This is a genomic window from Pseudomonas sp. KBN10P06128, from assembly GCF_037574945.1.
Lineage (GTDB): Bacteria > Pseudomonadota > Gammaproteobacteria > Pseudomonadales > Pseudomonadaceae > Pseudomonas > Pseudomonas aeruginosa.
This window is the reverse complement of record NZ_JBBELR010000001.1, coordinates 458,157-1,360,861: the sequence shown is the minus strand read 5'-3', so window position 1 is coordinate 1,360,861 and position 902,705 is coordinate 458,157. Positions and strand designations below refer to the sequence as shown.

At 67.0% G+C, this 902,705-nt stretch carries 849 protein-coding genes, 8 tRNA genes, 3 rRNA genes, 1 pseudogene and 2 riboswitches (2 of these 863 cut by a window edge); of the genes and pseudogenes, 403 read left to right on the top strand and 458 right to left on the bottom strand.

Annotated features, from left to right (window positions below; genetic code table 11):
* Window positions 1–253, top strand: partial view of a cation:proton antiporter gene (locus tag VQ065_RS06370; protein ID WP_003092631.1) — the 3' portion only. 1,583 nt of this gene lie to the left of the window's left edge; the window shows 253 of its 1,836 coding nt (coding positions 1,584–1,836); the start codon falls outside the window, past its left edge; its stop codon occupies window positions 251–253.
* 113 nt (window positions 254–366) lie between these two features.
* Complete coding sequence (locus VQ065_RS06365; RefSeq protein WP_003092633.1) at window positions 367–1,053, top strand: hypothetical protein; 687 nt, start codon at window positions 367–369, stop codon at window positions 1,051–1,053.
* A 69-nt stretch (window positions 1,054–1,122) separates the two neighbouring features.
* Here the strand turns inward: VQ065_RS06365 and VQ065_RS06360 are convergent, their stop codons facing one another.
* The 6 genes from VQ065_RS06360 to ffh all read right to left on the bottom strand — a co-directional run bounded on the left by VQ065_RS06360 (window position 1,123) and on the right by ffh (window position 5,234).
* Window positions 1,123–1,548, bottom strand: a complete 426-nt coding sequence (locus VQ065_RS06360; protein WP_003092635.1) for an acyl-CoA thioesterase — start codon at window positions 1,546–1,548, stop codon at window positions 1,123–1,125.
* Between the two features lie 151 nt (window positions 1,549–1,699).
* Window positions 1,700–2,050 carry a 50S ribosomal protein L19 gene (rplS, locus tag VQ065_RS06355; protein WP_003092637.1) on the bottom strand — a complete coding sequence of 117 codons (351 nt, stop codon included), beginning with the start codon at window positions 2,048–2,050 and terminating at the stop codon, window positions 1,700–1,702.
* 41 nt (window positions 2,051–2,091) lie between these two features.
* A complete protein-coding gene (trmD, locus tag VQ065_RS06350) occupies window positions 2,092–2,850 on the bottom strand; it encodes a tRNA (guanosine(37)-N1)-methyltransferase TrmD (protein WP_003092638.1) in 759 nt (252 codons plus the stop codon).
* Between the two features lie 6 nt (window positions 2,851–2,856).
* Window positions 2,857–3,384, bottom strand: coding sequence for a ribosome maturation factor RimM (gene rimM, locus VQ065_RS06345; RefSeq protein WP_003092640.1), 528 nt, complete (start codon window positions 3,382–3,384; stop codon window positions 2,857–2,859).
* Window positions 3,385–3,399: 15 nt separating this feature from the next.
* Window positions 3,400–3,651, bottom strand: coding sequence for a 30S ribosomal protein S16 (gene rpsP, locus VQ065_RS06340; RefSeq protein ID WP_003092643.1), 252 nt, complete (start codon window positions 3,649–3,651; stop codon window positions 3,400–3,402).
* A gap of 209 nt (window positions 3,652–3,860) precedes the next feature.
* Complete coding sequence (gene ffh / locus VQ065_RS06335; protein ID WP_003092645.1) at window positions 3,861–5,234, bottom strand: signal recognition particle protein; 1,374 nt, start codon at window positions 5,232–5,234, stop codon at window positions 3,861–3,863.
* Window positions 5,235–5,534: 300 nt separating this feature from the next.
* On the opposite strand from ffh, the gene VQ065_RS06330 reads away from it, so the two are divergent.
* From VQ065_RS06330 to VQ065_RS06320, 3 genes are all read left to right on the top strand, one after another.
* Complete coding sequence (locus VQ065_RS06330) at window positions 5,535–6,335, top strand: cytochrome C assembly family protein (protein WP_003092649.1); 801 nt, start codon at window positions 5,535–5,537, stop codon at window positions 6,333–6,335.
* A 12-nt stretch (window positions 6,336–6,347) separates the two neighbouring features.
* Complete coding sequence (locus tag VQ065_RS06325) at window positions 6,348–7,640, top strand: HlyC/CorC family transporter (protein WP_003092651.1); 1,293 nt, start codon at window positions 6,348–6,350, stop codon at window positions 7,638–7,640.
* Window positions 7,641–7,943: 303 nt separating this feature from the next.
* Window positions 7,944–9,257: an MFS transporter gene (locus VQ065_RS06320; protein WP_003092654.1), complete on the top strand. Its 1,314-nt coding sequence runs from the start codon at window positions 7,944–7,946 to the stop codon at window positions 9,255–9,257.
* Window positions 9,258–9,264: 7 nt separating this feature from the next.
* Here the strand turns inward: VQ065_RS06320 and VQ065_RS06315 are convergent, their stop codons facing one another.
* The 5 genes from VQ065_RS06315 to VQ065_RS06295 are packed head-to-tail and all read right to left on the bottom strand — an operon-like array spanning window position 9,265 to window position 12,599.
* Window positions 9,265–10,014 (bottom strand): SGNH/GDSL hydrolase family protein, encoded by a 750-nt coding sequence (locus VQ065_RS06315; protein ID WP_014603983.1) that lies wholly within the window; start codon window positions 10,012–10,014, stop codon window positions 9,265–9,267.
* Between the two features lies 1 nt (window position 10,015).
* Entirely contained in the window at window positions 10,016–11,197 is a 1,182-nt protein-coding gene (purT, locus tag VQ065_RS06310) for a formate-dependent phosphoribosylglycinamide formyltransferase (protein ID WP_003092658.1), read from the bottom strand.
* 37 nt (window positions 11,198–11,234) lie between these two features.
* The gene (locus VQ065_RS06305; RefSeq protein ID WP_003092660.1) at window positions 11,235–11,429 is read right to left on the bottom strand and encodes a DUF1289 domain-containing protein; all 195 of its coding nucleotides are present in this window, start codon (window positions 11,427–11,429) and stop codon (window positions 11,235–11,237) included.
* Complete coding sequence (locus VQ065_RS06300) at window positions 11,426–11,950, bottom strand: gamma carbonic anhydrase family protein (protein ID WP_003092662.1); 525 nt, start codon at window positions 11,948–11,950, stop codon at window positions 11,426–11,428. The genes VQ065_RS06305 and VQ065_RS06300 overlap by 4 nt, the downstream gene beginning before the upstream one ends.
* 37 nt (window positions 11,951–11,987) lie before the next feature.
* On the bottom strand, window positions 11,988–12,599 hold the full coding sequence (locus tag VQ065_RS06295) for a CoA pyrophosphatase (protein WP_003092664.1): 612 nt from the start codon (window positions 12,597–12,599) through the stop codon (window positions 11,988–11,990).
* 140 nt (window positions 12,600–12,739) lie between these two features.
* Between VQ065_RS06295 and VQ065_RS06290 the strand changes: the two genes are divergently transcribed.
* The 7 genes from VQ065_RS06290 to nagE all read left to right on the top strand — a co-directional run bounded on the left by VQ065_RS06290 (window position 12,740) and on the right by nagE (window position 21,252).
* Window positions 12,740–13,294: an NUDIX hydrolase gene (locus VQ065_RS06290; protein WP_003092665.1), complete on the top strand. Its 555-nt coding sequence runs from the start codon at window positions 12,740–12,742 to the stop codon at window positions 13,292–13,294.
* Between the two features lie 62 nt (window positions 13,295–13,356).
* Entirely contained in the window at window positions 13,357–13,857 is a 501-nt protein-coding gene (locus VQ065_RS06285; RefSeq protein WP_003092667.1) for a L,D-transpeptidase family protein, read from the top strand.
* A gap of 242 nt (window positions 13,858–14,099) precedes the next feature.
* Window positions 14,100–14,843: a GntR family transcriptional regulator gene (locus tag VQ065_RS06280; protein ID WP_003092669.1), complete on the top strand. Its 744-nt coding sequence runs from the start codon at window positions 14,100–14,102 to the stop codon at window positions 14,841–14,843.
* A gap of 16 nt (window positions 14,844–14,859) precedes the next feature.
* Complete coding sequence (gene nagA / locus VQ065_RS06275) at window positions 14,860–15,951, top strand: N-acetylglucosamine-6-phosphate deacetylase (protein ID WP_003092670.1); 1,092 nt, start codon at window positions 14,860–14,862, stop codon at window positions 15,949–15,951.
* A complete protein-coding gene (locus VQ065_RS06270; protein WP_003092673.1) occupies window positions 15,948–16,970 on the top strand; it encodes an SIS domain-containing protein in 1,023 nt (340 codons plus the stop codon). The genes nagA and VQ065_RS06270 overlap by 4 nt, the downstream gene beginning before the upstream one ends.
* A 16-nt stretch (window positions 16,971–16,986) precedes the next feature.
* The gene (ptsP, locus tag VQ065_RS06265; RefSeq protein WP_014604012.1) at window positions 16,987–19,515 is read left to right on the top strand and encodes a phosphoenolpyruvate--protein phosphotransferase; all 2,529 of its coding nucleotides are present in this window, start codon (window positions 16,987–16,989) and stop codon (window positions 19,513–19,515) included.
* 24 nt (window positions 19,516–19,539) lie between these two features.
* The gene (gene nagE, locus VQ065_RS06260; protein WP_003092676.1) at window positions 19,540–21,252 is read left to right on the top strand and encodes an N-acetylglucosamine-specific PTS transporter subunit IIBC; all 1,713 of its coding nucleotides are present in this window, start codon (window positions 19,540–19,542) and stop codon (window positions 21,250–21,252) included.
* Between the two features lie 201 nt (window positions 21,253–21,453).
* On the opposite strand, the gene VQ065_RS06255 is transcribed toward nagE, so the two are convergent.
* The 3 genes from VQ065_RS06255 to purL all read right to left on the bottom strand — a co-directional run bounded on the left by VQ065_RS06255 (window position 21,454) and on the right by purL (window position 26,132).
* Window positions 21,454–21,771 carry a Nif3-like dinuclear metal center hexameric protein gene (locus VQ065_RS06255; protein WP_003092679.1) on the bottom strand — a complete coding sequence of 106 codons (318 nt, stop codon included), beginning with the start codon at window positions 21,769–21,771 and terminating at the stop codon, window positions 21,454–21,456.
* A gap of 179 nt (window positions 21,772–21,950) precedes the next feature.
* Window positions 21,951–22,229 (bottom strand): CDGSH iron-sulfur domain-containing protein, encoded by a 279-nt coding sequence (locus tag VQ065_RS06250; protein ID WP_003092681.1) that lies wholly within the window; start codon window positions 22,227–22,229, stop codon window positions 21,951–21,953.
* Window positions 22,230–22,235: 6 nt separating this feature from the next.
* Window positions 22,236–26,132, bottom strand: a complete 3,897-nt coding sequence (gene purL, locus VQ065_RS06245; protein ID WP_340080372.1) for a phosphoribosylformylglycinamidine synthase — start codon at window positions 26,130–26,132, stop codon at window positions 22,236–22,238.
* A 286-nt stretch (window positions 26,133–26,418) separates the two neighbouring features.
* Here purL and mltF point away from each other — a divergent pair, with 286 nt between their 5' ends.
* Entirely contained in the window at window positions 26,419–27,891 is a 1,473-nt protein-coding gene (mltF, locus tag VQ065_RS06240) for a membrane-bound lytic murein transglycosylase MltF (RefSeq protein ID WP_003104806.1), read from the top strand.
* 13 nt (window positions 27,892–27,904) lie between these two features.
* Here mltF and VQ065_RS06235 read toward each other — a convergent pair whose 3' ends face one another.
* A complete protein-coding gene (locus tag VQ065_RS06235) occupies window positions 27,905–28,489 on the bottom strand; it encodes a DUF2239 family protein (protein WP_003092691.1) in 585 nt (194 codons plus the stop codon).
* Between the two features lie 125 nt (window positions 28,490–28,614).
* A complete protein-coding gene (locus VQ065_RS06230; RefSeq protein WP_003092694.1) occupies window positions 28,615–29,871 on the bottom strand; it encodes an aromatic amino acid transport family protein in 1,257 nt (418 codons plus the stop codon).
* A 62-nt stretch (window positions 29,872–29,933) separates the two neighbouring features.
* Between VQ065_RS06230 and VQ065_RS06225 the strand changes: the two genes are divergently transcribed.
* Entirely contained in the window at window positions 29,934–30,173 is a 240-nt protein-coding gene (locus tag VQ065_RS06225) for a hypothetical protein (protein ID WP_152959661.1), read from the top strand.
* 86 nt (window positions 30,174–30,259) lie between these two features.
* On the opposite strand, the gene tadA is transcribed toward VQ065_RS06225, so the two are convergent.
* The 4 genes from tadA to guaB all read right to left on the bottom strand — a co-directional run bounded on the left by tadA (window position 30,260) and on the right by guaB (window position 35,479).
* Entirely contained in the window at window positions 30,260–30,808 is a 549-nt protein-coding gene (gene tadA / locus VQ065_RS06220; RefSeq protein ID WP_003092697.1) for a tRNA adenosine(34) deaminase TadA, read from the bottom strand.
* Window positions 30,799–32,190, bottom strand: a complete 1,392-nt coding sequence (locus VQ065_RS06215; RefSeq protein WP_003092698.1) for a multicopper oxidase family protein — start codon at window positions 32,188–32,190, stop codon at window positions 30,799–30,801. Before VQ065_RS06215 ends, tadA begins: the two co-directional genes overlap by 10 nt.
* 162 nt (window positions 32,191–32,352) lie before the next feature.
* Complete coding sequence (gene guaA, locus VQ065_RS06210) at window positions 32,353–33,930, bottom strand: glutamine-hydrolyzing GMP synthase (RefSeq protein ID WP_003105901.1); 1,578 nt, start codon at window positions 33,928–33,930, stop codon at window positions 32,353–32,355.
* A gap of 79 nt (window positions 33,931–34,009) precedes the next feature.
* Entirely contained in the window at window positions 34,010–35,479 is a 1,470-nt protein-coding gene (gene guaB, locus VQ065_RS06205) for an IMP dehydrogenase (RefSeq protein ID WP_003092702.1), read from the bottom strand.
* 263 nt (window positions 35,480–35,742) lie between these two features.
* On the opposite strand from guaB, the gene VQ065_RS06200 reads away from it, so the two are divergent.
* The 4 genes from VQ065_RS06200 to VQ065_RS06185 all read left to right on the top strand — a co-directional run bounded on the left by VQ065_RS06200 (window position 35,743) and on the right by VQ065_RS06185 (window position 40,093).
* Window positions 35,743–36,720, top strand: a complete 978-nt coding sequence (locus tag VQ065_RS06200; RefSeq protein WP_014604013.1) for a helix-turn-helix transcriptional regulator — start codon at window positions 35,743–35,745, stop codon at window positions 36,718–36,720.
* Between the two features lie 134 nt (window positions 36,721–36,854).
* Window positions 36,855–37,751 carry a transporter gene (locus tag VQ065_RS06195; RefSeq protein WP_003092715.1) on the top strand — a complete coding sequence of 299 codons (897 nt, stop codon included), beginning with the start codon at window positions 36,855–36,857 and terminating at the stop codon, window positions 37,749–37,751.
* Window positions 37,752–37,763: 12 nt separating this feature from the next.
* The gene (locus VQ065_RS06190) at window positions 37,764–38,921 is read left to right on the top strand and encodes an MFS transporter (RefSeq protein WP_003092718.1); all 1,158 of its coding nucleotides are present in this window, start codon (window positions 37,764–37,766) and stop codon (window positions 38,919–38,921) included.
* A 29-nt stretch (window positions 38,922–38,950) separates the two neighbouring features.
* A complete protein-coding gene (locus VQ065_RS06185; RefSeq protein WP_003092720.1) occupies window positions 38,951–40,093 on the top strand; it encodes a class II histone deacetylase in 1,143 nt (380 codons plus the stop codon).
* Here the strand turns inward: VQ065_RS06185 and VQ065_RS06180 are convergent.
* Complete coding sequence (locus VQ065_RS06180) at window positions 40,078–40,860, bottom strand: sulfite exporter TauE/SafE family protein (protein ID WP_003092722.1); 783 nt, start codon at window positions 40,858–40,860, stop codon at window positions 40,078–40,080. The two genes, VQ065_RS06185 and VQ065_RS06180, sit on opposite strands and share 16 nt — an antisense overlap.
* 107 nt (window positions 40,861–40,967) lie before the next feature.
* On the opposite strand from VQ065_RS06180, the gene VQ065_RS06175 reads away from it, so the two are divergent.
* The 7 genes from VQ065_RS06175 to VQ065_RS06145 all read left to right on the top strand — a co-directional run bounded on the left by VQ065_RS06175 (window position 40,968) and on the right by VQ065_RS06145 (window position 48,036).
* Window positions 40,968–41,876 (top strand): LysR family transcriptional regulator, encoded by a 909-nt coding sequence (locus VQ065_RS06175; RefSeq protein ID WP_014604014.1) that lies wholly within the window; start codon window positions 40,968–40,970, stop codon window positions 41,874–41,876.
* A gap of 36 nt (window positions 41,877–41,912) precedes the next feature.
* Entirely contained in the window at window positions 41,913–43,292 is a 1,380-nt protein-coding gene (xseA, locus tag VQ065_RS06170; protein WP_003109797.1) for an exodeoxyribonuclease VII large subunit, read from the top strand.
* A 6-nt stretch (window positions 43,293–43,298) separates the two neighbouring features.
* Window positions 43,299–44,234, top strand: a complete 936-nt coding sequence (locus VQ065_RS06165) for a LysR family transcriptional regulator (RefSeq protein WP_003092728.1) — start codon at window positions 43,299–43,301, stop codon at window positions 44,232–44,234.
* Between the two features lie 151 nt (window positions 44,235–44,385).
* Window positions 44,386–45,426 carry a TRAP transporter substrate-binding protein gene (locus VQ065_RS06160; RefSeq protein ID WP_003092730.1) on the top strand — a complete coding sequence of 347 codons (1,041 nt, stop codon included), beginning with the start codon at window positions 44,386–44,388 and terminating at the stop codon, window positions 45,424–45,426.
* Window positions 45,427–45,498: 72 nt separating this feature from the next.
* On the top strand, window positions 45,499–45,993 hold the full coding sequence (locus VQ065_RS06155) for a TRAP transporter small permease (RefSeq protein WP_003092732.1): 495 nt from the start codon (window positions 45,499–45,501) through the stop codon (window positions 45,991–45,993).
* The gene (locus tag VQ065_RS06150) at window positions 45,990–47,270 is read left to right on the top strand and encodes a TRAP transporter large permease (protein WP_003092733.1); all 1,281 of its coding nucleotides are present in this window, start codon (window positions 45,990–45,992) and stop codon (window positions 47,268–47,270) included. Before VQ065_RS06155 ends, VQ065_RS06150 begins: the two co-directional genes overlap by 4 nt.
* Before the next feature lie 4 nt (window positions 47,271–47,274).
* Window positions 47,275–48,036, top strand: a complete 762-nt coding sequence (locus VQ065_RS06145; protein ID WP_003092734.1) for a M15 family metallopeptidase — start codon at window positions 47,275–47,277, stop codon at window positions 48,034–48,036.
* Here VQ065_RS06145 and VQ065_RS06140 read toward each other — a convergent pair.
* Window positions 48,033–48,986 (bottom strand): GlxA family transcriptional regulator, encoded by a 954-nt coding sequence (locus tag VQ065_RS06140; protein ID WP_003092735.1) that lies wholly within the window; start codon window positions 48,984–48,986, stop codon window positions 48,033–48,035. The genes VQ065_RS06145 and VQ065_RS06140 overlap by 4 nt on opposite strands.
* Window positions 48,987–49,106: 120 nt before the next feature.
* Between VQ065_RS06140 and VQ065_RS06135 the strand changes: the two genes are divergently transcribed.
* Window positions 49,107–49,736: a cysteine hydrolase family protein gene (locus VQ065_RS06135; protein WP_003092736.1), complete on the top strand. Its 630-nt coding sequence runs from the start codon at window positions 49,107–49,109 to the stop codon at window positions 49,734–49,736.
* 34 nt (window positions 49,737–49,770) lie between these two features.
* Here the strand turns inward: VQ065_RS06135 and VQ065_RS06130 are convergent, their stop codons facing one another.
* From VQ065_RS06130 to VQ065_RS06120, 3 genes are all read right to left on the bottom strand, one after another.
* Window positions 49,771–50,343, bottom strand: coding sequence for a putative natural product biosynthesis protein (locus VQ065_RS06130; protein WP_003092738.1), 573 nt, complete (start codon window positions 50,341–50,343; stop codon window positions 49,771–49,773).
* Window positions 50,344–50,399: 56 nt separating this feature from the next.
* Window positions 50,400–50,876 (bottom strand): copper chaperone PCu(A)C, encoded by a 477-nt coding sequence (locus VQ065_RS06125; RefSeq protein WP_003092740.1) that lies wholly within the window; start codon window positions 50,874–50,876, stop codon window positions 50,400–50,402.
* 129 nt (window positions 50,877–51,005) lie between these two features.
* Window positions 51,006–51,395: a DUF2946 family protein gene (locus VQ065_RS06120; protein WP_003119299.1), complete on the bottom strand. Its 390-nt coding sequence runs from the start codon at window positions 51,393–51,395 to the stop codon at window positions 51,006–51,008.
* Window positions 51,396–51,566: 171 nt separating this feature from the next.
* Between VQ065_RS06120 and VQ065_RS06115 the strand changes: the two genes are divergently transcribed.
* Both VQ065_RS06115 and VQ065_RS06110 read left to right on the top strand, forming a co-directional pair.
* Complete coding sequence (locus VQ065_RS06115) at window positions 51,567–52,415, top strand: M23 family metallopeptidase (protein ID WP_003092745.1); 849 nt, start codon at window positions 51,567–51,569, stop codon at window positions 52,413–52,415.
* A gap of 85 nt (window positions 52,416–52,500) precedes the next feature.
* Window positions 52,501–52,896, top strand: coding sequence for a DUF4345 domain-containing protein (locus tag VQ065_RS06110; RefSeq protein WP_003092748.1), 396 nt, complete (start codon window positions 52,501–52,503; stop codon window positions 52,894–52,896).
* Between the two features lie 17 nt (window positions 52,897–52,913).
* Here the strand turns inward: VQ065_RS06110 and VQ065_RS06105 are convergent, their stop codons facing one another.
* The 3 genes from VQ065_RS06105 to VQ065_RS06095 all read right to left on the bottom strand — a co-directional run bounded on the left by VQ065_RS06105 (window position 52,914) and on the right by VQ065_RS06095 (window position 57,147).
* Window positions 52,914–54,329, bottom strand: coding sequence for a PepSY-associated TM helix domain-containing protein (locus VQ065_RS06105; protein ID WP_003092750.1), 1,416 nt, complete (start codon window positions 54,327–54,329; stop codon window positions 52,914–52,916).
* A gap of 64 nt (window positions 54,330–54,393) precedes the next feature.
* On the bottom strand, window positions 54,394–56,565 hold the full coding sequence (locus VQ065_RS06100) for a TonB-dependent copper receptor (protein ID WP_022579758.1): 2,172 nt from the start codon (window positions 56,563–56,565) through the stop codon (window positions 54,394–54,396).
* A gap of 120 nt (window positions 56,566–56,685) precedes the next feature.
* On the bottom strand, window positions 56,686–57,147 hold the full coding sequence (locus VQ065_RS06095; protein ID WP_003092760.1) for a DUF2946 domain-containing protein: 462 nt from the start codon (window positions 57,145–57,147) through the stop codon (window positions 56,686–56,688).
* A gap of 479 nt (window positions 57,148–57,626) precedes the next feature.
* Here VQ065_RS06095 and leuA point away from each other — a divergent pair, with 479 nt between their 5' ends.
* Window positions 57,627–59,297 carry a 2-isopropylmalate synthase gene (gene leuA, locus VQ065_RS06090; protein ID WP_003092766.1) on the top strand — a complete coding sequence of 557 codons (1,671 nt, stop codon included), beginning with the start codon at window positions 57,627–57,629 and terminating at the stop codon, window positions 59,295–59,297.
* Between the two features lie 69 nt (window positions 59,298–59,366).
* On the opposite strand, the gene VQ065_RS06085 is transcribed toward leuA, so the two are convergent.
* Window positions 59,367–59,699 (bottom strand): DUF5629 family protein, encoded by a 333-nt coding sequence (locus VQ065_RS06085; RefSeq protein WP_003092770.1) that lies wholly within the window; start codon window positions 59,697–59,699, stop codon window positions 59,367–59,369.
* A gap of 53 nt (window positions 59,700–59,752) precedes the next feature.
* Entirely contained in the window at window positions 59,753–60,208 is a 456-nt protein-coding gene (locus tag VQ065_RS06080) for a hypothetical protein (RefSeq protein ID WP_003092773.1), read from the bottom strand.
* 180 nt (window positions 60,209–60,388) lie between these two features.
* On the opposite strand from VQ065_RS06080, the gene VQ065_RS06075 reads away from it, so the two are divergent.
* Complete coding sequence (locus tag VQ065_RS06075) at window positions 60,389–61,339, top strand: aldo/keto reductase (protein WP_003092775.1); 951 nt, start codon at window positions 60,389–60,391, stop codon at window positions 61,337–61,339.
* Window positions 61,340–61,426: 87 nt separating this feature from the next.
* Here the strand turns inward: VQ065_RS06075 and VQ065_RS06070 are convergent, their stop codons facing one another.
* From VQ065_RS06070 to trmJ, 22 genes are all read right to left on the bottom strand, one after another.
* On the bottom strand, window positions 61,427–62,014 hold the full coding sequence (locus VQ065_RS06070) for a YidB family protein (protein ID WP_003092779.1): 588 nt from the start codon (window positions 62,012–62,014) through the stop codon (window positions 61,427–61,429).
* A gap of 133 nt (window positions 62,015–62,147) precedes the next feature.
* Window positions 62,148–62,942, bottom strand: a complete 795-nt coding sequence (locus VQ065_RS06065) for an amidohydrolase (protein ID WP_003092781.1) — start codon at window positions 62,940–62,942, stop codon at window positions 62,148–62,150.
* Complete coding sequence (locus VQ065_RS06060) at window positions 62,930–64,078, bottom strand: pyridoxal phosphate-dependent aminotransferase (protein ID WP_003092784.1); 1,149 nt, start codon at window positions 64,076–64,078, stop codon at window positions 62,930–62,932. Before VQ065_RS06060 ends, VQ065_RS06065 begins: the two co-directional genes overlap by 13 nt.
* A gap of 296 nt (window positions 64,079–64,374) precedes the next feature.
* On the bottom strand, window positions 64,375–65,856 hold the full coding sequence (gene der, locus VQ065_RS06055; protein WP_003092786.1) for a ribosome biogenesis GTPase Der: 1,482 nt from the start codon (window positions 65,854–65,856) through the stop codon (window positions 64,375–64,377).
* Between the two features lie 77 nt (window positions 65,857–65,933).
* A complete protein-coding gene (gene bamB / locus VQ065_RS06050; protein ID WP_003092789.1) occupies window positions 65,934–67,076 on the bottom strand; it encodes an outer membrane protein assembly factor BamB in 1,143 nt (380 codons plus the stop codon).
* A gap of 1 nt (window position 67,077) precedes the next feature.
* Window positions 67,078–67,722, bottom strand: a complete 645-nt coding sequence (locus VQ065_RS06045) for a YfgM family protein (protein ID WP_003092793.1) — start codon at window positions 67,720–67,722, stop codon at window positions 67,078–67,080.
* Window positions 67,723–67,748: 26 nt separating this feature from the next.
* Entirely contained in the window at window positions 67,749–69,038 is a 1,290-nt protein-coding gene (gene hisS, locus VQ065_RS06040; RefSeq protein ID WP_003092797.1) for a histidine--tRNA ligase, read from the bottom strand.
* Between the two features lie 18 nt (window positions 69,039–69,056).
* Window positions 69,057–70,172, bottom strand: coding sequence for a flavodoxin-dependent (E)-4-hydroxy-3-methylbut-2-enyl-diphosphate synthase (ispG, locus tag VQ065_RS06035; RefSeq protein WP_003092800.1), 1,116 nt, complete (start codon window positions 70,170–70,172; stop codon window positions 69,057–69,059).
* Complete coding sequence (locus VQ065_RS06030; RefSeq protein ID WP_015502427.1) at window positions 70,169–71,212, bottom strand: RodZ domain-containing protein; 1,044 nt, start codon at window positions 71,210–71,212, stop codon at window positions 70,169–70,171. The genes ispG and VQ065_RS06030 overlap by 4 nt, the downstream gene beginning before the upstream one ends.
* Window positions 71,209–71,967: a type 4a pilus biogenesis protein PilF gene (gene pilF / locus VQ065_RS06025; protein WP_003092804.1), complete on the bottom strand. Its 759-nt coding sequence runs from the start codon at window positions 71,965–71,967 to the stop codon at window positions 71,209–71,211. Before pilF ends, VQ065_RS06030 begins: the two co-directional genes overlap by 4 nt.
* A 17-nt stretch (window positions 71,968–71,984) precedes the next feature.
* The gene (gene rlmN, locus VQ065_RS06020; RefSeq protein ID WP_003092809.1) at window positions 71,985–73,124 is read right to left on the bottom strand and encodes a 23S rRNA (adenine(2503)-C(2))-methyltransferase RlmN; all 1,140 of its coding nucleotides are present in this window, start codon (window positions 73,122–73,124) and stop codon (window positions 71,985–71,987) included.
* Between the two features lie 24 nt (window positions 73,125–73,148).
* Window positions 73,149–73,580: a nucleoside-diphosphate kinase gene (gene ndk, locus VQ065_RS06015; RefSeq protein ID WP_003092811.1), complete on the bottom strand. Its 432-nt coding sequence runs from the start codon at window positions 73,578–73,580 to the stop codon at window positions 73,149–73,151.
* A 243-nt stretch (window positions 73,581–73,823) separates the two neighbouring features.
* Window positions 73,824–74,024 (bottom strand): Fe-S cluster assembly protein IscX, encoded by a 201-nt coding sequence (gene iscX, locus VQ065_RS06010; RefSeq protein WP_003092814.1) that lies wholly within the window; start codon window positions 74,022–74,024, stop codon window positions 73,824–73,826.
* 25 nt (window positions 74,025–74,049) lie between these two features.
* Entirely contained in the window at window positions 74,050–74,388 is a 339-nt protein-coding gene (gene fdx, locus VQ065_RS06005) for an ISC system 2Fe-2S type ferredoxin (protein WP_003092818.1), read from the bottom strand.
* A 6-nt stretch (window positions 74,389–74,394) separates the two neighbouring features.
* The gene (gene hscA, locus VQ065_RS06000; protein WP_003092822.1) at window positions 74,395–76,254 is read right to left on the bottom strand and encodes a Fe-S protein assembly chaperone HscA; all 1,860 of its coding nucleotides are present in this window, start codon (window positions 76,252–76,254) and stop codon (window positions 74,395–74,397) included.
* A gap of 42 nt (window positions 76,255–76,296) precedes the next feature.
* The gene (hscB, locus tag VQ065_RS05995; RefSeq protein WP_003092824.1) at window positions 76,297–76,818 is read right to left on the bottom strand and encodes a co-chaperone HscB; all 522 of its coding nucleotides are present in this window, start codon (window positions 76,816–76,818) and stop codon (window positions 76,297–76,299) included.
* A 7-nt stretch (window positions 76,819–76,825) separates the two neighbouring features.
* Complete coding sequence (gene iscA / locus VQ065_RS05990) at window positions 76,826–77,149, bottom strand: iron-sulfur cluster assembly protein IscA (protein WP_003092826.1); 324 nt, start codon at window positions 77,147–77,149, stop codon at window positions 76,826–76,828.
* A 27-nt stretch (window positions 77,150–77,176) separates the two neighbouring features.
* On the bottom strand, window positions 77,177–77,563 hold the full coding sequence (gene iscU, locus VQ065_RS05985; protein WP_003092829.1) for a Fe-S cluster assembly scaffold IscU: 387 nt from the start codon (window positions 77,561–77,563) through the stop codon (window positions 77,177–77,179).
* 35 nt (window positions 77,564–77,598) lie between these two features.
* Window positions 77,599–78,813 (bottom strand): IscS subfamily cysteine desulfurase, encoded by a 1,215-nt coding sequence (locus VQ065_RS05980; protein ID WP_003092832.1) that lies wholly within the window; start codon window positions 78,811–78,813, stop codon window positions 77,599–77,601.
* 29 nt (window positions 78,814–78,842) lie between these two features.
* Window positions 78,843–79,334 carry a Fe-S cluster assembly transcriptional regulator IscR gene (gene iscR, locus VQ065_RS05975; protein WP_003092836.1) on the bottom strand — a complete coding sequence of 164 codons (492 nt, stop codon included), beginning with the start codon at window positions 79,332–79,334 and terminating at the stop codon, window positions 78,843–78,845.
* A gap of 144 nt (window positions 79,335–79,478) precedes the next feature.
* A complete protein-coding gene (gene cysE, locus VQ065_RS05970; protein ID WP_003092839.1) occupies window positions 79,479–80,255 on the bottom strand; it encodes a serine O-acetyltransferase in 777 nt (258 codons plus the stop codon).
* A complete protein-coding gene (gene trmJ / locus VQ065_RS05965) occupies window positions 80,255–81,028 on the bottom strand; it encodes a tRNA (cytosine(32)/uridine(32)-2'-O)-methyltransferase TrmJ (protein ID WP_003092842.1) in 774 nt (257 codons plus the stop codon). Before trmJ ends, cysE begins: the two co-directional genes overlap by 1 nt.
* 151 nt (window positions 81,029–81,179) lie before the next feature.
* Between trmJ and suhB the strand changes: the two genes are divergently transcribed.
* Window positions 81,180–81,995: a type III secretion system regulator SuhB gene (suhB, locus tag VQ065_RS05960; RefSeq protein WP_003092845.1), complete on the top strand. Its 816-nt coding sequence runs from the start codon at window positions 81,180–81,182 to the stop codon at window positions 81,993–81,995.
* A 106-nt stretch (window positions 81,996–82,101) separates the two neighbouring features.
* On the opposite strand, the gene VQ065_RS05955 is transcribed toward suhB, so the two are convergent.
* The 6 genes from VQ065_RS05955 to queA form a co-directional block, all read right to left on the bottom strand.
* Window positions 82,102–82,650: a glycine zipper 2TM domain-containing protein gene (locus tag VQ065_RS05955; RefSeq protein ID WP_340080371.1), complete on the bottom strand. Its 549-nt coding sequence runs from the start codon at window positions 82,648–82,650 to the stop codon at window positions 82,102–82,104.
* A gap of 183 nt (window positions 82,651–82,833) precedes the next feature.
* Entirely contained in the window at window positions 82,834–83,754 is a 921-nt protein-coding gene (gene secF, locus VQ065_RS05950) for a protein translocase subunit SecF (protein ID WP_003092852.1), read from the bottom strand.
* 10 nt (window positions 83,755–83,764) lie between these two features.
* On the bottom strand, window positions 83,765–85,627 hold the full coding sequence (gene secD / locus VQ065_RS05945) for a protein translocase subunit SecD (protein WP_003092854.1): 1,863 nt from the start codon (window positions 85,625–85,627) through the stop codon (window positions 83,765–83,767).
* 59 nt (window positions 85,628–85,686) lie between these two features.
* Window positions 85,687–86,025: a preprotein translocase subunit YajC gene (gene yajC, locus VQ065_RS05940; RefSeq protein WP_003092856.1), complete on the bottom strand. Its 339-nt coding sequence runs from the start codon at window positions 86,023–86,025 to the stop codon at window positions 85,687–85,689.
* Window positions 86,026–86,068: 43 nt separating this feature from the next.
* Complete coding sequence (gene tgt / locus VQ065_RS05935) at window positions 86,069–87,187, bottom strand: tRNA guanosine(34) transglycosylase Tgt (protein WP_003100607.1); 1,119 nt, start codon at window positions 87,185–87,187, stop codon at window positions 86,069–86,071.
* A gap of 12 nt (window positions 87,188–87,199) precedes the next feature.
* Window positions 87,200–88,243, bottom strand: coding sequence for a tRNA preQ1(34) S-adenosylmethionine ribosyltransferase-isomerase QueA (gene queA, locus VQ065_RS05930; RefSeq protein WP_003129773.1), 1,044 nt, complete (start codon window positions 88,241–88,243; stop codon window positions 87,200–87,202).
* A 102-nt stretch (window positions 88,244–88,345) separates the two neighbouring features.
* On the opposite strand from queA, the gene VQ065_RS05925 reads away from it, so the two are divergent.
* Window positions 88,346–88,432, top strand: a tRNA-Leu gene (locus VQ065_RS05925).
* A 325-nt stretch (window positions 88,433–88,757) separates the two neighbouring features.
* On the opposite strand, the gene VQ065_RS05920 is transcribed toward VQ065_RS05925, so the two are convergent.
* The gene (locus VQ065_RS05920; protein ID WP_003092861.1) at window positions 88,758–90,338 is read right to left on the bottom strand and encodes an EAL domain-containing protein; all 1,581 of its coding nucleotides are present in this window, start codon (window positions 90,336–90,338) and stop codon (window positions 88,758–88,760) included.
* A gap of 129 nt (window positions 90,339–90,467) precedes the next feature.
* Between VQ065_RS05920 and VQ065_RS05915 the strand changes: the two genes are divergently transcribed.
* Window positions 90,468–90,965 (top strand): RDD family protein, encoded by a 498-nt coding sequence (locus VQ065_RS05915; protein WP_003092862.1) that lies wholly within the window; start codon window positions 90,468–90,470, stop codon window positions 90,963–90,965.
* 131 nt (window positions 90,966–91,096) lie between these two features.
* Here VQ065_RS05915 and lptG read toward each other — a convergent pair whose 3' ends face one another.
* The 4 genes from lptG to VQ065_RS05895 form a co-directional block, all read right to left on the bottom strand.
* The gene (gene lptG, locus VQ065_RS05910) at window positions 91,097–92,164 is read right to left on the bottom strand and encodes an LPS export ABC transporter permease LptG (RefSeq protein WP_003092863.1); all 1,068 of its coding nucleotides are present in this window, start codon (window positions 92,162–92,164) and stop codon (window positions 91,097–91,099) included.
* On the bottom strand, window positions 92,157–93,275 hold the full coding sequence (gene lptF, locus VQ065_RS05905; protein WP_003092864.1) for an LPS export ABC transporter permease LptF: 1,119 nt from the start codon (window positions 93,273–93,275) through the stop codon (window positions 92,157–92,159). The genes lptG and lptF overlap by 8 nt, the downstream gene beginning before the upstream one ends.
* 191 nt (window positions 93,276–93,466) lie before the next feature.
* Window positions 93,467–94,390 carry an alpha/beta hydrolase gene (locus VQ065_RS05900; protein WP_003092865.1) on the bottom strand — a complete coding sequence of 308 codons (924 nt, stop codon included), beginning with the start codon at window positions 94,388–94,390 and terminating at the stop codon, window positions 93,467–93,469.
* 83 nt (window positions 94,391–94,473) lie between these two features.
* The gene (locus tag VQ065_RS05895; protein WP_016253042.1) at window positions 94,474–95,286 is read right to left on the bottom strand and encodes an AraC family transcriptional regulator; all 813 of its coding nucleotides are present in this window, start codon (window positions 95,284–95,286) and stop codon (window positions 94,474–94,476) included.
* Window positions 95,287–95,622: 336 nt separating this feature from the next.
* Here VQ065_RS05895 and VQ065_RS05890 point away from each other — a divergent pair, with 336 nt between their 5' ends.
* The 4 genes from VQ065_RS05890 (at window position 95,623) to VQ065_RS05875 (ending at window position 100,888) form a co-directional block, all read left to right on the top strand.
* Entirely contained in the window at window positions 95,623–97,110 is a 1,488-nt protein-coding gene (locus VQ065_RS05890) for a leucyl aminopeptidase (protein WP_003092867.1), read from the top strand.
* Entirely contained in the window at window positions 97,107–97,535 is a 429-nt protein-coding gene (gene holC, locus VQ065_RS05885; protein ID WP_003092868.1) for a DNA polymerase III subunit chi, read from the top strand. The genes VQ065_RS05890 and holC overlap by 4 nt, the downstream gene beginning before the upstream one ends.
* An 11-nt stretch (window positions 97,536–97,546) precedes the next feature.
* Window positions 97,547–97,915, top strand: coding sequence for a hypothetical protein (locus VQ065_RS05880; RefSeq protein WP_003112023.1), 369 nt, complete (start codon window positions 97,547–97,549; stop codon window positions 97,913–97,915).
* A 120-nt stretch (window positions 97,916–98,035) separates the two neighbouring features.
* Window positions 98,036–100,888 carry a valine--tRNA ligase gene (locus VQ065_RS05875; RefSeq protein WP_003092872.1) on the top strand — a complete coding sequence of 951 codons (2,853 nt, stop codon included), beginning with the start codon at window positions 98,036–98,038 and terminating at the stop codon, window positions 100,886–100,888.
* Window positions 100,889–100,925: 37 nt separating this feature from the next.
* Here the strand turns inward: VQ065_RS05875 and VQ065_RS05870 are convergent, their stop codons facing one another.
* Window positions 100,926–101,339 (bottom strand): putative signal transducing protein, encoded by a 414-nt coding sequence (locus VQ065_RS05870; RefSeq protein ID WP_003092874.1) that lies wholly within the window; start codon window positions 101,337–101,339, stop codon window positions 100,926–100,928.
* A 194-nt stretch (window positions 101,340–101,533) separates the two neighbouring features.
* Between VQ065_RS05870 and VQ065_RS05865 the strand changes: the two genes are divergently transcribed.
* The 6 genes from VQ065_RS05865 (at window position 101,534) to VQ065_RS05840 (ending at window position 107,874) form a co-directional block, all read left to right on the top strand.
* Window positions 101,534–102,511, top strand: a complete 978-nt coding sequence (locus tag VQ065_RS05865) for an ABC transporter substrate-binding protein (RefSeq protein ID WP_003092876.1) — start codon at window positions 101,534–101,536, stop codon at window positions 102,509–102,511.
* A gap of 83 nt (window positions 102,512–102,594) precedes the next feature.
* Complete coding sequence (locus VQ065_RS05860) at window positions 102,595–103,485, top strand: ABC transporter permease (RefSeq protein ID WP_003092881.1); 891 nt, start codon at window positions 102,595–102,597, stop codon at window positions 103,483–103,485.
* 2 nt (window positions 103,486–103,487) lie between these two features.
* Window positions 103,488–104,282 carry an ABC transporter ATP-binding protein gene (locus VQ065_RS05855; protein ID WP_003092883.1) on the top strand — a complete coding sequence of 265 codons (795 nt, stop codon included), beginning with the start codon at window positions 103,488–103,490 and terminating at the stop codon, window positions 104,280–104,282.
* A 119-nt stretch (window positions 104,283–104,401) separates the two neighbouring features.
* Window positions 104,402–106,234, top strand: a complete 1,833-nt coding sequence (locus tag VQ065_RS05850) for an SLC13 family permease (protein ID WP_003092885.1) — start codon at window positions 104,402–104,404, stop codon at window positions 106,232–106,234.
* A gap of 91 nt (window positions 106,235–106,325) precedes the next feature.
* Window positions 106,326–107,336, top strand: coding sequence for a 23S rRNA (adenine(1618)-N(6))-methyltransferase RlmF (gene rlmF, locus VQ065_RS05845; protein ID WP_003092887.1), 1,011 nt, complete (start codon window positions 106,326–106,328; stop codon window positions 107,334–107,336).
* Window positions 107,337–107,523: 187 nt separating this feature from the next.
* A complete protein-coding gene (locus VQ065_RS05840) occupies window positions 107,524–107,874 on the top strand; it encodes a CesT family type III secretion system chaperone (RefSeq protein WP_003092889.1) in 351 nt (116 codons plus the stop codon).
* A gap of 291 nt (window positions 107,875–108,165) precedes the next feature.
* Here the strand turns inward: VQ065_RS05840 and VQ065_RS05835 are convergent, their stop codons facing one another.
* Window positions 108,166–108,651 carry a DUF2165 family protein gene (locus VQ065_RS05835; protein ID WP_003092891.1) on the bottom strand — a complete coding sequence of 162 codons (486 nt, stop codon included), beginning with the start codon at window positions 108,649–108,651 and terminating at the stop codon, window positions 108,166–108,168.
* Window positions 108,652–108,852: 201 nt separating this feature from the next.
* Between VQ065_RS05835 and VQ065_RS05830 the strand changes: the two genes are divergently transcribed.
* Together VQ065_RS05830 and VQ065_RS05825 are read left to right on the top strand one after the other, a co-directional pair.
* A complete protein-coding gene (locus tag VQ065_RS05830) occupies window positions 108,853–109,155 on the top strand; it encodes an ArsR/SmtB family transcription factor (protein WP_003092893.1) in 303 nt (100 codons plus the stop codon).
* 65 nt (window positions 109,156–109,220) lie between these two features.
* On the top strand, window positions 109,221–110,213 hold the full coding sequence (locus VQ065_RS05825; protein ID WP_003092895.1) for a zinc-dependent alcohol dehydrogenase family protein: 993 nt from the start codon (window positions 109,221–109,223) through the stop codon (window positions 110,211–110,213).
* Window positions 110,214–110,369: 156 nt separating this feature from the next.
* Here VQ065_RS05825 and VQ065_RS05820 read toward each other — a convergent pair whose 3' ends face one another.
* A complete protein-coding gene (locus VQ065_RS05820) occupies window positions 110,370–110,981 on the bottom strand; it encodes a glutathione S-transferase (RefSeq protein WP_003092897.1) in 612 nt (203 codons plus the stop codon).
* Between the two features lie 123 nt (window positions 110,982–111,104).
* On the opposite strand from VQ065_RS05820, the gene VQ065_RS05815 reads away from it, so the two are divergent.
* Entirely contained in the window at window positions 111,105–112,001 is an 897-nt protein-coding gene (locus tag VQ065_RS05815; RefSeq protein ID WP_003100573.1) for a LysR substrate-binding domain-containing protein, read from the top strand.
* Here the strand turns inward: VQ065_RS05815 and VQ065_RS05810 are convergent.
* Window positions 111,991–112,533 carry a hydrolase gene (locus tag VQ065_RS05810; RefSeq protein WP_003092901.1) on the bottom strand — a complete coding sequence of 181 codons (543 nt, stop codon included), beginning with the start codon at window positions 112,531–112,533 and terminating at the stop codon, window positions 111,991–111,993. The genes VQ065_RS05815 and VQ065_RS05810 overlap by 11 nt on opposite strands.
* Window positions 112,534–112,636: 103 nt before the next feature.
* On the opposite strand from VQ065_RS05810, the gene VQ065_RS05805 reads away from it, so the two are divergent.
* The 3 genes from VQ065_RS05805 to yejK all read left to right on the top strand — a co-directional run bounded on the left by VQ065_RS05805 (window position 112,637) and on the right by yejK (window position 115,624).
* Window positions 112,637–113,107 carry a hypothetical protein gene (locus tag VQ065_RS05805; RefSeq protein WP_003092903.1) on the top strand — a complete coding sequence of 157 codons (471 nt, stop codon included), beginning with the start codon at window positions 112,637–112,639 and terminating at the stop codon, window positions 113,105–113,107.
* A 73-nt stretch (window positions 113,108–113,180) separates the two neighbouring features.
* A complete protein-coding gene (locus tag VQ065_RS05800) occupies window positions 113,181–114,527 on the top strand; it encodes a TAXI family TRAP transporter solute-binding subunit (RefSeq protein WP_003092905.1) in 1,347 nt (448 codons plus the stop codon).
* Between the two features lie 92 nt (window positions 114,528–114,619).
* Window positions 114,620–115,624: a nucleoid-associated protein YejK gene (gene yejK / locus VQ065_RS05795; protein WP_003092908.1), complete on the top strand. Its 1,005-nt coding sequence runs from the start codon at window positions 114,620–114,622 to the stop codon at window positions 115,622–115,624.
* 42 nt (window positions 115,625–115,666) lie between these two features.
* Here yejK and VQ065_RS05790 read toward each other — a convergent pair whose 3' ends face one another.
* From VQ065_RS05790 to VQ065_RS05750, 9 genes are all read right to left on the bottom strand, one after another.
* Window positions 115,667–116,578: a hypothetical protein gene (locus VQ065_RS05790; RefSeq protein ID WP_003092910.1), complete on the bottom strand. Its 912-nt coding sequence runs from the start codon at window positions 116,576–116,578 to the stop codon at window positions 115,667–115,669.
* Window positions 116,579–116,666: 88 nt separating this feature from the next.
* Window positions 116,667–117,419, bottom strand: a complete 753-nt coding sequence (locus tag VQ065_RS05785) for a VIT1/CCC1 transporter family protein (RefSeq protein WP_003092912.1) — start codon at window positions 117,417–117,419, stop codon at window positions 116,667–116,669.
* A 3-nt stretch (window positions 117,420–117,422) separates the two neighbouring features.
* Complete coding sequence (locus VQ065_RS05780; RefSeq protein ID WP_003092916.1) at window positions 117,423–118,358, bottom strand: glutathione S-transferase family protein; 936 nt, start codon at window positions 118,356–118,358, stop codon at window positions 117,423–117,425.
* 120 nt (window positions 118,359–118,478) lie between these two features.
* A complete protein-coding gene (locus VQ065_RS05775) occupies window positions 118,479–119,168 on the bottom strand; it encodes a CatB-related O-acetyltransferase (protein WP_003092917.1) in 690 nt (229 codons plus the stop codon).
* A 28-nt stretch (window positions 119,169–119,196) separates the two neighbouring features.
* Window positions 119,197–119,511: a GIY-YIG nuclease family protein gene (locus VQ065_RS05770; protein ID WP_003119275.1), complete on the bottom strand. Its 315-nt coding sequence runs from the start codon at window positions 119,509–119,511 to the stop codon at window positions 119,197–119,199.
* On the bottom strand, window positions 119,504–120,205 hold the full coding sequence (locus VQ065_RS05765) for a glutathione S-transferase C-terminal domain-containing protein (RefSeq protein WP_003092922.1): 702 nt from the start codon (window positions 120,203–120,205) through the stop codon (window positions 119,504–119,506). Before VQ065_RS05765 ends, VQ065_RS05770 begins: the two co-directional genes overlap by 8 nt.
* A 66-nt stretch (window positions 120,206–120,271) precedes the next feature.
* A complete protein-coding gene (locus tag VQ065_RS05760) occupies window positions 120,272–120,754 on the bottom strand; it encodes a nuclear transport factor 2 family protein (protein ID WP_003092923.1) in 483 nt (160 codons plus the stop codon).
* 70 nt (window positions 120,755–120,824) lie between these two features.
* Window positions 120,825–121,541 carry a phosphatidylcholine synthase gene (gene pcsA, locus VQ065_RS05755; protein ID WP_003129573.1) on the bottom strand — a complete coding sequence of 239 codons (717 nt, stop codon included), beginning with the start codon at window positions 121,539–121,541 and terminating at the stop codon, window positions 120,825–120,827.
* Between the two features lie 113 nt (window positions 121,542–121,654).
* Window positions 121,655–122,680, bottom strand: coding sequence for an amino acid ABC transporter substrate-binding protein (locus VQ065_RS05750; RefSeq protein WP_003092927.1), 1,026 nt, complete (start codon window positions 122,678–122,680; stop codon window positions 121,655–121,657).
* A 296-nt stretch (window positions 122,681–122,976) separates the two neighbouring features.
* Here VQ065_RS05750 and VQ065_RS05745 point away from each other — a divergent pair, with 296 nt between their 5' ends.
* Window positions 122,977–123,624, top strand: a complete 648-nt coding sequence (locus tag VQ065_RS05745) for an alpha/beta hydrolase (RefSeq protein WP_003092929.1) — start codon at window positions 122,977–122,979, stop codon at window positions 123,622–123,624.
* A 15-nt stretch (window positions 123,625–123,639) separates the two neighbouring features.
* Here the strand turns inward: VQ065_RS05745 and VQ065_RS05740 are convergent, their stop codons facing one another.
* Complete coding sequence (locus tag VQ065_RS05740) at window positions 123,640–125,538, bottom strand: acyl-CoA synthetase (RefSeq protein WP_003092931.1); 1,899 nt, start codon at window positions 125,536–125,538, stop codon at window positions 123,640–123,642.
* 283 nt (window positions 125,539–125,821) lie between these two features.
* Between VQ065_RS05740 and rhlB the strand changes: the two genes are divergently transcribed.
* The 4 genes from rhlB (at window position 125,822) to dauR (ending at window position 130,298) form a co-directional block, all read left to right on the top strand.
* The gene (gene rhlB, locus VQ065_RS05735) at window positions 125,822–127,345 is read left to right on the top strand and encodes an ATP-dependent RNA helicase RhlB (protein WP_011666560.1); all 1,524 of its coding nucleotides are present in this window, start codon (window positions 125,822–125,824) and stop codon (window positions 127,343–127,345) included.
* Between the two features lie 160 nt (window positions 127,346–127,505).
* Window positions 127,506–128,453: an NAD(P)H-dependent anabolic L-arginine dehydrogenase DauB gene (gene dauB, locus VQ065_RS05730; RefSeq protein ID WP_003092939.1), complete on the top strand. Its 948-nt coding sequence runs from the start codon at window positions 127,506–127,508 to the stop codon at window positions 128,451–128,453.
* Window positions 128,454–128,475: 22 nt separating this feature from the next.
* A complete protein-coding gene (gene dauA / locus VQ065_RS05725; RefSeq protein ID WP_003092942.1) occupies window positions 128,476–129,603 on the top strand; it encodes an FAD-dependent catabolic D-arginine dehydrogenase DauA in 1,128 nt (375 codons plus the stop codon).
* A gap of 62 nt (window positions 129,604–129,665) precedes the next feature.
* Entirely contained in the window at window positions 129,666–130,298 is a 633-nt protein-coding gene (gene dauR, locus VQ065_RS05720) for a transcriptional regulator DauR (RefSeq protein WP_003092943.1), read from the top strand.
* Window positions 130,299–130,321: 23 nt separating this feature from the next.
* Here the strand turns inward: dauR and VQ065_RS05715 are convergent, their stop codons facing one another.
* The gene (locus VQ065_RS05715; RefSeq protein WP_003092944.1) at window positions 130,322–131,113 is read right to left on the bottom strand and encodes an ABC transporter substrate-binding protein; all 792 of its coding nucleotides are present in this window, start codon (window positions 131,111–131,113) and stop codon (window positions 130,322–130,324) included.
* 445 nt (window positions 131,114–131,558) lie between these two features.
* Between VQ065_RS05715 and VQ065_RS05710 the strand changes: the two genes are divergently transcribed.
* A complete protein-coding gene (locus VQ065_RS05710) occupies window positions 131,559–133,562 on the top strand; it encodes a TonB-dependent receptor plug domain-containing protein (protein ID WP_031629581.1) in 2,004 nt (667 codons plus the stop codon).
* Window positions 133,559–134,083: a molybdopterin-dependent oxidoreductase gene (locus tag VQ065_RS05705; RefSeq protein WP_003092946.1), complete on the top strand. Its 525-nt coding sequence runs from the start codon at window positions 133,559–133,561 to the stop codon at window positions 134,081–134,083. The genes VQ065_RS05710 and VQ065_RS05705 overlap by 4 nt, the downstream gene beginning before the upstream one ends.
* A 6-nt stretch (window positions 134,084–134,089) precedes the next feature.
* Here the strand turns inward: VQ065_RS05705 and moaA are convergent, their stop codons facing one another.
* The 8 genes from moaA to VQ065_RS05665 form a co-directional block, all read right to left on the bottom strand.
* The gene (gene moaA, locus VQ065_RS05700; protein ID WP_003092949.1) at window positions 134,090–135,079 is read right to left on the bottom strand and encodes a GTP 3',8-cyclase MoaA; all 990 of its coding nucleotides are present in this window, start codon (window positions 135,077–135,079) and stop codon (window positions 134,090–134,092) included.
* A 56-nt stretch (window positions 135,080–135,135) separates the two neighbouring features.
* Window positions 135,136–135,954 carry a peptidylprolyl isomerase gene (locus tag VQ065_RS05695; RefSeq protein ID WP_003092951.1) on the bottom strand — a complete coding sequence of 273 codons (819 nt, stop codon included), beginning with the start codon at window positions 135,952–135,954 and terminating at the stop codon, window positions 135,136–135,138.
* 54 nt (window positions 135,955–136,008) lie between these two features.
* Complete coding sequence (gene narI / locus VQ065_RS05690) at window positions 136,009–136,692, bottom strand: respiratory nitrate reductase subunit gamma (RefSeq protein WP_003092953.1); 684 nt, start codon at window positions 136,690–136,692, stop codon at window positions 136,009–136,011.
* Window positions 136,693–136,694: 2 nt separating this feature from the next.
* Window positions 136,695–137,435 (bottom strand): nitrate reductase molybdenum cofactor assembly chaperone, encoded by a 741-nt coding sequence (gene narJ, locus VQ065_RS05685; RefSeq protein WP_003092956.1) that lies wholly within the window; start codon window positions 137,433–137,435, stop codon window positions 136,695–136,697.
* A gap of 5 nt (window positions 137,436–137,440) precedes the next feature.
* Window positions 137,441–138,982 carry a nitrate reductase subunit beta gene (narH, locus tag VQ065_RS05680; protein ID WP_003092958.1) on the bottom strand — a complete coding sequence of 514 codons (1,542 nt, stop codon included), beginning with the start codon at window positions 138,980–138,982 and terminating at the stop codon, window positions 137,441–137,443.
* Between the two features lie 11 nt (window positions 138,983–138,993).
* Entirely contained in the window at window positions 138,994–142,779 is a 3,786-nt protein-coding gene (locus VQ065_RS05675; RefSeq protein ID WP_003092960.1) for a nitrate reductase subunit alpha, read from the bottom strand.
* A 75-nt stretch (window positions 142,780–142,854) separates the two neighbouring features.
* Window positions 142,855–144,261 (bottom strand): nitrate/nitrite transporter NarK2, encoded by a 1,407-nt coding sequence (gene narK2 / locus VQ065_RS05670; protein ID WP_003092963.1) that lies wholly within the window; start codon window positions 144,259–144,261, stop codon window positions 142,855–142,857.
* Between the two features lie 12 nt (window positions 144,262–144,273).
* Window positions 144,274–145,569 (bottom strand): nitrate/nitrite transporter, encoded by a 1,296-nt coding sequence (locus VQ065_RS05665; RefSeq protein WP_014604018.1) that lies wholly within the window; start codon window positions 145,567–145,569, stop codon window positions 144,274–144,276.
* A gap of 174 nt (window positions 145,570–145,743) precedes the next feature.
* Here VQ065_RS05665 and narX point away from each other — a divergent pair, with 174 nt between their 5' ends.
* From narX to VQ065_RS05615, 10 genes are all read left to right on the top strand, one after another.
* On the top strand, window positions 145,744–147,612 hold the full coding sequence (gene narX, locus VQ065_RS05660; protein WP_003092966.1) for a two-component system sensor histidine kinase NarX: 1,869 nt from the start codon (window positions 145,744–145,746) through the stop codon (window positions 147,610–147,612).
* Window positions 147,609–148,268 carry a two-component system response regulator NarL gene (gene narL / locus VQ065_RS05655; RefSeq protein WP_340080370.1) on the top strand — a complete coding sequence of 220 codons (660 nt, stop codon included), beginning with the start codon at window positions 147,609–147,611 and terminating at the stop codon, window positions 148,266–148,268. The genes narX and narL overlap by 4 nt, the downstream gene beginning before the upstream one ends.
* Before the next feature lie 84 nt (window positions 148,269–148,352).
* Window positions 148,353–148,748: an anaerobic/virulence modulator AnvM gene (anvM, locus tag VQ065_RS05650; protein WP_003092971.1), complete on the top strand. Its 396-nt coding sequence runs from the start codon at window positions 148,353–148,355 to the stop codon at window positions 148,746–148,748.
* Window positions 148,749–148,913: 165 nt separating this feature from the next.
* Window positions 148,914–149,378 (top strand): hypothetical protein, encoded by a 465-nt coding sequence (locus VQ065_RS05645; RefSeq protein ID WP_003092973.1) that lies wholly within the window; start codon window positions 148,914–148,916, stop codon window positions 149,376–149,378.
* Window positions 149,379–149,393: 15 nt separating this feature from the next.
* Window positions 149,394–150,143 (top strand): class I SAM-dependent methyltransferase, encoded by a 750-nt coding sequence (locus tag VQ065_RS05640; protein ID WP_003092974.1) that lies wholly within the window; start codon window positions 149,394–149,396, stop codon window positions 150,141–150,143.
* Window positions 150,144–150,230: 87 nt separating this feature from the next.
* Window positions 150,231–151,061, top strand: a complete 831-nt coding sequence (locus tag VQ065_RS05635; protein ID WP_014604019.1) for an SDR family oxidoreductase — start codon at window positions 150,231–150,233, stop codon at window positions 151,059–151,061.
* A 20-nt stretch (window positions 151,062–151,081) separates the two neighbouring features.
* Complete coding sequence (locus VQ065_RS05630) at window positions 151,082–151,474, top strand: hypothetical protein (protein WP_003092975.1); 393 nt, start codon at window positions 151,082–151,084, stop codon at window positions 151,472–151,474.
* An 87-nt stretch (window positions 151,475–151,561) separates the two neighbouring features.
* Window positions 151,562–152,218 (top strand): tyrosine phosphatase TpbA, encoded by a 657-nt coding sequence (gene tpbA, locus VQ065_RS05625; RefSeq protein WP_003092976.1) that lies wholly within the window; start codon window positions 151,562–151,564, stop codon window positions 152,216–152,218.
* A 104-nt stretch (window positions 152,219–152,322) separates the two neighbouring features.
* The gene (locus tag VQ065_RS05620; RefSeq protein ID WP_003092977.1) at window positions 152,323–153,222 is read left to right on the top strand and encodes a TIGR01459 family HAD-type hydrolase; all 900 of its coding nucleotides are present in this window, start codon (window positions 152,323–152,325) and stop codon (window positions 153,220–153,222) included.
* A gap of 29 nt (window positions 153,223–153,251) precedes the next feature.
* Window positions 153,252–153,497: a YgjV family protein gene (locus VQ065_RS05615; RefSeq protein WP_003092978.1), complete on the top strand. Its 246-nt coding sequence runs from the start codon at window positions 153,252–153,254 to the stop codon at window positions 153,495–153,497.
* Between the two features lie 58 nt (window positions 153,498–153,555).
* On the opposite strand, the gene VQ065_RS05610 is transcribed toward VQ065_RS05615, so the two are convergent.
* Window positions 153,556–154,830, bottom strand: a complete 1,275-nt coding sequence (locus VQ065_RS05610) for a cation:proton antiporter (RefSeq protein ID WP_003092979.1) — start codon at window positions 154,828–154,830, stop codon at window positions 153,556–153,558.
* Between the two features lie 441 nt (window positions 154,831–155,271).
* On the opposite strand from VQ065_RS05610, the gene VQ065_RS05605 reads away from it, so the two are divergent.
* From VQ065_RS05605 to VQ065_RS05590, 4 genes are read left to right on the top strand one after another with little or no spacing between them, the layout of a single operon-like run.
* Window positions 155,272–155,994, top strand: coding sequence for an ABC transporter permease (locus VQ065_RS05605; protein ID WP_003092982.1), 723 nt, complete (start codon window positions 155,272–155,274; stop codon window positions 155,992–155,994).
* Entirely contained in the window at window positions 155,994–156,929 is a 936-nt protein-coding gene (locus tag VQ065_RS05600; RefSeq protein ID WP_003092983.1) for a glycine betaine ABC transporter substrate-binding protein, read from the top strand. The genes VQ065_RS05605 and VQ065_RS05600 overlap by 1 nt, the downstream gene beginning before the upstream one ends.
* Complete coding sequence (locus VQ065_RS05595; RefSeq protein WP_003092985.1) at window positions 156,929–157,591, top strand: ABC transporter permease; 663 nt, start codon at window positions 156,929–156,931, stop codon at window positions 157,589–157,591. The genes VQ065_RS05600 and VQ065_RS05595 overlap by 1 nt, the downstream gene beginning before the upstream one ends.
* Before the next feature lie 12 nt (window positions 157,592–157,603).
* Window positions 157,604–158,767: an ABC transporter ATP-binding protein gene (locus VQ065_RS05590; RefSeq protein ID WP_003092987.1), complete on the top strand. Its 1,164-nt coding sequence runs from the start codon at window positions 157,604–157,606 to the stop codon at window positions 158,765–158,767.
* Window positions 158,768–158,894: 127 nt separating this feature from the next.
* Here VQ065_RS05590 and VQ065_RS05585 read toward each other — a convergent pair whose 3' ends face one another.
* From VQ065_RS05585 to VQ065_RS05570, 4 genes are read right to left on the bottom strand one after another with little or no spacing between them, the layout of a single operon-like run.
* Window positions 158,895–159,803 (bottom strand): efflux RND transporter periplasmic adaptor subunit, encoded by a 909-nt coding sequence (locus VQ065_RS05585; RefSeq protein ID WP_003092989.1) that lies wholly within the window; start codon window positions 159,801–159,803, stop codon window positions 158,895–158,897.
* Between the two features lie 36 nt (window positions 159,804–159,839).
* Window positions 159,840–160,040, bottom strand: coding sequence for a DUF1656 domain-containing protein (locus VQ065_RS05580; protein ID WP_003082823.1), 201 nt, complete (start codon window positions 160,038–160,040; stop codon window positions 159,840–159,842).
* On the bottom strand, window positions 160,030–162,225 hold the full coding sequence (locus tag VQ065_RS05575; RefSeq protein ID WP_003092992.1) for an FUSC family protein: 2,196 nt from the start codon (window positions 162,223–162,225) through the stop codon (window positions 160,030–160,032). The genes VQ065_RS05580 and VQ065_RS05575 overlap by 11 nt, the downstream gene beginning before the upstream one ends.
* Entirely contained in the window at window positions 162,222–163,712 is a 1,491-nt protein-coding gene (locus VQ065_RS05570; protein WP_014604020.1) for an efflux transporter outer membrane subunit, read from the bottom strand. The genes VQ065_RS05575 and VQ065_RS05570 overlap by 4 nt, the downstream gene beginning before the upstream one ends.
* A gap of 245 nt (window positions 163,713–163,957) precedes the next feature.
* Here VQ065_RS05570 and VQ065_RS05565 point away from each other — a divergent pair, with 245 nt between their 5' ends.
* Both VQ065_RS05565 and VQ065_RS05560 read left to right on the top strand, forming a co-directional pair.
* On the top strand, window positions 163,958–164,911 hold the full coding sequence (locus VQ065_RS05565; RefSeq protein WP_003092994.1) for a LysR family transcriptional regulator: 954 nt from the start codon (window positions 163,958–163,960) through the stop codon (window positions 164,909–164,911).
* Window positions 164,912–165,005: 94 nt separating this feature from the next.
* On the top strand, window positions 165,006–165,983 hold the full coding sequence (locus VQ065_RS05560) for a 2-hydroxyacid dehydrogenase (protein WP_003092995.1): 978 nt from the start codon (window positions 165,006–165,008) through the stop codon (window positions 165,981–165,983).
* A 17-nt stretch (window positions 165,984–166,000) separates the two neighbouring features.
* Here the strand turns inward: VQ065_RS05560 and VQ065_RS05555 are convergent, their stop codons facing one another.
* The gene (locus VQ065_RS05555) at window positions 166,001–166,903 is read right to left on the bottom strand and encodes a DMT family transporter (protein ID WP_003092997.1); all 903 of its coding nucleotides are present in this window, start codon (window positions 166,901–166,903) and stop codon (window positions 166,001–166,003) included.
* Between the two features lie 125 nt (window positions 166,904–167,028).
* Here VQ065_RS05555 and mdrR1 point away from each other — a divergent pair, with 125 nt between their 5' ends.
* The 4 genes from mdrR1 to fecA all read left to right on the top strand — a co-directional run bounded on the left by mdrR1 (window position 167,029) and on the right by fecA (window position 171,919).
* Window positions 167,029–167,910, top strand: a complete 882-nt coding sequence (gene mdrR1 / locus VQ065_RS05550; protein ID WP_003132628.1) for a transcriptional regulator MdrR1 — start codon at window positions 167,029–167,031, stop codon at window positions 167,908–167,910.
* A gap of 100 nt (window positions 167,911–168,010) precedes the next feature.
* Window positions 168,011–168,520, top strand: a complete 510-nt coding sequence (locus VQ065_RS05545; RefSeq protein ID WP_003092999.1) for a sigma-70 family RNA polymerase sigma factor — start codon at window positions 168,011–168,013, stop codon at window positions 168,518–168,520.
* The gene (locus VQ065_RS05540) at window positions 168,517–169,470 is read left to right on the top strand and encodes a FecR domain-containing protein (protein ID WP_014604021.1); all 954 of its coding nucleotides are present in this window, start codon (window positions 168,517–168,519) and stop codon (window positions 169,468–169,470) included. The genes VQ065_RS05545 and VQ065_RS05540 overlap by 4 nt, the downstream gene beginning before the upstream one ends.
* Window positions 169,471–169,564: 94 nt before the next feature.
* Complete coding sequence (gene fecA / locus VQ065_RS05535) at window positions 169,565–171,919, top strand: TonB-dependent Fe(3+) dicitrate receptor FecA (protein ID WP_003093001.1); 2,355 nt, start codon at window positions 169,565–169,567, stop codon at window positions 171,917–171,919.
* A gap of 95 nt (window positions 171,920–172,014) precedes the next feature.
* Here the strand turns inward: fecA and ivy are convergent, their stop codons facing one another.
* Window positions 172,015–172,476 (bottom strand): lysozyme inhibitor Ivy, encoded by a 462-nt coding sequence (ivy, locus tag VQ065_RS05530; RefSeq protein WP_003093002.1) that lies wholly within the window; start codon window positions 172,474–172,476, stop codon window positions 172,015–172,017.
* A 220-nt stretch (window positions 172,477–172,696) separates the two neighbouring features.
* Here ivy and VQ065_RS05525 point away from each other — a divergent pair, with 220 nt between their 5' ends.
* From VQ065_RS05525 to tsiT, 6 genes are all read left to right on the top strand, one after another.
* Complete coding sequence (locus VQ065_RS05525) at window positions 172,697–174,280, top strand: peptide chain release factor 3 (protein WP_003093004.1); 1,584 nt, start codon at window positions 172,697–172,699, stop codon at window positions 174,278–174,280.
* A 384-nt stretch (window positions 174,281–174,664) separates the two neighbouring features.
* Entirely contained in the window at window positions 174,665–175,060 is a 396-nt protein-coding gene (locus VQ065_RS05520; protein ID WP_003093006.1) for a PAAR domain-containing protein, read from the top strand.
* Entirely contained in the window at window positions 175,057–175,584 is a 528-nt protein-coding gene (locus VQ065_RS05515) for a DUF4123 domain-containing protein (RefSeq protein WP_003093008.1), read from the top strand. The genes VQ065_RS05520 and VQ065_RS05515 overlap by 4 nt, the downstream gene beginning before the upstream one ends.
* On the top strand, window positions 175,577–175,960 hold the full coding sequence (locus VQ065_RS05510; protein WP_003093010.1) for a hypothetical protein: 384 nt from the start codon (window positions 175,577–175,579) through the stop codon (window positions 175,958–175,960). The genes VQ065_RS05515 and VQ065_RS05510 overlap by 8 nt, the downstream gene beginning before the upstream one ends.
* On the top strand, window positions 175,957–176,742 hold the full coding sequence (gene tseT, locus VQ065_RS05505) for a type VI secretion system effector protein TseT (RefSeq protein WP_023098454.1): 786 nt from the start codon (window positions 175,957–175,959) through the stop codon (window positions 176,740–176,742). Before VQ065_RS05510 ends, tseT begins: the two co-directional genes overlap by 4 nt.
* On the top strand, window positions 176,739–177,458 hold the full coding sequence (gene tsiT, locus VQ065_RS05500; protein WP_003093015.1) for a type VI secretion system immunity protein TsiT: 720 nt from the start codon (window positions 176,739–176,741) through the stop codon (window positions 177,456–177,458). Before tseT ends, tsiT begins: the two co-directional genes overlap by 4 nt.
* 95 nt (window positions 177,459–177,553) lie before the next feature.
* On the opposite strand, the gene VQ065_RS05495 is transcribed toward tsiT, so the two are convergent.
* The 10 genes from VQ065_RS05495 to moaC form a co-directional block, all read right to left on the bottom strand.
* Entirely contained in the window at window positions 177,554–179,896 is a 2,343-nt protein-coding gene (locus VQ065_RS05495) for an endonuclease/exonuclease/phosphatase family protein (protein WP_003093016.1), read from the bottom strand.
* A 36-nt stretch (window positions 179,897–179,932) separates the two neighbouring features.
* Complete coding sequence (locus tag VQ065_RS05490) at window positions 179,933–181,495, bottom strand: alkaline phosphatase D family protein (RefSeq protein ID WP_003104245.1); 1,563 nt, start codon at window positions 181,493–181,495, stop codon at window positions 179,933–179,935.
* Between the two features lie 251 nt (window positions 181,496–181,746).
* Window positions 181,747–182,262: a ubiquinone anaerobic biosynthesis accessory factor UbiT gene (gene ubiT, locus VQ065_RS05485; RefSeq protein WP_003093018.1), complete on the bottom strand. Its 516-nt coding sequence runs from the start codon at window positions 182,260–182,262 to the stop codon at window positions 181,747–181,749.
* Window positions 182,256–183,146: a U32 family peptidase gene (locus VQ065_RS05480; protein WP_003093019.1), complete on the bottom strand. Its 891-nt coding sequence runs from the start codon at window positions 183,144–183,146 to the stop codon at window positions 182,256–182,258. The genes ubiT and VQ065_RS05480 overlap by 7 nt, the downstream gene beginning before the upstream one ends.
* An 11-nt stretch (window positions 183,147–183,157) precedes the next feature.
* A complete protein-coding gene (gene ubiU, locus VQ065_RS05475) occupies window positions 183,158–184,153 on the bottom strand; it encodes a ubiquinone anaerobic biosynthesis protein UbiU (RefSeq protein ID WP_003093020.1) in 996 nt (331 codons plus the stop codon).
* Window positions 184,154–184,267: 114 nt separating this feature from the next.
* On the bottom strand, window positions 184,268–185,491 hold the full coding sequence (locus tag VQ065_RS05470; protein ID WP_014604022.1) for a molybdopterin molybdotransferase MoeA: 1,224 nt from the start codon (window positions 185,489–185,491) through the stop codon (window positions 184,268–184,270).
* A complete protein-coding gene (gene moaB / locus VQ065_RS05465; RefSeq protein WP_003093023.1) occupies window positions 185,488–186,045 on the bottom strand; it encodes a molybdenum cofactor biosynthesis protein B in 558 nt (185 codons plus the stop codon). The genes VQ065_RS05470 and moaB overlap by 4 nt, the downstream gene beginning before the upstream one ends.
* 101 nt (window positions 186,046–186,146) lie before the next feature.
* Entirely contained in the window at window positions 186,147–186,599 is a 453-nt protein-coding gene (gene moaE / locus VQ065_RS05460; RefSeq protein WP_003093025.1) for a molybdopterin synthase catalytic subunit MoaE, read from the bottom strand.
* Window positions 186,600–186,603: 4 nt separating this feature from the next.
* Entirely contained in the window at window positions 186,604–186,855 is a 252-nt protein-coding gene (gene moaD / locus VQ065_RS05455; RefSeq protein ID WP_003093027.1) for a molybdopterin converting factor subunit 1, read from the bottom strand.
* Entirely contained in the window at window positions 186,852–187,334 is a 483-nt protein-coding gene (gene moaC, locus VQ065_RS05450; RefSeq protein ID WP_003093030.1) for a cyclic pyranopterin monophosphate synthase MoaC, read from the bottom strand. Before moaC ends, moaD begins: the two co-directional genes overlap by 4 nt.
* Before the next feature lie 217 nt (window positions 187,335–187,551).
* Here moaC and VQ065_RS05445 point away from each other — a divergent pair, with 217 nt between their 5' ends.
* A complete protein-coding gene (locus VQ065_RS05445; protein WP_003093032.1) occupies window positions 187,552–187,980 on the top strand; it encodes an arsenate reductase ArsC in 429 nt (142 codons plus the stop codon).
* Between the two features lie 162 nt (window positions 187,981–188,142).
* A complete protein-coding gene (locus tag VQ065_RS05440) occupies window positions 188,143–188,325 on the top strand; it encodes a hypothetical protein (protein ID WP_014604023.1) in 183 nt (60 codons plus the stop codon).
* A gap of 9 nt (window positions 188,326–188,334) precedes the next feature.
* Here VQ065_RS05440 and VQ065_RS05435 read toward each other — a convergent pair whose 3' ends face one another.
* Together VQ065_RS05435 and VQ065_RS05430 are read right to left on the bottom strand one after the other, a co-directional pair.
* Entirely contained in the window at window positions 188,335–189,111 is a 777-nt protein-coding gene (locus tag VQ065_RS05435) for a CHAD domain-containing protein (protein ID WP_003093036.1), read from the bottom strand.
* 116 nt (window positions 189,112–189,227) lie between these two features.
* Window positions 189,228–190,619, bottom strand: coding sequence for a PhoH family protein (locus VQ065_RS05430; protein WP_003093038.1), 1,392 nt, complete (start codon window positions 190,617–190,619; stop codon window positions 189,228–189,230).
* Window positions 190,620–191,122: 503 nt separating this feature from the next.
* Between VQ065_RS05430 and copA1 the strand changes: the two genes are divergently transcribed.
* Complete coding sequence (copA1, locus tag VQ065_RS05425) at window positions 191,123–193,501, top strand: copper-translocating P-type ATPase CopA1 (protein ID WP_003093042.1); 2,379 nt, start codon at window positions 191,123–191,125, stop codon at window positions 193,499–193,501.
* A gap of 31 nt (window positions 193,502–193,532) precedes the next feature.
* Here the strand turns inward: copA1 and VQ065_RS05420 are convergent, their stop codons facing one another.
* The 4 genes from VQ065_RS05420 to VQ065_RS05405 all read right to left on the bottom strand — a co-directional run bounded on the left by VQ065_RS05420 (window position 193,533) and on the right by VQ065_RS05405 (window position 201,834).
* A complete protein-coding gene (locus VQ065_RS05420; RefSeq protein ID WP_003103006.1) occupies window positions 193,533–196,253 on the bottom strand; it encodes a LuxR C-terminal-related transcriptional regulator in 2,721 nt (906 codons plus the stop codon).
* Window positions 196,254–196,586: 333 nt separating this feature from the next.
* Window positions 196,587–197,954, bottom strand: coding sequence for a DUF1329 domain-containing protein (locus VQ065_RS05415; protein WP_014604024.1), 1,368 nt, complete (start codon window positions 197,952–197,954; stop codon window positions 196,587–196,589).
* 60 nt (window positions 197,955–198,014) lie between these two features.
* Window positions 198,015–199,940, bottom strand: coding sequence for a DUF1302 domain-containing protein (locus VQ065_RS05410; RefSeq protein ID WP_003093045.1), 1,926 nt, complete (start codon window positions 199,938–199,940; stop codon window positions 198,015–198,017).
* Between the two features lie 211 nt (window positions 199,941–200,151).
* Window positions 200,152–201,834: a fatty acid--CoA ligase gene (locus VQ065_RS05405; protein ID WP_003093047.1), complete on the bottom strand. Its 1,683-nt coding sequence runs from the start codon at window positions 201,832–201,834 to the stop codon at window positions 200,152–200,154.
* 181 nt (window positions 201,835–202,015) lie between these two features.
* Between VQ065_RS05405 and VQ065_RS05400 the strand changes: the two genes are divergently transcribed.
* A complete protein-coding gene (locus VQ065_RS05400) occupies window positions 202,016–203,191 on the top strand; it encodes an acetyl-CoA C-acyltransferase (RefSeq protein WP_003093048.1) in 1,176 nt (391 codons plus the stop codon).
* A 56-nt stretch (window positions 203,192–203,247) separates the two neighbouring features.
* Here the strand turns inward: VQ065_RS05400 and VQ065_RS05395 are convergent, their stop codons facing one another.
* Window positions 203,248–204,429 (bottom strand): MFS transporter, encoded by a 1,182-nt coding sequence (locus VQ065_RS05395; protein WP_003093049.1) that lies wholly within the window; start codon window positions 204,427–204,429, stop codon window positions 203,248–203,250.
* A 101-nt stretch (window positions 204,430–204,530) separates the two neighbouring features.
* Between VQ065_RS05395 and VQ065_RS05390 the strand changes: the two genes are divergently transcribed.
* Window positions 204,531–205,319: an AraC family transcriptional regulator gene (locus tag VQ065_RS05390; RefSeq protein ID WP_003132615.1), complete on the top strand. Its 789-nt coding sequence runs from the start codon at window positions 204,531–204,533 to the stop codon at window positions 205,317–205,319.
* A 274-nt stretch (window positions 205,320–205,593) separates the two neighbouring features.
* On the opposite strand, the gene VQ065_RS05385 is transcribed toward VQ065_RS05390, so the two are convergent.
* Genes VQ065_RS05385 through cioA form a run of 3 tightly spaced genes read right to left on the bottom strand, consistent with a single transcriptional unit; the run spans window position 205,594 to window position 208,255 of the window.
* Window positions 205,594–205,764 carry a DUF2474 domain-containing protein gene (locus tag VQ065_RS05385; RefSeq protein WP_003093052.1) on the bottom strand — a complete coding sequence of 57 codons (171 nt, stop codon included), beginning with the start codon at window positions 205,762–205,764 and terminating at the stop codon, window positions 205,594–205,596.
* A gap of 13 nt (window positions 205,765–205,777) precedes the next feature.
* Window positions 205,778–206,785, bottom strand: a complete 1,008-nt coding sequence (cioB, locus tag VQ065_RS05380; protein WP_003093053.1) for a cyanide-insensitive cytochrome bd quinol oxidase subunit II — start codon at window positions 206,783–206,785, stop codon at window positions 205,778–205,780.
* A gap of 3 nt (window positions 206,786–206,788) precedes the next feature.
* Window positions 206,789–208,255 carry a cyanide-insensitive cytochrome bd quinol oxidase subunit I gene (gene cioA, locus VQ065_RS05375; RefSeq protein WP_003093054.1) on the bottom strand — a complete coding sequence of 489 codons (1,467 nt, stop codon included), beginning with the start codon at window positions 208,253–208,255 and terminating at the stop codon, window positions 206,789–206,791.
* 437 nt (window positions 208,256–208,692) lie between these two features.
* On the opposite strand from cioA, the gene VQ065_RS05370 reads away from it, so the two are divergent.
* The 3 genes from VQ065_RS05370 to betT all read left to right on the top strand — a co-directional run bounded on the left by VQ065_RS05370 (window position 208,693) and on the right by betT (window position 212,773).
* Window positions 208,693–209,472: a MetQ/NlpA family ABC transporter substrate-binding protein gene (locus VQ065_RS05370; protein WP_003093057.1), complete on the top strand. Its 780-nt coding sequence runs from the start codon at window positions 208,693–208,695 to the stop codon at window positions 209,470–209,472.
* A gap of 175 nt (window positions 209,473–209,647) precedes the next feature.
* Window positions 209,648–210,622: a sigma 54-interacting transcriptional regulator gene (locus tag VQ065_RS05365; protein ID WP_003093063.1), complete on the top strand. Its 975-nt coding sequence runs from the start codon at window positions 209,648–209,650 to the stop codon at window positions 210,620–210,622.
* A 189-nt stretch (window positions 210,623–210,811) separates the two neighbouring features.
* Entirely contained in the window at window positions 210,812–212,773 is a 1,962-nt protein-coding gene (betT, locus tag VQ065_RS05360; RefSeq protein ID WP_340080523.1) for a choline BCCT transporter BetT, read from the top strand.
* A gap of 107 nt (window positions 212,774–212,880) precedes the next feature.
* Here the strand turns inward: betT and VQ065_RS05355 are convergent, their stop codons facing one another.
* From VQ065_RS05355 to VQ065_RS05330, 6 genes are all read right to left on the bottom strand, one after another.
* Window positions 212,881–214,917 carry an OPT family oligopeptide transporter gene (locus VQ065_RS05355; protein WP_003114310.1) on the bottom strand — a complete coding sequence of 679 codons (2,037 nt, stop codon included), beginning with the start codon at window positions 214,915–214,917 and terminating at the stop codon, window positions 212,881–212,883.
* A gap of 162 nt (window positions 214,918–215,079) precedes the next feature.
* Complete coding sequence (gene tauD, locus VQ065_RS05350) at window positions 215,080–215,913, bottom strand: taurine dioxygenase (protein WP_003093068.1); 834 nt, start codon at window positions 215,911–215,913, stop codon at window positions 215,080–215,082.
* Window positions 215,914–216,019: 106 nt separating this feature from the next.
* Window positions 216,020–216,838 carry an ABC transporter permease subunit gene (locus tag VQ065_RS05345; protein WP_003093070.1) on the bottom strand — a complete coding sequence of 273 codons (819 nt, stop codon included), beginning with the start codon at window positions 216,836–216,838 and terminating at the stop codon, window positions 216,020–216,022.
* Complete coding sequence (locus VQ065_RS05340; protein ID WP_003093072.1) at window positions 216,828–217,619, bottom strand: taurine ABC transporter ATP-binding protein; 792 nt, start codon at window positions 217,617–217,619, stop codon at window positions 216,828–216,830. Before VQ065_RS05340 ends, VQ065_RS05345 begins: the two co-directional genes overlap by 11 nt.
* 64 nt (window positions 217,620–217,683) lie before the next feature.
* Window positions 217,684–218,697, bottom strand: coding sequence for a taurine ABC transporter substrate-binding protein (gene tauA / locus VQ065_RS05335; RefSeq protein WP_003093074.1), 1,014 nt, complete (start codon window positions 218,695–218,697; stop codon window positions 217,684–217,686).
* Window positions 218,698–218,903: 206 nt separating this feature from the next.
* A complete protein-coding gene (locus VQ065_RS05330; protein WP_023098453.1) occupies window positions 218,904–219,824 on the bottom strand; it encodes an acyl-CoA dehydrogenase family protein in 921 nt (306 codons plus the stop codon).
* Between the two features lie 324 nt (window positions 219,825–220,148).
* Between VQ065_RS05330 and VQ065_RS05325 the strand changes: the two genes are divergently transcribed.
* The gene (locus tag VQ065_RS05325) at window positions 220,149–220,475 is read left to right on the top strand and encodes an HU family DNA-binding protein (RefSeq protein ID WP_223198316.1); all 327 of its coding nucleotides are present in this window, start codon (window positions 220,149–220,151) and stop codon (window positions 220,473–220,475) included.
* A 123-nt stretch (window positions 220,476–220,598) separates the two neighbouring features.
* Here the strand turns inward: VQ065_RS05325 and VQ065_RS05320 are convergent, their stop codons facing one another.
* From VQ065_RS05320 to rocR, 7 genes are all read right to left on the bottom strand, one after another.
* Window positions 220,599–221,195 (bottom strand): HAD family hydrolase, encoded by a 597-nt coding sequence (locus VQ065_RS05320; RefSeq protein ID WP_003107576.1) that lies wholly within the window; start codon window positions 221,193–221,195, stop codon window positions 220,599–220,601.
* On the bottom strand, window positions 221,192–222,061 hold the full coding sequence (gene tesB, locus VQ065_RS05315; protein ID WP_003093084.1) for an acyl-CoA thioesterase II: 870 nt from the start codon (window positions 222,059–222,061) through the stop codon (window positions 221,192–221,194). The genes VQ065_RS05320 and tesB overlap by 4 nt, the downstream gene beginning before the upstream one ends.
* 33 nt (window positions 222,062–222,094) lie before the next feature.
* Window positions 222,095–223,690 carry a SagB/ThcOx family dehydrogenase gene (locus VQ065_RS05310; RefSeq protein ID WP_003093086.1) on the bottom strand — a complete coding sequence of 532 codons (1,596 nt, stop codon included), beginning with the start codon at window positions 223,688–223,690 and terminating at the stop codon, window positions 222,095–222,097.
* 2 nt (window positions 223,691–223,692) lie between these two features.
* Window positions 223,693–224,271: a GNAT family N-acetyltransferase gene (locus tag VQ065_RS05305; RefSeq protein WP_003110395.1), complete on the bottom strand. Its 579-nt coding sequence runs from the start codon at window positions 224,269–224,271 to the stop codon at window positions 223,693–223,695.
* 26 nt (window positions 224,272–224,297) lie between these two features.
* Window positions 224,298–224,888 carry a GNAT family N-acetyltransferase gene (locus tag VQ065_RS05300; RefSeq protein WP_003110394.1) on the bottom strand — a complete coding sequence of 197 codons (591 nt, stop codon included), beginning with the start codon at window positions 224,886–224,888 and terminating at the stop codon, window positions 224,298–224,300.
* A gap of 214 nt (window positions 224,889–225,102) precedes the next feature.
* On the bottom strand, window positions 225,103–228,741 hold the full coding sequence (locus VQ065_RS05295; protein WP_003093089.1) for a transporter substrate-binding domain-containing protein: 3,639 nt from the start codon (window positions 228,739–228,741) through the stop codon (window positions 225,103–225,105).
* A gap of 101 nt (window positions 228,742–228,842) precedes the next feature.
* Window positions 228,843–230,021: a two-component system response regulator cyclic di-GMP-specific phosphodiesterase RocR gene (rocR, locus tag VQ065_RS05290; protein ID WP_003106013.1), complete on the bottom strand. Its 1,179-nt coding sequence runs from the start codon at window positions 230,019–230,021 to the stop codon at window positions 228,843–228,845.
* 281 nt (window positions 230,022–230,302) lie between these two features.
* On the opposite strand from rocR, the gene VQ065_RS05285 reads away from it, so the two are divergent.
* Both VQ065_RS05285 and VQ065_RS05280 read left to right on the top strand, forming a co-directional pair.
* Entirely contained in the window at window positions 230,303–230,932 is a 630-nt protein-coding gene (locus VQ065_RS05285) for a response regulator transcription factor (protein ID WP_003093094.1), read from the top strand.
* A 293-nt stretch (window positions 230,933–231,225) separates the two neighbouring features.
* Window positions 231,226–232,467, top strand: a complete 1,242-nt coding sequence (locus tag VQ065_RS05280; protein ID WP_003118270.1) for a TIGR03862 family flavoprotein — start codon at window positions 231,226–231,228, stop codon at window positions 232,465–232,467.
* A 22-nt stretch (window positions 232,468–232,489) separates the two neighbouring features.
* On the opposite strand, the gene VQ065_RS05275 is transcribed toward VQ065_RS05280, so the two are convergent.
* From VQ065_RS05275 to VQ065_RS05265, 3 genes are all read right to left on the bottom strand, one after another.
* Window positions 232,490–233,839, bottom strand: coding sequence for a DEAD/DEAH box helicase (locus VQ065_RS05275; protein WP_003093099.1), 1,350 nt, complete (start codon window positions 233,837–233,839; stop codon window positions 232,490–232,492).
* A 77-nt stretch (window positions 233,840–233,916) separates the two neighbouring features.
* A complete protein-coding gene (locus VQ065_RS05270; RefSeq protein ID WP_003093104.1) occupies window positions 233,917–234,420 on the bottom strand; it encodes a LabA-like NYN domain-containing protein in 504 nt (167 codons plus the stop codon).
* 65 nt (window positions 234,421–234,485) lie between these two features.
* The gene (locus VQ065_RS05265; RefSeq protein WP_003110390.1) at window positions 234,486–235,202 is read right to left on the bottom strand and encodes a DUF2076 domain-containing protein; all 717 of its coding nucleotides are present in this window, start codon (window positions 235,200–235,202) and stop codon (window positions 234,486–234,488) included.
* Window positions 235,203–235,301: 99 nt separating this feature from the next.
* Between VQ065_RS05265 and VQ065_RS05260 the strand changes: the two genes are divergently transcribed.
* The 4 genes from VQ065_RS05260 to VQ065_RS05245 all read left to right on the top strand — a co-directional run bounded on the left by VQ065_RS05260 (window position 235,302) and on the right by VQ065_RS05245 (window position 238,376).
* On the top strand, window positions 235,302–235,883 hold the full coding sequence (locus VQ065_RS05260; protein ID WP_003110389.1) for a cysteine hydrolase family protein: 582 nt from the start codon (window positions 235,302–235,304) through the stop codon (window positions 235,881–235,883).
* A gap of 157 nt (window positions 235,884–236,040) precedes the next feature.
* Complete coding sequence (gene sfnG, locus VQ065_RS05255) at window positions 236,041–237,135, top strand: dimethylsulfone monooxygenase SfnG (RefSeq protein ID WP_003093107.1); 1,095 nt, start codon at window positions 236,041–236,043, stop codon at window positions 237,133–237,135.
* Window positions 237,136–237,218: 83 nt separating this feature from the next.
* The gene (locus tag VQ065_RS05250; protein WP_003093108.1) at window positions 237,219–237,875 is read left to right on the top strand and encodes a hypothetical protein; all 657 of its coding nucleotides are present in this window, start codon (window positions 237,219–237,221) and stop codon (window positions 237,873–237,875) included.
* A gap of 66 nt (window positions 237,876–237,941) precedes the next feature.
* Complete coding sequence (locus tag VQ065_RS05245; protein ID WP_003093109.1) at window positions 237,942–238,376, top strand: VOC family protein; 435 nt, start codon at window positions 237,942–237,944, stop codon at window positions 238,374–238,376.
* Between the two features lie 6 nt (window positions 238,377–238,382).
* On the opposite strand, the gene VQ065_RS05240 is transcribed toward VQ065_RS05245, so the two are convergent.
* Window positions 238,383–239,219 carry an SDR family oxidoreductase gene (locus tag VQ065_RS05240; RefSeq protein WP_003093110.1) on the bottom strand — a complete coding sequence of 279 codons (837 nt, stop codon included), beginning with the start codon at window positions 239,217–239,219 and terminating at the stop codon, window positions 238,383–238,385.
* Between the two features lie 61 nt (window positions 239,220–239,280).
* Here VQ065_RS05240 and VQ065_RS05235 point away from each other — a divergent pair, with 61 nt between their 5' ends.
* The 3 genes from VQ065_RS05235 to VQ065_RS05225 all read left to right on the top strand — a co-directional run bounded on the left by VQ065_RS05235 (window position 239,281) and on the right by VQ065_RS05225 (window position 241,675).
* Window positions 239,281–240,420 (top strand): endonuclease/exonuclease/phosphatase family protein, encoded by a 1,140-nt coding sequence (locus VQ065_RS05235; protein WP_003093111.1) that lies wholly within the window; start codon window positions 239,281–239,283, stop codon window positions 240,418–240,420.
* Between the two features lie 89 nt (window positions 240,421–240,509).
* Window positions 240,510–241,244, top strand: coding sequence for a substrate-binding periplasmic protein (locus VQ065_RS05230; RefSeq protein WP_003093112.1), 735 nt, complete (start codon window positions 240,510–240,512; stop codon window positions 241,242–241,244).
* A gap of 23 nt (window positions 241,245–241,267) precedes the next feature.
* Window positions 241,268–241,675: a hypothetical protein gene (locus tag VQ065_RS05225; RefSeq protein ID WP_003093113.1), complete on the top strand. Its 408-nt coding sequence runs from the start codon at window positions 241,268–241,270 to the stop codon at window positions 241,673–241,675.
* A 10-nt stretch (window positions 241,676–241,685) separates the two neighbouring features.
* On the opposite strand, the gene hrpB is transcribed toward VQ065_RS05225, so the two are convergent.
* Window positions 241,686–244,202 (bottom strand): ATP-dependent helicase HrpB, encoded by a 2,517-nt coding sequence (gene hrpB, locus VQ065_RS05220; RefSeq protein ID WP_340080365.1) that lies wholly within the window; start codon window positions 244,200–244,202, stop codon window positions 241,686–241,688.
* Window positions 244,203–244,343: 141 nt separating this feature from the next.
* Between hrpB and VQ065_RS05215 the strand changes: the two genes are divergently transcribed.
* Together VQ065_RS05215 and fieF are read left to right on the top strand one after the other, a co-directional pair.
* Entirely contained in the window at window positions 244,344–244,760 is a 417-nt protein-coding gene (locus tag VQ065_RS05215; protein ID WP_003093116.1) for a hypothetical protein, read from the top strand.
* An 88-nt stretch (window positions 244,761–244,848) separates the two neighbouring features.
* Window positions 244,849–245,745, top strand: coding sequence for a CDF family cation-efflux transporter FieF (fieF, locus tag VQ065_RS05210; protein ID WP_003093118.1), 897 nt, complete (start codon window positions 244,849–244,851; stop codon window positions 245,743–245,745).
* On the opposite strand, the gene VQ065_RS05205 is transcribed toward fieF, so the two are convergent.
* A complete protein-coding gene (locus VQ065_RS05205; RefSeq protein WP_023443497.1) occupies window positions 245,738–246,421 on the bottom strand; it encodes a DUF6515 family protein in 684 nt (227 codons plus the stop codon). The genes fieF and VQ065_RS05205 overlap by 8 nt on opposite strands.
* Before the next feature lie 477 nt (window positions 246,422–246,898).
* On the opposite strand from VQ065_RS05205, the gene VQ065_RS05200 reads away from it, so the two are divergent.
* The 3 genes from VQ065_RS05200 (at window position 246,899) to VQ065_RS05190 (ending at window position 248,282) form a co-directional block, all read left to right on the top strand.
* The gene (locus tag VQ065_RS05200) at window positions 246,899–247,378 is read left to right on the top strand and encodes an Lrp/AsnC family transcriptional regulator (protein WP_003106063.1); all 480 of its coding nucleotides are present in this window, start codon (window positions 246,899–246,901) and stop codon (window positions 247,376–247,378) included.
* A 201-nt stretch (window positions 247,379–247,579) separates the two neighbouring features.
* Window positions 247,580–247,789: a DUF2788 domain-containing protein gene (locus VQ065_RS05195; RefSeq protein ID WP_003093125.1), complete on the top strand. Its 210-nt coding sequence runs from the start codon at window positions 247,580–247,582 to the stop codon at window positions 247,787–247,789.
* A gap of 100 nt (window positions 247,790–247,889) precedes the next feature.
* Window positions 247,890–248,282, top strand: coding sequence for a globin (locus tag VQ065_RS05190; protein WP_003093127.1), 393 nt, complete (start codon window positions 247,890–247,892; stop codon window positions 248,280–248,282).
* A gap of 33 nt (window positions 248,283–248,315) precedes the next feature.
* On the opposite strand, the gene VQ065_RS05185 is transcribed toward VQ065_RS05190, so the two are convergent.
* Window positions 248,316–248,885, bottom strand: coding sequence for a pseudouridine synthase (locus VQ065_RS05185; RefSeq protein WP_003093129.1), 570 nt, complete (start codon window positions 248,883–248,885; stop codon window positions 248,316–248,318).
* 138 nt (window positions 248,886–249,023) lie between these two features.
* On the opposite strand from VQ065_RS05185, the gene VQ065_RS05180 reads away from it, so the two are divergent.
* The gene (locus VQ065_RS05180; RefSeq protein WP_003093131.1) at window positions 249,024–250,109 is read left to right on the top strand and encodes an MBL fold metallo-hydrolase; all 1,086 of its coding nucleotides are present in this window, start codon (window positions 249,024–249,026) and stop codon (window positions 250,107–250,109) included.
* Here the strand turns inward: VQ065_RS05180 and VQ065_RS05175 are convergent.
* The 6 genes from VQ065_RS05175 to ladS all read right to left on the bottom strand — a co-directional run bounded on the left by VQ065_RS05175 (window position 250,067) and on the right by ladS (window position 257,567).
* On the bottom strand, window positions 250,067–250,633 hold the full coding sequence (locus tag VQ065_RS05175) for an SEC-C metal-binding domain-containing protein (RefSeq protein ID WP_003093133.1): 567 nt from the start codon (window positions 250,631–250,633) through the stop codon (window positions 250,067–250,069). The two genes, VQ065_RS05180 and VQ065_RS05175, sit on opposite strands and share 43 nt — an antisense overlap.
* Before the next feature lie 150 nt (window positions 250,634–250,783).
* On the bottom strand, window positions 250,784–252,283 hold the full coding sequence (gene amn, locus VQ065_RS05170; protein ID WP_003119204.1) for an AMP nucleosidase: 1,500 nt from the start codon (window positions 252,281–252,283) through the stop codon (window positions 250,784–250,786).
* A gap of 54 nt (window positions 252,284–252,337) precedes the next feature.
* Window positions 252,338–252,769 (bottom strand): PaaI family thioesterase, encoded by a 432-nt coding sequence (locus tag VQ065_RS05165; protein WP_003093139.1) that lies wholly within the window; start codon window positions 252,767–252,769, stop codon window positions 252,338–252,340.
* An 11-nt stretch (window positions 252,770–252,780) separates the two neighbouring features.
* Window positions 252,781–254,430 (bottom strand): acyl-CoA dehydrogenase family protein, encoded by a 1,650-nt coding sequence (locus VQ065_RS05160; RefSeq protein WP_003093142.1) that lies wholly within the window; start codon window positions 254,428–254,430, stop codon window positions 252,781–252,783.
* Window positions 254,427–255,074 carry a TetR/AcrR family transcriptional regulator gene (locus tag VQ065_RS05155; protein ID WP_003093144.1) on the bottom strand — a complete coding sequence of 216 codons (648 nt, stop codon included), beginning with the start codon at window positions 255,072–255,074 and terminating at the stop codon, window positions 254,427–254,429. The genes VQ065_RS05160 and VQ065_RS05155 overlap by 4 nt, the downstream gene beginning before the upstream one ends.
* Before the next feature lie 105 nt (window positions 255,075–255,179).
* Complete coding sequence (gene ladS, locus VQ065_RS05150) at window positions 255,180–257,567, bottom strand: hybrid sensor histidine kinase/response regulator LadS (RefSeq protein ID WP_003093145.1); 2,388 nt, start codon at window positions 257,565–257,567, stop codon at window positions 255,180–255,182.
* Between the two features lie 210 nt (window positions 257,568–257,777).
* Here ladS and VQ065_RS05145 point away from each other — a divergent pair, with 210 nt between their 5' ends.
* From VQ065_RS05145 to VQ065_RS05130, 4 genes are all read left to right on the top strand, one after another.
* Window positions 257,778–258,575, top strand: coding sequence for a hydroxymethylpyrimidine/phosphomethylpyrimidine kinase (locus tag VQ065_RS05145; RefSeq protein ID WP_003100335.1), 798 nt, complete (start codon window positions 257,778–257,780; stop codon window positions 258,573–258,575).
* Window positions 258,576–258,585: 10 nt separating this feature from the next.
* Entirely contained in the window at window positions 258,586–259,215 is a 630-nt protein-coding gene (gene thiE / locus VQ065_RS05140; RefSeq protein ID WP_003093148.1) for a thiamine phosphate synthase, read from the top strand.
* A gap of 37 nt (window positions 259,216–259,252) precedes the next feature.
* Window positions 259,253–260,536, top strand: coding sequence for a glutamate-1-semialdehyde 2,1-aminomutase (gene hemL / locus VQ065_RS05135; protein ID WP_003093150.1), 1,284 nt, complete (start codon window positions 259,253–259,255; stop codon window positions 260,534–260,536).
* 208 nt (window positions 260,537–260,744) lie between these two features.
* On the top strand, window positions 260,745–261,293 hold the full coding sequence (locus VQ065_RS05130; protein ID WP_003093155.1) for a tetratricopeptide repeat protein: 549 nt from the start codon (window positions 260,745–260,747) through the stop codon (window positions 261,291–261,293).
* Window positions 261,294–261,308: 15 nt separating this feature from the next.
* Here the strand turns inward: VQ065_RS05130 and VQ065_RS05125 are convergent, their stop codons facing one another.
* Entirely contained in the window at window positions 261,309–261,641 is a 333-nt protein-coding gene (locus VQ065_RS05125) for a DUF1820 family protein (RefSeq protein WP_003093157.1), read from the bottom strand.
* A 128-nt stretch (window positions 261,642–261,769) separates the two neighbouring features.
* On the opposite strand from VQ065_RS05125, the gene miaB reads away from it, so the two are divergent.
* The 5 genes from miaB to lnt all read left to right on the top strand — a co-directional run bounded on the left by miaB (window position 261,770) and on the right by lnt (window position 267,330).
* Window positions 261,770–263,110, top strand: coding sequence for a tRNA (N6-isopentenyl adenosine(37)-C2)-methylthiotransferase MiaB (miaB, locus tag VQ065_RS05120; RefSeq protein ID WP_003093158.1), 1,341 nt, complete (start codon window positions 261,770–261,772; stop codon window positions 263,108–263,110).
* Between the two features lie 168 nt (window positions 263,111–263,278).
* A complete protein-coding gene (locus tag VQ065_RS05115; RefSeq protein ID WP_003093159.1) occupies window positions 263,279–264,301 on the top strand; it encodes a PhoH family protein in 1,023 nt (340 codons plus the stop codon).
* Entirely contained in the window at window positions 264,291–264,773 is a 483-nt protein-coding gene (gene ybeY, locus VQ065_RS05110) for an rRNA maturation RNase YbeY (RefSeq protein ID WP_003093160.1), read from the top strand. The genes VQ065_RS05115 and ybeY overlap by 11 nt, the downstream gene beginning before the upstream one ends.
* Window positions 264,770–265,609 (top strand): HlyC/CorC family transporter, encoded by an 840-nt coding sequence (locus VQ065_RS05105; protein ID WP_003093161.1) that lies wholly within the window; start codon window positions 264,770–264,772, stop codon window positions 265,607–265,609. Before ybeY ends, VQ065_RS05105 begins: the two co-directional genes overlap by 4 nt.
* A 185-nt stretch (window positions 265,610–265,794) precedes the next feature.
* A complete protein-coding gene (gene lnt, locus VQ065_RS05100; RefSeq protein ID WP_003093162.1) occupies window positions 265,795–267,330 on the top strand; it encodes an apolipoprotein N-acyltransferase in 1,536 nt (511 codons plus the stop codon).
* Between the two features lie 49 nt (window positions 267,331–267,379).
* Here the strand turns inward: lnt and VQ065_RS05095 are convergent, their stop codons facing one another.
* Both VQ065_RS05095 and VQ065_RS05090 read right to left on the bottom strand, forming a co-directional pair.
* Window positions 267,380–268,141: a YdcF family protein gene (locus tag VQ065_RS05095; protein WP_003093163.1), complete on the bottom strand. Its 762-nt coding sequence runs from the start codon at window positions 268,139–268,141 to the stop codon at window positions 267,380–267,382.
* A 72-nt stretch (window positions 268,142–268,213) separates the two neighbouring features.
* Window positions 268,214–268,645, bottom strand: a complete 432-nt coding sequence (locus VQ065_RS05090; RefSeq protein ID WP_023094417.1) for a hypothetical protein — start codon at window positions 268,643–268,645, stop codon at window positions 268,214–268,216.
* Window positions 268,646–268,815: 170 nt separating this feature from the next.
* Between VQ065_RS05090 and leuS the strand changes: the two genes are divergently transcribed.
* The 4 genes from leuS to arfA all read left to right on the top strand — a co-directional run bounded on the left by leuS (window position 268,816) and on the right by arfA (window position 273,488).
* Window positions 268,816–271,479, top strand: a complete 2,664-nt coding sequence (gene leuS, locus VQ065_RS05085; RefSeq protein WP_003093166.1) for a leucine--tRNA ligase — start codon at window positions 268,816–268,818, stop codon at window positions 271,477–271,479.
* 66 nt (window positions 271,480–271,545) lie between these two features.
* Window positions 271,546–272,169 (top strand): LPS-assembly lipoprotein LptE, encoded by a 624-nt coding sequence (locus VQ065_RS05080; protein WP_003110380.1) that lies wholly within the window; start codon window positions 271,546–271,548, stop codon window positions 272,167–272,169.
* Between the two features lie 37 nt (window positions 272,170–272,206).
* Entirely contained in the window at window positions 272,207–273,244 is a 1,038-nt protein-coding gene (holA, locus tag VQ065_RS05075; RefSeq protein ID WP_003093168.1) for a DNA polymerase III subunit delta, read from the top strand.
* Between the two features lie 91 nt (window positions 273,245–273,335).
* On the top strand, window positions 273,336–273,488 hold the full coding sequence (gene arfA, locus VQ065_RS05070) for an alternative ribosome-rescue factor A (protein ID WP_003093169.1): 153 nt from the start codon (window positions 273,336–273,338) through the stop codon (window positions 273,486–273,488).
* A 115-nt stretch (window positions 273,489–273,603) separates the two neighbouring features.
* On the opposite strand, the gene VQ065_RS05065 is transcribed toward arfA, so the two are convergent.
* Window positions 273,604–273,822, bottom strand: coding sequence for a hypothetical protein (locus VQ065_RS05065; RefSeq protein ID WP_003093170.1), 219 nt, complete (start codon window positions 273,820–273,822; stop codon window positions 273,604–273,606).
* Window positions 273,823–274,050: 228 nt separating this feature from the next.
* Here VQ065_RS05065 and VQ065_RS05060 point away from each other — a divergent pair, with 228 nt between their 5' ends.
* Entirely contained in the window at window positions 274,051–275,397 is a 1,347-nt protein-coding gene (locus tag VQ065_RS05060; protein ID WP_003093171.1) for a lytic murein transglycosylase, read from the top strand.
* Between the two features lie 202 nt (window positions 275,398–275,599).
* On the opposite strand, the gene VQ065_RS05055 is transcribed toward VQ065_RS05060, so the two are convergent.
* Window positions 275,600–276,490, bottom strand: a complete 891-nt coding sequence (locus tag VQ065_RS05055; protein WP_340080364.1) for an alpha/beta fold hydrolase — start codon at window positions 276,488–276,490, stop codon at window positions 275,600–275,602.
* Between the two features lie 107 nt (window positions 276,491–276,597).
* On the opposite strand from VQ065_RS05055, the gene VQ065_RS05050 reads away from it, so the two are divergent.
* Window positions 276,598–277,491 (top strand): LysR family transcriptional regulator, encoded by an 894-nt coding sequence (locus VQ065_RS05050; RefSeq protein ID WP_023098448.1) that lies wholly within the window; start codon window positions 276,598–276,600, stop codon window positions 277,489–277,491.
* Window positions 277,492–277,635: 144 nt separating this feature from the next.
* On the opposite strand, the gene lipA is transcribed toward VQ065_RS05050, so the two are convergent.
* The 12 genes from lipA to VQ065_RS04990 all read right to left on the bottom strand — a co-directional run bounded on the left by lipA (window position 277,636) and on the right by VQ065_RS04990 (window position 288,751).
* Entirely contained in the window at window positions 277,636–278,619 is a 984-nt protein-coding gene (gene lipA / locus VQ065_RS05045) for a lipoyl synthase (protein ID WP_003119196.1), read from the bottom strand.
* Window positions 278,616–279,269 (bottom strand): lipoyl(octanoyl) transferase LipB, encoded by a 654-nt coding sequence (gene lipB, locus VQ065_RS05040; RefSeq protein ID WP_003093177.1) that lies wholly within the window; start codon window positions 279,267–279,269, stop codon window positions 278,616–278,618. The genes lipA and lipB overlap by 4 nt, the downstream gene beginning before the upstream one ends.
* On the bottom strand, window positions 279,269–279,550 hold the full coding sequence (locus tag VQ065_RS05035; RefSeq protein WP_003093179.1) for a DUF493 domain-containing protein: 282 nt from the start codon (window positions 279,548–279,550) through the stop codon (window positions 279,269–279,271). Before VQ065_RS05035 ends, lipB begins: the two co-directional genes overlap by 1 nt.
* 70 nt (window positions 279,551–279,620) lie before the next feature.
* Entirely contained in the window at window positions 279,621–280,781 is a 1,161-nt protein-coding gene (locus VQ065_RS05030; RefSeq protein ID WP_003093182.1) for a D-alanyl-D-alanine carboxypeptidase family protein, read from the bottom strand.
* 65 nt (window positions 280,782–280,846) lie between these two features.
* Complete coding sequence (gene rlpA, locus VQ065_RS05025) at window positions 280,847–281,872, bottom strand: septal ring lytic transglycosylase RlpA (RefSeq protein ID WP_003093184.1); 1,026 nt, start codon at window positions 281,870–281,872, stop codon at window positions 280,847–280,849.
* Window positions 281,869–282,891 carry a lytic murein transglycosylase B gene (gene mltB, locus VQ065_RS05020; RefSeq protein WP_003132500.1) on the bottom strand — a complete coding sequence of 341 codons (1,023 nt, stop codon included), beginning with the start codon at window positions 282,889–282,891 and terminating at the stop codon, window positions 281,869–281,871. Before mltB ends, rlpA begins: the two co-directional genes overlap by 4 nt.
* 8 nt (window positions 282,892–282,899) lie before the next feature.
* Window positions 282,900–284,003 (bottom strand): rod shape-determining protein RodA, encoded by a 1,104-nt coding sequence (rodA, locus tag VQ065_RS05015; RefSeq protein ID WP_023657032.1) that lies wholly within the window; start codon window positions 284,001–284,003, stop codon window positions 282,900–282,902.
* A 31-nt stretch (window positions 284,004–284,034) separates the two neighbouring features.
* Window positions 284,035–285,975 carry a penicillin-binding protein 2 gene (gene mrdA / locus VQ065_RS05010; protein ID WP_003093191.1) on the bottom strand — a complete coding sequence of 647 codons (1,941 nt, stop codon included), beginning with the start codon at window positions 285,973–285,975 and terminating at the stop codon, window positions 284,035–284,037.
* A gap of 12 nt (window positions 285,976–285,987) precedes the next feature.
* Entirely contained in the window at window positions 285,988–286,455 is a 468-nt protein-coding gene (gene rlmH, locus VQ065_RS05005; RefSeq protein WP_003093193.1) for a 23S rRNA (pseudouridine(1915)-N(3))-methyltransferase RlmH, read from the bottom strand.
* 7 nt (window positions 286,456–286,462) lie between these two features.
* Window positions 286,463–286,819 carry a ribosome silencing factor gene (gene rsfS, locus VQ065_RS05000; RefSeq protein ID WP_003100305.1) on the bottom strand — a complete coding sequence of 119 codons (357 nt, stop codon included), beginning with the start codon at window positions 286,817–286,819 and terminating at the stop codon, window positions 286,463–286,465.
* Between the two features lie 22 nt (window positions 286,820–286,841).
* A complete protein-coding gene (gene nadD, locus VQ065_RS04995; protein WP_003093199.1) occupies window positions 286,842–287,486 on the bottom strand; it encodes a nicotinate-nucleotide adenylyltransferase in 645 nt (214 codons plus the stop codon).
* Window positions 287,486–288,751, bottom strand: a complete 1,266-nt coding sequence (locus tag VQ065_RS04990) for a glutamate-5-semialdehyde dehydrogenase (protein ID WP_003119194.1) — start codon at window positions 288,749–288,751, stop codon at window positions 287,486–287,488. The genes nadD and VQ065_RS04990 overlap by 1 nt, the downstream gene beginning before the upstream one ends.
* Before the next feature lie 297 nt (window positions 288,752–289,048).
* Here VQ065_RS04990 and VQ065_RS04985 point away from each other — a divergent pair, with 297 nt between their 5' ends.
* Window positions 289,049–290,272 carry an alpha/beta fold hydrolase gene (locus tag VQ065_RS04985; RefSeq protein ID WP_003093203.1) on the top strand — a complete coding sequence of 408 codons (1,224 nt, stop codon included), beginning with the start codon at window positions 289,049–289,051 and terminating at the stop codon, window positions 290,270–290,272.
* 7 nt (window positions 290,273–290,279) lie between these two features.
* Here the strand turns inward: VQ065_RS04985 and VQ065_RS04980 are convergent, their stop codons facing one another.
* The gene (locus VQ065_RS04980) at window positions 290,280–291,137 is read right to left on the bottom strand and encodes a class I SAM-dependent methyltransferase (protein WP_003093206.1); all 858 of its coding nucleotides are present in this window, start codon (window positions 291,135–291,137) and stop codon (window positions 290,280–290,282) included.
* 63 nt (window positions 291,138–291,200) lie between these two features.
* Here VQ065_RS04980 and VQ065_RS04975 point away from each other — a divergent pair, with 63 nt between their 5' ends.
* Window positions 291,201–291,920, top strand: a complete 720-nt coding sequence (locus VQ065_RS04975; RefSeq protein ID WP_023097230.1) for a DNA-3-methyladenine glycosylase — start codon at window positions 291,201–291,203, stop codon at window positions 291,918–291,920.
* Window positions 291,917–293,230: a bifunctional DedA family/phosphatase PAP2 family protein gene (locus VQ065_RS04970; RefSeq protein ID WP_003093210.1), complete on the top strand. Its 1,314-nt coding sequence runs from the start codon at window positions 291,917–291,919 to the stop codon at window positions 293,228–293,230. Before VQ065_RS04975 ends, VQ065_RS04970 begins: the two co-directional genes overlap by 4 nt.
* Window positions 293,231–293,240: 10 nt before the next feature.
* Here the strand turns inward: VQ065_RS04970 and VQ065_RS04965 are convergent, their stop codons facing one another.
* Genes VQ065_RS04965 through VQ065_RS04955 form a run of 3 tightly spaced genes read right to left on the bottom strand, consistent with a single transcriptional unit; the run spans window position 293,241 to window position 294,926 of the window.
* Window positions 293,241–293,834, bottom strand: a complete 594-nt coding sequence (locus VQ065_RS04965) for an LON peptidase substrate-binding domain-containing protein (RefSeq protein ID WP_003093212.1) — start codon at window positions 293,832–293,834, stop codon at window positions 293,241–293,243.
* A gap of 19 nt (window positions 293,835–293,853) precedes the next feature.
* Window positions 293,854–294,564, bottom strand: a complete 711-nt coding sequence (locus tag VQ065_RS04960; RefSeq protein ID WP_003093214.1) for an LrgB family protein — start codon at window positions 294,562–294,564, stop codon at window positions 293,854–293,856.
* On the bottom strand, window positions 294,564–294,926 hold the full coding sequence (locus VQ065_RS04955; RefSeq protein ID WP_003093216.1) for a CidA/LrgA family protein: 363 nt from the start codon (window positions 294,924–294,926) through the stop codon (window positions 294,564–294,566). The genes VQ065_RS04960 and VQ065_RS04955 overlap by 1 nt, the downstream gene beginning before the upstream one ends.
* Window positions 294,927–295,119: 193 nt before the next feature.
* On the opposite strand from VQ065_RS04955, the gene VQ065_RS04950 reads away from it, so the two are divergent.
* The 3 genes from VQ065_RS04950 to VQ065_RS04940 all read left to right on the top strand — a co-directional run bounded on the left by VQ065_RS04950 (window position 295,120) and on the right by VQ065_RS04940 (window position 298,193).
* Window positions 295,120–295,575 (top strand): MaoC family dehydratase, encoded by a 456-nt coding sequence (locus tag VQ065_RS04950; protein ID WP_003093220.1) that lies wholly within the window; start codon window positions 295,120–295,122, stop codon window positions 295,573–295,575.
* Window positions 295,576–295,765: 190 nt separating this feature from the next.
* On the top strand, window positions 295,766–297,505 hold the full coding sequence (locus VQ065_RS04945) for a C13 family peptidase (RefSeq protein WP_003093221.1): 1,740 nt from the start codon (window positions 295,766–295,768) through the stop codon (window positions 297,503–297,505).
* Window positions 297,506–297,551: 46 nt separating this feature from the next.
* Entirely contained in the window at window positions 297,552–298,193 is a 642-nt protein-coding gene (locus VQ065_RS04940) for an oxidoreductase (RefSeq protein ID WP_003093223.1), read from the top strand.
* 19 nt (window positions 298,194–298,212) lie between these two features.
* On the opposite strand, the gene VQ065_RS04935 is transcribed toward VQ065_RS04940, so the two are convergent.
* The 4 genes from VQ065_RS04935 to eatR all read right to left on the bottom strand — a co-directional run bounded on the left by VQ065_RS04935 (window position 298,213) and on the right by eatR (window position 302,572).
* Window positions 298,213–298,506, bottom strand: coding sequence for a YceK/YidQ family lipoprotein (locus tag VQ065_RS04935; protein ID WP_023094415.1), 294 nt, complete (start codon window positions 298,504–298,506; stop codon window positions 298,213–298,215).
* On the bottom strand, window positions 298,490–299,119 hold the full coding sequence (gene ubiX, locus VQ065_RS04930; RefSeq protein WP_003093227.1) for a flavin prenyltransferase UbiX: 630 nt from the start codon (window positions 299,117–299,119) through the stop codon (window positions 298,490–298,492). Before ubiX ends, VQ065_RS04935 begins: the two co-directional genes overlap by 17 nt.
* An 8-nt stretch (window positions 299,120–299,127) precedes the next feature.
* On the bottom strand, window positions 299,128–300,483 hold the full coding sequence (mpl, locus tag VQ065_RS04925) for a UDP-N-acetylmuramate:L-alanyl-gamma-D-glutamyl-meso-diaminopimelate ligase (protein WP_003093229.1): 1,356 nt from the start codon (window positions 300,481–300,483) through the stop codon (window positions 299,128–299,130).
* A gap of 157 nt (window positions 300,484–300,640) precedes the next feature.
* Window positions 300,641–302,572, bottom strand: coding sequence for a sigma-54-dependent transcriptional regulator EatR (eatR, locus tag VQ065_RS04920; RefSeq protein ID WP_023098447.1), 1,932 nt, complete (start codon window positions 302,570–302,572; stop codon window positions 300,641–300,643).
* Between the two features lie 338 nt (window positions 302,573–302,910).
* Between eatR and exaC the strand changes: the two genes are divergently transcribed.
* The 6 genes from exaC to VQ065_RS04890 all read left to right on the top strand — a co-directional run bounded on the left by exaC (window position 302,911) and on the right by VQ065_RS04890 (window position 309,941).
* Entirely contained in the window at window positions 302,911–304,431 is a 1,521-nt protein-coding gene (gene exaC / locus VQ065_RS04915; RefSeq protein ID WP_014604028.1) for an acetaldehyde dehydrogenase ExaC, read from the top strand.
* A 209-nt stretch (window positions 304,432–304,640) separates the two neighbouring features.
* Window positions 304,641–306,089 carry an ethanolamine permease gene (eat, locus tag VQ065_RS04910; RefSeq protein ID WP_003093230.1) on the top strand — a complete coding sequence of 483 codons (1,449 nt, stop codon included), beginning with the start codon at window positions 304,641–304,643 and terminating at the stop codon, window positions 306,087–306,089.
* Window positions 306,090–306,147: 58 nt separating this feature from the next.
* A complete protein-coding gene (locus VQ065_RS04905) occupies window positions 306,148–307,542 on the top strand; it encodes an ethanolamine ammonia-lyase subunit EutB (RefSeq protein ID WP_003093232.1) in 1,395 nt (464 codons plus the stop codon).
* Between the two features lie 10 nt (window positions 307,543–307,552).
* Window positions 307,553–308,374 carry an ethanolamine ammonia-lyase subunit EutC gene (eutC, locus tag VQ065_RS04900; protein WP_003110520.1) on the top strand — a complete coding sequence of 274 codons (822 nt, stop codon included), beginning with the start codon at window positions 307,553–307,555 and terminating at the stop codon, window positions 308,372–308,374.
* Window positions 308,375–308,536: 162 nt separating this feature from the next.
* Window positions 308,537–308,998 (top strand): GNAT family N-acetyltransferase, encoded by a 462-nt coding sequence (locus tag VQ065_RS04895; RefSeq protein ID WP_003093235.1) that lies wholly within the window; start codon window positions 308,537–308,539, stop codon window positions 308,996–308,998.
* A gap of 49 nt (window positions 308,999–309,047) precedes the next feature.
* A complete protein-coding gene (locus tag VQ065_RS04890; protein ID WP_003093237.1) occupies window positions 309,048–309,941 on the top strand; it encodes a substrate-binding periplasmic protein in 894 nt (297 codons plus the stop codon).
* On the opposite strand, the gene VQ065_RS04885 is transcribed toward VQ065_RS04890, so the two are convergent.
* Window positions 309,834–311,417 carry a protein kinase gene (locus tag VQ065_RS04885; RefSeq protein WP_003093239.1) on the bottom strand — a complete coding sequence of 528 codons (1,584 nt, stop codon included), beginning with the start codon at window positions 311,415–311,417 and terminating at the stop codon, window positions 309,834–309,836. The two genes, VQ065_RS04890 and VQ065_RS04885, sit on opposite strands and share 108 nt — an antisense overlap.
* A gap of 193 nt (window positions 311,418–311,610) precedes the next feature.
* On the opposite strand from VQ065_RS04885, the gene VQ065_RS04880 reads away from it, so the two are divergent.
* The 3 genes from VQ065_RS04880 to ppa all read left to right on the top strand — a co-directional run bounded on the left by VQ065_RS04880 (window position 311,611) and on the right by ppa (window position 313,716).
* On the top strand, window positions 311,611–312,276 hold the full coding sequence (locus tag VQ065_RS04880) for a DedA family protein (RefSeq protein ID WP_003093241.1): 666 nt from the start codon (window positions 311,611–311,613) through the stop codon (window positions 312,274–312,276).
* Between the two features lie 2 nt (window positions 312,277–312,278).
* Window positions 312,279–313,109 (top strand): M90 family metallopeptidase, encoded by an 831-nt coding sequence (locus VQ065_RS04875; RefSeq protein WP_003093244.1) that lies wholly within the window; start codon window positions 312,279–312,281, stop codon window positions 313,107–313,109.
* 79 nt (window positions 313,110–313,188) lie between these two features.
* Complete coding sequence (gene ppa / locus VQ065_RS04870; protein ID WP_003093248.1) at window positions 313,189–313,716, top strand: inorganic diphosphatase; 528 nt, start codon at window positions 313,189–313,191, stop codon at window positions 313,714–313,716.
* Between the two features lie 91 nt (window positions 313,717–313,807).
* On the opposite strand, the gene VQ065_RS04865 is transcribed toward ppa, so the two are convergent.
* Window positions 313,808–314,524 carry a response regulator transcription factor gene (locus VQ065_RS04865; protein ID WP_003093250.1) on the bottom strand — a complete coding sequence of 239 codons (717 nt, stop codon included), beginning with the start codon at window positions 314,522–314,524 and terminating at the stop codon, window positions 313,808–313,810.
* 194 nt (window positions 314,525–314,718) lie between these two features.
* Here VQ065_RS04865 and mucE point away from each other — a divergent pair, with 194 nt between their 5' ends.
* The 8 genes from mucE (at window position 314,719) to VQ065_RS04825 (ending at window position 324,393) form a co-directional block, all read left to right on the top strand.
* On the top strand, window positions 314,719–314,988 hold the full coding sequence (gene mucE, locus VQ065_RS04860; RefSeq protein ID WP_003093256.1) for a mucoid induction factor MucE: 270 nt from the start codon (window positions 314,719–314,721) through the stop codon (window positions 314,986–314,988).
* A 346-nt stretch (window positions 314,989–315,334) separates the two neighbouring features.
* Window positions 315,335–316,024, top strand: a complete 690-nt coding sequence (gene aqpZ, locus VQ065_RS04855) for an aquaporin Z (RefSeq protein ID WP_003093258.1) — start codon at window positions 315,335–315,337, stop codon at window positions 316,022–316,024.
* Between the two features lie 165 nt (window positions 316,025–316,189).
* Complete coding sequence (locus tag VQ065_RS04850) at window positions 316,190–317,191, top strand: FecR family protein (RefSeq protein WP_003110517.1); 1,002 nt, start codon at window positions 316,190–316,192, stop codon at window positions 317,189–317,191.
* Between the two features lie 18 nt (window positions 317,192–317,209).
* Window positions 317,210–319,510 (top strand): CHASE2 domain-containing protein, encoded by a 2,301-nt coding sequence (locus VQ065_RS04845; RefSeq protein WP_003093262.1) that lies wholly within the window; start codon window positions 317,210–317,212, stop codon window positions 319,508–319,510.
* Window positions 319,511–319,914: 404 nt separating this feature from the next.
* The gene (locus VQ065_RS04840) at window positions 319,915–320,841 is read left to right on the top strand and encodes an ABC transporter ATP-binding protein (RefSeq protein WP_003093264.1); all 927 of its coding nucleotides are present in this window, start codon (window positions 319,915–319,917) and stop codon (window positions 320,839–320,841) included.
* Entirely contained in the window at window positions 320,838–321,572 is a 735-nt protein-coding gene (locus tag VQ065_RS04835) for an ABC transporter permease (RefSeq protein WP_003093267.1), read from the top strand. The genes VQ065_RS04840 and VQ065_RS04835 overlap by 4 nt, the downstream gene beginning before the upstream one ends.
* A gap of 9 nt (window positions 321,573–321,581) precedes the next feature.
* Window positions 321,582–323,384 carry a GldG family protein gene (locus tag VQ065_RS04830; protein ID WP_003093269.1) on the top strand — a complete coding sequence of 601 codons (1,803 nt, stop codon included), beginning with the start codon at window positions 321,582–321,584 and terminating at the stop codon, window positions 323,382–323,384.
* A 1-nt stretch (window position 323,385) separates the two neighbouring features.
* Window positions 323,386–324,393: a DUF4340 domain-containing protein gene (locus VQ065_RS04825; protein WP_003093271.1), complete on the top strand. Its 1,008-nt coding sequence runs from the start codon at window positions 323,386–323,388 to the stop codon at window positions 324,391–324,393.
* A gap of 231 nt (window positions 324,394–324,624) precedes the next feature.
* Here VQ065_RS04825 and VQ065_RS04820 read toward each other — a convergent pair whose 3' ends face one another.
* A complete protein-coding gene (locus VQ065_RS04820; protein ID WP_003093274.1) occupies window positions 324,625–325,794 on the bottom strand; it encodes a mandelate racemase/muconate lactonizing enzyme family protein in 1,170 nt (389 codons plus the stop codon).
* A gap of 157 nt (window positions 325,795–325,951) precedes the next feature.
* On the opposite strand from VQ065_RS04820, the gene VQ065_RS04815 reads away from it, so the two are divergent.
* From VQ065_RS04815 to dxs, 3 genes are all read left to right on the top strand, one after another.
* A complete protein-coding gene (locus VQ065_RS04815; protein WP_003093283.1) occupies window positions 325,952–326,194 on the top strand; it encodes an exodeoxyribonuclease VII small subunit in 243 nt (80 codons plus the stop codon).
* Complete coding sequence (locus VQ065_RS04810; protein ID WP_003093289.1) at window positions 326,191–327,078, top strand: polyprenyl synthetase family protein; 888 nt, start codon at window positions 326,191–326,193, stop codon at window positions 327,076–327,078. Before VQ065_RS04815 ends, VQ065_RS04810 begins: the two co-directional genes overlap by 4 nt.
* Before the next feature lie 108 nt (window positions 327,079–327,186).
* Window positions 327,187–329,070, top strand: coding sequence for a 1-deoxy-D-xylulose-5-phosphate synthase (dxs, locus tag VQ065_RS04805; protein WP_003102816.1), 1,884 nt, complete (start codon window positions 327,187–327,189; stop codon window positions 329,068–329,070).
* 123 nt (window positions 329,071–329,193) lie between these two features.
* On the opposite strand, the gene VQ065_RS04800 is transcribed toward dxs, so the two are convergent.
* The 13 genes from VQ065_RS04800 to nrdR all read right to left on the bottom strand — a co-directional run bounded on the left by VQ065_RS04800 (window position 329,194) and on the right by nrdR (window position 338,915).
* Complete coding sequence (locus VQ065_RS04800) at window positions 329,194–329,991, bottom strand: cobalamin-binding protein (protein ID WP_003102817.1); 798 nt, start codon at window positions 329,989–329,991, stop codon at window positions 329,194–329,196.
* A complete protein-coding gene (locus VQ065_RS04795; protein WP_003093296.1) occupies window positions 329,991–330,410 on the bottom strand; it encodes a hypothetical protein in 420 nt (139 codons plus the stop codon). The genes VQ065_RS04800 and VQ065_RS04795 overlap by 1 nt, the downstream gene beginning before the upstream one ends.
* A complete protein-coding gene (gene ribA, locus VQ065_RS04790) occupies window positions 330,407–331,024 on the bottom strand; it encodes a GTP cyclohydrolase II (protein ID WP_003093299.1) in 618 nt (205 codons plus the stop codon). Before ribA ends, VQ065_RS04795 begins: the two co-directional genes overlap by 4 nt.
* Window positions 331,025–331,154: 130 nt before the next feature.
* Complete coding sequence (locus tag VQ065_RS04785) at window positions 331,155–331,799, bottom strand: TIGR02281 family clan AA aspartic protease (RefSeq protein ID WP_003093301.1); 645 nt, start codon at window positions 331,797–331,799, stop codon at window positions 331,155–331,157.
* A gap of 2 nt (window positions 331,800–331,801) precedes the next feature.
* Entirely contained in the window at window positions 331,802–332,548 is a 747-nt protein-coding gene (locus VQ065_RS04780) for a substrate-binding periplasmic protein (protein WP_003093303.1), read from the bottom strand.
* A gap of 8 nt (window positions 332,549–332,556) precedes the next feature.
* Window positions 332,557–333,072 carry a phosphatidylglycerophosphatase A family protein gene (locus VQ065_RS04775; protein WP_003093304.1) on the bottom strand — a complete coding sequence of 172 codons (516 nt, stop codon included), beginning with the start codon at window positions 333,070–333,072 and terminating at the stop codon, window positions 332,557–332,559.
* Window positions 333,065–334,033 (bottom strand): thiamine-phosphate kinase, encoded by a 969-nt coding sequence (gene thiL, locus VQ065_RS04770; protein ID WP_003093306.1) that lies wholly within the window; start codon window positions 334,031–334,033, stop codon window positions 333,065–333,067. The genes VQ065_RS04775 and thiL overlap by 8 nt, the downstream gene beginning before the upstream one ends.
* Before the next feature lie 18 nt (window positions 334,034–334,051).
* Window positions 334,052–334,531, bottom strand: a complete 480-nt coding sequence (gene nusB, locus VQ065_RS04765; protein ID WP_003093308.1) for a transcription antitermination factor NusB — start codon at window positions 334,529–334,531, stop codon at window positions 334,052–334,054.
* Window positions 334,528–335,004, bottom strand: a complete 477-nt coding sequence (gene ribH, locus VQ065_RS04760; protein ID WP_003093311.1) for a 6,7-dimethyl-8-ribityllumazine synthase — start codon at window positions 335,002–335,004, stop codon at window positions 334,528–334,530. Before ribH ends, nusB begins: the two co-directional genes overlap by 4 nt.
* Before the next feature lie 117 nt (window positions 335,005–335,121).
* Complete coding sequence (ribBA, locus tag VQ065_RS04755) at window positions 335,122–336,219, bottom strand: bifunctional 3,4-dihydroxy-2-butanone-4-phosphate synthase/GTP cyclohydrolase II (RefSeq protein ID WP_003093313.1); 1,098 nt, start codon at window positions 336,217–336,219, stop codon at window positions 335,122–335,124.
* A gap of 26 nt (window positions 336,220–336,245) precedes the next feature.
* Entirely contained in the window at window positions 336,246–336,905 is a 660-nt protein-coding gene (locus tag VQ065_RS04750; protein ID WP_003093316.1) for a riboflavin synthase, read from the bottom strand.
* Between the two features lie 183 nt (window positions 336,906–337,088).
* Window positions 337,089–337,251: riboswitch (FMN riboswitch) on the bottom strand.
* Between the two features lie 81 nt (window positions 337,252–337,332).
* Window positions 337,333–338,454 carry a bifunctional diaminohydroxyphosphoribosylaminopyrimidine deaminase/5-amino-6-(5-phosphoribosylamino)uracil reductase RibD gene (ribD, locus tag VQ065_RS04745; protein ID WP_003093318.1) on the bottom strand — a complete coding sequence of 374 codons (1,122 nt, stop codon included), beginning with the start codon at window positions 338,452–338,454 and terminating at the stop codon, window positions 337,333–337,335.
* A complete protein-coding gene (gene nrdR, locus VQ065_RS04740) occupies window positions 338,451–338,915 on the bottom strand; it encodes a transcriptional regulator NrdR (protein ID WP_003107181.1) in 465 nt (154 codons plus the stop codon). Before nrdR ends, ribD begins: the two co-directional genes overlap by 4 nt.
* A 185-nt stretch (window positions 338,916–339,100) precedes the next feature.
* On the opposite strand from nrdR, the gene VQ065_RS04735 reads away from it, so the two are divergent.
* The 3 genes from VQ065_RS04735 to trxA all read left to right on the top strand — a co-directional run bounded on the left by VQ065_RS04735 (window position 339,101) and on the right by trxA (window position 341,171).
* A complete protein-coding gene (locus tag VQ065_RS04735) occupies window positions 339,101–339,571 on the top strand; it encodes a YbaY family lipoprotein (RefSeq protein ID WP_003132387.1) in 471 nt (156 codons plus the stop codon).
* Window positions 339,568–340,230, top strand: a complete 663-nt coding sequence (locus tag VQ065_RS04730; protein ID WP_003132385.1) for a class I SAM-dependent methyltransferase — start codon at window positions 339,568–339,570, stop codon at window positions 340,228–340,230. The genes VQ065_RS04735 and VQ065_RS04730 overlap by 4 nt, the downstream gene beginning before the upstream one ends.
* Window positions 340,231–340,301: 71 nt before the next feature.
* Complete coding sequence (gene trxA / locus VQ065_RS04725) at window positions 340,302–341,171, top strand: thioredoxin (protein WP_003105274.1); 870 nt, start codon at window positions 340,302–340,304, stop codon at window positions 341,169–341,171.
* A 24-nt stretch (window positions 341,172–341,195) separates the two neighbouring features.
* On the opposite strand, the gene VQ065_RS04720 is transcribed toward trxA, so the two are convergent.
* The gene (locus tag VQ065_RS04720) at window positions 341,196–341,552 is read right to left on the bottom strand and encodes a hypothetical protein (RefSeq protein ID WP_003105273.1); all 357 of its coding nucleotides are present in this window, start codon (window positions 341,550–341,552) and stop codon (window positions 341,196–341,198) included.
* Window positions 341,553–341,684: 132 nt separating this feature from the next.
* Between VQ065_RS04720 and VQ065_RS04715 the strand changes: the two genes are divergently transcribed.
* From VQ065_RS04715 to VQ065_RS04690, 6 genes are all read left to right on the top strand, one after another.
* Complete coding sequence (locus tag VQ065_RS04715) at window positions 341,685–342,257, top strand: DUF2796 domain-containing protein (RefSeq protein ID WP_003105271.1); 573 nt, start codon at window positions 341,685–341,687, stop codon at window positions 342,255–342,257.
* Between the two features lie 88 nt (window positions 342,258–342,345).
* The gene (locus VQ065_RS04710; RefSeq protein ID WP_003093325.1) at window positions 342,346–343,050 is read left to right on the top strand and encodes an ABC transporter ATP-binding protein; all 705 of its coding nucleotides are present in this window, start codon (window positions 342,346–342,348) and stop codon (window positions 343,048–343,050) included.
* Window positions 343,051–343,052: 2 nt separating this feature from the next.
* Window positions 343,053–344,318 carry an ABC transporter permease gene (locus VQ065_RS04705; protein WP_003093327.1) on the top strand — a complete coding sequence of 422 codons (1,266 nt, stop codon included), beginning with the start codon at window positions 343,053–343,055 and terminating at the stop codon, window positions 344,316–344,318.
* Between the two features lie 17 nt (window positions 344,319–344,335).
* Window positions 344,336–344,854, top strand: coding sequence for a DUF3299 domain-containing protein (locus tag VQ065_RS04700; protein ID WP_003093334.1), 519 nt, complete (start codon window positions 344,336–344,338; stop codon window positions 344,852–344,854).
* A 147-nt stretch (window positions 344,855–345,001) separates the two neighbouring features.
* A complete protein-coding gene (oprG, locus tag VQ065_RS04695) occupies window positions 345,002–345,700 on the top strand; it encodes an outer membrane protein OprG (protein ID WP_003093337.1) in 699 nt (232 codons plus the stop codon).
* 82 nt (window positions 345,701–345,782) lie between these two features.
* On the top strand, window positions 345,783–346,139 hold the full coding sequence (locus VQ065_RS04690; protein WP_003093338.1) for a SirB2 family protein: 357 nt from the start codon (window positions 345,783–345,785) through the stop codon (window positions 346,137–346,139).
* On the opposite strand, the gene VQ065_RS04685 is transcribed toward VQ065_RS04690, so the two are convergent.
* The 6 genes from VQ065_RS04685 to VQ065_RS04660 form a co-directional block, all read right to left on the bottom strand.
* Entirely contained in the window at window positions 346,140–347,069 is a 930-nt protein-coding gene (locus tag VQ065_RS04685) for an NAD-dependent epimerase/dehydratase family protein (RefSeq protein ID WP_003093339.1), read from the bottom strand.
* Window positions 347,062–347,946, bottom strand: a complete 885-nt coding sequence (locus VQ065_RS04680; RefSeq protein WP_003113045.1) for a dTDP-4-dehydrorhamnose reductase — start codon at window positions 347,944–347,946, stop codon at window positions 347,062–347,064. Before VQ065_RS04680 ends, VQ065_RS04685 begins: the two co-directional genes overlap by 8 nt.
* Before the next feature lie 268 nt (window positions 347,947–348,214).
* The gene (feaR, locus tag VQ065_RS04675; RefSeq protein ID WP_003093343.1) at window positions 348,215–349,165 is read right to left on the bottom strand and encodes a transcriptional regulator FeaR; all 951 of its coding nucleotides are present in this window, start codon (window positions 349,163–349,165) and stop codon (window positions 348,215–348,217) included.
* 160 nt (window positions 349,166–349,325) lie between these two features.
* A complete protein-coding gene (locus tag VQ065_RS04670; RefSeq protein ID WP_003093346.1) occupies window positions 349,326–349,904 on the bottom strand; it encodes a DUF3156 family protein in 579 nt (192 codons plus the stop codon).
* On the bottom strand, window positions 349,879–351,369 hold the full coding sequence (locus VQ065_RS04665) for an APC family permease (protein ID WP_003093348.1): 1,491 nt from the start codon (window positions 351,367–351,369) through the stop codon (window positions 349,879–349,881). The genes VQ065_RS04670 and VQ065_RS04665 overlap by 26 nt, the downstream gene beginning before the upstream one ends.
* A 190-nt stretch (window positions 351,370–351,559) precedes the next feature.
* On the bottom strand, window positions 351,560–353,047 hold the full coding sequence (locus VQ065_RS04660; RefSeq protein WP_014604034.1) for an aldehyde dehydrogenase family protein: 1,488 nt from the start codon (window positions 353,045–353,047) through the stop codon (window positions 351,560–351,562).
* A 228-nt stretch (window positions 353,048–353,275) separates the two neighbouring features.
* Here VQ065_RS04660 and VQ065_RS04655 point away from each other — a divergent pair, with 228 nt between their 5' ends.
* Entirely contained in the window at window positions 353,276–353,944 is a 669-nt protein-coding gene (locus VQ065_RS04655) for a helix-turn-helix transcriptional regulator (protein WP_003093352.1), read from the top strand.
* Here VQ065_RS04655 and VQ065_RS04650 read toward each other — a convergent pair.
* The gene (locus tag VQ065_RS04650) at window positions 353,941–354,777 is read right to left on the bottom strand and encodes a class I SAM-dependent methyltransferase (RefSeq protein ID WP_003093354.1); all 837 of its coding nucleotides are present in this window, start codon (window positions 354,775–354,777) and stop codon (window positions 353,941–353,943) included. The genes VQ065_RS04655 and VQ065_RS04650 overlap by 4 nt on opposite strands.
* A gap of 106 nt (window positions 354,778–354,883) precedes the next feature.
* On the opposite strand from VQ065_RS04650, the gene VQ065_RS04645 reads away from it, so the two are divergent.
* The 4 genes from VQ065_RS04645 (at window position 354,884) to VQ065_RS04630 (ending at window position 359,426) form a co-directional block, all read left to right on the top strand.
* A complete protein-coding gene (locus tag VQ065_RS04645; RefSeq protein ID WP_003093356.1) occupies window positions 354,884–355,258 on the top strand; it encodes a hypothetical protein in 375 nt (124 codons plus the stop codon).
* Complete coding sequence (locus VQ065_RS04640) at window positions 355,255–355,461, top strand: helix-turn-helix transcriptional regulator (RefSeq protein ID WP_003093358.1); 207 nt, start codon at window positions 355,255–355,257, stop codon at window positions 355,459–355,461. The genes VQ065_RS04645 and VQ065_RS04640 overlap by 4 nt, the downstream gene beginning before the upstream one ends.
* Window positions 355,462–355,671: 210 nt before the next feature.
* Entirely contained in the window at window positions 355,672–358,647 is a 2,976-nt protein-coding gene (locus tag VQ065_RS04635; RefSeq protein WP_003093360.1) for a non-ribosomal peptide synthetase, read from the top strand.
* An 89-nt stretch (window positions 358,648–358,736) separates the two neighbouring features.
* Entirely contained in the window at window positions 358,737–359,426 is a 690-nt protein-coding gene (locus VQ065_RS04630) for an SDR family oxidoreductase (protein ID WP_003093362.1), read from the top strand.
* Between the two features lie 14 nt (window positions 359,427–359,440).
* Here VQ065_RS04630 and VQ065_RS04625 read toward each other — a convergent pair whose 3' ends face one another.
* The 7 genes from VQ065_RS04625 to VQ065_RS04595 all read right to left on the bottom strand — a co-directional run bounded on the left by VQ065_RS04625 (window position 359,441) and on the right by VQ065_RS04595 (window position 370,058).
* Complete coding sequence (locus VQ065_RS04625) at window positions 359,441–360,085, bottom strand: response regulator transcription factor (RefSeq protein WP_003093364.1); 645 nt, start codon at window positions 360,083–360,085, stop codon at window positions 359,441–359,443.
* A 644-nt stretch (window positions 360,086–360,729) separates the two neighbouring features.
* Complete coding sequence (locus tag VQ065_RS04620) at window positions 360,730–361,875, bottom strand: fimbrial protein (protein WP_003093366.1); 1,146 nt, start codon at window positions 361,873–361,875, stop codon at window positions 360,730–360,732.
* 99 nt (window positions 361,876–361,974) lie between these two features.
* On the bottom strand, window positions 361,975–365,031 hold the full coding sequence (locus VQ065_RS04615; RefSeq protein ID WP_003093368.1) for a two-partner secretion domain-containing protein: 3,057 nt from the start codon (window positions 365,029–365,031) through the stop codon (window positions 361,975–361,977).
* A gap of 87 nt (window positions 365,032–365,118) precedes the next feature.
* On the bottom strand, window positions 365,119–365,859 hold the full coding sequence (locus VQ065_RS04610; protein WP_003093371.1) for a fimbrial biogenesis chaperone: 741 nt from the start codon (window positions 365,857–365,859) through the stop codon (window positions 365,119–365,121).
* Window positions 365,856–368,390: a fimbrial biogenesis outer membrane usher protein CupB3 gene (gene cupB3, locus VQ065_RS04605; RefSeq protein WP_003093373.1), complete on the bottom strand. Its 2,535-nt coding sequence runs from the start codon at window positions 368,388–368,390 to the stop codon at window positions 365,856–365,858. The genes VQ065_RS04610 and cupB3 overlap by 4 nt, the downstream gene beginning before the upstream one ends.
* Before the next feature lie 321 nt (window positions 368,391–368,711).
* Window positions 368,712–369,458, bottom strand: a complete 747-nt coding sequence (gene cupB2, locus VQ065_RS04600; protein ID WP_003093375.1) for a molecular chaperone CupB2 — start codon at window positions 369,456–369,458, stop codon at window positions 368,712–368,714.
* A gap of 30 nt (window positions 369,459–369,488) precedes the next feature.
* Window positions 369,489–370,058, bottom strand: coding sequence for a fimbrial protein (locus VQ065_RS04595; RefSeq protein WP_003111034.1), 570 nt, complete (start codon window positions 370,056–370,058; stop codon window positions 369,489–369,491).
* 470 nt (window positions 370,059–370,528) lie between these two features.
* Here VQ065_RS04595 and VQ065_RS04590 point away from each other — a divergent pair, with 470 nt between their 5' ends.
* From VQ065_RS04590 to hpaC, 6 genes are all read left to right on the top strand, one after another.
* The gene (locus tag VQ065_RS04590) at window positions 370,529–371,353 is read left to right on the top strand and encodes a molybdenum cofactor biosynthesis F family protein (protein WP_003093382.1); all 825 of its coding nucleotides are present in this window, start codon (window positions 370,529–370,531) and stop codon (window positions 371,351–371,353) included.
* Window positions 371,354–371,361: 8 nt separating this feature from the next.
* Entirely contained in the window at window positions 371,362–372,747 is a 1,386-nt protein-coding gene (locus VQ065_RS04585) for an aspartate aminotransferase family protein (protein ID WP_003093384.1), read from the top strand.
* Entirely contained in the window at window positions 372,744–373,493 is a 750-nt protein-coding gene (locus VQ065_RS04580) for an SDR family oxidoreductase (RefSeq protein WP_003093385.1), read from the top strand. Before VQ065_RS04585 ends, VQ065_RS04580 begins: the two co-directional genes overlap by 4 nt.
* Before the next feature lie 212 nt (window positions 373,494–373,705).
* On the top strand, window positions 373,706–373,996 hold the full coding sequence (locus tag VQ065_RS04575; RefSeq protein WP_003093387.1) for a DUF2218 domain-containing protein: 291 nt from the start codon (window positions 373,706–373,708) through the stop codon (window positions 373,994–373,996).
* A gap of 165 nt (window positions 373,997–374,161) precedes the next feature.
* Entirely contained in the window at window positions 374,162–375,724 is a 1,563-nt protein-coding gene (gene hpaB / locus VQ065_RS04570) for a 4-hydroxyphenylacetate 3-monooxygenase, oxygenase component (RefSeq protein ID WP_003104533.1), read from the top strand.
* Window positions 375,725–375,753: 29 nt separating this feature from the next.
* Complete coding sequence (hpaC, locus tag VQ065_RS04565; RefSeq protein ID WP_003093392.1) at window positions 375,754–376,266, top strand: 4-hydroxyphenylacetate 3-monooxygenase, reductase component; 513 nt, start codon at window positions 375,754–375,756, stop codon at window positions 376,264–376,266.
* Window positions 376,267–376,309: 43 nt separating this feature from the next.
* Here hpaC and VQ065_RS04560 read toward each other — a convergent pair whose 3' ends face one another.
* Complete coding sequence (locus tag VQ065_RS04560; protein WP_223218622.1) at window positions 376,310–377,101, bottom strand: helix-turn-helix transcriptional regulator; 792 nt, start codon at window positions 377,099–377,101, stop codon at window positions 376,310–376,312.
* A gap of 173 nt (window positions 377,102–377,274) precedes the next feature.
* Here VQ065_RS04560 and VQ065_RS04555 point away from each other — a divergent pair, with 173 nt between their 5' ends.
* Entirely contained in the window at window positions 377,275–378,240 is a 966-nt protein-coding gene (locus VQ065_RS04555; protein ID WP_003093396.1) for a PDR/VanB family oxidoreductase, read from the top strand.
* Between the two features lie 28 nt (window positions 378,241–378,268).
* Window positions 378,269–379,381: a Rieske 2Fe-2S domain-containing protein gene (locus VQ065_RS04550; RefSeq protein ID WP_003111028.1), complete on the top strand. Its 1,113-nt coding sequence runs from the start codon at window positions 378,269–378,271 to the stop codon at window positions 379,379–379,381.
* A 9-nt stretch (window positions 379,382–379,390) separates the two neighbouring features.
* Here VQ065_RS04550 and VQ065_RS04545 read toward each other — a convergent pair whose 3' ends face one another.
* Window positions 379,391–379,807, bottom strand: a complete 417-nt coding sequence (locus VQ065_RS04545) for a PaaI family thioesterase (RefSeq protein ID WP_003104529.1) — start codon at window positions 379,805–379,807, stop codon at window positions 379,391–379,393.
* A 47-nt stretch (window positions 379,808–379,854) separates the two neighbouring features.
* Window positions 379,855–380,814 carry a helix-turn-helix domain-containing protein gene (locus tag VQ065_RS04540; RefSeq protein WP_003093398.1) on the bottom strand — a complete coding sequence of 320 codons (960 nt, stop codon included), beginning with the start codon at window positions 380,812–380,814 and terminating at the stop codon, window positions 379,855–379,857.
* A 318-nt stretch (window positions 380,815–381,132) separates the two neighbouring features.
* On the opposite strand from VQ065_RS04540, the gene VQ065_RS04535 reads away from it, so the two are divergent.
* The 6 genes from VQ065_RS04535 to VQ065_RS04510 all read left to right on the top strand — a co-directional run bounded on the left by VQ065_RS04535 (window position 381,133) and on the right by VQ065_RS04510 (window position 388,014).
* Window positions 381,133–381,666 carry a 2,4'-dihydroxyacetophenone dioxygenase family protein gene (locus VQ065_RS04535; RefSeq protein ID WP_003093399.1) on the top strand — a complete coding sequence of 178 codons (534 nt, stop codon included), beginning with the start codon at window positions 381,133–381,135 and terminating at the stop codon, window positions 381,664–381,666.
* Window positions 381,667–381,736: 70 nt separating this feature from the next.
* Window positions 381,737–382,996, top strand: a complete 1,260-nt coding sequence (locus tag VQ065_RS04530) for an MFS transporter (RefSeq protein WP_340080360.1) — start codon at window positions 381,737–381,739, stop codon at window positions 382,994–382,996.
* The gene (locus tag VQ065_RS04525) at window positions 382,993–384,051 is read left to right on the top strand and encodes a 2,3-butanediol dehydrogenase (protein WP_023098443.1); all 1,059 of its coding nucleotides are present in this window, start codon (window positions 382,993–382,995) and stop codon (window positions 384,049–384,051) included. Before VQ065_RS04530 ends, VQ065_RS04525 begins: the two co-directional genes overlap by 4 nt.
* Window positions 384,052–384,065: 14 nt before the next feature.
* Window positions 384,066–384,791, top strand: coding sequence for an SDR family NAD(P)-dependent oxidoreductase (locus VQ065_RS04520; RefSeq protein ID WP_003093405.1), 726 nt, complete (start codon window positions 384,066–384,068; stop codon window positions 384,789–384,791).
* An 84-nt stretch (window positions 384,792–384,875) separates the two neighbouring features.
* Window positions 384,876–386,180, top strand: coding sequence for a carbohydrate porin (locus VQ065_RS04515; RefSeq protein ID WP_003093407.1), 1,305 nt, complete (start codon window positions 384,876–384,878; stop codon window positions 386,178–386,180).
* A 154-nt stretch (window positions 386,181–386,334) separates the two neighbouring features.
* Window positions 386,335–388,014, top strand: a complete 1,680-nt coding sequence (locus VQ065_RS04510; RefSeq protein ID WP_003110144.1) for a GMC family oxidoreductase — start codon at window positions 386,335–386,337, stop codon at window positions 388,012–388,014.
* Between the two features lie 16 nt (window positions 388,015–388,030).
* Here the strand turns inward: VQ065_RS04510 and VQ065_RS04505 are convergent, their stop codons facing one another.
* Window positions 388,031–388,783, bottom strand: a complete 753-nt coding sequence (locus VQ065_RS04505) for an SDR family NAD(P)-dependent oxidoreductase (RefSeq protein WP_003093411.1) — start codon at window positions 388,781–388,783, stop codon at window positions 388,031–388,033.
* Between the two features lie 158 nt (window positions 388,784–388,941).
* On the opposite strand from VQ065_RS04505, the gene VQ065_RS04500 reads away from it, so the two are divergent.
* The 3 genes from VQ065_RS04500 (at window position 388,942) to VQ065_RS04490 (ending at window position 391,886) form a co-directional block, all read left to right on the top strand.
* A complete protein-coding gene (locus VQ065_RS04500; protein ID WP_003093413.1) occupies window positions 388,942–389,817 on the top strand; it encodes a LysR family transcriptional regulator in 876 nt (291 codons plus the stop codon).
* Window positions 389,818–390,099: 282 nt separating this feature from the next.
* Window positions 390,100–391,344: a cyclic di-GMP phosphodiesterase gene (locus tag VQ065_RS04495; RefSeq protein WP_003093415.1), complete on the top strand. Its 1,245-nt coding sequence runs from the start codon at window positions 390,100–390,102 to the stop codon at window positions 391,342–391,344.
* Window positions 391,345–391,664: 320 nt separating this feature from the next.
* Window positions 391,665–391,886, top strand: coding sequence for a hypothetical protein (locus tag VQ065_RS04490; RefSeq protein WP_003093418.1), 222 nt, complete (start codon window positions 391,665–391,667; stop codon window positions 391,884–391,886).
* A 16-nt stretch (window positions 391,887–391,902) separates the two neighbouring features.
* Here VQ065_RS04490 and ampR read toward each other — a convergent pair whose 3' ends face one another.
* Window positions 391,903–392,793 (bottom strand): LysR family transcriptional regulator AmpR, encoded by an 891-nt coding sequence (gene ampR / locus VQ065_RS04485; RefSeq protein ID WP_003132323.1) that lies wholly within the window; start codon window positions 392,791–392,793, stop codon window positions 391,903–391,905.
* A gap of 148 nt (window positions 392,794–392,941) precedes the next feature.
* On the opposite strand from ampR, the gene VQ065_RS04480 reads away from it, so the two are divergent.
* Together VQ065_RS04480 and VQ065_RS04475 are read left to right on the top strand one after the other, a co-directional pair.
* Window positions 392,942–394,135, top strand: coding sequence for a class C beta-lactamase PDC-35 (locus tag VQ065_RS04480; RefSeq protein ID WP_003093423.1), 1,194 nt, complete (start codon window positions 392,942–392,944; stop codon window positions 394,133–394,135).
* Between the two features lie 64 nt (window positions 394,136–394,199).
* Window positions 394,200–394,598, top strand: coding sequence for a hypothetical protein (locus VQ065_RS04475; RefSeq protein WP_003093424.1), 399 nt, complete (start codon window positions 394,200–394,202; stop codon window positions 394,596–394,598).
* Window positions 394,599–394,761: 163 nt separating this feature from the next.
* Here the strand turns inward: VQ065_RS04475 and VQ065_RS04470 are convergent, their stop codons facing one another.
* From VQ065_RS04470 to VQ065_RS04460, 3 genes are all read right to left on the bottom strand, one after another.
* Window positions 394,762–399,015, bottom strand: coding sequence for a PAS domain-containing hybrid sensor histidine kinase/response regulator (locus VQ065_RS04470; protein ID WP_003093425.1), 4,254 nt, complete (start codon window positions 399,013–399,015; stop codon window positions 394,762–394,764).
* Between the two features lie 127 nt (window positions 399,016–399,142).
* Complete coding sequence (locus VQ065_RS04465; RefSeq protein WP_003093428.1) at window positions 399,143–400,333, bottom strand: sugar transporter; 1,191 nt, start codon at window positions 400,331–400,333, stop codon at window positions 399,143–399,145.
* A 153-nt stretch (window positions 400,334–400,486) separates the two neighbouring features.
* A complete protein-coding gene (locus VQ065_RS04460; protein WP_003093430.1) occupies window positions 400,487–400,996 on the bottom strand; it encodes a GNAT family N-acetyltransferase in 510 nt (169 codons plus the stop codon).
* Window positions 400,997–401,415: 419 nt separating this feature from the next.
* Here VQ065_RS04460 and ppnN point away from each other — a divergent pair, with 419 nt between their 5' ends.
* The 4 genes from ppnN (at window position 401,416) to VQ065_RS04440 (ending at window position 406,367) form a co-directional block, all read left to right on the top strand.
* Entirely contained in the window at window positions 401,416–402,801 is a 1,386-nt protein-coding gene (gene ppnN, locus VQ065_RS04455; RefSeq protein WP_003093432.1) for a nucleotide 5'-monophosphate nucleosidase PpnN, read from the top strand.
* Between the two features lie 117 nt (window positions 402,802–402,918).
* Window positions 402,919–403,506, top strand: coding sequence for a biliverdin-producing heme oxygenase (locus tag VQ065_RS04450; protein WP_003132314.1), 588 nt, complete (start codon window positions 402,919–402,921; stop codon window positions 403,504–403,506).
* A gap of 27 nt (window positions 403,507–403,533) precedes the next feature.
* Window positions 403,534–405,720: a bacteriophytochrome BphP gene (gene bphP / locus VQ065_RS04445; RefSeq protein ID WP_003093437.1), complete on the top strand. Its 2,187-nt coding sequence runs from the start codon at window positions 403,534–403,536 to the stop codon at window positions 405,718–405,720.
* 77 nt (window positions 405,721–405,797) lie between these two features.
* Window positions 405,798–406,367 carry a hypothetical protein gene (locus VQ065_RS04440; RefSeq protein WP_003093439.1) on the top strand — a complete coding sequence of 190 codons (570 nt, stop codon included), beginning with the start codon at window positions 405,798–405,800 and terminating at the stop codon, window positions 406,365–406,367.
* A gap of 123 nt (window positions 406,368–406,490) precedes the next feature.
* On the opposite strand, the gene VQ065_RS04435 is transcribed toward VQ065_RS04440, so the two are convergent.
* Together VQ065_RS04435 and hpaA are read right to left on the bottom strand one after the other, a co-directional pair.
* Window positions 406,491–407,297 (bottom strand): APH(3')-II family aminoglycoside O-phosphotransferase, encoded by an 807-nt coding sequence (locus VQ065_RS04435; protein WP_003093441.1) that lies wholly within the window; start codon window positions 407,295–407,297, stop codon window positions 406,491–406,493.
* Window positions 407,298–407,348: 51 nt separating this feature from the next.
* On the bottom strand, window positions 407,349–408,260 hold the full coding sequence (gene hpaA / locus VQ065_RS04430; protein ID WP_003093443.1) for a 4-hydroxyphenylacetate catabolism regulatory protein HpaA: 912 nt from the start codon (window positions 408,258–408,260) through the stop codon (window positions 407,349–407,351).
* 219 nt (window positions 408,261–408,479) lie between these two features.
* On the opposite strand from hpaA, the gene VQ065_RS04425 reads away from it, so the two are divergent.
* From VQ065_RS04425 to hpaI, 8 genes are all read left to right on the top strand, one after another.
* Window positions 408,480–409,139, top strand: a complete 660-nt coding sequence (locus VQ065_RS04425; RefSeq protein WP_003093446.1) for a fumarylacetoacetate hydrolase family protein — start codon at window positions 408,480–408,482, stop codon at window positions 409,137–409,139.
* 10 nt (window positions 409,140–409,149) lie between these two features.
* Window positions 409,150–409,929 (top strand): fumarylacetoacetate hydrolase family protein, encoded by a 780-nt coding sequence (locus VQ065_RS04420; protein ID WP_003093447.1) that lies wholly within the window; start codon window positions 409,150–409,152, stop codon window positions 409,927–409,929.
* The gene (gene hpaE / locus VQ065_RS04415; protein WP_003093448.1) at window positions 409,926–411,386 is read left to right on the top strand and encodes a 5-carboxymethyl-2-hydroxymuconate semialdehyde dehydrogenase; all 1,461 of its coding nucleotides are present in this window, start codon (window positions 409,926–409,928) and stop codon (window positions 411,384–411,386) included. Before VQ065_RS04420 ends, hpaE begins: the two co-directional genes overlap by 4 nt.
* Window positions 411,387–411,517: 131 nt before the next feature.
* Entirely contained in the window at window positions 411,518–412,441 is a 924-nt protein-coding gene (hpaD, locus tag VQ065_RS04410) for a 3,4-dihydroxyphenylacetate 2,3-dioxygenase (protein WP_003093449.1), read from the top strand.
* A gap of 10 nt (window positions 412,442–412,451) precedes the next feature.
* Entirely contained in the window at window positions 412,452–412,844 is a 393-nt protein-coding gene (locus VQ065_RS04405; RefSeq protein WP_003093450.1) for a 5-carboxymethyl-2-hydroxymuconate Delta-isomerase, read from the top strand.
* Window positions 412,845–412,936: 92 nt separating this feature from the next.
* Window positions 412,937–414,241, top strand: coding sequence for an MFS transporter (locus VQ065_RS04400; protein ID WP_003093451.1), 1,305 nt, complete (start codon window positions 412,937–412,939; stop codon window positions 414,239–414,241).
* Between the two features lie 17 nt (window positions 414,242–414,258).
* Window positions 414,259–415,062 carry a 2-oxo-hept-4-ene-1,7-dioate hydratase gene (hpaH, locus tag VQ065_RS04395; RefSeq protein ID WP_003093453.1) on the top strand — a complete coding sequence of 268 codons (804 nt, stop codon included), beginning with the start codon at window positions 414,259–414,261 and terminating at the stop codon, window positions 415,060–415,062.
* Window positions 415,063–415,074: 12 nt separating this feature from the next.
* Window positions 415,075–415,881, top strand: coding sequence for a 4-hydroxy-2-oxoheptanedioate aldolase (gene hpaI / locus VQ065_RS04390; RefSeq protein ID WP_003093455.1), 807 nt, complete (start codon window positions 415,075–415,077; stop codon window positions 415,879–415,881).
* A gap of 81 nt (window positions 415,882–415,962) precedes the next feature.
* On the opposite strand, the gene VQ065_RS04385 is transcribed toward hpaI, so the two are convergent.
* Together VQ065_RS04385 and VQ065_RS04380 are read right to left on the bottom strand one after the other, a co-directional pair.
* Complete coding sequence (locus VQ065_RS04385) at window positions 415,963–416,451, bottom strand: DUF934 domain-containing protein (protein ID WP_003093457.1); 489 nt, start codon at window positions 416,449–416,451, stop codon at window positions 415,963–415,965.
* On the bottom strand, window positions 416,448–418,121 hold the full coding sequence (locus tag VQ065_RS04380; RefSeq protein ID WP_003093459.1) for a nitrite/sulfite reductase: 1,674 nt from the start codon (window positions 418,119–418,121) through the stop codon (window positions 416,448–416,450). The genes VQ065_RS04385 and VQ065_RS04380 overlap by 4 nt, the downstream gene beginning before the upstream one ends.
* 105 nt (window positions 418,122–418,226) lie before the next feature.
* On the opposite strand from VQ065_RS04380, the gene ccoG reads away from it, so the two are divergent.
* The 4 genes from ccoG (at window position 418,227) to VQ065_RS04360 (ending at window position 423,478) form a co-directional block, all read left to right on the top strand.
* On the top strand, window positions 418,227–419,948 hold the full coding sequence (gene ccoG, locus VQ065_RS04375) for a cytochrome c oxidase accessory protein CcoG (protein WP_003132287.1): 1,722 nt from the start codon (window positions 418,227–418,229) through the stop codon (window positions 419,946–419,948).
* Between the two features lie 97 nt (window positions 419,949–420,045).
* A complete protein-coding gene (gene mapR, locus VQ065_RS04370; protein WP_003101248.1) occupies window positions 420,046–421,461 on the top strand; it encodes a GntR family transcriptional regulator MpaR in 1,416 nt (471 codons plus the stop codon).
* A gap of 263 nt (window positions 421,462–421,724) precedes the next feature.
* Window positions 421,725–423,152 carry a cytochrome-c oxidase, cbb3-type subunit I gene (ccoN, locus tag VQ065_RS04365; protein WP_003093467.1) on the top strand — a complete coding sequence of 476 codons (1,428 nt, stop codon included), beginning with the start codon at window positions 421,725–421,727 and terminating at the stop codon, window positions 423,150–423,152.
* 83 nt (window positions 423,153–423,235) lie between these two features.
* Window positions 423,236–423,478, top strand: a complete 243-nt coding sequence (locus VQ065_RS04360; RefSeq protein ID WP_003093468.1) for a hypothetical protein — start codon at window positions 423,236–423,238, stop codon at window positions 423,476–423,478.
* A gap of 15 nt (window positions 423,479–423,493) precedes the next feature.
* Here VQ065_RS04360 and hpaR read toward each other — a convergent pair whose 3' ends face one another.
* Together hpaR and VQ065_RS04350 are read right to left on the bottom strand one after the other, a co-directional pair.
* A complete protein-coding gene (gene hpaR, locus VQ065_RS04355) occupies window positions 423,494–423,916 on the bottom strand; it encodes a homoprotocatechuate degradation operon regulator HpaR (RefSeq protein WP_003093470.1) in 423 nt (140 codons plus the stop codon).
* Between the two features lie 85 nt (window positions 423,917–424,001).
* Complete coding sequence (locus VQ065_RS04350; RefSeq protein WP_003093473.1) at window positions 424,002–425,210, bottom strand: Bcr/CflA family multidrug efflux MFS transporter; 1,209 nt, start codon at window positions 425,208–425,210, stop codon at window positions 424,002–424,004.
* 364 nt (window positions 425,211–425,574) lie between these two features.
* On the opposite strand from VQ065_RS04350, the gene VQ065_RS04345 reads away from it, so the two are divergent.
* Window positions 425,575–426,831, top strand: a complete 1,257-nt coding sequence (locus VQ065_RS04345; RefSeq protein WP_003093475.1) for an OprD family porin — start codon at window positions 425,575–425,577, stop codon at window positions 426,829–426,831.
* 28 nt (window positions 426,832–426,859) lie between these two features.
* On the opposite strand, the gene tyrS (VQ065_RS04340) is transcribed toward VQ065_RS04345, so the two are convergent.
* Window positions 426,860–428,098, bottom strand: a complete 1,239-nt coding sequence (gene tyrS / locus VQ065_RS04340; protein WP_009877078.1) for a tyrosine--tRNA ligase — start codon at window positions 428,096–428,098, stop codon at window positions 426,860–426,862.
* 758 nt (window positions 428,099–428,856) lie between these two features.
* Between tyrS (VQ065_RS04340) and VQ065_RS04335 the strand changes: the two genes are divergently transcribed.
* The 7 genes from VQ065_RS04335 to VQ065_RS04305 all read left to right on the top strand — a co-directional run bounded on the left by VQ065_RS04335 (window position 428,857) and on the right by VQ065_RS04305 (window position 437,612).
* Window positions 428,857–429,156: a hypothetical protein gene (locus VQ065_RS04335; RefSeq protein ID WP_003093477.1), complete on the top strand. Its 300-nt coding sequence runs from the start codon at window positions 428,857–428,859 to the stop codon at window positions 429,154–429,156.
* A 131-nt stretch (window positions 429,157–429,287) separates the two neighbouring features.
* Window positions 429,288–431,081, top strand: coding sequence for a cholesterol oxidase substrate-binding domain-containing protein (locus VQ065_RS04330; RefSeq protein WP_003093482.1), 1,794 nt, complete (start codon window positions 429,288–429,290; stop codon window positions 431,079–431,081).
* A gap of 308 nt (window positions 431,082–431,389) precedes the next feature.
* Entirely contained in the window at window positions 431,390–431,689 is a 300-nt protein-coding gene (locus VQ065_RS04325) for a DUF5862 family protein (protein WP_003093484.1), read from the top strand.
* A gap of 96 nt (window positions 431,690–431,785) precedes the next feature.
* Window positions 431,786–433,042: an HlyD family secretion protein gene (locus VQ065_RS04320; protein WP_003093492.1), complete on the top strand. Its 1,257-nt coding sequence runs from the start codon at window positions 431,786–431,788 to the stop codon at window positions 433,040–433,042.
* A 9-nt stretch (window positions 433,043–433,051) separates the two neighbouring features.
* The gene (locus VQ065_RS04315) at window positions 433,052–435,211 is read left to right on the top strand and encodes a peptidase domain-containing ABC transporter (RefSeq protein WP_003093498.1); all 2,160 of its coding nucleotides are present in this window, start codon (window positions 433,052–433,054) and stop codon (window positions 435,209–435,211) included.
* A complete protein-coding gene (locus VQ065_RS04310) occupies window positions 435,211–436,626 on the top strand; it encodes a TolC family protein (protein ID WP_014604038.1) in 1,416 nt (471 codons plus the stop codon). Before VQ065_RS04315 ends, VQ065_RS04310 begins: the two co-directional genes overlap by 1 nt.
* A gap of 95 nt (window positions 436,627–436,721) precedes the next feature.
* The gene (locus tag VQ065_RS04305; RefSeq protein ID WP_003093500.1) at window positions 436,722–437,612 is read left to right on the top strand and encodes a LysR family transcriptional regulator; all 891 of its coding nucleotides are present in this window, start codon (window positions 436,722–436,724) and stop codon (window positions 437,610–437,612) included.
* Here VQ065_RS04305 and VQ065_RS04300 read toward each other — a convergent pair.
* Window positions 437,599–438,210 carry a LysE family translocator gene (locus tag VQ065_RS04300; RefSeq protein ID WP_003093501.1) on the bottom strand — a complete coding sequence of 204 codons (612 nt, stop codon included), beginning with the start codon at window positions 438,208–438,210 and terminating at the stop codon, window positions 437,599–437,601. The two genes, VQ065_RS04305 and VQ065_RS04300, sit on opposite strands and share 14 nt — an antisense overlap.
* 204 nt (window positions 438,211–438,414) lie before the next feature.
* Complete coding sequence (locus tag VQ065_RS04295) at window positions 438,415–440,292, bottom strand: sigma-54-dependent Fis family transcriptional regulator (protein ID WP_003104795.1); 1,878 nt, start codon at window positions 440,290–440,292, stop codon at window positions 438,415–438,417.
* Between the two features lie 331 nt (window positions 440,293–440,623).
* Here VQ065_RS04295 and VQ065_RS04290 point away from each other — a divergent pair, with 331 nt between their 5' ends.
* From VQ065_RS04290 to VQ065_RS04265, 6 genes are read left to right on the top strand one after another with little or no spacing between them, the layout of a single operon-like run.
* Complete coding sequence (locus tag VQ065_RS04290) at window positions 440,624–441,424, top strand: SDR family NAD(P)-dependent oxidoreductase (RefSeq protein ID WP_003104791.1); 801 nt, start codon at window positions 440,624–440,626, stop codon at window positions 441,422–441,424.
* Window positions 441,421–442,461, top strand: coding sequence for an ATP-NAD kinase family protein (locus VQ065_RS04285; RefSeq protein WP_003093505.1), 1,041 nt, complete (start codon window positions 441,421–441,423; stop codon window positions 442,459–442,461). Before VQ065_RS04290 ends, VQ065_RS04285 begins: the two co-directional genes overlap by 4 nt.
* A gap of 22 nt (window positions 442,462–442,483) precedes the next feature.
* Window positions 442,484–443,458: a thiamine pyrophosphate-dependent dehydrogenase E1 component subunit alpha gene (locus VQ065_RS04280; protein WP_003093507.1), complete on the top strand. Its 975-nt coding sequence runs from the start codon at window positions 442,484–442,486 to the stop codon at window positions 443,456–443,458.
* 32 nt (window positions 443,459–443,490) lie between these two features.
* On the top strand, window positions 443,491–444,510 hold the full coding sequence (locus tag VQ065_RS04275; RefSeq protein ID WP_003111356.1) for an alpha-ketoacid dehydrogenase subunit beta: 1,020 nt from the start codon (window positions 443,491–443,493) through the stop codon (window positions 444,508–444,510).
* Entirely contained in the window at window positions 444,507–445,619 is a 1,113-nt protein-coding gene (locus VQ065_RS04270) for an acetoin dehydrogenase dihydrolipoyllysine-residue acetyltransferase subunit (protein ID WP_003093511.1), read from the top strand. The genes VQ065_RS04275 and VQ065_RS04270 overlap by 4 nt, the downstream gene beginning before the upstream one ends.
* A 43-nt stretch (window positions 445,620–445,662) precedes the next feature.
* Window positions 445,663–446,724, top strand: a complete 1,062-nt coding sequence (locus VQ065_RS04265) for a 2,3-butanediol dehydrogenase (RefSeq protein ID WP_003111357.1) — start codon at window positions 445,663–445,665, stop codon at window positions 446,722–446,724.
* An 83-nt stretch (window positions 446,725–446,807) separates the two neighbouring features.
* On the opposite strand, the gene VQ065_RS04260 is transcribed toward VQ065_RS04265, so the two are convergent.
* From VQ065_RS04260 to VQ065_RS04250, 3 genes are all read right to left on the bottom strand, one after another.
* A complete protein-coding gene (locus VQ065_RS04260; RefSeq protein WP_003093522.1) occupies window positions 446,808–447,476 on the bottom strand; it encodes a TIGR04211 family SH3 domain-containing protein in 669 nt (222 codons plus the stop codon).
* 436 nt (window positions 447,477–447,912) lie between these two features.
* A complete protein-coding gene (locus VQ065_RS04255; protein ID WP_003093524.1) occupies window positions 447,913–449,220 on the bottom strand; it encodes an NtaA/DmoA family FMN-dependent monooxygenase in 1,308 nt (435 codons plus the stop codon).
* Between the two features lie 67 nt (window positions 449,221–449,287).
* On the bottom strand, window positions 449,288–451,372 hold the full coding sequence (locus tag VQ065_RS04250) for a TonB-dependent receptor (RefSeq protein WP_003093526.1): 2,085 nt from the start codon (window positions 451,370–451,372) through the stop codon (window positions 449,288–449,290).
* A gap of 255 nt (window positions 451,373–451,627) precedes the next feature.
* Between VQ065_RS04250 and VQ065_RS04245 the strand changes: the two genes are divergently transcribed.
* Window positions 451,628–452,416, top strand: coding sequence for an IclR family transcriptional regulator (locus tag VQ065_RS04245; protein ID WP_023657005.1), 789 nt, complete (start codon window positions 451,628–451,630; stop codon window positions 452,414–452,416).
* A 6-nt stretch (window positions 452,417–452,422) separates the two neighbouring features.
* On the opposite strand, the gene VQ065_RS04240 is transcribed toward VQ065_RS04245, so the two are convergent.
* A complete protein-coding gene (locus tag VQ065_RS04240; RefSeq protein WP_003093530.1) occupies window positions 452,423–453,220 on the bottom strand; it encodes an ABC transporter ATP-binding protein in 798 nt (265 codons plus the stop codon).
* Between the two features lie 126 nt (window positions 453,221–453,346).
* Here VQ065_RS04240 and fepB point away from each other — a divergent pair, with 126 nt between their 5' ends.
* The 5 genes from fepB (at window position 453,347) to VQ065_RS04215 (ending at window position 458,631) form a co-directional block, all read left to right on the top strand.
* Window positions 453,347–454,252 (top strand): Fe2+-enterobactin ABC transporter substrate-binding protein, encoded by a 906-nt coding sequence (fepB, locus tag VQ065_RS04235; RefSeq protein WP_003093531.1) that lies wholly within the window; start codon window positions 453,347–453,349, stop codon window positions 454,250–454,252.
* 30 nt (window positions 454,253–454,282) lie between these two features.
* A complete protein-coding gene (locus VQ065_RS04230) occupies window positions 454,283–455,305 on the top strand; it encodes a FecCD family ABC transporter permease (protein ID WP_023095181.1) in 1,023 nt (340 codons plus the stop codon).
* The gene (locus VQ065_RS04225; protein ID WP_014604040.1) at window positions 455,302–456,333 is read left to right on the top strand and encodes a FecCD family ABC transporter permease; all 1,032 of its coding nucleotides are present in this window, start codon (window positions 455,302–455,304) and stop codon (window positions 456,331–456,333) included. Before VQ065_RS04230 ends, VQ065_RS04225 begins: the two co-directional genes overlap by 4 nt.
* A gap of 200 nt (window positions 456,334–456,533) precedes the next feature.
* Window positions 456,534–458,243, top strand: a complete 1,710-nt coding sequence (locus tag VQ065_RS04220) for an amidase (protein ID WP_003093537.1) — start codon at window positions 456,534–456,536, stop codon at window positions 458,241–458,243.
* 61 nt (window positions 458,244–458,304) lie between these two features.
* Window positions 458,305–458,631, top strand: a complete 327-nt coding sequence (locus tag VQ065_RS04215) for a gamma-glutamylcyclotransferase family protein (protein ID WP_003093540.1) — start codon at window positions 458,305–458,307, stop codon at window positions 458,629–458,631.
* A gap of 15 nt (window positions 458,632–458,646) precedes the next feature.
* On the opposite strand, the gene pdxR is transcribed toward VQ065_RS04215, so the two are convergent.
* Window positions 458,647–460,137: a MocR-like pyridoxine biosynthesis transcription factor PdxR gene (pdxR, locus tag VQ065_RS04210; protein WP_014604041.1), complete on the bottom strand. Its 1,491-nt coding sequence runs from the start codon at window positions 460,135–460,137 to the stop codon at window positions 458,647–458,649.
* Between the two features lie 131 nt (window positions 460,138–460,268).
* On the opposite strand from pdxR, the gene VQ065_RS04205 reads away from it, so the two are divergent.
* A complete protein-coding gene (locus tag VQ065_RS04205; RefSeq protein ID WP_003093544.1) occupies window positions 460,269–460,727 on the top strand; it encodes a GNAT family N-acetyltransferase in 459 nt (152 codons plus the stop codon).
* Between the two features lie 49 nt (window positions 460,728–460,776).
* Here VQ065_RS04205 and dkgB read toward each other — a convergent pair whose 3' ends face one another.
* Window positions 460,777–461,595: a 2,5-didehydrogluconate reductase DkgB gene (dkgB, locus tag VQ065_RS04200; protein ID WP_003093545.1), complete on the bottom strand. Its 819-nt coding sequence runs from the start codon at window positions 461,593–461,595 to the stop codon at window positions 460,777–460,779.
* A gap of 342 nt (window positions 461,596–461,937) precedes the next feature.
* On the opposite strand from dkgB, the gene VQ065_RS04195 reads away from it, so the two are divergent.
* Complete coding sequence (locus VQ065_RS04195; RefSeq protein WP_003093547.1) at window positions 461,938–464,346, top strand: TonB-dependent siderophore receptor; 2,409 nt, start codon at window positions 461,938–461,940, stop codon at window positions 464,344–464,346.
* A gap of 64 nt (window positions 464,347–464,410) precedes the next feature.
* Here VQ065_RS04195 and VQ065_RS04190 read toward each other — a convergent pair whose 3' ends face one another.
* On the bottom strand, window positions 464,411–464,839 hold the full coding sequence (locus VQ065_RS04190; protein WP_003093549.1) for an Rrf2 family transcriptional regulator: 429 nt from the start codon (window positions 464,837–464,839) through the stop codon (window positions 464,411–464,413).
* 80 nt (window positions 464,840–464,919) lie between these two features.
* Here VQ065_RS04190 and VQ065_RS04185 point away from each other — a divergent pair, with 80 nt between their 5' ends.
* The 3 genes from VQ065_RS04185 (at window position 464,920) to xth (ending at window position 467,374) form a co-directional block, all read left to right on the top strand.
* Complete coding sequence (locus VQ065_RS04185) at window positions 464,920–465,852, top strand: NAD(P)/FAD-dependent oxidoreductase (RefSeq protein ID WP_003121894.1); 933 nt, start codon at window positions 464,920–464,922, stop codon at window positions 465,850–465,852.
* A 135-nt stretch (window positions 465,853–465,987) separates the two neighbouring features.
* Window positions 465,988–466,551, top strand: coding sequence for a DJ-1/PfpI/YhbO family deglycase/protease (locus VQ065_RS04180; RefSeq protein ID WP_003093554.1), 564 nt, complete (start codon window positions 465,988–465,990; stop codon window positions 466,549–466,551).
* A gap of 22 nt (window positions 466,552–466,573) precedes the next feature.
* Entirely contained in the window at window positions 466,574–467,374 is an 801-nt protein-coding gene (xth, locus tag VQ065_RS04175; RefSeq protein ID WP_003093556.1) for an exodeoxyribonuclease III, read from the top strand.
* A gap of 31 nt (window positions 467,375–467,405) precedes the next feature.
* On the opposite strand, the gene VQ065_RS04170 is transcribed toward xth, so the two are convergent.
* On the bottom strand, window positions 467,406–467,804 hold the full coding sequence (locus VQ065_RS04170) for a RidA family protein (RefSeq protein WP_003093558.1): 399 nt from the start codon (window positions 467,802–467,804) through the stop codon (window positions 467,406–467,408).
* A gap of 140 nt (window positions 467,805–467,944) precedes the next feature.
* Here VQ065_RS04170 and VQ065_RS04165 point away from each other — a divergent pair, with 140 nt between their 5' ends.
* A complete protein-coding gene (locus VQ065_RS04165) occupies window positions 467,945–468,868 on the top strand; it encodes a LysR family transcriptional regulator (RefSeq protein WP_003093559.1) in 924 nt (307 codons plus the stop codon).
* Between the two features lie 532 nt (window positions 468,869–469,400).
* The gene (gene piv, locus VQ065_RS04160) at window positions 469,401–470,789 is read left to right on the top strand and encodes a protease IV (protein WP_003110541.1); all 1,389 of its coding nucleotides are present in this window, start codon (window positions 469,401–469,403) and stop codon (window positions 470,787–470,789) included.
* A 319-nt stretch (window positions 470,790–471,108) separates the two neighbouring features.
* On the opposite strand, the gene VQ065_RS04155 is transcribed toward piv, so the two are convergent.
* Window positions 471,109–471,390, bottom strand: coding sequence for a peptidylprolyl isomerase (locus tag VQ065_RS04155; RefSeq protein ID WP_003093561.1), 282 nt, complete (start codon window positions 471,388–471,390; stop codon window positions 471,109–471,111).
* Between the two features lie 142 nt (window positions 471,391–471,532).
* On the opposite strand from VQ065_RS04155, the gene VQ065_RS04150 reads away from it, so the two are divergent.
* From VQ065_RS04150 to VQ065_RS04140, 3 genes are all read left to right on the top strand, one after another.
* On the top strand, window positions 471,533–471,934 hold the full coding sequence (locus VQ065_RS04150; RefSeq protein WP_003093563.1) for a GFA family protein: 402 nt from the start codon (window positions 471,533–471,535) through the stop codon (window positions 471,932–471,934).
* Window positions 471,935–472,033: 99 nt separating this feature from the next.
* Window positions 472,034–472,777 carry a class I SAM-dependent methyltransferase EftM gene (gene eftM / locus VQ065_RS04145; RefSeq protein ID WP_003093564.1) on the top strand — a complete coding sequence of 248 codons (744 nt, stop codon included), beginning with the start codon at window positions 472,034–472,036 and terminating at the stop codon, window positions 472,775–472,777.
* A gap of 237 nt (window positions 472,778–473,014) precedes the next feature.
* The gene (locus VQ065_RS04140; RefSeq protein ID WP_003093566.1) at window positions 473,015–474,310 is read left to right on the top strand and encodes an OprD family porin; all 1,296 of its coding nucleotides are present in this window, start codon (window positions 473,015–473,017) and stop codon (window positions 474,308–474,310) included.
* Window positions 474,311–474,352: 42 nt separating this feature from the next.
* On the opposite strand, the gene VQ065_RS04135 is transcribed toward VQ065_RS04140, so the two are convergent.
* Window positions 474,353–475,996 carry an acetolactate synthase large subunit gene (locus VQ065_RS04135; protein WP_003093568.1) on the bottom strand — a complete coding sequence of 548 codons (1,644 nt, stop codon included), beginning with the start codon at window positions 475,994–475,996 and terminating at the stop codon, window positions 474,353–474,355.
* Window positions 475,997–476,280: 284 nt separating this feature from the next.
* Between VQ065_RS04135 and VQ065_RS04130 the strand changes: the two genes are divergently transcribed.
* Complete coding sequence (locus tag VQ065_RS04130) at window positions 476,281–477,000, top strand: B3/B4 domain-containing protein (protein WP_003093570.1); 720 nt, start codon at window positions 476,281–476,283, stop codon at window positions 476,998–477,000.
* A gap of 27 nt (window positions 477,001–477,027) precedes the next feature.
* Complete coding sequence (locus VQ065_RS04125) at window positions 477,028–477,666, top strand: FMN-binding negative transcriptional regulator (protein WP_003093573.1); 639 nt, start codon at window positions 477,028–477,030, stop codon at window positions 477,664–477,666.
* 3 nt (window positions 477,667–477,669) lie between these two features.
* Here the strand turns inward: VQ065_RS04125 and VQ065_RS04120 are convergent, their stop codons facing one another.
* Complete coding sequence (locus VQ065_RS04120; RefSeq protein WP_003118992.1) at window positions 477,670–478,137, bottom strand: VOC family protein; 468 nt, start codon at window positions 478,135–478,137, stop codon at window positions 477,670–477,672.
* 25 nt (window positions 478,138–478,162) lie between these two features.
* Complete coding sequence (locus VQ065_RS04115; protein WP_003093577.1) at window positions 478,163–479,185, bottom strand: GlxA family transcriptional regulator; 1,023 nt, start codon at window positions 479,183–479,185, stop codon at window positions 478,163–478,165.
* Window positions 479,186–479,491: 306 nt separating this feature from the next.
* On the opposite strand from VQ065_RS04115, the gene VQ065_RS04110 reads away from it, so the two are divergent.
* The 6 genes from VQ065_RS04110 (at window position 479,492) to pqsL (ending at window position 486,930) form a co-directional block, all read left to right on the top strand.
* A complete protein-coding gene (locus VQ065_RS04110) occupies window positions 479,492–480,220 on the top strand; it encodes a GntR family transcriptional regulator (RefSeq protein WP_003093580.1) in 729 nt (242 codons plus the stop codon).
* Between the two features lie 93 nt (window positions 480,221–480,313).
* Window positions 480,314–481,633 (top strand): NAD(P)/FAD-dependent oxidoreductase, encoded by a 1,320-nt coding sequence (locus VQ065_RS04105; protein ID WP_003093583.1) that lies wholly within the window; start codon window positions 480,314–480,316, stop codon window positions 481,631–481,633.
* 136 nt (window positions 481,634–481,769) lie between these two features.
* Window positions 481,770–483,098, top strand: a complete 1,329-nt coding sequence (locus VQ065_RS04100; RefSeq protein WP_003093585.1) for an MFS transporter — start codon at window positions 481,770–481,772, stop codon at window positions 483,096–483,098.
* A 64-nt stretch (window positions 483,099–483,162) separates the two neighbouring features.
* Complete coding sequence (locus tag VQ065_RS04095) at window positions 483,163–484,074, top strand: dihydrodipicolinate synthase family protein (RefSeq protein WP_003093588.1); 912 nt, start codon at window positions 483,163–483,165, stop codon at window positions 484,072–484,074.
* Complete coding sequence (locus tag VQ065_RS04090; protein WP_014604043.1) at window positions 484,067–485,557, top strand: aldehyde dehydrogenase; 1,491 nt, start codon at window positions 484,067–484,069, stop codon at window positions 485,555–485,557. Before VQ065_RS04095 ends, VQ065_RS04090 begins: the two co-directional genes overlap by 8 nt.
* Before the next feature lie 167 nt (window positions 485,558–485,724).
* Window positions 485,725–486,930 carry an FAD-dependent monooxygenase PqsL gene (gene pqsL / locus VQ065_RS04085; RefSeq protein WP_003093592.1) on the top strand — a complete coding sequence of 402 codons (1,206 nt, stop codon included), beginning with the start codon at window positions 485,725–485,727 and terminating at the stop codon, window positions 486,928–486,930.
* 4 nt (window positions 486,931–486,934) lie between these two features.
* Here pqsL and bfiR read toward each other — a convergent pair whose 3' ends face one another.
* Entirely contained in the window at window positions 486,935–487,579 is a 645-nt protein-coding gene (gene bfiR / locus VQ065_RS04080; RefSeq protein WP_003129339.1) for a two-component system response regulator BfiR, read from the bottom strand.
* Window positions 487,580–487,581: 2 nt separating this feature from the next.
* On the bottom strand, window positions 487,582–489,858 hold the full coding sequence (gene bfiS, locus VQ065_RS04075) for a two-component system sensor histidine kinase BfiS (protein WP_014604044.1): 2,277 nt from the start codon (window positions 489,856–489,858) through the stop codon (window positions 487,582–487,584).
* 245 nt (window positions 489,859–490,103) lie between these two features.
* Between bfiS and VQ065_RS04070 the strand changes: the two genes are divergently transcribed.
* The 3 genes from VQ065_RS04070 to VQ065_RS04060 all read left to right on the top strand — a co-directional run bounded on the left by VQ065_RS04070 (window position 490,104) and on the right by VQ065_RS04060 (window position 494,699).
* Window positions 490,104–491,726 (top strand): acyl-CoA synthetase, encoded by a 1,623-nt coding sequence (locus VQ065_RS04070; protein ID WP_003093598.1) that lies wholly within the window; start codon window positions 490,104–490,106, stop codon window positions 491,724–491,726.
* A gap of 117 nt (window positions 491,727–491,843) precedes the next feature.
* Window positions 491,844–493,625 (top strand): acyl-CoA dehydrogenase C-terminal domain-containing protein, encoded by a 1,782-nt coding sequence (locus VQ065_RS04065; protein WP_003093599.1) that lies wholly within the window; start codon window positions 491,844–491,846, stop codon window positions 493,623–493,625.
* 207 nt (window positions 493,626–493,832) lie between these two features.
* Window positions 493,833–494,699: an MBL fold metallo-hydrolase gene (locus VQ065_RS04060; RefSeq protein ID WP_003093600.1), complete on the top strand. Its 867-nt coding sequence runs from the start codon at window positions 493,833–493,835 to the stop codon at window positions 494,697–494,699.
* Between the two features lie 39 nt (window positions 494,700–494,738).
* On the opposite strand, the gene VQ065_RS04055 is transcribed toward VQ065_RS04060, so the two are convergent.
* Both VQ065_RS04055 and nmoA read right to left on the bottom strand, forming a co-directional pair.
* Window positions 494,739–495,779: a D-alanine--D-alanine ligase gene (locus VQ065_RS04055; RefSeq protein ID WP_003093601.1), complete on the bottom strand. Its 1,041-nt coding sequence runs from the start codon at window positions 495,777–495,779 to the stop codon at window positions 494,739–494,741.
* Window positions 495,780–495,874: 95 nt separating this feature from the next.
* A complete protein-coding gene (gene nmoA, locus VQ065_RS04050; protein WP_003093602.1) occupies window positions 495,875–496,930 on the bottom strand; it encodes a nitronate monooxygenase in 1,056 nt (351 codons plus the stop codon).
* 107 nt (window positions 496,931–497,037) lie between these two features.
* Between nmoA and nmoR the strand changes: the two genes are divergently transcribed.
* The 6 genes from nmoR (at window position 497,038) to opmD (ending at window position 505,917) form a co-directional block, all read left to right on the top strand.
* Complete coding sequence (gene nmoR, locus VQ065_RS04045) at window positions 497,038–497,892, top strand: LysR family transcriptional regulator NmoR (RefSeq protein ID WP_003093603.1); 855 nt, start codon at window positions 497,038–497,040, stop codon at window positions 497,890–497,892.
* Between the two features lie 79 nt (window positions 497,893–497,971).
* Window positions 497,972–499,138, top strand: a complete 1,167-nt coding sequence (gene ppgL / locus VQ065_RS04040) for a gluconolactonase PpgL (protein WP_003093604.1) — start codon at window positions 497,972–497,974, stop codon at window positions 499,136–499,138.
* A gap of 650 nt (window positions 499,139–499,788) precedes the next feature.
* Window positions 499,789–500,235, top strand: coding sequence for a multidrug efflux RND transporter inhibitory subunit MexG (mexG, locus tag VQ065_RS04035; RefSeq protein ID WP_003093607.1), 447 nt, complete (start codon window positions 499,789–499,791; stop codon window positions 500,233–500,235).
* Window positions 500,236–500,242: 7 nt separating this feature from the next.
* Window positions 500,243–501,355 carry a multidrug efflux RND transporter periplasmic adaptor MexH gene (mexH, locus tag VQ065_RS04030; protein WP_003093609.1) on the top strand — a complete coding sequence of 371 codons (1,113 nt, stop codon included), beginning with the start codon at window positions 500,243–500,245 and terminating at the stop codon, window positions 501,353–501,355.
* 12 nt (window positions 501,356–501,367) lie between these two features.
* Window positions 501,368–504,457 carry a multidrug efflux RND transporter permease MexI gene (mexI, locus tag VQ065_RS04025; protein WP_003093610.1) on the top strand — a complete coding sequence of 1,030 codons (3,090 nt, stop codon included), beginning with the start codon at window positions 501,368–501,370 and terminating at the stop codon, window positions 504,455–504,457.
* Window positions 504,454–505,917, top strand: coding sequence for a multidrug efflux transporter outer membrane subunit OpmD (opmD, locus tag VQ065_RS04020; RefSeq protein ID WP_003093612.1), 1,464 nt, complete (start codon window positions 504,454–504,456; stop codon window positions 505,915–505,917). The genes mexI and opmD overlap by 4 nt, the downstream gene beginning before the upstream one ends.
* 10 nt (window positions 505,918–505,927) lie before the next feature.
* On the opposite strand, the gene phzM (VQ065_RS04015) is transcribed toward opmD, so the two are convergent.
* Window positions 505,928–506,932, bottom strand: coding sequence for a phenazine-1-carboxylate N-methyltransferase PhzM (gene phzM / locus VQ065_RS04015; protein ID WP_003093617.1), 1,005 nt, complete (start codon window positions 506,930–506,932; stop codon window positions 505,928–505,930).
* Between the two features lie 696 nt (window positions 506,933–507,628).
* Between phzM (VQ065_RS04015) and phzA the strand changes: the two genes are divergently transcribed.
* From phzA to phzM (VQ065_RS03975), 8 genes are all read left to right on the top strand, one after another.
* A complete protein-coding gene (phzA, locus tag VQ065_RS04010; protein WP_014604080.1) occupies window positions 507,629–508,117 on the top strand; it encodes a phenazine biosynthesis protein PhzA in 489 nt (162 codons plus the stop codon).
* Window positions 508,118–508,146: 29 nt separating this feature from the next.
* Window positions 508,147–508,635, top strand: coding sequence for a phenazine biosynthesis protein PhzB (gene phzB, locus VQ065_RS04005; RefSeq protein ID WP_003123955.1), 489 nt, complete (start codon window positions 508,147–508,149; stop codon window positions 508,633–508,635).
* A 35-nt stretch (window positions 508,636–508,670) separates the two neighbouring features.
* The gene (phzC, locus tag VQ065_RS04000) at window positions 508,671–509,888 is read left to right on the top strand and encodes a phenazine biosynthesis protein PhzC (RefSeq protein ID WP_003093621.1); all 1,218 of its coding nucleotides are present in this window, start codon (window positions 508,671–508,673) and stop codon (window positions 509,886–509,888) included.
* Window positions 509,885–510,508 carry a phenazine biosynthesis protein PhzD gene (phzD, locus tag VQ065_RS03995; protein ID WP_003093625.1) on the top strand — a complete coding sequence of 208 codons (624 nt, stop codon included), beginning with the start codon at window positions 509,885–509,887 and terminating at the stop codon, window positions 510,506–510,508. Before phzC ends, phzD begins: the two co-directional genes overlap by 4 nt.
* Window positions 510,505–512,388 (top strand): phenazine biosynthesis protein PhzE, encoded by a 1,884-nt coding sequence (phzE, locus tag VQ065_RS03990; RefSeq protein ID WP_014603725.1) that lies wholly within the window; start codon window positions 510,505–510,507, stop codon window positions 512,386–512,388. The genes phzD and phzE overlap by 4 nt, the downstream gene beginning before the upstream one ends.
* A 13-nt stretch (window positions 512,389–512,401) precedes the next feature.
* Window positions 512,402–513,238 (top strand): phenazine biosynthesis protein PhzF, encoded by an 837-nt coding sequence (gene phzF / locus VQ065_RS03985; protein WP_003093628.1) that lies wholly within the window; start codon window positions 512,402–512,404, stop codon window positions 513,236–513,238.
* A gap of 25 nt (window positions 513,239–513,263) precedes the next feature.
* A complete protein-coding gene (phzG, locus tag VQ065_RS03980) occupies window positions 513,264–513,908 on the top strand; it encodes a phenazine biosynthesis FMN-dependent oxidase PhzG (protein WP_033939565.1) in 645 nt (214 codons plus the stop codon).
* 179 nt (window positions 513,909–514,087) lie between these two features.
* On the top strand, window positions 514,088–515,296 hold the full coding sequence (gene phzM / locus VQ065_RS03975; protein ID WP_003093633.1) for a pyocyanin biosynthetic protein PhzM: 1,209 nt from the start codon (window positions 514,088–514,090) through the stop codon (window positions 515,294–515,296).
* A 104-nt stretch (window positions 515,297–515,400) separates the two neighbouring features.
* Here phzM (VQ065_RS03975) and VQ065_RS03970 read toward each other — a convergent pair whose 3' ends face one another.
* The 10 genes from VQ065_RS03970 to pchR form a co-directional block, all read right to left on the bottom strand.
* Window positions 515,401–516,645 (bottom strand): MFS transporter, encoded by a 1,245-nt coding sequence (locus tag VQ065_RS03970; protein ID WP_003093635.1) that lies wholly within the window; start codon window positions 516,643–516,645, stop codon window positions 515,401–515,403.
* Window positions 516,638–518,143, bottom strand: a complete 1,506-nt coding sequence (locus VQ065_RS03965) for a PepSY-associated TM helix domain-containing protein (RefSeq protein ID WP_023098439.1) — start codon at window positions 518,141–518,143, stop codon at window positions 516,638–516,640. Before VQ065_RS03965 ends, VQ065_RS03970 begins: the two co-directional genes overlap by 8 nt.
* Before the next feature lies 1 nt (window position 518,144).
* The gene (locus VQ065_RS03960; protein ID WP_003093637.1) at window positions 518,145–518,426 is read right to left on the bottom strand and encodes a hypothetical protein; all 282 of its coding nucleotides are present in this window, start codon (window positions 518,424–518,426) and stop codon (window positions 518,145–518,147) included.
* Window positions 518,426–520,588 carry a Fe(3+)-pyochelin receptor FptA gene (gene fptA / locus VQ065_RS03955; RefSeq protein ID WP_003111969.1) on the bottom strand — a complete coding sequence of 721 codons (2,163 nt, stop codon included), beginning with the start codon at window positions 520,586–520,588 and terminating at the stop codon, window positions 518,426–518,428. The genes VQ065_RS03960 and fptA overlap by 1 nt, the downstream gene beginning before the upstream one ends.
* Window positions 520,589–520,679: 91 nt before the next feature.
* Complete coding sequence (gene pchI, locus VQ065_RS03950) at window positions 520,680–522,404, bottom strand: ABC transporter ATP-binding protein PchI (RefSeq protein ID WP_014604082.1); 1,725 nt, start codon at window positions 522,402–522,404, stop codon at window positions 520,680–520,682.
* Window positions 522,401–524,113, bottom strand: a complete 1,713-nt coding sequence (gene pchH, locus VQ065_RS03945; RefSeq protein ID WP_023094503.1) for an ABC transporter ATP-binding protein PchH — start codon at window positions 524,111–524,113, stop codon at window positions 522,401–522,403. Before pchH ends, pchI begins: the two co-directional genes overlap by 4 nt.
* Complete coding sequence (pchG, locus tag VQ065_RS03940) at window positions 524,110–525,159, bottom strand: pyochelin biosynthesis thiazoline reductase PchG (RefSeq protein WP_003093643.1); 1,050 nt, start codon at window positions 525,157–525,159, stop codon at window positions 524,110–524,112. Before pchG ends, pchH begins: the two co-directional genes overlap by 4 nt.
* On the bottom strand, window positions 525,156–530,585 hold the full coding sequence (pchF, locus tag VQ065_RS03935) for a pyochelin non-ribosomal peptide synthetase PchF (RefSeq protein ID WP_014604084.1): 5,430 nt from the start codon (window positions 530,583–530,585) through the stop codon (window positions 525,156–525,158). Before pchF ends, pchG begins: the two co-directional genes overlap by 4 nt.
* Window positions 530,582–534,898, bottom strand: coding sequence for a pyochelin non-ribosomal peptide synthetase PchE (gene pchE / locus VQ065_RS03930; RefSeq protein WP_014604085.1), 4,317 nt, complete (start codon window positions 534,896–534,898; stop codon window positions 530,582–530,584). The genes pchF and pchE overlap by 4 nt, the downstream gene beginning before the upstream one ends.
* A gap of 193 nt (window positions 534,899–535,091) precedes the next feature.
* Window positions 535,092–535,982, bottom strand: a complete 891-nt coding sequence (gene pchR, locus VQ065_RS03925) for a pyochelin biosynthesis transcriptional regulator PchR (RefSeq protein ID WP_003093649.1) — start codon at window positions 535,980–535,982, stop codon at window positions 535,092–535,094.
* A 229-nt stretch (window positions 535,983–536,211) separates the two neighbouring features.
* On the opposite strand from pchR, the gene pchD reads away from it, so the two are divergent.
* The 4 genes from pchD to pchA are packed head-to-tail and all read left to right on the top strand — an operon-like array spanning window position 536,212 to window position 540,339.
* Entirely contained in the window at window positions 536,212–537,855 is a 1,644-nt protein-coding gene (gene pchD / locus VQ065_RS03920) for a pyochelin biosynthesis salicyl-AMP ligase PchD (RefSeq protein WP_003093650.1), read from the top strand.
* Window positions 537,852–538,607 carry a pyochelin biosynthesis editing thioesterase PchC gene (gene pchC / locus VQ065_RS03915; protein ID WP_003093651.1) on the top strand — a complete coding sequence of 252 codons (756 nt, stop codon included), beginning with the start codon at window positions 537,852–537,854 and terminating at the stop codon, window positions 538,605–538,607. Before pchD ends, pchC begins: the two co-directional genes overlap by 4 nt.
* On the top strand, window positions 538,607–538,912 hold the full coding sequence (gene pchB / locus VQ065_RS03910) for an isochorismate lyase PchB (protein ID WP_003106950.1): 306 nt from the start codon (window positions 538,607–538,609) through the stop codon (window positions 538,910–538,912). Before pchC ends, pchB begins: the two co-directional genes overlap by 1 nt.
* Entirely contained in the window at window positions 538,909–540,339 is a 1,431-nt protein-coding gene (pchA, locus tag VQ065_RS03905) for an isochorismate synthase PchA (protein WP_003093658.1), read from the top strand. The genes pchB and pchA overlap by 4 nt, the downstream gene beginning before the upstream one ends.
* Before the next feature lie 88 nt (window positions 540,340–540,427).
* On the opposite strand, the gene ssb is transcribed toward pchA, so the two are convergent.
* Entirely contained in the window at window positions 540,428–540,925 is a 498-nt protein-coding gene (ssb, locus tag VQ065_RS03900) for a single-stranded DNA-binding protein (protein WP_003114685.1), read from the bottom strand.
* A gap of 16 nt (window positions 540,926–540,941) precedes the next feature.
* The gene (locus VQ065_RS03895) at window positions 540,942–542,330 is read right to left on the bottom strand and encodes an MFS transporter (RefSeq protein ID WP_003103910.1); all 1,389 of its coding nucleotides are present in this window, start codon (window positions 542,328–542,330) and stop codon (window positions 540,942–540,944) included.
* 213 nt (window positions 542,331–542,543) lie between these two features.
* Here VQ065_RS03895 and uvrA point away from each other — a divergent pair, with 213 nt between their 5' ends.
* Window positions 542,544–545,381: an excinuclease ABC subunit UvrA gene (gene uvrA, locus VQ065_RS03890; RefSeq protein ID WP_003093663.1), complete on the top strand. Its 2,838-nt coding sequence runs from the start codon at window positions 542,544–542,546 to the stop codon at window positions 545,379–545,381.
* A gap of 71 nt (window positions 545,382–545,452) precedes the next feature.
* On the opposite strand, the gene bfr is transcribed toward uvrA, so the two are convergent.
* The 56 genes from bfr to tyrS (VQ065_RS03610) all read right to left on the bottom strand — a co-directional run bounded on the left by bfr (window position 545,453) and on the right by tyrS (VQ065_RS03610) (window position 589,256).
* Entirely contained in the window at window positions 545,453–545,917 is a 465-nt protein-coding gene (gene bfr, locus VQ065_RS03885; RefSeq protein WP_003093668.1) for a bacterioferritin, read from the bottom strand.
* 130 nt (window positions 545,918–546,047) lie between these two features.
* Entirely contained in the window at window positions 546,048–547,496 is a 1,449-nt protein-coding gene (gene katA, locus VQ065_RS03880; protein ID WP_003103909.1) for a catalase KatA, read from the bottom strand.
* 280 nt (window positions 547,497–547,776) lie between these two features.
* Window positions 547,777–548,166, bottom strand: a complete 390-nt coding sequence (gene rplQ / locus VQ065_RS03875) for a 50S ribosomal protein L17 (protein WP_003093672.1) — start codon at window positions 548,164–548,166, stop codon at window positions 547,777–547,779.
* Between the two features lie 43 nt (window positions 548,167–548,209).
* A complete protein-coding gene (locus tag VQ065_RS03870) occupies window positions 548,210–549,211 on the bottom strand; it encodes a DNA-directed RNA polymerase subunit alpha (RefSeq protein ID WP_003093675.1) in 1,002 nt (333 codons plus the stop codon).
* A gap of 22 nt (window positions 549,212–549,233) precedes the next feature.
* Complete coding sequence (gene rpsD, locus VQ065_RS03865) at window positions 549,234–549,854, bottom strand: 30S ribosomal protein S4 (RefSeq protein ID WP_003093678.1); 621 nt, start codon at window positions 549,852–549,854, stop codon at window positions 549,234–549,236.
* A gap of 16 nt (window positions 549,855–549,870) precedes the next feature.
* A complete protein-coding gene (rpsK, locus tag VQ065_RS03860; protein ID WP_003093689.1) occupies window positions 549,871–550,260 on the bottom strand; it encodes a 30S ribosomal protein S11 in 390 nt (129 codons plus the stop codon).
* An 18-nt stretch (window positions 550,261–550,278) separates the two neighbouring features.
* Window positions 550,279–550,635: a 30S ribosomal protein S13 gene (gene rpsM, locus VQ065_RS03855; protein ID WP_003093692.1), complete on the bottom strand. Its 357-nt coding sequence runs from the start codon at window positions 550,633–550,635 to the stop codon at window positions 550,279–550,281.
* A gap of 130 nt (window positions 550,636–550,765) precedes the next feature.
* Complete coding sequence (rpmJ, locus tag VQ065_RS03850) at window positions 550,766–550,882, bottom strand: 50S ribosomal protein L36 (protein ID WP_003093693.1); 117 nt, start codon at window positions 550,880–550,882, stop codon at window positions 550,766–550,768.
* Between the two features lie 28 nt (window positions 550,883–550,910).
* Window positions 550,911–552,239 (bottom strand): preprotein translocase subunit SecY, encoded by a 1,329-nt coding sequence (gene secY, locus VQ065_RS03845; RefSeq protein WP_003093694.1) that lies wholly within the window; start codon window positions 552,237–552,239, stop codon window positions 550,911–550,913.
* Window positions 552,240–552,674, bottom strand: coding sequence for a 50S ribosomal protein L15 (rplO, locus tag VQ065_RS03840; RefSeq protein ID WP_003093695.1), 435 nt, complete (start codon window positions 552,672–552,674; stop codon window positions 552,240–552,242). It abuts the gene before it with no gap.
* Window positions 552,675–552,677: 3 nt separating this feature from the next.
* Complete coding sequence (rpmD, locus tag VQ065_RS03835; protein WP_003093696.1) at window positions 552,678–552,854, bottom strand: 50S ribosomal protein L30; 177 nt, start codon at window positions 552,852–552,854, stop codon at window positions 552,678–552,680.
* A 2-nt stretch (window positions 552,855–552,856) separates the two neighbouring features.
* Complete coding sequence (gene rpsE, locus VQ065_RS03830; RefSeq protein WP_003093697.1) at window positions 552,857–553,357, bottom strand: 30S ribosomal protein S5; 501 nt, start codon at window positions 553,355–553,357, stop codon at window positions 552,857–552,859.
* Between the two features lie 3 nt (window positions 553,358–553,360).
* On the bottom strand, window positions 553,361–553,711 hold the full coding sequence (gene rplR / locus VQ065_RS03825) for a 50S ribosomal protein L18 (RefSeq protein ID WP_003093698.1): 351 nt from the start codon (window positions 553,709–553,711) through the stop codon (window positions 553,361–553,363).
* 10 nt (window positions 553,712–553,721) lie between these two features.
* Window positions 553,722–554,255, bottom strand: a complete 534-nt coding sequence (rplF, locus tag VQ065_RS03820; protein WP_003093699.1) for a 50S ribosomal protein L6 — start codon at window positions 554,253–554,255, stop codon at window positions 553,722–553,724.
* Window positions 554,256–554,266: 11 nt separating this feature from the next.
* On the bottom strand, window positions 554,267–554,659 hold the full coding sequence (gene rpsH, locus VQ065_RS03815) for a 30S ribosomal protein S8 (protein WP_003093700.1): 393 nt from the start codon (window positions 554,657–554,659) through the stop codon (window positions 554,267–554,269).
* 187 nt (window positions 554,660–554,846) lie between these two features.
* On the bottom strand, window positions 554,847–555,152 hold the full coding sequence (gene rpsN / locus VQ065_RS03810) for a 30S ribosomal protein S14 (protein ID WP_003093701.1): 306 nt from the start codon (window positions 555,150–555,152) through the stop codon (window positions 554,847–554,849).
* 13 nt (window positions 555,153–555,165) lie between these two features.
* Window positions 555,166–555,705 (bottom strand): 50S ribosomal protein L5, encoded by a 540-nt coding sequence (gene rplE / locus VQ065_RS03805; RefSeq protein WP_003093703.1) that lies wholly within the window; start codon window positions 555,703–555,705, stop codon window positions 555,166–555,168.
* Window positions 555,706–555,724: 19 nt separating this feature from the next.
* Entirely contained in the window at window positions 555,725–556,039 is a 315-nt protein-coding gene (gene rplX, locus VQ065_RS03800) for a 50S ribosomal protein L24 (RefSeq protein WP_003093711.1), read from the bottom strand.
* A gap of 12 nt (window positions 556,040–556,051) precedes the next feature.
* Complete coding sequence (gene rplN, locus VQ065_RS03795) at window positions 556,052–556,420, bottom strand: 50S ribosomal protein L14 (protein WP_003093714.1); 369 nt, start codon at window positions 556,418–556,420, stop codon at window positions 556,052–556,054.
* Window positions 556,421–556,443: 23 nt separating this feature from the next.
* Window positions 556,444–556,710, bottom strand: a complete 267-nt coding sequence (gene rpsQ, locus VQ065_RS03790) for a 30S ribosomal protein S17 (RefSeq protein WP_003093717.1) — start codon at window positions 556,708–556,710, stop codon at window positions 556,444–556,446.
* Window positions 556,711–556,712: 2 nt separating this feature from the next.
* A complete protein-coding gene (gene rpmC / locus VQ065_RS03785; RefSeq protein ID WP_003093720.1) occupies window positions 556,713–556,904 on the bottom strand; it encodes a 50S ribosomal protein L29 in 192 nt (63 codons plus the stop codon).
* On the bottom strand, window positions 556,904–557,317 hold the full coding sequence (rplP, locus tag VQ065_RS03780; RefSeq protein ID WP_003093723.1) for a 50S ribosomal protein L16: 414 nt from the start codon (window positions 557,315–557,317) through the stop codon (window positions 556,904–556,906). The genes rpmC and rplP overlap by 1 nt, the downstream gene beginning before the upstream one ends.
* Before the next feature lie 11 nt (window positions 557,318–557,328).
* On the bottom strand, window positions 557,329–558,015 hold the full coding sequence (gene rpsC, locus VQ065_RS03775; RefSeq protein ID WP_003093727.1) for a 30S ribosomal protein S3: 687 nt from the start codon (window positions 558,013–558,015) through the stop codon (window positions 557,329–557,331).
* Between the two features lie 12 nt (window positions 558,016–558,027).
* Window positions 558,028–558,360, bottom strand: coding sequence for a 50S ribosomal protein L22 (rplV, locus tag VQ065_RS03770; RefSeq protein WP_003103908.1), 333 nt, complete (start codon window positions 558,358–558,360; stop codon window positions 558,028–558,030).
* Between the two features lie 12 nt (window positions 558,361–558,372).
* Entirely contained in the window at window positions 558,373–558,648 is a 276-nt protein-coding gene (gene rpsS / locus VQ065_RS03765; RefSeq protein ID WP_003093734.1) for a 30S ribosomal protein S19, read from the bottom strand.
* Window positions 558,649–558,664: 16 nt separating this feature from the next.
* The gene (gene rplB, locus VQ065_RS03760; RefSeq protein WP_003103878.1) at window positions 558,665–559,486 is read right to left on the bottom strand and encodes a 50S ribosomal protein L2; all 822 of its coding nucleotides are present in this window, start codon (window positions 559,484–559,486) and stop codon (window positions 558,665–558,667) included.
* A gap of 11 nt (window positions 559,487–559,497) precedes the next feature.
* Window positions 559,498–559,797, bottom strand: coding sequence for a 50S ribosomal protein L23 (gene rplW / locus VQ065_RS03755; RefSeq protein ID WP_003093736.1), 300 nt, complete (start codon window positions 559,795–559,797; stop codon window positions 559,498–559,500).
* Entirely contained in the window at window positions 559,794–560,396 is a 603-nt protein-coding gene (gene rplD, locus VQ065_RS03750) for a 50S ribosomal protein L4 (protein WP_003093737.1), read from the bottom strand. Before rplD ends, rplW begins: the two co-directional genes overlap by 4 nt.
* Before the next feature lie 13 nt (window positions 560,397–560,409).
* Window positions 560,410–561,045, bottom strand: a complete 636-nt coding sequence (gene rplC / locus VQ065_RS03745; protein WP_003103877.1) for a 50S ribosomal protein L3 — start codon at window positions 561,043–561,045, stop codon at window positions 560,410–560,412.
* A gap of 82 nt (window positions 561,046–561,127) precedes the next feature.
* Window positions 561,128–561,439 (bottom strand): 30S ribosomal protein S10, encoded by a 312-nt coding sequence (gene rpsJ, locus VQ065_RS03740; RefSeq protein WP_003103876.1) that lies wholly within the window; start codon window positions 561,437–561,439, stop codon window positions 561,128–561,130.
* A 156-nt stretch (window positions 561,440–561,595) separates the two neighbouring features.
* Complete coding sequence (gene tuf / locus VQ065_RS03735) at window positions 561,596–562,789, bottom strand: elongation factor Tu (RefSeq protein ID WP_003115146.1); 1,194 nt, start codon at window positions 562,787–562,789, stop codon at window positions 561,596–561,598.
* Window positions 562,790–562,819: 30 nt separating this feature from the next.
* Window positions 562,820–564,940, bottom strand: a complete 2,121-nt coding sequence (gene fusA, locus VQ065_RS03730) for an elongation factor G (protein ID WP_003093741.1) — start codon at window positions 564,938–564,940, stop codon at window positions 562,820–562,822.
* Between the two features lie 30 nt (window positions 564,941–564,970).
* Window positions 564,971–565,441: a 30S ribosomal protein S7 gene (gene rpsG / locus VQ065_RS03725; protein WP_003093742.1), complete on the bottom strand. Its 471-nt coding sequence runs from the start codon at window positions 565,439–565,441 to the stop codon at window positions 564,971–564,973.
* Window positions 565,442–565,540: 99 nt separating this feature from the next.
* Window positions 565,541–565,912, bottom strand: coding sequence for a 30S ribosomal protein S12 (gene rpsL / locus VQ065_RS03720; protein ID WP_003093744.1), 372 nt, complete (start codon window positions 565,910–565,912; stop codon window positions 565,541–565,543).
* 151 nt (window positions 565,913–566,063) lie between these two features.
* Window positions 566,064–570,263, bottom strand: a complete 4,200-nt coding sequence (gene rpoC / locus VQ065_RS03715; protein WP_003093745.1) for a DNA-directed RNA polymerase subunit beta' — start codon at window positions 570,261–570,263, stop codon at window positions 566,064–566,066.
* A gap of 65 nt (window positions 570,264–570,328) precedes the next feature.
* Window positions 570,329–574,402, bottom strand: a complete 4,074-nt coding sequence (gene rpoB / locus VQ065_RS03710) for a DNA-directed RNA polymerase subunit beta (RefSeq protein WP_003093746.1) — start codon at window positions 574,400–574,402, stop codon at window positions 570,329–570,331.
* Between the two features lie 221 nt (window positions 574,403–574,623).
* The gene (rplL, locus tag VQ065_RS03705) at window positions 574,624–574,992 is read right to left on the bottom strand and encodes a 50S ribosomal protein L7/L12 (RefSeq protein WP_003093747.1); all 369 of its coding nucleotides are present in this window, start codon (window positions 574,990–574,992) and stop codon (window positions 574,624–574,626) included.
* A gap of 78 nt (window positions 574,993–575,070) precedes the next feature.
* On the bottom strand, window positions 575,071–575,571 hold the full coding sequence (rplJ, locus tag VQ065_RS03700) for a 50S ribosomal protein L10 (protein WP_003093748.1): 501 nt from the start codon (window positions 575,569–575,571) through the stop codon (window positions 575,071–575,073).
* Between the two features lie 198 nt (window positions 575,572–575,769).
* Window positions 575,770–576,465 (bottom strand): 50S ribosomal protein L1, encoded by a 696-nt coding sequence (rplA, locus tag VQ065_RS03695; RefSeq protein WP_003093749.1) that lies wholly within the window; start codon window positions 576,463–576,465, stop codon window positions 575,770–575,772.
* A complete protein-coding gene (gene rplK / locus VQ065_RS03690; RefSeq protein WP_003093751.1) occupies window positions 576,465–576,896 on the bottom strand; it encodes a 50S ribosomal protein L11 in 432 nt (143 codons plus the stop codon). The genes rplA and rplK overlap by 1 nt, the downstream gene beginning before the upstream one ends.
* Before the next feature lie 116 nt (window positions 576,897–577,012).
* The gene (nusG, locus tag VQ065_RS03685) at window positions 577,013–577,546 is read right to left on the bottom strand and encodes a transcription termination/antitermination protein NusG (RefSeq protein WP_003108028.1); all 534 of its coding nucleotides are present in this window, start codon (window positions 577,544–577,546) and stop codon (window positions 577,013–577,015) included.
* A 9-nt stretch (window positions 577,547–577,555) separates the two neighbouring features.
* Window positions 577,556–577,924, bottom strand: a complete 369-nt coding sequence (gene secE, locus VQ065_RS03680) for a preprotein translocase subunit SecE (protein ID WP_003108030.1) — start codon at window positions 577,922–577,924, stop codon at window positions 577,556–577,558.
* 45 nt (window positions 577,925–577,969) lie between these two features.
* Window positions 577,970–578,045 (bottom strand) — tRNA-Trp (locus VQ065_RS03675).
* Window positions 578,046–578,100: 55 nt separating this feature from the next.
* Window positions 578,101–579,294 carry an elongation factor Tu gene (gene tuf, locus VQ065_RS03670; RefSeq protein ID WP_003115146.1) on the bottom strand — a complete coding sequence of 398 codons (1,194 nt, stop codon included), beginning with the start codon at window positions 579,292–579,294 and terminating at the stop codon, window positions 578,101–578,103.
* A gap of 84 nt (window positions 579,295–579,378) precedes the next feature.
* A tRNA-Thr gene (locus tag VQ065_RS03665) sits at window positions 579,379–579,454 on the bottom strand.
* Window positions 579,455–579,473: 19 nt separating this feature from the next.
* Window positions 579,474–579,547: transfer RNA gene (locus VQ065_RS03660), tRNA-Gly, on the bottom strand.
* Between the two features lie 26 nt (window positions 579,548–579,573).
* Window positions 579,574–579,658: transfer RNA gene (locus VQ065_RS03655), tRNA-Tyr, on the bottom strand.
* Between the two features lie 147 nt (window positions 579,659–579,805).
* Window positions 579,806–580,510, bottom strand: coding sequence for an SPOR domain-containing protein (locus VQ065_RS03650; protein ID WP_003093767.1), 705 nt, complete (start codon window positions 580,508–580,510; stop codon window positions 579,806–579,808).
* 8 nt (window positions 580,511–580,518) lie between these two features.
* Window positions 580,519–581,265: a pantothenate kinase gene (locus VQ065_RS03645; RefSeq protein ID WP_003093768.1), complete on the bottom strand. Its 747-nt coding sequence runs from the start codon at window positions 581,263–581,265 to the stop codon at window positions 580,519–580,521.
* Window positions 581,262–582,200, bottom strand: a complete 939-nt coding sequence (birA, locus tag VQ065_RS03640; protein ID WP_003093769.1) for a bifunctional biotin--[acetyl-CoA-carboxylase] ligase/biotin operon repressor BirA — start codon at window positions 582,198–582,200, stop codon at window positions 581,262–581,264. The genes VQ065_RS03645 and birA overlap by 4 nt, the downstream gene beginning before the upstream one ends.
* A 160-nt stretch (window positions 582,201–582,360) precedes the next feature.
* A 5S ribosomal RNA gene (gene rrf, locus VQ065_RS03635) occupies window positions 582,361–582,476 on the bottom strand.
* Between the two features lie 143 nt (window positions 582,477–582,619).
* Window positions 582,620–585,510, bottom strand: a 23S ribosomal RNA gene (locus tag VQ065_RS03630).
* A gap of 225 nt (window positions 585,511–585,735) precedes the next feature.
* Window positions 585,736–585,811, bottom strand: a tRNA-Ala gene (locus VQ065_RS03625).
* 28 nt (window positions 585,812–585,839) lie between these two features.
* Window positions 585,840–585,916, bottom strand: a tRNA-Ile gene (locus VQ065_RS03620).
* A gap of 64 nt (window positions 585,917–585,980) precedes the next feature.
* Window positions 585,981–587,516: ribosomal RNA gene (locus VQ065_RS03615) — 16S ribosomal RNA — on the bottom strand.
* Together the 16S, 23S and 5S rRNA genes with 2 tRNA genes alongside form the textbook arrangement of a ribosomal RNA operon.
* Window positions 587,517–588,056: 540 nt before the next feature.
* Window positions 588,057–589,256: a tyrosine--tRNA ligase gene (gene tyrS / locus VQ065_RS03610; RefSeq protein ID WP_003085275.1), complete on the bottom strand. Its 1,200-nt coding sequence runs from the start codon at window positions 589,254–589,256 to the stop codon at window positions 588,057–588,059.
* 188 nt (window positions 589,257–589,444) lie between these two features.
* On the opposite strand from tyrS (VQ065_RS03610), the gene VQ065_RS03605 reads away from it, so the two are divergent.
* Window positions 589,445–590,884 (top strand): peptidoglycan DD-metalloendopeptidase family protein, encoded by a 1,440-nt coding sequence (locus VQ065_RS03605; protein WP_003085274.1) that lies wholly within the window; start codon window positions 589,445–589,447, stop codon window positions 590,882–590,884.
* A gap of 2 nt (window positions 590,885–590,886) precedes the next feature.
* Complete coding sequence (locus VQ065_RS03600; RefSeq protein ID WP_003085271.1) at window positions 590,887–591,978, top strand: anhydro-N-acetylmuramic acid kinase; 1,092 nt, start codon at window positions 590,887–590,889, stop codon at window positions 591,976–591,978.
* Window positions 591,979–592,031: 53 nt separating this feature from the next.
* Here the strand turns inward: VQ065_RS03600 and erpA are convergent, their stop codons facing one another.
* The 4 genes from erpA to argC form a co-directional block, all read right to left on the bottom strand.
* A complete protein-coding gene (gene erpA, locus VQ065_RS03595) occupies window positions 592,032–592,382 on the bottom strand; it encodes an iron-sulfur cluster insertion protein ErpA (RefSeq protein ID WP_003085254.1) in 351 nt (116 codons plus the stop codon).
* A gap of 77 nt (window positions 592,383–592,459) precedes the next feature.
* Window positions 592,460–592,882, bottom strand: a complete 423-nt coding sequence (locus VQ065_RS03590; protein ID WP_073660265.1) for a bactofilin family protein — start codon at window positions 592,880–592,882, stop codon at window positions 592,460–592,462.
* The gene (locus tag VQ065_RS03585) at window positions 592,883–593,602 is read right to left on the bottom strand and encodes a DUF6776 family protein (RefSeq protein WP_003085249.1); all 720 of its coding nucleotides are present in this window, start codon (window positions 593,600–593,602) and stop codon (window positions 592,883–592,885) included.
* Complete coding sequence (argC, locus tag VQ065_RS03580; protein WP_003085247.1) at window positions 593,602–594,636, bottom strand: N-acetyl-gamma-glutamyl-phosphate reductase; 1,035 nt, start codon at window positions 594,634–594,636, stop codon at window positions 593,602–593,604. The genes VQ065_RS03585 and argC overlap by 1 nt, the downstream gene beginning before the upstream one ends.
* Window positions 594,637–594,926: 290 nt before the next feature.
* Here argC and hemJ point away from each other — a divergent pair, with 290 nt between their 5' ends.
* The 4 genes from hemJ to VQ065_RS03560 all read left to right on the top strand — a co-directional run bounded on the left by hemJ (window position 594,927) and on the right by VQ065_RS03560 (window position 598,399).
* A complete protein-coding gene (gene hemJ / locus VQ065_RS03575; RefSeq protein ID WP_003085245.1) occupies window positions 594,927–595,349 on the top strand; it encodes a protoporphyrinogen oxidase HemJ in 423 nt (140 codons plus the stop codon).
* A gap of 16 nt (window positions 595,350–595,365) precedes the next feature.
* Window positions 595,366–596,334 carry an NAD(P)H-dependent flavin oxidoreductase gene (locus VQ065_RS03570; RefSeq protein WP_003085244.1) on the top strand — a complete coding sequence of 323 codons (969 nt, stop codon included), beginning with the start codon at window positions 595,366–595,368 and terminating at the stop codon, window positions 596,332–596,334.
* Window positions 596,335–596,455: 121 nt separating this feature from the next.
* Window positions 596,456–597,538 carry a DUF805 domain-containing protein gene (locus VQ065_RS03565; RefSeq protein WP_003085240.1) on the top strand — a complete coding sequence of 361 codons (1,083 nt, stop codon included), beginning with the start codon at window positions 596,456–596,458 and terminating at the stop codon, window positions 597,536–597,538.
* A gap of 60 nt (window positions 597,539–597,598) precedes the next feature.
* A complete protein-coding gene (locus VQ065_RS03560; protein ID WP_003085237.1) occupies window positions 597,599–598,399 on the top strand; it encodes an SDR family NAD(P)-dependent oxidoreductase in 801 nt (266 codons plus the stop codon).
* Between the two features lie 39 nt (window positions 598,400–598,438).
* Here VQ065_RS03560 and VQ065_RS03555 read toward each other — a convergent pair whose 3' ends face one another.
* Complete coding sequence (locus VQ065_RS03555; protein WP_003085227.1) at window positions 598,439–599,920, bottom strand: AAA family ATPase; 1,482 nt, start codon at window positions 599,918–599,920, stop codon at window positions 598,439–598,441.
* Between the two features lie 78 nt (window positions 599,921–599,998).
* Between VQ065_RS03555 and VQ065_RS03550 the strand changes: the two genes are divergently transcribed.
* Window positions 599,999–600,337 (top strand): histidine triad nucleotide-binding protein, encoded by a 339-nt coding sequence (locus VQ065_RS03550; RefSeq protein WP_003085225.1) that lies wholly within the window; start codon window positions 599,999–600,001, stop codon window positions 600,335–600,337.
* A gap of 99 nt (window positions 600,338–600,436) precedes the next feature.
* Window positions 600,437–601,084, top strand: coding sequence for a 2-polyprenyl-3-methyl-6-methoxy-1,4-benzoquinone monooxygenase (coq7, locus tag VQ065_RS03545; protein WP_003085224.1), 648 nt, complete (start codon window positions 600,437–600,439; stop codon window positions 601,082–601,084).
* Window positions 601,085–601,138: 54 nt separating this feature from the next.
* On the opposite strand, the gene speD is transcribed toward coq7, so the two are convergent.
* Both speD and VQ065_RS03535 read right to left on the bottom strand, forming a co-directional pair.
* A complete protein-coding gene (gene speD / locus VQ065_RS03540; protein WP_003085223.1) occupies window positions 601,139–601,933 on the bottom strand; it encodes an adenosylmethionine decarboxylase in 795 nt (264 codons plus the stop codon).
* 319 nt (window positions 601,934–602,252) lie between these two features.
* Entirely contained in the window at window positions 602,253–602,675 is a 423-nt protein-coding gene (locus tag VQ065_RS03535; RefSeq protein ID WP_003085219.1) for an OsmC family protein, read from the bottom strand.
* A 271-nt stretch (window positions 602,676–602,946) separates the two neighbouring features.
* Between VQ065_RS03535 and crp the strand changes: the two genes are divergently transcribed.
* Window positions 602,947–603,591, top strand: a complete 645-nt coding sequence (gene crp, locus VQ065_RS03530) for a cAMP-activated global transcriptional regulator CRP (protein WP_003085214.1) — start codon at window positions 602,947–602,949, stop codon at window positions 603,589–603,591.
* 61 nt (window positions 603,592–603,652) lie between these two features.
* Here the strand turns inward: crp and trpC are convergent, their stop codons facing one another.
* The 23 genes from trpC to VQ065_RS03415 all read right to left on the bottom strand — a co-directional run bounded on the left by trpC (window position 603,653) and on the right by VQ065_RS03415 (window position 621,318).
* On the bottom strand, window positions 603,653–604,489 hold the full coding sequence (trpC, locus tag VQ065_RS03525; RefSeq protein WP_003085205.1) for an indole-3-glycerol phosphate synthase TrpC: 837 nt from the start codon (window positions 604,487–604,489) through the stop codon (window positions 603,653–603,655).
* Complete coding sequence (gene trpD / locus VQ065_RS03520) at window positions 604,486–605,535, bottom strand: anthranilate phosphoribosyltransferase (RefSeq protein WP_003085203.1); 1,050 nt, start codon at window positions 605,533–605,535, stop codon at window positions 604,486–604,488. Before trpD ends, trpC begins: the two co-directional genes overlap by 4 nt.
* Before the next feature lies 1 nt (window position 605,536).
* Window positions 605,537–606,142, bottom strand: a complete 606-nt coding sequence (locus VQ065_RS03515; protein ID WP_003085194.1) for an aminodeoxychorismate/anthranilate synthase component II — start codon at window positions 606,140–606,142, stop codon at window positions 605,537–605,539.
* 347 nt (window positions 606,143–606,489) lie between these two features.
* The gene (locus tag VQ065_RS03510; protein ID WP_003118919.1) at window positions 606,490–606,747 is read right to left on the bottom strand and encodes a hypothetical protein; all 258 of its coding nucleotides are present in this window, start codon (window positions 606,745–606,747) and stop codon (window positions 606,490–606,492) included.
* The gene (locus VQ065_RS03505; protein WP_003085190.1) at window positions 606,744–607,106 is read right to left on the bottom strand and encodes a hypothetical protein; all 363 of its coding nucleotides are present in this window, start codon (window positions 607,104–607,106) and stop codon (window positions 606,744–606,746) included. The genes VQ065_RS03510 and VQ065_RS03505 overlap by 4 nt, the downstream gene beginning before the upstream one ends.
* On the bottom strand, window positions 607,103–607,732 hold the full coding sequence (locus VQ065_RS03500; protein ID WP_003085188.1) for a glycoside hydrolase family 19 protein: 630 nt from the start codon (window positions 607,730–607,732) through the stop codon (window positions 607,103–607,105). Before VQ065_RS03500 ends, VQ065_RS03505 begins: the two co-directional genes overlap by 4 nt.
* A 32-nt stretch (window positions 607,733–607,764) precedes the next feature.
* Window positions 607,765–608,754: a phage late control D family protein gene (locus VQ065_RS03495; protein WP_003085186.1), complete on the bottom strand. Its 990-nt coding sequence runs from the start codon at window positions 608,752–608,754 to the stop codon at window positions 607,765–607,767.
* A 57-nt stretch (window positions 608,755–608,811) separates the two neighbouring features.
* Complete coding sequence (locus VQ065_RS03490) at window positions 608,812–609,018, bottom strand: tail protein X (RefSeq protein WP_003101635.1); 207 nt, start codon at window positions 609,016–609,018, stop codon at window positions 608,812–608,814.
* A complete protein-coding gene (locus VQ065_RS03485) occupies window positions 608,993–609,865 on the bottom strand; it encodes a phage tail protein (RefSeq protein ID WP_003085182.1) in 873 nt (290 codons plus the stop codon). Before VQ065_RS03485 ends, VQ065_RS03490 begins: the two co-directional genes overlap by 26 nt.
* Window positions 609,866–609,874: 9 nt before the next feature.
* Window positions 609,875–612,112, bottom strand: coding sequence for a phage tail length determinator protein (locus VQ065_RS03480; protein ID WP_023098436.1), 2,238 nt, complete (start codon window positions 612,110–612,112; stop codon window positions 609,875–609,877).
* A gap of 169 nt (window positions 612,113–612,281) precedes the next feature.
* Entirely contained in the window at window positions 612,282–612,626 is a 345-nt protein-coding gene (locus VQ065_RS03475) for a phage tail assembly protein (protein ID WP_003085178.1), read from the bottom strand.
* Between the two features lie 14 nt (window positions 612,627–612,640).
* On the bottom strand, window positions 612,641–613,144 hold the full coding sequence (locus tag VQ065_RS03470; RefSeq protein ID WP_003085175.1) for a phage major tail tube protein: 504 nt from the start codon (window positions 613,142–613,144) through the stop codon (window positions 612,641–612,643).
* 12 nt (window positions 613,145–613,156) lie between these two features.
* Window positions 613,157–614,317: a phage tail sheath subtilisin-like domain-containing protein gene (locus VQ065_RS03465; RefSeq protein WP_003085173.1), complete on the bottom strand. Its 1,161-nt coding sequence runs from the start codon at window positions 614,315–614,317 to the stop codon at window positions 613,157–613,159.
* Window positions 614,318–614,359: 42 nt separating this feature from the next.
* Window positions 614,360–614,800, bottom strand: coding sequence for a tail fiber assembly protein (locus VQ065_RS03460; protein WP_003085172.1), 441 nt, complete (start codon window positions 614,798–614,800; stop codon window positions 614,360–614,362).
* A gap of 8 nt (window positions 614,801–614,808) precedes the next feature.
* Window positions 614,809–616,917 carry a phage tail-collar fiber domain-containing protein gene (locus VQ065_RS03455; RefSeq protein ID WP_003085168.1) on the bottom strand — a complete coding sequence of 703 codons (2,109 nt, stop codon included), beginning with the start codon at window positions 616,915–616,917 and terminating at the stop codon, window positions 614,809–614,811.
* Between the two features lies 1 nt (window position 616,918).
* A complete protein-coding gene (locus tag VQ065_RS03450; protein WP_003137385.1) occupies window positions 616,919–617,452 on the bottom strand; it encodes a phage tail protein I in 534 nt (177 codons plus the stop codon).
* Entirely contained in the window at window positions 617,445–618,332 is an 888-nt protein-coding gene (locus VQ065_RS03445; RefSeq protein ID WP_003085151.1) for a baseplate assembly protein, read from the bottom strand. The genes VQ065_RS03450 and VQ065_RS03445 overlap by 8 nt, the downstream gene beginning before the upstream one ends.
* Window positions 618,329–618,655, bottom strand: coding sequence for a GPW/gp25 family protein (locus VQ065_RS03440; protein ID WP_003085143.1), 327 nt, complete (start codon window positions 618,653–618,655; stop codon window positions 618,329–618,331). Before VQ065_RS03440 ends, VQ065_RS03445 begins: the two co-directional genes overlap by 4 nt.
* A 152-nt stretch (window positions 618,656–618,807) precedes the next feature.
* Window positions 618,808–619,365 carry a phage baseplate assembly protein V gene (locus VQ065_RS03435; protein WP_003085141.1) on the bottom strand — a complete coding sequence of 186 codons (558 nt, stop codon included), beginning with the start codon at window positions 619,363–619,365 and terminating at the stop codon, window positions 618,808–618,810.
* A complete protein-coding gene (locus VQ065_RS03430) occupies window positions 619,362–619,877 on the bottom strand; it encodes a hypothetical protein (RefSeq protein ID WP_003085139.1) in 516 nt (171 codons plus the stop codon). Before VQ065_RS03430 ends, VQ065_RS03435 begins: the two co-directional genes overlap by 4 nt.
* Before the next feature lie 21 nt (window positions 619,878–619,898).
* The gene (locus tag VQ065_RS03425) at window positions 619,899–620,252 is read right to left on the bottom strand and encodes a phage holin family protein (protein WP_003085137.1); all 354 of its coding nucleotides are present in this window, start codon (window positions 620,250–620,252) and stop codon (window positions 619,899–619,901) included.
* Window positions 620,253–620,710: 458 nt separating this feature from the next.
* Window positions 620,711–621,070, bottom strand: a complete 360-nt coding sequence (locus VQ065_RS03420; protein WP_003085135.1) for a PA0613 family protein — start codon at window positions 621,068–621,070, stop codon at window positions 620,711–620,713.
* Window positions 621,071–621,117: 47 nt separating this feature from the next.
* Entirely contained in the window at window positions 621,118–621,318 is a 201-nt protein-coding gene (locus VQ065_RS03415) for a TraR/DksA C4-type zinc finger protein (protein WP_003085132.1), read from the bottom strand.
* A gap of 457 nt (window positions 621,319–621,775) precedes the next feature.
* Between VQ065_RS03415 and prtR the strand changes: the two genes are divergently transcribed.
* On the top strand, window positions 621,776–622,546 hold the full coding sequence (gene prtR, locus VQ065_RS03410; protein ID WP_003085129.1) for a transcriptional regulator PrtR: 771 nt from the start codon (window positions 621,776–621,778) through the stop codon (window positions 622,544–622,546).
* A gap of 99 nt (window positions 622,547–622,645) precedes the next feature.
* Window positions 622,646–622,960, top strand: coding sequence for a pyocin genes transcriptional regulator PrtN (prtN, locus tag VQ065_RS03405; protein WP_003085128.1), 315 nt, complete (start codon window positions 622,646–622,648; stop codon window positions 622,958–622,960).
* A gap of 186 nt (window positions 622,961–623,146) precedes the next feature.
* Here prtN and trpE read toward each other — a convergent pair whose 3' ends face one another.
* The 10 genes from trpE to VQ065_RS03355 form a co-directional block, all read right to left on the bottom strand.
* Window positions 623,147–624,625, bottom strand: a complete 1,479-nt coding sequence (gene trpE, locus VQ065_RS03400; protein ID WP_003085126.1) for an anthranilate synthase component I — start codon at window positions 624,623–624,625, stop codon at window positions 623,147–623,149.
* A 72-nt stretch (window positions 624,626–624,697) separates the two neighbouring features.
* The gene (locus VQ065_RS03395) at window positions 624,698–625,516 is read right to left on the bottom strand and encodes a phosphoglycolate phosphatase (protein WP_003085124.1); all 819 of its coding nucleotides are present in this window, start codon (window positions 625,514–625,516) and stop codon (window positions 624,698–624,700) included.
* The gene (rpe, locus tag VQ065_RS03390) at window positions 625,516–626,190 is read right to left on the bottom strand and encodes a ribulose-phosphate 3-epimerase (protein ID WP_003085122.1); all 675 of its coding nucleotides are present in this window, start codon (window positions 626,188–626,190) and stop codon (window positions 625,516–625,518) included. The genes VQ065_RS03395 and rpe overlap by 1 nt, the downstream gene beginning before the upstream one ends.
* 123 nt (window positions 626,191–626,313) lie before the next feature.
* The gene (locus VQ065_RS03385; protein WP_003085119.1) at window positions 626,314–627,144 is read right to left on the bottom strand and encodes an ABC transporter permease; all 831 of its coding nucleotides are present in this window, start codon (window positions 627,142–627,144) and stop codon (window positions 626,314–626,316) included.
* A gap of 105 nt (window positions 627,145–627,249) precedes the next feature.
* Window positions 627,250–628,497, bottom strand: coding sequence for an ABC transporter permease (locus tag VQ065_RS03380; RefSeq protein WP_014604087.1), 1,248 nt, complete (start codon window positions 628,495–628,497; stop codon window positions 627,250–627,252).
* 114 nt (window positions 628,498–628,611) lie between these two features.
* Complete coding sequence (locus tag VQ065_RS03375) at window positions 628,612–629,658, bottom strand: ABC transporter substrate-binding protein (protein ID WP_003085111.1); 1,047 nt, start codon at window positions 629,656–629,658, stop codon at window positions 628,612–628,614.
* A gap of 55 nt (window positions 629,659–629,713) precedes the next feature.
* Complete coding sequence (locus tag VQ065_RS03370; protein WP_003085109.1) at window positions 629,714–630,823, bottom strand: ABC transporter ATP-binding protein; 1,110 nt, start codon at window positions 630,821–630,823, stop codon at window positions 629,714–629,716.
* A 233-nt stretch (window positions 630,824–631,056) separates the two neighbouring features.
* On the bottom strand, window positions 631,057–632,091 hold the full coding sequence (locus VQ065_RS03365) for a polyamine ABC transporter substrate-binding protein (protein ID WP_003085106.1): 1,035 nt from the start codon (window positions 632,089–632,091) through the stop codon (window positions 631,057–631,059).
* 128 nt (window positions 632,092–632,219) lie between these two features.
* Window positions 632,220–632,852 carry a response regulator gene (locus VQ065_RS03360; protein ID WP_003085103.1) on the bottom strand — a complete coding sequence of 211 codons (633 nt, stop codon included), beginning with the start codon at window positions 632,850–632,852 and terminating at the stop codon, window positions 632,220–632,222.
* Between the two features lie 45 nt (window positions 632,853–632,897).
* On the bottom strand, window positions 632,898–635,291 hold the full coding sequence (locus VQ065_RS03355) for a PAS domain-containing sensor histidine kinase (protein WP_023098434.1): 2,394 nt from the start codon (window positions 635,289–635,291) through the stop codon (window positions 632,898–632,900).
* A 151-nt stretch (window positions 635,292–635,442) separates the two neighbouring features.
* On the opposite strand from VQ065_RS03355, the gene VQ065_RS03350 reads away from it, so the two are divergent.
* Entirely contained in the window at window positions 635,443–636,504 is a 1,062-nt protein-coding gene (locus VQ065_RS03350) for an alpha/beta hydrolase family protein (RefSeq protein ID WP_003085099.1), read from the top strand.
* Here the strand turns inward: VQ065_RS03350 and VQ065_RS03345 are convergent, their stop codons facing one another.
* The 3 genes from VQ065_RS03345 to VQ065_RS03335 are packed head-to-tail and all read right to left on the bottom strand — an operon-like array spanning window position 636,505 to window position 638,952.
* Window positions 636,505–637,263: a DnaJ domain-containing protein gene (locus tag VQ065_RS03345; protein WP_003085097.1), complete on the bottom strand. Its 759-nt coding sequence runs from the start codon at window positions 637,261–637,263 to the stop codon at window positions 636,505–636,507.
* Between the two features lies 1 nt (window position 637,264).
* Window positions 637,265–637,939: an N-acetylmuramate alpha-1-phosphate uridylyltransferase MurU gene (gene murU / locus VQ065_RS03340; RefSeq protein WP_003085095.1), complete on the bottom strand. Its 675-nt coding sequence runs from the start codon at window positions 637,937–637,939 to the stop codon at window positions 637,265–637,267.
* Window positions 637,936–638,952 carry an aminoglycoside phosphotransferase family protein gene (locus VQ065_RS03335; RefSeq protein ID WP_003085094.1) on the bottom strand — a complete coding sequence of 339 codons (1,017 nt, stop codon included), beginning with the start codon at window positions 638,950–638,952 and terminating at the stop codon, window positions 637,936–637,938. The genes murU and VQ065_RS03335 overlap by 4 nt, the downstream gene beginning before the upstream one ends.
* 126 nt (window positions 638,953–639,078) lie before the next feature.
* Here VQ065_RS03335 and lptD point away from each other — a divergent pair, with 126 nt between their 5' ends.
* The 12 genes from lptD to VQ065_RS03275 all read left to right on the top strand — a co-directional run bounded on the left by lptD (window position 639,079) and on the right by VQ065_RS03275 (window position 653,702).
* A complete protein-coding gene (gene lptD / locus VQ065_RS03330; protein ID WP_003085092.1) occupies window positions 639,079–641,880 on the top strand; it encodes an LPS-assembly protein LptD in 2,802 nt (933 codons plus the stop codon).
* Window positions 641,861–643,153: a peptidylprolyl isomerase gene (locus tag VQ065_RS03325; RefSeq protein ID WP_003109024.1), complete on the top strand. Its 1,293-nt coding sequence runs from the start codon at window positions 641,861–641,863 to the stop codon at window positions 643,151–643,153. Before lptD ends, VQ065_RS03325 begins: the two co-directional genes overlap by 20 nt.
* Window positions 643,150–644,136: a 4-hydroxythreonine-4-phosphate dehydrogenase PdxA gene (gene pdxA, locus VQ065_RS03320; protein WP_003085089.1), complete on the top strand. Its 987-nt coding sequence runs from the start codon at window positions 643,150–643,152 to the stop codon at window positions 644,134–644,136. Before VQ065_RS03325 ends, pdxA begins: the two co-directional genes overlap by 4 nt.
* 115 nt (window positions 644,137–644,251) lie before the next feature.
* Window positions 644,252–645,058, top strand: a complete 807-nt coding sequence (gene rsmA, locus VQ065_RS03315) for a 16S rRNA (adenine(1518)-N(6)/adenine(1519)-N(6))-dimethyltransferase RsmA (RefSeq protein WP_003085087.1) — start codon at window positions 644,252–644,254, stop codon at window positions 645,056–645,058.
* A 36-nt stretch (window positions 645,059–645,094) separates the two neighbouring features.
* Window positions 645,095–645,475, top strand: coding sequence for a Co2+/Mg2+ efflux protein ApaG (apaG, locus tag VQ065_RS03310; RefSeq protein WP_003085085.1), 381 nt, complete (start codon window positions 645,095–645,097; stop codon window positions 645,473–645,475).
* The gene (locus VQ065_RS03305; protein ID WP_003085083.1) at window positions 645,475–646,326 is read left to right on the top strand and encodes a symmetrical bis(5'-nucleosyl)-tetraphosphatase; all 852 of its coding nucleotides are present in this window, start codon (window positions 645,475–645,477) and stop codon (window positions 646,324–646,326) included. Before apaG ends, VQ065_RS03305 begins: the two co-directional genes overlap by 1 nt.
* Before the next feature lie 43 nt (window positions 646,327–646,369).
* A complete protein-coding gene (gene glpE / locus VQ065_RS03300) occupies window positions 646,370–646,702 on the top strand; it encodes a thiosulfate sulfurtransferase GlpE (protein ID WP_003085081.1) in 333 nt (110 codons plus the stop codon).
* Window positions 646,703–646,980: 278 nt separating this feature from the next.
* A complete protein-coding gene (locus tag VQ065_RS03295) occupies window positions 646,981–648,903 on the top strand; it encodes a PrkA family serine protein kinase (RefSeq protein WP_003085078.1) in 1,923 nt (640 codons plus the stop codon).
* 100 nt (window positions 648,904–649,003) lie between these two features.
* Window positions 649,004–650,275 (top strand): YeaH/YhbH family protein, encoded by a 1,272-nt coding sequence (locus tag VQ065_RS03290; protein ID WP_003085075.1) that lies wholly within the window; start codon window positions 649,004–649,006, stop codon window positions 650,273–650,275.
* Window positions 650,272–651,825 carry a SpoVR family protein gene (locus VQ065_RS03285; protein ID WP_003085073.1) on the top strand — a complete coding sequence of 518 codons (1,554 nt, stop codon included), beginning with the start codon at window positions 650,272–650,274 and terminating at the stop codon, window positions 651,823–651,825. Before VQ065_RS03290 ends, VQ065_RS03285 begins: the two co-directional genes overlap by 4 nt.
* A gap of 94 nt (window positions 651,826–651,919) precedes the next feature.
* Window positions 651,920–652,426 (top strand): DUF4136 domain-containing protein, encoded by a 507-nt coding sequence (locus VQ065_RS03280; protein ID WP_003085071.1) that lies wholly within the window; start codon window positions 651,920–651,922, stop codon window positions 652,424–652,426.
* Between the two features lie 43 nt (window positions 652,427–652,469).
* The gene (locus tag VQ065_RS03275) at window positions 652,470–653,702 is read left to right on the top strand and encodes a multifunctional CCA addition/repair protein (RefSeq protein WP_003085069.1); all 1,233 of its coding nucleotides are present in this window, start codon (window positions 652,470–652,472) and stop codon (window positions 653,700–653,702) included.
* Here VQ065_RS03275 and folK read toward each other — a convergent pair.
* Entirely contained in the window at window positions 653,675–654,217 is a 543-nt protein-coding gene (gene folK, locus VQ065_RS03270) for a 2-amino-4-hydroxy-6-hydroxymethyldihydropteridine diphosphokinase (protein ID WP_003085067.1), read from the bottom strand. The two genes, VQ065_RS03275 and folK, sit on opposite strands and share 28 nt — an antisense overlap.
* Window positions 654,208–654,561 carry a dihydroneopterin aldolase gene (gene folB / locus VQ065_RS03265; RefSeq protein ID WP_003099587.1) on the bottom strand — a complete coding sequence of 118 codons (354 nt, stop codon included), beginning with the start codon at window positions 654,559–654,561 and terminating at the stop codon, window positions 654,208–654,210. Before folB ends, folK begins: the two co-directional genes overlap by 10 nt.
* An 83-nt stretch (window positions 654,562–654,644) precedes the next feature.
* Here folB and plsY point away from each other — a divergent pair, with 83 nt between their 5' ends.
* Window positions 654,645–655,214 carry a glycerol-3-phosphate 1-O-acyltransferase PlsY gene (plsY, locus tag VQ065_RS03260; protein WP_003085061.1) on the top strand — a complete coding sequence of 190 codons (570 nt, stop codon included), beginning with the start codon at window positions 654,645–654,647 and terminating at the stop codon, window positions 655,212–655,214.
* 78 nt (window positions 655,215–655,292) lie between these two features.
* On the opposite strand, the gene tsaD is transcribed toward plsY, so the two are convergent.
* Window positions 655,293–656,318 carry a tRNA (adenosine(37)-N6)-threonylcarbamoyltransferase complex transferase subunit TsaD gene (tsaD, locus tag VQ065_RS03255; protein ID WP_003085059.1) on the bottom strand — a complete coding sequence of 342 codons (1,026 nt, stop codon included), beginning with the start codon at window positions 656,316–656,318 and terminating at the stop codon, window positions 655,293–655,295.
* A gap of 200 nt (window positions 656,319–656,518) precedes the next feature.
* Here tsaD and rpsU point away from each other — a divergent pair, with 200 nt between their 5' ends.
* From rpsU to VQ065_RS03205, 10 genes are all read left to right on the top strand, one after another.
* Window positions 656,519–656,734: a 30S ribosomal protein S21 gene (gene rpsU, locus VQ065_RS03250; protein ID WP_003085057.1), complete on the top strand. Its 216-nt coding sequence runs from the start codon at window positions 656,519–656,521 to the stop codon at window positions 656,732–656,734.
* Between the two features lie 69 nt (window positions 656,735–656,803).
* Window positions 656,804–657,253, top strand: a complete 450-nt coding sequence (locus VQ065_RS03245; protein ID WP_003085042.1) for a GatB/YqeY domain-containing protein — start codon at window positions 656,804–656,806, stop codon at window positions 657,251–657,253.
* An 82-nt stretch (window positions 657,254–657,335) separates the two neighbouring features.
* Window positions 657,336–659,330, top strand: coding sequence for a DNA primase (gene dnaG, locus VQ065_RS03240; protein ID WP_003085039.1), 1,995 nt, complete (start codon window positions 657,336–657,338; stop codon window positions 659,328–659,330).
* A 79-nt stretch (window positions 659,331–659,409) separates the two neighbouring features.
* The gene (gene rpoD, locus VQ065_RS03235; RefSeq protein ID WP_003085035.1) at window positions 659,410–661,263 is read left to right on the top strand and encodes an RNA polymerase sigma factor RpoD; all 1,854 of its coding nucleotides are present in this window, start codon (window positions 659,410–659,412) and stop codon (window positions 661,261–661,263) included.
* Window positions 661,264–661,369: 106 nt separating this feature from the next.
* Window positions 661,370–665,107, top strand: coding sequence for a bifunctional diguanylate cyclase/phosphodiesterase (locus VQ065_RS03230; RefSeq protein ID WP_003085029.1), 3,738 nt, complete (start codon window positions 661,370–661,372; stop codon window positions 665,105–665,107).
* Between the two features lie 1,080 nt (window positions 665,108–666,187).
* On the top strand, window positions 666,188–667,873 hold the full coding sequence (ltrA, locus tag VQ065_RS03225) for a group II intron reverse transcriptase/maturase (protein ID WP_003099598.1): 1,686 nt from the start codon (window positions 666,188–666,190) through the stop codon (window positions 667,871–667,873).
* 97 nt (window positions 667,874–667,970) lie between these two features.
* Window positions 667,971–668,047: transfer RNA gene (locus VQ065_RS03220), tRNA-Ile, on the top strand.
* Window positions 668,048–668,218: 171 nt separating this feature from the next.
* On the top strand, window positions 668,219–668,338 hold the full coding sequence (locus VQ065_RS03215; RefSeq protein ID WP_003085007.1) for a hypothetical protein: 120 nt from the start codon (window positions 668,219–668,221) through the stop codon (window positions 668,336–668,338).
* Between the two features lie 258 nt (window positions 668,339–668,596).
* Window positions 668,597–669,718 (top strand): Fic family protein, encoded by a 1,122-nt coding sequence (locus VQ065_RS03210; protein WP_003085005.1) that lies wholly within the window; start codon window positions 668,597–668,599, stop codon window positions 669,716–669,718.
* A gap of 92 nt (window positions 669,719–669,810) precedes the next feature.
* Window positions 669,811–670,146 (top strand): nuclease-related domain-containing protein, encoded by a 336-nt coding sequence (locus VQ065_RS03205; protein WP_003085003.1) that lies wholly within the window; start codon window positions 669,811–669,813, stop codon window positions 670,144–670,146.
* Window positions 670,147–670,471: 325 nt separating this feature from the next.
* Here the strand turns inward: VQ065_RS03205 and VQ065_RS03200 are convergent, their stop codons facing one another.
* Window positions 670,472–670,615, bottom strand: a complete 144-nt coding sequence (locus tag VQ065_RS03200) for a hypothetical protein (protein ID WP_003085001.1) — start codon at window positions 670,613–670,615, stop codon at window positions 670,472–670,474.
* A gap of 99 nt (window positions 670,616–670,714) precedes the next feature.
* Here VQ065_RS03200 and impA point away from each other — a divergent pair, with 99 nt between their 5' ends.
* The 5 genes from impA to VQ065_RS03175 all read left to right on the top strand — a co-directional run bounded on the left by impA (window position 670,715) and on the right by VQ065_RS03175 (window position 675,586).
* On the top strand, window positions 670,715–673,486 hold the full coding sequence (gene impA, locus VQ065_RS03195; RefSeq protein WP_031629533.1) for an ImpA family metalloprotease: 2,772 nt from the start codon (window positions 670,715–670,717) through the stop codon (window positions 673,484–673,486).
* Window positions 673,487–673,676: 190 nt separating this feature from the next.
* Entirely contained in the window at window positions 673,677–674,291 is a 615-nt protein-coding gene (locus VQ065_RS03190; RefSeq protein WP_003084998.1) for a DMP19 family protein, read from the top strand.
* Window positions 674,281–674,628 carry an SMI1/KNR4 family protein gene (locus tag VQ065_RS03185; RefSeq protein ID WP_003084996.1) on the top strand — a complete coding sequence of 116 codons (348 nt, stop codon included), beginning with the start codon at window positions 674,281–674,283 and terminating at the stop codon, window positions 674,626–674,628. The genes VQ065_RS03190 and VQ065_RS03185 overlap by 11 nt, the downstream gene beginning before the upstream one ends.
* A 13-nt stretch (window positions 674,629–674,641) precedes the next feature.
* Window positions 674,642–675,112 (top strand): hypothetical protein, encoded by a 471-nt coding sequence (locus VQ065_RS03180; protein ID WP_003084993.1) that lies wholly within the window; start codon window positions 674,642–674,644, stop codon window positions 675,110–675,112.
* A gap of 15 nt (window positions 675,113–675,127) precedes the next feature.
* Window positions 675,128–675,586 carry a DUF6985 domain-containing protein gene (locus tag VQ065_RS03175; RefSeq protein WP_003084991.1) on the top strand — a complete coding sequence of 153 codons (459 nt, stop codon included), beginning with the start codon at window positions 675,128–675,130 and terminating at the stop codon, window positions 675,584–675,586.
* 9 nt (window positions 675,587–675,595) lie between these two features.
* Here VQ065_RS03175 and VQ065_RS03170 read toward each other — a convergent pair whose 3' ends face one another.
* A complete protein-coding gene (locus VQ065_RS03170) occupies window positions 675,596–675,754 on the bottom strand; it encodes a YqaE/Pmp3 family membrane protein (RefSeq protein WP_003084988.1) in 159 nt (52 codons plus the stop codon).
* A 187-nt stretch (window positions 675,755–675,941) separates the two neighbouring features.
* Here VQ065_RS03170 and VQ065_RS03165 point away from each other — a divergent pair, with 187 nt between their 5' ends.
* Window positions 675,942–676,457 carry a hypothetical protein gene (locus VQ065_RS03165; protein WP_014604091.1) on the top strand — a complete coding sequence of 172 codons (516 nt, stop codon included), beginning with the start codon at window positions 675,942–675,944 and terminating at the stop codon, window positions 676,455–676,457.
* On the opposite strand, the gene VQ065_RS03160 is transcribed toward VQ065_RS03165, so the two are convergent.
* Complete coding sequence (locus VQ065_RS03160; RefSeq protein ID WP_003084980.1) at window positions 676,447–676,785, bottom strand: carboxymuconolactone decarboxylase family protein; 339 nt, start codon at window positions 676,783–676,785, stop codon at window positions 676,447–676,449. The two genes, VQ065_RS03165 and VQ065_RS03160, sit on opposite strands and share 11 nt — an antisense overlap.
* 117 nt (window positions 676,786–676,902) lie before the next feature.
* Here VQ065_RS03160 and VQ065_RS03155 point away from each other — a divergent pair, with 117 nt between their 5' ends.
* The 3 genes from VQ065_RS03155 (at window position 676,903) to VQ065_RS03145 (ending at window position 679,169) form a co-directional block, all read left to right on the top strand.
* Window positions 676,903–677,814 (top strand): AraC family transcriptional regulator, encoded by a 912-nt coding sequence (locus tag VQ065_RS03155; protein WP_003084976.1) that lies wholly within the window; start codon window positions 676,903–676,905, stop codon window positions 677,812–677,814.
* Between the two features lie 177 nt (window positions 677,815–677,991).
* Window positions 677,992–678,345, top strand: a complete 354-nt coding sequence (locus VQ065_RS03150; protein WP_003084974.1) for a DUF805 domain-containing protein — start codon at window positions 677,992–677,994, stop codon at window positions 678,343–678,345.
* A gap of 128 nt (window positions 678,346–678,473) precedes the next feature.
* Window positions 678,474–679,169 carry an HAD family hydrolase gene (locus VQ065_RS03145; RefSeq protein ID WP_003084972.1) on the top strand — a complete coding sequence of 232 codons (696 nt, stop codon included), beginning with the start codon at window positions 678,474–678,476 and terminating at the stop codon, window positions 679,167–679,169.
* Window positions 679,170–679,176: 7 nt separating this feature from the next.
* On the opposite strand, the gene VQ065_RS03140 is transcribed toward VQ065_RS03145, so the two are convergent.
* The gene (locus VQ065_RS03140) at window positions 679,177–679,665 is read right to left on the bottom strand and encodes a M48 metallopeptidase family protein (RefSeq protein WP_003084971.1); all 489 of its coding nucleotides are present in this window, start codon (window positions 679,663–679,665) and stop codon (window positions 679,177–679,179) included.
* Window positions 679,666–679,777: 112 nt separating this feature from the next.
* Between VQ065_RS03140 and VQ065_RS03135 the strand changes: the two genes are divergently transcribed.
* Window positions 679,778–680,956 (top strand): NAD(P)/FAD-dependent oxidoreductase, encoded by a 1,179-nt coding sequence (locus VQ065_RS03135; RefSeq protein ID WP_003084970.1) that lies wholly within the window; start codon window positions 679,778–679,780, stop codon window positions 680,954–680,956.
* On the opposite strand, the gene VQ065_RS03130 is transcribed toward VQ065_RS03135, so the two are convergent.
* Complete coding sequence (locus VQ065_RS03130; RefSeq protein ID WP_003084969.1) at window positions 680,953–681,720, bottom strand: class I SAM-dependent methyltransferase; 768 nt, start codon at window positions 681,718–681,720, stop codon at window positions 680,953–680,955. The two genes, VQ065_RS03135 and VQ065_RS03130, sit on opposite strands and share 4 nt — an antisense overlap.
* A gap of 229 nt (window positions 681,721–681,949) precedes the next feature.
* On the opposite strand from VQ065_RS03130, the gene VQ065_RS03125 reads away from it, so the two are divergent.
* On the top strand, window positions 681,950–682,375 hold the full coding sequence (locus VQ065_RS03125) for a YybH family protein (RefSeq protein WP_003084968.1): 426 nt from the start codon (window positions 681,950–681,952) through the stop codon (window positions 682,373–682,375).
* Between the two features lies 1 nt (window position 682,376).
* Here the strand turns inward: VQ065_RS03125 and VQ065_RS03120 are convergent, their stop codons facing one another.
* The 6 genes from VQ065_RS03120 to epd form a co-directional block, all read right to left on the bottom strand.
* Window positions 682,377–682,859, bottom strand: coding sequence for a hypothetical protein (locus tag VQ065_RS03120; protein ID WP_003084966.1), 483 nt, complete (start codon window positions 682,857–682,859; stop codon window positions 682,377–682,379).
* A gap of 65 nt (window positions 682,860–682,924) precedes the next feature.
* Complete coding sequence (gene fba / locus VQ065_RS03115) at window positions 682,925–683,989, bottom strand: class II fructose-bisphosphate aldolase (protein WP_003084964.1); 1,065 nt, start codon at window positions 683,987–683,989, stop codon at window positions 682,925–682,927.
* Window positions 683,990–684,108: 119 nt separating this feature from the next.
* Entirely contained in the window at window positions 684,109–684,450 is a 342-nt protein-coding gene (locus VQ065_RS03110) for an MliC family protein (protein WP_003084963.1), read from the bottom strand.
* 159 nt (window positions 684,451–684,609) lie between these two features.
* Window positions 684,610–684,810: a hypothetical protein gene (locus tag VQ065_RS03105; protein ID WP_003084961.1), complete on the bottom strand. Its 201-nt coding sequence runs from the start codon at window positions 684,808–684,810 to the stop codon at window positions 684,610–684,612.
* A 72-nt stretch (window positions 684,811–684,882) separates the two neighbouring features.
* Window positions 684,883–686,046, bottom strand: coding sequence for a phosphoglycerate kinase (locus VQ065_RS03100; RefSeq protein ID WP_003084960.1), 1,164 nt, complete (start codon window positions 686,044–686,046; stop codon window positions 684,883–684,885).
* Window positions 686,047–686,051: 5 nt separating this feature from the next.
* A complete protein-coding gene (gene epd, locus VQ065_RS03095) occupies window positions 686,052–687,113 on the bottom strand; it encodes an erythrose-4-phosphate dehydrogenase (RefSeq protein WP_003084958.1) in 1,062 nt (353 codons plus the stop codon).
* A 214-nt stretch (window positions 687,114–687,327) separates the two neighbouring features.
* Between epd and otnI the strand changes: the two genes are divergently transcribed.
* Window positions 687,328–688,125 carry a 2-oxo-tetronate isomerase gene (gene otnI, locus VQ065_RS03090; protein ID WP_003084956.1) on the top strand — a complete coding sequence of 266 codons (798 nt, stop codon included), beginning with the start codon at window positions 687,328–687,330 and terminating at the stop codon, window positions 688,123–688,125.
* Here otnI and VQ065_RS03085 read toward each other — a convergent pair.
* The gene (locus tag VQ065_RS03085; protein ID WP_003084954.1) at window positions 688,106–689,170 is read right to left on the bottom strand and encodes a hypothetical protein; all 1,065 of its coding nucleotides are present in this window, start codon (window positions 689,168–689,170) and stop codon (window positions 688,106–688,108) included. The two genes, otnI and VQ065_RS03085, sit on opposite strands and share 20 nt — an antisense overlap.
* Window positions 689,170–691,167 (bottom strand): transketolase, encoded by a 1,998-nt coding sequence (tkt, locus tag VQ065_RS03080; RefSeq protein WP_003084952.1) that lies wholly within the window; start codon window positions 691,165–691,167, stop codon window positions 689,170–689,172. Before tkt ends, VQ065_RS03085 begins: the two co-directional genes overlap by 1 nt.
* 246 nt (window positions 691,168–691,413) lie before the next feature.
* Here tkt and VQ065_RS03075 point away from each other — a divergent pair, with 246 nt between their 5' ends.
* Window positions 691,414–692,415 carry an ArsR/SmtB family transcription factor gene (locus tag VQ065_RS03075; protein ID WP_003113231.1) on the top strand — a complete coding sequence of 334 codons (1,002 nt, stop codon included), beginning with the start codon at window positions 691,414–691,416 and terminating at the stop codon, window positions 692,413–692,415.
* 15 nt (window positions 692,416–692,430) lie between these two features.
* Window positions 692,431–693,621 carry a methionine adenosyltransferase gene (metK, locus tag VQ065_RS03070; RefSeq protein ID WP_003084948.1) on the top strand — a complete coding sequence of 397 codons (1,191 nt, stop codon included), beginning with the start codon at window positions 692,431–692,433 and terminating at the stop codon, window positions 693,619–693,621.
* Between the two features lie 57 nt (window positions 693,622–693,678).
* Here metK and VQ065_RS03065 read toward each other — a convergent pair whose 3' ends face one another.
* Window positions 693,679–694,983, bottom strand: coding sequence for a ferredoxin reductase family protein (locus VQ065_RS03065; RefSeq protein ID WP_003084944.1), 1,305 nt, complete (start codon window positions 694,981–694,983; stop codon window positions 693,679–693,681).
* A gap of 204 nt (window positions 694,984–695,187) precedes the next feature.
* Between VQ065_RS03065 and VQ065_RS03060 the strand changes: the two genes are divergently transcribed.
* Window positions 695,188–695,931 carry a metallophosphoesterase gene (locus VQ065_RS03060; protein ID WP_003110215.1) on the top strand — a complete coding sequence of 248 codons (744 nt, stop codon included), beginning with the start codon at window positions 695,188–695,190 and terminating at the stop codon, window positions 695,929–695,931.
* Window positions 695,932–695,934: 3 nt separating this feature from the next.
* Here VQ065_RS03060 and VQ065_RS03055 read toward each other — a convergent pair whose 3' ends face one another.
* The gene (locus tag VQ065_RS03055; protein ID WP_003084939.1) at window positions 695,935–696,903 is read right to left on the bottom strand and encodes an alpha/beta hydrolase family esterase; all 969 of its coding nucleotides are present in this window, start codon (window positions 696,901–696,903) and stop codon (window positions 695,935–695,937) included.
* A 249-nt stretch (window positions 696,904–697,152) separates the two neighbouring features.
* Here VQ065_RS03055 and VQ065_RS03050 point away from each other — a divergent pair, with 249 nt between their 5' ends.
* Window positions 697,153–697,572 (top strand): DUF1090 domain-containing protein, encoded by a 420-nt coding sequence (locus VQ065_RS03050; RefSeq protein WP_003084937.1) that lies wholly within the window; start codon window positions 697,153–697,155, stop codon window positions 697,570–697,572.
* A 191-nt stretch (window positions 697,573–697,763) separates the two neighbouring features.
* Here VQ065_RS03050 and VQ065_RS03045 read toward each other — a convergent pair whose 3' ends face one another.
* The 3 genes from VQ065_RS03045 to VQ065_RS03035 form a co-directional block, all read right to left on the bottom strand.
* The gene (locus VQ065_RS03045; protein ID WP_003110213.1) at window positions 697,764–698,222 is read right to left on the bottom strand and encodes a c-type cytochrome; all 459 of its coding nucleotides are present in this window, start codon (window positions 698,220–698,222) and stop codon (window positions 697,764–697,766) included.
* A gap of 113 nt (window positions 698,223–698,335) precedes the next feature.
* The gene (locus VQ065_RS03040; protein WP_003084931.1) at window positions 698,336–698,722 is read right to left on the bottom strand and encodes an MAPEG family protein; all 387 of its coding nucleotides are present in this window, start codon (window positions 698,720–698,722) and stop codon (window positions 698,336–698,338) included.
* Window positions 698,723–698,791: 69 nt separating this feature from the next.
* Entirely contained in the window at window positions 698,792–699,622 is an 831-nt protein-coding gene (locus VQ065_RS03035; RefSeq protein ID WP_003084928.1) for a DMT family transporter, read from the bottom strand.
* 227 nt (window positions 699,623–699,849) lie between these two features.
* Between VQ065_RS03035 and VQ065_RS03030 the strand changes: the two genes are divergently transcribed.
* The 3 genes from VQ065_RS03030 (at window position 699,850) to VQ065_RS03020 (ending at window position 702,084) form a co-directional block, all read left to right on the top strand.
* Window positions 699,850–700,359, top strand: coding sequence for a disulfide bond formation protein B (locus VQ065_RS03030; RefSeq protein ID WP_003084926.1), 510 nt, complete (start codon window positions 699,850–699,852; stop codon window positions 700,357–700,359).
* 87 nt (window positions 700,360–700,446) lie between these two features.
* A complete protein-coding gene (locus VQ065_RS03025) occupies window positions 700,447–701,055 on the top strand; it encodes a LemA family protein (RefSeq protein ID WP_003084923.1) in 609 nt (202 codons plus the stop codon).
* 3 nt (window positions 701,056–701,058) lie between these two features.
* Window positions 701,059–702,084, top strand: a complete 1,026-nt coding sequence (locus VQ065_RS03020) for a TPM domain-containing protein (RefSeq protein ID WP_003084914.1) — start codon at window positions 701,059–701,061, stop codon at window positions 702,082–702,084.
* A gap of 110 nt (window positions 702,085–702,194) precedes the next feature.
* Here VQ065_RS03020 and VQ065_RS03015 read toward each other — a convergent pair whose 3' ends face one another.
* The 3 genes from VQ065_RS03015 to VQ065_RS03005 all read right to left on the bottom strand — a co-directional run bounded on the left by VQ065_RS03015 (window position 702,195) and on the right by VQ065_RS03005 (window position 705,884).
* On the bottom strand, window positions 702,195–702,749 hold the full coding sequence (locus VQ065_RS03015; RefSeq protein ID WP_003084911.1) for a helix-turn-helix domain-containing protein: 555 nt from the start codon (window positions 702,747–702,749) through the stop codon (window positions 702,195–702,197).
* Window positions 702,750–702,766: 17 nt separating this feature from the next.
* On the bottom strand, window positions 702,767–704,056 hold the full coding sequence (locus VQ065_RS03010; RefSeq protein ID WP_003084910.1) for an NAD(P)/FAD-dependent oxidoreductase: 1,290 nt from the start codon (window positions 704,054–704,056) through the stop codon (window positions 702,767–702,769).
* A 337-nt stretch (window positions 704,057–704,393) separates the two neighbouring features.
* On the bottom strand, window positions 704,394–705,884 hold the full coding sequence (locus VQ065_RS03005) for a helix-turn-helix transcriptional regulator (RefSeq protein WP_003084906.1): 1,491 nt from the start codon (window positions 705,882–705,884) through the stop codon (window positions 704,394–704,396).
* A 285-nt stretch (window positions 705,885–706,169) separates the two neighbouring features.
* Between VQ065_RS03005 and VQ065_RS03000 the strand changes: the two genes are divergently transcribed.
* Window positions 706,170–706,433 carry a hypothetical protein gene (locus VQ065_RS03000; RefSeq protein WP_003084903.1) on the top strand — a complete coding sequence of 88 codons (264 nt, stop codon included), beginning with the start codon at window positions 706,170–706,172 and terminating at the stop codon, window positions 706,431–706,433.
* A gap of 74 nt (window positions 706,434–706,507) precedes the next feature.
* Here VQ065_RS03000 and VQ065_RS02995 read toward each other — a convergent pair whose 3' ends face one another.
* The 4 genes from VQ065_RS02995 to VQ065_RS02980 are packed head-to-tail and all read right to left on the bottom strand — an operon-like array spanning window position 706,508 to window position 709,332.
* Entirely contained in the window at window positions 706,508–707,224 is a 717-nt protein-coding gene (locus VQ065_RS02995; protein WP_003084901.1) for a type 1 glutamine amidotransferase, read from the bottom strand.
* Complete coding sequence (locus tag VQ065_RS02990; protein WP_003084899.1) at window positions 707,224–708,405, bottom strand: aspartate aminotransferase family protein; 1,182 nt, start codon at window positions 708,403–708,405, stop codon at window positions 707,224–707,226. Before VQ065_RS02990 ends, VQ065_RS02995 begins: the two co-directional genes overlap by 1 nt.
* Complete coding sequence (locus VQ065_RS02985) at window positions 708,398–708,634, bottom strand: hypothetical protein (RefSeq protein WP_003084897.1); 237 nt, start codon at window positions 708,632–708,634, stop codon at window positions 708,398–708,400. The genes VQ065_RS02990 and VQ065_RS02985 overlap by 8 nt, the downstream gene beginning before the upstream one ends.
* A complete protein-coding gene (locus VQ065_RS02980) occupies window positions 708,631–709,332 on the bottom strand; it encodes an MOSC domain-containing protein (RefSeq protein ID WP_003084895.1) in 702 nt (233 codons plus the stop codon). The genes VQ065_RS02985 and VQ065_RS02980 overlap by 4 nt, the downstream gene beginning before the upstream one ends.
* A 101-nt stretch (window positions 709,333–709,433) precedes the next feature.
* On the opposite strand from VQ065_RS02980, the gene VQ065_RS02975 reads away from it, so the two are divergent.
* The 3 genes from VQ065_RS02975 to VQ065_RS02965 all read left to right on the top strand — a co-directional run bounded on the left by VQ065_RS02975 (window position 709,434) and on the right by VQ065_RS02965 (window position 711,627).
* Window positions 709,434–710,312 carry a LysR family transcriptional regulator gene (locus VQ065_RS02975; RefSeq protein ID WP_003084893.1) on the top strand — a complete coding sequence of 293 codons (879 nt, stop codon included), beginning with the start codon at window positions 709,434–709,436 and terminating at the stop codon, window positions 710,310–710,312.
* Between the two features lie 353 nt (window positions 710,313–710,665).
* Window positions 710,666–711,349: a transcriptional regulator Dnr gene (dnr, locus tag VQ065_RS02970; protein ID WP_003084891.1), complete on the top strand. Its 684-nt coding sequence runs from the start codon at window positions 710,666–710,668 to the stop codon at window positions 711,347–711,349.
* Between the two features lie 83 nt (window positions 711,350–711,432).
* On the top strand, window positions 711,433–711,627 hold the full coding sequence (locus tag VQ065_RS02965; RefSeq protein ID WP_003084889.1) for a hypothetical protein: 195 nt from the start codon (window positions 711,433–711,435) through the stop codon (window positions 711,625–711,627).
* A gap of 6 nt (window positions 711,628–711,633) precedes the next feature.
* On the opposite strand, the gene VQ065_RS02960 is transcribed toward VQ065_RS02965, so the two are convergent.
* The 6 genes from VQ065_RS02960 to nirQ form a co-directional block, all read right to left on the bottom strand.
* Complete coding sequence (locus tag VQ065_RS02960) at window positions 711,634–713,472, bottom strand: nitric oxide reductase activation protein NorD (protein WP_003084887.1); 1,839 nt, start codon at window positions 713,470–713,472, stop codon at window positions 711,634–711,636.
* Window position 713,473: 1 nt separating this feature from the next.
* Entirely contained in the window at window positions 713,474–714,871 is a 1,398-nt protein-coding gene (gene norB, locus VQ065_RS02955; RefSeq protein ID WP_003084883.1) for a nitric-oxide reductase subunit NorB, read from the bottom strand.
* A complete protein-coding gene (norC, locus tag VQ065_RS02950; protein WP_003084881.1) occupies window positions 714,871–715,311 on the bottom strand; it encodes a nitric oxide reductase subunit NorC in 441 nt (146 codons plus the stop codon). Before norC ends, norB begins: the two co-directional genes overlap by 1 nt.
* Window positions 715,312–715,400: 89 nt before the next feature.
* Window positions 715,401–715,658 (bottom strand): cytochrome C oxidase subunit IV family protein, encoded by a 258-nt coding sequence (locus VQ065_RS02945; protein WP_003084879.1) that lies wholly within the window; start codon window positions 715,656–715,658, stop codon window positions 715,401–715,403.
* Window positions 715,659–715,665: 7 nt separating this feature from the next.
* Entirely contained in the window at window positions 715,666–716,193 is a 528-nt protein-coding gene (locus VQ065_RS02940; RefSeq protein ID WP_004352183.1) for a cytochrome c oxidase subunit 3, read from the bottom strand.
* Window positions 716,194–716,227: 34 nt separating this feature from the next.
* Complete coding sequence (gene nirQ, locus VQ065_RS02935) at window positions 716,228–717,010, bottom strand: transcriptional regulator NirQ (protein WP_003084875.1); 783 nt, start codon at window positions 717,008–717,010, stop codon at window positions 716,228–716,230.
* 215 nt (window positions 717,011–717,225) lie between these two features.
* Here nirQ and nirS point away from each other — a divergent pair, with 215 nt between their 5' ends.
* The 11 genes from nirS to nirN are packed head-to-tail and all read left to right on the top strand — an operon-like array spanning window position 717,226 to window position 726,215.
* Window positions 717,226–718,932: a nitrite reductase gene (gene nirS / locus VQ065_RS02930; protein WP_003084873.1), complete on the top strand. Its 1,707-nt coding sequence runs from the start codon at window positions 717,226–717,228 to the stop codon at window positions 718,930–718,932.
* Window positions 718,933–718,982: 50 nt separating this feature from the next.
* Window positions 718,983–719,297 carry a cytochrome C-551 gene (nirM, locus tag VQ065_RS02925; RefSeq protein ID WP_003084872.1) on the top strand — a complete coding sequence of 105 codons (315 nt, stop codon included), beginning with the start codon at window positions 718,983–718,985 and terminating at the stop codon, window positions 719,295–719,297.
* Window positions 719,294–719,653: a cytochrome c55X gene (gene nirC / locus VQ065_RS02920; RefSeq protein WP_003084870.1), complete on the top strand. Its 360-nt coding sequence runs from the start codon at window positions 719,294–719,296 to the stop codon at window positions 719,651–719,653. The genes nirM and nirC overlap by 4 nt, the downstream gene beginning before the upstream one ends.
* Window positions 719,650–720,828, top strand: coding sequence for a heme d1 biosynthesis protein NirF (nirF, locus tag VQ065_RS02915; RefSeq protein ID WP_003084866.1), 1,179 nt, complete (start codon window positions 719,650–719,652; stop codon window positions 720,826–720,828). Before nirC ends, nirF begins: the two co-directional genes overlap by 4 nt.
* 8 nt (window positions 720,829–720,836) lie before the next feature.
* Complete coding sequence (locus VQ065_RS02910; protein ID WP_003084864.1) at window positions 720,837–721,289, top strand: AsnC family transcriptional regulator; 453 nt, start codon at window positions 720,837–720,839, stop codon at window positions 721,287–721,289.
* Complete coding sequence (gene ahbB, locus VQ065_RS02905) at window positions 721,286–721,810, top strand: siroheme decarboxylase subunit beta (protein WP_003084862.1); 525 nt, start codon at window positions 721,286–721,288, stop codon at window positions 721,808–721,810. Before VQ065_RS02910 ends, ahbB (VQ065_RS02905) begins: the two co-directional genes overlap by 4 nt.
* The gene (locus VQ065_RS02900; RefSeq protein WP_003084860.1) at window positions 721,803–722,246 is read left to right on the top strand and encodes an Lrp/AsnC family transcriptional regulator; all 444 of its coding nucleotides are present in this window, start codon (window positions 721,803–721,805) and stop codon (window positions 722,244–722,246) included. Before ahbB (VQ065_RS02905) ends, VQ065_RS02900 begins: the two co-directional genes overlap by 8 nt.
* Window positions 722,221–722,736 (top strand): siroheme decarboxylase subunit beta, encoded by a 516-nt coding sequence (gene ahbB, locus VQ065_RS02895; RefSeq protein ID WP_003084858.1) that lies wholly within the window; start codon window positions 722,221–722,223, stop codon window positions 722,734–722,736. Before VQ065_RS02900 ends, ahbB (VQ065_RS02895) begins: the two co-directional genes overlap by 26 nt.
* Window positions 722,730–723,893: a heme d1 biosynthesis radical SAM protein NirJ gene (gene nirJ / locus VQ065_RS02890; RefSeq protein ID WP_003084852.1), complete on the top strand. Its 1,164-nt coding sequence runs from the start codon at window positions 722,730–722,732 to the stop codon at window positions 723,891–723,893. The genes ahbB (VQ065_RS02895) and nirJ overlap by 7 nt, the downstream gene beginning before the upstream one ends.
* A gap of 10 nt (window positions 723,894–723,903) precedes the next feature.
* Window positions 723,904–724,743 carry a uroporphyrinogen-III C-methyltransferase gene (gene cobA / locus VQ065_RS02885; RefSeq protein WP_003137316.1) on the top strand — a complete coding sequence of 280 codons (840 nt, stop codon included), beginning with the start codon at window positions 723,904–723,906 and terminating at the stop codon, window positions 724,741–724,743.
* Entirely contained in the window at window positions 724,734–726,215 is a 1,482-nt protein-coding gene (nirN, locus tag VQ065_RS02880) for a dihydro-heme d1 dehydrogenase (RefSeq protein ID WP_003084850.1), read from the top strand. The genes cobA and nirN overlap by 10 nt, the downstream gene beginning before the upstream one ends.
* A gap of 332 nt (window positions 726,216–726,547) precedes the next feature.
* Here the strand turns inward: nirN and VQ065_RS02875 are convergent, their stop codons facing one another.
* The 9 genes from VQ065_RS02875 to bioB form a co-directional block, all read right to left on the bottom strand.
* Window positions 726,548–728,326 (bottom strand): acyl-CoA dehydrogenase C-terminal domain-containing protein, encoded by a 1,779-nt coding sequence (locus VQ065_RS02875; protein WP_003084848.1) that lies wholly within the window; start codon window positions 728,324–728,326, stop codon window positions 726,548–726,550.
* A gap of 274 nt (window positions 728,327–728,600) precedes the next feature.
* Window positions 728,601–730,397 carry an acyl-CoA dehydrogenase C-terminal domain-containing protein gene (locus VQ065_RS02870; protein ID WP_003084844.1) on the bottom strand — a complete coding sequence of 599 codons (1,797 nt, stop codon included), beginning with the start codon at window positions 730,395–730,397 and terminating at the stop codon, window positions 728,601–728,603.
* A gap of 212 nt (window positions 730,398–730,609) precedes the next feature.
* A complete protein-coding gene (locus tag VQ065_RS02865) occupies window positions 730,610–732,415 on the bottom strand; it encodes a phenylacyl-CoA dehydrogenase (protein ID WP_003084842.1) in 1,806 nt (601 codons plus the stop codon).
* A gap of 340 nt (window positions 732,416–732,755) precedes the next feature.
* Window positions 732,756–732,986 carry a hypothetical protein gene (locus tag VQ065_RS02860; RefSeq protein ID WP_003084835.1) on the bottom strand — a complete coding sequence of 77 codons (231 nt, stop codon included), beginning with the start codon at window positions 732,984–732,986 and terminating at the stop codon, window positions 732,756–732,758.
* 108 nt (window positions 732,987–733,094) lie between these two features.
* Window positions 733,095–733,781, bottom strand: coding sequence for a dethiobiotin synthase (gene bioD, locus VQ065_RS02855; protein WP_014604093.1), 687 nt, complete (start codon window positions 733,779–733,781; stop codon window positions 733,095–733,097).
* A 3-nt stretch (window positions 733,782–733,784) separates the two neighbouring features.
* On the bottom strand, window positions 733,785–734,609 hold the full coding sequence (gene bioC / locus VQ065_RS02850) for a malonyl-ACP O-methyltransferase BioC (protein WP_003084830.1): 825 nt from the start codon (window positions 734,607–734,609) through the stop codon (window positions 733,785–733,787).
* On the bottom strand, window positions 734,602–735,324 hold the full coding sequence (locus tag VQ065_RS02845) for an alpha/beta fold hydrolase (RefSeq protein WP_003084828.1): 723 nt from the start codon (window positions 735,322–735,324) through the stop codon (window positions 734,602–734,604). Before VQ065_RS02845 ends, bioC begins: the two co-directional genes overlap by 8 nt.
* Entirely contained in the window at window positions 735,317–736,522 is a 1,206-nt protein-coding gene (bioF, locus tag VQ065_RS02840; RefSeq protein WP_003084826.1) for an 8-amino-7-oxononanoate synthase, read from the bottom strand. Before bioF ends, VQ065_RS02845 begins: the two co-directional genes overlap by 8 nt.
* A 105-nt stretch (window positions 736,523–736,627) precedes the next feature.
* Window positions 736,628–737,686: a biotin synthase BioB gene (bioB, locus tag VQ065_RS02835; RefSeq protein ID WP_003084824.1), complete on the bottom strand. Its 1,059-nt coding sequence runs from the start codon at window positions 737,684–737,686 to the stop codon at window positions 736,628–736,630.
* Window positions 737,687–738,000: 314 nt separating this feature from the next.
* On the opposite strand from bioB, the gene VQ065_RS02830 reads away from it, so the two are divergent.
* Window positions 738,001–738,243 (top strand): fimbrial protein, encoded by a 243-nt coding sequence (locus tag VQ065_RS02830; RefSeq protein WP_073650955.1) that lies wholly within the window; start codon window positions 738,001–738,003, stop codon window positions 738,241–738,243.
* A 43-nt stretch (window positions 738,244–738,286) separates the two neighbouring features.
* On the opposite strand, the gene VQ065_RS02825 is transcribed toward VQ065_RS02830, so the two are convergent.
* The 5 genes from VQ065_RS02825 to VQ065_RS02805 form a co-directional block, all read right to left on the bottom strand.
* Window positions 738,287–739,264, bottom strand: coding sequence for a 5-oxoprolinase subunit C family protein (locus VQ065_RS02825; protein WP_003084819.1), 978 nt, complete (start codon window positions 739,262–739,264; stop codon window positions 738,287–738,289).
* Window positions 739,254–740,132: a 5-oxoprolinase subunit B family protein gene (locus tag VQ065_RS02820; protein WP_003084817.1), complete on the bottom strand. Its 879-nt coding sequence runs from the start codon at window positions 740,130–740,132 to the stop codon at window positions 739,254–739,256. The genes VQ065_RS02825 and VQ065_RS02820 overlap by 11 nt, the downstream gene beginning before the upstream one ends.
* Window position 740,133: 1 nt before the next feature.
* Window positions 740,134–741,510 carry an acetyl-CoA carboxylase biotin carboxylase subunit gene (locus VQ065_RS02815; protein WP_003084815.1) on the bottom strand — a complete coding sequence of 459 codons (1,377 nt, stop codon included), beginning with the start codon at window positions 741,508–741,510 and terminating at the stop codon, window positions 740,134–740,136.
* A 10-nt stretch (window positions 741,511–741,520) separates the two neighbouring features.
* The gene (locus tag VQ065_RS02810) at window positions 741,521–741,769 is read right to left on the bottom strand and encodes an acetyl-CoA carboxylase (protein ID WP_003084813.1); all 249 of its coding nucleotides are present in this window, start codon (window positions 741,767–741,769) and stop codon (window positions 741,521–741,523) included.
* Window positions 741,770–741,845: 76 nt separating this feature from the next.
* Window positions 741,846–742,604 carry a 5-oxoprolinase subunit PxpA gene (locus tag VQ065_RS02805; protein ID WP_003084810.1) on the bottom strand — a complete coding sequence of 253 codons (759 nt, stop codon included), beginning with the start codon at window positions 742,602–742,604 and terminating at the stop codon, window positions 741,846–741,848.
* A gap of 117 nt (window positions 742,605–742,721) precedes the next feature.
* On the opposite strand from VQ065_RS02805, the gene VQ065_RS02800 reads away from it, so the two are divergent.
* The 7 genes from VQ065_RS02800 (at window position 742,722) to rarD (ending at window position 748,182) form a co-directional block, all read left to right on the top strand.
* Window positions 742,722–743,648, top strand: coding sequence for a LysR family transcriptional regulator (locus tag VQ065_RS02800; RefSeq protein WP_003129068.1), 927 nt, complete (start codon window positions 742,722–742,724; stop codon window positions 743,646–743,648).
* A 53-nt stretch (window positions 743,649–743,701) separates the two neighbouring features.
* Window positions 743,702–743,995, top strand: coding sequence for a hypothetical protein (locus VQ065_RS02795; RefSeq protein WP_003084806.1), 294 nt, complete (start codon window positions 743,702–743,704; stop codon window positions 743,993–743,995).
* A gap of 138 nt (window positions 743,996–744,133) precedes the next feature.
* A complete protein-coding gene (locus tag VQ065_RS02790) occupies window positions 744,134–744,859 on the top strand; it encodes a ComF family protein (RefSeq protein WP_014604095.1) in 726 nt (241 codons plus the stop codon).
* Between the two features lie 41 nt (window positions 744,860–744,900).
* Window positions 744,901–745,221: a YfiM family lipoprotein gene (locus tag VQ065_RS02785; protein ID WP_003084799.1), complete on the top strand. Its 321-nt coding sequence runs from the start codon at window positions 744,901–744,903 to the stop codon at window positions 745,219–745,221.
* Between the two features lie 67 nt (window positions 745,222–745,288).
* Window positions 745,289–746,047 carry a TOBE domain-containing protein gene (locus VQ065_RS02780; RefSeq protein WP_003084796.1) on the top strand — a complete coding sequence of 253 codons (759 nt, stop codon included), beginning with the start codon at window positions 745,289–745,291 and terminating at the stop codon, window positions 746,045–746,047.
* A gap of 61 nt (window positions 746,048–746,108) precedes the next feature.
* Window positions 746,109–747,083 (top strand): serine/threonine protein kinase, encoded by a 975-nt coding sequence (locus VQ065_RS02775; protein ID WP_003084794.1) that lies wholly within the window; start codon window positions 746,109–746,111, stop codon window positions 747,081–747,083.
* 202 nt (window positions 747,084–747,285) lie between these two features.
* On the top strand, window positions 747,286–748,182 hold the full coding sequence (gene rarD, locus VQ065_RS02770) for an EamA family transporter RarD (RefSeq protein ID WP_003084792.1): 897 nt from the start codon (window positions 747,286–747,288) through the stop codon (window positions 748,180–748,182).
* A gap of 689 nt (window positions 748,183–748,871) precedes the next feature.
* On the opposite strand, the gene VQ065_RS02765 is transcribed toward rarD, so the two are convergent.
* Both VQ065_RS02765 and VQ065_RS02760 read right to left on the bottom strand, forming a co-directional pair.
* A complete protein-coding gene (locus VQ065_RS02765) occupies window positions 748,872–749,387 on the bottom strand; it encodes a glycine cleavage system protein R (RefSeq protein ID WP_003084789.1) in 516 nt (171 codons plus the stop codon).
* A gap of 31 nt (window positions 749,388–749,418) precedes the next feature.
* The gene (locus tag VQ065_RS02760) at window positions 749,419–749,862 is read right to left on the bottom strand and encodes a GNAT family N-acetyltransferase (protein ID WP_003084786.1); all 444 of its coding nucleotides are present in this window, start codon (window positions 749,860–749,862) and stop codon (window positions 749,419–749,421) included.
* A 306-nt stretch (window positions 749,863–750,168) separates the two neighbouring features.
* Here VQ065_RS02760 and VQ065_RS02755 point away from each other — a divergent pair, with 306 nt between their 5' ends.
* Window positions 750,169–752,346, top strand: coding sequence for a malate synthase G (locus tag VQ065_RS02755; protein ID WP_003084784.1), 2,178 nt, complete (start codon window positions 750,169–750,171; stop codon window positions 752,344–752,346).
* A 47-nt stretch (window positions 752,347–752,393) separates the two neighbouring features.
* On the opposite strand, the gene VQ065_RS02750 is transcribed toward VQ065_RS02755, so the two are convergent.
* Both VQ065_RS02750 and pcaD read right to left on the bottom strand, forming a co-directional pair.
* Complete coding sequence (locus VQ065_RS02750; protein WP_003084782.1) at window positions 752,394–752,837, bottom strand: hypothetical protein; 444 nt, start codon at window positions 752,835–752,837, stop codon at window positions 752,394–752,396.
* A 42-nt stretch (window positions 752,838–752,879) separates the two neighbouring features.
* Entirely contained in the window at window positions 752,880–753,677 is a 798-nt protein-coding gene (gene pcaD / locus VQ065_RS02745) for a 3-oxoadipate enol-lactonase (protein ID WP_003084781.1), read from the bottom strand.
* 103 nt (window positions 753,678–753,780) lie between these two features.
* Here pcaD and VQ065_RS02740 point away from each other — a divergent pair, with 103 nt between their 5' ends.
* A complete protein-coding gene (locus VQ065_RS02740) occupies window positions 753,781–754,719 on the top strand; it encodes a LysR family transcriptional regulator (protein ID WP_003084779.1) in 939 nt (312 codons plus the stop codon).
* Between the two features lie 78 nt (window positions 754,720–754,797).
* On the opposite strand, the gene VQ065_RS02735 is transcribed toward VQ065_RS02740, so the two are convergent.
* Window positions 754,798–755,274 carry a GNAT family N-acetyltransferase gene (locus tag VQ065_RS02735; RefSeq protein ID WP_003084777.1) on the bottom strand — a complete coding sequence of 159 codons (477 nt, stop codon included), beginning with the start codon at window positions 755,272–755,274 and terminating at the stop codon, window positions 754,798–754,800.
* An 87-nt stretch (window positions 755,275–755,361) separates the two neighbouring features.
* Here VQ065_RS02735 and VQ065_RS02730 point away from each other — a divergent pair, with 87 nt between their 5' ends.
* Window positions 755,362–756,288 (top strand): LysR substrate-binding domain-containing protein, encoded by a 927-nt coding sequence (locus tag VQ065_RS02730; RefSeq protein ID WP_003129053.1) that lies wholly within the window; start codon window positions 755,362–755,364, stop codon window positions 756,286–756,288.
* 347 nt (window positions 756,289–756,635) lie between these two features.
* Window positions 756,636–758,363, top strand: a complete 1,728-nt coding sequence (locus tag VQ065_RS02725) for an NCS1 family nucleobase:cation symporter-1 (protein ID WP_003084774.1) — start codon at window positions 756,636–756,638, stop codon at window positions 758,361–758,363.
* 33 nt (window positions 758,364–758,396) lie between these two features.
* Here VQ065_RS02725 and VQ065_RS02720 read toward each other — a convergent pair whose 3' ends face one another.
* The 3 genes from VQ065_RS02720 to VQ065_RS02710 all read right to left on the bottom strand — a co-directional run bounded on the left by VQ065_RS02720 (window position 758,397) and on the right by VQ065_RS02710 (window position 760,309).
* Window positions 758,397–758,966, bottom strand: a complete 570-nt coding sequence (locus VQ065_RS02720) for a TetR/AcrR family transcriptional regulator (RefSeq protein WP_003084771.1) — start codon at window positions 758,964–758,966, stop codon at window positions 758,397–758,399.
* Window positions 758,967–759,015: 49 nt separating this feature from the next.
* Window positions 759,016–759,420: a PaaI family thioesterase gene (locus VQ065_RS02715; RefSeq protein ID WP_003084769.1), complete on the bottom strand. Its 405-nt coding sequence runs from the start codon at window positions 759,418–759,420 to the stop codon at window positions 759,016–759,018.
* Between the two features lie 139 nt (window positions 759,421–759,559).
* Window positions 759,560–760,309, bottom strand: a complete 750-nt coding sequence (locus tag VQ065_RS02710; RefSeq protein WP_003084765.1) for a glutathione S-transferase family protein — start codon at window positions 760,307–760,309, stop codon at window positions 759,560–759,562.
* 168 nt (window positions 760,310–760,477) lie between these two features.
* On the opposite strand from VQ065_RS02710, the gene VQ065_RS02705 reads away from it, so the two are divergent.
* The 3 genes from VQ065_RS02705 (at window position 760,478) to fiuA (ending at window position 764,461) form a co-directional block, all read left to right on the top strand.
* Entirely contained in the window at window positions 760,478–760,996 is a 519-nt protein-coding gene (locus VQ065_RS02705; RefSeq protein WP_003084762.1) for an RNA polymerase sigma factor, read from the top strand.
* Window positions 760,993–761,964: a FecR domain-containing protein gene (locus VQ065_RS02700; RefSeq protein ID WP_003084760.1), complete on the top strand. Its 972-nt coding sequence runs from the start codon at window positions 760,993–760,995 to the stop codon at window positions 761,962–761,964. Before VQ065_RS02705 ends, VQ065_RS02700 begins: the two co-directional genes overlap by 4 nt.
* 103 nt (window positions 761,965–762,067) lie before the next feature.
* A complete protein-coding gene (gene fiuA, locus VQ065_RS02695; RefSeq protein ID WP_003084757.1) occupies window positions 762,068–764,461 on the top strand; it encodes a TonB-dependent ferrichrome receptor FiuA in 2,394 nt (797 codons plus the stop codon).
* A 172-nt stretch (window positions 764,462–764,633) separates the two neighbouring features.
* Here fiuA and VQ065_RS02690 read toward each other — a convergent pair whose 3' ends face one another.
* The gene (locus VQ065_RS02690; RefSeq protein WP_003084748.1) at window positions 764,634–765,491 is read right to left on the bottom strand and encodes a PP2C family serine/threonine-protein phosphatase; all 858 of its coding nucleotides are present in this window, start codon (window positions 765,489–765,491) and stop codon (window positions 764,634–764,636) included.
* Window positions 765,492–765,576: 85 nt separating this feature from the next.
* Here VQ065_RS02690 and VQ065_RS02685 point away from each other — a divergent pair, with 85 nt between their 5' ends.
* Together VQ065_RS02685 and VQ065_RS02680 are read left to right on the top strand one after the other, a co-directional pair.
* Complete coding sequence (locus VQ065_RS02685; protein WP_003084745.1) at window positions 765,577–766,527, top strand: Vgb family protein; 951 nt, start codon at window positions 765,577–765,579, stop codon at window positions 766,525–766,527.
* A gap of 18 nt (window positions 766,528–766,545) precedes the next feature.
* The gene (locus VQ065_RS02680) at window positions 766,546–767,166 is read left to right on the top strand and encodes a glutathione S-transferase (RefSeq protein WP_003084740.1); all 621 of its coding nucleotides are present in this window, start codon (window positions 766,546–766,548) and stop codon (window positions 767,164–767,166) included.
* On the opposite strand, the gene VQ065_RS02675 is transcribed toward VQ065_RS02680, so the two are convergent.
* From VQ065_RS02675 to rloA2, 6 genes are all read right to left on the bottom strand, one after another.
* Window positions 767,129–767,314 carry a hypothetical protein gene (locus VQ065_RS02675; protein ID WP_003084739.1) on the bottom strand — a complete coding sequence of 62 codons (186 nt, stop codon included), beginning with the start codon at window positions 767,312–767,314 and terminating at the stop codon, window positions 767,129–767,131. The genes VQ065_RS02680 and VQ065_RS02675 overlap by 38 nt on opposite strands.
* Entirely contained in the window at window positions 767,311–767,613 is a 303-nt protein-coding gene (locus VQ065_RS02670) for a hypothetical protein (protein WP_003084737.1), read from the bottom strand. Before VQ065_RS02670 ends, VQ065_RS02675 begins: the two co-directional genes overlap by 4 nt.
* A gap of 49 nt (window positions 767,614–767,662) precedes the next feature.
* Entirely contained in the window at window positions 767,663–769,021 is a 1,359-nt protein-coding gene (gene creD / locus VQ065_RS02665) for a cell envelope integrity protein CreD (protein ID WP_003084736.1), read from the bottom strand.
* Window positions 769,022–769,122: 101 nt separating this feature from the next.
* Complete coding sequence (creC, locus tag VQ065_RS02660; RefSeq protein ID WP_003084735.1) at window positions 769,123–770,547, bottom strand: two-component system sensor histidine kinase CreC; 1,425 nt, start codon at window positions 770,545–770,547, stop codon at window positions 769,123–769,125.
* Window positions 770,547–771,236, bottom strand: coding sequence for a two-component system response regulator CreB (creB, locus tag VQ065_RS02655; RefSeq protein ID WP_003084734.1), 690 nt, complete (start codon window positions 771,234–771,236; stop codon window positions 770,547–770,549). The genes creC and creB overlap by 1 nt, the downstream gene beginning before the upstream one ends.
* Window positions 771,237–771,320: 84 nt before the next feature.
* Complete coding sequence (gene rloA2 / locus VQ065_RS02650) at window positions 771,321–771,830, bottom strand: retropepsin-like aspartic peptidase RloA2 (RefSeq protein WP_003084733.1); 510 nt, start codon at window positions 771,828–771,830, stop codon at window positions 771,321–771,323.
* A 142-nt stretch (window positions 771,831–771,972) separates the two neighbouring features.
* Here rloA2 and VQ065_RS02645 point away from each other — a divergent pair, with 142 nt between their 5' ends.
* The gene (locus tag VQ065_RS02645; protein WP_003084727.1) at window positions 771,973–772,860 is read left to right on the top strand and encodes an acyltransferase; all 888 of its coding nucleotides are present in this window, start codon (window positions 771,973–771,975) and stop codon (window positions 772,858–772,860) included.
* A gap of 318 nt (window positions 772,861–773,178) precedes the next feature.
* Here VQ065_RS02645 and VQ065_RS02640 read toward each other — a convergent pair whose 3' ends face one another.
* Both VQ065_RS02640 and clpG read right to left on the bottom strand, forming a co-directional pair.
* Complete coding sequence (locus tag VQ065_RS02640) at window positions 773,179–773,757, bottom strand: DUF2780 domain-containing protein (RefSeq protein WP_003084725.1); 579 nt, start codon at window positions 773,755–773,757, stop codon at window positions 773,179–773,181.
* A 101-nt stretch (window positions 773,758–773,858) separates the two neighbouring features.
* Window positions 773,859–776,657 (bottom strand): AAA family protein disaggregase ClpG, encoded by a 2,799-nt coding sequence (clpG, locus tag VQ065_RS02635; RefSeq protein ID WP_003084722.1) that lies wholly within the window; start codon window positions 776,655–776,657, stop codon window positions 773,859–773,861.
* A gap of 374 nt (window positions 776,658–777,031) precedes the next feature.
* Between clpG and mdtD the strand changes: the two genes are divergently transcribed.
* Window positions 777,032–778,465, top strand: a complete 1,434-nt coding sequence (gene mdtD / locus VQ065_RS02630) for a multidrug transporter subunit MdtD (RefSeq protein ID WP_003084717.1) — start codon at window positions 777,032–777,034, stop codon at window positions 778,463–778,465.
* A 102-nt stretch (window positions 778,466–778,567) separates the two neighbouring features.
* Here the strand turns inward: mdtD and rloA3 are convergent, their stop codons facing one another.
* The gene (rloA3, locus tag VQ065_RS02625) at window positions 778,568–779,092 is read right to left on the bottom strand and encodes a retropepsin-like aspartic peptidase RloA3 (protein ID WP_003084714.1); all 525 of its coding nucleotides are present in this window, start codon (window positions 779,090–779,092) and stop codon (window positions 778,568–778,570) included.
* 150 nt (window positions 779,093–779,242) lie between these two features.
* Window positions 779,243–779,452 (bottom strand): cold-shock protein, encoded by a 210-nt coding sequence (locus VQ065_RS02620; protein WP_003084710.1) that lies wholly within the window; start codon window positions 779,450–779,452, stop codon window positions 779,243–779,245.
* A gap of 347 nt (window positions 779,453–779,799) precedes the next feature.
* Here VQ065_RS02620 and dbpA point away from each other — a divergent pair, with 347 nt between their 5' ends.
* Together dbpA and yccS are read left to right on the top strand one after the other, a co-directional pair.
* Window positions 779,800–781,176 (top strand): ATP-dependent RNA helicase DbpA, encoded by a 1,377-nt coding sequence (gene dbpA, locus VQ065_RS02615; protein ID WP_003084703.1) that lies wholly within the window; start codon window positions 779,800–779,802, stop codon window positions 781,174–781,176.
* A 261-nt stretch (window positions 781,177–781,437) separates the two neighbouring features.
* Window positions 781,438–783,639, top strand: coding sequence for a YccS family putative transporter (yccS, locus tag VQ065_RS02610; protein ID WP_003084700.1), 2,202 nt, complete (start codon window positions 781,438–781,440; stop codon window positions 783,637–783,639).
* Here the strand turns inward: yccS and VQ065_RS02605 are convergent.
* The 3 genes from VQ065_RS02605 to VQ065_RS02595 all read right to left on the bottom strand — a co-directional run bounded on the left by VQ065_RS02605 (window position 783,636) and on the right by VQ065_RS02595 (window position 786,597).
* Window positions 783,636–784,367, bottom strand: coding sequence for a substrate-binding periplasmic protein (locus tag VQ065_RS02605; RefSeq protein WP_003084696.1), 732 nt, complete (start codon window positions 784,365–784,367; stop codon window positions 783,636–783,638). The genes yccS and VQ065_RS02605 overlap by 4 nt on opposite strands.
* Window positions 784,368–784,474: 107 nt before the next feature.
* Window positions 784,475–785,269, bottom strand: a complete 795-nt coding sequence (locus VQ065_RS02600) for a slipin family protein (protein ID WP_003084693.1) — start codon at window positions 785,267–785,269, stop codon at window positions 784,475–784,477.
* Complete coding sequence (locus VQ065_RS02595; RefSeq protein WP_003109734.1) at window positions 785,266–786,597, bottom strand: NfeD family protein; 1,332 nt, start codon at window positions 786,595–786,597, stop codon at window positions 785,266–785,268. Before VQ065_RS02595 ends, VQ065_RS02600 begins: the two co-directional genes overlap by 4 nt.
* 379 nt (window positions 786,598–786,976) lie before the next feature.
* Here VQ065_RS02595 and VQ065_RS02590 point away from each other — a divergent pair, with 379 nt between their 5' ends.
* On the top strand, window positions 786,977–788,599 hold the full coding sequence (locus VQ065_RS02590) for an inorganic phosphate transporter (protein WP_003084688.1): 1,623 nt from the start codon (window positions 786,977–786,979) through the stop codon (window positions 788,597–788,599).
* A gap of 42 nt (window positions 788,600–788,641) precedes the next feature.
* On the opposite strand, the gene VQ065_RS02585 is transcribed toward VQ065_RS02590, so the two are convergent.
* Window positions 788,642–789,046, bottom strand: coding sequence for an acyl-CoA thioesterase (locus VQ065_RS02585; protein WP_003084686.1), 405 nt, complete (start codon window positions 789,044–789,046; stop codon window positions 788,642–788,644).
* A gap of 151 nt (window positions 789,047–789,197) precedes the next feature.
* A complete protein-coding gene (gene gcvA / locus VQ065_RS02580) occupies window positions 789,198–790,106 on the bottom strand; it encodes a transcriptional regulator GcvA (protein ID WP_003084684.1) in 909 nt (302 codons plus the stop codon).
* A 220-nt stretch (window positions 790,107–790,326) separates the two neighbouring features.
* Here gcvA and VQ065_RS02575 point away from each other — a divergent pair, with 220 nt between their 5' ends.
* Complete coding sequence (locus tag VQ065_RS02575) at window positions 790,327–791,508, top strand: acyl-CoA dehydrogenase (RefSeq protein WP_003084682.1); 1,182 nt, start codon at window positions 790,327–790,329, stop codon at window positions 791,506–791,508.
* Between the two features lie 119 nt (window positions 791,509–791,627).
* Window positions 791,628–792,851, top strand: a complete 1,224-nt coding sequence (locus VQ065_RS02570; RefSeq protein WP_003084679.1) for a CaiB/BaiF CoA transferase family protein — start codon at window positions 791,628–791,630, stop codon at window positions 792,849–792,851.
* Window positions 792,852–793,047: 196 nt separating this feature from the next.
* Here VQ065_RS02570 and VQ065_RS02565 read toward each other — a convergent pair whose 3' ends face one another.
* Together VQ065_RS02565 and VQ065_RS02560 are read right to left on the bottom strand one after the other, a co-directional pair.
* A complete protein-coding gene (locus tag VQ065_RS02565) occupies window positions 793,048–794,331 on the bottom strand; it encodes a Zn-dependent hydrolase (protein ID WP_003084676.1) in 1,284 nt (427 codons plus the stop codon).
* A 58-nt stretch (window positions 794,332–794,389) separates the two neighbouring features.
* Complete coding sequence (locus VQ065_RS02560; protein WP_003084674.1) at window positions 794,390–795,880, bottom strand: NCS1 family nucleobase:cation symporter-1; 1,491 nt, start codon at window positions 795,878–795,880, stop codon at window positions 794,390–794,392.
* Window positions 795,881–796,494: 614 nt separating this feature from the next.
* On the opposite strand from VQ065_RS02560, the gene hydA reads away from it, so the two are divergent.
* The 5 genes from hydA to VQ065_RS02535 all read left to right on the top strand — a co-directional run bounded on the left by hydA (window position 796,495) and on the right by VQ065_RS02535 (window position 803,363).
* Window positions 796,495–797,934 (top strand): dihydropyrimidinase, encoded by a 1,440-nt coding sequence (gene hydA / locus VQ065_RS02555; RefSeq protein ID WP_003084669.1) that lies wholly within the window; start codon window positions 796,495–796,497, stop codon window positions 797,932–797,934.
* A 94-nt stretch (window positions 797,935–798,028) separates the two neighbouring features.
* Window positions 798,029–799,396 (top strand): NAD(P)-dependent oxidoreductase, encoded by a 1,368-nt coding sequence (locus VQ065_RS02550; RefSeq protein WP_003084667.1) that lies wholly within the window; start codon window positions 798,029–798,031, stop codon window positions 799,394–799,396.
* Window positions 799,393–800,670 carry an NAD-dependent dihydropyrimidine dehydrogenase subunit PreA gene (gene preA / locus VQ065_RS02545; protein ID WP_003118829.1) on the top strand — a complete coding sequence of 426 codons (1,278 nt, stop codon included), beginning with the start codon at window positions 799,393–799,395 and terminating at the stop codon, window positions 800,668–800,670. The genes VQ065_RS02550 and preA overlap by 4 nt, the downstream gene beginning before the upstream one ends.
* Window positions 800,671–800,851: 181 nt before the next feature.
* The gene (codB, locus tag VQ065_RS02540) at window positions 800,852–802,102 is read left to right on the top strand and encodes a cytosine permease (protein WP_003084659.1); all 1,251 of its coding nucleotides are present in this window, start codon (window positions 800,852–800,854) and stop codon (window positions 802,100–802,102) included.
* Window positions 802,092–803,363 carry a cytosine deaminase gene (locus VQ065_RS02535; protein WP_003084657.1) on the top strand — a complete coding sequence of 424 codons (1,272 nt, stop codon included), beginning with the start codon at window positions 802,092–802,094 and terminating at the stop codon, window positions 803,361–803,363. The genes codB and VQ065_RS02535 overlap by 11 nt, the downstream gene beginning before the upstream one ends.
* Window positions 803,364–803,399: 36 nt before the next feature.
* Here VQ065_RS02535 and VQ065_RS02530 read toward each other — a convergent pair whose 3' ends face one another.
* The 4 genes from VQ065_RS02530 to VQ065_RS02515 all read right to left on the bottom strand — a co-directional run bounded on the left by VQ065_RS02530 (window position 803,400) and on the right by VQ065_RS02515 (window position 808,328).
* Window positions 803,400–804,020, bottom strand: a complete 621-nt coding sequence (locus tag VQ065_RS02530; protein ID WP_003084655.1) for a TetR/AcrR family transcriptional regulator — start codon at window positions 804,018–804,020, stop codon at window positions 803,400–803,402.
* A gap of 84 nt (window positions 804,021–804,104) precedes the next feature.
* The gene (locus VQ065_RS02525) at window positions 804,105–805,583 is read right to left on the bottom strand and encodes a PepSY domain-containing protein (protein WP_003084651.1); all 1,479 of its coding nucleotides are present in this window, start codon (window positions 805,581–805,583) and stop codon (window positions 804,105–804,107) included.
* 10 nt (window positions 805,584–805,593) lie between these two features.
* Window positions 805,594–807,786 carry a TonB-dependent receptor gene (locus VQ065_RS02520; protein ID WP_003084649.1) on the bottom strand — a complete coding sequence of 731 codons (2,193 nt, stop codon included), beginning with the start codon at window positions 807,784–807,786 and terminating at the stop codon, window positions 805,594–805,596.
* Window positions 807,787–807,911: 125 nt separating this feature from the next.
* Window positions 807,912–808,328: a DUF2946 domain-containing protein gene (locus VQ065_RS02515; RefSeq protein ID WP_003084647.1), complete on the bottom strand. Its 417-nt coding sequence runs from the start codon at window positions 808,326–808,328 to the stop codon at window positions 807,912–807,914.
* A gap of 178 nt (window positions 808,329–808,506) precedes the next feature.
* Window positions 808,507–808,612, top strand: a riboswitch (S-adenosyl-L-homocysteine riboswitch).
* Window positions 808,613–808,634: 22 nt separating this feature from the next.
* Here VQ065_RS02515 and ahcY point away from each other — a divergent pair.
* From ahcY to VQ065_RS02490, 5 genes are all read left to right on the top strand, one after another.
* Window positions 808,635–810,044 (top strand): adenosylhomocysteinase, encoded by a 1,410-nt coding sequence (gene ahcY / locus VQ065_RS02510; protein ID WP_003084643.1) that lies wholly within the window; start codon window positions 808,635–808,637, stop codon window positions 810,042–810,044.
* A gap of 40 nt (window positions 810,045–810,084) precedes the next feature.
* The gene (locus VQ065_RS02505; RefSeq protein ID WP_003118822.1) at window positions 810,085–810,639 is read left to right on the top strand and encodes an HD domain-containing protein; all 555 of its coding nucleotides are present in this window, start codon (window positions 810,085–810,087) and stop codon (window positions 810,637–810,639) included.
* A gap of 66 nt (window positions 810,640–810,705) precedes the next feature.
* Window positions 810,706–811,554: a methylenetetrahydrofolate reductase [NAD(P)H] gene (gene metF, locus VQ065_RS02500; protein WP_003084639.1), complete on the top strand. Its 849-nt coding sequence runs from the start codon at window positions 810,706–810,708 to the stop codon at window positions 811,552–811,554.
* Window positions 811,555–811,623: 69 nt separating this feature from the next.
* Complete coding sequence (locus VQ065_RS02495; RefSeq protein WP_003084637.1) at window positions 811,624–812,694, top strand: hypothetical protein; 1,071 nt, start codon at window positions 811,624–811,626, stop codon at window positions 812,692–812,694.
* A gap of 250 nt (window positions 812,695–812,944) precedes the next feature.
* Window positions 812,945–814,864: a DEAD/DEAH box helicase gene (locus tag VQ065_RS02490; protein ID WP_003084635.1), complete on the top strand. Its 1,920-nt coding sequence runs from the start codon at window positions 812,945–812,947 to the stop codon at window positions 814,862–814,864.
* Between the two features lie 95 nt (window positions 814,865–814,959).
* On the opposite strand, the gene oprM is transcribed toward VQ065_RS02490, so the two are convergent.
* The 3 genes from oprM to mexA are packed head-to-tail and all read right to left on the bottom strand — an operon-like array spanning window position 814,960 to window position 820,726.
* Entirely contained in the window at window positions 814,960–816,417 is a 1,458-nt protein-coding gene (gene oprM / locus VQ065_RS02485) for a multidrug efflux RND transporter outer membrane channel subunit OprM (RefSeq protein ID WP_003084633.1), read from the bottom strand.
* 1 nt (window position 816,418) lies between these two features.
* On the bottom strand, window positions 816,419–819,559 hold the full coding sequence (gene mexB, locus VQ065_RS02480) for a multidrug efflux RND transporter permease subunit MexB (RefSeq protein ID WP_003084631.1): 3,141 nt from the start codon (window positions 819,557–819,559) through the stop codon (window positions 816,419–816,421).
* A 15-nt stretch (window positions 819,560–819,574) separates the two neighbouring features.
* Window positions 819,575–820,726, bottom strand: a complete 1,152-nt coding sequence (gene mexA / locus VQ065_RS02475) for a multidrug efflux RND transporter periplasmic adaptor subunit MexA (protein WP_003118819.1) — start codon at window positions 820,724–820,726, stop codon at window positions 819,575–819,577.
* A gap of 274 nt (window positions 820,727–821,000) precedes the next feature.
* Here mexA and mexR point away from each other — a divergent pair, with 274 nt between their 5' ends.
* Complete coding sequence (gene mexR / locus VQ065_RS02470; RefSeq protein ID WP_004365054.1) at window positions 821,001–821,444, top strand: MarR family transcriptional repressor MexR; 444 nt, start codon at window positions 821,001–821,003, stop codon at window positions 821,442–821,444.
* A 68-nt stretch (window positions 821,445–821,512) separates the two neighbouring features.
* Here the strand turns inward: mexR and VQ065_RS02465 are convergent, their stop codons facing one another.
* The 3 genes from VQ065_RS02465 to VQ065_RS02455 form a co-directional block, all read right to left on the bottom strand.
* Window positions 821,513–822,088, bottom strand: a complete 576-nt coding sequence (locus VQ065_RS02465; protein ID WP_003084626.1) for a YceI family protein — start codon at window positions 822,086–822,088, stop codon at window positions 821,513–821,515.
* A gap of 11 nt (window positions 822,089–822,099) precedes the next feature.
* Window positions 822,100–822,669: a cytochrome b gene (locus VQ065_RS02460; protein ID WP_003084623.1), complete on the bottom strand. Its 570-nt coding sequence runs from the start codon at window positions 822,667–822,669 to the stop codon at window positions 822,100–822,102.
* A 180-nt stretch (window positions 822,670–822,849) separates the two neighbouring features.
* Window positions 822,850–824,340: a flavin monoamine oxidase family protein gene (locus tag VQ065_RS02455; RefSeq protein WP_003084621.1), complete on the bottom strand. Its 1,491-nt coding sequence runs from the start codon at window positions 824,338–824,340 to the stop codon at window positions 822,850–822,852.
* Between the two features lie 173 nt (window positions 824,341–824,513).
* Between VQ065_RS02455 and VQ065_RS02450 the strand changes: the two genes are divergently transcribed.
* The 3 genes from VQ065_RS02450 (at window position 824,514) to VQ065_RS02440 (ending at window position 828,182) form a co-directional block, all read left to right on the top strand.
* Window positions 824,514–825,917: an adenosylmethionine--8-amino-7-oxononanoate transaminase gene (locus VQ065_RS02450; protein ID WP_003084617.1), complete on the top strand. Its 1,404-nt coding sequence runs from the start codon at window positions 824,514–824,516 to the stop codon at window positions 825,915–825,917.
* A gap of 92 nt (window positions 825,918–826,009) precedes the next feature.
* Window positions 826,010–826,732, top strand: coding sequence for a 16S rRNA (uracil(1498)-N(3))-methyltransferase (locus VQ065_RS02445; protein WP_003084615.1), 723 nt, complete (start codon window positions 826,010–826,012; stop codon window positions 826,730–826,732).
* A 34-nt stretch (window positions 826,733–826,766) separates the two neighbouring features.
* On the top strand, window positions 826,767–828,182 hold the full coding sequence (locus VQ065_RS02440; protein ID WP_031629528.1) for a hypothetical protein: 1,416 nt from the start codon (window positions 826,767–826,769) through the stop codon (window positions 828,180–828,182).
* A gap of 7 nt (window positions 828,183–828,189) precedes the next feature.
* Here the strand turns inward: VQ065_RS02440 and VQ065_RS02435 are convergent, their stop codons facing one another.
* The 10 genes and pseudogenes from VQ065_RS02435 to pilG form a co-directional block, all read right to left on the bottom strand.
* Window positions 828,190–828,801 (bottom strand): LysE family translocator, encoded by a 612-nt coding sequence (locus VQ065_RS02435; RefSeq protein WP_003084610.1) that lies wholly within the window; start codon window positions 828,799–828,801, stop codon window positions 828,190–828,192.
* A gap of 75 nt (window positions 828,802–828,876) precedes the next feature.
* Complete coding sequence (locus VQ065_RS02430; RefSeq protein ID WP_003084604.1) at window positions 828,877–829,671, bottom strand: AraC family transcriptional regulator; 795 nt, start codon at window positions 829,669–829,671, stop codon at window positions 828,877–828,879.
* A 7-nt stretch (window positions 829,672–829,678) separates the two neighbouring features.
* The gene (locus VQ065_RS02425; RefSeq protein ID WP_003084602.1) at window positions 829,679–830,185 is read right to left on the bottom strand and encodes a chemotaxis protein CheW; all 507 of its coding nucleotides are present in this window, start codon (window positions 830,183–830,185) and stop codon (window positions 829,679–829,681) included.
* Window positions 830,182–831,212, bottom strand: a pseudogene (locus tag VQ065_RS02420) (chemotaxis protein CheB). Before VQ065_RS02420 ends, VQ065_RS02425 begins: the two are co-directional and overlap by 4 nt.
* Window positions 831,205–838,635, bottom strand: a complete 7,431-nt coding sequence (gene chpA / locus VQ065_RS02415; RefSeq protein ID WP_003084596.1) for a chemotaxis signal transduction system protein ChpA — start codon at window positions 838,633–838,635, stop codon at window positions 831,205–831,207. Before chpA ends, VQ065_RS02420 begins: the two are co-directional and overlap by 8 nt.
* A gap of 11 nt (window positions 838,636–838,646) precedes the next feature.
* On the bottom strand, window positions 838,647–839,522 hold the full coding sequence (pilK, locus tag VQ065_RS02410; RefSeq protein WP_003084594.1) for a type 4 fimbrial methyltransferase PilK: 876 nt from the start codon (window positions 839,520–839,522) through the stop codon (window positions 838,647–838,649).
* 60 nt (window positions 839,523–839,582) lie between these two features.
* Window positions 839,583–841,631, bottom strand: a complete 2,049-nt coding sequence (pilJ, locus tag VQ065_RS02405; protein WP_003084592.1) for a chemotaxis chemoreceptor PilJ — start codon at window positions 841,629–841,631, stop codon at window positions 839,583–839,585.
* Window positions 841,632–841,715: 84 nt separating this feature from the next.
* The gene (locus VQ065_RS02400) at window positions 841,716–842,252 is read right to left on the bottom strand and encodes a chemotaxis protein CheW (RefSeq protein WP_003084590.1); all 537 of its coding nucleotides are present in this window, start codon (window positions 842,250–842,252) and stop codon (window positions 841,716–841,718) included.
* Between the two features lie 50 nt (window positions 842,253–842,302).
* Complete coding sequence (pilH, locus tag VQ065_RS02395) at window positions 842,303–842,668, bottom strand: twitching motility response regulator PilH (protein ID WP_003084587.1); 366 nt, start codon at window positions 842,666–842,668, stop codon at window positions 842,303–842,305.
* Window positions 842,669–842,714: 46 nt separating this feature from the next.
* Complete coding sequence (gene pilG / locus VQ065_RS02390) at window positions 842,715–843,122, bottom strand: twitching motility response regulator PilG (protein WP_003084583.1); 408 nt, start codon at window positions 843,120–843,122, stop codon at window positions 842,715–842,717.
* Between the two features lie 254 nt (window positions 843,123–843,376).
* Between pilG and gshB the strand changes: the two genes are divergently transcribed.
* The 7 genes from gshB (at window position 843,377) to VQ065_RS02355 (ending at window position 849,342) form a co-directional block, all read left to right on the top strand.
* A complete protein-coding gene (gene gshB, locus VQ065_RS02385) occupies window positions 843,377–844,330 on the top strand; it encodes a glutathione synthase (protein WP_003100943.1) in 954 nt (317 codons plus the stop codon).
* A 146-nt stretch (window positions 844,331–844,476) separates the two neighbouring features.
* On the top strand, window positions 844,477–845,370 hold the full coding sequence (locus tag VQ065_RS02380; protein WP_003084580.1) for a TonB family protein: 894 nt from the start codon (window positions 844,477–844,479) through the stop codon (window positions 845,368–845,370).
* Window positions 845,371–845,418: 48 nt separating this feature from the next.
* A complete protein-coding gene (locus tag VQ065_RS02375; RefSeq protein ID WP_003084577.1) occupies window positions 845,419–845,988 on the top strand; it encodes a YqgE/AlgH family protein in 570 nt (189 codons plus the stop codon).
* On the top strand, window positions 845,988–846,422 hold the full coding sequence (ruvX, locus tag VQ065_RS02370; protein ID WP_003084575.1) for a Holliday junction resolvase RuvX: 435 nt from the start codon (window positions 845,988–845,990) through the stop codon (window positions 846,420–846,422). Before VQ065_RS02375 ends, ruvX begins: the two co-directional genes overlap by 1 nt.
* A gap of 111 nt (window positions 846,423–846,533) precedes the next feature.
* The gene (gene pyrR / locus VQ065_RS02365) at window positions 846,534–847,046 is read left to right on the top strand and encodes a bifunctional pyr operon transcriptional regulator/uracil phosphoribosyltransferase PyrR (RefSeq protein ID WP_003084574.1); all 513 of its coding nucleotides are present in this window, start codon (window positions 846,534–846,536) and stop codon (window positions 847,044–847,046) included.
* Between the two features lie 23 nt (window positions 847,047–847,069).
* Entirely contained in the window at window positions 847,070–848,074 is a 1,005-nt protein-coding gene (locus VQ065_RS02360) for an aspartate carbamoyltransferase catalytic subunit (protein WP_003084569.1), read from the top strand.
* Window positions 848,071–849,342, top strand: coding sequence for a dihydroorotase (locus VQ065_RS02355; RefSeq protein WP_014604102.1), 1,272 nt, complete (start codon window positions 848,071–848,073; stop codon window positions 849,340–849,342). The genes VQ065_RS02360 and VQ065_RS02355 overlap by 4 nt, the downstream gene beginning before the upstream one ends.
* 227 nt (window positions 849,343–849,569) lie before the next feature.
* Here the strand turns inward: VQ065_RS02355 and VQ065_RS02350 are convergent, their stop codons facing one another.
* From VQ065_RS02350 to VQ065_RS02340, 3 genes are all read right to left on the bottom strand, one after another.
* Window positions 849,570–850,754, bottom strand: coding sequence for a cystathionine gamma-synthase (locus VQ065_RS02350; protein ID WP_003084564.1), 1,185 nt, complete (start codon window positions 850,752–850,754; stop codon window positions 849,570–849,572).
* Window positions 850,751–852,124 carry a pyridoxal-phosphate dependent enzyme gene (locus VQ065_RS02345; protein WP_003084562.1) on the bottom strand — a complete coding sequence of 458 codons (1,374 nt, stop codon included), beginning with the start codon at window positions 852,122–852,124 and terminating at the stop codon, window positions 850,751–850,753. The genes VQ065_RS02350 and VQ065_RS02345 overlap by 4 nt, the downstream gene beginning before the upstream one ends.
* Window positions 852,125–852,366: 242 nt before the next feature.
* Complete coding sequence (locus VQ065_RS02340) at window positions 852,367–852,771, bottom strand: NINE protein (protein WP_003084560.1); 405 nt, start codon at window positions 852,769–852,771, stop codon at window positions 852,367–852,369.
* A gap of 154 nt (window positions 852,772–852,925) precedes the next feature.
* Between VQ065_RS02340 and czcD the strand changes: the two genes are divergently transcribed.
* Window positions 852,926–853,825, top strand: a complete 900-nt coding sequence (czcD, locus tag VQ065_RS02335; RefSeq protein WP_003084557.1) for a CDF family zinc transporter CzcD — start codon at window positions 852,926–852,928, stop codon at window positions 853,823–853,825.
* A 7-nt stretch (window positions 853,826–853,832) separates the two neighbouring features.
* On the opposite strand, the gene pilU is transcribed toward czcD, so the two are convergent.
* Both pilU and pilT read right to left on the bottom strand, forming a co-directional pair.
* Window positions 853,833–854,981, bottom strand: a complete 1,149-nt coding sequence (gene pilU, locus VQ065_RS02330; RefSeq protein ID WP_003100959.1) for a type IV pilus ATPase PilU — start codon at window positions 854,979–854,981, stop codon at window positions 853,833–853,835.
* Window positions 854,982–855,158: 177 nt separating this feature from the next.
* Complete coding sequence (gene pilT / locus VQ065_RS02325) at window positions 855,159–856,193, bottom strand: type IV pilus twitching motility protein PilT (RefSeq protein ID WP_003084552.1); 1,035 nt, start codon at window positions 856,191–856,193, stop codon at window positions 855,159–855,161.
* Window positions 856,194–856,407: 214 nt separating this feature from the next.
* On the opposite strand from pilT, the gene VQ065_RS02320 reads away from it, so the two are divergent.
* The 12 genes from VQ065_RS02320 (at window position 856,408) to VQ065_RS02265 (ending at window position 865,901) form a co-directional block, all read left to right on the top strand.
* Window positions 856,408–857,100, top strand: a complete 693-nt coding sequence (locus VQ065_RS02320) for a YggS family pyridoxal phosphate-dependent enzyme (protein WP_003084549.1) — start codon at window positions 856,408–856,410, stop codon at window positions 857,098–857,100.
* A gap of 11 nt (window positions 857,101–857,111) precedes the next feature.
* Window positions 857,112–857,933 (top strand): pyrroline-5-carboxylate reductase, encoded by an 822-nt coding sequence (gene proC / locus VQ065_RS02315; RefSeq protein ID WP_003084546.1) that lies wholly within the window; start codon window positions 857,112–857,114, stop codon window positions 857,931–857,933.
* Window positions 857,934–857,943: 10 nt separating this feature from the next.
* Window positions 857,944–858,537 carry a YggT family protein gene (locus tag VQ065_RS02310; RefSeq protein WP_003084544.1) on the top strand — a complete coding sequence of 198 codons (594 nt, stop codon included), beginning with the start codon at window positions 857,944–857,946 and terminating at the stop codon, window positions 858,535–858,537.
* Window positions 858,534–858,830: a DUF167 domain-containing protein gene (locus VQ065_RS02305; protein ID WP_031628111.1), complete on the top strand. Its 297-nt coding sequence runs from the start codon at window positions 858,534–858,536 to the stop codon at window positions 858,828–858,830. The genes VQ065_RS02310 and VQ065_RS02305 overlap by 4 nt, the downstream gene beginning before the upstream one ends.
* A gap of 107 nt (window positions 858,831–858,937) precedes the next feature.
* Window positions 858,938–860,905 (top strand): dynamin-like GTPase family protein, encoded by a 1,968-nt coding sequence (locus tag VQ065_RS02300; RefSeq protein ID WP_003084539.1) that lies wholly within the window; start codon window positions 858,938–858,940, stop codon window positions 860,903–860,905.
* Between the two features lie 88 nt (window positions 860,906–860,993).
* On the top strand, window positions 860,994–862,133 hold the full coding sequence (metX, locus tag VQ065_RS02295) for a homoserine O-succinyltransferase MetX (protein ID WP_003084535.1): 1,140 nt from the start codon (window positions 860,994–860,996) through the stop codon (window positions 862,131–862,133).
* A gap of 7 nt (window positions 862,134–862,140) precedes the next feature.
* Window positions 862,141–862,761 carry a methionine biosynthesis protein MetW gene (gene metW, locus VQ065_RS02290; RefSeq protein WP_003084530.1) on the top strand — a complete coding sequence of 207 codons (621 nt, stop codon included), beginning with the start codon at window positions 862,141–862,143 and terminating at the stop codon, window positions 862,759–862,761.
* Window positions 862,762–862,892: 131 nt separating this feature from the next.
* A complete protein-coding gene (locus tag VQ065_RS02285; protein WP_003084528.1) occupies window positions 862,893–863,312 on the top strand; it encodes a DUF4426 domain-containing protein in 420 nt (139 codons plus the stop codon).
* A complete protein-coding gene (gene rdgB / locus VQ065_RS02280; RefSeq protein ID WP_003084527.1) occupies window positions 863,309–863,902 on the top strand; it encodes an RdgB/HAM1 family non-canonical purine NTP pyrophosphatase in 594 nt (197 codons plus the stop codon). The genes VQ065_RS02285 and rdgB overlap by 4 nt, the downstream gene beginning before the upstream one ends.
* A gap of 121 nt (window positions 863,903–864,023) precedes the next feature.
* On the top strand, window positions 864,024–865,178 hold the full coding sequence (gene hemW, locus VQ065_RS02275) for a radical SAM family heme chaperone HemW (protein WP_023083900.1): 1,155 nt from the start codon (window positions 864,024–864,026) through the stop codon (window positions 865,176–865,178).
* 80 nt (window positions 865,179–865,258) lie between these two features.
* Window positions 865,259–865,582, top strand: a complete 324-nt coding sequence (locus VQ065_RS02270; protein ID WP_003084525.1) for a DUF3392 domain-containing protein — start codon at window positions 865,259–865,261, stop codon at window positions 865,580–865,582.
* Between the two features lie 61 nt (window positions 865,583–865,643).
* On the top strand, window positions 865,644–865,901 hold the full coding sequence (locus tag VQ065_RS02265) for a hypothetical protein (RefSeq protein ID WP_003084524.1): 258 nt from the start codon (window positions 865,644–865,646) through the stop codon (window positions 865,899–865,901).
* Window positions 865,902–865,913: 12 nt separating this feature from the next.
* Here VQ065_RS02265 and VQ065_RS02260 read toward each other — a convergent pair whose 3' ends face one another.
* The 5 genes from VQ065_RS02260 to VQ065_RS02240 all read right to left on the bottom strand — a co-directional run bounded on the left by VQ065_RS02260 (window position 865,914) and on the right by VQ065_RS02240 (window position 869,784).
* Window positions 865,914–867,260, bottom strand: a complete 1,347-nt coding sequence (locus VQ065_RS02260; protein ID WP_003084522.1) for a DUF1329 domain-containing protein — start codon at window positions 867,258–867,260, stop codon at window positions 865,914–865,916.
* 162 nt (window positions 867,261–867,422) lie between these two features.
* The gene (gene trmB, locus VQ065_RS02255; protein WP_074198336.1) at window positions 867,423–868,094 is read right to left on the bottom strand and encodes a tRNA (guanosine(46)-N7)-methyltransferase TrmB; all 672 of its coding nucleotides are present in this window, start codon (window positions 868,092–868,094) and stop codon (window positions 867,423–867,425) included.
* Between the two features lie 153 nt (window positions 868,095–868,247).
* Window positions 868,248–869,045 carry a thiazole synthase gene (locus VQ065_RS02250; RefSeq protein WP_003084517.1) on the bottom strand — a complete coding sequence of 266 codons (798 nt, stop codon included), beginning with the start codon at window positions 869,043–869,045 and terminating at the stop codon, window positions 868,248–868,250.
* Window positions 869,046–869,103: 58 nt separating this feature from the next.
* Window positions 869,104–869,304, bottom strand: a complete 201-nt coding sequence (gene thiS, locus VQ065_RS02245; RefSeq protein ID WP_003084514.1) for a sulfur carrier protein ThiS — start codon at window positions 869,302–869,304, stop codon at window positions 869,104–869,106.
* A 102-nt stretch (window positions 869,305–869,406) separates the two neighbouring features.
* Window positions 869,407–869,784, bottom strand: coding sequence for a DUF423 domain-containing protein (locus VQ065_RS02240; protein WP_003084513.1), 378 nt, complete (start codon window positions 869,782–869,784; stop codon window positions 869,407–869,409).
* Window positions 869,785–869,820: 36 nt separating this feature from the next.
* On the opposite strand from VQ065_RS02240, the gene mtgA reads away from it, so the two are divergent.
* Window positions 869,821–870,552, top strand: coding sequence for a monofunctional biosynthetic peptidoglycan transglycosylase (mtgA, locus tag VQ065_RS02235; protein ID WP_003084512.1), 732 nt, complete (start codon window positions 869,821–869,823; stop codon window positions 870,550–870,552).
* Between the two features lie 4 nt (window positions 870,553–870,556).
* Here the strand turns inward: mtgA and VQ065_RS02230 are convergent, their stop codons facing one another.
* The 5 genes from VQ065_RS02230 to ftsY form a co-directional block, all read right to left on the bottom strand.
* Entirely contained in the window at window positions 870,557–871,162 is a 606-nt protein-coding gene (locus VQ065_RS02230; RefSeq protein WP_003084511.1) for a hypothetical protein, read from the bottom strand.
* 64 nt (window positions 871,163–871,226) lie between these two features.
* Complete coding sequence (rpoH, locus tag VQ065_RS02225; RefSeq protein WP_003084510.1) at window positions 871,227–872,081, bottom strand: RNA polymerase sigma factor RpoH; 855 nt, start codon at window positions 872,079–872,081, stop codon at window positions 871,227–871,229.
* 113 nt (window positions 872,082–872,194) lie between these two features.
* Window positions 872,195–873,202, bottom strand: a complete 1,008-nt coding sequence (gene ftsX / locus VQ065_RS02220; protein WP_003084508.1) for a permease-like cell division protein FtsX — start codon at window positions 873,200–873,202, stop codon at window positions 872,195–872,197.
* Window positions 873,202–873,873 carry a cell division ATP-binding protein FtsE gene (ftsE, locus tag VQ065_RS02215; RefSeq protein WP_003084505.1) on the bottom strand — a complete coding sequence of 224 codons (672 nt, stop codon included), beginning with the start codon at window positions 873,871–873,873 and terminating at the stop codon, window positions 873,202–873,204. Before ftsE ends, ftsX begins: the two co-directional genes overlap by 1 nt.
* Window positions 873,870–875,234 (bottom strand): signal recognition particle-docking protein FtsY, encoded by a 1,365-nt coding sequence (gene ftsY, locus VQ065_RS02210; protein WP_031691549.1) that lies wholly within the window; start codon window positions 875,232–875,234, stop codon window positions 873,870–873,872. Before ftsY ends, ftsE begins: the two co-directional genes overlap by 4 nt.
* Window positions 875,235–875,354: 120 nt before the next feature.
* Here ftsY and VQ065_RS02205 point away from each other — a divergent pair, with 120 nt between their 5' ends.
* From VQ065_RS02205 to VQ065_RS02180, 6 genes are all read left to right on the top strand, one after another.
* Complete coding sequence (locus tag VQ065_RS02205) at window positions 875,355–876,752, top strand: M16 family metallopeptidase (RefSeq protein WP_003084498.1); 1,398 nt, start codon at window positions 875,355–875,357, stop codon at window positions 876,750–876,752.
* The gene (locus tag VQ065_RS02200) at window positions 876,745–878,232 is read left to right on the top strand and encodes a M16 family metallopeptidase (protein WP_003084496.1); all 1,488 of its coding nucleotides are present in this window, start codon (window positions 876,745–876,747) and stop codon (window positions 878,230–878,232) included. Before VQ065_RS02205 ends, VQ065_RS02200 begins: the two co-directional genes overlap by 8 nt.
* On the top strand, window positions 878,232–878,828 hold the full coding sequence (gene rsmD, locus VQ065_RS02195) for a 16S rRNA (guanine(966)-N(2))-methyltransferase RsmD (protein ID WP_003084492.1): 597 nt from the start codon (window positions 878,232–878,234) through the stop codon (window positions 878,826–878,828). Before VQ065_RS02200 ends, rsmD begins: the two co-directional genes overlap by 1 nt.
* 2 nt (window positions 878,829–878,830) lie before the next feature.
* Window positions 878,831–879,397, top strand: a complete 567-nt coding sequence (locus VQ065_RS02190; RefSeq protein WP_003084491.1) for a hypothetical protein — start codon at window positions 878,831–878,833, stop codon at window positions 879,395–879,397.
* Between the two features lie 36 nt (window positions 879,398–879,433).
* Window positions 879,434–880,432, top strand: coding sequence for a hydrolase (locus VQ065_RS02185; protein ID WP_003084490.1), 999 nt, complete (start codon window positions 879,434–879,436; stop codon window positions 880,430–880,432).
* 62 nt (window positions 880,433–880,494) lie between these two features.
* A complete protein-coding gene (locus VQ065_RS02180) occupies window positions 880,495–880,905 on the top strand; it encodes a GNAT family N-acetyltransferase (protein WP_003084489.1) in 411 nt (136 codons plus the stop codon).
* Here VQ065_RS02180 and VQ065_RS02175 read toward each other — a convergent pair.
* Complete coding sequence (locus VQ065_RS02175) at window positions 880,890–881,537, bottom strand: TetR/AcrR family transcriptional regulator (RefSeq protein WP_003084488.1); 648 nt, start codon at window positions 881,535–881,537, stop codon at window positions 880,890–880,892. The two genes, VQ065_RS02180 and VQ065_RS02175, sit on opposite strands and share 16 nt — an antisense overlap.
* A 287-nt stretch (window positions 881,538–881,824) precedes the next feature.
* Here VQ065_RS02175 and VQ065_RS02170 point away from each other — a divergent pair, with 287 nt between their 5' ends.
* The 7 genes from VQ065_RS02170 to VQ065_RS02140 all read left to right on the top strand — a co-directional run bounded on the left by VQ065_RS02170 (window position 881,825) and on the right by VQ065_RS02140 (window position 888,954).
* Window positions 881,825–883,255, top strand: coding sequence for a coniferyl aldehyde dehydrogenase (locus VQ065_RS02170; protein WP_003084487.1), 1,431 nt, complete (start codon window positions 881,825–881,827; stop codon window positions 883,253–883,255).
* A 54-nt stretch (window positions 883,256–883,309) separates the two neighbouring features.
* Entirely contained in the window at window positions 883,310–883,858 is a 549-nt protein-coding gene (locus VQ065_RS02165; RefSeq protein WP_003084486.1) for a hypothetical protein, read from the top strand.
* Between the two features lie 56 nt (window positions 883,859–883,914).
* On the top strand, window positions 883,915–885,510 hold the full coding sequence (locus VQ065_RS02160; RefSeq protein WP_003128925.1) for a GMC family oxidoreductase: 1,596 nt from the start codon (window positions 883,915–883,917) through the stop codon (window positions 885,508–885,510).
* A 148-nt stretch (window positions 885,511–885,658) separates the two neighbouring features.
* Window positions 885,659–886,138, top strand: coding sequence for a pantetheine-phosphate adenylyltransferase (gene coaD, locus VQ065_RS02155; RefSeq protein WP_003084466.1), 480 nt, complete (start codon window positions 885,659–885,661; stop codon window positions 886,136–886,138).
* Between the two features lie 120 nt (window positions 886,139–886,258).
* The gene (locus VQ065_RS02150; RefSeq protein WP_003084462.1) at window positions 886,259–886,510 is read left to right on the top strand and encodes a YfhL family 4Fe-4S dicluster ferredoxin; all 252 of its coding nucleotides are present in this window, start codon (window positions 886,259–886,261) and stop codon (window positions 886,508–886,510) included.
* Window positions 886,511–886,637: 127 nt separating this feature from the next.
* Entirely contained in the window at window positions 886,638–888,371 is a 1,734-nt protein-coding gene (gene ggt / locus VQ065_RS02145) for a gamma-glutamyltransferase (protein ID WP_003084456.1), read from the top strand.
* A gap of 151 nt (window positions 888,372–888,522) precedes the next feature.
* Entirely contained in the window at window positions 888,523–888,954 is a 432-nt protein-coding gene (locus VQ065_RS02140; protein WP_003084454.1) for a hypothetical protein, read from the top strand.
* A 112-nt stretch (window positions 888,955–889,066) separates the two neighbouring features.
* On the opposite strand, the gene VQ065_RS02135 is transcribed toward VQ065_RS02140, so the two are convergent.
* The 5 genes from VQ065_RS02135 to VQ065_RS02115 all read right to left on the bottom strand — a co-directional run bounded on the left by VQ065_RS02135 (window position 889,067) and on the right by VQ065_RS02115 (window position 893,100).
* On the bottom strand, window positions 889,067–890,053 hold the full coding sequence (locus VQ065_RS02135) for a tetratricopeptide repeat protein (protein ID WP_003084453.1): 987 nt from the start codon (window positions 890,051–890,053) through the stop codon (window positions 889,067–889,069).
* A gap of 269 nt (window positions 890,054–890,322) precedes the next feature.
* Complete coding sequence (locus tag VQ065_RS02130) at window positions 890,323–890,667, bottom strand: hypothetical protein (RefSeq protein WP_003084452.1); 345 nt, start codon at window positions 890,665–890,667, stop codon at window positions 890,323–890,325.
* Between the two features lie 82 nt (window positions 890,668–890,749).
* Complete coding sequence (locus VQ065_RS02125; RefSeq protein WP_003084450.1) at window positions 890,750–891,328, bottom strand: lysophospholipid acyltransferase family protein; 579 nt, start codon at window positions 891,326–891,328, stop codon at window positions 890,750–890,752.
* 76 nt (window positions 891,329–891,404) lie between these two features.
* Window positions 891,405–892,217 (bottom strand): bifunctional DNA-formamidopyrimidine glycosylase/DNA-(apurinic or apyrimidinic site) lyase, encoded by an 813-nt coding sequence (gene mutM / locus VQ065_RS02120; protein ID WP_003084443.1) that lies wholly within the window; start codon window positions 892,215–892,217, stop codon window positions 891,405–891,407.
* A 58-nt stretch (window positions 892,218–892,275) separates the two neighbouring features.
* On the bottom strand, window positions 892,276–893,100 hold the full coding sequence (locus tag VQ065_RS02115) for an HDOD domain-containing protein (RefSeq protein ID WP_003128920.1): 825 nt from the start codon (window positions 893,098–893,100) through the stop codon (window positions 892,276–892,278).
* Window positions 893,101–893,316: 216 nt separating this feature from the next.
* On the opposite strand from VQ065_RS02115, the gene pfpI reads away from it, so the two are divergent.
* The 5 genes from pfpI (at window position 893,317) to VQ065_RS02090 (ending at window position 899,520) form a co-directional block, all read left to right on the top strand.
* Window positions 893,317–893,856 (top strand): protease PfpI, encoded by a 540-nt coding sequence (gene pfpI / locus VQ065_RS02110; protein WP_003084439.1) that lies wholly within the window; start codon window positions 893,317–893,319, stop codon window positions 893,854–893,856.
* Window positions 893,857–893,928: 72 nt separating this feature from the next.
* Window positions 893,929–895,125 carry a class I SAM-dependent rRNA methyltransferase gene (locus VQ065_RS02105; protein ID WP_003084438.1) on the top strand — a complete coding sequence of 399 codons (1,197 nt, stop codon included), beginning with the start codon at window positions 893,929–893,931 and terminating at the stop codon, window positions 895,123–895,125.
* 327 nt (window positions 895,126–895,452) lie between these two features.
* Window positions 895,453–897,291 (top strand): dihydroxy-acid dehydratase, encoded by a 1,839-nt coding sequence (ilvD, locus tag VQ065_RS02100; protein ID WP_003084436.1) that lies wholly within the window; start codon window positions 895,453–895,455, stop codon window positions 897,289–897,291.
* Between the two features lie 231 nt (window positions 897,292–897,522).
* Entirely contained in the window at window positions 897,523–898,908 is a 1,386-nt protein-coding gene (locus tag VQ065_RS02095; RefSeq protein ID WP_003084433.1) for a nucleobase:cation symporter-2 family protein, read from the top strand.
* Window positions 898,909–899,046: 138 nt separating this feature from the next.
* Window positions 899,047–899,520 (top strand): metallophosphoesterase family protein, encoded by a 474-nt coding sequence (locus VQ065_RS02090; RefSeq protein WP_003084431.1) that lies wholly within the window; start codon window positions 899,047–899,049, stop codon window positions 899,518–899,520.
* 15 nt (window positions 899,521–899,535) lie between these two features.
* Here VQ065_RS02090 and VQ065_RS02085 read toward each other — a convergent pair whose 3' ends face one another.
* The 3 genes from VQ065_RS02085 to VQ065_RS02075 all read right to left on the bottom strand — a co-directional run bounded on the left by VQ065_RS02085 (window position 899,536) and on the right by VQ065_RS02075 (window position 902,244).
* Window positions 899,536–900,042 (bottom strand): dihydrofolate reductase, encoded by a 507-nt coding sequence (locus VQ065_RS02085; protein WP_003084430.1) that lies wholly within the window; start codon window positions 900,040–900,042, stop codon window positions 899,536–899,538.
* Window positions 900,043–900,112: 70 nt separating this feature from the next.
* The gene (locus VQ065_RS02080; protein WP_012613491.1) at window positions 900,113–901,153 is read right to left on the bottom strand and encodes a hypothetical protein; all 1,041 of its coding nucleotides are present in this window, start codon (window positions 901,151–901,153) and stop codon (window positions 900,113–900,115) included.
* Window positions 901,150–902,244 carry a hypothetical protein gene (locus VQ065_RS02075; protein ID WP_023098427.1) on the bottom strand — a complete coding sequence of 365 codons (1,095 nt, stop codon included), beginning with the start codon at window positions 902,242–902,244 and terminating at the stop codon, window positions 901,150–901,152. The genes VQ065_RS02080 and VQ065_RS02075 overlap by 4 nt, the downstream gene beginning before the upstream one ends.
* 209 nt (window positions 902,245–902,453) lie before the next feature.
* Here VQ065_RS02075 and VQ065_RS02070 point away from each other — a divergent pair, with 209 nt between their 5' ends.
* A protein-coding gene (locus VQ065_RS02070) for a glycerophosphodiester phosphodiesterase (RefSeq protein ID WP_003084425.1) crosses the window boundary here: on the top strand, window positions 902,454–902,705 show its 5' end (the start). The gene runs 900 nt beyond the window's last position; the window shows 252 of its 1,152 coding nt (coding positions 1–252); its start codon is at window positions 902,454–902,456; its stop codon lies off the right edge, out of view.

Genomic DNA, 902,705 nt, shown 5'->3' with positions numbered 1-902,705 from the left:
GCAGTTCGCCAGCCTGCTGTCGCGCGGCGCCGAAATCCGCACCACCCTGCTCACCGACACCTTCGGCTGGAACGACTACCAGGCGCTGCACGGCGAGTCCGCGATCCTGCTGTTCGCCCGCGATCCGAACGGCAGAATGCACGTCGCCACGCCACAGTCCACGCTGGCGCCGGGCACCGGCTGGACGCTGCTGTCGCTGATCGAGGCGGAACCGTCAGTCAGCAAGTCGCAGGCCACGGAAATCGCCGACTAGACTTCAACGAACCGACGAAAGACCGTCGTCACCCTATCCAAGGTTGGGTGACAAACGAAGCCCACGAAGAGGATGATTGCATCTAGCCATCATCCTCTTTTTTTCATCAGGCCATGACCATGTCCAATCAACAACATTCCCGCCTGGGCCAGATCCTGATCAACAAGGGGCTGATTAGCGCCGCCCAACTGGACGCCGCGATCCAGGCGCAGTTGAGCAACCACAAGCGCCTGGGCGAAACCCTGATCGAGCAGGGCCTGCTGAGCGAACGGCAACTGAAGAAGGCGCTGAAGAAGCAGACCAACCTGCGCCTGGCCGCGACCCTGGTCGCCGCCCTGCTCAGTCCGTTCCAGATGGCCAGCGCCGACATCCAGCGTATGCAGCCGCCAGCGGCCATGAGCCGCCAGGAATTGCCGAAGAACCTGCGTCCGCTGACCGACGTCGAGATGAGCAACGTCAACGCCCAGGGCCTCAACGAAAGCCTCGAGGGCCTGTTCCTGAAGGCCGAGGGCGGCGACGGCCTGGCCGCGGTGAAGCAACTGGCGAAGCTGGTGATGCCGGTGCTCGACAGCCTGGAGGCGGAAACCTCGATGAGCGACGTTCGCTACGAAACCGGCAAGACGCAAAGCACGCTCAACCCCGACGGCTCGGTCAACCTGCGCCTGCCGAGCAGTATCGGCGAGGTGCGCTTCGACAATATCCGCATTGCCGGCGCGCCGCGCGAGCAGACGTTCGGCAGTGTCAGCCTGCAACAGATCGACCTGTCCCAGGCTTCCCTGAAGATCAGCCTGCGGCCCTGATCCCAACCCAGGGCCGGATCGTCCGGGGATATGGAAAAGGCACCCCTGGGTGCCTTCTTTCCGCCTGGCTCAAGCCGCCTGGCTGGCCGGGAACCCCGGCAGGACCGGAACCGGCCGCTTTTCGTCGTCGATGGCGACGAAGCTGAACAGGCCGTGTATGGCCTTCTCGCGACCGTCGGCGTACATGCTTTCCAGGTACACCTCGACCTCCACCTTGAGGCTGGTGTTGCCGACCTTGACCACCCGGCCGACCAGTTCGACGATCGAGCCCGCCGGGATCGGGTGGTTGAAGTCGATGCGATCGGTGGAGACGGTCACCAGCGGCAGGCGGCAGAAACGGGTCGCGGTGATGAACGAGACCTCGTCCATCCAGGCCAGCGCAGTCCCGCCGAACAGGGTGTTGTGGTGATTGGTGGTGGGCGGGAATACCGCCTTGGTCACACGGGTTTCGGAAAGCTCGGTGCGACGCAGGATTTCTTGCTCTCTGGGGGTCATGCCACGAATACCGGATGGAGTGGCTGCCTGGGTGCCGCGGATGTTGTACTGGTTATGCGCTGCCGTGGGCAGTAGGAAGCGCCGCCGGAAAGGCGAACGCCAAACATGAAAAAAGCAGCCCTCGGGCTGCTTTTCTCGGAGAAGAACCGGATTAGACCAGTTTTTCCTTGATGCGCGCGGCCTTGCCGGACAGGGCGCGGAGGTAGTACAGCTTGGCCTTGCGCACGTCGCCGCGACGCTTGACGCTCAGGCTGTCGACGATCGGGCTGTAGGTCTGGAAGGTACGTTCCACGCCCACGCCGTTGGAGATCTTGCGCACGGTGAAGGCGCTGTTCAGGCCACGGTTGCGCTTGGCGATGACGACGCCTTCGAAGGCCTGCAGACGCTGACGGTCGCCTTCCTTCACCTTGACCTGGACGATCACGGTGTCGCCGGGGGCGAACGCCGGGATCTCTTTGTTCATCTGTTCAGCTTCGATCTGCTGAATGATCTTGTTGGTCATGCTGTGCTCCTAAGACCGGCAATCGGCCAGCCATCGATACGTTAACTATCGTCCCGCTGACGGATGTATTCCGCCAGCAGCTTCTGCTCTTCTCCAGAAAGCGAGCGGCTATCCAGAAGATCGGCGCGTCGTTCCCAGGTCCGCCCAAGGGCCTGCTGCAAACGCCAACGCCGGATGTGTTCATGGTTGCCACTGAGCAACACTTCAGGAACACGTTTGTCCGCGTACACCTCGGGTCGGGTGTAGTGCGGGCAGTCGAGCAGGCCATCCGTGAAGGAGTCCTCCTCGGCGGAATCTGCATGACCCAATGCACCGGGCAGCAACCGCGTCACTGCATCGACCAGCACCATGGCCGGCAACTCACCGCCGGACAGGACATAATCGCCGATCGACCATTCTTCATCGACGTGCTCTTCGATGAAGCGCTCGTCGATGCCTTCGTAGCGCCCGGCGATGAGGATCAACGCTTCCTCTTCGGCCAGTTCGCGTACGCCCGCCTGCGTCAGCTGGCGGCCTTGCGGCGAAAGGTAGATCACCTTCGCCTTCCTGCCCCCGGCGGCTTGCCTAGCATCCGCCAGCGCGCCCTCCAGAGGCTTGATCTTCATCACCATGCCAGGGCCACCGCCGAAGGGCCGGTCGTCCACCGTCTGGTGGCGGTCCTCGGTGTAGTCCCGTGGATTCCAGCAGGTCAGCGTGAGCAGCCCCTGCTTTACCGCACGGCTGGTGATGCCATACTCACTGATCGCGCGGAACATCTCCGGAAAGATGCTGACGACGCCCACCCACAAACGCTTGTCCATGGATGATCAGAAGTCCGCGTCCCAGTCCACCCGCATCTCGCCAGCGGCCAGGTCGATCGACAGCACGCACTGCCCGGTGTAGGGCAACAGGCGCTCGCGGTCGTCCAGGCTGCCCGCGCAGGGCTTGACCACCATGACATCGTTGGCACCGGTTTCCAGCAGATGGTCGATCACGCCGAGCAACTGCCCGCCCTGGTCGATCACCTTCAGGCCTTCCAGCTGGTGCCAGTAGTACTCACCTTCCTCGAGAGAGGGCAACTCGCTACGCGGGATGCAGATCTCGTAACCGGTGAAGGTGCGGGCCTCTTCGCGATCGTCGAGCCCCTTGAGCTTGGCGGCCAGGACCTTGCCATGCAGGCGCCCCCTGACCAGCTCGGCCTGCCGAATCTCGCCGTCGCGCCGGAGCGTCCAGCGGCGATAGTCCAGCAGGTTGTCCAACGGGTCGGTAAAGGAATACACCTTCACCTCACCGCGGATGCCGTACACCGAAACGATCTTGCCGATCACGACCAAGTCGTCGGCGGGTGTCGGCATTTCACTCATGACGGCTTAGGCGTTTGCCTTGGCAGCGTCCTTGAGCAGCTGAGCAACGCGCTCAGACGGCTGTGCACCCTGGCCGAGCCAGTAGGTAGCACGCTCCTGGTCGACGGACAGACGCACTTCGCCACCAGTCGCAACCGGGTTGAAGAAACCGATGCGCTCGACGAAGCGACCATCGCGCGCATTGCGGCTGTTGGTCACGGTCAGGTGGTAGAAGGGGCGCTTTTTGGAGCCGCCACGAGCAAGACGGATGGTTACCATGTGAACTTCGTTCCTGTAGTCGGTGCTTGCAAAATGAATGCACGCTGGGCCCACGGCCCGAAAGGCCGCATATTCTAAGGATTATCGGGGAATTTGCAAATCTCTTTTTCGGCCACCCATCGGCCGGCGCGGAGAGCGCGGGAAGCACACGGTCCGCCCGCCGGCCGACGGAGCGAAACCGCCGGCGTGGCCAGCGGCCGCGCGTCCGATCAAAGCTTGGGCATGCCCCCCGGGAACATGCTGCCCATGCCTCGCATCATCTTGGCCATGCCGCCCTTGGCGGTGACCTTCTTCATCATCTTCTGCATCTGCTTGTGCTGCTTGATCAGCCGGCCGACGTCCTGCACCTGGGTACCGGAGCCAAGGGCGATGCGGCGCTTGCGCGAGCCGCTGATCATTTCCGGATCGCGCCGTTCGCCGGGCGTCATCGAGTTGATGATCGCCTCCATCTGCTTGAACTGTTTCTCCGCAGCGCCCTGGGCATTGCCCATCTGCGCCAGGTTGACCCCGCCGAGCATCGGCAGCTTGTCCATGAGCCCGCCGAGGCCGCCCATGTTCTTCATCTGTTGCAACTGGTCGCGGAAGTCTTCCAGGTCGAAGCCCTTGCCCTTCTTGATCTTCTTCGCCAGCTTCTCGGCCTTGTCGCGGTCGAGGTTCTGCTCGGCCTGTTCGATCAGGCTGAGCACGTCGCCCATGCCGAGGATGCGCGAGGCCACACGGTCGGGATGGAACGGATCGAGCGCTTCGCTCTTCTCGCCCATGCCGAGGAACTTGATCGGCTTGCCGGTGATCGCCCGCACCGACAGCGCGGCACCGCCTCGCGCGTCGCCGTCGACCTTGGTCAGGACCACGCCGGTCAGCGGCAAGGCGTCATTGAAGGCCTTGGCGGTGTTGGCGGCGTCCTGGCCGGTCATGGCATCGACCACGAACAGGGTTTCCGCCGGCTTGATCGCCGCGTGCACCTGCTTGATCTCGTCCATCATGTCGGCATCGATGTGCAGGCGGCCTGCGGTATCGACGATCACCACGTCGATGAACTTCAGCCTCGCCTCGCGGATCGCCGCCTCGGCGATGGCCACCGGCTTCTGGCTGACGTCGGAAGGGAAGAAGGTTACGCCGACCTCGCCCGCCAGGGTTTCCAGCTGCTTGATCGCGGCGGGACGGTAGACGTCGGCAGAAACCACCATCACCGACTTCTTCTTCCGTTCCTTAAGGAAGCGCGCCAGCTTGCCCGCGGTGGTGGTCTTTCCCGCGCCCTGCAGGCCAGCCATCAGGATCACCGCCGGCGGCGCGACGCTCAGCGCCAGGTCCTCGTTGGCCGCCCCCATCAGTTCCTCGAGTTCGGCGCGGACGATCTTCACGAACGCCTGTCCCGGGGTCAGGCTCTTCGAGACCTCGGTGCCGACGGCGCGCTCCTTGACCTTGTTGACGAAGTCCTTGACCACCGGCAGGGCCACGTCGGCCTCGAGCAGGGCCATGCGCACTTCGCGCAGAGTGTCCTTGATGTTGTCCTCGGTCAGCTTGGCCTTGCCGGTGACATGGCGAAGCGTCTGCGAGAGGCGGTCTGTAAGGTTTTCGAACATGCGCGATCCTTCCACGGGGGTTGCGGCAAGCGGCGGATTATAACCAAGAGCGCGTCGCGGGACACGCGATGAAAGACGGAGTGTGTGTCCGGCGACGACCGGAGGCCAGCCTCAAGTCCTTGATTTGCCGATGCGTTCCGTCTTTGCCGAAGCGATTGCCGGGCCAGGAGGTCGCGGCGCCCGCGGCAGGCGGTCCGCCAACCCGGCCACAGGTACGAGAGAACTGTTCGCAACGGCTTTCTCGCGACGCTCGATCTATGCCAAACTCCCTTCCTTTCGGGCCCGCGATTACAAGGACTTATGCATCCCCTGCTGCCCAGCCTCATCGCTGCTGTTCTCTATCTCGGCACCGCCGCCTACCAGGGTGCCTGTGTGTCCAAGCGCACCGCGCCGGGCAAACCCCTGCTGCTCCTGTTCGGACTCCTGGCACTGGTCGCCCACGCCTTCAGCCTCTACCAGCAATTGCTGACCCCGGCCGGCCTGGTGCTGGACTTCTTCAACGCCGCCAGCCTGATCGCCGCCGCGGTAATCCTCCTGACCCTGCTGGCGACCTTGCGGATACCGGTGGAGAACCTGCTCCTCCTTCTATTCCCGCTGGGCGCCCTCACCACCCTGCTGGCGGTACTCATCCCCCACGGCACCGTCGAGCCGATCAACGAACAACCAGGCATCCTGGCCCACATCCTGCTCTCGATCCTGGCCTACGGCCTGCTCACCATCGCGGTGTTCCAGGCGCTCTTGCTGCTGCTCCAGGATTACCGCCTCAAGCACAAGCATCCGTCCGGGCTGATCCGCAACTTCCCGCCCCTGCAAACCATGGAAAGCCTGCTGTTCGGCTTCCTCTGGGGTGGCTGGTCGCTGCTTTCGCTGTCGCTGCTGTCCGGATGGCTGTTCGTCGACAACCTGTTCGCCCAGCACCTGGCGCACAAGACCATCCTGTCCTGCTTCGCCTGGGTGGTCTTCGCCGTGCTCCTCTGGGGTCGCCACCAGCTCGGCTGGCGGGGCCACAAGGCGATCCGCTGGACCCTGGCCGGTTTCTGCCTGTTGATGTTGGCGTACTTCGGCAGCAAGCTGGTGCGGGAATTCATCCTGCACATCTGATGGGCCTCCTTCATGGATGAGCTGCACCCCGGGTACCTGGTCGGCCTGCTGGTTCTCCTGGTCGCCTGCTCGGCGTTCTTCTCCTGCGTCGAGGCCGCCCTGCTCAACCTCGACCGTTACCGCCTGCGCCTACAGGCCAAGCAAGGCCTGCGCGGGGCCCGGCGCAGCAGTTGGCTGCTGCTGCACGACGACCGCCTGCGCGGCACCCTGTTGTTCGGCCGCACCCTGGTCAACGTCAGCGCCGCCGCCCTGGCCAGTTGGGCCGCGCTGCGCCACTGGGGCGTCATCGGCCTGGCCGTCGCCATCCCCGGCATGACCCTGCTCCTGCTGCTGTTCGGCGCCCTGCTGCCGCGCCGCTACGGCGCCCTTCGCTCGGAACGCGTCGCCCTGCCGCTCAGCCTGCCGCTCCTGATCCTGCAGCGCCTGTGCTGGCCCCTGCTGTGGCTGCTGACCCTGCTGAGCAACGCGCTGCTGCGCCTGCTCGGCGTCGCCGCGGCGGAACAGGACGACAGCGGACGCAGCCGCGACGAAGAGGCCCTGCATCCGGCCGACAATCCCCAGGCCAGCGAGGTCAACCGGCATGACATGCTGCTCGGCCTGCTGGACCTGGAGAAGGTCACGGTCAACGACCTGATGATCCCGCGCAACGAAATCGAAGGCATCGACCTCGACGACGAACTCGAGGTCATCGTCGAGCAGTTGCGCACCACCAGCCACACCCGCCTGCCGGTCTACCGCGACGACGTCAACCAGATCGAAGGGGTCGTGCACATGCGCCAGATCGCGCGCCTGCTGACCCAGGGCCGCCTGACCAAGGAGAATCTCCGCCAGGCCTGCATGGAGCCGTATTTCGTGCCGGAAAGCACGCCGCTGTCGACCCAGCTGGTGAACTTCCAGAAGGAGAAGCGCCGTATCGGCGTGGTGGTCGACGAATATGGCGAGGTGATCGGCATCGTCACGCTGGAGGACATCCTCGAAGAGATCGTCGGCGACTTCAACGACCTCGACAGCCTCGACAACCCGGATATCCAGGCCCAGGAAGACGGCAGCTTCGTCATCGACGGCAGCGCCAACCTGCGCGAGCTGAACAAGTCGCTTGGCTGGCAATTGCCCTGCGACGGCCCGAAGACTCTCAACGGCCTGGTCACCGAAGCCCTGGAGCAGATCCCCGATTGCGCGGTGTGCCTGCGCATCGGCCCCTACTGCCTGGAAATCCAGCAGTCGGCGGAAAACCGTGTGAAAAGCGTGCGCGCCTGGCATCCCCGCGCGCTGACCCCGCTGGTCGAAAGCGACGCCAGCGTCTGATCCGGGATTGCCGAACCCGCCCTGCGGCGCTCTATAATCGACCCCAGCTTATCCAGCCCTGCCGCCGGTTCCGCCGCTACCCGCAGCCCGAGCCCCGGCCAGTCACCCGCCAGTCCCGCCTGCCCGCCCGGCCCCGATGCCGACGGTACCAGCCGGCGCACGGCGCGCAGCCCCATCCTCCCTGCGCGACCGATCTCGTCCGCCCCACCCGGGCGCCGCGCCGCCGCATCGGCGCACTGGCCATAACCATCCGGCCGCACGGAAGCACTCCGTCGTGCCCCGACTGCCAGGGACCTTCCCACCATGACCGCCGCCACCCTCGCCGCCGACGCCGCTCCGGAACCGGCCAACTCGACCACCCGGGTCGCAGTCGCCAGCTTCATCGGCACCGCCATCGAATTCTACGATTTCTACGTCTATGCCACTGCCGCCGCCCTGGTGATCGGTCCGGTATTCTTCCCGCAGACATCCGGCACCGCGCAGATGCTCAGCGCCTTCCTCACCTTCGGCATCGCCTTCCTCGCCCGTCCGCTGGGCTCGGCGCTGTTCGGCCACTTCGGCGACCGCATCGGGCGCAAGTCGACCCTGGTCGCCTCGCTGCTGCTGATGGGGGTATCCACTACCCTGATCGGCGTCCTCCCCGGCTACGACAGCATCGGCTACTGGGCGCCGTTGCTGCTCTGCGTGCTGCGCTTCGGCCAGGGCCTCGGCCTCGGCGGCGAGTGGGGCGGCGCCGCGCTGCTGGCCACGGAGAACGCGCCGGCCGGCAAGCGCGCCTGGTTCGGCATGTTTCCCCAGCTCGGCCCGTCGATCGGCTTCCTCGCCGCCAACGGCCTGTTCCTGGCCCTGGCGATGCTGCTCAGCGAGGAGCAGTTCCGTGACTGGGGCTGGCGGATCCCGTTCCTGCTCAGCGCGGCGCTGGTCGTGGTCGGCCTCTACGTACGCCTGAAGCTGGCGGAAACCCCGGTGTTCGCCAAGGCCATGGCCAAGCACGAGAGGGTCCGCCTGCCGATCGCCGAGCTGTTCGCCCAGCACTGGCGGCCGACCCTGCTCGGCGCCCTGGCGATGGTGGTGTGTTATGCGCTGTTCTATATCTCCACGGTGTTCTCGCTGAGCTACGGGGTGGCCAGCCTCGGCTTCAGCCGCGAGGAGTTCCTTGGTCTGCTGTGCCTCGCGGTGCTCTTCATGGCCGCCGCCACGCCGCTGTCGGCCTGGCTCAGCGACCGCTTCGGACGCAAGCCGGTACTGCTGCTCGGCAGCCTGGCGGCGATCGCCTCCGGCTTCGCCATGGAGCCGCTGCTCAGCCAGGGCTCGACGTTCAGCGTCGCCCTGTTCCTCTGCATCGAGCTGTTCCTGATGGGGGTCACCTTCGCCCCGATGGGCGCGCTGCTGCCGGAAATATTCCCCACCCACGTGCGCTACACCGGCGCGTCGGCGGCCTACAACCTGGGCGGCATTCTCGGCGCCTCGGTGGCGCCCTATATCGCCCAGAAGCTGGTCGGCATCGGCGGCCTGGGCTGGGTCGGCGGCTACGTCTCCGCAGCGGCGCTGCTCAGCCTGCTGGCGGTGCTGTGCCTGAAGGAAACCCGCGACAACGACCTCGGCGCAGTGTCCTGAGTCTCGCTCAGGCTACCGCGGCGCCGCCCTTCTCCCTCGCCGCCAACCAGTCGGCGAGGGCCCCGGCCCAGACCTGGTAGCCCAGCTGCGACGGATGAAAGCCGTCGATGGCCAGGTAGTCCGGAAGCAGGTCCAGCGAGATCGGACAGTAGCCGGCGCCGGTCGCGCCAGCGAGATCGCGCAGCGCCTCGTCGAGCAGCCGCCCGCGCCATCCCAGCAGGGCCCGCAGCAACCCGGGCAAGGCGGAAAAATGCCGCAGCGGCGGCACCGCGGTGCAAGTCACCTGCGCGCCGGCCGCCTGGAAGCCGTCGATCAGGGCCGCGCAGTCGGCACGCCAGCGTTCGAGGGAGCGCAGGCTGGTGGTGTCATTGACGCCGAAGACCAGGATCACCTGGTCGAAGAAACGTCCCGCCACCTGCGGTAGCAGGCGTTCGCGCGCCTCGCCGCTGGTGATGCCGTTCTCGCCCAGCGCCTGCCAGGCCACCGGGCGGCGCAGACGCTCGCCCAGCGCCGCGGCCAGGCGGCCGGCCAGGGCGTAGTCCAGGCAACTGGCGCCGACCCCGACCACTGTCGACTCACCGAACAACAGCAAGCGCAGCGGCTCTTCGGCACCGGACCCACCGACCAGCCCTTCGCGAGGTCCCGCCGCGGGCGCCAGGCGCAAGGCTCGGCGGCGGGTGCGGATAGCCAGCGGCACCGCCAGCGGCAGCAACGGCAGAGCCGCCGCCCACCAGGCCAGCGTTGCCAGCCGGCACATCTCAGAGTTCGACGCGAACCGCCTGGGCGGCCCGGGTCGCCTTGGCGCGAGCGGCGTCGATCGACTCGTCGCGCGCCAGGGCCACGCCCATCCGCCGCTGGCCATCCACTTCCGGCTTGCCGAACAGGCGTAGCGCCGTATCCGCCTCGCTCAGCGCGGCGCCGAGGTTGGCGAAAGCGACCTGCCGGGACTTGCCTTCCACCAGGATCACCGCCGAGGCCGACGGGCCGAGCTGGCGGATCACCGGGATCGGCAGGCCGAGGATCGCCCGCGCGTGCAGCGCGAACTCGGAAAGATCCTGGGAAATCAGGGTCACCAGGCCGGTATCGTGCGGACGCGGCGACACCTCGCTGAACCACACCTGGTCGCCCTTGACGAACAGTTCGACGCCGAACAGCCCGCGTCCGCCGAGGGCCTCGGTCACTGCCCGGGCGACCCGCTCGGACTCGGCCAGGGCCTGCGCGCTCATCGCCTGCGGCTGCCAGGACTCGTGGTAGTCGCCCTTGACCTGGCGGTGACCGATCGGCGCGCAGAAAGTGGTGCCGTCGACGTGGCGCACGGTGAGCAGGGTGATTTCGTAGTCGAAATCGATGAAGCCCTCGACGATCACCCGGCCCTTGCCGGCGCGCCCGCCTTCCTGGGCATAGTCCCAGGCCGCCTGCAGGTCGTCGGGGCCTTTCAGGACGCTCTGGCCCTTGCCAGACGAACTCATGATCGGCTTCACCACGCAGGGGTAGCCGACGCGCTCGACGCCACGGCGGTAGTCCTCGAAGGTATCGGCGAAGTGATAGGGCGAGGTCGGCAGGCCGAGTTCCTCGGCAGCCAGCCGGCGGATACCCTCGCGGTTCATGGTCAGTTGCGCGGCGCGGGCGGTGGGCACCACGGTGTAGCCTTCGGCCTCCAGCTCGACCAGGGTCGCGGTGGCGATGGCCTCGATCTCGGGCACGATGTAGTGCGGCTTCTCCTGCTCGATCACCGCGCGCAGGGCGGCGCCGTCGAGCATGCTGATCACGTGGCTGCGATGCGCCACCTGCATGGCCGGCGCGTTGCCATAGCGATCGACGGCGATCACTTCGCAACCCAGGCGTTGCAGCTCGATGGCGACTTCCTTGCCCAGCTCGCCGGAGCCACAGAGAAGGACGCGGGTCGCGCTCGGCGACAGGGGGGTACCGATACGGGTCATGGAAGAACCTCGGAAATGAAAGAAAACGGAATCCGCTTCAGGCGGAACCGCTGACCAGCCCTTGCGCCTTGGCGCGCTCGAAACAGCGACCGAGCACCTCGCGGCGCTCGTCGTTGCTCATCAGGCCCCAGCGGGTGATCTCGGCCGCCGTGCGCTGGCAGCCGATGCAGATGTCCTGCTCGTCCAGCGCGCAGACATGCACGCAGGGCGAAGCCACCGGTCGCTCGTTCACGCCGGGTCCTCGACGAGGTCGCGGGCGTAACGGCGGGCATTGTGCACATAGTGGGCGGCGCTGGCCTCGAGCATCTTCTTCTGCGGCTCGCTCAGCTCGCGCACTACCTTGCCCGGCGAGCCCATCACCAGCGAGCCGTCGGGAATCTCCTTGCCCTCGGGAATCAGCGCGTTGGCGCCGATGATGCAGTACTTGCCGATCTTCGCCCCATTGAGGATCACCGCGTTGATCCCCACCAGGCTGTAGTCGCCCACGCTGCAACCATGCAGCATGGCGTTGTGGCCGACGGTGACGCCCTTGCCGAGGGTCAGCGGATAGCCCATGTCGGTGTGCATCACCGAGCCGTCCTGGACGTTGCTGTGCTCGCCGATATGGATCAGCTCGTTGTCGCCGCGCAGCACCGCGCCAAACCAGACGCTGGCGCCGGCATCCAGGCGAACCTTGCCGATCACCGCTGCGCTGGGCGCGATCCAGCTGTCGGGATGGGTTTCGACGCGGGCATCGCCCAGGCGGTATTTCATCGCGATCTCCTCATGGCCGGGGTCTGCGCCCCGTCGGTCAACTCAGTTTGATGAACGAAGCCGGCGGCGTGTGCAGGTCGATGGGGTCGTCGTACAGCAGGTTGACCAGCTCCACCACCATGATGGCCGTCAGGCCCCAGATCTTGAACTCGCCGAAGCGATAGCTGGGCACGTACCAGCTGCGGCCGAAGTAGTCGATACGGTGGGTGACCTCGCGCGGGTCGTCGCGAAAGAAACTCAGCGGCACGTTGAACACCGCGGCGATCTCGCCGTCGTTGGGCTGGTACTCGACGAAGTCGGGAATGAAGGCGACATAGGGAGTGACCTCGATACCATGCCGCGAGACCAGGGTGCTCAGCGGCCCGACCACTTCCACCAGGCCCGGCGGCAAGGCGATCTCCTCCTCCGCCTCGCGCAGGGCGGTGCGCACCAGGTCGGCGTCTTCCGGGTCGCGCCGCCCGCCGGGGAAGGCGACCTCGCCGCCATGGGTGGACAAACCGGCGGCGCGCAGGGTCAGCACCAGCTCCGGATCGTCGCTGCGGGTGATGGGCACCAGCACGGCCGCTTGGGGGAAGCGCTGGTCGGTATCCAGTTGGCGGGGGCGGTGCGCCTCGATGCGTTGGCGCAGCTCGTCGAGCGTGCAGTTCATACTGCCGGGGTTTCCGAGGTCTTGTCGTTTCCCCGAGATCATGGCACGAAAGCCCCGGCCAGCCCACCCCTCCCGCACGGGGCCTTGTCGCCTCCCGGCCAGCCGAGCAAGATAGGCCTTTCCCCGAAGAAGAACCTGGCATGAAATTCTGCAGCCTGTGCGGCGCCACGGTGGTCCAGCGCATCCCGGACGGCGACAACCGCCTGCGCTACGTCTGCGACGCCTGCCACACCGTGCACTACCAGAACCCGCGTATCGTCGCCGGCAGCCTGCCGGTGTGGGACGGCCAGGTCCTGCTCTGCCGTCGCGCCATTGCGCCGCGCCTGGGCTACTGGACGCTGCCGGCCGGCTTCATGGAGAACGGCGAGACCCTCGCCCAGGCGGCGGCCCGCGAGACAGAGGAAGAAGCCAACGCGCGGATCGGCGACCTGCAGCTCTATACCCTTTTCGACCTGCCGCACATCAGCCAGGTCTACCTGTTCTTCCGCGCCGAGCTGCTCGACCTGGATTTCTCCGCCGGCGATGAAAGCCTGGAGGTGCGGCTTTTCGACGAAGCGGAGATTCCCTGGTCGGAGCTGGCTTTTCCGACCATCGGCCGTACCTTAGAATGCTACTTCAGCGACCGCCGCGAAGGCTGCTTCCCGGTGCGCAACGAAGCCATTGCACCTATGCTGGCTTCCTATAAGAAAGACTGAACGCCAAACACTCGAACACCGCCGCCGTTGCGGCTCAAGGGAACATCGGGGATTTCACTTCCATGCGCTGGTTGCTTGCTTTGCTGTGCTTGACCTTCGCCAGTCTGACCCAGGCCAATGCCGCGCCGAGCCTGGAAGGCAAGGTGGACAAGGTCCTGGTGCTCAAGTCCGAGCGAAAACTGCTGCTCCTCAACAAAGGCAACGTCCTGAAAAGCTACCGTGTCTCGCTGGGCAAGCGCCCGACCGGCCCGAAGCTGGCCGAAGGCGACAACCGCACCCCGGAAGGCTTCTACTGGATCGACTGGCGCAAGACCAGCAACAACTACAACCTCTCCATGCACATTTCCTACCCCAACGCCCGCGACGTGGCCAAGGCCCGGGAAAAGGGCCTGCCGGCCGGTGGCATGATCATGATCCACGGCACCCCGCTGGATGACGAATACCCGGAGTGGTACTTCTCCACCCTGGACTGGACCAATGGCTGTATCGCCATGAACAACACCGACATGCGCGAAGTCTGGAGCGTGGTGAAAGACGGCACGCTGATCGAGATCCGCCCCTGACAGAACCAGGCTGCTACCACTCGTCAGCCGTCAGCCACACCAGGAACGCCGCCGCGAGATTTTCCGGCGGCGTTTTCTTTTATCCGTCAAACCCTTGCATCCCTTACTCAGGCCAAGTCAATCGACGGGACGGCTGGCTGACGCGTGCGCGACGCACAACTGGCATTGACGTGGTATTCAAGTGGTATTAGTTTTCCCAGCATTACCGGGCGACAACAACACAATCCGCATCGGAACCTCTCATGAAGACAGCCCACGACCTGCTCCTGGCCCTGCGTCCCGACGAGGCGCAACCCACCCCCCTCTATCTGCAGCTGGCGCGCAATCTCGAGAGCGCGATCCATGCCGGCCAGTGGAAAGCGGAGGAAGCGCTGCCCTCCGAACGCAACCTCAGCGAAACCCTGAACATTTCCCGCGTCACCGCGCGCAAGGCCCTCGAAGTACTCTTCGAGCAGGGGCTGATCCGCCGCAACCAGGGCTCCGGCACCTTCATTACGCCGCGTCTCGAACAACCGCTGTCGCGTCTCTCCAGCTTCAGCGAGATGCTCCGCCTGAAAGGCTTCACCCCCGGCTCCACCTGGCTGGAGCGCGGCATCGCCCTGCCCACCCACGACGAACTGATCCGCCTCGGCCTCTCGCCGACCGAAAAGGTCGCGCGCATGAAGCGCCTGCGCAAGGCCGACGGCACGGTGATGGCGATCGAGAACAGCACCCTGCCGGCACGCCTGCTGCCGGACCCGACAGCGGTCGGCGATTCCCTCTACGAATACCTGGACGGCATCGGTCGCCCGGTGGTCCGCGCCCTCCAGCACGTGCGCGCGATCAACGCCTCCGCGTCCGATGCCGCGCTGGTCGGCATCGCGCCGGGCACCGCGATGCTGCTGATGACCCGGATCGGCTACCTCGAGGACAACACCCCGATCGAGCTGACCGACACCTACTGCCGCAACGACTACTACGACTTCGTCGCCGAACTGCGACGCTGACCGACACGGAGCCGCCATGCTCGAAGGCAACATCCTCACCCCGCAAGGCTGGATCCTCGGCCGCCTGCACATCCAGGACGGGCGTATCCAGCGGATCGAAGGCGAGCCCTGCGATCCGGCCGGCAACGCCGATCCATACCTGCTGCCAGGCTTCATCGACCTGCATGTGCACGGCGGCGGCGGCCGCGACATCATGGAAGGTGGCGACGCCTTCGCCACCATCGCCCGCACCCACCGGCGCTTCGGCACGACCTCGCTGCTGGCCACCACCATGACCGCACCGCGCGAGGAGATCGCCGACATCCTCAGCCAGCTCGGCGATTACTGCCGCCGCTCGCTGGAGGGCGGTTCACGGATACTCGGCGTGCACCTGGAAGGCCCCTACATCAACTCCGGCAAGCTCGGCGCGCAGCCCAACTTCGCCCATGCCGCGGTGCTCGAGGAAGTCGAGGACTACCTGCGCCGGGCGCCGATCCGGGTGATCACCATCGCCCCCGAGATCGCCGGACACCGGCCGCTGATCCGCGCCCTCGCCGAGCGCGGCGTACGCCTGCAGATCGGCCATACCCTGGGCAGCTACGAGGATGGCGTGGCCGCACTGGAAGCCGGCGCCAGCAGCTTCACCCACCTCTACAACGCGATGACCGGCCTGCACCACCGCGAACCGGGTATCGTCGGCGCGGCCCTGGCCCACGCACGCTACGCCGAGCTGATCCCCGACCTGCTGCATGTCCATCCCGGCGCCATCAGGGTGGCCCTGCGTTCGATCCCGTGCCTGTACTGCGTGACCGACTCCACCGCCGCCGCCGGCATGCCCGACGGCCAGTACAAGCTCGGCAGCCACACGGTGACCAAGTGCCTGGGCGGCGTGCGCCTGCCCGACGGCACCCTGGCCGGCAGCACCCTGACCATGGACCAGGCGCTGCGCAACCTGGTGAAGATCGGCCTGCCCCTGGCCGAAGCCTCGCAACGCCTTTCGCAATTCCCCGCCGATTACCTCGGCCTCGCCGAGCGCGGCCGCCTGGCGCCCGCAGCCTGGGCCGATGTGGTGCGCCTGGATCGCGCCCTGGAACTCGATGCCGTGATGGTGGAAGGAGAACTCGAATGACTTCGCTGATGCTCGAGGAAGCGCTCTCCGCCGCCGCGGTGGCGAGCCGTCAACTGGCCGTGCTCGACGCCTGCCTGCCGGCGCTTGGCCAGCGCCTGCGGGAGGTCGATCCGAACCTGGCGCTGACCGTCGCGCGCGGCAGCTCCGACCATGCCGCCAGCTACTTCGCCTACCTGGCCATGCAGCACGCCGGCTTGCCGGTGGCCTCGCTGCCCATGTCGGTGGTGACCCTGAACCGCTCGCCGCTGCGTGTCGCCGGGCAGGCCGTCTTCGCTTTCTCGCAGTCCGGGCAGAGCCCCGATCTCGTGGACAGCCTGCGCATCCTGCGCGAACGCGGCGCCCTGGGCATCGCCCTGGTGAATGCCGAGGATTCGCCGCTGGAAGCCGCCAGCGAATTCGTCGTGCCGCTCTGCGCCGGCAGCGAGCGCAGCGTCGCAGCGACCAAGAGCTTCATCGCCACGCTCAGCGCCAGCGCCCGCCTGCTCGCCCACTGGCAGCGCGACAATGCCCTGCTGGCCGCAGGCCAGGGCCTGGCGGCCGGGCTGGAGCAGGCCGCCAGGCTCGACTGGTCGCCGGCCATCGAGGCCCTGCGCGACTGCCAGCGGCTGATGGTGATCGGTCGCGGCGCCGGCTACGCCATCGCCCAGGAGGCCGCGCTGAAATTCAAGGAAACCTCGGCGATCCAGGCCGAGGCCTTCAGCAGCGCCGAGGTCCGCCATGGACCGATGGCGCTGGTCGAGGAGCGCTATCCGCTGCTGGTGTTCGCTCCCCGCGGCCCGGAGCAGGAAGGCCTGCTGGCGCTCGCCGAGGATATGCGCCAGCGCGGTGCGCAGGTATTGCTCGCCGCCCCGGACGACATCGCCGAACGCGACCTGCCGCTGCAGCGCGCCGCGCATCCGGCGCTCGATCCGATCCTGGCGATCCAGAGTTTCTACGTCATGGCCGCCGGCCTGGCCGAAGCTCGCGGCATGGACCCGGACCAGCCACGGCACCTGAGCAAAGTCACCCGAACCCACTGAGCCTGAGCGCGCGCCCATGAACAACAAGAATCTCGCCCTCAAAGCGCCCCTGAGCGGCCCCGTGATGCCGCTCAACCGAGTACCCGACCCGGTGTTTTCCAGCGGCACCCTGGGCGAAGGCATCGCCATCGACCCGCTCAACGACTGCCTGCACGCGCCCTGCGCCGGGCTGGTCAGCCACCTGGCGCGAACCCGCCACGCGCTCAGCCTGCGCGCCGACAACGGTGCCGAGCTGCTGCTGCACGTCGGCCTCGACACCGTACAGCTGCAAGGCGAAGGCTTCGAGGCGCTGGTCGAGGAAGGTGCGCGGGTGATCGAGGGCCAGCCGCTGCTGCGCTTCGACCTGGACCGCGTCGCCCGCGGCAGCCGCAGTCTGATCACGGTGATGATCCTGACCAACGGCGACGGCTTCCAGGTACGCCCGCTGACCACCAACCCGGTGGAGGTCGGCGCGCCGCTCCTGCAACTGAGTCCGGAGAAGGCCGAGCAACGTCCGGCCAATCCCGCGCCTGGCGAAGGCTCCGCGCAGCGCCAGGTTCGCGGGCGGGCGCGGGTCGCCCATCATGGCGGTCTGCACGCACGCCCGGCAGCGCTGCTACGCAAGACCGCGCAGGGCTTTTCCAGCCAGGCCGAACTGCACTTCGCCGGACAGGTGGCCAGCGTCGACAGCCTGGTCGGCATCATGGGCCTGGGGGTCGCCGAACAGGACGAGGTAGAGGTGATCTGTCGCGGCGAAGACAGCGAGGCGGCCCTCGGCGCCCTGCTCGCGGCCCTCGCCAGCGCCACCGCGGGGGCTCCGAAGGAGGCTCCGCGCGCCATCGCCCCGGGCGAGGCGGCGCGACCTGCGGCTGTCGCCGGTACCCTGACCGGCGTCTGCGCTTCGCCCGGCCTGGCCAGCGGTCCCCTGGCGCGGCTCGGCGCCATCAGCCTGCCGGCGGACGACGGCCGGCATCGTCCCGAGGAACAGCACCTCGCCCTGGACCAGGCCCTGCAACGGGTGCGCGACGACGTACAGGGGAGCCTGCAGCAGGCCAGGCTCGGCGGCGACGAGAACGAAGCGGCGATCTTTTCCGCGCATCTCGCGCTGCTGGAAGACCCGGGTCTGCTGGACGCCGCCGACATGCTGATCGACCAGGGCGTCGGCGCCGCCCACGCCTGGCACCGGGCGATCCAGGCCCAGTGCGAGATTCTCCAGGCGCTGGGCAACCTGCTGCTGGCCGAGCGCGCCAACGACCTGCGCGACCTGGAAAAACGCGTGCTGCGGGTACTGCTCGGCGACACCGCGCCGTTGCGGGTGCCTGCTGGCGCCATCGTCGCCGCCCGGGAGATCACCCCCTCCGACCTCGCGCCGCTGGTGGATGCCGGCGCGGCTGGCCTGTGCATGGCCGAAGGCGGCGCCACCTCCCACGTGGCCATCCTCGCCCGCAGCAAGGGCCTGCCGTGCCTGGTGGCGCTCGGCGCCGGGCTGCTGGAGCTGGAGGAAGGCCGGCAGGTGGTGCTGGACGCCGGCCAGGGGCGGCTGGAACTCAGCCCCGACGCTCGACGCCTGGAGCAGGTCGCCTTGCAAGTGGCGCAGCGCGAGGAACAACGCCGCCGCCAGCAGGCCGATGCGCAGCGCGAGGCGCTCACCCGCGACGGCCGGCGCATCGAGATCGGCGCCAACGTCGCCTCGCCGCGCGAGGCTGCCGAAGCCTTCGCCAACGGCGCCGACGGGGTCGGCCTGCTACGCACCGAGTTTCTCTTCCTCGAGCGCCGCGCCGCGCCCGACGAAGAGGAACAGCGCAACGCCTACCAGGAGGTCCTGGACGCCATGGGCCAGCGCAAGGTGATCATCCGCACCATCGATGTCGGCGGCGACAAGCACCTCGACTACCTGCCGCTGCCGGTGGAAGAAAACCCAGCGCTGGGCCTGCGCGGCATCCGCCTCGGCCAGGCGCGCCCGGAACTGCTCGACCAGCAGTTGCGCGCGCTGCTCAGGGTCGAACCGCTGGAACGCTGCCGGATACTGCTGCCGATGGTCAGCGAGGTCGACGAACTGCGCGCCATCCGTGGCCGCCTCGGCGAGCTGGCCACGCAGTTGGGGATCGAGCGCCTGCCCGAACTCGGGGTGATGATCGAGGTGCCCTCCGCCGCCCTGCTCGCCGATCAACTGGCCGAACACGCCGACTTCCTCTCCATCGGCACCAACGACCTGTCGCAGTACGCCCTGGCCATGGACCGTTGCCACGCCGGCCTGGCCGACCGCATCGACGCCCTGCACCCGGCGCTGCTGCGACTGATCGCCCAGACCTGCGCCGGAGCAGCCCGCCACGGCCGCTGGGTCGGCGTCTGCGGTGCGCTGGCCTCGGACCCGCTGGCGACACCGGTACTGGTCGGCCTCGGGGTCGAGGAATTGTCCGTCGGGCCGAACCTGGTCGGCGAGATCAAGACCCGGGTGCGCCAGCTCGACGCCGCCGAATGCCGCCGCCACGCCCAGGCGCTGCTGGACCTGGGCAGCGCCCGGGCGGTGCGCGACGCCTGCCTGCAACACTGGCCGCTGGCCTGACAAGAACAATCGGAGACCACCGCCATGCCCCCGTTCCTGATCGAAAGCCTGCAACGCCTGGGCCGAGCCCTGATGCTGCCGATCGCGATCCTGCCGATCGCCGGCCTGCTGCTGCGCCTGGGCGACGTCGACCTGCTCGACATTCCGCTGGTCCACGACGCCGGCAAGGCGATCTTCGCCAACCTGGCGCTGATCTTCGCCATCGGCATCGCCGTCGGTTTCGCTCGCGACAACAACGGCACCGCCGGCCTGGCCGGCGCCATCGGCTACCTGGTGATGATCTCGGTGCTCAAGGTGATCGATCCGGGCATCGACATGGGCGTGCTCTCCGGCATCATCAGCGGCCTGGTGGCTGGCGCCCTGTATAACCGCTTCAAGGACGTGAAGCTGCCGGAATACCTGGCGTTCTTCGGCGGCCGCCGCTTCGTGCCGATCGCCACCGGGATCAGCGCGGTCTGCCTGGGCCTGCTGTTCGGGGTGATCTGGCCACCGCTGCAACAGGGCATCAACGGCCTCGGCCAACTCATGCTGGAAAGCGGCAGCTTCGGCGCCTTCGCCTTCGGCGTGCTGAACCGCCTGCTGATCGTCACTGGGTTGCACCACATCCTCAACAACCTGGTGTGGTTCGTCTTCGGCAGCTTCACCGACCCGGAAACCGGGCGCGTCGTCACCGGCGACCTGGCGCGTTATTTCGCCGGCGACCCGAAGGGCGGCCAGTTCATGGCCGGGATGTTCCCGGTGATGATGTTCGGCCTGCCCGCCGCCTGCCTGGCGATGTACCGCAACGCCCGTCCGGAGCGGCGCAAGCTGATCGGCGGGCTGCTCCTGTCGATGGCCTTGACCGCCTTCCTCACCGGCGTCACCGAGCCGGTGGAGTTCGCCTTCATGTTCCTCGCGCCGCTGCTCTACCTGCTGCATGCGCTGCTCACCGGCCTGTCCATGGCCCTCACCGACCTGCTCGACATCCGCCTCGGCTTCACCTTCTCCGGTGGCGCCATCGACCTCGCCCTGGGCTGGGGCCGCTCCACCCACGGCTGGATGCTCTGGCCGCTGGGCCTGCTCTATGCCGGCATCTATTACCTGGTGTTCGACTTCTGCATCCGCCGCTTCAACCTGAAGACCCCGGGCCGCGAAGACGACGCGAGCAGCGAATCGGGCGACAACGCCGAAGCCGAGCGCGCCCCGGCATTCATCCGCGCCTTGGGTGGCGCAGCCAACCTCGAAGTGGTGGACGCCTGCACCACGCGCCTGCGTCTGCGCCTGGTCGACCGCGACAAGGCCTCGGACGCCCAGCTCAAGGCCCTCGGTGCGATGGCCGTGGTACGTCCGGGCAAGGCCGGCAGCCTGCAGGTGGTGGTCGGCCCACAGGCCGACAGCATCGCCGACGAGATCCGCCGCGCCCTGCCCTTCGATACGCAACCGGGCGAAGCCGTACCGCCGCTGGGCAGTCCGAACACAGCCGAAGAGGTGGAGTCGATGCAGGCCACCGTCGACGCCGCCGAAGCCCAGGCCTGGCTCGGCGCCCTCGGCGGCGCCGGCAACCTGCGCGAGGTACGGGACGTCGCACTGACCCGCCTGCGGGTCAGCGTGGCGGACGAACGCAAGCTGGCCACCGAGCAACTGCGTCGTCTCGGCGGACAGGGCGTCAGCTCCCTCGCCGGCGGCATCTGCCATATCCTGGTGGGCCCCCGCGCCGCGGCCTTGAGCCAGGCCCTGCAACCGCTGCTGCGGCGCTGACGGCAGGAGGGCTGGACCTCGGCCAATCGGCGGATAACCGCCAAGCGGTTATCCGCCCTACGCCACAGCTCCCACGCTCGGGTTCGATAATCGCGAGACGGTTGTTCGCGCCACGCCACAGCCCCGGGTCGGGCTCTCCCCGTGAGGCGGATAACGAAAAAGGCGGCCACTGGCCGCCCTTCTTGCTTGTCCGAGGAAAACTCAGAAGACCATGTCGGTCAGGCGCCAGACTTCGTAGGCCGGGGTCTCATAGGGATGCGCCGCCTTCAGCGCCTTAACGCTGGCGTGGATGAGCTCGTCGGCCACCACCAGCTCCACTTTCCACTCCGCCACGTGCTCGACCTGGCCGACCTGGCCCAGGTAGGGTTGGCTACCGTCCAGGGGCCGGAACTGGCCCTGTCCAAGGGACTGCCAGCAGCAACTGTCGTACGCCCCGATGCGCCCGCCACCCGCGGCGAACACCGCTTGCTTGACGACATCCAGATGGCTCTCAGGCACATAGAAACACAGCTTGTACATCGTTTTCTCCGCACGAATCGAATGCTGCACGAGGCGGTCGGTGGTTGTGCGACTGCCGACGCCAAATAATGGCACTTTGCCTTGACATGATGAATATTTGACGCTGCCTTTACGACAGATAAGCGCAACATTTGTTCGCTCGTCACAACACCTTCGTGCGGGCGTTCACAGATTTACGTTCAGCCGCGGAAACGCCGCCACCTGGCCTTCAGCCCGAAGGCGGAAGGCGCATGGCTGCCGTCGCAATACGGCAGGTCGGCGGAGCGCCCGCAGCGGCACAACAGCAACAGGCGCTCGCGGGTCGCGTGGAGCGTCAGGCCGTTGCGGCAGTCGGCGGGACAATCGGGAAGCGAAGCCGAAGCCCCGCAGGTACAGAGCCGCAAGGTGTCGCCGGGAGAGACCCGGCGAACCTCGGGAAGAAGGTCGGGCGACGAGCTGGAGTCCGCATCGCCCGCCATGCCTGATCAGTCCACCCAGACCCGGGCGTTGCGGAACATGCGCAGCCAGCCGCCGTCTTCCTGCCAGTCGTCCGGGCGCCAGGAATTCTGCACGGCGCGGAACACCCGCTCGGGGTGCGGCATCATGATGGTGACCCGACCGTCGCGGCTGCTCAGCCCGGTGATGCCGCGCGGCGACCCGTTGGGGTTGGCCGGGTAGGCTTCGGTGACCTTGCCGTGGTTGTCGACGAAACGCAGCGACACGCAGCCGGAAAGGTCGGCCTCGAGCAACGCTTCCTCCGACTCGAACTCCGCATGGCCTTCGCCATGGGCGATGGCGATCGGCAGGCGCGAACCGGCCATGCCCTGCAGGAAGATCGACGACGACTCCTGCACCTGGACCATCGCCACCCGCGCCTCGAACTGCTCGGAACGGTTGCGCACGAAGTGCGGCCAGAACTCGGTGCCGGGAATCAGCTCGTGCAGGTTGGACATCATCTGGCAGCCGTTGCAGACGCCGAGGGCGAAGCTGTCCTTGCGCGCGAAGAAGACCTGGAAGCCGTCGCGGGCGCGGGCGTTGAAGAGGATCGACTTGGCCCAGCCCTCGCCGGCGCCGAGCACGTCGCCGTAGGAGAAGCCACCGCAGGCCACCAGGCCCTTGAAGGCGTCCAGGTCGACCCGCCCGGCGAGGATGTCGCTCATGTGCACGTCGATCGCGGCGAAGCCGGCGCGGTCGAACGCCGCGGCCATCTCCACCTGGCCGTTGACGCCCTGCTCGCGGAGGATCGCCACTTTCGGCCGCACGCCCTTCTTGATGTAGGGCGCGGCGATGTCGTCGTTGACGTCGTAGCTGAGCTTGATCGACAGCCCGGGGTTGTCTTCGTCCAGCAACGCGTCGAACTCCTGCTCGGCGCAGTCGGCGTTGTCGCGCAGACGCTGGATCTGGTAGCTGGTCTCGCTCCAGATGCGTTGCAGGATGCGGCGCTGGGCGCTGTAGACGGTCTCGCCGTTGTAGTTCAGGTTGATCTCGTAGCCATTGACCGGCTGGCCGATCACCGCCACGCAGTCGTCGAGACCGGCGGCGCTGAACTGCGCGAGGACTTCCGGAGTGGCGCCCTCGCGAACCTGGATCACCGCGCCCAGTTCCTCGCTGAACAACACGGCCGCCAACTCTTCGCGGCTATCGGCCAGGGCATCGAGGTTCAGCTCGACGCCGCAGTGACCGGCGAAGGCCATCTCCAGCACGCTGGTGATCAGGCCGCCGTCGGAACGGTCGTGGTAGGCGAGGATATGGCCGTCGGCATTGAGCCCCTGGATCACCGCGAAGAAGGCTTTCAGGTCCTCGGCGTCGTCGACGTCCGGCACGGCGCGGCCGAGCTTGCCGTGGACCTGTGCCAGGATCGAGCCGCCGAGACGGTTCTTGCCGCGGCCGAGATCGATCAGGATCAGGTCGGTCTCGCCCTTGTCCAGGCGCAGTTGCGGGGTCAGGCTCTGGCGCACGTCGGCGACCGGAGCGAAGCCGGTGACGATCAGCGAGACCGGAGAAGTGACGCTCTTGTCCTCGCCATTGTCCTGCCAGCGGGTCTTCATGGACATCGAGTCCTTGCCCACCGGGATGGTGATGCCCAGTTCCGGGCACAGTTCCATGCCCACGGCCTTGACCGTGTCATACAGGCGCGCGTCCTCGCCGGGGTGGCCGGCGGCGGCCATCCAGTTGGCGGAAAGCTTGATGTCGGACAGCTTGCCGATACGCGCGGCAGCCAGGTTGGTGACCGTCTCGCCGATGGCCATGCGTCCGGAAGCCGGGGCGTCCAGCAGCGCCAGCGGGGGGCGCTCGCCCATCGCCATGGCCTCGCCGGTGTAGACGTCGAAGCTGGTGGCGGTGACGGCGCAGTCGGCCACCGGCACCTGCCAGGGCCCGACCATCTGGTCGCGGGCCACCAGCCCGGTGATGGTGCGGTCGCCGATGGTGATCAGGAAGCTCTTGCTGGCCACGGCGGGATGGCGCAGGACGCGCTCGACGCTTTCCTGCAGCTCCAGCCCGGCGGCGTCGAAATCGTCACCCAGCTCGGCCTCGCGGGTGACCGCGCGGTGCATGCGCGGCGCCTTGCCGAGCAGGACTTCCAGCGGCATGTCCACCGGCTTGTTGTCGAAATGGCTGTCGGCGACGGTCAGCTGGCGCTGCTCGATGGCCTCGCCGACCACCGCGAACGGGCAGCGCTCGCGCTCGCAGATGGCCTTGAAGGTCTCGAAGTCGGCGGCGTCCACCGACAGCACGTAGCGCTCCTGCGACTCGTTGCACCAGATTTCCAGCGGGCTCATGCCCGGCTCGTCGTTGGGCACCGCGCGCAGCTCGAAGCGACCGCCGCGGCCGCCGTCGTTGATCAGTTCCGGCAGGGCGTTGGACAGGCCGCCGGCACCGACGTCATGGATGAAGCTGATCGGGTTGCGCTCGCCGAGCTGCCAGCAGCGGTCGATCACTTCCTGGCAACGTCGCTCCATTTCCGGGTTGTCGCGCTGCACCGAGGCGAAGTCGAGGTCGGCGGAGCTGGCGCCGGTGGCCATCGAAGAGGCGGCGCCGCCGCCCAGGCCGATCAGCATGGCCGGGCCGCCAAGGACGATGAGCTTGGCGCCGACGCTGATCTCGCCCTTCTGCACGTGTTCGTCGCGAATGTTGCCCATGCCGCCGGCGAGCATGATCGGCTTGTGGTAGCCGCGCACTTCCTCGCCGTGAGGGGTAGCGATCTTCTGCTCGAAGGTACGGAAGTAGCCGGTCAGCGCCGGACGGCCGAACTCGTTGTTGAACGCGGCGCCGCCCAGCGGGCCCTCGACCATGATGTCCAGCGCGGTGACGATGCGCTCGGGCTTGCCGTAGGGCACTTCCCAGGGCTGTTCGAAACCGGGGATCTGCAGGTTGGACACGGTGAAGCCGGTCAGGCCGGCCTTCGGCTTGGCGCCGCGGCCGGTGGCGCCCTCGTCGCGGATCTCGCCGCCGGAACCGGTGGAGGCACCGGGGAACGGCGCGATGGCGGTCGGGTGGTTGTGGGTCTCCACCTTCATCAGGATCTGCACCGGCTCGCGGCTGGCGGCGTATTCGCGGGTCTGCGGATCGGGGAAGAAACGCCCGGCGACATGGCCGACGATGACCGCGGCGTTGTCCTTGTATGCGGACAGCACGCCTTCGCGGTTCATCTCGTAGGTGTTCTTGATCATGCCGAACAGGCTCTTGTCCTGGGCCTGCCCGTCGATGTCCCAACTGGCATTGAAGATCTTGTGCCGGCAATGCTCGGAGTTGGCCTGGGCGAACATCATCAGCTCGACGTCGTGCGGGTTGCGCCCCAGTTCGCCGAAGCTCTTCAGCAGGTAGTCGATCTCGTCCTCGGCCAGGGCCAGGCCCAGCTCGACGTTGGCCTTCTCCAGCGCGGCGCGACCGCCGCCAAGCACGTCGACGGCGGTGAGCGGGCGGGGCTGCGCATGGCTGAACAGCTCGGCGGCGCCTTCCAGGCGGTCCAGCACCAGTTGGGTCATGCGGTCATGCAGGCGGGCGGCGACCTGCTGGGCGTCGCTCTCGGACAGTTCGCCCTGCACATAGTAGGCAATGCCGCGCTCCAGCCGGTCGATCTTCGCCAGGCCGCAGTTGCGGGCGATGTCGGAGGCCTTGCTCGACCACGGCGAGATGGTGCCGAAGCGCGGCACCACCAGGAACAGCCGGCCGCTGGGCTCCTGCACCGGCACGCTCGGGCCGTATTTCAGCAGCCGCGCCAGCACCTGCTCCTCGTCGGCGGTGAGCGCGCCGGTGACGTCGGCGAAATGCGCGAACTCAGCGTACAGCCCGGTAACGGCAGGTACGTGCTGGGTCAGTTGCTCGAGCAGTTTGCCGTGGCGGAAAGCGGAAAGGGCGGGAGCGCCGCGCAGGATCAGCATTGTCGGAACAGCCTCTGGAGACGGGAAGGTGTGGGGGCCGGCCGGGCCGGCCCGCAGAGGCCGTGCATTCTACCGTAAAGCACCGTCCGGCGGCACCCGCGCCGATGGCTATCGCATAGCCCTCCATCGGATCCGCGGCGGCCCGCTTCGAAGCACTTCGAGAACGGCGCCGCAGCGCTCTGCGACGGGGCAAGCGAAACGGCGGACGAACGGTATCCCGGCGATAGCAGAGAAGGTCCCGGCTGTCGAGATATGGCGCCGTCTCGCCTTTGCGTATACTGCGCCGATGTTTGCCCTGACCGCGTACCGCTTACGTTGCGCCGCCTGGCTGTTGGCGACCGGCATCTTTCTGCTGCTTGCGGGCTGTAGCGAGGCGAAAGCCCCTACCGCCCTGGAGCGCGTGCAGAAGGAGGGCGTACTGCGCGTGATCACCCGCAACAGCCCGGCCACCTACTTCCAGGACCGCAACGGCGAAACCGGCTTCGAATACGAACTGGCCAAGCGCTTCGCCGAGCGTCTCGGCGTCGAGCTGAAGATCGAGACCGCCGACAACCTCGACGACCTCTATGCCCAGCTTTCCCGCGAGGGCGGCCCGGCTCTCGCCGCGGCCGGCCTGACCCCGGGACGCGAAGACGACGCCAGCGTGCGCTACTCGCACACCTACCTCGACGTCACCCCGCAGATCATCTACCGCAACGGCCAGCAGCGCCCGACCCGCCCGGAAGACCTGGTCGGCAAGCGCATCATGGTGCTCAAGGGCAGCAGCCACGCGGAGCAGCTCGCCGAGCTGAAGAAGCAGTATCCCGAACTGAAGTACGAAGAATCCGATGCTGTCGAAGTGGTCGACCTGTTGCGCATGGTCGACGTCGGCGACATCGACCTGACCCTGGTCGACTCCAACGAACTGGCGATGAACCAGGTGTACTTCCCCAACGTTCGCGTCGCCTTCGACTTCGGCGAAGCCCGCGGGCTGGCCTGGGCCTTGCCGGGCGGCGACGACGACAGCCTGATGAACGAGGTCAACGCATTCCTCGACCAGGCCAAGAAGGAAGGCCTGCTGCAACGCCTGAAGGACCGTTACTACGGGCATGTCGACGTACTCGGCTACGTCGGCGCCTACACCTTCGCCCAGCACCTGCAGCAACGCCTGCCGCGCTACGAAAGCCACTTCAAGCAGAGCGGCAAGCAGCTGGATACCGACTGGCGCCTGCTCGCCGCCATCGGCTACCAGGAATCGCTGTGGCAGCCCGGCGCTACCTCCAAGACCGGCGTGCGCGGCCTGATGATGCTGACCAACCGCACCGCCCAGGCGATGGGGGTGTCCAACCGGCTCGACCCGAAGCAGAGCATCCAGGGCGGCAGCAAGTATTTCGTGCAGATCCGCAGCGAACTGCCCGAGAGCATCAAGGAACCGGACCGCAGCTGGTTCGCCCTGGCCGCCTACAACATCGGCGGCGCGCACCTGGAAGACGCGCGCAAGATGGCCGAGAAGGAAGGCCTCAACCCGAACAAGTGGCTGGACGTGAAGAAGATGCTGCCGCGCCTGGCGCAGAAGCAGTGGTACGCCAAGACCCGCTACGGCTATGCGCGCGGCGGCGAGACCGTGCACTTCGTACAGAACGTGCGGCGCTACTACGACATCCTCACCTGGGTGACCCAGCCGCAGATGGAAGGCAGCCAGATCGCCGAGAGCGGGTTGCACCTGCCCGGCGTGAACAAGACGCGCCCGGAAGAAGACAGCGGCGACGAGAAACTCTAGCCGCCCCCTCCCCTCAGGATTCTCCGTCGCTTGCCAGCCAGGCGGCGTGCTCGCGCACATCGGTCGGCCAGCCGGCGATCCGCTCGGCGAAGCCCTCGCGATCCCCGGCGAACAGCGCCCGCGTCGCCTCCTCGAAGCCCGGCAGGTCGCCGGCCATCGCATTCATGAAATGGTAGGCGCGCTCCTGCGCCTGCCGCGCACGCCCGGACTGGCTGCGGCGCGCCTCCTCGACCAGCTTGCGCAGCGCCACCGAGGCGCCCCCGGGCTGCGCGGCGAGCCATTCCCAGTGGCGCGGCAACAAGGTCACCTCGCGCGCCACCACGCCCAGCTTCGGCCGCCCGCGCCCGCGCGGCGCGGCCTCCTCCGCCGGTTGCCGCTCGCCTGCGCCGACCAGGCGCGCCAGCAGGTCCTCGCTGGAACCGCGGATATCGAGATCGACGGAGCGCCCAGTGGCATTGTCGAACACCAGCAGCGGCCCGGCAGCACCGCCGGCGACCGCTTGCTTCAAGGCCAGCGCAACCTCCGGCAGCGCCGCCGTCAGCAGCCGGCGCGTGCCGTCGAAGCAGGTGAAGGACTGGATGTATGGATCATTGGCCATGACAGGCTCCCATGGATGGAACGCCCGAATAATACCCGGATATAAATAGAGCGACAATATTATCCGGATAAAATAAATCCCATGAAAAAGGCCGCCCTATGGCGGCCTCTTCCGGCAGCGATGACCTACCAGCCGGCCGGCAGCAGGTTCATGGCGCTGCAAATGGCGTAGGCGGCGCTGGCCAGGTAGATCGTCACGATCACCGCCTGGATCGCCGGATGGGCGATCCAGCCGCATTTCCAGGCCGGCTCGAAGTCGCCGTTCCTGCGCGCCGAGCGCAGCATCAGGATTGGCATGATCGAGAGAATCACTCCGCTGAAGGCCCCGGCGAAGTACAGCGCGTTGACGAAGCCGACCAGCCCGCTGTAAGCCAGGACGAACGGCGGCAGCGCGACGATCGCCAGCACCAGCAGGCGGGTCTTCGGCCGGTTCTCCGGACCGAGCTTGTGGAACTTGTCGAAGATGTTGGTCAGGAAGCTACCGCCCAGGCCCCAGTAGGACGTCAGCATGGCGCACAGGGCGAAGGTGTTGGCGGTGAAGAAGGCCCATTCGCCGAGCGCCTTGCCCCAGGCCAGGGTGGCGACTTCGGACTGGTTCTCCAGGCCGGTCAGGGCGATCACCGAGAGCGGCACGATGCTGAGCAGGACGAAGGTGGTCAGCATCCCGGTGATCACCGCCTTCGGCAGGCGCTCCGGGGCGTGGCTGAAACCACGGGCCATCTCCGGGACGATGTACTGGGCGGAGAAGCAGAACACCGCGATGTTGAATACCGGGACCATGTAGATCCAGTCGCCTTCGAGCAGGCGAGCGAACTCGGTATTGTCGTTGAGCAGGGTGGCCGCCACCAGGATCAGGATCATGCTGACCATGCCGATGCTGATGAACTTCTCTCCCTTGCCGATGGCGCTCAGTCCCAGGTACAGCACGCCGGCGGCCGGAATGAAGAACAGCACGCTGCCCAGGGCCGGGCTGATGCCGAAGAAGGCGCTGAGGATCTTGCCGCTGCCGCTCATATAGGCGATCAGTGCGCCGATGCTGTTGACCGCCACGGACAGGAAAATCGCCCAGGCGCCGAAGGAGCCGACATAGCGCTGGGCAAGGCCGCTCAACTGGTTGTGGGTGCGCGTGCGCAGGGCGGTTTCCGAGACGTAGAGCATGGAAATGGTGGTGAACAGGCCGGCCACCGCCAGCCAGAGCAGCAATGGCATGAAGCCGGCCTTGCGGCTGGCGTAGGCCATGGACAGCACGCCTGCGCCGATGTTGGTTCCGACGATCATCGCCACCGCCTCGAGGAACGTCAGGCGCTTGACCTCCAGTCCCGAGGAATCGACGGCTTCCGCCCCGGCGTGATCCTGATACTGCTGGACCCGGGTATCACTCATGACAACAACTCCCTGCATTTCGAATTGGCATTGTGCGGGAGGCGGCCAGGACCGCCGTACCGATGGCCTTCTTCGAGGACAATGCAGGGCCGGGAATCGCGGACGCCTCCGGACCGGCCGCGCTTTTCGGCTGCGCGGTCCGGCGGGGGTATCCGCAGGCGGGCTCGCTCTCACCTGAAGCCATTGCCTGCGGGCCGCTTGCTCAAGCGGCCGTGCAAAATATCACACAATTCGACGAAGGAAGCGCGCGGCGACTACGACTTTACGCCTATGCCGATCGTCCGAAATATCCGGATAAATAATTGATGCAGATGGCTTTTGAAGGAGAAGAAGGCGCCAGGGCGTGCTTTAACGTTTCAGCCGGAGCGTTCGAAAAGAGAAACATCCGTCAGTCTTCGCGAGGCTTCTTCGCCGCTTCGCGCCGCGCGCGGAAGAACGCCGAGAGCGCCTGGCTGCATTCTTCCGCCAGCACGCCGCCCTCGACCATGACCCTATGGTTGAGATGCTCCTGCTCGAAGAATCGCCCACGGCTTTCCACTGCGCCCGACTTGGGCTCGACCGTGCCGTACACCAGGCGCTGGATGCGTGCGTGCACCAGCAGTCCGGAACACATGCTGCAGGGTTCCAGGGTCACATACAGGGTGCTGCCTGGCAGCCGGTAGTTGCCCGCCTCCGCCGCTGCCATGCGGATCGCCAGCATTTCGGCGTGGGCACTGGGATCGTGGCTGCTGATCGGCCGGTTGAAGCCCCGCCCGATGATCTCGCCCTCGCGCACCAGGACCGCGCCCACCGGCACTTCGCCGAGGGCCGCGGCCTTTTCCGCCTCTGCCAGGGCCTCGCGCATGAAATGCGGGTCCCGGCTGCGATCGATGATCGGACGCACACCTTTTACCGTCGGGTAGCCCTTGCCGTTGCTGATCAGCTTAGTCACCCGCACCAGGCCTCGCCGACCGCGATGGTCCCCATCAGGCCGGTCTCCATATGGTCGATGACGTGGCAGTGGAACATCCACAGGCCCGGATTGTCCGCCACCAGCGCGACGCGGGCGGTCTCGTTCTTGCCCAGCAGGTAGGTGTCGGTGAAGTACGGGATGATCTCCCGGCGATCCGAATCCAGTACCTTGAAGGCCATCCCATGCAGGTGGATCGGGTGCTGGTACTGCGCCATGTTGCGCAGCTCGAAGATGTAGCTCTGGCCTTCCTTGAGCTTGGCCAGCGGCGGCGCGTTGTGCTTGTGCTCCTCGCCGCCTTCCCAGGCCTTGCCGTTGATCTGCCAGAACGACGGATAGGGATTCTTGCCGCTGGTATCGGACATCGCCCCGACCCACTCGAAACGGAAACCGATCTTCTCGGCATTGGCCAGGTCCGGTTCGCTCACCGGATTCGCCGGCAACGGCTTCGGCCAGTCGCCGGCAGGAGCCTCGGCGCTGGCCACACTGCGGATCGTCGCCAGGCGTACCGGCCCGTCGCGCAGGGACAGCTCGGTGCCCGCTTCCGGCACCTTCAGCGCCAGCTCCAGGCGCATCCCGGGACCGATCCAGTACTGCCCCTCGAAGCCGCGCGGCTCCACCGGATGGCCATCGATGGCATAGATCCTCGCCTCGCCGTTGGGCAGGTTGAGACGGTAGGTGACGGTGTTGTCGACGTTCAGCAGGCGCACCCGGACGATCTGCCCGGCCGGCAGGTCGATGGTCGGCACATGCTTGCCGTTGATCGTCGAATAGCGCCCGCGGGTGCCTTCGCGAGCTGCCTGGCGCGGCACGCTGAAGGGGGTGAAGGCGCCCTGCTCGTCCACGTGCCAGGTCTTCAGGCAGAGAACCTTCTCGTGGCGGAACCCGGTGGGTTCGCGCTCCTCGATGATCAGCGGGCCGACCAGCCCGCGGCCGAGCTGCTCGCTGCTCATCAGGTGCGGGTGGTACCAGTAGCTGCCGGCGTCCTGGGTCTTGAACTGGTAGATGAAGCTCTCGCCCGGCTGCACTGGCGGCTGGGAAATGTACGGTACGCCGTCCATCTCGATCGGCAGGCGGATGCCGTGCCAGTGGATGGTGGTCGGTTCGTCCAGCCTGTTGGTGAAGCGCACCCGCAGCCACTCGCCCTGCTTCGCCCGCAACTCCACGCCGGGGCACTGGCCGCCATAGGCCAGCGCCGGACTGCTGAAGCCCGGGACGATCTCCAGATCCAGCGGCGCGGCGATCAGTTCGTAGTCGTACTCCTGCGCCACCTGCGGACGCGCCAGCCAGAAGCGCGCGCCGCCGGCACCGAGGCCGACCACCGCTAGCCCGGCGAGGCCGCCGAGCACTTGTCTACGGGTAAATGTCATGGAGCCTTCACCTTCGCGGGTACTGCGGCTGGGAAATGATAGATTTTCTCATTTCCCAGCCGCGAAGGCGAGCCATCGCTCCGTGCAACTGCCTCTTTGCTGATCCGGAGCAAACGAAAAGGGCAGCCGAAGCTGCCCTTTCCTCTCATCGGCGCGAGCCGATCATTCCCACTCGATAGTCGCCGGTGGCTTGCTCGACACGTCGTAGGTGACCCGGGAGATACCGGCGATCTCGTTGATGATGCGGTTCGAGACCTTCTCCAGCAGTTCATAGGGCAGGTGAGCCCAGCGCGCGGTCATGAAGTCGATGGTCTCCACCGCGCGCAGGGCGACGACCCAGGCGTAGCGACGGCCGTCGCCGACCACGCCGACCGATTTCACTGGCTGGAACACCACGAACGCCTGGCTGGTCTTGTGGTACCAGTCGAAGGCGCGCAGTTCTTCGATGAAGATGTGGTCGGCCTGGCGCAGCAGGTCGGCGTACTCCTTCTTCACCTCGCCGAGGATGCGCACGCCCAGGCCCGGGCCGGGGAACGGGTGGCGGTAGACCATGTCGTAGGGCAGGCCCAGCTCCAGGCCGATCTTGCGCACTTCGTCCTTGAACAGTTCGCGCAGCGGCTCGACCAGTTCGAACTGCATGTCCTCCGGCAGGCCGCCGACGTTGTGGTGCGACTTGATCACGTGGGCCTTGCCGGTCTTGGCGCCGGCCGACTCGATCACGTCGGGGTAGATGGTGCCCTGGGCGAGGAACTTCACGTCCTGCAGCTTGGTGGCTTCTTCGTCGAAGACTTCGATGAAGGTGCGGCCGATGATCTTGCGCTTCTCTTCCGGATCGGCGACGCCGGCCAGGCGGCCGAGGAACTTGTCCTCGGCGTTGGCACGGATCACCTTCACGCCCATGTTCTCGGCGAACATGGCCATCACCTGGTCGCCTTCGTGCAGGCGCAGCAGGCCGTTGTCGACGAACACGCAGGTCAGTTGGTCGCCGATGGCCTTGTGCAGCAGCGCGGCGACCACCGAGGAGTCCACGCCGCCGGAGAGGCCGAGCAGGACCTTGGAGGAACCGACTTGGGCGCGCACGGTGGCGATGGCGTCGTCGACGATGTTCGACGGGGTCCACAGCGCGGCGCAACCACAGATGTCGAGGACGAAGCGCGAGAGAATGCGCAGGCCCTGCTTGGTGTGGGTGACTTCCGGGTGGAATTGCACGCCGTAGTAGGCGCGGGCATCGTCGGCCATGGCGGCGATCGGGCAGCTCGGGGTGCTGGCCAGGATGTGGAAGCCGGCCGGCATCTCGGTGACCTTGTCGCCGTGGCTCATCCACACGTCGAGGCCGAGCACGCCGTCGTCGTCCACGTGGTCCTCGATGCCGTCCAGCAGGCGCGCCTTGCCGACCACGTCGACGCGGGCGTAGCCGAACTCGCGCAGGTCGGAGCCCTGCACCTTGCCGCCCATCTGCTCGGCCATGGTCTGCATGCCGTAGCAGATGCCGAACAGCGGCACCTTCAGGTCGAACACCGCCTGCGGCGCGCGCGGGCTGTCGGCTTCGTGTACCGACTCGGGACCGCCGGCGAGGATGATGCCGCGCGGCGCGAAGGCGATGATCGCCTCGTTGCTCATGTCGAAGGGATGGATTTCGCAATACACGCCGATCTCGCGCACGCGGCGGGCGATCAGCTGGGTGTACTGGGAGCCGAAATCGAGGATCAGGATACGGTGGGCGTGAATGTCTTGGGACATGGCCATCTCTCGCTACGGAATTCGAAAACGACACGGGGCTGAATCGAACAGCCCCGTGCAGCACTCATTTCAATCAGCCTCAACCAACCCGGTAGTTGGGGGCTTCCTTGGTGATCTGGACGTCGTGGACATGGGACTCGGCCATGCCCGCGCCGGTGATCCGGACGAACTGCGGCTGCGTGCGCATCTGCTGGATGTCGGCGCTGCCGGTGTAGCCCATGGCGGCGCGCAGGCCGCCCATCAGTTGGTGGACGATGGCGGACAAGGCACCCTTGTACGGCACGCGACCCTCGATGCCTTCCGGCACCAGCTTCTCGGCGCCGGCGGAGGCGTCCTGGAAGTAGCGGTCGGACGAGCCCTGGGAGCCGGACATGGCGCCCAGCGAACCCATGCCGCGGTAGGACTTGTAGGAACGGCCCTGGAACAGCTCGATCTCGCCCGGCGCTTCCTCGGTACCGGCGAACATCGAGCCCATCATCACGCAGTAGGCGCCGGCGACCATGGCCTTGGCCAGGTCGCCGGAGAAGCGGATGCCGCCGTCGGCGATCAGCGGTACGCCGGTGCCTTCGAGGGCGGCGGCGACGTTGGCGATGGCGGAGATCTGCGGCACGCCGACACCGGCGACGATCCGGGTGGTGCAGATCGAGCCCGGGCCGATGCCGACCTTGACCGCGTCGGCGCCAGCCTCGGCGAGGGCCTTGGCGGCCTCGGCGGTGGCGATGTTGCCGCCAATCACCTGGACGTCCGGGAAGGTCTGCTTGACCCAGCGCACGCGCTCGATCACGCCCTTGGAGTGGCCGTGGGCGGTGTCCACCACCACCACATCGACCCCGGCGGCGACCAGCGCGGCGACGCGCTCGCCGGTATCGGCGCCGGTGCCGACGGCGGCACCGACGCGCAGGCGGCCCTGCTCGTCCTTGGACGCCAGCGGGTAGGTCTTGGCCTTCTCGATGTCACGGAAGGTCACCAGGCCACGCAGGTAGAAGTTCTCGTCGACTACCAGCATCTTCTCGATGCGGTTCTCGTAGAGCTTGGCCTTCATCTCTTCCAGCGGGGTGCCTTCGCGGGCGGTGACCAGCTTGTCCTTCGGGGTCATGATCGCGGCGACGGTATCGCCGGCGTTCGGCTTCACCCGCAGGTCGCGACCGGTGACGATACCGACCAGCTCGCCCTGCTCCACCACCGGGAAACCGGAGAAGCCGTACTCGCGGGCCATCTGCAGCAGTTCGATGATCTTGGTCGAGGGGGTCACGGTGACCGGGTCGCGGACGATGGCCGTTTCGTGCTTCTTGACCTTGCGGACTTCCGCGGCCTGCTGCTCGATGCCCATGTTCTTGTGGATGATGCCGATGCCGCCTTCCTGGGCCATGGCGATGGCCAGGCGGGCTTCGGTCACGGTATCCATCGCGGCGGATACCAGCGGGATGTTCAGTTCGATGCCGCGGGTCAGGCGAGTTTTCAAACTCACGTCCTTGGGCAGGACTTCGGAATAACCGGGGATCAGAAGGACGTCGTCGAAAGTCAGGGCTTCTTGACTGATTCGCAGCATGGCGGGCGCTCCCAGACGGGAAAAATGGAAGCGCGACATTATACCCAGCCACGCGCTTCCGCTCAACGCAGTTGATCGCCGAAAACGGCGAATGGGCAAATATCTTGCAAGGCGCCCGCCAGGTCCCGTTCCGCCTGTCCTATCCCGCATTTGCAGGATGGCAGCGCGGCGGCGGATGGCCGGATACTGCGTACGTCACCCAGCGACCGCCCAGGCGGCGGGACGCCGATTCCAAGAACTATAAAAGTGGGACGGGGGAGAGAATGAAAGGGAGCACTGACCCGCATTCGTCATCCGCAGCCTTGCTCGCGGCGTTCGGCGCCGCCGTGCTGGACATCAACCGGCTGGCGCGCGACAAGACCCTGGAGCGTTTCCATCGCACCGCGCTGGAACGTCTGCAGCAACTGGTGCCGTTCCAGCGTGCCTGGTGGGGCCGCGCGGCGCTGATCGACGGCGTGCCGGTGGAGCACAGCGCACATCTGTTCAACCTCGAAGAGCACTATGTCGAGGACTGGAAATCGATCAGCCACGACGACATCACCGTCGGCCTGGTACACGCCCACCCGGGCACCGCCGTGGCCGTCGACATGCAGGCCACCGCCGGGCTGCGCTGGCTTGGCGCGCGTCACGACATCGGTGAGTTGCTCTGCGTGATCCACGTCGACCCGATCACCCGCCTCAGCGACCATGTCGCCCTCTATCGCACGCCTGGCGGCCCGCCCTTCGCGGAACAGGAGAAGCTGCTCCTCGGGCAACTCTCGGCGCACCTGGCCGCGGCCGTCTCGGCCAACCAGATCCGTACCCTGGTGGCCCTGCGCGAATCCCTCGAACGCCAGGCTCTGGCCATGGCGGTATGCGACCGCTACGGCGTGCTGCATTGCGCCGAACGCGGCTTCGTCGACCTGCTGCTCGGCGCCTGGCCGGGCTGGACCGGTCCGCAGTTGCCGGAGGAAACCAGCCCGCAGGGCTATCGCGATGCGCGCCTGGTGATCGACTCGCGGCAGGTCGGCGACCTCTACCTGCTCACCGCGCGGCAACCGAGCGCGATCGAACAGTTGAGCAATCGCGAAGGCGACGTCGCCCTGCTGTTCAGCGAAGGCAAGACCTACAAGCAGATCGCCCGCGACCTCGGCCTGGCGCCGAACACCGTGCGCCATCACATACGCACCATCTATTCCAAGCTCGGCGTCAACGACAAGGCGAGCATCGCCCACCTGCTGCACCAGTTCCCGCCTGGCTGACAGCCCTCCACCCCTGCCATCACCGCTTCGACCGCCCCGCCATGGGCGGCATGGGCGCCCTTTCGCCTGCGAAAAGGCGCAACCACCACCGGCGCGACGAACGCCGGGCACACAACGACCGGGGAGACCGACACATGACCCACCGCACCGCCTCGATGGCCGCACCGACCGCCAGCGCCCTCGCGCTGCTCGGCATCCCGCTCCTGCTGGGCGCCGAGGCCGGCGCCGCCGACCTCAACGCCCGCGATTTCTTCGGCGCCCCGGCGGGCACCACGCTCGGCGTGCTCTACCTGCCGGCGACCCGCGCCCATGAGTTCCACGGACCGGCCGATCGCAACGGCAAGGCCGAACTGAAGACCAACGCGGTGGCCTACCGCCAGGTGTTCTTCAGCGACATCTGCGGCACTCTCTGCACGCCGCAGTTCATCATTCCCTTCGTCGACATCGATGCGCGCCTGCCCGGCAGCGCCGGGCATACCGGCGAGACCGGTTTCGGCGATCCCCAGGTCGGCGGCACCCTGTTTTTCGTCAACGACCCGGAACGGCGCCGCTACAGCGGCCTGCTGACCCTGATCACCCTGCCGCTGGGCGAGTACCACGCGAAGAACCCCGATGTCTCGCCCGGCGCCAACCGCTGGGGCGCCACCTTCGTCTACAACTACACCCAGGGCATCGGCCGCGACTGGGTGCTGGAAGCCAACCTGGAAGCGCAGTTCTACGCGAAGAACGACGACTACTTCGGCAGCGACCTGGAACAGAAACCGCTCTATCGCCTGCAAGCCTTCGCCTCCTACGACTTCAGCCAGAGCACCTACGGCGCCCTCAAGCTGGTGCACGCCGATGGCGGCGAACTGAAGCTGCAGGGCCATACCCTCGACGACACCCACCAGCGCTACACCCAACTCGGCTTCGAGCTAGGCCACTGGCTGGACCGGCGCAACAGCCTGATGTTCGGTCTCTCGCGCAACGTCGCCACCGACAATGCTTTCCATGGCAGCCAGGCCCTGTTGCGCCTGGTCCATGTGTTCTGAGGAGGCGCAGCCATGAGCGCTTCCGACAAGACTCTCGCCAGCGCCTCTCCGGCGTCCGGCAACCTCGCGCTGCTCGCGGCCATCGTGGTGTTCGCCGCGATCACCCCGACCATCCTGATGACCGCCCCCGCCGTCGCCGCGCAACTGGCGGCCCAGTGGCAACTGAGCCCGGCGCGGGTCGGCGACCTGTTTTCGGTGGAGCTAGGCGCCATGAGCCTGGCGACGCTGCCGGCCTTCCATTGGCTGAAACGCGTCGATTGGCGCCACGCGGCGCTGCTCGCCGGCCTGCTGTTCATCGCCGCCAACCTGGCCTCGGCGCTGGCCGGCAGCTACCCGCTGCTGCTCGCCCTGCGTTTCTGCAGCGCCCTCGCCGGCGGCTCGCTGATGATCCTCTGCCTGTCCAGCGCCGCCAGCACCGCCACCCCGAGCCGGGTCTACGGGCTCTGGGTGATGGGCCAACTGGTGGTCGGCGCCGTCGGCCTGGCACTGCTGCCGGCGCTGTTCGAACGCTTCGGCCTGGCCGCCTGCTACCTGTTGCTGGCCGGCCTGATGGGCCTCGCCCTACCGTTGTCGCGGGCCTTCCCCAGTGGCAGCCCGCCAGCGGAAGCCCGCGCCAGTACCGGCGCGGTTCACTCGCGACTGCGGGTCGGGCTGGGTATCCTCGCCGTGCTCACCTTCTATATCAGCCTCAGCGGCGTCTGGACCTTCATCGGCGCCATCGCCGAAGGCGCGGGGATCGGTGCCGGCGCCAGCGGCGAGGTACTCGCCGTCGCCACCCTGATGGGCATCGCCGGGGCGGCCTGCGCCTCCTTCATCGGCAACCGCCTGCCGCGCGACCTGATGCTGCTCGGCGGCTACCTGGCGATGGCCGCGGCGATCCTCCTGCTGATCGGCCAGCCACCGCTGGCGCGCTTCGCCCTGGCCGCGCTGCTGTTCAAGTTCACCTGGACCTTCGCCCTGCCGTTCATCCTCGCCTGCCTCGCCGACCTGGACCGCTCCGGCCGCCTGATGAACGCCTCCAACCTGGTCATCGGCGGCGGGCTGGCCATCGGCCCGGCGCTGGCCGGACGACTCATCGAAGGCAGCGGCGGTTTCCTCCCGCTACTGCCGATCGCCGCCGGCCTGGCCGGCCTCTCGCTGCTGCTGGCCCTGGCCTGCCGGCCACGCTGAAACCCTTTCCCGAACCACGGATACCCGCCATGACCCGACGTACCGCTTTCTTCTTCGACGAACTCTGCCTCTGGCACGCCGCCGGCCCGCACGCGCTGACCCTGCCGGTCGGCGGCTGGGTGCAACCGCCTGCCGCCGCCGGACACGCCGAATCACCGGAAACCAAGCGCCGGCTGAAAAGCCTGCTCGACGTGTCCGGCCTGACCGCCCGCCTGCAACTGCGCAGCGCACCGCCGGCGAGCGACGAGGACCTGCTGCGCGTGCATCCGGCGCACTATCTGGAACGCTTCAAGGCGTTGAGCGACGCCGGCGGCGGCAGCCTCGGCCAGGACGCGCCGATCGGCCCGGGCAGCTACGAGATCGCCCGGCTCTCCGCCGGCCTGGCCATCGCCGCGCTGGACGCGGTGCTCGCCGGCGAGGCGGACAACGCCTACTCGCTGTCGCGGCCGCCAGGTCACCACTGCCTGCCGGACCAGGCGATGGGCTTCTGTTTCTTCGCCAACATCGCCGTGGCCATCGAGGCGGCCAAGGCGCGCCACGGCGTCGAGCGGGTCGCGGTGCTGGACTGGGACGTGCACCACGGTAACGGCACCCAGGCGATCTACTACCGGCGCGACGACGTGTTGAGCATTTCCCTGCATCAGGACGGCTGCTTCCCGCCTGGCTACAGCGGCGCGGAAGACATCGGCGAGGATCGCGGTCGTGGCTTCAACCTCAACGTGCCGCTGCTTCCCGGCGGCGGTCACGACGCCTACATGCAGGCCATGCAACGCATCGTGTTGCCAGCGCTGGAGCGCTTCCGCCCGCAATTGATCGTGGTCGCCAGTGGCTTCGACGCCAACGCGGTGGACCCGCTGGCACGCATGCAACTGCACAGCGACAGCTTCCGGGCGATGACCGCGATGGTCCGCCACGCGGCCGAGCGGCATGCCGGCGGACGCCTGGTGGTGGTCCACGAAGGCGGCTACTCGGAAGCCTACGTGCCGTTCTGCGGCTTGGCTGTGATCGAAGAACTCAGCGGCGTGCGCAGCGCGGTGCGCGACCCGCTGCGCGACTTCATCGAGTTGCAGCAGCCCAACGCGGCGTTCCGCGACTTCCAGCGCCAGCGCCTCGAAGAGCTGGCCGCACAGTTCGGCCTGTGCCCGGCGCAGCCGCTTCAAGCGGCCAGGTAGCGCCCGACCAGCGCCAGGCCGCTGCACAGCACCAGCCAGGTGACCAGGCGGACGAAGGCTTCACGCGACAGACGCAGGGTCACCCGACGGCCGATCCACAGGCCCAGCGCCATGCCCGGCAGCAGGCAGGCGGCGAACAGCCAGGGCTCGCGCGCGGCATACAGCCCGGCGAGCAGGAACAGCCCCAGGCGGACGAAGGTGCTACAACCGATCAGCGCGCTCTGGGTGGCGCGCATCTGCTCCTTGCTCGCCAGGCGTCCGTTCAGGTACAGCGAATAAAGGAAGCCGCCGCTGCCGAACAACGCGCCGAACAGCCCGCCGAAGACACCGAAGGGCAACGCCCAGGTCGCCCGCCAGCGCGGCTGGCCGCGTGGCTGGAGGAACAGCGCGTAGAGCGCATAGAGACTGACGAACACGCCGAGGGCCAGCATCAGCAGCTCCGCGCGTAGCGCCAGAAGTCCGTACGCCCCGAGCGCACAGCCCAGCAGCATGCAGGGCAGCAGACGCTTGAGCTCAGTGACGGCGATCTGCCGCCGCGCCGGCAGCCAGTTGCCGAACGACGCGCTGAAATCCAGCAGGACCAGCAGCGGAATGATCTGCGACAGCGGCAGCACCCCGGCCAGCAACGGGCCGGCGACCAGCGCGGTGCCGAAGCCGGCGATGCCGAACACCACATAGGCGAGGACGATGGCCAGTTCGACCAGCAGCCATTGCCATAGGCTGAACGGCAGGGCGGCGAACAGGACTGACGGATCGAGCGAGGACATGGCGACTCCCGGAACGACGACCTGCGCACTCTAGCGAGCGCAACGGCGCGCCAGCCAATACAATCCGAGCCCTGTAGCCATCTCGAAAAGGCATGGGGAATCTTCCGATGATCTCTTTGCGGCAACTCCATTACTTCGTCGAAATCGTCGAGTCCGGCGGCTTCAGCCGTGCCGCCGAACGCCTGTTCGTCGCCCAGTCGGCGCTCAGCCGGCAGGTGCGCGAACTGGAGGACAGCATCGGCCCCCCACTGCTCCGCCGCGGTCCGCGCCAGGTCGAGCTGACGCCGGCCGGTCGCGCCTTCCTGCCACGCGCGCAGCGCCTGCTCGGCGACCTGGAGGCCGCCCGGCGCCTGGCTCGCGAGGTCGGCGAAGGCGGCCATGGCCTGCTGCGCCTGGGGCACTCCAGCTCGGTGCCGCTGGTGGGCGGCCTGCAAGCGGCGCTGCGCGGCTACCTCGCGGCGCAGAGCGGCGTCCGCCTGGAACTGACCCAGCAATCCTCCGAGCAGCAACTCGCCGATCTCGCCGAAGGACGCCTGGACCTTGGCCTGCTGCGCCTGCCGGTGCTGCGCCAGCATCCCCGGCTGCACCTGCGCGCCCTGTACCGCGAGCCGTTGCTCCTGGCTCTCGCCGCCGACCATCCGCTGGCCCGCCGTGAAGCCCCCGTGGCCCTGGCCGCCCTGGCCGGAGAAACCTTCGTCTCCATTCCCCACCTGCAACGCGGCGGCCTCAGCTATCGCGCCGCCGAACTCTGCCTCGGCGCCGGTTTCTACCCACGCCCGGCGCGCGCGCTGTCGCGCAAGACCAGCCAGTTACAACTGATCGAGGCCGGCTTCGGCGTCGCCCTGGTGCCCGCCTCGATGCGCGCCATCGCACCGCCCGCCGTGCGCTTCCTGCCTCTGGCCGAGGCCGAGGCGTACAGCGAGGTGGCGTTGGCCTGGCGACGCGACGATAGCCCCCTGGTGGAAGGCTTCGTCGAATATTTCCTGGAGAATCTGCCGAACGAAGCCAAGGATTGATCGCACATCCCGGTGCGCCGCCTTATCATGCCGCCCATGCGTAACGATCCCTTCCAACGGCTCGGCCTCGATCGCGAGGTGCTGACCGTCAGCCAACTGAACCAGCGCGCCCGCCTGCTGCTGGAAGACGTGTTCCCGCAGGTCTGGGTCGAGGGCGAGCTGTCCAACCTCGCCCGGCCGGCCTCCGGACATGTCTACTTCACCCTCAAGGACAGCAACGCGCAGATCCGCTGCGCGCTGTTCCGGCAGAACGCCCTGCGCGTACGCCAGGCCTTGCGCGACGGGCTGGCGGTAAAGGTGCGCGGAAAGATCTCGCTGTTCGAGGGACGCGGCGACTACCAGCTGATCGCCGATACCGTCGAGCCGGCCGGCGACGGCGCCCTGCGCCTGGCCTTCGAGGCATTGAAGGAAAAACTCGCCGGCGAAGGCCTGTTCGCCAGCGAACGCAAGCGTCCGCTGCCCGCCCATCCGCGCCGCATCGGTATCGTCAGTTCGCCCAGCGGGGCGGTGATCCGCGACATCATCAGCGTGTTTCGCCGCCGCGCACCGCAGGTCGAGCTGACCCTGGTGCCCACCGCAGTGCAGGGCCGCGAGGCCGTCGCGCAGATCGTCCGCGCGCTGCAACTGGCCGACCGGCAAGGCTTCGACGCGCTGATCCTGGCCCGGGGCGGCGGTTCCCTGGAAGACCTCTGGTGCTTCAACGAAGAAGCGGTGGCGCGCGCCGTGGCGGCCTGCACCACGCCGATCGTCAGCGCGGTCGGCCACGAGACCGACGTATCGATCAGCGACTTCGTCGCCGACGTGCGCGCCCCGACGCCTTCGGCCGCCGCCGAACTGCTGGCGCCCAACGCCGGCGACCTGCAGCAGCGTCTCGACGGCCTGCGCCGGCGCCTGGTGCTGCGCATGCGCGACCAGTTGCTGCGCGAACGCCTGCGCCTGGAAGGCGTCGCCCGCCGCCTGCGCCATCCCGGCGAACGCCTGCGCCAGCAGGCACAGCGCCTGGACGACCTGGATATGCGCCTGCGCCGTGCCTTCGAGCGCCAGCTGGCGGTCCGCCACGAACGCCTGGTCCGCCTGGAGACGCGTCTCGCCGCACAGCATCCGGGCCGCACCCTGGCGCTGCTCCGGCAGAAGCTCGACAGCCTCGCCGCGCGCCTGCCGCGCGCCGCCCGCGAGGCACTGAGGGATCGTCGTCAGCGCCTCGAAGGACTGGCGCAGACGCTCAACGTGGTCAGCCCGCTGGCGACCCTGGGCCGCGGCTACAGCATCCTCCTCGACGAGCGTGGCCGGGCGATCCGCGATGCCGGCCAGACCCAGCCGGGACAGCGCCTGAAGGCGCGCCTCGCGGAAGGCGAACTGGAGGTGCGGGTCGAGGACAACCACCGGACGCCGGTGACCCTGTCGCTGCTGGACTGAGCCGCGATGATCCGCCTCAGCCAGCGCGCCCTGGCCTACCTCAACGAGGTGATCCACCACGGTTCTCTTCGCCGCGCCGCCCAGCACCTGAACATCGACCCCTCGGCCATCAGCCGGCAGCTCGCCAGCCTGGAGGAACATCTCGGCGTGCGCCTCCTGCAACGCACCCCGCAGGGCGTGGCGCCTACCGAGGCCGGCGAGCTGCTGGTGGCGCACTACCGCCAGCAACGGGCCAACGAAGAGGGCGTGCTGTCGCGTCTGTCGGCCCTGCAGGGGCTGCGCCAGGGCAAGGTGCGCCTGGCGGTCGGAGAGGGCTTCATCGCCGACCTGATCTCCCAGCCATTGCAGAGTTTCATTCTGCGCTACCCCGGCATCGAGCTGGAGGTCCGCATGGCCGGGGCCAACGAAGGCGTGGCGCTGGTCAAGGAAGACGCCGTCGACCTGGCCCTGGTCTACGCCCCGGTCGAGGACGGCGAGTTGGACGTGCACGTCGACACCCGCCAGCCCCTCGATCTGATCATCCCCGCCAACCATGCCCTCGCCGGACACCGCGGCGCGGTGCCGATGCGCGCGCTGCGCAACGAGTCGCTGGCGTTGATCCACAACAGCACCGGCATGGGTCAACTGGCGGTGATCGCCGCCCAACTGGAGCGCATCGAGCTAAGGCCGAAGCTGCGCACCAACTCGGTGGCGGTGCTGACCAATTTCGTCAAGTCCGGCATCGGCGTGGCCTTCATGCCGGAGTTGACGGTCAGCCACGAGATCGAGGCCGGGCATATCCGTTGCCTGCCGCTGGCCCACCCGGCGCTGCGCGACGCCCGCGCGCGGATCGTCAGCCACAAGGGCCGCGAGCTGACCGTGGCGGCGATCGCCTGCCTGGAACACCTGCGCCGTGGCATGCGCTTCTTCAGTGGCGACGCGCCCGGGCTCTCGCAGCGCTGAGGCGTTGTCTTTTTCGCATCACGTCCGGACTTGAATAGTCAACGAGACAACGGCTAGCGTTGCTTCGCTTTCGTGCGAGCACCCGGCCCCGCGCCCCGACAAGAAGTGCCGCCGATCCCTCGACCGTTCGGACTGCCATAAGGAAAACAACATGCACACGAATCCGCGCCGCGGCCTCGCCCGCCGCTTCGCCGCCGGACTGCTGGCCGCCGCCCTGGGCCTGGGTGGCAGCCTCGCCCAGGCCGCCACCACCCTCAACCTGAGCTATAACGGCGCCGCCGACAGCGAGAAGAACCTGGTGCACCTGTTCGCCAGCAACCTCAAGCGCCTGGCCGAGGAAAAGAGCGGCGGCGAGCTGCAGTTCAAGCTCTACCCCAACAGCATGCTCGGCGAAGAGGAGCAGCGCATGGAACAGGTGATGACCGGCCCCGGCCTGAACATCGCCTCGTTCGCCGGGATCGCCCCGCTGTTCCCGGAGATCTACGTCAGCGCCACGCCCTTCATGTTCAAGGACGCCGCCGCGGCCCATGCCTTCTTCGATAGCGGCAGCTACTGGAAGGCCGCCCGCGAGGCCTTCCGCGAGCGCACCGGCACCGAGCTGCTGGCGGTGGTCGAGGAAGGCGGCTTCCTCAACTTCACCAACGGCAAGAAGCCGATCCACGGCCCGGCGGACTTCCAGGGCCTGCGCTTCCGCGCCATGGATCCCAGCCAGGTGGCGCTCTATGAAGCCTTCGGCGCCTCCGGCACGCCGATCCCCTGGACCGAGTTGTACATGGGCCTGCGCACCGGCGTCGCCGACGGCCAGATGAACCCGACCTCCTACATCATCCTCGGCAGCCTCTACCAGGTGCAGAAGTACCTGACCCTGGCCAACATCCAATACTCCGACCAGTTCCTGGTGGCCAACGGCGATCTGCTCGCCAGCCTCCCGGCGAAGGCGCGCCAGGCCCTGCTCGACGCCGCAGCCGAAGCCACCCGGCTGAACCGCGAGGCGGTCGCCGCCCAGCAGGAGCACGACCTGGCGTTCCTCAAGGAAAAGGGCATGCAGATCATCCAGCCGTCCGCCGATGACCTCGCCGCCTTCCGCGAGAAAGGCCAGCCGTCCTACCTGGCCTGGCTGAAGACCCAGGACATCGAGCCGCGCTGGACCGAGATGGCCTTCCGCGACGCCGGTCTCGCCACCGCCCCCTGACCTTCGCGCGTTGCCCCCCGACGGCCGCTGCCGTCGGTCGGGCGCGCCTGTCCGACTTCCGGAGTACCTCCCATGCCGTCATTGCTCAAGGGCATGCGCGCCGCGTTGCTGAACCTCGCCACGCTGCTGTTGCTGCTCGACCTGGTCCTGCTCATCTACGGCGTGTTCGCCCGCTACCTGCTCGGCAGCTCGCCGATCTGGATGGACGAACTGGCCCGCTACCTCATCATCGGCGCAGTAATGCTGGCGCTCGGCGCGGTATGGATGGAAGGCGGGCACATGCGCGTCAACCTGTTGGAACAACGCCTGCCGCCGCGCCTGGCGCAGGTCCTCAGGCTCTACCAGTGGCTGCTGGCGCTGGCCTTCTTCGCCTTCGCCGCCTGGGTCAGCACCCGCTACGCGCTGAACGCCGGGCGCTTCCGCAGCCTCGGCCTGGGCGTCAGCCGCACCTGGCCGTTGCTCAGCCTGCCGCTCGGCTTCGGCCTGCTGACCCTCATGCTGTTGCTCCAGGGGCCCTGGCCGCGGCAGCCGGCCAGCACCACCGTCGAGGGAGGGACGCAGGCATGATGGCCATCGCCATGATCGCGGCCTTCGTGGTCAACCTCCTGCTCGGCCTGCCGCTGTTCCTCTGCCTGCTGCTCACCGCGCTGGTGGGGTTCCTCTTCGTCGACCCGGCGCTGTTCGCCAACACCCTGCCGCAGCGCTTCTTCGGCGGCATGGACATCTTCTCGCTGATGGCGATCCCGCTGTTCGTGCTGGCCGGCAACCTGATGAACCATTCCGGCATGACCCCGCGCCTGATGCGCCTGGCCAACGCCCTGGTCGGCCACTTCCGCGGCGGCCTCGGCCACGTCAACGTGGTCGCCGGGGTGTTCTTCGCCGGGGTCAACGGGTCCGCCGCGGCCGACGCTTCGGCACTCAGCACCCTGCTGGTGCCGGCCATGGAAAAGGAAGGCTACTCGCGGCGCTTCGCCGCCGGGCTGACCGCGGGCAGCTCGCTGATCGGTCCGATCATCCCGCCGAGCATCTTCATGATCCTCTACTCCTCGCTGACCAACACCTCGGTGGGCGAGCTGTTCCTCGCCGGGGTGATTCCCGGCCTGCTGCTGGCCGCCGCCTTCATGCTGCTGAACGCGGTGTACGCCTACCGCAACGGGCTGCAGGCGCGCCATGCGGCACCGGCCTGGGGCGAGATCCTGGCGGCGCTGTCCGGCGCCCTGACCGCGCTGATCGCGCCGGTGATCATCGTCGCCGGAATCGTCCTGGGACTGGTCACGCCCACCGAGTCGGGCGCCCTGATCGCCCTCTACGTGGCGCTGGTCGGCCTGCTCCAGCGCCAACTGAGCCTGGTCGGGCTGTGGAACTCGCTGCGCGAGACGGTACGCCTGACCGCCAGCATCTACGTGATCATCGCCGCCGCCTCGGTGGTCAACTGGTTGCTCAACTACGCCCAGGTCGCCAGCGAGTTCGCCCAGTTGCTGGAACCATTCGGCCACTCGCCGACCCTGATGCTGTTCATCATCAGTGCGGTGATCTTCGTCTGCGGCATGCTCATGGAGGAAGTCTCGGTACTGATGCTGCTGACGCCGATAGTCGCTCCGGTGGCGCTGGCCGCCGGCGTGGATCCGGTGCACCTGGGGCTGATCTTCACCCTGAACATCACCATCGCCCTGATCACCCCGCCAATGGGCGCCTGCCTGTTCATCGTGGCGACCATCAGCCGCCTCGATATCCTGGAAATGTTCAAGGGTATCTGGCCGTTCATCCTGCTGGCCCTGGGGGTACTCTCGCTGCTGATCCTGTTCCCCTCCCTGACCCTGTGGCTGCCACGCCTGCTCAATTGACACCATGACCGACTTCACCCAAGCCATCCCCGTTCTCCCGGAGCCCGACTGGCACGCCGTGGCCGGCATCCCCATCGTCGATGCCGGCACGCCGCTGGAGGCGCTCGGGCTGAGCCGTGACTTCAGCGTCTGGCCGGCCTACCACAAGCTCGGCATTCCTCACGCGATCCCGGAGTGCCACGCTCGCGGCGAGGTCTTCGAGCGTCTCCTGCGGGTCGCCGCCGCCCTCCCCGGCGGCGTGCGCCTGGTGGTGCTGGACGCCTGGCGGCCGTTCGCCGTGCAGCAGTATCTCTACGACAGCCTGTCCAGCGCCCTGGCCGCGCACTACCCACGGGCCGGCGAAGCCGAGCTGGAACGGCTCACCCGCCAGTTCGTCTCGCCGCCGAGCAGCAGCCGCGAGGCGCCCAGCCCGCATCTCACCGGCGGCGCGGTGGACGTCACCCTGTGCGACGCCCAGGGCCGCTGGCTGGACATGGGCAGCGCCTTCGACGAAGCCGTGCCGGCCTCCTACACCGCCTACTTCGAACGCCTGGCGGAGCCCGACGCGCGCCAGCGACGCGTCCGCGATCATCGTCGCCTGCTCTATCACGCGATGCTCGACGCCGGTTTCAGCAACCTGCCCAGCGAATGGTGGCACTACGATTTCGGCGACCAGCTCTGGGCCTGGCACACCGGCGCGACGCAGGCGCTGTTCGGCCCGGTGCAGTTGCAGGCGATGGACGCGCTCTGGCGCCAGCAGTTGCAGAAGCGCCCTCTGGCGGACTAGGAGGCGAAGGCGCGCCGGTAGCCCAGCGGCGGCAGGCCGAACGCGGCGGAGAACTGCTGGCGCAACGACACCGCCGAACCGAAGCCGGCCAGCCCGGCGATCGCCTGCACCGAATGCTCGGTGGTTTCCAGCAGGCGCTGGGCCAGTGCCAGGCGTTCGGCCTGCAGCCACTGGTTGACGGTGGTGCCGGTGAGCTGGCGGAAATGCCGGGTGAAGGTCCGCCGGCTCATCAGCACCCGCTGTGCCAGGCTGTCCAGGCTGTGCGCCTGGTCGAGGTTCTGCCGCAGCCAAACCAGCAGCTCGCCGAGACGGCCGTCCTGGGCGCTGTCCGGCAGCGGCTGCTCGATGAACTGGGCCTGGCCGCCCTGCCGATGCGGCGCCACCACCAGGCGCCGGGCCAGGTGATTGGTAGTCTGCGCACCGAGCCGCTGGCGGACCAGGTGCAGGCAGCAGTCGATGCCGGCGACGGTGCCTGCCGAGGTCAGCAGGCCGTCGTCCTCGATGTACAGCACGTCGGGCTCCACCCGCACCGCAGGGAAGCGCCCAGCGAAATCCTCCGCCCACATCCAGTGGGTGGTGGCGCGGCGACCGTCGAGCAACCCGGCCTCGGCCAGCACGAAGGCCCCCAGGCACAAGCCCACCAGTTGCGCACCGCGTGCACGGGCCGCGATCAACGCATCCAGCAGCGCTTGTGGCGGACGCTCGTGTGGATCGCGCCAACTCGGCACGATCACGGTCTGCGCCTCGGCCAGCGCTTCCAGCCCGGCCTCGGCCTCGATGGTAAACCCCACCGTGGTTCGCAGCCGGCCCGGCTCGGCGGCGCAGACACGCAGGTCGAAGGCCTGCGCGCAGGGGTCGTAGCACTCCTGGCCGAACACCAGGCAGGGCACCGACAGGTGGAACGGACTGATGCGGTCGAAGGCCACCACGGCCACGGACTGGCGGGACATGCGCACCTCGGTGGGTATGAGCGGGTTGGCCCGATTCTAGCGAAAGTTGTCTCTCAGGCCACTCACTCGCTACGCCGCGCCGGGACCAGAATCCGCCTCACCCACTCAGGAGGAAACGCCATGTCCGCACGTCAACCCAAACGCGCCTTGCTGGTCATCGACGTACAGAACGAATACGTCAGCGGCAACCTGCGTATCGAATTTCCCGCCATCCAATCGTCGCTGGAACGTATCGGCGCCGCCATGGATGCCGCCTACGCGGCGGGCATCCCGATCGTCGTGGTGCAGCACCTGGCGCCGGCGGACTCGCCGTTGTTCGCGCGCGGCAGCCGGCAGGCCGAGCTGCACGAGGTGGTCGCCTCGCGGCCCTACCAGCACAAGGTGGAAAAGCAACTGGCCAGTTCCTTCGTCGGCACCGGGCTGGCCGACTGGCTGCGCGAACGCGACATCGACACCCTCGCCGTGGTCGGCTACATGACCCAGCACTGCGACGACTCGACCATCCGCCAGGCGATCCACGAAGGCTGGCAGGTGGAATACCTGCACGACGCCAGCGGCTCGGTGCCCTACCGCAACCGCGCCGGCCAGGCCAGCGCGGAAGAGATCCACCGGATCTTCGGCATCGTCCTGCAGTCCTCCTTCGCCGCCGTGCTCAGCACCGAGGAATGGCTGGAAAGCCTCGCCGGCCGGCACGTTCCGGAACGCGACAACATCTACGACTCCAACCAGCGGGCCCTGGCCAACCGCTGAAACGACGCCGCCCCGTACGCGGGGCGGCGAGCGCTCAACCGACCAGCGAGCCGCGCGCCGGCAACGGCTTCCAGCCCGGGAACTCGCGCAGCCGCGGGTCGGGCACCGCGCAATAGGCGAATGTCCAGTTCGGCGCCGGCAGGTCCAGGCGCTCCAGCGGCACGCGCGTGCCGGCGCCGGCCTGCGGCGCCTTCCAGTCCTGGGTGATGTGCGCACCGCCCTGGCTGGCCAGGAGGATGCCGCGGTTGGCGCTGGTATCGTCCACCGTCCAGCGCGCGGCGGAGGCGTCCATCAGCACCTCCAGGTGCTCGTCGGTCACCTTGGCGCCGAACGGCGACTGCAGCAGCCAGCAGTACAGGCGCAGGTGCATCGCCCAGTTCCAGGCGGCCTTCTGCTCGGCCGCCCATTGCAGGAAACCGCGGAGGATGGTCAGGCCATCCGGCGGATCGATCTTCAGCAGTTCCGGGCAAAGGTCGTAGAGATGGTGCCAGGCGCTGCTCAGGCGCTTGTTGAGCTGGTCCGGACGCAGGGTGGAGTTCTTCGGCGGCAGGCCGGGAGCCACCACCAGGCCGGTCTGCGCCGGCAAGGGATATCTATTGCTGTTCATGCTCTGAACCTCGCACGCAAAGGCGGGGCGCCGGGCGCCCCTGCTCGACACGGCGCTCAGTGGCCGTGCTGCTCGTGCCCGCCCTGTTCGGCCGGCGCCTTGGACTCGACGACGATTTCCACCGGCACGTCGCCGGCCTTGCGGAAATGCAGCGTCAGCGGGAAGCGCTCGCCGGCCACCAGTGGCTGCTTCAGGCCCATCAGCATCAGGTGGTAGCCGCCGGGAGCGAAGCGCAGGTCCTTGCCTGGTGCGACGTCGACGCTGTCGACTTTCTGCATGCTCATCATGCCGCTCTTGTGCACATGCTCGTGCACCTCGGCGGAAGCCGCGCGCGGCGTGTCGGCGCCAAGCAGGGTGTCGTTTTCCTTGCCGTGGTTCTGCACCACGAAGTAGGCCGCGCCGTTCGGCGAGGTCGGCGGCAGGGCCAGCGCCCAGGGATGCTCGATGTGCAGTTGGCCGGCGCTGTACTCGTGGGCCTGGGCGAAAGCGGAAACGGCCAGCAGGGCCGCGGCAGCGAAGAAGGATGTGCGCATGGTGACTCTCCAGTAGCGTATGACCGGTCTTTTTCCGTCGGACCGGCGATTCCATGGGGGAAGCTAGGGTATTGCGCCGCGACCTGCCCCGACCCGAAGGTCCAGGTTGACGAAGGCGCGGGGGAGGAGTCAGGCGACAGGAGAGGCGCGCGGATTGGCGAGGCGCCAATAGCGCAGGGGAGGCAGGTCGGTGGCGGAGAAGGCGTTACGGGCCGGGCTGGCCAGCGGCGCCAGCGGCAATGCCGGCCAGGAGGCGACCAGTCCGGGCGTGCCGGCGGCGCCGGCGCAGCAGCAGAGGTGCGGGGCCAGGCTCTCGTGGTCGTCGGGAAGATCGATGTCCTTGAACGCGGCGCTCAGCTTCAGGCGCAGCAGCGAATCGGACGAGGTGCTGCAGAAGCCGCCGAGCAGCAACGAGGCGCGCTCCTGCGTCGTCAGCGCCTGCGAAAGCGGCACCACGAACAGGTTCATCAGCACGGCCAGGCTGGCCAGCCAGGCCACGGGGCGCCGTGACAGGGGCATCGTCGGTTCTCCGGAGAATGGGCCCTTTATGCCTGAGCGCGGGGCAAAAGTAAAAACGCCGGGCGCGACAGAGTGCCGCAGGTGAAAACGTTTGCAACCCTTGCGGGCTTTCCCCCGCCGCGCTCTTCCGCCAGCATAGACGGCTTTGACGCCCGACGAGTCGAGAAGCCGATGCCCCGCACCCTAGCCTTCGTTTCCACGCTGTTGCTCGCCGCTTTCTGCGCCCTGCCCGCCCAGGCCGACAGCTTCATCATGCGCCTGCTGAACAAGCCGGTGCCCGGCGGGGTGGCGGTGGTCGACCTCGGCGAGGAAGGCCCGCCGCCGCGGGCCTTCTACCAGGGCAAGCCGGTGCTGGTGGTGCGCGAGGAAGGCCGCCGCTGGATCGCCGTGGTCGGCATCCCGCTGAGCACCAAGCCCGGCCCGCAGAAGCTGGAAGTGCGAGCGGCGACCGGCAACCACGAGGAGCGCTTCAGCGTCGGCAGCAAGCACTACCGCGAGCAGCGCATCACCCTGAAGAACAAGCGCCAGGTCAATCCGCTGCCGGAAGACCTCAAGCGCATCGAGCGCGAACTCGCCGAGCAGACCGCCGCCTACCGCCGCTTCAGTCCCGGCCTGCCCAGCAACCTGATGCTCGACAAGCCGGTCGACGGTCCGCTCTCCAGCCCCTTCGGCCTGCGCCGCTTCTTCAACGGCGAAGAGCGCAACCCGCATTCCGGTCTAGACTTCGCGGTACCGGCCGGTACGCCGATCAAGGCGCCGGCGGCCGGCAAGGTGATCCTCATCGGCGACTACTTCTTCAACGGCAAGACGGTGTTCGTCGACCATGGCCAGGGCTTCATCAGCATGTTCTGCCACCTGTCGAAGATCGACGTGAAGCTCGGCCAGCAGGTGCCGCGCGGCGGCGTACTCGGCAAGGTCGGCGCCACCGGCAGGGCCACCGGACCGCACATGCACTGGAACGTCAGCCTGAACGACGCGCGAGTCGACCCGGCGATCTTCATCGGTGCCTTCCAGCCCTGAGAAGTGAGCAACGCGGCGCCGGCTGAGGTCAGAAGGAACAGGGGGCGCGTCGATGCGCCCCTTTCATGACCAAGGGAGACACCGCATGACTCACCCGCTTCGCCTGCTCTGGCTGTGCTCGGCACTGTTCGTGGTCCTCGGCCTGGGCTTCGTCTTCTTCCCCGGCCCGCTCGCCTCCCTGCTCACCAGCGGCGAACCGCTCACCCCCGCCGCCCTCACCGACCTGCGCGCCAGCTACGGCGGCACCAGCTTCGGCATCGGCCTGCTGCTCGGCTATGCCGCCCTGCGCCCCCGCTACCTGGTGCTCGGCCTGCTCGCCGCCCTGGCGGTGATCGCCAGCGGCGGCGCGGCGCGTCTCTACGGTGTGCTGATCGACGCCTCGCCGGCGCTAACCACCTTCCTCTGGCTCGGCGCCGAGGCGCTGCTCTGCGTGCTGTTGCTGGCGGCACTCTGGAAGACCCGCCAGCTCGACCTCGACTGAGCGCCGGGCAGCAGGTCTCAAGCCAGGACCCGGCGAACCGCCGGCAGCCGCGACAGCACCAGCCAGTCCAGCGCCCAGACCAGCAGGAGCGAGGCCCCCACCAACGGGAAGGCCACGCCCAGCGCCAGCATGATGGCGATGCCGGTCTTCCAGCGCGGCAGCTCGTGGCGCAGCGGCGGCACGCCAAGGCGTCCGGCCGGCTTGCGCTTCCACCAGATCCACAGGCCGCTCGCCGAGCTGAGCAGGATCGCCAGGCAGACCGCGAGCATCAGCAACTGATTGCCCAGGCCGAAGAGCTTGCCTTCGTGCAGCACGACGCCCATCTGCACGCTCCTCGCCACCGCGTTGTAGTCCTGCCAACGCACGTCGGCGAGAACCTTGCCGCTGTACTGGTCGATGTGCAGGGTGGCGTCGTGGCGCGGATCGTCGGGGAACACGGAAATCGTGTAGACCCCCTCCATCCCGCTCGGCAGGGCGATCCCGTAGCCCGCCGCCACGCCGCGCTCGCGGGCGATATCCACCACCCTTTGCAGAGGGATGCCCGCCGGCATCGGCATGTCCATCGGCATCGCATGCCCGGCCTGGGCGGAATGCCCGCGATGCTCGGCATGGGCGTCGGCCGCCGGCGGCTGCGAGCGCGGCAGCGGAGTGTTCTCCAGCGGCCAGGGCACCTGCTGGCGCGACGCGCTGTTGAGGCTACCGGCCTGCATGTCGGAGGTCGGCACATCGTTCCACATCGCCGCCGGGAAGCGGTTCCAGACATCGGCGAACTGCTTGCCCCAGTAGCCGGTCCAGGTCATCCCGCTGAGCAGCATGAACAGCAACAGCAGGCTGCCCCAGAACCCGGCGACCACATGTAAATCGCGCCACAGCGGTCGTCCGCGCAGGTGCAGGCGCGGCCAGAACAGCGCGCTCGCCGCCCGCCCGCGCGGCCACCACAGGTAGAGACCGGAGACCACCAGGACGATGCCCCAGCCGGCGGCCAGCTCGATCAGCCGGTCGCCGACGGTCCCGACCATCAGCTCGCCATGCAGTGCCCGGGCCACCGCCTGGAGATTCAGCTGCGCATCCTGGCGGCCGAGTTCGCGTCCGCTGTAGGGATCGACGAAGAGGTTCCATTGCCTGCCCTCTTCGCCAATCACGAATTGCGCGCTGCGCCCCGCCTCGCTCGGCGGCAGGTACTGGCTGACGGCGGCCTGCGGGTGCGCCTGGCGCACCCCGGCGAGCAACTGGTCGGCGCTGCGCATCTGCGCACCGGCCTCGACCCGCAGCAGTTGCGGATAGAGCAGCGCATCCAGTTGCGGCTTGAACAGGTAGACGATTCCGGTCAGCGCCAGCAGGATCATGAAGGGCGCGACGAACAGGCCGGCGTAGAAATGCCAGCGCCAGGCCAGCGCGTAGAAGTCACGGCCGTTCTTTTCGTTCGATTGCATGGATCACCTCATCGGAGCGCACGTAGGCAAGGCGGGCCCCGCTGGACGGGGCCTCGTTGAAGGTTCAGAAGCTGAAGTCGACCTTGGTCCAGAAGGTCCGGCCCGGCTCTGGAACCGTTTCGTTGGCGGAGAAACCGAAGCCGGCGTCGCCGGCCTTGTTCAGGTGCTCGGTGTAATCCTTGTCGAACAGGTTATCGACACCGGCGCTCAGCTTGACGTTGCGAGTCACCCGGTAGGCGCCGTTGAGCGAGAAGACGCCGAAGCCGGTGCTCTTGTCGAAGTCCTTGCCGACCACGTTGCCCTGGTCCCTGGCGATGCGATTCTGCGGCGCGACCACCCGCCACAGGCTGCCGGCACTCCAGTCGCCTTCCTCGTAGGTCAGGCCGAAGCGCGCTTCCAGCGGCGGGATCTGCGGCAGCGCGCGGTCGTCCGAGCTGTTCTTGCCCCAGGCATAGGCCAGGCTGGCGTCGGTCTTCCAGTTGCCGGTGAGCTGGTAGGAAGCGCCCAGCTCGCCGCCCATGATCCGCGCGTCGACGTTGGTCGCCTGGGTCGAGGAGCCCATCATGCCCTCGCGATAGCTGAACAGGATGAAGTCCTGGACCACCCCGACGTAGCCGGAGGCCCAGGCCTGCAGCTTGTCGCCGTTGTACTGGAGGCCGAAGTCGAGCTGGGTGGTCTTTTCCGGCTTGATCTTGTCGAAGGCGTTGACCGACCCGTTCGGCCCGCGCTTGGGCGAGAACAGCTCCCAGTAGTCTGGGAAGCGCTCGGCATGGCCGAGGCCGGCGTAGAGGGTGGTCGGCGAGTCGGCGAGGTCGTGCTCGTAGCGCACGAAGCCGCTGGGCAAGGTATCGGCGCGGGTGTCGTTGGCCGTCGGGTTGGCCATGGCGTGGCCCATGTGCCCGGACTTCAGGGTCTGCCGGTAGTCCTTGACCGAGGCGCGGTCCAGGCGCAACCCGCCGATCAGCCGGTCGCGCTCGGCGGCGAACCAGGTCAGTTCGCCGAAGGCCCCGTAGTTGTGGAACACCGCGTCCTTGCTCCAGGGGAACTGGTCGGCGTCGGTGTAGTAGTCGGTCATCATGTCGTACTTGGAGCCGCGCGCGCGGTGCTCGTTGCGCATGGCGTCGACCCCGGTGACCAGCTTGAAGTCGTCCCAGCGCCAGGTGGCCGCCAGGCGACCGCCGAGGGTGCGTCGGTCCACCTGGGACGCCATCGGCATGGGCATCATGCTGGACGGGTCGGGAGTGCGCAGGCGGAAGTTGTCCATGATGTGGTCGGCGTAGTTGTAGTAGACCTGCGCCTCGACCTTCTCCAGCACATCGCTGACGTTCGATTTGACGAAGCGCAGGCCCAGGCTCTCGCGCTTGAACTGCGAGCCGTCCATGCCGCGCCCGGCGTAGCGTGCCTCGCCGTCGCCCTTGCCGGCGGTGAGTTCGATCAGGGTGTCCTCGTCGGGGGTCCAGCCGACCGCGACGTCGCCGTTCCACTTCTTCCAGCGCGACGGCACGGTATTCCCGGCGCCGTCCTCGTAATCGTCGGACTGCGCGTGGTTGCCGGTGAAGCGCAGGTAGCCGAGCCGGTTGCCGGCGGCGGCGTCCAGCACCTTGTCGAAGCGGCCGTTGGAGCCGGCCAGCAGGCTGGCGTTGACCCGCGAGCCGAGTTCGCCGAAGCGCTCCGGCTCACGCTCGAAGAGGATCGTCCCGGCCGACGCGCCCGGCCCCCAGAGCACCGTCTGCGGGCCCTTGATCACGGTGAGCTTGTCGTAGGTTTCCGGCGAGATGTAGGAGGTCGGCGCGTCCATCCGGTTCGGACAGGCACCGAGCATCATGCCGCCGTTGGTGAGGATGTTCAGGCGCGAACCGAACATCCCGCGCAGCACCGGGTCGCCGTTGCTGCCGCCGTTGCGGATCACCGCGAAGCCGGGAATGGTCTTCAGGTAGTCGGCCCCATCGCTGGCCGGTACCGGTTGGCGCGGCTCCTTGGGATTGGTGACGATGGTCAGCGGCGAACTCTGGGCGACTCCGGTGACCACGCTCGGCGCCAGCTCCACGGCGTGATCCTGGTGCTGGGAGTGCTCCTCGGCCAGGAGCGCCGACGGAGACAGGGCCAGGCCGCACAGTGCGGCGAAGGCTCCCGCCCAGCGGCGGCGTTGTGCGAGACGGGCAGGGTCGAAGCTGAAAGCGGCGGTCGGGCAGGCGTTGCCGGCCGCTCGTTGTTGAGTAGACATACGTTTTTCCATGATCTATGTGACTTCCGCCCCGCCCCCACGGCGAGCAGGCACCCGGCCAGGCTCGCGTCACCGGCGCGGCGAAGACGCGCCGGTGCCCCCAGGAAGCGGCGGCTATCGGATTGAAAGAGGTCAGGCGATCAGGAACGGCGGCGCACGGGTACGGGCGCCGGGAAACACCGGCGAGGCGACGAACGCCTCGTTCAGGAAAGCGACGGCGGGCGCCGTCGCGAAGGGAACGGAGAACAGCGCCAGGCAGGCGTCTTCGGTGAGCGGCGGGCTGTGGAACAACAGGCTGCAATAACCGCACTTCTCCCAGAGCACGTCGCTGGCCAGGCGATTGCCTTCCTCGCCGCCCATCCCCGGCATGCCGGCATGGACGACGGAGCGCTGGGCATCGGAACAGCCGGCATGGGCCATGTCGCCATGGTCCATGTTCTCGTGGGACATGCCTTCGTGGCCCATCCCCACGCCCATCGGCATCGGGTGGTCCATCGGCATCGACTGGGAGATCAACGGCCCGACGAAGATCATCAGCATGGCGAACAGAGCCAGCCATGCACCGATGCCTTGTCGTTTCAGAGTGGTCGCCACCTGCGACTCCCGCCGTCTTGAATGAAGACCACCGCGTAGCGGGCCGGATGGCCGCTCGCGCCGGGTCATGCCGAAAAGAAGAATGCGCCTGTCGTTATACGCCCCAGGCACGGGGAACGAAATGATCGCACAAGGGCGGCTGGCTCTTCTGCGGCATGGGGCCGCAGAATTTTCCGTTGCGGAGAGCGTGCCGGCGGCGCAATCGAGGACAAGCTTTCACCGCCGGGAAAGAATAAAAACCCACAAAAGCCGCACAAATAGGAAATTCTACTAATTTTCCTTTAATGCTTGCCATTCAAATGCAGTCTCACTAGTGTGGTACGCATGAAAACACCACACACCCTCATCCTGCTCCGCCAACACGCCTGCCTGTGCCTGGTCAGCCCGCGACTGCGTGGCTGAGCGACGCTTCTCTTCATCTCGTCACTGCGTTCGCCTGGCCCCGCCGGCCCAGGAACCGACTCCAAAGGATTAGCCCCATGAGCATGTTGAAAGACCCTTCGCAGAAATACCGCCCATTCCCGGCCATCAATCTGCCCGACCGCACCTGGCCGTCGAAGACCATCACCGAGGTGCCGATCTGGTGCAGTTCCGACCTGCGCGACGGCAACCAGTCGCTGATCGAACCGATGGACGCGGCGAAGAAGATGCGATTCTTCAAGACCTTGGTGCAGGTCGGCCTGAAGCAGATCGAAGTGGCCTTCCCGTCGGCTTCCGATACCGACTTCAACTTCGTCCGCGAGTTGATCGAAGGCAACCACATCCCGGACGACGTCACCATCCAGGTGCTGACCCAGGCCCGCGAAGACCTGATCACCCGCACCTTCGAATCCCTGCGCGGGGCGAAGAAGGCCATCGTCCACGTCTACAACGCCACCGCCCCGTCGTTCCGCCGCATCGTCTTCAACCAGGACAAGCAGGGCGTCGTGGACATCGCCACCAACGCCGCGAAACTGATCAAGAAGCTGGCCGCCGAGCAACCGGATACCCAGTGGTCGTTCCAGTACTCGCCGGAAATCTTCAGCTCTACCGAGCTGGAGTTCTCGGTGGAGGTCTGCAACGCGGTGATCGACGTCTGGCAACCGACCCCGGACAACAAGATCATCCTCAACCTGCCGGCCACCGTGGAGTGCGCCACGCCGAACGTCTACGCCGACCAGATCGAATGGTTCGGCCGCCACGTCGACAAGCGTGACAGCGTGATCATCAGCCTGCACACCCACAACGACCGTGGCACCGGCGTGGCCGCCACCGAGCTGGGCCTGATGGCCGGCGCCGACCGCGTCGAAGGTTGCCTGTTCGGCAACGGCGAGCGTACCGGCAACGTCGACCTGGTGACCCTGGCCTTGAACATGTACACCCAGGGCCTGCATCCGCAACTGGACTTCTCCGACATCGACGCGGTGCGCAAGGTGGTCGAAGAGTGCAACCAGTTGCCGGTCCACCCGCGCCATCCATATGTCGGCGACCTGGTCCATACCGCTTTCTCCGGCTCGCACCAGGATGCCATTCGCAAGGGCTTCGCCCAGCAGAAGGAAGACGCGATCTGGGAAGTGCCATACCTGCCGATCGATCCGGCCGACATCGGCCGCGACTACGAAGCGGTGATCCGGGTCAACAGCCAGTCCGGCAAGGGCGGCATCACCTTCCTGCTCGAACAGGAGTACGGCATCAGCCTGCCGCGGCGCATGCAGATCGAGTTCAGCCAGGTAGTGCAAGGCGAGACCGACCGTCTCGGCCTGGAAATGACCGCACAACAGATCTACTCGCTGCTGGAAAACGAATACCTCAAGGCGACCTCGCCCTACGTCCTCGCCAGCCATCGCCTGCAGGAAGAGAACGGCACCAGCGCCGTCGACCTGGAAGTCTCCTTCGACGGCGAGAAGCAGCACTGGCGCGGGATCGGCAAGGGACCGCTGGAAGCCTTGGTGGCCGCCCTGCCGGTCAAGGCGGAAATCATGGACTACCATGAGCACGCCATCGGTGCCGGCGCCAATGCCAAGGCCGCGGCCTATATCGAGATCCGCCTGGAGGGCCAGCGCCCGCTGCACGGCATCGGCATCGACGAGAACATCACCACCGCCAGCTTCCGCGCCCTGTTCAGCGCGCTGAACCGCGCGGTGACCCAGGCCGAGGCCAAGGCGGCCTGACCGGCACGGAAGGAAAAAAGGGAGCCAGGCGGCTCCCTTTTTTCATGGGCATCTTTCAGCTGAGTCGCTTCACTCATCCTCGCCGCTGGCGCTGACCGCTCCCAGGCAACGGAGCTGGTACGCCCCCTCCCCTGTGGTCAGGCGCCAGGACTCGCCATCGGCCTGGGGCTCGGCTTCCATCACCGCGTTGTAGGAAAAACGCCACTCGCGACGGGTGCGTCCATCCAGGCTTTCCACCGCCAGCACCCAGTCTTCGCTGGCGAACGGCTGGTCGGCTTCCGCCGCCAGGTCCGCCTGGTCCAGCAGGTTCTCGTTGAGTTCGAAGCGCCAGGCGTGCAGACCGTCGATCTCGAGCATGTCGGCGGTTTCCAGTTCATCGAGCAGGTAGCGTTGTGTAGTCATGGCCAGTCATCGCGGATAAAGAACTCATGATAAGGCAAAGCGCGGGCTGCCCCTCACACCACCAGCATCACCACCGGGATCGCTACCGACAGGACCACCAACATGAACAGCAGGCCGATCCCCGCCGCCCGCCAGTTGGAAATGAACGCTCCGCCCGCTGCCTTGTGGCTGTCCAGGGCCGGACCGAAGGCTGATTTGGCGTAGTAGACCATGCCGAATATCTGCGCCACCGTGAAGCCGATCGAGGGGATGTTCTCCGGCAGTATCGCGCCCAGGACCGGCAGCAGGACGAACAGACCGAGGCCGACCAGCCAGGTTTTCCCGACTTCCTGCGCCCGTCCCAGGCGACGGAGATTCACCGCCGCGAGGAAGGCGCCGGCCAGGGGCGTGCCGATGAAGGTACCCAGACCGATCGCGGAAAGCCTGTACAACGGCTCGACATGGGTGGCGTCAGGCTCGTCCAGGCGGGCCTCCGGCGGGCGGAACGGATTCTCGGTGTCGCTGTTCATGCGTGTGCTCCCTGCGGATCTTTACTGAAGCTTTACCAGGGCCGGCATTGGAAAATCCCGGCAACCGGCAGAGTCTATAGGACGCCGCGCGCCGGCTGAACATTCCGCGCCCGCCGGGAGTCACAGCAAGACGTGCGAACGAAAGCGCCCACACAGGACCGCACTCAGGAGGGATGACGCATGACCACACGCAAACTCGGCAACTCCGGCCTGGAGATACCGGCACTGGTATTCGGCGGCAACGTCTTCGGCTGGACTGCCGACGAAAGCACCTCCTTCAGGCTGCTGGACGCCCTGCTCGACGCCGGCCTGAACTGCATCGACACCGCCGACGTCTATTCGCGCTGGGTTCCCGGGCACCAGGGCGGCGAGTCGGAAACCCTCATCGGCAAGTGGCTGAAACGCACCGGCAAACGCGACCGCGTGGTGATCGCCAGCAAGGTCGGGATGGACATGGGCAATGGCCACAAAGGCCTCTCCGCCGCCTATATCGAGCAGGCCCTGGAGCGCTCGCTACGACGCCTGCAGACCGACTACCTGGACCTCTACCAGTCGCACACCGACGATCCCCACACCGACCTGGAGGAAACCCTTTCCACCTATGGCGAACTGATCAAGAAAGGCAAGGTACGGGTCATCGGCGCCTCCAACTACGACGCCCGGCGCCTCCTCGAAGCGCGCCAGGTCAGCGCCCGGCTTAACCTGCCGAGCTACCAGAGCCTGCAACCCGAATACAACCTGTACGATCGCGCCGACTACGAGACCAACCTGGAGCCGACGGTGGAAGAACTCGGTATCGGGGTGATCAGCTACTACTCGCTGGCCAGCGGCTTCCTCAGCGGCAAGTACCGCAACCAGGCCGACACCGCCGGGCGAGCCCGGGGAGAGAAGGTGAAGGGTTATCTCAACGAGCGCGGCGTGGCCATCCTCGCGGCGCTCGACGAAGTGGCCGAGCAGTACAACGCCAACCCGACCCAGGTCGCCCTGGCCTGGCTCATCGCTCGCCCGACGGTGACCGCGCCGATCGCCAGCGCCACCAGCCTGGAACAGCTCGACGACCTGATCGCCGCCACCCACCTGAAGCTCGACGAACAGGCGATCCACCGCCTGGACAGCGCCAGCGCCTATTGACCGACCTGCCGTCGAGGGCGGCCTCGCCCCGTTGAGTGGAGCGGATAACCGTATCGCGGCTATCCGCTCCGCATCGACGGGAAAACCTTAGCTGAAGCGCGCCAGCAGCGAACCGATGTCCAGGTCGCCCTGCGGCGCCTGGCCGTCCGGCGTCAGCTTGTTGACCAGTTCCGGCAGCAGGCTGCTCAGGTGTTCGGCCGCCTCGCCCTGGCTGACTCCGGCGGAGTCCGCCAGTTGCTGCAATTGACCGTCGCCGAAGACCCGGGAAATGTCCGCCGCCGACACCGACTGGTTCGGCCCACCGCCGATCCAGGAATTCAGGGCATCGCCCAGGCCTGCGTTCTGGAGCATCTGGAACAACCCGCCGAGTCCGCCCAGTGAGCCGGCCTCCACGCCCGGCGCCGCCTGCCCGGCACCGCCCGCGGCGCCACCGAGCAGATCGCCGAGGACACCACCCAGCCCGCCGCTCGCAGCCCCACCGCCGGCGCTACCAAGGATGCTGCCCAGCGAACCGAGCAGACCACCGCCATCGCCACCGCCCTGTGCCGCACCGCCCTGGCGCGACATCAGCATGGTCACCAGCCCGATCAACAGGGCCACTTTCGGATCGCGAGCACCTCCCTGTCCTTCAGAGCCACCCAGCGCCGAACCGAGAATCGAATCGAGCAGTCCCATTGGTCTTCCTCCTGATCTGATGCCCACGGCGCGGCGCCGCGGGATACGGGTAACTCCATTCCCGGCACTGCGCCATCATGCGCAGCGCCGGGTCATGGCCTCGGACATCGACCGGAAGCGGACGTTCCGGCACTCAAGGATGGATTTCGAAGCGATCCGCGTCCATGTAGGCCGGGAAACGCTGGCGATAGGCCGCCAGTGCCGCCGCGTCCAGCCGGACGCGGAACACGCCGTCGGCGTCCGCCGCGTTGAACAGGCTGTCGCCCTGGAAGTCCAGGACCTGGCTATCCCCAGCGTAGCGCAAGGCGTTGCCGTCTTCGCCGATACGGTTCACCGCCACCACGTAGCAAAGGTTCTCGATCGCCCGCGCCGGCAGCAGGCGGTTCCAGTGCTGTCGACGAGGCGCAGGCCAGTTGGCGGTGTAGAGCAACAGGTCGGTGTCGTGCGGGTCGCGGCTCCACACCGGGAAACGCAGGTCGTAGCAGATCAACGGGCGCACCCGCCAGCCCTTGAGTTCGAACAGTTCCTGGCGTTCGCCGGGACTGTAGTGCTCGTGTTCGCCGGCCATGCGGAACAGATGGCGCTTGTCGTAGTGCAGCATCTCGCCGTCCGGACGCGCCCAGAGCAGGCGGTTGCGATGGCTGCCGTCGGCGAGCTGGACGATCAGGCTGCCGGTGACCACCGCACCAAGGCGCCGGGCCTGCTCCAGCAGCCAGGCATGGGTCGGCCCCAGCTCGGGCTCGGCCTGCTCGGCCGAAGCCATGCTGAAACCCGTGGTGAACATCTCCGGGAGGACCACCAGGTCGGCGCCGGCGGCGCTCTCCAGCAGGGCGGCGAAATGCTCGCGGTTGGCCTGGGCGTCGTGCCAGGCCAGGGAGGATTGGACCAGGGCGATGTCCAGGTCCGGCAGAACCGTCAGATCGCGCATAGCTTTTCCGCTGCCTGACGCAGCGTCTCCTCGCGTTTGGCGTAACAGAACCGGACCAGCCGCATGGCGTCCGGCGCCTTTTCATAAAACACCGAAACCGGGATCGCCGCCACTCCGTGTTCGCGGGTCAGCCACTCGGCCATGGCCACGTCGTCCAGGTCCGGACGGACGGCCGAATAGTCCACGCACTGGAAGTAGGTGCCCGGCGCACGGGTGAAACGGAAGCGAGAGTCCAGCAGCAGGTCGCAGAACAGGTCGCGCTTGGCCTGGTAGAAACCGGGCAATTGCCGCAAATGTTCGGGATGGCCGGCCATGTAGTCCGCCAATGCCCATTGCAGCGGCGTGACGCCACAGAAGTTGACGTACTGGTGGACCTTGCGCAGCTCCGCGCTGAGCGCCGGCGGCGCGACCACGTAGCCGGTCTTCCAGCCGGTGACGTGGTAGGTCTTGCCGAACGAGCTGACCACGAAGGAGCGCGGATACAACTCGTCGTGGGACAGCACGCTGGTATGGGCGACACCGTCGAACACCAGGTGCTCGTAGACCTCGTCGCTGATCAGGTAGATATCCCGGTCGCGAATCAGCGCGGCCAGGCGGTCCAGTTCCTCGCGGTTGATCAGCGCGCCGCTGGGGTTGTGCGGGGTATTGATGATGACCAGCCGGGTACGCGGCCCGATGGCCTCGGCCATGCGCTGCCAGTCGATGGAGAAGTCCGGCAGCGCCAGCGGCACGTGCACGCAACGCCCGCCGGCGAGTTGCACGGAGGGTTCGTAGCTGTCGTAGGACGGGTCGAGTACCACCACTTCGTCGCCCGGATGGACCAGCGCCTGGATCGCGCTGAAGATCGCCTCGGTCGCCCCCGGCGTGATGGTCACCTCGCTGTCGGCGCTCACCCGGCGTCCATAGAACTGCTCGATCTTCTTCGCCACCTGCTCGCGCAGGGCCGGCAAGCCGGTCATCGGCGCGTACTGGTTGTGCCCGGCGGCGATATGCCGGCCTACCGCCTCGCGCAGCTCCGGCGGACCGTCGAAATCGGGAAAGCCCTGGGAGAGGTTGATCGCGCCACACTCGGCGGCCAGTTGCGACATGCGGGTGAAGATGGTGGTGCCGACATTCGGCAGCTTGCTCTGAATCATCGGGACTTCCTGCAGAGACTCGCCGGACGACAGCCCGGCCAGACGGGTGGCAGGGCAGGATAGCCGATCCGGGAGCGACGCTGCAGGGGCACGCCTTAGAAAAAACCGTGGCCGCTTCAGGTCAGAGGGGAATATGCGCCAGGCGATGGCGCAGGACGAACAACCGCCTCGCGATCATTCGTCGCTACGACAGGGAATCGGCGGTCAACGCCGGCGGCCTGGCTCTACAGCCGCGGCCAATGAAAAAGGCCCGACAGGGATACCCGCCGGGCCTTTCGACGAAGGAAACGCCACCCTCAGCGGCGCTTGTCCTTCTTCTTCTTCTCGGCTTTCTTGTGGTGCGACATCAGCCGGCGCTTCTTGTTGACCTGGCGCGCGGTCAGCGAGTTCTTCTTGCCCTCGTAGGGGTTCTCGCCGCCCTTGTACTCGATGCGGATCGGCGTACCGACCAACTTCAATACCCGCCGGTAGGTCTTCTCCAGGTAGCGGGTATAGGCCTTCGGCACCGCGTCCACCTGGTTGCCGTGGATCACGATCAGCGGCGGGTTGGCGCCGCCCAGGTGGGCGTAGCGCAGCTTGATCCGGCGACCGTTGACCATCGGCGGCTGGTGCACCTGCACGGCGTCCTCGAGGATGCTGGTCAGGCGGCTGGTCGGCCAGCGGGTCACCGCCGAACGGAAGGACTCCTGGACCGACTTGTAGAGATGGCCGACGCCGGTGCCATGCAGGGCCGAAATGAAATGGATGTCGGCGAAGTCGACGAACAGCAGGCGCCGCTCCAGTTCGGTCTTCACGTAGTCACGCTCGGCCGCCTCCATGCCATCCCACTTGTTCAGGGCGATGACCAGGGCACGGCCGGTCTCGAGGACGAAGCCGAGCAGGTTGAGGTCGTGCTCGACCACCCCTTCGCGGGCGTCCATGACGAAGATCACCACGTTGGCGTCCTGGATCGCCTGGAGGGTCTTCACCACCGAGAACTTTTCCACCGCCTCGAAGATCTTGCCGCGACGCCGCACGCCAGCGGTGTCGATCAGGGTGTACTTCTCCTCGTTGCGCTCGAACGGGATGTAGATGCTGTCGCGGGTGGTGCCGGCCTGGTCGTAGACGATCACCCGCTCTTCGCCGAGCATGCGGTTGACCAGGGTCGACTTGCCCACGTTGGGCCGGCCGATGATGGCGATCTTGATCCCGTCCTTCTCGCTGGGACCGGGAATCCGGGTCGGTTCCTCGCCTTCGGCGACCTCTTCGCTCGCCGGCTCGCCCTCGCCTTCTTCCTCCGCGTTGTCCTTGGGGAAGATCCCCAGGGCTTCCTGCAGCATATGGTTGATGCCGCGACCGTGGGCGGCGGCGATCGGCAGCGCATCGCCCAGGCCCAGCGGGCTGAACTCGGCACGAGCGAGATCGGGATCGATGGTGTCGACCTTGTTGGCGATCAGGAAGCTGCGCTTGTTCCGCTTGCGCAGGTGCTCGGCGATCATCTGGTCGGCGGCGGTCATGCCGGCGCGCGAATCGACCAGGAACAGGACGGCATCCGCCTCCTCGATGGCCTGCAACGATTGCTCGGCCATTTTCGCATCGATGCCTTCCTCATCGCCGGAGATGCCTCCGGTATCGATGACGATATAGGTGCGGCCCTGCCAGCGCGCCTCGCCGTACTGGCGATCGCGGGTCAGGCCTGCGTACTCCGCCACGATGGCGTCGCGCGACTTGGTCAGGCGGTTGAACAGAGTGGACTTGCCGACGTTCGGGCGACCCACCAGGGCAATAACGGGAACCATGCGGCTCTCCACGAGAATTCAGAAAACACAAAGGCCGCTGACGTCGGACGGCAGCGGCCGGACACTTGAAACCCAGTCTAGCGGATGGTGTAGGCGACGAGCTTGCCACCGTTGCCGAACACGTACATCCAGCTCCCGACCACCAGCGGACGAACCCGCACGCCATCGCTGTCGACCCGCTCGCGACCGACGAAGCGACCGTCCACCTGGCTCAGCAGGTGCACGTAGCCTTCCAGGTCGCCGACCACCACGTTGCTGGAGAACACCGCCGGAGCCGACAGTTGGCGACGCGCCAGGGCGTCGTTGTTCCACAGCGAAGAGGCGCCGCGCGAATCCAGGCCTTCCACCGAACCGCTGGCCTGGCTGACGTAGATATTGCCGAAGCCTTCGGCGACGCCGACGTAGCTCGACGCTTCGCGCTGCCAGAGCAGGCGGCCGCTGTTCACGTCCAGCGCCGCGGCACGGCCCTGGTAGCTGACCACGTAGAGGGTGTCGCCGGACAGCAGGAGGCCGCCGTCGATGTCCACCACGCGATCCAGTTCGGAACGCCCCTGGGGAATCGCTACCCGCTGCTCCCAGATCGGCAGGCCGCGCTGTACGTCGACCGCCACCACCTTGCCGCTGGCCAGGCCAGCCAGGGCCATGTTGCCGGCGATCAGCGGCGCGCCGGTGCCGCGCAGGGTCAGCACCGGCACGGTGCTTTCGTAGATCCAGCGCTGGTCGCCGCTGGCCGCATCGAGGCCGATCAGCTTGTCGTCCTGGGTCTGCACCACCACCACGTCGCCGTTGGTGGCCGGCGCCGACAGCACTTCGCTGTTGACTCGCTTGGTCCACTTCTTCTTGCCGGTGGCTTCGTCGAGGGCGATCACGTCACCGCGCAGGGTACCCACCAGCACCAGGCCGTAGCCGACGCCGACACCACCGGAAACCGGACGTTCCAGGTCCTTCTTCCAGAGCACGTCGCCGGTTTCGCGCTGGATCGCCATCACCCGCCCTTCGGCGGACGCGGCGTAGATGGTGGAACCATCGACGGCCGGTTCGAGCAGGTTGTACAGGTCGCCCTGGCCATCACCGACCGAGCGGCTCCACTGCTTGCTCAACACGACTTCCTCTTTGAAGTCGGTCAGCTCGGCGGGCGGGAGTTCCTTCTTGCTGTTGCTGCTGCAACCCACGACCGCCAGGGCCAGGGCGAGCAGCGCCGCGTGTTTCCATTGCACCATCTCAGGCCTCTCCCTTGGACAGGTCGTCGAGCTTGATCTGCAGGGCATCGCCGGCACCGTCTTCGGGCAGCGACTGCTTGGCTTTCTCGTAGGCCGCGCGGGCCTCGTCGGTGCGCTTGAGCTGCACCAGCAGGTCGCCCTTGAGCTCCTCGCGGGTAGAGAGGTAGGCCTTGTCGGCGTCGCCATCGAGCAGCTTCAGGCCTTCCTCGACCTTGCCCTGGGCCGCCAGGACCCGGGCCAGGCGCTGCCGCGCCAGTTCGCCGAGGGTGGCGTCGGCCGGCTTGTCCATGACCGCCTTCAGCTCGGCAACGGCGTCATCCAGCTTGCCGCTGTCGACCGCGACCTTGGCCACGAACAGGCTGCCGTACTGGGCATAATGGGTGCCGCCGAACTCGCTCTTCAGCTTGCCGGCCAGCTCCGCCACCTTCGCCGGATCCGGCTGGCCGGCCGGATTCAGCGCGGTTTCGATCAGTTGCTGGTAGACGATCGAGGCGCCCTGCGCCTGGTTGGTCTGGTACTTCTGCCAGGCCTGCCAGCCGAATACCACTGCCAGCGCGAGGATGCCGCCGGTGACCAGGGGCTTGCCGTTGCGCTGCCACCAGTCCTTGATCTGCGCCAGGTCTTCGTCTTCGGTACGCGATGTCACCCCAATCACTCCTATTCTTTATGTTCTCAAGCCTGTGCCAGACAGGCTGCCAGGTGCTCGGGCAGAGCATCCCAGGCAATGCTTTGTTGCTCGCCCTCGTCACGCAGGGGCTTGAAACCTACCACGCGATTGGCCACCTCGTCCTCCCCGAGGATCAGGGCAAAGCGCGCGCCGCTCTTGTCGGCCTTCTTGAACTGGCTCTTGAAGCTACCGGCGCCGGCGTTGACCAGCAGGCGTATGCCGGGAATGGCGCTGCGCAACTGTTCGGCCAGGGTCAGGGCGGCCAGCTCGGCCGGTTCGCCGAAGGCGCAGACGTAGAGGTCGGCCGGACGGTTCAGTTCGGCGGGGATCACCCCCAAGGTTTCCAGCAGCAGCACCAGGCGTTCCACGCCCATGGCGAAACCGACGCCCGGGGTCGGCTTGCCGCCGAACTGGCTGACCAGCCCGTCGTAGCGGCCACCGCCGCAAACGGTGCCCTGGGCGCCAAGCTTGTCGGTGACCCACTCGAAAGCCGTGCGGCAGTAATAGTCCAGGCCGCGCACCAGCTTCTGGTTGATTTCGTAGCGCAGTCCGACAGCATCCAGGCGGGCCTTGAGACCCTCGAAGTGGGCGATCGATTCTTCATCGAGATAGTCGTGCAGGGTCGGCGCGCCGACCAGCAACGCCTGGGTGCTCTCCACCTTGCTGTCGAGGATTCGCAGCGGATTGGTGGTCATGCGCCGCTGGCTGTCTTCGTCGAGTTGCTCGAAGCGCTCCTGCAGATAGGCCACCAGGGCCTCGCGATAGCGTGCGCGGGCCTCGCTGGAACCGAGGGTGTTGAGCTGCAGGGTCACCGCGTCGGCCATGCCGAGCTTCTGCCACAGGCGCCAGGTGAGGATGATCAACTCGGCGTCGATGTCCGGACCGGGCAGGTTGAAGACTTCCACGCCGATCTGGTGGAACTGCCGGTAGCGACCTTTCTGCGGTTTCTCGTAACGGAACATCGGCCCGGTGTACCAGAGCTTCTGCACCTGGCCACCGCCGCTCAGGCCGTGCTCCAGCACGGCGCGCACGCAACCGGCGGTACCTTCCGGACGCATGGTCAGGGATTCGCCGTTGCGGTCGAGGAAGGTGTACATCTCCTTGTCGACCACGTCGGTGCCTTCGCCGATGCCGCGGGCGAAGAGTTCGGTGAACTCGAGGATGGGCAGGCGGATCTCGCTGTAGCCGTAGCCGTCCAGCAGGCCGGCGAAGGTGCGTTCCAGATAGCGCCAGGCCGGAGTCTGCTCCGGCAGGATGTCGTTCATGCCACGAATGGCTTGCAGGGACTTGCTCACGTAGGGTCCTTAAACGGGTCAGCCGCGGGCGATCAGGCTCGCATCGGCTTCGGCCTTCTCGGCCGCCTTCTGGCGGATCAGCCGTTCCAGCTCGTCCACCAGGTTGTCGTTGGTCAGTTTCTGCGACGGCTTGCCGTCGATATACACCAGGTTCGGAGTGCCGCCGGTGAGGCCGACATGGGCCTCCTTGGCTTCGCCCGGACCGTTGACGACGCAACCGATCACGGCCACGTCCATCGGTACCAGCAGGTCCTCCAGGCGCCCTTCCAGCTCGTTCATGGTCTTCACCACGTCGAAGTTCTGCCGCGAACAGCTCGGGCAGGCGATGAAGTTGATGCCACGGGAGCGCAGGTGCAGGGACTTGAGGATGTCGAAACCGACCTTGATCTCCTCGACCGGATCGGCAGCCAGGGAAATCCGGATGGTGTCGCCGATTCCCTCGGCCAGGAGCATGCCCAGCCCCACCGCCGACTTCACCGTGCCGGAGCGCAGGCCGCCGGCCTCGGTGATGCCCAGGTGCAGGGGCTGCTCGATCTGCCTGGCCAGCAGGCGATAGGCGGCGACGGCCATGAAGACGTCGGAGGCCTTGACGCTGACCTTGAAGTTCTGGAAGTCCAGCTTGTCGAGATGATCGACGTGGCGCATGGCCGATTCGAGCAGGGCTTCCGGGGTCGGTTCGCCGTATTTCTTCTGCAGGTCCTTTTCCAGCGAACCGGCATTGACGCCGATACGGATCGGGATGTTGCGCTCGCGCGCGGCGTCGACCACGGCCTTGACCCGGTCCTCGCGACCGATGTTGCCCGGATTGATGCGCAGGCAGTCCACTCCCAGCTCGGCGACGCGCAGGGCGATGCGATAGTCGAAGTGGATGTCGGCGACCAGCGGCACGTTGACCTGCTGCTTGATCTTGCCGAACGCCTCGGCGGCGTCCATGTCGGGGACGGAAACCCGCACGATGTCCGCGCCGGCATCTTCCAGGCGGCGGATCTGCGCGACGGTGGCAGCGACGTCGCAGGTCTCGGTGTTGGTCATGCTCTGCACGGCGATCGGCGCATCGCCGCCCACCGGGACGTTGCCGACCCAGATTTTCCGAGACTTGCGGCGAATGATCGGAGAAGCGCTATGAATGCTCATTGTCCTACCTTCAGACGGGCCGTTTCGCCGCGGACGAAGGGGGTCACGTCCACCGGCTGGCCGTTGTAGCTGACCTGGGCGCCGCGAGCGAAACCGAGGCGCAGCTCCAGCGGGGCCTTGCCGGCCAGTTCCAGGCTGTCGCCCTTGCGCTTCAGCGCGCTGACCAGGACCTTGCCGTTGGCGTCGGTGACCTGGGTCCAGCAATCGGCGACGAACTGTACCTTGACCACCCCCTGGCCCTCGCCGGCCACCACGGGCGCGGCGGCAGGTTCGCTCGGCGCTGGCGGGGCAGCCGGACTGGCCGTCGCCGGAACGGCTGGAGCAGTACCGGGAGCGGGAGCCGTGCCGGCAGGCGCGGCGGTAACGGGCTGCTGGGGCGCGGCGGGGGTGCCCTGTGCCGGAGCGGCGGGAACCTGCGCGCCCTCGCTCGCCACCGGCGGCGAACCCTCGGCCTGGGCGGCGACTTCCGGAGAAACCTCGGCGGGCGCTTGCTCGCCTTCCTTCTGCGCTTCGATCACCGCCTGGTCTTCAGGCTCGTCCAGGGTATGGATCTCGGTGGTGCCGTCGGCGCTTTCCACTTCGACATGCTCGAGGCTCAGACCGGCGGTTTCCGGCGTGCGCGCGGAATGCTCCTGCCACCAGAAGTAGCCGAAGCCGATCAGCAGGGCGAGCAGTAACAGACTGACGATACGCAGCACGTTGCGCGACAGGCGCACCGGCTCGGCGACCCGTCCCAGGCTCTGTACGGTGCTGCCGCTGGCATTGGTGCCGGTGAAATGGTCGAAGCTGTTGACCAGCTCGGCCTGGTCGAGGCCCATGAGCTTGGCGTAGGCGCGGATGTAGCCGCGCGAGAAGGTGTGCCCCGGCAGCTTGTCGAACGCGCCGTTTTCCAGCTGACGCAGCGAATTCTCGGTCAGGTTCAGTTGCCCGGCCACCTGCGACAACGACAAACCCTTCTGCTCGCGCGCCTGGCGCAGGGTTTCCCCGGGGTTCTGACGGGAAGCGGTGGCTACGACTTCGGGCTGCGGAGCTTTCATCATTTTTCCGCCTGGAATTCCTGATATTCGGGAGAGCCTGGGTACAGGCGTTTCAACTGCAGGCCATAGCTGGCGGCCGTGTCGCGGTCCTCGAAGACCTTCGCGAGACGAATGCCCAGCAACAGGCTGCGGGCGTTCTGCCCGCCGCCCTGGGCAAAGAGATCATAGTACTGGCGAGCCGGCACGTACTCGCGCTCCTTGTAGAGCAGGTCGGCCATCTCCAGCGCGACGCTGGGCTGGTTACGGTTCAGACGCAGGGATTTCTCGAAGTACTCCTTGGCCTGGGCCGGTTTCTTCATTTGCAGCGAAACTAGGCCGAGGTTCTCGAAGACCCGCGAGCGCTCGGGATAGAGGGTGTCCTGGCTGGCCTCCAGGAGACGCTGGTAGGCCTCCTCGTAGCGCTTCTGCTCGTAGAGGAAACCGCCGTAGTTGTTCAGTACCCGGGCATTGCGGCTATCGCTGGCGAGCGCCTTGCGGTACTCCTCGTCGGCCAGCTTGGGCTCCATCTCGGTCTGGAACACCACCGCCAGCGCGGCATGCGCGTCGGCGCTGGAAGGGTCGATCTCGAGGGCCTTGCGCAGCGGCACCTTGGCCTGCTCGGTGTTCCCCCGCTGGAGATAGCCGAGGCCGAGTTGGATATAGGCATCGCGCGCCTCGTCACGGCCCTTGTCGGTTTTCAGGGGATTCTGATCTCCGCTCGTCACGCAGCCTGTCAGCCCAACTGCCAACAGGAACACCAGCGCGGCGCGTACAGTCATCGGAACCCTCCTCTCACTCAATTTCGATTCGCCGCCGACTCGGACTCGGCCAGTTGGCGCACGGCAATATAACGTTCGCTCCGGCGGGTACGATCCATGACCTGGCCGACCAGCTGGCCACAGGCTGCGTCGATGTCGTCGCCGCGGGTGGTACGCACGGTCACGTTGAAGCCGCCCTTGTGCAACATGTCCTGGAAACGCCGGATGGCATTGTTGCTCGGGCGCTCGTAGCCGGAGTGCGGGAATGGATTAAACGGAATCAGGTTGATCTTGCAAGGCGTGTCTTTCAGCAATGCGATCATCTGCTCAGCATGCTCGGGCTGATCGTTGACATCCTTGAGCAGGGTGTACTCGACGGTCAGCACGCGCTTCTCGCCGAGCCGGGAAATATACCGGCGGCAGGCATCCAGCAGCATGCCCAGCGGATACTTCTTGTTGATCGGCACCAGCTTGTTGCGCAACTCGTCGTTCGGTGCGTGCAGCGACAGGGCCAGGGACACGTCGATCACCTCGCCGAGCTTGTCGATCATCGGCACCACGCCGGAGGTGGACAGGGTCACCTTGCGCTTGGAAATACCGTAGCCGAGGTCGTCCATCATGATGTTCATGGCGGCGACCACGTTGTCGAAGTTCAGCAGCGGCTCGCCCATGCCCATCATCACGACATTGGTGATGGCGCGGTCGATCTTGGCCGGAACGGTACCGAACGACTTGTTGGCGATCCACACCTGGCCGATCACCTCGGCGGCGGTGAGGTCGCTGTTGAAACCCTGCTTGCCGGTGGAGCAGAAACTGCAATCCAGGGCGCAGCCCGCCTGGGAGGACACGCACAGGGTGCCGCGTCCGCCCTGGGGGATGTACACGGTCTCGACGCAACTGCCGGACGCCACCCGGACCACCCACTTGCGGGTGCCGTCGGCGGAGATGTCCTGGCTGACGATCTCGGGACCGCGTATCTCGGCTGAGGCCTTGAGCTTTTCGCGCAAGGCCTTGCCGACGTTGGTCATGGCGTCGAAATCGTCGACGCCAAAGTGGTGAATCCACTTCATGACCTGGCCGGCCCGGAAACGCTTCTCGCCGATGGACTCGAAGAACTGTTCCAGCTGCGGCTGGGTCAGGCCCAGCAGGTTCACCTTGCCGGCGGTGGTCGTTGTCATGGCTTCACCCTCACCCACGCTCGATCAGCGAATGCGCTCGCAGACTTCGGTAGCCGCGAAGAAGTAGGCGATCTCGCGAGCGGCGGAAGCTTCGGAATCGGAACCGTGGACGGCGTTCTCGTCGATGGAGACGGCGAAGTCGGCGCGGATGGTACCGGCGTCGGCTTTCTTCGGATCGGTGGCGCCCATCAGCTCGCGGTTCTTGGCGATGGCGTCCTCGCCTTCCAGGACCTGGACTACAACCGGACCGGAAGTCATGAAGGAAACCAGGTCCTTGAAGAACGGACGCTCTTTGTGCTCGGCATAGAAGCCGCCGGCTTCACGCTCGGACAGCTGAACCATTTTAGCGGCGACGACGCGCAGGCCGGCTTTCTCGAAGCGGGTCAGGATTTCGCCGATCACGTTCTTGGAAACGGCGTCCGGCTTGATGATGGACAGGGTGCGTTGCAGTGCCATTGGTAAAACTCCGAAACAAGGTTGTCTAGCATGGGCGGCCCCGCCAGCGGGGCGGGACGCCGTGATTCGTTCAGGACGCTGACGAAAACGGCCCGAAAGGGCCGGAATCAGCGTGGCTGCGCCTGGCATCGGGCCCGGCGCGCCTAGCCTGGAATGCGCCCGCGGGCGATTTCAGGCCTTACCTAAAATAAAACCCGCGAATTATACGCGGGTTCCCGGCAAATGCGTAGGGCGGGCCTATGGCTAGTCCCGTTCCTCGATCCAGGCGGCCTGGATGGCCTCCAGGACTTTCTCCCCGCTACGCTGAGGATCGTCGGAGAACTCTGGAAGTTCCACCACCCAGCGCCGCAGATCGACGAAGTTGACGTATCGCGGATCGACCTCCGGCTTGCTTTCGTCGAGCTGGATGGCGATTTCCAGCACATCGGTCCATTTCAGGCTCATTGCACGCTCCTCTCTACCGCCGGGCTCAGTGGCCTTCCGACACCTGGTTGATGGTGTACTTGGGAATCTCGACCACCAGGTCTTCGTCGGCCACCACTGCCTGGCAGGATAGCCGCGAATCGGGCTCCAGACCCCAGGCCTTGTCCAGCATGTCGTCTTCGAGTTCGTCGGACGGCTCCATGGAGTCGAGGCCTTCGCGGACGATTACGTGGCAGGTCGTGCAGGCGCAGGATTTCTCACAGGCATGCTCGATCTCGATGCCATTGCGCAACGCGGCATCCAGTATGGTTTCGCCGGGCTTCGCCTCGAATACCGCCCCCTCGGGGCAGTGGTCGGCATGGGGCAGAATCACGATCTGCGGCATCTTCGCTTATTCCTCGATTTCGTTGAGCCGGCGGCCGGAGAGCGCGGCCTTGACGGTCGCGTCCATCCGCCGTGCGGCGAAAGCGTCGGTCACCTGGGACAGGCGCTTGATCTGGTTCTCGATGGCCGCGGTGTCGCTACCACCGGCCAGTTCACGCAAGGTGTCCATCTGCGCCGCGATGGCCAGGCGCTCCTCTTCGTCCAGGAGCCGCTCGCCGTCGACGTCCAGCGCCGACTGCACGGCCTCCAGCAGCCGCTGCGCCTCGACCTGCTGTTCGCGCAGGGCGCGGGCAGCCTTGTCGTCGCCGGCGTAGTCGAAGGAGTCCTTGAGCATCCGCGCGATCTCGCCGTCGGTCAGCCCATAGGACGGCTTGACCTGGATGCTGGCCTCGACGCCGGAACTCAGTTCGCGTGCGGACACGCCGAGCAAGCCGTCGGCGTCGACCTGGAAGGTCACCCGGATTTTCGCCGCGCCCGCCACCATCGGCGGAATGCCGCGCAGCTCGAAGCGCGCCAGCGAACGACAATCCTTCACCAGCTCGCGCTCGCCCTGCAGCACGTGGATCATCATGGCCGTCTGGCCGTCCTTGTAGGTGGTGAACTCCTGGGCGCGCGCCACCGGGATGGTGGTATTGCGCGGAATCACCTTCTCCATCAGCCCGCCCATGGTTTCCAGGCCGAGCGACAGCGGAATGACGTCCAGCAGCAGCAATTCCTCGCCGCGCTTGTTGCCGGCCAGGGCATCGGCCTGGATGGCCGCGCCGATGGCGACCACTTGGTCCGGATCGATATCGGTCAGCGGCTCGCAGCCGAACAACTCGCCAACCGCCGTGCGCACACGGGGCACGCGGGTCGAGCCACCGACCATCACCACAGAGCGGATTTCTTCCAGATCGACACCGGAGTCGCGCACCGCTCGGCGACAGGACTTCAGGCTGCGAGCGACGAACGGCTCGATCAACTCGTCGAGCGTCGCCCGGCTCAGCTCGCCGCTCCAGTCGCCGTAGGCGACCCGGACCGACGCCTCGTCGGTAAGACGCTCCTTGGCCGCACAGGCGATTTGCAGCAACTGCCGCTGGCTGCCCGGGTCCAGATCGGCAGAAAGGCCAGCCTGCTCGATCACCCAGCCAGCGATGGCATGGTCGAAGTCGTCGCCGCCCAGGGCCGTATCGCCGCCGGTGGCCAGGACTTCGAAGACACCGCGGGTCAGGCGCAGGATGGAAATGTCGAAGGTTCCGCCACCCAGGTCGTAGATGGCCACCAGGCCTTCCGCGCCCTTGTCCAGGCCGTAGGCCACGGCGGCGGCGGTCGGCTCGTTGAGCAGGCGCAGGACGTTCAGTCCGGCCAGGCGCGCGGCATCCTTGGTAGCCTGGCGCTGGGCGTCGTCGAAATAGGCCGGCACAGTGATCACCGCACCCACCAGCTCGCCACCGAGGGTGGTTTCGGCGCGCTGGCGCAGCTCACGCAGGATGTCCGCCGAGACTTCCACAGGACTCTTCAACCCCTGTACGGTCTCGATGAAGGGCATGTGCGACTCGCCCTGGCGGAAGCGGTAGGGCAATTGCTCGCCCAGTTGCTTGACGTCCTCCAGGCCGCGCCCCATCAGACGCTTGACCGAAATGATGGTATTGAAGGGATCCTTCGCGGCGGCCGCGCGGGCGCTCTCACCCACTTCCGCCCGCTCGGCGTGATAACGCACCGCGGAAGGCAGGATCAGGCGCCCCTGCGCATCCGGCAAGGGCTCGGCGACGCCGCTACGCACCGCGGCGACCAGCGAATTGGTGGTACCCAGGTCGATCCCAACCGCCAGGCGACGCTCATGGGGCTTGGGACTCTGACCGGGCTCGGCGATCTGCAGTAGGGCCATGCTCTGTCTTAACTATGGGGTGCGACCCGGGGGCCGCAGGGATTAATCGTCGAGTCGCTCTTCCAGCTGGCGCACTTCCTGCGCGAGCTTGTCGAGGAACTGCATGCGACGGACCAGGCGTTCGGCCTCTTCGCGGCGCTGCGCATCGTCCCAGCACGCGGCGAACTCGCGCTCCAGCTCGGCCTGGGCGGCCTTGAGCCGACGCTTGAAGGTCGCCACGCCGGCCAGGTCGGCGCTGTCCTGCAACTCCTCCAGTTCCTCGCGCAGCTGCATCTGCTGCAGGAGAAACTCCGGATCCTGCACCGTAGCCTCCAAGGGCAACTCGTGACCACTCAGGGTCAACAGGTACAGGGCCCGGCGCGGAGCGCTCTTCAGGGTCTGGTAGGCCTCGTTCAGTTGCGCCGCGCGCTCCAGGGCGAGACGCTGCTCGCGCTCGGGAGCGTCGGCGAAACGGTCGGGATGGACGCTGCGCACCAACTCGCGATAGCGCTGGCCGAGCTCGTCGAGATCGACCAGGAAAGCCGGTTGCAGGTCGAACTGGGCGAAATGACAGGGTTTACCCACGCCGGCCTCAGACGTTGAAGCTTTCGCCGCAGCCGCATTCGCCACGAACGTTGGGATTGTTGAACTTGAAGCCTTCGTTGAGCCCTTCGCGAGTGAAGTCCAGCTCGGTGCCATCGAGATAGACCAGGCTTTTCGGGTCGATGATGACCTTCACGCCATGGTTCTCGAAGACCAGGTCCTCGGCCGCCAGTTCATCGACGAATTCGAGGACATAGGCAAGCCCGGAACAGCCAGTGGTGCGCACGCCAAGACGGATACCCTCGCCCTTGCCGCGCCCCTCGAGGGAGCGCTGCACGTGTTTGGCGGCGGCTTCGGTCATGCTGATGGCCATTGCAACTCCTTACTCGTCACGAGCGGCTTAGAGCAAACCCTTCTTCTGCTTGTAGTCGCGAACGGCGGCCTTGATGGCGTCTTCGGCGAGAACGGAGCAGTGGATCTTCACCGGCGGCAGGGCCAGCTCTTCGGCGATGGTGGTGTTCTTGATGGTTTCCGCCTCGTCCAGGGTCTTGCCCTTCATCCACTCGGTGGCGAGGGAGCTGGAGGCGATCGCGGAACCGCAACCGTAGGTCTTGAACTTGGCGTCTTCGATCACGCCCTGCTCGTTGACCTTGATCTGCAGGCGCATCACGTCGCCGCAGGCCGGCGCGCCGACCATGCCGGTGCCGACGTTGGGATCGGCAGCGTCGAGCTTGCCGACGTTGCGCGGGTTTTCGTAGTGGTCGATGACCTTTTCGCTATATGCCATGGCTAATCCTCACGTTTTTCCGGGGCACGAGGCGCTCAGTGCGCCTGCCATTCGACCTGGGACAGGTCGACGCCCTCTTTGTACATATCCCACAGCGGCGACAGTTCGCGCAGCTTGGAAACGGCCTCGACCACCTTCTTCGCGGCATAGTCGATCTCTTCCTCGGTGGTGAAGCGACCGAAGGTGAAGCGGATGGAGCTATGCGCCAGTTCGTCGTTGCGGCCCAGGGCGCGCAATACGTAGGACGGTTCCAGGGACGCCGAGGTACAGGCCGAACCGGAGGAGACCGCGAGGTCCTTGAGCGCCATGATCAGCGACTCGCCCTCGACGTAGTTGAAGCTGACGTTGAGGTTGTGCGGGACGCGGGAGGTCATGCTGCCGTTGATGTAGAGCTCTTCCAGGCCGTCGATCTGCGCGAAGAAGCGGTCGCGGAGCGCCAGCACGCGGGCGTTCTCCTGGGCCATTTCTTCCTTGGCGATGCGGAACGCCTCGCCCATGCCGACGATCTGGTGGGTGGCCAGGGTGCCGGAACGCATGCCGCGCTCATGGCCGCCGCCGTGCATCTGGCCCTCGATGCGGACGCGCGGCTTGCGCCGGACGTAGAGCGCGCCAATGCCTTTCGGGCCGTAGGTCTTGTGCGCGGAGAAGGACATCAGGTCGACCTTGAGCTTGTCCAGGTCGATCTCGACCTTGCCGGTCGACTGTGCGGCGTCGACGTGGAACAGCACGCCGCGGGAGCGGGTCAGCTCGCCGATGGCGGCGATGTCGTTGACGGTGCCGATCTCGTTGTTCACGTGCATGACCGAGACCAGGATGGTGTCGTCACGCAGCGCCGCCTCGACCAGTGCCGGAGTGATCAGGCCATCTTCGCCCGGCTCCAGGTAGGTCACTTCGAAACCTTCGCGCTCCAGCTGGCGGCAGGTGTCGAGGACCGCCTTGTGCTCGATCTTCGAGGTGATGATGTGCTTGCCCTTGCCCGAGTAGAAGTGCGCAACGCCCTTGATCGCCAGGTTGTCGGACTCGGTGGCGCCGGAGGTCCAGACGATCTCGCGGGGATCGGCGTTGACCAGTTCGGCCACCTGGCGACGGGCGTTCTCCACGGCCTCCTCGGCTTTCCAGCCGAACACGTGGGAACGCGAAGCCGGGTTGCCGAAGTTGCCGTCCATCAGCAGGCATTCGCTCATTTTCTGGGCGACGCGGGGATCGACGGGAGTGGTCGCGGAGTAATCGAGGTAGATCGGCAATTTCATCAGGTAACTCCTACAGGCTGGCGCCCTGCTCAGTCGATGGCGGACGCTTCAATCTTGTCGAGACGAGGCGTCTTGCCTGAGCAACGGCGTTCGTCCTGGCGCAGCGCGACCTCCTGGACCTCCTGGCGGCTGACCAGATCGGCCAGGCTGATGCCGCTGAGGAACTCATGGATCTGCAAACTGAGGTCGCACCACAGGTGGTGGGTCAGACAGGTATCGCCGGAGTGGCAATCGCCCTGCCCCTGGCAGCGGGTCGCGTCGACGGATTCGTTGACCGCGTCGATCACCTGCGCCACATGGATGCCCGACATATGGCGGGACAGCTGGTAGCCGCCGCCCGGGCCGCGCACGCTGGTCACCAGGTTGCCACGGCGCAACTTGGCGAACAGCTGTTCGAGATAGGACAGGGAAATGCCTTGGCGTTCGGAGATATCGGCCAGCGAGACCGGACCTTGCTGAGCATGCAGCGCCAGGTCGAGCATGGCGGTTACGGCGTAGCGGCCTTTGGTGGTCAGACGCATGGGCTTTTCCCATCGGGATCATTCGGGGTTGACGCGGATTATGCTATTATCCGAGTAATTAAGTCAACTATAAGACCGATCAAATTACTCAGGATTAGGCAAATTCAGGGCGCTACATGCTAGCAGAAAGCCGCCGGCCGCGCATTACGCGGCCGGATTGCCATCCTCGTCCTTGACCCCGGCGAAATCCTCCTCGCGCAATACCGGCAGATCCTTCGCGCAGTAGTCGCTCCCCAGGGCGGTGAGCGCCTGGCACATGCCCTCGAGCCGGCCGTCGACGGCCTGCAGGTGATCGAGCAACTGACCAATGGCACGCGCCACCGGGTCCGGCATGTCCTGGCTGACCCCGTAGGCATCGAAGCCGAGTTTCTCCGCCATCGCCTGGCGCTTGGCCTGCTGCTCGGTATCCTCGCGCATGATGATCCGCCCGGGAATGCCGACCACGGTGGCACCCGGCGGGACTTCCTTGGTCACCACGGCATTGGAGCCGACCTTGGCGCCCTCGCCGACGGTGAACGGGCCGAGCACCTTGGCACCGGCACCGACCACCACGTTGTTGCCGAGGGTGGGGTGGCGCTTGCCCTTGTTCCAGGTGGTACCGCCCAGGGTGACGCCCTGGTAGAGGGTGACGTCGTCGCCGATCTCGGCGGTTTCGCCGATGACGATGCCCATGCCGTGGTCGATGAAGAAGCGCCGGCCGATCCTGGCCCCCGGGTGGATCTCGATGCCGGTCATCCAGCGGCCGAAATTGGACACCAGGCGCGCCAGCCACTTCCAGCCGGACGTCCACAAGCCGTGGGCCAGCCGATGCAGCCAGACGGCGTGCAGGCCCGGATAACAGGTGAGGACCTCGAGTGCGTTGCGAGCCGCCGGATCACGGTGGAATACGCTTTGGATATCTTCACGCACACGTTCGAACATCAGTCGTCACTCCGCTTGTAGGACAGGCCTCGGGCCACCTTCTGGGTTTCGGTCAGGATCCCGCGCAGGATATTCATTTCCAGCTTGCTGATCGCGCTGCGCCCATACAGGCGCCGCAACCGCGACATCAGGTGGCGCGGCTTCTCCGGATCGAGGAAGCCGATATCGATCAGCGTCCTCTCCAGATGCGCGTAATAGAGTTCCAGCTCGTCGGCCGTCACCAGCTCGGTGTTGAGCATCGAGGTGGACTCGAACTTTTCCATCTTGGTCGGCTTGCCCTGGGCCGCCAGCCACGCCATGCGCACCTCGTAGGTGAGCACCTGGACCGCGGCCGCCAGGTTCAGCGAGCCGAACTCGGGATCGGAGGGGATATGCACATGGAACTGGCAGCGCTGCAATTCTTCGTTGGTCAAACCCGCATATTCGCGCCCGAATACCAAGGCCACCTCGCCATTCGCCTCCAGGTGCTCCAGGCAGGTCGTCGCGCACTCGCGCGGATCCAGCAGCGGCCAGGGAATCCGCCGGTCGCGGGCGCTGGTGCCGAGCACCACGCTGCAGCCGCTCAGGGCCTCTTCCAGGGTGTCCACCACCCTTGCGGCGTCGAGGATGTCGGTGGCGCCGGAAGCCCGCGCCACCGCGTCGCCGTGGGGAAAGCTTTCCGGCTGCACCAGCACCAGTTGCGACAGGCCCATGTTCTTCATGGCACGGGCCGCCCCGCCGATGTTGCCGGGATGACTGGTGTTGACCAACACCACACGAATACGGTCGAGCAACGCCGATGCTCTCCAACGCCAAGTTACTGAAGGGTGTGAAATCCTACAGCAGAGGTCAGCTTTATACCATGCGGCCGACAGGTCGCCCTTCAAACGCCATCGGTTTCTGCTAGAATGGCCGGCTTTCTTTAACGACCCAGGTGACCTCTCCATGCAGCCTATGCTGAATATCGCCCTGCGCGCCGCTCGCAGCGCCGGTGAACTGATTTTCCGCTCCATCGAACGCCTGGATGTCATCTCGGTCAACGAGAAGGATGCCAAGGACTACGTGACCGAAGTCGATCGCGCCGCCGAGCAGACCATCGTCGCCGCGCTGCGCAAGGCCTATCCGACTCACGCGATCATGGGCGAGGAAGGCGGCTTCATCGAAGGCAGCGGCGAGGGCGCCGATTACCTCTGGGTGATCGATCCGCTGGACGGCACCACCAACTTCATCCATGGCGTACCGCACTTCGCCGTGAGCATCGCCTGCAAGTACAAGGGCCGCCTGGAGCACGCCGTGGTCCTCGACCCGGTACGCCAGGAAGAATTCACCGCCAGCCGCGGTCGCGGCGCCGCCCTCAACGGTCGCCGCCTGCGCGTCAGCGGCCGCAAGAGCCTGGAAGGCGCCCTGCTCGGCACCGGGTTCCCGTTCCGCGACAACCAGATCGACAATCTCGACAACTACCTGAACATGTTCCGCAGCCTGGTCGGCCAGACCGCCGGCATCCGCCGCGCCGGCGCCGCCAGTCTAGACCTGGCCTACGTCGCCGCCGGACGCTACGACGCCTTCTGGGAATTCGGCCTGTCCGAATGGGACATGGCGGCAGGCGCCCTGCTGGTACAGGAAGCCGGCGGCCTGGTGAGCGACTTCACCGGCAGCCACGAATTCCTCGAGAAGGGTCACATCGTCGCCGGCAACACCAAATGCTTCAAGGCACTGCTGACCACCATCCAGCCGCACCTGCCGCCGTCGCTGAAGCGCTGATCCGCCGCTGACGAAGAACCCGGCCTGGCGCGCCGGGTTTTTCATCTCCATGAAAATGCACAAGGGCGCCCGCGGGCGCCCTTGTGCATCATTGCGACAGTCAGGCTCAGCGCAGCGTTTCGCCCTGGCTGAGGATCAGCCGGCCATTCTTGTCGACCGGGATCTGGCTGCCCGGATCGCGCTCCATGCGGATCTGCCCGGCCTTGCCGTCGAGCATGTACTTCACGTCATAGCCGACGACCTTCTCGCTGCTGTCGTGCACGGTGCTGCAGCGGGTTTCGGTGGTGGTGTAAGTGTCACGCTCCTGCATGCCTTCCTGCACCTTGTTGCCGGCGTAGCCGCCGCCGACGGCGCCGGCCACGGTGGCGATCTTCTTGCCGGTACCGCCGCCGATCTGGTTGCCCAGCAAGCCGCCGACCACCGCACCGATGGCGGTACCGGCGATCTGGTGCTGGTCCTTGACCGGACGCTGGCGGGTCACGGCCACGTCCTTGCAGACCTGGCGCGGCGTCTTGATGGTTTCCTTGAACGGCTGGACAGCGACGACCTCGGCGTAGTCGGGACCGCGATCCACCAGGCTATAGGTGGCTACCGCGCCACCTGCGGTCACGCCTACGGCACCCAGAACGGCCCCGACGAGCATCGACTTGTTCACATGTACCTCCTGGCTTTCATCCAATGCGGGCTATGTTCGCCCTTTGCCTTGCCTAGGACTGGGCAAAAACCACCAAGTTCCAGGCTCCCGACAAACGTTTCGTTGGCGCAGATACGAAAACTCCCGCCAAAAGCGGGAGTCCTCGAGTGACCGGCAGGCGCCGGAGTGCCGAACCAGAGCGCCTCAGGGGCGATCGTCGACGGTGTCCTTGGCCTGCGGCGGGATCAGGTCCTCGCTGGTCAGGTTCAGCCAGATCAAGACCACGTTGGCGATGTAGATCGACGAGTAGGTACCCGCCATTACACCGACGAACAGGGCGATGGAGAAACCGAACAGGTTGTCGCCGCCGAAGAACAGCAGCGCGGCGATGGCCAGCAGCGTGGAGACCGAGGTGGCGATGGTGCGCAACAGGGTCTGGCTGGTGGAGATGTTCAGGTTCTCGATCAGACTGGCCTTGCGCAGCACGCGGAAGTTCTCGCGCACCCGGTCGAAGATCACGATGGTGTCGTTCAGCGAGTAACCGACCACCGCCAGCACAGCGGCGAGGACGGTCAGGTCGAAGGTCACCTGGAAGAACGACAGCACGCCCATCACGATGATCGCATCGTGCACCAGCGAGAGGATCGCCCCGAGGGCGAACTTCCACTGGAAGCGGAAGCCGACGTACAGCAGGATGCCGCCCAGCGCCAGGAGCATGCCGAGGCCGCCCTGGTCGCGCAGTTCTTCACCCACCTGCGGGCCGACGTACTCGACCCGCTTCAGGTTCGCCGGGTTGCCGGTATCGGCCTGCTGCAAGGCGGTAGCGACCTTCTTGCCCAGTTCCGGGTCCTCGCTGGGCATCCGCACCAGCACGTCGCGGGCGTCGCCGAAGCTCTGCACCACGGCGTCCTCGTAGCCGGCGCCGACCAGTTGACCACGCACCTTGCCGAGATCGGCCGGTTGTTCGTAGGTCAGCTCGATCAGCGTACCGCCGGTGAAGTCGAGGCCGAAGTTGATGCCCTTGGTGAACCAGCTGCCCAGGGCGATGACGGTCAGGATCAGGGTGACGGCAAACGCGATGTTGCGGATGCCCATGAAGTTGATGGTACCGATCTTGATATTCATCTCAGTCCCCTTAGATCCACAGCTTCTTGAAGTCACGCCCGCCGAAGATCAGGTTGACCATTGCGCGGGTGACCATGATGGCCGTGAACATCGAGGTGATGATGCCGAGCGACATGGTCACGGCAAATCCTTTCACCGGGCCGGTGCCCATGGCGTAGAGGATGCCGCCGACCAGCAGCGAGGTCAGGTTGGCGTCGAGGATCGCGGTGAAGGCACGGTTGAAGCCTTCGTGGATCGCCCGCTGGACCGACATGCCATTGGCCAGCTCCTCGCGTATCCGCGAGAAGATCAGCACGTTGGCGTCCACCGCCATGCCCATGGTCAGCACGATACCGGCGATGCCCGGCAGGGTCAGGGTCGCGCCGAGGATCGACATCAGCGCTACCAGCATGACCATGTTGAAGGCCAGCGCAACGGTGGCGATCACGCCGAAGAAACGGTAGATGACGATGATGAACAGCGATACGAAGAGCATGCCCCAGAGCGACGCATCGACACCCTTGGCGATGTTGTCCGCCCCCAGGCTCGGGCCGATGGTGCGTTCTTCGGCGAAGTACATCGGTGCAGCCAGGCCGCCGGCACGCAGCAGCAGGGCCAGTTCGGAAGACTCGCCCGGGCCATCGAGGCCGGTGATGCGGAACTGGTTGCCCAGCGGCGACTGGATGGTCGCCAGACTGATGATCTGCTTCTCTTCCTTGAACGCCGGAACCGCGACCTCCTTCTCGACGCCATCGACCATCTGCTTGGTGTAGCGGGTCACCGGCTTCTGCTCGATGAACACCACCGCCATGCTGCGGCCGACGTTGTTGCGGGTGGCGCGGTTCATCAGCTCGCCGCCATGGCCATCCAGGCGGATGTTCACCTGCGGGCGGCCGTTCTCGTCGAAACTGGCGCTGGCGTCGGTGACCTGGTCGCCGGTGATGATCACCCCGCGCTCCAGCGGCACCGGCGGACGGCGCGGCTCGCGGAACTCGAAGGTCTCGGTGGCGGACTTCAGGGCGTCCGGCTCGGCGGCCAGGCGGAATTCGAGGTTGGCGGTCTTGCCGAGGATCCGCTTGGCTTCCGCGGTGTCCTGCACGCCCGGCAGCTCGACCACGATGCGATTGGCGCCCTGGCGCTGCACCAGCGGCTCGGATACGCCCAGCTCGTTGACCCGGTTGCGGACGGTGGTGAGGTTCTGCTTGATGGAGTACTCGCGGATTTCCGCCAGTTTGGCCTGGGTCAGGGCGACACGCAGGACCTGCAGGCCGTTGCGCTCTTCGGGCACGACCTCGAAATCGCGGAAGTCCTTGGCGATCAGGCTGCGCGCCTTGTCCAGGGATTCGCTGTCGGTGAAGCCGAGCTGGATCGCGCGATCCTGGATCGGCAGGCTGCGGTAGCGCACGCGCTCCTTGCGCAGCAGGCTCTTCACTTCGCTTTCATAGACCTTCAGGCGGGCATCGACCGCCTTGTCCATGTCCACTTCCAGCAGGAAGTGCACGCCGCCGGACAGGTCCAGGCCGAGCTTCATCGGGCTGCCGCCCAGCTTGCGCAGCCACTCGGGAGTGGTCTGGGCCAGGTTCAGCGCCACCACGTAGTCGTCGCCCAGGGTCCGGCGCACCACTTCCTTGGCGGGAAGCTGGTCGTCCTGCTTGACCAGGCGGATCAGGCCGCCCTTCTTCGACAGGCTGTCGGCCTTCACCGCGATACCGGCGTCGGTCAGCGCCTTGGCAGCGCGGTCGACATCGGCCTGGGTGACCTGCAGCGCCGTGCTGGCGCCGCTGATCTGCACCGCCGGGTCGTCCGGGTAGAGGTTGGGTGCGGAATAGATGAACCCGACGGCGAGGACCGCCAGGATCAGCAGATATTTCCACAGAGGATACTTGTTGAGCATGACACCGCCCGTTATGACGCGGGGCGCCTTGCGCGCCCCGTCATGTGTTTAGGTGAAAATCAGATCGCTTTCAGGGTGCCTTTCGGCAGGGTCGCGGCAATCGCGGCCTTCTGGAACTTCAGCTCGACGTTGTCGGAAACCTCGACCACGACGAAATCGTCGGCGACCTTGGTCACCTTGCCGGCGATACCGCCGGAAGTGACGACTTCGTCACCTTTCTGCAGGTTGCCCAGCAGGTTCTTGTGTTCCTTGGCGCGCTTGGCCTGGGGACGCCAGATCATCAGGTAGAAGATGACCAGGAAACCGACCAGGAAGACCCACTCGAAACCGGTGCCGGCCGGGCCAGCGGCTGCCGGAGCGGCTGCGTCGGCGTAGGCAGCGGGAATTAGAAAGCTCATGTAGCACTCCTGTCACAAAGCAATAGAGTTGGATAAAGGAAAGTCAGGCATCCAGCGGCGGCGTGGGAAGGCCGCGCTTGGCATAGAAGGCATCGACAAAGGCGGCCAATGTACCCTGTTGGATTGCCTCGCGCAAACCAGCCATAACCCGCTGATAATGCCGCAAGTTGTGGATGGTATTGAGCATGCTACCGAGCATTTCCCCGCACTTGTCCAAGTGGTGCAGATAGGCGCGGGAAAAATGTTTGCAGGTGTAACAGTCGCAGGTCGGGTCGAGCGTGGAGTCGTCGTGCTTGTGTACCGAGTTGCGGATCTTGATCACCCCGCTGTCGACGAACAGGTGGCCGTTGCGCGCATTGCGCGTCGGCATCACGCAGTCGAACATGTCCACGCCGCGGCGCACGCCTTCCACCAGGTCTTCCGGCTTGCCCACGCCCATCAGGTAGCGCGGCTTGTCGGCCGGCATCTGCGGCGGCAGGAAATCGAGCACGCGGATCATCTCTTCCTTCGGCTCGCCCACCGACAGGCCGCCGATGGCCAGGCCGTCGAAGCCGATCTCCTGCAGGCCATCCAGCGAGCGCAGGCGCAGGTCCTCGTGCATACCGCCCTGGACGATGCCGAACAGCGCCGACGGGCTATCGCCATGGGCGATCTTCGAGCGCTTGGCCCAGCGCAGCGACAGCTCCATGGAGCGCTTGGCGACGTCATGGTCGGCCGGGTACGGCGTGCACTCGTCGAAGATCATCACGATGTCCGAGCCCAGGGCGCGTTGCACCGCCATGGACTCCTCCGGCCCCATGAAGACCTTGGCGCCGTCCACCGGCGAGGCGAAGGTCACGCCCTCCTCCTTGATCTTGCGCATGGCTCCCAGACTGAACACCTGGAAACCGCCGGAATCGGTGAGGATCGGGCCTTTCCACTGCATGAAGTCGTGCAGGTCGCCGTGGCGCTGGATCACCTCGGTGCCCGGGCGCAACCAGAGATGGAAGGTGTTGCCGAGGATGATCTGCGCGCCGATGTCCTCGATGTCGCGCGGCAACATGCCCTTCACCGTGCCGTAGGTGCCCACCGGCATGAAGGCCGGGGTCTCGACCACGCCGCGGGGGAAGGTCAGGCGGCCGCGACGGGCCTTGCCGTCGGTCGCCAGCAGCTCGAAGTTCATGAAGCTCATGGATCAGTCCTCGGGTCCGCGGGGCGCGGGATTGCGGGTGATGAACATGGCATCACCGTAACTGAAGAAGCGATAGCCCTGCGCCACCGCCGCGGCGTAGGCGGCCATGGTCTCCGGGTAGCCGGCGAAGGCCGAGACCAGCATCAGCAGGGTGGATTCGGGCAGGTGGAAGTTGGTGACCAGGGCATCGACCACATGGAACGGCCGGCCCGGGTAGATGAAGATGTCGGTGTCGCCGCTGAAGGGCTTCAGCTCACCGTCGCGTGCCGCGCTTTCCAGCGAGCGCACGCTGGTGGTGCCGACGGCGACTACCCGGCCCCCGCGAGCCCGGCAGGCGGAAACCGCGTCCACCACGTCCTGGCCGACCTCCAGCCATTCGCGGTGCATCACATGGTCCTCGATGCGCTCGACACGCACCGGCTGGAAGGTACCGGCGCCGACATGCAGGGTAACGAAGGCGGTATCCACCCCCTTCGCGCGGATCGCCTCGAGCAGCGCCTCGTCGAAGTGCAGGCCGGCGGTCGGGGCCGCCACCGCACCGGCGCGCTGGGCGTAGACGGTCTGGTAGCGCTCGCGGTCGGCCGCATCGTCCGGTCGGTCGATATAGGGAGGCAACGGCATGTGCCCGACCCGCTCCAGCAAAGGCAGCACAGGCTCGGCGAAAGCGAGTTCGAACAGGGCGTCGTGGCGTTGCAGCATCTCCGCGCTGCCACCGCCTTCGACGAGGATCCGCATACCGGGCTTGGGCGCCTTGCTGGCGCGTATGTGGGCAAGCACCCGGTCCTGGTCGAGCACGCGCTCGACCAGGACTTCCAGCTTGCCACCGGACTCCTTCTGGCCGAACAGGCGCGCCGGGATCACCCGGGTATTGTTGAACACCATCAGGTCGCCCGGACGCAGGTAGTCCAGGAGATCGGCGAATTGTCTGTGGGCGAGGGTTCCCGTCGGGCCATCCAGCGCCAACAGGCGGCTTGCGCGGCGTTCAGGCAGGGGATGACGGGCGATCAGGGCCTCGGGCAAGTCGAAATGAAAATCGGCGACACGCATGGGGAGACTCTCGAAAGGCCGCGTAGCTTACCGGAAATGTGTTTTCCCCGCCACGAACCCGATTGACCAACGGTAGGCGCCTCCCTATACTGCGCCGCCATTGCCTCGGTGGCGGAATCGGTAGACGCGGCGGATTCAAAATCCGTTTCTGGCGACAGAGTGAGAGTTCGAGTCTCTCCCGAGGCACCATCCTGACTTCCCAAGCGTTTCCAGGGGGAGCACAGGACAGCAGAGAAACCGGCCTTCGCGCCGGTTTTTTGTTGTCCGCGATCTGGCTGATCCGGCCTGCAAATAAAAAAAGGCAGCGCTGGAGTCGAGACGCTGCCTTTTACCCGAGCTGCTGTCTTCCCAGCTCGGCAAAAAAAATCTACCACAGCCGACGCCAAAAAGAAGCCCCGCGGATGCGGGCTTCTTGTCGCGCCAGGGGCGGTTTGTACCTGTTCGGTCTGCGGGTCTTTTGCTCATCCGTGACGAATAAGCTGGCAGCTCGCCCCTGGCGCGGGACTTTCAGCCGCTAGCCTCGGTCCGCCGGCAGTGCGACGACGGAAGCCCCCTGCCCTTCCTGCACAGTCAGACTGGAAAGCAGACTCTCCAGCGGCATCGGCCGGCCGATCAGGTAGCCCTGCAGGTAATCCACCCCGCGGGCGGCCAGGTAGTCACGCTGCTCGGGAGTCTCCACGCCTTCGGCGACGATATCCAGGTCGAGCTTGGCGGACAGCTCGACGATGCTGTCGAGAATATGCCCGGAAAGAGTATCGATGCCGATGCGGGCGACGAAGCTCTGGTCGATCTTCAGGCAGTCCACCTGGAACTTGCGCAGGTAGGCCAGGCTGGAATGTCCAGTGCCGAAATCGTCGATGGCGATCTTCACTCCCAGGGCATGCAATTCGTCGAACAGGCGGTCGGTGACTTCGCTCGACTCGATCAGCTCGCGCTCGGTCAGTTCCAGGACCAGGGTGATGTGCCCGGGCGGAAACGCCGCCAACAGCTCGCGACAGTCGTCCACCAAGGCCAGTTCGTGGCAATGGGTGGCACTGATGTTGAAACCGATGTGGAAGCCTGGCTCCAGCTTCCCGGCATGCCCGCCCAGGTCTTCCGCGACCTGGCGCATCAGCGCGCGCGTCATCGGTACGATCAATCCCGAGCGCTCGGCGAAAGGTATGAACAGGTCGGGCCGGATCAGTCCCTCGCGCGGATGACGCCAGCGCATGAGCACCTCGACGCCTATCCAGCGTCCGCCCTGGCCGGGACTCAGCGGCTGGTAGTAGGGAATGAACTCGTTGGCCTCCAGGGCCCGGCGCAGTTCGCTGCTGGGCGAGGCGACCCGCCTGGATAGCCAGTAGCACAGAGTGCCGGCCAGCAGTCCGAAGAACAGTAGCAGGCCGAACATCGCCGGGTTCTGCGAGCGGATCGATCGCCATTCCTCGCCCTCGGGGAAGCCCGACAGCACCCGCAACGGATAACGCTGCGAAGCGAGCGATACGGCGGCGACCTCATAGGTGGGCGGCGCGTCGCGGTGGGTGCGGCCCTCGGCATCCAGCCAATTGGGACCGACCACCAGCACCTGTCGGCTACGTCGGTCGACGAGGTCCAGCACGTAGCTCAAGTAGCGCCCGTCGATCGCCGCCAATACCCCGCGCTTGCCGTCGGAGTCCCGCAGGACCAGCAGCGCGGCGTCCGGCGTGACCTGGTTACCGGGCATCAGCAAGAGGCGTCCGTCGACATAGTTCTCGATCCGCACCGGCTCGTCGAAGCCGCCGAACAACGACGTGCAATAGATCGTATTGTCGCGCGTCAAATTGACCGAGCGTACGAACGGCATGATCGCCACTTGCTCGCGCAGCGCCAGTTCGGCCTCGGGACAGGGGCGCCCCGCCACCGGCATGACCTTGCGCGCCGCCAGCGCAGCGTTGTCGAGCATCCGTTCGAACTGCCGCACCGCATTCCCGGCTGCCTGCTCGGACGTCTCCTGGAGGCTTCGCTCGGCCTGCCAGTAGAGGATGAGCAGCCCCAGGACGATCGGCATCACCCCGACCAGCACGGACAACGACAGCCGGAGCGCCTTTCTCCTGGCTCGCTTCACCGGAATCGGCATAGAAAAGACTCGTAATGATTGGGGTCTGCGCAAAGACTAGAACAGCCGGGGAAAAGCGTTGCCCGGATGGGCGGCGCAAGCTGCGGATGGACGTATAATCCCCGGCTTTGCCCCGCACGGAACACGCCGATGCCGAAACACATGCTTTCTCCCCAGGGCGACTATGCCCCTGCCGGTCTGGTCCGCCGCCTGGCGGCGATGTTCTATGACTTCCTGCTCTGCGTGGCGCTGATGATGGTGGTCACCCTGGTCTACCAGCAAGGCATCCTTCGACTGATCTACGGCAGCGAGCATCTGCGCGAACTGGCCGACCGCGGCGCGCTGATCGGCGACCCGCTGCTCTCGACCCTGCTGGTGTTCGCCCTGTTCGGCTTCTTCGCCAAATTCTGGACCCACAACGGCCAGACCCTGGGCATGCAGGTCTGGGGACTGCGCGTGCAGAACCGCGACGGCAGCGCCATCAGCCTGCTCCAGGCGCTGCTGCGCTTCATGATCGCCATCGCCTCCTGGCTGTGCCTCGGCCTCGGCTTCCTCTGGATGCTCTGGGACAAGGACAAGCGTACCTGGCACGACCGCTATTCGGAGAGCCAGGTGGTCAGGCTGCCGAAGAACACTCACAAGAAGTGAGCGAAACAGGTCCGCAGAACGCGCTGTTTTGGCCTTTGTCGCGCCGGCGGCCAGGCTCCAGCCCGACGCGACAAGGAAGCACAAAGGCCACCCGTGGGTGGCCTTTTTTCATACCCGGCCTGCCGGGCCTGTCAGCCCGCCCGGCGTAGCAGCCAGACACCCGCCAGTGCGCAGATCGAGGCGGGGATCACCACCGCCAGCAGCGGCGGGAAGTCGAACACCAGGCTGGAGGGACCGAGCAGGTCCTGGGCGATGCGGAAGACGAAGCCCACCAGCACGCCGGTGAAGATCCGCTGGCCCAGGGTCACCGAGCGCAACGGACCGAAGATGAAGGAAATCGCCATCAGCACCAGCGCGGCGGTCACCAGCGGTTGCAGGACCTTGGTCCAGAACGCCAGCCAGTAGCGGTTGTTGTTCAGGCCCTGGTCGGCGAGATAGTGGATGTACTGCCAGAGACCGCTGATAGACAGCGCCTCGGGCTCCATCACCACAGTGTTCAGCAGTTGCGGGCTGAGCTGGGCATCCCAGCGTTCGGTCGGTAGCTTGACCACCTCGGAACGCTTTTCCCTCGGATGCAGCAAGGTGGTGGTGACCTCTTCCAGTTGCCAGTGATCGGTCTCGAAGCGCGCGCGCTTGGCGAAACTGGCCGATTCCAGGCCACGCTGCTCGTCGAAGCGGTAGCGGGTCACGCCGTACAGCACGCCATTGGGCTGCACCGCGTTGATGTGGATGTACTCGCGCCCCTGGCGATGCCACAGACCGCGCTTGGAACTTTGCGAATCGCCGCCGCCCTGGGCCAGGGCGCGGCCGCTCTGGGCGATGTTCTCGGTCCAGGGCGCGACGTACTCGCCAACCAGGATGCCGGCCAGCATCAGCACCAGCATCGGTTTCATCACCGCCCAGACGATCCGCGACAGGGATACCCCGGCCGCGCGCATGATGGTCAGTTCGCTGTTGCTGGCCAGGGTGCCGAGGCCGACCAGGCAGCCGATCAGCGCCGCCATCGGCAGCATGTCGTAGGCGCGCCGTGGCGCGGTGAGGAAGATGAAGCGCAGGGCATCGCCGATGCCGTAGCTGGCGCTGATGTCGTTGAGTTCGTCGATGAAGGCGAACAGCAGCGCCAGGCCGAGGATCACCCCGAGCACCGCGAGGATCGCGACGAAGACGGTGACACCGATGTAACGATCGAGCTTAACCATGCGCCACCTCGCGACCGGCACGGGAGGACGCCAGCTTCAGGCGCAAGGGTTCCCAATAGAACAGAAGAAGACCGATCGCCAGGAATAGTCCGTGGACCCACCACAGGCCGATGGCCATGGGGATCTTGCCTTTGTCCAGCTGGCCACGGACAGCGATCAGCAGGGCCAGGTAGCCCATATAAAGGAGGATCGCCGGCAGCAGCTTGAGGAAGCGCCCCTGGCGTGGGTTGACCCGCGACAGCGGCACCGCCAGCAGGGTCACCACGAACACCAGCAGCGGTGTCGACAGGCGCCACTGCAATTCGGCCTGGTAGCGTGGGTTGTCGCTGCCGAACAGGTCGGCGGTGGGCACCGCGTCACGCTCGCTCACCTCGCTGCTGGCCTCGGGCTTGGGCAGCATCACGCCATAGGTGTCGTACTGGATCGCCCGGTAGTTGGCCTGCCCGGGATTGCCGTCGTAGCGGTAGCCGTTGTGCAGGATCAGGTAACGACTGCCATCCGCCTGGATGTTCTGGGTGCCCTTCTCCGCCACCAGGATGGAGATGCCGCGTTCCTGGTTGCTGCTGTTGAGGTCCTTCTGCGAAATGAAGATGCCGGCCAGTTCGCCGCGATCCTTCGACAGTTCCTCGGTATAGGTCACCCGGGTACCGTCGCGCATTGCCTGGAAACGGCCCGGGACCAGGGTGTCGAACTCGGTCAGGGTATCCTGCTTGTTCAACAGCAGGGCGAACTGGTTGATGCCCTGGGGCGCCAGGAACAGGCTCAGCCAGGCCACCAGGATCGCCACCAGCAGCGCCGGCGCCATGGTGTAGCCGAGCAGGCGCTTCTGGCTCATGCCGGTCGCCGAGAGCACGGTCATCTCGCTTTCCAGGTAGAGCCGCCCGTAGGCCAGGAGGATGCCGAGGAACAGGCCAAGCGGCAGGATCAGCTGCAGGAAGCCGGGAATCCGGAACGCCATGATCAGGAACAGCGAACCGGGGTCGAGCAACCCCTGCGCCGCTTGCGCCAGGTACTTGATGAAACGGCCACTCATGATGATCACCAGCAGCACGGCGCTGACGGCGCTCATGGTGACCAGCACTTCACGGGACAAATAACGGAAAACGATCAATCCGGACACTCCTGGGTTGCCAGGCTCTGACGGGGCCCGTCGGCCCCGTCATCACGCGTTTCCGGCCATGGCGGCATGGCGCGGAGAAAATAGCCGGCATTATCCTGCGATTCGGCGGGCCTGTCACTGCGCAGGCCGAACCAAGAGCCCGATAGACCGTCGAGGCGAACGCTCGTTCAGCGCTTGCCGATTTATTCGACGACCGTCGCTGACTGCTCGCCGCCCTCTCCGAGATGACGGACGAACCAGTCTGCTGCGGCCTGGCTGGTGGCGTCGAAATGCTCGATGTACGGTGTGAAATGGCCGCCAGCGAGCATCAGCAGCCGCTTGGGTGGCAATGCCCGCTGGTAGGCCTCCAGGCAAAGGTCCGTGGGCGTAAGCAGGTCCCGGTCGGCGACGATCATCAGCAGCGGCGTGGGGCTGATCCGCCCAATGTGAATGCCCGGCTCGTTCTCTCGCGCCAGCTCGGCGCTACGCAGGGTCACCCGGTTGCACCAGCTCGGCGCCAGCGCCGCGCTGTCGGTGAAGAACCGGTGGGCGTCCGCGCCGGCCATCGCGCAAGGCTCGTCGGGGCCCGCGGCGACCGCCGGCAACAGCGCCGGCGGCAAGCCCTCGAAGCGCCGCTGGCGGTCCGCGTCGAAGCTTGCCAGCAATGCCGGCAACTGCTCGGCGCGGGTCCGGCGCAACGCCGAGGCATGGCCGCTGACGGTCGGCACCTGCGCCACCACGCATTTCACCCGCCGATCCAGTGCGGCCACTTCCAGCACATGTCCGCCGCTGTAGCTGGTTCCCCAGATGCCGATGCGGCTGGCGTCGACCCGGGCCTGGGCGCCCAACCAGGTGATCGCGTCGCGATAGCCGCGGCGCTGCATCACCGGATCGATTTCCTGACGCGGTTCGCCGTCGCTGTCGCCGAAGTTCGGATGATCGTAGAGGAGCACGACGAAGCCGGCGGCGGCGAATACCTCGGCGTAACGGTCCAGGTACTGCTCCTTCACCCCGGAAAAACCGTGCGTCATGACGATCGCCGGCCGCTCGGCACGCGCCTCCGGCAAATACAGCCAGCCGCGCAGGGCGACACCCTCGGAGCGGAATTCCACGTTCAGTCGTTGCATGCTTGCCTCCCGGGGCAGTCGTCTGGAAACGGGCCCAGCATAGGAATCCTGCCGCGTCGGCGCCGCCCGCCAACGGACGAAGGCTACGCCGAATCGGACAAGGCGAAGTAGCGGCTCGGCGTGCTCCCGGTCAGGCGTCGGAACATGGCACTGAATGCGCTGGGCGTCTGGTAGCCGAGATCCACGGCGATCCGCGCCACCGCTTCGCCAGCCGCCAGGCGTGGCAGGGCGGCGGCCAGGCGCACCTGGTGGCGCCAATGGACGAAGGTCACTCCCAGTTCGGAGAGAAACAGCCGTGCCAGGGTACGCGAGGACGCCCCCACGCAGCGCGCCCACTCCTCCAGCCCGCGAGGGTCGGCGGGGTCCTCCAGCAGCGCCTGGCAGATTCTTCCCAGGCGTCGGTCCGCGGGGTCGGGCAAGGCCAGGGGCTGTTCCCGCGACCACTCCAGTTCGTCCAGCAGCACCGCCATCAACCGCCCCTCCCGGCCGCGCTCGTCGTACAACAACGGCAGGCCGGCGGCGCGCACGATCAACTCGCGCAACAATGGGCTGACCATCACTCCGCGCGGCACCCGGGGGAATTCTGGCGGGCAGGACTGCGGCCGGACATAGACGGTGTGCAAGCGGACCTCGCCGCGCGCCAGCATCGCGTGCGCCATCCCCGCCGGCATCCATACCGCGCGCTGCGGCGGGACCAGCCATAGCGTGCGACCGACATGCAGTTCGATCACGCCCGACAGGGCATGGATCAACTGCGCCCGCTCGTGCCGGTGCTCGGCGACCACGAAACCCGCCGGGAAGGTCTTGGCCATGACCCCGAGCGGCCGGCCGACTCGCTGGTAATCGCGTGGGTCGGTACTCCGAGCGGGATCCGCGACTGGTTTGCTGGCGGGCACGGTGCGACTCCTGCGGAACGAAACGTTCATTATAGGGACGCGGCATGGCCGCGGGTTCCCATGCGTACACAGTCGTGCCAGACACGCCGCAGTTGTGCGACCATGTGCGGCAACGGCCGGGAGGCACCGCCAACCCGGCTCCGGCGCTGTAGAACCTCGGTTGCCATCCTCGGCATGGAACGACCCCCGCCGCAACGACTAAGCTGTCGCTGCCTGCGTCACCGCCCCGGCGGCGACCGTCAGTCCTCGGGACGAATCGTGCTCGGAACAATCGCTTACCGCTAACGGATGCCGCCCCTTGCGCCATCCCGACTGTCTGTATTGGGGACCTCTTCCATGGAATTCCTTGTTAAAAGCGTACGCCCGGAAACCCTGAAAACCGCCACCCTGGTGCTCGCCGTAGGCGAAGGCCGCAAGCTCGGCGCCAGCGCCAAGGCGGTCGACGACGCCACCGGCGGCGCCATCAGCGCAGTGCTCAAGCGTGGCGACCTGGCCGGCAAGGTCGGCCAGACCCTGCTCCTGCAGAGCCTGCCCAATCTCAAGGCCGAGCGCGTGCTGCTGGTCGGCGCCGGCAAGGAGCGCGAACTGGGCGACCGCCAGTACCGCAAGCTGGCCTCCGCCGTGCTGTCGACCCTCAAGGGCCTGGCCGGCGCCGATGCCGCGCTGGCCCTCGGCGATCTCGCGGTGAAAGGCCGCGATGCCCACGCGAAGGCGCGTCTGCTGGTGGAAACCCTGGCCGATGGCCTGTACGTGTTCGATCGCTACAAGAGCCAGAAAGCCGAGCCGCTGAAACTGAAGAAGCTGACCCTGCTCGCCGACAAGGCCGACAGCGCCGCCGTCGAGCAAGGCAGCAAGGAAGCCCAGGCCATCGCCAATGGCATGGCCCTGACCCGTGATCTCGGCAACCTGCCGCCGAACGTCTGCCATCCGACGTTCCTCGGCGAGCAGGCCAAGGGCCTGGCCAAGGAGTTCAAGGGCCTGAAGGTCGAGGTCCTCGACGAGAAGAAACTGCGCGAGCTGGGCATGGGCTCGTTCCTCGCCGTCGCCCAGGGCAGCGACCAGCCGCCGCGGCTGATCGTCCTGCAATACAACGGCGCGAAGAAGGACCAGGCCCCGCACGTGCTGGTCGGCAAGGGCATCACCTTCGACACCGGCGGCATCAGCCTCAAGCCGGGCCTGGGCATGGACGAGATGAAGTTCGACATGTGCGGCGCCGCCAGCGTCTTCGGCACCTTCCGCGCGGTGCTCGAACTGCAGTTGCCGATCAACCTGGTCGGCCTGCTGGCCTGCGCCGAGAACATGCCCAGCGGCGGAGCCACCCGTCCGGGCGACATCGTCACCACCATGAGCGGGCAGACCGTCGAGATCCTCAACACCGACGCCGAAGGGCGCCTGGTGCTGTGCGATGCACTGACCTACGCCGAGCGCTTCAAGCCTCAGTCGGTGATCGACATCGCCACCCTCACCGGCGCCTGCATCGTCGCCCTGGGCAGCAACACCTCGGGCCTTATGGGCAACAACGAAGCGCTGGTCAGGCAACTGCTCAAGGCCGGCGAGTTCGCCGACGACCGCGCCTGGCAATTGCCGCTGTTCGACGAATACCAGGAACAGCTGGACAGCCCGTTCGCCGACATCGCCAACATCGGCGGGCCGAAGGCCGGCACCATCACCGCCGGCTGCTTCCTCTCGCGCTTCGCCAAGAAATACCACTGGGCGCACCTGGACATCGCCGGCACCGCCTGGATCAGCGGCGGCAAGGACAAAGGCGCCACCGGCCGCCCGGTTCCGTTGTTGACCCAGTACCTGCTGGAACGGGCCAAGTGACCCGGGTCGATTTCTACGTGATCCCCAGCGCCGATCCGTCGGCGCGCCTGCAGGTCGCCTGCCGCCTGGCCGAGAAGGCCTGGCGGCAGGGCATGCGGGTCTACCTGCATTGCGCCGACGAGGCGCAGCGCAGCGAGTTGGACGGCCGCCTGTGGAGCTTCCGCGGCGAGGCTTTCATTCCTCACAGCCTGGCCGAGGAAGACGCCGAGGCGCCCGTCGCCCTGGGTCTGGGAGAGACCCCGGGGAACCATCGCGACCTGCTGATCAACCTGACCCTCGAAGCCCCCGGCTTCGTCGCGAACTTTTCGCGGGTGGCCGAACTGGTGGTCGAGGAGCCGGCGATCCGCCAGGCGGCACGGGATAAATTCCGCTTCTACCGGGAGCAGGGCTATCCTCTACAGGATCATCGCCTGCCGCGTATCTGAAGTGCACGACCATGGACAGCCACAAACCGACACAACCCCCGGAGCAGTTGCTCGATGATCTGGAGTCGATCCACGACCTGCTCTACGAACGGAACGAGCCGCCCTTGCTGACCGAATCCTTCGAGCCGGACAACATTCCCCTGCTCTCCGACGTCGTCTCCCCCGGTACCGCCCCCCGCGCGCCAGAGCCGCAGGCCGCGGCAGCCACCACGGCAGGGCTGGCGCCCGCCGAACAGGAGCGCCTGGACGACGAGTTGCGAGCGTCCGCCGAACTCATCCTGCAGGAAGTCATCGACGACTTCGCCCCGCAGATCGAAGCCGAACTGCGCCGCCGCCTGCAAGCCCGCCTGGGTCGCCTGCTCGGCCAACGCAACGGCTGATCCGGACGCGGCGGGCGCCCGCCGCGGCCCGCGGCCTTACCCCCGGGCCGCCATCCCCGCTATACTCCCGAACTTTCTTCGCATTTTCCCCAGCCATATTCAGCTTTGGTCCCCTTTCGCATGGACAAGACTTACCAGCCGCACGCCATCGAGACTTCCTGGTACGAGACCTGGGAGTCCAACGACTACTTCGCTCCGAGCGGCGAAGGCCAGCCCTACACCATCATGATCCCGCCGCCGAACGTGACCGGCAGCCTGCACATGGGCCATGGCTTCAACAACGCGATAATGGACGCGCTGATCCGCTACCGCCGCATGCAGGGCCGCAACACCCTGTGGCAGCCGGGCACCGATCACGCCGGCATCGCCACCCAGATGGTGGTGGAGCGCCAGCTCGGCGCCCAGGGCGTGAGCCGCCACGACCTCGGCCGGGAGAAGTTCCTGGAGAAGGTCTGGGAATGGAAGGAACAGTCCGGCGGCAACATCACCCGGCAGATTCGTCGCCTGGGCTCCTCGGTGGACTGGTCGCGCGAGCGCTTCACCATGGACGACGGCCTCTCCGAAGCGGTCAAGGAAGCCTTCGTGCGCCTGCATGAAGACGGCCTGATCTACCGCGGCAAACGCCTGGTGAACTGGGACACCAAGCTGCACACCGCGATTTCCGACCTGGAAGTGGAAAACCACGACGAGAAGGGCCACCTCTGGCACCTGCGCTACCCGCTGGTGAACGGCGCGAAGACCAGCGAAGGCCTGGATTACCTGGTGGTCGCCACCACCCGTCCGGAAACCCTGCTGGGCGACGCCGCGGTCGCGGTGCACCCGGAAGACGAGCGCTACGCCAAGCTGATCGGCCAGTTCGCCGAACTGCCGATCGTCGGCCGGCACATCCCGATCATCGCCGACGAGTACGTCGACCGCGAATTCGGCACCGGCTGCGTGAAGATCACCCCGGCCCACGACTTCAACGACTACGAAGTGGGCAAGCGCCACGACCTGCCGCTGATCAACATCTTCGACAAGAACGCCGCGGTGCTGGCCCAGGCCCAGGTGTTCCACCTCGACGGCAGCGTCAACCCGAACCTCGACCCCAGCCTGCCGCAGAGCTACGCCGGCATGGACCGCTTCGCCGCGCGCAAGGCCATCGTCGCCGAGTTCGAGGCCATGGGCCTGCTCGAGAAGGTCGACGACCACGCACTGAAAGTACCGAAGGGCGACCGCTCCGGCACCGTCATCGAGCCCTGGCTGACCGACCAGTGGTACGTCAGCACCAAGCCGCTGGCCGAAGACGCCATCGCCGCCGTGGAAGACGGCCGTATCCAGTTCGTGCCCAAGCAGTACGAGAACATGTACTTCTCCTGGATGCGCGACATCCAGGACTGGTGCATCAGCCGCCAGCTCTGGTGGGGCCACCGCATCCCGGCCTGGTACGACGAGGCCGGCAACGTCTACGTCGGCCGCGACGAGGTCGAGGTGCGCACCAAGCACAAGCTCGGCAACGAGGTCGAGTTGCGCCAGGACGAAGACGTTCTCGACACCTGGTTCAGCTCCGGCCTGTGGACCTTCTCCACCCTCGGCTGGCCGCAGCAGACCGAGTTCCTCAAGACCTTCCACCCCACCGACGTGCTGGTCACCGGCTTCGACATCATCTTCTTCTGGGTCGCGCGGATGATCATGCTCACCATGCACCTGGTGAAGAACCCCGACGGCACCCCGCAGATCCCGTTCAAGACCGTCTATGTCCACGGCCTGGTGCGCGACGGCCAGGGCCAGAAGATGTCCAAGTCCAAGGGCAACGTGCTCGACCCGCTGGACATCGTCGACGGCATCGACCTCGATACCCTGCTGCAAAAGCGCACCAGCGGCATGATGCAGCCGAAGCTGGCGGAGAAGATCGCCAAGCAGACCCGCGCCGAATTCCCCGAAGGCATCGCCAGCTACGGCACCGACGCCCTGCGCTTCACCTTCTGCTCGCTGGCCTCCACCGGCCGCGACATCAAGTTCGACATGGGCCGCGTCGAAGGCTTCCGCAACTTCTGCAACAAGATCTGGAACGCCGCCAACTTCGTCATCGAGAACACCGATGGCCAGGACACCGGGGTCAACGGCGAGCCGGTCGAGCTGTCCTCCGTCGACCGCTGGATCATCTCCCAGTTGCAGCGCACCGAGCAGGAAGTCACCCGCCAGCTCGACGCCTTCCGCTTCGACCTGGCCGCCCAGGCCCTCTATGAGTTCATCTGGGACGAGTACTGCGCCTGGTACCTGGAGCTGGTCAAGCCGGTGCTGTGGGACGAGAACGCCCCCATCGAGCGCCAGCGCGGCACTCGTCGCACCCTGATCCGCGTGCTGGAGACGGCCCTGCGCCTGGCGCACCCGTTCATGCCGTTCATCACCGAGGAAATCTGGCAGCGCATCAAGGGCCAGGCCGGCAAGGAAGGTCCGACCCTGATGCTGCAACCCTGGCCGGTGGCCGACGAAGGCAGGATCGACGCCGCCGCCGAAGGCGACATCGAATGGGTCAAGGCGCTGATGCTCGGCGTGCGGCAGATCCGCGGCGAGATGAACATCTCCATGGCCAAGCGCATCGACATCATCCTCAGGAACGCCTCGCCCAGCGACCACCGCCGCCTGGCCGACAACGAGCCGCTGCTGATGAAACTGGCCAAGCTGGAAAGCATCCGCGTGCTGGAAGCCGGCGAGGAAGCGCCGATGTCCGCCACCGCCCTGGTCGGCGACATGGAAGTATTGGTGCCGATGGCCGGCCTGATCGACAAGAGCGCCGAACTGGGGCGCCTGGACAAGGAGATCCAGCGCCTGGAAGGCGAGGTCAAGCGCGTCGGCGGCAAGCTGTCCAACGAAGGCTTCGTCGCCAAGGCCCCGGCCGACGTGATCGAGAAGGAACGCGCCAAGCTCGCCGAGGCCGAACAGGCCCTGGCCAAGCTGGCCGAGCAACGGCAAAAGATCGCCGCGCTCTAACTCCAGCGCCCGCCTCCCAGAGGCGGGCGTTTTGCTTTCACTCGCTTAGAGGCATCGGTACTTCGCTGCGGAAACCGCAGACCTCGCACACCAACCGACGCCGGATCGGCCACAGCGGTACGTTGAGCAGCAGGATCCCAAGGAAGGCCAGGCGGCGGCCGTCCACCTTCCAGGCCACCTGGTCGCTGCCACAACGCAAGCACTGGAACTCGCTGCTGCCCTGCTCGGCCCGCAGCGCCTCGCTTTCATCGGTGGCCAGCAGCGCCACCGCGTCTTCGCGACAGACCATGGGCACTTGCAGGCGCACGCCGCCCAGTGCGTTGGAGTACAGCCACTGCATGTTGATGGTGTGCTCGTCGGCGACGAACGCCGGAATTCCAGCGGCCTCCAGGCGGGCGCGAGCGATCTGCGCCTCCAGGGGATGGGAAAAACGGCCGATGGTCGTGAGCATGTCGCCTCCTTTCGGTCACGGCCCGACGCCGACACCTTACCCGGATCACCCCCAGCGGTAATCCCACCACAAGAAAAAACATCAAACCTGCTGACGACTTGCGCGAAAAATGCGATGTTTCGGCCACGCTGTACCCGCACCGCCCAATCAGAACAATTCGCTACAGCGCGCCAATACAATCAGGAGATCGCCGCATGATGCAGGCCTATAAGAATAAATGGTTGCCCCTCAGTGCCCTGGCCCTTGGCATGGCCCTGTCCTTCGGCGCCAACGCCGAAGAGCAGAAGTCGGTGGCCGTGACCGCCATCGTCGAGCACCCGGCGCTGGACGCCGCTCGCGACGGGGTCAAGGAGGCCCTCCAGGAGGCCGGCTACGAAGACGGCAAGAACCTCAAGTGGCAGTACCAGAGCGCCCAGGGCAACACCGGCACCGCCGCGCAGATCGCCCGCAAGTTCATCGGCGACAAGCCCGACGTGATCGTCGGCATCGCCACTCCGTCGGCCCAGGCGCTGGTGGCCGCGACCAAGAGCATCCCGATCGTCTTCAGCACCGTCACCGACCCGGTCGGCGCGCACCTGACGCCGAGCTGGGAAGCCTCCGGCACCAACGTCACCGGGGTTTCCGACATGCTCGCGCTGGACAAGCAGATCGAGCTGATCAAGAAAGTGGTGCCGGGCGCCAAGCGCATCGGCATGGTCTACAACCCGGGCGAAGCCAACTCCGTGGTGGTGGTCAAGGAGCTGAAGGAACTGCTGCCGAAGATGGGCCTGAGCCTGGTCGAAGCCTCGGCACCGCGTTCGGTGGACGTCAGCTCGGCGGCGCGCAGCCTGGTCGGCAAGGTCGACGCGATCTACACCAACACCGACAACAACGTGGTGTCCGCCTACGAGGCGCTGGTCAAAGTCGGCAACGACGCGAAGATCCCGCTGATCGCCTCCGACACCGACAGCGTCAAGCGCGGCGCCATCGCCGCCCTCGGCATCAACTACAAGGAGATGGGCAAGCAGACCGGCCGCATGGTGGTGCGCATCCTCAAGGGCGAGAAGCCGGGCGAGATCAAGCCGGAGACCAGCGACAACCTGCAGCTGTTCGTCAATCCCGGGGCCGCGCAGAAGCAAGGCGTGACCCTGTCCGACGAACTGCTCAAGTCGGCCGCGGAAGTCATCAAGTAAAAAAAGCGGCCGCCGGCCGCGGGCGTCCCGCCCGTGGCCGGACGGCACGATAATCCTGCCTTCACGCACTCGGTTACGAAGTCATGTCTCTGTTTTCCCTGTTCGGTGCCCTGGAGATCGGCCTAATCTTCAGCCTCGTGGCACTCGGCGTATTCATCTCCTTCCGCCTGCTGCGCTTCCCCGACCTCACGGTGGACGGCAGCTTCCCGCTCGGCGGCGCGGTCTGCGCGACCCTCATCGCCCTCGGCTGGGACCCGTACAGCGCGACCCTGGCGGCCACCGCAGCCGGCGCACTGGCCGGGCTGGCCACCGGCCTGCTCAACGTCAAGCTGAAGATCATGGACCTGCTCGCCAGCATCCTGATGATGATCGCGCTCTACTCGATCAACCTGCGCATCATGGGCAAGCCCAACGTACCGCTGATCGCCGAGCCGACATTGTTCACCCTGCTGCAGCCGGAATGGCTCAGCGACTACGTGTTCCGCCCGCTGCTGCTGGTGTTCATCGTGATCGCCGCGAAGCTGCTGCTGGACTGGTTCTTCACCACCCAGAAAGGCCTGGCGATCCGCGCCACCGGCTCCAACCCGCGGATGGCCCGTGCCCAGGGGGTCAACACCGGCGGCATGATCCTGCTCGGCATGGCCATCTCCAACGCGCTGGTGGCGTTGGCCGGCGCGCTGTTCGCGCAGACCCAGGGCGGCGCCGATATCTCCATGGGTATCGGCACCATCGTCATCGGCCTGGCCGCGGTGATCGTCGGCGAGAGCATCCTGCCCTCGCGCCGGCTGATCCTGGCGACCCTCGCGGTGATCCTCGGCGCCATCGTCTACCGCTTCTTCATCGCCCTGGCGCTGAACAGCGATTTCATCGGCTTGCAGGCCCAGGACCTGAACCTGGTCACCGCGGTGCTGGTCACCGTCGCCCTGGTGATTCCGATGATGAAGAAACGCCTGCTCGGCAAGAAGGGAGCCTGACCATGCTCAGCGCGAAGAACCTGAAGATCACCTTCAACCCCGGCACCCCCATCGAGACCCGCGCCCTGCGCGGCCTGTCGCTGGACATCCCGGCCGGCCAGTTCGTCACCGTGATCGGCTCCAACGGCGCCGGCAAGTCGACCTTCCTCAACGCGGTATCCGGCGACCTGCCGATCGACAGCGGGCAGATCCTGATCGACGACGAAGACGTCACCCGCAAGCCGGTCTGGGCCCGCGCCAACCGCGTCGCGCGGGTGTTCCAGGACCCCATGGCGGGTACCTGCGAGGACCTCACCATCGAGGAGAACATGGCCCTGGCGCAGCGTCGCGGTGCCGGTCGCGGTCTCGGCAGGGCGGTGCAGGCATCGATGCGCGACGGTTTCCGGGAAAGCCTGGCGACCCTCGGCCTCGGCCTGGAGAACCGCCTCGGCGACCGCATCGGCCTGCTCTCCGGCGGCCAGCGCCAGGCCGTCAGTCTGCTGATGGCGGCGCTGCAGCCGTCGCGCATCCTGTTGCTCGACGAACACACCGCGGCGCTCGACCCGCGCACCGCCGACTTCGTCCTGCATCTCACCGCACGGATCGTCGCCGAGAAGAAACTCACCACCATGATGGTCACCCACAGCATGCGCCAGGCGCTGGACGTGGGCGAGCGCACGGTGATGCTGCACCAGGGCCAGGTGGTGCTGGACGTCTCCGGCGAGCAACGCAAGGGCCTCGACGTACCGGACCTGCTGGCAATGTTCGAGAAGGTGCGCGGCGAGAAGCTCGCCGACGACGCCCTCCTCCTCGGCTGACAGGGCCGCGGTGCCTCTCCGCTGCGAAGCGGGGGAGGCACCGTCGACCTGCAGCAGATCAAGGCGCGATCCGCGTCCGTCTGCCACACTCGCAGGCATCCTCCCGCTCAGATGCCCGCATGAACCTCGAACTGCTCTGGGTGGTCGGCCTGCTCGCCACCACCGTCGCCCTCTTCATCCACAACCGCCTGCGCCTGGACGTGATCGCCCTACTGGTGATCATGGCCTTCAGCGTCAGCGGAACCCTTACCCTCAACGAAGCCCTGGCCGGCTTCAGCGATCCCAGCGTGATACTGATCGCAGCGCTGTTCGTGATCGGCGAAGGCCTGGTGCGTACCGGGGTGGCCTACCAGGTCGGCGACTGGCTGATCGCCCGCGCCGGCAGCAGCGAAGCGCGCCTGCTGGTACTGCTGATGCTGGCGGTGGCCGGGCTGGGCTCGGTGATGAGTTCCACCGGGGTGGTGGCGATCTTCATCCCGGTGGTCCTGAGCATCGCCGCCAAGCTGAAGATCCCTCCGGGCCGGCTGATGATGCCGCTGGCCTTCGCCGGACTGATCAGCGGCATGATGACCCTGGTCGCCACACCGCCGAACATGGTGGTCAACAGCGAGCTGGCGCGCGAGGGTCATGCCGGCTTCGGCTTCTTCGCCTTCACCCCGATAGGCCTGATGGTGCTCGCCATCGGCGTGGCCTACATGCTGCTCACGCGCAACTGGCTGAACGCCGCCAGCCCGGCGGAAGTCGGCGCGCCGAAGGCACGGCGGACCCTGCGCGACCTGATCCGCGACTATCGCCTGGCCGGCCGCGAGCGGCGCCTGCAGGTCCAGCTCGGCTCGCCGTTGATCGGCAGCACCCTGGAAGAACTGCAACTGCGCACCCGCCTGGGCGCCAACGTGGTCGGCCTGGAGCGGGTGCGCAAGTTCCACAGCGAGGTGGTCAAGGTCGGCGGCAGCACCGAGCTGAAGGCGGGCGACGTGTTGCTGCTGGACGTCTTCGCCCCTCCGGAGGACATGGACCGGCGCTGCGCCGAGCTGAACCTGGTGCGCCTGCCGTTCCGCGCCAGCTACTTCATCGACCAGTCGCGGGAGGTCGGCATGGCCGAGGTGACTCTGCCGCCGGACTCCACCCTGCTCGGCAAGAGCGTCCTGGAGCTGGGCTTCCGTTCGCAGTACGGGCTCAACGTGGTCGGCCTGCGTCGCGACCACGAAGCGCTCACCGACGGCATGCTGGAAGAGAAGCTGCGCCTGGGCGATACCCTGCTGGTGATCGGCGCCTGGAAGGCGATCCGCCAGTTGCAGGGACGCAACCGCGATTTCCTGGTGCTCAGCCTGCCGGCGGAGATCGACGAGGTGGCGCCGGCCCTGAGCAAGGCGCCGCACGCCCTGCTCAGCCTGGCCGTGATGGTGGCGCTGATGGTCAGCGGGGTGGTTCCCAACGTGGTCGCGGCGCTGGTCGGCTGCCTGTTGATGGGCCTGTTCCGTTGCATCGACATGGACGGCGCCTACCGCGCCATCCATTGGCAAAGCCTGGTCCTGATCGTCGGCATGCTGCCCTTCGCCCTGGCCCTGCAGAAGACCGGCGGTATCGACCTGGTGGTCTCGCTGCTGGTCGACGCCCTCGGCGACGCCGGCCCGCGCGTGCTGCTGGCCAGCCTGTTCCTGCTCACCGCGGCCATCGGCCTGTTCATCTCCAACACCGCTACCGCGGTGCTGATGGCGCCGATCGCCATCGCCACCGCCAACCAGATCGGCGCCTCGCCCTACCCCTTCGCCATGGTGGTGGCGGTGGCGGCCTCGGCAGCCTTCATGACGCCGATTTCCTCGCCGGTGAACACCCTGGTGCTGGGCCCTGGCCAATACCGCTTCGGCGACTTCGTCCGGATCGGCGTGCCATTTACCCTGCTGGTGATGTTCGTCTGCGTGCTGGTGATTCCGTGGCTGTTTCCATTGTGACCGGGCCAGGAGCGCGCCGCTCGGCAGAAACACTGGCCAGCCTCCGGCGGATGTGAATAATGCCCGCCTCGCCGTCACGGAAACCGAGAACATGCCCCGCCCGACCAGCCCGCATCCCGACGCCGAGCGCAAGAGCGCCAGCCCGCTGCACCCGCGCAATCGCCACCTGGGACGCTACGACTTTCCGCGCCTGATCGCCGGCAGCCCGGAACTGGAGCGCTTCGTCATCCTCAATCCGTACGGCAGGCAGAGCATCGACTTCGCTGATCCGGCGGCGGTGAAAGCCTTCAACCGCGCGCTGCTGCAACAGTTCTACGACGTACGCGAGTGGGATATACCCGATGGTTACCTGTGCCCGCCCATTCCCGGTCGCGCCGACTACCTGCACTACCTGGCCGACCTGCTCGGCGCCAGCCACGATGGCCTGATTCCACGCGGTCCCGGCCTGCGTGCGCTGGACGTCGGAACCGGCGCCAACTGCATCTACCCGCTGCTCGGCCACCACGAATACGGCTGGCGCTTCGTCGGCGCCGACATCGACCCGCAATCGCTGGCCTCGGCCGCTGCGATCCTCGCCGCCAACCCACGCTTCGCCGCTGCCATCGAGTTGCGCCGGCAGCCTGATCGCAGGCAGATATTCCAGGGCCTGATCGGCGTCGATGAGCGCTTCGACATGACCCTCTGCAACCCGCCCTTCCACGCCTCGCTGGACGAAGCCACGCGCGGCAGCCGGCGCAAGTGGAAGAACCTCGGCAAGCTCGACCCGACCCGTACCCTGCCGCTACTGAACTTCGGCGGCCAGGGCGCCGAGCTGTACTGCGAGGGCGGCGAAGCAGCCTTCCTGGCCGGCATGGCCGAGGAAAGCCGGGCGTTTGCCACGCAGGTGTTCTGGTTCACCACCCTGGTATCCAAGGCGAGCAACCTGCCGAACCTCCAGGAGCGCCTGAAGACGCTGGGCGCCAGCGATATCCGCGTGGTGGACATGGCCCAGGGACAGAAGCAGAGCCGCTTCGTCGCCTGGACCTACCTCGACAAGAAGCAGCGCCGGGCCTGGCGCAAGGAGCGCTGGACAGCAGCCCTCCTGGAACCACTGGGCGAATAGCCAGCACGCCTCGCCACCCGGCTCCGCTGCCGAGCCCCAAAACGGACACCCCATCGCCTATCAGGATCGGCCACCGTTTTTCCACTGGAATCGGCAGCGGCAAAACCTAAAAAAAGAGAACCCCGATTAACAGTTTCTCCGGGCTGGCACTGCTCTAATGGCTGCCTCCAGTGACTCGGAACACGCCATGAATCCACTCTACCGCGCCACCATCCACCAGCTTTTTCTCGCTCTCGATCTCCCGACGCCCAATGACGAGGAGAGCGTACTCAGCCTGCAGGTGGGCCCGCATCTCTGCCATCTGGCAGAACATCCGACCGATCACCTGTTGATGTTCACCCGCCTGGAAGGACAAGGAGACGCTACGGCCAGCGAGCAGAACCTGTTCAGCCAGGACCCTTGCAAGCCGATCCTGGGCCGCGACCCCGAAAGCGGCGAACGGCTGCTCTGGAACCGCCAGCCCTTGCAGTTGCTGGACAGGGCCCAGATCCACCATCAACTCGAACAACTGGTCGCCGCCGCCGAAGAGCTGCGCTGAGCCCAGTCGGGCGAAAGGAGCCGATGCCGCAGGTTCTGCTTTCCTCGAAGAACCCCGGGGCTGAACTCCAGTGACCATGCCGAGCCAGCCGGAGCACCTGTCCTCGAGGCAGCCGGCTGCCACTGCCCGGGGGCAGTTCCAGCTGCGTCAGCCCATGCAGCGCGTGCGAACAGAGGGGAGCCGAGGGACCGGGTGGCAGGAGCGAGATGCGACTTCGCGCCATCGACGGGCGTCCGGCTCGCTCCACCGTCGCCGTCCTCGCACCCTGCTCCCTCGTACCGGCAGTCCCCGTCAGCTCCAGCGGACGTTGAGCACGAAGAAGTTCGCCAGCACCCAGACCACCAGCAGCAGGTGGGTCAGTTGCAATCCCTCCTGGCGGATCCAGTAGCCGAACCAGAGCCCGCCCAGCAGCATGCCGAAGAGGAAGCCGAGGGCCGCGCTCAGGGCCAGGTTGAGCCAGGGCCGGGCCGCCTCCAGGCCGGCGCCGAACAGCAGTTCGTAACAGCCGGTCCAGGCCGTGACGACGGCAGCGACCTGCAGCGCGACGATGATCGACAAGGCCAGGCGGTGCATGAGCGGCGAGCGTACCGCCCGCGCCAGCAAGGGCATGTCGATCGCGGGCGGCTGGGCCAGGGGAGCCATCGACATGGTCACGCCGATCGCCCCCACCGAGCTGGCGAAGGCCTGCAGGTTGTTGATCAGGGCGAGGCTCAGCCACAGGGCGAAGCCGAGGCAGCAGGTGAGCTGGAAGATCATCAATGAAGTCTGGGTGTCCATTCCGGGTCCTTTGCAGAGTACGGGCGGTCGTCGCTCGACGCCCTTCCGGCGCCAACGAGCGCAGGGCCTGCGCTGATCGGGAGGAACGGCGGGAACGCCGGATGGCACTCTAGGACCTGAACCTAACTTGAGGTCAACAGCGACGGCAGGTCTCCGTCGTCCCGGATTGACAAATCGGAAATTCCCGATATCCTCGCCGCCATGGACCTGCTCGAAACATTCAAAGCCCTGTCGAACCGGACACGCCTGGAAATCCTGAAAGGCCTGAAGGACCCGGCGAAGAACTTTCCTCCGCAGGACGAGGGCGACGTCGACACCGTGGGCGTCTGCGTCAGCAGTATCCAGGAGGGCGTCGGCCTGTCGCAGTCGACCGTGTCCGATTACCTGGCGATCCTGCAACGGGCGGGCCTGGTCGAAGTCAGGCGGATCGGCCAATGGACCTACTACAAGCGCAACGAAGCGAATATCCGTGCCCTCGTCGAGCTAATCGGCGCGGAACTGTAGTTCTTTCTACACCACAATATATCGAAAATTCCCGATATCCCTTTTTACCGAAACGAGGATATGCAATGAAAGCGTTGATACTCAAGGCGTTTGGCGGTCCGGAATCCTTCGAGCTGCGCGAAGTGCCCAAACCGGTGCCGCAGGCGGGACAGGTATTGGTGCGGGTCCATGCGACCTCGATCAATCCGCTGGACTACCAGGTCCGTCGCGGCGACTACCCCGACCTGGTAGCGCTTCCGGCCATCACCGGGCATGACGTGTCCGGCGTCGTCGAAGCGGTAGGGCCGGGAGTGACCGCCGTCGCACCGGGAGACGAGGTCTGGTACACCCCGCAGATCTTCGAAGGCCAGGGCAGCTATGCCGAGTACCACCTGGCAGCGGAAAGCATCATCGGCAGGAAGCCCGCCGCGCTGAGCCACCTGGAGGCGGCGAGCCTCAGCCTGGTCGGCGGCACGGCCTGGGAAGCGCTGGTCGCACGCGCGGCGCTGAGGGTCGGCGAAAGCATCCTGGTGCACGGCGGCGCCGGCGGCGTCGGGCATGTCGCGATCCAGTTGGCAAAGGCCATGGGAGCCCGGGTCTTCACCACAGTGCGCGAGGTCAACTTCGAGTTCGCCCGCCAGATGGGCGCCGATGTGCTCATCGACTACCAGAAGCAGGACTACGTCGAGGCCATCCTGCGGGAAACCGGAGGCCACGGCGTCGACGTGGTGTTCGACAGCATCGGCGGCGACACCCTGTCGCGCAGCCCCGAGGTACTCGCGCAGCTCGGCCGCGTGGTCAGCATCGTCGACCTCGCCCAGCCGCAGAACCTCCTCCAGGCCTGGGGCCGGAACGCGAGCTATCACTTCGTCTTCACCCGGCAGAACCGCGGCAAGCTCGACGAGTTGAGCGCCCTGGTCGAGCGCGGCCGGTTGCGCCCGCATGTCGGCGCCGTCTATTCGCTTGCCGACATCCCCCTCGCCCACGCCCGCCTGGAGAGTCGCGACAATGGCATCCGGGGAAAAATCGCGATCGCGGTCGAGCCGTCGGTCGATCCCGCACAGGCGTTCGCCCGCTGACGCCACGGCGCGGAACGGGCCCCGATCGCGGCCCGCCCCGGCATGTGCCCGGTACCGACCCGCAGCGCCCAGGTCGGGGCGGCCAGCCGACGAACCGGGGCCTGGCGCAGGCGGAAACGAGCCGTTCGAGGGGCGCCAGCCTGGCCCCTCGCGGGCTCAGACCGGCGGCGTCTCGAGGAACACCGGCAACCCCTCCGCATAATCCGAATAGCTTGCCAGTTCCGGGTATTCGCTGGCGGCGACCCGCTCCGCGACCACCAGTTGGCTGAAGCGCCAGGCCACCGCGACGGTCACCCCGACCAGGTCGATGCCGCCGTCGCGTGCCAGCGGCTCCTGGCGCAGCGCTGCCTCCAGCCAGTCGTAGGCCGCCAGCAACTGCCCCTCCACCCGCTCCAGCCAGGGGCCATGGCGGCGTTCCTCGGGACGCAGGTTCAGTTCGTAGTAGATCTGCACGGATTTCTCGCAGGCCACCAACGCCGCGCCGATCAGACTCAGCGCCCGTGCACGGGCCTGCGGCCGTTGCGGCAGCAGACTGCGTTCGCGGCCGGCCAGGCACTCCAGGTAATCGAGGATCAGGCTGGAGTCCATCAGCACGGTGCCATCGTCCAGCACCAGCGTGGGCGCCTTGACCATCGGGTTGAACAGGCTGAACGCCTCGAAATTGCGAAACACCGACAGCGGCCGGTGCTCGTAGGGCAGGTCCAGCAGGCGCAGGGCGATGGCGACCCGGCGCACAAAAGGCGAATCCAGCATACCGATCAGTTGCATCGCGGCATCCTTTGTCGATGATTAAGCGCCGCTAAGAGGGTGGCGCCTGGGGAAATCACTCTAGTCGTTGCACAATGCGAAAAATATCGAGATAAATTCAGCGAACTCTTTAGAAAAACTTACATGAGCGACCTCCCTCCCCTCACCGCGCTGCGCAGCTTCGAAGCGGTCGCCCGGCTCGGCAGCATCAGCCAGGCCGCCAGCGAGCTGCACGTCACCCACTCGGCGATCAGCCAGCAGATCAAGCTGCTGGAAAACCTCCTCGGCCTGGCCCTGTTCGTCCGCGAGGGGCGCGGCCTGCGCCTGAGCGAGAACGGCCGGTTCTACGCCCTGCAGGTACGCGCCTCGCTGGGCGAGATCGCCGACGCCACGCGGGTGGTGCGGGCGCGTCCGCGGGAGGGCGAGCTGGTGGTCACGGTGATGCCGTCCTTCGGCCTGAACTGGCTGCTGCCTCGCCTGCCGCGCTTTCGCGAGCGCCATCCGCACTGTCGCGTGCGGCTGGTGGCCAGTCTCGACGTGCAGAACCTGCGCCAGGGCCTGGCCGACCTCGGCGTACGCATCGGCAAGGGCGACTGGGAAGGGGTCGGTCGGGAACGCCTGTTCGACGACGAGTTGCTGATGGTCGCCGCGCCCGACTTCAACGGCGGCCGCCTGCCGCGCACACCGAGCGAGATCGTCGCCTGCCCTACCCTGCGCTCCACCGAATCCTGGGCGCTCTGGTGCCAGCGTGCCGGCGTGGCGGAACCGCAGCACGGACTGCTGATCAACGACTCGAACCTGCTGCTGGAAGCCGTGCGCCTGGGCCAGGGCATCGCCCTGGAGCGTCGCAGCCTGGTCGCCGGCGCCCTCGCCGAGGGCCGCCTGGTGCAACTGGGCGACATCCGCGTGCCCTACCCCTATCCCTACTGGCTGGTCTGGCCGCAGCGCGAGCCGCCGAGCGACCGCCACCAGGCCTTCGCCGACTGGCTGCGCGAGGAGGCCCGGCGCTACCAGGCCGAGCAACCACCGCTCAGCGAATGAAGTTGCGGCTGATCTCGCGGAAGCGGTCGCTGCCGGCGCGTTCCATCCATTCGAAGGCGACCATCTCCCGCGACACGATCATCGCCCCGGCCTGGCGCATCCGCTCCACGGCCAGTGCCTTGTCGCTCGACCGCCGCGAGCCGATCGCCTCCTCCACGACGAACACTTCGCGACCACGGCCAAGCAGGTCGAGCACGGTCTGCAGCACGCAGACGTGCGCCTCGCTGCCGCAAACCACGAACTGCCGGCGGTCGCCGCCGGGCGCGCGCAGCAGGGCGCCGTCGGCGGCGGCCGAGAAGTCCAGCTTCTCGAGGATCTGCGTGGCGTCCAGCTCATCGCGCAGGGCCGCCACCGTCGGCCCCAGGCCCTTGCTGTACTGCTCGCTGGCCAGCACCGGCACGTCCAGTGCGCGGGCCACGCGCAACAACCACTGGCTGTACTCGACCAGCGCCGGGCCGTCGTCGATGGCCGGCAGCAGGCGTTCCTGGATATCGACCACCAGCAGGGTCGAGGTTGCGGCGCGGATCAGCATGGCGTCCTCCTTCGGTTCGACGTCTCGGTTCGTCTGGCTTAGGCTTGCACGGCACGGGCGCCATGGACAGCGCGTCCTCCCACAACCCTAGCAGGAGCCTGCGATGAATATCAGCCTGCATTTCGAATCGCGCCTGCAGGCCAGCCCCGAACAGCTCTGGCGGTGGATCACCTCGGTGGACGGGATACTCCGCGAGATACGCCCGTTGCTGAGCATGAGCGTACCGCCCGGTATCCGCAGCCTCGAAGACCTGGAGGTGGTGCCCCGGCGCCCGCTGTTCCGCAGCCACATGCGCCTGTTCGGCTTGCTGCCGCTGGGCACTTCGCAACTGACCCTGCTGGAGCTGACGCCCGGCCGCGGCTTCATCGAACAGTCGCCGATGACCGGCATGCGCCTCTGGCGCCACGAGCGACGCATCCTGCCGGCACCGGGCGAGGCCGGGGAATGCCTGCTGGTCGACCAGTTGACCGTACGCCCGCTATTCGCCGCCGGGCTGGTACGCTGGTTCCTCACCCGCATCTTCCGGCATCGCCACCGGGTGCTCTGCCGGCAGTTCCGCACGGACCGCCGGTGACCCTCGGCTACGCTGAGGAGTGCGCCCGCCCGCATCCGTCATACCCTTCTGGAGAGCAGCACAAGGACCGCTCATGAATCGCATCAAGCACCTGCTCAAGGACCTCGCCATCCTGATCCGCGCCAACCTCTGGCTGATCCCGGTGATCGCCGCCCTGGTCGCCGCGGTGTTCTATTTCGTCGCCCCGCCGCCGCCGATGAGCGCGACCATGGCCACCGGCGCCGAGGGCGGCGGCTACGCTGTGTTCGCCGGCAAGCTCCGGGAAAAGCTCAAGGAACAGGGCTTCGAACTGAAGCTGGTGCCCAGCGCCGGCTCGCGCGACAACCTGGAGCGCCTGCTCGGCACCGGCGAGGTCGACATCGCCCTGGTCCAGAGCGGCCAGGAGCGCCAGCTCGAAGCCGGGCAGGCGCGCCAGTTGCAGACCCTCGGCGCGGTCTACCAGGAGCCGCTCTGGCTGTTCCACCGCAGCAACGTGCACATCGACCAGCTCAGCGACCTGCTGCACCTGCGCCTGGCCATCGGCAGCGGCACCCGCGCCGCCACCGAGGCGATCCTGCAGGCCAACGACATCGCCCCGGGACACTATCCGATCACCTGGGAAGCCCGCGGCGGCAACGCGGTGGTCGACGACCTGCTGGCCGGCAAGCTGGACGCGGCGTTCATCGTCGGCCCGGCGGAGAACCCGGCGATCCAGAAATTGGCCGACAACGACCAGCTTCGCCTGGTCAACTTCCGCCGCAGCGCCGCCTACGAGGCGCGCCTGCCGTTCCTCAAGCGGGTCGAGGTCGGCGAAGGCCTGCTCAACCTGCCGCGCAACGTGCCGGAACGAAACATCAGCACCCTGTCGCCGGTGGCCACCCTGGTGATCAACGAGCGCTTCCACCCGGCGCTGATCCCGCTGGTGCTGGAAGCCGCGCGCGAGGTGATGAAGGACGGCAGCCTGCTCGACAAGCCCGGCGCCTTCCCCAGCGCCGAGCCGCGCACCCTGCGCCTGCACGAGGACGCCGAGCGCTACTACAAGAGCGGCCTGCCGCTGCTGCAGCGCTACCTGCCGTTCCGCATCGCCTCCCTGGCGGACCGCTACATCATCCTGCTGATCCCGTTCATCGCCATCCTCATCCCGCTGATGAAGTCCATCGGCCCGCTGTATCGCTGGCGCATCCGCGCGCGCATCTACCGCTGGTACCGCTACATCCGCGACATCGACCGCAAGCTCGACAGCGGCACCGACGCCGAGCAACTGAGAAGCGAGATCGAACGGCTGGAGAAACTGGAGAGCGAGCTGAACACCGTGGAGGTGCCGCTCTCCTACTACCACGAGCTGTACGAGCTGCACCTGCACCTGAACTTCGTGATCAAGCGCCTGCACGGTCTGCAGGAACGCCAGGCGACGCAGGCAGAAGCCGGCAACCTCGGGTAAACTGGCCGATCCGCGGGCGCGCCAGCGGCGTGTCCCGCAGCATCGCGGAAACCTGCGCGGCGCCGCCGATTACCTGAAAGGTCGAACCTGACATGCCGATCCATCACGCCATCGTCCACCTGATCGAGAAGAAGCCCGACGGCACCCCGGCCGTGCTCCACGCGCGCGACGCCGAGCTGGGCGACTCCCAGGCCATCGAGAACCTGCTGGCCGACCTCAACGAAAGCTACAACGCCAAGAACAAGGCCTGGGGCTTCTTCCAGGGCGAGTCCGGGGCCTACCCGTTCAGCGGCTGGCTCGGCGAGTACCTGGAGGGCGACCGCGACTTCGTCGGCTTCAGCCGCGAAGCGGTCGAGCACCTGCAAAAGCTGATGGAGGAGTCCAATCTCTCCACCGGCGGCCACGTCCTGTTCGCCCACTACCAGCAAGGCATGACCGACTACCTGGCGATCGCCCTGCTGCACCACAGCGAAGGCGTGGCGGTGAACGAGTCGCTGGAGGTCACCCCGTCGCGCCACCTGGACCTCGGCCAGTTGCACCTGGCCGCGCGGATCAACATTTCCGAATGGCGCAACAACAAGCAGTCGAAGCAGTACATCTCGTTCATCAAGGGCAAGGGCGGGAAGAAGGTCTCCGACTATTTCCGCGACTTCATCGGCTGCCAGGAAGGGGTGGATTCGCCGAGCGAGACGCGCACCCTGCTGAAAGCCTTCAGCGATTTCGTGGAAAGCGAGGACATGGCCGAGGAACAGGCCCGCGAGAAGACCGAGACGCTGGTCGACTACGCCACCTCGCAGGCGCGCATCGGCGAGCCGATGACCCTCGACGCGCTTTCGGAACTGATGGACGACCAGCAACCGCGGGCGTTCTACGACTACATCCGTAACAAGGACTACGGCCTGTCGCCGGAAATCCCGGCGGACAAGCGCACCCTCAACCAGTTCCGCCGCTTCACCGGCCGCGCCGAAGGCCTGTCGATCAGCTTCGAGGCGCACCTGCTGGGCTCCAAGGTGGAATACGACGAAGAGCGCGACATGCTGATCATCCGCCAGTTGCCGACCCAGTTGAAGGACCAGCTCAAGCGGCGCAAGGACTGACCCGCGCCGCCCCGGAGCGCCGCCGGCGCTCCCTTTCCCTCCTCAGCCGCAGGCCCAGTCGAAGCGCATGTCGCGGAAATCGAGCTGGGCGTTGCCGCCGCCGAAGTTGTAGCCGCCCAGGTATTCCTCGAACTCTACGTAGAAGGGACTCATTTCCGGCACGCCCTGCACCGGACGCATGGTGCCGCCGATATGGTTCGGCAGGTGCCCTTCCACCCAGGGATGCTCGCGGTAGTTGTCGCGCTCGATCTTGCCGTCCAGCCAGTAGTGCGGCAGCTGGTAGCCGCCGTCGCCGTATTCGCTGGGCACCACCCCGGCGTTGGGGTCTTGCGCCCGCGCCGTCCAGCGCAGCGGGTAGCGCTGCTGGTGGCCGGCCGCCGGGCGACCACCGAGGGCGCGCAGCAGGTAGTAGTCGTCCTCCGCCCAGTCCGGCACGAAGCTGGCCGCCGAACCAGCCTCCAGCCACTGCGGCGGCTCGGTCTGCGCCAGCAGCGGGTTGCCCGCCGGCAGCGCCGGCGGCTGGCAGGGCGCGCCGCTGAATTCAGCGGCGTCGAGCAGGATCAACGCATAGGCACCGCCGAGGATGTCCTCCATCCGGTGCAGACGCGGATGGCTATTGCGCCCGGCCTCCCAGAACGGCCGCAGTTCCGCGTCGGCCGGCGGTTGCGCGGGCGGATCGATGAGCATCTCGCGAATGCCGTCGACGCTGGTCGGTCCACCGTCGTTCTGGTCCGGGGCGAGGGAGAAGAAGCTCAGCGCGACGATCTCCGGGCCATGCACCCGGTAGTCCTCCGGCAGCAGCAGGGTGAAGCCGTGCATCAGCGGATAGCCGGTGTCCGGATCCAGCGGCCACTGCTCCGGACGGATGCCCGGCGGCAGGCCGAAGCACCAGCCGTGGTTGGCTTCGCCGGCGTGCGCGGCGTCGTTGACGATTTCGATGTCGTAGGCGTTCATGGCCACTCCCTGGTCGGTTTTTCCTGTTCCCGGCCACGCCGGCCGGGTGTCGCAGTGTAAAACGGAGTCCCCCGCAGGCGAAGGACTTTCAGCCCAGGCCCACGCCGAGCGCGGTACCCAACCCATAGGTGAAGGCCGCGGCAAGGGTACCGACCAGCACCTGGCGCAACGCCGAGAACGCCAGCGGCCGCCCGGTGAAACGGGCGGTGACCGCGCCGCTGAACAGCAGCGCAAGCAGACTGGACAGCAGGCTTGCGACCAGCGCCGCGGCGCCGTCGAGGAACAGGAACGGCGCCACCGGCACCAGGGCGCCAAGGGAAAACAGCAGGAACGACGTGCCCGCCGCGTTCCACGGGTTGCCGCCCAACTCCGTCGGATCGATGCCGAGGGCCTCGCGGGACAAGGTGTCCAGCGCGCCACGACCGTCGTTCATCAGTTGCAGGGCCACGCGCCGGGCGGACACCTCGCTCAGCCCCTTGGCGGTGAAGATATCGATCAGTTCCTGGGTCTCGGTGTCCGGGCAGAGCCTGAGCAGGCGTTCTTCCTCGGCGATGCGCTTGCTCGCCATCTCGCGGGCGTTGGTCACCGACAGCCACTCGCCGAGGGCCATCGAGCAGGCCCCGGACACCAGTCCGGCCATCCCGGTGAGGACGATGGACGAATGCGCCATGCTCGCACCCGCCACGCCCATCACCAGGCACAGGTTCGACACCAGGCCATCGTTGGCGCCGAGCACCGCGGCGCGCAGCTTGGTGCCAGCGTCGCGGTCCGGCCTCGCCTCGGGCAACGCGCACTGCGGCGGATCGGCGTCCGGGCGCGGCGACGGGGTCTCCGCCGGCATGCCTCAACGCGCCTCGATGCGAAAGCCCAGGCGCGGGAAATGCACATGCACGGTACCCGCCCGCGGGTCTTCGCGGCGCAGGATGAGTTCCTCGCTGCCGGCGAAGAGCAGTTCGCCCTGTACCGCGTCGACACCGTAGTCGGTGGCGGCGATGGCGACCGCCTGGCCGGGCAGGAAACCGTTGGGGTCGCTGAAGGATTCGTCCGGCAATGCCGCGGGCTGGCTGCCGCGAGCCACCTCCAGGGCTTCCTCCGCACTCATCTCGGCTGGCGCGCCGTGGCCGAAGCCGAGCACCCGGCCCAGCCAGGCCTGCACCTGCGGGTAGTCGTCGACCAGCGGCGCGGTGACCGGCGTGCCCTTGAGGAACCACAGGCAGTGCGCCACGGCGAAGTCGGCGACGGACGCTTCGCCGAACAGGAAGTCGCCGTCCTCGCGCGACAACTGGCGCTCCAGTCGCGCCATGAATGCCGGCCACTGGTGGCGCGCCTGTTCCAACGGCAGGCGGCCGGCGCTGCCGCCGCTGAATAGCTGGCTGCGATCGGCCATGAAGGCCTTGAGGAATTCCGGCGGCAGCTTGCCGAAGCGCACGGCGATGGACTCCGGGGCGAACGCCAGGCTTACCGCGTGCTGGAACAGCACCGCGTCGGCCCACTGGGCGAAGCTCGCGGCGACCATCTCCTGGCCTTCGGGGAACAGCGCCGGGACCGCCTTTTCCTGCTCCAGGCGACGGGCGATCAACGCGGTATCGCAATACACATCGGCGCCGACCTGCAACACCGGGGTCTTCCGATAGCCGCCGGTCAGCGCCACCAGGTCCGGCTTGGGCATCACCGGCGGAATCATCACCGAGCGCCAGGACAGTTGCTTGAAACCGAGCAGCAGGCGCGCCTTCTCGGCGAAGGGCGAAGTGGGATAGTGATGCAGGATCAGCTCTGACATGGGCGCCTCCGGGCGGATGTGAGGCACCAGCTTAGCGCGGCTGGGAAAACGCGCCTATGACAATCCGGGACATGAAGGGCACCCCATCGCCTGGCCCGATGGGCCTGGCGATGGGCGCGCTCAATCCAGCCGGCACCCCTGGCGGGTGATGGTCATCCGCCGGTACGCCGCACGCGGCGCCTCGCGCGCCTCCAGGGCGGCGAGGAACTCCCGGGGTCGGTCCAGCGGCAGGCCGGTGAGGAAGGCGCTATCCAGCTCCCACCAGCGTGAGGCGAGCAGGCCCTCGATGATCTCCGGCGGATGCCGGTAGCGGATCACCTGCGCCGGAGTCCCGGCGACGATGGCATAGGGCGGCACGTCGCGAGTGACCACAGCGCGCGTGGCGATGATCGCCCCAGTCCCGACCTTGACCCCTTCCATCACCATCGCGCTGTGTCCGATCCAGACGTCGTGGCCGATTTCCGCGTAGCTCAGCGCCGGCTCGTAGCGCAGCGCGGTGCCGGTGTGCTGGAAGGGGTGGCTGCTCACCCAGTCGCTGGGATGGGTATGTTTTTCCTGGCCGATGAAGCAGTCCGAGCCGATCGAGCAGAAACGCCCGATGGACGCCACCAGGGACAGGTCGGTGCCGCTGCGCACATAGCTGTAGGCGCCGATCTCCAGCCTCGGCGGGACGATGCGCAGGTGGCCGAGTTCGACCTGCTCCTCGAGCACCAGCGTGGTGCGCTTGCCGACACTGGCCGGGCCGCCGGCCAGCTTGCAGCCGCGGCGGCGGATCCAGCGTTTCCACCAATGATTCTTCAGGTAACCCACGAATACCCCATGACCGCAGATGAACGTCCTAGATTGCCGGCTCGCCGACCTCGCGCAACACCGGTACGCCGACCAACAGGCGCTCCTTGGCGCGCTTGCTCAGGGCCTTGATCGCCCGCTCGCGGCGCAGGGCGTCGCCCTTGCTGGCGCAGGCCTCGACGTAGACCAGCGCGCGGGCGGGGCTGGAATGGAAGAACCGCGCGCCCTTGCCGCTGCAATGAGTGTCGAAGCGGCGCAGCGGATCGTCGCTGATGCCGCAGTACAACGCGCCGTTTTCCGCCCTCACCAGGTAGACCGACCAACACTTCCCGATCGCCGCCGTGGCGGCCGTCGCCTCACTCACTCCAGACCCGCTCCCGCATCCGCTCGCAATACGCCACCAGGCGCGGATAGCCTCGCGCCACATGGCTGAGCGGGGTATCCAGGGTCGCCTCGATGAGGTTGGCGAGGATACCGTAAGCGGCAGCATCGGCGCTGCACGGATGTTCGCCGCCGTAGTACGGGACCTGGCCAAGCAGGCCGTCGAGGGCATCGAGGTCGTCGCGGGCGAAGGCCAGCAGTTCGTCCCTGCCGTGGACCCCGAGTCCCTGCGCCCTGAGGGTAGCGCGGACCTTGCGGCGCATGGCCCAGGCCACCGCGTCGCGCACGCCGAATGGCAGCGAGCCGAAGAACACCGGCTTGAGCACGCGCCAGCTGTCCTCGTCGAACCAGCGGAAATACAGCATCAGGTAGTACAGGTGTTCGTCGCACAGGCGCGTGATCGCCCGTGCCCAGCCCTTGCCCCGTGCATCCAGGCCGGCGTCGAGTGTGACCCCATAGCGCTCGCCGAGGGTACGGATGACGATCTCGCTGTCACCGATCGCCTCGCCCTCGATACGCACGTAGGGCAGCTTGCCCTTGGGCGCCTTGCGCGGGTCGCTGACGACCTTCACCTGATACTCCAGGCCGGCCAGGCGCAACCAGGTTTCCAGTTTCAGGCAGTAGGGACTGGCATTGGGTACGTTGAATGCGGCGGGAAACTGGAAGAGCGTGATCATCGCGGCGTCCTGCGGGTTGTCCGCGGCGAGCTTAGGAGATTATCCGCGCTTCGGCCACCGACAGCCTCAGCCGGCCGCCGGATGGGCAGCCTGGTAGGCGGCCAGGCCCTTGCGCGCCTGCCCGCGGATCGCCCGCTGCACCGGCGGCGCCCAGCCCAGCAGCAGGCCCTTGGCGCCAAGCGCCTGGCGGCTCCAGCGCCACAGATCGAACTGGTCGCGATGCTCGACGATCAAACCGTCGGCGAAGCGGAAACGGGCCTCGATGCGATTCTCCACCCTGCGCCCGGTCTGGGTGAACAGGTAGTGGGCCACCCATTGCGCACGCCCCTCGTTCTGGTCGGCGCGGACGTTCGCGTAGTCCAGGCGGAAGTCCCGCGCCCGGCTGGTCAGCAGGCGCCACATGTCGCCCACCTCGCGCCCGCGCAGTTCGCCGAAGGCCGGGTCGTGGAAGGTCGCCTGGGGGGCGTAGCAGGCCGCCATGGCCTCGCCGTCGAGGCGCTGGAAGGCCTGGTAGAAGCGCTCGATCAGTTCGGCGTTGGGGTGGGCCATGCGGGGTTCCTTGCGATGATAGGGACTTGCCAGGCGTCCCCAGGCGGGAACGCCGTCGCGCCGGGTCGTTTCAGCCGAACCACTCGCGGGCGCTGCGCCAGAGGCAGATACCGACGAAATAGGCCGAGGCGGCGAACCACAGGCCGAGCAGGATCGGCAGATCGGCCGGCTGCTGGACGATCAGCAGACCGCTGCTGATCAGCCAGACGAAGGTCACCGCGATGTTCAACGGCATGAACTGGCGCACGCGGAACGGGTGGAGGAACTTCATCCGGGTCAGGGTCAGGGCGGCCAGCACCAGCACCGTGACGAGGTTGACCCAGGGGTGCAGGTCGAGCACGTAGAAGTACACCGCCACCACGTTCCAGGCGGCCGGGAAGCCAACGAAGTAGTTGTCGGTGCTCTTCATGTTGACGTTGCAGAAGCAGAACAGCGACGAAACCAGAATCACGCCCACCGCCAGCAGTTCGAAATGCTCCGGCAGGGGGATGTAGCGGTAGATGAAGATGGCCGGGATGAACACGTAGGTCAGGTAGTCGATCACCAGGTCGAGCACCGAGCCGTCGAAATGCGGCAGCATTTCCTTGACTTCGTACTTGCGCGCCAGGGTGCCGTCGAGGCCGTCCACCAGTAGGGCCAGGCCAAGCCAGAGCAGGCAGGCCTGGGGTTTGTTGTCGACCAGCGCGAGCAGGGCCAGCAAGGCCAGGATCACGCCGCTGGCGGTGACGGCGTGGACGCCCCAGGCCTTGGCTTTGTTGATGGGAGTCATCGATAGGTTCACGGGCAATTCTCTTGTTCGGTGTTCGGCATGACGCGTCGCTCTATAGTGCACCGGCACCGGTGCGTCTGTCTGTTATCGGATTGTCGGTGCTGGCGAGAGTTCAGCCAGCCCCCCGCCGGTCAGCGGATCGGCGGCGCATAGTGCAGGCCGCCGAGATTCCATTGCGCGTTGAGGCCGCGCGGCATCTTCAGCGGGCTGCCGTCGCCGACGTTGCGGGCGAAGATCTCGCCATAGTTGCCGACCTGGCGCACCATCTGCACCACCCAGTCGCGCGGCAGTTGCAAGTCCTTGCCGGCGTCGCCCTCGCTGCCGAGCAGGCGGGCGACGTCCGGGTTGCGGCTGTCCCTGGCCTGGCGCTCGACGTTGCTCGAGGTGACCCCCAGCTCCTCCGCGTTGAGCAGGCCGTACAGGGTCCAGCGGACGATGTTGAACCAGGCTTCGTCGCCCTGCCGCACGGCCGGGCCGAGCGGCTCCTTGGAGATCACTTCCGGCAGCACCACGTACTGGTCCGGCTTGGCCAGCTTCAGGCGCTGGGCGTAGAGCTGCGACTGGTCGGAGCTGAGCACGTCGCACTGCCCCGCCTCCAGGGCACGGGCGCTCTTCTCGTAGCTGTCGTCGAGCACCGCCTTGTAGCGGATGCCGTGCGCCCGGAAGTAGTCCGCCACGTTCAGCTCGTTGGTGGTGCCGGACTGGATGCACACCGTCGCGTCCTTCAGTTCGCGGGCGCTGGACACGCCGAGCTTGCGATTGACCAGGAAGCCCTGGCCGTCGAAATAGGTGACGCCGGTGAAGTGGATGCCCAGCGCGGTATCCCGCGAGCTGGTCCATGAGGTGTTGCGCGACAGCAGGTCGACCGTGCCGGACTGCAACGCCGAAAACCGCTCGGTGGCGGACAGCGGGGTGAAGCGCACCTTCTCGGCGTCGCCGAACAGCGCGGCGGCCAGCGCCCGGCAGATGTCGACGTCGAGCCCCTTGAAACGGCCCTTGGCGTCGGCGTAGGAGAACCCCGGCAGGCCGTCGCTGACGCCGCACTGCACGTAGCCCTTGCGCTTCACCGCATCCAGCGTCGCACCGGCCTCGGCCGTGGCGCTGGCGCCGAGGCAGACGGCGGCCAGCAGCAGCCAGGTACCTTTCATTATTGTCATCTGTTCGCCACTCCCTTCGCCGCCCCTGGGTGAACCGCCGGCCCCGCGCCGGTCGCTTCCCGGGCCGGTCGCCGCACTGTAACCGCAAGCGCCGCGGCACCGGCAGGGGCAGCCGGCGGTGCGACGGCGGCGGGCGACGAACGGCGTGCCCGGCGCACTTCCCTTAGCAAAGCGCATCCGCGGGAAATTGGCGAATGCATGATCTGCGACAATCTGGCCGACTTGCGAGCGGGAAAGCGCCTGTTGTCGAATGGTCCTCCCATTCCGAACGCATATGCCCCCTGCCTGGAGCCGTTATGAGCGAACCCCTGATCCTCGATGCCCCGAATGCCGACGCCTGCATCATCTGGCTGCACGGCCTGGGCGCCGACCGTACCGACTTCAAGCCGGTGGCCGAAGCCCTGCAGGTGGTCCTGCCGAGCACCCGCTTCATCCTCCCCCAGGCGCCGAGCCAGGCGGTGACGGTCAATGGCGGCTGGGTCATGCCGAGCTGGTACGACATCCTTGCCTTCAGTCCGGCGCGGGCCATCGACGAAGACCAGTTGAACGCCTCCGCCGACCAGGTCATCGCCCTCATCGATGAACAGCGCGCCAAGGGCATCGCCGCCGAGCGGATCATCCTCGCCGGTTTCTCCCAGGGCGGCGCGGTGGTCCTGCATACCGCCTTCCGCCGCTACGCCCAGCCGCTCGGCGGGGTGCTGGCGCTATCCACCTACGCGCCGACCTTCGACGACCTGGCGCTGGACGAGCGCCACAAGCGGACTCCGGTCCTGCACCTGCATGGCAGCCAGGACGACGTGGTCGACCCGGCGCTCGGCCGCGCGGCCCATGACGCCTTGCAGGCGCAGGGTGTGGAGGTGGGCTGGCACGACTACCCGATGGGCCACGAGGTGTCCCTGGAGGAAATCCACGACATCGGCGCCTGGCTGCGCAAGCGCCTCTGACGCGCGCAGCTTCTCTCAGACGGCGTGCAGCCGGTAGTTCAGCGCGTAGCCGCCGAGCAGCTCTTCCAGCGCCGCCCGGCGTCTTTCGTCGAGCGCGGGAACGTGCAGGTGGGCGAGCTGGCCGTGGTGCTCGTCGGCGACCACCTCCACGCGGATATCCTCGGCGATCCTCCGGCTTTCCTCCTCCAGCACCCGGCGGATCGTGTCCAGGCGCAGCGCCGGCTTGAAGGTCTTGCCCACCGCGGTGACCGGCATGCTCTCGATCAGCCAGACATCCTTGGGCACCGCCGCGCGCTCCGGTACGTGGCGGCTGGCGTGTTCCAGCAGCTCTTCCTCGCTGGCGCTGGCGCCGGGCTTGAGCTGGATATACACCACCGGCAGCTCGCCGGCCTTGGCGTCCGGCTTGCCCACCGCCGCCGCCAGGGCCACGGCCGGATGCCGGTGCAGCGCTTCTTCGATCATCTGTGGGTCGATGTTGTGGCCACCGCGAATGATCAGGTCCTTGCTGCGCCCGGTGAGCCAGATGTAGCCGTCCTCGTCGATACGACCGAGGTCGCCGGTATTGAACCAGCCATCGCCGACCCAGATATCGCGGTTCCGGTCCTGTTGCAGGTAGCCCTTGAACACCGTCGGGCCCTTCAGGCAGAGGTTGCCCACCTCGTTCGGCGCGGCATCGCGCAGGTAATTGCCCTCGCCGTCGAGCACCGCGACCTTCACCTGGCAGTACGGCAGGCGCAGGCCGATCGAACCCGGCCGGCGCTCGCCGCCACGCGGGTTGCAACTGGTGCCGCAGGTGCCTTCGGTGAGGCCGTAGCCTTCGATCACCTTGAGCCCGGTACGCGCCTCGAACTGGCGGATCAGCTCCACCGGCATCGGCGCCGCGCCGCACAGGGCGAAACGCAGGCTGGACAGGTCGCGGCCATCGCTGGGGACCTGCAGCAACGCCGCGTAGATGGTCGGCACACCACTGAAGCTGGTGACCCGGTAGCGCTCCACCAGCTTCCAGAAGTCCTGGATCAGGGTCGGATTGCGGTAGCCCTGGGGCCCGGCCAGGAGCACCTGGGCGCCGCGATGGAAGGGCGCCAGGCCGGTAACCATCACGCCGTTGACGTGGAACAGCGGCAGGCCGCAGAGCAGCACGTCGTCCACCCCGTAGTCGGCGTTCAGGCCCATGATCTCGGCCATCGCCACCTCGTTGAAGTGGCTGTGCGGCGCCAGCTTCGGCGTGCCGGTGGTGCCGCCGGTGTGGAAATAGGAAGCGACGTCGTCCGGATGGATCGCCCGTCCGCTCTCCAGGCGGTCTGCCGGGCAGTCGGCGATCAGCGTATCGAAGTCCAGCACGCCCTCCGGCAGCGGCCCGCGCTGGGCCTTGAGCGCCTCGCGCTGCGGCGCCGGCAACAGGTTGGCCGGATCGACCACGACGATCGCGTACAGCTCCGGCAGCTGCGCGCGCAGGCCGGCGACCTTCTGCCACAGGTCGGTGCCGGGGAACGGCGCCAGGGTCACCAGCACCCGGGTGTTGGAGGCGCGGATCAGCTCGGCGATGTGCTCCGGCTCCAGCAGCGGGTTGATCGCATTGACGATCCCGGCAGCCTCGCCGCCCCAGATCACGTAGTGGGTCTGCGGCAGGTTGGGCAGCAGGAAGGACACCGCCTGGTGGCTTTCCAGGCCCAGCCGGTGCAAGGCGTTGGCGGTCTGGGTGACGCGGGCGAACAGCTCAGCATAGCTGATCCGCAACGGTTCTTCGGCGGCGCTGCCATGCAGCAGGCAGCTCAGGGCGATACGCTGGCCGTGGCGCTGGGCCGAGCGTTGCAACAGTTCGTAGGTGCTGGACGGCAGGTCGCGCTGTTCCAGCGGCACGCGTTCCAGGGCTTCGATATCGCTCAGCCCGGCGATCGATGGGGACGGATTCATGGTTTTCTTGTTCTTCCGTTGGTGAGTGGGCGGACACTCGCCGGATCGCTCCGGCACCGTCCCGAAGATGCCACCCCCGTCGTCGCCCTACCGTTGTCTTTTTGTAGCGCGCCGCCGGTCGCACGCACGCACCCTCCCGGAAGCTGCCCCGGGAGCTTCGCGCAGCCGCCTCCAGGCCCCGTCCGGCCAGGCCTGGAAGGCGCCGGCCAAGCATGGATTTCTCCCCGCTGGCAACATGCTTTACACTGGCGCCCGTTCATTCCTTAACCACTACGAGATCGCCGTGCTCAAAGCACTCAAGAAAATCTTCGGCAAGGCCGACGGAACCCAGCCGCAGAGCGGTTCCTCCCCGGTCCCGCAAGGCCCTGCCGGCGCTACCGCGAAAGGTACCGCCCCCACCGGCGAAAAGCCGACCGAGAAACGCCCACGCAAACCGCGCGCCCCGCGCGCCGACAACGAGTCCGGCGCCCCGCGCGCCGTTGAAAAGGCCGAGAAAGGCGAAAAGCCCGCCAAACCCGCCGCCAAAGAAGGCCGGGACGCCAAGCCGCGCAGCGACAAGCCGCGCCGCGAACGCAAGCCGAAGCCGGTGGACAACTGGAAGCTGGAAGACTTCGTGGTCGAACCGCAGGAAGGCAAGACCCGCTTCCACGACTTCAACCTCGCCCCGAGCCTGATGCACGCCATCCATGACCTCGGCTTCCCCTACTGCACGCCGATCCAGGCGCAGGTACTGGGCTTCACCCTGCGCGGCCAGGACGCCATCGGCCGCGCCCAGACCGGTACCGGCAAGACCGCCGCGTTCCTCATCTCGATCATCACCCAGTTGCTGCAGACCCCGCCGCCGAAAGAGCGCTACATGGGCGAGCCGCGCGCGCTGATCATCGCCCCGACCCGCGAACTGGTGGTACAGATCGCCAAGGACGCCGCGGCGCTGACCAAGTACACCGGGCTGAACGTGATGACCTTCGTCGGCGGCATGGACTTCGACAAGCAACTCAAGCAGCTGGAAGCGCGCTTCTGCGACATCCTGGTAGCCACCCCAGGCCGTCTCCTGGACTTCAACCAGCGCGGCGAGGTGCACCTGGACATGGTCGAGGTGATGGTCCTCGACGAAGCCGACCGCATGCTCGACATGGGCTTTATCCCGCAGGTCCGGCAGATCATCCGGCAGACCCCGCACAAGGGCGAACGCCAGACCCTGCTGTTCTCGGCGACCTTCACCGACGACGTGATGAACCTCGCCAAGCAGTGGACCGTCGATCCGGCGATCGTCGAGATCGAGCCGGAGAACGTCGCCAGCGATACCGTCGAGCAGCATGTCTACGCCGTGGCCGGCAGCGACAAGTACAAGCTGCTGTACAACCTGGTGGCGCAGAACAACTGGGAACGGGTGATGGTCTTCGCCAACCGCAAGGACGAAGTCCGCCGCATCGAGGAACGCCTGACCAAGGACGGCATCAGCGCCGCCCAGATGTCCGGCGACGTGCCGCAGCACAAGCGCATCCGCACCCTGGAAGGCTTCCGCGAAGGCAAGATCCGCGTCCTGGTGGCAACCGACGTGGCCGGCCGCGGCATCCACATCGACGGCATCAGCCATGTGATCAACTTCACCCTGCCGGAAGACCCGGACGACTACGTGCACCGTATCGGTCGTACCGGCCGCGCCGGCGCCTCGGGTACCTCGATCAGCTTCGCTGGCGAGGACGATGCCTTCGCCCTGCCGCCGATCGAAGAACTGCTGGGCCGCAAGATCACCTGCGAGATGCCGCCGGCCGAACTGCTCAAGCCGGTACCGCGCAAGCACTGAACGCAGGCGTGGAGAAAAAAGGCGAAGCCATCCGGCTTCGCCTTTTTCGTTTCTGCGACACGCAGGTGCCGCCGTCGGTCATCGAGGCGGGTCGGCGCTTGCCCGTCAATACCTTAAAGTCCAGAATGGACAAATTGTTTACATCCATTCCGGAGATCGCATGAGCGCCGCCACTCCCCTGATCGTCCAGCAGGCCGAAGCCGAGCAACTGCTCGCCCGTATCGACGTCCTCCAGGCCATGCGCCAGCTGTTCCTCGACCTGGCCGCCGGCCAGGCGCTCCAGCCGGCCCAGCAACTGGTGGAGTTCCCCGCCGGTCGCGGCGACTTCATCAACTACCTCGGCGTGCTCGCCCAGGAACAGGTCTACGGAGTCAAGACTTCACCCTACATCGTTCGCGAACAGGGCCCGTTGGTCACCGCCTGGACCCTGCTGATGTCGATGCAGACCGGCCAGCCCTTGCTGCTCTGCGATGCCGCCCGGCTGACCACCGCGCGCACCGCCGCCACCACCGCGGTGGCGGTGGATGCCCTGGCTCCGGCCGAGGCCGGCCGCCTGGCGCTGATCGGCAGCGGACCGGTGGCCCATGCCCACCTGCAATACGTGAAGGGCCTGCGTGACTGGCAGGGCGTGCGAGTCCATTCGCCGTGCCTGGACGAGCGCCGCCTGCAAAGCCTGCGCGCCATCGACGCGCGCGCCGAAGCCGCCGGCAGCCTGGAGGAAGCGCTGGACGAAGCCGATGTGATCCTGCTCTGCACTTCCTCGGCCCGAGCGGTGATCGACCCGCGCCAACTCGAGCGCCCGGCGCTGGTCACCTCGATCAGCACCAACGCGCCCCGCGCCCATGAGGTACCGGCGGAAAGCCTGGCGGCCATGGACGTCTATTGCGACTACCGGCACACCACCCCAGGCTCCGCCGGCGAGATGCTGATCGCCGCCGAACAGCATGGCTGGAGCCCCGAGGCGATCCGCGGCGACCTCGCCGAGCTGCTCAGCGGCCAGGCGCCACGTCCGGAATACCGGCGCCCGGCGTTCTTCCGCTCGATCGGCCTGGGCCTGGAAGACGTAGCCCTGGCCAACGCCCTCTACCGCCTGCGCCAGGCAGGCTGATCGCGCGATGCAGGAGAGCAGCATGATCGAAGCGGATTACCTCGTCATCGGTGCCGGCATCGCCGGCGCATCCACCGGCTACTGGCTGTCGGCCCACGGCCGGGTCGTGGTGCTGGAGCGCGAGGCGCAGCCCGGCTACCACTCCACCGGCCGCTCCGCCGCGCACTACACGGTGGCCTACGGCACACCCCAGGTGCGCGCGCTCACCGCCGCCAGCCGGGCCTTCTTCGACAACCCGCCGGCCGGCTTCTGCGAGCATCCGCTGCTCAGCCCGCGTCCGGAAATGGTGGTCGACTTCAGCGACGATCCGGAAGAACTCCGCCGTCAATACGAAAGCGGCAAGGCGCTGGTGCCGCAGATGCGCCTGCTGGACGCGGAACAGGCCTGCTCGATCGTGCCGGTGCTGCGTCGCGACAAGGTCTTCGGCGCCACCTACGACCCCACCGGCGCCGACATCGATACCGACGCCCTGCACCAGGGCTACCTGCGCGGCATCCGCCGCAACCAGGGGCAGGTCCTGTGCAACCACGAAGCGCTGGAGATCCGCCGGGTCGACGGCGCCTGGGAAGTCCGCTGCGCCGCCGGCAGCTACCGCGCGGCGGTGCTGGTCAACGCAGCGGGCGCCTGGTGCGACACCATCGCCGGGCTGGCCGGCGTCCGCCCGCTGGGCCTGCAACCCAAGCGCCGCTCGGCCTTCATCTTCGCCCCGCCGCCGGGCATCGACTGCCACGACTGGCCGATGCTGGTCAGCCTCGACGAATCCTTCTACCTGAAGCCGGACGCTGGCATGCTGCTCGGCTCGCCGGCCAACGCCGATCCGGTCGAGGCCCACGACGTGCAGCCCGAGCAACTGGATATCGCCACCGGCATGTACCTGATCGAAGAAGCCACCACCCTCACCATTCGCCGTCCGGAACACACCTGGGCAGGGCTGCGCTCGTTCGTCGCCGACGGCGACCTGGTGGCCGGCTACGCCGCCGATGCGGAAGGCTTCTTCTGGGTCGCCGCCCAGGGCGGCTACGGTATCCAGACCTCGGCGGCGATGGGCGAGGCCAGTGCCGCGCTGATCCGCCACCAGCCGCTGCCGGCGCACCTGCGCGAGCACGGCCTGGACGAGGCGATGCTGTCGCCGCGCCGCCTGTCTCCCTGATGACCCGGCGGCGGGTTTGCGGCACACTCGCCTCGCCCGCCGTCCCACGAGAGTTCCTGCGCATGAGCCCGAGCCAAGACCCCAGCCTGGAGAACTACCGGGCGATCGCCGACGGCATCGCCACCCTGTTCTTCCCCCACGCCGAAGTGGTCCTGCACGACCTGCGCAGCCAGCGGGTCGACTACATCGCCAACAACCTGTCCAAGCGCGAGGTCGGCGACGACTCGGCGCTGGAAGACATGCTCGAAGGCGATAGCGACGAGCGCAACATCGGTCCCTACGAGAAGCTCAACTGGGACGGGCAGAAGATCCGCTCGGTCAGCACCGTGCTGCGCGACGCCGCCGGCCAGCCGCTGGCGGTGCTGTGCATCAACCTGAATATCAGCCTGTTCGAGAGCGCCAAGGCGGCGCTCGACCTGTTCCTCTCGCCGAGCAAGCTGATCCCGCAACCGGACGCGCTGTTCCGCGACGACTGGCAGGAGCGCATCAACACCTTCCTGCACGGCTGGCTGCGGCAGCGCCAGCTCGGCTTGAACCTGCTGACCCGCGAGCACAAGCGCGAACTGGTCCTGGCCCTGCACGCCGAGGGCGCGTTCAAGGGCAAGAGCGCCGCCAACTATGTGGCCAACGTGCTGAACATGGGCCGGGCGACGGTCTACAAGCACCTCAAGGAGCTGAAGGAAGGCGGCGACTGACGGCAGCCGCCGCCGGCGAGCGGTCAGTCGCCGTAGATGTCGCTCTTGAAGTACTTGCCCTCGATGCGCTTGTAGGTCCCGTCGGCACGAATCGCGTCGATCGCCGCGTTGAGCTTGCCCACCAGCTCGGCGTCCCCCTTGCGCACCGCGATCCCGGCGCCCTCGCCGAAGTATCTCGGGTCCTTGAACTCCGGCCCGACGAAGGCGTAGCCCTTGCCGCGCGGGGTATCGAGGAAGCCGGTCTGCAACGGGATGGAGTCGGCGAAGGTGGCGTCGAGGCGGCCGGCCACCAGGTCCAGGTAGATCTCGTCCTGGCTGGTGTAGCGCACCACTTCGGCACCGGCCTTGGCCAGCACCGCACTGGCGAAGCGGTCGGCGGTAGCGCCGCGCTGCACGCCGATGCGCTTGCCGGCCAACTGGCTGAAGCTGTCGTCGAGCTGGGCGCCTTCCTTCATCACCAGGCGGCCCGGCGTGAAGTAGTACTTGTGGGTGAAGTCCACCGAGCGCCGGCGCTCCTCGGTGATGGTGATGGAGGACAGCGCGGCGTCTATCTTGCGAACTTTCAGCGAGGGAATCAGGCCGTCGTACTCCTGCTCGATCCACTGGCACTTCACCTGCATCTGCGCGCACAGCGCGTTGCCGATGTCGTAGTCGAAGCCGGCCAGTTCGCCTTCGGCGGTCTTGAAGGAAAACGGCGGGTAGGCGGCCTCGATGCCGATCCGCAGGTTGCCATCGGCGGCGACGGCGGATCCGCTGGCGAGCACGCCGAGCAGCAGGCCTCCCAGCAGGTTCTTGGTGTTCAGCGACTTGATCATGGACGACTCCAGGGGTGACGAAGGTGCGCCCGCGGCCCGGGCGGGAAACAGACGGTGATCCGTCTTTATACTTTTCGTCCAATCTGGACCAAAAAGTATACATCGTCAATCGCCGTCCCTCCTCCGCTACCCCTCCTTACCTCCTTCGAGGAATAGGCCCGCCGACCCGCGGGACTTAGTCTTGAGCCATACACAGCCACCCCGCGAGGTGTTCCGCTACGCAGACATCACCCCCTTGCTCCATTTCAGCTATCACGGTTAAGGCTCTATTTACGCCTGGATCCCCGCGTCACGCTCATGCCGCGGGGATTTTTTCGTCCCGCCGCCGCCCTTCCGAATTCGCTATATAGATAAATAATTCCGAATTGCTCTTAATGGGTATTTACCCTGATGAATATTTCATAGATCGTTATGTAAAAAAATGCATAACGAGATCGCCGCTACCATGCAAAACCTTCTTTCCAACCGGCTGGTCCCCAGCCTGGCACTGTCCCTGGTGGGCGCTGCCACTGCCCAGGCGGAGACGCCGATCGCGCTTCCCGACATGGAAGTCAGCACCTGGGGCAATTCCCTCAGCCCGCCGGACAGCGTCGCCCGCGAAGACTTCCAGCGCTTCGACCGCCGCGACGTCGGCGAGGCGCTGAACACCCTCCCCGGCGTCTACCTGCAAGGCGGCGGCAACCGCAACGAACGCCAGGTCAGCGTACGCGGCTTCGACTCGCGCCAGGTGCCGCTGTTCATCGACGGCGTGCCGGTCTACGTGCCCTACGACGGCAACATCGACCTCGGCCGCTTCCTCACCTCGGACCTGGCCGGCATCGAAGTGTCCAAGGGCTACGCCTCGCTGTTGCAGGGGCCGAACATGCTCGGCGGGGCGATCAACCTGGCGACCCGTCGCCCGACCCGCCCCTTCGAGGCCGGCTTCGGCCTCAGCCAGGGCTGGGCGCGCGACGCAGGGCGGGTCGGCCGGGCGGCGGATTTCTCCCTCGGCGGCAAGGGCCGCCAGGGCTTCTTCCAGGCCAGCGGCGCCTGGCTCGACCGCGACGCCCGCGCCCTCCCCGGCGGCCTGCGCGACAGCGACGACCTGGGTAGCCACGGCGAACGCGCCAACTCGGCCAGCCGCGACGCCCGCGGCACCCTGAAGCTGGGCCTGACGCCCAATGCCAGCGACGAATACGTGCTGACCTACTTCAAGCAGGACGGCGACAAGCAGTCGCCACCCTACGCCGGCAGCGATCCGTCGTTCCAGAGCCGCTACTGGCGCTGGCCGGACTGGAACAAGGAAGGCCTGTACTTCAACTCCAGCACCCAGCTCGGCGAACGCACGCGCCTGCGTACGCGCCTCTACCGCGACACCTTCCAGAACACCCTGGAGCAGTACAACAGTCGCGCCGACCTGGAGGCCCGCAAGGGCAGTCGCAGCCAGTACGACGACTGGTCCGACGGCGCCGGGGTGGAACTCAGCCAGGGCCTGCGCGAGGACGACAGCCTGGCCTTCGCCCTGCACTGGAAGCAGGACGTCCACCGCGAACGCCAGGACCGCGGACCCTGGGGGCGCTTCGAAGACCGCACCTGGTCGCTCTCCAGCGAATACCAGTGGGCCCTTGACGCGGCCACGCGGATGATCTTCGGGGTCAGCTACGACTGGCGGGAAAGCCTGGAGGCACGGGAGTACAAGACCGACCGCCAGGGCCGGACCAGCGAGAAGGAATACCCGGACAACGACGCCGAGGCGTTCAACTGGCAATGGAGCCTGGTGCATCCGCTCGACGAAGCCAGCGAAGTCCAGCTGAACCTGGCCGACCGTAGCCGCTTCGCCACCCTCAAGGACCGCTACACCACCTTCCGCCCCGCCGTCGGCCAGACCGTGCTGGTCAACCCCGACCTCGACCCGGAGCGCGCGCGCCTGGTCGAACTGCGCTACCGCCGCGCCTTCGGCCAGGACACCACGCTGGACCTCGCGCTGTTCCACAACCGGGTGCGCGATGCCATCCAGGCCACCGACCTCGGGCCGAACCTGGCGCAGAACCGCAATGTCGGCGAGATCGTCTACCAGGGCCTCGACCTGGGCCTGCGCGGCAGGCCTGCGCAGCGCCTGGAGCTGGGCGCCAACTACAGCTGGATCGACAGCGACTGGCGCAGCAGCGAGGCCGGCGTGGTCACCGGCCTGCCGCGCCACAAACTGTTCGCCTGGGCCGACTGGCAAGCCCTGGAGCCGCTGCACCTGGTGCTCAGCGGCGAAGCCCGTTCCCGGACCTACAGCGATACCGGCGGCAGCCGGCGCGCCGCCGGCTTCGCGCTGCTCAACCTGCATGGCGAATACCAGGCCAGCCGCGAACTGGCCCTGAGCCTGGCGCTGAACAACCTGGCGGATCGCCGATACGCCTACAACGAAGGATTCATCGAAGAAGGACGCACCCTATGGCTCGGCATGAAATACCGCTATTGAAACGCCTCGCACTGGCCGCCCTGTGCACGGCCCTGCCCGCCCTCGGCGTCGCCGCGGACGCCTCGCTGCACGTGTACGGCGCGGTGCAGCGCGAGCTGCGCCTCGACCTCACCGCGCTACGCCAGCTACCGGCGCAAGACAGCGGCAAGCTGGCGATGGTCTGCCAGTCTGGCGCCCAGGTCGGCGCCGAGCGCGAGTACCGGGGGGTGCGCCTGAGCGACGTGCTGGACCAGGCCGGGCTGGACATGCCCGGCCACCAGGACGCGCGGCGCAGCTATGTGGTCGCGCGCAGTTCCAGGGACGGTTATGCCGTGGTGTTTTCCTGGGGCGAGCTGTACAACAGCGAGGCCGGCGACGAGATCCTGGTGGCCTACCAGAAGAACGGCCTCGCCCTGGATCCTGGCGAAGGCCCGCTGGCGCTGGTCTCGACAGGCGATCTGCGCAGCGGCCCGCGCCACGTCAAGTGGCTCGACGGCCTCGAGGTGGTGCGCCTGCCACGAGGCCCGCTGGCTACGCCCTGAGTCGCCTCAGCCGCCGCTCATGTTCATGAAGCGCAGCACCTGCACCTCGCCGGCGGCGCTGAATTCATGGCGCGCCGGCTTGCGCTGGAGCGCCTCGCCGATCGCTTCCAGCAACGGCCCGTCGTGCAGCGGGTGGCGGCGCAGCAGCGCGCGCAGGTCGAGCGAATGCTCGTGGCCGAGGCACAGCAGCAGGCGGCCCTCGACGGTCAGGCGCAGGCGGTTGCAGGTGGCGCAGAAGTTGTGCGAGTGCGGCGAGATGAAGCCGATGCGTGTCTGCGGATGCTCGACCAGGCGCACGTAGCGCGCCGGCCCGCCGCTCTGCTCGGCGCTGTCGAGCAAGGCGTGGCGCTGGGCGATCAGCGCGCGTACTTCGTCGCTGGAGCAGAAGCTCTCGCCACGTTCGCGGCCGACCTGGCCAAGCGGCATCTCCTCGATGAAGCTGATATCCAGGCCGCGGGCGATGGCGAAGTCCACCAGCGCCGGCACCTCATCGGCGTTGCGCCCCTTCATCACCACCGCGTTCAGCTTGATCCGGCGGAAACCGGCGGCCTGGGCGGCGTCGATGCCAGCCAGCACCTTGTCCAGCTCGCCGTTGCGGGTGATCGCCCGGAAGCGCAGCGGATCGAGGGTGTCGAGGCTGATGTTGAGACGCGACAGGCCGGCGTCGTACAACGGCCGGGCGTAGCGCACCAGTTGCGAGCCGTTGCTGGTCATGCACAGTTCGCGCAACCCCGGCAGTGCCGCCAGGCGCTCGCACAGGCCGACGATGCCGGGCCGCACCAGCGGCTCGCCGCCGGTCAGGCGCAGCTTGCGCACGCCGCCGGCGACGAACAGCCGGGCGACCCGCTCGATCTCCTCCAGGGTCAGCACCTGCTGGCGCGGCAGGAAGCGCATGTCCTCGGCCATGCAGTAGACACAGCGGAAGTCGCAACGGTCGGTGACCGACAGGCGCAGGTAGTCGATCTGTCGGCCTTGGCCATCGATCCAGTCGGTCATGTCCTGGGTACTCCGATTGATGTGCGGGAGGAAGAGGGAAACAACGGCGCCGAAACCTATTGCACCAGCGCCCCATCCGCGCCCTCGAAGGCGAAGCCCTCGATGCAGGCGTCTCCCGCCAGCACGCCGATGTACTGCCCCACGGCCCGCTGCAACACTTGCGCTTGCAGGTGCGCGGCGATTTGCGCGCGGGCCGCGTCGAAGTCGAGCGGCTCGCCGCCCTCGCGCGCCAGCAGTTCCACCACATGCAGGCCATAGCGGCTTTCCAGCGGATGCTCCAGCAGCCCGGGCGCGCGGCGCAGCAGGCGCTTCTCGAATTCGGGGACGGTCTGCCCCGGCTCGATCCAGCCGAGGTCGCCGCCCGCCTCCTTCGACGGACAGGCGGAGAAACGCCGGGCCAGGTCGACGAAGCGCTCGGGATGCCCGCGCAACTCGTCGAGCAGCTCCGCGGCCTGCTTGCGCGCCGTCTCGCGGCCTTCCAGGTCGTCCGGCGCGCAGGCCAGCAGCACATGGCGCAATTGCAGGCGCCAGGGGCCGAGCAGGCGTCCCGGATTGGCCGCGTACCAGGTCCGGCAGGCGTCTTCGTCGGCTTCCGGGACCTGCACCTCTTCCTCCAGCAATTGGCGGATGCGCGCTTCCTCCGGCGTCTCGCCGTCTTCGCAGCGGGCCTCGATGCCCAGCGCGTCGGCCCGTTGCAGGAGCAACTGGCGGACGATCAGCGCACGGCAGGCGGCCTCCAGCGCCAGCGCGTAGCTGTCCGCCGGGTGGTATTGCAGTTCGCGGGCCAGCAGGTCTTCGCCGATGGCCACGCCGTTGACCTTCAGTTGCGGCAGTTCGACCTTCTCGACGCGTTCTTCGTAGTGGGAGCAACTCATGATCGATCACCTCGGTTCGGCGGGCCGGCGCCGGATGCGCCGGCCGCCCAGGGTTCAGGCAGGACGTTTCTGACGCACGATCTGGTAGCGCCGGCCCAGGTACCACACCGGCGCGCTGACGATGTGCACCAGGCGGGTGAAGGGGAACAGCACGAACAGGGTCAGGCCCAGGCCGACGTGCAGCTTGTAGACCAGGCCCACCGGCGCGATGGCCTCGGCCGCCGCCAGCGGACGCAGGGTGACGATGGCCTGGGCCCAGTCGGCGAGCATCACCATCACCGAGCCATCCATGTGATGGGTCGAGGCGACGATGGTGGAGAGGCCGAGGATCAGCTGGGCGTAGAGCACCAGCAGGATCATCAGGTCAGAGGCGTTGCCGGTGGCGCGCACCCGCGCGTCGGTCAGGCGGCGCAGGATCAGTCCGCTCAGGCCGATGAAGCAGAGCACGCCGAAGAAGCCGCCGGAGACCATCGCCAGCAGTTGCTTGTTCTCGGTGCTGATCAGGTGGTGGTAGACCGAGGCCGGGGTCAGCAGGCCGACGAAGTGGCCGGCGAGGATGAACAGCACGCCGACGTGGAACAGGTTGCTGTATACCCGCATGCCCTTCTTGCTGAGCATCTGGCTGGAACCGGCCTTCCAGGTGTACTGCGAGAGGTCGAAGCGCGCCCAGCTGCCGACCAGGCAGATCAGCAGCGCGACATAGGGATAGATCCCGAAGAACAGAAGATTGGTCGACATGCTCAGACTCCTTCGCGGGCCGCGCGGTACTGCATCTGCGGTACCGGCTGGGCGACCCATTGCAATGGTTGTTCGGTGGACGCCGTCGGACGGCGGCCGCTGCTCGACGGGCAACCGCCGGCAGGGTCGGTGAAACTCACCGGGGTTTCCTCCCAGGCCCGGTCGATGGCCTCCAGGCTGTCGTCGCGCTGTTCCTGGGCCTGGTCGCGACGCAACGCGCCGAGGTCCGGGCGCTCGCCGCCGAGTTCCAGCAACGCCTCGAAAATCGCCGCGTAGGCGCTGCCGCGTTCCTCCAGGCGCAGCGCCAGCAGGCCGAGGATGTGCGCCACTTCGGCGAGCCCTTCGCTGGCCGCCGCGAACGGCAGCAGCGACAGGTATTCGAGGTACAGCGGCAGGTAGTCCGGCAGCTCCGGTACGTCGATCTGCAGGCCGGCCCCGGTATAGCGGTCGAGCAGGTCGACCATCGCCTGGCCACGGTCGCGGCTCTCGCCGTGGACGTGCTCGAAGAGCAGCAGCGAGACCGAGCGGCCGCGCTCGAAGAGACCGTCGTAGCGCGCCTGGACGTCCAGCAGGTCGCCCTGGCAGAGCTCGTTGAGCAGCGCCGCGAGGCCGTCGCGCAGCGCTTCCGGCAGTTCGCAGGTGCGGATCAGCGCATGCAGGCCGAGGCTCTCCTCGCGCAGCTCGGCGCGTGGATAGTCGAGCAGCAGGGCGAGCAGGCGGAACAGTTGGCTGTGATCGTTCATGGCGCTCACTCCTGGATCTGCACGACCTGGATCACGTCGCGGCGGTTGGTCGGCTTGCCGCCGAACAGGTTGACGGCGGAGTTGCTGCCGCCGGAACAGCCGTTGCCGAAGCTGAAGCCGCAGCCGGAACGCTCGGCGAAGGCATCGGAAAGCGCTTCCTCGCGGTGCGCGCTGGGGATCACGAAGCGATCCTCGTAGTTGGCGATGGCCAGGTAGCGGTACATCTCCTCCACCTGCTCCACGCTCAACCCGACCTTGGCCAGTACCTCCAGGTCCTGGCGGCCTTCGACGTGCTCGGCGCGCTTGTAGGCGCGCATCGCCAGCAGGCGCTTGAGCGCCAGCAGCACCGGCGCGGTGTCGCCGGCGGTGAGCAGGTTGGCCAGGTACTGCACGGGGATGCGCAGCGACTCGACGTCCGGGATCACCCCGTCGCTGCCGATGTGCCCCTCGGCGGCGGCGTTCTGGATCGGCGACAGCGGCGGCACGTACCAGACCATCGGCAGCGTGCGGTATTCCGGGTGCAGCGGCAGGGCCAGCTTCCAGTCCATCGCCAGCTTGTACACCGGCGACTTCTGCGCCGCCTCGATGACGCTGTCGGCCACCCCGTCCTTGCGCGCCTGGGCGATCACCGCCGGGTCGAACGGATCGAGGAAGATCTCCAGTTGCTTCTCGTACAGCTCGCGCTCGTTCTCGCAACTGGCCACTTCGTGGATGCGGTCGGCGTCGTAGAGCAGCACGCCGAGGTAGCGGATGCGCCCGACGCAGGTCTCCGAGCAGACGGTGGGCTGGCCGGCCTCGATGCGCGGGTAGCAGAAGATGCACTTCTCGGACTTGCCGCTCTTCCAGTTGAAGTAGATCTTCTTGTACGGGCAGCCGGAGATGCACATCCGCCAGCCGCGGCACTTGTCCTGGTCGATCAGGACGATGCCGTCCTCCTCGCGCTTGTAGATCGCCCCGCTCGGGCAGGACGCCACGCACGCCGGGTTCAGGCAGTGCTCGCAGAGGCGCGGCAGGTACATCATGAAGGTGTTCTCGTACTCACCGTAGATGTCCGCCTGGACCTGGTCGAAGTTCTTGTCCTTGCGCCGCTTGGCGAACTCGGTGCCGAGGATCTCCTCCCAGTTCGGGCCCCACTCGATCTTCTCCATGCGCTGCCCGGAGACCAGCGAGCGCGGGCGCGCCACCGGCTGGTGCTCGGCCTTGGGCGCGGTATGCAGGTGCTGGTAATCGAAGTCGAACGGTTCGTAGTAGTCGTCGATCTCGGGCAGGTCCGGGTTGGCGAAGATGTTCGCCAGCACGCGGAACTTGCCGCCGATGCGCGGGCGGATCGAACCGTCCGCCGCGCGCACCCAGCCGCCCTTCCACTTCTCCTGGTTTTCCCATTCCTTCGGGTAGCCGATCCCGGGCTTGGTCTCGACGTTGTTGAACCAGGCGTACTCCATGCCTTCGCGGCTGGTCCAGACGTTCTTGCAGGTGATCGAGCAGGTGTGGCAACCAATGCACTTGTCGAGGTTCAGCACCATGCCGACTTGCGAACGAATTTTCATGGCGTCTCTCCTCAAATGTCCTGGGGCAGCGGTTGCGGCAGGGCGTCGCCGCCGAGTCCGCCGTGGCGGGGTTCGTCCAGCCAGTCGACCTTGCTCATCTTGCGCACCACGACGAACTCGTCGCGGTTGCAGCCGACCGTGCCGTAGTAGTTGAAGCCCCAGGCCTGCTGGGCGTAGCCGCCGATCATGTGGGTCGGCTTGAGCACCACGCGGGTCACCGAGTTGTGGTGGCCGCCACGGGTGCCGGTGGTCTCGCTGCCGGGTACGTTCACGATGCGTTCCTGGGCGTGGTACATCATCACCATGCCGTCCTTGACCCGCTGGCTGACCACCGCGCGGCAGGTCGCCGCGCCGTTGGCGTTGAACACCTCGACCCAGTCGTTATCGACGATCCCGGCCTTGGCCGCGTCGTGCTCGCTGAGCCAGATGATCGGACCGCCGCGCGACAGGGTGAGCATCAGCAGGTTGTCGCTGTAGGTGGAGTGGATGCCCCATTTCTGGTGGGGGGTGATCCAGTTCAGGGTGATCTCCGGGTTGCCGTTGGGCTTCCTGTTCAACAGCTTCTCGGTGGTCCGGGTGTTGACCGGCGGCCGGTAGCTGACGAAGCCTTCGCCGAACGCCTGCATCCACGGGTGGTCCTGGTAGAACTGCTGGCGACCGGTGATGGTGCGCCACGGGATCAGCTCGTGGACGTTGGTGTAGCCGGCGTTGTAGCTGACGTGCTCGTCCTCGAGGCCGGACCAGGTCGGGCTGGAGATGATCTTGCGCGGCTGCACCTGGATGTCGCGGAAGCGGATCTTCTCGTCTTCCTTGGGCAGCGCCAGGTGGGCGTGCTCGCGGCCGGTGATCTTCGACAGCGCTTCCCAGGCCTTGACCGCGACCTGGCCGTTGGTTTCCGGAGCCAGGGCGAGGACCACCTCGGCGGCGTCGATGGCGCTGTCGATGCGCGGCCGGCCCTGGCTGACGCCGCTCTCGACGACGCGATGGTTGAGGTCGCCGACCAGCTTCACTTCCTTCTCGGTGTTCCAGCCGATGCCCTTGCCGCCGTTGCCCAGCTTGTCCAGCAGCGGACCGAGCGAGGTGAACTTGCGGTAGACGTTCGGGTAGTCGCGCTCGACCAGGTGCAGCGTCGGCAGGTTGCGTCCCGGCATCGGCTCGCACTCGCCCTTCTTCCAGTCATGGCCGTCGCCGCCGAACGGCTGCGCCAGCTCGGTGGGGGTGTCGTGCAGCAGCGGCACCGTGACCAGGTCCTGCTCCACGCCGAGGTGGCCTTCGGCGACGGCGGAGAACTTCTTGGCGATGGCCTTGTAGATCTCCCAGTCGCTCTTGGCTTCCCAGGCCGGATCGGTGGCCGCCGACAGCGGATGGATGAAGGGGTGCATGTCGGAGGTGTTGAGGTCGTCCTTCTCGTACCAGGTAGCGGTCGGCAGGACGATGTCCGAGTACATGCAGGTGGAGGACATGCGGAAGTCCAGGGTGGTGACCAGGTCGAGCTTGCCCTCGGCACCGTCGTCGACCCAGTCGACCTCGGTGGGACGCGGACCGCCGGCCTTGCCGAGGTCATCGTTCATCACCCCGTTCTTCGCCCCGAGCAGGTACTTGAGCATGTACTCGTGGCCCTTGCCGGAGGAGCCCAGCAGGTTGGAGCGCCAGATGAACATGTTGCGCGGGAAGTTCTGCGGATCGTCCGGCGATTCGCTGGCGAAGCGCAGGCCGCCGCTCTTCAGTTCGCGCACCACGTAGTCGGCGACCGGCAGGCCGGCGGCCTCGGCCTCGGCGGCGATGCGCAGCGGGTTGCGGTTCAGTTGCGGCGCCGACGGCAGCCAGCCGAGGCGTTCGGCCTGGATGTTGTAGTCCAGGGCGTGTTCGGCGAAGCGGCTGGCGTCGGCCAGCGGCGACAGCACCTCGTGCATCGACAGCTTCTCGTGGCGCCATTGCGAGCTGTGCAGGTAGAAGAAGCTGGTGCCGTTCATCTGCCGCGGCGGCCGGCTCCAGTCCAGGCCGAAGGCCAGCGGCGCCCAGCCGGTCTGCGGGCGCAGCTTCTCCTGGCCGACATAGTGCGCCCAGCCGCCGCCGCTCTGGCCGATGCAGCCGCACATCATCAGCATGTTGATGACCGCGCGGTAGTTCATGTCCATGTGGTACCAGTGGTTCATCGCCGCGCCGATGATCACCATCGCCTTGCCGCGGGTCTTGTCGGCGCTGTCGGCGAACTCGCGGGCGACCTGCGTCGCGCGCGCCGCCGGAACGCCGGTGATGCGCTCCTGCCAGGCCGGGGTATAGGGCGTGTCGGCGTCCTCGTAGGAGGTCGCCACGTTGTCGCCGCCCAGGCCGCGGTCGATGCTGTAGTTGGCCATCTGCAGGTCGTAGACGGTGGCCACCCGCAGGCGCTTGCCGTCCGCCGCGACGATCTCGCGGAACGGCACCCGGCGCAGCAGTACCTCGTCGTTAGCGACGCCCTTGAAGTGCGGGTGCTCCTGCCCGGCGAAATACGGGAAGGCCACCTCGCAGGCATGTTCCGGGCCATCGAGCAGCGACAGTTGCAGGCGCGTCTGGTCACCGCTCCTGCCGTCCAGCTCGGCGATGTTCCACTTGCCTGACTCGCCCCAGCGATAGCCGATGGCGCCGGTGGGCGAGACCAGCCCGCCGCTGCGCTCGTCGTAGGCGATGGTCTTCCACTCGGGGTTGTTGTCCTGGCCGAGGTTGTCCGCCAGGTCGGCGGCGCGCAGGTAGCGGGTCGGCTTGAACGCGCCGCCGGCGTGTTCTTCCAGCAACACCAGCATCGGCATGTCGGTGTACTGGCGGCAGTAGTCGACGAAGTAGGCGCTCGGCCGGTCGAGGTGGAATTCCTTCAGGATCACGTGACCGAAGGCCATGCCCAGCGCGGCGTCGGTGCCCTGCTTGGGGTTGAGCCAGAGGTCGGTGAGCTTGGCCACCTCGGAATAGTCCGGGGTGATGGAGACGGTCTTGGTGCCCTTGTAGCGCACCTCGGTGAAGAAGTGCGCGTCCGGGGTCCGCGTCTGCGGCACGTTGGAGCCCCAGGCGATGATGTAGCTGGAGTTGTACCAGTCGGCCGACTCCGGCACGTCGGTCTGCTCGCCCCAGATCTGCGGGCTGGCCGGCGGCAGGTCGCAGTACCAGTCGTAGAAGCTCAGGCAGACCCCGCCGATCAGCGACAGGTAGCGGGCGCCGGCGGCGTAGCTGACCATCGACATGGCCGGGATCGGCGAGAAGCCGATCACCCGGTCCGGACCGTAGGTCTTGGCGGTGTAGACGTTGGCCGCGGCGATGATCTCGGTGACCTCGTCCCAGCTGGAACGGACGAAGCCGCCCAGGCCGCGCTGGCTCTTGTAGCTCTTCGCCTTGGCGGCGTCCTCGACGATGCTGGCCCAGGCGTTCACCGGGTCGCCGTGCTGCGCCCGCGCCTCGCGCCAGAGCTTGAGCAACGGCTTGCGCACCTTCGGGTACTTCAGGCGGTTGGCGCTGTAGATGTACCAGGAATAGCTGGCCCCGCGCGGGCAGCCGCGCGGCTCGTGGTTGGGCAGGTCCGGACGGGTGCGCGGGTAGTCGGTCTGCTGGGTTTCCCAGGTGATCAGGCCGTTCTTCACGTAGATCTTCCAGGAGCAGGAGCCGGTGCAGTTCACCCCGTGGGTGGAGCGCACGATCTTGTCGTGCTGCCAGCGCTGCCGGTAGGCACCTTCCCAGGCGCGGCTCTCGTTGCTGGTCTCGCCGTGGCCATCGGCGAATTCGCCCTGCTTCTTCTTGAAGAACTGCAGGCGGTCGAGCAGGTGACTCATCTTGATCTCCTCACCCGGTCTGTGCCGGGCGTTACAACGCTAATCAGGGGTTGCCGCGGGCTGCTGCCGACGGACTCAACAGGGACTCTCCGCACCCTTGCGCGCGTACCACCACCAGGTGGCGACGATGCAGCTCAGGTAGTAGGCGATGAACACGTAGAGGGCGCCCTCGGCGCTGCCGGTCATGTGCAGCGAGGTGCCGAACGCCTTCGGGATGAAGAACCCGCCGAAGGCGCCGATGGCGGCGGAGAAGCCGATCACCGCGGCCGACTCCATGCTCGCGTTGCGCGCCGCGCCGGCTTCGTCGGCCTGGCCGTCGCGCACCCGCCGGGCCCACTCGTTGCGGAAGATCACCGGGATCATGCGGAAGGTGGAACCGTTGCCGATGCCGGCGAAGAAGAACAGCAGGATGAAGGCGCCAAGGAAGCCGAAGAAGTTGCCCTGGCCGCCGTCGCCCGGCAGGAAGGCGATCACCGTGAACACCCCGCCGATCATCAGTGCGTAGTTCCACAGGGTGATCCGCGCGCCGCCGAACTTGTCCGCCAGCCAGCCGCCCAGGGGCCGGCTGAGGGCGCCCACCAGCGGACCGAGGAAGGCGTATTGCAGCGGGTTGATGTCGGGGAACTGGGTCTTGCTGAGCATCGCGAAGCCGGCCGAGAAGCCGATGAACGAGCCGAAGGTGGCCACGTACAGCCAGCACATCAGCCAGTTGTGCTTGCGCTTGAAGATCACCGCCTGGTCGCGGAACGAGGCCTTGGCGTCGGCGATGTCGTTCATCCCGAACCAGGCCGCGACCGATACCACGGCGATGAACGGCACCCAGATCCAGCCGGCGTTCTGCAGCCACAGGCGACCGCCGTCGCCGAGCTGCTGCGGCTCGCCGCCGAAGGCGCCGAACAGGCCGCCGGCCACCGCCAGCGGCACGGCGAACTGCATCACCGAGACGCCGAGGTTGCCGAGCCCGGCATTCAGGCCGAGGGCGGTGCCCTGCTGGCTCTTCGGATAGAAGAAGCTGATGTTGGACATGCTCGAGGCGAAGTTGCCGCCGCCGAAGCCGCAGAGCAGCGCGATCAGGGCGAACACCCAGTACGGGGTGCTCGGGTCCTGCACGGCGAAGCCCAGCCAGATGCACGGGATCAGCATCGAGGCGGTGCTCAGGGCGGTCCAGCGACGGCCGCCGAAGATCGGCACCATGAACGAATAGAACACCCGCAGGGTGGCGCCGGAGATCGACGGCAGCGCCGCGAGCAGGAACAGCTGGTCGTTGCTGAAGGCGAAGCCGGCGCTGTTCAGGCGCACGGTCACCGTGCTCCAGATCATCCACACGGCGAAGGCGAGCAGCAGCGCGGGGATCGAGATCCACAGGTTGCGGCTGGCGATGCGCTTGCCGTTGCGCGCCCAGAACTCGGGGTCCTCGGGGCGCCAGTCGAGCAGCAGCGGTCCCCGTGCGGCTTTCAGTTGGGTATTGGCGATCATGCCCATGACGGCATTACCTCAGGAGTGGGTGGGAAGGGTGGGAGGAAGGTCGACGTCGGCCGAGACGGCCTGGCCGTCGATGCGGCGTTGCTGCTTGATCGCGTAGTGCATCCAGACCATGCAGACCACGGTCAGGCCGAACAGCAACATGAAGCAGGAGGAGCGCACGCCGATGTGGTCGGCGGCGTAGCCGAACAGGATCGGCAGGCAGAAGCCGCCGAGGCCGCCGATCACCCCGACCATGCCGCCGACGGTGCCCATGTTGCTCGGGTAGTAGTCGTGGATGATCCGGTACACGCTGGCCTTGCCGAAGCCCTGGGCGATGCCGACGACGAACACCAGGAAGGTGAACAGCCAGACGTTCAGGCCGATGCCCAGGCTGAGGTCGCCCTGGATGCCGTGGATGGTCATGGTGGTTTGCGGGTAGGAGAGGAAGAACAGGCACACCAGGCAGACCCAGAACACGCCCCAGTTCACCGAGCGCGCGCCGTAGTGGTCGCTGAACCAGCCGCCGAGGGCGCGGATCAGGCCGGACGGCAGGGTGAACAGCATGGTGATGAAGGACGCGGTCTTCAGGTCCAGGCCGTATTCGGCGATGTAGTACTTCGGCAGCCACAGGGCCAGGGCGACGAAGCCGCCGAAGACGAAGAAGTAGTACAGGCCGAAGCGCCAGACGCGCAGCTCGGCGAGCGGCGCCAGTTGCTTGGCCAGGGTCGGCCGCTGGCTGGCCTCGACGGCACCCTTGAGGTGCGCCGGATCGGTCCAGGTGAACAGCCAGAACAGCACGGCGGTGACCAGCATGGCCACCGAGTAGACCTGCGGCACCATGCGCCAGCCGAAGGCGACCACGATCATCGGCGCCACCAGGTTGGTGATCGCCGCGCCGGCGTTGCCGGCGCCGAAGATGCCCATCGCGGTGCCCTGGCGCTCCTTCTCGAACCAGGCCGAGGTGTAGGCGATGCCGACCGCGAAGGAGCCGCCAGCCAGGCCGACGAACAGGCCGAGCACCAGGTAGTGCCAGTACTGGCTGGCGAAGGCCAGGCCGTAGATCGGGATGGCCACCAGCAGCATGTGGATGAAGAACACGATGCGGCCGCCGAAGCGGTCGGTGATCAGGCCCAGCGGCAGGCGCACCAGGGAGCCGGTGAGGATCGGCAGGGCGACCATCAGGCCGAACTGGGATTCGCTCAGGCCAAGCTCGTCCTTGATACGGATGCCGATGATCGAAAACATCGTCCACACGGCGAAATTCACCGCGAAGGACAAGGTACTCATACCGAGGACGGAGTACTGTTTCTGACGTAGGGAAGCCATGGCTAAACTCTCTGCACGGACAGCGTTCAGCGAGAGCCTAGGGAAGGTGTTCCTATGCAAATTTGATAGGAATCAATGAAATACCGGCCGTTCCGTGCCTAGATGCGCGCCCCTACCTCGAAAGAGGTATGGTCTGAATTATTGCGCAACCCACTGTTTTAAAAGGCTTTTCACATGAACAAGGCGACCGCGCCGGACGCTGACCAGCGGGACAGATTCTTTGGAGGTAGTGACAGGGCCGGAAAGCCGATCCTGCGCCGCTCCCTGGTAGTCCGCTTCGGCTGCTACCTCACCCTGCTGGTATCGCTGGCGCTGATCGGGATGTTCAGCGCCCTGCTCTTCGCCGACTACACGCACCAGGACGCCGCGGTGATCAACCACGCCGGCTCGTTGCGCATGCTCACCTACCGGGTCGCCCTGGAGCCCAGCCTGGAAGGCCGCCAGGCGCTGCTCGGGACCCTCGGCGAACGCCTCGACAGCGGCGACATCCGCCGCCTGCTGCAACGCCAGGATGCCGACGACCCGATCCGCCAGTTGCACCAGGAACTGCGCGAGGGCCTCGCGCGCCTGGACCCGCGCGCGCTGCCCGGACGCGCCGTGCTGGACGCCTACGTCGGCGACATCGACCGTTTCGTCGGCATCCTCCAGGCCAAGGCCGAGCGCCGCTCGCAACTGCTCAGCACGGTGCAGGGCCTGTGCCTGTTCCTCAGCCTGCTGGTGGTGTTCGTCACCCTCTACGACCTCAGCTATCACGTCATCGGCCCGCTGCGCGAACTCACCAGCACCGCCCGCCGCCTGGGCCGCGGCGAGCTGGACGCGCGGGTCACCTACAGCGGCGAGGACGAACTGGCGCAACTGGGCGAGCGCTTCAACCAGATGGCCGGCGAGCTGAAGAGCATCTACGGCGACCTGGAAGAGCGCGTGGAGGACAAGACCCGCGCCCTCTCGCAGAGCCACCAGCGCCTCGAACTGCTCTACGCCAGTGCCCGCCGGCTGGGCGAGAACCCCTACGACAGCCGCACCCTGCAACCGCTGCTGAACCAGTTGGAGAAAGTGCTAGACGCCGGCCGCGTGACCCTCTGCCTGAACAAGGACGGGGTCGAGCGCGCCTACAGTTCGCTGACCACCACCGAGCGCCCGGCGGACTTCTGCCTGCAGGGTGACTGCGGTAGCTGCCGCGAGCAGGCCAGCGCCTGCGACCAACCCTCGTCCCTGGCCCAGCCATTGCTGATGCAGCCCCTGTCCATCGCCGGCCACCGTTTCGGCGAACTGTTCATCGAAAGCCGCAGCGGCCGCCTGGAGAACTGGCAGCAGCAACTGATCGAGACCTTCTGCGACAACATCGCCCGCACCTTCGCCCTGTCCCTGCAACAGGAACAGGAAAGCCGCCTGGCCCTGTTCGCCGAGCGCGGCACCATCGCCCGTGAACTGCACGACTCGCTGGCACAGTCGCTGTCCTACCTGAAGATCCAGGTCAGCCGCCTGGGCACCCTGCTCAAGCGCGAGGCGCCGGCGGAGAAGATCGAGGACACCCTCGACGAACTACGCGAAGGCCTCAACGGCGCCTACCGGCAACTGCGCGAACTGCTCACCACCTTCCGCCTCAGCCTCGACGAGCCGAGCCTGGAAGCCGCGCTGGGGAACGCCGTGGCCGAGTTCGGCGAGCGCGGCGAGGTGGCGATCGAACTGGACAACCGCCTGCAACACGTGCCGCTGAGCCCCAACGAGGAAATCCACGTCCTGCAGATCGTCCGCGAGGCGCTCTCCAACGTGGTTCGCCATTCGCAGGCGCAACGGGCCTGGGTGCGCCTGAGCAGCCAGGCCGACGGCCAGGTGAGCATCGCCGTCGAGGACGATGGCGTCGGCTTTGATCCGCAGCAGAACCGCAGCGGCCACTATGGGCTTACCATCATGCAGGAGCGCGGCCAGACCCTCGGCAGCCAGTTGCGCTTCGAAGCGCGCGCGCCCCACGGCACGCGAGTGCTCTTCAGCTTCGTGCCGACCGCCCTGCAACCCTCCGCCGCCAAGGAGCCGACCCCATGACGGACATGCCAGCCACCGCCGACGAACCGGTTCGCCTGCTGCTGGTGGACGACCATCCGATGATGCGCAAGGGCGTCGCCCAGTTGCTCGAACTGGAAGACGACCTCAGCGTGGTCGGCGAGGCCGGCAGCGGCGAGGAAGCCCTGCGCCTGGCCGCCGAGCTGGACCCGGACATGATCCTGCTGGACCTGAACATGAAGGGCATGAACGGCCTGGACACCCTGCGCGCGTTGCGCGAGGCCGGAGTCGACGCGCGCATCGTGGTGTTCACCGTGTCCGACGACAAGGGCGACGTGGTCAACGTCCTGCGCGCCGGCGCCGACGGCTACCTGCTCAAGGACATGGAGCCGGAGCGCCTGCTCGAGCACATCCGCCAGGCCGCCACCGGATTGATGACCCTCAGCCCGCAGTTGACCCAGATCCTCGCCCAGGCCCTGCGGGGCGACGACCGCTCGAAGAGCCTCGACGAGCTGACCGAGCGCGAACGGCAGATCCTCCGCCAGATCGCCCACGGCTACAGCAACAAGATGATCGCGCGAAAGCTGGACATCACCGAAGGCACGGTGAAGGTCCATGTCAAGCGGGTGCTGCACAAGCTCGGCATGCGTTCGCGGGTCGAGGCGGCGGTGTGGGCGGTGGAGAACGACCTGGTGTAAGCCGCGCGCGGGCTTGATTCCGGTCAAGAAATCCACCGCGGCGCTGCGTCGATACTGGCGGCTTCCTTCCACGAGGCGCCCGTCATGATGTTCGAACGCAGCCCCGACGATCCCCTTCCCCTGGTCTACGCCTGCTCCGGCTGCTCCAACGTGGCGCAACTGGCCAACGATCTCGCGCTGCGCCTGGATCGCGCCCGGCTGGCGGAGATGTCCTGCATCGCCGGAGTCGGCGGCGACGTCCCGCTGCTGGTCCGCCGGGCCCGCTCCGGGCGACCGATCCTGGCCCTCGACGGTTGCCCGCTGCATTGCGTGAAAGGCTGCCTGGCGCGCCACGAGGTAGTCCCGACCCTGCACCTGACCCTCAGCGAACACGGCCTGAAGAAGCGCTACGGCGAGGACTGCGAGGCGCAGGACGCCGAGCGCCTGTTCGTCGAGCTGGAGCGTCTGCTGACGCCGGGCGGCAAGCGCCGCTGCGAATGACGGCGCGGCCGGGGGCGGCGGCTATCCTGCCGAAACCCGCATCCCCGCCTTTCGGCCTCCCTCGCGCATATCGCGGCGCCTCCGCCGCGTAAGCGAGCCCGTACCGCCTGCGATACGCAGCAGTGCGCTAGGATGTCCCCTCGGCTTCGAAGAAAGGACATTTCAATGCTGATCGGTGCGCTGCTGGTTCTCACCTGGGTCATCCTCCTCGTCCGATACCCGGCCAAGGCCCTGCCGGTCTCCCTGGCGGCTCTCGCCGGGCTGGGCCTGGTGGCGGCCTGGGTGATCTGGCAGGACAACGACGAAAGCCGCCACCTGCAACGCCAGGAACTGCGCCTGAGCTATGCGCCGGAACGCTGTCCGGTGGACCGGCCGCTGGCGGTCGAGCTGAAGAACGGCAGCGACCGTCCGTTGCTGGAGCTACGCTGGAGGATCGCCGCCTACCGCCCCGGCGACAGCGTCAACCTGGCCGACACCAGCTTCGACAGCCCGCGCTACCGGGCGCCGAACGCCCTGCTCGGCGGCGACAGCTGGCACGACTGCCTGCCGCTGCCGCCGCTGCGTCCGGGCTATCGCGCCAGCACCCTGGAATTCCGCGCCGAACGCCTGGACGGGCGTTTCGGCAACTGACCGAGGGAGGACCCGATGGAAACCCGCCGTCTGTTCGACCAGGGCTCCGCTGCCTACGCCAGCGCCCGCCCGCGTTATCCCGATGCGCTCTACCGCCATCTCGCCGGGCTCTGCGGCCAGCGCCGGCGCGCCTGGGACTGCGCCACCGGTACCGGCCAGGCCGCGCTCGGCCTGGCGCAGCACTTCGGCGAAGTCCTCGCCAGCGACACCAGCGCGCAGCAGATCGAACACGCCGTTGTCCATCCGGGTATCCGCTACAGCGTGCAGGACGCCGAAGCCACCGACTATCCCGACGCCGCCTTCGACCTGGTCTGCGTAGCCCAGGCCTGGCACTGGTTCGACCACTCGCGCTTCAACCGCGAGCTGCTGCGCGTGCTGCGTCCCGGCGGCGTATTCGCCGCCTGGGGCTACGGCTGGTTCAGCATCGACGCGCAGATCGATGCCGCCATCGACGAGGAATACCTGCGCCCGATCGGCCCGTACTGGGCGCAACAGAACCGCCTGCTGTGGAACGCCTACCGGGATGTCGAGCTGCCGCTGGGCGAACTCCCCGCGCCGGCCTTCGTCATCGAGCAACAATGGAGCCTGGCCCGGTTGTTCGACTACATGGCCACCTGGTCGGCCAGCCGCCTGTGCCGCGAGGCGCAGGGCAACGCTTTCGTGCGCCAGGCCCTGCAACGGGTCGCCGCGCTCTGGGGCGAGCCGACCTCGACACGCAGGGTTCGCATGCCGCTGGCGCTGCGGATCGCGCGCAAGGACGCCTGACCGAGCCTTCGGGCGGTTTTCCGCGGCCGGCGAATCCAGTACGGTAGGCCGCCCTCCTTCCAACTCCCAGCCAAGGAACGCCGCCCCATGAGCCAACCCGTCGCCTTCGTCACCGGCTGCTCCAGCGGCATCGGCCGCGCCCTCGCCGACGCCTTCCAGCGCGCCGGCTACCGGGTCTGGGCCAGCGCACGCAAGGAAGACGACGTGCGCGCCCTGGCCGAGGCCGGCTTCCAGGCGGTGCAACTGGACGTCAACGACGCCGCCGCGCTGGCCCGTCTGGCCGAGGAGCTGGAAGTCGAAGCCGCCGGCCTCGACGTCCTGGTCAACAACGCCGGCTACGGAGCCATGGGTCCGCTGCTGGACGGCGGCGTCGACGCCATGCGCCGGCAGTTCGAGACCAACGTGTTCGCCGTGGTCGGCGTGACCCGCGCGCTGTTCCCGCTGCTGAGGCGCAAGTCCGGCCTGGTGGTGAACGTCGGCAGCGTCTCCGGCGTGCTGGTCACGCCCTTCGCCGGCGCCTACTGCGCCTCCAAGGCCGCGGTGCATGCGCTGAGCGATGCCCTGCGCCTGGAACTGGCACCGTTCGGCGTCGAGGTGCTGGAAGTGCAGCCGGGCGCCATCGCCTCGAACTTCGGCGCCAGCGCCAGCCGCGAGATGGACAGCGTGGTCGACGAACGCTCGCCCTGGTGGCCGTTGCGCCGGCAGATCCAGGCGCGCGCCGCGGCATCCCAGGACAATCCCACGCCCGCCGAAGACTTCGCCCGCCAGTTGCTCGCCGCCGTGCAGCGCCGTCCGCGCCCGCCGCTGGTGCGCATCGGCAATGGCAGCCGGGCCCTGCCGGCGCTGGCCCGCTGGATGCCGCGCGGCCTGCTGGAGCGGCTGCTGAAGAAGCGCTTCGGCCTCGACACGCGCCTCTGAAACCGCCAGGAGATACCGCTATGGGCGACCGCCTTGCCGTACCCATCCGTTACTACGCCCTGGCCGGGATCGCCGCGGCGATCCTGCTCAACGTGCTGCTGCGCGGGGTGGTCCGCTTCGGCGGCCTGCCGGCCAGCCTGCTGATCGCCGCGCTGGTCGCCGGCGGCCTGGCCTGGTGGTTCGCCCGCGCGCAGCGGCGCTGGCCGACCTGGGGCGAGCGCTTGCGCCTGGTCGCCCTGTATGGCGGAGTGCTCGCGATCCTTTACCTGCTACTGGTCGGCCTCGCCTCGCTGAAAGGCGATCCCAGCCCGGCGGCACTGCTCATCGTGGTGCTGCACTACCTGTGCTATCCGGCGCTGTTGCTGGTGTTCTTCTCCGGCAGGGTCTATGGATTCTTCCTGCGTGACGGGTGAAGCTGCCTCAACGAATTCTTCACATTCTCTTCAGCTCGGCTTGACCCGCCCTCGCCTAGTGTTGGCCACCCACCGCACGAGGCCGACATGCACCGTTCACCGCTCGCCTGGCTCCGCCTGCTCCTCGCCGCCGTGCTCGGCGCCTTCCTGCTCGGCGGCCCGCTGCATGCCGCCGAGACTGCCGCCCCGCGTTCGCCAGCCTGGGCGCAAGCGGTCGACCCGTCGATCAACCTCTACCGCATGAGCCCCACCCTCTATCGCAGCGCGCTGCCCAACGCACAGAGCGTCGCGCTGCTGCAACGCCTGCAGGTGAAGACGGTGGTCAGCTTCATCAAGGACGACGACCGCGCCTGGCTGGGCCAGGCTCCGGTGCGGGTGGTCAGCCTGCCGACCCACGCCGACCGGGTCGACGACGCCGAGGTGCTCAGCGTCCTCCGCCAGTTGCAGGCCGCCGAGCGCGAAGGCCCGGTACTGATGCACTGCAAGCACGGCAACAACCGCACCGGACTGTTCGCCGCCATGTACCGCATCGTCGTGCAGGGCTGGGACAAGCAGGCCGCGCTGGAGGAAATGCAGCGCGGCGGGTTCGGCGACGAGGACGACATGCGCGACGCCAGCGCCTATGTGCGCGGCGCCGACGTCGACGGCCTGCGCCTGGCGATGGCCAACGGCGAATGCAGCCCATCGCGCTTCGCCGTCTGCCATGTGCGCGAGTGGATGGCCCAGGCGCTCGACCGGCCGTAAACACGCGCAGGGCCGAAAGGCTTGGTCCCGTCACGCAAGTTTGGCACCCTTGGGGCTCGCCGCCGCACGCGGCGGCCCACTTCGACAGCCGCGACGAGACTCCCATGAGCGATGCCCCGACCTCCCCGCGCTTCAGCGCCGCCACCAGCACCCGCCTGCTCGACCATGCGCAACTGGAAGCGCTCTGCGCCGACTATGACGGCTTCCTTCTCGATCTCTGGGGCGTAGTGATGGACGGCGCCGAGGCGTTCCCCGGCGCCCTCGCCTGGCTCGCCCGGCGGCACGCCGAAGGCCGCCCGGTCTGGTTCCTCAGCAACTCGTCCAGCAGCGTGGTGGAAATGAGCGCCGGGCTCGAGCGCCTGGGCATCCAGCGCGACTGGTTCGCCGGCATCACCACCTCCGGCCAGTTGACCATCGACGCCCTGCTGCAAACCGCCGAATACCGGCGTGGCGGCATCTACCTGGCCGGCGTCGGCCTGGCCCAGCAGAGCTGGCCGGCGGAAATCCGCGAGCGCTTCGTCGACGACATCGCCCAGGCTGCGCTGATCGTCGGCGTCGGCAGCTTTCCCCAGGAAGAACTGGAACAGCGCTTCGCGCCCCTGCGCGGCGCCACCGACCTGCCGTTCCTCTGCGCCAACCCGGACCGCGTGGTGGTTTCTGGCGGCCGCACGGTATACGGCGCGGGCATGCTCGCCGAGCTGTTCAGCGAGGAAGGCGGCCAGGTCAGTTGGTACGGCAAGCCCGACCCGGCGGCCTTCCGCATCGCCCAGCGGCAACTGGAAGCGCGCGGCGCGCGGCACATCCTGTTCGTCGGCGACTCGCTGGTGACCGACGTCCCCGGCGCCCTCGCCGCGCGCATCGATACCCTCTGGCTGGGCGCCACCGGCATCCACCGCGAAGCCCTGGGCGCCGAGTTCAACGGAGCACTCGACGAGGAGCGGGTCAGGTCGCTGCTGCACGGCTATCCGATCCGACCGCACTTTGCCGCGCCAGGGCTGGTCTGACCCTCAAAGGTCGGAAAAAGGATGCGCGCATGCATTGGCTGGACTACCTGCAATGGCCCGCCATGCTGGTCACGGTGGTGGCCGCCTGGCTGGTGGCGTCGGCGCACCGGCGACGACGCAAGGTCGGCTTCTGGGTGTTCCTCGCCAGCAACCTGCTGTGGATCGCCTGGGGCCTGTACGCCCAGGCCTATGCGCTGATCCTGCTGCAGGTCTGCCTGGCGGCGATGAACCTGCGCGGCACCCATCGCAACGAAGCGCCACAGGACAGCGCCTGATGGCCGCCAACGAAAACGCCCGCCATGACGGCGGGCGCTCGCCTTGCGAAGGCCGCGCTCAGTGCGCCCCCTCGCTTTTCTCCAGCGGCTGGCCGGCGTAGATACGACGCACCAGCGGGCCGATGGAAAGCCCCTGGAGCAGGATCGATACCAGCACCACGATGTAGGTCAGGCTGAGGATCAGGTCGCGCTCCGGCCCCAGCGGCAGGGACAGCGCCAGCGCCACCGAGACGCCGCCGCGCAGCCCGCCCCAGACCAGGATGCGGATGGTGCCCGCCGGTACCTGCCGGTTGGCGCCACGGAAACGGCGCAGGACCAGGATCGCCGGACCCACCGTGAGCAGGCGCGAGACCAGCACCGCGCCGCCGAGGGCGAAGGCCGCCGCCACGTGCAGCCAGGAGAACGGCAACAGCAGCAGCTCCAGGCCGATCAGGGCGAACAGCAGGGCGTTGAGGATCTCGTCGATCAGCTCCCAGAACTTGTCCACGTAGCGCCGGGTCTCGTCCGACATCGCGTAGTGGCGTCCGTGGTTGCCGATGATCAGCCCGGCCACCACCATCGCGATCGGCGCCGATACGTGCAGGCGCGCGGCCAGCGCGGCGCCGCCGATGACCAGGGCGAGGGTCAGCATGACCTCCACCTGGTACTGGTCGATGCCGCGCATCATCACGAACACGCCGTAGCCGAGCACCGCGCCGAAAAGCACGCCGCCGATGGCTTCCTGGACGAAGAGGATCGCCGTGGCACTGACCGTGGGCGCCTCGCCGAGCTGGAGGATGCCGAGGATGATGGCGAACACCACCACCGCGGTGCCGTCGTTGAACAGCGACTCGCCGACGATGGTGGTCGCCAGCGGTTTCGGCGCGCCGGCGGACTTGAGGATGCCGAGCACGGCGATGGGGTCGGTCGGCGAGATCAGCGCGCCGAACAGCAGGCAGTAGATGAAATCCACCTGCCAGCCGAACAGCGGGAAGGTGTAGTAGGCCAGGCCACCGATGACGAAGGTGGCGATCAGCACCCCGGCGGTGGCCAGCAGGCCGATCGGCCACTTGTAGCTGCGCAGGTCGGAGAGGTCGACGTGCAGTGCGCCGGCGAACAGCAGCGCGGGCAGGAACCAGGTCATCAGCACTTCGGAGAAGTCGATGCGGCGGATGATTTCCTGCATCTCCACCTCAAGGATCGGATAACCCAGTTCCGAAAGCCCCTGGACGATCAGCGAGAACACCAGCGCCGTGGCCATCACGCCGATGGTCGGCGGCAGGCGGATGAAGCGGTAGTTGACGTAGGTGAGCAAGGTGGTCAAGGCAATGAATGCCGCGACGAGATCGAGCATGACGCGGGGTACTCCCTTAGCAGAAGGTAAAACACCTACCCCAAAAGGCCGATCCGTGAACCGTGGGGTGCGAATGTCTGGAAAAGCCCGAGAAAATTTCGGAACCCGCATCATAACCGCAGAAAAGCCCTGGGCGTCGAGCGCACCGATACGGTGCATGGCGCGCCGCCGACGCGGCAACGCCCTTCTCGCCCGCTCCCCCGGGAAAATTTCTTCGTTCGCCGCCAGCCCAGGCGAGACGGCGGCTGCGGCCGCTTGCCCAGGCCCGGTCATGGCACAAGCATGGCCGTTTCGTTGAACCTCCGCGAACGACGAACGGTCAACCCTTTCAGGGTCGGCAATTCGGTGCCCATCCGAAGCCTTTGATTTCCGGCCTGTTTCCGCGCTTCGACGAAGCGCCCGACAGCGTAGCCAACGCTCATTCCGAAGGGAGTCCCGACCATGGTGAAAACCTGTGGCAAGGCCCTGCTCGGCCTCTGCGCCGCAGCCGCCGTACTGGCCTTGCTGATCCACTGGATCACCCCCGCGACCATCCTCCACTACCGCGAGGACCTGCTGTTCTACTTGCAGGCCCACCTGGTGCTGGTCTTCAGTTCGATGGCGGCCGCCCTGCTGGTCGGCGTGCCGGCCGGCATCCTGCTCAGCCGTCCCGGCATGCAGGCCCAGGCCGAACGCCTGATGCAGGTCTTCAACGTCGGCAACACCATCCCGCCGCTGGCGGTGCTGGCCATCGCCCTGGCGATCATCGGCATCGGCAACGGCCCGGCGATCCTCGCCTTGTTCCTCGCCTCGCTGCTGCCGATCGTGCGCAACACCTACGAGGGCCTGCGCAATGTTTCGCCGGCGCTGAAGGAAGCCGCCACCGGCATCGGCATGACGCCCAACCAGGTGCTGCTGCGGGTGGAACTGCCGAACGCGGTGCCGATCATCGTCGGCGGCGTGCGCGTGGCCCTGGCGCTGAACGTCGGCTCCGCGCCGCTGGCGTTCCTGATCGGCGCCAACAGCCTGGGCAGCCTGATCTTCCCCGGCATCTACCTGAACAACCACCAGCAACTGCTGCTCGGCGCCGCCTGCACGGCGCTCCTCGCCCTGCTGCTGGACGCCCTGGTGGTGCTGTTCAGCCGCATGTTCCTGGAACGCGGCCTGACCGCCAAGGAGGCCTGATGAACCGACTGATCCGCTCACTCTGCCTGGCCTGCGCCGGCCTGCTCGCCGCCGGCCTGGCGCAGGCGGAAACCCTGCGCATCGGCGGCAAGACCTTCACCGAGCAACGCATCCTCACCGCCATCACCGCGCAGTTCCTGCAGAAGCGCGGCTACGACGTGACGGTCACCACCGGCCTGGGCAGCACCCTGGCCCGCGCCGCCCAGGAAAGCGGCCAACTGGATATCGTCTGGGAGTACACCGGCTCGTCGCTGATCGTCTACAACCACATCGACGAGAAGCTCGACGCCGCGGCTTCCTACCGCCGGGTCAAGCAACTCGACGAAGCCCAGGGCCTGGTCTGGCTGAAGCCGACCCGCTTCAACAACACCTATGCCCTGGCCATGCCCGAGGAACAGGCCGAGCGCCTGGGCATCCAGAGCGTCAGCGATCTCGCGCGGGTGCTCGCCGAACAGCAGGAGGCCGAGCCCGGGAGCACCCACCTGTTCGCCATGGACCCGGAGTTCGCCGGCCGCCCCGACGGCCTCGGCCCCATGAGCGAGCTGTACGGCCTGCACTTCACCCGCAACGACATCCGCCAGATGGACGCCGGGCTGGTCTACACCGCGCTGAAGAACCGCCAGGTGTTCCTCGGCCTCGTCTACACCACCGACGGCCGCCTGAAGGATTTCAAGCTGCGCGTGCTGAAGGACGACAAGCAGTACTTCCCCTTCTACAACGCCGCCCCGGTGGTGCGTAAGGAGGTCATGCAGCGCCATCCGGAGTTCGCCACGCTGTTCGATCCGATCATCGAGCGGCTCGACGACGCCACCATGCAGGCGCTCAACGCGCGGGTCGATATCGAGCAGCAGACGCCACAGAAGGTCGCCGCCGACTTCCTCCGCGAACACCGCCTGCTCGACGACGGCCAGGCCGGCCAGGGAGGTAGCCAGTAATGGACTTCTTCAGCGTGCTTTCCCATCTCGACTGGTCCCAGGTCGGCCAGCTCACCCTCCAGCACTTGCTGCTGGTACTGGTCGCCGTGGGCCTGGCGATCCTCGTCGGCGTGCCGCTGGGCGTGCTGATGACCCGCTTCACGTGGCTGGCCGGCCCGTTGCAGGGCGCCGCCACGGTGATGCTGACCATCCCCTCGATCGCCCTGTTCGGCCTGCTGATGCCGGTCTACTCGGTATTCGGCCAGGGCCTCGGGCCGCTGCCGGCGATCACCGCGGTGTTCCTCTATTCGCTGCTGCCGATCCTGCGCAACACCTACCTCGCCCTGACCGGCGTCGAAGCGGGCATCCGCGAGGCCGGCAAGGGCATCGGCATGACCTTCTGGCAACGCCTGCGGATGGTCGACATTCCCCTCGCGGTGCCGGTGATCCTCGCCGGCGTACGCACCGCCGTGGTGATGAACATCGGCGTGATGACCATCGCCGCGGTGATCGGCGCCGGCGGCCTGGGCGTGCTGATCCTCACTTCCATCAGCCAGAGCAACATGCCGATGCTGGTGGTCGGCGCGGTACTGGTCAGCCTCCTGGCCATCGTCGCCGACCTGCTGCTGCAATGGCTGCAACGCATCCTCACCCCCAAGGGACTGCGCGCCAGCGCGCACTGACAGGAGCCGAACATGATCGAACTGGACAAGCTCAGCAAGACCTTCACCCAGAAGAACGGCAAGGAGTTCCGCGCCGTCGATTCCGTCAGCCTGACCGTGGAGAAAGGCGAGATCTGCGTCTTCCTCGGCCCCTCCGGCTGCGGCAAGACCACCACCCTGAAGATGATCAACCGGATCATCCCGCCGACCTCCGGCCGCGTGCTGATCGACGGCCAGGACACCGCGGACCTCGACGAGGTCACCCTGCGCCGCCACATCGGCTACGTGATCCAGCAGATCGGCCTGTTCCCGAACATGACCATCGAGGAAAACATCATGGTCGTGCCGCGCCTGCTCGGCTGGGACAAGGCGCGCTGCAAGGAGAAGGCCCGCGAGCTGATGAGCATGGTCAAGCTGGAGCCCAAGCAGTACCTGCAACGCTACCCGCGCGAACTCTCCGGCGGCCAGCAGCAGCGCGTCGGGGTGATCCGCGCGCTGGCGGCGGACGCGCCGCTGCTGCTGATGGACGAGCCGTTCGGCGCGGTCGATCCGATCAACCGCGAGTCGATCCAGAACGAGTTCTTCGAGATGCAGCGCAAGCTCGGCATGACCGTGATCATGGTCAGCCACGACATCGACGAAGCCATCAAGCTGGGCGACAAGGTGGCGGTGTTCAAGAGCGGCCGGCTGCTCCAGTACGACCACCCGGATACCCTGCTGGCGCACCCGGCGGACGAGTTCGTCAGCGCCTTCACCGGCCAGGACAGCACGCTCAAGCGCCTGCTCCTGGTGCGCGCCGAGGACGCCGCCGACAGCAGCCTGGTCACCGCCCGGCCGCAGACCCCGGTGGCCGAGGCGCTGGAACTGATGGACGAGAACGACCGGCGCTACCTGATCGTGGTGGATGACCAGGGCAAAGGCCTGGGCTACGTGCGACGCAAGGACCTGCGCCGCCAGGAAGGCACCTGCGAACCGTTCGTCACCCCGTTCCGGGTCACCGCCAGCCACGACGAGCACCTGCGCATCCTGTTGTCGCGGATGTACGAGTTCAACAGCTCCTGGCTGCCGGTGCTCGACCCCGACCAGCAGTTCCTCGGCGAGGTCACCCAGGAGTCCATCGCCGACTACCTCAGCTCCGGCCGCTCGCGCGGCGGCAGGGGCCTGATCGTGTCGCCGGCCGAACAGGTCGGAGCCTAGGCCGCCGGGTGGATATTCACCGCCGGCAGCCGCCAACCGCAGCGTATTCCTGGCGAGTGGCGCCCTCTTCCGCCCCGCCGAAACGAAAAAGCCCGGCATCCGCCGGGCTTCTCCATGCCTCTTCCACTCAACCGGCCCGCCCCGGCGCCTGCGCCGCCGAGGCCTGGTCGTCGCGCCCTTGTGGCTTGACGATCACCGTGCAGGTGATCCCCGCCGAGAGCAGCACGCCGTCCGGCACTTCGTCGATGTGTACCCGCACCGGCACGCGCTGGGCCAGGCGCACCCAGTTGAAAGTGGGGTTGACGTCGGCGGTCAGCTCGCGGCTTTCCGGGTTGTCGCGGTCGTAGATACCGCGGGCGATGCTTTCCACGTGGCCCTTGAGGTGTTCGCCGCTCATCAGTTGCATGTCCACCGGGTCGCCTTCGCGGATGTACGGCAGCTTGGTTTCCTCGAAGTAGCCGTAGACCCAGTAGGAGTTCTTGTCGATCACCGCCATCTTCGCCTCGCCGACCCGCGCGTAGTCGCCACGGTGCACGTTGAGGTTGGTGACGTAGCCGTCGACCTGCGCCACCACCCGGGTGCGCTCCAGGTTCAGGCGCGCGGCGTCGAGCTGGGCCTTGGCCTGCTCGTAGTCGGCCATCGCCGCGGCCGCGGTGTTGTGGGCGTCGTCGCGGCTTTCGCGGGAGACCACCATCTCATCCATTTCCGCGCGCCGCCGGGCGTTCAACTGGCGCATCTCCAGGGTCGCCTTGCGCGAGGCGACCAGCGACTCGGCCTGCTTCATCGCAATGCGGTAGTGGTCGGGGTCGATCTGCATCAGCAGGTCGCCTTTCTTCACCAACTGGTTGTCGCGCACCGGGACGTCGACGACGATCCCGGAAACGTCGGCGGCGACATTGATCACGTCGGCGCGCACGCGACCGTCGCGGGTCCAGGGGGTGTCCATGTAGTTGACCCACAGGGTCCGCCCGATGAATACGGCGACCAACAGGATCAGCAGGGTCGCCAGCAGGCTGATTACGGATTTCAAGGTCATGGTCGGCTCACGATAACGAAGAGGTGCGCTACCGCCTCAGCGGTAGATGGTCAGGGACAGGCCGCCGTACAGGCAGGCGAACAGGCTGACCCGGAACAGCGCCGGGTGCCAGGTGAAGCGATACAGGCCAACCGAGGCGAAGATCCGGTCGAGGCCCCAGGTGAGCGCCGCGGCGATCACGAACAACAGCGTCAGGGTCGGCATGTAGACCCCATGGATGGCGATTTCACGAGGCATGGACGGTACCTTGGCCGCTCGTCCGACCGGCCAGTTCGGTCAGCGGCGAGGTCGGCGCGAGCAAGGAAGAACGGATGAAGTGCAGGTAGCTGCGCACCCGCCGTAGCGGCGAGCTGTCGAAGTGCGGCGCGCAGGGTTCGTCGGTGTGCCTGGCCGCGTGGATGGCCTGGTCGACGGCCGCCAGGGCGCGCTCCAGGTTCTCCGCGCCAGGGCGCACGAACAGTCGGATCAGGGCCCGCCCCATGGCGCGGATCGCCTGGCGCCAGGGCATGGCCTCGGCGTAGCAGGGTTCGTCCGGCAGGCGCTCCTGCTCGCGACGCAGCTCGATGATCGCGTGGCCGACCTCGAGCACCAGGAACATCCAGCGCAGCAGGCCGCGCTGCACGTCCGGGCGCCCGGCAGCGACGCCATAGGCCTGGTTCAGCAGGTCGCGGGTGCCGCTTTCGAAGGCCGAGCCAAGCCCCCTGCTCCTGCCGCTGATGGCGAACACCACGCGCATCCGCAGGTCGCGCTCGAGGCGCTTCCACAGCCAGGCGCTGTTGGGCGGCAGAATGACCGCGGCGGCCGCGGCCGAGAGCAGCATCGAGAGGATCAGGGCGATGTACTCGTTGATCACGTGGGCCGGGTCGTAGACGGTCAGGTTCGCCGGCACCGAACCGAAACAGAAGAACACCAGCAGGCCGAGACCGTAGCCGGCCCACTGCGGCCGCGAGGAGATGAACGCGCCGAGGGCGAACACCGGCGCCAGCACCAGGCATAGCAGCGGGAAACCGTCGATATGCGGGTAGACGAAGAACATCTCGCTGAAGCCGAGCAGCGCCGCCGCCATGGTGCCGATGGCCATCTGCATGGCGACCTTCTTCGGGTTCGGCGCCGCCGAGGCCAACGCCGAGACCGCCACCGCGTTGAGGGCGAAGGTGCCGCCGCTGGGCCAGGTGCTGTAGATCCAGAAACAGCCGAACAGCAGGATCATCAACCCGGTGCGCATCCCCGCCACCGCCGCCGCCACCGCGTTGGCCTTGGCGGTGAAGGCGTCCTTCCACTGCTCGCGCTCGTGGCGGTGGGCGGCCAGCGAGGCATGGGTCAGGGCGTAGTCGTGCATCTCCTCGGCGAAACGGTAGAGCAGCTCGGCGGCGGTATTGAAGTCCAGCCGCGCCTCTTCGCCCGGCTCCCGCGCCAGCAGTTCTCCGCGCGCCTGGCGGATGCGCGCCATCAGGCGTTCGCGGCAGTCGGCGAGGCGCTGGGCGAAGCGCTCGGCGTCATGGTCGGTGACGGCGCGGCCACGGATCTCCTCGAGCAGCCCGGTGATTTCCTCCAGGCACGGTTCGAACGCTTCCAGCACCTGGGTGGAGCCCTGCGCGCGCAGGCGTTCGAGCAGTTGGTGGAGGGCGTGGAAACGGGTATTCATGGCCATGAACTCGCTGCTCAGGCGAATCAGCCGGCCATTGCGCAGGCGCATGTGCGGATCCTCGAAGGCGCTCGCCGCGCGCATCGTCTCCAGGCCCACCGCCTGGGCGGCGAAGGCCACGTTGCTGCTTTCGAAGCGCTCGCGCCCGCCGACCCCGCGCAGGCTGTCGAGGACGAACGCAGCGAACAGGCCGAAGCGCACGTACAGCGCATTGCGCATCGCCGCGCTGGTGGTCTGCGGCATGATCACCGCGCTGACCACCCCCGAGCAGAGAATCGCCAGGCTGATTTCCAGGACCCGCCAAATCGCCTGCATGAAGGCGCCTTCCGGATGGCTGGTGGCGGGGATGCCGATCAGCGTCGCGGTGTAGCCGGCGAGCACGCAGGCGTAGGAGCGGAAGTCACGGTAGCGGGCGGCCCCGGCGGTGCAGAGGCCGATCCAGATCGCCGAGCTGAGCAGGAACAGCACTCGCTCCTGGGCGAACAGGGCGATCAGGGTGACCATCACGCTGAGGCCGACCAGGGTGCCGAGGATGCGGTAGAAGCTCTTGGCGAACACCTGGCCGCTCTGCGGCTGCATGACGATGAACACGGTGATGGTCGCCGTGCTCGGCTGCGGCAATTCCAGGCGCATCGCCAGCCAGAGGGTCAGGAAGGCCGCGCAGAGCACCTTGAACACGTAGATCCAGGTCGCCCCGTCGCTGCGCGCCCACTCGGCCAGCGCGCGCCGCCACTCGTCGCGGCTGGGCAGGGCGAAACCAGCGGAGCGGCCACTCATCGCAAAGACACCGCTCTGACCGGGACGCTCTCCGGCGCCAGCTTCCGCTGCGCCGGCGTATCGGCGCCGGCCCCGACGCCGCCGCCGAGGGCGGTGAGCAGGCTGGCGTGGGCGGCCAGCCGGGCGGCCTGCACCTGCTCCTGGACCAGTTGCTGCTGGAACAGCCGGGTCTGCGCGTTGAGCACGTTGAGGTAATCGGTGAGGCCGCGCTGGTAGGCCAGGGTGGCGATATCGTAGGTCTTCTGCGCGGAAGCCACCGATTGCGCGGCGAAGTCCTTCTGGATGTCCACCGAATGCAGGCGGATCAACTGGTCGGAAATGTTCTTCAGCGCATCCACCAGGGTCTGGTTGTATTGCTCCACCGCCGCGTCGTAGCCGGCCGCCGCCTCGCCCAACTGCGAACGCAGGCGGCCGCCGTCGAAGATCGGCAGGGTCACCGCCGGGCCGGCGCTGTAGGTGTACTTGGCGCTGCGGAAGAACTCCAGCATGCCGCCGCCGACGGCACTGAAGCCGACCGAGGCCATCAGGTCGACGTTGGGATAGAAGTCGGCGCGCGCCACGTCCACGCCCTTGGCCAGGGCGGCGACCTGCCAGCGGCGGGCGACCACATCCGGGCGGCGACCGAGCAGTTCGGCCGGCAAGGCGCTGGGCAGGCTCGGCTGCGCCGCCAGGTTCAGGCTTGGCCGGCGGATCGTGCGGCCCTCGCCCGGGCCCTTGCCGGCCAGGGCGGCGAGCAGGTTGCGGGTGAGCTGGATTTCTTCGTCGATCACCTCGATGCGGCGCTCGGTCTCGGGCAGCGGCACTTCCGCCTGGCTGACCTCGAAATGCGTGCCGATGCCGCCGCGCAGGCGACGCTGGGCCAGGGCGAGGATGTCGCGCTGCTGTTGCAGCATGGCCTTGGCGATGTCCATCTCGGCGTACTGCAACGAGAGCTGGACGTAGGCGCGCACGATGTTGCCCTCCAGCTCGAGCTGCGCCTGGCGCGCCTCGGCGGCGGCCATGTGGGCCAGGTCGACGGCGCGCTCGCTGTCGCTGCGGTCGCGCCCCCAGAGATCGAGCTTGTAGTTCAGGCCGATCTCGGTGGAGTTGTTCCAGGAAGTGGTCCGCGCCAGGTCGCCGGGGCCGTAGAAATAGTCGTCCGGCCAGCGGTGGCGGACCAGCGAGCCCTTGCCCTCGATCTGCGGCGACTCGATGGACTCCACCAGCCCGGCCATGGACTTCGCCTGGCGTACCCGCGCATGGGCTACCGCCAGGCCTGGATTGCCGTCCAGCGCCTTCTCGATCCAGGCGTCCAGCTGCGGATCGGCATACACCTTCCACCACTGCGCCTGCGGCCAGCCGGCCTCGCGGGCGGCAGCCTGGGTCGCATGGTCGGTGGCCAGGGCGTTGGCGTCGAGCGTGGCGGCCTCGGGGGCGATATCGCCTGTACTGACACAACCGGATATTGCGGAGAAAACGACGAGAAAACCGACGAAGGAGCCGACCAAGGTCAGTTCCTTCCTGAGAGCACGCGGCACGTTGTCTGATCCTGGAGGGGCGAAGCACGGAATTTGAACGGTACGGGCGCCGTTCAACCCGCTCGAGCGTTCGTGCGCTCGGGGGCCGATGAATTTTAAGAGGCTGGCGGCTGCTGATAAGCTGGCTCAAGTGCGATTGTTTATTGCGTAATGTGAAATAATCCGCCCTCGCAACAATCTGACACACTTCTGCGCGTGCCTAGGAGGCCCCGTCGATGGACACCCTGCAAAACATGCGAGCCTTCGTCTGCGTGGCGGAAACCGGAAGCTTCACCGCGGCGTCCCAGCAGCTCAACACCACCACCGCCTATGTTTCGCGGGCGGTGGCCAACCTCGAGACGCACCTGCGCACCCGCCTGCTCAACCGTACCACTCGTCGCATCGCCCTCACCGAGGCCGGCCAGCGCTACCTGCTGCGCTGCGAGCAGATCCTCGCCTACGTCGAGGAAGCCGAGGCCGAAGCCAGCGATGCCCATGCCCGTCCCGCCGGCAAGCTGAAGCTGCATTCGATGACCGGCATCGGCCAGCACTACGTGATCCGTGCCATCGCCGGCTACCGCCAGCAGTACCGCGACGTGACCTTCGACCTGACCATGGCCAACCGCGTGCCGGACCTGCTCGACGAGGGCTTCGACGTGGCCATCGTGGTGGCCTCCGAGCTACCCGATTCCGGCTTCATTTCCCAGCGCATCGGCGAGACCTACAGCATTCTTTGCGCCTCGCCGGAGTACCTGCGCCTGAACGGCACGCCGAGCGAGCCTTCGGAGCTGGCCAGCCACGACTGCCTACGGCTGGTCAGCCCGGTGGTGCCGCTGGATCGCTGGCTGTTCGACGGCCCCAACGGCCAGGAAATGGTCTCCATCGGCGCCTCGCCGTTCCAGGTCAATGTCGGCGACGCCATGACCGAGGCAATCCGCTCCGGGCTGGGCATCGGCATCCTGCCGGTGTATTCGGCCATCGAGGACCTGGGCAAGGGCACCCTGGTGCGGGTCCTGCCGCAACACCGCCTGCAACAGCTCAACGTCTATGCGCTGTACCCTTCGCGGCAGTATCTCGACGCGAAGATCAAGACCTGGGTGGAATACCTCAAGGAAAGCCTGCCCGGCCTGCTCCAGCGCGACGAAGCGGCGCTGGTGGAGCTGGGCCTGGAACTCGGAAGACCCTCCTGAGCCGATAATCGCCCGCCCAGTGGCGGGCCCCTGCCCGCCGCTTCGATGGCGGTGGTATGGTCGGCGCTTTCGCTCCCGCTTGCAGAGTCCCGTCATGAAAAAGAACGTCTTCGTCTTCAGTCGCCTCGCCCCCGAGCATCTCGAACGCCTGCAACGCCAGTTCAACGTCCGCGTGCTCGAACCGAAACAGGGCGACATCGACGCCCAGTACGCCGCCGCCCTGCCCGATACCCACGGCATGATCGGCGTCGGCCGGCCGCTCGGCGCCAGGCAACTGGAACAGGCGAAGCAACTGGAAGTCATCTCCAGCGTCTCGGTCGGCTACGACAACTATGACCTGGACTACCTGAACCGCCGCGGCATCGCTCTCACCAACACGCCCGACGTCCTCACCGAGACCACCGCCGACCTCGGCTTCGCCCTGCTGATCAGCGCCGCGCGACGGGTCGCCGAGCTGGACGCCTGGGTCAAGGCCGGGAACTGGAAGCGCACCGTCGACGCCCCGCAGTTCGGCACCGACGTGCATGGCAAGAAACTCGGCATCCTCGGCCTCGGCCGGATCGGCGCGGCCATCGCCCGGCGCGGCCGTTTCGGCTTCGGCATGCAGGTGCTCTACCACGGCAACAACCGCAAGCCGGAACTGGAACAGGAACTCGGCGCGCGCTTCCTCGGCTTCGACGAACTGCTCGGCGAGGCCGATTTCGTCTGCGTGGTGGTGCCGCTGGGAGCGCAGACCCGGCAGTTGATCGGCGCGCGCGAACTGGGCCTGATGAAGCCCTCGGCGATCCTGGTCAACGTCGCCCGCGGCCAGGTGGTCGACGAGGCCGCGCTGGTCGCCGCCCTGCGGGAGAAGCGCATCCTCGGCGCCGGCCTGGATGTCTACGAGAAGGAACCGCTGGCCGAATCGCCGCTGTTCGCCCTGGACAACGTGGTGACCCTGCCGCACATCGGCTCGGCCACCCACGAGACCCGCCGGGCCATGGCCGAGCGGGCGCTGCAGAACTTCGAGGCGGCCTTGCGCGGCGAGCGGCCGCTGGACCTGGTCAATCCACAGGTGTGGCGACGCGGCTGAGCGCGCCTCCCTCTCCGCTAGGTCGAGCGCGCCGGCCCGGCCAGCGCCGGCGCCTTCGGCTTGCGGAACACCAAGACGTTGCCGAGCATCACCAGGACCAGCCCGGCCAGCGCCGGTGCGGTCCAGCGGTAGCCCTCGGCGAAGGCCGAGATGTTCAGCGCCACCACCGGGAACAGCACGGTGCAGTAGGCGGCGCGATCCGGGCCCATGCGCCCGACCAGGGTCAGGTAGGCGGTGAAGCCGATCACCGAGCCGGGGATCGCCAGGTACAGCAGCGAGCCGACGTAGCGCGCGCTCCAGTCGAAATTCAGCGGCACGCCCTGGAACAGGCACAGCGCCAGGAGGATCAGGGTGCCGTAGAGCATGCTCCAGGCATTGCCGGTGAGCGGGCGGATGCCGGCCTTCTGTTGCAGGCTGGAAAGCATGTTGCCGGTGGAGAAGCACAGCGTGCCTAGCAGGGCCAGGCCGAGGCCGTAGAAGGTTTCCGGGGTGGCCTGGTGACCCACCAGTTCCGGCCAGAACAGCAGCCCCAGGCCGAGCAGGCCGAGACCGCCACCGGCCATCACGTTCGACGCGATGCGCTGGCCGAACCACAGGCGGGCGTTCAGCGCATTCCACAGGGTGGCGGTGGAGAACACCACGGCCACCAGGCCGCTGGGAATCCACTGGCTGGCGGTATAGAAGCAGATGAAATTCAGGCAGAACAGGCATACGCCCTGGGCCATGCACAGGCGTTGGCCCCGTGCGTCCAGCCTTTGCAGGCGGCGGCCGAGCAGCAGCACGGCGAACAGCACCAGCGCCGCCAGGGCGAAGCGGTAGGCGATCGACAGGGTGATCGCCACCGGGCCCATCTGCAGTTTGATGGCGATCCAGGTGGTGCCCCAGATGAGCACGGTGAGCAGGTACAGCGAAAGATTCATGGCGACTCCGCAACGACAGGATGCCGTCAGTCTGCGGGCGAAGCCGGGCGCGACCATTGTCCATTCTTGCGCTTTTCATCCGCCGCCTCTCGCGGCAGCGTCCGGGCGCGGGTAGCATGGCCGGCATGCACCAACCCAGCGATTTCCAGGTATTCCGCACCCTCGACCGGACCTCCAATGCGCGCCTGCTGCGCAGCAGCACGCTCAGCGACGGCCTGGCGCTCGCCCATTGGTACCGCGACGAAGCGGAGATCCTCGGCTACAGCGACCCCGGCCATCACACCCTGTCGCTCTACCTGCAGGGCGGCTGGCAGACCTTCCGCCGCGATCGTCCCGGGCTCTATGGCGGCCCCGACCGCTTCTGCGTGATGCCGGCCGAACACCACTCCGACTGGGCGGTGACACGCGGCCTGGGCTTCATGCACCTGTACATCAGCCCGGAACGCCTGGCCGGCGCGGCGGTACGCACCCTCGATTGCGAACCACGCAGCCTGCAACTGGAGGAGCGCACCTACATCCAGGACGAGCCGCTGGCCGCCCTGTGCCGGACCCTGGAACGACAGGACTGGAACGAACCCGGCGAGCGCCTGCTATGCACCAGCCTCGCCCACCAGGCGGTGGACCACCTGCTGCTCACCGGGTGCGGCAGGCGTACCGACGTACGCTGGCAGGGCGGGCTGGCCGCGCACGTGCGGCGGCGCCTGGCCGACTACATCGAAAGCCACCTGGAGCAGCCGCTGGAACTGGGGTCGCTGGCGGAGCTGGCGGCGCTCTCCGAGTACCACTTCGCGCGCATGTTCCGCGTCTCCTTCGGCCTGCCGCCGCACCGCTACGTGCTGGAACGACGCCTGGCGCGGGCCCGCGACCTGCTGGCGTACTCCGCGCAGTCGCTCCAGGAGGTCTCGCTGGCCTGCGGCTTCGCCAGTCCGAGCCATTTCAACCGGCGCTTCCGCGAAGCCCATGGCGCCACCCCGGGGCAGTACCGCGCCGCCCTGAAAGCCTCCTGAAAGCCAGGCGCCGACAGCCTGCGGTTGTAGGCAGGCATTCCCGCAGCATAAAATGATAACTATTATCATTCGTTAATCCTTCTGCTCCGGGAATGTCCAGGTGTCGAGCGCCGACCTCGCCCACGCGGCCGCGTTGCATACCCTCTACAGCGACCACCACCACTGGCTCACGGGCTGGCTGCGGCGCCGCCTCGGCTGCCCGCAGAACGCCGCCGACCTGGCCCAGGACACCTTCGTCAAGGTCCTGGTTTCGCGCCAGGCCGCGCGCATCGACGAACCGCGCGCCTTCCTCACCACCATCGCCCGCCGCGTGCTGTGCAACCACTACCGCCGCCAGGACGTCGAGCGCGCCTACCTGGAAGCCCTGGCCAGCCTCCCCGAGCGGGAAGTCCCCAGCGAAGAGACCCGCGCCATCGTCCTGGAGACCCTGGTCGAGCTGGACCGTCTGCTCGACGGTCTGCCGCCGCTGGCCAAGGAGACCTTCCTGCTGGCCCAGCTCGACGGCCTGGGCTACGCCGAGATCGCCACGCAGCTGGGCATCTCCCTGAGCAGCGTCAAGCGCTACATGCTCAAGGCTGCGCAACGCTGCTACTTCGCCGAGCTGCCATGAGCCTGCCCGCCGCACCCAAGGTGCCGCCGCAGGTGGCCGAACAGGCCGTGCGCTGGCTGGTCGAGCTGCAGGGCGGCGCCGACGACGAACGCCTGCGCCAGGCCTGGCAGCGCTGGCGCCAGGCGGCCCCGGAACACGAGCAGGCCTGGCGCCACATCGAGGCGGTCAACCAGCGCCTGGCCGGGATAGGCACGCCACTGGCCCTGGCCGCCATCAACGCACCGCATTCGCCGCAACGCCGGCGCGCGCTGAAGACCCTGCTGCTGGTCCTGGCCGCCGGCGGCAGCGCCTGGGGCCTGCGCGAGAGCGGCAGCCTGCAGCGCTGGAGCGCCGACTATGCCACCGGCGTCGGCGAACGCCGGCGCCTGGCCCTGGCCGACGGCAGTCGCCTCGAGCTGAACAGCGACACGGCGGTGGATGTACGCTTCGATGCCGGCGAACGGCGCCTGCTCCTGCTGCGCGGGGAAATCCAGCTCAGCACCGGCCAGGACCCGCGCCCGCTGCACGTGTACAGCGCGGAAGGCCGGCTGCGACCGGTGGGCACCCGGTTCGACGTGCGCCAGTTCGCCGAACGCACCCGCGTCGCCGTCCACGAAGGCGCGGTGCAGGTGGAGAACCACGCCGGCCAAGGCCTGCTGCTGCCCAGCGGCCGGCAGCTGGACTTCGACCGCGAGCGACTCGGCGTTCCGCAGCCGTTGCCGGTCGGCAGCGGCGCCTGGACCGACGGCATGCTGGTGGCCGCCGGCATACGCCTGGACGAATTCCTCGCCGAAGTCGCGCGCTACCGCCCCGGCCGGCTGGGCTGCGACCCGCGCATCGGCGGCCTGCGGATTTCCGGCAGCTATCCGCTGGACGATAGCGAGCGGATCCTCGCCGCCCTGCCGGCGGTGCTGCCTGTGGAGGTACGGCGCGTCACCCGCTACTGGGTCGGCGTGCACCCGCGCGAATGAGCGGAAAGATATTTCCGCGTACCTGAGCCTTTTTCCCCACCTCGCGTGACAGAGGAGGAAAGCCAACCTCGAAAGATCCACTGGAGTGTCCCTCATGTCCCCGTCACGCGCCCTGTCGCCGCTCAGCCGCGCCCTGCTCCTCGCCTGCCTCGGCGGTCCCGTCCTGGTTTCCGCCGGCAGCGCCTGCGCCGCCGAGATCCGCACCGATGCCCGCCAGTACTACCGCCTGCCTGCCGAGCCGCTGGAGCAGGCGCTGAACCACCTAGGCCGCCAGGCCGGCGTGCTGATCGCCTTCAGCCCGGAACAGACCGCCGCGCGACGCAGCCAGGCGCTGGACGGCGAGTACACCCTGGAGGAAGCCCTGGCCGCCCTGCTCGCCGGCTCCGGCCTGGAGGCGCGCGCCCGCGGCGACGGCGCCTATACCCTGGAGGTGCTGCCGGTGGAAGACCCGGCCAACCTGCAGGCGCTCACCGTGGTCGGCGACTGGCTGGCCGACGCCAGCGCCGCCGACGTCTTCGAGCATCCCGGTGCGCGCGACGTGGTCCGCCGCGAGCAGTTCCAGGCCCAAGGCGCGGCCAGCACCCGCGAAGTGCTGGAGCGCATTCCCGGGGTCAGCGCGCCGCTCAACAACGGCACCGGCAGCCACGACCTGGCATTGAACTTCGGCATTCGCGGCCTCAACCCGCGCCTGGCGTCGCGCTCGACGGTGCTGATGGACGGCATCCCGGTGCCCTTCGCTCCCTACGGCCAGCCACAGTTGTCGCTGGCGCCGGTGTCCATCGGCAACATGGACGCGGTGGACGTGGTCCGCGGCGGCGGCGCGGTGCGCTACGGGCCGCAGAACGTCGGTGGCATCGTCAACTTCGTGACCCGGGCGATCCCCGAGGACTTCGCCACCAAGCTCGACGTGCACAGCGAACTCAGCCCCAGCTCCAGCCAGGACGGCCTGAAGACCATCCACAACGTGCTGATCGGCGGCACCGGCGCCAACGGCCTCGGCGGCGCCCTGCTCTACTCCGGCACCCGCGGCGGCGATTGGCGCGAGCACAGCGATACGCGGATCGACGACCTGATTCTCAAGGGCCGCTTCCAGCCCAGCGACGAACACGCGTTTTCGGCGATGACCCAGTACTACGACGGCGAGGCCGACATGCCCGGCGGCCTCAGCGCCGCGGCCTACCGCGACGATCCGTACCAGTCGACCCGTCCCTACGACAAGTTCTGGGGCCGCCGTACCCTGGCCAGCGCCAGCTACGAATACACCCCCAACGCCAGCCAGAAGCTCAACGTCACCGGCTTCTTCACCAAGACCCTGCGCAGCGGCTACCTCGACCAGGGCCGCAACCTCACCCTGTCGCCGCGCGAATACTGGGTGCGAGGCCTGGAAACCCGCTTCAGCCAGGGCTTCGAGCTGGGCGAAAGTCGCCACGAAGTGGGCATCGGCCACCGCTACGTCAACGAAGCCAGCCACGAGCTGCGCTACTGGACCCGCGCCGACAGCGGCCAGCTACCCAGCACCGGCAGCCGCAACGACCGCGACACCCGCGGCAGCACCGAAGCCAACGCGTTCTACATCGACGATCGCATCGACATCGGCAACTGGACCATCACCCCTGGCATCCGCTACGAGAAGATCGACTCCGAACAGAAGAACCTGCTGAAGAACAGCAAGGACAGCGGCCGCTACAACGCCTCGCTGCCGGCGCTCAACGTGATCTACCACCTCACGCCGAGCTGGAACCTCTACGCCAACACCGAGGGCTCGTTCGGCACCGTGCAGTACAGCCAGATGGGCAAGGCAGTGCAGAGCGGCGACATCGAGCCGGAGAAGGCCCGCACCTGGGAACTCGGCAGCCGCTACGACGACGGCATCCTGCGCGCCGAACTGGGCGCCTTCCTGATCAACTTCGACAACCAGTACGAGAGCAACCAGCAGACCGACAGCGTGACCGCCCGCGGCAAGACCCGGCACAAGGGCATCGAGGCGGCGATTGCCTACGACCTGGCCGATCTCGACCCGCTGCTCTCCGGCTTCGACGTCTATGCCAGCTACGCCTACGTCGACGCGAGCATTCGCGAGGACGGGCCGAACAAGGGCAACCAGGTGCCGTTCTCCTCGAAGCACAAGGGCACCCTTGGCGCCAACTACCGCACCGGCGCCTGGAGCTACAACCTCGACGGCAGCTTCCAGACCAGCCAGTACGCCGACAACGCCAACACCGAGAGCGAAAGCGCCGACGGCAGCACCGGGCGGATCGCCGGCTGGATGGTCTGGAGCGCGCGCGGCACCTACGACTTCGGCCCGCAACTGAACGACCTCAAGCTCGGCCTGGGGGTGAAGAACCTGTTCGATCGCCGCTACTACACCCGCTCGTTCGACGACAACAACAAGGGCCTCTACGTCGGCCAGCCGCGCACCCTGTACGTACAGGCCTCGGTCGGTTTCTGAAGGAAGACCGCGGGAGCGCATGGCGCAACGGCGGACGATCGCCAGCGATCATCCGCCCTTCCCGCCGCCGGGCCTGGTCCCCCTCAGGCCCGGCGTCACTTCCAGTTCGGATCGCTCTCCAACTGTTTCATCAGCAGCTCGCGGACCTGCCTGGAGGGTTCGCCGTACCAGCGATAGGTGGCGTACTTGCTCGGCGTCTGCATGACTTCGGCGGGCTCGTCCGGCAGGCTCACCTGCAGCCCGTAGGCGGCACTCTTGTCGCCACGGAACGCCACCAGCAGGCGGTTGTTGCCGCAATCGTGGGGTTTGCAACTGTTGGCCAGGACGTAGGGCTGGCCCTCCAGGCTCAGGCTGGTGGACGGGGAACTCGGGCCGCTGGCGTCGGAAACCCATTTCGGCACGTCGCTCTCGCCCTTGAACATGGCGTGCCAGGTGGCCTTGTAGCCGGGCTGGCCGAGCAGTTCGAACAGCCGCGGCTGCTCCTCGGCCTGCGCCGGCGCCCAGTGCAGCGCCGCGCCCAGCAACGCCAGGGAGAGCAGTCTGGATACTCCGTTCATGGTGATTTCCTTCGATCGGGTGAAATGAAAGCAGTCTATCCGGCGGTGGCCGCCGCTGGCTGCTTGGAACGGCACGACTGCGACAAGTTCGCTGTCCACCGGCCATTCCATCGATCGCCGGATGACAGGCATCCCGACGCGCCGCGTTTTACCGCTATAATCCCGCGTTTTTCCGGGCCGTCCCGCGCCCACGCCAACGGATTCCAGCAGGCACGCATCCATGACCACTCAGGCCGCCGAAGTCGCGAAGCGCCGTACCTTCGCGATCATTTCCCACCCCGACGCCGGTAAGACCACCATCACCGAGAAGCTCCTGCTGATGGGCAAGGCGATCGCCGTCGCCGGTACCGTGAAGTCGCGCAAGTCCGACCGCCACGCCACGTCCGACTGGATGGAGATGGAAAAGCAGCGCGGCATCTCCATCACCACCTCGGTGATGCAGTTCCCCTACCGCGAGCACATGATCAACCTGCTCGACACCCCCGGCCACGAAGACTTCTCCGAAGACACCTACCGCACCCTGACCGCGGTGGACTCGGCACTGATGGTGCTCGACGGCGGCAAGGGCGTCGAACCGCGGACCATCGCCCTGATGGAAGTCTGCCGGCTGCGCGACACGCCCATCGTCAGCTTCATCAACAAGCTCGACCGCGACATCCGCGACCCCATCGAGCTGCTCGACGAGATCGAGGCGGTGCTGAAGATCAAGGCCGCGCCGATCACCTGGCCGATCGGCTGCTACAAGGACTTCAAGGGCGTCTACCACCTGGCCGACGACAGGATCATCGTCTACGTCCCGGGCCACGGCCACGAGCGCATCGAGACCAAGGTCATCGAAAAGCTCGACTCCGACGAAGCCCGTGCCCACCTCGGCGATCTCTACGACAATTTCGTCGAAGAGCTGGAGCTGGTGCAGGGCGCCTGCCACGAATTCGACAAGGACGCCTTCCTCAAGGGCGAGATGACCCCGGTGTTCTTCGGCACCGCGCTGGGCAACTTCGGCGTCGACCAGGTCCTCGACTGCATCGTCGACTGGGCGCCGCAGCCGCTGTCGCGCGCCACCCACGAACGCAGCGTGGAGCCGACCGAGGAGAAGTTCTCCGGCTTCGTGTTCAAGATCCAGGCGAACATGGATCCCAAGCACCGCGACCGCATCGCCTTCATGCGCATCTGCTCGGGCAAGTACGAGAAAGGCATGAAGATGCGCCACGTGCGCCTGGGCAAGGACGTGAAGATCGCCGACGCGCTGACCTTCTTCTCCTCCGAGCGCGAGCAACTGGAAGAGGCCTATGCCGGCGACATCATCGGCCTGCACAACCACGGCACCATCCAGATCGGCGACACCTTCAGCGAAGGCGAGAACTTCGGCTTCACCGGCATCCCGCACTTCGCCCCGGAACTGTTCCGCCGCGTGCGCCTGAAAGACCCGCTGAAGTCCAAGCAGTTGCGCCAGGGCCTGCAGGAACTGGCCGAGGAAGGTGCGACCCAGGTGTTCTTCCCCGAGCGCAACAACGACATCATCCTCGGTGCGGTGGGCGTGCTGCAGTTCGACGTGGTCGCCAGCCGCCTGAAGGAGGAATACAAGGTCGAGTGCGCCTACGAGGCGATCAACGTCTGGTCGGCACGCTGGATCGAGTGCGACGACGAGAAGAAGCTCAAGGAGTTCAAGGACAAGGCCTTCGAGAACCTCTCCGTGGACGGCGGCGGGCACCTCACCTACCTGGCGCCGACCCGCGTCAACCTCAGCCTGATGGAAGAACGCTGGCCGGACATCCGCTTCCGCGCGACGCGCGAGCATCACTGATCGCACGGGAGGAGCCAGGAACAGCCTCCCTGTCTCCTCCCCCGGCGGTCTCGGCGCAGGGCGGATAACCCTATCGCGGCTATCCGTCGCTCCAGCGCGGTATCGGCGGACAGCCCCTGCGCAGGCAAAGCGAACGCGACGCTGCGCGAAACGCCTCCTTCCCTCCTCCCAGGCTCCCCTCCCCATCGCGCCATCGCTCCGTACGCCTGCGCCTTTCGCAGGCGGGTGACGAGACTTCCAGGTAGGAAATCCCTTCAAGCGCAACCAGGCAAGGACGCGGTTGCCCAAGCCGTTTCCGAAGGTGCCTCCTGAGCAGTTCAGATAGGTTGTCCGCCCCCGAGTGGCACGGCAGAGTGCCAGGGTTTATCTCATAGGGACTTGAGCATGAGCGGCAAACCCGCTGCGCGCCTGGGCGATCCGACCGCGTGTCCGCTGCCGGGCCACGGCAGCAACCCGATCGTCGGCGGCTCGCCCGACGTCTTCTTCGACCATCGGTCCGCCGCCCGCCAGGGCGACGCCACCGCCTGCGGCGCCACCCTCAGCGCCAACGTCATCGCCAACGTACTGATCAACGGCAAGCCCGCCACCGTGGTAGGTAGCGTCGGCACCCACGGCAACCTGGTGGTCGGCGGCGCGGGCACGGTGCTGATCGGCAACAGCGGCGGCGGCGCACCCGCTCTCGCCCTCGCCCCACCGAAGCTGTGCCTGCAATGCCTGCTGCTGGCGGCACGCCGCAACCAGGCCCTGGTGCCCCTGGAAAGCCTCGGCGGCGCACCGTGAGCCGGCTCCAGCCGGCGCTCGCGGCGCCTACGCCGGACAGCCGCCTGTTCGCCCTGGCGGACGGCGCCCGCTACCTGACCCTGGACACCCGCCTGGAAAAGGCCGCGGGGGAAATCCGCTCGCGCTGGCTGCTGGCCGGGAGCGAGCTGGACGAAATCGCCCATGCCGGGCCGGTCCTGATCGAATTCATGGACAGCGCCTCGCTTTCGTCATCGGGCGAATTCCTCGGCTGGCTGCGCGACTGGGACCGCCGCTCGCCCATGACCTCCTGGCTGTGGAGCCGGGCGTCCTTCGAAAACCTCGCGAAACACTTCGCCGGGCTGCTCTTCACCCGCATGCCCGACGGCCGCCGGGCGCTGTTGCGCTACTACAGCCCGGAAGTGCGCCGGGCGCTGGAGCAGGTCATGACCGCGCGGCAATGGACGCAAGTGATGGCGCCGCTGGAGCGTTGGCAGGTCTGGCAGCCCCTGCAGGGCGGCTATCTCGTCTATGACCGGGAAACGGAGCGGACCGCCGATGCTTGAACTGGATGCCGGCCAACTGGATCGCCTGCAACGGGTCCGCGACGACGAAGTCATCGAGCGGGTCCTGCTGGAGGTACGCCGGGAGGCTCCCGCCTGGCTCGAACGACGCGGCCTGCTGCCCGCCATCCGGCAACTCGGCGAGCTGCGCACGACGGCGCTGGAACTGGGTATCGAAGAGCCCGGGACGATCGAACGCTTTCTCCTGCACGGCCTGGCCTTCCCCGGCTTCCAGGACACGCCGGCGTTTGTCGCACACATGCGCCGGCCGCTGGCGGACAGCCCGGAACAACGCTTCCAGGACTACGAACGGATCGTCGAGTTTCGCCTGGCCAGCCAGAAGTGGCGCGCGTACGAAACCTCGGGGAGACCGGCATGAGCGGCATAGGCGCGCTTTTCCGACCGCTGCCCCGCATGGGCCCGCGGCTGCCCTTCGAGCTACCCGCGCCGCCCCGGCCGCACTTGCCGATGCCGGCGCCGCGCCCGCTGCCGCGACCGGCCCCCGGCGCGCTGCCCAGGCCGGTACCGCGTCCGATGCCGGTGCCGCAGACCCTGCCCAGGACCGAGACCGGCACGCTGAGCCGCGACCGGACCCGGGAAGCCGAGCGCGATTGCAGCAAGAGCCAGGGCCGCGACAAGGACTGCGTGGAGTGCCCGCCGTCCCGGGGCGAAATGGCCATCGCCAATAACGGCAAGGGCCACAGCATGTCGGACCTGTCCGCGCGCTACCAGCAGTGGGTGACCAATTTCCCGTTTCCCCACGAATGGTTCTGGAGCGGCACCTGGTGGGACGGCTTCGACGAGCCGCGCTGCACCCTGCTGGAGGCGAAGGCCAACTACGCCTTCCTGTTCGTCCCGCTGCTCGGCGTGCCCAGGCCCTGGGCGCGGGCCAAGGTGAAGTCGGACCTGCTGCAGAAGGCCGAGGTCCACAGCGACAAGGCCCGACCGACCCCGCCGGTGGTCGTCGAATGGCACTTCCTGCAGCGGATCGTCTACGAGTACTGCGCCGCGGAGTACCTGCGCATGGGACTGGCCAACCTGAAGGCATTCTGGAATCCGATGCCGGGAACGGACGAGCACGACGACTACCAGGAAACCCGCGCGAAGGAACAGGAAGAGATGAAAAGGTTTTGCGAAGAGAACCCGGGGTATTGCGCATGACGGACGCCAAGGCTTTCAGGCGCTACATATTCGAGCTGTACTTCGATCCGGCACGGCTCCTCGAACTGGACGACGACCAGCACCTGCAACGGATAGAGCGCTTCCTCGATGCCCTCGCGCCCCTCCATCCGGTGCTGGAGAACTGGTACCTGTGCGGCGACTCCCTGCGCGATGCCCTCAGCCACAACGTCACCGAGCACCGCCAGGATCTCGCCAAGGCCCTGTCGCGTGACCGACGCACCCGGGCGGTGGAACTGGTGCTATGGAACGGCGAGGAGGATCCGCTCAAGGGCGGGTTGTCGCTGGACTACGAGGCCAGCGGCAGGGCCGTCTCGTCCAGGCTCCAGTTGGAAGATGCCGGCAGCCTGCTGCAAGTGTTCGACGCACCGGCTTCCTCCTTCGTCGCGATCTTCCTCGCGGCGCTGGAAATCTGGCCCGAAACGACCTGGGGCATGCTCGCTCCGCATGCGTACTTCGTACACCAGCGGACCTTCCCGGACCGCCGCAGCATCGGCTGGATCGGCTTCTGCCCGCATCCGCTAAGGGCCACGGACTTCCCGGCGGCTACGGAGCTGGTCGACATTCCCGGCCGTGGCACCCTGCTGCTGAACGGCCGCGAACCGATGGACGAAACCCGTCGCGAACATTTCGAGCGCGTCGGCGAAGCGGACATCAAGCTGATGGAACTGGGCTACCTGCCGCCGCTGCGCGGTTGACGACGTACGAACCTGGAGGGGCCTCCGTTCCGTGGGGCGAATACGCCACCGGCGTTATCCGCCGGTATCCCACCACAACGGGCGCTATCCGCTGCCTACCTGCGGTGCTTCTTCATCGCCACCCGGCGCAGGTCGATACCGATCACCACCGGGTCGTGGTCGGAGGCCCGGTACGGCTCGGCGTTGTACAGGCTGTCCTGCTGCCGAGGGGTCTTGAACTCGACGTTGTAGTCCAGCACCCGGGGCTCGTCGGCGTTGATGTGCCACTCCACCGCGCCGCGTACCTGGCGCGCCAGGCTGGCGTTGGCGAGGGCGTGGTCAAGGTAGCCGGACTGCCCGGAGAACACGTAGGAGTAGCCCTTTCCTGCGCCCGCCTGACGCGCCACCAGGTCGGTGTAGCCGGCGCCGCGGATGACGTTCACCGGGTCTTCCTTGGCATAGGAATTGAGGTCGCCGATGATCAGGCGGTCAGGTTCCTTGGCGCCCGTCGGATCGCCCGCCAGCCAGTCCACCAGGGCCTGGGCGGCGCGCGCCCGGGTCAGGTTGCAGTTGCCCTGGCCGTCGCCGGTGTCCGGGTCGCCGTCGCAGGCCGAGCCCTTCGACTTCAGGTGGTTCACCGCGATGGTCAGGCGTTCGCCGCCATTGATCTCCTGGAAGGTCTGGGCCAGGGTCGGACGGTTGCGGGTGTCGTCGAACTCCGGGTTCACCGAACTGTCGAGCACCGCCGCGGATCGATAGGTGCGGACCTTGTCGCCGCGATAGATCAGCCCCACGGCAATCTCGTCGCTGCCCAGCTTCGCCCGGTTCGGGTTGACGAAGGCATAGCGCTGGCCCTGGGGCAGGCTGGCGTTGAGGCCGTTGACCAGGTCGGCGATGGCGCTGAACTCGCCGTAGCCGTCGTTCTCGATCTCCATCAGGCCGACGATGTCCGCCTTCGAGGCGAGGATCGCCGCGACGATCTTCGCTTTCTGCCGTTGGAACTCCTCGACCGTGTTGGCTCCGCGCGAGGTGGGGAAACCGCCGCCCTTGCCATCGCCGTTGAAGTAGTTGAGCACGTTGAAGCTGGCCACCCGCAGGCGCCCTTCCACCGCCGGCTGGGCCGGACGCGGATTGGCCGCCTCGAAGGTCGGCGTCTGCAACGGCTGGATACGGTAGCTGCCGGCCGAGTAGTCGAGCACGCCGTCGATGGCGCTGGTGCGATCGCCGACGCGCAGGCTGTTGTAGGCGCTCAGTTCCGGCGCCGGGTAGCGGATCGGGTCGGGGTTCTGCCCGCTGCGGCCGTCGTCGAGGAGAATCCGGTCGAGGTCGTTGCGCGCCTGCATGGCCTTGGCCTGTTCGCCGGGAGCCACCACGTTGGTCGGAGTCATCTGGCGGCCGCCGGAGGACAGCAGGACCTCGCCGTAGCGGCCGAGGTTGTAGACCTCGTTGACGGTCAGCGTCTGGCGGAGCTGCACGCGCATGCCTTCGTAGCGCTCCAGCGCATCGGCGCTGGCCAGCGGCAGGCTGATGCCGGCCGGCGTCGGCAACGCCACGCCGCTCGCCAGGACGCTGACCTGCAGTGGCCCGACCAGCTCGGTGAGGCCGTTGAACTCGCGGATCTGGCCGGTCACCCGGACGCGGTCGCCGAGCTTGACGTCGCTGCCGTTGCCGCCGTCGTAGACGAAGATGCCTTCGGAGGTCGCCGGGTCGCCGTCCACCGTGGCATCTTCCTGCTGCACGTAGAAGCCCTTCAGCTCGCTGGCGTTCTGGAAGTCGCCGACCACCACGCCCTCGATGGCGACCCGCTGGTTCACCAGCGGACTTTCGGCGCCGGCGCCCTGCACCTCGTGGATCGGTCGCAGGCCGGCCTCCTCGCCGCCGCCGGGCTCGCCAGCGCCATGCTGGCCGAGGTTGGCGAAGGTGTCGCGCGGGTAGCCCAGCCATTGCGCCGCCGGGTCGAAGGCGTCGCTGGGATCGCTGTCGCCGTCGCGGATGTCGGCCTTGCGCACCAGGCTCCGGTCAAGGGTCTGCACATCGCCGCTGCCCCAGGTCGTGCCGTGGTTGAAGCCGACCTGGCCGAGGCTGTCGAGGATCTCGCCGCTGCGCCGGCGCAGCAGCACCGCATCGTTGCCATTGAACCAGCTGCCTTCCACCCGCTGGCTGGCCAGCGCCAGCAACGCCGGGTCGGCCACGCCGTTGGCAAGGACGAAGGTCTTGCCCGGCGCCAGGCTGCCGCTCAGGTCGATGCTGCGGCCCGCCGCGCTGGCGCCGTTGAAATAGAACTCGACGCGGTAGGCGGAGAGGTCGAGGACCTGGCTGCCGCTGTTGTAGAACTCCAGCGCCTTGTTGTTGCCGCTGCCTTCGACATACTCGGAGATGATCAGCTCGGCGGCGTTGGCCACCGGCAGGCCCAGCAGGGCCAGGCCGCCCAGCAGGGCGGCGTTACGCAAGAGGTGCATCGGGATACTCCTTTATCGGAATGGGGTAGCCGCGGCTCAGGCGCCGTCGGGCTGCAGTTCCTGGGAAAACACCGGCTCGCCGTCGAGGTCGCGCAGGGTGACGGTGAGCGCGCGGCTTTGCGCATCGATCTCCACCTCGCCGAAGAACTGGTAGCCGGCGAAGGGGGAACTGTTCTGGACCAGCGGGGCCTTCTGGAACATCACCTGCGGGCCGAACGTGCCATCCAGCGCGTTGGGTCCGAAACTACCGGCATTGAGAGGCCCGGCGACGAACTCCCAGAACGGCGCGAAGTCCTTGAACGCGGCACGCTCCGGGCTGTAGTGGTGGGCTGCGCAGTAATGCACGTCGGCGGTCAGCCAGACGGTGTTGCGCACCTCGGCGCGCTGGACGAAGCGCAGCAGGTCGGCGATCTCCAGCTCGCGGCCGAGGGCGGCGCCGTCGTTGCCGTTGGCGATGGCCTCCCAGCGGTCGCGACCCTGGGCGTCCTTGCCATCGGGCACGCAGAGGCCGATCGGCATGTCGGCGGCGATCACCTTCCACTGCGCACGCGAACCGCGCAACTCGCGCTTGAGCCATTGCAACTGCTCACGGCCGAGGAAATCGGTGGCGGCGCTGCGCCGCGCCTGCAGGTTGGCGCTGTTGCCGCCGCGGTAGCTGCGCATGTCGAGGACGAACACGTCGAGCAAAGGGCCGTAGGCGACCTTGCGGTAGATCCGCCCGTCGCGCCCCTGGCGCTGGAAGCGCAGCGGCGCGTATTCGAGGAACGCCTGGCGTGCACGGGCCGCCAGCACGTCGATGTCCTTCACCTGGTAGCGCTCGTCGAGCTGCTTGCTGGAGGACCAGTTGTTGGTGGTCTCGTGGTCGTCCCATTGCCAGATCTGCGGCACCTCGGCGTTGAAGCGGCGCAGGTTGTCGTCGAGCAGGTTGTAGCGGTAGTTGCCGCGGAACTCGTCGAGGGTCTCGGCGACCTTGCTCTTGGCCTCGGTCACCCGGTTGCGCCAGATGCGCCCGCTCTCGGTCTCGATGCGTTCGGGGATCGGCCCATCGGCATAGATGGTGTCGCCGCTGTGCAGGAAGAAATCCGGCTGGCGCCGGCGCATGGCTTCGTAGATACGCATGCCGCCGATATCCGGATTGATCCCGAAACCTTGCCCGCAGGTGTCGCCGCTCCAGACGAAACGGATATTGCGCGCCTCGCTCGGCGCACTGCGCAGGTGGCCGAACCAGGGCTTGCTCAGGCTGCCGTCGCGGGCATCCTCGAAGCGCACCCGGTAGAAGATCGACTGGTCGGCCGGCAGGCCACGCAGGTCGATGCGCGCGGTGTAGTCGAGGCGCTCGTCGGTGACCGGCGAGACCAGCCGACGCGGCTCGCTGAAGACGCTACGGGTGTCCCATTCGACGATCATCCGCGCCGGGCGGTCGGTGCGGCTCCAGACCAGCGCGCGGTCGCCCTGCACATCGCCGGATTGCACGCCATCGGTCAGCTTCGGCCGCGCCCTGGGCGAGGCGATCACCGCCGGCGCGCCCAGCGCCGGCAACAGCAGTCCAGCGCCCAGGCCTTGCACGACGCGACGGCGCTTGAGGTCCATCCCACTCATACCGGAGTTCTCCGCAGGCTTCACGAAGGTCCGGTTTACCGGGGCAAGTTGACAGGGGCGTTACGGGGACAGACAGGCTATCCGTTTGGTCAGGGGAAACGCCCATTCGCTCCGCGCCGCCCATGCGGCAACGAACCGGGCGTTGCCTCGCTGAAAAGAGCCTCAGTGAGTTTCAGGCTTCAGGGAATACACCCAATCGGAGGGGCGCGCCCAGCGACATTGGCGTCGCTATACGCCCCTTTCCACCGACCTCAGCCGCCCCGCGCCCCCTGGACCGGCCCCTGGGGCGCCTCGCCGCGCTCCTCCTGCACTGCCCGCCCGGCCCGTTCCACGGCGTTCCACAACCAGGGCGGCAGGTGCTCCGGGTCGAGGCTGTCGAGGAGGTTCTTGACCGCCAGGCCCAGCTCGGTGTCGCCCTCGATCACCAGGCGGCGGCGGAAGAACAGGGTATCCGGGTCCTCATGCCGGCTGGCCAGCAGCAGGAAGTCGCGCCAGTCGCCGCGGATGGTCACGCTGGCACGTGGCCGTTCGACCAGGCGCAGGCCGCCGGGCACCCGGGTGACGCACCAGCCGACGCCGAGGTCCCTGACTTCCAGGCGCAGCCAGCGACCTTCCAGCAGGTCGAAGGCGCCCTCCTCCAGCGGCTGGGCGAACAGCCGGTTGGCGACCCGTTGCAGGACCAGGTGCTGGAGCCCGCGCGGAACCTTCGCCGCCAGCGGCAACAGGCGTCCGGCGACGCCGAGGAGCAGGCGTTGGCAGTTCAGCATAGCCCTGCCTCCTCTGCCCGCAGCATCCCCGGCCGGCCGTGCCAGTAGCCGTTGCAGCCTTCCACGGCGAGCGGCGGAGCGGCACCCTTGCGTACCCGGTCGAAGGCCGCGATCACCTCGGCCATGCCCTGCGCCCGAGGGCTCAGGCGTAGCAGGTCGGCGCCGCTATGTTCCAGCGAGCGGTAGTCGGCCAGCAGGTTGCTGACCTTGCCGGACATGGTCTGGATGCCGTTGAGGGTGAACAGCGCCTCGCCCTCCTGGCTGAGCAGCGGGATACCTTCGGGATACTGCTGGCAGCAGAACTGGCAGTCGTCCTTGGGCCGGTTCTCCGCCCGCGCGGTGAAGCAGCGCGCCGAGTAGGCCAGCGGCAGGTGACCGTAGGCGAAGACCTCGGTCTGCAATTGCTCCAGGCCCAGCTGCGCAGCCTGGTCGAGCACCCCGCGCAGCAGCTTGCCGGAGACTTCCACCGGCGGAATCCAGCGGCGCATGCCCCAGGAATACAGTTCGGCCAGGGCATGACCGTTGTAGAGGTTCAGCGCCGGACCGCCGACAAAGGGCACGCCGCGCTGGCTGAGGTAATAGACGGCGGCCATGTCGTTGGCCTCGACCCGGAGTTCGCCGTTCTCGCATAGCCGGCGCAGGCTGGACAGCTCCGAAGCGGCCTCAATCAGCGCCAGCCCGGAGAGCACCAGCTCGGCACGGGTCGCCTGCGCCAGCTCGCGGGCCAGCGCCTGCCAGTCATTCAGGGACAGCGCCCGGCGCTTGGCGCAGACGGTCTCGCCGAGGTAGATGACGTCGAGCGGCTGGCTGGCCATCTCGGCGTAGAAATCGAATATCTGCCGCTTGTCCCAGTAGAACAGCAGCGGTCCCAGGCTCAGTTTCATCGCGGCGGTCCTCACTGCCAGGAACGGTGATAGGCGCCCAGGGTGGTCTGGTGCCCTTCGGAAAGTCCGGCCAGCGCGCGCTGCCATTGCGGCTGCACGCTATAGGCGCCCGGCGCGCTGGCGTAGCTGTCCAGCGCCTGGCGCCAGACCCGGGTGACCTGCTCGACGTAGGCCGGGCTGCGCTGGCGGCCTTCGATCTTCACCGCCGCCACGCCGATTTCCGCCAGTTGCGGGACCAGGTCCAGGGTGTTCAGGCTGGTCGGTTCCTCCAGCGCATGGAAGCGCTGGCCATTGACCAGGAAACGGCCCTTGCAGAGGGTCGGGTAGCCGGCCGCCTCGCCGGCGGCGTAGCGGTCGATGAGCACTTCGTTGAGGCGCGAGGTCAACCCCTCCGGTTCCTCGCTCCAGCGCACCGCCCTGGCCGGCGAACAGACGCCGCAGAGGTTCGGCGACTCGCCGGTGACGTAGGAGGACAGGTGGCAGCGGCCCTCGGCCATGATGCACAGGCTGCCGAAGGCGAACACCTCCACCGGCACCGGGCTACCGGCCGCCACCTGGCGTACCTGCGCCAGCGATAGCACGCGGGGCAGGACCGCGCGACGGATGCCGTAGCGTTCGTGATAGAGGGCCAGGGCCGCGGCATTGGTTGCCGAGCCCTGCACCGACAGATGCAGGTTGAGCCGCGGATGACGCTTCGCGGCATAGCCGAGCACCGCCACGTCGGCGGCGATCAACGCATCGACGCCGAGGTCGGCGGCCTGGTCCACCGCGCGCTGCCAGCGCTCCCAGCCCTGCGCGCTGGAATAGGTGTTGACCGCTACGTAGAGCTGCCGCCCGGCCTCGTGGACTCGCCGCAGGCCTTCCTGCAACTGGCGTTCGTCAAGGTTGAGGCCGGCGAAATGGCGGGCGTTGGTGTCGTCGCGGAAACCGACGTAGATGGCATCGGCGCCCTGTCGCAGGGCCGACTTCAAGGCGGGCAGGCTGCCCGCCGGACAGACCAGTTGCATGGGGTTGCTCCTCTGGCGAAAAACGCGCTCCGCGGCAGTGGGCAACCCCGGGGCACAGGCGCCACACTCTAGAAAGACGCTCCCGGTCGGCGCTTGACCGGGATCAAGAAGGCCTCAGGCCATCAGTGCGGAGAACGGCAGAAAGTCGATCGCATCACCCACGCCCAGGGTGGCGCCGCGCTCGATCACCGCCAGCCCGTCCGCCCAACTGGCGGCAAGCAGCATCGCCGAGCCCTGCTGCGGGTGGATTTCCACCCGCCCCCGTTCATCGAGCCGCGCCCGCAGGTACTGGCGACGCGCCCGCGGTTGCGGCCAGTCGAAGGCCGCCGGCAGCGCCAGCGGCCGCGGCACTACGTCGAACAGTCCCTGCTGGCGAAGCAGGAACGGACGCGCCACCAGCAATGCGGTGACCAGCGCCGCCGCAGGGTTGCCGGGCAGCCCCAGCCAGGGCTTGCCGGCCACGGAGCCGAAGGCGAACGGCTTGCCCGGCTGGATCGCCAGGCGCCACAGGTTGACCTCGCCAAGCTCGGCGATGGCGCGCTTGAGGTGGTCTTCCTCGCCTACCGAGACACCGCCGCTGGTGACCAGCGCGTCCCATTCGGAGGCCGCCAGGCTGAGCGCATCGCGGCTGGCCACCAGTTCGTCGGCGAGCACTTCCTCGTCGTGCACCTCGAAGCCGAGACCGCGCAGCAAGGCGCCGATGCAGTAATGGTTGGCGTTGTAGATCTGCCCGGCCAACAGTGTCTGGCCGGGCTCGCGCAATTCGTCGCCGCTGCTCAGCAGGCCGATGCGCAAGCGCCGACGCACCGAGACCGTGGCGACGCCGAGACTCGCCAGCAGGCCGAGTTCCTGCGGGCGCAAGCGCTGTCCGGCACGCAGCACCGGCGCGCCGCGACGCAACTCCTCGCCGCGCCGGCGCACATGCTGGCCGGCGCTCACCGGCGGCAACTGCACGCGCTCGCCGTCGACCACGCAGAGTTCCTGCGGCACCACGCAGTCGGCGCCGGTCGGCAGCGGCGCGCCGGTGAAGATCCGCGCCGCCTGGCCCAGCGGCAGGCTCATGCCGCGGGTGTCGCCGGCGGCGATCCGCGCGCCGACCGTCAGGCTGCCGCCGCTGCGCGGCAGGTCGGCGGAGCACAAGGCGTAGCCGTCCATCGCACTGTTGTCCCAATGCGGCAGGTCCATCGGCGCCAGCAGGTCCTCGCCGAGCACTCGTCCCAGCGCCCGCTCCAGGGCCAGGCTCTCGCAGGCTGGCGGGCGCGGCGCGCGCGCCAGCAGTTCGGCCAGCGCCTCGTCGAGCGGGCGCAGTTGGCCGCCATCGCAGGCGCAAGCGCTCACGAGCGGCACCCGCAGCCGGCCACCGGCGCCACGGCTGGCGGGGTCTTCAGGTGCGGGACGAAATTGCACGGGCGGGTGCGGCTGTCCAGTTGCGCCAGGAGAATCTCGTTCCAGGCGGTGCGACAGGCGCCCGGCGAGCCGGGCAGGCAGCACACCAGGGTACCGTTGCTGAGCCCGGCCAGCGCCCGCGACTGGATGGTGGAAGTGCCGATCTCGCGCTGCGAGACCTGGCGGAACAGTTCGCCGAAGCCCTCGACATCGCGCTCGAACAGCGGCCCGACCGCCTGCGGGGTGTTGTCCCGCGCGGTGAAGCCGGTGCCGCCGGTGATCAGGCCGACCTGTACCTCGGGGTCGGCGATCCAGGCCGAGACCACCGCGCGGATCTGGTAGATGTCATCGGTCTTCAGGCTCCGCTGGTGCAGGCGATGACCGGCGGCCAGCAGCGCGTCGGCGAGGGTCTGGCCGGAAGTATCGGTTTCCAGGGTACGGGTGTCGCTGACGGTGAGGATGGCGATGTTCAGCGGCTGGAAGGTGGAGGTGGCCAGGTGGCTCATGGAAGGGGGTCCTAGGAACGGGCGATGCCTCAGCCTGAACCGCGGGCCCCCGGCTGGCTATTCCTCCGAAGAGGTAAGCCGGCGGCGCGAGGAGGTAGACGTCACTCCTCCCAGCGCTGCGCGGCGGCCTGGTCGCTGCAGCGGCCTTCGACCCAGCGCGGGCCTTCGGCGGTGTCTTCCTTCTTCCAGAACGGCGCGCGGGTCTTCAGGTAGTCCATGACGAAGTTGCAGGCGTCGAACGCCGCCTGCCGGTGGGCGCTGGCGCAACCGACGAAGACGATCGGCTCGCCCGGCTCCAGGCGGCCGATGCGGTGGAGGATCTCCAGGCGCAGCAGCGGCCAGCGCTGCCCGGCCTCGGCGGCGATCTTGCCGAGGGCCTTCTCGGTCATGCCCGGATAATGTTCGAGGAACATCCCGCCGACCTCGCGACCGTCGTTGAAGTCGCGCACGTAGCCGACGAAGCCGACCACCGCGCCGATGCCGACGTTCTGCGCATGCAGGGCGTTAAGCTCCTGCCCCGGATCGAAAGCTGCCTGCTGGACGCGGATGGCCATGGGTTCAACCTCCGGTGACGGTGGGGAAGAAGGCGACTTCGTCGCCGTCCTGCAACGGCTCGTCGAGGCCGCACAGTTCCTGATTGCGCGCACACATCAGGTTCTGCTCGCCGAGGGTACGCTCCCAGGCCCCGCCGCGCTCCACCAGGAGCTGGCGCAAGGCGCCGAGGGTCGCCAGCCCGGCGTCCCAGTTCAACTGCTCGCCGTCGATGCCGAGGGCTTCGCGGTAACGGGCGAAATACTGCACGCGGATCATGCCTGCCCTTCCTCCTCTTTGCGGTAGTGGCCGCTCTTGCCGCCGAGCTTCTCCAGCAACTGGACCTGCTCGATGACCATCCCGCGGTCCACCGCCTTGCACATGTCGTAGATGGTCAGGGCCGCGACGCTGGCGGCGGTGAGCGCCTCCATCTCCACGCCGGTCTGCCCGGCCAGCCGGCAACGCGCGCGGATGCGCACGGCGTCCGGCGCCTCGGCCTGCAGTTCGAGCTTGACGCTGGTGAGCAACAACGGATGGCACAGCGGGATCAGTTCGTGGGTGCGCTTGGCCGCCTGGATGCCGGCGATCCGCGCCACGGCGAAGACGTCGCCCTTGGGATGGCCGCCGTCCTGGATCAGTTGCAGGGTTTCCGGGCGCATGCGCACCACGGCCTCGGCCGTGGCTTCACGGGAGGTCACGGCCTTTTCCGTGACGTCGACCATGTTGGCGCGGCCCTGGGAATCGAGATGGGTCAGCACGTGGGTGCTCCTGATGGAAGGTACTGGCCAGTCATTGTAAGCCCTGGGACGCGAGCGGGGATGGTTTGGCCGGATTCTGAAGGGGAATGATTGTATACAGAAAGAGGTATGCCCTCGTTGGCGAATGACCACCCGGTGAAATTTTCCTGACAGCCCTGCCGGTCCGTGACGATCGGACTAAGATCGCAACAGGCTTCCCGCTCCGGAGAACGGAAAGATGACGGACCGACTGCGCGTACTCTTCGTCTGTATCGCCAATGACGCCCGCTCCCTGATCGCCGAGGCCATCCTGCGGCACACCGACGGCGAACATTTCGCCGCGTTCAGCGCCGGCGTGCGCCCCGCTGGCGTCGACCCGCGCACCCTGAGCGTGCTCGAACACGCCGGCATCCCGACCCAAGGGTTGAGTAGCAAGCCGCTGGAGACCTTCGCCGGGGAGTCCTTCGACTATCTCATCGACCTCTGCGACAAAGACACCGACGAACTCGCACAGTTGCCGCACTCCGCCCAGACCCTCGCCTGGAGCTGCAGCGACCCGACCCTCCAGGAAGGCCTGGAAGGATTCAGCCATGTCCTGCAGGAGCTGAACGACCGGGTACGGCTGTTCCTGGCAGTGAAGAACCGCCCCCATGGGGAACGCTCCTGAGCCGCGCCACCAGCGACGCCCCAGTCGCCGTGCCTCCCGGCGACCTGCCAGTCCTGACAGGTAGATGAAGGTTTGATGACGACGTCGAGAAAGCTCGACTAGCGTTGGTCAATACCTATACCGCGCCGGGAGCGCTGGACAGGGCCCACAGGGAGGTGCCCCATGCAACTGCGAATGCCCCCTTCGACCAAGGGCGGATGGATCATCCAGGTCGGCGCCTATCGCATCCCCTTCCATACCGAACGGGAAGGTCGGGAATATCTGCGCAAACTGCGCGAGCGGATCGAAGTCCCCCACGCGCTGCCCGGTTCGCCCAAGCCCCGGATAATCCGCCAGGCCAGGTAGCCGACCCGCTCAGGTGCGGCCGATGGCTTTCCCCAGCAACCTGGCAAGGCGCCGAACGGGTTCCTCGGCCCGGTCCAGGGCGGCGGCCTCGGACCTGCGCCATTCCGCGCTCAGGGGGCGCAGGTCGGCCTGCTCTTCGGCCCTGAGGCACCATTGCTGGTGGTCGTGCCAATCCCCCAGCATGGTCTGTAGCGTTTTCAGCGTGTCGAGCACCTTTCCCGGCAGGGGGCAGAGGTCCGGGTAGGCCTCCTGCGAATAACGTGCGCGCTTCACCAACAGGCGGATGTCGTGAAGATCGTGTCCGGGATCGTCGAGCGCCGCCAGCAGCTTGCGCAACTGGTGCCTGATTCGCTTGCTCGCCTCCGCCTCGAGATCGTCGAGGCGACCTTCCGTCATCGCCCGCCGGACACCGTCCGGCCAGGCGTCCAGCGCGTCCAGCAAATCCTTGATCTGTGGACTGCTCCCTGCCTGCCGATACCAGCGGAGCACCGCCTGCCTGCGCAGCGAAGCCGGAATCAGCAGGCCATGGCGCTCCAGCTCGGCCGCCATCACTTCCATGTCGCGGATCGGATTGGTGGCCTGCCCGAGGGCTTTCGCCGCGCGATCCAGGTCCTCGGCCAGAGCCCCCAGGCGCAACGGTTTCAACAGGCTGCGCAGGCGCCTGGCGGCGACGCGCAGATCGTGCAGCGCTTCCGGGTCGGTGCCCTCGACGATCCTGGCATAGGCATGCATGACCTCGACTTCGAGGCCGGAAACGGTGCGAATCACGGATGCGGCGAAAGCCATGCGGCGGACTCCCGGAACTGGGGCCCGAAGTCTAGGACATGTTGCAGATCCGTGAACGCCAGCCGCTGCGCCCGGCTCGAGGCCGGGCGCAGCGCAACGCCTGCGACGCCGCGTGGTTACATATGCGCCTCGGCGTACTCCGCCAGCACCGAGCGCGGCACCCCTTGCAGGGTCACGTGCACGCCGTGGGGGAAGTCCTTGAAGCGTTCGGTGAGGTAGGTCAGGCCGGAGCTGGTGGCGGACAGGTAGGGCGTGTCGATCTGCGCCAGGTTGCCCAGGCAGATCACCTTCGAACCGCTGCCGGCGCGGGTGATGATGGTCTTCATCTGGTGCGGCGTGAGGTTCTGGCATTCGTCGATGAGGATCAGGCTCTGCTGGAAGCTGCGCCCGCGGATGTAGTTCAGCGACTTGAACTGCAACGGCACCTTGCTGAGGATGTAGTCGACGCTGCCATGGGTGCATTCGTCGTCCATGTGCAGCGCTTCGAGGTTGTCGGTGATGGCGCCGAGCCAGGGCTCCATCTTTTCCGCCTCGGTGCCGGGCAGGAAGCCGATGTCCTCGTCCAGGCCCTGCACGCTGCGGGTGGCGATGATGCGCCGGTAGCGCTTGCTGACCATGGTCTGCTCGATGGCCGCGGCGAGCGCCAGGATGGTCTTGCCGGAACCGGCGGCACCGGACAGGTTGACCAGGTGGATGTCCGGGTCGAGCAGCGCGTACAGCGCCAGCGACTGGTACACGTCGCGTGGCCGCAGGCCCCAGGCTTCCTGGTGCAGGAGCGGCTCCTGGTGCAGGTCGAGGATGGTCAGCTCGTCCTGCTGGATGCCCTTGATCCAGCCGACGAAGCCCTGTTCGTCGACGATGAACTCGTTGATGTGCACCGCCGGCAGGTTGTCGGTGAGCTGCACGCGATGCCAGGTACGGCCGTGGTCCTGGCGGGTCTCGACCTTGCTCACGCGGTCCCAGAAAGAGCCGGCGAGGGAATGGTAGCCGCGCGACAGCAGGGCCACGTCGTCGATCAGTTGGTCGGTGTGGTAGTCCTCCGCGTCCACCCCGCAGGCGCGCGCCTTCAGGCGCATGTTGATGTCCTTGGTCACCAGCACCACGCGCACGCCGCTGTGGCGGCTCTTCAGCTCGACCAACTGGTTGATGATCTTGTTGTCGTTGAGGTGCTCCGGCAGCCAGGTGATGGGCTCGGCACGCTTGCTCATGAGGATCGACAGGCTGCCGCTGGGGCCGTTCTTGCCACGCTGGATCGGAACCCCTCCCTCGACCTGCTCGGGCGTGGCCTCGCCGAGTACCTGGTCGATCAGGCGGATGGCCTGGCGGCACTCGGCGGCGATGGTGTGCTTTCCGGTCTTCAGCTTGTCCAGCTCTTCAAGCACCGTCATCGGGATCGCGACGCGGTGTTCCTGGAAGTTCAACAGGGCATTCGGATCGTGGATCAGGACATTGGTATCGAGGACGTACAGGGTGGGCTGGGTGGGGCGGGAACGTCCGTGGTCATCCATACGCGATCACCTTCTGCTAAGGGCCTGGCGACGGAATGCCGGGTCGGCGCTCCGCCGGGGGGCGAGCCGCCTTCTCTCTTCCGGTGGGGAGAGCCTGACAGCAGAGGTGAGGGCCGGGGCCGCCACCTGTGCTGCAGGGTTCGGCGGTCTACGGTTCCACAAATACCGCAAAAAATATGACGGTAAAAAGTACTTTTCGTCATCAGCAGGTTTTTTTTCCGCAAGCGACGAAATACCTTGGCGCAGCCCTTCGCGAGGTCTAGTGTTATCGGTCCCACCCCTGTGAAAACCCTGCGCTTTTCCGTGCCGCAACGGTTTTCCAGCGCCATTCCCCCTCCCCCCTGCTCCTGCGACATAAAGCCGCCACTGCGCCCTGCGCCGCCTTCCTGTATGAATCCGGGGCTTGACCTTGACACGATGTCAAGGCTGAACCTGGCGACAGATCTCACCGGCGCCTCCCAGGGCGTCTGCGGTGCCACTTCTGTCCATTCCAAGGAGGACTCATGAACAGCGCCACGCTAACCGAGCTCGATCTGCCGGTCAGCGGCATGACTTGCGCGTCCTGCGCCGGCCGTGTCGAACGAGCCCTGAAGAAAGTGCCCGGGGTCGCGGCCGCCTCGGTCAACCTGGCCAGCGAGCAGGCCCGCGTGCAGGCCCCGGCGGACAGCCTGCCGGCCCTGGTGGCGGCGGTCGAGCAGGCCGGCTACCAGGTTCCGGCGCGCAGCCTGGAACTGTCCATCGAGGGCATGACCTGCGCCAGTTGCGTCGGCCGGGTCGAGCGGGCGCTGAAGAAGGTGCCCGGCGTACGCGAGGTCAGCGTCAACCTGGCCAGCGAGCGCGCCCACCTCGAGCTGCTCGGCGCCGTGGACAGCCAGGCCTTGCTGCAGGCGGTGGAACAGGCCGGCTACAAGGCCCGCCTGCTCGACGCGGGGCAACCACGCCAGGACGATGCCGAGCGCCGCCTGCGCCGCGAACGCTGGTGGGTGATCGCCGCGCTGTTGCTGGCGTTGCCGCTGGTGCTGCCGATGCTGGTGGAATGGGCCGGCCTGCACTGGATGCTGCCGCCGTGGGCGCAGTTCCTCCTGGCGACCCCGGTGCAGTTCGTCATCGGCGCGCGCTTCTATGTCTCCGCCTGGCGCGCGGTGAAAGCCGGCGCCGGCAACATGGACCTGCTGGTCGCCCTCGGTACCAGCGCCGGCTACGGCCTCAGCGTCTACCTCTGGCTGACCGCCCCGCCCGGCCACATGCCGCACCTCTACTTCGAAGCCTCGACCGTGGTGATCGCCCTGATCCTCCTCGGCAAGTACCTGGAAAGCCGCGCCAAGCGCCAGACCGCCAGCGCCATCCGCGCCCTCGAGGCGTTGCGCCCGGAGCGCGCGGTGCGCCTGCGCGACGGTCGCGAGGAAGAGGTGGCGATCGCCGAGTTGCGCCTCGGCGACGAGGTGGTGGTGCGTCCCGGCGAACGCTTCCCGGTGGACGGCGAGGTGCTCGACGGCAGCAGCCACGCCGACGAGGCGCTGATCACCGGCGAGAGCCTGCCGGTGCCCAAGGCTCCCGGCGACAAGGTCACCGGCGGCGCGATCAACGGCGAAGGCCGCCTGCTCCTGCGCACCACCGCGCTCGGCGGGGAAACGGTGCTGGCGAAGATCATCCGCCTGGTGGAAGACGCCCAGGCCGCCAAGGCGCCGATCCAGAAGCTGGTGGACAAGGTCAGCCAGGTCTTCGTCCCGGTGGTGATCCTCATCGCGCTGGTCACCCTCGGCGCCTGGCTGGTCGCCGGGGTCGGCCTGGAGCAGGCCCTGGTGAACGCCGTGGCGGTGCTGGTGATCGCCTGCCCCTGCGCCCTCGGCCTGGCTACCCCGACCGCGATCATGGCCGGCACCGGCGTGGCCGCACGCCACGGCATCCTGATCAAGGACGCCGAGTCCCTGGAAGTCGCCCATGCGGTCACCAGCGTGGCCTTCGACAAGACCGGCACCCTGACCTCCGGGCGACCGCAGATCATCCACCTCGGCGGCGACGATCAGGAGCAGCTGCTCAGGCTCGCCGGCGCCCTGCAACGCGGCAGCGAGCACCCGCTGGCCAAGGCCGTGCTCGAGCGCTGCGCCGAGCGCGACCTGGAGGTTCCGCCGGTGAACGCCAGCCAGGCCCTCAGCGGTCGCGGCATCCAGGGCGAGGTCGAGGGTCGCCGGCTGGCCCTGGGCAACCGCCGCCTGCTCGACGAGCAGGAACTCAAGCCCGGCGCGCTGGCGAGTGCCGCCGCGGACTGGGAGGCCGAGGGCCGCACCCTGTCCTGGCTGCTGGAACTGGCTCCGGAGAAACGCGTGCTCGGCCTGTTCGCCTTCGGCGACAGCCTCAAGGACGGCGCCGCCGAAGCGGTGGAGGCCCTGCGCGGACGGGATATCCACAGCCATCTGATCACCGGCGACAACCGCGGCAGCGCGGCGGTGGTGGCCAAGGCCCTGGGCATCGACGACGTACACGCGGAAGTGCTGCCGGCGGACAAGGCCGCCACGGTCGCCGAGCTGAAAGGCCGGGGCCGGGTGGTGGCGATGGTCGGCGACGGCATCAACGACGCCCCGGCGCTGGCCGCCGCCGACGTCGGCATCGCCATGGGTGGCGGCACCGACGTGGCCATGCACGCCGCCGGCATCACCCTGATGCGCGGCGACCCGCGCCTGGTGCCGGCGGCGCTGGACATCTCGCGGCGGACCTACGCGAAGATCCGCCAGAACCTGTTCTGGGCCTTCATCTACAACGTGATCGGCATCCCGCTGGCGGCCTTCGGCCTGCTCAACCCGATGGTGGCGGGCGCGGCGATGGCCTTCTCCAGCGTCAGCGTGGTCGGCAACGCCCTGCTCCTGCGACGCTGGAAGCCCTGAGCCAGCACGCCAGGCACATGGGGTGGCGCGCCTAGCGCAACAACCCCATGTGCTTGGCCCGCGCCACCGCCTGGGTGCGGCGCTCGACGCCGAGCTTGTCGTTGATATGGCGGGCGTGGCTCTTCACCGTATGCAGCGAGATGAACAGCCGCTCGCTGATCTCCTGGTTGGACAACCCCTGGGCGATCAGCTCCAGCACCGCCAGTTCGCGCCCGCTGAGCACCTCGCCCGCACTGCCCGCGGGCTCGGCGGGCGGCTCCGGCAACAGCGCGCGCATGCGCTGGGCGCCGGGACAGGCAGGGAAGCGCTGCAACTGTTCGCGCAACCATTCCGGCTGCTGCACGAGCAATTCGTGGAGCGGCAGCAAGGCTCCGCCGACTGCGCCCTCCATGGCTTGTTGCAGGGTCGCCAGCGCCTCGCGCTCGCGGCCCTGCTCCAGATGCAGCGCGGCCAGTTGGCCGAGGGCCAGGCGAGCCGGCAGCAATGCGCCGTTCTCCCGCGTCGAGCGGGCCAGCCGATCCAGGCGCCGGGCGGCTTCCTCCGGGCGTCCTTCGCGGCGCTCCAGGCCGGCCTGGAGCAACTCCACATGCAGCGGCAGCAGCGGGCTGCATTCCGGCGGCGTGGCCGCCTGCCCGCCGTAGGTGCCGCCCAGGCGCTGTAGCCAGACGCCGGCCAGTTCGGTCTGGCCCTGGGCCAGCCAGAGTTCGCACTTGATCAGGGTGATCGCCGCCAGGTAGTAGATCGGCGGGATATCCCAGGCATGCATCAGCCGCTCGACGTCGCCAAGCCGGGCGAACGCCGCCGCGTAGTTGCCCAGGCGCCCTTCCAGGCTGGCCAGGACGCAATAGCCGATCACCAGGCTGACATCCCGGCAACTGCGGGTTTCCTCGATTCCCTGCTTGATCCATTTGCGCGCTTCGTCCGGCTGCAGCGCCAGGCTGCGCAGGTAGCCGCGGTACAGCAGGAGCCGCCCGCGCACCGCGTAGCGGCGTTGCGCCGGCAGGTGCTGGAGGCGTTCCAGGCCCTGGCGCACCTCCTCCTCGGCGCGCGCCACCTCGCCGCGCGCCTGGAGGACGCGGGCGCGGTCGTAATGGACCAGCGCCTCGAACAGCGGGTTGCCGTAGCGCTGGGCGAACTCCAGGGCGTCGCGGTTGTAGTTGCGCGCCTGCCAGAAGTCGCCACGGGTCACCGCCAGGTTGCTCAGCGTCGACAGGCATTGCAGGCGAGTGCCGTAGCGCTCCCCGGCGAGGTCCTGCAAGGCCTCGCGGCAGTGCGCCTCGGCCTTGTCGATGTCGCCGCGGCCGCGCGCGATCACCCCGCTCAGGGCCTGCCACTGGGCCAGCAGGTCGCGCTGCGCAGACTCGTCCGGCGCCGGCAGGAAACGCGCCAGTTGGCCAGCCAGCTCTTCCGCGGCATCCAGCTGGCAGGCCAGCGCCAGCGCCCAGCCGTACAGCAGGATCAGGCGCGGCGTGCTCGCCAGGAGGCTGTCCGGCAGGTCCATCTTCCAGCGCAGCAGGGTGGCGATGTTCTGCTCCGCCAGCAGTTGCTCTTCCGACAGGTTCTGCACCAGGCTCGCCGCCACGTCCGGCTGGCCGGCGCGCAGCGCCTGTTCCACCGCCTGGTCGAGCAGGCCATGGCGGCTGAACCAGCCGCAGGCGCGCAGGTGCAGGGAGCCGGCGGACGGACCGAAGTCGGGCAAGGGACGCGCCAGCAGCAGGTCGGAGAACAGGTGGTGGTAGCGGAACCACTGGCCGTTTTCGTCCAGCGGCACGAGGAAGACCTGGTGCTGCTGCAGGTGGTCGAGGATCGCCGCGCTGTCGCCGGCCTCGCGCACGGTATCGCAGAGTTCGGCGCAGAAGCGCTCGAAGCGCGCGGTCTGGGCGAGGAACGCCTGGACCTCGGGCGGCTGCCGCTCGATCACCTCCTCCAGCAGGTAGTCGCGGATCAGCTCGTCGGCGCCGTGTACCCCGGGACTGACCTGCTCCTCTGGATCGCCGCGCGCCAGCAGCCAGAGGCGCAGCCCGGCGACCCAGCCTTCGCTGCGCTCGAGCAGCGCGTCCAGCGCGTCCTCGTCGAGTTCGAGGCCGCTGGCGGCCATCAGCGCCCCGCTCTCCTCGGCGGTCAGGCGCAGGTCCTGTTCGCTGAGTTCGAGCAATTGCCGCGACAGGCGCAGGCGCGCCAGGTGCCAGTCCGGCCGCTGCCGGCTGGTGACCAGCAGCACCAGGCCTTCGGGCAGGTGGTTGAGGAGGAATTGCAGGCAGCGGTCGAGCACCGCGCCCTGGGCCAGGTGGTAGTCGTCCAGCACCAGCAGCAGGGGACGCTGCGGGTCCAGGCAGGGGGCGAGTTCGTCGAGCAGGTCGTCGAGCCAGGTCTCGAAGGCGAACGGCTGGTGGCGCTGGCGCATCTTCAGCAGGCCGAGGGCCTCTTCGCCCAGGGTCGGGTGGTACTGTCGCAAGCCATCGAGCAGGCGTTCGAGGAAACGTCCGGGATCGCTCTCGCGGCTGCTTAGTCCCAGCCAGAGGCTCTGCCAGCGCGGGTCGAGGCTTTCGCAGAACTCGATGGCCAGGGAACTCTTGCCAAATCCGGCGGGCGCGGCGATCAGCAGCAGGCGACCGTCCAGTCCGTCGCGCAGTCGACGGCAAAGACGCGGGCGCGCCACATGGGCCGACGGCAGCGGGGGGCGGAAAAAGCGGTTGGCCGTCGGCAGGACGGCGGATGGAGTGCCCGAGAAGGTACGCGAGAAGTCAGTCATCACCCGGTTTCTTGGTTTATGTATGGGGCGTGAACGCTCCGGAGACTAACCACAAGTGATGGCTATTTGAAGCACTATCCATCGGCTCGGACGAAATAGCGCACCGGCGCTTCAGCTCGATAACCAAGGAAAGACCGGTTTCCCGGCGCGGTCCAGGCGCGGCAAACGTTTCCCGGCCACACAGGTGCCCGCCGGGAGGATGGCGACGACGGAATCCGCGGGCGAGGTGGGAAAACACTTTGTAATGAATTGACGGCCGGAGCGGCAGCGCCACCCGCGAAAACGAAGAAACCGGCACAAGGCCGGTTTCTTCGTGGCTAGGAACGCCGTTTCTCAGCGTACCCCTTCCTGGCGCAGCGCCGCCGGGGTGTAGTCGCTTTCCGAAGCGCTGTAGTTGAAGTCGTAGGCCTGTTTCTCCTCGTTCTTCATGCCCAGCGCCAGGTAGCGGCCGGAGAGCAGGTCGTAGAGGGTTTCCACCGCGTACCAGGGCACCTGCTTGTCGTAGTACTGCTCGGCATGCGCCTCGGCCACGCGCCACAGGGTGCCGCGACCGTCGTAATGGTCGATCTCGGCGGCCTGCCAGGTGTCCTCGTCGATGTAGAAGTCACGCTTGGCGTAGATGTGCCGCTCGCCCGGCTTCAGGGTCGCGACCACATGCCAGACGCGGTGCAGCTCGTAGCGGGTCAGGTCCTGGTTGATGTGGCCGGCCTTGACGATTTCGCTGTACTTGATCTTCGGATCGTCGAGCTTGTAGCTGTTGTAGGGAATGTAGATTTCCTTCTTGCCTTCCAGCTTCCAGTCGTAGCGGTCCGGCGCACCGTTGTACATGTCGAAGTTGTCCGAGGTGCGCAGGCCGTCGGCGGCGGTGCCGGGACCGTCGTAGGACACCTGCGGAGCCCGCCGCACGCGGCGCTGGCCGGCGTTGTAGAGCCACGCCAGGCGCGGCTCCTTGACCTGGTTGAGGGTTTCGTGGACCAGCAGCACGTTACCGGCCAGGCGCGAGGGCGCGGTGACCCGCTGCTTGAAGTAGAACAGCACGTTGCTCGGCTTGTTCGGGTTGTAGTCCTTCAGGTTGGTACGGAAGGTGAAGGCATCCTGGAAGTAGACCAGTTGGTAGGAGCCGTTGACCTGCGGAGTGGCCTGGGTCACCAGGCGCCGGACGCTGCCGCCGCGATAGCGGGTGATGTGGTTCCAGATCACCTCCAGGCCGTTCTGCGGGATCGGGAACGGGTTGGCGGTATCGAAGTTCTCCAGGCCGTTGCCGCCTTCCACCAGCTTGGTGGTGGTGGCGTTGCGCTTGGCCGCCTCCTGCACCGCCGCCGGGACGGTGGCGCTGCGGTGGGTCTTGTATACCGGGATCTTGTAGGTATCCGGGTAGCGCTTGAACATGGCCAGTTGGCCGGGAGTCAGCTTGTCCTTGTACTGGTCGACGTTCTGCGCGGTGATGGTGAACAGCGGTTGCTCGCTGGCATAGGGGTTGGCGAGGAAGCCACGGCTGTCGACGCTGCCGGCGTTGGTCGCCAGGCCGCCGTCCCAGGCGGGGATGCTGCCGTCGGCGTTGCCGGCCTTCTCCGCCCCCAACGGAGTCAGGCTGGTGCCGAGCTTGGCCGCCTCGTCGGCGGATATCGCCGCCATCACCTGGGTGGCCAGCAGGCTCAGGGCCAGTACACCGGTATGCAGAAGAATCTTCGTTGTTTTCATTCGCTCGTCGTCCTCGTTAAGTCCTGCTCGCCGGCCCGGTTCGCACCGGGCCGGCGTACATCAGAAGTTCATGCCGAAGCTGAGCGCGACGAAGTCGCGATCGTCCACGGTGGTGTACTTGCCGTCGAAGAAGTTGGTGTAGGAGAGGCTCGCGGTGTAGGTGTTCTGGTACTCCGCGTCCACCCCCAGGCTGACCGCCTTGCGGCCTTCCTCGAAGTTGGCGCCGGGGCCGGGCGAATAGCCATCGACGTCGTGCGACCAAGCCACGCTGGGCTTGAGGTTCACGCCCATGAACACGTCGTTGTAGTCCCAGATCGCACGGGCGCGATAACCCCAGGCGTCCGAGGTGGTATAGCCATCGTTCTCGCAGTAGCGGCTGACGTTGTTCGCTTCGGCGGTGCCCAGCGTGCTGACGTTCAGCGCCTGGCAGCTGGCCAGGCCGGAGATGGTCCCCGGCAGCGGCCCCGGTCCGAAGACCGGGTCACGCCCGTAGCGTGCCTTGGAGGTGCTTTCCAGGCCGCCGACGTGGGTCCAGCCGATCTCGCCCACCAGGGTCAGGCGCTCGGCTCCCATCACCTGATCGAAGAAGTGCGTCAGGGTGGTCTGCAGTTGGGTGATCTCCTTGCGCCGATAGCCGTGCAGGTCCTGCCCGGCCTGGCCGTTCAGCACCGAGGCGTTGTCGTAGGGGCGGTTGCCGCCGATGCTCACCGGGTCGAGGCCGGCGAAGAGGATGTCGGTGGTGTTCAGCTGCACCGGCGCGTTGGGCCGGTAGCTGACTTCGCCGCTCCACGCGGTGCCGTTGGGCAACGTGGTGGAGAAGCTCAGGCCGAACATGCGGATATCTTCCGGGTACTCGATGAAGTAGCTGGAGTTGCCGGCGGTGGCCGCCGCCGCGGCCTGGGCGGCCAGTGCCGGGTTGATCGCGGCGAGGCGGGTGGCGAGGTCGTTGATCGCCGCCATGGTGCTGGCCGAGGCGCCCTGGCCGCTGAAGATCGGCAGGCGGCTGTGGTAGTTCATGTAGTAGGCGCCGAACTCGGTGTTCAGTTCGTCGGCGAAGTAGCGCAGGGCGAAGCCGTACTGGCCGCTGTCGCGAGCGTCGCGGTCCGGCCCGCGGCGGACCAGGATGCCCTCGTCCCAGGGCGACGGGGTAACGCTCAGGCCAGCCCCGGCGAGCACGTTGTTGAGCAGGTTGATGGACGCCTTGTTGTTGGTCAGCACCGCCAGGTTCTGGTCGCAGCCATCGGCCACCACGTCCGGCTGGGAGAAGAAGGTGCCGCAGTTATCGACCACCGTCTGGTCCCACTCGATCTGGTAGAAGCCTTCGGCAGACAGGTTGTCGGTGAGGTTCTGCGACAGGTAGAACATGTTCACCGGGATCAGGCCTTCCTTGATCTCCGAGCCGGGCCGGCGGAAGGCGGTGACGTCGATCGGGTTGATGGCGCTGATGCCGTTCTGGATGAAGGTGCTCTCGCCCCAGTTCACCACCTGCTTGCCCAGGCGCACGCTGCCCGGCAGGTCACCGATGGCATAGTTGTGGTAGATGAAGGCGTCGAGCAGTTCGGCGCCGGAGGACTTGGCCAGGGTCTTGCGGCCGCTGTCGTCGATGTCCTTGAACTCGCGGTGCTCGTCCTTCAGTTCGAAGTCGTACCAGTACTTGCCGCGCAGGAACACACCGGTATCGCCGTACTTCAGCTCGAGGTCATGGATGCCCTTGAAGACCTTCGAGAACGTTTCCCCACGCTTGAAGTTCAAGTGGCTGTCGTCGGAGGTCTGGGAAAGTCCCTTGCCGCCGTTGTTCACACCGATCAGGTTCTTGTTCGGCTTGGCGGTCGACCAGCTGGCCCCGACCGACAACGCCGAGTCGAAGGAACCTTCGATTTCCCCGATGTTGAAGGTCACCCCAAAGGCCGGAGCCGCCAGCGAGGAAGCCAGGCTGACGGCCAACGGCAACCGGGCCCGACGCGAGAACGGATTACGGGTTGTCATCGACGCTACTCCATGTGTGTTTTTTGTTATGAGTGCGTGGACTATAGCTAGCGCTGCCTGCCGCTTGATCCCTCGAAAGTGTGATTTGCGCGGCGCAACCACTCTGGCTCGCGCCTTTGCGGCGGATGGAGAATGACCGGGCGGTCGCGAAAACGCGGAGACCAAGCGTTTGCTTGGCCTCCGGGCGTTTCAGCGGTGTAGGAAAGCCCCGTCAGACGGTCGACAGGAAGGCGCTGCCAGCTTCCTGCCACTGGGCGATCTCGATACGGATGCGCTTCTTGTCCAGCTTGCCGACGCTGGTCTTGGGAATATCGGTAACAACCGCGATCTGCGAGGGGATCGCCCACTTGTTGATGTTGCCCTGCTCGACGAAAGGCTTGAGGTGCTCCTTCAGGCCCCGGGCGTCCAGTTGCTGGCCCTCGCGCACCACCAGCAGGGCGAACGGGCGCTCGCCCCATTGCGGATCGGGCACCCCGACCACCGCCACTTCGCGTACCGCCGGATGGCGGCTGATCAGGTCTTCCAGCTCCAGGGAGGACAGCCACTCGCCGCCGGTCTTGATCACGTCCTTGATGCGGTCGCGGATCTCGATGAAGCCCATGCCGTCCAGGGTCGCCACGTCGCCGGTGTGCATCCAGCCGCCGCGCCACAACTCCTCGCCGCGCTCGGGTTCGCGGAAATACCCCTGGGTCAGCCATGGCGAGCGCAACACCAGCTCGCCCTGGGACTCGCCGTCGGCCGGGAGGAAGCGGCCCTGTTCGTCCATGATCGCCGCATCCACCAGCGGCACCGGCACGCCGGCCTTGATCCGGTAGGTGGTGCGCTCGTCCTCGCTTCCGGCCAGCAGTTCGTCGTTGAGGTAGGCGCAGGAAATCAGCGGACAGGTCTCCGACATGCCGTAGGCGGCGGTCAGCTGGATGCCGCGCGCCTTGGCCGCCTCGTAGAGCGAGCGGTTCAGCGCGCTCCCGCCGATGATCACCTTCCAGCCCTTGAAGTCCACGCCCTGGGCAGCCCTGGCGTTCATCACCATCTGCAGGATGGTCGGCACGCAGTGGGAGAAGGTGACCTTCTCGCGCTTCCACAGTTCGACCAGCAGTTCCGGATCGTAACGCCCGGGATAGACCTGCTTGACCCCGAGCATGGTCGCCACGTACGGAGTGCCCCAGGCGTGGACATGGAACATCGGGGTGATCGGCATGTACACGTCGCTGGTACCGAGCAGGCGGATGCTGTCCAGGCTGCCGATGGTCGAAGCCATCGCCAGGGTGTGCAGGACCAGTTGCCGGTGGCTGAAATACACACCTTTCGGATTGCCGGTGGTGCCGGTGGTGTAGAAGGTGGTGGCGATGGAGTTCTCGTCGAAATCGGGGAAGTCGTAGCGCGGGCTGGCCGCGGCCAGCAGCGACTCGTATTCGCCGACCAGGCCGGGCAGTTCCGCGCTCTTCTCCACGCCGTCGGTGAGCAGGATGGTCCGCTCCACCGTGGCCAGCTGCCCCGCCACCGCCTGGTAGAGCGGGACGAACTCGCTGTTCACCAGCACGAAGCGATCCTCGGCGTGGTTCATGGTGTAGAGGATCTGCTCCGGGGAGAGGCGGATATTGATGGTATGCAGCACCGCCCCGATCATCGGGATGGCGAACATGCATTCCAGGTAGCGATGGCTGTCCCAGTCCATCACCGCCACCGTGTCGCCGGCCTTCACCCCGGCCTCGCTGAGTACGTTGGCCAGGCGCGCGACGCGCTCGTTGAAGGTGGCGTAGCTGTAGCGCACCTGGTCGCGGTAGACGATTTCATGACTCTTTTCGTAACGACGGCCGGAAAGCATCAGGCTCTTGATCAGCAACGGATACTGATAAGCGCCGGCGGCGGCCGGGATGAGACGGGTCTTCAGCATGGGGCGTACACCTGGGAGCGGGTTCGTTGTCAGGATGAGGCCGACTCTAGAGCCGTCGGCGGGCTTTGTTCATCAGTCAAAAGAGTGATTTGCCCCGTGACCTTTCGGAGCCTCCCGGTCACAAGATAGAATCCGCCCACTGAATCGTTCAGACCCTATCCAGAACAAGAGGTAACGTTCCATGTCCGATATCGTCATCGTCGCCGGCGCCCGTACTCCCATGGGCGGCTTCCAGGGCAGCCTGGCCGGCGTTTCCGCGGTCGACCTGGGTGCCGTCGTGATCCGCGAAGCGGTGCAGCGCGCCGGCATCGCCGCCGAGGACGTACAGGAAGTGATCATGGGTTGCGTCCTGCCCGCCGGCCTGAAGCAGGGCCCGGCCCGCCAGGCCGCGCTGGCGGCCGGCCTGCCCGCCGCCACCGGCTGCACCACCATCAACAAGCTGTGCGGCTCGGGGATGAAGGCGGTGATGCTGGCCCACGACCTGCTCAAGGCTGGCACCAACCAGGTGATGGTCGCCGGTGGCATGGAAAGCATGTCCAACGCGCCCTATGTCCTGGAGAAAGCCCGCAGCGGCCTGCGCATGGGCCACGGCGAGATCAAGGACCACATGTTCCTCGACGGCCTGGAGGACGCCCGTACCGGCCGTTTGATGGGTTCGTTCGCCCAGGAGACCGCCGACAAGTACGGCGTGACCCGCGAGGAGATGGACGCCTATGCCATCGAATCGCTCAAGCGCGCCCAGGCCGCCATCGCCGATGGCTCGCTGGCGGCGGAAATCGTCCCGGTCACCGTCACCAGCCGCAAGGGCGAGAGCGTGGTGAAGGACGACGAGCAACCGCTGACCGCCAACCTGGAGAAGATCCCGAGCCTCAGGCCGGCGTTCCGCAAGGACGGTACCATCACCGCCGCCAATGCCAGCTCGATCTCCGACGGCGCCTCCGCGCTGGTCCTGATGACCGCCGAGGAAGCCCAGCGCCGTGGCCTGAAGCCGCTGGCGCGAATCGTCGGCCATGCCACCCAGAGCCAGGACCCGAGCGAGTTCACCCTGGCGCCGATCGGCGCGATGACCAACCTGTTCGCCAGGACCGGCTGGAGCAAGGACGACGTCGACCTGTTCGAGATCAACGAAGCCTTCGCCATGGTCACCATGCTCGCCATGCGCGAACACGGCCTCGATCATGCCAAGGTCAATGTCTATGGCGGCGCCTGCGCCCAGGGCCATCCGGTCGGCTCCACCGGCTCGCGGATCATCCTCACCCTGATCAACGCCCTGCGCCAGAAAGGCGGCAAGCGCGGCGTCGCCTCGCTGTGCATCGGCGGCGGCGAAGCCACCGCCGTGGCGGTCGAACTGCTCTGATACGGCGTTGAGCCATCGGCGCCCGGCCGGCTCGCACTGTCCGGGCGCCCTCTTCCTCAGGTGCCCACCGCGGCGCTGCGCGCCGGACGCGGAAACACCAGCGCCGCGGCGAAGGTCAGCGCGGCGAAGCCCGCCAGTACCAGGTACAACCCCAGCAGCCCCTGCCGTGGCTCCAGGTAGGCGATCATCGGGATCGCCGCCGCGCTGGCGCCGAACGACAGGAAATAGCGCAGGGCGAAGACCCGCGCCTGCCACTGCGGCGCGACGAAGTGGGCGACCATCGCGTCGTTCACCGTCACCTGGCCGAACACCGCGAACATGAACAGCGCGCCGAACAGTACCACCGCGCTGCCGTGGCCGTAGGCCAGGGCCAGCAGCAGCGGCACCTGGCAGAAGGTGAGGAAGACGAACGGCAACTTCAGGTTCAGGCGATCGATCAGGCGGCCCATGATCAGTTGCGCCACCGCGCCGAAGGCATAGGCCAGGCTGACCACCACGCCAAGGGTCTGCGGCGACGCCAGCAAGTCGCTCAGGCGCTCCTGGAACAGCTTCGGGTAGGTCACGGTGCTGGCGTTGAACACCACCCCGCCGGTGGCGGTGACCAGCGCCAGCACGCCGAACACCCGGCGCATCGACAGACCCTCGCTGTCCTCGCCACGCGCCGCGGCCTTGGCCGACAGGTGCGGCGATGGCTCCTCGCGCACGCAGAAGAAAAAGCCGATGCCGAGCAGGATGGCCACCCCGCCGGGCAGGATGAACGCCGCACGCCAGCCGAAGTGCGCGGTGAGAAAGCCGGTAAGCAGCGCGGCGAAGGCGACCCCGAGGTTACCCCACATGCCGTTGATGCCGATCTCGCGGCCGCGGTTCTCCGCGTGTGCCACCAGCATCGCGGTGCCGACCGGGTGGTAGATCGCGGCGAACACCCCGATCAGGGTCAGCCCGGTCACCAGCATCGGTACGCTGCCGGCCAGCCCGGTGAGCAGCGCGGCGGCGCCGATGCCGAAGAAGAACAGCAGCATCATCCGCCGCCGGCTCCAGGTATCGCCCAGCCAGCCGGCCGGCAGCGAACAGGCGCCGAAGGCGATGAAACCGCCCAGCGACAGGCCGATCAGACCGGCGTAGTCGAGGTCGAAGCTGCCGGCCATGCCGAGCACGGCGGCGGGGAAGATCAGCATGAACATATGGTCGATGACATGCGCGGCGTTGATGAAGCGGATAACGGTTCGAGGTCGGTTCATGGCGTGCGGTCTGAATGGTCGGTGAGGAATGGGCGTCATGACCCGGGCATGATAGGTTGACCGAAAAGCGCAGACAGGACAGCGAGGTCATCGAAACGGACATGCTGATCGAGCACCGCCCGGACGGCCTGCTGGCCGCCATCTCCCTCGACTTCCCCGACGGCCATCACCTGGGGCGGCATTTCCACCCGCAGGCGCAGTTCCTCTACGCCGCTCGCGGCCTGATGCGCCTGGCCACCCACCACGGCGCCTGGGTGATCCCGCCGACCCGCGCGGTATGGATTCCGCCCCGGGTGGAGCACGAGATATTCATGTCCGGCGAGGTGCACATGCGCACCCTGTTCATCGAGCCACCCGAAACGCCGACACCGCTAAGCGACTGTTGCGTACTGGCGGTGACGCCGCTGCTGCGGGAAATGATCCTGCGCGCCATCCACCTCGAGAGCCAGCCGCGCCTGGACGACTTCCGCCAGCGCCTGCAAGGGCTGATCCTCAGCGAGATCGCCAACCTCGAACGGATGCCGCTGTACCTGCCGATGCCCCGCGACCGCCGCTTGCAGGCGATCTGCCAGGCATTGCTGAAACAGCCGGAACTGGGGCTGACCCTCGATGACTGGGGCCTGCGGGTCGGCGCCAGCTCGCGCACCCTGGCGCGGCTGTTCGCCCAGGAACTGCAGATGAGCTTCCATGAGTGGCGCCAGCAACTGCGCCTGACCGAAGCCCTGCCGCGCCTGCTGGCCGGCGACAGCGTGCAGGTGGTCGCCCGCGACCTCGGCTACGGCAGTACGCGGGCCTTCAGCAGCATGTTCCGCCGCCTGCTCGGCGAAACCCCGCGCGACTACCTGGGGCGACTGGAGCAACTGGCACGGGTCAGGGGCCGCGAGGACTGATTCCCCACGGCGCAACGCCAAGCAACCGCGAATCGGCGGATAACGCCTGCGGCGTCATTCGCCCTACCAAGGCGCCGCTAGGGCGCATCCGCCGCCAAGGCTCCCGTAGGGCGCATAACCGCAGCGCGGTTATCCGCCATGGTGCAAGGCGGGAACGCGAGGATTGACGCCCTACGGCGCAACACCAAGCACTGGCGGATCGGCGGACAAAAAGAAGCCCTCCAGCGGAGGGCTCTCGGAAAAGGGCGCCGGAGCGCCCGGATGGGATCGTCGATCAGTGCGGAACGCCCAGCCCCGCCGCGCTCATGAACAGGCGCATCAGCCAGGCGGCGACGCCCAGGGCCAGCACGCTGGCGGTCCAGATACCCGCCAACCAGGCCAGGCGTCGCCAGAGCGGTGGTTTGGCCGCGCTATCTCGTTCGGGATGACTCGGCGTACGGACCATATGCGGCGCCTCCTCAGTGATAGCCATCGCCGTGCTTCACCTTGCCGCGGAACACGTAGTAGCTCCAGGCGGTGTAGCCGAGGATGAAGGGAATGATGAACAGCGCGCCGACCAGCATGAAGCCCTGGCTCTGCGGCGGCGCCGAGGCCTCCCAGATGCTCACCGCCGGCGGGATGATGTTCGGCCACAGGCTGATCCCCAGGCCGCTGTAGCCGAGGAAGATCAACACCAGGGTGAGCACGAACGGCTTCACGTGGTCGTTGTTGGCCACCGAGCGCAGCAGCGCATAGAAGGTCACCAGGACCAGGATCGGCACCGGCAGGAACCAGAACAGGTTCGGCAGGCTGAACCAGCGTGCGGCGATCTCGGCATGGGCCAGCGGCGTCCACAGGCTGACCACCCCGATGATCGCCAGCAGCACCAGCGCCAGCGGGCGCGCCAGGTCGTGCATGCGCTCCTGCAGGCGGCCTTCGGTCTTCATGATCAGCCAGGTGCAGCCGAGCAGGGTGTAGGCGACGATCAGGGCCAGGCCGCAGAACAGCGGGAACGGCGCGATCCAGTCCAGCGAACCGCCGGCGAAGCTGCGGTTCTCCACCGGGATGCCTTCGATGAAGGCGCCCAGCGCCACGCCCTGGAAGAAGGTCGCCACCAGCGAACCGCCGATGAACGCCTTGTCCCAGATGTGCTGCTTGGCCGGCTTGGCCTTGAAGCGGAACTCGAAGGCGACGCCGCGGAAGATCAGCCCGACGAGCATGAAGATCAACGGCAGGTAGAGCGCCGACAGGACCACCGCGTAGGCCAGCGGGAAGGCCCCGAACAACGCCGCGCCGCCCAGCACCAGCCAGGTCTCGTTGCCGTCCCAGACCGGCGCCACGGTGTTCATCATCACATCGCGGTCGCCGCTGTCCTTGAAGAACGGATAGAGCATGCCGATGCCCAGGTCGAAGCCGTCCATCACCACGTACATCATGATGCCGAAGATGATGATGACCGCCCAGATGAGGGGAAGATCGATACCCATGTCTCAGTTCCTCTTGTCCTGGTCGCGGTCGGCCGCTTGCGCGTGGCCGTCGTGCTCTTCGTCGAAACCTTCGCCGGCGGCCGACAACGGCCGCGCCGGCGTGCGCTTCTGCCCGGCGCCTCCCGGGTTGGTCTCGCGTCCCTCATGGGTGACCGGGCCCTTGCGCACCAGGCGCATCATGTAGCCGATACCGACGCCGAACAGCGAGAAGTACACCACCACGAAGGTCAGCAGGGTCAGGCTCATCTGCGTCACGCTCTGCGCCGAGGAGGCGTCGGCGGTGCGCATCAGTCCGTAGACCACCCAGGGCTGGCGGCCCATCTCGGTGGTGAACCAGCCGGCGAGGATCGCGATCAGGCCGGACGGTCCCATCAGCAGGGTCAGGCGCAGGAAGGCCTTCGAGTTGAACAGCTTGTCCTGGCCGCGCCAGCGCAGCCACAGGCTCCAGACGCCGACCAGGATCATCAGCATGCCGAGGCCGGCCATGATCCGGAACGACCAGAACACCACGGTGGAGTTCGGCCGGTCTTCCGGCGGGAAGTCCTTCAGCGCCGGGATCGGCTCGGTCAGGCTGTGCTTGAGGATCAGGCTGCCGAGCACCGGGATCTCCACCTTGAAGCGGGTTTCCTCGCGCTGCATGTCCGGCCAGCCGAACAGGATCAGCGGGGTCGGCTCGCCGCTGCTGTTGTCCCAGTGGCCTTCCATCGCGGCGATTTTCGCCGGCTGGTGCTCCAGGGTGTTGAGGCCATGGGCGTCGCCGATCAGCGCCTGTACCGGGGCGACGATCAGCGCCATCCACATGGCCATCGAGAGCATCTTGCGGATCGCCGGGTTGTCGCGCCCGCGCAGCAAGTGCCAGGCGGCCGAGGCGCCGACGAAGAAGGCGGTGGCGAGGAACGCGGCGACCGACATGTGCAGCAGGCGGTAGGGGAACGACGGGTTGAAGATCACCGCCACCCAGTCCACCGGGATCACCCGGCCGTCGACGATCTCGAAGCCCTGCGGGGTCTGCATCCAGCTGTTGGAAGCGAGGATCCAGAACGTCGAGATCAGCGTGCCGATCGCCACCATCACCGTGGCGAAGAAATGCAGGCCCGGTCCCACGCGGTTCCAGCCGAACAGCATGACACCGAGGAAACCGGCCTCGAGGAAGAACGCGGTGAGCACCTCGTAGGTCAGCAGCGGACCGGTGATGGACCCGGCGAAGTCGGAGAAATGGCTCCAGTTGGTGCCGAACTGGTACGCCATGACCAGCCCGGACACCACGCCCATGCCGAAGTTGACCGCGAAAATCTTCGACCAGAAATGATAGAGGTCGCGGTAGACCTCTTCGTTCGTTTTCAGCCAGAGGCCTTCCAGTACGGCCAGGTAGCTGGCCAACCCGATGGTGATCGCCGGGAAGATGATGTGGAAGGACACGGTGAACGCGAACTGGATGCGGGCAAGGTCGATAGCCTCCAATCCGAACATGGCAACTCCTCTTCAGGTTCTCGGCCCTTCCGGCTTACGTGCGGATTCGGCCGTGCTTCCTCACGCGCAACGCTACGCAAGGTTTTGGAACACATCCTTCAGCTATCGTTCTTGTCATTGGAAAGCGACCGCAGCCCTGGATGGCAGGAATGCGGGAAGGGTCGCAAGCAGATTCCCGGACCACCCGCCTTGATGCAGAGCAATTCGGTACGAAAATCTTACCCGTTAGCCTAGACCGTCCTGCTGTGGTCGGTTGTCGCGAGACAAATTGCCTCAGCTCTCGCATATTCATTAATAGAATATAAAAATAAATAAATAATATTTTTATGGAATAAAAAGAGTCGCTACTCTCCCCTTCAAGCCGCCCCTCGCGTGTTGGCGCCCCTCCTTCACCGCCCTGCGCGCAGCGGCGGACATCGCCCTACAAGGATCGAAGAATGAAAAAACTGCTCCTGCTGACTGCCCTGGCCTCCGTCATCAGCGTTTCCGCCAGCGCCGCGGAAAAGCTCATCGTCGCCGCCACGCCGATCCCCCATGCGGAAATCCTTGAGCTGATCAAGCCGACCCTGGCGAAGGAAGGCGTCGACCTGCAGATCAAGGTGTTCACCGACTACGTGCAGCCCAACGTGCAGGTCGCCGAGAAGCGCCTGGACGCCAACTACTTCCAGACCCTGCCGTACCTGGAGAACTTCAACAAAGGCAAGGGCACCAACCTGGTCACCGTGGTCGGCGTACACGTCGAACCCTTCGGTGGCTATTCGAGGAAATACAAGTCGCTGGCCGAGCTGCCCGACGGCGCCACCGTCGCCATCCCCAACGAAGGCAGCAACAGCGGGCGCGCCCTGCTGCTGTTGCAGAAGGCCGGCCTGCTCAAGCTGAAGGACCCGAACAACGCCCTGGCCACGCCCAAGGACATCGCCGAGAACCCGAAGAACCTGAAGTTCAAGGAACTCGAATCGGCCCTGTTGCCGCGCGTGCTGGACCAGGTCGACCTGGACCTTATCAACACCAACTACGCGCTGGAGGCCAAGCTCAACCCGGCCAAGGACGCGCTGGTCCTGGAAGACCGCGACTCGCCCTATGTGAACTACCTGGTGGCGCGTCCGGACAACAAGGACAGCGACGCCCTGAAGAAGCTTTCCGCCGCGCTGACCAGCCCGGAAGTGAAAGCCTTCATCGAGAAGAAATATGCCGGCGCGGTGGTCCCGGCCTTCTGACCCCAGCCCGTCCCGACTCCCACGCTGGGCGCCGTTGCAGCGCCCCTTGTTCACGCCGGTGTCGCATGGCTTGCACCGGCGTTTCTTTTTCCGCAACGGCCCCCGCCCGCAGCCGTCCCGGTCCGTCGTCGCGGCGCAGGCGCTGGAGGCGCCCCGTGCCGTCAAGGAGTTACCCATGAGCGAGAAACCACGCCCCGCGCCGTTGACCTTCCCCGACGCCGACCGCAGTCCGCTGAGCATCCGCGCCAAGGCCCTGGTGTTCTTCGACCCACGCTCGCACCGGGTCCGCGAAGAACTCGAGCGCCTCGCGCCGCAGGGCCAGCCGGTGCTGATCGAAGGCGAGACCGGCACCGGCAAGGAGCTGCTCGCCCGGCAGATCCACCGCCACAGCGAACGCGCCGGTCTGTTCGTCGCGGTCAGTTGCAGCGCCCTCAGTCGCAACCACGCCGAAGCCGAGCTGTTCGGCTACGCCCCCGGCGCCCACAACGGCCCGGTCGGCAGCCGCGCCGGCTGGTTCGGTTCGGCCAATGGCGGCACCCTGTACCTGGACGAGATCGGCGACCTGCCGCTGACGTTGCAGGCCAGGCTGCTACAGACGCTGGAGGAACGCGAGGTGCTGCGGGTCGGCGCGCAGCAGCCGATTCCCCATGACGTGCGCCTGGTCACCGCCACCAGCGTCGACCTGGACCAGGCGGTGCGCGCCGGCAAGTTCCTGGCCGGCCTGCAGCAGTACCTGCACGACGGCCGCCTGAGCCTGCCGCCATTGCGCGAACGTCCGGGAGACATCCTGCCGCTGGCGGAATACTTCATCGGCGTCTATGCCCAGCGCCTGGACCTGCCGGTGCCGGCCATCGGCGTGGAAACCCAGCGGGTCCTCGAGAGCTATCCCTGGCCAGGCAACATCCGCGAGCTGGAAAACGTCGTCCACTTCGCCCTGCTGGTCAGCGACAAGGAAGAAATCCTGCCGCAGCATCTGAATTTTGGCGGGGCAACGCCAGACCCATCGCTGGCCGGTCTGCGGCGCCTGCTCGGCCAAGCCAGAGCGCCGTCGCTGGAGCAGGTACAGGCCCTGCTCCTGCAACTGGCCACCGAGCAGGCAGGCGGCGACGAGGAGGCGGGAAGGCGGCGCCTGGGACTGGCGGCGAACTGAAGGAATCCTTCGGCGAACGTGCGGGAAAAGCGCGGCGCCGAAGGCTTCCATACGTCCGAAGGATTGGCTCCCGAGCCCTTGATCGTGTTTATATTGAACGCTTGATCAAATTAAGGACGAGGAGACCAGCCTGTTTTGACTGACGCACAATCGCCCTCCGCCACCCCCTCCACCCCCACGCCCATCCGCATGAATCCCCCGGTGTTCTACGGTGCGGCGATCCTGATCCTGCTGTTCGCCGCGGTGGTCATCGGCTTCCCCCAGCGCGCCGGCGAATGGCTGCTGGCCGCACAGACCTGGGCCTCGCAGACCGTCGGTTGGTACTACCTGCTGGCGATGACGCTGTACCTGATCTTCGTGGTGGTCACCGCGCTTTCCGGCTACGGCAAGATCAAGCTCGGTGCCGACCACGACGAGCCGGAATTCAGCTACCTGTCCTGGGCCGGCATGCTGTTCGCCGCCGGCATCAGCATCACCCTGTTCTTCTTCTGCGTATCCGAGCCGTTGACCCACTTCCTCCAGCCGCCGCAAGGCGAGGCCGGTACCCAGGAAGCCGCGCGGCAGGCCATGGAACTGCTGTTCCTGCACTGGGGCCTGCACGGCTGGGGCGTGTTCGCCCTGGTGGCGATGGCCCTGGCCTACTTCGCCTACCGCCACAACCTGCCACTGGCCCTGCGCTCGGCGCTCTACCCGTTGATCGGCAAGCGCATCAACGGGCCGATCGGCTACACGGTGGACTGCTTCGGCATCATCGCCACGGTGTTCGGCCTCGGCGCCGACATGGGCTTCGGCGTGCTCCAGCTCAACTCCGGGCTGGACTACCTGTACGCCATCCCGCATACCCACCCGGTGCAGATGGCGCTCATCGTGCTGATGATGGGCGCGGCGATCTCGGTGGCGGTCTCCGGGGTCGACAAGGGCATCCGCATCCTCTCCGACATCAACATGCTGCTGGCCTGCAGCCTGCTGCTGTTCGTGCTGTTCGCCGGTCCGACCCAGCACCTGCTCAACACCCTGGTGCAGAACGTCGGCGACTACCTCGGCCACCTGCCGGGCAAGAGCTTCGACCTCTACGCCTACGGCGGTCCCAGCGACTGGCTGGGCTCGTGGACGGTGTTCTACTGGGCCTGGTGGATCGCCTGGGCGCCCTTCGTTGGCCTGTTCATCGCGCGCATCTCGCGCGGCCGGACGATCCGCGAATTCGTCTTCGGCGTGCTGTTCATCCCGCTCGGCTTCACCCTGGCGTGGATGTCGATCTTCGGCAACAGCGCCCTGGAGCAGGCCCTCGGCGGCGCCAGCGAACTCGGCCGGGTGGCCATCGAGCAGCCGTCGATGGCCCTCTACCAGATGCTCCAGAACTACCCCTGGAGCCGCGCGGTGATCACCGTCACTGTGCTGGTCAGCTTCGTCTTCTTCGTCACCTCGGCGGACTCCGGCACCGTGGTCCTCTCCACCCTCTCCGCCCACGGCGGCAGCGCCGACGACGACGGACCGAAGTGGCTGCGGGTGTTCTGGGGCTCGGTCACCGCGCTGGTCACCGGCGGGCTGCTGTTCGCCGGCAGCATCGACGCGCTGAAGTCGGCGGTGGTGCTGACCTCCCTGCCCTTCTCGCTGATCCTGCTATTGATGATGTGGGGCCTGCACAAGGCCTTCTACATGGAGTCGCAGCGCCAGCGGGCGCGGAGCCACTCCCTGGCGCCGCTGATGAGCGGCAACGGCAAGCGCTCCGGCGGCTGGAAGCGACGCCTGTCGCAGGCCGTGCACTTCCCCTCGCGGGACGAGGTGTACCGCTTCATGAACGACGTGGTGCGCCCGGCGATCAGCGAGGTTTCCGAGGTGTTCCGCGAGAAGGGCCTGGCGGTGGACACCCAGCTCGACCCGGGCAACGCCTCGCTGAGCCTGGAGATCGGTCATGGCGAGCAGCATCGGTTCCTCTACCAGGTGCTGATGCGCGGCTACTTCACGCCGTCCTTCGCGCGTGCCGGCATGGGCGGCCTGCACCTGAAGAATCGCCGCTACTTCCGTGCCGAGGTGCATCTCGCCGAAGGTAGCCAGGACTACGATCTGATGGGCTACACCAAGGAGCAGATCATCAACGACATGCTCGACCAGTACGAGCGGCACCTGCAGTTCCTGCACCTGGTGCGTTGAGTGCAGGAAAAGGGGGCGCGCAGGGCGCCCCTTCCCTCATCCTCCGTCCCTGACCGCAGGGAATGACGCTAGCGGCAACATCCCCTCCCCGTGCAGCCACGAATCCCTCAGCGCGCCAGCACTCGCCGGTAGAACAGCACGCAGATCGCGACGAATACCACCAGTCCCAGCCATTGGGCGATGCCCGCGAAGCCGGCGCCGGCCAGCGCCAGCGGCGCGTCCTCGCCGGTGGCGCCGATCACCCCGGCGAGCAGGATGCCCATCAGGCTCTCGCCGACGATCAGCCCCGAAGCCAGCAGCACGCCGCGTCGCTTCGGCTCTTCGGCATAAGCCTCTTCGTCGACCCCGGCCGCCGCCGCACGCTTCTTCAGGGCATTTTCCAGCAGCCAGGAAATCAGCGCACCGACCACCAGGGTCATGCCGATGGTCGGCGGCAGGTAGATCCCCAGGCCCACCGCCAGCACCGGCAGGCAGGCCTTGCCGGTACGGCGCAGGAGCAGGTCGACGAGGATCAGGGCGATGCCCAGGGCGACGCCGATGAGAATCATGTTCCAGTTCAGCGCGTCGTGGAAAATCCCGCTGGCGATCGCCGTCATCAGGGTCGCCTGCGGCGCGGCCAGGGCCTGGCCGGGGTCCATTCCCTCGCGCGGCAGGGCCCCGGTGAAGCCGTAGGCGCTGTAGAGCAGTTCCAGCACCGGGGGGATCACCAGCGCGCCGACGATGCAGCCGACGATCAGCGCGACCTGCTGGCGCCAGGGCGTGGCGCCGACCAGGTAGCCGGTCTTGAGGTCCTGCAGGTTGTCGTTGGAGATCGCCGCGATGGCCAGCACCACCGAGGTGGTAAACAGCGCCAGGGCGATCGCCAGCTTGCCGTTCTGGCGGTCCAGCAGGCCGCCCTCGATGCTGCCGAAGCCGAGTATCAGCAACGACACCAGGATGACCGCGATGATCCCGATCCCCGAGATCGGACTGCTCGACGAACCGACCAGGCCGGCCATGTAGCCGCAGGCGGCGGCGATCAGGAAGCCGAAGAAGAAGGCGAACACCACGCATACCGCCACCAGGCTCCAGAACTGCGGGCTGGCCATGTCCGGCGCGGCGGCACCGAGGAAGTGGCTGAAGACCACGAACAGCGAGACCAGCAGTATCCCGGCGATCAGCAGGATCCACTTGGCCGGCATGTCCAGCTCGGTGCGCAGGCTGTTCGCCTGGCTATTGCCGCGCACTGCCCCGAGGGAGGCCCAGACGCCCCGCACCATCGGCTTGAACAGGGTCGCCAGGGTCCACAGCGCGGCCACGCCGATGGTGCCGGCGCCGAGGAAGCGCACCTGCGAACTCCACAGTTGGGTGGCCAGGTCCGACAGGCTCTGGCCGTCGGCTGGCACGCTGTTGACGGTCAGCAACGGCACCGCGACGCCCCAGGAGATCACCACGCCGATGAGGATCGCGATGCCGGCGGTGATGCCCATCAGGTAGCCGGCACCGACCAGCGCCAGGGAAAAACCGGTGGAAAGGCGGAACGCCGCCTGCCCGGCACTGAGCCAGACGCTGAAGCCTTCGGCGAGAACCTTGAAGCCGCTGCTCCAGAGGCTGAACAGCGCCGCCACCAGGCCGCCGCCGAGGATGTCGTAGAGCCCCGGCGCGTTACCGGCGGCACGCGGCGCGCGGGCGTCTTCCTCGTCCTCGGCGCCGTCGCTGCCGACCCGGAGGATTTCCGCCGCCGCCACCCCTTCCGGATACGGCAGTTCGCTCTGCACCACCATCACCCGGCGCAGCGGAATGGTATAGAGCACCCCGAGAATGCCGCCGATGGAGCAGATCGCCGCGGTCTGCCAGAACGGGAAGCCACTCCAGTAGCCGATCATCAGCAGGCCGGGAAGGATGAAGATGATCGAGGACAGGGTGCCGGCCGCCGAGGCCTGGGTCTGCACCATGTTGTTCTCGAGGATGTTGGCGCCGGAGAAGTAGCGCAGGACGGCCATCGAGATCACCGCCGCCGGGATCGACGAGGCGAAGGTCAGGCCGACCTTCAGACCGAGGTAGACGTTGGAGGCGGTGAAGACCACGGTGATCAGCGCACCGAGGATCAGGCCACGCAGGGTGAGCTCTGGCAGGGTCAGCTCATCCGGGATGCGTTCTTGCATGGATGAAAACTCTCGAAACAATTGGACCCGCCAAGCTTAGGCGAGAGCGGCACGCCGGGACACGACAGCGAATGTCGCAGAGGCGACCTTTTCGAGAGGAAAAGCTGGCGGAACGGACAGTTGCCGGCGCGGGCCGCCGGAGCAAGCCCGCGCGCGGTGGCGTCAGACGGGCTTGTCGCCGAGGATGGTGGCGCGATGCATGACCCGCCGCTGGGGCCGGTAGTCGTCCACCGCGTAGTGCTGCGTCACGCGGTTGTCCCAGAACGCCACGTCGTTTTCCTGCCAGCGCCAGCGCACGGTGAATTCAGGTCGCGTGGCATGGGCGAAGAGGAACGTCAGCAGCGCATCGCTCTCGGCCGGCTCCAGTTCGTTGATGCGGGTGGTGAAGCCATCGCTGACGAACAGGCCCTTGCGCCCGGTGAGCGGATGGGTGCGCACCACCGGATGCGAGCGCGGCGGATTCTTCAGGCGGGCCTCCTCCAGGCGCGCCAGGTCGGCCTCGGTGACGCCGAAGCGCTCGCGGGGGAAGGACTTGCCGATGTCGTGGGTCGCCGTGAGGCCGTCCAGCAGGCGCCGCAGCGGCGCCGACAGCGCCTCGTAGGCCGCCGTGCTGCTCGCCCAGAGGGTGTCGCCGCCGTACGGCGGCAATTGCTTGGCGGCGAGCACCGCCCCCAGCGCCGGGGTCTCGAGGAAGGTCACGTCGGTGTGCCAGATGGCATTGTCGCGCACGTCGGTGACCGCGGTGTCGAGGACGATGACCTCCGGCTGCTCCGGCACACTGGGGTAGATCGGATGGATGTGCAGGTCGCCGAAGCGGGCGGCGAAGCGCGCCTGGCTCCTGGGTTCCAGCGACTGGTCGCGGAAGAACAGCACCTGGTGTTCGAGCAGGGCCTGCTCGATGGCCCGCTGGCCGGTGTCGTCCAGCGGCGCGCCGAGGTCGATGCCGGAAACGATGGCGCCCAGGGCCGGGCTGATGGGTTGGATGGTCAGGCTCATGTCGTGCTACTCGTCGGGCAGGTTGCGGGCGCGCCCTGCGCGCCCTCGCTCCGGCCTTCGCCGCGTGGGTGAAGGCCGGTTCGGGAATGACTCGGGACTCTCGCGCTCAACCCCAGGCGGCGAAGCGCCGCTGGACCCAGCGCAGCCCCAGTTCGAAGGCCAGGGCGATGGCGGCGATCAGCAGGATGCCGACCACCACCACGTCGGTGGCGAGGAATTGCGCGGCGGACTGGACCATGAAGCCGAGGCCGCGGTTGGCCGCGATCAGCTCGGCGGCGACCAGGGTCGACCAGCCGACGCCGAGGGCGATGCGCAGGCCGGTGAGGACCTCCGGCAAGGCGCTCGGCAGGATCACGTAGCGCACCACCTGCCAGCGGCTGGCTCCCAGGCAGCGCACCGCCTGCACCCGCGATCGGTCGACGCGACGCACGCCGGCGGCGGTAGCGATGAGCAGCGGCGCGAACAGCGCCAGGTAGATCAGCAGCACCTTGCTCAGCTCGCCGATGCCGAACCAGATGACGATCAGCGGCAGGTAGGCCAGCGGCGGGATCGGCCGGTAGAACTCCACCAGCGGATCGAGGGCCGCTCCGGCCAAGGGGTTGAGGCCCATCAGCACGCCCAGCGGGATCGCCGTCAGCACCGCCGCGCCGAGCGCCAGGAGCACCCGCAGCAGACTGGTGCCGACGTGTTGCAGCAGGCTGGCATCGAGGTAGCCCTCCTGCCATAGCCGTTGCAGGGCTTCGAAGAGCTGTTCGGGCGCCGGCAGGAACAGCACGTCGACCCAGCCGAAACGGGTCGCCGCCCACCACAGCAGGGCCAGGGCCAGCACGCTGGCACCGGCGGCCCAGCGCCGACGGTCGCCGGGCAGGCGCCGCTTGCGCGGGACAGGCTTGGCGGCGGCGAGTCCGAGGGTATCAGTGGGCATGTTCGGCCTCCGCGACATCGAGGAATTCGTCCAGCAACGCCTGGCGCAAACGGCCGAACTCGGGATCGGCCTTGATCGAGCGCACCGTTTCGCCGGCGGCGTAGCGCCGCGCGAAGTCCACCGGCAGGCGCTTGACGATGCGCGCCGGCGGGCCGTCCATCACCACCAGGTCGGTAGCCAGGAACAGGGCCTCGTCGACGCTGTGGGTGATCAGGAAGAGGCCCTTGCCGGTCTGCTTCCACAGGTCCAGCAGGAGCACCTGCATGCGTTCGCGGGTCAGCGCGTCGAGGGCGCCGAACGGCTCGTCGAGCAGCAGGAAGTCCGGCTCGACCGCCAGCGCGCGTGCCAGCCCGAGGCGTTGCCGCTGGCCGCCGGAGAGCTGGGCGACGGACTGCTCGGCGTACTCCTGGAGGCCCACCAGTTGCAGGACCTGGCGCGCCCGCGCGGTGCGCTCGGCCTTGCCCAGGCCACGGATGCGCAGGCCCAGGGCGACGTTGTCGAGGGCGTTGAGCCAGGGCATCAGGGCGTCGTCCTGGAATACCACGCCGCGCTCGCCGCCAGGCCCTTCGAGTGTCCGGCCGTCGATCTGCACGCGTCCCTGGTCCGGCGTCTGGAAACCGGCGAGGATGTTCAACAGTGTCGACTTGCCGCAGCCCGACGGGCCCAGCACCACCAGCGACTCGCCCTTGGCCAGGCCCAGGCTGAGATCGCGGAGGATGGCGCGGCGCTGGCCGCGCTGTTCGAATGAGAGGCTGATCGCCTCGGCCGTCAGACGGCTCATGTGTTCTGCCCTCCGTAGGGTAAGAAAGCCTCCGCTCCGACAGGCCGGGGCGGAGTCGCGGAATTCAGCGCTGGCCGACCTGGACCTGCTCCGCCTGGCGCACGAAATCGGCGCTGACGTAGGGCGAGTAGTCGCCGAGGACGGCCGGCACGCGCTTCTGTTCCTTGAGGAATTCGGCAGTGCCGGCGATAGCCTTGGCGGTGCCGCCGCCGAGCAGGTCGGCGGACAGTTGCGCCTGGCTTTCCGGGAAGGTCGAGCCGGCCAGCAGTTCGGGGACGTCCCTGGGATCGGCGCCGGTCAGCCGGGCGATCTTCTTCACCGGCTCGGAGTCGGCGGTCCATTCGGCCTTGTGCGCGTTGTAGTCGGCGAAGGAGTCGAGGCTGACGCGGGCGAAGCGGGCGACGATTTCAGGATGCTTCTCGGCGAAGTCCTTGCGCGCCACCCACACCTCGAAGGTCGGCGCACCCCACTGGCCGACTTCGGCGGCGTCGGTGAGGACCTTGCCGCTTTTCTTGATCTCGCCCAGCGCCGGCGACCAGACGAAGGCCCCGTCGATGTCGCCGCGACGCCAGGCGGCAGCGATCTCGGCCGGGTTGAGGTTGACGATCTTCACCTTGGACGGATCGATCTGCCAGTGCTTGAGGGCGCCGAGCAGGCTGTAGTGGGAGGTTGAAACGAACGGGGTAGCGATGGTCTTGCCGGCCAGGTCCTCGGGTTTCCCGATCCCGCTTCCATTGCGCACCACCAGCGCCTCGGCGGCGTTGATCTGCGCGGAAACGATGAAGGCGACGATCGGCAGCTTGCGCGAGGTCGCCGCTGCCAGCGGGCTGGACCCGATGTTGCCGAGTTGCAGGTCGCCGGAGGCGAGCGCGGCGATCACTTCCGGACCGCTGTTGAAGCGGCGCCAGTCGATCTTCTCGCCGATGGCTTTCTCGTACAGGCCATCGGCCTGGGGCACCTTGGTCGGGTCGATGCCGGTCTGGTAGCCGACCGTGATGTCGGCGGCCTGGGCGGCGACGGAAAGGCCGGCAAGGGCCAGGGCTGCCACCAGACGGTGCAGGGAATTCGGGCGTTTCATCGGGCGAACCTCGGAGGCAACGGTGCCGCGCTCCGGAGGAGAACGGACCAGGGACGGGCAATGGGTGGCGACAGCGAGTCCGGTGGTCCGGTGCGATGCAGATTACAGATATAAAAAACGCGATATAAATAATATTTTGGAATTAGTTTATGAGCGCAAATGCGCACCCGGATGCCCTTCCGTCCTTGCTCCATGCAACCCCGTCCCTACAGGGCAGCGCCCAGCAGACGGGCTTCCAGGGCCTGTCGGCGCAGGCAGGCGAGCAGCCCGGCGCGGGCCACCGCCTCCGCCTCGCTCGCCAGCAGCGACGCCGCCGCGCTTTCGCGGAATGTCAGCGCGCCGCCGCGGGCGAATGCCGCCTGGAAGGACTCCGCCGCCAGTTCGACAAGACGCAGCGCGAGGGCGAGGAGACGCGGCGCCTCTCCCTGCCCCCCCACGTCGCCCGGCACCCGCGCAGCCTGGCCCAGGTCGAGGTTGGCCTGGGCCAATCGGGTCAAGCCTTCGCGCAGTTGCCCGCACGGGGTCGGCGGCAGGCCGGGCGGCACCAGGATGTCCTCGGGATGCAGCCGCAGCCGCTGGTAATGCAGCCGCTGCCCGGCGGGCAAGAACAGCCCCGAGCCATCGGCGAGGCCGGAGATGTCGATGCCTGCCCGCCCCGTTTCGGCGACAGCGATCAGGTGAGCGCGGGAGGGCGCGTGCCAGGCTGAGATCAGCAAGCGATCCACGTCTTCCACGGCGAAGCAATCGCTACCCCGCCCACCCACCAGGAAACCGCCCCGCCAGTGCTCCTGCGCTTCGGGCTGGGCGCGCCGCAGATCGACCGCCTCGCTCCACAGCCAGCGGCGCTCGACGCTGGCCGGCAACAGGCGGCGCTGCTGTTCAGGACTACCCAGCAGGCGAATGGAAGCGATCTGCAGATGATGCAGGGCCAGGCGCCGTGCCAGCTCGAGTTCCTGCTCGGCCAGGTGGCGGACGCCAGCGAAGATTTCCCCCCAGTCCCGCTCCATGCCGGCGAACACGCGCGGCACTGCCAGCGCCAGCAGTCCACTGTCGCGCAGGCTTGCCGCCCAACCGGCCATGGGTCGCGGTGTCCTGGGGTCGGGCGAGTGGAGCCGGGCTTCGCTCATGCGGCACCTCGAATGGGGAGCGAGGGCCAGGCGTTGGCGCGAGGTAAGCAGGCTCCGGTGATGGAAAGGGACGGGATGTCCTGCTTATAACCCTAATGGATGAAACCCTAACCTATAAATAACCAATAATCCTTAACTAAGAACCGGAGGCATGCGCCCCTGGCAGAACCATGAGGATGCGTCGGGCAACCGACGCCGGCATCATTCCGGACAGCCGCGAAAACCTCTGTAACGGCTCTGTCATGCGCGTCGTGCGAGGAAACAAATAAGCGGAGAAAAGGGAACCTTATTCGCGCCAAGCTGTTTAAAATCACGCCCGTTTCTGTGCGAGGCCCCTCGCGCAGTCTTTTACCAAGGAGCTACACCACCATGGCACTGACCAAAGACCAACTGATCCAGGACATCGCCGAAGCCATCGACGCGCAGAAGACCACCGTTCGCAGCGCGCTCGACCAGCTCGCCGAGATCGTCAAGGACGCCCTGGAGAACGATGGCGAAATCACCCTGCCGGGTATCGGCAAGCTGAAGGTCTCCGAGCGTCCCGCGCGCACCGGCCGCAACCCGCAGACCGGCAAGGCGATCGAGATCGCTGCCAAGCGTGTAGCCAAGTTCGTTCCGGCCAAGGCGCTGACCGACGCGATCAACGGCTGATAACGGCCGCCGCATCCCGCACGGATGCGCAGGAAAAAAGCGCAGGAGCCTGGCCTCCTGCGCTTTTTTCGTTTTCGGGGAGCCGATGGCGCTGCCGCCCTCGAGGTTTTCCGCCGGATATTCCTACGGCGTTTGCAGTTGCTCGAGCAACGCATGGCAATCGGCAGCGTGCCAGTCGGCCAGCTCCGGCCAGGGGTTTTCCGGCAGGTTGACCAGCACCGTGCGACTACCCGCGGCGCGTCCGCAGTCGAGGTCGAAACGGTAGTCGCCGACCATCACCAGCTCCGCCGGCGTCACGTTCCAGCGTCGGGCGATGCGCAGCAAGCCATCAGGGTCCGGCTTGGGCCGCGCCTCGCCGCGCCCGAGGATGTGCTCGGTGGGGAAGCAGCCGCCCAGGCCGATCGCTTCGAGGGTGATCAGCGCCAACTGGTGGTCGTTGCGGGTCAGGATGCCCAGGCGCACGCCGCGCCGCTGCAACTCGCGCACCAGTTCCAGTGCGCCCGGCGCCGGCCGCGCGGCCTCGGCCAGGGCGCGCTCGTGTTCGAGCAGCCAGGCGTGCTTGGCCGCCGCCTCGGCCTCGGGCAGGGCGGCGAGGTGCAGCAGGATGTCGTCCTGCTCGGGGATGTCCAGCGCTCGGCGGATCGCCGGGAAGTCGTGCACGGCCCGGGTCAGGGTGCCGTCCATGTCGAACACCCAGTGGCGGATGTCGGCCAGCCTCACGCCCAGTCCTCACGCTTGCGGATCAGGCCTTCCTGGCTCGACGAGGCGACCAGCTGGCCGCTCTGGTTGAAGATGCTGCCGCGCACGAAACCGCGTGCGTTGCCGGCCCAGGGGCTGTCGATGGCGTAGAGCAGCCACTCGTCCGCGCGCAGGTCGCGGTGGAACCACAGGGCGTGGTCGAGGCTGGCGACCTGCATGGTCTTCTGCCACACCGAAACGGCATGGGGCTGCATCGAGGTGGTAAGGAAACCGAAATCCGAGGCGTAGGCCAGCAGGTACTTGTGCAGCGCCGGGACGTCCGGCAGCTTGCCGTCGGCACGGAACCAGAGGTACTTCACCGGTTCGTCGGGCTGCGGGTCGTAGGGGTCGTGCTGGGTGACCGGACGAATCTCGATGGGCTTCGGATACAGCAGCTTGTCGCGGATGCGCTCGGGAATCCGCTCGGCGCGCTGGCGGGTCAGCTCCAGTTCCGAAGGCAGATTATCCGGGCCAACCACCTCGGGCATCTCGATCTGGTGGTGGAAACCTTCCTCGTCGTACTGGAAGGAGCTGCTCAGGGTGAAGATCGGCTGGCCTTTCTGGATCGCGGTGACCCGGCGGGTGCTGAAGCTGCCGCCGTCGCGCACCCGGTCCACCTGGTAGACCACCGGCATGCTGGCGTCACCGGGACGCAGGAAGTAGCCGTGCATGGAGTGTACGTGGCGATCGTCCTCCACCGTCTGGCTGGCCGCCGACAGTGCCTGGCCCAGGACCTGGCCGCCATAGAGCTGGCGGAAGCCGAGATCCTGGCTCATGCCCCGGAACAGGTTCTCCTCGATGGGTTCCAGGCTCAGCAAAGCCACCAGGTTGTCCAGTATCTGGGTCATGGGGTGTTTCCTCGAATTCGGGCTGTCGACGGGCTAGTCGCGGCGCAAGGCCGGGTACGCGGGCATGTTGCAAAGACGAGTGTCCCACACCGCGCGGCCGAGGGTGAAATGGTAGAGACTGGCCATGGACTCATCCGTTAGTCCAAGCAGCTCATGCACCAGGGGGTCGTAGTAGCAGCCGATACCCGTCCCAGACAGCCCAGCGGCCTCCGCCTCGAGGTAGAGCAACTGGCCGAGCTGCCCGCATTCCCAGTACAGCCGCGGATAGCACCAGGGGCCTTCTTCGAGCGCCGCGCCGAGATGGGCGAGCATGGCGAGCGCGACGCAGCCGTCGCCGGCGATGTCCTGCTGGCAGGAGAGATACGCCGACAGCGCGCGCGCATCGCCTTCCTGCAACAGGTACAGCGGCAACTCCGGATCGACGCGCTGCCAGAGGAAGTCCTCGCGCATCGGCGGCCGCCGCAGGCCGCTGCGATCCAGCCAGTACAACCCCGGCACCAGGCCCCGGACGCGATGGACGAACAGCAGTAGATCGACCCGCGCGGCCTCACCGGTGACCGCGAAAGGCACCGGCGAGCGCTCCGGCAGCAGCCTGCGCAGCCAGGCCCGCAGCAGTTCGACATCGATGCCGGCGCGCCCGTCCATGCGCTGCGCGCTACGCCGCCGATGCAGCAGCGGTCGCAGCGGCAGGCCGGGGTTGTCGTTGCCGGGCACGCCCGGTGCGACCCTCCACGGGCGTGCCGGCAGGCGCGGCGCCCGGCATAGCCCATGTATCCGCTGCAACTCCGGCCAGTCCCGGTACTCCCGCGACAGCCGGTTCGGTGCGCCGGCCAATGGCAGGGCCGCCAGCCCTTCGCACAGGCGCGGCGAAAGGGAAGGCTCCTGCGTGAGCGCCGGCCCGATCCAGAACAGTGCGTCGACGCTCTCGCACTCGGCGAAGCCGTCCCGGTCAAGGCCGAACAGGCCGTCCAGTGCGCTTTCGGCGACGCCGCGCAGCAGGCGCATCTCCCAGCCCTGGATCGCCGCGGCGATCGAGAGGCAGGCCAGCGCGTGGCCGAGGTCATGCTGGCAGTAGCGATAGGCTCGCTCACCGTATTTCCAGGCCTCGCGCCAGGGCACGCTGGTCAATGCCAGGAGGCAGCCGCCGGCCGGCAAGCAGTCATCCAGCAGCGAAGCCAGCGGCGCCGGCAGTTCGCCGCGCACCTCCAGGGCATGTTTGTCGGGACGGTAGTGGGCGAGCAGTGGCGCCGGCTCCAGGGTACCGCCGGGAAGCAGCAGGTAGGCTTCGGTGGGATGCAGGTTGCCGCTCGACGGATTGACCCGTAGCGCCCAGCGAGTGCCGCCGGCCTCCTTCCAGGCCGACAGCGCCAATCCGTCGTAGAGCATCTGCGAGAGGCTGCGGCGATCGAGCCGGGAGGGCGCGGCCGCCGGCCCGGAAAACACCCCGTCGTAGGGTGGCGACTCCTCCAGCGGCCGATGCAGCAGTTCGACTTGCCGGCAGCCCCGGTACTGGCGGAACGGCGCCGGCTGGGTCGCCCAGTCCAGTCCGCCGGGACCGGGAGCGTAGCGCTCCGGGCGATGCATGCTGAGGCGATGGTAGGAGAGCACCTCGCCGCCGCCGTCGCCCATGTTCACCGCTCCGCCCAGCGGGCCGCGTCGACGCGATAGAGGATATGCCGGCGCATCGGGTGATCCGCTGCCAGGAGTGGGTGGTCGAAATCCTCGGCCGGATCGCGACGCATGCCCAGGCGCTCCATCAAGCCCCAGGAGCGGCGGTTGGGCGGCGTGGTGAAGGCCACCACCTCGGGCAGGCGCAGCCGCTCGAAGGCGAAGTCCAAGGCGGTTTCCGCCGCTTCGCGGGCGAATCCACGGCCCCAGTAGGCGGGCGCCAGGCGCCAGCCGATCTCCACGGTCGGGGCGAAGTGCACGTCCATGGTCACGTCGAACAGGCCGGTGAATCCGATGAACGCCGCCTCGCCCGGTAGCTCCAGGGCCCAGGGCCCGTAGCCACGCTCGGCAAAATGCGCCTGGACGCGATCGACCAAGGCGTCGCTCTGCGCGCGGTCGAGCACACTGGGGAAGAACTCCATTACCTGCGGGTCGGCGCACATCTCGGCGAACGCCTCGCGGTCGCTGTCGCGCCAGGCGCGCAGCAGCAGGCGCGGGCCATGCAGTTCGGAAATGGCGGAAGGGGGAAGGTTCGCGTTCATGGGAGGCCTTTTCGGAAACGGCCGACTCATCTGCGAAGCCAGTCCTCGCGCGTCAACCGGTACAGCACATGATGCCGCAAGCGGTGGCCGGGGGGCAGGTCGGGATGCTCGAAGTCGTCGGTGGGATCGCGATGCATCCCCAGGCGCTCCATCAGTCCCAGGGAGTTCTCGTTGGCCGGTACGGTGAAAGCCACCACCTGGTCCAGGCCAAGGGTATCGAAGGCGTAGCTCAGCGCCGCCTCGGCCGCCTCGTGGGCGAAGCCCTCCGCCCAATGCTCGGCGGCGAGACGCCAGCCGATGGCCACCGCGGGTACGAAGGGCGCATCGAAGTCCACGACCTCCAGCCCCACGTAGCCGATGAAAGGATCGCCGCCCTTGACCTGCAGCGCCCACCAGCCAAAACCGTGCTCGGCGAAGTGCGCGTCGATGCGGCGCAGCAACGCGTCGCTCTGGGCGCGATCCAGGCAGGACGGAAAGAACTCCATCACCCGCGGGTCGGCATTCAGCTCGGCGAACCTGGCTCGGTCCTGCACCAGCCAGGGCCGCAGGATCAGACGGTGGGTATACAGCCGTGGCGAGCGCAGATGCTCGATGCTCAGGCTGGTCAGGTCGGCCATCGCTTGGTTCCTTTCGTTCAACGCACTCCAGAAGGACTATCTGACCGCAGGAATCGGCTGGGGTGCCCGCGAGGGCGGTATTCCGATCTTTGGTCAGGCTTCGCGGAAAAGGCTACCCAACCGGAGTGTAGTCTTTTCCGCGCCTGGACATGCCCGATCCTCGGGCAAAGCGATGACGATTGGTTTACCGCCCGGGCAACGGGCGCAAGCCACGTCAATCCGTGCACTCTTCCACCAGACTCTCGTCCAGGGCGAGGATCGCCAGTTTCACCCCAACGGCGCACTCCTCCACCCAGGCGAACGAGGCGTTCGGGCTGAGGCAGGCATCCTCGAGGCGCCGGCAGCTTTCCACCAGTTGCTCGCCACGCACCACCCTCGCCGCGCCCTTGATCCGATGCGCCAGCTCGGCCAGTTCGCCGGTCTCCTGGCGTTGCACCAGTCCCTCGAGGGTCTCCAGGTCCTTGCGGTTGCTGGTCAGCAGTTCATCGAGCAGCCGCCTGAGCATCGTCGGCTCGCCGCCGGTCAGCGCATGCAGGGAATCCAGGTCGTAGAGACGGGGGTCCGACGGTATCGCGACGGGTTCGGCGTCGATGGTGACGGGCAGGTCGTCGTCGGCGAAGCCCAGGGCCAGAAGACGCTCCTCGAGAACATCGAGGCCGATGGGCTTGATCAGGCACTCGTTCATTCCAGCCTGGATGCAGCGCTCGATCTCCTCCGGCTGGGCGTCCGCGGTGAGGCCGATGATGACCACCGGTTCCTCGCCATTCTCGCGCTCCTCCTGGCGGATCGAGCGGGCGAGGTCGGAGCCGCTCATCAGCGGCATGTGACAGTCGGTGATGACCATGTCGAACGGTTGCCCATGCCACAGGTTGAGAGCGCTCAGGCCGTTTTCCGCCTCCTCTACGTCGTGGCCGAGGAAGCTCAGCTGTTGATGGAGGATCTGCCGGTTGACCGCATGATCGTCCACCACCAGGACCTGCAACCGCCGCGCCTGGCGATTGCCGAGCGGGATCGCCCGCACGCTCTCGACGATCGGTTCCAGCACTTGCAGGCGCAGCTCGACGTCGATCCGCGTCCCCTGCCCCAGCTCGCTGCTCATCACCAGGCGCCCTCCCATCATTTCGCACAGCGAGCGCGAGATCACCAGGCCGAGCCCGGTGCCCTCGGTGTTCTGCAGGTTGCGGTTGACCTGGGCGAAAGGCCGGAACAACTGTTGCTGGTCGCCCAGGGAAATACCGATGCCGGTGTCTTCCACACAGAGATTGACCTGCAACAGCGACGGCTCCACCTGGCGGCCATCGATGCGGATGCGGATCGAGCCCTCGTCGGTGAACTTGATCGCGTTGCTGACCAGGTTGGAGAGGATCTGCTTGAAGCGCATGGCATCCAGCAGTACGTCGCCGTTGATGCTCGAATCGATCTCCAGCACCAGGCTCAGGCGCTTTTGCCGGGCCAGGCCTTCGAATACCCGTGCCACCGATTCCACCAGCTCGCGCAGGTTGGCCCGTTTCGGCGACAGGCTGAGGCGACCTGACTCGATGCGGGCGATGTCGAGAATATCGCCGATCAGCTCCAGCAGGCTCTTCGCCGAGGCATAGGCGATCTCGATGCTGGAGCGGTCCACCCGACCGGTCTCGGCACGCTTGAGCGCCAGTTCGAGGATGCCGATCACCGCGTTCATCGGCGTGCGGATCTCGTGGCTCATGGTCGCCAGGAAGGTGGTCTTGGCCCGGCTCGCTTCGTCGGCCAGGTTCTTCGCTTCTTCCAGTTCGTCGATCAACTGGCGGTGCTCGGTGATGTCCAGCCAGCCACAGATGACACCGCGGATGGTCCCGCTGGAATCGCGGAACGGCTGGATCCAGTGGTCGATCCAGCGCTCCCGGCCGCCCAGCGCCACCGGGTAGACCGCCTCGATGGTCCTGCCCTCGCGCATGGCCATCAGGTAGCTGCGATGGAACTCCGGAGCGGTCTCGAAGTTTTCCATGGGCAGCTCGAGCACGGTGCGGTTCATCACCTCCTCGGAACTCAGGCCGACGCTCTGCAAGTAGCTGCGGTTGCAGGACAGCATCCGTCCGTTGACATCGCGCACATACAGCGGCGGGGGCATGCAGTCGGTCAGGGCCTCGACGAACCGCAACTGGTCGCTGAGCGCCTGTTCGACCCGCGCGCGCGCCCTGATCTGCCGGCGCTGATAAGTGACCCAGCCCAGGCAGAACAGCAGCAAGGCCGCTGCGATCGCCAGGATCTCGGTGATCACCAGGATGTAGTCAACCCAGGTCTGGCCGCTCATTCCCGGCGGCGAGCGCCAGCGATTGACGATATCGCTCAGGTCGTCCGGCGAGATGCTCAGCAAGGCCTTGTCGAGAATCGACTGGAGTTCGGCGTCGCCTCGGCGAACGGCGAAGTGGGCGGTGGCCGCGCCGATGGGAACCAGGTCGGCGATCGCCAGCCTCTCGCGGAACAACCGGACGATGTAGTAGCGAGCGGTGACCAGCGGCACCACCGCCGCGTCGGCCCGCCCTTCGTAGACCAGGTTCATGGCATCCAGCGCGACGCCGACCTCCACCATCGAGGCCTGCGGATAGCGCTCGCGCACCTGTTGCATGCCCACATGGCCGGCGGGAATCGCTATGCGCTTGCCGTCGAGGCTTCCGGGGCTCTCCGCGCGTCCCTTGTCGTCCGCCCGGGTGACGAGGACGTACGAGGTGGACAGGAACGAGCGGGTGAAACGCAGCATTTCCTCGCGCTTGCTGCTGCGGCTCATGATCGCCAGGTCCGCCTCCTTCCTGGCCAATACGCCGATCTGCTCGGGGAAGCCGCCACTGCGAGGCGTGACCTGGAAATGCAGGCCGGTGCGGCGGGAAATCATGTCCAGCAGGTCGGAGGCGATGCCCGAGAAGGTCTCGTCGGAATTGAAGAAGGCCAGCGGCGCCAGGTCGTCGTTGATGACCAACCGCACCACCGGGTGGCGAGCGATCCAGCGACTCTCCTGCGGCGTCAGCGCGATACGCTGGCCCGTTGGCAGGGAACCGCTGCCGACCCAGCGCCTGGCGATGCTTTCGAGACGGTCCTGGTTGATCGCGCCGATGGCCGAGTTGACGACGCGCAACAGGTTCGTGTCGCCGCGACGAAGGAGGAAGCCGTAGCCCCCTTCCAGGCGGGCATCGGCAAACCGCTCGAACCTCACGTAGCCGTAATAGGACCGATTGATCCGGTGGTAGGCGCTGAGCACATCGTCGAGATACAGGTCGGTATGTCCGAAAGCCACCGCGGCAACGGCCTCGTCATGGCTGCCGAAGACCACGAAACGCGCCCGCGGGAAACGCTGGCGCAATTCCCCGACATGCTCCCGGGCCACCGCCACGCTGAGTCCGGCGAGATCCTCCGGCGAGTTGCGCTTTTCCCCCATCCGCTTGAACACCGCCAATCGGTCACGGGCGTAGGGTTGGCTGAGCACCAGGGAAGAATCGCCCGCCGAGCTGTAATGGCTGCCAAGCAGGTCGATCTTTCCGGCAGCGAGCGCCGCCACGGCATCCGCATGGGTATCGAAGCTCACGACCTTGATGCGCATGCCGAGCAACTGCCCGACCAGCGTGGCGACGTCCGCCGTTATGCCTTCGTAGTTCTCGTCGTCGAGCCGGACGTTGAAGGGCGAGGTCTCGTCCAGCGCCGCGCCGAGCCTCAGGTGACCCTTGTGGCGCAGCCAGGCCCAGTCGTCCTCGGCGATCGCCATGTCCTCGTGCTCGATGCGCAACTGGCTGAACAGCGTCAGGGACGGATGCGCTTCGACGGCGAACAGGCGTCCGCCCGACAGCAGCAGGCAGAAGAACAGCAGGAATAGTTTTGATCGCATGAAAGGTCTGTGCGGCAGGGCCGGCAGTTGTATGGAAAGGAAACGCGTCCGGCGCGAGGCCCGGCGTTCGGCTAGCGGCAGCCGAGGCCAGGGCGGCGGCGTCAGGATCCGGAGCAATAGTCGAGAAAGTGCTGTTCCGGCATCGGCCGGGCGAACAGGTAGCCCTGGGCTATGGAGCAACCGAGTTCGATCAGGCGTACCCGTTGTTCGTCGCTCTCCACCCCTTCCACCACCAGGGAAATTCCCAGCGCCTGCGCCAACGCCACGACACTGCTGATGACGGCGCAACTCCTGGGCTGGGTCTTCATCTTCTGGACGAAGGTTCTGTCCAGCTTGATCTGGCTGAAGGGAAACTCGCAGAGCCGGTCGAGGGACGAATAGCCGGCGCCGAAATCGTCCATCGCCAGGCCGCAGCCCATGATCCGCAGACGCACGAGGTTCTCCAGGCTGCTGGCAGGAGCGCTGATCAACCCGGTCTCGGTGATCTCGAACATCACCGAACTGGGCGGCAGGTGGAACTCGGTCAGCAACGCCGAGATGTTCTCGGCCAGCGCACGCGAACCCAGTTGCGAAGGATGGACGTTGAACGCCAGGTTGATCGGCTGCCCCAACTGCGCCAGCTTCCTGCGCGTCGCCAGACCCTGGCTGAACAGTTGCCAGAACAGTTTGTCGACCAGGTTGTAGGTTTCCATCACATAGAGGAAATGCGACGGCGGCAGTACGCCGAGATGCGGGTGGTTCCAGCGTGCCAGGACCTCGGCGCCGATCAGGCCGCCGCCATCCAGGGCCACCTTGGGCTGGTAGTAGGCTTCGAACTCGCCGTTGTCGAGGCCGCGCACCACGTCCGCCACGGAGGGCAGCTCGGCGACTTCGATCTGTCGCGGCAGGTCCTGGCGACGAGCGTTGTAGCGGGTCAACAGGGCGGTGATCCGCTCCAGGCTGAATGGCTTGCCGAGGTCGCCGAGAAAATTGAGGCCCAGGCACTCGATCATCGAAATGGTGGCCTGGCGCAGGATGGGATCCACCTCGCTGCTGAGGATCACCGAATGAACCTTGCCGCTCAGGCTTGCGTGGCGAAGGAACGCCAGGCCGTCCATGCCGCTCATCTGCAGGTCGCAGATGGCGATGTCGACGTGTCCGCAGGACTCCAGGATCGCCACCGCCTCCTTGCCGTCCGCCGCTTCGAGGATCGATCCGGGCACCACTTTCTTCAGGGCTGTGACGGCTACCAGGCGCTGAAAAGGCTCATCCTCCAACACCAGAACATTCAAATCATTCATCACGGTCCACACAGGGTTTCCAGGAAATACCGGCGATATACTGCTGTGTTTCCCTTACTAGACCTATGGGACAAGTCCCCATGTTTTGTGGGAATTTTCCTACTGATTTGGAGGTTCGGTTGGATTAGCATGGTTCCACATGAAAAACCGAATCGCCCCGCCTCAACAGGCTATTCTGGACGGCGATCTCGGCCTAGCGCCCAACATGGATGACCACCGGCGGCAGCGCCCGGGAAATCGAATCCCGACCCTGCCCCGGTCCCTCAAGGTAAATCGAATTTATGCATACCGTCCTGATCGTCGACGACCACCCCGTCATCCGCCTCGCCGTGCGCGTCCTGCTGGAAAAGCATGGTTTGCAGGTGGTGGCCGAGACGGACAATGGCGTGGATGCCATCCAGTTGGTCCGGGAGCACGAACCGGACGTGGTGATTCTCGACATCGGCATTCCCAAGCTCGACGGCCTGACCGTGATCTCGCGGATCAAGTCGCTGGAACTGCGCACCCAGGTGCTGGTACTCACTTCACAATCCGCAGAGGCGTTCTGCAAGCGCTGCATCCAGGTCGGCGCCCGTGGGTTCGTCAACAAGGAAGAAGACCTGAACAATCTGATCAACGCCCTGAACGCCGTGATCGCTGGCTACACGTTCTTTCCTTCGCTCACGTTCGATACCCTCGGCACCCCGCCGGAGCGCATTTCCGAAAGCGAGCTTATCGGCCTGCTCTCCGACCGCGAGATGATCGTCCTCCAGCACCTCGCCATGGGCTATTCGAACAAGGCCATCGGCGAGAAGCTGTTCCTCAGCAACAAGACCGTCAGCACCTACAAGACCCGCCTGCTGCAGAAGCTCGGCCTGGGTTCGCTGGTCGACCTCGCGGAGTTCGCCAAGCGCAATTCGCTGATCCACTGACCTGGCGCTTCGCTGTCGAAGCCCAGGCCTAGCGCACCTTCGGGCAAGCGCGACCGGAAGCCGCTCCTGCCACGCGACGAGCGTCAGCGGATTTCCACAAAGCATGTGGAACCGCCTGTGGATAAGGTGCGAAAAACGCTCCGTGCAGCGCATCGTGCCTGGCCTCCCGACGGTTGATCAGTTCCTGACCAGGCGCACGGCGAGCGGACCAGGTGGCATCGACAAGGCTCGGAGGCGGTCTTCGCCTCGGTTACACTGCACGCCGGTTTCCCCAGGTCTCGCTCGTCGTCCACATGCCCAGTCAAGCATCCTCCCCTTCCCCCCAGGTCGCCATCGTCGGCGGCGGTCCCGCAGGCCTGATGGCCGCGGAGGTCCTGAGCCAGGCGGGCGTACGCACGGAAGTGTTCGACGCCATGCCCTCGGTCGGCCGGAAATTCCTGCTCGCGGGCGTCGGCGGCATGAACATCACCCATGCCGAGGCCAGGGAACAATTCCTCGGCCGCTATGGCAGGCGCCAGAAGGAAATCGCCGCACTGCTCGGCGAATTCGACGCGGATGCGTTGCGCGCCTGGATCCACGGCCTGGGTATCGACACCTTCGTCGGCAGTTCCGGCCGGGTGTTCCCCTCCGACATGAAGGCCGCGCCGTTGCTCCGTGCCTGGCTCAAGCGCCTGCGCGAGCAAGGCGTGCTCATCCATACCCGCTGCCGTTGGCTGGGCTGGAACGCGGACGGTACGCTGGACATCCAGAGCGCCGCCGAGCGCCTGTCGATACGGGCCGACGCCGTGATCCTGGCGCTCGGTGGCGGCAGTTGGCAGCGCCTGGGCTCCGACGGCGCCTGGGTGCCCCTGCTGCGGGCCCGCGGCGTCGAGGTCGAGCCCCTGCGGCCAAGCAATTGCGGTTTCGAGATCGGCGGCTGGAGCGAGCTGTTTCGCGACAAGTTCTCCGGCGCTCCGGTCAAACCGGTGGCCATGGGACTGGCGGGCGAAACGCCGCGCCAGGGCGAATTCGTCGTGACCCGCGACGGTATCGAGGGCAGCCTGGTCTATGCCCTCTCCGCCGCCATCCGCGAACGGATCGAGGCACAGGGATCGGCCGAAGTATGGCTGGACCTGTTGCCGAACAGGCGTCGCGAGCAGATCGAGGCAGCCCTGGCTCGCCCGCGCGGCTCCAGGTCGATGGCCAATCACCTGCGCAGCCAGTTGGGCATCGATGGGGTTCGGGCCGGCCTCCTGCGTGAACTCACCCCCGCCGCCACCTATGCCGAGCCGGCCCGCCTGGCGGCGGCGATCAAGCGCCTGCCGCTGACGCTGCTGCGCCCGCGTCCGCTGGACGAAGCGATCAGCAGCGCCGGCGGCGTGCGCTTCGAGGCGCTCGACCGCAACCTGATGCTCGCTGGCTTGCCCGGCGTGTTCTGCGCCGGGGAAATGCTCGACTGGGAGGCGCCCACCGGCGGCTACCTGTTGACCGCCTGCTTCGCCAGCGGGCGCGTGGCCGGACTCGGCGCGCTGGCCTGGTTGCGCGGCAGGGGCTAGAGGCCAGTACGCCAGCGCCTCGCTATTTGCCGGATGGCCGCTTCTTCGGCTTGCCCGCCGCGCCCGCGCCGAAGCCCGGCGCCTTGCGCACCGCCTTGACCGTCGGCGCGCTGCTGTCGAACCAACTGCCCAAGTGGATCTTGCCGGGCTTGCCGGCGCTCTCCGCAACCTTGGGTTTCTTCGGCTTCTTCGGTTTCTTCAGCACCACGCCCCCCGGCGCGGTCTGCGGCACCCGGTGTTCCGGCGCGAAGTCGGGCTCCTCGCGGCGCTGCAGGGTCTGCCCGATCAGTGTCTCGATCGCCGCCAGCAGCTCCACTTCGTCGGCGCAGACCAGCGACACCGCCTGGCCGGAGGCACCGGCACGGCCGGTACGGCCGATGCGATGCACGTAGTCCTCGGCGACGATCGGCAGGTCGAAGTTGACCACCAGCGGCATTTCCTCGATATCCAGGCCACGCGCGGCCACGTCGGTGGCTACCAGCAGGTCTACCTCGCCGGCCTTGAACCGCTGCAAGGCGCGCAGCCGCGCCGGCTGCGGCTTGTCGCCATGGATCGAGTCGGCGGCGATACCCTGCCGCTGCAACAGTCCGACCAGTTCCTCGACGCTCTTGCGGGTCTTGGCGAAGACCAGCGCCTGGCGCCAGCGATTGGCCTGCAACAGGTGGCAGAACAGCTCGGCCTTGCGCTTCTTGTCCACCGGCACCAGCCATTGCCTGACGCTCTTCGCCGCGGTATTGCGCGGACTGACCTCGATGGACAGCGGGTCGCGCAGCAGTTCACGGGCCAGCGTGCGGATGGCGTCGGAGAAGGTCGCGGAAAACAGCAGGGTCTGGCGCTTGCGCGGCAGCGCGGCGAACAGTTCGTCCAGCTCGCGGGCGAAACCGAGGTCGAGCATGCGATCGGCTTCGTCCAGCACCAACGCCTGGAGCTGGGCGAACTTCACCGCGTTCTGCCGATACAGGTCGAGCAGCCGCCCGGGAGTGGCGACGAGGATATCCACTCCCTTGCGCAGCTTCATCATCTGCGGGTTGATGCTGACCCCACCGTAGGCCACCGCGGTACGCAGCGGCAGGTGCTGGCCGTAGTCGCGGACGCTGGCGTGGACCTGCTCGGCCAGTTCGCGGGTCGGAACCAGGACCAGTGCACGCACCGAGTTCGCAGCGACCTGCGGCCCCTCTAGGGTCAGCCGCTGCAGCAACGGCAGGGCGAAACCGGCGGTCTTGCCGGTGCCGGTCTGTGCTGCGGCGAGCAGGTCGCGGCCCTTGAGCGCCGGGGGTATGGCTTGGGCCTGGATCGGCGTAGGCGTGCCGTGGCCGAGCCCTTCGAGGGCCTTGAGCAGGGGGTCGAGCAGACCGAGGGAAGCGAACGTCATGAGCGACTCGGAAAAAAGGAAACGGACGGCATTCTAGCGGATTCGCCGTCTCCCATCGTCCTCTGGAGCGCGGCCGGTCAGCCCTTGAGCAGCAGTCCGCCCTCGATCGGCACGTAGCGCGACGCCGCTCGGATCAGCGCGTTGGCGGTCAGGCCAGGCACCCCGTAGGCCGTAGCCACGACGCCGTGGGCGCGGATGACCTTCTCCAGCAGCAGATCGAAGTCGCCGTCACCGGACAGCAGCACCACTTCGTCCACCCGCGGCGCGGCATCCAGTACGTCGATGGTGATGCCGACATCCCAGTCACCCTTGGCCGAGCCGTCGGCACGCTGGATGTAGGGCTTCAGCTTCACCGTGAAACCGAGGTTGCGCAGAATCTGCTGGAACTGTTGCTGACGCGGGTCGCCGCGGTCGATGGCGTAGGCATAGGCCTCGACGATGCTCCCGCCGCGAGCGATGTCTGCCCACAGGGCGGCGTAGTTGAGATGGCAGCCGTAGGCCTGGCGCACGGTGTAGTAGAGGTTCTGCACATCGGCGAAGACAGCGATCTTCTTCGCCGCGGGCGACTCGGGACGACTCAAGGGGAACTCCGGAACGACGGCAGTGGGCCACCATTATCGCAGCCCACGGCCCGCAACCCTAACGATCAGGTGAACAAATCGTCGTCGCCGAGGAAGCTGGAGTCGTCGTTGAAGTCGCTATCGCTGAAATCGCCATCGGCGAAACCGCCGTCGGCGGGATAGTCGCTATCGGCGAAGCGCTCGGGCGCCGGCTCGGGATCGGCAAACTGACTGGCGTCGAGGTTATCCACCGGGACGTCCTGGATCACCTCGACGATTTCCTGCGGTTGGCTGTGGCGGAACATGCCGGTGAGCAGGTCGGCCACCAGCATCCCGCCAGCGACCCCGGCGGCCGTCTGCAACGCGCCGCCGAGAAAACCGCTGGCCCGCGAAGGCGCGGCCGCCGCGGCGGGCGCCATACCCGGACGCATGTCGCCGGCCGCCGCCGCCGGATTGGAGAAACGCGTCTCGCCCCAGCCCGCCGGGCGCCCCGGTTGGCTCGGCGCCGGCTCGTCGCGCGCGCCGCCACCGAACAGGCCGGAGAGGAAGCCGCCGCTGCTCGGACGGCTCTGCTGCAACTGGGCGACCTGCGCCTCGAGTTCCTTCACCCGTTGGTCGAGGCGCTTCAGCGCGGCTTCCTGGATCAGCACCACCTGCGCCATGTAGTACGGCGCCGCCGGCTGCCGCACCAGGTGCTGGTTGATCTGCGCCTCGGCCTCGGCGTCACGCGGAGCGGACTGCCCCTCGGCCTCGCGCAGGCGGCTGAACAGGCCGTCGATCAGGGTTTTCTCATCGGATTTCATCGCACGCCTCGACTGCATTTCGAGAAGGAAGGATGGATTGCACCAAAGGGAAATATTGGAGCACCCTGCACGATCTCAAGTTCCTCCGGTGAATTCCCGATGAATGACCACGCCCAGCGCTCCGCACGGCCCCAGGTCGCCCTGCTGATCGTCGACCTGCAACGCGGCATGCAGCGCGACGACCTGCCGCCGCGCAACAATCCCGGCGCCGAGGCGCGCATCGTCGAACTGCTTGCCGCCTGGCGCGCCGCCGGCTGGCCGGTGGTGCACGTCCGGCACATTTCCCGGCAGCCCGGCTCGCCCTTCGCGCCCGGCCAGCCCGGCGTGGAGTTCCAGCCAGCGCTGGCGCCGCGCGACGACGAGGCGGTGTTCGAGAAGAACGTTCCCGACGCCTTCATCAACAGCGGCCTGCAACGCTGGCTCCATGTCCGCGACATCCGCCAGGTGGCGCTCGTCGGGGTAGCCACGGAGAACTCGGTGGAAGCCAGCGCACGCAGCGCCGGCAACCTCGGCTTCCAGACCTGGGTAGTGGCCGACGCCTGCTTCACCTTCGCCAAGCCCGATTTCCATGGCACCCCGCGCAGCGCCGACGAGGTACATGCGATGGCGTTGGCCAACCTGCACGGCGAGTACGCCGTGGTACTGCGCGCCGCCGAACTGTTGCAGCGCTTGCCGGCCTGACTGTCTGCCGGGCAACAGCGGGACAACAGGGCTGTCCAGCAAAAGACAGGCCGGCTCCGCCATATCCCCCATAAGCCATTGATTCGAAAACATTAATCCGGGATGGCACGGTTCCTTCATAGACACCGGACCACGCCCCTACCCGGAGATACCCCCGATGAGCCAAGAGCAACAGCCGATCCGCTTCGCCTACTGGGTCCCCAACGTCAGCGGCGGCCTGGTGGTGAGCAAGATCGAGCAGCGCACCAGCTGGGACATCGACTACAACCGCAAGCTGGCCCAGTTGGCGGAACGCAACGGCTTCGACTACGCCCTCTCGCAGATCCGCTTCACCGCCGGCTACGGCGCCGAGTACCAGCACGAGTCGGTGGCCATCAGCCACGCCCTGCTGGCGGCCACCGAGAAGCTCAAGGTGATCGCGGCGATCCTGCCTGGCCCCTGGCATCCTGCGGTGGTGGCCAAGCAACTGGCGACGATCGACCAACTGACCAATGGCCGGGTCGCGGTGAACATCGTCAGCGGCTGGTTCAAGGGAGAGTTCACCGGCATCGGCGAACCCTGGCTGGAGCACGACGAACGCTATCGGCGCTCCGAGGAGTTCATCCGCGTGCTGAAAGGCATCTGGACCGAGGAAAACTTCACCTTCAAGGGCGATTTCTATCGTTTCCACGACTACACCCTGAAACCCAAGCCGATCCAGCAGCCGCACCCGGAAATCTTCCAGGGCGGCAGCTCTCGGGCGGCGCGGGACATGGCCTCGCGCGTGTCCGACTGGTACTTCACCAACGGCAACAGCATCGACGGCATCCGCGCCCAGGTCGAGGACATCCGCGCCAAGGCGGCGGCCAACGGCCATTCGGTCAAGGTCGGAGTGAACGCCTTCATCATTGCCCGCGACACCGAGGAGGAAGCGCGGGCGGTGCTCGACGAGATCATCGCCAAGGCCGACTACGAGGCGGTGAACGCCTTCGGCGACGCGGTGAAACAGGCCGGCAAGGCCTCGCCGGAGGGCGATGGCAACTGGGCCAAATCCACCTTCGAAGACCTGGTGCAGTACAACGACGGCTTCAAGACCAACCTGATCGGCACGCCACGGCAGATCGCCGAGCGCATCGTCGCGCTGAAGGCGGCCGGGGTCGACCTGGTGCTGTCGGCCTTCCTGCACTTCCACGAAGAAGTGGAGTATTTCGGCAAGCACGTGTTGCCGCTGGTCCGCGAACTGGAGCAGGCCCAGGCCCGCGAAGCGGCCTGATCGGCAACGGCGGCCGCCAGGCGTTGGCCTCGGCGGCCGGCTGGGTTAGAGTCGCGGGCTCGTATCCGATCTGCCGACCCGCGATGAATCCTCTGCTGCCGCTGCGTGACGCCTGGTTCTTCTTCACCCGCCACCTGACCACCCTGGTGCCGCTCTGCCTGCCCTGGATATTCCTCGAAAGCCTGCTCCAGCAGCAGATCGACGAAGCCGTCGGCCCCCAGCAGATGGGCGCCTGGAGCCTGGTCGCCGGACTGCTCTTCTACCCGCTCTACACCGCAGCCCTGATCCTGTTCATGGACGCGCGCGGGCGCGACGAGCGGCCTCGCGTCGGCCAGCTGTGGAGCGCCGCGCTGCGCCTGTGGCCAGCCTTCGCGCTACTCGCGGCGCTGACTTCGCTGCTGATCGTGCTCGGCCTGTCGCTGCTGATCCTGCCGGGCATCTTCGTCATGGTGAAGCTGGCCTTCGCCGAATTCTGCCTGGTGCTGCGCGGCCGTAGTCCGCTGCAGGCGCTGCGGGAAAGCTTCGAGTTCACCCGTGGGCGATTCTTCCTGATCCTCGCCTGTTCGCTGGTGATCCTGCTGCCGGTCTGGAGCCTGGAAGCCTGGCTCGCCGATTCGGCCGGCGACGCCGTCGTGCTGCGGGTCGCCCTGCATACGCTCAGCGGGTTCTTCCAGCTGCTGTTGACCATCGTCGCCTTCCGCATCTACAGCCTCGGTCCGGCGCCACGCAACGGGATGTGAACGGCGCCGCGCGCCGATTCGCCGCGCTGGCCTATGCTTGACGAGCCCTGCCTCGAGGAACGGACCATGAGCGACGAATCGGCCAACCCCAGCTGCATTTCCCACCTGTCCATCGGCACCAACGACTTTCCCCGTGCCCGAGCCTTCTACGACGCGGTGATGGCCGCCCTCGGCTGCAAGGTGATCCTCGAATACCCCGGCGCCGTGGCCTACGGCAAGCTCTATCCGGAGTTCTGGGTGCAGGCGCCGATCGACGGCCGTCCCGCCAGCGTCGGCAACGGCAGCCACGTCGGCTTCTTCGCCGACAGCAAGGCCCAGGTCGACGCCTTCCACGCCGCGGCCCTGGCCGCCGGCGCAGACGACGAGGGCGCGCCGGGCCCGCGTCCGCTTTACGGCGAGCCCTACTACGGGTGTTTCATCCGCGACCTCGACGGGCACAAGGTCGAGGCCTCCTACTGGGACATGAGCCAGGGCTTCGACGCCCACGACCACGCCCACTGAGCACCGTCAGGGTTGCGGCTTGAGTCCCGACAGGCGCGGCACCAGCAGCTTTTCGAAGAGACGCGGAAAGAAGCGCGCCAGCAGCCGCGCCCGCCAGTTGACGTTGGACAGCACCAGCAGGCGCCGGCGCCGCGCGGCGCCCTGGAAGATCGCCTCGGCGACCTCCACCGGCGATGCCACCTGGCTGCCCAGCACTTGCACCGGCTGGCGAGTCACCGAGCCATCGCCGACCAGCGCATTCTTGCGCAGGTCGGTGGCGGTGAATCCCGGGCAGGCCAGGGTCACGCTGACGCCGGTGCCTTCCAGCTCCATCCGCAGGGTGTCGAACAGACCGTGCAAGGCATGCTTGCTGGCGTTGTAGGCGCTGCGGTAGAGCAACGGGGCGAAACCGGTCAGCGAACTGAGCACGACGATCTGCCCGCGCCGTTCGAGCAGGCTCGGCAGCGCCGCGCGGGTGCAATGCACGGCGCCGAAGAAGTTCACCGCCATGACCTTGCGGAAAACCCCCAGGCCGGTTTCGGCGAAGGTACCGCGGTGGGTGATGCCGGCGTTGTTGACCAGCACGTCGATGCCGCCGAAGCGCTCCACCGCCAGCGCCACGGCACGCTCCACCGCATCGGCGTCGGCGACGTCGCAGCGCAGGCCGAGCGCCTCGCCGCCGAGATGGTCGCGCAGGTGCTGGACCAGGCTGTCCAGCGCCGCCTGGTCGAGGTCGAGGATCGCCAGTCGCGCACCGGCCCGGGCGAAACGCAGCGCCAGCGCGCGACCGATGCCGGAACAACCACCACTGACCAGCACCACCTTGTGGCGGTAGGCCTGGCTGCTGAATACCTTGCGCGGCATGCGATACCCTCCCGCTCGAAAAAACGCGAACCCTTGCGTCAATTCGACCGGCAAGGGTGAAATGCGCGGCGGCAAGCTCTATGCTCTGGTCCTTTCCAGCATAGTCTCGATTGCGATGTCACTGCCCCGTCTACGCAACCTGCTGTTCGTCGGCCTGCTCCTGCTGGTCGGCGGTGCCCTGCTCGCCAGCTACCTGCTGAGCTGGCAACCCGCCGATCGCGAAGCCGCGCCCCAGCATTGCCAGGGCGTCGCGCCGGCGCTGAAGCCGGGGCAGGCCCTGAAGGTGATGACCTGGAACATCCAGTACCTGGCCGGCAAGCGCTACGTCTTCTGGGACGACCTGCCGGATGCCACCGGCCCGGACCAGCGCCCCACCGCCGAAGACCTGGCGTTCACCCTCGACGAGGTGGTCCGGGTGATCCGCGACGAGCAGCCGGACCTGGTCCTGCTCCAGGAGATCGACGACGGCTCCAGCGCCACCGACGATCAGGACCAACTGGCGCTGATCCAGGAGCGCATCAACGATCTCTACCATTGCAGCGCCCAGGCCTACGAGTGGAAGTCGGCCTTCGTGCCGACGCCGCACATCTTCGGCAGCGTCGGCCGCAAGCAGGCCACCCTGAGCCGCTATCGCATCGATAGCGCCGAGCGGCGCCAGTTGCCGCCACGCGATGGCGGGCTGTTCGACCGCCTGTTCGGGCCGCGCCCGGCGATCCTGGTCAGCCACCTGCCGATCGACGGCGGCGGCGAGCTGGCCGTGCTCAACGCCCGCTTCGACCGCCCGCAGGCGAACGACGACACCCTCGAGCGCCAGGTCGAGACCACCCGTACGCTGCTCGACGAACTGCAGGCCAGGCGCACGCCCTGGCTGCTCGGCGGCGACCTCAACCTGCTGCCGCCCGGCCAGTATCCCTACCTGCTGGCGCCGCTGCGCGCGCCCTACCGGGAAGACAGCGAACTGGCCGTCCTGAGCGGGCGCTTCCCGATGGTGCCGTCGCTGGAAGAGGCCAGTGGCGTCGACCAGGTTCGCTGGTACACGCACTTCCCCAACGACCCACGGGTCCAGGGGCCGGATCGGACCCTCGACTACCTGTTCCACAGCCCCTCGCTGACCCGTCTCGATGCCCGGGTCCGGCGCAGCGATACGCTGCAGATCTCCAACCACCTGCCGCTCGCCGCGCGCTTCCTGCTGCCCCATTGACCGGGCGCGCGCCGGGCTGGACAAGCGGCCCGGCGCGCCGCATGCTTCGCCCCCATTCATAACAACAAAAAACGGCAAGGCCGCACACCATGCCCCTACGCACCACAACGCCCCTGCTCGCGCTGCTGGCGTTCGCCCTGCTGGCCGCCCCGCAGCTCCATGCGCAGGACGCAAGGCCGTCGTTGAACGTCGGCTACTACGAATTCCCCCCCTACATCTATACCGCCCGGGATGGCCACGCCGCCGGTTCCGGCGCCCGCCTGGTCCGCCTGCTGCTGGAGCGGGCCGGCTATCGTCCGGCGTTCCGTGCCCTGCCCAGCGCGCGCCTGTACCTGGGGCTGCAGGACGGCAGCGTGGCGCTGTGGGCCGGCGCGGCCAAGCCGGAGCTGGCCGCCGACACTCTCCAGGCGCGGCGCGTGCTCGGCCACGTCAGCCTGAACCTGTACTACCCGGCGCACCAGCCGGCACCGCGGGTTCCCCAGGACCTGGCCGGACGCCGGCTGATCCTGATCAGCGGCTACAGCTACTGGAAACCGGTCACCAACTTCATCCAGGACCCCAACCTGCACCTGCGCCTGTACCGCACCGGCACCCACCACGCTGCCTTGCGCATGCTCGAACTCGGGCGCGGCGACTACCTGCTCGACTACCAGGCGCCGGTGGAAGCGGCCAGCCGCCAGGCGTTGGCGAGCCAGGAACTGTACCGCCTGCCGCTGCGGATGATCGTCTCGCGCCACATTCCCGGCGCCGAAGCGCTGCGCGACCGCCTGGACCAGGCCTACGACCAGTTGCGGAGCGACGGCGCCGACCTGTCCCTGCTGTGAACCGACCCCGGAGGAGGAGCCCGATGCATACCGCCATCCCCTGCTGCACGATCAACGGCGAACAGCCCGCCCTGCGCGGACAGGTCTGCCAGTCGCTGCTGATCCAGGAATGGTGGTGGGAAGGCCGTCCGGCCGATCCGGTGAACGTGGTCTACCTGCAGTTCGAGCAACGCTGGTATCGCCTCTACTTCGAGGGCGAGACGGTGTTCTGGCGCAGCGGCGAAGCGCCGCGGCCCTGCGAGAACGACGAAGGCCCGGGCGAGTACCGCCTGCACGACCTCGGCCGGCAGCGCGGCCTGGTCGGTGTGCGCCTGCTGGCCCTGGAGTTCGTCCTCAACGGCCCGACCCTGGACAGCCACTTCGACTTCGCCGACGGCCAGCGCCTGAGTTTCCGGCACTTCCTCGACGACGACCTGACCCGGGTGCTCTGAGCGCCGTCGACTACTTGCGTGGCTTGGCCCGGGCAGTGGCCTCGGCCACCAGCGGGTCGTCCGGCCAATAATGCTTCGGATAGCGTCCCTTCAGGTCCTTCCTGACTTCCGCATAGGTGCTGCGCCAGAAGTTCGCCAGGTCCTGGGTCACCTGCACCGGGCGATGCGCGGGAGACAGCAGGTGCAGCTTCACTGCCAGGCGGCCCTGGGCGATGCGCGGAGTGTCGCCGAGGCCGAACAGTTCCTGCAGGCGCACCGCGAGGATCGGCGGGGTTTCGCTGTAGTCCAGGCGGATGCGCGAGCCGGAGGGGACTTCCAGGGTTTTCGGTGCCCACTCGTCGAGACGCTGCGGTAATGGCCAGGGCAACAGCCCGGCGAGGATCGAAGCCAGGTCGAGGTTGGCGAAGTGAGCCAGGCGGGTGACCTTGCCGAGATAGGCCGGCAACCATTCCTCCAGCCGTTCCAGCAACGCGGCGTCGCTGACGTCCGGCCACTCGCTCTCACCCTTGTCTTCCAGGTCCAGCCGGCGCAGCAAGCCGATGCGCGCCTGCCACTGGCGCAGTTCCGGGGTCCAGGGCAACAACTCCAGGCCCTTGCGCCGGACCAGGCCGAGCAGCGCCTGGCTGCGCGCCGCTTCGTCGAGGCCGGGTAGCGCCTCGCTGGACAGCACCAGTTCGCCGACCCGGCGCTGGCGCTCGGCGCGCAGCACGCCTTCGCGCTCGTCCCACTGCAGCTCGTCGCGCTGGCTGACCTGCTCCGCCAGGACCGTATCGAACAACCTCGGATCGAGTTCGGCGGCCAGGTAGATCCGCTCTTCGCGCTGGCCCTGGCGGCTGCCCAGATCGGCGATCACCAGCCAAGGCTGCTTCATCAGGCTGTCCGGTTCGCCGAACTGCGCAGCGCGCCCATTGGCCAGCCGGTAGTCGCCGCCGCCGGCGCGGCGCTGGCGAGCGATGCGGTCGGGATAGGCGAAGGCCAGCAGACAGCCCAGCCAACGCGGATGACCGGGATCGACGACCGCCTCGCTGGCGGCGCCGCGCAGGTAACCGCGGAACTGCCGGGCCAGTTGCCGGGCGCGCTGTACCGCGCCGCGCGAGGCGCCAGTGCGGGCCTCGCCGGCGAGCAGGGCGAGACGGCTGTGCAGGTCGGCGCCGCCGCCACGCTGTATGTCACGTTCGCCGAGCAGCGCCGCTACGTCGCAAGCCAGTTCGCCAAGGCCGAGGGCCTGGCCGCGCAGCAGCAGGTGGGCAATGCGCGGATGGGTCGGCAATTCGGCCATCGCCTGGCCATGGGCACTCAACGCGCCGCTGGCGTTCAGCGCCCCCAGCCGCCCGAGCAGCTCGCGGGCCTGGGCGTAGGCCGCCGCGGGCGGCGCGTCGAGCCAGGCCAGCTCCTCCGGCGCCACGCCCCAGCGCGCCAGTTGCAGGGCCAGCCCGGCCAGATCGGCCTGGAGGATTTCCGCCGTGCCGTAGGCAGGCAACTGCTCATGCTGGCTCTCCGACCACAAGCAGTAGCATACGCCCGGCTCCAGGCGCCCTGCGCGGCCGGCACGCTGGGTAGCGGAGGCGCGGGAGATGCGCTGGGTCTCCAGGCGGGTCATGCCACTGCCCGGATCGAAGCGCGGCACCCGCGCCAGGCCGGCGTCGATCACCACCCGTACGCCGTCGATGGTCAGGCTGGTCTCGGCGATGTTGGTCGCCAGCACCACCTTGCGCGTGCCCCGCGACGCCGGCTCGATGGCGGCGCGCTGGGCGGCGAGGTCGAGCTCGCCATGCAGCGGGCAGAGCAGCACCTCGGGGCGTCCGCCAAGGGCTTCGCGCAAGCCTTCGTGAACGCGGCGGATCTCGGCCTGGCCGGGAAGAAAGACCAGCACGCTGCCGCTTTCCTCCGCCAGCGCCTGGAGCACCGCCTGTTGCACCCGCGGCTCGATGAACTCGCCGGGTTGCGCCGCCCGTCCCCAGCGGATATCCACCGGGAACATGCGGCCCTCGCTGCGCACCACCGGCGCTTCGCCGAGCAGCGCCGCAAGACGCTCGCCCTCCAGGGTCGCCGACATCACCAGCACTTTCAGCGGCGGCTCGTCGCGCAACAGTTCGCGGCCATTGAGAGTCAGCGCCAGGGCCAGGTCGGCATCCAGGCTGCGCTCGTGGAATTCGTCGAAGATCACCAGGCCGACACCGTCCAGCGCCGGGTCGTCTTGCAGGCGACGGGCAAGGATACCCTCGGTGACCACTTCGATGCGGGTCTTCGGGCCGACCCTGCTCTCCAGGCGGATCCGGTAGCCGACGGTCTCGCCGACCTTTTCGCCCAGCTCGGCGGCCAGCCGCTCGGCCGCGGCCCGCGCCGCCAGGCGCCGCGGTTCGAGCATGAGGATGCGTTGGCCGGCGAGCCAGGGCTCGTCGAGCAGGGCCAGCGGCACGCGGGTGGTCTTGCCGGCGCCCGGCGGGGCTTCCAGAACGGCCTGGTGTTGTGCGCCAAGGGCCTGGCGCAGGGCGGGAACAACGGCGTCGATGGGTAGGGAAATCATGCTGGCTCCGGACTGACCGGCGAAGTATACCGGCGAACCGGCGGGCGCTTTCGGCGGTCTTATCGTCATCGTCGCGGCAGAAGATTGCCGAACGCTGGTCGATTGCTATAGTTCGCCGTCATGTTCACCCGGAGGTCATACATGCGCCTTGCCACCCGCGTTTCCTGTGCCGTTCTCAGTGCAGCCCTGCTGAGCCAGTTGTCGGCTTGTGGTACGCTGTTCTACCCCGAGCGACGCGGCCAGATCGACGGTCGCATCGATCCGGCCATCGTCGCCTTCGACGCCATCGGCCTGCTGTTCTATATCATCCCCGGCCTGATCGCCTTCGGCGTCGACTTCGCCACCGGCGCCATCTACCTGCCCGACGCCAAGTACTCGGTCGCCCCGGAAGTGCTCAAGGATGCCGTCGGCGCGGACGGCAAGGTCGACAACCGCAAGCTCAAGGCCATCCTCGAACGCGAGATCGGCCGTGAACTGCCGCTCGACGACCCGCGCCTGATCCGCCACAGCGGCAGCGTCGAGCAACTGGCGGCCTATGGCCTGAAGCCGGCCGCCTGATCCGCCCTCCGAGCGCGACCGTGCGTCAGTGCCCGGTCGCCGCCCGGTTGGTTTACAGTGGCGCCGTCCCTCCTGACAGAAGCGCCCCATGAGTCCCGATTCCCCCCACGCCCGCCTGCTGCGCCTGGCCACCCTGGCCTCGCTCGGTGTCGCCGTCACCCTGGTCATCGGCAAGGCCATCGCCTGGTGGCTGAGCGGTTCGGTGAGCCTGCTCGCCGGCCTCACCGACTCCCTGCTGGACAGTGCCGCCTCGCTGCTCAACCTGCTGGCAGTGCACTATTCGCTGCGCCCGGCCGACGACGACCACCGCTACGGCCACGGCAAGGCCGAGGCCCTGGCCGGCCTGGCCCAGGCCATGTTCATCGGCGCCAGCGCGGTACTGGTGGCTATCCAGGCGGTCGAGCAATTGCGCGACCCGCAGCCCCTCGGCGCGGCCACCTGGGGCATCGCGGTGATGCTGCTGTCGCTGCTGCTCACGGCCCTTCTCCTGGCCTTCCAGACCCACGTCATCCGCCGCACCGGTTCCACCGCGATACGCGCCGACTCGCTGCACTACCGCTCGGACCTGCTGCTCAACGCCAGCATCCTCGTGGCACTGCTCCTGGCCCGCTACGGCTGGCCACAGAGCGACGGCCTGTTCGGCCTGGGCATCGCCCTGTACATCCTCTGGAGCGCCCTGCAGATCGCTCGCGAGTCGGTGTCGATCCTGATGGACCGGGAACTGCCTACCGACATCAGCGAGCGCATGCGCGAACTCGCCTGCAGCGTGCCGGGAGTGCTCGGCGCGCACGACGTGCGCACGCGGATTTCCGGCAACCACTGGTTCGTCCAGTTGCACCTCGAACTGCCCGGCGAGCTGAGCCTGTCGGTGGCCCACGCCCTGACCGACCGCGCAGTGCTGGCGATCAAGCGCGAATACCCGAAGGCCGAGGTGCTGATCCATGCCGACCCGCAGGAAGTGGTCGGCAAGGAAACCGTCAGTTGACGCTGTAGCCGCGCCCGCTCAGGCAGGCGGCCATGGCCCGGCGGTAGCCGTTGGCGACCTCGGCGGCCGGCGCGTAGGTCGCCCCCGCCGGGTCGAAGCCGCTCTCGCCCACCGCCCAGCGGTGGCACTCGTAGCGGTCGCGGCCCTGCTGGTCGGGCCCCTGGCCGCGCGCGGGGTAGGCCACCACGTCGTAGCTGGCGGCCGGCCCGCTGACCGGATAAACGGGTCCCGCTGCCCGCGGCGGCGGGCTGACCACTTCGTACTCGCGGGTGTCGGCATGCCACAGGTAGTAAGTGCCGGCGGCAAGGAAGTACAGCACGCTGCCCAGCCAGACCTGCTCCGCATAGGGCGGCAGGCTGCGGACGCGCACCCCGCGGGGCGGCACGACCAGCACATAGCGCGGGCCGTCGGGTCGGTACCAGTAGCCGTCGTGGAAGAAATACTCGCCGCCGCGATAGGGCACCCGCAGGTGTCCGCGCGGCAAGGCATCCACCATCCGGCCCGGACGCCAGTCGGGATGCGGTCCCCAACTGCCGCCGTACGCTTCGCCGCGGCCAGGTCCCGGTTGTCCGTGGGCAACACCGCGCTCGCCGCCGGGTCCGCCGCGTCCCCCTCGGCCGTCGTCAGCCTGCGCCTGGACGCACAGGCTCAGCGAGAGAGCGCCCACCCCGAGCATTCGCCACCATCCACCGTTCATCGTCTGCCTCGCCCCGGGCCTGGTCGCCCGGCCACGTTCGAATGATCCCGGGAACGACTTTCCGCCGTTTTCCGCCAAGGGTGGGTAAACGCCGGGTAAAGAATGGGTAAAAGCGCGGCACGGGCCGGATCGCGAGCAAAGAAAAAGGGAGGCCCGTCGACCTCCCTTCTGGGGTAACTGTCCTGGCTCGGCGCTATTGGCGACGGCTCACCTCACTCCACCTTCTGGGCGGTGTGCAACCCGGAGGCCGGCGCAACCCTGTAGGGTCGGCGGCCACGGCTGGCCTGATTGGGCGAGCCGTGATGGACGAGATGTCCGGGCCGTGAATCTGGGTAAAAGAATACGTCGCCAGGCGCGACCAATGATTGCTAATATTGCTCACCAGAACCTTGATTGCGCAATAAATCACTCAAATTCACCTTGCCGATGGCAATCAACCTGAAAGAAATCCTCGCCATGAACAAACTCGACCGCTACGACCTGCGTATCCTCGAAGAACTCCAGCGCGACGCACGCATCTCCAACCAGGAACTGGCAGAACGGATAGGCCTGTCGCCATCGCCCTGTTCGCGACGGGTCAAGCAGCTCGAGGACGACGGCTACATCGTCCGCCAGGTAGCCTTGCTGGACCGCAAGAAGCTCGGCCTGAGCCTCACCGCCTTCGTCCTCATAGGCATGGATCGACACACCCCGGAACGCTTCGAACATTTCCAGGAAGTCATCGGCAAATGCCCGGAAGTGCTGGAGTGCAGCCTGGTCACCGGGATGGACGCGGACTACCAGTTGAAGGTCGTGGTGCCGGACATGGACCACTACCAGAAGCTCCTGCTGGGTACCCTGACGCGCATCGAGGGGGTCTCCAGCGTGCGCTCCAGCTTCGTCCTCAACCAGGTGCTGGCGAGTACCGAACTGCCGCTGGAGCACCTGCGCGATTGATCGTAGCGAGACCTGGGACATGACACGGAACAGGCGGCATGCCGTATAATCGGCAGCCTGTTTCAGTTGTCATGCCCGCGGGGCCCCCGCATATAAAGAGCAGCCTGCTCGTAGAACGATAAACGCCTTGCCCGCCCCCCATGGCACGCTCCGTCCGACCGCGAGCCGGACTTCGTTTGCTTGAAAATCCGGAGGTTGCCAATGGATCCCGAACTGTTCGAAGAGTGGATGATGACCGGTCTGGTGACCGTGCTTATCCTGTTCATGGCTTTCATCGTGTGGGACCTGGCGAAGAAGTCGAAAGCCGGCAAGTTCGGAACCCTGATCCTGTTCTTCGCCCTCGGCCTGGGCGTACTGGGCTTCATCATCAAGGGCCTGGTCATCGGCAGCCTCGAAGGCGCGGGCATGTAACCCCGGCGCCACGCGCGTCATCCAACCACTCGTAATCATCCGCCGGCCCCGGCCAACGGGGCCGGCTCGCCTTGCCATTGCCTAGAACAAGGGAGTCGCCATGAACGCCGCCGACCGCGTCATGCAGAGTTATGGACGCTGCTGTGCCAGCACCGGATTCTTCGATGATTTCTACCGGCATTTCCTTGCCAGTTCCCCGCAGATTCGCGCCAAGTTCGCCACCACCGACATGACTGCGCAGAAACACCTGCTGCGTGCCGGGATCATGAACCTGGTGATGTACGCCCGCGGCATGTCCGACAGCAAGCTGCGCGCACTCGGCGCCAGCCATTCGCGCGCCGCGCTGGATATCCGCCCGGAACTCTACGACCTGTGGCTGGACGCCCTGCTGATGGCGGTCGCCGAGCACGACCGCGACTGCGACGCCGAGACCCGCGACGCCTGGCGCGACGTGATGGGTCGCGGCATCGCCGTGATCAAGTCGTACTACTGATCGTTCCGCGCCCGCTGGACGACGCCCCTCTCGTCAGTCCAGCCGCGCCGGCACTTCCCGCCATTCCCCGAGGCCCAGGCCGTCCAGGCTCCAGGGGCCGATCCGCACCCGCACCAGCCGCAGCGTCGGCAAGCCCACCGCCGCCGTCATCCGCCGTACCTGGCGATTGCGCCCCTCGCGAATCACCAGTTCCAGCCACTGGGTCGGCACCGACTTGCGAAAACGCACCGGCGGCACCCGCTCCCACAACGTCGGCTCATCCAGCAGACGCGCCTCGGCGGGCAGCGTCGGGCCGTCGTTGAGCGTCACGCCCTCGCGCAGGCGCCGCAATTGCTCCTCGTCCGGCGTGCCTTCGACCTGCACCCAGTAGGTCTTCGGCAGCTTGTGCCGGGGGTCGGCGATGCGCGCCTGCAGGCGACCGTCGTTGGTCAGCAGCAACAGGCCCTCGCTGTCGCGGTCCAGGCGCCCGGCCGGATACACGCCCGGCACCGGGATGAAGTCCTTGAGGGTCGAGCGCCCTTGCTCGTCGTTGAACTGGGTCAGTACGTCGAACGGCTTGTTGAACAGCAGCAGCTTCGGCTCGCTCGGCGGCGCCTTGGCCACCCGGCGTGGCGCAGGGCGGACGGGATGACGCGGGGAAGGACGCGGGGGACGGGACATGACTGGAAACGAGTTGGCTTGATCGGGGTACCGGGCGGCATGCTAGGTTGTCCGAGAGCCTGACCGCAAGAGCATCCCCTCATGCCCTCCCTGCGTCCCACCTGGCTGATCAGCCTGCTGACCCTGGCCGGCTGCGCTGGCAGCGCCTATCAGGGTCCGCCTTCGGACCATTTCGACGGCGAACGTTTCCGCAATATCCAGCCGACCGCGCACAAGAGCCTGCGCGACCTGCTCAAGTGGCAGTGGAACCGCCCGCCGCAACGCCCGTGGGTCGCCCTGCCGCCGACGGCAACGCCGCCAAGGGTGAACGAGCGCGCCCGCGGCGAAGAACTGCGGATCACCTACATCAACCACGCCACCCTGCTGATCCAGCACCGCGGCCTGAACATCCTCACCGACCCGGTCTGGTCGCAACGGGTCAGCCCGCTCGCCTTCATCGGCCCGAAGCGCCACCATCCGCCCGGGTTGACGCTCGACCAGTTGCCGCCGATCGACCTGGTGCTGGTGAGCCACAACCACTACGACCACCTCGACCTGGAAACCCTGCGCCAGCTCCACCGGCGCTGGCCGACGGCCAAGGTAGTCAGCGGCCTGGGCAACGCCGGGCTGATCCGCCAGACAGGTTTCGCCGACGTCGTGGAGATCGACTGGTGGCAGGCCGTGCCGCTGGGCGCTGGCCTGACGCTGCATGGCGTACCGGTGCAGCACTGGTCGTCGCGCACCCGCAGCGACACCAACCGCACGCTCTGGCTCGGCTTCGTCATCGACTCGCCGGACGGCCCGCTGCTGTTTCCCGGCGATACCGGGCTCGGCCCGGAGTTCGGGCTGATCCACCAGCGCTTCGGGGCGATGCGTTTCGCCGCCCTGCCGATCGGCGCCTACGAGCCGCGCTGGTTCATGCGCGACCACCACATGAATCCCGACGACGCGGTGCAGGCCCATCGCACGCTGCAGGCGCAGACCAGCATGGCCATCCACTTCGGTACCTTCAATCTCACCGACGAACAGCAGGACGACCCGCCCAAGGCGCTCCAGGCGGCGCTGCGCAGCCAAGGCGTGGACCCGGCGACCTTCGGCACGCCGAAACCCGGCGAGCAGTGGCGCGTCGCACCGCGCAACGTCGCTCAGGAGGCCGGGGCCACCAGGCGGGAGCAGCAGTTGCGGTAGCGCTTGCCGCTGCCGCACGGACAAGCCTGGTCGCCACGGCCGCCCAGGGCCAGCCAGCTTTCCAGGCGCCCGGCCATCCCGGCCAGGCGCTCGCGGGCCTCGTCGTCCAGGCCGGCGCGGGCCAGTTGGCGCCGCAGGCCGAGGTAGTCTTCCAGCAGGACATCGCGGCTGAGCGCCTGGTACTGGTCGGCCAGCGGCACGCCTTCGTAGCGCCGCTGCGGGTCGGCCAGGAAAGCGATGGCGCCCGCCTGCGGCAGGACATTCCACAGGTTGCCGCGCGGATCGCGCCAGCAAGCGCTGAAACGCGCGCGCAGGGCCAGGCCGCGCCATTCTTCCAGGATCCAGCCGTCGACCCGCTCGCCGCCGAGGGCTTCGACCGCCCGACCGACCGAGAACCACGGTTCGCCGGCCAGGCTTTCCGGCATCGGCAACGGCGCTGCCACTTCCGGCGCGGCATCGGGCACCAGGCGGCGGGCGAAGCGACGGAGCGGGTTGCTGAGATGAGTGGGGGCGCTGAACGGCATGGGGCTCACATCGATGGCAGGCGTGGTCGTTCCGACCGGCAGAAGGCGCCGCGGTTCCACGCAGGGCGAAGGGCCGTCATTGTAGGGCCTCGGCGCCGCGAGGCGTAGAAGCGCGCCCCGGTTTCCGCGCGGAAACCGGGGCGCCTCCGATCAACGGAACGGCGGCTCGTCGAAACTCCGCAGCTTGCGCGAGTGCAGCGAGTTGAGCTGGCTGCGCAACAGGTCGAGGGCGGCGATGCCGATCCGCAGGTGCTGGTTCACCGCGCGCTCGTAGAAGGCGTTGGCCGAGCCGGGCAGCTTAATCTCGCTGTGCAGCGGCTTGTCCGAGACGCACAGCAACGTGCCGTAGGGCACCCGCAGGCGGTAGCCCTGGGCGGCGATGGTGCCGCTCTCCATGTCCACCGCGATGGCCCGCGCCAGGTTGATCAGTGGCCGCTCCTGGGCCCAGCGCAGCTCCCAGTTGCGGTCGTCGTAGGTGAGCACGGTGCCGGTGCGCAAGCGTCGCTTGAGCGACTCGCCGCGCTCGCCGGTGACTTCGGCGGCGGCTTCCTGCAAGGCGACCTGGACCTCGGCCAGCGCCGGGATCGGGATGTGCGGCGGCAGCGCGCGGTCGAGGATGCCGTCGCGGCGCATGTAGGCGTGCGCCAGTACGTAGTCGCCGATGGTCTGCGACTGCCGCAGGCCGCCGCAGTGGCCGATCATCAGCCAGCAATGCGGACGCAACACCGCCAGGTGGTCGGTGATGTTCTTCGCGTTGGACGGGCCGACCCCGATGTTGACCAGGGTGATGCCGTCGCCATCGGCGGCGATCAGGTGGTAGGCCGGCATCTGGTAGCGGTGCCAGACCACCCCGGCGACGATGGCGTTGGCCTCGCCTTCGTCCATCCCGCGTTCGATGATCACGTTGCCCGGCAGGACCATGCGCACGAAGCGCGGGTCCTCGCGCAGGCGGGTCAGGCCGAGGCGGATGAACTGGTCGACGTAGCGGTGGTAGTTGGTCAGCAGGATCCACGGCTGCACGTGGCGCCAGTCGCTGCCGGTGTAGTGCACCAGGCGGCGCAGGGAGAAGTCCACCCGCGCGGCGTCGAACAGCGCCAGCGGCAACTGGTCGGCGCGTTCCCATTCGTAGAGGCCGTCGGCGATGTCGTCGGAAGCGGCGGACAGGTCGGTGCTGGGGAACACCCGCGCCAGCTCGGCGGCGGTCACCCCGGAGCCGGCCAGCTCATCGCCCTGCTCGACCACGTAGGGATAGGGGATGTCCTGTTGGCTCGGGCCGACCTGCACCTGCACGGTGAAATCGTCCATCAGCGGACGCAACTGTTCCAGCAGGTACTTGCGGAAGGCGTCGGGGTGGGTGACGGTGACGCTGTATTCGCCCGGCACCTGGACCTTGGCGTAGGCGCGGGTGGTGGACGGCACCTCGCCCTGGCAGCGGTAGCCGATGCGCAGTTGCGGGTAGTGGAAGTTCTGCCGCTCGGCCTCGCTCGGCTCGATGCGCTCCTTGATGTAGCGCTTGAGCGCCTGGCTCAGCGCCGCGGTGGCCTGGCGGTGCAGCTCGGCAAGACGGTCGACGGCCTCCTCGGCCGTGCGGGCGACGACGAACCCGTCGTCGGAATCGATACTCATGGTGGGCTTCCTGTCGGTTCGCATGGAAAACATCTTGCCTGTACCGACAGGAAAACACAGCGCTTTTCTCCCGTTACCTCATTCGGCCAGCGCCACCACCGCCATGGTCACGGTGGCCTTGCTGAACAGGTGCCGCCGACCGTCCCGCTCGGCGAACACCTCGGCCTCGACCACCGTCACCTGGCGCCCGGCCTTGAGCACCTCGGCGCGACACAACAGGCGCTGGCAAAGCGCCGGGCGCAACAGGTTGAGCTTGAACTCCAGGGTCAGCACCGTCTGTCCCTCCTCCACCAGGGTCGCGGCGGCGGCCCCGGCGGCATGGTCGGCCAGGGTCGCCTGGACCCCGGCATGGATGAAGCCGTTCTGCTGGGCGTGGCGGGGCAGGATGTCCAGCCCCGCTTCGACCCAACCCGGCCCGCAGTCCAGCGGACGGATGCCGAGGTCGCCGACGAAACTGGCCGCGGCGAAGCCCTGCTCGACCAGCTCCCGGTAGCGCGGATGCGCCTGCATCGCGGCGCGCCTCAGGCCAGGTGCGGGGTGGCGCGAGCCAACAGCGCCTCGACCTCGACGCCGCGCGGGAGGGTGCCGTAGACCCGCCCGCCGTCCCCCAGGCGACTGCCGATGAAGGCGTCGGACACCGCGGCGTTGCCGGCTTCCAGCAACAGCTTGGCCTGCAGGGCGATCGCCACGTCCTCGGTGAGCTGGCGGGCGCGGTACTGGATGTCGGCGGTGTCGGCGAAGGCCGCCTTGAGGTTGCCGATGTGCGCGGCGAGACGGGCGTCGCCATGGCCGTCGCCCAGTTCGGCGAACAGCGCGTCGAGCACCCCCGGCTCCTTCGACAGGGCACGCAGCACGTCCAGGCACTGCACGTTGCCGGAACCTTCCCAGATCGAGTTCACCGGGGCCTCGCGGTACAGCCGCGGCAGGATGGTTTCCTCGACGTAGCCGGCACCGCCCATGCATTCGGAGGCTTCGTTGATCATCGCCGGGGCACGCTTGCAGATCCAGTACTTGCCCACCGCGGTGACCAGGCGGGCGAACTTCTCCTCCTGCTCGTCGTGGGCACGGTCCAGGGCATGCCCCATGCGCAGGGTCAGGGCCAGCGCCGCCTCGCTTTCCAGGGCCAGGTCGGCGAGCACGTTCTGCATCAGCGGTTGCTCGGCCAGCACCCGCCCGCCGACCTTGCGGTAGGCACAATGGTGGGCAGCCTGGGTCAACGCCTGACGCATCAATGCGCTGGAGCCGATCATGCAGTCGAAGCGGGTCATGGCGACCATCTCGATGATGGTCGGCACGCCACGGCCCTCCTCGCCGACCATCCAGGCCAGGGCGCCGCGATACTCGATTTCGCTGGAGGCGTTCGACCAGTTGCCCAGCTTGTCCTTCAGGCGCTGGATGTAGAACTGGTTGCGGCTGCCGTCCGGCCGGTGGCGCGGCAGCAGGAAGCAGGTCAGGCCCTTGTCGGTGTAGGCCAGGGTGAGGAAGGCGTCGCACATCGGCGCCGAGCAGAACCACTTGTGCCCGACCAGTTCGTAGGCCTGCCCCGGCCCGGGAATCCCCACCGGGTAGGCCCGCGTGGTATTGGCGCGGACGTCGGTGCCGCCCTGCTTCTCGGTCATCGCCATGCCGATGGTGACGCCCGCCTTCTGCTCCATCGGCACGTTGCGCGGGTCGTACTCGCGGGAGAGGATCTTCGGCAGCCATTTCTCGGCCAGGTCCGCCTGCAGGCGAATCGCCGGCACGCTGGCGTAGGTCATGGTCAACGGGCAACCGGTGCCGGCCTCCGCCTGGCTGTGCAGGTAGGACAGCCCGGCCCGCGCCACCTGGGCGCCGGGGCGCGGGTCGGTCCAGGGCAGCGAGGGCAGTTCGTGTTCGATGGCGGCGCGCATCAGCTCGTGGTAGGCGGGGTGGAACTCCACTAGGTCGACGCGGTTGCCGTAGCGGTCGTGGCTATGGAACTCCGGCTTGTGCTGGTTGGCCAGGAAGCCGGCCGCCATCAGCGGGCCGCCGGCCAGCTCGCCGTAGCGCTGCAGGCGCTCCTCGGCCCAGCCGCCCTGGTAGCGACGCACCCACTCCTGGAGAGGCAGGTCGAGGCGGTAGAGGTTGGCGCCATCCAGCGACGGTACCTGGTTGGTCACTTCGTGGGTTTCGGCGTACTGGTGCAGGTTCATGAGGGTTCCTCGCAGACAGGCGCGCCCACCGCGCGCAGGCAGAAGTTCACCAGAGCCGTACTCACCGGCTCCAGACTCGGTTCCGGCTGGCCGCTGTCGCGAGCGGCGCGCGCCGGGGGAGACAAGGGGCCGACCAGCGCCTCGGCGATGGCCCCGACCAGGCAGGCCGCGGCAAGCGGCACCAGGGAAAGCTGGAATGCGCCACTGCGCCGGCCCTCCTCGAGCAGTTCGACGAACAGTGCGGCGTAGGCCTCGCGATAGCGCAGGCGCTGCTCGTCGACTTCAGGATCCACCGGCTCGGCGATCAGGGCGAAGGCCAGCCGCTGGCTGCTCCAGGCGCGCGCGGCAAAGCGCCGCAAGCCCTCGGCCAGGCGCCAGGCGGGCGCGCCGGGACCGCGCAGGACCACGGCCAGGGCATCGACCTCACGCTGGCTGGCGCGGCGGAAGATTTCCGCCGCCAGCTCGCCCTTGCCCCGGAAGTGGCGGTACAGGCTGCCGGTGGCGATCCCCGCGTCGTCGGCCAGGGCCTGCATGGTCAGCGCGGCGAAACCGCCCTCCGCGACACGCCGCAGGCCTAGCTGGAGGATGCGCTCGCGCAGCGCGGAATCGCGTTGCAGGCGGCGTTCGGTGACACGATAGACCATGACTGAATCCGGATTCACTTTTTCCCAGTGAATCACGCTTCAGGCTTTGCCTAAAGAGACATACAGGTCGCGCAGGCCGGCATTTCAGCCAGCCGCGGAAAGGCTTCAGGCGGACTTGGTGACGATCGGCTGGCACAGCAGCCAATCGTGCAGCAGGGTCTGCAACTCTTCGAACTTGACCGGCTTGGCCATGTAGTCGCTCATGCCCGCCGCCAGGCAGCGCTCGCGATCGCCGCTGTGGCTGTGGGCGGTCAACGCCAGCACCGGCAGTTCCGCGCAGCCGGGCAGCGCGCGGATCGCCCGACAGGTGGCGAAGCCGTCCATCACCGGCATCTGGCAGTCGAGCAGTACGCCGTCCGGCCGCTCGCGCGCCAGCAACTCCAGGGCCTCGCTGCCGTTGTCGGCGGTGCGCACCCGGTAGCCGAGCTTGAGCAGCATGCCGCGAGTCACCAACTGGTTGATGGCGTTGTCCTCCACCACCAGCACCGTGCACTCCTCGGGACGCCGCACCGCCTGCCCGCCGGCGCGCCGCGGCGGCGGCGCCAGGCCCTGGGCCGGCTGGGTCAGTTGCAGGCGCAGGAGGAAGCGGCTGCCCTGTCCCGGCCGGGACTCGTGGGTCAGCTCGCCGCCAAGCAGCTCCACCAGCTTGCGGCACAGCGCCAGGCCGATGCCGAGGCCTCCGTAGCCACGGGTCAACGAGCTGTCGGCCTGGACGAAACGCTGGTAGAGGTCGCTGCCGGCGGCCATGTCGAAACCGATGCCGGTGTCGATCACTTCCACCCGCAGCGCCACCCCGTCATGGGTACGCCCGGCGGCGACGCGCAGGGTCACGCTGCCCCTGGCGGTGAACTTGATCGCATTGTCGACCAGGTAGCCCAGCGCCTGGGCCAGCTTGCCGGCATCGCCTTCGAGGGTGTCCGGCAGGCTGTCGTCCAGTTGCAGGGCGAAGCGCAGGCCCTTCTCCTCGGCGCGCGGCGCGTACTGCGCGCGCAGGCTGTCGAACAGGCCGCGCAGGCTGAACGGCTCGCGGCGCGGGTAGAGCTTGCCGGCCTGCAGTTCGATGAGGGCGAGGATGTCGTTGACCATCCGCATCATGTCCCGCGCCGAACCGGCGGCGGTGCGCTGGTACTCGGCGAGTTCGACGTCCATCGGTACCGTCTGCATCAGCTCCAGCGAACCGATCACCCCGCTCATCGGGGTGCGCAGTTCGTGGGTGACGGTGGCGAGGAACTCGTCCTTCAGGCGGTTGCTGTTGGCCAGTTCCTGGTTCAGCGCTTCCAGCTTGCGGCTGGACTCCTGGAGGATTCGCGCGCGCTCCTCCTTCATCGCGTTGATCCGGTCGGCCAGTGCCAGCGACAGCAAGCCCACCTCCAGCGCCGAACCGATCTGGCTGGCATACATGGTGAGGAACATGTTCGGCAGGTAGCCGAGGACCATCAGGGTATTGACGATGCCGCCGAGAAGGAAGGCGGTCCAGGCGATGATGAAATAGCGCGCCACGCGCATGCCGCGCAGCCAGGCGAGGATGCCGGCGGCGAAGATCAGGCCGGTGAAGGCCAGCGCCAGGTAGGTGGCCAGGCGTAGAGCCACGGCGTAGCTCATGGTCAGCGCCATCAGCATGACCAGCGCGCCGACCGCCATCAGCGCCAGCAGGCCGCGGTCGACCCACACGCTGTGGTCGCGGGTATGCAGGAAGCTGCGCGCGAACTGGCAGCCGAACAGCGCCGCCGAACCGATCAGGAATGGCGTGGCGGCGTTCGCCCACCAGGGGCTGTCGGGCCAGAAGTACTCGATGCCGGCGCCGTTCACCGAGACCTGGTAGAGCCCGAACGAAGCGATATAGAGGATGTAGTAGAGATAGCTGGTATCGCGGACGCTGAGGAAGATGAACAGGTTGTAGATCAGCATCACCAGCAGCACGCCATAGATGATGCCGAGCACATAGATGCGTTCGGGCTGCTCCTCCAGGTAGGCCTTGGGCGACCACAGGGTCAGCGGCGCCTGGATCGACCCCTGGCTTTCCAGCCGCAGGTAGACACGCTGAGGCTTGTTCGGCTCGAGGCCGAGTTCGAACAGGTAGTTGTTCTGCCGGATCGGCCGACTGGCGAACGGCAATGTGTCGCCAGTGCGCTGGGCGAGGCGGTAGCCGCCCTGGCCATCGGGCAGGTAGAGGTCGAGCTTGTCCAGCGGCGGGTAGGCCAGCTCCAGCAGCCAGGTGCGCGGATCGCTGGAGGCGACCGGCCGGTAGTCCAGGTCCAGGCGCAACCAGAACACCGAGCGCGAATAGCCGGCATTGAGCACGTCCTTGTCATGGCGGCGGAAGCTGCTGTCGATGGCCCGCGAGGTGATGTCGTTGATATCGGCGCTACCGCGCACGTCCTCGAACACGTCGATGGACTGCCCCAGCGGCAGGCGCTCGACCTGCTCGTTGAAGCTCACCGCACCCGCCAGGCACGGCAACGCAAGAAGAAAGAGAATCAGCCAGTGCCGCATGATGCCCCGCAGTGCTCCTCGAACGGACCGGGAGCCCCACCTCCCTCGTCATGGTCCGCCCTTGGCGAGCGTTGTATGAATATTCGCCGAACTTTAGCACACGCCACGCCACATCAGGCCCGGGACGTGTCACGCAGGGCCCGGGCGCGGCGCCCGAAAGGTCGTCCGCGCAGCCGCCACGGAGCGCTTTTAGTGGTAAGCTCACGCGCCATGAAAACACCGACTTCCCGCCCCGTAGTGCTCTGCCTGTCCGGTCACGACCCCAGTGGTGGCGCCGGACTGCAAGCCGACATCGAAGCCCTGCTCGCCCAGGGCTGCCACGCCGCCCCGGCGGTCACCGCGCTGACCGTGCAGGACACCGTCAACGTCAGCGACTTCCGCGTCCTCGACCGCGAGTGGGTGCTGGCCCAGGCCAACGCCGTACTCGCCGACCTGCCCGTCGCGGCGGTCAAGCTGGGTATGCTCGGTTCGCTGGAGATGGTCGACACGGTGGCCGAGATCCTCGCCGCCCACCCGCACTTGCCGGTGGTCTGCGATCCGGTGCTGCGCGCCGGCGGCGGCGGTGCGCTGGGCAAGGGCGACGTCGGCTTCGCCATGCGCGAGCGGCTGCTGCCGCGCGCCACCATCGCCACGCCGAACCTGCCGGAAGCGCGCCTGCTCGCCGACCTGCCCGAGGGCAGCGCCGACCAGTGCGCCGAGCGCCTGCTGGAACACTGCGAGCACCTGTTGATCACCGGCGGACACGGCGACGAAAGCGAAGTGCACAATCGCCTGTACAGCCGCGACGGCAGCCGCCGCACCTTCACCTGCCAGCGCCTGCCCGGCAGCTACCATGGCTCCGGCTGCACCCTGGCCAGCGCCCTGGCCGGTCGCATCGCCCTCGGCGAAGCACTGCACGGCGCCGTGCAGAGCGCCCTCGACTACACCTGGCGGACCCTGCGCGACGCCGAGAGTCCGGGCCACGGCCAATACGTGCCGCGCCGCCTGCCCACCGACTTCTGTCACTGAGAGCCAGCCGATGAAACTGCGCGGCCTGTACGCCATCACCGATAGCCAGCTACTGGACGACGGCCGCCTGTTGCCCTACGTCGAAGCCGCGCTACGCGGCGGCGCGCGCCTGCTGCAATACCGCGACAAATCCAGCGACCAGGCGCGGCGCCTGCGCGAGGCGGAAAGCCTGCGCGAACTCTGCGAACGCCACGGCGCGCAGCTGATCGTCAACGACGACGCCGAACTCGCCGCGCGCCTGGGCGTCGGCCTGCACCTCGGCCAGACCGACGGTTCGCTGTCGGCGGCGCGCGCCCTGCTCGGCCGCCAGGCGATCATCGGCGCCACCTGCCACGCCCAACTGGAACTGGCCGAGCAGGCGGTGGCCGAGGGCGCCAGCTACGTCGCCTTCGGCCGCTTCTTCAATTCCAGCACCAAACCCGGCGCCCCCGCCGCCAGCGTCGAACTGCTCGACCAGGCCCGGCCGCGCCTGCACCTGCCGATCACCGCCATCGGCGGCATCAGCCTCGACACCGCGCCCGGCCTGATCGCCCGCGGCGTCGATCTGGTCGCCGTGATCCATGCGCTGTTCGCCGCCGCGTCCGCCGCCGAGGTGGAACGCCGCGCCCGCGCCTTCAGCGCCCTGTTCGAACCTGCCTGACGCCTCCGCGCCTCGCCCGAGAGATAGAGAGCTAGCCATGTCCCGTTCCGAAACGCTGTTCAACAACGCCCAGAAACACATTCCCGGCGGGGTCAACTCCCCGGTGCGCGCCTTCAAGAGCGTCGGCGGCACCCCGCTGTTCTTCAAGCACGCCGAAGGCGCCTATGTACTGGACGAGGACGACAAGCGCTACGTGGACTATGTCGGCTCCTGGGGCCCGATGATCCTCGGCCACAGCCATCCGGACGTGCTCGACGCGGTGCGCCGGCAACTCGACCACGGCCTGTCCTATGGCGCGCCGACCGCGCTGGAAGTGGAAATGGCCGACCTGGTCTGCTCCATGGTGCCGTCGATGGAGATGGTGCGCATGGTCAGCTCCGGCACCGAGGCGACCATGAGCGCCATCCGCCTGGCCCGCGGCTACACCGGGCGCGACAGCATCATCAAGTTCGAAGGCTGCTACCACGGCCACTCCGACAGCCTGCTGGTGAAGGCCGGCTCCGGCGCCCTGACCTTCGGCGTGCCGAACTCCCCGGGCGTTCCGGCGGCCTTCGCCAAGCACACCCTGACCCTGCCGTTCAACGACATCGAGGCGGTGCGCAAGACCCTGGGCGAAGTCGGCAAGGAGGTCGCCTGCATCATCGTCGAGCCGGTTGCCGGCAACATGAACTGCGTGCCGCCGGCGCCGGGCTTCCTCGAAGGCTTGCGCGAAGCCTGCGACGAACACGGCGTGGTGCTGATCTTCGACGAAGTGATGACCGGCTTCCGTGTCGCCCTCGGCGGCGCCCAGGCCTACTACGGGGTCACCCCGGACCTGTCGACCTTCGGCAAGATCATCGGCGGCGGCATGCCGGTGGGCGCCTTCGGCGGCAAGCGCGAGATCATGCAGCAGATTTCCCCGCTGGGCCCGGTCTACCAGGCCGGCACGCTCTCGGGCAACCCGCTGGCGATGGCCGCCGGGCTGACCACCCTGCGCCTGATCAGCCGCCCCGGTTTCCACGACGAACTGACCGCCTACACCACGCGCATGCTCGACGGCCTGCAACAGCGCGCGGACGCCGCCGGCATCCCCTTCGTCACCACCCAGGCGGGCGGCATGTTCGGCCTGTACTTCAGCGGCGCCGACGCCATCGTCACCTTCGAGGACGTGATGGCCAGCGACGTCGAACGCTTCAAGCGCTTCTTCCACCTGATGCTCGACGGTGGCGTGTACCTTGCGCCTAGCGCCTTCGAGGCCGGCTTCACCTCCATCGCCCATGGCGACAAGGAGCTGGAAATCACGCTGAACGCCGCCGAAAAAGCCTTCGCCGCGCTGAAATGACCCTCTTCGCGGCGCCCTTCCCGGGCGCCGCCCTCCACCCCGCCGGAACGCCTTCCTAGCCGAAATGCATAAACGCGCCGACAAAGTTCCCGAAAAGACAGTAAAGACTTTGTAAGGAGGCGTCGGCTTATTTCATAATGTGAGGGTCAGCGCATTTCGTTGGCCGGGCAGCCCTTGCCCGCCCCGATCCAGGAGGTGTCTTCCCCTCATGTTCCGTACCGGCCGCACCCTCGCCCTGGGTTGCCTGTTGATCCTCCAGCCGCTGCTCGCGCAGGCGGGAGGCAACTCGTTGCTGATTCCAGCGACCGGCCGCTGCGCGCTGAACACCGTTCCCGAAGAATTGCAACAGGCGCTCGCCGCCTGCCAGCAGGTCGCCAATGGCGGCGACGCCGAGGCGCAATACGAACTGGGCGAATTCTTCTACGACGGCGAGCGCATCCCGCGCGACCTCCAGGCCGCCCTCAACTGGTTCGAGAAAGCTTCTCTACAGGGCCATGCCCAGGCCCAGTACCACCTCGGCACCATGTTCTTCCGTGGCGAAGGGGTTCCGGCGAACAACGTACAGGCCTACATCGTGCTGAAGATGGCAGCGGTGAACGGCGCCGAGGACGCCCTGGACAGCGCCGACCTGGTAGCCGAGCAGATGAACCGCGACGAACTGGACATCGCCACCCGGGTGCTGGGGCAGATCTTCCGCAACTACCTGATCGAACTGCAGACTGCCGGCGGCGTCACGCCCTTCGCGCCGCTGCCCTGACGTCCCTTTCGCGAATCAGTCGCTCTTGCCGGGCATCGGCATGGGGAACGGCATGACGTTGCCCGCGCCCTTGGCCTCGCTGATCTTCGGCGTACCCAGGCGCTCGACCTCGTCGATGCGGACGATCGCGTGCATCGGCACGAAGCTGCGCAGAACGCCTTCGAACTGCGCCTTGAGCTTCTCCTCGCTGGGGTCCACCACCACCTGGGTGCGCTCGCCGAAGACGAACTCCTCGATTTCCAGGAAGCCCCACAGATCGCTCTGGTAGATCTGCTTGGCATACATCTCGAAGACCTGGCCCTGGTTGAGGAAAATCACCTTGTAGATGGGGTTTTCGCGCTTGTTCATGGCGGGGAAAGCAATGCCGGAAAATGAAGGGCGCGAATCATAGCACAGCCTTTCGGCCAGCAACGCTAGGAACCGGGGGCCCCGCCCTCTATAATGCGCGGTCCTTTTCGAACTGTCCGACGAAGCGCATGGCCAAGAAGCTTTTCATCGAAACCCACGGCTGCCAGATGAACGAGTACGACTCGTCGCGAATGGCGGACCTGCTCGGTGAACACCAAGCCCTCGAGGTGACCGAAAACGCCGCCGAGGCCGACGTCATCCTGCTCAATACCTGCTCGATCCGCGAGAAGGCCCAGGAAAAGGTGTTTTCCAAGCTCGGCATGTGGCGCGAGCTGAAGCAGCAGAATCCCGACCTGGTGATCGGCGTCGGCGGCTGCGTGGCCAGCCAGGAAGGCGCCGCGATCCGTGAGCGCGCGCCCTATGTCGACGTGGTCTTCGGCCCGCAGACCCTGCACCGCCTGCCGGAAATGATCGACGCCGCGCGCAGCACGCGCAAGCCGCAGGTCGACGTGTCCTTCCCGGAAATCGAGAAATTCGACCGCCTGCCGGAACCGCGGGTCGATGGCCCCACCGCCTTCGTCTCGGTGATGGAAGGCTGCAGCAAGTACTGCAGCTTCTGCGTGGTGCCCTACACCCGCGGCGAGGAAGTCAGCCGACCATTCGACGACGTGATCGCCGAAGTGATCCACCTGGCCGAGAACGGCGTCCGCGAAGTCACCCTGCTGGGACAGAACGTCAACGGCTTCCGTGGCCTGACCCACGATGGCCGCCTGGCCGACTTCGCCGAACTGCTGCGGGTGGTCGCCGCCGTCGACGGTATCGAGCGCATCCGCTATACCACCTCGCACCCGCTGGAATTCTCCGACGCGCTGATCCAGGCCCACGCCGAGGTGCCGGAGCTGGTGAAATTCATCCACCTGCCGGTGCAGTCGGGCTCCGACCGCGTGCTGGCGGCGATGAAGCGCAACCATACCGTGCTGGAATACAAGTCGCGTATCCGCAAGCTGAAGGCCGCGGTACCGGACATCTGCATCAGCTCCGACTTCATCGTCGGTTTCCCCGGCGAAACCGAGAAGGACTTCGAGCAGACCATGAAGCTGGTGGAGGACGTCGGCTTCGACTTCTCCTTCTCCTTCATCTACAGCGCGCGGCCCGGCACGCCCGCCGCCGACCTCGCCGACGACCTGCCGGAAGAAGTGAAGAAACAGCGCCTGCAGATCCTCCAGAGCCGCATCCACCAGCAAGGCTACGAGATCAGCCGGCGCATGGTCGGCAGCACCCAGCGGATCCTGGTCACCGACTTCTCGAAGAAGGACCCGGGCATGCTCCAGGGGCGTACTGAGAACAACCGGATCGTCAACTTCCGCTGCGACAATCCACGCCTGATCGGCCAGTTCGCCCAGGTGCACATCGACGACGCGCTGCCGCACTCGCTGCGCGGCACCCTGATCGACAGCACCCTGCATTGAGGCCGACGACCGTACGGCGGGCTCGCTGAACCTTCCCGCCGCCACGGTGCACCAACGTTTCAGCGGGAACCGGGAAAGCGCCGCCGCGATACGGCAACTTTGCGCGACGATATCCAGCGGTTATTCTCTTCCCTATCAATCAGCCACTGGCGAGTACGACAGAACACCTTGAACGCCCCCCAGGAACTTCATCGCTTTATCCTCGAGCCGTTCGACGCCCGCAGCTTCGCGACACTTTGCGGGCAGTTCGACGAGCATCTCCACCAGATCGAGAAACGCCTCGACATCGAGATCCGCAACCGCGGCAACCAGTTCGAACTGGCCGGCGAACCGCGCCGGACCAAGGTCGCCGAACGCCTGCTGCAGCGTCTCTACCGCGAGGCGCAGAACGGCACCGATCTCACTCCCGACACCGTGCACCTGTACCTGCAGGAGTCCGGCCTGGAAGACCTCGAGGAATTGCAGAGCGCGCCGCAGGTCACCCTGAAGTCGCGCAAGGCGCACATCCGCCCGCGCGGCGCCAACCAGCAGCGCTACGTCAAGGCGATCCTCGACCACGACATCAACTTCGGCATCGGTCCGGCTGGCACCGGCAAGACCTACCTCGCCGTGGCCTGCGCCGTCGACGCCCTGGAGCGCGAGCAGATCCGCCGCATCCTGCTGGTGCGCCCGGCGGTCGAGGCCGGCGAGAAGCTCGGTTTCCTTCCCGGCGACCTGTCGCAGAAGATCGACCCCTACCTGCGCCCGCTCTACGACGCGCTCTACGAGATGCTCGGCTTCGAACACGTGGCCAAGCTGATCGAGCGCAACGTCATCGAGGTCGCGCCGCTGGCCTACATGCGCGGGCGCACGCTGAACAACAGCTTCATCATCCTCGACGAGAGCCAGAACACCACCGTCGAGCAGATGAAGATGTTCCTCACCCGGATCGGCTTCGGCTCCACCGCGGTGATCACCGGCGACGTCACCCAGGTCGACCTGCCCCGCGGCACCCGCTCCGGCCTCAAGCACGTGATCGAGGTCCTGCAGGACGTCCCCGGCATCAGCTTCACCCATTTCAAGCCCAAGGATGTGGTCCGCCACCCGCTGGTGCAGCGTATCGTCGAAGCCTACGAGCGCCACGAGAGCCGCCAGCAAGGCCAGGTGCGGCCGGTCGAGGGAACGGGCAAGGGCGGTCACGATGCCGCTTGAGCTCGACCTGCAGGTCGCCAGCGCCGCCCCGGACCTGCCCTCCGAAGCGCAGTTCCGCGCCTGGTGCGAACTGGCCCTGCGCCAGCGTCCGGAGTCGGAGCTGACCATCCGCCTGGTGGACGAGGCCGAAGGCCTGGAACTGAACAGCACCTACCGGCACAAGGACTACGCGACCAACGTGCTGTCCTTCCCCGCCGATGTCCCGGACGAGCTTCTCGATATCCCGCTGCTCGGCGACCTGGTGATCTGCGCCCCGGTGGTCGCCCGCGAAGCCCTGGAACAGCGCAAGCCGTTGCAGGCCCACTGGGCCCACCTGGTGATCCACGGCTGCCTGCACCTGCTCGGCTACGACCACATCGACGACGCCGAAGCGGAAGAAATGGAAACACTGGAACGTGAATTGCTGGCGGAACTGGGTCATCCCGATCCGTACGCCTGCGACGACGAAGAGCCACCGAGCAAGGAAAAATGAGCGAAGACCGATCGAGCAACGGGCACAAGTCCTGGCTGGACAAGATCACCCAGGCTTTTGCCCACGAGCCGAGAAACCGCCAGGAGCTACTCGAGCTGCTGCGCGATGCCCACGACAACAAGCTGCTGGACAGCGAGGCGCTGTCCATCGTCGAGGGGGCGATCCAGGTCGCCGACCTGCAGGTGCGCGACATCATGGTGCCGCGCTCGCAGATGATGAGCATCCGCTCGACCCAGACGCCGAAGGAATTCCTTCCGGCCATCATCGAAGCCGCCCACTCGCGCTACCCGGTGGTCGGCGAAAGCCTCGACGACGTCATGGGCGTACTGCTGGCCAAGGACCTCCTGCCACTGATCCTGCACAACGACGAGCGTCCCTTCGACATCAAGGAACTGCTGCGTCCGGCTACCTTCGTCCCCGAATCCAAGCGCCTCAACGTGCTGCTCCGCGAATTCCGCGCCAACCGCAACCACATGGCCATCGTCATCGACGAATACGGCGGCGTGGCCGGCCTGGTGACCATCGAGGACGTGCTGGAACAGATCGTCGGTGATATCGAGGACGAGCACGACGTCGAGGAGGACAGCTACATCAAGCCGCTGCCCAGCGGCGATTTCATCGTCAAGGCACTGACCCCCGTGGACGCCTTCAACGACTTCTTCGGCTCGGAATTCTCCGACGAGGAATTCGATACCGTGGGCGGCCTGGTGATGAGCGCCTTCGGCCACCTGCCCAAGCGCAACGAAGTGGTCGAGCTGGGCGAGTTCCGTTTCCGCGTACTCAACGCCGACAGCCGCCGCGTCCATCTGCTGCGCCTGTCTCCCCTGCAGAACTGAGCGCGCCCCCTCCGCCGCGGCGGAGGGGGCATCTTCCCGCGCCGTCCTTCTGGCGTCTCGCCAGCCCCTCCTTTACTCTTGCGCCTTGCGCCAGACTCCCCTGTCGCCGCGGACGTTGCCGTCCGGCAGCCGAAGGCGGCCCCGGTCTGCGCAGTCGGACATTGAACAGGCTCTAAGGACATTCGATGCGTTGGATTTCTCGTCCCGGCTGGCCCGGACACCTGCTGGCACTCGCCGCAGGCGCGCTCACACCCCTGGCCCTGGCGCCCTTCGACTACTGGCCGCTGGCGATCCTCTCGATCGCCCTGCTCTATCTCGGCTTGCGCGGCCTTCCCGGCAAGTCCGCCCTGTGGCGCGGCTGGTGGTACGGTTTCGGCGCGTTCGGCGCCGGCACCAGCTGGATCTACGTCAGTATCCATGACTACGGCGCCGCCTCGGTGCCGCTGGCGAGCTTCCTCATGCTCGGCTTCACCGCCGGCGTCGCCTTCTTCTTCGCCCTGCCGGCCTGGCTGTGGGCGCGCTGCCTGCGCCGCGACAACGCGCCGCTGGGCGACGCCCTGGCGTTCGCCGCCCTGTGGCTGGCACTGGAGCTGTTCCGCAGTTGGTTCCTTACCGGTTTCCCCTGGCTCTACGCCGGCTATAGCCAGTTGCAGGGACCGCTGGCCGGGCTGGTGCCGGTGGGTGGCGTATGGCTGTCCTCCTTCGTCATCGCCCTCAGCGCGGCCCTGCTGGTGAACCTGCCGCGCCTCTTCCCGCACGGTGCCAGCCTGCTTCTGGGGCTGGTCCTGCTGCTCGGCCCGTGGGCGGCCGGCCTCTATCTCAAGGGCCACGCCTGGACCCATTCGGCCGGCGAACCGCTGAGGGTAGTGGCGATCCAGGGCAACATCGCCCAGGAGCTGAAATGGGACCCGAATCAGGTCCGCGCGCAACTCGACCTCTACCGCGACCTGAGCCTGCCGCAGCAGGACGTCGACCTGATCGTCTGGCCGGAAACCGCGGTGCCGATTCTCCAGGACATGGCCAGCGGCTACCTCGGCGCCATGGGCCAGGTCGCCGACGAGAAGAACGCCGCGCTGATCACCGGGGTCCCGGTGCGCGAACGTCTCGCCGACGGCAAGAGTCGCTACTTCAACGGCATCACCGTGGTCGGCGAAGGCGCGGGCACCTACCTCAAGCAGAAGCTGGTGCCGTTCGGCGAGTACGTGCCGCTGCAGGACCTGCTGCGCGGCCTGATCGCCTTCTTCGACCTGCCGATGTCCGACTTCGCTCGCGGCCCGGCCGACCAGCCGCTGCTCAAGGCCAAGGGCTACGAGATCGCCCCGTACATCTGCTACGAAGTGGTCTACCCGGAGTTCGCTGCCGCGCTCGCGGCGCAGAGCCAGGTGTTGCTGACAGTGAGCAACGACACCTGGTTCGGCACTTCCATAGGCCCGTTGCAGCACCTGCAGATGGCGCAGATGCGCGCCCTGGAAAGCGGTCGCTGGATGATCCGCGCGACCAACAACGGCGTCACCGGCCTGATCGATCCCTATGGCCGAATCGTCCGGCAGATCCCGCAGTTCCAGCAGGGCATCCTGCGCGGCGAGGTTATTCCCATGCAGGGCCTGACGCCCTATCTGCAATACCGCGTCTGGCCGCTGGCCGGGCTGGCCGGCGTGCTGCTGCTATGGGCTCTGCTCGGCCGCCAGTTGCGCCCGCAGGAGCGACGCCTGTTCGGCTGAAGCCAGCCCCTCCTGGATAGACCGGCGCCCCTGCGGCGCCGGTTGCGTCTCAGCGGTAGAACAGGCGATAGCCGACCAGGCCGATCGCCTCGTTCAGCAGCATGCCGCTCTGCCAGAAGGCCTGCGCTTCCGGCAGCCAGCCGCCGAAGGGCCGCAGGTTGGCCCCGCCGAGGAAGCCGACCGGCGCCGGGATCACCTCGAACCCCTGGCGCTCGAAGCTCCAGCGTGCCCGCTGCATGTGCCAGGCCTGGGTCACCAGCACCACCCGGCGCACGCCGGCCTCGCGCAACTGCGGGGCGCTCAGGGTGGCGTTTTCCCAGGTGGTACGGCTGAGACCTTCCTGCCAGCGCGTCGGCACGCCGAAGTCCTGCAACAGGGCATTGGCCATCAGCGCCGCCTCGCTGGGCGGGCGCCCGTAATGCAACCCGCCGCTGATCAGTACCGGCAGCGCCGAGGTCTTGGCCAGCCGCGCGGCATAGCGCAGCCGCTCGGCCGCCAGCAGGCTCGGCGCATCGTCGCCCCAGGCCGGGTCGTTGGTCTGCCGGCCGGCACCGAGGATGACGATGGCGTCGGCGCGCTGCGCCAGGCCCGGCAGATCCTCCGCCAGCAGGGCCGGTTCGCTTTCGAGCCAGCGCCCCATCCACTCCACGCTGAGCGGCATGCTCATCAGCCACAGACCGAAGAACCCGCAGACACCGCACAGCCGCGCCAGCCTCGGTCGGCTGGTGCGCCACCAGAAAGCGAAAAACAGCAGCAGCAACAGGCCGCCCGGCGGCAGCAGAAGTTGCTTGAAGAAATAACGGATCGGCATCGCCCCCTCCCTGTCGGAAGAGGCAATCTAAAGGATTGCGCGACGCCTGGCGAAACTTCCCGGAAAGAGACCCTAGCGGCCGTTGCCCGAACGGAACAGTTGCGAGCCGCAATGGCCGCACGGCAACACGCCATGCCCCTTGCTCCACTGCACCGGCGCACCGCAGAGCGCACAGAGCAGTTGCCGCTGTTTCAACGAGACGTGCCGACGCGGCGCCGGCGGTTGCGACCGGGGCGGCCGGGGTGTCCTGCCGGGCTGGCGCTCGAGCAGCGCCAGCTCCTCGGCGGCCGCATGCCAGCCGCGCAACCAGTGCAGGTCCTGGTCGAGATAGGCGCGTATCAGCCCCATCTCCGCTTCGCTCAAACCACGCAACTCAAGCTCCGTGGGATGCTCGTCACGCAGGCGCTCGGCCGTATCCGCTTCATCCAGAGCCAGGGCGAGACGCTGCAGCAGCCTCTCGTACAGCCCACCTCCCGTCACACTCGCGCGTTGCAGCTCAGCCATCGAACACCTCTGAAGGTACCACTGGGCAGCCAGCCATCGACGGCCCATAGGGCAAGCTTAGCGTTCCCGTTCGGCTGAACCGCCCCCGGCGACAAACGGCGCGGGCTATCGACAGGAGTGGGGGTCATGTATGCTACGAGGCTTTCGAACAGTCACGTCTAAGTAGCGCCATGCACGAGCAATATCAGCCACTCGAGATCGAAACCCAGGCCCAGAACTACTGGAAAGAACACCAGTCCTTCCTCGTCAGGGAGCTACCCGACAAGGAGAAGTTCTACTGCCTGTCGATGTTCCCGTATCCGAGCGGCAAGCTGCACATGGGCCACGTGCGCAACTACACCATCGGCGATGTGATCAGCCGCTACCACCGCATGCAGGGCCGCAACGTGCTGCAGCCGATGGGCTGGGACGCGTTCGGCATGCCGGCGGAAAACGCCGCGATGAAGAACAACGTCGCCCCGGCGGCCTGGACCTACGACAACATCGCCTACATGAAGTCGCAGTTGGACAGCCTCGGCCTGGCGATCGACTGGAGCCGCGAGGTCACCACCTGCAAGCCGGACTACTACCGCTGGGAGCAGTGGCTGTTCACCCGCCTGTTCGAAAAAGGGGTGATCTACCGCAAGAACGGCACGGTCAACTGGGATCCGGTCGACCAGACCGTACTCGCCAACGAGCAGGTGATCGACGGACGCGGCTGGCGCTCCGGCGCGCTGATCGAGAAGCGCGAGATCCCGATGTACTACTTCAAGATCACCGCCTACGCCGAGGAACTGCTGGAGAGCCTCGACAACCTGCCCGGCTGGCCGGAGCAGGTGAAGACCATGCAGCGCAACTGGATCGGCAAGTCGCGCGGGATGGAGATCGGCTTCCCCTACGACCAGGCCTCCATCGGCCACGCCGGCCAACTGAAGGTGTTCACCACCCGTCCGGACACCCTGATGGGCGCCACCTACGTCGCCGTCGCCGCCGAACACCCGCTGGCCACCCAGGCCGCGCAGAACGACCCGCAGTTGCAGGCGTTCATCGACGAATGCAAGCGCGGCGGCGTCGCCGAGGCCGACATCGCCACCCAGGAGAAGAAAGGCATGGCCACTTCCCTGTTCGTCGAACACCCGCTGACCGGCGACAAGCTGCCGGTATGGGTCGCCAACTACGTGCTGATGAACTACGGCGAAGGCGCGGTAATGGCGGTGCCCGGCCATGACGAGCGCGACTTCGAGTTCGCCAACAAGTTTGGACTCCCGATCAAGCAGGTTTATCAGCACAAGCGCATCTATACAGAAGCGCTACGCAAAGAGTTTCCGCGAGAAATTTATGAGTACGAATACTTCGATGACAAGCTATGGAAGGAATGGTACGGGGCCAAAGACACCGGACTAGTTATTAATTCCGGTGAGTACGATGGTCTCTCCTTCGAAGAAGCCTTCGACGCCATCGGCGCCGACCTCGAGGCCAAGGGCCTGGGCCAGGCGCGCACCCAGTTCCGCCTGCGCGACTGGGGCATCAGCCGCCAGCGCTACTGGGGCTGCCCGATCCCGATCATCCACTGCGAGGCTTGCGGCGACGTCCCGGTGCCGGCCGACCAGTTGCCGGTGGTGCTGCCGGAAGACGTGGTACCGGACGGCTCCGGTTCGCCGCTGGCGAAGATGCCGGAATTCTACGAATGCAGCTGCCCGAAATGCGGCCAGCCGGCCAAGCGCGAAACCGACACCATGGACACCTTCGTCGAGTCGTCCTGGTATTTCGCCCGCTACGCCTGCCCGCAGTTCGAAGGCGGCATGCTGGACAAGAAGGCGGCCGACTACTGGCTGCCGGTCGACCAGTACATCGGCGGCATCGAGCACGCCATCCTGCACCTGCTCTATGCGCGCTTCTTCCACAAGCTGATGCGCGACGAGGGCCTGGTCGGCAGCGACGAGCCGTTCAAGAACCTGCTGACCCAGGGCATGGTGGTCGCCGATACCTACTACCGGACCACCGCCAACGGCGGCAAGGACTGGTTCAACCCGGCCGACGTCGAGGTCGAGCGTGACGCCAAGGCCAAGGTCGTCGGCGCGCGCCTGAAGAGCGACGGTCAGCCGGTCGAGATCGGCGGCACCGAGAAGATGTCGAAGTCGAAGAACAACGGCGTCGACCCGCAATCGATGATCGACCAGTACGGTGCCGATACCTGCCGCCTGTTCATGATGTTCGCCTCGCCGCCGGACATGAGCCTGGAGTGGTCGGACGCCGGCGTCGAGGGCGCCAACCGCTTCCTCCGCCGCGTCTGGCGCCTGGCTCACGCCCATGTCAGCGCCGGCCTCCCCGGCGCGCTGGACGTCGCCGCCCTGAACGACGCGCAGAAGCAGGTCCGCCGCGCCATCCACCTGGCGATCAGGCAGGCCAGCCAGGATGTCGGCCAGCACCACAAGTTCAACACCGCCATCGCCGCGGTGATGACCCTGATGAACGTGCTGGAGAAGGCGCCGAACCAGGACGCCCAGGACCGCGCCCTGATCCAGGAAGGCCTGGAAACCGTGGTCCTGCTGCTGGCGCCCATCACTCCGCACATCTGCCACGTGCTCTGGGGCCAGCTCGGCCATGCCGAAGCGGTGATCGATGCGCGCTGGCCGAGCGTCGACGAGAGCGCACTGGTGCAGGACACCCTGCAACTGGTGGTGCAGGTCAACGGCAAGCTGCGCGGGCACATCGACGTGGCCGCCAGCGCCAGCCGCGAGGATGTCGAGGCCGCCGCGCGCGCCAACGAGAACGTGCTGCGTTTCACCGAAGGCCTGAGCATCCGCAAGGTCATCGTGGTACCGGGCAAACTGGTCAACATCGTCGCCAACTGATACGCGATTCCATTGGACGCCCCCGGCCATCCGGGGGCGCTGATCAACAGGAGTGAGGGAAGCTTGATGAAACGTATCCTGACCAGCGCCGCGCTGATCGGTATGACCACCCTGCTGGCCGCCTGCGGCTTCCAACTGCGCGGCCTGGGCGATGCGCAATTCGCGCTCAAGGAAATCGACGTGTCCGCGCGCAACGCCTACGGCCCGACCGTGCGCGAACTGAAGGAAACCCTGGAAAACAGCGGCGTGAAGGTCACCAGCAACGCGCCCTACCACCTGGTGCTGGTCCGCGAGGACAACCAGCAGCGCACCGTCAGCTACACCGGTTCCGCGCGCGGCGCGGAGTTCGAGCTGACCAACACGATCAACTACGAGATCGTCGGCGCCAACGACCTGGTCCTGATGAGCAACCAGGTACAGGTGCAGAAGGTCTACGTGCACGACGAAAACAACCTGATCGGTTCCGACCAGGAAGCCGCGCAGCTGCGCAGCGAGATGCGGCGCGACCTGATCCAGCAGTTGTCCATGCGCCTCCAGACGCTGACCCCGGCGCAACTCGACGAAGCCCAGCGCCAGGCAGAAGCCAAGGCCAAGGCGGAAGCCGAAGCCCTGCGCGCCGCCGACGAGGCGGAGCGCCAGCGCCGCGCCGCCGAGCCGCAGCAGTCGCCGATCGAGTTCCCCACCCCGTGATGCCCCGGGGCCGGTTTCACCGGCCCCGTCTTCTCCTATGAAGCTGACTCCCGCGCAACTCGCCAAGCACCTCCAGGGCCCCCTGGCGCCCGTCTATGTCGTCAGCGGCGATGAACCGCTGCTCTGCCAGGAAGCCTGCGATGCCATTCGCCAGGCCTGCCGCGAGCGCGACTTCGGCGAGCGCCAGGTATTCAATGCCGAAGCCAACTTCGATTGGGGCCTGCTGCTGGAGGCCGGCGCCAGCCTGTCGCTGTTCGCCGAGAAGCGCCTGATCGAACTGCGCCTGCCCTCCGGCAAGCCCGGCGACAAAGGCGCGGCGATTCTCCAGGAATACCTGCAACGGCCGCCGGAAGACACCGTGCTCCTGCTCAGCCTGCCCAAGCTCGATGGCAGCACGCAGAAGACCAAGTGGGCCAAGGCCCTGATCGATGGCAACGCCGCGCAGTTCATCCAGGTCTGGCCGGTCGACGTCCACCAGTTGCCGCAGTGGATTCGCCAGCGCCTGTCCCAGGCCGGCCTGTCCGCCAGCCCCGAAGCCCTGGAGCTGATCGCCGCGCGCGTGGAAGGCAACCTGCTCGCCGCCGCCCAGGAAATCGAAAAGCTCAAGCTGCTCGCCGAGGGCAACCAGATCGACGCCGCCACCGTACAGGCCGCGGTCGCCGACAGCGCACGCTTCGATGTCTTCGGCCTGATCGACGCTGCCCTTGGCGGTGAAGCGGCCCACGCCCTGCGCATCCTGGAAGGACTGCGCGGCGAAGGCATCGAGCCGCCGGTGATCCTCTGGGGCCTGGCCCGCGAGATCCGCCTGCTGGCTGGTCTGTCCCAGCAATACGGCCAGGGCATCCCGCTGGAGAAAGCCTTCGCCCAGGCGCGTCCGCCGGTCTGGGACAAGCGCCGTCCGCTGCTGACCCGTGCCCTGCAACGCCACTCCAGCAGCCGCTGGAACCAGATGCTGCGGGATGCCCAGTTGATCGACGCGCAGATCAAGGGACAGGCACCCGGCAGCCCCTGGAGCGGTCTCTCGCTTCTCGCCCTGAGCCTCGCCGGCCAGCGTCTCGGCCTGCCGGCAGCCTGAAGGCGCAACCGGCACTGGACAATCCGCGGCGACAGGCAGATGATGCGCGCGCTGGCGAGCGCCAGCCCGATCACCTTCGAGGACCTATGCCATGGCAAAGAAAAGCAAGCGGCCGAACAAGGCCAAATCCCTGGTCGCCCAGCCACTGTTCCGCAGCCGCCAGGAACAGGCGAAGAAAGGCAAAGGCAGCTACCGCCGCGAAGCCTCCCGTAACTGGGAGGCTTCTTTCGTTATGGCGGCCTGAAACAGCCGCTGGCCCATCCTCCCGCAACGCCCTCCTCACCCACGCGCCCCGCCTACCCCGCCCGAAGCCCGTCGACAAGACCAACCCCACCGCCAGCCTGCCACCCATGGGCACACTATCGTCGGCGCGCAAGCCCTGGCCCCATCGGGTTGGGCGAAAAGCCAATGGTTCCTCCATCATGATCCGCGGCCTCGACATCCCGCGCGGCCGACTGGCAACCCTCTGGCCATTGCAGCGCACGAACCAGGCTCGGGCGTTCGATGCCGACGCCGAAGCGGGTAGCCATGTCGCGCAGAACGAAGGCCAGGAAGAAGAAGTCGAAGGCCTCGAGCATGCCGCGCGGCCCGTCGCCGATCCCGACTCGGGTGCGCCGCGAGGCTTCGACAGGCGGCGGAGCGGTACGGACGAAACCATTGGCCGCCCGACAGTGACCGAACCTATGTCGAAGCCGATGGAACCGTATTGGCGAACCCGGGGCCCTGCCGGCGCGTCCAACGACGGCAGACGCGTTCTGGCCGGCGTGCTAAGGTGGCCCGTCCCGAGGACCCTGCTGAGGAGAGCAATGCGTAACCCCGAACGATCCGCCCTGCTGAAGGTGAGCGGGCTGCTGGGCAGCACCGTCGTCGCCATGGGGCTTGGCCTCTCCAGTGCCTGCGCGCAGAAGAACCCGATAATCGAATACAACCAGCCTTCCGCTCCCCTGCAGACCAAGGCGCCCTTCACCGGCGCCGGCCCGGCCGCCTCGGTGTCCGCTGGCGCGCCGAGCGAGGCCCAGCCTGGGCAGAGCTTCGAACAGTGGCGCGACGCCTTCCGTCAACAGGCGCTGGCCGGTGGAATCGATGCGCAGACCTTCGATCGCGCCTTCGCCGGGGTCGAGCCCGATCCCGCCGTGGTCGAAGCCGACCGCAGCCAGCCGGAATTCACCCGGCCGGTATGGAAATACCTGGAAGGCGCCCTCGATCCGCTGCGCGTTCGCCAGGGCCAGGCGCGCCTGGCGCAGCACGCGCGCATCCTCGGCGAAGTCGACGCGCGCTATGCGGTGGATGCGGATGCGGTGGTGGCGATCTGGGGCATGGAGAGCAACTACGGTTCGCACATGGGCAACAAGAACGTGATCCGCTCCCTGGCGACCCTCGCCTATGAAGGACGCCGCCCGGAATTCGCCCACGCCCAGTTGCTCGCCGCCCTGAAGATCCTCCAGCACGGCGACGTTCCGGCCTCCTTCATGATCGGCTCCTGGGCCGGCGCCATGGGCCAGACCCAGTTCATCCCGACCACCTACAACCAGTATGCCGTGGACTTCGACGGCGACGGCAAGCGTGACATCTGGGGCTCGCCCGGCGACGCCCTGGCCTCCACCGCCAACTACCTGAAAGCCTCCGGCTGGATCGCCGGACAACCCTGGGGGTTCGAAGTCCGCCTGCCGGCAGGCTTCGACTATTCCCTGGCGGAACTCACCATCCGCAAGCCCCTGGGCGAGTGGCAAGGGATGGGCGTACAAGGCGTCAACGGCGGCCCCCTGCCCTCCGGGCTCTCCGGCGAACAGGCCTCGCTGCTGCTGCCGGCCGGGCACCGCGGCCCGGCCTTCCTGGTGCTGCACAACTTCCGCGCCATCCTCAAGTACAACAACTCCAGTGCCTATGCCCTGGCCGTCGGCCTGCTCGCCGACAGCTTCAAGGGCGGCGGCCGGATAGTCGGCGCCTGGCCACTGGAGGATGTTCCGCTGAGCCGCTCGCAGCGCATCGAGCTGCAACGGCAACTGGCCGCCCGCGGACACGATCCGGGCGCGGTGGACGGCATCATCGGCGCCAATACGCGCAAGGCGATCCGCGCCTGCCAGCAGGAGTTCGGCTGGCCGGCGGACGGCTATCCGACCCCGGCGCTGCTCGACCGCCTGCGGACGCCATAGGGCCGCCGGCGGAGCTTACGACCCCACGTCCGCCGCGACCGCTCGCGGCACACCGGTTCGTAGGGCGAGTTATCCGCCGTCCCCCCGCCCCATCGGCGGATAACCGCGACGCGATCATTCGTCCCGCCGAGCAAGACCTTTCGCACCGATTCGTAGGGCGGATAACGCCACGGGCGTTATCCGCCGCTGCGGCGTCCAGGACCTAGTCATCCGCGCAGAACCGCAGGATAGCGTCCGCCACCTGATTGGCCGCCTCGCGCTGCGGAAAATGGCCGACGCCCTCCAGCACCAGCCGCTGGTAACGCCCGCTGAAGTAGTGCTCGCGTCCGCGGGAGCCGTCGGGGTGGGTGCAGGCATCCGCGCCGCCGTGCAGCACCAGGGTCGGCAGCGCCAGGCGCGGTACCGGGAGCAAGCGCTGTTCCGCCGCCCCGTAGCGCGGCTCCCCCGCGACGAAGCCCCAGCGATGCCGGTAATAGTGCAGCACCACGGCGACCCAGTCCGGCCCGGAGAAGGCCTGGGCGGCCTCCTGGAAATCGCGCTCGGCATACCATCCCGGCGGCGACCAGGTGTCCCACATCTGCCGGGCGAACGCCTCGCCCTCCTCGCGCAGCGCACGCTCGCCGCGTGGCGTGGCCATGAACCACTGGTACCAGAAGCTACGAGCCTGCGGCAGGGAAAGAACTTGCTGCGGATCGTTACTGGCGTACCCCACCGAGAGCATCACCAGGTGCGAGGCGAAGCCCTCGCGCAGTCCGCAGGCACTGGCCACCGCGCGGGCACCCCAGTCATGGCCGACCAGCAGGGGACGTTGCAATGCCAGGCCGTCGACGAATGCCAGCAGATCGCAAGCCAGAGCCGCCAGTTGCCCGCTGCGCGGAGTAGACGCATCGCGGAAGCGGGTCGGGGCGAATCCCCGGAGGGCTGGTGCCAGCACCCGATAGCCGGCGTCCGCCAGGGACTGCGCCAGGTCTTTCCAGGCATGCGGGCTGTCCGGCCAACCGTGCAACAAGACGGCGCTGCGCGCCCCCTGCGGATTCCACTCCAGGTAGGCGATATCCAGGACATCGGTGGAAACGAAGGCATAGCGGCTCATCGGACCTCTCCAAGAGAAAGCGAAGGGACATCCTAGGACGCTTGCCAAGGATGATTCATGAATAGTTAGCGTCTACTATTCATGAAACGAGATGAATGGAAGACCTCATGGAGCTTGCCGTCCCCACCTCCCAATCCCTGGATATCGTGTTGTTGCGTACCTTTCTCGAAGTGGTCGACAGCGGCGGTTTCGCCCTCGCCGCAGACAATCTCGCGCTCACCCCCTCCGCAGTCAGCGGGCATATCAAGCGCCTGGAACAGACAGCCGGCGTCAGCCTGCTCAGCCGCACCACTCGCCGCCTGGAGCTGACCCAGGCGGGCGAGACGCTCTACGCCTATGCCCGCAACATCGTCGAGCTGGAGCGCGAGGCCCGCGCCAGGCTGCACGGCACGCCGATCCGCGACCGCCTGCGCATCGGCGCTTCGGAGGACTTCGCCAGCGCCTGGCTGCCACGCGTCCTGCAACGCTTTCGCCGCTGGCACCCCGAAGCATCCATCGAACTCAAGGTCGGTATCACCACCGACCTGCTCCGCCAGCAGGCCCAGGGGCGCACCGACGTGGTGTTCGGCAAGCAGTGCCGGCGGGTCGGAGACGACGGCGAACTGCTCTGGGAGGAACCGCTGGTCTGGGCCGCGGCAACCGCGATCGAGCTGCCCGCGGGCGAACCGCTGCCGCTGGCGCTGTTCCCCGAACCCTGCGTCTACCGCGAAGCGGCGATTACAGCCCTCGGCGCCGCTGCGCGTCCCTGGCGCCTGGTGTTCGAGAGTGCCAGCATGGCCGGCTGCCTGTCCGCCGCGCTGGCCGGTTTCGCCGTGACGGTGGTGGCGCGCAGCCAGATGCGCGAGGGGCTACGCGAACTGGGCCTGGAACAGGGTTTTCCGACGCTGCCGGAGGCGCGTTTCTACGCCTTCTCGCGCCAACCCAGCCTGGCGGCCGATGCACTGATCGAGGCGGTGCGGCAGCTCGGCCAGCGCAGTCGCTTCGTTACCGCACAGGGATGAGCGCAAACGGCATTCACCTACGCGCCGGCGGATAACCGCAAGCGGTTGTTCGTCCTACGTCCGAAGAGGCTTGGTGGCTGCCCAAAGAAAAACGCCGCGTCCCTGTGCAGGGACGCGGCGTCGGAGGCATTGGCGCGGCGTCGATCAGCCGATCTTGTTGCCGTGCGCCTGCTGGTCGGCATGGTAGGACGAACGCACCAGCGGGCCGGACGCGACGTTCTTGAAGCCCATCTTCTCGCCTTCCTCGGCGAACCAGGCGAAGGTGTCCGGATGCACGAAGCGCTGCACCGGCAGGTGGTTGCGCGACGGCTGCAGGTACTGGCCGAGGGTCAGCATGTCGATGTCGTGCTCGCGCATCCGCTGCATGACCTCGATGACCTCATCGTCGGTCTCGCCCAGGCCGAGCATCAGCCCGGACTTGGTCGGTACGTGCGGAACCATCTGCTTGAACTTCTGCAGCAGGTCCAGCGACCACTCGAAGTCCGAGCCCGGCCGCGAGGAGCGGTACAGGCGCGGTACCGTCTCCAGGTTATGGTTGAACACGTCCGGCGGCTCGTTGGCGGTGATCTCCAGGGCGATGTCCATGCGACCGCGATAGTCGGGCACCAGGGTTTCCAGCTGGATCCCCGGCGACAGCTTGCGGATCTCGCGCAGGCAGTCGGCGAAGTGCTGGGCACCGCCGTCGCGCAGGTCGTCGCGGTCCACCGAGGTGATCACCACGTACTTCAGCCGCAGGTCGGCGATGGCGATGGCCAGGTTGGTCGGCTCGTCGACGTCCAGCGGCTTCGGCCGGCCATGGCCGACGTCGCAGAACGGGCAGCGCCGGGTGCAGATGTCACCCATGATCATGAAGGTCGCGGTGCCGCCGGAGAAGCACTCGCCCAGGTTCGGGCAGGACGCCTCTTCGCAGACGCTGTGCAGCTTGTGCTTGCGCAGCAGTTGCTTGATGCGGTCGACCTCGGGGGAAACCGGGATGCGCACGCGGATCCAGTCGGGTTTCTTCGGCAGTTCCTCGGTGGGAATGATCTTCACCGGAATCCGCGCGACCTTTTCCGCGCCGCGCAGCTTCACGCCGACTTCCACCTTGCCCGGCTTGGCTTCTCCGGACTTCTCCACAACAGTGCTCATGTCAGTTCGATCCCGCCCGTAAGGGTCTTCTGTTCAGCGTAGCCAAGGCGTGAGACGAGCTCAGCGCGCAATCGGGTACACACCTCGGCAAAATCCACCGGCCCAACCAGGTCGCGCAGTTGGGTCATGGGCATCCCGGCGTAGCCGCAGGGATTGATTCGTTGGAACGGTCGCAGGTCCATGTCCAGGTTCAGCGCCAGGCCATGGAAGGAACAGCCGTTGCGGATGCGCAGGCCGAGGGAGGCGATCTTCGCCCCGTCGACGTAGACACCCGGCGCGTCCGGCTTGGCCACGGCCTGCACGTCATAGGACGCCAGCAGGCCGATCAGGCTCTGCTCGATCCGGCTGACCAGCTCGCGCACGCCCAGTCCCAGGCGGCGGACATCGAGCAGCAGGTAGGTGACCAACTGGCCGGGGCCGTGGTAGGTCACCTGGCCGCCGCGATCCACCTGGATCACCGGGATGTCGCCGGGGAACAGCACATGCTCGGCCTTGCCGGCCTGCCCCTGGGTGAAGACCGCAGGGTGCTGCAACAGCCAGGCTTCGTCCATTACCGATTTGTCGCGTTCGGCAACGAAGCGCTGCATGGCATGCCAGGTCGGTTCGTAGGGAACCTCGCCGAGCTCACGGAAGCCCAGCTCGAGTCCCATCAGAGCACCATGTGCACGCGTCCGGTCGCGCGCAGGTCGTTATGGATGGCTTGCAGTTGGTCGACATCGGTGGCGGTGATCAGCACCTGCACCGAGAGGAAGCGCCCCTTGCTGCTGTCGCGGACCACCAGGGTCTCGACGTCGAGATCCGGCGCGTGGCGCCGGATGATTTCCACGACCAGGTCGGAGAAACCTTCGCCGGCGTCGCCGATCACCTTGATCGGATAGCGCTCGCAGGGGAATTCGATTTTCGGGGGTTGAACGTCAGGGGTATCGGTCATGGCGGCGGCGGACCCGTGGTCCGCGGGGACGGGCGCCCGCTGGCCTCGTGAGCGGGCGGGCGCCGGTCGGTCAGTTGAACAAACCGTAGAAGAACAGGCGGATGCTATCCCACAGGCGGCGGAAGAAACCACCCTCCTCGACGGCGTTGAGGGCGACCAGGTCGGCGCTGCGGATGACCTTGTCGTCCAGCTTCACTTCCACCTTGCCGATCACCTGGCCCTGCTGGATCGGCGCCATCAGTTGCGGCTCCAGGACCATGCTGGCCTGCAGCTTCTGCATCTGGCCACGCGGCAGGGTCATGGTCAGGTCTTCGGCGAGGCCGGCTTTCACTTCATGCTCGGAACCCTTCCAGACCAGGCCCTTGGTCAGCTCGGTGCCCTTCTTGTAGAAGTTGCGGCTTTCGAAGAAGCGGAAGCCATAGGTCAGCAGCTTCTGGGTCTCGGCGGCGCGGGCCTGCTCGCTGTTGGTGCCGAACACCACGGCGATCATGCGCTGGCCGTCGCGTACCGCGGAAGCCACCAGGCAGTAGCCGGCTTCGTCGGTGTGGCCGGTCTTCAGGCCGTCGACGGTCTTGTCGCGCCACAGCAGCAGGTTGCGGTTCGGCTGCTTGATGTTGTTCCAGAGGAATTCCTTCTGCGCGTAGATCGCGTAGTGGCTCGGCTCGCCGTAGATGATCGCGCGGGCCAGCACCGCCATGTCGCGGGCGGAGGAATAGTGGTCCGGGTTGGGCAGGCCGGTGGCGTCCATGAAGTGGGAGTTGGTCAGGCCCAGCTTCTGCGCGGTGGTGTTCATCATGTCGGCGAAGGCGTCTTCGCTGCCGGCGATATGCTCGGCCAGGGCGACGCTGGCGTCGTTGCCGGACTGGATGATGATGCCATGCAGCAGGTCGCTCACCGAGACCTGGCTGCCGACCTTGATGAACATCCGCGAACCGCCGGTGCGCCAGGCATGTTCGCTGACGGTGACCAGGTCGTTCTCGCCGATGCGGCCGGCCTCGATCTCCTTGGTGGCGATGTAGGCGGTCATCAGTTTGGTCAGGCTGGCCGGCGGCAGGCGCTGGTCGCCGTTGTTCTCGACCAGAACCTGGCCGCTCTCGCCGTCCATCAGGACATACGACTTGGCGGCCAGTTGCGGCGGCGCCGGAACCATGGATTCAGCAGCCCAGCCAGCCGTAGGGGCGATGAACAGGACAAGCAGTGACAAGCGTTTCGCGATAGTGGTGATGTTCATCCGTCTCTCTGGTTCTACCAATGGTCAAACAATCCCTTGCGGGAATTCCCTGCGTGAGTAGGCGCTCAGTCGGGGCGTACCAGCGTCGGCTGGCCAAGGTTGGCCACGCGGATGCTGTCCTGGGTGCGACTAACCTCGTCCGCCGAACCGATCGGTCCCAGCCGCACCCGGTGCAGAATCTGCTGGTTGCGTACGACCGAGCTGATAAACACCGGCGCAGCCGTCACGCCGCTCAGCTTGGCCTTCAGCAGCTCCGCTGCATCCGGGTTGGCGAAGGCGCCCACCTGGAGATACAGGCCATCGGCTGGTAATGAAGCGTTTTTTTTTGAGTCGATCTGCACCGGCAGCACGGCGGCCGCGTGCTGCGCCGGCGGCGGGGTGTAGGTCTCGATCGGCTGGGCCATCGCCACCGCCTGAGTTTGCGTCGCAGCGGGGGCCTGGGCCACCGCCTGCTTGGGCTGCGCCAGGACCATCGGTGCCGGCCGGCCGCGCTGGGCCCACCACTGCACCGGGTCGATGCCTTCGACCTTGACCCGCGCGGTGCCGGTCTCGGCATAGCCGAGCTTCTTCGCCGCGGCGAAGGACAGGTCGATGACCCGGTCGGAATAGAACGGGCCGCGGTCGTTGACGCGGACGATCACGCTCTTGCCGTTGTCCAGGTTGGTCACCCGCACGTAGCTCGGCAACGGCAGGGTCTTGTGCGCGGCGGTCATGCCGTAGAGGTCGTAGGTCTCGCCGTTGGCGGTGGCCTGGCCGTGGAACTTGGTGCCGTACCAGGACGCGGTGCCGACCATCCGGTAGGCCCGCGCATCGTTCATCGGGTAGTAGGTCTTGCCCAGCACGGTGTAGGGGTTGGCCTTCACCGAACCGTTGTGCGGCATCGGCACCGCATCGGGGATCCGCGACACGTCGACGTCCCACCAGGGGGCGCCGTCGCGATGCGGACGGGAATAGTCGCCCGGCCCGGAAATGCCCGCCTGCCTGGCCGGCTGCTGGGGCGCCTTGCTGGAGCAACTGCTCAACAGCACGGCCGCCAGCCCGAGGCCGCAGACGGCGGGCAGGATCAGGGAGGAGCGGACACGCTTGCTCAATGGGCACCTCGCGCGCGGGCAATCTCGCCCGCCAGCTGATAAACCGCCATGGCATACATGGCGCTGCGATTATAGCGGGTGATCACGTAGAAGTTCGGCAAACCGACCCAATACTCGATGCCCTTGTCGCCGACGAAACGCATCGCCGTGACCTTCTGGTCGTCGCGCAGCGCATCGTGGGTGCGCCAGCCGCGGGCACGCAGCTCGCCCAGGCTCATGGTCGGGTCGACGCCCCTGGTCACCGCGCTCTCGGCGCTCTCGTCGTTGATCTCGGCCACCGAGACCACCGGCTCGCCGGTGACCCAGCCGTGCTGCTTGAAGTAGCTGGCGACGCTACCGATGGCGTCGGTCGGGTCGCTCCAGATATTGATGTGGCCATCGCCGTCGAAGTCCACCGCGTAGGCGCGGAAGCTGCTCGGCATGAATTGCGGCAGGCCCATGGCGCCGGCGTAGGAGCCGGTCAGGCTGAGCGGGTCGACCTGCTGTTCGCGGGCGAGCAGGAGGAACTCGCGCAACTCCTTGCGGAAGAAGTCGGCCCGCGGCGGGTAGTCGAAGCCGAGGGTGGACAGCGCGTCCATCACCCGGTAGCTGCCGGTGTTGCGGCCGAAGAAGGTTTCCACGCCGATGATCGAGACGATGATCTCGGCCGGCACGCCGTATTCCTTCTCTGCCCGCGCCAGGTCTTCGGCATGCTTGTTCCAGAAGTCGACGCCACGACTGATGCGCGCGTCGCTGATGAAGATCGGCCGGTATTCCTTCCACTGTTTGACCCGCTCGGCCGGGCGCGAGATCGCATCGAGGATCGACTGCTTGCGGTTCACGTCGCGGAACAGCCCCATCAGCTGCTCTCCGGCGAAGCCGTAGTCGCGGGTCATTTCGCTGACGAACTCGGCCACTTGCGGCGAGCCGTCGTAGTCCCCCGCCTGGGCCGCCCCGGACAGGCCAATGACGCCGGCTACGCCGACCCATTGGACGCCCCTGGCCGCCCATGTACGCAGTACTTGCATTGCGTTCTTCACTCTTGGTCTCAAACCTGGGCGATCCACTTCCGATGGGTATGGATCGACATCAGAACCCCGAACCCTGACAACAGGGTAACCAGCGAAGTTCCGCCATAACTAATGAAAGGCAGCGGTACCCCCACCACCGGCAACAACCCGCTCACCATACCGATATTCACGAAGACATAAACGAAAAACGTCATGGTGATGCCACCGGCCAGCAGTTTGCCGTAGAGCGTCTGCGCCTGGGCGGTGATCACCAGGCCACGACTGATCAGCAGCAGGTAGAGCACCAGCAGCAGGCAGACGCCGACCAGGCCGAACTCCTCGCCGAGGACCGCAATGATAAAGTCGGTGTGGCTTTCCGGCAAAAAATCCAGGTGCGACTGGGTGCCCAGCAGCCAGCCCTTGCCGAATACCCCGCCGGAACCGATGGCCGCCTTCGACTGGATGATGTTCCAGCCGGTGCCCAGCGGGTCGCTTTCCGGGTCGAGGAAGGTCAGCACCCGCTGTTTCTGGTAGTCGTGCATGATGAAGAACCACATCGCCACGGCGATCGGCACCGCCGCCGACACCGCGCCGACGATCCAGCGCCAGCGCAGGCCGCCGACGAACAGCACGAAGCCGCCGGAAGCGAGGATCAGCATGGCGGTGCCGAGGTCGGGTTGCTTCAGGATCAGCACGAACGGGGTGACGATGATCGCCAGGCTGATCACCATGTGCTTGAGCCCCGGCGGCAGGTTGCGCTTGGACAGGTACCAGGCCACCGTCATCGGCATCAGCAGCTTCATGAACTCCGAGGGCTGGAAGCGGATCACCCCGGGGATGTTGATCCAGCGCGTCGCCCCCTTGGCGTCGTGGCCGATCACGTCGACCACCACCAGCAGCGCGACCCCCACCAGGTAGCCCAGCGGCACCCAGCGGGCCATGAAGCGCGGTTCGATCTGGGCGATGACCACCATCATGCCCAGTCCCAGGCCGAACGAGGTGGCCTGCTTCATCAGCATGTCCCAGCTCTTGCCGCTCGCCGAATAGAGGACGAACAGGCCGGTGGCGCCGAGGATCAGCAACAGCAGCAGGAGAATCCCGTCGATGTGCAGGCGCTGCAACAGGCTGGCGCGCCGGCGCATCACGTCTTCGTTGGACAGGGTGCGGTCGAAGTTACTGTTCAAGGGCGGGCGCCTCCGGCTCGGCTGCCGTGGGTTCGGGCTTGGCCACCGCCGCCGCGAGCGGCGCGACGGGTTCCGCGTATTCGGCCTTGAGCTTGCCATGCTCGTCGAGCAGCCAGGCGTCCATCACCTGCTTGACCACCGGGGCGGCGACGCCGGAGCCGGACTCGCCGTTCTCCACCATCACCGCCACCGCGATCTGCGGGTTGTTGGCCGGCGCGAAGCCGACGAACAGGGCGTGGTCGCGGTGCCGCTCGAGCAGCTTGGAGCGGTCGTAGCGCTCGTTCTGCTTGATCGCCACCACCTGGGCGGTACCGCTCTTGCCGGCGATCAGGTAGGCCGAGGTGGCGCCGACCTTGCGCGCCGTGCCGCGGGCGCCATGCACCACCTGCTGCATGCCGTAGTCGACGCGGTCCCAGTTGGCCGGGTCGCGCAGCACGATGTCGGGCATCGGGTCGGGGTCGACCGGCGGCTGGCCGTCGATTGTTTTGGCCAGGTGCGGGCGGATCCAGTGGCCCTTGTTGGCCAGCAGCGCGGTCATCTGCGCCAGTTGGATCGGCGTCGCCTGCATGTAGCCCTGGCCGATGCCGAGGATCAGGGTCTCGCCCGGGTACCAGACCTGGCGGCGGGTCTTGCGCTTCCATTCGCGCGAGGGCATCAGCCCGTCGGCTTCGCCGAACATGTCCAGGGCGACTTTCTGGCCGAAGCCGAAGCGGCTCATGAAGGCGTGCAGGCGGTCGATCCCCAGCTTGTGCGCGAGGTCGTAGAAATAGGTGTCGTTGGACCGGTAGATCGCCGACTCCAGGCTCACCCAGCCATCGCCGTAGCGGTTCCAGTTACGGTACTTGTGGTCGTAGTTGGGCAACTGGTAGTAGCCGGGGTCGAAGACCCGCGAGGTCGGCGTGACCACCCCGGCGTCGAGGCCGGCCAGCGCCACCGCCGGTTTCACCGTCGAGCCCGGCGGATAGAGCCCGCGCAGGACGCGGTTGTACAGCGGCCGGTCGATGGAGTCGCGCAGCTCGGCATAGGCCTTGAAGCTGATGCCGGTGACGAACAGGTTGGGGTCGTAGCTCGGCTGGCTGACCATCGCCAGCACGTCGCCGGTGGACGGCTGGATCGCCACGATGGCGCCCCGCCGCCCGGCCAGGGCGTTCTCGGCGGCCTCCTGCAGGCGGCTATCGATGCTCAGGACGATGTCCTTGCCGGGAATCGGGTCGGTGCGCTTGAGCACCCGCAGCACCCGCCCGCGGGCGTTGGTCTCGACTTCCTCGTAGCCAACCGTGCCATGCAGCTCGCTCTCATAGAAGCGCTCGATGCCGGTCTTGCCGATATGGTGGGTGCCGCTGTAGTTGATCGGGTCGAGGTTCTTCAGTTCCTGCTCGTTGATCCGCCCGACGTACCCGACCGAATGGGCGAAGTGCTCCTTCAGCGGGTAGTGGCGGACGAACTGGGTCGCCACGTCGACGCCCGGCAGGCGGAACTGGTTCACCGCGATGCGGGCGATCTGTTCCTCGTTGAGTTCGAACATGATGGGAACCGGCTCGAACGGACGCCGCCCCTGCTTCATGCGCTTCTCGAAGATGGCCCGGTCGTCCTCGGTCAGGCCGAGGATCTCCACCAGCGTGTCGAGGGTCTTCTGCAGGTCCTCGGTGCGTTCGCGGGTGATGGTCAGGCTGAAGCTCGGCCGGTTGTCGGCGATGATCACGCCGTTGCGATCGAAGATGATCCCGCGGGTCGGCGGGATCGGCTGCACATGGACCCGGTTGTTCTCCGACAGCGTCGAATGGTACTCGTACTGGGTCACCTGCAGGTGGTACATGCGCGCCACCAGCACCAGGGTCAGCAAGACCACCGCCACCGCCCCGACGATGACGCGCCGACGCACCAGGCGGGCGTCTTTCTCGTGGTCTTTCAGGTGGATCGGCTGCGGCATCGGGACTGGGGACTATTTGTGGTAGGGGTGCCCGGACAATACGGTCCAGGCCCGGTAGATCTGCTCGCCGACCAGGATCCGCACCAACGGGTGCGGCAGCGTCAACGGCGACAGCGACCAGCGCTGCTCGCTGCGCGCGCAGACCTCCGGCGCCAGCCCTTCCGGGCCGCCGACCATGAGATTCACGGTGCGTGCGTCGAGACGCCAGCGATCCAGTTCGCGAGCCAGTTGCTCGGTGCTCCAGGGCCGACCTTCGACCTCCAGGGTCACCACCCGTTCCCCCGGCTGCACGCGCGCCAGCATGGCCTCGCCTTCCTGACGGATCAGGCGCGCCACGTCGGCGTTCTTGCCGCGGGTGTTGAGCGGGATCTCCACCAGTTCGAGGGACAGCTCGGCCGGCAGGCGCTTGACGTATTCCTGCCAGCCTTCCTCGACCCAGCGAGGCATGCGCGAGCCAACCGCGATCAGGCGCAACCGCATGCCGGCGTCACTCTTCCGGCTGGTGCTGGGCGCGGCTCTGCTCGGCGCCCTGCCACAGGCGCTCCAGGTCGTAGAACTGGCGGGTCGCCGGGAGCATCACATGGACCACCACGTCGCCCAGGTCGAGCAGCGCCCATTCGCCGGACTCCAGGCCTTCGCTGCCCAGGGGCTTGACGCCGTTTTCCTTGGCCTTGGTCAGGACGTTGTCGGCCAGCGACTTGACCTGGCGGCTGGAACTGCCGCAGGCGATCACCATGTAATCGGTGACGCTGGTCTTGTCCCGCACATCGAGGGTCACGATGTCCTGGGCCTTGAGATCTTCCAGGGCATCGATGGCCACTTGGACGAGTTGTTCGGTTTGCATTGAGTCGGTCTCTGTTTCTTTATCAGTGTGGCGCACGATACAGGTGGTGCGCCTCGATGTAGTTCAATACCGCGTCCGGCACCAGGAAACGCACGGAGCGCCCGGCACCCAGCAGCGCACGGATCTGGGTGGCGGACACCGCCAGCGGCGTCTGCCAGACGAAGGTGATCTGCCCGCCCGGCCCTTTCAGGGCCTGCGGGTCGGCCACGCTCCGCGCCGCCAGCAGGTCGCGCAGCGACTCCGGCGGCTCGCTGTCGGCATCCGGACGCTGCAACACGACGATGTGGCAGTGATCCAGCAACGCCTCCCAGCGGTGCCACGTCGGCAAGCCGCAGAAGGCATCCCAGCCGATCAGCATGAACAACTGGTCGTCGGCCGCCAGCTCCGCCCGCACCGACTCCAGGGTGTCGATGGTGTAGGACGGCTTGTCGCGCTGCAGTTCGCGGGGATCGACCGTCAATCGCTCGACTCCCGCCACCGCCCGCTCGACCATCGCCAACCGCTGCGCGGCCGACACCTGCGGGGTTTCCCGGTGCGGCGGCCGCGCATTGGGCAGCAGGCGCAGTTCGTCGAGGGCGAACTGCTCGGCCATTTCCACGGCGCTGCGCATATGTCCGATATGCACGGGGTCGAAAGTGCCGCCGAACAGGCCGATACGTTTGCCCATCAGGTGCGCACGTGACCGTCGCCGAAGACGACGTACTTCTCGCTGGTCAGGCCTTCCAGGCCGACCGGGCCGCGGGCGTGCAGCTTGTCGGTGGAAATCCCGATCTCGGCACCGAGGCCGTACTCGAAGCCGTCGGCGAAGCGGGTCGAGGCGTTGACCATCACCGAAGCGGAATCCACTTCGGCGAGGAAACGCCGCGCATCGCTGAAGTTCTCGGTAATGATCGCGTCGGTGTGCTGCGAGCCGTAGGTGTTGATGTGCTCGATCGCCGCGTCCAGCCCGTCGACGATGCGGATCGACAGGATCGGCGCGTTGTACTCGGTACGCCAGTCCTCCTCGGTAGCCTCCAGCACGTCTGCGCCGAGCAGCGCGCGGGTCGCGGCGTCGCCGCGCAGTTCCACGCCCTTCTCGCGGTAGATCGTGGCCAGCGGCGGCAGCACCTGCTCGGCGATGCCGGCATGCACCAGCAGCGTCTCCATGGTGTTGCACGGTGCATAGCGCTGGGTCTTGGCGTTGTCGGCGACGCGAATCGCCTTGTCCAGGTCGGCGGCGACATCGATGTAGACGTGGCAGATGCCGTCCAGGTGCTTGATCACCGGCACCTTGGCCTCGCGGCTGATGCGCTCGATCAGGCCCTTGCCGCCGCGCGGGACGATCACGTCGACGTATTCGGGCATGCTGATCAGCGCGCCGACCGCGGCGCGGTCGGTGGTTTCCACCACCTGCACGGCGGCGGCCGGCAGGCCGGCCTCGGCCAGGCCCTGCTGGATGCAGCGGGCGATCGCCTGGTTGGAGTGGATCGCCTCGGAGCCGCCGCGCAGGATGGTCGCGTTGCCGGACTTCAGGCACAGGCTGGCGGCGTCGATGGTCACGTTCGGCCGCGACTCGTAGATGATCCCGACCACGCCCAACGGCACGCGCATCTTGCCGATCTGGATGCCCGAGGGCACATAGCGCATGTCGCGGATCTCGCCGATCGGGTCGGGCAGCGTGGCGACCTGGCGCAGGCCCTCGATCATGTCGTCGATGCGCGCCGGGGTCAGCGCCAGGCGGTCCAGCATCGCCGGCTCCAGGCCATTGGCGCGGCCGGCGGCGAGGTCCTGCTCGTTGGCGTGGGACAACTCCGCGCGGGCGGCGTCCAGCGCATCGGCCGCGGCCAGCAGGGCGCGGTTCTTCTGCGCGGTGGCGGCGCGCGCGAGCAACCGCGAGGCGGCGCGGGCATCGCGGCCCAGGCGGCTCATATAGTCGAGGACGGACTCGGTCATGGTCTCGGCATCTGGCGTCAGGGAAATGCGCGATTATAGCGAGCCAGCCCCGGCGCGCCCAGCCGCAACAGCCGGTCGGTAGACAGTGCGTTCCGCGGCCCCCGGCGGTAACGCGGCGGCCCCGCTGCGCCTGGGCCTGTGCGCGAGACGGTGACACCCGGGCGCAGGCGCCGGCCGAAGGATAGGTAAACAAAATTGCTACCTCTGTTTACCTTCGAAGCGAGCCTGGCCGCTGCCACCCACCGGCACCCGCTCGGCAGAACAACAATAACGACGCACACACTGCGGGGCCTCACCATGCGCTACCGTACCGACTACAGCGCGCAGTCGCTGAGCAGCGAACCGGATATCCTCTTTCTAGACGGCTGGCAACTGCGCTACCAGGCCTTCGCCGCCCGCGCCGACGACCCGTGCCCGCCGGTGCTCCTGCTGGGCGGCGCCTTCCAGAGCTTCCGCTCGTTCGCCGGCGAGGTCAGCGAACTGCTCGCCGAGCACCCGGTGATCCTGCTCGACCTGCCGAGCCAGGGCGGCAACCTGCAACTGGCGGCGGAACTGAGCCTGGAAGACCTCGCCGACCTGATCGCGGCCTTCGCCGAACGGCTCGGCCTGCCGCCGTTGATGCCCATCGGCCTGTCCTACGGCTCGGCCCTGGCCGCGCTGTTCGCCGCCCGCCATCCGCGCCGCTGCGCGCGCCTGCTACTGGCCGGCATCACCGCATTCGGCCGCCCCGGTGCGCGGCTGCTGCTGGGAGAAGCCCTGGCCCGGCTCGACGTGGGCGACCAGAGCGCCTTCGCCCACGGCGTACTGACCGGCCTGATCAACCCGCTACAGCTGGAACGTACCGGCGTCTCCCCGGTGTTTCGCAAGGCCATGCTGCGCCAGTTGCAACGCCTGACCGCGGCGGAGATCGAACGCTACCGGCAGAATAGCCGGCGCCTGCTGGCCTTCGGCGGCTTCGAGCGGCACCCGACCTGCCCGACCCTGGTGCTCGCCGGCGAGTACGACCATTTCACCCAGCCCTGGGAACATGCGGTGTTCGCCCATGCCTGCGGGAACGCCGAGTTCGCCCTGATCCACGACGCCGACCATCTTGCCCAGTTCGAACGACGCGAGGCCTGCGCCCGGCTCTACGGCCCGTTCCTGCGCGGCGAGGCGCTGCCGGAGCGCGCCGAGGGCAGCACGCGGATCCCGCGCACGCGCCTGCTCGGCCTGGAGCGACGCTTCGAGGTCCGCCATCGGCCAGCCCAGGCGCACGCTCGGCTGGAACATCCGCAGCTCGGCGTCTATGCGGCGGAACTGGTGGAACTCGGCTATTTCGGCGGGCGGCTGCACGCCGAGCTGCCCGAATCCCGCCCGCAACGCGGCTGGCGGTTGTGCTACGACGGCCTGGCGGACTTGGACATCCTGCCCCTGCGTTCGACCGCCGGCGGCTTCGCCTTCATCTTCCCGCACTCCGATCCGGCGGCCAGCGCCGGACTGGCCGACCTCCTCGCCGCCTGGCAGCGAGCGGAGGTCGCCTGAGAGGCGGCTATGCCGTGCGGCTTTCGATCACCCGCACCAGGCTCGGCAGGCGTCCCTGCGGCAAGCCCAGGGCGGCGCCTTCGCGCTGCGGGTCGAGCACCAGGGTGGAGGCAAAGCCGCAGCGGGCGAAGGCCGCCTCGATTTCCGCGGCATTGCGGTAGTGCAACGGATAGCTTCCCCGCGTCAGCCGCCCGATGATCCCCACTCCCCAGCGGATCTGCCGGTAGCGCGGGTGCTCGCGGAGATCGGGATAGAGGTCGGTCAGGTAGGTGCCCTGGGGGAAGCGTTTAAGTTCGGTCGCCAGGCGACTCCAGAAGGCCTCGATCACCGGGCGCTGGAAATAGTTCACCAGCCCTTCGGTGATCACCACCAGCGGGCGCTCGCGGTCGAGCCCGGCGAACAGCGCGGCGAGGCTGCGCTCGCCGTCCTCGGCGAGGATATCCACAGCCGCCACCGCGTGCTCCGGGCCCAGCCAACCCTGCTCGCGAAGCAGCGCCGCCTTGCGCGCGGCCATCGGCGGCAGGTCGGCCTCCAGGTAGCGCAACTGTGGATAGCGTTGCCGGAAGCGTCGCCCGCGCGGCGAGAGTCCGCAGGCCATTTCCACCACCTGGACCACTCCCTCGCGTTCGACGGCCTGGGTCAGGCGCGCGTCGATCATGAGGTGTCTTTGTAACAGGAAATCCTCGATGTTCAGCCCGAAACCGAGCTGCGCGCCCCAGTTGATCGGCGCGACGAAGCCGTGTACCCAGCGGCCGAAGACGGTGGCGAAGGCCGGTTCGGCGAGTCGATGGCGGAACCAGACGTAGCCGGTGTAATGGGCGCTGGGCGTGATGTGGGCACTGTCGACACGCTCTCGTTCAACCATGATTCAGGCTCTTGTTGTTATCATTCGCCAGCCTATGACTGCCATGGTCCCAGCGACAATCCCATGTCCCGCGATCCCATCCTTAGTTTGCCCTGGCCCGACGCCCGGCCACTCCCCGACACCTTCTTCGACCGCGATGCGTTGCTGGTCGCCCGCGAGCTGCTGGGCAAGGTGATCCGCCATCGCCAGGGCAATCTCTGGCTGGCGGCGCGAATCATCGAGACCGAGGCCTACTACCTGGAGGAGAAAGGCAGCCACGCCTCGCTCGGCTACACCGAGAAGCGCAAGGCACTGTTCCTCGACGGCGGGCACATCTATATGTATTACGCGCGCGGCGGCGACTCGCTGAACTTCAGCGCCGGCGGGCCGGGCAATGCGGTGCTGATCAAGTCCGGCCATCCCTGGCTGGATCGCATCAGCGACCACCCGGCGCTGGAGCGGATGCAGAGCCTGAACCCGGACAGCCAGGGCCGGCCCCGCGAGATCGGCCGCCTGTGCGCCGGCCAGACCCTGCTGTGCAAGGCCATGGGGCTGAAGGTGCCGGAGTGGGACGCACAGCGCTTCGATCCGCAGCGACTGTTCGTCGACGATGTCGGCGAGCGCCCCAGCCAGGTAATCCAGGCCGCTCGGCTGGGCATTCCGAAGGGGCGCGACGAACACCTGCCGTACCGTTTCGTCGATGCCGCCTTCGCCGCCTTCTGCACCCGCAACCCACTGCGCCGCGGCCAGGTCGCCGGGCGCGACTATCATCTACTCGGACACCAGGACCCGCACCTGCAATGAGTCTCGACAGCTTCAACGCCTGGATGGCCGCCAACCCCGAGTGGCTGGGGATGGCCATCTTCCTCATCGCCTTCCTCGAATGCGCGGCCATCGTCGGCATCGTCCTGCCCGGCGTGGTGCTGCTGTTCGGCGTCGCGGTGATCGCTGGCAGCGGCGCCCTCAGCCTCGGCGAAACCCTGCTGCTGGCCTACGCCGGCGGGGTGCTGGGCGACCTCAGCTCGTACTGGATCGGCCGCCGCTTCCACCAGAACATCCGCCGCCTGCCCGGCCTGCGCAGCCATCCGCAGTGGATCACCGCCGCCGAGGTGTACTTCGAGCGCTACGGTATCGCCAGCCTGCTAGTCGGCCGCTTCATCGGCGCCCTGCGGCCGATGCTGCCGATGGTCGCCGGCATGCTCGACATGCCGTTCGGCCGTTTTCTCGGCGTTTCGCTGATCGCCGCCGCCGGCTGGGCGGTCGCCTACCTGTTGCCCGGCTGGGCCACCGGCGCAGCCCTGCGCCTGCCGTTGCCGGAAGGCTTCTGGAGCGAAGCCGGGATCGTCGCGGCCTGCCTGGCGGTGCTGGTCGGTGTGGTAGTCCAGGCCAGCCTGCGACGCAAACGCTGGGCAACCGCTGTGGCGGCCGCGCTGAGCCTGGTCCTGCTGCTGGCGATGACCGTCGCCTGGCCGTACCTCCAGGACCTCGACCAGGGCCTGATGACGCTGGTCCAGGAGCATCGCAACGCCGACCTGAACCCGGTGATGGTGGTGGTCACCCGGCTCGGCGATTTCCGCACCCAGTTCATCGCCGGCGCGCTGCTCGGCGGTATCCTCCTGCTGACCCGGCAATGGCGTCCGGCCATCTTCGCCATCGGCACCCTGGTGGGTACCGCGCTGGCCAACCAGACCCTGAAGACCCTGTTCGCCCGCGCCCGCCCGGAAGTGCTGGCCGAACCGCTGAGCAGCTTCAGCTTCCCCAGCGGACACAGCTCGGCGTCCTTCGCCTTCTTCCTCACCCTGGGCGTCCTCGCCAGCCGCCAGCAACCGCCGCGCTGGCGCCTGACCTGGGTACTGCTGGCGGTGATCCCGTCGCTGAGCATCGCCCTGTCGCGGGTCTACCTTGGCGTGCACTGGCCGTCGGACATCGTCGCCGGCGCCCTGCTCGCCACTACGGTCTGCGCCGCCAGCCTGTGGCTGAGCCAGCGCCGCGAGTCGCTGCCGGCGCTGCCGCAACGGGTCTGGTGGCTGCTGTTGCCGGTCTGCGTGGCGACCCTGGCGATCGCCGCCGGCTGGGCCCTGCCGGAAGCCATTGCGCGCTACCGGCCGCTGTGAGGGTTGGCGTTCAGTCGATACCCAACTCGCCCTGCAGGTGCTCCAGCAGCACCTGGATCCGCGCCAGTTGCATCTGCGCGTCGGGCAGGGCGAGCAGTTCGAGCTTGCGTTCGGTATCGAACGGCAGCAGGTAGGCCAACTGGTTGGCCAGGTCCTGCTGGCCGCCGGGCTCGCCGCCCATCTCCAGCGCGGCCACCATCGGATGCTCGGCCAGCACGCTGAGCAACGCGGCGAGATCGTTGTGTTCGTAGGTCAGGGGTTGCTCCGGCAGGTCTTCGAACCACTCGATCTCGCCAACGCTGAGCTGGTCGGCCTGGACCTCCACCGACAGCACCTGGAAACGCCGACCGCCCTCCACGCGGATGCCCAGCAGGCCGTTCGGGCGCTGCTGCCAGTCGCGGACCGAGGCCTCGCAGCCGACCATCGCCAGGCGGCTCGGCGCTTCGCCGACCTCCCGCCCTTCGCCGATGGTCACCACGCCGAAACCGGTGCCCTGCTTCATGCAGCGGCTGATCATGTCCAGGTAGCGCGCCTCGAAGATCTGCAGGTCCAGGCGGCAACCGGGGAACAGCACGGCGTTGAGGGGAAACAACGGCAACTTCATCGCGACTCCTCGGGCATCGTCAGGCAACCAGCGCTACCGCCAACGGTAGCAGCACTGCGGTGGCAACGCCCATCAGGCTCATCGCCAGGGCGGCGAAGGCACCACACTCCTCGCCTTCCTGCAAGGCCCGCGAAGTGCCCACCGCGTGGGCCGTCATGCCCAGCGCCATGCCCTGCGCGGCGGGGTGCCGGACACCGATGGCGCGCAGCAGCTCCGGCCCGAGGATCGCCCCGAGTACCCCGGTGATCAGTACGAACACGGCGGCCAGCGCCGCCACGCCGCCGATCTGGCTGGCCACCAGCATGGCGATCGGCGAGGTCACCGACTTCGGCGCCATGCTCATCAGCATCCGCGGCTCGGCACCGAACAACCAGCCGAATGCGATGCCCAGCACCGTCGCCAGCGTACCGGCGACCACCAGGGTCAGCAGGGTCGGCCAGAACAATTGGCGGATACGCCGCAGGTTGAGGAACAGCGGCACCGCCAGGGCCACCGTGGCGGGGCCGAGGAGAATGGTCAGGACCTTGGCGCTGGCACTGTATTCGTCGTAGTCGATGCCGCAAAGCAGCAGTACGCCGATCACCACCAGCATCGACACCAGCACCGGCTGCAGGAACACCCAGCGGGTCCGTTCATAGGCGGCCAGGGCCAACTGGTAGGCGCCCAGGGTCACGCCGACGCCGAACAGCGGATGGTGGATCACCGCCTCGAGGGCGGCCTGCCAGGCCATCAGGACTCCTCCCGGCGACGTTGCTGGCGATCGATGAGCTTCTGCATCATCCAGCCGGCGAACAGGAACGACAGCAGCAGCGACAGTACCAGCGCGCCGACGATGGCCCAGAAGTCGGCGGCGATCTCCCGCGCATAGGCCATCACCCCGACCGCCGCCGGCACCAGCAGCAGCGGCAGGTAGCGCAGCAACGAGCCGGCCGCCTCGTTGACCGGCTTGCCGACCTCGCCACGCGCCAGGAAATAACCGAACAGCAGCACCAGGCCGATGATCGGACCGGGCAGCATGGGCAACAACAGAACGTTCAGACCTGTGCCGAGCAACTGGAACAGCACCAGCCAGGTCAGACCACGAAGCAACATGGGCACCTCCAGCAAGGGCCGACCATTATGCCCAGCCCGCCGGGACATTGGCACGCTCCTCGCCTATCCATCAGTCGCAGTCGCGGCACCGCATGACGCGATATTCGCCAGGCCGATGGTTTCTTGACCCGGTCGCCAACGCGTGCTGATCTTCCTGCACCATGAGAACAACAGCCATCCTCCCGGAGGACTTATGCCATTCGTACCCGTAGCAGCGCTCAAGGACTATGTCGGCAAGGATCTCGGCCATTCCGAATGGCTCACCATCGACCAGGAGCGGGTCGACCAGTTCGCCGAATGCACCGGCGACCACCAGTTCATCCACGTCGATCCGGAGAAGGCGGCGAAGACGCCCTTCGGCGGCACCATCGCCCACGGTTTCCTGTCCCTGTCGCTGATCCCGAAGCTGATGGAAGGCCTGCTGGTGCTTCCCGAAGGACTGAAGATGGCGGTCAACTACGGCCTCGATACGGTGCGCTTCATCCAGCCGGTGCGGGTCGGCTCGCGGGTCCGCCTGGGCCTGACCCTGCTCGACGTCAACGAGAAGAATCCCGGCCAGTGGCTGATCAAGGCGCGCGCCACCCTGGAGATCGAAGGCCAGGAGAAACCCGCCTACATCGCCGAGACCCTCAGCCTCTGCTTCGTCTGAGCCCGCCCCAGCGAGCGCTGCCGTTCGCTTGACGGCCAGGCGCCTTCGCGCCCCTCTCCCCCCTTCCAAAAGCCCCCGCTCGCGGGGGCGCTCTGGGCCGGCAGGGAAATACCCTACTGCCAGGCAACGATTTTTCCGCCACACTGTCTCCCCTTCACCCTCGGACCGAACCACTCATCGGGAACGCCGCATGCTTCGCCCCGCCAGGTCTCTCTCGCTCTGCTCCGCCCTGGTCATCCTGCTCGCCGCCTGCGGCGAGGGCGAACCGCTGCTCCCGGCCGATGCGCGCCTGCCGGACGGCGCGCGCTATCGCGGCGAGCTGGTGGACGGGCGCCTGGAAGGCCAGGGCCGGCTGGACTACGACAACGGCGCCTGGTACGCCGGCCGCTTCGAGCATGGCCTGCTGCACGGCCATGGCACCTGGCAAGGCGCCGACGGCAGCCGCTACAGCGGTGGCTTCGCGGCCGGCCTGTTCGACGGTCAGGGACGCCTGGCGATGGCCGATGGCAGTGTCTACCAGGGCGGCTTCCGCCAGGGCCTGTTCGATGGCGAAGGCAGCCTGGAACAACAGGGCACTCGCTACCGCGGCGGTTTCCGCAAGGGCCTGTACAGCGGCCAGGGCACGCTGGACGGCAGCGATGGCAGCCGCTACCAGGGCAGCTTCCGCCAGGGTCGCCTGGAAGGTGAAGGCAGCTTCAGCGACAGCCAGGGCCACCAGTACGCCGGTACCTTCCGCGACGGGCAACTGAACGGCAAGGGGCGCTGGAGCGGGCCCGATGGCGACCGCTACGTCGGCCAGTTCAAGGACAACCAGTTCCATGGCCAGGGACGCTACGAAAGCGCCAGCGGCGATGTCTGGATCGGCCGCTTCAGCGAAGGCGCGCTGAACGGCCCCGGCGAGCTTCTCGGCGCCGACGGCAGCCGCTACCGCGGCGGTTTCCAGTTCTGGCGCTTCCATGGCCAGGGCCTGCTCGAACAACTGGACGGCACCCGCTACGAAGGCGGCTTCGCCGCTGGCGCCTATGCCGGCCAAGGCACCCTGGACCGCGCCGGCGGCAGCCGTGAGCAGGGACTCTGGGCCGACGGCAAGCGCATCCGCGACGCCGCCGGCAAGGCCCTGCCCGACACCCTGGAAATCGGCCTGTTGGCCCAGGGTCGCCTGCTCGACGAAGAACTGCGCAAGATCCCGGCCTCGACGCCGGCCAGCGAACTCTATGCCCTGAGCCTGGGCGGCGATGGCCGCCAGGGCGTGTTCCTGCGCGAGGCCGATTACGCCGGCGACCTGCTCGGCCAGCGTTTCGCCGCTCGTGGCGTGATTCGCCTGGTCAACCACCGCGACCACTTCGGCGACCGCCCGCTGGCTACCCGGGAAAGCCTGTCCCGCGCCGTGCGCACCCTGGCCGAACGCAGCGGGCCGGAAGACCTGGTCTTCATCTACCTGACCAGCCACGGCTCCAGCGACCACCAGTTGGCCCTGGACATGCCCGGCCTGAACCTCGGCGACCTGCCGGCCGCGGAACTGGCCGAACTGCTCGCGCCGCTGCGCCAGCGCGACAAGGTGCTGGTGGTATCGGCCTGCTACAGCGGGGGCTTCATCCCGCCGCTGAAAGACGAACGTACCCTGATCCTGACCGCCGCGCGTGCCGACCGGGTCTCGTTCGGCTGTTCCGACGACGCCGACTTCACCTATTTCGGCCGCGCCTTGCTGGCCAATGCGCTGAACCGCACCGACGATCTGTCCAAAGCGTTCGAACTGGCGAAAGAGGAAGTGCGTCAAAGGGAGAAGGAGGAAGGTTTCGAAGCTTCGGAACCGCAAGCCTGGTTACCGGAACGCGTGCTCGCGCACTGGCGGACGCTGCGGGGGCAGCAAGCCGAGCGCGCGCTCGCGTCCCGGGAAGGAAAAACCGGCGAGGGCGCGGCGGGCAAATAGATACGCCGCGCACTACGCTCATTGGTGTGGAAGGGGAGAAACACACATGCACTCGACGCCCAAGCGCGTTCTGCTCGCCGGCGCGACCGGTCTTACCGGCGAGCACCTGTTGGATCGGATATTGAGCGAGCCGACCCTGGCCAAGGTCATCGCCCCTGCCCGCAAGGCGCTGGCCGAGCATCCGCGGCTGGACAACCCGGTCGGCCCGCTGGCCGAGCTGCTGCCGCAACTCAACGGCAGCATCGATACCGCCTTCTGCTGCCTCGGCACCACGATCAAGGAAGCCGGCTCGGAGGAGGCCTTCCGCGCGGTCGATTTCGACCTGCCGCTGGCGGTGGGCAAGCGCGCGCTGGAGATGGGCGCCCGGCATTACCTGGTGGTCAGCGCCCTGGGCGCCGACGCCAAGTCGTCGATCTTCTACAACCGGGTCAAGGGCGAACTGGAGCAGGCCCTGCAGGAACAGGGCTGGCCACAGCTGACCATCGCCCGGCCATCGCTGCTGTTCGGCCCGCGCGAGGAATTCCGCCTGGCCGAGATCCTCGCCGCGCCGATCGCCCGCATCCTTCCCGGCAAGTACCACGGCATCGAGGCCTGCGACCTGGCCCGCGCGCTCTGGCGCCTGGCGCTGGAGGAAGGCAAGGGCGTGCGCATCGTCGAGTCCGACGAATTGCGCAAGCTGGGGAAATGAGCCGCGGGCGGGTCCCGCCCTACATGCCGCCGCTGACGCCGAGGTTGAGGCCGATGGCGGTGGCCAGCGAGAACGGCAGCAACAGGGTGTCCAGCAGCGCGCTGCCCGGCAGGTCGAGCCCCGGATGGGCCGGCGCCTCCGCGCCGAAGCGTTCCATCGGGCAGCAGCCGCCGTGCAGGCTGTACCAGTCCAGCCGGGTGCCGGCGTAGACCACCGGCGCCCCTGGCTTGGCCGCATCCAGGGTGCGCACGGTGGCGCAACCGCCCAACTGCACCGCCAGGACCAGTAGCAGCACCCTACTCGTCGCTGACAAGGTGCTGTTCCCCCCAGCGCGGCAGCATGTCCTGGGGAATCCCCAGGGTGTTGAGGATTCGCGCGACGACGAAGTCCACCAGGTCCTCCACCGATTGCGGCTGGTGGTAGAAGCCCGGCGCCGCCGGCAGGATCACCGCGCCGAGGTTGGACAGCTTGAGCATGTTTTCCAGGTGGATACTGGAGAACGGCGCCTCGCGCGGCACCAGCACCAGCGGCCGGCGCTCCTTCAGGGCGACATCGGCGGCGCGCTCGATGAGGTTGTTGCAGGCCCCCGTGGCGACCGCCGACAGGGTGCCGGTGGAACAAGGGCAGATCACCATGGCATTGGGCGCGCTGGAGCCGGAGGCCGGCGGCGCCATCCAGTCGTTCTGGCCGAACACGCGGATCTGTCCGGCGGCGGCACCGCAATATTCGGTGAGGAAGGCCTGCATCGCCTGCGGCTTGGCCGGCAGGGCCACGTCGGTCTCGGTGGCCATCACCAGTTGCGCGGCCTTGGAGATCAGGAAGTGCACCTCGCGCTCTTCCTGCACCAGGCAATCGAGCAAGCGCAGGCCGTACTGGGCGCCGGAGGCGCCGGTCATCGCCAGGGTAATGCGTTCCGGACCGCTCATCGCGCCCCTCACTCGGCCAGCGCCGCGGCCAGCTTGCCGTGCAAGCCGCCGAAGCCGCCGTTGCTCATGATCACCACTTGCGCGCCGGGCCTGGCCTGCTGGCGCACCTGCTCGATGATCGCCTCCAGGGTATCGCAGACCTGCGACGGTATCGCGCATTGCGCGGCGGTGGCGGCCAGGTCCCAGCCCAGGTTCGGCGGCGCGTACCAGAGCACCTGGTCGGCCTGGCGCACGCTGTCCGGCAGGCCGTCGCGATGAGCGCCGAGCTTCATCGAGTTGGAACGCGGCTCGACGATGGCGATCACCTGGGTATCGGCGCCAACCTGCTTGCGCAGGCCGTCGAGGGTGGTGGCGATGGCGGTCGGATGGTGGGCGAAGTCGTCGTAGAGGGTCACGCCCCGGACCTCCGCGACCTTCTCCATGCGCCGCTTGACGTTGCGGAACTCGCTGAGCGCCGCCGCGCCCTGGCTGGGCATCACGCCGACATGGCGCGCCGCCGCCAGGCTGGCGAGGGCGTTGGCGACGTTGTGCAGGCCGGTCAGCGGCCAGTCCACCTCGCCCTGGACGATGCCGTCGAACAGGACCTCGAAGCGCGAGCCGTCCTCGGCGAGCAGGCGCGCCTGCCACTGGCCGCCTTCGCCGGTGGTCTGCACCGGGGTCCAGCAGCCCATCCCGAGTACGCGCTCCAGGGCTTTCTCGGCGCTCGGGCGAATGATCAGGCCCTCGCCCGGCACGGTGCGCACCAGATGGTGGAACTGCCGCTCGATGGCCGCGAGGTCGGGGAAGATATCCGCGTGGTCGAATTCCAGGTTGTTCAGGATCGCCGTGCGCGGGCGGTAATGAACGAACTTCGAGCGCTTGTCGAAGAAGGCGCTGTCGTACTCGTCGGCCTCGACGACGAAGAACGGCGTACCGCCCAGGCGCGCCGAAACCCCGAAGTTCTGCGGCACCCCGCCGATCAGGAAGCCCGGGCTCATGCCGGCGTGCTCCAGAACCCAGGCGAGCATGCTGGTGGTGGTGGTCTTGCCGTGGGTACCGGCCACCGCCAGCACCCAGCGTCCTTGCAGCACGTGGTCGGCCAGCCACTGCGGGCCGGAAACGTAGGGCAGGCCCTTGTTCAGGACATGCTCCACCGCCGGATTGCCGCGCGACAGGGCGTTGCCGATCACTACCAGGTCCGGCGCCGGCTCCAGGTGGGCCGGATCGTAGCCCTGCATCAGCTCGATGCCCTGGGCTTGCAGTTGGGTGCTCATGGGGGGGTAGACGTTGGCGTCGGAACCGGTCACCCGGTGGCCCAGTTCCTTGGCCAGCACGGCCAGCGAGCCCATGAAGGTCCCGCAGATGCCGAGTACGTGGATGTGCATGCAGACTCCTGCAGATCAAGCCGTCGAAGGCGCTGTGAATGGGCGGCAGATTAGCACAGCGGAGGCGCCGGCCGCCCGGCGTCGCGGCATCAGACGACGCGGCGTCGGCGGGGTTCCCGCCGGCCTCGCGGCGGCCCGCCTGGAGACGTCCCGCCCGTCAGGCCTGGCCGCGCACCAGGCCGTGCCGGCGCAGCTTGCGATACAGGGTGTTGCGGCTGATCCCCAGTTGCTCGGCCACCCGGCTCACGTGCCAGCGCTGGCCGTCCAGCGCCGCCAGCAACGCGGCTCGCTCGGCGTCGTCCAGGCTGTTGCCCGCGGCCGGGGCGGGCGCCGCTGCGGCGGGCGGCAGCGCCGCCAGGGCCTGGCGGATATCCGCGGGCAGGTCGCGCAGGCCGACCCGGCCGTCCTCGCAGAGTGCCACCAGGGTCCGTAGCACCGTGCGCATCTGCCGGACGTTGCCCGGCCAGCGGTAGGCCAGCAGGCCCTGGCGAACCTCGCCGTCGAGCTGGATGCGCTGGCCCCTGGCTTCCTCGGCCAGCAGGTAGTCCAGCAGCTCCTCGCGGTCGCTGCGCTCGCGCAGCGGCGGCAGGCTCACGACCATGCCATTGAGGCGGTAGTAGAGATCCTCGCGGAAGCGTCCATCGGCGACCAGCTCGGCCAGGTCGCGGTGGGTAGCGCTGATCAGGCGCACGTCGACATCCTCTGGCTCGCCGCCCAGCGGTACTACCCGACGCTCTTCCAGCACCCGCAGCAGGCGGGTCTGCAAGGCCAGCGGCATGTCGCCGATCTCGTCGAGGAACAGGGTGCCGCCGTCAGCCTGCTGCAACTTGCCGCGCATGCCCTCCTTGCGCGCGCCGGTGAAGCTGCCGCCGCGATAACCGAACAGTTCGCTCTCGATCAGGGTTTCCGGGATCGCCGCGCAGTTCAGCGCGACGAACGCCTGTTCCGCGCGCGGGCCGGCCAGGTGCACGGCCTTGGCGAAGGCCTCCTTGCCGGAACCGGTCTCGCCGTTGAGCAGCAGCGGCACGTCGCGCGCGTAGACCTTCAGCGCCCGGCGGAAATCGGCGGCCAGCTCGGCGTCGCCCAGGCACAGGCCGGGCGCGGCAGGCGCCGGCTTCGCTGCCGTGGGCACCGCCAGGCCCTGGGGTATCACCCGCGGCGCGCCGCGCAGCATGGCGTACAGGGTCCGTCCCTCGCGGGTGCGCAGCGGCCAGCTGGCGCTGGGTTGCGGCGAGGCGCGACCGAGCAGGTCGTCGAGACGGCAATCGAAGAAGGTCTCCACCGGCTGGCCGAGCAGGCGCTGGCGCGGACAACCGAGCAGGTTCAGCGCGCTCTGGTTCACCGCGCGGATCCGCCCGTCTTCCTCGAAGGCCAGCAGCCCTTCGCTGAACAGGCCGACATAGTCGCCCTGGACATGGAAGCGCAGCAGCCAGGAGCCCTCGAAGCGACGGAGGAAATAGCAGCCCTCGATGATCTTCGCCGACAGGTTGACCAGCGCCATGGTGTGGAACTGGCTCTGCCGCGAGACTTCCTGGCGCGCCGAAGACACGTCGAGCACCGCCATCAGCTCGCCCTGCGGATCGAACACCGGGCTCGCCGAGCAGGTCAGGCCGGTGTGGCGGCTACGGAAGTGCTCTTCCTGCTGGATGGTCAGGGCCTGCCGCTCGACCACGCAGGTGCCGATGCCGTTGGTGCCTTCGCAGGGCTCGCTCCAGTCGGCGCCGAGCCAGAGGCCGGCGTGTTCGAAGGTCTGGCGCTGGGCGTCGGCGTTGACGCAATTGAGGATCACCCCGCGGGCATCGGTGAGCAGTACCGCGTGGTCGTTGCCGGAAAGCTGCTGGTAGAGGCTGTGCATCTCGCCATCGGCGATCTCCAGCACCTGTTGCAGGCGCTCGCGGCGTTCGAGCATGCGCGCGTGCTCCAGCACCATCGGCGCCATCGGCTGGCCGGGATCGAGATGGTGCTGTTCCAGGCAGCGCAGCCAGGAGCGGGCGATGGACGGATCGGTCGCAGGGCCGCCCGGCGGGATCTTGCCCTGGGCGACGGTCAGCACTTGCCGCGCGTGGCGGCTCATGGAACTGGCAGGCATTGTTATGGTTCTCCGCGAGGGACGGGCCGTCTCTTGCCTGGGCGCGGTGGATCGGTCCGCGACTCTCCGGACGGCTATCGGTGCAGCATCCAACAGGCCGGGGCGCAATGCAACGACGGACTGACCGATGAGTCATGCGCTGCGCCGAAAACGGTACAGAGTGTCACTCACGAGCGTCCCGCCCGCGTGACAGGGAGCGTTCGCAAGCCCCCCTGCGAAACCTCCAGGACGCTCTACTTCGAGCCTTTCGCCACTCTGGCCCGGCCCTTGCTCCAGGCTTACGACAAGCGCGACAGCGCGTCCTCCCCTAATAAGCACAAGAGCCAGGAGATACCATCATGCGTTACGCCCATCCCGGTAGCGAAGGCGCCATCGTTTCCTTCAAGGCCCGCTACGGCAACTACATCGGCGGCGAGTTCGTGCCTCCGGTCAAGGGCCAGTACTTCACCAACACCTCGCCGGTGAACGGCCAGCCGATCGCCGAGTTCCCCCGTTCCACCGCCGAGGACATCGACAAGGCCCTCGACGCCGCCCACGCCGCCGCCGAGGCCTGGGGCCGCACCTCGGTGCAGGAGCGTTCGAACATCCTGCTGAAGATCGCCGACCGCATCGAGCAGAACCTGGAACTGCTCGCCGTCACCGAGACCTGGGACAACGGCAAGGCCGTGCGCGAGACCCTCAACGCCGACATCCCCCTGGCCGCCGACCACTTCCGCTACTTCGCCGGCTGCATCCGCGCCCAGGAAGGCTCCGCCGCCGAGATCAACGACAGCACCGTGGCCTACCACATCCACGAGCCCTTGGGCGTGGTCGGGCAGATTATCCCGTGGAACTTCCCGCTGCTGATGGCCGCCTGGAAGCTGGCCCCGGCGCTGGCCGCCGGCAACTGCGTGGTGCTCAAGCCGGCCGAGCAGACCCCGCTGGGCATCTGCGTGCTGCTGGAACTCATCGGCGACCTGCTGCCGCCGGGCGTGCTCAACGTCGTCCAGGGCTTCGGCAGGGAGGCCGGCGAGGCCCTGGCCACCAGCAAGCGCATCGCCAAGATCGCCTTCACCGGTTCCACCCCGGTCGGCTCGCACATCCTCAAGTGTGCGGCGGAGAACATCATTCCCTCCACCGTCGAGCTGGGCGGCAAGAGCCCGAACATCTATTTCGAAGACATCATGCAGGCCGAGCCGGCGTTCATCGAGAAGGCCGCCGAGGGCCTGGTGCTGGCCTTCTTCAACCAGGGCGAGGTGTGCACCTGCCCGTCCCGCGCGCTGGTCCAGGAGTCGATCTACCCGGCGTTCATGGAGGAGGTGCTGAAAAAGGTCAGGGCGATCAAGCGCGGCGACCCGCTGGACACCGAGACCATGGTCGGCGCCCAGGCTTCCCAGCAGCAGTACGAGAAGATCCTCTCCTACCTCGACATCGCCCAGCAGGAAGGCGCCGAAGTGCTCACCGGCGGCAGCGTCGAGAAGCTCGAAGGCAACCTGGCCAGCGGCTACTACATCCAGCCGACCCTGCTCAAGGGACACAACAAGATGCGCGTGTTCCAGGAGGAAATCTTCGGCCCGGTGGTCGGCGTCACCACCTTCAAGGACGAAGCCGAGGCCCTGGCCATCGCCAACGACACCGAGTACGGCCTCGGCGCCGGCCTCTGGACCCGCGACATCAACCGCGCCTACCGCATGGGCCGCGGGATCAAGGCCGGTCGCGTGTGGACCAACTGCTACCACCTGTACCCGGCCCACGCCGCGTTCGGCGGCTACAAGAAGTCCGGCGTCGGTCGCGAGACGCACAAGATGATGCTCGACCACTACCAGCAGACCAAGAACCTGCTGGTGAGCTACGACATCAATCCGCTGGGCTTCTTCTAGTAGGACCCCGGACCGGCCGCGACCGCTCTTTCCCGGAGCGGTCGCGCCGGCTCGTGAAACACGCCGCCGAGGCTGACGGCGGCGCCCCTTCCACCTCCTCGCCAAGCCGATTACAGAGCGGCTGGCATAGCTATTGCCTGCGTTCACCACGTACAGCACACCACCGGGAAAACCGGGGTCGATAACAACAAGATTGAGGTGAAAAACCCATGTCCCTCGAACAAACCGGCCATGCGCCCGCAACTTCCGGGGTCGACTTCGAAAGCGTCGACGCCGACTACTTCCAACACCGTCAACTGAAGAAAGGCGCCGCCGGCTGGGTCCTGCTGGTCGGGCTCGGCGTCGCCTACGTGATCTCCGGCGACTACGCCGGCTGGAACTTCGGCCTGGCCCAGGGCGGCTGGGGCGGGATGTTCCTCGCCACCCTGCTGATGGCCACCATGTACCTGTGCATGTGCTTCTCGCTCGCCGAGCTGTCTTCGATGATCCCTACCGCCGGCGGCGGCTACGGCTTCGCCCGCAGCGCCTTCGGGCCCTGGGGCGGCTTCCTCACCGGCACCGCGATCCTCATCGAATACGCCATCGCCCCGGCGGCCATCGCCTGCTTCATCGGCGCCTACTGCGAGTCGCTGTTCGGCGTCGGCGGCTGGCTGATCTACCTGGTGTTCTACATCGTATTCATCGGCATCCACATCCTCGGCGCCGGCGAGGCGCTGAAGCTGATGTTCGTCATCACCGCGGTGGCGGCCATCGCCCTTGGCGTGTTCATTGTCGCGATGGTTCCGCACTTCGACTCGGCCAACCTGTTCAACATCCCGCAGACCGCGGCGACCGGCGCCAGCAGCTTCCTGCCGTTCGGCTATGTCGGGGTCTGGGCGGCGATCCCCTACGCGATCTGGTTCTTCCTCGCCGTCGAAGGCGTGCCGCTGGCCGCCGAGGAAACCAAGAACCCCAAGCGCGACCTGCCGCGCGGACTGATCGGCGCCATGTTGGTGCTTCTCGCCTTCGCCGCACTGATTCTGGTCGTCGGTCCCGGGGCCGCCGGAGCCAAGGAGCTGATGGGCTCGGGCAATCCGCTGGTGGAAGCGCTGGAGTCGGCCTACAAGGGTTCGACCTGGATGAGCCAGTTCGTCAACCTGGTCGGCCTGGCCGGGCTGATCGCCAGCTTCTTCTCGATCATCTATGCCTACTCGCGGCAGATCTTCGCCCTCTCCCGCGCCGGCTACTTGCCGCGCAGCCTCTCGCTGACCAACCGCAAGAAGGCGCCGGTACTGGCCCTGGTGGTGCCGGGGGTGATCGGCTTCGGCCTGTCGCTGACCGGCCAGGGCGACCTGCTGATCCTGGTCGCGGTGTTCGGCGCGACCATCTCCTACGTGCTGATGATGGCCGCGCACATCACCCTGCGCATCCGCCGCCCGGACATGCAGCGCCCCTACCGCACCCCTGGCGGCATCCTCACCTCCGGCGTAGCCCTGGCGCTGGCCTGCGTCGCGGTGGTCGCCGGCTTCCTGGTCGACCCGCGGGTCGTGGTCGGCGCGGTGGCGATCTACGCTGTACTGATCGGCTACTTCGCCCTGTACAGTCGGCATCACCTGGTGTCCGGCACCCCGGAAGAGGAGTTCGCCGCGATCCAGGCGGCGGAACAGGACCTGCGCTGAGAGCGACAACGACAAAGCCCGGCCCGCCGCATGGCGAGGCCGGGCACTGGAGACACACATGGCACGTTTCACCCATAGCGTCGGCGGCGAGACCTACCGCTTCGACAGCCTCAAGGACGTGATGGCCAAGGCCAGCCCCGCGCGCTCCGGCGATTTCCTCGCCGGCGTCGCGGCGAGCAACGACGGCGAGCGGGTCGCCGCGCAGATGGCCCTGGCCGACATCCCGCTCAAACACTTCCTCGACGAGGCGCTGATTCCCTACGAGGACGACGAGGTCACCCGCCTGATCATCGACACCCACCAGCGCGACGCCTTCGCCCCGGTGTCCCATCTCACCGTCGGCGGCTTCCGCGACTGGCTGCTCGGCGACGCCGCCGACGAGGCCAGCCTGCGCGCCCTGGCTCCGGGCCTGACGCCGGAAATGGCAGCGGCGGTATCGAAGATCATGCGTGTCCAGGACCTGGTCCTGGTGGCGCAGAAGATCCGCGTGGTCACCCGCTTCCGCAACACCCTCGGCCTTCGCGGCCGACTCTCCACCCGCCTGCAACCGAACCACCCGACCGACGACCCGGCCGGAATCGCCGCGAGCATCCTCGACGGCCTGCTGTTCGGCAATGGCGACGCGATGCTCGGGATCAATCCTGCCACCGACAGCATGGCCTCGATCTGCGCCCTGCTGGAGATGCTCGACGCGATCATCCAGCGCTACGAGATTCCCACCCAGGCCTGCGTGCTGACCCACGTCACCAGCTCCATCGAGGCGATCAACCGCGGCGTGCCGCTGGACCTGGTGTTCCAGTCGATCGCCGGCACCGAGGCGGCCAATGCCAGCTTCGGCATCAGCCTGAAGATCCTCCAGGAAGGCTACGAGGCCGGGCTCAGCCAGAAGCGCGGCACCCTCGGCAACAACCTGATGTACTTCGAGACCGGCCAGGGCAGCGCGCTCTCGGCCAACGCCCATCACGGCGTCGACCAGCAGACCTGCGAGACCCGCGCCTATGCGGTGGCTCGTCACTTCAAGCCGTTCCTGGTGAACACCGTGGTCGGCTTCATCGGTCCCGAGTACCTGTACAACGGCAAGCAGATCATCCGCGCCGGCCTGGAAGACCACTTCTGCGGCAAGCTGCTCGGCGTGCCGATGGGTTGCGACATCTGCTACACCAACCATGCCGAGGCCGACCAGGACGACATGGACATGCTCCTGACCCTGCTGGGCGTCGCCGGGATCAACTTCATCATGGGCATTCCCGGCTCCGACGACGTGATGCTCAACTACCAGACCACCTCCTTCCACGACGCCCTCTATGCGCGCCAGACGCTGGGCCTGAAGCCGGCGCCGGAATTCGAGGACTGGTTGCAGCGGATGGGAATCTTCACCCAGGCCGACGGGCGCATCCGCTTCGGCGACGAGCTACCGCCGGCGTTCCGCCAGGCCCTGGCGCAACTGGCCTGAGGAGATGCCGATGAACGACAAGCACCTGCCCGACGCCAGCGCCGAGAACCCCTGGCTGCCGCTGCGCCAGCTGACCCCCGCGCGGATCGCCCTGGGCCGCACCGGCACCAGCCTGCCGACCCGCCCGCAACTGGACTTCCAGTACGCCCACGCCCAGGCGCGCGACGCCGTGCACCTGCCCTTCGACCATGCGGCCATCAGCGACGGCCTGCGCCAGCGCGGCCGCGACAGCCTGCTGCTGCACAGCGCCGCCGCCGACCGCCACGTCTACCTGCAACGCCCGGACCTCGGCCGGCGCCTCGACGAGGCCTCGGTGCAACGCCTGCGCGAACACGCCGCCGGCTACGACGGGCAGATCGACCTGGCCATCGTGGTCGCCGACGGCCTCTCCGCGCTGGCCGTGCAGCGTCACACCCTGCCCTTCCTCGAACGCCTGGAGGAACAGGCGCTGGCCGAAGGCTGGTCGCTGTCGCCGGTGGTCCTGGTGGAGCAGGGACGGGTGGCGGTGGCCGACGAGATCGGCGAATTGCTGCGGGCGAAGATGAGCGTGATCCTGATCGGCGAGCGTCCCGGCCTCAGCTCGCCGGACAGCCTCGGCCTGTACTTCACCTGGGCCCCGCGGGTCGGTCTCACCGACGCCTATCGCAACTGCATCTCCAACGTCCGCCTGGAAGGCCTCAGCTACGGCATGGCCGCGCACCGCCTGCTCTACCTGATGCGCGAGGCCTGCCGGCGGCAGCTTTCCGGGGTCAACCTGAAGGACGAGGCGGAGGTCCAGGCTCTGGAAGGCGAGGCTCCGCGCACCGGCAACTTCCTCCTGGCGAGGGACTGAGCCTCCCGGCCGAAGGATGGGCCGGCGCGCGACGCCCCTCCTTCGACCGATTCAAACGTTCGCTTGGATTGCGCTTTCCAGGGAGATTGGGCAGCATCGAAGCGTTGCTGGCATGCAGCCTGCATCGTCCCGGCAGCCCCTTCCCGCAATGCGAGGCCCGTCATGCGAATCGTGCAAGCCACCCTCGAACACCTCGACCTGCTGGCGCCGCTGTTCGTCAAGTACCGCGAATTCTACGGCATGCTCTCCTACCCCGAGTCCTCGCGGAAATTCCTCGAGAAACGCCTGCGCCGCAAGGAGTCGGTGATCTACCTGGCGCTGGCCGACGAAGAAGACCGGCTGCTCGGTTTCTGCCAGCTCTATCCGAGCTTCTCCTCGCTGTCGCTCAAGCGCGTCTGGATCCTCAACGACATCTACGTCGCCGAGGAGGCGCGCCGGCAACTGGTCGCCGACCACCTGCTGCAACACGCCAAGCAGATGGCCCGGGAAACCCATGCGGTGCGCATGCGTGTCTCCACCAGCGTCGACAACGAGGTAGCGCAGAAAGTCTACGAGTCGATCGGCTTCCGCGAAGACCAGGAGTTCAAGAACTACACCCTGCCGATCAGCGACGAACTAAGCTGAAGACAAAGGCACGGCACTTCCCAACCGATCGCTCAGAGCAGAGGCATCCATGGGTTCGCGCACCTGGCACTGGCCCGGCGTCCTGCTCGGCCTGCTCCTCGCCACGGCCGGCGCGCAGGCCGACACCCTGCGCGTGGCGACCCTCGACTGGGCGCCCTACGTCGGCCCCGACCTGCCGGGCAAGGGCCTCGCCAGCCGCATCCTCGACGAAGCCCTGGCCCTCGACGGGCACCGCGCCGAACTGGTGTTCCTGCCCTGGCAACGCGCTCTGAAGGAAGCCGCCGAGGGGCGCTTCGACGCCCTCATGCCGGCCTACCTGTCGCCCGAGCGGCGCGAACTGTTCCACGCCACCATCCCCCTGCTCGACTCGCAACTGGGCTTCTTCCGCCAGCGCGAGCGCCTGCTGCCGGTCAATCCCGCGCATCTGGAAAGCCTGCGTCCGTACCGCATCGGCGTGGTCCGCGGCTACGTCAACCGGGAGGATTTCGACGCCGACCGCAGCCTGACCAAGGACGCGGTGACCAACGACTGGCAGAACCTCGAGAAGCTCCTGCGCGGGCGTATCGACCTGGCCGTGGTCGATCGCTACACCGGCTACCACCTGCTGGCGCGCAACGTGCCGGCGCTGAAGGATCGCCTGGTGTTCATCGAACCGCCGCTGGAGGTCAAGCCGCTCTATGTACTGGTGCCGAAAAGACACGCCCGCGGCGCCGCCCTTGCCGCCAGCCTCGACCGCAACCTGCGCCTGATGCGTCGCAGCGGCCGGCTGGAACAACTGATCGCCGAAGCGCACCTCGAACGCAGCGGACAGACCCGCACGCTGGCCGTCGATCCGTTAACCGGCCAGGCCGACCAGCAGCGCAGCCCCGGCCAGGAGCAGGACCAGGGCCAGCACGCCCCGTTGCAACCGGCGTGGCGCAAAGACCCGCTGGGGATGCGCTAGCGGCTTCTGCAAGGCCAGCCAGAATTCCGACAACGCTTCGAAGCGCGCCTCCGGACGCGGCGCCAGGGCCCGCGCCAATACACCGTCCCAGCCGACCGGCAGGTCCGCCTGACGCTCGCCCAGCGGCTCGTAGCGGCATCCGCCGTCGCTCTCCGGGCAAGCGATCGACGGCCAGCGACCACAGAGCAGCCAATAGAACAGCGCCGCCAGGGCGAACTGGTCGGCCCGGCCATCGAGCGCCTCGCCGCGACGCAACTCCGGCGCCAGCGGCACGCTGTCCGCAGGCAGCGCCTGGCGCGCCACCCCCGGCAGGATCGCCGCTGCCTCGGGGAGGAACAGCAGGCGCCCGCCCTCGTCCAGCAGGATCTGCCGCGGCGCCAGCCACAAGCCCTGTACACCGCGCCGCTGCAAGGCGCGAACCGCATCGATAAGTTGCTCCAGGAGGACCAGCGCGCATTGCGGTTCCAGCGGCAGGTGCGCTGGCGCCCAATCCAGCAGGCTGCGCATCGGCCAGCGCGGCGGAGCGAACAACTGGAAGGCATGACGACGCAACCGGGGCGACGACAATACTCGCGGCAGGCTCTCCGCACGGCAGCGCCGCAGTGCCCATTCGCGCTGCCAGAACGCTTCGTCGGCATCGGCCGCCGCGAGCAGCAGCAACGCCTCGCGTCCTTGCTCGTCGCAGGCGCGGAACAGCCGCCCGGGTGGGCCGAACGCGCAAGCCGCCTGCAAGGTCCAGCCATCCACGCAGTCGCCGGGGCACGCCGCGCCCAGCGCTGGCCAGCCGGTATGCCGTGGCGCCGCTGGGGCGCGCTCGAGCGCCCCCGGCAAGACCAGCGCCACCGCCCCCGGCGCATGCAGCAACGGCTGCAGCACGCCCTCCAGGCGCCCCGTGGTCAGCCCGGCACAACGTTCTCCGAGGGCGCGCAGGTCGGCCACTTCGAGCAACGGCTGGGGCGCCAGCACCAAGGGCTCGCCGGCCACCTGGGTCAGGTTGTGCTGGACCAGCGCCAGCTCCGCGCTGCTACCCAGCGGCTGGCCGCTCCCTCCCAGGCGCTGCAGGCTGCCCTGGCGATAACGCAGCAGGCCGACGGCGCCGCACTGGAGAAAGTGCACGCCCCCGGCATGGACCAGCAGCAACCCCGCCGCCAGCTCGAGCACGCCCGGCTCGCCTTCGCGGCGCCGGCGATACAGCTGCATGTTCAGCGAAGCCAGGACCTGCCGCGCCGCCTGCGCTTCCGGCCAACCCTCGGGGGTACAGGCGTAGTCGGCGAACAGTGCGTCGAGATGGCCTTCGATGGCCTGCACCACGTTGGCGCAACCGCGTCCCCAGAGCAGCGCCAGGAGAAACGCCGGAGCCCGTCCGGGGCGAGGCGCGAGCCATTCGGCGCGAACCCGCGCGGCCTGCCCCGGCAAGTCGCGCCCGGCGCCCAGGGCGAGACTGAGCGGTGGCTGGGCAAAAGGCTGGAGTGTCATCGCACGCCCTTCCCTGCTAGAAATTTCTCCTGTTCTTGCAGACTTTATGCCGACCAATTTCGGAAAAATTACCGAAACATCCTGCAATCAGTGGTTTTGCCGGGATCGCGACAAACAGCCCCCCACCCATCCGGACGCCCCCCTATAATGGCGGCCCTCTGCCGCTCAACGCGTTGTCTCCGCAGGTTGCTCAATGGACTTCAACCCAATCGATCTGATTCTCCACCTGGATACCTACCTGGCCATGCTGGTCAGCAACTATGGCGTCTGGATCTACGCCATCCTGTTCCTGGTGATCTTCTGTGAAACCGGCCTGGTGGTGACTCCGTTCCTCCCCGGCGACTCGCTGCTGTTCATCGCCGGCGCCATCTGCGCCACCGGCGGCATGGACCCATGGCTGCTCGGCGGGCTGCTGATGGTCGCGGCGATCACCGGCGACAGCACCAACTACGTGATCGGCCGGACCCTCGGCAAGCGGCTGTTCAGCAACCCCGACTCGAAGGTATTCCGCCGCGACTACCTCGACCGCACCCATGAGTTCTACGAACGCCACGGCGGCAAGACCGTGACCCTGGCGCGCTTCCTGCCCATCGTGCGGACCTTCGCGCCCTTCGTCGCCGGCATGGCGAAGATGCACTACCCGCGCTTCGTCATGTTCAGCGTGGTCGGCACCGTGGCCTGGGTCGGCGGCCTGGTGACCCTGGGCTACTTCTTCGGCAACGTGCCGTTCATCAAGAAGAACCTGTCGCTGCTGGTGATCGGCATCATCCTGCTGTCGCTGCTGCCGATGATCCTCGGCTTCATTCGCCATCGCCTGCAGGCGAGCGCCGCCAAACAGGCCAAGGCCCAGAGCGACTGAGCATGTGGTCGTTCCGCGCCTGGCGGCGCCGGCGCCTGCTGGCGCGCCACCCGGTGGCCGAAGAGCTCTGGCAGCGGGTACGCCGGCACCTGCCGATCCTCGACGGCCTGGACGCCGACGAGGACCGCCGCCTGCGCGAGCGGGCCGTGCTGTTTCTCGCCGACAAGCACCTGACCGCACTCGCCGGCGTCGATCTCGACGACTTCGGCCGCCTGCTGCTGGCGGCGCAGGCGCAACTGCCGCTGTTGCACCTGCCGGAGCTGAACTGGTACCAGGGCTTCCACGAGCTGGTGCTGTATCCCGACGATTTCGTCAGCCCGCAGAAACACCGCGACGCCAGCGGCGTAGTCCATGAGTTCGACGACGAACGCAGCGGCGAGACCTCCCTGCAAGGGCCGGTGGTCCTGGCCTGGCCCGGCGTCGTCGGCGGGGGTGGCTGGGATGCCTACAACCTGGTGATCCACGAACTGGCGCACAAGCTGGACATGCTCAACGGCGACGCCAACGGCCTGCCGCCGCTGCACGCCGGCATGCGCATCGGCGACTGGGCGAGCGCCATGCAGGCCGCCTACGACGAGATGAACGCCCTGCTCGACCGCGATCCCGACGCGCAGACCGCCATCGATCCCTATGCGGCGGAAGATCCGGCGGAGTTCTTCGCCGTTACCAGCGAGTATTTCTTCACCGCCCCGGATCTCCTCCACGAGGCCTACCCTGCGGTGTACCGGCAGCTCCAGCTGTTCTACCGCCAGGACCCGCTGCAACGCCTGCGCCGCCTGCAGGCCGAGCATCCGGACTACCGCGAGGCGGCGGGCGACACGACTAACGGCTGAATGCCGGTACATGGCATCGACAACCGAATATGCCTATAATCGCGGCCTCTTTTTTGGCCAGAAACCTCTGGAGTCACCCATGAGCTACAGCAAGATCCCGGCCGGCAAGGACCTGCCGAACGACATCTACGTCGCTATCGAGATTCCGGCCAACCATGCGCCGATCAAGTACGAGATCGACAAGGACACCGACTGCCTGTTCGTCGACCGTTTCATGGCCACCCCGATGTTCTACCCGGCCAACTACGGCTTCATCCCGAACACCCTGGCCGACGACGGTGACCCGCTGGACGTGCTGGTGGTGACCCCCTATCCGGTCGCTCCCGGTTCGGTGATCCGCGCGCGCCCGGTTGGCGTCCTGCACATGACCGACGAGGCAGGCGGCGACGCCAAGCTGATCGCCGTGCCGCACGACAAGCTGAGCGTCCTGTACAAGGACGTGAAGGAATACACCGACCTGCCGGCCCTGCTGCTGGAGCAGATCAAGCACTTCTTCGAGAACTACAAGGATCTCGAGAAAGGCAAGTGGGTCAAGGTCGAAGGCTGGGGCAACGCCGACGCCGCCCGCGCCGAGATCACCAAGGCCGTGGCCGCGTTCCAGAAGTAAGCGCGCCTCGCCGAAAAGAAGCCCCGCAGCCGCGGGGCTTTTTCATTCTCCCTCGCAGACCGCCAAGGTCGGTCTCGCCACCCCGCTCCGCTCAGTCGACCGTCGCCACGCTCTCCAACCGATATCCGTAGCCGTAGATGGTCAGCAACTGCCAACCACGCTCGGCGGTCAGGCCAAGCTTGTTGCGCAGGCGATAGATGTGGGTATCCAGCGGCCGCGAGGACAACACTTCCTCGTGGGGCCAGAAGCGCTCGTAGAGATATTCCCGCGATAACGGCCGTCCCAGGTTGGCGAACAGGCAGCGGGCCAGGCGGTATTCGCGCTCGGTCAGGCTGATCGGCGCGCCGGCCCGGGTCACGGTCAGCTCGGCATCGTCGAAGCTGAGGTCGTTGAAAGTCTGCACCTCATGCTGCGCGGGACGCGTTCCCCCGTGGCGACGCAGCACGGCGGCTACCCGCGCCTTCAGTTCGTTGGGCCGGAACGGCTTGCTGACATAGTCGTCGGCGCCGCTGTTCAACGCCTGCACGATGTCCTGTTCGGCGTCACGGCTGGTCAGCATGATCGCCGGCGGCGGCGCATCCAGGTGCTCGCGGCTCCAGCGCAGCAATTGCAGGCCGCTGAGGTCCGGCAACTGCCAGTCGAGGATCAGCAGGTCGAAGGTTTCCCGCTTGAGCTGCTTGAGCAGGTCCTCGCCACGGGCGAAACGGTGCACCGTCCAGGCCTGTTCGCCCTGCGCGGGTATCTGCTGCAAGGTCTGCTCGACCCGGTCCAGTTCGGCCGACTCGTCGTCCAGTATCGCGACACGCATAAAAGCTGGTCCTGTTCAATCGGGCTAACGCCCCTTTTTCGCTCCAGGAACGGCGAATTACGTACAAATCTGAAGAATTGTGACGAATCTCTCTGGTCGCGACCAGCCCTTGATAGCCTGATTCCAAATAGCCATTAAGCGGGACGAAGAGCCCGCGAGCCAGCGCCAGCCTGACCTATCAAGGAGTCGTAGCCATGGGTTTCCGGCCAGTTAGCCAACGTTTGCGTGACATCAACCTGCAGGCCCTCGGCAAGTTTTCCTGCCTTGCCCTGGTCCTCGGCCTGGAATCGGTGAGCCATCCGGCCGGTCCGGTCCAGGCCCCATCGTTCAGCCAGGGCACCGCCAGCCCGTCCTTCGCCACTCCGCTCGGCCTCGACGGCCCGGCCCGCGCCAGGGCCGAGATGTGGAACGTCGGCCTGTCCGGCGCCGTCAGCGTGCGTGACGAGTTGCGCTGGGTGTTTTGAACGCGACGAATCTGAAATAGCGCGGAAGAATCTGAAGAAATATGGCAAATCTCACAGCAGACAAATCGCGCTTGGTAGATTTCCAACCGCTGAGTAGGCCAAGGAGCAAATGGATTGCTCCGACACAGGGATGTGTAAACCCGCTCCGGCGGGCCGTGGAACGAGACCACTCGAACCACAGTCAGGGGTCGGTGACGGACGATCGCCCCAGGCAACCGAGCCAATCCCCCCAGGGCTGGCTTCGACACACGGATGTGTCATCTCCCCTTCCTTGTTCGAATCATCCCCTCCCGCTATCCGGACGCCTCGATCCGCGTCCCACCCTGGATCTGAAAAGGACCTCATCATGAAGCAATACGGAGCAGAGTTCTTCGGCACCTTCTGGCTGGTATTGGGCGGCTGCGGCAGCGCAATGCTCGCCGCCGGCGTACCGGAACTGGGAATCGGCTACCTCGGCGTGGCCCTGGCGTTCGGCCTCAGCGTGCTGACCATGGCCTATGCCATCGGCCCGATCTCCGGCGCCCACCTGAACCCCGCGGTATCGGTAGGCCTGTGGGTCGGCGGGCGCTTCCCGGCCAGCCAACTGCTGCCCTATGTCGTCGCCCAGGTCCTCGGTGGCCTCGCCGCCGGCGGCGTGCTGTACCTGATCGCCAGCGGCAAGGCCGGCTTCGACCTGGCCGCCGGCTTCGCCTCCAACGGCTACGGTGAACACTCGCCGGGCGGCTACTCGTTGCAAGCCGCGCTGGTCAGCGAAGTGGTACTTACCGGCATGTTCCTGCTGATCATCCTCGGCGCCACCTCCAAGCGCGCGCCGCAGGGATTCGCGCCGATCGCCATCGGCCTGACCCTGACCCTGATCCACCTGATCAGCATCCCGGTCACCAACACCTCGGTGAACCCGGCGCGCAGCACCGCGGTCGCCCTGTACGTCGGCGACTGGGCGGTTTCCCAGCTGTGGCTGTTCTGGGTCGCGCCGATTCTCGGTGCGGTACTCGGCGCCCTGGCCTATCGCCTGATCGGCGACAAGAACGACTGAACCGAAGCGCCTGGCCCAACCGCCAGGCGCTGCGGCCGAGGAAACGACAAGGGAGCCTGCGGGCTCCCGATGTCGTTGCAAGGATTGCGAAACCGGCGCCCGATCAGGCAGATTGCAGCCTGACCGGACCGCCAGCGATACCTGACCCGCCGCCCAGTGAAGCCTATGACAGCCCTCGCCCTTACTTCCCGATCCCTCTTTCCGGCTTGCGCCGCCCTGGCGCTGGGCGGACTGTTGACGCTGCTCGCCGGCTCCGTCGCGGCCGCGCCGGCCAAGACGAAACGGCCACCGTTCATCGAGCAGGGCGAAACGTGCCTGCCCCAGCCGCTCCCCGCCAGCGTGCTCTATCTCGCCGGCGACGCCTGGAAGCTCGACGCCAAGGGCAACCAGACGCCCCTGGAAGAAGGCATGGACATCGACGAACTGGAAGGCGTCAAGACCTCTCCGACCGCCTTCGTCAGCCTGCTGCTCGGCGACGGCAGCCGCATCGTCCTGCCCTCCAGCTCGGAAGTCACCCTGCACCTCGACGAGGACACCGGCATTCCGCAGATCGCCCTGCGCGCGGGGCAGGTCGAGTCCTATGTCCTGAAGAGAAAGAGCGATCACGACCGCTTCCAGGTGTTGACCCCGGTCGGCGTACTGGGCGTGCGCGGTACCCACTTCCGCGCCCGCACCGAAGACGGCCAGGCGCTGACCGAAGTGCTCGACGGGCGCGTCGCGGTGAACCGCGAGCTGACCAGCGACGACCTGCCGCTCAACGGCAGGCGCCCGGCCCGCAAGGCGGCGCAGGCCGAGCCGGACGAGGACGTGCTGGTCGACGCCCGCCGCGGCCTGAAGGTCAAGCCGCAGGGCAAGCTGACGCCGGTGGACCTGCTACCCGCCCCGCAATTGCGCGGCCAGGGCGGCGAGCACGGCGAGTCGCCGGTTTGGAAGCTCTATCTTGCCCCGCTGCACGGCGCCAAGCGCTACCGTGCCCAGGTAGCCAGCGATCCGGACTTCCTGCGCATCCAGCAGGAGCGTTTCTCGAGCACCCCGGAAGTCAGTTTCAGCGGACTCAAGGCGGCCTTCTACCACGTCCGTCTCTCGGCCTTCGACAACGACGGCCTGGAGGGCGAGACCAGCGTCTACGACATTCTCTACTACCCGCGAGGCGGCAGTGCCCGATAGGGCGCCGGGGCCTCGCCGATGAAGGCGCTCGACCGCCAGGACGAGCCCAGCCAGGCGCAGCGGCTGTTCCGCGGCCTGGTGCGCGAATGGCTGCTGGTCAGCCTGCTGCTCCTTCCGCTCACCGCCCTGCTTTCGCTGAGCAGCGGCCTGCCGCTGAACAACCTGCTCTACGACCGCCTGCGCAACCTCACCCCGCTGGCCGTCGATCCGCGCATCCTCGTCGTCGCCATCGACGACCGTAGCCTGGAAAGCCTCGGTCGTTGGCCCTGGCCGCGCAGCGTCCACGCCGAGCTGCTGGATCGCCTGGCCGCCGCCGGCGCACGCAGCGTACTGCTCGACGTGATCTTCAGCGAACCCTCCTCCAATCCGGACAGCGACCGCCAGTTGGCAAGATCGCTGTGCCGGGCCGGCAACGTCCTCCTGCCACTGCTGCGCGAAAGCGTGCCGCGCTACGGCGAACCGCCACGGGAGATACCGCCGACCGCGCCGCTGGCCGGCTGCGCCGCCGGCATCGGGCATATCAACGTCGAAGCGGACAGCGACGGCACGGTGCGCAGCGTCTACCTGCGCGAAGGACCGCTCGGCCAGCCGCGCCCGCTGCTCGCCTGGCAAGCATTCGCCGATGCCGGCGCCATGCCCATGCCCGGCCTCGACGACATGCGCAACCTGCCCGGCTGGCAGCGTGACCACGCCATCCGCATTCCCTTCATCGGTGCCGACGCGGGCTTCCCCAGCGTGCCCTACGTCAGCGTGTTGCGCGGCGAGGTGCCAGACAGCCTGCTGCGCGACCGCCTGGTCCTGGTCGGCGCCACCGCGCCGGGCCTCGGCGACCGCTATGTCACCCCGCTGTCGGCCAGCCTCGGCACCACGCCGGGGGTGGAGATCCAGGCCAACATCCTCAACGGGCTGTTGCAGCAGCGCACCGCCGTCGACCTGCAACCCTGGCTCGCCGCCCTGCTCTCCGCCGCCAGCGTAGCGCTGCTGCTCGGCCTGATGCTGTTCCGCTCGCGCCACGCCTTGCTCCTCACCCTGGCCTGCGCGGTCCTGGCCCTGGGTCTTTCCTGGGCGCTGCTGCTCAACGGCTGGTGGTGGTCGCCGCTGGCCAGCCTGGTCGGCCTGCTGCTGGCCTACCTGATCTGGAGCTGGCGCCGGCTGAACGCGGTGCTCGCCTACTTTGGCTGGGAACTGGCGCGTCTCGACCGCGAGCCCAAGGTGCTGCCCGAGCGGGCCAGCCCCCCACGCGCCGGCAACGATCCATTGCAGAACCGCATCGCCGCCCTGGAGCAGGCGGTCAGCCGCACCCGCGACAGCCGGCGGTTCATGGCCGACGGCCTGGAAGGCCTGCCGGTGGCGACCCTGATCTGCGACCCGCAGGGGCAGATCCTGCTGGCCAACCGCAAGGCACGCGACCTGTTCGGCGGCGAGCTGCGCGGCGCCGAACTGCGCCAGCGCCTGGCCGAACTCGGCCATCCGAGCCTCGCCGGTGGCGCCCGCCCAACGCTGGAAACCCTGGAAGCCATCGAGTTCCGCGACCACCGTGAACGCGACCTGCGCCTCGACCTGGCGCGCCTGCTGCCGGTCGAAAGCGAAACCGCCATCGGCTGGCTGGTGAGCCTGATCGACCTGAGCGCCGAACGCGATGCCGAGCGCCAGCGCGCCACCCTCCTGCGCTTCCTCTCCCATGACCTGCGCGCGCCGCACTCGGCGATCCTCGCCCTGCTCGACGTCCGCCCCGCCGAGGACGAAGCCGGCCAGCAGGTCTACCGACAGATAGAGCAGCAGGTCCGTCGCGCCCTGGGCCTGACCGACGCCTTCGTGCAACTGGCCAAGGCCGAATCCGACGCCTACCGCTTCGAAGCGTGCATGTTCACCATGTTGGCGATGGACGCCGCCGACCAGCTCTGGCCCCTCGCGCAACAGAAGGACATCGACCTGCGGCGCGACTGGGACGACGAGCAGGAACCGATGGTCTGGGCCGACCCCGGCCTGCTCACGCGCGCGCTGTTCAACCTGCTGGAGAATGCGGTCAAGTACAGCCCGGCGGGGACCGTCGTCAGCCTGAGCATCCGCCTCGAAGGCGACTGGCTGAGCTGCCGGATCGTCGACCAGGGCAAAGGTATCGCGGCCGCCGAACTACCGCGCCTGTTCAGCCAGTACCAGCGCTTCGCTTCCGCCGAGGGCAGCGCCGGCCTGGGCCTGGGGCTGGCCATGGTCAAGACGGTGATCGACCGGCACGGCGGCAGGATCGGTTGCCAGAGCCAGGTTGGCCAGGGCACCACTTTCGAGATTCGCCTTCCGCTGCTGAAAGGCGAGGAATAACCGCTACTGGCGGAAGTCGGGTCTTCCTCCAACTTGCATTGGTCTCGAAGTCCGGAATATCCAGGCGGCCGGGCTATTCCGCTTCCCGTCTATCGAAACGGCAACTGCCTTCCCTCGTGAAACTCCGCAGGGGGAATCGACGCGTCCCCAACATAGGCACCAGCGAGCGCGACATGGCCGCGTTCCCGCAGCGGAACCAAGGCGCTGCGCCAGCTCCAGGGCTGCCCTGGAAGTCGCGATAACTTCCATCTTTTAACGATAGTTCGTAGGAAGTTTCCCAACAATATAAGTAACTAATCTCAAAAAGAGCCCACTGGAAAAACCAGCCAATAACTCCCGGTAATCTACCGCGCTCATGCGATCCCCTACGCATAACAGCAAACGGCTCAACTTCCAGTGAAACCATGATCGACATAGACAGACTGAGCAAACGCTTTTCCGGCCGGACGGTGGTAAACGACTTGAGCTTCCGCATCGACCGGGGAGAGATCGTCGGTCTCCTCGGCCCAAACGGAGCGGGCAAGTCGACCACCCTGAAGATGCTTTCCGGCTTCCTCGCGCCGAGCGCCGGCAGCATACGCATCTTCGGCTTCGACATGCAGGACAAGGCGCGCCAGGCACAGAAGCTGATCGGCTACCTGCCGGAGAACGCTCCCAGCTACGGAGAAATGACGGTCGAGGGCTTTCTCGCCTTCGTCGCGTCCATCCGCGACTACAGCGGACGGGAAAAACGTCGGCGCATCGACAGCGCCATGGACTGCATGGAGCTGCGGGATGAGCGCAGGAGCATCATCGAAACCCTGTCCAAGGGCTTCAAGCGTCGCGTCGCGCTGGCCCAGGCGATCCTCCACGATCCCGAGCTGCTCCTGCTCGACGAGCCCACCGACGGCCTCGACCCGAACCAGAAGCACCAGGTCCGGCAACTGGTGAAGAACCTCTCGGAAAGCAAGATCGTGGTGATTTCCACGCACATCCTCGAGGAAGTCTCGTTCATGTGCAGCCGCGCCCTGGTGATCAACGGCGGCCGCCTGCTGGCCGACAACACCCCGGGCGAACTCAGGACCCGCAGCCGCTACCACCATGCCGTCAGCCTCAGCATCGAAGCACCGGTAGACCCGCTGGCCATCGCCATGCTCCCCGGCGTCGCCGGTATCGAAGGACGCCCCGACCGGGCCGGCACCCTGACCATCCTGGCCCGCCCCGGCGCGCAGATCCTTCCCGCGCTCAACCGCCTGATCCACGGCAATGGCTGGCGGGTATCCGGGTTGCGTACCGAACACGGCCAACTGGAAGAAGTGTTCCGCCAACTGACCCGAGAAACCCCCGCATGACCGCCATCGGCACCATTTTCAGACGCGAGCTGGGCAGCTACTTCGCCACGCCGCTCGCCTATGTGTTCACCCTGATCTTCCTCGTCCTCTCCGGCGTGGCCACCTTCTACCTGGGCGACTTCTTCGAGCGCGGCCAGGCCGACCTGGCGCCGTTCTTTTCCAGCCTGCCCTGGCTCTACCTCCTGCTGATCCCCGCGCTGGCCATGCGCCTGTGGGCCGAGGAGCGCAAGTCCGGCTCCATCGAGATGCTGATGACCCTGCCCGTCTCCCGCGCCACCCTGGTCACCGGCAAGTTCCTGGCGGCCTGGTTCTGCGCCGGGCTGGCGTTGCTGCTGACCTTCCCGATGCCGCTGACGGTGAACTACCTCGGCTCGCCCGACAACGGCGCGATCATCGCCGGCTACCTGGCCGGCTGGCTGCTGTCCGGCGGCTACCTGGCCATCGGATCCTGCATGTCGGCGCTGGCGAAGAACCAGATCATCGCCTTTGCCCTGACCGTTCTCGTCTGCCTGCTGTTCGTCGGCGCCGGCACTCCCCACGTACAACAGGCGCTCTCCGGCTGGCTTCCGCAATGGCTGCTGGACGGCATTGCCTCGCTGAGCGTGCTGGTCCGTTTCGAGGCGCTCGGCCGGGGCGTGCTCGACGTCCGCGACCTGGCCTACTTCTGCAGCCTGATCGTCGCCTGGCTGGTCGCCACCACCATCGTCATCGACCTGAAAAAGGCAGCGTAGGAAACATCCATGAAACGAACCCTGTACTCGGGCGTCGGCCTGCTGCTGGTCGGCCTGCTGTTCCTCGCTTTCAACCTGCTGTCCAGCCTGCTGCTGCGCGACCAGCAGTTCGACCTCACCCAGCAGAAGCTCTACACCTTCAGCGCCGGCACCCAGGAAGTCCTCGACAGCCTCGACGAACCGCTCAACCTCTACCTGTTCTTTTCGAAAAGCCGCGCCAGTGACCTACCCGCCCTGCGCAACTACGCCCGCCGCGTCGAGGAAGTGCTGGACCTCTATGCACGGCGGAGCCATGGCAATGTCCGATTGTTCGTGATCGACCCCCTGCCATTCTCCGACGACGAGGACCGTGCCGCGCGCTTCGGCCTGCAAGCGCTGCCCATCGGCACGAATGGCGAAGCCATCTACTTTGGCCTGGCGGCCACCGATGCAACCGACGGCCTCCAGGTGATCCCGTTCTTCTCGCCGGAAGAAGAGCCGCTTCTGGAATACGATCTCAGCCGCCTGGTCCAGGCGCTCGCGCAACGGGAGCGCACGGTAGTCGGCCTGATGAGTTCGCTGCCGATGACCGGGCAGGCGCCCACCGACGGGCAGTCGGGCAGCAGGCCCTGGGCGATGATGGACAAGCTCTACCAACAGTTCGACATCCGCACCCTGGGGCTCGCCTCGACGGAAATCCCCGCCGACATCTCGGTGTTGATGCTGGTGCACCCCAGGCAATTGTCCGAACAGACCCAATACGCCATCGACCAGTTCGTCCTGCGCGGCGGCAAGCTGCTGGCCTTCGTCGATCCTCTGAGTCTCGCCGATGCGGACGGCGGGAAAGGCTCCGACCTGGCCCCGTTGCTGCGTTCCTGGGGCGTCCAGTTGCGGCCGGATACCCTGCTGGCGGATGCCTCGTTCGCCATGATCAAACCCAACGCCGAACGTCGCCCGGAGCGCAATCCGACCTGGCTGCACCTCCCCGGCGACACGTTCCCCCACGACAACGTGCTGACCACCGGCCTGGAAAGCCTCAACCTCGCCAGCGTCGGCCTGCTCGAACCTCTCGGCGGAGCCTCGACGCGCTTCATTCCGTTGCTGCACAGCTCGGCGCACAGCATGCCGCTGTCGCTGGAGCGCTTCCGCCAATCCTCGACGGAGCAGCTCAACGCCACCCTGGTCCCGACCGGAGAACGCTACGTGCTGGCCGCCAAGGTCGAGGGGCCGGCGACGAGTGCCTTCCCCGCGGACCGCGGGAAGCAAGGCGAAGGCCTGACCGACAGCGCGAACATCCATGTGCTGTTGGTCGCCGATACGGACCTGCTGAGCAATCCGCTCTGGCTCCAGGAACAGCCCGGCCACAACGAGCCGCAGGTATGGGCGGACAACGACCTGTTCGTCGGCAATGCCCTCGACTATCTCTCCGGTTCGGACGCGCTGATCGACCTACGCTCGCGAGGCCATACGAAGCGCCCGTTCACCCGCGTGGAAGCGCTCCGACGCGAAGCCGGGATGCGCGCCCAGGAACAGCTCAACGCGCTGCAGCAGAGCCTCAACGATACCGACAAGAACCTGCGGGCCCTGCAGCAATCGATGGACGACGGCGGCCAGGAGGTGACTCCGGAAATGGAAGCGACGCTGCGCCGCTTCATCGATGACAAATTGCGCATCCGCCAGCAACTGCGTCAATTGCAGTTCCAACTGAATGCCGATGTCGAGCGCCTGGCGGAACAGGTGAAACTGGCCAATACGGTCCTGCTGCCGGCGCTCCTCACCCTGCTCCTCCTGCTGCATTGGAGCTGGCGCAGCATGCGCCGGAGGAGGGGCTGACATGCGCCTGGGTAGCATAGCGGGACTCGCTCTCGCCCTGGCGCTGTTCGCCGGAACCTTGGGCTGGCTCCACGAACGGCAGCAACCGCCCGCGCAACCGCCTGCGAGCCGCGCCTGGCTGCCAGGGCTGAAACCGCACCAGGTGACCGCGCTGTGCATCGCCACCCCCGGCCAACCGACGATCCGCGCCAGGCGCGATGGCAAGGACTGGACGCTCGCCAGCAAGGACGGCTATCCCGCCTCGGGGGAAACCATCCGGCAGCTGTTGCGCAGCCTGGCCGACGCGCGCCTGCTGGAGGAAAAGAGCGCCTCGCCGGAAAACCGCGAGCGCATGGGACTCTCCGACCAGGGCAAGGGCCAGGCCAGCCGGATCACCCTGGAGCGCGGCGACGCGCCGCCGCTGGTTCTGTTGCTGGGCAAGCGCACCTCGCAGGGCGGGCAGTTGGTCAGGCAGGCCGACGATGAGCGGGCCTGGCTGATCGACCGAACGGTCGGCCTGCCGGTCAACGACCTGGCCCTGCTCGACCCTCGGTTGACCGACCTGCCATTCGAACAGTTGCGCGAGCTGACCCTGTCCTATGGCAACGGTGTACGGCTGAACATTTCCCGAGCCAGCGAAAAGGACGATGGCATCCGCCTGCGACAGTTCCCATCCAGGCCACAGTTGATGGGCGAGGCGGAAGCCGAGCAGGCCGCACGCCTGTTCGCTGCGCTCAGGCTGCTGGAGGTCGCGCCGGCCAAGGCCTCGCGGCAAAAACCGCTGCTGACCTTCACGCTCAAGAGTTTCGCCGGCGGCACGCTGCAGGGCCAGCTTCTGGAACTGGAGCGCCAGTACTGGTTGCAACTGACCGACAGCAAGGGCTTCGCCGACGGGCAGGTCTCAGCCATCAAGGGTTGGCGCTACCGCGTGGAGGGTCTGAGTCCGGATACCGCTCCCGCGCCCCAGCTACCCAAGGCATCGCCGGTGAAGAAAAGCAAGCCGGCCAAGCCCTCGTCGCCCAAGTGCTGAGCGCTCTCGCCAGGCGCCGCTCGCAGCCGGCGAAATAGAGCCCCGCGGGATGCTGGGCAGGACCGGCCGAGTTTGCTAGAGTAGCGCCTCCTTCACGAGCCCTCGGCTCGTCGATGCAGAATTCCTAAGGCAGGCGCGGCTTATCAGAAGTAAGCCAACCCCACCCCAGAAAAGCCGGCCACAAGCCGGCTTTTTTAATGCCTCCGCACAACCCCAGCCAACCGCCGTTCGCTAGACCTCCAGAAGCTTGCGGAACAGCCCGGCAAGTGCCGCCTGGCGCTCGAAGCCGATACCAGGCGATTGTGGCAACCCCGCCAGTCCCGAGGAAAACGGCAGGGCACCGGCGAAATCGTCGAATGGCCGGAAAGCCGACGGCGTAGCCTCGGCCCAGCCCAGGCGCAGGGCCGCCACCAGGTGCAGGCTGAACAGGTAGCCGGCGTGCGGGCGGAAGGCCGCGCGCGGCCAACCCCGGGCGCACAGGTAGTCGAGTATCGCCAGGTAGCCCGGCAGGCCATAGCAATGCACGGGGTCGAAGACCAGCACGTCGCGCTCCCGCCGCAAGCCGCCGTAGAGGTCCAGCAGGCGAGCCTCGGCCAGGGAGAACAAGGCCTCGCCGGCACCGATGGGGCCCGGATAGATATCCGCTACTTCGGCCTGGGTAGGGAAATCGTGGGGGTCGCAGATGTCCTCGAACCACCACAACCCCAGCGGCGCCAGGGCTTTCGCTGCGTCGACCGCGCCCCCCGCGTCGTAGCGGTTCATCGCGTCGACCGCCAGCCGCGAAGCGTCGCCGAGAACCCGCAGCGCCCTGTCGATACGGCGCCGGTCCTGGTCCAGCCCGGCCGCGCCGATCTTGATCTTGGCGTGGGTGTAGCCGAGATCGACGAAGCGCCGCAGTTCCTCTTCCAGGCGTCCCAGGTCGTCGTGCGGATAGGGGTAGCCGCCGCCGGCGTAGACCGGTACGCGCTGCGGATAGTCTTCCGCCAGCCCCAGGCGTCGCGCCAGGAAGCGATGCAGCGGCAGGCCGGCGGCCTTGGCCGCGGCATCCCACAGGGCCATGTCCAGGGCGCCCACCGCGACGCAGCGTTCGCCGTGGCCGCCGGGCTTCTCGTCGCGCATCATCAGGTCCCAGGCACGCAACGGATCGATGCCACTGCCGTCGTCGCTCGCCAGGCTGTCCGCCGGAGCCCCCAGCAGGCGCGGGGCGAAACGCTCGCGGATCAGCCCGCCCTGGGCGTAGCGCCCTACCGAGGCGTGGCCGTAGCCGACCACACGCCGACCGTCACGCACGGCATCGGTGAGCACCGCCACCAGGCTGGTGCTCAAACCACCGGTGGCAGCCGCCACGCCGGCGTAACGGGAAAGGGGAATACTGCGTTCCCGGACCTCCTGGATGCGCATCGCCTGTCGGCTCCTCCTCGCTGGACCTCTCTCCACCTTAGCCAAGGCCGCCGCCATGGTCGTCCCGATCGGTCGTAGCGACCTTCCGCCGATTTGCCCGGCCCCCGCCCCTCTGCTAGTGTCGCGGGGTTTTGTACACCTCGCCGAGACTCCCCCGATGGCCCGCAAGAAAACCCTCGATTTCGAACAGTCCCTCACCGAGCTGCAAACCCTGGTGGAACGCCTGGAAAGCGGCGAGCTGTCGCTGGAAGAGTCGCTGGGCGCCTTCGAGCAGGGCATCCGCCTGACCCGCGAATGCCAGACGTCGCTGAGCCAGGCCGAACAGAAGGTACAGATCCTCCTCGAACGCGACGGCGAGCTCAGCGAAGCGCCGTTCGATGCGGAAGGCGACGAGGCATGATCGCGGCCTACCAGGCGCGCTGCCAGGCGCGCGTCGATGCCGCCCTGGACGCCCTGTTCGTCGCTCCCCGCGAAGAACTGCAACGCCTCTACGAGGCCATGCGCTACAGCGTGATGAACGGTGGCAAGCGGGTTCGCCCGCTGCTCGCCTACGCCGCCTGCGAGGCCCTCGGCGGTGCGCCGCAGCGCGCCGACGCCGCGGCCTGCGCGGTGGAGCTGATCCATGCCTACTCGCTGGTCCACGACGACCTGCCGGCAATGGACGACGACGACCTGCGCCGTGGCCAGCCGACCACCCACCGGGCCTTCGACGAGGCCACCGCGATCCTCGCCGCCGACGGCTTGCAGGCGCTGGCCTTCGAAGTGCTCGCCGACACCCGGCGCAATCCGCAGGAACATGCCGTCTGTCTGGAAATGCTCACCCGCCTGGCGCGCGCCGCAGGCTCCGCCGGCATGGTCGGCGGCCAGGCGATCGACCTCGGCTCGGTCGGCGTGGCCCTCGACCAGGCGGCCCTGGAAGTCATGCACCGGCACAAGACCGGCGCGCTGATCGAAGCCAGCGTGCGCCTCGGCGCCCTCGCCAGCGGTCGCGCCGAGCCCGCCGCGCTGGCCGCCCTGGAACGCTACGCCGAAGCGATCGGCCTGGCCTTCCAGGTGCAGGACGACATCCTCGACGTGGAAAGCGACACCGCCACCCTCGGCAAGACCCAGGGCAAGGACCAGGCGCACAACAAGCCGACCTATCCCGCCCTGCTCGGCCTGGAAGCCGCCAAAGGCTATGCCCTGGAGCTGCGCGACCTGGCCCTGGCCGCCCTCGACGGTTTTCCGCCGAGCGCCGACCCGCTGCGCCAACTGGCCCGCTACATCGTCGAGCGACGCAACTGACCGACGGGTCGTCGGAAGTCCCCGGCAAAGGTAGGGGCTCCCTTGCTTGGGCGCGGCCGGTGCATCAGGTAAACTGCTGGCCTCTCCGGATTGCATAACGACAGCCTGATGCCCAAGACGCTCCATGAGATTCCCCGCGAGCGCCCCGCCACGCCCCTGCTCGACCGCGCCTCTTCGCCGGCCGAACTGCGCCGGCTGGGCGAGGCGGACCTGGAAACCCTGGCCGACGAGCTGCGCCAGTACCTGCTGTATACCGTCGGGCAGACCGGCGGTCATTTCGGCGCCGGCCTCGGCGTGGTCGAGCTGACCATCGCCCTGCACTACGTCTTCGACACTCCGGACGATCGCCTGGTCTGGGACGTCGGCCACCAGGCCTATCCGCACAAGATCCTCACCGAACGCCGCGAGCTGATGGGCACCCTGCGCCAGAAGAACGGCCTGGCGGCCTTCCCGCGCCGCGCAGAGAGCGAGTACGACACCTTCGGCGTCGGCCACTCCAGCACCTCCATCAGCGCCGCCCTGGGCATGGCCATCGCCGCCCGCCTGCAAGGCAAGGAGCGCAAGTCGGTGGCCGTGATCGGCGACGGTGCGCTGACCGCCGGCATGGCCTTCGAGGCACTCAACCACGCCTCGGAAGTCGACGCCGACATGCTGGTGATCCTCAACGACAATGACATGTCGATCTCGCACAACGTCGGCGGGCTCTCCAACTACCTGGCGAAGATCCTCTCCAGCCGCACCTATAGCAGCATGCGCGAGGGCAGCAAGAAGGTACTCTCGCGCCTGCCCGGGGCCTGGGAGATCGCCCGGCGCACCGAGGAATACGCCAAGGGCATGCTGGTCCCCGGCACCCTGTTCGAGGAACTCGGCTGGAACTACATCGGCCCGATCGACGGCCACGACCTGCCGACCCTGGTGGCTACCCTGCGCAACATGCGCGACATGAAGGGCCCGCAGTTCCTCCATGTGGTGACCAAGAAAGGCAAGGGCTTCGCCCCGGCCGAACTGGATCCGATCGGCTACCACGCGATCACCAAACTGGAAGCTCCCGGCAGTGCGCCGAAGAAGACCGGCGGACCCAAGTATTCCAGCGTCTTCGGCCAGTGGCTGTGCGACATGGCCGCCCAGGACGCGCGCCTGCTCGGCATCACCCCGGCGATGAAGGAAGGTTCCGACCTGGTGGCCTTCAGCGAACGCTACCCGGAACGCTACTTCGACGTCGCCATCGCCGAACAGCATGCCGTGACCCTGGCCGCCGGCATGGCCTGCGAGGGCATGAAGCCGGTGGTGGCGATCTACTCGACCTTCCTCCAGCGCGCCTACGACCAGTTGATCCATGACGTCGCCGTGCAGCACCTCGACGTGCTGTTCGCCATCGACCGCGCCGGCCTGGTCGGCGAGGACGGCCCGACCCACGCCGGCAGCTTCGACATCTCCTACCTGCGCTGCATCCCCGGTATGCTGGTGATGACCCCCAGCGACGAGGACGAGCTGCGCAAGCTGCTCACCACCGGCTACCTGTTCGATGGCCCGGCCGCGGTGCGCTATCCGCGCGGCAGCGGCCCCAACCATCCGATCGATCCGGACCTGCAACCGGTGGAGATCGGCAAGGGCGTGGTCCGTCGGCGCGGCGGCAGGGTCGCACTGCTGGTCTTCGGCGTGCAGTTGGCGGAGGCGATGAAGGTCGCCGAAAGCCTCGACGCCACGGTCGTCGACATGCGTTTCGTCAAACCCCTCGACGAAGCCCTGGTACGCGAATTGGCGGGCAGCCACGAACTGCTGGTGACCATCGAGGAAAACGCCGTGATGGGCGGCGCCGGCTCGGCGGTCGGCGAGTTCCTCGCCAGCGAGGGCCTCGAAGTCCCGCTGCTGCAACTGGGCCTGCCCGACTACTACGTCGAACACGCCAAGCCCAGCGAGATGCTCGCCGAATGCGGCCTGGATGCCGCGGGCATCGAAAAGGCAGTACGCCAGCGTCTCGACCGGCAGTAGCGCCAAACCCAGCGACAACGGCGGATAACCGCGTTGCGGTTATTCGCCCTCCCCCCCAATTGCCCGTAGGGCGAATAACGCCACCGGCGTTATCCGCCGGTACAGCGCGATACCGGCAAGCATTCAGCGCGCCCCGGCGAGCGAGCGGCAGAGTTTCTCGGTCGCCGCCAGCATGGCGAAGCTCGGCCGCTCGAGGTTCTTGTCTTCGATCCGGTACAGCTGTCCGCGCCGCGTCGCCGCCAGCGCCGGCCATTGCCGCCAGAGTTCGAGCTGGGCGTGACTGCCGGCGACGATGACCGCCGGATCGCGCGCCAGAACCGCCTCGACGCTGACCTGCGGCGCCGGCTGCGGCAGGTCGCCGAACAGGTTCTCGGCGCCGCAGACGCGCAGCGCATCGCTGATCACCTGGCGTCCGCCAATGGTGTACAGCGGCCGGTCCCAGACCTGGTAGAACACCTTCAGCGGCTTGTCCCGCCGGTAGCGCTCGGCCAGGCGCCGCATGCCTTCGCGGAACCTGGCCGACAACCGCTGGCCGGCCTCGGCCTCGCCCAATGCCTCGCCCAGCGCAGCCAGTTGCAGGGCCAGTTCGTCGAGGCTGTGCGGTTCGGCGATGAAGAGGGCGATGCCGAAGTCCCGCAGACGCTGCAACTGCGCCTCGGGCACGCTGCCGGGCCAGACCAGGATCAGATCGGGCTGCAGTTCCAGCAGGCGTTCGAGATTGACCTGGCCGTAGCGGCCGACGGAAGGCAGGTCGCCAATCGCCGCCGGACGCTCGCCACCATCCAGCACGCCGACCAGGCGGCGCGCGGCGCCGAGTTCGAGGACGCTGTCGGTCAGCGAAGGCGCCAGGCTGACCACCCGCTGCGCCGCCCCGGCGGAAAGGCTGAGGAGCAGGCAGGCGAGCAGCCAGAACGAGCGCATCAACCGAGTTGACGCGGAATACGGTAGAGCCAGAACAGCACCAGGCTGGTGATCCCGAGCAGGATCAGCGCAACGCCGTTGAGCCCGGCGAACACACCCGGCACGCCGATCCAGGCCGGCAGGCTGGCGCCGAACAGGGCCTTGCGGCGCACCTGCGCCAGGCGGGTCCAGGCGGCGGCTTCCTCCGCCGTATCCAGCGCTTTCTGGGTGGCGATGAGACCACGCTTGTAGGCACCGAACAGCGGCAGGTTGACGAACATCGACAGCAGCGCGGCGATGAACAGCGGCATCGCCAGGCCATGGGGAAGGGGTTGCAGTTCGCCGAGGAAGAACTCGACCAGGATCAGCGGCAACAGCGCCAACGCCAGTTGCAACCACCAGGCGCGTCCCAGCGCGCCGCGGGCTTGCTGGCGACTCACGTGGTTTCCGCCTCGCCCTGGTGCAGGCTGCCGAGCATGTGCCCGAGCTTGCCGGCCTTGGTCGCCAGGTAGCGCCTGTTGTGCTTGTTCAGGCCCCTTTGCAGCGGCACGCGCTCCGCCACGGTGATGGCGTAGCTTTCCAGCGCCTTGACCTTGCGCGGATTGTTGGTCATCAGGCGCAGGGAGGAGACGCCCAGGTGCGCGAGCATCGGCTGGCACATGGCGTAGTCGCGCTGGTCGGCGCCAAAACCCAGTTGCAGGTTCGCCTCGACGGTGTCGGCACCGCCATCCTGCAATTCATAGGCACGGATCTTGTTCAGCAGGCCGATACCGCGACCTTCCTGGCGCAGGTAGAGGAGCACGCCGCGGCCCTCCTCGGCGATGGCGGCAAGCGCGCCTTCCAGCTGGAAACCGCAATCGCAGCGCAGGCTGAACAGCGCGTCGCCGGTCAGGCATTCGGAATGCAGGCGGCCAAGCACCGGCGCGCCATCGGCGATGTCGCCCATGCTCAGGGCTACATGTTCCTTGCCGCTCTCCTCGTCGAGGAAGCCATGCATGGTGAATTCGCCGAAGGGAGTCGGCAGTTTGGAGGCGGCGACGAACACGACGGACACCGGGGAACTCCTAGGGAAACGGAAGTCCGCCATTGTACCAGCAGCGTCCGGCGCCCGGTCAGCTCGAAATGCCGCAAATACCTATCGAGATGGACGATGAATAGAACCCGGGGTTATGAGCGAGCGACATTCAATGCTTGGCCTCGATAAGCAGCATCCCCTGTTCCTCGCGCCAGCGCACCCGGTTGAGGAAACTCATGCCGAGCAGGGCTTCGGTCGGATAGCCACCCTCGATCACCGCCGCCTCGACGCCCAGCAACTCGATACCGCCGATCTTCACCCGGTCCAGGGTCACCCGCCAGCCGCGCGAGGTGCCGCTGGCGGTGGAGGCGACCATCGGCTTGCCGTCCACCCGGTAATCGATACCCAGGCGGCGCGCCTCGTTCTCGTTCATGGCGATGCTGGTGGCGCCGGTATCCACCAGGAACTGCATGTTCTGCCCGTTCACCGAACCGGCCACCCAATAGTGCCCGCCGGTGCCGCGAGCGATGCTGAAGCTTTGCCGCTGCGGCGCCGAATAGCCCGCCTCGTTGTATTCGCGGCTCAGTTCGTAGGTGCGCTCGACGCCGTCGATCCGCAGCACCGCCTTGCGACTGTCGGCGCTGACCACCTGGACGCCCTGCGGGCCGGTCTGGCCGACCCTGACCAGCTTGCGCTGGCCATCGACGTTGAGTACCGCCGCGCCGGGGAACAGGCCGACCACGAACACCTGGGGCGCGGCCAGCGAGGACAACGCGAGAACGCTGGAAAACAGGGCGACGCACAGCCGCAGCATGATCACTCCTTGGGTGGCAGGATTGCCTTCAACGGCGCATAGGGCCAGTTCCAGCGGGCGAAGATCCGCTCCAGCTCGCCGCTGGCATGCAACTGCCGCATGCGCCGGTCGAACAGCGCCAGCAGCTCACGGCCCCTGGGGGAATCGGAGAAGCCAAGATACAGCGGCAACCGAGTGACGTCGGTGATGCGGTACTCAGCCGCCAGCGCTCCGGCCCCTGCGAGCATTTCCTCCAGTTCCGGACGCGAATCGATGAAATAGTCGACCCGGTGGTTGAGCAGCATCGGCAGCGCCGAGGTGCGGCGCTGCAACTCGCTGTGCGGGGTCAGGGTAGGGAAATAGCGGGCGAAGGCGTAGCCACGCATCCATGACAGGCGGAACCGGCTCAGGCCCTCCAGCGGCGGCGGCGGATTGTCCTTCAGGGAAAGCACGGCGATCGGATCGACGTCATAGGGCCAGCGAGGGTAAAGCGCTTCGTCGATTTCCCCGCGGTAGGCGCCGACCCAGGCGTCGGCCTCGCCGCGCAGGACCAGGCCGACCGCCCGGGTATAGGGCTCGTTGGCGATCCGCAGGCGTACCCCGGCCGGCTCGTAGACGGCCCGCAGCAGGTCCCAGGCCACCCCGCGACCGTCCTCCTGGGTGTAGCGCGTCCAGGTTTCGCTGACCACGCGGATCTCGCCCACGGAGGGTTCGGCGGAAGCGACGCCGGGCAGCAGCCACAGGCAGCAGAACAGGACGAGCAGACGCATGGGAGGCCTCAGACCAGCCAGTGTACCCATCCCCAGACTAGACCCTGCATGACCAGCCAGGCGAATACCCCGGCCAGGACGTCGTCGAGCATGATCCCGACGCCCCCGTGCACGTTGCGGTCCACCCAACTGATCGGCCAGGGCTTGAGAATATCCACGATGCGGAACACGACGAAGCCGATCAGCAGCCACCACCAGCCCTCCGGCACCAGCCAGAGGGTTATCCACATGCCGACCATCTCGTCCCAGACGATGCCTTCGTGGTCGTGCACGCGCAGGTCGTCGGCGACCTTGCCGCACAGCCAGAAGCCGAACAGCATGGTCACTCCCAGCATCAGCCAGTAGCCCCAGTCCGGCAGCATCTGCCACAGCGGGATGAACGGGATGGCCACCAGCGACCCCCAGGTGCCCGGCGCCTTGGGCAGGGTGCCGGAGCCGAAGCCGAAGGCGAGGAAATGCCAGGGATTGCGCCAGACCGACGGCGGCACCGGCTGCGCCGGCGCCTGATCAGGATGCTCAGTCACGTTGGGTTCCGAAATGTTGGTAGCCGGCCACGGCCGGTATGAGTTCCTTTCCGTCAGCGTCGAGCAGGTGCACCCCCTGCCCCGCCTCGACCCGGCCGATGACGGCCATGGCCGGCCACGCGGCGCGAATCTCGCCAAGGTACGCAGGCGGCAGGGTGAAGGCCAGCACGTAGTCGTCGCCGGCGGCCAGTTGCTGGCGCAAGGCTTCCTCGCCGGCGAGCAGGCCGCTCAACGCGGCGCTTGCCTGCAAGCGCTGGCATTCGACCAGCAGGGCGACGCCGGAAGCGCGGGCGATATGCCCGCAGTCGGCGAGCAGCCCGTCGGAGATGTCCAGGGCGGCGCTGGCCTTGCCGCGCAGGGCGAGGCCCAGACCGAATTGCGGGGCCGGCGTCCAGTAGCGCGCCAGCAGCGGTTCGGCCACCTCGGCGGGCGCCGATCTTCGCTCCAGCACCAGTTCCAGCGCCGCTCCAGCCTCGCCGAGCGGGCCCCCGACGCAGAGCAGGTCGCCCGGGCGCGCACCGGCGCGGGTCAGCGCCTGGCCGGCCGGCACCCTGCCGAATACGGTCAGGGTCATGCTCAGCGGGCCGCGCGTGGTGTCGCCGCCGACCAGGGCCAGGCCGCACTGCCGGGCCATGGCGTCGAGGCCGCGGGCGAAGCCCTGCAACCACTCGGCGTCGGCCTTCGGCAAGGTCAGGGCCAGGGTGAAGGCCAGGGGCGCGGCGCCCATCGCCGCCAGGTCGCTGGCGGAGACCGCCAGGGCGCGCTGGGCAAGAAGGAAAGGGTCGCAACCGGCGGGAAAATGCACACCTTCCACCAGGGTGTCGGTGGAGACCGCCAGCTGTTCGCCGGCAGGCGGCGCCAGCAGGGCACAGTCGTCGCCGATGCCGAGGGCCACCTCCGTCGCCGGCGCCGCGCAGGCGGCTGCGGCGAAGAAGCGGCGGATCAGCTCGAACTCACCCATGACGCCGCCGGCGCGGGATCAGCGCTTGCCGCCGCGCAGCTCGGCGGCGCGCAGGCGCGGCGCCAGCTTGTCGAGCACGCCGTTGACGAACTTGTGGCCGTCGGTGGCGCCGAAGGTCTTGGCCAGCTCGATGCCCTCGTTGATCACTACCTTGTAGGGCACGTCGATGCGGTTGCGCAGCTCGTAGGTGGACAGCCGCAGGATGGCCAGCTCGACCGGGTCGATCTCGGCCAGCGGGCGGTCCAGGCAGGGCTCGAAGGTGGAGTCCAGCTCGCTCTTCTGTCGCGGCACGCCGTGCAGGATCTCGTGGAAGTAGGCGCCGTCGACCTCGGAGAAGTCGTTGTCGGTGCGGAACTGCGCCTCGATCTCGTGCAGGGGCTGGCCGGCGATCTGCCAGGAGTACAGGGCCTGGACGGCCAGGCTGCGGGCCTTGCGGCGAGCGGCGGTCTTGCCTTTCGGCGGCTTGGCTGCCGGGTTGCCGCTGTCTTGATTGCTCACTTGGCCTCCAACTGCGCCAGCAGGCTGACCATTTCCAGGGCCGACAGCGCGGCTTCGGCGCCCTTGTTGCCGGCCTTGGTGCCGGAGCGCTCGATGGCCTGCTCGATGGAGTCGACGGTGAGGACGCCGAAGGCGACCGGGATGCCGAACTGCAGGGACACCTGGGCCAGGCCCTTGGTGCACTCGCCGGCCACGTATTCGAAGTGCGGGGTGCCGCCACGGATCACCGCGCCGAGGGCGATGATGGCGTCGAAGCCGCCTTGCTGGGCGACCTTCTGGGTCACCAGCGGGATCTCGAAGGCACCCGGGGCGCGGATGATGGTGATCTCGCTTTCAGCCACGCCGTGGCGGACCAGGGCGTCGACGGCGCCGCTGACCAGGCTTTCCACGACGAAGCTGTTGAAGCGGCCGACCACCAGGGCGTAGCGGCCTTTGGGAGCAATGAAGGTACCTTCGATGGTCTTCAGGGTCATGAGCAGGTCTCATCTGTTAAAGAGCCGGGGCGCCGTTGCGCCCCGAGCGAAAAGGGTCGAAAGGTCGGTCCAGCATAGCGCCCGCCGCGATCTTGCACGCGGCGGGCGGGACAGGCCTTATTCGGCGGGCAGGTATTCTACAACTTCCAGGTCGAAACCGGATATCGCATTGAAGCGCATCGGCGCACTCAGCAGGCGCATCTTGCGCACGCCGAGGTCACGCAGGATCTGCGAGCCGGCACCGACGGTGCTGTAGGTGGTGGTGGCCTTGGGCGCCGGGGCCGGCGCCGAAGCGATCTCGCGGACATGGGCGAGCAGGTCGTCGCCGCCGATCTGGTGGCCGAGCAGCAGCACCACGCCGCTGCCCGCCTCGGCGACCTTGGTCATCGCCGCGCGCAGGCTCCAGCGGCCCGGCTGGTTGACCTGCAGCAGGTCGCGCAGCGGGTCCATGTTGTGCACGCGGACCAGGGTCGGCTCTTCCGCGCAGACCTTGCCGAGGGTCAGCGCCAGGTGCACGTCGCCCTCCACCGAGTCGCGGTAGGTGATCAGGTTGAAGTGGCCCAGTTCGCTGTCCAGCGGCTGCTCGGCGATGCGCTCGACGGTGCGCTCGTGGATCAGCCGGTAGTGGATCAGGTCGGCGATGGTGCCGATCTTGATCCCGTGCTCGGCGGCGAACGCCTCCAGTTCGGGCCGGCGAGCCATGCTGCCGTCGTCGTTCATCACCTCGCAGATCACCCCGGACGGTTCGAACCCGGCCATCCGCGCCAGGTCGCAGGCCGCCTCGGTGTGCCCGGCGCGAGCCAGGGTACCGCCTGGCTGGGCCATCAGCGGGAAGATGTGGCCGGGGCTGACGATGTCGGCGGCCACGGCGTTCTTCGCCGCCGCAGCCTGCACGGTGCGGGCGCGGTCCGCGGCGGAGATGCCGGTGGTGACGCCCTCGGCGGCCTCGATGGAGACAGTGAACTTGGTGCCGAAGCCGGAGCCATTGCGCTGCACCATCAGCGGCAGGCCGAGGCGCTCGCAACGCTCGCGGGTCATCGGCATGCAGACCAGGCCGCGGGCATGCTTGACCATGAAGTTGATGTCTTCGGTGCGGACGCATTCGGCGGCCATGATCAGGTCGCCTTCGTTCTCGCGGTCCTCGTCATCCATCAGGATGACCATCTTGCCTTGGCGGATGTCTTCGATCAGTTCGTCGATCGTGTTGAGTGCCATGGGCACCCCCTTATGCAATTCGTGGGTTACTTGAGAAAACCGTTCTCGGCGAGAAACGCTTCGCTGATGCCGGAGGCGCTGGGCTCGGCGGCCTTGTCGCCAAGCAGCAGGCGCTCCAGGTAACGGGCCAGCAGGTCGACCTCGAGGTTGACCCGGCGTCCGGGCTGGTACTCGGCCATGATGGTTTCGCTGAGCGTATGCGGGACGATGGTCAGCTCGAACTCCGCGCCGTTCACCGCGTTCACCGTGAGGCTGGTGCCGTCGACGGTGATCGAGCCCTTGTGCGCGATGTACCTGGCCAGTTCGCGCGGGGCGCGTACGGTGAACTGGATGGCGCGGGCGTTCTCCTCGCGCTTGAGCACCTCGCCGACGCCGTCGACGTGGCCGCTCACCAGGTGTCCGCCGAGGCGGGTGGTCGGCGTCAGGGCCTTTTCCAGGTTCACCCGGCTGCCCACCTTCAGGTGCTGGAAGGCGGTGCGCGCCAGGCTCTCGCGGCTGACGTCGGCCCAGAAGCCATCGCCGGGCAGTTCCACCGCGGTCAGGCAGACGCCGTTGACCGCGATGCTGTCGCCAAGCTTGACGTCGCCCAGGTCGAGCTTGCCGGTGGCGATGTAGACCCGCAGGTCGCCGCCCTTGGGCGTCATCGCGCGGACGCTGCCGATCGATTCGATTATGCCGGTGAACATGCGACCTCCCGTTTTTCCGCCGCACAGGCGCGCAGCATGGCCGGCGCGACGCCGAGCGGCCTGCGTGCCATAGCGCGGGTATTCCAAGATGAAGACATATGACGAACTCCTGTTTCGTGAAAAACAGGGCTTTTTGGATCGAAGGGGATCTTGCGGGCGCACAGGGTACGCCCAGGCAGGCAATCCCGTTCTCTCTTTATCCGGACTATGACCGTCGGCCCCGGAATCGCACCGGGTCTGCTGACCTTGTCGTCCGGCGGTGGCCGGTCCGGCAAGCGCTCGCGGGCTAGGCGCCTTGCGCGCCATTACCGCCGGTGGGGACTTTCACCCCGCCCTGAGAACGTTACGGCCATCGAGATGGCCGTGTGGCGTTTTACCACAGTTGCGCCGCTTGTGCATCGTCCGCCGCGTCGCCGCGCAGCGAAGTTCAAGCGTCCCGCGGATGGGGCCGCGCGGTGACCAGCCAGTCGTCGCCCACCGCGCGGATGTCGTCGATCCGCAACTGCGCCGCATCGGCCATCCGCGCCAGCGGCCAATCGAGCAAAGGACGGGCGCTGGAGCCGAGGAACTTCGGCGCGACGAACAGCCGGTACTCATCCACCAGCCCCAGCCGGGCGAAGGCGCCGGCCAGGCGGGGGCCGGCCTCCACCAGCACTTCGTTGGCGCCGCGCGCCGCCAGTTCCAGGAGCAGCTTGTGCAGGTCGACATGCCCCTCGGCGGAGGGCAGCGCCAGCAGTTCGTGACCGGCGTCCTGGAAGCGTTCGCGCGCCGAGGCGGCGGCGCAGGTCGCCACCAGTGCCGGACCGGCCTGGTAGAACGCCGATTCCAGCGGCACCCGCAGGCGCCCGTCGACCAGCACCCGCAACGGCTGGCGAGCCGCGGCGAGCGCGGTAAGCTCGGCGTTCAGGCCCAGTTCGTCGGGGCGAACGTTGAGCCGCGCATCGTCCGCCAGCAGCGTATCGGCGCCGGACAGCACCACGCTGGAGCGAGCGCGCAAGCGCTGCACCGCCGAACGCGCGGCGGGGCCGGTGATCCACTGGCTTTCCCCGCTGGCCATGGCGGTGCGCCCGTCCAGGCTCATCGCCAGCTTGACCCGGACGAACGGCAGGCCATGCTCCATGCGCTTGATGAAACCGATGTTGAGTTCCCGCGCCTCGGCCTCGAGGACCCCGCTCTGCACCGCGATACCGGCCTGCATCAGACGCAGCAGGCCGCGACCGCCGACCTCGGGGTTGGGATCCTGCATCGCCGCGACCACCCGCGCCACCCCGGCACCCACCAGCGCGTCGGCGCACGGCGGGGTGCGGCCGAAATGACTGCAGGGCTCGAGGGTCACGTAGGCGGTGGCGCCGCGTGCATTCTCGCCGGCCTGGCGCAGGGCATGGACCTCGGCGTGCGGCTCGCCGGCGCGGACGTGCCAGCCCTCGCCGACCACCTGGCCGTCCTTGACCAGCACGCAGCCGACGCGCGGATTCGGATGGGTGGAGTACAGCCCCTGGCGCGCCAGTTCCAGGGCGCGGGCCATGTACAGCGGGTCGGCGGCGTTCATTCCTTGGCCGGCTCGCGGGCGAGGCGTTCGATCTCCTCGCGGAATTCGTTGAGGTCCTGGAAGCGCCGGTAGACCGAGGCGAAGCGGATGTAGGCGACTTCGTCGAGCTTCTGCAGCTCGGCCATCACCAGTTCGCCCAGCACCCGCGACTTGATCTCGCGCTCGCCGGTGGCGCGCAACTGATGCTTGATGTGGCCGATGGCCGCTTCCAGGCGCTCGACGCTGACCGGACGCTTCTCCAGGGCACGCTGCATGCCGGCGCGCAGCTTGTCCTCGTCGAACGGCTGGCGGCTGCCGTCCTGCTTGATCAGGCGCGGCATGACCAGCTCGGCGGTCTCGAAGGTGGTGAAGCGTTCGCCGCAGGCCAGGCACTCGCGGCGCCGGCGCACCTGATCGCCCTCGGCGACCAGTCGCGAGTCAATCACTTTGGTGTCATGGGCACCGCAGAAGGGACAATGCATGGTGCTGATACAGGCGTAGCTGAAGGAAGCCGCATGGTAGCGCATCCGCGCCCGGCCGAGCACCCGCAGAATCGACCGGCGCCGGCACGATGGGAGAGGCGGGAAGAATCGGACGTTGCGGCCTACGCGAAGCGCGACAAGAATCACACTTTGCGCTATACAAGCGCCGCCCGGATTCCACCGCTATGGAGCAGCCCATGACCCTGCGCTCGATCGCCCTGCTGGCCGTCCTTCTCCTCGCCGCTTGTTCCAGCGACAAGCCGAAGCCTGCGCCAACGCCGCAAGCTTCGCGCAGCGTGACCATGGTCGAGCCGGTGCTGCCGGCCCACCTGCGCGAGCTGAGCGGAACGCTGAGCAGCATCCAGGGCAGCCTGCCACGCGGCAGCGAGGTGCAGATGGCACTGCTGGTGATCGACGAGCGCGACCGTCCACAGCGGCTGCTGGCCAGCGAGACGGTGCTGGCCACCGGCGAACTCATGCCCTTCCGCCTGCCGTTCAACCCCGAGTCCTTCCCGCCGGCCGGTGGCGCGCTGCGCGTCGAACTGCACGCGCGGGTGATCCAGTCCGGCCAGTTGGCCTGGCGCCTGCATCCGTTGCGGATCGCCCAGCCGACCACCCAGTCCCTCGGCGAACTGCGCCTGGTACGCGCGCCGTGACGGCACCCCAAGCCCTGACCCAGGCGCTGGGCGAGCTGCTCGGCGACGCCCGGCTCAGCGCCACCGCGCTGCCCGGCACCGACCTGCGCCTGTGGCTGATCGACGCGCAGAACATGGACCGCCAGTTCAGCCCGGAGGAAACCCGCCGCATCCTCGAAGAGCCGCCGTACTGGTGCTTCTGCTGGGCCAGCGGGCTGGTCCTGGCGCGCTGGCTGGCGGAGCGCCCGCAGTGGGTCCGCGGCAAGCGCGTGCTGGACTTCGGCAGCGGCTCCGGGGTGGCGGCGATCGCCGCGGCCCGCGCCGGCGCCGCCGAGGTGGTGGCTTGCGACCTGGATCCCCTGGCGCTGGCAGCGAGCCGGGCGAACGCCGAACTGAACGGAGTGGAGCTGAGCTATTCGGCGGACTTCTTCGCCGAGGACGATCGCTTCGACCTGATCCTGGTGGCTGACGTGCTCTACGACCGCGCCAACCTGCCGCTGCTCGACCAGTTCCTCAGCCGCGGCCGCCAGGCGCTGGTCGCCGACTCGCGGGTCCGTGACTTCCGTCATCCGCTGTACCGACGCCTGGACGTGCTCGAAGCCTGTACCTGGCCGGACCTCGCCGAGCCCGCCGAATTCCGCCTGGTCAGCCTGTATCACGCCGAACGCGGGCAAGCCTGAGGCACGGGCTTGTTTGCGCGCGGCGCGCCCCCACTTATAGTGGTCACCACCTTGCGTTTCCGAGAATCGACATGAGCGATACGCCCTACATCTTCGACGTCACCGGCGCCAACTTCGAGCAGCTGGTCATCGAGAACTCGTTCCACAAGCCGGTCCTGGTGGACTTCTGGGCCGACTGGTGCGCCCCGTGCAAGGCGCTGATGCCACTGCTGGCGCAGATCGCCGAATCCTACCAGGGCGAATTGCTGCTGGCCAAGGTCAACTGCGACGTCGAGCAGGACATCGTGATGCGCTTCGGCATCCGCAGCCTGCCGACCGTGGTCCTGTTCAAGGATGGCCAGCCGGTCGACGGTTTCGCCGGCGCCCAGCCCGAATCGCAGATCCGCGCCCTGCTCGAACCCCATGTGAAAGCACCGGCGCTGCCCGACGAAGACCCGCTGGAAGTGGCCCAGGCGCTGTTCGCCGAAGGCCGCATCGGCGACGCCGAAGCGACCCTGAAAGCCCTGCTGGCGGAGAACAACGAGAACGCCGCGGCGCTGATCCTCTACGCCCGCTGCCTGGCCGAGCGCGGCGAACTGGAAGAGGCGCAGGCCATCCTCGACGCGGTGAAGAGCGACGAGCACAAGCAGGCCCTGGCCGGCGCCCGCGCGCAGCTGACCTTCCTGCGCCAGGCTGCCGACCTGCCCGACAGCGCAGAGCTGAAGAGCCGCCTGGCGGCCGATGCCGGCGACGACGAGGCAGCCTACCAGTTGGCCGTCCAGCAGCTCGCCCGGCAGCAGTACGAGGCGGCCCTGGACGGACTGCTCAAGCTGTTCCTGCGCAACCGCGGCTACCAGGACGACCTGCCGCGCAAGACCCTGGTGCAGGTCTTCGACCTGCTTGGCAACGACCACCCGCTGGTCACCGCCTACCGCCGCAAGCTGTACCAGGCGCTCTACTGAGTCGCCGAGCCCCGTCCGCGGGGCTCAGTCCTCCAGCCAGACGAACACCTGGGTGCCGTCGACCACCTCGACCTTGACCCGGGCGTCGTGCCGCAGGCGCACCAGCAGTTGCTTGGCGGCGCCGGCATTGCCGCTGAACCCCTCCAACTCCGCCAGCAACTGCGGCCCCTCGATCCGCCCGCTGCCGCGCAGCAGGTCCTGGGCGGTCTGCCATAGGCGATCCACCGGCGCTGCCGGCGCCGGCGCCCTGGCCGCCGCGACCTGCGGCTCGCCCAGCGGCGGCGGGGGCACGTGTTGCGCCAGCTGGCGCCAATCCTCGGCGTCCAGTTCCAGGGTCAGGTCCACCGGCCAGTCGCCGATGCTTCCGCGAATCCGCACCATCTCGTTTCTCCACAAGCGAATCGCGCCATGCTCCCACGTCGGCGCGTAGGGGCCAAATCGGCCAGGCTAGGCAGGCGGAAAAATTCGTTATAACGTAACAAACTCTTTTCCTTCCTTGCCGGAGTCCCGTTCATGCGCCCACTGCTGTTAGCCCTCGTCTTGCTGCCGTTCGCCGCCCAGGCCCATGACGACCACGACCATGACCACGCCCATGGCAGCCTGGGCAAGCACGAGCACGGCGTCGCCCAGTTGAACGTGGCGCTGGACGGCAAGACCCTCGAACTGGAGCTGGACAGCCCGGCGATGAACCTGGTCGGTTTCGAACACGCCGCCAGCACCGACGCGGACAAGGCCGCCGTGGCCAAGGCCCGCGCGCAGCTGGAAAAACCGCTGGAGCTGTTCGCCCTGCCAGTCACCGCCGGCTGCTCGGTGGCCAGCCAGGAACTGCGGAGTCCGCTGTTCGGCGACAAGGCGCCGGCCCACGCGCACAAGGAGAAGGCAGGCCACGAACACGAACACGGTCATGCCGATATCCACGCCCATTACCAGCTCAGTTGCGAGAAGCCCGAGCTGCTCAAGCTGCTGACCCTCGCCGAGTTCTTCAAGCGCTTCCCCGCCACCCAGAAAATTCAGGTACAACTGATCGGTCCCGACGGCCAGAAAGGCGCCGACCTGGCTCCGGCCAGCGCCGAGCTGAAGCTGTAGGATCGTTCCGGAGGCGCCGCGAGGGATTCGGCGCGGCGCCCCTCCATCCATTCTCGAGGCTCCGGCGGAGCGTTCCGCCCCTACCCCCATGAGCGCACTGATCACCCTGACCAACCTCGGCTTCGCCTGGCCCGGCCAGGCGGAGTTGCTGGACATTCCCAGCTTCCATCTCGAACGCGGCGAGAGCCTGTTCCTCAAGGGGCCTTCCGGCAGCGGCAAGACCACCCTGCTCGGCCTCCTCGGCGGCGTGCAGAAGCCCGGCCGCGGCAGCATCCGCCTGCTCGGCGAGGACCTGGAAAAGCTGTCCGCCGCGCGCCGCGACCATTTCCGCGTCGACCACACCGGCTACATCTTCCAGCAGTTCAACCTGCTGCCATTCCTCTCGGTACGCGAGAACGTCGAGCTGCCCTGTCACTTTTCCGCGTTGCGCCGTCAGCGCGCCCGCGAACGCCACGGTAGCCCGGCGCAGGCCGCCAGCCATCTGCTCGGCCAGCTCGGCCTCGGCGGCGAACTGCACGAACGCCGCGCCGACAGCCTGTCCATCGGCCAGCAGCAGCGGGTCGCCGCCGCCCGCGCGCTGATCGGCCAGCCGGAGCTGGTGATCGCCGACGAGCCGACCTCGGCGCTCGACGCCGACAGCCGCGAGGCGTTTCTCCAGTTGCTCTTCGCCGAATGCCGCGAGGCCGGCGCCAGCCTGCTGTTCGTCAGCCACGACCAGAGCCTGGCCGGGCTGTTCGACCGCAGCCTGTCCCTTTCCGATCTCAACCGCGCCGCCCGGCCGGCAGGACTCTGAGCATGTATCTCTTCCGACTGGCACTGGCCAGCCTGGCCAACCGCCGCTTCACCGCCCTGCTGACGATCTTCGCCATCGCCCTCTCCGCCTGCCTGCTGCTGGCGGTGGAGCGGGTCCGCACCGAGGCCAAGACCAGCTTCGCCAGTACCATCTCCGGAACCGACCTGATCGTCGGCGCGCGCTCCGGCTCGGTGAACCTGCTGCTCTACTCGGTATTCCGCATCGGCAACGCGACCAACAACATCCGCTGGGACAGCTACCGGCACTTCGCCGAAAACCCGCGGGTGAAGTGGGCGATCCCGATCTCCCTCGGCGACTCGCACCGCGGCTACCGGGTAATGGGTACCGATGCCGGCTATTTCGAGCACTACCGCTACGGCCGCGGCCAGGAACTGCAACTGGCCGAGGGCCGCGCCTTCGGCCAGGACCTGTTCGACGTGGTGCTCGGCGCCGAGGTGGCCGAAGCCCTGCACTACAGGCTCGGCGAGAAGATCGTGCTGGCCCATGGGGTGAGCACGGTGAGCCTGGTCAAGCACGACGACAAGCCGTTCACCGTGGTCGGCATCCTCCAGCGCACCGGTACCCCGGTGGACCGCACCCTGCACATATCCCTCGCCGGCATGGAGGCGCTGCACGTCGACTGGCGCAACGGGGTGCCGGCGATGGGTGCCGGGCGCGTCAGCGCCGAACAGGCGCGGCACATGGACCTGCAACCACAGGCGATCACCGCGTTCCTGGTCGGCCTGAAGAGCAAGGTGGCGACCTTCGCCCTGCAACGCGAGGTCAACGACTATCCCGGCGAACCGCTGATGGCGATCCTCCCCGGTGTCGCCCTGCAGGAACTGTGGGGCCTGATGGGCACCGCCGAGAAGGCACTGTTCGTGGTCTCGCTGTTCGTCGTTCTCACCGGCCTGATCGGCATGCTCACGGCGATCCTCACCAGCCTCAACGAGCGCCGCCGGGAGATGGCCATCCTGCGCTCGGTGGGCGCGCGCCCCTGGCACATCTTCGGCCTGCTGCTGGCCGAGGCCTTCAGCCTGGCGCTGGCCGGCGTCGCCCTCGGCCTCGGCCTGCTCTACCTCGGCATCGCCGCCAGCCAGGGCTACGTCCAGGCCAACTACGGCATCTACCTGCCGCTGGCCTGGCCGAGCAACTATGAGTGGAGCCTGCTTGGGGCTATCCTGGCGGCCGCCGTGCTGATCGGCTGCGTGCCGGCCTGGCGCGCCTACCGCCAGTCCCTGGCCGATGGCCTGTCGATCCGCCTATGACCCGGAGATATTCCCCGATGCTGCGCTCCCTGACCGTCCTCCTGCTGGCTTTCGCCCTGCTCCTGGGCAGTGCCGTGGCGCGCGCCGCGCCGCGCGAACTGACCTGGTCGCAACTGATCCCGGCCGGCGCCCCGCCCGCCCCGGTGCCGCTGCCGATCCACGACCTCGCCAACGCCCTCAGCGAAGCCGGCCCGGCGGCCAGCCAGCAGAGCCCCAACGCCCCGGTGGTGAAGGCACTGGACGGCATCGAGGCCAAGCTGCCGGGCTACATCGTGCCGCTGGAAATCAGCGAGGCCGGGCTGGTCACCGAGTTCCTCCTGGTGCCCTACTACGGCGCCTGCATCCACGTACCGCCGCCGCCGTCGAACCAGATCGTCTACGTGAAGACCGCCAAGGGCGTGCAGATGGACGAGTTGTACCAGCCGTTCTGGGTCGAGGGCACCTTCAAGGTGGAGAACGCCAGCAGCGAGCTGGCGGCGGCCGGCTACCGCATGCAGGCGAGCAAGGTGACGCCCTACGAATACGAAGGTGGCTGAACGACATGCGACAATCCGCCGCGCCGTTTACGTTGCGGCGGTCACATTTGCTCCTAGGATTGATTGAGCTGTGTCAAGGAAGGCAACTGTTAGCTGGCTGACCATTAGCAGCACCAACACTTTCTAATACAAGGAATGGAGCTCATCATGCGTAAGTCCTGGCTTACCGCTTCCCTGCTGGCCCTCACCGTCGCCTCCCCGTTCGCCGCTGCGGATATTCAAGGACACAAGGCCGGTGACTTCATCATCCGTGGCGGCTTCGCCACCGTCGATCCCGACGACAGCAGTTCCGACATCAAGCTGGACGGCGCCAAGCAGCGCGGTACCAAGGCGACCGTCGACAGCGACACCCAGCTCGGCCTGACCTTCACCTACATGTTCGCCGACAAGTGGGGCGTGGAACTGGTCGCCGCCACTCCGTTCAACCACCAGGTCGACGTCAAGGGCCTCGGCCCGGGCCTGGACGGCAAGCTGGCCGACATCAAGCAACTGCCGCCGACCCTGCTGCTCCAGTACTACCCCATGGGCGGTACCAACAGCGCCTTCCAGCCCTACGGCGGCCTGGGCGTGAACTACACCACCTTCTTCGACGAAGACCTCGCCAGCAACCGCAAGGCGCAGGGTTTCAGCAGCATGAAGCTGCAGGACTCCTGGGGCCTGGCCGGCGAACTGGGCTTCGACTACATGCTCAACGAGCACGCGCTGTTCAACATGGCCGTCTGGTACATGGACATCGACACCAAGGCCAGCATCAACGGCCCGAGCGCCCTGGGCGTGAACAAGACCAAGGTCGACGTGGACGTCGATCCGTGGGTCTACATGATCGGTTTCGGCTACAAGTTCTGAGTCGTAGACTGTCGCGGGGCTTGCGCCCCCAACGGAAAAAGGCGCCTTCGGGCGCCTTTTCTCATCCTGCGGAAACGGGCCCATGTACCTCTGGCTGAAGACCCTGCACATCACCTTCGCCCTCAGCAGCGCCGCCCTGTTCGTCTGGCGCCTGGCCTGGAACTGGTCGGGGCGCAAGGCCAGCGGCATCCGCCGCTGGGGACCGCACCTGGTGGACACCCTGCTGCTGCTCAGCGCGCTCGGCCTGGTGCACTTGGCGATGCCCTGGCCGCTGCCGCTCTGGCTGCTGGCGAAGCTGGGGCTGTTGCTGGGCTACATCGTCTGCGCGGCGTTCGCCCTGCGGATGGCGCGAGGCCCCGGCAAGGGCCTGCTCAGCGTCCTCAGCCTCACCCTGCTGGGCGGGATCTTCTACCTGGCGCTGAACAAGCCCTGGTGGTGATCAGCGGCCGAGCAGGCGCGCCAGCCCCACGCCCATCGGCGTCGGCTGGTCGAAGCGGAAACGCCGCAGCAGGCGCTCGTTGTTCGCCCGCGAATGCCTGATGTCACCGGCTCGCGCGTCGGCGTGGGTCACCGGCGGCAGGCCACCGAGCACCTGGCCGATCTCCGCCAGCAACTGCTTCAGGCTGATGCTGCGATTCAGGCCGACGTTCACCGCCCCGGGCTCCACCGCCGTCGCCTCCAGCGCCTGGACCAGGAAATCGACCAGGTCGGCGACGTAGATGAAGTCGCGGGTCTGCTCGCCGTCGCCGAACACGGTGATCGGCGTCCCCTTCAGGGCGCGCTCGGTGAATATGCTGATCACCCCGGAATAGGGCGAAGACGGGTCCTGGCGCGGCCCGTAGACGTTGAAGAAGCGGAAGATCGCCGGCTCCAGCCCATGCTGGCGGCGATAGAAATCGAGGTAGTACTCGCTGGCCAGCTTGTCCGACGCGTAGGGCGTCAGCGGCGACTTCGGGGTGTCTTCGTCGATCGCCGTGCCTTCGCCGTTCTGCCCGTAGACCGCTGCGCTGGAAGCGAACACCACGCGCTTCACGCCCTGCTCGCGCATCGCTTCGCAGAGGTTCAGGGTGGCGATGAAATTGCTCTGGTGGGTGGCGACCGGGTCGTCCACCGAGGCCTGTACCGAGGCGACCGCGGCCAGGTGGGCGACCGCCGCGCAGCCCTTCAGGGCGGCCGCCAGGGTCGCCGCGTCGGCGGCGTCGCCTTCGAGCAGCTCGACCCGTTCGTCGTCCAGGGGCAGGTTGTCGCGCTTGCCGGTGGACAGGTTGTCCAGCACACGCACGCGGTAGCCGCGCGCCAGCAGCGCGTCGGTCAGGTGGGAGCCGATGAAACCGGCGCCGCCGGTGATCAGGATGGGGCGTTCAAACATGCCTGTAGTACCTGTCCAATAGAGCCGGCAAACCTGCGCGCCAGGCGCGCGGCTTGATGCCGAAGGTGTGGAGGATCTTCTTGCAGACCATCACCGCGTGCTGCGGTTCGTCGAGCGCGTCCGGGCGCGCGGCATGGGCCTCCGCCGAAGGCTCCTGGATCAGATTGGAGCGATAGGTACGCGCCTCGTTGAGGATCACCTGTCCCAGCGCCAGGGTGGTGGTCGCTTCCAGTCCGCCGTAGTGGTAGGTGCCCCACAGCGGCGCCTGGCAGTCGAGCTGCTTGAGCACCGAGAGCACCACCCGCGCGGCGTCGTCCACCGGCGTCGGGTTGCCGCGCCGGTCGTCGGCGAGGAACAGCGGCTGCGGTTGTTCGGCGCGGCTGAGGAAACGTCCCAGCAAGCCGTTCGGGCTTTCGTCCAGCAGCCAGCCGAAGCGGATCAGCACATGTCGCGGGCAGGCCGCGCGCACGCTCTGCTCCATGCGCCAGAGCGCCTGGCCACGCAGGCCCAGCGGAAGGGTCTCGTCCTTCTCGCTGTAGGCGGTGGCGCGGGCGCCGTCGAAGACCCGGTAGCTGGACGGCTGGACCAGCAGGATCTCGTAGTGCTGGCAGAGCTCCGCGAGGCGCTCGACGGCGCGCTCCTGGGCGCCCAGGCGCTCCGCCTCGACCTGCTCGGCCTGGAACCAGTCGTGGTAGAAGGCGAGGTTGATCACCGCGTCGGGGCGCGTTTCGTCCAGCAGGGTGGTGAGGCTGGCGGCATCCCAGCCCTGCTCGGGTGGTCTAGGCGCGAGGAAACCGATGTCTTCCTCCGCCCCTAGGCGGATCAGCGCCTGTCCAAGGGCATTACCGCCGCCCAAAAGCATCAGGCGCATTCGCATGGTGTAGGGGGGCACTCGAAATCTGATAGTGAATAGCGACGCGGCGCACGCCCCAAGGCAATGACATCCTGCGCCTCGCTGGCGACATGAAAGGTGCGGGCATCGGGTGCTGCTTGTCGCGGCAGGTACCCCGGACAGCGCTGCCGTTATTTTCATGCAACCTGACACGCCGCATTCTTGCTGTGCCTCCGGTGAAGCGTCAAGCATTCACCGGGCCAGCTCCGCCTGCGGCGCGGATCGGCGGGACGAATGGCAGCGCGCGGCGGCGTCAGGCCGGTAGCGCGCCGGCCCGATAGTCCTTGGGCGAAACCTCGAACTGCTTCTTGAACGCCCGGCTGAAATGCGCCGAGTCGCTGAAACCCCACTTGAAGGCGATGGAGGTGATCGATTCGCCGCGCAGCCGTGGGTTGCCGAGGTCGGCGGCGCTGCGGCTGAGGCGCTGGCGGAGAATGTAGCGGCAGACGCTGTCGCCCTGCTCCTCGAACAACCGGTACAACTGGCGCACCGAGATGCGCAGGCGGCCGGCGAGCATGTCCGGACTCAGGCGCGGCTCCTGCAGGGATTGCTCGATCAGGCGCTCCGCGTGCCGGCGCAGACTGTAGCCATAGAGCCCGGCCAGCGGTCCCTCCAATTCCTCGCCGGCGTGCTGTAGCGCCGGCCCGAGCAGGGCGATCAGCGCCTCCTGCAACGCCCCGCCCTCGTCCGCCACCGCCCACGGCTGCAGTTCTCCGGCGCACACCTGCTGCACCAGCAGGCCGAGCAGGCGACCGCTGGCGCAGTTCGGCGAGAGTTTGCCGAAGGCCCGCTGGCTGGGCGGCAGGTGCCGGCATACCTGGTCGCGGGAGAGATGGAACGAGGTGTGTTCGATGAGTCCGTGGGGAATGATCTCGCAGCCGCCCGCGGAGTCCATCAGCGCCATTTCCCCTGGCGCCAGCTCTATGCTGTCCCCACCCTGGCGCAGTTGCGCATGGCCGCTGCGCTGGACGACCAGGAAGCAGTGACGGTCGTCGTCATGATCGGCATGGGTGGCCTGGCGGGCGATGCGCCCGGCGTTGGTGCGGATCTGCGCCAGCTCCAGGCCGCCGAGGTCCTGCCGCGAGATATCGCCGATGAACAGCGTCCGGTTCAGCGCGGGCTGCGATTCGAAGCGCCCGCAGACCTGGCGCAACGCCTGGTTCCAGGCTTCGAAGCTGTTGTGTGCGGAAGACAGGGTATGCACCGGGCACCTCCTGACGGCAACGGCCATCGTTATTGTTGTATGGCGCGGCAATTACCGAGCCACGCAGCGCTGCCGATATGATTAACATGTTATCGATATACCCACAAGCTAGCGCAAATGGACCGGCGGATACGCATCCGGGAGAGCCGGCAAGGGCCGTTCAGGCGGGAGAAAGCAGGCGCTGCAATTGGGCGAAGGCGCCCAGCAGGGCCAGGCGCTGCTCGGCGACCAGAGGGATGTAGCGGCGATAGGCGGGGAAGCGGTTGACCACCTCGCACGCCCCCAGGTGTTCCAGGCTCACGGTCCAGCCCCTGTCGTCGCGGCAGAGGCGCAAGCTCCGGAAGTCCAGCGGCATGAGCTGCTCCAGCAAGGCCCGGTCGCCCCCCTGCAAGGCCTCCCGCAACGGCTCGGGCCCGCTCCCGCGGCGCACCTTGCAAAGGATGCCGCGACGCCGCAAGCAACCGGCGTGACGCAGCTCCAGGCTGGCCGGAGGCCCCCCAGGCGCCGCCACGAACAGGCTGAACTCGGTGCTGACGATATGCATGAACAGGTGCGCCTGGACCCGCTCGCGAACCTCGAGGCTCAGCTCTTTCGTACGCAGCAACAGCCTGCCGTCCTGCGCCTCGCCGTCGCACGCAGCCAGGTTGCGCCGCACCAGGGCCAGGGTGGCTCCGGGGCGATAGGCGGCTGGCCGCCAGTCGCGCCAGTGGCGCTCATACCAGCGCGCCCAGGCGGACATGCGCCTTCTCCCGCTGCTGCTGGTCCTCTTCGGCGAATTCCTTCTCCAGCACCTCTTCCACCGCCAGCGGACGGAACGGATTCACCCGCTGTACGCACAGGGTCCAGAACAGGGCGTAGGCGGCCGCCAGGCCGAGCATCAGGGCGAACGGCAGGTAGATGTCGGCGGGGTTCATACCCGGCGGCGTGATGTAGAACATCCCCAGCAGGATTCCGGCGCTGGAGAACAGCTGCGGCAACGGGAACAGCGGCGAGCGGTAGGCGCGCGGCAGGTCCGGGCGACGGATGCGCAGCAGCACCACGGAGAGGGTCACCAGCAGGTAGGCGGTGCCCCAGGCGCAGACCGCCGCCAGGACCAGGTGGATGATCCCTTCGCTGTCGCCGCCCAGCCACCAGGCGTGCAGGCAGGGAATCGCCGCTGCCACGGCGATGCACAGCAACGGTGTCTTGAAGCGCGGGTGCAGGTAGGTGAAGGCCTTCGGCAAGGCGCCATCCAGCGCCATCCCGTAGAGAATCCGCGGCAGGCCGGCCATCAGGGTGTTGATGGTGGCGGCCCCGGCGAACAGCAGGCCCACGCCCAGCCAGATGCGTCCGAACGGTCCCATCACCTGCTCGGCGAATCGCGGGATCGCCATCGGCGTCTCCAGCAGGTGCAGGCCGCCGCCGAGGTCGAGGTTTTCCACCTGCCGGCGCATCGCCGCGCCATAGAGGAACATGCAGCAGGCCACCCCGACCAACCCCAGGGCCATCGCCCGCGGCAGGGTCCGCGAAGCGTGGCGCACCTCCGGCGCCAGCGGCGTGACGAATTCGCAACCGACGAACATGAACATCGCCATGCCCACCAGCGACAGCAGGGTCGGCAGGTCGTCGCCGACCATCGAGGCCCCGAACCAGCCCTGCAACTCCACCGCGGGCAGGCGCAGCAGACCGGCCACGGCGAAGATCATCAGGGTGCTCCACATGCCGAAGGTGAGGATCACTTCGGCGCGACCGAAGGCGGTGATCCCCAGCGCATTCAGCAGGCCGAAGCAGAGCACCATGCCGACGCCCACCAGCCAGGCGCCGCCGCCCGGCTCGGTGAGGGTATTCAGCGACTCGAAGTTGACCAGCGCCATGGTGCCGCTGAGCATGGTTTCGGCGGTGCCGGCGAACACATGGACGATCAGGTAGGCCGACAGCGTGCCGGTGATCGCGAAGAAGCGCCCGAGGCCGCACGATAGGTAGTCGTAGACCGAGCCACGGGTCGGCAGCAGGCAGGCGGCCTCGGCGAAGGTGGTGGACTGCGCCAGCATCAGCAGCAGCGCCACCAGCATCGCCACGGCGAAGGTTCCGCCGCCCAGGCCGAAGCCGGTGGTGGCGGTGAGGATCACCGGGCTGGCCATGATCAACCCGACCGAACTGGCCAGGGCGGTGGGGAAACCAACCCGCCCGCGGAGCAGGTGCTGGGTGAGTCTGGAGTTGGACATCGACGTATCCTCGACGGCAGCGTTGCTGTTGTTGTTCTTGCGTCAGGCCCTGCCAGGGCGCGCCAGGCGCCCTGCGGGACGCGCCGGCGTCCCGTACGCTCCGCCGGCAGGCGAAGCGTGTCGAACAAAAGGCTGCCGCGGAGGGCAGCGAAAGAGCCGAACGAATCGGCTCACCCCGATTTCATCGATATCAGTAGGCGATGCACACCGACTTGTTCTCGGTGTACGCCTCGATCGCCGCATGGCCCATCTCGCGACCGATGCCGGACTGCTTGAAGCCGCCGAACGGCATCGACGGGTCGAGCAGGTTGTGGGCGTTCACCCATACCGTGCCGGCCTTGATCCTGGGCACCAGGTCCATGACCTGGCGCAGGTCGTTGGACCAGATGCTCGCACCGAGCCCGTAGATGCTGTCGTTGGCCAGACGCACCGCTTCGTCGAGATCGTCGAAGGGCGTCGCCACCAGCACCGGCCCGAAGATTTCCTCGCGCACCACCTGCATCCCCGGGGTGACGTCGGCAAGGATCGTCGGCTGCACGTAGAACCCCATCTCGCCCTGGCGCGCCCCGCCGCAGACCACGCTGGCGCCCTCGGCCACCCCGCTTTCGATCATCCCCAGCACCCGCTCCTGCTGCCTGGCCGAGACCAGCGGGTTGATCTGCGTGGTCGGATCCAGGCCGGGGCCGATGCTCAGGTCGCCGGCGATGGCCGCCAGGCGCTCCAGCACCTGGTCGAAACGCTTGCGCTGCACATAGAGGCGCGAACCAGCGGTGCAGACCTGCCCCTGGTTGAAGAAGATCGCGCCGGCGGAACCGGCGGCAGCCATGTCCAGGCTGGTGTCATCGAGGATGATCACCGGGGATTTGCCGCCGAGTTCGAGGGAAAAACGCGTCATGTTCTCCACCGCCGCATGCCCGATCAGCTTGCCCACCGGGGTCGAGCCGGTGAACGCCAGCTTGTCGATGCCCGGGTGCGTCGCCAGTGCCGCGCCGGCCTCGGCGCCCGTGCCGGTGACGATGTTCACCACCCCTGGTGGAATCCCCGCCTCCAGGCACAACTGGCCGAGGCGCAGGGCGGTCAGCGGGGTTTCGTCGGCCGGTTTGAGGACTACGGTGCAGCCGCAGGCCAGGGCCGGGACGATCTTCCAGATCGCCATCAGCAAGGGGAAATTCCACGGCACGATGGCTCCAACCACGCCCACCGGCTCCGGCACCGTGTAGGCCCGGTAGCGCGCGCCTGGGACCGCAGCGATCGACAGGTCGAGGCTGCGGCCCTCGATCTTGGTCGCCCAGCCGGCCATGTAGCGGATGAACTCGACCGAGGCGCCGACCTCCAGGGCCCGCGACAGGTTGATCGACTTGCCGTTGTTCAGGGTCTCCAGCTGCGCCAGTTGCTCGCCATGCGCCTCGATCCGTTCCGCCAGTCGCAGCAGCAGGCGCTCGCGATCGGCCGGGCGCTGGCCTGCCCAGTTGCCTTCGAACGCACGCCGCGCGGCGGCGACCGCCCGATCGACGTCTTCGGCGCCGGCGCGGGCCACGCGCGCCAGCTCGGCACCGGTCGCCGGGTCGTACAGCGGCATGTCGGCGCCGGAACGCGCCGGCCCGGACTCGCCGTCGATCAGCAGGCCATGGGGGCTGCGCAAGAAGGCGCTGACGGACGGGTCGATGGCAATACTCATGTGTGCTCCTCGGCTTGGCGACGGCGCTGCGTCATGCATGCGCCTACTACCCGGGAATACTCTGGACCCGCCGCTCCCCCGCTCGCTTGCTCCAGCCTGCCGGGTTTCTTGCCGCTGCCTGCCAAGCCAGGCAGAGAGAGACAAGACGGCGCGCCGGGGCATGGACATTCTGCCCGGCAGGCGGGACAGTGGACGTCCCGCCGCCTCGTCCCACGGGAGTCCCGCGCCATGCCTTCGACCCTGTCGCCCGACCTCGGCCCGCGCTGCATGCAGGCCTTCACCCAGGTGGTGCCGGCCAGCCTGTGCGTGTTCTATCGCATCGACGAGGATTGCCGCGCACACGATTTCCAGCTCCTGCGGATGCCGGCCGGCATGCACCGCGACTACCTGCGCCACTACCGCGACTACGATCCGCTGCAGCCGCGCCACTGCCTGGCCAGCGCTTCGCCGGTGGTGCCGCTGCGCCAGGGCATCGCCCGCCAGCCCGCGGAGGACAGCGCGCTGTACCAGGGCTTCCTGCGACGCCACGGGATCTGCGACGTGGTCGAGGTGCTGGCGCATGCGCAGCAGCGTCCGGTGGCGGCCCTGTCGTTGCTGCGCGACGCCCGCCTAGGGGCCTTCTCCGACCAGGAGCTGCGACAGTTGCGCGCCCTGCATGGCCTGATGGAGCTGGCGGCGCAGGCATGCGCCACGCCAACGGCCAGCGCCGAGCGCCTGCAAGGCCTGACACCGAGGGAACGGGAGATCGCCCTGCTGCTGCGCGACGGCGTCAGCAACAAATGCCTGGCGCAGTGCCTCGGACTCGGCCTGCCGACGGTGAAGACCCACCTGCTCAACCTGTTCCGCAAGACCGGCGCGCGCAGCCGCACCGAGCTGGTGAAGCGACTCTTCCTCTAGCCGCGCGCGGCCTGGGGGCTGCGCGCCTCCAGCCAGAAGAGGAACTGCCGCACCGCCAGCGGCTCGCCGCTCTCGTGCAGGCCGCGCAGGCGCTCGCGGTGGCGCCTGAAGGAAAAACCGGGAAATACCCAGGGCAGGTTCAACAGGTACCAGGCCAGGGCGCCGACATCGGCGAAGTGCAACACCTCCCAACCTTCGCCGCCTGCCACCGGCGGCAACTCCGCGGCCTCCAGCTGGGCCCGGGCGAAACCCAGGTTCCAGTGCGGCGCCTCCGGCGTCGGCGCCGGTTCGCCGAGCAACGCATAGAACTCGCGGTTGAAGTCGCCGGCCACCTGCTGGGTGAGGAAACAGCCGCCGGGCGCCAGCACCCGCCGGACCTCCGATGGCAGATAGGACTCGTGGCGGTTGCCGACCAGGTCGAAGGTGCCATCGGCGAACGGCAACGCCCCGCCGCCATCGCCCTCCCGGCCCTGGCGATGGTTGTCCGGCGCGCCCTCCACCTCGACCACGCGGATGCCCAGGGGCTCCAGGCGACCCCGGGCAATTTCCAGGTTGGGCGCCCAGCCCTCGGTAGCCACGGTGAGCGGCGGACGATACGGCAGCCGGCTCAACCATTCGCCGCCGCCGGTGCCCATGTCCAGCAGGCTGGCGGCGGCCCGGCAGCGCTCCAGCATGCGCCCCGGGAAATCCCATGGCGGCGGTTCCAGGCGGATGCGTCCGCCATAGTCGTATTCCCAGCCGCGCATCGGTGTGCGGCCGGCTTCCACCAGCAGCGCGTCGAATTCGTCGCCCGTCGCCATTTCGCCGTTCTCCCAGAGACCGCCCGCTACCATCCCCGAGTCTCCTCGCCAAGGCAAGCCCATAGAGAATGTAAAGCTTGCTTGACAAAGAAGAGCATCCCGACCAATGTAAAGCCCCCTTTACATGGACGGTTCAACCATGACCCACAAACGTTTCTTCCTCGAACTGCTTCTCGCGCTGGTCGGCTATGCCGCTGCCGTTCTGATCAGCGGCCAGTTGCTGGCAGGCACGGAACCGGGCGCCGGCCGGGTCTTCCTCGCCCTGCTGCCGGTGCCACCGATGGTCGCCCTGGCGCTGGTGGTGATCCGTTACCTGCGGCGCCTCGACGAAATGGCCCGGCGCATCCATCTCGAAGCCCTCGCCCTGGCCTTCGTCGGCACCGCCCTGCTCACCTTCGCCTACGGTTTCCTCGAAACCACCGGCTTTCCGAAACTCTCGATGTTCTTCGTCTGGCCCCTGATGGGCGCGTTCTGGGCCATCGGCTGCGTCCTGGGACTGAGGCGCTACGCATGAGGAACCGGGTTCGCGAGTTGCGCGCGGAGCGCGGTTGGTCACAGGCGGAGCTGGCCGGAAAGCTGGAGGTATCGCGGCAGACGGTGAACGCCATCGAAACCGGCCGCTACGATCCAAGCCTGCCCTTGGCCTTCAAGCTCGCCCGGGTGTTCGGACTGGCGATAGAAGCGATCTTCGACGACCGGGAAGGCCAGCTGGACTGAGTCCGATCCCGCTGCCGAAAATGTCCGGGGCGCCCTCTGGCGACCCCGGCGGCGAGCCCCCCTTACCCTGTACCAAATGGCAGTTGCCGCATTTCCCCTCGGGGCTAGCCTTGGACCAGGCCTATCGCCAGCCTTCCCCCTGGTCCCCGCTCGATACGCTGAAAAACCACGGATAACGTCTTTTCAACCGGCAAGACAGGAGTCTCAGCCATGTCGAAAGATTCTGTTCTTGGCTTATTCAGGCAACACGCAGATACCCATCCCGAACGCCCCGCCCTCGTCGATCGCGAGCGCTCGTTCAGCTACCGCGAACTCGACCGACTCAGCGACCGGCTGGCCGCCCACCTGGCCAGGCGCGGCGTCGCCCGGGGCGAGCGGCTGCCCCTGCTGGCCGAACGCTCGGCCGAACTGGTCATCGCCATCCTGGCGGCCGCCAAGTGCGCAGCGGCCTACGTACCGGTGGACCGTCGGCAACCCGACAGGCGCAAGCAGGAAATCCTCCGCCAGTGCCAGGCCCCCGTGGCCCTCGCCACCCAGGCCGAGGACCTGCCGGGGCAACCGGTGGAGGTCATCGCACAGGTGCTCGCGACGAGCGCGGCGGGTGCCGCGCCGAGGCCGGCGCTCGACGGCAGCGAAGCGCTGTATGTGATCTTCACCTCGGGCACCACCGGCGAACCCAAGGGCGTGGTGATCGAGAGCCGCTCCCTGAGCAACCTCGTGGACTGGCACAACCGGCGCTTCGAGATGGACCAACGGAGCCGCACCACCCTGATGGCCGGCGTCGGCTTCGACGTTTGCCAATGGGAAATCTGGTCCACCCTGTGCGCAGGCGCCTGCCTCCACCTGGTGCCCGACGAGGTGCGCCCAGACCCGGCGGCGCTGCTGGCATTCTTCGCCGAGCAGCGGATCAGCCACGCCTTCGCGCCTACCGTGATGGTGCCCGCGCTGGCGGAGCAGCCCGCCCCGCCGTCGCTGGCGCTGCGCTACCTGTTCTGCGCCGGGGAAAAACTGCCGCCGGTCGCAACCGGCGGGCTGCCCTATACCGTGGTGGATTACTACGGCCCGACCGAAGCCACGGTCTTCGCCACCTGCCGCATCGTCGACGCCGAAGCTCATCGGCGGCCCGCCTCGATCGGCACGCCCATCGACGGTTGCGAGGCATTCATTCTCGACGCCGACGACCGGCCTTGCCATGGCGACCGGCCCGGCGAGCTGAACCTGGCGGGCGTCTGCCTGGCGCGCGAATACCTGCGCGACCCGGACATGACCGCCAGGCGCTTCCACTACTCGCAGGCACTGCGGCGCCGGCTCTATCGCACCGGCGACAAGGCCCGCTGGCTGGCCGACGGCAGCCTGCAGTTCCTCGGTCGGCTGGACGACCAGGTGAAGATCCGCGGCCACCGCGTCGAACTCGGCGACGTCGAAGCCGCGCTGCTGCGCCAGCCGGCGATCCATGGCGCGGTGGTGCTGGCGCATGCCGACCCACGCTGCGGTAGCCAGCAATTGAGCGCCTTCGTGGTCCCCCGCCAGCGGGGCGACGATGCCAGGGCCGTGCTCGCCGCCATCAAGACCGCCCTGCGCCAGGAACTGCCCGACTACATGCTGCCCAGCCGCTATCTGTCGCTGGACAGCCTGCCGACCACGGTCAACGGCAAGATCGACCGCCAGGCCCTGCGTCGACGCCTGGAGGAACAATGCCAGGAACGACTCGACGAGCAACGCTTCGGCACCCCCGGCGAACTGCAAGTGGCCCTGGCCTGGCAGGAAGTGCTGGGGCATACCGACTTCGGCCTGGACGACAGCTTCTTCGAGGTCGGCGGCCATTCCCTGCTGGCCGCCGCCCTGGTGCGCGAACTGAGCCGACGCTTCGGCAACCGTGCCTACATCCACGACATCTACCGCACCCCGAGCGTGCGCCAACTGGCGGCCAGCCTGGCGCGGCGCGCCGGCGAAGCGCCGCCGGCGCTGGACAGCGAACCGGCCCACGAGCTGCAACGGGACGTGCGCCTGCCCGCCGACGTGGATTTCAGTCGGCCCATGGACGCCGCCCAGTTGCTCGCGCCACGGCACATCCTGCTCACCGGCGCCAGCGGGCTGATGGGCGCCCACCTGCTCGCCGAGCTGCTGGCCAGCCGCGAGGCCGACCTGCATTGTCCGGTCCGTGCGCAAAACGACGCCCACGCCCTCGAACGCCTGCGCCAGGCCGCCCGGCAGCACCGCATCGAACTCGCCGAGTCGGACTGGCGACGGGTCAGGGCCTACGCCGCCGACCTCGCCGAACCAGGCTTCGGACTACCGGCGGAAACCTATCGCGAGCTGGCCGGCAGCGTCGACCAGGTCTTCCATTCCGCCAGCGCGGTGAACTTCATCCAGCCGTACAGCTACATGAAGCGCGACAACGTCGAGGGGCTCGGCCAGGTCCTGCGCTTCTGCGCCAGCGGCCGCTGCAAGCCGCTGATGCTGCTGTCGAGCATCTCGGTGTACAGCTGGGGCCACCTGCATACCGGCAAGCGCCTGATGCGCGAGGACGACGACATCGACCAGAACCTGCCGGCGGTGGTCACCGACATGGGCTACGTGCGCAGCAAATGGGTGATGGAAAAGATCGCCGACCTCGCCGCTGAACGCGGCCTGCCGCTGATGACCTTCCGCCTCGGCTACGCCACCTGCCACAGCCGTACCGGCGCCTACGCCGACTACCAGTGGTGGAGCCGGCTGGCGCGGACCTGCCTGGAGTACCGGGCCGTGCCGCTCCTGCGCGAGCTGCGCGAGGGCCTGACCACGGTGGACTACATGGTAGAGGCGATCAGCGTCATCGCCCGCCAGCCTTCGGCGCTGGGCAAGAAATTCAACCTGGTGCCGAGCATTCCGCGCTGCCTGACCCTGGACGAGTTCTTCGGCCGTCTCGGGCGACGCGCCGGGCGTCCCCTTCGGCAGATGCCGTTCGACGACTGGGTAAGTCTCTGGGAAGACAATCGCGACGCCCCGCTCTATCCCCTGCTGAGCATGTTCCGCGACAACATGTACGCCGGCCGCAGCACCGTCGAGTTGTACCAGGATACCTATCTCTGGGACTGCACCAACGTCGAGGAACACCTGCGCGGGAGCGCCGTGCGCGAGCCGGAGTTCGACGACCGCCTGCTCGACCTGTACCTCGCCGGCCTGGGCGGCAGCGCCATGCGGTAAGGTCGAGGCCGCCGCGGCCAGTCGCCGCGGCGGTTACCGCAGCGGGACGCGCTTGGGTATCCTGTCCGCTTTATCGCCCGGAGAACCTCATGCACAACGTTCTGATCGTCGGCGCCTCGCGCGGCATCGGCCTGGGACTGGCGGATGCCTTCCTGCAACGCGGCGCACAGGTATTCGCCGTCGCCCGGCGACCGCAAGGCTCTCCCGGGCTGCAGGCACTGGCGGAGCGGGCCGGGGAGCGCTTGCAAGCGGTGACCGGCGACCTCAACCAACGCGACTGCGCCGAACGCATCGGCGAGGCGCTGGGCGAGCGGCGGATCGATCGCCTGATCGTCAACGCCGGCATCTACGGTCCGCAGCAACAGGATGTGGCGGAAATCGACGCCGAGCAGACCGCCCAGCTGTTCCTGACCAACGCCATCGCGCCGCTGCGCCTGGCCAGGGCACTGTCCGGGCGGGTTAGCCGGGGTGGCGTGGTGGCGTTCATGAGTTCGCAGATGGCCAGCCTGGCGCTGGGCCTGTCGGCCACGATGCCGCTCTACGGCGCCAGCAAGGCGGCGCTGAACAGCCTGGTACGCAGCTGGGAGGGCGAGTTCGAGGAGTTGCCGTTCAGCCTGTTGCTCCTGCATCCCGGCTGGGTGCGTACCGAAATGGGCGGCGACAGCGCGCCGCTGAGCGTCGAGGAAAGCGCCGCCGGACTGGTCGCGGCGGTGGAGGATGCCGCGGGCGTGAATGCCTGTCGCTTCGTCGATTATCGGAACCAGCCGCTGCCCTGGTGAAGCGGGCCGATCCGTCAGGGCATCCGGCAATAGCCCTCGGCCGCATACCTGATGAGGTCGGCATCGCGCTTGATACCGAGCTTCTTCATGGCACTGACCTTCTGCGTACTGATGGTCTGCACGCTGCGATGCGAGCGCTCGGCGATTTCGGTGATGGTCAGTCCGGAGCCGAACAGACGGACGATTTCCGCCTCCCGGGGCGTCAGCCGTTCGTTGTGCGAGGAAAGCACCTGGTTGACGAAGATGTCCCTGATCGACGGCGAGAAATACTGGTTTCGCGAATAGGCCGCGCTCACCGCCGCCAGCAGGTGACTGGTCGAGTCGGACTTGCTGAGGATGCAATTGATACCCTGCTTGAGAATGGCCCGGATAAGACCCGGATTGTTCAGCATGGTAAAGACGACCAATTGCAGATGCGGATAACGTCGTCGCAGCAATGACAACAATGCCAGTCCATCGCCATATTTCCCGCCCGGCATCGTATAGTCGACGATAACGACATCGCAGTCGCCTTCGTCGAGCCGGCCGATCAACTCGGTAGAATTGGAAACTTGACCGAGCATCTCCAAAGAACCGCACTGACTCAGTTCGTAGGAAATACCCAGCGAAATGGCGGGATGATCATCCGCAACCATTACGCGAATGCGATGTAGGGACATCCTTGCGTCTCCTTAAGCGGTACACGGCAGGCGAAAGCGTTACCAGGAAACCTGTGGTCTCGGTCATGCCTGCCGCAGGCAGGCGGCCGCCGCTCGGCCGGCAAGGAGGAAAGCGCGGTCCGGAATCCGCCGACGCCACTGCCCCGGTTCAAAGTGAACATGTGTATTTTCTAGTGAAACCGACGATATTTAATATAGTAAAACTACTATTTTTTCGCCTCGTAAACTAACAACAAAGACACTTGAAACAGCCCCCGAAAAACGTCTACGTAGACACTTATGAAAAACGATGAAATACGAAACGGACAAGCCAGAGCAGCAAAAAGTTTGAAAAAAGAGTTCCGCGACAACCTGAAACTATCGCCTGGAAAATAGCGTTCGTTTATTTGCGCGAAATCCTACCGAGGAAACTTGCATATCCCTCAGAAAGCCTTCGCCCATACGCAATATCGGTATTCCGCGTGCGGGAATGGCATGTGCGCACGAGACCCAGGACGAGCAGCGGAGCGATATGCAGAGCGCCTTCGGCGATCTGCAACCACTGGAGGTGAGGGGCCGAGCCTTCGCGAGGGCTGGCGCGAAAGCGGCCGACGGCGCTTCCCGAGGCGGGGCGGGAAACGCCGGGGAAAGAGCGGCGGCGCCGCTCAGGGGAAGGTAAACGTGAACTCGGCGGCGCCGTCGGCGACCCCGGCCTTCAATTCGCCCTCCGCGCCGATACGGATGTAGGCGGCACTCAGCGGGAGGTCGGCGCTGTCGCCGACACGCCGCATCGGGTAGGGCGTGCCGTCGAAACGTATCCGCTGCTGGTCCAGGCCGTTCTTCACGACGATGCCGAACCCCGCCGCGCCGCCGCTCTTCAAGCTGAGGATCGTCGGGTCCGCTTGCTGCGCCGAGACATACTTGTCGCGGAAAGCGATTTCCGGCTTGGCCAGCGCCGCACACTCGCTGAGAGAGATATCGAAGGAGCGCTCCGTGGAGGTGTCGTTGACCCGCGGGAAGTTCTTCAACGCGACGCTACCCAGTTTGACGTTGATTTCCCGTCCCACCTCGACCTTGCATTTCTTCGCTATCGGCGGTGGCGGGGGACCGCCGCCGATAGCGATGGAGGCCGGGCCGATCAGCGAATAGGGCTTTCGGCAAACCCCGGTGGGGTAGTTGTCCGCAGGCACCGCCAGGACGCTGCCGATGGACGCTTCGCCCTTCAGCCTGTCCACCGCCCAGAGATTCAGGGTGGCGCTGCCGGATACGCTGGTTACCTTCAGGTCGCCGGCAGGCAACTCGCCGGGGTCGACCGTCAGGACCAGTTCCTGTAGGTAGTCGCTGGTCGTGCTTCCGGAAAAGCTCGTGACTCGCTTGTCCAGCGCATGGGGCTGGTTGTCGACCGGAATCACCCGCTTGACGCCGTCCTGGGCATCCACCGAGATCCGATAGCCGATGCCTTTGACGTCGGACGCCACCGTGCCGTAGGGCCCCGGATAGCCCACCCCGGACCAGTTCCCCCCGAGGACCAGCTCATGCGCCTCCTGGGAAGCCTGGGGCTTGTAGCTCAGGAACAGGCTCACCGGCCTGGCGAACAGCACCGTGCCTTTCGCCGTGCCGCTGGTCAGCTCGTTCACCACACGCCAGGGCAAGCCTTTGCCATTGCCGAACGAGCAGTTCAGGGCGACCTCGTTCAGGGCCCAGGCCTGGCCGCCGGTCAGGCAGCAGAGGCCGAGAACGAGCGCCTGCCGAGCCTGCGCGCCAGGCCGGCGGCGCAGGGAAACGCGGCCGGGAAATAACCTCATGCTCATGGAACTCTCCAAGATTGCGCCTGCGGAAGAGGGCCACACTCCAGGCGAGAGCGGCCCCGGCCGGGAAGGGAGGTCCGCCTGGGACCTCCCCTGCCGGCCTTACCAGATGTTGCCGTAGTCGATACCGGCAGGCGGCAGGAGCGCCGCCTCGCCGATCACGTAGTTGCCGCCCAGGACCCCACGGTTCTCGCCGACCTGCGCACCGTAGATCTGGCCGTAATGGGACTGAGGCTTGAAGTCGATCTTGCCGCTGACGCCGGAGTACTCGATCGATCCCAGGTTGACGCCGGCCAGCCCGCCCATGGAGACGTAGTAGTCGCCACTGACGGTGCCTTCCGACATGGACGAAACGATGCGTCCCTGGATCTGGTTCTCGCCGACCAGGCCGCCGATGCGGCTGCGCCCGCCGCCGCTGACGGTACTGCTGCTGCGCGCCGACAGGATCGAACCGGCGTTGCTGCCGACCAGGCCGCCAACCGACGCACTCGCAGCGGCGCTGACCCTGCCGCTGGCATCCACGTTGAACAGTTCGCCGCCGTTGTGGCCGACGAGCCCGCCCACCAGGCTGTTGAAGCCGCCGCTCACGTCGCCGCGCGAGATCGCATGGGCGACGGAACCGCCGAGGTTGTGTCCAATCAGCCCGCCGACGCGACTGTTGCTGCCGCCGCTGACCTTGCCCGTCGCCTCGGCGGTCTCGATGGCACCCTGGCTGTTGTTGCCGACCAGCCCGCCCAGATCCGCGCCCCCCTGGTCCATGACGCTGCCGCTGGCTTTCAGGTTTCCGAGCATGCCGTTGCCTTCTGCCTTGCCGATCAACCCTCCGGTCGCCAGGCCGCCCTTGCTGTACACCGACCCGCTCGCCTGCGAGCGGAATATCTCGCCGCCGGAACTCAGGCCGACCAGCCCGCCGGTATACCCCGCGCCGCCGGCCTCCACCTGGCCGCTGGCGCTACTATCGGAGACGTGGCCGAACATGTTGTAGCCGACCAGGCCGCCGACGTTCAGGCCGGGCCGGTAGGTCTCGACCTTCCCCTGGCTGCCGGACGCCCTGATCGTGGCCTTCGCATTCAGTCCGACCAGGCCGCCGACGCCGCCCAGGCTGTTGCGCTCGGTGGACTGTGCAGCCACATGGACGTTGCTGTGGGCGTTCTCGATGACCGCCTCCGGCCCCCAGGCGGTGGTGAAGTTCTCCCCCACCAGACCGCCGACCGCCGTGCTCGCCGCATAAGCGGTGACGCCGCCGCTGACGGATGCGTTCGTGATCTGCCCGTTGATATTGCGCCCGACCAGGCCGCCCAGTGCGTTGGAGCGCAGTCGGCTGCCGACGACCGAGACCCCGCTGGCGCTGACGTTGGCGATACGCCCGCTGTTGATCCCGACCAGGGCGCCGAGCGAAGACGGACCGGAGCCGTAGGTGTTATCGGATACCCGCAGGTTGTTCAGTTTCAGGTTGCTCAGGGTGCCCGAGGAGCGGGCGAACAGCCCGACATTCGGCCCGGTGTTGCTGATCGAGAGATTGCCGATGCTGTTGCCGAGACCGTCCAGGGTGCCGCTGAAGACGCCGGCGGGCCCGCCGATGGACTGCAGTGCCGTGCAGTAATAGCTGCCGCCCAGGATATTGCCGCCGAGCACGTACAGGCCGTCCAGGTTCTTGTTGATCGCCTGCAACTGCGCCAGGTTCTGCACCACCGTGTAGTAATAGCCGCCGGAGACGTAGGTCGCGTTGGCCCCGGCCAGGGAGACCGACGCCGTGCCGTTCACCCGGTGGCCTTCGCCGGCATCCATGGCCAGCGCGCTGCCAGCCCCGCCGAGAACGATCTTGTCATTGATATCGATAGCGCCTTCGGCCTTCAGCTCCAGCCCAGCCTTGGCGCCGCTGGAATTCAGCCTGCCATTCAGCGTCAGGTCGGCCGCGGAGCCCAGCCCCAGCCGGTTGCCCGATGCCCAGCTCACTGAGCCGTCGAGGTCCAGGTCGCCCTTGGTCGAAACCAGTTCGATATTGGTGCTCGCCAGGTTCCGCGACAGGGTGTCGGCATGAACGGTGACGCCATCCGACACCGCCGACGGGCGCACGTCGATCTTGTCGGCGGCAATCTTCCAGGTGCCGTTGAGGCCATTGCTGGCGAGCGTGTTCACCTGGGTGCCCAGGGCCACCTCCACCGCCTGCCCCCGGACCTCGACCGTGCCGCCGTGCCCTGGTCCGTTCAGCGCATTGGCGGACAAGGCGCCTCCCACCATGACCTTGCCGTCCGGGCCGCCATCGAGCACGATCCGCCCGTTCCTGCCGCGCAGCGAACGGGCCTCGATGGCACCCTGGGAGTTCACCACCGTGTTGAGCAGCGCATTGGCGGTCCTGGCCGCCATCAGGACTCGCCCCCCGTCGGCCTTGAGCAGACCGCCGTTGCTTGCCAGCGCATTGGCGACCCCGGCGTCGACGCGGATGTCGAGCAGCTTGTTGCCGTCGAAATTCAGCGTCAGGTCGCTGCCCGCGCCGAGCCCGACACCGCCCATCTGCGCCAGGACCGTCCCGCGGTTGTCGACCTGCGCGCCGAGCAGGGCGATGCTGCCGCCTTCCGCCGCGGTGATGGCGCCTCCCTGGTTGAGGACACCGTTGGTAGAGGGACCCGTGAAACGGTATCTGGAGGAGTTGCCGTTGAACTCGGCATCCGTGATGTCCAGCGTGGAAGCCACCAGGCCGCCGACGTTGACCTGGGCGCCGCGACCGAAGAGCACGCCGTTGGGGTTGACCAGGAAGACCTGACCGTTGGCATCGATCCGGCCCTGGATATCGCTGGCCTTGGTGCCGATCACCCGATTCAGGGCGATCGAGCTACTGCTCGGCTGGTTGAAGATCACCCGCTCGCCGGCGGCAACGCTGAAGGAGTCCCAGTTGGCGATCAGCTTGTCGACCTTCTGGTTGACCGACAGGCTGTTGCCGCCCGACAGGTGTATCTCCCCGTTCGCGCTCCCGCCGACCACCGTTCCCCCGCTTGGCAGCGCATAGGCCGGAGCCAGGGCCGTGGCGCCCAGCAGGGCCAGGGCGGAGGCGATCGCCGCCTTGGCGCCGGCGGGCTTGCCGCGCCTGCGACTGCCTTCGCTGACGACGTTCCAGCAGCCCTGGGATACGTTCCAGACCAGTGCATAGCATTTGTTCATGTGCTTCCTTCCTCCAGTGAAACCCCGCGACCTATTCGCAGGGCCGTGCTACGGCAGGAGCCCAACTCCCCGGGCCCTGCCGAACTCCTACGGGTATCTCTCTGCCGGCGCGTCGCCGCGCTCGATCTGGCCGTCATCCCCCACCGCATCGAAATGGACCCGCACCGCCTCGCCGGGCACGGCCGGCAGACTCAACGGGGTAACGGCGAAAGGCGGCAAGGTGACGCTGCCGAGGGACATGGCGAGGTCACCCTCGCCCAGCTCCAGGCGCACCAGGGAAACGTGATAGGGACTGCGGTTGTCCGCCTCCAGCAGCGCCCGCTGCCCCGGCCGTACCGCCGGACGCAGGCGCCAGACGACCTGGCGCGCGGCGGCTCGCGGATCGCCGGCCAGACCCTGCGGACGGAACAGGAGCTTCATCCGCAGGCGGTAGCTCACCAGCAGCAGGTTGCCGCTGCCGTCCTCCCGCCCCGGCACCTCCAGCAGGTTGACCCAGAACAGCGATTCCCGGTCGTCCGGCAGCGGCTCGCCGGTATGGCGAAGCTGGAGCGCCTGGGTCTCCTGCGGGTCCATACGCAACAGCGGCGGCGACAGGATGAACGGCACCGTGACAGCGCTCGGGTCCGCCGTCTCGTCGCCGCGATCGAGCCAGGCCTGGACCAGGGCCGGGCGCGTCCCGACGTTACCGACGCGAATCGTCAGCGCGGAAACGCCCGCCGGATAGATGAAACGGGTCCCGATCACGGACAGCGAGGCGGAGGCATCGGCCACCAGCGCCACCAGCAGGACCCAGGCCGTGCCGCATCGTCCCAGGCCGACGCCGGTCACAGCGTGCGCTCCCGGTCGGCGGCCGACGCCGGGCGACATGCCAGTTGCAGGACGGGAGGCGTCGTCTCGCGCGGGCCCAGCGCATAGTCGACCAGGCACTGCTGCTGCGGCTCGTTGCCCCAGCGCACCCGAACCGAGCCGCGATCCTGCTCGACCCGCAGCACCAGGCGGCTGCCCTGGCCGACGGCGCCCACCGGCTGCCCGCTGTGGGCATCGAGCACTTCCGCGGCGAACGGCAGGGGCTCGCCGCTGGGCATCCGGCTATCCACCAGCAAGGGCCTTGCCACCCGCGTCGGATAGTCGAGGCGCACCACCGCTCCGGCGGTGGGCGCCACGTTGCGCGAACTGGACCTCAGTTCGATCTCGTCGGCCATGCCGTTGGGGTCGAGGTCGACGCTGTTCAACTGGTAGGGCAGCAGGTTGGGAATCACCGCATAGCCGTGGCGGTCGATCCGGCTTCCCGAGTAGCCGGCAGCCGCGCCCCTGGCGTTTGGCGCGTGGACCAGGCCGATCGTCTCGCCCAGGGTTTGTGCCGCGGTGATCCCGCCGCTGTGCGCGACCAGGCCCCCCGCGGCCTTGACCGACAACTGCCGATAGCCCGGTCCCTGCGAGAGGCTGGAGCCGAGTTCGACCTGCGGCAGTCGATAGTCGAGGCTGGCGCTCTTCGAGGTCTGCCGGCTGTCGCGGTCATGGGAGGCCGACAGCGAGTAGGAGGCCTCGCCACGCTTGCCCAGCATGCCGGAAACCCCGCTGGTGAGCTGGGTTCCGCTGTTGCTGTCGCGGGTCAGGTAGCTGCTCAGGGTCGGCGACCCGCGTCCCGCGCCGCCCAGCGGAATGGACAGGTTCAGGCTGAACAGCGTGCTGGTCTCGCCGCGCCTGTCACCGCTGGAAAAGCCTTCGTAGTGGCTGCGCAGGCGTTGCGCGGAAATGGAGTAACTGACGTCGCGCCACTGGTTGCTGTAGCCGACCGAGAAGTTGACCGCCCGCCCGCCGCCGCTCCAGTAGCGCTGCGAGGAGCCGTTCAGGTACAGGTTGCCGCCGTTGCCCAGTTGCTGGCTGATGTTGGCGTCGAGACGGTTGCGCAAGCGCGAGAACGACTCCAGCGGCTCGCCTCGCTCTACCCGGTCCTGCATGAAGGCCGCGTCGCGCAGGCCGAGATAGCCACCGGTGGAGTAACGATAGGCGAGCAGCGAAAAGTTGGTGCCGGTGTTCGGCAGGTTCTTGCTGTAGGCGAGACGGTAGCTGGAGCCGCTAAGGCGGTCGTCGCCGGGAACCTCGGTACGCGCCAGCGTCACGTCACCGGAGAATCCGCCCACCGGCGTGTTCAGCGCCGCGCCCATCAATCCGGACATGTAGCTGCCGGTGAAGGCCCCGCCCGCGTATGCGGTGACGTCGTTGCCCAGGCCGCGCTGGTAGACGCCCTGCAGCATGTTCGGCCGACGCTCCAGGCTGGGATCGTTGAGCCGCCCGGCCGTCAGGCTGTAGCGCGTGGTCCCGGGGCGCAGCAGTTGCACGGTGGTGGCGAACGGCACGATGAAACTGCGGACTTCCCCGCTGGCTTCGGTCACCCGCACTTCCAGGTCCCCGCCATAGCTGGCGGTCTGCAGTTCGTCGAGAGCGAACGCCCCGGGTGCCACCGTGGTTTCGTAGATGAGGTAGCCGCGCTGGTAGACCGATACCCGCGCATTGGTACTGGCGGTCCCACGGACCACCGGAGCGTAGTAGCGCAGCGAATCCGGCAGCATCCGGTCATCGCTGGAAAGCTGCACGCCACGGAAGGACACCGCATCGAAGAACTCGCTGCTGGTGGAGTTTTCTCCCAGCAACAACTGCGCACGCCAGGCCGGCAGGTCGGTCTGCACATAGGTGGCGCTGCGCTGGTAGTGGCTGCCCATGCGGCGCGACCAGGTGGCCGTGCCGTTGTGGCGCAGGCGCGCCCGCCCGAAATTGAAGCCGGCGTTCATCCCGGCATAGCCGCTGGTGGCGCTCCTGCCGTGGTTTTCCCTGACGTGGAGATTGCTGTTGTAGTTGAGCAAGGCGGCGGAAATGCCGCTGTCCCAGCTCGCCGGATCGACATAGGTCTTCGACGAATCCAGGCTCAGGTAATAGCTGGGCACCGAGACATAGACCGACTGCTCGGCGATATCGAGCTTGACCCGGGCCCCCGGCACATAGCGCTCGAGCGGGTCGCAGTGCAAACCTTCGGGCAGAGGATCGCGAGCCGAGGAACGATCCTGGCCACGCGCGCTCTTCTCCAGGTCGATGCCCGCCCGCTCCAGCAGGCCCCGGTCGTAGCAGAAGACCGCGCTTTCCCGCCCCGGCTGGCGGCGCAGCTCGACTTCCTCGACACCGCGCCATCGGCTGTTGAGCAGCAGGTCGAGGCGATAGCGGCCTGGCTCGATGACGTCGCCGCGCTCGAAACGCGACGTATCGATCGAGCGTCCGCCCGGCCCCAGGGCCAGCATCTGCGCGTCGAAGACGATCCGCCGCGACGGTGCGTCCAACCCGCCGGCCGGTGACGCAACGGCCACCGCGGGCGCCTGCGGCTGTTTCGCCGGTGCTCCCGCCCTGGCCTCCTTCGCTTTCGCCCCGGCTACGCCGGCGGCGCCGACGGAGGACCAGGACTGGCAGGAGGACAGCGAAGGAAACAGTGCCAGCAGACAGGCGAATCGCAGGGAACGAACGGCGATCCCTCCCTGTATCGCCATTCGCAACAGGGCGACCTGCCCACCGTAAGCGGGAGCGGACAAGCACCTATGAAGAGAAACTTTGGGCATATGTAATCCCTGCAGCGATTTTAAAATCGCCACTCATATGTCGGGCCGTAAGTAAAAAGCGGGGAAACGGAGGGGTTATTTGCCGAGTGCCCTATCGAGGGTATTGCGGCCACCGTAATCGTTGATGACTTCGTATCTGACGGAAGCGGCTTCCATGTTCTTCGGATTTCCCTGCCAGTCGAACTCCTTCGTCGAGAATGGCGCGACCATTCCCTTTCCCACGGACATGACACGGCCATCGACAATCAATTCGACGCTGGCGAACGAAACGTAGTAAGGCGTCGGATTATTTACCTGTACTACGGTCTTTTTTCCTGCTCCCCCTGACTCCAGAAACTTCCATTGAAGTTTCCCGGCAGCCGAATCGACACTCTTCAACTGGCTGGGTCGAAAGAAGAGCTTGAAGCGCGAACGAAAGGAAAACTGCAATGCATTGTTTTCGTCTTCGTCCCTGGGCGGAACTTCCAGGATATTCAGCCAGAACAGCGATTCGCGATCCGTCGGCAACGGGGCCTTCAGGTAGGCGATGCGCAATACGGCGCCGCCATTGGGGTCCACTCGCGTCACGGCCGGCGTGACGCTGAAGGGGACCTGCAGTTCCTCGGGGGGAACGTCCTGCCGGCCATCGTCGATCCAGGCTTGCGCCAGCACGGGAGTGCCGGACGTATTGCTGACCCGCAAGGTGACCTCGCGCTCGCTGGCCGGAAAGACGACGCGAGTGCCCTGTGCGATCAGCCCGGCATGAGCCGTTCCGGCGCACAGGGCGATGGCCACGGCGCTTGCCGCCACGAAAGAATGAAAACGATGCATTAGCGGCGCCATGGCCTCACCTCTTCGTCCGTCGACCGCCGCTTACTCGTACGCCAGGAGGTAGCGGATATGGGACAGGCCGGTACCCGCGATCACGGTCTTCTCGGTGGACACATAGGAGGCCTTGTACTTCAGGGTCGCCGTGTTCTTGTCGATGGTTGCCTTCTGCGGGGCGGCCTCGACCAAGCCCAGCGGGATCTTCGTGGTGTTGGCCGCCGAATTGTTGAAGATCTGGATCTGCACGCCCTTGGCTTTCGACGGCCCCATCAGCATCAGGTTGCCGCTGATACGGTCGACGTTGGTGACCGTATCGAAGGCGATGGAAACCTTCTTGTCATTGGTGCAGCCGGCACCGGAGAGGACCAGATCGAACTCCTGGAAAGTGGAGTTGGTTCCGACGGCGGTGAAATGGGTCGGCGCCACGATACCCAGGTCGACGTTGGTGACGTTGCCCGCACCCGGCGCCTGGCCGTTGATATCGCACGCGACGTCGGTGATGTTGCCCGAGAAGTTGACGATCCCATCGACCGCATGGGCCACGGGGGACATCAGCGCGAGAAGGGTGCCCGACGCAACGAGGGGCGCAAGAATTGCACGTTTGAACTTGTTCATCTGATTTCCTTTGGAGTTGTGGAACATCCTGGCTGCTCCCTGGAGAGCCGATGCAGTACGAACCGGCCAAGGTAGCCAAGCCTTTGCGCGCAACCGGGACGGCCGCCTAGAGCGCCTCCGACCATTACGCGACAGCCGAAGATTGCGCCCTGATAAACGCAGACCCAAATACTAGAAAGAAAGACAGGATTTAAAAATAATAATCATACGAAAACATATGTAGTCCATTTCCGATAACAGCCAATAGGTACATAAGAATACATTCAGAAAATACTTATAGAAGAACAGGAACCCATTAACTAAAAAACCAAAAAAGAAGAAACGAAAACCCATCTAATACTTCATCTTCGATAACTTTCCCTTCGCCGCTCCGTGCTATTTCCGTGGCATATCGACCTATCAACCATCCGGTCGATATCGGGATACTCGAAGACAGGCCAGCATGGGTTTCCCACGACGAGGAGAACCCTATGTCCGCCCACTCGCATTCCGGATGGATCACCGTCGGCGCCCTGGCCGACGGCTTCGCTCCGGACAACCACGTCCTTCCCGCCTGCGGCGATCTCGCCGGGCTCGAACGGGTCCTGCACTTCGCCAACGGCTGGGTCATCGAACATGCCTTCGACTCGCAGCGCCTGCGCTGGCGCCTGGCCGACGGCAGTGCCAGCGGCGAGTCGGACTACCGCGCCAGTTCACTGCGGGAGAACCTTTACCTGGTGGATTTCCTCAAGCAGGAAAACGGCCGGCCGGTCTCGGTCAGCCTGGTGCTGGACTTCGACAACCAGGCGTTCACCGCGGTGCTCGGCCATCTGCCCGACCGCACGGCCTGCGAACAGGGTTTGTTCTCCCGGGTCCTGGCCGGCCGGGAACTGACCGGCGTCGAGGCCGAGTTCCTGCATGGCAGCCTCGACCGCCCGTGGCAGCCCGGCGCCTGCCCGCACGTCCCCAGCGACGAGTTGGTCGGCCTGCGCAACCGCTACGTCTACAGCGCCAGCGAGGCCTACGAACACGTCTACCTCAATCCCGACTTCTACACCTGGCATTGCCTGCGCGGCGCCGAGCGAGGGCTGGCCGATACCGACCGCTGCCACTGCTACCGACTGGCCGAACGCCTGTACCTGTTCGTCTGGCGCGAGAAGATCGTGCCGACCCTCGGCGTGCTGCTGATCGACCTGGAAGCCGGGCGCACCGACGGCAAGATCTTCGGCTACCAGGACGACGACTTCGCCACCCCGGTTAACTTCCCGGTCGGCGCCCTGGCCCAGGTGCTCAACCAGACCCGCCACGACCTGTGAGGACGCCCATGGACACCACCTTCGGCCTCGACCTGGCCCGCGTCGAAGCGCTGTTCAAGCGCGAGCTGCGACGCTTCGACGAACTGCATCCGCGCTCCGCCCAGGCCTACCGGGAAAACCGCCGCCACTGGCTGTACGGCGCACCGTTGCACTGGATGCAACAGTGGCCGGGCAACTGCCCGCTGCTGGTGAAAGAGGCCCAGGGCGCGCGCGTCACCGACATCGACGGCCAGCAGTACGTCGACTTCGCCCTCGGCGATAGCGGCGCCATGTTCGGCCACGCCCAACCGGCGGTGGCCGACGCCATCGCCCGCCAGGCGCGGCGCGGCTCGACCCTGATGCTGCCGACCGAGGACAGCCTGTGGGTCGGCGCCGAACTGGCGCGGCGCTTCGGCCTGCCCTATTGGCAGGTGACCACCTCGGCCACCGACGCCAACCGTTTCGTCCTGCGCCTGTGCCGGATGCTCAGCGGACGTGACAAGGTGGTGGTATTCAACTGCAACTACCACGGCAGCGTCGACGAATCGCAGGTGGAATTCGACGCCGCCGGGCGCATGGTTCCGCGCGCGGGCGTTCACCCCAATGGCGTACGCCACGACGCCACCACCCGCCTGGTGGAGTTCAACGACCTCGACGCGCTGGAGGCCGCCCTCGCCCATGGCGACGTCGCCGCGGTGCTCACCGAACCCTTCATGACCAACGTCGGCATGGTCCCGCCGGCCGAAGGCTTCCACGCCGGCCTGCGCGAACTGACCCGCCGCCACGACGTGGCGCTGATCATCGACGAGACCCACACCATCTCCTGCGGTCCCGCCGGCTATAGCGGCGCGCATGGCCTCGAGCCGGACTTCTTCGTCCTCGGCAAATGCATCGCCGGCGGCATTCCCAGCGCCGTCTGGGGATGCAGCCAGGCGCAGGCGGAGCGGATCTGGGCGGTACTGCCGCACTTCCGACCGGGGCAGGCGATCAACCATTTCGGCTTTGGCGGCACCCTGGCCGGCAACGCGCTGCAACTGGCGGCGATGCGCGCGACCTTCGCCGAAGTGATGACGGAGGACGCCTATCGGCACATGTTCCAGCTCGCCGCGCAGCTCGAGGCGGGCGTCCGCGCGACGCTCGAGGAACTGCGCCTGCCCTGGCACGTGACGCGCATCGGCGCGCGCGTCGAGTACCTGTTCATGACCCACGCCCCGCGCAACGGCGGCGAGGCCCACCACGCACGCAACGGCCTGGTCGAGGCCTGCCTGCACCTCTACCTGCTCAACCGCGGCGTGCTCTTGACGCCATTCCACAACATGGCGCTGACCTGCCCGGCGACCCGCGCGGAGGACGTCGAACTGCACGACCGCCTGCTCCGCGATTGCCTGGGCGAACTGCTGGAGCGCCCATCGTGAGGCGCTTGGAGAACCGCGTCGCGCTGGTCACCGGCGCCGGCCAGGGCATCGGCCGGGCCATCGCCGAATGCTTCGCCGCCGAAGGCGCCAGGGTTCTGCTGGCGACGCGTACCGCCAGCCGCGGCCAGGCCGTCCTGGAGGCGATCCGCCTGGGCGGAGGCACGGCCGAAGACCTGAGCGAGCACGACGCCGCGAGACGAGCGGTGAGCGCGACCCTGGAGCGCTTCGGCCAGTTGGACATCCTCCTGCACAACGCCGCTGCCTTTCCCCAGTGCGCCCTCGCGGAACTGGACGAAGGCACCCTGGAACGGACCCTGGCGGTGAACCTGAAAAGCTGCTTCAGGCTGACCCAGGCCGCCCTTCCCGCCCTGCGCCGCAGCGTGGCCGGGCGCGTCCTGGTGACCTCCTCGGTGACCGGCCCGCGCACGGCGATCCCTGGACTCTCGCACTATGCGGCGAGCAAGGCCGGGGTCAACGGTTTCATCCGCGCCGCCGCGCTGGAGCTGGCCGGCGACGGCATCACCGTCAACGGCGTCGAGCCCGGCCTGGTCGCGACTCCGGCGCTGGGCAGCCTCGGCGACGCCGCCGCGCTGGCCGCGCACATCCCCCTCGGGCGTGTCGGCCAGCCGCTGGACATCGCCCAAGCCATGCTCTTCCTCGCATCCGACGAGGCGAGCTACATCACCGGGCAGACCCTGGTTGTGGATGGCGGCGCGTTGCTGCCGGAGAACGGCGGGCTGGCCTGAAGCCGCTGGCGTTCGCCCTCTCCCTCCAGAGAGAGCGCCTTCCGACGTATCCGGCAAACACTTCCGCCGGCTCCGGTAGGGCGCTCGCCCTGTCCCACGGACAAGGGCCGACCATTTGCCGGGCGATTATCGAAAGCCCCTGCAAAATGGATGAATAAGAATGACTCTCAGCAGGTTAGTATCGGAAATCCCCAACCGAGAGGATTCGCTTCATGTTCCGCTCCACCTCCCATGTCCGTACCGAATCGGCCGCACGCTACGTCAATCGCCTGTGCAAGCACTGGGGCCACAAGTTCGAAGTCGAACTCACTCCCGAGCGCGGCTTCATCGACTTCGGCGACTCCAACTGCGAGCTGCTCGCCCACCCCGACCATGTCCTGATGATTCTCAACAGCCCCGACGAGGACAGCCTCGCCCATATGCAGAACGTGGTCGCCGATCACCTGCAACGCATGGCCAACAGCGAAAGCCTGGAGATTGCCTGGCAGCCCGCCGAAAGCTGAACGCGCCGCCACCCGGCCGCCCTTCGCGGCCGGGCGCCGGGCGTCACGCGGGGCCATGGAAAGTGCAATTCATTCCCCGGAAAAGCCATTCAGCTCGCTCCGCCCCCGTCCCATCATCCCCTCCAGGCGCTCTCGCGCAGATAACAACAATGACTGGAGACGATGATGAAACCCGAAGATTTCCGTGCCTCTGCCACCCGTCCGTTCACCGGCGAGGAGTACCTCGCCAGCCTGCGCGACGACCGTGAGATCTACATCTACGGCGACCGCGTCAAGGACGTCACCAGCCACCCCGCCTTCCGCAACGCGGCCGCCTCCATGGCCCGGCTCTACGACGCCCTGCACGATCCGCAGAGCAAGGAAAAGCTCTGCTGGGAGACCGATACCGGCAACGGCGGCTATACCCACAAGTTCTTCCGCTACGCGCGCAGCGCCGACGAACTGCGCCAGCAGCGCGACGCCATCGCCGAGTGGTCGCGGCTGACCTACGGCTGGATGGGCCGCACCCCGGACTACAAGGCCGCCTTCGGCAGCGCCCTCGGCGCCAACCCGGGCTTCTACGGGCGTTTCGAGGACAACGCGAAAACCTGGTACAAGCGCATCCAGGAAGCCTGCCTGTACCTCAACCATGCCATCGTCAACCCGCCGATCGACCGCGACAAGCCGGTGGACCAGGTCAAGGACGTGTTCATCTCGGTGGACGAGGAAGTCGACGGCGGCATCGTCGTCAGCGGCGCCAAGGTGGTCGCCACGAATTCCGCGCTGACCCACTACAACTTCGTCGGCCAGGGTTCGGCGCAACTGCTCGGCGACAACACCGACTTCGCCCTGATGTTCATCGCGCCGATGAACACCCCCGGCATGAAGCTGATCTGCCGCCCCTCCTACGAACTGGTGGCGGGTATCGCCGGATCGCCGTTCGACTACCCGCTGTCCAGCCGTTTCGACGAGAACGACGCGATCCTGGTGATGGACAAGGTGTTCATCCCCTGGGAGAACGTACTGATCTACCGCGACTTCGAGCGCTGCAAGCAGTGGTTCCCCCAGGGCGGCTTCGGCCGGCTGTTCCCGATGCAGGGCTGCACCCGCCTGGCGGTCAAGCTCGACTTCATCACCGGCGCCCTCTACAAGGCCCTGCAATGCACCGGCTCCCTGGAGTTCCGCGGCGTGCAGGCGCAGGTCGGCGAAGTGGTGGCCTGGCGCAACCTGTTCTGGTCGCTGACCGACGCCATGTACGGCAACGCCAGCGAATGGCACGGCGGCGCCTTCCTGCCCAGCGCCGAGGCCCTGCAGGCCTACCGCGTGCTGGCGCCGCAGGCCTACCCGGAGATCAAGAAGACCATCGAGCAGGTGGTCGCCAGCGGCCTGATCTACCTGCCCTCCGGCGTTCGCGACCTGCACAATCCGCAACTCGACAAGTACCTCTCCACCTATTGCCGCGGCTCCGGCGGCATGGGCCACCGGGAGCGGATCAAGATCCTCAAGCTGCTCTGGGACGCCATCGGCAGCGAGTTCGGCGGCCGCCACGAGCTGTACGAGATCAACTACGCCGGCAGCCAGGACGAGATCCGCATGCAGGCCCTGCGCCAGGCGATCGGCAGCGGGGCGATGAAGGGCATGCTCGGCATGGTCGAGCAGTGCATGGGCGACTACGACGAGAACGGCTGGACCGTGCCGCACCTGCACAACCCGGACGACATCAACGTACTCGATCGCATCCGCCAATGACGCCCGCGTCGCCTCCGGAGGTTATTCCCATGTCCCAGCTCGAACCCAGGCAGCAAGCCTTCCGCAACGCCATGGCGCATCTTTCGGCGGCGGTCAACGTGATCACCAGCAACGGCCCGGCCGGACGCTGCGGGATCACCGCCACCGCGGTCTGCTCGGTCACCGACAGCCCGCCGACGCTGATGCTCTGCATCAACCGCAACAGCGAGATGAACACGGTGTTCAAGGCCAACGGCCGGCTCTGCGTGAACGTCCTCAGCGGCGAACACGAAGAGGTGGCCCGCCACTTCGCCGGCATGACCGAGGTCCCGATGGAACGCCGCTTCGCCCTCCACGACTGGCGCGAGGGCCTCGCCGGGTTGCCGGTGCTGCACGGCGCCCTGGCCAACCTGCAGGGACGCATCGCCGAGGTCCAGGAGATCGGCACCCATTCGGTGCTGTTGCTGGAGCTGGAGGACATCCAGGTCCTCGAACAGGGCGACGGCCTGGTCTACTTCAGCCGCAGCTTCCATCGCCTGCAGCGAGCCTGCCGAGCCGCCTGACCCCTCTCTCCGGAGCCGCCCCACAGGCGGCGTCCGGCCCTCCTCAGCCCTGCACTAGGGCGAAAAGCTGGCTGCGAAAATGGATGTCCAGGCGGGCAAAGGCGCGGTTGCGGTAGGTTTTCACCGTGCTTTCCTTGAGCCCCAGCTCGGCGGCGATACCGGCATGGCTCAACCCGCGCAGCAGGTGCAGGCAGACCGCCAGCTCCTGGGGTGTCAGGTCCGTCGCCCGGTGCAACAGCGCCAGCCGCCACTCGTCGGTCGCGCTGCGTCCCCGGCGCAAGGCCAGGTGCCCCCTCAGCAGTTGCAGCAGGGCCGGCACCCACTGCTCGAAGGCGGCGATCTCGCGCTCGCTGAAATAGCCGTCCTCGCGGTGCCGGTAGAGATTGAACAGCAGCGGCCGGCCTTCCTCGTCCCAATGCAGGCTCGACAGCCGCTCGCTCAGGCCATTGTCCCGATAGATCGCCTCGCGGTAAGCATCGAACTCGATGTCCTCGGCCAGCAGGTGGCCCAGCAGCGGCACCGGGCCGCGGCGCTGGCGCTGCATGCGCAGGAACAGCGGGTCATGGCTGTGGTAGTACCGCGAATAGGCCTGCCAGCAGCGCCACACTAGTTGCGCGTCGCGATGGCGAGTGCCGGCCAGGAGCAGTTCGGGGCGCGGTGCACCGATGCGCAGCACGTTGAAATGACGGGCGGCAACCCAATGGCCAAGGGTTTCCAGCAGAGCGGCGGGGAAGCCTTCGCCACCCAAGGCGCAGGCCAGCTCGACGAAGGGGCGCAGGTCCGCCGACGGCGACCCCGGCGGGGCATTCCAGAAGCTGATCATGGTGGCGGGCACGCATCGTTGTTCTTGTTGTAATGGGTGAGGAAGGGCAGGTCCTGTCCAGGCCTCGACCGACACGTTAGCAACCGCGACGGACGCCGGTAAACCCGCTGTCCACCTCTGGGGGGACAGGCCGGCACTGGAGGAGCGCTAGCCTCGCTGCATGTCTGCCGAAGGAACCCCCGACAATGAGCGCATCGCCTTCCTCCCGCCTGCACCTGCAGGTCACCGATTTCCGCGCTGTTGCGCGCGACGTGGTGCTGGTCGAGCTGGCCGCCGTGGACGGCACCGAACTGCCGGCCTTCACCCCCGGCGCGCATCTGGAGCTTCACCTGGGCAACGGCCTGATCCGCCACTACTCCCTGCTCAACGACTGCCGCGAACGCCAGCGCTACCAACTGGCGATAGGCCTTGGCGACGACAGCCGTGGCGGCGCCCGCTTCATCCACCGCCAACTGCGCACGGGCGACCGCCTGCACGCGGCGGCACCGCGCAACCACTTCATGCTGCGCGAAGACGCCGCGCGCTACTGTTTCGTCGCTGGCGGCATCGGCATCACCCCGATTCTCTCGATGGTTCGCTGGTGCCAGGCGCAGGGCAAGGACTGGCGCCTACTGTATGCGGTCCGCGAACGCCAGCGCGCAGCCTTCCTCGCCGAACTGATGACGCTCGGTGGCGAACGGACGCGGCTGCATTGCAGCGACGAAGGCGACCCACTCGACAGTACCGCGCTGATCGCCGGCCTAGGTGCCGACGAAGAACTCTATTGCTGCGGACCCGACGGGTTGATGCAGGCCATCCGCGACGCCGGGAGCGGCTGCGCGGAACGCCTGCACTTCGAACGCTTCGACGCTCCAGTAGCGCCGGCGTCCTCGTCCGGCGGCACCGACGCCTTCCGCCTGGAGTTGCGCCGCAGCGCCCTGAGCCTGCGCGTCGAAAGCCACCAGAGCATCCTCGAAGTCCTCGAGGAACAGGGCCTGGAGCCTCCCTACGCCTGCCGCGCCGGGATATGCAGGACCTGCGAGACACGCGTCTGCGCCGGCGAGCCGGAGCACTTCGACCATGTGCTTTCCGACACCGAGCGGGCCAGCGGGGAAACCTTGCTGATCTGCGTATCACGCTGCCGCGGCAACTACCTGGAACTCGATCTCTGACCCCGAAGAACAACCACGGAGACGCCTCATGAGCCTGCCCAACGCCAATCTCATCGCCAGTTCACGCAAGGCCGCCGCGCAGATGGCCACGCGCGACACGTCGTTCATCTTCAACGAGTGGTACGTCGCCGCCTTCGCCGAGGATGTCGGCCGCGAACTGCTCGCGCGCACTCTGCTCGGCAAGCGCGTGGTGCTCTATCGCACCCTCGCCGGCCAGGCGGTAGCCCTGGAAGACCGCTGCGCGCATCGCTCCTTCCCGCTATCGCGCAGTCGCCTGGAGGGGGACGGGATCGTCTGCGGCTATCACGGTTTCCGCTACGACAGCCAGGGCGAGTTGATCGAGACACCGTCGCAGAAAGCCTGTCCGCGCGGCGTCGGCATCCGTCACTACCCGCTTCTGGAGCGCGGCCCGCTGGTCTGGATTTGGCTCGGCGACCCGCGACTGGCCGACCCGAAGCGACTGCCGCAGCGGCCCTGGCTGGAGGATCCGGGCTGGGCCTGCTCCAAGGGCTACTTCCTACACCCGGGCAACTACGTGAGCATGCACGAGAACCTGATGGACCTGACCCATCTCACCTACCTCCACGCCAATACCATCGGCACCCCGGATTACGCCGGGGCGCCCTATGAGCTGGACCTGAAGGAAGGCCACTACCGGCTGGTACGGCACGTGCTGCCGACCACCCTGTCGCCGGTCTGGGGCCGCACCACCGGCCTCGACGGCTGTCCCACGGCGGCGCGCATCACCACCTCGGAGTTTCTCTCGCCAGGCCTGCACCAGGTCAGCGCGACCTTCTACGACACAGCCCTGCCCGCCGAGCGGCGACCGGAATTCCACATCCGCACGGCGCACATCCTCACCCCGGAGACCCACGGCAGCATGCACTACTTCATCGTCCACGGACGCGATTTCGCCCAGGACGACGAGACCGTCGGCGCTTTCATGCACGAGCAACTGTTCGCCGCCTTCGTCGAGGACGTGGAAGGCCTCGGCGCGCTGGAAAAGGTACTCGCGGAGGCCGATGAGGATAGCTACGAGATCTCCGTCGCCAGCGACGCGCCGGCGGTGGCCACCCGCACCTACCTCAAGCGCCGCGCCGATGAGGAAGCGCGCCAGCGCGCGGCGCACCGGGTGGCCTGAGCGCCGCCCTCAGCGGCGGTGCGCCGGTGGGATCGAGTAGGTGCCGACCACATGGGCGACCGGTTCCGCGTCGCCTTCGGAGAACAGCGAGACCTCGCCCATCGCCAGGGTCTTGCCGACCTTCATCAGGCGGCACTCGGCGACCACCCGGCGGTCCGCCGCCGGACGCCGCAGGAAGTTGATGGTCAGGCTGGTGGTCACCGCCAGCGGGACGATGCCGATCTCGCCCAGTACCGCCACGTACAGCGCGACATCGGCGATGGCCATCAGGGTCGGCCCGGAGACCGTGCCGCCGGGGCGCAGGTCGCTGGCGTCGACCGCCTGCCAGACCGTGGCGCTACGCTCGCCGACGGCTTCGACCACGACCCGGGTCTGGGGAAATTCGCGCTGGATGAAACGGGCGATCTGCTCTTTCTTGTCGGTCACGGAACGGGTCCTTGGCAGTAGGAGGAGGAAAGGTACGGTAGTCGGGTCTAGCGGCCACGCGCCTCGCTCGGCGTCATCCCGTAGCGCGCCTTGAAGGCCCGGGCGAAATGCGCCTGGCTGGAGAAACCGTGGCGATAGGCGACCTCGGCGACGTCCAGGCGCCGGCCCTGGGGCGAGGCGAGCAACTGGCGGGCGCGCTCCAGGCGCCGCTCCTGCAGGTAGCGCCCGGGCGAGCTGCCTTCCTGGGCGAACAGCCGCGCCAGGTGCCGGCTGGAGACGCCAGTGGCGGCGGCCACCCGCTCGCAGCTCAGGGCGGGTTCGTCGAGGTGCTGCTGGATGTACTGCTTGGCCGCCAGCAGGTAGGACGCGCCCAGGGCGCTGGCACGGTGCTCGCCGGCATGGTCGCTGATGATGCTCGCCAGCAGGTCGTAGGCTTCCTCCTGGTAGCGCTCGGCATCCTCGCCATGGGGGCTGTCGAGGAAATCCCGGGTACGCTCGCCGAGGGTCCGCACCAGCAGGCGCTGCACCGGGCTTTCCGCGCCGATCTTCAGCGGTCCCTTGAAGTCGCGCAGGCAGCGCTCGGCGAAATCGTCCTGGGGAATGTCGAAGATGAACTGCCGCATCGGTCCGGAAAAACCGAACAGGTAGGGCTTGTCGGTCCGGTAGATAACCAGCTCGCCCGGTTGCAGGAGGTTGCAGCCGTTGTCCTGGTAGAAGAACGACTGGCTGCCCTGCACCAGGGAGACGAAGATCGACTCCTTGGGCACCGCGCGGATCATCGAGCGGTCGCGCTCCACCACGTGCTCGTTGCCGCCGATGCGGGCCAGCCGCAGGCGTTCGAGGCAGAGGTTGTCCTGGGTCGCGGCGAAGCCGGCCTGGGAATACGACGAACATTTCAGGCCAACCAGGATGGAAGCGTTGTAGTCCTCCCAGAACGCCAGCCGCTGCTCCAGGGGAATGTCCTGGGTGCTGGCCCGCCGGGTTTCGAGCAAGGCATGTGCGGGCATTTTTATTCTTCTCGTCGAACGCTGCGTGGACCTCCCGGACCTCAGGCAAGGCCTCCGGGGCCAGGCGCCGGGCCGCTCCGCCGACCTGTCGCGGTCGGTCGGCGAGGCGCCTGGCACCCCGTCATTAACATCTGAATCCTTTCCTCCGTCAATCGCCCTCCAGCCGGCTCCGACGCTGGGCAGGCCAGCTTGGCGGCGCGTCGCGGGTCGCGCCAGGCCATGTCCGAAAAGCGCAAGTTTCCTGGCCGCCAGGGTCAAACCCGGAGGCCCGCCCATGGCTAGAGTCGGCCCGACGATAACAACGACAGAGGCCGCCCCATGCCCGAACTCGCCACCCGTGAATTCTGGAAAGACCTGCAACCGATTCCCGACTGCTTCAAGCCGGACGCCAAGCCCGAGGTCTACCTGCGCAACGCGCCGACCGAGGACGAGCGCCTCTACGTGCCCTTCACCGAGACCGTGAAGTCGCGTCCGCTGTGGATCTCGCCAAGCGAAAACCGCTGGTGCGACATCCTGATGGCGACGAGCGCCGGCCTGGTCAACCGCCACTACCACCCGCACGAGGTGTTCGCCTACACCATCAGCGGCAAGTGGGGCTACCTGGAGCACGACTGGACCGCCACCGCCGGCGACTTCGTCTACGAGACGCCCGGCGAGGGCCACACCCTGGTGGCCTACGAGCACGAGCAGCCGATGCGTGCGTTCTTCATCGTCAAGGGGCCGCTGGTCTGGCTCGACGAGAAGGGCAACGCGGACGGCATCTTCGACGTCCACGACTACATCGCGATGTGCCGCGCGCACTACGACAAGATCGGCGTCGGCGCCGCCTACATCGACTCCCTGTTCCGCTGACCCCGGGCGCGCGCCGCCCCGGCGGATGCGCGCCTCCCCGCCGGCCGGCCCGCCCGGCCTGGAGACCGACATGGCGCATAACAACAATTCCGCCAGTTACGAAAACGTCCTGCTCTGCGTGCTGTTCCTGACCTTCGGCTTCGTCTTCTTCGACCGCCTGGCGCTGTCCTTCCTGTTTCCCTTCATGGAACAGGAGCTGCAACTGAGCAACAGCCACCTGGGCATGCTCTCCTCGGTGCTGGCCCTGGCCTGGGCGGTATCCGGCGCGCTGGTCGGCGCCTGGTCCGACCGCCGCGGCCAGCGCAAGCCGCTGCTGATCGTGGCGGTGATCCTGTTCTCGCTGTGCTCGGCGCTGTCCGGGCTGGTCGGCGGCTTCCTCAGCCTGCTGCTGTTCCGTGGCATCATGGGCCTGGCCGAGGGGCCGATCCTGCCGCTCTCGCAATCGCTGATGGTCGAGGCCTCCTCGCCGCATCGCCGCGGCCTCAACATGGGCCTGCTACAGGGCTCGGCGGCCGACCTGCTCGGCGCGGTGATCGGCCCGCCGCTGCTGGTGGCCCTGGCCGAAGCCCTCGGCTGGCGTCACGCCTTCATCGTCTCGTTGCTGCCGGGCCTGCTGATCGCCTGGCTGATCTGGCGCCATGTGCGTCCCGACCCGCCCCGTGCGCAGCGCCCGGCGCCGCGCGCAGAAGAAGCGAAAGGCAAGCGCCTGGCACTGCTGAAGAGCCGCAACATCCTGCTCTGCACCCTGATCAGTTGCGTATTCGTCACCTGGTTCATCGTGCTGATTTCCTTTACCCCGACCTTCCTGGTCAACGCCCGCGGCTTCAGCCCGGCGACCATGGGCAGGCTGATGAGCTGCCTGGGCGTCGCCTGGGTGGTCTGGGGCTTCGCCGTACCGGCGATATCCGATCGCATCGGCCGTCGGCCGACCCTGGTGGCGTTCTCCCTGCTCGCCGCGTGTTGCCCGCTGGCGCTGCTCTATGCGCCGAACGCGACCAGCCTCGGCCTGCTGTTGCTGCTGACCTACACCGGGCTCGGCTGCTTCACCCTGTTCATGGCGACCATCCCGGCGGAGACCGTCTCGCGCAGCGTCATCGCCACCGCCCTCGGCCTGATCATGGGCCTCGGCGAACTGGTCGGCGGTTTCCTCGCGCCGACCGTGGCCGGCTTCGCCGCCGACCGCTTCGACCTGTCCATCGTCATGTGGATGTCCTGCGGCGGCGCCCTGCTCGCCGCGTTCCTCTCGCTGTTCCTGCGCGAAACCGCGCCCGCCGTGCTGGCGCGCCAGCGCAGCGCGCCTACCTCCGTCCTGCAAGGAAACCAACCATGAAAGCACTGCGCTGGCACGCCGCCCGCGACCTCCGCCTGAGCGAACTGGAACGCCAGGCGCCGCGGCCCGGCGAAGTCGAACTGGAAGTCGCCTACTGCGGCATCTGCGGCAGCGACCTGCACGAATACCAGAGCGGCCCGCACTCGATTCCCCAGGCCGAGGCGCACCCGCTGTCCGGTTGCCGCGCGCCGCTGACCCTCGGCCATGAGTTCTGCGGCGTGGTCGCCGCGCTCGGCCCTGGCGTGGAGGGACTGCGCATCGGCGACCGCGTCGCGGTGGAGCCGGAATACCGCTGCGGCGAATGCCGCTACTGCCGGGAAGGCCGCTACAACCTCTGCGAGTCGATGGGCTTCATCGGCCTGATGGGCGACGGCGGCTTCGCCGAGCGCGCGCGGATGCCGGCCTACATGCTGCACCGCCTGCCGGACGCGGTGGGCTTCCGCCAGGCCGCCGTGCTCGAACCGGCCGCCGTGGCCCTGCACGCGCTGCGCCGCAGCAGCCTGGCGCCGGGCCAGCGCTGCGCGGTGTTCGGGCTTGGCCCGATCGGTCTGCTGCTGGTGATGCTCGCCCGCCTGCGCGGAATCGAGGACATCGCCGCGGTCGACGTCAGTCCCGAGCGCCTCGCCCTGGCCGGCGAATTCGGCGCCAGCCGGGCGCTCGACGCCCGTGACGGCGACACGGCGGCGCGCCTGCGCGAAGGCGGCGCGCTCGATTGCGCCTTCGAGGCCGCCGGCAGCCAGGCCAGCCTCGACGCCGCCCTGGCCAGCCTGCGCAAGGGTGGCGAGCTGGTGCTGGTGAGCCTGATGGGCGAGGTCAGGCTGGACGCCTTCGACCTGGTCAACCGCGAACTGCGCCTGCTCGGCAGCGTCGGCTACCGCGACGCCTACCCGGAGCTGATCGCCCTGCTCGCCGATGGCCGCCTCGACCTGGCCCGCGCAGTGACCCGCAGCGTGCCCCTGGAGCAGGCCGTCGAGCACGGTTTCGAGGCCCTGCTGCGCGACAAGTCGCAGGTCAAGGTGCTGGTCAATCCCAACCCGGCCCTGGCCGACGCCTGAAGGAACGATCGCCGATGGTTTTCCAGCACGATATCTACGCCGGCCAGCAGGTGCTGGTCACTGGCGGCAGCTCCGGCATCGGCGCGGCCATCGCCATGCAGTTCGCCGAACTCGGCGCCGAAGTCGTCGCCCTCGGCCTGGACGCCGACGGCGTGCACGCACCGCGTCATCCGCGGATTCGCCGGGAAGAACTGGACATCACCGACAGCCAGCGCCTGCAACGGCTGTTCGAAGCGCTGCCGCGCCTGGATGTGCTGGTGAACAACGCCGGCATCAGCCGCGACCGCGAGGAATACGACCTGGCGACCTTCGAACGGGTGCTGCGCCTCAACCTGAGCGCCGCCATGCTCGCCAGCCAACTGGCCCGTCCGCTGCTGGCACAGCGCGGCGGCAGCATCCTCAACATCGCCTCGATGTACAGCACCTTCGGTTCCGCCGACCGCCCGGCCTACAGCGCCAGCAAGGGCGCCATCGTCCAGCTCACCCGTTCCCTGGCCTGCGAGTATGCCGCCGAGCGCATCCGGGTCAACGCCATCGCCCCCGGCTGGATCGACACGCCGCTGGGCGCCGGGCTCAAGGCCGACGTCGAGGCCACCCGCCGGATCATGCAGCGCACGCCGCTGGCGCGCTGGGGCGAGGCGCCCGAGGTGGCCAGCGCCGCGGCCTTCCTCTGCGGTCCCGGCGCCAGCTTCGTCACCGGCGCCGTGCTGGCGGTGGACGGCGGCTATCTCTGCGCCTGAGCCGCCTTCGCTCCGGATGCACCTGTCCGCTTGGGGCGGACAGCGATTCGCACGACAGAACAACAACAAGACGAGTGCCTTGCCATGAAAACCCTCCGCACCTTGCCGGCGCTGCTCTGCGCCGGTTTCCTCGGTCTCTCCGCGCAGGCCGCCGAAGACAGCCGCAGCGGCCCGCTGGCCGGGTTCGGCGAACGACTCCAGCGCCACGGCGTGAAGACCCACGCGCAGTTCTGGAGCCTGTCGCTGAAGAACCTCGACACCGGCCCGCGCCAGCACAGCTTCGGCAACAGCGGCGACCTGTTCCTCGGCGCCGACCTCGACCTCGCCACCCTCGCCGGCCTGGACGGCGCCTCGCTGCACATCGAGGAAACCCTGTTCATCCTCGACCGCGGCACCGGTCAGCCCACCGGGCCGAGCTGGCAGGGCGCGGTGGGCAGCTACTTCGGCGGCGCGCCGCTGCACAACGACATCGGCGCCAACCAGCTGAGCCTGCTCACCTGGCAGCAGCAGTGGCTGGGCGGACGCCTCGACAGCCATCTCGGACGCACCAATGCGCGGCGCTATTTCCTGATCTACAACTGCGAGACCGTGGTCACCTGCAATGACCCGATCATCGACGCCTCCACCGGCATCCTGCCGCCGCCCTACGGCGCCTGGGGCGGCTACCTGAAGTACCGGGCGACCCCGACCCTGTACCTGCACGCCGGGGCCTTCGAGTCCAACCCGGTGGATTACCTGAAGAAGCGCCATGGCCTCGATTTCGGCACCGACGACGCCAGCGGCACCAGCCTGCTGCTGGGGATCGGCGACAAGCGCGAGGAAAGCCTCGATCCCTACCGCTCGCACTATGAACTCAACGCCTACCTGAACACCGCCAACCAGGTCGACCCGCTCACCGGCGCCAGCGACCACGGCAGCGCCGGCGGCTTCTTCAAGTTCCAGCAGCTGTTCTGGCGCGCCGACGGCGGCCGCCTCGATTCGCCGAGGGCGCTGGGGCTGTTCGGCTCGCTGTCGGTATCGGCCGACGACAAGCAGCCGTTCCGTCATTTCGCCGAGCTGGGCCTGACCTACCATGCGCCGTTCGACCGCACGCGGGACAAGCTCAACCTCAAGGCCAGCTACCTGCGCCTGAACGACCACCAGCTGGAGTTCCAGCGCCAGGCGCGGATCGCCGCCGGCGGCGACGCGAAACTCGGCCAGCGCGACGTGTACGCCCTGGAAACCAATGCGCACATCGCACTGACCCCGCACATCGCGCTGGAGCCGTCGGTGCAGTACATCTTCAACCCGGACAACTACTACAACCCCGGCGCCCGCGAACTGAGCGGCGACGGTTTCGTCGTCGGCCTGCAACTGATGGTCGACATGGGCTCGCTGCTGGGGCTTTAGCGCGCCGCCTGGCAGCCTCGGTCAAGCCCGCCGGCAGGCTGGGACAAGCGGCCGGGCGCGCTTCCCCGTCCAATGGAGTAGCGTCGCGCCCATGGGCGCGGGGCGAAAAAGAACGCCGGGCGAGGCCCGGCAGCACACCCAGAAAGGTGCCGACATGACTTCCACTGCCCGCCGCTCGTTCGACTACATCGTGGTCGGCGCCGGCTCCGCCGGTTGCGTCCTGGCCAACCGTCTTTCCGCCGATCCCGCCGTCTCGGTCTGCCTGGTCGAGGCCGGCCCCAGCGACCGCACGCCGCTCCCCGCCGCCTACATCCGCACGCCGGCCGGGATCATCCGCCTGATCGCCAACCCGAAGTGGAACTGGATGCATCGCTTCGCCGCCCAGCCCGGCACCGCCAACCAGCCGATCGCCTGCCCGCGCGGCAAGGTCTGGGGCGGCTCCAGCGCGATCAACGGGATGATCTACATCCGCGGCGACCGCCACGACTACGACCGCTGGGCATCCCTCGGCAACCGTGGCTGGAGCTACGACGAGCTGCTCCCCTACTTTCGCCGCTCGGAACATTTCGAGCCGGGCGAATCGCCCTGGCACGGCCGCGGCGGCGAGTTGAACGTCGCCGCGCAGCGCAGCCCGGGGCCGATCAACCAGGTGTTCTTCCAGGCCGCCGAGGAAATGGGCTGGCCGTACAACGCCGACTTCAACGGCGAGCGCCAGGAAGGCATCGGCCCGTTCCACGTCACCCAGGTCAACGGCGAACGCTGTAGCGCGGCGCGCGCCTTCCTGCACCCGGCCCTGGCGCGGCCCAACCTCACCGTGCTCAGCTCGGCGCTGACCCTGCGCGTGCTGCTGGAAGGTACCCGCGCCACCGGCGTGGAGATCAGCCAGGCTGGCGAGGTCGTGCAATTGCAGGCACGCCGCGAAGTGATCCTCAGCGCCGGCTCGATCAACTCGCCGCAGCTCCTGTTGCTCTCCGGCATCGGCCCGGCGGCGGAACTGGCGCGCCACGGCATCGTCCAGCGCCATGAGTTGCCTGGGGTCGGCGAGAACCTGCAGGACCACCAGGACATCGTGCTGATGTACCGCACCGAGGCCAAGCTCGGCTACGGCCTGGGTTTCTCGCCGAAGGGCTGGCTGCCGCTGCTGCGCTCGCCCTGGCAGTACCTGTTCGGCCGGCGCGGGGCGCTGACCTCGAACACCGTCGAGTCCGGTGGCTTCCTCCGCCTCGACCCGCAGGCAGAGACCCCGGAGCTGGGTCTGATCGTCGCCCCCGCGCTGAAGAACCAGCCGCAGCGCCTGGTCCCCTTCGGCCACGGGGTCAGCCTGCACGTCGCGGTGATGCACCCGCAGAGCCGCGGGCGGGTCCGCCTGAACTCGCCGGACCCGCACGACCGGCCGCTGATCGAAGCCAACTTCCTCAGCCACCCTGCCGACCTCGATACCCTGGTCCAGGGTTTCCAACTGGTCCGCAAACTGGCCGCCAGCCGCAGCTTCGCCCGTCACCTCAAGGGCGAGCTGGTACCGGGCCCGCAGGTTTCCAGCCGCGGCCAGATCGAGGCCTGGATCCGCGCCAACCTGGGCACCGTGTTCCATCCGGTGGGCACCTGCAAGATGGGCCACGACCAGCTCGCGGTGGTCGACGACCAGTTGCGCGTGCACGGCCTGCAAGGCCTGCGGGTGGCCGATGCGTCGATCATGCCGACGCTGATCACCGGCAATACCAACGCCCCGGCGATCATGATCGGCGAGAAGGCCGCCGACCTGATCCTCGGCAAGCCGGCGCCCCATGCGCCGACGGAACAGCGGCGGGATGCGCCGGAGCTGGTAGAGGCCTGAGCCTCCGGCACTCTGCTCAGAACTGCACGCCCCGGGTCAACCCGCCGTCCACCAGCAGGTTGGTTCCGGTGGTGAAGCTGGCCGCCGGGCTGGCCAGGAACAGCACCGCCCGCGCCACCTCGTCGGGTCGCGCCATGCGCCCCATGGGATTGGCGGCGAGACAACGGGCGAAGGTTTCCGGGCTATCCCGTTCGATCGCGCCCCATACGCCATCTTCGAAATAGACGTTGCCCGGCGACACCGTATTGACCCGAATGCCGTCCTCCGCATGGCGGCTGGCAAGCGTCTTCCCGTAGTGGACCAGGGCCGCCTTGAGCACGCCATAGGGCTCGGCGAACATGTCCACCTCGCGGCCGGAAACACTGGAGATCAGCACCACCGAGGCAGCCTCGGAGCGTTTCAACCACGGCAGGGCGGCAGCGACCATGCCCACGCTGCCCAGCAGGTCGGTCTCGAAAGCGCGCCGCCAGGTGTCCAGGTCTCCGCCACCGGCCAGCGCGCTGACGTTGGGCACAACGATGTCGATGCCGCCCAAGTGCAGCGCCGAGCGCGTTACCCAACCGCGCACCTGCTGCGGGTCGGTGATGTCCACAGACATGCCAAAGGCACGCTCGCCGAAGCAATCCGCTGCTTCGGCCACGCCCGCCTCACCACGGGCGCAGAAGGCCACCTCGGCCCCTTCGGCGAGAAAATGTTCGACGATGGCGCGGCCGATACCGCGCGAACCGCCACTAACCAGCACCCTGCGCTGTGCGAGTTGCAGATCCATGTAATCTCTCCATGAGCGGACGCGATAGGCCCGCAAGCCGGGAAGGAACGCCGGGATCCGATCACCGGACGTAAGGACGGGCGAACGGTAGCGAACGACAAGGTATTCTGGAAATCGAAAAATATTCAGCCAACGATTCGCAAAGCGAGAATACCCAGGTGCAATTGTCTCAGCTCCGCGCCTTCTGCGCCGTGGCCCACACCGGCTCGATCAACGCCGCGGCGAAGGCGCTGAACCGTGTCCCGTCGAGTCTCTCCGTACGCATCCGCCAGCTTGAGGAAGACCTCGGCTGCCAGCTGTTCCTGCGCGAGCACCAGCGTCTGCGCCTGTCGCCGGACGGTCGGCGTCTGCTGGAGCATGCCCGGCGAATCCTTGATCTCAGCGACAGTACCCGGGCCATGATGCGCAACGAAGAGAGCGGCGGCCGCCTGGTGGTAGGTGCCCTCGACGTGGTTCTGGTCGCCTTCATGCCATGCCTGATCGGGCGGTTCCGCCAACGCCACCGCGCGATCGAACTGGACATCCGCAGCGAAGCCTCGGAAGCCTTGGTGCAGCAGGTCTCGGATGGAGTGCTAGACCTGGCCCTGAGCGATGGTCCCGTGCGCTCTCAGACCCTGGAAAGTAGCCTGGCCTTCGTCGACGAAATGGTGCTGGTTACCGAGCTGGATCATCCACCGATCACCAGTCCGCGCGACCTGCGTTGCGCCGAACTGTATGGGTTCCGTCACGACTGCTCGTTCCGCTTCCGCATGGATCGCTGGCTGGAGGAAGCCGACTGCCTGCAACAACTGCCAGTGCTGGAAATCGAGTCCTACCACACCATGCTCGCCTGCGTCAGCGCAGGCATGGGTGCCGCCTGGGTGCTGCGCTCCGTGCTTGCGACGCTACCTGGCAACCACCAGGTCCGCGCGCATCCGTTGCGCGACTATGGCACCACCGAGATCCATTTCATCTGGCACAGCGGCCATCTCACGCCCAACGCGCAACGCTTGATGGCTGTACACCAGGACGCGCTCGTCGAGCGCCGCGACTGAGATTTGGCCCGTGCTATCGCCGCCGTAGGTTTCCACCGCCGTCTCCGCCAGCGCGAGGACCTGGCTGGCGCCGGTTTGGATAGGGCCACTTCGCCAGGGCGATGTATCGGGGCTGTACCGTCGGCGGAGGGATTTGTATGCCGGGAGTACGCGGATACAGAACGATACGCAGCCAAGCGAAGGTCACGCCGACGAACTGACGGGCATCTCTCACTCCCGCCGGCCCATCTCGGCTACCGTTAGGAGACAGCCACCTGGCCCAGTCTCGAGGTCGAGCCCATCGTGCTGAAACGCATTCCGGTAACCCAGCTTCGCCTCGGTATGTTCGTCCAGAGCCTTTGCGGCTCGTGGCTGGACCACCCGTTCTGGAAAAAGGGCGGCTTCCTGCTCGACAACCAGTCCGACCTGCAGCGCCTGCGCGAAAGCGCCGTGAAGGAGGTCTGGATCGACGCCGGCAAGGGCCTCGACCTCCCGGAGGAAGCGGCGGTCTCGGCCGCTGCGGTCCTGCCGGTCACCATGCCGGCCGGCCCTGCGCCGGCGCGGGTCGCCCTGGAGGAGGAAATCCGCCACGCCGCCCTGCTCTGCGGCCGCGCCAAGGCCGCCGTGGTCAGCATGTTCCACGACGCGCGCATGGGCCAGGCCATCGACACCGCGCATGCATCGGACCTGGTGGACGAAATCTCCGCCTCGGTGCTGCGCCATCCCAACGCGCTGGTCAGCCTGGTACGGCTGAAGACCTCGGATGAATACACCTACATGCATTCGGTGGCGGTCTGCGCGCTGATGATCGCCCTCGCCCGCCAGCTCGAACTGTCCGACCCGCTGGTACACGAGGCGGGGCTGGCCGGGCTGCTGCACGACATCGGCAAGATGGCGGTACCCGATCCGATCCTGAACAAGCCCGGCAAGCTCACCGAGCAGGAATTCGGCCTGGTCCGCCGGCATCCGCAGAACGGTGCGCGGATGCTGCTCGATTGCCGCCAGGTCAGCGCCCTGGTGGTGGATGTCTGTCTGCACCACCACGAGCGCATCGACGGCACCGGCTACCCCTTCGGCCTGGCGCAGGAGCAGATCAGCCTGCTGGCGCGGATGGGCACGGTGTGCGACGTCTACGACGCGATCACCTCCGACCGTCCCTACAAGAAGGGCTGGAACGCCGCCGAGGCGATCCGGCGCATGGCCGAATGGAACGGGCACTTCGACCCGCAGGTGTTCCGCGCCTTCGTCAAGGCGGTGGGCATCTACCCGGTCGGCGCGCTGGTCAGGCTGGAAAGCGGGCGCCTCGGCGTGGTCCTCGAGCAACACGGCCGCTCGCTGCTGACGCCACGGGTCAAGGTATTCTTCTCGGCCCGCTCGAAGGTGCCGATCCCGCAGCAGGTGATAGACCTGGGTAGGGCCGGACAGACCGACCGAATCGTCGGCTTCGAGCCGGCGGAGGCCTGGAACTTCCGCAATCTCGACGAGATGTGGACGGGACTGCCGAGCAACGGCGGATCGTATTTCGACGCGGGAACCGGAAAGCCGTAGACGCCTTCCGCCGGCGAGCCGAGCACCGCTCCCGTAGGGCGCATAACGCGAAGCGTTATCCGCCGTTTCGCCGCAACCGGCACCTGCTCCAGGTTGCTTTAAGCGCACCATCGTCGATACTGCTGGCAATCCACCGACAGTTTTCAAGAGGCCATATGAGTCCGCTCCTGGAGACAATCGAAGAGCGCAGCAGAAATGGCTGTGCTCCATCCAAAGCGCTGCTTGCCCTGTGGTCCGCAGGCGCCGACCTGAGGGTTTCCCCGAGGAAGGCTGGCCGCCTATGCGAACTTGCCGTCGTTGCCGCAGCAGGGAAAGCAGGCATGCTCGAGAGCGAGATCGTTGCGGCACGCCGGGCCTATGCCGCCAGCCTGGGAGTGACGCTTAGCGGAGCGATCAGCAACGCCGACGAGCCGGTCCATATCCACCACGCCGTCAGCAATTCCAATCACAACCCCAACGCCTCAAACCGTATCAACCTTGGGAGAGCCCGAGCGTATAAAGAAAGGCGCGAGGAAGGTGATTACTTCTTCATCGACACTTGAATCGCCTGCATAACCGTTATCTCCCCCGCGCCTCAACGGCAGCCCTCTCCAGCAACCACTCCCTGAACGCCAGCATCGCGCTGGTCTCCCCCCGCGACTGCAAGCGCGTCAGCCAGTAGCTGCCGGTACTCACTTCGGTGGCGAACGGACGCCGGATGCTCTCGCTGGCCAGTTGCCGGGCAAACATCGCCGCCGGCGCCAGGGCCACGCCGACACCCTGGCGGGCCGCCTCGAGCATGGCCAGCGAGGTGTCAAAGACGATGCTCCGGGTCAGTGGCGCGTGCGCCGGCAGTCCGGCCGCCTGGAACCACAGCGGCCACTCGTCGGCGCGGTAGGAGCGCAGCAGGGTGTGCTGCAGCAGGTCGGCGGGACTGTGCAACTGGGCGGCGACCTCCGGGCAGCAGAGCACCGTCAGCGGCGCCTCGAACAACGCCAGCGCCTCGGTGCCGTGCCAGGCGCCGCCGCCGAAGCGGATCGCGTAGTCGAGCCCCTCGGCGGCGATGTCGACGCGGTTGTTGTGGGTGGACAGGCGCAGATCGATGAAGGGATGGCGCGCCTGGAAGTCCTCCAGCCGCGGCAGCAGCCAACCGACCGTGAAGGTTCCGACCGCGCCGACGGTGAGCACGTCCCGGTAGTGGCCACCCTCGAAGCGTTCCAGCAGGCCGGCGATGCGGTCGAAGGAGTCACACAGCACCGGCAGCAGGCTCTCGCCCTCGTGGGTCAGCATCAGGCCGCGCGGCAGACGCTTGAACAGGGCCACGCCGAGACGCTCCTCGAGGCTCTTCACCTGGTGGCTGACCGCCGCCTGGGTCACGCACAGCTCGATGGCCGCGCGGGTGAAGCTCAGGTGCCGGGCCGAAGCTTCGAAGGCGCGCAGGGCGTTCAGCGGCAAATGGGGTCGAACCAATCTCTGCTCCAAATTTTTCTAATGGCTGCCGCGAGTATTCGTCGTTTGCCGCAAATCCTGCGCAAGCCTAGATTTTCCCCGCCCGCCGATCAAGGAGCGCTCCCGGGGCGGTTTCTCATGCAGCCAACGACAAAGGACGCCAATCCTCATGCGCGATACCAGATTCCCCTGCCTGTGCGGCATCGCCGCTTCCACACTGCTGTTCGCCACCACCCCGGCCATTGCCGATGAGGCCCCGGCGGATCGCCTGAAGGCACTGGTCGACGCCGCCGTACAACCGGTGATGAAGGCCAATGACATTCCGGGCCTGGCCGTAGCCATCAGCCTGAAAGGAGAACCGCATTACTTCAGCTATGGGCTGGCCTCGAAAGAGGACGGCCGCCGGGTGACGCCGGAGACCCTGTTCGAGATCGGCTCGGTGAGCAAGACCTTCACCGTCACCCTCGCCGGCTATGCCCTGGCCCAGGACAAGATGCGCCTCGACGACCGCGCCAGCCAGCACTGGCCGGCACTGCAGGGCAGCCGCTTCGACGGCATCAGCCTGCTCGACCTCGCGACCTATACCGCCGGCGGCTTGCCGCTGCAGTTCCCCGACTCGGTGCAGAAGGACCAGGCACAGATCCGCGACTACTACCGCCAGTGGCAGCCGACCTACGCGCCGGGCAGCCAGCGCCTCTATTCCAACCCGAGCATCGGCCTGTTCGGCTATCTCGCCGCGCGCAGCCTGGGCCAGCCGTTCGAACGGCTCATGGAGCAGCAACTGTTCCCGGCACTGGGCCTCGAACAGACCCACCTCGACGTGCCCGAGGCGGCGCTGGCGCAGTACGCCCAGGGCTACGGCAAGGACGACCGCCCGCTACGGGTCGGTCCCGGCCCGCTGGATGCCGAAGGCTACGGGGTGAAGACCAGCGCGGCCGACCTGCTGCGCTTCGTCGATGCCAACCTGCATCCGGAGCGCCTGGACAGGCCCTGGGCGCAGGCGCTCGATGCCACCCATCGCGGTTACTACAAGGTCGGCGACATGACCCAGGGCCTGGGCTGGGAAGCCTACGACTGGCCGATCTCCCTGAAGCGCCTGCAGGCCGGCAACTCGACGCCGATGGCGCTGCAACCACACAGGATCGCCAGGCTGCCCGCGCCACAGGCGCTGGAGGGCCAGCGCCTGCTGAACAAGACCGGCTCCACCAACGGCTTCGGCGCCTACGTGGCGTTCGTCCCGGGCCGCGACCTGGGCCTGGTGATCCTGGCCAACCGCAACTATCCCAATGCCGAGCGGGTGAAGATCGCCTACGCCATCCTCAGCGGCCTGGAGCAGCAGGCCAAGGTGCCGCTGAAGCGCTGAAGCGCGCTCGCGAGGGCGACGGAGCGTAGCGGCGCGGGACGCCGGTCCTGGCTATGATGGTGCCATGAGCGCTTCCCCGCCCCTCCGCCAGCCCTGCCCGCCCGGCGCCTGCGTCTGCGAACGCGAGCGCCTGGAGGCGCCCGGCGCGGACCGTCGCATCCTCCTCCTGACCCGCCAGGAAGAGCAGCGCCTGGCCGCTCGCCTGGAAGCCCTGCGCAGCCTGGAAGACCTGGAACACCTGCTGCGGCGCATGGAGGAACAACTGGGCATCCGCCTGCGGATCGCCCCGGCCTTCGGCGAGGTGCGCAGCATGCGCGGCATCCGCATGCGCTTCGAGGAGCAGCCGGGGCTCTGCCGCAAGACCCGCCAGGCGATTCCCGCCGCCATCCGCCGCGGCCTGGAGAAGCGCCCGGAAGTCGCCTACGCCCTGCTCAACGCCCACGACCTGCTGCGCGACGCCTGAAGGCACTGAACGACAGGAAGAGGATGTCGCTCAAGACCTGGGCGGGCTTCAGGAGTATCGGCGGATAACGCCCATGGCGTTATTCGCCCTACAGGCCGCAGCGGATGCAGGCGAGCCCCGGGTCCGCCTGAATTCTTGGCGGGACAGGCCACCGCGCCGGGGTTCAGCTCGCCGACTCCGCCTGCACGTCGCCGAACATCGCCTGCAGGCGGAGCAGGCAGGCATCGCACAGGGTGCGCAGTTCGTCGAGGCGGATGCCGGCGAGGATTTCCATGCCACGCAGCGGATCGGCGCGGCGCAGGGCCTGCTCCAGCTCGCTGGCACGGCCGGCCAGGGCGCTGGCGCCAACGGTGGACGCGCTGCCCTTGATGGTATGCAGGGTCGCGGCGCTGCCCTGAACATCGCCCTCGCCGAGCTGGCGTTCGAGCTGGGCGAAGAGGTCCTGCATATCCGGAACGAAGCGCCGCAACACCTGGACGATCAGCTCCAGGCTGCCGCCGAAACGCCCGACGATATCGCCCCGCGCCTCGACCAGTTCGCCCGCGTCCGCTGCCGTTGCCGGCGCGCCCCTGGCGCCGCTCCTGCCGAGATGACCGAGCAGGCAAAGCACCAGGCGCTCCTTGTCGATCGGCTTCGCCACATGGTCGTTCATGCCCGCCGCCAGGCAGGCTTCGCGGTCGGCCAGCGAGGCGTTGGCGGTCATGGCCAGGATCGGCAGCCCGGCGAAGCGCCCGTCGGCGCGGATTCGCCGGGTCGCCTCGAGACCATCGATATCCGGCATCTGCATGTCCATCAGCACCGCGTCGAACGGCACGCTCGCCTCCAGCACCTGCTGAACGCCCGCCAGCCCACCGTCGGCGAGGGCCACCCGGGCGCCCTCGCTGCTCAACAGCTCGGCGGCGACCTGGCGGTTCAGCGCGTTGTCCTCCACTACCAGCAGACGCACGCCCCGCAACCGCTGGGTGCGCTCCACCGGGCGCGGCGGCGGGTTGGCCGGGGCGCCCTGTTCACCGTGCAGGGCATGCAGCACCGAGTCGGCCAGTTGCTTGGGCGTGACCGGCTTGGTGAGAAAATCGACGAAGGGCGGCGCGCTGTGGTCGCGCGCATCGGCCAGCACCTCGCGGCCATAGGCGGTGATCATGATCACCATGGGCGGCGGCAGGTCGCCCTGCAACTGGCGGATCAGTTGCGCCGCGCTGAGGCCGTCGAGATCGGGCATGCGCCAATCCATCAGCACCACGTCGTAGCGACGGCCTTCGGCCATCGCCGCCTGGACCCGTGCCACCGCCTCGCTGCCGCTGCCGACGCAGTCGGCGCGCCAGCCGAGGGCGCCGACCGTGCGTTCGAGCAGCTCGCCGGCCACCAGGTTGTCGTCCGCCACCAGCAGCCGCAGCGGTTCGCCGGCCCCGGGGCAGGCCGCACGCAGCGGTTGGTCGTGGGCGACGTCGAGGTCCAGGTCGAACCAGAACCGGCTACCGCTGCCCGGCGCGCTCTCGACCCGCAACTCGCCGCCCATCAGGTCGACCAGGCGCTTGCAGATGAACAGGCCGAGGCCGGTGCCGCCGAAGCGTCGCGAGGTGGACGCCTCGGCCTGGGTGAAACCTTCGAAGATGCGCTGCTGCTGTTCCGCGCTGATGCCGATGCCGGTGTCCGCCACCAGCACCCGCAGGCGCACCAGGTGGGCGTCGTGCGCCAGACGCCGCAAGCTCACCAGGACGTGCCCGCGGGCGGTGAACTTCAGTGCGTTGCCGGCCAGGTTGATGAGGATCTGCTGCAGGCGCAGGCGGTCGCCGACCACCGCGCTGGGCAGCTCGGGATCGATGTCGAAGATCACCTCGACGTCCTTGTCGCCCTGGTTGCCGGAGAGCACCACGGCCAGGTCCTGCATCAGCGGCTCCAGCTCGAAGGGGAGCATTTCCAGGACCAGCTTGCCGGCCTCGATCTTCGAGTAGTCGAGGATGTCGTTGAGCAGGCCGAGTAACGAGGTGGCCGCCGAGCTGGCCTTGTCCAGGTAGTCGCGCTGGCGTTCGTTGAGATCGGTCTGCCGGGCCAGTTGCAGCATGCCCAGCACGGCATTCATCGGCGTGCGGATCTCGTGGCTCATGTTCGCCAGGAACGACGACTTCGCCGCGCTGGCGGCGTCCGCCTGCTCCTTGGCCTCGCGCAGGCGCGCCTGCAGTTGCTGGTCGCTGGTGATATCGATATTGATCCCGGTGACCTGCAGCGGGTTGCCGTCGGCGTCGCGCTCGACCTGCGCGCCGGCCTGGATGAAGCGGATGCCGCCGTCGGGCAGCACCACGCGGAAGATCACATCGTAGTTGCCGCGCCCCTCCACCGCCGCGCGCAGGCTGGCCTCGGTGCGCTCGAGGTCTTCCGGATGCAGGCGGCTGCGCCAATGCTCGTAGACCAGGCCGCCGTCGCGCAACGCCAGCGGCTGGCCATACAGCTCGCACATGCGCTCGTTCCACTGCAGGCTGTCGTCGGCCAGGTTCCAGCGCCAGATGCCCAGGCGCGCCACGTCGGCGGCCATTTGCAACTGGTCGCGCGCCGCGGCCATCTCGCGCTCGGCGTTGCGCCATTCGGTGACATCGACGGCGATGCCCAGGTAGCCGTTGATCGCCCCAGCCTCGTCGCGCAGGACGGTAACCGAAAGCGTCACGCTGAGCGGCGAGCCGTCCTTGCGCAGATAGGTCCATTCGCGGGTCTCGGCGCCCTCCTGCTCGGCCCGCGCCACCAGCACGCGGAAACCCTCCTCGCCCAGCTCCTGGCCGCGGGCGAGCAACTCCCGCTCGCTGTGCAGCAGGGTCGGCGAGGCCTTGCCGACCACCTCGTCGGCGCGGTAGCCGAGCATCCGCTCGGCACCGAGATTGAAGCCGCTGATGATGCCGTCGCGGTCGAGGGTGATGATCGACACCTCGGACGCCGCCTGCAGCACGCTGCCGAGCAGTACGTTCAACCGACGCAGTTCGGCGGTACGCTCGGCGATCTGGTGCTCCAGGCCGGTATTGAGTTCGCGGATGCGGGCCTCGGCGGCCTTCTTCGCGGAGATGTCGCGTACCGTCTTCGAGGCGCCGACCACGCCACCGTCCGGACCGAGGATCGGCGAGACGGTCACCGCCACGTCGAGCAGGTGGCCGTCCTGGTGCCGGCGCACGGTATCGAAGCTGACCACCTGTTCTTTACGGGCGATGCGGGCGAGGATGTCGAGTTCCTCGTTCTCCTTGGATGGCGGCACCAGCAGGTCCACCACCCGCCGCCCGACCGCCTGCTCCTCGCGGTAGCCGAACAACGCCTCGGCCCCGCGATTCCAGTCGCTGATGACGCCGTCGAGGCCGACGCCGATGATGCCGTCCGCCGAATTGCCGACGATCGCCGCCAGCCGCGCCTGGGTCGCCGCCTCCCGATGCCGGCGCTGGCGGCCGAGGGCGCTGGCGTTGACCAGCGCCGCCAGCAACAGGCTGACCAGGCTGCCGGCCAGGAACAGGATGCGCGGCGAAGGCTGGTGCAGGCGCTGGACGAACAGCGGCAGTGCGCTGAACGCCATCTGCCAGTGCCGACCGTAGATCTCCCGCCGCAGCATGTGGCCGAACAGGCGTTGAGCCGGCGCCGCGGCGCCGTTGACGAAGAAGGGCACGGCAGCGCCGTCGCCGGTGACGTCGCTGAGTTCGAGGTGGATCGCCGCATTGTCGATGGGCAACCCGGCCAGCACCTCGCCGGTCAGCAGCGGCGCATAGCTCCAGCCGAAGCCTTCGAGTTCGCGCTGGGGCCCCGGCGGTGGAGTGATGCCGCTGCGGTAGATCGGCATCAGGATGAGGAACGATTGCTGGCGCAAGCCGCTGGCCTGGACCAGGGTGATCGGCCCCGTCAGGCGCACCTGCCCGGTCTCCAGGGCGGCGCGGGCGGCCTCCCGGCGATTGGCTTCCGAGGCGATGTCCAGGCCCAGCGCCTGGCCGTTGCGCGCCACCGGCTCGATGTACTGGATGACGTAGCGCTCGCCATCGTGCGGAGTCAGTTGCTGGATGCGGAACTCCGGCTGGCCGTCGGCCCGCGCCTGGCGCAGGAACCCGGCCTCGTCGGCGGCCGCCACCCGGCGGATGAAGCCGAAGCCGCGGGCGCCGGGAAACTCGCGGTCGATGTCGCGGGTCAGGCTGTAGCGGCGGAACAGTTCGCGGTCGATGTGCGCCTCGCCCGCCGTCAGCAAGGCACCGCGCACCCCACGCAAGCCATACTGGTAGAGTTCCACGCGGCGGGTCACCGCCTCGGCCAGCAGTTCCGCCTCGCGTTCCAGCGCCATCCGCGCCTGTTGCTCGTTGACCAGCGCCAGCCCCCAGGCGCCCAGCCCGGACAGCAGCAGTCCGAGCGCCAGTGTCGCGCCCGCCCAGCGGCTCAGCCTGAACTTGCTCTGTTGTACGTTCACCCGATATTCCGTCCCTGCGCCGGCCCGGCGCGGGGCAATCCCGCACTCCCTGCGCCTTTTCGTCACAGAAGACTAGATCAAGCGGGCGGATTCCTCCGCCGAATCATCCGACCCCAGGTATGACCGCTCACAACGACGTGCTTTTCAGCGCCTCCGCGTAGCGCAGTGCGGCGAACAGGGCGAGCAGCAGGCCGGCCAGCGCCAGCGCGGCGCCGACGTTGCCGATCGAGGCCAGGCCCATGCGTTCGCTGACCACGCTGCCGAGCAGCGCGCCGGCGCCGATGCCGACGTTGTACAGGCCGGAGAACAGCGCCATGGCCACGTCGGTGGCGTCCGAGGCGAGGCGCAGGACGCGGGACTGCTGGGCCAGGCCGAAGCACATGATCGACATGCCCCAGAGCAGGCTGAGCGCCATCAGCCAGGTCGGCTGCGCGGACAGCGGCAACAGCAGCGCCAGGCTGCTGCCCAAGGCGAGGATCGCGGCCAGCAGGAAGCCTCGCGGGAAAGCCTCGCTGTAGCGGCTGAAGAGGATCGAACCGAAGATCCCGGCGCCGCCGAACAACAGCAGCAGCAGGGTGGTCGCCTCGCCGCTCATCTGCGCCACCTGCTTGGCGAAGGGCTCGATGTAGCTGTAGGCGGTGAACTGGGCGCTGATCACCACCACGGTCAGCACGTACAGGCAAACCAGCGCCGGGCGTCGGAACAGCATCGGCAGGCTGCGCAGGGAACCGGAGTTCTGGCTTGGCAGCAGCGGCAGGGAGCGCGCCAGGTAGAGCAGGGTCAGCACCGAGAGTCCGGCGATGGCCATGAAGGTGGTACGCCAGCCCAGGGCCTCGCCGACCACCCGCCCCAGCGGGATGCCCAGGACCATCGCCAGGGTGGTGCCGGTGGCCAGCAGCCCTAGCGCCTTGGCCTGCTGTCCCGGCGGCGCCACGCGCACCGCCAGCGAAGCGGTGATGGCCCAGAACACCGCGTGGGCGAAGGCAATGCCGATCCGGCTGAGCATCAGCACCTGGAAGCTCCAGGCCAGCCCGGACAGCACGTGGCTGGCGATGAACAGCAGGAATACCCCGACCAGCAGCTTGCGCCGCTCGATATTGCGGGTCAGCAGCATCATCGGCAACGAGGCCAGCGACACCACCCAGGCATAGATGGTCAACATCAGGCCGACCTGCGAGGTGGGCATCTCGAAGCTGTGGCCGATGTCGCTGAGCAGGCCGACCGGGACAAACTCCGTGGTGTTGAAGATGAAGGCGGCCAGGGCCAGGGCGATCACGCTCAGCCAGCTGCCGCTGCGGGTTTCGGAGGTGCTGTCCATGGGGCGTTCGGTTCCGGAGCAGGGGGCGGACGGGCAGGTCCCGCGACCCTCGCCACGCACGACGGAAAACGCCCCGGACGCAAGGGTCCGGGGCGGCGATGTGCGTTGGATGGTCGTTATAGGTATTGGAGGGAACTGCCGAATCCCGCGATTCTACGCCGGGACGCCGTGCGCTGCACGCCCGCCCGGCGCTCCGGCGACCGTCCCGGAGCGATGGGACGGCTCCGGCAGCATCAGGCAGGCCATCATCTCGCCCCAGGGCGCGAGGCCCTGTTCGACGAAGCCGGCGTCCCGATAAAGCTGGCGAGCCACGTCGTTGTCGACGGCGTAGGCGACCATCAGGCGATCGCTGCGCCGCCTCGTCCGGCGCACGCTGGCGATGATCCGTTGCAGGGCGGCGCGGCCATGCCCCTTGCCCTGGTAGCGGCGGTCGATCATCAGGCGGTAGAGCCAGTAGTGGCCGTCGTCGGCGTCGGGGCCGTAGAGGGCGAAGCCGACCATGCGCCCGCCGTGGTGGATGCCGACCGCGCGGAACCCCGGCAGGAAGCGGCTCTGGGCCAGCGAATAGAGGTTGGAAGCGACGAAGTGCGCCTGGTGGCGGGCGACCTTCAGGTCAATGCAGGTTTCCCAGTCGTCGCGGGTGATGGTTCTGAGTTCGATCATGGATGACAGGCTCTTGGAAAAAGGAGGAAAGAAAGTCGCTAGGTACGCTGCTGGACTGTTCATACGACATGCTTCGTTCCTCCCTTCGACTGGCCGAGCATCCGGCGGAAACGCAACGATATCAGGAGAAGAGTCGATTATCCCAGCCGATGCCGGATCTTTTCGTCCACGGCTAGTGGCAGGATTTCCCCGCTGCCAGGCCGGCGACAGATAAATTCGAGATTTTCCTTGTCAGATCAGTCAGGTTCTCGCTATTACATTTAACCAAGACCCTGGAGCCAAGCCCCAGCGCACGGTTGCCTCGTCGCCCCACTCCGACGGCTGATCGCCCTCTCCCCCGGCACGCAACCTGCCCGGCGCTCCCTTATCCGGATGCGGCGGTTCTTCTACGCCGCCGCGTCCCCTGCATGGAATCGCACATGTCTCATCGCCCTGTGATCAACGCCTCGGTCAGTCCGAAAGGCACGCTGGAAACCCTCTCCCAACGCGAAGTGCAACAACTGAGCGAAACCGCCAACGGCAAGACCTACCAACTGTTCCGCCAGTGCGCCCTGGCGATCCTCAATACCGGCGCCCACAGCGACAACGCCAAGACCATCCTCGACGCCTACAAGGACTTCGAGGTGCGTATCCACCAGCAGGACCGAGGCGTGCGCCTGGAGCTGATCAACGCGCCGGCCGACGCCTTCGTCGATGGCGAGATGATCGCCAGCACCCGCGAGATGCTGTTCAGCGCCCTGCGCGACATCGTCTACACCCAGAGCGGGCTGGACAGCCAGCACGTCGACCTGGACAGCTCCCAGGGCCTCACCGACTACGTCTTCCAGCTGCTGCGCAACGCCCGTACGCTGCGCCCCGGCGTCGAGCCGAAGATCGTCGTGTGCTGGGGCGGCCACTCGATCAGCAGCGAGGAATACAAGTACACCAAGAGGGTCGGCCACGAACTCGGCCTGCGCAGCCTGGATGTCTGCACCGGCTGCGGACCGGGGGTGATGAAGGGGCCGATGAAGGGCGCCACCATCAGCCACGCCAAGCAGCGCATCGTCGGCGGCCGCTACCTGGGCCTGACCGAGCCGGGGATCATCGCCGCCGAGGCGCCGAACCCGATCGTCAACGAACTGGTGATCCTGCCGGACATCGAGAAGCGCCTGGAAGCCTTCGTCCGCGTCGGCCACGGGGTCATCATCTTCCCCGGCGGCGCCGGGACCGCGGAGGAGTTCCTCTACCTGCTGGGCATCCTCATGCACCCGGACAACCAGGACCTGCCCTTCCCGGTCATCCTCACCGGTCCCCGCAGCGCCGAAGCCTACCTGCAGCAGCTCCATGAATTCGTCGGGGCGACCCTCGGCCATGCGGCGCAGCGCCACTACCGGATCGTCATCGACGACCCGGCCGAGGTGGCCAAGCAGATGGCCCAGGGCCTGAAGGAAGTGAAGCAGTTCCGCCGCGAGCGCAACGACGCCTTCCACTTCAACTGGATGCTGAAGATCGATGAAAGCTTCCAGCGCCCGTTCGAGCCGACCCACGAGAACATGGCCAGCCTCCAGCTCAGCCGCAGCCTGCCGCCCCACGAGTTGGCGGCCAACCTGCGCCGCGCGTTTTCCGGGATCGTCGCCGGCAACGTCAAGGACAACGGCATCCGCATGATCGAGCAATACGGGCCCTACGAGATCCACGGCGACCCGGCGGTGATGCTGCCGCTGGACCGCCTGCTGCAGGCCTTCGTCAAGCAGCACCGGATGAAGCTGCCCGGCGGCGCGGCCTACGTCCCCTGCTACCGGGTGGTGCAGACCGAGGCGGCCTGAGCGCGCCCGCTCCGGCATCCCTGCGCCACGCGCGGGGATGCCCATTTATTCCGAGCCGGGCGTACGGCTTCCTGCTACTCTTTTCCGTTCATGCCTCGAATCGCTGGCCCTGACCTCATGTCCCCATCTCCATCGCCAGCCCTCGCCGCACTCCGCGACGCCACCCGTGACCTGCACGCAGAACTGGACCGCCGTTCGCCGTTGGGCGACGACGATCTCGACGACCGCGCCTACCTCGACCATGCCGGACGCATCCTTGGCTGGCTGGAGCCTCTGGAGCGCGCGCTGCGCGACAACCGCAGCGGCTGGCCGGCGGCGCTGCGGGCCGACGCGCGGCTGGTCAAGAGCGCCTGGCTGGAAAGCGACCTGCTGGCCGGCGGCATGAGCCGCGCGCAGGTGGAGGCGCTACCGCGCTGCGCCGACCTGCCGAATGCGACACGGGCCGCGGAGGTCTTCGGGGTGGCCTACGTGATGGAAGGCGCGACGCTGGGCGGCGCGTATCTCTACAAACGACTAGCTCCACGCCTGCCCGGTCTGCCGCTACAGTGGTTGCGGGGCTACGGCCAGGCAACCGGGGTGCGCTGGCAGGAGTTTCTCGAACAGCTCGCCCGGCAGATCGACAGCCCCGAAGCCATCGGCCTTGCGCAGGATGCGGCACAGGCTACATTCCTTTCGTTTCGTCGATGGGTTCTCGACGAAGCCTGACTGCCTGGAGACCAGGCTGGACGATAGATGACGAGCATCACCCCGGTTACCCTGGCGAACTGCGAGGACGAACCCATCCACGTGCCTGGCGCGATCCAGCCGCACGGGGCGCTGATCGCCCTGCGCGCGGACGGCATGGTCCTCGCGGCAAGCGAGAACATCCAGGCGCTACTGGGTTTCGTCGCCTCGCCGGGTTCCTACCTGACGCAGGAGCAGGTGGGGCCGGAGGTCCTGCGCATGCTCGAAGAGGGACTGACCGGCAACGGCCCATGGTCGAACAGCGTCGAGACGCGGATCGGCGAACACCTGTTCGACGTGATCGGCCACAGCTACAAGGAAGTGTTCTACCTGGAGTTCGAGATCCGCACCGCGGACACGCTGTCGATCACCTCCTTCACCCTCAACGCCCAGCGCATCATCGCCCAGGTCCAGTTGCACAACGACACCGCCAGCCTGCTCAGCAACGTCACCGACGAACTGCGCCGGATGACCGGCTACGACCGGGTGATGGCCTACCGTTTCCGTCATGACGACTCCGGCGAGGTGGTCGCCGAGAGCCGTCGCGAAGACCTCGAAAGCTACCTGGGGCAACGCTACCCGGCCTCGGACATCCCGGCCCAGGCGCGTCGCCTGTACATCCAGAACCCGATCAGGCTGATCGCCGACGTGGCCTATACGCCGATGCGCGTGTTTCCCGCGCTGAACCCGGAGACCAACGAATCGTTCGATCTCAGCTACAGCGTGCTGCGCAGCGTTTCGCCGATCCACTGCGAATACCTGACCAACATGGGCGTGCGCGCCTCGATGAGCATCTCCATCGTGGTCGGCGGCAAGCTCTGGGGACTGTTCTCCTGCCATCACATGTCGCCCAAACTGATTCCCTACCCGGTGCGCATGTCGTTCCAGATCTTCTCCCAGGTCTGCAGCGCCATCGTCGAGCGCCTGGAGCAGGGGCGTATCGCCGAACTGCTGCGCGTGTCCACCGAGCGCAGGCTGGCCCTGGCTCGCCGCGCGCGGGACGCCGACGACCTGTTCGGCGCACTGGCCCACCCGGACGATGGCATCGCCGCACTGATTCCCTGCGACGGCGCCCTGGTCATGCTCGGCGGCCGCACCCTGAGCATCCGCGGCGACTTCGAGCGCCAGGCCGGGAATGTCCTGCAACGCCTGCAGCGCGACCCGGAACGGGACATCTACCACACCGACAACTGGCCGCAGCCCAGCGAGGACTCTCCGGACGGCGGCGACTGCTGCGGTGTGCTGGCGATCCGTTTCCACCGCCAGGAATCGGGCTGGATCTTCTGGTTCCGCCACGAGGAAGTGCACCGCATCCGCTGGGGCGGCAAGCCGGAAAAGCTGTTGACCATCGGCCCCTCCGGCCCGCGGCTGACCCCGCGCGGCTCGTTCGAGGCCTGGGAGGAAGTGGTCCGCGGCCACTCCACGCCCTGGAGCGAAACCGACCTGGCGATCGCCGAAAAGCTGCGCCTGGACCTGATGGAACTGTGCCTCAACCATGCGGCCGAGGTCGACCGCATGCGCCAGCGCCTGATCGCGGTGCTCGGCCACGACCTGCGCAACCCGTTGCAGTCGATCTCCATGGCGGCGGCCCTGCTGTCCTCCAGCGACACCCGCACCACCGAACTGCGCCAACACATTTCCGCGTCCAGCAGCCGCATGGAACGGCTGGTCAGCCAGATCCTCGACATGAGCCGCCTGCAATCGGGCATCGGCCTCACCGTGAACCCGGTCGACACCGACGTCTCGCAACTGGTGCAGCAGATCGTCTGCGAAACCGACGTCGCCTATCCCGGCCTGGTGATCGAGATCGCCATCGACCCGCAGGTTCGTGCCGTGGTCGACCCGGACCGCTACGCCCAGGTCGCCGCCAACCTGCTGAGCAACGCCCGTCATCACGGCCTGCCCGGCCGGCCGGTGCTGGTCACCCTGACCCGCCAGGGCGACGAGGTGTGCCTGAGCGTGCTCAACGAAACCAGCGGCCTCTCCGAAGCGCAGCTGGCCAACCTGTTCGAACCGTTCAAGCGCGAGTCGGCGGACAACCAGCGCAACCGCAACGGCCTCGGTATCGGCCTGTACATCTCCCAGGCCATCGCCCAGGCCCACCAGGGGCGTATCGACGTGGACTGCCGCGACGACGTCATCACCTTCTGCCTGCGCCTGCCGGTGCGCCAGGCGGAGACCGGCTCCTCGTCCTGACGACGAGGACCGTGCACAATGCAACGCTTGCAGGTATCTTCGGCAGCCATCGCCGTCTGACAGGATCGCCCCGTTCCATGCCCCGCCTCCGCCTCCGGACCGTCCTCGCCTGCCTCGCCGTGTTCTGCGCGACTCCCGCACTGGCCAGGGTCGAAGTGCATTCGCTGCAACACAAGAGCATGGGGCGGGTGCTGACGGTCCGCGTCTCGGAGGAGATCGCGCCGGGCGACTACGAAACGCTGCTCAAGGGTTTGCGCAACAATCCGGGAACCTACTCGCGCAAGCTGCTCCTGCTGAACAGCATCGGCGGCAGCGTGCCGGAGGCGATCCGCATGGGCCGCCTGCTGCGCGAATCCGGCTTCGACGCGCTGGTGCCGTCGAGCAGCGTCTGCCAGGGCACCTGCGTCTACCTGCTGGCGGCCGGCAAGCGCAAGACCGTACGCGGCTACGTCGGCCTGCACCGCCCCTACTACGCCCACGGCGACTCGCTGCACTCGCGCTCGGCCAACGGCATGCGCTACGACTCCGCCGCCTACTTCCGCGAAATGGATATCCCCAGCACCTTGGTACAGGCCATGCAAAGCACCGATCCCAAACGGATGCGCGTGCTTTCGGCGAAGGAACTGGCGCAGTACCGGCTGAACTGAACCGGCGACTCCGCGGAACGAGCGAGGGCGCGCGGTGGCGTTGGCGATAGTGGCCGATGCCGTTGTACCTCGTTTTCGTGCAACGGCAGGCCGAATCCAGTCCGGCCCCGAACCGGCCCTACTCTAGAAGAACTCGTCCAATAGCCTGAAGTACGCCAGCCGTTCGCCGTCGATATCGCCGCCGTATTCGACGAGGAAGGCCTCGGCCCAGGCCGCGCCGAGTTCGGCCTCGATGTCCCGCGCGGCCAGGGCCAGGTCCTGGTGCCGGTCGGCGACGCCGAGCCGCCCGCAATCGATGAAGCCGCTGAAGCGCCGCCCCTCCGCCAAGAGGTTGGGCAGGCAGGCGTCGCCGTGGGCGACCACCAGGTCTTCGACCGCCGGACGCCGGTCGAGGAGCAGGCGGTACAGCTCCGTGGCGCTGCGACCGCGATGGTCGTCATCGAAGTCCGCCTCGTCCACCAGCCCGGCCTCGACCCGCTGGCGCACGGTGTCCAGACGCCGTTCCAGGCGATGGTCGAAGGGACAGGCAGCCGGATCGAGATCGTGCAGCCGGCGCAGGGCGGCGGCCACCAGGCGCACCAGGCGCTCGGGCTCCAGCTCGCCGCGCTGCGCCAGCGCGGACAGCGTGTCCCCCGGCACGGCGCTCATCAGCAGCCATTGCCGGCCGTCGCTCTGGGTTTCGTTCAGCACCTGCGGGCAATCGATGCCGGCACCGTGCAGCCAGCGCAGGCGGGCGATTTCGGCGGGCAGCTCGGCATGTGCGGACAGCACTTCCTGCTTGACGAACAGGGTCGGCCGCCGCTCAGCCTCCAGGCGGTGGACCGTGGCCGCGGAACATCCTTCGCCCTGCCCTCGCCAGCGGTAGCCGGCAAGGTAGTCGGCCCAGGTTGAGGGAGCCTGCGGCGGCATGGAGGTGGCTGCATCATGCATGGAGAAACGCTTCCTGTTCGAGTGGGAGCGCGAGTATACCCGCCCACCCGCTCAGCGACGGGACTCCCCGTCGGCCTGTCGCTGGCGGTAAGCGCTGGGGGTAAGCCCTGCGTAACGCACGAAGAAACGACTGAAGTAGGCCGGGTCCTTGAAGCCGAGCTGGTAGCAGATCTCGTTCACCGAGCCGCCGGTGAACAGCAGCAGGCGCTTGGACTCCTGCATAAGCCGTTCGTACACCAGGCGCTTCGACGGCAGGTCGGCGATGCGCCGGCAGACGTCGTTGAGGCGCGCCTCGGTGACGCCGATGCGGCTGGCGTAGAGCGACAGCGGCCAGTGCTCGGCATAGCGCTCCTCGATCAGCGCGTTGAAGCGCTGGAAGATCTGCAGGTCTTCGTGGCGCATCGGCCGCGCAGCCACCGAATTGGCCGAGAGACGCAGCAGGCTGATCATGACCAGGCGGGTCAGCGCCAGCAGCGTCTGCTGGCGGCCGGGACGGCTGGCCATCGACTCGCTGCGCAACTGCTCGAAGAGCAGCGCCAGGCGCGCCGCCTCCTCGGCCGCGCCGCCCTCCAGGTTGCCCAGCGCCACACAGGCCGGCGCCACCTGCGGGCCGGGCGCCAGGCCCGGCTCGGCCTCAGTGAGGCTCCACACCAGTTGCTGGCGCACGGTCAGCACATGGCCATCGGCGTCCGCCTCGGTGACGAAGGCGTGCGGCACGGTCGGCGGGGTGAGGAAGAACATCGGCCCCGACTCCAGGTACTGGCGCTCGTCGAGATAGACCCGCACCGCGCCGTTCTTCACGTAGTGCACCTGGAAGAAACGGTCGTGCCGGTGCGCCGGCATGTTACGGCCGAAGAATCCGGCCAGGTTGCCCAGCGCATCGTAGTGCACCTCGGCGTCGGCATAGCGCTGGTCGTAGACCTGCCCAATGTTGATGTTGGGGATCGGCTGGCGCTCTGGCATGGCGATCTTCTCTTTGTTGTTCTTCCCGGCTGCGCACGCAAGCCGTCGCGGGCATCCGTATACCGCAGACGGCGCCTCTTGCCACCTCCCCGGGACGAATGGCGCAGCAGCCGGGGTTGACGATCATTAACATGTTAAATATAACGTTAACACATTAACGAGTTTTCGCCAGGACGGCCCCCTCGCCGTTCGCTTATCGCGCCAGGAGACACCACCACAATGAGCCGCGCACTGAATGACGTCGCCGCCGGCACCCTGTTCGGCGTCGCGCTGAACTACAAGGGCCTGCTCGACAGCCGCCTGCCGGAGTTCCAGCAGCCGCCCTACCAGAAGCCGCCGGTGAAGCCGGTGTTGTTCATCAAGACACCGAATACCCGCAACGAGCACGACGCCCCGGTGCTCTTCCCGCGCGGCGTCGAGCGCCTGCAACCGGGCCCGGCGCTGGGCGTGGTGATCGCTCGCGACGCCAGCCGGGTGAAGGAGGAAGAGGCCATGGCGCATGTCGCCGGCTACGTGATCGTCAACGAGTTCAGCCTGCCGGAAGACAGCTACTACCGTCCGGCGGTGAAAGCCAAGTGCCGCGACGGCTTCTGCCCGTTCGGTCCGCAACTGGTGCCGGCGCAAGAGATCGCCGATCCCCATGCGCTGGAGCTGAAGCTGTACGTCAACGGCGAACTGCGCCAACGCAACAACACCGCCAACCTGGTGCGCGACATCCCGCGGCTGATCGCCGAGATCAGCGAGTTCATGACCCTGCACGCCGGCGACGTGCTGATCACCGGCACCCCCGAAGGGCGCGTCGACGTGCATCCCGGCGACCGCGTCGAGGTCGAGATCGACGGCCTCGGCCGCCTCGCCAACAGCATCGTCGCGGAATGAGGAACCGACCATGAAACACGCACGCATCCGCTACCAGGGCCAGGTTCACCAGGTCACCGTGGAAGACGCCAACGCCGTCCGCCTGGCCGACGGCACCCTGCTCGCCGAGGACCGGGTGGAGTGGCTGCCGCCGGCCACCGGGAGCATGTTCGCCCTCGGCCTGAACTACGCCGACCATGCCGCCGAACTGTCGTTCAAGGCGCCCAGCGAACCGCTGGCGTTCATCAAGTCGCCGGGCACCTACACCGGCCACCGCCAGGTCAGCTGGCGTCCGGACAACGTCGACTACATGCACTACGAGTGCGAACTGGTGGCAGTGATCGGCAAGCCGGCGCGCAACGTCCGCCGCGAGGACGCCCTCGGCTACCTGGCCGGCTACACGGTGTGCAACGACTACGCGATCCGCGACTACCTGGAGAACTACTACCGGCCCAACCTGCGGGTGAAGAACCGCGACGCCACCACCCCGGTGGGGCCGTGGATCGTCGACGCGGCCGAGGTTCCCGAGCCGAACCGGCTGACCCTGCGCACCTGGGTCAACGGCGAGCTGCGCCAGGAAGGCAGCACCGCGGACATGATCTTCGACATTCCCTACCTGATCGAATACTTCTCCAGCTTCATGACCCTGCAGCCGGGCGACATGATCGCCACCGGCACCCCGGAAGGCCTGTCCGACGTGGTCCCCGGCGACGAAGTGGTGGTGGAGGTGGAAGGCGTCGGTCGCCTGGTCAACCGAATCGTCAGCGAGGCCGAATTCTTCCGCGCCCGCGCACAGGAGCACGCAGAATGATCAAACACTGGATCAATGGCCGCGAGGTCGAAAGCAAGGACGTCTTCGAGAACTACAACCCGGCCACCGGCGAGCTGATCGGCGAGGTCGCCAGCGGCGGCGCGGCGGAAATCGACGCGGCGGTGGCGGCGGCCCGGGAAGCCTTCCCGAAATGGGCCAATACCCCGGCCAAGGAGCGCGCGCGCCTGATGCGCCGGCTCGGCGAGCTGATCGACCGGAACGTGCCGCACCTGGCGGAACTGGAGACCCTCGACACCGGCCTGCCGATCCACCAGACGAAGAACGTGCTGATCCCGCGCGCCTCGCACAACTTCGAGTTCTTCGCCGAAGTCTGCACGCGGATGAACGGGCACAGCTATCCGGTCGACGACCAGATGCTCAACTACACCCTGTACCAGCCGGTAGGCGTCTGTGGCCTGGTCTCGCCGTGGAACGTACCGTTCATGACCGCCACCTGGAAGACCGCGCCGTGCCTGGCGCTGGGCAACACGGCGGTGCTGAAGATGTCCGAGCTGTCGCCGCTGACCGCCAACGAGCTGGGCCGCCTGGTGCACGAGGCGGGCATTCCGCCGGGGGTGTTCAACGTGGTTCAGGGCTACGGCGCCAGCGCCGGCGACGCGCTGGTCCGCCACCGCGACGTGCGCGCGGTGTCCTTCACCGGCGGCACCGCCACCGGGCGACGGATCATGGAGGCGGCCGGGATCAAGAAATACTCGATGGAACTGGGCGGCAAGTCGCCGGTGCTGGTCTTCGAAGACGCCGACCTCGAGCGGGCGCTGGACGCCGCGCTGTTCACCATCTTCTCGCTGAACGGCGAGCGCTGCACCGCCGGCAGTCGCATCTTCGTCCAGGAAAGCGTCTACCCGCAGTTCGTCGCCGAGTTCGCCGCGCGCGCCAGGCGCCTGATCGTCGGCGATCCGCAGGACCCGAAGACCCAGGTCGGCTCGATGATCACCCAGGCACACTACGACAAGGTCACCGGCTACATCCGCATCGGCCTCGAGGAAGGCGCCACCCTGGTGGCCGGCGGCCTGGAGCGTCCGACCGGCCTGCCGGCGCACCTGAGCAAGGGGCAATTCATCCAGCCCACGGTGTTCGCCGACGTGGACAACCGCATGCGCATCGCCCAGGAGGAGATCTTCGGCCCGGTGGTCTGCCTGATCCCGTTCAAGGACGAAGCCGAGGCGCTGCGCCTGGCCAACGACGTGGAATACGGCCTGGCCTCCTACATCTGGACCCAGGACATCGGCAAGGCCCATCGCCTGGCACGCGGCATCGAGGCCGGGATGGTCTTCATCAACAGCCAGAACGTGCGCGACCTGCGCCAGCCGTTCGGCGGGGTGAAGGCCTCGGGCACCGGACGCGAAGGCGGGGAATACAGCTTCGAGGTATTCGCCGAGATCAAGAACGTGTGTATATCCATGGGCAGCCATCACATCCCCCGCTGGGGCGTGTAGGGCGCGCTCGTGCAGAGCGGCCGCCCGAGGCCGCCAGCAGCGCCGGCGTGCAGACACAATCAGAAGAATCCGGGCCAGCCGCCAACGGCCGCGCCCGCTGCCAGGCCCAACGGGCCACCAGGAGAATCGTCATGGGCAAAGTCGCTCTGGCTGCCAAGATCACCCACGTACCCTCGCTGTACCTGTCCGAGCTGCCCGGCCCGCGCCACGGCTGCCGCCAGCCGGCGATCGACGGGCACCGCGAGATCGGCCGGCGCTGCCGCGAACTGGGGGTCGACACCATCGTGGTGTTCGACACCCATTGGCTGGTCAACGCCGGCTACCACATCAACTGCGCGCCGCACTTCGAGGGGCTCTACACCAGCAACGAGCTGCCGCACTTCATCGCCAACATGGAGTACGGCTTCCCCGGCAACCCGGAGCTGGGCCGCATCCTCGCCGAAGGCTGCAACGCGCTCGGCGTGGAGACCCTGGCCCACGACGCCACTACCCTCGGCCCGGAGTACGGCACCCTGGTACCGATGCGCTACATGAACCAGGACCGCCACTTCAAGGTGGTCTCGGTCTCCGCCCTGTGCACCGTGCATTACCTGAACGACAGCGCGCGCCTGGGCTGGGCCATGCGCAAGGCGGTGGAAGAGCACTACGACGGCACGGTGGCGTTCCTCGCCAGCGGCTCGCTGTCCCACCGCTTCGCCCAGAACGGCCAGGCGCCGGACTTCTCCGACCGCATCTGGAGCCCGTTCCTCGAGGTCCTCGACCATGAAGTCGTGCAGATGTGGCAGGAAGGCCGCTGGGCGGAATTCTGCGGGATGCTCCCGGAGTACGCCTCCAAGGGCCATGGCGAAGGCTTCATGCACGACACCGCGATGCTCCTCGGCGCCCTCGGCTGGTCGGCCTACGACGGCAAGGCGGAGGTGGTGACGCCCTACTTCGGCTCCTCCGGCACCGGGCAGATCAACGCGGTATTCCCGGTCACCGCCCAGGACGGCTCGGCGATTCCCGCCGCCCAAGCCGGCAACCCGGCCGGCGCCAGTTGCGCCAGCCGCCTCTGAGGACGCCACCATGCCGCACTTCATCGCCGAATACACCGACAACATCGAAGCCGAAGCCGACCTGCCCGGCCTGTTCGAGAAGGTCCATGCCTGCCTTGGCGCCAGCGGCGTTTTCCCGCTCGGCGGCATCCGCAGCCGCGGCGTGCGCCTGGACACCTGGCGCATGGCCGACGGCAAGCACGACTACGCCTTCGTCCACATGACCCTGAAAGTCGGCGCCGGTCGCGACCTGGAGACTCGCCGGCAAGTCGCCGAGGCACTTTTCGAGGTGATCACCGCGCACTTCGCCGAGCTCCAGGCGCGACGCCTGCTGGCGCTGTCCTTCGAACTCACCGAACTGGACGCGGAGCTGAACTACAAGCGCAACAACGTGCATGAATTCCTGAACAACCCGGCGGACTGACCGGCCCGCCATAACGCTGCACTCACCCAGCTCGCCTCCCGGCCACCGACAGGTCGCCGGGACGTCCGGGCGCTCACAAAAAGTACAAGATCATGAGCACAGCCAGCACCCTGAACAGCACCACCCTGCCTCTCAGCGACAGCACCCACGACCGCGTCACCTGGCGGCTGATGCCGCTGCTGCTGGTGTGCTACGTCTTCGCCCATCTGGACCGCATCAACATCGGTTTCGCCAAATTGCAGATGAGCGCCGACCTGCACTTCAGCGACACCGTCTACGGTCTCGGCGCCGGGCTATTCTTCATCGCCTATGCGCTGTTCGGCCTGCCCAGCAACCTGATGCTGGAACGGATCGGCCCGCGCCGCTGGATCGCCTGCCTGATGCTGGTCTGGGGCTGTCTCTCCACCGCCATGCTGCTGGTGGAGACCGCACGCGGCTTCTACCTGCTGCGCTTTCTTCTGGGGGTCGCCGAGGCCGGCTTCTTCCCCGGTATCCTGGTCTACCTGAACCGTTGGTTCCCGGCGCGCCGACGCGGGCAGATCACCGCCCTGTTCGCCATCGCCGTGCCCATGGCCGGGGTGATCGGCGGACCGCTTTCGGGCTGGATCCTAGAAGGCTTCCATGACGCCCTCGGACTGCGCGGCTGGCAGTGGATGTTCCTGATCGAAGGCCTGCCGGTTGTGTTGCTCGGCGTGGTGGTCTGGTGCTCGCTGCCGGAAAGCTTCGAACGGGTGGCGTGGCTCAGCGACGAACAGAAGCACCTGCTGCGCGAGGAACTGGCCGGCGAGGAGCAGCGCAAGACCATCACCTCCTTCTCCGGCATCTTCAGCAATCCGCAGGTGTGGCTGCTGGTGGCGATCTATTTCGCGGTGATGCTGGCGGTGAACACCATCGCGTTCTGGATGCCGAGCCTGATCCACGGCGCCGGCATCGCCCAGGACAGCCGCATCGGCATGCTCAGCGCGGTGCCCTACCTCGCCGGCTGCGCCTTCATGATCTTCATCGGCCGCTCTTCCGACCGCTTGCGCGAGCGCCGCTGGCACCTCGGCATTCCGTTGCTGATGGCCGCCGCCGGTCTCAGCCTGGCGGCCCTGGCGCCGACCAGCGCCTGGCTGGTGATGACCGGCCTGGTGATCGCCGGGATGGGCGCCAGCGCCGCCCTGCCGATGTTCTGGCAATTGCCGCCGGCCTTCCTTTCCAGCGCCACCCTGGCCGCCGGAATCGCCCTGATCAGTTCCTTCGGCAGCATCGCCGCCTTCCTCGCGCCCTACCTGATCGGCTGGATGCGCGACACCACCCAGAGCGCCAGCCTGGCCCTGTACCTGCTGGCCATCCTCATCGCCCTCGGCGCCGGCCTGGTCCTGCGGACCCCCGCCGCCGTGGTCAACCCACGCTGAACCGAGAGACCCCGACCATGCTCGATCCCCGCCTGATCCAGGAAGCCGCCAACCGCCTCGACGCCGCCGAACGCTCGCGCCAGCAGGTAAGGCAGTTCTCCCTCGACTACCCGGACATCGCCATCGAGGACGCCTACGCCATCCAGCGCGCCTGGGTCGAGCGCAAGATCGCCGACGGGCGCGTGCTCAAGGGCCACAAGATCGGCCTGACCTCGCGCGCCATGCAGGTCTCGTCGAACATCAGCGAACCGGACTACGGCGCCTTGCTCGACGACATGTTCTTCGAGGAAGGCAGCGACATCCCCTTCCAGCGCTTCATCGTGCCGCGGGTCGAGGTGGAGCTGGCGTTCATCCTCGGCAAGCCGCTGAAGGGACCGGGCTGCACCCTGTTCGACGTGCTCGAGGCCACCGAGTGGGTGATCCCCGCGCTGGAGATCATCGATGCGCGCATCCAGCAGGTCGACCCGCAAACGAAAGTCACGCGCATGGTCTTCGACACCATCTCCGACAACGCCGCCAACGCCGGCGTGGTGATGGGCGGCCGGGCCGTGCGGCCAGGTGATATCGACCTGCGGCGGGTACCGGCGATCCTCTACCGCAATGGCGTGATCGAGGAGTCTGGCGTCTCCGCCGCGGTGCTCAACCACCCGGCCAAGGGCGTCGCCTGGCTGGCCAACAAGCTGGCGCCCTACGGCGTCTGCCTGGAGGCCGGCCAGGTGATCCTCGGCGGCTCCTTCACCCGCCCGGTGGCGGCCGCGCCGGGGGACACCTTCCACGTCGACTACGATCTGCTCGGCAGCATCTCCTGCCGTTTCGTCTGAGGAGGTATTTCCATGGACCTGCCCGTCAATCGCTTCAAGCAACGCCTGCGCAGCGGCGAGGCGCAGATCGGCCTGTGGCTCGGCCTGGCCGATCCCTACTGCGCGGAGCTGGCCGCCAACGCCGGCTTCGACTGGCTGCTGCTGGACGGCGAGCACGCGCCCAACGACCTGCGCAGCCTGCTCGGCCAGTTGCAGGCGCTGGCGCCCTACCCCGGCCAGCCGGTGATTCGCCCGGTGCAGGGCGACACCGCGCTGATCAAGCAATTGCTCGACATCGGCGCACAGACCCTGCTGGTACCGATGGTCGACAGCGCCGCCCAGGCCGAAGGCCTGGTGCGCGCCGTGCGCTATCCGCCGGCGGGCGTGCGCGGGGTCGGCAGTGCGCTGGCCCGGGCTTCGCGCTGGAACAGCGTGGCGGAATACCTGGACCACGCCGACGAGCAGATGTGCCTGCTGGTCCAGGTGGAAAACCTGGAGGGCCTGGCCAACCTCGACGCGATCGCCGCCGTCGAGGGCGTCGACGGCGTGTTCATCGGTCCGGCCGATCTCAGCGCAGCCATGGGCCATCGCGGCAATCCCGGCCATCCCGAGGTGCAGGCGGCCATCGAGGACGCCATCCGCCGCATCCGCGCGGCCGGCAAGGCCGCCGGCATCCTCTCCGCCGACGAGGCGCTGGCGCGGCGCTACCTGGAGCTGGGCTGCGCGTTCGTCGCGGTGGGCGTGGACACCAGCCTGCTGATGCGTTCGCTGCGCGAGCTGGCGGGGCGCTTCAAGGGCGGCGCGCCGGCGCCGTCCGCCAGTTCCTCGGTCTACGGCTGAGGGGCGCGCCCCGCTCCCGCAGCGGGAGAGGGGCCAGGTCGGCGTTGCGGCAGGTATCGGCGTCGGTCCGGGGGCGTATGCCTAGCGTCGGCGGAACAATGGTCGCGGCTCGATCGCCGAGCGGCCGTAGAGCACGCTCAAGCCCGCCAGCCCCTTGAGCGCATCCTCGACGTTCTTGTCCTCGCGCACCGCGAAGGCATCGAAGCCGCACTGGCGCATATGGCTGAGCTGGTCGCGCAACACGTCGCCCACGGCGCGCAACTCGCCGCTCCAGCCCAGGCGCACGCGCAGCAGGTAGGCCAGGCTGTAGCCACGGCCGTCGCGGAAGCTGGGGAAGTCGACGGCGATCAGCGGCAGCTCGGCGAAGTGCGGCAGCAAGGCTTCCACCTCATCGTCCGGCGCCAGCCAGGGCGCGGCGGCTCCGGCCTCGCCGCGGCGCTCCAGCCAGGCCGCCAGAGGCAGCAGCAACGGCCCCGGCGGCAGCGCGTCGGGCAACTCGCGCAGGAGTTGCCAGGGATCGTCGCGGCAGACCTCGGCGACGCCATCGCGCAAACGGATCAGGTTGTTCATGCCGGTTCCTCCATCCTGGCGTAGACCCGGGCCTTGAACGGCTCCAGGCCGACCCGGTTGAAGGTGTCGATGAAACGTTCCGGGCCGACCCGCAGGTCGGTGAAGGTTTCGACGATCCGCTCGATCACCGCCGGCACCTCGGCAGCGCTGAACGATGGCCCGATCACCTTGCCCAGCGCGCTGTCCTTGCCCTGGGCGCCGCCGAGGGTGACCTGGTACCACTCGCTGCCGTTCTTGTCGACGCCGAGGATGCCGATGTTGCCGATGTGGTGGTGGCCGCAGGCGTTCATGCAGCCGGAGATGTTCAGGCTCAGCTCGCCGATGTCGTGCAGGTGGTCGAGGTCCTCGAAGCGCTGCTGGATGCCCTGGGCGATGGGGATCGACTTGGCGTTGGCCAGCGCGCAGTAGTCGCCACCGGGACAAGCGATGATGTCGCTGAGCAGGCCCTGGTTAGGCGTGCCGAGGCCGGCTGCGCAGGCCTCGCGCCACAGCGCGTGGAGGTTCTCCAGGCGCACGTCGGGGAGCACCAGGTTCTGTTCGTGGGCCACGCGGATCTCGCCGAAACCGTAGCGCTCGGCCCAGTCGGCGACGCGTTCCATCTGCTCCGCGGTGACGTCGCCCGGCGGCGCGCTGGCGCCGGGCTTGGTCGACAGCACCACCGAGGCGTAGCCCGGCACCTTGTGCGCCTGGACGTTGCGCGAGGCCCAGCGGGCGAAGGCCGGATCGACCGCACGGGCGCTGCCGTAGGCCAGCTCGCCGCCGGCCGGCGGCAGGTAGCGCGGCAATACGAAGCGCTCGGCGACCCGCTGGCACTCCTCGGCAGTCAGTTGTGCCGGGCCGTCGCGCAGGTGCTGCCACTCTTCCTCCACCTCGCGGGCGAAAGCCTCGATGCCCAGCGCCTTGACCAGGATCTTGATCCGCGCCTTGTACTTGTTGTCGCGCCGGCCGTGGCGGTTGTAGACCCGCAGGATCGCCTCGACGTAGGACAGCAGGTGCTGCCAGGGCAGGTCGTCGCGGATCACCTGGCCGAGCATCGGCGTGCGTCCCAGGCCACCGCCGACCAAGACCCGCAGGCGCAACCCGCCGGCGTCGGGGTGGCGGTAAAGGTACAGGCCGATGTCGTGCATCTGCACCGCGGCGCGGTCTTCCACCGCCGAACTGAGGGCGATCTTGAACTTGCGCGGGAGGAACAGGAACTCCGGGTTCACCGTCGACCACTGGCGCAGGATCTCGGCCAGCGGCCGGGGGTCGGTCCATTCGTCCGCGGCGACCCCGGCGAAGGCTTCGGTGGTGATGTTGCGCACGCAGTTGCCGGAGGTCTGGATCGCATGCATCTGCGCGCCGGCGAGGTGTTCGAGGATGTCGCCGACCTGCTCCAGTTCGATCCAGTTGAACTGGATGTTCTGCCGCGTGGTGAAGTGCCCGTAGCCGCGGTCGTAGTGCCGGGCGACATGCGCCAGCGCGCGCAGTTGCGGCGACGAGAGGGTGCCGTAGGGAATCGCCACGCGCAGCATGTAGGCGTGCTTCTGCAGGTACAGGCCGTTCTGCAGGCGCAGCGGGAGGAACTCCTCCTCGCTCAGTTCGCCGTCGAGGCGGCGGGCGATCTGGTCGCGGAACTGCGCCACCCGCTCGCTCACCAGCGCCTGGTCGTATTCATCGTACTGGTACATCGCAAAGCCCTCATCGACAGGGTTTCTCCACCGATGACGGGCAGGGTGGGTGGCGAAGAAACCGGGGACCGGCTGCGCCCCTGTTTCTGGCGACAGGATGGGCCGGTGTTCACTGGCACCCACTATCGCCCGCGTACAGACAGCGAAACAGCGGCAGATTCCGCCGAAAAAAACACATCAGATGGCCGACGACGGCGAATTCGCGCCGCCTGCGACCGGTTGCCACGGGGTGCATATCTGTACTGCCGGAGGACGCCCGGTAACCCGCGGCAATGCTGGGCCGCTGCTTTCCGGAGGCATCTGATATGGTTTTTCCCGCTCGATCTGCCGCTGTTTCGCCCATCAGCCGGTTCCTATAGTCGCAACCGCCTCTCCAGCCTGATGGGCCTACGAAAAATGAGCGAAAGAATTCCCGCGATCCAGGTCGAGCCCGCCGTACCGGCCGCTCCGTCGAAACAGCCGCCCGCGCCCGGCAAGCTGCCGTCGGCGGTGAACGGCCCGATCTACACCCGCAGCTTCACCGGTCTGTTCCGCAACTTCCGCCGCCTCGGCGGCGGCCTGCTGTTCCTGCTGTTCTTCGGCACCCTGTGGCTGAACTGGAACGGCCGCCAGGCGGTGCTCTGGGACCTGCCCGAGCGCAAGTTCTACATTTTCGGCGCGACCTTCTGGCCGCAGGACTTCATCCTGCTCTCGGCGCTGCTGATCATCGCCGCCTTCGGCCTGTTCTTCATCACCGTGTTCGCCGGCCGCGTCTGGTGCGGCTATACCTGCCCGCAGAGCGTATGGACCTGGGTGTTCATGTGGTGCGAGAAGGTCACCGAGGGCGACCGCAACGCGCGGATCAAGCTCGACCAGGGTCCGGCGAGCGCCGCCAAGCTCTTGCGCAAGACGGCCAAGCACGCGCTATGGCTGGGTGTGAGCCTGGTCACGGCGGTCACCTTCATCGGCTACTTCACTCCGGTGCGACCGCTGGTGGCCGACCTGTTCAGCTTCCAGCTGGACCTGGAAAGCCTGTTCTGGGTGCTGTTCTTCACCGCCGCCACCTATGTCAACGCCGGCTGGCTGCGCGAGCAGGTGTGCATCCACATGTGTCCCTACTCGCGCTTCCAGAGTGTGATGTTCGACAAGGACACCCTGATCGTGTCCTACGACGCCGCCCGCGGCGAGTCCCGCGGCGCCCGCAAGAAAGGCAGCGATCCGCGCGCCCAGGGGCTCGGCGACTGCATCGACTGCCAGCAGTGCGTGCAGGTCTGCCCCACCGGCATCGACATCCGCGACGGCCTGCAGATCGCCTGCATCGGCTGCGCCGCCTGCGTCGACGCCTGCGACTCGATCATGGACAAGATGGGCTATGAACGCGGCCTGGTGCGCTACACCTCGGAACGCGCCCTGGAAGGTGGCCAGACCCGCTTCCTGCGTCCACGCCTGGTCGGCTATGCAGCGGTGATGCTGGCGATGATCGGCGCCTTCGTCGTCGCCCTGGATGCCCGCCCGCTGGCCTCGCTGGACGTGACCCGCGACCGTGGGCTGTTCCGCGAGAACGCCGCCGGGCAGATCGAGAACATCTACACCCTCAAGGTCATCAACAAGACCCAGCAGCCGCAGCGCTACCGCCTGCAACTCGACGACGCACCGGAGTTCCGCCTGCAGGGCGAGCACACCCTGAGCCTGAAGCCCGGCGAGATCCTCGACTTCCCGGTGTCGGTGGCCTCTACCGCCGAACGCGCCAGGGCCGGCTCGCAACCGCTGGCGTTCAGCCTGCGCGGCATCGACGACCCGAGCCTGGCGGTCGGCAGCACCAGCACCTTCGTTTCGCCGGCGCGCTGAGGAGGCCGCGATGAGGCATGACAACACGGTCCCGGCGCGCATAGAGTGGGCGCCAGCGGCCGTGCCCACGGCCAGCCAGGACAGCGGCCAGGACAAGATGAAGCGCTACGAGAAATTCGCCGACGAGATTGCCGAGCTGATCCGCACCGGCGTCCTCGCCCCCGGGCAGAAGGTGCCCTCGGTACGGCACGCCAGCCGTACCTACGGGGTCAGCGCTTCCACCGTGTTCCAGGCCTACTACCTGCTGGAAAGCCGTGGGCTGATCATGGCCCGCGCACGCTCCGGCTACTTCGTCTGCCAGCACGTGCAGCGGCCGCTGCCGGAACCGGAGATCAGCCCGCGCCAGGCCGACGCCACCGAGGTCGACGTCAGCGAGCTGGTGTTCTCCGTACTCAGTTCGATCAAGGACCCGGACACCGTGCCCTTCGGCTCGGCGTTCCCCAGTCCGCAACTGTTTCCCCTGCCGCGCCTGGCGCGCTCGATGGCCCATGCGGTGCGCGACATGGACCCGCAGTCGGTGGTCGCCGACATGACGCCGGGCAACCATGGCCTGCGCCGCCAGATCGCCCTGCGCTACATGGTCGGCGGCCTGCTGCTGCCGGTGGAAGAACTGGTCATCAGCAACGGCGCGCTGGAGGCACTCAACCTCTGCCTGCAGGTGGTCACCCGTCCCGGCGACCTGGTGGCCATCGAGGCGCCGGCGTTCTACGCCACCCTGCAGGTGCTGGAACGGTTGAAGCTGAAGGCGGTGGAAATCCCCGTGCATCCGCGCGAAGGCATCGACCTGGAAGTGCTCGCCGACAGCCTGGAGCGCCTGCCGATCAAGGCCTGCTGGTTCATGAGCAACTTCCAGAACCCGATGGGCGCGAGCATGGACGACGAGAAGAAACGCGCCCTCGCCGAGCTGCTGGCGCGCCACCAGGTGCCGATGATCGAGGATGACGTGTACGCCGAGCTGTACTTCGGCCAGCAGGCGCCGAAACCGGTCAAGGCCTACGACCAGGAAGGCCTGGTGATGCACTGCAGTTCCTTCTCCAAGAGCCTGGCGCCGGGCTACCGGGTCGGCTGGGTGGCCGGCGGACGCTACGCCGAGCAGATCGAGCGACTGAAGCTGATGACCAGCCTGTCGGCGTCGATCCCGGCCCAGGCGGCCATCGCCGACTATCTCCAGCACGGCGGCTACGACCGCCACCTGCGCAAGCTGCGCTACGCCCTGGAGACCCAGCAGAACGCCATGCTCGCGGCGGTGGCGCGTTACTTCCCCGAGCAGACCCGGGTCAGCCGTCCCAGCGGCGGCTACTTCCTCTGGCTGGAGTTGCCCGAGGCGGTCGACTCGCTGCGCCTGTTCCAACTGGCCCTGGCCCAGGGCATCAGCCTCGCCCCGGGGCCGATCTTCTCCGCCACCCGCCGCTTCGCCCATTGCGCCCGGCTCAACTACGGGCACCCGTGGAGCGCGCGGCAGGAGAAGGCGATGGAGACCCTCGGGCGGATCGCCCAGTCGCTGGCGGGATGACGCCCCGCACACGGAAAGCCACTCCGGAGTAGGGCGGATAACCGCGCGCGGTCATCCGCCATGATCGGCTCGCGTCCCCCATCCCGGTATGCGCCGCCGCCCTGCACGAACGCCTTCCCCTGCCCCATCTGATACCCAAATTCCATATCGACCTGAAGCTGTTTTACCCCCGCCCCAGCCCTTAGATTGCAGGCTCCGGCTGGCGCCCCGTCTCCCCCCTCGACGGCGGTCGCCGGCTGTTCATTTCTTTCGGGACTGTACAGATGAACAAAGCAACGACGGAACCTGCCTACAACTACAAGGTGGTTCGCCAGTTCGCCATCATGACCGTGGTATGGGGCGTGATCGGCATGGGGTTGGGCGTACTGATCGCCTCGCAACTGGTCTGGCCCCAGATGAACTTCGACCTGCCCTGGACCAGCTTCGGCCGCCTGCGGCCGCTGCATACCAACCTGGTGATCTTCGCCTTCGGCGGCTGCGCGCTGTTCGCCACCAGCTACTACACGGTGCAGCGCACCTGCCAGGTACGCCTGTTCTCCGACACCCTGGCCGCCTTCACCTTCTGGGGCTGGCAGGCGGTGGCGGTGATCCTGCTGGTCAGCCTGCCGCTGGGCAACACCACCACCAAGGAATACGCCGAGATCGAGTTCACCGGCGCGATCTGGCTGGCGATCGTCTGGGTCGCCTACGCGGTGGTGTTCTTCGGCACCCTGATCAAGCGCAAGGTCAAGCACATCTATGTCGGCAACTGGTTCTTCGGCTCGTTCATCCTGACCACCGCGATGCTGCACATCGTCAACCACATGTCGCTGCCGGTGAGCTGGTTCAAGTCCTACTCGATGTACTCCGGCGCCACCGATGCCATGGTCCAGTGGTGGTACGGGCACAACGCCGTGGGCTTCTTCCTGACCACCGGCTTCCTCGGCATGATGTACTACTTCGTGCCCAAGCAGGCCGGGCGCCCGGTCTACTCCTACCGGCTGTCCATCGTCCACTTCTGGGCGCTGATCACCCTGTACATCTGGGCCGGCCCGCACCACCTGCACTACACCGCGCTGCCGGACTGGGCGCAGTCGCTGGGCATGGTGATGTCGCTGATCCTCCTGGCGCCGAGCTGGGGCGGCATGATCAACGGCATGATGACCCTCTCCGGGGCCTGGCATAAGCTGCGCGACGACCCGATCCTGCGCTTCCTGGTGGTGTCCCTGGCGTTCTACGGCATGTCCACCTTCGAAGGCCCGATGATGGCGATCAAGACCGTCAACGCCCTCTCCCACTACACCGACTGGACCATCGGCCACGTCCACGCCGGCGCTCTCGGCTGGGTCGCGATGATCACCATCGGCTCGCTCTACCACCTGATTCCCAAGGTCTACGGGGTCGAGAAGATGCACAGCGTCGGCCTGATCAATGCGCACTTCTGGCTGGCCACCATCGGCACCGTGCTGTACATCGCCTCGCTGTGGGTCAACGGCATCACCCAGGGCCTGATGTGGCGCGCGGTCAACGAGGACGGCACGCTGACCTACTCCTTCGTCGAGTCGCTGGTGGCCAGCCATCCGGGCTTCATCGTGCGCCTGGTCGGTGGCGGGTTCTTCCTCACCGGCATGCTGCTGATGAGCTACAACACCTGGCGCACGGTACGCCAGGCGCGCCCGGAAGGAATCCTCGCGGCGGCCCGCATGGCCTGAGCCGCGACAGCGCGTCCCTTCCCTTCCCGAGCCTCGCCCGCCACGCTGCGGGCAAGGCTCGACAGCCGACGAGGAGAATCATCATGGAATTCAGCTGGAGCGAGATCCTGCTGGAGCTGCTGGCGGTCGCCGTGCTGTTCTTCGGCGTGCATTGGAGCCTGCGCCACGCCAAGACCCTGGACCAGGCGAGCATGCTGCCGTTCGCCGACGACGAGGAGGTGGCCCGCCGGGTCGAGCGGGAAACCGGCAGGAGCCGCACCGGCTGCGGCTGTCCCGGTCGCTGCCAGGGCGACTGCCGGCACTGGGACAAGAATTGGCCGGCATGACGCCGGCCAGTCGCTTCAGGGCTTTATCTTCTTCAGCTCGTTGAGCAGTTCCAGCAACTGCGCGAGCTTTTCCTCGCCGAACCGCTCCTGGATGCGCTGGTAGTTCTTCTCCATGTCGCCGCTCATGGAGACGAAGCACTGCTGGCCCTTTTCCGTCAGGTTCACGTAGACCCGCCGCTGGTCCTTGGGCGCCTTCCAGCGCCGGACGATGCCGTCGCGCTCCAGGCGCGCCAGCACGCCGGTCATGCTCGGGCGCAGGATGCAGGCCTGGTTGGCCAACTGGTAGCTCTCCATCTCGCCCTGCTGGCGCAGGATGCGGATCACCCGCCACTGCTGCTCGGTGAGGCCGTGCTGGTTGAGGGAGGGACGGAAGAAACTCATCGCGGCTTCGCGAGCCTGCAACAGGGTCAGGGTCAGGGAGGGTCTTGGCGTTGACATAGGGTCCGAGCTTGGATGACTGGTTTCGAAAGTGCAGAAGAGTAGCGGAAAAAACACAGGCTGCATGCGGGTATGCAGAAGGAAATCAACGGTTTCCGCCGTGCAGGGCCAAGCCCAGCGCGAGCAGGCTGCCGACGCCGCAGACGGCCATCACCAGCGCCATCGGCAGCACGCCGGGCAGCGCCAGCCAGCCGACCGCCAGGCTGGCCAGGCAGCCGAGGCCGAACTGCCCGGACACCGCCACCGCCGAAGCCGCCCCGGCCTGTCCGGGATACAACGCCAGCAGGCTGGCGATGCAGTTGGCGCCGAGCAGGCCGGTGACGCTGACGAAGCACAGCAACCCCGGCACCAGCGCCCACAACCCGCCCCGCTCGCCGAGCGCCGCATAGCCGAGGAGGAACAGCCCGGACACGCAGGCCAGCAGGCTGCCGGCCCGCAGCAGCGGCCGCGGACCGTGGCGGCGCACCAGGCGCGCGCTGCACCAGGTGGCGAGCATCACGCCGAGGATGTTCAGGCCGAAGAACCAGCCGAAGCGCTCCGCGCGCACGCCGAAATGCTCGATGAACACGAAGGGCGCGGCGCTGATGTAGGCGAACATCCCGGCGAACGCCAGCCCCATGCACAGCACGTAGCCCAGCGCGCGACGGTCGCCGAGCAGCCGCCCATAGGCGAGAAAGGCCTGGGCCAGGCTGCCGCCGCGGCGCTCCGGCGGGTGGCTTTCGGCGACCCGCCAGACCGCCAGCAGGCAGAGCCCGGCGAACAGCGCCAGGACCACGAACAACGCGCGCCAGCCGGCCCAGAGCATCAGGTAGCCGCCGAGCAGCGGCGCGGCCAGCGGTGCCAGCATGGTCACCATGTGCATCAATGCCAGCATCCGGGCGGCCTCGCCCAACGGATAGAGGTCGCGCACCATGGCCCGCGCCAGCACCGACGCGGCGCCGCCGCCGAGGGCCTGGAGCACCCTCAGCAGGACCAGTTGCCCCGCGCTGTCGGCCAGCGCGCAGGCCAGGCTGCTGAACAGGTACAAGGCAATACCGGCCAGCAGCACCGGGCGCCGGCCGAAACGGTCGGACAAGGGGCCGTAGAACAGCATGCCGACGCAGAAGCCGACCAGGAAGCCGCTGATGCTCCGCTGCACCTGGGCATCGCTGGCGCCGAGATCGGCGGCGATCGCCGGCAGGCTCGGCAAATACATGTCGATCGACAGCGGGCCGAACGCCACCAGCGCCGACAACAGCAGCAACAGGCGTCGTTCGCCGCTTCCGAGCTGAATCCTCGATGCACTCGCAGGCACGTTCGCCCTCCTCTTCTTCGCCTTTCGGTCCAGACGACACCGCCGTGCACGCGGATGCAAGTTCGCCGTCCGGGAAATCCCCACGACGCGACCTCGTTCACCCTGGCAGCGCGCGGGCCTGGCTCCTTTCGCGGACCGACAACGTTAACAGATTAACCAAATGCGCAGAAGGCGAAAGATTCCAGGTCGGTTTCGCTCTCCAGCGCCGTACCCTCCATGATCGGCAAGCATGGAAAGGGACAGAAGCTAGCGAAGCTTCCGGGAGGATCGCCAATACTTCATTAACAAGTTAACAATATGCTAAAACTCACCGTGCAATCGGCGTCACCCATACCTACAAGAACAACAACCAAGGGAAGAATCGATGATCACGGCATGCCCCCGCCCGTGCGCCTGGCGCAGCTATGCGCTTGGCCTCGGCCTCCTGCCCCTCGCCGCGCAAGCGGAATTCCTCGCGGACAGCAGCGCCCACCTCGACCTCCGCAACTTCTACCAGTTGCGCGACTACCGCCAACACGATGCACCCCAATCGCAGGCCGGCAACTGGTCGCAGGGCTTCGTCCTGCGCCTGCAATCCGGTTTCACCGACGGTCCGCTCGGCTTCGGCCTGGACGCTACCGGGCTGCTCGGCGTCAAGCTCGACTCGGGACGCGGGCGTAGCAACGATGGCACGCTGCCGTTCGGAGCGAATTCGAAGGAGCCGGTGGACGACTACAGTCACCTCGGCCTGACCGCCAAGCTGCGCTATTCGCAGACCCAGCTACAGGTCGGCATCCTCATGCCGCAACTGCCGGTGGCGTTTCGCGACGACGTGCGCCTGTTGCCGCAGACCTTCGACGGCGCACTGCTGACCTCCAGCGAGATCGAGGGTCTCACCCTCACCGCGGGGCAATTGTGGAAGTCGCGCACCCGCGAGTCGGCCGGCAGCGACGACATGTACATCATGGGCCGCGACAAGGCCCACGCCAGCGACGAGTTCAATCTCGCCGGCGCGACCTACGCCTTCACCCCTCGGCTCAGCGCCAGCTATTACTACGGCCAGCTCAAGGACATCTACCAGCAGCACTATCTCGGCCTGCTGCACACCCTGCCGCTGGGCGAAGGGCTGTCGCTGCGCAGCGACCTACGCTACTTCGACAGCGGCGAAGACGGCGCGGCGATCTCCGGGCCGGTGGACAATCGCAACCTCAACGCCATGCTCACCTTGCGCGCCGGCGCCCACGCCTTCGGCATCGGTGTCCAGAAGATGATCGGCAACGACGCCTTTCCGGTGCTCAACGGCTACACCACGCCCTACGTGGCCAACCTCATGGCCTACCAGACCTTCACCCGACCGCAGGAGAAATCCTGGCAACTGCGCTACGACTACGACTTCGCCGGCCTCGGCCTGCCCGGCCTGAACCTCATGACCCGCTATGTACAGGGCCGCGACATCGACCGCGGCGCCGGCCGCGCCGACGACAGCGAATGGGAGCGCAACACCGACCTGTCCTACGTGATCCAGAGCGGACCGCTGAAGAGCGTCGCCTTGAAATGGCGCAACATCACCTACCGCAGCCGCTACGGTGCGGACCTGGACGAGAACCGCTTCATCGTCAATTACACGCTGAAGCTCTGGTGAAGCGCGGCCCCTTGGGGCCGCAGGCACCTCAATCCTCGAGTCGCAGTTGCAAATGCTGCTTCTTGCCCAGGCTCAGGCGCAGCCCGTCGACCTCGCCCGCCAGCGGCGCGTCCGGATCGCTGACCGGCGTGCCGTCCAGGCGCAGGCCGCCGCCGGCGGCGAGGCGGCGGACCGCGCTGCGGGAGGGCTGGATCGCGTGTTCCAGCAGCAGGTCGGTCAGCGACAGTCCCTGCGCCAGGCGCGCGCGGGATAGCTTCATCACCGGCAGGCCGCTGTCCCGCGTACCGTCGGCGAACACCCCGCGCGCGGCATCGGCGGCGGATCGCGCGGCGTGCTCGCCGTGCGCCAGGGCGGTGGCGGCATTGGCCAGGACCACCTTCGCTTCGTTCAGCTCGGCGCCCTGCAAGGCGCCCAGGCGGCGCACTTCATCCATCGGCAGTTCGCTGAACAGGGCGAGGAAGCGACCGACGTCGCGATCGTCGCAGTTGCGCCAGAACTGCCAGAAGTCGAACGGCGCCAGGCGCTCGGCGTTGAGCCATACCGCACCCTGCGCCGACTTGCCCATCTTGCGCCCGTCGCTGGTGGCCAGCAGCGGCATGGTCAGGCCGAACAGTTGGGCGCCGCCCTGGCGTCGCGACAGCTCCACGCCGTTGATGATGTTCGCCCACTGGTCGGCGCCGCCGAGTTGCAGGGTGCAGCCGCGCCGGCGCGACAGTTCGACGAAGTCGTAGGCCTGCAGCAGGGTGTAGCCGAACTCGAGGAACGACAGCGAATGCTCGCGGTCCAGGCGCTGCCTGATGGCGTCGAAGGTCAGCAAGCGGTTGATCGAGAAGTGCCGGCCGACCCGGTCGAGGAACTCCAGGTAGCCGACGCCGTCCAGCCATTCGGCGTTGTTCACCAGGCTGTCGTCGTGCAGTTCGACGTAGCGCGAGAAGACCCGGGCGATGCCGTCGATGTTGGCCTGGATCTGCGCCTCGGTGAGGATCGGCCGGCTCGAATCGCGGAAGCTCGGATCGCCGATCCGGGTGGTCGCGCCACCGATCAGCAGCAACGGACGGTGCCCGGCCTTCTGTAGCCAGCGCATCAGCATCAGGCCCTGCAGGTGGCCGACGTGCAGGCTGTCGGCGGTGGCGTCGAAGCCCAGGTAGGCGGTTGCCGGACCGGCGGCCAGGTGCGCGGCGAGGCCGTCGCGGTCGGTGCACTGGTGGACGAAGCCACGCTCTTCGAGCAGGGCGATCAGGTCTTGCTGATGGGTCGGGACGGACACGGGTATCTCCTTTGGCACGGTGGATGCCCGAGGAGACAGGTTGGGAGGGAGTTCACCGGACCGCCGCCTCGGGCGGTTCGGGAATGCAGCGACGCATCTACCGCCTCAATGAGGGAGCAGATAGGCGTAATAGCGCTTGAAGGTCAGGGCTGCACGATTCATGCGCGGCACTCTACGCGCCTGTGCCGGGCTGTCAAGGCTGGAAAGCGCCTCGACACGAACCGAGGCACTTCCTCGCAACAGAAGCGCAGCCTGGGAAAGTTTACCCGCCAGTTATCCGCACAAATTTATGACGCCGATTTCTCTACTTTGAAAAACAACGCCCGACCGGACGTGTACTTCAATAACTCGACCGGAAGAAACCTATCAGCAAGGCAGTTGAATTTTTTCCGAAAGCAATAATTCGATACTTTTCTGGATTGGCGCATCATCTCGTAAAAATAGCGAACCGCTTCCCAGCACCCACGAATATCAATGGATCAGCAATATCCAGATGCTTATCGCGGCATTCGAAAAAACATCGACCAATTCCACTGACAAAATATCGGCGTCATTTGCCTAACATGGATATTCCAAGTTCACCCTATCAACTTCCCAGATTGACACTCTCGCCGGCAGATCAGTAATTTTCAGCGACCAGCCGGCAAAGTACTTTTCCAGAGCGGCTGGCAACCGATAGTCACTCTATCTTCGCAAACCGATGTTTATGCGAGAGGGCCGGCTATCGCTCAAAACTTGATTGATGAAGGAATAGCGCCATGCAACTCGCCACACTTCAGGAACTGAGCTTCGATGAAATCGACCAGGTATCGGGCGCCGGACTCTTCAGCTTCGTCGGCGATGCCATCGTCGATGTGGTCAAGGTGTCCAACGACCTGCTCAACACATCGGTCATCTCTTCGGTCGGCAAGGTGTTCAACGCCGTCGGCCTGACCCCCATCCATCAACTGGCCGACACCCTCGGCTACGGCGTGTTCAAGGGCGTCGCCGCGGTCGGCGGCCTGCTCGGCGGCGATACCAGCCGTATCGATTACCACTACGACACCGAGTGGACCTGATCCCAGGACCTCGGCCCGCTCCCGTCGCGGAGCGGGCCTCCCCCGTCGCCGGAGGCCTGGGCGCCCCCGGCGGCGACCAAGGACCCGGCAACCGGGAAGGGGCGACCAGCGCCCCGATCAGGAGAACCGCCATGCACGACCCCATCCAGCAAGCCGACGCCTTCGTCGACGATCCCGACCAGGAGTCCGGCGGCCTGTCGCGCCGCAGCTTCCTCGGCAAGAGTGCCACGCTCGGCGCGGTCGGCCTGGTGGCCGGCTGGACCCCGGCCTTCGTCATCCAGCCCGCCGAAGCCGCCGCCAGCAGCTGTCCGGCGCCGGCAGGCTTTCCGGCCGGTCTCGAACTTTATCGGCGGGCGTTCCGCAACTGGTCGGGGGAAATCGCCGCCGACGACCTCTGGAGTTGCGCCCCGCGCACCAACGAAGAGGTTCTCGCGGTGGTCAACTGGGCCTGGCAGAACGGCTTCAAGGTGCGCCCGCGCGGCATGGGCCACAACTGGTCCCCGCTGCTGCTGAAAGGCGGCGAGAACTGCGAGAGCCGCATCGTGCTGGTGGAAACCAGCCGTTACCTGACCCGCGTACGGATCGACCCCCAGGGCGAGTTCGGCCTGTTCAGCGCGCAGACCGGCGTCACCATGGAAGCCCTGTTGAAACAACTGGAGCGGGTCAAGCTCGGCTTCGTCGCCACGCCGGCGCCGGGCGACCTGACCCTCGGCGGGGTGCTCGCCATCGACGGCCACGGCACCGGCATCCCGGCGCAGGGCGAAAGCCGCCTGCCGGGGCAGAGCTACGGCTCCCTGAGCAACAGCATCGTGGCGCTGACCGCGGTGGTCTGGGACGGCGCCGCCGGACAATACGTGCTGAAGACCTTCCGCCGCGACGATCCGGCCTGCGCGCCGTTCCTCGTCCACCTCGGACGCGCCTTCATCGTCGAGGCGACCCTCCAGGCCGGGGTCAACAAGCGCATGCGCTGCCAGAGCTACGTGAACATCCCGGCGAGCGAGATGTTCGCCGCGGCCGGCAGCGGCGGAAGGACCTTCGACAGCTTCCTGCAAAAGAGCGGACGCGCCGAGGCCATCTGGTTCCCCTTCACCGACAAGCCCTGGCTGAAGGTCTGGACGCCGACCCCGCGCTGCCCGTTCGGTGCCCGCGCGGTCAACGGCCCGTTCAACTACCCCTTCTCCGACAACATTCCCAAGGCGCTGTCCGACCTGCTGGCGGCGATCAATACCGGCCACCCGGAACTCACCCCGCTGCTCGGCAAGCTGCAGTACGACCTGGTAGTGGGCGGCATGGCGCTGACCCTGGGCTACGACCTTTGGGGCTGGAGCAAGGACCTGCTGCTGTACATCAAGCCCAGCACCCTGCGCGTCACCGCCAACGGCTACGCGGTGCTGACCCGGCGTCGCGACGTGCAGCGGGTGATCAACGAGTTCTACCTGCAGTACCAGACGATGGTCGCCGCCTACCGCGCCAACGGCCACTACCCCATGAACGGCCCGGTGGAGATTCGCGTCAGCGGGCTCGACCAGCCCGGCGAGTCGATCGTTCCCGGCGCCCAGGTGCCCAGCCTGTCGGCGATCCGTCCGCGCCCCGACCAGCCGGAGTGGGACACGGCGATCTGGCTGGACATCCTCAGCCTGCCCGGCACTCCGCAGGCCAACGCCTTCTACCACGAGTTCGAGGCCTGGCTGTTCGACCACTTCAGCGGCGACTACGCCTCGCTGCGGGTGGAGTGGAGCAAGGGCTGGGGCTACAGCCCCACCGCCGCCTGGGCCGAGCCGACGGTGGTCGACCAGTTGGTGGCGCAGTCGCTACGCCAAGGCCTGGTCGCAGACAACGATTGGGACGCCGCGGCGCGCCAGTTGAACGAAGCCGATCCGCATCGGCTGTTCAGCTCGCCGCTGCTCGACCGGCTGATGCCATGAAATGCCGCTATGCGAGGCCGTACTGACTCGGACGAAGAGCGGTTCGCCGGAGCCGATATGAATGAGCCCTCGATACGGCGTTGACTTGTTCAACAGGTCTTATCGAGGTGTCGCACGAACCGGCCTTAATCATTCGCAAAGTTTACCCGGAGTGGCAAACCTTCATCCGCCGAATATTGAAACTCATTGTCAAACGAACTATCGAGCCCATGAAAAACCGCTAATCCTGGCAGTTCATCCCACTCTTTCGGATTAGTACCATCGAATGGCTTTCCAGACTCACGGGAAGCCTAAAGGAGATATATGAAATGAAAGAACTCAATGACATTGAAGTCACCTGCGTTTCGGGTGGAACTCTTTCCGGCATGATCGTAGGCGCCGTCGACGGCGCCGCGACGGGCATGGCAATCGGCGGGAAATGGGGCGGTGCCGGCGGCTTCGGCTTCGGCGCTCTTTCCCAGTTGGTCGGCCTGATCGTGCCAACCGCAATGGGCGCTATTGCCGGGGGCACGGTCGGTCTCTTCACCAATGCAGAGACGGCTGTCGGTTACTTGGGCCAATACCGGGAAAACTTCGGTCCCGGTGATGTAGGCCGAACCACCATCTAACTAGAAAAGTCGCACTCCGGCACTTCATGCGCTTGAACTTACGCAAGGGTGCCGGAGTGTCATGCAAGTATTATTCGAATCCAGGATCCAGCCACCATGTTTCGCCAGGAAGCCCTCGACGCCCAGCATGCCGGCGGCCTGGGCGAGATCGTGCTGATCCGCCCGGTCTCCTTCACTTTTCTCACCCTGCTGGCCGCGGCGATGGCGCTGCTGGTGGTGGGCTTCTTCCTGTTCGGCAGCTACACCAAGCGCAGCACCGTCAGCGGCCAATTGGTGCCCGCCAGCGGGCAGGTCAAGGTGCACGCGCCGCAGGCCGGCATCGTGCTGCGCAAGTTCGTCCAGGAAGGCCAGGCGGTACGCCGCGGCGAGCGCCTGATGGTGCTTTCCAGCGAACGCTACGGCAGCGATGCCGGCCCGGTGCAGGCCGGCATCAGCAGGCGCCTGGAACAACGCCGCGACTCCCTGCGCGACGAACTGGAAAAGCTTCGCCGCCTGCAAGACGACGAGCGCGACAGCCTGACCAGCAAGGTCGCCAGCCTGCAGCGCGAACTGACCACCCTCGCCGCCCAGACCGACAGCCAGCAACGCCTGCTGGCGCTGGCCAGCGACGCCGCCGCGCGCTACCAGGGGCTGATGGACAAGGGCTACATCTCCATGGACCAGTTGCAGCAGCGCCAGGCCGAACTCCTCGGCCAGCGCCAGACCCTGCAAGGCCTGGAGCGCGAACGCACGTCGCTGCGGCAGCAGTTGACCGAGCGCCGCAACGAACTCGCCGGGCTTTCCGCGCGCCAGGCCAACCAGCTCGCGGAAACCCGCCGCCAGCTCAGCGCGGTGGAGCAGGACCTGGCCGAAAGCGAAGCCAAGCGCACCTTGCTGGTCACCGCGCCGGAGAGCGGCATCGCCACCGCCGTGCTCGCCGAAGCCGGGCAGACCGTCGACAGCTCGCGTCCGCTGCTGAGCATCGTTCCCGCCGACACCCCGTTGCAGGCCGAACTCTACGCGCCGAGCAAGTCCATCGGTTTCATCCGGCCGGGCGACGCGGTGCTGATCCGCTACCAGGCCTATCCGTACCAGAAGTTCGGCCAGTACCACGGCAAGGTGCAGTCGATCTCCCGCGCCAGCGTCTCCTATGCCGAGCTTTCCAGCATGGTCGGCGGCGTACCGGGGCTCGGCCAGGATGGCGAGCAGCTGTACCGGCTGCGGGTAACCCTCGACGACCAGGCGGTGACCGCCTACGGCCAGCCGCGTCCGCTGCAGAGCGGCATGCTGCTGGACGCCGACATCCTCCAGGACACCCGGCGCCTCTACGAATGGGTGCTGGAACCGCTCTACAGCCTGACCGGCAAACTCTAGGAACGACCCATGGCCTTTCTCGACGCTCTCGCCCTGCGCCTGGGCCGCCGCCTGCCGCTGGTGCTGCAGACCGAAGCCACCGAATGCGGCCTGGCCTGCCTGGCGATGATCGCCGGCTACCACGGCCACCATACCGGCCTGATGGAACTGCGCCGGCGCTTCTCCGTATCGCTCAAGGGCATCTCCCTCAAGCAACTGATCCAGACCGCCCACCGCCTCGGCCTGGGCACCCGCGCGGTGAAGCTCGACCTCGGCGACCTCGGCAAGCTCAAGCTGCCCTGCGTGCTGCACTGGAACTTCAACCACTTCGTCGTGCTCAAGGCGGTCGACGGGCGCGGCGCGGTGCTCCACGACCCCGCCCACGGCCAGCGCCGGCTGGGCCTGGAGGAAGTCTCGCGGAGCTTCACCGGGGTAGCCCTGGAACTCTGGCCGGAGAGCGGCTTCGAGAAACAGGAGGCGCCGCCGCGGATCAAGCTGCTGGGCATGCTCGGCAAGGTCACCGGGCTGTACCGCTCGCTGGCCCAGGTGCTGCTGCTCGCCGGCGCGCTGGAAGTGTTCTCGCTGATCAGTCCGTTCTTCCTGCAATGGACCATCGACAACGTCATCGTCAGCGAAGACCGTGACCTGCTCAGCACCCTGGCCATCGGCTTCGGCCTGTTGCTGCTGATGCAGCAGGCGGTCAGCGGGGTGCGCGCCTGGGTGATGATGCACATGAGCACCCTGCTCGGCGTGCAGTGGCAGGCCAACGTCTTCAGTCACCTGCTGCGGCTGCCCGCGCAGTATTTCGAGAAGCGCCACCTGGGCGACGTGGTGTCGCGCTTCGGCGCGGTGAACAGCATCCAGCAGACCCTCACCGCGGCCTTCCTCTCGGCGGTGCTGGACGGCCTGATGACCGTCGCCACCCTCGGCATGATGCTGCTCTACAGTCCGCCGCTGGCGGCCATCGCCATCGCCGCCATGAGCCTCTACGCCCTCGGCCGCTGGATCTGGTACCGGCCGTTGCGCAACGCCACCGAGGAGCAGATCGTCCACGCCGCGCGGCAGCAGAGCCACTTCCTCGAGACGGTGCGCGGCATCCGCCCGCTGAAGCTGTTCCAGCGCCAGGACGAGCGCCGCTCGGTATGGCTCGGCCTGCTGGTGGAACAGATCAACGCCGGCCTGCGTACGCAGAAGCTGCAACTGTTCTACCAGCAGCTCAACGGCCTGCTGTTCGGCGTGGAGAACCTGCTGGTGATCTGGCTCGGCGCGACCATGGTGATGGACGGCCAGTTCAGCGTCGGCATCCTGATGGCCTTCAACGCCTACAAGTCGCAGTTCGACAGCCGCGTCGGCAGCCTGATCGACAAGTTCTTCGAGCTGCGCATGCTCCAGTTGCAGGGCGAGCGCCTGGCCGACATCGTGCTCCAGGCCCCGGAGGTCAGCCACGGCGACATCCTCCCGGAGAACCTCCGCGAGCGCGAGGCGAGCATCGAGATCCAGGGCCTGCGCTACCGCTACGCGGAACAGGAGCCCTGGGTCCTCGACGGCCTCGACCTGCGCATCGCCGGCGGTGAGTCGGTGGCCATCGTCGGCCCCTCGGGCTGCGGCAAGAGCACCCTGCTCAACGTCCTGCTGGGCATCCTCCCGCCAGTGGAGGGACAGATCCGCATGGCCGGCCTGGACCTTGCGCAACTGGGCCTGGACGGCCTGCGCGAACTGGTCGGCACGGTGCTGCAGGACGACGTGCTGTTCGCCGGTTCGCTCAGCGACAACATCAGTTTCTTCGACCCGCAGCCGGACATGCCCTGGCTGCTGCAGTGCGCGCAGATGGCTGCCATCCACGATGACATCCAGGCCATGCCGATGGGCTACAACACCCTGGTCGGCGACATGGGCACGGTGCTCTCCGGCGGCCAGAAGCAGCGGGTAATGCTGGCCCGGGCGCTGTACAAGAAGCCGCGCATCCTGTTCCTCGACGAAGCCACCAGCCACCTCGACGTACACTGCGAACAGCGGGTCAACGCCGCCATTCGCGCGCTGCGCATCACCCGCATCATGGTCGCCCATCGGCCCGAGACCATCGCCTCGGCGGACCGCGTGATAGTCCTCGGCCAGGGCAAGGTAAGCCTCGACGAAAGCACCGCGCGCCTGGCCGAACGCCAGGCCGCCGCGGCGCGGGAGCAGGCCTGATGCGTGCCCTCGCCGGCCTGTTGTGCGGCCTGCTCGGCCTGGTTCCCGGCGCCGCCGCCTACGAGCCGGACGTGTTCGGCACCGCCGGCCAGGTCGCCGGCCAGGCGGTCTACGACCTCGGCGGCAGCGGTTTGCCCTGCCGCGGCGGGCCGCCACCGACCGAGCTGAGCCTGGAGGAAGCCATCGAGCGGATCCTCTGCCACGACCCGCAGACCCGCCTCGCCTGGGCCAATGCCAAGGCCCAGGCGGCCCAGGTCGGGATCGGCAAGTCCGCCTACCTGCCGCGCCTGGACGGCCGTCTCGACGCCAGTCGCGGCTACAGCGACATGGATTATCGCGATGCCCCCTACCTCTCCGGCGACGGCCATCGCCACCGGCGCGGCGCCAGCCTCCAATTGAGCTGGGAGCTGTTCGACTTCGGCCGCCGCAGCGCCGCCCTGCGCAACGCCCAGCAGTTGCTGCTGGCGGCCAACGCCAGCCAGGACGCGACCCTGCAGAACACCTTCGCCCTCGCCGCCCAGGCCTACTACGACGCCCTCGCCGCCCAGCGCAGCCTGGCCGCCTCGCGGCAGGTCGCAGAGCTGGCGGCGCAGAACCTGGAAGCCGCCGACGCCAAGTACCGGGCCGGCGCCGCCGCCCTTTCCGATCGCCTGCAGGCGCAGACCGCGCTGTCCCAGGCGAGCCTCGCCCAGGTTCGCGACGAAGGCACCCTGAGCAACGCCCTCGGCGTCATCGCCCTGCGCATGGGCCTGGCGCCGGATACCCCGCTGCGCCTCTCCGGCGAGCTGGAGGCGCAACCCGACACCGGCTTCGTCAAGGCCATCGACGAGATGCTCGCCGAAGCCCGCCGCGAGCATCCGGCGCTGCTCGCCGCCCAGGCGCGGCTGAAAGCCGCCGCCGCCTCGGTGGAGGAAAGCCGCGCCGCCGGCCGGCCGAGCCTGGCGCTGAGCGCCAACCTGGCACGCAGCCAGAGCGACCAGGCGATGGCGTTCAACGGCGATACCCGCGAACGCGACCGCAGCATCGGCCTGCAACTGAACATCCCGTTGTTCGAAGGCTTCGAACGCACCTACCAGGTCCGCAACGCCCTGGCCCGCCGCGAAGCCAGCGAAGCGGAGCTGGCCGACACCGAGCAGCAGGTTTCGCTGGAGGTGTGGAGCAACTACCAGTCGCTCAGCGTCGAGACCCGCAGCCTGGCGCGCACCCGCGAACTGGTCGAACAGTCGCGGCAAAGCCTGGAGGTGGTGCAGGGCCGCTACCGCTCAGGGGTCGGCAGCATGATCGAGCTGCTCAACGCCCTGACCGCCTACGCCAGCGCCGAGGACCAGCACATCCGTGCCCTCGGCAACTGGCAGACCTCGCGCCTGCGACTGGCGGCCAGCCTCGGTCGCCTGGGCTTCTGGAGCCTGCGCTGAAAAGCCCGGGAAGCGCCGCTGCCCTCTACCTCTCGCGCTTGTCCGGCTGGCCGCCATCGCGCAGGATGCACCCAGCCCCCGCGACGAGAGACCGCATGATCGACGACATCCGCTACCTGATCGTATTCGCCAAGATCGCCGAGACCGGCTCCGTCTCCGGCGGCGCCGAGGCGCTGGGCCTGAGCGCCGCGACCGCCAGCCTGCACCTGTCCAGGCTGGAACGGAACCTGGGCCGTGCGCTGCTCTACCGCAACAGCCGCAAGCTGTCGCTGACCCAGGACGGCACGCAGTTGCTGGACACCGCCCGCTCCATGCTGGAACTCTACGAGAAGGGCTTCATCGAGTTCCGCCAGCGCGCCGTCTCGACCCGCAACAGCCTGCGCATCTCGATGCCCGCGGTGTTCGTCAACGGCGACTTCACCCGTCACCTGGCAGCCTTCATCGAGGAGCATCCCGACCTCGACCTCGGCATCGCCTGCGACGACAGCCGCCACGACATCATCGGCGACGGCATCGACATCGCCTTCCGCATCGGCGACCTGCCGGACAGCTCGCTGAAGGCCCGTCACCTGTTCCTGCTGCCGCGCCAGGTAGTGGCGGCGCCGGCATTCCTGGCCCGGCACGCGCCGCTGGAACACCCGCGCGACCTGCAGCGGCTGGAATGGATCGGGCTCGGCATGCGCCCCGACAGCCGGCTATTCCGTCATGCGCGGGACGACGAGGAGGTACGCGTCGACTACACCCCGCGGGTGCGCGTCGACAGCGTCGAAGCCTCCTGCCGCCTGGCCCGCCTCGGCGTCGGCCTGGCCGCGCCGCCGACCTACCTGAGCGACGAGCCGATCCGCCGCGGCGAGTTGCGCGCGGTGCTGCCGGAATGGCGCCTGGAGCCGTTGAAGGTGTATGCGGTGTGGCCGCCCAACGTACCCGCCAGCAGCATCGCCTACACCCTCATCAATCGCCTCTACGAGGCCTTCAATCCAGGCTAGCGGCGAGCTGCAGGTAGAGCATGTAGCCGGCGGTCAGCACCAGGGTGCCGCCCATCGCCCGATTGAACAGGCGCACCCGCCGGGGGCTGTCGAGCAGCAGCGCCACGCGGTCACCGAGCAGCGCCCAGGCGGCCAGCGAGAGGTAGCAGACCACCAGGTAGATGGCCATGAAGACCAGTAGCGGCGCGTGCGTGCTCGGGCTGGCGAACAAGGCCACGCCGGAAGCGCAGGCGATCCAGGCCTTGGGATTGAGCCATTGCAGGAGCACGCCCTGGAAGAACCCGGGGACCCCGTTTTCCTCCAGGGCCAGGCGTGGATCCGCGGTGGCGATGCGGTAGCCCACATGAGCGATGAACGCCGCGCCGGCCATCCCCAGGTAGTCGAAGAAGCGCGGGTAGGCCTCGATCGCGCGGACGAACCAGAAGCCGACGAAGGCCAGCAGCAGGACGAAGCCGAGGGTGGCGCCGGTGACGAACGGCAGGGTCCGGCGGAAGCCGTGGTTGGCGCCGGAAGCGACGATGGTCAGGTTCACCGGACCGGGGGAAATCGACAGGCTCAGGGAGAACGCGCCCATGGCGAGCAGCAGGGCTAGCGGCATGGGTCGAACTCCCCGGTCGGGTTGCGGGCTGGCTGGTGCGGGGCGGGCATGGGTTTCCTCCGTAGGCTCCTGGCGGGGCGCGACCGAACGGGTTGCGCCGCTGCCCGGAACGCTACAGGGAAAGCCCACCGGCATTAACGGGGCAAGGCTCAAGGCTGGTTTTGATTTTCCGCGCTTGACGACTGCGCCGGCCGCCGGCGTACCTCAGTCGTCCGCCTGGCCCGGCATACGGATGCCATGCCGGCGCACCCGCCGATACAGGGTCGCTCGCGAGATACCCAGTTCCCGCGCCGCGGCCATGGGTTTCCAGCGATGCCGCACGAGGGCGTCGAGCAGGGCGTCGCGCTCCGGACCGCCGCCGCTCTCGCACGCACTGGCCGGTGTCCGGCCTTCACCACGCAGCTCTGCCGGAAGGTCGGCGAGTTGCAGGGTGGCGCCGCCGCACAGCGCGCAGGCGTAGCGCAACACATGCCGCAACTGGCGGACATTGCCCGGCCAGCGATAGCCGAGCAGGCATTCCAGGGCTGCCTCGCCGAGTTCGATGCGTACGCCGCAGTGCGCGGTTTCCTCATCGAGGATGCGCCGGATCAGCGCCAGCCGGTCGCTGCGTTCGCGTAGCGGCGGCAGTTCGAAGCGGGCGCCGCCGAGGCGGAAGTAGAGATCCTCGCGGAAGCCGCCGGCCGCCACCAGCGCCGCCAGGTCGCGGTGGGTGGCGCAGATCACCTGGATATCCACAGCCTGCCGGCGCGCAGCCCCCAGCGGCGCCACCTCGCCCTCGGCCAGCACGCGCAGCAGGCGGGTCTGCAGGCCCAGCGGCATGTCACCGATCTCGTCGAGGAACAGGGTACCGCCATCGGCCTGCTGCAGCAGGCCGCGCATCCCTTTCGCCGCCGCGCCGGTAAAGGCTCCGCCAACGTAGCCGAACAGCTCGCTCTCGATCAGGCTTTCGGGAATCGCCGCGCAGTTGAGCGCGACGAAGGGTTTGTCGCGACGGGCGCTGGCCTGGTGCAACTGGCGGGCGAAAACCTCCTTGCCGGCGCCGGTCTCGCCCTGGATCAGCACCGGCAGGTTGCGGTCCTTGACCCGCACCGCCAGGCGCAGGCTTTCGGCGATGCGCGGGTCGAGCGCAGCGTCGTCGGGCACCTCGCGCTCCAGCCGCCGCGCCTTGGCCCGCGGCGCGCTGAGACGCACGTGCAGCTCGCCGGCCTGGCCGCGCAGCAGGCACGGCGCCTGGTCGGCGGCGGCGTGCAGGGCGTCGAGGTCGAACACCTCGCCGATGTGGCTCGGCACCTGCCCCAGGCGCTGCCGCAGGTAGTGCCGCGCCGCCGGGTTCAACGCCAGCAGGCGCCCATCGGCGTCCCAGGCGAACAGGTAGTCCGGCTGGCTGTCGACGTAGCCCGGCGCACGGTGCGCGCGCAGCACCCAATGGCCCTGGGCGCTGTGCATGAAGAAGGCGTTCTCGATCTCCCGCGCGCTCTGCGCCACCATCTGCCGGATCAGATGCTGGCTACGGCGGTCGTCCGGCGATTGCACGGCGGAAACGTCGAGCACACCGAGCAACTCGCCCTGCGGATCGAAGACCGGCGCCGCGGAACAGGTCAGGTCGATGAAGGCGGCGCGGAAGTGATCGCGCTTGTGCACCGTCACCGCAGTCCTGTCGGTGAGTACGGCGGCCACCCCGCAGGTGCCCTCCTCGCCTTCCGACCAGCAGGTGCCGAGGTACAGCCCGGCCTTGCGGCAGTCGTTGCGGATGGTCGACTCGACACGGTAGTCGATGGTCCGCCCCTGGGCATCGGTGAGCAGTACGCAGTAGTCGGCATCGCGCACCCGTCCATGCAGTCGCGCCACCTCTTCGCTGGCGATGCGCAGGAACAGTTCGGAACGCTCGCGACATTCGTCGAGGAGGGTCTGCGAGAGAATCCGCGGCCCTTGCAGGGACCCCGGGTCGAGACGGTGCTGCTCCATGGAGCGGCGCCAGGAGTCGAGGATCGGCGTCGGCACCGGCGCCTGCGGCAGGCGCGCGGCGTTCCTCAGGACACGGCTGACACAGTCCACATGGTCCTTCGAGTGTGCGGAAAGCATGGGGCCTCCGTTGCTCGGCATCTTGTTGTTGTGCCGCCCATTAAGCGCCCATCGGCGACCCTCGACAAGCGCCGGGCCGCCACAGCCGACGACTGAGACGGAGCGTCTCAGCGTCTCGCCGGGAACCCGTGCGCGATGACATGGGTTGTCTCGCCGGACGTCGCCCCGGCGGTCGCCGGCCTTCCCATGCCGGCGCTCTACGACGGGCCTTCCGGCCGCCACGCCGCAACCTGGCATCGGCCTTGCTCCAGCCACGGCGACGGCAGGGCGGACTGTCCGCTCCTCCCAACGCCCTGCCGCATACACCTACAAGAACAATCAGAGGTGAAGCATGCACGCTACGTCGTCCGACGATTTCTCCCTGTCTTCCCGGGTCGCGCTGGTGACCGGCGCCGGACGCGGCATCGGCCGGGGCATCGCCCTCGCCCTGGCGCGCGCCGGCGCCGACGTGGCGGTGGCCGACCTCGATCCGCAGGTCGCCGAGGAAACCGCCGCCGCGATCCGCAGCCTCGGTCGCCGCAGCCTGGCCCTTGGGGTCGACGTCAGCGACGGCGACAGCGTCCGGGCGATGGTCGAGCGGGTCGCCACGGAGTTCGGCCGGCTCGACGTGGCGGTGAACAATGCCGGGGTGATCAGCATCCGCAAGGTCGCCGAACTCAGCCTCGCCGACTGGGACCGGGTGATGAACGTCAACGCCCGCGGCGTGTTCCTCTGCTGCCAGGCCGAACTGCCGCTGATGCAGGCGCAGCGCTGGGGGCGGATCGTCAACCTGTCATCGATCGCCGGCAAGGTCGGTCTCCCAGACCTCGCCCACTACTGTGCCTCGAAGTTTGCCGTGATCGGTTTCAGCAATGCCCTGGCCAAGGAGGTCGCGCGCGACGGGGTGACGGTCAACGCGCTCTGCCCGGGAATCGTCGGCACCGGAATGTGGCGCGGCGAGGACGGCTTGTCGGGCCGCTGGCGGCAGGCCGGCGAAAGCGAGGCGCAGTCCTGGGAACGCCACCAGGCCAGCCTGCTGCCCCAGGGTGAGGCGCAGACCGTCGAAGACATGGGCCAGCTCGTCGTCTACCTGGCCTGCGCGCCGCACGTCACCGGCCAGGCCATCGCCGTCGACGGCGGATTCTCGCTATGACCCCGCCCTCGCCGATCGTCGGCATCATCGCCAACCCGGCCTCCGGTCGCGACCTGCGTCGCCTCACCGCCCATGCCGGGCTGCACTCCAGCACCGACAAGGCATCGGTGGTGCAACGCCTGCTCGCCGCCTTCGGCGCCACCGGCATCCGCCATGCGTTGCTGCCGCCGGACATGACCGGCATCGCCGCCGCCGTGCTCCGGGCCAGCCAGACCCGCCAGGCCCGCGACGGCCACTGGCCGTTCCTGGAGTTCCTCGACATGCCGCTGCGCCAGAGCGTCGAGGATACCCGCCTGGCGGCGCGGCGCATGGTCGAGCGCGGCGTGGCGCTGATCGCCGTGCTCGGCGGCGACGGCACGCACAAGGCAGTGGCCGCCGAGGTCGGCGACGTCCCCCTGCTGGCGCTGTCCACCGGGACCAACAACGCCTTCCCGGAGCTGCGCGAAGCCACCGGCGCGGGGCTCGCCGGCGGCCTCTGCGCCAGCAACCGGGTGCCGCCGGAGATCGGCCTGCGACGCAACAAGCGCCTGCTGGTGCGCGAGCCGCGCCGCGGGCTCTGCGAGTGGGCGCTGGTGGACGTCGCGGTGTCGCCGCAGCCGTTCATCGGCGCCCGCGCCATCAGTCGCGCCGAAGACCTCGCCGAAGTCTTCGTCAGCTTCGCCGAACCCCACGCCATCGGCCTTTCGGCGCTTTGCGGACTGTGGTCGCCGGTGAGCCGCGAGGAGCCCCACGGCGCGTGGATGCGCCTGCATCCGGACGCCCGCGAGAGCCTGCTGGTGCCGCTGGCGCCGGGCCTGCTGGTGGGCTGCGGGGTCTCTGCCGCCGGCTACCTGCAACCCGGCGTGGCCCACGCGCCGAGCCTGTCCAGCGGGACCCTGGCGCTGGACGGAGAGCGCGAGATCGAGTTCAGCACCACCGACCGCCCAAGCATCACCCTCGACCCTTCCGGCCCGTTCAGCGTCGATGTGCCGGCCACCCTCGCCTACGCCGCCCGCCATCGCCTGCTGGCCGGCCAGCGAACCCCGATGACCCCGTGAAGACAACCTGGAGAACAACAAGATGTCCACTCTGAGCACCGACCAACTGCTCCATGCCTACCGCGTGATGCGCACCATCCGCGCCTTCGAGGAACGCCTGCACGTCGAGTTCGCCACGGGCGAGATACCCGGCTTCGTCCACCTCTACGCCGGCGAGGAAGCCTCCGCCGCCGGCGTGATGGCGCACCTGCGCGACGACGACTGCATCGCCTCCACCCATCGCGGCCACGGCCACTGCATCGCCAAGGGCGTAGACGTGCACGGCATGATGGCGGAGATCTATGGCAAGAAGACCGGGGTCTGCCAGGGCAAGGGCGGCTCCATGCATATCGCCGACCTGGAGAAAGGCATGCTCGGCGCCAACGGAATCGTCGGCGCCGGCGCGCCGCTGGCCGCCGGCGCCGCGCTGGCGGCCAAGCTGAAAGGCAGCGATGCGGTGGCGGTGGCCTTCTTCGGCGATGGCGGCTCCAACGAAGGCGCGGTGTTCGAGGCGATGAACCTGGCCGCGGTGTGGAACCTGCCGTGCCTGTTCGTCGCCGAGAACAACGGCTATGCCGAGGCCACCGCGGCCAACTGGTCGGTGGCCTGCGACCACATCGCCGACCGCGCCGCCGGTTTCGGCATGCCCGGGGTGACCGTCGACGGCTTCGACTTCTTCGCCGTCCACGAGGCTGCCGGCGCCGCCATCGAGCGCGCCCGCGCCGGCGAGGGGCCGTCGCTGATCGAAGTCAAGCTGACCCGCTACTACGGACACTTCGAGGGCGACGCACAGACCTACCGCGATCCCGACGAAGTAAAGCACTACCGGGAAACCCGCGACTGCCTCAAGCAGTTCCGCGAACGCACCTGCCACGCCGGCCTGCTCTCCGCCAGCGACCTGGACGCCATCGACGCCGAGGTCGAGGCGCGCATCGAGGATGCCGTGCAGCGCGCGAAGAACGATCCCAAGCCGGAGCCGGACGACCTGCTGCGCGACGTCTACGTGTCCTATCCCTGAGCCGCCCGAAAACAAGAACGAGGAGAACCATCATGGCGAGAAAGATCAGCTACCAGCAGGCCATCAACGAGGCGCTGGCCCAGGAAATGCGCCGCGACCCGAGCGTCTTCATCATGGGCGAAGACAATGCCGGCGGCGCCGGCGCGCCCGGCGAGGACGACGCCTGGGGCGGCGTGCTGGGGGTCACCAAGGGCCTCTACCACCAGTTCCCCGGCCGCGTGCTGGATACCCCGTTGTCAGAGATCGGCTATGTCGGCGCCGCGGTCGGCGCCGCCACCCGCGGCATGCGCCCGGTGTGCGAACTGATGTTCGTCGACTTCGCCGGTTGCTGCCTGGACCAGATCCTCAACCAGGCCGCCAAGTTCCGCTACATGTTCGGCGGCAAGGCGGTCACCCCGCTGGTGATCCGTACCATGGTCGGCGCCGGCCTGCGCGCCGCCGCCCAGCATTCGCAGATGCTCACTTCGCTATGGACCCACATCCCCGGCCTCAAGGTGGTCTGCCCGTCGTCGCCCTACGACGCCAAGGGCCTGCTGGTCCAGGCGATCCGCGACAACGACCCGGTGATCTTCTGCGAGCACAAGCTGCTCTATTCGATGCAGGGCGAGGTACCCGAGGAGCTGTACAGCGTACCCTTCGGCGAGGCGAACTTCCTCCGCGACGGCGACGACGTCACCCTGGTGACCTACGGCCGCATGGTCCACCTGGCGCTGGACGCCGCCGCCAGCCTGGCGCGCCAGGGCATCTCCTGCGAAGTACTGGACCTGCGCAGCACCAGCCCGATGGACGAGGACAGCATTCTCGAAAGCGTGGAAAAGACCGGCCGCCTGGTGGTGGTCGACGAAGCCAACCCACGCTGCTCGATGGCCACCGACATCGCCGCGCTGGTCGCCGAACGGGCCTTCTCCGCGCTGCGCGCGCCGATCCGCCGGGTCACCGCGCCCCATACGCCGGTGCCTTTCTCCGACGCCCTGGAAGACCTCTACATCCCCGACGCGGCGAAGATCGAGGCAGCCGTGCGCCAGGCCCTGGAAGGGAGGGACGCGGCATGAGCCGGATCCATACACTGACCATGCCCAAGTGGGGCCTGTCGATGACCGAGGGTCGGGTGGACGCCTGGCTCAAGGAAGAGGGCGCGCATATCGAGAAAGGCGACGAGGTGCTCGACGTGGAGACCGACAAGATCTCCAGCAGCGTCGAGGCGCCCTTCTCGGGCGTGCTGCGGCGCAAGGTGGCGCGCGAGGACGAGACCCTGGCGGTCGGCGCGCTGCTCGGCGTGGTGGTCGAGGGCGAGGCGAGCGACGAGGAGATCGACGCACTGGTGCAACGCTTCCAGGCCGAATTCGTACCCGCCGACGAGGACGCTGGGGATAGCGGACCGGCACCGCGGAAAGTCGAGCTGGACGGGCGCCTCCTGCGCTATTTCGACCGCGGCGAGGGCGATCCGGCGCTACTGCTGATCCACGGTTTCGGTGGCGACCTGAACAACTGGTTGTTCAACCACGAGGCGCTGGCCGCCGAGCGGCGGGTGATCGCTCTAGACCTGCCGGGCCACGGCGAGTCCGGCAAGGCCCTGGTGCGCGGCGACCTCGATGAACTCAGCGGCAGCGTGCTGGCCCTGCTCGACCACCTCGACCTGGAACAGGTACACCTGGCCGGTCACTCCATGGGGGGAGCGGTGGCGCTGAACTGCGCGCGCCTGGCGCCGCAGCGGGTGCTGTCGCTGAGCCTGATCGGCAGCGCCGGCCTCGGCGAGGAGATCAACGGCGACTACCTGCGCGGCTTCGTCGAGGCGGCCAACCGCAACGCGTTGAAGCCGCAACTGGTGCAGTTGTTCTCCGACCCCGCGCTGGTCACCCGGCAGATGCTCGAGGACATGCTCCGCTACAAGCGCCTGGAAGGCGTCGATGCGGCCCTGCGCCAGTTGCTGGACAACCTGTTCGCCGACGGTCGCCAGCGCAACGACCTGCGTGCCGTGGCGAGCGAGGGCCGCCAGCCGGTCCTGGCGATCTGGGGCAGCGATGACGCGATCATCCCGGCGCGGCATGCCGAGGGCCTGCCAGCCCAGGTGGAGATCATTCCCGGACAGGCGCACATGGTGCAGATGGAAGCCGCCGAGCAGGTCAACCGCCTGCTGCTCGACTTCCTCCGCCAGCATTGAGGAGACGACCGACATGAACAGTTCCCCGCAAGCCAACGCGGCGATGCGCGCCGCCGTCTGGCACGGCCGCCACGATATCCGCGTGGAAGACGTGCCGCTCCCGGCCGAGCCGCCGCCCGGCTGGGTGCAGATCCGCGTGCACTGGTGCGGCATCTGCGGCTCCGACCTGCACGAATACCTGGCCGGCCCGGTATTCATCCCCGTGGAGGCGCCGCACCCGCTCACCGGCCTCAAGGACCAATGCATCCTCGGCCACGAGTTCAGCGGCGAAATCGTCCGCCTCGGCAACGGCGTGACCGGCTTCGCCGTCGGCCAGGCGGTCGCCGCAGACGCCTGCCAGCATTGCGGCACCTGCTACTACTGCCGGCATGGGCTGTACAACATCTGCGAGAACCTGGCCTTCACCGGGCTGATGAACAACGGCGCCTTCGCCGAATACGTCAACGTACCGGCCAACCTGCTCTACGCCCTGCCGGCCGGATTTCCCAGCGAGGCCGGCGCGCTGATCGAGCCGCTAGCGGTGGGCATGCACGCGGTGAAGAAGGCCGGCAGCCTGCTCGGGCAGAACGTGGTGGTGGTCGGCGCCGGCACCATCGGCCTGTGCACCATCATGTGCGCGCGCGCCGCCGGCGCGGCACAGGTGATCGCCCTGGAGATGTCCTCGGCGCGCAAGGCCAAGGCCCTAGAGGTCGGCGCCAGCCAGGTGCTCGACCCCTCGCGGTGCGACGCCCTAGGCGAAATCCGCGCCCTCACCGGCGGGCTTGGCGCCGACGTCAGCTTCGAATGCATCGGCAACAAGCACACCGCCAAGCTGGCCATCGATGCCATCCGCAAGGCCGGCAAATGCGTGCTTGTAGGAATCTTCGAGGAGCCCAGTGAATTCAATTTCTTCGAGCTGGTTTCCACCGAGAAGCAGTTGCTCGGGGCCCTCGCCTACAACGGCGAGTTCGCCGACGTGATCGCCTTCATAGCCGACGGCCGCCTCGACATCGCACCGCTGGTGACCGGTCGCATCGGCCTGGAAGAAATCGTCGAGCGCGGTTTCGAAGAGTTGGTGAACAACAAGGAGCACAACGTGAAGATCATCGTCTCGCCGGGCGGCTGACGCTTCAGCCCTTGTCGCGCTTGCGACACAGCCCCGCGGCCGGCGGGGCTTGCTTTACGAAACGCAGAGACGCGGGCGGAGGCTCAGAACCACTTGTCGTTGCGCTTGCGCCGCACCCTCAGCAGCGACGGCAGGATCAGCCCGGCGAACAGGCCGGCGCCGGCGATGCTGCCGCCGTAGACCATGTAGCGCATCAGCACCTGCTTGTTCTCGTCGCCCAGTTGCGCCTGCACCGCACGCAGGTCGGAGCGGGCCTTGCCGAGCTCGGCGTCCAGGTTGCTGCGCGCCGCCTGCAATTCGTCGATCAACTTCTTGCGCGTGTCGAGGGTTTCCTGCATGCCCTGCACGCGGGTCTTCCAGGTGTCGTTGATGCCGTCCAGCTCGGCGGTCAGGGCGGCCACCTTCTGCTCCAGTTGCGGCAGGCGCTCGGCCTGGCCGGGAACCTCCTGCAAGTCGCGGCTGGGAATCCACACGGTGCTGCCGTTCTCGCCGCGCACCTGGCTGTAGTTGCCCTGGGTGCCAAGCAGCTCGACCTTCTGCCCGGAGGTGAGGGTGCCGACGATGCGATAGCCATCGGTGGGGCCGCTGCGCACGAAAGTGGTCAGGCTGTCGCTCACCCAGCGCGCGTTGCCGGTCGCCTCCTCGGCCTGCGCCGGGGCGCCGGCCGCCAGCAGGCCGCCGAGCAGGCAGGCTCCGATGACGCGGTTCAGGAACGGGGAAAGAGCGGCGGGGATGCGACGGGATAGGGACATGGCAATCTTCACATGGCGAGAGAACGAAACCCGCAAAGGGGAGCGAAAAAGCCGGCCAGTCGAATTGTTATGGACAAGCGCGCGACCGGGGCGGGGCTACCGCATGGCCAAGGGCCATGCGCCCGGCCCGGTTGGGCCGACGGCTGACAGACAGCGCTCGGGGCGATTGAGTTCACTCGTTTCCGCAGGAATGGATGGATGGTTGTAACAGCAGAATGCCAGGCCTGCCGACGGCCAGCGCTGCCCAGGCTGCGACCTGTCCGGATGATCCCCGGGGTACGACGGTATCTACGCCAAGGCAGAGGCTCCCTCGCCTGTACCACGCCCCACCGGTCGGATGGCGTGCTGCGATACAGCGGGCCCGTCAGGCGGCCAACCGCAGGCGGTCACTCGCTCGCCATCGCCGCCAGGTCGCGGCCGTCGCCGGCCCTTTCCATCATTCCTCTGCCAGGTGCCCGGCGAAGGTAGTGGCGCTGTAGCGCTCGCGGAACAGCCCCTTCTCCACCAGGCGCGGCACCACCTGTTCGAGGAACAGCCGCAGCGAGCCGACCGAGCCTCCCGGCGCGGCGATGAAACCGTCCATGGCGCCGGCGCCGGCCCAGTCGACGATCTGCTCGACGGCATCGTCCACCGTACCGATGACCTGCCAGTGCGCCGCGGAAACCACCTCGGGGCGCAGCAGCAACTGGTCCAGGCGTAACGTCTCGCGCTCGATCAGGCGCCGCAGCAGGTCGGTGTGGGTGCGGCTGCCGGGGTTGGCCACCGGCGGCGGCAGGTCGGCCGCGGAAATCGGCCGGTCCAGCGGCCAGTCGCTGAGGTCGAGGCCGAGCATCTGCCTGATCGTGGCGAACTTGCGCGCGCGGTCCAGGCGCGCGTGGGTCTGCATGAAGATTTCCCGCGCCTCCTCGCGGCTCTCCGCCAGGTACAGGCTGAAGCCCGGCAGCAGGCGCACGTCGCGCGGCGAGCGACCGTGGCGTTCGGCGCGGCGGGAAAGGTCGCGGCGCAGTTCCAGGGCAGCCTCCTTGTCCGGAGTCGGCGCGAACACCAGGTCGGCCACCGAGGCGGCGAAGTCGCGCCCGCTCTCGGAGGCGCCGGCCTGCACCAGGGGAATCCCCGCCTCGCCGAAGGCCGGCAGGTTGAGCGGTCCCTTGACCTTGAGGAATTCGCCGTCGTGGTCGACCGGGCGCACCCGGGAAACGTCGGCGTAGCGGCCGCTCTCGCGGTCGACCAGGAGTGCCTCGCGGGGGAAGCTGTCCCACAGGTCGTGCACCAGCCGGGTGAACTCGGCGGCGCGCGCGTAGCGCTGCTCCGCATCGGGCATCGCGTCCAGGCCGAAGTTCTCGTGGCCCTGCAGCGCGGTGACGATGTTCCAGCCGGCGCGGCCGTTGCTGATCCAGTGCAGCGATTGCAGCTGCCGGGCCACCACGTAGGGCGGATAGAACGTGGTGGAGACCGTCGACACCAGGCCGATCCGCGAGGTTTCGCGGGCGACCGCGGCAAGCAGTACGGTGGGATCCAGGCTGGCGAAGCCGGAGCCGGTCTCCAGCACGTCCAGTGGCAGGCTGCTGACGTCCGGGCGAAACACGAAGTCGAGGTGGGCGGCTTCGGAGCGCCTGGCGATGTCGACGGCGAAATCGCTGCCGAAGATGCCTTCGATGTTGCTGTCGGGGCGCCGCCAGGCATCGCCGCTGAGCCAGGTGGGGGCCAGCGACATGCCGATGTGCAGGCGTTTCGGGGTACTCATCGTGCCAATCTCCTGTATGGGCTCTGGGGCTGGGCCGGCCCTGCGCGGGGCCGGCTTCTCGGGGCGCCTAGAAGGTGCCCTTGATGCCGATGCCGAGGGTCCGCGGCTGCGTCATGCTCGCCTCGATGCCGCCGATCCCCCGGTTTTCCTGCATGTAGGTGGGCGAGCGGTCGTCGAACACGTTCTTCACGTAGCCATAGAGCTGCACCTGGTCGTTGAAGCGGTAGCTGGCGCGGGCGTCGGTGAGGGTGTAGGCCTTGATCGAGTAGGCCTTGGTGTTGGCGGTGTCCGAGTAGTAGCCGTCCAGGTAGCGCACCTGGGCGTTCAGGTTGAGGCGCTCGGTGACGTCCCAGCTCGGTCCGAAGCTGAGGGTATAGCCCGGCGAGCGGGCGAACTCGTTGTGCTCGTAGCCGGTATTGCCGGACATCTCGTCGATCCGGGTGCGTAGCACGCCGGCGCTGGCCTTCAGCCGCAGGTCGTCGCGCAGGCGGTAGTCGAGGTCCAGCTCCATGCCGTAGGCGTGGGCCTTCTCGGCGTTGATGGTGTACGACTGCGCCACCCCCGGCGAAACCACCACCGGGATGTTGTACTGGGCGTCCTTGAAATCCATGAAGAACAGGTTGCCGTTCAGCAGCAGGCGGCCGTCGAGCAGGCTGGCGCGGGTGAACAGTTCGTAGTTCCAGATGGTTTCTTCCTTGAAGTAGGCCCAGTTGCGGGTGGTCAGGTTGAGCGACACGCCGCCGGGGTTGTAGCCGCGGCTGACCAGGCCGCCGACGGTCCAGTCCGGGGTCGCGGCGAAGGCCAGGGAGACTTTCGGCAGGAAGGCCGAGAAGGTCTTCTGGTAGTCCAGCGGACGCGGCGCCAGCACCGAGTTGCCGCTGCGCTCGATGCGATCCTCCTGGTAGCGCAGGCCGGTGGTCAGGGTCCAGCGGTCGCTCAGGCGGTAGTTCAGCTCGCCGAACACACCGAGGTTCTTCTTCGTGTCGTCGAAGGCCGACAGCCCGCGCAGGTGCAGTGTCTCGTCGGTGCGGGTGCGGGCGTAGTAGACCCCGCCCATGCCGCTGATCCGGTCCTCCTGCTCGCCGAAGCTGATCCGCGATTCGTTGGAGGCGTTCTTCTGGCGGATGTCGGCGTCGCCCTCGCCGCCCGCTCCGGTGGTGCGGTGCACCGAGGACAGCGAGTACTGCGCCTGGTTGAACAGGCGGATGCCATTGTCGAGGTCATAGGCGACGTCGAGGATGCTGGTGTTGGTGTCCTGCTCCCAGCTGGGCATGGTGGTCGAGCGATGGTCGAGCTTGTCGAACGGGCGGGTCGCCGCTTCCTGGGTCGGGCGGTTGCTGTCGTTGTGGGAGAAGGTGAACTTGCTCTCCAGGCCCGGAATTCCGCTGGGCAGCCAGAGCAGCTTGGCGCGCGCGTTGAGGGCGCGGAAGTCCTGGTCGGTGCCGCTGTCCTGGAACTTCGGGTTGTCGTAGTCGATGAAGGTGTCGCGGCCCGCGTAGTCCACCGCCAGGCGCCCGGCGAAGTCCTGCGCCAGCGGGCCGGACACTGCGATCGAGCTGCGCCGCGAATGGTAGCTGCCGATCTCCGCCTGGTAGGCAGCCTCGGGGCTGAAGGTCGGGTCCTTGGTGTTGACGATGATCGCCCCGGCGATGGCGTTGGCGCCCTGGGAGGTGGTCTGCGGGCCGCGGAACACCTCGATGCTGTCGACGTCCCAGACCGAGGTCGCGCCGAAGAACATCTCGTTGTAGTTCAGGTAGTGGCCATCGAGGTTGATCGTCGCCCGCGGCACTGTGCCACCCCAGAACACGTTCTGCCCGTTGTTCGGGCCCTGGGTGTCCTGGCCGCGGATGATCGGCGCGCCCACCGAGTCGGTGTAGACCACGTTGGGACTGCCATTGATCACCTCGGCGACCGAGGCGTTGCCGGTCTGCTTGCGGTCGATGTCGCGGGCGCTGGTGAGCGATACCGAGGACGCCGTGTCCTTCAGCGAGCGTTCACGTTTCTCGCCGGTCACGACCAGCGCCTCGAGGGCGGCGGGTTCGTCCTCGGCGGGCGGGTTTTCCCGGGCCAGTGCCGATGGCGAGGCGAGCAGGGTGGACAGCGTGACGACGCCGATTCCCCGGTTGAGCGTGCGGTGCGTGCGGGCGTTCAAGGATCTTCTCCAAATGGGAATGACTCTCTTTTACATTCAGGCTATCACGCCACCAGATCATTCCTCAATGGGGAATAGATTCCTCATTGCGAAATATGGAATCTCCTACGCCCGTCCCTTCCGCGGCGCCCCACCGCCCCGGGGAATCGGTATCATGGGCGCCGCCCGCGCCACCGCAGCGCGGACCGAAGCCTATGGATCAACCGTGGTGAGGAGACCGAGCCGTTGAATACTTCGCAGCCCCCGGCGAACGAGATGCCGGACGCCCCGGGCGAAAAGCGCTCCGGCACCATCCAGTCGGTGTCCATCGCCGCGCGCTTCCTGAAGACCCTGGCCAACGCCGAAGGCGAGCTGGCCCTCGGCGAAGTGGCCCGGCGCACCGGCACCGGCGGCTCCACCGCGCACCGCTACCTGCAGAGCCTGGTGAAGGAAGGCCTGGCCCGCCAGGACCCGCTCAGCGGTCTCTACGACCTCGGGCCGGCGGCGCTGAGCATCGGCATAGGCGCGCTGAAGCGGATCGACGCGGTAGATATCGCCGCCCGCCACATGAAGGCCCTGGCCCAACGGCATGCTGCCAGCGGCGGGGTGGCGATCTGGACCGAGCGCGGCCCGACCCTGGTGCGCTGGTACCGCAGCGCCTATTTCTCGATCAACCCGCTGGCCCTGGGCGATATCCTGCCCATCGACAATACCGCTTGCGGCCTGGTGTTCCAGGCCTTCCTGCCGAAGGCCGTGGTCGACGCCGCGCGCAAGCAGCAACCGACGCACTTCCGCGGCAGCCCGCCGAGCCGCGCGCTGCTCGACGAGGTGCGCGAGCGCTGCTGGGCCGAACTGACCAGCCACCTGCTGTCGAACGTCACCGGCCAGGCGGCGCCGGTGTTCGACGCCCAGCAGGAGATCGTCTGCGCCATGACCACGGTGACCGATCTCGGCCAGTTGCAGTCGGCGGAAGACCGCGACGCGCTGTTCCACGAGGCGCTGCAGGTCAACCAGTCCACCGGTGGCCTGGTCCTCCACCCCGGCATGCGGCCGCCGCCGCGCTGAGCCACCTCAGCCCGGCGCGTCGGCGGCGATCCCGCGCGGCACCAGCAGCGGCGTGCCGCTGACCGGGTCGGCGATGATCAACGAGCGCAAGCCGAACACCTCCTCCACCAGACGCTCGGTGAAGATATGCGCCGGCGCGCCCTCGGCGAGGATCGCGCCGTCACGCATGGCGATCAGGTGCGAGGCATAGCGGCAGGCCTGGTTGAGGTCGTGCAGCACGGCGACGATGGTGCGCCCCTGGCGATTCAGCTCGGCGAGCAGTTCGAGCAATTCGATCTGGTGGACGATATCCAGGTAGGTGGTTGGCTCGTCGAGCAGCAGCAACGGGGTTTCCTGCGCCAGCACCATGGCGATCCACACGCGTTGCCGCTGGCCGCCGGAGAGCGCGTCGAGCGGTCGCTCGGCCAGGCCGTCGACCCGCGTGGCGCGTAACGCCGCCGCTACCGCGCGCTCATCCGCCGGCGACCACTGGCGCAGGAACGACTGGTGCGGATAGCGCCCGCGCGCCACCAGCTCGGCCACCGTGATGCCATCCGGCGCCAGCGCGCTCTGCGGCAGCAGGCCGAGACGCCGCGCCACTTCCCGTCCCGGCAGGCTGTGGATATCCCTGCCGTCCAGCACCACCCGGCCCTCGGCCGGCGCCAACAGGCGCGACAATGCCGCCAGCAGGGTCGACTTGCCGCAGGCGTTGGGCCCGACGATCACACTGAACGAACCCTCGGGGATGGCCAGCGAGAGATTCCGCGAAACGGTCCGCGCGTCGCGGCGCAAGGTCACGGCGTCCGCGTGCAGGCGATGGGTCATGGGAGGTTCCTGGATAAGAATGGCTCGAATATGTGGAATCGATTCTACATTATGGAATAGACTGCATGAGAAGCATTATCATATGAATCCGTCCGCCCGGCTTCCCCTACAGCGAAAACAGCCTTCATGCCGACCCGCCGCCGCTCCGCCCTGCCGTTACTCGCCCTCGCCCTGAGCCTGTTCGCCACCCTCGCCGCGGCCGGGGAGCCGAAGCCGGCGCGGATCGTCTCCACCACCCCGAGCGTCACCGGCATCCTGCTGGCGATGGACGCACCGCTGGTGGCCAGCGCCGCCACCACGCCAAGTCGCCTGACCGACGCCAAGGGCTTCTTCTCGCAATGGGCGAAGGTCGCCGACCAACGTGGCGTCGAGGTGCTCTACCGCAACCTGCGCTTCGACATCGAAGCGGTGATCGCCCAGGATCCGGACCTGCTGGTCGCCTCCGCCACCGGCGCCGACAGCGCCGCGCCATACCGTGCGGAGCTGGAGGCGCAGGGCGTACCGACGCTGGTGGTCGACTACTCGAAACACAGCTGGCAGGAACTGGCTACCGAGCTGGGCCGGCACACCGGCCTGGAACGCCAGGCGCAGGCCGCCATCCAGCGCTTCGACGCCTACACCGCCGAAGTCGCCGCGGCCATCGCGCCGCCGCAGGGCCCGGTCAGCGTGGTCGGCTACAACATCGCCGGCAGCTATTCCATCGGCCGCCAGGCCAGCCCCCAGGCACGCCTGCTCGAAGCCCTCGGCTTCCAGGTGGCGGAACTGCCGGAGGCGCTGGCGGGCAAGGTGACGCGCGCCTCGGACTTCCAGTTCATCTCGCGGGAAAACCTGCCCGCCGCCATCGCCGGCGACAGCGTGTTCCTGCTCGGCGCCAGCGACGACGACGTGCAGGCGTTCCTCGCCGACCCGGTGCTGGCCAACCTGTCGGCGGTGCGCGAAAAGCGCGTGTACGCCCTGGGCCCCAGTTCCTTCCGCATCGACTACTACTCGGGGCGGCAGATGATCGACAACGTCGCCCGCCATTTCCGCTGAGCCATGCGCCCGTTCGCCGGAAGTCCGCTTATGCAGGCGTCCCCGATGCGCCGCCGGCGCCTGCGCGCCTGGGGCCTGCTCGCCGGCGCGCTGCTGCTCGCGCTGGCGGCCCTGGCCAGCCTGGCGCTGGGCTCGCGGCCGGTGCCCCTGGCGGTCACCCTGGATGCCCTGCAAGCCGTCGATCCGCACGATGATCGCCACCTGGTGGTACGCGAACTGCGCCTGCCGCGCACCCTGGTGGCGCTGCTGGCCGGTGCGGCACTGGGAGTGGCCGGCGCGCTGATGCAGGCGCTGACGCGCAATCCGCTGGCCGAACCCGGCCTGCTGGGGATCAACGCCGGCGCGGCGCTGGCGGTGATCGTCGGGGTCGCGCTGTTCGACCTGGCGAGCATGGGCCAGTACCTCGGTTGCGCCTTCCTCGGCGCCGGCCTGGCCGGCATCGCCGTATTCCTTCTCGGCCAGGCCCGCGAGACCGGCACCAACCCGGTGCGCCTGGTGCTGGCGGGTGCCGGCTTGTCGGTGATGCTCGCCTCGCTGACCGGGATCATCGTGCTGAACGCCCCGCCGGAAGTCTTCGACCGCTTCCGCCACTGGGCCGCCGGCTCGCTTTCCGGCAGCGGCTTCGCCCTGCTCGGATGGCCGGGCCTGGCCATCGGCGCCGGGCTGGCCGCCGCCTTCGCCCTCGCCGCCAGGCTCAATGCCCTGGCCCTGGGCCAGGAGATCGGCCAGGCGCTCGGCGTCGACCTGCGCCTGACCTGGTTGCTCGCCTGCCTGGCGGTGATGCTGCTGGCCGGCGCGGCGACCGCCCTGGCCGGGCCGATCGCCTTCGTCGGCCTGGTCGCCCCGCACCTCGCGCGACTGCTGGCCGGACCGGACCAGCGCTGGATCCTGCCTTTCTCGGCGCTGATCGCCGCCGGCCTGCTGCTCGGCGCCGACATCCTCGGGCGGCTGCTGGCGGCGCCGGCGGAGATCGCCGCCGGAATCGTCGCTTTGCTGCTCGGCGGACCGGCCTTCATCGTCCTGGTCAGGCGCTTCCGCCTGAGCCGCCTGTGAACGGTCTCCACGCCCTGCGCCTGGGTTCCCTGTCGCTGCGTTGGCGGCCACGGGCGGCGCTGGCCTGCCTGGTCCTCGCGGGGGTCGGGCTGGCGCTGGCGGCGGCGCTGCTGGGGACCGGCAGCCTGGCGCTGGGCCCGGCAGAGGTGTTCGCCAGCCTACTCGGCCAGGGCCAGGACCCCACCGCCCAGCGCATCGTCCAGCGCGTGCGCCTGCCACGGGTGCTCACCGCCTGCCTGGTCGGCGCCGCGCTGGGCATGGCCGGGGCGATCTTCCAGTCGATCTCGCGCAATCCGCTGGGCTCGCCCGACGTCATCGGTTTCACCACCGGCGCCGCCAGCGGCGCCATCGTGCAGATCATCCTGTTCGATGCCGGCCCGCTGGCCACCTCGCTGGCGGCGCTGGCCGCCGGCCTCTGCACGGCGCTGGCGGTGGTGCTGCTGGCGCGCCGGGGCGCCACCGCCGGCGGCTACCGCCTGGTGCTGGTGGGCATCGGTGTCGGCGCCAGCCTGTCGGGCCTGAACAGCCTGCTGCTGGTCACCGGCAACCTCGACCAGGCGATGTACGCCCAGCTCTGGCTGGCCGGCTCGCTGAACACCCGGACCTGGTCGCACGTCGTCCCGGCAGCGCTGGGCCTGCTCGCCAGCGTGCCGCTGGCGCTGTACCACGGTCGTCGCCTGGAAGTGCTGGAGCTGGGCGATGCCAGCGCCGCCCAGCTCGGCGTGGCGGTGGAGCGCGTGCGCTTGCAGATGGTCCTGGTCGCCGTCGGCACGACCGCCATCGCCACCGCCGCGGCCGGCCCCATCGCCTTCATCGCCCTGGCCGGCCCGCAACTGGCCCGGCGCCTGACCCGCTCGGCCGGGGTGCCGTTGCTGTCCGGCGCATTGATGGGCGCGGTCCTGCTGCTGGCCGCCGACCTGCTCGGCCAGCGCCTGGCATACGTCGCCAACCTGCCGATCGGCCTGATGACCGGCCTGCTCGGCGGTTTCTACCTGCTCTGGCTACTGCTGCGCAGCCGCCGGATCTGAGCCCTGGCCTCAACGACCGCCCAGGCTGCCGTTGCCGCGCCCCCGCCAGGGAAGCCGCGAACGCCGGCCAGGATGTACACTGCATCCCCTGTATCGACCCGGCCGCCTCGCGGCCCCCGTCGCAGCAAGCAGAGAACAAGAGGAACGATGATGAGCGTCGCTAACGGTCTCCCCGTCTCCATTCGCCAGGCGGTGACAGCATGATCGAGGTCACCGAGGTTTCCATCGCCGAGCTGCGTGACGCGCTCGAGTCCGGTCGTACCACGGCGGTCGAACTGGTCCAGGCCTACCTGGCGCGGATCGACGCCTACGATGCGCCCGGCACGCCCACCGCGCTGAACGCGGTGGTGGTGCGCAATCCCGATGCGCTGGCCGAAGCGCAGGCCTCCGACGCCCGCCGGGCGCGTGGCGAGACCCTCGGTCCGCTGGACGGCATTCCCTACACCGCCAAGGACAGCTACCTGGTCAAGGGCCTCACCGCGGCTTCCGGCAGCCCGGCGTTCAAGGACCTGGTGGCCCAGCGCGATGCCTTCACCGTCGAGCGCCTGCGTGCCGCCGGGGCGATCTGCCTGGGCAAGACCAACATGCCGCCCATGGCCAACGGCGGCATGCAGCGCGGCGTCTACGGCCGCGCGGAGAGCCCGTACAATGCCGCCTACCTCACCGCGCCCTTCGCCTCGGGGTCCTCCAATGGCGCCGGCACCGCCACCGCGGCCAGCTTCGCCGCCTTCGGCCTGGCCGAGGAAACCTGGTCGAGCGGGCGCGGCCCGGCGTCGAACAACGGCCTGTGCGCCTACACCCCTTCGCGCGGGGTGATCTCGGTGCGCGGCAACTGGCCGCTGACGCCGACCATGGACGTGGTGGTGCCCTATGCGCGGAGCATGGCCGACCTGCTGGAAATCCTCGACGTAGTGGTCGCCGACGATCCCGATACCCGCGGCGACCTCTGGCGCATGCAGCCCTGGGTGCCGATCCCCAAGGCCTCCGAGGTACGCCCGGCGAGCTACCCGGCCCTGGCCGCAGGCGCCGAGGCCCTGGCCGGCAAGCGCTTCGGCGTGCCGCGCATGTTCATCAACGCCGACCCCGATGCGGGCACCAGCGAGTCCCCCGGGATCGGCGGCCCGACCGGCCAGCGCATCCATACCCGGCCCTCGGTCATCGCCCTCTGGGAACAGGCGCGCACGGCCCTGGAAGCCGCCGGCGCCGAAGTGATCGAGGTGGACTTCCCGCTGGTGTCGAACTGCGAGGGCGACCGACCCGGCGCGCCCACCGTGTTCAACCGCGGCCTGGTGTCGAAGGAATTCCTCCACGACGAGCTGTGGGAACTCTCGGCCTGGGGCTTCGACGACTTCCTGCGCGCCAATGGCGATCCGAAGCTGAACCGCCTGGCGGATGTCGACGGCCCGCAGATCTTCCCCCACGACCCCGGCACCCTGCCCAACCGCGAGGGCGACCTGGCCGCCGGCATGGACGAATACGTGCGGATGGCCGAGCGCGGCATCAAGCCCTGGGACCGGATCGCGACCCTCCCCGATGGCCTGCGCGGCCTTGAGGAAACCCGGCGGATCGACCTCGAGGAGTGGATGCGACGCCTGCGCCTGGACGCCGTGCTCTTCCCCACCGTCGCCGACGTCGGCCCGGCGGACGCCGACGTCAACCCGGCCTCGGCCGACATCGCCTGGAGCAACGGTGTCTGGGTCGCCAACGGCAACCTCGCCATCCGCCACCTCGGCGTGCCGACGGTCACCGTACCGATGGGGGTGATGGCCGACATCGGCATGCCGGTGGGCCTGACCTTCGCCGGCCGCGCCTACGACGACTCGGCGCTGCTGCGCTTCGCCGCGGCCTTCGAGTCGACCGGCTCGCGGCGTATCGTGCCGCCGCGTACTCCACCGCTGGCAAGCAAGTGAAAGGCGCGGGCGGAAGGCTTCACGTCTTGCGCCCACGCTCTTCCGTTCAAGGGAGTTATCGATGCAGCGACTCTTCGTCTACGGCAGCCTCGGCCCCGGCCGTCCCAACGAACACCTGATGCAGAAGATCGGCGGGCAATGGCAGGCGGCCAGCCTCCGCGGTCGCCTGCTGGAAAAGGGCTGGGGCGCCGGGATGGGCTTTCCGGGCCTGGCGATCGACGCCGACGGCGAGGAAATCCACGGCCATGTGTTCGTCTCCGACCGCCTCGCCGAGCACTGGCCCGCGCTGGATGAATTCGAAGGCACCGAATACCGGCGCGTGGCGACCCGGGTAACGCTGGCCGACGGCGCCCAGGTCGATGCCTACGTCTACGCCCTGCGCGACTGAGCGCTTGCCGGCGGCCTAGGGATTCGCACGCAAACCGCGCAGGGTCTTCGCGAGGACCCCGACCGCCGCCTCCAGCTCATCCGTGGTGTAGGCGGCGAAGCCCATCAGGAAACCCGCTCGCGGTGGCGCGGCGAGATGCAGGGCGCTGAGCCCGACCAGCTCGACACCGGCGCGGTATGCCGCCGCGATGGCGCGCGTTTCGTCGACTTCCGCGCAGAGCAGCCCGGGCATCTGTAGCCCGCCGGCCGGCACGCGCGGCTCGACCAGGCCGCCCAGACGCTTGCCTACCCGCTCCGCGAGGAATCCCAGGCGCTCGCCGTAGAGGTTGCGCATGCCGCGCACGTAGGCGCCGAAGTGGCCGCCGGCGATGAAGCGCGCCAGGGTCAGTTGCGCCAGCGAGGCGTTGTGCCCGTCCTGCAGGGAGCGGGCGACGGTCATCGGTGCCACCAGCGCCGGCGGCAGGACCATGTAGCCGATGCGCAGGCCGGGAAACAGCGACTTGGTGAACGTGCCGATGTAGAGCGTCCGCTCGTGGACGTCCAGGCCTTGCACGCAGGCGGTGGGCCGGCCGGCGTAGTGGAACTCGCTGTCGTAGTCGTCCTCGATGATCCATGCCTGCTGCCGCTGCGCCCATTCGATCAGCGCCAGGCGACGCTCCAGCGACAGGGTCACGCCGGTCGGGTAATGGTGCGACGGGGTCAGACACAGCGCCCGCGCCGCCTGCGGCTGGGCGAGGATCGGCTCGGGCCGCAGGCCCTGTTCGTCGACCGGGACCGGCAGGCACTCCAGGCCGGCGGCCTCGAAGGCCTTGCGCGCGCCGTAGTAGGCCGGGTCCTCGACGAATATCCGCTCGCCGGCGTCGAGCAGCACGCTGGCGCAAAGACCCAGCGCCTGTTGCGAACTGGTCAGCACCAGTACCCGGTCGGCCGTGGCGCGTGCGCCACGCTCCAGGTTGACGTAGTCGGCGATCGCCTGGCGCAGCGGCTCGGCGCCCTGCGGGTCGCCGTGGGTCAGGGCGCGCGCGCCATATTCCTTGAGGACCTGGCGCTGCAGGCGCTCCCAGGTCGCCAGGGGAAAGGTGCGGGTCTCCGGCACGCCGGGAGCGAAGGGGCGCGGGACGAGCTGCTCGCGAACCCCGCCGCCAGCCTGCATCGCCTCGCCACGCCGGCTCAGTCGCGGCGCGCCGCCGACCCGCCGTGGAGCGCCCGCGCCGCGCCGGCCGGGGGACAGCCGGGTAGCCGCGGCGACCACGCTGCCGCTGCCGACCCGACGCTCGATGAAGCCCTCGGCATGCAGGTGCGAATAGGCCGCTTCGACGGTGTCGCGGGATACCCCCAACGACTGCGCCAGCGCCCGCGAGGCCGGCAACGGATTGCCCGGCGCCAGGGCACCGTCGAGGATCAGTTGGCGGATCGCGCGCTGGATTCGCGCATGCAGCGGCAGGGCCTGGAGCTGTGGATGGAGGAGTCGCGCCTTGACCGATTCGAGCAGTGATTGCCTGAACAAATGGTCTGCCCTCGATCATCTAATTGGTGGGATATGGCAAGCCATTAGGCGGCTATAAAAACACCCGGGTCAAGACCCTCGGTCCCGGCCTCCGCCGGATCGCCCCATCAAGCCAAAGAAGGAAGCACTGGATGCAATCCCTGCACACACTGGTATCGGTACGCCCCGTGGCACACGAGGACTTCGAGCAGTGGCTCGAACACTGGAAGGCCTACCAGGCGTTCTATGAAGTCGAACTCTCGGCACAGACCACCGAGGCCACCTGGCGGCGCTTCTTCGACAAGGGCGAACCGATGCACTGCGCGGTGGCCAGCGACGGTCGCCGCCTGCATGGCATCGTCAACTTCCTCTACCACCGCTCGACCTGGGCGGCACAGGACGTCTGCTACCTGGAAGACCTCTATGTCTCGCCCGACGTGCGCGGCCAGCAGATCGGCAAGCAGTTGATCGAGTACGTCCGCCGGCAGGCCGAGGAACGTCGCTGCGCGCGGCTCTACTGGCATACCCAGGAAAGCAACCACAGGGCGCAGCGCCTGTACGACTGGGTGGCGGACAAGCCGGGCGTGATCGAATACCGCATCGAGCTCTGAACCGACCGCGCGACCGGAGCCTCGGCGCGGCGGACCCTCGACGCGGTTCTCAGTCCCAGGCCGGCGCCAGGCCCTGCGGACTGACCTCGCGGCCGTTACGCTCGAGGCCGGCGATGCGCGCCATGTCCTCGGCGTCCAGGCGCAGGTCGCGCGCCAGCAGGTTGCTGGCGAGGTTCTCGCGGCGGGTCGAGGACGGAATCACCGCGTAGCCCAGTTGCATCGCCCAGGCCAGCGCCACCTGGGCGACCGTGGCCCGGTGCCTGGCGGCTATCCCGGCCAGCGTCGGGTCCTTCAGCACCTTGCCGTAGGCCAGGGTCATGTACGAGGTGACCGCGATGCCCTGCTCCTCGAGGTAGGCGGTCAGCGCGCGGTTCTGCAAGTAAGGGCTGAGTTCGATCTGGTTGGTGGATATCTCGCCCGCACCGACCGCGGCGATGGCCTGGCGGGTCAGCTCGATGTTGAAGTTGGAGACGCCGATCCGCCGGGTCAGGCCCAGGGACTTGGCTTCCGCCAGCGCCGCCATGTACTCCGCCAGCTCGACGCCGTTGCCGGGTGCCGGCCAATGGATCAGGACCAGGTCCAACCGGTCGGTGCGCAGTTTCTCCAGACTCTCGCGCAGGCTGGCGAGCAGCTTTTCGCAGGCGTAGTTGTCGACCCAGACCTTGGTGGTGAGGAACAGCTCGGAACGCGGTACGCCGCTCTCGGCGATCGCGCGGCCGATATCCGCCTCGTTGCCGTAGATCTGCGCGGTATCGATGGCGCGATAACCCAGCTCGAGGGCGCTGCGCACCGAGTCGACGACGACCTGGCCGGTGAGGCGGAAGGTGCCGAGACCGAAGGACGGGAGGGGGTGGATGGTGGACGACATGGCTGCGCTCCGTGGGCGGGATGACTCGAAGGAAGCGCAGTGTGGCGGCTTACATCTCTTCGATTAAGGCCCGAATCGAGCAAATTCATTTGCGTTGTAATCACGAATCCAGGCGGCCTTCACGGGAGGTATCCAGCGGAAACTCCCGCCAGCCGCTGGCAGAACGCAGCTCATCGGATTCCCGCGAATGCTACTGATAACGATAATCTCTATCATTTACTCCATTTTTACATTTACATACACTTGCCCCGCCGCGAATTCCTACGCCGGTTTCCCACATAAACAAGAAACGCAGCCGGTCGCGCCAACGGCCTGCCTGCGCCGCCATCCAGGACACTGCAGATGAAACACGTCGTTTCCAGTGCGTTATTGCTCGGTCTCTCCTCGCTTTCCCTGGCCGCCCAGGCCGCTCCCATCGCCCTTGACCTTCCCGCCCAGCCCCTGGCCGCATCCCTCGAGCAATTGCAGGGCGCCAGCGGCCTGCGCATCCGTTTCGACCGCGCGGCCGTGGCCGACCGGCGCGCACCGGCCCTACGCGGCACGCTGGAGCCGAGCGAGGCACTGCAGCGTCTGCTCGCAGGTTCCGGACTGAGCGGGGAGGTACGGGGCGGCGACGCCTGGGTCGAGGCCGCTGCGACAGGTGCCGGCATCGCCCCCGGCGACAGCGTCGACCTCGGCGCGCTCAGCGTGGTCGCCACCCAGGACCCGGCCACCGCCGCCATCACCGAAGACAGCGGCTCCTACACCACCCGGGCGATGCGCACCTCGACCAAGCTGGCGATGTCGATCCGCGAGACCCCTCAGTCGGTCAGCGTGGTCACCCGCCAGCGCATGGACGACCAGGGCATGCGCGACCTCAACGACGCGGTGAAGGGCGTCACCGGCCTCACCGTGCAACAGTACGGGCCGGCCCGGGTGAAGTACGCGGCGCGCGGCTTCGACGTCGACAACATCATGTACGACGGCCTGCCGACGAGCATTTCCACCTATACCCAGGACGTCATTTCCGCCGCCGACCTGGCCATGTTCGACCGCGTCGAAGTGGTGCGCGGTGCCACCGGCCTGATGCAGGGCGCAGGCAACCCGGCGGCGGCGATCAACATGGTGCGCAAGCGTCCGACCCAGGACTTCCGCGCCTCCCTGCAAGGCAGCGTCGGCACCTGGGACCGCTATCGCAGCGAGGCCGACGTTTCCGGTCCGCTGAACAGCGAAGGAACCCTGCGCGGCCGCGCGGTGGTCGCCTACCAGAAAGGCAACAGTTTCCAGGACCACGTCAGCAGCGAACGCGGCGTGTTCTACGGGATCGCCGAAGCCGACCTGAGCCCGGACACCACCTTCGCCATCGGCGCCTCGAACCAGAACGACAACCGCAACGACAACTGGGTAGGCCTGCCCAGCCCGCTGGGCGGCCGCCACCTGGACCTCAAGCGCTCGTCCTACTACGGCGCCGACTGGTCCTACTGGGATACCGACACCACCCACCTGTTCAGCGACCTGACCCACCGCTTCGCCAACGGTTGGCAGATGAAGCTGGCCGCCGACAAGCTGTGGGCGCGAATCAACATGCTCGGGCTGTACAACGACTGCTACTACTCGACCACCGGCTGCGCCAGCATGACCCAGAACCCCGGCGACTACAGCTACACCGACGACCACGACAGCTATGACGCCTATGCCAACGGTCCCTTCCAGTTGCTCGGCCGCGAGCACGAGCTGGTGGTCGGCGCCAGCTATCGCCAGGAACGCTTCGACGGCCACGGCGGCTGGGGCAGCCTGTTCAACAAGGACGGCACCCCGACCGGGCCGATGGACCCGACCCAGTGGGACCCGAGTTCGACCCTCAAGCCGAGGCTGAACACCAGCCTGTGGGGCATGAAGCTCGACCAGGAACAGAAAGGCGCCTACCTCACCACCCGGCTGAACCTCGCCGACCCGCTGAAAGTGATCCTCGGCGGGCGCCTGGACTGGTACAAGGCCGACGCCGATACCGACAGCTACAAGGTCACCCGCAACGTCACCCGCTATGCCGGGGTGATCTACGACCTGAACCAGACCTACTCGGTCTATGCCAGCTATACCGACATCTTCAAGCCGCAGAGCAACTTCGACGCCGGCGGCGGCCTGCTCGACCCGATCACCGGCAAGAACTACGAGATCGGCCTGAAGGGCGAACACTTCGGCGGCGCGCTCAATTCGCAGATCGCGCTGTTCCAGATCGACCAGGAAAACCGCGCCACCGAGGACGTCGGCGGCCCCTCGCCATGCCCCTTCAGCCCCACCTCGCGCTATTGCTCGCGCGCTTCGGGCAAGGTCCGCAGCCAGGGCGTCGACCTGGAGCTGAGCGGTGCGCTGAGCGACGACTGGCAGATGATGGCCGGCTATACCTACGTCGACGCCAAGTACAAGCACGACAGCAACAAGGCCAACGAGGGCAAGCCATTCGACGCGGCCAAGCCACGCCACCTGTTCAAGCTCGCCACCAGCTACACGCTACCCGGCGAACTGCACAAATGGCGCGTCGGCGGCGACCTGGCCACCCAGAGCAAGACCGAGGACAGCAGCACCGGTTTCCAGCAGGGCGGCTACACCGTGGTCAACGCCATGCTCGGCTACAAGGTCAACGAACGGATCGACACGCGGCTGAACTTCAACAACCTGTTCGACAAGTACTATTACAGCGGCATCGACTTCGGCAACCTCAACTACGGCGAGCCGCGCAACCTGATGTTCACAGTGAAGTACTCGCTCTGATCCCGGACCGCCGGCGTGCCTCCGCAGGCGCGGCGGCGGTGTCCGAACGGCCCTTCGAGGCGCCTCAGCAGGGCCGATAGCGGCGCTCGAACTCGCTCGCCAACTGCTCCAGCGTGACGCTCCCCAGGCGCCCTAGGAGCAACGCCTGCGCCGCCTCGAACGCCTCGCCGAGCGCTTCGTTGACCGCCTGCTCGACCAGGCATTCCGGATGATCGGTAGACAGGCCGATGGCGAAGATCGAGGACGCTCCCAGCGCCTGGTGGATATCCAGCAAGGTGATGTCCGCCAACGGCTTGGCCAGCCGCCAACCGCCGCGATGGCCCTTCTCCGAACTCACGTAGCCTTCGTTCTTCAGCAGCGCCATGGTCCGTCGCACCACCACCGGGTTGGTGCCGAGCATCTGCCCGATGGCTTCGGAAGTCGCCGGCCCTTCGTGGCGGGCCATATGGATCAGCACATGGAGCATGCGCGAGAGGCGGGTGTCGTTTCTCATGAACGGCGGGCTCGTGACGGAAAGACCATGAGTATGTCTCGCTACAGAAAAAGTTACGAGAGCGTTGACAAGCGCATCTCATGAAACTTACGTTGTTGCGTGACTATCCGAATGGGAGATACGCCATGACTTTCGACGTGATCATCGTGGGCGGCAGCTACGCCGGCATCTCCGCGGGCATGCAACTGGCGCGGGCGCGGCGCAGGGTGCTGGTGATGGATACGGGACTGCGACGCAACCGCTTCGCCCGGGCCTCCCACGGCTTTCTCGGCCAGGACGGCCGCGATCCGGCGGCCATCGCCGATGACGCCCGCGCGCAGTTGCTGGCCTATCCCAGCGTCGAGTGGCTGTCCGAAGCCGCCGTCGCGGCGAAGAAGGAGGCGGACGGTTTCGTGGTGAAGGCCGCCAACGGAGAACGCTTCACCGCGCGCCGGCTGATCCTCGCCAGCGGGGTCGCCGACGAGCTGCCGGAGATCCCCGGTCTTGCCGAGCGCTGGGGACGGCACGTGTTCCATTGCCCGTATTGCCACGGCTACGAACTGGACGGCGGGCCGATTGGCGTACTGGCGGCCTCACCGCTGGCCATCCACCACGCCCTGATGTTGCCCGACTGGGGAGCGACCACCTTTTTCCTCAACGGCGTCTTCGAACCGGATGCCGAGCAAATGTCCAGGCTGGACCGGCGCGGCGTGACGATCGAGCGCGAAGCCGTGGTCGCGCTGGGCGGCGCGCGCGCCGACGTGACCCTGGCCAGTGGCCGCACGATTACGCTCGCGGGGTTGTTCACCCAGCCGCGTACGCGCATGGCCAGCCCGCTGGCGGCGTTGCTCGGCTGCGAGTTCGAGGACGGGCCGAGCGGGCCGTTCATCAGGACCGACGGCATGCGCGAAACCAGCGTTCCCGGCGTCTTCGCCTGCGGCGACGCGGCGCTGGCGGCCGGCAACGTCGCCATCGCGGTGGGCGACGGCGCGCGCACCGGTGGCGCGGCGCATCATTCGCTGCTGTTCCGCTGACGCCGGAGGCTGACAGGCCAAGGATCCGGCCCACCGCCCGGCAAATCTTTCGAACTCCCCGGCGCTCCAGCTTTCCACTCTCCTGCATGTCACGCCACGGCGCCCGCCACGGGCGCCCCAGCAGAGGAGAAAACCATGAGCGCGAAGCTGCAAGGCAAGAACGTCCTGGTCATCACCGCCAACACCGGCATCGAGCGCGACGAGCTGCTCGAACCGCTGAAGCCCCTGAAGCAACAGGGCGCCACGGTCACCCACGCGACCATCGAGGGCGGCGAAGCGCAGACCTGGGTGCACGACAGCGAGAAGGACCTGATCGTCAATTCCGACGCCAGGCTGCAAGGCCTGCGCGCCGAGGACTACGACTTGCTGCTGGTCCCCGGCGGCACGGTGAATGCCGACACCCTGCGCCAGGACAGCGAGGCCCAGCGCCTGGTCAGGGAATTCAGCGACGCAGGCAAGACGGTCGCCGCCATCTGCCACGGCCCCTGGCTGCTGATCGACGCCGGTGTCGCCCGCGGCAAGACCCTGACCTCCTATTCCAGCGTGCGTATCGACCTGACCAACGCCGGCGCGGACTGGGTCGACACGCGGGTGAAAGTCTGCCCGGCGAACGGCTGGACCCTGATCACCTCGCGCAACCCGGGTGACTTGCAGGCGTTCAACGAAGCCATCGGCGAAGCCCTGCAGGCGGCCGCCTGATCGTCATTCGCGGAGGCGACCGGTGGACACCCTGAAGATCGCCACCTTCAACGTCAACGGCATCCAGACCCGGCTGGCCGCGCTGCTGGCCTGGCTGGAGCGGGAAGCGCCGGACATCGTCTGCCTGCAGGAACTGAAAACGCCCGACGCGCGCTTCCCCGCCGCGGCGCTGGAGAAGGCCGGATACGGCGCGATCTGGCAGGGCCAGTCGGCGTGGAACGGCGTCGCCATCCTCGCCCGCGACAGCCAGCCGCTGGAGGTACGCCGCGGCCTGCCGGGCAACGCCAGCGATCCCCACAGCCGCTACCTCGAAGCGGCCGTCGACGGCCTGCTGGTGGCCAGCCTGTACCTGCCCAATGGCAATCCCCAGCCGGGACCGAAGTTCGACTACAAGCTGGCCTGGTTCGAGCACCTCATCCGCCACGCCGCCGAGCTGATGGAGAGCGGCCATCCGGTGGTGCTGGCCGGCGACTTCAACGTGGTGCCCAGCGACTTCGATATCTACGACACCCGCTCCTGGAAAAAGGACGCCCTGCTCCAGCCGGAGTCCCGCGAGTGCTTCGAGCGCCTCCTGCGGCAGGGCTGGGTGGACGCGCTACGCCAGCGTTTCCCCGACCGGCGCATCTATACCTTCTGGGACTACTTCCGCCAGCACTGGCAACGCGACGCCGGGCTGCGCATCGACCACCTGCTGCTCAGCGCCAGCCTGGCGGACCACCTGGAAGACGCCGGGGTGGATCGCTGGGTGCGCGGCGAGGAGCACGCCAGCGACCACGCGCCGGCCTGGGTAAGCCTGCGGCGTCCCTCAGAGCCCCGGCGCTAGCCGAGCTGGCCCCGGCACTGCACATCGGCTCTCACCGCCCCGCCGGCAACCTCGCCACCACCTTGATCTCGAAGCTGAAGCCATACAGCCAGTTCACCCCCACCGCCGTCAGCGTGGGGTACGGCGCCTCGCCCCAGTACTCCGGGACGATCTTCCAGATGCGCTCGAAGTTGGCCTCGGCGTCGACCATGAACACGGTGACGTCGAGCACATCGTCGAACCCGCAACCGGCCGCGGCGAGCACCGCATTCAGATTGTCGAAGGCGCGGCGGACCTGGATCTCCAACTCGGGTTCGGGAGAGCCGTCGTCGCGGCTGCCGACCTGGCCGGAGACGAACAGCAGGCCGTCGCTGCGGACCGCCGGGGAATAGCGGTTGCGCTCGTAGAGGGCCTGGCGGCCGGCGGGGAAAACCACGTCGCGTACAGACATGCGATACCTCCATCCTGGGGCTCCCGGCCCCGTCATCGTCGATGGAAGAACGGTAAGGTCGTGCGCGCCGTGGATAAACGCGCAACCCTGGCCATGACTGTTTGTAGAATCCAAACAATCCCCGACGACCCGGAGTCCCGATGGACCGTTTCGATGCGATGCAGGCCTTTGCCCGTGTGGTGGAGACCGGCAGCTTCACCAAGGCGGCGGAGACGCTGCACATGAGCCGCACCAGCGTCACCCAGTTGGTCCAGCAACTGGAAGCGCGGCTGCGGGTACGCCTGCTCAACCGCACCACGCGCAAGCTCAACCTGACCGCCGACGGCGCCGCCTACTACGAGCGGGTGATACGCCTGCTGGCGGAACTGGACGATGCCGAGACCAGCCTCTCCAGCGCCGCCCTGGCGCCCCGCGGGCGTCTCCGGATCGACGTGCCGAGCCCGCTGGCGCGGCTGCTGCTGATCCCGGCGTTGCCCGAGTTCCATGCGCGCTATCCGGATATCCAGATCGACCTGGGCGTGAGCGATCGGCTCGTCGACCTGATCGACGAGAACGTCGATTGCGTCATCCGCGGCGGCGAACTGCGCGACCAGTCGCTGATGGCGCGGCGGGTCGGCGACCTGCAACTGGGGGTCTACGCGGCACCGGCCTACTTGCAGCGCGCCGGCGTGCCGAGCCACCCGCGCGAACTGGAGGACAGCCACCAGCGCATCGTCGGCTTCCTCTGGGCGCGCACCGGCAAGGCCCTGCCCTACGCCATGCACAGAGGCGAGGAAAGCCTGCGGGTGGCGGGCCGCCATGTGCTGGCGGTGGACGACGGCAACGCCTACCTGGCGGCCGGGCTGGCCGGCCTGGGCATCCTCTGGCTGCCGCACTACATGGCGCGTGAGCCCCTCGCCCGCGGCGAGCTGCTGCCGCTGTTCGAGGACTGGAGCCTGGAGCCGATGCCGCTGTACCTGGCGTTCCCGCCGAACCGCCACGTCAGCGGCAAGCTGCGGGTGTTCATCGAGTGGGTCGCCGAACTGATCGCGCGGCATGCGCCGCCGTTGCATCCGCCGCTCTGAAACAAAGACGGAGGCGTATCCTGGAAAACCCTGGAGTAATGGTAAGCGGCCAGGGCTCTATATATGCCCCGCGATTATAAAGATGACTGATACGACCATAAGCCGGATATCCTGGAATTCAACCAAGCCGACATCGGAACGGTTTACGAGCGGTGAATGAAAGATTCACCCAGCCTTATATTCAGGACTGGTCAAACCGGATAACTTGAAAATCCGGATTTCGTTAACCCGATCACATCGACAGATGCACCAGCAAAGCACTCGCTCACTACTCCCTGCACCTCTATGAAGCAAGCCGAAGGCTCTATAGCGGCACTCCAGACCAAACTTTAGTTGGTAGAGAGAGCACTCCAACATCAATGACAAGTGAGGGGAATAGCTATCTATTCTGCTATCCATAAAAGCTTCTTCATATTTAATAGCTAGCAGAAACGAATATAAAAAATATTTGAACGACTCCGTCACCCCTGCATATCTTTCGCCACGCGAACGATTAAGGAAGTTGCCCTCCCCAAACTGAAGGAGTCGATTCATGCATAAGAGAACGTACCTGAATGCATGCCTGGTTCTCGCGCTGGCTGCGGGCGCGAGCCAGGCCTCGGCCGCGCCCGGTGCGAGCGAAATGGCTGGCGACGTCGCCGTGCTCCAGGCTTCTCCGGCGAGCACCGGCCACGCCCGCTTCGCCAACCCCAACGCGGCGACCTCGGCGGCCGGCATTCACTTCGCCGCGCCCCCCGCCCGCCGCGTGGCCCGCGCCGCGCCGCTGGCGCCGAAACCGGGTACGCCGCTGCAAGTAGGCGTGGGCCTGAAGACGGCGACTCCGGAAATCGACCTGGCAACCCTCGAATGGATCGACACCCCGGACGGGCGCCACACCGCGCGCTTCCCGATCAGCGCCGCGGGGGCCGCCAGCCTGCGCGCCGCGATTCGCCTGGAAACCCGCAGCGGCTCGCTGCCCGACGACGTGCTGCTGCACTTCGCCGGCGCCGGCAAGGAAATCTTCGAGGCCAGCGGCAAGGACCTCTCGCTCAACCGTCCCTACTGGAGCCCGGTCATCGAGGGCGATACCCTGACCGTCGAACTGGTGCTGCCGGCCAACCTGCAACCGGGCGACCTGCGCCTGTCGGTACCCCAGGTATCGTATTTCGCCGACTCCCTGTACAAGGCCGGCTACCGCGACGGCTTCGGCGCCAGCGGCAGCTGCGAGGTGGATGCGGTCTGCGCGACCCAGAGCGGCACGCGGGCCTACGACAACGCCACCGCCGCGGTGGCGAAGATGGTCTTCACCAGCTCGGCGGACGGCGGCAGCTACATCTGCACCGGCACCCTGCTGAACAACGGCAACTCGCCCAAGCGCCAGCTGTTCTGGTCGGCCGCGCACTGCATCGAGGACCAGGCCACCGCGGCGACGCTGCAGACCATCTGGTTCTACAACACCACCCAGTGCTACGGCGACGCCTCGACCATCAACCAGAGCGTCACCGTGCTGACCGGCGGGGCGAATATCCTGCACCGCGACGCGAAGCGCGACACCCTGCTGCTGGAACTCAAGCGTACTCCGCCGGCCGGCGTGTTCTACCAGGGCTGGAGCGCCACGCCGATCGCCAACGGCTCGCTCGGCCATGACATCCACCATCCGCGCGGCGACGCCAAGAAGTACTCGCAGGGCAACGTCTCGGCAGTGGGCGTCACCTACGACGGGCATACCGCCCTGACCCGCGTCGACTGGCCGTCGGCGGTGGTCGAAGGCGGCTCGTCCGGCTCGGGCCTGCTGACCGTCGCCGGCGACGGCTCCTACCAGCTGCGCGGTGGCCTGTACGGCGGCCCCTCGTACTGCGGCGCGCCCACCTCACAGCGCAATGACTACTTCTCCGATTTCAGCGGCGTCTATTCGCAGATCTCCCGCTACTTCGCACCCTGAGCCCAGCCAGGCTATCGATCGCGCACCGGCGGATAACCGCGCAGCGGTTATTCGCCCTACGCCTGGATCGGCGCGTGAAAGTGCAGCTTCTTTCATCGGTCCGGAACAGGTGCCAACGGCATTATCCGCCGTTTATCCCGCGCAGCGGTTATTCGCCCCACACCCGGATTGGCGCGTGGAAGTGCGGCTTCCTTCATCGGTCCGGGACAGGTAGGGCGCATAACGCCAACGGCGTTATCCGCCGTTTATCCCGTGCAGCGGTTTTCGCCCCACGTCTGGATCGGCGCGTGGAAGAGGGGCGTTATGCGCCGCCGCACGTTCAGTCCTGGCGGCTGGTGACTTCCAGCAGGTGGTAGCCGAACTGGGTCTTCACCGGGCCCTGGACCACGTTCAACGGCGCGCTGAAGACCACCTGGTCGAACTCGCGGACCATCTGGCCAGGACCGAACGAACCCAGGTTGCCGCCGTCGCGGCCGGAGGGGCAGGTGGAATGCTCGCGGGCGACTTCGGCGAAATCCGCACCACCTTCGATGGCGGTTTTCAGTTCGTTGCACTTGGCTTCGCTGGAAACCAGGATGTGGCGGGCAGTGGCTCGGGCCATGGGGAAATACTCCTAGGGTGAAACGGCAGAGCCTAGCAGACATCGACGCCAGCACCGACAGCCCACGATCGGAGGAGGCGCTCGACAAGCGTGGCGCGGGCTGCTTGACTCGCCGCCTTTGCGAATCCGGGAACGCCTTCCGATGAGCCAGACTTTCCACGGCAGTTGCCTGTGCGGCGCGCTGCGCTACCGCCTGTCGTCGCCCCCGCGGGCGCTCTCCCACTGTCATTGCAGCCAGTGCCGCAAGGCCCATGGCGCGGCATTCGCCAGTTATGGCAGCGTCCCCGTCGCGGACCTGCACATCGACCGCGGCGCCGACCTGCTCGCCGCGTTCAGCTCCTCCCCCGCCGTGCTCCGCCGCTTCTGCTCGCGCTGCGGCTCGCCGCTGTTCTGGTCGAGGAGCGAAGGCGAGTTCGCCGACTGGGTATCGGTCGCCCTCGGCAGCCTGGACACGCCCTTCCCGGCGGCGAAACAGAAGCATGTCCAGGTCGCATCGATGGCCTGCTGGTACCGGATCGCCGACGACTGGCCGCGGTTCGACTGAAGTCCGCTCGCGATCCGCCGGCCGGTGCCTGTTTTTTCGCCGGCAAGGCCCGGGCCTGGGGTACCATGCCGCGCCCTTCGCCGCCGGTCCTTGCCGCCCATGTCCGCCACCGCGCTGTACACCGACCTGTCCCACTATTACGACCTGATGTGCGCCGACATCGACTACCAGGCGCAGAGCCACTGCGTGCGTCGCCTGCACCAGTTGTTCGGCAACCAGGGCCGGCGGCACCTGGACCTGGCCTGCGGTACCGGCCCTCACGTGCGGCACTTCCTCGATTTCGGCTATCGCAGCGCCGGCCTGGACATCAACCAGCCGATGCTCGACCTCGCCCGACAGCGCTGCCCCGAAGCGCACTTCAGCCGGCAGGACATGGCCGGCTTCCAGGTGGACGAGCCGCTGGACCTGATCACCTGTTTCCTCTATTCGATCCACTACAACGCAGGGCTGGAGCGCTTGCGCGCATGCCTGGCCAGCGTGCATGGCGCACTGGCGGATGGCGGCGTGTTCTGTTTCAACACGGTGGACAAGGGGCAGATCGACAATCGCTCGTTCGTCCGCCATTCCGTGGAGCATCGAGGCAGCCGCTTCACCTTCGGTTCCGGCTGGTACTACAGCGGCGAGGGCGAGCGCCAGGCGCTGCGCCTCGGTATCGAGAAAACCACGGACGGAACGACCCAGACCTGGGAGGACGAACACCCCATGGTCGCCCTCAGCTTCGCCGAGCTGCAGCACCTGTTGCAGACGCATTTCGAGGTGCAGGTCTTCGAACACGACTACGAACGGATCACGCCCTGGGCCGGCAGCTCCGGGAATGCCCTGTTCGTCTGCGTGAAGCGCTAGCCTCCGGATATCCTGGCGCAAACGTGACGATCAGGCTGGCACGGGCGGGGCAGCGTTTCACAGGGGGCTGCGGAGGATTCTTCGTCGCTTTCGGCACGCTGCGTCCGACCCGCTAGAGGCCTGCCTGGCCGACGATCCGTGCGCGCCTTCTCGGCTAGACCAAGGTCGCAAAGACCCCGCCGACCATCTGTGACACCTTCGCGCGCTTTTTTACCCCCCGCTGTCGAGAGTCACCGCATGTCCGCCCCGTTTTCCCCCCGTTCGCCCCGCACCCTTCGCGGCCTGGGCGCCCTCGCCCTGTGCGGCGGATTCGTCGCCCCGGCCCCTGCCGCCTTCCTCGAGGACGGCAGCGCGCGCCTGGAAGCGCGCACCGTCTACTTCAACCGCGACTTCCGCGACGGCAGCTCGGCCAACCCGCAGGGCGCCTCCAAGCGCGAGGAAGCCGCGCAGGGCTTCATCCTCGACCTGCGCTCGGGCTATACCGAGGGCGCGCTGGGCTTCGGCGTGGATACCCTGGCGATGCTCGGGATCAAGCTCGACTCCAGCCCCGCGGACAGCAACAGCGGCCTGCTGCCTTCCAGCGGCCACGATCCGCGTCGCTCGGTCGACCAGTACGCCAAGGCCGGCGTAGCCGGCAAGATGCGCTTCTCGCAGACACAGTTCAGGTACGGGGCGATGCTGCCGGACATGCCGTTGCTGAAATACAACGACGGACGCCTGCTGCCGACCCTGTTCCACGGCGCCCAGCTGACCAGCGAGGAGATCGCCGGGCTCAGGCTCTCCGCCACCCGCCTGGAGCGCTACACCGCGCGGGACTCCAGCGATGCCCAGGACATCCGCCTGCACTGCAAGAACAAACGCTACGCCTGCGACACCACCGGCAACCGTTTCGACGCCTACCAACTCGACTACCAGGTCAACGACGGCCTGCTGCTGCAATACGCCCAGGGCGGCCTGCGCAACGTCTATCGCCAGCGCTACCTCGGTGCCGTGGGCAAGCGGCAGCTCGGCGCCGGCAAGCTGAGCGCCGACCTGCGCTGGTTCGACAGCGAGGACGCCGGCGCAGCCCGCGCCGGCAAGATCGACAACCGCGCCCTCAGCCTGCTGCTCGCCTACGCCCAGGGCGGCCACACGCTCAGCGCCGGCTGGCAGCGGATGAACGGCGCCAGCTCGATGCCCTACCTCGACGGCAGCAATCCGTACCTGGCCAACTACCTGCAGGTGAACGACTTCGCCAACCCCGAGGAACGCTCCTGGCAACTGCGCTACGACTTCGACCTGCGCAGCGTCGGCGTGCCCGGCCTGAGCTTCATGACCCGCTACGTCAACGGCGACCATATCCGCCTGGCCAACGGCGACGAGGGCAAGGAATGGGAGCGCGACATCGAGCTGAAGTACGTGGTGCAGAGCGGCCGCTTCAAGGACCTCAGCCTGCGCCTGCGCAACGCCACCTACCGCACCGACTTCGAGCGCTCGGCGCGCGACGTAGACGAGGTGCGCCTGATCGCCAGCTACAACCTGTCGCTGTTCTGAGCCGTCGCGCCGGAACGCACGCCGGCGCGACGCTCCGGCGGTTCAGACCGCCAGGGCGCGTTCGCGCAGCTCGACGTTGAGGATGCGGTCGTTCTCCGAGTAATCCACCGGGCAATCGATCACATGCACCCCGGGCGTGCCCAGGCAGCGCTCCAGCAGCGGCAGGAAGCCCTCGGCACTGTCGACCCGGTGGCCGTGGGCGCCGTAGGCCTCGGCATAGCGCACGAAGTCCGGGTTGCCGTAGTCCAGCCCGAAGTCGGCGAAGCCCATGTTCGATTGCTTCCAGCGGATCATCCCGTAGCCGTTGTCGCGCAGGATGATCACCGTCAGGTTCATCTTCAGCCGCACCGCGGTTTCCAGTTCCTGGCTGTTCATCATGAAGCCGCCATCGCCGCACACCGCGACGATCGGCCGGTCCGGGTAGACCAGGTGCGCGGCCATCGCCGAGGGCAGGCCGGCGCCCATGGTGGCGAGGGCGTTGTCCAGCAGCACGGTGTTGGGCATGTGCGCCTTGTAGTTGCGGGCGAACCAGATCTTGTACATGCCGTTGTCCAGGGCGACGATGCCCTGCGACGGCAACGCCCGGCGCACGTCGGCCACCAGGCGCTGCGGATAGAGCGGGAAGCGCGGGTCGTCGGCGCCTTCGGCGACCTGCGCCTCGTTGGCCTCGCGGATCGCCAGCAGGCGGGTGAAGTCCCAGTGCGCGGTATCGTCCAGCGCCTCGCCGATCTGCCAGATGGCGTTGGCGATGTCGCCCACCACTTCGATCTGCGGGAAATACACCGGGTCCACCTCGGCGGAACGGAAGTTCACGTGGATCACCTCGGTACCGCCGCGAACCATGAAGAACGGCGGCTTCTCGATCACGTCGTGGCCGACGTTGACGATCAGGTCGGCCGCCTCCACCGCGCGATGCACGAAGTCGCCGGCGGACAGCGCGGCGTTGCCGAGGAAGCGCGGGTGACGCTCGTCGACCACGCCCTTGCCCATCTGGGTGGTGACGAAGGGAATGCCGGTCTTGTCGATCAGTTGCTTGAGGACCTTGGCGGTCATCTTGCGGTTGGCCCCGGCGCCGATCACCAGGATCGGGCTGCGCGCGGCGCGCAGCTTCTCCACCGCGGCGCAGATCGCCTTGTATTCCGCCAGCGGCCGGCGGCTCAGGCTCGGCGGGATGGGCAGGCTGTCGGTCTGCTCGGCGGCGATGTCCTCCGGCAGCTCCAGATGCACCGCGCCGGGCTTCTCTTCCTCGGCCAGGCGGAACGCCTCGCGGACCCGCGAGGGAATGTTGTCGGCGGAGGCCAGTTGGTGGGTGTACTTGGTCAGCGGCTGCATCATGCCGACCACGTCGAGGATCTGGAAGCGGCCCTGCTTGGACTTCTTGATCGGCTTCTGCCCGGTGATCATCAGCATCGGCATGCCGCCCAGGTAGGCGTAGGCGCCGGCGGTGACCAGGTTGGTGGCGCCCGGGCCGAGGGTCGACAGGCTGACCCCGGTCTTGCCGGTGAGGCGCCCATAGGTGGCGGCCATGAAGCCGGCCGATTGTTCGTGGCGGGTGAGCACCAGCCGGATCTGCGACTTGCGCAGGGACTCCAGCAGGTCGAGATTCTCCTCGCCGGGAATTCCGAAGACGTACTGCACGCCCTCGTTTTCCAGGCATTGCACAACCACATCGGCTGCCTTGGCCATCTGCGTTCTACCTCGGGTGGTGGCGGTTCTGACCGCTCGAACACTGCGCCCCTCGCGTCTCGCTGTCCAGCCCCTCCCGGCCGGCGGAAGGCTCTGGCGCCGGCTTCGCCGGCAAGCGAACGCCGCTCCCGCCATTAGCGCAGCTGAACCCGACCACCCGATCATCAGCACAGCTAATAATTCATTCGCTGATTTCATGGTGAGGGCGGAGCCCGGATGGTAGAAATCCACCTACCGCTTTACGCGCCGCGCCCCCTCCATCTCACCGAACCCTGAAGACGACCATGCCCGAGCACGCCCCGATCCTCCCCGTCATCGCCGCCGAGGTGGCCGCCCTCGCCCCCGGTTTCCGCGCCCTGAGCCTCACCGTCGAGGCGGCGCCGATCGTTCGTCCGGAAATCGCCGGCCGCGCCATGGAGCGCGCCTGCCAGGCGCTGGCGCGTGGCGAACCGGACTGGGCCGAGGCGCACCTGGCAGCCTGGGCCGAGGCGTTCCGCCGCTTCGGCGCCAAGCCGCAGCGTACCCCCTGCTCCGCCGAAGCCCTGCGCAAACGCGCGCTGCGCGACGGCGGGCTGCCGAGCATCGACCCGGTGGTGGACCTATACAACGCCATCAGCGTGCAATTCGCCATTCCGGTAGGCGGCGAGAATCTCGCCGCCTATGCCGGCCCGCCGCGCCTGGTGGTCGCCGACGGCAGCGAGACCTTCGACACCCTGAAGAACGGCGAGGCGGTCGACGAATCCCCCGACCCCGGTGAGGTGGTCTGGCGCGACGACCTCGGCGTCACCTGCCGCCGCTGGAACTGGCGCCAGGGCGTGCGCACCCGCCTGGATGCCAGCGCCCGGCGCATGTGGTTCATCCTCGAGAGCCTGCCGGAAATGCCGCTGGCGGCCCTGCACGAAGCGGGCGGCCTGCTGCTCGACGAATTGCGCCTGATGATGCCCGGCATGCGCGCCGACTCGCGCCTGCTGTGCGTGGCGACGGTACCCGCCGACAGCGTATAAGGACCCAGTCCCCGAGGAGAACAGAACATGTACCTGCCTTCGCATTTCGAAGAGTCCGACCCGCAGGCGCTGCACGCGCTGATCCGGGACTATCCGCTGGGCCTGCTGGTCAGCCACGGCGAAGCGGGCCTGGACGCCAACCACCTGCCGTTCGAGCTGAGCCCGGCAAAGGGCGCGCAAGGCACCCTGGAAGCCCATGTCGCGCGCAACAACCCGGTTTGGAGCGAGCTGCGCGACGGCGACGAGGTGCTGGTGGTGTTCCGCGCCGGCGATGCCTACATCTCGCCGCAGTGGTACCCGAGCAAGCAGGAGCACCACCGCCAGGTGCCGACCTGGAACTACCGGGTGGTCCACGCCCACGGCCGGGTGCGGATCCGCGACGACGAACGCTATGTGCGCGGACTGGTGGCGCGCCTGACCCGCACCCACGAGGCGACCCAGGAAACGCCCTGGAAAATGACCGACGGCCCCGCCGACTACATCGACGAGATGCTCCGGCTGATCGTCGGCATCGAAATCGAGATCACCCGCCTGGTCGGCAAGTTCAAGCTCAGCCAGAACAAGGAAGCCCGCGATATCCGCGGCGCCAGCGCAGCGCTGCTGGCCCGCGGCGAACAGGCGATCGGCGCGGCCATGGACGATTGCGCCGCCCGGCGCGAGGGCTGAGGTTCAGGCCTCGCCCGGCTGCGGCCGGTGGTGGACGAACTCGACCACCGTGCCGTCCGGCAGCAGCGCATTGAAGCAGGCACCGGTGGGCGCGCGCGCCGGCCCGAAGATGATCTGCGCGCCGGCAGCCAGCAACCGCCGGTGATAGGGCTCGATGTCGTCCACCAGCAGGGTGCCGGTGGTGCTGCGGAACGGCGCCAGCGCCTCGTCGCTGCCCTCCAGCAGGAGGAAGGCGCCGACTGCGGCGAGTGTCAGGCGTTTCTCGGGAAAGTCGAAGCGCATGTCGTGGGCGACGCCCTGCAGGTCTTCGTAGAAAGCGATGGCCGCATCGATGCTGCCCGGTTCCAGGTAGACACGGATGAACACCCGCGGCTCGGCGAAACCGGACGAGTCGTTGACGCGACGCCAGAGAAAAGGCTGGGACATGGCGCAGGACCTCCGCAGGCCAGGGCGAAAGGTCCGTTCTAGCATGCCGGCCGCGTCCGGCGAAACGCCCTCATTTCGTCGAGCGGACGTTGCCGTAGCGCACTTCTTTCGACGGCGGGTAGCCGTAGAAGGCGGTGTAGCACTTGCTGAAGTGGCTGGGCGAGACGAAGCCGCAGGCGACCAGGACCTCCAGCATGGTCAGGTCGGAATGTTGCAGCAGGCGCCGGCACTCGGTGATCCGCAACTCCAGGTAGTAGCGCACCGGCGTGGTTCCGAGCTGCTGCTGGAACAGCCGCTCGATCTGCCGCCGCGAGCGCCCCACGTAGTGGGCGAACTGCTCCTGGCTGAGCGGTTCCTCGATATTCGCCGCCATCAGGTTGATCACTTCGCGCAGCGGCTCGCTCATCTTCTCGTGCAGGGCCGGGCGCACCCGTCGGTAGCGCGACTCCTCGAAGGCGAGGATATCCACCACCGCCTCCACCAGGTCGCGCCCGTGGCGCCGGGCGATCCACTCCAGCGCCAGGTTGAAGGCGCCGGTGGGGCTGGCCGCGGTCAGGCGGTCGCGGTCGACCATATAGCTGTCGCTGGTCACCTGGCTGTTGCGGGCGATCTCGGCGAGGGCGGCGCGGTGCTCGGGATGGATGCAGCAGCGGTAGCCATCCAGCAGGCCGGCGTCGCCGAGGAACCAGGCACCGTTCCACAGCCCGGCCAGGGCGACGCCGCGCGACGCCACGTCCTGCAACGCTTCCCGCAGCGCGGCGGACGAGCGCAGGGGCGTGCGCAAACCGCCGCAGACCACCAGCAGGTCGAGTCCTTGCCGCGCCGCCGAGGCGAGCGCCAGGTCCGGGCAGATCAGCAACCCGAGGTCGCTGGTCACCGGCTCGCCGCTCAGGCTGAAGTTGCTCACCGCGAAGGACTCGCTGCGGATCAGGTTGGCGGTCACCAGGGTGTCCAGCGCCTGGGTGAAGGCCGGCAGGGAAAAGTGTTCGAGCAGCAGGAAGCCCACCCGTGCCCGTGCCGAGCCCCCCTCCCCGGCCCCGGTGAACCTGAGGTTCTGCCCTTGCAGGGCGGCGCTGAAACGCCTTCTTTCCATCGATTCGTGCCTCTTGTTCTTCTTGTTCCCGGCCAGCGGGCCGCGACGCCTGCCGTCACGGCGAAAACCCCGGGCGCTCCATCATATGCGCAAGCCATGTGACTTGGCGCCTCCCTGGCGCGCCGGGGGAATATGCTCAAATACGCCCTCGGGGGGCTGCCCCTTTCGCACGCCCCGGCGTCAGCGGAAACAGCGCGGACGAACGGTGCGGAAACGCCCCGAAAACCTGTAGACATATTGTCTAACAGAACCTTATAGTCATTATACAAACTGTAGACATAGCCCATGACAAGTAGAAAGGCCTCCATGAAAGCCCAACCCGACGTCGACTCGAACAGCGCCGATGCCCCCTTCGACCGCAAGGCGGTGCTGGGCGATGCGCTGCGCCGGCGGATCCTGAGCATGGAACTGGCGCCCGGCGCGGTCGTCGACGAACTCGCCCTGTGCGACGAGTTCGGCCTCTCGCGCCCGCCGGTGCGCGAACTGCTGCGGCAGATCGCCGCCGAGGGCTACATCGAACTGGAAGCCAATCGTGCGCCGCGCGTCGCGGCCATGAGCCACGACTCGCTGCACGCCTTCTTTCTCGCCGCGCCGCTGATCTACATCGCCACCACACAACTGGCGGCCACCCATGCCAGCGAAGCGGAGATCGAGACGCTCAAGGCGATCCAGGAAGATTTCCGCAAGGCCATCGAAGAGAAGCATGTGGAAAACCGCGTCATCCACAACGACGCCTTCCACCTGGAGATCGGCAGGATGGCCCACAACGACTACCTCATGCCCAGCCTGCGCCGCTTGCTGATCGACCATGCGCGGCTGAGCAAGATCTTCTACCGCCATCCGACCACCGACGACATGCAACGCGACCTGGAACTCGCCTGCGACCAGCACGACCAGATCGTCGATGCCATCCAGCGGCGCGATCCGGATGCGGCGGCGGAGATCGTCCGTGCGCATTTCGAGTTGTCGCGCCGGCGCATGGCCGAGTACGCGGCGCCGGCCGGAGTGGAGGTGGCGCTGGTCTACGAGGGTTAGCAAGCCCCCCGCGCCACGGCCCCGCCCGAGAAGCGGAGGCGGTCACGCAGGGGATGGTTACCGGGTTCCAATAACAAGAGTCAGGTCCCTGCGATGACGAAAGTAACCCACCTCCCGGCCGACGACCGTTCCTGCGGCTGGTACCACCTCAGCCCGCCGCGGCGGCCGAAGCCGGCCCACTACGGCAGGAGCGCCGCCCGCTGGGTGGTGGTCGGCGCCGGCTTCACCGGCCTCGCCGCCGCGCGCCAGCTGGCGCTGCATTTTCCGGACGAGGAGATCGTCCTGGTCGAGGCCCAGGAAGTCGGCTTCGGTACCGCCGGGCGCAACGCCGGCTTCGCCATCGACCTGCCCCACGACATCGGCGCCGACGACTACATCGGCGACATAGCGACAGCCCGGATCGCCCTGAAGCTCAATCTCGCCGGCCAGTCGCTGCTCCGCGAACAGGTGCAGCGCCATGCCATCGACTGCCAGATGAAGGCCTGCGGCAAGTACCAGGCGGCCGTCGAGGCGCGCGGCGTGGCTGTGCTCGACGCCTACCGGCGCGGCCTCGATCGGCTCGGCCAGGCCTACGAGGTGATCGAGGCGGACGACCTCCCGGGACACATCGGCACCGCCTTCTATCGCAAGGCCCTGTTCACCCCCGGTACCCTGCTGGTGCAGCCCTCGGCCCTGGTCAAGGGCCTGGCCGACAGCCTGCCGGGCAACGTCAGCCTCTACGAACACACACCGATCACCGCCGTGGAATATGGCGACAGGACCCTGCTGAGCCATCCCCACGGCAGCATCCTGGCCGACCGCCTGGTCCTCGCCAACAACGCCTTCGGCATGAGCTTCGGCTTCCTCCAGGGGCGGATGCTGCCGATCTTCACCTACGCCAGCCTGACCCGGCCGCTCGATGCCGAGGAGCAGGCCAGCCTCGGCGGGCGCCCCTACTGGGGCCTGATCCCGGCCGACCCTTACGGCACCACGGTGAGGCGTACCCCGGACAACCGCCTGCTGATCCGCAACAGCTTCAGTTTCAACCCTGACGGACGCAGCGCCGGGAAGTACCTTGAGCGCTTCGCCGTACGCCATCGCGCCTCGTTCCGCCAGCGCTTCCCGATGCTCCCGGAAGTCGGCTTCGACTACACCTGGGGCGGCTCGCTGGCGCTGTCGAGGAACCACATGGGGCACTTCGGCGAGCTGGCGCCCAACGTCTATGGCGCCCTGTGCTGCAACGGCCTGGGGGTAACCCGCGGGACCGTCACCGGGAAGCTGCTGGCCGACTGGCTGGCGGGCGAACGCAACGAGCTGATCGACTTCCTGCTGCGCGCGCCCGGTCCCAGCGGCAATCCACCCGAACCACTCCTTTCCCTTGGCGTGAACCTCAACCTGAGGTGGGGGCAGTATCGAGCAGGTAGAGAAAGCTAGGCATCCCTAGTAACGCGCCCACGGGCGCCGACTTCGATTCAGACGGCCATTTGAAGACCGGAGCTGGAGAGCGTTCCAGCCTCGCGGATTCGCTCGGCCCGAATTCACCGGCAGCGGTTAGAACCAGGAGACAATAATGACAAATCCTACGACCTCGATCGAAGACGTACCCCTCAACGCCTTCCACCGGCTGTTGACCCTGCGCTCCGGCGGCGGCTCCTTCGTCGACGGCTACGTGCTGAGCATCATCGGCGTGGCGATGCTGCAGATGACCGCGGCATTGCAACTGAGCAGTTTCTGGCAGGGCATGATCGCCGCCTCGGCGCTGGTCGGCATCTTCTTCGGCGGTTTCCTCGGCGGCTGGCTGACCGACCGCCTGGGCCGCCGCAGGCTGTTCTTCGTCGGCCCCAGCCTGTTCGTCCTCGCTTCCCTGGCGCAGTACGGGGTCGACTCGGCGGCGGCGCTGTTCGTCCTGCGCTTCCTGATCGGCGTGGCGGTGGGCATCGAGTACCCGGTCGCCACCGCCTTGCTGGTGGAGTTCCTGCCGAAGAAGTATCGCGGACCGCGCCTGGCCACCCTGACCATCCTCTGGTTCGCCGGCGCCGCCTTCGCCTACCTGGTCGGCGACCTGATCCTGCGCAGCGGCGGCGAGGACGCCTGGCGCCTGGTACTGGCCAGCACCGCGGCGATCGGCGCCGTGCTGTTCCTGCTACGCATCGGCCCCCCCGAGTCGCCGCGCTGGCTGCTGAGCAAGGGCCGCGACGCGGACGCAGAACGGGTCATCCGCCAGGTCTACGGCGAAGCCTTCTCGCTGGAGAACCTGCCCGAACAGGCGCTGGAACGGAAGGTCACCATCTGGCACCTGCTCTACGCCGGCTACGGCAAGCGCATGCTCTTCGTCACCCTGTTCTGGACCTGCTCGGTGATCCCCGTGTTCGCCGTCTACGCCTTCGCGCCCAAGGTGCTGCTGGCGCTGAACCTGAAGGGCGACTGGGCCTCCTACGGTTCGGTGGCGATCACCCTGCTGTTCGTCATCGGCTGCATCATCGCCACCCGCCTGATCAACCGCATCGGCCGGCGCTGCATGCTGCTGCACAGCTTCCTCTGGTCCGGCCTGGCGCTGCTCGGGCTGGGCGTCTTCCACGCCGGCTCGGAGGCGACCATCCTCGGCCTGTTCGGTGCCTACGCGCTGTTCATCGGCGGCGCCCAGGTGCTGCAACTGGTCTACCCGAACGAACTGTTCCCCACCGAGATCCGCGCCTTCGCGGTCGGCGTCGGCACCTCGTTATCGCGCGTCGGCGCCGCGGTGGGCACCTACCTGGTGCCGCTTTCCCTGGAAACCCTGGGTACCGCCCAGACCATGTACGCCGCCGCGCTGGTGACCCTGCTCGGGCTGCTCGTGACCTGGGCCCTGGCGCCGGAAACCCGTTCGCTGAACCTGCAGCAGGCGGCTTCGCTCACCTGAACCACCCGCCGCGGCAGCGTCCGCCGGGTGCGCCGCGGCCCAGCATCCCACAGGAGGAAACCCCGTGAAATTCGAAGGTATCTATACCCCCGCCATCACCCCGCTGAGCGCCGACGGCAGCATCGACACCCAGGCCTTCGCCGAGGTCCTGGAGTTTCTCGTCGAGTCGAAGGTGCACGGCATCGTGATCGGCGGCTCCACCGGCGAGTACTACGCGCACACCGCCGAGGAACGCCTGGCCCTCGCCGCCCACGCCAGCGAAGTCATCGCCGGGCGCCTGCCGCTGGTGGTGGGAACCGGCGCGATCCGCACCGAGGACTCGCTGGCCTACGCCGAAGCCGCCCGCGCCATCGGCGCCGACGCCATCCTGGTCGGCTCGCCGCCCTACGCGCTGCCGACCTCGCGGGAGATCGCCGAGCACGTGCTGGCGGTGGACCGCGCCGCCGGCCTGCCGATCATGCTCTACAACTATCCGGCGCGGATGGGCGTGGAGATGGACGAGGCGTTCTTCGCCGCCGTCGCCGGCTGCCGCAACATCGTCGCGATCAAGGAAAGCTCCGGCTCCACCGCGCAATTGCACCGCCTGGCCTGCCGCCACCCGCGGATCGCCTTGTCCTGCGGCTGGGACGACCAGGCCCTGGAGTTCTTCGCCTGGGGCGCGCGCAGTTGGGTCTGCGCCGGCTCCAACTTCATCCCTGGCGAACACCTCGCCCTGTACCAGGCCTGCGTGGTCGAGAACGACTTCGCCAAGGGCCGGCGCATCATGGCGGCGATGATGCCGCTGATGGACTTTCTCGAAAGCGGTCACTTCGTCCAGTCGATCAAGCACGGCTGCGAGCTGGCCGGCCTGCGCGCCGGCGGCGTACGTGCGCCGCTGAAGGCGCTGGACGAGGCCGGCAAGGCGGCACTGGCGGAGATCGTCGCCAGGCTCAAGGGCGAGGTCGCGCGGATCGTCGAGGGTGGCCGCCATGACTGAGCTGCTGAGCCGGGAGGAATACGCGGCCATCGCCGCGACGCTGGACCTTCCCCAGCGCGCCTTCATCGACGGAGGGTTCCGCGATGCCTGCGGCGGCCGCACCTTCGCCTCGACCAACCCGGCCACCGGCGAGCTGCTGGCGCAGGTCGCCGCCTGCGACGCGGAGGACGTCGGGCACGCCGTGGCCAGCGCGCGGCGGGCGTTCGAGGACGGCCGCTGGCGCTCGCGCACGCCCGCCGAGCGCAAGGCGGCGCTGCTGCGCCTGGCAGAGCTGCTGGAAGAGCACCTGCTGGAACTGGCGGTGATGGAGAGCCTCGACAGCGGCAAGCCGATCCGCGAATGCCAGCACACCGACCTGCCGGAAACCATCAATACCCTGCGCTGGCATGCCGAACTGATCGACAAGATCTACGACAGCACCGCCCCGGTCGGTTCGGCGGCGCTGGCCATGGTGGTGCGCGAGCCGATCGGCGTGGTCGGCCTGGTGCTGCCGTGGAACTTCCCGCTGCTGATGCTCGCCTGGAAGATCGGCCCGGCGCTGGCGGCAGGCTGCTCCGTAGTGGTCAAGCCGGCCCCCGAGACCAGCCTGACCGCCCTGCGCGTCGCCGAACTGGCCAGCCAGGCGGGGATCCCCGCCGGGGTGTTCAACGTGGTCCCCGGCGGCGGCCGCGAGGCCGGCGAACCGCTGGGCCGCCACCCGGACGTGGCGATGGTCAGCTTCACCGGCTCCACCGCGACCGGCCGCCTGTTCCTCAAGTACGCCGCCGAGTCCAACCTCAAGCGGGTGGTACTGGAGTGCGGCGGCAAGAACCCGGCGGTGGTGATGAACGATGTCGAGGACCTCGACCTGGTGGCGCAACACGTGGTCAACGGCGCGTTCTGGAACATGGGTGAGAACTGCTCGGCGTCCTCGCGGCTGATCGTCCATGCCGAGGTCCACGAGGCGCTGCTCGAACGCATCGGCGCGCAGCTCCGCGAGTGGCGCATGGGCGACCCGCTGGATCCGCGTAATCGCCTCGGCGCGCTGGTCAGCCCGGCGCACTTCGAGAAGGTCCGCGCGTACCTCGACCAGGCCAGGACGGAGCGGTTGGCGGTGCGCTTCGGCGGCGCCACCGAGGCTGGCATCTTCGTCGAGCCGACCGTGGTCGATGGCGTCTCGCCGCACAGCCGGCTGTTCCGCGAGGAAATCTTCGGCCCGCTGCTCTCGGTCACCTCTTTCGACGACATCGACGAAGCCATCGCCCTGGCCAACGACACCGTCTACGGCCTCGCCGCCTCGGCCTACACCGGCAGCCTGCGCCACGCACTGCGCCTGTCGCGGGAGATCCGCGCGGGGATCGTCACCGTCAACTGCTTCGGCGAGGGCGACGCCTCGACGCCCTTCGGCGGCTACAAGGAGTCAGGCTTCGGCGGTCGCGACAAGTCGGTCTGGGCACACGACCAGTACACCGAGTTGAAGACCATCTGGATCGACGCTTCCTGAAGCTGTCCGGCCCGCAAGGGCCGGCACTCCCGCCTGGCGGCGAGACCGGACAACCGGGCCGGACAGGCGACCAAGTGCAGACAACACCCATTCTGCATAACGTTCCGTCGCTATGCTGCTGCCTCCACCCTTCCCTTTTCCGCCAGGAACGACACGGAGACTCATCCATGACGGACAACCATATCGATGTACTGATCAACGGCTGCGGCATCGGCGGGGCGATGCTCGCCTACCTGCTCGGCCGCCAGGGCCACCGCGTGGTGGTAGTGGAGCAGGCACGGCGCGAACGCGCGATCAACGGCGCCGACCTGCTCAAGCCGGCCGGCATCCGGGTGGTCGAGGCGGCCGGGTTGTTGGCCGAGGTGACCCGTCGCGGCGGGCGGGTCCGCCATGAGCTGGAGGTCTATCACGACGGCGAGCTGCTTCGCTATTTCAACTATTCCAGCGTCGACGCGCGCGGCTATTTCATCCTCATGCCCTGCGAGTCGCTGCGCCGCCTGGTACTGGAAAAGATCGACGGCGAAGCGACCGTCGAGATGCTGTTCGAGACCCGCATCGAAGCGGTGCAGCGCGACGAGCGCCACGCGATCGACCAGGTGCGCCTGAACGACGGCCGCGTGCTGCGTCCGCGGGTGGTGGTGGGCGCCGACGGTATCGCCTCCTACGTGCGCCGCCGGCTGCTCGATATCGAGGTGGAGCGCCACCCCTACCCGTCGCCGATGCTGGTCGGCACCTTCGCCCTGGCCCCCTGCGTGGCCGAGCGCAACCGGCTGTACGTGGACTCGCAGGGCGGGCTGGCCTATTTCTACCCGATCGGTTTCGACCGCGCGCGACTGGTGGTGAGCTTCCCCAGGGAAGAGTCGCGCGAACTGATGGCCGACACCTGCGGCGAGTCGCTGCGCCGGCGCCTGCAACGCTTCGTCGGCGACGAGAGCGCCGAGGCGATCGCCGCCGTCACCGGCACTTCGCGCTTCAAGGGCATCCCCATCGGCTACCTGAACCTGGACCGCTACTGGGCGGACAACGTGGCGATGCTCGGCGACGCCATCCACAACGTGCATCCGATCACCGGCCAGGGCATGAACCTGGCCATCGAGGACGCCAGCGCCCTGGCCGACGCCCTCGACCTGGCCTTGCGCGACGCCTGCGCGCTGGAGGATGCCCTGGCCGGCTACCAGGCCGAACGCTTCCCGGTGAACCAGGCGATCGTCTCCTATGGCCATGCGCTGGCCACCAGCCTGGAGGATCGCCAGCGCTTCGCCGGGGTCTTCGACACCGCCCTGCAGGGCAGCAGCCGTACGCCGGAAGCCCTGGGCGGCGAGCGTTCCTATCAGCCGGTGCGGTCGCCGTCCCTGGAGGCTCCGCGCGGCTGAGCCCTCAGGCGTCCTCGCGCAAGCGCAGCGGGTCCACCAGCCCGGCGGCGATGGCCATGCCCACCAGCTCCGGCAGGGTCTGGGCCTGCATGCGCTTCATCACCCGCGCGCGGTAGAGGTCGACGGTCTTCACGCTGACTTCCAGTTGCTCGGCCACCTCGCGGCTGGTATAGCCGCGCACCAGCGGCAAGAGCACGTCGCGCTCGCGCGGGGTGAGGCTGTCCAGGCGTTCGCGCAACCCGGCGTCGAGATCGCGGTGCCGGCGCCGACGGGCGTGGCGATCGAGGGCCTGCTGCACGCTGTCGAGCAGCAATTGTTCGTTGTAGGGTTTCTCGATGAAATCCACCGCCCCGGCCTTGAAGGCGCGCACCACGATGGGCACGTCGGCATGGCCGCTGACGAAGATCACCGGCAGGTCGATGCCGCGCGCCAGCAGTTCGTCCTGCACGTTCAGCCCGCCCATGCCGGGCATCCGCACGTCGAGCAGGACGCAGGCATGGCGGCCGCCCTCGCAGGCGTCGAGGAAGTCCCGGCCCTGGGTGAAGGGCCGTGCCTTGAGACCGACCGATTCCAGCAGCCAGACCGTCGATTCGAGCATGCCCTGGTCGTCGTCGACCACGTAGACCAGCGCTTCGTCAGGCATAGCCATCCTTAACCTCCCGTGGCGCCGGCGGCGAGCGGCAGCCGGCAGTTCATGAGCAACCCGCCATCCGCCGGCAGCTCGGCTTCGAGGGTGCCGCCGAAGCCCTCGACGATGCTGCGGCTCATCGACAGGCCCAGGCCCAGCCCTTCCGGCTTGCTGGTGTGGAACGGCGTGAAAATGTGTTCCAGCTGATCCGCCGGCACTCCCGGTCCCTGGTCGCGAACCCACAGGCAGAGCAGCCCGCCGGGCTCGACGCGGCTACCGATGACGACCCGCGACGGCGAGCCGGGATGCGCCTCGCGGTTGGCTTCGATGGCGTTGCGCAGCAGATTGAGGAACACCTGTTCGAGCAGCACGCGGTCGGCATACAGCGGCGGGGGATTGTCGGTCATCGCTTCTTCCACCGCCACTTGCCAGTGCCCGGCTTCCCACGCGCAGAGGCCGATGGCCTCGCGTGCCACCTGGTTGAGGTCGAGCGCCTGCAGGCGCCGCTGGCCCTTGCGCAGGAAGGCGCGCAGGCGCTTGATCACCTCCGCCGCGTGGCCGGCGTGCTCGCCGATCCGCGCCAGCCCCTCGGCCACCCGCCCGGCGGCCTCGGGCTGGCTGCCGAGGACGGCCAGGTAACGCTGGCTGGCGCTGGCGTAGTTCATCACCGCCGCCAGCGGCTGGTTGATCTCGTGGGCGATGCCCGAGGCCAGTTCGCCGAGAGTGACCAGCCGCGCAGTGTGCGCCAGTTCGTCCTGGTGACGGCGCTGCTGGGCCTCGCGCAGTTCGCGTTCGGTCATGTCGCGGGCCACCAGCGAGTAATAGCGCTCCTCGCCGCGGCCGCGATGGGCCAGCAACACCAGCGAGACTGGCAGCGACGGACGCCCGTCCTGCGGTTGCAGGCGCCCCTCGCGGCTCCACACGCCGCCATCGCGCGCCTGTCGCCAACCCTCTTCGGCCAGCCGCGCCGGGGTGTCGCCGGCCAGCAGGTGTTCCAGCGCCGGCGCCTCCTGCCCGTCGGCGATGCCGAGGGCGGCGCGTGCCGAAGGATTGAGGTAGGTGACGCGGCCGCCATGCTCGACGAACAGCACCAGGTCGGTGTTCGCCTCGACCACTTCGGCCAGGCGCCGGCGGTTCTCCTCCGCCTCGACCCGCCGGGTGACATCGCGGGACACGCTGACCACCTCCACCACCGCCCCGGTGTAGGTCTCGCGGATCGCCCGGCTGGCGGTCTCGAACCAGCGGTAGCGGCCGTCGCGGTGGCGGATACGGTAGGTGATGGTCAGGTAGCCGTCCTGCTCCAGCGCTTCGCGCGCGCGCAGCGCCACCTGGCCGCGATCCTGGGGATGGAACAGTGCCTGCGCCGGTCGCCCGCGCAGTTCCTCCGGCCAGTAGCCGAGCAGGGTCCAGGAGGCCGGCGAGGCGTCGAGGAAAACGCCGTCGAGGGTATGCCGGGAAATCAGGTCGGTGGTGTTCTCGGTGATCAGCCGGTACAGCCGGCTGGCCCGCGCCGCCTCGCGCTCGCCGCGCAGGCTGGCGGTGGCGTCGCGGCAGCGCGCCAGCACCCGGGCCTCGGCGCTGTCGGGAATGAACTGCCAGAGCAGGATGCGTCCGTCGCACTCCGCCTCCACCTCGCCGAGGGCCCGCGCCTGCCCCAGGCTGGCGCGCACCAGTTGCCCATGGTTGGCCGGGAGGTAAGCGCGCCAGGCCTCGCGCGGCCGCTCGCCAAGCAAGGCAAGGAAGGCCTGGTTGAATTCCACCGCCTGCGCCTCGCCGTCGAGCAGCAGCGCCGGCTGCGGGTCGGCGGCGAGGAACGGCGCGGCGCGGGTGACGCCACGGGCGGCGGCGAGCAACGGTGCGAGGAGCAGGCCGAGCCAGTCCAGCGCGGCGCTCTGCGGCGTATCGCTGGCCACCAGCAGCAGGCCTTCGTCGCCGGCCTGCAGGTCGAGGGCGAAGGCCATGCCATGCTCCACGCCGGCACGCCGCAAGCGCGCGCCGAGCCAGGACGCGGAACGCCGCAATTCGTCCAGCGCCAGCCGGCCGTCGCGCGCCAGGCGCTCGCGCAACGCCAGGTCGCTGGCCCGGTTCGGCTCGCCGGCGCCCGGCGGCAGCGCCGGCGACGGCGGCACCGGGGTATAGGTCTGCGCCTGCGGCTGCCAGGCCAGGTACCAGGCCTGGCGCGTGCCCGGATGTTCGAGCAGCAAGCGGCGCAGCGCACCGACCCGCTCGACCAGCGGCGCGCCCTCGCGCAGCAGGCGCAGGAGGCTGTTGAGGGCAGGCGAAGCGGGAAGCGGACTCATGGGCGGAAGATGATCCTGGGAACTTATATGGCATTTATACTATAAGCTTATGGTTTAACTTCCATATATTTTTCATCGTTGCTATAAATCGCCCCAACCCAAGGAGCGCTTCGCCTGGTCCTTGGAAGCTGTTCACGATCTGCCGAGCCAGAGAAACCAGCCGTTTTCGACGCAGTCTCTCCGCGCGCGGCAGATCGTGACCCTTACCCAGAACAGAGCTAACAATCAGCCACGGGGTACTCTTCATGTCGATCTTCGAACAGGGTCTCGCGCCCGCCGCCGTCAACCACATCGCCCTGACGCCGCTGAGCTTCATCGAGCGCACCGCCAGCGTCTATCCGCACTACCCCGCGGTGATCCACGGCAACATCCGCCGCGACTGGGCGCAGACCTACCAACGCTGCCGACGCCTGGCCTCGGCCCTGGCCGGGCGCGGCATCGGCCAGGGCGACACGGTGGCGGTGATGCTGCCGAACATCCCCGAGATGCTCGAGGCGCACTATGGCGTGCCGATGATCGGCGCGGTGCTGAACACCCTCAACGTACGCCTCGACGCCGAAGCCATCGCCTTCATGCTGCAACACGGCGAAGCCAAGGTGCTGATCACCGACTACGAATTCCACGAGGTGATCCATGCCGCCATCGGTATGCTCGACCACCCGCCGCTGGTGGTCGACGTCAACGACCCCGAGTATGGCGAAGGCCGCCCGGTTGGCGAACTGGACTACGAGGCGCTGCTCGCCGAGGGCGACCCGCAGTTCGCCTGGGAATGGCCCCGGGACGAGTGGCAGGCGATCTCGCTGAACTACACCTCGGGCACCACCGGCAACCCCAAGGGCGTGGTCTACCATCACCGCGGCGCCTACCTGAACGCGCTGGGCAACCAGATGACCTGGTCCATGGGCCAGCACCCGGTGTACCTCTGGACCCTGCCGATGTTCCACTGCAACGGCTGGTGCTATCCGTGGACGGTGACCGCGTTGGCCGGCGTCCACGTCTGCCTGCGGCGGGTCGATCCGCAAAAGGTCCTCACCCTGATCCGCGAGCACCAGGTCAGCCACCTGTGCGGCGCGCCCATCGTGCTCAACGCCCTGATCAACATGCCCGACTCGGCCAAGGCCGCCATCGACCACCCGGTGCATGCCATGGTCGCCGGCGCCGCGCCACCGGCCAAGGTGATCGGCGCGGTGGAAGAGATGGGCATCCGCGTCACCCATGTCTACGGCCTCACCGAGGTCTACGGCCCGGTCACGGTCTGCGCCTGGCACGGCGAGTGGGACGACCTGCCGCTAGAGCGACGCGCCGCGATCAAGTCGCGCCAGGGCGTGCGCTACCCGACCCTCGAAGGGGTGATGGTGGCCGACCCGAAGACCCTCGAGCCGGTGCCGCGCGACGGCCAGTCCATCGGCGAGATCTTCATGCGCGGCAATACCGTGATGAAGGGCTACCTGAAGAATCCCAGCGCCACCGAGGAAGCCTTCGCCGGCGGCTGGTTCCATACCGGCGACCTGGCGGTCTGCCATCCGGACGGCTACATCGAGATCCGCGACCGGCTCAAGGACATCATCATCTCCGGCGGCGAAAACATCTCCACCATCGAACTGGAGGGCGTGCTCTACCGCCACCCGGCGGTGCTGGAGGCGGCGGTGGTGGCGCGGCCCGACGAAAAGTGGGGGGAAACGCCCTGTGCGTTCATTACCCTGAAGAGCGATCATCAGGGGCTCGCCGAGAGCGAGATCGTCGCGTTCTGTCGCGAACACCTGGCCGCGTTCAAGATTCCGCGTACCGTGGTGTTCTCGGAACTGCCGAAGACCTCCACCGGCAAGATCCAGAAATACGTGCTGCGCGAGTGGGCCGCCGCCCTCTGAGCGCCGCCAGCCGAATTGCCCGTGCAGCGGCCGTGCCACGGCGGCCGTAGGCAGGATGCGCACGGGCAACCCTGTACCTGCGGCCGTCCCGCCGGCCGTTCACCGACGAGGTGTGCAATGCCTGAATACAACGCCCCGCTGCGCGACATGCGCTTCCTGCTCAACGACGTGTTCGACGCCCCCGCCCTGTGGCAGCGCCTGCCGCGACTGGCCGAGCGGATCGACGCCGACACCGCCGACGCCATCCTCGAGGAAGCGGCCAAGGTCACCGGCGGCCTGCTCGCGCCGCTCAACCGCAGTGGCGACGAAGAAGGCGCGCAGTGGCAGGACGGCGCCGTGCGCACCCCGGCCGGCTTCCGCGAGGCCTACGCGACCTACGCCGAGGGCGGCTGGGTCGGCCTCACCGGCAATCCGGCCCATGGCGGCATGGGCATGCCGAAGATGCTGGCAGTGCAGTTCGAGGAGATGATGTACGCGGCCAACGCCAGCTTCAGCCTCTACTCGACCCTTTCCGCCGGCGCCTGCCTGGCCCTCGATGCGCACGGCAGCGAGGAGCTGAAGAACAGGTACCTGCCGAACATGTACGCCGGCACCTGGGCCGGCTCCATGTGTCTGACCGAACCGCATGCCGGCACCGACCTGGGCATCATCCGCACCAAGGCCGAGCCGCAGGCCGACGGTTCATACAGGATCAGCGGGACGAAGATCTTCATCACCGGCGGCGAGCAGGACCTCACCGAGAACATCATTCACCTGGTGCTGGCCAAGCTGCCCGACGCGCCGGCCGGTTCGCGCGGCATCTCGCTGTTCCTGGTGCCGAAGTTCCTGGTCGGCGACGACGGCGCGCTCGGCGCACGCAACGCGGTGCACTGCGGCTCCATCGAGCACAAGATGGGGATCAAGGCCTCGGCCACCTGCGTGATGAACTTCGACGGCGCCAGCGGCTGGCTGGTCGGCGAAGTCAACAAGGGCCTGGCGGCGATGTTCACCATGATGAACTACGAGCGCCTGTCCATCGGCATCCAGGGCATCGGCTGCGCCGAGATGTCCTACCAGAGCGCCGTCGCCTACGCCCGCGAGCGCCTGCAAAGCCGCGCGCCGACCGGCCCGGTGGCCAGGGACAAGGCCGCCGACCCGATCATCGTGCACCCCGACGTGCGCCGCATGCTGCTCACCATGAAGGCGCTGACCGAGGGCGGCCGCGCCTTTTCCACCTATGTCGGGCAGCAGCTCGACCTGGCCAAGTACGCCGAGGACCAGGAAGAACGCAGCCAGGCCGAAGCCCTGGTGGCCCTGTTGACCCCGGTGGCCAAGGCCTTCTTCACCGATACCGGCCTGGAGAGCTGCGTGCTCGGCCAGCAGGTGTTCGGCGGCCACGGCTACATCCGCGAATGGGGCCAGGAGCAACTGGTGCGCGACGTACGCATCGCGCAGATCTACGAAGGCACCAACGGCATCCAGGCGCTCGACCTGATGGGCCGCAAGGTGGTCGCCAACGGCGGGCTGTTCCTCTCCATCTTCAGCCGCGAGGTGCGAACCTTCGCCGCCGGCGCCAACGCCGAACTGGCGGAGTTCGTCACCCCGCTGCTGACCGCCCTGGACCTGCTGGACAACCTCACCCAGGGCATCGTCGCCCGCGCCGGCAACGACCCGCGCGAGATCGGCGCAGCCTCGGTGGAATACCTGCATCTGTTCGGCTATACCGCCTACGCCTACCTCTGGGCGCGCATGGCCGCCGCCGCGCTGCGCCAGCGCGAGGCCGACCCGGCGTTCCACGACGGCAAGCTGGCCACCGCGCGCTTCTACTTCGCCCGCATCCTGCCCCGCGTGCACTCCCTCGCCGCCGCCGTCGAAGCCGGCAGCGAAAGCCTGTACGGCCTGGAGGCGGAACAGTTCTGAAGCTTCCGTCGAGCGTTGTCGCGCGGCCCGTGGGCCGCGTGTTTTTTTCGGGACAGCATGCAGCGCGCTGTCCGCCGACAGCCCGCGATAACGGCGGATAACCGCGAAGCGGTTATTCGCCCTACGACGCCCGGGAAGCCGGCCAGGCATTCTTGAAAAACGACGCAACCGCCGGTAATTCGCTAGACCAGGAACAAGGACATATCCATGCGAACCCTCACCACCCTCCTCGGCAACAGCCAGAAACTCGACGGCGGCGCCATGTTCGGCAATGCCCCGCGCGCGCTCTGGTCACGCTGGATGCAGCCCGATGCGGAGAACCGCATCGACCTCGGCTGCCGTGCCCTGCTGGTGCGCGACGGCGAGCGCAACGTACTGGTGGAGACCGGCATCGGCGCGTTCTTCCCGCCCGCCCTGCGCCAGCGCTACGGCGTCCAGGAAGAGCGCCACGTACTGCTCGACAGCCTCGCCGCGGTCGGCCTGGACGACGCCGACATCGACGTGGTGCTGCTCACCCACCTGCACTTCGACCACGCCGGCGGCCTGCTCGCCGCCTGGGAAGAAGGCCAGCCGGCGCGCCTGCTGTTCCCCAACGCGCATTTCGTCAGCGGCCGCCGCCACTGGCAGCGCGCGCGCCAGCCGCACCCGCGCGACCGCGCCTCGTTCGTGCCGGAACTGCTCGACCTGCTGCAGGCCAGCGGACGCCTGGAGCTGCTCGACGACGGCGAGCGCTCGGCGCATCTGGGCGAGGGCTGGCGTTTCCATTTCAGCGAAGGCCATACCCCGGGCCAGATGCTCCCGGAGATCGCCATGCCCGACGGCCCGGTGGTATTCAGCGGCGACCTGATCCCCGGCGCACCCTGGGTACACCTGCCGCTGACCATGGGCTACGACCGCTTCCCGGAAGGCCTGATCGAGGAAAAGGAACGCCTGCTGGACAGCCTCATCGCCCGCAACGGCCGACTGGTCTTCACCCATGATCCGTGCGTCGCCATGGGCCGGGTGCGACGCGACGAACAGGAGCGCTACAGCCTCTACGACACCCTCGAGCGGGTCGAGAACCTCGAGGCCTGAGCGAAAGGCGCGGCCCGCCCCGGCGGCGGGCCGCGGGAATCAGGAACGCGCCTTGCGCGCGCCCTTGCAGCGCTCGATGCCGAGCCGGCAGATCCGCTCGCAGAGTTCGGCGAAACCGATCCCGGCCGCCGCCGCGGCCTGCGGCAGCAGGCTGGTGGCGGTCATGCCCGGCAGGGTATTGACCTCCAGGCACCAGAGCCGGCCCTGTTCGTCGAGGCGGAAGTCGGTGCGGCTGTAGCCGCTCAGCTTCAGCGCCCGGTGTACCTTCAGCGCCAGACGCTGGGCCTCGGCGGCGATCGCCGGCGGCAGGTCGGCGGGAAACACCTCGCGCACCGCGCCGGCCTGGTACTTGTGTTCGTAGTCGAAGACTTCCTGGCCACCGAGGAGAATCTCGCCCACCGGCAGCGCCTGGTCGTCGAGCACCCCGACGGTAACCTCGCGGCCGGCGACGAAGCGCTCCAGCATCACCTCGTCGCCATAGCGCCCGGCCAGCTCGATGGCCGGCTGCAATTCGGCCTGGGAATGCACGATGGACAGCCCCACGGTGGAGCCCTGGCTGTTCGGCTTGACCACCAGGGGGAAGCCCAGTTGCTCGCGCACCGCCTCTTCCGAGGCCGGCGCCATCAGCCAACTGGCGGTCTCCACCCCGGCGGCGAGGAACAGGCGCTTGGCCACGTCCTTGTCCATCGCCATGGCGCTGGCCAGGTGGCCGCTGCCGGTATAGGCGAAACCGCCGGCATCCAGCAGCGCCTGCAGGGTGCCGTCCTCGCCGGTGCCGCCGTGCAGGGCGAGGAAGAACACGTCGACCCCAGCCAGTTCGCCGGCGCTCAGCAGGCTCTGCTTGCCGCTGCGGATGATCGCCAGCGAGTCGGAGTCCGGCGGGACCTCCTTGACCTTGCTCGCCAGCAGGCGGCGCTCTTCCTCCGCGCCGAGCAGGCCGCTGGCGGTATCCACCGCCAGCACCTGGTGGCCGGCGCTGCGCAACGCCTGGATCACCTGCGCGCCGCTGGCGATGGAGACGTCCCGTTCCTCACTGCTGCCGCCGAAGAGAACGGCGACCTTCAACTTGTCCTGTCCCATGTTCCACCTGTCGTTCCAGTGCTGGAGGCAGAAAAGCACAACACAGGGGTAACTGAACAGAGACAGTCATCGTCGCGCGCAGCGAACGGCCTCCCTCAGCCGCGCAGTTCCTCGACCAGCGTGCACAGCAGTTCGGCGGCCGGCAGCTCCCGCGCCAGCGCCGCGCCCTGGCCGGCCCACTGGGCGGCGAAATCATGGTTGCCGCGAGCCAGAGCGGCGGTCTGCAACGCTTTGGTCGCGTCGTAGACGAACGGATAGTCCGGCAAGGGCGGCACTCCAGGCGCGGCGGCATCGAAGAACATCCGGTTGGGCAGGCCGCGGGCGCTGCGCCCGGACATGGTCACGGTCAGCGCGGTGCGCGCCGCGCGCGGCCCCTTCAGCGCCTCGCGGTAGGCGGCGTTGGCCGAGGACTCCGGACAGAGGACGAAGGCGGTGCCCATCTGCACGGCGCTCGCGCCCAGCTCCAGGGCGGCGCGGATGCCCCGTCCGTCCATGATCCCGCCGGCAGCGACCACCGGTAGCGAACCGCGCGCCGCCAGCAGGCGGACCAGCGCCAGGGTGCCGATGGCGGCGTCGCCGCGCTCCGGCTCGAACACCCCGCGATGGCCACCGGCCTCGATGCCCTGGGCGACCACCGCATCGGCGCCGGCGGCCTCCACCAGAGCCGCTTCCTCCGGCGTGGTGGCACTGACCAGTACGCGGATGCCCGCCGCCTGCAACGCGCGAACCTGGTCGCGGGGCGGCGCGCCGAAATGGAAGCTGACCGCCGCCGGCCGCTCTTCCAGCAGCATCGGCAGCAGAGTCGGGTCTTCGAGGAAGCTCAGGTAGATGTTGTTCAGGCGCGCCGGCGGCTCGGCGCCGAACTCGGCGAACAGCGGCTTCAGGTAGTCCAGCCAGGCGCGCTCGCGGGCCGGGTCGGCCTGCCCCGGGCGGTGGCAGAACAGGTTGACGTTGAACGGCTTGTCGGTCAGCCCGCGCACCTCGCGGATCAGCGCCCGGCCTTTCTCGGCGGCGCTACCGGTGATGGCGATCGAACCGAGCCCGCCGGCGTTCGATACGGCGGCGGCCAGCGCCGGCGTGGAGACGCCGAGCATGGGTGCCTGGATGATCGGCTGCTGGATGCCGAGCAGGCGCGTGAAGCGGTCAGTCATGGCGATTCCCTCTCCCGGTCGGACGACACCGCGTCGGCCGACGCTTGACCAATATATCTTCATAAAAGAATATTTTTAACAATTCATTCTCATAAAGAGATAGATCGATGGACCTTTCCTCCCTCGAAATCTTCCGCGCGGTCGCCCACGAAGCCAGCGTCACCCGCGCCGCTCAGCAGTTGCAGCGAGCGCAGTCGAACGTCACCACGCGGATCCGCCAGCTCGAGGAGGACCTGGGCGTCGAACTGTTCCTGCGCGACGGCAAGCGCATGAGCCTGACCGAACGCGGCAGCGAATTCCTCGCCTACGCCGAGCAGTTGCTGGCTCTCGCCGACGAGGCGCGTCAGTCGATGCATCCCGCCGAGCCCGGCGGGCGCCTGCGCCTGGGCAGCATGGAAAGCACCGCGGCCAGCCGCCTGCCGGCGCTGCTGGCGAGCTATCACAAGGCCTGTCCGCGGGTCGCCCTGGAAGTCTCCACCGGCACCAGTCGCGCGTTGTTCGATGGGGTGCGGGCGCGGCGCCTGGACTGCGCGCTGGTGGCCGCCGGCCCGGGCTGGGCCGGCGAACTCGATGGCAGCGGCCTGCGCGGCGAGCCGCTGTTCCGCGAGGAACTGCTGATGATCCTGCCGGCCGAACACCCGCCGGTCCACGACGTCGCCGAGGTGCGCCTGCGCACCCTGGCCGGCTTCGCCCGTGGCTGCACCTACCGGCAACTGGCCGAAGACAGCCTGGGCACGCCGCTGACGGTGCAGGAAGTCGGCTCCTACCATGCGATCCTCGCCTGCGTCGCCGCCGGCGCCTGTGTTGGCGTGCTGCCGCGCTCGGTGCTGCAACTGCTCGGCACACCGCCGCTGCGCAGCCTGCCCCTTGCCGAAGTAGACACCTGGCTGGTCTGGCGCGAAGGCTACGCGACCGCCGCCTTCGAACGCTGGCGCGGCCTGCTGGGCCAGGCCGGCGACTGAGCGGCCAGGGGCGAACCCAACGGCCTGGCTCCGGTCCAACCCCGAGCCATCAGAACAATAGCGAGCCAAGGAGTTGCCCATGAGAAGACTGCCCACCCTCTGCCTGCTGGCCCTCGCGCCGCTCACCGGCGTGGCGCCCCAGGCCCAGGCCGCCAGCCTCTACAACCTGCTGGTGGGGACCTATACCGAAGGCTCCAGCGAAGGCATCCAGGTATACCGCTTCGACGGCGCCGACGGCTCGGTGAAAGGCCCGCTGCGCGTGGCCCATACCAGCAACCCCTCGTACCTGACCTTCGCCCCGGACCAACGCACTCTGTTCGTGGTCAACGAGAACGGACGGGGCGGCAAGGGCGATACCGTCGGTCGCGCCACGTCCTACCGTTTCGATCCGATCAGCGGCCGCCTGCAACAGATCAGCCAGGTCCAGACCCTCGGCGATCATCCGACCTACAGCAGCCTCAGCCACGACGGTCGCTACCTGTTCGTCGCCAACTACTCGGTACAGCCGGAAGGTTCGGTGGCGGTACTGCCGGTGCGCGCGGACGGCTCGCTGGCGCCGGTGGTGCAGGTGGAGTCGCACCAGGCCAGCAAGGTGCATCCGCGCCAGGTTTCCGGTCATGTGCACTCGGTGGTGTCCTCGCCCGACGGCCAGTACCTGTTCGCCCCCGACCTCGGCGCCGACAAGGTATTCGTCTACCGCTACGCCCCGGAACAGGCCGAACGTCCGCTGCAGGCGGCCGATCCGGCATTCGTCCCGACCCCGCCCGGCAGCGGCCCGCGCCATCTGATCTTCAGCGCCGACGGGCGTTTCGCCTACCTGACCCTGGAACTGAGCGGCCAGGTGATGGTGTTCGCCCATGAGGGCAATGGCCGCCTGCGTCAGTTGCAGACCCACGACCTGGCGCCTGCCGGCTTCCAGGGCAAAGTCGGCGCCGGCGCCCTGCACCTGTCCGCCGACGGCCGCTTCCTCGGCGTGCTCAATCGCGGAGACGACAACCAACTGGTGACCTTCGCCGTCGACCCGGCCAGCGGCCAGTTGCGTTTCGTCGAACGGCGCTCGGTGGAAGGCACCGAGCCGCGCGAATTCGCTTTCTCGCCCGGCGGGCGCTTCGTCCTCGTGGCCAACCAGAACAGCGACCAGTTGCGGGTGTTCGCCCGCGATCCGCAGAGCGGCCAGGTGGGCAAGACGCTGCAAAGCGTCGAGGTGGGGTCACCGAGCGATCTGCGCTTCGTGGCGGTGCCGTGACCTTGCGCTCGGCCATCCGCCGATACGCCGCTGGGCCGGCGGATCGGCGCTAAGCGGTCATCCGCACTACGGAGCCAGAGCCGAAGCCCGCCCTGGCTCCGAGGCCCACAGGCATGGAGCTTCCGCCCACATACGGCAAGTCCTGTAGGGCGAATAACGCCAGGGGCGTTATCCGCCGCTGTCCCGAAGAACCGGCGGATAACCGCAAGCGGTTATTCGCCCTACGGAACCAGGATCCGCCACGTAGAGGTTTGTCATGCTTGCCCTCCAGACGATGGGGTAGCTAACTCGCCCCGGCAGGAGGTCGAATCGTCGCGCAGCGGGTCGAGCGACAGTGATGCCGCGAAGGCGTCTCGCTCCAGGGGGAACCGTCGCGACGGGTTGCCCGCAAGCTACACCCAGCCCCTCCCCTAATAGTCCCCGCGACCAATCGTCAGCCCCTCATCCCACCGTCCCGCGGCACCAACGAATCCACCTGAAATCCACGCCCAGCAAGGCCTACAGCGCTAATCACAGACGCCCTTGACCTCAACTTAACTTGAGGTTTTATAGTCCCCGCTGCGGTCATACCGCCCCGTTTCCCCAGGACCACGAACCGCCCCCACGGCCGCTTCGCGGCGCCGGATGGCGACCAGCACAAGGAACGACCCATGCAGCGCTTCATCGATAACTCGCTCGAAAGCAACTGGCTCTGGCTGACCGCCCGGATCTGCCTGGCCCTGATGTTCGTCGCCTCGGGACTGGCGAAGCTGTTCGACTATCAGGCCAGCCTGGAGGAAATGCGCGCCGCCGGCCTGGAGCCGGCCTGGCTGTTCAACATCGCCACCGCCGTGACCCTGCTGGCCGGCTCCGCGCTGGTCCTGCTGGACCGCAAGCTATGGCTCGGCGCCGGGGCGCTGGCGGTGTTCCTGCTGCTGACCATCCTCATCGTCCACACCTTCTGGAGCAAGACCGGCGTCGAAGCCAAGCTGGCGATGTTCTTCGCCCTCGAGCACATCGCGGTGATCGGCGGCCTGATCGCCACGGCCATCGCCAGCGCGCAACGCCAGCGGCTGCGCCAGGACGTCTCCGTGGCCGCCACCTACCAGAAGGCCTGAGGCGATCATGCAGAAACCCGTCCTGATCGCCAGTGCCGCGCTCATCTGCGCGGCGGTTATCGGCATCGCCGTCTACGCCACCGGCTCGGCGAAGAAAGACGCCGGCGGTTTCGCCGGCTACCCGCCGGTGAAGGTCGCCCTCGCCTCGGTGGAGCGGCGGGTGGTGCCGCGCGTCTTCGATGGCGTCGGCGAGCTGGAGGCCGGTCGCCAGGTCCAGGTGGCCGCCGAAGCGGCAGGACGGATCACCCGCATCGCCTTCGAATCGGGCCAGCAGGTGCAGCAAGGGCAGTTGCTGGTGCAACTCAACGACGCGGTGGAACAGGCCGAGCTGATCCGTCTCAAGGCGCAGTTGCGTAATGCCGAGATCCTCCATGCCCGTGCGCGCAAGCTGGTAGAGCGCAACGTCGCCTCGCAGGAACAGCTGGACAACGCCGTCGCCGCCCGCGACATGGCGCTCGGCGCGGTGCGCCAGACCCAGGCGCTGATCGACCAGAAGGCGATCCGCGCGCCCTTCTCCGGCCAGCTCGGCATCCGCCGCGTGCACCTCGGCCAGTACCTCGGCGTCGCCGAGCCGGTGGCCAGCCTGGTGGATGCGCGGACCCTGAAAAGCAATTTCTCCCTGGACGAAAGCACCAGCCCCGAGCTGAAGCTCGGCCAGCCCCTCGAGGTCCTGGTCGACGCCTATCCGGGGCGCAGCTTCCCGGCGCGCATCAGCGCCATCGACCCGCTGATCGGCAAGTCGCGCACGGTGCAGGTCCAGGCCTTGCTGGACAACCCCGAAGGCCTCCTCGCCGCCGGCATGTTCGCCAGCATCCGGGTCTCGCGCAAAGCCGACGCGCCGTCGCTGAGCGTGCCGGAAACCGCGGTCACCTATACCGCCTACGGCGACACCGTGTTCGTCGCCCACCAGGAAGGCGACCGGCCGCTCAGCGCCAAGCGCGTCTCGGTGCGGATCGGCGAGCGCTGGGACGGTCGCGTGGAAATCCTCCAGGGCCTCGCCGAGGGCGACCGGGTAGTGACTTCCGGACAGATCAACCTGAGCGACGGGATGGCCGTGGAACCGGTCAAGGAAGACACCCTGAGCAGCGCCGCGCCCCCCGTGCCGGTCGCCGGCCGCTGAAGGAACCCCGCGATGACCTTTACCGACCTGTTCGTTCGCCGGCCGGTGCTGGCGCTGGTGGTCAGCACGCTGATCCTGCTGCTCGGCCTGTTCTCCCTGGGCAAGCTGCCGATCCGCCAGTACCCGCTGCTGGAAAGCTCGACCATCACCGTCACCACCGAGTACCCCGGCGCCTCCGCCGATCTCATGCAGGGCTTCGTCACCCAGCCGATCGCCCAGGCGGTGTCGTCGGTGGAGGGCATCGACTACCTTTCCTCGACCTCGGTGCAGGGGCGTAGCGTGGTGACCATCCGCATGCTGCTCAACCGTGATTCGACCCAGGCGATGACCGAGACCATGGCCAAGGTCAACTCGGTGCGCTACAAGCTGCCCGAGCGTGCCTACGACTCGGTGATCGAACGCTCTTCCGGCGAGACCACCGCGGTAGCCTACGTCGGCTTTTCCAGCAAAACCCTGCCGATCCCGGCGTTGACCGATTACCTGTCGCGGGTGGTCGAGCCGATGTTCTCTTCCATCGACGGCGTGGCCAAGGTCCAGACCTTTGGCGGCCAGCGCCTGGCCATGCGCCTCTGGCTCGACGCCGACCGCCTCGCCGGGCGCGGCCTGACCGCCTCCGACGTGGCCGAGGCGATCCGCCGCAACAACTACCAGGCGGCGCCGGGGATGGTGAAGGGGCAGTACGTGCTGTCCAACGTGCGGGTCAACACCGACCTGACCAACGTCGACGACTTCCGCGAGATGGTCATCCGCAACGATGGCAACGGCCTGGTGCGCCTGCGCGACGTCGGTACCGTCGAACTGGGCGCCGCGGCCACCGAGACCAGCGCACTGATGGACGGCGACCCGGCGGTGCACCTGGGGTTGTTCCCGACGCCCACCGGCAACCCGCTGGTGATCGTCGACGGCATCCGCAAGCTGCTGCCGGAGATCCAGAAGACCCTGCCGCCGGATGTCCGCGTCGACCTCGCCTACGAGACTTCGCGCTTCATCCAGGCCTCCATCGACGAGGTGGTGCGGACCCTGGTGGAAGCGCTGCTGATCGTGGTGCTGGTGATCTACCTCTGCCTCGGCTCGCTGCGCAGCGTGCTGATCCCGGTGGCGACCATTCCCCTGTCGATGCTCGGCGCCGCCGCGCTGATGCTGGCCTTCGGCTTCAGCGTCAACCTGCTGACCCTGCTGGCGATGGTGCTGGCCATCGGGCTGGTGGTGGACGACGCCATCGTGGTGGTGGAGAACGTCCACCGCCACATCGAGGAAGGCAAGTCGCCGGTGGCGGCGGCGCTGATCGGCGCCCGCGAAGTGGCCGGCCCGGTGATCGCCATGACCATCACCCTGGCCGCCGTGTACACCCCCATCGGCCTGATGGGCGGCCTCACCGGCGCGCTGTTCCGCGAGTTCGCCCTGACCCTGGCGGGCGCGGTGATCGTGTCCGGGGTGGTGGCGCTGACCCTGTCGCCGGTGATGAGTTCGCTGCTGCTCCAGGCACACCAGAACGAGGGGCGCATGGGCCGCGCCGCCGAGTGGTTCTTCGGCGGCCTGACGCGGCGCTACGGGCAGGTCCTGGAGTTCTCCCTGGGCCACCGCTGGCTGACCGGCGGCCTGGCATTGCTGGTGTGCATCAGCCTGCCGCTGCTGTATTCGATGCCCAAGCGCGAACTGGCGCCGACCGAGGACCAGGCCGCGGTGCTCACCGCGATCAAGGCGCCGCAGCACGCCAACCTCGACTACGTCGAACTGTTCGCGCGCAAGCTCGACCAGGTCTACACCAGCATCCCGGAAACCGTGAGCACCTGGATCATCAATGGCACCGACGGACCGGCGGCGAGCTTCGGCGGGATCAACCTGGCGGCCTGGGAAAAACGCGAGCGCGACGCCTCGGCGATCCAGTCCGAGCTGCAAGGCAAGGTCGGCGACGTCGAGGGCAGCAGCATCTTCGCCTTCCAGTTGGCCGCCCTGCCCGGCTCCACCGGCGGCCTGCCGGTGCAGATGGTGCTGCGCAGCCCGCAGGACTATCCGGTGCTCTACCGGACCATGGAAGAGATCAAGCAGAAGGCCCGACAGAGCGGGCTGTTCGTGGTGGTCGACAGCGACCTCGACTACAACAACCCGGTGGTCCAGGTCCGCATCGACCGCGCCAAGGCCAACAGCCTGGGCATCCGCATGCAGGACATCGGCGAGTCGCTGGCGGTGCTGGTGGGCGAGAACTACGTCAACCGCTTCGGCATGGAGGGCCGCTCCTACGACGTGATCCCACAGAGCCTGCGCGACCAGCGTTTCACTCCGCAAGCGCTGGCACGACAGTTCGTGCGCACCCAGGACGGCAACCTGGTGCCGCTGTCGACGGTGGTCCGGGTGGAGCTTCAGGTCGAACCGAACAAGCTGATCCAGTTCGACCAGCAGAACGCCGCGACCCTCCAGGCGATCCCTGCGCCCGGCGTCTCCATGGGCCAGGCGGTGGCCTTCCTCGACGACGTGGCGCGCGGCCTGCCGGCCGGCTTCAGCCACGACTGGCAATCCGACTCGCGGCAATACACCCAGGAAGGCAACACCCTGGTGTTCGCCTTCCTCGCCGCCCTGGTGGTGATCTACCTGGTGCTCGCCGCGCAGTACGAGAGCCTGGCCGACCCGCTGATCATCCTGATCACCGTGCCGCTGTCGATCTGCGGCGCGCTGCTGCCGCTGGCGCTGGGCTACGCGACGATGAACATCTATACGCAGATCGGCCTGGTCACCCTGATCGGCCTGATCAGCAAGCACGGCATCCTCATGGTCGAGTTCGCCAACGAACTGCAACTCCACGAGCGCCTCGACCGCCGCGCGGCGATCCTGCGCGCCGCGCAGATCCGCCTGCGGCCGGTGCTGATGACCACCGCGGCAATGGTCTTCGGCCTGGTGCCGCTGCTCTTCGCCAGCGGCGCCGGCGCCGCCAGCCGCTTCGGCCTGGGCGTGGTGATCGTCTCCGGGATGCTGGTCGGCACCCTCTTCACCCTGTTCGTGCTGCCCACCGTCTATACCCTGCTGGCGCGCAACCACGCGGAAGTCGACAAGAGCCCGCGCAGCCGGCAACTGGCCGAGGCCGATCTGCTGGTGAACAAGGCATGAAGCGCTCCTACCCGAACCTTTCGCGCCTGGCGCTGGCCCTGGCGGTCGGCACCGGCCTGGCCGCCTGCAGCGTCGGCCCCGACTACCAGCGTCCGCAGTCGCCGCCGCCACGCGTCGCCAGCGAGCACCTCGGCGAGTTCTCCGGCGAGCGGCGGGAAGCGCCCTGGTGGAGCTTCTTCGACGATCCGCAACTGGTGCGCCTGGTCGACCAGGCGCTGGCGCGCAACCACGACATCCGCGAGGCCCGCGCCAACCTGCGCAGCGCCCGCGCGCTGTTCGACGATCGCTGGCTCGACCAGTTGCCGCAGGTCACCAGCCAGGCCGGCTACAACCGCAGCATCGAACAACAGCTGGACTACGACGGCGAGCCGCGCCGGCGCCTGGCGGAGAGCTACCGCGCCGGCTTCGACGCGCAGTGGGAAATCGACCTGTTCGGTCGCCTCGGCCGACTTTCCGACGCCGCCCTGGCCCGCGCCGAAGCGGCCGACGCCGACCTCCGGCTGGTACGCCTGAGCATCGCCGCCGACACCGCCCGCGCCTACTTCGAGATCCAGGGCTACCAGCGCCGGCTGGACGTGGCGCGCGCCCAGGTGCGCAGTTGGCGCGACACCCTGGAGCTGACCCGCAGCAGCCTGCAACTGGGCAGCGGCCTGCCGGAGGACGTGGAGAACGCCCAGGCCAACCTGCTGCGCAGCGAAGCGGCGATTCCGCCACTGACGACCGCGCTGGAGAGCGCCCGCTACCGCCTCGACGTGCTGCGCGGCGAGGCGCCGGGCAGCGGCGCGCCGATCCTCGACGGCAGCGGCGCCGCGCCATTGGCGAAGAACCTGCCGCTGGGCGACGTCGACCGCCTGATCCTCCAGCGCCCCGACGTAGTCAGCGCCGAGCGGCAACTGGCAGCGAGCACCGAAGACGTCGGCGCGGCCACCGCCGAACTCTATCCGCGCCTCGACCTGGGCGGCTTCATCGGTTTCTTCGCCCTGCGCAGCGGCGACCTCGGCAGTGCCTCGCGCGCCTTCGAACTGGCGCCCAGCGTCAGTTGGCCGGCGTTCCGCCTGGGCAACGTACGGGCGCGCCTGCGCGCCGTCGAGGCGCAGTCCGACGCCGCGCTGGCGCGCTACCAGCGCTCCCTGCTGCTGGCCCAGGAGGACGTCGGCAACGCGCTCAACCAACTGGCCGAACACCAGCGTCGGCTGGTCGCCCTGTTCCAGTCCGCGACCCATGGCGCGAACGCCCTGGAGATCGCCAACGAACGCTACCGCGCCGGCGCCGGCAGCTACCTGGCGGTGCTGGAGAACCAGCGCGCGCTGTACCAGATCCGCGAGGAACTGGCGCAGGCGGAGACCGCCTCGTTCGTCAACGTCATCGCCCTCTACAAGGCGCTCGGCTGGGGCAGCGGCGACCTGGCGCCGGGCGCCGGCCAACTGGCCGCCGGCGAAACCGCCGGGGCCAACCGTTGAGAGTTCCGATTCAGGCCCTGGCAGCGACGATCATGCGGGTTTCCATCGGCAGGTCGACGATCCGCTCCACCGCAAAGCCGCCGCGCCCGAGCAGGTCGACCACCTCCTCGGTGGTGCGGTGGCGGCCAGCGCAGGCCATGAACAGGTGCACGTCCCAGAGCACCGACATCGGCGACGGCTCGCTGGCCGAGATGGTCCGCTCGATCACCACCACCCGGCCGTCGCCGGCCATCGCCTCGCGGCAATTGCCGAGCAACCTCAGGCTGGCGGCTTCGTCCAGATCGCCGATGATCCGCGACAGCAGGTAGATATCGCCGTTGGACGGCACCTCTTGCAGCATGTCGCCGCCCACCAGGCTGACGCGCTCCCCTGCCAACAGGCTGGAGAGGTTGTCGCGGGCCACGCCGAGGGAACCCTCGCGGTCGAGCATCACGCCCCGGGCGCTGGGCTCGGCCTGCAGGATGGCCTTGGTCAATTCGCCGGAACCGCCACCGACGTCGACGAAGCTACGCCCGCGGAAATCCAGGAGCCTGGGGATCTCGTGGAAGGCCAGGTTGCTCGCCTTCATCGCCAACAGGAAGCGCCGGCCGGCATCCGGGCAGCGCTTGAGGTAGCTGTAGAAGTCTTCGCCGAACGCCAGCTCGAAGCCTGGGGTACCGCTGAGCAGTGCCTCGCAGGCGGGCGTCCAGGCGGCGTGGAACTCCTCGCCGTAGAACAGCACCATGTCGCGGAAGGAGCCCTCGACATCCCTCAGCAGGTGGCTGGTGGGGGTATTGGCGTAGCCGTCGCGGGTATCGCCCTGAAAGATCTCGAAGGCCACCAGCAGGCGCATCAGTCGATGGATGCGCTCGGCATCGGAACCGACCGCGGCGGCCAGCGTCTCGTCGCTGTCGATCCCGCTCTCGATCAGATCGGCCAGCCCGAGGCGCGTAGCGACGTAGACGCAACGGGACTTCCATTCCCCGGTAACAACTTGTATCAAATTACGCGCAGCAGCAAGATTCGAATTATTCATCTTTTATTCTCTCTCGTTACACATTTCCGTAACCCGAGAAGTACCCAAGCGCTCTATTTCGCACTTCTTGCCCGCTCGGCGAGAAATACCGCAGAACACCCCGGTTCATTCGGAACTTTGAGAAAAAATGCGCTCATCCCCCGGATCAGCGCTGCCTGGATCTCGTTGCGGAAACAACCCTGGAACTTTCCAACTGCCTGTTCCAGAGCCTTTTCCTGCGTACCGAAAGAATAAAATTACAACTTGGCTACAACCTCCGGCATTGCAGGAAGCATCAGCTTAGCAATCCCGCATACCCTGTCTGGCACCTACCAGATCTTGTAGTTGAGCCGGTACGAGCGTTCTGTGTTTTATGCAATCCACATCAGCGACCAGGGATGCTGGCTATTTGAAACACTTCACGGAATGACGCTGAAAGTCTTCGCGACCTCGTCTGTCGCACCTTAACGAAAGCATTGCGAATCCATTACCGACAGGTTTCCAAAAGAAACCCTGGATGAAACTCCTATTGCCTTTCGAAAACTGGAAACGACAGGCGAACATATGTAACGCGAAATTTCACCCTACGTATAAACAATGCGCCCAGCGAATATCGCTCCCTTACCGAGCGACGAACTCCTGCGCGCCAGCGAATAACCGATGCCGCGAGGGAAAAGTTTCTCCGGCATACCTGGAGAGCCCTCTCGGAGGCGGCGCATGAACGGTCAGCGGTACAGGGAAACACCCCTCGACATCGAGCGTCTGCGGCGCCTGAATCGCGCCACGGTGGAGCGCTACATGGCCATGAAGGGGGCCGAACGGTTACAGCGGCACAGCCTGTTCGTCGAGGACGGCTGCGCCGGTAACTGGACCACGGAAAGCGGTGAACCCCTGGTCTTCCGGGGCCATGAGAGCCTCAGGCGGCTCGCCGAGTGGCTCGAGCGCTGCTTCCCCGACTGGGAGTGGCACAACGTGCGGATCTTCGAGACCGAGGATCCGAACCACTTCTGGGTCGAGTGCGACGGGCGCGGCAAGGCGCTGGTCCCGGGGTATCCGCAGGGCTATTGCGAGAACCACTACATCCATTCCTTCGAACTCGAGAACGGCCGGATAAAACGCAATCGCGAGTTCATGAACCCGATGCAGAAATTGCGTGCATTGGGAATAGCCGTTCCGCAAATAAAACGTGACGGTATTCCCACTTGAATGACATCTACCGCCAAGGAGCATTGACGATGCCTGACACGACAAATCCAATCGGTTTCACCGATGCCAACGAACTTCGCGAAAAGAATCGCGCCACCGTCGAGAAGTACATGAATACCAAAGGCCAGGATCGCCTGCGCCGCCATGAACTTTTCGTCGAGGACGGCTGTGGCGGTTTATGGACCACCGATACCGGCTCGCCCATCGTCATTCGTGGCAAAGACAAACTTGCGGAACATGCCGTCTGGTCATTGAAGTGCTTTCCCGATTGGGAGTGGTACAACATAAATATATTCGGAACCGACGACCCCAATCATTTCTGGGTCGAATGCGACGGTCACGGCAAGATTCTTTTCCCCGGATATCCCGAAGGTTATTACGAAAACCACTTCCTGCATTCCTTCGAACTTGAAGACGGCAAGATCAAGCGCAACCGCGAATTCATGAACGTCTTCCAACAATTGCGCGCCTTGAGCATTCCGGTCCCGGAAATAAAACGCGAAGGCATTCCCACTTGATCGAAACGATATCTCCTGCCGAAGGGGGACCCACCATGGACGATCTATTGCAACGCGTACGGCGCTGCGAAGCGCTGCAGCAACCCGAATGGGGCGATCCGTCGCGCCTGCGCGACGTGCAGGCGTACCTGCGCGGCAGTCCGGCGCTGATCCGCGCCGGCGACATCCTGGCCCTGCGCGCGACCCTGGCGCGGGTCGCCCGCGGCGAGGCGCTGGTGGTGCAGTGCGGCGACTGCGCCGAGGACATGGACGACCACCATGCCGAGAACGTGGCGCGCAAGGCCGCCGTGCTGGAACTGCTGGCCGGCGCCCTGCGCCTGGCCGGCCGGCGGCCGGTGATCCGCGTCGGGCGCATCGCCGGGCAGTACGCCAAGCCGCGTTCCAAGCCGCACGAGCAGGTCGGCGAGCAGACCCTGCCGGTCTATCGCGGCGACATGGTCAACGGCCGCGAGGCCCATGCCGAGCAGCGCCGGGCCGACCCGCAGCGGATCCTCAAGGGCTACGCGGCGGCGCGCAACATCATGCGCCACCTGGGCTGGGACGCCGCGTCCGGGCAGGAGGCGAATGCCTCGCCGGTCTGGACCAGCCACGAGATGCTGCTGCTCGACTACGAGCTGTCGATGCTGCGCGAGGACGAGCAGCGCCGGGTCTATCTCGGTTCGACCCACTGGCCGTGGATCGGCGAGCGCACCCGCCAGGTCGACGGCGCCCATGTGGCGCTGCTGGCCGAGGTGCTCAACCCGGTGGCCTGCAAGGTCGGTCCGGAGATCGGCCGCGACCAGTTGCTGGCGCTCTGCGAGCGCCTCGACCCGCGCCGCGAGCCGGGGCGCCTGACGCTGATCGCGCGGATGGGCGCGCAGAAGGTCGGCGAGCGCCTGCCGCCGCTGGTGGAAGCGGTGCGCGCGGCCGGCCACCCGGTGATCTGGCTGAGCGACCCGATGCACGGCAACACCATCGTCGCGCCCTGCGGCAACAAGACCCGCCTGGTGCGCAGCATCGCCGAGGAGGTGGCGGCGTTCCGCCTGGCGGTGTCCGGCTCCGGCGGCGTGGCCGCCGGGCTGCACCTGGAGACCACCCCGGACGACGTCACCGAGTGCGTCGCCGATTCCAGCGGCCTGCACCAGGTCAGCCGGCACTACACCAGCCTCTGCGATCCGCGGCTGAACCCCTGGCAGGCGCTCAGCGCGGTGATGGCCTGGTCCGGCGCAGAAGCGATCCCGAGCGCAACCTTCCCCCTGGAGACCGTGGCATGAGCGGCATTCCCGAAATCACCGCCTATCCCTTGCCGACCGCCCAGCAGCTGCCGGCCAACCTGGCGCGCTGGAGCCTGGAGCCGCGGCGCGCGGTGCTGCTGGTGCACGACATGCAGCGCTACTTCCTGCGCCCGCTGCCCGAGAGCCTGCGCGCCGGGCTGGTGGCCAACGCCGCGCGGCTGCGCCGCTGGTGCGTCGAGCAGGGCGTGCAGATCGCCTACACCGCCCAGCCGGGCAGCATGACCGAGGAGCAGCGCGGTCTGCTCAAGGACTTCTGGGGGCCGGGCATGCGCGCCAGTCCGGCCGACCGCGAGGTGGTCGAGGAGCTGGCGCCGGGGCCGGACGACTGGCTGCTGACCAAGTGGCGCTACAGCGCCTTCTTCCACTCCGACCTGCTCCAGCGGATGCGCGCCGCCGGCCGCGACCAGTTGGTGCTGTGCGGCGTATACGCCCACGTCGGGGTGCTGATCTCCACGGTCGACGCCTACTCCAACGACATCCAGCCGTTCCTGGTGGCCGACGCCATCGCCGACTTCAGCGAGGCGCACCACCGCATGGCCCTGGAGTACGCCGCCAGCCGCTGCGCGATGGTGGTCACCACCGATGAGGTGCTGGAATGAACGCCCTGCCCACATCGCTGTTGCAGCGCCTGCTCGAACGGCCGGCGCCGTTCGCCTTGCTCTACCGCCCGGAAAGCAATGGCCCCGGCCTGCTCGACGTGATCCGCGGCGAGGCGCTCGAACTGCACGGCCTGGCCGACCTGCCGCTGGACGAGCCCGGCCCGGGCCTGCCGCGCCATGACCTGCTGGCGCTGATTCCCTACCGGCAGATCGCCGAGCGCGGCTTCGAGGCGCTCGACGACGGCACGCCGCTGCTGGCGCTGAAGGTTCTGGAGCAGGAACTGCTGCCGCTGGAGCAGGCCCTGGCGCTGCTGCCGAACCAGGCGCTGGAACTGAGCGAGGAAGCTTTCGACCTCGACGACGAGGCCTACGCCGAAGTGGTCGGGCGGGTCATCGCCGACGAGATCGGTCGCGGCGAAGGCGCCAACTTCGTGATCAAGCGGCGCTTCCAGGCGCGCATCGACGGCTACGCCACGGCCAGCGCGCTGAGTTTCTTCCGCCAGTTGCTGCTGCGCGAGAAGGGCGCCTACTGGACCTTCATCGTCCACACCGGCGAACGCACCCTGGTCGGCGCCTCGCCCGAGCGACACATCAGCGTGCGCGACGGCCTGGCGGTGATGAACCCGATCAGCGGCACCTACCGCTACCCGCCGGCCGGGCCGAACCTGGCCGAGGTCATGGAATTCCTCGACAACCGCAAGGAAGCCGACGAGCTGTACATGGTGGTGGACGAGGAGCTGAAGATGATGGCGCGGATCTGCGAGGACGGCGGCCGGGTGCTCGGTCCCTACCTCAAGGAGATGGCGCACCTGGCGCACACCGAGTACTTCATCGAGGGCCAGACCAACCGCGACGTGCGCGAGGTGCTGCGCGAGACGCTGTTCGCCCCGACCGTCACCGGCAGCCCGCTGGAAAGCGCCTGCCGGGTGATCCGCCGCTACGAGCCTCAGGGTCGCGGCTACTACAGCGGGGTGGCGGCGCTGATCGGCGGCGATGGTCAGGGCGGGCGCACGCTGGACTCGGCGATCCTGATCCGCACCGCCGAGATCGAGAGCGACGGCCGCCTGCGCATCGGCGTCGGCTCAACCATCGTGCGTCACTCCGATCCCCTGGGCGAGGCGGCGGAAAGCCGGGCCAAGGCTTCCGGGCTGATCGCCGCGCTGAAGAGCCAGGCGCCGCAGCGCCTGGGCTCGCACCCGCACGTGGTGGCGGCGCTGGCCAGCCGCAACGCGCCGATCGCCGACTTCTGGCTGCGCGGCGCCAGCGAGCGCCAGCAGTTGCAGGCCGACCTGTCCGGACGCGAGGTGCTGATCGTCGACGCCGAGGACACCTTCACCTCGATGATCGCCAAGCAGCTCAAGTCGCTGGGCCTGACGGTGACCGTGCGCGGCTTCCAGGAGCCGTACTCGTTCGACGGCTACGACCTGGTGATCATGGGCCCCGGCCCGGGCAACCCCACCGAGATCGGCCAGCCGAAGATCGGCCACCTGCACCTGGCCATCCGTTCGCTGCTCAGCGAGCGCCGGCCGTTCCTCGCCGTGTGCCTGAGCCACCAGGTGCTGAGCCTGTGCCTGGGCCTGGACCTGCAACGCCGGCAGGAGCCCAACCAGGGCGTGCAGAAACAGATCGACCTGTTCGGCGCCGCCGAGCGCGTCGGCTTCTACAACACCTTCGCCGCGCGCGCCCTGCAGGACCGCATCGAGATCCCCGAGGTCGGCCCGATCGAGATCAGCCGCGACCGCGAGACCGGCGAGGTCCACGCCCTGCGCGGGCCGCGCTTCGCCTCCATGCAATTCCACCCCGAATCGGTGCTGACCCGCGAGGGTCCGCGCATCATCGCCGACCTGCTGCGCCACGCGCTGGTCGAGCGGCGGCCCTGAGCCAGGAGAGCCCATGCACAGATATGTCGTGATAGACGCCTTCGCCAGCGAACCGCTGCAAGGCAACCCGGTGGCGGTGTTCTTCGACTGCGACGACCTCAGCGGCGAGCGCATGCAGCGCATGGCGCGGGAGATGAACCTGTCGGAGAGCACCTTCGTGCTCCGCCCGCAACAGGACGGCGACGCGCGCATCCGCATCTTCACCCCGGTCAACGAACTGCCGTTCGCCGGCCACCCGCTGCTGGGCACCGCCATCGCCCTGGGCGCCGAGACCGACAAGGACAGGCTGTTCCTGGAGACCAGGATGGGCACCGTGCCCTTCGCCCTGGAGCGCCAGGACGGCAAGGTGGTGGCCTGCAGCATGCAGCAGCCGATCCCCACCTGGGAGCACTTCAGCCGACCGGCCGAGCTGCTCGCCGCCCTCGGCCTGAAGGGCTCGACCTTTCCCATCGAGGTCTACCGCAACGGCCCGCGCCACGTGTTCGTCGGCCTGGAGAGCGTCGCCGCACTGTCCGCGCTGCACCCCGACCACCGCGCGCTGTGCGACTTCCCGGACCTGGCGGTGAACTGCTTCGCCGGCGCCGGGCGGCACTGGCGCAGCCGCATGTTCTCGCCGGCCTACGGCGTGGTCGAGGACGCCGCCACCGGTTCCGCCGCCGGGCCGCTGGCGATCCACCTGGCGCGCCACCGGCAGATTCCCTACGGGCAGCAGATCGAGATCCTCCAGGGCGTCGAGATTGGCCGGCCGTCGCGCATGTACGCCCGCGCCGAGGGTGCCGGCGAGCGGGTCTCGGCGGTGGAAGTGTCGGGCAACGGCGCGGCCTTCGCCGAAGGCCGCGCCTACCTGTGAACGGGCAGAACGGAGGAACGCCATGATGGGCGTCAACGCGAACATTTCCGAGTCCCTCACCGGGACCATCGAAGCCCCTTTCCCGGAGTTCGAGGCGCCGCCGGCGAACCCCATGGAGGTGCTGCGCAACTGGCTGGAACGCGCCCGCCGCTACGGCGTGCGCGAGCCGCGGGCACTGGCCCTGGCCACGGTCGACGGGCAGGGCCGGCCGTCGACGCGGATCGTGGTGATCGCCGAGCTGGGCGAGCGCGGGGTGGTGTTCGCCACCCACGCCGATAGCCAGAAGGGCCGCGAACTGGCGCAGAACCCCTGGGCCTCGGGGGTGCTGTACTGGCGCGAGAGCAGCCAGCAGATCATCCTCAACGGCCACGCCGAACGCCTGCCCGACGAGCGCGCCGACGCCCAGTGGCTGAGCCGCCCGTACCAGACCCACCCGATGTCGATCGCCTCGCGGCAGAGCGAAACCCTCGCCGACATCCACGCCCTGCGCGCCGAAGCCCGGCGCCTGGCGGAAACCGACGGCCCGCTGCCGCGCCCGCCGGGCTACTGCCTGTTCGAACTGTGCCTGGAGTCGGTGGAGTTCTGGGGCAACGGCACCGAGCGGCTGCACGAGCGCCTGCGCTACGACCGCGACGAAGGAGGCTGGAAGCACCGCTACCTGCAACCGTGACGACACCGCTGCGCCGGCGTTTCACGGCGGATATGCGTCCCGCGGCCCCGTAGTCGGGCCGTAGGGCGAATAACGCCACCGGCGTTATCCGCCGCTGCGCCGACGTTTCATCGCGGTAAACGGTCATCCGTCCCAGCCGAACCCCCATCGATTCGAACACTCGAGAAAAGGAAGCACCCATGAGCGAACCCATCGATATCCTCATCGCCGGCGCCGGCATCGGCGGCCTCAGTTGCGCCCTGGCCCTGCACCAGGCCGGCATCGGCAAGGTCACGCTGCTGGAAAGCAGCAGCGAGATACGCCCCCTTGGCGTCGGCATCAATATCCAGCCGGCGGCGGTCGAGGCCCTTGCCGAACTGGGCCTCGGCCCAGCGCTGGCGGCCACCGCCATCCCCACCCACGAGCTGCGCTACATCGACCAGAGCGGCGCCACGGTATGGTCCGAGCCGCGCGGGGTGGAAGCCGGCAACGCCTATCCGCAGTACTCGATCCATCGCGGCGAACTGCAGATGATCCTGCTCGCCGCGGTGCGCGAGCGTCTCGGCCAACAGGCGGTACGCACCGGTCTCGGCGTGGAGCGCATCGAAGAGCGCGACGGCCGCGTACTGATCGGCGCCCGCGACGGACACGGCAAGCCCCTGGCGCTCGGTGCCGATGTGCTGGTCGGTGCCGACGGCATCCATTCGGCGGTCCGCGCGCACCTGCATCCCGACCAGGGGCCGCTGTCCCACGGTGGGATCACCATGTGGCGCGGCGTCACCGAGTTCGACCGCTTCCTCGACGGCAAGACCATGATCGTCGCCAACGACGAGCACTGGTCGCGCCTGGTCGCCTATCCGATCTCGGCGCGCCACGCGGCCGAAGGCAAGTCGCTGGTGAACTGGGTGTGCATGGTGCCGAGCGCCGCCGTCGGCCAGCTCGACAACGAGGCCGACTGGAACCGCAACGGACGCCTGGAAGACGTGTTGCCGTTCTTCGCCGACTGGGACCTGGGCTGGTTCGACATCCGCGACCTGCTGACCCGCAACCAGTTGATCCTGCAGTACCCGATGGTCGACCGCGATCCGCTGCCGCACTGGGGCCGGGGACGCATCACGCTGCTCGGCGACGCCGCCCACCTGATGTATCCGATGGGCGCCAACGGCGCTTCGCAGGCGATCCTCGACGGCATCGAGCTGGCCGCCGCGCTGGCGCGCAACGCCGACGTGGCCGCAGCCCTGCGCGAATACGAAGAAGCGCGGCGGCCGACCGCCAACAAGATCATCCTGGCCAACCGCGAACGGGAAAAAGAGGAATGGGCCGCGGCTTCGCGACCGAAGACCGAGAAGAGCGCGGCGCTGGAAGCGATCACCGGCAGCTACCGCAACCAGGTGGAACGGCCACGCTAGCAACACCGGGCAGGCCACCGCGCCTGCCCTCTCCCGCCTCTCCCGTCCGCGGGAGAGGCGGCATCCGTGCGGGTGCCGGGCGCTGCGCGCCTATCGGCAACGCCTCAGGCCTCTTCCGCCCGCCCCTTCCACTCCCCGCGCCCCTCGCCGGCCTGCAGGCGCAGGGCGAGCAGCAGGGCCAGCACCGCCAGGGCGCTGCCGGTGAGGAAACCGCCGGCATAGCCGATCTGCGCGGTGAGGCTGACCAGGAACGAAGACGCCAGCATCTCGCCGAGGTCTCGGGTGCTCTGCACCGCGGTGACATCGGTGCCGGCCTGGCCGCCCTGGCCGGCGAAGCGCATCGCCGCGGTGAGGATCGCCACCGAGGTGATGCCGGTAGCCAGCGAGCCGATCAGCACGCAGGTCCACGCCAATCCTTCACTCAGTGCCAACCAGCGACCGGCCTGCAGATACCAGAGCAGCGCCGAACAACCGGCGAGCACCACGCCAAGGGCGAAACCGCGCCACAGGCCGATCCGCCTGACCAGCCAGGCGCCGCCGCCGCAGCCGAGGAATACCGTGACCAGGCCACCGCTCATGCCCAGCCGGCCGATGTCCTGCAAGGCCCAGCCGGCATCGCTGAGGTACAGCTTGGACAGGCCGAAGCCGGACACCGCGGTCATCGCCGACAGCAGTGCCAGCGCCAGCAGCGAAGGCGCCAGCGGCCGACGCAGGAAGCGCAGCAGGCTGGCCTTGGCGGCCGGTGCCGGGGGGAGTTCGTGGGGGTCGCCGCGCCCCAGGGCGAGCACGCAGCACAGGCTTGCCAGCGGCACGCAGGCCATGACCAGGAACGCCGTGCGCTGGCCGAAATGCCCGGCGAGGATCAGGCTGCCGGCGCCGCCGCCGAAGAAGCCGATCATCACCCCGGCGATCTGTACCGCGTTGACCTTGGCCAGCAGCTCGCCGCTGAAGTGCTCCGCCGCCATGCCGTCGGTGGCGATGTCCTGGGTCGCGCTGGCCAGCGAAGCCAGCGCCAGCAGGCCGACCGCCCAACCGGCGCTGGCCACGCCGAGGCCAAACGTCGCCAGGCCGAGCAGGCAGGCGAGGACGATGCATTGCATCGGCAGGATCCAGCTACGCCGCCGGCCGAAACGGCGCGACCAGTGATTGTCGACCCAGGGTGCCCAGAGGAACTTGACCACCCAGGGCAGCCCCACCAGGGGCAGGAAGGCCAGCGCCTGCAATGGCGCGCCATCCTGGCGCAGGAGGGTGGGCAGGGCGTCCATGGCCAGGCCGATGGGAATGCCCTGGGACAGGTAGAGCAACGCCAGGGTGATGACCAGGCGGCGGTGGCGATACAGCTCAAGCATGGTGGTCTCCGGTGACACGGGGGTGGGCGGGTGGCGCAGCGGCGCGCGCCTGCATCCAGGCGTGCCGGATGAGCAGCGCGCCGCAGAGGATCAAGGTGAGGTCGGGGCCCAGGGCCGGCAGCCGGCCGCGCATGAGCCAGGGCGCCAGGTGCGCGACGGCGGCCGCCAGGCAGGCCAACCCGGCGACGCCGAGCAACCCGCGCGCCAGCGGCCAGTCGCCCGGCAGCAGCAACGCCGCCAGGCCAGCGGCGGCCCACAGGACAAGGAACAGCCGCCCCGGCCAGGGTCCGGCGAGTAGCTCCGAGGGGGCGAGTTGCAGCCCCAGCAGGAGCAACGCGGCCGCCGCCACCAGGCCGGCACAGAAACCCTGGCTCAGGCGCTGCAAGAGCCGTACGCGGGCCTCCGGCGCCGAGGCGCGTCGTTGCAACCACAGGTACAGGCCGCTGGCGCAGAGCAGGCAGGCGCCGAGGCCCATCGCCAGGTGCAGGCCGCGCAACGCGGCGGACCAGCCCGGCCCGAGCCACTGGTACTGGGCGAAATGCAACGGCTGCACGGCGATGAAGGCGCGCAGCCAGAACCCGCGCTGCGCCGAGCTGCGCTCGCCGAGCAGGGCGCCGTCGGCCAGCCGATAGCGGTGCCGCTCGAAGTTCGCGGTACTCGGCAGGCCACGCTGGATACCGGCGATCTCCACGCTGCCGGCGACATCCCCGGCATGGCTGAGGCTCAAACGCTGGGCAACGAAGCCGGGCGCCCGCACGGCATCGCCGGCAAGCAGGCGGTCGAGATCGATGCGGGTCGCCAACGGCCGCCCCTCGGCGGCGGGCGGCGGCGGTCCCATCAACTCGACGAACACCCGGTTCGGTTCCTGCGGGTAGGCCACCGGCGCCAGCAACAGGGTCCCGAGCGCGCCCAGCCCGCTGAGCGCGCCGGTGAAACCGAACAACAGCAGCCAGGGCAGTCCCCAGATGCCGATCAGGCCATGCAGGTCGAACAGCGCCAGGCGCAGCCCGCGGTCCCGCCGCCAACGCCGCAGGTCGCGCCAGCGGCGGCTGTGCAGCAGCACGCCGGCCAGGCACAGCAGCAACAGCGATACGCCGAACAGGCTGACCAGCACCCGCCCGGGGAAGCCGACGAACAGGCTTTTGTGCAGGTTCAGCAGGAGGTCCAGCGCCGGCGTCGGCGGCAGCACCCGGCCACTGGCCGGGTCGAGGTCCAGCCGGCAGTCCAGGCGCGCATCGCAGACGCTGAAGGCGGCATGGCCGGGAGCGGGCAGCAGCAGGGTCGCATCGCCGATGTCGACGCCTTCCTCGCCCGCCCGCTCGAGCAGGCGCTCCAGCGCAAGGGCCTCTCCTCCCGCCTGCGCCGGGGCCCGCAGCCACTCGCGCAGGTCGTCGTGGCCAAGGCTCCAGGCGCCACTGAACAGCACCACGAACAGCAGCACGCCGAACAGCGCGCCGGCGCCACCGTGCAGCGAGAGCAGGAGAGGACGCGCCGCCACTTCAACCGCGCCCCGCCAGCAGCCACAGCGCCAGGCCCAGTGCCAGCAGGCTACCGCCCAGGCGCCAGGCGAGGTTGCCCGGACCACGCGCCAGCAACCCGCCGACAAGCAGCAACAAGCCCACCCCGAGCGCGCCGAAGAGCCCGGCGTAGAGACGCTCGAGCGGGTCGTCCAGGGGCAGCCCGCGAGTCAACAGATAGCCGCTGGCGGCCGCCGCCGCCAGGCTGCCGGCGAGCGCCAGCGGAACCCGCCAGGCCCAGCCGAAGCCCGGCCGGCGCGGCATCAGAACGCGCCCCGCAGGCTGACGTTGAAGCTGCGCGGTTCGCCGTAGCGGTTGTTCCAGTTGGGGTTGGACAGGCTCTGGTAGTAGGTCCGGTCGAACAGGTTGTTGACGTTGACCGCCGCCGTCCAGTGCTCGTCGATCTTGTAGCCCAGGCGCATGTTGACCAGTGCGTAGCCGCCCTGGCGCATGCTCACGCCACGGTAGTCGACGCTGTAGTCGCTCTGCGCCTGGAGTCCGCCGCCGACGCTCCAGCGCCGATCCTGCCAGGGCAGGTCGTAGTTGCTCCACAGGCGCAGCAGGTGCCTCGGGGTGAAGGTGGAGTAGCGCGTCCCCGAGTCGTTCTGGCTGTCCTTGAGGTACTCGGTGCTGGTGTAGGTGTAGCCGGCCGAGAGACTCCAGTAGGGCGTCAGGTAGCCTGTGCCTTCCAGCTCGAAGCCCTGGCTGCGCACCTTGCCGCCGCTGATGTAGAACGGATTGTTGGGCGGCCCCGGATGGTCCGGGTCTTCCTGCGGATTGTTCTCCAGGTCGATGCGGAACGCCGCCAGCGACAGGTTCAGGCGGCCGTCGGCCAGTTCGCCCTTGATCCCGGTTTCGTAGGTCTTGCCTTCCACCGGGCTCAACGGCTCGCTGTTCCAGGTCTGGCGATCCGCCTGCGGCTGGTAGACCTCGGCGTAGCTGACATACCACGACCAGTCCCTGGCGAAGTCCCAGATCAGCCCGCCGTAGGGCGTGAACTGGCGACCGGGCTTGAAGCGAGTGGCCGGGGTGTCCTGGTCCCACCAGCTTTCGCGGCCGCCGACCACCAGGGTCAGCGGCTCGGCGAGCTTGATCCGACCCAGGGCATAGAGGCCTTTCTGGGTGGTGGTGGTGGTGCCCGGCGAAGTGTACTGGCCGATCTGCGGGCGCGGCACGCCGTGCGGGTCCCAGCGGTAGACATTGACCGGGGTGTTCGGCAGGTTGAGGAAGCGTGCGGTGTCCTGGCGGGTCTCGCCCTGGGCGTAGGTGACCCCACCGAGCAGTTCGTGGGTCAGGCCGAACAGTCGCACCGGCCCATTGAGGTTGGCGTCGAGGCTGCGCTGGATGCTCTTGAACTTGTAGGCGGCGCCCATCAGCTGGCCACCGTCGCCGGTCTGCGGGTCGATGGCGCCGAAGGAGCCGGCGTAACGCAGGCGCGAATCGGCTTCCTGGTATTCGGCGCTGACCTTGCCTTTCCAGCCGCCGCCCAGTTGCTGTTCGAGGGAGCCGAAGGCGCGGTAGGTGTCCCACTTGAAGCGGTCCCAGTCGACATCGAGGTAGGTGTCGCGGGACAGTCCGAGATTGGACCCATCCTTGGCCATCGGTACCCCGGCCATGTTGGTGATCGAGTCGATGTGCTGGTATTGCGCACCGACGGTGAGCAGGGTGTCGGGGCTCAGGTCGAACTCGGTCACCCCGTAGAGCAGGCGGGTGCCCTGGTCGGCCACGTCGTAGAAGTAGTCGCGGTCCTCGTAGGCGGCCACCGCTCGGCCGCGCACGTTGCCGCTGGCGCTCAGCGGGCCGCCGACGTCGACCTCGGCGCGGTAGCGGTCCCAGCGCCCGGCGCTGAGGGTGGTGCTGGCGGCGAACTCGCGCTGCGGCCGCTTGCGCACCAGGTTGACGGTGGCCGCCGGGTTGCCGGTGCCATGCAGCAGTCCGTTGGAGCCGCGGAGGATCTCGACCCGCTCGTAGATCGCCATGTCCTGCGGCGAACTGGCGGTATTGCCGAGCAGTGCCGGCACCCCGTCCAGCTCGAAGGAGTCGACCTTGAAGCCGCGCACGTAGTAGGCGGTGGTCAGCAGCTGGAACGGCTGCACGGTGACCCCGGTGGCCTGCTGCATGGCTTCGTCGAGGCTGAACAGGTTCTGCTGTTCGAGGCGCTCATGGTCGATGACACTGGCGGACTGCGGCAGCTCGCGCGGCTTGAGCGGCACCTTGCCCAGGGTAGTCACCCCCGGCGGCTGGGTGGCAGACGTGCTTTCTCCGCTGATCACCATGTCCGGCAGTTCCGTCTCGCCGTCCTTGCGCGCGTCGGCCACGGCCGCCGCCAGCGGACTCAGCGCCAGCAGCAGCCCCAGGCACAACGGGGTGTGCCGATTGCGGGCGATGCCCTGGCGTCCCTTGATCACCTTCGTCTCCGTTTTCATCGTTCGAACAACCTCGGGGGATATACGATTTGATAATGCTTATCATTATGAAGAAATCGTCTCCGGGGCTTTTTCGATTGCCGGTCTTTCTCTATCGATCCACGACCGTCGCGGAACTTTCCTCGCCCGCCAGCCCGACGAAACCGGCATACCAGTCGTCCCGGACGAGCAGATCGGCGTGACGTCCGCTGAGGCGCAGGCGCCCCTCCTCCAGCAGCAGTACCTGGTCGGCCTGACGCGCCAGCGCCGGGCGGTGGGTCACTACCAGCAGGGTGCGCCGGCCGCGCAACCCGAGCAGGCTGCGCAGCACCTGCGCCTCGCTGGCGGCGTCGAGGCTGGCGGTGGGCTCGTCGAGCAGCAGCAACGGTGCCGTCGAGAGCAGCCCGCGAGCCAGGCACAGGCGTTGCCGCTGGCCGCCGGACAGCAGCGCGCCGCCGGGACCGACATCGCTGTCCCAGCCCTGCGGCCAGGCCTCGATCTCTTCCAGCAGGCCAACCGCCCGCGCCGCCTCGCGCAGCGCTTCGAGATCGGCGTCCGCTCGCGCCATGCGCAGGTTCCAGGCAACGCTGCCGCGGAACAGGCCGTTGTCCTGGAACACCAGGTTGCGACTGGCGGCGAGGGTCGTTTCGCTCAACCGGCGGATATCCACGCCACCCAGCAGGACACGCCCGGCATCGACGTCGTAGAGCCGCCCGAGCAGCGCCAGCAGGCTGCTCTTGCCGGCCCCGGAGGGTCCGACGAGGACGTTCAGCGAACCCGGCTCCAGCCTCAGGGAAATGTCCTCGAGCAAGGCGCGGCCATCTTCCAGGCGCAATTCCACGGCCTCGGCCGCCAGGCTGGCGTCGTGCGGCCGCTCGCCCGGCTCGGGGCTGTGCAGCGGAGCCAGGGCGAAAACCCGCAGCAGGGTGTCCAGCGCCTGCCAGGCGCCGCGCAACGCCTGGTCGAGATGGGTGAGCTGGGCCAGCGGCTCGATGAAGCGCACCAGCAGCACCAGCACGGCCACCAGCCGCGCGCCGTCCAGCCATTGCCGCTCCACCGCCCAGGCGCCGCCGAGCAGGGCGAAGGCGAACGCCGCCTGCACCGCCAGGGCGAAGCCGAGGCCGCTGGGCAGGCTGCGCCGCAACAGTTCCAGGGTGCTGCGGTGGAGACTGCGCAAGGCCTCTTCCAACCCCTGGCGGGCGACGCTTTCGCGCTGCGCCGCGCGCAGCAGCGGCTGGCGTTCGGCGAACGCCTGCAACTGCCGTGCGGCGTCGCGCTCGGCGGCCAGCCGGGCATCCTCCACCGCCAGATTGCGCCGCCCGCTCCAGCGCAACAGCGCGGCGAGGACGGCACCGGCGACGAGCAGGCCGAGGGCGATGGACGGGTCGATCAGGAACAGCCCGAGGATCACCCCGAGCGGCGTCACCATCGCGGCGATCAGCGGCCCCAGCAGGTGCGCCGGAATGCCCATCGCCTGCATCACCGGGCCGCGCAGCAGGCCTTCGGCCGGCGCGACCCGGCGCAGCGCCGGCGGCGCCAGGCGCGGCAAGCGCGCCACCAGGCTGCGCACCAGTCCAGCCGCCAGCGAGCCGCCGGCGGCGAAACCGCGACGCAGGGCCAGGTACTGCAACAGCGCCTGCGCCAGGCTCAAGCCGAGCAACGCGGCGACCCAGCGCCAGGGCAACGCGCCTTCGGCGAACCAGGCCTCGACCAACGGCACCAGCAATACGCCGCAAGCGGCGTCCAGCAGCGCCGCCAGGACCGCCCAAGCGCTCGCCCGGCGCAACGCGGCACGGCAGTCTTCGGGCAGCGCACGCATTCGTTCGAACAGGGTCATGCCGCCACCTCCGCGCTGTTCTGTTCACGCCACAAGCGCGCATAGGCGCCGTCCGCCGCCAACAGCGCCGCGTGCTCGCCGCGTTCGACCAGACGGCCAGCGACCAGCACCAGGATCAGGTCGGCATCGCTGACTTCGGCCAGACGATGGGCGACGATCACCCGGGTCCGGCCGCCGCCACGCTCGCGCAGGTTGTGCAGGACCTGCCGGGCGGTCTGCGGATCCAGCGCCGAGGTCGGCTCGTCGAGCAGCAACAGGCGCGCCGGCGATAGCAGCGCACGGGCCAGGGCCAGTCGTTGCAGTTCGCCGCCGGACAGTTGCAGGTCGCGTCCCGGCACGCTGTCGTAGCCACGCGGCAGGGCCATGATGCGCTCGTCGAGGCAGGCGTCACGGGCCGCCTGGCGAATCTCCTGGAGATCGGCATCGGGGCGGAACAGGGCGATGTTGTCGGCCAGGGATATCTCCAGCGCCGCCGCCTGCTGGCCGACCAGCGCGATATGCCGATGGCGCACAGCATCGGGCATGTCCTTCAGTGCCAGGCCGCCAACCTCCAGTTCGCCGCGCTGCGCGTCCATGTAGCGCGCCAGCAGGTGCAGCAGGGTGCTCTTGCCGGAGCCCGAGGGGCCGACCAGGGCCACCAGGCTGCCATCCTCCAGCTCCAGATCGATATCGGCCAGGACCTCCACGCCTTCATAGGCATGGCCCAGGCCGTGCAGCGCCACCGCGCCATCGACCGGCTCGCGGGTCGAGCGGCCCTCGGCCAACGGCGCCTGGTCGAATACCTGCTGCAGGCGCTCGGCGGCGGCGCGCGCGCCCAGCAGCGCGTCGCCGCCGTGGCCGAGCGCCTGCACCGGGGCGGCCAGGGCCCGCAGCAGGAGCAGGAAGGCACAGGCCTGGCCGAGCGCCAGCGGCACGCCGAGGGCATCCAGGACCAGCGCGCCGAGCAGGACCCAGGCCAGCAGCCAGGGCGTCGACAACTGCACGTAGACCAGCGCGGCGAGGTGGCCGACCCGCTTCACCCAGGCGCCGAACGCTTCGCCGAAGGCCGCCGCCGACGCCTCGGCGCCCTGTTGTATACCGGCGCCGGGGTACTGTCGGGCCAGCAGCAGGTTGTGGGCGAATTCGCCATAGTCCGCCGAGAGCCTTTCCAGCGCGGCGTTGCGCCGCAGCACCAGGTCGCGGTAGCGCGCCGAGCGCAGCAGCAGGAAGCCGGCGGCGGCCAGCACCAGCGGCAGCAGGCAGAACAGCAGCAGCCAGGGGTGCAGCCAGGCCAGCCAGAGCAACGCGACGAGCGGCACCACCAACAGGTTGCTGAGATCGTTGGGAGCGTGCGCGATCAGTTGGTGCAGGGCCCGCACGTCCTGCTCCACGAGGCGCGCCACGCCGTCCGGGCCCTGGCGACCGAACCAGTCCAGCGGCAGCCGTTGCAGGTGCGCCAGCAGGCGCAGGCGCAGGTCGTTGCAGAGGTCCGCGTCGACCCGGTGGGCCAGGTGCGCGGCCAGCGCCTGGCAGCCCAACCAAGCCAGCACCGCCAGCAGCACCAGGGCCAGCAGGGCCGGCTGCGCCTGGCCGCGCGCCAGCGGCTCGGCGAGCCAGGCGAGAAGCATCCAGGGCAACAGCGAGCAGAGCCCGGCCAGGGCCTGCAACCCCATGGCCACCGCCAGCCGCCAGCGATAGGTGCGCAGCAGGCGCCACAGCACCGGGGTCACGAGGCGTGCTCCAGCACCTGTTCCAGGCTCGCCGGCGCCAGCGACGCCGGCGGCGCCTCGGGGAAGCCAAGGCGCTCGCCGATCCTCTGCCATAGGGCGGCGACCTCCAGGCTGCGCTGGTTGCGCCGGCGCACCTCGTCGCCGTCGGCGAGCAGCGCCAGCGCCTCGGCCGCCGCCGCCGGCCACAGGCGCTGGTGCACCTGGGCCCAGCTGCACGGTTCGGCATACCAGAGCTGGGCGCTGGGCAGCGGTTCGCCGGCTATCTCGTCGAACAGCGCGAACAGGCCGTCGTCATCCTCTGCCGGTACCGCCACCGCAGGCGTCCACAACAACGGGCCATGGGGGCTGAGCAGGCTCAGCGTGCCGCGATCGGTGGTCAGGCTGACGCGCTGCAACAAGGTCATGCGCCCGTCGTCGGCGGCCGCCAGTTCGTTGAGCACGTGCAGGCTCAACGGCACTTCCGCCAACACCAGGGACAGCCCGCGCATCGCCGACAGGTCATTCGAGGGCGACTCCAGCGACCAGGGGCCGACGCCCTCCAGCAACGCGGCGAGGATGTCCAGGGTGGCGAAGCCGACCTGCACCCCGCAGGCCGCGTCCAGGTGGCGGATGCCGCGCCGGTGGTGCAACTGGCGGCCCAGTTCGATGAAACGCGCCACCGCCGGCAACTGCGGATAGAAGGTGTTGAGCAGGCAGCGCCGGCCCAGGCGCTCGGCGCTGCGCAGCAGGTCCTGCCATTCGCGCGGCAGCAACGGATGCTCGATCAGCACGTCGATGCCACGCGCCATCAGCGCCTCGGCCAGCGCCGGGCCCTGCTCGCCGCGTGCCGCGCCGCCGACCGCGACGCAGGCCAGGCGGACATCGTCGGGCAACGCCTCGACCTCGCACCAGGTCTCCACCCCGAGGCGCTCGGCCAACGCCCGCGAACGCCGGCTGCCCTGGCCAAGGATGCCGCGCAGGACGAAGCGCGGATCGGCGGCGACGCCGGCGGCATAGAACTGGCCGAACCGGGAACCGGCGACCACCACGGAACGGACGTCGCTCATCGGCTCGCCTCCTCTGGCATGGGTTTCGACAAGGATTGCGCCAGGGCTTCGCCCAGGCAGTCGAAGTGCCCGCCGGGCACCTCGTGGATGCCGCACGCGCCAAGCGCGGCGGCCCGCCATTGGGTCTCCAGGGCCTCGGCGTAGCGCGGCACCAATGGGTTGCCGGCGTCCGGCACGAACAGCCGCAGCGCGCCGACGTAGGGCTCCAGCGCCGCGGCCTGGCTGGCACGCACCGAGTGACAGAACAGCCGGTAGAGGGTGTCGCGTTCGACGCTGGCGGCGTCGGCGCTACCGCTGGCCGCCTGTAGCACGCGGCCGCGCAGAGCGACGAGATCGGCCAGGCCCGGTAGCCCCGCCAGCGCCTCGGCGCCCAGGCGCTCCGGTGTCTGCGCGAGCGCCGCCTGCACCACCAGGCCGAGACGTTCCGGCGCGGGGAAGCCGAGCGCCGCGGTATCCAGGCCGAGGGTCGCGGCGAAGCTGAACAACAGCAGGCGCTCGTCGTCCACCCGGTAGGGAATCCGGTAGCTGGAGACGATATCCAGTTGGCGCACGCGCACCCCGCGCTGGACCAGGGACTTGGCGGTCTCCAGGGCGACCAGCCCGCCGGAGCAGTAGCCGAGCAGGTCGACCTCACGCAGCCCGGCGCCATGGAGCGCCTCGGCGTAGCGGCGGCCGAGGCAGGCGTTGAGATGCTCGGCGGGGATCGCCAGGTAGGCGTCGCTGTCATGCACGGCCAGGCCCAGCAACGGCCGCCCCTCACCCAGGCCGCGAAGCAGCGGGCGGTACGGCAGCAGCGTGCCGAGGCCTTCGTGGACCAGCACCCGCGGCACGCCCTCGCCGGGCACCAGGCGCACCAGCGGGTCGAGCGCCACCGCGCCCTCGGCGAGCGGTGCGCGCGACATGCCGGCCTGCGCCGGGGCGACGCCGCGCGCCGCGGCCAGGGCTGGCCCACGGCCCTCTTCCGGCGCGCTGCGCAGGCGTTCGGCCAGGCCGCGCGGCGTCGGCTGGCTGAGCGCCCAGCGTAGCAGGCGATCGAACGGATGCCGGCGGGCGCTTTCCAGTCGTTCGCGCAAACGGGCGATCAACTGGGCGATCAACAGCGAGTCGCCGCCAGCCCCGAAGAAGTCTTGCTCGACGCCCAGCGACGGGTTGTCCAGCACCTCCCGCCAGAGTGCCAGCAGCGCATTCTCCAGTTCGTCGGCCGGTGCCTGCGCGACGCCATGCCGAAGGTCCGCCTGGGGCTGGCGGGCAAAGCCGGTCAGGGCCTTGCGGTCGATCTTGCCGTTGCCGGTGACCGGCAGGCGTTCGAGCACGCGCAACTGCGCCGGGAGCATGTAGCGCGGCACCCGCGCTTCGACGAAGGCCAGCAGCTCGGCCGGCTCCAGGCGGGCGCGGTCGGTCTTGCAGCGAGCCAGCAGGACATCGTAGCCAAGCAGGTCGAGAGCGCTGCCCGGCGGCACCACCCCACAAGCCAGGTCGCCACCCTGTGCCGCCAGCCACTCCAGCCATTGCCCGGTGTGGACGAACAGTTGGCGGCGCTCGTCGCGGAGGTCGCGCGGGTTTTCCATCATCAGGCTCTGGCTGACGCTGATCTCGTTGTGCTCGCGCGTCAGTTCCTGGATCACCAGCCAGGCGTCGGCGCTCAGCAACTCGCGCAGGCCAGCCAGCAGCGCCGGGGTGTCCAGCGCGTTGTTCAAGGCCCCGGAGCTGAGCAGGATATCCACCGAGTGCGGCGCCACGCCCTGGTCGAGAAGATCGCCGTTCATGTCGAAGCGGCCGAAGCGTACCCACGGCTGGTCGGCGAAGCGCTCGCGGGCGGCGGCGAGGAAGTAGCTGGAAACGTCGGTGAACAGGTAGTCCACCTCCGCCCCTCGCTGCACCAGCGGCGCCAACCGGGCGATCACCGCGCGGCTGGCGGCGGCGGTGCCGGCGCCAAGCTCCAGCAGGCGCCAGCGCCGTTGCGGCTGGCGCTCGACGATGGCGGCGATGGCCTCGGCCATCGCCTCGTGCAGCGCCTGGGCATGCAGGCCCTGGCTGTACATGGCCTCGGCGATGCGCGCCGAGCCCTGCGGGAACATCAGCGCCGCCGGGCTGATCCGCCCGGCCAGTTGCTCGCCGAGGGATTGCGCGCTGTCACGCAGGTAGGCGACCAGCTCGGCCGGCCAGAGCGCCGCCGGCGCGCAGCCGGCGAACGCCGTCCAGGCGTCCTCCGGACTCTGCGCGGGACGCTCGGCGCAGCCCAGCCAGCCCTCGCCCTCGGCGCGCAGGTAGCCGCCCTCCTCCAGCTGGCGCAACCAGTGGCGCAGCAGGCGCTGGCGCGCCTCGGCGATACCGAGGCGCTGGCACAGGGTGGCGAAGTCCAGCGGCGTCGCACTGGCGAACAGACCGCTGCCGGCCAGCCAGGCGGCCAACGAGGCGAGGCAGGCACGGTCGAGTGCGGCCACCGCCGCGGCGATGCCCTCCTCGCTGCCCCAGTCGCGGCGCAAGGCCTGGGCCGCCCGCTGGCGCACCGCGTCGAGCGCCGTACGCGGATCCTCGCCAGCCTCCGCCAGCGCATGCAGGGTGACGAAGCTGGCCAGGCTGCGCTCGTGGGTCTCGCCGAGCACCACGGTGGCCGCCAGGTTGACCTGCGGATGGGCGCACAGCGCGGCGTCCAGCTCGGCCAGTTCGATGCGGTGGCCGCGAATCTTCACCTGGTCGTCCTCGCGACCGAGGAACTCGATGCTGCCGTCGGCCAGGTAGCGGCCGAGGTCGCCGGTGCGATACAGGCGACGGCCATCGGGGTGACGGACGAAGCGTTCGGCGGTGCGCTGCGGATCGCCGGCGTAGCCGAGCGCCAGGCCCACCCCGCCGATATGGATCTCGCCGCGCACGCCCGGCGGGCAGCGCCGCCCGCGGGCATCCAGGACTTCCACGCTCTGCCCGCGCAGGGCGCGGCCATAAGGGATGCTGGCCAGCTCGGTGTGCTGCGGGCGGATCGGCTGCTCGATCGACCAGATCGCCGCCTCGGTGGCGCCGCCCAGGCTGAACAGCGCGCTGTCCGGCCAGCGCCGCCACCAGCGGGTCGGCAGGCTGACCGGAATCCAGTCACCGGACCAGAGCACGCAGCGCGGTCCCGGCAGGTGGCGTTGCGGCTCGCTCTCCAGGTAATCGATGAGCATCTGGCCTTGGGCCGGCACCGAGTTCCACAGGGTGATGGCGTGGCGTTCCAGCAGTTCCGCCCAGTGCGATGGATCGCTGCCGCGCGCCGGGTCCGGCAGGACCACCTGGGCCCCCGCCGCGGTGGCGCCGAAGAAGTCGTAGACCGAGAGGTCGAAGCTCAGCTCGGCTAGGCCGAGGACGCGGTCGTTGGCGTCGACGCCGTAGCGCTGGTTGATGTCGAGCAGCGTGTTGCTCACCGCCGCATGGCTGAGCATCACGCCCTTGGGCGTGCCGGTGGAGCCGGAGGTGTAGATCACGTAGGCGAGGTCGTCCGCCGCCACCTCCGCCGCGGGCGGTGGCGGCCAGGCGCTGTCGGCGGCCAGCCGGTCGATGGCCACGCAGGCGCAGCCGGCGTCCGGGACATCGCTTTCCAGGCAGACCAGCGCGACCACTTCGGCGCTGGCGAGGATCGCCTGGCGCCGCAGCAACGGCTGGCGGATGTCCACTGGCACATAGGCGGCACCGGCCTGGAGGATGCCGATCACCGCGATCAGTTGCGCGGCGCTTTTCGGCAGCATCACCGCGACCCGCCGGCCACGGCCCGCGCCGTGCGCTTCCAGGACACGGCGCAGGGCGCTGGCGTGCTGGGCGACCTGGCGGTAGCTGTAGCTGCCGGCGGCATCGTGGATCACCGTGGCGTCGGGGGACAGCAGGGCACGCTCGGCGAAACCGGCGGCGATGCTCCGGGCACTACCGGGCAACGCCTGCGGCGGCGCCTCGACGGGTTCCGTGGCATCACCGTCGGTCCAGGCGCGCGGGCTCTGCGCCAGGCGCCGGAGCAGCCCGACGAAGTCGTCGAACATGGCTTCAGCCTGGCCCTCGGGGAACAACCCGAGGCGTATGTCCCAGCCGATCTCCAGGCCGCCGAACTGGTCGGTGACCTGGCAGTCCAGCCAGACCTGCGGGGTCTGGCTGATCATGTAGCGTGGCGCGCGCGGCGCCTCGCCATCGCCGAGCAGGCGCTGCACGCTGCCGATGCCACTGGTGAACACCACCGGCATCAGGTCGGCGCCGCGACCGCGCCGGCGCGCCAGTTCGCGCAGCAGGTCGACGCCGCTGAAGGTCGGGTGGTCGAGGTCGTCGAACATCTGCTCGCCGATGCGTCGGGCACGCTCGACGAAACTGTCGCCGTGGCGGCTGTCCACCGCCAGCAGGCTGAGCGCGGTGAAGTCACCGAGCACCTGCGCCAGCTGCGGATGCAGCGGCGGCCGGTTGAGTACCGTCAGGTTGAGACAGAACGCCGGTGCCTGGCTCCAGCGACCGATGGTCTCGGCGAAGGCTGCCAGGGCCACGCCGGCAGCGCTCAGGCCGTGTTCGCCGGCGCGCGCGCCGAGCGCCTGCCAGGCGGCCTCGTCGAGGCGCGCGTGGAAGTGCCGGAAGCGCGTGGACCGGGTGTCCGGCTGCGCCCGCAGCGGCAGGTCGGGACGCCCCGGCAGCGCGTCGAGGCGCGCCAGCCACCAGTCGCGGTCGCGCTGCCAGGCCGGCGACTGGCGTCGACGCTGCTCGACGCCGACATAGTCGCGGAAGGTCGCCTCCAGCGGTTCCGCCGTCCATTGCGGATCGAGATAGCGGCGGCGCCATTCGCCAAGCAGCAATTGCAGGCTGGCGTAGTCGACCAGGGTGAAATCCACCGAGCAGTGCAGCACGCAGGCATCCTGGCCGATACTCAGCTCGGGGCGCAGAACCGGCCACTGGTCGAGCGCCGCGCAGGCGTGGTCGAGGCGTTCGCGGACCCGCTCCAGGTGCGCCTGGAAAGCGGCCTCGTCGAGCCCCGCGCAGGCATGTACGGTCAGCCGCTGCCAGGGCACCTCGGGCAGCACGCGCTGCCAGGCGTTGTCCTCGATCACCGCGCGCAGCATCGGGTGGCGCTCGACCATGGCGTTCCAGGCCGCCTCCAGGCGCGCCGGATCGGTGTCGGCCGGCCAGTCGTACTCGGCGTACAGCTGGCAGGCGTTACCGCCGTAGTCGAAGGCCGCCTGGCGGCCCAGCACGTAGGCGGCCTGCACCGGGGTCAGCGGGAAGCGCTGGTGGGCCAGGTCGGGTTCGGCGCGCCAGCCAGGGCCGCCCTCCAGGTGTTCCAGCAGAGCCTCGCGCTCGGCCCGCAGGCGCTCGGCGAGGCCGGCGTCGAGGGCGCCCTGGGGGGCGCGATAGCGCAGGCGGCCCGCCTCGCTCCAGAGTTCGATGCGCCGGCTGCGGCAGGTTTCCAGCAGTTCGCCGAGGCTCATAGCACGCCCTCTTCCAGTTGGGTTTCCTCGATTTCGACGGTCTGCGCCTGCAAGTGGCGGGCAAGACCGGCCAGGGTCGGCTGGCGATAGAAGTCGGCCATGCCCAGGCGTACGCCGAAACGCTCACGTATGCCAGCCAGCAGGCGGGTCGCCAGCAGGCTGTCGCCGCCGAGGCTGAAGAAGCTCGCCTCGCGACGACGCACCGGGCGTTTGAGGACCGCTTCCCAGCACTCGGCCAGCGCCTGCTCATGGGCTTCCAGCGGCTCCTCCGCCGAGGGCTCGTGACGACACTCGCCGAGTGCGCGGGTCATGCTCTCGGCCAGGCGGCGACGATCGACCTTGCCATTGCCGTTCAACGGCAGGCTTGGCAGGCACCACAGGCGTTCGGGCCGCATCGCCTGGGGCAGGCGTTGCTCCAGGCCGGCCTGGAGCGCGGCGGCGTCGAGCCCGAGCCCCGGCGCCAGCGCCTCGACCAGGGCGATCCGTTCGCTGCGCCACAGGCAACGCGGCGCCAGTCCCGCAGCGGCGAGATCGGCCAACAGGCTCGGCAGCTCCGCCAGGCGCAGCGGCCGGTCGTCGAGCAAGGCCGCACCGAGCAGCGCCAGTGGCGACTCGCATAGCAGGTCCACCAGCAACAGGCGGCCCTGCGGGCGCAGCAGCGCCGCCGCCAGCGCCAGGCCTTCGCGGCTGGCCTCGTAGGCGTGCAGCGCGGCGAAGCTGATCACCCGGTCGTAGCGACCGAGGTGCTCGGCAGGTAGCAGGCCGTCGTCCAGCGCCTGCACCACGATCCGTTCCGGCAAGCGGGTGGCGGCGGCGTCGAGGAGGACGCGGCTGCGTTCGAAGAGGGTCGGTTCCAGCCCCGGGCGCAACAGCGAGGCCATGCCCTGGTCGAGCCAGAGCCCGGCGCGGGTATCCAGCACCGCCACCCGCAGGCGTTCGCCGGCAGCCGGCGTCGGCAGCGCTTCGAGCAGGCGCGCCAGGGCCTCGCGGCCGTCCGGCAGGCGCGCGGCCACCGCCTGCGGCGCCAGCCAGGGATCGAGGAGCAGCGCGGCCGGCGCCTGTTCGCCGGCGAGCAGGCCGCGCAGAGCGTTGCCCATCGCGGTCAGCCCCGCGGCCTGCCAGCCGAGCCGGCGCAACGCCTCGTCGAGCGGCGGCAGCGCGCTGGCGGCGGAGTCCGCTAGCCAGTCCAGCCAGCGCCGGCGCAAACCGTCGTCTAGCTCCAGCGGCGCCTCCAGCAGCGCGCCGAGGATTTCCCGGGTGAGTACCGCCTCGGCCTCTGCCAGGCCGGCGAAGGGCTGTGCGGCCGGTAGTTCCATGGAGCCTTCGGCCCGTGGCGCCAGGCGCGGTACCAGCACCGCGCCGAGGCTCGCCACGCCACCGCCGAGCACCGCCGCGCAGGCGCTCTCCACGCCAGTATGGGCGCACAGCGCGGCCTCCACCTCGCCCAACTCGATGCGCTGGCCGCGCACTTTCACCTGCTGGTCGACCCGACCGAGGAATTCCAGGGTACCGTCGCCCCAGTAGCGACCGCGATCGCCGGTGCGATACCAGCGGCCCTGGGCATCGTGGACGAAGCGCCGGGCGCTGAGTTCGGGATCGTTGCGATAACCGCGGGCCAGGCTGGCGCCGCCGATCCATAGCTCGCCGACCACCAGGTCCGGCACGTCGCGCCCGTGGGTGTCGACCACCCGGTAGGCCTGTCCCGGCAATGCCCGGCCGTAGGGAATCGAACGCCAGTGCGGCGGCACCGTATCGACGCTCTGCAGGTTCGACCAGATGCCCGCTTCGGTAGCGCCACCCAGCACATGCAGGCGGCAGCCTTCGGCACAACGTGGGCGCAGGCGGCCGGGCAGGTCCAGGGCCACCCAGTCGCCGGACAGCAGCACCGCCCGCAGACTGCGATAGTCGGCCTGGCTCGCCGGCAGGCTGAGGGCCATCTCCAGCAAGGCCGGCGCCGAGTTCCACAGGCTCACCGCATGCCGCTGGATAGCCTCCGCCCAGGCAGCGGCATCGCGCGCCTGTTCCTGGGCCGGCAGGACCAGGCTGGCACCGGCGCCGAGGCCGCCGAACAGGTCGAAGACCGACAGATCGAAGTCCAGCGCGGAGACCGCCAGCAAGCGGTCCGCTGCGTCCACCCGCAGCAGGTCGAGCAGCGCGTCGATGGTATTGATCGCCGCCGCGTGGCTGACCTCGACGCCCTTGGGCACCCCGGTGGAGCCCGAGGTGTAGATCACATAGGCGCTGGCCTGCGGCGCCAGCGGCGCGGGGGCGGCCAGCGCCGGGCCGCGCAGCAGGCGCTGGACATCCAGGCGCGGCGGCAAGGCCTGCGGATCGTCCTCCTCGGTGATCGCCAGGCATACCCCGGCGGCCTCTTCGATCAGGCGCCGCCGTGCGGGCGGCTGGTCGATGTCCAGCGGCACGTAGCAGGCGCCTGCGGCGAGCACACCGAATACCGCCGCGACCTGCTGCGGTCCGCGCGGCAGGCTGACCTCGACCGCGTCGCCGGGGCGCACCCCGGCTTCGCGCAGGCCGCCGGCGATGCGCAGCGCACGCTCGGCCAGTTCGCCGCGGGTGACACGTTGGTCGCGATAGAGCAGCGCGTCGGCATCCGGCGCCTCGGCGGCGCGAAGGAAGAAGTCGCGATGCAGGGTGCGCGCCGTGGCGCATGCCGGCTGGCCGTTGAGCAGGGCCCGGCGCGCCTGCTGCGCCCAGGGCAACGGCAGATCGGCGGGCTGCTCCCAGGCGCTGTCGCAGAGACGCTGGAGCAGCCCCACGTAGGCTTCGAACATGATTTCCGGCAGGCCTTCGGGGAACAGGCCGACGACGCTGTCCCAGGCCAGCAGGATACCGTCGCCCACCCGGTAGAGCTGGTGGTCGAGCCAGACCTGCGGGGTCTGCGAGAGCATGTCGTGGAGATCGCCGAAAGCGTCGCGGAAGGCCGCCGGGACGAAGCCCTCCTCGCCCAGGTTGCTGGCGAACACCACCGGCGCCGAGCGCGGCTGGCCCCGCCGGCGCGCCTCGCGGAGCACCTCCAGGGCGGGGAATGCGGCGTGGTCGATGGCTCCGTGGAGGTTGCGCTGGAAGCTCTTCACCGCCTCGGCGAAGGACACCCCGGCCTGCATCCGGCACTCCAGCAGCAAGAGGGTGGTGAAGTCGGCGATCACTTCGCCGATACGCGGGTCGTCGGCATGCCGATCGAACAACGGCACGTTGAGGAGAAATTCCGCGCTTTCGCTCCAGCGCGCCAGGACCAGCGCGAAGGTGCAGCCGAACACGCTGGACAAGGTCACGCCATGCTGCGCGGCAAGACGCTCCAGGCGCCGGCTCTCGCCGGCGGAAAGCTGGAATGCCAGGCGCCGGGTGCGCGGCTGGCGGATGCTTTCCGGCGCGCAGGCCAACGGCAGGGCCGGCGCGTCCGGCAAGCGCGGCAGGCGTTCCAGCCAGTAGTCGCGGGCCCGCGCCGCGGCCTCGGCGCGTTGCGCCGCACGGCGCGCCAGGTAGTCGGCGAAATGCAGCGCCGGCGGCTCCGCCAGGCGCTCCGGCGCCAGGTAGGCAACGCCCAGTTCGGCCAGCAGCAGGCGCAGGCTTTCGACATCGGCGGCAAGCAGGTCGAGACTCAGCCAGAGGCGATCCTCGCCGCCCGGCATGCGCACCAGCCCGAGCAGGAACACCTGGCCACGCTCCACCGCCAGGCATTCATGGGCGCGCCAGTCGCGCAGCGCCTGCCAGTCGCGCTCGGCCTCGTCCACCTGCAAAGTGCGCCAGTCCTGCAGGTCGAAGCAGGACAGCGGCGGCGTCGGAAGGATCTGCTGGCGACCGTCGAAGAAGCGCGCCCGCAGCATCGGGTGGCGTTGACGCACGCACTCCGCCGCCGCGGCCAGGCGCTGCGGGTCGACATCCCGCGCGCGGAATTCCAGGAAGGCATGGCAGCTGACGTTGCCCAGCACCTCGCCGGCGCCACGTCCCAGCCAGTAGGCCTGCTGCACGGAAGACAGCTCGAACGGCTGGTCGCGATCCTGCGCCGCCGGCAGCGCGACCGTTGCCGGGGCGGACAGCCGGTCCGCGCAGGCCAGCAGGTCGAGCCAGGCCCCCAGGCAGGGGCGCTGCGCCAACTGGGCGAAGTCCAGCGTCGAGCCACGCGCGCGCAGGCGTTCCTGCAGGTACATCAGGCGGATCGAGTCGAGGCCGCAGCCCAGCAGGTCGTCGTCGTCCGCCAGGGCGCGCACGTCGGCAAGCGGTTCACCGAGCAGGTCGGCGAGCTGCTCGGTCAGCCAGTCGCGCAGGGCGGTACGGGAATCGGGGGGCAGATCCATGGGGGCTCCCTAGGGCAAGCATCTGAGGTCGGTTGCCAGTTCCTGGCAACGATTATCAAATGCGACCTTATCTCACTTGCCTGGGAGGCCTGGCCGGCAATGCTTTAGACAGCCGGACTGTTTCGTTAGATGCAGCGTCATCCCGCAGCGGCGACACCCCTCCCGTGGCCGGGTCGGGGGTCGTCGCGGAGACTCAGCGGATCTCGCTGGGGGAGATGCCGTAGCGCTTGCGGAAAGCGATGGAGAAATGCGCCGGGCTGTAGCCCACCCGGTAGGCCACCGTGGAGACGTTCGCCTCTTCGTCGCAGAGCATCCGGTGCGCCTCGCGCAGGCGGTACTCCTGCAGGTAGCCGAATACGCTGGCGCCGAACACCTTGCGGAAGCCGGCGGTCAGCTTGCGCGGGTTCATGCCCACGCGGCTGGCCAGCGTGTCCAGCGACGGTGGTTCCTGCAAGGCGCCGACCAGCAGGTCGCGGGCGGCGTGGATGCGCTCGACCTCGGAGCAGGTGATGCGCGGCTCCTCGACGGGGCGCCCCTCGCCGGAAAGGAACTGGGCGCTGAGCGCGGCCAACTCCAGGGCCTTGCCGCCGAGGTAGAGATCGCGGGTCGGACCGAGCATCTGGCAGGTGGCGATCTGCGAGGCCAACGCCTGCATCGCCCGCGGCGCCGGGCAGCTCATGATCCGCGGATCGCCGCCGGAGCGGCGTATCAGTTGCTCGGGCAGCCAGCCGAGGCGGCTGTCCAGGGCTTCGACGCCGAGCTGGACGATGGTGTAGCGCAACGGCTTGTCGGTGCCGTAGATCTGCGCCGAGGTGAAGTCGCCATCGTTGGCGATGGTGCACAGGCTCGGCCCCTCGATGAGGTGCTCGGGCTGGCCGGGAATCCGGCAGCGCAACTGGCCGCTCTGCACGAGGATCAGGCGCAGGCCGCGCTCCAGCGGTTCCTCGAACCAGTCCTCGCTGGCCGAACAGAAGGTTCCGGTCACCAGCTTCATGTTCGGATCGATGTGCGCGACGCCGGGCCGGTTGCCCGGTGCCGGCGCGGCGGCATCGGCCTGTGGCGGAGCAATGATGGTGATGGTCATCAGGTTTTCCTGTAGCCCGGGCGCTGCCGACGCGGCGACGCCTTCCTGGATACGTGGGGGCAGGGGGACTTTTTAGCGGAGATGGACAAAGCGCCCTGCACTCCGCCCCTGCAGCGAATGAAAAAGCCCCGCAATCGAAAGGCGCGGGCTTGCGCGGTCCCTGCCGCCCGCCAATGATAATAAATCTCATTTCCCAGCAATGGCAATCGACCGCATCCACGGAGATCGCATGACTTCCTCGCCCGTCACCCCATCGGCCGTCGACGACGCCCCCGACTGGCCCGCCGCCTTCGTCCGCCGCTATCTCGACGCCGGCCACTGGCAGGACCAAAGCTTCGCCGAAGCCCTGGCCGCCAGCGCCGCGCGCCATCCGCGGCGGATCGCGCTCTGCGACGACGACCAGCGGCTCAGCTATGCCGACCTGCTCCAGCGCTGCCGCCGCCTGGCAGCCGGACTGCGCCAGGCCGGCCTCGCACATGGCGACACGGTAGTGCTGCACCTGCCCAACGGCATCGCCTTCGTCGAGACCTGCTTCGCCCTGTTCCAGCTCGGCGTACGCCCGGTGCTCGCCCTCCCCGCCCATCGCCAGCATGAGATCAGCGGTTTCTGCCGCTTCGCCGAGGCCAAGGCCTACATCGGCGCCGAACGGATCGACGGCTTCGACCCACGGCCGATGGCCCGTGAGCTGCTCGCCAGCGGCGCCTGCCGGATGGCGCTGATCCACGGCGAGGCCGAGGCGCCGCTGCAAGCGCTGGCACCGCTGTACCAGGCCGACGCGCTGGAAGACTGCGCCGCCCGCGCCGAGGATATCGCCTGCTTCCAGTTGTCCGGCGGCACCACCGGCACGCCGAAGCTGATTCCCCGGCGTCATCGCGAGTATCTCTACAACGTCCGCGCCAGCGCCGAGGTCTGCGGCTTCGACGAGCACACGGTGTACCTCACCGGGTTGCCGATGGCGCACAACTTCACCCTCTGCTGCCCCGGAGTGATCGGCACGCTGCTGGCCGGCGGCCGCGTGGTGGTCAGCCAGCGCGCCGATCCCGAGCATTGCTTCGCCCTGATCGCCCGTGAACGGGTCACCCACACCGCCCTGGTACCGCCGCTGGCGATGCTCTGGCTGGATGCCCAGGAAAGCCGCCGCGCCGATCTATCCAGCCTGCTTCTGCTCCAGGTCGGCGGCTCCAGGCTCGGCAGCAGTGCCGCGCAACGCGTCGAACCGGTGCTCGGCTGCCAGTTGCAACAGGTGCTGGGAATGGCCGAGGGGCTGATCTGCTACACCCGCCTGGACGATCCGCCCGAACGCGTGCTGCATACCCAGGGCCGGCCGCTGTCGCCGGACGACGAAGTGCGGGTGGTCGACGCCGAGGGCCGCGAGGTCGGCCCCGGCGAGGTCGGCGAACTGACCGTGCGCGGTCCCTACACCATCCGCGGCTACTACCGCCTGCCCGAACACAACGCCAAGGCCTTCAGCGCGGACGGCTTCTACCGCACCGGCGACCGGGTCAGCCGCGACAAGGACGGCTACCTGGTGGTGGAGGGCCGCGACAAGGACCAGATCAACCGCGGCGGCGAGAAGATCGCCGCAGAAGAGGTGGAGAACCTGCTGATCGCCCATCCGCAGGTGCACGACGCCACCGTCGTGGCGATGCCCGACAGCCTGCTCGGCGAGCGCACCTGCGCCTTCGTCATCCCGCGCCAGCCGGCGCCCTCGGCGCTGAAGCTGAAGCAATACCTGCACGCCTGCGGGCTGGCCGCGTTCAAGGTGCCGGACCGCATCGAGCTGGTCCCGGCCTTCCCCCAGACCGGCATCGGCAAGATCAGCAAGAAGGACCTGCGCGAGCGCCTGCGCCGCGAGCTGGAGGCCCGCGCATGAGCGCCGCCTGGGTCCGGCCGTTCCGCCTGACGCCGATGCCGCGCCTGCGCCTGGCCTGCTTCCCCCATGCAGGCGGCAGCGCCAGCTTCTTCCGTAGCTGGAGCGAACGCCTGCCGCCAGACATCGACCTGCTTGCCCTGCAGTACCCGGGTCGCGAGGACCGCTTCAACGAGGCGCCGACCACCCGCCTGGAGGACCTCGCCGACGGCGCCGCCCTCGCCCTGCGCGATTTCGCCGACGCGCCCCTGGCGCTGTTCGGCCACAGTCTCGGCGCGGCGCTGGCCTACGAAACCGCCCTGCGCCTGGAAAGCGCCGGCGCGCCGCTGCGCCACCTGTTCGTCTCCGCCCATCCGGCACCGCACCGGCAACGCGGCGGCGCATTGCACCGCGGCGACGAGGCGGTGCTGCTGGAGGACGTCCGCCGCCAGGGGGGCGCCAGCGAGCTACTCGAGGACGCCGACCTGCGCGCGCTGTTCCTGCCGATCCTGCGCGCCGACTACCAGGCGATCGAGACCTACCGACGGGCGCAGCCCATCGCCCTGGCCTGCGCCCTCGACGTCCTCCTCGGCGAGCACGACGAGGAAGTCAGCGCCGCCGAGGCGCAGGCCTGGAGCGACGCCAGCCGGACTCCCGCCAGGCTGCGGCGCTTTCCTGGCGGCCACTTCTACCTGAGCGAGAGGCGCGACGCGGTGATCGAGCACCTGCTGCGCCGCCTCGCACATCCCGACGCCCTTTCCCGAGAGGTTGCATGATGAAAACTCCCGAAGACTGCACCGGCCTGGCGGACATCCGCGAGGCCATCGACCGGATCGACCTGGATATCGTCCAGGCCCTCGGCCGCCGCATGGACTACGTCAAGGCGGCGTCGCGCTTCAAGGCCAGCGAAGCGGCGATTCCGGCGCCCGAGCGGGTCGCCGCGATGCTCCCCGAGCGCGCCCGCTGGGCCGAGGAAAACGGACTCGACGCGCCCTTCGTCGAGGGACTGTTCGCGCAGATCATCCACTGGTACATCGCCGAGCAGATCAAGTACTGGCGCCAGACACGGGGTGCCGCATGAGCCGGCTGGCGCCCCTGAGCCAGTGCCTGCACGCCTTGCGCGGCACCTTCGAGCGCGCCATCGGCCAGGCGCAGGCGCTCGATCGTCCGGTGCTGGTGGCGGCGTCGTTCGAGATCGACCCATTGGACCCGCTGCAGGTATTCGGTGCCTGGGACGACCGGCAAACGCCCTGCCTGTACTGGGAACAGCCCGAGCTGGCGTTCTTCGCCTGGGGCTGCGCCCTGGAGCTGCAAGGCCACGGCGAACAGCGCTTCGCCCGGATCGAGGAAAACTGGCAATTGCTCTGCGCCGACGCCGTGGTCGAGGGCCCGCTGGCGCCGCGCCTGTGCGGCGGATTCCGCTTCGATCCGCGCGGCCCGCGCGAGGAACACTGGCAAGCCTTCGCCGATGCCAGCCTGATGCTCGCCGGCATCACCGTGCTGCGCGAGGGCGAACGCTACCGGGTACTCTGCCAACACCTGGCCAAGCCCGGCGAAGATGCCCTGGCCCTGGCCGCCTACCACTGCTCGGCGCTACTGCGCCTGAGGCAGCCGGCCAGGCGCCGGCCCTCGGGGCCGACCGCTGGCGCGCAGGGCGACGCTTCGGCGCTGGAGCGCAGGCAATGGGAAGCCAAGGTGAGCGACGCGGTAAGCAGTGTCCGCCAGGGACGCTTCGGCAAGGTCGTGCTGGCCCGCACCCAGGCCCAGCCTCTCGGCGACATCGAGCCGTGGCAGGTCATCGAACACCTGCGCCTGCAACATGCCGACGCCCAGCTGTTCGCCTGTCGCCGCGGCAACGCCTGCTTCCTCGGCGCCTCCCCGGAACGCCTGGTCCGCATTCGCGCCGGCGAGGCGCTCACCCATGCCCTGGCCGGGACCATCGCCCGCGGCGGCGATGCCCAGGAAGATGCGCGGCTCGGACAGGCCCTGCTGGACAGCGCCAAGGACAGGCACGAACACCAGTTGGTGGTGGAGGCGATCCGTACGGCCCTGGAACCCTTCAGCGAGGTACTGGAAATCCCCGATGCGCCCGGCCTGAAACGACTGGCGCGAGTCCAGCACCTGAACACGCCGATCCGCGCCCGCCTCGCCGACGCAGGCGGCATCCTGCGGCTGCTGCAGGCGCTGCATCCGACCCCCGCGGTGGGCGGCTACCCACGCAGCGCGGCGCTGGACTACATCCGCCAGCACGAAGGGATGGATCGTGGCTGGTACGCCGCGCCGCTGGGCTGGCTCGACGGCGAAGGCAACGGCGATTTCCTGGTGGCGCTGCGCTCGGCCCTGCTCACGCCGGGCCGGGGCTACCTGTTCGCCGGCTGCGGTCTGGTAGGCGATTCGGAACCGGCCCACGAGTATCGCGAAACCTGCCTTAAGCTCAGTGCCATGCGGGACGCTCTGTCCGCCATAGGCGGCCTGGACGAAGTGCCCTTGCAGCGCGGCGTCGCCTGAAAACGAAGACCCCCTGCGGCCCGAGGGCGGCAGGGGGTCTTCGAAGGTCTGCCCGTGGCGCGGACGGGCCGCGCCGCAAGGGCGTCGCTTAGAACGGAATGTCGTCGTCGAAGCTGTCGTAGTCCTGGGCCGGTTGCGGCGCCGGTTGCTGCTGCGGGGCCGGACGCGACTGTTGCTGCGGGGCCTGCTGCGGGCGCTGCATGGGCTCGCGCGGGGCGCGCTGCGAATCGTCGCCGGAGGGGCGGCCGCCGAGCAACTGCATGTTGCCGTTGATGTCGACCACGATCTCGGTGGTGTAGCGATCCTGACCATCCTGGCCCTGCCACTTGCGGGTGCGCAGGCTGCCTTCGACGTAGACCTGGGAACCCTTGCGCAGGTACTCGCCGGCGATCTCCGCCAGGCGGCCGAAGAACACCACGCGGTGCCATTCGGTGCGCTCCTGTTGCTGGCCGGTCTGCTTGTCCTTCCAGCTCTCGCTGGTGGCGAGGGTGATGTTGGTCACCGCATTGCCGTTGGGCATGTAGCGGGTTTCCGGGTCACCACCGACGTTACCAACCAGAATGACTTTGTTAACCCCACGGGCCATGACGTTCTCCTAAGGTTCAGCATCCGCCCGGCGCGGCCTGGGCCAGGCGCTCGAGGGCGGTGCGATCCACTTGTTGGGTATCCACTTTGACATAGGCGGCGGCCTCCTCGGCCACCACCACGGCGTCTGCCACACCGGGCAACGCCCTGAATCGCTGGACCAGCACCGCGTCCTGCAGCGCGGCGGGCGCGAGCGGCAGGCGAATGCTGGTCACATAAGGCGGTTCGCGCATGGTAACAGCAATCGCCAGCCAGAGGGCAGCGAGCACCGCGCATCCGATGAACACCATGCTCAGCCCGCCGTGCTGGAACATCCAGCCGCCGAGGATGCCGCCCAGCGCCGCGCCGAGGAATTGGCTGGTGGAATACACCCCCATCGCCGTGCCCTTGCCGCCGGCCGGCGAGACCTTGCTGACCAGCGACGGCAACGAGGCTTCGAGCAGGTTGAAGGCAGTGAAGAACACCACCGTGCCGACCACCAGCATGGCCAGGCTGTGACCGAAGACCAGGAAGAACAGTTCGCAGGCCAGCAGGGTCGCCACCGCGCCGGTCAGCACGCGCTTCATGCGACGCTTCTTCTCGGCGTAGATGATGAACGGCACCATGCCGAAGAAACCGACCAGCAGCGCGGTCAGGTAGACCCACCAGTGCTGCTCCTTGGGCAGGCCACCCTCGTGCACCAGCGCCAGCGGCAAGGCGACGAAGCTGGCCATGAGGATGGCGTGGAGGATCAGGATGCCGGCGTCCAGGCGCAGCAGGTCGCCGTGCTTCAGGGTCGGCAGCAGGGCCTGGCGCGCCACGCTGGATTCGCGGTGCTGGGTCATGTGGTCCGGCTGTGGGACGAAGAACAGGATCAGCAGCAGGCCGACCAGCGCCATCCCGGCGGTGAACCAGAACAGCCCATGCAGGCCGAACAGATGGGTCAGCACCGGGCCGAGCACCATGGCCACGGCGAAGGAGACGCCGATGCTCATGCCGATCATCGCCATCGCCTTGGTCCGGTGTTGCTCGCGGGTGAGGTCGGAGAGCAGTGCCATCACCGCCGCCGAGATCGCCCCGGCGCCCTGCAGGACGCGGCCGGCGATCACCCCCCAGATGGAGTCGGCATTGGCCGCGAGGGCCGCGCCGGCGGCAAAGATCAGCAGCCCGACGACGATCACCGGGCGCCGGCCGATGCGGTCGGAAATGGTCCCGAAGGGAATCTGCAGGATCGCCTGGGTCAGGCCATAGGCGCCGATGGCCAGGCCGATCAGCGCCGGGGTCGCGCCGGCCAGGTCCTGGCCGTAGGTGGCCAGCACCGGCAGGACCATGAACATGCCGAGCATGCGGAAGGCGAATACCAGTGACAGCCCGACGGCCGCTCGCGTTTCGGTACCGCTCATCCGCTCAGTATGTGAGTCGTGCATAACACCCTCATGGAAGAAACCGCTGCAGGGCAAGGCCTCATGCCCCTGCCGATGGCGCCGCCGCCCGCTCCTGGGCGGCCGGGGCAATGCCCGCGCCGGAAAAATGCCGCGCATTCTACCAGTCCGCCCCCTCGCGGCACAGGCGCGCCACTTTGCCGCGCGCTAGCGGCCAGCCGTATAATCAGCGGTTTTCGCCCGCCATGCGAGGCCGCTGTGGATAAGATCCTGATTCGTGGGGCGCGTACCCACAACCTGAAGAACGTCGACCTCACACTGCCACGCGACAAACTGATCGTGATCACCGGTCTTTCCGGTTCCGGCAAGTCTTCCCTGGCTTTCGACACGCTCTATGCGGAAGGCCAGCGGCGCTACGTGGAATCCCTCTCGGCCTACGCCCGGCAGTTCCTGTCGATGATGGAGAAGCCGGACGTGGACACCATCGAAGGGCTGTCGCCGGCGATTTCCATCGAACAGAAGTCCACTTCCCACAACCCACGCTCCACCGTGGGTACGATCACCGAGATCTACGACTACCTGCGCCTGCTTTATGCCCGCGTCGGTACCCCGCGCTGCCCGGACCACGACATCCCGCTGGAGGCGCAGACCGTCAGCCAGATGGTCGACCAGGTCCTGGCCCTGCCGGAAGGCAGCAAGCTGATGCTGCTGGCGCCGGTGATCCGCGAGCGCAAGGGCGAGCACCTGGCGGTGTTCGACGAGATGCGCGCGCAGGGTTTCGTCCGCGCCCGGGTCGACGGCAAGCTCTACGAACTCGACGAAGTGCCGAAGCTGGATAAGCAGAAGAAGCACAGCATCGATGTGGTGGTGGACCGCTTCAAGGTTCGCGCGGACCTCCAGCAACGCCTGGCCGAGTCGTTCGAGACCGCCCTGTCCCTGGCCGACGGTATCGCCCTGGTAGCACCGATGGACGAGGACGAGGATGTCGAGGAGATCATCTTCTCGGCGCGCTTCGCCTGCCCGGTCTGCGGCCACTCGATCAGCGAGCTGGAACCCAAGCTGTTCTCCTTCAACAACCCGGCCGGCGCCTGTCCGACCTGCGACGGCCTCGGCGTGAAGCAATTCTTCGACGCGCGCCGGGTGGTCAATGGCGAGTTGACCCTGGCCGAGGGCGCGATCCGCGGCTGGGACCGGCGCAACGTCTATTACTTCCAGATGCTCGGCTCGCTGGCCCAGCATTACGGCTTCAGCCTGGAAGAACCCTTCGACGAACTCGGCGCCGAGCACCAGAAGGTGGTGCTCTACGGCTCCGGCCGGGAAAACGTCGACTTCCGCTATCTCAACGACCGCGGCGACATCGTCAAGCGTTCGCATCCCTTCGAAGGCATCCTGCCGAACCTTGAGCGGCGCTACCGCGAGACCGAGTCGGCCACGGTCCGCGAGGAGCTGGCCAAGTTCCTCAGCACCCAGCCCTGCCCGGATTGCCACGGTACCCGCCTGCGCCGCGAGGCGCGGCATGTGTGGGTCGGCGACCGGACGCTGCCGGCGATCACCGCGATGCCGGTCGGCGAGGCCTGCGAGTATGCCGCCGGACTCAGCCTGACCGGCCGCCGTGGCGAGATCGCGGCGAAGATCCTCAAGGAAATCCGCGACCGCCTGCAATTCCTGGTCAACGTCGGCCTCGACTACCTGACCCTCGACCGCAGCGCCGACACCCTGTCCGGCGGCGAAGCCCAGCGCATCCGCCTGGCCAGCCAGATCGGCGCCGGCCTGGTGGGAGTGATGTACATCCTCGATGAACCCTCGATCGGCCTGCACCAACGCGACAACGAACGCCTGCTCGGCACCCTCACCCACCTGCGCAACCTCGGCAACACGGTGATCGTGGTCGAGCACGACGAGGACGCGATCCGACTCGCCGACTACGTCGTCGACATCGGTCCGGGGGCCGGCGTGCACGGCGGCCAGGTAGTGGCGGAAGGTACGCCCGACCAGGTGATGAACCACCCCGACTCGCTGACCGGCAAGTACCTTTCCGGGCGCAAGAAAATCGCGGTTCCGGCCAAGCGCACCCCGCGCGATAAGAAGAAGCTGCTGAAGCTGAAAGGCGCCCGCGGCAACAACCTGCAGAACGTCAACCTGGAAATCCCGGTCGGCCTGTTCACCTGCATCACCGGGGTCTCGGGCTCCGGCAAGTCGACGCTGATCAACAACACCCTGTTCCCGATCACCGCCACCGCGCTGAACGGCGCGACTACCCTGGAAGTGGCGCCGTACGACTCGTTCGACGGCCTGCAGCACCTGGACAAGGTGGTCGACATCGACCAGAGCCCGATCGGTCGTACCCCGCGCTCCAACCCGGCGACCTATACCGGCCTGTTCACGCCGATCCGCGAACTGTTCTCCGGCGTGCCGGAGGCCCGCTCGCGCGGCTACGGTCCCGGCCGCTTCTCGTTCAACGTCAAGGGCGGCCGTTGCGAGGCCTGCCAGGGCGACGGCGTGATCAAGGTGGAGATGCACTTCCTGCCGGACATCTACGTTCCCTGCGACGTCTGCAAGGGCAAGCGCTACAACCGCGAGACCCTGGAGATCCGCTACAAGGGCAAGAGCATCCACGAGGTGCTGGAGATGACCATCGAGGAAGCCCGCGAGTTCTTCGACGCCGTCCCCGCCCTGGCGCGCAAGCTGCAGACACTGATGGACGTCGGCCTGTCCTACATCAAGCTGGGCCAGAGCGCGACCACCCTCTCGGGCGGCGAGGCACAGCGGGTCAAGCTGTCCCGCGAGCTGTCCAAGCGCGACACCGGCAAGACCCTGTACATCCTCGACGAACCGACCACCGGCCTGCACTTCGCCGACATCCAGCAACTGCTCGACGTGCTCCACCGCCTGCGCGACCACGGCAACACCGTGGTGGTGATCGAGCACAACCTGGACGTGATCAAGACCGCCGACTGGCTGGTCGACCTCGGTCCCGAGGGCGGCTCCAAGGGTGGTCAGATCATCGCCAACGGCACGCCGGAGCAGGTGGCCGAGATGCCCCAGTCGCACACCGGCCACTTCCTCAAGCCGCTGCTGGAACGCGATCGCGCCTGATTGCCGGGCGCTCATGAAAAAGCCCCTGCGGCCGTGAGGCGCAGGGGCTTTTTCGTATCCGCGGGGTAGGGTCAGATCTGCGATTGCAGGTAGTTCTCCAGGCCCATCCTGGCGATCAGGCCAAGCTGTTGCTCCAACCAGTAGGCGTGGTCTTCCTCGGTGTCGGCCAACTGGGCCTTGAGGATGTCGCGGCTGACGAAGTCCTTGTGCTGCTCGCAGAGGGCGATGCCCTTGGCCAGCGCGGCGCGGACATGGCGCTCGAGCTTGAGGTCGGCCTCGAGCATCTCCGGCACCGTGGTGCCCGGGTGGATATCGTCGGGACGCATGCGCGGCGTACCTTCGAGCAGGAGGATACGGCGCAGCAGGGCGTCGGCATGCTGGGTCTCCTCCTCCATCTCGTGGTTGAGGCGCTCGTAGAGCTTGCTGAAGCCCCAGTCCTCGTACATGCGCGAGTGGATGAAGTACTGGTCGCGCGCGGCCAGCTCGCCGGTCAGCAGCGTGTTGAGGTAATCGATGACTTCCGGATGGCCTTGCATCGGGGGGCTCTCCCTGGAGAAAACTAGGAATCTAGCCGCATATGCTCCCGGCTCCGCCTGATCCGGGTCAAGCCAATGCAGATAAAAAAGCCCCCTTCCTAGGAAGGGGGCCGGGGGCCTCATCAGGCCATCAGTCCAGCTTCAGGCCGAGGGCGTCGGCGACGCCTTTGCCGTAGGCCGGATCGACCTTGAGGAACAGGCCGATCTGGCGACGCTGGATCTGTTCCGGTACATCGCGGATGTCTTCGGCGATGTTGGCGAACAGCCGCTGCTTCTGCTCGTCGGTGAACAGATGGAACAGCGCGGCGGGCTGGCTGTAGTAGTCGTCGTCCACCCGGTGGTTCCAGTGGTCCGCCGCGCCCTCCAGGCTCAGCGGCGGCTCGGAGAAGTCAGGCTGCTCCTGCCACTGGTTGAAGCTGTTCGGCTCGTAGGTGACGCGCTGATGGGCGTTGTTGCCGTCCACCCGCATGCCGCCATCGCGGTGGTAGACCTGGTGCGGGCAACGCGCGGCGTTCACCGGGATCTGGTGGTGGTTGACGCCCAGGCGATAGCGATGGGCGTCGCCGTAGGAGAATAGACGGCCCTGGAGCATCTTGTCCGGCGAGAAACCGATACCGGGCACCACGTTGGCCGGCGTGAAAGCGGCCTGCTCGACCTCGGCGAAGTAGTTGTCCGGGTTACGGTTCAGCTCGAAGAAGCCCACTTCGATCAACGGGTAGTCACCGTGGGGCCAGACCTTGGTCAGGTCGAACGGGTTGTAGCGATAGGTGGCCGCTTCCTTCTCGGGCATGATCTGCACGTACATCTTCCAGCGCGGGAAGTCGCCTTTCTCGATGCTCTCGTACAAGTCGCGCTGCGAACTCTCACGGTCCTGGGCGATCACTTCGGCGGCCTCGGCGTTGGTCAGGTTCTCGATGCCCTGTTGGGTCTTGAAGTGGAACTTGACCCAGAAGCGCTCGTTGTTCGCATTGATGAAGCTGAAGGTATGGCTGCCGAAACCATGGATGTGCCGATAGCTCTTCGGCAGGCCGCGGTCGCTGAAGTCGATGGTCAACTGATGCAGCGACTCGGGGAGGTGAGAGAAAAAGTCCCACTTGAAGGTCGCATTGCGCAGGTTGGTGCGCGGGTCACGCTTCACCACGTGGTTGAGATCGGGGAACTTGAGCGGGTCGCGCAGATAGAACACCGGGGTGTTGTTGCCGACCAGGTCCCAGTTGCCCTGCTCGGTGTAGAAACGCATGGAGAAGCCGCGGATGTCTCGCTCGGCATCCGCCGCGCCACGCTCACCGGCGACGGTGGAGAAGCGCAGGAACATATCGGTCTTCTTGCCGACCTGGGAGAAGATCTTCGCCCGGGTGTAGGGGGTGATGTCATGGGTGACGGTGAAGGTGCCGTAGGCCGCGGAGCCTTTCGCATGCATGCGTCGCTCGGGGATCACTTCGCGATCGAAGTGGGCGAGCTTCTCGAGGAACCACACGTCCTGCAGCAACATCGGGCCACGCGGACCGGCGGTCTGCACGTTCTGGTTATCGACCACCGGTGCGCCAGCGGCAGTGGTCAGGCGGGTCTTCTCTTCCATTTACTCTCTCCTCAACGGCTAACGTGCTATGAAGCGAAGCGGCTACACGGAAATCATCAGCGTGGACCAGGGATTGGCGGAGGACAACCTGTCGGCTGAACCAAGCGCCCTTTGCATTGATCTCGCTTATCCGAACGTAGCTTTTCGTAAAAGCAGGTTAAGGATGAATGACAGCCCTCCCACAATCCAATTTATTAAAGACAGCGAGCCGATAGATAAAAACTTTAAGGCAGGTAATAAAAAACCGGGCCTGGGCCCGGTTTCTTGTGCAGCAGATGCCTTATTCGGCAGCTTCTACGACTTCACCGCCGACAGGACGATCAACCAGCTCGACGTACGCCATGGGGGCGTTGTCGCCAGCGCGGAAACCGCACTTCAGGATGCGCAGGTAGCCGCCCGGACGGTTGGCGTAGCGCTTGCCCAAGTCGTTGAACAGCTTGCCAACGGCAGCTTTCGAACGGGTACGGTCGAAAGCCAGGCGACGGTTGGCGACGCTGTCTTCCTTGGCCAGGGTGATCAGCGGCTCGGCAACGCGACGCAGTTCCTTGGCCTTGGGCAGGGTGGTTTTGATCAGTTCGTGTTCGAACAGCGACACCGCCATGTTCTGGAACATAGCCTTGCGGTGCGCGCTGGTGCGGCTCAGGTGACGACCACTTTTACGATGGCGCATGGTTCAATTCCTTTCCAAACTTTACGTTCGGTAGTTACGACGATCAGGCAGTGGCCTTGTCGTCTTTCTTAAGACTTGCCGGCGGCCAGTTATCGAGGCGCATACCGAGGGACAGACCACGGGAAGCCAGAACGTCCTTGATTTCGGTCAGGGACTTCTTGCCCAGGTTCGGCGTTTTCAACAGCTCCACTTCGGTGCGCTGGATCAGGTCACCGATGTAGTAGATGTTTTCCGCCTTCAGGCAGTTGGCCGAACGTACGGTCAGTTCCAGGTCATCGACCGGGCGCAGGAGGATCGGATCGATCTCGTCTTCCTGCTCTTCAACGACGGGTTCGCTGTCGCCCTTGAGGTCCACGAACGCTGCCAGCTGCTGTTGCAGGATGGTAGCGGCGCGACGGATAGCCTCTTCGGGATCCAGAGTGCCGTTGGTTTCCAGGTCCAGGACCAGTTTGTCCAGGTTGGTGCGCTGCTCGACACGGGCGTTTTCCACCACGTAGGAGACACGACGGACCGGGCTGAACGATGCGTCGAGCTGCAGACGGCCGATGCTGCGGCTTTCGTCTTCATCGCTCTGACGTGCGTCGGCAGGCTCGTAGCCACGGCCACGAGCTACCTTCAGCTTCATGTTCAGCGCGCCGTTGTCTGCCAGGTTGGCGATAACGTGGTCACCGTTGATGATCTCAACATCGTGATCCAGCTGAATATCGGCAGCAGTCACAACACCCGAGCCCTTCTTAGCCAGGGTCAGCGTCACTTCATCACGACCGTGCAGCTTGATGGCCAGACCTTTCAGGTTCAGCAGGATCTCGATTACATCTTCCTGCACACCTTCGATCGCCGAGTACTCGTGGAGTACGCCGTCGATCTCGGCCTCGACCACTGCGCAGCCAGGCATGGAGGACAACAGGATGCGACGCAGCGCGTTGCCCAGGGTGTGACCAAAACCACGCTCGAGAGGCTCGAGCGTGATCTTGGCGCGGGTTTGACTGACCACCTGCACATCGATGTGGCGGGGGGTCAGGAACTCATTTACCGAACTCTGCATGGATGCACCTATTTTCTAGCCCTTACTTGGAGTAGAGCTCGACAATCAGGTTTTCGTTGATATCAGCGGACAGGTCGCTGCGAGCCGGAGCACTCTTGAAGGTACCAGCCTTCTTGTCGAGGTCGACTTCGACCCACTCGACGCGACCGCGCTGGCCACAGAGTTCCAGAGCCTGAGCGATACGCAGCTGGTTCTTCGATTTTTCGCGAACAGCTACGACGTCACCGGCCTTCACTTGGTAGGAAGGGATGTTGACGGTCTGACCGTTGACGGTGATGGCCTTGTGGGATACCAGCTGGCGGGATTCCGAACGAGTGGAACCGAAGCCCATGCGGTATACGACGTTGTCCAGGCGGCACTCGAGCAGTTGCAGCAGGTTCTCACCGGTAGAACCCTTGCGACGGGAAGCTTCCTGGTAGTAACCGCGGAACTGACGCTCCAGCACGCCGTAGATGCGACGTACTTTCTGCTTTTCACGCAGCTGCAGACCGTAGTCGGACAGACGGCCACGACGCTGGCCATGCTGGCCAGGAACGTTTTCAGCCTTGCACTTCGAGTCGAGGGCGCGGGCGCCGCTCTTCAGGAACAGGTCGGTGCCTTCACGGCGAGACAGTTTGCACTTGGGACCAATGTAACGAGCCATTTCTCACTGTCTCCTATTACACGCGACGCTTTTTCGGCGGACGGCAGCCGTTATGCGGGATCGGGGTTACGTCGGTGATGCTGGCGATCTTGTAGCCGCAAGCATTCAGAGCGCGAACGGCGGACTCGCGGCCCGGGCCCGGGCCCTTGACGTTGACGTCCAGGTTCTTCAGACCGTATTCCAGGGCAGCCTGGCCGGCACGCTCGGCCGCTACCTGGGCAGCGAACGGGGTGCTCTTACGCGAGCCGCGGAAACCGGAACCACCGGAGGTCGCCCAGGACAGTGCGTTGCCCTGACGGTCGGTGATGGTCACGATGGTGTTGTTGAAAGACGCGTGGATGTGGGCGATCCCATCGACCACTGTCTTTTTGACTTTCTTACGGGGACGAGCAGCAGGTTTTGCCATGACTAGATTCCTACGCGATTACTTGCGGATCGGCTTACGCGGGCCCTTGCGGGTACGCGCGTTGGTCTTGGTACGCTGACCGCGAACCGGCAGACCGCGACGATGACGCAGACCGCGGTAGCAACCGAGGTCCATCAGACGCTTGATGTTCATGTTGATTTCGCGACGCAGGTCACCTTCGGTGGTGATCTTCGCGACTTCGTTACGCAGCTGATCGATCTGCTCGTCGCTCAGGTCCTTGATCTTGGCAGCCGGGTTTACGCCGGTGGCTGCGCAGATGCTCTGAGCAGTAGTGCGACCAACACCATAGATGTAGGTCAGCGAGATAACAGTGTGCTTGTTATCCGGAATGTTGACGCCTGCAATACGGGCCATTCAGAAAAACTCCAATTGACAGCTACCCTGCGCCCAGGAAGCCAAGAAAGGGCGCGGATATTAGCGCTGTAATAGCAAATAATCAACCCGGCAGCACACTAGCTGCCGGGTTATCACGCGTGGATCACAATCAGCCTTGGCGCTGCTTGTGACGCGGTTCCGCGCTGCAGATCACCCGCACGATGCCATCGCGACGGATGATTTTGCAGTTACGGCACAGCTTCTTGACCGATGCACGAACTTTCATCACCAACTCCTCGAACCTTACGGGTCTATCAGCGCAGCATGCCGCTGCCGTAGCCCTTCAGGTTGGCTTTCTTCATCAGGGATTCATACTGGTGAGAAACGAGGTGAGATTGCACCTGGGCCATAAAGTCCATGACAACCACGACCACGATCAACAGCGAGGTCCCGCCAAGATAGAACGGCACGTGCGCCGCAACCACCAGGAACTGGGGCAGCAGGCAGACAGCCGTCATGTACAGAGCACCGAACATGGTCAAACGGGTCAGCACGCCATCGATGTAGCGAGCGGACTGTTCGCCCGGACGGATGCCCGGAATAAATGCACCGGACTTCTTGAGGTTCTCCGCCACGTCCTTCGGGTTGAACATCAGCGCTGTATAGAAGAAGCAGAAGAAAACGATCCCTGCAGTGAACAGCAAGATGTTCAGCGGCTGCCCCGGAGCGATCGCTTGCGCGACGTCCTGCAACCAACCCAAGCCTTCCGACTGACCGAACCAGGAGCCCAGGGACGCCGGGAACAGCAGGATACTGCTGGCGAAAATCGCGGGAATCACACCCGCCATGTTCACCTTCAACGGCAGATGGCTGGTCTGCGCTGCAAACACCTTGCGGCCTTGCTGGCGCTTGGCGTAATGCACCGCGATGCGACGCTGGCCACGCTCGATGAACACCACGAACGCGATGATCGCCACGGCCAGCAGGCCGACGCCGATCAGGGCGAAGATGTTGATGTCACCTTGACGGGCAGACTCGAAAGACTGACCGATGGCGCGCGGCAGGCCTGCAACGATACCAGCGAAGATCAACATCGAGATGCCGTTGCCGACACCGCGTTCGGTGATCTGCTCGCCCAGCCACATCATGAACATGGCACCAGCCACGAAGGTGGTGACAGCCACGAAGTAGAAGCCGAAGTCGTTGGAGAAGGCTACGCCCTGGCTGCCCAGGCCAACGGACATGCCGATGGCCTGGACCAGTGCCAGGACTACAGTACCGTAGCGGGTGTACTGGCTGATCTTGCGACGCCCAGACTCACCCTCTTTCTTCAACTGCTCCAGCTGCGGGCTGATAGCGGTCATGAGCTGCATGATGATCGATGCCGAGATGTACGGCATGATCCCCAGTGCAAAGATACTCATGCGCTCCAGCGCGCCGCCGGAAAACATGTTGAAGAGGCTAAGAATGGTCCCCTCGTTCTGCCGGAACAGTGCCGCCAAGCGATCGGGGTTGATGCCCGGAACTGGGATGTGCGCGCCGATCCGATAGACGATGATCGCCAGGAACAGGAAACGCAGACGTGCCCAGAGCTCGGACAGACCGCCGTTGCTTAGCGCAGAGAGAGCACCTTGCTTAGCCATTTAGTCCTCGAATTTACCGCCAGCTGCTTCGATAGCCGCACGCGCACCCTTGGTGGCGGCGATACCTTTCAGGGTGACCGCACGACCAACTTCGCCGGACAGCATGACTTTGACGCGCTGTACGTGCTGGTTGATCAGGTTGGCATCCTTCAGGGTCTGCAGGCTGACGACGTCGCCTTCGACCTTGGCCAGTTCGGAGGTGCGCACTTCAGCACGATCCATGGCCTTCAGGGAAACGAAGCCGAACTTCGGCAGGCGACGGTGCAGAGGCTGTTGACCACCCTCGAAGCCCGGAGCGACCTTGCCACCGGAGCGGGAGGTCAGACCTTTGTGACCACGGCCACCGGTCTTGCCCAGACCGCTACCGATGCCACGGCCCGGACGGTGCTTTTCGCGACGGGCACCCGGCGCGGAACGCAGATCGTTCAGTTGCATGGATTAACCCTCCACACGCAGCAGGTAGTAGGCCTTGTTGATCATGCCGCGGTTCTCAGGAGTGTCCTGAACTTCGACGGTATGATTGATGCGACGCAGGCCGAGACCCTTGACGCAAGCCTTGTGGTTGGCCAGACGGCCGTTCAGGCTCTTGACCAGAGTGACTTTGACAGTTGCCATGGTTAGAGAATCTCCTCGACGCTCTTGCCACGCTTGGCCGCTACTGCTTCCGGAGCCTGCATGTTCTTCAGGCCCTTGAAGGTGGCGTAAACCACGTTCACCGGATTGGTGGAGCCATAGCACTTGGCCAGGACGTTCTGCACACCAGCCACTTCCAGAACGGCACGCATGGCGCCGCCGGCGATGATGCCGGTACCTTCCGAAGCCGGCTGCATGTACACCTTGGAGGCGCCATGGGCGGACTTGGTCGGATACTGCAGGGTGGTGCCGTTCAGATCGACTTGGATCATGTTGCGGCGAGCGGCTTCCATTGCTTTCTGGATGGCGGCCGGCACTTCACGCGCCTTGCCACGACCGAAACCAACGCGACCCTTGCCATCACCCACCACGGTCAGTGCGGTGAAAGCGAAGATACGGCCACCTTTTACGGTTTTGGCGACGCGGTTAACCTGAACCAGCTTCTCGATGTAGCCTTCGTCGCGCTTTTGCTCGTTGTTTGCCATAACTTAGAACTCCAGTCCGCCTTCACGAGCGGCATCAGCCAGCGCTTTCACACGGCCGTGGTACTTGAAGCCAGAACGATCGAACGCCACCTGGGTGACGCCGGCCGCTTTGGCGCGCTCGGCGACCAGTTGACCAACTTTCTTGGCTGCATCGATGTTGCCAGTGGCACCTTCGCGCAGGTCTTTGTCCAGGGTCGAGGCGCTGGCCAGGACCTTGCCGCCGTCGGCCGCAATGACCTGGGCGTAAATGTGCTGGGAAGAGCGGTACACGCAGAGGCGTACGGTTTCCAGCTCGCGCATCTTCAGGCGTGCCTTGCGAGCGCGACGCAGACGGGTTTCTTTCTTGACGCTCATTTGCTATGCCCTACTTCTTCTTGGCTTCTTTACGACGGACGACTTCGTCGGCGTAACGCACGCCCTTGCCTTTGTAAGGCTCCGGCGGACGGAAGTCGCGAATTTCGGCAGCAACCTGACCGACCAGCTGCTTGTCGATACCCTTGATCAGGATATCGGTCTGGCTGGGGGTCTCAGCGACGATGCCGGCCGGCAGTTCGTAATCAACCGGATGGGAGAAGCCGAGGGACAGGGACAGCACTTGGCCCTTGGCCTGCGCTTTGTAACCAACGCCGACCAGCTGGAGCTTGCGCTCGAAGCCCTGGCTGACGCCGACTACCATGTTGTTCACCAGAGCACGGGTGGTACCAGCCATGGCGCGAGTCTGCTGGTCGCCGTTACGCGCAGCAAAACGCAGCTCACCGCTGTCCTGGATCACTTCGACCGAAGGATGGACCTTGAGCTCCAGAGCACCTTTGGCGCCCTTGATGGACAGTTGCTGACCAGCCAGTTTGATTTCAACGCCGGCAGGCAGCTTGACGGGGTTCTTAGCAACGCGAGACATGCTGATTCCCCTTAGAACACAGTGCAGAGCACTTCGCCGCCAACACCAGCAGCACGGGCAGCACGATCGGTCATCACACCTTTGTTGGTGGAGACGATCGACACACCGAGGCCGCCACGAACTTTCGGCAGTTGCTCAACGGATTTGTACTGACGCAGGCCAGGACGGCTGATGCGCTTGACCTCTTCGATGACAGGCTTGCCTTCGAAGTACTTCAGTTCGATGGACAGCTGGGGTTTTACTTCCGAGCTGATCTGGAAATCCGCAATATAGCCTTCGTCCTTCAGGACTTTGGCTACCGCCGCTTTCAGTTTCGAGGACGGCATGCTTACGACGGTCTTTTCAGCCATCTGGGCATTACGGATGCGAGTTAGCATGTCTGCTAACGGGTCCTGCATACTCATGGGCTTAACGCTCCTGATACAAAAGAATAAGCCTTCAACTTCAATTCGCCCATAAACGCCAGGCGAAACAAACCCAGGCTCAGGGGAGCCGGGTATTCTAGAGATCACGCCAAAACGAATCAAGCCCCATGAGGGGCTTGATTCGATGTCGCGATCAACGGTGCCGACTGGCGACCGTTCGCTGCGATTACCAGCTGGCTTTCACCAGACCCGGTACGTCGCCGCGCATGGCGGCTTCGCGCAGCTTGTTACGGCTCAGGCCGAACTTGCGGTAGAAGCCGTGCGGACGACCGGTCAGGCGGCAACGGTTACGCAGGCGGCTGGCGCTGGCGTCACGCGGTTGCTTCTGCAGGGCGACCTGGGCATTCCAACGCTCTTCCGCAGAGGAGTTCGGATTAGCGATGATCGCTTTCAGCTCGGCACGCTTCTTGGCGTACTTGGCTACCGTCAGCTGACGCTTCAGCTCGCGGTTCTTCATGCTCTCTTTAGCCATGTTCCTACTCCAATCAGTTACGGAACGGGAATTTGAAAGCACGCAGCAGGGCGCGACCTTCGTCATCCGTACGAGCGGTGGTGGTCAGGGTGATGTCCAGGCCACGCAGCGCATCGATCTTGTCGTAATCGATTTCCGGGAAGATGATCTGCTCTTTCACGCCCATGCTGTAGTTGCCGCGACCATCGAAGGACTTGGCATTCAGGCCGCGGAAGTCACGCACGCGCGGCAGGGAGATGGACAGCAGACGATCCAGGAACTCGTACATCCGGTCGCTACGCAGGGTGACCTTGACGCCGATCGGCCAGCCTTCACGGATCTTGAAGCCTGCGATGGACTTACGAGCGTAAGTCACGACCGGCTTCTGACCAGTGATCTTTTCCAGATCGGCTACGGCGTTCTCGATGATCTTCTTGTCACCGACCGCCTCGCCAAGACCCATGTTCAGGGTGATTTTGGTAACGCGCGGAACTTCCATCACGTTCGCCAGCTGAAGCTCTTCTTTCAGCTTGGGCGCGATTTCCTTCCGATAAATTTCTTTCAATCGTGCCATGGTGATCTACCTAGCAGCCTCAAGCCTGAACCGGTTTCTGGGTCGACTTGAAGACACGAATTTTCTTACCGTCTTCTACCTTGAAGCCAACGCGGTCAGCCTTGCTGGTTTCAGTATTGAAGATGGCGACGTTGGAGACGTGCAGAGGCGCCTCCTTCTCGACGATACCGCCCTGTTGGCCGAGCATCGGATTGGGCTTGGTGTGGCGCTTGATCAGGTTCACCCCGCCGACGACCAGACGGTCGTCAGCGAGAACCTTCAGCACCTTGCCACGCTTGCCCTTGTCCTTGCCGGCAATGACGATTACTTCGTCGTCACGACGAATCTTTTGCATGACGGCTACTCCTTACAGCACTTCGGGGGCGAGCGAGACGATCTTCATGAACTTCTCGGTACGGAGTTCACGAGTCACTGGCCCAAAGATACGGGTGCCGATCGGCTCCTGCTTGTTGTTCAGCAGGACGGCGGCGTTGCCGTCGAAGCGGATGATGGAACCGTCGGTACGACGTACGCCGTGCTTGGTGCGAACGACCACGGCAGTCATGACCTGGCCCTTCTTCACTTTGCCGCGCGGAATCGCTTCCTTGACGGTGACCTTGATGATGTCGCCGATGCCGGCGTAACGGCGGTGGGAACCGCCGAGCACCTTGATGCACATCACACGACGCGCGCCGCTGTTGTCAGCGACATCGAGCATGGATTGAGTCTGAATCATATAATTTCTCCGACCCCTAGTCCTTAGACTTCCACCGCGCGTTCAACGATATCAACCAGGGTCCAGGCCTTGGTCTTGGCCAGCGGACGGGTTTCGCGAATGGTGACCAGGTCACCAATGCGGCACTGATTGGATTCGTCGTGTGCGTGCAGTTTGGTCGAACGCTTGACGTATTTGCCGTAGATCGGGTGCTTGACGCGACGCTCGATCAGTACGGTGACGGTCTTGTCCATTTTGTCGCTGACGACGCGGCCGGTCAGCGTACGGACGGTTTTCTGAGCTTCAGCCATGATCACTTACCTGCTTGCTGATTGAGCACAGTTTTAACGCGAGCGATGTCGCGCTTAACCTGCGAGAGCAGGTGAGACTGCCCCAACTGGCCAGTTGCTTTCTGCATGCGCAGATTGAACTGGTCGCGCAGCAGGCCGAGCAGTTGCTCGTTCAGCTGCTCAACGGATTTTTCACGAAGTTCATTCGCTTTCATCACATCACCGTCCGCTTAACAAAGGAGGTGGCGAGGGGCAGCTTTGCAGCAGCCAGGGCGAAAGCCTCACGCGCCAGCTCTTCGGAAACACCCTCGATCTCGTACAGGACCTTGCCCGGCTGGATCTGGGCTACCCAGTACTCGACCCCACCCTTACCTTTACCCATACGAACTTCGAGGGGCTTCTTGGTGACAGGCTTGTCAGGGAATACGCGGATCCAGATCTTGCCGCCACGCTTCACGTGACGGGTCAGCGCACGACGCGCGGACTCGATCTGACGAGCAGTAAGGCGGCCACGGCTAGTGGCCTTCAGTGCGTACTCACCGAAGCTGACCTTACTACCACGATGAGCCAGACCACGGTTGTGGCCGGTCATTTGTTTGCGGAACTTCGTACGCTTGGGTTGCAGCATTTGCGTACTCCTTACCTAGCAGCTTTTTTACGAGGAGCGGGTGCTACCGGCTTCAGCTCTTCCTGGCGGCCACCGATGACCTCGCCCTTGAAGATCCAAACCTTGACACCGATCACACCGTAAGTGGTGTGCGCTTCGTAGGTGGCATAGTCGATATCGGCGCGCAGGGTGTGCAGGGGCACACGACCTTCGCGATACCATTCGGTACGGGCGATTTCAGCCCCACCCAGACGACCGCTGACCTGAATCTTGATGCCCTTGGCACCAATGCGCATGGCGTTCTGTACGGCGCGCTTCATGGCGCGACGGAACATTACGCGACGCTCCAGCTGCTGGGCTACGCTCTGCGCAACCAGCATGGCATCGAGTTCCGGCTTGCGGATTTCCTCGATGTTGATGTGCACGGGCACACCCATTTGCTTGGTCAGGTCCTGGCGCAGTTTCTCAACATCTTCACCTTTCTTGCCGATCACGATGCCGGGACGAGCGGTGTGGATGGTGATGCGTGCGGTTTGAGCCGGACGATGAATATCGATACGGCTTACGGACGCGCTTTTTAGTTTGTCTTGGAGGTACTCACGCACCTTCAGGTCGGCAAACAGGTAATCCGCATAGTTCTTGCGGTCTGCGTACCAAACGGAGGTGTGCTCCTTGACGATACCCAGGCGAATGCCATTGGGATGTACTTTCTGACCCATCTGTCGACTCCGTTACTTGTCCGCAACCTTGACCGTGATATGGCAAGACCGCTTCACGATGCGATCAGCACGGCCTTTGGCACGCGGCATGATGCGCTTGAGCGAACGACCTTCGTTGACGAAGACGGTGGAGACCTTCAGGTCATCCACATCGGCGCCTTCGTTGTGCTCAGCGTTGGCAACGGCCGACTCCAGCACTTTCTTCATGATCTCGGCGGCTTTCTTACTGCTGAAAGCCAGGAGGTTGAGCGCTTCGCCCACCTTCTTCCCGCGGATCTGGTCGGCGACCAAGCGGGCTTTCTGGGCGGAGATACGAGCGCCCGACAGCTTAGCGGCTACTTCCATCTTCCTTACCCCTTAACGCTTGGCTTTCTTGTCCGCAGCATGCCCGCGGTAGGTGCGGGTAGCGGCGAACTCGCCCAGTTTGTGGCCGACCATGTCCTCGTTGACGAGAACCGGTACGTGTTGACGGCCGTTGTGCACGGCGATGGTCAGACCAACCATATGCGGCAGAATCATCGAACGACGCGACCAGGTCTTGATCGGCTTGCGGTCGTTCTTTTCCACCGCGACTTCGACCTTCTTCAACAGGTGAAGATCGATAAACGGACCTTTTTTCAGTGAACGTGGCACTGTGGTATCCCTCTATTTACTTGCGGCGGCGGACGATCATGTTATCGGTACGCTTGTTCGAGCGAGTCTTCTTACCCTTGGTCTGAAGACCCCACGGCGATACCGGATGACGACCAGCAGAGGTACGGCCTTCACCACCACCATGCGGGTGGTCGACCGGGTTCATCGCCACGCCGCGAACGGTCGGGCGAACACCACGCCAGCGCGTAGCACCGGCTTTACCCAGCGAACGCAGGCTGTGCTCGGAGTTCGAGACTTCGCCCAGGGTCGCACGGCACTCAGCCAGGACTTTACGCATTTCACCGGAGCGCAGACGCAGGGTTACGTACGCACCTTCACGCGCGACCAGCTGGGCGGAAGCGCCAGCGGAGCGAGCGATCTGAGCGCCTTTACCCGGCTTCAGCTCGATACCATGAACAGTGCTACCCACCGGGATGTTGCGCAGAGGCATGCTGTTGCCTGCCTTGATCGGCGCACCGATACCGGAGATCAGCTGGTCACCTGCAGCAACGCCCTTGGGGGCGATGATGTAGCGACGCTCGCCGTCTGCATACTTCAGCAGAGCGATGTGTGCAGTGCGGTTCGGATCGTATTCGACGCGCTCAACGATGGCAGGGATGCCATCCTTGTTGCGACGGAAGTCGACCAGACGGTAGTGCTGCTTGTGACCACCACCGATATGACGGGTGGTGATACGACCGTTGTTGTTACGGCCGCCAGACTTGGATTTCTTTTCCAGCAGCGGTGCGTAGGGAGCGCCTTTGTGCAGCTCCTGATTCACCACCTTGACGACAAAGCGACGACCAGCGGAAGTCGGTTTGCACTTAACGATTGCCATGATGCACCCCTTTACTCAGCGCTGGTGGCGAAATCGAGATCTTGGCCCGGCTGGAGAGCGATGTACGCTTTTTTCCAGTCGTTACGCTTGCCCAGACCGCGAGCGGTGCGCTTGGTCTTACCCTTGACGTTCAGGGTAGTGACGCGCTGTACCTTCACGCTGAACAGGCTTTCTACGGCCTTCTTGATTTCCAGCTTGGTTGCATCGGTGGCAACCTTGAAAACGAATTGGCTCTTGCCGTCCGCGAGACCCGTGGCTTTCTCGGAGATGTGCGGACCAAGCAGCACTTTGAATACGCGTTCCTGGTTCATCCCAGCAGCTCCTCGAACTTCTTCACGGCGGACACGGTGACCAGCACCTTGTCGTAGGCGATCAGGCTGACGGGGTCGGAACCTTGGACATCACGTACATCGACGTGCGCCAGGTTGCGCGCAGCGAGGTACAGGTTCTCGTCGACACCATCGGTCACGATCAGCACGTCTTTCAGACCCAGGGTGTCCAGCTTGGCAACCAGGCCCTTGGTTTTCGGTGCATCGACAGCGAAGTCGGCAACGACGACCAGACGGTCCAGACGAACGAGCTCGGCAAGGATGGAGCGCAGTGCTGCGCGGTACATCTTCTTGTTCAGCTTCTGTTCGTGGCTACGCGGTTTAGCGGCGAAAGTGGTGCCGCCCCCACGCCAGATGGGGCTACGGATGGTGCCAGCGCGAGCACGACCGGTGCCCTTCTGACGCCACGGCTTCTTGCCACCACCAGAGACTTCGGAGCGAGTCTTCTGCGCCTTGCTGCCCTGACGGCCGCCAGCCATGTAGGCCACGACTGCCTGGTGCACCAGGGTCTCGTTGAATTCGCCACCAAAGGTACGCTCGGAGACTTCGATAGCCTGAGCGCCGTTCACATTCAATTGCATCTCAGCTTCCCCCTTAACCGCGAGCCTTGGCTGCCGGACGCACGATCACATCACCGCCGGTAGCGCCGGGAACGGCACCCTTGACCAGCAGCAGATTGCGTTCAGCATCGACGCGCACGATCTCCAGGGATTGAACGGTTACCCGCTCCGCACCCAGATGACCGGACATTTTCTTGCCCTTGAACACTCGACCAGGAGTCTGGCACTGGCCGATGGAACCCGGGACGCGGTGGGAAACGGAGTTACCGTGGGTGTTATCCTGACCACGGAAGTTCCAGCGCTTGATGGTGCCCGCGAAGCCCTTACCCTTGGACTCGCCGGTAACGTCTACCATCTGGCCTGCCTGGAACAGATCGACAGTGATCTGGTCACCAGCGGCATACTGCTCTTCGCCCAGACGGAATTCCCACACGCCGCGACCGGCGGCGACATTCGCCTTGGCAAAGTGACCAGCTTGCGCTTTGGTAACGCGAGAAGCACGACGCTCGCCGGCGGTGACTTGCACTGCACGGTAGCCATCGGTTTCTTCAGTCTTGAACTGGGTGACGCGATTCGGCTCGACCTCGATGACCGTAACCGGAATAGAGACACCTTCCTCGGTGAAAATGCGGGTCATGCCGCATTTACGACCGACAACACCAATTGTCATGTTGTAAACCTCTTGAGTGTACGGGGCTTTCACCCGCTATGGCCGCCCATTTCAGAGCGTTACACGACCAATGCCGAAGGCATTAGCCGAGGCTGATCTGTACTTCAACGCCTGCAGCAAGATCGAGCTTCATCAGCGCATCGACGGTTTTATCCGTCGGCTGGACGATGTCCAGTACACGCTTATGTGTACGAATTTCGTACTGATCACGCGCATCTTTGTTGACGTGCGGAGAGATCAGCACGGTGAAACGTTCCTTGCGGGTCGGCAGAGGGATTGGACCACGCACCTGAGCACCAGTACGTTTCGCGGTTTCCACGATTTCCTGGGTTGATTGATCGATCAGGCGATGGTCAAAAGCCTTCAACCGAATCCGGATTTGTTGGTTTTGCATTTGACCTCAGACTCCAATTTACCATTCCCAACGGACGGACTACGCCCGTTAAAAGGAGGCGCAATTGTACGGATGCCCCCACAGGGTGTCAATATTTAACCAACGAACGAAAAAAGGGGCCCCGAAGGGCCCCTTTTCTGATGGCAGGATCAGCGATTACTCGATGATCTTGGCAACCACGCCGGCGCCAACGGTACGGCCGCCTTCGCGGATCGCGAAGCGCAGGCCATCTTCCATGGCGATCGGAGCGATCAGGGTGACAACCATCTTGATGTTGTCGCCCGGCATTACCATCTCTACGCCTTCCGGCAGTTCGCAGTTACCGGTCACGTCGGTGGTACGGAAGTAGAACTGCGGACGGTAGCCCTTGAAGAACGGGGTGTGACGACCACCTTCTTCCTTGGACAGCACGTACACTTCGCACTCGAACTTGGTGTGCGGCTTGATGGTGCCCGGCTTGGCCAGAACCTGGCCACGCTCTACGTCTTCACGCTTGGTGCCGCGCAGCAGGATACCAACGTTCTCACCAGCACGACCTTCGTCGAGCAGCTTGCGGAACATTTCAACGCCAGTGCAGGTGGTCTTGGTGGTCGCCTTGATGCCGACGATTTCCACTTCTTCCTGGACCTTGATGATGCCGCGCTCTACACGACCGGTTACCACGGTACCGCGGCCGGAGATCGAGAACACGTCTTCGATCGGCATCAGGAACGGCTGGTCGATGGCACGAACCGGCTCCGGAATGTAGGAGTCCAGGGTCTCTACCAGCTTCTGCACGGCGCTTACGCCGATGCCGTTGTCATCCTTGCCTTCCAGCGCCATCAGCGCGGAACCGATGATGATCGGAGTGTCGTCGCCCGGGAAGTCGTAGGTGTTCAGCAGATCGCGAACTTCCATCTCGACCAGTTCCAGCAGCTCGGCGTCGTCAACCATGTCGGCCTTGTTCAGGAACACGACGATGTAGGGAACGCCTACCTGGCGGGACAGCAGGATGTGCTCGCGGGTCTGCGGCATGGGGCCGTCGGCAGCCGAGCAAACCAGGATCGCGCCGTCCATCTGGGCAGCACCGGTGATCATGTTCTTCACGTAGTCGGCGTGACCGGGGCAGTCAACGTGAGCGTAGTGACGAACAGCGGAATCGTATTCAACGTGCGAGGTGTTGATGGTGATACCGCGGGCCTTTTCTTCCGGCGCGTTGTCGATCTGATCGAAAGCACGAGCGGAACCACCCCAGGTGTCGGAGCAGACCTTGGTCAGTGCAGCGGTCAGAGTGGTCTTGCCATGGTCAACGTGACCGATGGTGCCGACGTTGACGTGCGGTTTGTTACGTTCGAATTTTTCCTTAGCCACGACAGTAAACCTCTTACTTAAAGGGCTGAATCAACCTTGTTTTTTAACCAGCGCTTCGACGATGTTCGACGGAGCTTCGGCGTATTTGGAGAATTCCATGGAGTAGCTCGCGCGACCCTGGGACATGGAACGCACGTCGGTCGCATAACCGAACATCTCACCCAGCGGAACCTCGGCACGAATAACCTTACCGGAAACCGTGTCCTCCATCCCCTGAATCAGACCACGACGACGGTTCAGGTCGCCCATCACGTCACCCATGTAGTCCTCAGGAGTCACCACCTCTACCTTCATGATCGGCTCGAGCACCTTGCCGCCGCCCTTCTGGGCCAGCTGCTTGGTCGCCATGGAAGCAGCGATCTTGAACGCCATCTCGTTGGAGTCGACGTCATGGTAGGAACCATCGAAAACGGTAGCCTTCAGGCCGATGAGCGGATAGCCGGCAACGACGCCGTTCTTCATCTGCTCTTCGATACCCTTCTGGATCGCCGGGATGTATTCCTTCGGAACCACACCGCCCACGACTTCGTTCTCGAACACCAGGCCTTCGGTGATGTTGCCCTTCTCGTCCACGTCCGCGGCCGAGAAACGGATCCAGCAATGACCGAACTGACCGCGACCACCGGACTGGCGAACGAACTTGCCTTCGATCTCCACGTTGTCCTTGGTGATGGTCTCACGGTAGGCAACCTGCGGCTTGCCGATGTTGGCCTCGACGCCGAACTCGCGCTTCATGCGGTCGACGATGATGTCCAGGTGCAGCTCGCCCATGCCGGAGATGATGGTCTGACCGGACTCTTCGTCGGTCTTGACACGGAACGACGGGTCTTCCTGGGCCAGCTTGCCGAGGGCGATACCCATCTTCTCCTGGTCAGCCTTGGTCTTCGGCTCTACAGCGACCGAGATTACCGGCTCGGGGAAGTCCATGCGCTCGAGGATGATCGGCTTCTCGATCGAGCACAGGGTGTCACCGGTGGTGACGTCCTTCATGCCGATCAGGGCAGCGATGTCGCCTGCGCGCACTTCCTTGATCTCTTCACGCTGGTTGGCGTGCATCTGCACCATCCGACCAACGCGCTCTTTCTTGCCTTTCACCGAGTTCAGGACGGAGTCGCCGGAACTCAGGACGCCGGAGTAAACGCGGGCGAAGGTCAGGGTACCGACGAACGGGTCGGTAGCGATCTTGAACGCCAGGGACGAGAACGGTTCGTTGTCGTCGGCATGACGCTCGTCTTCGACGGTCTCGTCGTCCGGGCTGACGCCCTTGATCGCAGGAATCTCGGTCGGAGCCGGGAGGTAGTCGATGACGGCATCGAGAACCAGCGGAACGCCCTTGTTCTTGAACGAGGAACCGCAGACGGCCGGAACGATCTCGCACGCCAGGGTGCGCAGACGCAGGCCTTCCTTGATCTCGGCTTCGGAGAGCTCGCCCTCTTCGAGGTACTTGTTCATCAGCTCTTCGTTGGCTTCGGCCGCAGCCTCGACCATGCTGGAACGCCACTCTTCGGCCAGGTCCTTGAGCTCCGCAGGAATTTCTTCCTCGCGGTAGGTCATGCCCTTGTCGTCATCGTTCCAGTAGATGGCCTTCATCTTGATCAGGTCGACCTGACCGACGAAGTTCTCTTCAGCGCCGATGGCGAGCTGGACCGGAACCGGGGTATGACCCAGGCGCTTCTTGATCTGCTCGACGACGCGCAGGAAGTTCGCGCCCTGGCGGTCCATCTTGTTGACGTAGACGATGCGCGGTACGCCGTACTTGTTGGCCTGACGCCATACGGTTTCCGACTGCGGCTCTACGCCGGAGGTGCCACAGAACACCACGACAGCGCCGTCCAGTACACGCAGGGAACGCTCCACCTCGATGGTGAAGTCTACGTGGCCGGGGGTGTCGATGACGTTTACGCGATAGTTGTCGTACTGACCGCGCGAGCCCTTCCAGAAGGTGGTAACGGCAGCGGAGGTAATGGTGATACCGCGCTCCTGCTCCTGCACCATCCAGTCGGTGGTCGCAGCGCCGTCATGCACTTCGCCCAGCTTGTGGTTGACGCCGGTATAGAACAGAACCCGCTCCGTGGTGGTGGTCTTGCCCGCGTCAACGTGGGCACAGATACCGATATTACGGTAGCGGTTGATGGGTGTAGTACGGGCCACAATAAGGTCCTCGGGGGTTGGGCAGCGCGATTAGAACCGGTAGTGCGAGAAGGCCTTGTTGGCCTCTGCCATACGGTGCACGTCTTCACGCTTCTTGACTGCTGCGCCCTTGCCTTCAGCGGCATCCAGCAGCTCGCCAGCCAGGCGCAGAGCCATGGACTTCTCGCCACGCTTGCGGGCGAAGTCCACCAGCCAACGCATGGCCAGGGCATTACGACGGGACGGACGGACTTCGACCGGAACCTGGTAAGTCGCACCACCTACGCGGCGGGACTTCACTTCGACCAGCGGAGCGATGGCATCGAGAGCTTTTTCGAAGGTTTCCAGGGGATCGGCCTTGCCGCGTTCCTTCACCTTGTCCAGCGCACCGTAAACGATACGCTCGGCTACGGCTTTCTTGCCGCTTTCCATCACGTGGTTCATGAACTTGGCCAGGATCTGGCTTCCGTATTTCGGATCAGCCAGCACTTCACGCTTGGCCGCTACACGACGTCTTGGCATTGATAAGCCCTCAAACGGTCTTCAGGTTAGCCCGGGACCATAACAGTCAAGTTACGCCCGACCTTACTCTTATCGACTCAGATAAATATAAAAACGCTATTACTTCGGACGCTTGGCGCCGTACTTCGAACGACCCTGCTTACGGTCTTTGACACCCGAGGTGTCCAGCGAACCGCGCACGGTGTGGTAACGCACACCCGGAAGGTCCTTTACACGACCGCCACGGATCAGCACTACGCTGTGCTCTTGCAGGTTGTGACCTTCACCACCGATGTACGAGGAAACCTCGAAACCGTTGGTCAGACGTACACGGCATACCTTACGCAGTGCCGAGTTCGGCTTTTTCGGCGTGGTGGTGTATACGCGGGTGCATACGCCACGACGTTGCGGGCAGTTTTGCAGCGCAGGCACGTCGCTCTTGTCGACCATGCGCTTGCGCGGCTTACGCACCAGCTGGTTGATAGTTGCCATCTATAGCTCCACTGATTGTCTTACGACACACAAACGAAATGACAGAGCGTGCGCCCTGCCAATTTTCGGGGTACAAAATAGTAAAGAGGTTCTTGTACACCGTCAAGACAAAGCCCCGGCTATCGGGATAGCCGGGGCTTGTCGTTGATGCTTAGTTACCGCTCGAGTTCAGCGCTTCGGTCAGTGCGGCTTCCGCCTCGCTGGCACTCACACGCTGCGGCTTGCCGAGGTCGCGCTGACGCTTGCGCTCGCTGTGGTAAGCCAGACCGGTACCGGCCGGGATCAGGCGACCCACGACCACGTTCTCTTTCAGACCACGCAGGAAGTCGCGCTTGCCGGTGACCGCCGCCTCGGTGAGGACGCGGGTGGTCTCCTGGAACGACGCCGCGGAAATGAACGACTCGGTCGACAGGGAGGCCTTGGTGATACCCAGCAGAACCCGCTCGTACTTGGCCGGGAACTTGTCCTCGGTACCGAGCTGTTCGTTCTCTTCCAGCACCTGGGTGAGTTCCACCTGGTCGCCTTTGATGAAGCTGGAGTCGCCGGACTCACTGACTTCGACCTTGCGCAGCATCTGACGCAGGATGGTCTCGATGTGCTTGTCGTTGATCTTCACGCCCTGCAGACGGTAGACGTCCTGGATCTCGTTGACGATGTACTTCGCCAGCGAGCTCACGCCCAGCAGGCGCAGGATGTCGTGCGGGTTGCTCGGACCGTCGGAGATGACTTCGCCGCGGTTCACCTGTTCGCCTTCGAACACGTTCAGGTGACGCCACTTCGGAATCAGCTCCTCGTACGGATCGCTGCCATCGTTCGGCGTGATGACCAGGCGGCGCTTGCCCTTGGTCTCCTTGCCGAAGGAGATGGTGCCGCTGATTTCCGCCAGGATCGAAGGCTCTTTCGGACGACGAGCCTCGAACAGGTCGGCAACGCGCGGCAGACCACCGGTGATGTCACGGGTCTTCGAGGTTTCCTGCGGGATACGCGCGACAACGTCACCGATGCTCACCTTGGCGCCGTCGGTCAGGTTGACCAGGGCGTTGGCCGGCAGGAAGTACTGCGCCGGTACGTCGGTACCCGGCAGCAGCAGGTCCTTGCCCGCGGCATCGATCAGCTTCACGGCCGGACGGATGTCCTTGCCGGCAGCCGGACGGTCCTTCGGATCCATCACTTCGATGTTGGTCAGGCCGGTCAGTTCGTCGGTCTGACGCTTGACGGTGATGCCCTCTTCCATGCCCACGAAGGCCACGGTACCGTCCACCTCGGTGACGATCGGGTGGGTGTGCGGGTCCCACTTGGCGACGATGGCGCCCGGGTCGACCTTGTCACCTTCCTTGACCGAGATCACCGCACCGTACGGCAGCTTGTAGCGCTCGCGCTCGCGACCGAAGTCGTCGGCAACCGCCAGTTCGCCGGAACGGGAAACCGCGACCAGCGCGCCGTCGGCACGAACCACATGCTTCAGGTTGTGCAGGCGGATGGTGCCGCCGTTCTTCACCTGGACGTTGTCGGCCGCGGAGGTCCGGCTGGCCGCACCACCGATGTGGAAGGTACGCATGGTCAGCTGGGTGCCCGGCTCACCGATGGACTGGGCAGCGATGACACCGACCGCCTCGCCGATGTTGACGCGATGGCCACGGGCCAGGTCGCGGCCGTAGCACATGGCGCAGATGCCATGACGGGTTTCGCAGGTGATCGGGGAACGCACCACCACTTCGTCGACGCTCATCACCTCGAGGAAGTCGACCCACTTCTCGTCGATCAGGGTGCCGGCCGGCACGATGACCTCGTCGCTGCCCGGCTTGAACACGTCGCGCGCGATCACACGGCCGAGCACGCGCTCGCCGAGCGGTTCGACCACGTCGCCGCCTTCGATGTGCGGCGACATCAGCAGGCCGTGCTCGGTACCGCAATCGATCTCGGTCACTACCAGATCCTGGGCCACGTCGACCAGACGACGGGTCAGGTAACCGGAGTTCGCGGTCTTCAGCGCGGTATCCGCCAGACCCTTACGAGCACCGTGGGTGGAGATGAAGTACTGGAGTACGTTCAGGCCTTCCCGGAAGTTCGCGGTGATCGGGGTCTCGATGATCGAGCCGTCCGGCTTGGCCATCAGGCCACGCATACCTGCCAGCTGACGGATCTGGGCCGCGGAGCCCCGCGCACCCGAGTCAGCCATCATGTACATGGAGTTGAAGGACTCCTGATCGACTTCCTTGCCCTCGCGATCGACGACCTTCTCTTTCGAGAGGTTGGCCATCATCGCCTTGGACACTTCGTCGTTGGCCTTCGACCACAGGTCGATCACCTTGTTGTACTTCTCGCCCTGGGTTACCAGGCCGGAGGCGTACTGGCTCTCGATCTCCTTCACTTCGTCGGTGGCGGCGTTGATGATCCGCGCCTTCTCGTCCGGGATGACGAAGTCGTTGACGCCGATGGACACGCCGGAAATGGTCGAGTAGGCGAAACCGGTGTACATCAGCTGGTCGGCGAAGATGACGGTGTCCTTCAGACCCACCACGCGATAGCAGTGGTTGATCAGCTTGGAGATCGCCTTCTTCTTCATCGACTGGTTGACCACGTCGAACGGCAGGCCGGCCGGAACGACCTGGAACAGCAGCGCGCGGCCGACGGTGGTGTCGACGATACGGGTATTGGCGGTCAGTTGGCCGTCTTCACCCTTGATCTTTTCGTTGATGCGCACTTTCACGCGAGCGTGCAGGGACGCCTGGCCGCTGCGGTAGGCGCGGTCGACTTCCTGCAGGTCGGCGAAGGCCATGCCCTCGCCCTTCGCGTTGATCGCTTCACGGGTCATGTAGTACAGACCCATTACCACGTCCTGCGACGGAACGATGATCGGCTCGCCGTTGGCGGGCGACAGGATGTTGTTGGTGGACATCATCAGCGCGCGCGCTTCCAGCTGGGCCTCGAGGGTCAGCGGAACGTGGACGGCCATCTGGTCACCGTCGAAGTCGGCGTTGTACGCGGCGCAGACCAGCGGGTGCAGCTGGATCGCCTTGCCTTCGATGAGGACCGGCTCGAACGCCTGGATGCCCAGACGGTGCAGGGTCGGCGCACGGTTCAGGAGAACCGGATGCTCGCGGATAACTTCGGCGAGAACGTCCCAGACCTCGGGCAGCTCGCGCTCGACCATTTTCTTGGCGGCCTTGATGGTGGTGGCCATGCCACGACCTTCCAGCTTGCCGAAGATGAACGGCTTGAACAGCTCCAGGGCCATCTTCTTCGGCAGACCGCACTGGTGCAGGCGCAGGGTCGGGCCCACGGTGATCACGGAACGACCGGAGTAGTCCACGCGCTTGCCGAGCAGGTTCTGACGGAAGCGACCTTGCTTGCCCTTGATCATGTCGGCCAGCGACTTCAGCGGACGCTTGTTCGAGCCAGTGATGGCGCGACCGCGACGGCCGTTGTCGAGCAGGGCGTCGACGGCTTCCTGCAGCATGCGCTTTTCGTTGCGCACGATGATGTCCGGAGCGGCCAGGTCGAGCAGGCGCTTCAGACGGTTGTTACGGTTGATCACCCGACGATACAGGTCGTTCAGGTCGGAAGTCGCGAAGCGACCGCCATCCAGCGGAACCAGCGGACGCAGGTCCGGCGGCAGCACCGGCAGGACGGTCAGGACCATCCACTCAGGCTTGTTGCCGGAGCCCTGGAAGGCTTCCATCAGCTTCAGGCGCTTGGACAGCTTCTTGATCTTGGTTTCCGAGTTGGTCTGCGGAATCTCTTCGCGCAGGCGGCCGATCTCGTGCTCCAGATCGATGGCGTTGAGCAGTTCGTGAACGGCTTCGGCGCCCATGCGAGCATCGAAATCGTCACCGAACTCTTCGAGGGCCTCGAAGTATTGCTCGTCGTTCAGCAGCTGGCCCTTTTCCAGGGTGGTCATGCCCGGATCGATCACCACGTAGCTCTCGAAATAGAGCACGCGCTCGATATCGCGCAGGGTCATGTCCAGCAGCAGGCCGATACGGGACGGCAGCGACTTCAGGAACCAGATGTGGGCAACCGGCGAAGCCAGCTCGATGTGGCCCATGCGCTCGCGGCGCACCTTGGCCAGGGCGACTTCCACGCCGCACTTCTCGCAGATCACACCGCGGTGCTTGAGGCGCTTGTACTTGCCGCACAGGCACTCGTAGTCCTTCACCGGGCCGAAGATCTTGGCGCAGAACAGGCCGTCGCGCTCCGGCTTGAAGGTACGGTAGTTGATGGTTTCCGGCTTTTTAACTTCGCCGAAAGACCAGGAACGAATCATCTCGGGCGAAGCCAGGCCAATACGGATGGCATCGAACTCTTCGATTTGACCCTGGTTTTTCAACAGATTAAGCAAGTCTTTCAAGGCCTTTCCTCCTCACGGACCCGGTGCGACCGGCCTTGACCAGCCGCACCGTCTAGCGTCACGTGTTATTCGGTTTCCAGTTCGATGTCGATGCCGAGCGAACGGATCTCTTTGATCAGAACGTTGAAGGACTCGGGCATGCCGGCCTCCATGCGGTGATCGCCGTCCACGATGTTCTTGTACATCTTGGTCCGGCCGTTCACGTCGTCCGACTTGACCGTCAGCATTTCCTGCAGGGTGTACGCCGCGCCATAGGCTTCCAGCGCCCACACCTCCATCTCACCGAAGCGCTGACCACCGAACTGTGCCTTACCACCCAGCGGCTGCTGGGTAACCAGGCTGTACGAGCCGGTGGAACGGGCGTGCATCTTGTCGTCCACCAGGTGGTTCAGCTTGAGCATGTACATGTAGCCGACGGTGGTCGGACGCTCGAACTGGTTGCCGGTACGGCCGTCGAACAGACGCATCTGGCCGCTTTCCGGCAGGTCGGCCAGCTTCAGCATGGCCTTGATCTCGCGTTCCTTGGCGCCATCGAACACCGGGGTCGCCATCGGTACGCCACCGCGCAGGTTCTTGGCCAGCGCGAGGATCTCGTTGTCGCCCAGCTCGTCGAGGTTTTCCTCGCGACCGCCGATCTCGTTGTAGATCTCGTGCAGGAACTTACGCAGTTCGGCGACCTTGCGCTGCTCTTCGAGCATGCGGTTGATCTTCTCGCCCAGCCCCTTGGCCGCGAGGCCCAGGTGGGTTTCGAGGATCTGGCCGACGTTCATACGCGACGGTACGCCCAGCGGGTTGAGGACGATGTCGACCGGGGTGCCGTTGGCATCGTGCGGCATGTCTTCCACCGGCATGATCACCGAGACCACACCCTTGTTACCGTGACGGCCGGCCATCTTGTCGCCCGGCTGGATGCGACGCTTGATCGCCAGGTAGACCTTGACGATCTTCAGCACGCCCGGAGCCAGGTCGTCGCCCTGCTGCAGCTTGCGCTTCTTGTCCTCGAACTTGTCGTCCAGGAGCTGGCGACGATCGCTGATGTAGGCCTGGGCCTTCTCCAGCTGTTCGTTCAGGGCGTCGTCGGCCATGCGCAGCTTGAACCACTGGCCGCGCTCGAGACCGTCGAGGTAGTCGTCGGTGATCTCCGTGCCCTTCTTCAATGCCGGGCCACCTTCAGCCTTGGCACCGACCAGGGCGGCACGCAGACGCTCGAAGGTCGCGCCTTCGACGATGCGGAACTCTTCGTTCAGGTCCTTGCGGATCTGGTCGAGTTGCATCTTCTCGATGGACAGAGCGCGGGAGTCGCGCTCGACGCCGTCGCGGGTGAAGACCTGAACGTCGATGACGGTACCCTTGGTGCCGGTCGGCACACGCAGGGAGGTGTCCTTCACGTCGGACGCCTTCTCACCGAAGATCGCGCGCAGCAGCTTCTCTTCCGGAGTCAACTGGGTCTCGCCTTTCGGAGTGACCTTGCCGACGAGGATGTCGCCGGCCTGCACTTCGGCGCCAACGTAGACGATACCGGCTTCGTCCAGCTTGTTCAGCGCGGCCTCGCCCACGTTCGGGATGTCCGCGGTGATTTCCTCTGGGCCGAGCTTGGTGTCACGAGCGACGCAGGTCAGTTCCTGGATGTGGATCGTGGTGAAACGATCTTCCTGGACCACGCGCTCGGACAGGCAGATGGAGTCTTCGAAGTTGAAGCCGTTCCAGGGCATGAACGCTACGCGCATGTTCTGGCCCAGGGCCAGTTCGCCCATGTCGGTGGACGGACCGTCGGCCAGGATGTCGCCGCGCGCGACCACGTCACCCTTGCTCACCAGCGGGCGCTGGTTGATGCAGGTGTTCTGGTTGGAACGGGTGTACTTGGTCAGGTTGTAGATGTCGACACCCGCTTCGCCGGTCTCGACCTCGTCATCCGCCACGCGAACCACGACACGGCTGGCATCGACCGAGTCGATCACACCGCCACGGCGAGCCACGACGCAGACGCCGGAGTCGCGCGCCACGTTGCGCTCCATGCCGGTACCCACCAGCGGCTTGTCGGCACGCAGGGTCGGCACGGCCTGACGCTGCATGTTCGAGCCCATGAGTGCGCGGTTGGCGTCATCGTGCTCGAGGAACGGAATCAGCGAGGCAGCTACGGAAACGACCTGCTTCGGCGACACGTCCATCAGGGTCACGTCTTCCGGCGCCTTCACGGTGAATTCGTTCAGGTGACGCACGGCCACCAGTTCGTCCACCAGTTGACCCTTCTCGTTGAGGGTCGCCGAAGCCTGGGCGATGACGTGGTCGGCTTCTTCGATCGCCGACAGGAACACGATCTCGTCGGTTACCAGGCTGTCCTTGACCACGCGGTACGGGCTCTCGAGGAAGCCATACTTGTTGGTGCGGGCGTAGGTCGCCAGGGAGTTGATCAGACCGATGTTCGGACCTTCAGGGGTTTCGATCGGGCACACGCGGCCGTAGTGGGTCGGGTGTACGTCACGAACCTCGAAGCCCGCTCGCTCACGGGTCAGACCGCCCGGGCCGAGCGCGGAGACGCGGCGCTTGTGGGTGATCTCGGAAAGCGGGTTGTTCTGGTCCATGAACTGCGACAGCTGGCTCGAACCGAAGAACTCCTTGATCGCGGCAGCCACCGGCTTGGCGTTGATCAGGTCCTGCGGCATCAGGCCTTCGCTTTCGGCCATGGACAGGCGTTCCTTGACCGCGCGCTCGACACGCACCAGGCCCACGCGGAACTGGTTCTCGGCCATTTCGCCGACGCAACGGACACGACGGTTGCCCAGGTGGTCGATGTCATCGACGATGCCCTTGCCGTTACGGATGTCGACGAGGGTCTTGAGCACATCGATGATGTCTTCCTTGCTCAGGACGCCCGGACCTTCGATCTCGGTACGACCGATACGGCGGTTGAACTTCATCCGGCCCACGGCCGACAGGTCGTAACGCTCGGCGCTGAAGAACAGGTTGCCGAACAGGGTCTCGGCAGCTTCCTTGGTCGGCGGCTCGCCCGGACGCATCATCCGGTAGATCTCGACCAGGGCTTCCAGCTGGTTGCTGGTGTTGTCGATCTTCAGGGTGTCGGAGATGAACGGACCGCAGTCGATGTCGTTGGTGTACAGAGTCTCGATGCGCACGACCTGGGCCTTGGCCACCTTGGCCAGGAGGTCGAGGGTCAGCTCGGTGTTGCACTCGGCGATGATCTCGCCGGTAGCCGGATGCACGATCGCTTTGGCGATGGTACGGCCGATCAGGTAGTCGAACGGCACTTCCAGCTGGCTCACGCCAGCCTTTTCCAGCTGGTTGATGTGGCGGGCAGTGATACGACGCCCCTGCTCCACGATCACCTTGCCGCTGCCATCCTTGATGTCGATGCTCGCGACTTCACCGCGCAGACGCTGCGGGACCAGTTCCAGGTTCAGGGTCTCGCCCTTGATGTGGAAGACGTTGGTCGCGTAGAAGGCGTTGAGGATCTCTTCGGTGCTGTAGCCGAGCGCGCGCAGCAGTACCGAGGCCGGCAGCTTGCGGCGACGGTCGATACGGACGAACACGCAGTCCTTCGGATCGAACTCGAAGTCCAGCCAGGAACCGCGGTAAGGAATGATCCGCGCGGAGTACAGCAGCTTGCCGGAGCTGTGGGTCTTGCCACGGTCGTGGTCGAAGAACACGCCCGGGGAACGGTGCAGCTGGGAGACGATGACACGCTCGGTACCGTTGATGATGAAGGTACCGTTCTCGGTCATCAGGGGGATTTCCCCCATGTAGACTTCTTGTTCCTTGATGTCCTTGATCGCCTTGTTCGACGACTCGCGGTCGAAGATGATCAGGCGAACTTTCACGCGCAGCGGTACGGCGAAGGTCACGCCGCGCAGCACGCACTCCTTGACATCGAATGCCGGCTCACCCAGACGGTAGCCGACGTATTCCAGGGCAGCATTGCCGGAATAGCTGATAATCGGGAAAACGGACTTGAAGGCCGCGTGCAGACCGATATCGCGGAACTGCTCCTTGGTTGCGCCAGCCTGCAGGAATTCGCGATAGGAATCCAGCTGGATGGCCAGCAAATACGGCACATCCATGACGTCCGGCAACTTGCTAAAGTCCTTGCGGATACGTTTTTTCTCAGTGTATGAGTAAGCCATCAGCGTTCCCCAGCTTGGTCACCTGCTTGTTTGGCGTCTCCGACGGGAGCAGCCGGAAAATCTTGCAGACCCCTTGGCCTGCATTGCCCACTCGGGGCACTTTCACGTCGTGGGTGGAACGCCCGAGGCGAGTCCACCCATAACGGAAAAAGGCCGGTGGCAAAAGCCACCAGCCATCAGCCTTTCGCTTGACGCTCGGGCTGTAGACGCAAGGTCGTCGCTTACTTGAGCTCGACTTTGGCGCCTGCTTCTTCCAGGGCTTTCTTGGCGGCTTCGGCTTCTTCTTTCGAAGCGCCTTCCTTCACCACGCCCGGAGCGCCGTCTACGACAGCCTTGGCTTCTTTCAGACCCAGACCGGTCAGTTCGCGAACGACCTTGATCACGTTCACTTTCTTGTCGCCAGCTTCGGCCAGGACGATGGTGAACTCGGTCTGCTCTTCGGCAGCGGCAGCAGCCGGGCCAGCAGCGGCAACGGTAGCGGCAGCAGCGGTAACGCCGAACTTCTCTTCCATCGCCTTGATCAGTTCGACCACTTGCATGACGGACATTTCGGATACGGCGTTGATGATGTCTTCGTTGGTCAGAGCCATGACTCTAATTCCTGTATTGGGGGACGGCCTGCGGCCATCGTATTAAACAAATAAGATTGAAAGCGCTTGCGAGCCGACTTAGGCGGCAGCAGCTTCTTTCTGGTCGCGAATGGCCGCCAGAGTACGAGCCAGCTTGCTGGTAGCGCCCTGAATCACGCTCATCAGCTGCGATACGGCTTCGTCGTAGGTCGGCAGGCTTGCCAGTACGTCGATCTGATTGGCTGCGAGGAACTGACCCTCGAAGGCAGCCGCCTTGATCTCGAACTTGTCCTGACCCTTGGCGAACTCACGGAAGATACGAGCGGCAGCGCCCGGATGTTCGTTGGAGAAAGCGATCAGGGTCGGGCCTTTGAACACGTCGTTGAGCACGTCGAACTGGGTGCCTTCAACGGCGCGCTTGAGCAGGGTGTTACGTACGACTTTCACGTACACACCAGCTTCGCGGGCCTCTTTACGGAGTCCGGTCATGGCGCCTACGGTCACGCCACGGGCATCGGCCACGACAGCGGACAGGGCAGCTTTGGCAGCCTCGTTGACTTCAGCGACGATGGCCTTCTTGTCTTCGAGTTTAATTGCCACGGGTTTACTCCTGGATGTTACCGTTTCGTCCAGCCGGGGCCGGACGTCGTTTTGGTGTCTGATTCGGTAACCGAATCGGGAGCACCATCTGCGTAGGCTTGTGGTTTAAGGCTTGCGCCACCTACGGTCTTGGATAGCCCCCGCCAGGCAGGGACCCCAATACCTGTGCAGCGGGCAGAACCCGCTGCACGATTTCACTTAGGCTTCCAGGGAAGCCAGGTCGATCTGTAGGCCCGGACCCATGGTGGTGCTCAGGGTCACGCGCTTGACGTACACGCCTTTCGACGAGGACGGCTTCAGGCGCTTCAGGTCAGCCAGCAGTGCTTCAACGTTCTGCTGCAGCTTGGCCGGTTCGAAATCGACCTTACCGACGGAGCTGTGGATGATGCCGTTCTTGTCGGTACGGAAACGTACCTGACCAGCCTTGGCATTCTTCACGGCGGTAGCGACGTCCGGAGTCACGGTGCCGACTTTCGGGTTCGGCATCAGACCACGCGGGCCGAGGATCTGGCCCAGCTGACCGACGACACGCATGGCATCCGGGGAAGCGATGACGACGTCGTAGTTCAGGTCGCCGCCTTTCATTTCGGCAGCCAGCTCGTCCATACCCACCTTGTCGGCGCCGGCAGCCAGAGCGGCTTCGGCAGCCGGACCTTGGGTGAAGACGGCAACGCGGACGCTCTTGCCGGTGCCGTTCGGCAGGACGGTGGCGCCACGAACGACCTGGTCGGATTTACGCGGATCGACGCCGAGGTTCACGGCAACGTCCACGGACTCCTTGAACTTGATGGTGGACAGCTCGGCCAGCAGCTTGGCGGCCTCTTCGAAGCTGTACTGCTTGCCGGCAACTACTTTCTCGGCAATCGCCTTCTGGCGCTTGGTCAGCTTAGCCATTACACACCCTCCACGTTCAGGCCCATGCTGCGCGCGGAGCCAGCGATGGTACGTACAGCAGCGTCCAGATCAGCAGCGGTCAGGTCAGCCTGCTTGGTCTTGGCGATCTCTTCCAGCTGGGCACGGGTAACGGTGCCGACTTTCTGGGAGTTCGGACGAGCGGAGCCGCTGGTGATGCCAGCTGCTTTTTTCAGCAGGACGGCAGCCGGGGTGCTCTTGGTTTCGAAGGTGAAGCTACGGTCGCTGTAAACGGTGATGATCACAGGAGTCGGCAGGCCCGGCTCTTGGCCTTGGGTCTTGGCGTTGAACGCCTTGCAGAATTCCATGATGTTCACGCCGTGCTGACCCAGGGCAGGGCCGACCGGCGGCGACGGGTTGGCCTGACCGGCCTTTACTTGCAGCTTGATATAAGCCTGGATTTTCTTAGCCATTTGCTACTCCAAATTCGGGTACAAGCGCCTGAAGGCTCCCCGGTTGCTTTCGCGTTTATCCCAGTGACGACAAAACCCCGCAGCCTTGGGCTGCGGGGTGAGGGATGCGTTTTCAGCTAGACCTTTTCGACCTGACTGAACTCCAGCTCCACCGGGGTAGAGCGGCCAAAGATGAGCACGGCCACTTGGATCCGGCTCTTCTCGTAGTTAACTTCTTCGACGACACCATTGAAGTCGGCGAAAGGACCATCGATGACACGAACGGTCTCGCCCGGCTCGAACAGGGTCTTCGGCTTGGGCTTGTCGCCGCTATCGGCCACGCGACGCAGGATTGCATCAGCCTCACGATCGGTGATCGGAGCCGGCTTGTCGGCAGTCCCGCCGATGAAGCCCATGACGCGCGGGGTATCCTTCACCAGGTGCCAGGTACCTTCGTTCATTTCCATCTGAACCAGCACATAGCCAGGGAAGAATTTGCGCTCGCTCTTGCGCTTCTGGCCGTTCCGCATCTCCACCACTTCTTCGGTGGGAACCAGAATCTCGCCGAACTCTTCTTCCATGCCAGCAAGCTTGACACGCTCGATCAGCGAGCGCATGACATGCTTCTCGTAGCCCGAGTATGCATGCACAACGTACCAACGCTTAGCCACGGCGCACCCTTAACCTACAATCATGGAAACCAACCAACCCAGCAGGGAATCGAGCCCCCACAGCAGCAGCGCCATTACCAGCACTACCGCGACCACGATCAGCGTGGTCTGAGTTGTTTCTTGACGACTCGGCCATACGACCTTGCGAATCTCGACGCGCGCTTCCTTAGCAAGACTAAAGAAGGCCTGCCCCTTGGCCGTTTGCAGAGCCAGGAAAGCAGCGATCACCGCCAGAACGAGAATACCGAGAACGCGATACAGGATTGGTTGAGCCGAAAAGTACTGATTGCCCACAACGGCAACCACAACCAGAACGGCAACCAAGAGCCATTTCAAGAGATCAAAACGTGATTCTTTGGCTTCTGCCTTGGCATTCATCTGTTAGGAATCTCGTGAAGAAAAGCCAGATTTACTTGGGAAATCTGGCAGGCCAGGAGGGAATCGAACCCCCAACCTGCGGTTTTGGAGACCGCCGCTCTGCCAATTGAGCTACTGGCCTGAAGCAAAATCAGGCCGACCATTATGCCGGCCTGAGAGGGGAAGATCAACCGATATTATTCGATGATCTTGGCAACCACGCCGGCACCAACGGTACGGCCGCCTTCGCGGATCGCGAAGCGCAGGCCATCTTCCATGGCGATCGGAGCGATCAGGGTGACAACCATCTTGATGTTGTCGCCCGGCATTACCATCTCTACGCCTTCCGGCAGCTCGCAGTTACCGGTCACGTCGGTGGTACGGAAGTAGAACTGCGGACGGTAGCCCTTGAAGAACGGAGTGTGACGACCACCTTCTTCCTTGGACAGCACGTACACTTCGCACTCGAACTTGGTGTGCGGCTTGATGGTGCCCGGCTTGGCCAGAACCTGACCACGCTCTACGTCTTCACGCTTGGTGCCGCGCAGCAGGATACCAACGTTCTCACCAGCACGACCTTCGTCGAGCAGCTTGCGGAACATTTCAACGCCGGTGCAGGTGGTCTTAGTGGTCGCCTTGATGCCAACGATTTCCACTTCTTCCTGGACCTTGATGATGCCGCGCTCTACACGACCGGTTACCACGGTACCGCGGCCGGAGATCGAGAACACGTCTTCGATCGGCATCAGGAACGGCTGGTCGATGGCACGAACCGGCTCCGGAATGTAGGAGTCCAGGGTCTCTACCAGCTTCTGCACGGCGCTTACGCCGATGCCGTTGTCATCTTTACCTTCCAGCGCCATCAGCGCGGAACCGATGATGATCGGAGTGTCGTCGCCCGGGAAGTCGTAGGTGTTCAGCAGATCGCGAACTTCCATCTCGACCAGTTCCAGCAGTTCGGCGTCGTCGACCATGTCGGCCTTGTTCAGGAACACGACGATGTAGGGAACGCCTACCTGACGGGACAGCAGGATGTGCTCGCGGGTCTGCGGCATGGGGCCGTCGGCAGCCGAGCAAACCAGGATCGCGCCGTCCATCTGGGCAGCACCGGTGATCATGTTCTTCACGTAGTCGGCGTGACCGGGGCAGTCAACGTGTGCGTAGTGACGAACAGCGGAATCGTATTCAACGTGCGAGGTGTTGATGGTGATACCGCGGGCCTTTTCTTCCGGCGCGTTGTCGATCTGATCGAAAGCACGAGCGGAACCACCCCAGGTGTCGGAGCAGACCTTGGTCAGTGCAGCGGTCAGAGTGGTCTTGCCATGGTCAACGTGACCGATGGTGCCGACGTTGACGTGCGGCTTGTTCCGTTCAAATTTTTCTTTAGCCATGGAGACCATCCCCTTCAAGGAATTGAGCGGATCACGCTACCATTAGAACAAGGGCAGATATTTTCATATCTGCCCTTGGATAAATGGAGCTCATGAGCGGATTTGAACCGCTGACCTCACCCTTACCAAGGGTGTGCTCTACCAACTGAGCTACATGAGCGAAACACAAGCAACTTGACTGGAGCGGGTAGCGGGAATCGAACCCGCATCATCAGCTTGGAAGGCTGAGGTTCTACCACTGAACTATACCCGCGGAGCCCGAAGCTCACGCTTTTAAACTGGTGGAGGGAGAAGGATTCGAACCTTCGAAGTCTATGACGTCAGATTTACAGTCTGATCCCTTTGGCCACTCGGGAATCCCTCCAAACTGGTGGGCGGCATTCTCTACGTCTGCCACCTTGCTGTCAAGAGTTTTCTCTTAAAAAACCTGAACTTAGGTTTCAACAGCAACTTCATGGTAGGAGTCTTTCAGCCTTCCCCCTGCGAAGCGGGCGCCATTCTATGCAAACCATCAGGGGGATGCAACACCTTTGCACGACATTATTTGATGCTGCAATCCCTTGAAGTCCCGAGCCAGCTCCTGGAGCAGTTGCTCATCCACCAGGCGCCGGCTGCCGGGGGCCACCCTTACCCAGAAATCACGCTGCCCGCGGGGCAATTCCTTCAGCTCCGCCTCGTAACCTGCCGTCTTGAGACGCGCCTGCGCACTTTCAGCCGAATCCCGCGCGGAAAACATCCCCAAAGAAATGCCATTGGCCAGCACTCCCTCGCCAATCAGGTAGCTGTCGATATTGCGCGCCTGAAGCTCCTTCAACTGACGAAGCGCAGCCTCCCGCGAGGCTAGCGGAGGAAGATAGACCCAGTAATCGACGCTCATCTCCCCACGGGCCTCGACCTCCGCCTCGATATCCAGGCCCAGCAGGCGCTGCTGCAACCTTCGGGCATCCGCCTCCTCACCGCCTCCGCCAAGATAGAGACAGGCCGACTCGGATGCGATCGACTCTTCGGCAGCCGAAGGCACACTCGGCGCCGGCACCTGCGACCCCGAGCGCGCCCTGGAAGCAAGGTTGCTCTCGGCCAACAGCAGAATGTTCTTCTGCCCATCCTTATAGAGCTCCAGCGGTGCGATTTCCTTGGCCCGTAGCGGGGATTGCTGCTGGTGCCAGACGTAGTAGAAGACGTTCAGGGCCAGGAGAAACAGGAAGAACCAGCGCATAGATCCTCTCACTCAATCGGGCAAGCCAGTGCCAGCCCTACGAAAACCAGGTCCGGCATGATCCGGGCGCCAGCCAGTTCGTCGCGAACCAGTTCGGCATCCCCACCCGTCAGGAATATTTCACAATCCGGACCGAGCAGCTCGCACGCCATGGCGTACTGCTCACGAACGAACCCCCTGAGCATGAGCAGACAACCCCGCTCAACCGCCTCGGCCGTGGCCTGCCCTGGCTGGAGACTGGCAAGCGCCCGACGGGCCTCTGCATCGTCGTAGCGGATACGTCGGGTATGGGTGCGCAACTGGCTTCTCATCAGGGTCATGCCCGGGCATATGTAGCCCCCCAGATGCACTCCATCCGCCGCGACCAGGTCAGAGGTGACCGCGGTCCCCAGATCAATGACCAGGCAGGCCTTCTTAGCCAGGTGATGAGCCGCGACGAGGGCCAACCAGCGGTCGAGCCCCAGGCGCTGGTAGTCGAGATAGCCGTTGCGCACTCCCGCCAACTGCTTGCCGGATGATGCAACCAGCGCCGAAACCGGGAACAGCTGCTCCAACCGTGCGACCAGTTGCGAGGTTTCCTGCTCGCTGCGAACGCTCACCAGGCGACAGGCTCGCACTGGCAGCGCTTGCTGCGACGTTAACTGTTCGACCAGCGCATCATCGGACTCCGCAAGGCCACCGGCGACCGACCGTGCCGCCCCCTCGATGACCCGCCACTTGATCAGCGAGTTTCCACAGTCGAGCTCAAGAATCATTGACGCAACCTCAAACTAAGCTCCCCTCCACTGAACCCCTGCTCCACGCCATCCACCTCGAGACGCAGCGCTCCTCGGCTATCGACACCCAGCACACGACCCTCGATGGAACTCAGAGCAGTCGAGAGAATGACCTGGGCACCCTGCCAGAGATTGCAGGACTCCCACTCCTCGCGACTTGCAGCAAAGCCTTCGCGCGAATGCCTATCGAGATAATCGGCCAACTGCCGATTGAGAGCAGAAAGCAGCCGCGAACGATCCACCAGCTCCCCCAGCGCTTCGCGCAGGGAGGTCCAAGGCTGGCCGATATCAGTGGCGGTCTTCATGTTGACGTTGATCCCTATGCCGATAACGACATGACACAGATCCGCGGGGTCGCCACTCAGCTCCAGGAGAATTCCGGCGATCTTCTTGCCTCCCTGCAGAACGTCGTTCGGCCACTTCAACCCGGCGTCCCGGACGCCCAAGGACTCCAGGGCCCGGAGCACCGCGAGACCGACAACCAGGCTCAACCCTTCGAGCTCCCGAGCGCCCCCCCTGACAGTAATGGCCAGAGAATAATAGAGGTTCTCTCCATAGGGACTGACCCAGGCTCGCCCGCGACGTCCACGCCCGGCAGTCTGCTGCTCGGCGACGATAACGAAAGGCGTCGAGGCTCCAGCCGCGAGCCTGCGCATGGCCTCGCTATTGGTTGAATCGACGGTGGGCATGATCTCGACAGGCCAGAGGCTGTTGATCTTCCGCGGATCCAGGAGACTGAGGGGACTCGCCAGGCGGTAACCCCGGCCACGCACCTTGTGGAACTGCAGGCCATGTTCAGCCTCCAGGTGCTGCAAGCGTTTCCAGACTGCACTGCGACTGATGCCCAGTACCGCCCCCAACTCCTCACCGGAGTGGAATCGCCCGTCTTGAAGTAGTTTCAGCAAGGTCTGCATAGACGCCCCACACTAGCCAGGCACGCATCATATAGAGGCACTTGCGCTTTGCCTACGAAAAGCCCTGCCGTATAGCTGCCTTTCCCCGGATTTTCGCAGACTTTTCCGCGCGCAAAAGCAAAACCCCTGGTCATCGCTGACCAGGGGTTTTGGGATAGGAGCTTGACGATGACCTACTCTCACATGGGGAGACCCCACACTACCATCGGCGATGCGTCGTTTCACTTCTGAGTTCGGGAAGGGATCAGGTGGTTCCAACGCTCTATGATCGTCAAGCAATTCGGTTGGATATCCGTTCGCTTGGGCTTACGTTTATCCGAATTCAGGTATGTGATTTCAAGGTGTTTGCGGTTCATGCGAACTTTCGGTTCGTCGACTTCACCTTACAACACACAATCATCAGATTGTTTGGGTGTTATATGGTCAAGCCTCACGGGCAATTAGTACTGGTTAGCTCAACGCCTCACAACGCTTACACACCCAGCCTATCAACGTCGTAGTCTTCGACGGCCCTTCAGGGGAATCAAGTTCCCAGTGAGATCTCATCTTGAGGCAAGTTTCCCGCTTAGATGCTTTCAGCGGTTATCTTTTCCGAACATAGCTACCCGGCAATGCCACTGGCGTGACAACCGGAACACCAGAGGTTCGTCCACTCCGGTCCTCTCGTACTAGGAGCAGCCCCTCTCAAATCTCAAACGTCCACGGCAGATAGGGACCGAACTGTCTCACGACGTTCTAAACCCAGCTCGCGTACCACTTTAAATGGCGAACAGCCATACCCTTGGGACCGGCTTCAGCCCCAGGATGTGATGAGCCGACATCGAGGTGCCAAACACCGCCGTCGATATGAACTCTTGGGCGGTATCAGCCTGTTATCCCCGGAGTACCTTTTATCCGTTGAGCGATGGCCCTTCCATACAGAACCACCGGATCACTAAGACCTACTTTCGTACCTGCTCGACGTGTCTGTCTCGCAGTCAAGCGCGCTTTTGCCTTTATACTCTACGACCGATTTCCGACCGGTCTGAGCGCACCTTCGTACTCCTCCGTTACTCTTTAGGAGGAGACCGCCCCAGTCAAACTGCCCACCATACACTGTCCTCGATCCGGATTACGGACCAGAGTTAGAACCTCAAGCATGCCAGGGTGGTATTTCAAGGATGGCTCCACGCGAACTGGCGTCCACGCTTCAAAGCCTCCCACCTATCCTACACAAGCAGGCTCAAAGTCCAGTGCAAAGCTACAGTAAAGGTTCACGGGGTCTTTCCGTCTAGCCGCGGATACACTGCATCTTCACAGCGATTTCAATTTCACTGAGTCTCGGGTGGAGACAGCGCCGCCATCGTTACGCCATTCGTGCAGGTCGGAACTTACCCGACAAGGAATTTCGCTACCTTAGGACCGTTATAGTTACGGCCGCCGTTTACCGGGGCTTCGATCAAGAGCTTCGCTTGCGCTAACCCCATCAATTAACCTTCCGGCACCGGGCAGGCGTCACACCCTATACGTCCACTTTCGTGTTTGCAGAGTGCTGTGTTTTTAATAAACAGTCGCAGCGGCCTGGTATCTTCGACCAGCCAGAGCTTACGGAGTAAATCCTTCACCCTAGCCGGCGCACCTTCTCCCGAAGTTACGGTGCCATTTTGCCTAGTTCCTTCACCCGAGTTCTCTCAAGCGCCTTGGTATTCTCTACCCGACCACCTGTGTCGGTTTGGGGTACGGTTCCTGGTTACCTGAAGCTTAGAAGCTTTTCTTGGAAGCATGGCATCAACCACTTCGTCATCTAAAAGACGACTCGTCATCAGCTCTCGGCCTTGAAACCCCGGATTTACCTAAGATTTCAGCCTACCACCTTAAACTTGGACAACCAACGCCAAGCTGGCCTAGCCTTCTCCGTCCCTCCATCGCAGTAACCAGAAGTACAGGAATATTAACCTGTTTCCCATCGACTACGCTTTTCAGCCTCGCCTTAGGAACCGACTAACCCTGCGTCGATTAACGTTGCGCAGGAACCCTTGGTCTTTCGGCGTGGGTGTTTTTCACACCCATTGTCGTTACTCATGTCAGCATTCGCACTTCTGATACCTCCAGCAAGCTTCTCAACTCACCTTCACAGGCTTACAGAACGCTCCTCTACCGCGTCACTTACGTGACACCCGCAGCTTCGGTGTGTGGTTTGAGCCCCGTTACATCTTCCGCGCAGGCCGACTCGACTAGTGAGCTATTACGCTTTCTTTAAAGGGTGGCTGCTTCTAAGCCAACCTCCTAGCTGTCTAAGCCTTCCCACATCGTTTACCACTTAACCACAACTTTGGGACCTTAGCTGGCGGTCTGGGTTGTTTCCCTTTTCACGACGGACGTTAGCACCCGCCGTGTGTCTCCCATGCTCGGCACTTCTGGGTATTCGGAGTTTGCATCGGTTTGGTAAGTCGGGATGACCCCCTAGCCGAAACAGTGCTCTACCCCCCAGAGTGATACATGAGGCGCTACCTAAATAGCTTTCGAGGAGAACCAGCTATCTCCGAGCTTGATTAGCCTTTCACTCCGATCCACAAGTCATCCCCTACCTTTTCAACGGGAGTGGGTTCGGTCCTCCAGTCAGTGTTACCTAACCTTCAACCTGCTCATGGATAGATCGCCCGGTTTCGGGTCTATACCCAGCGACTAAACGCCCTATTAAGACTCGCTTTCGCTACGCCTACCCTATACGGTTAAGCTTGCCACTGAATATAAGTCGCTGACCCATTATACAAAAGGTACGCAGTCACCTAACAAGTAGGCTCCCACTGCTTGTACGCATACGGTTTCAGGTTCTATTTCACTCCCCTCTCCGGGGTTCTTTTCGCCTTTCCCTCACGGTACTGGTTCACTATCGGTCAGTCAGTAGTATTTAGCCTTGGAGGATGGTCCCCCCATGTTCAGACAAAGTTTCTCGTGCTCCGTCCTACTCGATTTCACTTCAAAGATCCTTTCGCGTACGGGGCTATCACCCACTATGGCCGCACTTTCCAGAGCGTTCCGCTAAAATCAATGAAGCTTAAGGGCTAATCCCCGTTCGCTCGCCACTACTAAGGGAATCTCGGTTGATTTCTTTTCCTCAGGGTACTTAGATGTTTCAGTTCCCCTGGTTCGCCTCTTGCACCTATGGATTCAGTACAAGATACCTAGGTTATCCTAGGTGGGTTCCCCCATTCAGAGATCTCCGGATCAAAGTCTGTTTGCCGACTCCCCGAAGCTTTTCGCAGGCTACCACGTCTTTCATCGCCTCTGACTGCCAAGGCATCCACCGTATGCGCTTCTTCACTTGACCATATAACCCCAAGCAATCTGGTTATACTGTGAAGACGACATTCGCCGAAAATTCGCGCTTGAACTCGCAAATTTTACCTTGACTTGAATGATCACCAGTGAAAGAGATCATTCAGTCTTACTTCTATCACATACCCGAATTTTTAAAGAACAGTTCTGGTGCAAAGACCAGAAATCAATGTTCATTCACGAACATTCATTTCTGAGCTTTCGACGATTGTTTGGATGGTGGAGCCAAGGAGGATCGAACTCCTGACCTCCTGCGTGCAAAGCAGGCGCTCTCCCAGCTGAGCTATGGCCCCGTATCGGATCACGCAGCACACCAACAATTGGTGGGTCTGGGCAGATTCGAACTGCCGACCTCACCCTTATCAGGGGTGCGCTCTAACCAACTGAGCTACAGACCCAATCGTCTAACCAGTGAATCAAGCAATTCGTGTGGGAGCTTATGAAGAAGCTGAGATCTTCGATTAAGGAGGTGATCCAGCCGCAGGTTCCCCTACGGCTACCTTGTTACGACTTCACCCCAGTCATGAATCACTCCGTGGTAACCGTCCCCCTTGCGGTTAGACTAGCTACTTCTGGAGCAACCCACTCCCATGGTGTGACGGGCGGTGTGTACAAGGCCCGGGAACGTATTCACCGTGACATTCTGATTCACGATTACTAGCGATTCCGACTTCACGCAGTCGAGTTGCAGACTGCGATCCGGACTACGATCGGTTTTATGGGATTAGCTCCACCTCGCGGCTTGGCAACCCTTTGTACCGACCATTGTAGCACGTGTGTAGCCCTGGCCGTAAGGGCCATGATGACTTGACGTCATCCCCACCTTCCTCCGGTTTGTCACCGGCAGTCTCCTTAGAGTGCCCACCCGAGGTGCTGGTAACTAAGGACAAGGGTTGCGCTCGTTACGGGACTTAACCCAACATCTCACGACACGAGCTGACGACAGCCATGCAGCACCTGTGTCTGAGTTCCCGAAGGCACCAATCCATCTCTGGAAAGTTCTCAGCATGTCAAGGCCAGGTAAGGTTCTTCGCGTTGCTTCGAATTAAACCACATGCTCCACCGCTTGTGCGGGCCCCCGTCAATTCATTTGAGTTTTAACCTTGCGGCCGTACTCCCCAGGCGGTCGACTTATCGCGTTAGCTGCGCCACTAAGATCTCAAGGATCCCAACGGCTAGTCGACATCGTTTACGGCGTGGACTACCAGGGTATCTAATCCTGTTTGCTCCCCACGCTTTCGCACCTCAGTGTCAGTATCAGTCCAGGTGGTCGCCTTCGCCACTGGTGTTCCTTCCTATATCTACGCATTTCACCGCTACACAGGAAATTCCACCACCCTCTACCGTACTCTAGCTCAGTAGTTTTGGATGCAGTTCCCAGGTTGAGCCCGGGGATTTCACATCCAACTTGCTGAACCACCTACGCGCGCTTTACGCCCAGTAATTCCGATTAACGCTTGCACCCTTCGTATTACCGCGGCTGCTGGCACGAAGTTAGCCGGTGCTTATTCTGTTGGTAACGTCAAAACAGCAAGGTATTAACTTACTGCCCTTCCTCCCAACTTAAAGTGCTTTACAATCCGAAGACCTTCTTCACACACGCGGCATGGCTGGATCAGGCTTTCGCCCATTGTCCAATATTCCCCACTGCTGCCTCCCGTAGGAGTCTGGACCGTGTCTCAGTTCCAGTGTGACTGATCATCCTCTCAGACCAGTTACGGATCGTCGCCTTGGTAGGCCTTTACCCCACCAACTAGCTAATCCGACCTAGGCTCATCTGATAGCGTGAGGTCCGAAGATCCCCCACTTTCTCCCTCAGGACGTATGCGGTATTAGCGCCCGTTTCCGGACGTTATCCCCCACTACCAGGCAGATTCCTAGGCATTACTCACCCGTCCGCCGCTGAATCCAGGAGCAAGCTCCCTTCATCCGCTCGACTTGCATGTGTTAGGCCTGCCGCCAGCGTTCAATCTGAGCCATGATCAAACTCTTCAGTTCAATACTGCTTGGGTTTTGAGAAAACCCTAAACTTGGCTCAGCAATCGCATTCTCTTAAAAAGAGATAAAACTCTCGAATTCACGAGTGTTACTTGCGCTGCTGATAATCTTGCGATCACCAGTCTTACATCACAAGCACCCACACGAATTGCTTGATTCGACTTGTTAAAGAGCAGTTGGTCAAGGCTTTCGTCTCAACCGAGGCCGCGCATTCTACAGCAACCTCTCTTTCCGTCAAGCGTTATTTTCGAAAATTTTCTTTTCTACTCAACCGCTTGCGCCGACCTTCAAACTATCTTCCGATCAGCGGGAGGCGCATTCTACAGCGTTCAAATTCGCTGTCAAGCACCTCGACGAAGCTTCGTTTCGAATCCCTTTCGGGACCGAACCGCTGCGGCGAACAACCTGCCGGAGCGCTTCACCACCCCCTGGGAGAGAATCCGTAAATCCTTGATTTTCAAGCATTTACTCTTCGTCGTCGCCGGGAGTGGTGCGCATTATAGGGAGATAGAAACTGGCGTCAACACTTATTTGAAAGAATTATTCAGCTTTCAGCGTGATGCGCGCGAAAGCCTTCTTCCCCGCCTGGAACACACGGGTTTCACCCAGCGCCAGCATGAAGGTGCGGTCGACGACCTGCCCATCCACCTTGACGCTGCCGGCACCCAGGAGATCGCGAGCCGCAGCCGCATTCTTCGCCAACCCCGCCTTATTAAGGACAGAGGCAACGGGCATATCCTCGGGGGACGACAGCTCGATCTCCGGCAGGTCTTCCGGCAGCTCGCCCTCCTTCAGGCGATTGCCGGCCGACTTGTGTGCGCTCGCCGCCGCCTCCTCGCCATGGAAGCGGGCGACGATCTCCTCGGCCAGCTTGATCTTGATGTCACGCGGGTTGGCGCCCGCCTCGACGTCCTTGCGGAAGCTATCGATCTCATCCAGGGAACGGAAGCTGAGCAGTTCGAAGTAACGCCACATCAGCGTGTCAGGAATGGAGACCAGCTTGCTGTACATGACACCCGGCGCTTCCTGGATACCAATATAGTTGCCCAGCGACTTGGACATCTTCTTCACGCCATCCAGCCCTTCCAGCAACGGCATGGTCAGGATCACCTGGGCCTCCTGGCCATAGGCACGCTGCAGCTCGCGCCCCATCAGCAGGTTGAACTTCTGGTCGGTGCCACCCAACTCGACGTCCGCCTTCAGCGCGACGGAGTCATAGCCCTGGACCAGCGGATAGAGGAACTCATGGATAGCGATGGGCTGATTGCTGGCATAGCGCTTGCTAAAGTCATCGCGCTCCAGCATGCGCGCAACGGTGTACTGAGAGGCAAGACGAATGAAGTCAGCCGGGGTCAGCTGGTCCATCCAGGTGGAATTGAAGGCTACTTCGGTCTTGGCCGGGTCGAGGATCTTGAAGACCTGGGACTTGTACGTCTCCGCATTCTCCAGAACCTGCTCGCGCGTCAGGGGAGGACGGGTAACACTTTTCCCACTGGGGTCACCGATCATCCCAGTGAAGTCACCGATGAGGAAGATCACCTGATGTCCCAGGTCCTGGAACTGGCGCAGCTTATTAATAAGCACGGTATGGCCAAGATGCAGATCGGGAGCGGTCGGGTCGAAGCCGGCCTTGATCCGCAAGGGCTGGCCTCGCTTCAGCTTGGCCACCAATTCCGCCTCTACCAGGATCTCGTCTGCACCGCGCTGGATCAGCGCCAGCTGCTCTTCAACCGACTTCATTTACAGGTTCTGCCCAATTGCCAAAATCGAAAGGGAACCAACCATACAAGATCGCAGACTAAAAACAAATTTTGCCGACCGTCAGGGGGACGGAGCCAGGCCAGACGCGACTTTTGGCTTGATTCAAGGAGATTTTGGTTATATTTTAGGCAGTTATTTATTCACAATCCAAAAACACCAATCACGCCATGACGCAATCCGATCAGAAAGCGCCGCCGTATTACCCGAAAAGCCACTTGTTGGCCGCCAGCGGTGTTGCAGCGCTCCTCAGTTTGGCACTACTGGTGTTCCCCTCGAGCGAAGTCGAGGCCAAGAGGACCACGCTCAATCTGGAGCTTGAAAGCAACACCGATCGCCTCCTTCAGGAGAAAGACGACCTCCTGCCGCAATCGGTCACCAATTCCAGCGACGAAGGCACGCCTTTCGCTCAGGTAGAAGGCGCCTCCGACGACAACACCGCCGAGCAAGACTCGGACAAGCCGGGCGCATCTGTAGCCGATGCCGACACCAAGCCCGTCGATCCCGAGTGGAAGACCATCACCGTCGCCAGTGGCGATACGCTGTCGACCGTATTCACCAAGGCAGGCCTTTCCACCTCGGCCATGCACGACATGCTGACCAGCAGCAAGGATGCCAAGCGCTTCACCCATCTGAAGGTCGGCCAGGAGGTCAAGCTCAAGCTCGACCCCAAAGGAGAGCTGCAGGCGCTGCGAGTCAAGCAGAGCGAACTCGAGACCATCGGCCTGGACAAGACCGACAAGGGCTACTCCTTCAAACGCGAGAAGGCCCAGATCGACCTGCATACCGCCTATGCCCATGGCCGCATCACCAGCTCGCTGTTCGTTGCCGGTCGTAACGCCGGCCTGCCCTATAACCTGGTCACGTCGCTGTCGAACATCTTCGGCTACGACATCGACTTCGCCCTCGATCTGCGTGAAGGCGACGAGTTCGACGTGATCTACGAACAACACAAGGTCAACGGCAAGCAAGTGGCGACCGGCAATATCCTCGCCGCCCGCTTCGTCAACCGTGGCAAGACCTACACCGCCGTGCGCTATACCAACAAGCAGGGCAATACCAGCTACTACCGCGCCGACGGCTCCAGCATGCGCAAGGCATTCATCCGTACGCCGGTGGATTTCGCCCGTATCAGCTCGCGCTTCTCCCTGGGCCGCCGCCACCCGATCCTGAACAAGATCCGCGCACACAAGGGCGTCGACTACGCAGCCCCCATCGGCACACCGATCAAGGCCACCGGAGACGGCAAGATCCTCGAAGCCGGACGCAAGGGGGGCTACGGCAACGCCGTGGTGATCCAGCACGGCCAGCGCTATCGGACCATCTACGGACACATGAGCCGCTTCGCCAAGGGTATCCGCGCCGGTACCAGCGTGAAGCAGGGCCAGATCATCGGTTACGTGGGCATGACGGGCCTGGCCACCGGCCCACACCTGCACTACGAATTCCAGATCAATGGCCGTCACGTCGATCCGCTGAGTGCCAAGCTGCCCATGGCGGACCCGCTCGGTGGCGCAGATCGCAAGCGCTTCATGGCGCAGACCCAGCCGATGATCGCGCGCATGGATCAGGAGAAGAAAACCCTCCTGGCCCTGAACAAGCAGCGCTGATCGTGCCGCGCTACCTGGGGTTGATGTCCGGAACCAGCCTGGACGGCATGGACATCGTCCTGATCGAGCAAGGTGATCGCACTACCTTGCTCGCTTCCCATTACCTACCCATGCCGGCCGGGCTGCGCGAAGACATCCTCGCCCTGTGCGTCCCTGGTCCCGATGAAATCGCCCGCGCCGCCGAAGTCGAGCAACGCTGGGTCGCCCTTGCAGCACAGGGCGTGCGCGAACTGCTGCTCCAGCAGCAGATGAGCCCCGACGAAGTCCGTGCCATCGGCAGTCACGGTCAAACCATCCGACATGAACCCGCTCGCCACTTCACGGTGCAGATCGGCAACCCCGCCCTGCTGGCGGAGCTGACCGGCATCGATGTCGTCGCCGACTTCCGCCGCCGCGACGTCGCAGCCGGCGGCCAGGGCGCCCCGCTGGTACCGGCCTTCCATCAGGCGCTGTTTGGCGATGATGACGCCTCCAGGGCGGTCCTGAACATCGGTGGCTTCAGCAACGTTTCGCTGCTCAGCCCCGGAAAGCCGGTACGCGGCTTCGACTGCGGCCCGGGCAACGTGCTGATGGACGCCTGGATTCATCACCAACGCGGCGAACATTTCGACCGGGACGGTGCGTGGGCCGCCAGCGGCCAGATGAACCACGCACTGCTGGCAAGCCTGCTCGCGGATGAGTTCTTCGCCGCGCGTGGCCCCAAGAGCACCGGGCGCGAGCGCTTCAACCTGTCCTGGCTGCAGGAGCACCTGGCTCGTCACCCTGCCTTGCCGGCAGCGGATATCCAGGCAACCCTGCTGGAACTGAGCGCGCGCAGCATCAGCGAATCGCTGCTGGACGCCCAGCCGGACTGCGAAGAGGTGCTGGTATGCGGCGGCGGCGCCTTCAATACGGCGCTGATGAAGCGCCTGGCCCTGCTGATGCCCGAAGCTCGGGTCGCCAGTACCGACGAATACGGCATTCCCCCTGCCTGGATGGAGGGCATGGCATTCGCCTGGCTAGCCCATCGGTTTCTCGAGCGCCTGCCCGGCAACTGCCCTGATGTGACCGGTGCGCTCGGTCCCAGAACTCTGGGCGCGCTGTATCCCGCCTGAAACGAAAACGCCGCGCATATAAGCGCGGCGTTTTCGTAGCGGCCCCATCGACGTCAGATCGAGAACGACTGTCCGCAACCGCAAGTCGTGGCGGCGTTCGGGTTCTTGATGACGAACCTCGAACCTTCCAGGCCTTCCTGGTAGTCGACTTCCGAGCCCGCCAGGTACTGGAAGCTCATCGGGTCCACCACCAGGCCCACGCCATCGCGCTCGATCACGGTATCGTCATCGGCGATATCTTCGTCGAAGGTGAAGCCATACTGGAAGCCCGAGCAACCGCCGCCGGTGACGAATACACGCAGTTTCAGGCGAGGATTGCCCTCTTCGTCAATCAACGTCTTCACCTTGTTGGCTGCGCCTGGGGTAAAGAGCAGGGGCGTAGGGGTGAAGGTCTCGATGCTCATGTTTCCGAATCTCCCGGCTTGAGGCCGTGCGTTACAACATTACGCCCATTATCCTCTTGTCCCAGAAAAATGGTCAACTAATCCACAGTTTCCACGCTGGCAGGCAGTTCCAGCGGGCGCGGACTGGCCTCGGCCATCGGGCACAGGCGGCCCTCGATCTGGGCCCCCATGGCGGTTTCGATCAGCCCATAGTGAAGATTGCCCTTCACCCGGGCCTGGGCCCCCAGCTCCAGGCGTTCGATGGCATGGATGTCGCCATCCACCTGACCGTCGATGATCACATGGGGGGCCCGGATTTCGCCATCGACTCGACCGCCGGCGCTGACCCGCACCAGCCCTTCGTGCGCCTGCAACGCTCCGCGGACGGTGCCGTCGATCTGCACCGCGCCCTTGAGGTTCATGTCACCGACCAGTTCGGCGCCGCTGGCGATCAGGCTGGTCTGCCCGGTGAAACGCTGGACGTCGGCCCGGCCTTTGTTCTTGCTCCACATAATGCTCACTCACTGCTTCGGCCAATCGAAACGGCGCTGTAGCGGTTTGGACTGGCCATTCAGCTCCGCACGTACGTCGATCAGCTTCGGGATGAAGTTCTTCGGCAGCTCCAGCTCGGCGAAACGCCCCCCTTCTGGGATCGACTGGAAATGCCGGAGGGAAATCGACAGCCCTGTCTTGCCCAGTTCCGGCGAGAGCTGTTCGAGGTCGTAGGTAGCGTCCTTGCGCGCCAGCTTGCCGCTGATGCGGACTTTCAGCCGCCCATCCAGCTTGCGGTCGTCCCTGCCCAGGCGGCTGAGCATCACCTTATAGCGGAAGCGCTGCGGGTCGTCCGTGCCCTGCACCTCAAAGGCACGGATTTCCAGCGCATCCGCCTTGCTGGCCGGCGCGACTACCCCCTTGTAGAACGCGATGTCCTGTTGCTGCTTGAACACCTGGTCCTCAAGCAGCTTGATGGTCTGCCGGCTCTGTTCGGTGGCCTGCTGGCTGAGGCGTTCTCCGCTGCGCAACACCTCGATTTCGGTACGCAGGCGCTCCAGCTCGGCCTTCTGCTCGCCGATCAGGGTTTCCTGGCGTTGCGCATCGGCCTCGCTGCGAGCGGCGTCCGCCCCGGTCGACCAGCGACCGCCGAGAAACGCCAGCGGAACCGCCAGCAGCAGCGCACCCACCCCGAGGCGGACCAGCCAGGCCCGCCGTGGATCACGGAACTGGAGTTCCCAGCCGGACATCAGGGGAGCAGGGCCGCATGCGAGAGGCCCAGGCGCTCGTCCAGCCCGAACAGGATGTTCATGTTCTGGAGCGCCTGACCCGAGGCGCCCTTGACCAGGTTGTCGATCACCGACAGCACCACCACCAGGTCGCCGCCCTGGGGGCGATGCACGGCGATTCGGCAGACATTGGCGCCACGCACGCTACGGGTCTCCGGATGGCTGCCGGCCGGCATCACGTCGACGAAGGGTTCGTCGGCGTAGCGCTTCTCGAACAGCGCCTGGAGGTCGACCGAGCGATCCGCGACATGGGCATAGAGGGTTGCATGGATACCGCGGATCATTGGCGTCAGGTGCGGTACGAACGTCAGCCCGACCTCGCCGCCGGAGGCCCGGCGCAGGCCCTGGCTGATTTCCGGGAGATGCCGATGCCCTTTGACCGCGTAGGCCATCATGCTTTCGCCCGCCTCGCAGAACAGCGAGCCAACCTTGGCGCCCCGACCGGCGCCGCTGACCCCGGACTTGCAATCGGCGATCAGCCGCGAGGCGTCGGCCAGGCCGGCCTCCAGCAGCGGGATCAGGCCCAGTTGGGTCGCGGTCGGGTAGCAACCCGGCACGGCGATCAGGCGGGCCTGGCGGATCTTCTCGCGGTTCACTTCCGGCAGGCCGTAGACAGCCTCGTCGAGCAGCGCCGGAGCGCCATGCGGCTGGCCGTACCAGCGCGCCCACTCCTCGGCGTCCGCCAGGCGGAAGTCAGCGGACAGATCGATGACCCGGGTCCCGGCGTCCAGCAGTTCGCCAGCCAGCGCGTGCGCCACGCCGTGCGGCGTGGCGAAGAACACCACGTCGCAGGCGCCGAGGCGCTGCGCGTCCGGCACGCTGAACTGCAGGTCGTCATAATGACCTCGCAGGTTCGGGTACATGTCGGCGACCTTCACCCCCGCCTCGGAACGCGAAGTGATCACTTCCACCCGGGCCTGCGGATGCTGCGCCAGCAGGCGCAGCAGTTCCACGCCCGTATAACCCGTACCGCCAACGATGCCGACCTTGATCATCTGTCCATCACTCCGCGCGCTGAGGCAAGCTAGCCAAAAGAGGCCAATGATAAGAGCCGAGCGCCGGCATGAACAGCGCTGGGCGTCCGGCTTTGCGACCGGTTCGGCCCTTCGGTCGGCAGTCTAGCCCCCGGGGTCGTCGGGCAGAAATTGCTGCGAGGCCCTATCCGAATGTTCCTACCTGTTATGCGGCCATATCTGCCGGCAAATCAGACAGCGGCAAGCCGCCAGGGTGACGCGTTCCAGCCATCCCTCTACTATCGGGGCACCGTGATCAAGAGGATGTCCTGATGTACCTGTGGCTCAAAGCCTTCCATATCATCGCCGTGGTCTGCTGGTTCGCCGGCCTGTTCTACCTGCCGCGCCTGTTCGTCTACCACGCCATGAGCGAGGACCAGACCAGCCGGGAACGCTTCTGCGTCATGGAGCGCAAGCTCTACCGGGGGATCATGATGCCCTCGATGCTCGCCACCCTGGTCCTTGGCCTCTGGATGCTCTATCTCACCCCCGGCTGGCTGAGCCAAGGCTGGCTGCACGCCAAGCTGACCCTGGTGGTCCTGCTGATCGGCTACCACCACGCCTGCGGCGCCATGCTCAAGCGCTTCGCCCGCGGCGAGCCGGGGCGCAGCCATGTGTTCTACCGCTGGTTCAACGAAGTGCCTGTACTGTTCCTGCTGCTGATCGTCCTACTGGTGGTGCTCAAACCTTTCTGACCCAGGAGTCCTGTCCATGTCCTTGCCCGCCCTGCTCGACCAACGCCTGCGACTGCCGATGGTGGCCGCGCCGATGTTCCTGGTATCCAACCCGCAGTTGGTGCTGGCCTGCTGCCGCAGCGGCATCGTCGGCAGCTTCCCGGCGCTCAACCAGCGCGAGAGCAGCGGCTTCGAGGGTTGGCTGGAGGAAATCGGGGCCGGCCTGCAAGCGCTGGACAATCCCGCGCCCTATGCGGTGAACCTGATCGTCCACAACACCAATCCGCGGTTGCAGGCCGACCTGCGGATCTGCGTCGAGCACCGCGTACCGATCGTCATCACCAGCCTCGGCGCAGTGCGCGAAGTGGTAGACGCTGTGCATAGCTACGGCGGCCTGGTATTCCACGACGTCACCACCCGCCGCCACGCCGAAAAGGCCGCCGAGGCCGGGGTCGACGGTCTGATCGCGGTGGCGGCCGGCGCGGGCGGGCACGCCGGGACCTGGAGCCCTTTCGCGCTGGTCGCGGAAATCCGCCAGTTCTTCGACAAGACTCTGCTGCTGGCCGGCTGCATCAACCACGGCCACGAGATTCTCGCCGCACAGATGCTCGGCGCCGACCTGGCCTATCTCGGCACCCGCTTCATCGCCACCCGCGAGAGCAATGCCTCCGACGCCTACAAGCAGATGATCCTGGAGGCACGCGCCGCCGACATCGTGCACACCCCGGCGGTGTCCGGCGTACCGGCCAGCTTCATGCGGCAAAGCCTGGAGGCCGCCGGCTACGATCTGAAGCGCCTGACCGACAAGGCAGACATGAACTACGGCGAGAAACTCAAGCCGGTGAACGACGAGGCCAAGGCCTGGAAGACCGTGTGGTCCGCCGGCCAGGGCGCGGGCAACATAGACGACTTGCCCGGCGTCGACGAGTTGGTCGCCCGCCTCGACCGGGAATATCGAGACGCCCTGCGGAACATGGATAGCCTGGCCAACCGCTGGCCGCGCTGAAACCGCCGGGTCACGGCGCCCCGGCTTGTGCGGGAGTTCTCATCTCGCGCTTGTGGGCGCCAAGGCCGCCGATTAGGCTGTCGGCTGCATTTCTCTCACCCCAGCTGACAAGGATGCCTGCATGACCGACCAACGCTTCAAGATCGTCTTCTCCGGCGAGCTGATGCCCGACGCATCGCTCGAAACCGTGAAGGACAATCTCGCCCGCCTGTTCAAGAGCGAACCGGGCAAGATCGACGCCCTCTTCGGCGGTCGCCCGGTGGTGCTGAAACGCGAACTTCCAGAGGCCGAGGCGGAGCGTTACCTGACCGCCCTGCGCCAGGCCGGCGCCAATGCCTACAAGGAAGTCGACCTGGCGGCCAGCCTGAGCCTGGTGGAAACGCCCGATCACAACCCCCAGGTCGCGGAGGAAACCCCAGCGCAAGACCTGCCTCCCATGACTTGCCCGAAATGCGGCCATGAACAGCCCAGCGGAGCGGAATGTTCGGCTTGCGGCATCATCATCGAGAAGTACCTGGCGCGCCAGGCGCAGCTCGGCGAAAACGCCGCGCCTGCGGCCTCCGCGGCCGCGGGCGCGGGCGCGTCTCCCTACACACCACCCAGCGCCCAGGTCGGCGAAGCCCTCCCCGAGTTCGGCGAGCTGAACGTGTTCACCACCAACGGCCGGATCGGACGCCTGCGCTATCTCGGCTGGTCGATGGCGATGACGCTGTGCTTCCTCGTCATCATGGGCCTGGGCTTCCTGCTCGGCGAAACCGTCGGCGTGGCCGTCACCGCCCTGGCCTCGATCGCCTTCATCGTCATTGCCGTGATGATCGGCGTGCAGCGCCTGCATGACCTCGGCTGGTCGGGCTGGCTCTGGCTGCTCAACTTCGTCCCCTTCGTCGGCAGCGTGTTCGGCATCCTGATGCTGGTCCTGCCCGGCAGCACCGGCGCCAACCGCTACGGTCCGCCGCCGCCGGCGAACAGCACCGGGGTGAAAGTCCTGGCCAGTCTGATCATCCTGCTGCCGATAGTCGGTATCATCGCCGCCATCGCCCTGCCGTCCTACCAGGGTTACCTGGAGCGCGCGAACTATGACGGCGGCGCCAGCGCTCCAGCCGACCCGTACACCACGGACGAGCAGGCCGCCGCAGCGGCGGCCGAAGCCGATGAAGCCGCCACGGCGGCGGCAGAGGCCATGGAAGACGACGACCAACAGTAGCCACGCAACCCCTCGCGACGGGCGGGGTCCAATTCCCCGTCCGTTTCGGAGAAATCTCGAATGCCCCGTTATGCCCTGATCACCGGCGCTTCCAGCGGTATCGGCCTGGCCCTAGCCGAAGCCCTGGCCCGGCGCGGTCGCGCCCTGATCCTGGTGGCGCGCCAGCGCGACGCGCTGGAGAGCATCGCCTATGAGCTGGCGCAGCGTTTCGGCGTGGAAGTGCTGTTCCGCACCTGCGATCTTTCCGAGCCGCTGCAACTGTCAGGGTTGTTGCACGAACTGGAACAGGGCGAACGACAGATCGACCTGCTGGTTAACAATGCCGGGATCGGTACCTCCGGCCCCTTCATCGACCAGGAATGGGCGCGGGAACAGGAGCTGATCGAACTCAACATCCTGGCCCTGGCCCGCCTTTGCCACTCCCTCGGCGCCCGCATGGCGGCGCAGGGAGGTGGCCAGATACTCAATATCGCCTCGGTGGCCGCCTTCCAGCCCGGCGCCTGGATGAGCAACTACTACGCCAGCAAGGCCTACGTCCTGCACTTCTCGGAAGGCTTGCGGGAAGAACTGAAAGGGCGCGGCGTCAAGGTCTCGGTGCTGTGCCCTGGGCCAACCCGTACGGCATTCTTCCGGGAAGCCGGGATGCGGCTCGGCAGGCTCGACCGGAGCAAGCTGATGATGACCCCGGAGGAAGTCGCGCTGCTGGCCCTGCGCGGGCTGGACAAGAACCGCGCCCTGATCGTCCCCGGTTGGCGCAATCGCCTGCTGGCGCTGAGCCCACGCCTGGCGCCACGCTGGCTGGTGCGCCGACTCGCCGCGCGGATCAACGCCTCGGCGGTACCCTCCGTCCCACGGGGTTGATCGGCCTCTCCTCGCAGGGCAACGAGGTTAGCCGTCGGCTCAGTCTGCCGGCACCGCCCGCCCCTTGGCCCAGGTCCGCAGCGCGGCGAGCTTTTCCGCCATCAGCACCGACAGCGGCGAGGTTCGCGACAGCTCCCTGAGCAACAGCTCCTGATCCACCGCCTGCTGTCGCGCCTGCCCGGCGTACAGTGCCGCCACCACCGCCTGCTCGATCTCCGCCCCGCTGAAACCCTCGCTGGCAGCCGCCAGCAGAAGGAGGTCGAACTGTGCCGGCTCCAGCTCGCGGCGTTGCAGATGGATGCGGAAGATCTCGGCGCGAACCTCCGGCGTCGGCAGGTCGACGAAGAACAATTCGTCGAAGCGTCCCTTGCGGATCAGTTCGGGCGGCAGGCGGTCGATAGCGTTCGCGGTGGCGACCATGAAGACCGGCGCCTCGCGCTCGGCCATCCAGGTCAGCAGGGTACCCAGCACGCGCTGACTGACGCCGTTGTCCTGGTCGCCGCCAGAAATGCCCTTCTCCACTTCATCCATCCACAGCACGCAGGGCGCCATCTGTTCGGCCAGGCGCAGCGCCTCGCGCAGGTTGCGCTCGGTTTCGCCGAAGTACTTGTTGTAGAGACAGGCGAAATCCAGACGCAGCAACGGCAAGCCCCAGAGGCCGGCCACCGCCTTGGCCGCCAGGCTCTTGCCGGCGCCCTGCACGCCGACCAGCATCATGCCCTTCGGCTGGTTGCCAGGCTTGCCGGCGAGGAACGCCGACTGACGCTCGCCGAGCCAACGCTTGAGCGCGGCAAGCCCGCCGACCTCGGCGAAGCGCGCGGTGTCGTACTCGAAGCTCAGCACGCCCTCCAGGTCGAGTAGCTGGAACTTGGTGCGGTTCAGCTCGGGCAGGTCCTCCTGGGTGATCGCCCCATCGTTGCAGATCACGTTGCGCGCCAGCAGCCGCGCCTCGGCATGGCTGAGCCCGCGCAGGTTCTTCACCACCTGCTGCAGGGTGCGGTTGTCGGTACGCACGCGGGCACCACGGTTGCGCTCGCTCCAGCGCGTCGCTTCCTCGCGGACGATGCCGAGCAGTTCGTCTTCGCTGGGCAGGGACAGCGAGAACCGCGCGGCGAAGCGCTGCACTTCGGCCGGCAGCTTCAGCGCATGGGACACCAGCACCACGGTCGGTCGATGATTGCCTTCGGCCATGGCGATTTCCTTGAGCAGGCGCACCAGGGTCGGGCTGTCGCCAAGGAAAGGATGCAGGTCGCAGAGCACGTAGAGATTCGCCTGCTGATCGTGCTTGATCAAGCGCAACGCCGCGACCGGGTCGCGGCTCTCCTCCCCGCCCAGCGGCTCGCCGCCGAAGCCCAGGCGCTGCACGCCCTCGGTCACCGACCAGGCATACAGGCCAAGGCCGCGCCTGACCGCCAGGCCGGTGAGGGTTTCCATCACCTTCGGCTCGTCCCAGGACTCGATCAGGATCAGCTTGACCCGGGAATCCAGGACCAGGCCGAGGTCGTGTATGTCGTTCTTCACTGCGGCTCCTTCACGCTTGGGCGGTCGCGACGGGCACCGCTACACTCGGGAAAGCACCCGAGGCCGGAGGAATCGCCCATGGACTGTCTGTTCTGCAAGATCGTGGCGGGGGAAGTTCCCGCGCGCAAGTTCTACGAAGACGAGGAAGTTGTCGCGTTTCACGATATCGGCCCGCAGGCGCCGGTGCACTTCCTGGTCATCCCGAAAAGGCACATTCCCACCCTCGAGCACCTGACCGAGGCAGACCGGCCGCTGGCAGGCCATATCCTCTTCACCGCCCAGCGCCTGGCCCGGGAGCAGGGCTGCGAGGAAGGCTTCCGTGTGGTGATGAACTGCAACGACCTTGGCGGGCAGACCGTGCACCACATCCACATGCACGTGCTGGGTCAACGCCAGATGCACTGGCCGCCGGGCTGAGTCCCTGCTGGCGCTGCGACATCGCAGCCCGTCCGCAACATCCTGCTATCAGCGCACTTCCGGTAAACTGGTGCGATCTTTCGTTTCCGGAGGTGCGCCATGTCCGCCGACCGCCACTATTCGCCCATCGACCGTTTCCTGCTGCAGGCCGACTCCGCCCTGCGCACCCTGCTGCCGTTCAGCGGCCAGCCGGCGCGACCGTCGCCGGCCATCGTGGAACCCGATGGCGAACTGAGCGAGGAAGACACCCGCCATATCGCCGGCCTGATGCGCATCAACCACACCGGCGAGGTCTGCGCCCAGGCGCTGTACCAGGGCCAGTCGCTGACCGCCAAGCTGCCCGAGGTCCGCGAGGCGATGGAGGAAGCCGCCGAGGAGGAGATCGACCACCTGGCCTGGTGCGAGCAACGCATCCGCCAGTTGGGCAGCCGTCCCAGCGTGCTCAATCCGATCTTCTACGGCCTGTCCTTCGGCGTCGGTGCCGCCGCCGGGCTAGTCAGCGACCGGGTCAGCCTGGGCTTCGTCGCCGCCACCGAAGACCAGGTGTGCAAGCATCTGGACGAACACCTGGCGCAGATTCCCCAGGAGGATCGGAAATCCCGTGCCATCCTCGAGCAGATGCGTATCGACGAGGAACAGCATTCGAGCAACGCCCTGGCCGCCGGCGGCCTGCGCTTCCCGGCACCGGTGAAGCTGGGCATGAGCCTGCTGGCGAAGGTGATGACCAAGAGCACCTACCGCATCTGAATCGCACGCATGAAAAAGCCCGCTCGAAGCGGGCTTTTTCTTTCTCGTGTGCGATCAGCGCGGCATGTTGCGCGCGTAGAAGATCTCCAGCATTTCGTGCTTGAGCCGTTCCGTGACCTGCTCGCGCTGTTCCGTCGAGAGCGTCCGGGTAGCGTCGCCGAACAGGTAGTTCTCCAGTTCGAAGTCCTTGAGCAGCATCTTGGTGTGGAACAGGTTCTCCTGGTACACGTTCACGTCGGTCATCTGGTAGGCCTCGCGCGTGTCGTCGGAGAGATAGTTCTGGATCGAGTTGATCTCGTGGTCGATGAAATGCTTGCGCCCCTCGATGTCGCGGGTGAAGCCGCGGACCCGATAGTCGACCGTGACGATGTCCGAGTCGAACTGGTGGATCAGGTAGTTCAGGGCCTTCAGCGGGGAGATCACTCCGCAGGTGGACACATCGATGTCCACGCGGAAGGTCGCGATGCCGTCCACCGGATGGATTTCCGGGTAGGTATGCACGGTGATGTGGCTCTTGTCCAGGTGCGCCAGGATGGTGTCCGGCAGCGGGCCCGGGGACTCTTCGATCTGGCTGTCGGTCGGAGTGACCGGCTGCTCGGAGATCAGGATGGTCACGCTGGCGCCCTGGGGGTCGTAGTCCTGACGCGCGATGTTCAGGATATTGGCACCGATGATGTCGACAACATCGGTAAGAATCTGCGTCAGACGCTCCGCGTCATACTCTTCGTCGATGTACTGCACGTAGGCCTGGAGGTCTTCGGGCGTCTCGGCGTAGCAGATGTCGTAGATGTTGAAGCTCAAGGTCTTCGTCAGGTTGTTGAACCCGTGGAGCTTGAGTTTGCTTTTCACCGTGGGGAACTCTCTCGGTTGCTTGCGGCTCTGCCGCAGGGTTGGGGCATGCCCGTCAGATGCGAACGACGCACCTGCGTAGGACGGTTAACACCTCTTCGCGATGGCGATTGTGGTTTGTTGAGTTGCACGGGCGCCGGCTGGCGCCATTGGTCACCCGACCGGGATGGCTCGGGAAACGTCTATCAGAGCGGAAGAATCTTCCGAACTGAACGGCCGCTCGACGGAATCGCGCGGCACGAAAAAAGGGGCGCATTATGCAGAGCCAATCAAGCCTCCGCCAGAGTTTGCGCCCCTTTTATGATGACCGGATGTCGTCTCAGCCGAGTTCGACGATCTCGTAGTCGTGGGTGATCTCCACCCCGCCGCGACCGAGCATGATCGACGCCGAGCAGTATTTCTCCGCCGACAGCTCCACCGCGCGCTTGACCTGGGCCTCCTTGAGACCGCGGCCCTTGACCACGAAGTGCACGTGGATCTTCGTGAACACCTTGGGCTCCTCGTCGGCCCTTTCGGCCTCGAGGAAGGCTTCGCAGCTCTCCACCGGCTGGCGCGCCTTCTTCAGGATGCTGACCACATCGAAGTTGGTGCAGCCGCCGAGGCCGATCAGCACCATCTCCATAGGGCGCACCCCGAGGTTGCGTCCGCCATGGTCCGGCGGACCGTCCATGACCACCACGTGGCCGCTACCGGACTCGCCGAGGAACATCGCCTCGCCCGCCCACTGGATACGCGCTTTCATCGTTCAGACTCCCGCCGGCAAAGGGCGCCAGCTTAGCACAGGGCCCAAGGACAGTACGGGATCACAGTCCTGATAGCTGCGTCGCAAAATCACATCGACCTTCATGGTCCGTCTGTTAAGCTGGACGCGGTTTACTGGCACACTTCCTGATCTGCCCGGTTGGGGGGAGTTCTCCGCTGAGCTCCCGGGCCCTGGCAGGTCTCTCCATAAGAACTCAAAAAAACATCGCCTTGTACGTCAGGCATATTCTTTATTCTTTCGGGACTCGGGCATGGTAGCTATTACCCACACACCCAAACTCAAACACCTAGACAAGCTGCTCGCACACTGTCACCGCCGCCGCTACACCGCAAAGAGCACCATCATCTATGCCGGCGATCGCTGCGAAACGCTGTTCTTCATCATCAAGGGTTCGGTCACCATCCTCATCGAGGACGACGACGGCCGCGAAATGATCATCGGCTACCTCAACAGCGGTGATTTCTTCGGCGAGCTGGGATTGTTCGAAAAGGAAGGCAGCGAACAGGAACGCAGCGCCTGGGTTCGCGCCAAGGTGGAATGCGAAGTCGCCGAGATCAGCTATGCGAAGTTCCGCGAACTGTCGCAGCAGGACTCGGAGATCCTCTACACCCTCGGCAGCCAGATGGCCGACCGCCTGCGCAAGACCACCCGCAAGGTGGGCGACCTGGCCTTCCTCGACGTCACCGGACGCGTGGCCCGCACCTTGCTGGACCTGTGCCAGCAACCGGACGCCATGACCCACCCGGACGGCATGCAGATCAAGATCACCCGCCAGGAGATCGGCCGGATCGTCGGCTGCTCGCGGGAAATGGTCGGACGCGTGCTGAAGAGCCTGGAGGAGCAGGGCCTGGTGCATGTGAAAGGGAAGACCATGGTGGTCTTCGGCACCCGCTGAACAGCACCCATGAAAAAGGCCGGTCACAACCGGCCTTTTTCATGGGGTTCGACAGCGCGGATCAGTCAGGATCGGCGCCCAGCACCACGCCGCCACGCTCCTGGAAGAACAGGCGCTTCAGCTCGAGGCCAGGATCGTCGGCCCGCATGAACGCCTCGCCAACCAGGAAGGCGTAGACCTCGCTGACTTCCATCAGCTCCACGTCGGCCCGGTTGAGAATACCGCTCTCGGTGACCACCAGGCGGTCGCGGGGAATTTCCGGCAACAGGTCGAGGGTGGTTTCCAGGCTCACCTCGAAGGTGTGCAGGTTGCGGTTGTTGATGCCCACCAACGGCGTGTCCAGGGTCTTCAGTGCACGTTCCAGCTCGGTGCCGTCATGCACTTCGACCAGTACGTCGAGACCGACCGACTTGGCAGTCGCCGCCAGTTCGGCCATCAGCACGTCGTCCAGCGCCGAGACGATCAGCAGGATGCAGTCGGCACCGATCGCCCGCGCCTCGACGATCTGGTACGGATCGATCATGAAGTCCTTGCGGATCACCGGCAGCGCACAGGCGGCCCGCGCTTCCTTCAGATAGGCATCGGCGCCCTGGAAGAAGTCCACGTCGGTGAGCACCGACAGGCACGCCGCGCCACCCGCCTCGTAGCTGCGGGCGATCTCCGCCGGGACGAAGTGTTCGCGCAGCACGCCCTTGCTCGGCGATGCCTTCTTGATCTCGGCGATCACTGCCGGCTCCTTGCGCTTGGCCCGCTCCAGCAGGGCATTGGCGAAGCCGCGCGGCGCATCGGCGCTACGCGCCAGCCGCTCGACCTCGGCCAGGTTGACGCGCGCACGGCGCTCGGCGACCTCCTCGGCCTTGCGGGCGAGGATCTTCTGCAGAACCGTCGGCACACTCACTGTGCGTTCTCCTCTCTGTAAACGGCGGTGAAGGCCACCAGTTCGTCCATCTTCTCCCGTGCCAGCCCGGTGTGCAGGGCATCGTGGGCCAGTTGAATGCCCTCGTGCAGGCTGGTCGCCAGATCGGCAGCGTACAGTGCCGGGCCGGCATTCATCACGATCAGCTCGGCGGCCTTCTGCCCAGCCTCGGTCTTGCGCCGCCCCAAAGCGTCGCGGATCAGTTCCAGCGAGGCCTGCGGACTGTCGACCTCCAGCCCCATCAGGGTCTGGCTCTTGATCCCGAAGTCCTCGGGACGCACTTCGTACTCGCGTACCTCGCCGTCCTTCAACTCGGCAATGTGGGTCGCCGCGGCCAGACTGAACTCGTCCAGCCCGTCGCGCGAATGCACCACCAGCACATGCTCGCTGCCGAGACGCTTGAGCACTTCAGCCAGCGGCTTGCACAGTTCCTGGGTGAACACCCCGACCACCTGGTGCCTGACTCCCGCCGGGTTGGTCAGTGGGCCAAGCATGTTGAACAGAGTCCGCAAGCCCAGCTCGCGGCGCGGACCGGCGGCGTACTTCATCGCCTTGTGGTGGACCTGGGCGAACATGAACCCGACGCCGACGGTGTCGATGCAACGCGCCACCTGTTCGGAGGTCAGTTCCAGGTAGATGCCGGCGGCTTCCAGCAAGTCGGCGCTGCCGCTCTTGCCGGAGACCGCGCGGTTACCGTGTTTGGCGACCTTGCCGCCAGCGGCGGCGACCACGAAGGACGCCGCCGAGGATACGTTGAAGATGTTCGCGCCATCGCCGCCGGTGCCGACCACGTCGACCACATGCTTCAGCGTAGGCAACTGCACACCGTCGGCCAGTTCGCGCATCACCGCCACCGCGCCGACGATCTCGTCGATGGTTTCGCTCTTCATCCGCATGCCCATCAGGAAGGCGCCGATCTGCGCGTCGGTGCACTGCCCGGTCATGATCTGGCGCATGACCGCCTGCATTTCCTCGGTGGTCAGGTCGAGCTGGTTGACGATGCGATTGAGGGCTCCCTTGATATCCATCTCAGTTGCCCTCCCCACGCACACCGCCCTGCTGGCGGAGGAAGTTTGCCAGCAACTCGTGGCCCTGCTCGGTGAGGATGGACTCGGGATGGAACTGCACGCCCTCGACATTCAGGGTCTTGTGGCGTACACCCATGATCTCGTCGAGCGATCCGTCGGCATGTTGGGTCCAGGCGGTGATCTCCAGGCACTCCGGCAGGCTCTCTCGCTTCACCACCAGCGAGTGGTAGCGCGTCACCGTCAGGGGATTGGCCAGGCCGGCGAACACGCCGAGGTTCTTGTGGTGGATCGGGCTGGTCTTGCCGTGCATCACCTGCCGCGCCCGCACCACTTCGCCGCCGAAGGCCTGGCCGATGCTCTGATGGCCAAGGCAGACACCGAGCAGCGGCAGCTTGCCGGCGAAGCGCTCGATAACGGCCAGCGAGACGCCGGCCTCGTTGGGGGTGCAGGGACCGGGGGAAAGGACGATGCGCTCGGGCGCCAGGGCCTCGATCTGTTCCACGCTCAGTTCGTCGTTGCGCACCACCTTGACCTCGGTCTTGAGCTCGCCGAAGTACTGCACCAGGTTGTAGGTGAAGGAGTCGTAGTTATCGATCATCAGCAGCATGCTGGCTGTAACCTCTTGATTTCATTCTTATGCGAATCGCATCACCCGGCTTTCGCCACACCCGTTTCCCGGCGCGCACGCGGAGGAGGGGAGAGTGGAACGTCGGCATTATGCCTGTGGAAAACGGGGGACGCAGGGAGACGTGACCGGCCAGGCCGGCGAAAAAGAAGTCAGGCGCGCCAGCGCCAACGGGCGAATGCCTTGATGAGGGAGGTGATGATGCTGCTGAGGTGGATCACGATAGCGGTCTCACGGAGCCATGTTGGGGAACATAGCCCAGTGGGGAGGATGGGTGCAACAGCGGGATGTCGGAAGGAAGGCCGATCCGAGAGGATCGGCCGAAAGGTTTAGCGGCAGGCACGCAACGCCGCCTGCAATTCGAGTTCGTAGCCCTGCCGCTGGCGGCGCTCGGCGAGCAATGCGCGAACCTTGGCCTGCAGCGAATCGCCGGCCTTCAGCGTGGCGCCGGCCCAGCTCGGCGGGCGCACGTCAGGTACACGGCAGGGCACTGCCAGGGGAACCTCGACGCGCACGGGGCGAGGTGTCGTCGGTGAGGCTGCGCAGCCCGCGAAAAGCAGACAAAGCCCCAGCAGGAGACGAGTCATAGTCCCAGCTCCCGGTCGATCGCCGCACCTGCCGCCTGGCAGTCCGTGCCAATGTCGGGTTCCCGGAGCAGACGCACGGCCGCGGCATACTGCTCCGCGGCCTGCGCCCTGGCCTCGCCGAGTGCCTGCTCGACGTCCTTCGCGCGCCTCTCGGCGCTCGCCCGCACCGCCGCCAGCGCTCGCTGCTGCTCATCGAGCAAAGCCTCGAGCTGGCCGCTGGCGACGCGGCTGGCAGTGAGTTGGCCCAGGGCCTCCTCCAGTTGCGGACGATAGTGGCGGGCAACCAGGCCGCCGCCGAGCAAGGCGCCGGCCAGCAGGACCAGCAACACGGCCGGCAGGAGCAGAGCGAGCCGGCTCATGACAGCACCGCCCTGGCCCGCTGCCACAACGCCAGGCGCTCCGCCTGGCCATTCAGGCCGCCGTTGATGCGGCGGGTGATGGCAGCGAACTCGCCGCGGTCGGCCAACTCGTTGAGCCCGTGACCGGCCCACCACCAGGCGGCGCTGCGGGCCGCCGGCACGGGCTGCTCCAGGCGCCAGGGCTCGGCTTCCAGCGGCTCGCCGAGGGCCTCGCCGACCAACCGGTAGTTGGCACGCCCGGTGATCTGTAGCAAGCCACGCCCACGGAAGCGCCAGCCATCGCCGGACGCTTCGTCGCCATTGCCGTTGCGCGTGGCGTAGGTGTTGTCGGCAATCGCCTGCGGATTGCGCGCCAGCCGCAAGGCCAACGCGTTGGGCTGCCCGTCGGGGCCGAGATAGCGGCTCGGCCAGGTCGCCGCCAAGCCTTGGGCACTGTAGTTGAGGTTCTCCACCAGCCGGGTCAACTGGCTGCTTTCGTGGCCGACCTGGGCGAGAAACGCGGCACGCCGCGCCGGTGTGTCGATCTCCCTCTCGTCCATGGCCCGTTGCAACGCCGCAACGAAAACGCCCGCGACGAGGCGGGCGTTGGGAAAAATGCGCAGCAATTGCTGCTCGGTCAGTTTCATCGATCCTCCTGCACTCCGATGGGTTTCAGGCGTCACCCCTTGCCGCCTCGGCCGCCGTTGCATTGCACGACAGTGGTCCATCCGCTGGAGCTGTAGGTGTGCTCCACCGAGTCGATCAGGAACTCGCCGTCGATTCCCGCCTTGAAGCCTTGGAGCAGCAGGCTGCGCTCGGCGAACAGGTCGCCACGCCCTGGCAGTTCCAGGCGCACACTGGCGCTGGAGCGGCTGAAGCTCGCCAGGCGAGCCTTCGCCGCCTGCTCGGCCTCTCCACGGCTGGCATAGAGATGCCGGTCGACATGCTCGCCCATAGCCGTAGCCGGTGCCTTCGGGTTCTTCAGCTCGACGCTCTTGACCTCGCCGCTGCCGGGCAATTGGTAGCGGGTCTTCACCGTTCTCATCAGGCTGCGGTCGTCGAAGGTAACGTCGAAGCTGCCGACATCAGCACGTCCCAACACCAAAGGTTCGATCCGACGCCCCGTGGCGCTCTGCCCGCTCTGTCGCGGCAGCACCATGAGCATGCCCTCGGCCAGCTTGGCGGTGCAGTCGTACTGGCGCGCCAGACGGGTGACGAAGTGGTAGTCGGACTCGTTGACCTGGTCGACCCGGGCGATCGCCACCTGCAACGGACACTCCACGCGCCAGCCGTTGCGTGCGCCAACATCGCGGCAGACCTGAGCCAGGGTAGTGCCCTCCCAACCGCCGCTGCGTATCGTCTTGCCACTGCCGCGCATGTCGCCGGCCTTGGCAGTAACGGTCAGGCAGTCCGGCGGACCAGCCCACTGCAAGGTGTCCACGGTAAAGCGTCCCATGCGCATCAGTGGCTCGCCGGCATAGCCGAGATGAACCTCCAGCACCGCACCGCGCCTGGGTAAGGCCACCTGTCCATCGCGATCGTCGAGCCTCAAGATCAGGCTGTCGGACTCCATGCCCGGCTTGTCCAGCAAGGTCAGCTTGAGCAGGCGGTCATTCAGCCGCTGGGTGACGTCGGTGCCGTCGGCAACGATACGGAAACTCGGTTGCACCTGATCTCTCCAGAAAAGAAAAACCCCGCCAAGGCGGGGTTGCGGGTGAGCGGTCGATCAATCCCACAGGCGCACCTGTTCGACATTGACCACCGGCATGTCAGGGAAACTGATCAGCAAGCCGGCGCGGAATGGCTGCTGCTCATCGGCCAGCCCGGGATTGGCGTCGAGGGTCGCCTCGACGCAGCCCAACAGATGGCCATAGACGTGGTAGCAGAGGCTGTCCAGCATGTCGCCGTCAGCGGTTCGGCAGGTCGTCGCCATAGCGCTTGAACTCCAGGTCGAAGGTTTGTTTGCGGGGAGCGCCGTTGCCCAGTAGGGCGCTCTGGTTCTCGCTGATCCGCACCAGACACCAGAGGCCCATCTGCACCTCGCCGTAGCCGCTGCTCAGGATCAGCGGCTCACGCCGCTCCGCCAACCGGCGCAGCGCTTCGAGCTGCTCCAGACCGACGACCTTTTCCTGGTTACCTACCTGTCGACGCAGCGGGAATACCGCACCCTTGAGCAGGATGCTCTCCTCGCCCATGCCGACGCTCTGCAGCGCCGGCCGCCGACCCAGGCGCACCTGCCCGCTCCAGTTGTAGGCACTGTTGCGCTGCAGGGCGTCGAAGGCGGCAGTATTCAGGTTGAAGTAGAACGGTTGGGCATTGGCGGTCAGCGGCTGCAGTACCAGCAGGTGCGGCAAGGGCGCTGCGGCCTCGCTCGGGGGCGTCGCCGAGGGTGCCAGCAGCCACGACGGCAGCACCCCCGCCAGCGTCGGACTGATGTCGCCAGCGACCTTGCCGACCGCCTGCGCGGCACTGTTCACCTGGACCTTCAGCGCATCCAGGCGTTCGTCGATACCAAGCAACGCCCGGCTCGCCCGGTCATAGGTGGAGACCACGCGGTTCACCTTGCCCTGCGCCTGGCCGATGCCGCGCATGGCACGCTGCAGCCGGGCAGCCATTTCCGGCGATACGCCGGGCAGGTTCTCCAGCTCCGCGGCTGCGCCGCGGATCTCGCTGATCGCGCCGTTCACCGGAGCGACCACCTTGTCCAGACTCTTGCGTCCGGACTCGCCGGCGCGACCCAGGTACCTCAGGCCGGCCTGCAATTGTTCCAGATATGCCATGGGGACTCCTTAGACCATCGCCGGATCGTAGAGGCTGCGCCGCTGCCGCTCGTCGGCGAAGTCGACAAGCATGCGTTGCAGGTAGGGCAGCAACTCGTCGGCCAGGCGCTGCGGCTCGTGTACGTTGCCTTGCACCGTCAGGTTGATCTGCGGCGCGAAGGTCCAGTTGGGCGCAGCCGCGACGGGCTCGGCCTGTGGTGCGGGCACCGCCGGCTTGTTGTCCGAGGCCGCCGGCGGATCGCCAGCCAGACTGCGTCCCAGACGCCCCCCCAGTTCGCTACCGCCCCAGGCGCCGATAGCGCCGCCAACCAATCCACCGATCAGCGTACCGACCACCGGCACCACCGAGCCGATGCTCGCTCCCAGAGCGGCGCCAGCCAGGGAACCAGCCAGGGAGCCACCGGCCTCGCCATAGGCGATGGTCTTTTCGCTCTCCGACAGGTCGCTGGAGTAGACCTCAGCAACATCGATCAACGACGAGGCCACTTGCAGCGGCGCGTTGCGTATGGGCAAACGCGACAGGCGCGGCAGCTTTCCTGCCATCGCCCCCAAGCCTCCTCCAGCCGAGAAGCCAAGGGATGGAAGGGAGCGGGCCTTCACCCCACCGCCCTTGCCTCTCTTCCTGCGTGGTGTTTGACCGCGCTTTCGTTGTGCCGGCCTCCTCGCGGACTCCAGCGTAGAGTCGCCTCCCGGCACCGGCCAGTTGGTAACGAACACGCGCTGTATTTCGCTACCACCCGATACCCGGCCTGCACCCCGTTCGATCAGGTCACCGACGGCAGCGGTCCCTCGCCGACCGAGCCGACCGCCACGCAGCACGTCGATAGCGCCGCGCCCTCCCTTGTAGGCGAGATACCCGGATAACACCGCACCTGCGGCGGCGGTAAGACCGGCCGTCGTCCGCGGATAGGCTTCGAGCAGCTCCGCAGTCGACTCGCCGAGTACCGCGCTCCCCTTGGCCAGGTTGTCCAGATATGGATTCAGGGCGCTGCCCAAAGCGGTCTGCGCCCTCTCCCAACTGTCGCTGGAAGCCTTCCACAGCTCCTGGGACATCCCCTTGCGACGCTGCGCATCGCGCTCCGAAGAGCCTACGGAAGACTGCTGGGTTTCGAGCAAGCCCTGGAACTCGCCGCGCGACGCTCGATAGGCTTCAAGCGCCGGCGACGCCGCACCGGCGCTGAGCTTGCCGCCCTTATCCCGATAGCGCGCAGCCAGCTCCAGGTTGGCCTCCAGCAGACTCGCTCCGTCCTTGCGCAGCGCTTCCAGGTCCCGGTCGTAGTTCTGGCCATAAGCGCGTTTCAAGCTGCCGCTGCTGACGAACTCCAGCCAGGCCTTCATCCGCACGTCCGCTTTGTCTGGCGTGGTGTTCTTTGCCTGAATCTCCAGCAAGGCCCCCAGTGCACCGACATCGCCGGCCGTGGCCTCTCCCGCATTGCCCAGCGCTGACAACAAGGCAGGCAGGCGACGCGCCAGGGCCTCACTGCCGACTCTGCCTTTACCCAGGACGACCAGGCGGTCGAGGGAGGCGGACAATTGCTCTGGCGAGTCCGAACCCTGGGCCAGTTGCAACGCTCGAACCAGCCCCGCAGCCTCGGCTGAAGCAATCCCTTGGCCAAAGCCGAAGCGGCCCGCCAGTCCCAGATTCATTTGCGCGGCGGCGAACCCCATGCCGGTGGCGTTCAAGTGCTCCAGCATGTCCAGCGTCGCCGTGCGTCCCAGGCCGCTCTGGCTGGCACTGTCCTGGATCAGGGATGCCAAGGCTGGCTCCCGGCCGGCGTCCAGGCCGTTGCGGATCGCCAGGTCGCGCAACCGCGCTTGATAACCGGCAGCCGTCTTGCTGGCTTCCACGACCAGTCCGGAAAATGCGCTAGCCAATGGCATTGCCTGGCTGGCCTGCTCCAGCCGTTGCAGGCCGCGGACCTGCATATCCAGGCCACGCTGTATCTCGCCCAGTCGAGCGTAGGCATCGCCCGCGGCCCTGGCCTCGATGCCGAGTCGCTTCAGTTGCTCCTGGCGTTCGCCAAGCTGCCGGGCATGCTCAGCAACGCCGCGGTGCCCGACCTTGCGCATATCGGCGAGTTCTCGCTCCAGGCGTATGGCGTCTCCCAGCACATCCCTCAGGCTGGACGCCTGGCGGGAACGTTCCTGGAGACTGTCGAGCCGTGCCTTGACGGTCTCGAATGCCTTGCCCAAGGAGGGGTCGGCGATGCCGCCGATGGAGACCACCAGGTCCATGTCTTTACTCATGACGGTTCGTCTCGTCTGTTATCGATGTCCGCCTCCGCGGAACTACTGAAGTAGCGCGGGCGCCGCTCGCCTGGCGAACGGCGCCGTCGCTCACTCCTCGCCCTCGGCGAGCCACCAGAGCAGGTCGCCCAGGGTCATGCGCTCCAGTTCGCTGGCCTGGAAGCCCAGCTCAATGGCCAGGCGCCTCGCCAGTTGACGCATACGCGAAGGTGTCGTCCGTGTCGTCTTGCACCAGGCGAAAGTAGGCGCCTTGCAGCCGCTGGTAGTCGCTCAGCTTCAGCCCCTCCAGGTCCTGGCGGCTGACCTGCGCCAGCGAGGCGAACAGTTGCAGTTCGCGCTCCTCGGCATCGTCGCCGGCCACCTTGCCGGCCAGGCGGATATCACGCACGGTGGGTGCACGCAGGGTCAGCGTGTCGACGCTGACCCCGTTGCACTGTGCCGGACGCGAGAGACGAACGAGGGCGGCGTCGGCATCCAGCGTCAGCCAGCCCGGCAGTCGATTCTCTTGGGTCATGTCCGGAGCTCCTCTTACAGGCCGAGGTCGTTGCGCATGCCGGCCAACTGGTCGACACCGTTGATCGCGCGGACACCGTTGACCGGATCGATCTCGTAGACCTCGCGGCCATCGACTTCCAGCTTGTAGTAGCTGACCGCAACGGCGTACTTGAACTCGGCTTTCTCGCCGGCCTTCCAGTCGCCCGGGTCGACCTCCTTGAGCAGGCCGCGCAGGGTAGCCACCACTGGCACGCTGGCGCCCTTCTGGCCCTTGAAGGAGCCGCGGAACACGCCATTGAAAGCGCTCTGGTCGGCCAGGCCGAAGAAATTCAGTGCTTCTCGGCGGGCACCGTTGGTGGAGAACTTGGCCTCCATCGCCTCCAGGCCCATGTCGATGGATACCGGCGCATCCATGCCGCCGGCACGGTATTGCTCGGTCTTCACAGCCAGCTTGGGCAGGGTCAGGGATGGCACGTCACCGGCGAAGCTCACGCCGTCGATGAACAGGTTGGTATTGGTCAGGGTTTGCGGAATCATCACGGGCGCTCCTTAGGCGACATCCAGAACTTCGGTGAGCCACTGATCGGTCACCTCGACACGGAAATTGGGGTTCTCGGCAGGCGGCACATCGGTGAAGCGGATGTTCCAGTACACCTTGCCCTGGGCCAGCTGGCTGGCGCTGTTCAGGTCCGGGTCGGCATAGACCTCGAAGTTGATCACCGCGCCCTGGTTCTTCAGATCGCGCATGAAGGCGCGCAGGCCCTCGGTGACATCCTTCACGTAGGTCTTGGTGATGCCGCGGTCCACCGCCCACTTGTGTCCGGCGAGGATCGCATCCATCACCAGGTCCATGGTCCGAACGCGGGTGACGAAAGCCCACTTGCTGTCGCTGGACAAGGTGCGGTTGCCCCACAGGCGATAGCCATCGTCGCGAATGATCGTGGCGATATTGGCGTTGTTGAGCAGGTTGGCGCGACAGGTCTCATCACCGTCGAGGAACTCCACCGGACGGCTGGTGCCGGTGATGCCCTTGATCTCCTTGTTCGACGGCGAGGACCAGAAGCCGTACTCGGCGTCGGTCCAGGCGAACAGGCCGGCGGCGTAGGCCGAAGCCGGGGCGTTGCGCGCGGCATTGGTGGCGCTGTCCCAAACCTGCACGCCCGGGTCGACCATGAACAGGCGCTTGCTGCCGAAGTTCTTGGCGTAGGCGACGGCCGCCTCGTCGGTGCTATTGGGACCATCGAGAATGGCGATGGCCCGCAGTTTCTCGGCCAGCCCGTCCATGGCGGTGGCCACCGCTTGCTGGGCCGAATGACCCGGCGCAACTAGTAGACGCGGCTGAGCATTGAAGCGGCTCTTGCCGTCTAGCAGAGCCTGCAGTCCGGTGCGCTCGCCGGCGGCGCTGACACCACCTATGACGGCGCTGGCCTGGGCCTCGGGAGTCTCCGCGGCTTCCACGCCCACCGCCACGATCACGGCCTGGGCACGGTTATAGATGGCCTCGCAGGCCAGATAGATCGACGAGCCGATGCCGAACGCCGCGGCGGCGTCCTTCTTGCTGGTGAGCAGCACCGGAACGTTGGGCTTGGCGCTTGCCTGCGCCCCCGGCGTGAACACATCGCAGAGGCCGATGACGGAGCTGGCCGGCAGCGCGATGGTGCGCGCACCGATATCGACGTTGGTTACCGTAACGCCGTGGAAGAAACTCATAGGTAGATCTCCATTAATGAAAAACCCCGCACGGGGCGGGGTTCAGGGGGTGATGAGCGGTTCGAGCCACAGCGGCGGCTCGGGTCTTGCGCCTAAATCAGGAAACGCCGCGGATGCCGGCCAGTCTCGAAGGCTGGCGCGGTACAGCGTGAGTTCGAGCAGTTGCGCCTGGTTCAGGGTCGTAATCTTGCCCAGGTCGAGCTCATCCCGGTGACGGGCGATGGGGCCATCAGTAAGCGTCAACTGGCGATCGCGCCAGATGCGCTCACGGTGGGCCAGGACCTCTTCTGCCGGGGCCGGCGGGTCGATACAGAACGGACGGCCGGCGGCGTCGGCGACGATCTGCTTGCCCTCGCTCTGGGCTACCAACAGCGCCAGGTATTCAGCTTCCTCGAGGGGATACATCCGCGCGTCGATGGGCATGCGGTCGCCGTGGACATCCTTCGAATAGAAACCGCCAGTGGCGGCATGGAAAAAAATCATGGGTCACCTCAACAGCCAATGGCCACAAGCCTGATCGCATAGTTCTGGACCGCACCGTGATACTCGGTAGCGACGATCACACACCCCGTGGTGCTGACGCTGACATCTGCGAGGGTGACGGTCGATGCCGACGTCGCCGGCCGCCCCAGTTCCTTGACGCTCGGCACCACGTGCAGGCAGGTAGTGGGAAACGCGATCGGAAAGGTCAGCGAGCGGTTGACGATTCCACCCGGATGATCGCCGACACTCACTGTCATCCACTGCACGATGAGTCCTGTATCGTTATCCTTCCACCAGCCATTCAGCGATCGGTTCGCCGTCGCGGGAACCCCAGCCCCGATATTGTTGCGCGCCCCCGCTGCCGTATTCGAACCAAGACCGCCGCGCGCCAGAGGCAGGATGCCCGACGTGATCTGGGCGGCGTCGTGGTTGTGGCCAGTAGGCGGAAAGGTCGCTGGCTTTCCTGGCAGGGCGGCCCACGTAAAGCCACTTTTCAGCAGATAGTCGTTCGGATTGAAGTCCGCTCCATGCCATACACGCCGCCATGGATACCAGGTGTTGGTGTAGCGGCAACGAAAATAGAACCCTTCACCGTCATAAACCTGGTATGTCTGGTAGATGAAATTGGTGCCTGCATTATGCACTTGAAGCAAGCCGGCCCGGGGGACCGGGTAGTTCGCCCCACTTTCGGCCTGTGCATTGGCCGTCTGGTACCACCATCCCGACGTGATCAGCGAGTTGAGATTGACCGCACCGCCCAAGGCCCCGTCCGCCTCCTTGCTGAACGAACCACCTATGTCGCAGCGCTTCCAGGGCAGCCAGTCCCGGGCGCTAGGGTTGGCCGCGTAGGACACCCGTACATACATCTCGGATGTAGCGTTGTAGCTCGTTGCAATCTGCGAAGCATTGCCGTTCTGATCCGGATAGAACATCGACTGGATGTAGAAGTACCGTCCGGCAACAGGTCCGTTCGCATGATTGGTCAGCATCAACGGCACGGTCGCGGTGTTCGGATCGCTAGTGGTCGAGACAGCAGTAGCCAACCCGCGCGCGAATACCGGCAAACGCTGCTCGGCCAGCACCCCGCTGACCAACTTCGAAGCATCCAGCCCGGGAATGTCCGTCGCCGCCAGCGCCATTCCAGCAGTCACCCTTCCCTTCGTATCCACGGTCACCTTCGGATAGCTGCCCGCTGCCACACCGGTAGCGGAAAGACTCAGCGGCGCAGAAACATTGCCACTGCCGTCGAAGGTCACCGACCAGGAGGCATCGCCACTGGCTGCCAGGCTACGCGGTGCGGCCAGCCTGCTGGATGACACGGCGTTGCCATCGACTCGCAGCGCATCGGTGATGCCATAGCCGGCCAGGGTGGTGGCCTTGTTCGCTTTCTGCGCCAGTTTTCCGTCGGTATCGGCCTTGGTATAGGCATCTCCGATCGCATAGCCGGCCAGGGTGCTCGGATTGCTGCCCTGGGTGACCACCCCGTTGGCGTTCACCGTGACCGAGCGATAGCTGCCCGCCGTCACGCCGGAAGGCGCCAGGCCAATGCTGCGGTCGGCAGAAAGATCGCCCCCACCGACCAAGCCATTGCCAGCCAGGATCTTGCGGCCCTTGAAATCGGCAGCGACCTTTTCCTTCACCCAGTCCTGAGTGGCGTAGATGATGCCGTTGTCGATCAGCAACTGGACATTCTCCAGGCCGGAGAGCGCGATGTTCACCCGAATGGTCTGGGTCCGCGCACTGCCACTTTCCATTGCTGCCTTGTAGCTGGGCGGGCAGTTGGATACCGCGACGAACTTGCCGTCGGCATCCTGCAGGCCGATCTCGCGGATCCAGAAGCCACCTACCTCAACTGGTAGCACCACCTCGGCAACCAGAGTATTGATGTTCTTGTCCGACACGAACAAGCGATTGAGCTGCGCCCGGTAGCGCTGGTTGATCAGTTTCGTCTGCGTGGCTGCGGGTATCGGATCCGGAGTAGCACCCGGTGCGCCGCCAGCATCGCCGATCAGCATATGAGTCGGCTGCCATTTCTTGCCTGCTGCGCTGGCCGCAGCCAGCGCAGCGGCACCTATGTCGGTGAGCAGGCCACCGTATTTCGGAGTATTGGTCGTCATGTCACTGTTTCCAGGGGAAGATTTCCAGGGTGTCGCCGTCGGTCACGGCCAGTCCGTGACGGGACCGGATTACCGGGGTGATGCGCAGGTCCAGGCGGGTCAGGTGTCGGCTCACCGGGCGGACGTCATCGAGCAAGCGCTCCAGCTCCAGTACGGTGCCTTCGTCGATGCCACGGTCGCTGACGTCCACGGTGATCTCGAAGGTCCCCGGCACGCCGGTCGGGCTTCGCTGCCACCATTCGGTGACCTCGCTCAGCGCACCGATCGGCTCGACCACTTGGCGCAACGCGGTCAGCGTGCCTTTGCGCTGGTGCAGGACGAAGGACGTCGCTACCGCATTGCGCTTGGCCTCGTCGCTCCAGTCCGGGTCCCAGCGGTCCACCGAGCGCGTCCAGGCCAGGTAGGGCAACAAGGCCGCCTCACAGCGTGCCGGATCGTTAAGCTCACGAAGCGGCACCGGCAGTTCGGCAGGCAATACATCACCCAGAGAGCGTTCCAGTGAACTCCTGTTTGGCGGCAGCAGTCGGCTACTCATCGACGCCTCCCAAGGTGATCGCGTACCCCGTGCAATAGGCCGCCTGGGTTTCATCCAGGACCACGTCGGCCGCAGGCTCCTGCAGTTCGACGCGCTGCACGCCTTCGACATGCAGGGTGGCGAACAGGGCCGAACGCCGGATGTCGCGGCCCAGGCGGCGCTGGGCGGAAATGTAGTCGCGCAGCGAAGCCTCGGCGGCGGCACGGATCAGTTCGGCCTCGGGACCGGGAAACAGGTAGAGCTGCGCCTTGACCTGATAGGGAACGATTCCTGCCGAGCGCACCGTTACCCGATCCGCGACAGGACGCACGTCCTCCGCGTTCAGCGCCAGGCGCACTGCCTGCAACACCGCTTCCGGTGCCTGCCCGTTGCCTTCCACCCCGAGCACGCTGATCAGCACTTCGCAGGGCGCCGGACTGGTCGCAGAGGCATCCGCCACCCTTCCATCCGCGCCCAGCGCATGGGCTATATAGGCGTTCCGCGGTCCTGCGACGGATAGCTGCTCGAACGCGAGCTGGATGCGATTGCGCAGCGACTTGTCGCTCTCGTATTGCGCCTCCACCGGCGGTACCGCCTCGGGCTGAGCGGGCCTGATCAGCAAACGCTGCACATTGAAGCCGGCACCGATCTGGTCGAGATCGGCACCGCTGGCGTATGCCAGCATCACCGCCCGCGCCGCATCGTTGATCCGCGCCCGCAGCAGCAGTTCTCGATAGGCCGCCAGTTGCAGAAGCTTGAGAACCGGATCGGACTCCACCTCCGCTGTCCATTCGCCAGCCATGGCTTCGCGGAAGTCACCCAACAGCTCCTGGTAAATCGTCTCGAAATCGAGGTTTTCGATAACCTCTGGCTCCGGCAACTGGGAAAGATCGATGATCACGCCGAGACCTCCATATTGATGTTCTCGCCCTCGAACACGCCGCTCAGGAGCAGATCCACGCGGCCATCGACGACTGCGACGACTCGCACGGCAGACAATGCGATGCGCGGTTCCCAGCGCCCCAGGGAACGGGCTACCTCGGCCTGCACGGCGCTTTTCCAGCCTTCGCTCACCGGCATGTCGACCATCCGCCGCAGCTTGCTGCCGTACTCGGGGCGCATGCGCCTGCTGCCCAACGGGGTGGTCAGGATGTCCTCGACGGACTGTTTAAGATGAGCCAGGCCGGACAGGGGCAGCCCGCTACGGCGATCCATCCCGATCATCGCCCCGTCCTCCCGCTCCGGCAGAGACAGGCCGCGCCTGGCTCCGAATGGCTGTGAGTGTTGCCCATGGCGAACTCCGCAAACGAAAAGGCCCGCTCGCGCGGGCCGGTTGAATGTTCGACGGACCGCCCTTCGGCAGCCCCGTCGTATGTTCAATGGGTGTGGTGGTTGCTGTTGCCGGCGGTGTCGATGATCGAGCCGCCGCCGAGGATGTCTCCGCTGACCGTTAGTGTCCCGGCGATCTCCACCGGTCCTTCCAGGCTGATCTTCGGCGCCTTGAGACTGACCGCCCCGTCGCTGACCCGCACCTCGCTGGCGCCGACCCTCACTTCCACGGTGCCGCTGGGCAGCTCGACGCGGTAGCGATGCGCAGCCCAGTCGTAACTCAACGAGGCGCCGTCGTCGAAACGCCAGGTCTCACTGCTGGCGCTGTTGTCCGGCGCCGTGCCCGCATCGCCGTACAGACCGGGAATAAAGGTACCCATTGACACTCCGCCCGACGGACTGAGCAGTACCCCCTGTTCGCCTATGCTCGGCGCACGCCAGTGGCGAACCTTGCCGGCTGCCAGGGAGTGCCAGCGCAGCCAGCCGCTGGTCCAGTCGCCGGAGCGCACCCGTACCCGCGCCGCTGCCAGGTCCACGGCGACCACCACACAGGGCAGGATCATCGCGGCGAGCATGCGGTCATGCTCCGCACTGACATAGCTCATGCCAACGCCTCCGGAGCGAAGTAGTCCGGCTCATGGCCGGGGCCGGTCTGCGGGTCGAAGCCCAGCATCAGGCTGCCCGGCGGCTGGTCCTCCCAGGCCCACTCCGGGTCTCCGAGACGCAGCGACTGCGTCCACTCGACCAGCCAGACACGCAGGCTCTTCAGCTCCTCGCGACTGCCGTCGACGGCCGAGCGTACGAAGCGCGCCGGTTCCAGAGACAGGTTCCAGGTCTGCTCGCGCAATGTCCGAACGATTCCGCAAGCAATGGATACCGCCTGGCGATCGGCACCAGGCGGCACCATTATCCGCGCCTGCAGGCGGCACAGCAGGGCGCTCTCGCCGGTACCGGGATCGCGCTCGGGCAGCAGCTCGGCCATTTCCAGGGAAACCGCCGGGGTATTTTCCGGCACGCCTGGCCAGAAGCCGATCAACTGCGCCTCCGGCAGACGCTCACGCAGTACCTGCTCGATGGCCGCGTACAGAGCCTCGAGCGTAACAGCCTGTTCAGGCATGGTTGACTCCTTCGATCAGTTTCAATGCGGGCCACGGTCGCCCGACTGTTCCTCGGGCAGCTCGCAAACCCCCAGGCGCCGGGCGGCCCAGCGTTCGTAGAGACCGACGGCGATCTCCGCGCCGGCCGCGGCGGTCAGGCTGCCCAGCGCCGCGGCGAACAGCAGCGCGGCGCCGCAAGCCAACGCCAGCAGCATCACCGCCACGCCGCAGACGATCGACGCGCCGGAGCGCAGCGCCAGGCGCCGCAACAAGGCCCAGCCGCCGAGACCGGCCTTGTCGGCACGCCACATCTCGCCGCTGACGCCGCCCAGCGCGGCGAGCAGGATCAGTACCCAGAGCGGCATTTCCGTCAGTGTCTGCGGTTCGTTGCCCATGGGTCCCTCCTTGGCAGGCAGCGCCGGGCACGTCCGCACGAACGTTTTCCCGGGCAATAAAAAACCCGGCGCCAGGGCCGGGTTCCGGTGCTTCACGAGTGCCTCCCTGGGGACGCACCTTTACAAGAATGACTACTTTTTACCGCCCGATTCCCAGCCCGGCAATGCCTTCTCGACAATCCACTGCAATAGGAGGGAGACGCACCACGATATGAGGGTGATATACCGCCCTGGGAACCTTCGCCAGGCATCCGGGCAAGCGCATACCCACTTCCGATATGGAAAAGCCCGGCATCGACTGACGAAAAGGATGGCTACGCCAGCCCGACCCCGCCTCTACCGTGCAGGGGGCGCTGCTGTGCATGGGGCTCGCCGCCTCCATGGGCGACAGGCATAAAAAAACCGGCCCGAAGGCCGGTTGGAAAACTCCAGGGGGGACCGGAATCCGGTCCAGGAACTCAGGCCGCCCGTCGCAGCAGGCCGTCCTGGATACCCTGGTGCGCCACATGCAGGCGCAGATAGAAGGTGTTGCGGCTGCAACCGCAGTGACGGTACTTCTGCTCGGGGAAGCTGTCGCGATTGAGATAGTGCTCCACCACCACGGTCTTCAGTTCCTCGGGTAGGCGATTTACCAGGCGATCGACCTCCGCCACACGGTCGAGGATCACCCGGCTGCCACGGTGGCCGCGGACCACCTCGCCCTTGCTGGCGATCAGCATGGCGATCAGGTTGCCGCCGGCGTAGCCGCCTCCGTTGCTGCCTGGCGCGTGCATTTCCTCGGCCCAGAGCTTGAGCATTTCATCGATGGCTTTGATCACGGTCGTGTCTCCTTTCACTGCCCGCGAGGGCTCGGCATGAGGTCGGTTCAACGGCGCTCGTGGCGGTCCTGGCAGTCGATGCAGCGACTGCAACCCGGTGCCGCCCGACGGCGCGCCTGGGGAATGGGCTCGCCGCAGTCCTCGCAGTCTTCCGCGGACTCGCGGATGGCCAGCGCCGGGCGCGCCGCCAGGAGGCCGTCGAGGCGAGCCAGGACCAGTTCGTTGGCGTGATCGGCAAGGTCAGCCATGGAAAGCCTCCCTGGCGTGCCCGACGCCCGACGGCCGAATGGATGGAACATGACAGATGCGCGGCGCCGGTTCGGCGACCTGCGTCCCTCTGCGCGGAAATGGCGAGTGCGTATCTCGCGACATGGCAATGACTCCCTGTACGACGCCGCCGTACCTGAAGCAGGTCGGCGACAGAATGAATGAGCGGGACGGAGCGTCTGCATGGACGGCGCTCCGGCCCTCCAGATGCCGGAGCGCTTTCCCGTGGCCCCGGCACCCAAGCAGTCGGCACCTGCATCGTCGGTCGCCGACAACCGGGTGTGTCCCTGCACCCATGTGAAATCTCTGAAAGGCGGGTGGGAAGTTGTGGAACTCACCCCTTCCGCTTTCTGACGGAAGAGAAATTACAACCAAAGCTATTTATCGTCAACACCTAGGCTCTTTACAGAGAATCCATCGGTCTGTAGATTGCCGAACATGGACAAGAGCACCCAGATCCCGCCCGACAGCTTCGCCGCTCGCCTCAAGCAGGCCATGGCGATGCGCAACCTGAAGCAGGAAACCCTCGCCGAAGCGGCAGGGGTTTCGCAGAACACCATTCACAAGCTGACCTCGGGCAAGGCCCAGAGCACCCGCAAGCTGATCGAGATCGCGGCGGCCCTGGGCGTTTCGCCGGTCTGGCTGCAGACCGGCGAAGGCACTCCAGCCGCGCGCAGTGCCGTGTCCGTGGCCGATGGCAGCCCATTGGTGCTGGAACCGCTGCATCCGTGGGACAGCGACACACCGCTGGACGAAGACGAAGTGGAACTGCCGCTGTACAAGGAAGTGGAGATGTCCGCCGGCGCCGGACGCACTGCGGTACGCGAGATAGAGGGGCGCAAGCTGCGTTTTTCCTATGCCACGCTGCGTGCCTCGGGCGTCGATCCGTCGGCGGCGATCTGCGCCCAACTCACCGGCAACAGCATGGAACCGCTGATCATGGATGGCTCCACCATCGGCGTGGACACCGCCACCACCCATATCACCGATGGCGAGATCTACGCCCTCGAACATGACGGCATGCTGCGGGTGAAGTTCGTCTATCGCCTGCCCGGCGGCGGCATTCGGCTGCGCAGCTTCAACCGCGAGGAATACCCGGACGAGGAGTACTCGCCGGAGGACATGCGCAGCCGCCAGATCAGCATGATCGGCTGGGTCTTCTGGTGGTCCACCGTACGCCACCGGCGCGCCCCGTCCCTGGTGCGGTGAGCGCCTGGCGCTCGCCCGCACTACAACTCCAGCTATTGCACAGAAAAACAACCTGAGCTATATTTCCTTCAACGACGCGTAGCCGCAGGAGGGAATACCGTGCAGCCAACCATCGCCCCTACCACTCCAATTCCACGCCAGGAAACCGTGGAATTGGTCTACCGCATCTTCGGCGACGTCCTGGTGCCGCTGGAGCAGGTCCGCGAACGCTGGTTTCGCAACCTGAACAAGGAAAACTTCAGCAAGGCCCTGGCATGCGGGCGGATCGCCCTGCCAGTGACGACCCTCGACGATAGCCACAAGGCCATGCAGTTCGTGGCCCTCGATCACCTCGCCGCCTACGTCGACCAGCGCGCGAACCAAGCCGGAAGCGCCCGTCGAGCACAGCCAGGCGCGGACAGCATCGCATCCTGAGCGGCCCGCCGTTGCCAGCATCGTAGGGAGCGACACCATGCTCCGCCTGGCGGATATCGCGTCGCGATACTCGCCCTACGAAAGCGGTTCCGCGTAGGGCGAAGCCAATGCGAGGGTCCAGCCGGGCACAAAAAAGGCGGATGGCGCAAACGCCATCCGCCTTTTTTTCTTCCGCCTCGCGCCGTCTTACTCGACGCTCTGCTCGGCCAGCGCCACGGCGCGGAACATCGCCCGGCGCTTGTTGATGGTTTCTTCCCACTCCAGCGCCGGCACCGAGTCGGCAACGATACCGCCGCCGGCCTGCACGTGGAGTTCACCGTTCTTGATCACCGCGGTGCGGATGGCAATGGCGGTGTCCATGTTGCCGTTCCATGCCAGGTAGCCGACCGCGCCGCCGTAGACTCCACGCTTGACCGGCTCCAGCTCGTCGATGATCTCCATGGCGCGGATCTTCGGCGCGCCGGACAGCGTACCCGCCGGCAGGATCGCCCGCAGCGCGTCCATCGCGCTGAGCCCCTCGCGCAATTGCCCGGTGACGTTGGACACGATGTGCATGACGTTGGAGTAACGTTCGATCACCATTTTTTCGGTGACCTTCACCGCGCCGATATCGGACACCCGCCCCACGTCGTTGCGCCCCAGGTCGATCAGCATCAGGTGCTCGGCGATCTCCTTGGCGTCCGACAGCAGATCCTGCTCCAGCGCCAGGTCGGCCTCTTCGTTGATCCCGCGCGGACGGGTACCGGCGATCGGGCGCACCGTGACCAGGCCATCCTCGACCCGTACCAGCACCTCCGGCGAGCTGCCCACGACATGGAAGTCGCCGAAGTTGAAGAAGTACATGTAGGGCGTCGGATTGAAACAGCGCAGCGCGCGGTACAGGTCGATGGGCGCCGCCTTGAACTCGATGGACATGCGCTGCGACGGCACCACCTGCATGCAGTCGCCGGCCAGGATGTAGTCCTTGATCCTTCCTACCGCGTTTTCATAGTCCTCGCGGGTGAAGCTGGCACGAAACGCCGGCTCCCGGCCCTGGGCCGCCTCGAGATCGAGGCCGCGACGCGGGGTGATCGGCTGGCGCAGACGCTCCAGCAGCTCCTCCAGACGTGCCTGGCCGCGCTCGTAGGCATTTTCCTCGGAGGGATCGGCGAGGACGATGGCGTGGATCTTCCCGGCCAGGTTGTCGAATACCACTACGGCATCGGACACCATCAACAGGATATCCGGGTTACCCAGCGGGTCCGGGTTCGGACAGGTGGCCAGGCGTTTTTCCACGTAGCGCACGCAGTCGTAACCGAAGTAGCCGACCAGGCCTCCATCGAAACGTGGCAAGCCGGGCACGGTGGGCACCTGGTAGCGCGCCTTGAACTCCTCGACGAAAGCCAGCGGGTCGGCGCAATCGAAGCGCTCGGTTTCCATGCCATCGATGCTGATCCGCACTTGATGGTCGTAGACCCGCAGCACCGTGCGGCACGGCAGGCCGATGATCGAATAGCGCCCCCATTTCTCGCCGCCCTGCACCGACTCCAGCAGGTAGGAGTTCGGCGCGTCGGCCAGCTTCAGGTAGATCGACAGCGGCGTGTCGAAGTCGGCAAGGGTCTCGAAGGACAGCGGGATGCGGTTGTAGCCATCGGCGGCCAGCCGCAGGAATTCTTCGCGATTCATGATCAGCCTCATCGGAGGAGAGAACGGTCAACAGGGTGCAAACGCGCGCCGGCTATCCGGCGGAGGATGATGTCAGGCGCGCCAGCGCCAACGCGCCAGGGCCTTGATGACCTTCATCCAGAGTTTGCTGACCGCCACGGCTTGATCTCGCTGGTCGGAGGGGGAAAGGGAGTCGTCCGGCAACACTATCTCAGCGGCCTGGTCGGCGCAAGGCAGCAGGTCACGCAGGTTGTCGATGACCAGGGTGGGCGCTTCCTCGGCGATCGGCCGGCCGTGGTTGTAGCCATAGGTCAGCGCCGCGCAGCGCACGCCGGCAGCCTTGGCGGCGAGCACGTCGTTGCGCGAGTCACCGACGAACAACGCATCTTCGGGCTCGATGCCGGCCATCTTCATCACGAACAGCAACGCCGCCGGGTCGGGCTTCTGCTGCGGCAGGGTGTCGCCGCCGATGATCCAGCGAAAATAGCGACCCAGCTTCATCTCATCCAGCAGCGGAGCGACGAAGCGCTCCGGCTTGTTGGTGATCAGCGCCATTTCCACGCCGTTGCGCTTGAGCCACCTGAGGGTATCGACGACGCCGGGGTAGACCTCGGTGAGCGCATGACTGTCGGCATAGGCCTCCATGAACAGCGCTAGCGCGGCTTCGGTTTCTTCCTCACCGATGCCGTCGTGCTCGATGCTCCCCGCCAGGGCGCGACGCACCAGGACGCGTGCGCCGTTACCGATCCACTGGCGGACCTTCTCGATGCCCGCCGGCGGCCGCCCGAGGCTGGCGAGCATGCTGTCGACCGCGGCGGTGAGGTCGGGAACGGAATCGACCAGCGTGCCATCCAGGTCGAACATCACCAGACGCGGCAGGCGCGTGGCGAAGAACGGCTCCGCAGCGCTCATTACTGGTGCGCCTGGGCCAGTTCGGCATGCATGGCGCGGATGACCTCGGCGTAGTCCGGGGCGTTGAAGATGGCCGAGCCGGCGACGAAGGTATCGGCGCCCGCCGCGGCGATCTCACGGATGTTCTTGACGTTGACGCCGCCATCGATCTCCAGGCGGATCTCGCGTCCGGAGGCATCGATCAGGGCGCGTGCCTCGCGCAACTTGTCGAGGGTACCGGGGATGAATTTCTGCCCGCCGAAGCCGGGGTTGACGCTCATCAGCAGGACCATGTCGACCTTGTCCATCACGTACTTCAGCACCTCCAGCGGAGTGGCCGGGTTGAACACCAGGCCTGCCTTGCACCCGCCGTCGCGGATCAGTTGCAGGGAACGGTCGATGTGCTGGGAAGCTTCCGGATGGAAGGTGATGTAGGTGGCGCCAGCTTCAATGAAGTCGCCGATGATGCGATCCACCGGGGACACCATCAGGTGCACGTCGATCGGCGCGCTCACGCCGTACTTGCGCAGCGCCGAGCAGACCATCGGGCCGATGGTCAGGTTCGGCACGTAGTGGTTGTCCATCACGTCGAAGTGAACGATGTCGGCACCGGCGGCGAGCACCTTGTCCACGTCCTCGCCCAGGCGGGCGAAATCGGCGGAAAGGATCGACGGAGCGATGGCGAAGGGTTGCATGGCGCACCTCAAAGGGGATCACGGAAGGCGCGCATTGTAGCCGTTATCGGTTTTTGGCGGTGAAAATGACGACTTTTCGCCGCAGCAGCCGACGCCCGGACCAGGCCGGGCGCGCCCTGCGCCTCAGGCGCCGGGTTGTGCTGTACGCATCTTCTCGCTGCGCCCGCGCAGCCATTCCAGGGTCAGCAACAGCAGTACGGAGAAACCGATCAGCAAGGTCGCCGCGGCGGCAATGGTGGGGCTCAGGTTCTCGCGAATGCCGCTGAACATCTGCCGCGGCAGGGTGGCCTGCTCGGGGCCGGCGAGGAAGAGGGTCACTACCACTTCGTCGAACGAGGTGGCGAAGGCGAACAGCGCGCCGGAGATCACCCCGGGAGCGATCAGCGGCAGGGTCACCCGGAAGAAGGTGGTCAGCGGCGGCGCGCCGAGGCTGGCGGCGGCGCGCACCAGGTTGTAGTTGAACCCCTGCAGGGTTGCGGAGACGGTGATGATCACGAACGGCACGCCGAGCACCGCATGCACCACGATCAGCGACAGGTAGCTGTTGCCGAGCCCGAGCGGAGCGAAGAACAGGTAGCTGGCCACGCCGATGATCACCACCGGCACCACCATCGGCGAAATCATCAGGCTCATCACCAGTGCCTTGCCGCGGAACTCGCCGCGGGTCAGGCCGATCGCCGCCAGAGTGCCGAAGACCATCGCTAGCAGGGTCGCCGCCGGAGCGACGATCATGCTGTTGGTCAACGAGCGCATCCACTCGGCGGACTGGAAGAAGTCGGCGTACCAGCGCAGGGAGAACCCTTGCAGCGGGTAGACCAGGAAGGTACCGGAGTTGAACGACAGCGGCACGATGACCAGCACCGGCAGTACCAGGAACAGCAGTACCAGGCCGCAGAGGATGCGCAAGGAGTAGAACCACAGGCGCTCGACCGGGGACATGTAGGGACTCAGCATGACTCGCTCTCCAATGTGTTTCGTGCGGATCCCCCTCTCCCCGCCCTCCGGGCAACCTTTTTTCCGAAGGGAGAGGGGAATCGGTTGGCCTTCTCGGAAGGCGCTCTATCCCAGGCGCAGGCGGCTGGCGCCCACCAGCCAGCTGTAGACGACGTAGAGCACCAGGGTAGCGAGCAGCAGCAGGCCGCCGAGGGCGGTGGCCATGCCCCAGTTGATGGTGCTGTTGGTATAGAAGGCGACGAAGTAGCTGACCATCTGGTCGTTCGGGCTGCCCAGCAGCGCCGGGGTGATGTAGTAGCCGATGGACAGGATGAACACCAGCAGGCAACCGGCGCCGACGCCCGCGACGGTCTGTGGGAAATACACCCGCCAGAAGCTGGCGAACGGGTGGCAGCCGAGGGAAATCGCGGCGCGCATGTAGCTCGGCGAAATGCCCTTCATCACGCTGTAGATCGGCAGGATCATGAACGGCAGCATGATGTGCACCATCGCGATGTATACGCCGGTGCGGTTGAACACCAGTTGCAGCGGCTGGTCGATCAGGCCGAGCTTGAGCAGCGCGCCGTTGATCAGGCCACCCGACTGCAGCAGGACGATCCAGGCGGCGACACGTACCAGGATCGAGGTCCAGAACGGCAGCAGGACCAGGATCATCAGCAGGTTGCTCTTGCGCGTCGGCAGGTTGGCCAGCAGGTAGGCCAGCGGGTAGGCCAGCAGCAGGCAGATGACGGTGATCACCGCGCCCATCCAGAAGGTGCGGGCGAAGATGTCCAGGTAGATGGCCTGGTCCGGGGTGGCGCGCGCCACTTCGCCGAGATCGTCGATCCGGTGGTCGAGGGCTGCGAGCAGGTAATAGGGCGTATAGCTGCTGGCGTTGCGGCGGATCACCTGCCAGTAGGCGGGGTCGCCCCAGCGCTCGTCGAGCTGCTCCATGGCGTCCTTGTAGGAAGCGGGCTCCTCCTTGAACGGCAGCTTGCGCGCGGTCTTCGCCATCAGGCTGCGATAACCGGCCAGCTCCATGTTCAGGCGCTTGGAGAGATCGCCGATGGTCTGGTTGCGACGAGCCTCGGCGAGATCCTGGCTGAGCGCCTTGTAGACGGCGTCGGCCGGCAGCGACTTGCCGTCCCAGGCGGAGATGGCCTCTACCGTCAGCGGCAACGAGCGAACCACTTCCGGGTTGGACACGCTCTTGTAGAGCAGCGCGGCGATCGGCACCAGGAAGGTCAGGACCAGGAAGGCCAGCAGGGGCAGGATCAGCGCCTGGGACTTCAGGCGGTTCATCCGCTCGGCGCGCGCCAGGCGTTGCTTGAGGGTGCTGCCGGTGGCCTGGGACATGGGCACAGCTGTGGCCATAGCGAACTCCGGAAAAAAAGCGGGCCGTCGGGAACGACCCTGGAAAGTGTGGAACGGTAGGAGGAGCCGCCGCGCGGCGGCCCCTCCGGCCCTCACTGGAGGGTCAGGCGAGGATTACCTGGCCGCCCAGGCGTTGAAGCGCTGTTCCAGTTGTTCGCCGTAGTCGGCCCAGAAGGTCACGTCCATTGCCACCTGGTTCTGGATGTTTTCCGGAGTGGTCGGCATGTCCTTCAGCAGGGCCTTGTCCAGCAGCGGCACCGCCTGCTTGTTGGCCGGACCGTAGGCGATGTTTTCCGAGTAAGTCTTCTGCTGCTGGGGCTGCACCGAGAAGGCGATGAACTTCAGGGTCTCTTCCTGTTTCTTCGCCCCCTTCGGGATGGCCCAGGCGTCGAAATCGTAGATGCCGCCGTTCCATACCACCTTCAGGTTGCTTTCCTTCTGCACCGCGGCGATCCGACCGTTGTAGGCAGAACTCATCACCACATCGCCGGAAGCCAGGTACTGCGGCGGCTGGGCGCCCGCCTCCCACCACTGGATGCTCGACTTGATCTCGTCGAGCTTCTTGAAGGCGCGATCCTGGCCTTCCTTGGTGGCGAGCACGCCGTAGACGTCCTTCGGCGCCACGCCATCGGCCATCAGGGCGAATTCGAGGGTGTACTTGGCGCCCTTGCGCAGGCCGCGCTTGCCGGGGAATTTCTTGATGTCCCAGAAGTCCGCCCAACTGGTCGGCGCGCTTTTCAGCTTGTCGGCGTTGTAGGCGAGCACCGTGGACCAGACGAAGAAACCCACGCCGCACGGTTGGATGGCGCCGGGGACGAAGTCCTCGGTCTTACCGAACTGCGCCGGGTCGAGTTCCTCGAACAGGCCTTCGTCGCAGCCGCGCGACAGCTCCGGCGACTCCACTTCCACCAGGTCCCAGGAGACGCTGTTGGTATCGACCATGGCCTTGACCTTGGCCATCTCGCCGTTGTATTCGCCGGCGACGATCCTGTTGCCGGTGGCTTTCTGGTAGGGCTCGTAGAACGCCTTGATCTGGGCGCTCTTGTTGGCCCCGCCGAAGGACACCACGGTCAGGTCCACCGCCATGGCCTGGGCCGCGCAGGCCAGGCCGGCCGCCAGGGTGGCGAACTTCAGCCTGGCCGCTTTCAGGGATTTCGACATTATTGTTCTCTCCACAGTGCAGGGTTGCTTCGGTACGGTTCGGGACTGCCGGCGCTCACGCCGCCGGCAGAGGGTCGAGCGCCCTCACATGCTCGACCTGCCAGCCCAGCGGAACCACATCACCGACGCTCAGCGTCGGGTCCAGCTCGGCGATCGGCTGCTTGACGAAGAAGTCGTCGCGGCCGCAGACCTCCAGGCGCACACGCACGTGGTCGCCCAGGTAGACGAACTCGGCCACGCGGCCGGAGAAACGGTTGACGCAAGACTCGCTGGCACCGTTCAGGCGCACCCGCTCGGGGCGGATCGACAAGGTCACCGGCTCGCCCGGCTGGCCGACGTTGACCGCCAGCGCCTCGACCTTCTCGCCGCGCGGCAGTCCGACCACGCAGCGCTCGCCGTCGCAACTGAGAAGCTGCCCGGATAGACGGTTGTTCTCACCGATGAAGTTGGCCACGAAGGTGTTGCGCGGCTGCTCGTAGAGATTGCGCGGCGGCTCGATCTGCTGGATTTCGCCCTGGTGGAACACCGCCACCCGGTCGGACATGGTCAGCGCCTCGCCCTGGTCGTGGGTGACGTAGACCACGGTGACACCGAGGCGCTGGTGCAGATGCTTGATTTCCATCTGCATGTGCTCGCGAAGTTGCTTGTCCAGCGCTCCCAGGGGCTCGTCCATCAGCACCAGTTGCGGCTCGAAGACCAGCGCGCGGGCCAGCGCCACGCGCTGCTGCTGGCCACCGGAAAGCTGCGCCGGATAACGCCCGGCGAAGGCGTCGAGCTGGACCATCGACAACGCGCGCTTGACCCTTTCCTTCACGTCGGTCTTGCTCATGCCACGGACGCTGAGGGGAAAGGCCAGGTTCTCGGCCACGGTCATGTGCGGGAACAGCGCATAGTTCTGGAACACCATGCCGATGTCGCGCTTGTGCGGAGGGACATTGTTGATCGAGCGACCGGCCAGGAGGATTTCGCCGGCGGTGGGGGTTTCGAAACCGGCCAGCATCATCAGGCTGGTGGTCTTGCCGGACCCGGAGGGGCCGAGCAGGGTGAGGAATTCGCCCTTGCGAATGTCCAGGTTGAGATCCTTCACGATGAGGGTCTCGCCGTCGTAGCTTTTCTGCACGCCACGGAAGCTGACCAGCACATCGCCGCCTTGAGTCTCGGCCATAACCGCACCTTTGTTCGTTTTATGGATGCTGTGCGAACAGCCTAGAGAACCCGGCGCAGGACGCAAATCGGCCGGCAAGAGAGTTTTCTATCAGGGGAAAGGAAAGCTCTTTGTAGGAATCGCCCTACAAAAAAGATGCCCCCCGGAATGGGCCAGACCGCTCTGGGAAGGGGCTTTCGAGAAGGGCAAAGGTTTGCGCGCCAGCGCTCTCCGGCTGGCGCGCAACGGCCTCCTCAGCGCTTGGCCCAGTTCTGGAAACGCTGCTCCAGGGCCTCGCCGTGCTCCGCCCAGAAGGCCACGTTCATACCCACCGCGTTCTGCATGTTCTGCGGTGCGGTCGGCAGGTTGGCAGCCACTTGCGGATCGAGGAGGCCTACCGCCTTGCGGTTGGCCGGGCCGTAGGCGATGTTCTCGGCGAAAGCCTTCTGCTGCTCCGGCTGGCTGGCGAAACGGATGAACTCCTCGGCCAACTGCTTCTTCCAAACCCCGACCGGCAGCGCCCAGAAGTCGAAATCGTAGACGCCGCCGCTCCAGACCATTGCCAGGCGCTGCTTCTCGGCCTGCGCCGCGGCGATCCGCCCGTTGTAGGCCGAACTCATCACCACCGTGCCATCGGCCAGGTCGCGCACAGGGTCCTGCCCGGACTTCCACCAATGGATATAGGGCTTCAGCTCGTCGAGCTTGCGGAATGCCCGCTCGACGCCGGCGGGCGTCGCCAGCGTCTGGTAGACGTCCTTCGGCGCCACGCCATCGGCCATCAGGGCGAACTCCAGGCTGTACTTGGCGCCCCAGCGCAGGCCGCGCTTGCCGGGAAACTTCTTCACGTCCCAGAAATCCGCCCAGCCCTGCGGGCTGCCCGCAACCTTGCCGGGGTTGTAGGCAAGCAGCGTGGTCCAGACGAAGATGCCGACTCCGCAGGGCTGCACCGCGCCGGGAACGAAATCCGCGGGATCGCCGACCTTCGCCATGTCCAGCTTCTCGAACAGACCTTCCTCGCAACCGCGCGCCAGCTCCGGCGCCTCGACTTCCACCACGTCCCAGGAGACGTGGCTGATCTCCACCATGCGCTTGAGCTTGGCTAGGTCGCCATTGTAGGAGCCATGCACCACGCGATTGCCGGTGGCGCTCTTGAAGGGTTTGTAGAACGCGGTTTCCTGGGCTTCCTTGTTGGCGCCGCCGAAGGAAATCACGGTCACGTATTCCGCCCAGGCGGGCGCGGTAACTCCGAGAAGGGCGCACAACAGGCCCGTCCTCATGGCTGGCAACATCGTTTCTTCTCCTTATCGTGTTGGCCGGCAAGCATCATTCCCTGCCGCGCGGAAGCCAGGTAGACAGCAGATCGCGAAAACCGGACCTGGCGCACAAGCCGCGAGCAAAACCTGGGCGAACGCCCCTGTCAGAGCAGGCGGTGCTCCATCGCGTAGCGCACCAGGTCGGCTACCGAATGCGCGTTGAGCTTCTGCATCAGGCGTGCCTTGTGGGTACTGATGGTCTTGTTGCTGACCGCCAGTTGCTGGGCGATCTCGTTGACGTTGGCGCCCTGCACCAGCCGCTCGAACACCGAGAACTCGCGCTCGGAAAGCAGCGCATGGGGCGGACGCGAATCGGTCAGGCCGACCTCGAAGACCATCCGATCGGCAAGGTCCGGGTCGATGTAGCGTCCGCCGCCGGCGACCCTGCGGATCGCGGTGAGCAGCAATGCCGGATCGCTGTCCTTGGTGGCATAGCCGGCAGCACCTATCTTCAGGGCGCGGGCGGCCATCTGCGCCTCGTCGTGCATCGACAGCACCAGGATCGCCGGCGGCTCGTTCAGCGCGCGAATCCGCGGAATCGCCTCGAGGCCATTGACGCCGGGCATGGAGATATCCAGCAGGACCACCTCGCAAGGCGTTCCGCGCAGGGTTTCCAGCAACTGCTCGCCATTGGTGGCCTCGCCGACCACCTGCAGGTCCTTGGCCATGCCAATCAGTTGCTTGATGCCTTCCCTGACGATCGTGTGGTCTTCAGCGACCAGGACTCGGATCACCACTCTTTGCTGCCTCACGCTGTTCCGCCTTGCCGGCGGTTGTTCTTGTCACGGGCCCGCGACGCCCAGCGGAATCCTCACGCTGAGCGTGGTGCCCTCGCCGGGGGCACTGTCGATGTCCAGCGTACCGCCCATCATCAGCACCCGCTCGCGCATGCCGACCAGGCCGAAGGAACTGCCACGCCCCACCGTGGCAACATCGAACCCGCGACCGTCGTCGCTGACGCTCAGGCACAGCTCGTCGCCCTCGCGCAGCAGACGCAGTTGCACAGTATGCGCCTCGGCATGCCGCATGACATTGGTCAACGCCTCCTGGAGGATGCGGAACAGGCCGATAGCCTTGGCGTCGACCAACTGCGGCGAGTTCTCCGGCACCTCCACCAGGCAGGGAATCTGCGTGCGCGCCTCGAAGCGCCGCGCCTGCCACTCCACCGCCGAGCCGATTCCGGCGTCGAGGATCGGCGGGCGCAGTGCGGTAGCCACGTCGCGCACCAGCTGGAACAACTGGGCGATCAGCTTTTTCATGTTGCCCAGGCGTTCGCGCAGGCCCTCCTGGGCATCGGCATAGGCCAGCTCGCACATCGAGGTTTCCAGCTTCAGCACCGTCAGCACCTGGCCCAGCTCATCATGGACCTCGCGGGCGATACGCGCCTTCTCCTCCTCCCGCACCGACTCCAGGTGCGCCGACAGCTCGCGGAGCTGGGCGCGCGACTCGCCGAGTTCGAGTTCGATCTGCTTGTTCGCGGTGATGTCCCAGACCACCCCGTCCCAGACCGCGCGACCATCCTCGAAACAGCGCGCCGAAGCCTTGATGTCGGCCCAGCGCAATTCGCCCTGGCGAGTGAGGATGCGGCCCTGCCAATGCCAGTCGCGATTCTCGTCGAGGGCAGCCATCTGGCTCGACCAGTAGCGCTCGCGGTCGTCGGGATGGACCAGGCCACGAATGCCGCGGCCGCTTTCGATCAGCTCGCGGGCGCTGTAGCCGACCAGCGCCTCGCTGCCCTCGCTGATATAGGCGAAGTCGGAAAACGCGCCGGCCCGCGGCCGTTCCAGGCGGAAGACCATGCCCGGCACGTTGGAGGCGATGCCCTTCATCCGCGCCTCGCTTTCCTGCAATGCCTCGCGGGCACGGCGGCGCTCGGTGACGTCGCTGAGGAACACCACCAGGTACTCGGACGTGCCGAAGCGCAGGAAGCTAAGCGAGACGTCGGCCGGCAGCCAACTGCCGTCGGCGCGCAGGCAACGGGTCTCGAAGCTGAGCGGGCCTTCCTCGCTGTTGCGCGCACGACGCCACAGGTTCAACCAGCGGTCCATGTCCAGGCCGGGCTCGAAGTCGGCCAGCGGACGATCCACGAGTTGACCGTCGGCATGGCCGAGCATCTGTTCGGCGGCGCGGTTGGCGTAGCGTACGCGGCTGTCCCAGTTGACCCAGAGGATGCCCAGGGTGCTGTTGTCGATGGAGAACTGGGTCAGGCGCAGCGCCTCCTCGGCCGCCTGGCGCAGCTCCAGGTCGCGGCGGGCGCCGTACAGCCGGGCTTCCAGCGCCTGCTGCTGGCGCCGCTGGAGGAACACCGCCGCCAGCGCGCCGGCCAGCAGCAGGCCGAGGAGGATCGACAGGTTCTGCCAGAACCCCGGCGACTCGCCGAGGCGCGGATACTTGGGTTGCAACCAGCGCTCGTGCAACTGGTCCAGGGACTTGCGCGGCAGCGAACGCAACGCCTGGTCGACCACCATCGCCAGTTCCGGCCAATCACGGCGGGTCGCCACCCGTAGCAGTTGCGGATAGCCGATGTCGCCAACCACCGCTAGCTCGGCGAACTCCGGCTCGCGGGTCAGGCGGCTGAGTTGCGCTTCGTCGATCACCGCGTAGCGTGCCTGTCCGGCGAGCACGGCGCGCAGCACCTCGCGTTCGGAATCGGCCGACACCCATTGCAGGCCGCTATAGGTGCTGCTGAGGTAGTCGGCTACCGAACTGCCGGCCCGCACGGCAACCCGGGTATCGCGCTCCAGTTGCTCCAATTCGACGCTGCCGCTGCCATCGCGCTTCCCCACCACCAGCCGGGAAACCCGCAGGTAGGGATCGGAGAACAGCCACAAGCGCAGCCCGGCTGGGGTCTGGCTGAGGCCGGGAGCGATATCCACGCGCCCAGCGCGCAGGGCATCGTCGAGCGCCGCCTGGTCGGGATAGCCCTGCCACCGCAAGGTCACCTGCATTGCCGTGGCCAGCCAGCCCATCAGCTCCACGTTGGCCCCGGAATACTGTTGCAGGCGGCGGTCGTATTGGGCATAGGGCGCTTCGGTGACCACCCCGACGCGCAATTCCCGATGCTCCGCCAGCCAGGTCCGTAGTTCCGCCGTCAGCGGCAAGGCGACCGACTCCTCCGCTCGCACGGGCAGGCTCAACAGCAGACAGAAGAAGAGCAGACAGCAACGACGCAACATGCCGGCGACACTCCACGGAATACACCGCAACGGAAGGAAAAGCGGGCATACCTTACCGCGAGCGCGACCGGCGAACCATGCGAAGGCTCGGCCTGACAAAGAAGTGCTCTGGGTTTAGGCTGCCTTCTGGATTGTCTATCGGGAATTTCCAATGCCGGCCTTCTCTCTACTGCCGAAGCCCTCCGCCCTGCTGCCGCTGCTATTGGCCGCCGCTTTCCTGCCGCCGGCTTTCGTTCAAGCCGAAGAGCAGGCCGCCAAGGACCAGCCGCCGGCCCCCGTGGAACGCCCGGCGGTCAGCGAGCGCAGCCAGGACGAGGCCAAGGGGCTGGAGCGCCAGTTGCCGGAGGACGGCCAGCAGATCCTCAAGGCCGGCGACGAAAGCTTCCTCACCCTCTGGTTGCCAGCCAACACCGCCGAGGCCGAAGGTGTAGTGATCCTGGTTCCCGGTGATGGTGAAAGTCCGGACTGGCCGCAAGCCATCGGCCCGCTAAGGCGCAAACTGCCGGATGCCGGCTGGCAGACCCTGAGCCTGGCCCTGCCCGACCCGCAGAGCACCGCGCCGGTTACCCGCCCTGCGGAATCCGCCGCCAGCGCCAGCGCCGACAAGGACGCCAGCGCCGCGGACAGCGCAAGCAAGCCTGACGTGAAAGGCGAAAGCGGCAACGCGCCGGCGCCGGAAAGCACCGCCGAAGCCGGCAGCGGCGAACCGGCGCAGAGCGAGGACCAGGCCCCTCCCCCAGCCATCGATCCGGTCGAGCAGCGCAAGGCGCACGCCGAACGGGTCATGGCGCGCCTGCAGGCGAGCATCGACCTGGCCCTGCAGCACGAACCGAAAAGCGTCGTCCTGCTCGGTCATGGCACGGGCGCCTATTGGGCGGCACGCTACCTGGCGGAGAAGGAGCCTGCGGAAATCCACAACCTGCTGCTGGTTGCCGCGGAGATACCGCGCGATTTTCGCCCGGCGCTGGAAGATATGGTGCCGAAGCTGAAACTGGCGACCGGCGACTTCTATTACCGCGACGCCCGCGCCGACCGCGAGGCGGCCAGGCTGCGCATGCAGGCCGGCAAGCGGCAGAAACACCCGGCCTACGTACAAATCGTGATGCAGGCGCTACCGGCCGACCCCAAGGCGGAGCAGGAGCAACTGTACCGACGAATCCGCGGCTGGCTCAGCCTTCACCTGCAGGCCGATGCGCAGAAACCTGCGGAGTGATCAGCGGAACCCCTCACGCTCTCGGACCAGGGCGTAGGCCGCCTGCAATTCACGGGTTTTCTCGGTAGCCGCACGCACGCGCTCGACGCTGGCGCCGGCTCCCGCCAGTTTGTCCGGATGGTGCTGGCTGATCAGCTTGCGATAGGCGCGTTTGATCAGCGCCGGCTCGCTTCCGGCCTCCACGCCGAGCAGCAGCAGGGCCTCACGGTAGCTATCCCGGGCGACAGCGCGCGTCCGCTTCGGCATGACCCGCGCCGACAAGCGTTCCGTTCGCTCCGCCGACCAACCCAGCCAGCGCCCCCATTGCAACACCAGTTGTCGCGCCGACTGGCTGAGCACGCCGCCAGCCCAGGCCATCCGCCAGCAGGCGAGCAATACTGCCTCCGCACGTTCGCCTTTCAGACGCGCGACCTCCTCCTGCAGATGGGCGATGCCGGCCTTGCCCTTGCCGAAGGACGCGATGGCACGCCGCTGGGCTCGCCTATCGAGCTTGCGCAACGCCATCTCCTCGCGCGCCTGGCGGATATGCATTTCCTCCACCCGCCCGCCGCTCTTGGCCAGATAGCCGAGCAACTGGAACAGCAGGTCGTCCTCATCGTTCACCGCCCGCCCGCGCAAGCGCGCCAGCAGGCCGCGCCAGGACTCCAGGCGTAACCTGCGGTCCAGCAGTTGCCCCAGCAGGCCGCCGAGCAGGGCGCCGGGGATGCTGGCCAGGGCCCAGCCGGCTCCGGCTCCGATCAGCGTAGCGGGCCAAAGCATCTCAGGCGTGCTCCGCCAGCAATCGCTCGACTTCCGCCAGGCGCTCGTGAGTACCGACGTCGACCCAGTGCCCACGATAATGTTCGCCGCTGACCCGCCCCGCGGCGATGGCCTTGCGCAATAGCGGCGCCAGCTTGAAGGCGCCCGGCTGGCAGCCCTCGAACAGCGCGGGATGCAGTACGGCGATCCCGCTGTAGGTCAGGTTGCCGCCCGCTTCGCGGGTCTCGCCCACCCGTCCGCCGGCATCCAGGTGGAAATCGCCGGCGGGATGGTGCGCCGGGTTGTCGACCAGCACCAGATGCGCCAGGTCGCCGTCGGCAAGATGCAGCCGAGAGTAGTCGAAGTCGCTCCAGACATCGCCGTTGAGCAACAGGAACGGCTGCTCGCCGAGCAACGGCAGGGCGCGGAAGATTCCACCGCCGGTTTCCAGCGGTTCTCCCTCGGGCGAATAGGCGATCCGCCCGCCCAGGCGCGAGCCGTCGCCGAGATAGGCCTCGATCTGCTCGCCAAGCCAGGCATGGTTGATCACCCAGTCGTCGACTCCGGCCTGGCGCAGCGCCAGCAACTGACGCTCGATCAATGGCACGCCGGCGGCCTCGATCAGCGGCTTGGGCGTGTGCAGGGTGGTCGGCCGCATGCGCTCGCCACGGCCGGCGGCGAGGATCATCGCCTTCATGCCTCGGCTCCCTGCGGCAGAGAGGCCAGCAGCTCGCCCAGTTCGGCCAGCTCGGGACGGCGCGCCACGGCGGTTTCCAGATAACGGAAGAAGCGCGGCACGTCACCCAGGTAGCGCGGCTTGCCGTCGCGGTGACAGATACGGGCGAAGATGCCAATCACCTTCAGGTGGCGCTGCACGCCCATCAGGTCGCTGGCGCGGAGGAAGTCCTCGAAGCTTGGCGGCAGCGGGATGCCGGCCCAGGTCGCCTTCTTCCAGTAACGACTCAGCGCGGCATGCACGCGCGGCTCCGGCCAACTGACGAAGGCATCCTTGTACAGGCAGGTGACATCGTATGTGACCGGGCCGTGCAGGGCGTCCTGGAAGTCGAGGACGCCCGGGTTGGGCTCGCTGAGCATCAGATTGCGCGGCATATAGTCGCGATGGACGAACACCCGCGGTTGCTCCAGCGCGCTGCGTACCAGCAGGTCGCAGATCCGTTTCCAGCGGGCCAGCGTCTCGCCCTCCAGCTCCACGCCGAGGTGGCGGGCCAGGTACCAGTCGGGGAACAGCTGCAGCTCGCGGCGCAGCACCGCTTCGTCGTAGGCAGGCAGGACACCGGCGACATCGACCTTCTGGAAGGCGATCAGCGCATCCAGGGCCGGTTCGAACAGCTCGTCGGCATTTCCGGGATGAAGCACGTCGAGGTAGGTCTGCCGGCCCAGGTCACTGAGCAGCAGGAAACCGTTCTCCAGATCCTGGGCGAGAATCCTCGGCACATGCACGCCGGCTCCGGCGAGCAGTCCGGCGACCTTGACGAACGGTCGGCAGTCTTCCTGGGGCGGCGGCGCGTCCATCACCACCAGGCTGCGGTCCCCTCCCTGCCAGCGGAAATAACGACGGAAGCTGGCGTCGCTACTGGCCGGGATTAGTTCGGCGGGAGGCACTTCCCCCCAACCTTCGGCAACGAACAACTCGGGCAAACAAGAGTCCAACCAGCGATTCAGCTGCTGGAAACGGGCATCATCAGACATTTACGGGGTTCTCCACGGCCCTAGCCGTTGCGCAGGTCATGCTTTATTATCCAGCATCTTTTTCAGCCCATCGAGAGGCGTGCGGCCCACCGGGCCGATGGCGCGCAGGAAGCCCGGATTAACAAGATGGCAGTGAAATCCCTCGTGTTTCGAAGAAAGTTTCCCCTGCTGGTCACCGGCAGCCTGCTGGCTCTGCAGCCGGTCGCAGCATTGACTGTACAGGCCGCCGATCAGTTCGACTGCAAGGTATCGGCCACCGGCGGCTGGGATTGCTCCCCGCTGCAGAACGCCAATGCCAACCTGCCACCGCGCCCGGCGCATACCGCGACCTCGGTCAGCACCGCCGCGGCGGGCACCAGTGTATCCGGCAGCGGAGGCGAAACCGTCGAGGCAGAGCCGACCCAGCGCCTGGTCACCGAGTCCGGCGGTCGCGCGCTGAAATCCCGCAGTGCGGACTACTCGCACCTCGACTGGATTCCTCGGGAAAAACTGACCGCCGCCCAGTTGGCGGAAATCGGCCCCTATTGCGGCGGCTCCTACATCGAGCCGGTGCGTCCGGGCATGGATGACGGCGCGCCCAGCGACGAGAGCCCGACCTACGTATCCGCCAAGGCTTCGCGCTACGAGCAGGAAAAACAGATCGCCACCCTCGCCGGCGACGTGGTCCTGCGCCAGGGCAGCATGCAGGTGGAAGGCGACGAGGCCAACCTGCACCAGCTGGAAAACCGCGGCGAACTGGTCGGCAACGTCAAGCTGCGCGACAAGGGCATGCTGGTGGTCGGCGACCACGCCCAGGTCCAGTTGGACAACGGCGAAGCCCAGGTCGACAACGCCGAGTACGTGATCCACAAGGCCCATGCCCGCGGCAGCGCGCTCTACGCCAAGCGCAGCGAGAACGCCATCATCATGCTCAAGGATGGCACCTACACCCGCTGCGAACCGAGCAGCAACGCCTGGACCCTGAAGGGCAACAACGTCAAGCTGAACCCGGCCACCGGCTTCGGCACCGCGACCAACGCGACCCTGCGGGTCAAAGATTTCCCGGTGTTCTACACCCCGTACATCTATTTCCCGATCGACGACCGCCGCCAGTCCGGCTTCCTGCCGCCGAGCTTCAGCAGCACCAGCGACACCGGCTTCACCCTGGTCACCCCGTACTACTTCAACCTGGCGCCGAACTACGACGCCACGTTGTACCCACGCTACATGGCCAAGCGCGGCATGATGCTGGAAGGCGAGTTCCGCTACCTGACCCACAGCAGCGAAGGGATGGTGACGGCCGCCTACCTGAACGACAAGGACGACCACCGCGAGAACTTCCCGGACTACAGCAAGGACCGCTGGCTGTACGGCCTCAAGAACACCACCGGCCTCGATTCGCGCTGGCTGGCCGAGGTCGACTACACGCGGATCAGCGATCCCTATTACTTTCAGGACCTGAACAGTGACCTGCAGGTGGGCAGTACTACTTACGTCAACCAGCAGGGAGCCCTAACCTATCGTGGCGATACCTTCACAGCACGCCTGAACGCACAGTCGTATCAGTTGGCGACCACCACTGACATTACGCCCTATGATCGCCTGCCGCAGATCACCTTCAACGGCTTCCTTCCCTATAACCCGGGCGGCCTGAAACTGGATTACTCCACCGAGTTCGTTCGCTTCGACCGCGACCTCGACGAGAATGTCTACTTCAACGATGACGGCAGCATCCGTGGACAGCGCCCAGACGCTTATCTGGAAGGCCTGGCCCGTGCCACCGGCGACCGCATGCATCTCGAGCCTGGCGTCAGCCTGCCGATGACCCGTAGTTGGGGGTACCTGACGCCGACGCTGAAGTATCTCTACACCAAATATGATCTGGATCTGGACAGCAAGGGCAAGAACTCCCTCAACGTCTATCAGGAAACCTTCGATAGCAATCAGGACCGCTCGCTACCACTGGTCAAGATCGACAGCGGCCTGTACTTCGACCGGGACACCAGCTTCGCAGGCACCCAGTTCCGCCAGACCCTGGAACCTCGCGCCATGTACCTGTACGTGCCATACAAGAACCAGGAAAATATCCCGGTCTTCGACACCAGCGAACCGTCATTCAGCTACGACTCGCTATGGCGTGAGAACCGCTTCTCAGGCCGCGACCGCATCGGCGACGCCAACCAGCTGTCCTTGGGCGTGACGACTCGCTTCATCGAATCGAACGGTTTTGAACGTGCCACACTGAGTGCCGGCCAGATCTACTACTTCCGTGATCGCCGAGTCCAGTTGCCAGGCCTGAGCGAAAAAGATCTGGATCTCTTGGAACAAAAGAGGCTGGAAGATCCAGCTCTGCCAGAAGTAAAGAGACCAGACACCGACAGTTGGCGGTCACCTTATGCCCTGGCCGGTCTGTACCGCTTCAATCGTGACTGGAATGTCACTTCCGATTTCAATTGGAACCCAAACACCAGCCGCACCGAGTCCGGCAGTGCAATGTTCCACTACCAACCGGAAAACAACCCGAACAAGGTCGTCAATGCGGGCTATCGCTATCGCGAAGACTCCCGTCGCTTCAACAGCTCCACCGGGCGCTTCGAATATGGTCGCGAAAACGACATCATCAAGCAGCACGACTTCTCGGTCATCTGGCCGCTGGTGCCGCAGTGGTCCGTGCTCGCCCGCTGGCAGTACGACTACAACAAGAACCGCACACTCGAGGCCTTCGGCGGCTTCGAATACGACAGCTGCTGCTGGAAGCTGCGCCTGATCAACCGCTACTGGCTGGATGTGGACGATGACGCCTTCCTCGTGCAGAGCGAGAAGGCCGACCGCGGCATCTTCCTGCAGATCGTCCTGAAGGGCCTCGGCGGCATCGTGGGCAACAAGACGGAAATGTTCCTCGACAAAGGCATCCAAGGTTATCGTCAACGTGAAGATCAAGCTATGTAACCGGCTGCGCCCCCTTGCATTGGGCGCAGCACTCCTTTGCTCCTTCGCGCATGCCGAAGTGGTACCACTGGACCGGGTCGTCGCCATCGTCGACAACGATGTGATCATGCAGAGCCAGCTCGACCAGCGCCTGCGTGAAGTGCACCAGACGCTGCTCAAGCGCGGTGCGCCGCTGCCGCCCGAGCACGTGCTGACCCAGCAGGTGCTGGAACGCCTGATCATCGAGAACATCCAGCAGCAGATCGGCGACCGCTCCGGCATCCGCATCTCCGACGAGGAGCTGAACCAGGCGATGGGCACCATCGCCCAGCGCAACGGCATGAGCCTGGAGCAGTTCCAGGCCGCCCTCACCCGCGACGGCCTGTCCTACGCCGACGCCCGCGAGCAGGTCCGTCGCGAGATGGTGATCAGCCGTGTGCGCCAGCGCCGGGTCGCCGAGCGCATCCAGGTCAGCGAGCAGGAGGTGAAGAACTTCCTTGCCTCGGACATGGGCAAGATCCAGCTTTCCGAAGAGTACCGCCTGGCCAATATCCTGATCCCGGTGCCTGAAGCCGCGTCCTCGGACGTGATCCAGGCCGCCGCAAGGCAGGCCCAGGAGCTCTACCAGCAGCTCAAGCAGGGCGCCGACTTCGGCCAACTGGCGATTTCCCGCTCGGCCGGCGACAACGCCCTGGAAGGCGGCGAGATCGGCTGGCGCAAGGCCGCCCAGCTGCCGCAGCCGTTCGACAGCATGATCGGCTCCCTGGCCGTCGGCGACGTCACCGAGCCTGTCCGCACCCCCGGCGGCTTCATCATCCTCAAGCTGGAAGAGAAGCGCGGCGGCAGCAAGATGGTCCGTGACGAGGTGCATGTCCGCCATATCCTGCTCAAGCCCAGCGAAATCCGCAGCGAAGCGGAGACCGAGAAGCTGGCGCAGAAGCTGTACGAGCGCATCCAGTCCGGGGAAGACTTCGGCGAACTGGCGAAGAGCTTCTCCGAAGATCCGGGTTCCGCCCTCAACGGCGGCGACCTGAACTGGATCGATCCGGAAGCCCTAGTGCCCGAGTTCCGCCAGGTGATGAACGATACCCCGCAGGGCGAGCTGTCCAAGCCGTTCCGCTCGCAGTTCGGCTGGCACATCCTGCAGGTCCTCGGCCGTCGCGCCACCGACAGCAGCGAGAAGTTCCGCGAGCAGCAGGCGGTAAGCGTACTGCGCAACCGCAAGTACGACGAGGAACTGCAAGCCTGGCTGCGGCAGATCCGCGACGAGGCCTACGTGGAAATCAAGCAGTGAGCCTGCGCTTCGCGCTCACTCCAGGCGAGCCGGCAGGTATCGGACCCGATCTGTGTCTGCTGCTCGCCCGCTCCGCCCAGCCCCACCCCCTGATCGCCATCGCCAGCCGCACGCTCCTGCAAGAGCGCGCCGGCCAACTGGGCCTGGCGATCGACCTTAAGGACGTTTCCCCGGCCGCCTGGCCAGAGCGACCGGCCAAGGCCGGCCAACTGTACATATGGGATACGCCCCTGGCCGCCCCGGTCCGGCCCGGGCAATTGGACCGAGCCAACGCCGCCTACGTCCTGGAAACCCTGACCCGCGCCGGCCAGGGCTGCCTCGACGGGCACTTCGCCGGGATGATCACCGCACCGGTGCACAAGGGCGTGATCAACGAAGCCGGCATCCCCTTTTCCGGCCATACCGAATTCCTCGCCGACCTCACCCACACCGCCCAGGTGGTGATGATGCTGGCCACTCGTGGCCTGCGCGTTGCCCTGGCGACCACCCACCTGCCGCTGCGCGAGGTCGCCGACGCCATTAGCGACGAGCGCCTGTCCCGGGTCGCGCGCATCCTCCACGCCGACCTGCGCGACAAGTTCGGCATCGCCCATCCGCGCATCCTGGTCTGCGGACTCAACCCGCACGCCGGCGAAGGCGGTCACCTGGGCCGGGAAGAGATCGAGGTGATCGAACCCTGCCTCGAGCGCCTGCGTGGCGAAGGTCTTGACCTGATCGGCCCGCTGCCGGCCGACACCCTCTTCACTCCCAAGCACCTGGAGCATTGCGACGCGGTGCTGGCGATGTACCACGACCAGGGCCTCCCCGTGCTCAAGTACAAGGGCTTCGGTGCCGCCGTGAACGTGACCCTCGGCCTGCCGATCATCCGCACCTCTGTCGACCACGGTACCGCCCTCGACCTGGCCGGCAGCGGCCGCATCGATAGCGGCAGCCTGCAGGTCGCCCTGGAAACCGCCTACCAGATGGCGGCCAGCCGCTGCTGACGGCGGTCGGCCATCGTTTAGCCCTGCCGGCCCGACGCTTCGCTGTTAAAATGGCGCCCTTTCGCATCCGCGCCTCCCGCCTTGGCCTGGGGCCCGCAGCCTGGAACCGTTTCCAATGTCCGAGCTTTACCAACACCGCGCGCGCAAGCGCTTCGGCCAGAACTTCCTGCACGATGCCGGGGTGATTCACCGCATCCTCCGTGCCATCCATGCCCGCGAGGGTCAGCGCCTGCTGGAGATCGGCCCGGGCCAGGGCGCCCTGACCGAGGGACTGCTGGGCAGCGGCGCACGCCTGGACGTGATCGAGCTCGACCAGGACCTGATCCCCCTGTTGAAGCTGAAATTCGGCCTCGAGTCGCGCTTCAGCCTGCACCAGGGCGACGCCCTCAAGTTCGATTTCACCTCGCTGGTGGAGAGCGGCGAGAAGCTGCGAGTGGTCGGCAACCTGCCCTACAACATCTCCACGCCACTGATCTTCCATCTGCTGGAGCACGCGCCGGTGATCGAGGACATGCACTTCATGCTGCAGAAGGAAGTGGTCGAGCGCCTGGCGGCCACGCCGGGCGGCGGAGACTGGGGCCGGCTCTCGATCATGGTCCAGTATCACTGTCGGGTGGAGCACCTGTTCAACGTCGGCCCCGGCGCGTTCAACCCGCCGCCCAAGGTCGACTCGGCCATCGTCCGTCTCACCCCCTTCGCCGAGCCGCCCCATCCGGCACGCGACCCGAAACTGCTCGAACGGGTGGTCCGCGAGGCCTTCAACCAGCGCCGCAAGACCCTGCGCAACACCCTCAAGCCTCTCCTGAGCGTCGAGGACATCGAGGCCGCAGAGGTCGATCCGACCCTTCGTCCCGAACAACTCGACCTGGCCGCATTCGTCCGCCTGGCCAACCGGCTGGCCGAGCTGCCAGGCAATCGTTAGTCTGGTGAGACACTCGTCAGGAATCAGGCAAGCCGTATGAGCGATACCCAGCACCAGGTCAACGTCAGGGTCGACACCCGCTACCTTCCGGAACAGTCCGCCCCGGAGCAGAACCGTTTCGCCTTCGCCTACACGGTGACCATCGAGAATCAGGGCGAGGTTCCGGCCCAACTGCTGTCGCGCCACTGGATCATCACCGACGGCGACGGCCGTACCCAGGAAGTTCGCGGCGCCGGCGTGGTCGGCGAGCAACCGCTGATCGCCCCCGGCGCGCAACACACCTACACCAGCGGCACGGTGCTGGCGACCCGGGTCGGCAGCATGCGCGGCAGCTATCAGATGCTCGGCAGCGACGGAATCGCCTTCGACGCCGCGATCCCGGTGTTTCGCCTGGCCGTACCGGGAGCGCTGCACTGATGGCGGTCTACGCGGTAGGCGACCTGCAGGGTTGCCTGGATCCCCTGAAATGCCTGCTGGAGCGCGTCGCCTTCGACCCGACCAAGGACCGCCTGTGGCTGGTCGGCGACCTGGTCAACCGCGGCCCGCAGTCCCTGGAGACGCTGCGCTTCCTCTATGCCATGCGCGAGTCGGTGGTCAGCGTCCTGGGCAACCACGACCTGCACCTGCTGGCGGTGGCGCACAAGTCCGAGCGCCTGAAGAAGTCCGACACGCTGCGGGAAATCCTCGAGGCGCCGGACCGCGAGCCACTGCTCGACTGGCTGCGTCGCCTGCCGCTGCTGCACTACGACGAACAACGCAAGGTCGCCCTGGTGCATGCCGGCATCCCCCCGCAGTGGAGCCTGGAAAAAGCCCGCCTGCGCGCAGCCGAGGTGGAGCAAGCATTGCGCGACGACCAGCGCCTGCCGCTGTTCCTCGACGGCATGTACGGCAACGAGCCGGCCAAGTGGGACAAGAAGCTGCATGGCATCGACCGCCTGAGGGTGATCACCAACTACTTCACCCGTATGCGTTTCTGCACCGAAGATGGCAAGCTCGACCTGAAGAGCAAGGAAGGCCTCGACACCGCGCCGCCCGGCTACGCCCCTTGGTTCAGCTTCCCTTCGCGCAAGACCCGCGGCGAGAAGATCATCTTCGGCCACTGGGCGGCCCTCGAAGGCCACTGCGACGAGCCCGGCCTGTTCGCCCTGGATACCGGCTGCGTCTGGGGCGCGCGGATGACCCTGTTGAACGTCGACAGCGGCGAACGCCTGAGCTGCGATTGCGCCGAACAGCGCGCGCTGGCCAGACCCGCCGCCACGCCCGCATGAATCCCCGGCGTCCGGTGGACGCCCTGTACACAGGTACCCCGACATGAGCGACACCTTCCAGCGCATCGCCCCCGAACAGGTCCGCCAGCTCCGCGAAAACGGCGCCCAGGTGGTCGACATCCGCGACCCGCAGAGCTTCGCTGTCGGCCATATCAGCGGCTCGCGGCACATCGACAACCACTCGGTGGCGGACTTCATCGCCGCCGCCGACCTCGACGCTCCGCTGGTGGTGGTCTGCTACCACGGCAACTCCAGCCAGAGCGCCGCCGCCTATTTCATCCAGCAGGGCTTCAGCGACGTCTACAGCCTCGACGGCGGCTTCGAGCTATGGCGCAGCGTCTATCCCGCGGATACCAGCAGCGGCGAAGCGGAGTAGGCCACGCCGCTACCCCGCCAAAAAAACTGTAACTTCTCTCGCCTTTCTTCCTTTACTCCGTCCAGAACGAACTATTCTTTTCCTCAGGCCATCCAAAACAGGGGAGAGCCGGCACACCGGCTTCCGGGCCATCGGCTGTGACCGTTAGGAGCGCTGGCGGAAAGGGAAGCACCGTGCAGCGACGGAGTCTGGGGGATTCTCGCCGGCCTGGCTGGCGGCCCCCCCGCACCCGCACGACCGATCCCGCGCCGGCTCACTGCATCGAGCGAGGAGACGTCATGAGCATTTTCAGTCACTTCCAGGAACGCTTCGAAGCGACCCGCCAAGAGGAATATTCCCTCCAGGAATATCTCGACCTCTGCAAGCAAGACAAGACAGCCTATGCCTCTGCCGCCGAGCGCCTGCTGATGGCGATCGGCGAGCCGGAATTGCTGGACACCTCGGTGGACTCCAGGCTGTCGCGGATCTTCTCCAACAAGGTGATTCGCCGCTACCCGGCGTTCGCCGACTTCCACGGCATGGAGGAATGCATCGACCAGATCGTCGCGTTCTTCCGCCATGCGGCCCAGGGCCTGGAGGAGAAGAAGCAGATCCTTTACCTGCTCGGCCCGGTCGGCGGCGGTAAATCCTCCCTGGCGGAAAAACTCAAGCAACTGATGGAGAAGGTGCCCTTCTACGCGATCAAGGGCTCGCCGGTCTTCGAGTCGCCGCTGGGCTTGTTCAACCCCGACGAAGACGGCGCCATCCTCGAGGAGGACTACGGCATCCCGAGGCGCTACCTGCGCTCGATCATGTCGCCCTGGGCAACCAAGCGCCTCAACGAGTTCGGCGGCGACATCAGCCAGTTCCGCGTGGTCAAGCTGTACCCCTCGATCCTCAACCAGATCGCCATCGCCAAGACCGAGCCCGGCGACGAGAACAACCAGGACATATCCGCGCTGGTCGGCAAGGTCGACATCCGCAAGCTGGAGGAATACCCGCAGAATGACGCGGACGCCTACAGCTACTCGGGCGCCCTCTGCCGGGCCAACCAGGGCCTGATGGAATTCGTCGAGATGTTCAAGGCCCCGATCAAGGTCCTGCACCCGCTGCTGACCGCGACCCAGGAAGGCAACTACAACAGCACCGAAGGCCTCGGCGCCCTGCCCTACAGCGGCATCATCCTGGCTCACTCCAACGAGTCGGAATGGCACAGCTTCCGCAACAACAAGAACAACGAGGCCTTCATCGACCGCATCTACATCGTCAAGGTGCCGTACTGCCTGCGCGTGGCGGACGAGATCAAGATCTACGACAAGTTGCTGGTCAACAGCTCGCTGGCGCATGCCCACTGCGCGCCGGACACCCTGAAGATGCTCTCGCAGTTCTCCGTGCTGTCGAGGCTGAAAGAGCCGGAAAACTCGAATATCTACTCGAAGATGCGGGTATATGACGGCGAAAACCTGAAAGATACCGATCCCAAGGCCAAGTCGATCCAGGAATACCGCGACTCGGCCGGGGTCGACGAAGGCATGGCCGGGCTTTCCACCCGCTTCGCCTTCAAGATCCTCTCCAAGGTATTCAACTTCGACCCGCACGAGGTAGCGGCCAACCCGGTGCACCTGCTCTACGTCCTCGAACAGCAGATCGAGCAGGAACAGTTCCAGCCGGAAACCCGCGAGCGCTACCTGCGTTTCATCAAGGAATACCTGGCGCCGCGCTACGTCGAGTTCATTGGCAAGGAAATCCAGACCGCCTACCTGGAGTCCTACAGCGAATACGGTCAGAACATCTTCGACCGCTATGTGCTGTACGCCGACTTCTGGATCCAGGACCAGGAATACCGCGACCCGGAAACCGGCGAGATCCTCAACCGCGCCGCTCTCAACGAGGAACTGGAGAAGATCGAGAAACCCGCGGGCATCAGCAACCCGAAGGACTTCCGCAACGAGATCGTCAACTTCGTGCTGCGCGCCCGCGCCGGCAACAACGGCAAGAACCCGAGCTGGCTGTCCTACGAGAAGCTGCGCGTGGTGATCGAGAAGAAGATGTTCTCCAACACCGAGGACCTGCTTCCGGTCATCAGCTTCAACGCCAAGGCCAGCAAGGAGGACCAGCAGAAGCACAACGACTTCGTCAAACGCATGGTCGAGCGCGGCTACACCGAGAAGCAGGTCCGCCTGCTGTCGGAATGGTACCTGCGGGTTCGCAAGTCGCAGTAGTCTGCCATCGGTACGGTCGCTGCGACCGTACCGGTCGCCGTCGCATTCGGACCTCGGCGCCTCCGCTCCGGCGGGGCGCCACAGGCCCTGAGGAGCATTCATGAGCTACGTCATCGACCGGCGTCTGAACGGCAAGAACAAGAGCACGGTGAACCGCCAGCGCTTCCTGAGGCGCTACCGTGAACACATCAAGAAGGCCGTCGAGGAGGCCGTCAGCCGGCGTTCCATCACCGACATGGAGCACGGCGAGCAGATCAGCATTCCCGGGCGCGATATCGACGAACCGGTGCTACACCATGGCCGCGGCGGGCGGCAGACCGTCGTCCACCCCGGCAACAAGGAATTCACCGCCGGCGAGCACATCGCCCGCCCATCCGGCGGCGGGGGTGGCCGCGGCGGCGGCAAGGCCAGCAACAGCGGCGAAGGCATGGACGACTTCGTCTTCCAGATCACCCAGGAGGAGTTCCTCGACTTCATGTTCGAGGACCTGGAGCTGCCCAACCTGGTCAAGCGCCACATCACCGGCACCGACACCTTCAAGACCGTCCGCGCCGGCATCAGCAACGACGGCAACCCGTCGCGCATCAACATCGTCCGCACCCTGCGCTCGGCCCATGCGCGGCGCATCGCGCTGTCCGGCGGCAGCCGGGCCAAGCTGCGCGCGGCGCTGAAGGAACTGGAGCGGATCAAGCGCGAAGAGCCGGACAATCTCGGCGATATCCAGGAACTCGAACTGGAAATCGCCAGGCTCCGCGCGCGCATCGACCGGGTACCGTTCCTCGATACCTTCGATCTCAAGTACAACCTGCTGGTCAAGCAGCCCAACCCCACCTCCAAGGCGGTGATGTTCTGCCTGATGGACGTCTCCGGCTCGATGACCCAGGCGACCAAGGACATCGCCAAGCGCTTCTTCATCCTGCTCTACCTGTTCCTCAAGCGGAACTACGAGAAGATCGAAGTGGTGTTCATCCGCCACCACACCAGCGCCCGCGAGGTCGACGAGGAGGAGTTCTTCTACTCCCGCGAGACCGGCGGCACCATCGTCTCCAGCGCGCTGAAGATGATGCAGGAGATCATGGCCGAGCGTTATCCGACCCATGAGTGGAACATCTACGCCGCCCAGGCCTCGGACGGCGACAACTGGAACGACGACTCGCCGGTGTGCCGGGACATCCTCCTCAAGCAGATCATGCCGTTCGTCCAGTACTACACCTACGTCGAGATCACCCCGCGCGAACACCAGGCCCTGTGGTTCGAGTACGAGCGCGTGCGCGAAGCCTTCGAAGACAGCTTCGCCCAGCAGCAGATCGTCTCGGCATCGGACATCTACCCGGTGTTCCGCGAGCTGTTCCAGAGGAGGCTCGTCGCATGAGCAAGCGCCAGCCCATCGCCACCGGCTCGGAATGGACTTTCGAGCTGATCCAGCAGTACGACCGGGAAATCAGCAGGATCGCCGAGCGCTATGCCCTGGATACCTATCCGAACCAGATCGAGGTGATCACCGCCGAGCAGATGATGGACGCCTACGCCTCGGTGGGCATGCCGATCGGCTATAACCACTGGTCCTACGGCAAGCACTTCCTCAGTACGGAAAAGAACTACAAGCGTGGCCAGATGGGCCTGGCCTACGAGATCGTGATCAACTCCGACCCCTGCATCGCCTACCTGATGGAGGAAAACACCCAGTGCATGCAGGCGCTGGTGATCGCCCACGCCTGCTACGGGCACAACAGTTTCTTCAAGGGCAACTACCTGTTCCGCACCTGGACCGATGCCAGTTCGATCATCGATTACCTGGTGTTCGCCAAGCAGTACATCATGCAGTGCGAGGAGCGCTACGGGATCGACGCGGTGGAAGACCTGCTCGACTCCTGCCACGCCCTGATGAACTACGGTGTCGACCGCTACAAGCGGCCCTACCCGATTTCCGCGGAAGAGGAGCGGCAGCGGCAGAAGGAGCGCGAGGAACTGATCCAGCGCCAGGTCAACGACCTCTGGCGGACCATCCCGCGCGTCGGCGGCAAGGACAAGGAACAATCCATGGCGCGCTATCCGAGCGAGCCGCAGGAGAACATCCTCTACTTCATCGAGAAGAACGCGCCGCTGCTGGAGCCCTGGCAGCGTGAGGTGATCCGCATCGTGCGCAAGATCGCCCAGTATTTCTACCCGCAACGCCAGACCCAGGTGATGAACGAAGGCTGGGCGACCTTCTGGCACTACACGCTGCTCAACGATCTCTACGACGAAGGCCTGGTCAACGACGGCTTCATGATGGAGTTCCTGCAATACCACACCAGCGTGGTCTACCAGCCGTCCTTCGACAGCCCCTACTACAGCGGCATCAACCCCTACGCCCTGGGCTTCGCCATGTACCGCGACATCCGCCGCATCTGCGAGGATCCTACCGACGAGGATCGCCGCTGGTTCCCGGATATCGCCGGCAGCGACTGGCTGGCCACACTGAAGTTCGCCATGAAGAGCTTCAAGGACGAAAGCTTCATCCTCCAGTTCCTCTCGCCCAAGGTGATTCGCGACCTGAAGCTGTTCAGCATTCTCGACGACGACCAGAAGGACGACCTGCTGGTCGCGGCGATCCACGACGAAGCCGGCTACCGCACCATCCGCGAGACCCTGGCGGCGCAGTACAACCTCGGCAACCGCGAGCCGAACATCCAGATCTGGAACGTCGACCGTCGCGGCGACCGCTCGCTGACCCTGCGCCACCAGCAGTTCGACCGCCAGCCGCTGAGCGACTCCACCGCCGACGTGCTCAAGCACCTGCATCGCTTGTGGGGCTTCGATATCCACCTGGAGACCCTGCAGGGCGACCAGCTCGTGCAGACCCACCACATGCCGCCCAAGGGCGCCAGCGAGGGCGAGGAAGGCTACCCGCGCCTGGACCTGATCATCCCGCCCATTTGATCGGTTGACGTCCGCCCCGACCGCCGGCCAGCATGCCGGCACGGTCGGGGCCACCCACAGCAGAACAAGAAGCCGGCCGTCCACGGGAGCCGCCATGCGCCTGTTCGCCATCGTCCTGCTCTGCCTCGTCCTGGCCACCTGCGCCAGCCACATCCCCAGCGCCCGGGTGACCCATCCGGCCAGCGCCGGATTGCCCGGCCTGCAAGGTTTCCAGTTGATGCCGCCGGAACAGGCGGTCGACGCCCTGCCCTACCGCAACCGCTATCCGCTGATAAACGCAGAGCTGCGCCAGGGGCTGGCGGCCCACGGCTACCACGAGAGCGCTACCCCGCAATTCCGCGTCTACTACTGGCTGGCGCTGCGCGACGCACCGCTGGAATTCCGCCCCGACCTTCCGCCCACCTCCGGCATGGGGCCTTATCTGGCGATCCACCGCCTGCGCGACGAAACCGGAACATTGCGCGTGCGCCTGGTCGACCTGGAGGAGCGCGTTCTCTGGGAAGGCATGGTAAGCACCGGCCTCAGCCCCGCCAGGGCCAATCCGGAACAGCTCGAACTGGCGGTCGGCGCCTTGCTCCGGCAGCTTCCACGCGCCCGCTAGGACACCCTGGGGTAGACTTCCGCCTATCACGCGGAGGATTCCCATGCAGATTTACAAGGTCGGCGGCGCCGTGCGCGATCGCCTTCTCGGCCGTCCGGTCACCGATATCGACTGGGTGGTGGTCGGTGCCAGCAGCGACGAGATGCTCGCCCGCGGCTACCGCCCGGTGGGCGCCGACTTCCCGGTCTTCCTTCATCCGCAGAGCGGCGAGGAATACGCCCTGGCGCGCACCGAGCGAAAGAGCGGGCGCGGCTACGGCGGCTTCACCTTCCATGCCAGCCCCGACGTGACCCTGCAGGAAGACCTGACTCGCCGTGACCTGACCATCAACGCCATGGCCGAGGACGAACAGGGCCGGGTAATAGACCCCTACGGCGGCCAGGCCGACCTCGAGGCGCGCCTGCTGCGCCACGTTTCCCCGGCGTTCGCCGAGGATCCCCTGCGGGTCCTGCGCGTAGCGCGCTTCGCCGCCCGCTACGCCGGCCTGGGCTTCCGGGTCGCCGCCGAAACCCTCGCCCTGATGCGCCAACTGGCGGAATCCGGCGAGTTGCAGGCGCTGACCCCGGAGCGCAGTTGGAAGGAAATTTCCCGAGCCCTGATGGAACCCAACCCCGAGGTCTTCATCCAGGTCCTGCACGACTGCGGCGCCCTGGCCGAACTGATCCCGGAAGTCGAGGCGCTATTCGGCGTACCGCAGCCGGCGGCCCACCATCCGGAAATCGATACCGGCGTCCATGTCCTGTCGGTATTGCAGCAATGCGCCCGCCACCGGCAGCCGCTCAGCGTACGCTGGGCCTGCCTGCTGCACGACCTGGGCAAGGGACTCACCAGCGAAGCGGACTGGCCCCGCCATATCGCCCACGAGGCTCGCGGCGTGCCGTTGATCGATGCGGTGAACCAGCGCTTCAGGGTGCCGCGCGACTGCCAGGAACTGGCGCGCCTGGTGGGCGAGTACCACACCCATGCCCACCGGGCGCTGGAGCTGCGCCCGAATACACTGCTGGAGCTGTTGCAGAGCTTCGACGTGTATCGCCGCCCGCAGCGTTTCGAGGAGTTCGTCGCCGCCAGCGAGATGGACGCGCGCGGCCGCCTCGGCCTGGAACAGCGCGACTATCCGCAGGCCGCCTACCTGCTCGGCGCGGCGCAGGCAGCGCGGGCAGTCAGCGTGAAGCCGCTGGTGGAAAAGGGCTTGAAGGGCGCGGAACTGGGCGAGGCGCTGAAGCGTGCGCGCCTCGCCGCACTCAAGGCCTACAAGGAAGAACGCGGAAAGGCCTGAAGCAGCGCTTCGGGAGTCAACGCCTGGCCACGCCATTCGAATGGCGCCGGCCAGAGCTTCTGCTGGATCCTCGCCTCGCGCCAGAGATCGCCCAGCGGCTGGCGGGCGACCGGATGCTCCAGGTTCGGCGCCAGCTCGGACAAGGGCCAGAGCACGAAAGCGTTCTTCAGCACTTCGGCGCGCGGCAGCACCAGGCCATCGAAATCGCCCACCAGGTCGCCGTAGAACAGCACGTCGATATCCAGCGGCAGCCCCTTGCGCTCTGGCGCATAGCGGCCATTGTCGGCCTCGATGTGCTTGAGTCGCAGGCTCAGTTCGGCCAGCGGCAGATCGGTGCGGGCAGACACCACCAGGTTGAAGAACGGCCCGCTCTTGATACCCACCGGCTCGCTCTCGAACACCGGCGAGCAACGCAGGTCATGAAGGAAACCGGCCAGCGCATCGAGGCCGGCATGCAGGTGGCGCTCACGCTCGACATTGCTGCCGAGGCCGAGGTAGACCGGGATCAGCGACATCCGCGTTCGATCTCCACGCCAACGCCACGGGCCGCCGGCACCGCGCCGGGCTTGGTCACGCGGATGCGCAGCCAGGGAATGCCGCGCTCGCCCATCAGTACCTCGGCGAGGCGCTCGGCGAAGGTTTCCACCAACTGGAAATGCGATTCCCGGGCGAATTCCTGCACCCGCTCGGACAACGCGGCATAGTCCAGCGCCAGGGCGAGATCGTCGCCCGCGGCGGCCGGACGGTTGTCCCAGCCCAGGGTCAGGTCCAGGCGCAGGCACTGACGGATGCCGCGCTCCCAGTCGTACACGCCGATGACGGTATCGACCTCCAAGCCTTCGATAAAAACTCTGTCCACTTCGCTACCCGCTCCAAGGGATGCCACGACAAGCGTGCGCCGCCCCGTTAGAATCGAGGACATCCTCGTCCTCGGTGGAATCCATGGTCTGGCTACTGGCGATCCTCGCCTACCTGCTCGGTTCCCTCTCCTTCGCCGTCCTGCTCAGCCGCTGGTTCGGCACCCAGGACCCGCGCGCCAGCGGTTCCGGCAACCCCGGCGCGACCAACATGCTGCGCGTCGCCGGGAAGAAACTCGCCATCCTGACCCTGCTCGGCGACGTCGGCAAAGGCCTGTTGCCGGTGCTGGTCGCCCGCTGGCTGGGGCTCGGCGTGATGGAGGAGGCCTGGGTCGGCATCGCCGCAGTGATCGGCCACCTGTATCCGCTGTACTTCAACTTCCGCGGCGGCAAGGGTGTCGCCACCGCCGCGGGCATGCTCCTCGGCCTCTATCCGCCGGCCGTACTGCTGGCCGCAGCGGCCTGGCTGCTGACCTTCAAGCTGTCGCGCACCAGCTCGCTCGCCTCGCTGGTGGCCACCCCGCTGACCCTGCCGTTGCTGGCCTGGCAGCAGCCCGGAGCGCTGCTGCCGATGACCGTGCTGACCGGCCTGATCGTCTGGCGGCACCGCGCCAACTTACGCGATCTGTTCGCCGGCCGCGAACGGCATTTCTAATCCATAAAAGGAAAAAACTTCATGCAGTCTGGCCCAGCTGCGTCATCGACACCTGCCTGACTGCGACCTGGCAGCCACTCAGACCGCCGGCAGCGACTCCATCGGCCAGCGCGGCTGGACGCTGATCGCCGGGCCGTCATGCTGGCCGGCGAGCAGGCGCTGGCAGCCGGCGTAGGCGATCATCGCGCCATTGTCGGTGCAGAAGCGCGGGCGGGCGTAGAACACCTGCCCCTTCATTTCGCCGAGCATCTTTTCCAGGCCGCTGCGCAGCGCCTGGTTGGCGCTGACACCGCCGGCGATCACCAGGTTCTTCAGGCCGGTCTGCTTCAAGGCGCGACGGCACTTGATCAGCAGGGTCTCGACCACCGCGGTCTGGAACGCCAGGGCGATGTCGCAGCGGGTCTGCTCGCTGTCGTCGCCGGCCTCGACGCAACGCTGCCAGGTGTTCAGGGTAAAGGTCTTGAGCCCACTGAAGCTGAAGTCCAGGCCGGGGCGATCGGTCATCGGCCGCGGGAACACGAAGCGGCCAGGAGTGCCGAACTCCGCCAGGCGGGCGATTTCCGGACCGCCGGGATAGCCCAGGCCGATCAGCTTGGCGGTCTTGTCGAAGGCTTCGCCGGCGGCATCGTCCACCGATTCGCCAAGCAACTGGTAGCGACCGATGCCGTCCACCCGCACCAACTGGGTGTGACCGCCGGAAACCAGCAAGGCGACGAACGGGAACCGCGGTGGCTGCTCTTCCAGCATCGGCGCCAGCAGGTGCCCTTCCATGTGGTGCACGCCGACCGCCGGCACGCCCCAGGCGAAGGCCATCGCCTGGGCACAGGAAGCCCCCACCAGCAGGGCGCCGACCAGGCCGGGACCGGCGGTATAGGCGATCGCGTCGATATCCGCCGGCGTGCAGCCGGACTCGTCGAGCACCTGGCGGATCAGCGGCAGCATGCGCTTGACGTGGTCGCGCGAGGCCAGCTCGGGTACGACGCCGCCGTAGACGCGATGGAGGTCGATCTGACTGAACAGCGCGTCGGCCAGCAGGCCGCGTTCGCTGTCGTAAAGGGCGACGCCGGTTTCGTCGCAGGACGTTTCCAGTCCCAGCACGCGCATGGGCTTGAGCCTTAGAGCTTGGCAAATACGAAGCCGCGCATGATAATCGGCGGCTTTGCGCCAGACCAGTGTTTTTCGATCGGAGGCTTTGCATTCCTCCGGCCGAACCGTTAATATCCGCAACCCTTGAAAACCGACGTATCCGCGCCACCTTGCCGGAGTACGTTCAACCCCCGGTAATCAGTGAAGGTACGACCTGGATGCCAGCCGTCAAAGTAAAAGAGAACGAACCCTTCGACGTAGCCCTGCGTCGTTTCAAGCGCTCCTGCGAAAAAGCAGGTGTACTGGCTGAAGTTCGCAGCCGCGAGTTCTACGAGAAGCCCACTGCCGAGCGCAAGCGCAAGGCCGCTGCCGCAGTGAAGCGCCACGCGAAGAAAGTACAGCGCGAACAGCGCCGTCGCGAGCGCCTGTACTGATCCACTCGACGCCCACGCGTCAGTGATCGTGCCTCAGCCCGGCCTCGGCCGGGCTTTCGGCTTTCCGCCATGAGCGAAATCAAATCCCGCCTCCTCGACGCCGTCAAGGTCGCCATGCGCGCCCAGGACAAGCCGCGGCTGACCACGTTGCGCCTGGCCCTCGCGGACATCAAGCGCGTCGAAGTCGACGAACGCATCGAGGTGGATGACGCCCGAGCCCTGCTGATCCTCGACCGGATGATCAAGCAGCGCCGCGACGCCCAGCGCCAGTTCAGCGACGCCGGCCGCCAGGACCTCGCCGAGGTCGAGGCCGCCGAGATCCTCGTGCTCCAGGACTTCATGCCCAAGCCCCTGGACGACCACGAGATCGACGCCCTGATCGAGCGCAGCATCGTCGACAGCGGCGCCCAGGGTCCGCAGGACATGGGCAAGGCGATGAACCTGCTGCGACCACAGGTCCAGGGTCGCGTCGACATGGCACAGGTCAGCCAGCGCCTGAAGGCGCGCCTCTCCTCCTGAAACACCGCGCCGGCCTGATCGGCCCGGCGATAATTGCTATGCTGCCGCTCTGCGCCCACGCGCCGTCGTTTTCGAGAACACCATGGCCGGCCTGATACCGCAAAGCTTCATCGATGACCTGCTGAACCGCACCGACATCGTCGAGGTGGTGAGTTCGCGCATCCAGCTGAAGAAAACCGGCAAGAACTACAGCGCCTGCTGCCCGTTCCACAAGGAAAAGACTCCCTCGTTCACCGTCAGCCCGGACAAGCAGTTCTACTACTGCTTCGGCTGCGGCGCCGGCGGCAACGCGCTCGGCTTCGTCATGGACCACGACCAGCTGGAGTTCCCCCAGGCGGTCGAGGAACTGGCCAAGCGTGCCGGCATGGACGTGCCGCGCGAGGAACGCGGCGGACGCGGGCACACGCCGCGCCAGCCGACCGACTCGCCGCTCTATCCGCTGCTCAGCGCCGCCGCCGAGTTCTACAAGCAGGCGCTGAAAAGCCACCCGGCGCGCAAGGCCGCGGTGAACTACCTGAAGGGCCGCGGCCTGACCGGCGAGATCGCCCGCGACTTCGGCCTCGGCTTCGCCCCGCCCGGCTGGGACAACCTGCTCAAGCACCTGGGTGGCGACAACCTGCAACTCAAGGCCATGCTCGACGCCGGCCTGCTGGTGGAGAACAGCGACACCGGCAAGCGCTACGACCGCTTCCGCGATCGCGTGATGTTCCCGATCCGCGACAGCCGGGGGCGGATCATCGCCTTCGGCGGCCGGGTGCTCGGCGACGACAAGCCGAAGTACCTGAACTCCCCGGAGACTCCGGTCTTCCACAAGGGCCAGGAACTCTACGGACTCTACGAGGCCCGGCAGAAGAATCGCGACCTCGACGAGATCATGGTGGTCGAGGGCTACATGGATGTCATCGCCCTGGCCCAGCAAGGCATCCGCAACGCGGTGGCGACCCTCGGCACGGCGACCAGCGAGGAACACATCAAGCGCCTGTTCCGCCTGGTGCCGAGCATCCTGTTCTGTTTCGACGGCGACCAGGCCGGCCGCAAGGCGGCCTGGCGCGCCCTGGAGTCGGTGCTGCCGAACCTGCAGGACGGCAAGCGCGTGCGCTTCCTGTTCCTCCCCGAGGGGGAGGACCCGGACAGCCTGGTACGCGCCGAGGGCGAGGATGCCTTCCGCGCACGCATCACCCAGCAGGCCCAGCCGCTGGCGGAGTACTTCTTCCAGCAACTGATGCTCGAGGCCGACCCCGCCACCCTGGAAGGCAAGGCCCACCTGGCGACCCTCGCCGCGCCGCTGCTGGAGAAGATTCCCGGGAACAACCTGCGCCTGCTGATGCGGCAACGTCTGTCGGAAATCACCGGCCTGTCCGGCGAAAACATCGGACAACTGGCGCACCACAGCCCGCCGCCGTCGTCCATGGATCACGGAGCGAGCGGCACCTTGGACGGCGACGACTATTTCGCCGCCAGCGCCTACTACGAGAACGAGCCCTCCCATGCGCCGTTCGACGCTGCGCCAGGCTATGGCGAGGCGCAACCGCGCAAGAGCTGGAACAAGGACAAGAAGCCCTGGGACGGCAAGAAGTGGGATGGCAAGAAGAAGTGGGACAAAGGCGGCCGCGGCGACTTCAAGGCTCCGCAACGAACGCCGGTAAGCGTGGAGTCCACCACCCTCAACGCCCTGCGCACCTTGCTGCATCATCCGCAGTTGGCCTTGAAGGTCGACGATGCGGGCACCCTCGCCAGGGAGCAGGATACCTACGCCCAGTTGCTGGTGTCCCTGCTGGAAGCCCTGCAGAAGAACCCGCGGCAGAGCTCGATGCAACTCATCGCGCGCTGGCACGGCACGCCCCAGGGCCGCCTGCTGCAGGCCCTGGGCGAGAAGGAGTGGCTGATCGTCCAGGAGAACCTTGAAAAGCAGTTCTTCGACACCATTACTAAACTCTCCGAGAGCCAGCGTTTCGGCGAGCGGGAGGAGCGTTTACGCAGCGTCATGCAGAAGAGCTACAGTGAACTGACCGATGAAGAGAAAGCCTTGCTCAGAGAGCACTACAGTGTTGCCGCTTCATCGCCTTCCCAGAGCTGAACTGGCGCCTCAGCCCAGGCATCAGGTATAATCCTCTGCTTATTTTTTGCCCGCCAAGACCTTCAGTGGATAGGGTGTTATGTCCGGAAAAGCGCAACAGCAATCTCGTCTGAAAGAGTTGATCGCCCGAGGCCGTGAGCAGGGATACCTGACTTACGCGGAGGTCAACGACCACCTGCCGGAGGATATTTCCGATCCGGAACAGGTGGAAGACATCATCCGCATGATCAACGACATGGGGATCAACGTATTCGAGACAGCCCCGGATGCGGATGCCCTGTTGCTGGCCGAGGCGGATACCGACGAAGCCGCAGCGGAAGAAGCCGCAGCGGCCCTGGCCGCGGTGGAAAGCGACATCGGTCGCACCACCGACCCGGTGCGCATGTACATGCGTGAAATGGGTACCGTGGAACTGCTGACCCGCGAAGGCGAGATCGAAATCGCCAAGCGCATCGAGGAAGGCATCCGCGAAGTGATGAGCGCCATCGCCCAGTTCCCGGGCACGGTGGACAGCATCCTGGCCGACTACAATCGCATCGTCGCCGAAGGCGGTCGCCTCTCCGACGTCCTCAGCGGCTATATCGATCCCGATGACGGCAGCCTGCCCGCCGAAGAGGTGGAGCCGGTCAACCTGAAGGACGATTCCGCCGACTCGAAAGAGAAGGACGACGAGGAAGAAGAAAGCGACGACAGCAGCGACAGCGACGACGAAGGCGACGGCGGTCCGGATCCGGAAGAAGCCCGCCTGCGTTTCACCGCGGTCTCCGAGCAGCTCGACAAGGCCAAGAAGGCCCTGAAGAAGCACGGTCGCGGCAGCAAGCAGGCCACCGCCGAACTCACCGGCCTGGCCGAGCTGTTCATGCCGATCAAGCTGGTGCCCAAGCAGTTCGACGCCCTGGTCGCCCGCGTGCGCTCCGCCCTGGAAGGCGTGCGCGCCCAGGAACGCGCCATCATGCAGCTCTGCGTGCGTGACGCGCGCATGCCGCGTGCCGACTTCCTGCGCCTGTTCCCGAACCACGAGACCGACGAGAAGTGGGTCGACAGCGTCCTGAAGAGCAAGCCGAAGTACGCCGAGGCCATCGAGCGCCTGCGCGACGACATCCTGCGCAACCAGCAGAAGCTGGCGGCCCTGGAAAGCGAGGTCGAGCTGACCGTCGCCGAGATCAAGGAAATCAACCGCGCGATGTCGATCGGCGAAGCCAAGGCTCGCCGGGCGAAGAAGGAAATGGTCGAGGCCAACCTGCGCCTGGTGATTTCCATCGCCAAGAAGTACACCAACCGCGGCCTGCAATTCCTCGACCTGATCCAGGAAGGCAACATCGGCCTGATGAAGGCGGTGGACAAGTTCGAATACCGTCGTGGCTACAAGTTCTCCACCTACGCCACCTGGTGGATTCGCCAGGCGATCACCCGTTCGATCGCCGACCAGGCACGCACCATCCGCATCCCGGTGCACATGATCGAGACGATCAACAAGCTCAACCGCATCTCCCGCCAGATGCTCCAGGAAATGGGTCGCGAGCCCACCCCGGAAGAGCTTGGCGAGCGCATGGACATGCCTGAGGACAAGATCCGCAAGGTACTGAAGATCGCCAAAGAGCCGATCTCCATGGAAACCCCGATCGGTGACGACGAAGATTCGCACCTGGGCGATTTCATCGAGGACTCCACCATGCAGTCGCCGATCGAGATGGCGACCAGCGAGAGCCTCAAGGAATCCACCCGCGAAGTCCTCGCCGGCCTCACTGCCCGGGAAGCCAAGGTGCTGCGCATGCGCTTCGGCATCGACATGAACACCGACCACACCCTCGAGGAAGTCGGCAAGCAGTTCGATGTGACCCGCGAGCGGATCCGCCAGATCGAAGCCAAGGCGTTGCGCAAGCTGCGCCATCCGTCGCGAAGCGAGCACCTGCGCTCCTTCCTCGACGAGTGACGAACGAACCCCCGGCCTGAAAAACCGGGGGTTTTTCTTTGCCGCTTGCCCCGCCGCCCGGCGTCTACACTTCCGCTTATATTCCCGTCCACCGCGAGACCGCCTCATGCAGCGTCTGCAGGCCGTGCTTCTCCTGTGTCTGGCCTGCTGCTGGCCGGGGCTGGCCGGCGCCCTCACGCTCACGCCCGAGGAACGGGCCTGGCTGGCCGAGCACCCGAGCATCCGCCTGGGCGTGGACACCTCCTGGCCGCCATTCGAGTTCCGCGACGAACAGGGCCGCTACCAGGGACTCGCCGCCGGCTACGTCAGCCTGCTGCAGGAACGCCTGGGCGTCAGCCTGACGCCTGTCGAACCGAAGACCTGGACGCAGGTCCTGGAGCAGGCCAAGGACGGTCGGCTGGACCTGCTGCCCGGCATCATGGCTACCCCGGAGCGCCAGGAGTATCTGAGCTTCACCCGGCCCTACCTGGACTTCCCGATCATCATCCTGGCACGCAAGAACGGCCCGATGCCGAAGCGCATCGACGAGCTCTACGGACTCAAGGTCGCGGTGGTCGACCACTATGCTCCTCACGAACTGCTGATCGCCCAGCATCCCGACCTCACCCTGCTGCCGCTGCCTTCGGTAGCGGCAGCCCTGCAGGCGCTGGCCACCGGCCAGGCCGACGCCTTCGTCGGCGACTTCGCCTCCAGCGTATGGAACCTCCGCCAGCTCAAGCTCAACGGCCTGGAGATCAGCGGCGAGACGCCATACCGCTACCAACTGGCGATGGCCGTGCCGCGCGGACAACCGATCCTCGCCGGAATCGTCGACAAGGTCCTCGCCGACCTCAGCGCCGAGGAGATCGAGCGACTCCAGGCCCCCTGGGTCGGCGGCCTGCTCGACCGACGTCCGGCCTGGCGCGAGATGGCGACCTACGGCCTTCCCATCGTCCTGCTGATCCTGGTCTCGGTCGCCATACTGCTGGCCATGAACCGCCGCCTGCGCCGCGAGGTGAGTCGCCGGCGGCAATTGGAGCGCGAACTGCGCGACAGCGAACAGCACTACCGGGGACTGGTGGAAAGCCTGAATGCCATCGCCTGGGAAATGCGCCTCGAGAAGAACCGCTTCACCTACGTCTCGCCCCACGCCGAACGCCTGCTCGGCTATCCCCTCGGCGAATGGCTGCAGCCGGGCTTCTGGCAGCGGACCCTGCACCCCATGGACGCCGAGTACGCCATCCACTACTGCATGAGCGAAAGCCAGGCCGGACGCGACCACAGCTTCGACTACCGGATGCTCGCCGCCGACGGCCGGGTAGTCTGGATTCGCGATCTGGTCACCCCGATCACGCAAGGCCGGGACCTGCTCCTGCGCGGTCTGATGATCGACATCACCGAGGCCAAGCTCACCGAGCAGGCCATGCGCCTGTCCGAACAGAAGTTCGCTTCGGTGTTCCACCACTGTCCGGACATGGTGGTACTGGCCAATGGCGCCGACGGCCGCTTCCTCGCGGTGAACAACACCTTCGAGCAGCAGATCGGCATCGCCGCCGACGACGCCATCGGCAAGACCGCCACCGAACTGGGCATCTGGGCACTCCCCGGCCTGGGCCCGCAGGTTCTGGAAAAGCTCGGCCACGGCAACCTGACCAACCTCGAGGTGCCCCTGCGGCGCCGCAATGGCAGTACCTTCAGCGCGCTGCTCAGCGCCCAGCACGTGGTCCTCGACCAGACCCCGGCGCTGGTGGTGGTGATCCGCGACATCACCCACCTGGTGGAGACCCAGGAACTGCTGCGGATCTCCGAGGAGAAGTTCGCCAACGCCTTCCATGCCTACCCCGACGGTCTGCTGATCAGCCGCCTCGAAGACGGCACGCTGATCGACGTGAACGAAGGCTTCACCCGTCTCACCGGCTACCGCCGCGACGAGGTCATCTCCCGCTCCACGCTCGAACTCGGCCTGTGGGTCGACACCGAGGACCGCAAGCGCCTGATCTCGCTGGTACGCCACCACACCCTGACCCAGGGCTTCACCGCCCCTGTACGGGACCGCAACGGTGGCATCCGCCAGTGCGAGATGTCCGCCCACCGGATCAGCATCGATGGCGAGGACTGCGTGCTGACCATCGCCCGCGATATCACCGAGCGCCAGCTCATGCAGGAGAAGCTGCAGCAGGCCGCCACCGTCTTCGAAAGCACCGCCGAAGGCGTGATGATCACCGATACCCGCCAACGCATCACCGCGGTCAACCGCGCCTTCAGCGAGATCACCGGCTACAGCGAGCAGGAGGCGCTGGGACGCTCGCCCAGCCTGCTCTCCTCCGGACAACACGACTCCAGCTTCTACCTCGCCATGTGGAACCAGCTGGAGCGCGACGGGCACTGGCAGGGCGAGATCTGGAACCGACGCAAGACCGGCGAGCTGTACCCCGAATGGCTGACCATCAGCGCGGTACACAATCCGCAGGGCGAGATCACCCACTTCGTCGGCGTCTTCGCCGATATCTCCACCCTCAAGTACGCCCAGGCCCGGCTCGACTACCAGGCCCACCACGATCCGCTCACCGGCCTGCCCAATCGCCTGCTGTTCGAGAGCCGGCTCAATCACGCCCTCGACGAGGCCCGCGAAGAGAGTCGTCCCGGCGCCGTGCTGTTCATCGACCTGGACCGCTTCAAGCACATCAACGACAGCCTCGGCCATCCCATCGGCGACCTGCTGCTCAAGGCCATCGCCGAACGCCTGCGCGACCAGTTGCGCGACGTCGATACCGTGGCCCGCCTGGGGGGCGACGAATTCATCATCCTGCTCCCAGGCCTGCACCAGGAAAGCGACGCCGAGCACGTCGCGCGCAAGCTGCTGAATGCCTTCACCGCGCCGTTCCAGGCCGACGGTCATGAATTCTTCGTCAGCGCCAGCGTCGGCATCGCCCTGTTCCCCAAGGACGGCGACGACGCCCCGACCCTGGTGAAGAACGCCGACGCCGCCATGTACCGCGCCAAGTCGCGGGGCCGCAGCCGCATCGAGTACTACACCCGCGAACTGACCTACCTGGCCACCGAGCGCATGGCGCTGGAAACCGAACTGCGCCGCGCCCTCGAGCGCGACGAGTTGCAGCTCTACTACCAACCCAAGCTGAGCCTGGAGAGCGGCTTGCTGGTCGGCGCCGAGGCGCTGGTGCGCTGGTACCATCCGCTGTTCGGGGAAATTTCCCCGGAGCGCTTCATCCCCCTCGCCGAGGATTGCGGCCTGATCCTGCCCCTCGGCGACTGGGTGCTGGAACACGCCTGCCAGCAGATGGGCGAATGGCAAAAGCTGCACGCACCGTTCGGCCCGCTGTCGGTCAACCTCGCCGGCGCCCAGCTCGGCCAGCCGCAACTGATCGAACGCCTCGAGCAACTGCTGGAGCAGTCCGGCCTGGAACCGTCGCGGCTGCAACTGGAAATCACCGAGAGCTTCATCATGAACCAGACCGAGGAGGCCCTCGCCGTCCTCCACGGCCTCAAGCGTCTCGGCGTACAGCTGGCGATCGACGACTTCGGCACCGGCTACTCCTCGCTCAGCTACCTCAAGCGCCTGCCGCTGGACATCCTGAAGATCGACAAGTCGTTCATCCGCGGCCTTCCCGACGATCCCCACGATGCCGCCATCACCCGCGCCATCATCGCCCTCGGCCGCAGCATGCAGCTCACGGTGATCGCCGAAGGCGTGGAAACCGAAGGTCAGCAGAGCTTCCTCACCCACGAAGGCTGCGAGCAGATCCAGGGCTTCGTCCTCAGCCCGCCGCTGCCGGCCGAGCTGTTCGCCAGCAAATTCCTCAAACCGCGCCAGCCGATTGGCGCTCCCCGAGAAGCGCCGGTATAATCCGCCGACCTGTGCGACACGCGTGGCGTGTCTCCGTCTCCAAGCTGTAGGGTCAGCTTGGGGGATTTCCGCAAGGAAATCGAACGCTTGGGTATCCATCCCCGGGAACCAAAACTCGCCCAGAAGTCTTTTGCCTTCAAGGACTTGCCGCAGCGGCGGTGGCAATAAAAACCCAAGGTCGTTGAGCTCTCGGCAGCACGACCGCAGGACCAGAACACCGGTCTTGGAGCGCATCCTAAAACCAACCCCTGCGGGAGAGTCGATCCCCGCTGGGGTCACCTCCTGCGTAATTTGAAACAGGAGGTAATAAATCAGGAACTGGCGGCCAGCAGGTCGTCCCTGTTCTCCCTTCCCCAAAGGAGACATGAGCGAAAGCTTTGTCTGTCATTGTCCAACCACTGCTTGTATGGAGTGGCAGCGGACTCGTTGTGCGACCAACGGTAGCCTAGGGAAACGTGCGTTGCTGGTAACGGCAGGGTGCGAAGCTTTCCCGACAACGTAGCCCCCGCGAGGGTGCGAATTCACCGTGAGGTGAACCGCAGAGGGTCGGAGTAGCACCGACCCAAGGCGCTAGGCTGACTGGTACGGGCAACCTAGGTGAACTGCTGATAAACACCGTAAGGATTGACGAGCCAAAGCTGCTGACAGGCTCGAACCAAAAGGTACGTGGTCGGTTATCTCCGTAGGTCGTGGAGATACGTCGCCTTCAGACCACCGGTGAAAAGGCAGGTCCTAACCCAGTCGTGTGACAGTCAGGGAACGTGGTAAGCCCGTATCGCCGCCCTCGGGGCAGGGGAGCCGTAAGGCGAACTGTTGGCGGTGCGGGTATGGGATCGCAGAGAAAGCGAACGCCAGGCTGTAATCGTCTGGATAGGGGTTGGAACATCACCCCACGGGAAACCGGGCAGACTTCTGCGTGGTCTTTCGTCGCAAGAACTCTGATTGAACCTGTCTCAATGAACCCAGGGCTCAGCAACATCGAGCCCACACAAACCAACCTTGGCGGGGTGCGCGCATCCCGTCAGGGACCGGCGTGCGCCTTCCGCTCGGGTGGACTAACCATCATGAGAGGAAAGCAGCATGAAAGAACTCAGCCCATCGGCCGGGTCTGCGCTTTCCGGCGCTCCGCAGCAGTGGCACGACATCGACTGGTGTCGGGTCCAGCGGAATGTCCGGGGAATGCAGGTACGGATTGCGAAGGCTTGTCGGGAAGGCAAATGGCGCAGGGTGAAGGCCCTACAACGGATGCTGACCCGCTCGACGTCGGCCAGGTACCTGGCTGTACGGAGAGTCACTGAAAACCAGGGCAAGCGCACGGCGGGAGTCGACCGCGTGCTCTGGGATACGCCTGACACCAAGTGGAAAGCGGCACAAGGGTTGAAAAGGCGCGGGTACCAACCTCGGCCTCTACGGCGAGTGTTCATCCCGAAGTCGAACGGAAAGGAGCGCCCCCTGGGTATCCCGACCATGACTGACAGGGCAATGCAGGCACTCTACCTGCTCGCTCTGTCGCCCATTGCAGAAACCACCGGCGATCCGAACAGCTATGGCTTCAGGATCGAGCGATCCACGGCGGATGCAATGTCCCAGTTGTTCGTTTGCCTATCCGGAAAGGCTTCGGCCCAATGGATACTGGAGGCGGACATACAAGGGTGTTTTGACCACATCAATCATGACTGGCTACTGAACCATGTCCCCACGGACAAGGTGATCCTCCGGAAATGGTTGAAGGCCGGCGTGATCCACAAAGGCCAGCTCCAGGCAACGGATGCTGGAACACCTCAAGGCGGAATCATCTCGCCTACTTTGGCAAACATGGTGCTCGATGGCCTGGAATCACAGCTCAAGCGACACCTGGGCGTGACAAGGGCGAAGAAGCTGAAACTCAATGTGGTGCGCTATGCGGACGACTTCGTCATCACCGGTGTCTCTCCCGAGGTACTGGAGAAAGAAGTCAAACCCTGGGTAGAGCAGTTCCTGGCGGTACGCGGGCTGCAGCTCTCTCTGGAGAAAACGCGGATCGCCCACATAGATCAGGGCTTCGACTTCCTCGGTTGGAACTTCCGCAAGTACAACGGGAAGCTTCTGATCAAACCCAGCCAGAAGAACGCGAAAGCGTTCTACGGCAAGGTGAAGGAGGTCATCGAAACCAGCAGGACGGCAAGGCAAGAGGACTTGATCCGAACGCTGAATCCGATTCTGCGCGGCTGGGCGCTGTATCACCAGCCAGTGGTTGCCAAGCAAACGTTCAGCCGCATGGACAACAGAGTGTTTCTCAAGCTCTGGCGTTGGGCGAAACGGCGGCACCCGAACAAGTCACTGGATTGGATCAGGAGGCGATATTTCCGGATTCACGGGGACAAGACTTGGGTGTTCGCTACCACGGTGCTGGAAAGCAACGGTAAGAAACGGGAGGTCGCGCTGTACTCGCTGGCGAGCACGCCGATTGAGCGACATAGGAAGGTGAGTGGGGAATACAACCCCTACGATCCAGCCATGGAAGCAATAGGTGAAAAACTGCGAACGGAACGGATGTTGAAAAAGCTGAAGTACCGAACTCAGATCAGAAACCTATACCTCTCCCAGAAGGGGCTCTGCTCGCTCTGCAACCAACCGATAACCAGGGAAACCGGGTGGCACGACCACCACATCCTCTATCGCTCACAAGGCGGTGGAGACTCCCTGGAGAACCGGGTACTATTGCACCCCGCTTGCCACCAGCAACTCCATGCTCGTGGTCTGACAGTAAGCAAGCCGGCCCGTTAGGGGGCTTTGAAAGGCTTGAGCCGTATGCGTTGAAAGGCGCACGTACGGTTCTTAGGGGGGGATGGGCCAGCAATGGCCCATCCCCACCCGACTCTGGGGGCCTATAGCTCAGTCGGTTAGAGCAGAGGACTCATAATCCTTTGGTCCACGGTTCGAGTCCGTGTGGGCCCACCACCTTCAAAGCCGCGCATTGCGCGGCTTTGCGCTTTCTAGGGTAGTGGCCTCATAAACGGCTCCATGGCCAAAAGGTACAAAATCGGTACAGTACTGGTTCGCCAGTCTGCCTTTGGAGTCCTTATCTGATGGCAACAATCGCCCCCCCCTTCCCGTGGTCCGCAAAACGGATTGGCCGACCAACGAAAAACCTTCCGCACCAAGCGCGACGCCGAAGACTGGGCACGCCGCACCGAAGACGAGATGGTACGCGGCGTGTACATCCAGCACTGCGGCTCCGAGCGCATGTGACCTGCCCCCATTTTGTAGCCCGAGAGCTACATGTCCCTGCATCAAATTTTATCGATGCCCAAGGGGTACGGCCGACCTCTATCCACAAGGTTTCTGAAGTGCTGAAACAGGCGCTTTAGCTGACTCAGTCACCCTGAACAGGCATGCTCATCAAGCTATCAACCCAGCTTGAGAATTAGACAGTGAGCCGAATAGCTGGCATTATCGGCTCACAAAATGAGCCGAATAGGCTCTCTAATCAGCTCATGAATATCCCTTATGAACGACCCACTCTGGATCTGGCAGCAGCCCGACTGGCCGCAGTTCAACTGGCAAGCCGAAGCGCTTGCACCACTGCTGCGCTCCTGTAGCCAGGCTCAGGGTCGTTTGTTAGGAATGCTCGGTGCCGTGGGGAGTGACACCGAAGTGCAGAGCAGCCTGGATGCCATGCTGCAGAACATCGTCACCTCTTCAGCCATTGAGGGAGAGCAACTGAATGTCGGTTCGGTGCGCTCATCACTGGCACGGCGACTGGGATTGCACGAAGAAGGTCGAACCACCTCTCGCTCCGAAGGCCTGGCGGAACTGCTGCTCGATGCCACCCACGCACATCAAGAGCCGCTAGACGAACAGCGACTGTTCACCTGGCACAGTTGGTTATTCCCCACCGATGACCAACTTCTGGCTCGACCACTACACATCGGTGCACTGCGCGGCGAAGAGCCCATGCAGGTAGTTTCGGGTCGGATAGACCGCCCTACCGTATATTTCGAAGCCCCTCCCCGCGCAAGGTTGGAAGCGCAACTGGCGGACTTTCTCGCCTGGTTCGAAAGCAGCCGCAGCGATGCCAGCCTCGACCCGTTTCTGCGCGCTGGTATCGCACATTTCTGGTTCGTGACCCTGCACCCCTTCGACGACGGCAACGGTCGTCTCACCCGCGCTATCACCGATCTGGCATTGGCTCAGGGCGAGCAGCAAGCCATTCGCTTCTACGCCATGTCTGCGAGCATCCTCGACGACCGCGCCGGCTATTACCGCATCCTAGAAGCCAGTCAGAAAGGCGGGCTGGATATCACCAAGTGGCTGCAGTGGTTTCTCGAAACCTTGCTCAAGAGCCTGGAGCAAGCCCTTGCCCGTATAGACCGCGTGCTGGTCAAGGCGCGCTTCTGGCAGGCACATCGCAGCCAAACGCTATCGGCGGAGCAGATCAAAGTGCTTAACCGCCTGCTCGATGGCGGCGAAAGGGGGTTCGAGGACGGCATCAGTGCGGCGCAATACCAAGCTGTGGCCAAGGTTTCCAAAGCCACCGCGACCCGCCACCTGAGCGACCTGCTGGAAAAGGGCTGCATCGAGCGACTGCCCGGCGGAGGGCGTAGCACCCGTTACCAGATAGCACGCTGAGCGCCTGCACCTGGCTCATCAGCCCTTGATGCGTCATCGCGCCATAGGACAATGGTCGCCTCTCCATTAAGCAGCTCGGCTCAAGGAAGAAAGTGGATTACAGCCCGATAGTCGCCCAGGTCTGGGGCATGCTGACCTGGTTTATCCCGGCAGCCCTGCTGATCGGCCTGCTCAAATCGCCTTGGGCCAAGGGGCAGATCGGTGAACTGCTGGTGCGCCTGTTCGCCCATTGGCAGCTGGACAGGCAAACCTACCGCCGCCTGCACAACGTCACCCTGAACACGCCGGACGGCACGACACAGATCGACCACGTATTTCTCTCACCCTACGGCATCTTCATGCTGGAAACGGCAGGTTTCCAGCACCTGCCGATAGGTCTCTACCGTTGCACCGGCGAGCCGTGCTGCAGGTCACAGGCTTTGGCATGAATCGCCCGCCACTGCGCGATCAATCGCAGGGTGTCGGCGGCAGCAGCGCAAGTTTCGGCGAAGGCGAACTGGCGCTGGCGGAGCGGAATCCGATGGACGTGGCGCTCTGCTCGCCGCCTGAGCGTGGGAAGGCACTTATCAGGCACTTCCGAAGGCACTACCGGACGATATCGACTCCATCGCCAACGCGGTAACTTCGAAGCACTTAAACCTTCATGAAACTGTAACTTCCAACTCGATCGACAGCTCTGGAAATACATCCTCGGTATTTTCCAAGACCCTAACCAAAGTCTGGATCGTTTCGTCACAGGAAACGCTGGAGCGCCTATTCCAGAGCGCTTCGAACAATCGGTAAAAATAAAATCCAAATAATCAGACGCAGTTCAAAAACAACCAGAACAGATAGTTTTTCCGCCTTTCCCAACATGCTCCTCTCGCCTTGACTCGTTCGATGCAGCGGATCGCCCATGCGTATTTCCGGCATTGTCCGAGGCCCATTCCCTGTTCGACGCGATACCCGGCGCACCCATAACAATATGCCGCCCTCCACGGGCCGATAGCGCCAGTTGTGAGCTTGTCCACCACTGCATTTCCCTCACTGCAAGGAGAGAACATGAGTCGCTCACCCATCCCTCGCCACCGAGCGTTGCTGGCCGGTTTCTGCCTGGCTGGCGCGCTGTCCGCCCAGGCGGCCACCCAGGAAGAAATCCTCGATGCGGCACTGGTCAGCGGGGATTCCTCGCAACTGACCGACAGCCACCTGGTCGCCCTCCGCCTGCAGCAGCAGGTCGAGCGCATCCGCCAGACCCGCACGCAGTTGCTCGACGGTCTCTACCAGAACCTCAGCCAAGCCTATGATCCTGGCGCCGCCAGCATGTGGGTCCTGCCGGCCAACCCGGACAACACCCTGCCCTTCCTCATCGGCGACAAGGGCCGCGTGCTCGCCAGCCTGAGCCTGGAGGCCGGCGGCCGCGGGCTGGCCTATGGCACCAACGTGCTCACCCAACTGAGCGGGGCCAATGCCGCCCACGCGCCGCTGCTGAAGCGGGCGGTGCAGTGGCTGGTGAACGGCGACCCGGGCGCGGCCACTGCGAAGGACTTCAAGGTCAGCGTGGTCGGGGTGGACAAGACCGCCGCCCTCAACGGCCTGAAGAGCGCCGGCCTGCAACCGGCGGACGCCGCCTGCAACGCGCTGACCGACGCCAGTTGCGCCAGCGCCAGCAAATTGCTGGTACTGGGCAACGGCGCCAGCGCCGCTAGCCTGAGCGCCACGGTGCGCGCACGGCTACAGGCCGGGCTGCCGATCCTCTTCGTGCACACCAATGGCTGGAACCAGAGCAGCACCGGCCAGCAGATCCTCGCCGGCCTGGGCCTGCAGGAAGGCCCCTACGGCGGCAACTACTGGGACAAGGACAGGGTGCCATCCAGCCGCACCCGGACGCGTTCGGTCGAGTTGGGCGGCGCCTATGGCCAGGACCCGGCGCTGGTGCAGCAGATCGTCGACGGTAGCTGGCGCACGGACTACGACTGGTCGAAATGCACCTCCTACGTCGGTCGCACCACCTGCGACGACGTGCCGGGACTGAGCGACTTCAGCAAGCGCGTCGATGTATTGAAAGGCGCCCTCGACGCCTACAACCAGAAGGCGCAGAACCTCTTCGCCCTGCCCGGCACCACCTCGCTGCGGCTCTGGCTGCTGTGGGCCGACGCGGTGCGGCAGAACATCCGCTACCCGATGGACAAGGCCGCCGACACGGCGCGCTTCCAGGAAACCTTCGTCGCCGACGCCATCGTCGGCTACGTGCGCGAGGCCGGCGCGGCGCAGAAGGAACTGGGCAGCTACGCCGGCCAGCGCCAACAGTCGATGCCGGTATCGGGCTCGGAGGAAACCCTGACCCTCACCTTGCCGTCGGCCCAGGGCTTCACCGCCATCGGCCGCATGGCGGCGCCGGGCAAGCGCCTGAGCATTCGCATCGAAGACGCTGGCCAGGCCAGCCTGGCGGTCGGCCTGAACACCCAGCGCATCGGCTCGACGCGGCTGTGGAATACCCGCCAGTATGACCGCCCGCGCTTCCTCAAGAGCCCGGACATCAAGCTCCAGGCAAACCAGTCGGTGGCGCTGGTATCGCCCTACGGCGGCCTGTTGCAACTGGTCTACAGCGGCGCCACGCCGGGACAGACGGTAACCGTCAAGGTAACCGGCGCGGCCAGCCAGCCGTTCCTCGACATCCAGCCGGGCGAGGACAGCAGCCAGGCGATTGCCGACTTCATCCAGGCGCTGGACGCCGACAAGGCCGACTGGCTGGAGATCCGCAGCGGCTCGGTGGAGGTCCACGCCAAGGTCGAGAAGGTCCGTGGCTCGATCGACAAGGACTATGGCGGCGACGTCCAGCGCTTCATCCGTGAGTTGAACGAGGTGTTCATCGACGACGCCTACACCCTGGCCGGCTTCGCCATTCCCAACCAGGCGAAGACTCCGGCAATCCAGCAGGAATGCGCGGTGCGCGGCTGGGACTGCGACAGCGAGACCCTGCACAAGCTGCCCGGCACCCAGCACATCAACGTCGACCAGTACGCCCAGTGCGGCGGCGGTTGCAGCGGCAACCCCTACGACCAGACCTGGGGCCTGAACCCGCGTGGCTGGGGCGAAAGCCATGAGCTGGGCCACAACCTGCAAGTGAATCGACTGAAGGTCTACGGCGGGCGCTCGGGCGAAATCTCCAACCAGATATTCCCGTTGCACAAGGACTGGCGCGTGCTCCGCGAGTTCGGGCAGAACCTCGACGATACGCGGGTCAACTACCGCAACGCCTACAACCTGATCGTCGCCGGACGCGCCGAGGCCGATCCGCTGGCAGGCGTATACAAGCGCCTGTGGGAAGACCCGGGCACCTACGCGCTGAACGGCGAGCGAATGGCCTTCTATACCCAGTGGGTGCACTACTGGGCCGACCTGAAGAACGATCCGCTGCAGGGTTGGGACATCTGGACCCTGCTCTACCTGCACCAGCGCCAGGTGGACAAGTCCGACTGGGACGCCAACAAGGCCGCTCTCGGCTACGGCACCTACGCCCAGCGCCCGGGAAACAGCGGCGATGCCAGCAGCACGGACGGCAACGACAACCTGTTGCTCGGCCTGTCCTGGCTGACCCAGCGCGACCAGCGGCCAACCTTCGCGCTATGGGGCATCCGTACCTCGGCAGCCGCGCAGGCGCAGGTGGCGGCCTACGGTTTCGCCGAGCAGCCGGCGTTCTTCTATGCCAACAACCGGACCAACGAATACAGCACGGTGAAGCTTCTGGACATGAGCCAGGGGTCGCCGGCGTGGCCGTTTCCGTGAGTCGTAGCTGAGGGGGCTGGCGCGGGGTGATGCTTCTCGCTCCGCGCCGGTCCTCATGCCCCTCTCCCCGACGGGAGAGAGGGTCGGCCATGCCAGCGGGCAATGCCGTGCCAGGCTGGCAAGCCAAACTGTCGTTCAAGCTGAACGATCCTGCGCAATAATGAGCCCCTTCCACCAGCAAGGACCGCTCATGACCGACCGCCTTCCCTGCCGCGCCTGCGGCCATCTCATCCTGCCGACCACGGCGGCGAGGAACGACGGACTGTGCATGCCCTGCAAGGGCGGCTACCGGCAGAACATCGAGGATGGCAAGCGTTTCCACACGGAGCGACGGCGCTACCTGGCGAGTCCGCAGGCGCTGTACTGGAGCGCGCTGGTGAATCGCGTCTACGATGGCCGCGAGGGATTCGCCGGGCTGTCGCCGGCCGAACGGAGCTACTACGCAGTGAGCGTGCTCAGCGGCGAAGTGCACAACGGCGGCTTCGACCAGTACTTCGGCAACTCCTCCGGCGACCAGTACCAGGCGGCGCGCGCGGGTCTTCGCGAGTTGGAGGCGGAGGACGCCCTGGCCCTGCTGGAGCGAGCCGCCGCCCTGCTGTTCGGCGACGGTCCGGTGCCAGTCTCCCAGGCCGAACGCCAGTTGCGCATGCCGACCTGGGCCGATGAACCCGACCGCGACTGCGAAGCGGCCCTGGATGCGCTGGACACGCGCTTCTACGCCCTGGCCGACGCGCTGGGCGAACGCCTGCTGGCCCATGCCCGCCACCATGCATTGTTCGCCCTGGACGAGCCCGATGAAGCCTGAATTGGATGCCCTAGAGGCCTGGCTCGGACAACCGCTGCCGGCTGCCTTCGTCGCCGCTCTGGAGCAGCACGGCGGCCGCCTCGTCGAGCCGGACCTGCTGCTCTACGCCGCCGACGAGTTGCTGGAACGCAACCGGGCCTTCGAAACCTCTCTCTACTGCCCCGGTTACCTGGCCATAGGCGACGACAGCGGCGGCCGCGCCGTGGTGATGGCCCTGGACGACCACTGGCAGGCGCTGTTCCTGGTCGACCATGGCGCGATGACGCCGGACTGCTTCGAACCCCTGGCACCCAGCCTGGAGGCCTGGCTGGAAGCCGGGCCCTGCCTGCCCGAATGACGGAGAAACGCCCATGATTCCTTTCGGCCTCAGCCCCGAACAATTCCGCGAGCGCTACCGCCGCGACCTGCAACGCGCCGCGCCGGGCGTGATCCAGCACCTGCGCGAGCTGCTCCGGCAACCCTTGGAGGAAGGACTGCGCGACGGCGAGATCCAACTGTTCCTCGGCGAGGACGGACGCGACGCAGCGGAAGCGTGGTTGTACCTGAATGGCGCCAGCAACCGGGTGGACGCCAGCGACCCGCGCCTGTTTCCCGGCAAGGCGCTGGACCTGGCGCTCGGCCTGGGACATGCCCCGGATTTCGACGAAGCCTATTTCGCCGACGGCTTCGGCGGCGTCGACCTGCTCGCCGATACGCTGCAAGCCTGGTTCGCCGAGTGCTGGTGGAAGGCCGGCGGCTGGGCCTGGCCGATCCCGCTGTGGCTGCACGTACACGATGGCTTCGGCGACGGCCGTGGCATCGCCCTCACCGAACGCTGCTGAACAGGGAGACCACGCATGGAACTGATCCGCAACCTGGACGATGCGAACATGGGCGAAGTGTATTGGCGCCTGTACCGGCGCTACATCAGCCTGTTCATCGAGAACGAGGCCGACGACGCCTACGCCTGGCGCTGCGCCCGAGCCCTCGACGAACTGGATGACGCCGTGGTCGAGCGGCTTTGTGCCGCCAGCCTGCGCTACCGCGCCGCGCGCCTGGAGCGGCTGGGCGAGTCTGCGGAGGAAGTCGCGCCGGCGCGCGGGGTGCTGGAACGGATCGAGCCGGGCGAGCTGATCGTGCCCGACCCGGAACAGGGCGACGAAGCGGTGATCCACCTGTCGCTGAACTGCGAATGGGACCGCGAACACGGTATGGAATGGATCGTCCGGGGCGGCGAGGTGCTCTATGTCGGCCCCTTCCACGGCGAAGACCCGTGGCGGGACTTCACCGTGAAGGAACCATGGAACTACGCCTGAGCAGGGGCCTCAACGCTTGGCGATGATGTACACCGCGTGGACGATGCCCGGGATGTAGCCGAGCAGGGTGAGCAGGATGTTCAGCCAGAAGGCGCCGCCGAAGCCGACTTGCAGGAACACGCCCAGCGGCGGCAGGAGGATGGCGATGAGGATGCGGATCAGGTCCATGAACGGAACTCCTTGGTCCAGGGTCGATACGGTGTCCGGCGCGTGAGCCGGCGTTTTTTCGCGTCACCCTATGACTGACTCCCGCCATTCGCGGAGGGTTCAACCGCAACGGTACTCGCCGCCTGTCACGCGCAGCGGTACGCTTGAGCCTACGCTCATGCGAGCGGACAACCCGCAAGGAACATCCATGTCCGACCTGCCCCCGCGTCCCGCCTTCTGGCCGTACCTGCCGGGCTACGCCCTGTTGCTGCTTTCGGTGCTGCTCTGCGCCAGCGGCAGCTACCGTTTCGTCACCCCGATGGCGCTCGCCGACGGCGTCGACCTGGTCTACCTCAGCCAGGGCCTGGCGCTGCTACCGCTGGGTACCGGGCTGGTCGGCCTGCTCGCGGGCTTCCTCCTGCATGTCCGCGGGCGCTGGCTCGGCGCGCTGCTGGCGCTGCTGCCGGCGACGCTGTTCTGCGCCTGGAACCTGTACAACTATGCCGCCCACGGCGACGAGGCGTTGTCGCCGAGTTTCGCCCAGTACACCCAGGCGCTGCTCGGCCTGCTGCTGCTCGGCGGCGTGCTGAGCCTGGTCGACCTGCTCCACGGCAGGCCCTCGACGCTGCTGCGCAAGGGCCTGCTGGGGCTGGGCTGGCTGGCCCTGGTGGCCTGGCTGGGGTTGCTGTTCTACCTGCAGCGCCTGTACGGCCTCACTTTTTGAACTGGTCGTAGGCTTCCAGCGCGCGCAGCGAATAGACATAGGCGGCGCCGGCATTCAGGGAGATGGCGGTAGCCAGGGTCTGGGCGATTTCCGCCTCGCTGGCGCCGGCCTTCAGCGCGGCCTCGGTGTGCACGCCGATGCAACCGTCGCAACGGGTGGTAATAGCCACGGCGATGGAGATCAGTTCGCGGGTCTTGGCATCCAGGGCGCCCTCGGCGCTGGCTTCCTCCAGCGCGCCATAGGCGGCGAGCATCTTCGGGTGTTGCTTGCCCAGGGCACCGAAGGCTTTTTTCACGGCGGGGACGAACTCGGTCCAGTTGTTCAGCATGGTGATATTCTCCGTTGCTTTCGCGCCGGGAGTGGCGCGTCGGGTTACCAGTCTCGACCAGTCTGGACCGCGCCGCCTGCCCATGCGTCTCTACTTTCGACCTGATCGGCTCATCCCATGGACCCACTCGACCGGCTCATCCAGCTCGCCAACCTGCAGGGCCGCCTCGACCAGCGCTGCCAGCTACAGGGCAGCTGGGCGCTGGAGCACCCGCAAGCGGTGCCCGGCGAGGCGACCTTCCATATCGTCATGGCCGGCACCTGCTATTGCGAATTCCTCGATGGCGCTCGCCTCGACCTGCATCCCGGCGACCTGATCCTGTTGCCACGCGGCACCCCGCACCTCCTGCGCAGCGACAGCCCGGCGCAACCCTGCGAACCCACCGTGGAGCGCCGCGGCAGCATCCCGCTGTACCAGTTGAACGGCCCCGGCGAGGCCCTCGACATGCTTTGCGGCAGCTACCGCTACCACGCCGGTGCCAGCCTGTTCGGCGCGCTCCCCGAGCGCCTGCTGGTGCATATGGACGAGTCGACCCAGCAGCCCCTGCGCGCGCTGATCGGGTTGATGCGCGAGGAAGCCGAGAGCACCCGCAGCGGCGCCCGCTCGATCATCGACGCGCTGGCCACCGCGCTGTTCGCCCTGGCCCTGCGCGCCTACCTGGACCGCCAACCGCTGGGCGACGGCCTGTTCGGCCTGCTGGGCGACGCCCGCCTGGGACGAGCCCTGCGGGCCATGCTGGAACGCCCGGAGCATGCCTGGACCCTGGAACAGCTTGCCCAGCAGGCGGCGATGTCGCGGGCCAGTTTCGTCCGCGCCTTCTCCGCCCTCGGCGGGACCTCGCCGTGGAACCTGCTGACCCGCATCCGCATGGAAAAGGCCCGCGGCCTGCTGCGACAAACGCAGAAGAGCCTGCTGGATATCGCCGCCGAGACCGGCTACCAGTCGGAGGCGGCGTTTTCCCGCAATTTCCGCCAGGCCTTCGGCGAATCGCCGGGCCGTTTCCGCCGCCAGGCCGACTCCGCTCGCTGAAAGCGCTACCGGCGCACATTTCGGCGATCCGCTGCTATGCAATGTGAATGATTTTCGCAACATCCTGTACGAATTCACTGACAGTACGGCTACACTGTGCTTTCCCGGCAAGGAGGCGCGGGGGTACTTGTCGCGGCACCCACTCTCCCGCTTTACCAGTACGCCCAGGAGGCAAACATGGAATGGTTTCTGAAATGCGTGAAGGAACACTACTTCGACTTCAACGGGCGTGCCCGTCGCAAGGAATACTGGATGTTCACCCTGGTGAACATCATCATCTCCGTCGCGCTGAGCGTCGTGCTCGGCCTGATCAGTGAAAAGCTCCTGCCGATCGCCAATCTCTACTCGCTCGCCGTGCTGCTGCCGGCCCTGGGCGTCACCGCCCGGCGTCTGCACGACATCAACAAGAGCGGCTGGTGGATGCTGATCGCGCTGATCCCGATCGTCGGCCTGTACCTGATCTACCTGCTGGCCAAGGACAGCGACGCCGGCCAGAACCAGTACGGCCAGAACCCGAAGGGCATCGCCTGATTCCTTCCCGCCGGGCCGCACGGCCCGGCGTTCTCCCTCTCCCTGTTTCCCTTCCCGCCCCTGACCGGGGTTAGAATGCCTCGCTCCCACTCCGGCGCCCTGCGCCAACGCCCGCAGCGAGGTAGCCCATGCCCCACCCCATCGACGCACTGATTTCCGACTGCGACGGCGTCCTGGTCGACAGCGAGGTCATCGCCGAGCGCGTGATGTACGAGGCGCTCAGCGCCTACGCGCCGCTGGAGGAGCTGCAGCGCCTGCTGGAAGGCACCTTCGGCCTGACCAGCCGCGACATCCTCGATCGCGTCGAGAAGCACTTCGGCCTGCGCATCCCCGACAGCTTCAACCGCGAGGTGCGCCAGCGCAGCGAGGAGATGGTCGCCCAGGTCCAACCCATTCCCGGCGCACGCGAGGCGCTGCTGGCCCTGGACCTGCCCGTCGCGGTGGCCTCCAACAGCCGCCGCCACAGCCTGGAGCGCTCGCTGGCGCGCGCCGGGCTCAGCGAACTGATCGGCGAACGCCTGGCCAGCGCCGATATGGTCGCCCTGCCCAAGCCCGCACCCGACGTCTACCTGCACGCCGCCAGCCTGCTCGGCGTCGCCCCCGAGCGTTGCCTGGTGGTGGAAGACAGCAGCACCGGCACCCGCGCCGCCCTCGCCGCGGGGATGCGGGTGATCGGCTTCGTCGGCGCCGGGCACATTCCCGCCGGGCACGCCGAGGTACTGCGCGAGCTGGGCGCCATCGCCATCGTCGAGCACATGCGCGAACTGCCGGAGACCGTGGCGCGCCTGCGCCGCGAGAGCCGAGTGGCGCTGGGAACGCCGTAACCGGGCGTCAGAGACTCTTCCAGGTCAGGTACACCCGCAGGTCGAACTCCAACTGGTGATAGTCCGGCAACATGTACTGGCAGAGCTGGTAGAACGCCTTGTTGTGCTCGCTTTCCTTCAGGTGGGCGAGTTCGTGGACGACGATCATCCGCAGGAACTCCGGGGCGGCGTCCTTGAACAGGGAAGCCACGCGGATTTCCTTCTTCGCCTTGAGCTTGCCGCCCTGCACCCGCGAGATCGCGGTGTGCAGGCCGAGGGCACGCTGGACCACGTCGAGCTTGTTGTCGTAGAGCACCTTGTCCAGGCCCGGCGCGTTGCGCAGGTGTTCCTGCTTGAGGTTCATGGTGTAGGCGTACAGCGCCTTGTCACTCTGCACATCGTGACGCCCCGGGTAGCGGCGCTCGAGGTACTCGCCCAGGCGGTTCTCGGCGATCAGCTGGCGGACCTGGTCCTGCAGCGATGCGGGATAGGCCTGGAGGTACTTGAGGGGGATCATGCACGGGTCCGGCGGTTCGCGGAAAACGCCCAGTGTACCGCGTCGGGAGCTCCGGCGGCCGACCGCCGCTTCGGGTAAGATGCGCGCCGTTTCCGATGAGCGGAGTGGGACAGTGGCAAGTACAGATGTGCTGATCGTTGGCGCCGGGGCGGCCGGGCTGATGTGTGCGATGACGGCGGCCGGGCGCGGGCGCCGCGTGCGGGTACTCGACCACGCCAACAAGGCCGGCAAGAAGATCCTCATGTCCGGCGGCGGGCGCTGCAATTTCACCAACCTGTACACCGAGCCGGCCAACTTCCTTTCGCGCAACCCGCACTTCTGCAAGTCGGCGCTGGCCCGCTACACCCAGTGGGACTTCATCGGCCTGGTGGCCAAGCACCAGGTGCCGTACCACGAGAAGAAACTCGGCCAGCTGTTCTGCGACAACAAGTCCAGCGACATCCTCGAGATGCTGCTGCGCGAATGCGCCGAGGCCGGAGCGGAAATCCTGCTGGACACCTCGATCGAAGAGATCGCCCGCGACGACGCCGGCTACCGCCTGCGTACCAGCGCCGGCGAGATGCGCTGCGAGTCGCTGGTGATCGCCAGCGGCGGCCTGTCGATCCCGACCCTCGGCGCCAGCGGTTTCGGCTACCAGGTGGCGCGCCAGTTCGGCCACGAGGTGCTGCCGACCCGCGCCGGGCTGGTGCCGTTCACCATCACCGACCAGCTGAAGGAGCTGTGCGCCGAGCTTTCCGGCACCTCCGTGGATTGCCGGGTGAGCTGCAACGGCCAAGTGTTCCGCGAGAACCTGCTGTTCACCCATCGCGGTCTCAGCGGCCCGGCGATGTTGCAGATTTCCTCCTACTGGCAACCGGGCGATACCCTGGAAATCGACCTGCTGCCGGACCACGACGCCAGCGAATGGCTGGCGCAGCAACAGCGCGAGCGTCCCAACAGCGAGCTGAAGACCCTGCTCGCCGAGTTGTTCACCAAGAAGCTCGCCGGACTGCTGGCCGACCGCTGGTTCGTCTCCAAGCCGATGAAACAGTACACCCCGACCGAACTGGCGGGTATCGCCGGGCAGCTTTCGGCCTGGCGGGTCACGCCCTCGGGCACCGAGGGCTACCGCACCGCGGAAGTGACCCTGGGCGGGGTGAGCACCGACGAAGTGTCGTCGAAGACCATGGAGTCGCAGCGCTCGCCGGGGCTGTATTTCGTCGGCGAAGTACTGGACGTCAGCGGCCACCTCGGCGGCTTCAACTTCCAGTGGGCCTGGGCCTCGGGTTATGCGGCGGGACAGTACGCCTAGCGCGCCTCGGCCAGATAGGCCTCGGTGCGATAGGGCAGCGCTACCTGCTCCTTCCCCTTGAGCGCCGGGTGGCTGGCGACCAGCTCGCGCAATTGCGCCGCCACGGCGTTCTTTTCCGTCTCCGGCAAGGCGGCGATGAAGCTCACCGAAAGGAAGCGCGAGACGATCACCTGCTCCGGCGGGCCGACATGCTCGTAGGCGAAGGTGGAAAGTCGCAGCGGTCCGAAGGGCGCACGCTCGAACGGCCGACGCCAGTCGCCCTTGTAGAAACGCGGCGCATCGCCTTCGTAGGGGGTGATGATGCGGGTGATCTCGGCGACCCAATCCAGCGACTCGTCACGCACGTTCCACACCAGCCCCAGCCTGCCTTCCGCCGTCAGCACGCGGCGCATTTCCTCCAGCGCCTCCACGGTGGCGAACCAATGAAAGGCCTGTGCGCACACCAGGGCGTCGGCGAAGCCGTTGGCCAGCGGAATCGACTGGGCGCTACCGGCCAGCGCCTGGACCTGCGGCAAGGCTTCGGCGAGCTGGGCGCGCATCGCATCCACCGGTTCCACCGCGACCACCCGCGCGCCGGTACGGGCCAGCAGGCGGGTGAACTTGCCGGTGCCGGCGCCGAGGTCCACCGCGACGGTCTGCGGACGCAGGCCAAGGGCATCGCGCAGCCAGTCGGAGAGCGCTTCCGGGTACTCGGGCCGGCCCTGGGCGTAACGCTGGGCCTCGGCGCTGAAACCTTGCTGGGCGGCGCTGTGTACGGACGACATGAGGGACCTCCTGGACGGCAGGGAAAGCCCGAGGTATAGCACAGCGGTTTTCCTCCGAATTCCAGACGAACGGTTCAAAGCCTTGCGCAGCGTGGCTCGCAGCCATTGGTCAGGGGCTTCGTGGACCTCTCGGGGAAGAGGCTATTGTCGATCCGAAGGCCCACCCGACGACCAGGGTAAAAGCATCCCGGCACACGCCGGCGTCCCCCGCCACAACCAGGAGTCAGCCATGAGCAGCGAAGTCAGCGCCATCCGCCAATTGATCGAAGACTGGCGAGCCGCCGTCCGCGCCAGCGACGTTCCGCGCATCGTCTCGTACTACGCGGAGGACATCGTCGCCTTCGACGCCATCCTGCAATTGCAATTCAAGGGGCGCGACGCCTACCAGAAGCACTGGCAGGCCTGCACCGAGATGTGCAAAGGACCGATGACCTTCGATATCGCCGAACTGCAGATCCATGCCGACCAGCAGGTCGCCTTCGCCCACTACCTCTGCCACTGCGGCGGCACCGGCCCGGACGGCAAGCCGCACTCCTCGTGGATGCGGGTCAGCGCCGGCTACCGCAAGCAAGGCGACGGCTGGAAGGTGATCCACGAGCATTTCTCGGCGCCGTTCGACATGGACGGCAAGGCGCTGTTCGACCTGCAGCCCTGACTCAGCGCCGCGCGGCGGTCGTCGCCGGGTCGACGCAGCGTTTCACTGCGCGAGGGCTGAGCAGCGAGCAAGGCTTGCCGACCAGGTAGCTGCGGTAGACCTTCAGCAGCGTAGCCTGGCTGTAGCGGCAGCCCTTGCCGCTCTTGCGCAGGCAGGGGCTCTCGAACTCGAAGCGACCGTTGACCGGCTCGGCCAGCTGGATGCGCAACGCCGGCCAGGTGGAGCGGTGCGGCGCCGGCGGGGTTTCCAGTCGGCGACCGTCGCGCACCACCAGTTCGCCGCCGGCCTCTGCATAGTCGAAGACGAACAGCAGGGTGCGCGAAGTCTTGGTCGTGCAGTCGCTGCGCGCCAGGCAATCCTGCGGATCGGCGGGATCACGCGCTACGCTCGGCGAAGCGGCCTCCTCGACGTCGCGGGACGGCGCGTGCAGGCCAGCGCAACCGGCCAGCAGGAGGAACGGCAGGGTCAGGAGCCAGCGGCGCATCGGATTTCCCCGGGACGGATGTGCAAGAGCCCCGACCAGCGGGGCTCCCGTTCGAACGAAGGCGCTTAGTTGACCTTCGGATCCAGCTCGCCGCGGGCGTAGCGCTGGAACATGCCTTCCAGGGAGATCGGCTTGATCTTGGAAGCGTTGCCGGCGGTGCCGAAGGCTTCGTAGCGAGCGATGCAGATGTCGCGCATGGCCTCGACGGTCTTGGAGAAGTACTTGCGCGGGTCGAACTCGCTCGGGTTCTGCGCCAGGAAGCGGCGGATGGCACCGGTGGAGGCCAGGCGCAGGTCGGTGTCGATGTTCACCTTGCGCACGCCGTACTTGATGCCCTCGACGATTTCCTCGACCGGCACGCCGTAGGTCTCTTTGATCTCGCCGCCGTACTCGTTGATGATCGCCAGCCAGTCCTGCGGTACCGAGGAAGAGCCGTGCATCACCAGGTGGGTGTCCGGGATGCGCGCGTGGATTTCCTTGATGCGCTGGATCGACAGGGTGTCCCCGGTCGGCGGCTTGGTGAACTTGTAGGCGCCGTGGCTGGTGCCGATGGCGATGGCCAGGGCGTCGACCTTGGTCTTCTTCACGAAGTCGGCGGCTTCTTCCGGGTCGGTCAGCAACTGGCTGTGGTCCAGCACGCCTTCCGCGCCGACGCCGTCTTCCTCGCCGGCCATGCCGGTTTCCAGGGAACCCAGGCAGCCCAGCTCGCCTTCCACGGACACGCCGCAGGCATGGGCGAACGCCACGGTCTGCTGGGTCACGCGGACGTTGTAGTCGTAGTCGGCAGGGGTCTTGCCGTCTTCACGCAGGGAGCCGTCCATCATCACCGAGCTGAAGCCCAGCTGGATGGAACGCTGGCAGACGTCGGGACTGGTGCCGTGATCCTGGTGCATGACCACCGGGATGTGCGGGAATTCTTCGATCGCGGCGAGGATCAGGTGGCGCAGGAAGGGCGCGCCGGCGTATTTGCGAGCACCGGCGGAAGCCTGGACGATCACGGGCGAATCGGTCTTGTCGGCCGCTTCCATGATGGCGCGCATCTGCTCGAGGTTGTTGACGTTGAAGGCCGGCACGCCGTAGCCGAATTCGGCGGCGTGATCCAGCATCTGGCGCATGCTGATGAGTGCCATGGTTCTCGTATCTCCCAATCGCGGGGTCGTTCAGTGATTCAGAAGCCTGCCGCAGGGGCAGGCCCGGTTCAAGTTCCTTGCGAGGAGCGGTCGCGGCGCCGCGCCCCTGCCGGCGCGACTCAGCGCGCCTTGCAACCGCGACCGATGAGGTCGTCGGTTTCGACCCAGTACACCAGGCCTTCGTCGTTCTCCAGGTGGAAGCCCAGGCGTCCGTCGCTATAGAAAGCGCCGACGGCCGCAGGTTCCTGCTCCAGATGGTGGACCACGTCGTCCTCGTCCTTCAGGCGCAGGTCGACGATGTTCTTGCTGCCGTCGATATAGCGCCATTCGATCACCGCCTTGCTGTCGCAGGTCCAGCGGGTCCAGTCCTTGCCACCAGGCTTGCCCGAGGAGCCGGAGCAGCCGGCCAGCAGGGCCGCGGCGGCGAGGCCGCCGAGCAGGGCGATACGCGAGTAGTTCATGTCCATCCTCCATCCGTGCGGAACGCTCCGCCGCACCTCGCCGGGCCGCAAGCGGCCCGCGCGGCGGCCGGCTGGCCTTGCCTGTCACAGGAAAGGCGCAATGCTACTGCGTACGCTGGCGAATCCCCAGCCCTTTCCGTAGAAACTGGCAGAAAAGCACTACGGGCATTCCACCGGCTTTTGTCCGGCGGTCGGATCGCCGCTACTCTGCTGCTCGACCCGCTGGCGGTTCTGCTCGGTCGGCACCATCACGTCCGGCGGACTGATCACCTCGCAGGTGCTCGGGCGTCGACCGCCATCGCCGCTACAGGCGGCCAGGCCCAGGCAGAACATCAGGAGTGGCAAGGTTACGGAACGCATGGGGCACCTCCTTTTTTCGTCGTCCTCAAAGGTGTGACCCCCGAGGACGGCGAATGGTTTGCCCCGTCTGCGTCAGCCCTTGGCGCGCTGCTCCAGGATTTCCACGGCCGGCAGGACCTTGCCCTCGACGAACTCGAGGAACGCGCCGCCACCGGTGGAAATATAGGAGATCCGCTCGGCGATGCCGTACTTGTCGATCGCCGCCAGGGTATCGCCGCCGCCGGCGATGGAGAACGCCGCGCTATCGGCGATGGCGTTGGCCAGGGTACGGGTGCCCTCGCCGAACTGGTCGAACTCGAACACCCCGACCGGACCGTTCCACAGGATGGTCTTCGAGGTCTTCAGCAGCTCGGCGAACTGCGCGGCGGTCTGCGGGCCGATGTCGAGGATCATGTCGTCGTCGGCGACCTCGGCGATGGCCTTGACGGTCGCCACGGCGCTCTCGGCGAATTCCTTGGCCACCACCACGTCCACCGGCAGCGGCACCTTGACCTTGGCGGCGATGGCCTTGGCGGTCTCGACCAGGTCGGCCTCGTACAGCGACTTGCCGACCTTGTGTCCGGCCGCGGCGAGGAAGGTGTTGGCGATGCCGCCGCCGACGATCAGTTGGTCGCAGATGCCGGCCAGGCTGTTCAGCACGTCGAGCTTGGTGGAAACCTTGGAGCCGGCGACGATCGCCGCCATCGGCCGCGCCGGGTTGCCCAGCGCCTTGCCCAGCGCGTCCAGTTCGGCGGCCAGCAGCGGGCCGGCGGCGGCGACCTTGGCGAACCTGGCCACGCCGTGGGTCGACCCCTCGGCGCGGTGGGCGGTACCGAAGGCATCCATCACGAACACGTCGCACAGCGCAGCGTACTTCTGCGCCAGCTCGTCAGCGTTCTTCTTCTCGCCCTTGTTGAAGCGCACGTTCTCGAACAGCACCAGGTCGCCCGCCTTGACCTCGACGCCGTCGAGGTAGTCGGCCAGCAGCGGCACTTCGCGGCCCAGGGCCTTGGACAGGTACTCGGCCACCGGCTTCAGGCTGTTCTCGGCGGAGAACTCGCCCTCGGTCGGACGGCCCAGGTGCGAGCAGACCATCACCGCCGCGCCCTTCTCCAGGGCCAGCTTGAGGGTCGGCAGGGCGGCCTTGATCCGTGCATCGCTCTGCACCTGGCCGTCCTTCACGGGCACGTTGAGGTCCTCGCGGATCAGCACGCGCTTACCTTTGAGGTCGAGGTCAGTCATCTTCAACACGGTCATGACAATCAGTCCTTGGGTACTTGTTGATCAGGCACGGCGGCGCGCAGGTAGTGTCCGGCGACGTCGAGCATACGGTTGGCGAATCCCCATTCGTTGTCGAACCAGGCCAGCAGGTTGACCAGGCGAGGCCCGGAAACGCGGGTCTGGCTGCCATCGACGATGGCCGAATGGGGGTCGTGGTTGAAATCGCAACTGGCGTGCGGCAGCTCGGTATAAGCCAGCAGTCCGCGCAGCGGGCCGCTTTCGGCGGCCTCGCGAAGCACCCGGTTGATCTCGGCGGCGGAGGTGTCGCGGGAAGTCTGCAGGGTGATGTCCAGCGCCGAGACGTTCACCGTGGGCACGCGTATGGCTTTGGCCTGGATGCGCCCGGCAAGTTCCGGCAACAGGCGTTCGATGCCGCGCGCCAGACCGGTGGACACCGGGATCACCGACTGGAACGCCGAACGGGTACGGCGCAGGTCCTCATGGTGGTAGGCGTCGATCACCGGCTGGTCGTTCATCGCCGAGTGGATGGTGGTGATCGACACGTATTCCAGGCCGATCGCCTCGTTCAGCAGCTTGAGCAGCGGCACCCCGCAATTGGTCGTGCAGGAGGCGTTGGAGACCAGCGTTTCGCGGCCGCTGAGGTCCTGCTGGTTGACCCCATAGACGATGGTGGCGTCGATGTCCGCCTCGCTCGCCATCGGCTGCGAGAACAGCACCCGCGGCGCGCCGGCGCGGAGGAAACGTTCGGCCTGGGCGCGGTTGGTGTACTGGCCGGAGCACTCCAGCACCAGGTCGACCCGCAGCGCCTGCCAGTCGATGGCTTCCGGAGTCGGGCTGCGCAGCACCTTCACGCAATCGCCGTTGATGTGCAGGCAGTCGCCGTCGACCTTCACTTCGCCGGGAAAGCGGCCATGGGTGGAGTCGAAGCGGGTCAGGTACTCGACGCTGGCCTGGTCGGCCAGGTCGTTCAGCGCGACGATCTCGAAGCCCAGTTGCTCCGGGCGCTCGTGCAGCGCGCGCAGGACGCAGCGGCCGATACGGCCATAGCCATTGAGCGCGACGCGAAAAGGCGGGGTGGACATCGGCAGGGATAGCTCCGGCAAGGGGCCAGTGAAAGGCGCCAATTATGCGGGGGATGGGCCCGCCTGGGAACCGTCCGCGACCCGCGCGGCGCGGCATGCGCCGCGGCGACGGCTCGCGCGCTGGCGCTGAAACGATTCATGCGACACCTGGCTGGCGCGACCGCGTTCCGCTGTGCAAGGCTCGCCCGCATCCACCGACCGCCAGGAGCGCCAGATGCCCCGCTTCGCCGCCAACCTCAGCATGCTCTACCCCCGCCACGACTTCCTCGAACGCTTCGCCGCCGCCGCGGCGGACGGCTTCGAGGGCGTGGAGTACCTGTTCCCCTATGCCTACCCTGCGGCCGAACTGAAGGCCCGGCTGGACGACCACGGCCTGCGCCAGGTGCTGTTCAATGCCGCACCCGGCGACTGGGACAAGGGCGAGCGCGGCCTGGCCAGCCTGCCGGGGCGCGAGGCCGAATTCCGCCGCGCCATCGCCCAGGCCATCGACTATGCCCAGGTCCTCGGCAACCGCCACATCCATGTCATGGCCGGACTGCTGCCGGCCGGCGCCGACCGCATCCGCCACCGCGAGACCTACCTCGACAACCTCGCCCATGCCGCCCGCGAAGCCGCCGGCGCCAGGCTGACGGTGCTCATAGAGCCGATCAACAACCGCGACATGCCGGGCTTCTTCCTCACCCGCCAGGACGACGCCCAGGCCATCTGCCGCGAGGTCGGCGCGGACAACCTGCAGGTGCAGTTCGACTGCTACCACTGCCAGATCGTCGAGGGCGACCTGGCCACCACCCTGCGTCGCGACATCGGCAATATCGGCCATGTCCAGATCGCCGGGGTACCCGACCGCCACGAGCCGGATGACGACAACGAAGTGAACTACCCCTACCTGTTCGAGCTACTCGACCGGCTCGGCTACCAGGGCTGGATCGGCTGCGAGTACCGTCCGCGCGGCGACACCTCGGCAGGCCTGGAATGGCTGCGGCGCTGGCGCGCTACTCGACGCGACGGATGATCGGCTCCAGCGCGTCCAGGCGCTCGCGGGCGGCCAGCCAGTCGCGCACTTCCGCGCACCACTGTTCTTCCTTCAGCACCGCGCGTGCACGGGTCAGCACTCGCGGCCAGGGACGGTCGTCGAACAGGCGCAGCAGCACCTGGTTGAGCTGTTCGCTATCCAGCGGCCGGCGTCCACGGCGCACCGGCGCGTCGACCCGCTGCGCCAGCGATTGCAGCACCCGTTCGCGCTGTGCCGTATCCACCGGCATCTGCTGCTCGTCGTAGGCGCAGAGCACCAGGATCTCCGGCGCGACGTTCTCCAGCAGGCCGGCGCGCAGCCGGCAGTGGCCATCGAGGATCACGCAGGCATCCAGGCAGTTCAGGCGCAGCGCCAGCACCGGCGGCAGCTCGCCTTCGCGGGCCTTCTTGCGCCACCACTTGACCCGCCCCTCGTCATCCTCGACCCGGCGCAGGGCGATCAGGGCGTCGTTGTCGCGCCCCCACCAGTCGAGCCACTGCACCCAGTCGTCGTCGAGGACCTTCTCCAGGCTGTAGAAGCGCCAGTCCGGCAACAGTGCGTCGCGCCCGACGCTGCGGTAGCGCCAGCGTTCCAGCACCCGTTCGCGCGGATCGTGGCTCTGCGGTGGATGCCAGGCGGGCACCTGCTCGGCGAGCGACAGGCGCAGCAACCAGCGCCCGGCCTCCAGGCAACTGCCCGGGCTGGCGCGCAGGGCCTCGACGAAATGCCGGCTCCAGGCCTTGTAGCGGGCCTCGCCGCGCAGGCCGCGCAAGGCTTCCAGGGTCGGCGAGTCGATGGGCGGCACGCTGGCCTGCGCCGGGCTCGCCGCGACCAGGCTCTTCACCAGCCAGATGCCATCGTGGTACGGCAACTGGGTGGCCCAGAGCAGCGGCTGATCGCCGCGCATCAGACGGATGCGGGCCTGGCCGCCGGATTGCAGATGAAGGAAAGAGGGCGCCCGATGGGCGCCCTCCACCTGGACCGCGAGGCCCAGCCATTCGCCATTGGCGGGGCTTTCGAGGTCCCGCCAGTAGAGCGTGTGCATCAGTCTTCCAGCAGCTCCTCGGCCACCGCCAGGACGTTGTCCAGGGTGAAGCCGAAGTGCTCGAACAGCGCCGGGGCCGGAGCCGACTCGCCGAAGCTGGTCATGCCGATGATGCGCCCGTCGAGACCGACGTACTTGTACCAGTAGTCGGCATGGGCGGCCTCGATGGCGATGCGCGCGCCGACTTCCACCGGCAGCACGGACTGCTTGTAGGACTCGTCCTGCTGCTCGTAGACGCTGGTGCATGGCATCGATACCACGCGGACCTTGCGGCCCTGCTCGCTGAGCTTATCGTAGGCCTGCACGGCCAGGCCGACTTCCGAACCGGTGGCGATCAGGATCAGTTCCGGCTCGCCGGCGCAGTCCTTCAGCACGTAACCGCCGCGGGCGATGTCGGCCACCTGGGCGACGTCGCGCGCCTGGTGCGGCAGGTTCTGGCGGGAGAAGATCAGCGCGGACGGACCGTCGGCACGCTCGATGGCGTGCTTCCAGGCCACCGCCGACTCGACCGCGTCGGCCGGGCGCCAGGTGTCCAGGTTCGGGGTCAGGCGCAGGCTGGCCAGTTGTTCGATCGGCTGATGGGTCGGGCCGTCCTCGCCGAGGCCGATGGAGTCGTGGGTGAACACGTAGAGCACGCGCTGCTTCATCAGTGCGGACATGCGCACGGCGTTGCGCGCGTATTCCATGAAGATCAGGAAGGTCGCACCGTAGGGAATGAAACCGCCGTGCAGGGCGACGCCATTCATGATCGCGCTCATGCCGAATTCGCGCACGCCGTAGAACACGTAGTTGCCGGCGGCGTCGTCGGCGCTGACGCCCTTGCAGCCCTTCCACAGGGTCAGGTTGGAGCCGGCCAGGTCGGCGGAACCGCCGAGCAGCTCCGGCAGCAGCGGGCCGAAGGCGTTCAGCGCGTTCTGGCTGGCCTTGCGGCTGGCGATGGTCTCACCCTTGTTGGCAACATCGGCGACGTAGGCCGCGGCCTTCTCGGCGAAGTCGGCCGGCAGCTCGCCCTTCAGGCGGCGCAGCAGTTCGGCGGCCAGTTCCGGATGGGCGGCCTGGTAGGCGGCGAAACGCTTGTTCCACTCGGCTTCCTGGGCGGCGCCGGTTTCCTTGGCGTCCCACTCGGCGTAGATCTGCGCCGGGATTTCGAACGGAGCGTGCTCCCAGCCCAGCGCGGCGCGGGTCGCGGCGATCTCGTCGGCACCCAGCGGCGCGCCGTGGCACTCTTCCTTGCCCTGCTTGTTCGGCGAGCCGAAGCCGATCACGGTCTTGCAGCAGATCAGGGTCGGCTGGTCGCTCTTGCGGGCGGTATCGATGGCGGTCTTGATCTCGTCGGCGTCATGCCCGTCGACGTTGCGGATCACTTGCCAGCCATAGGCCTCGAAGCGCTTCGGGGTGTCGTCGGTGAACCAGCCGTTGACCTCGCCGTCGATGGAAATGCCGTTGTCGTCGTAGAAGGCGATCAGCTTGTTCAGGCGCAGGGTGCCGGCCAGCGAGGCGACCTCATGGGAAATGCCTTCCATCATGCAGCCGTCGCCGAGGAAGGCGTAGGTGTAGTGGTCGACCACCGCGTGGCCGTCGCGGTTGAACTGGGCGGCCAGGACCTTCTCCGCCAGCGCCATGCCCACCGCATTGGCGATGCCCTGGCCGAGCGGGCCGGTGGTGGTCTCGACGCCGGCGGTGTAGCCGTACTCCGGGTGGCCCGGGGTGCGCGAGTTGAGCTGGCGGAAGTTCTTCAGGTCCTCGATGCCGAGGTCGTACCCGGTGAGGTGCAGCAGGGAGTAGATCAGCATCGAGCCGTGGCCGTTGGACAGCACGAAGCGGTCGCGGTTGGCCCACTGCGGGTTGCTCGGGTTGTGCTGCATGTAGTCGCGCCAGAGGACCTCGGCGATATCGGCCATGCCCATCGGGGCGCCCGGGTGGCCGCTGTTGGCTTTCTGCACGGCATCCATGCTCAGTGCACGGATGGCATTGGCTCGCTCACGACGGCTGGGCATCGCAATTCTCCTACGGGGGTTGCTGGTCGGAAGACCAGGAGTGAAAAAAAGGGCGCCATTTTCGCCCACCGAAGGCCCAAGGGGCAATGACAGATCGGCAGGGGGACAGTATGTCGCTGCCGACCGGTTTTGCCAGAAGCCTGGCGCAGCCGGATTGCAATTGCACGACGGCCACCCGTCATCAATATCAAAAATTTTTGATACAGGCATTGCCGGGGTTCGGACCCGGTACTAGACTGCGCCTCCATGAGCCTTCGCGTGCCTTCGATACGACCAGACGACTACGACCCGCTCGCCGCGCTGTGCAAGGCGGCTGGCGACTCGCTGCGACTGAATGTGTTGCGCGCCCTGGCCAACGATTCGTTCGGCGTGCTGGAGCTGGCGCAGATCTTCGCCATCGGCCAGTCGGGCATGAGCCACCACCTCAAGGTGCTGGCCCAGGCCGGGCTGGTGGCGACGCGCCGCGAGGGCAACGCGATCTTCTACCGGCGTTCGCTGCCCCTGGCCGAACGCACCGGCGGCGCGCTGCACGCGGCGCTGCTGGAGGAAGTGGACGAACGGGCGCTACCCGACGACGTGCGGGCGCGGATCGATGCCGTGCACGCCCAGCGCGCGGCGGTCAGCCAGGACTTCTTCGCCCGCGCGGCGGACAAGTTCCAGGCCCAGCAGGACCTGATCGCAGGACTGCCGCAATACCGTGAGAGCGTGTTGGCCTTGCTCGACGCACTGGCCTTCGCCCCCGGCGCCACGGCGCTGGAGGTCGGCCCGGGGGACGGCGGGTTCCTGCCGGAACTCGCCAGGCGTTTCCGCCAGGTCACGGCGCTGGACAACAGCGCGGCGATGCTGGAACTGGCGCGCCAGCGCTGCAAGGAAGAAGGATTGGGCAACGTCCGCCTGGAATTGGCCGATGCCCTGCAGGACGCCGCCGAACCGGCCGATTGCGTGGTGCTGAACATGGTCCTGCACCACTTCGCCGCGCCGGCGGAGGCGCTGAAACAGTTGGCCCGCCTGGTCCATCCGGGCGGCAGCCTGCTGGTGACGGACTTGTGCCGGCACAACCAGGGCTGGGCCAGGGAGGCCTGCGGCGACCTCTGGTTGGGTTTCGAACAGGAGGACCTGGCCCAGTGGGCCGACGCCGCAGGGCTCACGCCCGGCGAGAGTCTTTACATTGGTTTACGCAATGGCTTCCAGATCCAGGTCCGGCACTTCGCCAGGGATGCATCCGAAAGCCGCCTCACCCACCGGTAATGTAGGAACCGATTGATGAGCGAATATTCCGTTTTCACCTCCGAGTCCGTGTCCGAAGGCCATCCGGACAAGATCGCGGACCAGATCTCCGACGCGGTGCTGGACGCCATCATCGCCAAGGACAAGTACGCTCGCGTGGCATGCGAAACCCTGGTCAAGACCGGCGTGGCGATCATCGCCGGTGAAGTCACCACCTCCGCCTGGGTCGACCTGGAAGAGCTGGTGCGCAAGGTCATCATCGACATCGGCTACGACAGCTCCGACGTCGGCTTCGATGGCGCCACCTGCGGCGTGCTGAACATCATCGGCAAGCAGTCGGTGGACATCAACCAGGGCGTCGACCGGGCCAAGCCGGAAGACCAGGGCGCCGGCGACCAGGGCCTGATGTTCGGCTACGCCAGCAACGAGACCGACGTGCTGATGCCGGCGCCGATCTGCTTCTCCCACCGCCTGGTCGAGCGCCAGGCCGAGGCGCGCAAGTCCGGCCTGCTGCCATGGCTGCGCCCGGACGCCAAGTCCCAGGTGACCTGCCGCTACGAAGGCGGCAAGGTGGTCGGCATCGATGCGGTGGTGCTGTCCACCCAGCACAACCCGGAAGTCTCCTATAACGACCTGCGCGACGGCGTGATGGAGCTGATCATCAAGCAGGTGCTGCCGGCCGAGCTGCTGCACAAGGACACCCAGTTCCACATCAACCCGACCGGCAACTTCGTGATCGGCGGCCCGGTCGGCGACTGCGGCCTGACCGGACGCAAGATCATCGTCGACTCCTACGGCGGCATGGCCCGCCACGGCGGCGGCGCGTTCTCCGGCAAGGACCCGTCCAAGGTCGACCGCTCCGCCGCCTACGCCGGCCGCTACGTGGCGAAGAACATCGTCGCCGCCGGCCTCGCCGAGCGTTGCGAGATCCAGGTTTCCTACGCCATCGGCGTGGCCCAGCCGACCTCGATCTCGATCAACACCTTCGGCACCGGCAAGGTCAGCGACGAGAAGATCGTGCAACTGGTCCGCGAGCACTTCGACCTGCGCCCGTACGCGATCACCAAGATGCTCGACCTGCTCCACCCGATGTACCAGCCGACCGCGGCCTACGGCCACTTCGGCCGTCATCCGTTCGAGCTGACCGTGGACGGCGATACCTTCACCGCGTTCACCTGGGAGAAGACCGACAAGGCCGCTCTCCTGCGCGACGCCGCCGGCCTCTGAGCGACCGCGCGATGAAAAAGCCCCGCTTCGGCGGGGCTTTTTTCGTTTCCGGCAGGCTCAGCGCATGCGGAAGGCTTCCTGGTGGAACAGCCGCAGCGGCATGCCCTGCCGGCGCAGATCGCGGCGCAGGCTGTCGGCCAGCCCCTGCGGGCCGCAGAACCAGACGCTCGGCCAGCGTCCTTCGGCGCTCTTCAGCACGCCCAGTTGCGCCGCCTGCGGCTTGCCCTGCTCGTCGCTATAGCGGATGTGCAGGGTCACGCTGGGCAAGCGTTCGCAAAGCTCGCGCAAGCGCCCGGCGAACAGCGCTTCCTGGGAATTGCGCACGCAATAGTGCAGCTCCACCGACGGCGCGCTTTCCGGCGCGGCCTGCAGCGACTCCAGCCAGGCGATGAACGGCGTCACGCCGATCCCGGCGGCGACCCAGACCTGCCGCCCGGCCAGGCCACGGCGGAAGTCGAAGCAGCCGTATGGCCCCTCCACCTCGACCCTGGCGCCGACCTCCAGGTTGTCCTGCAGGCGCCGGGTGTAGTCGCCCAACGCCTTGATGCTGAAGCGCACCTCGCCGCAGCCGCGGTCGGCGCTGGCGATGGTGAACGGATGGGCACCCTCCAGGCGGTCGCAGGTGAGAAAGGCGTACTGCCCGGCCCTGTGCGACCAGTCGCCCTGCAGCCGGCAGGTCACCTCGAGCAGGCTTTCGCCGTGCCGCTCGACGGCGGTGACCACGCCCGCATGGCGGCGCGCGCGACCGATCCGCCCGCTCAGAGACAACAGTGCGCAGGCCGAACCGAGCAGAGCGCAGGCCGCCACCAGCCAACCGGCCGGCTGGCTCCAGTAGCTGGCCGGGGCGAGCACCACGGAATGGAAGGCCAGTACCAGGTAGACCAGGGCCAACGCCTTGTGCACATAACGCCAGAGGTGATACGGGAAGCGCTGCCAGAGAGTGATCAGCAGCATCCCGCCGAGAATCCACGCCGACCATTCACCCAACTCCTTGGCCGAGCCACGGAAGACGTCGAGGAAGGTTTCCACCCGCGGGCCTTTCACCGGTTTGCCGACGATACCCGCCAGCCAGGGGCCGGCCAACTCCAGCAGGTAGTGCAACAGGCCGAGGACGATGGCCAGGATGCCCGCCCACTTGTGCAGGCGGTACATGCGGTCGAGCCCGTCCAGCGGCTTCTCCAGCCAGACCGGACGCACCGCCAGCAGCATGATCAACGACATCAGGGCGAAGGACGCTACCCCGGTAAGCAGGATCGCCTGCTTGCGCACCACCCAGATATCCAGGCTCGCCGGCGGATCGACGGCCAGCGTCAGGCCCCAGGCCGCCAGCGCGGCGGCGAGAACTCCCCATAACAGTTTCATTGGCACCACTCCCCGACAGAACGCGCGAATCGCTGGAATGAACCCTGCGCGTCCAGTCTTAATTGTCCCTTAACTTCATGGGGGAATTAGCGAGGCCAGCGAGGTTTTCCCGCACAGCCATGACCTGCGTCAATCGTTGTCGGCCTTCAACCCCGGGGTGGGTGGAGCTATGCTGGTCCGCCGCGCCTACCGCCGAGCCGTGCCATGAAGATCCGCCTGCTGTCCGACCTCCACCACGAACATTTCGACGGGCGACGCCAACTGCCAGAGGTCGAGGCCGACGTGGTGGTGCTGGCCGGCGATATCCACAGCCACCTGGAAGGCCTGCACTGGGCCCGCGAGACCTTCGCCGACAGCGAGATCGTCTACGTCGCCGGCAACCATGAGTTCTACTCCTCGGAAATGACCGACCTGACCCAGGCGATGCGCAATATCGCCCGGGCGCTGGAGATCCACTTCCTGGAAAACGACGAAGCGCGGATCGGCCCGGCGCGCTTCCTCGGCGCCACCCTGTGGACCGACTTCCAGCTCTATGGCGCGGACGGCTATGCGCCCGCCCATGAGCTGGCCCTGCAATCGATGCCGGACTTCAGCTGCATCGACTGGTTCGGCGGCGACTTCACCCCCGAGCAGAGCATCGCCCTGCACCGAGCCTCGCGCGACTGGCTCGCCGAACAGCTGGCGCGGCCCCACGACGGCCCGACGCTGGTGGTCAGCCACCACGCGCCCAGTGCGCTGTCGATCCCGCCGCAGTTCGTCGGCAACCCGCTGTCGCCAGCCTTCGCTTCCAACCTCGACGAACTGGTGGCGCAGGCCGACTACTGGCTGCACGGTCACGTCCACGATGCCCTCGACTACCGCATCGGCCGGGCACGGGTGCTGGCCAATCCGGGCGGCTATCCCCACGAGAGAGGCGGGTTCCGTCCGGAATTCGTCTTCGAGGTCTGAGCCTCAGCGCGGCAACTGGCTGAAGAAGCGCCAGATTTCCGCTGGCGCGTCCAGTTCCGGGTCGCTCTTGCCGAGAATCCGCGGGAAGCGATAGTCCGGCTGCGCCAGCACGTGGCCGCCGCCATGCACGCTGAGCAGCTCCACCGGCGGATGGCCGTCTTCCTGCCAGCGCTGGCGCTCGGTCCAGACCGGGCCGGGACGGGTCAGCGGCGCCACGTCCGGCGGCGCGGCGATGCCGTTCAGGCCGGCCCACCAGCGTGCCGAGTCCAGGGTCGAGCGTACCGCGCCCCGGTCGCCGAAGCCGAACAGGCTGACCTTGCCGCCGAGATAGGGATTGATCGGATCGCGCGTGCCGTTGATCAGCAACGCAGCGGTCGGCCGCTCGACCGGCCGACAGGCATCGTTCTCCGTGGTCGGCAGGCTCGCCGCCACCGTTGCGATCGCCGCCGGCAACCCCGGTGCTTCGGCGGCCAGGCGGAAAGCCATCTGGCCGCCATTGGAGTAGCCGGCGACATATACCCGCTGCGGATCGACGCGGTACTCCTGGGCCAGCCGCGCCACCAGCGCGCGGAGGAAAGCCACGTCATCGACGTCACGCAGCCGCGCCGAATAGCTGGCGGCCTTGCGGCAATCGTTCCAGTGGCCCTCGAAGCCGTCCGGGTAGGCCACCAGGAAACCTTCTTGCGCCGCCAGCCGGTCGAAGCCGTAGCCGCTGATGCGGCGCATCTGCGCGCCGTCGCCCCGTGAGCCGTGCAGCACCACCAGCAACGGCGCTCCCTCGGACACGCCCGGCGGCACGTAGAGCAGGTAATGCCGGCGCAGGCCCGCAACCTTCAGGCTCGAGTCCTCGCTGTGGCCGGCCAGCGCGGGGGGGCGCAGGGCCTCGTCCTGCAACCACCACCAAGCGCCGGCGAGCAGCGCCAGGACCAGCAGCAGGATAAGCGTGCGAACCAGGCGGATCAGCGTACGCATCGCGGTTCTCCCGTTCTCGGCGTCTTCGGACAACGTTAGGCCGGGTTGTGCCGGAATGCCCGAACCATGGCCCTTCTCCAGAGACCCCGGGGCGGCGTACTTTGCTCCCGGACAACCACAACCGTGCCGTTTGCTGGCACACTTGCGCCTTTGTCACGCCGGCTGCCGCCTGCCTCATCCGCCTGCCAGGACGCTCGGCCGAGCCGTCGTCCGGCAACCGCACCGGCCGTTCGATCAAGGAGCCAACCGATGTCCATTCGTCCTTCACTGCCGCTGGCCGGGCTGCTGCTCGCCGTCTCCCTGCCGCTCTCCGCCGCCCAGCCGGGCACCACCAAAGGCGCCCCGCTCAGCGGTTGCGCCGCCAAGCAGGCCGCCATCGAGGCGAAGCTGGAAACGGCCCGCTCGTTCGCCAACGAAGGCCAGGTGGCCGGCTTGGAAAAGGCCCTCTCCGAGGTCAAGGAGCACTGCACCGAAGCCGGCCTGCTGAGGGAGAACAAGCAGAAGGTGATCGACAGCGAGCGCGAGGTCAGCGAACGCGAGAAGGATTTGCGCAAGGCCATGGGCAAGGGCGATCCGGAGAAGATCGAGAAACGCAAGGCCAAGCTGGCCGAGGCCCGCGCCGAACTGGAAGAGGCCAAGAAAGGCCTGGAACAGGCCCAGGCACAGTAGGACACCAGGTACCGCCCTACGCCTCGCGCCTCCCACGTAAGGCGTATGACGCCCACGGCGTTACCCGCCATCCGCGCCGCAGCGGGACACCAGGTGCCGCCCAGCGCTGCCGCAACGGCGAATGAGCGCCAGCGCTCATTCGCCCTACCCCTCGCGCCTTCCAGGCAGGGCGTATGACGCCCGGTCCGGCCTCAGAGCGCGCGGAATTTCTTGTGGCAGGCTTCGCAGGCGTCTTCCACCGCGGCGAAGTCCTTGCGCACGCCATCCGGGGTCGGCGTGGCCTGGCGAGTGTTGTCCTGGAGACGGTTCATCGCGTCGATGAAGACCTGGGTGGCGGCCTTGAACTCCTGCTGGCGCTGCCAGACCTCGTCCTTGGCGCGGGTGTCCTCGCCCTCCTCGCCGGCCTTGGGACTGGGGAAGTACTGCCAGGGCTGGTCGGCCAGTTGGTGCAACTTCGCCGATCCGGCGCGGAACTTCTCCGCGTCGAAGGGCAGGCGTCCGCGGAGCATCCCGCCCATGTCCTCGCTGGTCCGTAGCATTTCCTTGAAGATCGCCTGGCGCTTGGCCTCGGGCGAGTTGGGATCCATACGGTGACAGCCGCTCAGGGCGACGCCGGCCAGCAGCACGACGAGCAGGGACTTCAGCTTCATGGCAAGGCTCTTTTTTTCAGGGTCGATCACGGAAGCGGCGGATTATCCGCCGCCACCGCCGATTGATCCAGAGCCGCGCGCCCGCACTGCGGCCATAGGCCGCAGCGGGCTGCTCAGGCGGAAACCACGAAGAACGCGGCGATGAGCAGCATGCCGACGAACCAGACCAGCGAGCGCAACGGCCCCCAGTCGGCGAGGTAGCAGATGACGTAGAGCAGGCGACTGGTGATCCAGGCAATGGCCAGGCTATCCAGGGTCGCCTGCGAAGCGTTGCCGAGCAGATGGGCGATGATCACCGCCGCGGCGAACGCCGGGGTCACTTCGAAAGCGTTCAACTGGGCGTTGTTGGCACGCCGGCGAAAGCCTTCGAGCGAACCGAGGAACGCCCGCGGGTCGGCGTTGGCCCGACCGCCGTAGCCCTCCCCGCCGAACTTGGCGATGGAGGTACAGACGTAAGGCAGGAAGATCGCGATCAGCACGCACCAGAAAGCGATGGTCATGGCAGTTCCTTGTAGTTGTGGAACTGCAACTCAAGCTGGCGCCGCTCGTTCTGTAAAGGCACAGCTCCTTCAGAGCTTCATCAGCAGCATTCCGGCCAGCACCAGGCCGCACGCCAGCAGGCGTGGCAGTCCGAACGGCTCGTTGAGGAAGCGCATGCCGAACAGCACCGCCAGCAGCACGCTGGTCTCGCGCAACGCTGCCGCTTCGGCGATCGACCCCAGCTGCATGGCCCACAGCACCAGGCCGTAGCTGGCCAACACGCAGACCCCGACCGCCAGGCCGAGCTTCCACTCCAGCGCCCAGAAGCGGGCGAAGGCGCGGGTTCGCGCGCCGGCTGCGATCAGCGGGAACGGCAGGCCGGAGAGCAGCGTCAGCCAGACCAGGTAGTCCAGCGCCAACGGCCAGCGCTTCAGGGCGTTGCCGTCGCTCCAGGTGTAGCCGCCGATGCACAGGCCGATCAGCAGCACCACCGGCAGGGTCCGCCAGGGCAGGCGCGAACCGCCGCCGCCCCAGAGCAGGCAAAGCATGCCGAAGGGGATCAACAGGATGCCGAGGATCTGCCGGCCGCTGAGCTGCTCGCCGCCGAACGCCAGGGTCAGGCCCAGCACCACCAGCGGCGACAGCCCGCGCATCAGCGGATAGACCAGGCCCAGGTCGCCGACCTTGTAGGCCTCGATCAGCAGTACCCGGTAGAGCAGTTGCAGGACGGTGGCGCCGAGCAGCCAGGGCCAGACTTCGGCCGGCGGCAGGCTGACGAAGGGCAACAGCAGGATGGCGCAGAGCACGCCGACCACGTCCATGCAGGCGACGACCAGCAAGCGGTCGCTGCTGAACTTGACCAGGGTGTTCCAGGTGGCGTGGAGAACGGCGGCGCACAGCACCAGGCTGGTGGCTAGCATGATGGTCCTTTTGGTATAGACCAAGATAGTCTATCCCGGCGGAGCCTCCAGATGCTCACCCCGTTGCGGCGTTTTTCCCTGAAAGCTCCTACGAAAGCGGAGAAACATGCAGCAGACATCGTTACGTCAAACGGCTTAATCTTCGGGCAATCCTGATGGACTACCATCGGCCAGCGCCGCACAGTGCCGGCCCGGCCTCCCTTATCAACGACACAGGAATCCCTGCCTTGAGCGCTCTCCTCAAGCCCCTCGACAACCGCTTGTTCTGGCCCGCGGTCGCCATCGGCGGCCTGCTGATCCTCGCTTTCGTCCTCTACCTCCAGCACGTGCGCGGCTTCGCGCCCTGCTCGCTGTGCATCTTCATTCGCCTGGACGTGCTCGGCCTGGTGCTCGCCGGGATCGTCGGCAGCCTCGCCCCGCGTTCGCGGATCGCCGGCGGCATCGCCGCGCTGGGCATGCTCGCCGCCAGCCTGGGCGGGATCTACCACGCCTGGTCGCTGGTCGCGGAAGAGAGACTGGCTGCCCAGGGCATGGGCAGTTGCAAGATGTTCATGGGCTTCCCCGAATGGATACCGCTGGACACCTGGCTGCCGCAGGTCTTCCAGCCCGAGGGGCTGTGCGGCGAAGTGGTCTGGACCCTGCTCGGCCAGTCCATGGCGGTCTGGTCGCTGGCGCTGTTCGTGTTCTGCCTGCTGGCCCTGGCGGCCAAGCTGGCGTTCGGCCGCCGCACCGCCTGACAGCGCCGATATCCGTGCCGGCACAAGGAACGTGCTGGCCATTGGCTGGTCTACAATCGAGCTTTCTCAACCCGGATGAGTACCACCATGCCTCGATTCCTCAGAAATGCCCTCCTTCCCGTCCTCGCCCTGCTGCTCAGCGGCTGCGGCTACAACGCCATGCAGGCCGGCGACGAACAGGTGAAAGCCGCCTGGTCGGAAGTGCTCAACCAGTACCAGCGGCGCGCCGACCTGGTGCCCAACCTGGTCAGCACGGTGAAGGGCTATGCCTCCCATGAGGCGTCGGTCCTGACCCAGGTCACCGAGGCCCGGGCCAAGGTCGGCAGCGTGCAGCTGAACGCCGACCAACTGGACGACGAGCAGGCCGTGCAGCGCTTCCAGAAGGCCCAGGGCGAACTGAGCTCGGCGCTTTCGCGCCTGCTGGTAGTCACCGAGAACTACCCGCAACTGAAGGCCGACGGCCTGTTCAAGGACCTGCTGACCCAACTGGAAGGCACCGAGAACCGCATCGCCGTCGCTCGCGGCCGCTACGTCAAGTCGGTACAGGAATACAACGTGCTGCTGCGCCAGTTCCCCGGCGTGATCACCGCCAAGCTGTTCGGCTACAAGCCCAAGGCGAACTTCAGCGTGGAAAACGAAGCGGCCATCTCCACCGCGCCGAAAGTCGATTTCGGCAACCCGCAACCGGCGCAGTAAGCCATGCGCCGGCTGCTACTGGGCGCCGGGCTGCTGCTCGCCAGCCTGGTCGCCTGGGCCGATGTGCCACCGATACCCGCGCTGACGGCGCGGGTCACCGACCTCACCGCGACCCTTTCCGGCGACCAGCGCCAGCACCTGGAGCAACAGCTCGCCGCCCTGGAAGCCAAGAGCGGCGCGCAGCTCGCTGTGCTGCTGGTCCCGACCACCGGCGACGATTCCATCGAGGAGTACGCGGTGCGTACCTTCGAGAAATGGAAGCTGGGCCAGAAGAAGGTCGACGACGGCGTCCTGCTGCTGGTGGCGAAGAACGACCGCACCCTGCGCATCGAGGTCGGCTACGGCCTGGAAGGGGCCATCACCGACGTCCAGGCCGGGCGGATCATCAGCGAGCAGATCACGCCGCAGTTCCGCCAGGGCAATTTCTATGGCGGCATCCAGGCCGGCGTGGACAGCCTGGTGCAACTGATCGATGCCGAGAAGAACCCGGACAGCGCTACCGCCAGCGCTCCCGTCGACGCCTTGCCGGCGGTTCCCGAGGCCACGCCGCCGCGGGCCCTGCCGGCACCGGTCGACGAGGGTGAGGTGTATGACAGCGCCCCGCCGGAGCCGAAGAAGAAGAGCGGCCTGAGCGGACAGCTCTGGGGCAATCCGGTCTACCTCGGTGTCTATGTGGCGGTCCTGCTCGCCGTGGCCCTGCTCGGACGCCTGCTGCCGTTGCAGTGGATGCGGCGGCGCAGCATCGGCCGCTTCCTGCTTTGCAGCGCGGCGGTCGCCGGCCTGGCCTGGCTGTTGAGCATGGGCCTGTGGCAGAACGTCGACCGCGCGGCGGACGACAGTCTCGGCGTACTGGCCCCGACCCTGTTCATCTACGCCCTGTTCCTGCTTCCCGGCGAAGTGCTGATGGCCATTCTCAGCGCCATCCTCAATAGTCGCGGCGGCGGTGGGGGAGGCGGCAGCGGCGGTGGCGGCATCTTCCGCGGTGGCGGCGGCTCCAGCGGCGGCGGCGGCGCCTCCGGACGCTGGTGACGAAAAGCCCGAGGCCTGTGCCTCGGGCTTTTTTCATCGGTCGGCGACGGTTCTCGCCGATGCCGGAAGTCTTCGCCGCTATCCGGCAAACGACAGGGTAACGCGCCTCGTCAGGCGTATACCCAGAGCACCCTGACCGGCGCCTGGCTGCGGTTGGCATAGCGGCTGCGCATATGGCTGGGAATCTGGAAACCGTCGCCGGCCTGCAGGCGCAGCTCCTCGTCCTCCAGCCACAGGGTCAGCTCGCCTTCGAGCACGTAGCCGCCCTGCTCCGAGCTGTCCAGCAGGTCGCGCTCGCCGCTGTCGGCACCCGCTTCAAGGCAGGTTTCGAGCATGAAGAAGGCACCGCCAAGACGCGGCGACACCAGGTTGTCGCTGGCGCCACGAGCGTAGGCCAGGGTCCGACGCTCGCCCGGACGGGTCACCCAGGGCGAGGCCTGGGTCTTCGGCGAGCAGAAGAAGTAGGTCGCCGGCACCCCGAGCACCTGGCTGATGGCGACCAGGTCGTCCACCGCCGGCCGCGACAGGCCGCGCTCGACCTGGGAGACGAAGCCCACCGAACGGCGAATGCCGTCGGCCAGCGCCTGCAGGGTGATGCCCTTGCGCTTGCGCAATTCGCGCACCAGGCTGGCGATCTCCGCCAGGTCGTCGGCTACTTCGCTCATCTCGGCTCCGGGCCCTCTCAGAACAGGTCGCGCAAACGGTAATACGCTTTGCCCAGGGCTTCCAGCGGCGCGGCGAAGCGCTGGCCGCCGGGAAACTTCGGATTGCGCAGACGCTGGTAGAGCGCCAGGGTCTCGTCCTCGCCGAGCAGCGCGTCGCTGACCGCCCTGGCCGCCGCCAGACTCGGCAGCACGCCGTGGCCGGAGTAGCCTTGCAGCCAGTAGCGGTTGCCCTGCCGGCCGATGTCCGGGGTGCGCCGCATGCTGCAGTCGATATGCCCGCCCCAGGCGTATTCCAGCGCCACCCCGCGCAACTGCGGGAACACCCGTTCGAGATAGGGCCGGGTGGCGGCGCGGATGTCGCTGGGCATGCCGCCCAGGTAGGTGCAGCCGCCGCCGAACAGCAGGCGGTGGTCCGGGGTCAGGCGGAAGTAGTCGAGGACGAACTGGTTGTCAGTCACGCAGCAGTTGCGCGGCAGCAACGACTTCGCCCGTTCCTCGCCGAGCGGCTCAGTGGCGACCTGATAGGTGCCCACCGGCAGCATCCGTTGCGACAGCTCGCTGTCCAGCCCGTCGATGTAGGCGTTGCAGGCCAGCACCAGCGCCGCGCAGCGGATCTCGCCGTGCTCGGTACGGACCCGGTAGCCGTCGCCCTCCTCGCGATAGTTCAGGGCCCGGGTCCGCTCGTGGATACGCCCGCCGGCGCGCTCGATGGCGGCGGCCAGGCCGAACGCCAGCTTGAGCGGATTCAGGTGTGCGGCGTGGGGATCGTAGAGACCGGCAAGGTAGCGCTCGCTGGCGATCCATTCGGGCAACTCGTCCTTCGCCACGAAGCGTAGCCCCTCGTAGCCCCAGCGACGGTTGGCCTCGGCCTGCCAGTCGTAGAGCAGGCCGACCCGGCGCGGCAGGATCGCCGTCCATAGGTGGCCGACCCGGTAGTCGCAGTCGAAGCCATGTCGCTGCGGCAACTCGCGCATCTCGCCGGCCGCCCAGAGCATGCCGTCCCAGAGACGGCGTGCGCCTTCGTAGCCGAGGTCGGCCTCCAGCGGCGGCAGGTCGCTGGACCAGCCGGGCAGCGCCTGCCCGCCGTTGCGCCCGGAGGCCGCCCAGGCGATCCGGCTGGCTTCGATGACGCATACCTGGCGTCCGCCTTCGACCAGCCGCAGCGCCGTGTGCAAGCCGCTGAAACCGGCGCCGACCACCAGCACCTCGCAGTCGAGGTCGCCCTCCAGGGACTGGCGCGGCTGGATCAGTTCGGGATTGACGGCGGCGTAGTAAGTGCCGACATGCTCGTTGGATTGCAGGAACATCGCGACCTCCGTGAAATTATATTGGTTATTTTTCATGAAAAATAACACTTAAAATTTCACGACACCAGTCCCGAGCATTCGCAAACGGCCGGCAGGATGCCGTCGCGCACCAGCAGAGGCAGAGGGGCAAATATTCGAAAGGAGGCGGGAAGCCCCCCGCCAGAGCGAAACTGGCGAGGGGAACAGACGTGCGGACGGCGCGGCTCGCGCCGCGGAGAAAAGGTGCACGACCACGGGCGGGGGCATGCCGGGCGTGCTGCGCCAGTGTCGGCGCCGACGGGAGCGGGCGACAGGTACGAATGCACCAGCCGCCCTGGTGCATTCGTACCCTCTTCGTTTATTTGCGCCCGTTGCCGTTGCGCGGCTCCGGCGCGAATCCGCGTTCGCGTGCCCAGACGATGGCCTCGCCACGGCTGTGGACATCGAGCTTGGCGTAGATGGTCGCCACGTGGTTGCGCACGGTGTTCGGCGCCAGGCCCAGTTCCTTGGCGATCTCCTTGTCCGCCAGGCCCTGGCAGATGAGGTCGAACACCTCGCGCTCGCGCGCAGTCAGGTCGGCCAGTTCGGCGCCGGTGCCCGGCGCGTTGGCGCGGCGCACGTTGGCGAGCTTTTCGATCAGGGTGCGGCTGAACCAGGAAGCGTCCTGCATCACCGTCTCGATGGCGTGCACCAGCTCCATTTCGGTGCGCCGCCGGTCGCTGATGTCCAGCAAGGCCACCAGCACGCAGTCCTGCTCGTTGAGGCTCACCGCCTCGGCCGAGACCAGGCAGTCCAGGCCGTTGCGATCCTTGTGCTGCAGGCGCAGCTGGACGTTGCGCACGCTGCCGCTCTGCGCCAGCAGCTCGCCCAGGCGCTCGGCGCCGCCGTCCTGCCACAGCCCGCAGGCGACGGTGGACTCGCCGAGCAGTTCCTCGGCCTGGTAGCCGAAGGTTTCGCTGAAGGCCTGGTTGATGTCCAGCGCCTGCAGGTCGTCGCCGTACAGCACCAGGCTCGGCACCGGTGCCATGCGGAAGGCCTTGGCGAAGCGCTCCTCGCTCTTGCGCAGGGCCTCCTCGGCCTTCTTCCGCGGTTCGAGATCGGTGAAGGTGAAGAGCATGCAGGCCTCCTCGCCGACCTCTATCGGTTGCCCGGCGACCACCACGCACTTGCGTCCGCCCTCCGCCACCCGCAGGCTCGCCTCCATCTGCGGGATGGTCTCGCCGGCGCCCAGGCGCTCCACCGCCAGTTCGCGGCGCTCGGCCTGGTCGAGTACGTCCAGCTCGTACACCGAACGGCCGATCACCTGGTCGCGGGCATAGCCGGTCATTTCCAGGAAACCGACATTGACCTTCACGTAGCGGTAGTCGCTGAGCCGGCAGATCACCGCCGGCGCCGGGTTGGCATTGAAGGTCTTCTCGAAGCGCTGCTCGGCGCTGGCCCACTCGGTGGCGTCGTGGAGGATCAGCACCAGGCAGTCGGGCTTGTCCTCGGGGGTGGTCAGCACCAACCCGCGCACGCGGTGCACCCAGCGGGTGTCCTCGTCGGCGGCGGGAAACACTTCCACCACCACGTCGCTGAAGCACTCGCCAGCCACCAGGCGCTCGGCCGGGTACTGGCCCTCCTGCAGCGGATGATTGTTGCGGTAGCGCAGGCGAAAGCGCTCGCGATACTCGCCGGTATCGGCGCCCAGGCCTTCCAGCGAATCGACGCCGTGCATCGCCAGGGCCGCCTCGTTGGCCCAGAGGATGCGCTGGTCCGGCTCGATCAGGATCACCCCTTCGGTAAGACCGGCGATGATCTGCTGCAACTGGCGGCGGTCGGTCTGGGTACGCAGTACCTGGTCGTTCATGCTGTTCCTCTTGGATGGAGCGATTTTCCGGGGGCAGCAAGGATGCCCGCCCGCCCTGACCGCGCACGCGTGACGATTGCACTAGCGGTGCTAGTGCATTTGCATCGCGAAACGATAGCGGAGGCACCCCTACCCTGGCGATACAGGAAGCAATGTCCGGGCGGGAAGCCCAGACGCCGCGCCGGCCGGGAGGCTACGCCGCCCCTCGGTCCCGAGGTCGTCGACGCATCCACCCGACTCGCCCTGCACGAGAAGAAAGCCCCATCCCCTTGCATGAGCGATGCGATGAGCAAGAACAAGCACCCCGATCTCGGCGAGATCCAGCGCAGTCTGAACCAGGCGCTGGAAGGCTACGACTGCCAGTGCCGGATGCACTACGACGGCACCGTCAGTATCAATGTCGCCGCCCGAGAGCACGACGAAACCTTCACCTTCGTCGGCATCCAGCCCGGCGAGCTGGACAACCCCACCCGCCTGCACCTGTTCGCCGAAAGCCTGCGTCGCGACCTGGCACTACTGGAGCCCTGGTTGGGAAAGCACGCAGCCTAGAATAAAAAAAGCGCCCCACAGGACCAAAACGACGTCCGGAGGCGCATGCGAGGACAGAGGAATCTTTCTGGCGATCAGGCCCGGCGTGCGATCTCCGCCGGCCGATGCGCCAGGTAATCGAGCAACAGGAACAGCACCGGCGCCACCTCGCGGCAATGCGCGACACCCTGGCGGATCCTCCCGGCGCTCTGCACCGCCCCTTCCCGTTGCAGGTCCTGCGGGCAGGCATCGAGCAGCGCCTCGATGCTCTCCGCGGTGCTTTCCAGGTGACATTGCAGGCCGATAGCCTGCTCGTTCCAGATGAAGCCCTGGTTGGCGCAGGCAGCCGAACCATAGAGAGGCACGCTGCCGGCTGGTAGGTCGAAGGTCTCGCCGTGCCAGTGGAACGCCATCAGCCGTTCCGGCAGGCGCTCGCCCAGCGGCGAGCCCAGCGCCTGGCTGTACCTGTGCAGCGGCCACCAGCCGATCTCCGCCTGGCGTCCCGGGCGTACCGCAGCCCCCAGCGCCTGGGCCAGCAGCTGCGCGCCGAGGCAGATGCCAAGGACCTTCTTGCCGGCATCCAGCGCCGCGCGGATCAAACGCTTCTCCGCCACCAGCCAGGGATATTGCGCTTCGTCGTGGACGCTCATCGGCCCGCCCATTACCACCAGCAGGTCGAAGCTGTCCAGCGCAGGCAGGTGGGCGTCGGCGTAGAGGTAGCAGACGTGCTCGTGCTCGCAGTGGCGGCCGATCCAGTCGCCGATCCGCGCGCTGCCTTCGAAGGGAACGTGTTGCAATACCAGGGCGCGCATCAGGCCACCTCCTCGTGTCGGTTGGCGACCCGGGCCAGGGCCCGCTCCAGTCGCCGCAGCATTTCGTCGACGTTGGCCCGGCTCACCGTCAGCGCCGGGGAAAAACGCAGGCAATGCGGCTGCGGCGCGTTGATCAGCAGGCCTTCGCCGAACGCCGCGCGAACCACCGCCGGCGCGCGCTGGCCGATCAGCGGCAGCCCCCAGAACAGTCCCTGGCCGCGCAGCGGACCATGCCCATAGCGACGCGCGACACGGGCCAGGCCATCGCGCAGGTGAGTGCCCTGCTCGCGCACCTGCTCCAGGAAACCCGGCTCCAGCACGGTATTCAGTACCGCCAGCCCGGCAGCGGTCATCAACGCGTTGCCGTGGTGGGTGCCAAGCTGGTCTCCCGGTTCGAAGCAGCAGGCGTTGCCACGCGCCAGCAGCGCCGACAGCGGCACCCCGGCGCCGAGGCCTTTGCCAAGGGTAACGATGTCGGCGCGTACCCCGTACAGTTCCTCCGCCAGCAGCGCGCCGCAGCGGCCGATGCCGGTCTGCACCTCGTCGAGGATCAACAGGACGCCACGCTGCCGGCACAGCCGCTCGATGCCACGCAGGTAGTCGAGGGTCGCCGGGATCACCCCGGCATCGCCCTGCACCGGCTCCAGCATCACCGCCACCGTCTCTTCGTCGATGGCCGCGGCCATGGCGTCGAGGTCGTTGAACGGCACCCTGGCGAAGCCCTCCAGGCCATGCTGCGCCGGCTTGCCACAAGCCGTCAGGGTGCCCGGGGTGCGTCCATGGATGCTGTTGACGGTGCTGACGATCCGTTGCGCGCCGCCGCGATGCAGGCGGCCCCACTTGCGCGCCAGGGCGATGGCCGCTTCGTTGGCCTCGGCGCCGCTGGTGAGGAAGTAGGCCTGGTCGCTGCCGGTCGCCAGGCACAGGCGCTGCGCCAATGCCAGCACCGGCCGGTTGAGCAGGCCGGGGCCGGCGCTGACCAGCTCCCGCGCCTGCCGGGCCAGGGCCTGGACCAGCACGCTGGGACTGTGGCCAAGGCAGTTCACCGCCAGGCCCTGGGTGAAGTCGAGGAAGGCGCGTCCGTCGCTGTCCCACAGCCACGAGCCCTGGCCACGGACGAACACCTGCGCGGGCCGTTCCTGGGTGCGCATCAGGCGCAGGCTATCCAGCGCATCAGCCATCTTTCAGTTCCTCGGTCATGTACTCCACCGCCAGCAGGCGCACGCCCTGTGGCCCCTGCTCCAGCAGCCGACGCTTTTCCCGGCGCGTTTCGATGCGCAGTTCGAAGCCGTCGCCGGCGGGGAAGCGCTGGCGCATCAGCTCGCGCACCTCGGCAAAGCGCGCGGCGCTCACCGTCATGCTGGCCAACAGCCGGCCGGACTGGCTCAGGGTGATCAGGTAGTCGCTCAAGAGGCATGCTCCCGGTAATCCGACGGTCCGCGCAGGCGCGGCCCCCAGTCTTCCACCACGCCGCTGGACAGGCGTTTCGCCGCTGTCTTGCGCCAACGCTGGGAGAGCGCGTCGCAGGCCATCATCTGGCGCAACCCGAGAGGCTCCAGGGGATCGCCGAAATACCACTGCAACAGGCGGGCGACGGTCAGTTCAGGGTAATGCCGCTGGACCAGCTTCAGCTCGTCCCCGGGAGTCACCATGCCGCTGCGCAGGACCCGATAGAACCAGCCGCAGCGGCCGCCGCTCTGCAATTCGTCGGGCAGCTCGGGAAGATTCCAGCGCTGGCCCTGGCGATAGCAGGGCGAACGCGGCTGGCTGACTTCCAGCAGGGCATCGCCCCAATGGAACTGGTCGCCGATGCAGACCTCGGCTTCGGTGATGCCGTAGGTCGAGATGTTCTCGCCGAACGCCGGCAGTTGCCAGCGGTTCAGCGGGTGGCGCTTGCGCCAGTAGCGGTAGTGCTCGGCGGGATAGTGATGAAGAGCGCGCTCGAGGCCGCCGTGGTGGCGGATGTCGGCCTGTTCGTCGCCGGGCAGGCCATCGTGGCCCAGCCAGAACTCCTGCTCGACCGGCAGCTTGTCGATCGCGCTGACCAATCCGCCCCAGGTTTCTTCGACTTTACCTATGAAAACACCGTTTACGACTATCTGCTCCATTGCTCCGCGACCACCCGATGTACCGCCAATGCAGCTAGACTAGTGCCTCACGCGGGACCCACTCCATTTCGATTTTCCAGTTTTATCGATAAGAACAGCTTATGGATTTTCGCCAACTCCGCTATTTCGTCGCGCTCTACGAGGAAGGCCACGTCGGCCGCGCCGCCGAACGCCTGGCCCTGTCGCAACCGGCCCTCTCGCAGCAGATCCGCCAGTTGGAGCAGAACCTCGACGTCTCGCTGTTCCAGCGCAGCGGCAAGCGCCTGCTGCCGACCGTCGCCGCCCACACCCTGTACAACCATGCGGTACCGCTGCTGGAGGGATTGGAAAGGGCCCGCGAGGCGATGCGCGTATTCCGCGGGCAGACCCCGCGCAGCCTGGCGATCGGCGTGCTGCAGACGGTCAACGCCAGCCTGGTGCCGTACATGGTCGAACGCCTGCACGCCGCGCAGCCGCACCTGCGGGTGCAGATCTACGAACTGTCGGGAATCGACATCGAGCGGCGCCTGCTCACCGGCAACCTGGATATCGGCATCGGCTTCCTGCCGCCGCGCCAGCCGGGCTTGCACAGCGTCGAGCTGTACGAGGACGAATTGCAGCTGGTGATCCCCGAGGAACACCCGTTGAAGGAGTTCAGAAAGGTGTCCCTGGCCCAGGCCGCGGAGTTGCCGATGCTGCTGCTCGGCGAAGAGTTCCGCGCGCGCCAGATCTGGCAGGAGCAACTCGCCGCGATCGGCCGGCGGCCGCGGGTGCAGGCGGAACTGAACCACATGAGCGGGATTCTCGACAGCCTGCCGCAGACCCGCTTCGCCACCGTTCTACCGGGCAAGGCACGGCAGATGCACTCGAACCAGCGGCTGCTGTGGAAACCGCTCAGCGAACCGCGCATCCCGCTGAAGGTCGGCCTGGTCTACCGCGACGCGCAACGCCAGCACGCCAGCGTCGAGCTGCTGCGCTCGCTGCTGGAAGGCGTGGTCTGAGCGACGCGGTTTTCCTCGGGCAATAAAAAACCCCGCCTTTTGGGCGGGGTTTTGCAGACCTCTATCCTGACATCCGTGCTACGCCACCATCCATGGTGGATTCCCTGAGTTTCCGTATTGTCTTTGGCGCTTCCTGCGCAATGTCCTGACGGTTTGAAGATTACGCATCTCTGCGAGGGGGAGAAAGCAGCCAAAACCACCGCCGTTTGTAAGCCTTGGCTTACACGCTGTAATAGTTCCGCTCGCCGGACCGACGGCAACACCCAGCCGCCGGGAGCTTGCCGTGCGTCAAGATGATCTGCGCCGGGCCCGCTACAGTGGCCAGTCCCCTCATCATCGCGAGCCTTCCCAGCATGGAATTCCAGCGCGTCCACCAGCAGTTGCTGCAAAGCCACCACCTGTTCGAACCGCTTTCTCCCGTCCAGCTCCAGGAACTGCTCGCCAGCAGCGACCTGGTCAACCTCGACAAGGGCGCCTACGTGTTCCGCCAGGGCGAGCCGGCGCACGCCTTCTACTACCTGATTTCCGGCTGCGTGAAGATCTACCGGCTGACCCCGGAAGGCCAGGAGAAGATTCTCGAAGTGACCAACGAACGCAACACCTTCGCCGAGGCGATGATGTTCATGGACACCCCGAACTACGTGGCCACCGCCCAGGCCGTGGTGCCCAGCCAGCTGTTCCGTTTCTCCAACAAGGCCTACCTGCGCCAGTTGCAGGACAACACCCCGTTGGCCCTGGCCCTGCTGGCCAAGCTCAGCACCCGCCTGCACCAGCGCATCGACGAGATCGAGACGCTTTCCCTGAAGAACGCCACCCACCGCGTGGTGCGCTACCTGCTGACCCTCGCCGCCCACGCGCCGGGGGAGAACTGCCGGGTGGAAATCCCGGTGGCCAAGCAACTGGTGGCCGGTCACCTGTCGATCCAGCCGGAAACCTTCTCGCGGATCATGCACCGCCTCGGCGACGAGGGCATCATCCGCCTCGACGGCCGCGAAATCAGCATCCTCGACCGCGAACGCCTGGAGTGCTTCGAGTGAACAGCGCCGCCGCTTGATCGCGGTCAAGCGCGCCACGGCCCGTCCACCGGCAAGCTGGCGGGGTCGAGCCCGCGAGAACGCCCATGCGCCAATGCCTGTATTGCCTCCATGAAACCGAAGGCGCGGAAAGCGCCTGCGAACAGTGCGGCATGCCACTGCCCAGCGCTTCCCAGCGCCAGCTCCAGGGTCGCCGGCAGCGGCGCTTCGCCTGGTTCTGCGTCGGGCTGGCGCTGTTCTGCCTGGGCATGATGCTCTGGCTGCCGCGCGATGTTCCCTGAGGCCTCTCAGCGGCGCAGGCGCCGATAGAGCTGGAGCAGGCGCTCGGGCAACTGCCCGGCGCGCTCGACCAGCGCGAAGCCGTCGGCGCCGAACAGGTAGGGCAGGTAGTCCGCCGCCTCCTTGTCGATGGTGATGCAGAAGGGCACCAGTCCCTGGCTGCGCGCCTCGATCACCGCCTGGCGGGTGTCCTCGATGCCGTAGCGGCCCTCGTAGCGGTCCAGGTCGTTGGGCTTGCCGTCGCTCAACAGCAACAGCAGGCGACGCTTCTGCGGCTGCCCGCCGAGCACCTGGCTGGCCCGGCGGATCGCCGCGCCCATCCGCGTGTAGTAGCCCGGCGAGAGCGCCAGCACGCGACCGCGGACCTCGCCGCCGTAGCCTTCGTCGAAGTCCTTCAGCACCTGCCAGCGCACCTGCTGCCGGCGCACCGAGGAAAACCCGTACAGCGCGAATGGGTCGCCCAGTGCCTGCAACGCCTCGCCGAACAGCAGCAGGCTGTCGACGATGCTGTCGATCACTCGCCGCTGGTCGTCGAGGTAGGCTTCGGTGGACATCGACAGGTCCGCCAGCAACAGGCAGGCGAGGTCGCGCCGGCGCGGCCGCTGTTCGAGGAACAGGCCTGGCTGGGTGGAACCGCCGCGCCGCCGCTCGACCTGGAAGTCGAGCCAGGCATCGAGGTCGATCTCGTCGCCTTGCGGCTGCTGGCGCAGGCGTTGGCGGCCGTCGCGCAGGCAGGCGAACTGGCGGCGCAGATGCAGCGCGGTCTTCTCCAGGTGCGCCGGCAGGCTGGCGCTGGTCGCGCCGCGCGGCCGCATCGGTTGCAGCAGCACGTGGTCGCTCAGCAGGCGCTGCTGCCGATAGTCCCACTCGGGCAGCTTCAGCCCGGGGCCGAGCGGCAGGTCGTCGTAGTCGGCGGCCGGCAGGTCGAGGTCAAGGCGCAGGCCGCCGCCCTTCTGCGTGCGCTGGCGCGACAGCGACAGGTAGTCGAGGTCTTCGGCGACGCGCGCGCCGTCCGGGTCGTCCTCGTCGTCGCTACAGCGGTCCAGGGCCAGGTGCTCCGACCAACTGAGCAGGCTTTCCAGGCGGAACAGCAGCAGGTTGCGCTCGCTGTCGCGCTCCTCGACGCGCTCGGCGCGCTTGCGCGCTCCGCTGCGGGCGACCTGGCGCTTGCCGGCGCCGGCGGCCGCTTCCTCGCCGTCCTCCGCGCTGGCGGAAGGCGTCCAGCGCTCGCCGGGATACAGCCACAGCGGCACCGGCCAGGGCGCCCGCTCGACTCGCGGGAAGCGCTCGACGCTGCCCGGCTCGGCAAGCGCGCGGCGCAGGGCGATTTCCAGTTCGGCGTCTGCCGCCGGGCAATCGTCCAGCGACGGGCGCTGGCGCAGATGCGCGGCGACCAGCCGGGCGTAGCGCGGGCGCAGCGCCGGATAGGCATCGAGCAACTGCCGCGCCCAGCGCTGGTTGTCCTGGGCCCAGTGCCGCAGCGGCCCGGCGCTGGCCGCCAGTAGCGCCAGCCAGCGATACAGTTCACGGTTCAGCTCGGCCTGCGGATAGACCGCGAGGGATTCCGGCAGGCGCAGGCTGTCGCCGTTGAACCAGGCCACCGGGGCCTGCTCGCAGGTCCCGGCGACCCGCTGCAACCAGGTGCGGCGTAGCAGCAGGCGGCGCGCCGGGGTCGCCTCGAGGGCTACCCCCGGTGCGCCGCCGAGCGCCCGGAAGAGCATGCCGAGCGGACGCCGCATGCTCTCCAGGGTCACCCGCGCCGCCTCGAACTCGCCGCTGGCATGGCGGGTGATGAAGCGGTGCCAGTGGGCGCCGACCCATTCCTCCAGCTCGACGGCGAAGGCCATCTCAGGCGGCCGCCTTGCCGCGCCGGAAGCTCAGCAGGTAGGCGACCAGGCCGATGAGGAACACCACCCCGGCGCCTTCGCGCAGCCAGTAGAAGATCGCCAGCTGGTCCTGGGTGGCCATGAAGGTCATCGCCGCGCCGTCCGCCGGCATCCGTTGCAGCCAGACCTGCAGCACCCCGGCCGCGGAGAGGAACAGGGTGATGAACACCATCGCCACGGTCATCAGCCAGAAGCCCCACATCTCCAGGACCTGCGAGCGGTTGTCCATCGCCTCGCCGATCCCGCGCAAGCGCGGCATGGCGTAGGAGATGATGGTCATCACGATCATCGCGTAGGCGCCATAGAAGGCCATGTGGCCGTGGGCGGCGGTGAGCTGGGTGCCGTGGGTGTAGTAGTTGACCGGCGCCAGGGTATGCATGAAGCCCCACACTCCCGCGCCGAGGAAGGCCATCACCGTGGTGCCCATGGCCCACAGTGCGACCGCGCGGTTCGGATAGTCGCGGCGGCGGCGGTTGATGGTGTTGAAGGCGAACAGCACCATGGCGAAGAACGGCAGCGGCTCCAGCGCCGAGAATACCGAGCCGAGCCACAGCCAGTAGCCGGGCACGCCGATCCAGAAGTAGTGGTGGCCGGTGCCGATGATGCCGCTGATCAGCGCCATGGCGATGATCACGTAGAGCCACTTCTCGATCACCTCGCGGTCGACCCCGGTGATCTTCACCAGCACGAAGGCGAGGATCGCACCCATGATCAGTTCCCACACGCCTTCCACCCACAGGTGCACCACCCACCACCAGTAGAACTTGTCGCGGGTGAGGTTTTCCGGGTTGTAGAAGGAGAACAGGAACAGCAGGGCGAGGCCGATCAGGCCGGTCATCAGGACCATGCTGATGGCGGTCTTGCGCCCGCGCAGCACGGTCATGCCGACGTTGAACAGGAAGCCCAGGGCGACGATCACGATGCCCGCCTTGCTGATGGTCGGCTGTTCGAGGAACTCGCGGCCCATGGTCGGCCACAGTTCGTTGCCGGTGAGCCTGGCCAGGCCGGCGTAGGGCACCAGCAGGTAGCCGAGGATGGTCAGCACGCCGGCGGCGGCGAATACCCAGAACAGGATCCAGGCCAGCTTCGGGCTGTACAGCTCGCAGTCGCTCTCCTCCGGCACCAGGTAGTAGGCAGCGCCCATGAAGCCGAACAGCAGCCAGACGATCAGCAGGTTGGTGTGCACCATGCGCGCGACGTTGAAGGGGATCGCCGGGAACAGGAAGTCGCCGACCACGTACTGCAGGCCCATGATCAGGCCGAACAGGATCTGCCCGACGAAGAGGATCAGGGCGAACACGAAGTAGGGTTTGGCGACCGCCTGCGAGGCGAATTTCAGGGAGCCATTGGGCGACATCATCAACCCTCCTTGTTCGGCGGCCATTGGTTGGTATCGATCTTCGAGCTCCACTTGAGGAACTCGGCCAGGTCGTCGACCTGCCCTTCGCTGAGATGGAACTGCGGCATGGCGCGGCGGCCCGGCACGTTCAGTGGCTGGATCTTCATCCAGGCCTGGAGGAAGGTGTTGAAGCCCTCCTCGCCGCCACGGCGTCCGACCACGTTGCCCAGCTCCGGCGCGAAGTAGGCACCCTCGCCGAGCAGGGTGTGGCAGCCGACGCAGTTGTTCTGTTCCCAGACCAGCTTGCCGCGCACCACCGCGGCGCTCATCGCGGCCTCGTTGGTGCGCTCGGGCAGGGTCTTCTCGGTGTGGTAGGTCAGGGCCAGGAACAGCAGGATGAAGAACACACTCCCGCCGAAATAGATGTTCCTGGCCATGCCTTTGGTAAAGGTCTCGGACATGCGGCCTCCTGGAATGGGTGGTGCGGCGATTCTAGGAAGCGGCGGCGGCGAACCCGCTTGATGGCAATCAAGATTCCCGAACGATTTACTCAGTTATTCATCCGCGCCAGGTACAGCGCAGCGCCCACCGCCAGGGCCATCAGCAGCGGCCAGGCCAGCAGCAGGCGGCGCCATAGCGCCGGGGCATGGGCCAGCTCCATGAAGCGCTCGCCGATCAGCCAGCCCTTGGCCACCGCGCAGGCCAGCACCGCCGCCAGCAGCCAGGGAGAGTCGCCGGCGCCGCCCAGCAGCACACCGGCCACGGCCAGCGCCAGCAACGCCAGCCAGCAGAGGGTCAGGGTTCGCATCGGCACCTCATTGCAGGACGTAGACCAGCGGGAACAGCAGCACCCAGACCAGGTCGACCATGTGCCAGTAGAGCACTCCCGACTCCATTCCCGAGCAAGCCTGCGGCGTATAACACCGGCGCCAGCAGGCCTGCGCCAGCCAGCCGAGGATCAGCAGGCCGAGCAGCACGTGGAGGAAATGGAAGCCGGTCAGGCACCAGTAGAGGGTGAAGAAAGTGTCGTGCTCGATGTCCAGGCCGAGATCGGCGAGCCGCCCGTACTCGTGCAGCTTCAGGCCGACGTAGACCAGCGCCAGCAGCAGCGCCGCCAGCAACCAGCCGCTCGCCTGGCGCGGCCGTCCGCGGCGCACCGCATGCACCGCCAGCGCGGCGAGCCAGCCGGAGCTGAGCAGGGCCACGGTCAGCAACAGGCCCCAGCGGCTATCCAGTTGCTCCCGGCCGGCACGGAACAGCTCCGGCTGCCAGGCCTGGGCGCCGGCGAACGCCAGCAGCAGCAGGCTGAACACGCTGAGTTCGGCGAGGATGAAGAACCACATCGCCAGGTCGCCGGGCAGGCGCCGCTCGACGGTATCAGGCGACATGGAGATCGACGATGTCCATCAGCGCCGCCACCGTCGCCGGGTCGTCCGAGAGCGGTTCGGCCAGCGCCACCCGGCACGCCTCGCGCGGGTCCATGCCGTCGCCGATGAGGCGCGCGGCGAAGATCAGCAGGCGGGTCGAGGCGACTTCCTCCAGGTCGTGCTGCTCCAGCCGCCGCAGCGCCTGGCCCAACTGCACCAGGCGCTGCGCCAGGGCCTCGGCACAACCGCTCTCGCCGACCAGGATGCGTGCCTCCTGCTGCGCCGCCGGGTAGTCGAAGCGCAACGCGACGAAACGCTGCCGGGTGCTGGGCTTCAGGCCCTTGAGCAGGTTCTGGTAGCCGGGGTTGTAGGACACCACCAGCATGAACGAAGGCGGCGCCTGCAACGTCTCGCCGGTGCGCTCCAGGTACAGCTCGCGGCGGTCGTCGGCCAGCGGGTGGATGGCGACCGTGGTGTCCTGGCGCGCCTCCACCACTTCGTCCAGGTAGCAGATACCGCCTTCGCGCACCGCGCGGGTCAGCGGGCCGTCCTGCCACCAGGTGCCGTCGGCGCCGATCAGATGGCGGCCGAGCAGGTCGGCGGCGCCCAGGTCGTCGTGGCAGGCGACGCTGTACAGCGGCAGTTCCAGGCGCCGCGCCATGTACTGGACGAAGCGGGTCTTGCCGCAACCGGTGGGGCCCTTGAGCAATACCGGCAGGCCGTGCCGCCAGGCGCGCTCGAAGACTTCGATCTCATGGCCGGTGGCCTCGTAGAAGGGTGTCGCGTCCCGCATGTCCTACTCCTGCGCTAGGGATTAGGACCGCACGCTATTCACAGTTGGAAGGTGCCACAAGCGCAAAGCAACGCAATCTTGATTCCGGTCAAGCAAGGGTAAAGACCCTGCTTTCTATGATCCTTTCGCGCCATGAATTCCCGGGAGTTCCCGACGCAGCCACCCCCAAAACACTGCTAAGGGAGCGCCTCGCAGGGCTCCTGAGGAGATAGACCATGCCATTTGGCAAGCCACTGGTGGGCACCTTGCTCGCCTCGCTGACGCTGCTGGGCCTGGCCACCGCTCACGCCAAGGACGACATGAAAGCCGCCGAGCAATACCAGGGTGCCGCTTCCGCCGTCGATCCCACTCACGTGGTGCGCACCAACGGTGCCCCCGACATGAGTGAAAGCGAGTTCAACGAGGCCAAGCAGATCTACTTCCAACGCTGCGCCGGTTGCCACGGCGTCCTGCGCAAGGGCGCCACCGGCAAGCCGCTGACCCCGGACATCACCCAGCAACGCGGCCAGCAATACCTGGAAGCGCTGATCACCTACGGCACCCCGCTGGGCATGCCGAACTGGGGCAGCTCCGGCGAGCTGAGCAAGGACCAGATCACCCTGATGGCCAAGTACATCCAGCACACCCCGCCGCAACCGCCGGAGTGGGGCATGCCGGAGATGCGCGAATCGTGGAAGGTGCTGGTGAAGCCGGAGGACCGGCCGAAGAAACAGCTCAACGACCTCGACCTGCCCAACCTGTTCTCGGTGACCCTGCGCGACGCCGGGCAGATCGCCCTGGTCGACGGCGACAGCAAGAAGATCGTCAAGGTCATCGATACCGGCTATGCCGTGCATATCTCGCGGATGTCCGCTTCCGGCCGCTATCTGCTGGTGATCGGCCGCGACGCGCGGATCGACATGATCGACCTGTGGGCCAAGGAGCCGACCAAGGTCGCCGAGATCAAGATCGGCATCGAGGCGCGCTCGGTGGAAAGCTCCAAGTTCAAGGGCTACGAGGACCGCTACACCATCGCCGGCGCCTACTGGCCGCCGCAGTTCGCGATCATGGACGGCGAGACCCTGGAGCCGAAGCAGATCGTCTCCACCCGCGGCATGACCGTAGACACCCAGACCTACCACCCGGAACCGCGCGTGGCGGCGATCATCGCCTCCCACGAGCACCCCGAGTTCATCGTCAACGTGAAGGAGACCGGCAAGGTCCTGCTGGTCAACTACAAGGATATCGACAACCTCACCGTCACCAGCATCGGTGCGGCGCCGTTCCTCCACGACGGCGGCTGGGACAGCAGCCACCGCTACTTCATGACCGCCGCCAACAACTCCAACAAGGTTGCCGTGATCGACTCCAAGGACCGTCGCCTGTCGGCCCTGGTCGACGTCGGCAAGACCCCGCACCCGGGGCGTGGCGCCAACTTCGTGCATCCCAAGTACGGCCCGGTGTGGAGCACCAGCCACCTGGGCGACGGCAGCATCTCGCTGATCGGCACCGATCCGAAGAACCATCCGCAGTACGCCTGGAAGAAAGTCGCCGAGCTACAGGGCCAGGGCGGCGGCTCGCTGTTCATCAAGACCCATCCGAAGTCCTCGCACCTCTACGTCGACACCACCTTCAACCCCGACGCCAGGATCAGCCAGAGCGTCGCGGTGTTCGACCTGAAGAACCTCGACGCCAAGTACCAGGTGCTGCCGATCGCCGAATGGGCCGATCTCGGCGAAGGCGCCAAGCGGGTGGTGCAGCCCGAGTACAACAAGCGCGGCGATGAAGTCTGGTTCTCGGTGTGGAACGGCAAGAACGACAGCTCCGCGCTGGTGGTGGTGGACGACAAGACCCTGAAGCTCAAGGCCGTGGTCAAGGACCCGCGGCTGATCACCCCGACCGGCAAGTTCAACGTCTACAACACCCAGCACGACGTGTACTGAGACCCGCGTGCGGGGCACGCCCCGCGCGCTCCCCCCTACGAGGAACCGTGATGAAACCGTACGCACTGCTTTCGCTGCTCGCCACCGGCACCCTGCTCGCCCAGGGCGCCTGGGCCGAAGACCCCGAAGTGCTGTTCAAGAACAAGGGCTGCGTGGCCTGCCATGCCATCGACACCAAGATGGTCGGCCCGGCCTACAAGGACGTCGCCGCCAAGTTCGCCGGCCAGGCCGGCGCCGAAGCGGAACTCGCGCAGCGGATCAAGAACGGCAGCCAGGGCGTCTGGGGCCCGATCCCGATGCCGCCGAACGCGGTCAGCGACGACGAGGCGCAGACCCTGGCGAAGTGGGTCCTGTCGCAGAAATGAACGCCCCTCCGGACTTCCGGCGCGCCGCCAGCCACGCCTTGTGGCTGGCCCTCGCGCTGACGTTCGCCTGTCCTCTTCCGGGCCTGGCCGACGAGCATCCCGATGCCCGTCGCCAGGCCCAGTTGCGTCACCTGCTGTTGCAGGACTGCGGCTCCTGCCACGGCCTGCGCCTGACCGGCGGCCTCGGCCCGGCGCTGACCCCCGAGGCCCTGCGCGGCAAGCCGCGCGAATCGCTGGTCGCCACCGTGCTCATGGGCCGTCCGCAAACCCCGATGCCCCCCTGGGCCGGCCTGCTCAGCGAAGACGACGCCGGCTGGCTGGTGGACCGCCTGATCGAAGGAGAGATCGCCCCATGAACCTGCGTCCCCTCGCGCCGCTTTTCCTCGCCCTGCTCGCCGGCTGTAGCCAGCAGCCGCCCTTGCGCGGCAGCGGCGACCTCGGCGTGCTGATCGAACGCGCCGACGGCAGCGTGCAGATCCTCGACGGCACGGCGAAGACCTCGCTGGCGCGGGTCGAAGGCCTCGGCGACCTGTCCCACGCCTCCCTGGTGTTCTCCCGCGACCAGCGCTACGCCTACGTATTCGGTCGCGACGGCGGCCTGACCAAGCTCGACCTGCTGGCCCAGCGCATCGACAAGCGCCTGATCCAGGGCGGCAACAGCATCGGCGGAGCGATCAGCCAGGACGGTCGGCTGGTCGCGGTATCCAACTACGAGCCGGGCGGGGTCAAGGTGTTCGACAGCCGCACCCTGGAGCTGGTCGCCGAGATTCCCGCCACCCGCCTCCCCGGCCAGGACAGGAACTCCCGGGTGGTCGGCCTGGTCGACGCGCCCGGGCAGCGCTTCGTGTTCAGCCTGTTCGACAGCGGCGAGATCTGGATCGCCGACTTCAGCCAGGGCGACACGCCGCACCTGACCCGCTTCCGCGATATCGGCAAGCAACCCTACGACGCCCTCATCAGTCCCGACGGGCGCTACTACATGGCCGGGCTGTTCGGCGAGGACGGCATGGCCCAGCTCGACCTCTGGCACCCGGAGCGCGGCGTCAGGCGCGTACTCGGCGACTACGGCCGCGGCCAACGCAAGCTGCCGGTGTACAAGATGCCGCACCTGGAGGGCTGGACCATCGCCAGCGACCAGGCCTTCGTCCCGGCGGTCGGCCATCACCAGGTGCTGGTGCTCGACGCGCGCGACTGGAAGCAGACCGACGCCATCGACGTCGCCGGCCAGCCGGTGTTCGTCATGACTCGACCGGACGACCGGCAGATCTGGGTCAACTTCGCCTACCCGGACAACGACAAGGTGCAGGTCATCGACAGCGAGACCCACGAAGTGATCGAAACCCTACGCCCTGGCCCCGGCGTACTGCACATGGAATTCAGCGGGCGCGGCGACCAGGTCTGGATCTCGGTGCGCGACGCCGACCAGTTGCAGGTCTGGGACCCGTACCGCCTGAAGCGCATCGGCAGCCTTCCGGCCCGCAGCCCGAGCGGCATCTTCTTCAGCCACCGCGCCCAGCACATCGGACTCTAGGAGGCACCATGGACGACCTCTCCCGCCGCCTCCTCGCCCGCTACCAGAAAGGCCTGCCGATCTGCGCGGAACCCTATCGGCGGATGGCCGAGACCCTGGGTTGCAGCGAAGCCGAGGTGCTCGAACGGCTGCGTCGCCTGGAAGCCGACGGCGCGTTGTCGCGGGTCGGCCCGGTGCTCCGCCACCAACGCGCCGGGGCCAGCACCCTGGCTGCCCTGGCGGTGCCCGAGGAGCGTCTGCAACGGGTCGCCGAGCGCATCAGCCAGTACGCCGAGGTCAACCACAACTACCAGCGCGAACACCGCTACAACCTGTGGTTCGTGCTCACCGCCGGCGACCGCGCGCAACTCGACCGGGTACTGGCGGAGATCGCCGCCGACACCGGCCTGCAACCCCTCGACCTGCCGATGCAGGAAGCCTACTGCATCGACCTCGCGTTTCCCCTGGAGGCCAGCCGATGAACCCCGTCGAACCCCTCGCCGCGCCGCAGCGGCAACACCTGCGCTACCTGCTGGAACAGGGCCTGCCGCTGGCCAGCCGGCCCTACCGGGTGCTCGCCGAACGCATCGGCGCCGGCGAAGACGAAGTGCTGGAACAGGTCCGCCGCTGGGACGAAGACGGCCTGTTCCGCCGCTTCGGAGTGATCCTCCACCACCGCGCCCTGGGCTATACCGCCAACGCCATGCTGGTGCTGGACGTCGCCGACGCGGAGGTCGACGTCGTCGGCCGCGCCCTCGCCCACGAAACGATCGTCTCGCTCTGTTACCGCCGCCCGCGTCGCCTGCCGATGTGGCCATACAACCTGTTTTGCATGATCCACGGCCGCGAGCGCGGCGAAGTGGAACGCCAGATCGAGGCCCTGCTGGAGCGCCACGCCCTGCGCCAGACACCGCACCGCTGGCTGTTCAGCCTGCGCGCCTACAAGCAGTGCGGCGGCCGCTACACCGCGCCGCCGGCCGACCTGGAGCGCCGCCATGGATGAGTTCGACCGGCGCCTGCTGAACCGCCTGCAACACGGCCTGCCGCTGGAGCCGCATCCCTACGCGCTGCTCGCCGCCGAGCTGGATTGCCGCGAGGAAGACATCCTGCGCCGCCTCGACGACCTGCTCGACGACGGCACCCTGACCCGCTTCGGTCCGCTGTTCGATATCGAGCCCCTCGGCGGTGCCTTCACCCTGGCCGCCATGAGCGTGCCGGAGGCGCGTTTCGAAGAGATCGCCGCGCTGCTCGCCGGCTGGCCGCAGGTCGCCCACAACTACCGTCGCGAGCACGCCCTGAACATGTGGCTGGTGGTCGCCTGCGACAGCCCGGCGGAGGTCGCCGAGACCCTTGCACGGCTGGAGCGCGAGAGCGGGCTGGCGGTACTCGACCTGCCCAAGGAGGCGACCTACCATGTCGGCCTGCATTTCCCCCTCTGACGCCCTGCTCGCCCGCCGCCTGATCGAACTGACCCAGGCCGGCCTGCCGCTGGTCGCCGACCCTTGGGCGTGGATCGCCGCGCAACTGCGGCTGAGCGAGGCGGAGACCCTGGCGCTGCTGAAGCGCCTGCGCGACGCCGGGGTGATCCGGCGCATCGCCGCGGTGCCCAACCACTATCGCCTTGGCTACCGGCACAACGGCATGACCGTCTGGGACGTCGCCGACGAACGCATCGAACGCCTCGGCCGGCTGGTCGGCGGGCTGTCCTTCGTCAGCCATTGCTACCGGCGCCCGCGCCATCTGCCGCAGTGGCGCTACAACCTGTTCGCCATGGTCCACGGCCGCAGCGAAGCGGAGATCGAAGGCTACCGCCAGCAGATCCGCCTGCTGCTCGGCGAGGACTGTCGCGCCGACGAGATGCTGGTGAGCAGCCGCATCCTGAAGAAGACCGGCCTGCGCCTGGCGCAGAAGGAGGAACGTCCATGCTGAGGATCAGCCATTACCTGCGCAGCCTCGCCGAGGACGCGCCGGCGCCGCGCCGCGCCGGCGGCAGGCGCGCCCCGGTGGTGATCTGGAACCTGCTGCGGCGCTGCAACCTGACCTGCAAGCACTGTTACTCCACCTCCGCCGACAGCGACTTCCGTGGCGAGCTGGAGACCGCGGAAATCCTTCGCGGCATCGACGACCTGCGCGCCGCCGGAGTGCGCGTGCTGATCCTCTCCGGCGGCGAACCGCTGATGCACCCGGACCTCTTCGAGATCGCCGCCCATGCGCGCCAGGCCGGGATGTTCGTGGCGCTGTCGAGCAACGGTACGCTGATCGACGAAGGCAACATCCAGCGCGTCGCCGAGGCCCGCTTCGACTACGTCGGCATCAGCCTCGACGGCCTGCGCGAGACCCACGACCGCTTCCGCCAGAAGCAGGGCAGCTTCGACGCCGCGCTGGCGGCCATGCGCCTGTGCCGCGAGGCGGATATCCGCGTCGGCATGCGCACCACCCTGACCGAGGAGAACGCCGCGCAACTACCGGCACTGCTCGACCTGATGCGCGAACTCGACGTGCAGAAGTTCTACCTCTCGCACCTCAACTACAGTGGCCGCGGCCGCCGCAGCCGCGCCCTCGACGCCCACCACCGGCGCACCCGCGAGGCCCTCGCGCTGCTCTTCGAACGGGCCGACGAGGACATCCGGCAGGGGCGCGACAGCGACTTCGTCACCGGCAACAACGACGCCGACGCGATCCTTCTCCTCGACTGGCTCAAGCGCCGCCGCCCGCAGCAACTGGCGCGTCTCTGCGAGCTGCTGCTGGACTGGGGCGGCAACGCCTCGGGCGAGGGCATCGCCAACATCGACAACACCGGCGAGGTGCATCCGGACAGCTACTGGTGGCACCACAGCGTCGGCAACATCCGCCATCAGCGCTTCGCCGACTTCTGGTTCGAGCGCCCCGACCCGCTGCTCCTGCAACTGCGCCAGCGCCCGCGACCGGTGGTCGGGCGCTGCAGCCAATGCCGCTGGCTGGACATCTGCAACGGCAACACCCGCACCCGCGCCTGGGCCGGCGGAGAACTCTGGGGCGAAGACCCCGGCTGCTACCTCAGCGATCAGGAAATCGGCCTCGAGCGCATCGCGCTGCACGCCGTCTAAGGAAAGCCTCATGAACACTACCGTGATTCCGCCGTCCCTCCTCGATGTCGATTTCCCTGCCGGCAGCGTCGCCCTGGTCGGCGCCGGCCCCGGCGATCCGGGCCTGCTCACCCTGCGCGCCTGGGCCCTGCTGCAACAGGCCGAGGTGGTGGTCTACGACCGCCTGGTCGCCCGCGAGCTGATCGCCCTTCTGCCGGAAAGCTGCCAGCGCATCTACGTCGGCAAGCGCTGCGGCCACCACAGCCTGCCGCAGGAAGAAATCAACGAGCTGCTGGTGCGCCTGGCCCGGCAGCAACGCCGGGTGGTCCGCCTGAAAGGCGGCGACCCGTTCATCTTCGGTCGCGGCGCCGAGGAGCTGGAGCGCCTGCTCGAGGCCGGCGTCGACTGCCAGGTGGTCCCCGGCGTCACCGCCGCCTCCGGTTGCAGTACCTACGCCGGCATCCCGCTGACCCACCGCGACCTCGCCCAGTCCTGCACCTTCGTCACCGGCCACCTGCAGAACGACGGCCGCCTCGACCTCGACTGGGCCGGCCTGGCGCGCGGCAAGCAGACCCTGGTGTTCTACATGGGCCTGGGCAACCTCGCCGAGATCGCCGCGCGCCTGGTCGAGCACGGCCTCGCCAGCGACACCCCGGCGGCGCTGGTCAGCCAGGGCACCCAGGCGGGCCAGCAGGTGACCCGCGGCGCCCTTTCCGAGCTGCCGGCGCTGGCGCGGCGCTACCAGTTGAAGCCGCCGACGCTGATCGTCGTCGGCCAGGTGGTGGCGCTCTTCGCCGAGCGCGCGATGGCGCATCCGTCATACCTGGGCGCCGGCTCGCCGGTCAGCCGCGAGGCCGTCGCATGCGCCTGATCGGCCTCGCCCTCGGCCTGCTCCTCGGCGCCCTCGCACAGGCCGGCGAAGCGCCGGGGGAAGCGCTCTACCGCCAGCACTGCCAGGCCTGCCACGGCGCCGGGCGGCTCGGCGGCAGCGGCCCGACCCTGCTCCCGGAAAGCCTTTCGCGGCTGAAGCCGGCGCAGGCCCGCGAGGTGATCCTGCACGGACGCCCGGCAACCCAGATGGCCGGCTTTGCCGGTCAATTGGACGACGCCGCGGCGGACGCCCTGGTCGCCTATCTCTACCAGGCGCCGCCGCGCGAACCGCAGTGGAGCGCCGAGAACATCCGGGCCAGCCAGGTTCAGCCGCATCCCCTCGCCACCCTGCCGTCCAGGCCGCGCTTCGAGGCCGACCCACTGAACCTGTTCGTGGTTGTGGAATCCGGCGACCACCACGTGACCATCCTCGACGGCGATCGCTTCGAGCCCATCGCCCGCTTCCCATCGCGCTACGCCCTGCACGGTGGTCCGAAGTTCTCCCCGGACGGGCGCCTGGTGTACTTCGCCTCGCGCGACGGCTGGGTGACCCTCTACGACCTGTACAACCTGAAGGTGGTCGCCGAGGTCCGCGCCGGCCTCAACACGCGCAACCTGGCGGTCAGCGACGACGGGCGCTGGGTCCTGGTGGGCAACTACCTGCCCGGCAACCTGGTGCTGCTGGACGCCCGCGACCTGTCCCTGGTGCAGGTCATCCCGGCGGCCGACGCCCAGGGCCAGGCCTCGCGGGTCAGCGCGGTATACACGGCACCGCCGCGGCACAGCTTCGTGGTCGCCCTGAAGGACGTCCACGAGCTGTGGGAGCTGCCCTATGCCAACGGCAAGCCGGTCGCGCCGAAACGGTTGGCGGTGGCCGACTACCTCGACGACTTCTCCTTCAGCCCCGACTACCGCTACCTGCTGGGCAGCTCGCGGCAGGCCAGGGGCGGCGAGGTGATCGAGCTGGACAGCGGCGCGCGGGTCGCCTCGATCCCGCTGTCGGGCATGCCGCACCTCGGCTCGGGCATCTACTGGAAGCGCGACGGGCGCTGGGTGTTCGCCACGCCGAACATCAGCTGCGGGGTGATCTCGGTGATCGACCTGCAAAACTGGAAGCCGTTGAAGGAAATCGTCACCGACGGCCCCGGCTTCTTCATGCGCAGCCATGCCGACTCGCCCTACGCCTGGACCGATACCTTCCTTGGCAAGAAACACGACGAGATCCTGCTGATCGACAAGCAGACCCTGGAAATCGCCCATCGCCTGCGCCCCAGCCCGGGCAAGGTGGCCGGCCACGTCGAGTTCACCCGCGACGGCCGCTACGCCCTGCTCAGCGTCTGGGACCGCGACGGCGCGCTGGTGGTCTACGACGCGCACAGCCTGGAGGAAGTGAAGCGACTGCCGATGAACAAGCCGTCGGGCAAGTACAACGTCGGCAACAAGATCGGCTATGCGGAGGGAACCTCGCACTGAGGCTCGGGCGAGACGCCATCAACGGATATCCCCGTATCCTCCGCGACGGACCGCGACAACCCTGTCTCCTCACGGCACGAGAAAAACCACGGGAATGGCGGATAACCGCAAGCGGTTATTCGCCCTACCGCCCACCCTGCGCGAGGAGCCCTAGGGCATAACGCCAACGGCGTTATCCGCCGATCACCCTGTCCCATCACGGCCCCGAGAAAACCCTGGGAATGGCGGATAGCCGCAAGCGGATATCCACCCCCACCCGTCCCGCGCGCCGAGCCCCCGGCGCCCAGAAAAAAGCCCCGCATCGCGGGGCTTTCCGTCTCAGGCGCCAGGCCTCAGAACTGCTCGGCGTCCAGCAGGTACAGCGACTCGCTGCCGGCGCGCACGGAGGCGCTCAGGGAATGGATGCGCGGCAGCAGGCGGGCGAAGTAGAAGCGCGCGGTACCCAGCTTGCTGGCGTAGAAGTCGTCCTCGCCCTGCTTGGCCAGCGCGGTGCGCGCCATCAATGCCCACATGTAGGCATAGGCGGTGTAGCCGAACACATGCAGGTATTCGACCGACGCCGCGCCGATCTCGTTGGGGTTGCCCTTGGCGCGGTCGAGCAGCCAGGCGGTCAGCTCTTCCAGGTTCTCCACGGCGGCCGCCAGCGGCTTGCTGAACTCGCCCAGGGCCTCGTCGGCGGAAGCGACGAAGGCCTTGATCTCGTCGGTGAAGTGACGGGAGAAGGCGCCGCCGCTGCCGATCACCTTACGTCCCACCAAGTCGAGCGCCTGAATGCCGTTGGTGCCTTCGTAGATCTGCGTGATGCGACAGTCGCGCACCAGTTGCTCCTGGCCCCATTCGCGGATGAAGCCGTGGCCGCCGAAGATCTGCTGGCCATGGATAGTGGTTTCCAGTCCCATGTCGGTGAGGAATGCCTTGGCCACCGGGGTCAGCAGCGCCACCAGCTCTTCCGCACGCTTGCGGGTGACCGCGTCTTCGCTGTACTTGGCGGTGTCCAGCTGCATCGCGACGTAGCTGGAGAAGGCGCGGCCGCCTTCGTTCAGCGCCTTCATGGTGAGCAGCATGCGGCGCACGTCGGGGTGCACGATGATCGGGTCGGCGGCCTTGTCCTTGGCTACCGGGCCGGTCGGCGCGCGGCTCTGGATACGCTCGCGGGCATACTCGATGGCGCTCTGGTAGGAGCGCTCGCCGGTGGCCAGGCCCTGGATGCCGACGCCAAGGCGCTCGTAGTTCATCATGGTGAACATCGCCGCCAGGCCCTTGTTGACCTCGCCCACCAGCCAACCGGTGGCGCCGTCGAAGTTCATCACGCAGGTGGCCGAGGCCTTGATCCCCATCTTGTGCTCGATGGAGCCGCAACCCAGGCTGTTCTTCTCGCCCAGCGAGCCGTCGGCGTTGACCAGCACCTTCGGCACCAGGAACAGCGAGATGCCCTTCGGCCCGGCCGGGGCGTCGGGCAGCTTGGCCAGCACCAGGTGGATGATGTTCTCGGTCAGGTCATGCTCGCCGCCGGTGATGAAGATCTTGGTCCCGCTGATCTTGTAGGAGCCGTCGGCCTGCGGCTCAGCCTTGGTGCGGATGATACCCAGGTCGGTGCCGGCATGCGGCTCGGTCAGGCACATGGAACCGGCCCAGATACCGGCGTACATGTTCGGCAGGTACTTGTCCTTCAGTTCGTCGCTGGCATGGGCATTGAGCGCCAGGCAGGCGCCGGCGGTCAGCATCGGATACAGGCCGAACGACAGGTTGGCCGAGTTGACCAGTTCCTCGACCTGCGCCGAGATCACCTTGGGCATCCCCATGCCGCCGTAGGCCGGATCGCCGCCGACGCCGACCCAGCCGCCTTCGGCGTAGGTCCGGTAGGCCTCGGGGAAGCCGGCCGGGGTGCTCACCGCGCCAGCGTTCCACTGGCAGCCTTCCTCGTCGCCCGGACGGTTCAGCGGGGCGATGGTACCGGCGGTGACCTTGCCGGCCTCTTCGAGGATCGCCGCGGCGGTCTCGGCGTCGACCACTTCGGCCAGCGCCGGCAGTTGCGCCCAGAGCCGGGAGACCTCGAACACCTCATTGAGGACGAAGCGCATGTCGCGCAGCGGAGCTTTGTAATCAGCCATGTGGGGGAATCCTCGATCGTACCGATCGCCGGCCGGGGGCCAGCGGCAACAAAATGGAGGCACGAAAGGTGTGCCGCGGCCGAGTCTACACCACCAACATTTCGGACTTGTAGCGTCACGTCGTGACCATTAAGTCTATATCGGTCTTCTATGCGACAGGCATGAAAAAGCCCGCTTTTCGCGGGCTCGAGCGAGTTCGCCGGGAGTCCGGCGGGCCCGGCGAGTGCGGGAGAAACCGGGGGGAAGAAGCGCCGCGCCCCTGCCCCGGCAACCGCTAGAGCGAAAACTGCTCCGCCGACAGGCTCATCAGGCCCGCCGCGCCGGCCTGGATCGCCGCGGCGTGCGCCGCGGTGCGCGGCAGCAGGCGACTGAAGTAGAAGTCGGCGGTGGCCAGCTTGGCTTCGTAGAACGCGGCCTCGCCGCTGCCGGCATCCAGCTTCTCGCGCGCCACCAGGGCGATGCGCAACCAGAAATAGGCCAGGGTCACGTAGCCGGAGAACATCAGGTAGTCCACCGAGGCGGCGCCCACTTCGTCGGCATTCTTCATCGCCGCCAGGCCCACCTGCTGGGTCAGTTCGCCCCACTGCGCGTTCAGCGCCGCCAGTTGCGCGACCTGTCCCTTCAGTTGCGGATGCTCGGCCTGGGCCTGGCACAACTGGTGGACCAGTTTGGTGAAACCGCGCAGCAGCTTGCCCTGGCTGCCCAATACCTTGCGGCCGAGCAGGTCGAGGGCCTGGATGCCGTTGGTGCCTTCGTAGATCTGTGCGATGCGACAATCGCGGACCAACTGCTCCATGCCCCACTCGCGGATGTAGCCGTGGCCGCCGTAGACCTGCATGCCGAGGTTGGTCACCTCCTGCCCGGTCTCGGTCATGAAGGCCTTGCAGATCGGTGTCAGGAAGGCCAGCAGGTCGGCGGCCCGCTCGCGCTCGGCGGCGTCCTGCGACAGGTGCTCGGTGTCGAGCAACTGGGCGGTGAAGTAAGCCAGCGCGCGGTTGCCCTCGTTGAACGCCTTCATGGTCAGCAGCATGCGCCGCACGTCGGGGTGCACGATGATCGGGTCGGCCGGCTTGTCCGGCGCCTTCGGCCCGGTCAGCGAGCGCATCTGCAAGCGCTCCCGGGCGTAGCGCACGGCGCCCTGGTAACTGGTCTCGCCAAGGCACAGGCCCTGCATGCCGGTGCCCAGGCGGGCGTGGTTCATCATGGTGAACATGCAGTGCAGGCCCTTGTTCGGCTCGCCGATCAGGTAGCCGGTGGCGCCGTCGAAGTTCATCACGCAGGTGGCCGAGGCCTTGATCCCCATCTTGTGCTCGATGGAGCCACAGGAAACCGCGTTGCGCACGCCTGCCTCGCCGGCGGCGTCGGGGAGGAACTTCGGCACGATGAACAGCGAGATACCCTTGGTCCCGGCCGGCGCATCGGGCAGCTTGGCCAGCACCAGGTGGACGATGTTCTCGCTCATGTCGTGCTCGCCGGCGGAGATGAAGATCTTCGTCCCGCTGATCGCATGGCTGCCGTCGGCGTTCGGCACCGCGCGGGTCTTGATGATGCCCAGGTCGGTGCCGCAGTGCGGCTCGGTCAGGCACATGGTGCCGGTCCAGGTGCCGGCGGTCATCCGCGCCAGGTAGAGGTCCTTCTGCGCCTGGCTGCCGTGGGCGTGGATCGCCGACATGGCGCCGCGGGTCAGGCCCGGGTACATGCCCCAGGAGACATTGCTGGCGCCGATCATCTCGCTGAGCAGCAGACCCAGCGAGTGCGGCAGGCCCTGGCCGCCGTACGCGGGATCGCTGGCGACACCGTTCCAGCCACCCTCGACGTACTGTGCATAGGCTTCCTTGAAACCCTTGGGCGTGCTCACCACGCCGTTGTCGAAGTGGCAGCCCTCTTCGTCGCCGGAGCGGTTCAGCGGCGCCAGAACCTGTTCGCAGAATTTCGACCCTTCATCGAGGATCGCCGCCACCATGTCCGGGGTCGCGTCGCTGGCGCCGAGCGCCTGGTAGCGCCCATGGAAGTCGAATACCTCATCGATCAGGAAGCGCATGTCGCGCAGCGGAGCCTTGTATTCCGGCATCTCTGTTCTCCTCGGCAGGGGCGCCCCACAGGCGCGAATCCCTCGAAGCTACTGCGCCGGGCGGGCGCCTACAATCACGCTGCGGACGCTGAATGCAACGCCATAACCCCGAGGTCGGAAGGCCAGGATGCAGCGGATCGCAGGCATGAAAAAGCCCGCCGAAGGGCGGGCTCTTTCTCACCTGGGGAACGGGCCGCCAGCGGCCCGTGCCATCAGTAACCGAGGGCGAAATCTTCCTCGGCCATCTCCATCAGGTTGTTGGCGCCGGACAGCATGGCGGCGACGTGGGCGCGGGTACGCGGCAGGATGCGCTGGAAGTAGAAGCGCGCGGTCTGCAGCTTGGCCTTGTAGAAGGCTTCCTCGCCGGTGCCGGCGGCCAGCTTCTCGGCGGCCAGGCGCGCCATGTCGGCCCAGAAGTAGGCCAGGCAGGCGTAGCCGGAGTACATCAGGTAGTCCACCGAAGCGGCGCCGACTTCCTCGCGATCCTTCATGGCGGCCATGCCGACCTTCATGGTCAGGTCGCCCCACTCCTTGTTCAGCTGCGCCAGCGGAGCGACGAATTCCTTGACGGCTTCGTTGGCTTCGTTGGCCTGGCAGAACTTGTGCACGATCTTGGTGAAGCCCTTCAGCGCCTCGCCCTGGGTCATCAGCACCTTGCGACCCAGCAGGTCGAGGGCCTGAACGCCGGTGGTGCCTTCGTACAGCATCGAGATGCGGCTGTCGCGGACGTTCTGCTCCATGCCGTGCTCGGCGATGAAACCGTGGCCACCGAAGATCTGCACGCCGTGGTTGGCGGACTCGAAGCCGACTTCGGTCATGAACGCCTTGGCGATCGGCGTGAGGAAGGCCAGCATCGAGTCGGCGGCTTTCTTCTGCTCTTCGTCCTGGCTGCGCTGGACGATGTCGACCTGCTTGGCGGCGAAGTACAGCATCGCGCGGTTGCCTTCGGCGAAGGCCTTCATGGTCAGCAGCATGCGGCGCACGTCAGGATGCACGATGATCGGGTCGGCAGGCTTCTCGGGCGCCTTCGGACCGGTCAGCGAGCGCATCTGCAGACGCTCGCGAGCATAGGCGATGCCGCCCTGGAAACCGACTTCGGCGTGGGCCAGGCCTTGCAGCGCGGTACCCAGGCGAGCGGTGTTCATGAAGGTGAACATGCAGTTCAGGCCCTTGTTCGGCGGGCCGATCAGGAAGCCGGTGGCGGCGTCGAAGTTCATCACGCAGGTGGCGTTGCCGTGGATGCCCATCTTGTGCTCGATGGAGCCGCAGGAAACCGCGTTGCGCTCGCCGGCGTTGCCTTCGGCGTTGGGCAGGAACTTCGGCACGATGAACAGCGAGATGCCCTTGGTGCCCTGCGGGGCGTCGGGCAGGCGGGCCAGGACGATATGGACGATGTTGTCGGCCATGTCGTGCTCGCCGGCGGAGATGAAGATCTTGGTGCCGGTGACCTTGTAGCTGCCGTCGGCCTGCGGCTCGGCCTTGGTGCGCAGCATGCCCAGGTCGGTGCCGCAGTGCGGCTCGGTCAGGCACATGGTGCCGGTCCACTCGCCGGAGACCAGCTTGGTCAGGTAGGTCGCCTGCTGCTCGGCGGTGCCGTGGGCATGCAGGGTGTTCATGGCGCCGTGGGACAGGCCCGGGTACATGCCCCAGGACCAGTTGGCCTGGCCGACCATCTCGCTGATGGCCAGCCCGAGGGATTCCGGCAGACCCTGGCCGCCGTGCTCGACGTCATGGGCCAGGCTCGGCCAGCCGCCTTCGACGAACTGCTGGTAGGCCTCCTTGAAGCCGGTCGGGGTCTTCACGCCGTCGGCGCTCCAGGTGCAGCCTTCCAGGTCGCCAACGCGGTTCAGCGGAGCGATCACCTGTTCGCAGAACTTCGCACCTTCCTCGAGGATGGCGTTGACCATGTCGGGAGTCGCGTCTTCGGCGCCCGGCAGGCTCTGGTAGTGCGCTTCGTAGCCCAGCAGCTCGTCGCGAACGAAACGGATATCACGCAAGGGGGCCTTGTAATCAGGCATAGCAGTCAACCTCTACGAAGGGTTCTGGTTAATCGGCGACCGGACGGATGTCCAGAGTCTGCGGTCGCAGTGCGGGATCGCTCCCGGTCGCCTTGCCGGACGCACTCATGCGTCCCGACTCTCAAACAGGCGTTTGAAACATACGTTTACGCCAATCCCTTGTCAAGCATCCGAACCGACCGCTCGGTCATGCCCGAAATCACTGGCTGCAACGACCATCCAAAGCGCTTTCGTCTCTCTCAGTAAAGCCCATGGCGAAGCGCCCGGCAGGCTTCAGGGGCCGCCGGGTGACAGTCGGAAAAGAAAGAGTCGGGGGCGACCGCTGCCGGCCACCAGGGAGTCAGGCGTGGGTGTCGATCAGGGTGCCGAGGGTCTCGTCGGCTACCTCGATGACCCGGGCGCCGCTCTGCGCCTCGAGGTTGCCGCGGGTCAGCTCGACCATCTGCTCGGCCTGGGGCGAACGGGCCTCCACGGTGTTGCGGGCGATCTCGCTGCCGGCCTGGGCGACGCGGGCGCTACCCGACTGCACCGCATTGAGGCCACTGACGAAAGCGTTGCCGGAAATTTCCACCCTCTACTCCTGGGGACGCGCACGCGCCGCTACGATAGCAAGTGGCTTCTATTCAAGCAGACTTGGCCGGCGCTGGGTACCGCCCGTTGGTTATGGACGGCCCGCTGTTTATAGCCCGATGCCCAGGGGCCGCAGGTCGAGGTGCGCGGCCACGGCCTCGGGAGTGGCTTCCTCCAGGCGCGGTACCCGGCCCAGGCAGGGCGCCGGCAGGCGCTCGGCGAGGGTCGCCAGGTTCTCCTCCAGGCGCGAGGTAGCCGGGTCGACCACGTTGGCCACCCAGCCGGCCAGCGCCAGGCCGTCGCCCAGGATCGCCTCGGCGCTGAGCAGCGCATGGTTGATACAGCCCAGGCGCACGCCGACCACCAGCACCACCGGCAGCGCCAGCAGGCGCGCCAGGTCGGAGAGGTTCTCGCGACCCTGCAACGGCACGCGCCAACCGCCGGCGCCCTCCACCAGGGTGAGATCGGCCTGTAGCGCCAGCACCTCGCGCACCGCCTCGTGCAAGCGTGCGGCGCTCAGTTCGACGCCGGCCTCGCGCGCCGCCAGGTGCGGGGCGATGGCCGGCGCGAAGGCCAGCGGGTTGACCTGCTCGTAGGCCAGCGCCAGCGAACACTGGCCGAGCAACGCCAGCGCGTCGCCATTGCGCAGGCCTTGCGCCGTGGGCTCGCAGCCGGAGGCCACCGGCTTCGCCGCGGCGGTGCTCAGGCCGGCACGCCGGGCCGCGTGGAGCAGGCCGGCGGCGATGGTGGTCTTGCCGATCTCGGTGTCGGTACCGGTGACGAAGAACGCCGGCATGGTTCAGGAATCCTTGCGCAGCACGCCGAAGACGACGCGGTAGGTAGCGGGCAGCCCCTCGGGCTGGCGGAAACGCTCGTAGGCGGCGACCAGCGCGCGGATGCGCTGGCGCCCGGTCAGGCCGTCGGGCCGCCCGGGGTTGAGGTTGTGCGCGCCCAGCGCCTTGAGTTCGTGGGTCAGGCTGCGCAGGTCGGGGAAATGCAGGACCCGGTCCTCGTGGCGCAGGGTCAGCGGCAGCAGACCGCTGCCGGCCGCGTGTTGCAGGTAGTCGGCGAAGGCGCGGAAGCGATTGACGTGGACGAAGCCGTCCACCACCCGCCAACTGTCGCGCAACTCGCCCAGGGTACCGACGCACAGGCTGCTGAACGCCAGCACGCCGCCCGGCCGCAGGACCCGCCGCGCCTCGGCCAGGACCGCCGGGAGGTCGGCGCACCACTGGATGGCCAGGCTGGAGAACAGCAGGTCGCAACTGCCGTCGCGCAACGGCAGCCTCTCGGCGTCGCCGCCGATGAAATGGCTGGCGCCGCCGCGCGCGCGGGCATGCCGCAGCATGCCTTCGGCGATGTCCACAGCCAGGCCCTCGGCCGCGCCAAAGCGGCGTTCCAGGGCCCGGCTGAAATGACCGGTGCCGCAGCCGAGATCGACCCAGCGGCGCGGCGAGAAGCCTTCCGGCAATGCCGACAGCAGGCTCTCGCCGACGCCGCGCTGGAGTTCGGCCACCGCGTCGTAGCTGGCCGCCGCGCGGGAAAACGACGCGGCGACCCGGCGCTTGTCGGGCAGCGCGGCAACGCCATGGGGCGCCAGCAGCGGCGCGGAATCGTCAGGCATCGTCACCCTCGCGAAGGAATCTCAGGATTGCGCTGGCCACCTCGTCCGGGCATTCCAGCGGCAGGCCGTGGCTGGCCGCCAGGGTCGAGACCTCGACGTCCGGCAGCCACTCGAGCAGGGCCTCGGCGGCGGCCACCGGCACCAGCGCATCGGCTTCGGCGAACAGATGCAATTGCGGCCCGCGGAAGTTTTCCAGGGCGGCCCGGGTATCCAGTTGGCCGAGCAACTGCAGGCCGGCGACCAGCGCCTCGCGCTCCAGCTGCGGCAGAGCCACCTGCAGTTGCCGCGCCAGGGTCCGAGGGTCGCGCGCACCCTGGCTGACCAGCAGGGTGAAACGCTTGCGGGTCAGGTGCGGTTCGAGCAGGAAAGCCTCGAAGAAGTCCTCGAAGGTTTCCGCCGGCATCGCGTTCGGCCAGTCCTCGCGCACACGGAAGCACGGATTGCTGGCCAGGGTCAGCAGGCCCCGGCAATCGTCGCCGCGGCGCGCCGCCAGTTCGCCGGCGAGCATGCCACCCAGCGACCAGCCGGCCAGCCAGCTATCGCGCGGCAGGTTGTCGTCGAGTTCGTCGAGCCAGTCGGCGGCATCGTCCAGCGACGGCAGCGGCTCGATCAACACGTTCAGGTGCGGCTCGCGCTCGTGCAGCGCGTCGCGCAGCGGTTCCAGCGGTGCGCTGCCCAGGCCCCAGCCCGGCAACAGGATCAGGTGGTCACGCATCGTCTCCCTCCTCGGCTTCGATCTCTGCCAGAAGGCTAGACGACAGCTGTCGCCAGCTTTCGCCGAGGGCTTCGAGCAAGCGGTCGACCTGCGCTTCGCTGTGCGCGGCGGACAGCGTGACGCGCAGCCGCGCGCTGTTGGCCGGCACGGTTGGCGGGCGGATCGCGCCGACCATGATGCCGCGGGCTCGAAGCATGCCGGCCAGGGCCACGGCCTGGCGGCTGCCGCCGACCAGGATCGGCTGGATCGGCGTGAAGCTGTCCATCAGGGTCAGGCCAAGCGCCTCGGCGCCATGGCGGAAACGGGCGATCAGCGCCGCCAGGTGTTGCCGCCGCCAGCTTTCGCGGCGCAGCAGCTCCAGGCTCTTCAGGGTGGCGCAGGCCACCGCTGGCGGCTGGCTGGTGGTGTAGATGTAGGGCCGGGCGTACTGGATCAGGGTCTCGATCAGTTCCTCGCTGCCCGCTACGAAGGCGCCGGCGGTACCGAAACCCTTGCCGAGGGTGCCGATCAGCACCGGCACCTGCTCCTGGCCGAGGCCGAAGTGTTCGACGATCCCGCCGCCGCTGGCGCCCAGCGGGCCGAAGCCATGCGCGTCGTCGACCATCAGCCAGGCGCCGCGGGCCTGCGCGACGGCGGCCAGGGCCGGCAGGTCGGCGAGATTGCCGTCCATGCTGAAGACCCCATCGGTGACCACCAGGGTATTGCCCTCGGCCTTGTCCAGGCGCGCGGCGAGGCTTGCCGGGTCGTTGTGCAGGTAGCGCGAGAAACGCGCGCCGGAGAGCAATCCGGCATCCAGCAGCGAAGCGTGGTTGAGGCGGTCCTCCAGCACCGTGTCGCCCTTGCCGACCAGCGCGGTCACCGCGCCAAGGTTGGCCATGTAGCCGGTGGAGAACAGCAGCGCGCGCGGCCGCCCGGTGAATTCGGCGAGGGCCAGCTCCAGTTCGTGGTGCGGACCGCTGTGGCCGACCACCAGGTGCGAGGCGCCGCCGCCCACGCCCCAGCGCTCGGCGCCGGCGCGTAACGCGGCGATCACTTCGGGATGATTGGCCAGGCCGAGGTAGTCGTTGGAACAGAAGGCCAGCAGCGGCTGGCCGTCGACCACGACGTCCGGGCCCTGGGCCGACTCCAGCAGCGGCCGCTGGCGGTAGAGGTCTTCCGCGCGCCGGCTGGCGAGGCGGGAAGCGAGATCGAAGGACATGGCAGGTCGCTCGTGTTGCTGGACGGACGCAGGCGCACCCGTCCACGCAGGGCCGACATCAGCGGCTGCAACGAAGGGACGGCGGCGCCCTCCCTTCCAGTATGGTCAGGCGGAAGCGGCGTTATAGAACAGCTTCGATTCGCGTTGTTCCACCAACGCCTGCTCGATGGCGGCCTGGTGCACTTCGTCGGCGTGCTCTTCGCGCTCTTCCGGCTTGATGCCGAGACGGGCGAACAACTGCATGTCCTTTTCGGCCTGCGGGTTCTTCGTGGTCAGCAGCTTTTCGCCGTAAAAGATCGAGTTGGCCCCGGCCATGAAGGCCAGCGCCTGCATCTGCTCGTTCATCTGCTCGCGGCCGGCGGACAGGCGCACGTGGGACTTCGGCATCATGATCCGGGCCACCGCCAGGGTGCGGATGAAGTCGAAGGGATCGACGTCCTTCTCTTCCGCCAGGGGCGTGCCCTTGACCTTCACCAGCATGTTGATCGGCACCGACTCCGGGTGCTCCGGCAGGTTCGCCAACTGGATCAGCAGGCCGGCGCGGTCGTCCACCGACTCGCCCATGCCGAGGATGCCGCCGGAGCAGATCTTCATCCCCGCCTCGCGCACGTAGGCCAGGGTCTGCAGGCGCTCGCTGTAGGTGCGGGTGGTGATGATGTTGCCGTAGAACTCCGGCGAGGTATCCAGGTTGTGGTTGTAGTAGTCGAGGCCGGCGTCCGCCAGCGCCTGGGTCTGTTCCTGGGTCAGGCGGCCGAGGGTCATGCAGGTCTCCAGGCCGAGCTTCTTCACGCCCTTGACCATCTCCAGGACGTAGGGCATGTCCTTGGCCGACGGGTGCTTCCAGGCAGCGCCCATGCAGAAGCGGGTCGAACCGATGGCCTTGGCCTCGGCCGCCGCCTCGAGGACCTTCTGCACCTCCATCAGCTTCTCCTTGTCCAGGCCGGTGTTGTAGTGGCCGGACTGCGGGCAGTACTTGCAGTCCTCGGGACAGGCGCCGGTCTTGATCGACAGCAGCGTCGAGACCTGTACGCGGTTCGGGTCGAAGTACGCGCGATGCACCGTCTGCGCCTGGAACAGCAGGTCGTTGAACGGCTGCTCGAACAGGGCACGGACTTCGGCGAGGGACCAGTCGTGACGGGTGGCGACGGAAGCGGTTGCACTCATGGGGAAGATTCCTTCGACGCTTGCATGGCGCCTTTTGTCGGGGAGCCCCGGCACGCCGGGGTCAGGCTTAAGGGGCATCATAAGTGGCTCTAGGACGCTGTCAACCCAGACCAGGACACAGGTATACATCTGATCAATATTTGATCATTTCATCGGCGATCGTCGCCCCTGAGCATTTCACCCAAGACACTCGACTTCGGCCTACTTCAAGCGCTTCAAGCCGCCACCAACCAGACCATCAAGGAGAAGCCTTTCCAGATCACTGCAAGCAAGAACTGCATAGCGCCTATGGCCTGGGAGCCCTTCTGAGTCCCGTGAACTCTTCCAGCACCGTAGGCGACACGTTGGTGCCGGGAGACAACAAGTCCGTAGGCATCACCGTGCTCAGGCAAGAAGACCGTCGCATCGTCCCCTTCAACAAAGAATTCCAATTGGTGGAACACAGCAAAGACCAGGTCGTGGTGAAGAACTTCCTGGCCCAACTGAAATGGATGACCAACGCACCTACGTTGGGTCGATTCAATGCCACCGCTGCGATAGATATCTACTACAAGTGAGCGGGAGGCCGCTTCGCAGACGGAAGCGGCCGGTATCGACGACTCAGCGCAGGAAGAAGTGCTGGAGTCGTTGCACTTGCCAGTTGTAACGGCGACGCGCCTCGAGACCTTCCTCCAGGCTGACGGCGACGAAACGCGCCTTCTGGTTCGGTTGCATCTGCGCCAGCCGGTTCAGGTCGGGGCTGATCACCGTGCCCAGCGTGGCATATCCCCCACCGGACACCGCATCACGATGCAGGACGATGGGTTCGAGCCCGCCCGGTACCTGGATCGAGCCGATGGGATAGCAGGCGTCGACGATGTTGGACGGGTCCGAGCCTGCGCCGAATGGCTGTTCGCGCGGCTCGAACCGGAGCGCCGTGCCGCCCTTGAAGCGGTAGCCGGTGCGGTCCGCCTCCGAGCCGACGGTCCAGGTCTCGGCGAAGAAACGCTCGACCGCGTCGGGGGTCAGGCGATGGACGTAGAGCCCGGGAACCACCCGCAAGCTCACCTCGCCACCGACCTCCACCTGCAACGAGCGCGGCAGCGCCAAGCCCTCCACGGCAGAGGGCGAGGCAGGCCCCAGGGGCAGCAGGTCGCCCTCCGCCAGTCGCCGTCCCTGCAAGCCACCGATCGCCCCCAGACCGTAGGTCGAACGGCTGCCCAGCACCTCGGGTACCGCGATGCCGCCGTCGATGGCGAGATAGCCACGGGCGCCGGCACGGATGAAGTCGAACCCCAGTACCTGGCCGGCGCGAACCCGGAAGGAAGTATCCAGCGGCATCTCCGCGCCCTCCAGGCGAGGCGTCATGCGCGCCCCGCACACGGCCACCAGGGCGTCGCGCTGGAACTCCAGCTGCGGACCCAGCAGCGCGCACTCCAGCACGGCGGCGGTCGGTGCGTTGCCCACCAGCAGGTTGGCCGCGCGCAGGGCGTACTGGTCGAGCGCGCCGGACGGCGGGATACCCAGGTGATAGTGGCCTTCGCGGCCGGCGTCCTGCACCGAGGTGGCAAGGCCGGGCTTGAGCACCTTAATCGACATACAGCACCTCCTGCAGACGTTGCGTGCAGCCTCGCGGATCGGCGAGGAACGCGTCGAGATCGAAACTCACCGGACGGATGCGCAGGTCGAATGTGCCCGCTTCGACTTCGGCCGCCATGCGCTCGTATTCGGTCCGCTCGATGGGGCGGAACTGGACGATGTCGCCAGCGCGGAAGAACACCATCGATTCCTCGAGATAGGGCAGGCCCTGGCGGGGATCGAAGATCGGCGCCGGAGTCACGCCGAACATCTGGTAGCCGCCGGCACCGCGCACCGAATAGATGCAGCCGAAGCAACCGCCGTGGCCGAGGGTCAGCTTCGGCGTGTCGATGCGCGGACGCAGGTACTTGGGCACCTGCAACTGCCGTTCGCGCTCGACCATCTGGTACATGAACGGCAGGCCGGCGACGAAACCGACCATCGAGACGAACCACGGCGTGCCGCTGTGCGCCTGGATGAACGCCTGCACGTCGGCGTAGCCGTTGATCCGCGCGGCGTACTCGAGGTCGGTGGAGTCCGGGTCCTGGTGACGGTCGCGGAAGCGCATCAGGGTCTCGTGGGTCCAGGGATCGTTGTACAACACCGGCACTTCGACGATACGCGTCTCGATGCTGCGCGCGGCGACCGCCTCGGCTTCCAGGCCGCGCACGGTCTCCAGCAGCGCCTCCGGGGCCAGCCGGTCGGGGTCGAAGCGGACCTGGAACGAGGCGTTGGCCAGGCACACGTCGAGCACCCCGGGCAATTGCAGGGCCTCGATCGCGCGGGTGATCGCCATGCCGCGAAAGAAGGCTTCCAGCGACATGGCTTCGGCGACCTCGGCGAACAGGTGCTCGTCGCCGCCGAAGCTGTAGCGGATGTTGGCGTGCATCTCAAACCTCCTGCGCGGCGGCGGTCCGCTCGGCGAGCCAGGTTTCCAGGGTAGCGGTATCGAACTGCGCGGCCTGTACCCGCGCATCGGCGAGCAGCCAGCGGTGCAGCGGCAGGGTAGTGGCCATGCCGGCCAGCACGGTGCGCTCCAGCGCCTGGCGCGCGCGGGCGAACGCTTCGTCGCGGTCGCGACCATGGACGATCAGCTTGGCCAGCAACGAATCGTAGTACGGCGGCACCCGGTAGCCGGGATACAGGTGGCTGTCCACTCGCACGCCCTCGCCCTGCGGCCATTCCAGGCGCTCCACGGTGCCGGGGCTGGGGAAGAAATTGCGCGCCGGGTCTTCGGCGTTGATCCGCATCTCCAGCGCCGCGCCGTTCAGGCGAATGTCCTCCTGGCGCCAGGGCAGCGCCTCGCCGGCGGCGATGCGCAGCATGGCCTGGACCAGGTCGATGCCGGTGACCATCTCGCTGACCGGATGCTCGACCTGGATACGGGTGTTCATCTCGATGAAGAAGAACTCGCCGCTGTGCGCGTCGAACAGGTATTCCAGGGTGCCCGCGCCACGATAGCCGAGACTCTGCGCCAGGCGCACGGCGCTCTCGCAGAGGGCCTGGCGCTGCGCGCCGTCCAGCGCCGCCGAAGGTGCCTCCTCGAAGACCTTCTGGCGCCGCCGCTGCAGCGAGCATTCGCGTTCGAACAGATGCACCGCGCGCTCGCCATCGCCGAGGATCTGCACTTCGATGTGCCGCGCCTGGCGGATGAAGCGCTCCAGGTACACCGCCGGCGAACCGAAGGCGGCCTGCGCCTCGCGCTGGGCGATGGGGAATTCCCGACGCAGTTCGTCGGCGTCGTGGGCGATACGGATGCCACGCCCGCCGCCGCCAGCGGAGGCCTTGACCAGCAGCGGATAGCCGACCTCTTCGGCGCAGGCCAGCGCCGCGTCGAGGTCGTCCAGCTCGCCGGGCGAGCCCGGCACCACCGGCACCCCGGCGGCCATCGCGGTACGCCGCGCCTCGGCCTTGTCGCCCATGCGGCGGATGGTCTGCGCATCCGGACCGACGAAGACCAGTCCGGCCGCCTGCACCGCTTCGGCGAAGGCAGGGTTCTCGGAGAGGAAACCGTAGCCGGGATGGATCGAGTCGGCACCGGTTTCCCGCGCCGCCATGAGAATCGCCTCGATATCCAGGTAGCTCCGCTCGGCCCGCGCAGGGCCGATCAGACGTACCTCATCGGCCAGCCGCGCGGCCAGCGAATCGCGATCCGCCTCGCTGCACACCGCTACCGTGGGAATGCCCAGTGCCTGCGCGGCGCGGATGATGCGCACGGCGATCTCGCCGCGATTGGCCACCAGCAGCTTGTTCAGTCGCTTGTGCATGGCGTCCTCCTCAGGTAGCGCTGGCGATCACCGCCAGCACCTGTCCCGGCTCGATGGCCTCGCCATCTTCCACGTGGAACGCCTGGAGTATGCCGGCCTGCCCGGCCTGCACTTCGGAAAACTGCTTCATCACCTCGATCAGCCCGATCACGCTGCCGGCCTCGACCGCCTGCCCGACCTCCGCGTAGGGTGGCGCGTCGGGGCTGGCCTTGCGATAGAAGGTGCCGGGCAAGGGGGACTGCACGTTATGTTCGGCCATGACGAATCCTCATTATTCGAACGTTGTAGGAAATGGCAGAAAAGCTTGTCGCGAGGCTCGCCGAGGCGAGCGGCGCTCAACGCGGCGCCTTGATGCGGATGCCGGCGCCTTCCAGGCGCGCGCGGGTGCTGGCGACCAGCTCCAGGGCGCCGGGGGTGTCGCTGTGGATGCACACCGAGTCGAAGGCGATGTCGAGGTCCTCGCCCTCGACGGTGCGCACCTTGCCCTCGCGGCAGGCGCGCAGGACCTTGTCGGCGACCTGTTGCGGATCGAGGGCGGCGACCCGCCGGGTGAAGACGATGGAGCCGCTGCGGTCGTAGTCGCGGTCGGCGTAGAACTCGCGCACCAGCGGCTGGCCCAGTTCCCGACCGATGCGCCAGGTGGCCGAACCGGGCATGCAATAGAGCAGAAGTTCCGGTTCCAGGCGTTGCAGGGTCTCGACGAACAGGCGCGCGGCGGCCTCGTCGCGCGCCAGGTGCATGTAGAGCGCGCCGTGGGGCTTGACGTGTTGCAGCGACAGGCCCTGCAGCCGGGCGAATTCGCGCAGGGCGCCAAGCTGGTAGAGCATGTCGTTGACCAGCTCGATGGCCGGCGCGGCGATGTGCCGGCGACCGAAGCCGACCAGGTCGCGGAAGCCCGGATGGACGCCGATGGCCACGCCATGCTCGGCGGCCATCTCCACGGTGCGGCGCATGCTGCTCGGGTCGCCGGCATGGAAACCGGTGGCGATGTTGGCGCTGCTGATCAGCGGCATGATCGCCGCGTCCACGCCATCGCCGATGGTCCATGGGCCGAAGCCTTCGCCCATGTCGGAATTGAGGTCGACTTCAGTCATTGCCGGCTGGCCTCATCTGCCTTGTTGTTGGATGGAGCCACGGTAAAAGCCGGGAAAGGTATTGGGTAGATTTATTATTCGATAGACTGGTTTCTGAAAAACAAATACCTCTTCCGGATGCTGCCCATGGCCCTGACCCTCCGCCAGGTTCGCTACTTCATCGCCACCGCCGAGTTCGGCCAGATCTCCCAGGCCGCCATCCACCTGAACATCTCGCAGTCGGCGGTGACCAGCGCGATCCAGGAACTGGAGGGCATGCTCGGCGTCGCCCTGTTCACCCGCACGGCCCAGGGCATGAACCTGACCGACAGCGGCCGGCACTTCCTCAACCACGCCTATTCGATCCAGCGCAGCGTCGACGACGCGCTCAACAGCCCGCAACCGGACACCCGGGTCGACGGCACCCTGAAGGTCGCCGCCAGCTATACCGTGATGGGCTATTTCCTCCCCCACCACCTGCAACGCCTGGCGCAGTGGTACCCGGAACTGGAGCTGCAACTGTTCGAGGACGAGCGCGCCAGCATCGAGCGCGGCCTCCTCGACGGTCGCTACGACATCGCCGTGCTGCTCACCGGCAATCTCACCGAGCCCGGGATCGCCGCCGAAACCCTGTTCAACTCCGAGCGCCGGTTGTGGCTGCCCAGCCGCCATCCGCTGGGCGAGAAGGCCGACCTGGGCCTGGCCGACGTGGCCGGCGAGCCCTACATCATGCTCACCGTCGACGAGGCCGGGCAGAGCGCGCTGCGCTACTGGCAACAGAGCGGCCACCGGCCGCAGGTGATCCTCCATACCAGTTCGGTGGAAGCGGTGCGCAGCATGGTCGCCAACGGCTCCGGCGTGGCCATCCTCTCCGATCTGGTGTACCGGCCCTGGTCGCTGGAAGGCAAACGCATCGAGACGCTATCGCTGGTCGACCCGGTGCCGTCGATGAGCGTCGGCCTGGCCTGGCGCCGCGACACCGAAGCGAGCGCCGGGATGCGCGCGTTCCGCGAATACTTCCGCCAGTCGTTCCTCGCTCCGCAGCAAAGCAGCAGCCGGCGCTGAACCCGGCGGCTAATCTCTGATCCAACGCTGGGAACACTCAGGACAGGACACTCATGGGTACAGAAGGCTTTTTCGACGGACTGGGCGAGATGCTGGGCAGGGCGATCCGCTTCGTGGTGGACCTGCTCTCCGGCCTGCTGGGCGGCATCTGGGGCGCCATGGACGACTTCCTCCACGGCCTGGCCAGGGCCATCGGCATGGACGCATCGCTGTTCAGCTTCGTCTTCCTGGTGCTCGGCCTGTTGCTGCTCTACAGCGGCATACGCGCCTTCATGCGCCGCTCGATAGTCGGCGGGGTGATCTGGACGGTGCTCGGCCTGATCGTCATGAGCTGGCTCATCCACTGATCCACGCGTCGGCCGTTTCCGCAAGGAGCGAAGGAAGGTTTCGGTTATCCACAGGCGAGTTCCGAACCCGCTGGCAACGGCTGGTCGGCGGCGCGCGCCTGCGGTTGCATGGTGCGACATCCGCCAGGAAGTCCCGCCATGTCGTTCCCGCTTCGTCCTCTCACGCGCTGGCTTTTGCCGCCGCCGGCCTGCCTGCTCTGCGCCGCCTGCAGCGACCAGCCGCCCCGCCCGCTGTGCCGCGCCTGTGCCGCCGACCTGCCCTGGTCGCGCCAGCAGTGCCGGCGCTGCGCCCTGCCCCTGCCGCTGGACGGCCAGGTGTGCGGCGAGTGCCTGCGCCGCCCGCCGGCCTATGAACAGGCGATCGCGCCCTGGCGCTACGCCTTTCCGCTCGACAGCCTGATCAACCGCTTCAAGCACCAGGCGGCCTGGCCGCTGGGGCGGCTGCTCGGCGAGTTGCTGGCGGAACACCTGCGGCAACGCTACGCCGAAGGCCTGCCGCGCCCGGCACGCCTGCTGCCGGTCCCGCTGGCGCCACGGCGCGAACGTCGGCGCGGCTTCAACCAGGCGCAACAGCTCGCCGAGCGACTGGCCGGCGAGCTGGACCTGCGCTGCGATCCGCACAGCCTGCGGCGAGTGCTGGATACTCCGGCCCAGCAGGGGCTGGACGCGACGGTGCGGCGGCGCAACCTGCGCCACGCCTTCGCCCTGGCGCCCGCCAGCGATGTTCGCGGGCTGCACCTGGCACTGGTGGACGACGTGCTCACCACCGGGGCCACCGCCGAGTGCCTTTCCCGTCTGTTGCGCCGGGCGGGCGCCGCGCGGGTCGACGTCTACTGCCTGGCGCGCACGCCGAAGCCCGGCTGAGCTGGGCTAAACTGCCGCGCAACCGATACGGGAGAGGATCCATGCGCGCACTGCTGGTCGTAGCCTGCCTGTTGCTCGGCGGTTGCAGCCACTTCGCCGAAGACGACTGGCTGGGCGAAGACAAGGCCCTGCATTTCGCCAGTTCCGCGGCCCTTGCCGCGGCGGGCATGCAGATGGCCCACGACCGCGGCCTGCACGGTGCTCGCCAGGCACGCTTCGGCCTGAGCTTCTCGCTCGCCTTCGGCGTCGGCAAGGAACTCTACGACAGCCGTTCCGCCGGCAGCGGCTGGAGCTGGAAGGACCTCGCCTGGGACCTGGCCGGCGCCGCCGCCGGCTACGGTCTCTACCAGGCCGCCGAGTGACGCCCTTGCGTTTTGCCCATGGCTGTTGGAGCCTTCGCCGTATACGTCCGCTCATAGCGAAGCTTCCATGTCCGCACTCTCCACTCTCGCCCAGCACGTCACCCGTCGCCCGCAACGCATCGCCCTGCTCGCGCAGATCGCCGAACTGGGCTCCATCACCCGTGCGGCGAAGGCCGTGGGCATCAGCTACAAGGGCGCCTGGGACGCCATCGACGAACTGAACAACCTGGCCGAGCGCCCGCTGGTCGAGCGTAGCGTCGGCGGCAAGGGCGGCGGCGGCGCCCGACTGACCGCCGAGGGCGAACGCCTGCTGGCTCTCTACCGGCGCCTGGAAGCCTTGCAAGCGCAGGTGTTGCAGGCCGCGGAAGACGCCGAGGACCTCAACCTGATCGGCCGCCTGATGCTCCGCACCAGCGCACGCAACCAATTGCACGGACGGGTCCTGTCGATCCATGGCGAAGGCTTCCACGACCGCATCGCCATCGAGCTGCCAGGCCAGCAACGCATCGAGGCGCTGATCACCCGCGCCAGCACCGAGCAACTCGAACTCGGTCGCGGCCGCCCGGTACTGGCGCTGATCAAGGCCGGCTGGCTGGACGTCGGGCTGGAACCGCGCGAGGACCAGCCGAACCAGTTGCACGGCACCCTGGAGGAAATCCTCGCGGCCAAGGCCGGTCCCAGCGAGGTGCGCATCGCCCTGGGCAGCGGTCTTACCCTCTGCGCGCTGCTGTCCGGCGAACGCCTGGCCAGCCTGGGGCTGAAGAAGGGCCAGAAGGTGATCGCCTCCTTCGATCCGGCCCAGGTCCTGCTCGGCACGCCGCTGTGAACCTGCCGGCCCGCGCCGGCTTGCGTACACTAGGGGTCTTTCGAGCCTTGGATGCCCCGTCATGTCCCATCCCTTCGACCAACTGACCCCCGACCTCGTCCTGGATGCCGTGGAAAGCCTCGGCTATCTCAGCGACGCACGGGTGCTGGCGCTCAACAGCTACGAAAACCGCGTGTACCAGGTCGGCATCGAGGACGGCGAGCCGCTGATCGCCAAGTTCTACCGACCGGACCGCTGGAGCGACGCGGCGATCCGCGAGGAGCACGCCTTCTCCGCCGAGCTGGCGGAATGCGAGGTGCCGGTGGTGGCGCCGCTGTCGCGCGACGGCGAAAGCCTGTTCGCATTCTCCGGCTTCCGCTTCGCCCTGTTCCCCCGGCGCGGCGGGCGCGCGCCCGAGCCGGGCAATCTCGACCAGCTCTACCGCCTCGGCCAGTTGCTCGGCCGCCTACACGCGGTCGGCGCCACGCGGCCGTTCGAGCACCGCGAGGCGCTCGCTGTGGATAACTTCGGCCACGCCTCGCTGGCCACCCTGCTGGAAGGCAATTTCATCCCCAGGAGCCTGCTGCCGGCCTACGAGTCGGTCGCCCGCGACCTGCTGAAACGCCTCGACGCCCTGTTCGCCGAGGTGCCCTACCAGCCGATCCGCCTGCACGGCGACTGCCATCCAGGCAACCTGCTGTGCCGCGACGAGGTCTACCACATGGTCGATCTCGACGACTGCCGCATGGGCCCGGCCCTCCAGGACCTGTGGATGATGCTCGCCGGCGAGCGCCACGAACGCCTGGCGCAGATTGCCGAACTGGTCGACGGCTACAACGAGTTCCACGACTTCGACCCGCGCCAACTACCGCTGCTCGAAGGCCTGCGCAGCCTCCGCCTGATGCACTACAGCGCCTGGCTCGCGCGGCGCTGGGACGACCCGGCGTTCCCGCCGAGCTTCCCCTGGTTCGGCAGCGAACGTTACTGGGGCGAGCAGGTGCTGGTGCTGCGCGAACAACTGGCGGCGCTGGACGAGGAACCGCTGCGGCTGTTCTGAGCCTCCTGCGGACAGGGCGAATGGCGCGCGGCGCTATCCGTCCCGCCGCGGGGCAGGCGAGGGAACGGCAAGTGTGCCGGTGCTTTTCCGCGGGAACTGTGCGCAGACAAGCCCGCCACCCCCCTACTAGAATTCACAGGTCATCCGCTCGTGCATGCCGTGCACGGCCATTCTTACCTGCCTGACGTTTCAAGGATTCTCCATGGCGACCGCCAACCTCCGTCGGGGCTATGTCCTCGGCCTGACGGCTTATGTGATCTGGGGATTGTTCCCGCTCTACTTCAAACTGCTCGAACGCATTCCCGCGGTGGAAATCATCGTCCAGCGCGCGGTCTGGTCGGCCCTGTTCGGCGCCGTCCTGCTGCTGCTCTGGAAGCACCCGGGCTGGTGGCGTGAGCTGCGCCAGAATCCGCAGCGCTTCGTCGTGCTGGCCGCCAGCGGACTGCTGATCGCCAGCAACTGGATGACCTATGTCTGGGCGGTGAACAACGGCCACATGCTGGAAGCCAGCCTGGGCTACTACATCAATCCGCTGATCAACGTGATGCTCGGCATGTTGCTGCTCAAGGAACGCCTGCGTCCCCTGCAATGGCTGGCGGTGGCCCTGGCTTCGCTGGGCGTGGCGCAGCAGGTCTGGCAACTCGGCAGCCTGCCCTGGGTGTCGCTGGTGCTGGCCCTGACCTTCGGCTTCTACGGCCTGATCCGCAAAAAGGCGCCGGTCGCCGCGCTACCCGGACTGGTGGTGGAAACCTGGCTGCTGCTGCCACTGGCGCTGGTCTGGTTGCTGTTGTTCGCCGACGGGCCGACCAGCGAAACGGCTTTCTGGAGCACCCCGGAAGCCCTGTGGGTGGTCGCCGCGGGCCCGGTGACGCTGGTTCCGCTGGTCTGCTTCAACGCTGCGGCAAGGCACCTGCCCTACGCCACCCTGGGCTTCCTGCAATACCTGGCACCGACGCTGGTCCTGCTACAGGCGATCCTGCTGTTCGGCGAGCACCTGGACTCCAGCCGCCTGACCGCCTTCGCTTTCATCTGGCTCGCCCTGGCCGTCTACAGCTTCGACGCCTGGCGCAGCCTGCGCCGCCTGCCGCAACCGGGCTGACGTTATCCCCAGGCTTGCGGAACTCCGCAAGCCTGGCGAAAAAACGCGCACTCCTTCCTAGCCCCTGTCAATACTGACGCTCAGCGATCCACCCCAGGCTTTTCCACAGGTTCATGCACGTACTTTGTGCATAGACCTGCCTTCTCCTCCCCGCAGGCGCGTGGATAACTGGTCGGAAGAAGCCCTGCAAAGCGCCTGATCAGTCTTTGAGCACACCGCTGTATGCCAGGATTACCAAGGGTTACAGCGATATACACAAGGCTTATCCACAAAGCTGCCCAAGGCTTTTGTGAGCAACTGTGGATGAACCGGAAAAGCCATCGATCAAAAAACGTACGGATTCTTGGAGTGCCGATGGATAAAGGCCTGCATGGATTCTTCCCCGGCTTACCCACAGACTGCTCCACGTTATTTGTGCACAGGGGCAATAACAGCGGCGAAGGTTAATCCACAAGCAAAAGCGCAAGAGAGGCTGCTCAGAAAACGATCAAACCCTTGTATCGCCCATGGATAAAGACCTGCAAGGTTATCCACACAGAATACCCACAGGCTGGTCCACCTGGCTTGGGAATAACCGCAACGTAGCTGGTCAAAAAACGCGCTACGACCTCCAAGCCTCGCGGCGCCTGGGTTTCAGGGTTTCACCCAAGGCTTTTCCACAGGCCCGTCCCCGGCTTTCCTGAACAACTTCAGGACGCGTCCAGCACCAACTCCACCATCAGGTCGTCGGCCAGGTCTTCCAGTCGCTCGCGCAGGGTGTCCAGCGACAGGGTCAGCGGCACCGCCAGCAGCGCATCGGCATGGAACAGCGGTTCGCTGCTCATCGGCGCCGGGCGCACTTCGGTGGACAGGCTCTCCAGGTTCACCCCGTGCTCGGCCAGCAACCGGGTGATGTCGCGCACGATACCGGGGCGGTCGTTGCCCACCAGGTCGAGGTGGATAGGCTTCCAGTTGCATACCGGCTCGATCCCGCTTTCCGCCAGGAGCACGCGAATGCCGTGGCTGGACAGGCCCTGTAGCCCTTCCACCAGTTCGTCGTAGCCCTCCGCCGGCACGGCCACCCGCAGTATCCCGGCGAACTGCCCGGCCATCCGCGACATGCGGCTTTCCAGCCAGTTGCCGCCGTGGGAGGCGATGCATTGGGCGATGCGCTCGACCAGGCCGGGATGGTCGGTGGCGATCACGGTCAGGACCAGGTGATCCATGAGCTTGCCTCCTGCTGGGACGAATGGGAGTTCAGAGCTGCAGCCAGTAAGTGTAGAACTGTTCGTCACGGACATAGCCGAGGCGCTCGTAGAGCGACTGCCCGGCGTGGTTGGTCTTCGCCGTCTCCAGTTGCAGGCCGCAGGCGCCCATGCTTTCGGCGAAACCCCGGGCCTGGTTCATCAGGGCCTCGCCGACGCCCTGGCGGCGCGCCTCCGGACGGACGTAGAGATCGCTGAGCAGCCACGAAGGTCGTAGCGCAAGGGAGGCGAACAGCGGATAGAGTTGGACGAAGCCCAGCGCCCGCGCCTCGGCATCCCTGGCCAGGAACAGGGTCGAATCGCCCTGGCGCAGGCGTTCGGCGAGGAATGCGCGGACCTGCTCTTCCGGCGCCGGCACTTCGTAGAAGTCGAGGTAGGCGGAAAACAGCGGAACCAGGTCGGCGAGATCGGCGAGGGATGCGGCATGGACGGGCATGGCGAGGCTCCTGGGGCGATTCCGGGAGTATAGGCAAGGCGCTCGCAGCGCAGTGAAACATCCTGCGACGCCGCGCCGCAGTTGGGCTCGCGATAAATCGTGTACTGTTTTTAGATTTATCTGGAACAAAGTACAGTTTTTTTGCGAACATTGAGCCTGGCCAACGTGACCGTGAAGCGTCATCCAGTCGTAACGCGACGCGTAACCACTGATTTTTCCCGCGGCATCATGTAGTATGCCGCGGCTCGGACTACAAGGCCGTGCGGCCCGGGTCCAGAGCTGGTCTAGAGCAGAGTGAGGCAAACAATGACTGAACGCGTTCAAGTCGGTGGCCTGCAGGTCGCCAAAGTCCTGTTCGACTTCGTGAACAACGAAGCCATCCCCGGAACCGGCGTCTCTGCCGACACGTTCTGGACCGGTGCGGAGGCCGTGATCAACGACCTGGCGCCGAAGAATAAAGCCCTGCTCGCCAAGCGCGACGAACTCCAGGCCAAGATCGACGGCTGGCACCAGGCTCGCGCCGGCCAGGCCCACGACGCCGCTGCCTACAAGGCCTTCCTCGAGGAAATCGGCTACCTGCTGCCCGAGGCGGAAGACTTCCAGGCCGGCACCCAGAACGTCGACGACGAGATCGCCCGCATGGCCGGCCCGCAGCTGGTGGTGCCGGTGATGAATGCGCGCTTCGCCCTGAACGCCTCCAACGCCCGCTGGGGCTCGCTGTACGACGCACTCTACGGCACCGACGTGATCAGCGAAGAAGGCGGCGCCGAGAAAGGCAAGGGCTACAACAAGGTTCGCGGCGACAAGGTCATCGCCTTCGCTCGCGCCTTCCTCGACGAGGCCGCGCCGCTGGAGTCCGGCTCCCATGTCGACGCCACTTCCTACAGCGTGAAGAACGGCGCGCTGGTCGTCGCGCTGAAGAACGGCAGCGAAACCGGCCTGAAGAACGCTGGCCAGTTCCTTGCCTTCCAGGGCGACGCCGCCAAGCAGCAAGCGGTACTGCTCAAGCACAACGGCCTGCACTTCGAAATCCAGATCGACCCGAGCAGCCCGGTCGGCCAGACCGATGCCGCAGGCGTGAAGGACGTGCTGATGGAAGCCGCCCTCACCACCATCATGGACTGCGAGGACTCGGTCGCCGCGGTCGACGCCGACGACAAGGTAGTGATCTACCGCAACTGGCTGGGCCTGATGAAAGGCGACCTGGCCGAGGAAGTCAGCAAGGGCGGCAGCACCTTCACCCGCACCATGAACCCGGACCGCGTCTACACCAGGGCCGACGGTTCCGAACTGACCCTGCACGGCCGCTCGCTGCTGTTCGTGCGCAACGTCGGCCACTTGATGACCAACGATGCGATCCTCGACAAGGACGGCAACGAAGTGCCGGAAGGCATCCAGGACGGTCTGTTCACCAGCCTGATCGCCATTCATGACCTGAACGGCAACACCAGCCGCAAGAACAGCCGCACCGGCAGCGTGTATATCGTCAAGCCGAAGATGCACGGTCCGGAAGAAGCCGCCTTCACCAACGAGCTGTTCGGCCGCGTCGAGGACGTCCTCGGCCTGCCGCGCAACACCCTGAAGGTCGGCATCATGGACGAGGAGCGCCGCACCACCGTGAACCTGAAGGCCTGCATCAAGGCGGCCAAGGATCGCGTGGTGTTCATCAACACCGGCTTCCTCGACCGCACCGGCGACGAGATCCACACCTCCATGGAAGCCGGCGCCGTGGTGCGCAAGGGCGCCATGAAGTCGGAGAAGTGGATCGGCGCCTACGAGAACAACAACGTCGACGTCGGCCTGGCCACCGGCCTGCAAGGCAAGGCGCAGATCGGCAAGGGCATGTGGGCCATGCCCGACCTGATGGCCGCCATGCTCGAGCAGAAGATCGGCCATCCGCTGGCCGGCGCCAACACCGCCTGGGTCCCGTCGCCGACCGCCGCGACCCTGCACGCCCTGCATTACCACAAGGTCGACGTGTTCGCCCGCCAGGCCGAGCTGGCCAAGCGCACCCCGGCCTCGGTGGACGACATCCTGACCATTCCGCTGGCGCCGAACACCAACTGGACCGCGGAAGAGATCAAGAACGAGGTGGACAACAACGCCCAGGGCATCCTCGGCTATGTCGTCCGCTGGATCGACCAGGGCGTCGGCTGCTCCAAGGTGCCGGACATCAACGACGTCGGTCTGATGGAAGACCGCGCCACCCTGCGCATCTCCAGCCAGCTGCTGGCCAACTGGCTGCGTCACGGCGTGATCAGCCAGGAGCAGGTGGTCGAGAGCCTCAAGCGCATGGCCGTGGTGGTCGACCGGCAGAACGCCAGCGACCCGTCCTACCGGCCGATGGCGCCGAACTTCGACGACAACGTCGCGTTCCAGGCCGCCCTGGAGCTGGTGGTGGAAGGCACCCGGCAGCCGAACGGCTATACCGAGCCGGTCCTGCATCGCCGCCGCCGTGAGTTCAAGGCGAAGAACGGGCTGTAGGCCGTTCGCCGCAGCGCAACGAAAAGCCGCCCCGAGGGGCGGCTTTCTCATTTCTTCGGGTAGCCATGCACACGCTCCCAACAGTCGTCGCGCAGCTCCTCGGCGTGGCTACGGATGCTGTCCCAACCGTTCTGCCGCAGCGCCTCCCGGGCCTCTCGACGTACCGCCTGCCATCCGGGGTGGGCATAGATGTCGAAGTCGAAGCAGCCCAGCGCTTCCTCGGGCAGCTCGTTGCACAGCGCCCAGACACGCCTCAAGGCATCGCGAAAATTCCCGGCCTGGTGACCCGGACAGCCTTCGAGCCACTCGTGCAACGGCACGATCTTCTCCGACCAGGTAGAGCAGCCCGGGCAACTGCCGATGGTCTCTCTCTGCATGGCACCGTCAAGAGCCAGGAAATCGAGCGCCAGGAACGCCTCTGCGCTGAGCAGGACCCATCGATGCTCATCCTGCCCGTACCACGTCCAGATGAAACTGCCCGGCTCGTTCATGTCGGCTCCTGCGCCGAGGGAAAAGGAGCGACGATAGCCTAATCAGGCTGCGCCGAGAAAGCTCAGCACCGCGCCTTCGAACGCCTGCGGGAACTCGACGTTCGACAGATGCACCGCCGGCAGCGTAACCAGCCTGGCCCCGGCAATCGACGTGGCGATCAGCTCGCCGTGGCTGGCGGCGGTGACCGTGTCGTACGCCCCTGCGATCACCAGGGTCGGCCGCTCGATCCGCGCCAGTTGCGCGCGCAGGTCGGTATCGCGCACCGCCGCGAAGGAGCCGGCCAGGCCGTGCCGGTTGGTGGCCATGAGCATCGCCCGGAAGCGCTCGACGACGGGCTCGGCGCGCTCCAGCAGCGCCGGCGGAAACCAGTTGCCGAGGAAGCCCGCGGCGGTATCGCTCATGTCCTCGGCCTGCAGCACCGCGGCGATGCGCTCGTCCCACTGCGCCGCCGGGCCAAGCCAGGCCGAGGTGTTGGCCAGCACCAGCCGCTCGATCCGCTGCGGCGCATGCAGCGCCAGCCACTGGCCGACGATCCCGCCCAGGGACAGGCCTAGGAAATGCGCGCGCCGTACCTCCAGCGCGTCGAGCAGCTCCAGTACGTCCTCGCCCAGCCGGGCCAGGGTGTAGGGCCCCGGCGGCACGCTGGAGGCGCCATGGCCACGGGCGTCGTAGCGCAGGACGCGGAAGTGCCGGGTCAGTGCCGGGAGTTGTGCATCCCACATGTGCAGGGTGGTACCGATGGAGTTGGAGAGCGCCAGCAGCGGTTTCTCCGCCGCACCGTCCAGGCGATAGGCGAGGCTGGCGCCATCGCTGGTAGCGAGAAAAGACAGGTTGCCCATGGGAGCCTCCGGGGTCAGGGTGATTGCCATGCACGCCAGGCTAGTTGCGACGGCCCCTGGGAAAAACTACAAAGAATGGAACGACTCTGTCAGGGAAGCTGACATGCACGATTTCACCCTCCACGACCTCCAATGCTTCGACGCAGTGGTCGACGCCGGCGGCTTCCAGGCCGCCGCACAGCGCCTGCACCGCTCCCATCCGGCGGTGTTCGCCGCCGTTGCCAGGCTGGAGCGCCAGCTCGGCCTGGTGCTGCTGGAACGAGGCGGCTACCGGGTCGGCCTGACCGCCGCCGGTCGCTCCTTCCACCAGCGTGCCCAGGCCCTGCTCTACGAACTGGAAGGGCTGCGGGGCCACGCCGCGCACCTGGCCCAGGGCGAGGAAAGCGAGCTGCGCGTGGTACTGGGCGACCTCTGCCCGCCGCGCCCGGCCCTGGCGCTGCTCGCAGGGTTCTTCGGCAGCCAGCCGCAGACCCGCCTGCAATTGCTGTTCGAAACCGTCAGCGGCCCGCTGGAGCGCCTGCTGGACGGCGAGGCCGACCTGATCCTGCATCGCGTGGACAAGTCCGACCCACGCCTGGAATGGCTCGACCTGTGCAGGGTCGGGCTGGTCCCGGTCATCGCACCGGGCCTGCTCGGCGATCCTCCGCCGCGACCGGTGCGCCCGGAACAACTGCGCCCCTTCGCCCAGTGCGTGATGCGCGACAGCGCCCGCCATTCTCCGCCGACGGACTATTTCATGCTCGCCGGCGCGCGACAGTGCAGCGTGCCGGACCAGCGAACGAAGAAAGAGGTGATCCTCCAGGGCCTCGGCTGGGGGCACCTGCCGGACTTCCTGGTCGACGAGGAACTGGCCGACGGCCGCCTGCTCGCACTGGCCGGGCCGCATCTGCCAGGACGCAGCGAAGAGGTGGTGGCGGCGCGCCGGCGCGATCGCGCGCAGGGCCCGATAGCGGAACGCCTGTGGGCGTTCCTGCGGGACAACGCTACGACGTTGCGGGGGAAAAGCGGCGACAGGGCGGAGGGCGCCAGGCGTCCTCGGTGAAAAGCTGGCGGATATCGCCAGGCGCTATTCGCCCTACCCCCACGCACTCCCCCGGCATCAACGCCGGCTTGCCGCCAGCTACTCCGCCATCTTGCGCAACGCCTCGCCATCCAGCCGGTAGCGCACCCACTCGTCCTGCGGCAGCGCGCCGATGGAGCGGTAGAAGTCGATGGCCGGCTGGTTCCAGTCCAGCACGCTCCACTCCAGGCGTCCGCAGTCGTTGGCCACGGCCTCGCGGGCCAGCTCGCGGAGCAGCCGGCGACCGGCGCCGACGCCACGGTACTCAGGGGTGACGTAGAGGTCTTCGAGGTAGATGCCGTTGCGCCCCAGCCAGGTCGAGTAGCTGTAGAAATACACCGCATAGCCGATCGGCCGGCCTTCGCTCAGGCACATCAGCGCGCGGGTCGGCGAGCCTTCGGCGAACAGGCTGCGGCGGATGCCTTCGACATCGGTGACCACCTCGTGGCGGGCGCGCTCGTAGTCGGCCAGTTCGATGATGAAGGCAAGGATCTGTTCGGCGTCGGCCGGTACGGCGGGACGGATTTCGAGAGTCATGGGCAACCTTCCGGTGGGGGATCCGGCCATCCTAGTGCGCCTGCTAAGATGCATGAAGTGCATTCTTCTCATTGGCAACTGAATAACATGCATCCCCTGCTGCGCCGCCTCGATCTCAACCTCCTGCTTGTCTTCGACGCCCTGTATCGCCACCGCAACGTCGGCACCGCAGCCAGCGAACTGGCGATCAGCGCCTCGGCCTTCAGCCATGCGCTGGGGCGCCTGCGCCAGGGCCTGGACGACGAGCTGTTCCTGCGCCAGGGCAACCGCATGCAGCCGACCCAGCGTGCCGAGCACCTGGCCGCTGCGGTGGCCGCCGCCCTGCGCGCCCTCGGCGAGGGGCTGGAAGAGTGGCGGCCGTTCGTACCGGGACAGAGCCAGCGTACCTTCGTCTTCGCCGCCACCGACTACACCGCCTTCGCCCTGCTTCCGCCGCTGATGAACCGCCTGCAGCACAGCGCGCCCGGAGTGCGCCTGCGCCTGGTCAACGCGGAACGCAAGTTGTCGGTGGAGGCCCTGGCCAGCGGGCGGATCGATTTCGCCCTCGGCTACGACGAGGAACACGAGCGCCTGCCCGAAGGCATCCAGGCCCATGACTGGTTCGCCGACCGCTACGTGGTGGTAGCGCGGCGCGACCACCCGCGCCTCGCCGGGGCACCGACGCTGGAGGGCTACCTGGCCGAACGGCATGCGGTGGTGACGCCGTGGAACGAGGACAGTGGGGTGATCGACCGGCTGCTGGCCCGCTCCGGCCTGCGTCGCGAAGTGGCGGTGCAACTGCCGACGGTGCTGGCGGCGCTGTTCCTGGCAGGCTCCACCGATTTCCTGCTCACCGCTCCGCGACATGCCGCACAGGCACTGGCGGAAGCCGCCGGCCTCGCCCTGTATCCCGCGCCGTTCGACATTCCGCCCTACGTGCTGCGGCTCTACAGCCACGCCCAGCATGTCGGGCGTGATGCCCATGCGTGGATGATCGGGCAGTTGAAGGGCCTGGATATTTCCCGGACGGGCTGAGCTTCGCGCCGCGCACCGTCGACGGGCGCGGCGGTAACACTGGGCACAATTATTGTGCACAATTTTCCCAATACGCTCTCCTGGCGCCACGCTTTTTTCCCCTCTCCCTCGTCCGTCCGCATAAGCCCATGAATCGGTTCGAAATTCTTACCTGATCGAGGCGACAGCTTTTTCCCAAGCGGTTTCAGGGGCTTGCCGGTGAAAGGCCGGTTTCCGCAGAACACGGAAAAGTCGGTCGAGGATCGGTTGGCACATAACTGGCTTAAATTTTCGAAATTCTTGTATACAAAAACAACAGACGAACCCGACCTCGCGCCGAGTTCTTCCGACTGCCGGAGGAGACCGCCATGTCCAGCACCCCGAAGCCGCCCGCCTCGCCCCGCGAGTTTTCTCCCTCGCTGCTCGACCTCGGCACCCTGGAAAGCCTCGACAGCCTGCCGCGCGCCGGTCAGCGGAGCGCGGAGTTCTCCGCCTCGCTGCTCGACCTGGGCACTCCGGCCAGTCTCGACTGCCTGCCACGCGCCGGGCTGCGCGCAGCGGAGTTCTCGGCGGCGCGCCTGGACCTGGGCACTCCCGCCAGTCTCGATTGCCTGCCACGCGCCAGCCATCACGCCGGCCCCGAACTGCCGCCGCTGAGCCCGCGCCTGTACAGCGCCGATCTCGCCCCGACCAAGGCCGAAGGACGCCGCTGGGGACGCTACAGCCTGTTCGCGCTGTGGACCAACGATGTGCACAACATCGCCAACTACTCCTTCGCCATCGGCCTCTTCGCCCTCGGCATGAGCGGTGCGCAGATCCTCGCCGCGCTGGCCCTGGGCGCGCTGATGGTCTACGGGCTGATGAACCTGTCCGGCTACATGGGCCAGAAGACCGGGCTGCCCTACCCGGTGATGTGCCGCATCGCCTTCGGCATCCACGGCGCGCAACTCCCCGCGCTGATCCGCGCGGTGATCGCCATCGCCTGGTTCGGCATCCAGACCTATCTCGCCTCCATCGTCCTGCGCGTGCTGCTGACGGCGATCTGGCCGGGGCTGGCCGCCTACGACCAGGACGCCATCCTCGGCCTGTCGAGCCTGGGCTGGGCGACCTTCGTCGCCATCTGGTGCGTGCAACTGCTGATCTTCGCCTACGGCATGGAGATGGTGCGTCGCTACGAATCCTTCGCCGGACCGGTGATCCTGCTCACCGTCGCCGCCCTCGCCGCCTGGATGTACCTGCGCGCCGGCGCCTCCATCGCCTGGTCAAGCGGCGAACCCATGAGCGGTTCGCAGATGTGGTTGAAGATCTTCGGCGGCGCGGCGTTCTGGGTGACCCTGTACGGCACCATGATCCTGAACTTCTGCGACTTCGCCCGCGGCTGCCCGGATCGGCGCACCATCAGCGTCGGCAACTTCTGGGGGCTGCCGGTGAACATCCTGCTGTTCGGCCTGTTCGCGGTGGTCCTCGCCGGCGCCCAGTTCAGGATCGACGGCCAGCTCATCCAGAGCCCCACCGACATCGTCGCCGCGATCCCCGACACCCTCTTCCTGGTGCTGGCCAGCCTGGCGCTGCTGATCGTCACCGTGGCGGTGAACATCATGGCCAACTTCGTCGCCCCGGCCTACGTACTCACCAACCTGGCGCCGAACCTGCTGAACTTCCGCCGCGCCGGGCTGATCAGCGCGACCATCGCGGTGCTGATCCTGCCCTGGCACCTGTACAACAGCCCCGGGGTGATCCTCTACTTCCTCGGCGGCCTCGGCGCGCTGCTCGGCCCGCTGTACGGGATCATCATGGTCGACTACTACCTGGTGCGGAAAGGCCGGGTGAACCTGCCGGAGCTGTACACCGAAAGCCGCGCCGGCGCCTATCACTACGCGCGAGGGGTGAACCCGCGGGCCATCGCCGCGTTCGTCCCGGCGGCGATCATCTCCACCCTGCTGGCATTGTTGCCGGCATTCGCCGAGCTATCGCCGTTCTCCTGGTTCTTCGGCGCCGGCCTGGCCGGCCTGATCCACTACGCCCTGGCCAAGCGCCGCACGGCCTACCGCGAAGTTTCCGGCGAAGCGATCGCGGTGGACAGCGTGCAGCACTGACGGATACCTGGCCGGCCTGGGCGCGACACCCGCCTAGGCCGGCAGTAGCGCCTGCAATTCTTCCTCGATCGCATCCAGCGCCTGGAACGACCGCTCGACGCGGGCCACCGCGACCGCCCCCTCCAGCGCCGCGAGGATCAGCCAGGCGCGCGAGGCGGCGAGCTTTTCCGCCAGTCCGTCGGCGCGCAACGCACGCTCGATGCTGGCGTGCCAGGCGCGGAGCGCCCGGCGGCATTCGGCATGCACCGGGGCCAGCTCGGCGTCGATGCTCAGGCTGGTGGAAAGCACCGGGCAGGCCTCTTCGAAACGCGAATGCTCCAGCCAGCCACGCAGGGTCGCGGTGAACTGGCGGAGGACGTTGCGCGCATGGGGAGCCTGGGTCCCGGCGCGGTCGAGGAAGGACGCCACCTCGTCGGCGACGAAGCCGATCGCGGCGCTGGCGATCTGCGGCTTGCCCTCGGGGAAATAGTGATAGAGCGAGCCTTTCGGCGCCTCGGCGCGAGCGATGATGTCGCTCAGCCCGGTGCCGAAATACCCGCGGCTGGCCAGCAGCGAGGCGGTGGCATGGACGATCCGTTCGGCGGCATTGGACTTCTTCGGCAAACCTGACTCCCCAACTCACGGCAGACGACCGGGCAAGCATGCCCGAGCCTCAGGGCAGATGAAACACGCCGCTGGCGCTGGCCACCAGGCGCTCGCCGCTGTGCAGCCGGGCCGAGGCGAAGGCCATGCGCTGGCCGAGCTTGTCGACCCGGGTATGCACCTCCAGCCAGTCGCCGACCCGCGCGACCCCGCAGAAGTCCAGGCGCAGGCCGACGGTGACCATCGGCTGCGGCGGTTCGCGGGAGAACGCCATGGCGTAGCCGAGGCCAACGTCGGCCAGGGTCGAGAGCAGGCCGCCGTGGGCGGTGCCACCGTGGTTGCAGTGCTTTTCGTCGATGCGCAGCGCCACCACCAACTGGCGCTGGGCGTCGTGCCGGCAGAAGAAAGGACCGAGCAGGTCGAGCAACGGACTGCTGCGGAACAGCGGCTGGAACCCTTCGGGGACGTTCATCACGGTGCGGCCTCCGTTCTATATAGACTGGTCTATATAAAATATGCCCGGACGCTGGATCCACCAGCGCCGCGAAGGTCTTATCGAGGCGCTGAATGGCGCTTCATCAGGACGGCGCCCTGGGCGCCGCCCGCACTCCCTCTCAGCGGCTCATCGGACCGCGCACCGGCCGCTCGCGGGCGTGGCTGGTCGCGCTGAGCGGCGCACCGGCCTCGCGCAGCGCCTGGCGCTGTTCGGCGACCGGGGTCTGCGCGGTGGCCTTCTCGAAACGCGCCAGATGCTGGAAGGCCGGCAGGGCGAAAGCGTCAGCCAACAGGCGCGCCAGGCGCGGCCAGCGCTCGCCGTCGACCTGGTAGCGCGCCAACTGGGCATTGCGGAACAGGCAGGCGACGGCGACATCGGCGATGGATAGCTCGCCGCACAACCAGCCGCTTGGCGGGACCCGCCCTTCCAGGTAGTTGCAGATCGATGGCAGGTCTTCGTCGTAGGTGCGTTGCAGGATCGCCTGGTCGGGTTCGCGCTGCCAGATGCCGCGGTTGATCACCAACTGGTGGAACAACTGCCAGATGATCACCTGGCCCAGCCGCGAATCGGCGTACTCCTCCAGCCAGCGGGCCTGGGCGCGCTGGCCGATGTCGGCGGGATACAGGCTCGGCTGCGGGTAGCGCTCCTCCAGGTACTGGCAGATCACGCTGGAATCGTTGAGGACGAAGTCACCGTCCACCAGCACCGGAATCTGGCGCAACGGACTGAGGCGCTCGAAGGCCTCGTCGCCGAAGAACGGCACGATGGGGTCGATGCGGTAGGCGATGCCTTTCAGTTCCAGCAGCACCAGCACCTTGCGCACATAGGGGGACAGATAGGAACCGATGATCAGCAAAGGTTCGGCCACGGCGAGACTCCTGTTCTTGTTATGGGAACGCCGATCCTCCGGCAAACCGGTGGGACGACTCAAGTGGCTTCCCGACGGACGCCAATTGCAGGGATAGTCGCACTTTGCGATCATTTGCGAATAATTCTCGTTTTTCCATTCAATCCCGTTTCGGGATGGGGAGCGGCCGTGTCGGCGGGTGACGTCAGCAACAGCGAATTCGTGGGTAGCCTGTACCGGGACCACCGCGGCTGGCTGCTTGCCTGGCTGAACCGCAACCTCGGCTGCCGCCAGCGCGCCGAAGACCTCAGCCAGGACACCTTCGTTCGCCTCCTCGGCCGCCCGGAGCTGCCCGGCCTGCGCGAACCGCGCGCGTTCCTGGCGAAGGTGGCGCGCGGCCTGATGATCGACCACTTCCGCCGCGCCGCCCTTGAGCAGGCCTATCTCGCCGAACTGGCGCTGGTTCCGGAAGCGGAGCAGCCTTCGGCCGAAGAGCAGTACCTGATTCTCGAGGATCTCCGCGAGATCGATCGCCTGCTTGGCACGCTGTCGCTGAAGGCGCGCAGCGCGTTTCTCTATAGCCGCCTGGACGGCATGCCCCACGCGGAGATCGCCGAGCGTCTCGGAGTCTCGGTGCCGCGCGTGCGCCAATACCTGGCCCAGGGCCTGCGCCAGTGCTACATCGCCCTCTACGGAGAGCCCCGGTGAACGCCGACGATCGTCATTCGCCGGTACGCGCGCGGGTGCTCGACGAAGCCATCGCCTGGCAATTGCTGCTCGACTCCGGCGAAGCCCATCCCGACGATCACCGCGCCTTCCACCGCTGGTACGCGGCGCATCCCGAACACGAACGCGCCTGGGAACAGCTCGGCGGCCTCGACCGGCACCTGGCGAGAGCCGCCAACGGGCCGGCGCGCAACGCCCTGCTGTCCGGCAACGCACGCTTCAAGCGCCGCCTGCGCCGGCTCGGCGGCAGCGCCCTGGGGCTAGTGCTGGCGCTGGGCGTCGGGCTCGGCGTGGCCAACCGCTACGTCCCGGTCCGCTACCTGCTGGCCGACGCCTACAGCGCCACCGGCGAGCAGCGCGAGCTGACCCTCCCGGATGCCACCCATGTGCGCCTGAACAGCCGCAGCGCCATCGACGTCCGCTTCGACGGCGAACGCCGCCAGGTCGTGCTACTGGCCGGCGAGATCCTGGTGGAAACCGCCCATGGCGACCCGCGCCCCTTCGTGGTCAGCAGCGCCGATGGCGACATGCGCGCCCTCGGCACGCGCTTCCTGGTGCGCCGCGAGGAACCCGGCACGCGCCTCACCGTGTTGCAGTCGGCGGTGGCCGCGCGCGCGGAAACGCTCAGCGAAGAGCGTGTGATCAAGGAAGGCCAGCAGGTGCTGATCCTGCCGCAAGGCCTGCAGGCCAGCGAAGCGGCCCCGGCCATGGCCGGCGCCTGGGCACAAGGCATGCTGGTGGTGGAGAACGCCCGGCTGGCCGACCTGGTGGCGGAACTGGGGCGCTATTCGCCGGCGCTGCTGCGGGTCGACCCGAGCATCGCCGACCTGCGCGTCACCGGCAGTTTCCCGCTGAAGGACACCCGCCTCGCCCTTCAGGCTTTGGAGCCGAGCCTGCCGGTGCGCAGCGTGAGGCACAACGCCTGGTGGTTCGAAGTGGTGCCACGCTGAACCGAACGGGCCGGCGAAAAATTTTTCCCGCCGGCCCTATCACTTTTTCCGACTCGTCCGGCAAGGAGGCATTGAGACTCGTTTCCATCCAGGAGCCCCGCACATGCCCCGCCCGACGTTCCGTCCCGGCCTGCTCGCCCTAGCCATCGCCCTCGCCGTTCCCGCACCGTTCCTCCACGCCGCCCCGGCCGAACAGGCCAGCGTGCGCGACTACCGCATCGCCGCCGGGCCGCTGGCAGGCACCCTGAACCGCATCGCGGCCCAGGCCGGCCTGGTCCTCACCCTGGACCCGGCGCTCGCCGAAGGACGCAGCGCCCACGCCGTACAAGGTCGCTTCGACGCGCCCGGCGCATTGCGCGAAGCGCTCAAGGGCAGCGGCCTGGAGCTGGTGGAAAATGTCGGCGGCACCTACAGCCTGCGCAAGGTGCCGGAAGACACCCTGTCGTTGCAGGCGATGACGGTCAGCGGCGCCGAGGAAGACCCACTGGGGCCGACCAGCGGCTACGTGGCCAAGCGCAGCATGACCGGGACCAAGACCGATACGCCGATCCTCGAGACCCCACGCTCGATCTCGGTGGCGACCCGCCAGCAGATGACCGACCGCGCCGTGCACAACCTCGACGACGCGGTGCGCTACATGCCCGGCGTCGTCGCCAGCAGCTTCGGCAGCGACACCCGCTCCGACTGGTTGAAGGTGCGCGGCTTCAAGCCGACCCAGTTCCTCGACGGCCTGCCGATGGCGGTCGGCGTCTACAACAACCCGAAGCTGGAAACCTGGAACCTGGAGCGTGTCGCCCTGTTGCGCGGCCCGGCCTCCTCGGTCTACGGCCAGACCCCGCCCGGCGGCATGCTCGACATGGTCAGCCTGCGTCCGCAGAACGTCGCCAGTCACGAGGTGAAGGCCGAGGTCGGCAACTACAACCACAAGCAGGTCAGCTTCGACAGCACCGGCCCGCTCGACGACGAGGGACGCTTTCTCTATCGCGTCTCCGGCGTGGTGCGCGACAGCAACACCCAGGTCGACCATATCGACGACAAGCGCTACAACATCGCCCCGAGCCTGACCTGGAACATCGACGACGACACCAGGCTGACCTTCCTCGGCCAGTTCAACCGCGACGATACCGGCATCACCAGCCAGTTCCTGCCGCTGCGCGGAACCAAGTACGACGCGCCGTTCGGCAAGGTTTCCCACCACAAGAACCTCGGCGATCCGGACTGGGAATACTACGACCGCACCTACTACTGGCTGGGCTACGCCTTCGAGCAGCGGATCAACGATGTCTGGCAGTTCCGCCAGAACCTGCGTTACCTGCGCAACGACCTGTCGTTCCAGGCGGTTACAGCAGGCACAGCTCATGCCGACGGCACACTGGAACGCAGCACCACCTCGGTGGATGAAGACGTCAGTCAGTTCGTAGTAGATAACAACTTCCAGGCCGACTTCGAAACAGGCGCCCTGCGCCACACCCTGCTGCTAGGCCTGGATCACAACCGCACCGACAATCAATACACATCAATCTTTGGCAGCGCGCCGCCGAGCAACGTCAACAACCCGATCTACGGCCAGCCGATCGTCAAACCGGATCGTTCGACGGCCTTCTACGACTACAAGCAGAAGACCTACCAGACCGGCCTCTACGTCCAGGACCAGATCGCCCTCGACAATTGGCGCCTGACCCTCGGCGGTCGCGAGGACTGGGTGCACACCGGGGCCACCTTCTACAACAAGGGCGACGCCACCAATACCAGCCGCGACAAGAAGTTCAGCGGCAACGCGGCGCTCAGCTACATCTTCGACAATGGCGTGGCGCCCTACATCTCCTATGCGGAGTCGTTCCAACCCACCACTGGCGCCGATATGAACAGCACCAGTTCGCTGAAGCCGACCGAAGGCAAGCAATGGGAAATCGGTGTGAAGTACCAGCCGGTGGGCTCCGACTCGCTGTTCACCGCCGCGGTCTATGACCTGCGCCAGGAGAACGTCAGCGTGTCGCAGAACATAGGCGGCACGCCGGTCACTTCGCAGACGGGCGAAGTGAAGGTCTCCGGGATAGAGCTGGAAGCCACCAGCAACGTCACCGACAACCTGAAGATGATCGGCGCCTATAGCTACGCCGACACCGAAGTGAAAAAAGGCCAGTACGCAGGCAACCGCCTGCAACAGGCGCCGCGCAACCAGGCCTCGCTATGGGCCGACTACACCTGGCACGAGGGTACGCTGAACGGTTTCAGCGTGGGTGCCGGCGCCCGCTACGTAGGCTCGACCTACGGCGACCAGGCCAACACCTACGACGGCTACGCCGGCTCGTACACCCTGTACGACGCCGCCGTGCGCTACGACCTGGGCCAATTGAACGGCAGCCTGAAAGGCGTCAGCGTGGCGGTCAATGCCAACAATCTGTTCAACAAGGACTACCTGGCGTCCTGCGACGGCTACTACTGCTACTACGGCGACCAGCGCAGCGTGGTGGGCAGCGTCAGCTACAAGTGGTGAGCGACGCGTCACAGGTGCGCAACGGCGGATAACCGCTTCGCGGTTATCCGCCCTACCGCAGAACGTACCTTCCGGGCACCGGATGCCCTCCTCCCGCCTGTGGGAGAGGGCCGGGATATCGGTAGCCGGCGCATCGGGGAGGACCTGCATTCCGGGCGCCGGAGATCGTCGTTCACCCCGCGATCCGACCCCACAGCGCGCTGGCGTCGTCGTGGATCTTGAAACGCGGGAAAGCCAGGGCCTGGTCGTCGCCCTGTTCGATCTCGCGCAACTCGTCGAGCATGGCGCTCACTCCGACGTCCTCGAGGCGCCGCAGCAACTGTTCGTCGGTATAGCGGCGGAAAGGCTCGACCAGCCGGTCGAAGCCGTCGGTCATCAGCACGAAGGAACGCAACGCGGCGAGCGGCAAGGTCTCGCGCTGCACCTGGCCGAGCCAGCGGTCGCTGATGTCCAGCGCCCAGTAGCCCTCGGGCTTGTTCATCAGCAGGCGGTTCTGCCGTACGCGCGGGCGGCTGGCCTTGAACAGTTCGGCGTGATCCCACTGCGGATGTTCCTCGCGCATCCGGCAGAAATGCGCCAGGGATTGCCGATCCAGTTCGTACAGGGCCGAATCGCCGAAGCTGCGTACCTGGCCGTCGGCGCCTTCGACGAGAATCCGGCTGTCGCCGATGTTGAGCAGTTCGATTTCTCCGCCGCGAATCCGCAGCAGGCTCAGGCAGGCCGCCGGCATGTCTTCGAGGTCGTGCCAGTCGCGGCCGCTCTGGGCGCGGAAGTCGCCCTGGATATCGTTGAGCAGGCGCCGCAGCAGGGTCTCGCTGGATTGCTCGGGCTCGACTTCCAGCAGCAACCGCAGGTGCCGGTCCACCGCCTGGGCCAGCCAGCGCGCGTCGCTTTCCACGCCCAGCACGCTGCGACCGATGCTGGTGGCACCGTCGATCACCCAGGCGGCCTGCGCCGTGCAGCCCAGCGCATCGTCGTTCACCGCGCCCCCCGCGCGGCATTCCGCCCCGAGTATTTCCACTGTGGCCATTCGCAGTTCCTCCTATGCTCAATGCGCTGCCAGAATAGCAAGACAGAGCCTTTCCACGTTCCGCTCGTCGTTCCGGGAGAACCGTATGCGTCACCTGCCCTACCCGCTGCTGGGCCTGCTCCTGGCCCTGTCGTCGACCGGCGCCGCCCTGGCCGGCGAACAGTACTACCCGCTGGACAAGGGCTCCGCGCCCTACGCGGTCGCGCCCAGTGCACAGGGTGCGGTCTGGTACGGCGCGGACGGCGGGCATTCGCTGGGGCGCCTCGACCCGACCAGTGGCGAGAGCGTGCAGGTGCCGCTCGGCGAAGGCGCGCGGCCGCGAGCCATCGTCAGCGACGAGAGCGGCAACGCCTGGGTGCTCGACAGTGGCCTCAACGCCATCCTTCGCATCGGCGGCGAGCGCCTGGGCAGCGAACGTTTCCCGCTACCGGCCAAGGCCGCGCCGGCCGGGCTCGAGTCCGCGGTATTCGACGACGACGGGCGCCTCTGGTTCACCGGCAGCCGCGGCTTCCACGGTCGCCTCGACCCAGCCAGGCGCCTGGTGGAGGTCTGGCCCTCGCCCCAGGGCAAGGCGGCGAACGGCATCTGCGTCACCCCGGACGGCGAGGTCTGGTACGCGCAGGACGACGCGCTGGTGCATGTCGATCCGCTCGACGGCAGCGCCGAGCGGTTGCCCGCGCCTGAAGGCACGAAGGCCTTGCGCGGGATCGGCGCCGACTCCATCGGCAGGCTCTGGGCCAGCGACAGCGGTGGCGCCCGGCTGTACCGCTACGATCCCAGCGATGCCTCGTGGCAGAGCTGGCCGCTGCCGGACAGCCAGGCCCGCCCGGACAGCCTGCGGGTCGACGCCATGGACCGTGTCTGGCTGCACGACGCCGCCAGCGGGGCGCTCTTGCGTTTCGACAGTGAGCAGGTGACATTCCGCGTCCTGCCCAGCGACCGGCCGGCGCCCGGCAACGCCCTGCTCGGCGGTCGCCCCGGAGAAACCTGGAGCGCCGAGCCTGCCGCCGATCGTCTGCGCGTCGTCCGCGACTGATCCTTCCAAGGAGCCCGCATGAGCGCTACCCATACGCTGTTCTACGCCGCCGCCTCGCCCTTCGTGCGCAAGGTCCTGGTCCTGCTCCACGAAACCGGCCAACGCGAGCGCGTGGCGCTCGAGGAAGTCACGCCGACGCCGGTCGCGCCCATCCGGCAGCTCAACGCCAGCAACCCGGCCGGCAAGATTCCCGCCCTGCGCCTGCCGGACGGCCAGGTGCTGCACGACAGCCGGGTGATCTGCGACTACTTCGACCAGCAGCACGTCGGCGAACCGCTGATCCCCCGCGAAGGCAGCGCCCGCTGGCGACGCCTGACCATCGCCTCGCTGGCGGACGCCGTCCTCGACGCCGCGGTGCTGACCCGCTACGAGACCTTCGTCCGCCCCGAGGAGAAGCGCTGGGACGCCTGGCTCGAGGCACAGCGGGAAAAGATCGCGCGGTCCCTGGCATGGCTGGAGAGCGACTGCATCGCCGAACTGCAGGCGCGCTTCGACATCGCCGCCATCGGCGTCGCCTGCACCCTGGGCTATCTCGACCTGCGCCAGCCGGAGTGGGACTGGCGCGGCCGCTACCCGCGACTCGCCGCCTGGTTCGCCGAAGTCAGCCAGCGCCCGTCGATGCAGGCCACCCACGCCTGACCCCGAGGCCCGCCGACGCCTGCTGCCGCCGCAGACGTTCGGCGCGTTGCAGCCAGGCCGCCGAGGGGCCGGGGAACAGCAGGCCGATCCGCGCCGCCAGGCGCTCGCCGTCGCGACGGTCGTCGCGCAGGCCGACATAGCCGTTCATTTCCAGCACACCAGGCGGAACAGCAGCAGGCCCAGCAACAGCGCGCTCTGTCCGAGCCCCATGCAAAGCTCCAGGAAGGAGCGCACGTGCGGATTGCCGGCGGCGCCCTCGATGCCGCTGAGGCCTTCCCAGAATCCGTCCGGCATCAGCACCAGCATGGCGTGGGCCAGGGGCTTGCCGCTGGCGATCCAGTACTCGATCAGGCCGAACTTGCCGAAGAACAGCAGAAAGATCAGGATCACGCCGCTGACCAGCAGGCCGAGGGCGGCACAGAGGGTGAACTCGAAGAACAGGCGCATGCTTTTCCTCCTTGGAAATCGGCGGCGGCCGGCGCCGCCGCCCTCGTCGTCAGGCCCTGGCGGGTACCGCCGGGAGGTCCTTGCGGCCGACCCCGTACCAGTCCAGGCGGCGGGTCAGCACCATCACCGCGGCAAGCACCGCGAACAGCAGCAGCGAGCCCATCAGCAAGGCGTAGTCCTCCGCGCTCAGCAAGCCGTAGAGTAGGCCGTACAGCCCTGCCAGGCCGACGCTGAAGCCCAGCCCTCGGGCCACGCTGCGCAGGACGAAGCACAGGTAGAAGCCGATCAGGCCGACGCAGGCTCCGGCGGAGACCAGGTAGGCCAGCTCGAAGCCGACATGCTCGGCCAGCGACAGCAGCAGCAGGTAGAAGAACGCCAGCGCCAGGCCGACCAGCGCGTACTGGATCGGGTGTACCGCCAGGCGCTTGAGCACCTCGAAGAGGAAGAAGCCGGCGAAGGTCAGGGTGATGAACAGCAGCGCGTACTTGATCGCGCGGTCGGCCTTCAGGTACTGGTCCACCGGATCGACCAGGCCGACGCCGAAGGCGCGCGCCTGGAAACCGTCGCAGCGCTGCTCCTCCACGCAACTGCGCAGCGCCTCTTCCATGTTGGTGGCGAAGAAGCTGGTCTGCCAGCGCGCGGTGAAGCCCTGGGCGGTGATCTCCCGCTCGCTGGGCAGGAACTCGCCGCCGAAGCTCGGGTGCGGCCAGTCGGCCTTCAGGATGACCTGGCTGTCGCGGCCCACCGGCACGATGTCCAGCCGCTCGCTGCCGAGCAACGACAGGTCGAAGGCGTACTCCAGGCGCTGCGCCTGGCGCCCGTCGACGCCTTGCAGCGGTGCGTGCACACCGCTGCCGAGCAGGCCGACCCGGCTACCCGGCTCGAAGTCGACGCTGGCACCGTTGAGGGACAGGCGCAGGGCATTCTCGATGCCGCGGATGTCGCTGATGCCCATCGCCAGGAACGGCGTTTCGAACTGGTAGTCCTCCAAGTCTTCTTCGATGCCATAGTGCGCAGGCACCTGGAAGTAGCCGGCAACCTTGTTGTCGACGTGGTACAGGCGCGCCTGGTAGATGCCACGGTAGCGCAGCTCGGTGCGCATCTGCCCGTCGAGGGCGAAGCGGTCGGGCAGGAAGTACAGCTCGCCGCGCTGCTCGCGCTCCTGCAACACGCGCTTCTCGGTCTTCTCCTCGGTGACCCACTCGCGCACCGTCCTGCGGTACGGTACCACCAGCAGCGGGCCGGTGAGGCGCTGGCTGTAGCTGGAGCTGCGGGCGATATCCTGCAGCACGCCGTCACGAACCTCCTGGCGATCGCGGATCAGGCCGTCGATCATCAACAGGGGAATCAGCAATAGCAGGATGAGTAGGGCGATGGCGCCGAGCTTGTAGGCCAGCGTGCGGTTCATGGGGGACTCTCCGTCGGGGTGATGGCGGAAAGTCTGCGGCGCCGCGATGGCGGGCTTCGGGTCGCCGTGTGGAGAGTCGATGGAGTTTCCGTGGAGACGCCTCAGCCGCGCGGCAGCCAGAGCAGCGCCTCGACGCCGTCGTCGCGATTGCCGACCTGCAACCGGCCGCCATGCAGTTGCGCCACCTCGGCGACGAAGTTCAGTCCCAGCCCGGTGCTCTTGCGCCCGCTGGCCGGGCGCGGCAGCGAGTAGAAGCGTTCGGTGAGGCGCGCCAGGGCGTAGTCGGGAATCGCCGGCCCCTGGTTGAACAGGCGCAGGGCGATACCCTCGCCGTCGGCCTCGGCGAGCAGGCGAAGGATGCCGCCGGGCGGGGTAAAGTCGAGGGCGTTGTCGAGCAGGTTGGCCAGCGCCTGGCGCAGCAGGAACTGCTCGCCGCGAACCTCGCAGGGACCTTCCAGGCGATTCTCCACCCGCAATCGCTGGCGCTGGATACGCGCCGCCTGGCCTTCCAGCAGGGACGCGGCGATCTCCCGCAGGTCGACCTTGCCGACCTCCTCCAGGCCTTGCCGCTGCTCCACCTGGGCCAGGCTCAGCAGGCGCTCGATCAGTTGTTGCAGGCGCTCGCTCTCGCCGGCGATGTTGCCGACGAAGCGCGCCCGCTGTTCGGCCGGCATCTCGCCGTCGAGCAACTCGGCGGCGCCACGGATCGCCGCCAGCGGGCTCTTCAATTCGTGGGTCAGGGTATGCACGTAGCGCTCGACGTAGTCCTTGCCCTCCAATTGCGTGCGCATGCGCTCCACCGCGTCGGCCAGTTGCGCCATCTCGCCGCCGCGATAGCGCGGCAGCTCGGCGCGGCGCCCCTCGCTGACCGCCTGGGCGTACTGGGTGAGGCGCCGCAGCGCGCCGCTGAGCCACCAGGAGAGCAGGCCGCCGACCAGCAGCCCGAGGGCGATCAGCCCGGCACCGAGCCAGGCCAGGCGCCGCTGCGAGCGGTCGATGTAGGGTTGCAGGCTGCTGTTCGGCTTGGCCACCGAAACCACCCCGATGATCTTCCCGGCATCCTTGATCGGCGCCGCCACGTACATCACCGAGGAATCCGGGTCGTCCGGGTCTTCGCGGCTGGAGCGCGCGCCGTACTGGCCCCGAAGAGTCAGGTAGACGTCGTTCCAGCGCGAATAATCCTGGCCGACGGCCACCCCGGCGGAGTCCAGCAGCACCTTGCCGCTGGCGTCGGTGACGTAGATGCGGTGGTTCACCGCCTCCTTGCGCAAGCCCCAGATATCCGCCTGCGGCACCCGCTTGCCGTAGTCCTCGAGCATCTCCGGCAGGTCGCTCTGCGCCAGGGTGCCGTTCTTCACGTCCTGGCGGAGGATCTCGGCGAGCAGGTTGGCGGTGTCCACCAGGGTTTCCTCGGTGGACTGGCGCACGCCGGGGCGCACTTCGTCCATCACCGTGCTCAGCACGAAGTAGCCGGTGAGACCGACGAACAGGAAGTAGACCAGAAAGATCCGAACGCCGAGCGGCATCAGGCGTGGTCCGGGCTGTAGCTGTAGCCCAGGCCGCGATGGGTCTGGATCGCTTCGCCGCGTTCGTTCACCTGGCGCAGCTTGGCGCGCAGGCTCTTGATGTGGCTGTCGATGTTGCGCTCGTAGCCGGCCTCGCTGGCGACGCCGAGGGCGTCGAGCAACTGCTCGCGACTGAATACCCGCTCGGGCTGCCCGAGCAGCGTCTGCAACAGGCGGAACTCGTGGCGGGTGAGGTTGAGCGGGGTGTCGCGGTAGTGGATCCGCACGCGCTCCTCGTCGACCTGGAACGGCCCGCTCGGCGCGGCCCCTTCCAGCGCCGCCGGGCGCGGCGCCATGCGCTTGAGGATGGCCTTGACCCGAGCCGCCACCTCGCGCGGGCTGAACGGCTTGACCACGTAGTCGTCGGCGCCGATCTCCAGGCCGACCACGCGGTCGATCTCGGCATCGCGCGCGGTGAGGAAGATCACCGGCACCTCGGAGAACCGCCGCAGGCGCTTGCAGGCCTCGAAACCGCTGATGTCCGGCAGACCGACGTCGAGGATCAGCAGGTCCGCCGGCTGGCGCTCCTGCAACGCCAGCGCCTCGCCGGCGAGGGTCACCCAGGTGGTGGCGAAGCCTTCGGCCTGCAGGGCGTAGAGCAGGGTGTCGGCAATCGCGGCTTCATCTTCGACGATCAGGATATGCGGCATGGTGTGACGGCGGCTGACGGGAATGCCGGAACGGTGCCGCAAGCCGGCGCGCGCGTCAATCGCGCCGCCGGTGGCGTAGGACGCTTACTTGCAGGTGGGCTTGTCGGCGACGAAGCGCTCGGAGGGATCGACCGCGACGTGGAATTTGCGCAAGCCCTTGGTGCCCATCAGGAACGGATAGTTGAAGGCGCTGCGGTCGGTGAGGTTGACCTCGATGGTCTTCATCGCTCCGCCCAGGCAGACCTGCAGGTCGATCACCGGGCGTTCGCTCAGGCGGTCCTCATCCTCGTCCTCGCCGTTGCGGTTGTCGGCGCGGTTCTTGATCTTGCCGATGCGCGCCAGCTTGTGCTCGAACACCGAGCCATCGGCCTCCTTGGTGGCCAGGCGGAAGCGCACCCACTCCTCGCCGTCGCGCTGGAACAACTCGATGTCCTTGGCCGACAGCGAGGAGGTGTAGGCGCCGGTGTCCATCTTCGCCTGCAGGGTGCGGTCCAGCTCCGGCAGGGAGACCCATTCGTAGCGGCCGTAGAGGTTGGGTTCGGCGGCGAGGACCGGCAGGGCGAACAGCGAGAGCAAGGCAAGGGCACGCTTCACGCGGGCATCTCCTGAAGTGATACGAGGTCCACATAGGACTAGCACGGCGCGGTTTCGTTCGCCACGCCGGCGGCTTGGGCGGCGCGGCGCGGATGCGTATGATGGGCCGCGTCGACCCACACCCAGGACAGGGAAACCAACCATGCGGGAACTGTTGACCGGCCTGACCAGCAGCCTTCTGCTGCTTCTCAACACGCTGATCCTGATCGGCCCGATGATGCTGATCGCACTGCTCAAGCTGGTGCTCCCCGGCCAGCGCCTGAAGGACCTCTGCTCCAGGGGCGTGATGTGGATCGCCGAGACCTGGGCGGAGATCGACAAGTGGATCTTCGCCACCTGCACGCCGACGGTCTGGGACGTGCGCGGCGCCGGCGACCTGCGCCAGGACACCTCGTACCTGGTGGTGAGCAACCACCAGTCCTGGGTCGACATCCCCGCCTTGATCCAGGTGTTCAACCGGCGCACCCCGTACTTCAAGTTCTTCCTCAAGAAGGAGCTGATCTGGGTGCCCTTCCTCGGCCTGGCCTGGTGGGCGCTGGAGTATCCGTTCATGAAGCGCTATTCCAAGGCCTTCCTGGAGAAGCACCCGGAACTCAAGGGCAAGGACCTGGAGATCACCAAGGCCGCCTGCGAGAAGTTCAAGCGCATCCCGGTGACCGTGGTGAACTACCTGGAAGGCACGCGCTTCAGCGAGCAGAAGAAGGCCCAGCAACAGTCGCCCTATCGCCACCTGCTCAAGCCCAAGGCCGGCGGGGTGGCCTTCGTCCTCGCCGCGCTGGGCGAGCAGCTGGACGCCCTGCTCGACGTCACCGTGGTCTACCCGAGCGACAAGGTTCCGGGATTCTGGGACCTGCTCTGCGGACGGGTGCCGAAGGTGATCGTCGACATCCAGACCCGGCCGATCGATCCCGCCCTGTGGCAGGGCGACTACGAGAACGACCCGGTGTTCCGCCAGTACGTGCAGGAATGGGTCTCGCGCATGTGGGAAGAAAAGGACGAACGCATCGCCCGCTTGCGGCAACTGCGCTGAAGTACCGGCCGAAGCAAACCCATCTCGTAGGGCGGATAACCGCAACGCGGTTATCCGCCGTTTCCACGGCGCAGCGGCGGATAACGCCGGGGGCGTTATTCGCCCTACCGGTGCGGGCAACGAATACCCGGGGGTCGCACCCACCTCGTAGGGCGGATAACCGCAACGCGGTTATCCGCCGTTTCCACGGAGCGGCGGCGGATAACGCCGAGGGCGTTATTCGCCCTACCGGTGCGGGCAGCGAATACCCGGGCGCCGCACCCGCTTCGTAGGGCGAATAACCGCAACGCGGTTATCCGCCGATCCGCTGGCGGCAGATCAGAGCAGCGACGAGCCGCCCGCCTTGCTCACTCCCCAGAGATTGCTCAGGCTGCCCAGCAGCTCGCTGTTGGCGCCCTGCTTGCCGAAGTAGTCGACCAGCACCTGGGCGAACTTCTCGGTCATCCCGCTATCCATGCCCAGGGTGCCGAAGGCCTTGTTCACGTCGCCCATGCTGTCCGCATTGCCGAGCAGCGAACCGAGGCCCTTGCTGTCGCCGCCGCTCTTGCCGAGCACGTTGCCGAGCCCGCCGAGACCGGCCAGGGCGTTGTTGCCGGCCAGCTTGTCGAGGCCGGGGATGGTCTTAACCAGTTGCGAATAATCGTTGCCGGCCAACTGGTTCTTGGCCAGGCCGAGCAGGGCGCCGGTACCGCCGACCGCCTGCTCCTGGCTGACCCCGAGCTGACCGGTGAGTGCGCCGAGCAGACCGCTGGTCTGCGGGGTGGTGGCTACCTGGGCGGAGTCGCCCTGGGACGCCCCGGCGACCGCCTTGGCGGCATCCCCGAGATTGAAGGCGAACGCGGAGGCGGCGCTGAGCAGCAGGGCCGCGGCCAGGGTAGCGTGAGTGGTGACGCGCATCGGCAATTCCTCATGAGATATCGAACGCCCCGGCCGCATTCGCAGGCCGGGGTGAGATTTCGACCGGCCGGCCGGTGCCTTGTTCCCCAACCTTGGTCGGGTCACTTGGCCTTCGGCTTGTCGGCCTTGCCCTTGGCGGCGGCGCCTTTCTTCGCCGCCGGCTTCCTCGCCGCCGTCGCGCGGCCCCTGGGCGTCTCGCCGGCACCGGACTTCTTGCGTGCCGCCGGCTTCGGCGCGGCGCCCTTGCGGTAGCCGACGCCGTCCTTGGCGTCGTAGAAGAAGGTGACCGTCTCGCCCTCCTTCACCTCGCCCTTGAGCATCGCCGTGGCCAGGCGCGTCTCCAGTTGCTGGCGGATCTGCCGCTTCAGTTCGCGGGCGCCGAACTCCGGCTGGTAGGCCTCTTCGGCGAGGTGGCCGACCAGGCTGTCGTCGATGTGCAGGTAGATGTCCTGGGCGTGCGCGGCGCGCTTCACCCGCTCCAGTTGCAGGCGCACGATGTCCTCGATCTGCGCCTTGCTCAACGATTCGAAGACGATCACCTCGTCGAGGCGGTTGAGGAATTCCGGGCGGAAATGCCCGCGCAGGGTAGTCATCAGTTCGCGCTTGAGCTTCTCCGGCGGCTGGGCGAACTCGCCGGCCTGGGCGTTCTTCATGATCAGCTCGGAGCCGAGGTTGCTGGTGGCGATGATGATGGTGTTGGTGAAGTCCACCACGCGCCCCTTGCCGTCGGTCAGGCGGCCGTCGTCGAACACCTGCAGGAGGATGTTGTTGACGTCGGCGTGGGCCTTCTCGATCTCGTCGAGCAGGATCACGCTGTACGGCCGCCGGCGCACCCGCTCGGTGAGCTGGCCGCCCTCGTCGTAGCCGACGTAGCCCGGCGGCGCACCGATCAGCCGGGACACCGCGTGGCGCTCCATGTATTCGCTCATGTCGATGCGGATCATCGCGTCTTCGTCGCCGAACACCACCTCGGCCAAGGCCTTGGCCAGCTCGGTCTTGCCCACCCCGGTCGGGCCGAGGAACAGGAAGGTGGCGATCGGCCGGCTGCCCTGGCGCAGCCCGGCGCGGGCCAGGCGCACGGCGTCGCTGACCGCGGTGATCGCTTCCTGCTGGCCGATCACCCGCTGGTGCAGGCGCTCTTCCATCTGCAGGAGCTTCTCGCGCTCCTCGGCGGTCAGTTCGGTGACCGGGATGCCGGTGAGCTTGGAGATGATCTCGGCGATGTCCTCGACCCGCACCTCCTCGGTCTTCGACCCCTGGGTCTGCTGCCAGCGCTCGGTGATCTGCTCGAGGTGTTCCTTGCGTTCCTGGATGCGTTTCTCGAAGACCTTCGCCTCGTCGTACCACTTGCGGCTGGCGGCGTAGTCCTGCTCGCGCTTGAGCTGCGCCAGCTCGGCCTCCAGTTCCTGGATCTCGGCCGGCCGCGAGGTGCTGGCGATGCGCACGCGGGCGGCGGCCTGGTCGATCAGGTCGATGGCCTTGTCCGGCAGGAAGCGGTTGCCGATGTAGCGGTCGGACAGCTCGGCGGCGGCGACGAAGGCCTCGTCGCGGATGGTCACCTTGTGGTGGCCTTCGAGCTTGTCGCGCAGGCCACGGAGGATGGAGATGGTCTGCTCCACCGTCGGCTCGGGGACGAACACCGGCTGGAAGCGCCGCTCCAGCGCGGCGTCCTTCTCGATGTACTTCTGGTACTCGTTGAGGGTGGTGGCGCCGATCAGGTTCATCTCGCCGCGCGCCATCGCCGGCTTCAGCACGTTGGCCACGTCCAGCCCGCCTTCGCCGCCGCCCTGGCCGGCACCGACGATGGTGTGCACCTCGTCGATGAACAGGATGATCTCGCTCTGCGCCGCCTGCAGTTCGTCCATCACCTGCTTGAGGCGTTCCTCGAACTCGCCGCGGTACTTGGCGCCGGCGACCATGGCGTTGATGTTCAGTTCGACCAGGCGCTTGTCGCGCAGCACCTCCGGCACCTCGCCCTGGACCATGCGCTGGGCCAGGCCTTCGACGATGGCGGTCTTGCCGACGCCGGGCTCGCCGATCAGCACCGGGTTGTTCTTCTTGCGCCGGGCGAGCACCTCGATGGTGGTCTCGACTTCCTTCGAGCGGCCGATCACCGGATCGAGCTTGCCTTCGCGGGCCAGCCGGGTCAGGTCGCGGCTGAACTTGTCCAGCTGCGGAGTGTTGCTCGGGCCGTCCACGCGGCCGTCCTCGGCGCCCTTGCCGACCACCTTGACCGCTTTCTGCCGTAGCGCCTGCTCGGTCAGGCCGTACTTCTTCAGGAGCGTCCCGGCGAAGCTGTCCGGCACCGCCGCCAGGCCGAGCAACAGGTGCTCGGGGCCGACATAGCTGTGGCCGAGTTCGCGGGACAGGGCGAAGGCGTGCTGCAAGGCGCTCTTCACCCGCGGCGAGATGGTCATGTCCTCGCTCGCCTCGCCCTTGCTGGCGCCGCGCACGGCGTTGGCCTCGATGTACTGCTTGAGGTCGGCCGGCGACAGGCCGAACTGCTTGAGCACCGCCTGCACCACGTCGGCGTCGGCCAGGGCGTAGAGCAGGTGCTCGGTGTCCACTTCGCGCTTGCCGAATTCGGCGGCGACCTGCGCGGCGCGTTGCAGGTACTCGGTGGTCTGCTTGCTGAAGTACTCGGCGATGTCCACCGCCTCCGGCTCGCGGGCGCGCACCGGGGTGACCGGGCTCTGCTCGCCGAAGCCGGAGAAGATCTCGTCGAACGGGCTGCCGCCGCCGAACAGCGACTCCAGCGGCGAGCGCATGCGCTGCTGGCGCATCAACTGGCGGTAGTGCAGTTCGCAGAGGGCGAGTTCGCGGCGCTGGCCGTTCTGTACCAGGCTGACGCGGGCGACGGCGGGACGTTCGTGGCAGATAGCGCAAAGTTCCTGGGCCATGGGAGGGCTCCTGTTTCCACGGAAGGTGGGCTTCGGCGACGGCGGCGGCGACCGGGGTCGCCGAGCGCTGCGTGGAGAACATCGCGACAAGGCGGTGAAGCACGCGCCGTCGAGCATGCAACGCGGGACATGTCCGTGCGATGACGAAGCGCCGGCGTCGCATCCGCAGCCACTGACGGGGTGACTCTTGAGTACTAGCACAGCAGCCGGCGAGCGCCAGCGCTTCGGCTTGACCCAGGACAATGAAAGGCGACCGCTCTGGCCCGCGACTTCCGCCGCAATGCCCGCTGTTCGCCCCGATCCGGTCGTCGGCCGTCCCATCGCGGCGAGAACTTCTCTATGCTTGGGCCCTGTCCGCCCGAGGGAGCCCGTCCATGAGCGAGCCGTTCCAGCTCACCCCCCGCATCGCCCGCCAACTGCCCTGGCTGGTCGCCGTCGCCTTCTTCATGCAAGCCCTCGACGGCACCATCCTCAACACCGCACTACCGAGCATGGCCAGTTCGCTGAACGAAAACCCGCTGCGCATGCAGGCGGTGGTGATCGCCTACCTGCTCACGGTGGCCCTGCTGATACCGGCCTCGGGGTGGATCGCCGACCGTTTCGGCACACGCCGGGTATTCCTCGGCGCGGTATTGCTGTTCAGCCTCGGCTCGTTGCTTTGCGCGCTGTCGCCGAGCCTCGAACTGCTGGTCGGCGCGCGCATCGTACAGGGCGTCGGCGGCGCGCTGATGATGCCGGTGGGACGGCTGGTGATCCTGCGCGTCTACCCGCGCCAGGACCTGGTGCGGGTGCTCAGCTTCGTCACCATTCCCGGCCTGCTCGGCCCGCTGGCGGGACCGACGCTGGGCGGCTGGCTGGTGGAGTACGCCTCCTGGCACTGGATCTTCCTGATCAACCTGCCGGTCGGCCTGCTCGGCTGCCTGGTGGCGATGAAGCTGATGCCGGACCTGCGCAGCCCGGTGCCGAGCCGTTTCGACAGCATCGGCTTCCTGCTCTTCGGCGGCTCCATGGTGCTGATCTCCATCGCCCTGGAAGGACTCGGCGAGCTGCACCTGTCGCACCTGCGCGTGGTCCTGCTGCTGATCGGCGGACTGGTCCTGCTCACCGCCTACTGGCTGCGCGCGCTACGCATCGACAAGCCGCTGTTCCCGCCGAGCCTGTTCAAGGCGCGGACCTTCGCCGTCGGCATCCTCGGCAACCTGTTCGCCCGCCTGGGCAGCGGCGCCCTGCCCTTCCTCACCCCGCTGCTGCTGCAGGTGGGACTGGGCTACCCGCCTTCCACCGCGGGCATGACCATGATCCCGCTGGCGCTGTTCGCGATGGTCGCCAAGCCGATGGCCAAGCCACTGCTGGACTTCTTCGGCTATCGCAAGCTGCTGGTCGGCAACACCCTGATCCTCGGCTGCCTGATCGCCGGCTTCGGCCTGGTCGACCAGGACACCCCCTACGTCTGGCTGCTGCTGCACCTGAGCCTGCTCGGCGCGGTGAACTCCCTGCAATTCACGGCGATGAACACCCTAACCCTGATCGACCTGCAGGACAGCAACGCCAGCAGCGGCAACAGCCTGATGTCGGTGGTCGTGCAATTGTCGATCAGCCTTGGCGTGGCTTGCGCGGCGGCGTTGCTGGGCGGTTTCCAGACCGACCTGGATACGGGGCAGGACACCGTACTCGGCGCCTTCCACGCCACCTATGTCAGCGTCGGCCTGATGTCGATGCTGGCCGCAGCGATCTTCTTCCAGCTCGGCAGCGAGGACGGCCGCACCAGCCCGCGCCGGGTCGATCCGGAAAAGGACCCGGACCTCTAGCCGGGCTCGCGAGGACGAGGCGCGCCCGCGCAACCTGTGGATGACGGCGCTGATCGTGCTGCCCCGGCTGGCGCTGGCCGCCGGACTGCCGCGCGGGTTCTTCTACTGAGCGGCGAGCGCGCCGCAGGTGGGTTTGCGGGTGAAGGTTCGGGACACGTCGACCGCGCCGAGGTGTTCGAGCGTGCGGCGGCCGAGCAGCACCGGATAGTTCATGTTGCCGCGGTCGCGCAGGGAGAACTGCTCGCGCAGCAGCTTGGCGCCCAGGCAGATGTCCATCGCCACCACCGGACGGCTGTCGCTGCCACCGGCGCCGCGCACCTTGATCAGCCGCAGCACCTTGCGCTCGAAGGTCACGCTGACCGGCGCCTTGCTGTCGGCGGTGGGCAGCACGACATCGAAGCGCACCCAGCGCTCGCCGTCCTTCTTGTAGCGATGGATATTCCTCGCGTCCAGCGACGAGGTCAGCGCGCCGGTATCCAGCTTGGCCTTGGCCTGCATGCGCTCGGGCATCAGCCAGGACTGCTCGATCCAGCCCCAGTGCTCGGTGGCGGCATGGCAGGACGCGGAAGAGAACGACAGCGACAACAGCGCGGCGAAGGCCAGACGACGGGATTGCACAGGCTTCATCGAAACGACTCCGAACGGGACCGGGCCACTCTGGGCGGGAACTCGTCAAGACAGGGTGAACGGCAGGCGAAGACAGTGTGACGGTTTTCTCCGGGCAATAAAAAACCCGGATGCTTCCATCCGGGTTCTTCGGGCTGGGGCCCAGGGATCTTAGTTGATCACCTGAACGCGCTCGGCCTGCATGCCTTTCTGGCCTTGTACGACTTCGAAGCTGACCTTCTGGCCTTCGGCCAGGGTCTTGAAGCCGTTACCTTCGATGGCACGGAAGTGAACGAAAACGTCCGGGCCGCTTTCCGGGGTAATGAAGCCGTAGCCTTTGGTTTCGTTGAACCACTTAACGGTGCCGTTCTGACGGGACATTGCAAGTTCTCCTTGGAACTATGGGTATTGATTTAGCCACGAAATCGTAGCCGGTAACTGAGTTGCAAGGAGTTACAAGGAGTCGAGCAGGACGGGCTGGAATTTCCGACCGCATCAGGTCACGATCGACGGCGACCCATGCAAACACAGTGTCAGCACTCTACGACAAAAAACTGAGGAAAGCGAACCTGTATAAAAATACAGAAACGCGCTTTTTTCGTTTTTCGGACGAACGGTACTGGCCAAAGATACATTGCCTGTCGCTGCTGCTCCGGCGGCGATCGCACGCGGCAAGCCGCCGCAGGCTGCTAGACTAGCCGCTCGTATCGCCTGCCGAGCCCTGCCCCGTGACCTCCACCGCTTTCTCCTCGCTGCCGCTTTCCGCGGACCTCCTGGCCAATCTCGACTCCCTCGGTTACCGGGAGATGACGCCGATCCAGGCGCAGAGCCTGCCGCTGATCCTCCAGGGTCACGACCTGATCGCCCAGGCCAAGACCGGCAGCGGCAAGACCGCGGCCTTCGGCCTCGCCCTGCTCAGCCCGCTGAACCCGCGCTACTTCGGCTGCCAGGCGCTGGTGCTGTGCCCGACCCGCGAACTGGCCGACCAGGTCGCCAAGGAGATCCGCCGGCTGGCCCGCGCCGCCGACAACATCAAGGTCCTGACCCTCTGCGGCGGCGTCCCCTACGGCCCGCAGGTGGCTTCGCTGGAGCACGGCGCGCACGTGGTGGTCGGCACCCCGGGGCGCATCCAGGAGCACCTGCGCAAAGGCACCCTGGTCCTCGACGGGCTCAATACCCTAGTCCTCGACGAAGCCGACCGGATGCTCGACATGGGCTTCTACGACAGCATCGCCGAGATCATCGGCCAGCTCCCCGAGCGCCGGCAGACCCTGCTGTTCTCCGCCACCTACCCGGACGGCATCGAGAAGCTGGCGAAGACCTTCATGCGCGATCCGCGACAGGTGAAGGTCGAGTCGCTGCACGCCGACAGCCAGATCGAGCAGCGCTTCTTCGAGATCGACCCGAAGCAGCGCATGGACGCCGTGGTACGCCTGCTCCAGCATTTCCGGCCGCAGTCCTGCGTGGCCTTCTGCCAGACCCGCCAGCAGTGCCAGGAGCTGGCCGACGCACTGAAGGCGCAGCGGATTTCCGCCCTGGCCCTGCACGGCGACCTGGAGCAGCGCGAGCGCGACCAGGTCCTGACGGTGTTCGCCAACCGCAGTTGCAACGTACTGGTGGCCACCGACGTGGCCGCCCGCGGGCTGGACATCGCCGCCCTGGAAACGGTGATCAACGTCGAGCTGGCGCGCGACCCGGAGGTCCACATCCATCGCATCGGACGCAGCGGTCGCGCCGGCGAGAAAGGCCTGGCCCTGTCGCTGGTGGCGCCGGCCGAGGCCAGCCGCGCGCAGGCCATCGAGGACCTGCAGAAGCAGCCGCTGGCCTGGTACGCCCTCGGCCAGTTGAAGGCCAGCCCGGAGCCATTGCTGCCGCCGATGAGCACCCTGTGCATCGCCGGCGGACGCAAGGACAAGGTGCGCCCCGGCGACCTGCTCGGTGCCCTCACCGGCGACGCCGGGCTGCCCGGCAGCGCGGTGGGCAAGATCGCCATCTTCGACTTCCAGGCCTTCGTCGCCATCGAGCGCGGCCTCGCCCACCAGGCCCTCAAGCGCCTGAGCGAAGGCAAGATCAAGGGGCGCTCGTTCAAGGTCCGCCTGCTGTAGCGCGCCGCCGCTTCGCTCGCCGGGCCCGCTCCGGCGCGCGATATCGCCGCCGGGTAACTTCCGGCGCGGCGACGACGTCTTAGCGTTCGCAGGCACGAAGCCTGCATCCGCCAGATGCCCGGCTCGACCGAGTTGCCCACGGCAGCGTTTCCTGCGACTGCGGCGGGCAGCGGACTTCCAGGCGCGCGAAATCGGCCGATTGAATTAGCCGGACAGGCCACATAGGCTGAACCACGGACCATCGGATAGCACTCCGCCCCCATGCCGCCCTCTTCGCTGACACACACGCTCCGCCGCCTCTGGGCCCTCGACAAGTTCGCCTACAGCCTGCGGGTGTTCATCGCCCTGGCCGGCGCCCTGCTGCTGTGCTGGTGGCAGGACCGCATCGAGCTGCTGATCCCGCTGTTCCTCGGGATCATCGCCAGCGCCCTGGCGGAGACCGACGACAACTGGCTCGGCCGCCTGCAAGCGCTGCTGGTGACCCTGCTGTGCTTCAGCGTCGCCGCCTTCGCCGTCGAGTTGCTGTTCCCCTATCCCTGGCTGTTCGTTTCCGGGATGGCGCTGTCGGCGTTCGGCATGATCCTCCTCGGCGCCCTCGGCGAGCGCTATGCGGCGATCGCCTCGGCGACCCTGATCCTCTCGATCTACACCATGATCGGCGTGGACCAGCGCGGCGGTGAGGTCGCCGATGTCTGGCACGAACCGCTGCTGCTGGTGGCCGGGGCGGCCTGGTACGGGCTGCTCTCAGTGCTGTGGAACGCGCTGTTCTCCAACCAGCCGGTGCAGCAGAGTCTTTCCCGCCTGTATTTCGAGCTGGGCGAATACCTGAGGATCAAGTCGAGCCTGTTCGAACCGTTGCGCCAGCTCGACGTGGAGGGCCAGCGCCTCGCCCTGGCACGGCAGAACGGCAAGGTGGTGGTGGCGCTGAACCAGGCCAAGGAGACCATTCTCAACCGCCTCGGCCATGGCCGGCCGGGCCCCAAGGTGAGCCGCTACCTGAAGCTCTATTTCATCGCCCAGGACGTCCACGAGCGCGCCAGTTCCTCGCACTACCCGTACAACCGGCTGGCCGAGGCGTTCTTCCACAGCGACGTGCTGTTCCGCTGCCAGCGCCTGCTCAACCAGCAGGGCAAGGCCTGCCAGGCCCTGGCGCGGGCTATCCGCCTGCGCCAGCCGTTCGACTACGCCGACCGCGAGCTGGCCCTGGAAGACCTCCAGGCCTCGCTCGAACACCTGCGCCAGCAGAGCAACCCGGCCTGGAAGGGCCTGCTTCGCTCGCTCGGCGCCCTGGCCGCCAACCTCACCACGCTGGACCGCAAGCTGGCCGGGGCGAGCAACCCGGACGCCATCGCCGACGAACAGGACAGCGCCCTGCTCGACCGCTCGCCGCGCAGCCTGAAGGACGCCTTCGAGCGCCTGCGCCAGCAGCTCACCCCGACCTCGCTGCTGTTCCGCCACGGCCTGCGCATGGCCCTGGCGCTGACCGCCGGCTACGGCGTGCTGCACTGGATCCATCCGACCCAGGGCTACTGGATACTGCTCACCACGGTGTTCGTCTGCCAGCCCAACTATGGCGCGACCCGCCTGCGCCTGGTGCAGCGGATCCTCGGTACGGTGGTCGGCCTGGTGGTCGGCTGGGCGCTGATCGACCTGTTCCCCAGCCCGCTGGTGCAGTCGCTGTTCGCGGTCGCCGCCGGGGTCGCCTTCTTCGCCACCCGCAGCAGTCGCTATACCCTGGCGACGGCGGCGATCACCCTGCTGGTGCTGTTCTGCTTCAACCAGGTCGGCGATGGCTACGGGCTGATCCTGCCCCGCCTGTTCGATACCTTGCTGGGCAGCCTGATCGCCGGCCTCGCGGTGTTCCTGGTGCTGCCCGACTGGCAGGGCCGCCGGCTCAACCGCATGCTCGCCAACACCCTCGCCTGCAACAGCCGTTACCTGCGGCAGATCATGCAGCAGTACGCCACCGGCAAGCGCGACGACCTCGACTACCGCACCGCCCGGCGCAACGCGCACAACGCCGACGCAGCGCTCTCGACCACCCTGTCGAACATGCTCCTGGAGCCCGGCCACTTCAGGAAGGACGCCGAGATCGGCTTCCGCTTCCTGGTCCTCTCGCACACCCTGCTCAGCTATCTATCCGGTCTCGGCGCGCACCGCGAAAGCCTGCCCGAGGACGCCAGCGACGGCCTCCTGGAGCGCGCCGCCGAGCGGCTCTCCGCCAGCCTCGAGGAAATCGCCGCGAGCCTGGAACAGAAACGCCCGGTCGCCATCTACAGCGAAGAGGAGGAAGCGCTGGCCAAGGAACTGGAGCAGATGCCCGAGGACATGGACGACAGCCATCGCCTGGTACAGACCCAACTGGCGCACATCTGCCGCCAGCTCGCCCCGCTGCGCACCCTGGCCGCGCACTTGCTGAAGAAGGAACTGGCCGGCGCGCAGCCGCTGCCAGGCCAGCCCTAGCGCGCGCCGTAGCGCTCCAGCAGGCGCTGGTAGCTGCCGTCGTCGCGCATGCCGCGGATGGCCAGGTCGAAGCCTTCGACGATCTCGTCATGCCGGGGATTCCTCAGGCTCACCAGCAGGTGCAGGCCGTTCTCGCCAAGCGGGATGGGCAGTACCTCCAGCTTGTCGCGCAAATCGGCCAGTTCGCCCTTGAAGGCGACCCCCAGCGCCAGCTCGTCCTCCACCGCCAGGTCGACCCGCCCCGCCTCGAGCATCCGCGCGGCGTTGGCGAAGCTGGTCACGTTGACCTTCTGCAGACGGCTGTCACGGTCGAATTCGGGCGCGTAGGCATAGTCGCGCACGACCGCGATGCGGTAGGGACGCAGGTCGCTCAGGCGGGAAAACTCGATACCCCGCCCCTTGCGTTGCAGCAGGCGGATGCGGTTGCTCAGGTAGGCGCGGGAAAACTGCCCGTAGAGGCTGCGGGCGGGCTCGTACCAGGCGCTCAGGGCGATGTCGTAGTCGCCGCTGCGCACGCCGTACAGGGCACGCGACCAGGGTACCTGCTGGAAACTCGAGTCGAAGCCGGCGCGCTTGAGCGCGGTGGTCACCAGTTCCACCGCCAGGCCGTTGCCAGGCAGGCGCGAATCGACGAAAGGCGGCCAGGAGTCGCCGACCAGGCGCAGGTTGGCGGCAGGCAGCGCGCAAGGGAGGAGCAATGTCAGCAGCAGGAGTGCGCATCGCAGCATGAAGGAGCGTCCCGGGAGTGGATCGCCACAGCATAGCCATCCCGACCCCGGGCACGCATGTCCCCGTGTCGCGGCTCGATGATATTTCCATCACAAACCGCACGCGTTCACCTCTCCTCGTCCTCTCCGGCGGCCTTTTCGTTTCGCGGCGCGGCACCTGCGTACTTGCCGCCGAAGAGTTCGATCGGCATCGGGAAGACGATGGTCGAACTCTTGTCGCCGGCGATCGCGCCGAGGGTCTGCATGTAGCGCAACTGCATGGCGCCACTCTGCCGGCCGAGCATCTGCGCCGCCTGCATGAGTTTCTCCGAGGCTTGCAACTCGCCCTCGGCATGGATCACCTTGGCCCTGCGCTCACGCTCCGCCTCGGCCTGCCGGGCGATGGCGCGGACCATCGATTCGTTGAGATCGACGTGCTTGATTTCCACATTCGCCACCTTGATGCCCCAGGCGTCGGTCTGCGCATCGAGCACTTGCTGGATATCCAGGTTCAGGCGCTCGCGCTCGGCGAGCATCTCGTCCAGTTCGTGCTTGCCCAGCACCGCGCGCAGGGTGGTCTGCGCTAACTGGCTGGTGGCGGCCAGGTAGTTCTCCACCTGGATGATCGCCTTCTGCGGATCGAGCACGCGGAAGTACACCACCGCGTTGACCTTCACCGAAACGTTGTCGCGGGAAATCACATCCTGCGGCGGCACGTCGAGAACGATGGTGCGCAGGTCGATGCGCACCATCTGCTGGATCGCCGGGATCACCAGCACCAGCCCCGGCCCCTTGACCTTCCAGAACCGCCCGAGCTGGAACACCACGCCGCGCTCGTACTCGCGGAGGATGCGCAGCGCGCTGAACAGCAGCAGCGCGAGGAACACCAGCAACATCGCCAAACCATAGGAAATACCCATCATCCACCTCCTTCATCGGCCAGCGCGACTTCCAGGAGCAGGCCCTTGCGCGCCAGCACCCAGACCGGCTGGCCCACCGCCAGCGGCCGCGCGGCGAGCACCCGCCAGCGCTCGCCCTGGAGCAGCACCCAGCCTGCGCAGGGTTGTTCGGAATCCACCGCCGCCACCGTCGCCAGGCTGCCGACCAATCCGGCGGTGCCACTTACCACCGCTTGCCGGCGAGTACGCAGGGCCATGCCCAGCAGACCGACGATCAGCGCGGCGCTGAGCAACGCCAGGGCCACCACCAGGCCGGGCGGAATGCCGTAGCCGGGCACCTCGGTATCGATCAGGATCAGCGCGCCGACCACGAACGAGACGATTCCGCCGATGCCGAGCACGCCGAAGCTGGCGACGAACGCCTCGCCCACCATGAACGCCAGGCCCAGCGCGATCAGCGCCAGCCCGGCGTAGTTGAGCGGCAGCATCTGCAGGGCGTACAGGCCGAGCAGCAGGCAGATGCCGCCGAGCACGCCGGGCAGCGCCATGCCGGGATTGGCCAGTTCGAAGATCAGCCCGTAGATGCCGATCATCATCAGGATCAGCGCCACGCTGGGATCGGTGAGCACCGCCAGCAACCGCGCGCGCCAGTCCGGTGCCTGGCGCTCGATCGTGGCGCCGGCGGTAACCAGGGTCAGCGCGCGCTCGCCGACGCGCAGGCTGCGGCCGTCGAGCTGGCGCAGCAGGTCGGGCAGGTCGCGGGCCTGCAGGTCGATCACCTTCTGCGCCGCCGCCTCGTGCGCCGCCAGGCTGACCGCCTCGCGCACCGCGCGCTCGGCCCACTCGACGTTGCGCCCCCGCAGTTGCGCGAGGCCACGGATATAGGCGGCGGCGTCGTTGACCTGCTTGCGCGCCATGGGTTCGGCGTCCCGCGCCGGGGGCTTCTCTGCGGGCTTGTCCGGCGTCCCCAGGCGCACCGGGGTGGCAGCGCCGAGGTTGGTGCCCGGCGCCATCGCCGCGATATGGCAGGCATACAGGATGTAGGTGCCGGCGCTCGCCGCCCGCGCCCCGCTGGGCGCGACGAAACCGGCGACCGGCACCTGGCTGGCGAGGATCGCCTTGACGATGCGCCGCATCGATGCGTCCAGGCCGCCGGGCGTGTCCAGTTCCAGCACCACCAGTTGCGCGCCGTCCTCGGCGGCACGCTCGATGCCGCGCACCAGGTAATCGGCGCTGGCCGGGCCGATCGCACCATCCACCGAGAGCACCCGAACCGGTCCGGAGGCCGCGAGACAGGCCGGGCCGGCGAAGCACAGCAACAGCGCCAGCGCGAGCCGGCACGGCATCCGCATATCGACCTCCCCGACCGCCCGGCCGGGCCACCCCGGGACGAAGGTGCTCGTCCCGCGCACCGGGCCGGCAAGCGACCGGCCCCGCCGCGCACTTCTGAGTCTAGTTCAGTGGCTCTCGCCTTCCCCGCGCGTGTCCGGATCGGCAAATCCCTCAACATGCCAACTTTTTAGCGACGAAATGATGGCACTCGCCACAGGAATTCATTAATCTTCGCGGCCGCAGCGGGCAGGCCGCCTGGCGCCCGACCCCATCCGGCTTCCGGCGGCCTCCCGCGGCCCTTGTCCTTTCTTCGCCAGACGAAGCCGGTATGCGCAAGACATAACTTGTCACAATCGCCTGCCCATCATGTGCCGGTCATCCCCAGCGCGGACCCGTACCATGACCTCCGATGTCCTTCCCGCCGACGCCGTCGCCAGTGCCGCCGGCAACGCGCACAAGCCCCATCCCGAGCAACGTCCCGGCCGCCTCACCGCCCTCGTATTCTTCGCCGTGCTCGCCATCGGACTGCTGTTCAGCGCCTACAGCCTGATGCAGGACGTCGATGACGTCGGTTCCACGATCACCACCTGGACGCCCTTCCTGCTGCTCGGCGTGGCCCTGCTGATCGCCCTCGGCTTCGAGTTCGTCAACGGCTTCCACGACACCGCCAACGCGGTGGCCACGGTGATCTACACCCACTCGCTGCCGCCGCACTTCGCGGTGGTCTGGTCGGGTTGCTTCAACTTTCTCGGCGTATTGCTCTCCAGCGGCGCGGTGGCCTTCGGCATCATCGCCCTGCTGCCGGTGGAACTGATCCTGCAGGTCGGTTCCTCGGCCGGCTTCGCCATGGTCTTCGCCCTGCTGATCGCCGCCATCCTGTGGAACCTCGGGACCTGGTGGCTGGGCCTGCCGGCGTCGTCCTCGCACACCCTGATCGGCTCGATCATCGGCGTCGGCGTGGCCAACGCGCTGATGCACGGGCGCGATGGCACCAGCGGGGTGGACTGGGGCCAGGCGACCAAGGTCGGCTACTCCCTGCTGCTCTCGCCGCTGATCGGCTTCGCCTGCGCCGCCCTGTTGCTCCTGGCGCTGCGCCTGCTGGTGAAGAACCGCGCGCTGTACAAGGCGCCGAAGGGCAAGGCGCCGCCGCCCTGGTGGATCCGCGGCCTGCTGATCCTGACCTGTACCGGGGTGTCCTTCGCCCACGGCTCCAACGACGGACAGAAAGGCATGGGCCTGATCATGCTGATCCTGGTCGGCACCCTGCCGATGGCCTACGCCCTGAACCGCACCATGCCGGCGGACCAGGCGGTGCAGTTCGCCGCCGTCGCCGAGGTCACCCAGCAAGCGCTGGTGAAGAGCGCGCCGCAACCGGCGCCGGCCGATCCGCGCCAGGTACTCTCCGACTACGTGCGCAGCAAGCAGGCATCGCCTGAGCTGATCCCGGCGCTGGCCGCCCTGACCGGCTCGATCGGCCAGGAAGTGAAAGGCTATGGCGCGTTCTCGCGGGTACCGGCGGAAGCCATGGGCAACGTGCGCAACGACATGTACCTGACCTCCGAGGCGATCCGCCTGATGGACAAGGACGGCGTCGGCCGCTTCGACGCCGACACCCGCGGCAAGTTGCAGGCGTTCAAGCGGAAGATCGACGATGCCACCAAGTTCATCCCGCTATGGGTGAAGATCGCCGTGGCCATCGCCCTCGGCCTGGGCACCATGGTCGGCTGGAAACGCATCGTGGTGACGGTCGGCGAGAAGATCGGCAAGACCCACCTGACCTACGCCCAGGGCGCCTCGGCGGAAACCGTGGCGATGCTGACCATTGGCGCGGCGGACCTGTATGGCTTGCCGGTCTCCACCACCCATGTGCTGTCTTCCGGGGTGGCCGGGACCATGGCGGCGAACGGTTCGGGACTACAGTGGAAGACCATCCGCAACCTGCTGATGGCCTGGGTGCTGACGCTGCCGGCGGCGATCCTGCTCTCGGCCTCGCTCTACTGGCTGCTTACCCGGCTGTTCTGAAACACGGCGGCCGGCATGGGTGCCGGCCGCTCGTCGCGCCGCTCAGGGCAGGACTTCGTCTTCCTTGAACTGGTCCTTGATGTAGGTGATCTCGGTCTTGCCGTGGGGCGCCGGCAGGCCGTCCGGGCCGAGGTTGACGAAGACCATCTTGTCGATGGTGAGGATGCTCTTGCGGGTGATCTTGTTGCGCACGTGGCAGGTCATGGTCAGCGAGGTACGACCGAAGTCGGTGGCGGTGATGCCCAGCTCGATGATGTCGCCCTGGCGCGCCGAGCTGACGAAGTTGATCTCGGAAATGTACTTGGTGACCACGCGCTGGTTGCCCAGCTGGATGATCGCGTAGATCGCCGCTTCTTCATCGATCCAGCGCAGCAGGCTGCCGCCGAACAGGGTGCCGTTGGGGTTGAGATCTTCTGGCTTGACCCACTTGCGGGTGTGGAAATTCATGTGAACTCCTGGTGTGGTGCTCCGCGGCCGCCATCCTGGCCGTCGTGGAGGATGCCCGGCGGTATCGCCGCCGCGGCTCCGCGGGACCCGGCGGATCGGCCCGGTCCCGGGGCGGCGCGTCCTGCCTGCGCCGCCCGATGTTCCTGCGCGTTCAGCCCAGCCCGTTGGCCTCGCGGTACTGCCTGGCCTCTTCCACCAGCCAGTCGCGGAAGGCATTGAGCATCGCCGATTCGACCCTGCGCTCGGGAATGATCAGGTAATACGCATTCTCGCTCAAATAGGCATGTTGCATGGGCACGATAAGCCTTCCGTCGGCCAGCTCGTCCTGGATCAGGAAGGGCGGTATCAGGGCCACGCCCATGCCGTGCATGGCCGCCTGGGCAAGCATGGAGAACAGCTCGTAGCGCGGCCCGCTCATGTCGTGGGCGACGTTCAGTCCCTGGGAGTGAAACCACTGGCGCCAAGCGTAGGGCCGGGTGCTCTGCTGCATCAGCGGCAGCCCGGCGACCTGCTCGGCGCTCAGCGTTCGACGCCCGCCCAGCAGCTCCGGGCTGCACACCGGCACCGGATTCTCGCGCATCAGGAAATGCGAGACGGTACCCGACCAGTCGGCGTCGCCGAAGTACAGCGCGGCGTCGAACTCGGTGTCGGCGAAGAGGAACGGGCGGGTGCGGTTGGTCAGGTTGATCGTGACCTCCGGGTGCAGCCGCTGGAAGCGCTTGAGCCGCGGCAACAGCCATTGGGTGCCGAAGGTCGGCACCACCGCCAGTTCGATCGCGCCGCCGCCCTGGTGCCCCATCACCGCCAGGGTGTCGCGCTCCACCGCGTCGAGGCGTACCGCCACCCGCCGGCTATAGGACAGCCCGGCCTCGGTGAGCTTGACCCCGCGCCGCGAGCGACGGAACAGCTCGACACCGAGGAACTCCTCGAGCGTGGCGATCTGCCGGCAGATCGCGCTCTGGGTCAGGGACAACTCCTCCGCCGCCTTGGTGAAGCTCTCGTGGCGCGCGGCGGACTCGAAGCTGACCAGCGCGGCGGTGGAAGGGATCTTGCGTCGCATGGAGGACTCTGGAGTGCCGGTTTCGCATCTATGACGCCCAGGTCACGATTCCTCGCGCCTCTTCAAGGGCATGAAATACGAGACTCATTTTCTCGGAGTGAGAAAATAGCACAAGTGCGTGCGAATTCCTCGTTTGCCGCCCCATTCGCTAGGCTCTTAGGATGCTTCCATTCCGGCTGGCCCACGCCAGCCTCCGCTACCGCTTGACGAGGATGTACGCATGGCCACCAAAGCTAGCTTCAACTGGGAAGACCCCCTGCTGCTGGACCAGCAGCTCACCGAAGAAGAGCGCATGGTTCGCGACAGCGCCCAGCAGTTCGCCCAAGACAAGCTGGCCCCGCGCGTGCTCGAAGCCTTCCGCCACGAACAGACCGACCCGAAGATCTTCCGCGAGATGGGCGAGACCGGCCTGCTCGGCGCGACCATTCCCGAAGCCTACGGCGGCAGCGGCCTCAACTACGTCTGCTATGGCCTGATCGCTCGCGAAGTCGAGCGCGTCGACTCCGGCTATCGCTCGATGATGAGCGTGCAGTCCTCGCTGGTAATGGTGCCGATCCATGAATTCGGCAACGAAGCCACCCGGCAGAAGTACCTGCCCAAGCTGGCCAGCGGCGAATACATCGGCTGCTTCGGCCTGACCGAGCCAAACCACGGTTCCGACCCGGGCTCGATGGTCACCCGGGCGAAGAAAGTCGACGGCGGCTATCGCCTGAGCGGCAGCAAGATGTGGATCACCAACAGCCCGATCGCCGACGTCTTCGTGGTCTGGGCCAAGGACGACGAAGGGCAGATCCGCGGCTTCGTCCTCGAGAAGGGCTGGGAAGGCCTGAGCGCCCCGGCGATCCATGGCAAGGTCGGCCTGCGTGCCTCGATCACCGGCGAGATCGTGATGGACAACGTGTTCGTTCCGGAAGAGAACGCCTTCCCCGAAGTGCGCGGCCTGCGCGGTCCGTTCACCTGCCTGAACTCGGCGCGCTACGGCATCTCCTGGGGCGCCCTAGGCGCCGCCGAGTTCTGCTGGCACACCGCCCGCCAGTACGTGCTCGACCGCCAGCAGTTCGGCCGCCCGCTGGCCGCCAACCAACTGATCCAGAAGAAGCTGGCCGACATGCAGACCGAGATCACCCTGGCCCTGCAAGGCTGCCTGCGCCTGGGGCGGATGAAGGACGAAGGCACCGCGGCGGTGGAAATCACCTCGATCATGAAGCGCAACAGCTGCGGCAAGGCCCTCGACATCGCCCGCCTGGCCCGCGACATGCTGGGCGGCAACGGCATCTCCGACGAATTCGGCATCGCCCGCCACCTGGTCAACCTGGAAGTGGTGAACACCTACGAGGGCACCCACGATGTCCACGCGCTGATCCTCGGCCGCGCGCAGACCGGCATCCAGGCATTCTTCTGAGCCACCGAGCAACACCCCGGCGCGCTTTTTCACGGTAGCGCGCCGGCCGCCGGGGAGACGGGCAAGGAACCCGTCTTCCCGGCCATTTCCGTTTCCAGCCCCCAGCAGCGAGAACCGTCATGCCCGGCGCCCTTTCCCATATCCGCGTACTCGACCTGTCCCGTGTCCTGGCCGGCCCTTGGGCCGGGCAGATTCTCGCCGACCTCGGCGCCGAGGTGATCAAGATCGAGCGCCCCGGCAGCGGCGACGACACCCGCGCCTGGGGCCCGCCGTTCCTCAAGGATGCCGAAGGCAACGACACCAGCGAGGCGGCCTACTACCTGTCGGCCAACCGCAACAAGAAGTCGGTGACGGTGGACTTCACCCAGCCGGAAGGCCAGCGCATCGTTCGCGAATTGGCGGCCAAGGCCGACATCCTGCTGGAGAACTTCAAGGTCGGCGGGCTCAAGGCCTATGGCCTCGACTATGAATCGCTGAAGCAGGTCAACCCGAAGCTGATCTACTGTTCGATCACCGGCTTCGGCCAGTCCGGACCCTATGCCAAGCGCGCCGGCTATGACTTCATGATCCAGGGCCTGGGCGGCCTGATGAGCCTCACCGGGCGCGCCGACAACGAGGAAGGCGCCGGTCCGGTGAAGGTCGGCGTGGCGCTGACCGATATCCTCACCGGGCTGTACTCCTCCACCGCGGTGCTCGCCGCCCTCGCCCACCGCGACGTCAGCGGCATCGGCCAGCACATCGACATGGCCCTGCTCGACGTGCAGGTCGCCTGCCTGGCCAACCAGACCCTCAACTACCTGACCACCGGCGTGCCGCCGCGGCGCCTGGGCAACGCGCACCCGAACATCGTGCCGTACCAGGACTTCCCCACCGCCGACGGCGACATGATCCTCACGGTCGGCAACGACAGCCAGTTCCGCAAGTTCGCCGAACTGGCAGACCACCCGGAATGGGCCGACGACCCGCGCTTCGCCACCAACAAGGCGCGGGTGGCCAACCGCGAGGTGCTGATCCCGCTGATCCGCCAGGCCACGGTGCTGCACACCACCGCCGAGTGGATTCTTTCCCTGGAGCGCGCCGGCGTGCCCTGCGGGCCGATCAACGACCTGGCGCAGGTGTTCGCCGACCCGCAGGTGCAGGCCCGCGGCCTGCGCGTGGAGCTACCGCACCCGCTGGCCGGGACGGTGCCGCAGGTGGCCAGCCCGATTCGCCTGTCCGAGACGCCGGTGGAATACCGCAACCCGCCGCCCACCCTCGGCCAGCACACCGACGAGGTCCTCGAGACGCTCCTCGGCCTGGACGCGGCCGCGCTGGAAAGACTGCGCGACGGCAAGGTGATCTGAGCCCCGCGCGCCGCCCCAGCGACGCATCGGCGGACAACGCCCCACCGTACCCCGCGCAGCACCACGTAGGGCGCATAACCGCAACGCGGTTATCCGCCGCCCAGCCGCGCATCGGCGGATAACGCCCCTGGCGTTATTCGCCCTACCGACCCCGTGTAGAAGGCGGTCAATGCCGGCGCCTCGATGGAAGCGCCACTCAGGCCGCCAGGCGGCCGCCGGCGATCGCCTCGGAGGCCTTGAGCATGGCCCGCAACAGCACCGCGCAGCCGGCGGCCAGGTCGTCGGGGCTGGCGTTCTCGATCTCGTTGTGGCTGATGCCGTTCTCGCAGGGCACGAAGATCATCCCCGCCGGACCGAGTTCGGCGAGGAAGATCGCGTCGTGGCCGGCGCCGCTGACGATGTCCATCTGCGGCATGCCCAGCGCCTGCGCCGCCTCGCGCACCGCGCCGACGCATCCCTGGTCGAAGTACAGCGGCGGGAAATCGGCGGTCGGCACCAGCTCGTATTGCAAGCCATGCTTCTCGCAGGTAGCGGCGATCACCTGGCGGACCTCGGCGATCATCGAGTCCAGGCGCTCCGGTTGCAGATGGCGGAAGTCCAGGGTCATCTTCACTTCGCCGGGTATCACGTTGCGCGAACCGGGATAGGCGTGCAGGCAGCCGACCGTGCCGCAAGCATGCGGCTGATGGCCGAGGGCTGCGCGATTGACCGCCTCGACCACCGCCGCGGCACCGACCAGGGCGTCCTTGCGCAGGTGCATCGGCGTTGGCCCGGCGTGTGCCTCGACGCCGCGCAGGGACAGATCGAACCATTTCTGCCCGAGCGCGCCGAGCACCACGCCGATGGTCTTCTCCTCGTCCTCGAGGATCGGCCCCTGTTCGATGTGCGCCTCGAAATAGGCGCCCACCGGATGTCCGAGGCAATCCCGCGCTCCCGCGTAGCCGATGGCGTCCAGCGCCTCGCCTACGCTGACACCGTCGGCATCGCGCTTGGCCAGGGTCTCCTCCAGGGTGAACTTCCCGGCGAATACGCCCGAGCCCATCATGCAGGGCGCGAAGCGCGAGCCTTCCTCGTTGGTCCACACCACCACCTCCAGCGGCGCCTCGGTTTCCACCCCGAGGTCGTTGAGGGTGCGGATCACCTCGAGGCCGGCCATCACCCCGAAGCAGCCGTCGAACTTGCCACCGGTGGGCTGGGTGTCGATGTGGCTACCGGTCATCACCGGGGGCAAGTCCGGGTTACGCCCGGGACGACGGGCGAAGATGTTGCCGACCCGATCGACGCTGACCGTGCAGCCGGCCGCTTCGCACCATTGCACGAAGAGATCGCGGGCCTGGCGGTCGAGATCGCTCAGGGCCAGGCGGCAGACCCCACCCTTAGCGGTGGCGCCGAGGCGGGCGAGATCCATCAGCGATTGCCAGAGGCGCTGGCCATCGATGTGTCGCTGGGTGGATTGCAGGACGTTCCGGGCAGTGCTCATTGTCGTCTCCTCAGGCTTGGAGTAGGTGTCGGCGGCTCGCCGGCCGCCTGTATGCCCATCAGGGCAGCGGTTTGGCCAATGCCGCCGGGCTCCGCGCGCGGCGGCCGCAGAGGCCGTAGTAGAGCGCGCCGCCGAGCAGCGAGCCGGTGAACCAGCCGTAGTCGTAGAACCAGTGGAATTGGCGGTTGCCGAGGGCCATGACGGTCAGCGCCACCGGCACCGCGAAGGCGGCGAAGCCGGGCCAGTTCCAGGCCGGGTAGACGTCGTCGCGGTAGAGTCCGGCGAGGTCGAGGCGTTGCCTGCGCACCAGGAAGTAGTCCACCACCATGATCCCCGCGATCGGCCCGAGCAGGCTGGAGTAGCCGAGCAGCCAGTTGGAGTAGACGCTTTCCAGGCTGAGGTCGGAAACGATCCAGCCGAGCTTCTTCAGCAACTCGTGGGCCATCAGCGCCAGGCCGATGAAACCGGTGAGCCAGACGGCGCGGGTGCGGCCGATGAGTTTCGGTGCGATGTTCTGGAAGTCGTTGGTCGGCGAGACGATGTTCGCCGCGGTGTTGGTCGAGAGGGTGGCGACGATGATCAGCGCCATCGCCACCGCCACCCAGCCGGGGCTGGGGATGTGGCCGATTAGGCTGACCGGGTCGGAAACCGTCTCGCCCACCAGCGAGGCCGAGGCGGCGGTCATCACCACGCCGAGGGCGGCGAACAGGAACATGGTCAGCGGCAGGCCGAAGATCTGCCCGAGTATCTGGTCCTTCTGGCTGCGCGCATAGCGGCTGAAGTCGGGGATGTTCAGCGACAGCGTGGCCCAGAAGCCGACCATCGCCGTCAGCCCGGCCATGAAGTAGCCGGTGACGCTGGCGCCTTCCGGCCGCTTCGGCGGCTGCGCCAGCAGTTCACTGACCGATATGTGCGGCAGCGCCCACACCAGCAGGCCGAGGCCGACCAGCACCAGCAGCGGTGCCGAGAGTGTCTCCAGCCATTTGATCGACTCCGCGCCGCGCAGCACCACCCACAGGTTCAGCCCCCAGAACAGGAGGAAACCGATCACCTCGCCGGTGCCGCCGAGGGCCTTCCAGGCGGGAAAGATCGAACCGAGGAAGAGATGGATCGCCAGCCCGCCGAACAGCGTCTGGATGCCGAACCAGCCGCACGCGACCACGGCGCGGATCAGGCATGGCACGTTGGAGCCGATGATGCCGAACGAAGCGCGCAGCAGCACCGGGAAGGGAATGCCGTAGCGGGTGCCAGCGAAGGCATTGAGGGTCAGCGGGATCAGCACCACCAGGTTGGCCAGCAGGATCGCCAGCAGCGCTTCGCCGACGCTGAGGCCGAAGTAGGCGGTGAGGACGCCGCCGAGGGTGTAGGTGGGCACGCAGATGGACATGCCGATCCACAGCGCGGTGATGTGCCACCTGTTCCAGGTACGCTGTTCCACCCGGGTCGGGGCGATGTCGTGGTTGTAGCGGGGACTGTCGAGTACGTCGCTGCCGGCGGACAGCTCGACCAAGCCGTCGCGCTCGGTCACTTCCGATCTGCTCTGTTGCATGGGCCTCTCCAGAATTCTTTTAGTTATTCGCTCATCGGGCTAATGCGATGGCCGGAGTACCGCACCACCAGTACTGCACCTCCGGTCCGGACAATGCCGTGGCGGGCGGCACTCAATAAGCGTGCCGAAAACCCCGCGACGTCACTGGGCAGGCCGGTCTACTGGAGGTAACCGACTGATCTGAAACACTTCATCGACAACGTCGGTGACACGCCGACGGGCAGTCCGGCGTGTCACCGGGGGAAATGCGCGAGCCTGTCGCCCCGTCAGGAACCAAAGGAGTGCAGGCGAACTTTTTTCATCTCCCCACAACCGCTCGAACACGGCTTTCAAGCGGCTGATTTTGCATGGGAAATCTCGACCTTTTTGAATTCTTGTCAAGCGCGTCAAAATGGTGAGAACCCTCACCATTTTGGTGATATTTATTTTTAATTATTTAAAATCAACAAGTTACAAACTCAAACAACCATTTGAAAATAATCTTGCTCAATCGATGATCAGCATCTAGATTCGAATCCTGTCAGCGCTGACAGGATTACAGAAGCCCTCGGCGCATGGCGAAAAAACAATTTCAAGAACCGGCAACGACCGGTCAGCCTGCGAGGAAAGACGGCATGTCCCTGTTGATCCGTGGCGCCACCGTGGTTACTCACGAAGAGAGTTATCGAGCCGACGTGCTCTGTGCCAACGGCCTCATCCAGGCCATCGGCGAGAACCTCGCCCCCCCCTCCGGCTGCGACGTCCTCGACGGCGGTGGCCAGTACCTGATGCCGGGCGGCATCGACCCCCATACCCACATGCAGTTGCCCTTCATGGGCACGGTGGCCAGCGAGGACTTCTTCAGCGGCACCGCGGCCGGGCTGGCCGGAGGGACCACCTCGATCATCGACTTCGTCATCCCCAACCCGCGACAGTCGCTGCTGGAGGCCTTCCACACCTGGCGCGGCTGGGCGCAGAAATCCGCTGCGGACTACGGCTTCCACGTCGCCATCACCTGGTGGAGCGACGAGGTCGCCCGGGAAATGGGCAAGCTGGTGGCACAGCACGGGGTGAACAGCTTCAAGCACTTCATGGCCTACAAGAACGCCATCATGGCCGCCGACGATACCCTGGTGGCCAGCTTCGAGCGCTGCCTGGAGCTGGGCGCGGTGCCGACGGTGCACGCGGAGAACGGCGAACTGGTCTTCCACCTGCAGCAGAAACTCCTCGCCCAGGGCCTCACCGGCCCCGAGGCGCATCCGCTGTCGCGTCCGCCGCAAGTCGAGGGCGAGGCCGCCAGCCGCGCCATCCGCATCGCCGAGACGCTGGGTACGCCGCTGTACCTGGTGCATATTTCCAGCCGCGAGGCGCTGGACGAGATCGCCTATGCCCGCGCCAAGGGCCAGCCGGTCTACGGCGAGGTGCTGGCCGGGCACCTGCTGCTCGACGACAGCGTCTACCGCCACCCGGACTGGGCCACCGCGGCCGGCTACGTGATGAGCCCGCCGTTCCGTCCCGTCGAACACCAGGAAGCGCTGTGGCGCGGCCTGCAGTCCGGCAACCTGCATACCACCGCCACCGACCACTGCTGCTTCTGCGCCGAGCAGAAGGCCATGGGCCGCGACGACTTCAGCAAGATTCCCAATGGCACGGCCGGCATCGAGGACCGCATGGCGCTGCTGTGGGACGCCGGGGTCAACAGCGGGCGCCTGTCGATGCACGAGTTCGTCGCGCTGACCTCCACCAACACCGCGAAGATCTTCAACCTGTTCCCGCGCAAAGGCGCGATCCGCGTCGGCGCGGATGCCGACCTGGTGCTCTGGGACCCGCAGGGCAGCCGCACCCTCTCGGCCGCCACCCATCACCAGCGGGTCGATTTCAACATCTTCGAAGGTCGCACCGTGCGCGGCATACCCAGCCACACCATCAGCCAGGGCAAGCTGCTCTGGGCCGCCGGCGACCTGCGCGCCGAACCCGGCGCCGGACGCTACGTGGAGCGCCCGGCCTACCCGTCGGTGTACGAAGTGCTCGGCCGCCGCGCCGAACGCCAGCGCCCGGTCGCCGTCGAGCGCTGATCCTTCCCGCAATACCGGACCGGCCCGTAGAGGCCGGACGGTGCCGTATTGCCGTTGACTGCCCCGAGAAGAAACCAGAAGAGAGGCTACAACCGTGATCGATTCCCTGAACCACCTCCCCCGTCCGGACGCCGGCGCGGACACGCTCGCCGAGCGCTTCGCCGACCTCGCGCCGCCGCTCAACGCCCGCCAGGCCGCCCTGGAAAGCGCCCGCTGCCTGTACTGCTACGACGCGCCCTGCGTCAACGCCTGCCCAACCGAGATCGACATCCCCGGGTTCATCCGCAGCATCGCCCAGGAGAATGTCCAGGGCGCGGCGCAGAAGATCCTCTCGGCGAACATCCTCGGCGGCAGCTGCGCCCGCGTCTGCCCCACGGAAATCCTCTGCCAGCGGGCCTGCGTACGCAACAACGCCCAGGAATGCGCACCGGTGCTGATCGGCCAGTTGCAACGCTACGCCCTCGACCACGCTGGCTTCGGCGAACATCCGTTCAAGCGCTCGCCGGCCACCGGCAAGCGCATCGCCGTGGTCGGCGCCGGGCCGGCCGGGCTGTCCTGCGCCCACCGCCTGGCCATGCACGGCCACGACGTGGTGCTCTTCGAGGCCCGCGCCAAGGCCGGCGGCCTCAACGAGTACGGCATCGCCCGCTACAAGCTGGTGGACGACTTCGCCCGGCGCGAAGTGGAATTCCTCCTGCAGATCGGCGGTATCGAACTGCGCCACGGCCAGCGTCTCGGCGACAACCTGGCGCTCGGCGCCCTGCACGACGAGTACGACGCGGTGTTCCTCGGCATCGGCCTGGCCGCCAGCAAGCGCCTCGGCCTGGAAGACGAGGACGCCCCCGGCCTGCTCGCCGCCACCGACTACATCCGCGAACTGCGGCAGAGCGACGACCTGCTCGACCTGCCCGTCGCCGACCGTTGCATCGTCATCGGCGCCGGCAACACCGCCATCGACATGGCGGTGCAGATGAGCCGGCTCGGCGCCCGCGACGTCAACCTGGTCTACCGCCGTGGCTTCGAGGAAATGGGCGCCACCGGCCATGAGCAGGAGATCGCCAAGGCCAGCCAGGTGCGCCTGCTGACCTGGGCCCGACCGGAACGGGTACTGCTTGACGAGCACGGCCGGGTGCGCGGCATGCGCTTCGCCCGCACGCGCCTGGAGAACGGTCGCCTGGGCGACACCGGCGAGCACTTCGAACTGGCCGCCGACGCCATCTTCAAGGCTATCGGCCAGGCCTTCGAAGGCGCCAGCCTGGGCGATCCGCTGGCAGCGCAACTGCGGCGCGACGGCGAGCGCATCCAGGTCGACGGACAGATGCGCACCAGCATCCCCGGCATCTACGCCGGCGGCGACTGCGTGGCGCTCGGCGAGGACCTCACCGTGCAGGCGGTGCAGCACGGCAAACTGGCGGCGGAAGCGATCCACGCCCAACTCATGCTCAACGTGGAGGCTGCGTGATGGCCGACCTGTCTATCGAATTCGCCGGCATCAAGTCGCCCAACCCCTTCTGGCTGGCCTCCGCGCCGCCCACCGACAAGGCCTACAACGTGGTCCGCGCCTACCAGGCGGGCTGGGGCGGGGTGGTCTGGAAGACCCTCGGCGAAGACCCCGCGGCGGTCAACGTGTCGTCGCGTTATTCCGCGCACTTCGGACCGAACCGCCAGGTGCAGGGGATCAACAACATCGAGCTGATCACCGACCGCTCGCTGGAGATCAACCTGCGCGAGATCGCCCAGGTGAAGAAGGACTGGCCAGACCGCGCGCTGATCGTGTCGCTGATGGTGCCCTGCGTCGAGGAGTCGTGGAAATACATCCTGCCGCTGGTGGAAGCCACCGGCGCCGACGGCATCGAGCTGAACTTCGGTTGTCCCCACGGCATGCCCGAGCGCGGCATGGGCGCGGCGGTAGGCCAGGTACCGGAGTACGTGGAGATGGTCACCCGCTGGTGCAAGACCCACTGCTCGCTGCCGGTGATCGTCAAGCTCACCCCCAACATCACCGACATCCGCCAGTCGGCGCGCGCCGCCCATCGCGGCGGCGCCGACGCGGTGTCGCTGATCAACACCATCAACTCGATCACCAGCGTCGACCTGGAGCGCATGGTCGCCCTCCCCGTGGTCGGCACCCAGAGCACCCACGGCGGCTACTGCGGCTCGGCGGTGAAGCCGATCGCCCTGAACATGGTCGCCGAGATCGCCCGCGACCCGCAGACCCGCGGCCTGCCGATCTGCGGCATCGGCGGTATCGGCAGTTGGCGCGACGCAGCGGAATTCGTCGCGCTCGGCTGCGGCGCGGTGCAGGTATGCACGGCGGCGATGCTGCACGGCTTCCGTATCGTCGAGGACATGCAGGACGGTCTCGCGCGCTGGATGGACAGCCATGGCTACCAGCGGCTGTCCGACTTCAGCGGCGGCGCGGTGGGCAATACCACCGACTGGAAGTACCTGGACATCAACTACCAGGTGATCGCCCGCATCGACCAGGACGCCTGCATCGGTTGCGGCCGCTGCCATATCGCCTGCGAGGACACCTCGCACCAGGCCATCGCCAGCCTGCCCCGGGCCGACGGTACGCACCGCTACGAAGTGATCGACGCCGAGTGCGTGGGCTGCAACCTGTGCCAGATCACCTGTCCGGTGGAGAACTGCATCGAAATGGTGCCGCAGGACACCGGCAAGCCCTATCTCAACTGGACCCAGGATCCGCGCAACCCCTACCGCGAAGCCTCCTGAACGCAGGGCGGCGCCCGCATCCCCGGCGGACGCCGCCCTGCCGCGCGCCGGCACGCTTCCTGCGTGCCGCTGCGGTCCGACGACGCGCAACGGCGTCTGTCGGATCGACCCGCCTTCGACTACCATTCGCCGCGGCCCGGCCGACGCTCCCGGACGGCCGGCGCCCCATGGAGACTCGCGCATGTCCGCAGACAGCAACTACAGCCAGCAACCGGTCCCGCTGGCGGCGCGCAAGAGCGCACTGGCCCTGAGCGTGGTGATGCTCGGCCTGACCTTCTTTTCCGCCAGCATGTGGACCGGCGGCACCCTCGGCACCGGCCTGAGCTACGACGACTTCTTCCTCGCCGTGCTGCTGGGCAACCTGATGCTCGGCCTGTACACCGCGATCCTCGGCTTCATCGGCGCGCGCACCGGCCTTTCCACCCACCTGCTGGCGCATTACTCGTTCGGCAGCAAGGGCTCCTGGCTGCCCTCGGCGCTGCTCGGCGGCACCCAGGTCGGCTGGTTCGGTGTCGGCGTAGCGATGTTCGCCATCCCGGTGGCCAAGGCCACCGGCCTCGACGTCAACCTGCTGATCCTGGTCTCCGGGGCGCTGATGACCCTCACGGTGTTCTTCGGCATCGCCGGTCTGACCCTGCTGTCGGCCATCGCGGTCCCGGCGATCGTCGTTCTCGGCAGCTACTCGGTATGGCTCGCGGTGCGCGACGCCGGCGGCCTGGCGGCGCTGCAGCAGGTGACGCCGAGCGCGCCGCTGAGCCTCTCGACCGCGATCGCCCTGGTGGTCGGCTCGTTCGTCAGCGCCGGCACCCTCACCGCCGACTTCGTCCGCTTCGGCCGCAGCGCGCGTACCGCCGTGGTGGTGTGCCTGGTGGCGTTTTTCCTCGGCAACTCGCTGATGTTCATCTTCGGCGCGGCCGGCGCGGCGGCGGTGGGCAAGTCGGACATCTCCGACGTGATGATCGCCCAGGGCCTGCTGATCCCGGCGATCCTGGTCCTCGGCCTGAACATCTGGACCACCAACGACAACGCGCTGTATGCCTCCGGCCTCGGCTTCGCCAACATCACCGGCCTCTCCAGCCGCTTCCTGGCGATGCTCAACGGCGCCCTCGGCACCCTCGCCGCGCTCTGGCTGTACAACCACTTCGTCGGCTGGCTGACCTTCCTCTCCGCCGCCATCCCGCCCATCGGCGGGGTGATCATCGCCGACTACCTGAGTCGCCGCCGGCGCTACCGCCAGCACCCCTGCGCGGACATCCAGGCGATCAACTGGGCGGCGATCCTCGCCGTCGCCTGCGGCACCGCCGCCGGCCACTGGCTGCCGGGGATCGTGCCGGTCAACGCGGTGCTCGGCGCCGCCATCGCCTACCTGCTGCTCAATCCCCTGCTGAGCCGCAGCCCGAACAAACCAGAAGAGGTCCTCCATGCTGATTGACAACCTGCGCCTGCGCGGCCGCGAAGGTCTCTGGCAACTGCGCGTCGCCGATGGCCGTATCGCCGCCCTGGTGCCGATGGAACAGGCCGCCGACGACGCCGGCGAGCGCCTGGACGGCGCCGGCGGTCTTGCCGTGCCGCCGTTCATCGAGCCGCACATCCACCTCGACACCACCCAGACCGCCGGCCAGCCGGAGTGGAACCGCTCCGGCACGCTGTTCGAAGGCATCGAGCGCTGGGCCCAGCGCAAGGCCCTGCTCAGCCACGAGGACGTCAAGCAGCGCGCCTGGCAGACCCTGAAATGGCAGATCGCCAACGGCGTGCAGCACGTGCGCAGCCACGTCGACGTCTCCGACCCGACCCTCACCGCGCTCAAGGCCATGCTCGAGGTGCGCGGCGAAGTGGCGCCCTGGGTCGACCTGCAGATCGTCGCCTTCCCCCAGGAGGGCATTCTCTCCTACCCCAACGGCCTGGAACTGCTGGAGGAGTCGCTGCGCCTGGGCGCCGACGTGGTGGGGGCGATCCCGCATTTCGAATTCACCCGCGAGCTGGGCGTCGAGTCGCTGCACAAGGCCATCGACCTGGCCAAGCGCTACGACCTGCCGGTGGACGTGCATTGCGACGAAATCGACGACGAGCAGTCGCGCTTCCTCGAGACCCTGGCCATGCTCGCCCATCGCGACGGCCTCGGCGCACGGGTCACCGCCAGCCACACCACGGCGATGCACTCCTACAACGGCGCCTACACCTCGCGGCTGTTCCGCCTGCTGAAACTGTCGGGAATCAACTTCGTCGCCAACCCGCTGGTGAACATCCACCTGCAGGGTCGCTTCGACGACTACCCGAAGCGCCGCGGCATCACCCGGGTCAAGGAACTGCTCGGTGCCGGGATCAACACCTGCTTCGGCCACGACGACGTGTTCGACCCCTGGTACCCGCTGGGCACCGCGAACATGCTGCAGGTGCTGCACATGGGCCTGCACGTGACACAGATGATGGGCTACGACGAGATCGACGGCGGCCTCGACCTGATCACCCGCAACAGCGCCCGCACCCTCGGCCTGCGGGAATACGGCATCGAGGTCGGCCATCCGGCCAACCTGCTGGTGCTGCCGGCCCGCGACGGCTTCGACGCGGTGCGCCGGCAGGTCCCGGTGCGCTACTCGATCCGCGGCGGACGGCTGCTCGCCGAGACGGTCCCGGCGCAGACCACGGTGTTCCTCGAACAGGCGGAAGCGGTGGACTTCACCCGCGCCAGCTGAGCCATCGCCGGAGCCTTCTAGCGAAGGCTCCGCTGCTCAGGGCTCCAATCCGATTCCGCGCAGGACCACGCTGGTCACCGTCTGTACCGCCCTTTCGAACTGCATGTCGCTGAGCGGCTGGTGGCCGTTGAGCACCTCGACCTGGTAGCCGAAGTCGGCGTAGTGCTGGGTGGAGGCCCAGATCATGTAGAGCAGGCTGCTCGGCTCGATCGACAGGATGCGCTTTTCCTCGACCCACTGGCGGATCTTCGCCTCCTTCATCTTGGCCCATTCGTAGAGGCTGTCGTCGAGGGTGGCGCCGAGCAGCGGCGCGCCATGCATGATTTCGTTGGCCCAGACCTTGGAGCCATGCGGGCGGGTACGCGAGTGGTTCATCTTCGCGCGGATATAGCTGGTCAATACCACCCTTGGGTCATCGAACATCTCGAAGCAGAGGGCGTCCTGCTTCCAGACCTCGAGCAGGCCGAGGAGGACGTCGCGGTACAGCTCGTCCTTGGTGCTGAAGTAGTAGTGCAGGTTGGAGCGCGGCAGTTCGGCTTCTTCGGCGATGTTGCCCATGGAGGTGCCGGCGTAGCCTTTTTCGGCGAAGACTTTTTCGGCGGCCAGGAGAATCTTCTCGACGTTGCGGCGGCGGATCTCGATCTTGTGTGTGCCCATGTGCGATCCATTACTGCGAATTCAACCAAGGCTACCAGCAAATCCGGGCGTGCGGCGACGCCCAGTCTTGCCAGGTAGCCCCTCTCAGCGACGCTTCGGACGGCGGCCGCGCAGGCGACGCCAGCCGATCCAGCAGCCGCTGGCGCAGACCACCAGGCCGCCGAGACTGAAACCGAGCATCCACAGGTCCCACAGCGGACGCCGGGTCAGCAGCGGCAGCCAGTCCCAGCTATGCAACAGGGAAAACAGCCAGCGGCTGCCGCGCCGACCGTCGTCGAGCACGCCAACCACCGCGCCGCTGTAGGGATCCAGGTGCACCCAGGTATGCCGGGGATCGTCGAAACGCAGGCGCCAGACCGGCAGGCGCCGTTCCAGGTAGCCCATCATGCTGTGTTCTTCGCGCGGGTAGTAATAGAAGTCGTAGCGTTCCAATCGTTCGGCCTGCATCGGCACGCCCGGCAGCAGCGCGCGAGCCGCCGCCAGCAGGCGATCCGCGGGTAGCTCGCGGAGGATTTCGCCATCCGCCGTCAGCAGCAGGCTGTTGCCGCTGGCGCTGCGCCCGAGCGCATAGGGCTCGCCGTCGAGCGCCCGCCACTCCAGCTCGCGCACCCGCAACCCGGCGGCACGCAAGCGCCGCAGGACAGCGTCCGCCTCCAGTCCGGCGGGCAGCGCCCGGTCCCAGCTACCGCCCTGGTAGGCCGCGAGGTCGAGCGGCGTGCCGCGGCCGAACAGGTTCCACGGATTCATCGACATCAGCCCGCTGAAGATCCAGCTCAGCACCAGCGCGCCGAAGAGCAGGCCGGCGAGGTGGTGCCAGCGCTGGAAACCGCCCACATAGGGCGAGCGCGAGCCGCTGCGGTAGGGCTTGCGGAAGCGCCAGCGGAGCAGGCCGACGAGGATGCCGAGGACGGTCGCCAGGGTCGCCAGCAGCGACAGGCCGATCACCAGGTTCGCCCACTGCCCGTCGAACCCGCCGCCGCGCAGCGGATAGAGCCAGTGCAGCCAGGCGCCGAGCCAGTTCCAGGCACGCTCCCGGCGGCTGGCGTCGCGTACCACCTCGCCGGTCTGCGAGGACAGGTAGAGCAGCCGGCCCTGCTCGTCCGCGGTCTGCACCCGCCATAGCGGCCGGTGCGGATCGAGGTTGCGGGTATGGGTCCAGGCGTCTTCCTCGATCCGCCCTTGCAACTGCATCGGTACTTCGCCGCTGAAGGCACGGGCCGAGGCCAGCACCCTGTCCGCGTCCACCGCCAGCGGTCGGCCGTCGCGCGCCGCCAGCGCACGCGTGCGTCCGTCGGCATCGTCCAGCAGATAGGTCGGCAGGCCGCCTACGCTGGCCAGCCGGATGCTCCGCGGGGTCTTTCCATCGCCGCCGGCGAGGGCCGTCCGCAGCGGTACGCAGGCCTCGCAGCCGTCCAGCTCGGGCAGGTGGGCCAGGCGTTCCAGCGGAGTCAGCTTGGGATAGCCGACATACAGCATGACCATGCCGGAGACGAACCAGAGCACCATCAGCAGGCAGCAGCCGATGCCCAGCCAGCGGTGCCACAGGTACAGGTAGCGTTTCATCGACGACTCCTCAGAAGCGCGTCTGCACGCTCAGCTCGAAGGTGCGCGGGTCGCCGACGTAGTACAGCGGCGTGCTCTGCACGAAGCGCGCGTAGACCTCGTCGGTGAGGTTGCGCACGCGCCCGGTGATCCGCGTGCGCTCGTCCAGCCGGTAGCTGAGGAAAGTCCCGTAGACCGTGTAGGACGGCACGTGCCAGGTGTTGGCGTTGTTGGCGTACACCGAGGACACGTAGCGCGCGTCCACCCCGCCCTGCCAGGCCGGGTCGAAGTCGTAGGTCAGCCACAGGTTGCCGACCCGCTCCGGCACGTTCGGCGGCGTCTTGCCCTTGCGCGAGACGGCGACGCCGCCGACGTTCTCGGTGAACTCGTCGTACTGCGCGTCGACCCAGGCGAAATTGCCCTCGGCCAGCAGCTTCGGGGTGATCCGCAGGGAGGCGGCGGCCTCGATGCCCCTGGAGGTCTGCTGGCCCACCGGCACGCTGAGGTTGGGGTTGTTCGGGTCGGCCACCGAGAAGTCCCGGCGGACGATGCGGTAGGCGGCCAGGGTGGCGCTGCCGCGACCGTCGAGGAAATCGAACTTGCTGCCCAGCTCCCACTGGTCGCCGGTGGACAGGTCGTAGTCGCGGACCTGGCCGAAGCTGGCGCTGGTCAGCACCCCGCCCGGCGGGTCGGCGGCGGTACTGTATTGCAGGTAGACGTTGGCGTGCGGGGTGAACTGGTAGACCAGCCCGGCGCGCCCGGTGAGCACGTCCCAGCGCCGTTCGAAGTGTGCAGGATCGCTGGCGGTCACCGTCCGATGGTTGCGCACGTCGAGGTCGAGGTGGTCGTAGCGCAGCCCGGTGACCAGCGACAGCTCGTCGGTCAGGCCCAGGCGGTTCTCGGCGAACAACGCGCTGGTGCGCACCTCGTTGCTGCGGTCCTTCCGGTGGCCGGGACGCATGCCCGGCAGGTCGTAGAAGTGGCCCGGCTCGAAACTGGCCGGATCGACCGTACCGAACGGCCCGGAGGCGGTACTCGGGAAGCGCGTCTGCTTGTTGATGCTGTAGTCGAAGCCCAGCGCCCAGTCGCTGGCCAGTCCGAACAGCGGCTGGCTGTGCTGTAGCTCGAAGCGGTTGCCGTTGAGCTGCTGGTCGTGGCGCTGGAGGAATGCGTTGGAGCGCACCACCCCGCTGTTGTCGGCGTTGTAGCGGTAGGTCTCGAGGTTGCGGTAATCGCGCTCGGCGTCGTAGTGGTAGAAGGTGTTGCGCCAGCGCGTGCTGTCGCTGACCCGGTATTCGAGGATCGAGCGCAGCCAGCGCACGCGCTGTTCGTAGCGGCCATCGGCGACGTTGTAGTTCTCGCGGCGACGGCTCTTGTCGATCTTCAGCTCGCCGGCGTAGGGATTGAGCACCGGTGTGCCCCAGTAGGGGCTGTCTTCCTGCTCGTCCTGGTACTCCAGGGCCAGGGTGTGGGAAAGGTCCGGGGTCAGGTCGCTGAGCAGGGAGAAAGCGACGTTCCACGATTCGCGCGAATTGCGGTCGACGTAGCCGTTGCCGCCGCTGCGGCTGACGTCCAGGCGCACGAAGTGCTTCGGCTCGGGGCCGATGCCCAGGGCCTGGTTGAAGCCGAAGGCGACTTCCGAATCGTCGTAGCTGCCGTAGCGCACCCGGCCTTCCATGAAATCGCCGTAGCGGTCGGCGAGCTTGCTGATGTAGTCCAGCGAGCCGCCGACGGCACCGGCGCCGTTGAGGAAGGAGGACGGACCGCCGACCAGCTCGACGCGGTCGACGATCCAGTCGTCCAGCGGACGCATGGCGCTGCTGTATTGCACCGGAATGCCGTTGAACAACTGGTTGACCTGGTTCGAGCTGAAGCCGCGGTAGGTGACGAAGCCGCCGAAGCCGGGCGGCGCCGAGGCGTTCACGCCGGGCAGGCTGTTGGCGATGTCCTGGGTGCTGCGCAGGCCGCGCCGCTCGAAGCTGGCACGGTTGGCCACGCTTACCGAGCCGGGAGTCTCGCGCAGGCTCAGGCCCAGGCGCGAGCCGCCACCGGCGCTGTCGTCGAGATCGAGGGCCGGCGGGGTTTCCCCGGCGGCGCCGGCGCTGACGGTGAGGGCGGGCAGTTCGGTGGGTTCCTCATCGGCCCAGAGCAAGGCCGGAACGCCGGCCAGGGTGAGGTTGAGACCCAGCGCGAGGACGCGGCGGGCCGTGGAGTGCTTTTTCATCGAGCGATCCTGAAGCAAGGCATGGTGGGCACGCCCGCCTCGCCCGGATGGACAGCGGCGAGCGCTGCGCGGACGAGGCAAGACGGGCGACGGATGCAAATGCCCGGCGCGGCGGGCGTTCAGGATCAGGCGGGGGAAGCGCGCGGGTTGGCCGGCGGCCAGACGTATCGGGGCGGCACCGGCTCGCGCGTGGCGGGCGGGCGGAAACGCGCCTGGCGTCGCCGTTGCAAGCGCCAGGACCAGATCACCCCGAGCGCGACGAACAGCACCAGAGCGCTGCACATCGGGCAGCTCATCGGCAACTGGGGATTGACCGGTGCCGGATCGCCGGCGGACCCGTCGTCGGGATCCAGGGATAGCCATTGGCTGGCACCGGCGACGCAGAACAGCCCGACGCTGGCCTTCTGCCCCTTGTCGCTGCCCACTCCCAGCGCCTGCAGGTGCAGGACGCCGCAAGCCAGCGCGTTGACCAGCACGCAGGCACAGAGGGCGAAGCTCAGCCACTGCAGCAGCGGCGAGCGGGAGTTGGGAGCGATTCTCATGACCGCGCACTCTAGCATCCTGACCCGCAAATTCCCCGCGCTTCTGCGCTGCGGTGCATCGCCGCAGCCCGAGGACACGACGCACGGCGACGAGCGGCGTATCAGGGGTGACTTGGGAGTTTCATGTGGCGCCGCTATAATCGCCCGCTCAGGCGGCCCTTCGGGTCGCTCCCGCCTTCCGTTCGAGGGGCGCTGCAGCAGGCCTAGGCCTGTCAGGCTCGAACGGAGCGCGCTCTCAGGCCGGCCTCGCCGGTCTGTCAACGCACCAACGGCGCCCATTCGCAGACAACGAATGGAGAGTTACGCATGAGCGCTGTCATGACGCCCGCCGGTTTCACCGACTACAAGGTCGCCGACATCACCCTGGCCGCCTGGGGCCGCCGCGAGCTGATCATCGCCGAATCGGAAATGCCCGCACTGATGGGCCTGCGCCGCAAGTATGCCGGCCAGCAGCCGCTGAAAGGCGCGAAGATCCTCGGTTGCATCCACATGACCATCCAGACCGGCGTGCTGATCGAGACCCTGGTCGCGCTGGGCGCCGAAGTCCGCTGGTCGAGCTGCAACATCTTCTCCACCCAGGACCAGGCCGCCGCCGCCATCGCCGCCGCCGGCATCCCGATATTCGCCTGGAAGGGCGAGACCGAGGAAGAGTACGAATGGTGCATCGAGCAGACCATCCTTAAGGACGGCCAGCCGTGGGACGCCAACATGGTGCTGGACGACGGCGGTGACCTGACCGAGATCCTGCACAAGAAATACCCGCAGATGCTCGAGCGCATCCACGGCATCACCGAAGAGACCACCACCGGGGTCCACCGCCTGCTCGACATGCTCAAGAACGGCACCCTGAAAGTCCCGGCGATCAACGTCAACGACTCGGTGACCAAGAGCAAGAACGACAACAAGTACGGCTGCCGCCATAGCCTCAACGACGCCATCAAGCGCGGCACCGACCACCTGCTGTCGGGCAAGCAGGCCCTGGTGATCGGCTACGGCGACGTGGGCAAGGGCTCCTCGCAGTCGCTGCGCCAGGAAGGCATGATCGTCAAGGTCGCGGAAGTCGACCCGATCTGCGCCATGCAGGCCTGCATGGACGGCTTCGAAGTCGTCTCGCCGTACAAGAACGGCATCAACGACGGCACCGAGGCCAGCATCGACGCCGCGCTGCTGGGCAAGATCGACCTGATCGTCACCACCACCGGCAACGTCAACGTCTGCGACGCCAACATGCTCAAGGCGCTGAAGAAGCGCGCGGTGGTCTGCAACATCGGCCACTTCGACAACGAGATCGACACCGCCTTCATGCGCAAGAACTGGGCCTGGGAAGAGGTCAAGCCGCAGGTGCACAAGATCCACCGCACCGGCAAGGACGGTTTCGACGCGCACAACGACGACTACCTGATCCTTCTCGCTGAGGGCCGCCTGGTCAACCTGGGCAACGCCACCGGCCATCCGAGCCGGATCATGGACGGTTCCTTCGCCAACCAGGTGCTGGCGCAGATCCACCTGTTCGAGCAGAAGTACGCCGACCTGCCGGCCGCCGAGAAGGCCAAGCGCCTGAGCGTCGAAGTGCTGCCGAAGAAGCTCGACGAGGAAGTGGCCCTGGAGATGGTCAAGGGCTTCGGCGGCGTGGTCACCCAGCTGACCCCGAAACAGGCCGAGTACATCGGCGTGAGCGTGGAAGGCCCGTTCAAGCCGGACACCTATCGCTACTAAGCGGACCACGGGGCAGGCGCCATGCGCCTGCCCCGTTCGCATGAGCGCTCCCACGATGTCCACGCACCTCGCCGATCGCTACAACCAGGCCTGGCTGTTCGCCGCCCGCGCCCACCGCAACCAGACCCTCAGCGGCTCGCCGCTGCCTTATCTGGTGCACCTGGGCATGGTCGCCAACGAGCTGCTGGCCGCCGATCGCGACGGTGCCATCGAACGGCTCGGGGAAACCCTGCAGATCGCGGTCCTGCACGACACCCTGGAAGACACCGCGACCTCACCCGAGGAGCTGCGGCAACAGTTCGGCGAGTTCGTCTGTGCCGGCGTGCAGGCCCTGAGCAAGCGCGTGGGCGACGGCCCCAAGCGTTCCCTCGACGACTATCTCCAGGCGCTTGCCGAGGGCCCGGCGCAGTACGCCCTGGTCAAACTGTGCGACCGCATCACCAACCTGCAGCCACCGCCGCAGACCTGGAACCAGGACAAGATCGCGAACTACCACCAGGAGTCGCAGCTGATCCTCGCTCGCCTCGGCCATGCCCACGCCGCGACGGCCCGACGCCTGCGGGAAAAAATCGAGCACTACCGCCAGTACTACTGAAGTACCCGGCGCTAGTCGGAATCAACAAGAAGAGGCGCGGCCGTGGTCGCGTCCAAGGAACCGATCATGAGTCAGAGCGAACGCCGTTTCAGCTTCGAGTTCTTCCCGGCGAAGACCGAGGCCGGCCATGAAAAGCTGTTGGCCACCGCCCGCAACCTGGCGGGCTACAAGCCCGACTTCTTCTCCTGCACCTACGGCGCCGGCGGATCCACCCGCGACCGCACGTTGAGTACCGTGCTGCAACTGGACGGCGAGGTGAAGGTGCCGACCGCGCCCCACCTGTCCTGTGTCGGCGACTCGAAAGCCGAGTTGCGCGAACTGCTCGGCCGCTACCGCGAGGCCGGCATCCGCCGCATCGTCGCCCTGCGCGGCGACCTGCCGTCGGGCATGGGCATGGCCAGCGGCGAACTGCGCTACGCCAACGAACTGGTGGACTTCATCCGCACCGAGACCGGCGACCACTTCCACATCGAGGTCGCCGCCTATCCGGAAGTCCACCCCCAGGCGCGCAGCTTCGAGGATGACCTGGCGAACTTCGTGCGCAAGGTGAAGGCCGGCGCCAGCAGCGCCATCACCCAGTACTTCTTCAACGCCGATGCCTATTTCTACTTCGTCGAGCGGGTCGCCAAGCTCGGCGTGGACATCCCGGTGGTCCCCGGCATCATGCCGATCACCAACTACTCCAAGCTGGCGCGCTTCTCCGACGCCTGCGGCGCCGAACTGCCGCGCTGGATCCGCAAGCAACTGGAAGCCTACGGCGACGACAGCCGCAGCATCCAGGCCTTCGGTGAGCAGGTCATCAGCGAGATGTGCGAACGCCTGCTGGAGGGCGGCGCACCGGGACTGCATTTCTATACTTTGAACCAGGCCGATCCGAGCCTGGCGATCTGGAAGAATCTCCAGCTGCCACGCTGATACCGCCCACGCGGTTCGGCCCGGCAGCGTATACCGGCAGGGAAGCCTCTCACGCGATCCACGACAGACATGGCCAACTCACGCAAGCATCTGATCTACCTGGTCTACGGGCGACAGACCTACCACCAGGAAGCCCTGTTCAGCATCGCCAGCGCCTTCGCCCACCTCCGCGACGGGGCGGCGCATGGCCTGACGGTCAGGGTCTATACCGACGACCCCAGTCCCTACGCCGGCCTGCCGGTGCAGGTCCGCGAAGTGACGGCCGAGGAGTTGGTCGCCTGGTGCCAACCGCACGGCTATCACTTCCGCGCCAAGCACGTGGCCCTGCGCGACGCCCTGGAAGACGCCGACCAGGCATTGCTGATCGACACCGATACCTTCTTCCACAGTTCGCCCCTGCGCCTGTTCGACCGCATCCAGCCCGGCAGCCTGCTGTGCAACGCGATCGGCGCGCGCTATGGCGAACACCGTAACTTCCCGCTCTACCGCGACCTCTCGCCCTACCTGTTCGAGCGCGGCTGGGCCGACGACGAGATGCACCAGCTCAACTCCGGCGTCATCGGCCTGCCTCGGGAAGAGGCGAAAATACTCGACCGTTCGTTGGAATTAATGGATGAACTCTATCCAATTGCCAACGGTGCCTATACTCTTGAGGAATTCGTCCTGGCCGTCGCCGCCCACAAGCGGCTGGAGCTGGTGGGTTGTACCGACCTGATCCACCATTACTGGAGCCGGAAACAGCTGTTCCGCGCGAAGATCCAGGCCTGGTTGTGCAAGCACGGTTCCTCCCTTCTCAGCGCTGCAGCCCTCGACGACACCCTCAAGGTGACCGATCGACTGCCACGCCCACCGCGTGCCAAGCGTCTGCTGTACAAGCTGGGAACCCTGCCGTTGCCGGCTCCGATGCGCCAGTTCAGTATCGAACTGCTCTACGGTTGCCACGAATACAGTAACGAGTTCGACCGGGCCTGCGGCCCCGTCTGGTGGGAGAAAGCCGCGACCAATGCCATCGAACGCTATCCGCAGGAACCGATTGCGGAACAAATCGAGGATTGGCTGAATCACAGCTTGCTGCGCAACCTCCTTGGCTCCCGGGCCAACGAGATCCGCCAGCATTTGCGCCAGCGTGACCTGCTCTGACCGCAGCCCTCCGTTGACGCTGCCCCCGGCCCCCCCACCCAGGGCCGGGAGCGAACCGGCCAGCGCCCCCGACCAGGTGCGCGGCCATGCCCGCGAGGGCACCCGTTCGACACCGGCCACCGAGCGCATACGCAGCGCCGCGGCCAGACCTTCCGCCCTGGCCGACAGGGCCCGAAGGTAGACAGGAGTTCGCAGAACTTGGTGATTTCACAGCAGCCGGCCTCGCCCCGGCCCATATAGGAAAACCCGCATGTCCTTTTCTTCCCTCGGACTCTCCGAGGCGCTTGCCCGCGCTGTGGAGGCTGCGGGCTACAGCCAGCCCACTCCCGTGCAACAGCGGGCGATTCCCGCCGTGTTGCAAGGTCGCGACCTGATGGTTGCGGCACAGACCGGCACCGGCAAGACCGGTGGTTTCGCCCTGCCGGTACTGGAGCGCCTGTTCCCCGCCGGTCATCCCGACCGCGAACACCGCCACGGCCCGCGCCAGGCGCGCGTGCTGGTACTGACCCCGACCCGTGAGCTGGCCGCCCAGGTGCATGACAGCTTCAAGGTCTACGCCCGCGACCTGCCGCTGAACAGCACCTGCATCTTCGGCGGGGTTGGCATGAACCCGCAGATCCAGGCCCTGGCCAAGGGCGTCGACGTACTCGTCGCCTGCCCCGGCCGCCTGCTCGACCTGGCCGGGCAGAACAAGGTCGACCTGTCCCACGTGGAAATCCTCGTCCTCGACGAAGCCGACCGCATGCTCGACATGGGCTTCATCCACGATGTGAAGAAGGTTCTCGCCAAGCTGCCGCCCAAGCGCCAGAACCTGCTGTTCTCGGCTACCTTCTCGAAAGACATCGTCGACCTCGCCAACAAGCTCCTGCACAACCCGGAACGCATCGAGGTAACGCCGCCGAACACCACGGTCGAGCGCATCGAGCAACGCGTGTTCCGCCTGCCGGCGCCGCAGAAGCGCGCCCTGCTGGCGCACCTGGTGACCGTCGGCGCCTGGGAACAGGTGCTGGTCTTCACCCGTACCAAGCACGGCGCCAACCGTCTCGCCGAGTACCTGACCAAGCACGGCCTGCCGGCCGCCGCGATCCATGGCAACAAGAGCCAGAACGCGCGGACCAAGGCGCTGGCCGACTTCAAGGCCAACGACGTGCGCATCCTGGTGGCGACCGACATCGCCGCCCGCGGCCTGGATATCGACCAGTTGCCCCATGTGGTCAACTACGAACTGCCCAACGTCGAGGAAGACTACGTCCACCGCATCGGCCGTACCGGCCGAGCCGGACGCAGCGGCGAGGCGATCTCGCTGGTGGCGCCGGACGAAGAGAAGCTGCTCAAGGCCATCGAGAAGATGACCAGACAGCGTATTCCCGATGGCGATGCCCAGGGTTTCGACCCCGAGGCCGTGCTGCCCGAGGTGGCCCAGCCGGAGCCCCGCGAAGCGCCGCAGAAGCAGCCGCGCCGCGACAAGGAACGGCGCAGCAGCCGCGAGCGCAAGCCGAAAGACGCCCAGGCGAGCAACCCCGACAGCAATGTCGCTGCGGCCCAGGACGGTACCGAGAAGCCGGCCGGCAAGCGCCGCCGTCGCGGTGGCAAGAACAAGGAAAACCGCGAGGCCGGCCAAGCGCAGCAGCCGCGGCAGAGCCGCGAAGCGCGTCCGGCCAAGCCCAATCGGCCGCCGGAAGTCGACGGTAATCGCGATCCGGAAGAGTTCCTCGACGACGACTTCGACAATTTCGGCAACCGCGCCGACTACGTCAGCCCCTACCAGGGCCAGGAAAACAAGGGACGCGGACGCCGCGGTGGCCAGCAGAAACCCCAGGGCGGTACCGGCCAGCAGGGTCGTGGCCAAGGCCAGGGCCAAGCTCGCGGCAAGAGCCAGGGCGCCGCTCAAGGCGGCGCTCGCGGTCAGGGTGCCGGCCAGGGCAAGGCGAAGAAACCGCGCGCCAGCAAGCCGCGCGGCCAGGGTCGCGAGAATGCCTCGCGGATGAGCGACGCGCCGCTGCGCGAGCCGTCCGAGTACGGCACCGGCAAGCAGCCGAGCCGCCAGCCGGTGGTGATCAACAAGCGCGACCTGGTGCGCATGGATCGCTTCCCCACCGCCGAGCAGCTCGACGAGCTGGAGCCGCGGCGCAAGGGCGAGCGCCCCGCACTGCTGACCCGCAACCGCTAAGGCCGAGCGGGTCCGTGACGCGGACCCGCCGACTTCCGCGAGGATAAAAAAACGCCGACCCTAGGGTCGGCGTTCTTGCATGGCGCGGAAGGCGATCAGGCCTGCGGATCTTCCTTCTTCGCGGTCTGCTGCTGGGTCACGGTCTGCTGGTTCCAGCCGCCGCCGAGGGCCTTGTACAGGTTGACCTCGCTGGTCAGCTGGTTGAGGCGGTCGGTGATCAGTTGCTGCTGCGCGGTGAACAGCGAGCGTTGCGCGTCGAGCAGGGTCAGGTAGTTGTCCACCCCCGTGCGGTAGCGCTTGTCGGCGAGCTGGTAGTACTCGTCGCTGGCCTTGACCAGATCGCGCTGTGCCTGCAACTGCTCGGTGAAGGTACCGCGCGCGGCCAGACCGTCGGCGACTTCCTGGAAGGCGGTCTGGATCGCCTTCTCGTACTGCGCGACGTTGATGTCCTTCTGGATCTTCGCGTAGTCCAGGCTGGCGCGCAGGCTGCCGGCGGTGAAGATCGGCAGGTTGATCGACGGCTGGAACAACCAGGAGCCCGAACCGGCGTCGAACAGGCCGGACAGCTGGCGGCTCATGGTGCCGGCGTTGGCGGTCAGGCTGATGCTCGGGAAGAACGCCGCGCGCGCGGCGCCGATGCTGGCGTTGGCGGCCATGAGCTGGTGCTCGGCCTCGAGGATGTCCGGGCGCCGTTGCAGCAGGTCCGACGGCAGACCCGCCGGCACTTCGGTCAGCAGGGTCTGGTCCAGGCCCAGGCCTTGCGGCAGGTTCGCCGGGATCCCGGAGCCCAGCAGCAGGACCAGCGCATTCTGGTCCTGGGCTACCAGGCGGGTGTACTGCGCCAGGGTCGCGCGGGCGCCTTCCACGGCGGTCTGCGCCTGGCGCAGGTCGAGCGCGGAGGCGACGCCGACGTCGTAGCTGCGCTGGGTCAGGTCGAAACTCTTCTGGTAGGTGCCCAGGGTGTCCTTGGTCAGTTGCAACTGCGCCTGGTCGGCCTTCAGCGTCAGGTAGGCGGTCGCCACGCTGGCCACCAGGGTGGTCTGCGCGCTGCGCTGCGCCTGTTCGGTCGCCAGGTACTGCTCCAGGGCCTGGTCGCGCAGGCTGCGCAGGCGGCCGAAGAGATCGAGTTCCCAGGCGGTAGTGCCCAGGGTCACCCCGTACTGGCTGGAAATCGCCGGACTGCCGGTGGTCGACAGGTCGCCCGGCAAACGCTGGCGGGTGCCGCTACCATCCACGCCGATCCGCGGGAACAGGTCGGCCCGCTGGATGCGGTACTGCGCCCGGAAGGCCTCGACGTTCAACGCGGCGACCCGCAGGTCGCGGTTGTTTTCCAGCGCCACGCCGATCAGTTGCTGCAACTGCGGGTCGCGGAAGAACTCGCGCCAGCCGATGTCGGCGGCCGGAACGGCCGCCGCGCCGGTGTTCTGCCCGTAGGCCTGCCCTTGCGGGTAGGCCGCGGCTACCGGCGCCTCGGGGCGCTGGTAGTCGGGAATCAGCGAGCAGCCGGACAGAACGACAGCGGCTACCGCCAGGGAAAGGAAGGACCTTTTCATATCATTGCCCCTTTTCGGCCTCAGCCTGCTGCTTGGACGCCTCGTCCTTGAACAGCGTGCTGACCGCCACGTAGAACAGCGGTACCCAGAAGATCGCCAGGACGGTCGCAGTGACCATGCCGCCGATCACGCCGGTACCGATCGCATGCTGGCTGCCCGAGCCGGCGCCGGTGGAGATCGCCAGCGGAACCACACCGAGGATGAACGCCAGGGAGGTCATCACGATCGGCCGCAGACGCATGCGGCAGGCCTCGATGGCCGCCTCGACGATGTCCTTGCCCTGCTCGTGCAGCTCCTTGGCGAACTCCACGATGAGAATGGCGTTCTTCGCCGACAGGCCGATGGTCGTCAACAGGCCCACCTGGAAGAACACGTCGTTGGACAGGCCGCGCATGGACGTCGCCAGCAGCGCGCCGATCACGCCCAACGGCACCACCAGCATCACCGAGAACGGAATCGACCAGCTTTCGTACAGGGCCGCCAGGCAGAGGAACACCACCAGCAGCGACAGCGCATACAGCGCCGGCGCCTGCGAGCCGGACAAGCGCTCCTCGTAGGACAGGCCGGTCCAGGAGTAGCCAACGCCTTTCGGCAATTGCTTGACGATCTCCTCGACCGCCGCCATGGCGTCACCGGAACTCAGGCCGGGCGCCGGCTCGCCGAGGATCTCCATCGCCGGCACGCCATTGTAGCGCTCCAGCTTCGGCGAACCGTATTCCCACTTGCCGGTGGCGAAGGCGTTGAACGGCACCATCTCGCCCTTGTCGTTGCGCACGTACCACTTGCTCAGGTCGTCCGGGTTCATCCGCGCGTCCGGCCTGCCCTGCAGGTAGACCCGCTTGACCCGGCCACGGTCGATGAAGTCGTTGACGTAGCTGGAACCCCAGGCGATGGACACGGTGCTGTTGATGTCGGCGAGGGACACGCCGAGGGCGCTGGCCTTCTCGTCGTCGATCTCCAGCTTGTACTGCGGTTCGTCGCTCATGCCGTTGGGGCGCACGCGTTGCAGCGCCGGGTTCTGCGCGGCGAGCATGAGGAACTTGTTGCGCGCCTGGAGCAGGACCTCGTGGCCGACGCCCGCCTGGTCCTGGAGGAACAGGTCGAAGCCGGTGGCGTTACCCAGTTCCAGTACCGACGGCGGCGCGAAGGCGAACACCATCGCGTCCTTGAAGCTGAAGAAGTGCATCTGCGCGCGCTTGGCCAGCTCGAACACGCTGTTCTCACCACCGGGACGCTCTTCCCAGGGCTTGAGCATGATGAACGCCATGCCCGAACTCTGGCCGCGGCCGGCGAAGTTGAAGCCGGTCACGGTGAACACCGAGCTGACCGAAGAGCTTTCCTTCTCCAGCAGGTATTCGCGCATCGAGTCCACCACCACCTGGGTACGCTCGGCGCTGGAGCCCGGCGGGGTCTGTACCTGGGCGAACAGTACGCCCTGGTCCTCGTCGGGGAGGAACGCGGTGGGAATGCGGGTGAACATCCAGATCATCCCGGCCACGATCACCACGTAGATCAGCAGGTACGGCGCGCGATGCTTGAGGATCGACGCCACGCCCCGCTCGTAGCCGTGGGTGGTGGAAAGGAACATCCGGTTGAACCAGCCGAAGAAGCCGCCCTTGTGCTCGCCATGGTCGCCTTTCTCGATCGGCTTGAGCATGGTCGCGCAGAGCGCCGGGGTGAGGATCAGCGCCACGATCACCGAGAGGGCCATGGCCGACACGATGGTGATGGAGAACTGCCGGTAGATCACCCCGGTGGAGCCGCCGAAGAACGCCATCGGCAGGAATACCGCCGAGAGCACCATGGCGATACCGACCAGCGCGCCCTGGATCTGGCCCATGGACTTGCGCGCCGCCTCCCTTGGCGACAGGCCTTCCTCGGCCATCACCCGCTCGACGTTCTCCACCACCACGATGGCGTCGTCCACCAGCAAGCCGATGGCCAGCACCATGCCGAACATGGTCAGGGTGTTGATCGAGAAGCCGAACGCGGCGAGCACGCCGAAGGTCCCCAGCAGCACCACCGGTACGGCGATGGTCGGGATCAGCGTGGCGCGGAAGTTCTGCAGGAACAGGTACATCACCAGGAACACGAGGAGGATCGCCTCGCCGAGGGTCTTCACTACCTCATGGATCGAGGCCGAGACCACCGGGGTGGTGTCGTACGGGTAGACCACCTTCATGCCCTGCGGCATGAACGGTTCCAGGTTGGCGATGGTCTGGCGGATCGCCTTAGCGGTATCCAGCGCGTTGGCGCCGGTGGCCAGCTTGATCGCGATACCGGACGCCGGGCTGCCGTTGAACTGCGCGTTGATGCTGTAGTCCTGGCCGCCCAGGCCTACATCGGCGACGTCCTTCAGGCGCACCTGGGAACCGTCGGGATTGACCTTGAGCAGGATGTTCTCGAATTGCTCCGCGGTCTGCAGGCGGGTCTTGCCGATGATGGTGGCGTTGAGCTGCTGGCCCTTGACCGCCGGCAAGCCGCCGAGCTGGCCGGAGGAAATCTGCACGTTCTGCGCCTGGATCGCGCTGCTCACGTCGCCGGGGGTCAGCTGGTAGCTGTTCAGCTTGGCCGGGTCGAGCCAGATGCGCATCGAGTACTGCGAGCCGAACACCTGGAAGTCACCGACGCCCTTGGTCCGCGAGAGCGGGTCCTGGATGTTGGAAACGATGTAGTTCGACAGGTCTTCCTTGGTCATGCTGCCGTCGGTGGAAACCACACCGACCACCATGAGGAAGTTCTTCACCGCCTTGGTCACCCGGATCCCCTGGCGCTGCACTTCCTGCGGCAGCAGCGGGGTGGCCAGTTGCAGCTTGTTCTGCACCTGGACCTGGGCGATGTCGGGGTCGGTGCCCTGTTCGAAGGTCACGGTGATGGTCATGCTGCCGTCGGAGTTACTCTCCGAGGAGATGTAGCGCAGATTGTCGATCCCGTTCATCTGCTGCTCGATCACCTGGACCACGGTGTCCTGCACCGTCTCGGCCGAGGCGCCCGGGTAGCTCACCTGCACGGCGATGGCCGGCGGGGCGATGGCCGGGTACTGGTTGACCGGCAGACTGAGGATCGACAGGCCGCCCGCGAGCATGATCACCAAGGCGATCACCCACGCGAAAATGGGCCTATCAATGAAAAACTTCGACATTACGAATCCCCTTGATCAGCCCTTGCTGTCGGTTTTCGCCGGAGCGGCGTCGGCCTTCTGCGCGGACGCGACATTCTTCGCCGGCACGGTCTTCACCTCGACACCCGGCTGCACGAACTGCAGGCCTTCGGTAATGATCTTGTCGCCGGCGTTCAGGCCTTCGGTGACCAGCCACTTGTCGCCGATCACCCGGTCGGCCTTGATCACCCGCAGCTCGACCTTGTTCTGCGCGTTCACCACCAGCGCGGTAGCCTGGCCCTTGAGGTCGCGGGTCACGCCTTGCTGCGGAGCGAGGATGGCCTTCTGCTTGACGCCTTCCTGCAACTGCGCGTGAACGAACATGCCGGGCAGCAGCTCGTTGTTCGGGTTGGGGAACACGGCGCGGATGGTGACCGAGCCGGTGCCTTCGTCGACGGAAACCTCGGAGAATTCGAGGCGGCCTTCCAGCGGGTATTGGCTACCGTCCTCCAGCTTCAGGGAGACCTTCGCAGCGTTGTCGCCGGCGCGCTCCAACTGGCCGCTGGCCAGTTCGCGGCGCAGGCGCAGCAGGGCGGTGGACGGCTGGGTGACGTCGACGTAGATCGGGTCGAGCTGTTGCACGGTGGCCATCGCGTTGGCCTGGCCGTTGGTCACCAGGGCGCCTTCGGTCACCGCGGAACGGCCGATGCGGCCGGAGATCGGCGACAGCACCTTGGTGTAGCGCAGGTTGATCCGCGCCTGTTCCACCGCCGCCTTGGACTGCAGGTAGGCGGCATTGGCGTCGGCGTACTGCTGCTTGCTCACGGCCTGGTCGGCGACCAGCAGCTTGTAGCGCTGGGCCTGCTCCTGGGTCGAGGCCAGGTTGGCCTGGGCGCTCTGGTAGTCGGCCTCGTAGGTGGCGGGGTCGATCTGGTAGAGCTGCTGCCCGGCCTTGACGTCGCTGCCTTCCTTGAACAGGCGCTTGAGGATGATGCCGTTCACCTGGGGACGCACCTCGGCGATGCGGAACGCATTGGTCCGGCCCGGCAGCTCAGTATTCAGGGTCACCGTCTGCGCTTCCAGGGTCACGATTCCGACCTCCGGCGTTTGCGCCGGCGGCGGCGCCTCGCTTTTTCCGCACCCGGAAAGGGCCGAAATCGCGACCAGCAGGGCCGGAACCAGTACACGCATGGCTGGCGTTCGTTGCATAGCGTTGTCCTCATGAGCGAAAGCGGCCGATGCAGCGTGAAGGCGCTGCACCGGCTCGAAGAAGGCAGGCAAAATACTTACATTCATAGGTGTTTGTAAACGTCCGAAAGCCTCGCGTGAAAACACCTGAAACGTTTTAGCTCGATGGCCGGTTATCCACCCGGCGCCATGGCCCATATTCAGAACCTGAAACAAGGTTGATAAGGTCAACTAAAATAAGCAAAATAGTTGACTGGATCAACCACATTTACATTAGGTTTACTCGGCCAAACCAATGAACTACCCCGTGAATCCCGACCTGATGCCCGCGCTGATGGCGGTCTTCCAGCATGTACGGACGCGCATCCAGAGCGAGCTCGATTGCCAGCGACTCGACCTGACCCCGCCCGACGTCCATGTATTGAAGCTTATCGACGAACAACGCGGGCTGAACCTGCAGGACCTGGGACGCCAGATGTGCCGCGACAAGGCACTGATCACCCGGAAGATCCGCGAGCTGGAGGGAAGAAACCTGGTCCGCCGCGAGCGCAACCCCAGCGACCAGCGCAGCTTCCAGCTCTTCCTCACCGACGAGGGGCTGGCCATCCACCAGCATGCGGAAGCCATCATGTCACGCGTGCATGACGAGTTGTTTGCCCCGCTCACCCCGGAGGAACAAGCCACCCTGGTGCATCTCCTCGACCAATGCCTGGCCGCGCAACCGCTTGAGGATATTTAAGAACATTCTTTTCGAAGCACAATGAAAAACGCCGGCGATCGCCGGCGTTTTTCGTTTCAGGTATCCGCTTACTGGCGAATGCCTTCGACGGAGAGCAGCAGCTCGACTTCCTGGGATGCCGGGCCGAGGTCCATCTTGATGCCGAAGTCTTTCAGCTTCAGGGTGGCGCTGCCTTCGAAGCCGGCACGGTAGCCGCCCCACGGGTCGTCGCCCTGGCCGATCAGCTTGGCCTTGATGGTGACCGGCTTGGTCACGCCGTTCAGGGTCAGGTTGCCGGTGATGTCGGCGCTGTCGCCGTTGGCCTTCACTTCGGTGGATTCGAAGGTAGCGGTCGGGTTCTTGCTGACGTTGAGGAAATCACCGCTGCGCAGGTGCTTGTCACGCTCGGCATGGTTGGTGTCCACGCTGTTGGTGTTGATGGTCACCTTGACCTTGTCGGCCGACGGGTTCTTCTCGTCGAAGGTGAAGCTGCCGTCGAAGTCGTTGAAGCGGCCGTACAGCCAGCTATAGCCCAGGTGCTTGATGCGGAACTCGATGAAGGCGTGCTGGCCTTCCTTGTCGATCTTGTAGTCCGCGGCCATTGCCTGGCCGGCGGTGAACAGTGCGGAGCCGAGCGCCAGCGCGGCAAGGGTCTTCTTCAGCATGGACATTCTCCTTAACGTGGTTGTTGATCATTCGACGAGCGACCGAGCATGCGCTTTAGGGTCGGGTCGCGGTCGACGAAGTGATGCTTGAGGGCGGCCAGGGCATGGAGGACGGCGAAGACCACCAGCGCCCAGGCCAGGTAGAGATGGATTTCACCCGCGACGTCCGCCTGGTCGGGCAGCCCGCTGAGGGTCGCCGGCACGGAGAACCAGCCGAATACGCTGATCGGTTCGCCGTCGGCGGTGGAAATCAGGTAGCCCGCGACGATCACCGCCAGCAGCAGCCCGTACAGCGCGAGGTGGCCGAGCTTGCTCGCTACCCGCGTGAGCGGACCGTGGTTGACCGGCGCCGGCGGCGGCGGGCTGACGAAACGCCAGACGATCCGCACCAGCAGGGCGATGGCCAGCAGGATGCCGATGCTTTTATGCAGCGCCGGCGCGGGGTGGTACCAGGGGTCGTAATAGCTCAGTTCGCGCATCCACAGGCCCAGGCCGAACAGGCCGAAGACCACCAGCGCGCTGCCCCAGTGCAGGAACAGGCTGAATACGCCGTAACGGGATGAGGTATTGCGCCACTGCATGAAAAACTTCCTTGAAAAGCGAAGCCTCAAGACTAGCGGCAAATCCATCGAGTTAAAGCAGAAAATTCTGCTTTGAAACATCGATTCACAAGATAGGTTCGCAGGCTAAGAAAAAACCCTGGATTGCGCTGCGAACCGGGAAGCGCAAGGCGCCGGAGCTTCCGGCGCCGGCGAAGGGGATCAATCGAACAGGCGGGTGAACCAGGCGAACGGGTTCTTCTTCTCGCCGCCGGTCGTCGGTGCGGCTACCTTCTCGGCCTTCGCCACCATCGGTGCGCCCTCGATCACCGGAGTCTTGCCGGCGTACAGGTCGCGCACCTGGCTGGCGGCGCGCTTGCCGCTGCGCAGCGCCCCCTCGATGGTGCCGGGGTACAGCGCATCGGTGTGCTCGCCGGCGAAGGCGACCCGCGACAGCGGCTGTTCCCAGATCCGCCAGAAGCGCGTCACCTGGCCCGGACCGTAGGCCAGGTAGGAACCGCCGGTGCCCGGGTCGGCGCTGTAGCGACGAATTTCGTAGCCGGCGAAGGCACCGCGCATCTTCGGATAGAACTTGTTCATGCGGATCAGCACCTGGTCGACCATCTGCCGGTCGCCGAAAGCCTGCAGCACGCGGGCGTTGTCGCCGGACAGGTTGATCAGCACGTTGGCGCCGCCTTTCAGCGCCGGCTCGACCCAGATCATGCCCAGGCCCTGGTCGCTGAAGATCTCGCCGGAGAGGCGCGACTTGTCGTCCCACACCGGGCGCTTGAACTTCAGCAGGATCTGGTCGCGCCAGCCATAGTTGGTGCCCTTCAGCGCGGACATCTGGGTACCGCTCAGGGACGGGGTCATCTGGATCTGGCCGAGCGCCTTCAGCGGCACGGCGAGAACCACGTAGTCGGCCTTGTAGGTCTCGCTGCCGGCCTTGACGGCGACGCCGTCCTTGGCCTGGACGATGCTCGACACCTTGGATTTGGTCTTGATCGTCTTGATCTGCTTGACGAAGGCTTCCGCCAGCACCTGGCTGCCGCCGGGCAGGCGCGCCGCGCGCAGGTCGCGGTCGTCGACGCCACGGTAGGCGCGGCCCTGCTGGGCGAGGTAGAGCAGCGACAGGCGCGACGGTTCGTCGTAGCGCGAGCGGATACGCTGGTTGACCAGCAGGCGCGCGGTCGGCGACAGGTTCAGCTTGTCCAGCCAGCGCGCGGCGTTCATCTGGTCGAGGGCGAACAGGGTATTGCTCGAGGCGGGGTTGAGCGGATCGGAGATCGATGCCGAGAGATCGTCCAGGGTCGACTCGAAGCGCTTGAGGTCGGCGGCGACGTTCGGCTGCTTGAGCGCGAGATCGCTGCTGCTGTAGTACAGGCCGTCGATCAGGTAGCTGGGGGTGCGGACGAAGTCCGGCGCCGGCACCGGCTTCAGCTTGAAGGTGTCCAGGTAGGCATTGAGCGTGGGCTGGACCTTCTGGTTGCCGACCCATTCGCTGGTGGCCAGGCCGGAACGCCCGCCCACCTGCGGCCGCGCCTCGAGCACCGTGACCTGCCAGCCGTCCTTCTGCAATTCGTAGGCCGCGCTCAGGCCTGCCAGGCCCGCGCCGACGACGATCGCCGTAGGCTGTCTATCCTTGCCCAGCGCCATCGCGCTGAACACCCCCAACATGAGAAACGCCGCGGCGCGCAGCCACCTTAACGACATACCGGACTCCCCAGAAAAAAAGCAAAGACGCAACGGCGCGCAGCATACGCCAGAGCCGTTTGGGCCACCATAGGAGTCCGTCGGCGGCTGCTGTCGGATGTGTCCCAACCCACCGGGTTGTTCATCTCACCCCCATTGCATAGGCTTTGCCGATCGATCCGAGGAGACAGCCCATGGGCCTTAACGCCGACTGGATGCAGCGCGACCTGAACGTACTCTGGCATCCCTGTACCCAGATGAAAGACCACGAACGCCTGCCGGTGATCCCGATCCGCCGCGGCGAAGGCGTCTGGCTGGAGGATTTCGAAGGCAAGCGCTACATCGACGCGGTCAGTTCCTGGTGGGTCAATGTGTTCGGCCACGCCAACCCGCGCATCAACCAGCGCATCAAGGACCAGGTCGACCAGTTGGAGCACGTGATCCTCGCCGGATTCAGCCACCAGCCGGTGATCGAGCTGTCGGAGCGACTGGTGAAGATCACCCCGCCGGGGCTCGACCGGGTGTTCTACGCCGACAGCGGCTCGGCGGGCATCGAGGTCGCGCTGAAGATGAGCTACCACTTCTGGCTCAATAGCGGCAGGCCGCGCAAGAAGCGCTTCGTCACCCTGACCAACAGCTACCACGGCGAAACCATCGCGGCGATGTCGGTGGGCGACGTGGCGCTGTTCACCGAAACCTACAAGTCGCTGCTGCTGGACACCATCAAGGTGCCCAGCCCGGACTGCTTCCTGCGTCCGGACGGCATGTGCTGGGAAGAGCATTCGCGGAACATGTTCGCCCACATGGAGCGCACCCTGGCCGAAGGGCACGACGAGATCGCCGCGGTCATCATCGAACCGCTGATCCAGGGCGCCGGCGGCATGCGCATGTACCATCCGGTCTACCTCAAGCTGCTGCGCGAAGCCTGCGACCGCTATGGCGTGCACCTGATCCACGACGAGATCGCGGTGGGCTTCGGCCGCACCGGGACGATGTTCGCCTGCGAGCAGGCCGGCATCGCCCCGGATTTCCTCTGCCTGTCCAAGGCCCTCACCGGCGGCTACCTGCCGATGTCCGCGGTGCTGACCAGCGAGACCATCTACCGGGGCTTCTACGACGACTACCAGACCCTGCGCGCCTTCCTCCACTCGCACACCTATACCGGCAACCCGCTGGCCTGCGCCGCCGCCCTGGCGACCCTGGACATCTTCGAGGAAGACAAGGTGATCGAGGCCAACCGCGCGCTGTCCACCCACATGGCCAGGGCCACCGCGCACCTGGCCGACCACCCGCATGTCGCCGAGGTGCGCCAGACCGGGATGGTCCTGGCCATCGAAATGGTCCAGGACAAGGCGTCCAGGACGCCCTACCCCTGGCAGGAGCGCCGCGGCCTGAAGGTCTTCCAGCATGGCCTGGAGCGCGGCGCGCTGCTGCGCCCGCTGGGCAGCGTGGTGTATTTCCTGCCGCCCTACGTGATTACCCCGGAGCAGATCGACTTCCTCGCCGAGGTGGCCAGCGAAGGCATCGACATCGCCACCCGCGACGCGGTCAGCGTGGCGGTCAGCGACTTCCACCCGGACCACCGCGATCCGGGCTGAACGTCGCCGCCCCTTCGTCCCGAGGGGGCCGGTTCCAGCGCCCCGCGGCAGGCAGTAAACTGCGCGCCTGTCGCCACTACCCTCGAATCGCCATGCGCCTGTCCCGCTTCTTCGTCGACCAGCCCCTCGCCCTCGGCCAGCACGACCTGCCCGAGACCCAGGCCCACTACATCGGCCGCGTGCTGCGGCACGCCACGGGCGACGCCGTGCAACTGTTCGACGGCAGCGGCCGGGAATACCTCGGCGAGCTGGTCGAGGTCGGCAAGAAGAATGTCCGCGTCGAACTCCGCGAGCAGTTCGCCGGCCAGCCCGACTCGCCCCTGCGTATCCACCTGGGGCAAGGCCTGTCGCGCGGCGAGCGGATGGACTGGGCGATCCAGAAGGCCACCGAGCTGGGGGTGGCGGAAATCACCCCGATCGTCAGCGAGCGTTGCGAAGTGCGCCTGAAGGACGAGCGCGCCGACAAGCGCCTGCAACACTGGCGCCAGGTGGCGATCAGCGCCTGCGAGCAGTGCGGCCGTTCGAGCCTGCCGCTGATCCATCCGCCGCTGGCCCTGGAGGACTGGCTGCGCGGGCGGGACGATGACCTCAGGCTGGTCCTGCACCCAGTAGCCGCCCCCCTGGCCAGCCATGCGCCGCCGTCGCGCCTGGCCTTCCTGGTGGGTCCCGAAGGCGGCCTGAGCGATGCCGAGGTCGAGCAGGCGCAGGCGGCCGGTTTCCACGCCGCGCGCCTCGGCCCGCGAGTGCTGCGCACCGAGACCGCGCCGGTGGTAGCGTTGGCGGTGGCCCAGCAACTCTGGGGCGACTTCGCCTGATATCTCTCCCGCCGCTTTACAACGGCGACAGCCAGTGAATACCGTTGCGCAACCCCCTTCGCAACGGATCGCACGCATGGACACGCCCGTTACCTTCGATTGGAAGATCCGCCTGCCCGACGTGCTCGGCGTACTCCGCCGAGACTATGCCGGACGCTTCCCGCAGTTGGCCTCCGCCGCACTGGAGACGCTGCTGGAGCGCCTGCGCGACGACCTTCCCGAGGATTTCCTGCCAGCCCTCGGCCAGGAGCTGGAATCCCTGGGACTGGCGTTGGTGGAACGCCTGGACGAAGACGACAGCCTGAACCTGTATGTGGTCGGCGCCACCCACAGCCGGCGCCTCTTCGATGCGCTCGCAGCGCAGGGCCACAACGCCCGCACGCTGCGCCAGGAAGACGCCCCCGAGGGCGCCCGGGCGGCCCTCCCCGCCGCCGCGCCGGCCGGCCTGGCGCCGGCTTCGGCCTACATCTGCCTCGAACACGCCGAGCACCTGGCGCCCGGCCTGGCCATCGCCCGCCTGCCGGGCGAGGACAGCCGCAACCTGCTGGACCTGCGCCAATGGCCCAGGCTGCAACGCCTGCCCGATGGCGCGGAGGAAACCCAGGGCGCGTTGCTCTGCCGGGCCAGTTCGGCGGACGGCCTGCACGCCTGGGTCAGGATGACCCGTTCGGGAAGCCCCTACGCCTGGCTGCATCGCTCCCGCGACCTCGCCTCGTTGACGCCCGAACTACCGCCCTTGCCGCTGCCGCCGGCGCAGTCGTTGCGCCAACGCCGCACCCCGGAACTTGCCATCGGCCTGGCCGGGGACGACCTGCTCCTGGCCGACCGCGGCCTGCTCTTCCTCTATCCGGGCTTCGCCCAGGGCAACGACGAACCGCGGTTGCTCTTCGAGGTGCCGCAAGCGCGGCGCTCCATCGAGAATCCGCCGGCGGTCTTCACCACTCCGGACCAGCGCGTCTGCCTGCTCTCCCGCGGGCAGTTCTTCGAATGGCGCGAGGCACGCATCCAGCCCCTGCCGTTCCCCGTCGGCAAGGATCTGCCCGCCGATCCGGCGCAACCGACCTCGGCGGCGCCCGGGACCATCGTCTGGCTGGAGCGTGAAACGCTCTGCGAAGGCCGGCTCGACAGCGGCGAGATCCGCAGCCACTCGCTGGACGGCCTGGCCGAAGGTCCCTACCTGAAGCTCCAGGCCCTGGACGGAGGCTGGCTGCTCCTGGCACCGTGGCTGGAACCGCATCGCTCGCGGGACCTCGCCCAGCTCTGGCACCTCGAATCCGGCCGGGCGCTGCGCATCCGCTACGGCGAACTGGACCTGGAGGGCGGACTACAGCACTGGGCGGAGCTGCCCGACGGCCGGATCGTCGTCGGCGACCATGCCCGGCATGTCGACCTCGGCAGGTTCGAAAGCCTGCGCCAACGCCTGCTGCGGCGGCGCCTGGCGCCGGCCTGAGGCGCGGCTACAGCCCGCGCAGCGCCAGTCCCGCCAGGCCGAGCAGGAGCACGCCGCAACCGGCGTAGCTGACGCGGTGCCAGAACAGCGAGGTGTTACGCCGCAGCCAGTCCACCAGCGCCGCGCAGCAAAAGCACCAGATCAGCGACGAGAGCATGAAACCGGCGAAGAACACCAGCGACTGCGCCTGGTTCGGCGTGCCGTCGACGATCCCCGCCAGGGCGCTGCCGAGGGCGCCCCAATAGACCACGTTCTTCGGGTTGGACAGGGAGATCGCCGCGCCGGCGCCGAAGGCGTTGCGCCCCTGCTCGCCGGCATCCTCCGCCGCCAGCGGCGGACTCCAGGCGTCGCGCAAGCCTTGCACGCCGAGCCAGGCCAGGTAGGCGGCACAGGCCAGGGTCAGGGGAATCCGCACCTGTTCGTAGCCCAGCAGCAGCGCCAGCCCGGTGAGCCCGAGCAGGGCCCAGACGGCATCGCCGATCAGCGACCCCAGTTGCACCAGCAACGCCGGGCGGAAGCCGCCGGTCAAACCGCGGCGCAGCGTTTCGCTGAACACCGCGCCAGGGGAAACATTGAAGGCGAAACCGAACAGCAGGGCGGCGAGGAAGATGGCGAGCATGGAACGACGACTCCGTGGTGGGTCGTCGGATTATCCCGGCCGGCGGCGGCGCCGACTTGAACCGGATTGCGCAGTTCAGCCGCGCACGGCGCGCTGGTAGCGGCCCGGCGAAATGCCGTAGGCGCTGGTGAAGTAACGGGTCAGGTGGCTCTGGTCGGCGAAGCCCAGGGCGTGGGCCACCTCGCCCACCGCCAGGCCACGGCGTAACAGGCCGAGGGCGCGGCGGGTGCGCAATTGCATGCTCCACTGTCGCGGGCTGAGCCCGGTGGCCTTCTTGAACGCCCGCAGCAGGTGGTATTTCGACAGGCCCACCTGCTCCGCCATCCCATCCAGGTCCGGCGGCTCGGCCAGGCGCTCGGCGAGCAGCGCCTGCAGGCGGGCGACAGCCGGGCGCCCAGGATCGGCCCTCTGCGGCAGGCGGGTGCCGCTCGCCGCCAGCAGGCGGCCGAGGAACTCCAGCAGGCGCTCCTCGCCCCGTTCGCGGGCGAAGCGGTCGCTGGCCAGCAAGGCTTCGATGCTGGCGGCCAACTCGCGGCCCAGCGCCGGATTGCGCAGCAGCGGGCGGTCGAACTCGACGAAGGAAAGATCCAGGCTGCTCGCCAGTTCGGCGGCAGGCAGATAGAGGCTGGCGAAGCGCCAGGGCTGGCCGTCGCGGACGCCGCCGCCCTGGATCTGCCCCGGGTTGTAGAGGGTCAGGTCGCCGCTGTCGGCCTGGAAGGTACGGCCATCCAGCCAGACATCTTCCAATCCGCAGAGGTTGGCGCTGATGACGAACTCGTCGTGGCTGTGCTTCTCGAAGCGGTGCCCGGCCAGGCTGGCGCTGGCGACCTCGAGGGAGGCGCCGATCCGCGCGTGTTGCAGGCCGGCCATGGACGGCTCAGATCAGGCCGGCGTCGGCGAGCTTCTCTTCGAGCCCGGCCAGGTCCGGAATCCGCGCGGTTTCGCCGCCGATGTCCACCGCCGCCAGTTCCAGCGCCGCTAGCGGCGCGGCGGTGCTCGCGAGATTGGCGTCCAGCCGCACCGAGCGCGGAATGCCCTGCACCAGCAGGGCGAGGAATTTCACATGGGGTCGTCCGCCGAGGGCGTTGATGACCACCACCCGCGCGCTGCTGCCGAGTACCGGCTGCTGTTCGCCGCTGGAGGCCGCCTCGAAGGACAGCAGCGGCAGGCGCAGGTCGCGCCAGGCCACCTGGCCCAGGTACCACTGCGGCACGCCGGCGGCGACCTGCGGGTTGCGATAGGCGATCAGTTCGGCCACGGCGACGTTGGGCAACAGCAGGGTGCGGTCGCTCAGCGGCAGGAGCAGCCCGGTGAGGCTGTCCGGGGTCGGGTTGGCTGGGGTGTTCCGGCTCATGCCATCCTGCTCGATCACGGCCTGGTTCATGTTTCGACTCCTGTCGGCGCGCAGCGTGCGGCCAGATGCTTGACCAATGCCTCGGCCAGTTCGCGGGGCTGGCATTGAAACTGCTGTAACCGGCTTCGCGCAAGCTGTCCGGCATGCTCGAACAGACGCAACTGTCGGCGCGCTGGGTCCATACCTCGCCACCCTGGCGCCGCACGTAGGCGGCAGCGGCGCTGCCGTCGCTACCCATGCCGCTGAAGACGATCACCCCGCAGTCGGGCCCGAACTGCTGGGCCAGGTTGAGCATCATCTGGTCGATGGACGGGGTGTAGGGTTCCGGCCAGGGACGCTGGCTGCATTTCAGTCGCCCATCGTGGTGGAAACCGAGTTCGTGCAGCACCGGCACCACCATGACCTCACCGCAACGCAGCGCTTCACCGTCGCGGACGTTCTTCACATGCCACTGGCTGTGCCGGCCGACTGCCTGCGGCAGGTTCTGCTCGAAGCTGGCGTCGATGTGCTGGGCATAGAGGAAGCCGATCGGCAGGCCGCCGGGCAAGGCGTCGAGAAATGCCTTCACCGCCGCCGGGCCGCCGAGCGAGGCCGCCAGCAGCCACACCTCGCGGGCCGCTTCGCCGGCCTGCAGCGGCATCGCCGCGAGGTCGCCGGGAATCTCCAGGCGCGGCGGACGCTCCTCGTCGAGCAATGCGCCGAGGCTGTCGCCAACGCCATCGCTGGGGTCGCCGATCAAGCGCTTCAGCTTGCCGATCAGCCGCCGCTCCCAGCGCGGGTAATGTTCGGTATGCCGCTCCGGCGCGTGGCCCTCGCCGAACAGCACCGGCGCACGGTCCTGCTCCAGCAGGCTGTCCAGCAGCGGCGAGTCGTCCTGCTGGGTCAGGTCCACCAGCCACAGGTCGGGCGCGCACTCCAGCGCGGCGTCGTCGACCCTGGCCGGGTCGGCGTTGAGCACCACCTCGTAGCCATGGCCGAGCAGCGCCTGTTGCAACACGTGGCGCTGCAACGAGGTGTCGGCGATCACCGCGACCCGTGGCGTGGCGCGCTCACTCATGCTGGCCGACCAGGGACTGGATGGCTTCGAGCAGCTCGGTTTCCTGGTAAGGCTTGCCGAGGTACTGGTTGACGCCGATGCCCAGCGCGCGCTCGCGGTGTTTCTCGCCGGTCCGCGAGGTGATCATGATGATCGGCAGGTTGCCCAGGCGCTCGTCGTGGCGCACCAGGGTGGCGACCTCGAAACCGTCCATGCGCGGCATCTCGATGTCCAGCAGGAGGATGTCCGGACGGTGCTCCTGGAGCTGGGCGATGGCGTCCACGCCGTCCTTCGCGGTCAGCACGTTCATGCCGTTGCGCTCCAGCAGGCGGGTGGTGACCTTGCGCACGGTGACCGAGTCGTCCACCACCATGACCAGCGGCGGCCGCTGCTGCTCGCTTTCGCTCGCCGCCATTTCCTGGCGCAGCGCCAGGCGTTCGCGACGGTTTTCCTGGCCGAGCAGCGCGTGCCGGGAGCGGATGGTCGCCAGCAGGTCGAGGATCACCACCACCCGGCCATCGCCGAGCAGGGTCGCCCCGGAAATCCCGGCGACCCCGGCGAACTGCGGTCCGAGGCTCTTCACCACGATCTCGCGGGAACCGGCCAGCGAGTCGACCTGCACCGCCACCGCATGCTCCGAGGAGCGCACCAGGATCACCGGCAAGGGCAGCGACTGGCCGACCAGCTTGGGTTCCTGGCCGTTGTTCAGCAGCTCGCCGAGGTACTTCAGTTCGTAGGACTGCCCGGCGTATTCGAAGCTGGGCGTATCCAGCCCCGCCTCGCCGCGCTGGTCGTAGAGCGCCTCCAGTTCGTAGGGCGAAACCCGCACGATGCCCTCGATGGTGTTCAGCGGCACCGCGTAGAGATCCTCGCCGGATAGCACCATCAGCGCCCGGTTCACCGACACGGTGAACGGCAGCCGCACGTTGAAGCGGGTGCCCTGGCCCGGCTCGGTCTGGATGCTCACCGAGCCGCCGAGCTGCTTGACCTCGGAGTTGGCCACGTCGAGGCCGACGCCGCGCCCGGAGATCTGGGTGACCTTTTCGGCGGTGGAGAAGCCGGACTCGAGCACGAACTGCAGCACTTCATGATCGCTGAGGTCGCTGTCGGCGCTCATCAGGCCACGCTCGATGGCCTTGCGCCGTACCGCGTCGAGGCGGATGCCGGCGCCGTCGTCGGAGAGGGTGAGGAGGATGTCGCCGCCCTCGCGGCCGATGTTCAGGCGGATCGTACCGTGCTCCGGCTTGCCCGCCGCGCGGCGTGTCTCGCCGGACTCGATGCCGTGGTCCACGGCGTTGCGCAGCATGTGCTCCAGCGGCGCGACGATGCGTTCGAGGACGGTACGATCCATCTCGCCGTCGGCGTTGCCGACCACGAACTCGACCTGCTTGCCGAGTTCGCCGGCCACCTGCCGGACGATCCGCCGCAAACGCGGTACCAGCCGATCGAACGGCACCATGCGGGTGCGCATCAGGCCTTCCTGGAGTTCGGTGTTGACCCGCGCCTGTTGCAGCAGCAGGGTCTCCGCGTCGCGGTTCTTCGCCGCCAGGGTTTCCTTCAGGTCGAGAAGGTCGGAGGCCGATTCGAAGAGTGCGCGCGAGAGCTGCTGCAACTGCGAATAGCGGTCCATTTCCAGCGGGTCGAATTCTTCGTAGCCGGCGCGTTCGGCATCGGCCTGATGACGCGAGAGGATCTGCGCCTGGGTCTCGGTGTCGAGGCGGCGCAACTGGTCGCGCACCCGCTCGATGGTGGACTCCATCTCGCCGAGGGTGAAGCCGACGTCGCTCACCTGCTGCTCGACCCGGCCGCGGAAGATCGAGGTCTCGCCCGCCAGGTTGACCAGGTTCTCCAGCAGTTCCGCCGGCACCTTCACCAGTTCCTGCGGGGCACGCCGGGAAGCGGCCTCCTGGGCCGCTTCCTGGGCCTTGCGCACGAACGGCAGGGTGGTGGCCGGGGCGGCCGGAGGCGCCGCCTCGGCCGCCATGATCGCGCCGGCCGCCGGGGCCAGGCGGGTCAGCTCGGCCAGCGCGGAGGCCACCGCGCGGTCGGTATCGTCGGCCTGGACCAACGCCTGGGCGGGCTCGGGCCGTTCACCGGCCTCGTCGTCCTCGGCCAGCTGCTCGCGCAACAGGTCGACCTGCCGCTGCAGGCCTTCCAGCCCCGACTGCGCATCCAGCAGCAGGCTGTCCGGCCACGGCGCGCCCTGTTGCTGCGCATCGGTGAGATGCTGCTCGAGGTCGTGGGCCAGGTTGCCCAGCTCGGTCTGCCCGGCCAGGCGCGCGCCGCCCTTGAGGGTGTGCAGGATCCGCAGCAGGTCGTCCAGCGGCTGGGCGTCGCCGTTGCCGCCGTCCCAGCGGCCGAGCGCCAGTTCGAGGTTCTCCAGCAGGTCGTCGGCTTCCTCGAGGAAGATGTCGAGGATCTCGCTCTCGTCGGCCGCCGCACCCTTCGCCGCCAGCGGCTTGAGGCTGACGCTGGTGGGTACGCTCAGTTGCTCGTCGGGATCGCTGCGCAGGCGCCTGATCTCCGCGATCAGCGCCTGCCCGTCGGGCAGCGTGCGATGGCCACGCACCGCCTCGAGCATCTCGGCCAGCTCGTCGTGGCAGCGCTGCAGCAGGCCGAACAAGGCTGGGCTGGCGCGCAGGCGTCCGCCGCAGAGGCCTTCGTAGAGGAATTCAAGCTCATGGGCGAGGTCGCCGATCTCGCCGATCTCGGCCATCCGCGCACCGCCCTTGAGGGTATGCAGGTCGCGCTGCAAGGCTTCCAGTTCGATGGTGTTGTCGACGTCGTCGATCCAGCGCTGCAACGCGGCGGCAGCGCTGTCGAGGATATCGAAGCCTTCCTCGAGGAAGATCTCCACCAGTTCGGGATCGCGCTCTTCGAACGCCTCCGCAGCGGGCGGCTGCGTCGCGGCAGGCGCGGCGGGCTCCTCGACGGCCGGTGCAACGAGTTCCTCGACGGGGCTTTCCGCCTCGCCCGGTGTCGCGGCCTCGGCCAGCGGGCCCTGGCGGAACCGGCGGATCGCCTGGATAAGGTCGTCCGGGTCGGCCAGGGGCTGGCCGGCGCTCAACTGGTCGAGCTGTTCGGCCAGGCGGTCGTGACAGGCTTGCAGCAATCCGGCCAGTTGCGGGGAGTGCTGGTAACGGCGGTCGACCAGTCCTTCATAGAGGGCCTCCAGCTCGTGGGCCAGGTCGCCGATCTCGGCGATCTCGGCCATTCGTGCGCCGCCCTTGAGGGTGTGCAGGTCGCGCTGCAGGGCGCTGAGCGAAGACAGCGCGCCCGGCTCGGCCTGCCATTGGGCCAGTGCCTGGCCGGCGCTTTCGAGGATGTCCACCGCCTCTTCGAGGAAGATCGACACCATTTCCTCGTCCAGCTCGCGGCCGGGAGCCGGTGCAGGCGCTGCCGGTACGGTCTCCTCGGCAGGCGTCCCGGCCTCTTCGAAGACCGCCTCGGGGAGGGCCAGTTCTTCGTCTTCCGGGGGGAAATCGTCGGCGCCTAGGCTCTCCGGGTCGATGAACGGAACGGCCTCGGCGGCGGGCGCTTCCAACAGTTCCTGCAGGGCCGCGACCCGCTCCGGACGCGGCGTGACCTGCAGGCCGGCGGCGACCTGGTCCATCATCCCGATCAGCGCCTCATGGGCCTGGCGGGCTTCCTCGAAGAACGCCGGGCTGACCGCCAGGCGGCCTTCCTCGACGGCATCGTAGAGCGCCAGCAAGGCCTGGCAGAGTTCTTCCACCTGCGGCAGCTCGGCATGCCGGGCGCCCTGGTCCAGAGCGCTGAGTTCCTCGCGCAGCGCGCTCAGCTCCTGGCGCTCCTGCGGATGCTCGTGCCAGCGCTCGAGCAGGTCCTCGGCGTCCAGCAGGATGTCCATGCCTTCGACGAGGAACGCCTCGATCAGCAACGGATCGCGGCGCTCGCCGGCATCGCTGTAGCGCTCGGCCTCGAGCGAGGCGATGCGCTCCTGGTGCAGTGCCTCGATACGCTCCAGCAACGCGTCGCTGCCGGGGATCGGGTTCAACGGCCGGTGCGCACCGACCTGTTCCAGGCCGATGCGGAACAGTTGCTCGGCGTCGTGCAGCAACTCGGCTTCGCGCAGGTCGAAGGCGAGCAGGTTGGACTTGTATTCCTTGACCAGTTTTTCCAGCGGCGTGGCGATCTCCGCGATCGGCAGGATGCCGGCCATGTGCGCGCTGCCCTTGAGGGTATGCAGGGCACGCTGCAAGGCATCGGTGACCGGCTGCGGCAGTTCGCGGGCGCAGTCGGCGAGGAAGCCGACCAGGGCCTCGAGATGGGTCTCCGCCTCGTTGGTGAAGATCTCCAGCAGTTGCGGATCGAGCAGTTCGACGTCGCTCTGCGCCTCGGCAGCGGCCTGCGGCGCGTCGGCCAATGGCGGCGCCTGGACGCCGTTGTCCAGGCTCGACGGCTGCTCCGCCCCGGCTTCCGGCGGTACTCCGCCGTCGTCCGGCGCCGGCGGTTCCGGCAGCGGCTCGCCCTTGGACAGGGCATGCGCGGTGGCCGCCAGCAGGTCGACATCGTCGCGCTGGCGCTGGGCATTGGCGGCGAACTCCTCGACCAGCTCCGGCAACAGGGCCACGACCTGGTCCACCACTCGCTGCACCGGCTCGCTGGCGGCGATGCTGCGATCGAGCACGCGGTTGAACAGGTTCTCTATCGACCAGGCCAGTTCGCCGATCACCAGGGCACGGACCATCCGTCCGCTGCCCTTGAGGGTATGGAAGGCACGGCGTACCTCGGTCAGCGCGTCGCGGTCGTCGTGGTCGGCTTTCCAGGCCGGCAGGTAGCGGCCGAGGGTCTCCAGGACCTCGCCGGCCTCCTCGATGAAGACCTCGCGCAGTTCCTCGTCCACCGGCTCCTCGTCGGCCGGCGGCGGCAGCAGGCTGACCGGAACGTTCTGCGCCGGCGGGTTGATCGGCTGCACCGGCGCAGCCATCACCTCGGCCAGAGACAGGGCCGGCGCTGCGCTGGCGAGCGCCTCGGCGGCAGGCGGCGCCTCGGCCTCGGGCAATTGCACCTCGGGGAGATCGAGGTCGGAAAGATCCAGTTCCTCCAGGCTCGAGCCCTCCCAGGCGGACACCTCGCCCTCCGCCTCCGGCAAGGCTACATCCAGCGGCAGCGGATCGAGCGCATCGAGAACCAGCTCCTGTTCAGCGGAGCCGTCGAAAGGCTCCAGCGCCGGCAACGGCTCGAGGCTTTCCAGCGGCGCGTCGAAGGACAGCGCCGGCTCCTCCAGGCTCAGATCCAACGTCTCGTCGGCCTGCGCCGGCTGCGCCAGGTCATCGCCGAGCCCCCACGGCTCCGGCAGCGACCAGTCCGCCAGGGCCGCCGGCCCGGAGGCCGGGGCCGCATCGGCGGGCAGGTCGAGGCCGGAGAGATCGATCTCGTCGAGGCTGAAATCGTCCAGGCTGCGGGCAGGCGCCGGGGTCGACTGCGGCTGGCCGCTCTCCTCGACCACCTCCGGCAACGCCGGCGGCACTTCGGCGGAATCGTCCAGCGGCAGGTCCAGGGCCAGGTCGAGGGACGGCTCGCCGGCGTCGGGCACGACTTCGCCAAGGGTCCAGTTGTCGTCGCTGGCCAGCAGCGGGGCATCTTCCCTCGCCGCCTCGGCAGGAGTCGTGTCGGCGGGCGGTTGCTCCGCTGTCTCGGCGACCTCGACGACCGCCTCCGGCCTCTCCGGCTCGGCAGCCGGGGACTCGATGGCAGCGGGCCCGGACAGGCTGGGCTCGGCCGGGGCCGACGAATTCGGTTTCAGCGTATAGCCGAGGTTCGCCAGGCTGTCCTCGGCGACGTCGAGGATCAGGTCGCTCTGGCTGGCATGGTCCTCGCTCAGGCGCTCCAGGTAATACTCGACGCTGGTGATGGCATCGGCCAGGGTATCCAGGCTCTGCCAGTCCGGCACCGCCTTGCGCGCCAGCAGCTGTTCCTGGATATAGCGGTTGCAGGTTTCCAGCAGGGTCGCGGCGCGCTCCAGCGGGATCATCGCCAGGCCGCCGCGGACCTGGGTCAGCAGCTCCGGCACGCGGGCCAGGTGCTCGTGGTTCCACTGCGAGGCGATGAACTCGATGATCGCGTCCTTGGCCTGCTCCAGACCGTTGCGCGCTTCCTTGATCACCAACTGGTGGATCTGCGCCACATCGGTGGTGGGCAGGCGGCTTTCCTCGCTGTTGCGCTCGTCGCCGGGACCGGCCATGCCGGCCAGGGTGGCCTCGACGTAGAGCAACGCGCCGGCGACGTCCATCAGGATCGCGTCGCTCGGCTCGCGGCGGCCCTGGGCCAGGGCGTGGATGACGTCCAACTGGTCGAGGATGACCTTGCGCGGTTGGCCGAAGCCGAGTACCGCCAGGGTATCGGCGATCTGCTTGAGCGGCGCCAGGAGGGCGTCCAGTTCCGAGGGGTGGCCACGGTCGCTGCGCACGAACAGGTCGAGGCTGTCCTTGATCCGCACCAGTTCCTCGCACAACGCACCGACCACCGAACGCATCGCGTCGCGGTCGGGTCCGGCGAGGCGGGCGCGCTCGGCGTCCACCGTCTCGTGGTCGGGCAGCGCCTCGTCGAGGCGGTACTGTTCCTTCAGTGCGCGGATTCGCGGCGACTGCGAAGGCGCCTTGGCCACGTAGAACAGCAGGTTCTTCACCAGCTCGTCCGGCGCGGCCTGGTTCAGGCCGTCGGCGCCCTGCTCGACCAGGCGCTTGAGTTCGCGGTCGAGCTGGCGCAGCAGGGTGCGCACCGAGGCGCTGTTGACCACGCTACCGTTGGCCAGGCCCTCGACCAGGCCGGAAGCGATGCTCCACAGCGGCCCCAGCGGTGCCTCGCGGCACAGGCCCTCCAGGCGCGCATAGACACGCGCCAGGTAGCCGAGGCTGGTGGCCACGTCCTGGTTGCGCAGCAGGCCGACCAGGGCCATCTGCTGGGTCTGGCGCAGCTTGCGCAGCAAGCCGCCGAGTTCGTCGGTGCGCAGTTGCGCGATGGCCTCGCCGTCCAGTTGCGGCTGGCGCTGCGACAGGTCGGGCGCGAACAGGCTGGTTTCCGAGAGCAGCTTCTCGCCGCGCGCGGCGCGCAGGTCGTTGAGCAGCGGCAGGACCACCATCGGCAGGTCGCGCCGGGCGGTCTGGATCCGGTCGAGGTAGACCGGCAGTTGCAGGATCGCCTGCATCAGCACTTCCAGGGCCTCGCCCTGGTTCGGCACGCGACCGTCCAGCAAGGCCTGGACCAACTGCTCCATTTCCTCGGCGAGCAGGGCCGCGCCGTAGAACTCGACCATCTGCAGGGTGCCCTGCACCTGGTGCACGTAGGTCAGGCAGAACCGCATGCGGGTCGGGTCCTGCGGGTTCTCGACGAACGCTTCCAGCGCCTGGCGCGCCTGTTTCAGGGTTTCGGCGATCTCGCCTTTCACCCATTCCAGAGCGACGTAGTCGTGCCGGTCACCCATAGCCACTCCATTCATGTGCCTGAGTACCCCTTACGGGTAAAGGCCAGGACCCGCTCGTCGGCGACCGGCTCGAGCTCCGGATGGCTCCAGTCGACCACTTCGCCGACCCCGATCACCAGCAAGCCTCCCGGCGCCAGCCGTTCGGCCAACCGGTTGAGGATCTCGCGCCGTCGCCAGCGACGGAAGTAGATCAGCAGGTTCTGACAAAAAATCACGTCCATGCCGGACCAGGGCGCCTTCGCCAGGTCCAGCACATTCAGCCGGGCGCAGCAGACGCGCTCGGTCAGTATCGTTTTCACGCTGAAGCTGCCGTCGGCCTGGCGTTCGCAATAGCGTTCGACCAGTCCGGCCTCCAGTTGCTCCAGCTTGCGGGCCGGATAGTTCGCCTGCCGCGCCCGCTGCAGGGCGTGAAGGCTGATATCCGTCCCGGTGACGCCGAAAAAATCTTCCCGTTCCTGCCCGCGCAACGCCTGCGCGGCGCACATCGCCAGCGAGTAGGGTTCCTCGCCGCTGGAGCAGCCGACGCTCCACAGGGCCCAGGGCCGCGGCATGCCTTCGCGGCGCAGGCGCTCGCCCAGGTAGCGCTCGAGCAGCTCGAAAGACGGGGGATGACGGAAAAAACGGGTTTCCTGGACGGTCAGGCGGTCCAGCAGGGTCGCCCACTCCACTGCGCCACGCGGACCGTCGGTCACCTGGCGGTAGTAGCTGTGGTAGTCGCCGATGCCCAGTTCACGCATGCGCGCGGTCAGGCTGGCCTGCAGGAACGTCCGGCGCTGCTCGTTGAGCACCACGCCGGTGCGGTTCTCCAACAGGACCTGCCAGTCGCGGAACTCCGCTGCCGACATATCGGCCAGCGGCTGCAGTGACCAGACGCCGTTCGCCTGCATGCCGTGCCCCTCGTCCAAGGTGTCGACGCGGCGCCCGCCAGGCGGCCGCCGCGCCTATGCTCAGGCCTGCTCCACGCCCTCCGGCAGTTTGAAGCCGGATACCGAGTTGCGCATCTCGCTCGCCATCTTCGCCAGGTTGCCGATGCTCCGCGCGGTGGCGGTGGTACCGGCGGAGGTCTGCGAGGTGATCTCCTGAATGACGTTCATGGTGTTGGAAATGTGGCCGGCCGACGATGCCTGCTGACGGGCGGCGTTGGAGATGTTCTGGATCAGTGCCGCGAGGGTCTTGGATACCTTCTCGATCTCCTCCAGGGCCACACCGGCGTCCTGGGCCAGGCGCGCGCCGCGGACCACCTCGGAGGTGGTCTGCTCCATCGAGATCACCGCTTCGTTGGTGTCGGTCTGGATGGTCTTCACCAGCGCCTCGATCTGCTTGGTCGCCGCCGAGGAACGTTCCGCCAGTCGCTGTACCTCGTCCGCTACCACGGCGAAGCCGCGGCCCGCGTCCCCGGCCATCGACGCCTGGATCGCGGCGTTCAGGGCGAGGATGTTGGTCTGGTCGGCGATGTCGTTGATCAGGCTGACGATGTCGCCGATCTCCTGGGACGATTCGCCGAGGCGCTTGATTCGCTTCGAGGTGTCCTGGATCTGCTCGCGGATGTTGTCCATGCCGGTGATGGTGTTGTGCACCACCTCGTTGCCCTTGTTGGCAATGGCTACCGAACGTTCCGCTACCGCCGAGGATTCCGAGGCGTTCGCCGATACCTGGTCGATCGACACCGCCATTTCGTTGATCGCCGCCGAGGCGCCGGCGATTTCCTGCGCCTGGTGCTCGGAGGCTTCGGCCAGGTGCATCGCGGTGGACTGGGTTTCCTGGGCCGCTGCGGCCACCTGCACGGCGGTCTGGTTGATGGTCTCCACCAGTTCGCGGAGCTGGTCGATGGAGTAGTTGATCGAGTCGGCGATGGCGCCGGTGAAGTCCTCGGTCACGGTCGCGGCCACGGTCAGGTCGCCGTCCGCGAGGTCGGCGATCTCGTCGAGCAGACGCAGGATCGCGGCCTGGTTGCGGTCGTTCTTCTCGGCGGTCTCGGCCAGCCGGCGGTTGGTCTCGCGCACCATCACCAGGCCGATCAGGATGATCGAGGCCAGGGCCAGGGCGCCGAGGACGTAACCGGCGAACAGGTTGATGCTACGCCCGCCGGCCAGGTTCTCGAAGCCGTCGGCCAGTTGCGAAGCCTTGTCCAGCAGGGTCTGCGAAACGCTGAAGATGTTGTTCGCCGCTTCCCGGACCTGGAACAGGTCGGGCGAGGTCTCGAGGATCTCGTCCACCGAACCGGAGACGAACTCGAAGAGTTCGGCGATCTCGTTCAGGCGATCCACCGCCTCGGCGTTGGTCACCTTGGAGATGCTCATCGCCGCGTTGCCTTCCTGCATGCCCTTCAGTACGCGGCCGAACAGGCTGGCGTCGCGGCCGAAGCTGTCGGCGGCCTGCACCGAGTTCTCGTCGCCGGCCAGCACCTTGTTCACCGAGCCGAGGATACGTTCGGCGAGCAGCGACTGGCGCTGGGCGACCGCGACCTGGTCGGCCGGGGCACCGTTCTCCAGCAGGATGTCGACCACCTCTTCGTATTCCACCTGCAGCTGCGGGATGGTTTCGGCGAGGGTCGAGGCCACCTGGTGCAGGGACAGTACGGTCTGTTCGCTGGCGAGGATGGAGTCGGCGTTCTTGCGCAGGCCGTCCCAGTCCTGCTGCACCACGTCCATCTGCGGCTTCACCGCTTCGGGGCTGGGCGGCAGGGATGTGCTCTCGTCGCCGTTGACCAGGATGTTCCAGCGTTTCTCGAAGTCGTTGCGCGCATCCTTCAGGAGCTTGAACGCCTCGCCCTTGCCCGCCGCCGCTTCGGTGGCGTTCTTCGCGATCCGCTGCGACAGGACGCGCAGTTCGCCGGCATGGCCGATGTACTGCTTGTCATGGTTCGACTGGGTGTTGAGGTAGGCAAAGTTGGCGAACAGCAACACGATCGAGACGATGAGGACGATGAACAGCCCCGCGATCACCGAGCTGCTGCGCATGCCCGCGAAAAGATTGCCTGCGTTGATTTTCTTCATATTTGGCCCCCGCCCGGACCGACCACGATTACGATTTCCATGTCACGACACGGGCCGGCAGACCGGCCCAACCGGTGAAGCTGTTTATACGGCGACGTCGAGGAAGCCCTGGTGTTGCGCCAGCGCATGCGGGCTGAACACCAGCCACGGCTGCTCTCGATGGAAGACGCCATGAATGAAGGGTTGCAGTGCCGCTTCTAGTGGCGGCAGCTGTTCGCTGAAGGTGTCCACCGGGAAGTGCTGCATGCCGAACACCTCATCGACGATGAGGCCGGCGAACACGTCCAGGTGCTCCACCACCAGCACCCGCCGCTGCTTGCGCAAGGGCGACAGTTCGGTGCCGAGGAAACCGCAGAGGTCCATGATCGGCAGCAGGCGGCCACGTACGTTGGCCACCCCCTTGACCCAGGTCTTCACGCCCGGCAGCTGGGTGTAGCGCGGTTCGTGCAGGACTTCGCCGACCTCACCCATGGGGGCGACGAAGAACCGCCCGCCCATGCGGAAGCCGATCCCGCTCCAGCTCTGCACCGCCTCCTGCTGGGCCGGCAGGCCGGCGGCCAGGCGTCGGCAGCGCTGATCGATGTCGACGAGGAGCTGGAAGGGGGTCTGAACGTCCGACATGCGGGGCCTGGTCTTTCCGGGGTCAGGGTGAGCGATGCGCTGCGACGGGCTCAGCCCGCCAGCACCGCATTGATGGTTTTCAGCAGGGTCTCTTCGTCCACCGGCTTGGTCAGGTAGTCGCGAGCGCCCTGGCGCTTGCCCCAGACCTTGTCGGTCTCCTGGTCCTTGGTGGTGACGATGATCACCGGGATGGCGCTGGTCTCGGCGTCCTTGGTCAACTGACGGGTCGCCTGGAAGCCGTTGAGGCCGGGCATGACGATGTCCATCAGGACCACGTCGGGCTTTTCCTGGCGGGCCAGGGCGACGCCGTCGCCGCCGTTCTCGGCCTTGAGTACCTGGTGACCATGCTTTTCCAGCATGGCGGTCAGCTTGTACATCTCGGTCGGAGAGTCATCAACAATCAAAATACGAGCCATGGGATCCCCATCACGAAATAAGCATCAACGGCCATGCGGCCGGATATCAGGAAACGGCGTCCACCGGGGTGAAGCTGGGTACGTGTGCCTTGATCGCGCCCAGCAGCTCTTCCTTGCTGAACGGCTTGGTGAGGTACTGGTCGGAGCCGACGATGCGCCCCTTGGCCTTGTCGAACAGGCCGTCCTTGGAGGACAGCATGATCACCGGGGTGGACTTGAACGCGCTGTTGTTCTTGATCAGGGCGCAGGTCTGATAGCCATCCAGGCGCGGCATCATGATGTCGACGAAAATGATGTTCGGATGGGTATCGGCGATCTTCGCCAGGGCATCGAAGCCGTCGATTGCCGTGATCACGTCGCAACCGACCTTTTTCAGCAGTGTTTCGGCGGTGCGACGAATCGTTTTCGAATCGTCGATCACCATCACTTTCAAACCGTCGGATTGCTGTTCCATGTTCGCCCTATATCGACTCGGTGAATCATTCTTCTGTGTTTTCTTCAGTGCGCTAACGCCCTGTCACCGACGGGCTGCGACCCAATCGCGGGCCTTTTTAGCACACTCGACGCAACTCTATCCATAATGCCCGGAACAGGCCGGCTTTTTCCTTGACCAAGCGCAAACGGGGCGCCAACCTGAGCGTCAAACCCGCTTGCCACGCGGCCTCCCCGCCGCGACCGGACAACCCACCCCCTTTCGGAGGAATTCCCATGAGCGTACGCCTCGGGATCGTCATGGACCCCATCGCGCGCATCAACTTCAAGAAGGACAGCTCGCTCGCCATGCTGCTGGCTGCCCAGGCCCGCGGCTGGTCGCTGTTCTACATGGAACAGCAGGACCTCTACCAGAAGGCCGGCGTCGCGCGTGGACGCATGCGCCCGCTGAAGGTCTTCAACGATGCCTCCCGCTGGTTCGAACTGGAAGCGGAAAGCGACCAACCGCTGCACGAACTGGACGTGATCCTGATGCGCAAGGACCCACCCTTCGATAACGAATTCGTCTATTCGACCTACCTGCTGGAACAGGCCGAGCGTGCCGGCGCCCTGGTGGTGAACCGGCCGCAGAGCCTGCGCGACTGCAACGAGAAGTTCTTCGCCACGCAGTTCACCCAGTGCACTCCGCCGACGATGGTCAGCCGGCGATCCGATATTCTGCGCGAGTTTGCCGCCGAGCATCGTGACATCATTCTCAAACCCCTGGACGGAATGGGCGGTTCGTCGATATTTCGTCACCGCGAAGGCGACCCGAACCTCTCGGTGATCCTCGAGACCCTCACCCAGCATGGCAGCCAGCAGATCATGGCGCAGCGCTATCTGCCGGAAATCAAGGACGGCGACAAGCGCATCCTGATGATCGACGGCGAACCGGTGCCCTACTGCCTGGCGCGCATCCCCGCCCAGGGCGAGACCCGCGGCAACCTCGCCGCCGGCGGCCGCGGCGTGGCCCAGCCGCTGAGCGAGCGCGACCGCTGGATCGCCGCCGAGGTCGGCCCGCACCTGCGCGAGCGCGGCCTGCTGTTCGTCGGCCTCGACGTGATCGGCGATTATCTGACGGAAATCAACGTCACCAGCCCGACCTGCATCCGCGAGATCGACCAGGCCTTCGACACCCGAATCGGCGACAAGCTGATGGACGCCATCGCCGCCCAGCTGGCTGCCCGCTGAATCGCGCGGGCGGGCCTCGGTCCGCCCGTCTCGGCCCGGCCGATGCGCCACGGCGAGCGACCGCGTGTCCAAGGCGCGGAGTGCGTCATAGACTTTTCCGCCCCCCATCGGCAGACTTCGCCCCACGCCAGCCACCACGATCCGCAATGAACGCCGCCGTCCTCAAGTCCCCCTCCGCCGCTGCCGGCGTCCGCCCGGCGGACCGTTTGGGCTTCACCCTGTTCATCGCAGCCATCCTGCACGTCGCCTTCATCCTCGGGGTGGGTTTCTCCATGCCCGCGCCGAGCCAGATCAGCAAGACCCTGGAAATCACCCTGGCCACCTTCAAGAGCGACAAGGCGCCGGAGAAGGCCGACTACCTCGCGCAGATGAACCAGCAGGGCAGCGGAACCCTGGAGCACAAGGCCGCGCCGAAGACCACCGAGGTCGCGCCGTTCCAGGACAACCAGGTGAAGAAAGTCGCGCCGCCGGCTACGCCGAAGCAGGCCAGGAGCGAAGAGGCGCCCAAGGCCGCGGTGACCACCACCCGCCAGCGCCAGCAGAAGGCACCGAGCAAGACCCAGGCACAGAAGGCCGAGCAGGTCGCCAAGCCGGCGCCGCATTTCGACTCAACCCAGCTGTCGGCGGAAATCGCCAGCCTCGAGGCCGACCTGGCCAAGGAGCAGCAGGCCTACGCCAAGCGCCCGCGCATCCACCGCCTGAGCGCCGCGTCGACCATGCGCGACAAAGGCGCCTGGTACAAGGAAGACTGGCGCAAGAAGATCGAACGCATCGGCAACCTCAACTACCCCGACGAGGCCCGTCGGCAGAAGCTCTACGGCAGCCTGCGGCTGCTGGTGTCGATCAACCGCGACGGCACCATCTACGAGGTGCAGGTGCTGGAGTCTTCCGGCGAGCCGATCCTCGACCAGGCCGCCCAGCGCATCGTCCGCCTGGCCGCGCCCTATGCGCCGTTCAGCGGCGACCTGGCCGACATCGACCGGCTGGAGATCATCCGTACCTGGCGCTTCGAACGCGGCGACCGGCTGTCCAGCAAGTAGCGCCGGCAAGGCTGGCTTTCTCGCGTCCGAAGCAGGACACTAGCGGCCATGAAACAGAGCAGCCCAACCTACCTCAAGCATCATTTCCTGATCGCCATGCCGCACATGGCCGACCCCAATTTCGCCCAGACCGTGACCTACCTGGTCGAACACAACGAGCAGGGCGCCATGGGCCTGGTGATCAACCGTCCCAGCGGCCTCAACCTGGCGGAAGTCCTCGAACAGCTCAAGCCGGACGCCCTGCCGCCGGCGCGCTGCCAGCACATCGACATCTACAACGGCGGCCCGGTGCAGACCGACCGCGGCTTCGTCCTCCACCCCAGCGGCCTGAGCTACCAGTCGACTCTGGAACTGGGCGAGCTGGCGATGTCCACCTCGCAGGACGTGCTGTTCGCCATCGCCGCCGGCACCGGCCCGGAAAAGAGCCTGATCAGCCTCGGCTATGCCGGCTGGGAAGCCGGCCAGCTGGAGGCCGAGCTGAGCGACAACGCCTGGCTGACCTGCCCGGCGGACCCGGCGATTCTCTTCGACCTGCCGGCCGAGGAGCGCCTCAGCGCCGCCGCCGCGCGCCTGGGCGTCAACCTCAGCCTGCTCACCGCCCAGGCCGGTCACGCCTGATGGCCAGCGACAAGCCGCTGCGCCTGCTGCTGGGCTTCGACTACGGCACCCGGCAGATCGGCGTCGCCGTCGGCCAGGCGGTGACCGGCCAGGCCCGCGAGCTGTGCGTATTGAAGGCGCAGAACGGCGTGCCGGACTGGAACCGGGTGGAAGCGCTGATCAAGGAATGGCAGCCGGACGCCATCGTCGTCGGCCTGCCGCTGAACATGGACGGCAGCCCAAGCGAGATGAGCGAGCGCGCGGAAAAGTTCGGCCGCCGCCTCAACGGCCGTTTCAACCTGCCGGTCTTTACCCACGACGAACGCCTCACGACCTATGCCGCCAAGGGCGAGCGCCTGGCCCAGGGCCAGCGCGACGGCTACCGCGAGCGACCGGTGGACGCCCTGGCCGCCGCCCTGCTGCTGGAAGGCTGGCTGGCCGAACACCCGGATTGACCCATGGCAGCCGGCACGCCGCCGGTTGCCATTATGCTTTCGCCACCGCGGGCGCCTCCCTACAGCGGGCTCTCCCGGCGGCCATCCCATCGATGTCAGCGAGGAGCCACCATGAGCCTACCCAATCCCGCCGAACTCCTGCCGCGCATGGCCAGCGACCTGCGCGCCCATCTCGCCGAGCGCGGCATCGAGCGGCCGCGCTTCGTCGGCATCCATACCGGCGGCATCTGGGTCGCCGAGGCGCTGCTGAGGGAACTGGGCAACCAAGAGCCGCTGGGCACCCTCGACGTCTCCTTCTACCGCGACGACTTCACCCAGAACGGCCTGCATCCGCAGGTCCGCCCGTCGGCGCTGCCGTTCGAGATCGACGGCCAGCACCTGGTCCTGGTGGACGACGTGCTGATGAGCGGCCGCACCATCCGCGCCGCGCTCAACGAACTGTTCGACTACGGCCGTCCGGCCAGCGTGACCCTGGTCTGCCTGCTCGACCTGAACGCCCGGGAGTTGCCTATCCGCCCCGACGTGGTCGGCCAGACCCTGTCCCTGGGTCGCGATGAACGGGTAAAATTGGTCGGTCCCGCACCGCTCGCCCTCGAGCGCAAGGTCCTTTCCTCCGCTTCCTGATCCTCTTCACTAGGGCCTGCCCCATGCCGACAGACGCCAAGCGCCCGCTGCAGCTCAACGACCAGGGCCAGCTGCGCCACTTCATCTCGCTCGACGGATTGCCCCGCGAGCTGCTCACCGAAATCCTCGATACCGCCGATTCCTTCCTGGAGGTCGGCGCCCGCGCGGTGAAAAAGGTCCCGCTGCTGCGCGGCAAGACCGTCTGCAACGTGTTCTTCGAGAACTCCACGCGCACCCGCACCACCTTCGAGCTGGCCGCCCAGCGGCTGTCGGCCGACGTGATCAGCCTGAACGTATCCACCTCTTCCACCAGCAAGGGCGAGACGCTCACCGACACCCTGCGCAACCTGGAGGCGATGGCCGCCGACATGTTCGTGGTGCGCCACAGCGACTCGGGCGCGGCGCACTTCATCGCCGAGCACGTCAGCCCCAACGTGGCGGTGATCAACGGCGGCGACGGCCGCCACGCGCACCCCACCCAGGGGATGCTCGACATGCTGACCATCCGCCGGCACAAAGGGAACTTCGAGCAGCTATCGGTGGCGATCGTCGGCGATATCCTGCATTCGCGAGTAGCCCGTTCGAACATGCTGGCGCTCAAGACCCTGGGTTGCCCGGACATCCGCGTGATCGCCCCGCGCACCCTGCTGCCGATCGGACTGGAAGAGCAGTACGGCGTGCGCGTGTTCACCAACGCCGACGAAGGCCTGAAGGACGTCGACGTGGTGATCATGCTGCGCCTGCAACGCGAGCGCATGCAGGGTGGCCTGCTACCCAGCGAGGGCGAGTTCTTCAAGCTCTACGGCCTGACCGAGAAGCGCCTGAAGCTGGCCAAGCCGGATGCCATCGTCATGCACCCTGGCCCGATCAACCGCGGCGTGGAGATCGAGTCGGCGGTGGCCGACGGTGCCCAGTCGGTGATCCTCAACCAGGTCACCTACGGCATCGCCATCCGCATGGCGGTGCTGTCCATGGCCATGAGCGGCCAGAACACCCAACGCCAGCTGGAACAGGAGGACGCCGAATGACCATCAGTATCCGAGGCGCCCGCGTCATCGACCCGGCCAGCGGCCTGGACCAGGTCGGCGACCTCCACATCGAGGCCGGCAAGATCGTCGCCATCGGCGCCGCGCCGGCCGGCTTCAGCGCTCAGAAGACCCTCGACGGCGTCGGCCTGGTGGCCGCGCCGGGACTGGTCGACCTCAGCGTCGCCCTGCGCGAGCCGGGCTACGGACGCAAGGGCAACGTCGAAAGCGAGACCCGCGCCGCCGCGGCCGGCGGCACCACCAGCCTGTGCTGCCCGCCCTACACCCGGCCGGTGCTGGACACCCCGGCGGTGGCCGAGCTGATCCTCGACCGCGCCCGTGAGGCCGGCAACGCCAAGGTCTACCCCATCGGCGCGCTGACCCGCGGCTTCGGCGGCGAGCAACTGTCGGAACTGGTGGCCCTGCGCGACACCGGTTGCGTGGCCTTCACCAATGGCCTGCATGGCTTCGCCAGCAACCGCATCCTGCGGCGCGCCCTGGAGTACGCGGCGACCTTCGACCTGACGGTGATCTTCACCTCGCAGGACACCGATCTCGCCGAAGGCGGCCTCGCCCACGAAGGCCCGACCGCCAGCTTCCTCGGCCTCGCGGGGATCCCGGAAACCGCCGAGACCGTGGCCCTGGCCCGCAACCTGCTGCTGGTGGAACAGAGCGGCGTGCGCGCGCACTTCAGCCAGTTGACCAGCGCCCGCGGCATCGAACTCGTCGCCCAGGCCCAGGCCCGTGGCCTGCCGGTGACCTGCGACGTGGCGCTGTACCAGTTGATCCTCACCGACGAAGCACTGGTGGGCTTCTCCAGCCTCTACCACGTGCAACCGCCGCTGCGCACCAAGGCCGACCGCGAAGCCCTGCGCGAGGCGGTGAAGAACGGCGTGGTACAAGCCATCGCCAGCCACCACCAACCCCACGAGGCGGACGCCAAGAACGCGCCGTTCGCCGCCACCGAGCCGGGCATCAGCGGCGCCGAGCTGCTGCTGCCGCTGGCGATGACGCTGGTGCAGGACGGCCTGCTCGACCTGCCGACCCTGCTCGCCCGCCTCTCCCACGGCCCGGCCCAGGCGCTGCGCCTGCCTGCCGGGCGCCTGGCGGTGGGCCAGGCCGCCGACCTGGTGCTGTTCGACCCGCAGGGTTCGACCCTGGCCGGTGAGAGCTGGTACTCGAAGGGGCAGAACAGCCCGTTCGTCGGTCACTGCCTGCCGGGACGAGTGCGTTACACCCTGGTGGACGGACACCTGACCCACGAGGGCTGATCCCTGCCACCACGAAAAAGCCCGCCATCCGGCGGGCTTTTTCATCTTCGCGTTCGCGATTCCGGGGGGCGTATCCATTGCCGGGGCGGGCGCCCTATCCCAGCCTCTGCCACCAACCCGCCTTAACGGCAGGGCGAATAACGCGGAGCGTTATCCGCCGAGGCATGCTCGCCGGGAACACCCGATGGCCAGCAGCCGCGCCGGTCGGCGCCGCTCCCTGCGGAGCCTCAGATCTTCGCCAGCGCCTGCGCCAGGTCGGCCTGCAGGTCCTCCAGCGCCTCGACGCCCACCGACAGGCGGATCAGCGAGTCACCGATGCCCAGGTCGGCGCGGGTTTCCGCCGGGATGCTGGCGTGGGTCATGATCGCCGGATGCTCGATCAGGCTTTCCACCCCGCCCAGGCTTTCCGCCAGGGAGAAGATCCGCACGTTCTCCAGGAAGCGCCGGGCGCCGACCAGGTCGCAGCGCAGGTCGAGGGAGATCATCCCGCCGAAGCCACGCATCTGCCGTTTCGCCAGCTCATGCTGCGGGTGCGAAGCCAGGCCGGGGTAGTAGACCCGCGCCACCTGCGGCTGGCGCTCCAGCCACTGGGCCAGGGCCAGGGCGTTGCTGCAATGGCGCTCCATGCGCAGCGCCAGGGTCTTCACCCCGCGCAGGGTGAGGAAGGCGTCGAACGGCCCGGAGATGGCGCCCACCGAGTTCTGCAGGAAGCCCAGGCGCTCGCGCAGGTCCGGGTTGTCGCCGACGATGGCGATGCCGCCGATCACGTCGGAATGGCCGTTCAGGTACTTGGTGGTGGAGTGCACCACCACGTCGAAGCCCAGTTCCAGGGGGCGCTGGATGTAGGGGCTGGCGAAGGTGTTGTCGGCCACGCTGATGATGCCGCGGGCGCGGCAGAGCTGGGCGATGGCGCGCAGGTCGGTGAGGCGCAGCAGCGGGTTGCTCGGGGTTTCCACCCAGACCATGCGGGTTTCCGGGGTCAGCGCGGCCTCGAAGGCCTGCAGGTCGGTCGGGTCGACGAAGCTGAAGCGATGCCCGGCGCTGCGCCGGCGGACCCGCTCGAACAGGCGGAAGGTACCGCCGTAGAGGTCATTGCCGGAAACGATGTGGGAACCGGCGTCGAGCAGCTCCAGCACCGAGGAGATCGCCGCCAGGCCGGAGGCGAAGGCGAAGGCCTGGGCGCCGCCCTCGAGGTCGGCCACGCAGCGCTCCAGGGCCCAGCGGGTCGGGTTGTGCGAGCGGCCGTAGTCGAGCCCCTTGTGTACCCCGGGGCTTTCCTGGATGTAGGTGGAGTTGGCATAGATCGGCGGCATGATCGCGCCGGTCGAGGGATCGGGGGCCTGCCCGGCGTGGATGACCCGGGTCGCGAAGGCCTGGGCCGGGGCGTCGGGATGCTGGTCGTGCTGGCTCATGCGAGCTTTCTCCGCAAATGGTTCAACAGGTCGAAACGGGTGATCAGGCCGTGGAAGCCGCTGGCGTCGGCGACGATCGCCACCAGGCCGCGGTCCAGGACCGCCTGCAACTGGGCCAGGCTGGCGCCGGGCGCGAGGGTCTCCGGCGCGGCGTTCATCGCGCTGCTTACCGCATCGCGGAAGCGTGGCGCGTCGGCGTGGACACCGAGCAGGATATCCGACTCGTCGATCACACCGACCAGTTTTCCATCGTCCAGCACCGGCAATTGCGAAACGTCGGCCAGGCGCATGCGCTGGAAGGCGGTGAGCAGGGTGTCGTCCGGACCGACGCTGATCACCCGGCCCTCCTCGAAGCGCCGCGCGATGATGTCGCGCAGGTCGCCGTAGTGCTTGCGTTGCAGCAGGCCCTGGTCGGTCATCCACTGGTCGTTGTAGATCTTCGACAGGTAGCGGGTGCCGGTGTCGCAGACGAAGCTGACCACCCGCTTCGGCTCCTTCTGCTCGCGGCAGAAGCGCAGCGCCGCGGCCAGCAGGGTGCCGGTGGAGGAGCCGCCGGGAATGCCCTCGACGCGCAACAGTTCGCGGGCCATGGCGAAGCTTTCCTCGTCGCTGATGGAATAGGCATGGCGCACGCTGGAGAGGTCGGCGATGGCCGGTACGAAGTCCTCGCCGATGCCCTCCACTGCCCAGGACCCCGGCGTACCCAGGGTGCCGGAGCGGGAGTACTCGGCCATGATCGAGCCTTCGGGGTCGGCGAGCACCATCTCCAGCTCCGGCTGGACCTTCTGGAAGAACCGGGTAAGGCCGGTCAGGGTACCGGAGGAGCCGACGCCGACGACGATGGCGTCGAGATCGTGGCCGGTCTGCGCCCAGAGCTCCGGGCCGGTGCCGCACTCGTGGGCCAGCGGGTTGGCCGGGTTGTTGAACTGGTCGGCGAAGAAGGCGCCGGGAATATCCTGCGCCAGGCGCGCGGCAACGTCCTGGTAGTACTCCGGATGGCCCTTGCCGACGTCCGAGCGGGTGATGTGCACCTCGGCGCCCATGGCGCGCAGGTGCAGGACCTTCTCGGTGGACATCTTGTCCGGCACCACCAGCACCACCCGGTAGCCCTTGGCGCGACCGACCAGGGCCAGGCCGAGACCGGTGTTGCCGGCGGTGGCCTCGACGATGGTGCCACCGGGCCGCAGGCGGCCGTCACGCTCGGCGGCCTCGATCATGGCGACACCGATGCGATCCTTGATGGAGCCGCCGGGGTTCTGCGATTCGAGCTTGAGGAACAGGGTGCAGGGGCCGGTATCGAAGCGCGTCACGCGAACCAGCGGGGTGTTGCCGATCAGGTCGAGCACGGCGGGACGTGAGTCGGAAGTCATCTTTTCTCCTTTCGGTGTTTCCGCACGGAGCGATACGGTGCGCGGCCTCGTGAGCCATTGCACCTATCCGTTCTGGGGCTTGCAGACCATAGGGGCTGGCGCGCGCGGGCGCCAATAACCTACAGGTAGAACGTTAGAACCTTTGGTTCCTTAAGTCCCGCCGGAGGAATTCCCTGCCGACCGTGGCGCCACCCATGAAAAAGCCCGCCGGATGGCGGGCTTCTCGCACCTGGCGACGAGCCTCAGATGCGCTGCGGCCCGTTGCGCTCGGACACCTGTCCGTTGAGGGTCCAGAAGTCGTAGAGCACGCCGAGGAAGAACAGGCCGCCGGTGAACAGGTAGATGATCCCGGTGATCCACTTGCCCATGTACATCCTGTGCACGCCGAGCACGCCGAGGAAGGTCAGCAGGATCCAGGCCACGTTGTAGTCCAGGTTGCCGCCCTGGAAGCGCCGGTCGGCCTCGCGGTCCATCGACGGGATGAGGAACAGGTCGATGATCCAGCCGATGAAGAACAGGCCGAAGGTGAAGAACCAGATCGTCCCGGTGATCGGCTTGCCGTAATAGAAGCGGTGCGAACCGGTGAAACCGAAGATCCACAGCAGGTAGCCGATGGCCTTGCTATGGGTGTCGTGCTGTTGAGTCATGCGTCCCCCCTCGTTCCGTGCGCGGCTGCGGCCGCGCCTGAGCCGCAGGTTAGCGGAGCGGCGGACGCCGCGCCAGAGCGGCCCGGCGCATGACAGTTTTGCAATTGCCTATCCTGTAGGCTGGTGCTGCCGCCACCGCCCCACAGGAGCCGCCATGAGCGCCGGACACGAGCACAGCTTCGCCCAGACCAACTCGACCCGCCTGAAATGGGCGTTGCTGCTGACCGGAAGCTTCCTCGTCGCCGAGGTCGTCGGCGGCATCCTCACCGGCAGCCTGGCGCTGATCTCCGATGCCGCGCACATGCTCACCGACGCCGTGGCCCTGGCCATCGCCCTGGCCGCGATCAACATCGCCAGGCGCCCGACCAACGATCGCCTGACCTACGGCTACCACCGCTTCGAGATCCTCGCCGCGGCGTTCAACGCCTTCCTGCTGTTCGGCGTGGCCTTCTATATCCTCTACGCGGCCTACGAGCGGCTCAACCAGCCGGCGGAGATCCAGTCCGTGGGCATGCTGGTGATCGCCGTGCTCGGTCTGCTGGTGAACCTGGCCAGCATGCGCCTGCTGGCGCCGGCCCAGGGCAACAGCCTGAACGTCAAGGGCGCCTACCTGGAGGTCTGGAGCGACATGCTCGGCTCGCTGGGGGTGATCGTCGCCGCGATCGTGATCCGTTTCACCGGCTGGGCCTGGGTCGACTCGCTGGTGGCGGTGCTGATCGGTTTCTGGGTCCTGCCGCGCACCTGGATCCTGCTGCGCGAGAGCCTGCATGTGTTGCTCGAAGGGGTGCCGAAGGAAATCCAGTTGGCCGAGCTGCGCGAAGCGCTGCTGGGGATTCCCGGCGTGACCGGGCTGCACGACCTGCATGTGTGGTCGATCACCAGCGGCAAGATCAGCCTGACTAGCCATCTGGTCTACGACCCGGCCCTGGTCGACGCCGAGACGCTGCTGGGAACGGTGAAGGCGCTGCTGCACGACCGCTACGAGATCGAACACAGCACCCTGCAACTGGAAACCTCGGCCTGCGCCCAGGCCGAGGAGCCGCTGGCCTACTGAAGGCGGTTCAGCGGAAGCGCCGGCCGGCAGGGTCGTCGTCGGTGATTTCCAGGCTCAGGCCCTGGGTCAGGCTCGACAGGTGGTCGGCGTCGCTTTCCGAACCGAGCTTGATCATCAGGCGCAGGTCGTTGGCCGAGTCGGCGTGGGCCAGGGCGTCCTCGTAGGTGATCTCGCCCTGGGTGTAGAGCTGGTACAGCGCCTGGTCGAAGGTCTGCATGCCCTGCTCGGTGGAGCGCTTCATCAGCGGCTTCAGCTCGTGCACCTCGCCCTTGCGGATCAGGTCGGCGGCCAGCGGGGTGTTCAGCAGCACCTCGATCACCGCCCGCCGCCCCTTGCCGTCGGGGGTCGGCACCAGTTGCTGGGCGACGATGGCCTTGAGGTTCAGCGACAGGTCCATCCACACCTGGCCATGACGGTCGGCCGGGAAGAAGTGGATGATCCGCTCCAGCGCCTGGTTGGCGTTGTTCGCGTGCAGGGTCGCCAGGCACAGGTGGCCGGTCTCGGCGAAGGCCACGGCGTGGTCCATGGTCTCCCGCGAGCGCACCTCGCCGATCATGATCACGTCCGGCGCCTGGCGCAGGGTGTTCTTCAGCGCCACCTCGAAGGAGTCGGTGTCCAGCCCCACCTCGCGCTGAGTGACGATGCAGCCCTGGTGCTGGTGGATGTACTCGATCGGGTCCTCGATGGAGATGATGTGCCCGGTGGAATTCTTGTTGCGGTAGCCGATCATCGCCGCCAGCGAGGTGGACTTGCCGGTGCCGGTGGCGCCGACGAAGATCACCAGGCCGCGCTTGGTCAGCGCCAGCTTCTTGAGGATTTCCGGGAGCTTCAGCTCTTCCAGGGTCGGGATGTTGGTCTCGATCCGGCGCAATACCATGCCCACCAGGTTGCGCTGGTAGAAGGCACTGACCCGGAAGCGGCCGATGCCGCGGGCGCTGATGGCGAAGTTGCACTCATGGTTCTCGGCGAAATCGCGGCGCTGCTGCTCGTTCATCACGCCTAGCACGGTCTCGCGGGTCTGCTCCGGCGACAGCGGCGTCTTGGTCACCGGCATCACCCGGCCGTTGACCTTCATCGACGGCGGTACGCCGGCGGTGATGAACAGGTCGGAGCCGCCCTTTTCCACCATCAGGCGCAGCAGCTTTTCGAATTCCATGATGTTCTCGCTCACTCAGGGGCGCGCCGCGACGGCGAGCCGGATGCGGGCGAGCGGGCGCTGGACGCGCTCGCCGGCAAGGATAGGTAGGAATGCGCCTACGGTACCGCTCTCCCGCTCTTGAATCCTAGACGCAGTTCCGGGATTCGGGCGAAGCGCGGCGGATCGGCGCCAGGATCAGAAGTTTTCCGGGATCTTCGCCTTCTCGCGGGCGTTCTCGCGGCTGATCAGGCCCTTGGCGACCAGGCCCTTGAGGCACATGTCGAGGGTCTGCATGCCCAGCGAGCCGCCGGTCTGGATCGCCGAATACATCTGCGCGACCTTGTCCTCGCGGATCAGGTTGCGGATCGCCGGGGTGCCGATCATGATCTCGTGGGCCGCCACCCGGCCGCCGCCGATCTTCTTGATCAGGGTCTGCGAGATCACCGATTGCAGCGACTCGGAGAGCATCGAGCGAACCATGGCCTTTTCCTCGGCCGGGAACACGTCGACCACCCGGTCGATGGTCTTCGCCGCCGAGGTGGTGTGCAGGGTGCCGAATACCAGGTGGCCGGTCTCCGCCGCGGTCAGGGCCAGGCGGATGGTCTCCAGGTCGCGCATCTCGCCGACCAGGATGATGTCCGGGTCCTCCCGCAGCGCCGAGCGCAGCGCTTCGCTGAAGCCGAGGGTGTCGCGATGCACCTCGCGCTGGTTGACCAGGCACTTCTTCGATTCGTGGACGAATTCGATCGGGTCCTCGATGGTGAGGATGTGGTGGTACTTGGTGTTGTTCAGGTAGTCGAGCATCGCCGCCAGGGTGGTGGACTTGCCCGAACCGGTCGGCCCGGTTACCAGTACCAGCCCGCGCGGGACGTCTGAAACACGTTTGAACACTTCTCCCATGCCAAGCTCCTCCATGGTCAGTACCTTGGAGGGAATGGTCCGGAATACCGCGCCGGCGCCACGGTTCTGGTTGAAGGCGTTGACCCGGAAACGCGCGACGCCCGGCACCTCGAAGGAGAAGTCGGTCTCGAGGAATTCCTCGAAGTCCTTGCGCTGCTTGTCGTTCATGATGTCGTAGATCAGCGCATGCACCTGCTTGTGTTCCAGCGGTGGCAGGTTGATCCGGCGTACATCGCCATCCACCCGGATCATGGGCGGCAGGCCAGCGGAGAGGTGCAGGTCCGAAGCGCCCTGTTTGGCACTGAAGGCGAGCAGCTCGGTAATATCCATGGGACTCCCCAATTACAAGCAAGCAGGTAGAATGCCGCCAAAGCCGCCGTCTCGGACAAGGAAAACACCGGATGAACCAGGGTGCTTCCAGGACACGCGTGGTGTCCTGCGCCAGACGCGGAACCTCGACACTGGAACAGGAAGATGGCCATCGAGGCCGGCGGTTTCGAGGGCGTCGAGCCGACGCCGACCGCACTTCCATAGGGCGCAGGTAATGTCCACGATAGCAGAGAATATTGCAAAGGTTGCCGCGCGCATCCGTGAGGCAGCGCAAGCTGCGGGGCGCGATCCGGCCACGGTCGGCCTGCTCGCCGTGAGCAAGACCAAGCCCGCCGCCGCGGTGCGCGAGGCGCACGCCGCCGGCCTTCGCGACTTCGGCGAAAACTACCTGCAGGAGGCCCTCGGCAAGCAGGCCGAACTGGCCGACCTGCCCTTGAACTGGCACTTCATCGGCCCCATCCAGTCGAACAAGACGCGGCCCATCGCCGAGCATTTCCAGTGGGTGCACTCGGTGGACCGGTTGAAGATCGCGCAGCGCCTGTCGGAGCAACGCCCGGCCGGGCTGCCGCCCCTGAATGTCTGCCTGCAGGTCAACGTCAGCGGCGAAGCCAGCAAGTCCGGCTGCGCCCCCGAGGACCTGCCGGCCCTGGCCGAGGCCGTGAAGCAACTGCCCAACCTCCGATTGCGTGGCCTGATGGCCATCCCCGAACCCACCGCCGAACGCGCCGCGCAACACGCCGCGTTCGCCCGCCTGCGCGAACTGCTGCTGGACCTGAACCTTGGCCTGGACACCCTGTCCATGGGCATGAGCGACGACCTCGAGGCAGCCATCGGCGAAGGTGCGACCTGGGTCCGCATCGGTACCGCCCTGTTCGGCGCCCGCGACTACGGCGCGCCGGCTTCTTGAAGGAATCCCCTATGAGCACACCCCGCATAGCGTTCATCGGCGCCGGCAACATGGCCGCCAGCCTGATCGGCGGCCTGCGCGCCCAAGGCGTGCCGGCGGCGCAGATCCGCGCCAGCGACCCGGGCGCCGAGCAACGCGCGAAGATCGCCGGCGAGTTCGCCATCGACGTGGTCGAGTCCAACGCCGAGGCCGTGGCCGACGCCGACGTCGTGGTCCTGTCGGTCAAGCCGCAGGCCATGAAAGCCGTGTGCCAGGCCTTGGCGCCGGCGCTGAAGCCGGAGCAACTGATCGTCTCCATCGCCGCCGGCATCCCCTGCGCCAGCCTCGAAGCCTGGCTCGGCCAGCCGCGCCCGGTGGTCCGCTGCATGCCCAACACCCCGGCGCTGCTGCGCCAGGGCGCCAGCGGGCTGTACGCCAACGCGCAGGTCAGCGCCGCGCAACGCGAGCAGGCCGGGCAGCTGCTGTCTGCGGTAGGCATCGCCCTGTGGCTGGACGACGAAGCGCAGATCGACGCGGTGACCGCGGTGTCGGGCAGCGGCCCGGCGTATTTCTTCCTGCTGATGCAGGCCATGACCGACGCCGGCGAGAAGCTCGGCCTGTCCCGCGAGACAGCCTCGCGCCTGACCCTGCAGACCGCCCTCGGCGCGGCGCAGATGGCGCTGTCCAGCGAGGTCGAGCCGGCCGAACTGCGGCGCCGGGTGACTTCGCCCAACGGCACCACCGAGGCGGCGATCAAATCCTTCCAGGCCAACGGCTTCGAAGCACTGGTGGAGCAGGCCCTGAACGCCGCCAGCCAGCGCTCCGCCGAGCTGGCCGAACAGCTTGGCCAATAAGGAGTAGTCGATGATCGGCCTCAACACCGCTGCTATCTATATCCTCCAGACCCTCGGCAGCCTCTACCTGCTGATCGTGCTGCTGCGCTTCATCCTGCAACTGGTCCGCGCGGACTTCTACAACCCCCTCAGCCAGTTCATCGTGCGCGCCACCAAGCCGCTGCTGAACCCGCTGCGGCGGATCATCCCCGGCTTCGGCGGGATCGACCTGGCCTCGCTGGTGCTGGCGATCCTGATCCAGCTGGTGCTGATGATCCTGATCCTGATGCTGATGGGCTACGGCGTCGGCGGCTTCATCATGCAACTGCTGATCTGGTCGATCATCGCCGTCACCTCGCTGTTCCTGAAGGTGTTCTTCTTCGCCCTGATCATCAGCGTGATCCTTTCCTGGGTCGCCCCGGGCAGCTACAACCCCGGCGCGCAACTGGTGAACCAGATCTGCGAACCGCTGCTGATGCCGTTCCGCAAGCTCCTGCCGAACCTCGGCGGACTGGATCTCTCACCGATCTTCGCGTTCCTCGCGCTGAAGCTGATCGACATGCTGGTGATCAACAACCTGGCGGCCATGACCGGCATGCCCCAGCAGTTGAGCATCTTCCTCTGAGCTTCTACCGCTGGGACGGCGAGGACCTGCTCCTCGATTGCCACCTGCAGCCCAAGGCGAGCCGCGACGAGTTCGCCGGGCTGCACGGCGAACGCCTGAAGATCCGCCTCACCGCACCGCCGGTGGAGGGCAAGGCCAACGCCCATCTGCTGGCCTTCCTCGGCAAGGCCTTCGGCGTGGCCAAGAGCCTGGTGAGTCTCGAAAGCGGCGAGCTGAACCGGCAGAAACGGGTGCGCATCCGCCGTCCGACCCGATTGCCGGAGGAACTGGGGATCGCCGCTCGACCCGCTTGACCGACCTTACGTGCAGGAATGTGAAGCAGGCCAATTGACGCTTCCCCGCTCCCCCGCATAATCCACGCCATCCTTCCCCCGCCGGTCCCGCGCCCTGGAGCCCCTGGATGAGCATGGAAAGACTCAGCCATCAAATCGACGCCTACGTCGCCTGGAAGCGCGAGCTGATGCGGGAAATCACCCGCTATCGCGGCTGGCTGGAGCGCAGCCGGCTGAACAGCCCGGCGGTCGAGGCCAAGCTCGAACGCGCCCTGCGCCAACTGCGCGCGGACCACATCACCCTGGCCTTCGTCGGCGAGTTCTCGCGTGGCAAGACCGAGCTGATCAACAGCCTGTTCTTCGCCGGCTACGGCCAGCGCATGCTGCCGTCCCACGCCGGGCGCACCACCATGTGCCCCACCGAGCTGTTCCACGATCCGCGCGCCGAGCGCAGCTACATCCGCCTGCTGCCGATCGAGACGCGCCTGGCCGACGCCAGCGTCGCCCAGTTCAAGCGCGTGCCGCGCCACTGGGTGAACATTCCGCTGGACACCGGCGACCCGGAGGGCATGGCCCAGGCCTTCGCCCAGGTCGCCAAGACCAAGGCGCTGCCGGTGGAACAGGCGATCCAGCTCGGCTTCCATCCGGATGCCCTGGAAGCCGCCGACGAGCCCGACCAGGTGCGCGTCCCGGCCTGGCGCCACGCCCTGGTCAACTTCGACCACCCGCTGCTGCGCCAGGGCCTGCGGATCCTCGACACGCCCGGCCTGAACGCCCTCGGCAGCGAGCCGGAGCTGACCCTGTCGATGCTGCCCAACGCCCAGGCGATCCTGTTCCTGCTGTCCGCCGACGCCGGTGTCACCGCCTCGGACATGGAAATCTGGCAGAAGTACATCCAGCCACTGCGCGAGGACGGCCACAGCAGCCTGTTCGCCGTGCTGAACAAGATCGACGTGCTCTGGGACGACCTTTCCGGCGAGCGCTTCGTACAGAACGCCATCCGCCTGATCCAGGACGGCACGGCCCGCCAGCTCGGCCTGCAGCGCGGCGACGTGCTGCCGCTGTCGGCGAAGCAGGCGCTGCTGGCCAAGGTCCGCGGCGAACCGGCGCTGCTCGAACGCAGTCGCCTGGATCGGCTGGAAGCGCTGCTCTGCGAGCGCATCGTCGCGCAGAAGGAAGCGCTGCTGGAGAACGCCGTGCTCGGCCAGGTCCTCGGCCTGCTGCACAACAGCCAGCATCTGCTGCGCCTGCGCCTGGAGAAGGTCGAGGAACAGCGCGCGCTGCTCGACGACAAGCAGCGCGACAGCGGCCAACTGCTGTTCGAACTGACCGCGAAGACCAAGGACGACCACGGCCGCCACCACCGCCGCCTGCTCAACCTGAAGACCAACCAGCGCCTGCTGCAGCACCAGGGCGCGACGCTGCGCGAGACGATCCGCAGCGAACGCATGGAACAGCACCTGCAGAAGGTGCGGCGCAACCTCAACGGCAGCCTGACCACGGTCGGCATCAACCAGGCGATCCTGGCGTTCTTCCGCGCGGTGGAGCACGACCTCGACAACCTCGAGCACGAGGCCGGCATGGCCAACCGCATGGTCGCCGCCATCTACCGCCGGCACAACGAGGAGAACCCGCTCTACGCCCTCGACGCGCCGCAGCTGCGGGTCCAGCGCTACCAGCGCGAACTGTTGCAACTGAAGAAGAAGGGCGACCAGTTCCGCCTGCAGTTGAAGACCGTGCTTACCGAGCAACGCCTGCTGACCCGGCGCTTCTTCGCCACCCTGGTGCAGGAGGTGGTCGGCCTGCACCAGCGCCTGCGCGAGGAAACCGAGCGCTGGGCCAACGACGCGCTGATGCCGCTGATGCAGCACACCCTGGAAAACAAACAGTTGCTCGAAAGCCACATGCTCCGCCTCAAGGGCCTGGCCCAGGAGACCCAGCAGGTACGCCAGCGCAGCCAGGCCTTCGCCGGGTTCGCCGAGGAATTGCAGGAACAGTTGCGCGAAGCCGGCGACATCCTCCGCCAGTTGCGCCGCCCCTCGCCCCTGCAGCGCCAGGCCAAGGTGGTCAACCTGCCCGGCTCGCAGCGCGCCTGACCCCGCTCCCACGGCGCGCGCCAGCGCGCTTGCCGCTGGGGGCGACGCTCTTTAGACTGGCGCCCTCCTTTGTTCGAGAGCAGGGTCGATGCCCACAGTCTTCCCCGACGACTCCGTCGGTCTGGTCTCCCCCCAGACGCTGCACTTCAACGAACCGCTCGAGCTGACCAGCGGCAAGTCCCTGGCCGAGTACGACCTGGTGATCGAAACCTACGGCGAGCTGAATGCCACGCAGAGCAACGCGGTGCTGATCTGCCACGCCCTCTCCGGCCACCACCACGCCGCCGGCTACCACAGCGTCGACGAGCGCAAGCCGGGCTGGTGGGACAGTTGCATCGGTCCGGGCAAGCCGATCGACACCCGCAAGTTCTTCGTCGTCGCCCTCAACAACCTCGGCGGTTGCAACGGATCCAGCGGCCCCGCCAGCATCAATCCGGCGACCGGCAAAGTCTACGGCGCGGACTTCCCGATGGTCACGGTGGAAGACTGGGTGCATAGCCAGGCGCGCCTGGCAGACCGCCTCGGCATCCGCCAGTGGGCCGCGGTGGTCGGCGGCAGCCTCGGCGGCATGCAGGCGCTGCAATGGACCATCAGCTACCCCGAACGCGTCCGTCACTGCCTGTGCATCGCCAGCGCGCCGAAGCTGTCGGCGCAGAACATCGCCTTCAACGAAGTCGCCCGGCAGGCGATTCTTTCCGACCCTGAGTTCCTCGGCGGCTACTTCCAGGAGCAGGGCGTGATTCCCAAGCGCGGCCTCAAGCTGGCGCGGATGGTCGGCCATATCACCTACCTGTCCGACGACGCCATGGGCGCCAAGTTCGGCCGTGTACTGAAGACCGAGAAGCTCAACTACGACCTGCACAGCGTCGAGTTCCAGGTCGAGAGCTACCTGCGCTACCAGGGCGAGGAGTTCTCCACCCGCTTCGACGCCAATACCTACCTGCTGATGACCAAGGCGCTGGACTACTTCGACCCCGCCGCCGCCCACGGCGACGACCTGGTGCGCACCCTGGAGGGCGTCGAGGCGGACTTCTGCCTGATGTCCTTCACCACCGACTGGCGTTTCTCGCCGGCCCGCTCGCGGGAAATCGTCGACGCCCTGATCGCGGCGAAAAAGAACGTCAGCTACCTGGAGATCGACGCCCCGCAAGGCCACGACGCCTTCCTCATGCCGATCCCCCGGTACCTGCAAGCCTTCAGCGGTTACATGAACCGCATCAGCGTGTGAGGACCCGATGCGCGCCGATCTTGAAATCATCCAGGAATGGATTCCCGCCGGCAGCCGCGTCCTCGACCTCGGCTGCGGCGACGGCGAACTCCTGGCCTGGCTGCGCGACCACAAGCAGGTCAGCGGCTACGGCCTGGAGATCGACCCCGACAACATCGCCCGTTGCATCGAAAACGGGGTGAACGTGATCGAGCAGGACCTCGACAAGGGCCTGGGCAACTTCGCCAGCGACAGCTTCGACGTGGTGGTGATGACCCAGGCGCTACAGGCCGTGCACTATCCGGACAAGATCCTCGAAGAGATGCTGCGGGTCGGCAAGACCTGCATCATCACCTTCCCCAACTTCGGCCACTGGCGCTGCCGCTGGTACCTGGCGCGCAACGGCCGGATGCCGGTCTCCGAGTTCCTGCCGTATACCTGGTACAACACGCCGAACATCCATTTCTGCACCTTCCAGGACTTCGAGCGCCTGTGCCGCCAGTTGCGCATGCGCGTGCTCGACCGCCTGGCCGTAGACCGTGACCACCGGCATGGCTGGGCCAGCCGGCTGTGGCCTAATCTATTGGGTGAGATTGGAATCTACCGGGTCACCGGACCCGGAGTGCAGACCCGCAACCTCGCCGTCTAGGAACGCGCCAGGCTGCGGGCCAGGGCCGGGCGCCCCTCCGCTCGTCCTCGGGAGAGCGCTGCCGAAGCCGGCCAAGGCCGCCGGCAGCAGACCATGGACAACGTCCATGCCACCTTTCAGGAGAAACCACCATGCGCCGCTTCACCGCTTTCGTCCTCGGCCTCTGCCTGAGCCTGCCGGTCCTCGCCGAGCAGGTGCAGCGCTTCGGCGACCTGGACGTCCACTACAACGTGTTCAACTCCAGCTTCCTCCAACCCAACGTGGCCAGCGCGGTCGGCCTGGTACGCAGCAAGGCGCAGGGCGTGATCAACGTGGTGCCGATGGAGAAAGGCAAGCCGGTGGAGGCCAGCGTGACCGGCTCGGCCAAGGACCTGACCGGCAAGGTCATCCCCCTGGAGTTCCGCCGGGTCAGCGAGGAAGGCGCCATCTACAACCTGGCGCAGTTCCCGATCAGCCAGCGCGAGACCCTGGTCTTCACCATCAAGGTCGAGGCCAAGGGCGAACCTGCGCAAACCTTCAGTTTCAACAAGGAAATCTTCCCGGACGAATGATCAAGCTCGAACAGCTGGTGCTGGCCAGCCACAATGCCGGCAAACTCAAGGAACTCCAGGCCATGCTCGGCGCCAGCGTGAAGGTGCGCTCGATCGGCGAGTTCAGCCAGGTGGAACCGGAGGAAACCGGTCTTTCCTTCGTCGAGAACGCCATCCTCAAGGCACGCAACGCCGCACGCCTCTCCGGCCTGCCGGCGCTGGCCGACGACTCCGGGCTGGCGGTGGACTTCCTCGGCGGCGCGCCGGGCATCTACTCGGCGCGCTATGCCGACGGCCGGGGCGACGCGGCGAACAACGCCAAGCTGCTGGAGGCCATGAAGGATGTCCCGGACGCCGAGCGCGGCGCACAGTTCGTCAGCGTGCTGGCGCTGGTGCGCCACGCCGACGACCCGCTGCCGATCCTCTGCGAGGGCATCTGGGAAGGCCGCATCCTTCGCGAAGCCCGCGGCGCCCACGGCTTCGGCTACGACCCGCTGTTCTGGGTGCCGGAACGCGACTGCTCCAGCGCCGAGCTGGCGCCCGAGGAGAAGAACCGCCTCAGCCACCGGGCCCGCGCCATGGCCCTGCTCAAGCAGCGCCTGGGCCTCTGAGCCGCAGCCGCCGGCGCCGCCCCCGGGCGGCGTCGGCACGGCGTTTCGTCCGGCCGCCTTGGAGGTTGGCCGAACTCATGCCACGATAGCGCCCCGAAACCGCCCCCACCCCGCCCCGCCCGTGACCCAAGCCACCCCGTTCCAGCTCCCGCCCCTGGCCCTGTACGTGCACATCCCGTGGTGCGTGCGCAAGTGCCCGTATTGCGACTTCAACTCCCACGCCGCGGGCCCGGAGCTGCCCGAAGAGGCCTATGTCGACGCCCTGCTCGCCGACCTGGAGCAGGACCTGCGCCATGTCCACGGCCGGCGCCTGGGTTCGATCTTCTTCGGCGGCGGCACACCCAGCCTGTTCTCGGCCAAGGCCCTGGGCCGGCTACTGGAAGGCGTCGAACGCAAGGTCGGCTTCGCCGACGGCATCGAGATCACCCTGGAAGCCAATCCCGGCACCTTCGAACAGGTCAAGTTCGCCGACTACCGGCGCCTCGGCATCAATCGCCTGTCCATCGGCGTACAGAGCTTCCAGGCCGACAAGCTGCAGGCCCTGGGACGCATCCACGACGGCGCCGAGGCAGTGCGCGCCGCCGACATGGCGCGCCAGGCCGGCTTCGACAACTTCAACCTCGACCTGATGCACGGCCTGCCCGGGCAAAGCCTCGACGACGCCCTGGCCGACCTGCGCCAGGCCCTCGCCCTGGCCCCCACGCACCTCTCCTGGTACCAACTGACCATGGAGCCGAACACGGTGTTCTGGAGCCAGCCGCCGGAGCTGCCCGAGGACGACATCCTCTGGGACATCCAGGAAGCCGGCCAGGCCCTGCTCGACGCGCACGGCTACCGCCAGTACGAGACCTCCGCCTACGCCCGCGACGGCCTGCGCGCCCGGCACAACCTGAACTACTGGAGCTTCGGCGACTTCCTCGGCATCGGCGCCGGCGCCCACGCCAAGCTGAGCGCGCCGGACGGACGCATCGTGCGGACCTGGAAGACCCGCCTGCCGAAGGACTACCTCAACCCGCAAAAGGCCTTCCAGGCCGGCGAGCGCCCGCTGGAAGCGGCCGACCTGCCATTCGAGTTCATGATGAACGTGCTGCGCCTGGTCGACGGCGTCCCCGCCGCGCTCTACCCGCAGCGCACCGGCCAGCCGCTGGCGGCGATCGCCGATGCCTGCGCCGCCGCGCGCGACGCCGGGCTGCTCGCCGACGACCCGCAGCACCTGCGTCCCAGCGAACGCGGCCAGCTGTTCCTCAACGACCTGCTGCAACATTTCCTGCCGTGACGACGGATGCACGCCCATCCGTGCCGGCAGGCAGGTAAACTCCGCCGACCGACACGCCGATTCGTTACAAGGAACCCTCGATGGATTACGCGCTGGACCTGATCGCCACCCTGTCGCGCTGGAGCCGCAGCCACCTGTCGGACATTTCCCTGGCCATCATGGCCACTCTGCTGGTGCTGTTCGGCCCGGCGATCAACGCCTGGGTACAGCAGCGCATCGGCAGCCTCAACTTCGTCTTCCGCACCCTGCTGTTCGTGCTGATCTGCGCGGTCGGCTACGGCCTGGCGATGGTCTTCGTCACCCCCTGGCTGGCCAAGGGCCTCGGCTACTTCAACAACTACACCCTGGCGCCCGTGCTCCTGCTAGTGTTCTTCGTGATCGGCATGATCGCCGATCGCAGCTGAGCCCCCGGTCTCCCGGCGGCCAGCGCCGTCCCCAAGAGCGTCATGGCCTCCGGGAGCCCGCATGAAACCGATCAAGCACCTCTACCTGCATTTCACCGACGGCCAGCGCCTGTCGCTGCGCTTCCCGCGCCAGCAGGACGACCCGGCCGAGGTCGCCCGCAGTATCCGCCAGCAGCTGGACACGCCCTATCTCAGCGTCGAGGTCGACGGCGACCTGCTGCTGATCCCGCGGGACAGCATCAAGTACCTGCAGATCAGCCCGGCGCCGGCGCGCCTGGACGACGACGGCACGCTGCGCGGCGCCGAGCTGATCGTCTGAGGGCCGTCCGCCTCAGTTACCCTCCCGGCGCAGCGCCTGCGGGGTGAAGTCGCGCGGCCCGACCTGCACGCCGAAGTCGTACATCGGCTCGTTGTTGTCCAGCCCATCGACGAAGTAGCGGCCGCCCTTGAAGTCGTAGATCGCTTCCAGGGTGCTGGAGACCAGCGGCACATCGTAGTAGTTGATCGGATGGACCTCCTGGGCCCGGGTCAGCACGCCATCCTTGTCGTAGATGTCGGCGGCGAGGATCTGCCAGCTGTCTTCGTCGAGGTAGAAGCGGCGCTTGGCGTAGGGATGGCTGAAGCCCTTGCGCAGGGTCGCCTCGACCACCCAGACGCGATGTAGCTCGTAGCGCAGCAGGTCGGGATTGATGAAGCGGCTCTTGAGGATGTCGCCATAGGCGAGGCCCTTCTGGTGCACCGCGTAGCTGTTGTAAGGCACCAGCATCTCGCGCTTGCCGAGCAACGCCCACTCGTAGTGGTCCGGTGCGCCGTTGTAGACATCCACGGTGTCCGCCGTGGCCATGCCGTTGGTATCCGGCTGCAGGCTGTCGTAGGCCAGGGTCGGCAAGCGCCGCACGCGCCGCTCGCCACGGTTGAAGCGCCAGGCCTTGCGGATCGACAGCACCTGGTCGAGGGTTTCCTGCACCACCAGCGCCGAACCGGCCAGGCGCGCCGGCGCGACCACCTTGTACTTGTAGTAGAACAACGTGTTGTCGAGGTTCTCCGGGATCATCCCCTCGCGGCCATAGACGAAGTACAGGTAGCGGTCGAGCTTGAGCAGGTTGTAGCTGCCGTTGGCCAGCACCGCCGCCTGGTTGGTCTGCAGGTGCAGTTGCTCGCCGCGGTAGCGCATGATGTGGTTCCAGATCGCTTCCTGGCCGCTCTGCGGCAGGGGGAAGGGCACACCGGCGGCAGCGCCCTGCACGCCGTTGCCGTCGGCGATCAGCTCGGCGCGGCTGGCGTTGGCGCGGGTAGCGTCGTACAGGCGCTGCGGCAGGGATGCGCTGCGGCGGGTGGGGAAGACCCGCAGGTGGTAGTCCGGGTTGGCCTGCAGCAAGGCCTGGGTGCCCGGCGTCAGCAGCGCCTGGTAGGCGGCCATGTTGCGGCTGTCGACGACCAGGCGCGGACGATCGGCGGCGAACGGGTCGAGGTGATGCATGCCGGGCCGGTAGCCGGCCGGCGCCTGGGTGATGCCGCCGGTCCAGGGCGGGATGCTGCCATCGGCGTTGCCGGCCCGCTCCGCTCCCAGCGGGGTCAGGTCCTGGTCCAGGCGTGCGGCCTGGACTTCGTCTACCTTGGCCTGCGCCGCCCAGGCGCAACCGGCCCCGAGCAACAGGATGCCCAGTTTCTTCAACACAGCAGTCTCCTTTGCAGCCGGCCGAGCCGTGCCGCTCTTATTATTGGATCCGGCCGAAGCCGGGAAACGTGCAGCTTGAAGGTGAGGTCCGCCGGGTGTGCCCGGTCTGCTTGGAGTCCCGGCGCCGGTTCGGCGCCAGGGGTACGTCGCTGGTGCGGTGGGTCAGTCGATGCGCTCGAACTTGAGGTCCCAGACGCCATGTCCCAGGCGCTCCCCGCGCCGTTCGAACTTGGTCACCGGACGCTCTTGCGGGCGCGGTACGAAGCGGCCGTCTTCGGCCTGGTTGCGGTAGCCCGGCGCCGCGCTCATGACGTCCAGCATATGCTCGGCATAGGGCTCCCAGTCGGTGGCCATGTGCAGCACGCCGCCGACCTTCAGCTTGCGCCGCACCAGTTCGGCGAATTCCGGCTGGACGATCCGCCGCTTGTGGTGGCGCTTCTTGTGCCAGGGATCGGGGAAGAACAGCAGCAGCCGATCGAGGCTGGCGTCGGCCACGCAGTGGCGCAGCACTTCCAGCGCGTCGCAGCTATACACCCGCACGTTGCCCAGGCCCTGGGTCAGCAGGCCGTTGAGCAGCGCGCCGACGCCCGGCTTGTGCACCTCGACGCCGATGAAGTCGATGTCAGGCGCGGCGGCGGCCATTTCCAGGGTGGAATGGCCCATGCCGAAACCGATCTCGAAAGTCCGCGGTGCCTGGCGACCGAAGATCGCGTCGAAGTCCTGAACCTCATCGCTCAGTTCCAGGCCGAACTTCGGCCAGCCCAGGTCGAGGCCACGCTGCTGGCCTTCGGTCATGCGCCCGGCGCGCATCACGAAGCTCTTCACGGTGCGCATCGGCCGTGCTTCGTCGTGTTCCGCCAGGGAGTCCTGGGCCGGGGATTGCGGGGTATCGCTCATGGAAAAGAAAACCTTGCTAGAGACAGAAGGGCGGGCTGCCTGCCGGACGCTTCCCGCATCCGGCGGACAGCCCGCCCCAGGTAGTCGGTATCAGTCGATCAGGCCGTCCAGCGGCGACGAGGCGCTGGCATACAGCTTGCGCGGCATGCGTCCGGCCAGGTAGGCGAGACGACCGGCGACGATCGCGTGCTTCATGGCCTCGGCCATCATCACCGGGTCCTTGGCATGGGCGATGGCGGTGTTCATCAGCACCGCCTCGCAACCCAGCTCCATGGCGATCGCTGCATCGGAAGCGGTGCCCACGCCAGCGTCGACCAGCACCGGGACCTTGGCTTCCTCGAGGATGATGCGCAGGTTGTAGGGGTTGCAGATGCCCAGGCCGGAGCCGATCAGGCCGGCCAGCGGCATCACCGCGATGCAGCCGATCTCGGCCAGTTGGCGGGCGATGATCGGGTCGTCGCTGGTGTACACCATCACGTCGAAGCCGTCCTTCACCAGTTGCTCGGCGGCCTTGAGGGTCTCGACGACGTTGGGGAACAGGGTCTTCTGGTCGGCGAGGACTTCCAGCTTGACCAGGTTGTGCCCGTCCAGCAGCTCGCGGGCCAGGCGGCAGGTGCGCACGGCCTCGACCGCGTCATAGCAGCCGGCGGTGTTCGGCAGGATGGTGTAGCGATCCGGCGGGATCACATCCAGCAGGTTCGGCTCGTCGGGATTCTGCCCGATGTTGGTGCGCCGCACCGCCACCGTGACGATCTCCGCTCCGGAGGCCTCGATGGCCCGTCGGGTCTCGTCGAGGTCCTTGTACTTGCCGGTCCCCACCAGCAGGCGCGAGCCATAGGTACGGCCGGCGATGACGAAGGGGGTATCGGTACTGGATGCTTGGCTCATCGGATGACTCCTGGATGGAAAGGCTTGCGGGGCCGATGGAAGGGTTCGGGGGCCAGGCCTAGCCGCCGCCGATGGCGTGGACGATCTCCACGCGATCGCCATCCTTGAGCGCGGTGCTGGCGTGCTGGCTGCGCGGCACGATATCCAGGTTCAGCTCGACGGCCACGCGGCGGCCGCCAAGCTCCAGGCGGGCCAGCAGGTCCGCGACGCTCTGCGCGTCGGGCAGCTCGAAGGGCTCGCCGTTCAGTTGAATCTGCATGGCTGGACGGTCACGAAAGTGAAAGGGAGCGGCATTCTAGCCCGATCCACCCCGATGACCAAGGCGCCTTGTCGACAAGTGCGCCGCCTGAGGCAACCGGTCTCAGGCGTTGCCCAGGCGCCAGGCGGCCAGCCCCAGGCACAGCCAGCCGGCGAGGAAGGAGACGCCGCCGAACGGGGTGACGATGCCGAGCTTGCCGATGCCACTGAGGGTCAGCAGGTAGAGGCTGCCGGAGAACAGCAGGATGCCCAGCGTGAACAGGCCACCCGCCGCGCTCACCAGGCGGCCGTCCAGGCGGGTGGCGAGCAGCGCCACGCCGAACAGCGCCAGGGCGTGGATCAACTGGTAGTGCACGCCGGTCTGGAATACCGCCAGGTACTCGGCGCTGAGCTGCTTCTTCAGGCCGTGGGCGGCGAACGCCCCGAGGGCCACGCCGGTGAAACCGAAAAATGCCGCCAACAACAGGAAGGGACGAAGCATGGACAAGACTCCGGTGATAGCATCCAGCCCGCTATAATGGCCGCCCCCTTCTTCCAAGCCAAGCCGCGCATGTTGCGATCCCTGTTCCGCCGCCTGTTCAAGTACCTGCTCTGGTTCATGGCCGCCAGCGTCGTGCTGGTCGCGGTCCTGCGCTGGGTGCCGCCACCGGGGACCATGGTCATGGTCGAACGCAAGGTCGCCTCCTGGGTCGACGGCCAGCCCATCGACCTGCAGCGCGACTGGCGCTCCTGGGAGCAGTTGCCGGACAGCCTGAAGGTCGCGGTGATCGCCGGCGAGGACCAGCACTTCGCCGAGCACCACGGCTTCGACCTGCCGGCCATCCAGCAGGCCCTCGCGCACAACGAGCGCGGCGGCAGTATCCGCGGCGCCAGTACGCTCAGCCAGCAGGTGGCGAAGAACGTCTTCCTCTGGTCCGGGCGCAGTTGGCTGCGCAAGGGCCTGGAGGCCTGGTTCACCCTGCTGATCGAGACGCTCTGGACCAAGCAACGGATTCTCGAGGTCTACCTGAACAGCGCCGAATGGGGCCCGGGCGTCTTCGGCGCGCAGGCTGCGGCACGCTATCACTTCGGCCTCGACGCCGAGCGCCTGAGCCGCACCCAGGCCAGCCAGCTCGCCGCGGTGCTGCCCAGCCCGCTGAAATGGAGCGCGGCCAGGCCGGGCCCCTACGTGCGCCAGCGCGCGGCCTGGATTCGCCAGCAGATGTGGCAGTTGGGCGGCGACGACTACCTGCTGCGCCTGGAGCGCTGAAAGCTCAACGCGGCGGTTTTTCCAGGGCCTGGCGCGGCACCGCGAGCATCAGTCGCAAGTCGTCGTCCGGCAGGTGCGCGGTCAGGCCCAGTTGCGGATAGACCCAGGCCTCGCCCTGGGCCAGTTGCAGGCGCAGGCGCGGCTGGCCGAGACTGGCCAGCAGCCGCTCGGCACCAACCCTGCCTTCGGGAATCATGCTCAGCGCCACGATCGGCTTGTCGCCCAACTGTCCTTCCAATCCGGCGCTCAATGGCTGCGGCGCGCTGCCAGGCTGCAACGCGGATGCCCGCTGCAGGCTCAGTTGCTCCTCGGCGCTCAGACCCAGCTCGCCTTCCACCTGCCAGGGGCCGCCGTCGCCCAGCAGGCGGCCACGGAAGGCCAGGCGCACGCCATCCAGGCGCGGGTCCACCCACAGCTCGCCATCCACCGCGTCGTGCAGCTGGCGCAGGGTCAGGGCGTTGTCCGCCAACGGCGCCAGCACCTGCTCCTGCCAGTCGGCCAGCCACGGCAACGGCCGCGCCGGTTCCGGCGTACGGACCAGCCAGGCGCCGACGACGAAGGTCAGGACCGCCAGCGACAGGTAGAACAGCCAGCGGGTATTGCGCGGCATGGGATTCCTCCGGGCAGAAAAAAACCGCACCCTTGCGGGGTGCGGTTTTCGCGAGGCGCGGCGATCAGGCGAGAATCCGCCCTTTCAGCTTGCTCATGGCGTTCTTTTCCAGCTGCCGGATACGCTCGGCGGAGACGTTGTACTTTTCCGCCAGGTCGTGCAGCGTGGCCTTCTCCTCGGACAGCCAGCGCTGCTGGAGAATGTCGCGGCTGCGCTCGTCGAGGCCTTCCAGCGCCTCGTGCAGGTTGGCGCTGGAGCTGTCGCTCCAGTCGGCGTCTTCCAACTGGCGCGCCGGGTCGTAGCGGTGGTCTTCGAGGTAATGCGCCGGCGACTGGTAGGCGCTCTCGTCATCCGCGTCGGCGGCCGGGTCGAACGCCATGTCCTGGCCGGTCAGGCGGCTTTCCATCTCGCGCACTTCGCGGGGCTCGACCCCCAGGCTCTCGGCGACGCGATGGACTTCCTCGTTGTTCAACCAGGCCAGGCGCTTCTTCTGGCTGCGCAGGTTGAAGAACAGCTTGCGCTGCGCCTTGGTGGTGGCGACCTTGACGATCCGCCAGTTGCGCAGGATGAACTCGTGGATCTCCGCCTTGATCCAGTGCACGGCGAAGGACACCAGGCGAACGCCCATTTCCGGGTTGAAACGCTTCACGGCCTTCATCAGGCCGACGTTGCCTTCCTGGATCAGGTCGGCCTGGGCCAGGCCGTACCCCGAATAACTCTTGGCGATATGAACAACGAAGCGCAGGTGCGCCAACACCATCTGCCGCGCCGCTTCCAGGTCTTGCTGATAGAAGAGGCGTTCGGCCAGTTCACGCTCCTGCTCCGGCGACAACAGCGGAATGCTGTTCACCGAGTGCACGTAGGCTTCCAGGTTTGCGCCTGGAACCAAGGCATGTACAGGTTGCAAAGAAGTGGTCATGCGAATCCTCCGATTCACGAAACTCGCGCAGTGTAGCACTCGGATATCTGACTGCAAGCGGGTGTATAAGTTCCTTTACAGCGACCCGCTGACCGGTCGTGATTCCCCTGTCCTCAGCGCGGCGCCAGCTCGCGCAGGTGGCGGGCCACGGCCAGCCAGGCGCCGACCCAGCCAAGCAGCACCGCGCCGACGGTGAGCGACAGGCCGTCGTCCAGCGGCACGCCCTGCAGGCCGAAGTCGCTGCCGTACAGCCCTGAAAGGTTGACCACCGAACCGTTCAGCCAGTTCAGCGAATAGGCCAGCAGCGCCCAGGACAGGATGCCCGCGCCCAGGCCGTACAACGCGCCCATGTACAGGAATGGCCGGCGCACGTAACCGTCCGTCCCGCCGACCAGCTTGATCACCTCGATTTCGTTACGGCGATTTTCGATGTGCAGGCGGATGGTGTTGCCCACCACCAGCAAGAGGGTCAGCACCAGCAGGATGGTCAGGCCGAAGACGAAGCGTTCGCCGAGCTTGAGGATCGCGCTCAGGCGCTCGACCCATACCAGGTCGAGCTGCGCCTGCTGCACATGAGGCAGCTCCGCGAGCTGCTGGCGCAGCGCTTCCAGGCCGGCCCGGTCGATCTGCTTGGGCGTGACCGAGATCACCGGCGGCAGCGGGTTCTCCGGCAGCTCCTTGAGCGCTTCGCCCAGGCCGGACTGTTCCTGCAATTCGCTGAGCGCCTGCTCGCGGCTGATCAGTTGGGCCTCGATCACGTCCGGCAGGCGTTCGATCTGCTCGCGCAGGTCCTGGCCCTGGTTTTCGCTGGTCTTCAGGTCGAGGAACAGGGAGATCTGCGCGGCGCGCTGCCAGGAGCCGCCGAGCCGTTCGACATTGTTCAGCAGCAGCGAGAGGCCCATCGGCAGGCTCAGGGTGATACCCATCACCAGGCAGGTGAAGAAGCTGCCGAACGGGTGGCCGAACAACCGGCGCAGGCTGTCCACCAGGCTGGCGCGATGGCTTTCCAGGTAGGCGCTGAACGAGCCGCTCCAGTCGGTCTGTTCCTGGCTCGGTTTCTCGCGGGTCTTGCGTTCCGGTGCGCCCTCTTCGGGGCCACGGGGAAGATCGTTGGCGCTCATCAGGCCTCGTCCTCACGGTCAGCGATGATCCGGCCACGCTGCAGGGTCAGCATGCGATGGCGCATACGGGCGATCAGGGCCAGGTCGTGGCTGGCGATCAGTACGGTGGTGCCCAGGCGATTGATATCCTCGAACACGCCCATGATTTCCGACGCGAGTCGCGGGTCGAGGTTGCCGGTGGGTTCGTCCGCCAGCAGCAGGGCCGGCTGGTGGACGATGGCGCGGGCAATGCCGACCCGCTGCTGCTGGCCGGTGGAAAGGTCGGAAGGCAACGCCTCGCCCTTTTCCTTCAGGTTCACCCGCTCCAGGGCCGAGGCCACGCGCTTGGCGATCTCCGGCTTGGGCATGCCGAGGATCTGCAGCGGCAGGGCGATGTTGTCCGCCACCGTACGATCGGTGAGCAGTTGGTGGTTCTGGAACACCACGCCGATCTGCCGGCGCAGGAAAGGGATCTGCGCGGTAGTGATGCGCCCCAGGTCCTGGCCGCCGAGCAACAGCTTGCCGCTGGTCGGTCGCTCCATCGCCAGGATGAGGCGCAGCAGGGTGCTCTTGCCGGCGCCGGAGTGGCCGGTGACGAAGAGGATCTCGCCACGGTGCACGCGGAAGGACACCTCGTGCAGGCCTACGTGGCCGTTGGGATAGCGTTTGCCGACCTGCTCGAAGCGGATCATGCGTTCTCCCGCTCTGCGAAGAGTGCCTGGACGAAGGCGTCGGCCTCGAAGGTACGGAGATCGTCGATCCCCTCGCCGACACCGATATAGCGGATCGGCAGGCCGAACTGCTTGGCCAGGGCGAAGATCACCCCGCCCTTGGCGGTGCCGTCCAGTTTGGTCAGGGCCAGGCCGGTCAGCTCCACCGCGAGGTTGAACTGCTTGGCCTGGTTGATGGCGTTCTGCCCGGTGCCGGCGTCGAGCACCAGCAGGACCTCATGGGGCGCCGTCTCGTCCAGCTTGCCGATCACCCGGCGCACCTTCTTCAGCTCCTCCATCAGGTTGTCCTTGGTATGCAGGCGTCCGGCGGTATCGGCGATCAGCACGTCGATGCCGCGGGCCTTGGCGGCCTGCACCGCGTCGAAGATCACCGAGGCGGAGTCGGCGCCAGTGTGCTGGGCGATCACCGGGATGCGGTTGCGCTCGCCCCAGACCTGCAACTGCTCCACGGCGGCGGCGCGGAAGGTGTCGCCGGCGGCCAGCATGACCTTCTTGCCCTCGAGTTGCAGCTTCTTCGCCAGCTTGCCGATGGTGGTGGTCTTGCCCACGCCGTTCACCCCGACCACCAGGATCACATAGGGCTCGCGCGCGACGTCGACCTGCAACGGCTGCTCCACCGGGCGCAGCAGGCTGGCCAGCTCTTCCTGCAGCGCCTTGTACAGCGCGCCGCTGTCGGCCAGCTCCTTGCGCGCCACGCGCTTGGTCAGGTTCTGCACGATCAGGGTGGTGGCCTCGACGCCGACGTCGGCGGTCAGCAGGCGCGTCTCGATGTCGTCGAGCAGGTCGTCGTCGATTTCCTTGCGGCCGAGGAACAGGCTGGCCATGCCTTCGCCGATGCTGGCGCTGGTCTTGGACAGTCCCTGCCGGAGGCGGGCGAAGAAGCCCGGCCTGGTCGCCGGCTCGCTGACTGCCGGAGCGGCGGCCAGCGGCGCAACGGGCTCGGGCTCGGGCTCGGGCTCGGGCTCGGGCTCGGCAGCGAGGATAGGCTCGGGTTGTGCGACGGGCGCCTCGGGGCGGGGCGAATGCTCCTCGGCCGACGCTGGCTCGTCACCGGCGAGCGGCGCTTCGGCAACCGGCGCCGGCGGCTCGGCCGGCTCGGCCGGCTCGGCAGCGGAGGGCTGCTGCCGACCTGGCTGTTCTGTCAGGGATTGCGCCACGTCATCGGCAGGCGCGCGCTGCTCGGCGGCCGCTGTCTCGGAGACCGGCTCGACAGGCTGATCGGTAGGCTGCTCGCCGGCTTGCGGCTTTTTCCGCCACCAGCCGAACAGACCTTTCTTTTCCCCGCCCTGCGGGGCCTTCTTGTCGTCGTTGGAACCAAACATGAATGCTTGTATCTCAAGGGAGCGGCACGGGACGTGGCCGCCCGGAAAACGGATGGGTATCCTAGCATCTCCTCGCCCGACGGGGCTAAGGGTCCTGCCCCGCAGTGACCTGAGACCCCGGTGGCGGCACGAAAGGTCCAGATCACCATGAAAACCCCAGCTCGCCGCCGCGTCGGCCTGCTCCTAGCCAGCCTTTGTCTCCCGCTTTTCGCCCAGGCGGCGGAAACCCAGCCCACCCACGAGTTCAGCCTCGACAACGGCCTGAAGGTCATAGTGCGTGAAGACCACCGCGCCCCGGTGGTGGTTTCCCAGCTCTGGTACAGGATCGGCTCCAGCTACGAGACACCCGGGCTCACCGGCCTGTCCCACGCCCTCGAACACATGATGTTCAAGGGCAGCCGCAAGCTCGGCCCGGGCGAAGCCTCGCGGGTGCTGCGCGACCTGGGTGCGGAAGAGAACGCCTTCACCACCGACGACTACACCGCCTATTACCAGGTCCTGGCCCGCGACCGCCTGCCGGTAGCGCTGGAGATGGAAGCCGACCGCATGGCCCACCTGAGCCTGCCGGCCGACCAGTTCAAGAGCGAGATCGAGGTGATCAAGGAGGAGCGCCGCCTGCGCACCGACGACAATCCCAACGCCCTCGCCTTCGAGCGCTTCAAGGCCGCCGCCTACCCGGCCAGCGGCTACCACACCCCGACCATCGGCTGGATGGCCGACCTGCAGCGCATGACCATCGACGACCTGCGCCACTGGTACGAATCCTGGTACGCGCCGAACAACGCCACCCTGGTAGTGGTCGGCGACGTCACCGCCGACGAGGTCAAGACCCTCGCCAAGCGCTACTTCGGCGAGATCCCCTGGCGCCAGCTGCCGCCGGCGCGCAAGCCGCTGGAACTGGCCGAGCCCGGCGAGCGCCGGCTCAAGCTGTACGTACGCACCCAGCTGCCGAACCTGATCATGGGCTTCAATGTGCCCAGCCTGGGCAGCAGCGAGAACCCTCGCGAAGTCAACGCCCTGCGCCTGATCGGCGCGCTGCTCGATGGCGGCTACAGCGCCCGCCTGGCCTCGCGCCTGGAGCGCGGCGAGGAGCTGGTCGCCGGCGCCTCCACCTACTATGACGCGTTCAACCGCGGCGACAGCCTGTTCGTCCTCTCGGCCACGCCGAACGTGCAGAAGGGCAAGACCCTCGAGCAGGTCGAGGCCGGTCTGTGGAAGCAGCTCGATGACCTCAAGCAGAACCCGCCCAGCGCCGCGGAGATCGAGCGCGTGCGTGCGCAGATGATCGCCGGGATGGTCTACGAGAAGGACTCCATCGCCGCCCAGGCCAGCAGCATCGGCCAGTTGGAAAGCGTCGGCCTGTCCTGGAAGCTGATCGACCAGGACCTGGAGGCCCTCAAGGCAGTGACTCCGGACGATATCCAGAAAGCCGCCCGCACCTATTTCACCCCGTCGCGCCTGACCCTGGCGCAAGTGCTGCCTGTGAAGGCCGAGGAAAAGGAGGCCCGTCATGAGTGAGCGCACAGGGCTGCGTTATGGCCTGCTCGGCCTGATCGTCATCGCGTTGCTGGCCGCGCTGGCCTATTTCGTCGCGCGTCCCACCCAGACCCCGGCGGCGGCCCATGCCGCGGCGGTCGAGGAAAACCAGTTGCAGTCGCTGAAGGACGTCGCCAAGCAGGCGCCGGTCCATCGCAAGCTGGACATCCAGGAATGGAAGACCGCCGAAGGCGCCAAGGTGCTGTTCGTCGAGGCCCATGAACTGCCGATGTTCGACCTGCGCCTGACCTTCGCCGCCGGCAGCAGCCAGGACGCCGGCACCCCCGGCCTGTCGATGCTGACCAACGCCATGCTCAACGAAGGCGTGCCGGGCAAGGACACCACTGCCATCGCCGCCGGCTTCGAGGACCTCGGCGCCTCGTTCAGCAACGGCTCCTACCGCGACATGGCGGTGGCCGGCCTGCGCAGCCTGTCCGACGCCGACAAGCGGACCCAGGCGCTGAAGCTGTTCGAACAGGTGATCGGCCAGCCGACCTTCCCCGAGGACGCCCTGGCACGCATCAAGAACCAGGTCCTGGCCGGTTTCGAGTACCAGAAGCAGAACCCCGGCAAGCTGGCCGGGCTGGAGCTGTTCAAGCGCCTCTATGGCGAGCATCCCTACGCGCACTCCAGCGACGGCGACGAAAAGTCCGTTCCACCGATCAGCCGCGAACAATTGCAGGCGTTCCACAAGAAAGCCTACGCCGCCGGCAACGTGGTCATCGCGCTGGTCGGCGACCTCTCGCGGCAGGAGGCCGAAGCGATCGCCGCAGAAGTCTCCAAGGCGCTGCCCCAGGGCCCGGCGCTGGCCAAGACCGCCCAGCCGGAAACGCCCAAGCCCGGCCTGACGCACATCGACTTCCCCTCCGAGCAGACCCACCTGATGCTCGCCCAGCTTGGCATCGACCGCCAGGATCCCGACTACGCGGCGCTCTACCTGGGCAACCAGATCCTCGGCGGCGGCGGCTTCGGCACCCGCCTGATGGACCAGGTGCGAGAAAGGCGCGGCCTGACCTACGGCATCTATTCCGGCTTCACCGCCATGCAGGCACGCGGTCCGTTCATGATCAACTTCCAGACCCGCGCCGAACTCAGCGAAGGTGCGCTGAAGCTGGTCCAGGACATCGTCCGCGACTACCTGGCCAACGGCCCGACCCAGAAGGAACTGGACGACGCCAAGCGCGAACTGGCCGGCAGCTTCCCGCTGTCCACCGCGAGCAACGCCGACATCGTCGGCCAGCTCGGCGCCATCGGTTTCTACGGCCTGCCGCTGGACTACCTGGAAAGCTTCCTCAAGCAGGTCGAGGGACTCAGCGTCGAACAGGTCAGGACCGCCATGGCCAAGCACCTGGACGCCGACGCCTTCGTCATCGTCAGCGCCGGCCCGAGCGTGCCGCAGAAACCCCTGCCGCCACCCACCGCCAAGCCGGCCCAGCAACCCAGCGGCGTTCCGGAGCATTGATGAGCAAACCTACTGCGAAAGCCCCCGGCCGCCACGGCGGCCAGGGACAGCTGCGGATCATCGGTGGCGAATGGCGCAGCCGGCGTTTAGTCTTTCCCGACGGGCCCGGCCTGCGACCGACCCCGGACCGGGTCCGCGAGACCCTGTTCAACTGGCTGGCACCCTATGTCGAAGGCGCACGGGTGCTCGATCCCTTCGCCGGCAGCGGCGCGCTGTTCCTCGAGGCGTTGTCGCGCGGCGCCCGCGAAGGGCTGGCCCTGGATACCAACGGCGAAGCGGTGGCGGCCCTGCGCAACCACCTCGACGCGCTCAAGTGCGGCACCGCCCAACTGGTCCTCGGCGATGCCGTGCGCTACCTGGGAAACCAGGCTCCGAGCGCCTTCGACCTGGTGTTCCTCGACCCGCCGTTCCATCAGAACCTGCTGCAGGACGCCTGCCGCCTGCTCGAAACCCGCGGCTGGCTGAACCCCGACGCCTGGATCTATACCGAGAGCGAGAGCGTCCCCTCGTCCCTCGGCCTGCCCGGAAACTGGCGGCTGCACCGGGAAAAGAAAGCCGGCAACGTACATTACGCGCTCTGGCAGCGGGGAGCCTGAGGATGAGCCCGGCTTCCGCGAGCATTCGCCAACGCCTGCTGGCGCTTGGCGAGCCTTGCGCGGCGCAACCCGCCGCCGACTGGCAGGGCGATATCGCCCTGCCCGCCGAGCTGGAGCGTTTCTACCGCGAGGTCGGCCCGCTCGACTGCACCCTGGAGAGTGCCGGCAACCCATTTTTCCTGCCGTCCCTGGCCCGCCTCTGGCAGCGCCAGGCCGGCTATCGCTGGCACGGCATCAGCGGCGAGCGCCTGTCGGGCTGGCAGGACGACTGGCTGGTGGTGGCCGACCAGGGCGCCGACCCGTTCATCCTCGAGACCGGCAGCGGGCGCATACTCTTCGACCTGCATGGCGGCAGGGGCTGGGACCCGGCCCCGTGCTTCGACGACCTGTGGCAGATGGCGGCCAGCCTGGCCTGCTTCGGCGAGGTCTGGAGCGGCGCCGGCGAGGACATCCTGCTGGACGACTGCAGCGTCGCGCCCCGCTATCGGCAGCAGCTCGTCGACGAACTGCAACCGATCCTCGGTTCGCGCCAGCGGGCGGAGGACCTCGCCGACGAGTTCGGCTGGTAAGCTGGTGACCACACCACCACCGCCCATGACCTGCGCATGACCGCGTCCCCGACCTTCCAGCCCGCCTGGTGGCTGCCCAATCCGCACCTGCAGACCCTGTGGAGCCCGTTCTTCCGCCGCGGGCCGACCCTGGAACGGCAGCGCGAACGCCTGTGGCTGGCCGATGGCGACTTCATCGACCTCGACTGGGCCGGCCCGCACGATGCCGAAACCCCGCTGGTGCTGGCACTGCACGGCCTCACCGGGTCATCCTCGTCGCACTACATCCTCGGTCTGCAGCGCGCCCTGCTGGAGCGCGGCTGGGCCAGCGTGGCGCTGAACTGGCGCGGTTGCTCGGGGGAGCCGAACCGCCTGCCGCGCGGCTACCATTCCGGGGTCAGCGACGACCTCGCCGAGGTGGTCGCGCACCTGCGCGCCAGGCGCCCGCAAGCGCCGCTGTACGCGGTCGGCTATTCGCTGGGCGGCAACGTGCTGCTCAAGTACCTGGGCGAAACCGCTGGGGACTGCCCGCTGCTCGGCGGCGTCGCGGTGTCGGTGCCGTTCCGCCTGGACGAGTGCGCCGACCGCATCGGCCTGGGCTTTTCCCGGGTCTACCAGGCGCACTTCATGAAGGCCATGCTGGCCTACGTGCAGGACAAGCAGCGGCTGTTCGGCGAGCAGGGCCAGGCGGAAGGCCTGGCCGCCCTGCAACGCCTCGGTCCGCTGGAGGGCATGCGCACCTTCTGGGACTTCGACGGCCGGGTCACCGCGCCGCTGCACGGCTTCGCCGACGCCAGGGATTACTATCGGCGCGCGTCCAGCCGCTACTACCTGCCGGACATCCGCACGCCGAGCCTGATCATCCATTCCAGCGACGACCCCTTCGTGTTCGCCCGCAGCCTGCCCGATCGCAGCGAACTGGCACCCTGCACCGAGCTGGAACTGCACGCCCGCGGCGGTCACGTCGGCTTCGTCGACGGCTCTCCGCGCCAGCCCACCTACTACCTGGAACGACGCATCCCCGACTGGCTGGAGGCCCGCCTGCGGCAGCACTGAGCTGGCCGGCGTCCGGCGACGGGCGGCAGAATAGGAACAGGCTGAAGGAAAAAGGGGGGCGAATGGAACTGACGCTGCGGCACAACCCGATGCTCGACGACGCCGACTGCGAGGCGATCCTGGCGATCCACGCGGCAGTCGGCTGGGACCGGCGCATGCCGCCTGCCGAGCTACGCACGCTGTACCAGCATTCCGGCTATTCCCTGCTGGCCGAACGCGACGGCCGCCTGGTCGGCCTGCTGCGCGCCGAGGAAGAAACACCGATTCGCGTCTGGCTGGCGGAAATCGCCGTGCTGCCCGGCGCACAGCGCAGCGGCGTCGGCGCAGCCCTGCTGCGGCGCTTCGCCGAGGATCACCGCGGCGCCTACCTGTTCACCGACGCCACCCTCGGTACCGAAGCCTTCTTCCGCCGCCACGGCATCCACATCCAGCAGGTGCTGGAGAAAACCCTGCGCGATCAGAGCGGCACGTAGAGCCGCTCGGAAATCCCGTCCACCGCATCCTGGGCCTGCGCCTCGATGTGCCCGCTCTCCAGCGCCAGCACCTGGTAGATGCCGCGACGCAGTTGCGCCTCGCTGAGGTCGCCGTCGAGATCGAGGGTGGTGCAGAGGAAGCGCACCCAGGAGGTGAGGATGATCCAGGCGTTGAGGGTCAGGGCCTCCAGCTGGGTCTCGTTCATCCGCAGGATGCCGGCCTCGGTGAAGCCCCGGTAGATCGCCTTGGCGTTGACCAGGCAACGCTGGGCGAAGGCGCGGTAGCGCGCCGCCAGCTCCGGGTCGCTTTCCAGCAGGTGCTCGAGGTCGCGGTGGAGGAAGCGGTAGCGCCACATCGCGGCCAGTAGCGCTTCCAGGTAGAAGGTCTTGTCGTCCACCGTCAGACCCCGCCCTTCGGGCAGGCGCAGGAAACTCTCGACGTGGCTTTCGTACTCGGCGAACAGCTCGGCGATGATCGCCTGCTTGTTCGGGTAGTGGTAGTAGAGGTTCCCAGGCGATATACCCAGGTGGGTGGCGATATGGTTGGTGGTGACGCTGCGCTCGCCCTGGGCGTTGAACAGTTCCAGGCTGGCCTGGGCGATGCGATCGCGGGTCTTGATGCGTGGTGCCATGGGGACGACGGGCTCGTTCGGGTAACAGTGCGGGGCGCGCCCCGCCGTGACAGCGTAGAAGGTACACAAAGCCGGCCGCCCGGGTCAGCCCCCGGGGCGGCGGCCGGCGACCGGCCCGCCTTTCGTTGGGTACGCAAGCGCCGGGCTGGCAGGCATGCTGTTTGACACTTTAGAGTATTTACTCTAGAAATCCAGCGACGTAGCGAAATTCATCGGACCGAGCAGGTCCGCCATAACGACAGACGCGCGGCCACGCAGCCGCCCACGCTTCGCCGAGGAGCCAGCCCATGGTCGCCGATATCGCCTACCTGCAGCAGAGCCAGCAGGAAATCAACCAGCTCGAAGCCCTCTTCGCCCGCCAGCGCGCCGCCTACCTGGCGCAGCCGATGCCCGACGCCACGCAGCGCGTGCAGTGGCTGAAGGCCCTGCGCGACCTGCTGTTCAAGGAACAGCAGGCACTGATCGAGGCCATCGACCAGGACTTCAGCGCGCGCTCCGCCGACGAGACCCTGCTCGCCGAGATCATGCCCAGCCTGCACGGCATCCACTACGCCGCCAAGCGCGTGAAGAAATGGATGAAGCCTGCGCGCCGCGCGGTCGGCCTGCAATTCCAGCCGGCCTCGGCCCAGGTGGTGTACCAGCCGCTGGGCGTGGTCGGGGTGATCGTGCCTTGGAACTATCCGCTGTTCCTCTCCATCGGCCCGCTGACCGGGGCCCTCGCCGCCGGCAACCGGGTGATGATCAAGATGAGCGAGTCGACCCCGGCCACCGGGCGCCTGCTCAAGGACCTGCTGGCGCGGATCTTCCCCGAGGACCAGGTCGCCGTGGTGCTAGGCGAGGTAGACGTCGGCGTGGCCTTTTCCAAGCTGCCGTTCGACCACCTGCTGTTCACCGGCGCCACCAGCGTCGGCAAGCACGTGATGCGCGCCGCCGCCGAGAACCTGACCCCGGTCACCCTGGAGCTGGGCGGCAAGTCGCCGGCGATCGTCTCCGACAGCGTGCCGATGAAGGACGCCGCCGAGCGGATCGCCTTCGGCAAGAGCCTCAACGCCGGGCAGACCTGCGTCGCGCCCGACTACGTGCTGGTACCGAGCCGGCGCGTCGAGGAATTCGTCAGTCAGTACAAGGAGGTGGTCCAGGGCTTCTTCCCGCGTCTTTCGGACAACCCCGACTACACCGCGATCATCAACGAGCGCCAGCTCGGCCGCCTCCGGGGCTATCTCGACGACGCCCGCGAGAAGGGCGCGACCCTCGTCCCGCTGTTCGCCGAAGGCCAGCAACGGCGCCTGCCGCAGACGCTGCTGCTGAACGTCAGCGACGACATGAAAGTGATGCAGGAGGAAATCTTCGGCCCGCTGCTGCCGGTGATCCCCTACGAGCGCCTGGAAGACGCCCTGGCCTATGTCAACCAGCGCCCGCGACCGCTGGCCCTGTACTACTTCGGCTACGACAAGGCGCAACAGCAGCGCGTGCTGCACGAGACCCACTCAGGCGGTGTGTGTCTGAACGACACCCTGCTGCATGTCGCCCAGGACGACATCCCGTTCGGTGGCGTCGGTCCCTCCGGCATGGGCCACTACCATGGCCACGAAGGCTTCCTCACCTTCAGCAAGGCCAAGGGCGTGTTCAGCAAGCCGCGCTTCAACGCCGCGCGAATGATCTACCCGCCCTACGGCAAGTCGATCCAGAAGCTCGTCTACAAGCTGTTCGTGCGCTGAACCGGGGCGCGTGCGGCGCCCCCTCATTCCTACGCTGCAGGTGACATAACAACAATGAGCGACACCACTCTCGAAAGCGCCGGCCTGTCCCGACGCAGCCTGATGAAAGTCGGCCTGATCGGCGGCGCCTTCCTCGCCACCGCGGGCGTCACCGCCAGCCTCACCGGCTGTTCGGCGGAGAAACCGGCGAGCGGCCTGGAAAAGGTCCGCGAATCCGACCTGCCGTTCCTCCGTGCGCTGCTGCCGGTGATGCTGCTCGGCGCGGTTTCCGCCGAGCAGATGCCGAAAGCCGTGGAGGGCGCGATCCAGAGCCTCGACCACAACCTGGCGCGGCTCTCCCCGGAGATGTTCAAGCTCACCCAGCAACTCTTCGACGTGCTCGCCCTGCCGCTCACCCGTGGCCCGCTGACCGGTATCTGGGGCAGTTGGGAGAACGCCAGCGGCGACGACGTGCGGGCATTCCTTTCGCGCTGGGAAAACAGCTTCATCGGCCTGTTGCGGATGGGCCACAGTTCGCTGATGCAACTGGCGATGATGGCCTGGTACGCCCGCCCCGAGGCGTGGGCCCATTGTGGCTATCCCGGACCGCCGAAGATCGCTTGAGCCGCCCCCCGGAACAATACGAAGAGCCCGAAGCCGCCTAGCCTGAGAGTGCATTCATGCCTGTACCCGATCTGTTCGCCGAGGGCCTCGCCCGCGGCTGGAAAACCTACAACGGCTCGCGCCTGGACGCCGACCTGGAGCTGGAGGCCGACGTGGTCGTGGTCGGCACCGGCGCCGGCGGCGGCACCACCGCGGAAATCCTCAGCGCCGCCGGCCTGAAGGTGCTGCTGGTGGAAGAAGGCCCGCTGAAGACCAGCAGCGATTTCAAGATGCAGGAGGCCGACGCCTACCCCGAGCTGTACCAGGAAGGCATCGGCCGGATGAGCAAGGACGGCGCCATCACCATCCTCCAGGGTCGCGCCGTGGGCGGCACCACCCTGATCAACTGGACCAGCAGCTTCCGCACCCCGGAACCGACCCTGCAGCACTGGGCCCAGGTCTACGGGGTCAAGGGCCACAGCGCGGAGGACATGGCGCCCTGGTTCGAGAAAATGGAGCAGCGCCTGCACGTGGCGCCCTGGGCGCTGCCGCCGAATGCCAACAACGACGTGATCCGCCTGGGCTGCGAGAAGCTCGGCTATCACTGGAAGGTCATCCCGCGCAACGTCCTCGGCTGCTGGAACCTCGGCTACTGCGGCATGGGCTGCCCGGTCAACGCCAAGCAGTCGATGCTGGTCACCACCATCCCGGCGACCCTCGACAAGGGCGGCGAGCTGCTCTACCTGGCGCGCGCCAACCGCCTGCTGCTGGATGGCGACAAGGTGACGGGCCTCGAATGCCTGGGCATGGATGAGCGCTGCGTGGCGCCCAACGGCCGCCGGATCAGGGTCCGGGCCAGGCACTACGTGCTGTCCGGCGGCGGCATCAACACCCCGGCGATTCTTCTCCGCTCGAAGGCGCCTGATCCGAGCCAGCGGGTCGGCAAGCGCACCTTCCTGCACACGGTGAATTTCAGCGCGGGGCTGTTCGACCGGGTGATCAACCCCTTCTACGGCGCACCGCAGTCGATCTACTCCGACCATTTCCAATGGGACGACGGTGTCACCGGACGCATGTCCTACAAACTGGAGGTGCCGCCGCTGCAACCGTCGCTGGCCTCGGTGCTGCTCGGCGGCTTCGGCAGCGACAACGCCCTGCGCATGGAACAGCTACCGCATACCAACATGATGCTCGCCCTGCTCCGCGACGGCTTCCACCCGGACAGCGCGGAGGGCTCGGTCGGCCTGCGCGGCGACGACACCCCGGTGCTCGACTACCGGATGACCGACTACACCTGGGACGGTATCCGCCGTGCCTTCCATACCATGGCGGAGATCCAGTTCGCCGCCGGCGCCCGGGAAGTGCGGCCGGTGCACAGCGACGCGCGTAGCGCGAAGAACCTGCAGGAGGCGCGCGGGATCATCGACGGCCTGCGCCTGGAGATCTACCGCACGCGCCTGGGCAGCGCCCACGTCATGGGCGGCTGCGCCATGGGCGAAGACCCGGCCGTGGCGGTGGCCGACAGCCTCGGCCGCCATCACCACCTGCGAAACCTGTCGATCCACGACGGCTCGCTGTTCCCCACCAGCATCGGCGCCAACCCGCAGCTCTCGGTCTACGGTCTTACCGCGCAACTGGCCAGCGCGCTGGCCGAACGCCTGGCCAGGGCCTGAACCGCCGCCGGGCCGGCCGCGCGCCGCGGCAGCCGGCCCGGCGCCATCAGACCTATGGGCTAAAGGCCGATGGCCCGTGCGTCTTGGCCGCACGGGCATCCCTGCGCTACCATCCGATTCCCTTACGAAACCCTGCCAGGACGTAGCGATGAACCGAGTGCTGTACCCAGGCACCTTCGATCCCATCACCAAGGGTCACGGCGATCTGATCGAACGTGCTTCACGGCTTTTCGACCATGTGATCATCGCGGTCGCCGCCAGCCCCAAGAAGAACCCCCTGTTCAGCCTGGAACAGCGGGTGGCGCTGGCCCAGGAGGTCACCAAGCACCTGCCGAACGTCGAGGTGGTGGGCTTCTCCACCCTGCTGGCGCACTTCGTCAAGGAGCAGAAGGCGAATGTCTTCCTCCGCGGCCTGCGCGCGGTTTCCGACTTCGAGTACGAGTTCCAGCTGGCCAACATGAACCGCCAGCTCGCCCCCGACGTGGAAAGCATGTTCCTCACCCCGTCGGAGAAGTATTCCTTCATTTCTTCGACGCTGGTCCGGGAAATCGCCGCTCTCGGCGGGGATATCAGCAAGTTCGTGCATCCGGCCGTGGCAGACGCCCTGGCGGAACGTTTCAAGCGCTGATCCGCATCTCTCCGCCGGCCTCCCGTCGGCGCCCCGCGTGCACTGCGGGCGCCGATGCGGCACAATTCCGCTATTCCCGTTACCGATGCCGTGGCTGTCCGTCGCGGTTGGAGTTGTTAGATGTCCCTGAAAATCACTGACGATTGCATCAATTGCGACGTCTGCGAACCCGAATGCCCGAACGGCGCGATCTCGCAAGGCGAAGAAATCTATGTGATCGATCCCAATCTCTGCACCGAGTGCGTCGGCCACTACGACGAGCCGCAGTGCCAGCAGGTCTGTCCGGTGGACTGCATTCCCCTCGACGACGCCAATGTCGAGAGCAAGGACCAGTTGATGGAGAAATACCGGAAGATCACCGGCAAGGCCTGATCCCCGCCGGCGCCTGTCCTTCAGGGACGGTTCGCGCCCCGTCCGACGCGCTTTTGGCTATCCTTGGCAATCCAGTCTGAGGCGTTCGCGGTCCCGTCCCGCGAACGCCGCTGAACAGTGAGCCGCCATGTCCTTCCTGAACCTGCCCGTCCGTACCCTGGTCGCCGCCTGCGGCCTGTCCCTGCTCAGCCTCGCGGCGCATGCCGACAGCTTTCGCGGCGACGCCCACGCACCGCAGCAGGCCGCCGTCGCCACGCCGCATCCGGCCGCGACCGTCGCCGGCCTGGAAACCCTGGCCAATGGCGGCAACGCCTTCGACGCCGCGGCGGCCATCGCCGCTGCCCTGGCGGTAGCCGAGCCTTACGGCTCGGGACTCGGCGGCGGTGGATTCTTCCTTCTGCGCCAGGCCGGCGCGCAGCCGACCTATCGCTTCCTCGACGCCCGCGAGCGCGCACCGAAGGCCGCCTACGCCGACATGTACCGACGCAACGGCAAGGTCGACCCCAGGCTGTCCGTCGACGGCCCGCTGGCGGCGGCGATCCCCGGCCTGCCGGCGGCGCTGGTCGAATTGAGCGGCCGCTACGGACGCAAGCCCCTGGCCGACAACCTGGTGCCGGCGATCCGCCTGGCGGTGGATGGCGTATCCGTCGACCGGGTCTACCGCGACCGCGTCGCCATGCGCCTGGAAGCGATGCGCAAGGACCCGGAAACCGCGCGGATCTTCCTCGACAAGGGCGGAATCCCCGACGAATGGAACCTGCTCCGCCAACCGCAGTTGGCACGTACCCTGGAACGCCTCGGGCGCTACGGGCGGATCGGCTTCTACGAAGGCGAGACAGCGGACAAGCTGCTCACCGGGGTCCGCGCCGGCGGCGGCATCTGGAGCGCCGCCGACCTGCGCGACTACCGGGTGATCGAACGCCGCCCGCTGGAGGTGAAGCTGGCCAACGGCCGCGAACTGATCAGCGCACCGCCGCCCTCGGCCGGCGGCGTGGCCCTGGCACAGAGCCTGCAGATGCTGGAACAGCTGCCGTGGCAGAAGGCCGAGCCGGTACAGCGCGCCCATTACGTGCTGGAGGTCCTGCGCCGTGCCTACCGCGATCGAGGCCTGCTCGGCGACCCGGACTTCGTCGCCAACCCGCTGCCCAGCTTGCTGGCGCCGGACTACCTGAAGCGCCTTGCCGTCGGCATCGACCCGCGCCGCGCCACGCCCAGCTCGGCGCTGCCGGAGGCGCCGGCCTGGCGCGAAGGCGACCACACCACCCACTTCGCGGTGATCGATGCCCAGGGCAACGCGGTGGCCGCCACCCTCTCGGTGAACCTGCCGTTCGGCGCCGCCTTCACCGTTCCCGGTACCGGCGTGGTGCTGAACAACGAGATGGACGATTTCGCCGCCGACACCCAGGGCGCCAACAGCTACGGCCTGGCCGGCAGCCAGGCGAACGCGGTGGCGGCCGGCAAGCGCCCGCTGTCGAGCATGAGCCCGAGCTTCCTGGAAAGCCCGACCGACTTCGCCGCCTTCGGCACCCCTGGCGGCAGCCGCATCCCGAGCATGGTGCTGATCTCCATGCTGCAGTACTTCGACGGCCGCCCGGTCGGCCAATGGGTCGCCGCGCCGCGCTACCACCACCAGTACAAGCCGGACGTCGTCGAGTACGAACCGCGCGCCTTCAGCGATGCCGAGGCCGCCGAACTGCGCCGGCGCGGCTATCAGCTCAAACGCCTGGAGCGCAGCTACGGCAACCAGCAGGTGCTCTACTGGGACAAGCGCAGCGGCCGCGTCGACGCCGCCAGCGACCCGCGCGGGATCGGTTATTCGGCGTTTTCCCCGGAAATGCAGGCACAGCCCCAGGCGCACTGAACCCCAGGAGAGCGGCGAAACGAGAGACAGCGCTCAAAAACGCGGATACCAGCGATCGATAATGGCCTTTTGACATCCATCCATGCTAGCTTGCGCGCCGCCGCGCAGGCGGCTCACACGGATACTGGATAATCAAAAGCAAGGAAACCCGATGTCGCTGTTTCGTCCCCTCCTGATCGCCTCCACCCTCGCCCTCGCCAGCGGTTGCGCCAGCGGCCTCAACTCGCAGCAGACGGCCGAACTTGAGTATTACGAAGCCCGCAACCTGGCGGTCATCGAGAAATCCCCCGGCACCGGCGCGGCCCTCGGCCTGCTCCCCGGCGGCGGCTCCTTCTACGGCCGTTCCTACGGACTCGGAGTGGTCAACCTGCTGTTCTGGCCGCTGTCGATCCTCTGGGACCCGGTGAGCGGCTACGACGCATCCCAGCGCATCAACTACACCGCGACCCGGGTGCACCTGGAGAAGCTGCGCCAGCGCGACTTCGACGAACTGCAACGGCTGGCCGACAACGGCGCATTGGACGGCGCCACGCTGGCGCGGAAGCGCCAGGACGTGGAAACGAAATACCGCTACACCCCCTGAACAAGAAAAAGCCGATCGATGACCGGCCGGGTCCTCCTCGACCGACAGGGCGCCCCGGCCCACGCGTAGACGTCTCGCCGACGAGTCCGGCTGGCAATCCAGGCGGCGGGCCTCACTGGCTCGCCGCTTCAGCCGCCTGTTGCGCATCCTCCGCACTGGCTTCCACCGCCTCCGGTTCAGACGAGGCGCCCTCCATGCCTCGGCCGGAGTGCCGGCGATCGGCGGCACCGGAGCAGTCGGCGACGCCGGACAGCTCTCCATCCAGCGCAGCGTGAATCCAGTTTTCCAGGCGGGTGTACCAGGCTGCGTTCGCGGCGCTCTCCAGCCAGGCGATGGCATCCGCATCCTGCTGCTGTGCGGCCTTTTCCAGCCAGAGCCGTGCTTGCAGCTTGTTCATCCCGGCACCGGAACCGTTCCAGTAGGCCTCGCCCACCTTGAACTGGGCACGGGCATCTCCCTGGGTCGCAGCCTTGCAGAACCACTGGAAGGCCTTTTCCCGGCTGCCGGCATAACGGTCCAGCAGGGCGGCTTCCTCGTCTGAAGTGGCGGAATAGACGCCTTGCGAGTCGTCCAGGTAGAACCATCCCAGATTGGTTTCGGCGTCTTCGCTACCGCTGGCCGCCGCGCGTTCGAACCAGGTCCCGGCCTTCACCCGGTCCTGGTCGACCCCTTCGCCTCTCCAGTAGAGAACGCCCATTTCATTCTGGGCGGCGGCATCCCCCTGCTCCGCGGCCTTCCGGAACCAGCGTGCCGCCTCGGTCTTGTCCTGTGGCCCGCCGTCACCATCGCGATAGAGCATGGCCAGTTGGATCTGCGCGCGGACCATCCCCGCAGCGGCCGCCTTGCCCCACCATTCGCGCGCGCTGGCGTAGTTCTGTTGCTGGTAGAAGTAGGCGCCGAAATCGAACAGCGCCTGCGGCTCCCCCGTCTCGGCGGCCTGGCGGAGGCGGGTGAATTCGGCGAACAGTTCATCGCCGCGCTTGTCGCCCTGCTCGGCCTTGGACTGCTCCTTGGCGAGGTCGGACACCGCGTCCTCCGCCCAGGCGAACGAGGGTACGGCAAGAGCAAGGACGGACAGGAACACCCACTGACTGAACATACGCGAAATCCTTATCTTGGTTGAGCCGGTCGGCCACCCCTGGTCGACCTTGTGACCTTGCTGGTCAGCAGGACAGTGTCACCATCGGAGAGTCCGATCAAGTGCCGCGAACGGTCCGTGCGGAACATCTGTCATCGGCCGATGCGGCGCTATAGCTGCCGCCTGCCGTGGCGGAAGAAAAGACTTAGCCCAATCTCCGTGCCCCCTGCAATGCATCGAGAAAACAAAAAGCCGGTCGATGACCGGCTTTTTTTCATTCCGTTGGAAACTCAGCTTTCGTCGTGGTTATAGCCGCTGGTGGTGCAGCCCAGGCAACGGACGAAGGCTTCCTTGCCCGGATCGACCACCAGCGCCTGGCCGGCCTTGCCGACGCTGCCGCTGGCCGCGGTGAACGGCAGGCTGACCACGAAGGCCACCGCCCCGACGGCCGTGGCGGCGATCAGGAAGGGACGGGCGATGAGCAGATCGCCGATCATGGCGTACGCGGGGGGCGCTTCGACGGTGTACATCGGGTCGCCGCTGGCGTTTTCCTGCACGGCATCCGCCAGCGCGGGCATGGACGAGAGCCCGGTGGTCAGCGCCAGCACGAGCGCGGTGGTGCGAAACAGGTTCATGGAGGCGGTCCTTTCTGGTTTTTGGTTGGGCAGATATCGCCTAACTATAACAGCGCTGCGGGTAGTGCCAGCGTGACCGCCTTCAATCGCCGAGGAATGCGTAGTGCGGCTTTTTCGGGATGAACGGCCGGTAGAAGCCGATCAGGCTGCACAGGTCGGCGTCCTCGTTGCCGGTCGGCCAGAAGGGTTCGCCGATGACGATCCGCCGGTTCTCGTAGTCCAGCGCCGCCGGCACCACCGGCACGCCGGCGCCACGGGCGATGTGGTAGAAGCCCATGCGCCAGCGGTCGACCTTCTTGCGCGTGCCTTCCGGAGCGATGATCAGCATGAACTCACGGTGCTCGCGGAAGGCCTGGATCGCCTGGTCCACGGTATTCAGCTTCAGGTGGCGCTGGATCGGGATACCGCCCCAGCGTCGCATCAGGCCGCCCAGCGGGCCGTTGAACAGGGTGTGCTTGCCGAACCAGCGGGCGTTCAGGCGCAGGACGAACTTGGCGGCAAGGAAGGCCACGAAGTCCCAGTTCGAGGTGTGGTGGGCGCCGATCACCACGAACTTGTCGAGCGCGGGCAATTGGCCCTCGATCTTCCAGCCGGAGAGTTTCAGCATGGCATGGCCGAGCGACTCGACCAGGGTGTTGCGAGGCAGGTAATTGCCGGACATCGTGCACCTTTCTTATGGCAGGCCGCTCACCGTGGCGGCCCTTCTTGTGGCGGTAGAGTATGCGCGGCGCGGCGCTTCAGCGTTGGCAGCGCGGGCAGTACACGCTGGCGCGCTGGCCTAGGCGGATCTCGCGCAGGGTGCTGCCGCAGACCTTGCAGAACTCCCCGCCACGGCCATAGACGAACAATTCCTGCTGGAAGTAACCGGGCTGGCCGTCGCCGCCGACGAAATCGCGCAGGGTGGTGCCGCCGCGCTCGATGGCGATCGCCAGGATCCGCTTGATCTCCTCCGCCAGGCGCAGGTAGCGCGCCTTGGAGATGCTCCCGGCGGGCTTGCGCGGATCGATGCCGGCGGCGAACAGCGCTTCGCTGGCGTAGATGTTGCCGACCCCGACCACCACCGCGTTGTCCATGATGAACGGCTTGACCGCCATGCTCCGCCCGCGCGACAGCTCGAACAGACGCTGGCCGGCGAAAGCGTCGGTCAGCGGTTCCGGGCCGAGGTTGCGCAGCAGCTCGTGTTCCAGTGGCGCCAGGCTCCAGAGCATGGCGCCGAAGCGCCGCGGATCGGTGTAGCGCAGGGCCATGCCCGAGACCAACTCGATGTCGACGTGCTCGTGGCGACTGGCCGGGGTGCCGCTCTCCACCAGCCTCAGGCTGCCGGACATGCCCAGGTGGCTGATCAGCGTACCGGCCTCGGCGCCCAGCAGCAGGTACTTGGCGCGGCGCTCGACGCTGACGATGCGTTGTCCGGACAGGCGCACGTCCAGGTCTTCGGGGATCGGCCAGCGCAGGCGCCGCTCGCGCACGATCACGCGCTCGACGCGCTGGCCTTCGAGGTAGGGGGCGATGCCCCGGCGGGTGGTTTCGACTTCGGGTAGTTCGGGCATGGCGGCAGCAATCCGGTTGACCGCGGCACCTTAGCAGGAAGCGCCGCGGCGCGGCCAGTCAGTAGCTGCCCTGGCCGACGCCCAGCTCGAGAATCGAGCCCTTGAGGTTCTCGAAGTCGTAGTCGGTGAGCCCGACGTAGTCCAGCACCAGCGCGCCGATGCTGTTCCACTCGTGGTCTTCCGGCTGGTTGCCGAGAATCCGGTGCGAGCCGCAGATGTGCTCGGCCATCTTCAGGATCGCCAGCAGGTTCTTCAGCTGGGTGTCGCGGGCCGACTCGTCGCCGAAGATCGACAGCGCGTTGTGGTGGTTGGCGATCGCCTCGCAGACGTGCTCCGGCAGGCGCCAGGAACGCGCGGTGTAGTAGCCGACCACCGCATGGTTGGTGTTCAGCACGCGGTTCTCGGTGTCCACCACCCGGCGCTCGTCGCTGGCGGCGGCATAGGCCTCCTCCAGCACCGCCATATAGTGCGGGAAGCGCTTGAGCATCAGCGGAATGCCGCAGTTGTGGAACAGGCCGAGGGCGTAGGCTTCGTCCACCGACTCGTAGCCGACCCGCTTGGCCAGGCTCAGGCAGCTCATGGCCACGTCCTGGGCGGTGTCCCAGAAACGGTTGAGGGTGACGATGGTGTCGTCGCTCATCTCGCCCTTGATCGACTGGGCGTTGATCAGGTTGATCACCGAACGACTGCCCAGCAGGTTCACCGCGCGCTGGATCGAAGTGATGCGGTTGGCCAGGCCGAAGAACGGCGAGTTCACCAGTTTCAGGAGGGCGCCGGAAAGGCCCGGGTCCTGGCTGATCAGCCTGGCGATGTTCTTCAGGTCCGGATTGGGCATGACCTGCTCCATCTGCAGGTCGACCATGATCTGGGGTTGCGGCGGCACACTGATGCCTTGCAGGGCCTGGCGGATCTGCTCGGCGGTGAGTTCTTGGACCATGAGGGCGGGGGCGAAAGTTGACGGTGTGCGCAGTTTACCCGGAGAACCCCGCCATGGGGCGGGCTTCTGCCGGAAAAGCGGCGCCAGGCAACGGGCATGGAACTTTTCCCGCAGCCGCCAGGGTCGGAATGTATACCCCCATCCGATATCGGGAGACACGCCATGACCCAATCCCTGCACGGCAAGGTCGTCGCCGCCCTGGTGACCGACGGTTTCGAACAGGTCGAACTGACCGGTCCGAAAAAAGCCCTGGAAGACGCCGGCGCCACGGTAAGGATTCTTTCCGACAAGGCCGGCGAGGTGCGCGGCTGGAACCATCACCAGCCAGCCGACGCCTTCCGCGTCGACGGCACCTTCGAAGACGCCAGCCTGGACGACTACGACGCCCTGCTGCTGCCCGGCGGGGTGATCAATTCCGACCAGATCCGCAGCCTGGCCAAGGCCCAGGAACTGGCGATCCGCGCCGAACAGGCGAGCAAGCCGGTGGCGGTGATCTGCCACGGCGCCTGGCTGCTGATCTCCGCCGGCCTGGTGCAGGGTCGTACCCTGACCAGTTGGCCGTCGCTCAAGGACGACATCAACAACGCCGGCGGCCACTGGGTGGACCAGGAGGTAGCGGTGGACGGCAAGCTGGTGAGCAGCCGCAAACCCGAAGACATCCCGGCCTTCAACCGTCAATTCATCGAAATCCTCGCCGGCTGAACGGCCCGCGTTCGCGCAGCGGCGAACCCCGTCGCTGCGCTATAATCGCGCTCTTTTGCCGGAGCCTTTCCCATGACCCTGCCCAGCTTGCGTCTCAAAGCCAACGCCGAGCGCCGCCTGCGCGCCGGCCACCTGTGGGTCTACAGCAACGAGGTGGATGTCGCCGCGACGCCGCTGAATGCCTTCGCCGCCGGCGACCAGGCGGTGCTGGAAATGGCCAACGGCAAGCCGCTGGGCATCGTCGCGCTGAGCCCGAACAATCTGATCTGCGGCCGCCTCATTTCCCGTGATACCAAGCACGTTCTCGACAAATCGCTGCTGGTTCATCGCATCAACATCGCCCTCAGCCTGCGCGAGCGGCTTTTCGACAAGCCGTTCTACCGGCTGGTCTACGGCGATTCCGACCTGCTGCCCGGCCTGGTGGTCGATCGCTTCGGCGACGTGCTGGTGGTGCAACTGGCGTCCGCGGCCATGGAACTGCGCAAGGACGAGGTGCTCGCTGCCCTGCTGCAGGTGCTCAAGCCCGCCGCCGTGCTCTGGAAGAACGACTCCAGCGCGCGCGACGCCGAGGGCCTGGAGCGCTACGTGGCCAACGCCTACGGCGAAGTGCCGGAGTGGGTCGCGCTGGAAGAGAACGGCGTGAAGTTCGAGGCGCCGGTGCTGGCCGGGCAGAAGACCGGCTGGTTCTACGACCACCGCATGAACCGCGCGCGCCTGGCGCCCTACGTGCAGGGCAAGCGGGTCCTCGACCTGTTCAGCTATATCGGTGGCTGGGGCATCCAGGCCGCCGCCTTCGGCGCCAGCGAAGTGATGTGCGTGGACGCGTCCGCCTTCGCCCTCGACGGCGTCGAGCGCAACGCGGCGCTGAACGGCGTAGCGGAGAAGGTCGCCTGCGTCGAGGGCGACGTGTTCGAGGCCCTGCGCGAACTGAAGGCCGCCGACGAACGCTTCGACGTGGTGATCGCCGACCCGCCGGCCTTCATCAAGCGCAAGAAGGACCTGAAGAACGGCGAGGCCGCCTACCGCCGTCTCAACGAACAGGCCATGCGCCTGCTGAGCAAGGACGGCATCCTGGTCAGCGCCTCCTGCTCGATGCACCTGCCCGAGGACGACCTGCAGAACATCCTGATCGGCAGCGCCCGCCATCTCGACCGCAACATCCAGCTGCTCGAGCGCGGCGGCCAGGGCCCCGACCATCCGGTGCACCTGGCGATCGCGGAAACCCGCTACATCAAGAGCCTGACCTGCCGGCTGCTGCCCAACGGCTGAGCCCGTCCCGGCGGATGAGCGCCTGCGTTCATCCGCCCTACGGCCACCGCCGCTCATGGCGCGACGGGCGGCGCAAGACGCCAGCCGGGTCGCGACGCGCCGCTCCGCCGACCGCCAGCCTTCCCCATTCGCCCGCTCTGGGCTTAGAATCCGGGCATTCCTCGCCAATCATCCCCCGGCGGGCAGTGAGCCCAGGCCGTCGCCAATGGTGACCCCATTCAGACCCCGGCCAACTCCGTACACTCGGCTATTCCCCGTTTGCATCCGGTTCCTTCGACGCTCACGATACAGTCATAACCCGAACCTGATTAGCCGCAGGAAATCGTCATGCCCGATTACCGCTCGAAAACCTCCACCCACGGCCGCAACATGGCCGGCGCCCGCGCCCTCTGGCGCGCCACCGGGATGAAGGACGAAGACTTCAAGAAGCCGATCATCGCCATCGCCAACTCCTTCACCCAGTTCGTGCCCGGCCACGTGCACCTGAAGGACCTCGGCCAACTGGTCGCCCGCGAGATCGAGAAGGCCGGCGGCGTGGCCAAGGAATTCAACACCATCGCCGTCGACGACGGCATCGCCATGGGCCACGACGGCATGCTCTATTCGCTGCCGAGCCGGGAGATCATCGCCGACTCAGTGGAATACATGGTCAACGCCCACTGCGCCGACGCCATCGTCTGCATCTCCAACTGCGACAAGATCACCCCCGGCATGCTGATGGCCGCGCTGCGCCTGAACATCCCGGTAGTGTTCGTCTCCGGCGGGCCGATGGAAGCCGGCAAGACCAAGCTGGCCAGCCACGGCCTGGACCTGGTCGATGCCATGGTGGTGGCCGCCGACGACTCCTGCTCCGACGAGAAGGTCGCCGAGTACGAGCGCAGCGCCTGCCCGACCTGCGGCTCCTGCTCCGGCATGTTCACCGCCAACTCGATGAACTGCCTGACCGAGGCGCTCGGCCTGTCGCTGCCGGGCAACGGCTCGACCCTGGCCACCCACGCCGACCGCGAGCAACTGTTCCTGCGCGCCGGGCGCCTGGCCGTGGAACTCTGCCAGCGCTATTACGGCGAAGGCGACGACAGCGTGCTGCCGCGCAACATCGCCAACTTCAAGGCCTTCGAGAACGCCATGACCCTGGACATCGCCATGGGCGGCTCGACCAATACCATCCTGCACCTGCTGGCCGCCGCCCAGGAGGCCGAGGTGCCGTTCGACCTGCGCGACATCGACCGCCTGTCGCGCAAGGTGCCGCAACTGTGCAAGGTGGCGCCGAACATCCAGAAGTACCACATGGAAGACGTGCATCGCGCCGGCGGCATCTTCTCCATCCTCGGCGAACTGGCCCGCGGTGGCCTGCTGCACACCGACGTCCCCACCGTGCACAGCCCGAGCATGGCCGACGCCATCGCCCAGTGGGACATCACCCAGACCCGCGACGAAGCCGTGCACACCTTCTTCAAGGCCGGTCCGGCGGGCATCCCGACCCAGACCGCGTTCAGCCAGAACACCCGCTGGCCGAGCCTGGACGACGACCGCGCCGAGGGCTGCATCCGCAGCGTCGAGCATGCCTATTCCAAGGAAGGCGGGCTGGCCGTGCTCTACGGCAACATCGCTCTCGACGGCTGCGTGGTGAAGACCGCCGGGGTCGACGAGTCGATCCACGTGTTCGAAGGCAGCGCGAAGATCTTCGAAAGCCAGGACGCCGCGGTGAAAGGCATCCTCGGCGACGAGGTGAAGGCCGGCGACATCGTGATCATCCGCTACGAAGGACCGAAGGGCGGGCCGGGCATGCAGGAAATGCTCTATCCGACCAGCTACCTGAAGTCCAAGGGCCTGGGCAAGCAGTGCGCCCTGCTCACCGACGGACGCTTCTCCGGCGGCACCTCGGGCCTGTCCATCGGCCACGCCTCCCCGGAAGCCGCCGCCGGCGGCGCCATCGGCCTGGTGCAGGACGGCGACAAGGTGCTGATCGACATTCCCAATCGCTCGATCAACCTGCTGGTCAGCGACGAAGAACTCGCCGCACGCCGCGCCGAACAGGACAAGAAGGGCTGGAAGCCGGCCGCGCCGCGTGCCCGCCGCGTCAGCACCGCGCTCAAGGCCTACGCCCTGCTCGCCACCAGCGCCGACAAGGGCGCGGTACGCAACAAGGCGCTGCTGGACGGCTGAATCGTCCCGCGACGAAAAAAGCCCGGTCCCGCGCCGGGCTTTTTCATTCACGCGTGCGCGCGCCGAATGGCGGATAATCGCAAGCCGGTCATTCGCCCCTACCGCTCACCCACGCTCCAACCGTAGGGCGCATACGCCACCTGCGTTATCCGCCGACATGCGGCGCAGCCAGGCCTGGGCGAGACCGTGTTCGCCCAGTAAAATCGCGCTCTTTTTCCCCGGACCGCCACCATGAGTTCCCTGCAAAGCCCGTCGGACGCCAGCGCCCGCAACGACCTGGTCTATGGCCTGGACGACCGTCCCAGCGCTCCCATCGCCCTGCTCGCCGCCCTCCAGCACCTGCTGGCGATCATCGTGCCGATCGTTACCCCCGGCCTGCTGATCTGCCAGGCGCTGGGCGTATCGCCGCGCGACACCAATCTGATCGTGTCGATGTCGCTGGTGATTTCCGGCATCGCCACCTTCGTCCAGTGCAAGCGCTTCGGCCCGTTCGGCGCCGGACTGTTGATCGTCCAGGGCACCAGCTTCAACTTCGTCGGCCCGCTGATCGCCGGCGGGGCGCTGATGGTCAAGCAGGGTACGCCGGTGGAAAGCGTGATGGCGGCGATCTTCGGCGTGGTCATCGCCGGCTCCTTCGTCGAGATGGGCATCTCGCGCATACTGCCGTTCGTCAAGCGGCTGATCACCCCGCTGGTGACCGGCATCGTCGTGCTGATGATCGGCCTGACCCTGATCAAGGTCGGCCTGATCAGCATGGGTGGCGGCTTCTCGGCGATGTCCAACGGCACCTTCGCCAACGGCGAGAACCTGCTGCTGTCCGGCGTGGTGCTGGGCATCATCGTGGTGCTCAATCGCATCCCGGTGGTATGGATGCGCAGTTGCGCCATCGTCATCGCCCTGGCCGTCGGCTACGCGCTGGCCGGCTACCTCGGCCGCCTGGACTTCACCGGCATGCACCAGGCCGAGCTGTTCCAGGTACCGACCCCGCTGCACTTCGGCCTGGACTTCTCCTGGCCGCTGTTCATCCCGATGCTGGTGATCTACCTGGTCACTTCCCTGGAAGCCATCGGCGACGTCACCGCCACCAGCAAGGTGTCGAAGCAGCCGGTGGAAGGCCCGCTGTGGATGCAGCGGATCAAGGGCGGCGTGCTGGTCAACGGCGCCAACTCGTTCCTCGCCGGTATCTTCAATACCTTCCCCAGCTCAGTGTTCGCCCAGAACAACGGGGTGATCCAGCTCACCGGCGTGGCCAGCCGCTACGTCGGCCTATGGATCGCCGCCATGCTGGTCCTGCTCGGCCTGTTCCCGAGCGTCGCCGGGGTCATCCAGGCGGTGCCGGAACCGGTACTGGGCGGCGCGGCGATGGTGATGTTCGGCGCGGTGGCCGCTTCGGGCATCAACATCCTCGCCGGCATCCAGCTGGACCGCCGTGCCCTGCTGATCATCGCCGTATCCCTGGCCCTCGGCCTGGGCGTTTCGCAGGTGCCGGAGTTCCTCGCGCACATGCCCGCGGCGCTGCGCAACGTGCTGGAGTCCGGGGTCGCCACCGGCGGCATCTGCGCCCTGCTGCTGAACTGGTTCCTGCCGGAAAGCCCGGTCCAGAAGGCCGCACACTGATAGGCGCGGCGCCACCTCCGGGTGGCGTCGCGGTTTTCGCCGAAGGGTTTTCGTACCCGGCCAATGGTTGGGTATGATCGACGGCATGGCCATGCCCGTCGGCCACCCTCTTCCGTCCCGCAACCCGGACCCGCGCCCATGCCCCAGTCCCGCCGCCCGTTGCGCATCGGCCTGATCGCCGACACCCATGGCCTGCTCCGGCCCGAGGCGCTGGAACGGTTGCGCGGCTGCGACCAGTTGATCCATGCCGGCGACATCGGCAAGCCGGAAATCCTCGCCGAGCTGGAACGCCTGGCGCCGCTCTCGGTGGTGCGCGGCAACAACGACACCCAGGACTGGGCGGTGGACATCCCCGAGCGCCTGCTGCTGAAGATCGGCCGGCTGACCCTCTATGTGCTGCACGACCTCAAGCGACTCGACCTCGACCCGGCCGCCGAAGGCATCGACGTGGTGGTCGCCGGACATTCGCACAAGCCGCTGAAGGAAGAGCGCGACGGCGTGCTCTACCTCAACCCGGGCAGCGCCGGGCCGCGGCGCTTCAGCTTGCCGATCGGGATCGGCGTGCTGGAAGTGGCGGGGAAGAAGATCGAGGCGGAGCTGATCACCCTCTGACCCCGCCTGGAACCGTCAGCGGCGCTCCCATACCTCGAAGGCGTAGGCAGGCGCATCGTCAGCCGCGGCGTGTTCGATGCTCGACGCCAGGCGCCAGGCCGCACCATCGATCTCGGGGAAAAAGGCGTCGCCCTCCGGCGCCAGGCCAACCCGGGTCAGGTAGAGACGCGCGGCGCGCGGCAAGGCCTCGGCATAGAGCTGGGCGCCGCCGATCAGCATCAGTTCGTCGGCGTCCTCCGCCTGCGCCCACGCCTCGGCGCGCGCCAGCGCGGCGTCCAGGCTGGCGAACACTTCCGCACCCTCCAGTGCCAGGCCGGCCTGGCGGCTGACCACCAGGTTTAGCCGGCCCGGCAGCGGCCGACCCAGCGAGTCCCAGGTCTTGCGCCCCATGATCACCGGCTTGCCGAGGGTCATCGCCTTGAAATGCTTGAGGTCGGCCGGCAGGCGCCAGGGCAGGCGGTTGTCGATGCCGATCGCGCGGTTCTCGCCAAGGGCGGCGATCATCGCCAGCGGTCGTGCCATGGGGTTACCTCATCGTGGAAGGACAAAGGCGCGAGGATAAACACTCGCGCCGGCGGACTCCAGGCCCGGCCTACAAGGGATTGGCATACGGCGGCACCTGCATGAAGAAGGTGCCATCCTCGTTGACCTGGGTGGTGCCGGTCGCCAGCACCTTGCGGTAGTCCTGCAGGTTGAAGGTCAGCACCTGGTCCGGGGTCTCGGTCTTCAGCAGCACCTGGGCGTAGGTGATGAGGATTTCGAAGATCTTCAGGTCGCCGGACTGTAGCCAGAGGAAGGATGGGCCCGCCGCGGCCGGCGGGCTGAACACCGGCGACGGCTGGCCGGGAGCCTGGGAGAAACGCAGGTGCAGCCCCTGGTCGTCGAGCCAGGCCTCCTGTACGTGGCCATCGATGCCCAGCAGCGGGAAGACCTTGCGGTAGTCCAGGCGCATGGCGCTGCCCACCAGGCTCGCCCCCGGCCGATCGAGGCTGACCAGCGCCGACATCGGCAAGCCGACCAGGCTCATCGCCCCGTACAGCGGCAGACCTATCACCTTCAACTGGTCGGGCCGATAGACCAGCGCGCCGCTGGCCGCGTCCACCTCCACGCCGCCGCCCAGCCGCAGCGGCAGCCAGGGCCCTACGCCGAGCGGACGCACCCGTCCCTCCACCTCCAGGCGTCCCGCCGCACTGCTCATGCGGAAGTCCTTCAACATGGTCCCGTCGTAGGCGAGGATGTGCTCGTTGAACAGGTTGGCCAGCTGCCGCGGGCTGAGCAGCACCTCACCCTCCATCACCTGGAAATGCATGTCCTGCGGGCGGTCGAAGTCCACCGGCTGGCCGGCCCGGTTCGGCACCAGCCAGCCCTTCACCTCGGGCACGTGGAAACCGATGTTGCCGCGCAGGTACATGTCCACGTTGCGCAGCAGTATGCCGACGCCATCCTGGCCGGAATCCGCCGGCCCGGCCGTACGCATGGGCAGCGGCACCGGCGCCGGCGGGACCTGCCGGTACCAGCCCTCGCGCAGCAGGGCCAGTTCGCGCTGCTGCCGGTCGATGGCGCTTTCGGCCTGGACCGCGCTGGCCGCCAACAGGCACCAGCCAAGCAGCACGCCCCACGGACGCCGGCTCACAGCCGTGCCTCCAGCGGCGCCGGCGCCTTCACCGGCGACACGGCGATCTGCACCATGCCGTCCTCGCGCAGGCGGATCACACCGTTCTGCAGTTGCCGCCGGTAGTCGTAGAGATTGAACAGCAGCGGCTGCCCCGGGCTGAGGCTGGTGAACAGGGCGTAGGCCTTGACCAGCACGGTGCGCGCCATCTTGATATCGCCGCCCTCGATGAACATGTAGCTGTCCGGCGCCCGTAATGCCGGCCATTGCAGGTCGGCCAGGGAGTCGCCGAGGGCGAGTTGCATGCCGCCGTCGGCCAGGGCCAGGCGACTGACGCGGAAGTCCAGGCGCGGCGGCGGGAACAAACCGTCGAGGTCGACGCGGATGCGGTTGCCGACCAGCTCCATGTGCCGGGTCTTCAGCTTCAGCACCTCGGACATCTCGATCGAGGCCGCCGCCAGCGACGAAGTGACCTCGACCCCGTCGACGAAGATCCGCCGGGGCACCAGGGTCACCTCCAGCGGACCGCTCAGCTCGATCTCGGTGAGCATCCGCAGCGGCCGCCAGCGCCCCTTGCGCAACAACTCGCCACGCACTTCCTGGCCGTCCTTGCGGGTGCTCATCCTGAGGTTGCGCACGGCCGCGCGGGACGCGGCGAGGTCCTGGTTGAGCAGGGTCGCCAGGGTGGCGTCGCTGACGAATATCTCGCCGGCCTGGATCCGCGCCACCATCGCCGTCGGATCGTCGAGCGACAAGGGCGCGCCGGGACGAGTCGGTTCCATGCGGATCAGCATGCGCTGGATGAAGAAACCGATGTCGTCGTGCAGGCGGAAGTCGGTATCGGCGATCCACAGTCGCGAACTCGCCGATCCCGAGCCGCGGGCGCCGACGCTCGCCTCCAGCGTGCGCGGCGGCACGGCGCTCATCAGGCTGTCTGGCTGGCGCCCCCAGTCATCGGTAGCGGTCGTCGGCACACGCGCTTCGTCACGGGCCGGCGGCGCCACGGCCTGGCCGCCGCCGTGGGCATCGAAGGCCAGCCAGGCGCCAAGCAACAGGCAGGCCAGTTGCAACGACAGGCAGGGAAACGCGGAGGCAGGTTGCGCGGAAGCCATCACCGATCCTCTTATTGTTATGCGAGCGCCGTCACCCTATACCCTGCCCCGGCCGTCCGCCCCTTTCGTTGGATTGGCCGGGAAAACGCCGACGTCGTCACGCTGGCGGCGATTGTCACGGGAATGTCGCGAAACGGGCAAAGAAGTATCACCTGGCTGCGTCACTCTGCTGGACTGGAACACTCCCGAATCGCCGACGAGGACCCGTCATGCAACCAGCCTTCCTGCGCCGCCACCTCGGCGCCGCCTGCCTGATGCTCGCCGCTGGCCTGGCCAGCGCCGCCCACGCCGACACCGGCAACGTACAACGCGCCATCGACTGGGCCCAGGGCCAGGCCTCCGTCCGCCACCCGGCCAGCGACGAACGCTCGCCGCTGGTCATCGCCCACCGGGGCGCCAGCGGTTACGTACCGGAACACACCCTGGGCGCCTACGCCCTGGCGGTGGTGATGGGCGCCGAC

Bases quoted from the DNA above. Each gene is read 5' to 3' on its own strand.
- VQ065_RS03375 (WP_003085111.1), bottom strand. From the start codon at position 629,658: ATGTCGAAATCCCTGAAAGCGGCCAGGCTGAAGTTCGCCACCCTGGCG.
- rplP (WP_003093723.1), bottom strand. From the start codon at position 557,317: ATGCTGCAACCCAAGCGTACGAAGTTCCGCAAACAAATGACCGGCCAC.
- VQ065_RS06150 (WP_003092733.1), top strand. From the start codon at position 45,990: ATGATGGCCATCGCCATGATCGCGGCCTTCGTGGTCAACCTCCTGCTC.
- VQ065_RS05395 (WP_003093049.1), bottom strand. From the start codon at position 204,429: ATGAACCGACCTCGAACCGTTATCCGCTTCATCAACGCCGCGCATGTC.
- VQ065_RS04955 (WP_003093216.1), bottom strand. From the start codon at position 294,926: ATGTTGCTTCGTGGTCTGACCTGGCTGGTGCTGTTCCAGTTGCTCGGC.
- rplK (WP_003093751.1), bottom strand. From the start codon at position 576,896: ATGGCTAAGAAAATCCAGGCTTATATCAAGCTGCAAGTAAAGGCCGGT.
- ybeY (WP_003093160.1), top strand. From the start codon at position 264,291: ATGCCGCTTGAGCTCGACCTGCAGGTCGCCAGCGCCGCCCCGGACCTG.
- VQ065_RS03365 (WP_003085106.1), bottom strand. From the start codon at position 632,091: ATGTTGCCAGCCATGAGGACGGGCCTGTTGTGCGCCCTTCTCGGAGTT.
- rdgB (WP_003084527.1), top strand. From the start codon at position 863,309: ATGATCAAGCTCGAACAGCTGGTGCTGGCCAGCCACAATGCCGGCAAA.
- VQ065_RS06290 (WP_003092665.1), top strand. From the start codon at position 12,740: ATGAAATTCTGCAGCCTGTGCGGCGCCACGGTGGTCCAGCGCATCCCG.
- rimM (WP_003092640.1), bottom strand. From the start codon at position 3,384: ATGCCGACACCCGCCGACGACTTGGTCGTGATCGGCAAGATCGTTTCG.
- VQ065_RS03155 (WP_003084976.1), top strand. From the start codon at position 676,903: ATGGACCCACTCGACCGGCTCATCCAGCTCGCCAACCTGCAGGGCCGC.
- VQ065_RS04385 (WP_003093457.1), bottom strand. From the start codon at position 416,451: ATGAACAACCTGATCCGTTTGCGCGATGGCGTCGCCGAGGTCTGCCGC.
- VQ065_RS04205 (WP_003093544.1), top strand. From the start codon at position 460,269: ATGCAATCCCTGCACACACTGGTATCGGTACGCCCCGTGGCACACGAG.
- VQ065_RS05525 (WP_003093004.1), top strand. From the start codon at position 172,697: ATGACCACTCAGGCCGCCGAAGTCGCGAAGCGCCGTACCTTCGCGATC.
- pchR (WP_003093649.1), bottom strand. From the start codon at position 535,982: ATGACCATCACCATCATTGCTCCGCCACAGGCCGATGCCGCCGCGCCG.
- VQ065_RS06070 (WP_003092779.1), bottom strand. From the start codon at position 62,014: ATGGGACTGCTCGATTCGATTCTCGGTTCGGCGCTGGGTGGCTCTGAA.
- VQ065_RS05205 (WP_023443497.1), bottom strand. From the start codon at position 246,421: ATGCTCGGGGTGGGCGCTCTCTCGCTGAGCCTGTGCGTCCAGGCGCAG.
- VQ065_RS04670 (WP_003093346.1), bottom strand. From the start codon at position 349,904: ATGTCCGCCTGGGCGCGCTGGTATGAGCGCCACTGGCGCGACTGGCGG.
- VQ065_RS02230 (WP_003084511.1), bottom strand. From the start codon at position 871,162: ATGCCGCGCAATACCCGCTGGCTGTTCTACCTGTCGCTGGCGGTCCTG.
- VQ065_RS02750 (WP_003084782.1), bottom strand. From the start codon at position 752,837: ATGAACGAGCCGGGCAGTTTCATCTGGACGTGGTACGGGCAGGATGAG.
- VQ065_RS02875 (WP_003084848.1), bottom strand. From the start codon at position 728,326: ATGGCTGATTACAAAGCTCCGCTGCGCGACATGCGCTTCGTCCTCAAT.
- ccoN (WP_003093467.1), top strand. From the start codon at position 421,725: ATGAACAAAGCAACGACGGAACCTGCCTACAACTACAAGGTGGTTCGC.
- VQ065_RS02795 (WP_003084806.1), top strand. From the start codon at position 743,702: ATGGGTACAGAAGGCTTTTTCGACGGACTGGGCGAGATGCTGGGCAGG.
- VQ065_RS05810 (WP_003092901.1), bottom strand. From the start codon at position 112,533: ATGCTGATCCGCGCCGCAACCTCGACCCTGCTGGTGGTCGATATCCAG.
- VQ065_RS02975 (WP_003084893.1), top strand. From the start codon at position 709,434: ATGGATTTTCGCCAACTCCGCTATTTCGTCGCGCTCTACGAGGAAGGC.
- VQ065_RS04960 (WP_003093214.1), bottom strand. From the start codon at position 294,564: ATGGCCTGGCAGGCCGCCCTCGAGGCGGTGATCCACCATCCGCTGTTC.
- VQ065_RS02150 (WP_003084462.1), top strand. From the start codon at position 886,259: ATGTCCCTGAAAATCACTGACGATTGCATCAATTGCGACGTCTGCGAA.
- ribBA (WP_003093313.1), bottom strand. From the start codon at position 336,219: ATGGCACTCAACACGATCGACGAACTGATCGAAGACATCCGCCAAGGC.
- eat (WP_003093230.1), top strand. From the start codon at position 304,641: ATGTCCCTCGAACAAACCGGCCATGCGCCCGCAACTTCCGGGGTCGAC.
- VQ065_RS04420 (WP_003093447.1), top strand. From the start codon at position 409,150: ATGAAACACGCACGCATCCGCTACCAGGGCCAGGTTCACCAGGTCACC.
- VQ065_RS04230 (WP_023095181.1), top strand. From the start codon at position 454,283: ATGCAGGCGTCCCCGATGCGCCGCCGGCGCCTGCGCGCCTGGGGCCTG.
- VQ065_RS02140 (WP_003084454.1), top strand. From the start codon at position 888,523: ATGTCGCTGTTTCGTCCCCTCCTGATCGCCTCCACCCTCGCCCTCGCC.
- VQ065_RS04055 (WP_003093601.1), bottom strand. From the start codon at position 495,779: ATGGGACAGGACAAGTTGAAGGTCGCCGTTCTCTTCGGCGGCAGCAGT.
- VQ065_RS06165 (WP_003092728.1), top strand. From the start codon at position 43,299: ATGATCCGCCTCAGCCAGCGCGCCCTGGCCTACCTCAACGAGGTGATC.
- VQ065_RS06100 (WP_022579758.1), bottom strand. From the start codon at position 56,565: ATGGAAAAACGTATGTCTACTCAACAACGAGCGGCCGGCAACGCCTGC.
- VQ065_RS03130 (WP_003084969.1), bottom strand. From the start codon at position 681,720: ATGTCGTCCGTACACAGCGCCGCCCAGCAAGGTTTCAGCGCCGAGGCC.
- mucE (WP_003093256.1), top strand. From the start codon at position 314,719: ATGGGTTTCCGGCCAGTTAGCCAACGTTTGCGTGACATCAACCTGCAG.
- VQ065_RS05295 (WP_003093089.1), bottom strand. From the start codon at position 228,741: ATGCGATCAAAACTATTCCTGCTGTTCTTCTGCCTGCTGCTGTCGGGC.
- VQ065_RS03000 (WP_003084903.1), top strand. From the start codon at position 706,170: ATGAGCAAGAACAAGCACCCCGATCTCGGCGAGATCCAGCGCAGTCTG.
- VQ065_RS06230 (WP_003092694.1), bottom strand. From the start codon at position 29,871: ATGAGTGATACCCGGGTCCAGCAGTATCAGGATCACGCCGGGGCGGAA.
- moaB (WP_003093023.1), bottom strand. From the start codon at position 186,045: ATGAGCCACCTGGCCACCTCCACCTTCCAGCCGCTGAACATCGCCATC.
- fdx (WP_003092818.1), bottom strand. From the start codon at position 74,388: ATGCCGCAGATCGTGATTCTGCCCCATGCCGACCACTGCCCCGAGGGG.
- exaC (WP_014604028.1), top strand. From the start codon at position 302,911: ATGCGTTACGCCCATCCCGGTAGCGAAGGCGCCATCGTTTCCTTCAAG.
- VQ065_RS04530 (WP_340080360.1), top strand. From the start codon at position 381,737: ATGGCGCATAACAACAATTCCGCCAGTTACGAAAACGTCCTGCTCTGC.
- cobA (WP_003137316.1), top strand. From the start codon at position 723,904: ATGAACACTACCGTGATTCCGCCGTCCCTCCTCGATGTCGATTTCCCT.
- VQ065_RS06300 (WP_003092662.1), bottom strand. From the start codon at position 11,950: ATGAAATACCGCCTGGGCGATGCCCGCGTCGAAACCCATCCCGACAGC.
- VQ065_RS03140 (WP_003084971.1), bottom strand. From the start codon at position 679,665: ATGATCCCCCTCAAGTACCTCCAGGCCTATCCCGCATCGCTGCAGGAC.
- rpoB (WP_003093746.1), bottom strand. From the start codon at position 574,402: ATGGCTTACTCATACACTGAGAAAAAACGTATCCGCAAGGACTTTAGC.
- prtR (WP_003085129.1), top strand. From the start codon at position 621,776: ATGGACAAGAGCACCCAGATCCCGCCCGACAGCTTCGCCGCTCGCCTC.
- VQ065_RS02465 (WP_003084626.1), bottom strand. From the start codon at position 822,088: ATGCTGAAGAAGACCCTTGCCGCGCTGGCGCTCGGCTCCGCACTGTTC.
- VQ065_RS06200 (WP_014604013.1), top strand. From the start codon at position 35,743: ATGAAAGGGAGCACTGACCCGCATTCGTCATCCGCAGCCTTGCTCGCG.
- VQ065_RS06160 (WP_003092730.1), top strand. From the start codon at position 44,386: ATGCACACGAATCCGCGCCGCGGCCTCGCCCGCCGCTTCGCCGCCGGA.
- VQ065_RS05285 (WP_003093094.1), top strand. From the start codon at position 230,303: ATGCATACCGTCCTGATCGTCGACGACCACCCCGTCATCCGCCTCGCC.
- VQ065_RS02680 (WP_003084740.1), top strand. From the start codon at position 766,546: ATGAGCGCTACCCATACGCTGTTCTACGCCGCCGCCTCGCCCTTCGTG.
- VQ065_RS03585 (WP_003085249.1), bottom strand. From the start codon at position 593,602: ATGTCCGGCTGGGAACTCCAGTTCCGTGATCCACGGCGGGCCTGGCTG.
- yccS (WP_003084700.1), top strand. From the start codon at position 781,438: ATGCCGCCCTCTTCGCTGACACACACGCTCCGCCGCCTCTGGGCCCTC.
- VQ065_RS05385 (WP_003093052.1), bottom strand. From the start codon at position 205,764: ATGGTCCGTACGCCGAGTCATCCCGAACGAGATAGCGCGGCCAAACCA.
- VQ065_RS02640 (WP_003084725.1), bottom strand. From the start codon at position 773,757: ATGCGCGTCACCACTCACGCTACCCTGGCCGCGGCCCTGCTGCTCAGC.
- guaA (WP_003105901.1), bottom strand. From the start codon at position 33,930: ATGTCCCAAGACATTCACGCCCACCGTATCCTGATCCTCGATTTCGGC.
- trmB (WP_074198336.1), bottom strand. From the start codon at position 868,094: ATGCGCACCGTGAAGAGCTTCGTGATGCGCGCCGGGCGCATGACCGAA.
- VQ065_RS03515 (WP_003085194.1), bottom strand. From the start codon at position 606,142: ATGCTGCTGATGATCGATAACTACGACTCCTTCACCTACAACCTGGTG.
- VQ065_RS05195 (WP_003093125.1), top strand. From the start codon at position 247,580: ATGGATCCCGAACTGTTCGAAGAGTGGATGATGACCGGTCTGGTGACC.
- tsiT (WP_003093015.1), top strand. From the start codon at position 176,739: ATGACGGACGCCAAGGCTTTCAGGCGCTACATATTCGAGCTGTACTTC.
- VQ065_RS06060 (WP_003092784.1), bottom strand. From the start codon at position 64,078: ATGATTCAGAGCAAGCTGCCGAATGTCGGCACCACCATCTTCACCCGC.
- VQ065_RS05345 (WP_003093070.1), bottom strand. From the start codon at position 216,838: ATGCCCACTGATACCCTCGGACTCGCCGCCGCCAAGCCTGTCCCGCGC.
- VQ065_RS04060 (WP_003093600.1), top strand. From the start codon at position 493,833: ATGCGAACCCTCACCACCCTCCTCGGCAACAGCCAGAAACTCGACGGC.
- VQ065_RS04110 (WP_003093580.1), top strand. From the start codon at position 479,492: ATGAAAGCCCAACCCGACGTCGACTCGAACAGCGCCGATGCCCCCTTC.
- VQ065_RS02980 (WP_003084895.1), bottom strand. From the start codon at position 709,332: ATGGAGCAGATAGTCGTAAACGGTGTTTTCATAGGTAAAGTCGAAGAA.
- VQ065_RS04245 (WP_023657005.1), top strand. From the start codon at position 451,628: ATGCCGGACGCCCCGGGCGAAAAGCGCTCCGGCACCATCCAGTCGGTG.
- VQ065_RS03335 (WP_003085094.1), bottom strand. From the start codon at position 638,952: ATGTCTGATGATGCCCGTTTCCAGCAGCTGAATCGCTGGTTGGACTCT.
- trxA (WP_003105274.1), top strand. From the start codon at position 340,302: ATGAGCGATACGCCCTACATCTTCGACGTCACCGGCGCCAACTTCGAG.
- folK (WP_003085067.1), bottom strand. From the start codon at position 654,217: ATGTCGCTGATCCCGGTCTACCTCGGCCTCGGCAGCAATGTCGAGCGT.
- VQ065_RS05825 (WP_003092895.1), top strand. From the start codon at position 109,221: ATGAAAGCGTTGATACTCAAGGCGTTTGGCGGTCCGGAATCCTTCGAG.
- VQ065_RS03055 (WP_003084939.1), bottom strand. From the start codon at position 696,903: ATGCGTACGCTGATCCGCCTGGTTCGCACGCTTATCCTGCTGCTGGTC.
- VQ065_RS02790 (WP_014604095.1), top strand. From the start codon at position 744,134: ATGTCGTTCCCGCTTCGTCCTCTCACGCGCTGGCTTTTGCCGCCGCCG.
- VQ065_RS03475 (WP_003085178.1), bottom strand. From the start codon at position 612,626: ATGACCCAAGAGAATCGACTGCCGGGCTGGCTGACGCTGGATGCCGAC.
- VQ065_RS04345 (WP_003093475.1), top strand. From the start codon at position 425,575: ATGATCACGGCATGCCCCCGCCCGTGCGCCTGGCGCAGCTATGCGCTT.
- VQ065_RS03280 (WP_003085071.1), top strand. From the start codon at position 651,920: ATGCGCCTGTTCGCCATCGTCCTGCTCTGCCTCGTCCTGGCCACCTGC.
- VQ065_RS03210 (WP_003085005.1), top strand. From the start codon at position 668,597: ATGAACGACCCACTCTGGATCTGGCAGCAGCCCGACTGGCCGCAGTTC.
- mexB (WP_003084631.1), bottom strand. From the start codon at position 819,559: ATGTCGAAGTTTTTCATTGATAGGCCCATTTTCGCGTGGGTGATCGCC.
- VQ065_RS04525 (WP_023098443.1), top strand. From the start codon at position 382,993: ATGAAAGCACTGCGCTGGCACGCCGCCCGCGACCTCCGCCTGAGCGAA.
- bioC (WP_003084830.1), bottom strand. From the start codon at position 734,609: ATGCCTGACGATTCCGCGCCGCTGCTGGCGCCCCATGGCGTTGCCGCG.
- moaD (WP_003093027.1), bottom strand. From the start codon at position 186,855: ATGATCCGCGTGCAGTATTTCGCCCGTTACCGCGAAGCCCTCGGCATC.
- VQ065_RS04945 (WP_003093221.1), top strand. From the start codon at position 295,766: ATGCTTCGCCCCGCCAGGTCTCTCTCGCTCTGCTCCGCCCTGGTCATC.
- hscA (WP_003092822.1), bottom strand. From the start codon at position 76,254: ATGGCCCTACTGCAGATCGCCGAGCCCGGTCAGAGTCCCAAGCCCCAT.
- VQ065_RS03015 (WP_003084911.1), bottom strand. From the start codon at position 702,749: ATGAGCGAAGTAGCCGACGACCTGGCGGAGATCGCCAGCCTGGTGCGC.
- pilJ (WP_003084592.1), bottom strand. From the start codon at position 841,631: ATGAAGAAAATCAACGCAGGCAATCTTTTCGCGGGCATGCGCAGCAGC.
- ubiX (WP_003093227.1), bottom strand. From the start codon at position 299,119: ATGAGCGGTCCGGAACGCATTACCCTGGCGATGACCGGCGCCTCCGGC.
- dxs (WP_003102816.1), top strand. From the start codon at position 327,187: ATGCCCAAGACGCTCCATGAGATTCCCCGCGAGCGCCCCGCCACGCCC.
- mexA (WP_003118819.1), bottom strand. From the start codon at position 820,726: ATGCAACGAACGCCAGCCATGCGTGTACTGGTTCCGGCCCTGCTGGTC.
- VQ065_RS03065 (WP_003084944.1), bottom strand. From the start codon at position 694,983: ATGAAACTGTTATGGGGAGTTCTCGCCGCCGCGCTGGCGGCCTGGGGC.
- VQ065_RS04800 (WP_003102817.1), bottom strand. From the start codon at position 329,991: ATGCGCTCGTTCTGGCTGCTCGCCTGCCTGCTCCTCAGCCTTTCCGCC.
- rpmD (WP_003093696.1), bottom strand. From the start codon at position 552,854: ATGGCAACTGTCAAAGTCACTCTGGTCAAGAGCCTGAACGGCCGTCTG.
- VQ065_RS04650 (WP_003093354.1), bottom strand. From the start codon at position 354,777: ATGGTAGCGGGCGGTCTCTGGGAGAACGGCGAAATGGCGACGGGCGAC.
- VQ065_RS06105 (WP_003092750.1), bottom strand. From the start codon at position 54,329: ATGCAATCGAACGAAAAGAACGGCCGTGACTTCTACGCGCTGGCCTGG.
- tpbA (WP_003092976.1), top strand. From the start codon at position 151,562: ATGCACCGTTCACCGCTCGCCTGGCTCCGCCTGCTCCTCGCCGCCGTG.
- VQ065_RS03560 (WP_003085237.1), top strand. From the start codon at position 597,599: ATGCCCCGTTATGCCCTGATCACCGGCGCTTCCAGCGGTATCGGCCTG.
- secF (WP_003092852.1), bottom strand. From the start codon at position 83,754: ATGAATATCAAGATCGGTACCATCAACTTCATGGGCATCCGCAACATC.
- VQ065_RS05310 (WP_003093086.1), bottom strand. From the start codon at position 223,690: ATGGGCGACGGCGGCGGCGAGGTGCTCTCCTACCATCGCCTCAGCATG.
- VQ065_RS06030 (WP_015502427.1), bottom strand. From the start codon at position 71,212: ATGATGAAAGCTCCGCAGCCCGAAGTCGTAGCCACCGCTTCCCGTCAG.
- clpG (WP_003084722.1), bottom strand. From the start codon at position 776,657: ATGGCCCAGGAACTTTGCGCTATCTGCCACGAACGTCCCGCCGTCGCC.
- VQ065_RS04290 (WP_003104791.1), top strand. From the start codon at position 440,624: ATGCACGCTACGTCGTCCGACGATTTCTCCCTGTCTTCCCGGGTCGCG.
- eftM (WP_003093564.1), top strand. From the start codon at position 472,034: ATGTCCGCCACCGCGCTGTACACCGACCTGTCCCACTATTACGACCTG.
- pilF (WP_003092804.1), bottom strand. From the start codon at position 71,967: ATGACTGTACGCGCCGCGCTGGTGTTCCTGTTGGCAGTTGGGCTGACA.
- VQ065_RS04905 (WP_003093232.1), top strand. From the start codon at position 306,148: ATGGCACGTTTCACCCATAGCGTCGGCGGCGAGACCTACCGCTTCGAC.
- VQ065_RS05090 (WP_023094417.1), bottom strand. From the start codon at position 268,645: ATGGCTGAGCTGCAACGCGCGAGTGTGACGGGAGGTGGGCTGTACGAG.
- VQ065_RS05130 (WP_003093155.1), top strand. From the start codon at position 260,745: ATGTTCCGTACCGGCCGCACCCTCGCCCTGGGTTGCCTGTTGATCCTC.
- pilT (WP_003084552.1), bottom strand. From the start codon at position 856,193: ATGGATATTACCGAGCTGCTCGCCTTCAGTGCCAAACAGGGCGCTTCG.
- VQ065_RS06190 (WP_003092718.1), top strand. From the start codon at position 37,764: ATGAGCGCTTCCGACAAGACTCTCGCCAGCGCCTCTCCGGCGTCCGGC.
- secY (WP_003093694.1), bottom strand. From the start codon at position 552,239: ATGGCTAAGCAAGGTGCTCTCTCTGCGCTAAGCAACGGCGGTCTGTCC.
- VQ065_RS06085 (WP_003092770.1), bottom strand. From the start codon at position 59,699: ATGACTACACAACGCTACCTGCTCGATGAACTGGAAACCGCCGACATG.
- VQ065_RS02285 (WP_003084528.1), top strand. From the start codon at position 862,893: ATGCGCCGCTTCACCGCTTTCGTCCTCGGCCTCTGCCTGAGCCTGCCG.
- VQ065_RS02400 (WP_003084590.1), bottom strand. From the start codon at position 842,252: ATGTCGGACGTTCAGACCCCCTTCCAGCTCCTCGTCGACATCGATCAG.
- VQ065_RS02560 (WP_003084674.1), bottom strand. From the start codon at position 795,880: ATGCAACAGAGCAGATCGGAAGTGACCGAGCGCGACGGCTTGGTCGAG.
- VQ065_RS05590 (WP_003092987.1), top strand. From the start codon at position 157,604: ATGATCGAACTGGACAAGCTCAGCAAGACCTTCACCCAGAAGAACGGC.
- piv (WP_003110541.1), top strand. From the start codon at position 469,401: ATGCATAAGAGAACGTACCTGAATGCATGCCTGGTTCTCGCGCTGGCT.
- VQ065_RS02800 (WP_003129068.1), top strand. From the start codon at position 742,722: ATGCTGCCCATGGCCCTGACCCTCCGCCAGGTTCGCTACTTCATCGCC.
- VQ065_RS05180 (WP_003093131.1), top strand. From the start codon at position 249,024: ATGCCCTCCCTGCGTCCCACCTGGCTGATCAGCCTGCTGACCCTGGCC.
- VQ065_RS02450 (WP_003084617.1), top strand. From the start codon at position 824,514: ATGGGCCTTAACGCCGACTGGATGCAGCGCGACCTGAACGTACTCTGG.
- VQ065_RS05595 (WP_003092985.1), top strand. From the start codon at position 156,929: ATGGACTTCTTCAGCGTGCTTTCCCATCTCGACTGGTCCCAGGTCGGC.
- VQ065_RS04120 (WP_003118992.1), bottom strand. From the start codon at position 478,137: ATGCTAGAACGGACCTTTCGCCCTGGCCTGCGGAGGTCCTGCGCCATG.
- narX (WP_003092966.1), top strand. From the start codon at position 145,744: ATGAACAAGGCGACCGCGCCGGACGCTGACCAGCGGGACAGATTCTTT.
- VQ065_RS03075 (WP_003113231.1), top strand. From the start codon at position 691,414: ATGAGCCTTCGCGTGCCTTCGATACGACCAGACGACTACGACCCGCTC.
- rsfS (WP_003100305.1), bottom strand. From the start codon at position 286,819: ATGCAAACCGAACAACTCGTCCAAGTGGCCATCGATGCCCTGGAAGAT.
- ahcY (WP_003084643.1), top strand. From the start codon at position 808,635: ATGAGCGCTGTCATGACGCCCGCCGGTTTCACCGACTACAAGGTCGCC.
- plsY (WP_003085061.1), top strand. From the start codon at position 654,645: ATGGTCTGGCTACTGGCGATCCTCGCCTACCTGCTCGGTTCCCTCTCC.
- ssb (WP_003114685.1), bottom strand. From the start codon at position 540,925: ATGGCCCGTGGGGTTAACAAAGTCATTCTGGTTGGTAACGTCGGTGGT.
- VQ065_RS06075 (WP_003092775.1), top strand. From the start codon at position 60,389: ATGACCACACGCAAACTCGGCAACTCCGGCCTGGAGATACCGGCACTG.
- VQ065_RS05830 (WP_003092893.1), top strand. From the start codon at position 108,853: ATGGACCTGCTCGAAACATTCAAAGCCCTGTCGAACCGGACACGCCTG.
- VQ065_RS05420 (WP_003103006.1), bottom strand. From the start codon at position 196,253: ATGACTGACTTCTCGCGTACCTTCTCGGGCACTCCATCCGCCGTCCTG.
- VQ065_RS04285 (WP_003093505.1), top strand. From the start codon at position 441,421: ATGACCCCGCCCTCGCCGATCGTCGGCATCATCGCCAACCCGGCCTCC.
- VQ065_RS02445 (WP_003084615.1), top strand. From the start codon at position 826,010: ATGCGCCTGTCCCGCTTCTTCGTCGACCAGCCCCTCGCCCTCGGCCAG.
- VQ065_RS04835 (WP_003093267.1), top strand. From the start codon at position 320,838: ATGACCGCCATCGGCACCATTTTCAGACGCGAGCTGGGCAGCTACTTC.
- VQ065_RS04780 (WP_003093303.1), bottom strand. From the start codon at position 332,548: ATGCGTCTGCTCGTCCTGTTCTGCTGCCTGTGGCTGCTGCCCGGCGTC.
- phzM (WP_003093633.1), top strand. From the start codon at position 514,088: ATGAGCGAACCCATCGATATCCTCATCGCCGGCGCCGGCATCGGCGGC.
- VQ065_RS05580 (WP_003082823.1), bottom strand. From the start codon at position 160,040: ATGCCTCGTGAAATCGCCATCCATGGGGTCTACATGCCGACCCTGACG.
- VQ065_RS04640 (WP_003093358.1), top strand. From the start codon at position 355,255: ATGAGGAACCGGGTTCGCGAGTTGCGCGCGGAGCGCGGTTGGTCACAG.
- ilvD (WP_003084436.1), top strand. From the start codon at position 895,453: ATGCCCGATTACCGCTCGAAAACCTCCACCCACGGCCGCAACATGGCC.
- hemL (WP_003093150.1), top strand. From the start codon at position 259,253: ATGTCCCGTTCCGAAACGCTGTTCAACAACGCCCAGAAACACATTCCC.
- VQ065_RS05890 (WP_003092867.1), top strand. From the start codon at position 95,623: ATGGAATTCCTTGTTAAAAGCGTACGCCCGGAAACCCTGAAAACCGCC.
- erpA (WP_003085254.1), bottom strand. From the start codon at position 592,382: ATGAGCATCGAGACCTTCACCCCTACGCCCCTGCTCTTTACCCCAGGC.
- lptG (WP_003092863.1), bottom strand. From the start codon at position 92,164: ATGGTTAAGCTCGATCGTTACATCGGTGTCACCGTCTTCGTCGCGATC.
- der (WP_003092786.1), bottom strand. From the start codon at position 65,856: ATGGTTCCCGTTATTGCCCTGGTGGGTCGCCCGAACGTCGGCAAGTCC.
- VQ065_RS05405 (WP_003093047.1), bottom strand. From the start codon at position 201,834: ATGCTGAAGACCCGTCTCATCCCGGCCGCCGCCGGCGCTTATCAGTAT.
- VQ065_RS04330 (WP_003093482.1), top strand. From the start codon at position 429,288: ATGCACGACCCCATCCAGCAAGCCGACGCCTTCGTCGACGATCCCGAC.
- trmD (WP_003092638.1), bottom strand. From the start codon at position 2,850: ATGGACAAGCGTTTGTGGGTGGGCGTCGTCAGCATCTTTCCGGAGATG.
- VQ065_RS02160 (WP_003128925.1), top strand. From the start codon at position 883,915: ATGCCTGTACCCGATCTGTTCGCCGAGGGCCTCGCCCGCGGCTGGAAA.
- VQ065_RS02620 (WP_003084710.1), bottom strand. From the start codon at position 779,452: ATGTCCCGTCAGAACGGCACCGTTAAGTGGTTCAACGAAACCAAAGGC.
- iscA (WP_003092826.1), bottom strand. From the start codon at position 77,149: ATGGCCATCAGCATGACCGAAGCCGCCGCCAAACACGTGCAGCGCTCC.
- mexR (WP_004365054.1), top strand. From the start codon at position 821,001: ATGAACTACCCCGTGAATCCCGACCTGATGCCCGCGCTGATGGCGGTC.
- VQ065_RS02585 (WP_003084686.1), bottom strand. From the start codon at position 789,046: ATGAATTTCCACACCCGCAAGTGGGTCAAGCCAGAAGATCTCAACCCC.
- VQ065_RS05430 (WP_003093038.1), bottom strand. From the start codon at position 190,619: ATGGATGACCACGGACGTTCCCGCCCCACCCAGCCCACCCTGTACGTC.
- ltrA (WP_003099598.1), top strand. From the start codon at position 666,188: ATGAAAGAACTCAGCCCATCGGCCGGGTCTGCGCTTTCCGGCGCTCCG.
- rsmA (WP_003085087.1), top strand. From the start codon at position 644,252: ATGTCCGAGCTTTACCAACACCGCGCGCGCAAGCGCTTCGGCCAGAAC.
- VQ065_RS03060 (WP_003110215.1), top strand. From the start codon at position 695,188: ATGAAGATCCGCCTGCTGTCCGACCTCCACCACGAACATTTCGACGGG.
- VQ065_RS04280 (WP_003093507.1), top strand. From the start codon at position 442,484: ATGTCCACTCTGAGCACCGACCAACTGCTCCATGCCTACCGCGTGATG.
- moaA (WP_003092949.1), bottom strand. From the start codon at position 135,079: ATGACCGACTGGATCGATGGCCAAGGCCGACAGATCGACTACCTGCGC.
- VQ065_RS04595 (WP_003111034.1), bottom strand. From the start codon at position 370,058: ATGAACAAGTTCAAACGTGCAATTCTTGCGCCCCTCGTTGCGTCGGGC.
- VQ065_RS04255 (WP_003093524.1), bottom strand. From the start codon at position 449,220: ATGAGTACCCCGAAACGCCTGCACATCGGCATGTCGCTGGCCCCCACC.
- VQ065_RS02350 (WP_003084564.1), bottom strand. From the start codon at position 850,754: ATGAGCCAGCACGACCAGCATCCCGACGCCCCGGCCCAGGCCTTCGCG.
- ubiT (WP_003093018.1), bottom strand. From the start codon at position 182,262: ATGCTGAACTGCCAACGCCTGCTCCTCGGCGTCGCCGGACGCCTGTTG.
- VQ065_RS05855 (WP_003092883.1), top strand. From the start codon at position 103,488: ATGCTCAGCGCGAAGAACCTGAAGATCACCTTCAACCCCGGCACCCCC.
- VQ065_RS04880 (WP_003093241.1), top strand. From the start codon at position 311,611: ATGGACTTCAACCCAATCGATCTGATTCTCCACCTGGATACCTACCTG.
- VQ065_RS02425 (WP_003084602.1), bottom strand. From the start codon at position 830,185: ATGAACCAGGCCGTGATCGAGCAGGATGGCATGAGCCGGAACACCCCA.
- gshB (WP_003100943.1), top strand. From the start codon at position 843,377: ATGAGCGTACGCCTCGGGATCGTCATGGACCCCATCGCGCGCATCAAC.
- VQ065_RS04070 (WP_003093598.1), top strand. From the start codon at position 490,104: ATGTCGATCTTCGAACAGGGTCTCGCGCCCGCCGCCGTCAACCACATC.
- VQ065_RS02460 (WP_003084623.1), bottom strand. From the start codon at position 822,669: ATGCAGTGGCGCAATACCTCATCCCGTTACGGCGTATTCAGCCTGTTC.
- ftsX (WP_003084508.1), bottom strand. From the start codon at position 873,202: ATGAGCGCCAACGATCTTCCCCGTGGCCCCGAAGAGGGCGCACCGGAA.
- rpsG (WP_003093742.1), bottom strand. From the start codon at position 565,441: ATGCCAAGACGTCGTGTAGCGGCCAAGCGTGAAGTGCTGGCTGATCCG.
- VQ065_RS03650 (WP_003093767.1), bottom strand. From the start codon at position 580,510: ATGCGCTGGTTCTTCCTGTTTCTCCTGGCCCTGAACGTCTTCTACTAC.
- VQ065_RS04450 (WP_003132314.1), top strand. From the start codon at position 402,919: ATGTCCCCATCTCCATCGCCAGCCCTCGCCGCACTCCGCGACGCCACC.
- VQ065_RS04885 (WP_003093239.1), bottom strand. From the start codon at position 311,417: ATGACACTCCAGCCTTTTGCCCAGCCACCGCTCAGTCTCGCCCTGGGC.
- coq7 (WP_003085224.1), top strand. From the start codon at position 600,437: ATGTCCGCCGACCGCCACTATTCGCCCATCGACCGTTTCCTGCTGCAG.
- VQ065_RS06120 (WP_003119299.1), bottom strand. From the start codon at position 51,395: ATGCCCCTGTCACGGCGCCCCGTGGCCTGGCTGGCCAGCCTGGCCGTG.
- VQ065_RS02165 (WP_003084486.1), top strand. From the start codon at position 883,310: ATGAGCGACACCACTCTCGAAAGCGCCGGCCTGTCCCGACGCAGCCTG.
- pchG (WP_003093643.1), bottom strand. From the start codon at position 525,159: ATGAGCGACGTCCGTTCCGTGGTGGTCGCCGGTTCCCGGTTCGGCCAG.
- VQ065_RS06360 (WP_003092635.1), bottom strand. From the start codon at position 1,548: ATGACCCCCAGAGAGCAAGAAATCCTGCGTCGCACCGAGCTTTCCGAA.
- VQ065_RS06215 (WP_003092698.1), bottom strand. From the start codon at position 32,190: ATGACATTTACCCGTAGACAAGTGCTCGGCGGCCTCGCCGGGCTAGCG.
- VQ065_RS04825 (WP_003093271.1), top strand. From the start codon at position 323,386: ATGCGCCTGGGTAGCATAGCGGGACTCGCTCTCGCCCTGGCGCTGTTC.
- VQ065_RS05495 (WP_003093016.1), bottom strand. From the start codon at position 179,896: ATGCACCTCTTGCGTAACGCCGCCCTGCTGGGCGGCCTGGCCCTGCTG.
- nirM (WP_003084872.1), top strand. From the start codon at position 718,983: ATGAAACCGTACGCACTGCTTTCGCTGCTCGCCACCGGCACCCTGCTC.
- VQ065_RS03510 (WP_003118919.1), bottom strand. From the start codon at position 606,747: ATGACTCGTCTCCTGCTGGGGCTTTGTCTGCTTTTCGCGGGCTGCGCA.
- VQ065_RS02645 (WP_003084727.1), top strand. From the start codon at position 771,973: ATGCGGGAACTGTTGACCGGCCTGACCAGCAGCCTTCTGCTGCTTCTC.
- VQ065_RS05280 (WP_003118270.1), top strand. From the start codon at position 231,226: ATGCCCAGTCAAGCATCCTCCCCTTCCCCCCAGGTCGCCATCGTCGGC.
- VQ065_RS04550 (WP_003111028.1), top strand. From the start codon at position 378,269: ATGAGCCTGCCCAACGCCAATCTCATCGCCAGTTCACGCAAGGCCGCC.
- VQ065_RS04400 (WP_003093451.1), top strand. From the start codon at position 412,937: ATGAGCACAGCCAGCACCCTGAACAGCACCACCCTGCCTCTCAGCGAC.
- VQ065_RS05710 (WP_031629581.1), top strand. From the start codon at position 131,559: ATGCAAAACCTTCTTTCCAACCGGCTGGTCCCCAGCCTGGCACTGTCC.
- VQ065_RS05820 (WP_003092897.1), bottom strand. From the start codon at position 110,981: ATGCAACTGATCGGTATGCTGGATTCGCCTTTTGTGCGCCGGGTCGCC.
- mexG (WP_003093607.1), top strand. From the start codon at position 499,789: ATGCAGCGCTTCATCGATAACTCGCTCGAAAGCAACTGGCTCTGGCTG.
- VQ065_RS02250 (WP_003084517.1), bottom strand. From the start codon at position 869,045: ATGAGCCAAGCATCCAGTACCGATACCCCCTTCGTCATCGCCGGCCGT.
- rpmC (WP_003093720.1), bottom strand. From the start codon at position 556,904: ATGAAAGCGAATGAACTTCGTGAAAAATCCGTTGAGCAGCTGAACGAG.
- VQ065_RS03440 (WP_003085143.1), bottom strand. From the start codon at position 618,655: ATGATCGGGATGGATCGCCGTAGCGGGCTGCCCCTGTCCGGCCTGGCT.
- VQ065_RS05520 (WP_003093006.1), top strand. From the start codon at position 174,665: ATGAGCGGCAAACCCGCTGCGCGCCTGGGCGATCCGACCGCGTGTCCG.
- ndk (WP_003092811.1), bottom strand. From the start codon at position 73,580: ATGGCACTGCAACGCACCCTGTCCATCATCAAGCCGGACGCCGTTTCC.
- rplW (WP_003093736.1), bottom strand. From the start codon at position 559,797: ATGAACCAGGAACGCGTATTCAAAGTGCTGCTTGGTCCGCACATCTCC.
- rplS (WP_003092637.1), bottom strand. From the start codon at position 2,050: ATGACCAACAAGATCATTCAGCAGATCGAAGCTGAACAGATGAACAAA.
- VQ065_RS02135 (WP_003084453.1), bottom strand. From the start codon at position 890,053: ATGTTCAGTCAGTGGGTGTTCCTGTCCGTCCTTGCTCTTGCCGTACCC.
- secD (WP_003092854.1), bottom strand. From the start codon at position 85,627: ATGCTCAACAAGTATCCTCTGTGGAAATATCTGCTGATCCTGGCGGTC.
- thiL (WP_003093306.1), bottom strand. From the start codon at position 334,033: ATGGGTGAGTTCGAGCTGATCCGCCGCTTCTTCGCCGCAGCCGCCTGC.
- rpsD (WP_003093678.1), bottom strand. From the start codon at position 549,854: ATGGCTCGTTACATTGGTCCCAAGTGCAAACTGTCTCGCCGTGAAGGC.
- VQ065_RS04435 (WP_003093441.1), bottom strand. From the start codon at position 407,297: ATGCATGATGCAGCCACCTCCATGCCGCCGCAGGCTCCCTCAACCTGG.
- VQ065_RS04405 (WP_003093450.1), top strand. From the start codon at position 412,452: ATGCCGCACTTCATCGCCGAATACACCGACAACATCGAAGCCGAAGCC.
- VQ065_RS02845 (WP_003084828.1), bottom strand. From the start codon at position 735,324: ATGCGTGACCACCTGATCCTGTTGCCGGGCTGGGGCCTGGGCAGCGCA.
- VQ065_RS02270 (WP_003084525.1), top strand. From the start codon at position 865,259: ATGGATTACGCGCTGGACCTGATCGCCACCCTGTCGCGCTGGAGCCGC.
- mexH (WP_003093609.1), top strand. From the start codon at position 500,243: ATGCAGAAACCCGTCCTGATCGCCAGTGCCGCGCTCATCTGCGCGGCG.
- VQ065_RS05615 (WP_003092978.1), top strand. From the start codon at position 153,252: ATGCATTGGCTGGACTACCTGCAATGGCCCGCCATGCTGGTCACGGTG.
- nirN (WP_003084850.1), top strand. From the start codon at position 724,734: ATGCGCCTGATCGGCCTCGCCCTCGGCCTGCTCCTCGGCGCCCTCGCA.
- VQ065_RS04950 (WP_003093220.1), top strand. From the start codon at position 295,120: ATGCCATTCGTACCCGTAGCAGCGCTCAAGGACTATGTCGGCAAGGAT.
- VQ065_RS05560 (WP_003092995.1), top strand. From the start codon at position 165,006: ATGAAAAAGAACGTCTTCGTCTTCAGTCGCCTCGCCCCCGAGCATCTC.
- VQ065_RS03045 (WP_003110213.1), bottom strand. From the start codon at position 698,222: ATGAAGCTGAAGTCCCTGCTCGTCGTGCTGCTGGCCGGCGTCGCCCTG.
- VQ065_RS04270 (WP_003093511.1), top strand. From the start codon at position 444,507: ATGAGCCGGATCCATACACTGACCATGCCCAAGTGGGGCCTGTCGATG.
- rpoD (WP_003085035.1), top strand. From the start codon at position 659,410: ATGTCCGGAAAAGCGCAACAGCAATCTCGTCTGAAAGAGTTGATCGCC.
- VQ065_RS05125 (WP_003093157.1), bottom strand. From the start codon at position 261,641: ATGAACAAGCGCGAAAACCCCATCTACAAGGTGATTTTCCTCAACCAG.
- ivy (WP_003093002.1), bottom strand. From the start codon at position 172,476: ATGAACGGAGTATCCAGACTGCTCTCCCTGGCGTTGCTGGGCGCGGCG.
- ribH (WP_003093311.1), bottom strand. From the start codon at position 335,004: ATGACCCTGAAGACCATCGAAGGTACCTTCATTGCTCCCAAAGGCCGC.
- VQ065_RS02865 (WP_003084842.1), bottom strand. From the start codon at position 732,415: ATGCCTGATTACAAGGCCCCCTTGCGTGATATCCGTTTCGTTCGCGAC.
- VQ065_RS05860 (WP_003092881.1), top strand. From the start codon at position 102,595: ATGTCTCTGTTTTCCCTGTTCGGTGCCCTGGAGATCGGCCTAATCTTC.
- VQ065_RS02900 (WP_003084860.1), top strand. From the start codon at position 721,803: ATGGATGAGTTCGACCGGCGCCTGCTGAACCGCCTGCAACACGGCCTG.
- VQ065_RS05585 (WP_003092989.1), bottom strand. From the start codon at position 159,803: ATGACCTTGAAATCCGTAATCAGCCTGCTGGCGACCCTGCTGATCCTG.
- opmD (WP_003093612.1), top strand. From the start codon at position 504,454: ATGAAGCGCTCCTACCCGAACCTTTCGCGCCTGGCGCTGGCCCTGGCG.
- rplQ (WP_003093672.1), bottom strand. From the start codon at position 548,166: ATGCGCCATCGTAAAAGTGGTCGTCACCTGAGCCGCACCAGCGCGCAC.
- purT (WP_003092658.1), bottom strand. From the start codon at position 11,197: ATGACCCGTATCGGTACCCCCCTGTCGCCGAGCGCGACCCGCGTCCTT.
- VQ065_RS05870 (WP_003092874.1), bottom strand. From the start codon at position 101,339: ATGCTCACGACCATCGGCCGTTTTTCCCATCCCCTGGAGGCGCAGATC.
- norB (WP_003084883.1), bottom strand. From the start codon at position 714,871: ATGATGTCGCCCAATGGCTCCCTGAAATTCGCCTCGCAGGCGGTCGCC.
- tauD (WP_003093068.1), bottom strand. From the start codon at position 215,913: ATGAGCCTGACCATCCAACCCATCAGCCCGGCCCTGGGCGCCATCGTT.
- VQ065_RS05105 (WP_003093161.1), top strand. From the start codon at position 264,770: ATGAGCGAAGACCGATCGAGCAACGGGCACAAGTCCTGGCTGGACAAG.
- VQ065_RS05540 (WP_014604021.1), top strand. From the start codon at position 168,517: ATGAGCCTGCCCGCCGCACCCAAGGTGCCGCCGCAGGTGGCCGAACAG.
- iscU (WP_003092829.1), bottom strand. From the start codon at position 77,563: ATGGCATATAGCGAAAAGGTCATCGACCACTACGAAAACCCGCGCAAC.
- xseA (WP_003109797.1), top strand. From the start codon at position 41,913: ATGCGTAACGATCCCTTCCAACGGCTCGGCCTCGATCGCGAGGTGCTG.
- VQ065_RS05745 (WP_003092929.1), top strand. From the start codon at position 122,977: ATGAGCGAACCCCTGATCCTCGATGCCCCGAATGCCGACGCCTGCATC.
- coaD (WP_003084466.1), top strand. From the start codon at position 885,659: ATGAACCGAGTGCTGTACCCAGGCACCTTCGATCCCATCACCAAGGGT.
- VQ065_RS02175 (WP_003084488.1), bottom strand. From the start codon at position 881,537: ATGGCACCACGCATCAAGACCCGCGATCGCATCGCCCAGGCCAGCCTG.
- rplR (WP_003093698.1), bottom strand. From the start codon at position 553,711: ATGAGCGTCAAGAAAGAAACCCGTCTGCGTCGCGCTCGCAAGGCACGC.
- VQ065_RS04465 (WP_003093428.1), bottom strand. From the start codon at position 400,333: ATGGACAGCACCTCCGAAACCCGCAGCGGCAGCTGGCTGAGCGTGATC.
- VQ065_RS05050 (WP_023098448.1), top strand. From the start codon at position 276,598: ATGGAGCTTGCCGTCCCCACCTCCCAATCCCTGGATATCGTGTTGTTG.
- hemJ (WP_003085245.1), top strand. From the start codon at position 594,927: ATGTACCTGTGGCTCAAAGCCTTCCATATCATCGCCGTGGTCTGCTGG.
- miaB (WP_003093158.1), top strand. From the start codon at position 261,770: ATGGCCAAGAAGCTTTTCATCGAAACCCACGGCTGCCAGATGAACGAG.
- narL (WP_340080370.1), top strand. From the start codon at position 147,609: ATGACGGACATGCCAGCCACCGCCGACGAACCGGTTCGCCTGCTGCTG.
- VQ065_RS04310 (WP_014604038.1), top strand. From the start codon at position 435,211: ATGCGTGCCCTCGCCGGCCTGTTGTGCGGCCTGCTCGGCCTGGTTCCC.
- holA (WP_003093168.1), top strand. From the start codon at position 272,207: ATGAAGCTGACTCCCGCGCAACTCGCCAAGCACCTCCAGGGCCCCCTG.
- VQ065_RS05920 (WP_003092861.1), bottom strand. From the start codon at position 90,338: ATGCCGATTCCGGTGAAGCGAGCCAGGAGAAAGGCGCTCCGGCTGTCG.
- katA (WP_003103909.1), bottom strand. From the start codon at position 547,496: ATGGAAGAGAAGACCCGCCTGACCACTGCCGCTGGCGCACCGGTGGTC.
- VQ065_RS02815 (WP_003084815.1), bottom strand. From the start codon at position 741,510: ATGCACAAGCGACTGAACAAGCTGCTGGTGGCCAATCGCGGCGAGATC.
- VQ065_RS02825 (WP_003084819.1), bottom strand. From the start codon at position 739,264: ATGTCGATTAAGGTGCTCAAGCCCGGCCTTGCCACCTCGGTGCAGGAC.
- rplD (WP_003093737.1), bottom strand. From the start codon at position 560,396: ATGCAATTGAATGTGAACGGCGCTCAGGCTATCGAAGTCTCCGAGCGT.
- VQ065_RS04685 (WP_003093339.1), bottom strand. From the start codon at position 347,069: ATGTTTGAACGCCCCATCCTGATCACCGGCGGCGCCGGTTTCATCGGC.
- lipB (WP_003093177.1), bottom strand. From the start codon at position 279,269: ATGGGACTCGAGCTGGGCTTCCGTGAGCTCGGCGAGGTTCCCTACGAA.
- metK (WP_003084948.1), top strand. From the start codon at position 692,431: ATGAGCGAATATTCCGTTTTCACCTCCGAGTCCGTGTCCGAAGGCCAT.
- dnr (WP_003084891.1), top strand. From the start codon at position 710,666: ATGGAATTCCAGCGCGTCCACCAGCAGTTGCTGCAAAGCCACCACCTG.
- VQ065_RS02570 (WP_003084679.1), top strand. From the start codon at position 791,628: ATGCCCGGCGCCCTTTCCCATATCCGCGTACTCGACCTGTCCCGTGTC.
- VQ065_RS04715 (WP_003105271.1), top strand. From the start codon at position 341,685: ATGCGCCCACTGCTGTTAGCCCTCGTCTTGCTGCCGTTCGCCGCCCAG.
- VQ065_RS04630 (WP_003093362.1), top strand. From the start codon at position 358,737: ATGCACAACGTTCTGATCGTCGGCGCCTCGCGCGGCATCGGCCTGGGA.
- VQ065_RS05355 (WP_003114310.1), bottom strand. From the start codon at position 214,917: ATGCAAGAACGCATCCCGGATGAGCTGACCCTGCCAGAGCTCACCCTG.
- VQ065_RS05900 (WP_003092865.1), bottom strand. From the start codon at position 94,390: ATGCAACGACTGAACGTGGAATTCCGCTCCGAGGGTGTCGCCCTGCGC.
- rpmJ (WP_003093693.1), bottom strand. From the start codon at position 550,882: ATGAAAGTTCGTGCATCGGTCAAGAAGCTGTGCCGTAACTGCAAAATC.
- VQ065_RS02945 (WP_003084879.1), bottom strand. From the start codon at position 715,658: ATGCGAACCCTGACCCTCTGCTGGCTGGCGTTGCTGGCGCTGGCCGTG.
- VQ065_RS06080 (WP_003092773.1), bottom strand. From the start codon at position 60,208: ATGAACAGCGACACCGAGAATCCGTTCCGCCCGCCGGAGGCCCGCCTG.
- VQ065_RS04295 (WP_003104795.1), bottom strand. From the start codon at position 440,292: ATGCTTTCCGCACACTCGAAGGACCATGTGGACTGTGTCAGCCGTGTC.
- VQ065_RS03415 (WP_003085132.1), bottom strand. From the start codon at position 621,318: ATGGCTGACCTTGCCGATCACGCCAACGAACTGGTCCTGGCTCGCCTC.
- phzA (WP_014604080.1), top strand. From the start codon at position 507,629: ATGAACGGTCAGCGGTACAGGGAAACACCCCTCGACATCGAGCGTCTG.
- iscR (WP_003092836.1), bottom strand. From the start codon at position 79,334: ATGCGTCTGACCACCAAAGGCCGCTACGCCGTAACCGCCATGCTCGAC.
- VQ065_RS04090 (WP_014604043.1), top strand. From the start codon at position 484,067: ATGACTGAGCTGCTGAGCCGGGAGGAATACGCGGCCATCGCCGCGACG.
- hpaD (WP_003093449.1), top strand. From the start codon at position 411,518: ATGGGCAAAGTCGCTCTGGCTGCCAAGATCACCCACGTACCCTCGCTG.
- VQ065_RS02090 (WP_003084431.1), top strand. From the start codon at position 899,047: ATGCCCCAGTCCCGCCGCCCGTTGCGCATCGGCCTGATCGCCGACACC.
- VQ065_RS04215 (WP_003093540.1), top strand. From the start codon at position 458,305: ATGCAGCGACTCTTCGTCTACGGCAGCCTCGGCCCCGGCCGTCCCAAC.
- rplV (WP_003103908.1), bottom strand. From the start codon at position 558,360: ATGGAAGTAGCCGCTAAGCTGTCGGGCGCTCGTATCTCCGCCCAGAAA.
- hrpB (WP_340080365.1), bottom strand. From the start codon at position 244,202: ATGATTTCCCTACCCATCGACGCCGTTGTTCCCGCCCTGCGCCAGGCC.
- ppgL (WP_003093604.1), top strand. From the start codon at position 497,972: ATGAGAAGACTGCCCACCCTCTGCCTGCTGGCCCTCGCGCCGCTCACC.
- VQ065_RS02565 (WP_003084676.1), bottom strand. From the start codon at position 794,331: ATGAGCACTGCCCGGAACGTCCTGCAATCCACCCAGCGACACATCGAT.
- VQ065_RS02310 (WP_003084544.1), top strand. From the start codon at position 857,944: ATGATCGGCCTCAACACCGCTGCTATCTATATCCTCCAGACCCTCGGC.
- VQ065_RS05750 (WP_003092927.1), bottom strand. From the start codon at position 122,680: ATGACAATAATGAAAGGTACCTGGCTGCTGCTGGCCGCCGTCTGCCTC.
- tuf (WP_003115146.1), bottom strand. From the start codon at position 579,294: ATGGCTAAAGAAAAATTTGAACGGAACAAGCCGCACGTCAACGTCGGC.
- VQ065_RS04380 (WP_003093459.1), bottom strand. From the start codon at position 418,121: ATGTACCAGTACGATGAATACGACCAGGCGCTGGTGAGCGAGCGGGTG.
- VQ065_RS04440 (WP_003093439.1), top strand. From the start codon at position 405,798: ATGCCCCGCCTCCGCCTCCGGACCGTCCTCGCCTGCCTCGCCGTGTTC.
- VQ065_RS04895 (WP_003093235.1), top strand. From the start codon at position 308,537: ATGCGAATCGTGCAAGCCACCCTCGAACACCTCGACCTGCTGGCGCCG.
- VQ065_RS03305 (WP_003085083.1), top strand. From the start codon at position 645,475: ATGGCGGTCTACGCGGTAGGCGACCTGCAGGGTTGCCTGGATCCCCTG.
- VQ065_RS05250 (WP_003093108.1), top strand. From the start codon at position 237,219: ATGAATCCTCTGCTGCCGCTGCGTGACGCCTGGTTCTTCTTCACCCGC.
- VQ065_RS04815 (WP_003093283.1), top strand. From the start codon at position 325,952: ATGGCCCGCAAGAAAACCCTCGATTTCGAACAGTCCCTCACCGAGCTG.
- VQ065_RS04975 (WP_023097230.1), top strand. From the start codon at position 291,201: ATGTCCCGCGATCCCATCCTTAGTTTGCCCTGGCCCGACGCCCGGCCA.
- pchC (WP_003093651.1), top strand. From the start codon at position 537,852: ATGAGCGCCGCCTGGGTCCGGCCGTTCCGCCTGACGCCGATGCCGCGC.
- VQ065_RS04830 (WP_003093269.1), top strand. From the start codon at position 321,582: ATGAAACGAACCCTGTACTCGGGCGTCGGCCTGCTGCTGGTCGGCCTG.
- VQ065_RS04535 (WP_003093399.1), top strand. From the start codon at position 381,133: ATGCCCGAACTCGCCACCCGTGAATTCTGGAAAGACCTGCAACCGATT.
- nmoA (WP_003093602.1), bottom strand. From the start codon at position 496,930: ATGACTGACCGCTTCACGCGCCTGCTCGGCATCCAGCAGCCGATCATC.
- creC (WP_003084735.1), bottom strand. From the start codon at position 770,547: ATGCCGCTCGGCGTTCGGATCTTTCTGGTCTACTTCCTGTTCGTCGGT.
- VQ065_RS05060 (WP_003093171.1), top strand. From the start codon at position 274,051: ATGCGTAACCCCGAACGATCCGCCCTGCTGAAGGTGAGCGGGCTGCTG.
- VQ065_RS05715 (WP_003092944.1), bottom strand. From the start codon at position 131,113: ATGATCAAGTCGCTGAACACCAAGAACCTGCTGGGAGGCCTGCTGCTC.
- VQ065_RS05695 (WP_003092951.1), bottom strand. From the start codon at position 135,954: ATGAGTTGCTCCCACTACGAAGAACGCGTCGAGAAGGTCGAACTGCCG.
- lnt (WP_003093162.1), top strand. From the start codon at position 265,795: ATGCGTTGGATTTCTCGTCCCGGCTGGCCCGGACACCTGCTGGCACTC.
- VQ065_RS05410 (WP_003093045.1), bottom strand. From the start codon at position 199,940: ATGACAACCCGTAATCCGTTCTCGCGTCGGGCCCGGTTGCCGTTGGCC.
- ffh (WP_003092645.1), bottom strand. From the start codon at position 5,234: ATGTTCGAAAACCTTACAGACCGCCTCTCGCAGACGCTTCGCCATGTC.
- VQ065_RS05340 (WP_003093072.1), bottom strand. From the start codon at position 217,619: ATGAGCCGTCTGACGGCCGAGGCGATCAGCCTCTCATTCGAACAGCGC.
- rplX (WP_003093711.1), bottom strand. From the start codon at position 556,039: ATGCAAAAGATTCGTCGTGACGACGAAGTAATCGTCATTGCCGGCAAG.
- VQ065_RS05260 (WP_003110389.1), top strand. From the start codon at position 235,302: ATGAATGACCACGCCCAGCGCTCCGCACGGCCCCAGGTCGCCCTGCTG.
- VQ065_RS04300 (WP_003093501.1), bottom strand. From the start codon at position 438,210: ATGCCGCTAGCCCTGCTGCTCGCCATGGGCGCGTTCTCCCTGAGCCTG.
- VQ065_RS04105 (WP_003093583.1), top strand. From the start codon at position 480,314: ATGACGAAAGTAACCCACCTCCCGGCCGACGACCGTTCCTGCGGCTGG.
- VQ065_RS06065 (WP_003092781.1), bottom strand. From the start codon at position 62,942: ATGCGCGATCTGACGGTTCTGCCGGACCTGGACATCGCCCTGGTCCAA.
- VQ065_RS02200 (WP_003084496.1), top strand. From the start codon at position 876,745: ATGAGTGAGCGCACAGGGCTGCGTTATGGCCTGCTCGGCCTGATCGTC.
- metW (WP_003084530.1), top strand. From the start codon at position 862,141: ATGCGCGCCGATCTTGAAATCATCCAGGAATGGATTCCCGCCGGCAGC.
- VQ065_RS03460 (WP_003085172.1), bottom strand. From the start codon at position 614,800: ATGATTTTTTTCCATGCCGCCACTGGCGGTTTCTATTCGAAGGATGTC.
- VQ065_RS05915 (WP_003092862.1), top strand. From the start codon at position 90,468: ATGCCGAAACACATGCTTTCTCCCCAGGGCGACTATGCCCCTGCCGGT.
- VQ065_RS06110 (WP_003092748.1), top strand. From the start codon at position 52,501: ATGACTCACCCGCTTCGCCTGCTCTGGCTGTGCTCGGCACTGTTCGTG.
- VQ065_RS03895 (WP_003103910.1), bottom strand. From the start codon at position 542,330: ATGCACGACTCACATACTGAGCGGATGAGCGGTACCGAAACGCGAGCG.
- VQ065_RS03485 (WP_003085182.1), bottom strand. From the start codon at position 609,865: ATGGCATATCTGGAACAATTGCAGGCCGGCCTGAGGTACCTGGGTCGC.
- VQ065_RS06315 (WP_014603983.1), bottom strand. From the start codon at position 10,014: ATGTGCCGGCTGGCAACGCTGGCCTGGTGGGCGGCGGCTCTGCCGTTG.
- VQ065_RS04100 (WP_003093585.1), top strand. From the start codon at position 481,770: ATGACAAATCCTACGACCTCGATCGAAGACGTACCCCTCAACGCCTTC.
- hpaI (WP_003093455.1), top strand. From the start codon at position 415,075: ATGGACCTGCCCGTCAATCGCTTCAAGCAACGCCTGCGCAGCGGCGAG.
- VQ065_RS06115 (WP_003092745.1), top strand. From the start codon at position 51,567: ATGCCCCGCACCCTAGCCTTCGTTTCCACGCTGTTGCTCGCCGCTTTC.
- VQ065_RS03025 (WP_003084923.1), top strand. From the start codon at position 700,447: ATGCCTCGATTCCTCAGAAATGCCCTCCTTCCCGTCCTCGCCCTGCTG.
- VQ065_RS04065 (WP_003093599.1), top strand. From the start codon at position 491,844: ATGCCTGAATACAACGCCCCGCTGCGCGACATGCGCTTCCTGCTCAAC.
- VQ065_RS04320 (WP_003093492.1), top strand. From the start codon at position 431,786: ATGTTTCGCCAGGAAGCCCTCGACGCCCAGCATGCCGGCGGCCTGGGC.
- bphP (WP_003093437.1), top strand. From the start codon at position 403,534: ATGACGAGCATCACCCCGGTTACCCTGGCGAACTGCGAGGACGAACCC.
- VQ065_RS04820 (WP_003093274.1), bottom strand. From the start codon at position 325,794: ATGCGCATCCAGGAGGTCCGGGAACGCAGTATTCCCCTTTCCCGTTAC.
- ftsY (WP_031691549.1), bottom strand. From the start codon at position 875,234: ATGTTTGGTTCCAACGACGACAAGAAGGCCCCGCAGGGCGGGGAAAAG.
- crp (WP_003085214.1), top strand. From the start codon at position 602,947: ATGGTAGCTATTACCCACACACCCAAACTCAAACACCTAGACAAGCTG.
- VQ065_RS04710 (WP_003093325.1), top strand. From the start codon at position 342,346: ATGAGCGCACTGATCACCCTGACCAACCTCGGCTTCGCCTGGCCCGGC.
- VQ065_RS05305 (WP_003110395.1), bottom strand. From the start codon at position 224,271: ATGAACGCGAACCTTCCCCCTTCCGCCATTTCCGAACTGCATGGCCCG.
- dauR (WP_003092943.1), top strand. From the start codon at position 129,666: ATGAGCCCGAGCCAAGACCCCAGCCTGGAGAACTACCGGGCGATCGCC.
- VQ065_RS03565 (WP_003085240.1), top strand. From the start codon at position 596,456: ATGACCGACCAACGCTTCAAGATCGTCTTCTCCGGCGAGCTGATGCCC.
- mtgA (WP_003084512.1), top strand. From the start codon at position 869,821: ATGGCCGCCCCCTTCTTCCAAGCCAAGCCGCGCATGTTGCGATCCCTG.
- VQ065_RS02380 (WP_003084580.1), top strand. From the start codon at position 844,477: ATGAACGCCGCCGTCCTCAAGTCCCCCTCCGCCGCTGCCGGCGTCCGC.
- VQ065_RS04635 (WP_003093360.1), top strand. From the start codon at position 355,672: ATGTCGAAAGATTCTGTTCTTGGCTTATTCAGGCAACACGCAGATACC.
- VQ065_RS02095 (WP_003084433.1), top strand. From the start codon at position 897,523: ATGAGTTCCCTGCAAAGCCCGTCGGACGCCAGCGCCCGCAACGACCTG.
- VQ065_RS05630 (WP_003092975.1), top strand. From the start codon at position 151,082: ATGGGCGACCGCCTTGCCGTACCCATCCGTTACTACGCCCTGGCCGGG.
- VQ065_RS04680 (WP_003113045.1), bottom strand. From the start codon at position 347,946: ATGCGAATGCGCCTGATGCTTTTGGGCGGCGGTAATGCCCTTGGACAG.
- VQ065_RS02775 (WP_003084794.1), top strand. From the start codon at position 746,109: ATGTCCCATCCCTTCGACCAACTGACCCCCGACCTCGTCCTGGATGCC.
- fba (WP_003084964.1), bottom strand. From the start codon at position 683,989: ATGGCACTCATCAGCATGCGCCAGATGCTGGATCACGCCGCCGAATTC.
- VQ065_RS04585 (WP_003093384.1), top strand. From the start codon at position 371,362: ATGGACACCACCTTCGGCCTCGACCTGGCCCGCGTCGAAGCGCTGTTC.
- VQ065_RS05665 (WP_014604018.1), bottom strand. From the start codon at position 145,569: ATGGCTTCCCTACGTCAGAAACAGTACTCCGTCCTCGGTATGAGTACC.
- mpl (WP_003093229.1), bottom strand. From the start codon at position 300,483: ATGCACATCCACGTACTCGGCATCTGCGGGACCTTCATGGGCTCGCTG.
- rplC (WP_003103877.1), bottom strand. From the start codon at position 561,045: ATGACAATTGGTGTTGTCGGTCGTAAATGCGGCATGACCCGCATTTTC.
- VQ065_RS05765 (WP_003092922.1), bottom strand. From the start codon at position 120,205: ATGATCACGCTCTTCCAGTTTCCCGCCGCATTCAACGTACCCAATGCC.
- rlmN (WP_003092809.1), bottom strand. From the start codon at position 73,124: ATGACAACGACCACCGCCGGCAAGGTGAACCTGCTGGGCCTGACCCAG.
- VQ065_RS02725 (WP_003084774.1), top strand. From the start codon at position 756,636: ATGTCCAGCACCCCGAAGCCGCCCGCCTCGCCCCGCGAGTTTTCTCCC.
- mdrR1 (WP_003132628.1), top strand. From the start codon at position 167,029: ATGCACCAACCCAGCGATTTCCAGGTATTCCGCACCCTCGACCGGACC.
- rarD (WP_003084792.1), top strand. From the start codon at position 747,286: ATGGCGACCGCCAACCTCCGTCGGGGCTATGTCCTCGGCCTGACGGCT.
- VQ065_RS02965 (WP_003084889.1), top strand. From the start codon at position 711,433: ATGCGCCAATGCCTGTATTGCCTCCATGAAACCGAAGGCGCGGAAAGC.
- VQ065_RS05440 (WP_014604023.1), top strand. From the start codon at position 188,143: ATGCAACTGCGAATGCCCCCTTCGACCAAGGGCGGATGGATCATCCAG.
- ribD (WP_003093318.1), bottom strand. From the start codon at position 338,454: ATGAACGCCGCCGACCCGCTGTACATGGCCCGCGCCCTGGAACTGGCG.
- tyrS (WP_003085275.1), bottom strand. From the start codon at position 589,256: ATGAAGTCGGTTGAAGAGCAGCTGGCGCTGATCCAGCGCGGTGCAGAC.
- VQ065_RS06125 (WP_003092740.1), bottom strand. From the start codon at position 50,876: ATGCGCACATCCTTCTTCGCTGCCGCGGCCCTGCTGGCCGTTTCCGCT.
- VQ065_RS06175 (WP_014604014.1), top strand. From the start codon at position 40,968: ATGATCTCTTTGCGGCAACTCCATTACTTCGTCGAAATCGTCGAGTCC.
- VQ065_RS03160 (WP_003084980.1), bottom strand. From the start codon at position 676,785: ATGCTGAACAACTGGACCGAGTTCGTCCCCGCCGTGAAAAAAGCCTTC.
- nadD (WP_003093199.1), bottom strand. From the start codon at position 287,486: ATGGGCAAACGTATCGGCCTGTTCGGCGGCACTTTCGACCCCGTGCAT.
- VQ065_RS05415 (WP_014604024.1), bottom strand. From the start codon at position 197,954: ATGAAAACAACGAAGATTCTTCTGCATACCGGTGTACTGGCCCTGAGC.
- VQ065_RS04705 (WP_003093327.1), top strand. From the start codon at position 343,053: ATGTATCTCTTCCGACTGGCACTGGCCAGCCTGGCCAACCGCCGCTTC.
- pyrR (WP_003084574.1), top strand. From the start codon at position 846,534: ATGAGCCTACCCAATCCCGCCGAACTCCTGCCGCGCATGGCCAGCGAC.
- cysE (WP_003092839.1), bottom strand. From the start codon at position 80,255: ATGTTCGAACGTGTGCGTGAAGATATCCAAAGCGTATTCCACCGTGAT.
- VQ065_RS04985 (WP_003093203.1), top strand. From the start codon at position 289,049: ATGCGCTACCGTACCGACTACAGCGCGCAGTCGCTGAGCAGCGAACCG.
- VQ065_RS02730 (WP_003129053.1), top strand. From the start codon at position 755,362: ATGCATCCCCTGCTGCGCCGCCTCGATCTCAACCTCCTGCTTGTCTTC.
- VQ065_RS04865 (WP_003093250.1), bottom strand. From the start codon at position 314,524: ATGCGTGTCGCGATACTGGACGACGAGTCGGCCGAACTGGACCGGGTC.
- VQ065_RS04170 (WP_003093558.1), bottom strand. From the start codon at position 467,804: ATGTCTGTACGCGACGTGGTTTTCCCCGCCGGCCGCCAGGCCCTCTAC.
- VQ065_RS02530 (WP_003084655.1), bottom strand. From the start codon at position 804,020: ATGGGCACACACAAGATCGAGATCCGCCGCCGCAACGTCGAGAAGATT.
- rocR (WP_003106013.1), bottom strand. From the start codon at position 230,021: ATGAATGATTTGAATGTTCTGGTGTTGGAGGATGAGCCTTTTCAGCGC.
- narI (WP_003092953.1), bottom strand. From the start codon at position 136,692: ATGTCGACCAATCTTCTGTTCTTCGGGATCTATCCCTATGTCGCGCTG.
- codB (WP_003084659.1), top strand. From the start codon at position 800,852: ATGTCCGCAGACAGCAACTACAGCCAGCAACCGGTCCCGCTGGCGGCG.
- VQ065_RS02105 (WP_003084438.1), top strand. From the start codon at position 893,929: ATGACCCTGCCCAGCTTGCGTCTCAAAGCCAACGCCGAGCGCCGCCTG.
- VQ065_RS04240 (WP_003093530.1), bottom strand. From the start codon at position 453,220: ATGACCCATCGCCTGCACGCGGACGCCGTGACCTTGCGCCGCGACGCG.
- VQ065_RS05805 (WP_003092903.1), top strand. From the start codon at position 112,637: ATGAATATCAGCCTGCATTTCGAATCGCGCCTGCAGGCCAGCCCCGAA.
- VQ065_RS05875 (WP_003092872.1), top strand. From the start codon at position 98,036: ATGGACAAGACTTACCAGCCGCACGCCATCGAGACTTCCTGGTACGAG.
- ahbB (WP_003084862.1), top strand. From the start codon at position 721,286: ATGAACCCCGTCGAACCCCTCGCCGCGCCGCAGCGGCAACACCTGCGC.
- VQ065_RS02675 (WP_003084739.1), bottom strand. From the start codon at position 767,314: ATGAACGGCTATGTCGGCCTGCGCGACGACCGTCGCGACGGCGAGCGC.
- rplF (WP_003093699.1), bottom strand. From the start codon at position 554,255: ATGTCTCGCGTTGCTAAGAACCCCGTCAAGCTGCCTGCCGGCGTTGAA.
- VQ065_RS05850 (WP_003092885.1), top strand. From the start codon at position 104,402: ATGAACCTCGAACTGCTCTGGGTGGTCGGCCTGCTCGCCACCACCGTC.
- VQ065_RS02670 (WP_003084737.1), bottom strand. From the start codon at position 767,613: ATGCGCCTGTTCTTCGAGTTCACCCTCTGTGCCGCCCTCGGCCTGCTG.
- thiE (WP_003093148.1), top strand. From the start codon at position 258,586: ATGAAACTGCGCGGCCTGTACGCCATCACCGATAGCCAGCTACTGGAC.
- VQ065_RS04620 (WP_003093366.1), bottom strand. From the start codon at position 361,875: ATGAGCATGAGGTTATTTCCCGGCCGCGTTTCCCTGCGCCGCCGGCCT.
- ubiU (WP_003093020.1), bottom strand. From the start codon at position 184,153: ATGCAACTGGTCTGTCCGGCGGGCAGCCTGCCCGCCTTGAAGTCGGCC.
- VQ065_RS05400 (WP_003093048.1), top strand. From the start codon at position 202,016: ATGTCCGATATCGTCATCGTCGCCGGCGCCCGTACTCCCATGGGCGGC.
- VQ065_RS05880 (WP_003112023.1), top strand. From the start codon at position 97,547: ATGGACAGCCACAAACCGACACAACCCCCGGAGCAGTTGCTCGATGAT.
- VQ065_RS04625 (WP_003093364.1), bottom strand. From the start codon at position 360,085: ATGTCCCTACATCGCATTCGCGTAATGGTTGCGGATGATCATCCCGCC.
- VQ065_RS03295 (WP_003085078.1), top strand. From the start codon at position 646,981: ATGAGCATTTTCAGTCACTTCCAGGAACGCTTCGAAGCGACCCGCCAA.
- VQ065_RS02525 (WP_003084651.1), bottom strand. From the start codon at position 805,583: ATGAAACGCTACCTGTACCTGTGGCACCGCTGGCTGGGCATCGGCTGC.
- rpsK (WP_003093689.1), bottom strand. From the start codon at position 550,260: ATGGCAAAACCTGCTGCTCGTCCCCGTAAGAAAGTCAAAAAGACAGTG.
- VQ065_RS05865 (WP_003092876.1), top strand. From the start codon at position 101,534: ATGATGCAGGCCTATAAGAATAAATGGTTGCCCCTCAGTGCCCTGGCC.
- VQ065_RS03010 (WP_003084910.1), bottom strand. From the start codon at position 704,056: ATGTTCCTGCAATCCAACGAGCATGTCGGCACTTACTACGCCGCCGTC.
- VQ065_RS02990 (WP_003084899.1), bottom strand. From the start codon at position 708,405: ATGGCTGATGCGCTGGATAGCCTGCGCCTGATGCGCACCCAGGAACGG.
- VQ065_RS02995 (WP_003084901.1), bottom strand. From the start codon at position 707,224: ATGCGCGCCCTGGTATTGCAACACGTTCCCTTCGAAGGCAGCGCGCGG.
- proC (WP_003084546.1), top strand. From the start codon at position 857,112: ATGAGCACACCCCGCATAGCGTTCATCGGCGCCGGCAACATGGCCGCC.
- VQ065_RS03345 (WP_003085097.1), bottom strand. From the start codon at position 637,263: ATGCTTTGGCCCGCTACGCTGATCGGAGCCGGAGCCGGCTGGGCCCTG.
- pilK (WP_003084594.1), bottom strand. From the start codon at position 839,522: ATGCAGGCGAACGGCGTCTGGTCACTGCAGCCGCTGGCCGATATGTCG.
- VQ065_RS05240 (WP_003093110.1), bottom strand. From the start codon at position 239,219: ATGCCGCGCAAGGTATTCAGCAGCCAGGCCTACCGCCACAAGGTGGTG.
- VQ065_RS03505 (WP_003085190.1), bottom strand. From the start codon at position 607,106: ATGAGCCGGCTCGCTCTGCTCCTGCCGGCCGTGTTGCTGGTCCTGCTG.
- VQ065_RS03465 (WP_003085173.1), bottom strand. From the start codon at position 614,317: ATGAGTTTCTTCCACGGCGTTACGGTAACCAACGTCGATATCGGTGCG.
- bioB (WP_003084824.1), bottom strand. From the start codon at position 737,686: ATGAGTGCAACCGCTTCCGTCGCCACCCGTCACGACTGGTCCCTCGCC.
- VQ065_RS04220 (WP_003093537.1), top strand. From the start codon at position 456,534: ATGATCGAGGTCACCGAGGTTTCCATCGCCGAGCTGCGTGACGCGCTC.
- VQ065_RS04150 (WP_003093563.1), top strand. From the start codon at position 471,533: ATGAGCCAGACTTTCCACGGCAGTTGCCTGTGCGGCGCGCTGCGCTAC.
- VQ065_RS02455 (WP_003084621.1), bottom strand. From the start codon at position 824,340: ATGTCGTTAAGGTGGCTGCGCGCCGCGGCGTTTCTCATGTTGGGGGTG.
- dkgB (WP_003093545.1), bottom strand. From the start codon at position 461,595: ATGTCGTCCACCATCCACCCCCTCCCGTCCTTCGGTCTCGGCACCTTC.
- oprG (WP_003093337.1), top strand. From the start codon at position 345,002: ATGCGTAAGTCCTGGCTTACCGCTTCCCTGCTGGCCCTCACCGTCGCC.
- nirQ (WP_003084875.1), bottom strand. From the start codon at position 717,010: ATGCGGGACGCGACACCCTTCTACGAGGCCACCGGCCATGAGATCGAA.
- VQ065_RS05835 (WP_003092891.1), bottom strand. From the start codon at position 108,651: ATGGACACCCAGACTTCATTGATGATCTTCCAGCTCACCTGCTGCCTC.
- pfpI (WP_003084439.1), top strand. From the start codon at position 893,317: ATGACCCAATCCCTGCACGGCAAGGTCGTCGCCGCCCTGGTGACCGAC.
- tkt (WP_003084952.1), bottom strand. From the start codon at position 691,167: ATGCCCAGCCGTCGTGAGCGAGCCAATGCCATCCGTGCACTGAGCATG.
- VQ065_RS05095 (WP_003093163.1), bottom strand. From the start codon at position 268,141: ATGCCGATCCGTTATTTCTTCAAGCAACTTCTGCTGCCGCCGGGCGGC.
- murU (WP_003085095.1), bottom strand. From the start codon at position 637,939: ATGAAGGCGATGATCCTCGCCGCCGGCCGTGGCGAGCGCATGCGGCCG.
- VQ065_RS03470 (WP_003085175.1), bottom strand. From the start codon at position 613,144: ATGATTCCGCAAACCCTGACCAATACCAACCTGTTCATCGACGGCGTG.
- VQ065_RS04840 (WP_003093264.1), top strand. From the start codon at position 319,915: ATGATCGACATAGACAGACTGAGCAAACGCTTTTCCGGCCGGACGGTG.
- VQ065_RS03035 (WP_003084928.1), bottom strand. From the start codon at position 699,622: ATGCTAGCCACCAGCCTGGTGCTGTGCGCCGCCGTTCTCCACGCCACC.
- VQ065_RS02130 (WP_003084452.1), bottom strand. From the start codon at position 890,667: ATGAACCTGTTTCGCACCACCGCGCTCGTGCTGGCGCTGACCACCGGG.
- VQ065_RS02780 (WP_003084796.1), top strand. From the start codon at position 745,289: ATGTCCGCACTCTCCACTCTCGCCCAGCACGTCACCCGTCGCCCGCAA.
- VQ065_RS04140 (WP_003093566.1), top strand. From the start codon at position 473,015: ATGTCCGCCCCGTTTTCCCCCCGTTCGCCCCGCACCCTTCGCGGCCTG.
- VQ065_RS04460 (WP_003093430.1), bottom strand. From the start codon at position 400,996: ATGATCGAACTCAGAACCATCACCCGCGACGACTGGGAAACCTGCATT.
- VQ065_RS05480 (WP_003093019.1), bottom strand. From the start codon at position 183,146: ATGAAACTGAGCCTGGGACCGCTGCTGTTCTACTGGGACAAGCGGCAG.
- bfr (WP_003093668.1), bottom strand. From the start codon at position 545,917: ATGCAAGGCCATCCGGAAGTCATCGATTACCTCAACACGCTGCTGACC.
- creD (WP_003084736.1), bottom strand. From the start codon at position 769,021: ATGAACCGCACGCTGGCCTACAAGCTCGGCGCCATCGCCCTACTCATC.
- phzD (WP_003093625.1), top strand. From the start codon at position 509,885: ATGAGCGGCATTCCCGAAATCACCGCCTATCCCTTGCCGACCGCCCAG.
- arfA (WP_003093169.1), top strand. From the start codon at position 273,336: ATGGCAAAGAAAAGCAAGCGGCCGAACAAGGCCAAATCCCTGGTCGCC.
- metF (WP_003084639.1), top strand. From the start codon at position 810,706: ATGAGTCAGAGCGAACGCCGTTTCAGCTTCGAGTTCTTCCCGGCGAAG.
- VQ065_RS04125 (WP_003093573.1), top strand. From the start codon at position 477,028: ATGTACCTGCCTTCGCATTTCGAAGAGTCCGACCCGCAGGCGCTGCAC.
- nrdR (WP_003107181.1), bottom strand. From the start codon at position 338,915: ATGCATTGTCCCTTCTGCGGTGCCCATGACACCAAAGTGATTGACTCG.
- nmoR (WP_003093603.1), top strand. From the start codon at position 497,038: ATGGACCTTTCCTCCCTCGAAATCTTCCGCGCGGTCGCCCACGAAGCC.
- VQ065_RS04195 (WP_003093547.1), top strand. From the start codon at position 461,938: ATGAAACACGTCGTTTCCAGTGCGTTATTGCTCGGTCTCTCCTCGCTT.
- narH (WP_003092958.1), bottom strand. From the start codon at position 138,982: ATGAAAATTCGTTCGCAAGTCGGCATGGTGCTGAACCTCGACAAGTGC.
- VQ065_RS02760 (WP_003084786.1), bottom strand. From the start codon at position 749,862: ATGCCCGTCCATGCCGCATCCCTCGCCGATCTCGCCGACCTGGTTCCG.
- VQ065_RS05605 (WP_003092982.1), top strand. From the start codon at position 155,272: ATGGTGAAAACCTGTGGCAAGGCCCTGCTCGGCCTCTGCGCCGCAGCC.
- VQ065_RS04275 (WP_003111356.1), top strand. From the start codon at position 443,491: ATGGCGAGAAAGATCAGCTACCAGCAGGCCATCAACGAGGCGCTGGCC.
- VQ065_RS05980 (WP_003092832.1), bottom strand. From the start codon at position 78,813: ATGAAATTGCCGATCTACCTCGATTACTCCGCGACCACTCCCGTCGAT.
- VQ065_RS05740 (WP_003092931.1), bottom strand. From the start codon at position 125,538: ATGAATCCGTCCCCATCGATCGCCGGGCTGAGCGATATCGAAGCCCTG.
- rplB (WP_003103878.1), bottom strand. From the start codon at position 559,486: ATGGCAATCGTTAAGTGCAAACCGACTTCCGCTGGTCGTCGCTTTGTC.
- nirS (WP_003084873.1), top strand. From the start codon at position 717,226: ATGCCATTTGGCAAGCCACTGGTGGGCACCTTGCTCGCCTCGCTGACG.
- VQ065_RS05610 (WP_003092979.1), bottom strand. From the start codon at position 154,830: ATGCTCGATCTCGTCGCGGCATTCATTGCCTTGACCACCTTGCTCACC.
- mdtD (WP_003084717.1), top strand. From the start codon at position 777,032: ATGAGCGAGCCGTTCCAGCTCACCCCCCGCATCGCCCGCCAACTGCCC.
- VQ065_RS05200 (WP_003106063.1), top strand. From the start codon at position 246,899: ATGAACAAACTCGACCGCTACGACCTGCGTATCCTCGAAGAACTCCAG.
- VQ065_RS02785 (WP_003084799.1), top strand. From the start codon at position 744,901: ATGCGCGCACTGCTGGTCGTAGCCTGCCTGTTGCTCGGCGGTTGCAGC.
- VQ065_RS02735 (WP_003084777.1), bottom strand. From the start codon at position 755,274: ATGACTCTCGAAATCCGTCCCGCCGTACCGGCCGACGCCGAACAGATC.
- anvM (WP_003092971.1), top strand. From the start codon at position 148,353: ATGATGTTCGAACGCAGCCCCGACGATCCCCTTCCCCTGGTCTACGCC.
- secE (WP_003108030.1), bottom strand. From the start codon at position 577,924: ATGAATGCCAAGGCAGAAGCCAAAGAATCACGTTTTGATCTCTTGAAA.
- dauB (WP_003092939.1), top strand. From the start codon at position 127,506: ATGAGCGCCGCCACTCCCCTGATCGTCCAGCAGGCCGAAGCCGAGCAA.
- VQ065_RS04645 (WP_003093356.1), top strand. From the start codon at position 354,884: ATGACCCACAAACGTTTCTTCCTCGAACTGCTTCTCGCGCTGGTCGGC.
- pilH (WP_003084587.1), bottom strand. From the start codon at position 842,668: ATGGCTCGTATTTTGATTGTTGATGACTCTCCGACCGAGATGTACAAG.
- VQ065_RS04180 (WP_003093554.1), top strand. From the start codon at position 465,988: ATGAGCGCGAAGCTGCAAGGCAAGAACGTCCTGGTCATCACCGCCAAC.
- lptD (WP_003085092.1), top strand. From the start codon at position 639,079: ATGGCAGTGAAATCCCTCGTGTTTCGAAGAAAGTTTCCCCTGCTGGTC.
- fiuA (WP_003084757.1), top strand. From the start codon at position 762,068: ATGCCCCGCCCGACGTTCCGTCCCGGCCTGCTCGCCCTAGCCATCGCC.
- fecA (WP_003093001.1), top strand. From the start codon at position 169,565: ATGTCCCCGTCACGCGCCCTGTCGCCGCTCAGCCGCGCCCTGCTCCTC.
- VQ065_RS03110 (WP_003084963.1), bottom strand. From the start codon at position 684,450: ATGAACTACTCGCGTATCGCCCTGCTCGGCGGCCTCGCCGCCGCGGCC.
- rpsC (WP_003093727.1), bottom strand. From the start codon at position 558,015: ATGGGTCAGAAAGTACATCCCAATGGCATTCGCCTGGGTATCGTCAAG.
- ahbB (WP_003084858.1), top strand. From the start codon at position 722,221: ATGTCGGCCTGCATTTCCCCCTCTGACGCCCTGCTCGCCCGCCGCCTG.
- VQ065_RS06280 (WP_003092669.1), top strand. From the start codon at position 14,100: ATGAAGACAGCCCACGACCTGCTCCTGGCCCTGCGTCCCGACGAGGCG.
- VQ065_RS05840 (WP_003092889.1), top strand. From the start codon at position 107,524: ATGAATCCACTCTACCGCGCCACCATCCACCAGCTTTTTCTCGCTCTC.
- tseT (WP_023098454.1), top strand. From the start codon at position 175,957: ATGAGCGGCATAGGCGCGCTTTTCCGACCGCTGCCCCGCATGGGCCCG.
- VQ065_RS03100 (WP_003084960.1), bottom strand. From the start codon at position 686,046: ATGACCGTGTTGAAGATGACTGACCTCGACCTCAAAGGTAAGCGCGTG.
- VQ065_RS03120 (WP_003084966.1), bottom strand. From the start codon at position 682,859: ATGCGCCGCTGGCTCCTGACCCTGCCGTTCCTCCTGCTGGCCGGTTGC.
- VQ065_RS06155 (WP_003092732.1), top strand. From the start codon at position 45,499: ATGCCGTCATTGCTCAAGGGCATGCGCGCCGCGTTGCTGAACCTCGCC.
- VQ065_RS02740 (WP_003084779.1), top strand. From the start codon at position 753,781: ATGCACGATTTCACCCTCCACGACCTCCAATGCTTCGACGCAGTGGTC.
- amn (WP_003119204.1), bottom strand. From the start codon at position 252,283: ATGCGAACCGACAGGAAGCCCACCATGAGTATCGATTCCGACGACGGG.
- VQ065_RS03570 (WP_003085244.1), top strand. From the start codon at position 595,366: ATGTCCTTGCCCGCCCTGCTCGACCAACGCCTGCGACTGCCGATGGTG.
- ppa (WP_003093248.1), top strand. From the start codon at position 313,189: ATGAGCTACAGCAAGATCCCGGCCGGCAAGGACCTGCCGAACGACATC.
- rpsP (WP_003092643.1), bottom strand. From the start codon at position 3,651: ATGGTAACCATCCGTCTTGCTCGTGGCGGCTCCAAAAAGCGCCCCTTC.
- betT (WP_340080523.1), top strand. From the start codon at position 210,812: ATGAATCCCCCGGTGTTCTACGGTGCGGCGATCCTGATCCTGCTGTTC.
- VQ065_RS02765 (WP_003084789.1), bottom strand. From the start codon at position 749,387: ATGGATCACCTGGTCCTGACCGTGATCGCCACCGACCATCCCGGCCTG.
- tsaD (WP_003085059.1), bottom strand. From the start codon at position 656,318: ATGCGCGTGCTGGGACTGGAAACGTCCTGCGACGAAACCGGCGTCGCC.
- VQ065_RS03285 (WP_003085073.1), top strand. From the start codon at position 650,272: ATGAGCAAGCGCCAGCCCATCGCCACCGGCTCGGAATGGACTTTCGAG.
- VQ065_RS05245 (WP_003093109.1), top strand. From the start codon at position 237,942: ATGAGCGACGAATCGGCCAACCCCAGCTGCATTTCCCACCTGTCCATC.
- VQ065_RS04305 (WP_003093500.1), top strand. From the start codon at position 436,722: ATGATCGACGACATCCGCTACCTGATCGTATTCGCCAAGATCGCCGAG.
- VQ065_RS05645 (WP_003092973.1), top strand. From the start codon at position 148,914: ATGCTGATCGGTGCGCTGCTGGTTCTCACCTGGGTCATCCTCCTCGTC.
- VQ065_RS05815 (WP_003100573.1), top strand. From the start codon at position 111,105: ATGAGCGACCTCCCTCCCCTCACCGCGCTGCGCAGCTTCGAAGCGGTC.
- dauA (WP_003092942.1), top strand. From the start codon at position 128,476: ATGATCGAAGCGGATTACCTCGTCATCGGTGCCGGCATCGCCGGCGCA.
- VQ065_RS02505 (WP_003118822.1), top strand. From the start codon at position 810,085: ATGAGCGCTCCCACGATGTCCACGCACCTCGCCGATCGCTACAACCAG.
- VQ065_RS05435 (WP_003093036.1), bottom strand. From the start codon at position 189,111: ATGGCTTTCGCCGCATCCGTGATTCGCACCGTTTCCGGCCTCGAAGTC.
- metX (WP_003084535.1), top strand. From the start codon at position 860,994: ATGCCCACAGTCTTCCCCGACGACTCCGTCGGTCTGGTCTCCCCCCAG.
- VQ065_RS06135 (WP_003092736.1), top strand. From the start codon at position 49,107: ATGTCCGCACGTCAACCCAAACGCGCCTTGCTGGTCATCGACGTACAG.
- VQ065_RS05365 (WP_003093063.1), top strand. From the start codon at position 209,648: ATGAGCGAGAAACCACGCCCCGCGCCGTTGACCTTCCCCGACGCCGAC.
- VQ065_RS02590 (WP_003084688.1), top strand. From the start codon at position 786,977: ATGACCTCCGATGTCCTTCCCGCCGACGCCGTCGCCAGTGCCGCCGGC.
- VQ065_RS04260 (WP_003093522.1), bottom strand. From the start codon at position 447,476: ATGTCCCTATCCCGTCGCATCCCCGCCGCTCTTTCCCCGTTCCTGAAC.
- VQ065_RS04315 (WP_003093498.1), top strand. From the start codon at position 433,052: ATGGCCTTTCTCGACGCTCTCGCCCTGCGCCTGGGCCGCCGCCTGCCG.
- VQ065_RS04505 (WP_003093411.1), bottom strand. From the start codon at position 388,783: ATGGATCTGCAACTCGCACAGCGCAGGGTGCTGGTTAGTGGCGGTTCG.
- rpsQ (WP_003093717.1), bottom strand. From the start codon at position 556,710: ATGGCTGAAGCTCAGAAAACCGTCCGTACGCTGACCGGCCGCGTCGTC.
- VQ065_RS04845 (WP_003093262.1), top strand. From the start codon at position 317,210: ATGAAGGCGCTCGACCGCCAGGACGAGCCCAGCCAGGCGCAGCGGCTG.
- VQ065_RS05030 (WP_003093182.1), bottom strand. From the start codon at position 280,781: ATGAACATCACCACTATCGCGAAACGCTTGTCACTGCTTGTCCTGTTC.
- VQ065_RS05155 (WP_003093144.1), bottom strand. From the start codon at position 255,074: ATGGTCTATCGTGTCACCGAACGCCGCCTGCAACGCGATTCCGCGCTG.
- phzF (WP_003093628.1), top strand. From the start codon at position 512,402: ATGCACAGATATGTCGTGATAGACGCCTTCGCCAGCGAACCGCTGCAA.
- mapR (WP_003101248.1), top strand. From the start codon at position 420,046: ATGAAGCGCTACGAGAAATTCGCCGACGAGATTGCCGAGCTGATCCGC.
- VQ065_RS03645 (WP_003093768.1), bottom strand. From the start codon at position 581,265: ATGATTCTTGAGCTCGACTGTGGAAACTCGCTGATCAAGTGGCGGGTC.
- hpaH (WP_003093453.1), top strand. From the start codon at position 414,259: ATGCTCGATCCCCGCCTGATCCAGGAAGCCGCCAACCGCCTCGACGCC.
- hydA (WP_003084669.1), top strand. From the start codon at position 796,495: ATGTCCCTGTTGATCCGTGGCGCCACCGTGGTTACTCACGAAGAGAGT.
- VQ065_RS03370 (WP_003085109.1), bottom strand. From the start codon at position 630,823: ATGGCCGAGACTCAAGGCGGCGATGTGCTGGTCAGCTTCCGTGGCGTG.
- purL (WP_340080372.1), bottom strand. From the start codon at position 26,132: ATGCTGATCCTGCGCGGCGCTCCCGCCCTTTCCGCTTTCCGCCACGGC.
- VQ065_RS06225 (WP_152959661.1), top strand. From the start codon at position 29,934: ATGGCCTTCTTCGAGGACAATGCAGGGCCGGGAATCGCGGACGCCTCC.
- VQ065_RS02085 (WP_003084430.1), bottom strand. From the start codon at position 900,042: ATGGCACGACCGCTGGCGATGATCGCCGCCCTTGGCGAGAACCGCGCG.
- bamB (WP_003092789.1), bottom strand. From the start codon at position 67,076: ATGGTGCAATGGAAACACGCGGCGCTGCTCGCCCTGGCCCTGGCGGTC.
- VQ065_RS04785 (WP_003093301.1), bottom strand. From the start codon at position 331,799: ATGCTGCGGCTGTGCGTCGCCCTGTTTTCCAGCGTTCTCGCGTTGTCC.
- VQ065_RS02360 (WP_003084569.1), top strand. From the start codon at position 847,070: ATGCCGACAGACGCCAAGCGCCCGCTGCAGCTCAACGACCAGGGCCAG.
- argC (WP_003085247.1), bottom strand. From the start codon at position 594,636: ATGATCAAGGTCGGCATCGTTGGCGGTACGGGTTATACGGGCGTGGAA.
- VQ065_RS03385 (WP_003085119.1), bottom strand. From the start codon at position 627,144: ATGCTGAGTCCCTACATGTCCCCGGTCGAGCGCCTGTGGTTCTACTCC.
- VQ065_RS04665 (WP_003093348.1), bottom strand. From the start codon at position 351,369: ATGTCCAACTCCAGACTCACCCAGCACCTGCTCCGCGGGCGGGTTGGT.
- VQ065_RS03180 (WP_003084993.1), top strand. From the start codon at position 674,642: ATGATTCCTTTCGGCCTCAGCCCCGAACAATTCCGCGAGCGCTACCGC.
- VQ065_RS02755 (WP_003084784.1), top strand. From the start codon at position 750,169: ATGACTGAACGCGTTCAAGTCGGTGGCCTGCAGGTCGCCAAAGTCCTG.
- VQ065_RS02125 (WP_003084450.1), bottom strand. From the start codon at position 891,328: ATGTCCGGCAATTACCTGCCTCGCAACACCCTGGTCGAGTCGCTCGGC.
- tesB (WP_003093084.1), bottom strand. From the start codon at position 222,061: ATGACCCAGATACTGGACAACCTGGTGGCTTTGCTGAGCCTGGAACCC.
- VQ065_RS05390 (WP_003132615.1), top strand. From the start codon at position 204,531: ATGCTGATCGAGCACCGCCCGGACGGCCTGCTGGCCGCCATCTCCCTC.
- bioD (WP_014604093.1), bottom strand. From the start codon at position 733,781: ATGCCGGCGTTCTTCGTCACCGGTACCGACACCGAGATCGGCAAGACC.
- dnaG (WP_003085039.1), top strand. From the start codon at position 657,336: ATGGCCGGCCTGATACCGCAAAGCTTCATCGATGACCTGCTGAACCGC.
- VQ065_RS06250 (WP_003092681.1), bottom strand. From the start codon at position 22,229: ATGGCGGGCGATGCGGACTCCAGCTCGTCGCCCGACCTTCTTCCCGAG.
- VQ065_RS03175 (WP_003084991.1), top strand. From the start codon at position 675,128: ATGGAACTGATCCGCAACCTGGACGATGCGAACATGGGCGAAGTGTAT.
- VQ065_RS05555 (WP_003092997.1), bottom strand. From the start codon at position 166,903: ATGAATCTTTCGCTGTACCTGCTCACCGTGCTCATCTGGGGCACCACC.
- VQ065_RS03355 (WP_023098434.1), bottom strand. From the start codon at position 635,291: ATGTTGCGTCGTTGCTGTCTGCTCTTCTTCTGTCTGCTGTTGAGCCTG.
- VQ065_RS03170 (WP_003084988.1), bottom strand. From the start codon at position 675,754: ATGGACCTGATCCGCATCCTCATCGCCATCCTCCTGCCGCCGCTGGGC.
- VQ065_RS06185 (WP_003092720.1), top strand. From the start codon at position 38,951: ATGACCCGACGTACCGCTTTCTTCTTCGACGAACTCTGCCTCTGGCAC.
- phzB (WP_003123955.1), top strand. From the start codon at position 508,147: ATGCCTGACACGACAAATCCAATCGGTTTCACCGATGCCAACGAACTT.
- VQ065_RS02690 (WP_003084748.1), bottom strand. From the start codon at position 765,491: ATGGCCACAGTGGAAATACTCGGGGCGGAATGCCGCGCGGGGGGCGCG.
- VQ065_RS04735 (WP_003132387.1), top strand. From the start codon at position 339,101: ATGGAGCAGCCCATGACCCTGCGCTCGATCGCCCTGCTGGCCGTCCTT.
- ftsE (WP_003084505.1), bottom strand. From the start codon at position 873,873: ATGATCCGCTTCGAGCAGGTCGGCAAACGCTATCCCAACGGCCACGTA.
- norC (WP_003084881.1), bottom strand. From the start codon at position 715,311: ATGTCCGAGACCTTTACCAAAGGCATGGCCAGGAACATCTATTTCGGC.
- VQ065_RS03145 (WP_003084972.1), top strand. From the start codon at position 678,474: ATGCCCCACCCCATCGACGCACTGATTTCCGACTGCGACGGCGTCCTG.
- VQ065_RS05600 (WP_003092983.1), top strand. From the start codon at position 155,994: ATGAACCGACTGATCCGCTCACTCTGCCTGGCCTGCGCCGGCCTGCTC.
- VQ065_RS03480 (WP_023098436.1), bottom strand. From the start codon at position 612,112: ATGAGTAAAGACATGGACCTGGTGGTCTCCATCGGCGGCATCGCCGAC.
- VQ065_RS05235 (WP_003093111.1), top strand. From the start codon at position 239,281: ATGCGCGGCGGCAAGCTCTATGCTCTGGTCCTTTCCAGCATAGTCTCG.
- VQ065_RS04980 (WP_003093206.1), bottom strand. From the start codon at position 291,137: ATGGTTGAACGAGAGCGTGTCGACAGTGCCCACATCACGCCCAGCGCC.
- mexI (WP_003093610.1), top strand. From the start codon at position 501,368: ATGACCTTTACCGACCTGTTCGTTCGCCGGCCGGTGCTGGCGCTGGTG.
- VQ065_RS05760 (WP_003092923.1), bottom strand. From the start codon at position 120,754: ATGGCCCACCCCAACGCCGAACTGATCGAGCGCTTCTACCAGGCCTTC.
- VQ065_RS05640 (WP_003092974.1), top strand. From the start codon at position 149,394: ATGGAAACCCGCCGTCTGTTCGACCAGGGCTCCGCTGCCTACGCCAGC.
- nirJ (WP_003084852.1), top strand. From the start codon at position 722,730: ATGCTGAGGATCAGCCATTACCTGCGCAGCCTCGCCGAGGACGCGCCG.
- VQ065_RS02180 (WP_003084489.1), top strand. From the start codon at position 880,495: ATGGAACTGACGCTGCGGCACAACCCGATGCTCGACGACGCCGACTGC.
- VQ065_RS02870 (WP_003084844.1), bottom strand. From the start codon at position 730,397: ATGCCGGAATACAAGGCTCCGCTGCGCGACATGCGCTTCCTGATCGAT.
- VQ065_RS03395 (WP_003085124.1), bottom strand. From the start codon at position 625,516: ATGAGCGCTGCGGAGCCGTTCTTCGCCACGCGCCTGCCGCGTCTGGTG.
- cupB2 (WP_003093375.1), bottom strand. From the start codon at position 369,458: ATGGCGCCGCTAATGCATCGTTTTCATTCTTTCGTGGCGGCAAGCGCC.
- VQ065_RS02520 (WP_003084649.1), bottom strand. From the start codon at position 807,786: ATGAAAAAGCACTCCACGGCCCGCCGCGTCCTCGCGCTGGGTCTCAAC.
- creB (WP_003084734.1), bottom strand. From the start codon at position 771,236: ATGCCGCATATCCTGATCGTCGAAGATGAAGCCGCGATTGCCGACACC.
- VQ065_RS04875 (WP_003093244.1), top strand. From the start codon at position 312,279: ATGTGGTCGTTCCGCGCCTGGCGGCGCCGGCGCCTGCTGGCGCGCCAC.
- VQ065_RS05780 (WP_003092916.1), bottom strand. From the start codon at position 118,358: ATGTCAGAGCTGATCCTGCATCACTATCCCACTTCGCCCTTCGCCGAG.
- VQ065_RS03125 (WP_003084968.1), top strand. From the start codon at position 681,950: ATGAGCAGCGAAGTCAGCGCCATCCGCCAATTGATCGAAGACTGGCGA.
- VQ065_RS03490 (WP_003101635.1), bottom strand. From the start codon at position 609,018: ATGGCGACGACCTGCCGAACCGCTGACGGCGACATGCTGGACAGCCTC.
- ladS (WP_003093145.1), bottom strand. From the start codon at position 257,567: ATGCGGCACTGGCTGATTCTCTTTCTTCTTGCGTTGCCGTGCCTGGCG.
- VQ065_RS03050 (WP_003084937.1), top strand. From the start codon at position 697,153: ATGTCCATTCGTCCTTCACTGCCGCTGGCCGGGCTGCTGCTCGCCGTC.
- rpsH (WP_003093700.1), bottom strand. From the start codon at position 554,659: ATGAGTATGCAGGACCCGTTAGCAGACATGCTAACTCGCATCCGTAAT.
- phzE (WP_014603725.1), top strand. From the start codon at position 510,505: ATGAACGCCCTGCCCACATCGCTGTTGCAGCGCCTGCTCGAACGGCCG.
- VQ065_RS05165 (WP_003093139.1), bottom strand. From the start codon at position 252,769: ATGCAGGCGCATCCGCGCTACCGGGAGCTGGTCGAGCAGGGCTTCGCC.
- VQ065_RS06270 (WP_003092673.1), top strand. From the start codon at position 15,948: ATGACTTCGCTGATGCTCGAGGAAGCGCTCTCCGCCGCCGCGGTGGCG.
- VQ065_RS02535 (WP_003084657.1), top strand. From the start codon at position 802,092: ATGCTGATTGACAACCTGCGCCTGCGCGGCCGCGAAGGTCTCTGGCAA.
- VQ065_RS04890 (WP_003093237.1), top strand. From the start codon at position 309,048: ATGGGTTCGCGCACCTGGCACTGGCCCGGCGTCCTGCTCGGCCTGCTC.
- VQ065_RS05065 (WP_003093170.1), bottom strand. From the start codon at position 273,822: ATGCTCGAGGCCTTCGACTTCTTCTTCCTGGCCTTCGTTCTGCGCGAC.
- pchE (WP_014604085.1), bottom strand. From the start codon at position 534,898: ATGGATCTGCCCCCCGATTCCCGTACCGCCCTGCGCGACTGGCTGACC.
- phzC (WP_003093621.1), top strand. From the start codon at position 508,671: ATGGACGATCTATTGCAACGCGTACGGCGCTGCGAAGCGCTGCAGCAA.
- nirC (WP_003084870.1), top strand. From the start codon at position 719,294: ATGAACGCCCCTCCGGACTTCCGGCGCGCCGCCAGCCACGCCTTGTGG.
- rloA3 (WP_003084714.1), bottom strand. From the start codon at position 779,092: ATGAAGCCTGTGCAATCCCGTCGTCTGGCCTTCGCCGCGCTGTTGTCG.
- VQ065_RS04155 (WP_003093561.1), bottom strand. From the start codon at position 471,390: ATGGCCCGAGCCACTGCCCGCCACATCCTGGTTTCCAGCGAAGCCAAG.
- ggt (WP_003084456.1), top strand. From the start codon at position 886,638: ATGTCCTTCCTGAACCTGCCCGTCCGTACCCTGGTCGCCGCCTGCGGC.
- VQ065_RS06330 (WP_003092649.1), top strand. From the start codon at position 5,535: ATGCATCCCCTGCTGCCCAGCCTCATCGCTGCTGTTCTCTATCTCGGC.
- VQ065_RS05565 (WP_003092994.1), top strand. From the start codon at position 163,958: ATGGACACCCTGCAAAACATGCGAGCCTTCGTCTGCGTGGCGGAAACC.
- VQ065_RS03435 (WP_003085141.1), bottom strand. From the start codon at position 619,365: ATGAGCTATGTCAGTGCGGAGCATGACCGCATGCTCGCCGCGATGATC.
- VQ065_RS04185 (WP_003121894.1), top strand. From the start codon at position 464,920: ATGAAACTTACGTTGTTGCGTGACTATCCGAATGGGAGATACGCCATG.
- VQ065_RS03430 (WP_003085139.1), bottom strand. From the start codon at position 619,877: ATGCCTGAACAGGCTGTTACGCTCGAGGCTCTGTACGCGGCCATCGAG.
- phzG (WP_033939565.1), top strand. From the start codon at position 513,264: ATGGGCGTCAACGCGAACATTTCCGAGTCCCTCACCGGGACCATCGAA.
- VQ065_RS04660 (WP_014604034.1), bottom strand. From the start codon at position 353,047: ATGAGTATTGCCATCGACCCGTCCGTCAGCGCCTTCTTGCGCAGCCCC.
- VQ065_RS04135 (WP_003093568.1), bottom strand. From the start codon at position 475,996: ATGGCCAAGGCAGCCGATGTGGTTGTGCAATGCCTGGAAAACGAGGGC.
- VQ065_RS05785 (WP_003092912.1), bottom strand. From the start codon at position 117,419: ATGCCGGCGGAGACCCCGTCGCCGCGCCCGGACGCCGATCCGCCGCAG.
- VQ065_RS02910 (WP_003084864.1), top strand. From the start codon at position 720,837: ATGGACGACCTCTCCCGCCGCCTCCTCGCCCGCTACCAGAAAGGCCTG.
- VQ065_RS03005 (WP_003084906.1), bottom strand. From the start codon at position 705,884: ATGAACGACCAGGTACTGCGTACCCAGACCGACCGCCGCCAGTTGCAG.
- VQ065_RS03185 (WP_003084996.1), top strand. From the start codon at position 674,281: ATGAAGCCTGAATTGGATGCCCTAGAGGCCTGGCTCGGACAACCGCTG.
- VQ065_RS04555 (WP_003093396.1), top strand. From the start codon at position 377,275: ATGAGCGCATCGCCTTCCTCCCGCCTGCACCTGCAGGTCACCGATTTC.
- rodA (WP_023657032.1), bottom strand. From the start codon at position 284,003: ATGCGCCGGCGCGCCAGCCTGTTGCAGCGCCTGCACATCGACGGGATT.
- VQ065_RS03230 (WP_003085029.1), top strand. From the start codon at position 661,370: ATGCAGCGTCTGCAGGCCGTGCTTCTCCTGTGTCTGGCCTGCTGCTGG.
- VQ065_RS04115 (WP_003093577.1), bottom strand. From the start codon at position 479,185: ATGGAAAGAAGGCGTTTCAGCGCCGCCCTGCAAGGGCAGAACCTCAGG.
- otnI (WP_003084956.1), top strand. From the start codon at position 687,328: ATGCCCCGCTTCGCCGCCAACCTCAGCATGCTCTACCCCCGCCACGAC.
- VQ065_RS02435 (WP_003084610.1), bottom strand. From the start codon at position 828,801: ATGCTCGCCATCTTCCTCGCCGCCCTGCTGTTCGGTTTCGCCTTCAAT.
- nirF (WP_003084866.1), top strand. From the start codon at position 719,650: ATGAACCTGCGTCCCCTCGCGCCGCTTTTCCTCGCCCTGCTCGCCGGC.
- VQ065_RS05215 (WP_003093116.1), top strand. From the start codon at position 244,344: ATGCGCCTTGCCACCCGCGTTTCCTGTGCCGTTCTCAGTGCAGCCCTG.
- VQ065_RS03550 (WP_003085225.1), top strand. From the start codon at position 599,999: ATGGACTGTCTGTTCTGCAAGATCGTGGCGGGGGAAGTTCCCGCGCGC.
- VQ065_RS02075 (WP_023098427.1), bottom strand. From the start codon at position 902,244: ATGGCTTCCGCGCAACCTGCCTCCGCGTTTCCCTGCCTGTCGTTGCAA.
- czcD (WP_003084557.1), top strand. From the start codon at position 852,926: ATGAGCGCCGGACACGAGCACAGCTTCGCCCAGACCAACTCGACCCGC.
- VQ065_RS03275 (WP_003085069.1), top strand. From the start codon at position 652,470: ATGCAGATTTACAAGGTCGGCGGCGCCGTGCGCGATCGCCTTCTCGGC.
- VQ065_RS02265 (WP_003084524.1), top strand. From the start codon at position 865,644: ATGAAACCGATCAAGCACCTCTACCTGCATTTCACCGACGGCCAGCGC.
- epd (WP_003084958.1), bottom strand. From the start codon at position 687,113: ATGTCCACCCCGCCTTTTCGCGTCGCGCTCAATGGCTATGGCCGTATC.
- VQ065_RS04165 (WP_003093559.1), top strand. From the start codon at position 467,945: ATGGACCGTTTCGATGCGATGCAGGCCTTTGCCCGTGTGGTGGAGACC.
- rlmF (WP_003092887.1), top strand. From the start codon at position 106,326: ATGCCCCGCCCGACCAGCCCGCATCCCGACGCCGAGCGCAAGAGCGCC.
- VQ065_RS05445 (WP_003093032.1), top strand. From the start codon at position 187,552: ATGACGGACCGACTGCGCGTACTCTTCGTCTGTATCGCCAATGACGCC.
- apaG (WP_003085085.1), top strand. From the start codon at position 645,095: ATGAGCGATACCCAGCACCAGGTCAACGTCAGGGTCGACACCCGCTAC.
- chpA (WP_003084596.1), bottom strand. From the start codon at position 838,635: ATGGGTGACCGGCACGACTACGTCGCTCTGGAATGGGTGAAAGGCGAG.
- VQ065_RS02320 (WP_003084549.1), top strand. From the start codon at position 856,408: ATGTCCACGATAGCAGAGAATATTGCAAAGGTTGCCGCGCGCATCCGT.
- rpoH (WP_003084510.1), bottom strand. From the start codon at position 872,081: ATGACCACTTCTTTGCAACCTGTACATGCCTTGGTTCCAGGCGCAAAC.
- VQ065_RS03500 (WP_003085188.1), bottom strand. From the start codon at position 607,732: ATGAAACTGACCGAGCAGCAATTGCTGCGCATTTTTCCCAACGCCCGC.
- VQ065_RS03450 (WP_003137385.1), bottom strand. From the start codon at position 617,452: ATGAGTAGCCGACTGCTGCCGCCAAACAGGAGTTCACTGGAACGCTCT.
- VQ065_RS04475 (WP_003093424.1), top strand. From the start codon at position 394,200: ATGAGCGCTTCCCCGCCCCTCCGCCAGCCCTGCCCGCCCGGCGCCTGC.
- VQ065_RS04750 (WP_003093316.1), bottom strand. From the start codon at position 336,905: ATGTTCACCGGCATAATCGAATCGATCGGCAGCGTCCGCGCGATGACG.
- rplL (WP_003093747.1), bottom strand. From the start codon at position 574,992: ATGGCTCTGACCAACGAAGACATCATCAACGCCGTATCCGAAATGTCC.
- VQ065_RS06145 (WP_003092734.1), top strand. From the start codon at position 47,275: ATGACCGACTTCACCCAAGCCATCCCCGTTCTCCCGGAGCCCGACTGG.
- VQ065_RS04655 (WP_003093352.1), top strand. From the start codon at position 353,276: ATGCCTTCGACCCTGTCGCCCGACCTCGGCCCGCGCTGCATGCAGGCC.
- VQ065_RS02805 (WP_003084810.1), bottom strand. From the start codon at position 742,604: ATGACTGAAGTCGACCTCAATTCCGACATGGGCGAAGGCTTCGGCCCA.
- VQ065_RS05510 (WP_003093010.1), top strand. From the start codon at position 175,577: ATGCTTGAACTGGATGCCGGCCAACTGGATCGCCTGCAACGGGTCCGC.
- VQ065_RS05190 (WP_003093127.1), top strand. From the start codon at position 247,890: ATGAACGCCGCCGACCGCGTCATGCAGAGTTATGGACGCTGCTGTGCC.
- rpsU (WP_003085057.1), top strand. From the start codon at position 656,519: ATGCCAGCCGTCAAAGTAAAAGAGAACGAACCCTTCGACGTAGCCCTG.
- pchD (WP_003093650.1), top strand. From the start codon at position 536,212: ATGACTTCCTCGCCCGTCACCCCATCGGCCGTCGACGACGCCCCCGAC.
- fepB (WP_003093531.1), top strand. From the start codon at position 453,347: ATGCCGACCCGCCGCCGCTCCGCCCTGCCGTTACTCGCCCTCGCCCTG.
- aqpZ (WP_003093258.1), top strand. From the start codon at position 315,335: ATGAAGCAATACGGAGCAGAGTTCTTCGGCACCTTCTGGCTGGTATTG.
- VQ065_RS02340 (WP_003084560.1), bottom strand. From the start codon at position 852,771: ATGACTCAACAGCACGACACCCATAGCAAGGCCATCGGCTACCTGCTG.
- rpsN (WP_003093701.1), bottom strand. From the start codon at position 555,152: ATGGCTAAAGAGAGCATGAAGAACCGCGAGCTGAAGCGTCAGCTGACG.
- VQ065_RS02170 (WP_003084487.1), top strand. From the start codon at position 881,825: ATGGTCGCCGATATCGCCTACCTGCAGCAGAGCCAGCAGGAAATCAAC.
- rpsE (WP_003093697.1), bottom strand. From the start codon at position 553,357: ATGGCAAACAACGAGCAAAAGCGCGACGAAGGCTACATCGAGAAGCTG.
- VQ065_RS05800 (WP_003092905.1), top strand. From the start codon at position 113,181: ATGAATCGCATCAAGCACCTGCTCAAGGACCTCGCCATCCTGATCCGC.
- suhB (WP_003092845.1), top strand. From the start codon at position 81,180: ATGCAGCCTATGCTGAATATCGCCCTGCGCGCCGCTCGCAGCGCCGGT.
- rpsL (WP_003093744.1), bottom strand. From the start codon at position 565,912: ATGGCAACTATCAACCAGCTGGTGCGTAAGCCGCGCAAGCGCATGGTC.
- pilG (WP_003084583.1), bottom strand. From the start codon at position 843,122: ATGGAACAGCAATCCGACGGTTTGAAAGTGATGGTGATCGACGATTCG.
- VQ065_RS04850 (WP_003110517.1), top strand. From the start codon at position 316,190: ATGACAGCCCTCGCCCTTACTTCCCGATCCCTCTTTCCGGCTTGCGCC.
- VQ065_RS02190 (WP_003084491.1), top strand. From the start codon at position 878,831: ATGAGCCCGGCTTCCGCGAGCATTCGCCAACGCCTGCTGGCGCTTGGC.
- queA (WP_003129773.1), bottom strand. From the start codon at position 88,243: ATGCGTGTCGCCGATTTTCATTTCGACTTGCCCGAGGCCCTGATCGCC.
- tgt (WP_003100607.1), bottom strand. From the start codon at position 87,187: ATGAACTTCGAGCTGCTGGCGACCGACGGCAAGGCCCGTCGCGGCCGC.
- pchF (WP_014604084.1), bottom strand. From the start codon at position 530,585: ATGAGCCTCGGCGAACTGCTGGAAACCTGCCGCAGCCGGCGCATCGAA.
- VQ065_RS03290 (WP_003085075.1), top strand. From the start codon at position 649,004: ATGAGCTACGTCATCGACCGGCGTCTGAACGGCAAGAACAAGAGCACG.
- VQ065_RS06235 (WP_003092691.1), bottom strand. From the start codon at position 28,489: ATGGCCAATGATCCATACATCCAGTCCTTCACCTGCTTCGACGGCACG.
- pcaD (WP_003084781.1), bottom strand. From the start codon at position 753,677: ATGGGCAACCTGTCTTTTCTCGCTACCAGCGATGGCGCCAGCCTCGCC.
- VQ065_RS04970 (WP_003093210.1), top strand. From the start codon at position 291,917: ATGAGTCTCGACAGCTTCAACGCCTGGATGGCCGCCAACCCCGAGTGG.
- VQ065_RS05635 (WP_014604019.1), top strand. From the start codon at position 150,231: ATGAGCCAACCCGTCGCCTTCGTCACCGGCTGCTCCAGCGGCATCGGC.
- nagE (WP_003092676.1), top strand. From the start codon at position 19,540: ATGCCCCCGTTCCTGATCGAAAGCCTGCAACGCCTGGGCCGAGCCCTG.
- VQ065_RS03150 (WP_003084974.1), top strand. From the start codon at position 677,992: ATGGAATGGTTTCTGAAATGCGTGAAGGAACACTACTTCGACTTCAAC.
- VQ065_RS05790 (WP_003092910.1), bottom strand. From the start codon at position 116,578: ATGAACGCCTACGACATCGAAATCGTCAACGACGCCGCGCACGCCGGC.
- VQ065_RS02355 (WP_014604102.1), top strand. From the start codon at position 848,071: ATGACCATCAGTATCCGAGGCGCCCGCGTCATCGACCCGGCCAGCGGC.
- rplA (WP_003093749.1), bottom strand. From the start codon at position 576,465: ATGGCTAAGCTGACCAAGCGCCAGAAGGCGATTGCCGAGAAAGTAGTT.
- VQ065_RS03380 (WP_014604087.1), bottom strand. From the start codon at position 628,497: ATGGCCACAGCTGTGCCCATGTCCCAGGCCACCGGCAGCACCCTCAAG.
- VQ065_RS03870 (WP_003093675.1), bottom strand. From the start codon at position 549,211: ATGCAGAGTTCGGTAAATGAGTTCCTGACCCCCCGCCACATCGATGTG.
- VQ065_RS05230 (WP_003093112.1), top strand. From the start codon at position 240,510: ATGCCCCTACGCACCACAACGCCCCTGCTCGCGCTGCTGGCGTTCGCC.
- VQ065_RS06130 (WP_003092738.1), bottom strand. From the start codon at position 50,343: ATGAACAGCAATAGATATCCCTTGCCGGCGCAGACCGGCCTGGTGGTG.
- VQ065_RS02810 (WP_003084813.1), bottom strand. From the start codon at position 741,769: ATGGCCGAACATAACGTGCAGTCCCCCTTGCCCGGCACCTTCTATCGC.
- narK2 (WP_003092963.1), bottom strand. From the start codon at position 144,261: ATGGGCATGATCGCCAATACCCAACTGAAAGCCGCACGGGGACCGCTG.
- VQ065_RS06325 (WP_003092651.1), top strand. From the start codon at position 6,348: ATGGATGAGCTGCACCCCGGGTACCTGGTCGGCCTGCTGGTTCTCCTG.
- mltF (WP_003104806.1), top strand. From the start codon at position 26,419: ATGTTTGCCCTGACCGCGTACCGCTTACGTTGCGCCGCCTGGCTGTTG.
- VQ065_RS03200 (WP_003085001.1), bottom strand. From the start codon at position 670,615: ATGGGCGATCCGCTGCATCGAACGAGTCAAGGCGAGAGGAGCATGTTG.
- iscX (WP_003092814.1), bottom strand. From the start codon at position 74,024: ATGAGCCTGAAATGGACCGATGTGCTGGAAATCGCCATCCAGCTCGAC.
- VQ065_RS03020 (WP_003084914.1), top strand. From the start codon at position 701,059: ATGCGCCGGCTGCTACTGGGCGCCGGGCTGCTGCTCGCCAGCCTGGTC.
- VQ065_RS05080 (WP_003110380.1), top strand. From the start codon at position 271,546: ATGAAACGTATCCTGACCAGCGCCGCGCTGATCGGTATGACCACCCTG.
- VQ065_RS05330 (WP_023098453.1), bottom strand. From the start codon at position 219,824: ATGAGCGAAGCCCGGCTCCACTCGCCCGACCCCAGGACACCGCGACCC.
- VQ065_RS03350 (WP_003085099.1), top strand. From the start codon at position 635,443: ATGCCGGCCTTCTCTCTACTGCCGAAGCCCTCCGCCCTGCTGCCGCTG.
- VQ065_RS04425 (WP_003093446.1), top strand. From the start codon at position 408,480: ATGAGCCGCGCACTGAATGACGTCGCCGCCGGCACCCTGTTCGGCGTC.
- VQ065_RS03970 (WP_003093635.1), bottom strand. From the start codon at position 516,645: ATGCTTGAGCTGTATCGCCACCGCCGCCTGGTCATCACCCTGGCGTTG.
- VQ065_RS05575 (WP_003092992.1), bottom strand. From the start codon at position 162,225: ATGAGTGGCCGCTCCGCTGGTTTCGCCCTGCCCAGCCGCGACGAGTGG.
- VQ065_RS06195 (WP_003092715.1), top strand. From the start codon at position 36,855: ATGACCCACCGCACCGCCTCGATGGCCGCACCGACCGCCAGCGCCCTC.
- narJ (WP_003092956.1), bottom strand. From the start codon at position 137,435: ATGAACGATCACAGCCAACTGTTCCGCCTGCTCGCCCTGCTGCTCGAC.
- VQ065_RS03245 (WP_003085042.1), top strand. From the start codon at position 656,804: ATGAGCGAAATCAAATCCCGCCTCCTCGACGCCGTCAAGGTCGCCATG.
- VQ065_RS02240 (WP_003084513.1), bottom strand. From the start codon at position 869,784: ATGCTTCGTCCCTTCCTGTTGTTGGCGGCATTTTTCGGTTTCACCGGC.
- pchI (WP_014604082.1), bottom strand. From the start codon at position 522,404: ATGACCCTGTTCGAACGAATGCGTGCGCTGCCCGAAGACTGCCGTGCC.
- VQ065_RS06320 (WP_003092654.1), top strand. From the start codon at position 7,944: ATGACCGCCGCCACCCTCGCCGCCGACGCCGCTCCGGAACCGGCCAAC.
- ppnN (WP_003093432.1), top strand. From the start codon at position 401,416: ATGTCTCATCGCCCTGTGATCAACGCCTCGGTCAGTCCGAAAGGCACG.
- VQ065_RS05370 (WP_003093057.1), top strand. From the start codon at position 208,693: ATGAAAAAACTGCTCCTGCTGACTGCCCTGGCCTCCGTCATCAGCGTT.
- birA (WP_003093769.1), bottom strand. From the start codon at position 582,200: ATGCAGACCTTGCTGAAACTACTTCAAGACGGGCGATTCCACTCCGGT.
- VQ065_RS03085 (WP_003084954.1), bottom strand. From the start codon at position 689,170: ATGCACACGCTCTACTGGCGGGACCTCGAAAGCCCCGCCAATGGCGAA.
- guaB (WP_003092702.1), bottom strand. From the start codon at position 35,479: ATGCTGCGAATCAGTCAAGAAGCCCTGACTTTCGACGACGTCCTTCTG.
- lipA (WP_003119196.1), bottom strand. From the start codon at position 278,619: ATGAGCACTGTTGTGGAGAAGTCCGGAGAAGCCAAGCCGGGCAAGGTG.
- leuA (WP_003092766.1), top strand. From the start codon at position 57,627: ATGAGCATGTTGAAAGACCCTTCGCAGAAATACCGCCCATTCCCGGCC.
- VQ065_RS05620 (WP_003092977.1), top strand. From the start codon at position 152,323: ATGAGCGATGCCCCGACCTCCCCGCGCTTCAGCGCCGCCACCAGCACC.
- cioB (WP_003093053.1), bottom strand. From the start codon at position 206,785: ATGGGTATCGATCTTCCCCTCATCTGGGCGGTCATCATCATCTTCGGC.
- sfnG (WP_003093107.1), top strand. From the start codon at position 236,041: ATGAGCCAAGAGCAACAGCCGATCCGCTTCGCCTACTGGGTCCCCAAC.
- VQ065_RS02345 (WP_003084562.1), bottom strand. From the start codon at position 852,124: ATGACTTCCGACTCACGTCCCGCCGTGCTCGACCTGATCGGCAACACC.
- yajC (WP_003092856.1), bottom strand. From the start codon at position 86,025: ATGAGCTTTCTAATTCCCGCTGCCTACGCCGACGCAGCCGCTCCGGCA.
- VQ065_RS02375 (WP_003084577.1), top strand. From the start codon at position 845,419: ATGAAACAGAGCAGCCCAACCTACCTCAAGCATCATTTCCTGATCGCC.
- VQ065_RS02575 (WP_003084682.1), top strand. From the start codon at position 790,327: ATGGCCACCAAAGCTAGCTTCAACTGGGAAGACCCCCTGCTGCTGGAC.
- VQ065_RS05300 (WP_003110394.1), bottom strand. From the start codon at position 224,888: ATGGCCGACCTGACCAGCCTGAGCATCGAGCATCTGCGCTCGCCACGG.
- VQ065_RS06255 (WP_003092679.1), bottom strand. From the start codon at position 21,771: ATGTACAAGCTGTGTTTCTATGTGCCTGAGAGCCATCTGGATGTCGTC.
- rlmH (WP_003093193.1), bottom strand. From the start codon at position 286,455: ATGCGGTTGCGCCTGATCGCGGTTGGCTCGCGCATGCCTCGCTGGGTC.
- bfiR (WP_003129339.1), bottom strand. From the start codon at position 487,579: ATGGCTATGCCTGACGAAGCGCTGGTCTACGTGGTCGACGACGACCAG.
- VQ065_RS04325 (WP_003093484.1), top strand. From the start codon at position 431,390: ATGAAAGAACTCAATGACATTGAAGTCACCTGCGTTTCGGGTGGAACT.
- copA1 (WP_003093042.1), top strand. From the start codon at position 191,123: ATGAACAGCGCCACGCTAACCGAGCTCGATCTGCCGGTCAGCGGCATG.
- VQ065_RS02300 (WP_003084539.1), top strand. From the start codon at position 858,938: ATGAGCATGGAAAGACTCAGCCATCAAATCGACGCCTACGTCGCCTGG.
- VQ065_RS06140 (WP_003092735.1), bottom strand. From the start codon at position 48,986: ATGTCCCGCCAGTCCGTGGCCGTGGTGGCCTTCGACCGCATCAGTCCG.
- VQ065_RS02490 (WP_003084635.1), top strand. From the start codon at position 812,945: ATGTCCTTTTCTTCCCTCGGACTCTCCGAGGCGCTTGCCCGCGCTGTG.
- pchB (WP_003106950.1), top strand. From the start codon at position 538,607: ATGAAAACTCCCGAAGACTGCACCGGCCTGGCGGACATCCGCGAGGCC.
- VQ065_RS03535 (WP_003085219.1), bottom strand. From the start codon at position 602,675: ATGAAAGCGCGTATCCAGTGGGCGGGCGAGGCGATGTTCCTCGGCGAG.
- mutM (WP_003084443.1), bottom strand. From the start codon at position 892,217: ATGCCCGAACTACCCGAAGTCGAAACCACCCGCCGGGGCATCGCCCCC.
- pilU (WP_003100959.1), bottom strand. From the start codon at position 854,981: ATGGAATTCGAAAAGCTGCTGCGCCTGATGGTGGAAAAGGGCGGCTCC.
- hpaC (WP_003093392.1), top strand. From the start codon at position 375,754: ATGTCCCAGCTCGAACCCAGGCAGCAAGCCTTCCGCAACGCCATGGCG.
- gcvA (WP_003084684.1), bottom strand. From the start codon at position 790,106: ATGCGACGCAAGATCCCTTCCACCGCCGCGCTGGTCAGCTTCGAGTCC.
- tauA (WP_003093074.1), bottom strand. From the start codon at position 218,697: ATGAAACGCCCGAATTCCCTGCACCGTCTGGTGGCAGCCCTGGCCCTT.
- trpE (WP_003085126.1), bottom strand. From the start codon at position 624,625: ATGAATCGCGAAGAATTCCTGCGGCTGGCCGCCGATGGCTACAACCGC.
- fptA (WP_003111969.1), bottom strand. From the start codon at position 520,588: ATGAAAACGGAGACGAAGGTGATCAAGGGACGCCAGGGCATCGCCCGC.
- VQ065_RS03105 (WP_003084961.1), bottom strand. From the start codon at position 684,810: ATGCGTTCCGTAACCTTGCCACTCCTGATGTTCTGCCTGGGCCTGGCC.
- VQ065_RS03425 (WP_003085137.1), bottom strand. From the start codon at position 620,252: ATGGGCAACGAACCGCAGACACTGACGGAAATGCCGCTCTGGGTACTG.
- bioF (WP_003084826.1), bottom strand. From the start codon at position 736,522: ATGTCCTTCGATCTCGCTTCCCGCCTCGCCAGCCGGCGCGCGGAAGAC.
- VQ065_RS02605 (WP_003084696.1), bottom strand. From the start codon at position 784,367: ATGCTGCGATGCGCACTCCTGCTGCTGACATTGCTCCTCCCTTGCGCG.
- VQ065_RS05275 (WP_003093099.1), bottom strand. From the start codon at position 233,839: ATGACGTTCGCTTCCCTCGGTCTGCTCGACCCCCTGCTCAAGGCCCTC.
- VQ065_RS05035 (WP_003093179.1), bottom strand. From the start codon at position 279,550: ATGACCGATACCCCTGACGTTCAACCCCCGAAAATCGAATTCCCCTGC.
- VQ065_RS04520 (WP_003093405.1), top strand. From the start codon at position 384,066: ATGGTTTTCCAGCACGATATCTACGCCGGCCAGCAGGTGCTGGTCACT.
- thiS (WP_003084514.1), bottom strand. From the start codon at position 869,304: ATGCAGATTCAACTGAACGGCGAGCCCTTCGAGCTGCCCGACGCGCAG.
- rplE (WP_003093703.1), bottom strand. From the start codon at position 555,705: ATGGCACGATTGAAAGAAATTTATCGGAAGGAAATCGCGCCCAAGCTG.
- hpaR (WP_003093470.1), bottom strand. From the start codon at position 423,916: ATGTCAACGCCAAGACCCTCCCTGACCCTGACCCTGTTGCAGGCTCGC.
- VQ065_RS04265 (WP_003111357.1), top strand. From the start codon at position 445,663: ATGCGCGCCGCCGTCTGGCACGGCCGCCACGATATCCGCGTGGAAGAC.
- VQ065_RS04810 (WP_003093289.1), top strand. From the start codon at position 326,191: ATGATCGCGGCCTACCAGGCGCGCTGCCAGGCGCGCGTCGATGCCGCC.
- VQ065_RS06295 (WP_003092664.1), bottom strand. From the start codon at position 12,599: ATGAACTGCACGCTCGACGAGCTGCGCCAACGCATCGAGGCGCACCGC.
- VQ065_RS02595 (WP_003109734.1), bottom strand. From the start codon at position 786,597: ATGCGGATGCCGTGCCGGCTCGCGCTGGCGCTGTTGCTGTGCTTCGCC.
- oprM (WP_003084633.1), bottom strand. From the start codon at position 816,417: ATGAAAAGGTCCTTCCTTTCCCTGGCGGTAGCCGCTGTCGTTCTGTCC.
- ruvX (WP_003084575.1), top strand. From the start codon at position 845,988: ATGGCCAGCGACAAGCCGCTGCGCCTGCTGCTGGGCTTCGACTACGGC.
- rsmD (WP_003084492.1), top strand. From the start codon at position 878,232: ATGAGCAAACCTACTGCGAAAGCCCCCGGCCGCCACGGCGGCCAGGGA.
- VQ065_RS04190 (WP_003093549.1), bottom strand. From the start codon at position 464,839: ATGAGAAACGACACCCGCCTCTCGCGCATGCTCCATGTGCTGATCCAT.
- bfiS (WP_014604044.1), bottom strand. From the start codon at position 489,858: ATGAGTCCGCTTCCCGCTTCGCCTGCCCTCAACAGCCTCCTGCGCCTG.
- hpaB (WP_003104533.1), top strand. From the start codon at position 374,162: ATGAAACCCGAAGATTTCCGTGCCTCTGCCACCCGTCCGTTCACCGGC.
- VQ065_RS05145 (WP_003100335.1), top strand. From the start codon at position 257,778: ATGAAAACACCGACTTCCCGCCCCGTAGTGCTCTGCCTGTCCGGTCAC.
- VQ065_RS04615 (WP_003093368.1), bottom strand. From the start codon at position 365,031: ATGAACAAATGCTATGCACTGGTCTGGAACGTATCCCAGGGCTGCTGG.
- VQ065_RS02515 (WP_003084647.1), bottom strand. From the start codon at position 808,328: ATGAGAATCGCTCCCAACTCCCGCTCGCCGCTGCTGCAGTGGCTGAGC.
- VQ065_RS04965 (WP_003093212.1), bottom strand. From the start codon at position 293,834: ATGAAGTTGCCGTTGTTTCCCCTCAACGCCGTGCTGTTCCCCGGTTGC.
- glpE (WP_003085081.1), top strand. From the start codon at position 646,370: ATGAGCGACACCTTCCAGCGCATCGCCCCCGAACAGGTCCGCCAGCTC.
- VQ065_RS02940 (WP_004352183.1), bottom strand. From the start codon at position 716,193: ATGTGGTTCTTCATCCTCGCCGAACTCAGCGTGTTCAGCCTGCTGCTG.
- pqsL (WP_003093592.1), top strand. From the start codon at position 485,725: ATGACGGACAACCATATCGATGTACTGATCAACGGCTGCGGCATCGGC.
- VQ065_RS06285 (WP_003092667.1), top strand. From the start codon at position 13,357: ATGCGCTGGTTGCTTGCTTTGCTGTGCTTGACCTTCGCCAGTCTGACC.
- VQ065_RS04360 (WP_003093468.1), top strand. From the start codon at position 423,236: ATGGAATTCAGCTGGAGCGAGATCCTGCTGGAGCTGCTGGCGGTCGCC.
- VQ065_RS02430 (WP_003084604.1), bottom strand. From the start codon at position 829,671: ATGGCCGGCCTGCAACACGCGCGGATCGGCGCCTCCCTCGAGGTCGCC.
- VQ065_RS04130 (WP_003093570.1), top strand. From the start codon at position 476,281: ATGCCCGAGCACGCCCCGATCCTCCCCGTCATCGCCGCCGAGGTGGCC.
- eutC (WP_003110520.1), top strand. From the start codon at position 307,553: ATGAACGACAAGCACCTGCCCGACGCCAGCGCCGAGAACCCCTGGCTG.
- VQ065_RS04590 (WP_003093382.1), top strand. From the start codon at position 370,529: ATGTCCGCCCACTCGCATTCCGGATGGATCACCGTCGGCGCCCTGGCC.
- rplN (WP_003093714.1), bottom strand. From the start codon at position 556,420: ATGATTCAGACTCAATCCATGCTCGATGTCGCTGACAACAGCGGCGCG.
- VQ065_RS03960 (WP_003093637.1), bottom strand. From the start codon at position 518,426: ATGCCGCGCCGGCCGGGCTTCGGCTGGGCCTGGCGGGTTCCGCTGGCG.
- ptsP (WP_014604012.1), top strand. From the start codon at position 16,987: ATGAACAACAAGAATCTCGCCCTCAAAGCGCCCCTGAGCGGCCCCGTG.
- VQ065_RS04540 (WP_003093398.1), bottom strand. From the start codon at position 380,814: ATGCCCGCACATGCCTTGCTCGAAACCCGGCGGGCCAGCACCCAGGAC.
- yejK (WP_003092908.1), top strand. From the start codon at position 114,620: ATGCCGATCCATCACGCCATCGTCCACCTGATCGAGAAGAAGCCCGAC.
- VQ065_RS02495 (WP_003084637.1), top strand. From the start codon at position 811,624: ATGGCCAACTCACGCAAGCATCTGATCTACCTGGTCTACGGGCGACAG.
- VQ065_RS04510 (WP_003110144.1), top strand. From the start codon at position 386,335: ATGACTTCCACTGCCCGCCGCTCGTTCGACTACATCGTGGTCGGCGCC.
- phzM (WP_003093617.1), bottom strand. From the start codon at position 506,932: ATGAATAATTCGAATCTTGCTGCTGCGCGTAATTTGATACAAGTTGTT.
- VQ065_RS04690 (WP_003093338.1), top strand. From the start codon at position 345,783: ATGTACCTCTGGCTGAAGACCCTGCACATCACCTTCGCCCTCAGCAGC.
- rpe (WP_003085122.1), bottom strand. From the start codon at position 626,190: ATGCAACCCTTCGCCATCGCTCCGTCGATCCTTTCCGCCGATTTCGCC.
- moaE (WP_003093025.1), bottom strand. From the start codon at position 186,599: ATGGCCATCCGCGTCCAGCAGGCAGCTTTCGATCCGGGGCAGGAGCTT.
- VQ065_RS02685 (WP_003084745.1), top strand. From the start codon at position 765,577: ATGCGTCACCTGCCCTACCCGCTGCTGGGCCTGCTCCTGGCCCTGTCG.
- hpaA (WP_003093443.1), bottom strand. From the start codon at position 408,260: ATGCCAGAGCGCCAGCCGATCCCCAACATCAACATTGGGCAGGTCTAC.
- VQ065_RS05265 (WP_003110390.1), bottom strand. From the start codon at position 235,202: ATGAAATCCGATGAGAAAACCCTGATCGACGGCCTGTTCAGCCGCCTG.
- pchA (WP_003093658.1), top strand. From the start codon at position 538,909: ATGAGCCGGCTGGCGCCCCTGAGCCAGTGCCTGCACGCCTTGCGCGGC.
- VQ065_RS05055 (WP_340080364.1), bottom strand. From the start codon at position 276,490: ATGAGCCGCTATGCCTTCGTTTCCACCGATGTCCTGGATATCGCCTAC.
- mrdA (WP_003093191.1), bottom strand. From the start codon at position 285,975: ATGCCGCAGCCGATCCACCTGAAAGACCACGAGAAAGACGCCCGCCTG.
- VQ065_RS03605 (WP_003085274.1), top strand. From the start codon at position 589,445: ATGACGCAATCCGATCAGAAAGCGCCGCCGTATTACCCGAAAAGCCAC.
- VQ065_RS04720 (WP_003105273.1), bottom strand. From the start codon at position 341,552: ATGGTGCGGATTCGCGGAAGCATCGGCGACTGGCCGGTGGACCTGACC.
- ispG (WP_003092800.1), bottom strand. From the start codon at position 70,172: ATGAGCATTCATAGCGCTTCTCCGATCATTCGCCGCAAGTCTCGGAAA.
- VQ065_RS05490 (WP_003104245.1), bottom strand. From the start codon at position 181,495: ATGAGTGGGATGGACCTCAAGCGCCGTCGCGTCGTGCAAGGCCTGGGC.
- eatR (WP_023098447.1), bottom strand. From the start codon at position 302,572: ATGCCTGCCAGTTCCATGAGCCGCCACGCGCGGCAAGTGCTGACCGTC.
- VQ065_RS04480 (WP_003093423.1), top strand. From the start codon at position 392,942: ATGCGCGATACCAGATTCCCCTGCCTGTGCGGCATCGCCGCTTCCACA.
- VQ065_RS02960 (WP_003084887.1), bottom strand. From the start codon at position 713,472: ATGGCCTTCGCCGTCGAGCTGGAGGAATGGGTCGGCGCCCACTGGCAC.
- VQ065_RS04490 (WP_003093418.1), top strand. From the start codon at position 391,665: ATGCTCGAGAGCGAGATCGTTGCGGCACGCCGGGCCTATGCCGCCAGC.
- VQ065_RS03040 (WP_003084931.1), bottom strand. From the start codon at position 698,722: ATGACCATCGCTTTCTGGTGCGTGCTGATCGCGATCTTCCTGCCTTAC.
- VQ065_RS02185 (WP_003084490.1), top strand. From the start codon at position 879,434: ATGACCGCGTCCCCGACCTTCCAGCCCGCCTGGTGGCTGCCCAATCCG.
- VQ065_RS05675 (WP_003092960.1), bottom strand. From the start codon at position 142,779: ATGAGTCACCTGCTCGACCGCCTGCAGTTCTTCAAGAAGAAGCAGGGC.
- VQ065_RS05225 (WP_003093113.1), top strand. From the start codon at position 241,268: ATGCATACCGCCATCCCCTGCTGCACGATCAACGGCGAACAGCCCGCC.
- rpsM (WP_003093692.1), bottom strand. From the start codon at position 550,635: ATGGCCCGTATTGCAGGCGTCAACATTCCGGATAACAAGCACACTGTT.
- trpD (WP_003085203.1), bottom strand. From the start codon at position 605,535: ATGGATATCAAGGGAGCCCTCAATCGCATCGTCAACCAGCTCGACCTG.
- VQ065_RS06180 (WP_003092722.1), bottom strand. From the start codon at position 40,860: ATGTCCTCGCTCGATCCGTCAGTCCTGTTCGCCGCCCTGCCGTTCAGC.
- VQ065_RS02600 (WP_003084693.1), bottom strand. From the start codon at position 785,269: ATGATGGGTATTTCCTATGGTTTGGCGATGTTGCTGGTGTTCCTCGCG.
- VQ065_RS04990 (WP_003119194.1), bottom strand. From the start codon at position 288,751: ATGACCGAGTCCGTCCTCGACTATATGAGCCGCCTGGGCCGCGATGCC.
- VQ065_RS03190 (WP_003084998.1), top strand. From the start codon at position 673,677: ATGACCGACCGCCTTCCCTGCCGCGCCTGCGGCCATCTCATCCTGCCG.
- VQ065_RS04940 (WP_003093223.1), top strand. From the start codon at position 297,552: ATGCACTCGACGCCCAAGCGCGTTCTGCTCGCCGGCGCGACCGGTCTT.
- hpaE (WP_003093448.1), top strand. From the start codon at position 409,926: ATGATCAAACACTGGATCAATGGCCGCGAGGTCGAAAGCAAGGACGTC.
- VQ065_RS05175 (WP_003093133.1), bottom strand. From the start codon at position 250,633: ATGCCGTTCAGCGCCCCCACTCATCTCAGCAACCCGCTCCGTCGCTTC.
- rplO (WP_003093695.1), bottom strand. From the start codon at position 552,674: ATGCAACTGAACGATCTGCGTTCCGCGCCGGGTGCCCGTCGCGAAAAG.
- VQ065_RS05160 (WP_003093142.1), bottom strand. From the start codon at position 254,430: ATGAACCTGCACCAGTACGCCGAAACCCACGAAGTGACCAACCAGGTA.
- cioA (WP_003093054.1), bottom strand. From the start codon at position 208,255: ATGTTCGGATTGGAGGCTATCGACCTTGCCCGCATCCAGTTCGCGTTC.
- VQ065_RS03165 (WP_014604091.1), top strand. From the start codon at position 675,942: ATGTCCGACCTGCCCCCGCGTCCCGCCTTCTGGCCGTACCTGCCGGGC.
- rpsJ (WP_003103876.1), bottom strand. From the start codon at position 561,439: ATGCAAAACCAACAAATCCGGATTCGGTTGAAGGCTTTTGACCATCGC.
- VQ065_RS04515 (WP_003093407.1), top strand. From the start codon at position 384,876: ATGAAAACCCTCCGCACCTTGCCGGCGCTGCTCTGCGCCGGTTTCCTC.
- VQ065_RS04700 (WP_003093334.1), top strand. From the start codon at position 344,336: ATGCTGCGCTCCCTGACCGTCCTCCTGCTGGCTTTCGCCCTGCTCCTG.
- VQ065_RS02820 (WP_003084817.1), bottom strand. From the start codon at position 740,132: ATGCACGCCAACATCCGCTACAGCTTCGGCGGCGACGAGCACCTGTTC.
- fieF (WP_003093118.1), top strand. From the start codon at position 244,849: ATGAGTCCCGATTCCCCCCACGCCCGCCTGCTGCGCCTGGCCACCCTG.
- VQ065_RS04335 (WP_003093477.1), top strand. From the start codon at position 428,857: ATGCAACTCGCCACACTTCAGGAACTGAGCTTCGATGAAATCGACCAG.
- leuS (WP_003093166.1), top strand. From the start codon at position 268,816: ATGCACGAGCAATATCAGCCACTCGAGATCGAAACCCAGGCCCAGAAC.
- VQ065_RS04575 (WP_003093387.1), top strand. From the start codon at position 373,706: ATGTTCCGCTCCACCTCCCATGTCCGTACCGAATCGGCCGCACGCTAC.
- nagA (WP_003092670.1), top strand. From the start codon at position 14,860: ATGCTCGAAGGCAACATCCTCACCCCGCAAGGCTGGATCCTCGGCCGC.
- VQ065_RS03455 (WP_003085168.1), bottom strand. From the start codon at position 616,917: ATGACGACCAATACTCCGAAATACGGTGGCCTGCTCACCGACATAGGT.
- VQ065_RS06365 (WP_003092633.1), top strand. From the start codon at position 367: ATGACCATGTCCAATCAACAACATTCCCGCCTGGGCCAGATCCTGATC.